The following is a 922,746-nucleotide window of genomic DNA, read 5'->3' as shown; positions in this document are numbered from 1 at the left end:
CGTCGTCGCCGCGGAGGTAGCGACGCAGCGGCATACCGGGGCCGGAGGGCGTGTCCTGCTCGAACTGGGGCACGTACTGGTACCCGAGCGCCACCAGCCTGGCGACGATCGGCGGCGCGTCGTCCAGCGAGCGCAGCCCCGGCATCATGTCGATGATGGGCTTCGCCGCGAGGCCGGGCACGGCCGTGCTGCCGACGTGCTCGATGGCGACGAAGGCGTCCCGGCCGCAGGCGACGAACATCGCCTCGCGCGCCGCCTCGAACTTCGCCACCCACCCTGGATCGTAGTCGGCGATCACGATCGCCTTGCCGCGATTCGAGGAGCCCATGGGGCGACGAGTGTATCAGCCGGATGCGACCGTGGCGGTCACTCCGTCAGCAGCTTCATCAGCGTCTTGATGTCGACCCCCAGCGCGCGGGCGGCGTGGCCTCACGCCGCCGTGCTGCGTCACCGCCCAGCGCGCGTAACGGCGCTGGATCTCCCGAAGCGGCAGCACCGCGTCGCCGAACGGCCCCGGACCGCTCTCGCCGCGTCCGGGCCCTCGCTGCCGAAGCCGCGGGGCAGGTCCGACAGCGCGATCACCTCGTTGCGCGACAGCAGCACCAGGCGCTCGACCAGGTGACACAGCTCGCGGACGTTCCCGGGCCAGCGGTAGGCGAGGAACGCGGCCATCACGTCCTCGCCGATCCGGCGCGGAGCCGCTGTCGGATAGCGCCGGCGCGCCGACTCGAGGCACTGCTCGACGAGCAGCGGGATGTCTTCGCGGCGGTCGCGGAGCGCCGGATCCGAGCACCACCAGGGCGAGGCGATAATAGAGGTCCTCGCGGAACTCGCCGGCGCGCACGGCCGCGGCGAGGTCGAGGTTGGTGGCGCGAGGATCCGCGTATTGACGCGGCGCTCGCGGGTCCCGCCGATCGGTCGGATCACCCCGCGCTCGATCACGTGCAGCAGCTTGGCCTGCAGCGCCGTCTGCAGCTCGCCGATCTCGTCGAGGAACAGGGTGCCCTGGTCGGCCTCCGCGAACAGCCCCGGGCTCGCCTGCGTCGCGCCGGTGAACGCCCCGCGGGTGTGGCCGAACAGCTCGCCCTCGAGCAGCTGCTCGGGATCGCCGCGCAGTTGACCGCGACGAACGGCGCCGACGCGCGCTGGCTGCGGGCGTGCAGCGCCGCGGCGATCGTGGTCTTGCCGGTGCCGGTCTCGCCGGTGAGGAGGACCGGCACGTCGGTGTCGGCGATCCCCGCGATCACCTCGAACACCGCGCGCATGGCCGTGCTGCGGCCGACGAGGCCCTGGGGCGCCGCGTCGCTCAGGCGCCGGCGCAGCTCGCCGGTCTCGCGGCGGAGCCGGCGGTCGTCGAGCGCGCGGCGCAGGAACAGCACCAGCTCGTCGACCCCGAACGGCTTGGTCAGGCAGTGGAACGCGCCGCGGCGGATCGCCTCGACCGCGGTGTCGATCGCCGCGTAGGCCGTCATCACGATCGTCGGCAGCTGCGGGACGAGCTCCTGCGCCTGCACCATCAGCGACACGCCGTCGCCGCGCTCCAGCCGGAGGTCGGTCACCAGCGCGTCGAACTCCTGCGTCTCGAGCAGCGCGAGCGCGGCCGCGGCGTCGCGCACCACGTGCACCTTGAAGCCGCGGCGGCCGAGCTCCTCGCCGAGCGCATCGCCCCACTCGGGCTCGTCGTCGACCAGGAGCACGTGCGGGCGCACGACCTTGTGTTCGCTCGTCATGGGACCTCCTGGGCAAACGCAGCGTGGCGATCGCGCCGCGAGGCGACCGCGTGGCGAGGGTGACCGACCCGCGGCTCATGCGGGCGATCTCGTTGGTGAGCGCGAGCCCGAGGCCGGTGCCGTGCGCCTTGCGCGAGAAGAACGGCTTGAGGAGGCGCTCGCGGTCCTCCTCGCGTACTCGCCCTCGTCGAGCACCTCGAACACCACGTCCTCGTGCTCGTGGCGCAGGCGCAGCGTGACCTGGCCGCCGCGCGGGGACGCGTCGCAGGCGTTGACGAGCAGGTTGACCAGCGCGTGCTCGACGAGCAGCGCGTTGACCCGCACGTCCGGCATCTCGGGCGCGACCTCCACCTGCAGCGCGACCTCGGCGGCCTGGAAGCGGTGCGCGATCAGGTCGCGGACCGCCTGCGCCAGCGTCGCCGGGGCCACGCGCGTCTGTTCGGGCATGGTGCCGCGGGCGACGCGGAGGAACCCCTGGACCACGTCGCGCAGGCGGTCGACCTGCCCGAGGATCGTCTTCGCGTCCTGCTCCTCGGGCGAGTCCTGCAGCGCGTCGCGCAGCGCCTCGGCCTTGACGCGGATGAGCCCGAGCGGCGTGCCGACCTCGTGGGCGACCCCCCGACGCGAGCGTCAGCATCGTCGCGGTGCGGTTCTCGCGGGCCAGCACCTCTTCCCCGGCCCGCCGCTGCTCGGCGAGCTCGAGCTGGTGGCGCGCCATCACCTGCGCGCGGAACTCCCGGAACGCGAAGTAGCCGAACGCGACCGTCGTGATGCCCGTCAGCAGCACCTTGATGATCACGCGCAGCATGCCTCGCCGGTCGCGCTCGACCTCCTCGCGGGTGCTGCCGACGACGGCGACGCGCCACGTCCCGAGGACCCCGCCGTCGGCCGCCGCCACGCTGACGAACGCGGGGTACGCCGGCAGCCCGAGCTGCTGCGCCTGCTCGTCCGACAGCATGCCCGTGTCCTCGCCGCGCTCGACCAGCGCCGCGAGCACACCTGGCCCTGCGGACAGGCCGTGCAGATCGAAGAACTTCGCCGCGCCGGGCGGCTGCACGAACACCCGCTCGTCCGCCGAGTGGAGGTGATCGGCCACGTGGAACAGCTCGCCGATCCGCACCTGCACCCCGAGCTCGCGGCCGTCGCCCGCGGCGACCGGCGCGGTCCACGTCCCGGGCTGTGTCGCCGGCGGGTCCGCGGTCGGCGGCGAGTCGCGCGCCAGGTTCGCCGCTTCGCCGCGAGCTCGACGGACAGCAGCGACGCCAGGTCCGCCAGGCGCCGCTGCTCGCGCTGCATCGCCAGCTCCGACTCCGCGTCCTCGAAGCGGATCCCCACCCACGCCACCATCGCCACGCTGAGCACCGCGCCGAGGACCAACACGAGGCCGTTGATCCGCACACGGCTGCGTTCGGCGGGGGCGAAGGGCTGGCGGGTCATGAGGAGGCCTCCGCGGCGAGGGTACCGCGGTTTGTTCAGGCGGCTGCAATCCGCGCGCCACGGCGAAGCCCGACCTCGGAGGTTCAGGAAACCCGCGCCGCGCCTGGCCGCGACGACGCCGCGAGGCGCCTCGGCGAGCTCAGCGGTCGGCCCGCGCGCCCCTTGTGGGAGGACCGCGATGGGAGGGGCTCCCAGGAAGCGCTGGGAATTTTTCCAACCGGGCCGCGCCCTCCCGCGATTTCCTCAACCATTTTCATCGATACGGCCCCGGCATCGCACGTGTAACGGCGTGGGCCAGGCCCGAGCGGCCGCGGCCCGGGCGACGGACCTCGTTGCGCCTGGGCCGTGCGCGAACAGACCTCGCGCCAGACAGGCAGACCTCGATGAACGACAACCTACCAAGCGCGCTGCGGCGGCCCCGTCCCTCGATCGTCCTGGCGATCGTGCGCCTGCTGCTCGCCCGCGCCGCCGACAAAAGACTGATGCCGCGACTTCTCGCTGGCCGGCGCCCTCGCGGCCGTGTGCTCGCTGGCATGCCAACACCCGCACGAGCACCACGAAGAGGCGGGCGTCTCTCGCCGTCACCACCCCGCTGCGGCAGGACTGGAGCTGACCCGCGAGTACGTGGCCCAGGTCCACGCGATTCAGCACATCGAGGTGCGCGCCCAGGAGCGCGGCTATCTGACGGGGATCTTCGTCGACGAGGGCCAGCTGATCCAAGAGGACACGAAGATGTTCCAGATCATGCCGCTCATCTACCGGGCGGACCTCCACCGCGTGGAGGCGGAGGCCGAGGCGGCCTCGATCGAATACAAGAACACCAAGATGCTGGCCGACAAGGACATCGTGTCCTCGGCCGAGCTCGCGCTGGCCGGGGCCAAGCTGAGCCGCGCCAAGGCCGAGCTGGAGCTCGCGCAGACCCACATGCGCCTCACCGAGATCCGCGCCCCCTTCACCGGCCTGATGGATCGGTTCATGGTGCGGCTCGGCAGCCTCGTGGAGGAGGGCGACCTGCTGACCACGCTGTCCGACAACCGGATGCTGTGGATCTACTTCAACGTGCCCGAGGCCGAGTACCTCGATTACAAGGCCGACCCCGAGCAGAAGATGGTCGTCAAGTTCAAGATGGCCAACAACAAGATGTTCGAACCGGAGGCCGGGTCGAGACCATCGAGGCCGACTTCGACAACACGACCGGCAACATCGCCTTCCGCGCGACCTTCCCGAACCCCGCGGGCCTGCTGCGGCACGGCGAGACCGGCAACATCGTCGTCACCACCAAGTACCCCAACGCCCAGATGATCCCGCAGAAGGCGACGTTCGAGATCCTCGACCGTCGCTTCGTCTTCGTGGTCGGCGACGACGGCATCGTCAAGCAGCGGCCGATCGTGGTCGCCGCCGAGCTCCCGCACGCCTTCATCGTCGAGAGCGGCCTCGAAGACACCGACCACATCCTCCTGGAGGGCCTGCGCAAGGTCCAGGACGGCAAGCACGTCGACGTGAAGCTCGCCGAGCCCGCCGAGGTGTTCTCGCAGCTGAAGTACCACGCGGAATGAGGAGGCCGACATGTTCGCACAGATTCTCCGCCGCCCGGTCCTCGCCATCGTCATCTCGGTCCTGATCGTCCTCCTGGGCCTCTTGTCGATCGGCACCCGCCCGGTGTCCCAGTTCCCCGAGATCGCGCCGCCGCAGGTCCAGATCACGGTCGCGTACCCCGGCGCCAGCGCCGACGTCCTGATCCAGTCGACGCTCATCCCGCTCGAGCGCGCCATCAACGGCGTGCAGGGGATGCGCTACATGCTCACCGACGCGACCAGCGCCGGCGAGGCGACGATCCAGGTCATCTTCGACCTCGGCACCGACCCCGACCAGGCGATCATCAACGTCAAGACCCGCATCGATCAGGTGATGCCGCAGCCGCCCAAGTTGGTCCAGCTCGAGGGCGTCATCCTGATGCGCGTCATGCCCAGCATGTTGATGTACGTCAACGTCTTCAGCACCGCCGAGGGCGCCGACGAGAAGTTCCTGTTCAACTTCGCCAACGTCAACGTCCTGCCGGAGATCATGCGCGTCAAGGGCATCGGCCAGGCGCGCATCCTCGGCAGCCGGCAGTTCGCCATGCGCATCTGGCTGAACCCGGACCGCATGCGGGCCTACAACGTCTCGCCCGAGGAGGTGCAGGACGCGATGGCCGACCAGAGCATCATCGGCCGCCCCGGCCGCGTCGGTCAGGCCACCGGCAAGACGGCCCAGTCGCTCGAGTACGTGCTCGTGTGGGAGGGCCGCTACAACAAGCCCGAGCAGTACGAGGACATCATCATCCGGGCCACGCCGGACGGCCACATCCTGCGCCTGAAGGACATCGCCAAGGTCGAGCTGGGCAGCGAGTTCTTCAACATCTACTCCAACCTCGACGGCCACCCCTCGGCGGCGATCGTGCTCAAGCAGACGCTGGGGAGCAACGCGCAGGAGGTCATCGAGAACGTCAAGAAGACGCTGGAGGAGATCAAGGCGACCACCTTCCCGCCGGGGATGGACTACGCGATCAGCTACGACGTCTCGCGCTTCGTCGACGCCTCGATCGAGCAGGTCACCCACACGCTCGTCGAGGCGTTCGTGCTGGTGGCGCTGGTCGTGTTCGTGTTCCTCGGCGACTGGCGCTCGACGCTGATCCCGACGCTCGCCGTGCCGGTGTCGCTGGTCGGCGCGTTCATCTTCATGGCGGTGCTGGACATCAGCATCAACCTCATCACCCTGTTCGCGCTGGTCCTGGCGATCGGCATCGTCGTCGACGACGCCATCGTCGTCGTCGAGGCCGTGCACGCCAAGATGGAGACGACGAGCCTGTCGATCTACGAGGCGATGAAGGCGGTCCTCAACGAGATCAGCGGCGCCATCATCGCCATCACCCTGGTGATGACCTCGGTGTTCGTGCCGGTGGCGTTCATGCCCGGCCCGGTCGGCGTGTTCTACCGCCAGTTCTCGGTCACGATGGCCTCGTCGATCGTGCTGTCCGGCTTCATCGCGCTGACGCTGACGCCGGTGCTGTCGGTCCTGATCCTCAAGCCGGTGCACGACCACGGCAGGACCCGCAACCCGATCACCCTGTTCATCCGCGGCTTCAACCGGGTGTTCAACTGGGTCACCGCGATCTACGTCCGGGTGATCCGCGCGACCCTGGGGCGGTTCTACGTCACGCTCCTGGCGCTCGGCCTGTTCGTGTTCGGCATCATGCAGGTCAACCAGGTGCTGCCGGCCGGCTTCGTGCCCAACGAGGACCAGGGCATCATCTACGCCATCATCCAGACCCCGCCGGGCACCACGATCGAGCGGACGAACGCGGTCTCCCGCGAGCTGCAGAACATCGCCAAGGAGCTGCCCGAGGTCGCGTCGGTGTCGGCCCTCGCCGGCTACGAGATCCTCACCGAGGGCGCGCCTCGAACGCCGGGACGTGCCTCATCAACCTGAAGGACTGGTCCGAGCGCCACAAGTCGGTCACCGAGGTCATCGAGGAGCTCGAGGAGCGGGCCAAGGACATCGGCGCGGTGGTCGAGTTCTTCGAGCCGCCGGCGGTCCCCGGCTACGGCGCGGCCGGTGGCGTTCCTTCCGCATGCTCGAGAAGACCGGCAGCACCGACTACTACGAGTTCGATCGCGTCAACCAGGAGTTCATGGCGGCGCTGCGCGAGCGGCCCGAGTTGACCGGCCTCTTCACGTTCTACGCCGCCAACTACCCGCAGTACGAGCTCGTCATCGACAACCAGAAGGCGATGCAGAAGGGCGTCTCCATCCGCAAGGCCATGGAGAACCTCGACCTGATGATCGGCAGCAACTTCGAGCAGGGCTTCACCCGCTTCAACTTCTCACCGCGTCTACGTGCAGGCGCTGCCCGAGTTCCGCGCGCTGCCGCCGGACGTCCTGAAGATGTGGGTCAAGAACGAGGCCGGCGAGATGGTCCCCTACTCGTCGTTCATGACGCTGCGAAAGCGGCAGGGCCCGAACGAGATCACCCGCTACAACATGTACAACTCGTCGGCCATCCGCGGCAACAACGCGCCCGGTTACACGACCGGCGACGCGGTCAACGCCATCAAGGCGGTGGCGGCGGAGGTCCTGCCGCGCGGCTACGACATCGCCTGGGAGGGCCTGTCGTACGACGAGGCGCGGCGCGGCAACGAGGCGATCTACATCTTCGGACGTGCTGGTGTTCGTCTATCTCGTGCTCGCGGCCCAGTACGAGAGCTTCGTCCTCCTGCTCGCCGTGATCACGTCGCGCCCGCGGGCGCGTTCGGCTCGTTCCTGTTCCTGCAGATGATGGGCCTGGCGAACGACATCTACGCCCAGGTCGGCCTGGTCATGCTGGTCGGCCTGCTCGGGAAGAACGCGGTGCTGATCGTCGAGTTCGCGGTGCAGACGCGACGCGACGGCGCCACCGTGTTCGAGGCCGCGGTCGCCGGCGCCAAGGCCCGCTTCCGCGCGATCCTCATGACCTCGTTCGCGTTCGTCGCCGGCCTCTATCCGCTGGTCGTGGCCAAGGGCGCCGGCGCGGTCGGCAACAACACCATCGGCTCGTCCGCGCTCGGCGGCATGGTCATGGGCACCGTGTTCGGCGTGGTCCTCATCCCGGGCTCTACTTCATCTTCGGCCACATCGAGCGGTTCGAGAAGTTCCTGCGGATCGGCGGGCCCACCGAGCCGTCGGCGCCGACCGACCCGCTGCCGCTGTCCGAGGTGTCGCTGGCCGATCTCATCACCGAGACCCTCGCGGACGCCGGGTCGACGTCGACGATGCACATGCCGGAGGCCGAACCGCCGCAGGACGCGAGCCCCCGCGCGATCCGGCCCGAGGCGCCGGCGCACTCGAACGCCGCCCGCGCGGAGGAGGATTCCCGTGAACAAGCGGTGGAGCCCGATCTTCGCCCGCACGGTCGCCGGTGCCCTGTCGCTGTCGCTCGGCTGCGCGAGCATCCTGGGAACAACAAGGCCAGGGAGGCCGACAAGGAGACGCCCGATAACTTCGGCGCCCTGGCGACGGAGCCCGGCCCGAGCCTCGCGGTGCAGAAGCAGTGGGACCAGTTCTTCGCCGATCCGGACCTGCGGTCGCTCATCCAGGAGGCGATGCAGAACAACCAGCAGTTGAACATCCAGCTGCAGGAGATCATCATCACCCAGAACAACGCCGCGGCGATCCGCGGCGACTACATCCCGCGCCTGGACGCGGAGGTCGGCGCCGGCCTCGAGAAGCCGGGCGAGTACACCGCCCAGGGGGTCGAGCACAGGGCCCACAATCTGCCGAGGCCGCTGGCGGACTTCCGCTTCGGCTTCGTGGCCTCGTGGGAGACCGACATCTGGAGCAGGCTCCGCAACCTCCGGAGGTCCGCGCTGCTTCAGTACGAAGCGACGATCCAGGAGCGGAACTTCCTGGTCACCGAGATCGTGGCGGAGATCGCCAGCCTTACTACGACCTGGTCGCGCTCGACCTCCAGATCGAGATCCTCGATCGCAACATCGAGCTGCAGAAGAACGCGCTCGAGGTCGTCAAGCTCAAGAAGTTGGCCGCGCGCGGCACCGAGCTCGGGGTCCAGCGGTTCCAGGCCGAAGTGCTCAAGAACCAGGGCCGGAAGTTCTCGCTCGAGCAGCAGCGGATCATCGTCGAGAACCGCATCAACTTCCTGGTCGGGAGGTTCCCGCAGCCCGTCGCGCGCAACCCCTGACCTTCATGGCCGCCAAGCCCGACGTGGTGGCCACCGGCCTGCCCTCGGACCTGCTGGAGAACCGCCCCGACGTGAAGGCGGCCGAGCGCGGCTCGAGGCGTCGAAGCTCGACACCAAGAGCGCGAAGGCCCGCTTCTACCCGTCGCTCCGCCTCGATGCAGGCATCGGCTTCGAGTCGTTCAACCTGCAGCACCTGATCGACCCCCGGTCGCTGGCCTACAACATCGCCGGCGGCCTCGTCGCGCCGCTGCTGAACCGGACGGCGATCAAGGCCGACTACCGCTCGGCCAACGCCAGGCAGGTCCAGGCGGTCTTCGAATACGAACGGTCGATCCTGCAGGCGTACACCGACGTGTACAACCAGCTGACGGCGCTCTCGAACTTCAGGCAACGCTACGAGCAATTGGCCGGGCAAGTCGCGGCGCTCCGCGCGGCCATCGAGACGTCGAAGGCCCTCTATCAGTCGGCCCAGGCGGATTACAACGAGGTCCTCATGACCACGCGTGACTCGCTCGAAGCCGAGATCGATCTGGTCGAGGCGCAGAAGGACCAGATGCAGGCGGTGGTGGCGATCCACCAGGCGCTGGGCGGCGGCTGGCGGCAAAACCAATGACCGGGCCGCCGGTCGAGGTCCCTGCGCGCTGTCAATGACTTTGAGACGCGGTACGGGTCCATTCGGCATGCGCTACGGCGCCGAATGATCAAGCGGAGGCCCGAAAGACGCGCACTCACGCCCCGGTGACCCCAAAGCCGTGTCTGTACGCTTCTCCCGTGGGCATGGCACGGCGCTGCGTGATCGGCAGCTGTCAGCTTTCACGTGGCGGCGCTCCGTCGTCGCTGCCCGAGGGAAGTCCTGTACGCCCTGCGGCCACGTCCGCCGTCGACGCGAGGCTCCTTGCTCGTGATCCACTGGCTCGGAGGGTGATGATGACCAGCGCGAGCCCGCCGACCGCGGCTGCTCCAAGAGCAGGCAGAGTGACGCGCAGAAGCACCAGCACCGCCAGGACTCCGCAGACGGCCGCCATCGAGAACATGAGGGCGCGGCCAGCACGGACCCCCTGAGCGATGATTGGCCGCACATCGACGACCGTCCTCGAGAGCGCAGCCGCACCTGCGCACGTACGTGCCGTTCTACCAGCCCCATCGTCAAATAGGGTACTACTAAGCCGACCGTGATCGGGATCCACGCGCTGAGTCGCAGCCACAGTTGAAGCACATTTAGCAGCAGAAGGAACGGGGCGCTCATGAGCGCGAAGGGCACCAGAAGACGTTGCGTCTCCCAATCGTTCCAGAACCACATTGTCGGCATGAACCCCAACCTCTGGGGTCGAGCGAGCAGAGAGCGTCTATCGAATACTTCGAGTTCGCGGGCCATGTTTGCTCTCCGCACTTAGACGCCGTCGCCTTCGCAGTCCGCGGGAAGACAGGGCAGTGCGGCAATGCAATTTCCGAGCGCCACTCCGCAGGCCCAAGCTCCAGCCGGCGGGAGCCACGCGGCCGCCAGGCAAATCGCCGTTGCAACACCACATTTCTGCACTGCGTCCTTTCCGTCAGAATCTACCTTCGCCGCCGGATCGGGCGACGGAATCGCCAGCGCGAGAAGCGAGTCCAAATCTGACTCATGGGCGGCCATGGTGGAATCCCGATCTTCGCCGCAGCGAACACAAGCGCGTGGGCGTCCTTCCGGATCTCGGACGTGCTCAGAGTCGGCGTGAAAGGGCATTGACGCGTTGCCCGTCCTCGCCGGGCGCAGCTCCGCCGGCAGCCAGTACCTCGCCCGCGAGGCCGAATTCGACGAAGACCAAGCCGTCCCCGACAGCGGCCGCGAAGTTCAGGGAACCCGTCATGGGCTCAGCGCTCGCGTCGATGAGCGCGGTGCGAGCGAGGGTCCCTATCTCGGGATACTGACCCAGGATCTCCAGGGCGAAGCTCTCGCCGGCACGACGACGAAAGGTCACGTTCACCTCGGAGCCGTCGGCTTCCACAAGGGCGATGGTGAGGTGCCCGGCTGAGCAGCCGGCTTCAAGCTCGGTCTCGTCGCGGCTTGCGGTGAACCCGAACACACTGGCGCTGACGCTGTAGCCGCGGATTTCGCCGACCTTGAAAGGCGGGTGAGCATGGCATCGCATGGATCCTCACTCGGAGCGGCAAGCGCCGCGCGCTCCGCTGCGAGTGAGAGGGCGAAAATACGCCCGCAACGGCGAACGCGAAGCGGCAGAGCGAAGAGGGAGGCATGTCACACAGCGTGGAGGAGGGCGCCAGGGGGCAACGTCAATCAGGCGGCGGCGGCATCGCCCCACAGTTAACTCGGCGTGTCGGACAGCGGGCTCAGCGCGGCCGGGCGGGCAGTCGGCGGTGCTGCTTGCTGAGGCGCTATCAGCGACGTCGACCGGGGGGTCCCTGCCTCCTCGCCGACCGTCGCTCGGGGTTTGACCGTCGACCACGGCCGTCGCGTCAATCGCCCTGCTCGAGCGAGCACGGGCTCGCGGAGGTCAGCGCGTAGCCGTCGCGGCTGCTGACGAGGAATCCGCGCAGGCCGAGGTTGCGCAGGGTGGTCAGCGCGACGTGGACGCGGTTGGTGCCGGCGCTGTCGCCGACGCGCTCGCCGGGCCAGCCGGCGGCGAGCAGCTCCTCGAGCGCGAGCGCCTCGCCGGGCGCCTCGATGCGCTTGCGCGCGAGCGCCAGGACGATCCGCTGCAGCGGCACGCGGCGCCGCAGATCGACGTCCGCCGCGGCGCCGGGCAGGCGCAACGCCTTGCCCCCGGCGCGGACGATCAGCGGCTGCCCCGGCGGCTCGGCGCGCGCGAGGCATGCGAGCGCGGCTCGCAGCGCGAAGCGAGAGTCGTCGCTCGGGTGCGCCTCGGCGAGCGCGCGCGCCTCCTCGATCGGCCCGGCGCTCGCCCCCGGGGCGCCCGCCATCCTCTGCACGGTGAGCCGGTGGATCGCCACGGTCGCCGTCAACGCGCCCTCGGACCGGCACGCGGCGGCGGCCTGCTCGGCGGCGGCCAGGCAAGCGCGCGCCGACTCGAGGTCGCCGGCGACCGCGAACAGGGTGGCGCGGCAGCTCTCGGTCAGCGCCTGGTAGCGAGGATCTCGAGGTCGCGGAACATGACCAGCGCGCGCTCCAGCAGCCGGGCCGCGTCGTCACGCTGGCCGCGCTCGAGGTGGGCGCCGGCGAAGTAGTAGAGCGCGCTGGCCTCGAGGTGCAGGTTGCCGCTGACGCGGATGAGCTCGAGGGCGCGGACGTAGTGGTCGAACGCGGCGTCGAGGTCGCCCCGCTCCTGCAGGAGGATCGCGCGGACGTACAGCAGCGCGCCGCGAGCGTGGCGGGCGTCGCTCGCCTGGACCAGCGCGAGCCCCTCGTCGTAGCGGGCCAGCGCCTCGTCGTGGCGGCCGCGGAACCACGCGATCACCCCCGCCTCGTAGAGCACCAGCGGCAGATCTTCGGAGTGCTCGGCCGCGCGGTGCAGCTCGAGCGCGCGACGGATCTCCGCTCCGCGGGCTCGAGCTGGCCCTCGCGCCGGTACGCGTGGGCGAGGCGCGTGCGCACGTCCGCCTCGTGCAGCGGGCCGAGCGGATCGTCCGCGACCCGGGCCAGGCATCCGAGCGCGGCAGTGAACAGACCGCGCGCCTCCTCGGTGGCGCCGTCGAGCTCGACCAGCTCGCCGAGCAGCATGTGGCCCAGCGCCTCGAGCGTCGGATCTGCGGCGGAGCGAGCCAGCGCGAGGCCCTCCTCGAAGTCGGCGCGGGCCCGCTGCCCTGCTCCCAGCAGGCGATGGGCCCGACCGCGCGAGCACGGCGGCGGCGAGGTCGGCCGGCGCCGCGCCAGGTCGCGCCCTCGCGATCGCGCCGTCGAGCAAGCGCAGCGAGTGCCCGACCATGCCGCGGCGGATCAGCGCACGATGGGCCCCGCGCGCGAGGGCCATGCGCCTGCGCGGCGGCGTCGGTTCCGTCGGCGAGGAGCGCGTGGGCGTGGGCCGCGATCAGGTTGTCGAGGTCGAGATCGAGTCGCACCGCCGCCGGCCCGCCGCCGGCCGCCGCCGGCACCGCGAGCGCGCGACCGAGGTCGGCGTAGACGGCCGCGTGACGCCCGGCGAGCCGGGCCGCCAGCTCGGGGGCGGCCGTCAGGCGCTCGGCCGCGAACTCGCGGATCGTCTCGTACAGCGAGAAGCGCAGCTCGCCGTCGAGGTCGAGGCGAGGCGTCGCGCGCACCAGCGAGCGCAGGCACAGCGACTCGAGCAGCGGGAGCACCGGGCCCACCTCGTCGGCGAGCACCGCCTCCGCGGCCTCGAGGGTGAAGCCGCCGGCGAAGACCGTGCACCCGGCGAGGCAGTCCTGCTCGGCGGCGCGGAGCTGATCCCACGTATCGGCGATCGCCCGCCGCATCGACGCGTGCCGTCCACCCTCGCCGTGGCGCACCAGCAGGGCCAATCGTTGGACGAGGCGGTCGCGTGTGGACCACCGAGAGCACCGTGATGCGGGCCGCGGCCAGCTCGATCGCCAGCGGGATCCCGTCGAGCCGACGCACGATCTCGGCGATGGCCGCCAGGTCGTCCGGGCGCAGCACGAGGTCGGGGCGGAGCTGGCGGGCGCGGCGGACGAACAGATCGATCGACTCGATCGCGGCGAGAGCGGCCTCGTCGCGCAGCCCCGGCGGCGGCAGCTGGAGCGGGTGCAGCGGCCACAGGTGCTCGCCGGCGAGGCCGAGGGCGATCCGCGAGGTGACGAGGAAGCGCGCCCGCGAGGCCCGCAGCCAGCGGCCGAGCGTCGCCTCGGCGACATCGGCGAGCTGCTCGAAGTTGTCGAGGACGACGAGATCCGTCCGCGCCGCGCGAGCGTGCGCGAGGTGCTCGGCCAGCGCGGGCTCGTCGGCTCCGAGCTGCAGGCCGAGCGCCGACGCGACCGCAGAGCAGGCCGCCGTCGCCCCGTGCACCCCCGTGAGATCGCAGAACCACACCCCGCCTGCCCCCGGCGCGGTGTAGCTGGCCGCCTGCGCCTCGGCGAAGCGCTGGGCCAGGCGGGTCTTGCCCATGCCGCCGAGCCCGGTGACGGTCACGAGCTGCGCGCCGTCCTCGAAGCGCCCGGCGATCGCGTCGAGGTCGGCGACGCGCCCGACGAACGAGGACGAGACGACGGGCCCCCCGTCACGAGCGCGCTGGATTCCGGGCGGTCGTCGGGCGCGGGCATGCCGGACGAGAGCATAACGCCGCGTCGGGCGAGCGACGAAGCCGGCGCCGAGGTCGTCTCGAGATCGGCTTCGAGCTCGAATTCGCCGCGACAGAGACCTACGGAACGACCGCCGTCCTGGCCACGCGGACGACGAAATGGTGGCCGGGCAGCGAGATGTCGCCCTGCGGCACCGTGACCGAGAAGTAGAGGTCGTGCGCGTCGAGATGCATCCCGCGCCGCTCGTCCTCGACCCCGTGCCACACGTGCCGCGGCGTACCGCCGGTCTTCGGCACCGCGAAGATGTCGGCGGGCGCCTGGTGGAAGAACACCTCGTCGCCGTCGACGAGCACCTGATCGATGCCGATGTCCATCGGCGGGAACAGCGGTGTGACCGGCCCGCCGGTCTTGGCGACCCGCGACACGTTCATCGGCGCCGGCTGCACGCCGGACACGTTGCTCGGATCGCCGGTGGCGAAGTAGACGAAGTCGGCGTCGACCGCCACGGATGGATCGATGCGGGTCGAGGCGTCGCCGGCGAGGACGGTCTGGTGTCGCCCGCCAGGCTCACCAGCGCGCGATGGAGGGGCCCGCTGCCGTCCTCGTCGAACGGTGGGTCGTTCCAGGTGAAGAACAGGCGCTCGCCGTCGTAGGCGGGCGCCGAGCCCAGATACTCGCCCTCGACCGCGTCGGCCAGGAGGACCAGCTTCGTCGGGGTCACGTGCGAGAACGACGGGAGGGTCGGTCCGAGGTCGTCATAGGCGACGACGCCGGCGAGCGTGCGCGTGAGCGCCGTGTTCCAGTAGGTGTTGCCGGACGTATGGTGCGTCTCGCCGATCACCGTCTCCTCGTCGTCGACCCGCGCGCTCACCTTCATGGTGAGCGGGTCCTCGGTCCGCTCGACGAGGTAGAGCGCCGTGTCGTCGCCCTCGAAGTCGACGAGGTAGGAGACCTCGCGGATCCACTGCGCATCGCCCCCTCGCTTCGACACGCGGTAGAGGGCCTGGAGGGCAGCCCGCGCGCGAGCCGAGGAACCACCGTCGGCTGCGGTCAACGCGGTGCGGTAGACGTAGGCGTCGCTGGCCCCGGCGATGGCGGTGGCGTCGCCGCACGCCTCCGCGATGGGATCGCAGGACGTCGGGGCCGGCAGCGGCGCCTGGCAATCGCCCGGCGGGGCATCGCCGCCGCTGCTGCCCCAGCCGGGGCCGCCGCTGGTCGGCACGGCGTCGCTCGTGCTGCTGCTCGTGCCGGCCTCGCCGCTCGTGCCGGCCTCGCTGGTCGCATCGGAGTCGGGGCCGCTGGTCGCGCTGGTGGTCGCTGTCGTGCCGGCGGGATGTCGCTGTCACAGGCCGCGAGGCCCGTGATCACGGCGAGCAGGAGGAGATCGATCGACGGAGTACGCACGCGACGAGGGTGCGCCAGCGGTCGCCGGCGGCCCGCTTAATCCCCGTTTAAATCTCCGCTCCAATGCCCGCCGGTGACACGGGGACCGCGGCTCACCGAGGCGCAGGAGACCGACCGCCGGTGCGACGATGAAGGCGCGAGGGCCGGCGACGTCGAGCGCGATCTCGCGCTGGCGCACGCCGATCGGAGGTCGCGCTTCGGGGCGTCGCGGATACGCGGAGTCGTATCCCTTCGAGCGCCGATCGAAGCTCGAGAACGCGGAGCCTCCCTCGTGTATAGGTAGCTCGAGGTGCCGGTGTGATGACTGCGGACCGGCCCCGTCCTCCGCCTTCAGGAGCCGTTCGCTTGCGTAGCCTCGCCTCGATCTCCCTCGCGCTCGTCGCATTCTCTCCGCTGTTCTCCGCCTGCTCCGACGACCTCACCACGTCGACCGACAGCGCGAGCGCGCCGAGCAGCACGTCCGGTTCGGCCTCCACCGAGCCCGACCATTCGACGACGACTTCGGACCCCACCGGCGACCCGACCACGACCGCGCCGACCACGACGCTCGGCACGACGACGTCGACCACCGACACCGAGACGTCGACCACCACCACGACCACCGGCTCGACGACGGAGACGACGGCGGTGACGAGCACGGACTCGACCGACGCGACCACCGGCGAGCCGCCGGCGGTCTGCTGCGAGCCGACCCTGTGTGGCGACCCTGCGATCGAGGCGTGCGTGTGCACGGCGGATCCGTCGTGTTGCGAGGGGCCGTGGACCAGCCAGTGCGTCGCCCTGGTCACCCAGCTCGGGTGCGGCTCGTGCCCGCCGCCGCCCGAGGGCCCGTGCTGCGAGGTCGGGGTCGGGCCCGGCTGCAGCGACGACGCGATCGAGAGCTGCGTGTGCGCCGGGGCCCCGGGTGCTGCGCGGGCGTGTGGGGGCCCGAGTGTCACCGCCGTCGACGCGCTCGGCTGCGGCGTCTGTCAGGAGCCGCCGAAGGGCGAGTGCTGCGAGGCGCACCGCGGCGGCGGCTGCCTCGACGCCGGGGTCGAGAGCTGCGTGTGCGCCCTGGCCCCGAGTGCTGCGCCGACGTGTGGAGCGACGCCTGCGTGGCGCTCGTCGACGATGCCGGCTGCGGGATGTGTGAGCAGGAGGAGAAGACGGCCTGCTGCATGGTCGGGAACGGCCCCGGTTGCACCGAGCCGGAGATCGAGGCGTGCGTGTGCGCGCAAGATCCGTTCTGCTGCCAGGCGGTGTGGGACGCCGCCTGCGTCGAGAAGGTCGACCTGCTCGGCTGCGGCGTGTGTCAGCCGGAGCTCGGCGACTGCTGCGAAGCGGGTCAGGGCCCGGGATGCGCCGACCAGGCGGTGCGGGCGTGCGTCTGCAACAACGCGCCGGGTTGCTGCCAGGACGTGTGGAGCGCCGACTGCGTGGCGCTGGTCGAGCCGCTCGGCTGCGGCATGTGCGAGCCGCCGGTCGAAGGGCCGTGCTGCGAGGCGCACGACACCCCGTCCTGCGACGACGCGGCGGTCGCCGCCTGCGTGTGCGCCCAGGACGACCCTGCTGCACGGGCGCGTGGACCGAGCAGTGCGTCGCCGAGGTCGAGGCGCTCGGCTGCGGCACGTGCGAGGGCCCGGTCGAGGGCGCCTGCTGCGAGGCCCACGACACCCCGTCGTGCGACGACGCGGCGATCGCCGCCTGCGTGTGCGCCCAGGACGACCTGTGCTGCACGACGTCGTGGACCGAGCAGTGCGTCGCCGAGGTCGAGGCGTTCGGCTGCGGCACCTGCGAGCCGCCGGTCGAGGCCCCCTGCTGCGAGGAGCACGACACGCCGTCGTGCGCCGACGCGGCGGTCTCCGAGTGCGTGTGCGCCGAGGACCCGTTCTGCTGCGAGGTCGAGTGGGACGGCCTGTGCGTCTCCGAGGTCGAGTCGCTCGGCTGCGGCACGTGCGGCGCTCCGGGCGGCACCGGCTGCTGCGAGGAGCACGACACGCCGGAGTGCGACGACGCGGCGGTCTCCGCGTGCGTGTGCGCCGAGGACCCGTTCTGCTGCGAGTTCGAGTGGGACGGCCAGTGCGTCGGCGAGGTCGAGACCCTCGGCTGCGGCATGTGCCAGTGAGCGACAAACGAAGAGCGCGGCCGAGGCCGCGCTTTTCATGATCGCCCGAACGGCCGCCGGCAGCGGCCGTTGCTTCGGCGTCAGAACATCGTGCCCTTGATCGCCTCCATCGGCGTGGTCGACATCGGGGCGCCGGCGCCGATCGAGGTCGCGCCTTGTCGAACGACTGGAGGACGGTCAGCAGGACGTCGGAGATGTTGCCGTCGCTCATCGGGTACGGGGCGGCCTGCACGTGGATGCCGGGGAAGATCAGCTTGTTGCGACCGTGGCCGGCGAGGATGACCGGCTGGCGCTGGATCGAGTGGGTCCAGCCCTCGGCGCAGTCGCTGCTGCAGTAGATGATCGAGGTGTCGAGCAGGTTCTTGCCGTCGATGTCCTCCGAGGCCTTGAACTTCTCGAGCATGTCCGCGAAGCGCCCCATGATGTGGACGATGCCGGTGTGCAGCTCCTCGGAGTTGGGGTTGTGCGAGTTGTTGTGGTGGCCGCTCCAGATGTCGATCTCCGAGAAGACCGTCTCGGCGGCGCCGCCGTGGAACAGCATGCTGGCGACGCGGGTGATGTCGCACTGGAAGGCGTACACCAGCAGGTCGCTCATCACCGCGTTGACGGCCGTGATCGGCTCGACGCCGTTGATGTCGGTGTTGGTCTCGGTCGGCTTGTCGGGCAGGGCGCACAGCGGCGCGGTGGCCTCGATCTTCTTCTCGAGCGCGCTCACGCCGTCGAGGTGCGCGTCGAGCCGCTCGTTGTCGTGCTTGCCGAGCTTCATCCGCAGCGCGGCGGTCTGGTCGCGCACCGCGTCGAGGATGCTGGTCCGCAGCGCGCGGTCGTCGGCCTGCGGGGCGAACGCGCCGAACAGGTCGGTCCACGCCTGCTGCGGGTTGAACTGCGGGTACTGCGGCTCGTTGGGGCCCTTGTGCGAGAGGGCGTGCATGGTGGTGCCGGAGTCCATCACGCTGAGGTGCTTCGACACGCCGAGGTGGATCGACGCGACCGGGGTGTCCTGGCCGATCCTCGCCGCGATCAGCTGGTCGATCGTCGGGCCGCCGGCCTTGGAGAACAGGCCGCTGAGCTCGGTCATGGTGTAGCCGTTGAAGGCCGTCATGCCCTCGTGGTGGGTGACGGTCACCTCGCAGCGGTTGCGCAGGCCGGTCAGCACCGTGACGTAGTCGCGCACGTTGGCGAGCGGCTGCAGCTGCTCGCTCAGCGGATAATCCGCGCCGGTCGCGGCCGGCTCGAAGCGCGGCAGGATCACGCCGTTGCCGAAGAACCAGGTGACGAACCGGGTCGGCAGCGGGGAGCCGTCGGCGAGCGCCTCGCCGTGGCTGTCGAGCATCGCCTCGAGCAGAGGGAGGCCGACGACGGCCGCAGAGCCGCCGACGAGGCCGCGGAGGAAGGTGCGACGGGGAATGGTGCGACGGTTGATCATGAGAATCTCGACCTGGGCGCACCGACGGCGCGGAACACGGGGCTGACGGCCAGCTCGACGAGGAGGTGCTGCAGGCGGTGATCGTTGGCGACGAAGTCGGCCTCGAGGTTGTCGAGGACGTCGATCTCGCCGAGGCGCTCGATGTGACCGAGCGAGCCGCGGACGAAGTTCTTGATCACGCACGCGGTGACGCGTGGATCGTCGAAGAGCAGCTCGGCGAGGTCGCGGGCGGAGGCGAACTCCCCGAGGTCGGCAGCGTTGGCGCTCGGATCGATCACGAGGCCGTCGTCGAGGGTCCGGTAGGCGCCGACCGGGTCGTAGTTCTCCAGGGCGAAGCCGAGCGGGTCGAGCAGCGAATGACAGCCGCTGCAGCTGGGATCCCGCATGTGCTGCAGCAGCTTCGCTTCATCGTCTGCGGCTTGTTCGGATCCTCGGTCGGCAGGCTGGCGTCGACGCCGGGCGGCGGCGGCGGGACCGCTTCGCACAGCAGCTTGGCGCGGATGAACTGGCCGCGCCGCGTCGGCGAGGTCTCGGCCGGGTGGGCGAAGCGAGCGAGGAAGCTGGCCTGTCCCAGGAGACCGGCGCGGCCCTGCTCGGCCGCCAGGTCGACCTTGGCGAAGCCCTGCCCCGGCGGCGGCGGCAAGCCGTACAGCGACGCCAGCGCGGGGTTGACGAAGGTGTAGTCGGCGTCGAGCAGCGTCCGGAAGTCGCCGTCCTTGTCCCAGACGATGTCCTCGATCAGCCGCAGCGTCTCGTACTTCATCGCGTACGCGAGCTCGGAGGTGAACTGCGGGAACAGTTCGTTGCTCTTGTTGATCGTCGACAGGTCGCGCAGCTGGAACAGCTCGGAGTAGAAGTTCGACAGGGTGGCGCGCGCCTCGGTGCGGGCGAGCATCGCCTCGGCGACCGCGCGCACGTCGTCGTCGGTGGTGAGCTCGCCGGACTCGGCGGCGGCGAGCAGCTCGGCGTCCGGAGTCCGCCCGAGCAGGAAGAACGACATGCGGGCGGCGAGCTCGGTCGGCGTCAGGGTGCGCACGGCCGGGTCGACAGGGTCCGGCTCGCCGACCTCGACGAGGTAAATGAAGTAGGGCGACTGCAGCAGCGCCATCAGCTCGTACTGCAGTCCCGTCGCAAAGCTGCCGCCGCCCCAGGCGCTGGCATCCTTGGCGATGGCGACCAGCGGGCCGACCTCCTCCGCGGTCAGCGGGCGGCGCCACGCGAGGCGCCCGAGGTCGGCGGCGACCGCCTCGTAACAGGCGTCGCCCGGCTCGGCCTCGAGGACGCACGGGACGTGGCCGCCGAGGGTGGTGCGATCGGCGACCGCAGCGACGGCGACCGCCCGCGCGGACGCCTCGAGCTGCTCGATCGCGCTTTCCTGCAGCGACAGCTCGGCCGCACCGATCGCGTCGAAGCCGTGCAGCGAGTAATCCTCGGGCGGAGCGGCTGCCCCGCGGCCGCGTCACCGAGCAGGTAGCGGACCGAGCCGACATAGTGATGACGCTGCAGCCGGCGCAGGCCGCCCGGAGCGGGCTCGAAGTGCTCCTCGTCCTCGCCGGTCGTCGACGTCGAGGCGTCGGTCGTCGGCGAATCGTCACCGGTGCTGGTCGGAACGTCCCCGGTGCTGCCGGGACCGTCCCCGGTGCTACCGGTGCCGGGCGACGTGGTGGTGGTCGTTGCCGCCGTCGTGGTCGCGTCGCCGTCGGAGGTGTTGGCGACGGGATCGGACGGACAGGCAGCGAGAAGGAGACAACCGCCGAGCGGCAAAACCAAACGCATCATCGCAGCTCCACCGTAGCAAGGTACCGGGAACGAACGAAAGATTACAACTTCTCGCCGCCGCTCCGGCGGCCGCGGTAGTGTCGTGCCGGCAGGCGACGGATCACGCGATCGATGGATCGACCGTTCCGACGGATCGCCGCGATCGTGGCCACCCGGGGCAGTAGGGCCACTCGACTGGTCTGTCGGTCATTTCTCGAGGGAGACGCCCGCGCGCGCGAACACGCGCATGGGCCATTCGGCGATATGCCCGAAGGTCTGCAATCCGCGGCCCGGAACCGCATGGATAAGGATTGGCAACACGACGGGAGCAAGGCGAGTCCGGCAATGCCCGACACGCCTCCGTCTCAGGTCGCTCGCCGACGCCTTCGCTCGCGCAGGGTAACTGCTCGAGTCGCTCACCGGGGACCTGCAGGTGTTACCCGTGATTGCATCGCCGTCGCGCCGCGATGAGGACGAACGCCGTGAACCGAAAGGGTGCGAGCGCCGATCACGGGGAGTCCCGGGTGCCGAGAACGCCGCAACGCGAGTGGCACCTGGGCGCGCGAGGTCGACGGTCGCAGAGCTTGCGATCTGTCGACCTCGCACCGGGCCCGTCAGCCGGGCGGGTTGCAGAACGGCGTCGACAGCAGGGCGGCGTTGTTGTCGAGCTTCACTCCTCCTCGCCGGCGACGGCGCGGACGACCAGGCTGTCGTAGCCCGCACCGTCGACGTCGAAGCCGATCGCGGTCGCGTACTCGCCGGGCTGGACCACCTCGAAGAACCCCTGCGAGGCGAGCAACGTCTCCTGCCCGCCCATGTCCCCGTAGACTTCGATCGTGGCGCCGGCGGTCAGCGGCGAGGCGCCGGCGTTGCCGACGTTGACCCATAGCTGCAGCGCGGTGTCCTGGCACTGGTATTGGCAGATCGACGCCTCGAGCACGACGTCCGGCGCGGCGGCGCCGTCGGGCGGGAGTCGTCGCCCGAGCGGTAGTTGTTGTGCGCGGTCCAGTTGTGGACCGGCATCGCCGGGATGGTGCCGTCGTCGGCGACGTTGGTGATCGAGTAGGCGAACTGGTTCCAGATCTTCCGCCCCGGCCGCCACGACAGCGCCTCGTCGCCGATGACCGAGATCCCCTTCGGCGCCGCCGGGTCGTAGAACTGGTTGTTGCCGAACACGATCTCGACCTGGCCGTCGCCGTCGACGTCGGCGACCGCGGGCGACTCGAGCTGGGTCGCGCTGCCGTGGCCGGCGAACTCGAGCTTGACCGCGCCGTCGACCCCCGAGAACACCCACACGCGGTTCTCGTCGGCGTGGATGACGTCGGCGATGCCGTCGCCTTCGAAATCGTAGACGATCGAGCCGGTGGCCGACTCGGTCTCGGAGATCGGGGCCTGCCACATCAGCGACCCGTCGGTGTCGAACACCACGTAGAATTCGCTGCCGGCGACGCCGGTCTCGGGCTCGCCGTCGCCGTCGTAGTCGGCGATCGTCGGCGCTCCGCCGCCGCCGCCGGGGACCATGGACGACCACAGGACCACGCCCTGGTTGTCCTGCAGGCGCACCGTCCCGGCCGCGCTGACGACGATCTCCGGCTTCGAGTCGCCCGCGAAGTCGGCGACGCCGGGGATCCCGTCGCTCTCCATGTTGAACCATTCGACCCCGCCCAGGCCGTCGTAGGCGGCGTTGCCGACCACGAGCTCCTGCTGGCCGTCCTCGTCGATGTCGGCGGCCAGCGAGATGCGAAAGCCGTTGCCGTGCGGACCGACGCCGCGCTCGTTGCCGTCGGCGTCGAGGAGCACCGAGCCCGCGAACACCTCCGGCGACCCGTCGCCGTCGAAGTCGGCGATCCCCGGCGAGGTCGAGCAGTGCAGCATGTACGTCGGGCTGGTCCACTTCGGGGTGCCGTCGTGCTCGAACACCTTGACCGCGCCGCCGGTGGTCACGACCACGAGCTCGACCTGGCCGTCGCCGTCGATGTCGCCGGCCGCGAGCCCGGAGTGGCCGCACACGTCCTGTGCCCCACCTGACCACGAGCCCTCCACGCGGTCAATCCGAGGCCCAGCAGCAGAATGGCGAAGCGCTCGACGAACGAGGCGCGAGAATCCCCCACGCATCACAGAGAGACCGCGTCTCGGGTCGAGCCGGACCCCCTTCCGCCGAAGGTGCGCAGGCACGAGGTCGACCGCTCGGACGATGACACGCCGAGAGGAGCGGCCGCGCGGGCCGACGCGCCCGACCGCCGGCTTCAAAAATTGTCCTGAGACAATTAAAATTCTATCCTGAGACGCACCGTGCCTGCCACGTCCTGGACTCCCCGCCTGCGCCGCGCCGAGGGGCCGCTCTACGCCGCCATCGCCGACGCCCTCGCCGCCGACATCACCCGCGGCAAGCTGCGCGCCGGCGAGCGCCTGCCGACGCACCGCGAGCTCGCGGCGGCGGTCGGCGCCTCGATCGGGACCGTCACCCGCGCCTACGCCGAGGCCGAGCGGCGCGGCCTCGTGCGCAGCCAGGTCGGCAGCGGCACCTTCGTCCGCGACCTCACCGACCCGGCCTCCTACTCGCCGATGCTCGATCGCTCGCGCATCGACCTCGGCCCGACCGCGGCGCCGCTCGTCGCCGGCGACCTCGGTCACTGCGCCCTCGCGGCCGCCCTCGCCGGCCTCGCCGCGCGCGCCGACCTCGGGGCCCTCGCCGGCTACCAGGCGCACGGCGGCAGCGAGGCCCAGCGGGCCGCCGGTGCGCGCTGGCTCGCCATCACCGGCGTCGACGCCGACGCCGACGAGGTCACGGTGTGCAGCGGCGCCCAGCATGCCACCGTCCTCGCGCTGGCCGCCCTCGCCTGCCCGGCCGGCGTGCTGGTCGAGGAGCTCACCTACCCCGGCGCCCTCGCGGCCGCCGGATGGCTGCGCCTGCCGACGCACCCGGTCGCGCTGGACGAGCACGGCCTCGTGCCCGACGCGCTCGCGCGGGCCTGTCGCGACAGCGGCGCCAAGGTCTTGTACTGCACGCCGACGCATCACAACCCGACCACCGCGGTGATGCCGAAGAGCGCCGACTGGCGATCGTCGCCGTGTGCCGCGAGTACGGGGTGACGATCGTCGAGAACGCCGCGCTCGCGCCCCTGGTCGCCGCTCCACCGCCGCCGCTGGCCAGGCTCGCGCCCGAGCGCACCTGGCACATCACGAGCCTGTCGAAGGCCACCGTCCCCGCGCTGCGCGTCGGCTTCCTGCGCGCCCCTGCGACCGCCCGGCGCACGCTCGAGACCGCGGCTGCGGCGACGGTGTGGTCGGGCTCGCCGCTGCTCGCCGAGATCGCGGTGCAGTGGATCGCCGACGGCACCGCGACCGCGATCCGCGACGCCCGACGCGCCGAGGCGGCCGCGCGTCAGCGGCTGGCCGCCGACAAGCTCGGCCGTTGGCCGTATCGCGCGCACCCGACGGCGTACTTCCGTGGCTCGAGATCCCGCCGCAGCGCCGCGCCCTCGAGCTGGTCGAGCAGGCCCACGCGCGCGACCTGTTGATCGGCCCCTCGCACGTGTTCGCCGCCCGCCCCGGCAACGCCCCCAACGCGGTCCGCGTCTCGCTCGGCGCGGCCCGCTCGCGCGCCGAGTTGGGGCGCGGTCTCACCATTCTCGCCGAGCTGCTGGACAGCCCGACCTGGAGCGCCCTGCGATGATTCACCGCACCCTCGTCCTCGGCGCAACGCTGATCTCGGCCGCCGCGTGCGACGCTCCCACGCGCGGGCCTGCCGAGCCTGCCCAGCCCGCCGTCGCCGATTCGCTGGAGGCCCGCCTCGATCGCGTCGAGCGATTCTTCCGCCGGCCCGAAGGCATCCGCGACAGCCTCAGTGGGCAGGTCTGGCTGCCGGACGGCCGCTTCGTGCACTGGCCCGGCGTCGGTCCGAATCGCGGCACCTTCGAGGTCGTCGATCCGCAGGCCCGTACCGTCGGCCCATTGCTGGCCCCCGCCGAATTGCGCGCCGCGCTCGCGGGCCTGACCGTGCCCGAGCACTACCTGCAGTCGCGCTCGCCCCGGACAATGCGCGGCTCGTGTTCCGGGTCGCGGATCGAAACTTCGCGCTCGGCCTCGCCGATCGCCGGGTCGTCGCCCTCGCCGAGGACGACGTCGCAATCCACCTGCTCGCGCCCGACACCGTGCTCGCGCCCGATCGCCGCGCCCTGCTCGTCCGGCGCGGCGACGGATTCGCGGTCCTGGCCGCCGACGGCCGCGTCGTCATCGCCCGCGACGGCGAGTCCGACGCGAGCTGGAAGCTCCCGCGAGCCGCGTGGTCGCCCGACAGCCGCTTCGTCGCGGTCTGGCGCCACGACGCCCGGGCCGTGCACAAGGTCCCGATCGTCGACTACACCAGCGCGCTCGAGACGGTGAAGCAGGTGCCGTACGTCAAGACCGGCACGCCGCTGGTGCGCGCCGAGCTCCACCTCGTCGAACCCGCGACCGGACGCGTCGTGAAGGCCGCGCTCGCCGGCGACGAATCGTACGACTGGCTCGCCGGCTGGCGACCCGACGGCAGCGAGGCCCTCGTCCTGCGGCTCTCCCGCGACGGCAAGCGGCTCGATCTGCTCGCGGTCACGCCCGCGACCGGCGCCGCGCGCCTCGTCGTCCGCGAAGAGCGGCCGGACAGCTTCGTCGCCGACCTCGGGTTCGAGGTGGGAGGATGGCAGCAGCAGGTCGTGCCGCTCACGGACGGCCTGCTGTGGATGTCGGAGCGCGACGGCTGGCGCCACGTCTACCGCTATGATTATAGCGGCGAGCTCGCGCGGCAGATCACCCGCGGAGCGTTCCCGGTCCATCAGGTCCTCGCGGTCACGCCGCAGCGCGACGCCTTGCTCGTCGTCGCGTCCGCCGAATCGGCCGCGCCCTACGATCGCCTCGTCTATCGCGCCCCGATCGCCGGCGGCGCGCTGACTCGCCTCTCCGCCGACTCCGGCATGCACCGCGCGAGCGTCTCGCCGTCCGGCGATCATTACATCGACGGCCACTCGCGCGCGCCCGGCCGCGCGCGTGGACGTCGTCTCCGTGGCCGACGGCGCCGCGTTCCGCTACGCCGAGGCCGACGCCAGCGCCGACGCGGCGCTCGGCTACCGGCCGCCCGAGGCGATCGTCGCCACCGCCGCCGACGGCGTGACCACGCTCCACGGCGCCCTCTTCAAGCCCGTCGACTTCGATCCGCGACGGCGCTACGCCGTCATCGACGTGATCTACGCCGGCCCGTTCGTCTCCGTCGTGCCGTGGAGCTACGTCGGCACCTCCGAGAGCCGGATCGCCGAGGGCCTGGCGCAGATGGGCTTCGTCGTCATGATCCTCGACGCGCGGCACCCCCGGGCGCGGCAAGGCGTTTCAGGACACCACGTACGGCCGCCTCGGCCAGCTGGAGATCCCCGATCACCTCGCCGCTCTCGACCAGGCCGCCGCGACGCGCCCGTACATGGACCTGGACCGCCTCGGCGTCTACGGCCACTCGTGGGGCGGCTACTTCGCGCTGCGGGCCATGCTCGGCGCGCCCGAACGATTCGTCGCCGGCTACGCCGGTGCCCCCGGCGACCTCACCGAGGACGCCCTGTGCAACGAGCCCAACCTCGGCCTGCTCGCGGCCAACCCTGCCGGTTATGAGGCCGGGTCGAACCTCGCGCTCGCCGGCAACCTGCGCGGGGCCCTCAAGCTCATGCACGGCACCAGCGACGATCAGGCCCCGCTCTCCACCACGATGCGCATGGCCGACGCCCTGATCCGGGCCGACAAGCGCTTCGAGCTCCTCATCATGCCCGGCGCCGGCCACAACCCCGAACCGCGCCGCTATTATTATGAGGACGTCCGGCGATTCTTCGCCGACAAGCTCGGCCCACCGCGGTAGACCGCGTCGCTCGCAGCATGCAGCGCGTCTGCGAGCGTGGCGAAGGGTCTCCGCGCGAAGCGGCGCCTCGCCGCGCCCCGCGAGCACGCCCAGGGCCTCGAGATCGGGCTGCGTCTCGCGCGTTCGCCGCTTCGCCGCGCGAACGACCTCGTTCGTTCCTCCTGCTCCCGCACCGAGATCCGGGTACGATGCCGGCCATGGGGACACAATACGGGGCCATCGTGCACGGGCGGCGCACCGACACCGACGCGGCATCCACCGTGGAGGCGCGTGCGACCGAAGACGGCCGCGTCGTCGCGCTCATCGCGGTGCAAGGCAATCTCGCCACGCCCTCGCTCGAGAGCGTCAAGGGGGCCTTCGCGCGCGTGGCTCACGCGACCGACGGCGCCGCGGCGACGCTGGCGAAGGCCGCACCACCGCCACCCTACGCTTCCGGCGTGGCGGTCGTGCTCCTGGGCGAAGGCGGCGCGCACGTGGCCACCAGCGGCGGCGCGCGCTGCTACCGTGAACGCGACGGCGTCCTCGAAGAGCTCGCCGCAGGGGTCCACGACGCGAAGCCCGGCGACGCCTTCGTCGCCGCGAGCCACGCCGGCCTGCGGGCGGGCCACGCCTTCTTCACGACGCCGGTCCAGGCCGCCGGCGACGCGGAGTTTCGCAACGACACGCTCGATGCGGCCCTCGAGGCCGCGCTCGCGCCCTACTCGACCTTCGTCGCGGTGGCCGCCGCCCGCGTCTCCTGAAGCGGGTTCCTGCGACCTCGCGGGCAGCTCGCCAGAACCGCGGCAATGCGCACCTCGCGAACGGGCGGCAGCCGCGTCGCGCGGCACCTCCGGCGCCCCGTCAATTCGGGGCGCACTTGGGTTCTCGCAGCTGCCCGCGAGGCAGTCGTCGCCCTCGTTGCAGTGCTTGCCGTCCTCGCACTTGGGACAGAGCGGCCCGCCGCAGTCGACGTCGCTCTCGTCGCCGTTCCGCACCCCGTCGCTGCAGGTCGGCGCCAGGCAGACCTCGTCGGCGCAGACGAGCTCTGGCAGTCGTCGCCGACCTCGCAGCTCTGGCCGGCCTCGCAGGCCTCGCAGGAGGCCCCGCCGCAGTCGATATCCGTCTCCAGCCCGTTCTTGCCGCCGTCGAAGCAGTCCGGCGCGTGGCACACGTGGTCCTCACAGAGCTCCCCGGGGTCGCAATCGGCCTGCACGTTGCATTCGACGCAGCTGCCCTTGCCGTCGCACACGCCGAGCCCGCACTCGCTTCCGGGCTCCAGGTCCACGCGGACGCACTCGAGCTCCAGGCACTGGACCTTCGTGCAATCACCGCCGCTCTGCTCGCAATCGGCGACGTCCACGCAGGAGTCGCCGCCCGTGGTCGCCGTGTCGTCGACCGCCGTCGTCCCGGTCGTCGTCGTGCCCGAGGTGGACGTCGTCGTGGTCGACGGCCCGGAGGTCGACGAGCTCCCCGTGCTCGTCTCGTCGCCGGTGGTCGGCTCCACCTGTCCCGAAGGACTCGTCGTCGACGTCCCGGTGGTGGGCTGTCCTTCGCCGGTGACGGACGAAGGCTCGCCGCACGCGACGAACAGGGCTGCGGCGAGCGCGAGGCGACGAGGTGCGAGCATTGGAGCGCCACGTTACCCCGCGCGTGCCAGGTCGGCGATCGGCGAGCGCCCGAGCCGATCCCCGCCCGCAAACGCCGGACAGGCGGGCTCTGCGGCGCTGCCGGAGGCACCACGAGCCCTCCACGCCGGGGTCCGAGGTCGAGCTCGCCTCGATGCGCGCCGCCCTCACCCCCGACGGCCGCGCGGTCGTACCCGTGACGCGGCGGCGCATCTTCGCGTGGCGGGCATGCGCTCCGCCGACGCGGCCGACGACACGACGAACTCGTGACGCCGGCGGACCCGGCGCCGCGCCCGATCACGCCGCGCCGTAGCGCGTGTGCCCGACGGTGCCTTCGCCGCGAGCGCCGCTCGTCGAGCCTGCCGACGGCTCCTGATTGGCCACGACCTCGCCCCACCCCTGCTCCCGGCGCCGAGACGATCCGCGTCGGATCTCGGCCCTCCGCGACCTCGGAGTCGAATGGCGGCACTTCGCCGGTGACCAACCGCAGCAGGTCACCGACCTGCCGATGGTGGGCGATCGAGCGGCGCAACGGCTGGCGGTGATCCACCAAATAACGATTGCGCCGACCGTTGCGCTCGCGGGTGATGTAACCCGAGGTCGTCAGCTCCTTCACGATTCGCTGCACACCGCGCTCGGTGAGCCCGACCTCGGCCGCGACGTCGCTCAGACGGATCCCGGGGTCTCTCGCCAGACACAGCAGAACATGCGCGTGGTTGGTCAGGAAGGTCCACCTGTCTTGATCTTCGGGCATGAGCTCGCACCATCCGTCCAATGCGTTCGGGGGGTCTTCGATGTTGCGGCATGGAGCGGGAGGCGTCAATGGTGGAGCGCCGCCCCGCCGGCCTGCGTATCGAAATGCGCAGTCGCGGCGCGACCGGCCGCAGCGCCGGCGCAGCGGCCTGAGCCATGAAGCCGCGCTCGAATGCACCGAGCAGGCGGCGCAAGTCACTCCGGGCCGGCTTTCGGAGCTCGCACGTGCCCGACGGCGACCCGCGACAATGCGCCGGTGGCTTCGAGGCCGGCGAAAAAGGTGAATCCGCGGCGCATGGCCGGGGCCGCGCGCCGCCGTCCCGAAACGATGTACTGCGCGGGAAAACCCTTGTCCATCGGCGCGTCGGGCCCGTGATCGATGTGCCCTGTCCGTGCAACACGTTCTCGCAGCCACCTTTCGGTGCCGTCATAGACGGGAGATGGCACGAAAAGACCGGCCTCTCCGAGGCAGCCTCGGCGGCGACCACCATTGGCATTTTTTGCCCGATCTCCGCGCATCGGAGCCGAACGGGGGATGGCGCCCGCACGTCCCCGCCGGCCAGCCCCCGATCACGATCACGCAGATCCGCCCAATAGAACATGTTTCTGAGCGCGACCTGAGCCCCGAGCGGCCCGTGCGAGGGTGGGAATGTTTCCAGCAGCCGCCCTCGGCGCAACGCCGATTGCGAAACAATAGCGATTCCAGGGGCAGAACCACCCGCCCGGGGCTCGCCCGCGAGACCCGCGCGAGTCGCAGCGAGTCTCACCACCCTCGAATCACCGCCGCCATGGGCGCGCACCTCGATGCGGCCGGTCGCGTCGGGCCGCGAGCGCTCGCCGCGGCCCGATGGTTCGCGGCTCAGATCGTGAACAGGCGGATGAAGGTCATGAAGATGTCGTAGTTGCCGTCGTAGGTCGCGTCGTGGACGGTGGCCGGCGCGGTCGCGGCGTTGATGCCGGTGTTGCTGCTCGAGTTGGTGCCGCCGACGCCGACGAGCGTGTCGAACCGCTGGTCGACCGCGAGCACCGCCTCGTCGGTCCCGTCGCCGCCGTTGTACGAGCCCCAGACCTCGCTGCCGTCGGCCTCGAAGTTGACGAACAGACCGTCCCACACCGAGCCGGCGTAGGTGTTGTCGAAGCCGCTGCTGAAGAGGCCCGAGGAGGTCGTCGCGCCCGAGAGGTAGACCTCGCCGGCGGCGTCGATGCCCTCGAACTGATCGAAGCCGCTGCCGCCCCAGTAGCGCGACCAGACGGGGATGTCGCCGTCGACGTCGAACTGGGCGAGGAACGCGTCGGTGACCCCGGACTTGCTGGTCAGCGCGAAGGGACCCGAAGCGATGCCGCTGGTCGAACCGGCGACGCCGGCGAGGTAGACGAGGTCGTCGGGACCGGTGGTGTCGACGGCGACGCCGCGCCCCTGATCGTCGCCGCTGCCGCCGAAGTAGGTGGCCCACTCGAGCACCCCGTCGGTGTCGTAGCGGACGAGGAAGGCGTCGTGGCCGCCGCCGTGGGTGTCGAAGAAGGCGCCGTCGAGCTCGTTGTTGGCCGAGGTGCTGTAGCCGCCGACGTAGACGGCGTCGTCCGAGCCGACGCCGCAGTCGTACGCCAGCGTCTCGCCCGCGCTGCCGCCGTAGTAAGTGCCCCACAGCAGCAGGCCGGTGTCGCCGGAGAACTTGGCGACGAAGGCGTCGACGGTGCCGTCGAGGGTGTCGTCGTGCGGGGTGAAGTCGAGGACGCCGTCGAAGAGGTCGTCGGAGGTGGTGGTGCCGACGATGTAGACATCGCCCTGAGAGTCGAGGCAGGTGGCGAAGGCCTCCTCGTGGCCGCTACCGCCGAAGTACGTGCCCCAGCGGCGCAAGCCGGTGCCGATGAACTTGACGAGCATGGCGTCGCCCTCGCCGTCGAGGAAGGTCTGGTGGGTGCTGGGCGTGGCGATCACGTCGTTGACGGTGTTGGCCGAGCGGGTGCCGCCGGCGGCGTAGTAGACCGCGGCGTCCTCGTCGTAGACCACGTCGTGGAAGGTGTCGTCGCCGCTGCCGCCGTAGTAGTTGCCCCACACCTGGCTGCCGCCGGCGTCGAACTTGGTGAAGAAGGCGTCGTGGCCGCCGTTGTGGGTCGAGTCGTGCAACGAGCTGGCCGCGAGGCCGCTGGTCGAGGCGATGTCGCCGACGGTGACGACATTGTTGTCCTCGTCGAGGACGACGCCGCGCGCGGTCTCGAAGGCCGAGCCGCCGTCGTAGGTGCCCCACATCCGCGTGGGGTCGGCGTGGGCCGCGGGCACGAGGCCGGCGAGCGTCGCCAGGGCCGCGGCGGCGGTGATGCAATAGCGAGTAGCGTGAATGCGATCGTATGGGTCGAGTGCATGATCGTCGAGCTCCGAAGCGGCGGGCAGGCCGGAGGGCCGCGCCGACGCCCGCGCCCGCCGAGCAAGCGCCGCACCGAGCGGAAAAAATCCCGTCATTTCGCCGTCGGGGGGCGCGGCGGGGCCGAGCGAGCGGCCGCTGCCGCAGGGTCTGCCGCATGGGGCCGCCGCATGGGGACGGCGCCGCGCGGCCGGGGTGTGTTTCGCGTATCATGGCCGCCGGAGACCGGCGTGCCCCCTGCGATCATCGACATCGGCGTCAACCTCACCCACCGCTCGTTCGCCTCGGACCTGCAGGCAGTGCTGACCCGCGCGCGTGGGGCGGGCGTGGCCCACATGGTGGTCACGGGCACGAGCCTGGCCGGGCAGCCACGCGGTGGAGCTGGCGGTGGCGCACCCGGGGCTCCTGTCGGCCACCGCGGGGTGCATCCGCACGACGCCAGGCACTGGGAGGCCGACGCGCCCGCGCGCCTGGCGAAGCTCGCGGAGCGGCCTGCAGGTGCTGGCGATCGGCGAGTGCGGGCTCGACTTCGACCGCGACTTCTCGCCCCGTCCCGCGCAAGAGCGGTGCTTCGCGGCGCAGCTCGAGCTCGCGGCCACGACCGGCCTGCCGGTGTTCCTGCACGAGCGCTCGGCGCACGCGCGCTTCGCCGAGATCCTCGCCGAGCACCGCTCGCGGCTGTGCGACGCGGTGGTGCACTGCTTCACCGGCACCAGGGCCGAGCTGCATCGCTACCTCGACCTGGACTGTCACATCGGCATCACCGGGTGGATCTGCGACGAGCGCCGCGGCCTGCACCTGCGCGAGCTGGTGCGATCGATCCCCGCGAACCGCCTCATGATCGAGACCGACGCGCCGTTCCTCGCCCCGCGCGACCTCAAGCCCACCCCCAAGCGCAACGAGCCGGCCTTGCTGGCGCACGTGGCCGCGGCAGTGGCGAGGGCCCGAAGCGAGACGGTCGAGGCGCTGGCGGCCAGCAGCACCGCCACGGCGTGCGCGTTCTTCGGCCTGAAGCTCGCCACGGGCTAAGCCGACGCCCGGCTTCCACGGCCCCGACTCTTCTCCGCCCCGGGAGCGCTCGCGGTCGAGTCGGGCCGCGCGGGGCCGTGTGGCTTCATAAATGAATGGACATGTCCGTGGCGACATGTCCTGAAGCGCATGTCTTATCTCGTCATTCGAACAGCCGCCCCCACACGTCCGGCGGATGGAGGAACTCCTGATACGCGAGCGCGTGGCGAGCGCTCGTGCTATACGGCGGTCATGAGCGACGACATCGGCGAACTCGTACGCCAGGCCTACGCCCTCGACACCGCCGGCCGCGAGCGCGAGGCGATCGCCTTCTACGACCGGGCCTGGGCCCTCGGTGGCCCCGCGGACGACCGTGTCGCCTTCCTCCTCGGCTACGGCTCCACCCTGCGCAACGTCGGCCGCCTCGACGAATCGCTCGACATCCTCCGCCGGGCCGACGCCGAGCGTCCCGGCGACCCCGCCACGCGTTGCTTCGAATCGCTGACCCTGCACAGCCTCGGCCGCCACGCCGAGGCTGTCGCCACCATGCTCGAGGTCGCGCTCGCGCTCAAGGCCGGCTCGCCCTCGCTGCTCCGCTACGCCCGCGCGCTCGCCTGGTACCGCGACGAGCTCCGCGGCGCAGCCGACGAGCCCGAGAACACATGACCGCGCCCGCCTTCGGACGGCCCGCACGCCGCCCCCGCCGGCTGCCGCGGCGTTGACAGCGGCCGGGCGCCTGGGTAATCGCGCGATCGTGATCATCGATCTCACGTGTCAGAAGTGCGAAGCGAGCTTCGAGCTGAACGCGCAGGCGCTCATCGACGGGACGGAGCCGCTGCAGTGCCCGCAGTGCGCCGCCAGGGCCCCGGCCGACCTCGCGCGGGCCTTCGTCGCGGCGCTCACGGAGTTCCGCGCCCAGGTCGCCGCGCTGGACCGGAAGTTCTTGCTCAGCGTGACGTTCGAATCCCCTCCATCGCGGAGCTCGACGACCTCGACTCCGAGGACGACGACGAGCGCTGAAGCCCGACGCCCGCTCCGTCGACCTCATCCGTCCGCGTGATGTAGAAGAAGCCGATGCACATCTCGTCGTCGGTCCCGAAGCCCCACCGGGTCGTCGTGTCGCGGCTGGTGGTGTCGTACGTGCAGGTGATCCGCAGGACATCGCCGGCGAGGACGCGCAGCGGCTGCTCGTAGAACGCGAACCGCTGCCAGTGGAACTGGTAGCGATTCACCTGAGCGAGGCACGACTCGCTCCCCCGATGGTTCGCAGTCACCCGCAGCTCCTTGCCGAGGTTGTGCATGTGTGGCCACACGCCCCAGAGCGTGTAATCGGCGTCCATCGTCATGGCATGGGACTCCGTCGCCGCGGGCGAGCCGGGCGGGAGATCGAGCTGCGTATCGGCGACGCGGACGATGCTGGCCTCGCGCTCGACCACCGGCTCGAGCTTCAGGTCGACGGCGGTGCGGTCGGGCGCGGTTCCGTTCTGCCAGTGTAGTGCATCTGCAGCACGGCCTTGCGCCCGGCGCCGATGCGCAGCCCCGTCCCGGCGGGGAAGTCGCCGCCCTTGTCGCTCGGGCCGCTGCCGACCAGCCAGCGCGACGGCACGATCGTGTCTCCGAAGCACGTGTACCCGGGGCCTTCCTCGGCGGCGTCGAGGTCCGCGGCGGCCTGCTCGTCCTCCGCGGAGTCGAGCGCGTAGAGGGTCAGATGATGGACCACGTCGGGCCGGCCGAGGCGCACCTCGAAGGCGGTGACGAACGCGTCCTCGGCCAGCTCGGGCGCGAGGACGAAGCAGCGGTAGTCGTCGATGATCGGCTGAGCCGGGGCGTACGGCGTCGGCATCGTGAGGGTCAGTCGACGCGATCGAGCCGCCAGGCAGGCAGGCCCTCGAAAGTTCGCCCCGTGATTTCGCCGGCGGGGGCGCCGGCCTGCGCCCACGTCGCGAGCGCTGCGATGTCGGCCTCGGACAGCCAGGGCGCGCCGACGTAGGTATTGCAGCCGCCGCTGTTGTCGAGGTTGAACGGCGGCATCGAGCGCTCCACGGCGGTCCTGGCGATCAGGGCGGCGAAAGGTGCGGTCTCTTCGTATGTACTGAGGGCGAACGGCGCGATCCCCCGAGCGATGACACTCCGTGCACCTCTCGGCGAGGATCGGCGCGATGTCCCGAGGTATGTCGGACCATCCGGAGGCGCGCCGGACGACACCAGGGTCGAAGCATCCGCTGCGTATGCCGAGGTGTCGGACGATGCGTAGGTGGGATTGTCGGAAGGCGCGTCGGACGATGCGCCGGCGCAGCCACCGGCCCATGTCAATCCCACGTGGCCTGCCACGATTGCGATGGGGAGTCGTCGCATGCTCGCAGGGGAGCTCGAGTGGATGCGGGAGCCACAGGTGTCGCGCCCGCCCGACGACCAGGGTCCGCGAAACGCATGCGGCAGAGCGCCTGGAGGATCTCGCCGGTCGACGCGGAGCGTCCGCCACGAGGCGAGGCGCGCGGCGTTCGGTGAGTCATTCACCCGGACTCGCCGACACGCGCAGGTGCATCGCCTCGATGTCGACCTGCGAGCAGGACTCACGCGGGGTTTCCCGATCGCCACGAGGACATGCAGGCGCTCGCGAGGGGGATCCATCGCCGTCGCCTCTGCACGCCCACGACGTACACGGATTCGCGGGGAGCGCGTCGGCGAAGCGCTCGAAGGCCGCCGCGGTGAGGCCTCCCCGACGTCGTCACGCTCCCTCGCGTTCGCCGAGCTGGAGCGGCACCTCCGGCGCGCCGGGGCGATGACGGCGCGGCGCATCGGCGTCGGCGAGCAATGACGAGAGTCGCCGGGCCGCGCGATGTCACGATCTCCCCGGCGGCAGATGCACGCGCGGTGGCGTCGGCGCCGCCGCATCGCGCTCCTCGCCGCGGCCGTCGTGCGCCGGGGACGGAGCGGTCAGCGGATCGTTCTTCACGCTCCTGCAGGCCGGCTGCCTGCGCGCCCGGCGACGAGGCCGAAGTTCGCGCCGGGCTCGACCCGGCCTGCCTGCGAACGGTATCGTCCGCCACGCTCATGCCCCACGCGAGCGATTTCGCCGACGAGCGCCACGAGCCCGCCCGGGCCGAGGTCGGCGCCGCGGCACCTGAGAGGCGACCCTCGCTGAATTTCCGGGATTGGGCGGTGTGCGCCGTCGATGCAGTGGCCGAGTGGCAGGCGGGCTTTGGCGCCTATGAGTCTCACCCGTCGCTCGAGATCGGTCCGGACGCGCTCGCGCGCGGCCTGGCCGAGCTGAGCGAACGTCTCACCGGCATCACCCGTTCTTTCACCCGCGTTACGCGGGGCAGATGATAAAGCCGCCGCATCCGGTGGCGGTGGTCGGCTATCTGGCGACCATGCTGATCAACCCCAACAACCACGCCCTCGACGGCGGACCGCCGACCGCGGTGATGGAGCGAGAGGCCGTCGACGCGCTGGCGCGGATGCTCGGGTTCGACGAGCACCTGGGTCACCTGACCTCGAGCGGGACGATCGCCAACCTCGAGGCGCTGTTCGTCGCGCGCGAGACCCATCCGGGCCGGGCGATCGCGTTCAGCGAAGAGAGCCACTACACGCACGCGCGCATGGGCCACCTGCTGGGCGTGCCGACCCGATCCGTGCCCGCCGATGCCCGGGGCCGCATGGACCTCGACGCGCTCGCCGAGTTGCTCGCCCGCGGCGAGGTCGGGACCGTGGTCGCAACGCTCGGCACCACCTCCCTCGGCGCGATCGACCCGCTCGACGCCATCGTCCCTCTTGCGCGCGCGCACGGGCGAGGTCCACGTCGACGCGGCGTACGGCGGGTTCTATGCGCTGCTCGCGGGGCGAGCCCCGACGGGCTCGACCCGAAGCCGTGCGCGCGCTCGCCGATTGCGACTCGGTGGCGATCGACCCGCACAAGCACGGCCTGCAGCCCTATGGGTGTGGGGCCGTGCTGTTCCGCGATCCGGCGGTCGGCCGCTTCTATCGCCACGACTCGCCCTACACTTACTTCACGTCGGGCGAGCTTCACCTGGGCGAGATCAGCCTCGAGTGCTCGCGGGCCGGCGCCGCCGCGGCCGCGCTGTGGCTGACGCAGCGACTGTTGCCGCTGACCGCGGACGGCCTCGGCGCCGTGCTCGCGGCCAACCTGCGGGCGGCCCGCGACTGGGCGCGCCGGATCGAAGCCAGCGAGGCGTTGACCCTGTACCAGCCGCCGGAGCTGGACATCGTCAACTGTTTCCCGACCCTGGACCGCCCGACGATGACCGCGATCGATGCGGCCAGCGCGGCGGTGCTGCACGCCGGCATGCGCGAGCGCGATCCGGTGTTCCTGTCGACGTTGCGGGTGACCGGCGAGGCGCTCGAGCAGAGGCATGCGTCGGTGGTGAAGGACGCGGCGAGCGCGAGGATCCTCCGCAGCGCGCTGATGAAGCCCGAGAGCGAGCTGGGTGACCTGGTTGCACGATCGCGTCGCAGGACTGGCGGCGCGGGCCCGGGCAGGCGCCCTCGCATCCGCTTGACGGGTCACCTGACCTCGCCCGGACACACGCTCGTCGTCGACTCGCCCATGCCACCATCGCCGCCCCGCATCGCGGCGCCGCGCGGAGGCGCCTGCCCGCGCGATCGACACGTGGTACCGTGTCGCTCATGATCCGCGGATCGCTCCCGTCGCTGGCGCTCGTGGGGGTCATCGCGACCCCGCTGGCGGCGTCGGCCGCGAACGGTCTCGAGCCGCGCACGCCGGTCGCCTGGCCCGACACCACCCCTTGCCTCACGGTCGTGGACCGCCAGCAAGAGGTCATGCTGCACCTGGCGTACGGGGTGCCCTACGAGGACGTGGACGTGACCGTCGACGAGGTCGCCGACAGTCGTCGCCACCAGTTCGTCGCCTTCTGCCGCGATCACAGCCGGGAGGAGTTCCTGCCGATCTGGCTGACCTGGAAGGATGTCGAGGCGGCCGCGGCCAAGATGCTGGTCGACCCCATGCTGGTCGAGGACGACGCCGTCCTCGAGACCAGCAGCGTGTGGCAGGACTGCTGGTTCCCGATCACGCCGGACGACGCGCGCCGGCCGATCACGTTCGCCGAGGCGAGGAAGGGCGTCGACTGGGACACCACCGCGCTCCCGGCCGGGGCCTATGTCGTCCAGGGCTACACCTGGGAGCCGGCGGTCAACATCTACTCGCAGCGGCCGGGCGTGGTTCACGTCGTCGACGGGCTCGACCTGGCCGCGGTAGGTCCGGCGGCGGCAGTGACGACCACGCTCGACTTCACCTTCGCGGAGGACACCTACGCGATCGACGGCTGCACCCGCGCGCTGCCGGGCTCGACGCTGAGCGTCTACTGGTCGATCACCGGCACCGGGGGGCTCGACTGGAAGCTCTACGGCGAGGACATCCCCGTCGAGGGCGAGTCCTTCAGCCTGCAGTTCTTGCCCCCGCCCGAGACGTCCGGACGCACCGTGGCGCTCCGCGTCGACGTCACCGACCCGATGCAGCGGACCTTCAGCGCCTACCCGCTCAACCTGCTCACGGTCCTCCCGGGCAGCTCCGGCGGCACCACCTCCGACACCACCGCCGGCTGCGACCCCGAGGCCGCCTTCGTGAACGCGCCTTGCGACACGAGCGGCGACGGCACGACCGGCGAGCCGGGCGGAGCGACGACCTCGACGACGAGCACGTCCACGACGAGCGAGCTGGCGACGGCGGGCACCTCCGCCGACGCCGCGGGGACCACCGAGCCTGCCTCGTCGACCGGACCGGCCCTCACTTCGGACGCGAGCGGTTGCTCGTGCGACGCCACCGCGTCGGCCAGTCTCGCCTGGATGAGCCTCCTGGCGCTCGCTCGTCGGCGCCGCCGGCATCGCCGCGACGGCGTCGCGACGAAGCGGGACTGACAGCACACTTCGGGCCGCCTCGACGCCGGGCCGGGGCAAGCAGACATGTCTCTTCAGACATGTGGCCATCGAGACCCGGCCATGTCGCCATGCTCGGCACGAGAGCCGCCGCTCCCCGCACCCATCGGCCGCGATCGTCGAGGTCGGCCCACGGGGTGCAGACCGGGCAGACCGACTCCGAGTATCATCGCGCCGCCATGTCTCGCAAACGCACCGCGATCGTCCTCGGCGGCTCCGGCTCGGTCGGCGCCGCCCTGCTCCGCGAATTGTTCCACGACGACGGATTCGACGCCGTCATCACGCTGTCGCGGCGCTCGCTGCCCGAGGTCGTGGCGATGGCTCGCACCGCCGGCCGCAGCCTCGAGGAAAAACTCGTCCCCGAGATGAACCCCGCGGCCCTGGCCGCGGCGACGATCGACGCTGCGAGGGACCTCGACGGCGACGTGGAGGGATTCAGCGTGCTCGGCGTCGGTGCCGGCACGGCGAAGCTCACGCTCGAGGAGCATCGCGCGGTCGACGTCGCGCTGAACGAAGCGTTCGCCCGGGGGCTGCGAGATTCGGGCAAGGTCCGGCACCTCGCGTTCATGAGCGCCGCGGGCGCGGACCCGACCGCGAAGCCCAGCGGCAGCGGTGCCGCGGGCATGTCGAGGTACAACCGCGTGAAGGGCGAGTCCGAAGAAGCCGTGCGCGCGAGCGGGCCGGCGATCGTGAGCGTGTTCCGGCCCGCGATGATCATCGGTTCGCAGCACACGCCGTGGCTGCTCGAGAAGACGCTGCCGCTATTTTCGTTCCTCACGCCGGCGAAGTACAAGTCGATCCGCGTGGAACAGATCGCCAGGGCGATGATCGCCGCGGCGAAGCACCACCCCGCGACGAGCGCGACGTATCACTACCCGGAGATGATGGCGCTGATCGCCAGCGGGCAGCCATAGTCTCGGCGCCAATCAGAAGTCCCTGGCGCCGGCGACGGGCGAGCCGACAGCTATCGCCGCGGTCCGCCTGCAAGCCCGAGGCCGCTCGACGGCGCCAGTCGCCGAGCGGCCATGATTGCGCCGCGCGCGAATCGACGCTACGCGCCAGGCTTCACGTACTGGAATTCCGGCACGCCGCCGGCCGCCCAGACCCCGACGATCTTGCGGGGCAGACCCCACATGCTCGCCAGATTCAGCCCTTCGTCGCCCGCGAAGCCCTGCTCCAGAGCCTGCAGCAGGGACGTGAAGCCGGCATTGAGCCGCTGCTGCGCGGTCGCGAGCCCGTCGCTGCCCGTCTGCGGGTAGATCTTCAGCGGCTCGCCGAACTTCAGCATCGCCTGGACCATGCGGAAGCGGGCGAAGTGGCTGAAGCGGTCCTCGAGATCCTTCAGATCTTCCGGGCGCAGGTCGGGCTCGATGAACGGACCCCTGCTGCCCTCGCCCTGGCCGATGATCGCCTGGATCATCTGGTCGGCGGTCTTCCGCGCCGACGCGCTGTCGCCGGAGATCGTCGCGCTGAAGCCCGTGTAGTCGGCGCCCGGATAACTGGGGTCGGCGAACTCGCTCTTCTGCCGGTGGTCCGCCGCGGGGTCGTAGAGCCGGTCCCACAGCGCGTCGATGCCCTGCTCGATGGCCTTGTAGAACTGCCCGATCGAATCGTAGACCTGCTGCGGCCCGTTCGGCGGCCGGTCGGTCTTCGGCTCGGGCGTCTCGATCGCGGCCAGCAGCCGCATCTGGGCCTCGTTCACCGGCCCGAGCTGCACGGGCACCGTCCCCGCGATCCACGGCGGGAACCCGTCGAAGCGCGGCGCCCACTCGCCCGTGAACTTCGGCGCGTACCCCCTGGCGGCGAACAGCGCGTTGAACAGGTTCGAGGCCAGCTCGAGGTGCAGCATCTCCTGCATCGCGATCGAGTAGATGTTGTTGAACGCGAGCTGCTCGGGGCTGCGGTTGCTCGGGTTGCGCACCGACTGCAGCCCGGGGGGATTCATCGCGTCCGACCCCGGCACCTGCAACGAATAGGCCGCCGTCAGGTACAGCGGAATGGTCCACATCTCGAGGTACACGGCCTTCTGAAGGTGATCGGCGAGGGCTTCGGGCGTCCAATCCTGATTCTGCATACCCAGTCTCCACCGCTCGGCAATCGAGCGTCGAAGCCGTGGGTCTATCACGCTCGATCACCGCGACCAAGCACGATGTTCGAGCAGAATAGCATGCGATGCACCGGCGGGCGCCCGCCCATCCGCCCGCCCGCCGCCCATCTGGCGACATCGAGCATTCGCCGCCAATCGCACGACACCACCTCTAAAATGATATTCAGTATCAACATGTCTCTCGAGACAGATCGCGCGATCGCCCGCGTCGCCGCCGCGCGGCGGCGAACCTGGCCGCCGCGCGCCCCCATTCGTCGTACGGCTCGCGGGCGCGCCTCGCCCGTCCACGCGTGTGCGGGCCGCGTGCGCGCTCACGCGCGGCTGCGGAGGACCCGGACGAACAAGACCATCGAGGGCACCCATATCAGCAGACCGAGGACGATCCCGGCGATCGAGTCGCCGAGCGGCGCGGCGCCGGAGTTCACCGGGCGGCTCACCCACGGATCTTCGGGCAGGAAGCGCACCGCGAGCTTCCTCGACGCGCGGGCGCTGTCCCAGTCGCCCCGGGGCAGCGCCGTCCACAGGCCCTCGCGGCCGGTCGCGTCGCGGAGGGTGTACGTCTCCGCCGCGCCCGGGAGCGTGAACGCGTACCGCACTTCATACGTGGTACTGCGCCCCGTCATCACCCGCGTGCCTACCACGTCGGCCTCGACGATGTCGCCGCCGCTGCGCAGGCGCAGCTTCGCCTCGGTCTCGACGACGCCGAGGTAGGTGATCGCTCCGCCGATCAGCACTCCGACGCGAAGCCCGAGGAGCACTCCCGACGAGGACCTGCGGGTGCCTGGATGCGCGGCGGTCACGGCCGCATTCTCGCAGATCGCCGGCTCGCCGGGGCGTGCGCGACCTCCAGCGCGCGAGCGCCGGAGACCGTATGGCACCACGCCCAGGCGCGCCCGCCGAGGCCGCCGCGCACGAGCAGCCAGCGTCCTGCCGAAGGCCGCGACGCGGCCGGCCTGAACGGCTCGTCGAGCGGGCTCAGCGTCCCACGACGGACACCGGCGCTGCGCCATGATCGCCGCGGCGCCCGGCGAGCACCACCGCGACCGGTGCGGGTCGATCTCGAGCGTGGCCACGAGCTTCACGACGCAGCGCCTCTGGCACTCAGGGCCCCAGGACGGCCGCTCGCCGGCGCGAGCGCCGGCGGCCCGGCTCACCGGTCCGACAGCGTGCGCAAGAACGCGACGATGTCCGCCTCCTGCGCCAGCGTGAGCCCGAGGTCGCCGACGTCGGCGTCGAGGTTGCGCGGCACCTCCGGCGCGGGCCAGCACGTGACCTTCTCGCCGGGGTCGTTCGCCGCGCAGCGGGGCAGGACGTCGCGCGTGTTGTAGAAGTGGACCATCTCCTCGAGGCTCTTGAAGTACCCGTTGTGCCCGTACGCCTTGATGAACGAGGGCCGCGGTCGGCGGTCGACGTTGCGCAGGGTCGGCACTCGATGCTTGCCCTCGTTGGCCGCGGCATACTCGGCGTATTCCGGACGGGTGGCGAGGAAGCCGCCCAGGCCGAGATCGACGTACGCCTCCCCGAGCGGATTGATGGCGGGCGGCTGATCGTAAAACGGGTTCTCCGGATTACGCGGCGCTCCGATGTTGGCGAACGTGAAGTCGGTGAAGAGCGCCGGCCCGCCCTTGACCGCCCCTGCGATCGCGTGGCAGGTGTCGCACTTCGCCTCGCCCTTGAACAGCGACAGGCCGCGCTTCTCCGAATCGGTGAGCTCGACCTCGCCCGCGAGGTACAGGTCGAACTTCGAGCTGAACGGGCTCATCTCGCGCGAAGCCTCGTAGCGGGCGATCGACCGCGCGATCGCGGCGAAGGCGGCGTCCACGTCGTCGCACACGGCGAAGCCCCACACGAATCGAAGCAGCAGCCAGTACTCCGATTGAAGGCTGCACGCCCGCGCCACGACCGCGGCCGCGTCGGGCAGCGCCTGCTCGAGCGGGTTCAGGAATGGCCCCTGCGCCTGATCGGCCGCCGACGTACCGAGCTTCTCTCCGGTCGCTCGACCGTCCCAGAAGTTGCCGCCGACGAACTCCCCCGCGGGGCTGCGGTGCAGCGGCGGGCTGAACGGCGCATAGGCGCTGCTGGGCGGTTTCGCGCGCCGAAGCGCCCGGGGACGGAACCCTCGTAGACGGCGCCGTGGGCGTCGACCTCCTCGACGGGCCCGGTCCAGCCGACCTCGCGGCCATGACACACGTCGCAAGCCTGATTGCCCCCGATCGACAGCGACTCGTCGAAGAACAAGTGCTTCCCCAGCACCTCGACCGCGGCGAGCTCGGACCGCGCCGATTGGGCCGTGGCCGGTCCGCCGTCCATGGAGAGTAACGCGACCCAAACCGTCGAAGCAGCTGCGACCATCGTCCGCACCTTTCTGTCCCTCGTACCGGCCGGCACGCCCGGCCGCGGCGCTCGGTCAGAGGGTAGCGCGCAGCGAGGTCACGGCAACCGGCCGATCGATCGGCCCATTGTCGTCCGCTCGGACGAACGACGGGCGGCGCCGACTCCACGATTGCCCCTCGCAGCTACAGGGCTCGGCGTGGTCGCAATCATTCACCGCACAGGCGTGCGCGAGGTCGAGAACCCGCGCCAGCGAGCCGCACAGGCCGACTGCGTGCATGCGAGCGAACCCAAGAGGACGCGACGGTCGGCGACCCGAGCGCCGGCCGGACGGAGCCGGTCACGGCTCGAGGACGGTCGTGAACATCGCGCCGAGCGCGAGCTGGCAATCCGCGGTCCGCTGGTCCGCCCAATCGCGCGCGGCCTGGACGCACGCCGGTTCGGGCCGGCCATCCGCCTGCTTCGGGCAGCGCTCGACGGCCGCGCGGCGCTCCTGTTCGAGGGTCGCCAGTTCGTCGATGCGGTCGATGCAGGCCTGGCTCTCGGACGGCAGCGAGCTGCACTGGGCCATGAAGCGATCGCCGGCGCGCGCGAGCGTGCGGCGCAGCGCGGCCTCGTCCTGCCCGGGCAGCGTATCCTTCAGCGATTGCTCCCACAGCGTCAGCATGACATCCCTCGCGTGCGCACAACGTCGGTCGTGTTCGGTGCAGCCGAGGAGCACGAGGAGCACGGGGACGAGGAGGCGACGACGCATCCCTCGAGCATAGGCGATGCGCGAGCGCGCCGCGAGCGCCAGCACCAGGTGCTGTCAGTCGCCTCCGACCTCGGCCGCGAGCGCGTGCGGCGGAGCGCCCGGCCCGCTCGCCGGGACGGCGACAATGAAGCTCGGATCCTCGGCGGGCCAGCGCGGCCTGATGTGCACGTCGCCGAGGCCGTCGCCGCGATCCTCGAACTCGATCGGGCTGACCCACACGTCGCGGTCGCAGCCCGACTCCTCGCACGGGACGCGCGCGAGACGGTGGTGCACGAAGTACCAGCGCTCGCCGTCGGGGCCGAGGACGGCCGAGCCGTGACCGAAGGCCTGGCCGTCGCTCGGGATCAGGAGCCGGCCGACGAGCCGCCCGGGGTCGGTGTACGCCAGCGCCTCGACGGATTTTGCGGCGACCCAGTACACGTGATAATAGGGCGAGTCCCAGTTGCTGCCGCTGAGCAGGAGATACACGTATTCGCCGCGGCGAAACAGGCTCGGGGCCTCGACGACGCCCAGGGACACCCCGTCGCGCACCATCTCCTCGCCGAGCGGGCCGCGGGTCATCGACAGCATCTGCTCACAGCCGGAGCAGCTGGCGGCGAGGCGCGCGAGCGTCTCGGCGTCGTGGGGGTTGCCGGCGTGGATCTGCGCGACGGCGAGGTCGCAGCGGACGACCGACGGATCGTTCGGGTCGAGCTCGACGAGGCTGACGTGTTGGCCGTGGTTGGCGAGCTCCCACGCGATTTTCGGCGGGCTGTTGGTGTACCAGGAATAGGCGAGCCACCAGCGGCCGGTGTGCGGATCGTGGAACACCGTGGAGTCCAGGCGCATGACGAGGGGGCACGGGATGCCCTGGCAATCGTCGGCGGCGAAGGCCAGGCTGTGCGGAAGGACAGGTCGATAAGGACATGTCTCGAAGTCGGCGCCCGCCGGCGAAGGCTCCCACGGTCGGTCGGGCGGGGCGAACGGGCTCGCGGGGCTGGCAGACCAGGCGAGGTAGACGCCGCTGTCCTCGTCATACGGCGGGCACGGCGACTGGGGCGCCGCGAAGCGCTGCGCGGTGAACGAGAGCATGAAGGAGGCCGCGCCGAGCTGGACGATCTCCGGGGCCCAGCGCGAACAGTAGTGAGCGCCGTCGAGCGCGAGCGAGCCTCCCGGCGCGTCGTCGCGGCCGAACAGGCCGTGGCCGGCTTCGGTCCAGACGATCAGGTCGGTCGAGGTGAAGCGCGGGAAGTCGCCGGCGTTGTCGACCGTGGTGGTGAGGTGATAGGTGACCCCGTGGGCGCCCTCGACCCGCAGGACCCCGGGGTCGGGGTGTCCGGTCGGCAGCACGGGGTTCTGTCCCGCGAGCCAGACGAGCTCGGGCCCCTGCACCCATTCGCCGGTACTCGCGGGATCGGCCGTCGGCGGGTCGGACGAGCCGCCGTCACAGGCGAGCACCGATGCCGCCGACACGAGCGCCCACGCCACTCGAGAATCGGGGCGCCGAACCTCGTCGCCGGGAGCGAGACCTCGCGCGCCGGGCCTGGCCGTCCATGGGGTGCGCACGCCGATCACGTGGCCGCAGCGACGGCGCTTCGCCGCCGGCTCGCCTTGAAGACTTGAACCACTGACACGCTCAGGACGCCCGCGACGGAGCAGTACAGGATGTCGCGCGCGCAGGGGCGCGAACCGAAACAGCTCGCGGAGCCCCGGCACGTACAGGACGAGCGCGAGGAAGACCAGCGCGCCGCCGGTCACCCACCAGAGCGCAGCATTTCGGCCCCTGCTCTCGCCCTCCGCCCGCGACCACGAACGATTGGTGAAGATGAGGCCGAGGTTGGCCACCATGAACGTGGTGAACGTCAACCCCTCGCGTCGGCATCCCCGCGCCCACGGCTCAACGCGAGGCCGTAGACGGCGACGACGACGACCATCACGATCGCCCCTTGAGCCAGGCTCAGGGCGATCGAGCGGCGATCGAAGAGCGGCGCCCGTGGGTCGCGCGGCGGCCGTCGCATCACGTCGGGCTCCTCCGGCTCGGCCTCGAAGACGACCGAGCAGGCGGGGTCGATCACGAGGTGAAGGAACGCGATGTGGATCGGCAGCAGCACGAGCGGCCAGCCCAGGAAGACGGGGATCAAGGTGAGGCCGACGATCGGCAGGTGCACCGCGAGGATGTACGCGAGCGCCTTGCGGAGGTTGTCGACGATGCGGCGGCCCGAGCGGACGCCGGCGACCAGCGAGGCGAAGTCGTCGTCGAGCAGCACGATCGTGGCCGCCTCGCGCGCCACGTCCGTGCCCCGCCCGCCCATGGCGACGCCGATGTCGGCGGCCTTCAGCGCCGGAGCGTCGTTCACGCCGTCCCCGGTCATGGCGACGACCTCTCCCGCCGACCGCAACGCCGCGACGATGCGCAACTTCTGCTCGGGCAGGACCCGCGCGAACACGGCGGTGTCGCGCACGCGCGCCTGCAGCTCGGCGTCCGGCATCGCCGCCACCTCGGCCCCGGTGACGACCCCGCCGGCGCCGTCGAGCCCGATCTGGGCGGCGACGGCCGCGGCCGTGGCCGGGTAGTCGCCGGTGATCATGACCACGCGGATCCCCGCGGCATGACACTCGGCGACGGCCCTCGGGACCTGCTCGCGCACCGGATCGGCGAGGCCCACGAGGCCCACGAATTCGTAGTCCATGTCGTGCGCGATCGCTGGCGGATCGGCGCGGACCTGGCCGCGCGCGACGGCCAGCACGCGCAGGCCGTCCGCGGCCAGGCGCTCGACCTGCTCGCGCAGCCGCGCCCGCGCCCGGTCGTCGAGGTGACACAGGTCGGCGACGGCCTCGGGCGCGCCCTTCGTGGCGACGACGAGCGCGGCCTCGCCTGGCGCGCGCCACACTTGCGTCACCGCGAGCAGCTCGCGCGCCAGCGGATACTCGCGCACCAGGGTAAAGTCGGGGTGAAGGTGCTCCGTCCCCGCCAAGCGCTGCTCGCCGAGCTCCTTGAACGCGCGCTCCATCGGGTCGAACGGGTCCTTGCGACTGGCCAGGATGCTGAACTCGACCGCCTCGTGGAAGGCCTCCGGCAGCGGCTCGTGCTCGAGGCGGCGCGCGTCGAAGGTCTCGCCGTTGGCCGCGATCGTGCGCACGGCCATGCGATTTTCGGTCAGCGTCCCGGTCTTGTCGACGCACAGCACGGTCGCGGCGCCGATGGCTTCGATGGCGGGGATCCGGCGCGTCAAGACGCGACGCTTGGCCAGGCGCTGCGCGCCGAGGGCGAGGAAGATGGTGACCACGACCGGGAACTCGTTCGGGAGGATCGCCATGGCGAGGGTGATGCCCGCCAGCAGGCCCTCGATCCAGCTCGAGCGAGCGACGCCGTGGACGATTACCACGAGCAACGAGAGCGCCCCTCCGATCCACGCCAGGCGACGGACGAGTCGCCGTGTCTCTCGCTGGAGCGTCGTTTGCTCGGGCTCGGACCGCTCGAGCGCCTTGCCGATGCGCCCGATCTCGGTGGCGGCGCCGATGGTGTGGACCCGGGCCACGGCCGTCCCCCCGACCACCAGCGTGCCCGCGAACACGAACGGCAGGTCCTCCCCGCCTGGCCGCGAGACCGCCGCCGCGCCGTCCCACGTCGCCTTGCGCACCGCGACGGACTCGCCCGTCAGCAGCGACTCGTCGACGGTGAGGTGGCTGCCCTCGAACACGGCCGCGTCGGCCGACACCCGGTCGCCCTCGGAGAGCACGAGGAGGTCGCCGACCACGACCTCTCGCCCCGGGATCCGGACGCGCCGTCCGTCGCGGATCACGAGCGCGCGCGGGCTCGTCATGTCGCGCAGGGCCGCGAGCGCGCGCTCCGTCTTTCGCTCCTGCACGAGCGTGATGACCATGATGAAGACGACGAACGCCAGCAGCATGATGGACTCGTGGGCGTCGCCGAGGACGAGATAGATCGCGCCGCACGCGACCAGCAGCAGCGACATCGGCTCGCGCACGATCGCCAGCGCGTCGCTCAGCAACGTCGGACGCGCGCGGCGCGACAGCTCGTTCGCGCCGTCGCGCGCCAATCGAAGCGCCGCCTCCGCCGAGGCGAGGCCGGTGGTGAGATCGAAGTTCGTCTGGAGCATCGAATGCGTCCGAGGCGACAGCTATGCTGTGCCTCGGCGCGAGAGCCATCGTATCGGCTCGCCGTCGCCGCGCTCGAGTCGTCCGCGCCGTCCGTCACCACCTGCGCGGGGTCCGCGGCCTGTCCGCTCGGCTGGCGTCGGCGCCGGCGAGCAGCGGTTTGTCCGCGGCATGCCGAGCGCATGGCCCGATCGCAGGCCGCTCGGGCGAGCCGCCTCAGGGCTGCGCGCCCTGATCGATCCACTGTTGCACGATCTCGCGCTCGGACTGGCCCAGCAGACCGCCGGGCGGCATCTTCTTGCCCTCGCCGCCGACCGATTTGTGGGTGTTGTCCATCTTGTGCCACAGATAACTCTGGCTGGCGTCGCCGGGCTCGACGAGCCGCATCGACGGGAGCTGGTCGGAGGCCACGCCGACGAGGTTGTCATAGGCGTCCTTGCTCGTCAGGTGCAGCTTGCCGGCGCCGTTCTTGTCCTGATGGCACCCGCAACTGTCGTCGAGCAGCGGCCAGACATCGACGGCGAAGCTCGGGCCTGCCTGGCCGTCGCCGGTCGTGCCGCCCGTGTCGCCGGTGTCGCCGGTGCTGCTCGCTTCGGTCGTCTCGCCCGGCGCGTCGGTGGTTCCGGTCGAGGCATCACCCGTGCTGCTCGCTTCGGTCGTCTCGCCGGACGCGCTGGTGTCGCCCGCCTCGGAGTCCTCTGATTCGGTCGCGCCCTCGGGGTCGTCTGCACCACCGGAGGACGTGTCGCCGCCGGTGCTCGTCGTGCCCGATGAGGTGGTGCCAGCCGCGTCGGTGGTCGAATCGATGGGCCCTTCCGAGTCCTCCGAATCGTCGCCGCCGCCGGACGCCGGGGCGGACGTCGACGGCGCGCCGGTGGCGCCCGTCGTGGCGCACGGGCCGCCGTGTGTGGCTTCGTCGGGGTCGCCGCACCCGATCAGGACGAAGGCGAGGACCCATGAATGGCGCGACAATGGACATCCGTTGACAAGATCCATGGCAGCATGGTGCCGACATTCTTGGCTCCATGTCAATCACGATATGCACATTATGAAGCATGATACACGATGCATTTTCACGCGCCGCGGCGCGCGCCGCCCGCGATGTGGCGAAATGCGTGTATCGCCACGAGACATGACACTCCGCGTCTTCGCGTCGGACCCCGCGGCGCCACGGGCGGCGCGCGCCATCAAATCACAGACAAAGCTCCCCGCCGAAGTCTGCGATCGCGAGCTCGGCCAGTGCACAAGACCGCCCGCCACGACTCGCAGCACTCCGGACCTCGTCGCCGCCGACCACTGAAGTCAGTGCGGACGACGACCAGGCCGACCTCGAATCCCATGCTCGGCCTGGCGGCCGCGATTCGTCCTGCCGTCTTTGCGCTGCCGGCGAGCCGGAGATCGCAGAACGACTTCCGCCCGGACGTCCCGTCAGCTCCCCGGCCGATCGCCGGTGGCTGGTGTCGGGCGCCAGCGCGAGCGCAGGACCGTGAGCTCGCCGCCCCCAGCGAAGGAGCGCTGGCATCGATCACCTCGCGCAGCCCGGCGCTGATCGCCGCCGCCAGGCCGTCGGGGCTGCGTTCCGCCAGCGGCCGCGTCAGGTCGTAGTCGTGGGCCCACAACCGCTCGTGCGTCCGCGCGTCGAACAGCTCGAGCTCGAGTCGCAGGTGGGCGGCCCACCGCGTCTCGGTGAGGTCGACCTCCTCGATCGCCAGCACGCGACCGTGCAGCTCGGCGTCGATGGACGCGTCGGGCTCCCGCTCCACCCGGGCGAACCAGCCGCTCGCCGCGTAGCCGTCGCGGAGCGCGTCGCTCACCAGCTTCCCGGGGGGACGATCCACTCGTGATAATCGTAGCGCTGGAGTCGATACTCGGACTCGCGATACATCATACGAGCATCGTCGTACGCCCCGGCCACCCGCATGTCTCGCACCAGCAGGCTCGCGCGCGCCTCCGGTTCGCACGGCCACGGCGCCGTGCCCGGCGTGGTGGGCAGATTCACCCGATAGAGATGGGTGGTCGGGACCGTCGGCGCACACGCGAGCACCACGGCGACCACGAGCGCCCAGATGTGGCCGGGCCTCATGGCAGCTTGCGATCCTTGGGCGGGGCCGAACGCAGCAGCAGGCTCGGCCGCGTCCTCAACGCTTGAATGAGCGCCCGGGCGTCCTGCGACATCCGCCGGATGTTGGCGAGGGCCACGCGCAGGTCGTCCTCGTTGGCGCTCAGGACGGTGGTCGCCCCGACGAGCAGGCGCGACAGCTCCAGCGATGCGCCGTCGACGTGCTCGAGCACCGTCGAGGCTCGAACTCCGAGGGCATCGACGCCGTGGGCCAGATCGCCGAGGTGGGCGCGCCCCTCGTGCAGCGCCCGCTGGAGCTGCTCGCCGACCGACTCGAGCCTCTTCGCGGTGCGCTCGCCATGCACGAGGAGCGCCGCCACGCGCCGCGGCTCGACGGCCTCGACGATCGCGGCGACCCTCGCCGGATCGACGGCCGCGATCACCTCCTTCGCGCTCCGGACGACCTGCGTCGCGTCGGTCACGAGGGTCGTCAGCTCTTCGCCGAGCCCGCTCGCGCGCGACTCGAGGACCTCGAGCGGCGTCTCTCCGCGAGGGATGGCGCTTCCGGGGGCCAGCCGGCCGTCGGCGAGCGTCCCCCCCGTGATGTCGATCCCGCGCTGGCCGGTGACCCCGACCCGCTGGAAGAAGGCTTTGGAGGACGCGGGGATGGCGACCGCGGGGTCGATCTTCAGATCGATCCGGACACGGCCGAAGTCGCTGCGGTCGAGCTCGATCGCCGCCACCCTGCCGATGTCCACGCCGCGCATCGTCACCGTCGATTCCAGATCGATGCCCAGGACCCCTTCGCTCGTGATGATGTGATACGCGTCGGCGCGCCGCCCCAGGCGCAGCCCGCCGACGAGCACGAGCGCCATGACCAGGACCGTGACGACGCTGACCACGAAGAGCCCGAGCTTGACGACCTGCGTGCGGATCTTGGCCATCGCCCTATTCGCCTCCTGGGGCCCGCGGGACCGGCTCCATGCGGAATAACGCCTTCACTTGCGGATCTTCGCTGCGCTCGAGGGCCGAGGCCGTGCCGGCCGCGCGGATGCCCCCGGCGGCGATGACCACCGTGCGATCGGAGAGCGTCCTCACCACCTCCATGTTGTGGGTGACGAGGACCACCGCAGAGCCCTGATCGTCGCGCAATCGCATGAGCTCCCGGCCCAGGACCGCGGCGTTGATCGGGTCGAGGCTGGCCGTCGGTTCGTCGCAGAAGATGAGCTCGGGCGCGAGGACGTTGGCGCGGGCCAGCGCGACCCGCTTGGCCTGGCCGCCCGAGATCTCCTGCGGCATGCGTTCGGGCAGCGCGTCCACCCCGAGCCGCGCGAGCTCGATGAGCGCGAGCTCGTGGATCACCTCGTCGGGCAGGTCGGTCAGCTTGCGGCCGGGAAACATGACGTTGTCGAGGACGGACATCGAGCTGAAGAGGGCGTCGTTCTGAAACAGCACCCCCACGCGTGACAGCACGCGCCCCCGCGATCGGCGGCGCATCGCGTAGAGGTCCTGCCCGAACAGGTGCACCGCCCCCGCGGCCGGCTCGAGCAGCCCCACCATCGCGCGGAGCAGCGTGGACTTGCCGCTGCCCGAGGCGCCGATGATGCAGACGATCTCGCCCGCGTCGATGCGGAGGTCGATGCCGGTCAACACCGGCGACTCCGCGTATCCGACGGCCACGTCGCGCAGCTCCACGAGTCCCGAGGCCGTCATTGTGCGAGCGTCCATAGCGTGGTCACGATGCTGTCGACGATCATGACGAAGAAGATGCTGGCGACCGCCGCCCGGGTGGCCGCGATCCCGATGCTGAGCGCCCCATACCCGCTGTGGAGCCCGGTGAACGCGCTGGCGAGCCCGATCACCCACCCGAACAGCACGGACTTGACCGTCCCGAGCCACAGGTCGGACAGCGTCATCTCTCGCAACATCGTCTCGAGCGCCGACATCCAGTGTGGGTCGAGCCACACCGTCACCAGCAAGCCGCCGAGGATGCCGCTGGTCGTGGCGATCAGCGACAAAGCCGGGGCGACGAGCGTGATCGCGAACAGGCGCGGGACCACCAAGTGGCGGACGGGCGAGATCCCCATGACGCGCAGCACGTCGTTCTCCTGGCGCATCTCCATCGTCGACAGCTCGGCGGCGATGGCCGGGGCGGTGCGGCTCGCCAGGAGGATCGCCACGATGAACGGCGCGAACCCGCGGGCCATGCCGATGCCGACGAACTCGAGCACGACCGACTCGGTCCCGTAATGATGCATCTGCACCCAGGTCTGGAAGTCCAACACCAGCCCCAGCAAGAAGCTCATCGTGGCGGCGATGGGGAGCGCGTCGGCCCCCATCAGCTCCAGCTGCTCGGCCACATCGCGCCACGAGAAGGTGCGCCGGCCCATCACCGCAGCGACGGCGCCCTGCATGGCCTCGAGGGTCATGTCGGCCAGCGTGAGCAGGCCGCGCCACGCCGCGAGCGTGGCTCTGCCGACGCGTTCGAGCGCGCCGGGCTCGCGCGGGAGCTCCGGTGGGTTGGGCTCGGGCGTGTCGGCGAGCACGCGCGCGACCTCGGGTGAAGCGCCGTGCAGCTCGACGGCGATGCCGGAGCGGCTCAGCCTGCGGGAGGCAGCGCGGAGCGCCGCCACGCCCGTGCTGTCGATGTCGTGGAGCGCGGACAGATCGATACGAAGGACGGCGGGCCGGGTCCGTGCCGGGGCGGCGAGCTCCTGCAGCAGCGAACGGGGCCGTATCGCGTCGAGGCGCACGTCCATGGCGTGCCAGTCTGACAAAGAGGGCGGCCCCGACCAGCAGCCGGCCATTCAGCGCCGGGGAAGCGCGACGGACTCCGCGTCGAGCTCACCTCGAACGAATCGAGCGTGTGGGACGCCCGCTCGTCGTGCGCCTGTTCGGCACGCTGTCCGCCCGGTTCCCACGCGGCGCCGGGGACCGCGACCGGGGGACAGGCGCGCTCCCCCGGCGAGACGCCCACCGCCCCACGAGCCGTCGAGCGTCGATGGCCAGCACGGCTCGTGCCCGGGCAGCTTCACGTCATGGCCGGCTCACAAGCAGCCCTGCGCGGCGGAGCCCGGCGCTGGCACGTCGTGACGAGCACGCAGGCGACCAGGCGGACAGCGCGACGCGGCTCCGGGGCCGCGACCGTGGTACAGACATTCGCCAGCGAAGGCCGGTCGAGCGCGTCGATCCACAGCCGAGCCAACGTGGTGAGCTCGGCAGGGTCGCACGTCGGGGCGAGCTCGAGGGCGGCGTCTGCGATGTTGGCGACCGCGTGGTCCACCAGCTCGGCGAGCTCGGTCGGCAGGAGGGCTTCGAGATCGACAGCGGCTCCGTGGGGGAGTGAAAGGACGCCATCTCCCAGGCATGCATGGGGTCCGGCGAAACGCGAACGCAGGCCCCGAGCGGCTCGTCAGCGCTCGATCTCGTGCGGTGGATCCGCCGTCCGCGCCGGCCCGCGCAAGCGTCGCTGAGGGCCCGGAGCAAGTGCTTTCCATGGGCCTTTCTTGACACTATTTTTGCGGTTCAGAGAATTCGTCACACCGCTCGCCATGGCTGCGGCGCCCTCGTCGCGTCGACCCTCGGCGGGCGAATCACGCGAGCGTCGTGGCGACGTCGATCAGGACGTCGCAACCTCGGAGGAGCGCCGCCTCGCCGCCCAGCTCCACCAGCGTGGCCGCGAACACGGCCCCGAGCGCGCTCGGAGCGGCGCCAGCACGTCCTGGGACTCGTCGAGGTGGCGGGTCAGCCAGCGCGCCCACAGCGGCGCGCGCTCGTCGGCCGGCAAGCGGCGAGAGGCCAGGCACGCCGCCGCGAGCTCCTCGGCCGCGAGCGACGAATCGACCAGGAGCTCCGCCACGACCTCGCGCAGGCGCGCCAGGGCCTGCGGCCCGTCGAAGTTCGCCGACTCGAGCAGGACGAGCAGGCTGCGCCGCCGCGCCGCGCCCCGCGTGCGGGTGTCGATCGCCCCGAGCCACGGCATCAACGAGACACCCCGCGGGAGCGCCCCGATCACGGCCGCGAGCGCCGCGGCGCGGCAGTCCTCGTCGCCGAGCATGCCGATGCGCGCCAGCAATTCGCCGGCCACGTCGGGCCGCACGATCACCTCGGAGCCGCCGAGCTCGCGCGCGAACGCCTGCACGTAGACGAGGCGCTTCGGGTCCGTGGTGAGCGCGGCGTCCACGGGACCTATCGCGCTCTCGCCCCGGGCCGCCGACAGGGCGAACATTCGGCCGAGCTCGCGGGCCCCGGCCTGGCCGTCGTCGATGCCGTGAATCATGGCGACGGCCTCCCCACAATGGCCGAGCTCGAGCAGCCGCCCGGCCAGCTCGCCCACCAGCTCGAGCCGCTCCTCGCGTGGGTCGTCCTGCCGCAAGATCCACGCGACCGCTCGACGGACCTGCCCCGGCTCGAGCACGGACGCGTGGCCGTAGAAGGTCTCCAGCGGCAGCGGCGGGTGGACCGCCTCGATCGCATCCAGCCCGCGGTCGACCACCGCGCTGCGCTCGTGCTCGCCGAGCAGCTTCGCGTAGTGCAGCAACAACGGGCCCGGCAGACGCCCGCTGCGGAGCTCCTCGGCCCGGAGCCGCTCGCCCCTGGTCGCGGTCGAGGGCCGAGACCGGGAAGCTGAGGATCTCGCTCGGCAGCGCGAACTCGGTCCCCTGCACGCGGCGGTAGAGGTAGCGCAGCTTCTCGTCGTCGGACCCGGCCAGCCGCCTGAGGGCCGTCCATCGCGCCTCGGGGTCGCGCACCTGGAACGCCTCGTAGAGGCTGCGCTCGCCGTCCGCGGGCTCGTCCTCGCGAGGCTCCTGATCGGGCGTCGCGGCGCTCGCTGCCGGCAGGTCGGCGAAGCACGGCGCCGCTCGCCGAAGCAGGCCCTGTCGCTCGGGCTCCGGCAGCCGCTCGGCCCAGGCCCGCAGCACCTCGGCGAACGCTCCCGGAGCGTAGCCCGGCCCGGCGTCGTGAGAGCCTCGCGGCTGCTCGCGCAGCGCGCGACGCAGGTGGCCGGCACCAACACCTCGCGCAGCCGTCGCAGCAGTTGCCCGACCGGCTCCTCGTCGCCGGCGGCCCCCATGGCCGCCACGGCCTCGGCCTCGGCGCGTCGCAGCAGGTCCAGGCGGAGCGGATCGCCACGGTACGCTCGCCAGAGCTCGCCGATGTCGGGCTTCATCCCACGATTTCAGCACCGGATGCCGACGAGATCAACCGGCGCCGCGGTGAGGCGTGCGCGGCCGCATTGTCATCTGCGCATTTTCGCGCATCACTGGCCGACTCGTCGTGTTCGTGCCATGGCCTGACCCCTGTCCGGTTCAGCGACCTCGCTGCCCCCCCACCGCCCGAACCGTCATTGCGCTCAGGAAGTCTCTTTCCATCGGTCGCCTGTGCGCCCCACCTGGTCTCCCCGAGACCGCGGAGGTGGATTCACCAGAGTCGCTCGGTCGAACTCCGCCCCCATTCACGACATCCGCCAGGGCCTCACCAGTGATTCGGAAATCACCTCATCGAGGCGGCGCGGTAGCGCGTCCGCGAGGGATCGGCGCCGCGTCTGTTAGGATGAGGCGGTGACGGACCTCTGGCCTTCGCTGGTCGCGCTCATCGACGCTCGCCGCCCCGACTTCCTCGCGAAGGCAGAGGGTGTCGAGAGGGCCGAGCTCGCGCGCTGGGAGGCACGGTTCGGCCTCACGCTGCCTCGTATCTACGTCGACCTGATGCGGACGATGGGCCGGAGCAGCGGGGCCTTCAACCCGCTCGGGGCCTACGAGCACAGGCTCGACCCTCTCGCGGAGCAGTGGGCGTGGCTGGCGGAGGAGGAGCCCGCCCCCTATCCACGGGACCAGTTCTTCCTCGTCGGCTTCGACCCCGACCCGAGCGCCATCTCGCCCTTCGAGCTCTTCCTCGACCTGAGCCGCGGCGACGGAGCGGACGCAGCCCTCGTCGAGATGGGGAGCAACGGCGTCTACGAGGCCGATGCTCGACACGACATTCGCCAGACCCTCGGGGAGCTGCTGGCCGAGCGGACCTTGACGTACTTCGAGCTGAGCGCCCGGCCGGTGCACGGCGGTCTCTTGATCCTCGGCGACCCGGCGAACCAGTCGTCGATCAAAAATGAGGTCGTCCGGCAACTCCGCGACCTGGGCGGGAGCCTCCTCCTCCCGACCTCGCGGGCGTCACGTGCCTCCGGCTCGCGAGCACGAGCGTCCTGGTGAGCCTCGGGGCCGGGCAGGACTGGGTGACGGTCGCCGTCGCAGGAGACGCGCGCGAGGATGTGGCCGCGCTGGTGAGCCGGCTGCACGCGAGCTGGCCCCGATCGACGCCGAGGTCGATGTCAGGCGATCGAGCGCGCCGGACGGGCCGGTGAATTCGAGCGGGACAGCGGCACGATCGCGCGTTCACTCGCCCTCGGCCAAACCCGCGACTGTCCCAGTCGCGCCTCAGCAACCGCACATGCAATACGCGCTGTCGACCCCGTTGTCGCAGGCGCCGTGGGCGACCTGGCAGACGCCCGGCAGCCCGTAGGTCGCCATGCAGTAGGCGTCGCAGGAGAAGCGATCGGGGTGGCCGACGCCGACGCCGCCCGGGCCGATCGCGTGCGAGTGACGGACGTCCTTGCCAGGATTGGTCTCGACGAGGATGTCGCCGTCCTGACACTGCTCGCCGAACACGTCATTGGTCGGGGTCCCGCAGGTCTCGCTCTCGTAGGCTTGGTGACAGCCGGGCGTCTCCGGATCGACGCCGTCGCTGTCCTTCCAGTTCTGGAAGTTGCACTGGGTGCTGGTCGAGCTCGATGCGATCGATCCACCCCGGCGGGTAGCCGGGCGGCGGTCCGTTCGCGCGCGGCCGGCGAATCGTCGTCGACGGAATCATCGCAGGCGACGGCGGTGACGAGCGCAATGACGAGGGCCCGGAGGAGGTGACGGTCGCTGGATTGATGATTCATGTCTCGGCTTTCGTGGGATCGATGGCCAGTGAATTGCACGTGGATCGGTCGCCGTACGAAACCAACGAGTGCGTGGATCGGGCCGACGGTGCCGTGATTGCGCCACGCGAGCTGCGTATTCCGCCCCTCGCCGCCGTGGGCGCCGGACCCCGAGCTCGAGGGCGGCGGCCAATCGAATGATGGTAGTCTGCCGCGAGCGCGGCGAACAATGATACGAGCGCGCGCGACCGCAGCGAGCGCGCGACCCGGGGCGCGCTCACTCGGCGGGGTCGAGCGATTGCAGGCGCAGCTGCTGCTTCTGCGCCGGCGTCTTGGTGCGGTCGTAATTGAAGGGCGTCGTCCCACGAGCCGTACATCGGGTTCGGGAGCACGAACCAGCGCGTGCCCACCAGGCGGCGTGCTCGCGGACCAGCGCGGCGCGCTCGACCAGCGTCGCGTGGTCCTTGTCGACGAAGTCGAAGAGGTTGTCGCCGAACATCAGGACCACGCGGTGCTTCTTGGCGACCTCGGCGCGGCGCGGGCTCTTCTCCTTCCAGCCGCGGTCGGGGTCGCGGAAGTAGAAGGTGTCGAGGTTGGCGACGTCGGGGAAGCCGAGCCGCGCGAGGTTGTCGCGGGTCGCCTCGGCCTGCGCGAGGTCGCGGTTCGACACGTAGAACACGCGCACGCCCTTGGCCGCGGCCGCGCTCAGGAACGCGGCGGCGCCCGGCACCCCGGTGGCCTTGCGCTCCTCGATCCACGCGTTCCAGGTGTCGGGGGCGAACTCGCCGCCGCTGGCGATGAGCCGCGCCTGATAGGCGCTGTTGTCGAGCACCGTCTCGTCGATGTCGACGATGATCGCCGGCGGCAAGCCCGAGAAGTCGCCCTGCTGCTCGACGGCGGCGGTCCAGGCGGTGTCGGCGAGCGCGCTCGAGCGCCGGGCCGGCGGCGCCGTAGGCCTGCAGCGCCGACGCCTCGTACTCGGCGCTGGTCTGCACCCACGCGACCGCGAACAACATGTCGTTCTTGGCCACGTCGGTGGCGGCCGGGGTGTGTTTGCAAGCCAGCGGCGCTGCGACCACGGCGAGGGCGACGGCGAGACGGCGAAGGGCGATCATGGGTGGCCGGAGAGTAGTGAGATTTGCCGCCGGACCTACGCCCTCGAGCGGCGGGCGAGGGCCCGCGGGCGTGAGCGGTGGCCCGAAGCGGCCCGGCGGGGACCCCGGCCGCAGCCCGCGCAGGCGCCCGCTGCCCGGCGTCCGGCGCCGTCCGTGGTATGACGCCGCGACATGGCCCTGACGGCGACGCTCTACCACCTGCAGATCAGCCTCTCGGACGTCGACCGCAACGTGTACGAGGAGCTCGACCTGCGGATCGCGCGGCACCCGTCGGAGAGCCTCCGCTTCATGCTGACGCGGACGATCGCCTACTGCCTCAGCCTCGCCGACGGCATCGCCTTCAGCAAGGACGGCATCGCCTCGACCGACGACCCGACGATCGCGGTGCGCGACCCGACCGGCGTGCTGCTCGAGTGGATCGACGTCGGCAGCCCGGCGACGGAGCGGCTGCACAAGGCGACCAAGGCGGCGCGCCAGGTGTCGCTGTTCACGTCGACGCCGCTGACGCAGCTGCGGCGCGACGCGGCCAACCGGGCCATCCACAAGGCGGAGACGATCGCGGTGTGGCGGCTCGAGCCGGCGTTCCTCGACGCGCTCGAGGCGAAGATCGATCGCAAGGGCAAGCTCGAGCTGACGCGCAACGACGGCCAGCTCTACGTGACCATCGGCGGCGAGACGCTGACGGGAGCGATCGTCCGCGAGTCGCTGCTCGACGCGTGAGCCGAGGAACAGCGGCGCTCCGGCCCCCGCCGGCGCGCACGCTCAGGAGCACCGCCCCAGCGCGGCAGGGCGGCCTCGGAGCTACCTCCACGCACCGTGACAGGGCCGCGAGCCTGGTCTCGGCCGCGCGCCGCTCGTGCGGCTCACACCTGGGCCTGGCCGCCGTCGACGAACAGCTCGACGCCGGTGATGTAGCTGGCGTCGTCGGACGCGAGGAACGACACGGCCTTGGCGATCTCGTCGGGAGTGCCGACGCGGCCGAGCGGGGTGACGCTGGCCGCCTGCGCGGCGAACTGCTCGATCTGCGCCTCGTCCAAGCCGAGCTCGGAGCGGTAGGCGGGCGTGACCACGGTGCCGGGGGCGACCACGTTGACGCGGATGCCGCGGCCTTTGAGGTCGACGGCCCAGGTGCGGACGAACGAGCGCAGGGCCGCCTTGGTCGCCGCGTACACGCCGAACGCGGCGACGCCCTTGATCGAGACCATCGAGCCGTTGACGACGATCGCGGCGCCGGCGGACATCAGCGGCAGGGCCTTCTGCACGGTGAACAGGGTGCCCTTGACGTTGATGCCGAAGTACTTGTCGAACACGGCCTCGGTGACCGCGCCGAGCGGCTCGAAGGCGCCGCCGCCGGCGTTGGCGAACAGGATGTCGAGGCGGCCGTGCCCGCGGCCGATGTCGGCGAACACGCGGTCGAGGTCGGCGAGCACGCTGATGTCGCCGCGGAGCCCGGTGGCCTTGCGGCCAAGCTGGCGGACGGCGGCGTCGAGCTCCGACTGGCGGCGGCCGGTGATGTAGACGTGCTCGGCGCCCTCGTCGACGAGGCGCTGGGCCGTGGCGAGACCGAGACCGGTGCTGCCCCCGGTGATCAGGGCGACCTTGCCGGCGTGTTTGGTGGTGTGAATGTTGCGGGTCGACATGGCCGCCAACCTACGGCGCGCCCGCCCGCCGATAAGCGGGCGACCCGTGGCTTCTTTGTTCACCGTGGGGAATAATCGGGGCGGAGGCGCGCTGGCCGATGGACCAACTTCTCGCCATCAAAGTGTTCGCGCGGGTCGTCGAGGCGGGCACCTTCACGAAGGCGGCGGACTCGTTGCAGATGCCGAAGGCGACGGTGACGAAGCTGATCCAGAGCCTCGAGGCCCACCTGCAGGTCAAGCTGCTGCTGCGCGACCCGACGCGTGACGGTGACGCCGGACGGTGCGGCCTACTACGAGCGCACGAGCCGGCTGATGTCCGAGCTGTCCGAGCTCGACGCGACGCTGCGTGGGGCCCAGGCGAGCCCGCGCGGGCGGCTGCGGATCGACACGGGCGGCGCGATCGCCAGCGGGATCTTGCTGCCCGCGCTGCCGGAATTCCGCGCGCGCTACCCGGACCTGCACATCGACCTCGGGGTCACCGACCGCATCGTCGATCTGATCGGCGAGAACGTCGACTGTGCCCTGCGCGGCGCGGCGGAGGACTCGACGCTGATCTCGCGCAAGGTCGGGTCGGCCGGGTGGACGACTTGCGCGTCGCCCGGGTACCTGCGGCGCCGCGGAAAGGTCCAGCATCCGCGCGACCTCGAGGCCAAGCACGCGATCGTCGGCTACGCGTGGCCGCGGACCAGCCGCACGCAGCCGCTGGAGTTCTCGCGCGGCGAAGAGACCGTGACGATCGATCGCCGCCCGGAGGTCACCGTCAACGAGAACAACGCGCACGTGGCCGCGGCGCTGGCGGGGCTCGGGGTGGTTCAAACGCTGGACTTCGTGGTCCGACCGCACATCGCCCGCCGGGCGCTGGTGCAGGTGCTCCCCGACTGGTCGCGCACGCCGCAGCCGATATACGTCGTGTATCCGCCGAGCAAGCACCTGAGCACGAAGCTGCGGGTGTTCGTCGAATGGGTCTCGGCGCTGATGGCGAAGGTGCGCTGAGGCATGAGCCTCGCGGCGTGTACCGCCGGACTGTCTTCTGCTCAGCGTGCCGAGGTGCTGTCGCTCGCGACCCGGCGGCTGAGCGCCTCCGAGCGGGCGGAGTTCGAGGCCAAGCGCGCGGGGCTGATCGTCGCACGCGTCCGCGGCGAGGAGGATTTTCGCCGGGCTCGCCGCAGCGGCGCCCGGGCGCTGCTGTTGTACGTCGGCTGCTTCGCCGCGATCGCCGCGTTCAACGTCCACAGCGGGCACCTCTCCACCGCGGCGATCGCCGGCGGCGCCGCAGCAGGGTTCCTCGGGCTCGCGGCGTGGCTCCGGTTCGCGTCCACGTCCACCTCGGCCCTCGACGCGCCAGCGGTCGCGCGCCTCGACGAGGTCCTCGCCCACGACGAGGTCGTGGTGCTCGAGCTCCGCAGCGACACCGCGGTCACGGTGCACGCCGTCGACGACGACGACGCGCCGAGGATCGTCGGTGACCTGCTGTCGACCGCGGCAGGTCAGGTGGTCTATCTCAGCCGCGCGATGTGCCCGGACGTCGACGCCGAGCGGCTACCGAACGCGCACGTCCGGATCACCTATTTCTCGAAGCTCGGGCTCCGTCGCGTCAAGCTGCTCGGCGAGCGCGTCACGCCGCTCGCGATCCTCGAGGACGCGACCAACGAGGGGCTCTGGCGCGACGAGGACGCGATCGTCTGGACGCCGGGCGAGGATGACTGCGAGCTGCTCGACCTCGACAAGGCCAGGCTGTTCCCGATCGCCACCACCGCGCGCCTCGAAGAGATCGCAGCCACACTCGTCAACCGCACCGCGCGCTAGTCAGGACAGCGCGGGCGAGGTCGATGTCACGGATGGCGGTACGGCAGCGAGTCGGCTCGGACCTCGCAGCGTCGCGCGAGCTCGAGTGCGAGGAACTCCTCCCGCGAGGGCGACCGCGGATCAGCGGAGCGTGACGCTCGCCGTGGTCATCATCCCGCTCCTGCCCAGCTTGCGGCTCGTCTCCGAGATAGAGGTCCTCGCCCGCCCGCCGTGACTCGACGACCACCGCGAGCTCCTCGATCGTGCGCAGCCTGTACGGGGCTCCCATGCCGCGGTAACGGACGGCGTAGATGGTGTCGCCGGCCCTGAAACCGGTCTCGAAGTGCGTGGCGGCCGATGCCGGCGGGCCCACCCGCGTCACGACGGGCACGCCCGAGCTGTCGTCGAACGCGAGCCCGAGGCGCTTCCACAGCAGTTCGGCCGCGGCCTCGTACGCCGGCGCGACCCGGTAGCCGCCGCGCTTCTTCGCCTCCACGGCTCGGGTGAAGGCGGCGCTCGCCTTCTCCTCGGAGGCGAGCTCGTAGATCTTCTCTTCGCGGTCCGGCATCACGCGCCGCCCGTACTGCGCCTTCCAGGTCGCGCCGTCCTGCGAGGCGATCCACACCTTGTCGCTCGTGCCCTTCTTGAGCCAGAGGACCGCTCGCTTCGGCGCGGGCTTGCTCGGCGCCGTCTTGGCCTTCGCGGCTTTCTTTTTCGCGGCCTCCTTCTTCGCCGGCGGGGCCGGCTTCGCGAGCACCGTGTCGCCCGCGAACATCGGCAGCTCGGCGTCGACGTGCGCGATCCACTTCGGGTCGGTCACCTCGATCCGCAGCGTGAAGGTCGGCCAGGGGGCGGAGAGAGCCGCGAGCGCCGCGGTCGGCGTGAGGGCGTCGAGCGCCGCCGCGGTGAGCTTCTTCTTCGGCTTCGTCGCGCCCTCGAGGGTGAACGACGCCACGTAGGCCCTGGCGACCGCGGGGTACAGATCCTCGTCGGTGCCGAGGCTCTGCTCGCGGAGGTCCCGCGTCAGCGCGTCGCCGAGCGGTGCCTTCGTCTTGAAGCCTTGCTTGAAGAAGTCGAACTCCAGCGGCGCGGCGAGCAGCGCGAGCACGTCGCTCTCGCTGGCGAACGGCACCTTGCGGCCGTCGGGCGGCAGGCGGCAGACGAGCTCGAGCGTGCGACCCGCTTCTTCACGAGCGCCGCGCTGATGCGCACGCGCTCGAGGACCTCCGCGTACGACGCCTTCGTCCCCCGCCGCCCGGGCTTCGGGCGCAGCCGGCCGATCGCCTCGACCCTCGACCAGCCCCAACCTTGCAACGACAGCAGCGCGAACTTGTCGGCCGAGTCCTTCAGGAGCCCGAGCGCGCCTTCCTGCGGCCTGCCGGAGACCATCGCCCGCACGGCCTTGCCGTGCCACGCCTGGACCCGCTTGGCAGCGATCTTCCCCGACAACTCGTCGACGACCTCGTACGCGCTGAGGGAGTAGGCCGGCACCTGGACGAACGGGGGAGCGGCTTCAACAATCGGACGTCCCCGAAGGCTTCGCGCGGGACCCAGAGGAAGCCGTCGTCGAGGGCGGCGCCGTCGACCCCGGGCGGCTCGGCGGCGCCCTTCGTCGCCAGGATCGGCGGGTGCCTGTCGTACTTGTCGATGCGCTGGAAGGCGGCGGTATCGAAGCTCTCGCCTGGCTTCACGTGATCGATCCAGGCCGGGTCGGACACGGTGACCGTGAGCCGCCCGCGCTTGGCCGAATTCCCGGTGCACTTCAGCGCGACCGATGGAATGAAGCCGCTGGCGTACTTCTTCAACCACGTCTTGTCGGTCTTGTCGGCCGTGGCCACCTCGCGCGCCAGGAGCGAGTCCTTCGCCGCCTCGCGCAGGAGCATCAGCGCGAAGCTGCGGTCCTCGGGGATCGTCGAGATGTCGGGGTGGATCACCTTGACGTCGAAGACCGCGGTCGCCGCCTTCTTCGAGACCACCTTCACGCGATACAGATCGGAGCCCATGGTAGCGCCACGATAGAAGGCCGGCCCCGGCGCCGTCAAACCGGGTCGCGCGACAGCCTCCGCTGTCGGGTACGTCAGGCGACGTCGAACGAGTAGTTCAGCCCGTAGCGGCTGTCCCACGCCGAGCAGCCGGTTTGGTCGGTGTTGCGGAACCACATCTCGGCCCTGGTGGCGTTCGCCGGGATCGTGAACTCCGCAGGCCCCGTCGAGACGGCGGCGGACTGGACCTGCTCATCCGGGTGAAAGCGGACGTATGCGGCGATGCTCCACGCAGCTTGGCCGTAGCGCTCGGACCGGCAGCAAGTGAGCCGACCGACGTCGTACTCGATGCGCAGCGTATCGCCGGGACGCAGGGCGCCATCCTGCTCGTGCCGCCATTCCGGCAAGAATCTCACTGTAGTCATTGGCGTGTCTCTCCGTCGGAGACGTTACTCGCGGGGCGAGCACGCTGTCAACGCAGAACCCCGGTGCGACGGCGATGAATCGATCGCCGCTTCGAGAGCGTGGGTGACTTCCATTGGGGGTTGCTTCGCTATCGGGCAGCTCGCGGCGGGACCGGCCATTGCGAGGCGCGAGGTGAAGCGCCGGGAGCGTCGGGATTCGCTCCGCAAGAATTCGGACTCGTTTCGCGCTCTGCAGGGGCCATTTTCGGTCCGGGCCGGATCAGCCCGCCGCGTCGTGCATGGCAGGGGCCCGGGAGCGGAGCGGCCACCGGTTCACGCACGAGTCCGTGGCGCCTCAGCATGGCTTCGAGGCCGCCGACCTGGGGGCTCTGCTGCCCCTGCCGCCGACGCCGTCGACGTCGACGCTCGTCCCCCGTCGAGCGAGCGCGAAGATGCGCCTGCGAAGGCGCGAAAAAGCCCGAAGTTTTTTGGATCGCAGCGGGAGGGTCCTGGCTCTTCACCCTTGCGCCTCGCAATGGCCGGTCGTCCTCCGGCGAAACCTGAACCGAAGGCGGACCCATCCGCCCCGAGGCTCGACGAGAAGCTTTATGACCCTCCAGAAAAAGCCTTCGCCTGGCAGCAACCGGTCCCATGTCGCGCTAAAGCTCGATCGACGCGGCTTCCTCACGGTGGGCGCCACGCTCGGCGCGGGCCTTCTGCTGCCCGAGCTCACAGGTTGCAGTCCGGGGGATGACGGCAATCCTCCACCGGTTTCGAATGGAGAGCTCTTCACGCCCGCCAGTGTCCGCTCCGGGACGGCGTCCTCGACATCGAGATGACCATCACCGAGACCGAAGTGACGGTGGGCCAGTACACGTTCATGACCCGCGCGTACACGGGCCTCAAGGTCAATCAAGGAGAGTCGAGCCTCGGCGATGCGGCGTATACGGGGATCGTCCCGGGGCCGAGCATCGAGCTCCGCCCGGGCGATCGGCTCAAGCTGAAGCTCATCAACGGCCTTCCGGACGACGACAGCGCCGTGGACCCTCAGGACTGCGGCATGGGCACCGGCGGCGGCGGTGGGCACGGCGGCGGGCACGGGGCGGGCACTCACAACAATTCGACCAACCTCCACACGCACGGCCTGCACGTCGACCCCGGGCCGCCCGGGGATGACGTCTTCTTGGTGATCGGTCCCGGTGAGAGCTACGACTTCGTCTTCGACATCCCGCGAGACATCGAGATGCCGGACGGGACGAAGGCCAATCACCCGGCCGGGACCTACTGGTACCACCCGCACATGCACGGATCGACGGCGATCCAGGTCGCGGGCGGCATGGTCGGGGCGCTCATCATTCGCGACGAGGAGAAGGACGACCTCGACAGGCTGTTCTCTCCCGACCCCGGGCCGGGGCAGGGCAAGGAGCAGCTCCTCGTCGTCGGCGAGTACATGATCCAGACCATGGATTCGTGCGACGGCAAGACCCGCCTCGCCACGTATGGTGAGATGGGCCATTCCGGTCCCCTGCCCCCCGGCGTCGACGATTTCTTCCACGTCAACGGCCAGCTGAATCCGGTCCTTCGCATGCGCCCGAGCGAGGTGCAGCGCCTTCGTGTGCTCCACACGGGCTTTCGCGCTCCGCTGGACATCGCCTTCCTCCGCGTGCCGGACGATCGGCTGGACGCGACGACGTCGTTGCCGAAGCCCGACTACGACCCGTTCGGCTATTCGTGCGCCTCCTCGAACGGCCCGCCCATGCTCGACCGGGACGCGCTGCGGGCGAAGTCGGCCGCGTACTATCAAGTCGCGACCGACGGGATCACGTACGGCGCCCCCCTGAAGATGCCGCTCGCCGACGCCGTGTCCGAGGTCGAGTACGTCGTCCCGCCGGGGGGCCGCGTGGACCTGCTCGTGCAATTCCCGGCGGGCACCTACCAGATGGTGGCGCTCGGCTACCTCGACTTCGTCTGCTGGGCGCCGCAAGTCCTCGCCACCGTGATCGTCTCGGGAGATCCGGACACGCGCCTTCAGATCCCCCAAGTGCTCACGCCGCCCGCGCTCTACCCGTCGTTCGACGACACGGCGAAGCCGGGCAACGAGGTCACGAACACCCGCCAGGTCGAATTCGAGGTGACCCAGGACGCTTCCGGCGCGCACTTCCTCATCGACGGCAGAACGTTCTGCATGAGTCGTGTCGACCAGTGCATCCTCCTCGGCGCCGTGGAGGAATGGACCCTCGTCAACAAGTTCACCGACACCGCGGGAGCGTCGGTTCACCCCTTCCACATCCACGTCAACTCGTTCCTGGTGACGTCGATCAACGGGAAGACCCCGGCCCGGCCGATCTGGCGCGACACCTGCCTCATTCCCACCAGCGGCACGAACGCCGACGGCACCCTCAAGTTCCTGTCGCGCTTCCTGCATTACCAGGGACAGTACGTGCTGCACTGCCACATCCTCGAGCACGAGGATGAAGGCATGATGCAGATCGTCGAGGTGCAGCAGACGGCATGCCCGGCGCCGCCGGTGGACGACTCTTGCGAGGCCGATTGAGCCTGCCGCCTCGCCCGAGTCGATGGGGTCGCCGACACACGTGAGCAGGCGTGCAATCGCACTCTACGCTGTCCGCTCGGGCGCCCATTGGGCGCCCATTGGGCGCCCACCAGCCCGCGATGACGTCAGCACACCACGGCCTCGGTCGATTTCCCCGACCAATCCGTCATTTATGAATACGCGACGCTCGAGCGAAATACGGCAGAAACGGCCGCGCGTCCGTCACGGTCGCGGGGGCCCACGCCCGGAGCACGATGATGTCTTTTCTCTCTTCGAAGACGAGCCGAATGTGAACGCGGTTTTCCGCGATGACGGCAAGCTCCGGATCCCCGCAGGGCGTCAGCGACGGCGGCACCGCCATCGCACTCGAAGGTGAGGGAGGCGAGGTTGCCGAGATCGATCACGAGAGGCCGGACCCGAGGTCGACCCGCGGGCACGAGCGTGATCGGTACGACGCTCGGTGTGGCCTGCGCGCGGATGGATGCCAGGGGAATCGATCAGGACCTACGATGAGCATGCACGACGAGAGCCGGGACATTCGCGGGGTCGAGCCGAGGTCGGAGCTGAATGTCGCGGCGCAGCACGACGCTGAAGGCGTGCTCCTCTGGGCCGCCGTGGCCGAACCGATGCGCCCGATCGGGCTCACCTCGGACGAGCTGCGTCGGCTGGCGGCGTGGAACGACACCGCCGTGGCTTATCCGCCGGCGCAGTGCGTCCACCAGCGGTTCGAGGAGCAGGCCGCCCGCACGCCGCACGCCGTGGCGCTGGTGTTCGGCGTCCGGCAGCTGACGTACCGCGAGCTCGACGAGCGCGCGAATCAGCTGGCCCATCACCTCCGCGAGCTGGGCGTCGGCCCGGAGGTGCGGGTCGCCCTGTGCGTCGAGCGCTCGCTCGAGATGCTCGTCGGGCTGCTGGCGATCCTCAAGGCGGGCGGCGCCTACGTGCCGCTCGACCCGGGCTATCCGCAGGACCGGCTGGCCTTCATGTTGGCCGACGCGCGGCCCGCCGTGCTGCTCACGCAGGCGCGCCTGCGTGACAGCCTGCCGCCGCACTCGGTCGAGACCGTGCACCTCGACGCGGACGCGCCCGCGTGGCAGCACCTGCCGCGCACGTCCCCTGCCGTCGACGTCGGCCCGGATCACGCGATCTACGTCATCTACACCTCGGGCTCCACGGGCCGGCCCAAGGGCGTCCTCAACACCCATCGCGGCCTCGACAATCGTCTGCGCTGGATGCAGCGCGCCTACGGCCTCACCGCCAGCGACGCCATCTTGCAGAAGACGCCGCTGTCGTTCGACGTGTCCGGCTGGGAGCTGTGGTGGCCGCTGTTGGAAGGCGCCCGCATGGTGATCGCCGCCCCCGAGGGGCACAAGGATCCGCGCTACCTCGCGGCCCTCATCGCCACCGCCGGCGTCACCGTGATCCACTTCGTCCCGTCGATGCTCGGCGTCTTCCTGGCGGCGACCGAGCCCCGCGAGCGCGCTTCGCTGCGCCTCGTCTTCGCCAGCGGCGAGGCGCTCCCCGGGCACCTGCGGGACGCCTGGTACGCGGGCAATCGCGGCGAGCTCCACAACCTCTACGGCCCCACCGAAGCCGCCATCGACGTCACCAGCCACGCCTGCCGGCCCGAGGAGACGGGGCCGGTGCCGATCGGTCGGCCCATCGACAACACCCGCACCTACGTCCTCGACGCCGCATTTCGCCCGGTCCCCGTCGGCGTCGAGGGCGAGCTGTATCTGTCGGGCGTCCAGCTCGCCCGCGGCTACCTCGACCGCCCCGGCTTGACCGCCGAGCGATTCGTGCCGGATCCGTTCTCGGAGCCGGGCGCCCGCATGTATCGCACCGGCGACCTCGCCCGCTTTCGCGACGACGGCGCCATCGAGTTCCTCGGCCGCATCGATCATCAGGTCAAGATCCGCGGCTTCCGCATCGAGCTCGGCGAGATCGAGGCCGCCCTCGCCGCGCACCCTTCCGTGCGCGATTGCGTCGTCGTCGCTCGTGAAGACGCGACCGGCGACAAGCGCCTGGTGGCCTACGTGGTCGGCGACGTCGCGGTGAGCGAGCTGCGAGGATCGCTCGCCGCCAGCCTGCCGGACTACATGGTCCCGTCGGCGTTCGTCTTCCTCGACGCCCTGCCGCTCAGCCCCAACGGCAAGGTCGATCGCAAGGCCCTGCCCGCCCCCGAGACCACTCGCGCGGCAGACACCTACGTGGCGCCGCGCACCGACCTCGAGCGCGCCCTCGTGGCCATCTGGGAGGAGCTGCTCGCGGCCCGGCCCATCGGCGTCAACGACGATTTCTTCCTGCTGGGGGGTCACTCGCTCCTCGCCTTTCGCGTCGTGTCCGCCATCCAGGCGCGATTCGGGGGCGCGCCGAGCCTGGCCGCGCTGTTTCGCAACCCGACGATCGAGGCGCTGGCGATCCTCCTGGACTCGCGGGCGGAGCGACCGGCGCCGCGGCTCGGCCTGTCGCCGCGAGCGGACGACGAGGCGCCGTTCGCGGGCCTGTCGGGCACGGAGCGGCGCATGTGGTTCCTCGAAAAGCTGTCGCCGCAGGCGAGGTCGTACCAGATCCCGCACGTGTTCGAGGTGGCGTCCGCGCTGTGTGCTCCGGCGCTGCGGGAGAGCGTGCGCGCGCTGGCGTTGCGCCACGCGATCCTGCGCACGACCTATCCGGAGGTGGACGGCACGCCGCGGCGAGAGGTGTCCGAGGACGTGCGCGTCCCGATCCGCGTGGAGGACGTCTCGTCGCTGCCCGAGGCGGAGCGCGATGCGGCGTTGCGGGCGCTGCTCGCCGCCGAGGTGGAGGCCCGCTTCGATCTGGAGCGTGGGCCCCTGACCCGTGTCCTGGCCGTGACGACAGCCGCGGACAGGCACGTCGTCGTCGTGCATCAGCATCACATCATCACCGACGAGTGGTCCTGGGGGCTGCTGCTGGCGGAGCTCTCGTCGCTGTACGAAGCGTCGCGCCGCGGGGAGACGGCCGCGCTGCCTGCCCTCGCCTATCAATACTCGGACTATGCGCGGGCCGAGCGGTCGGCCCTCGCGGGCGACGGGCTCGCGGCGGCGCGGGCCTACTGGAAGAGGCCCTCGCCGACGTACCGCGGCTCGACCTCTCGATCGTCGCTCCCGCTGCGGGAGCGGTCTCGGGGCCCGAAGGTCAGGCCTCGCTCCGCCTGTCGCCGGAGGTGAGCCGCCGGATGCAGGCGCTCGCCCACGAGGGCGCCGCGACGCCTTTCATGGCCTGGTATGCCGCGCTCGCGGCGGTGCTGTCGCGGTACAGCGGCCAGCAGGACTTCGGGCTCGGCGCGGTGGTGGCGAATCGCCAGATCGCCGGGACCGAGGCGATGCTGGGGTTCTTCACCAACACCGTGGTGCTGCGCACCGACCTCGCGGGCGATCCCACGTTCCGCGAGCTGCTCGCGCGGGCGCGGCGGACCGCCCTCGACGCCTATGAGCACCAGGCCCTGCCGTTCGACGTCGTCGTGCAGGATCAAGGGCTGGCGCGGCAGGCCGGCGAGAACCCGCTGTTCGACGTGACCTTCTTCGAGGTGACGCCGCCGACGATGGATGCGGCATCCGGCTGGTCGACGCGCCTCGGCGCCGTGCCGCAGGGGGTGACGACCGCCAAGAACGCGCTGGCCGTGTCCGTGCAGCACACCGCCGAGGGGACCCTCGTCGAGGTTCTTTACGACACCACCCGCGTGTCGCGAACGGCGGCCGAGCGGCTGGGCGGGCACCTGACGACGCTGGTGACCGACGCGGCGGCGCACCCGGACCGACGGGTGTCGCAGCTCGCGCTGCTCACCGACGAGGAGACCGAAAAACTCGCCGCGTGGAACGTCGCGCCGCCGGCCGATCCGGCTGCTCGGTGCATCCACGAGCTGATCGCCGAGCAGGCGACCAAGGCCCCGCAGGCCGTGGCGCTCGAGCAGGACGGCCAGCAGCTTTGCTACGGCGAATTCGAGGCGCAGGCGAATCAGCTGGCGCATCACCTGCGCGCCCTCGGCGTCGGGCCCGAGGTGCGCGTCGCGGTGTGCGTCGAGCGGTCGTTCGCCATGGTCGTGGGCCTGGTCGCGATCTTGAAAGCAGGCGGCGCCTTCGTCCCGCTCGACCCGTCGTCTCCGCCGGATCGGCTCTCGCTCCTCCTCGCCGAGGCCGAGGCGCCGGTGCTATTGACGCGCGCGGACCTCGAGGGTCGCTTCGAGGCACCCGGCGTGGCGGTGGTGCGGCTCGACGTCGATGCTGCGCAATGGGCCGCACAACCGAGCACCCCGCCCGCGAGCGGCGTGACCCTCGAGCACGCCAACTACGTCGTGTTCACCTCGGGCTCGACCGGCAAGCCCAAGCCCGTCGTCAACGAGCATCGCGGCCTCGCCGCCCGCGTCGCCTTCCAGCGCCGGCACATCCCCGTCCATCCTGGTGATCGCATCCTCTTCAGCGCCGCCGTCGCCTTCGACGGCGCCATCGTCGACTGGATGCTCTCCCTCTGCAACGGCGCCACCTGCGTGCTGCCCAGCAACGCCTACGACGCCGTCGAGGGCATCGCCGAGTGCCTCGAGCACCGCGCCATCACCTTCTCCTTCATCCCCCCGCCATGTTGCGGGTGCTCCGTTGCCCCGCGCCGGCCCTCCGCCACATCACCCTCGCCGGCGACGGCACCCCGCCTGCCCTGGTCGCGCAGTGGGCCGAGGGTCGCCAGGTCCTCAACTCCTACGGCCCCACCGAGTGCAGCATCTTCGCGGCTCAGGCCTGGTTCGATCCGTCGCGGCCCGAGCGGTTCTCCATCGGTCGGCCCATCCATGGCGTGCGCCTCTACGTGCTCGACGCTGCCCAGCGACCCGTCCCCATCGGCATGCCCGGTGAGATCCACCTCGCCGGCGTCGGACTGGCGCGAGGTTGCTCGAATCGGCCCGCCATGACCGCCGAGCGCTTCGTGCCGGATCCGTTCGCCCACGAGCCCGGCGCCCGCATGTACTGCACCGGCGACCTCGCGCGCTGGAACGAGGACGGCGAGCTCGAGTTCCTCGGCCGCGCCGATCATCAGGTCAAGATCCGCGGCTTCCGCGTCGAGCTCGGCGAGGTCGAGGCGGCCCTCTCGTCCCACGTTGCAGTCGCGTCGTGCGTCGTCGTGGCGCGCGAAGATTCGCCGGGGAACAAGCACCTCGTCGCCTATGTCGTCGCGCAGGACGGCGCGCTCGCGGCGAACGTGCTGCGCGAGCACCTGCGGAGCCACCTGCCCGACTACATGCTCCCGTCGGGCTTCGTCTTCCTCGACGCCCTGCCGCTCTCCGCCAACGGCAAGGTCGATCGCAAGCGGCTGCCTGCCCCCAGTGACACGCGGCAGACCGCGGAGACGTCGTACGTCGCGCCGCGCACCGAAGCGGAGCGAGCGCTCGCGGAAGTTTGGACGGAGGTGCTGCGCGCCACGTCGGTCGGGCTCCACGACAACTTCTTCGCGCTCGGCGGAGACTCGATCCTGGCGATCCAGGTGGTGGGCCGGGCCAAGCGCGCCGGCTTGCACGTGACGGTGCGCGACATGTTCATGCACCAGACGATCGCGAAGCTGGTGCAGGTGGCGCGTCGATCGAGCGCGGCCGTGGCGGAGCAGGCGGTGACCGGCACGGCTCTGCTGACGCCGAGCCAGCAGTGGTTCTTGAGCAAGGACCCCGAAGAGGCCCACCATTTCAATCAGGCCTGGATGTGGACGCCGTCGTCTGCGCTGTCGCCCGCGCTCGTGAGCGAGGCGTTGCAGGTCGTATTGCGGCAGCACGACGCGCTGCGCTTGCGGTATCACCATACCGAGTCCGGGTGGGTGCAGAGCCACGCGGAGGCGGTGGCGCTGCCGCTCGAGCGGACCGACCTCTCGGCGCTGCCGCCCGGCGCGCGCAGGGCCGCCGTGGAGGCCGCGGCGAACGATCTGCAAGCCGGCCTGTCGCTGTCCGCGGGTCCGGTGGCCCGCGCGGCGTGGCTGGATGTGGGCGAGGAGGGCGCGCGGCTGCTGCTCGTCGTGCACCACCTCGTGGTGGACGGGGTGTCGTGGCGGATCTTGCACGAGGACCTCGAGCGCGCCTGCGAGGCCCTGCTGGCCGGGCGGACGCCCGAGCTCGCGGCCAAGACGACCTCGTTCCGGCAGTGGTCGGAGCGGCTGCACGCGTTCGTCGCGGCCGGCGGCCTGTCGCACGAGCTCGACTTCTGGCGAGCTCGATGCGCGCAGGGCATCACCCCGCTGCCGCGCGACCGCGAGGCGGCGCCGGGCACGGTCGGAGACAGTCGAACCGTGGACGTGGAGCTGTCCGAGGCAGAGACCCGGGCGCTCCTGCACGACGTGAGCGCGGCGTACCGCACCGAGATCAACGATGTCCTGCTCTCGGCGCTCGCGGCGGCGTTGAGCTCGTTCTGCGACACGGACACGGTGTGCGTCACCCTCGAAGGGCACGGGCGCGAAGCGCTGATCGAGGACGTCGACGTGTCCCGCACCGTCGGCTGGTTCACGTCGATGTTCCCGGTGTGGCTGACGGTCCCGGAGACCGACGATCCGGCGACGCTGCTGAAGGGGGTCAAGGAGCAGCTCCGATCGGTGCCGAACCGCGGCTTCGGATACGGCTGGCTGCGGTACGCGCACCCCGACGCGGCGGTGCGCGCCGCACTCTCGGTGGATCCGCAGGTGGTGTTCAATTACCTCGGGCAGCTCGACATGGCGGCGCAGGGCCGGGGGTTGTTCGGACCGGCGGCGGAGCCGACGGGGCGGACCACGAGCTCGCGGATGGCGCTGTGGCACGCGCTCGCGGTGAACGGCGGCGTGTGGCAGGGGCGGCTGCGGTTCGAATGGACGTACAGCTCGGCGATCCACGACGAATCGACGGTGGCGCGCCTCGCAGCGCGGTTCGTCGCCGCCCTGCGACGAATCATCGCCCACTGCGCCTCGGGCGAAGCGTTCGGCTACACGCCCTCGGACTTCCCGCTCGCGCGGCTCGATCAGCCGGCGCTGGACGGGCTGTTCGGGACCCTGCGCGACGTCGAGGGCGTCTACCCGCTCTCGCCGCTGCAGGCGGGGCTGTTGTTCCACGCCCTGAACGAGCCGGAGTCGCCGACCTACACCGTCCAGCTCGCGCTGCGGCTGGGAGGCGACGTCGACGCCGCGGCGCTCGAGAGCGCGTGGAAGACCGTGTTCGCCCGCCAGGCGGTGTATCGGACGGCTTTCCTGTGGCAGGGCGTCCCGGAGCCGCTGCAGGTGGTCCGGAGGAGCGTCGCCTTCGCTATGCCGACGTACGACTGGTCCGCGCTGGACGCCGGCGAGGCGGAGGCGCGGTGGGAGGCGCTGCGGCGCGAGGAGCGGGCGGCCGGCTTCGACTTCGCACGGGCCCCGCTGGCGCGGGTCGTGCTCGTGCGCATGCCCGGAGGTCGGACGTGGATGGTGAAGACCACGCATCACATCCTGGCCGACGGCTGGTCGATGCCGGTCGTGCTCGCGGAGCTGCAGGCCGCCTATGCCGCGCACCGGGGTGGGCGTCGGCTCGCGCTGCCGGAGCCGGTGGCCTACGAGCGGTACATCGCCTGGCTCGCGACCCGCGACCGCGAGGCGTCGTCGGCGTTCTTCGCCGCGTACCTGGCCGGCGTCGAGGAGCCGACGCGGCTGCCGTTCCCGCCGCCCGCGGCGACCCCTGCAGAGGCGACGCGGGAGCACCGGCAGCGTGACACCTCGCTGACCGCCGCCGAGACCGAGGCGATCACGACCTTTGCGCGACGGCACGGCCTGACCCTGAACACGGTGGTGCAGGGAGCGCTCGCGCAGCTCCTCGGCCGTACCACCGGGCGGACGGATGTCGTCTTCGGCATGACGACCTCCGGTCGCGGCGCGCCTCTCCGCGGCATCGAGCGGATGGTCGGCCTGTTCATCAACACCTTGCCGCTGCGGGCGCGGTGGTCGGGCTCGGAGCGCGTCCTCGAGTGGCTGCAGCGCCTGCAAGCCGAGCAGGTCGAGCTGCGCGCCCACGAGGCGACCCCGCTGTACGAGGTGCAGCGCGCGAGCGCGGTGGGTGGCGGTCGCGCGCTGTTCGACACGCTCCTCGTGTTCGAGAACTACCCGGTGGACGAAGCGGCGCAACGAGCCGAGTCCCTGCCGATCGAGGAGTTCCAGGCCTTCGAGCAGACGAGCTACCCGCTCGCCATCACGGTGGCCGCGGGCACGACCCTCGACTTGCGCTGGATGTGGGAACCCGCGGCGCTGCGCGACGAAGACATCGCGCAGCTGTGGGGCCACCTGCGGACCGTCCTCCTCGACATGGTCGCGCACCCGGACAGGCGCCTGGCGGAGCTCGATCTGCTGACGGAGGCGGAGCTCGCGGAGCTCGCGGCGTGGAACGACACCGCCGTGGCGTATCCGCCGGCGCGGTGCATTCATCAGCTGTTCGAGGAGCAGGCCGCGCGGACTCCGGACGCCGTGGCGCTGGTGTTCGGCGACCAGCAACTGAACTATCGCGAGCTCGACGAGCGCTCCAACCAGCTGGCCCATCACCTCCGCGAGCTGGGCGTCGGCCCGGAGGTGCGGGTGGCGCTATGCGTCGAACGGTCGCTCGAGATGCTCGTCGGGCTGCTGGCGATCCTCAAGGCGGGCGGGGCCTACGTGCCGCTCGACTCGAGCTATCCGCAGGACCGGCTGGCCTTCATGCTGGCCGACGCGCGACCCGCCGTGTTGCTCACGCAGGCGCACCTGCGTGACAGCCTGCCGCCGCAGGAGCTGGCGGTCGTGCATCTCGACGTGCCCGCCTGGCAGCACCTGCCGCGCACGTCCCCTGCCGTCGACGTCGGCCCGGATCACGCGATCTACGTCATCTACACCTCGGGCTCCACGGGCCGGCCCAAGGGCGTCCTCAACACCCATCGCGGCCTCGACAATCGCCTGCGCTGGATGCAGCGCACCTACGGCCTCTCCACCAGCGACGCGATCTTGCAGAAGACGCCGCTGTCGTTCGACGTGTCCGGCTGGGAGCTGTGGTGGCCGCTGTTGGAAGGCGCCCGCATGGTGATCGCCGCCCCCGAGGGGCACAAGGATCCGCGCTACCTCGCGGCCCTCATCGCCACCGCCGGCGTCACCGTGATCCACTTCGTCCCGTCGATGCTCGGCGTCTTCCTGGCCGCCACCGAGCCCCGCGAGCGCGCCTCGCTGCGCCTCGTCTTCGCCAGCGGCGAGGCGCTCCCCGGGCACCTGCGGGACGCCTGGTACGCGGGCAATCGCGGCGAGCTCCACAACCTCTACGGCCCCACCGAAGCCGCCATCGACGTCACCAGCCACGCCTGCCGGCCCGACGAGTCGGGACCGGTGCCGATCGGTCGGCCGATCGACAACACCCGCACCTACGTCCTCGACGCCGCGCTCCGCCCGGTTGCCGTCGGCGTCGCGGGCGAGCTGTATCTGTCGGGCGTCCAGCTCGCCCGCGGCTACCTCGGCCGCCCCGGCCTGACCGCCGAGCGCTTCGTGCCGGATCCGTTCTCGGAGCCCGGCGCCCGCATGTATCGCACCGGCGACCTGGCCCGCCTTCGCGACGACGGCGCCATCGAGTTCCTCGGCCGCATCGATCATCAGGTCAAGATCCGCGGCTTCCGCATCGAGCTCGGCGAGATCGAGGCTGCCCTCGCCGCGCATTCGTCGGTGCGCGACTGCGTCGTCGTCGCTCGCGAGGACGCGACCGGCGACAAGCGCCTGGTGGCCTACGTGGTCGGTGACGACCTCGCCATGAGCGAGCTGCGAGGATCGCTCGGTGCCAGCCTGCCGGACTACATGGTCCCGTCGGCGTTCGTCTTCCTCGACGCCCTGCCGCTCAACCCCAACGGCAAGGTCGATCGCAAGGCCCTGCCCTCCCCCGAGACCACCCGCGCGGCAGAGGCCTGCGTTGCGCCGCGCACCGACCTCGAGCGCGCCCTCGTGGCCATCTGGGAGGATCTGCTCGAGGCGCGCCCCATCGGCGTCGACGACGACTTCTTCGCGCTCGGCGGCCACTCGCTCCTCGCGGTGCGCGTCGTGTCGGCGGTGAAGGCGAGGCTCGGCCTCGGGCTGACTCTGGCCACGTTGCTGCAGCAGCCGACGATCGCGGCCCTGGCGGCGGCGCTGGCCGCGACGGAGACGCGGCCGGCGCCCGCGCTCTCGCCCGCCCCGCGCGGCGCGGCCGAGCCCGCGTACGACGGCCTCTCGGGGACCGAGCGGCGCATCTGGTTCGTCGACAAGCTCGCCCCCGAGGCGCGGTCGTACCAGGTCCCGCACGTGTTCGTCGTCCGCGGCGCGCTCTCGGAGCCGGCGCTGCGCGAGAGCGTGAAGCGGCTCGCGGAGCGGCAGGAGATCCTCCGCACCACCTATCCCGAGGTGGACGGCGTGCCGACGCGAACGGTCGCGCGCAGCGTGTCGATCCCGCTGCGCGTGGAGGACGTCTCGGCGCTGCCCGAATCGGCGCGAGAGGTCGCCTTGCGCGCTCACCTAGAGGCCGAGATCGCGGTCCCCTTCGACCTCACGACCGGACCGCTGACGCGCGTGCTGGTCGTGAGCCTGGAGGCCGAGCACCACGTCGTGCTCGTCCTTCAGCACCACATCATCACCGACGAGTGGTCCAGCGGCGTGCTGCTCGCCGAGCTCTCGCGCCTGTACGAGGCGTGCTGCCGCGGCGAGGCGGCGACATTGCCGGCGCTCTCCTACCAGTTCGCCGACCACGCGCGCGCCGAGCAGGAGGCCCTCACGGCCGGCGGCTTCGCGGCGTCGCGGGCCTACTGGAAGGCCAAGCTCGCAGGCGTCCCGCGGCTGGAGCTGCCCATCGTCGACACCGCCCCGGGCCGCGGCCGCGAAGCGAGCGTCGCGCTCGGCGTCCCGCTCGAGGCGAGTCGCGGGTTGCAAGCGCTCGCGCGCGAGCACGGATGCACGCCCTTCATGGCCTGGTATGCCGCCCTCACCGCGGTGCTGTCGCGGTACGGCGGCCAGACCGACTTCGGGCTCGGCGCCGTGATTGCGAACCGCGAGGTGCCGGGTACGGCCGATCTGCTCGGGTTCTTCACCAACACCGTGGTGCTGCGCACCGACCTCGCGGGCGATCCGTCCTTCCGCGAGCTGCTCGCGCGAACACGGCGGACCGCCCTCGACGCCTATGAGCACCAGGCGCTGCCGTTCGACGTCGTCGTGCAGGATCAGGGGCTGTCGCGGCAGGCCGGCGAGAACCCGCTGTTCGACGTGAGCTTCTTCGAGGTGACGCCGCCCACGACCGTTGCTGCGGCTGGCTGGTCGCCGCGCCTCGACGCGTTGCCGCAGGGCGTGGCGACCGCCAAGAACGCGCTGGCCGTGTCCGTGCAGCACACGGCCGAGGGGACCCTCGTCGAGGTTCTTTATGACACCACGCGCGTCTCGCGAACGGCGGCCGAGCGGCTGTGCGGGCACCTGCGGACGCTGGTCAGCGACGCCGCGGCGCATCCTCACCGGCGTATCTCCGAGCTCGAGCTGCTCACCGACGAGGAGACCGAGAAACTCGCGGCGTGGAACGTCGCGCCGCCGGCCGATCCTGCTGCCCGATGCATTCACGAGCTGATCGCCGAGCAGGCGGCCAAGGCCCCGCAGGCCGTGGCGCTCGAGCAGGACGGCCAGCAACTTCGCTACGGCGAATTCGAGGCGCAAGCGAATCAGCTCGCGCACCACCTGCGCGCCCTCGGCGTCGGGCCCGAGGTCCGCGTCGCGGTGTGCGTCGAGCGGTCGTTCGCCATGGTCGTGGGCCTGGTCGCGATCTTGAAGGCGGGCGGCGCCTTCGTCCCGCTCGACCCGTCGTCTCCGCCGGATCGGCTCTCGCTCCTCCTCGCCGAGGCCGAAGCGCCGGTCTTGCTGACGCACGCGGACGTCCGACTCTCGGCGCCGGGCGTGACGGTGGTGCGGCTCGACGTCGATGCGCCGCAGTGGGCCTCCCAGCCCATCACCCCGCCCGCGAGCGGCGTGACCCTCGAGCACGCCAACTACGTCGTCTTCACCTCGGGCTCCACCGGCAAGCCCAAGCCCGTCGTCAACGAGCATCGCGGCCTCGCCGCCCGCGTCGCCTTCCAGCGCCGGCACATCCCCGTTCATCCCGGCGATCGCATCCTCTTCAGCGCCGCCGTCGCCTTCGACGGCGCCATCGTCGACTGGATGCTCTCCCTCTGCAACGGCGCCACCTGCGTGTTGCCCAGCAACGCCTACGACGCCGTCGAGGGCATCGCCGAGTGCCTCGAGCACCGCGCCATCACCTTCTCCTTCATCCCCCCCGCCATGTTGCGCGTGCTCCGGTGCCCCGCGCCGGCCCTCCGCCACATCACCCTCGCCGGCGACAAGACGCCGCCCTCTCTGGTCGCGCAGTGGGCCGAGGGTCGCCAGGTCCTCAACTCCTACGGCCCCACCGAGTGCAGCATCTTCGCGGCTCAGGCCTGGTTCGATCCGTCGCGGCCCGAGCGGTTCTCCATCGGTCGGCCCATCCATGGCGTGCGCCTCTGCCTGCTCGACGCTGCCCAGCGACCGGTCCCCATCGGCATGCCCGGTGAGATCCACCTCGCCGGCGTCGGCCTCGCCCGCGGCTATTTGAATCGGCCCGCCATGACCGCCGAGCGCTTCGTGCCGGATCCGTTCGCCCACGAGCCGGGCGCCCGCATGTACTGCACCGGCGACCTCGCGCGCTGGAACGAGGACGGCGAGCTCGAGTTCCTCGGCCGCGCCGATCATCAGGTCAAGATCCGCGGCTTCCGCGTCGAGCTCGGCGAGGTCGAGGCGGCCCTCTCGTCCCACGTTGCAGTCGCGTCGTGCGTCGTCGTGGCGCGCGAGGACACGCCGGGGAACCACCGCCTCGTCGCCTATGTCGTCGCGAAGGACGGCGCGCTCGCGACGGCCGCGCTGCGCGAGCACCTGCGGAGCCACCTGCCCGACTACATGCTCCCGTCGGGCTTCGTCTTCCTCGACGCCCTGCCGCTCTCCGCCAACGGCAAGGTCGATCGCAAGGCCCTGCCCTCCCCCGAGACGACCCGCGGCGCGGACGAGGCCTTCGTGGCGCCGCGGACCGACCTCGAGCGCGACCTCGTGGCCATCTGGGAGGAGTTGCTCGAGGTGCGCCCCGTCGGCGTCGACGACGACTTCTTCGCGCTCGGCGGCCACTCGCTCCTGGCGGTGCGCGTCGCGTCGGCGGTGAAGACGAGGCTCGGCCTCGGGCTGACTCTCGCCACGTTGCTGCAGCGGCCGACGATCGCGGCCCTGGCGACGTCGCTCGCCGCGACGGAGACGCGACCGGCACTCGCCCTCTCACCCGCCCCGCGCGGCGCGGCCGAGCCCGCGTACGACGGCCTCTCGGGGACCGAGCGACGCATCTGGTTCGTCGACGAGCTCGCCCCCGAGGCGCGGTCGTACCAGGTCCCGCACGTGTTCACCGTCCGCGGCGCGCTCTCGGAGCCGGCGCTGTGCGAGAGCGTGAAGCAGCTCGCGGAGCGGCAGGAGATCCTCCGCACCACCTATCCCGAGGTGGACGGCGTGTTGACGCGAAGGGTGGCCGACATCGTGTCGATCCCGCTGCGCGTGGAGGACGTCTCGGCGCTGTCCGAGGCGGCGCGAGAGGTCGCCTTGCGCGCCCACCTCGAGGCCGAGATCGCGACCCGCTTCGATCTCGCGACCGGACCGCTGACACGCGTGCTGGTCGTGAGCCTCGAGGCCGAGCACCACGTCGTGCTCGTCCTCCAGCACCACATCATCACCGACGAGTGGTCGAGCGGCGTGCTGCTCGTCGAGCTCTCGCGCCTTTACGAGGCGTGCTGCCGCGGCGAAGCGGCCACATTGCCGGCGCTCGCCTACCAGTTCGCCGACTACGCGCGCGCCGAGCAGGAGGCCCTCACGACCGGCGGCTTCGCGGCGTCGCGGGCCTACTGGAAGGCCAAGCTGGCGAGCGTCCCGCGGCTGGAGCTGCCCATCGTTCGCGCCGCGCCGGCGAGCGGCCCCGGCCTCGAAGCCAGCGTCGCGCTTCGCGTCCCGCCGGAGGCGAGCCGCGGGCTGCAGGCGCTCGCGCGGGCCCACGGATGCACCCTCTTCATGGCCTGGTATGCCGCCCTCACCGCGGTGCTGTCGCGGTACAGCGGCCAGACGGACTTCGGGCTCGGCGCCGTGATCGCGAACCGCGAGGTGCCGGGCACGGCCGACCTGCTCGGGTTCTTCACCAACACCGTGGTGCTGCGCACCGACCTCTCCGGCGATCCCACGTTCGCCGAGCTGCTCGCGCGAGCGCGGCGGACGGCGCTCGAGACTATGAGCACCAGGCGCTGCCGTTCGACGTCGTCGTGCAGGATCAGGGGCTGTCGCGGCAGGCCGGCGAGAACCCGCTGTTCGACGTGACCTTCTTCGAGGTGACGCCGACGAGCCCCGGCGCCGCGACCCGCTGGTCACCGCGCCACGACGTGGTGCCCGCCGGCGTGGTGACCGCGAAGCAGGCGCTGGCGCTCGGGGTGCTTCACGACGCGGAGGGGACCGAGGTCTCCCTGACCTACGATACGAGCCGCGTGGACGCCGGCGCGGTGGAGCGGCTCGCCAGCCACCTGCAGGTGTTGGTGCAGGACGGGGTGCTCCATCCGGACAGGCGCCTGTCGCAGCTGGACCTCCTGACGGCGGCGGAGCACGCGAACCTCGCGGCGTGGAACGACACCGCGGCGGCCGGTCCCGCAGACAGGTGCACCCACGAGCTGTTCGCGGCGCAGGCCAGGCGGACGCCGACCGCGGTGGCGCTGGTGTTCGGCGAGCAGCGGCTGACCTACCAGGAGCTCGACGAGCGCTCGAACCAGCTGGCCCATCACCTGCGCGGGCTCGGCGTCGGCCCCGAGGTGCTGGTGGCGCTGTGCGTCGAGCGGTCGCTCGAGATGGTCGTGGGGCTGCTGGGGATCCTCAAGGCGGGCGGGGCCTACGTGCCGCTCGACCCGAGCTATCCGCGAGAGCGACTGGCCTTCATGCTGACGGACGCGCGGCCCGCCGTGCTGCTCACGCAGGCGCGCCTGCGTGACAGCCTCCCGCCGCACGCGGTCGTGACCGTGCACCTCGACGCGGACGCGCCCGCGTGGCAGGAGCCGCACACGCCGCTCGCGGTCCCCGTGCGGCCGGACCACGCGAGCTACGTGCTCTACACGTCGGGTTCGACGGGGCGGCCCAAGGGCGTCCAGATCTTGCACGCCGCGCTGACGAACCTGCTGCACGCCTTCGCCGAGCAGACGAAGATCGGGCCCCATGACGTTCTGCTGGCGGTGACCTCGATGTCGTTCGACATCGCCGGGCTCGAGCTGTTCATGCCGCTGATCCGGGGCGCCTCGATCCACCTGGCGTCCCGCGACGACGCGAGCGACGGCGAGGCGCTGGTGCGGGCACTCGAGCGCGCGACGATGATGCAGGCGACGCCGGCCACCTGGCGCATGGTGCTGGACGCCGGCTGGACGGGCGAGAGGCCCTGCAGGCGCTGTGCGGCGGAGAGGCCATGACGCCGGATCTGGCGCGCGAGCTGACGCGCAGGGCGTCCCCGGTGTGGAACGTGTATGGGCCGACCGAGACGACGATCTGGTCCGCGCTGTCTCGCGTCGACCCCGGACCGGGCCCCGTCCGGCTCGGTCGAGGCATCGCCAATACGCAGCTCTACGTGGTCGACAACAACCTGCGGCAGACGCCGGTGGGCGTCCCGGGCGAGCTGTACATCGGCGGAGCCGGACTCGCGCGCGGCTATCTGAACCGGCCCGAACTGACGGCCGAGCGCTTCGTGCCCGACCCGTTCTCCGCCGTGCCCGGGGCGCGGATGTACCGCGCCGGCGACCTCGTCCGGTGGGACGCGAACGGAGCGCTGGAGTTCCTCGGGCGCATCGATCACCAGGTCAAGATCCGCGGCTTCCGCATCGAGCTCGGGGAGATCGAGGCGGTGCTGTCGTCGCACCCGGGCGTGCGCGCGTGCGCCGTGGTCGTGTGGGAACCTGTCCCCGGGGACAGTCGCCTGGTCGCGCACGTGGTCCCGGGCGAGCGCGGATGCACCGACGATGCGCTGCGTGAGCACCTCGGGGCCGCGCTGCCGGCGTACATGGTCCCCTCGCGGTTCGTGCGGCGCACGGCGCTGCCGCTGAGCCCCGCCGGCAAGGTGGATCGCAAGGCGCTGCCGCCGCCCGACGTGACGCGCGACGTGGTCGAGGCGTCGACCGTGGCGCCGCGGACCGAGTTCGAGCGCGTGCTCGCCGAGCTGTGGTCTGCGGTGCTGCAGCGGTCGCCGCTCGGGATCCACGACAACTTCTTCTCGCTCGGCGGAGACTCGATCCTCGCGCTGCAGGTGATCGGTCGCGCCAAGCGAGCCGGCCTCCACCTCACGGCGCGCGACATGTTCACGCATCAGACGGTGGCCGAGCTCGCGCTGGTGGTGCGCCGAGACAGCGCCGTGCTGGCGGAGCAGGGAGCCGTCGTCGGGACGGTGCCGCTGACGCCGATCCAGCTCTGGTTCCTGGACGGGGACCCCGTCGACGCGCATCACTACTGCCCCGCGATGCGCTGGACGCCGCCGCCCGCGCTCTCGCCCGAGATCGCCGCGGAGGCGCTGCGGATCGTCGCGGAGCAGCACGACGCGGTGCGGCTGCGATACCGTCGCACCGAGTCCGGTTGGGTTCAGGAGCACGAGGCGGGGGCGACCGTCGCGCTCGAGCGGGTGGATCTTTCGCCGCTGGATCGCTCGGCCCGCGACGCCGCGGCGGTCGAGGCGGTGGCGAGGTTGCAACGCGGCATGAATCTGGAGAGCGGCCCGATCTGCCGCGCTGCCTGGCTGGACCTCGGCGAAGGCGGCGCGCAGCTCGTCCTCGTCCTCCACCACCTCATCACCGACGGCATGTCGTGGCGCATCGTGTGCGAGGACCTGCAGCGCGCATGCGAGGCGCTGCTCGCCGGGCGGACACCGGAGCTCGGGCCCAAGACGACGTCCCTCCGTCAGTGGTCCGAGCGGCTCCACGCGTTCGTCGCCGGCGGCGGCTTGACGCCGGAGCTCGCGTACTGGCAGGCGCAATGCGCTCGTCGCATCCCTCCGATCGTGCGAGACCGCGACTGCGCGCCGGGGACCTTCGGCGACAGCCGCACCGTGGAGGTGGAGCTCGCCCCGGCAGACACCAGCGCCCTCCTGCGCGCCGTGGGCTCGCGGCAGGGGACGGAGATCGACGCCGTCCTGCTGGCGGCCCTCGCGTCCGCGCTGAGCGCCGCCTCCGCGACGGATACGGTCTGCGTGGCGCTGCAGCACCACGGTCGCGAGCCGGTCGTGGCGGACGTGGACGTGTCCCGCACCCTGGGATGGTTCTCGACCCTGTTCCCGCTGTGGCTGAGCGTGCAGCAGGGCCGCGATCCTGCGGCGCTGCTGAATGACGTGAGGGAGCAGCTGCGCGCCGTGCCCGGCCGGGGCCTCGGGTACGGCTGGCTGCGGTATGCGCATCCAGACGCCCACGTACGCGCGTCGCTCGCCGTACCGATGCCGGTGGTGTTCAACTACCTCGGGCAGTACGAGGCCGGATCGCCGTGGACATTCGACGGGACGGCGCATTCGAGCATCAGCCCGAACACGGCCCTGTTTCATGAGCTCGTGGTGAGCTGCATCGTGGTGGACGGACGGCTGCGGCTCGCCTGGAGCTTCAGCCGCGCCGTCCATGAGGCCTCGACGATCGAGCGGATCGCGGGAGCGTTCCTCTCGTCGCTGCGGCGACTCATCGCGTGCTGCAGCTCGGCCGACGGGGAGGACGCGCCTTGCAACTGACAGATCCATCGCAAGCTCGGCTGCTCTGCGCCGAGCATCTCGACGAGCAGAGCGCCGGTCTCCCGGCAGCGACGCGCGCAACTGCGGGAGGTGCGGACGTGGCTCAAGACGTTCATCTCCAGGCCGAACCCGATCATCGGTCGCAAGGGGTCCGTGTGTCCCTTTGTCGAGCCCGGCCTGAACCGGTTTCGATCGATCCGCTTCCATGTGTACGAAGGAGAGCTGCACCCCGCCGCCGTGGAGTCGGTGATCCGCGCGCTGGTGGCACGCTTTCCCACGGAGCTCCCCACCACCGGGATGGGCCGTGAGTTCCGCGCCATCCTGACCCTATTCCCCGAATTGCCGAACGACGCGGGGCCGTGGTTCATCGACCCGATACAACAGGCGCTCAAGCCCGAGATCACCGCCCAGGGTCTGATGATCGGCCAGTCTATCCCGGCTGCCGCGAGCCCGGCTTGCACAACCCCGACTACCGCCCGCTCGAAGCGCCGCACCCGATGCTGGTGATTCGCCCGATGCAGCTCACCGATCTGATGTTCCTGTTCTCCCGCCCGGAGTACTTGTCGGCCTACGTCCGGAGGTTCGGCATCACCGCCCGCGACGAGCTCACCGTGCGCATCGCCGCCGCCGGCGTACCGCAGCTGCCGGTCAACTGGGAGGCGGTCCTGGACGCCGCGTTTCCGCCGAGCCACCCAGGATGAGATGAGCACCGCGCGCCCGACAGCGATCGCCCCGAACGGGTCAAGGACCGGCGCCGTCCGCAGCGCGCTGGATGCTGCGGATCTGTCCCTGCTCCATCGTGATGACCCGGTCTGCGCAGGAGAAGTAGCGGTCGTCGTGGCTGACCGCGAGCACGGTCTTTCCGCGGGCCCGGAGCGTGGGGAGCAGCTCGGTGTAGAAGTATTTGCGGAACTCGGGGTCCTGGTCGGCGGCCCACTCGTCGAACACGTAGATCGGGCGGTCCTCGAGCAGCGCGACGATCATCGCCAGGCGCTTGCGCTGGCCGGTCGACAGCTCGCGCTTGGTGAAGCCCCGTCGGCGAACGACGTCTGGCTGCGGAGGTGCATCTGCCCGAGCAGGCGGTGGACCTCGCTCGCGTCGACGTCGGCGAGGCCGTAGAGGCGCGAGAACAGGTGGAAGTCGGAGTAGATCGTCGTGAACAGCTCGCGGTAGGCGGCGGCGTTGCGCGGGTCGACGGCGATGCCGTCGACCACGAGTCGGCCACCGCTCGCCGCGTACAGGCCGGTGAGCGTCTTGACCAGGGTCGTCTTGCCGCTGCCGTTGCCGCCGACGATGAACAGCACCTCGCCGGCGTTCACGGTGAGGTCGATCGGCCCGATGTGAAAGCCGCGATCGGTGCCCCCGGCGTGACCGTATTGAAGGCCGCGCAGCTCGATCGACGAGAAGCGCCCGCCCCAGGGGTCCTCGCCGGGCTCGGAGCTCTCGAGGCCGGCCGCGTCGAGCTTGGCCTCGAGCGCCGCGATCTCGGCCAGCGCCTGGTTGGAGCGGGTGAACGCGGCCACGCCGTTGATGATGCCGCTGAGCGGACCCCAGATGAACATCGTGCCGGCGACGAGGGTGCCGGTCATCGCGGTGTCGGTGGGGACGTACTGGGGGAGCACGAACACGACGGTGCCGAGCAGCGCGAACAGGCTGCAATTGGCGAAGATCCAGTTGTCGTCGAAGATCCGGCCGGACTGGACGGTCGCGCGGCGCATCCGCTCGGAGTGAGCGACGATGCCGGCGCGCAGCTCGCTGCCGCGACGCCGGCTGTACTTGACCTCCTTGAAGCCGCGCAGCAGATCCGTCAGCGAGTCGAAGAAGCGCAGGCGGGTCTCGGCTTTCTCCTGAAAGTAGCCGTCGAGCTCGCGGAGCCTGGCGCGGTAGATGCTCACGCTGATCGCGGTCAGCAGCGCGAGCAGCACGAACGCAGTCGGCGACACGTACGCGAGGTAGAGGCAGGCGAACACGGAGATGCTGGCCGACTGCAGCACGTGGGCCATGTTCCCCGCCCATCCGGAGATCACCGCCACGTTCTCCGTGAGGCGGTCGAAGATCTCGGCGGAGCCGATGCGTTCGATGCTGGCGAGATCGGTGTGCTCGATCTTGTCGACGATCCGGGTCTTCATGCGGTGCAGCGCCGACTCGACGATGGCCACGCAGCGGTGGTACGTGGCGCGCCCCGCGACGGCGTACAGGATGACGCCCACGGCGAACATCGCAAACACGCGGAATTCGGTCGGGTCGGACGAAGCGCTGGCCGCATTGACCAATGCGAGCACCAGCACGTTGGCGACGCCGGCGAGGCTGGCCGCGGCCAGCACCCCGCGCCGCTCCTTCCCCGCCTCGTCGAGGAACAGTTCGACGATAGTCATGAATCGATGCCGTCGTACGCGGGTCAGGCGGGCTCAGCCCGTCCGCTCTTCCGCGGCCTGTGCCATGGCGAGCCGCAAGGACAGCGGCCGCATGTCGGTCCACACTTCATCGACGTGGGCGAGGCACTCTCGCTTGGTGCCGCTCTTGCCCGCCTTGCGCCATCCGGCCGGCAGTTCGCGGTCGGCGGACCAAATCGAGTACTGCTCCTCGTGGTTGATGACCACCTCGTAAAGCCGGGTGTCATCCGTCTCGTCTTCGCGCATGGAAGTGTTCCTGATCGGTGGAGATCCAGATGTGGAGAACGACAGGACGCTCGCACGTCGAACGTTCGCCGTCAACACCCGCAGCGCGCCGCGAGGCGCACGACGACGATGCACAGGATCACGATGGTGCACGCGCGCGAGCGGCGATCGAGGGGGCCGCCCGAGCGACGATCGGACTCGTGTCACACGGGCTCCGCCGAACCCTACGAGCATCCCATCAGGTGCTCCGGAAAGACGCCCCCCGCGGGCGGGCTCGGAGGCCTCGCAGTGCAATGCGCGATGAATCGTTCGCGACGGGCGAGCACGCCGGGCGAGAGCGTTCACGCGTACCAGACGGGGCCGTAGCGAGCTCCTCGACGCAAAGTCGCGCGCGGTGCGCGACCGCGAAAACGATGCAACGACCTTGACATTGGGACTCAAACGCAGTGAGGTACTGTCCATGGTGAGCGAGACGACACAAGTGAAAGAAGTGGCCCATGATCCCGAGACGCGGCTGATGCAGGCCGACGCGATCATTCATCGTAACGTCCTGTGGGCGCTCGGCGCCGGGGTCGTGCCGATCCCGATCGCCGACGTGCTCGCCGTCAGCGCGGTGCAGGTCAAGCAGCTCAAGGAGCTGTCCGCCCTCTACGGCATCGCGTTCCGCGAGGACCTCGCCAAGAAGCTCGTCGGTTCGCTGCTCGTCGGGATCGGCGGCGTCGGTGTGGGCGCGGCGCTGGGGATGAGCCTGGCCAAGCTGATTCCGGTGGTCGGGACGGCGCTCGGGATCGTCAGCGTGCCGGTCGCGTCCGGCGCCTTCACTCACGCCATTGGCCGCGTCTTCGTCATGCACTTCGAATCCGGGGGCACCTTCCTCGACTTCGATCCGCACCGGATGCGCGACCACTTCCGGCGCGAGTTCGAGGGCGCGAAGGAGAAGGTCGCCGAGCTGCGGAATCGACCCGGCGCGCCGAACGTGTCGCCCCAGGGGCCGGCGTAACCGGAGGCGCGGTCGATGGAATTGACCCTGCTCTTCGTCTACGCGCTGCCGGTAGTGACCCTGTTGGCGCTCGGGCTGCTCGGCACGACGCGGCGCCTCGGCTTCTGGCTGACGGTGCTGCTGTCGATCGTGCTGACGCCGATCGGCGGATTCATCGCCGCCCTGCTCTCGGGTCCGCGCAAGGCCAAACGGCGAGCAGGCTGAGGTCTCATGGCGAGCACCCGGGAGAAGAGGGAGGCCGACGACCGCTCGCCGCTCCGCGAGTGGAGCGAGAAGACGCTCGGCCAGGTCGAATACCTCACCTACACCGCGCTGGTCGTGGCGCTGCTGCTGCTCGGCTTCCTGTGGCCGCGGATGTTCATCACCGTCCCGACCGGCAGCCAGGGGGTGATGTACCGCTATTTCGCCGGCGGCACCGTGACCGACAGGGTGTGGGGCGAAGGGCTGCACATCATCCCGCCGTGGGACCACATGACGCTGTACGAGGTGCGCCTGCAGCAGAAGACGTTGAATTTCGACGTCCTCAGCGACGAGGGGCTCAACCTGCAGGTCTCCGTCTCGGTGAAGTTCCGGCCGTACAGCGACATGCTCGGGCATCTCCACCGCGACATCGGCCCCGATTACTTCGAGCGGGTGATAAAGCCCGACATCCAGGCCCACGTCCGGCGGACCTTCGGGGACCGGTCGGCGCACAAGATCTACTCGAGCGCCAACGACCTGATGCTCGAGTTGCGGCGGATCTCCGCGCTCAGCCGCAAGGAGCTCGGCGACGGCGACGAGAAGAAGCCGTACGCGCAGATCCAGGAGCTCGAGCTGGTCGACCTCGAATTGCCCGATGCGGTCCTCGCCGCGATCGCCGAGCGGTACCGCCAGGAGCAGCTCACGCTCGAGTATCGCCACCGGCTCGAGCGCGAGGAGGCGGAGGCCCAGCGCAAGCGCACCGAGGCGAGCGGCATCCGCGACTACAACACGATCATCGGCGAGCTCTCGCCCGACGTGCTGCGCTGGCGCGACCTCGAAGCGACGGCGGAGCTCGCCAAGTCGACCAACTCAAGGTGGTCGTCCTCGGCGGAGGAGCCGGCTCGAACTCCTCGCTGTTGTTCAACGTCGGTGGTGAATCGACGACGGTCTCACCGTCGACCGCCGCGAAGTCGGCCGCCGCGTCGCCGGCCTCCGAATCGACGGCCCCGGCGTCGTCCGCGGCGCCTTGAGCTCGCTCAACTCCGGCCGGTCGCGTCTCGCCACAGCTCGAGCAGCCGGAGCAGCACCGCCCCGTCCGGCCGCGGCGGCTCTTTGAAAGTCGGCTCGAGCTGGATGCCGAAGCGTCGCATGTCGAGGAAGGGGTTCTTCTCGAGGTCGAAAGCGCCGAGCGGCCGGTCGAGCTGCCCCGGGCGCAGGCCATACGAGATGGCGCTCCGCTGCACCTCTTCGCGCCCCAGGTATTGCAGCCAGCGCCGCGCCGCGTCGAGCTCATGCGCGCGCGCCTCGTCGTCGGGCCACATCAGCACCGCGGGGTGATCGGCGACGAGGGTCGTCGACGGGTAATACACCCGGACTTCTCCGAGCTCGTCGGATTGGAGCCGCGCGAGGATCGGGAAGACGAGGCTCTCGTAAGTGATGACGCCGTCGTAGCTCTTCGGGCCGAGGTCGAAGACGTGGTCGGTCAGCAGCAACGCGGAGGCGAACCATTCGTCACGCCCCGCGTTGCAGCGCCGCAGCCACCGCTGCAGGAGCTCCGCCTCGCGCTCGAGCGCGGGCGTGATGTCGCCGGCGGCGTCGCCGAGGAGGTGCTGCCGGGCCATCAGCAGGAGCGTCGAGAGGCCGCCGGCGGAGGACGTCGGCGCGGGGAACCCCAGCTTGACGCGGCCCCAGGAGCGCAGCTCGTCGGGCGTCGGGAGCAGCGGAGCGGCGGGCGTCGGCGGGGCCCCAGCGGCAGAGCGCCGCTTCTTCGCCGCGAGCCGCGGGTCGGGCGGCGGCGGCGGCGGGTTGCGCTGGACGAACCAATCGAGCCAGGTACCCGGGAGCATGTCCTCCTGCAGCACGCTGTCGAGCGCGGGCGCGCGAGGAATCGTGGGACAGAGCGCATCGGCCCAGAACCCCAGCCCTTCGCGGTCGGCCTCGCGGATCGCCCGCAGCGTCCGGAACTGCGCCTCGTGGAGCAGGGCGACGAGCGGCGAGCGGACGAGGGGGCGCCGCTCGTCGATCCGGAACAGCAATTCGTGGGACTGCTCTCGCCAGCGGATCTCCAGGTAGCGCAGCGAGAGCTCCTCGGCCGGCGCCCACAGCGTCGGTCGCAGCTCGCCGCGGAGAATGGCGTTGGCGACCTCGAAATCGTCGCCCGCGGTCAGCCGCAGCTGGACGTTCGGGCACTGCTTCATGAAGGCGTCGGCCGCTTGCGAGAGCCAGGGCCCTTGATCGAAGCTGTGGACGACCTCGACGAGGTTCGGCTGCCCGAGCGGGCCAGGAGGGCCGCACTCGAGCGGTGCGTCGCCGAGCTCGTCCCGGACCTCGGCGAATTCGGCGGCCTGTGGGACGGCGTCGACCAGGTTGCCGCCCAGTGCCATGAACGCCGCGATGACGCCGACCATGGCCCACAAGGCGCCGAGGAACAGCGCATTGCCGACGATGGAGCCCCATCCCCGGGGCCCGTCTCGGCCCCGCGCGAGGCCGGTTTGCGGCGGCCGAGCCTGAACAGCGCGATCACGAGAGCCGTGAGCGCGAGGGCGAGGCCGATGCGAATCGCCGCCTCCATCACGCACCACTCGAGACGCGGCGAACTACGCGCAGCTGGACATTCGTGGACATTGCGAGGGCATCCTCGCACACGGGCTTCAGGGCGTCAAACATGACGAGGCACCTCGGCCGCATGGATGCCGTGCCGATACGACGGACGCGGGCCTCCTCCTGCGCGGTCCGAACGCGATCGTCGGCTGTCCGTGCGACTGGTACTCCTGTGAACACGCGGAGTCCGGCCCGTGATCTGCCGGATGACGGCGAGGGTAGCTCCCGCGAAGCTCGCCCCCGCCAACGTCTGCCGCGGCGATCCCGACGCGAGCGGCTCGCCGGCGCTCGATCGCGTGCGGCCACTCCGCCGTCTTCGCAGGCTCCGCACGAGCGCCGGGAGTATGGAGTTTCATTGCATTCTCGATCCTGATCTCGCGGCCCATGCTCCATTGCTCCGCCGATTCGTACGTGTCTGAAAGGTCATGTCCATTGTCCGCGGCAGGCTCCGCCCGGCCGAGATCCGCGAGCCATCCCGAGCCGGCCCGGAGCCTCCGCATCGATGTCGCAGGAGGTGCGCCCGGTGCCGGCGGACCGGGGCGCCATGGTCGCGTGGGCGCTCCCTCGCGCACGTCCTGCGTCGCACGATCCCGCCCGACGCCTCCAGGGCCAGCCGCGGCGGACGACCCGGGACCCGGGCGATGCGCATCGCGGAACTCGGCTACGTGTTCGCCACAGTGCCGCCGGGCCCCCGACGGCGCGCCGATCCACCGCCGTCGGTGCCGCCTCCGCCCCCGCCCGGGAAGTCGCGGCGCAAGCGGCCCGTGCCTGTGATACACGTAGACGATTGACCGAACCCGCGCGGCGGCGAACCCGGCCGACCGGCCGCCGCGTCCACACATTGTCCTATCAGCCTGCGCCGGCCGCGATCCTCCGAGCCATGCCGAGTGTGTCGATTCGTCTCCTCTCATCCATCTCGCTACTCTCCCTCGCTTGCAACAATGACGGCGATCCGCTGGACTCCGTGGGCATCGATCCGGGGTTCATCAGCGGGGCGTGCATTCAGGGGCAGTGCTTCAACGGGCTCGTCTGCCAGACGAACAATTTGTGCATGGACCCCGGCGGCGGGTCCGAGGGCGACCCGAGCGGCGGTCCGGGCGGCGATCCGACCGACGGCTCGACCAGCGACACGAGCGCGGGGCCGACCGGCGATCCGACCAGCGGTCCGACGAGCGATCCGACCGTCACCGGCGGCCCGGGGCCGACGTCGGACAGCGACCCGACCGGCGATCCGCCGATGACCACCGGCGAGCCGGGCAATTGCAAGAACCTCCAGTTGGACGCGCCGAAGACCAACCTGATCTTCGTGCTCGACCGCAGCGGCTCGTTCTCCGTCGGCACCTGGGATCACGACGGCAACCCCGGGACCCCCGCGATCAGCAAGTGGAGCAGCCTTCACAAGACCTTGACCGCGGTGATCGGCAAGTATCAGGCGCAGCACAAGCTCGGCCTGATGATGTTCCCGTCGAGCGCCGCGACGACCGACTACAGCGCGGGGGCGTGCGTGACCAACACCAGCCCCGAGGTCGCCCCGGCGCTGGGTAACGCGGCGGCGATCGGCGCCGCGCTGCCGGCGGCCGACGCGATGCTCAAGGGCGCGACGCCGATGGCCAGAGGCCTCGACGGGGCGCTCTCCTCCCTCGATTCGGCGCCGGCGAACGAAGCGCGGGCGATGGTGCTCATCGGCGACGGCCCGCCGAATTGTTCCGACAGCGCGCCGAACGCCGACGGGCTGTTCGAGGTCCTCGACACGAGCGTGCACGGGATCGTCGGCGCCGCCTGGTCGAACGACCAGATCCCGACGGCCGTCGTCGGCGTCGCCCTCCCCGACTCGTACAGCCAGGTCATAAAGGACGGCAACCCGGACAACGTCAATCCGGTGGTCGAGTTCAACGCGCTCGCCGAGGCGGGCGGGCGCCCGCGGGCCGGCGCGGCCAAGTTCTACGACGCCTCGAACGAGAGCGAGCTCGGCGCGTACCTCGACGAGGCGGTCCGCGTGACCCTCGGCTGCGAGCTCAGCCTCGGCGACACCCCGGCCGACCCGACCGCGACCCGCGTGACGGTCGCCGGCATGAACTACGCGTATTCGCCGAACCTGAATTGTTCGACCGGCGACGGCTGGGTGTACACGAGCGGCGACAATTCACGCGTCCGGCTGTGCGGGGCCGCCTGCGCCGGGTTGCTCTCGTCAGGGAGCGCGCAGGTCGACCTCGACTGCCCGTGAGGCGTCGCGTCGCCGCGAAGCCGCGTCGTCCGCCTCCACGTCGGAGTCACCGTATCAGGGGGCTCACGATTACGACCGCACCGAGAAGAAGGCGCAAAGGCAGTCGCTGCGCCTGAAATCACTCGACCTCGCCGAATGAGCGCGCTCCGGCGCCGCGCGATCGCCACGACGGCCGCGCGCTCGTGTCATTCGTCGCCGCCCGCGGCGGACTGCCGTCATTCGATTCGCCGCCGCCCTCGAGCTCGTGCCCTCACAGCCGAGGCGGCGCGGATCGGGATGCGCAGCCCTCGCGGCCTGGCGCTCGCGGATTCACATGGCTCTCGGGACATGTCGACGCGACCTCCGCCGGCGCGCCCCGACGATCACGAGCAGGGCGAAGACCCCGTGCGGCCCGTCCGCGAGGCGGCAGCCGGCGCAGCCGCCCTTGTCGCCGCCGCCTCCGCCGGCCGTGTCGCTGCCCGCGCCGCCGCCCGTCAAGCTGCTCGTGGCGCCGCTCGTGGTCCCCGGCTGGCCGCCGGTCGTCGGGGTCGCCGTGGTGCTGCCGTTGCTCGTGCCAGCGGTCGTGGTGCTGGTGCTCTCGCTGCTCGTGCCGCCGTTCGTGCCGCTCGTGTTGCTCGTGCTCGTGCTCGTGCTGCTCGTGCCGCTGCCCGTGCTGCTCGTGCTCGCGCTGCTCGTGCCGCTGCCCGTGCTGCTCGTGCCGCTGCTCGTGCTGCTGCCGGTCTCGCTCCCACCGGACGACGTCTCACCGGCCGGGAGGCACAGGTCGATGGCCTGGCAGGTCTCGCCGTCGCCGCGGCAGGTATCCCCGGGCGAGCACGCGCCGCCGTGGACGTGTTGTGGCTCGGGAAAGCAATCGAGGACGCGAATGCACGCCTTCGTCGCCTGGCAGGTCGTGCCGTCGGGGCACTCGTCGTCGCTCGTGCAGACCAGCGCGTAGCACTCCGCACCGCAATGGCCGGTGCCCCCCTCGCTGCCGGGCGGGCAGTCGTCGGGCGGCCGGCGAATGACATCGGCGCGCGCGGAGCCGGCGAGCAGCGCGAATGCGGCCGCGAGGGGCCAAACGATGCGCACAGGGAGGTACAGTCTCACGTTTTTCCTCGCCGCCACGGTATCATCCGTCGCTCGTGATCGGCAGCCGCCCCCTCGCCGCCCTGCTGCTCGTGGCCGGTCTCGCGTGCGAGCCTGCGCCGCGGCCCTGTCCGGCGGGTACCGTCGCCCACGCCGAGCGCGCACGCTCGCTGGTCGCCGCGGTCCGCGGCTCGCGCGTCGGACCTGCGATCGCCGGCGCGAGCCCGACGATCTGCTTCGGCGGCCACGCGCGCGGCACGTCGCGCCCCGACGGCGTCGTCGTGCTGGCGGACTCGCTCGCCGACGCCGCCGCCACCGCCCGCCTGGCGCACCAGTGGATGCACGTCGTCGACGGGCTGCACCGCTTCCCCGCCCCCGACGTGCCGTGCGATCGCCAGCTCGTGGCAGCGCTGGCCGCCGAGGCGCGGGCGATCGTCGCCGAGATCGAGGTGTGCGACGAGCTCGCGTGCGACGCGGCGCCCTTCACGTTCGCCGCCGAGGTGCGGGCCGCCGCGCCGGCCGAGCGCGCGGGCCTCGTCCTCGCGCGCCTGCAGGCCGAACCCGAGGCCGACGGCCTCGCCGTGCTGGTCCGTGACTATCGCGCGCGCTGCCCGGGCGGAGGTTGAACATTCGAGCATGTCCAAAACGACATGCCCTTTCAGACACCTTCGAGCGCTCGGCCGTCGACGCGCGCAGCACGACACGCCCCATCCGCTGCGGCGAGACGAGGATGTTCCATTGCGCCGGGGTGGTCCCTCGGTTGCAGCGATCGGTCCGTTCGGGCTTGCGGGGGCGTGCCCCCTCGGCTAGGGTGCGCGCCGGCTCCGCGGAGCGGGGTCCGCTCTGAATGTGGCGCCACGGCCGGCATGACGGAGTCGACGACAACCCCTGAACCATCGCCAGCCCCGCCGGGCCCGCAGGAGACCTTCGCCGCGCTCGCGCTGGCGCCTCCGCTCGCCCAGGCGCTCGCGGTGCTCGGCCTGTCGCACATGACACCGGTCCAGGCGCAGGCGCTGCCGAGCCTGCTCGCGGGCCAGGACGTGATCGCCCAGGCCAGCACGGGCAGCGGCAAGACCGTGGCGTTCGGCCTGGCCCTGCTGGCCCGCGTCGACGTCGACCTCGCCCGCGCGCAGGCGCTCGTGCTCTGTCCGACCCGGGAGCTCGCCGATCAGGTCAGCACCGTCCTCCGGCGCCTCGCGCGGTTCATCGCCAACCTGAGGGTCGTGACCCTGTGCGGCGGCGTGCCGGTGCGGACGCAGAAGCCGGCGCTGCAGGCGGCTCCGCACGTCGTCGTCGGCACCCCGGGGCGCATCCTCGATCACCTGGCGCGCAGCAACCTCGAGCTGTCCGGTCTGCGCGTCCTGGTGCTCGACGAGGCCGATCGCATGCTCGACATGGGCTTCCTCGAGTCCATCACCGCGGTCGTCGAACAGGCCCCGAGCGCGCGGCAGACCCTGCTGTTCTCGGCGACCTACCCCGAGGACATCCGGGCGCTGAGCCGCCGGCTGCAGCGCGATCCCGTGGCCGTCACGGTCGACAGCGTCGTCAGCCGCGCCGACATCGAGCAGACCTTCTTCGCAGTCGAGCCCGCCCGCAAGCTCGACGCGCTCGCCGCCTTGCTGTCGCAGCACCGACCCGAATCGGCGCTGGTGTTCTGCCACACCCGCAACGACGTGCGGGAGGTCAGCGCCCAGCTCGCCAGGCGGGGCTTCTCGGTGCTGGCGCTGCACGGCAAGCTGGAACAGCGCGAGCGTGACGAGGTGCTGCTGCGCTTCGCCAACAAGAGCTGCGCCGTGCTGGTGGCGACGGACGTCGCGGCCCGCGGCCTCGACATCCAGGAGCTCTCGGCGGTCGTCTCGTGGGAGCTGCCCACCGATCCCGACGTGCATCTGCACCGGATCGGCCGCACCGGCCGCGCGGGGCGCAAGGGGCAGGCGTTGGCGCTCTGCTCGCCGTTCGAGCGCGAACGGGTCGCGGCGCTCGAGCGAGCGCAGGGGGCGCCGTTTCGCTGGGGAGAGTTGCCCAACCTCGACGACGACAGGCCGACGCGGCCGCCGATGACGACCCTCGTCATCGAAGGCGGCCGGCAGGACAAGCTGCGCGCCGGCGACCTGCTCGGGGCGCTCACCGGCGACGTCGGCCTCCCGGCCGAGGTCGTCGGCAAGATCGACATCCTGGTCCGCCATACCTACGTGGCGATCCGCAGCGACCACGCAGAACGAGCGTTGAAGGGGCTGCGCGCCGGCAAGATCAAGGGCCGGTCGTTTCGCGCCCGGGTGCTGAAGTGACGACGAGCCCGAAGTCCAAGATCCGCTGCACGGCATCACCCTCGAGGCCATGGTCAACGACCTGGTGGCCTTCTTCGGCTGGCAAGAGCTCGGCCGGCGCATCTCGATCCGCTGCTTCACCAGCGAGCCGAGCGTGTCGTCGAGCCTCAAGTTCCTCCGCAAGACCCCCTGGGCCCGAGAGAAAGTCGAGAGCCTGTATCTCTTCGTCCAGCGCGAGCGCAGGCGGCAAGGGCTGTAGGGCATCGCCACCAGGCGCTCGGCTCCCCTCGTGATCGCCGGCGCCGAGCCGATGAGACGCGATCCTCGCAGCTCGCGGCCGAGCGAGCGCCTTCACTGACCGTTGGGTCTATAGGACATGTTTATAAAAACATGTCTCACGGGACATATGGTCAATCTGCGGTTCGTCGAGGGACGGGGCTCGACGAATTCGCCGGAGCGACGACCGCGAGGTCGAAGCCGCGGCCGATTCAGTTCACGAGCCCGTCGATTTTTTCGGAAGGCGGCGGTGCCAGGACTCACGGGTCGGCGAGCAGCCGCTCCGCCGCCTCGCGCTGGCCGGCGAAGGTCGCCCCGAGGACCCGATACGTGGCGATCGCCGGCTCGAGCAGCGCGCGGGCCTCGGGCGCGCGCGAGGCTTCGTCGGCGAGCAGCGCCCGCGCCAGCTCCACCCGCGCGCCGGCGAGGTCGGGGTCGTCGGCGTCGAGCCGCGGCGCCATCGACTCCAGCGCCGCGCGCAGCGCCTCGCTAGCCTCGTCGTCCCTCCCGGCGGCCAGCAGCGCCCGCCCCAGCGAGCGCCGGGCCGCCGCGACGTCGAGCGCCCGATCGCCGGGCAGCGCCGCCAGCAGGGCCAACGACGCGCGCGCCGAGGCGAGCGCCTCCTCGTGCTGTCCCAGCGCCAGGGCGATGTCGCTGGCGACCCTCCGGCTCTCCGCGGTCACCGCCGCGGACGGATCGAGCGCCTCGCAGGTCGCCAGCGAGCGCCGGATCCACGCCTGCGCCTCGCTCGCCTGCCCCAGTCGCAGCAGCCCCGCCGCGGCGTGCCGCTGGAACGACGCCGTGATCATGTGACGCTCGCCGAAGCTCGCCTCGCAGCGGGCGAGCGCGGCCGCGTAGTGCTCCTGCGCCGCGATGGGATCGTCCAGCGCCTCGGCCAGCATGGTCTCGGCGTTGATGGTCCCCAGCAGGTCGTCCTGCGCCAGCGCGAGGGCCCGGCTCGCCAGCTCCGCGGCCTTCGCCCGGGCGCCGCGGCGACGCTCGAGGTCCGACAGCCGGATGAACGGCCACATCGCCGCCGGGGTCGCCTGGCCCGCCGGCGCGACGTGCTGCAGCGCCTGCTCGATGCGGGCCCGCGCGAGCGCGTGGCGGCCGAGCGACTGCAACGCCTTCGCCTCGTAGACGAGGATCTGCTGGACCAGCGGGTGCCCGGGCCCGAGCGCCGCGGTCGCCTCCGCGAGGGCGGCGCTGTACGACGCCAGCGCCGCGGCGTAGTCCCGCGCTTCGGCCGCGAGGCTGCCGAGGTTGACGCGCGTGCGCGCCAGCTCGAGCGGCGTCGGCCCCTGCGTGTGCGCGAGCGCCTGCTCGTACAGCGAGCGCGCGGCGGCGACCTCCTGCCGCATGTGCATCCGCGTCCCGCGGTTGTTGTACGCGAGCCACTGCAGGCGGCCGTCGGCGGGGAAGCGACCGACGTGGGCGATCACCAGCTCCTCGTCGCTCCCCGCCGCCTCGTCGCGGCCGAGCTGCACGCCGCGCACGTACAGGCGGCGGGCCACCGCCTCGGCGGCGGTACGATCGGCGCGCCCCTCGATCCCGCGGCGCAGCGCCGTCGTCAACGCGCGCTCGGCCGCCTCGCCGCGGGTCTGTTCGAGCTCGGTCGTCCCCAGCACCAGCGCCGACTCGGCCACCAGCGGCGAGAAGCCGAGCGCCTCGGCGCGCGCCAGCGTCGCCCCGGCCGCCTCGGCCGCCGCCGTGAAGCGGCCCGCGCCGAGCAGCACCTCGGCCTCGGCCAGGCGCAGCCGCTCCGCCGCCACCCCGCGCGCCAGCGTCGGCTCGTCCGGCACCCGCGTCTCCGTCGTCAGCGCCGTCGCGTCGGTGCACGCGGTCACCGGCGGCAGCCCCAGCGTCGCCTCGATCGCCCGGTCGACCAGCGCCGCGTCGGCGTGCACGAGCAGGTCGGTGAGCGCCACCAGACCGGCGCGCCGGCGATCGAGGCACGCCATGCTCAGGTCGAACAGCGCGTCGGACTGCTGGCCGCGCCGGTGCGCCTCGCACGACGCGCGACGGCTCGCCGCCCACGCCCCGGCGTACGCGTCGACGAGCGGCGCCACCCGCTGCGCCGTGTCGGCCGCGTAGGTCAGCCCGGTGGCGACGAACGCCTCGCGCAGCGCGTCCGCGCGGGCCTCGCTCCACACCTCCGTCAGTTCGAACCCCGGCCCGCTGCACGGCGCACCCGCTCGTCGAGCTGGGCCAGGCCCCAACCGCCGGCCCCCAGCGTCGCCCCGAACGCCAGCGCCAGCGCGGTGTTGCGGCGCCGGGCCGCCGGGTCGCGCTCCAGCGCGTCGCACAACGCCGCCATCGACGCGTGCCGGTCGGCGGGCGCCCGCGCGAGCCCGCGGACCACGACGCGCAGCACCCAGCCCGGCACCTCGTTGTCGGCCGGTGGCGGACGCACCGCCCCGGCTTGCGCCGCCATCAGCTCGGCCAGCGAATCGGCGGCGAACGGCAATTGAGCGTAGAGCGCCTGATACAGCGAGACCGCGAAGCTGTATTGATCGCTGGCCTCGCTGGCCGGCTCGCCCGCGAATTGCTCGGGGGCCATGTACGCCGGCGTGCCCATCAGCGCCCCCGTGCGCGTCAGCGGCGCGCCGAGCAGCCCGCTCGACGGCTCGATCGCCGACGGCTCGACCAGCGCCGCGCGGGCCAGCCCGAAGTCGAGCACCTTCACGCGCCCGTCGTCGACCCCGCCTTCGACCAGCATCGCGTTGTGCGGCTTGAAGTCGCGGTGGATCACCCCGGCGCGGTGGGCCGCCGCCAGCCCGCGGCCGGCCTGCACGTAGACCGCGAGCGTGTCCCGCCAGTGCGGTCGGCGCTCCGGCCAGCGGTCGAGGCCGATCCCCCGCACGTGCTCCATCACCACATACATCTGTCCTTCGTGGCGACCGACCTCGATGACGGCCACCACGTTGGCGTGGACCACGCGGGCCATCGCCTGCGCCTCGCGGACGAGCCGCGCCTCGGCGCCCCCGGCGAGCGACTCGCCGAGCAGCTTGATCGCCACCTTGCGATCGAGCTCCGGATCGTAAGCCGCGTACACGACCCCCATTCCGCCCTGGCCGATGCGGTCGAGCACCGTATAGCGGCCGATCCGCAGCGCCGCCCGGCGCGGGAACAGCCGCGCCGCCAGCAGATCTTCCATCCGCCGGTCGTCGGCGCCGTCGAGGCTGGGGAACGCCAGCGGCCCGGTGCGCCCCGGGAGCGCGACCTGTCCTTCGAGACATGTGCTCGAATCGTCGCCGGGCTGCGTCGCCGCCTCGCCGAGCGAGGGCCGGAGCTCCGTCGCGGGGCGCGTCGTCGCGTCTGCCTGGTCTCGCCCCATCGGTCGCTCCTCGCCCGAGGCGGAAGGTCGAGCCGCGGGGGCGATCAATTCATCCGGCGCGTCTTTTCCCGATTCCATCCCGGATCTTCCGCGCCCGCGTCCCCATGCCGTCGACGGTGCCCTCGCTCGTCGTGAAGGAACCGCAGCATCGGCGGCCGTTCGCCCGGCCGGTCGTCACCGCCCTGCCGGGCGCGGAGGCGTGCGTCCTCGTCGGCCTCATCCACGCCCGACATGGTACCCGGAGGGGGGCCGCGAGCGACGCGCGACCGCGCTCGCGCGAAAAAGGGTGCGGCCGGTGGATTGGATCCGGCCGTCGCTCGACTCAGGCCTCGAACCCCGAGGACATCGACCATGACGTATCGCCACCGCCGCTCCCTGTCTTACGCCCTCACCCTCGCCGCCCTCGCCAGCCCCGCCTGCGACGACCTCGACGCGCCCGAGCCGGCGAGCGTCGAGTGGCGAGGGATCGAGGTTACCCCGCTCAACACCTCGAAGCTCCTCAACACCGACCTCTCGGCCGTCGACACCCTCGGCGCCGTGCTCGCGGGGGTGAGGCTCGTCAGCGTCGAGGTGAAACGGGCACAAGCTTCTATCCCGTCCAGCTGTCCACCCTCGCGGCCGAAGCGGGCGAGCTCGTCGGCGAGGCCATGTTTCCCATCGGCGACACCGCGGTGGCCGGGGACGACTTTCTCCAATCGATCTGGACCTTCCAGGTCGGCGGACCCTTCTACACCAGCGTCGAGGCCCGCCTGATCGACATGGAGACGGCGGACGACGCCGGTCTGTACGAGGACGTCCTTACCCCCGATCCCATCACCCACCCGCGCAAGCTCGACCCGCTTCGCTGGGTCTACACATTCATGTACGTCGACGGGGCCAACCTGTTCAACGTCTGCGAGTCCGACAATCAGGTCGGCGCTCGCATGGTGATCTTCGGCGACATCCTCGTGAACAAATCCACCGGCGACATCGACGCGCGCCCCAACACCCTCCAATTCGGCTGCCTCACCAGCGCCGTCGGCAAGGCCGCGCTGTGGGGATACGCGCCGGACAGCCCGAGCCTGGCGAGCGTCACCCTCGAGGAATTCAGAACCGGCACGAGGATGGTCCGCGCCGACTACTGCGCCGACGGCACCTCTTACACCGCCGTCGGCCAGGTCATCTCGATGAGCGACCGCTGGGGTATCAACCAATACGCCAACGGGCACACCACCGAGGCCGCGTGGAAGGCCGGCCAGGGCGCGACCTGCCTGCGGCGGAAGCGGCTCGACGACGAGGACTTGAAAGCGCCGCTCGTCTGCCCCGACCAGCACGAGATCCCGCTGTGCGGCCCGGACAGCGTGCTCGGGAGCCGCCTGCTCGCCGGCGACGACGACATGTGGACGAAGATCCGCCCTGAACCCCCGGCGACTCCGACGCCCGGCCGTGTCCGCCACGGCGGGATGAGGTGAATCCACGGTGCTGGCGACATTCGACGCATGCCAGGATCGCCGGCGCGAATCACAGGACCCCGACGCCGCGGAGCGGTCGGATCGCCCGCCGGCTCCGGCTCACAGCACGTGCGGTTCGGCTTGAGTCGGGATGGTGGGCAAGCGAGCGGCGCTCGGGTCGCGTGGCCTCTGACGCGAGCGCCCGCTCGCATCAGCCCGCGTGAAACGGGCCGTCAGATGCCGTTGCGCCGCAGCAGCAGCGACGCCTGCGCGCGCAGCAGCGCCGCCGCCTCGGACTTCGTGGCGAGCACCTGCTCGCACCATCGCCTCGCGGCCGCGCGCTCGCCCTGCGCGGCCGCGAGCTCGCCGGCCCGCAGGGCAGCGCGGGCGCCCGGTTCGCTGTCGCTCGCGCCGACCTCCGCGTAGACGGCCGCCGCCTGCTCGTAGGCCCGCCGCGCCTTCGCCGGCGAGCCGGCCCCGGCCGCGAGATCGCCGAGCCCCGCGTGCGCCTCGGCGAGGAAGTTGTCGCGGATCCCGTTCGCCTCGGCGACCCGCAGCGCGCGCGAATAATAGTGTTCGGCCTGTTCGACCTTCCCGGCCCCGGCGTAGGCGTGGCCGAGCCCCACCAGCGGGTACAGCAAATAGCGGTGTTCGGCGTCGTAGGTCGCCTCCATCAGCGCCAGCGAGCGGAGATAGTGCGGGATCGCGTCGAGGTGGCGACCGCGGCGGACCTCGACGTCGCCGAGCCCGTGGATCGGGTGCGCGAGCAGCGGGTGGTGCTCGCCGAGGATCGCCACGAACAATTCCGAGGAGCTGATGAAGTGGGTCCACGCGGCCGCGAGTTGGCCCTGCTCGAGGTACATCAGCCCGAGGTTGTTGTGGACGATCGCCTCGAAGGGCTCGCGCTCGCCTCGCTGCCGCAGCCGGGCGAGCGCCTGCACGTATTCGCCGCGCGCCGCCGCGAGATCGCCGCGCAACTGGTGGCTCGTGCCGACGTTGTTGTGGAACAGGACGCGCAGGACCGCGTCGTCGCCGGCGCGCTGGATCAGCGACTCGGCGAACGGCGCCGTCGCCAGCGCCTCGGCCGGGCGGCCGAGGTGGTTGCCGACCACGAACATGCGCACCGTCGCCGCCTCGGCCGCGGTCGCGTGCAGGTCGTGGCGGATCCCCAGCCGCGTCGCCCGCTGCAGCGCCGCCTCGGCCTCCTCCCCGCGCACCAGGTTCATCAGCACGCGGCCCTCGACCAGCGCGGCCTCGGCGTCGAGCGGCGCGTAGCCGAGGCCCGTCGCCTCCTCGCGGGTGCGCCGCGCCAGCGTGAGGCCCTCCTCGTATCGACCTGTCCGATCGAACACGTCGGCGCGGGCCAGGTCGCCGCGCAGCGCGGTCACCCGCTCGGCCGCCGCGGGGTCGTCGGGCAGCACGAACGACAACAACCCGCTGGCGTCGGCGCACGTGGCGAGGCTCGGCAGCGCCGACGCGGCCTGGACCGCGTTCTCGACCACCGCGTTGTTGGCGGCCGCGAACACGTCGACGAGCGCCGACAGATGGGCCTTGCGGCGATCGAGGCAGGCGACGCGGAGGTCGGCGAGGTGGTCGGTCTGCGCCCCGGAGGCCCGGTCCTCGCACGCGGCCTGGCGCTCGGCCACCCACGCGCGCGCGTAGGCGTCGATGCGGCCGCGGACCCGCCCGGCCGTGTCTGTCGCAAAGGGCAGGTGCGTCGCCGCGAACGCGCGCGCCACCGCGGCCTCGCGCGCCGGGTCCCACACCCCCGCCAGTTGCTCGCCGCCCACCTGGCAGCGCTGGCCGTCCTCGACCCGGCTGACCGCGACCGCGTAGCTCGCCAGCGAGGCCGCGCCGATCAGCGCGGCCGTCGCCGCGGCCCGTCCCCGCACGCGCCACGGATCGTACTCGAGCGCCTCGATCATCGCCGCCATGCTCGGCCAGCGCTTCGCGGGGTCGATCTCCAGCCCGCGCGCCAGCGCCTTGAACACGCGCCGCGGCACCTGCGACTCGAGCGGCGCCGGCGGGACCACCCCGCGCCGGACCGCCTCGCGGATCGCCGCCCACGAGTCGCCGGCGAACGGCCGCGCGCCGTAGAGCGCCTCGTACAGCGTGACGCTGAAGCTGAACTGATCGGCGAGCGGGCTGGCCACCCGTCCGAAGTGCTGCTCCGGCGACATGTACGCCGGCGTGCCGAGCGAGTTGCCCATCTGCGTCAGCCGCACCGACCAGTGCAGGTTGTTCGAGCGGTCGGGCGCGGATGCCCCCGGCGACGCATGCGTCGACTGCGGCGAGCGCATGCCCTCCTCGGTGTCGACGAGCTCGTGCTCGGGCATGGCCGCGCGGCCCGAATCGTCGGGGCCGCTCTCGGCCTGGACCAGCCCGAAGTCGAGGACGCGGGCGCGCCCGCGATCGTCGACGAGCACGTTGTCGGGCTTGAAGTCGCGGTGCACGAGGCCGGCCGTGTGGGCGGCCGCCAGGCCGCGACCGGCGTCGCAGATCGTGCGCAGGATCAGCTGCCACGGCCGCGCCTCGGCGCGCAGCCAGGTCGCCAGCGTCTGGCCCTCGACGTACTCCATGGCCAGATAGATGCCGCCGTCGTGCTCGCCGACCTGATAGACCTGCACGACGTTCGGGCTCGACAGGCGGGCCATCGCCTGCGCCTCGCGGGTCATCCGCTCGCGCACCGCCGGATTGTTGAGCAGCTGCCGGCGGACCAGCTTCAGCGCCACCTTGCGCTCGAGCCGCGCGTCGTAGCCCTCGAAGACGACGCCCATGGCGCCCTCGCCGAGCTTGCGCAGCACGCCGAAGGGGCCGATGAGGGCCGGATCTGCGCTGGTCTCGCTCATCCGCGCAGCTCTACGGGACGTCGACGATCTTCCCGCTCTGGAGGAGCCCGCCGGAGGCGAACGGCGCGCCGCAGGCGGGCAGCGGCAGCTCAGCGCCTGCGGCCCGAGGCGCATGTTGCTCGCGTTGAGGCAGACCGCCCCGTTCGGCCCCCACTCGGCCTCGACCACGAATGGAACCTCGGGATCGACGTCCTGGATGCCGAGCTGGTCGAGGACGTGAATCGGCGTACCCTGCTGCGTGTGCGACACCCCGTCGCCGCAGTAGTCGGCGCGGACCAGCCGCGTGCAGGCCTGGTGGACCTCGCGCAGATCGGCGAGCCACGGCCTGTAACCCCATTCGACGCACTTCGCCAGCGCCGTGTCGCGGCACGCGAACGTGACGCTGCTGGCCGTGGCCGGCATGCGACCGCCGGTGCCCGGGTTCCACACGTCCGCCAGCAGGATCGCCTGCGTCGGCTCGCCGGCGCCGTCGATGCACATCGGGCCCCAGCCGCCGGAGTCGACCTTGAGCGAGACATCGAACAGCCACACGTCGGAGCCGGGGGCCAGCGGCGCGACGTCGAGGATCTTGAGCAGCTTCTGGCGCGTCGTCCCGCCCTCTTTCACCTCGAAGTGCAGCTTGGCGTCGTCGAGCTCGAGGCCCGCCAGCTCCTCGCCCTGGTGCGACGTGACGACCAGCATGCTGCCCTCGAGCCGGGCGTCGTCGGCCACGCCGTCGCCCTGCACGTTGACCTGCTTCAGCTGGATCTGGTCTAAAGGTCCATTGGGGCCGTTGAGGAGCGCCCCGTTCAGCAGCGCCCCGTTCAGCAGCGCCCCGTTCAGCAGCCCCCCGTTCAGCAGCGCCCCGTTGACCTGGGCGCTGCGGACCTCGACCTCGTCGCAGCCGCACGCGCCGTCACCCGCCCGCGGCTCGTCGCACGCCGCCGTCGCGGTCATCACCACCACCGCTCCGAACACCGAAGTGATTCGCATCGATCCCTCCCCGCGTCCGATCATTATACACACTGATCTTCGGCGACGGCCAGCGCGAATGCGAGGCCGCGTGTACGACCCTGTCGGCCGTCTCTTACGAATCCCTTGCTGTCCTATCGCGGATGAACAATGTTGACTCTCCCGATCGTCCGCACCTCGCCGGAGCGCGACACATTGGGATTCTCGGCCCCGGCGCCCTCGAACATCCGTTCACATCGCCGCGCGAGGTGGTCGCGCGAGTCCCCGCCGGGGACGCGCCCGGAGGAGGCGTTGTCGGGGCAGGTCGTCAGATCTGCCAGCGCGCCGCCGCGGCGACGCGCATGTAACACCTCGTGACGCGGCGGAGCCGCGCCGGATCGCCGCCGCGCACGGTGCCTGCAGACCCCGGCCGTCGCCGCGAGGCTTCGATCCTTCATTGGCATCCAGCCCGGTACGCACATTCACCGGTGACGCGAATGCTGCCTCGGTGGCTCTCCGCGGAGGGGCCCGGCCGCGGCGCGCGCTCGATCGACACGACGAGCGAGAGCGCCGGCTCCACCATGAATGGCGAGAGCGGCCGCGCATCCGCTGCCGCTCGTCGGTCCGACTGTACCGTCATTGAACCCGATTCAACGCGCCTGCAGTCGGACCCCGCGGAGGCGCGCCAGCTCGACCGCCGCGTCCGCGTGGTCCCACACCGTCGATACCCACGTGTCGCCCTCCACCCGCGACTCGAGCGCCGCCACGAGCGCCTCCGGCGTGTGCTGCGACGCGAGCGCGAGCGCCAGCGTGCGAGCGCTCGCGGCGTTTCGGATCGTCCCGAGCTCGTCGTCCGGCGCGTACTCGACGTGAACGACCACCTCCTCGCCCAGCGGCGAGAAGTCGACCAGGGCCGCCAGCATGTCGCTGGCGATCGCCAGCACCCGCAGCGCCGGCAGCCGGGACTCGCGCAGGAACGCGTCGAGCAGCCCTCCGTCCACGCCCGTGAGCAGCACCTCTTCGAGGCTCTCGCTGGCGATCGCCGGCAGCGTCGGCGACAGGCTGTGGATCCCCAGCTCGACCAGCCGCGGCAGCGCCCGCACCGCCTCCGCGAGCCCGTCCAGCGCGTCGAGCACGACGATCAGCGACTGCAACCACGGCAGCGGGTGTTCGGCGATCGTCGCCAGCCACAGTGGGTCGTCGACGTCGTGGAGCTGGCGCAGCACCGGCCAGATCGCCGTCTGCGGCAGCGCCTCCGCCTGCTCCGCCGTCAGCGTCCGCCGCACCAGCAGCCGCCGCTGCCCGATCCATTCCGGCTCCTCGTCCCTCTCGTCGTCGATCACGCTCCCGTACAGCAGCTCCGTCTGCCGGTCCCAGTACGGCGGCTCCACGATCCCGACCGCCTTCCACGGCGCGTCGTCGACCATCGCCTCGCTCCACACGAGCGGGCGTCCGTCGGGCCAGCGCTTCGGCCGCTCGCCGCGGCCGAGCCGTCCCACCAGCCAGCACGCCTCCTCCGCGGTCAGCAGGTGCCGCGCAGTCGCCTCGAACGGCTCGCTCCCGCCGTCGAGCAGCTCGACGATCTCCGGGGTGTCGCTCGCCCCGAGCGGGCTCTCGCCGTCCATACGAAGCAAGAAGCCCGAGCCCACCGCCGACTGGTCCTCGTCGAACCCCGTCCAGTGGATCGCCGCGTAGGTCTGTCCGACGTTCACCGCGATCTCGAGGTTGTCCCACTGCTCCCGCGGGTCCGCGAACAGCCGCGCGAGCTCCCCCGTCGTGCTGTCCGAGTCACCCCGGTCATCACTCGTCACCGTCATGCGCTTCTCCGCCCCGGGCGCGTCCAGGAGGTCCCGGGCTGCATCCTTCGCACTGTAGCGCAACCCGGCGCCGCGGACCGGCCCGCCGCTCGAACGTGCCCGTCTCCGCCCCCGCTCCGGGACCTGCGATGGCGTCCCGATCGGCCTTCCGCGCCGCGGTGGAGCTTTCGCGCTCGCACCCGGCGACCCGCGGCGGGCGCCCGGACGTGATATCCACGCGTCATGGCCGAGGAGCCGCGCCGCATCGCCGAATACCTGCGCTCCGACGACGAGCGGCCGTTCATCCACAAGGCGTTCGACCGGACGCTCGGCGACGCCGATCGCCTCGCCTACGCGGCGCTCGTCGAGGACCGGGACCCCGAACGCGCCGAGTGGCTGCGCCTCGAGGTCGCCCTCCATTCGCGCGCGGCCGACGACCCCGCCGTGCTCGCCCGGTTCGTCGCGCTGGCGCGCAAGATCGGCCTCGACTACGCCGACGCGCTGCTGCGCGAAGACATCATGAACTGCGGCAGCGACGGCGCCAAACAGGCCGGGCGGCGCGTCCGCTTCGCCTTCGCCTGCCCCAAGCGGTGGGAGACGCTCGCGCCGGCCGACGACGCCTCGGTCCGGCTGTGCCAGCAATGCAACGAGCGCGTCTATTACTGCGAGACCGTCGCCGACGCCGAGGTCCGTGCATTCGCCGGGCAGTGCATCGCCATCCCCAGGGCGCTCGCGGACGGCGGCGTCCAGACCGTACAGCTCGGCCGACCGGACCCCGTCGGCCACTGGGCCGACCGCCTGTTCTCGTACGGACCCGGCGCTCCAAAGCACGTTGACGCCCTCGTGGTCCTCTATTCGCAGCAGGCCGAGCTCGTCGGTCGCTCCCACGTGTTGAACCCGAAGGGCGTCACCGTCGGCCGCGGCCTCGACAACACGATCGTGCTCGGCGGCGACTCCGTCTCGCGCTGCCACGCCCGCCTCGAGCGGCGCGACGACGGCTGGTGGGTCCTCGACAACGGCAGCACCAACGGCACCTACGTCCACGACACGCAGGTCCAGGAGGCGCGCCTGGCCGCCGGCGACCTCCTGAAGATCGGCAGCACGGTCTTCAAGTTCGTCGCGGCACCGGAGTGACGCGCGCATGAACGAGGCAGCCTCACCCGCGCGCCGGCTCACCCGGGCCGCCCAGCGCAAGCTCAACGATTTGGTCGCCCAGGGCGTGCCCTCGCGAGCGCGATCCAGCAGGTGCGCGGCGAGCCCGACGCGTTCGAGCAAGTGACGCCGGTCGAGCGACCCGCCCCGGCGCCGCGGCCCGCGTGGTCCGGCGATCGCACCGACTGGGAGCGCGCGGTCGAGAAGCTCCAGATCCTGCGCGAGCTCGATCGCGGGTACACGACGTTCGGCGCGCGGACCCACCGCTACCTCGTGCGACCGAAGGCCACCACGGGCCAGCTCGCGGCGATCGAGAAGAAGCTCGGCGTCGAGCTTCCGCCCGGTCTGCGCGCGTTCTATCGCAACATCGGAGACGGCGGCGCGGGGCCGGACCACGGCCTGTTCGCCGCGGCGGAGCTCGAGCCCCGGCGTCCAGGCACCGCGTACCCGGGGATCGCAGCGTTGCGGGCGCTCGGCGCTCGCACCGACGCGCAGCCGCCCGAGCCGACGTACGCCGACCTGTCGCCGTCACGGCTGACCGGCATCGTCACGATCCTGTCCTCGGGCTGCTCGCTGTACTCCGGCGTGGTGTGTACCGGTGACGTCGGGCGCATCGTGCACTGGGATGACGACCGCATCGTCGAGACCGACGACACGCTCGCGGCGTGGTACGAGCGCTGGCTCGACGACGAGATCGCGCGGTTCGAGCTGGTCCTACGAATGCGCGACGAGGGCGCCACGATCGACGCGATGGTGATGGCGATGAAGCGCCTGTTGTCCTCCGGACGATCACCCGCCGCCGACACCTCCCGCGCGCGCGAGCTCGTGGAGGCGAAGCTCCGCGGGCTGTCGCCGGAGGAGGCGGGTTAGGTTCGACGAACCAGCCGGCGCAGCCGCAGGTCAGCCCCGGGCCGGGCCGTGGAGCGCGTTGAACACGGCGGCGATCTCATCGGTGCCGTGGCCGAGCTGCAACGCCCGTTCGAAGTAGGCCAGGGCCAGCTCCGGCAGCCTCCCGTCGACGCTGTTCTCCCGGCTGAGGCGCACGATGTGGCGAATGGCGTTCGTATGAATGTCCAGCGTGCAATCGGTCCCCTTGAATTGCCGGTGGACAACATCTTCTTGCACATGTCGGCGGTGATCGAGATGAGCGGCATGATCGCCTGGAACTTCTCGAAGTAAGCGTCGAGGGGGAACGACTCCGACGCGCAGATCGCCGCCCCTTGCAGGACCGCCAGGGTGGCGCCGTAATAGCTCGACAGCAGGGCGCAGTCGAGCGCTGCCGCGGCTCCGATCGGCTCGCCGACGTGGGAGGTGGCCCCGCCGATGACGCGCAGCGTCGACTGGTGGCGCTCGTACAGGTCCCTGGGGCCGGAGTAGAACACCGCCGTCTGCTCACCGCCGATGTAGCTGGGGTACGCCAGGATGCAACCGTCCAGGTAGTCGATCCCGAGGCTCGAGGCCCACGCCGCCCCGCTGCGGGCGTCGCCGGGCGTGCCGCTCGTCAGCTGGACCAGCGTCCGACCCTTCGCGGCCGCGGCCACGAGCGGCGTACGGAGGACCTGGTCGCTCGCCTCGTAGTCGGACAGCGAGACGATCGTCAGGTCGCTCGCGCCGCACGCCTGCTCGGGCGTCGCGGCCACGTTCGCCTGGCCGTGAAACGGCTCCGCTTTGCCGGGAGTCCGGTTCCATACGGTGACTGGATGACCGGCGTCGATGTAGGCGCGCGCCAGCGCGGCGCCCATCTGACCCAAGCCGACGATGGAGACGGTCACTTTGTGCGTCATGCGTGATTCTCTCTCTTCCTTCGGTGCCTGCGAGTATACGAGCGCGCGCGCCGTGACCTCTTTCGCGGCCCTGCTGCGAATCCTCGGCCCGCGGCCCCAGGTCGACGTCGTCGCGCCACCCGCGAAGGGTAGCGCGGCGCTCCGGCGCTTCGAAGGGGTCACCTCGTCCAGGTGGCGGCCGCGTGAGGAGAAATCCAGGAGGCGCCCTGAGAGGCCGAGGGCCCCCGGGGCCGCGCTCGAATTCCTCGTCGACCCGGAAATCGGCCGACCCGATGACGCGTTGGCAGCCCAGAGTCACATGGGCCGCACGAACGAGCACATCCATGGGGGCCGCCGCCGCGCTCTGGCTCTGGGCCTGAGCGGAGCGGCGCTGGCAGGGTTGATCTACTTCGAGGGTCTGCCCGCCCGAGCAGAGGCCGAGTCGGCCGTTTACTTCGAGGCCGAGGCGGACGAGGCGATCGAGTCCATCTCGCCTCAGCCACCGGCCGAGTCCTCGATCCCGGCCCCAACTCCGACCGACACACGCCTCGCCATGGCGACCGTCGCCGAGGCCGACGCCGCGGCGTTGCCCGTCGCCCCGCCCGCCCCCGCGCTCGTGCTCGTGCCGTCCATCGAGGGCCTGAGCCTGCACAAGGCCAGGAAGCAGCTCGCCGCGGTCGGCCTCAAGCTCGCGGTGCGCGACGAGTACGGCGAGAAGATCGAGCGCGCGTACTGGAACGAGTACGAGGTGCGCAAGCAGAAGGTCGACGCCGGCGCCGAGGTCGAGCCCGGCTCGACGGTGAAGGTGAAGGCGCGCATGCGGCTCCGCTACGCGTCGGGGTACTGAGTCGATGGGCGACGCGATCGTACGGGTGCTCGTGTTCACGGCGCTGGCGGGTCTCGCCTTCGCGCCGCTCGAGCACCTGTTCGGCCGTCACCGCGACCCCCGCCCTGGCTACCTCGTCGACCTCGGCTTCGCCACCTTCGGCGGTCTGCTCGTCCATCTCGGCGTCGCCACGCTGGTCGGCGGCGCGCTCGCGGGTCTGGACGGCCTCTCGCTCGCGAGTCCGCTGTTCGCCGGCGTCGGCAGCCGCACCGCTCGCACCGCGCTCGAGGTCGGCGCCGGGCTCATGCTCTTCGAGCTCGTCGGCTACGCGTACCACCGCCTCGCCCACGCGATCCCGTGGATGTGGCGGCTGCACGCCGTGCACCACAGCTCCGAGCGCATGGACTGGCTCGCGTCGTTCCGCCAGCACCCGCTCGAGATCGTGCTGGTCACCCTCGCCCAGAACGCGCCGCTGGTGCTGCTCGGCCTCCCGCTCGGCTCGCACGCGCTGGTGCTGCTCGCGCTGCGGCTCAACACCGTGTTCGTGCACGCCGATCTCGAGCTGCCGCGCAGCCGCGCGATGCAGTGGTCGAGCGAGCTGCTCGCCACCCCGGCGTTCCACCATCGGCACCACCAGCGCGCCGGCACGCCGCGCAACTTCTCCACCCTGTTCCCGTGGATCGATCGGCTGTTCGGCACCCACGACGCCGCGCCCGCGGGCCCCGTGGGGCTGTCCGAACCGACACCGCGGAGCTTCCTCGGGCTGCTCGTGCTGCCGTTCCTGAGCCCGGCCGCGGCGCGCCGGATCGCAACGAAGTAACCGAAGCTCAGTCCTCGGCGACCTCGTTCATGGGTCGTCGACACGAGGAACGCCATGTCGGTCGGATCCGGCTCGCGGCCGGCCGTCGACGTCGTCCGGCCCGGCGACGACGTCGACGCCCCACGCCGCGCGCTTGACCCCCGACACGACGCTGTGCGCGCCTCCGTGCTGAACACCTCACGCGTGCTGTCGCACCGGGCGAGCATGAGGCCAGCCCCGTGACGCGCGTCGCAGTCACAGCGATACCGTCAACTTGAACGGCAGCCCCGGCTCGGGGATGCCCACGCCGGTCGTATTCCCGATCCATACGCACGAGCCGCCGCCGACCTGAGGCGTCGGTGCGAAGGCGGTCTGGATGCCGATGCCGACGTCACGGTCGATGCGAAGCCCGCCCGTCCCGCTCAAGACGCCCGAGAAGCCGAAGTCGATGCCGCTGTGCGGCCCGCCAGTGAATAGGCCGACGCCGTTGAATTGTCCGCCCGGGAACACCTGCGCGAACTCGAGAGATACGTCGTGGTCATGCCATACGCCCGGGAACGATCCCGTTCTGATCAACGCCGGCAAGCGGATTTCGAACGGTAGGCCGTCCGGCCCGATCCCCGGCCCCGTGGTCAGCCCGCGCCACACACATTCGGCGCCGACCAGCTCGAACATCGCGCTTGTCGAGGTCTGGATGCCGATACCGACGTCGCGGTTGATCGTGAGGCCGCCGGACTCCGTCGCCACCCCGGTGAAACCGAACTGAATCCCTTGGTGCGGGCCGCCTGTGAAGACACCGACGCCGTTGAACGCGGTGTCGAAGACTTGTTGGATCGAGAACGTCACAGGGTGCTCGTGCCAGATACCTGCGAAGTTCCCGACAAAGATCAAACTCATGGCCGTCTCCTCCGATCGGGTCGAACGTGGATCGCTCCGCGTGCCCGGCAAGCGAGAATCGCAGCGCCAGGGCGCCCGAACCGCCCGCCGCGGCCGGACCCGAACAATTCCCTCGGCATGAAAGCGCCAGCATCGACGGGCGTTCGTGACCTGCCCCGAAGGACATGCCGTGTCCGCAGTCGCACGATTTTCGCGGCCCTGCCGCCGGCCTCTCCGCGCTGCCCCGTCTCGAAGGACCCGGCTTGGCGGTGCTGCCGGCCCGGGGGTCGTGCTGAGGAAATTCGAGGCGCCACCTGTGGCCCGCGGCGCAGTATCATGCGACCGATGACGAGCGCGCCCTGGCACGACGATCCCGCCCTCCGCGGCCGTTTCCACCCTGACCACCCGGACGACCTCCAGGTTCTCTTGCATGACGGCGAGCCGCGCCGCTGCGGACGCGCGCCCGAGGGTTGCTGGGTGACCGTGCGAGGCGTGCGGCAGACACTGCGGATCCCGATCGCGCCGGAGGGCACCAGCCCGCCGCTGCTGGCCGACGCGGTCCGATGGGTCGAGCGACCCGTGTACGAGGGGATCCTCCTCAACGAGCCGCAGCAGCTCACGACGGCGCACAAGGGCGACACGCTGCTGTTCGTGACGAGCCCGGGGATCCCGCATCCGGTACGGGTGACGGAGGCGTACGTCGGCGAGCGCAGCAGCTGGTCGATCCAGCCGTGCAACCGCTGCGGCGCCGACCAGGCGCTCGATCCGCCGACGATCATGGCCCATACCCGCTTCCCCGACGCGCCCGCCGGATCGGTGCCGGTGGCCTTCAGCGCGTTCTGCCCGTGCGGTGGGACGATGCTGCTCGCGCTCGTCGAAAATGCCGCGGCGCTGCCCGAACAGCCGCCGGCGCGCAAGCCGTGGTGGAAGTTCTGGTGAGGCCCGCGTGAAGGGAGACGCGGGGTCGGGCCCGCCGCCCAGGCGAGGCACGGGCCGACGGCCAAGACCGCGAGGCCCAGGTGACGCCTCGGTAGGCGTCTCTGTCACGACGCGGTTCGCGGAACGGATACGGCGGGGACGACGGCGTAGAGGGCCTGAGCTTGGGCCACGCCGCGCAGGCGGTGGCTACCGAGCGCGACCAGGCGCGTGCGGGCCGCGGGCAGAGCGTCGGCGAACGCCTGCGAGACCAGGACGTCCTGCGCAAGCGGGCGGCACATCGCCCCTATCCGCGCGGCCTCGTTGACGGCCGGGCCGATGACGGTAAAGTCGAGACGAGCGGCGCCGCCGATGTTGCCGTAGAACACGTCGCCGAGGTGCAGCGCGAGGTAGGCCCCGGTCGCGGGCAGGCCCGCGGCGACGCGACGGGCGCTGACCTCGGCGAGCGTGGTGAACACCGCGTCGGCGGCCGCGAGCGCACGGCTGGCGGCCTCGGCGGTGCTGTCGCCGACAGGGAACATGCCGAGCAGGCCGTCGCCGATGAACTTCAGGACAGTGCCGCCGTGGGCGTGGATCGCCTCCACCTGCGGATCCGCGTAGTCGTTGAGCAGCGGGAGGACGAGTTCGGCGTCGGTCGAGTCGACCATGCTCGTGAAGCCCTTGAGATCGCTGAACCACACGACTGCACGGATGCGTTCCGCGACGCCGCGAGCGATCGCCCCGCGCAGCACGCGTCCGCCGGCGTCGCCGCCGAGGTAGGTCTCGACCACGGTCCGGGTGATCTGGCGGACCGTGCAGGACAGCATCGCCGCGGCGAGGAACGGGCCGAGCGCGGCGACGAGGGCGACGTCGGCCTCGGTGAAGCCGGCGGGCGCGTCGCTGCCCCACGACGAATACACGCAGTCGAGCTCGCCCATCTTCACGGCGTCGCCGAGCCGATGGACGCACGCGATGTAGTCGGTGATCCCGGTCGCCGCGAGCTCCGCGAGCACCGCGAACGGGTAGCGGCCGTCCGCCGGCGGGCAGCGGAAGCGGTACAGCGACTCATTTCCGGCGAGCAGGTGGTGGAACGGGCTCGCCACCCACAGCGGTGCGTTCGGCAGCGACGCCTCCCGGGTGATCTCGACGCACTCGATGCCGACGTCGCGCCGCCAGGTGTACAGCCGACCGCCGACGAGCGGGTGCAGCGTGTCGACGCCGACGATCATTCGTGACAGCGGCACCCCGCCGGCGACCAGCCGGTCGCACACGCCTTGCACGACCGCGAGCTCGGGCACGCCGGCGAGCGTGTCCTCGGTGATGCTGCGCGACAGCTCGATCAGCAGGCTCTCGCGCGCGTGTGAGCTGGCGGTCATCGGCTCCGGCGGACCATCTTGGCAGCACAAAGCAGTCGCAGACAAGCGAGGGCGGGCCCGCGCATCGTCGACTCGCCGCGATCGGCGCAGGGGCAGCTCGCGCCGTCGTCGCGGCCCGCGAATGCCCCGCGGCTCGTCCTCCGACCTCCGCGTCGACGAGCCGGATATCGGGTGAGTCAGGCAAAACTTCGCCAGAGGTATGTCCCATCGGACATGTCCATCGAGACCGGCAGCGCTCGTCCGCCCGTCGCCCGCGCGTCGCTGCGCGCCGGCGAGCGCCATGCATCGAACATGACCTTCAGGGCACCGCGGCGGCCTCGAGCGGCTCGTGTTCACCAGTGAGATAGCACGCGCGGGGCTCCCGTTCCCGATCGCCACCTGCGAACGCTACCACCGACGAGGCGGTCGACGACCGCTCCATCGACCTGAATGGTCGCGTGGAGCTCGCGCGGCCGCGATCCGGAAGCGAATCCCATGACGAGACATTACACCTTGATGACATCGCTCGCCCTCGCCTTTACCCTCGGTACGACCAGCCGCTCCGCCGAGGCCGCGCATCCGACCTGCTCGCAATCGTTCGCCGTCACCAACGTGCGAGTGTTCGACGGCGACAAGGTGCTCGTCAAGGCCACCGTGCTCGTCGTCGACGACGAGATCGCGGCGGTCGGGCCGAATGTGAAGATCCCGCAGGGCACGCCGACGATCGACGGCGCAGGCGCGACGCTGATGCCGGGCATGCTCGACAGCCACGCCCACGCGTGGCAGCGCGGCGACCTCGAGCGCGCGGCGCAATTCGGCGTGACGACCGAATTCGACATGTGGTCCGACCTCGGCTTCATCCAGGCGATGACGGCCGAGCAGGAGAGCACCGGGGCGCCGGACCGCGCCGACGTGTTCAGCGCGATTCACCCGGCGACCGTCACCGAGGGGTATCCCTACAACTGGACCCCGGACGTCATCGAATCGCCGACGGTCGACAGCCCGCAGGGGGCCAAGAAGTTCGTCAAGGATCGGATCAAGGAGGGCGCCAATCACCTCAAGATCATGCTCGAGGACGGCACCCTGACCGGCCCTCCGATCCCCGTGCTCAGCGACGCCACCATCGCGGCGTTGACGAAGGAGGCGAGAAAGCGCGGCATGTTGAGCATGGCGCACATCACCAAGCAGGCGCCGGCGTTCTCGGCGGTCGGCAACGGCGTCGACGGCCTCGTCCATGTATTCGTCGACGAGCTCGCCACCGCGCAATTCGTCAAGCTGGCGGTGGCGAAGGGGATCTTCGTCGTGGGCACGCTCGGCGCCGAGGAGTCGTTCATCACCACCGACGGCGGCGCCGCGATCATCGCGGACCCCGACCTCGGCCCCTACCTCACCGAGCTCGAGAAAGAGTACCTGCTGTTTCCCGCGCCGCCGAGCGTGCTGACGCTCGAGAACCTGCAGATCGCCCAGGACAACGTGCTCGCGCTGCACGACGCCGGGGTGCCGATCCTCGCCGGGACCGACCTTGCGACCCACGGCGTCAGCATCCACCGCGACCTCGAGCTGCTCGTCGACGCGGGCCTGACCCCGACCCAGGCGCTGGTCGCCGCGACCTCGGCGCCGGCCGACGCCTTCGGCTTCGGCGATCGCGGCCGCATCGCGCCCGGGCTACGCGCCGACCTGGTGCTGGTCGACGGCGACCCGACCACGGACATCCTGGCGACGCGCGCGATCCGGAAGATCTGGAAGCTCGGCGTCGAGGTCGAGCGCGCGCTGCCGTGAACGCGGGCCCATGGGCGAGTGAGAGGTCATGGGCCTGTCTTTCATGCCCTATCCACCGTGACGCAGCGCCTCCGCGGTCGCGGGGTCGGCGGGAAAGAACGACTCGATCGCCAGCTCCGACAGCGTGACGTCGACGGGACTGCCGAAGATCGTCGTCGTGCTGAGGAACGACAGCACGACGTCGCCGACGCGCAGACGCAGCGTCGCCACCAGGTCGGTCCCGTGAGCGGCGACCGCCCGACCGCCGCCGAGCTCGGCGTGTAGCGCGACGAGCACCGGATCGGCGCTCGCGTCGATCTGCTGCTGCAGGCGCTGCAGGACGTGGGCGCGCCACTCCGCGGCGTTGACGATCCGCGGCCACAGCCCGTCGGGCGCCAGGCTCGCGCGCAGCACGTTCATCGGCGGCTCGCGCAGGCGCGCCGGCAGGTCGCTGACGAGCGGCGCGAACGCTCGGTTGGCCGCGACGAGGTTCCAGTGGCGATCGATCGCTATCGCCGGGTACGGCTCGTGACCCGCGAGCAGCAGATCGATCGCCCGGCGCGCGCTCGCCAGCTCGGGCGCGTCGAGCGGGTGCTGCGAGTACATCGGCGCGTGCCCGGCAGCCAGCAGCAGCGCGTTGCGAGCGCGCAGCGGGATCGACAGGACGTCGGCGAGCTTGAGCACCATGTCACGGCTCGGCGTGGCGCGGCCGGACTCGAGGAAGCTGACGTGCTTGGTCGAGATGTTGGCCGTGGCGGCGAGCGCCAGCTGGCTCATGTGCCGTTGCTCGCGCCACTGCCGCAAGAGGGTGCCGATCGGCCGGGTTGGACTCTGCATGCGCCAGCGAGTGTAACCGTCCCGCACCGGCGCTCCATTACCTCGCGGGTAATCCGATCGTTACCCCGCAGGTAATCGACCCGACGGCGGCGCGGGCCCAACCTCGATGCATGACCACGACCACCGAGCCCCAGCACCTCGTCGACCGCTACCTCGCCGCCTGGAACGAGCGCGACGACGCTCGCCGCGCCGCGCTGATCGCCGCGACCTTCACCGCCGACGCGCGCTACGTCGATCCACTCGCGGCGAGCGAGGGGCACGCCGGCATCGACGCGATGATCGGCGCGATCCAGGCGAAGTTCCCCGGCTTCGCGTTCGCGCCGCGCGGCGCCGCCGACCGCCACGGCGACAACCTACGCTTCGCGTGGTCGCTCGCGCCCGCGGGTGGTCAGGCCATCGCCGGCGGCACCGACTTCGCGACGGTCGCGCCCGACGGCCGGTTCGCCAGCGTCACCGGCTTCCTCGACGCGCTGCCGCCCCGACCGCGCGGCCACAACGTGACGCTGCCCGACGGCGAGACCCTGTTCTATCGTGACAGCGGCGGCGACGGCCCGGCGGTCGTGTTCGTGCACAGCTGGGGGCTGTCGAGCTCGATGTGGCAGTACCAGGTGCTTGCCCTGCGCGCGGCCGGCCTGCGCTGCGTCAGCTTCGATCGCCGCGGCCACGGGCGCTCGAGCCCGGCGACCGCGGGCTACGAGCTCGACACGCTGGCCGACGACCTCGCGGCCGTGCTCGCGCACCTCGACCTGCGCGGAGTGACGTTGGTCGGTCACTCGCTCGGCTGCGCGGAGATCCTGCGCTACGTCGCCCGTCACGGCTCGTCGCGCGTCGCCCGGATCGCCCTGCTCGGGCCGCTGACGCCGGTGCTGCGCCAGCTTCCCGACAACCTCGAGGGGATCCCCGACGCCGTGTTCGAGGCGGTGTTTGCGGGCTGGGCGCGCGACTTCCCGCGCTGGGCCGCCGAGAACGAGGCGCCGTTCTTCGTCCCCGAGACGTCGGCGGCGATGCGTGCATGGCTGATGTCCGAGCTGCTGAGCACGCCCGTCGACGTGGCGATCGCCACGCAGCGCGCGGTGGTGTTCTCCGACCTGCGCCCCGACCTCCCGGCGATCGATCGCCCGACGCTGATCCTCCACGGCGACCGCGACGTGTCCACCCCGCTCGCGCTCGGCCGTCGCACGGCGGCCGGCATCGCCGGCGCGCGCCTCGAGGTCTACGAAGGGGCACCGCACGGGCTCTTCATCACCCACATGGATCGCGTCAATCGCGATCTGCTCGCGTTCATCCGCGAGTGAGCCGCAGGGCAGCTCTGCAGGCGATCGCCGGTACGCGGCTGCACCTCCTGGACTCGTCCCGCGGAAGACCCGCGGCTCGGGCTCACGGTCATCGCCAGGGCGCTAAAAAACGGGCTACCCTCCACCGAGGGCATCGCATGAGCACCTTCGTCCTGATCCACGGCGCCGGCGACGTCGGCTGGTACTGGCACCTGGTCGAGGCCGAGCTGCGGGCGCGCGGGCACGACGTGGTGGCCCCCGACCTCCCTGGCGACGACGACTCGCTCGAGCTCGAGGACTACGCCGACGCGGTGGTCGCCGCCGTCGGCGACCGCAGGGACCTGGTCGTCGTGGGCCAGTCGTTCGGCGGGTTCACGGCCCCGCTGGTCGCTGCCCGGCTCCCCGTCGATGCCCTGGTGTTCGTCAGCGGGATGGTGCCCGCTCCGGGCGAGGCGCCGCGCGATTGGTGGCAGAACACGAGATACCGGCAGGCGGTCGAGGAGCAGGCCGCGCGCGACGGCGGGGTGACCGGCAGCGACGACCCGTACGTCTGCTTCTACCACGACGTGCCGCGCGAGCTGGCGACCCTGGCGATGAGCAAGGAGCGCGCGCACCCTGCGAAGGCCGCGATGGCGTCGCCGTGGCCGCTCGACGCATTGCCGGAGGTGCCGACCCGCTTCGTCCTGTGCGCCGACGATCGCTTCTTCCCGCCCGCCTTCTTGCGCCGCGTGGTGGCCGGTCGCCTCGGCGTCGTGCCCGACGAGATCGCTGCCGGCCACTGTGTGGCGCTGAGCCGCCCCGTCGAGCTCGCGAGCCTGCTCGAGCAGGCCGGGCGTCGGCGTCGGCCGCGGCTGCGGCTCATCGACCATTACGACGCCGAGCTGCGCCGTCACAACGAGCGGCTGCGCGCGGCGGCCGGGGTGCGCCCGGGTGATCGCGCGCTCGACATCGGTTGCGGCGGCGGGCAGTCCACGCGCGACGCAGCCCGGGCGGCGGCGTCCGGGAGCGTGCTCGGTGTCGATATCTCCGCGGAGCTGCTGGCGCTCGCGCGCCGACGCACCGCGGAGGAGGGGGTGCAGAACGCGACCTACGAGCGTGGCGATGCTCAGGTCCATGCGTTCCCGCCGGCCAGCTTCGACGTCGTCCTCAGTCGGTTCGGCACCATGTTCTTCGCCGACCCGCTGGCCGCGTTCAAGAACATCGCCCGCGCGACGCGCCCGGGCGGGCGCCTGGTCATGATGGTGTGGCAGAGCCGCGAGCGAAACGAGTGGGCCACCGCGATCCAGGAGGCGCTGGGCACCAGCCCGTCGCCAGGGCTGCTGGATCCGTTCTCGCTCGCCGATCCGCCCGCGGTCGAGTCTCTCCTCGCCGCCGCTGGCTTTATCGACATCGCCTTCGCCGAGGTGCGCGAGTCGGTCGATTACGGCCCCGACGCGTCCGCGGCGGTCGAGCTCGTGCGCGACTTCATTTCGACGCGGGAGATGCTCCTGCGAATGGAATCGGCGGCGGCGCAGCGCGCAGTGGGCAGGTTGCGTGCGACCCTCGCCGCGCACCAGACCGGCGAGGGGGTCCTCCTGGACTCGCGCGCCTGGATCGTCACGGCCCGCCGCGCGGCGCCGTAAAGGCGTCAGCCGACCTTTGCGACAGCCTCGAGCGCCTTCGCCTCGGATGGTGACCGCGATGAGAACGTCGCAGGTGCGGCGCTCGACGAGCGAGGCGAGGTTTCCGGCCGCCCTCGCCGTCGCGCCGCGACCATGCGCATGGGCGGGCGCTATTGCCTGTAGCGCTCGAGCAGCCACGAATCGATGTCGTGGCCGGCGGACAGATCGTAGGTCGCTGGGTCGCCGAAGCTCGGTCAATCCACAGATCGCGTCGCGGAGTCACGCGGACGCGCTTCCGCGGCCGATCTAGGGGGACTTCTCGTCGCGGAACTCGATCCGCAAGCGCTGGAGCACCTCGGCGGTGACCTTGCCGATGGGTTCGTGGCGCGATGCGACATGCTCGCGCTCCTGCTCGAGTCGAGGTTGATCCATTCGGTATCCGCCGCGATGCGCACCTCGGGGGCGGACAGCGCCTCGTACGGCAGCCAGCGCTCGAGCGGGAGCTTGTCGTCGACCTTCAGCGTCGCGACCTCCCACGCGTCGATGCCGTCGACGGACTCCGAGGCGTCGAACGAATAATCATCGAACACGACCCGGCCGTGCGGCGGAAGATGGAAGGCGAGGAAGCCGGGTGCACCGTACATCGTGACTTCGACGACTCGACCTCCCGCACCGTCGTAGGCCTTTCCGCCGAACGGGAGATAAGGCGCCGAGTTGGACACGAACACGGGGGCGGCCGGGAGCGCGTCTTCGGCGTGGTCAGGGAAGACCAACCAGACGGCGTGCCCGCGACGGTTCACGAGGGTCAGGCGGACGTTGTAGAAGCGCAGCGGGGGCTTGCCCATGCTGTGCCCCAGCAGCGTCGCCGTGATCGTCGAGGCTTCGGGGTCCACGGGCGCGAGCTCGACGGCAGGCGCGGGCACGGCCTCGGGCTCGCGCCGCGAGGCTGCCGTGCTCGGCGGAGCATCGGGGACGACGGGCGCGGACTCGGCGGCGGGCGTGGGCACGGCCTCGGGCTCGCGCCTCGCGGTCGGAGTGCAGGCGACAGCGAGCTGCAGCAGACCGACGACGTGGCGGAGCATCGCCGCAGTATCGGCGCGGCAGTCCTTGGCGGCAAGCAGAGGCGCGCCGCCTGCGAACGCTCTGACCTCGCGCGCCGCCCCGCAGCGTCGAGCAAGACCGACGCCGCCAAGTACCAGCGCGCCCATGCCGAGGTGCGGCCGAGCTGGGCGGCGCTCGACGTTCGACGCTTCGAGCTTGACATGAGGGGGTGTATGTGGCCGAGGAGTCTCATGAAGACTGAGTCCGGAGCGGAACCGAGAATCATCACGCAGTTTAGCGCGTTTGCCTCGCTTGAGGAGCTTGGCCAGGGAAGACATCTGGTCCCCAGAAAGGCGATTGGCAGCGAGCAGGGCATCGCCTGGCGGCTCGCCGAACTCGCGGAGTCTGCGGCGGTTTTTGAGGCTCGGCACGGAGATACAGCCGCCGGCTCTCTGGACGACCTCGCGGAGGCGACGACGGCTGAGTACCGACGTGTACCGCGTGCCATCCGGCGGGTGCCGGCGCCGCTGAGCCCGTCAGAATGCTGCATGGATGGAAGACGCGAAGTCGTATGCATCGCTTCCATCACCGGCGACGAAGATGTATGCCACGTCGCGAGAAGGATTGCAGGCAACCACGCCGTCCTGGCCCAAGAGCCGGGTCCTCGAGCTCGCCCCGGCCTTCTGGCTGAAGACCCTCGAGAAGGAGGACACCCAGCGGCGCCTCAATCTCAACCCCTTCCGCGCAGCCACGCTCGTCGCTCGCCTCCCGACTGTCCAGCGGAGGGCCAGCCGCAGGTCAGGACGCGGTCCGTCAACATCACGTTGGCCTCAGGCCGGATCGACCCAGTAGACCTGCTTGTGGCCGAGCGCCGTGAACATCCGCTCCTGCTCACGCGCCTTCGCGTAGCTGCGAAACCGAGCGACCTCGAAGCGGTTGCAATTATCGTCCTCGCGCCACAGCGCCCAGACGGGCAATCGCGTCAGGTTGACCTGCGGATGGATGAGCCAGCAATCTTCATCATCGATCGCCAGCGCCTCGAACAGATCCACGATCGCATCATGCAAGTCGTCGCCGCGCAGCGTGCAAATACCCAGCCATTTCGGCCGCTCGAACTGCCCGCGCGCCACGAACGGTCGCCCGCGGGCCGGCGCGCAGAAGCGGACCGCCGCACACCAGCCGATCCCGTCGAGCCACCACCGGATCGCTTCGGTCCCGGTCTGCGCCGCGAAATCCTCGAGGTCACGCTCGAGCACCACCAGCGCCTCGTCATCGGCGAGGAATGCCTCGCCTTCGCCGAGCCAGCGCAGATAGGCGCGCAAATCGACCTCTCGCACCAATTCGTGATCGCCCCACCGCTCCTCGAGATTCAAGATCGAGTCGAACACGCAGTTTGCATCCGGCGATGTGAACGGGCTGCCTTGGCCGCTACCGGGCGGCCATACCTCGCGGGTCCAGGCCTTCACCTCCGCGCGGGTCATCCGCCCCTCGAGCAACGCACGCAACTTGACGACCATGGTCCGCACGGCCTCGGTTTGCGCGAGTCGCTGTTCGGCCTGCTCAAGCCTTGTCGCCGGCACGGCTCCATTCTACCCCGCCGCCCGCGCCGCCGCTCGCTCGCACTCGCGCACTCACGCCGGGTGAAGAAGCCGCACCCCCTTCAGGGGCGCGGCGCTCCGGTGCGCGTCGACATCCCGGGCGACACTCCGCGCTTCGTAGCGACCACGGAGCGGATCTTCGTCCACCGACGCCTCGCCCCACATCTCGATGTGGTGCGTCGCACAGATACCGTGCGGCAGTCGCGGGCGACCGCCTGGGCCTGGCGTAGCCGAAGGAGGTTCCCGATGTGTTCCAGGACAGCGGCATTCGGCGGCGCGTTGGGCTAGAATGGCGGGCGTGGCGGACGAAGCAATCGAGCATCGCGCAGAGCCGGGCGATCAGGGGCCGATCCTGGACGAGTTGCGGCGCTTCGTCGATACGCAGGTGGCGCTCGTCGCCGCCTTTCACCGAGCCTTCGCTCGCGGGGAAGGAATGTTCTGGTTCCGCGAAATACCGTTCGTCGGAGAGGTGGAGCTCGACGCGCAGCGCTGGAAGTACACGCGCCACGGCGGCGGGGTCGCGTTCTACGAACCGGTGTCGCGGCGGGCGATCGACGTCCACGACAAGCTCGACCGGCCGCACATGTTCGACGCCTGGCGCTTGCAGCTCTATTTCGGCTCGCTGCGGCGGACCGGCATGAAGATGCTCGAGCGGGCGTGCGGACGGCGGGGCATCTCGGCGAAGGACGCGCTGGAGCTGTTGGTGCCGCACTGGCGCGACCTGGGCGTGGTGAACGACGTGAGCGGCGCGCTGACGCTCCCGGCGACCGCCCCGCGCTGAGTTCCTGCTCGAGTGCCATGCCGAGCTCGAAGGGCTGCATGCGGGCCGGGCAACACGGCCGGCGACGGCGGAGCGAACCCCCGAAGAGCCGATCGACGCGAAGGGGCGAGTATCGCATCCTTTCGCTATAGCGAGGTGCCTCGTTCGCACGCATGCGCCGTCGAGGGCGCTACAGGCCCCAGCGCGTCCGCCATGCCCAGGCTCATGATGCCTGGCGACGCCGTGGAGCGTCACCCGCGGCCCTTCGGGCTTTCTTGCGCTTGACGAGGATTCTCATCGAACTGTTTGAGCGCGCGGCGACTGCTTCCGGTAACTTCTGAACGGAGTGACGCCGCCACGACAGCGCGACGGGGGCGGCCGAACGTGGCTCTGGACAGGGTGGTTCGTGCTGGTCCTGGCCTGTTCGCGGCGCGCCGACCCCCCGAGCGAGGGGAGCACCGGCTCGGCCGCGCCGTCGACAGTGCCCTCCCAGACGCCACTGAGTGCCCGCGACGAGCCGGGGCACCTCGAGGTCGTGCTCGAGCCGCGCAAGATCGCCGGGCTCCACGACGTCGTCCAGGTCGTCGTGGGTCAAGAGCTGACTTGCGCGCGGCAAGTGGAAGGCGCGGTGTATTGTTGGGGGCGCCTCGATGACCCCGAAACGCAGACTGGGGACCCGCGCCGGATCACTCGGCTCGACGGGGCACACCTGTTCCCCGACCGCGACGCGTATATCGGCGCCGTCGTCGGGGCCGACTGGTTGACGTATGCGCCCGGCCGACTCGAGGCGGAGGAACTCGGATTGCACAGCCTTGGGGTGGCGGTCCCGATCGACCTCACGCGGCTCGAGCGCGGTCGATTGCGGAGCCGGGCAGAGCGTATCTGTGTCGTTCGAGACATGGGGGAGCCTGTCTGCACCACCGTATCCGCCTCTTCACCGCAGCACGTCGAACCTCCGCAGGCGCTCGCCGGCGTTCGCGACATCGCGCTGTGTCTTGACGGCATGTGCACCCTCGACGCCGCGGGCTCGGTCGCATGCGGACGGCTCGAGCACCCCGAACGCGCGCCGAGCGAGCCGATCGGCTTGCCGGCACCGGCGGTTCAGCTCGCGTGCCTGTCGCAGGACAGCTGCGCTCGTCTCCGCGACGGAACGGTCCACTGCTGGACGGATCCCCGAGCGAAGAATTTGCGGCCGCTGTACCCCGTCACGCCGATCGAGGTCCCGCTCCGGCGTCCGGCCGTCGGCCTCGCGCTCTCGTTGAGCTCGGCCTGCACGTGGAGCCGGGACGGCGCCGTCGAATGTTGGGGCGAAGCCCTCACGCCTCCGCTTCAAGAGGCGCTCCAGCGCGGCTCGGTCCGTTCGCCCCGCACGCTGGCGAACGTCCGGGACGCAGTCCAGGTCGCCGTCGGCTATTCGCATTCGTGCCTTCTCCATGCCTCGGGTGAAGTGAGTTGCTGGGGCGCGAACCGGCATGGCGAGGCCGGCGGCCCTATGGTGGACGCTCGTTGACCGCGCGGAGCCTCACTCGGTGATGCGCGTCACCTTCATGCTCATGCTGGCCGCGGCCCTCTGGTCGCTCCTGGTCCAGCTCCCAGCGAATCTGACGGGGAGATGATGCATGAGACGCGTGTATTCGTCGCTGACGACGGATAGCGCCAGGTCGGCCGTACCGCGGCGCGCCCAGCCGGTCTTGTCGGTCTCTTGCCAATCGAAAAGAATATGGATGGAGTTGCCGTCGAGGGAAAAACCGCCGCCCGAGACGACACCGCGGCGCCGCACCTCGTCAACCACGTATTCGTAGGCGCCGGAGATCTCAATGACCCCGCTGGAGTAGATCTTGATCTTGATTGGCGGCTTCGAGTGCGTATGCGTCTTCCGATCATTGTCGAACTGCAACTCCTCGACGATGAGCCCCGGGGCGATTTGGGCGCCCTTCGCAGTGGCCTTGGCCTCGCGCCTCTTCACCGTGTGCGCCGTCTGGTCGAAATCCTTGGGGAGAAACAGATCGCCGGCGCGCTTGACCCTCTCCTCAGGGCTGAATGCGGGGTCGGCCATGACACTCCCTACGTATTCCTTCCGGCCTGGACCGGGTTTGTCGGCGAAGAACACGCCCATCGGCGGCTTGCCCGGGGATTGGCCGCCTCGGGCGGCGCATCCGAATAGTTGGTCCGTACCGGGAGACCGAGCCCGATCCGGATAACGTTGAGCCGAAACTCCACGTCGCCGATCCAAGAGACGGACTTCTTCTCCGCCGGTCCTTGCATAGCGATCTCGCGTTCACCAGTCAGCGGGCTCCCGAACGCGTCATTCGCGCTCACGGCGTCCTTGTAGCCCTCCAGATGCAGGATCTCGTGCAGGAGGATCCAGAACAGACTCCATTGGCTCTCCTTGCGGATGTATGTGCTCTCCATCCAATCTGGCTTGACGTGGATCTTGCCGTCCTTCGCGGCCATCGGGCCCTCGAGACGAGAGTCGCTGCTCTCGATGACTTTGATTCCTTCGTCCTTGACGCGGCTCCGCAGCTTCTCGCGTGTGTCGGTCCAGATCTCCAACGCCGTGTCTGCGCCGACGCTCTCGTATCCCCCGCGCGGTCCGGTCCCCCCAACCGTCGAGGCCGCAGTGATTGGGGTCGATGAGCAGCAGGCCCTCGCGATGGCCCTCGCACTCGGGGCCGAAATGCAGCTCGAACTGACGCGCGCGACCCGACTCGGCGGCGAGGTAGAACGAGGTCAGATGGAGGGAATCGGTGGGGGCGATCGTGCTGCTTGTCATGTCTGGTCCTCCGCTCGGCGAGGGGGCTGCCCGATCCGAGCGGTGCTCGAGCAGGCTCTGGTGGAGCGACGCAGGGCGCGCGTGACGATGCGCCGTCTACCACGCGTTCCCGGTCAGCGACATCACCTCGTACGTAACGATCTGTCCGTCCACGCCGGCGGACCCGGCGATGGTCGTCCGCTCGGTCGATACGATGGCGAAGGTCGCGATGTTCGTCGACCTGGCGCCGGCGGGCAGATTCGCGGTGGGTATAGCGAGCGTGAGGCGGATGATGTGCAGGTCCGGCACGCGCTCGAGCTCGACGGTCACGAATTTGCCGGCCTGAGTCTGCTCGAGATAGAGCTCCCGGCCGCTGAAGATGCGCCGGTCGTACTGGAGCGTGGGTTCGCCGTCTCGCTGGCCGAACACGATCCGCATGCCATCGCAATGGAGGTGGTATTCCTGAATATCTTGCATTGTGTTGTGCATCGGCTCCTCGTCGGATTCTGTGGTCACTCAATTAAGAGTGATCCGGGTGAAACGGCAACCGAAAGATGTGCGCCCGCCGGAGCGGCCGCGCCCGCGAACGGCTTCGAATCCTCCACGCCGGCCGGGCCGTCTCGCTCAAAGACGCCCGTGCCGCAGGTCGTCGTCCGGCGAAAAGCTGTCGTGCTCGCGCCCGGGGCCGCAACCATGATCCCGGCATGCGTTCCTCTCTCGCCTGGCTCGACAGCTGCACAGCCAAGATCTTCGAGTTGCTCGCCGAAAAGTGAGCGGCTTTCGTTCTCCAGAGAGCGGGCGATGGCTGGAAGCCGCATCATTGCTTGCGGCTACACGGTCCGGCTCGCAAGCGCGATGAGCGCACCGATGCAGGTTATGCAGGAGCGTGCAAAGCCGGCGCGACAGGGCCTGGGTAACCGCTCCTGCGCTACATCGACATCCATGACAGCGAGGCGATCCTGCGTGCGCTCGACCTGACCGAGCCGGAGGTGCCAATCGACCTCGTGCTGCACACGCCGGGCGGGCTGGCGCTGGCACCTCGTTCGGCGCCCCGTAACAGGCTCGGATGGATGGCACAAGACTTGCTCAAGCAGGTGCATGACGAAAACGGCCGGCGAAGTCTCCAAGGACAGCATGGTCACGTGTGCTGTTCTTCTTTTCTGCGTTGCGGCTCTCACCGCATGCGGTGATGACGCTGGTACCTCGGGTTCCACCGGCAGCGCGAGCGAACTGACGACCAGCGAGACCCCGACAAGCTCGGGGAGTGCCGCCGATAGCGGGAGCAGCACCAGCGGCGGCTCCGGCTCCGAGAGCGCGTCTGACGGCACCGGCCCCAGCGACGACCCGTTGACGCACGAACCGGTGTGCAGCCGCGAGCAGTTCTGGACCATGGGAAACGAGGAGTCGCCAAACATGCATCCGGGCGTCGCGTGCCTGACGTGTCACGACGCCATGGAGCCGGAGATCGCCGATCGCTTTCCGATCGCCGGTACGGTCTATCCGACCGGTCACGAGCCCGACGACTGCCTCGGCCTCGACGGCAGCGCCGTCCCGATCTTCGTGGAGATCACGATGGCCGACGCGCGCGTGGTCAAGCTCGCGGTCAACGGCTCGGGTATTTCATGTACGACATCTTCAAGGACGGCGGTTCCGTCATGTTCCCGATCACTGCGCGCGTCGTACAGGGTGATCAGGAGCGCAAAATGCTCAGCCCGCAGGCGACGGGCGATTGTAACAGTTGCCACGCGCAGACCGGCACGCTCGGCGCCCCTGGCCGCATTGTTGCTCCCATTCTGTGAATTGCCCGCCACGAGTGGTAGTGCAGGCGTGAGGACGGAGAGCACAGAGCGTCCTGCCACCGCGGCGGCTGCTGACCTTCAATCAGACCTCTCAAAGCAAGGATTCAAGATGCCTCAATACATCGCCTGGTTCGACGAACTTTCGAAGGCCGATGTCTCCCGCGTCGGGGGCAAGGGTGCCAATCTCGGCGAGATGACGCGTGCCGGCCTGCCGGTACCGCCCGGCTTCGTCGTCACGACGGAAGGATTCCTCGCCGCACTGTCCGATGCGGGCGTGCGTGACGAGCTCCGCGCCGCGTTCGTCAGCGCCGACCCCGACGACCCGGCCGCGCTCGCCGCCGCTTCCCTTCGGATGCGCGAGTTGGTCGAGCGTGCAGGTGTGCCGTCGGAGGTGCGCACGGCTTTGGCCGGCGCCTACGCGCGGCTCGGCGCGGACGCGGCGGTGGCGGTGCGTTCCTCGGCGACCAGCGAGGACACCGGTGCGACCTCCTTCGCCGGGATGCACGAGACCTTCACCAACGTCGTCGGCGAGCATGCGCTGATCCGGCGCGTGATCGACTGCTGGAAGTCCGCCTACGGCCAGCGAGTGATCGCTTATCGCCGGGCCGAGGGGATGACGGAGGAGCCGACGATCGCCGTCGTCGTGCAGAAGATGATCGCCTCGGCGCGCTCCGGGGTGATGTTCACCGCCGATCCGGCGACCGGCGAACGCGGCACGATCGTCGTCGAGGCCGCGTTCGGGCTCGGCGAGGTCGTCGTCGGCGGCCAGGTCGAGGTCGACACCTACGTGCTCGCCAAGGACGGCCCCAAGATGCGCTCGGCGCGGGTCGGCCACAAGGCGTTCAAGATCGTCCGCGGCGCCGATGGCAACGACGAGAAGGTGCCGCTGAGCACAGGCGAGGCCGATCGCAGGGTCCTGAGCGACGCCGAGGCCGAGGCGCTCGCAACGATGGGCCTGCGCGTCGAGGCTCACTACGGCACACCACAGGACATCGAGTGGGGCGAGGTCGACGGAGTGTTTTCACTGCTGCAGACCCGCCCGATCACGACGCTCGCCGGAGCGAGCGCGGACGCGGCGCCCGCGAGCGATTCCGGGGCGTTGATCACCGGCCTCGGCGCCTCACCGGGCGTCGGCAGCGGCGCAGTGCGGGTGCTGCGGACGCCGGGCGACGGGGCTAAGTTGCAGCGCGGCGAGGTCCTCGTCGCGCCGATGACCTCCCCAGACTGGGTGCCGACGATGCGCCGCGCCGCGGCGATCGTCACCGACTCCGGCGGCATGACTTGCCACGCCGCGATCGTCAGCCGCGAGCTGCGGATCCCCTGTATCGTCGGCGCGCGTGAGGCGACCCGCGTGCTGCGGGACGGCGAGCTCGTCACCGTCGACGGCCGACGCGGGCAGGTGACCGAGGGGCTCGTCCCCGCCGCGCCGCCGCGGGTCGAAGCGATCGCGCCGCGTCCGGTCGCGGCGACCGAGGCGCTGGCGACCCGGCTGTACGTCAACCTGGCGATGGCCGAGCACGCCGAGACCGCGGCCGCGCTGCCGGTCGACGGGGTCGGCCTGCTGCGTGCCGAGTTCATGATCCTCGACGCCCTCGGCGGACAGCACCCGCGCGAGCTGGTCGCCCGGGGCGGCGGCCGCGAGTTCGTGGCGAAGATGCGGACGCAGCTACTGAGAATCACCCGCGCCTTCATGCCGCGGCCGGTCGTGTACCGAAGCTACGACTTTCGCACCAACGAGTTTCGCGGGCTCGCCGGCGGTGAGAAGCACGAGCCGCAGGAGGAGAACCCGATGATCGGGTACCGCGGGTGCTTCCGCTACATCAAGGACCCGGCGCTGTTCGACCTCGAGCTCGAGACCCTCGCACGCGTCCGTGAGGAGACGCCGAACCTTCACCTGATGATCCCGTTCGTCCGCACGAAATGGGAGCTCGAGCGCTGTCTAGAGCGCATCGCTCGCAGCCCGCTCGCCGGCGATCGCACGCTGCTGCGCTGGGTAATGGCCGAGGTGCCCTCGGTCGCGTACTGGCTGCCGGACTACGCCAAGCTGGGTATCGACGGGGTGTCGATCGGCTCGAACGACCTGACGCAGCTGATGCTCGGGGTCGACCGCGACTCGGCCACCTGCGCCGAACTGTTCGACGAATCCGACCCGGCGGTGGTCGACGCGATCTCGCGCATCATCGCCGGTGCACGCGCCACGGGCATGACCTCGTCGCTGTGCGGGCAGGCGCCGTCGAATCACCCCGCATTCGCCGAGACCCTGGTGCGGCTCGGCATCTCCTCGATCTCGGTCAACGTTGACGCGGTCGACGCGGCCCGGCGCACGATCGCCGCTGCCGAGAAGCGCATGCTGCTCGACGCGGCCCGCAGCGCGCTCCAGCCACGCAGTTGACCGGGCCATACCCGGCGGCCGCAGCCGACTCACGCTCCACGTGCATTCCGCTGCGGCCGCCATGAACCACTGCGCGCACGGCGTCCCATGAGCGCGGTGGTCAGCTCCTGCTGCTCCGCCCTGGCCTGGCGCAGCCGCATGAACTCGGTCACATCCTCGACGCGGTGGATGATGTATGCGATGTCGCCGCGGGCGTCGAACACCGGCGTGTTGCTGGGACTCCACCAGCGCTCCTCGAACTCGCCGCCCTCCTCGGCGGGCCGTCGGATGTCGTACTTCTGCACCGCCATGGTGTCCGGCGCGCGGCTCTACGCCGAGGGTCCGAAACCGGAATGGCCGGCGTTCGGGGCGCCGCATCGGCTGCGTCGGAGCGCGAGGCGGAGCGCATCCGATGCGGCACTGCGACCCGCGGCATCCATCACGTTGAACGCATGCTCTCCCGCTCCTCGTACACCGGCTCGACTCCGCACGCGGGCTCCACCGCGCTTCGTCCCTCGTTCCTGGGCCTGGTCACGGCCCTGGTCCTCCTCACTCCGCTCTCGGCCTCCGCCGCGCCCGCCACCGCGGGCCCGACCTCGGTGCCCGCACTCGTGGCGATCGTGATGGGCTTCGGCGGCCTCGGCGGGTTCGTCGATGGCCTCACCACTGATATTGTATATCGCGTCAATTTCGGCGGGCGCAGCGTGGATATCGGCTCGCTGGGCGACGTCCTCGCCGGGTCGACGGCGGCCATTGCGATCTTCACCGTCGGCAACGCCCTCTTCCCCGAGATGCAACTGAAGTCTTTCGGCACCGACCTCGGAGAATCGATCCGCATCATCGCGCTAAGCGTCCTGTCCGGCTACGCGGGCGTGAGGTTGTTGAACCCGTTGACGCGCAAGCTCGTCGAGCAGATCTCGACCGACAAGGTGCAGGAGGCCGCCAGGTCCTTCAAAGCTCGAGACGAGGAGCTCGTCATCAACATCAAGGAAGGCGACCGAATGCTCTATCGCTTCGATATCGAGAAGGACAAGCTCTTCGCAGAGAAGAACACGGCGCGGGCGAGTGAACTGCTCGAGGGCGCGACGAGGAGCTTCGAGATCGCACTCCGGATGGACCCGCTCGACGCCGAGGCGCTGATGGGCCTGGCCAAGGCAGCTCGCCGGCGCGCAGAGGTGAAGGAGCTCGCGGGCGCGAGCCCCGAGGCCGACTGGATCCTGGCGCTGCAGTTCCTCGATCGCATCACCGGCAACAACCCGCGAGCGGCCCGCGCCTTCTACAACAAGGCCTGCTACCGCCAGATCCGCCAGAAGGGCAAGGAGCTGGCCGCCGACTCCGCGCGAGACCTGACGACGGCGTTCGAGCTGCAGCCCGCGCTCAAGCAGCGCGCGGCGTCCGACCCCGACTTCGCAGCCGTCCGCGACACCGAGTCGTTCAAGGCCCTGATCCACGCGGCATAATCACGCGCGCTCGGCGACCGAGCGCAGGCGATTCCCAGGAGTGGGTCCAGCAAGCGGGCTAGCGCGCGCCTGATGCTCGCCGGGTCACGGCGAGGTCATGCGCGCGGCGAACTCGGCGGGCTCGGTGTCGCTTGTCCGTGCGATCGAGATCGTGAAAGACACGCGCTCTTGGTCCGACTCGAACGGACCGAAGGTGAGCATGCGACCATCCACCGTGAGCGCGAGGATCTCGAAGCGCGCCAGGTCCTCGCCCTTGCGAGCCCTGAACCTCCAGGCCGCCTCGGTCCCGGATTGCTGCGGTCGAAGGTGAAGGTGAAGGACGCGTCTTGCGCGGCGGACCGGGCACTCACCTCGGCGAAGATGAGCTCCGCGTCGACGCTGGACGGGTCGGGCCCGTTTCGCAAGGACCACGGGGCCGTGAGCGCCAGATGCACGACACGCGTCCGGAAGAAGTCGTCTGCCACGGGCATGATAGTCTCGGGCTCCGTTTGATAGCGCCACTCGGTCCAGACCCAACCCGCGTCGGCGATCTCGATCGCGTATCGGAACGAGAAGCCCCGCTCGAAGATCGAGTCGGGCCATACGACGAGCTCGCGGGTGTCGCCCGCGGTGAGGGTGCAAGTGAGATCGGGGGCCGCGTCGGCTGCGGCCCGGCCGCTCTTGATCTGAACCAGGACGGCGCGGACCTCGGGGAGCGCCGCGAGGTCCGCCTGCGCGCGGATGCGGATCGGGGTGCGAGGATAGACGTGCGCGAGCGTGACGACCGCCGCGAGCGCGCCCTCGGCCTGCCAGGGTCCGACCGCGAATCGGTCCGAGGCGGACTCGTACAGGACCGGCCGCCAGCGCAAGCCGTCGGAGCCGAAATCCTCGGCGGGCAGCGTGAGCCAGCGATACGGGAGCGCGGGGGTCAGGGCGGCACGACGCAAGGGCCGCGGCTCGGCGTCGCCGGCCGGCGAGAGCTCGATGTCGACGTGGGCGACGTGGACGAACACCTCCGGGCTGGCCTTCACGTGGGCCAACACGAACGGCAGCGCTGCGGCGCCGACCTCCACGATCGGCTCCGTGGCGGTGACCCAGGGCGGATCGGCGGGGAAGAGCCGCACGCCGGGGCGCGACGGATCGGCGTCGGCGAGGCGCACCTGGACCTGATATTGGTACGTGAAGTCCGTCATCGCAATGCGCTGCACGGCACAGCGGGCCACCGGCGGCGCATCGGCGTCGAACACGGCCTCGAAGACATTCTGCTCGAGCGAGCCGAGCCGGCGCGAGCGGACTTTGACCGTCACCCGATCGATGCCGCGCCCGTCGACGGGCAGGAGGTTCTCGATGAGGACGCCGACGGTACCGACGGGCGGGAGGTCCAGGACCTCGGGGAAACAGTCGCGCCCCGCCTCGGTGCCCGCGGTCTGGTGATAGAAGGCCGACAGCGACCACTCGCCTTCCCACGTGTCTTCCCAGGTCCGCGCGCGGGACAGGTCGACCGTCCATTCAGCGTCCGCGACGCGCTCATCGGCCAGGAGCGTCAGGCGTCGCAGCGGGAACGGACTGCCGCGACCGTCGTCGACCGCGAGCTGAGCGGCGAGCAGCGGCGCGACGATGCGCGCCACCTCGCTGGTGAAAGCGATGGACGGCCTAGACGGCTCGGTCGATTCGACACGCAGCGTCGGCGCGGCCATGGTGTGCAGGAGGTGCCCGAGCCGCGCGCCGGTGAGCTCGCCGCCGGCGTCCTGCAGGGCGCGATGGGCCGCGCGGAGGTCGACACGGACGCGCGCCGGAAGGGGCGGCTGGGCGATCGCGTAGGCCAGGCGCGCGCGCACCCGTACGGTCTCGGCGCCCGCGCGCAGCGTCTGTCGGATCATACGCGCCTGCTCGCGGGTCAACCCGATCTCGGCCCGGAACCCGCCGTGGGTGGTGTCTTCCACGACACACGGCTCGCCGTCGAAACCCTCCCAGGCGACGCGGAGCTCGCCGCCGGTGAATGAAACACCGACGATCACGGGCTCTGCAGCGGACGACTCGGGCACCGCTTCCGGAGAGACGGCGGGGAACAACGGCGTGAACGCTGCGACCAGTCGTGCCCCGCGCTCGGGGTGCTCGTCCTGGTAGAAGAGCAAGGTGAACTCGGCGCTGCCGTCGTGCCGGCGCTGCAGCCCGAGCGCCGTCGGAAAGACATAATAGCGGGACCGTTCGGCGTCGTCGCGATAGAGCTTCGTGCCGTCAGGGGTTTCGAGTGCGTCGACGTTCGTCAGCATGGATCACTCGCTCGGGGGCACGAGGGTGAGCGAGGGACCCTCGCCCCGCAGCCACGACGTCTCGGCCACCTTGACGAGCCGGCCGTCGCCGGCCTGCCGCCACGACTCGACGCGGTAAAAGTAGGTGTCGGCGCCGGGCTGCTGCAGGAGATACGGCAAGAACGGCCGCACCAGCGCGACCGTCCGCCCGCGGGCATCGGCGTCGAGCTCGATCGTGGTCTCGTCCGCGTCGAAGCTCACCGTCACGCGCGCGAGCGCGTGCGGGCCGGTGAAGTAGGAGGCGTCAATGGTGACCGCGACCTCGTGGACGATGTCGTCCCAGCCCGGCGTCTCGAGCACCGAGCGCCACAGCGCCTCGAAGTCGAGCTCGACGTCGACGCGCCCGGGGACCAGCCGGACGCCGAACACCTGGGCCGGCGCAGGCTCGATCCGGACGCGACAATCATACGAGGCGCCCGGCGTCAGCCGCAAGGGCAGCGTGCCCGGCGCGAGCGTGGCGAGCGTCCACCGATCCTGCGCCGGATCCGCGAGGAGGTAGATCGCGGCCTCCGACAAGGCCCACGGGCTCTCGATGGCGTTGGTCACGCGAATCCCGTAGCTCCCGTCGCCGGAAGGCGTCGGTGCGAGTAATTCCGCGTCGAGCACCGGCCCCACCATTTTTGCCAGTTGCCCCGAGAAGGGAACGGCCTGTTCGGCGGCGGCTCCGGGCAAGCGATAGCGGACCTCTCCGTTCAGCGTCGCGCCGCCGATGCGCATGCTCTGGAACACCTCGGCGAACTCGCTCGACGAGAGCATCAGGCTGTCGACCACGTGCCTGTCGAAGATCACCGCGGCTTCTGGACGCTCCACCGTGCGGACGCCGCCGCTGCCCTCCTTCGGCAAGACAAGCCGGAGCGCACACCAGTCGGGCACCAGCGGCAGGAGGGTGGCCGGTTCGTCACCTGGGATCAAGCGATGGTCGGCGATGTAACGTCGCGCGTCCGCTTCGCGGTGGGGTTTGAGGTAGGGGACGGCTCTGAAGGTGAATTGCACCGCGTACTCGGCCGCCGCCTGTTCGTCGTTCTGATCGACAAGAGAGAAGAAGGCGATCTGCAGCGACGGCCGGTAGGTGGGACCGCGAACCTCGTCGCGCGCGAGGCGGAACTCGTCCGGGAGAAAATAGAAGACGCGCCGCTCGGCGGCATCTTGGAAGATCGTCTGATCGGTCGCCACTCCGTGGCGCACCAGCGCGGCCCCGCTGGCCGGAGGGCGCGGCGGGTAGAGGTAACCGTGCAGCGCCGGATCGAAGTGAAAGTCGAGGGACTGTTCCAGCGCCACCCGCAGCCGGGTGAAGGCCGGCTCGCCGACCGCGTCCGCGAAATACTTCCTCGGCAGCGATCCGAAGTTGCGTCCCGCCGGCGCCGTCGGCCGTCCACCCCCCGGCGAGGGCGACGGGCGCACCGGCCCGAGCTCGGCGTGGCCCGCGGCCAAGAGGGTCTCGAGGCGAGGCGCCGCGACCGGTTGCGTACGCAGGTCGGGGAGGTGCAGCGCGCGGCGTGGTAGCAGGCGCCTGGGCGGCAGCGCCATGCGAACGTGCGGCTGCGGCGGCCGGCGGACGACGTGCTTCGGCACGTAGACCTGGTTCGCGTTCCTGAACGCGATCTCGGCCTCGCAGCGGACGACGAGTTGGCAGCGGGCCTGCGGATCGCTCAATGCATAATGGATCGCGTCGACCTCGGGCAGCGTCGCCAGGCGCAGGGCGGCCTCGATCTCCTTGTGTTCGCGCTGGACGACCTCGTCGAAGGCGACCTGCTTCCAGATCTTGACCGGATCGACGCCGGCGTCGGCCTCGGTGGCCAGGTAGCGCAATGACAGGGCGACGCTGTGCGGCAGCGGCAGCAGCTCGGTCACGGGCGCCTCGGCGCTCGGACCGCGCTCGTAGCCGATCTCGAGGATGGCGGTCACCGCCGCGCCCGCGAAGTGGCCGAAGACGATCTTGCTGATGCGGTCGCCCTGGCACGACCAGGCGACCGTCTGGTCCGGCCCGTACGCCTCGACGGCGCGATCGGCCTGGCCGAGGAGCAGGCCCTCGCGGTCGTACGCCTTCAATGAGTAGACGACCGCCGCGCCGCAGAACCGGATCGTCACCGCGTGCACCGGCTGGGCGAAGGTGACGGCGATCGGCACCGTGTTGCAGCGCTCCGCGTTGTCCGGTGAGGCGCTCGTCAGCACCGCACCGCTGTTGGCGTAGCGGTAGGCGGGGAGGATGGCCACGGCGCGCGCGTCCTGGCAGTACGCGCCCTGCGGCTCGCCGGCGACGACGATGCCGTCGGCCGAGAGCTCGTCGCCGCGCAGGAGGCTCGGGGCGGTCAGCGCGCGGCGACGGAGCACGTCGCTGAAGCAGATCTGAGTCTGCTCGGGCCCCGGAGGCGCCGACTCGCCGGCGCCGCGTTCGTAGTCGATCGCCACCAGCGCTGTCAGCGGCGGTGCGGAAGCTCCGAAGTGCCCGAAGAGGACCTTGCGGATGCGGTTCTCCGGGCACGACCACGCCACCGTGTGGCTCTGCCGCAATGCCGTGACCGTGCATTCGGCCTGGCCCAGCAGCTGGTCGCGGTCGTCGTAGGCCCGCAACGAATAGTCCACCAGCGCCCCGCAGAACGTGAGCGTGACCGCGCGGACCGTCTGCGCGAAGGTCACCTCGATCGGCACCGTATTGCACATACGCGGATCTTGCGGCGATGCGGCCGTCAAGATCGCCTCGGAGTAGCCGTCGGCGCCCGCGGGGTGAATCGCGGCGGCTCGCGCCTCCTGGCAATAGGCGCCCTGCGGCGCCCCGGCGACGGTGATCCCGGCGGCCGCGAATTCATCCCCCTGGAGCACCCCACCGGGCAGCTCGGCGAAGCGAAGCTGCTTGCGCACGGGGCTTTGCGGGCTCGTCGCCCGCTGCCCGCGCAGGCGCACCTTCAGGCGTCCGGCGAACGTCTCGCCGGGCAGCAGCTCGAGCGTCACGTCGTAGCGCTGGACCGGAGGGTCCGAGGATTGCGAGACGCCCGTGTGATAGATCGGCAAATAGTAGCCGCGCCCCGCGATCTTGCCGTCGCGGTACACCTCCTCGGGATCGAGCACGCCGGAGCCCGAGATCGGGCAATCCAGGCCCGCCTCGTCGGAGACCAGCGCATCGGCCAGATCGGCGAGCGCGCGCGCGGAGCGGAGCTCGGCGCGCGCCAGGAGCAGCGCGCGCGGCTGGATCGAGACACCGTCGGCGAATACGAGGACAGAGTCGGAGGCCATGAGAGTTCCTTTCACCGCGGAGGGCCGACCGCTACGCTTCCATCACGAGCGACTGGATCACCGTCGCCAGGTCCGCGCTCGCCATGGCCTCCTCGGCCGAGCTCGGGTTGACGCAGCGGCGCGGCGGCTGGGCGAGCACCTGGCCGACCCGGTAGTTCATCCCGCCCCACGGGTTGCGGAACGTGACCTCGCCGACGTCGGCGCGCACGCTGACGACCTCGTGCGAGCCGGTGCCCCATTTCATCTGGGTGAGCACGGGCAGGCTCGGCTGCTGCAGCTGCTGCACGATTCGAGCCACCAGATCGGAGCCTGCGCCGGCGATCGCCTGGTGGCTCCGATTGCGCAATCCCCGGAGCATGCGGCACAGCTCGTCCATGGTGAGCCCGCCGCGCGCGTCGGTGAAGACGTCGCGGATGTTGCTGTACGTCAGGCCCGGCCGCGAATAGCTCATCATGCTCGACTGGAACAGCCGCTCGAACCAGCTCCGGCGCAGGAACGAGGCGACGCCGGTCGATTGCTCGGCCCGGTCGAAGGCGTACGTGTCCGCCGGGACCGCGGCCTGGTCGCCGTTGGCGAGCGCCACCTTGCCGCCCTCCGCCAGCAACCCCGTCGCCAGGCGCACGTACTCGGCCGGGAAGTACGTCGCCATCAGCCAGGACACCGACGTCGGCACGCAGGTGCCCTTGGTGCCCTGATTGATCTCGAACGACGGGTCCGCGACCTCCTCGATGGCCTCGGCGACCAGGATGTCCCCGCCGTCGGGGATGTCGAGGTGCGGATCGAGGTCGACGAGGGCGGTCAGGTTGTCGAGCAAGGTCGCCTGCGCGGCGCTCAGATCCTGGCTGCGGACGGCGGGGGCAGGACTGCCGCCGGCGACGAAGGCCGGGATCTTGCGGTCGAAGAGCTGCAGCAACGCGCGCCGGGCGGGCATGTCGGTGGCCGCGAACACCAGGAGCGCCTTGGCCCGCTGCGTCGTCGCCAGCGCGGTGTAATTGTCGTGACCGACGAATCGCCGCAGCAAGTAGGCTCCCTCGTATGATTCGGGGTAGCGGGTCAGCAGCGTGAGCTTGGCCCGGTAATAGGGCGACACCTGCTCGAGCGCCTCCTGGTCGGGGAAATTCCACGGGGCGTTCAGCGGGTCCCGCGGGACCCCGAAATAGTGGGCCCTGCCCGCGGCGGCCTGGCCGTCGTCGACCGAGCGGACGGTGTGCGGCGCGGTGCCGGCCCAGTCGGGCGTCGCCTGGTCGCTCGCGGTCACGCGATAGAAGACGTGCGCGTTGCCCCGCAGCCGCTCCCAAACCGGGTTGGGCAGCTCGTACGTCGATTTGCCGCCGGCGAGCTGGAGACGCTGGGCGGTGACCCCCTCGGCGCCCGCGGCGCTGTCGAAGTAGGTCTCGGGCGTGCGCGCGGACGCCTGGGGCGCGGTGAACAGCTGAGGCCGCGCGGCGAACTCGATGCGCACGAGGGCGCTCGCCTCGTCCGCCTGCGCTCGGAAGCGCGGAGCCGGTCCCTCTCGGTGGAAGGTGAAGTGAGTCGGTCGCAATAGTACCTTGCGCATGGTATTTCTCCTTGGCGTTGCAGTCACAGGTCGACGACCAGGCGTCTCGCGTGATTGGTCGTGGATTCCACCGATTGCGAGTCCGCGCCGATGACCTTCTTCAGGCGGTAGCGGTAGGCGAGCGGCGATGCCTGCAGTACCAGCAGCTGCGTCGCCGCCTCCGTCGCCGCGCCGCGCAGGACCAGGGTGTCGTCGTCGATCACCTCGCCCGTGGGCGTCAGCGTCTCCACCGTCACGACGAGGCTCGTCAGGCCGGCCTCCGCGACCGAGCGGGTGAATACCAGCCTGATCGACTCGACGCCGTGGGTGCCGTCGCCGAGCAGGCACTGCGCGGTCGTCATGTGCCGCCACGCGTACTCCTGCACGTCCCAGTCCGCGGTGGTGATCGACCAGCGGACCTGATACGCGTCGCTCTTCGGGTCGGGGTCGGGCGCTGGGATCTGGACCCAGCGCGGCTTGAGGTCGTCGGCGCCGAAGTCCTCCTGGCGGTGGAAGCGATAGCCGCCCTTCTCGAACAGGATCTCCGCCGAGATCCCGCGCACGTCCTCGGCCTTCACCGCCGGGATCAGCTGGACCCGCCGCGGCGCGCCGCGGAACGGTCCGGGTACGATCACGGCCTCCTCGGTCGAATGGACCGGCGCGAGCCGGAAGTAGGTGTTGTCGGCGTCGTTGAGGTGATACGCGAAGGTGATCTCGTAGCCGCGCAGCTCCGGGTCCTGCGGGTACACGACCCACTTCTGCGGCGCGAGCCGGTCCTGGCGGAAGCTGAACAGCTGCTGGGCCTGAAATTCGTGCGCGGGGTCGTCGTACTTCAACACGACGTCGACCTGGCGGGTGACGTTCCAGTCGATCGGGCCGGCCTCGAGGGCGATCTGGATCGGCCTGAATTCGTTGGCCGGGTGGATGACGAGGTCGCGCTGGGCGGTGCTGTCGTCCTTGACGAGGACGCGGGCCTTGCTCTCGATGTTGGCCAGGTCCTTGAGGAAGACCTGGGTGGTATAGCGATAGCGGCGGACCGGGTTCTCGCGGTCGATCAGGACGTTGAACGGGCGCGCCGGCTCGTTCGGGGCGGCGAAGGTCCATCCGTCGGTGTGGACGAGCGGGCCGGCGGGGTTCGGCTGGTAGGTCGCGTTCACCACGACCTTGTCGATGCCGAGCTCGCCCCAATCCCCGGTCACGCCGATGCGCGCGCAGCTCGTGGAAGAACGGGTCGTCGAGGTTGACCTCGCGGATCAGCTCCGAGCGCGGGGTGTCGGCGAGCTGGCCGGTCAGCAGCACGAGCGAGCCCTGCGGTGCGGCGGTGCGGTTCACGGCCTGGTTGGCCCGGAAGTCGAGGGTCGCCTTCTTGCGCTCGTCCTGATGGACGTACTTGAGCGAGAAGCTGAGCGAGAACCCCGGCGTCCCCGCCGTGTTCGTGCCGGCGGCGCTGGTCGTCGGACGGCCCTCCATCGTGCGCGGGCCCCGTTCGCCCTCGGTCACCGCGGCGGGGGTCTCGGCCTTCTGCTCGCCGGTGGCCGACGGCGCGGGCGGCTGGGACAGGTCGCGCGCCATGCGGGTCGCCTGCTCGAGCGGGCCGGCGGACTTGGTGGCCGCCGCCGGCACCGTCAGCGACGGCTTGAACATCTTGGCGATGATCTCGTTCTTGATCAGCCCCATCGCTTCGGTGCGCAGCGCGTTCTCGCCGCTCGCCTCGGCGTCGTATTCGGTGATCTCGATGGTGATGGCGCCCTGCTCGCGCAACCACTCCAGGGTCGCGTCGAGCTCCGCGCTGATCACCGCGTACTGAAAGCCGACCTGGGCCTCGAAGCGATCGTAGACGCGGGCGTAGTCGACCTCGGCCTTCACCTGCAAGGCCGGGCGGATGCCGGTGTAGGTCAGGTCGTAGACGACGCCGATAAGCCCCCCGCCGTGCGCGAACGAGTCCTCGACCAGCGTCGCGCCCTCCTGCGACAGGTGGACGCCGAACAGCGCGAGGTTGTCGCCGTACAGCGACGGCTTGGTGGCGCCGAACAGCTTCTCCACGAAGGCGTTGGTCGGCGCGGCCGGGGTCTCGCCGGTCGGCTGGCCCTCCGCGCCGAGGGCGACGAGGCGGACCGCGCCGGTGTGGAACGGGACCGGGGCGAGGCTCACCTCGCCGTCCGCGTACGAAGCCAGCTTGTTGCGGGTGTCCTGCAGGACCTCGTCGTCGACGCCGATGTCGACAGTCATGGTCAAGAACCCGCCGCCGAGCTCCTCCTTCGTGTCGGGCGGCATGTTCGGGTTGTCCGTCACGTCGCGCGCATACTTGAGGAGCTGAAAGGAGGGTCGCCCGGTGGCGCGGTCGCGGTGGATCCGCGGCGCCGCAGGGAAGTAGTAGAATTGGTTCGGGTTCTGGAAATCGCGGTGGATCTGAAGCGAGTTCAGGAAGAAGATCGGACTATCGAGATAGAGCATGGCTTCATCTCCTCGTGAAATGTCGCTAGGCGACCTCGGTGGGGACATTCAGCAGCAACGCGCCTGCGGGTGAAGCCCCCGGCACGCTCTTCGTACGACCGTTGCGCCAGCGGTAGACGACCTCGTACACGTATCCGACTTGAACCGCATTGGGCGCCCGGTACGTGAAATCTTTGCGCTGATCGAGCTGCTCGAACACGAGCTCGGTGGCGGCCCCGCTGGCGTCGACGGGCGAGAGCGTGACCGTGATGTCCCGCAGCTGCACGTCATCGAAGCTCGGGCCCGCAGGCCGGACCGACACCGTGCGCTGCATCGGCACCCGGCGCCCGAGAGTCAGCGTCGGGGCGTCCGACTCGATCCACTCCGCCGCCCGCAGCTCCGTGTTGTCGTTGAAGAACAGGGTGAAGCAGTACTCGTAGCGGCGCTGTCGGGGGTCGGCGGCGTTGACCCGCCACACCTGCGGCTTGAGGTCCTGATCGAAGAACAGCCGGCCCTCCTGATAGCTGCCGGGCCGGTCGTCGTCGGCGTAGCGCAGCGAGACATCGGCCCACGCGAGCTCCGCCGGCGGCTCGGCGACGTAGACGCGGACCAGGAAGCTCTGCGTGAACGGGACGTCGAGCACCACCGCCGATTCGTTGGCGACCTGCCACTGGCTCGGGATCGCGGCGCCCATGGCCGGGTAGTAGAGGACGCGGTACTGCGTCACGCCCTCGACGTCGCGCGGCGTGCGGACGCGGAAGCGGCAGCTCTGAGCTGTGGCGGTGAGCTTGTAAGTGCGCTCGACCTGATAGCCGGAGTCGTCCTCGTGCTTGACCTCGACGAGGACGACGGGGAACTCGCCGGCGGGGAAGCCCTGCTTGAGGACGAACTCGACGCTGCGGGTGTAAAACAGCTCGAGCGGGTTGAAGGCCAGCACGCGATCGGTCCGGACCTCCTCCGGGCTCGAGAGTCGGAGGTCCTCGCCGTAGATCGCGTCGGGGTCGGCGTCGTCCGGGGCGATGAACTCGACCTCGTAGCCGCAACGGTAGCGGAACCCGTGCCCGGGCTGCAGCCAGGCCTTGAACTCCATGCGGTCGGCCATGCCGGTGAACGTCTTGTCCGTCCCCTCCTCCGGGTCGGCGCCGTAGCGGATGTGCGGGTGGACCCACGCGATCTTGGCGCGAGCGAAGTCGAAGCCGCCAAGGACGCACTGGACGTCGAGCTGGCGGAAGAACAAGTCGCTGTCGCTGTTCACCTCCTGCGTGTAATCGGGAGGTCCGCCGGCGGCAGGAGGGCGAAGAGGTTGGCCTGGGGGTAGATGACGCGCTCGACGGCGGTGACGCGGGTCGAGTCGAAGGACAAGAAGCGGCGCTCGTCCTGCGTCAGCTCGCGCCGGCGGTAGCCGCAGCTCGGCTGCACGACGAGCGAGCGCGCCACCTCGCCGACCAGCCCCGGGATCATGTTGTAGCGCGGGTTGTCGGCCGAGAGCACCGGCGTGAAGAACTTCTCGAGGATGTACTGCTGCATCTGCTTGCGCAGCTGGTCGACCTCGCCGGAGGCGCCGGGGTCGTAGATGACCTCCTCGAACCGCAGCAACGACTTCTGCTCGAGCTCCTCGACGATGGAGGTGCTCTCCAGCGTGAAGAAGAACAGGTCGACGCCGCACTTCTCCTCGATGTAATGATAGATCTGCTCCCACTGGGCCTCGACCTTGAACTTGAAGGCGGGCTGCAGGGCGTCGAACTTCAGGCTGTAGACGATCGAGATGCCGATCGGTCCGCCGGCGGCGAGCGAGGCGTCGAGCATGCTCGCGCCCTCCTGGCTGAGGCGGGCGCTGAAGGCGGCTCGGTTGTCGCCGTAGAGGCTCGGCTTGCCGAAGCCCTGCAGCCGTTCGACGAACAGGTTCTTGCGCTCGGGCGGCGCATTGTCCTCCCAGTCCTGCTCGCCGAGCACGTAGCAGGCGACCTCGCCGGACTTGTAGAGCAGCGGCGCGAGGTTGACCTCGCCCGCCCCGGTGTGGAACGTCTCCTGGACGTGGGCCTTGAGCGCCGTCAACTCCTCGGTCGTCAGCGCCAGGTCGCAGTCGAAGAACACGACGCCCGTGCGGACGCCCTCGCCCTGGGGATCGGTCAGACCCCCGGCGAGCTTGATCAGCTTGAAGACCTTCCGGCCCGTCGCGGGATCCACGGCGAGGCGCGGGGGCGGGAGGTAGTAGAACTGCTTCGGGTCACCGTAATCAGGCAGCACCATGATTCCGTTCCACATGGTGCTGGCGCCGCCGAGGTAAATCATGGCGATGGCCTTTCTCTTGCGGGTCGAAGTGGTCGCGCTAGACGATGGGGGGCTCGAGCACGACGGTCTCGGCCTCGCTATGGTTCGGCTCGGTCTCGGAACCAAGAGCGATCTTGCTGTACGGCTTGGTGTAGATCTGCGCCCACCACTGGTAATCCTTCTTGTTGAGGTCGCGGATGAACTGCTTCCAGGTCCACGCCGCGTCGCCGCGGTTGAACACGTGGTCATCGACGTCGGCGTTGCCGGCGGGGTCGACGTACTTCATCCGGACCACGATCTTCACGATCTCTTTCGTCGGGTCGGGGAGGCCGACGACCAGGACCAGCGGGTCCACGGTCACGCGCAGCATGTCCTCGTCGTCCAGGGGATCGCCCGTGGTGACCATCGAGTGCTCGTCGCCGGTGAACCACCCGTTGGCGGGCGCGTCGACCAGGTCCCCCGAGGTGAACAGACCGCCGCCCTGCCGCCGGCGCGTCCAAAAGTACGAGAACGTCCTGTGCGTGGGGTCGACCAGGGGCACCGACCAGGTCTGGCGCCAGCCGCCCTTCTCGCTCAGGTACACCTGACCACGCACGCGGTACCCGTTGGCAGGATCGTCGTAGCTCAGGTCGACCACGTCCTGCTCCCACGTGGGCGAGGTGAACTTGGCCATGATCGGCACCTCGAGGTATTGCTGGAACGGGCTCTTGATGTCGAAGCGGTCGGCCTTGACCTCGATGTTGCGGTGCTCGGACTCCTGGATCTGGTTGCCGTTCTGGAGGACGTAGGTCAGCGTGACGAAGAAGGGCTCGGTGCGTCGGACCCAGATCGCCTCGTCGAACCACTGTTCGTCGTGCTTGGCGTCGAACAGGAAGGTACGGTGCACCTCCTGCGGGTCGGCGTCGGACTGCTGGAACCTGACCTGCGCCTCGACGTACTTCACGACGTCCCACGGCATGCCGATGTGGTCGAGCCGCAGCCGGGCCCGGCCCGGAACGGCGACCGGGATGTTGAGCTCCGTCTTGTCGCAATTGCCGGCAAGCTGCAGCGGCGCCCTGGAGGGCTCGCGGAAGCAGACGCGCGCCTCCCAGCGCACCTCGTTGACGCCCGGATCCTTGGGCCATTTCACCTCCCAGCGCCCGCCGTTCGCCGTACTCGAGCCGGCGCCCGCGGCGTCCCAGGTGTGCGTGACGCCGGGCCCGTCGCCATAGTAGGCGGTCACCTCCACGAACAGGATGTCGGTGGGCTCGGGCGCCGCGCCGGCGGCCGGGAAGTCGGCGTAGACCTTGATGCCGAGCGTCCGATTCTGATAAAATTCGTCGTCGCCGAGGTTGACCTCGCGGATGTAGTCCTTGAGCGTGTCGCCTTCGCTCGTCAGCCGGCCGAGGGTCCCCTGAGGATAGATCGACCGCTCGATGGTGGCGCTCTGCTCGATGGTGATGTTGAGATCGCGGAAGTCCGACTCGCTCAGCGACTGCAATTGGATGTCGGCGAGCTGCTCCTTGGTCGCCCGCTCCGGCGGCGGCTTGTAGAACTTCTGCTTGATCCAGTCCTGTAGGATGCCGAGCGCCATGTCCTGCAAGGCCTGGAAGGTCTTGTCGTCGATGGTGAGGCCGCCGCTGTCGATGGTGACGTTGACGATGTTGCTGCTGTGGACGTGCTCGGAGATCGAGCGGACCACCCGGTCGGGATCGGAGCACACGCCGCCGCCGTTGATCTCGGAGCCGTAGCGCTTGTACATGCTGTAACAGTCGGAGGCGGCGGCGTAGATCTTGATCCTCACCGGGGGCAGCTTGGCCAGGAACTTCAGGTGGTAGTTGACCTGCACCGGCGAAAAATTGGCGTTCTCGAGCGCGTCGGCCAGCAGCGTGGCCTGCCACGGCGCCAGGACGGCGGCGAAGCTCGAGACGTTGTTGCCCATCAGCGACGGCTTGCCGGACTTGGAGACGCAGGTAAAAGGCCGTTGCTGGTGTCTTCCATCAGCAGGTGGACGTCGCCGTCAGTCCAGGTCGGCTGGCGGAGGACGATCTGGAAGCCCTCGGGCACAGCCTTGCCCTCGCGCAGATACTTGGCCTTGACCTGGGCGTCGAGTTGCTCGCGGATGTTGTCCTTGACCTTCTCGTCGACGCTGTATTCGGTGTCGAAGGTGAGGAAGGCGCCCGCGACTTCGCCATCGACCGTGGGGATCGTTCCGGCCGCCATGGCGTCGGGCTGGCCCTTCTCGGTCGCGGTGGCCGCGGCCGTGGTCGCGCCGGCCGGGACATTGCCGCGGAACTTGAGGAGCTGAAACACCGGCTTGCCGGCGGCGTCACGGCGGAACCGCGGATAGGGCGGGATCAGGTAGAACACGTAGTCGAGCTGGGAGTCGGGATACACGGTGACGTCGACATCATCGACTCGGAAGTCCTGGGGGTTCTCCATGTACAGCATGACAATCTCCGGAATGTGGGGTGGCCTTTTCGACGTGCGCGAAGATGCTCGATATCGATGATTGGAGGCCGTGCGGATCTCGAACGTCGGCGATATGACGAACCGCGACCATCGCCGACGCGAAACTCTTTCGGTGACGAGTGGCCGGCAGCCGCAGGTCTTGCTGAGGCCCGCCGGCGCCTGTCTCATCAAACAGGTGATTTCTTTGCGCGTTCCCTACGGCGTGCCCGACCCATGCATGGGCTGCCGATGCCCTCGCTGGCGCGGCGCAGAAGCTGCACCTCGGCGCAAGACGAACCGGGGTCTGCTGCGCCCAGTACGCATGATCGCGGGACGTCGCGTCACTCCCAAATCTGGCACGGCAATTGCTCAGACCGCCGTCCCATGCGCCCCGCGCCGACCGCTTCATCCGCCTCATCCCCTGCAGTTGCCGGCGTCCCGCCGTCGACCAGGACCGCTGAACGGGTCGGGTCGTCGCCATACAGTCCGCTGTCCGCCTACTTTCGCGAGCTGTCGCAGCTCCCCGCGCTGAGCCGCGATGAGGAGCTCGACGCCGCCACGCGCATCGCGGCCCTGCGGGCCAACTTCTGGCGCACTCTCTTCGGCCATGCGCCGTTCGTCGCGCCGCTCTGCGAGTTCCTGGTTGATGCGCTGTCCGACGACGACCGCCCTAACCGGCGCGACGAGCTGGCGCGCGTCGCCCGGGCCTTCGACCACACGCTGCCGGAAGGCGCGACCTTCGAGCGGATCCGCGACGAGCTTGGTGAGGTCCTCGTCGAGGTCGACTGCGCGGTGATCGACCGCCTCGTCGCCGGCCTCGCCGTCGTCGAGCGGTGCGGCGGCAGCGAGCGGGTGGGACTGCGCCGCCTGCCGACCCAGGAACCGATCTTCTGGCGCTTCGCCGCCGAGGTGCGGGGCAGCCACCGCGCCCTCCAGGTCGCCAAGAACGCGTTCGTCCGCGCCAACCTGCGGCTCGTCATCGCCATCGCGCGACAGTACGACCGCGGCCTGCTGCCGCTGCAGGATCTGATTCAGGAGGGCAACCTCGGCCTCCTGCGCGCCGTCGACCGCTTCGACCACCGCCGCGGCTGCCGCTTCGCGACCTATGCCGCGTGGTGGATCCGGCACGCCATCCACGCGGCGGTGTACGACAAGTCGCGCGACGTCCGGCTGCCAGCGCACGTGCGAATGGCGCAGAGCAAGCTGCGCCGGGTCACCCGGGAGTTCGAGGCGCAGCACGGCCGGGCGCCGAGCGACGCGGAGCTCGTCGCGCTCACGGGCCTCGGCGGCGATCGCCTCGAACGCGTGCGTGGGGCTCGCACCGACGCGCCGCTGAGCCTGGATCACGCCGTGTCCGGACCCGACGGCCTCGTGTTGCATGAGGTCCTGATGAACCCCGACGACGCCACCGCGCCGGAGCGCATCGATGAGACGATCATCGCAGCGCGGGTGGGCAACGCGTTCGCCCGGCTGTCGTCGGTCGAGGCCGACATCCTCCGCAAGCACCTCGGGCTCGACGACGAGGAGGGCGGCCTGACCTTGCAGCAGATCGGCCGCACGCATTCGCTGTCGCGCGAGCGCATCCGCCAGCTCCGTAAGCAGGCCCTCGTCAAGCTGCGCGCTGAGCTCCGGCGCCAGGGCCTGGCCTGAGCGAGGGCGCGTAGAGGGCTCCCACGACCAAGGCGGCCGCTTTCGCGCTAGGGTGGCGCGACTTCGTCAGCACCGTGGGGCGCTGTGCGTCAAGCTCGTCGCCGAGCCGACGCCCGTGGCCGTCCTGCCGCCGCCGCTGTCGCTCTATCACGGCCGGGCGATGCCTCTGCGCACAGTGATCCATTCCCTTGGACGGTCGTGGGGGGCCTCGTCGACCCCGACTATTGCGCGAGCTACGGCCTCGTGGTGCTCGTCCATCATGGCCCGATGGGCCACGGCGACCATACGCACCTGCTCCAATCGCCGCTGATCGGCGAGCGGCCGGGCCTTTTCTCGCGCACATGGCGAGACGCCGGTCGAGTTTCGGTCTGGCTTCCGCGATGACCGAAGGTCACGCTGAAGATCAATGCATCATACATCGCTGATTTTGCGCTGACGCGGCCGCCTCTCGCGGTACATGATTGTCGATGAAAGGTACTCGCATGTTTCGACATCGTCGCGCGCTCAGTAGCGCGCTATCTCTCCTCGTACTCGGCTGCGCGAATCAGTACGCCGCCGCATCCTCGGACTTTGCCACCGTGGTGATCGAGAGCAGCGATTCGCTCGCCAGCATCCTCGACCTCGACCGCCGTTCGTGCGTCGAAGATGCCCTGGCCCGCGACCTGATCGGCCGCGAGCAACCAGGCCCACCGCAGAGCTGGTCGGACGCGCGCAAAGCGGCCGAGAAGTCGTGCGACAACGCGGCGCAGCGCGCCGAGCTGCGCAAGCACGTCGGCCAGCTCGCCGCCTACGCCAAGGCGCTCAAGGCCGTCGGCGGCAGCGCGAAGTACTCCGGCGACGAGCTGAAGGCGCTGTCCGAGGACGTGTCGGACCTCGCCGCCACGGCGCGGCTGCTCGACGCGAAGCAGGCCAAGGTCGCTGCCGTCGCGGGCAGTCTGGTCGCAGACGCGGCGACGTTGGCGATCCGCGGCTACTCCGTCCGGGAATTGCAGAAGGCGGTCCGCGAGGCGAACGACGCGGTCAAGAATTCCCTCGCGGCGCTCAAGCGCATGAACGCGGCGGCACGTCTGCGCACCGAGGGGCTGCGCGCCTCGATGGACACCGTCGTCGACGGTTATGCATTGAAGATCTCCGTCCCGTTGTCGACCCCCGCCGCGCCGGACACCGCGCCGCAGCGAGAGCGGTCGGCGCGCTGCTCGATCTCCACGACTTTGCCGCCGCCCACGGCGAGCGGATCGCCGACCGACTCGCCGCCCATGCGGCGATCGACGGCATCGTGGACGATCTCGCCGGCGCTCACCAGGATCTGTACGACCTCGCTGCCGGCGAGCTGACCGACGCGCAGCGGCTCGAGCGGCTCAAGGAGGCGCTCGGGAAGGTGCTCGAGGCGTTGACCCAGGTCGTGGAGCTGAAGAACGCGCTCAATGAGGAGAACTGAAATGAAACTGCCGACTGAAATCATCAAGGCGCTGATCGAGAGCCGGGCCGAGTGCGACCGACTTTATATCCGGGCGAGACCGGCGGACGAAGGTGAGGCCGCGCGGCTTCGCGTCCTCTTCGATCGCACGCGGGAGCTGTCGCGCGACATCGACCGGATGATCGACAAAGAAATCGACGCCTCCCTCCACCAGATGCAGGCGTGGATCGCCGAGCTCGCGCCGATCACCGCGCATCTTCGCGAGATCCAGGCGAACATCGACGGCATCGTGACGGCGGCGGGGCTCATCGGTCAGGTGCTGAAGATCGCCGTGGCAATCGTCGGTCTCATCCTCGCCGTCTAGCGAAACAGGGCCGGCTGGGCGTTTCCGGGCCCAGAAGCAGCGGCGATACGAGCCCGCCCACGCGCAGCTCCTTCGCAGAGAGTGCAAGGTCTGCGGCGCGAGGGCGGGTCGCTGGCAGAGCCGACCCGGGAGCGCTCGGGAACCCCGCAAAAACACTGCCGTTTAGGACAGCGCCACGGCGCTCGCCGGTTTGGACCCCGGGTTGCAGCCCGGGCTGACGTCCGTCTCAGTCATGCACACAGCAATCGTCCCACAGCGCCCGAACCTCGCGCACGTCATCGCCGACGAGTCGTCGCTACGTCGACGACGAGCCATCCTGGGCTGGGCGCTGGCGTTCATCGTCCTCGCCGGAGGGGCGGGAGTCGCCGTGGCGATGCGTCCGAAGCCTGTCCTCGAGGCCGAGCGGTACCGCAGCGAACCTGCCACGCGCGGAGCTCTGGTCCACGAGGTCAGCGCGACCGGGCACCTGGAGGCCCGCAAGACCGTCTCCGTGGGTCCGGAGATCTCGGGGCGGATCGCCAGCGTCGAGGTCGACTTCAACGATCACGTCGTCCGGGGGCAGGTGCTCGCGCGATTCGACAAGACCTCGCTCGACGCCGAGGCCGAGCAGGCGCACGCGAGCTTGCACGTGGCCCGCACCGCACTGACCGAAGCCGAGGTGGCGGCGGAACAGACCGCACGCGAGCGCCAGCGGGTCGAGGCGCTGTACCTGAGCGGCGCGGTGTCAGCCGCGGAGCGCGATGCCACCGTGTCCGGCGACGAGCAGAGCGCCGCGCGGGTGCGGAACGCTCGCGCCCACTGGGCCTGCAGCGGGCGGGCAGCCGCATCGTCGACACCAACCTCGCTCGTGCAGAGATTCGCTCGCCGATCGACGGCATCGTCATCCGCCGCTCCGTGGAGCCGGGTCAGAGCGTCGCCGCCGCGTTTCAGTCGCCCGAGCTGTTCTTGCTGGCCGAGGACCTCGATCACATGGAGGTCCGGGTCGCTATCGACGAGGCCGACATCGGCCAGGTCCGTGCCGGCCAGCGCGCCCAGTTCACGGTCGACGCCTATCCCAACGAGGCTTTCCCCGCCGTCCTCACCGAGGTGCGCAACGCCGCCGAGCTGACCCAAAACGTCGTCACCTACGAGGCCGTCCTCGCGGTCGACAACCCGGGCCTCAAGCTGCGCCCGGGGATGACCGCCTCGGTGAGGGTCATCACCGCCGAGGAGGCCGACGCCTTGCTGGTGCCCAACGCCGCGCTGCGATTCACGCCACCTGGCCATGAGGACAGCCGCAACCACGCGGATGGCGTGTTCGTCGTGAGCGAGGGCGGCCGGCCGCGCTTCGTGCCGCTGACGATCGAGCTCACCGACGGCGCGCACACGTCCGTTCGCGGCGACCTGGTCGCCGGCGAACCAGTCCTCGTCGATCTCGCCGCCGCCAAGCACGGCAAGAAGGGCTGAGCGATGCCGACGCGTGGATCGATCCCCCTCCTGTCCCTGCGCGGCGTCAGCAAGCATTTCGGCGACGGCGATGCGGCGTTCGTGGCCCTCGACCACGTCGACCTCGACATCGACAGCGGCGAGTTCGTCGGCATCCTCGGCGCGTCCGGGTCGGGCAAGTCGACCTGCATGAACATCCTCGGCTGCCTCGACATGCCGACCGAGGGTGCTTATTGCGTGGAAGGTACGCCCGTGCAGCAGCTCCACCCTGACGTCCTGGCGCGGCTGCGCAATGAGCGGTTCGGCTTCGTGTTTCAGGGCTTCAACCTGCTGCGGCGCACATCCGCGCTCGAGAACGTCGAACTGCCGCTGGTATACGCCGGGGTCGGGCGCCGCGAGCGCGAGCGGCGGTCACGGGAGGCCCTGGCGCTCGTCGGTCTCGCCGGGCGTGAGGCGGCGCTGTCGAACGAGCTCTCGGGAGGTCAGCAGCAGCGGGTCGCTATCGCCCGCGCGCTCGTCAACCAGCCCCAGGTCGTCCTCGCCGACGAGCCCACCGGCAACCTCGACTCGCGGACCGGCCGAGACATCATGGAATTGCTCATGCGACTGCGCCGCGAGCTCGACCTCACCATCGTCATGGTCACCCACGACCGGGATATCGCCGGGTACGCCGAGCGTCACGTGGTCTTCAGCGACGGCAAGATCGTCGACGACCGCCTGCTGCGGGGGGTGGCGGCGTGAGGACCGACGTGACCGCCACGCTTGCGCTGCGAGCTCTGGCGCGCAACAAGATGCGCTCGTCGTTGACGACCCTCGGCGTCGTCATCGGCGTGGCAGCGGTCGTCATGATGCAGGCGCTCGGGGCCGGGGCTACCGCCCGCGTCACCGGTGAGATCGCGGGCCTCGGCAGCAACATGCTCATCGTCCTGCCGGGCGGCGCCGGCCACGGCGCATTCGGCAGCAATACCCGCGGCGCTCCGCTGTTCACTCTCGCCGACGTCGACGCCATCACCCGCGAGGTCGGCGCGGTCCGCCACGTCGCCGGCGTCAGCAGCCGCTCGATCCGGGCCGTCGTCGCCGAGAACAACCGCAGCACCACCCTCTCGGGCGTGACCACCGGCTTTTTCGCCGTCCGCGGCTGGAGTGTCGAGCGCGGTCGGCTGCTGACCGAGGACGACGACCGCCAGTCGCAAAAGAACTGTGTCATCGGGCACACGGTCGCCGACGATCTGTTCGGCGGCCAAGACCCGATCGGCGCCGAGCTCCGCCTGCACGATCTCGGGTGCCGTGTGGTCGGCCTGCTGGAGACCAAGGGCGTGTCGACTTTCGGCCAGGACCAGGACGACTTCGTGGCGATGCCGCACACCACCTACGCGCGGCGGATCGGCGGCGACGACCACGTCGGGACGCTCATGGTCTCGGCCGTGTCGGAGGAGCGCACCGACGAGGCCAAGGCGGCGATCGAGTCGCTGATGCGCCAGCGTCGGCGGATCCGCGCCGACGAGGATGACGACTTCACGGTCCGCGACCTGCGCGAGATCCAGAACATCCTCAGCTCGGTGACCGGCGTGCTCACGACCTTGCTCGCGAGCGTCGCTGCGATCTCGCTCGTCGTCGGTGGGATCGGGATCATGAACATCATGCTCGTGTCGGTCACCGAGCGCACCCGGGAGATCGGCGTTCGCCTGGCCATCGGCGCGCGCAGTAGCGACATCCTGAGCCAATTCCTGGTCGAGGCCATCGTGCTCTCGGCGGCTGGCGGGCTCGTCGGCGCGGCGCTCGGAGCGGTCGGCGCATTAGTGCTGAGTCGCGTCCTGGCCACGCCGTTCGTGTTTCCGCTCGAGGCCGCCGCGCTGGCGCTCACCGTCTCGGTCGCCGTGGGTGTGGTATTCGGTGTGTTCCCGGCCCGCAAGGCCGCGCGGCTGCGCCCGATCGAGGCCCTCCGGTACGAATAGCCCACGAGATAGATGTATCGTGATGCTCGTTGTCGTTGTGCGTGAAGAACGTCGCGGAGATTTTCGTGATCGTGGCGTTGAGGTCGGGCACGCGGACATCCTGGCAGCGCGTTCATTCCGACGAGGGGAGCCCCGAACTCTCGACGAGGGCGAGGATGACCGCACCGACTCCGTACCCGCGATCGTCCTCCAGCGGGATCTTGGCGTAATACGCGAGGTCGCCGGGCATCGTCGGTCCGGAGATGCCGGTGACCACCGGCTCGCCGGCCTCGTCGGCGACGATCTGGGAGCGCACCCCGGCGAGCGCGCGCTCGATCGCCGGCAGCGCCGACGCCTCGACGTGGCCATAGCGGAACCCGCGTGCGAGGCCGTAGGCGAACAGCGCCGCCGTCGACGTCTCGAGGTAGACCGCCTCGGGCCGATTCAGCACGATCCACCACAGCCCCGATGCGTCCTGGCTGGCCAGGATCCCGCTCACCTGCCGCGCCATCGCCTCCGCCGCGACCGCGTCGCCTTCGCCGCGGACGGTGCGAGCGCGGAGGTAGTCGAAAACGGCAGCCGACGCCCACCCGTTGCCGCGTCCCCAGTAGATCTCGGGGTCGACGCCGAACCACTGGTCGGCATGCACGTAGAGCCCGCTGGTGGACTGCAGGCGCTCGCTGAAGATCCGGACCTGCTCGCCGTACTCGGTCAGCAGTGATGCGTCGTCAGCGTGCTCACCCCAGCGCGTCATGACATTGCCGAACATGAACAGTGAATCGACCCACAGCGTCACGCCGAACAGGTCGAGCGCTCCGAGGTGGTTAATCCCGCCGTGCTCGCCGCGGAGCGCGACCTCGTCGAGGTAGTGCAACGCGTCGTCGACCACCGCTCGGTAGCGCGGCTCGCCGGTCGCCGCGGCCAGGATCGCAGCGATCGCCGCCGGCGCGCAGGTGTCGCTCGATTCGATGCGGTAACCCTCGGCGATGTGGCGCTCGATGTAGGCCTTGTAGTGATCGCGGAACTCGGTCTCCCCCGTCACGCGATAGAGTTCCGTCAAGCCGAGCATGAAGACCGTCTCCTCCCAGTCCCACGTCTGCTCGACCGCCGGGTGCGTCTTCATGTGGCGGCGCGCGATCGCCTTGGCCAGCGCGACCGACTCCGAGCCGGGGTCGCGCTTCTCCGCGTAGCACGCGGCGTCCGGCGGACCTTCGCCGCAATCGTCGAAGTAGGCTGGCTCGCCGTCGGTCTCGCTCGTCCCGCTGCCCTCGCTCGTGGTCGTGGGCCCGCCCGTACTGGTCGTCCCGCTGGCCTCCGAATCGCCATCGTCCTGCCCGGCCGGCGGCGAGCAGGCGCTCATCGTCGACGCCAGCGCACACTGCATCATCACTCGAGTCATGGCTCGCATAAGCCTCACGATGCGCGAGGTTTGACCAGCAAGCCGCGCATTGTTTTCCGCGGCCGCGCTCGCGTGGTCACGCGGCGCTAAATCTTCCGGCCTCGCCTCGCTCGCGGCGCCCACTGTCTCCGCATGCTCCGCAAGCGTCCTGTCGTCCTCGCGTGGTCGATGCTCCTGGCGTGCAGCCCCGCCGATGAGCTCGCGCCCGGTGAGCTCGCGGCGTGGCAGATCGAGCGGCAGCAGGACTACCTCGAGTTCGCCTGCTCGCAACCGCTCGACCCGGGCAGCATGGCCCACGTGTTTGTACACCTCACTTGCGCGGCCCGGCTCGCCGATCACGACGTGCCCGCGGTCCCGGACGACGCCTGGGACCCCGTCTTCGCCCACGTGACTGCGCTGCGCGACATGAGCGACTTCCACGTAATGCGCATGCTCGGCCTGCTCTACGGCCACGGCGATCACCCCGCGCTGTCGCCCGCGCTGTGGCGGCGACTCGAGGCGACGGTCCTCGACTTCAAGTACTCCTACGTCGACCCCACACCCGCGCGCGAGGTCGACGGCGCGCCGGTCGTCGACGCCATGTGGTACTGGTCGGAGAACCACGACCTCGTGTTTCGCGCTTGCGAGTACCTCGCCGGGCAGCGCTATCCCGACCGCGTGTTCTCGACCAGCGGGCTGACCGGCGCCGAGCACATGGCCCGCGCCCGCGGCGAGCTGCTGCGCTGGATCGACACCCACGCCCGCTGGGGCTTCGTCGAGTGGCACTCGGACGTCTATTACAACCTCGACCTCCAGCCGCTGCTGATGCTGGCCGAATGGGCCGAGGATCGCGCGCTCGCCGAGCGGGCAATCATGGCCCTCGATCTTCTGTGGCTCGACATCGCCACCCACCTCCACCGCGGCAACTTCGGCGCCACCCATGGCCGCTCCTACATCAAGGATAAGGCGGCGGCCGAGCTGAGTGACAGCTTCGACGGCGCGCGCCTGCTGTTCGCCGACACCGACCTCGACTACGCCGATCCGACCTCCTATCTCGCCGGGCTGCTCGTCGCCACCACCACCTACGCGCTGCCGTGGACGATCCACGAGATCGCCCGCGACGACGCGCCGATGCTCGACCGCGAGCGCATGAACATCCCGCTCGACGAGACGCCGCCGCCGTCCTGGGGCGCCCCGGTCGCACCGCCGCCTCATGGCCTGCGCTACGACGAAGCCGCGCTGCCGATCTGGTGGGCCATGAACGGGTTCACCGCCTGGCCGCTGCTGCCGCTCACCCTCACGGTCGCCGAGGAGCATGGCCTTTGGGACAGTCAGTTCGCCGACCTCGCCGTGGTCGCCGAACTCGTCGACCTCGACCAGGACCCCGCCGGGGTCCTCGCCGACCTCTACCCGCTCTACGACGCGTTCTGGCGGATCTTCAACGTCGGCCTGCTCAAGGAGGTCCACACCACGACGTACCGCACCGAGCACTACATGCTCTCGAGCGCCCTCGACTACCGCCCCGGCCTGATGAGCGACCAGGTCCACCCGTGGCAGGCGACGCTCGACGAGCGGGCGGTCGTGTTCACCCAGCACCCGAGCCGTCTGCCGCCGGCGGACGACCCCGGATTCTCCTGGCACGACTTCGACGAGCCCGGACCCGGCTACTGGACCGGCGAGGCCTCGCTCCCGCGGGTCGGCCAGGACCACAACGTCGGCGTGATCCTCTACGCGCCCCAGTTCGCGCCCCGCCCGCTCGGCCTCGACGACTTCGACTACCGCGACGAGACCCACGCCTATTTCCCGACCGCCCACTTCGACGAGGTCGTGCGCGACGGGCAGTGGACGCTCGGGCGGCGCGGCGACGGCTACGTCGCCCTGTTCTCGCATCGCCCGACCGCCTGGCGCGAAGGACAGCCCGAGGTCCACGCCAACGGCGGCCGGCCGTTCGACCTCGTCGCCGAGGGCGGTCCCGACAATGCGTGGATCGTCGAACTCGGCGACCGTGCGACGAGCGGCAGCTTCGCCGAGTTCCGCGCCAAGGTCGTCGGCGCCGAGGTCGTCGTCACCCCGGTCCCCGACGCGGACGGCGACGGCTTCGACGACGGCTTCGCCGTGCGGTACGACTCACCCTCGCGCGGGCTCCTCACCTTCGGCTGGCACGAGCCGCTCGTGGTCGCCGACGCCGAAGTCCCGCTGCGGCACGACCTCCGGCTCGACAACCCGTTCGTCCGCGCCGACTTCGACGACCCGCGCTACGAGGTCGTCTACGGCGACCATCGGCTGCGGCTCGACTTCACTGCGGGGTCCCGCTCCCACACCCCCGCCCGCCGAGCATTGACCGGGCCGTACATCGCTTCCGCCGATGCCCTTGACCGCATGGATTCCCGCACCGGCCGCAGCTCCGTCGCGCGCCTGAAGGTGGCGACGCATCAAACTCCCACCGAGGGGCCTGCATCGTTCCTTCATCGCACGCCGGATACCCGGCGGACAAGCTTGCGAAGCTGCTGTCGCACGCGACCTTCGTCGCTGACTCGCTGCCGAACTCATGACAACGGGGGCAAACCGAGCGAAAACGCTCAGCTGGTCGTGCTGCATCAATCCCGCGGGCGTACTCGCGCCAGGTCGCGGAGAGACCGAAGGGCACACGACGGGTCAATGCCGCGCAAACTTCTCTATCATCTCGGTCGATGTTCGACGAGGAGGCCGAGATCCAACTCGGTGTGAGCCGGAGAATCCGAGTGATTCGCTCCTGGGGCTGGGACGCGCGTGACGGGAGGCGAGTTACGCCTGCAGATGCGGCCGCCGTCGCGGATGCCTTGTTGCGGGGCTCGGTGGGGACATACAGGTTTCGTGAACTCGTCGCCGCCCTGGTCGCCGGAGGCCGCGATCCCCGACCTGCCCTCGAGCAGCTGCTGGTGGACAACTTCGTGTCGATGGAACTGCCCGACACGCACGGAAAGTGGCAAGGGCCCGGCGTAAAGCGGCTGGAACAACCCGATCCAGCGCTGGAGCGGGCGTCGCGCAGTGCGCTGACCTGGGTCTCGGTCACCGTCGTGGACGGCGACGAGCCGGGGCGCTCCTTCGCCGGTGCGCAGTTCAAGCTGCGGCTCCCCGACAACTCCGTGCGGGCCGACGCGCTCGACGGTGCTGCCGGGGTGCGCGTCGAGGATATCGAGACGGGCAAGTGTCGGTTCGAGCTGACCGACGTGCCCCGCGCTCCGGCGCCGTGACCACCCTACCCGCAGGACCGAACGATGCCGACGGATGCCGACATTCTGGTCACGTGCACCCACGCCGAGTGCTCGCTGAAGGTCAGAGTGCCGCTGCTCGACCTGGCGACCCTCAAGCTGCTGTACGAGCAAGACGCCATCCCCAGCCACGACGCCGCCGAGGCCGACAAGGCCGCGGTCCCCTGCCCCGCCTGCCTGCGGAACGGCCGCGACGGCCTCCTCGTGTATCTCACGGATCACCTGCGCAAGGCGCCGCCCGACCTCGAGGTGATCGTCCCGCTCGTGTTCGACACGGCGGTGGCGTTGTGGAAGCGCGCCGCCGAGCGCTGGACCGTCCCCGGCAAAGCGGCGGACTATTCGCCCGCGAAGGTCGGGCCAGCGGTCGGCGTTCGCCTCGGCATCCGGCCCTACGGTGGCTACGTCCTCCGCCCCGGCAACAACGACAATCAGCCGCAGTACGGCGACTCGCCCCCGCTGACCGCCAAGGTCAATCCGCGCTACATCCGCGAACTCAAGCACGACCTGCTGTATCTCGCCTACTACGGCACGCGCGAGCGTCTGGCGTCGCAGCCGCTCGGCGGCGTCCCGGTATTCGAGGCCACCACCGTGGGCGCCGTCCTGGCGCTCAAGTTCGATCTGTCGTTCTTCTACGGGGTACCGACGACCACCGACCTGACGCAATCGATGGTCAGCGACGACGAGCTCCGCGCGACGAAGCTGGAGACCTTCGCCAAGCCGATCTACTTCGACCCCGACCTGCCCGACAACCCAGTCAAGCCGATCGCCCAGGCGCTGATCTATCCGCTCGCTGACCGGATTGAGCGGCTGCAGAAGGCGCACGCCCACTACGAGGCGGGCCTCCTCGCGTTCGAGCAGTCGAAGGCCGCCGACCTGAAGCCCAAGAAGGTCGCCGCGCTGCGCGGGAAGGCCCTCGCCGCCTTCAAGAAGGGCATGGCGAAGCTTCCCGCGGACGTCCCGGCGGTCGATCTCGGGACGGCGAAGAACCTGCACGGCGAACGGAAATCGCGGGGCGTCGAAGAGGTGCTCGCCCACGCGGAGTTCGAGCACAGCCGGCGCGAGCCGTGGCAGTCGTTCGCCACCGACCTTCGACTCGCCGTGGCGCTCGACCGTGCGGGGGAGAAGAAGCGGGTCACGGCGCTGCAGCAGCTGCTCACCGACCTCGCCGGCGAGGAGAAGGCGCTCAAGTCGTTCCAGGGCCCGGTCGAGCGCTACCGCCAGTACGCGGACGCGATCGCGGACGCCACCGCAGAGCAGGCCGAGGACGTACGCCGGCTCATCGGCGGATTGCCCGAGACCTTCGGCACCTATCGGGCAGAGCTCCATCGCTATGCTGCAGTCGATCAAGCGACCGCCTTCTACATCAAGGCCATCCTCGCCGAGCTCCCGATCGGCTCGGGCAGCGGCAAGCTGAAGACCCCGCCGGGGCGCAAGCTCGCGTATCACGTGCCGATCGGCGGGATCGCAGGCGAGCCCAAGGACCTGGAGACCTACGCCAACATGGTGATCGAGGCCTGCGAGTCGGGCGGGGCCTTCTTCGTCCCGCCGCTCATCATGCTCGAGCGGCAGAAGAACGAGTCGGGCTACCGCGCGACCGACAAGGTCGGCAACCTCGCGCTCACGAAAGAAGAGCGTGAGGCCCGCGTGCCGATGGTCGGCATCGATTGGAGCAATGGGGCCGCAAGCGCCCGCGCAAGGCGCTGACGCTCTTCGCGTTCTCGGAGTTGTTCACCAACAGCGTCGGTCGGCGACAGACCGAGCACCCCGGTTATCACGGGCCGATCGTCCACTCGCGCGGGGTAGGCGGCGGCCAGGTCACTGCGCCGACTCTGGTGGAAGGCGTGAGCCCGCCGCGAGAGCTCATCGGGGGCTACTCCTGGGTGTCGGGGATCCCCGTCCCGAAGGATGGCAAGATGCCGACGCCCGACAACTGGATGGGCGCGAAGGGCTCGATCGAGCGCGCACGCGACCTGTTGCAGAAGAAGTTCACGTTGCCGACCAACGCGCGCCGCGACTGCACCTTCGGCCGAGTACCCGGCGGCAAGAAGTACGACTGCGCGGCTTGCTTGGCGCGGTTCAAGCTCGACGATCCGCCGGAGTTGCGGTGGATGCCGGGCGGCGGCATGGCCTCCTATTACTGCTCCGCGGACGCCTCGCGCTGGCCGGCGCTGTTCGGCGAGCCCCTCGCCCACGACGATCCCGAGGGCCGGCGCGAATTCCCCTGCACCTGGCTGCGCGCGATCCAGCTCTACGCAGGCGGCGGACAGAAGGCGTATGACCGCATCCTCAAGTCTGCGCGCGAGATCGTGGCCGTCGGCAAAGGCGTAGCGAGCGACGAGGTCCTCGACGACGACGGCAACCCGATCGACGACAAGGAGAAACAGAAGGCGGCCAAGAACGCCGCCAAGATGATGCGGGCGGCGTTCGTCCGCGTGCGCAAGCGCCTGTAACGAAACAGCGTCCCGGCTCGAAGATGGTCGTCACCACGCGGGTCGGTAATCGCGGCGAGACGTCCCGGTCAGCTCGCAGATCCCGGATCGCCTGGACCTCCGACAAACTCGTTATTCGCATTGTCGCTAAACCCTTGCTCCGCCTTTCGCCAGATGCATGCGATCTCCACGCTCGCCAGCAAGGCCTCGAGATCAGGCCCAGGATGCCGCGGCAGTAGTACTGCAAGGCGTGTCTCCTCCGGGGCGAAGCGGCGGTAGTCGAGAAGCTGGCCAATCGCCATGCGGATAGCCTCCCGGGTGACCACCCCCTTCGCCTCGATGAGTTGCCCTCGCTGCGGGATGTAGATATCGCTGAACATCTCCCTTCCGAAACCACCGCCCGCGGCGCCCGTCCGAGTTACGTCGACGCCGCACGCACGACCAGCGATGCATCCCGGAAGACGTTGGCAGCCAGAGGCTGCTGAGTGTCCTCGTGCTGAAGGGTCTGCTGCCGAAGGCTAGAGCAAACTCAGGGAGGGGCCGAATATGGTTGCCCACGGCGGCCGGAATACCAGCAGGATCCGAGTTTTGGGGCAGATCTGTGGCACCAGAGGCACCCAGAGGCAACCCGCGGCAAATCTCCCTCCCCGCCCAAACCCCTCCGTGTGGAGATCCGCGGTGTTCTGGCAGCGGAGGGGCTCTTGGCGAGGATGGGTCAGAACTTGTTGGTTAGGTTTGCCAGCGACGCCCGCGTCTGAAGTACCAGGCCATGTGAGCGCGGGTTGGGGCCGCGCTCATGGGTAGAACTTGCCGGCCCACAGGGTCGCGTCCTGGGATCGTCTTCCGGTAACCATGACGAAACCCTGCTGATCAAGCTCGACCGTCCGGCCGCTCTGGCTCGTGCCGACTTGGAGCTTCTTGACCCACAAGGTGTCGCCGACCGGGTTCAACTTCCGGATCGTTACCTGTGAGTTAGACTCGTGCCCAGCGTAGAAGATGTTGTCGTCCTGGTCGACCGCGACGCCGTGGACGATCCCGAGCGGGCTTGAATAGGTCTTCGCCCACTTCTGCGCGCCCGCGTCGCTGTACGCCGCGACCCACATGACCTCGATGCCGCTCATCGTCGCCAACATGCCGCCGACGACAATGTCGCCGCCGGGCCGCGCCACGATTGCCAGCCCCTTCTCGCCGTTGGAGCTGGCCGGCGGGTTGGGGTTGGTGTGCTCCCACAAAAGCGCGCCAGCCGACGAGTACTTGGCGACCCAGATGTCGCCATGCGAGCTACCCGTGACCAGGATGTCGTTCTGCCCATCGAACCCGACCGCGTGGGCGGTGGAGGAAGACTGCCCGGCCTCGTGCAGCGCGGTCCACACCGTCGCGCCGTCAGGAGTGTACTTGCGGATCCACGCCGCTTGCCCGCTATTCTTTTTCGCCGCGCCGACGGCCACGATCGCGCCGTCCGTGTCCTCGGCGATGCGGTACGCGAACCCGCCGAACATCCCGGAGTACTCTTGCTCCCAGATCGGCTCGCCGGCGGCGTCACGTCGTTCCACGACGATCGTGCTCGGCCCGACGCGGTACCCCACCAGCAGCAGGTCGCCGTTGTCGGCGACGTCGACGCCCTGCGGGAAATAGTCGAAGCCGAGCGCAATCTGCGTGATGTCGCCGTTGCTGTTGGCGACCCGATGAAGGCCGCCGAAGTTCTCGGCGTGCCCGAGCACGACAACGATGTTACCCTGGGCGTCGAGCGCGGAGCCGTTAACGTAAGCGCCGCTGGCGTAGTGCGAGCGCTGCCACAGTGACCACCCCGGGGTGATGCTGCAGTTCGCCTCGCAGCCGTCGTTGTCTTTGATGTTGCCGTCGTCGCACTCCTCGACGCCCGCCCACACGTACTTGTCGCCGCACTGCGCGGCGATGCACGCGTTCGTGCAGGCGTCGAGGTTGTCGGCGTTGCCGTCGTCGCACGCCTCGACGCCGGCCCGCACGAAGCCGTCGCCACACTTGGCGGTGAGGCAGGTCGACGGACACGCGTCGTCATCGTCGATGTTGCCATCGTCGCACTGCTCTCCGACGTCGAGTTCGCCGTCGCCGCAGTTGGGCGGGAGATCGCCAGTCGAGCCGTCGCTGCTACCGCTGTCGCCGGTCGTGCCGGTGTTGTCTGCGGGCTCGTCGATCATGAACACGCACACGTCGAAGTTCGGGTGGCAGGACATGCCGGATGGGCATGTCTTGCCGCCCGCACAGTCGAGCACGCACGCTTTCTCGCCGCCCTCGAGGATCTCGGCACAGGTCGAGACTGCGCCGGCGTCCTGCGGATCGGCGAAGCAGTCGCAATCGTCGTCGCAGGTGAGCGAGCAGGCGCCGAAGCTCGGTTTCTGCATGTCGTCGGAGATGCAGAGTGGCGCCGGACCATCGCACTGCGCGCCGTTGACACAGTCGTTGTAGTTGCCGTCTGGGCGCTCGGGGCAGCGATCTCCCGTCGTCGAGGTCGTCGAGGTCGTCGAGGTCGTCGAGGTCGACGAGGTCGTCGAGGTCGACGAATCCGGCTTGCCGGTCGACGCTTCGTCGACTCCTGTCGTCGTCGGCGCCGTTGTGCTTGTCGGCTGACTGCCGCCTGTCGTCTCGCCGCCCGTCGAGGTGCCGAAGGAGCCGGATGAATCCGGCATGGCCGTGGGATTGATGGAGTCGTCGCCCGGACAAGCCGCGAGGACCAATAAGGCCGCGCCGAGGCGGACGTTTATTGAACGTATGAGCATCCGCGCAAGGATGCCGGAGCGCCACCTCGCCGTCAACAGACGCAGACCTCAGGTTCGATCGGCTACTCGACCCCGTTCGCCTGGAAGAGCTGCCACCGGCCCCGCTGGCGCCAAGTTGATGCGCGCGGCGCTCGTCCGCTTGCGCAAGCGGCTGTGACGGCTCAGCGGCCCGGATCGGGAGTCGTCACCCCCTCGACGCGCAGATTGCCGCCCTTCAGCTGCTTGCGCGTGTCGGTCCGGATCGTCCGCACGAACCATCCGTCACGGAATTCAACGTCGGCGTCGATCGCTAGCTTGCCGTCCCAGAACTGTCGCAGCCACACCCGCTCCTCGCACAGGTTGCGGTTGGACAGGCAGTACCGCAGGTCGTGGTCGCCTTCGGGCGAGCGGCACTCGATCAGCAGGTCGTCGCGGCCATCGAGGTTGAGGTCGGGGTGCATGACGCGGACGACGCCCTGGTCGGGGGCGAGCTTCGGCTCGCGCGTCTGTACCGCGCAGACGATGTCCGGCCAGCGCGGTGCGTCGGCGCCATCCTCGAACGAATCCAGCGGCAGCTCCATGCGGACCCAGCGGCCGTCGATTCGCTTGAGGACGTGCCATTGGTAGCCCGTCATCGAGGGCGCCTGACCGAACAGCCGGACCAGCAAGTAGTCGGGGAGCGGGCGGGTGGCGTCGCACTGGAGCGGCGCGACCGGGCCCAGTTCTTTACAAGTCGCGGTAACCGCTGCTCGCTCGGCATCGCCGAGCTCGAGGTTTGGGGCGAGCTCGCCGGGGATCTTCGCCGGGGATTCAAACGCCACGACGGACTTGGCGGGCGCCGCGTCAGGAGGATGCACGGCGTCCGCCACCGGGGCCGCCTGAGAGGCAGATGCTTCTGATTTGGGCGCGGGCGCCTCGGCCTCCGGCGGCCGCGGGTTGCAGGCGATCAACAATAGACCCATGAACGATTCACGGCGCATGCTCTTCATCCTCGGCGAGAGAGCCCCAGACGTCGTCGTCCTCGTCGACCTGCTCGTCGTCCGGTACATCTTCGAGATCTTCGCCGCCCTCTACGTCATCCGCCATGTGCTCGTCGTGGGCGGCCTCGAGATCGAGCAGGTCGTCGTCGTCGTCGTTCTGCGAACAGACGTCGCGGATCTGGTAGAGGTCGTGGAACAGCACCGGTGCGCCGTCGGCGAGACGGAGGGTCACCGTGCCGGGCGGCATGTAAGGCTCGGCCAGCAGGCCCTGGTCGTCAGTCTCGCCGAAGCGGGTCTCGCCGGCGACCGACAGCTCGTACGCCTGGCGGACGAGCGGCTGGCCCCACTCGTCTAGCAGACGGATCTCGAGCACGTGATAGGCCGGCGCGTGGGCCTCGGCGACAGGCAGCTTCAACATCCGCGCGATGGGATAGAGGCCGGCCCCTGCGGGCTCGCGTGCGAGCTCGTACCGATCTGCGAACGGGATCGCCAACAGCTGCGCCCAACGTCGTCCGTCATACCCGGGGTCGGCGCGCATCACCTCGCTGGCGTCGTAGAACTGGAGCGAGTCGAGTGAGGTCTCGTTGCGCTCCAGCCAATGCACGAACTCGGTCTTCGCCACCTCGAACAGGGCACCGAGCGTCTGCTCGCCGATGATCCCGTCCTCGAAGATGTCTGCCCGAAAGGCCAGGTTATACGTACGCTGGAACGCCTCGACGGCGCGCGCCGTGGCGGCGTCGGCGACGTCGGAGATGGCCGGCACCTCCGTGGGCCAGCCGCCCACGCGGTGGAGGTAGTCGAGGTAGCTCTGGCTGTCCTGCACCCGGCCGTGCGCGGCGGCGAGCTCGACCCACGCCTGCTGCTCGTCGCGCAGGAAGTGCAACACCGCGCGTGCGCGAAGTTCGCCGAAGTCCTCCGGCTCCCCCGCCTCCCGGTGACCAACGATCAGCCCGCCATGCTCAAGATGCTGCTGCCCATGGCGCAACCAAGCGACGAGCGCCGCCCAGGGGTGATGAGGACCGACCCGCGGCAGCAGCAACACGCTCGCAGGCATGTATGAGGTCCACGCGGGCTCAGAGGTGTAGACCTTCGGACGATGCACGACGAGCGTGGTGTGCTGCCCGGTCAGGATCGGGGTGCGCTCGACCGTGCCGTCCGCGCGCAGATTCACGTGGACCTCGCTGCTGCCGGACGACATGCAGCAGCGATCTTGCGGAGATCGCTAGGTTCCTGTCAAGCACGTTAAGACTTGCTATGCAAGCAGAGCGACGCCGAGAGACCTGTTTAGGCCACCGACGGCCGGCTCGCGCGCTCGGCCTCCCGCATGCCTTCACCGACAAGCGGCCCGCTGTATCGCGTCCACCCTCCGATGCTGAGCATGTAGATGCGGGGCGTACTCACGTCGAAGGCATGAGCGCGGCGAACGCGAAACTCACGATGCCTGCTACGCGTGCGCGCGAGTCCGCCTTCTGAAGGCCGGCGTAGCTCGAAGACGCGGGTTAGGCCAGATTCGGGATCCACCCTCGTCAGCTTCGACCCCATCGTCCGCGAGTTCGCCGACCGCCCAGTTGATCTTGGCCGGGCCCATAGTGCGCGCCGCAGCGCCCACGAATCGCCCGATCCTGCTCGTCCGCTCGGGCTTCTGCAGTTAGATTTCTTTACAGCTGCCCGCTGGACTATCACGCCAGGCGCCGCACGCTTTTCTCGAGAAATTCCCCATGACGACGCAACGAGGAAGAATCTCGACATCATGTTTGGTTGTGGCTGCGGCAGTGGGTTCCAACTTAGCGCAGGCGGGCGTGCCTCCAAGATTGGAAGAGAAAGACCAGCGTACAGTTGATGGAGAGACGACGCGCGACACGACCCTCCCGCGGAGGTTTCCAGATCCCTGTTGCGTTCAAGGTGACGGGTGCCGGGCGTTCGCTACGCAAGCGGAGATCACTCGTGAGAAGCAGGGTCACTTGGGGACGCTCGCGGGTCCACCAGCCCCACAATGCGACCGAAATCGCCACCTGTCGCCTGAGCCAATTGGCCGAACGCCTGATCGGCAGAGTTGGTCAAGGTTCGAGTCGTATCGATAACCGTTCCCTCACCGCCTCGCCCGGGTCCTTCTTCCTGCGCACAACATCGATGACCGGGCTGAACGGGCAGGACGGCTTTCGGCACGTCATGTACGATCCGCTTTACATCATTGATCCGGTCCTTGATCCAACCTGCTTCAGCCTGGCTGCAGATAAGCAGCGTGAATACCATCGTTCCTGCTCTGAGCACTCGCATCGTCCACTCCCCATTTCTGACGCAGAACGAGTCGTTATACGTTGCGCCCGAAACCCGGACAATTGCAGAATTGCCGCGAATCGGGCTCCTGCGGCAGTCTATGCCCCCTACGGGCCAGGAGACGGGGTAGCCGACCTCCGCAATGCTCGAAAGTGCGCCGCTCTCTCCGAGAACCGGTCCTACGCGAAAGCTTCGGTCATCGAAGCGGCTGACGCCGTCGACGAAATCCCCAAATGAACACTTCGAACACCTACGGGATCGCGGAGCCAACCAAGCCAGCGCAGGCGCACGGTTCGGCCGGCGGCTGCCAAAGTCGACGAATGGGTCCTCGCGCGCGCCCGCTGGGGCGATCGCGTCCGCCTCCAGAGCGCCGGCTCGCCCGTCAACCCTCTACGCCGCGCAAGTCATGTCGAGGGAATTTGCAGGCGCCTTTACCGCAAGGTCGGCATCCGCGCGAAGATGGGCCCACACGCGCTGCGACACGGAGCAATCCAGCGGATGAGCCTGGCCGGGGTCCCCCTCGACGTCATCCGGCAGATCACGGGACACGCAGACTTCCGGATCCTGCAGGAGTACCTCCACGACGATGTGGAGGCGACGGGCATGGTCAGCTCGAGATTGGCGGACCTTCATTTCGACCACGAGGCGGCCGCGTTTGGAGAAATACTGGAGAAGCCCTCCGGCGCGGAAGTGCACATCCTCGCAGAAGCGCGCCAAAGGTAGCGTAGCTACGCGTTGGACGAGAGAGACCTGTAAACGCGACGTAAACCGGCGGTAATTCCGCAGCAGGCCCCGTTGCCCGCGTCATGGCCGTTTGCTAGGTACGTACAACGAACGCATGGCTCTGCCTCGCTTCCTGGCGCCGCTCCTGACCGTCGTGCTCCTCGGCGCTGGCGGTTATTATGCTTACCAGCGCTTCGCCGTCGCCGAGGCGCCGAAGATCGAGTACCGGACGCAGCCGGTCGAGCGCGCGCGGCTGACCGCGACGGTCACGGCGAGCGGCACGCTTTCGCCGGTGAAGACCGTCGCCGTCGGCAGCCAGGTGTCGGGGCGGATCGTCGAGCTGTTCGCCGACTTCAACTCCGAGGTGAAGAAGGGCGACGTGATCGCTCGCATCGATCCGAGCCTGTTCCAGTCGGACCTGATGAAGACCAAGGCGAGCTACAAGTCGTCGCAGGCGGCGGTGACGCGGGCGATCGCCGACCGCGAGAACGCGCGCATCAACCTCGAGCGCGCCAAGCAGCTGTTCGCCGACAAGGTCGCGCCGCAGGCCGAGGTCGACGCCGCGGACGCGGCCTACAAGGTCGCCAAGGCCAGCGTGGAGTCGGCGCAGGCGGCCCTGGCGGTGTCCAAGGCGGCGATCGACACCGCCGACGTCAACCTGCTCTACACCACGATCCTCTCGCCGATCGACGGCGTCGTGATCTCGCGCGACGTGTCGGTCGGCCAGACGGTCGCGGCCTCGCTGTCGGCGCCGCAGCTGTTCTCGATCGCCGAGGACCTCAAGGCGATGGAGGTCCACACCAACGTGGCCGAGTCCGACGTCGGCGCGCTCAAGCAGGACATGAAGGTCCGCTTCACCGTCGACGCCTACCCCAACGAGCGCTTCTTCGGCACGGTGGCGCAGATCCGCAACTCGCCGCTGACGCTGCAGAACGTGGTCACCTACGACGCGGTGGTCCGCGTCGACAACGACGCGCTCAAGCTGCGCCCGGGCATGACCGCGAGCGTGACGTTCATCGTCGACGAGCGCCGCGACGCGCTGGCCGTGCCCAACGCGGCGCTCCGCTTCACGCCGTCGGACCCGAAGATCGCCGCGCTGGCGCCCAAGCCCGAGGGCGGCGAGCGCAGCGGCAAGCGCGGCGGCAAGCGCGGGGAAGACTTCGGCGAGGCCAAGGCCGAGGACGCGAAGACGGAGGCGCTCGAGGCCAAGGCCGAGGCCGCGGACGCCAAGGCCGTCGAAGGCAAGGCCGGTGCCGTCGAGGCAGTCGACAGCAAGAGCGAGGCCAAGGCCGGCGATGCCAAGGCCGACGCCAAGCCCGAGGACGCCAAGCCCGGCGACGCCAAGGCCGAGGCGCCGGCCGAGGAGAGCAAGGGCGAGCGGCGGCGGCGTCGCGGGCAGAGCTCGGAGCTCAACAACAACCGGACCGTGTGGGTGCTGGTCGACGGCCAGCCGAAGCCGGTGCAGGTGCAGATCGGGATCAGCGACGGCTCGATGACGGAGATCGTCGGCGGCGAGCTGACCGAGGGCATGCAGGTGATCGTCGGCGCGACCGGGGGCGAGACCGCGACGAAGGCGGCCACGACCTCGCCGTTCAACCCGATGGGCGGCGGTGGCGGTCGCGGCGGCGGCGGTGGTGGCGGCGGCGGTCGTCGCGGTGGTTTCTAGCCGGAGGGCGCGACGATGTCCGAGCCGATCCTGGAGGCCACCGATCTGGTCAAGACCTACAAGATGGAGGACGTCGAGGTCCGGGCGCTGCGCGGCGTGTCGCTGGCGGTCCGGCCGGGCGAGTTCGTCAGCATCATGGGCACCTCGGGCTCCGGCAAGTCGACGATGATGAACATCCTCGGCTGCCTCGACCGCCCGACCTCCGGCAGCTACAAGCTGGCCGGCAAGGAGGTGTCGAAGCTCGGGCGCGGCGACCTGGCCACCGTGCGCAACAAGGTGCTGGGCTTCGTGTTCCAGAGCTTCAACCTGCTGGCCCGCACCAGCGCGCAGGAGAACGTCGAGCTGCCGATGGTGTACGCCGGCGTCGGCGCGGCCGAGCGGCGCGAGCGGGCGATCGCCTCGCTGGAGAAGGTCGGCCTCGGCAAGCGGCTCGACCACACGCCGGCGCAGCTGTCGGGCGGCCAGCAGCAGCGCGTCGCCATCGCCCGCGCGATCGTCAACCGGCCCAAGGTCATCCTCGCCGACGAGCCGACCGGCAACCTCGACTCGCGCACCAGCATCGAGATCATGGCGCTGTTCCAGGAGCTCGGCCGCTCGGGCATCACCATCGTCCTCGTCACCCACGAGCCCGACATCGCCGAGTTCACCAGCCGCGTGGTGATGATGCGCGACGGCAAGGTGCTGTCCGACGTCACGCAGACGCCGGTCGACGCCCGCGAGGCGCTGGCCAACTTGAAGGAGGGGAATGAACCTCTTCAGCACCTTCCGCGTGGCCGTGCTGGCGCTCTTGCTCAACAAGATGCGCTCGTTCCTCACGGTGCTGGGCATCATCATCGGCGTGGGCTCGGTGATCGCGATGGTGGCGATCGGCGAGGGCGCCAAGGCCGAGGTCCAGCGCGCGTTCGACAAGATGGGCACCAACCTGCTGGTGATCCGCTCCGGCTCGGCGCAGACGAGCGGCGTGCGCGGCGGGGCGGGCTCGCAGCCGACGCTCTTGTGGACCGACGTCGACGCGATCCGCAAGGAGACGCTGTACGTCACCAAGGTCGCGCCGAGCCTGCGCCAGAGCGTGCAGATCCTCGGCGAGGGCAAGAACTGGACGACCTCGGCCGAGGGCACCACGCCGGAGTACTTCGAGATCCGCAACTGGAGCTTCCAGTACGGCGGGCCCTTCAACGAGCAGGACGTGACCACCAAGGCCAAGGTCGCGGTGCTCGGCGGCACCGTGGTCGACAACCTGTTCGGCAACGGGGCCGACGCCGTCGGCTCGACGGTGCGGATCAACAACGTGCCGTTCGAGGTCATCGGCGTGCTCGCGCGCAAGGGCCAGGCGGCCACCGGCCAGGACGCCGACGACGTGGTGATGGTCCCGGCCGGCACGTTCGCGGCCAAGGTCCAGGGCGGCCTGCGGCAGTACCTCGGCGGCAGCATCTACGTCGGCGCCGCCACGCCCGACGACACCCGCCGGGCCCAGGCCGAGATCACGACGCTGCTGCGCGCGCGCCACAAGCTGCGCGACGACGAGGCCGACGACTTCACCGTCAGCAGCCTGGCCGAGGCGGCCAGCGCCCGCCAGGAGGGCACCGAGACGATGACGCGCCTGCTCGCCGGCATCGCCCTCGTCAGCCTGCTGGTCGGCGGCATCGGCATCATGAACATCATGCTGGTCAGCGTGACCGAGCGGACGCGGGAGATCGGCCTGCGCATGGCGATCGGCGCCCGCCCGGGCGACATCCTGATCCAGTTCGTCATCGAGGCGGTGGTCCTGGCCTCGGTCGGCGGCCTCCTCGGCGTCGGCCTCGGCTTCGGCGTCGCCACCTACCTGTCGAGCGAGTTCGGCTGGGCGACCAAGATCGACCCGCAGATCGTCGCCCTCGCCCTCGGCAGCAGCGCGCTGGTCGGCATCGGCTTCGGCCTCTACCCGGCCCACAAGGCCTCGCGCCTCGACCCGATCCAGGCGCTCCGCTACGAGTAGTTCGCCTGCCCCTTCGGGCATGTCCCGCGGGACATCGTGCGAAAACGGGCCTCTCCCCGCCCCTGCGCGCGGCAGGCCCGGCGCGGGCGTTCGGCGCGGGTGTCGGGTATAGTCGGAGGTGATGCCCGTCGCCCCGCCGACCGACCTCGATCAGATGTTGCAGGTGCTCGCCGACGGCGGCGAGCAGGCCCGCGAGCACCTGCTCGACCACCTGCGCGCGCTGGTGTCGCAGGGCTCGCCGGCGGCGTTCTCGCTGCGCGCGGCGCTGATCAAGATCCTCTCGGCCGACTCGTCGGGCCGCGTCGACGACGAGGAGCACCCGGGCTCGTGGACCCGCTCGTGGCAGATGTCGGCGCTGGTGGTGGTCGCCGGCGACGACGCCGAGGCGCGCGCGCTGATGGACATGGCCAGCGACCGCGCCCGCGAGCCCAACCGGTGGGTCCGCTACTGGACGGTGGTGACCGCCAACGAGCGCAAGGAGCACCACGCGTGGACGCTGGCGCGCGCGCGGGCGCTGGCCGAGGACACCGGCGAGCGCCTGCAGCTGCGCTGCCTCGGCTGGGCGCTGCTGGCGGCCGACCACGAGGACCGCGACGCGGTCGCGGCGCTGCTGTGGTGCATGGAGGGCGCGCCGCAGCCGGTGCCGGCGGGCAATCGCTACCTGGTCGAAGGGCCAGTCGACCCGACGCACGCCCAGAGCGCGGCGCTGCGGGCGCTGCGGGCCACGCCGCTGGCGCAGGCGTTCGACGGCGTGCAGGCGATCGTCGACGCCGCGCCGTTCGCCTCGTACACCTGGGACGCGGTGTCGGTGATGGCGCGCTTCGGCGGCACCTCGCGCGCGGCCGAGGCGTCGCACACGCTGGCGCGCTTCGTCGTCACCAACCGGCGCCGGCGCGAGTACTACGACATGGTCGGCCTGGCGGTGCGGGCGATCGGCCGCCTCGGCATCGCCCAGACCGACTTGCTGATGGCCGAGCTCGACAGCGCCAGCCCCGGCGTCGCGTTCGAGGCCGCCGGCGCGCTCGAGCTGCTGCTCACCACGTCGCGCGCGGTCGAGCGGATCCTCGACGTCGCCACCATCAGCGCCGACCGCGACGACAAGCTGGCGTCGGCGCTGCGCAGCATGCAGCGCGCGGCGGTGGTCGAGACGCTGGCGGCCGGGCTGCGCTGCGGCAACATGACCCGAGAGACAGCTGCCCGCCGGCTGCTGATCGAGCTCGGCGGCTCGGTGGCGATCGACCGCCTGCAGATCCGCCACCAGGACCTCGAGAGCCGGCGCAAGGTGGTGGCCGACCTCGACGACCGCCAGCGCGAGCACATCCGCTGGATCGCCCTCGGCGACGGCGTGGCCACCTGGATCTCGGTCGGCATGTGGATCGTGGTGTTCATGGTCGGCGTCACCGCGATCTCGGCCGGCCTGCTGCTGACGTTCCGCCAGGGCTACGACGCGTTCCAGGCGGTGGTGCTGGCCGGCGCCGGCACCGTGTTCACCCTGCTCGGCAAGGTCGGCTACCAGGGCCGCCTGGTCGAGGTCGCGGGCGCCCGCGCGGCCGCCCGCCTGGCCGTGTTCAACGGCTACCAGCGCCGCCTGCAGCAGGTCGACCTGGTGCTGGCGCAGCGCTTCATCGACGGCGTCCAGGTCAGCGCCGAGGACCTGCGCGAGCTGTCGGCCCTGGTCTCGACCGCCCAGACCGAGGCGCAGTCGTCCCTGCTGGCCCTGATCCCGAGCGACAAGGAGGCCGACGCGCTGCAGAAGCGCCTGGCCGCGGTCGGCCAGTCGCTGCAGGGCGGCGACTCTTAGGATGGCCTCGCGGACATGCTCTGAAGCGCATGTCCTTTCAGACATGTCCGTCAGAACATGCTGGCGCCGGCCGGCACGGACGCGCCGGCGCCCTGCCCGCTCACTCGGCCGCGACGACGCGGACCGGGATGCACTCCTCCTCCTCGTACTCGACCTCGACGGCCAGGCACGTCTCGCCGACGGCCACGCCGACGAGCACGAAGTTGTGGGCCCCGGGGTCGCCTCGGACAGGAGGATGTCGCGGTCCTGGCTCTTGAGCGCCAGCGCGTCCTTGTTGGTGAACTCGATGCGGGCGCTGCTCTCGATGGTGACGTGGACCGAGACCGCGATGCCGGCGGGGATCTCGATGTCCTCGCCGGTCAGGCGCACGGGCACCGGCGGCTGGCTGCGCAGCTCGAAGGTGACCGTCTGGTAGCGCGGGCCGCAGGCGGCCAGGGTCGCTGCCGCGGCCAGGGCGGCGAAGGCGGAGGCGAAGCGGGTCACAGCACACCTCCCGTGGTGTCGGTCGTGCTCGTCGCGTCCGTCGTCGCGTCCGTCGTCGCGTCCGTCGTCGCGTCCGTCGTCGCGTCCGTCGTCGCGTCCGTCGTCGCGTCCGTCGTCGCGTCCGTGCCGGTGGTGGTGAGCGCCTCGCCCTCGACGGTGATCGCGAGCTCGGCGGCCAGTTCTCCGAGGCTGGCGCGCACGGTCGTGGTGCCGGTGGTGCGGGCGCGCACGATCACGTGGCCGTTGCCGGTGCCGACCACCTCGAGGACGCCGTCGTTTGCCAGCTCGAAGGTGAAGTCGAGCAGGCCGGCGAGCACGTAGTCGTCGGAGTCGCGGGTGATCGCGTCGAACTGCAGCTCGCTGCCGGGCGCCATCGTGTACGCGGTGTAGTCGACGCGCTGGTGCTGGATCGCCACCTCGGCCGGCGCCGTCGCGTGGATGTGGATCAGGTCGCCGACGGCGCTGTCGGGCAGCAGCGCCAGCACGGCGGTGTAGCCGGCGGCGACGGCGGTGAAGATCTCGCCCTTCAGGGCCAGGCGCTCGGCCGAACTGGTGCGGAGGTCGGGCGGGGGCCGCGAGAGATCTTCGTTCCAGGTGTAGTCGAGCTCGAAGCGGCCGCCGACGGCCACGCGGGCCGGGAAGTTGCCGACGGACTCGCCGTCGGGACAGGCGGGATCGTCCTCGCCGACGCAGCGGTAGTGGAACTCGCCGTTGCCGAGCTCGCCGGGCCCGGGCTGGGGGTCGTAGGGGCATCGCTGCAGTCGTCGAGGCACCCGCCGAGGGCGAGCAGCCCCGCCAGCAGCAGCGGGCGGGAGGAGGAACATGTTCTTGAGGACATAAGCTTAAGGACAGGTCGTAACGGTCAGGCGGCGACGCCGCCAGCGTCGCCTCACGATCTTGACCGGGCGGCGAGACGGCCGCAAGGGAGGCCGGGCGACCCCGACGCGGATTTCGGGCGCGCATCGTGCGCGGCGCCGCTCGCCCGCCGTGTCACTTGGTTGTCACCAAGGTGTCACGTTCTCTCGCCTTTTTGCGCCCTTCCTGTGACTGACAGACCGCTCGACCCCGCGTAGATTTCCGAGCGCAGGCGGCCTCCTGGCGGCCTCGACCGAGGAGAACCCCCATGGAGGCGATGTTCCACGGACTCACGACGACGACCGGAGTCCTGCTCGTCGTCTCGCTCCTCATCGCGTTCGGGTTCGAGTTCGTCAACGGCTTCCACGACACGGCCAACGCGGTGGCGACGGTGATCTACACCCGCTCTCTGCGGCCGTGGACCGCCGTCATCCTGTCGGGGATCTGCAACTTCCTCGGCGTGTTCGTCGGCGGGCTCGCGGTCGCGCTGAGCATCATCCACCTGCTGCCGATCGAGCTGCTGGTGTCGAGCGGGGTCGGCCTCGGCCTGGCGATGATCCTGTCGCTGCTGCTGGCGGCGACGCTGTGGAACCTGGGCACCTGGTACTTCGGCCTGCCGTCGTCGAGCTCGCACACGATGATCGGCGCGATCCTGGGCGTCGGCCTCGCCAACTCGATGCTGCCGGGCCACGAGTTCGGCGCCGGCGTCAACTGGGCCAAGGTGTCGGACGTCGGCATGGCGCTGCTGCTGTCGCCGCTGATCGGCTTCACCCTCGCGGCGCTGCTGCTGCTGGCGTCGAAGCGGCTGATCCGCGACCCGCAGCTGTACCGCGCGCCGCTCGGCTCGCGCCCGCCGCCGCCGTGGATCCGCGGCATCCTCATCTTCACCTGCACCGGCGTCAGCTTCGCCCACGGCTCCAACGACGGCCAAAAAGGCGTCGGCCTGGTGATGCTGATCCTGATGGGCATCGTCCCGGCCGGGTTCGCCATCAACCTGGCGCTGAGCGAGCCGCAGATGCGCGAGGCCAGCGCGGCGGTGGTGACGATCCACGACGCGCTCGGCTCGGCTGCGACCTCGGCGCCCGACGTGCGCAAGAAGCTCGACGAGGTCGAGGACGAGCTGCAGTCGCTCAGGGCCACGCTCGGCACGGCGTCGCGGCCCGAGCAGGTGCCGGCCGAGCTGCGCTTCGCGGTCCGTCGCGACGTGCTGCTGATCGACTCGACGCTGAAGAAGCTCGACCAGTCGGGCGCGCTGGTGCTGCCCAAAGAGCAGGCCAAGCGCGTCAAAGAGGCGCGCGCCGACCTGCGCGAGCTGACCGACTACGCACCCAACTGGGTGCTTTTTTGTGTCGCGCTGTCGCTCGGCATCGGCACGATGGTCGGCTGGAAGCGGATCGTCGTGACCGTGGGCGAGAAGATCGGCAAGGAGCACCTGACCTACGCGCAGGGCGCCTCGGCCGAGCTGGTGGCGATGAGCACGATCGGGATCTCCGCCGGCCTCGGCTTGCCGGTCAGCACCACGCACGTGCTGTCGTCGGGGGTCGCAGGCACCATGGTCGCCCAGCGCGCCGGGCTGCAGGCGGCGACGGTGCTGAAGATCGCGTCGGCGTGGGTGCTGACGCTGCCGGCGTCGATGCTGCTGGCCGGGGTGCTGTTCCTGGTGTTCCGCGCGATGCTCTGTTAGCGCGGCGCCGCGCCCGGGGAGCGGCTACAATGCGCGCCGGAGGTCGCTTCGATGCGCAACAGGTCCTGGATGCTCGTGCCCGTGTTCGCCGTCGCGGCTGTCGCTTGCGACAAGTCGACCACGCCGCCCGACGCCGACGTCGGCGGCACCTACGTCGTCACCCGCGAGACGCCCTTCTTCGACAGCGGCTGCGAACAGGACCGCCTCGGCGACGGCAAGCTGGCCAAGAAGACCCGCTTCACCCTGGTCGCCGCCCGCCCCGGCTGCTGGACGATCAAGCTCGAAGACGAGGACGAGACCTACATCGTGCCGACGCAGCACGTGCGCGCGGAGTGACTTCGTCGCGTCGGCCGCCGCGCCGGCTGCGACCGATGAGGTCCATCGTCCCGCGGACGGCCAGTGAGCGAGCGACGGCTCGCCGCTTCGGCCGCCGCGCCGCTGATCACGGCGACCCGTCTCGTCGCATTCGCGACGAGCGAAGGATGATTCGGGCCCGCTCGGCCGCGGACGAGCGAGCGACGGCGCTTCCCGTCGCCCGCTCGGTGACACGCGTCGTCCGCCCGGCTGCGAGGCGCGACCGCCTCGGCCGTCGCAGCCAAGGCCGCTGACGCGGCGGCGCGTGCCGCTCTCTCGCCGAGCACCCCGGCCGGCGTCGCATCCAATCGACCTGCGCCCCGCGGATCGCCGACGCTCGATCGCTGCGCCTCGCCCCGTCACTGCGGCTCGCCGCGTGGTCCGCGGCACAGCGGCGAGGCGCCCGCGGTAGCCGGACGAGGACTTGGTTTCAGACTTCCCCCGGGACGTCGCGGCTGCCGCGGCTCCAGGGAGCGAGATGGTGCGACGCACGTGCTTGGCCGGTCTCCTGGCCCTTGGGACAGCTTGCGACCTCGTCGCTGCGCCGCCGCCTCCGCCGCCCTGCGGCGCGCCGGGCGACGCGCCGTGTCCGTTCGGGACCCAGTGCGAGGACGACCCCGACGCCGACTGCGACCCCCTGCGCGCCGCCTGCCCCGGCCGCTGCGAGGCGGTCCCGTGCGACGAGTCGCTCGGGCTCACCTGCGCCGAAGGACAGGCCTGCATCGACGACCCGCACGACGACTGCCAGACCTTCGTCGGCGGCCCGCTGTGCCCCCAGGTGTGCGCCGAGCTGCCCAGCCCGATCCTGTGCGCCGAGCCGGGTCGCACCTTCGTGTCGCACAGCCAGGACCTGTGCGAGCAGATCCTGTTCATCTGCGAGGTCGGGTGGGTCCCGTTCTACAACAGCTGCGGCTGCGGCTGTCAGTTCCTCGGCTGAGCGGAGGGCCAGTGATTCGGGCTCGCACGCGGTCTCGCCACGCAGGTCACGCGCCCGCCGGGCGCGTCTCGGGCTAACCCGTCCAGCGAGCGACAGCCCGTGCGACGGGCCGCACGAGCCCGAATCACTGGCCCTCCGCTCGCCGTCACGTCATGTCCCTGAGGACATGTCCTCCGGGACATTCATGCGAGCGCCTCACTCCGACCCGCGGAACAGCCCGCTCATCGACAGCTCGAGCTGGCTGCGCACCAGGCCGAGGATGCTGTCGACCTCCGCGCGCTCGACCTTGAGCTGGCGCTCCAGCAGCGCCTGCGTCCCGCGCAGCAGGGCCTCGCGGCCGCGCGTCACCCAGCGGGCCGCGGTCGCCCGGTGGACGCCGTAGACCGCGGCGATCCGGTCGATGCTCAGGCGGTCGAGGAAGTACAGGCGCAGCACGTTGCGCTCGTCGGTGCCGAGGCCGGCGAGCGCGTCGCGCAGCGCCTGCTCGACCTCGCGGCGGTACTGCGACTTGAGGAACGACAGCTCGGGGTCGGGCGACGCGGGGTGCTGCGCCTCGTCGAGCTCCGGCGCCGGCACGAGCCGGTCGGCGCGCGCCTGCTCGCGGAAGTTGAGGGCCATGCGCACCGCGGCGACCCGCAGCCACCCGCCGAGCGGGCCCCGGCCGGCGTAGTCGCCGATCTTCGCCGGCGCGCCGGCGCGGCCGACCAGCAGCTTCTCCCACAGCGCCTGGCGCAGGTCGTCGCGCTGGGCCGCGGGCACGTTGCGGCTCTTCAGCACCGCCTCGAGCTCGGCGCCGTGGCGGGCCTGGATCGCCGCCGAGGCCCCGGCGATCCGCAGCCAGCAAGCGCACGCGAGGTAGAAGTCGGCCGCGTGCGCTGCCGCGAGCTCGGCGGCGTGGCGCTCGGCGTGGGCGCCGAACGCCTCGGGCGCGAGGTCGAGGTCGGGCCAGGCGGCGCGCCCGTCGGCGTAGATGCGGGCCTGCAGCGCCACGCGATCGGGGTCGGCTGCTGGCGCGCCCCCGGACGCGTCGTCGGCGGTTGACTCGTCGCGCATCGCCGGGCGGACGATACTGCCCGGCCCCCGGGCCGTAAAGCCGCGCTCGCGCGCCTTCTGCGTCGCTGGCGCCCGCGCAGCGCGAGCTCGCCTCTTCATGACCGCGAACCAGTCACTCGTCGGTGTCGCTCGCCTCGGCGTCTCTCCGAGGGAGTCGCGCCTCAGCGCGCCTCCAGGCCCGCCAGCACCTCCGCGATACCGACCGCCTCCGGTGCTGGGATTCCGAGCGCCGCGGCGTAGATGGCGTGCGCGCGCGGTACTTCTCGCGCACCTCAGCGCGCCTCCGCAGCGCCTCTCCGTGGGAGTCGCGCCTCAGCGCGCCTCCAGGGCCCCCAGCTCCTCCGCGATGCCGACCGCCTCCGGGTGCTGGGCCCCGAGCGCGGCCGCGTAGATGGCGTGCGCGCGGCGGTACAGCTCGCGCGCCTCCGCGGTCGCTCCGGCGTCGCGGCGCAGCTGCGCGAGGTTGTAGACCACCGAGCCGACCTCGAGGTGACCGGGCCCGAGCGAGCGCTCGAAGGCCGCGAGCGCGCGCGCGAACAGCTGCTCGGCCGCGAGCGGCGCGCCCATGTCGAGGCGCAGCAGCGCCAGGCTGTTGAGGCTGGCGGCCGTGCGCGGGTGGTCGGGCCCGAGCGCGCGCTCGGAGATCGCCAGCGCGCGGGTCTGGAGGCGCAACGACTCGTCCACCGCGCCGCGGGCCCGCTGGACGACCGCGAGGTCGTGCAGGGTCTCGCCGACGCCGGGGTGGTCGGGCCCGAGCGCGCGCTCGGAGATCGCCAGAGCGCGCTCGTACAGGCGGACCGCGTCGTCCAGCGCCTCCTCGCCGTAGCGCACGCCGGCGAGGTTGTGGAGGATCATGGCCACGTCGGGGTGCTCCGGCCCGAACACGCGCTCCTCGATGGCGAGCGCGCGCTCGTAGAGGTCGCCAGCGGCCGCGAGCTCGCCGAGCGCGTGGCGGGCCGCGGCCAGGCCGACCAGGCTGCGCGCGACGTCCGGGTGCCACGGGCCCAACTCCCGCTCGCGCACCGCCAGCGCGCGCGTGCAGGCGCGCCGCCTCGGCGTAGTCGCCGACGACGTCGTCGACCGCCGCGAGTCGGCTGTCGAGGTGCGCCTCCTCGAGCGGCGAGGCCCCGGCGTGCAGCGCCAGCTGGGTGTGGGCCGAGCGCGCCCACACCCGGCCCTCGGCGGGCCGCGCCGCCGCGTAGCCGACCACGTAGGCCAGGTCGGTCGTGATCGCCAGGGCCAGGCCGCGCGCCCGCGCCTCCTCGGCGGCCGCCAGGGCGCGGAGCAGGCCCGCCTCCGCGGCCGGGTAGTCGCCCCGCTTCTCGTGCAGCCCGGCGGCCCGGAACTCGGCCTCGCCGACCAGCCCCGGCAGGCCCGAGGCGCGCGCCGCCCCGACCGCCGCGCGCGCGGCCGTCAGCGCCGCGTCGTAATCACCCACGGCCTGCAGCGAGCGCGCCCCGGCCAGCCTGACCCGCAGCTCGCGGGCGGCGCTGCGCTGCGCCTGCGGCACCTCGGCCCGCTCGCGCAGCGCCGCCGGCTGGGTGCACGCCGAGGCCGGCGCCAGCTCGGCGGCGGCGTTGGTGGCCTGCGTCAGCACCACCCCGTCGGCGTCGCGCAGCTCGTCGACCAGCGCGACGAAGCCCGCGCGCGCCTCGGCCAGGCAGTCCTCGGCCCGCGCGCGCAGCTCGGCGTCCCAGCTCGCCTCGACCGTGTGCGCCCGACAGGCCGCCTCGGCCGCCCCGCGCCAGTCCGCGGCCCAGCCGTCGAGCCACGGCACGGTGCGGGCGAAGGTCGCCGGCGCGAACGCCTTGCCGGTGGCCAGGAACGACCGCTCGACCTCGGCCCGCGCCGCCGCGCCCCACACCTCGTCGATGCGCGCCCCCGCGGCCACACACGCCGCGACGCGACCCGCCAGCTCGCGCGCCTGCACTTGCTGCCAGCCCCACGCCGAGAGCGCGACGACCAGCCCCGCGAGCCCCAGCAGCAGCGCCGCCCGCCGCCGCCGCGCCCCCGCCAGCCCGCGCCCCAGCGCGTCCAGCAGCGCCGTCATCGAGGCGTGCCGCCGCTCCGGCGCGCGCGCCAGGCCGATCGCCAGCGGCGCGCGCAAGCCCGCGGGGATCCGCTCGACCCGCGCGACCTCCCGCCCCGGCGCCGTGCCGGCCAGCGCCCCCGGCGTGAACGGCCGCACCCCCTGCAGCGCCTCGTACAGCGCGACGCAGAAGGCGAACTGATCGCTGCGCGCGTCCGCCAGGGCCCCCTGCCACAGCTCCGGGGCCATGTACGCCGGCGTGCCGAGCAGCGCCCCGGTGCGCGTCATGGCCTCGCTGGCGGTCGGCAGCGGCCGCGCCGGATCGAAGGTCTCCTCGACGCTCGCGGTCGCGGCCACGCGCACCAGCCCGAAGTCCGACACGCGCGCGCGCCCGTCGCCGCCGACGAGCACGTTGTCGGGCTTGAAGTCGCGATGCACGAGCCCCGCGCCGTGCAGCGCCGCGAGCCCGCGCCCGGCCGCCACGAACATCGCCACGATCTGCGCCGGGTCGCGCCGCTCGCTGGCCAACCATTGCCGCAGGGTGCCGCCCTCGACGAACTCCATGGCGAGGAACACCTGCCCCTCGAAGCGCCCGGCGTCGAACACGGTGACGATGTTGGGGTCCGACAAGCGCGCGAGCGCCTGCGCCTCCCGCAACAGCCGCGCCGCCGCGGCCTCGCGCGTGGCCCCTGCCAGCAGCCCGTGGTGGACCAGCTTGAGCGCGACGCGGCGATCGAGCTCGGGATCGTAGGCGGCATAGACGGTCCCCATCGCGCCGGCGCCGACGAGGTGCAGCACGGTGTAGCGACCGACCCGATCGCCGGCGAACAGATGCCGCTGCGCACCCCGGCGGGTCGAAGGCGACACGGTCGGCGAATCCTCGAGATCTTCCAAAGGCGCGAGCGGCGAGCGCGAACCATGTTCCACGGCGCCCACGCGCACGAGCGCACCGGACGACGCGCCCGACCTGTCCGCCGGATCATCCACGCGCCCGAGCAACGAGCGCGCTCCTTCTTCCCGACCCTCCCCACGCCCAGGCGCACCGGCCGGCGCGCGCGACCTGTCCTCCGGGCCATCCACGTGCGCGAGCGCGGCGAGCAGCTCGCGGCACGCGTCACACCGATCGAGGTGCGAGGCCACCGCGGCCTGCTCCGCGGGCGACAACCGCCCCGCGCTCAGCGCGTCGAGGGTGTGCTCGGCGAGGCAACCCGCGCCGAAGCCGGTCATCTCCCCGGCCATGGCCACGCGCTCCTCTCCCTCGCCCGCGGGCACGGAGCAGCGCCGCCGAGCCCTCGCTCGCCGCCTTCCCCGCTCTCGCCTGCCCGCCCCGCCATCGCCCTCGCGCCGCGACGATAACAAGGAAGCGACGCGATCGCGGCGCGCGAGGTCGTCCGCGCCGCGTGGAACTGCGCGTCGACATGTCCCGAAAGACACATACAATGGGGCCCTGCCCGATGCTCGAGCTCGCCGACGAGGAATAACCCCGTGAGTCCGTCCGCCCCCGTCACGCTTGCCAGTACCACCATTCCAGCGCGCCGAACCCGACGCACGCGGCTCGCCGCCTGGGCGTCGCATCGTCGCCCGATCGCTCGTGCTGCCCCATATCGACGACAATCGGATGAGCCGATGATTGGACCGACCCTCGCTCGGCATTGTCTCGCGGCCTCGCGACCTCGACGCACGGTGAACGTCGTGGATCCACGGCAGAGGAGCTGTGGAGAGGCGCTCGCCGATCGTGTAGCGTCTCCCGGTGCCTCGCAGCGCGCTCACGCTCGTGCTGGCCGTGCTCGCGGCTTGCGTCACGCCGACTCCGCCGGTCCGCGAGCCCGTCGCGCAGACCCGAGACGAGGCCTCGCCGCCGGGACCTGTCGCTCCCCTGCCGCCCGAGCCTGCTCTGCCACCGGAGCCCGCGCAGCTCCGTGTCGTGAACCAAAACAAACTGTCCACCCTGCGTGTTTCGCCCCGGATCCCGCTGCCGCTCGACTTTCACCTCGCGGCCGTCGGTATGGGCGAGATCGGGGTGCACGCCGAGGGGCCCTCCGTCGCGCTGATCGCCACGCTCCCCTACCCCGTCGGGACCGACGGGGTCCCGCGGCCGCTCCCTCATGACATTCGCGGCCTGCGCCCGCTGGATCCCGGGGGTCATTGGCGGCGGGAGCTCGGGGTCGTCGACGTCGCGGGCAGCTTCTCCCGCCCGAATGACGCCTGGCTGATCCTTCGCGCCGAGCACCTCGATATCGCCCTCAATATCGTCCCTGATGCCATTCCATGCGGTCGGCCGATGCGTCACGCCGTCCCGCTCGCGCATCGCTGGATCGGGGACGGATGGAGCGCCGTCCACACACGCAGCGGCGCATGGACCCGCACGTACCAGTCCTTCCTGGTGCGCGGTGACACGATCTTCGCGCGAACACGGCTCTATCGCCTGCCCGATCCGGAGGCGGTGATCGTCAAGCCCGGCCCTGGTGGACGAATCCCGACCCGGAGCGGCGACCTGCACGTGCTTCGCGGCTCGCAGCCGCCTCTGCGCGATCCTCCCGGCTCCGTGCCGGATTCGCGGGAAGTCAGCACGCCTGCCGGAGCGCTCTACCGAATCGACCAGCGTTGCTCACCCGTCCGCGGCGGCGAGGGCTCCCTTGCTCACCCAACCCCGACATCAAGGGCCCCCTTTGCACGCCCGAGTTGCTCCACTGGCCGGCAGGTGCCGCCGATCCCGTGCGAACCCCCCTCCCCGACGTCGTCGCGGCGGATTCCTGGCTCCCGCTCCGGCTCGCGGTGCTCCCGGACGGCGTCGCCATATTCGGGTGGGTCCGCGTCGAGGGATCGGAGCACCCGCTCTCCTACCTCGCGGTCGGTACGGCCGGCGCGCTGCGCCGGATCCCGCTCCGCCACGAGGGTCACGCGATCGAGGGATGGGTCAAGGCGCTCCTACCTCGCCCCGGCGGCGAGTTTTGGCTGGTCATGAGCGGAACCCTGTGGCTCCTCGACGCGAAAGGCGACATTCACCCCTTCGATGTCCCGACGCCGCGGCTGCCCGACCCGACCGACTGGGCGTGGCGAGGCGCCGCGAAGGGCTGGCTCCGCGTCGGGCCTGAATCACCCGAGGAGTTCGATCACCCCACGCTCGATGTCGAGAGCATCGCCGTCGGCGGCGACGACATCTGGCTCACGCTGAAGGGTGCCAACAGCGGCGGGGGATTCACTGCCGTCCTCAAGACCGGCCCTCACGGCGCGCCGGTCGTCTTGCCCAGCGCCGGTCACATTCAGGGACGGGTATGGAGCCACCACGAGGGCCCCAGGGCCCTGCAGCTGCTCGCCGACGGCTCCGACGAAGCGCTGCGCAGCTTCGAAGCCACCGTCTTGCCCGGCCTGCGCTCCCTCGCCCCACTGCTTCAGATCTACCTCGCGCGCGACGGCACCCGCCGATCGGTCGTCGCCCTCGTCGCCCCGAAGGCCCTGCGTCCGTCGCTCGTGACCGACATTGCTGCCGTCCTGGGCGCCGAACCGACGGTGGTAAGCCCGCCGCCGGAAGTCGAGCGAATGCTGTACGACGCCGTGCGGAAGTGATCGCAGAGGACGACCACGCCGCTCCGAGCCTCCGTTGGTTCAGCGCGCCGCCATCACATTATTCAGACTCTCGGCCAGCGTCGGGTGGGCGAACGTCGCGTCGCGCAGCGTCGACGCCGTCAGCCCGCCCATCATCGCCACCTCGAGCACCGACATCAGCTCGCCCGCCGCGACCCCGAGGATCGTCGCCCCGAGGATCCGCTCCGTCTCGGCGTCGATCACGATTTTGATAAAGCCGCGGGCCTCGTCCATCTCGAGCGCGCGCGCGACTCGGTCCATGCCCATCCGCGCCACCCGGATCGGGCGCCCCTGCTTGCGCGCCTCGGTCTCCGACAGGCCCACCCGCGCCAGCTCCGGATCGGTGAACACCACATACGGCACCATCCGCCCGCGGATCGTCGCGTCTCCGTTGCCCAGCAGGTTGGTGTGCAAGATCCGGTAATCGTCGTATGCGATGTGCGTGAACGCCGGCCCGCCCTTCACGTCGCCGACCGCGAACACTCCCTCGGCGCTCGTCGCCAGGCGCTCGTCGACCTTCACGTGGCCGCGCGGATCGACCTCGATCCCGCCCGCCGCCAGATTCAATAAGTCGGTGTTGGGCGTGCGCCCGGTCGCCAGCAACAGGTGCGACCCCGCGAGCCTTCGTTCGCCGTCCCGCGTGTCGCACGTCAGCGCGATCGGCTCACCGTCCCGCGTCACGCGCCGCGCCTGGCTCTCGAGCCAGATCTCGATCCCCTCGGCCGCCAGCACCTCGTGGATCGCCGCCGCCGCGTCGGCGTCCTCGCGCGGCAGCAGTTGCTGGGTGCGCTGCACGATCGTCACCCGGCTGCCGAAGCGGCGGAACATCTGCGCGAACTCGAGGCCCACGTACCCGCCGCCGAGGACCAGCAGGTGCTCCGGCAGCGTCGCCAGCCCTAGCATGCCCGCGTGGTCCAGCCACGGCACCTGCTCGAGGCCTTCGAGGTGCGGCACCGCCGTGCGCGCGCCGGTGTCGATCACCACCACGTCGCCGGCGATCCGGCGCGAGCCGCTCCCATCATTCAACACGACCTCGAGCTGCCGTGGGCCGACGAAGCGGCCGGCGCCGAACATCAGCTCGACGCCCGGCTGGGCCTCGAGGGCCGCACGGCTCGAATCGGCGAATTGACGCACGATCCGGCGCGTCCGCTCGCGCACCTGCGCCATGTCGACGCTCACCGCCGCCGTGTGCACCCCGAAGTCGCCCGCGCGGCGCGCCAGGTGGGCCACCCGGGCGCTCGCCACCATCGTCTTGGTCGGCGTGCAGCCGGTATTGACGCAGGTCCCGCCCACGTGCGCCCGCTCGACGAAGGCCACCCGGCGACCCGCCGCCGCGAACGCCAGCGCGAGGGGCTTGGCCGCCTGGCCGGAGCCGAGAATCACCACGTCGTAGCGGTCCATCGCCCGGAGGGTGACCGCGAATTCCCGTCAAGACAACCGGGCGGCCGCTCCGCCCCCCGCCGGCGAGAGCTCGCCTCGACCTCGTGCATCGTCTTCCTGACCTTCGATGGTTCGGCGGATCGAGCTCGCTCCCCGCGCTGCGCCCTCGCCATATCGGCTACAGTCGCCCGCAGCATGACCTCGGCGCGCTATCCCCAGCCCAACGCCTTCACCCCGCTCCGCACCGCGCACCTCGGCGGCAAGCGGGCTGCCGGCGTCAAGGATGTCCTCGCCGCCGGCGAGCTCGTCCTGACCAGCGGCCGCCTCGTCGCCTGCGATCCGCTGATTCAGCCCGAGCGGTCCCCGTTCACGCGCCCCCTCGTCCCGGGCAGCTACCCCGTCTATTTGTTCGTCGCCAAAGCCGGCGGCACCATCGGCTTCGCCGAGGTCAGGCTCGGCGCCGCCGCGGTCGTGCGCTTCGAGATGGCCGCCCTCCCCGGCCAGGACGCCGCCACGCTCGGCCCGCGCGAGACCTTTTGTTATCCCGTCGACACCGGCCTCGGCTGCTTCGCCGACGAGGTCGCGCTGATCCGGCTGCGCGAGGCCGACGCCGCGCGGCGGCAGCACCCGGACGACCCCGGCTATTACGACGCGGTCGTCCGCCCCGGCCTTTTGGCCAATGGTGGCACCTGGCTGAATCACCGCCCCGCGCCCGACGCCGCCGACAACGTGGTGTTCTTCCGCTCCGGCGACGGTGACGGCAGCTACCCGACCTGGTTCGGCCTCGACGCCGACGATCGAGTCGTCTGCGTCGTCACCAGCTTCCGCTGCTTCCCCGAGCCCGAGACCGCCGAGGACAAGCAGGCCAGGCTCGCCGAGGGGTTCGCCCCGCTGATCGCCGCGGTCGAGCGCGACATCGGCGAGGGCCTGCGCGCGCGCGGCTTCGTCGGCCCCGAGGCGACCTACAAGCTCAAGGACCGCGAGCTCAAGCTCGTCTACACCCGCGACGGCCTGAGCTTCGAGGTGCTGAGCTCGGCCCACGACAATTACCACCTGTTCACCACCCAGTTCCGCTGGGCCCGCGGCCGCGCCACCCTGGACGTCGGCAACGAGCACCGCAAGGCCGGCATCGAGCTCGACCTGAAGCCGGGGATCGCCGTCGGCGACGCCGCCTTCCTCCACGCCGCTCGCCTCGGCGCCTCGTACACCGCCCACTGGGACGCCCTCGAGCCGGCGGTGCTCGGCTACCTGCCGGTCAAGCGCAAGAAGTAGGCTGTCCCTGGAGACCTGTCCCTGCAGACAGATCATGCCATTGCCTCCGCCCGAGGGCGCGCGGCCTCAGCCCGGCGGCGGCGGCGGCGGCGGCTTCTCGAAGCAGACGCCGATCTCCAGGATCATGTAGAGCAGCACCAGCTCCTGCGGGTTCAGGCCCGGATGGTTGTCGCTCAGATTCTCGAACGTGCTGTACATCATCCGGCCGCAGCCGTACTGGCCGGTGATCGCCATCGGCCGGATCATCTGCGGGTTCGAGCAGCTCGCGCACGGGCCCTCGACCCACGTGTGGTGGCCGACATCGACGTCCTTGCCCTCCATGTCCTGGACGATGACCGGCGAGATGAGGTCGATGCCCGAGTAGTTGAGGCGCGTCAGGATCCCCGGCAAATTGTTCAGCGTCGGGTTGCCGCCGCCGATGTCCTTGAGCGCGGGCGGCAGCGCCTGCAGCCACGCGAGCAGCTCGGGGTCGACCACCAGGCCGTTGGAGTCGTAGGCCGGCTGGATGTCCGGCATCGCCGGCGCGTGGAACTCCTGGTAGTCGGGGAACGGCTGCTCGATGTACTCGTTCGAGTGATCGGTCGCGTACCACTTGCCGCCGCCGGCCACGTACGCCTTCACGTTCTCGCGGCGCGAGTCCGGCACCGTCGGCGCGCCCGGCCAGAACTTCGTCGTCGCGCACGGTACGAAGATGATGTGGTACTTGTTCATCTCCGTCAGGTTCTCGAGGAACACCGGCGAATCGTCGTTGATGAGCGTGAAGTTCTGGGTCCCGCCGACGAGCGAGCCGTCGCCCGCGACCTGGCCGAGGCCGAACTTGGCCAGCACGTTCTTCACCTTGTCGGGGTCGGTGTCGTAGACCGCAATGCGGGGGATCCACATCCCCGCGTCCGGGTTCCATTGCCCGGGCAGGTTGGTCTGATCGGCGGCCAGCGCCGTCGCCCCGGGCGCGATCTCGAGGTCGACCACGCGCAGGAACTGGCCCTTCTGTACCACCAGCTTCTGGTTCGGCCCCGAGACCACCGGCAGCGAGAAGGTCCCGTCGGGCGCAGTGAACGCGCTGGGCGTGTCGCAGGCCAGCTTGACGCACTCCGCGCAGTAGGCCCCGTCGGTCGGCGGCTCCACGGGATCGCTGGTGACGTAGACCAGGGCCCCGGAGATCGGCAGCTGCAGGTTCGGCGCGTAGACCGTGCCCGTGAGCATGGCGTCGGGGGTGAAGCTGCAACCATCGGTCTCGCTGCCGCCGAGGTCCGAGCCGCCGACATCGAACTTGGGCCCGCTGGGATTCCCGGTGGTCGGCGCCTCGGTGGTGGTGCTCGTGCCCTCGCTGGTGCCGCCCTGGCCGGTGGACGTCGAAGTGCCGTCCGAGGTGCCGGTCGAGGTGCCGTCCGAGAGCGTGCTCGGGAGAGAGGTCGAAGTCAGGGGACCCGGCGAGGTCGCCTGCGTCGCGGTCTGCCCCGCGCCGTCGTCGGAGCAGCCGGCGGACAGCGCCGCGACCAACGAGAGCGCCCGCCAGGAGGCCGCGGAGCGCATGCGAAGCCGATCGTCACATCGATGCACGAGGCCCACGGTACACCCTGCTGCTCCGGGACGTCCACTGCCACGAGGCCGGCGACGAGAAGTTTCTCCGTGAGTTCCATGCAGCCAGCGCTCGCACGGATCGGAGCCTGACCTGCCATACGGCGCCTCACCCGCATGCTCTCGTCGGCGAGGCACGGCAGCCGCGGCGGTCCGCTCCGTCGCCGACGTCCAGTGCGCCCGTGGGGTCGCCATGACGCTCGATGCGACGGAGGCACCACGAGCTTCGGCTCGAGCCCCGAGCGCGCCCCGGAACGACGGATCGTCGGCGAGTGCTTCGCGTGGCGACGCCCGGAATTCATATTCACCCAGTCTCTCGGCCCTCGCCGGCTGCCGCGCGGACGGCCGCCGCGTCGCTCGCGGCTGCTCCGGAGAAGCATCGAGACACGGCTTCACGTGCGCTTCGTCCCCGTCGAATCATCGGAGTCGCGGCCCTTCACGTCACCCCCTGCGAGTGATGCGATTGTCTGCGGTCGAACCTCGCCGTCCGAGCTCCGGCGCCAAGGACACCGACCCGACGCGCAAGAACTGACAACCACTGCTCCGCGACAGCATTCTATTCTTCTAAAAATGAAAAATCGCCGAGCGCCCCGCCGGGCGGGGCGCTCGGCGCGGGGCTCAGCCGTGATGGCTGGTGCCGGCCTTGACCTTGCTCTTCGTCTTCATCGGGACCTCCTCCGGGAATCGAGTCTACTCGCCCCGCCGCGGCCGACGAGGACCGCCTTTGCGCGCGCTCGTCGGCGCTCCGCCGCGTGAAATCGCCACCTGCGAGGCGCACGGCCGCCCTCGTCGCGAACGATCATTGCCCATTGGACATGTTCATAAGAACATGTCTTATCGGTCCGGCCGATACGACCCGAGCACCGTCACCACCTCCGGCAGCGGCGCCGCTGCGAAGCGTCGTAGTTCCTCCTGGAGTTGCCGCCCCTCGGGCAGGCTCGGCAGCGGGTTGTCGACGCCGTCGTCGAGCTCGAGCAGCGCCACGTAGGTCGCGCCGTCGGGCAGGCGCCCGTACCAGTAGCGGACCCCGGCGGGCTGCTGGCGGTGGACCGCCGCGAACAGGCGCTCGACCGCCGCGTCGAGCTGCGGCGCGGCCTCGGCCTGGACCGTGTAGCGAATCATGAGCGTCCTCACTTGCATCCTCCTCGTGTTCGGGCCGAAATCGCCCCGCCCGCGGCGCTCCGCGGTCACGTCGGCGCGACTTCGGCGGTCTTCTCTTTGAACAGACCCACCGCGACCGAGGGACGTGACCGATGGAACAGCGCGACAGGCTGGCGACCCGATTCGAGGCCCACCGCGACCACCTGCGAGGCGTCGCCTACCGCATGCTCGGCTCGCTGAGCGAGGCCGACGACGCCGTGCAGGAGGCCTGGTTACGGCTGAGCCGGGCGGACGTCGGCGCCGTCGACAACCTGCGCGCCTGGCTCACCACCGTGGTCGCGCGGATCTGCCTCAACCTGCTGCGCTCGCGCGGCACCCGGCGCGAGGAGCCGCTGGGTCCGCACGTACCCGACCCGATCGTGCGGCGCGAGGACGGCGTCGATCCCGAGCGCGAGGCGCTGCTGGCCGAGTCCGTCGGGCTCGCGCTGCTGGTCGTGCTCGACGAGCTCGCGCCCGCCGAGCGGCTCGCGTTCGTGCTGCACGACAGCTTCGGCGTCTCGTATGGCGACATCGCCGCGATGGTCGGGCGCACCCCCGAGGCGGCGCGTCAGCTCGCCAGCCGCGCGCGCCGGCGCGTGCGCGACGCGGCGCCCGTGCCCGACCCCGACCTGGCCCGGCAGCGCGAGGTCGTGTCCGCCTTCTTCGCGGCCACGCGCGCCGGCGACCTCGGCGCCCTCGTCGCCCTGCTCGCCCCCGACGTGGTTCTGCGCGCCGACGGCGGCACCGCTCGCGCCGACGTCTCGGTGGTCGCCCGCGGTCCGCGAGCCGTCGCCGAGCACTCGCTCGGCTTCGCCGCGCTGGCCCCGTTCGCCCGCCCTGCTCTGGTCAACGGCGTCGCCGGGGCCGTCGTCGCCCCCGAGGGCCGCCCGTTCTCGGTGATGAGCTTCACCGTCACCGGCGGCAAGATCGCCGCCATCGACGCGCTCGTCGACCCCGAGCGGCTGGCGCGGCTCGACCTCGGCGGCCTCGACGAATGACATGTCCTTTAAAACATGTCCCCGGGCCCGCCGCGCGACGAGGGGCCACATGTCCACAAGGACAGCTCGCTACCGCCGTCGCACGTCCTCCTGAACCGCCTCCGCGCGGCGCTCACGTCGTCACGGTGGGCCTCCGCGCGCGCAGCTCGGCCGCAGCCTCACGCCTCCTGCGGCTGCACATGTCCGCGAGACATCCTTCGAGGCGCGCGTCCCGAATCACCGCGCGGTTCATGAGAACATGTCCTTCAGGACATCTCGCGCGCGCGCACGCGGCGCTCACGCCCATTCGGTCAGGCCCTCGATCGCGTACAGGCGCCGCCAGCTCGGCCGCGCCTTCACGCACCCGGCCAGCGCCGCCAGGTGCGGCCATTCGGTGGCCGGCCGCGGCATCTTCCGCGACCAGCGCATCAGCATCGTCGCGTACAGATCGGCGGCGCTGACCTCCGCCCCGAGCAGGTACGGCCCGGCCGCGCCGAGGTGCGCGTCGAGGCGGTCCCACGCCGCCTCGATCCGCCGGCGCGCCGCGGCCAGCACCGCCTCGCCCTCGGGGCCCTCGGCCTCCGGATAGAACCACCAGCGAAACGCCGGCTGCAGCGAGTTCGCCAGGTACAGCATCCATTGCAAAAAATCGCCCCGCGCCGGCGAACCCGACGGCGGGGCGAGGTTCGCCTCGGGGTGGCGCTCGGCCAGCAGCAACGCCAGCGCCGCCGTCTCCCAGCGCGGCGCGCCGTCGACGATCAGCGTCGGCACCACCCCGCCCGGGTTGAGGCGCAAATACTCCGGGTCGCGCTGGGCCCCGGCGTCGAGGTCGACGCGACGCAGCTCGTGCGGCGCGCCGATCTCGAGCAAGAGCAGGTGGACCAGCATGCTGGCCGAGCCGGGCGAGTAATAGAGCGTGTACATGCGGTGACGCGACGATACCCGCGCGCCCCCGCGGCGCTCAAGCGACCCGCGGCGTCACGGCAGGCCGCACACGCCCACGTTCTGGTAGCCCGGCGGCGCCTGCATCGGCGCGAACCACGGCAGGCACTCCTGATCGACCCCCTGGCAGGAGTCGGGGTCGTCCAGGTCGCAGAACGGGATGCAGCAGCCGGCCGCCATCGGGTCGCACTCGCTGGCCGCCGACGGGTCGGCGCAGATCAGCCCCTTGTCGCAGGCGTTGGCGAACTCGCAGGGGTCGAACTCCTGGCCCTCGGCGCCGCTGGCGTCGAGGACGCAGACGAAGCTGTCGGTGTCGGGCAGCGGGATGCAGAGGTCGGCGCCCGCGCAGTCCTGGAGGAGCGGGTCGCAGCCCGGCAGGCAGACGTTCAGGCCGCCGTCATTGAGCACGGCGCACTGGCTGCCGGCGGCGCAGGTCGGAGCCTCCGGCGAGCCCTGGCAGAAGGAGACGCAGGTGCCCTCGAGGGTCTCCGGGTCGGCGTCCCAGCACATCGCCCCGATCTCGCAGTCGTCCTCGCCGCTCAAGAAATCACCGGTGATGTGACAGGGATCGCCGACCTCTTCGGGCGTCGGGTCGAGGTCGACGCAATGCCACGCGTTATACGACGGGCCGGGTCCGCCGTCGTAGTACGGCGCGCACTTCTGGCCGTTCGGGCAGTCCTGCGCCCACGCGTCGCACGCGGGCTCGCCGGTGTCGCCTTCGGTGGTGGTGCCGGTCTCGCCCGTCTCGCCCGTCTCCCCGGTCTGCCCGGTCCCCGACTGCGATTCGCCGGAGCCCCCGCTCGAGCTCTGCCCCTCGGTGGCGTTCGAGCTCTGCCCCTCCGTGCCGCCCGAGCCCTGACTGCCGCCCGAGCTCTGTCCTTCCGTGCCCACGTCGGAGCTCGGCCCCTCCGATTCGCCGCTGCCCGAGCTCTCGGTGTCGCCGAATTCGCCGAGCAAGATCTTCGGGTCGCAGGCGACGAGCGAGAGCCCGCCGAGCAGCAGCCCCGCCGCGCGTGTGATGAATGGAGATGAAACGATTCGCATGCTCATGGTCCTCACGCGAAGATTGGCCGCCGGTCGCTCATCGCATTAATAAAATTATCGGGCGTCGCGACCGGCGACTTCACCGCGCCTCTGAAGTGTCTTTCGAGACATGTCCATCGAGACACGCCGAGGCCACCCGCGCGGCGTAGGTCGAGCGCGGGTGAGCGCCCAGGAACACCGCCGCCTCGTCGGCCCCGCGCGCCACCTCGCCGGCCGCGCACAGCGCCAGCACGCGCAGCGCCTGGCGCTCCTCCGTCATGCTGCCGGCCGCGAAGTCCTGCGCGTGGCGCTCGAGCACCCTCAGCGCCGCCGCCGGCTGACCGCTGCGCAGCGCCGCCTGGGCCTCCTGCAGCAGCGCCATCTCGGCCAGCACGCGATCGCCGTCGGCGACCGCGTCGCTGTCCGTCGCGAGCCCCGGCTCGTCGGCGACGACCTTGCTCGTCCGCTGCGCGCCGCGAGCAGCGCCCGCCGGCCGCTGGCGCCCCGTCGGCACCGCAGCGGGCCCCGACTCCGGCCGCACGGTCTCGCGCCAGCGGACCCCGCCGGCCGCCTCCTCGCGCGTGCGCGCCTCCTGCGGCACAGGTTCCGCGGCGTCGTACGCGGCCTGATCTCGCATGTCTTTTAGAACATGTCCCGAAGCGAACATCCCGGCCAGGTCGAGCTGCCAGGCCGCGAGCAGCAGCAGGCACGCCGCCAGCGCCAGCCACGGCGCCAGGCTCGGCGTCGGCCTGCGGTCGCGCTGCTTCTCGGCGCGTTCGGCCGCCGCGAGCGTCGCCCACAGCTGCGCCTCCGCGGCGGCCGACGGGCGCGCGCAGGACTTGTACGCGGCGATCAGCGCGCGGGCGGACGTCGATTCATCGGTCATGCGGCCTCCGGACGGGGCGAGCGCGCAGGCGCTGGCTGAATTGCTCGAGCTTGAGCCGCGCGGCCCGCAGCCGCGAGAACACCGTGCCCAGCGGGATCTCGAGCGCCTCGGCGATCTCCGACGCCGTCATCCCCTCGACGTCGGCGAGCAGGAACACCAGGCGCTTGTCCTCGTCGAGCCCGTCGAGGAACTCCTGCATGAACGCGGCCGCCTGGCGCAGCTCGAACGACGCCTCGGGCTCGCGCGGCGCCGGCGGCGGCTCCACCGCGGACAGCCGCCGCTCGCGTCGCGTGTGGGCCCGGCGGCGCATCAGCACCACGTTGCGGGTGATCCCGAACAGCCACGCCGGCAGCGAGCGGGACGGCTGGAACGTGTGAAGCTTCCGGTGCACCACCAGGAACACCTCCTGGGCGACGTCGTCGGCCTCGTCGGCCGGCACCCCGAACGCCCGGGCGATCCGCCACACCGTCCCGAGGTGGCGGGCGAACACCTCGCGCAGGCTCGGCGCGCCGCAGTCGACGTCGGCCGCGAACTCGGCGGACGTCAGGGGCGTGTCGAGCGTCTTGCTCACCAGGCCGATCTTTTCCGCCGACGCCCGATCGCATTAACCCCGGCGCACGATTTTTTCGCGCGCGCGCGATCGCTCACGGGAACCGCGCCTCGACCTGCAGGAACCCGCGGAAGGCCGCCGGACCGACGCGGGCCACCTCGCGGTCGCCCTCGAACACGAACTGCGGGCGGCGCAGCGCGAACGCGGCCTCGGCCAGCAGCCCCACCGCGAAGAAGCCCCGCCACGCCCGCGGCGCCCACATCAGTCCGGCTCCCACGGTCGCCGCCCCCCACAGCGCAGCGGCCGCGTAGTTCGGCTCGCCGCCGACGCCCACGGCCTGCAGGGCGCCCAGCTCGAGGCCGGCCTGCAGCGGCAGCTCCAGCGGCCCCGCGCGCAGCACCGGGCCGCCGCGCAGCTGCCCGGCGTGGACCGCGAATTCGGCCCCGTACGGCGGTTCGCCGGGTCGCTGCACCTCGGTCGTGAACCACCGCGCATAGCCCAGGGTCAGCCGCGCCCGCGGCCACGCCAGCCCGGCCCCCACTGCCAGCCCTGCCTGGACCGGCAGCATACCCACCTGCACCCCCGGCCCCACGTACACCAGCCCGCGGACCGCTCGCCGCCGCCGCGCCTGCGAGGCGGGTGCCAGCGGCGCGTCGGCGGGCAGCGCCTCGTCCTCCGCGAGGGCGGGCGCCGGTCCACCGTCGCTGGCCGCCTCGGCCTTCGGCTCCGCCTCGGCCTTCGGCTCCGGCCCGGGCTTCGGCGTGGGCGGCGACGGGTCGGGCGGCGTGGGCACGACGTCCTCCGGCTCGCGGCGCGCCGGATCGACCGCGATCGCGATCACGAACGCCGCCGCGCGCACGGCCGCGTCGCAGTGGCGACCGCGAGCGTGCGCTCCTGCGTGCGCCCGTCGGTGGCGATGGCGACGGCCACGTGCCAGCCCGCGCCGTCCGGGCGCGCCTGCACGCGGATGCTCCCCGTCGCCGCCGCCGCGGCCGCGGGGTCGAGGTGGCGGGAGATCTCGGCCCGCAGCACCTCGGCGTCGGGGCACCCCGCGGGCGCGTCCCACTCGATCGTCGGCAGCGCCGCGGCCCGCGTGCTCGCCGGGGCGCTCACGCCCAGGCCCAGGCCCAGGAGCCCCGGCGCGCAGCGAGAGGCGATGCTCGGCCCATGCGGTCGCCGCAGGATACGTGAGACGCGGCGTGATGCAAACGCGGAGGTTCCCGACCGAGCGCTCCCGGACGCGCACCTCGTGGCCGGCCCGAACGTCGATCTCCACATGCCTCATGAGACATGTATCAATAGACATACCACGCCACCCCTTCGTCCTCGCTCGCGGTGCCGTCATTCGCCCCCCCGGCACCTCGCTGGCGACCGAACCGCCGATCTCTTACCCTCGTCGCATGCCCCGCGCTCTTCGGTACGCGCTGCTCCTCGCGCTGGTCACGGCCGGCGCGTGTACCCACGCCAAGCCCGTCGCGCTCGCCGAGGACCGCGCCGACGAGCCCGCGGACGCGAGTGCAAGCTCCGGAGTCCCCCCACAATCCGGCGACGTGCCGCCGATCGTCGATCAATACTTCCCGCCAGGCCAGGAGCCCGGCCCGCCGCGCTGGCGCGTCTCCGAGGTCGACCCGCGGCTGGTCGTCCGCGAGGGCAGCGACGAGCTCGGCTTCCTCGAACAGCCGTGCGCCCACGACGAGTCGTGCGGCTGCCTCGTCGCCGCCGAGCACCGCTATCGCCGCAGCGAGGACGGCTGGTCGATCACCGTCGTGCTCCCCGAAGTCGAGTTTCGTCAGGTCTTCAAGCGCGGCACCTGCATCCAGGGCTGCGGCCACCAGGTGCCGCCCGATCCGACCTCGGTCCGCTCGCTCGGCGCGATCGACCCCGCGGCCGTCGAGATCGTCGTGCAGCGCCCGCGCAGGGTCGTCACGAAGCAGACTTGCAGCGAGCCGTTGTACCCGCCGTGACCGCGCGCCGCGACATCGCGGGATGATTCCCCGCCCTCTCGCCATTCGCGCGGCTTGCGGATGGAGCCGTGACGCTGAACCTCGGAACGCCACGCAGGCGAACGACGCCCCGTCGAACCTGCGCCTTGCCCGGACCTCAATCGTCGATCGCCTGATACGCCAGCGTCCAGAAGTCGCGACACACCGGCGGAGGTTGCGGCGAGCTCCACATGCGCTGCGTGAACAGCAACGTGATCATGTCCTCCCGCGGATCGTTGCGCCACACCGAGCCGAGCCCGCCGTCCCAGCCGTACTGGCCGATCGGCGCGTACGCGTGGTCGCGGCGGGTCACGACCGAGACCCCGAAGCCGAACCCCGACGCTGCGAAGTCCTCCGGCGTGAAGCCGGACCGGGCCTTCTGCGCCGGCGTCAGGTGGTCGGTCGTCATCAGCTCGACCGACGGGCGCGACAGGATCCGCCGACCCTCGAGCGTCCCGCCGGCCAGGAGCATGCGCGCGAACGCCAGATAATCGTCGGCGGTCGACACCAGCCCCGCCGCGCCCGACGCGAACGCCGGCGGCCGGCTCCACTGCCCGCCGCGGCTCTCGTCGTAGATCGCCAGCGAGCCGTCCGGCTGCGGCCGATAACTCGTGGCGAGGCGATCGATCTGCGCCTCCGGCACGAAGAACCCGGTGTCCTTCATCCCCAGCGGCTCGAAGATCCGCGCGCGCAGGAACGCCGGGAACGCCTGGCCCGCGGCGCGCTCGATCAGGATCGACAGCAGCTCGGAGCCCATGTTGTAGAGCCACCGATCGCCCGGCTGGTACATCAGCGGCAGCGTCGACAGCTTCGCCAGCCACTCGTCGCCGGGCGGCACCGTGGCTGGCGCCGGCGGGCCCGAATCGAGCCCCAGCGCCGCCGCGGCGCGCTGGATCGGGTACGTCCCCGGCATCGCCATCACCATCCCGTAGCCGAGCCGGAAGGTCAGCAGGTCGCGCACCGTGATCGCCCGCTCCGCCGGCACCGTGTCCTCGATGGGCGCGTCGATCGCCCGCAGCACCCGCCGAGCGGCCAGCTCGGGCAGCCACGCGTCGACCGCGTCGTCGAGGCGCAGCTTGCACTCCTCCACCAGGATCATCGTCGCCACCGCCGTGATCGGCTTGGTCATCGAGCTGATCCGGAACACGCTGTCGCCCCGCACCGGCGCACCCCCGAACGCGAGCGCCCCCATCGCCTCGACGTGCGTCTCGCCGCCGCGGCTCACCACCGCGACCAGCCCCGGCACCTCGCCGCGCTCGACATACTTTTCCAACCCCTCCCGCATGCGCCCGAGCCGGGCTTTTGAAAATGATCTCCTTGCAGCTGCAGCAGCTCGTTCCATCGTCGTCTCGCCTCTCGTGGACCCTTCGAAGGCGTGGACCTGGGCGCCGCGCGAGACTCATCGGTGCTCGTCGCCATCCGTACATGACCTGGCGCACACGCCTCCCGGGCGAGCTCAGCCGTGGTGAGCGTGCGACGCGCGACATGTCCTGGGGGACATCATCGTGTGGACATGTCCCGCGGCCGCAGCGAGCGTCGCCGCAGCACATGCACTACAGGACATGTCCATGAGCACATGTCCTGATGCATAGGTCACTCACCGATTCGGTGCGCCGTCTTGACGGGTCCTGGCCGCGTGTCGCGTCTGCGCCAGCGCGTGGGCCATCCCGCTCTGCAGCGTCCCGAGCGTGACGAGCCCCGCCAGCGGTGCATCGTCGCGGACCAGCAGCTGCGCCGTCTCGGGCCGCACCCCGGTCAAGATCGCCTGGGCCCCGACCAGGCGCAACGCGCTCGCGGCCCGCACCAGGATCGCCGCAGCCGTCGCGTCGAGCTGGCGCACCCCCGTGATGTCGAGGATCACCACCTGCGCCCGCGTGCGGACCGAGCCCTCGAGCGCGGCCGCCAGCACCTGGCTCGCGCGGGCCTCGTCCATCACCCCGATGAGCGGCATCACCACGATCGTCTCGGTGATCGGCAGCAGCGGCGCCGCCATGTCGGCCAGGCGCTCCTCTTGCACGCGGACGATCTCCGCCTGCGCCGCCGCTCGTTCGCTCTCGGCGCGCTCGCGTTCGCCGATCTCGCGCTGCGTCTGCGCGTGGGCCTCGCGCAGCGCCTCGCTCTGGCGGGCCTGCTCGGCGTTGACCACCTGCAATTGCTCGATCGCCGCCTGCAGGTCGCGCGTGCGCGCCTCGACCTCCAGCTCGAGCCCCTCGTTCGCGCGCCGCAGCTGCTCGTGGGCCTGCTGCACGCTCGCGTACAGCCGCGCGTTCTCGATCGCCGCCGCCGCCTGGGCCGACAGCAATTGCAGCAGCTCCACCCGCTCGGCCACGAAGGCGTCGCGGGCCGCGTTGTTCTCCGCGTAGAGCACCCCCGACAATCGGCCCTGGTGGAGCAGCGGCAGGCACAGCACCGATTTCGGCTGATGGCCCGCCACATACGAATCACGGGCGAATCGCGGCTCCGCGCCGGCGTCGGCCAGCACCAGGCCCTCGCGGCTGCGACCGACGAATCGCACCACCGAGGTCGCCAGCGGCGCCTCGTCGGTCATCGGCCGCTCGCGCGCGACGACGACCTCGTCGGGGGCCGTCCGCATCTCCGCGGCGATCGCCCACGACTCGTCCTGCGGCACCAACAAGAACCCGCGCTGCGCCCCTGCGCGCAGCATCACGATCCGCATCAATCGATCGAGCAGGCGCTCGAGCACCAGCTCGCCGGCGACCGCCTGGGCCGCGCGCAGCAGCCCCTCGACGTCGAGCGAGCTCCCGTTCAGCACCCGCGTCGTCGTCGTCGTCCGGCCCGACGCGTGAGCCGCTCGGCTCGTCGCCGGCGCCAGCAGCTCGGCGTACGCCGCCGCCAGTTGATTCGCCTTCGCGGTCGCGCCCCAGCGCACGAACCCCGCGTGGGCGTCCTGCAGATGCGCCGCCGCCAGCGAGCGCCGGCCGCGGCCCAGGTACCAGCGCCCCGCGCACTCGCTCGCCAGCGCCGCGTGCAACGCGAAGCCGCGCGCCTGCGCCTCCGCGATCGCCTGCTCGTAGCCGCCGGCCGCCTCCGCCTCGCGCCCGACCAGCCGCGCCGCCTCCGCGTCGAGCAACAGCTGGATCGCCCTGAACTGCGCCGGATTGCTCGCCGACCACGCCTGCAGCGCCGCCCGCGACTCCGCCAGCTCCTGCACCAGCCCCGGCCGCTCCGCCGCGGCGGCCTCGCCCCACCGCGCCGCCGCGGTAAGGCCGGCGTACAGGCTCTGCTCCGTCGCGTAGTTGTGACCCATGCCCGCGCCCGTGGCCTGCAGCGCGCGGGCCCGGGCCGCGAACCCCTGCGCCTGCGCGAGCTCGCCGTAGAGATAGGCCAGCCGCAGCTTGCCGATCGCGTACAGCCACGGCACCAGCCCGCCCGGCGGCAGGTGGGCCACGAACGCCGCCTCGTCGAAGCCCTCGCCGGACAGCGCGGTCGTCGGCGTCTCTCCGCCGAGGTTGACGGCCACGCGGCGCATGAACTCGACCACCGCGGTCGAGGCCGCGTCACGAGTCTTGCGCAAGAGCCCGGCCAGGTCGTCGAAGCGGGCCGCCGCGCCGTGGAGATCGGCGTCGGCGACCAGCGCCTGCGCGGCCGATTGCAGGCAGTAGAACGACACGTAGGCGAAGTTGCCGACCTCCAGCGCCACGCGCCGGGCCGAATCGCGGTACCCCTCGCCTGCGGTGTACGGCTGGCGATAGAAGACGAGCGACGTCCCGAACAGGAAGTGGACCATGCAGCGGGTGTGGACATCGCCGTTGCGCTCGTTCAGCGCCACCCCGAGCTCGGCGAATTCGTAGCCCTTGCCGAGCTCGCCGGCCACCCCCGCCAGCATCAGGCCGTACACCGAATAGGCGTAGTCGGAGCCCGCGACCTCGCAGTGCTGCAGCGACAGGTTGACCATGTGCAGCACGACCCACGGGAACAGCGCCGGCTTGCCGACGAACACCGGCCCGGACATCGACGCCAGCAATTGCATCACCATCGCCACGTCGGGATCGCGCACCGGCGGGGCGTCGAGCAGCGCCGCGATCGGTCGCTCGCCGAGGTTGGCCTGCGCCGCCGCGAACGCGGCCCCGATCGCCGCCTGCAGCGCCGGCCCGTCGTCCGGCAGCGCCACCCCGTACATCGCCAGCGCCGCGCCGGCCGCTGCCACCACGCCCTCGAAGTCGCCCATCGCCGCGTACAGCAGGACCCGCCAATGTACACCTGCGCCCGCTCGCCGCGCGACCGCGCGTGCGCCAGCGCCTCGGCGAACAGCGCGTCGGCCTCGACGAACGCCCCGCACAGGTGCGTCGATTCGGCCAGCTCGACCCGCAGCGCGAACGTCAGCGCGTAATCATGGGACCACGCGTCCGCCGGCAGGCACTCGCTCCCCGCCTGGAAGTACTGCCGCGCCGCGTGGTACGCCGCCGCCGCGCGGGCGCGCCGGCCCGCCCGCAGGTTGAGCCGCGCCAGCGCCTCGCGCTCCTCGCCGGCGATCTGCGCCAGCGCGACGTCGAGGTGGCCGACCACCTCGAACAGCGCCTCGTCGGGCACCTCCGCCGCGTGGCGATCGCGGAGGAGCCGACCGATCCGCAGATGCGCGGCCGTCCGCGCCTCCGCCGTCAGCAACGAATCGGCGGCCTGCTGCACGCGGTCGTGGAGGAACCGCAGCTGCTCCTCGCCCTCCGCTCCGCCGGCCAGCGGTACCACCAATCCCTCGCGCACCAGCTCGCCGAGCGCCGCGCCGGCCTCGGGGTCGTCGGCGATCGCGGCCAGAGTGCGCCACGAGAAGCGATAGCCGACGCAGGCCGCCAGTTGCAGCAGTCGCTGGGCGGCCGGGCCGAGCCGGCGGATCTTCCCGGTCACGAGCTCGACCACGTTGTCGGTGACGTCGCAGCCCGCGACCGCGGCGTCGTCCACACCCAGCTGCAGCCGGCCGCGTCCCACCGCAGCAGGCGCTCCTCGGCCAGCATCAGCAAGAACTGACCGATGAAGAACGGGTTGCAGTGGGTCTTGTCGGCGACGATCCGCGCCAGCGCGGCCACCTGCGGCCGCGGCATCACCAGCGTCTCGGCCAGCAGCTCCTCGACGTCGCCCGGCCCCAGCGGCCCGAGGTAAAACTCGCGCAGCTCGGCCCCCGCCGCCCGCAGCTCGGCCAGCGCGACCGGCAGCGGATGTCCGGCGCCGACCTCGTTCTCGCGGTAAGCGCCGAGCACCAGCAGGTACCCACATTCGGCGTCGAACAGCATCTCCTGCAAGAGCCGCAGCGACGCCGGGTCGATCCACTGCAGGTCGTCGAAGAACAGCACCAGCGGGTGGTCGGCGGCCGCGAAGGTGCGCAGCAGCGCCGTGAAGATCAGGTTGAAGCGGTTCTGCGCCTCCGCCGGCCCGAGCCGCGGCACCTCCGGCTGCGGCCCGACGATCAGCTCGAGCTCGGGGACGAGGTCGGTGAGCAGCTTGCCGCTGCTGCCGAGCGCGGCCGACAGCGCCCGCCGCCACGCGTCGAGGGCCTCGGGGCGGGCCGTCAGCAGGGTCCGGCACAGCTCGCGGAAGACCTGAGCGATCGGCGCGTAGGGGATCCCTCGGTCGTATTGATCGCACTTGGCCTCGACGAAGAAGCCGCCGCCGCGAGCCACCGGCGCCGCCAATGTGTGCACCAGCGCCGACTTGCCGCCGCCCGCAGCGCCGCGCACGAGCAGCAGCATCGCCCCGCCGTCGGCGACCGTCACGAATGCCTCGAGCAGCGCGTCGATCTCGCGCTGGCGCCCGTACAGGCGCGGCGGGATGCGCGGCGCCTGGGGCCGGTCGGCGCCGCCGAGCGCGAACGGCTCGATCGCGCCGCGAGCCGCCAGCTCCGCGGCGCAGCGCTCCAGGTCGGCCTTGAGCCCGGCCGCGCTCTGGTAGCGGTCCTCCGCGGCCTTCGCCAGCAGCTTCATCACGATGTCCGACAGCGCCTGCGGCACCGCGGTCAGACGCACCGCCGGCGCCACCGGCACCCGCGCCAGCTGGCTGTGGACCAGCTCCATCGCGTCGCCGACCGCGAACGGCAGCGCCCCCGTGAGCAGCTCGTAGAGCGTCACGCCCAGCGAATAGAGGTCCGAGCGGGCGTCGATCGGCCGGTTCATCCGCCCCGTCTGCTCGGGCGACATGTACGCCAGAGTGCCGGCGGTGCGCTCCACCGTCGCCGCCCGCTGCGGCTCCTCGCCGGCGGTCACCGCGAGGCTGAAGTCGATCAGCGTCACCCGCCGGGTCGCCGGGTCGTAGACGATGTTGTGCGGCTTGATGTCGCGGTGCAGCAGCGGGTAGCGGTGCAGCAGGTCGAGCGTGCCCGCGACCTCGACGGCGATCGCCAGCACCGTCGCCAGGTCGAGCGCCCCGGCCTCGAACAGCACGTCGAGCGAGCGGCCGCCGCAGTCCGCCAGCACGAGCGCGAGCTCGTCGCCGATCGCCTCGAGCGCGTGGGCCTTGATCACGCCCGGGAGGTCGATCGAGCGCAGCACCGCGAACTCGTGGCGCAGCGCGCCCTGGACCGCCGGCGCCAGCGCCCCGCCCTTGCCGATCTTGAGGACCACGCGGGCCCCGTCGCGCGCGCGGATCGCCCGATGAATGACGGTCCCGAGCCCCTCGTGCAGCTTCTCCGTCAGCGTGTACGCGGCCTGTGCTGCCATCATTGTGCTCCGTACCGTCTGCGGACAATCACCGGTCCCGGGCAGGTGCCACGATCGCGGCGATCGGCGTGTTCCTACGATCAGGGTACGCCTCACCGCGCGAGCAGGTAAAGCCTCCGCGTCGGCGCACCCGCGGCCGACCCCATGTAGGCACGTGGAACCATGGGCTTCCGCGCGCAAAACCGCGCGGCCGGTGAACGCGCGTGAAATCGCGCTCCACGCTGCCCATAATCCAATCAACACAGCGACGATCGGACCCGCAGCGGGACGAGCTCCCGCGAATCGTCGCACTGCCGGGATTCGTCGATCGAGCCGCGGCGACCTCGACCGTGCTCGTTCGGCCCGCACGTCCCCGCCACCGGTCGCGTCCGCCGTGCCGCCGTGACCGGCCCGCCCCAATCGTCGGTCCGCATGCGTGGATCGACGCACGCTCTCGCGCGCCGATATTCAGCCTGGCTTGATCCGCGCCAGACCACGGTCGCGCGCTACAAACTCGCCATGCCTCAGTTCATCCTTGAAGATTTCAACCTCGAAAACGCCGAGCGGCGCCTCTGCATCGAGGCCCTGGAGCGGGCCGGCAACATCGTCGGCGCCGCCAAACTCCTCGGTATCACCCGTCACGCGATGAAGCGCCGCATCATCAAGCTGCGGCTCGACTGGACGCGAGGCGCCGCTCCGCCGCGAACTCCGTCGTCGGGGTCGACCGGACCCTCGTGAGCCCGGCGCGGTCGAATGCGCGCACGCATGCTCGCGCGCGTCGTTCGTCCGCGCCGCGGCCCTGGCGCCTCGGAGCGCGGGGTCGCGCCTCACTCGCAGCGCACGCGCACGTCGACCACCTCACCCGACCGGCGCCGACCCTGCGAGCGATCGACGAACCTTGCCCGCCCGAGCCCGCAGTTCCCGCGCCTGGAAGCCGTTGTGATGACATGACCCGGAGGACAGGCCGTTGTCCGAGCCGGCGCCGATCGCCCCTGAAGCGGCATGTCCGACCGGGCATGCCCGAGAGAACATGCTCGATCGGCCATTCCCTTTCATACATGCTCCATCGGTCATGCGAGCCGCCCCCGCGGCGCGAGCCGACGTCCGCGCCCGCTCCGGGCGCGCCCCTGCTCTCGGGTTGACAGAACGACCGATCGCCCGCACAGCATGGGCCCATGCCCGAAGCTCGACCGCCGCTGCCTCCGTTCACCGAAGAGACGGCCCGCCAGAAGGTCCGCGCCGCCGAGGACGCGTGGAACACCCGCGACCCCGACCGCGTGGTCCTGGCCTACTCCGAGGACACCCGCTGGCGCAACCGCGCCGAGTTCCCGGTCGGCCGCGAGGAGGTGCGGCGGTTCCTCCAGCGCAAGTGGGCCCGGGAGCTCGACTACCGCCTGATCAAGGAGCTCTGGACCTTCGGCGGCGCCCGCATCGCCGTGCGCTTCGCCTACGAATGGCGCGACGACTCCGAGCAATGGTTCCGCAGCTACGGCAACGAGAACTGGGAGTTCGACGGCCACGGCCTGATGGTGCGCCGCCACGCCAGCATCAACGACCTGCCGATCGCCCGCGCCGACCGCAAGTACCACTGGCCGCCGGGGCGGCGGCCCGACGACCACCCGGGCCTGAGCGAGCTGGGGCTGTGACGCCGCACGCACCTGTCTCTCCGGCCATCTCGTGATTCGCCCCGCGCACGGCCGGCCCGGCGGTGCGACGCGCGCCTGACGGGGCGGCCGTCGCGCCCGGGCGGAGGCGGCCCCGCTTGAGCCGGTCTTGATCCGGCGCGGGCGACGAGGCCGTGAGGCGGTCCTCACGCGCACGGGCGCGACGCAGCGCGGACGACGGCACTCCGAGATCCGGGCGGCGTCCGCCACGAGATTTACCGTTATTTTAGGGTGCGGCTCCCGTCGAGCGCTCGGTATTGTTGGAGTGGTCTCGTGTCCTCGCTCCGCTCGACAGAACCGTCCAGTTCCGTGTTCACGGAGCTCGAGCGCGTCTCGCCGTTCCTGTTCTCCCTGCTGGAGAACAGCCCGGATTACGTGACGATGATCTCGCCCGAGGGGATCATTCGCTTCACCAACCGGACGCACCCGCGGTTCGCGATGATCGGCCTGATCGGGGACAGCGTGTTCTCCTACCTCGCGCCGGAGTCGCACGAGGTGGCGCGCGCCTGCTTCCGCCGGGTCGTCGAGACCGGCGAGCCCGGCTTCTTCGAGGCGCTGGTGCGCGTCGGGTCCGATGTCCGGCGCTACCATACCCGCGTCGGCCCGGTACAGAGCGGCGGGCGAGTCGTCGCCCTCACGCTCATCTCCAGCGACGTCACCGAGAGGGTCGAGATGGCGCAGCGACTGCGCGAGCAGCGAGACACCCTGGAGTTCGCGGCCGCGGCCACCGGCCTCGGCCTGTGGCACCTCGACGTGCGCACCCGCGAGCTCGTGTGGGACGACGAGATGATCCGGATCCACGGCCGCGGCGTCGCGCCGCGCGACTACACCGCGGTGCTCGACTGGGTCCACCCCGAGGACCGCGCGCGCGTCGACGCCAACGTCCGCGACAGCCTCACGACCGGCACCTTCCAGGACCTCGAGTACCGCGTGGTGCGACCCGACGGCGGCGTCGTGTGGGTGTTCGCCCGCGGCAAGGCGCTGCGCGGCGAGGACGGCCAGGTCACCCGGCTGCTCGGCGGCGTGCTCGACATCAGCGAGCGCAGGCGCAGCGAGGAGGCCCTGCGCGCCAGCGAAGAGCGCTACCGGACCTCGATCGCCGCGCTCGAGGAGGGCATCGTCCTGCAGAGCCGCGACGGCACCATCCACACCTGCAACGCCAGCGCCGAGCGCCTCCTCGGCCTGACGCGCGACCAGATGCTGGGCCGGACCTCGCTCGACCCGCGCTGGCGTGCGGTCCACGAGGACGGCGCGCCGTTCCCCGGCCACACCCACCCCTCGTACACCACCCTCATGTCCGGCGAGCCGCGCTCGGGGGTGATCATGGGCGTGCACAAGCCCGAGGGGCAGCTCACCTGGATCTCCATCAACTCGCGGCCGCTCTACCTCGCCGGCTCGCAGCAGCCCAGCGCCGTCGTCACCTCGTTCTTCGACATCACCGCGCGCAAGCACGCCGAGGCGGAGAACGAGCGGCTGCTGCGGGTCGAACGCGCGGCGCGCCGGCGCGCCGTCCTCCTGGCCGAGACGAGCAAGCTCCTCGCCGCCTCGCTCGACGTCTTCGCCTCGCTCGAGGAGGTCGTCCGCCGCCTCGTGCCGGAGGCCGCCGACCTGGCCGTCGTCAAGCTGCTCGACGAGCACGGCGCGTTCGGCCCCGAGCATGCCGTCGCCATCGCCACCGGCGACGCCGACCTCGAGGCGAGTTACCTCGAGCTGGCGCGCCGGCGGGGCGATGACCGCGGCGAGCTGCTCGCGCTCGTGCGCCACGGCGAGGTCCGGTTCACGGTCGTGCAGATCGACGGCGAGACGCCGGTGCTGCCGGGCGTGCCGAAGGGCGAGCACCTGGCCGAGCGGCTGCGCCACCGCTCGTCGGTGCTGGTGCCGCTGACTGCCCGCGCGGAGCAGCTCGGCGTCCTCGTCCTCGGCGGGCGCACGCGGGCCTTCGACGCCGACGACCTCGCCCTGGCCGAGGAGCTGGCGCTGCGGATCGCCCAGTCCCTCGACGTCGCGCGGCTCTACCGCGACATGCAGACCGCGCTGCACAAGCGCGACGAGTTCATCGCGGTCGCCTCGCACGAGCTGCGCACGCCGCTGACGCCGCTGATGCTGCAGCTCGGGCGGCTCGAGCAGCTGTGCCGCGGCCGCAGCGAGCTGGCGACCGCCGTCGCGGCGCCCAAGCTCCACACGATCGTGCGCCAGACCGAGCGGCTGCACCGGCTCATCGAGGAGCTGCTCGACGTCTCGCAGATCACCGGCGGGCGCTTCCACCTCGAGCCGGAGGCCCTCGACCTGGCGGCGCTGGTGCGCGAGACGATCGACGGCTTCGCCGAGCGGCTCGAGCGGGCCGGCTGCCCGGTCCGGCTCGACATGCCAGCGCGGCTCGAGGGGCGCTGGGATCGCACCCGCCTCGAGCAGATCGTCAGCAACCTGCTGGCCAACGCCATGAAGTACGGCGCCGGCAAGCCGATCGACATCAGCCTCGCGGCCCAGCCCGACTGCGTCCTCCTCTCGGTGCGCGACCGCGGGATCGGCATCTCGCTCAAGGACCAGGCCCGCGTGTTCCAGCGGTTCGAACGCGCCGTGTCCGGGCGCCACTACGGCGGCTTCGGCCTCGGCCTGTGGGTCACTCGCCACGTCGCCGAGGCCATGGGCGGCTCCGTCACCGTCGAGAGCGCCCCCGACGTCGGCTCGACCTTCCGCGTCCGCCTGCCGCGCCAGGCGCCCACCGCCGCCGCGCAGCTCGCCCCTCCGCCGCCCTGACACTTCTAATCATAATATGTCTCTCGGGACATATGTTAACATTATATGTCCCTCGGGACATATGAACCGACCTCATACTCCCCCGCATCAATCGACCGGCTGCTTGCGCGACCACAGCACCAGCCCGCCCGAGACCGCGAGCGCCGCGAGGGCCACCACGCGACCCGCCCCGGGCAGCGGGAACAGCAGCCGGATCGCCCCGTAGAGCGCCAGGTACAGCGCCAGCCCGTCGCGGACCACGTGGCCGAGCGCGCGCGCGAGGGCTCGCCGGGGCGCCCCCGGCTCGTCGCCCGCGGCCGCGGCGGTGCGGCCCCAGAAGCCCAGCGGGCGCGCGCGGCGGTAGAACTCGAGCCGCGCGTCCGGGTCGCTCGGCCCGGTGAGCAGCGCCACGATCGTCGTGATCGCCGTCGACGCCACCGCCATCACCGCCAGTCGCCAGTGCGCGTCGTCGGACCAGGCGAGCAGCGCCGGCGCCAGCACCAGGCTCAGGGCGATCGCCGCGAACTCGCACCACAGATTGATGCGCTCCCACAGCCAGCGCAGGATCAGCACCGCGCCGATCCCGGCCCCGAACAGCAGGCTGACGTGCCACGCCGCCTGGATCGATCCGATCCGCGCCGCCAGGATCAGCGCCACCGCCAGCAGGGCCACGTTGGCCAGGCGCGCCACCCACACCAGTCGCGGCCCGATGGCTTGCGCCCGCACAGCGCCTCGCACCACAGCCGGCCGTAAATGTCGTGACTCCAGTAGCTCGCGCCCCAATTGAGGTGAGTGTCGATCGTCGACGCCAGCGCCGCCAACATCGCCACCAGCATCAGGCCGCGCGCGCCCGGGGACAGCAGCAGGTCGATGCCTTGCACGAACGTCTGCTCGCGCGCGGCGACGTCGACCGCGCCGGGCCCCGGGGCAGCAGCACCAGGAGCCCGAGCGCGGTGATCACCCACGGCACGCTGCGGACCGCGATCTGCAGCCACGCGAACACCAGCCCCGCGCGCCGGGCCTCGGCCTCGTCGGTGCAGGCCATGCAGCGCTGGGCCAGGTAGCCGGTGCCGTCGGCGCTGGCCTGGAACAGCCACGGCAGCACCAGCACCACCAGCAGCGCCGGGCCGGCCTCGTCACCTGGCCAAAGGGACAGCCATTGATGCGCCTGCGCCTCGCCGTGGCCGGCCACCAGCGCCGCGGTGATCTGCTCCGGCCCGCCCACCGCCGCCAGCACCGCCCCGGCGTACAGCGCCGTGCCCACCAGCATGATGGCGAGCTGCAACACGTCGGTCGCGACCACCGCGCGCAGGCCCCCCGTGAGCGAGTAGAGCGCGGTGAAGCCGAGCAACATCACGAGGCTGAGCAGCGCGTCGGCGCCGGCGACGTCGGGCGCGGCCCCGCCGATGGCGACGAACTCTCCGCCGAACGCGCGCACGCTCGACAGCACCGGCGAGAACCACGCCTCGGGCAGCCACGCGTGCCACGGCATGAACACCTCGGTGAAGCGCACCGCGCCGACCACCACCATCGCCAGGGCCGCCCCGTTCAGCACCCCGCCGTAGTAGAGCGCCTTGCAGGCGCGCAGCGCCAGCGCCCCGCGGCCGCCGTAGCGCAGCTCGACCAGCTCCGCGTCGGTCAGCACCCGCGCGCGCCGCCACGGCCCCGCGAACACGTACGCCAGCAGCAGGAACGACAGCCCGTAGATCCACAGCAGCCACAGCCGCGACAGCCCCCCGGCCGCCACCAGCCCGGTGACCAGCAGCGGCGTGTCGGCGGCGAATTGCGTCGCCGCCATGCTGGCGCCCGCTTGCCAGCCGCGCAGGGTGCGACCGGCGAGGAAGAACTCGCCCAGGTCGCGCGAGGCCAGCCGCCGCGCCCGCAGGCCCGCGCTCACCGAGTAGGCGACGAAGGCGAGGACGAGGACGAGATCGAGCACGCGCGCGAGGTTTGGTCCGGGCCGGGCGCGCCGGCAAGTCGCTGCACGCCGGGAGCGCCGGGTATGAGCCCCAGGCGCGCTTGCGCTACAGTCGGCGCGCGCATGACTGACGCCGCCGAGACCCCCCTCGCCGAGCTCGCGCGCCTGCGCCGACGCGTCCGCGAGCTCGAGGCCGAGGTCACGACCCTGCGCGACTCCGAGGCCGAGCAGCGGGCCATGTTCTCGGCGATGACCGACGCGGTGCTGATCGTCGACCGCGACGGCCGCTATTTGCGCGTGCCGGAGACCGCCTCCGAAGCCCGCCACAAGCCCGACCCCCGGCTCCTCGGCAAGACCATGCACGACGCCTTGCCCGCCGCCGAGGCCGACGCCTTCGTCGCCGGCATCCGGCGCGTCCTCGCCGAGCGCCGCATGCTCAACAACGTCTACAGCCGCACGATCGCCGGCGAGGAGCTGTGGTTCAGCGCCAACGCCTCGCCCCTCGGCGCCGACACCGTCCTCCTCGTGGTCCGCGAGATCACCGACGACGTGCGCCACGAGCAGGCCCTGCGCGACAACCTGCGCCAGCAAGAGCGCCTGCGCGAGCACGAGGCCGCCCTGCTGCGGCTGTCGACGCCGCTCATCCCGATCGGCGACGACATCCTCGTGATGCCGCTGATCGGCCGGCTCGACGCGGCGCTCCTCGAGCACGCGCAAGACACTCTCCTGAACGGCATCGCCGCTGCGCGCGCGCGTGGCGATCGTCGACGTCACCGGCGTAGGCGAGCTCGACGAGGCCGCCGCCGCGGGCCTGCTGAAGGTCGCCCAGGCCCTCCGGCTGCTCGGCGCGCGTCGTGCTCACCGGCATCCGCCCCCGCGTCGCCGCGTCGCTGGCATCGTCCGCCGCCGCGTGGACCGACGTCACCGTCCGCGCCAGTTTAAAGAGGCCGTCGCCGAGGCCACCGGCGACGCCCGCCGCGCGCCCTGAACCATCGGGCGACGAATCGGCCGACTCGCACGCCTGTCCTTCAGGACAGCCCACGAGCAAGGCGAACACCCGTTCAGAGCATGTCCTTCGGGGCAGGTTATTTTCGAGACCTGGATCGGCACGAGGTCCCGCGCCATGCACTTCGCACCATGCTCATAAGGACATGCTCACGAAGACATGTCTCGATCTCCATCGAGACGACGCCATCGCCCGCTTCACGCGTGGGCGAGGAAGTGGCGCAGCTGGATGTCAGCGTCGTCGACCGCGCGGTGCGGCAGGTCGACGCGGAACCACGACGACGCGCACATGCGGTGCGCGGTGAATGACGGACACGCGCAGGACGGTCGGCCCGGCGCCGTCTACGAGCGTCTGTGGCGGTCCGCGAGCGCGAGGCGGCTGTCGACTGCGACGCCACACATCGCGGCGGAGTGGCCTGACAGGCCACTGCCCGTGGCGAACGCGGCCAAGGGTCCGCGTATGGCCGAGCGGTGTCGTTGGTACGCGTTCTGCAACGCAGGTGGCGTCGCGGTCGACGCCGCGGCGTTCATCTCACCCCGGAAAGACAGATCGATCATGCTCAATGCCAATGTTCGTAGTTTCGTCGCGCTGACCACCCTGCTCGCCGGACTGCTCGCCGTGCCCGGCTGCGACGCGGGAGATCCGGCCGCCGCGAGCCTCGCCGCTTACACCCCCAACCTCGAGGGTGCCGAGGATCCGGTCGCCGGCATGTCGCTGAAGCTCGCCGGTTCGCCCGCAATCGAGCTCGCCGACGGCGAGGTCGTCGAGCTCGCGCTCAGCGACGAGCAGCGCGCCGCCCTCGAGTGCGACGGCGACGCGCGCGTCTCCCAGATCCTCATCGCTCCGCTGCAACTCGGGAACCGCAGCTTCGTGGCACCGGTGCTCGAGGCGACCTGTGACGGCGAGAGCCCGACGGCGCACGTCAACCTGCGCGAGGCCGGCGAGTCGTGCGAAGGCGAGGACTGCATCGCTTTCGTCCCGGCGCTCGGCGGCGCCGGCGACCTGCTCTCGAGCGCGCCGGAGGGCCTGCTCGCGCCGCCTTGCCTGGGGCCGGGCACCCAGACCTGCATCGGCTGCGGCCTCGGTCGGGTGCGCACGAGGACCCTGACGTCGAGCACGTTCGATCCAGAGACGGGCCTCTGCCACTACGGGTACACGTACGGCACATGCGACTATGACATGTGCACGATGTGAGCGCGGGGGTCGTGCTCACGAAGACATGTCTTGATCTCCATCGAGACGACGCCGTCGCCCGCCTCACGCGTGGGCGAGGAAGTGGCGCACTGGATGTCCGCGTCGTCGACCGCGCGGTGCGGCAGGTCGACGCGGAAGCTGCGGCCGCGGGCCTCGAACCACGACGACGCGCACACCGCCTTGAACCCGAACGGGTTCTCGCCGAGGAAAGTCCACGCGTACCAGACGATCCACGGCCAGTCGAAGGCGGCCGGGCGGGCGATGAACGCGGCCCGGCGCTCGCGGTGCGGCAGCGTCCACGCCGCGAACTTGCGCATCGCCTCCGCGGGCGGCAGGCCCGACGTCCTGGCCCGCGCGAACGAGCCGCGGCTGGTGATCACCTCGTCCGAGAGCGGCGCGATGAGCACCTCGAAGCGATCGATCACCCCGCGCTCCGCCGAGCCGACGACGGCGCCGAGCTCGGTGAGCGAGTGGCGGCCGAGGATCGGCCCCGACGTCTCGACGTCGACCATGATCCACAGCTTCTCGCGGCTCATCGCGGCCTCCGTTCGTGGCCGGCGCCGATCGCCGCCCGGCCCAGCGCGTACGGCAGCAGCCGGGCGATGTTCCGCGCGTCGTCGATGCCGCGGTGGTGCGTGCCCGTCGGCTTCAGGCCCACGCGCCGCAGCGCCCCGTAGGTGCCGCTCTGGCCCTCGCCCGCGGCCCGGGCGAACGCCTCCTTCAGGTTCAGGTGGCGCGGCCCCAGCGGCGCACGGACGCCGGCGCGCCGGGCGTCGCGCTCGAGCTGGTTGCGGTCGTAGCCGCCCCACGAGCAGAACAGCGCGCCCTGGCCGAACGCGGCCAGCTTCGGCGCGACGATCTTGAACGTCGGCGCGCGGGCCACGTCGGCCTGGGTGATCGTCGTCAGCTCGGTGCAGAACGGCGACAGCCGCGGGTGGACGAGCGGGCGGACGAAGGTCTGGAACTCGGCGATCGGCTCCAGCGTGGCGCCGTCGACCAGGACGGCGCCGATCTCGATGATCTCGCTCTCCTCGCGCGGCAGGGCCCCGTGGTCGTCGCAGGTCGCCTCGAGGTCGACGACGAGGTAGCGGGTAATGACTTCGGACATGGTCGTGCTTGCTCCGAAACGCCAAGCTTCCTTTCGCGGCCAGGTATAGTGCCGGCGTGGCCGACGAGGGCGGACAAGATTCCGGACAAGCCGCGGGCTTCACCTGGGGTGACCTGCTGGCGGCGCTGATCGAGCAGCACGGCACGCTCGCCGCGGTCGCGTGGAAGCTGATCGAGCAGGCCCCTGGCGACGACGTGGCCTCGATCGAGCGCGCCCTGCGGCGGCTGCGGCAGCGCGGCCAGCTCGACGGAGGAATATGGGGCCAGCGGCTGCTGCGGGTCTTCGGCGTGCCCGCCTCGGTCGAGTCGCGCGTGCGCTGGATGGGGCTCTATCACAGCCCGTTCGGCGACCTGCCGCTGCCGCTGTGCGTCGACCAGCTGCGGCTGTGGGACCGGCCGCCGGTGTCGACCTCGCGCGCGTGTGTGGCTGCACCTCGGCCACGCCAGCTGCGCCCTGCGAGCGCGCGCGCTCGACGATGCGTCGGCGCAGCTGGTGAAGGCCGCCGCCGCGCTCGCCGGCCTCGCCGGCCACGACGACGCCCGCGTCGAGCTCGCGCTGGTCCAGGCCTACGCGGCCAGCCAGCGCGGCGAGCCCGTGCTCGCGGCTCTCGACGCCGTCGAGGCCACCCTCGCCGCCGCCGCGCTGGGGCCCGCCGACGCGGCCTGCTTCCGCGCGCGCGTCGTCGATCAGCGCGCCTATCAGTTGAACCGCGCCGGCGATCACGCCGCCGCGCTGGCGCTGTTCGAGTCGCTGCCCGCGAGCGACGTCCACCCGTTCGCCAGCTATCGCCGCGACGCCGGCCTCGCCTTCGGCTGCCTCCGCGCCGGCCGCTCCGACGAGGCCCTGCGCCTGGCCCTGCGAGCCTGCGAGCACGCCGGCGACGGCGGCTACACGCGCCTGCGCGCGATGGGCCTGCTGCTGGTCGCCCGCATCCAGGGTCAGCCCGAAGGCGACCTCGCCCGCGCCCGCGCCCACGCGATCGCCCGCCGCCTCGACGACCACGAGCTGCTGGCCCGCGTCGAACGTCAAGCGCGTCGCAGCAGCGAGCGCGGATGATTCACGGCGCGTGCGGGTCGGCTTGAGCCGGGATGGTGGCTCCAAGCGAGCGGCGCTCGGTCCCCCGAGGAGCGAGGACGTCGAGCTCGGGACGCGCGTCATCCCCTGGCGCTCCGTGAAACTGCGAGCGGGCCCTCGATTCGCCCGTCCGCGCCGGTTTCACCGCCGGCAAAAATTGTCGATGCGCGTGCTCACCGGCACCGGCACCCCTGACCCTGCCCGCTCGCCGCGGCCCTCGTGATCCGCGGCCGCCGTCGGCGACACTCACCTTCCGGCCGCGGCATCCGGGGGGCGAAGGCTCGCCCCGCTGCCGCGGCGCTCCGCGGTTCGGCGCGCGCACATATCGACGCGCGCGCCGGCCCCGTGACGGTCCCCCCTCGAATTCGTCCGCCGGCGCTCGTCCGCCGCGCGCGCGGACCGGCGGAGCTCCGTCCGAATCACCCCACCCTTCGCCTCCTCAAGGTCCTTATGCACTCCAAGATCTGCGCCCTCTCCTTGCTCGCCGGCCTCACCCTCGCTGCCGTTCCTGTCACCGCCCACGCGGACGCGCCCGACGCCCTCGACTTCTGGTGGAGCGACTCGTACAGCGACGTGTACTTCGCCCGCCCGCACAACACCTATCAAAAGACCGCCGAGCACCCCAACCTCGATTATGCCCTGTGGGACGGCTTCTATGCGCTCGAGCTCGACATTCACGAATACAAGCAGGTGGGAGGGGTCAAGCAGTTCCCGGTCAAGCACGACTTCTTGGACAGCGACACCGGCAACAACTGTCGCTGGGGTCAGGGCGGCTACCTGCGCGACTGTCTGCACGATATCCGCAACTGGAGCGACTACAACCCCGGCCACCTGCCGATCACGGTGCAGATCGATCTCAAGGCGATCAGCCCGTACGCCTGGGGCGACGCGCAGTACGACGAACTGCACGCGCAGGTGGCCGAGGTGTTCGGCAGCAAGCTGTACCGCCCCAACGAGCTGCGCGCCTTCACCGGCTACGACGGCCCGCGCCAGGGCGTCTACTTCCACGGCTGGCCGTCGCTGAGCGCGCTGCAGGGTAAGATCATCGTCCTCATCATGGGCGGACCGACCGGCGACAAGAACGACTATCAGGAGAACTACGTCCGCCGCTACAACTACAACGCCAACTTCTTCGTCTGTCCCAACGCCGACAGCCCGGCCGACTTCGACTGGTGGGGCAACGCCAACGACTTCGACGAATACGACACCAACAAGTGGGTGATCTGCGGCAACGTCGGCTCGCCGGACGGCTGGGACAGCATCGCCGCTCGCGCCGACGCCAACCGCCAGTTGATGAACCTGTGGAGCCACGACTACGAGTACGACGAGTACTGGCGCATGTACCTGGCGATCGGCTGGGGCGCCTCGATGATCAGCCGCGGCAACGCCGACACCTTCGACGACAAGATCCCGCTGGTCGGCCTGCGCGGCTCGGTGCCGGTCCAGTTCCAGATGGTCAACGACAACAGCAACAAGTGCGTCGACGTGTGGAACGGCGCCTACTCCAACGGCACCGACATCATCCAGTGGTCGTGCAACGGCGACCCCAACCAGGCGTGGATCTACACCGGCGAGGGCCAGCTGCGCTCGGCCGGCAACACCGCCTATTGCTACGACATCGAGGGCGGCAACGGCAACCTCGGCGACCGCCACCACATCTGGAAGTGCGACGGCGGCGACAGCGAGAAGTGGCGCCTCGAGTGGAACGGCTCGTTCCGCGGCATGAAGGACCGCTGCATGGACGTGCCGAGCAGCAGCACCGCCGACGGCGTCCAGCTGTGGCACTACGACTGCAACGGCACCGGCGCCCAGCGCTTCCACCTGAACTGGTGGTGACCCGCGCGGCCGCGGTCGCGTCAGCCGGGGCGCGCGACCGCGGCCGCGCCGAAGCCCGCACCGGCCAGCAGCGCGAGGACGTTCTCCAGGGCCCACTGGTACGATTCGGCCGCCGATCCAGGGAGCACCGTCGCAGCCGAGCAGACGAACCACAGCGCGGCGGCCAGGATGCCCGCGACCAAGTACCAGGACCTTCGCCGGCTCGGCTTCATGCGTGTTCCTGTCCCGCTCTATACCACGCCGCAGGACGGGCGCAGCGAGCAAGATCGCGCCGGCGCGGCGAACGACACACCGAGGGGTGGTCAGACCGATCGGACCGCGCCGCCCTCGCTCGCTCGACCCCGGCGCCGAGCCGAGCCCGCTTCACGCTCGTCTCCGATTAGAGCGCGGAGAAGAACGTCACCACGCGGACTCCGAGCATGATCAGCGCCGTCACGACCACCACCCGCCGAGCGCCGGTATGATCGTCCGGGCGCCACTTGAGGCGGATCCACCCCGCCGCCAGCGGCAGCACGACCGTCATCACCAACACTGCGGCCAGATAACCCAGAGCTTCGGCCCGCCTGGGCAGCGCGAGCGCCCGCGGCAGCGCCAGGAGCTGCGCGACCAGAGCCACCACGGAGATCACGTCGCGCACCGACTGGGAGGCGGGACGCTCGGACGACTCCACTGTCTCGGACATCGCGCCCACGCTATCACGAGTTCCGGTCGCTCCGGGCCCTGCCGACCAGCGTTCTGACCGCGCACCGGCGCCCGGGCCCGGCGCGGGCCGTGCCCCTCCGGGTCGCTTCGTGCTATCGATGGGTCTCATGCTTTGCTTGCGTTCTGTCGTGCTCCTGCTCGCCGTGGGATGCGGCGCGGCCTGTGCCAGGTCTCCCGACGGCTCCACCGACTCCGCGTCCACCTCCTCCTCGACGGAAGTGTCGACGAGCCTGTGCATGTCGGAGTTCCACGGCCGCTATTATTGCGAGTGCCAAACCGGCACGAAGATGATGTGTGACGAAGGCGGCGTGAGCGTGTGCGTCTCTCGTGACGACGACGTCATCACGGATTACCTGTGGAGCCCGTGCGGCGAGTGCCTACCGGGAGAAGAGCGCGCCTGCGACCTCGCCGGCGCCCCGGGCCGGCAGTTCTGCAACGTCCGTCATTTCCCCGACAACCAGATCTACGACCTGCCCACCCCGTCATGGGGGACTTGCTTGCGCGAGGACGAGCTCGCCTGCGAGCCGGGCCAATCGAAGCCATGCGGCGGCGACGTCTCCGTCGATTGCGACGTCGACCAAACGGGCGTCCCGTACTGGCCGTCTTGTTGACTCGCGCGGGCTCGGTCTCACGCCAGAAGCTCGGCGTACTCGCCCTCCTCGAGCCCCTTGCCGTCGGCAGGTCGATGTACGAGTGGACCTTGCCGTCGGACAGCTCGTGCATCCACACCACCGTCGAGCGGTCGAGCACCGTGCCGTCGCCCTCCTCGTAGGCCGCCAGGCGGTCCAGCAGGTAGGCGAATTGCCCCGCGTGCCAGGGCGCGCCCCTACCTGAACGCCGCTTCCGCTTCGCCCGCCAGAGTATCCAGCACGTCCTCGCGCACCAGCGAGCGAGCGAACCACTGCCGCATCCAAGCGAAGTCTGCATCGGCCCCCGGATGACGCGCCAGCTCCTCGACCCGCGTGGGCGGCAAGTATCCCTCTTCGAGTGCCGGAGCCAGCGCGCCAGTCCCCTGTTGATAGGGCAGACCGTCGACGAGCAGCGCCTTGCAGCCGCGCGCGATGGCCTCGTAGCAGGAGCCGGATCCATCCGTGACCACATACTCCGCCGAGTCGAACAGGCCCACGAGCTCGTGCCTGCGGAGCGTGACCCAGCGCTGACCCTGGAGCCGCAGCATCTCGAAAAAATCGCGTCTGAACTCGGGCAGATCCACGAGCATCACGGGATGGACGAGGACCGTGACGCTCAAGCCCTGCCGTCGCAGCCAATCCAGGACCCGGCTCACGCGCTCCACGGACTCCCGGTGGATGCCGACACGCCAGTTCATCGCTACGACAGCGGTTCCTGCGGCGCGACTCGCTGAATCCGGCGCGTTGTAGATTCTGTTCAGCATGCGATCGACCGTCACAGGAACGACGACTCCACGCTCGACCGATGCGAGCAGCAGGTCGCGACTCTGCCTGGACTCCTCGTCATGGAGTCGCGCCCTGCGGATGAGCTCCAGCACCGGCGCATACAGCGCAAGACGCTGACAGCCGCGGCTCGCAAGGACCCTGAACTCGTCGAGAAATACGTAGATGCCGAACCCTGGACTGTGCGCCAGCCACATCACACCGCGGGAGTCGTCGGTACGATGCACATTGAAGCGGGTGAACAGGAGCTGCCGGTGGACCGCCGGATCGAGCGTCGGGGCTTCGTAGGTGGCATCCGAGGTCGGCGTCCGCACGAGAGCGAATCGGTCAGGCAAACGCTCGGCGAGATCTGCGACGTATTCGGTGCAGTAGCCGCGCTCATGAACGATATGAATCACGAATTACGAGTCCTCGGGCACTGCACTTCGTCAGGCATCATGGCGAAAATGAAGATCTCCTGCTCGTGCCGCTGCTTGCGCAGCGTTCGCCCGCGATCTTTCAGCGATCCAGGAAAGCCACGAGAGGAACCACGACGCGCTCATCGCGCTCACGAACACTAACGGTCGGTTCCCGGCCACCGGACGATGTCCGTAACGCATGCGCTGGTCTGGGTCAAGGCTGCTCGCGTCGCGGCTGCAAGAGGTGCTGCGCGACCGCCTCCGGGATCGCCCGGCAGATGCCGATGTCCGCGCGAGGACGCGGCTCCTGAGCCCCGCTCCGTCCGGCCACTTCGGGTGGGCTCGTCCCGTGGCCGACATGGTCGAATGGCCATGTCCTTCGGGGCACATCAAGCGCAGCCCCGGAACCGCGAGGTTTGCGAGGACCGTCAGCGCCGCCAGCTTTCCGGCCAGCGACGGAAAGGCTTGTAGCCGTTCGCGGCGCGTCGCCTCCAGGCCGACCGCGCTAGCGTCACGCCAGCAGCTCGCCGTACTCGCCCTCCTCGAGCCCCTTGCGCCCGAACGCCGTGATCGGCGACCCGTCCTCGCCGCAGCAGCCGACCGCGTTGAGGAGGGTGACCAGCAGGCGGTTGTGCGGGTATCGCAGGTCCCACGGGTCCTGGCCGGCCACGAGGTCGATGAATTGCCCCTGCTTGAGGTAGCCGCCGGCGCTGCCGGCGATCACCGTCGGCAGGTCGATGTACGAGTGGACCTTGCCGTCGGACAGCTCGTGCATCCACACCACCGCCGAGCGGTCGAGCACCGTGCCGTCGCCCTCCTCGTAGGCCGACAGGCGGTCGAGCAGGTGCTTGAATTGCCCCGCGTGCCAGTGATCGATCTGCGACAGCATCTCGCGGTAGCCGACCACCTCCTCGCCGCTGTCGTCGTCCTTGGTGTTGCCGTGCGACAGCTTGTGGTGGTTGTATTCGTGGTCCATCCCGTCCCACTGGTAGATCGGCCCGCCCGAGCCCGAGGCCCACTGGATCGTCGCCACGTGCGTCGCCCCGCACGCGATCGCCATCGCCAGCACGTCGAGCTGCATGCGACCGATCGCCTTGAACTGCGCGTCGAGCTCCACCGATTCGGGGTCGACCGCCTCGAGCTCGGCCGCCCGCGCGGGGTCGAGGGCGCACGCGACGAGGCCGTTGCCGGCCATCTCGACCTCGAGGTCGCGGATCGAGTCCGCGTGCATCTCGAGCTTCATCGCGTCCTCGTGGCCGAGGCCTCTGGCCTTGAGCGCCTTGAACTCGTCCTCGACCAGGTCGAGCACGCTCTGCCTGCGCGTGGCGATCCGCAGCTTCTCCACGTCGGACAGCTCGCCCAGGCCCATGAGGTCCTGATACGTCAGCCACGGGTTGCCCTCGGGCGACACCGGCATCCCGCTGCCTGCGTACGAGATGTGACCGAGGTGGTCGGGGTGGCGCCACCCGACCGAGAGCGTCAGCGACGGCCGGCCGTCGTGATTGAGCTGCGCCGCCGCGAATTGATCGACGGAGATGCCGGTCGCGTACAGCGTGTCCGGGTCGAGCGGCTGCGCAGTCAGCTTGTGGCCCATGCCCATGGCGTGGTCGTTGCCCGCGGTGCCGGGATCGTGCCCCCACCCCTTCGGCACCATGTGCAGACCTCGCGGGACCAGCAGCCGGTCACGATATCCCGCCAGCGGCTCCAGCGCCGACCCCATCAGCGATTCCATGGTCAGCGGGCCGGGCGTCTGCGGAAAGAATGACTCCAGGTTGACGCCGTTGCAGGTGAAGAACACGACGAGGCGCTTGCTGCCGGGCCCGGCCGCTCGCGCGGTCCCGCGGCGCCCGACCAGCGATTCGAGCAACGGCAATCCGACGGCGACCCCGCCCGCGCCTCGCAAGAACATCCGTCGCCGCATCCTGCTCGCTCCCGTCCGCGCGTCGGGGTCGAATCCCACCACCAGCGAGGCCCCGATGTCGCGCCCCGGAGCGCGCGCCGCGAACGACCGCAGTGTGTCACATTCGTCGGCCACTGCCACGAATCTGTGTTCGTGCCTCGCGCGACTCGACGTCACGCCCGCGCCCCGACGGATGCCCGCGCACCTGGCCACGGTCGCGCGTCGTCGACGCCGTTGGCCCCGCGGCCCCTCGCAGCGCGGTGCAGACTGCTCGCGAGGCGACGCGGCGAATCAGCGCTCATCCCGCTCGCGGCGCCGTCCCATGTCCTCAAAGACATATGATAGGAGTCGCACGCGCCGCCCGCGAGCTCTCCGCGCCACCTCACGGCCCGGGCGGGGGACGCTCGTAGCCGAGGCGATCGCGGCCCCGACGTGAGCGCACGCGGCGACCCGGGAATCACATGACGTCCGCGTAAAGGTCCGCCCCTCGGCCGAGCTCATCCGTGAAAAATGTCTCTCGCGAGGCCGATTCTCGCCGCTGCACGGCTCAGCCCGGCCGTCGCTCTCAATATACAGCCCAGCCCGGTCCATCGCAGCAGTCGCCTTTCCGCGTACCCAGCGGGCGACCGTCGCGTTACCCTCGCGCGCCGTGCCCCTCGCCCGCCGGATCCTCGCGCTCTCGCTCGCCCTGACCGCCTGCCAGACGGTGGGGCCCCAGTCCATGAAGTACGGCCGCGGGCAATACAACCAGACCGTCCAGCGCACCGACGCCGAGCAATTGCTGCTGAACCTCGTCCGCCTGCGCTACCGCGACCCGCCGCTGTTCCTCGAGGTGACCAGCATCGCCACCAGCCTGTCGCTCGAGCTCGGCACCGGGGTCACGGGCAACGCCGGCGGCATCAACACCGTGACGCCGAGCGGCAGCGTGCTCTACACCGAGCGGCCGACGATCACCTACGCCCCGCTGCACGGCAGCCGCTTCGGCCAGCTGTTCATGACGCCGATCGAGCCGCGGGTCCTGCTGCTGCTCTACCACTCGGGCTGGGCGATCGACCGCATTTTAAAGTGTTCGTGCAGCGCATCGGCTCGCTGCCGAACGCGCCGCGGGCGTCGGGGCCGACGCCGGACAACGCGCCCAAGTACGAGGATTTCTTCCGCGCCTGCGAGATCTTGCGCCACCTGTGGCGCGACGGTCACCTCGAATTCGGCGAGACCCGCCGCGGCGACGTCCCGGTCCTCGTCATTCACATCGACCCCTCGCGGGCCCAGGACCCGATGGTCACCGAGCTGGCCGGCGTGCTCGGCCTGCCGAAGCCGACCACGACGATTCTGTTCGGCGCGACCCTGCGCTCGAACGATCCGGCGCTGGTGCCGATCGTGACCCGCTCGCTGCTCGCCGCGATGTACTACGCCTCGCAGGGCGTCGACCCGCCGGAGCTCGACCTCCGCCGCGGCAAGGTCACGCGCACCCAGGAGGCCGACGGCGCCGACTTCGACTGGACCCGCGTCACCGGCAAGATCTTGCGGGTCCATCACGCGAGTCGCCGCCCCTCCGACGCGTTCGTCGCGGTGTCGTACCGCGGTCACTGGTGGTACATCGACGACACCGACCTCGATTCGAAATCGACGTTCTCGTTCCTCAGCCAGACGGTCGAATTGCTGTCGAACGACGTCCGGACGGCCACCCCGGTGCTGACCCTGCCGATCAGCGCCGGGTGACGTCCAGCCGCGGCGCGAGCGCGGCCACAGCCGCGGCAGCAGCAGCGCCACCGCCCGCATCTCGAGCGACTTGCGGATGACCCGCTCGGCGGCCTCCGTCGCGCGCGCACCAGCCCGACGGATCGCCGCCGAGCAGCGCCGAAGGATCCGCGCGGGCCTCGGCGAGCAGCTGTTCCATCGCCGCGATCGCGCGCGCCAGCGAGGCGGTCGCGGGGGCGCGCCAGCGCGGGTCGTCCGCGAGCGCCAGGGCGCGCGTCACCGCCTCGGCGTCGCCGCCTCGGGCCGCGGCGATCAGCGCGTGGAGCTGGCGGTAGCGGGCCTCGGCGCGCTCCTCGCCCGGCAGGATGAACGACCCGTGCGGCGTGCCGAGCGTCTCGAACACGTAGGCCTGGCGCGCATCCATCTCGGACGTGAAGTGCCAGCGCTGCTCGTCGTCGTGCAAGAACGTCCAGATGTCGTTGACCCGCATGTCCTCGCCGCGCGGCAGGATCGCGTCGGTGATGAGCCCGTAGCGCAGCTGGTGGCGCTGCCGATCGAGCGAGCGGCGGTCCATCAGCACCAGCGGGCGCGTCACCTGCTGCAGCGGGATCCACACGTTCAGCAGCGCCAGGCGCGACAGGCGATTGCGCCGACCCGGCGACTCGTGGCGGAACAGCCACGGGGCCGCCCCGCGCATCAGCTGGCGCAGCGGCGTGCCCTCGACGTCCTGATCGGCGTGCACGGCCACCGCCGCGTCGTGCTCGTTCATCTCCGGGTTGGGCTCGCGCGTCAGCGCCATCCCGTTAGGCCCGGCGCGGCGCATGAAGAAGCCCTCGCGGGCGATGAACAGCAGCCACAGCCGTTCGCCGCCCGGCAGCGTGAACGTGCGGCCGAGCAGGTTGCGGCGGATCTCCGCCACGTCGGCCGGGCCGAGTCGCCCGGCCACGCGCACCCGCTCGAACACGGCCTGCAGCTCGCGCCGCGCCGACAGATCGATGCGGGCGAAGCCGTGCTCGCGCAGGTCGGGCTGCAGGCCGCCCGGGACCGAGCCGTCGTGGGCGCGACAGATCCGCCGATCGTACGCCTGCGGGTCGGCGCGCGTATCCGGGTCGAGCGTCCGCGCGCGCCGGGAGTTGCGGTCGTCGAGCGAGACATCCTCGAGCCGCGTGAACGCCAGCTCGGCGTCGATGGCAAGGTCGGGGTCGGCAGCGGTCGGCATGCGGTCTGGCGCCATCTTAGCGCACCGGGGCGCGCGCTCGCCTCACGACCCGGGCTCGCGCTCAGTCTGGTGCTGGATCTGCGGCTGGGGCATCTTCCGCTCATGCGCTTCACCTTCGCCCTGCTGTCCACGGCCCTCCTCACGCTCGCTGCCTGCCCCGATTCCAAGGGCGACACCGACTCTGCCACCGCGACGACGACGACGACCACCACCACCGACGCGAGCACCGGCACCGCGACGACCACCACCGGCGATACGGGCACCTCGGCGCCGACCACCGGAACCACGGGCGATGCCATCGTCCCGTGCGACGGCGCCTTGCCGCCCGCAGGCAGCGCGTGCGAGACCGAGGGCGAGGTCTGCCCCGCGCAGGACGACCTGTGCGTGGCCTTCACCGCCGCGACCTGCGAGGGCGGTGCGTGGGTGCATTTCGACAACGTCCCCGGCCCCGAGTGCGGCGAGGGTTCGTGCGACCCGAGCGACCCGCCGCTCGAGGGCGACCCGTGCACCACCGAGGGCGCCTCGTGCTCGACCGACTGCTCCGACCAGTGCCAGTTCTGCAACAAGTGGACCTGCAGCGAAGGCATGTGGACCCGCATCGAGGTGTTCCCCGAGCCGTGCCTCGAGTGCGACGCGATCTGCGACTTCGTGATCGTGCCGATGTGCGCCGGCGGCCCGCCCGACAAGGCGGCCTGCGTGGCCGGCTGCGAGGACAGCAAGGCCGGCGCCTGCAAGGCCGAGTTCTCCGACCTGCGCGCGTGCGCCGGCGAGCAGCCGACCTTCACCTGCGACGACGCCCAGCGCCCCCTGGTAGCCGGCTGCGAGGACGCGTTCACCGCGTTCTACGCCTGCTCGATGCCGTGATCGCGCCCACCGGCTCGACGCGAGCGGGCCCCGGTGACATCCTGTGCGGGTGATGCCGGCCGCGTCGTCGAACCAGCCCGTGGACACCTCGCGCACGCTCGAGCTCCTCCACTCGCCGCTGAAGATGTTCGGCGTGCTCGTCGGCGGCGTGTTGATGACCTCGCTCTCGCTGGTGTTCGTCCTCCCCGTCTTCCCGGAGCTCGGCGACGACCCCGTGGCATACGCCATCGGGATCGTCGGCACCCTGTTCTTCGGCCTGTGCACCCTCATGATCGTGCGGCAGTGGTTCACGCTGGAGGCCGTGATCACGATCTCTCCCGCCGGCCTCCGCGATGTCCGGGTCGCCCGCGAATTCATCCCCTGGTCGGCGATCGAGCGGCTCTCCACCTGGACCCTCCAGGGCCAGAGCATCCTGGTCGTCGCGGTCGCGCCGGAGGTCGAGTCGCGCTTGACCCTGACGCGGACCGCCCGCTGGACGCGCGGCCCCAATCGCAAGCTCGGCGCCGACGGCCTGTGCGTCACCGCCCACGGCCTGAAGGTCGACTTCGCCGGCCTGGCCGCGCTCGTCCACGCGTACGCCGCGAAGTATGACGCGCCGGCCACCAGGGCCGCGCCCGCGGCCGACTGACCGCTGCCATGAATGCGCGGTGCTCCCCATTCGCGAGCGCTGCGCGAGCCCAGGACCACGGAATCGGATCGCCTCGACGTTCACCGACGACCGCCGCGCGCCCGGGGCCGCCGGAGCTCGCCCCGGCGCTCATGTCCCCTTCGACATGTCCTCTTCGACATGCCCTGACGGGAATGTCTTAAAAGTCATGTCGTGCGGCCGCACGCGGCTATTTCCGCCGGGTGCTGCGCACGGCCACGATCGTGAACACCAGGAACGCGAGCGCCCCGCCGCCGATGTACGGGTAGGTGTTCGCCTCGCTCGCGCGCAAGAGGCGGAGCGTGCCTGCGCCGCTCTCCATCGTCGACATCGCGCTCATGTACTGCGCGCGGTCCTCCGGCAGGACGTCGCCTTGCGGGTCGAACCTCACCTGGGCGAGGGTGGCTTCCGCGGCCTGGAGCCGTTCGCGCGTCTCGGCCAGCGTGCCCTGGAACTTCAGATAGTCGCTGATGCCGGCGCCGGCGACGAGCAGCGCGACGAGCGCGAGGAACCCGGCGGCGAAGGTGGTCGAGGTGAAGGAGCGGCGAGCGGGGGTCGAGGTCATCTCGTGGGACAAGGACGTCGCCTTCTGGACCAGGTCGCACGGGCTCTCGCGAAAAAGCGTGGTTCGTCCGCGTACGCGGAGCCGACCCCCAGGGTGGCCCCCGATCCGCGGCCGTGGCAGGTGTCGCGGCTCGTCGCGCAGGAGACGGGTATGCTGACGCGACTCGACACCCTCCCCGGGAGACGGATGACATGCTGGCGATCGAAAGACTGTTTTGCGAGGAGCTGCTTCGCATTCACCGCCGGCAGGCGCGCTTCCTCGGCGGTCTGCGAGCCACTGCCTACACGTTCCACAAGGAGACCGGCGTGCTCGCGTTCTCGGACGGCACCACCTTCGAGACGCAGATCCTCGGGCTCGAAACCCCCGCAAAGCAGTGGATGTGGGCGTGGGCGGACACCGGGGAGCTCGACTCGTGCCTCACGACGGGTGCGCGCCGGGTGAAGGCGTTCGGGGAGGCGCGCGGGCTCGCCAAGCTGACCACGGGGACGCTCGCCGTGGACCATCTTCGCTGCGCCGGTCACACGCTGGCGGCGATCGCCTCGGTGGTTCACGAGGCCCATCCCTACTTCCGCTGTCAGCACCCGGACGGCGTCGCGCTGTTCGTGCTCGTGACCTCGGCGACCTTGAAGGACGACGCCCGCGGCCTCGATCGCAACACCGCGAGGCAGGCCATCTCCGACATGTTCGCCGCGTACGCGCAAGCGGACGACCTGCTGACCTTGCGCGCGGCGATGGAGGCGGCGGGGTTCGCCGTCGAGTTCACCGAGACCGAGGTGATCGGGCGACGCGGTGACGACGCCCCCATGGTCTTCCAGCGCGCGTGGTTCGATTGATCGCGCCCTCGCGCGAGGCCGCGGTCGAGGACGCGGCCGCGCGGACGATCGACCCGTCTTCGCTACTCACCGGATTCGAACGCCTGCGCCGGGAGGCATGATTCGCACACGGGCCCGCGGTCGGTGAAAGTGATGTCCCGCGCCGGCACTTCGCGGCGGCAGCGGGAGCAGATCGCCTCGTTCGCGACCAGCGAGGGCGCGGGCGCCGGCGGGCCGAAGGGCGACGGCGACGCGGCGGCCGGTGACGCGGCGCTCGCGGCCTCGGCGGCGGCCTCGGCGATCGCGGCGTCGATGCGGTAGCCGAGCGCCTCCTCCTCGACCAGGTCGAGGTCGACCAGCAGATCGCAGACGGCCTGCATGGCGGCCTTCAACTGACCGATCTCGGACCGCTGCGAGTCGACCTGGCGGCGCAGCGCGTCGACTTGCTGCTGCATGAAGCTGTTGTGCGACTGCAGGCGGTCGAGCTCGTCGGCGGCCTCGTTGATGGCCCGAATCTGCTGGCCCTCGTCGAGGGTCCAGAAGCTCAGCTTGCGCATGCCTCACAGGTTATCAGAACCCCACGCGCCGATAGATGCGGCGCGGATCGTCCTCGGCGAGCGCGCAATGGCTGCGGGCGCTGCCACGAATGAGCAATGTTCGCATTCCCGAGCGACCCGCTCCGCGAATCACGGGACCGCGGACGCGGACTCTCTGGAGACACGGGGCGAGATCGCGCGTGCGTCGACGGCCCCTCGCGGTGCCTCGCGCGCTGGCGGATCCGTCGGCTAGACTCGCGTGTCGACGCGCAGATGAGCGATCCCTCGCCGCAGGCGGCTCCATCCTCCAGTTCGGGGAGCTCGCCGACACCATGCGGAAGACCCTCGACGCCGGCGGCCCGACCCTGCCCTCGGCGAGCGGGATCCTCACGCCTGCGGCCCTCGCTCCCGGGCAACTGCTGGCCGAGCGCTACACCGTGCTCGGCTCCCTCGGCGAGGGCGGCATGGGCCTCGTCCTGGCCGCCTACGACGCGCGGCTCGACCGCCGCGTCGCCCTCAAGCTGCTGCGGCACCGCGCCGACGGCTCGAGCGGGCGCGAGGAGCAGGCCCGCCTGGTGCGCGAGGCGCAGGCGATGGCGCGGCTGAATCACCCGAACGTGGTCGCGGTGTACGACGCCGGCGCCCTCGCCGACGGCGCGCTGTTCATCGCCATGGAGTACGTCGAGGGGCAGACGCTGCGGCAGTGGTGCGCCGAGGAGCCGCGGTCGTGGCGGCAGGTGCTGGAGACCTTCCTCGCGGCCGGGCGCGGGCTCGCGGCGGCCCACGCCGCCGGCCTGATTCATCGCGACTTCAAGCCCGACAACGTGCTGGTCGGCAAGGACGGCCGGGCCCGCGTGACCGACTTCGGATTGGCGCGCCACGACCGACCCTCCGAGGCGCCGCCGACGAGCGCCGTCGGCGGACCGCCGGGGCCGGACGGGGCCGTCCTCGCCGCCGAGCTGACCGTCTCGGGCATGCTGGTCGGCACGCCCCGCTACATGGCGTCGGAGCAGCTGCTCGGGGGCCGCACGGCCGATGTCCTCACCGACGTGTTCTCGTTCTGCGTGGCCCTGTACGAGGCGCTGTACGGGCAATACCCGTTCGCCGGCAAGACCCTGTCGCAGCTGCTCCAGGCCCACGCGGCCGGCGCCGTGAGGCCGCCGCCGGCCGCGTCGGACGTGCCGGCCTGGGTCGCTCGCACCGTCTTGCGAGGCCTGAGCGCCGACCGTTCGCGCCGGCCCGCCTCGATGGAGGTCGTGCTGGCCGAGCTCGCCGACGACCCGCAGGCGCGGCGCCGCGGCCAGGCGCTGGCCGCCGCGGCGGTGCTGGTGCTGACGATCCTCGGCGGGCTGGTCGCGTGGGGCTGGCTCGGCGCGCGCGAGCGCGGCTGCGACGGCATGGAGCGGCAGCTCGCGGGGGTGTGGGACACGGACACGAGGGCCCGCGTGACGCAGGCCCTGGCGGCCGCCGACGTGCCGTACGCCGCCGACACCGCGCAGCGCGCCGCGGCGCTGCTCGACGGCTACGCCGACGCGTGGGTGCGCATGCGGACCGAGGTGTGCGAGGTCGCCGGCCGCGATTCGGCCCGGCCGGGCAGCCTCGCGGCGCTGCGCGAATCGTGCCTCGAGCGCCGGCGCAGTCGCCTGCGCGCCCTGACCGAGCTGCTGGCCGGCGGGCCCGATCGCCGGCGGGTCGATCAGGCGGTGCAGGCGGTGCAGGCCCTGCCCGCGCTCGACTACTGCGCCGACGCCGAGGCGCTCACCGCCGCCGTGCCGCCGCCCGAGGACGCGGCCGTGCGCGCCCGCGTGGAGGCCCTGGAGGCGCAGGCGGACCGCCTCGAGGCGCTCTACGAGGCCGGCGAGTACCCGGAGGGCCTGGCGCTCGGCGAGGCGCTGCTGCGCGAGGTGGAGCCGGTCGGCTACGCGCCGCTGCACGCGCGGGTGCTGTTCGTGATGGCCAAGCTGCGCGAGCCGACCGGCGACTACGAGGGCGCCAAGGCCCTGGCCCGCCAGGCGATCGTGGCGGCGGCGCAGGGCAAGGACACGCGGCTCGGCGCGCGCGCGTGGAGTCAGCTGCTGTTCGTGATCGGGGCCCGCCAGGCCCGCGGCGAGGAGGCGCTGGCCCTGTCGCTGGCGCTCGAGGCCGCGGTGGAGCTGGCGGACGACCCGGTCGTGCGCTCCGACGCCGACAACACCCTGGGCCTCACCTTCGTCAACCTCGATCGCTTCGAGGAGGCCCGCCAGCGGCACGCGCGGGCCCTCGCGCTGCGCGAGCGGGCCCTCGGCCCGGAGCACCCCTACACCACCCTGTCGCTCGGCAACCTGGGCCGCGCGCTGCAGGGGCTCGGCCGCTACGAGGAGGCGCGCCGGACCCACGAGCGGGCGCTCGCGCTGCGCGAGAAGGTCCTGGGCCCCGAGCACCCGACCAACGCCTTCTCGCTCAACTACCTCGGCGCCGCGCTGGCGGGCCTCGGCCGCTACGAGGAGGCGAAGGACGCCTACGAGCGGGCGCTGGCGCTGCGCGAGCGGGCCGTCGGCCCCGGCGATCCGGTCGCCCACGGCATCCTCACCGGCCTGGGCAGCGCTCTGGCGGCTCTGGGCCGGCCCGACGAGGCGCGCGAGGCCCACGAGCGGGCGCTGGCGCTGCGCGAGCAGACCCTCGGGCCCGAGTCGCCCCACCTCGCGCTGGCCCTCAACGGCCTCGGGCGCGCGCTGCGAGACCTCGGCCGCTTCGAGGCGGCGCGCCTCCACCACGAGCGCGCGCTGGCGCTGCAGGAGCAGGCTCTCGGCCCGCTGCACCCCAACCTCGCCGCGACGCTGCTGGGCCTCGCGGAGCTCGAGCTGGCGCTCGGCCGACCGACCCAGGCGCTGCCGCTGCTCGAGCGGGCGCTGCCCCTGGCGCCGGTGGAAGAGCGGGCGAACGTCCAGCTCGCGCTGGCCCGGGCGCTGTGGGAATCACAGCAGGACCGCGCCCGCGCCCGCAGCCTGGCGACCGAGGCGGAGGCGCACTGGCGCGAGCTGGGGCACCAGCCGAACCTGGCGCGCGCGGCCCTGTGGCTGGCGACGCACCCGGATACATGAACTTCAGGACATGTCGATAAGCTTATGTCCCTATGAACATGTCCTTTAGCGTCTCGCCATGATCGCACCCCTCCGCTCCGAGGTCGGTGTCATGGCCCCATGTCTCGGGGCCACGTCTTGAAGCGCCCTGTCATTCCGCGCCCGACCGCGGCCACGCCCGGTCATGAGCCCGAGGAGGACGCGACCGATCATTCGACGTCGAGCTCGATCGTGAACTGTTGATCGGCGTCGACGAGGTAGCGGTCGAGCAGCGGCGAGTAGGTCCGGACGTGGACGGTGCGGCCGTCGGGCATGAGCTCGAGCAGCCGCAGGTAGCCCTCGCCCCCGACCGCGCGCATCTGGTAGTTGGCGAGCATCTGGTGGACGACGCGGCCGTGGTCGTCGACGCTGGCGAGGTAGCCGGTGCCGTCGCCGAGGATGTGCCCGCTCAGGGTCATGGCGAAGCGGTGGCGGCGGACCAGCTTCTGCCACAGCTCCTCGCCGTCGTTGACCGACCCGGGGGTCGCGTAGTCGTGCGGGTTGTGCTTCTGCGGGTGCAGCTCGTCGGTGTGGTCCTGACGGAGGTCGTTGTTGTCGAGGTACGCGTGGGTCACGAGGATCCCGAGGCGATCGGGGTGCGCGGTCATCACCGCGTCGGCCCAGGCGACGACCTCGTCGCGCGGGCCCCATTCGAGCAGCAGCGCGATCCAGGCGTGACCGCCGGCTTCGAACAGGCGATACGTGTTGTCGAGCTTGCCCGCCTCGAAGGCGCCGCCGAAGCTCGGCGCCGCCGCGGCGTCGGCGAACGAGAACCACGCGTTGAGGCCGGAGTCGCGGCTGGTGGCCGCGCCCGAGGGGCCGTAGTCGTGGTTCCCGGGCACGAGGGCGTACGGGACGACGCCGTCGAGCAGGCTCATCGCGGCGCTGGCCCGCTCCCACTCGAGGTCGGTGTTGTTGTGGACGATGTCGCCGAGATGAAAGACGTGGGCGATGCCCAGCTCCTCGGCCTTCTGGGAGATCCACCAGGCCTGCATGTCGAGCAGGCCCGGGTAGCCGAGCGCGTAATACTGGGTGTCGGGCAGCACGGCGAACACCGTCGAGCCGGGGGTGAACGGCGACGACTGCAGCGACCGCGCGGCGCTCGCCGGCGGCTCGTCGCCGACGAGCGCCGAGGACCCACCGCGGCGACTGGAAGAGGCCCGGTCGTCGATCGCCTCGAGCTGCGCCGACTCCTCGTCGACCTCCCAGGCCGAATCATGACAGGCCGATGCGAGCAGGCCGATGCCCGCGAACCATGTGTCCCCGAAGCGCCTCATGCCGCGAATGCTGGCAGTCGCGGACGTCGCCCGGGCGGAGCGCCGGAAACTTCTCGCCGGCGATTGTCACGAGCCCGTGGCGAGCGGGCGCGCCGCCGGGCCTGTCTTTGCAGACATGTCCGAAGCGACCGGCCCGGCGGCACGAGCGCCTCGCCACCGGCGGCGCTCGCCGCCGCACATTGAACACATGGCCTTCAGGACAGCTCGCCGCCAGGCTCACGCATCGTCGCCGATCACCGCGTTGGGGAACATCGCCCGCAGCTCGTCCGTGTTCGCGTCGAAGTAGGACAGGAACGCGCGGATCCGCCGCAGCCCCGGCATCACCACCTCGTGCGGCAGCGGCATGCGGTGCGCGACCGACGTCAAGGTCAGCTCCGTGAGCGCGTGCAGGCCACCGAACTCGGCGGGTATTTTATTAAAAATCTTCTCGGGCCAGCCGCAGCTGCCCGGCTCGCCGAGCGTCAGCGACGACAGCTGCGGCAGCGCGGACAGCAGCCGGAACAGCGCCTCCGGCGATTGCTCGAAGCGCGGGTCGAAGTGGGCCGGGCGCTCCCAGTCGTGCAGGTACACGTGGCGCAGCAGCAGCGTCAGCGAGCGCAGCTCCTGCAGCGCGACCAGGTTGTCCGGCAGGCGCGCCAGGTGGTGCGAATCGATGTACAGCTCGCGCAGGCGGGTCAGCGCGGCGAAGCTGCGCGGCAGCGAGGCGAGGTGGAACAGCTCGAGCCGGAGGCTGCGCAGCCGCGTGAGCTCGGCGATCGCCGCGGGCAGGCCCGGGAGCTCGTCGTCGACCAGCTCGAGCCGCTGCAGGCCGCGCAGCTCGGTCAGCGCCGGCGGCAATCCGCGCACGCGCGAGCGCAGGCGCAGCGCCTTGAGGCCCCGGACGTCGCGCAGCACCGCCAGCGCGGTCGCCAGCTCGTCGGGCTCGACGTCGCCGGCCCGCAGCTCGAGCGCCGGGACGTCGCGCAGCGCCGCGACCTCGAGCGATCCGTGGGACAGGTCGACGACGTGCATCGCGGTGATGGTACACGCAGCCGGCGAGCGCGACGACGCCCCGGGCGTGTCGCGCTCCCGTGAATCAGTGCGCCTCGCCCCAGCTGTGGCCGACGCCGATGCCGACCTCGAGCGGGACGTCGAGCGGGTACGGCTGCTCCATCGCCCGCCGCGCCACCTCCACCGTGGCCGCGGCCTCGGCCTCGGGCACCTCGAACACCAGCTCGTCGTGGATCTGTAACAGCATCCGCGCGTGCGGGGCCGCGGCCGGCAGCTCGCGGTCGATCTGCAGCATCGCCAGCTTGCACAGGTCGGCCGCCGAGCCCTGGATCGGCGTGTTGGCGGCGATCCGCTCGCCGGCCGCGCGGTCGGTGTCGTTGCGGCTGGTCAGCTCGGGGATGTAGCGGCACCGGCCGAGCAGGGTGGTGACGTAGCCGCTGGCGTGGGCCTCGGCGATCGTGCGATCGAGCCAGGCGCGGACGCCGGCGTAATATTCGAAATACTGCTCGATGTAGCTCTGGGCCTCCTTGCGGGCGATGCCCAGGATCTGCCCGAGCGCCGTGGCGCCCTGGCCGTAGATCGTGGCGAAGTTGACGGTCTTGCCGACGTTGCGCTGCTCCTTGGTGACGGCCTCGGGCGCGACGCGGAACAGCAGCGCGGCGGTGCTGCGGTGGAGGTCGAGCTTGTCGCGGAACGCCTCGACGAGGCGCGGGTCCTTGCTGAAGTGGGCCAGCACGCGCAGCTCGATCTGGCTCCAATCGGCGGAGATGATGCGCCGCCCCTCGGGCGCGACGAAGGCCCGGCGAATGCGCTGACCCTCGGGCGTGCGCACCGGCGTGCGCTGCAGGTCGGGGTCGGTGGAGATGAGCCGGCCCGACACGCCGACGGTCTGCTGGAAGGTCGCGTGGATCCGGCCGGTCTCGGGCGCGATCGCGTCGCGCAGCACGTCGGTGTACGTATTGATCAATTGGCCAGCTCGCGCTGGGCCAGGATCTCGCGGGCGATCTCGTGCTTGGGCGCGAGCCGCTCGAGCACCTCGGCGTCGGTCGAATAGCCGGTCTTGTTCTTCTTGATGACCGGCAGCTTGAGCTCCTCGAACAGCACGTCGGCCAATTGCTTGGTCGAGCCGATGTTGAACTCGTGCCCGGCGAGCGCGTAGATCCGGGCCTCGATCTCGGCCTTGCGCTCGTGGAACTCCTCGCCCATGCGCGTGAGGTCGTCGCGGTCGACGCGGATGCCGGCCAGCTCCATGCGCGCGAGCACGTACGCGAGCGGGCGCTCGACCGCCTCGTAGTGGGCCGTCTGGCCCGCCTCGGCCAGGCGCTCGTGCAGCACCGGCCCGAGCGCGAGGACGACGTCGGCGAGCTGGGCCGCGTAGGTCGCGGCCGCGGCGACCTCGACCGCGCTCGGGAGCCGCGCCGACTTGCCGCTCTTGAGCAAGGTGGTGACCGCGGGGATCGATCGCTGCACGTACTCGCGGGCGACCTGGTCGAGGCCGTGCGGGATGCACTTGACCGGGTCGACGAGGAACGACGCGACCATGGTGTCGAGCAGCTCGCCGCGGAGGGTGAGGCCGTGGCGCCAGGCGAGGATCGTCAGCTGCTTGAGGTCGTGCACGTACTTCGGGCGGCCCGGATCGCCGAGCAGGCCGCCGAGCAGCTCGATCGCCGGATCGCCGAGCGCCCCGGAAGGGCCGCGGAAGGCCAAATAGAGCGGTTTTTTGCCCGCGGTCGCGATCGCCACGCCGACCAGGTGCGCGTGGTGGACCCGCGTCGGCGGCTCGTACAGCGGCACCACCGCGACCGCCTGCCCGGCCGGCAGCCCGCCGATCGCCGCGCGCGCGGCCTCGAGGGTCGCCGGCACCTCGACCTCGATGTCGGGCGCGTCACCGACCTTGGCGTCGCCGCCGCCGCCGGTCAGCAGCGAGAAGAACTCGAGCTCGCGGTAGAGCGCGTCGAGCTCCTTGGGGTCGGGCGGCACGAGGCGCAGGGCCTCGAGGTCGACCTCGAGCGCGGCGCGGTCGTCGACGGTGGCCAGGTGGCGCCACAGCTTGACGGCCTCGCGGTGCTCCTCGAGCGCGGCCTTCTGCTTGCCCTTGAGCTCCTCGATGTGCGCGTACACGCCGTCGAGCGAGCCGTACTTCTCGAGCAGCCCGGCGGCGCCCTTCTGGCCGATGCCGGGCACGCCGGGGATGTTGTCGACGGTGTCGCCCATCAGCGCCAGGAGGTCGGGGATCTGCGCCGGCGAGACGCCCCACTTCTTGCGCACCAGCTCGGCGTCGTAGGTGACGTCGCGCATCGTGTCCTGCATGCGGATGCCGTCGCCGACCATCTGCGCCAGGTCCTTGTCGCCGGCGACGATCACGACCTCGAGCCCGGCCTCGACGCCGCGCCGCGCCAGAGTGGCGATGATGTCGTCGGCCTCGTAGCCGGGCTGCCGCAGCAGCGGGAAGCGATTCGTCGTCACCAGGCGATCGATGACCGGCAGCTGCTGCGCGAGCTCGCCCGGCATCGACGGCCGCTGGGCCTTGTACTGCGGGTACTTGAGCTCGCGGTGGGTCGGCGCCGAGGTGTCGAACACGACCGCCCCGCGCTCCGGCATGCGGCCCGAGAACAGCTTGCGGAACATGGTCGCGAAGCCGAAGATCGCGTTGGTCGGCAGGCCCGTCTTGGTTTGGAGGTTGGCCGGGATCGCAAAGAACGCCCGGTAGATGAGCCAGGAGCCGTCGACCAGCACGAACCGCTCTGCCTTCGCCATGCGCGGCATCATACGCCGGGGCGCGTTCGCGCGCGAGCCCCCGCCGGGCTCGGCCGCAGCGCTGCAGCGAACGGCCGCCAGCGAGCCCGCAGGGCCTCGCCGTCACGCGCACGACACATGGTTCGTCCCGCGATCGGCGCCCGCGCGACGCGCCGCGCCGCGCTCAGCTCGCGAGCTCACGCGGCCGCGAGGTCGACACCGCCGCGCCGCGCCGCTCCGACCTCGCGCCCTCGATCCTCGAGCGCACCCGGGTACGCGCCTGTCGCCGTCCTCGGACGCGACCCGAACGAATGCGAGGACGATCGTCCGCGCGGTGAGCCGGATCTCGCGCGCCGACGCCCGGTGCGATGATTCGCCGCCTGCCGCCAATCACCGCCCGTCGCCCGGACCGCGAACGATCCCGCGGACGTGCGTCGCGCCGGCGCGGGGCCGCACCGACGATTCGCGGGCTAATCTGCGCCGCGCACCTCGGGCGCCGCGAATGTTCAATGTGCGCCCGAAGTCACCGGTGACATGGCTTGAAGGCCAGGTGCACGAACACCGCGCGGCCGGCGAGATGTGCGACGGGTCGCATGAAATCTCGCGCCCGCCGACCACATTTCATCGCCACGGAGGACGGATGCGGCCGGGCCGGTGGGGAACGACGATCATCGTGGCGCTGGGTGCCTGCCTGCTGATCGGCGGCCCGGCCGGCGCGGCGCCGCTGCTGCGGGCGCAGATCGTCCAGCGCGGCGACTTCGTGCTGCTGGGCAACACGCTCGCCCACGATTGTTCGCCGGTGACCCCGGCGCCGCTGGTCGGGGCGGTGGGCGACTGCGGGGCCGCCACCGTCGACGGGGCGGCCGACGTGCTGTGGCGGGCCGACTCGCCGTTCGCCGGGGCGGCGGCGGCGAGCGTGGCGATCGAGCTCGACAAGGCCCGCAGCTCGGCGGTGCTGCTCTTGCCGCCGGGCGCCGAGATCACGCACGCGTTCCTGTATTGGGGCGCCCAGCTGGCGATCGCCGGCGCCGACTCCACCGTCCGGCTCGAGCGGCCCGGCTTCCTCGACCTCGAGCTGGCGGCCGACACCTGCTACGTCGGCGCCGACGGCAGCTACGTGTGCTCGGTCGACGTCGGCGAGCTGGTGATCGACCAGGGCCCGGGGCTCTACCGCGTCTCGGGCGTGAAGGTGCGGCCGTTCTTCAACCTGGTCGACGAGGAGGTGTTCGCCGCCTGGTGGATGGTGGTGGTGTACGAGCGGCCGTTCGACCCGCTGCGCAGCATCGGCGTGTACGAGGGCCTCGACGCGGTGGGGCCGCTGCAGCCGTGCGAGGCGGCGATGACGGGCTTCGTCGTGCCGACGACGGGCGTCGCCGGCACGCTCGGCCTCGTGGGCCTCGCCGGCGACCACGACGTCCTCGGCGACCAGGTGCTGCTCTCCGATTGGCCGCTCGGCGACGCGCTCAACCCGTTCGACGACTTCTTCAACGGCACGCGCTCGGCCTTCGGCTTCCCGGTGTCGGTCGCCGGCGACCTGCCGCGGCTGTCGGGCCTGCCCGCCAGCACCTCGGGCCTCGACCTCGACGTCGTCGACATCTCCAGCCGGCTCGATCCCCTGCAGACCTTCCTGCCGCTGACCGTGACGACCGCCGCCGACTCGCTCCTGCTGGCCACCGCGGTCGTCTCGGTCACCACCGCCGCGCCCGACCTCAGCATCGTCGAGACGTGGGAGGACCTGAACGGCGGCGCGTGCGTGCCGGGCGACATCATCGAGTACACGATCGAGGTCACCAACGTCGGCAACGACGCGGCCGTCGAGGTCGTCCTCACCGACGAGCTGCCCGACGGCGTGACCTTCGTGCCGGGCACGCTCGAGATCGTCGAGGGCGAGGAGCCGGGGTTCCTGTCGGATGTCGCGTTCGACGACGAGGGCGAGGTCCTGGACGACGAGCTGGTGGTCCGCCTCGGCGTCGGCGCCGACGAGGAGGTGGGCGGGTCGCTGGCGATCGGCGAGTCGACGGTGGTCCGCTTCCAGGTCGTGATCGACGACGACGCCGAGGGCATCATCGCCCACCAATGCTCGGTGGTGGCCGCGGGCGAGCTCGGCGCGCCGGTGGCCGAATTTCCGGCGCCGGAGCTCGAGCAGCCGCCGATCGAGTTCCTGGTCGAGGAGTGCGACGACGACTCCGACTGCCCCGCCGACGTGCCGCTGTGCGACCTCGGGCCGGTGCCGAACGTGTGCGTCGAGTGCCTGGAGGACGCCGACTGCGAGTCGCCCGAGGTGTGCGATCCGCTGACGAGCACCTGCGAGTGCGAGGCCGAGGGCCCCGAGCTGTGCGACGGCCTCGACAACGACTGCGACGGGGACATCGACGAGGACTTCGCCGTCGGCGACCCCTGCGAGGTCGGCGTCGGCGAGTGCGTCGCCGAGGGCTCGCTGGTGTGCGACGACTTCGGCGACGTCGTCTGCGACGCCGTCCCCGGCGCGCCCGCCCCCGAGCTGTGCGACGGCCTCGACAACGACTGCGACGGCGAGGTCGACGGCGACTGCTCCAAGTGCGGGATCGACCTCGAGTGCGGCGGCCCGTTCTCCGGCCGGATCTGCGTGGTCGGCTTCTGCGTCGACGGCTGCCGCGGCGCCGGCAACTTGTGCCCGCTCGGCCTCGAGTGCTCGTCCGGGGGCGTGTTCCCCGGTCAGTGCTTCGACCCGGACCTGCTCGGCGACTCGCCGCCGGGCGACCCGCAGCCGGGCGACCTCGTCGACCAGGGCGGGGTCGGCCCGATCAGCTGCACCTGCGACGACCGGCCAGGCGAACGGCCCGGCCCGTGGCTGCTGGTCCTGGCCGGGCTGGCCCGCCGGCGCCGCGCGCGGGCCCGCGTCGCGCCGCGCTGAGCCGGAGTCGAGCCGCCGGGGCTCATGACCGCGAGGACATGCTCTTCAGAGAATGTCCTTCAGGACATGCTCTCCGAGGCATGTCCCCGGGGACACGGCGCCGCCGCGTCACATGCGGATGACCTCGCCGCGGTGGTAGCTGAGCTTGCGGCCGCTGGGGTCGAACACGATCACGCAGTCGTCCGCGCCGACGCTGGCGGCCCGGTGCGGCCCGAGCTCGAACAGCAGGAACGAGCGCTGGTTGAGGCCGACGCAGGCGTGGTGGCGGAAGCGGCGCGCGAGGTAGGACAGGTTGTCCGGGTCGTCGGTCTGGATCCGCTCGGTGCAGTGGGGGAACAGCTGGATGTCGCGGACCAGCGCGAGGCCGCGGTCGTAGAGCTGGAAGTCGCGCCGCTTGGTGGCGAAGTCGTCGTAGATGATGACCCGCTCGCACAGCACCATCGCCCCGGCCGACATCGCCACCAGCTGGGTGCCGCGGCGCAGCGCCTCCGCCAGGGCGTCGCGCAGGCGGAAGAACCGCAGCGCGTCGAGCAGCAGGTCGAGGTGGCCGCCGAACAGGATGATGCTGTTGGCCGAGAGGATCCGCCGCTCCAGCCGCTGCTGCGCGGCGCGCCAGGCCGGGTCGTAGTGCAGGCCCACCGCGTCGAAGGTGCGCTGCTCGATCTGGTCGAGCAGGCTCACCAGGTGGTCGTCGTTCGCCTCGAGCGTGTCGAGCGCGTGCCGCAGCTCGCGCGACAGCGTGTAGCGCAGCAGCTTGCCGCCGTGGCCGTAGTGGCCCTGATCGCCGGCGAGGCGCGCGACCGTGATCGTCGGATCCTCGCGCTTGGCGACCGCCAGAGTGCGGCGGAACAGCTGGATCAGGTGGGCGTTGTGCTCGAGGTAGAAGGCCCGCGCCATCTCGGCGATCCGGCGCTCCTCGTGCCACGCCGCGAGCAGCCGCGGGGCGGTACGCGCGAGCGCGCGGACCTCGTGGAGCAGCGAGAGGTTGACCAGGTTGGTGTCGTAGCCGTCCTCGTAGTGCGAGGGCAGGCCGATGCCGTTGAGCGACCGCTTGACGTGCCCCTCGTCGTGCTCCCCTTCGCCCCAGGCGGCGGTGACGAGCACGACCCGCCGCGACCGCGCGACCTCGGGATCTTCGTGCCGGGACGACAGCAGGAGCGGCGCCGCCGTCTGCACCAGCGCGTCGACGGTCTCGGCGTTGCCGTTGAAGAGAACTGCGCCTCGCATGCGGCCGCGATGGTAACGCAAGCCGCGCGGCGCAGGGTCGCGCGAGCGACGCCGGGCAGCCCCTCCCACCCCGCCGCCTGGGCGCGCCCCGGACCCGTGTTTGGGGACGGCACGCGCGCCGCGAGGGTCCTGACGCGCCCGGAGCTCCGGCCACCGCACGGCTCGCGTCTCGACACACCACTCGCTGGCGAGAGAGAGCGGCCGCTCGCCGCCGAAGCGCTGCTCACCGGGCCGCGCGCCCTCGACGATCCGCCGATCCGCCCCACCTCGTGATCCAAGACCCGCGAGGCCGACTCACGGCAGCGCGCCCTCGACGATCCACTGCTGGATCGCCGCCATGTCTCCCGGCTGCAGCTCGTCGTTCGGCGGCATGCGCTTGCCCGCGCCGCCGACCTGGCTGTGGCTGCCGGCGATCTTGTGCCACAAGTAGCTGTCCTCGTACGCGCCGGGCGCGACCAGGAGCATCCCCTTCACGTCGTTCGAGGGCACGCCGACGATGTTGTCGTAGGCCCGACCGACCCCGAGATCCGGCTCGGGCTGGCCGTCGCCGTGGCAGGTGCAATAGTCGGCGAAGATCGGCTGGATGTCGGTGGCAAAGCTCAGCGGCGCGGGCACGTCCTCGCCCGAGCTGCCGCTCGTGTCGTCCGTCGTGGTGCTCGTGCTGCTCGCGGACTCGCCGGTCGAGGTCTCGGCCGCGCCCGTGGACCCACCGGTCGGCGGCTCTTCGGGCTCCCCCGTGGTGGTGGTCGACCCGCTTCCGCCGGCCGCGAGGCTGGCCCCGCCGGTCCCCGGCCACGCCGGGCTCGTGGTGGTGTCCGTCTCGCTCCCGCCCTCGCTCGCACCGGCGACGTCGAGGTTCTTCTCGGCCACGCAGCCGACCAGCGTCGGACCTGTGACCAGCAGCGCTGCAGAGCAGGTCAAGCGCAGGCGAATCATCACAGCGAACGTATCGCCGATCGCCGGCCGCGCCAGCACGGACGACCTGCAGTGTGACGCGGCTCGACATTCGCGCGGGCGCAGGCGCGCGACGTGGTGGCGGGACGCACGATCGCGGCGCGTGAACGGCCGCCGGTGGTCCGGACGAATCACCGAACTGCGTATTTTCGGCGATTCTTCGAGAATCGCAATACATGTCTGAAAAGACATATTCAAGAGACCCCGTTCGGCGCTCGCGAATCGAGCGCCTCCACGGCCACGAGCGGCGGGGTGCCGTCAATCCGAGGAGAACGGCGTCAAGCCCGCTCCGCGAACGTCCCGGTCGGACCTGGAAACGCCCGGCGTCGACGAACCGCGGCGGAACAGTGCCTGCACCTTCGGACATGCATCTTCGGACATGCCCGATCGGGCATGCCCTGCCGATCGCCCGTTCGGCTCACCGTCCCGGCTCGAACAGCACCCGCCACGGGATCACGGCGATCTCGCCGGAGGTGGTCGGCGGATACAGCGTGGAGGCGGCGATGTCGGCCACGCAGGCGCCGACCTCGGGCGCCTCGCGGATGTTCTCGAGGATGGCCACCGCGCGAGCGCGACCGTCGCCGGCGATGGCGATCTCGAGGGCCACGCGGCCGTGCAGCGTCAGCTGGCGCGCGAGCGAGCGGCGATAGCAGTCGCCGAGCTCGAGCCGGCGCTCGGCCATGGCGAGCACCACGTTGGCCTGGTCGAGCGGGTCGACGCCGATGAACGCCGGCTCGCGGCGGGCCGGGCACAGCACCGGCTCGGCGCCGCAGCCCCGGCGCATGAACTCGCCCGCGTCCGGCTCGCCGAGGCCCGCCGCCGCCGAGATGCACGAAGGGGCATGTCCTCCGAGACAGGCGGACACGTACAGCGACGTCGCCGCGGCCGGGTCGCGCTGCAGCCCCTCGCCGCGCTCGAACGCCCGGGCCAGCGCGGCGCAGCCGAACGGGCTGGCCAGGTCGCAGGCCCGGCGGGCGTACGCGGCCGCCAGCGGCAGCTCGCCGAGCTCGCGGTACTGCGCCGCCATCTCGACGCACGCCGGCCCGTCGCCCCGATCGCAGCGGTCGGCCAGCACGTCGTAGGCGCTGGCAGGCGGCGGAGGCGAGGTCTCGGGGCTCTCCAGGGGCATGGGGCAGCCCGGCAGCGACAGGACCGTCGCCGCCAGCGCCGCGAGCCCGAGGCACCGGCCCTTCATGCTCCCAGCATGCCACGCCTGACGCTCGTCGGCGACGCCGGCCGGCGACATCCCGCTCGCGCGACTCGCGGGCTTCGCCCCGGGATCGCCGGGCCCCGCCCCCAGCCGATGCGCAGAGTCGCTCCCGGCCCGGCGAACGCCGTCCGCGAGGCGTGACGCGGCCCGGCGATCGGACCGCTCCGCCGCGGCTCGCGCGGCCCGACACCGACATCGATGACCGGTCGGCGATGGTCCTCCGTCGACCGGCCGACCGGGTCGCCGGGATCGCCAGTCGCCCGCCTCCCACGGCCAGGAGCCGCCCCGCGGCGGCCCCTTCGGCCAAGGCCGCCGGCTTCCGGCGGAACAGCGCGGGCCCTGGTGATTCGCCGAGCAGGGACGCCCCGACACCCCGCGAATCACCCCGGGGCCGCCCCCGCCTCCGCCAGTCGGCCAAGAGCTGCCCCGACGCCACCGCGAATCACGCGGCCCGATCTCGGCCGTGTGCCGCGACCGGTCGCTCGCCGCGGCTAACCCGCGCGATCGCACCAGGCCTTCGCCGCGGCCGGCACCTGGTCGGCGATCGGCGAGTCGAGGGCCAGGTCCAGCGCCACCCGCAGCGCCCAGTCGGCCAGGCGGTGCGGCGGCTTGCGGTGGTGCGCCTGCCAGCGCGGCAGCACGACATCCGCGAAGCGACCGAGGCTCCAGCGATGCCAGGCGTCGAGCTGCGTGCCCCCGGCTTCACCGTCCTCGCGGCGCGCGACGAAGGCGATCGGGTGCCGACGATGCAGGTCCAGCAGCCACGCGCGCAGGTCGGCCTCGAAGGCGCGGCTCTGACGAAGGTTGGGGAACGGCCGGCCGACGCCGAAGCCGAACGACCCGTCGTCGTCGTCGGGATCGATCGAGCGCGGATCGCCGAGCGCCGCATAGGCCATGCAGATGTGCAGATTGATGAATTGATCGCCGCTGCCGGCGTACAGCACGGAGCTGCCCCACTCCGCCGCGCGGCGGAACGGCTCGGGGATCGCCCGCACGAGCCCCGCCCGGGCCGCCCGCGGCGGCGGCTCCTCGAACCACACGTAAAGGCTGCCCCACTCGAAGTAGCTGGCCAGACCGGCGCCGAAGAACGGGAACGGATGCTTCGCCGCGACGCGCGTGGCCTCGCTCGCAGCCTTGTCGCGTCGCTTGCCCGCGACTGACTCGACCCGCCCGCTCGCGGCACGCGTCGCCTTGCCGCCTCGCTTCGCCGCGACTGATTCACCCGGCTTGGCCTTCGCGGTGCGCTTCGCCTCGCCATCACGCTTCGCCTTGCTCGCGGGCCCGACCTCGCCGCCTCGCTTCGCCGCCGCACCCGTCACCTTGCTCGCAGCTTTCCCGCCTCGCGTCGCCGCGCCTGACTCTCCACGCTTGGCCTTCGCGGTGCGCTTCGCCTCGCTCGCGGGCCCGACCTCACCGCCTCGCTTCGCCGCCGCCCCCGTCACTCGCGTCGCCGCGCCTGCTTCACCACGCTTGGCCTTCGCGGTGCGCTTCGCCTCGCTCGCGGTCACGCCCTCACCGCCTCGCTTCGCCGCCGCCCCCGTCACGCCGCGCGTCCGCCCCGTCGCCTCACCGCGCCTGCTCTTCGCCGCACGCGTCGCCTCGGTCATCCCTCGCAGTCTATCGCAGGCGCTCGCCGGCGCCGGGCTCGAGGTCACCGCCACGCGGACGCTCGTCGCGGACACGACCGTCGACGGCACCGAGAGGTGCCGAGTACATCCACGTCCGCGCTCGATCGCGACGAAGCAGAGCGCCCGGCGCGGTCACGCGGACGCTCTCGCACCGTCATCTCACTTCGGCGCCAGCTTGGCCCGCGGGTACAGCACGATCTCGATGCGGCGGTTCTTCGCCTTCGACTTGCTGCTCGGGCGGTACTGACCGAAGGCCACCGCGGCCAGGCGCGACGGATCGATCTTCGCCTCGTCCTGCAGGTAGTGGACGACGGTCAGCGCGCGCGCGGCCGACAGCTCCCAGTTGGTGACGAACGGCAGCACCGCGTCGTTGGGCTCGGGCGGCGCCTCGCCTTTCGCGGCCTTGGGATCGACCTTCGCGTCCTTGGCGTTCTTGTCGCCCTTCTTGGCCTTCGCCTCCTCGCCTTTCTTCGGCTTGCGGATCACGATCGGCGAGTCGTCGGTGTGCCCCTGAACCCACACTTGCTTGTCCTCGATGTCCTTCAGGGCCGCGCCGACCTGCGCCAGCACCTCGCGGCCGTTGTCGGTCAGGTCGGCCTCGCCCACGGGGAACAGGATCTTGTCGATCAGCTCGACGCGGACCATCCCGTCTTCGGTGGTCACGTCGCCGAACTTGCCGACCACCTCGGTCAGCTTCTTCTGCAGCGCCTCGGCCTCGTCGGCCTTGACCTTGAGCTCGGTCTCCGACTTGCGCAGCTGCTCGCTCTCGAACTTCAGCGCCTCGAGCTCGCGCTTGGTCGTTCCGAGCTCCTCCTCGAGCCCCTGCACCCGCGGGTCCGGTCCGCGGTCGGCCGCGGGCCCCGGGGCCGAGCCGGCCGGTTGCTGCGCGCCGCAGGCGGAACCTGCCATGAATGCCGCGATCGCGACGACTGCACGGAGTTGCTTGTTCGGCATGGCGAAAGCGTAGCGGACTCCCGTCCGCCGCAGAAGCCCGCGATCGTCGAACGGTGCCGGCGGGCCGCGGTCGGGGTCGCTGGCCCGCACGGTCGAGCCCGCTGGCGGGAACCGCGGGCGATCGCCAATCTGACACTATGGTCATACTGCGCGAAACGCATTCACGGCAGGGCGCCCGCGAGCGCCGGTCGGGCGGGCCCCGCGATGTCCGCCCGCCGTCCGGCTCGGACGCCGCTTCGCTGCACGGAGCGGCGCTCTCGTGGCTATGTCCGCCGACCCGGCCGGTCGGACACGTCGCCGCCGATCGATTGCGGTGACCTCGATCACGACCATGATTCAGCGATCGGGTGACCTCCGGTGATCGGGGAATTCACCGGTCGCGTTCGTCGCGCAATGCGCGGTCCCCCCGCGGGAGGGCGGAGATACACACATCGCAATCCCGAGAATGCGCGCGAAGTGTACACATGTGGGGGCCTAGGGCCGCACACGGAACAGCGTTGGGGGCGGTGTTGCACCGTCCTCGTCGACGGATCACGAATATCGGTCCGAGATCGGCGTGACTATGAGCGGACGCGGCGGTGAAAAAATAATGGTGCCTGGACGAGGCCGATCGTGCATTCTCAGTACCGCTTCGCGGGCGCGAATGGCGCCTTCGAGTGAGCGCATTCGTACGCGCGGACGAATGCGCGTCCGTCCACCATTCCTTTGGTCATTACCCGCAATAGAAGAGAGAACGTCATGAAGAACGACAAGAAGAGCAAGAAGCAGCTGAAGGACCTGTTCATCGAGGACCTCGGCCAGGTCACCGGCGGCAAGGGCCCGATCTACACCACCCTCGCCATCGGCGAGGAGGGGCCGGAGCCGACCACGCTCGCCATCGGCGAGGAGGACCCGCCGATGACCACCCTCGCCCTCGGCGAGGAGGACGGCCCGACCACGAAGGCGCTGGGCGAGGAGTAACCCCTCGCCGACGCCGGGGGCGGCCTCCGCTGCCCCCGGCGTCCCTCGCTCGCCGCTTCCTTGCACCTGCAACCTCTTACCTTCTGGCGATTTTCCCATGTCCGATTCACCGATCGTCATCGTCGGCGCGCTCGCCGACCCGCACGCCGCCGCCGTCTTCGAGGGCGTGCGCGCCCGCGGCTGCGAGCCGGTGGTGCTCGACGCCCAGCGCTTCCCGGAGGACCTGCCGATCGCCCTGGGCGAGGCGCCCGGGGACATCGTGATCGAGGGCCGGCGGATCGGCCGTCCCGCGGCCGTGTACGTGCGCAGCCTCTACCAGAGCCCGGCCGCCTACGGCGTCGACGCCGACGAGGCGATGAAGGAGGACTGGCGGCGCACGACCCTGGCGTTCCGCGAGCGCTCGACCCTGCTGTCGGCGATCTTGCTGCGCTGGGAGGCCCAGGGCGCCGCGTTCTACAACCCCTCGTCGAACGGCCACAACATCACCAAGCCGTACCAGCTCGCGCTGCTGCAGGCCGCCGGCCTGCCGGTGCCGGCCACCCTGTGGAGCAACGATCCGGCGGCAGTGCGGCGGTTCTGCGACGTCCACGGCGCCGTCGTCTACAAGCCGGTCGCCGGCGGCGCGGCCACCCGCAAGGTCGAGGCGAAGGACCTCACGGACGAGCGCCTCGACAAGCTGCGCGCCGCGCCGGTGTGCTTCCAGGAGCTGCTGCCCGGCGACGACGTGCGCGTCTACGTGATCGACGGCCGAGTCGTGTGCGCCCTGCGGATCGTCACCGATGCGATCGACTTCCGCCAGCACGAGCAGCGCATCGACCCCATCGCGCTCGACGACGCGGTCGCGCGCGAGTGCGTGCGCGCGGCCGAGATCATCGGCCTGCGCTACACCGGCATGGACATCAAGGCCGACCGCCACGGCCGCTACAAGATCCTCGAGCTGAACCCCTCGGCGATGTTCCTCGGCTTCGAGGCGCGCGCCGGCGTCGACATCCGCGGCCCGCTGTGCGACGCTCTCGTCGCGCATCGGGCCCAGCGCGGCGCGTGAAGGACACCGTGAGCGAGCCCAGCAACACCGAGGCGGCCGAGCAGGCCGCCCGCCGCGTCATCTTCCGCGGCGCGGCGCTCGAGGCCCACCGCCGCGCCTCGCGGCCCGGGCACCCGCTGCACATCGTCCCCACGTGGACGCGCTGGGCCGTCACCGTGACGATCTTGCTGGTCGGCGCGGGCCTCGTGTTCGCCGCCACCGTGCGCGTCGGCGAGTACGCCGAGGGCCGCGCGGTGGTGCGGCGCGAGGGTCGATTGGTCGTCACCACCTCGGCCTCGGGCACCGTGCAGACCATCCCGGTGCGCCTCGGCCAGCGCGTCGAGGCCGGCGAGGTGCTGGTGCGCCTCGACGACGCCTCGCAGCAGGCCGAGCTCGCGCGGGTCGAGCGAGAGTACGAGCAGCGGCTGGTCGAGCTGCTGCGCGCCCCGGCCGACGACTCCCGCCGCGAGCGGCTGGCCGCGCTCGACGGCCAGTTGCAGCTCGCGCGCGCGCGCGGCCGAGCGCTCGGTGGTCGCGCCCGAGCCCGGCGTGGTGTCCGACGTGCGCGTGCGTCCGGGCCAGGCGCTGGCGCCCGGCGACGCCGTCGTCGCGGTCGAGCAGGACGCCGCGCAGACCGTGGTCGTCGGCCTGTTCCCCGGCCACTACCGGCCGCTGCTCGGCGCCGCCGACACTCGCGTCTCGCTCGCGCTCGAGGGCTTCCCCGACAGCCGCCAGGACGTCGTCGTGCGCTCGGTCGCCGACGAGGTCGTCGGTCCGGCCGAGGCCATGCGCTACCTCGGGCGCGACCGCGAGGGCGCGCTCGCTCTCAACGGCCCCGTGGTGGTCGTGGTCACCGTCTTGCCCTCCGACACCTTCGTCGCCGACGGCACCGAGTACCGCGTGTACGACGGCATGCAGGGCACGCTCGAGGCCAAGGTGCGCTCGGCGACGCTGCTGGAGACTCTGGTCCCGGCCCTGCAGCACCTTTGACCTTCGGCGCCCGCCATGAGCACCTCGCCCGAGCCCGACCGCGCGCTGTCTCGCCGCTTTCCGGCGCTGAGCCGGCTCGGCGCGCCCGGCCCGCGCGGCCAGCTCGAGCACGTCCAGCAGATGACCGCCGCCGACTGCGGCGCCGCCTGCCTGGCGATGGTCCTGCGCTACTACGGCCGCGAGGTCGGCCTCGACGAGCTGGCCACCGCCATGGGCGCCGACCACAACGGCGTCAGCGCGCTGGGCATCCTCCGCACCGCCCGCAGCTACGGCCTGCGCGGCCGCGGCGTGCAGGTCGAGGACCTCGAAGACCTCGGCCTCGTCCCGCGGGGCGCCGTCCTGCACTGGGAGTTCAACCACTTCGTCGTCTTCGATCGCCTCGACCGGCGCGGGATCCACATCCTCGATCCCGCCCACGGCCGGCGGCGGATCACCCCTGCCGAGTTCGACCAGGCCTTCACCGGCGTCGCCCTCCTGCTCGAGCCCGGCGAGGCCTTCGCGCCCGAGCGGCGGCAGCGGCCGCTCGTGCGCCGCTACCTCGGCAAGATCCTCGCGCACCCGGCCCTGTGGACCCGCTCCCTGTTGATGTCGGTGCTCGTCCAGCTGCTCGCGCTGGCGCTGCCGCTGATGACCACCTTGCTCGTCGACCGCATCATCCCGCGCGGCGACTTCGACCTCTTGCAGGTCCTCGTCGCCGGCCTGGCGATGATGGTCGTCTTCACCTTCATCAGCTCGTGGGTGCGGGCCAACCTGCTCGTCCAGCTGCGCACCTTGCTCGACGCCGACATGACGATCGGCTTCCTCGACCACCTCGTCGACCTGCCCTACGCCTTCTTCCAGCGGCGCTCGACCGGCGACCTCATGCTGCGCCTCGGCAGCAACGCCGTGGTCCGCGAGATCCTCACCTCCGGCGCGCTCTCGGCCGTGCTCGACGGCACCCTCGTCAGCCTCTACCTCGTGCTCATCTTCTGGGCCAGCCCGCTGATGGGCGGCGTCGTCGTCCTGCTCGGCGCCGTGCAGCTCTCGCTCTACTGGGCCACGCGGCGGATCCAGCGCGAGCTGATGAGCGAGAGCCTGGCCGCGCAGGCCAAGACCTCGAGCTACGAGGTCGAGCTGCTGGGCGGCATCGAGACCCTGAAGAGCATGGGCGCCGAGTTCCGCGCCGTCGACCGCTGGTCCAACCTGTTCGTCGACGCGCTCAACGTCTCGCTGCGGCGCGGCCGGCTCGACGCGCTGGTCGGCGCGCTGCTCAGCAGCTTCGGCATGGCCGCGCCGCTGGTGATCCTCGGCACGGGCGCCACCCTCGTGCTCTCGGACGAGCTCAGCCTCGGCGCGATGCTCGGCCTGTCGGCGCTCGGCGCCGGCTTCCTCGGCCCGCTGTCGGCGCTGGTCGCCGTCACCCTCAAGTTCCAGCTGCTCGGCAGCTACCTCGAGCGCATCGAGGACGTCATGCAGTCCGAGCCCGAGCAGGACCCCACGAAGGTCAAGCGGGCGCCGAAGCTCTCGGGGCAGATCAAGACCGAGTCGATCTCCTTCCGCTACTCCGACAGCGTCCCCCCGGCCGTCGTCGACGTCTCGGTCGACATCGAGCCCGGTCAGTTCGTCGCCGTCGTCGGCGCCTCCGGGGCCGGCAAGTCGACCCTCGCCAAGCTGCTCGTCGGGCTCTACCGCCCGCAGCAGGGCCGCGTCCTCTACGACGGCCTCGACCTCGCCGGCCTCGACCTCCGCAGCGTGCGCGAGCAGCTCGGCGTCGTCACCCAGCGCGGCGAATTGTTCGGCGTGTCGATCCGCGACAACATCGCCCTCGGCCGGCCCGACATGACGCTCGAGGAGGTGATCGAGGCCGCCCGCGCCGCGTCGATCCACGACGCGATCGCCGCCCTGCCGATGGGCTACGAGACGATCCTCGCCGACGGCGGCGCCTCGCTGTCGGGCGGTCAGCGCCAGCGGCTCGCGCTCGCCCGCGCCCTCGCCGGCAAGCCCGCGATCCTCCTGCTCGACGAGGCCACCAGCAACCTCGACACGATCAGCGAGGCCGCCATCCAGCGCTCGCTCGCGGCCCTGCGGTGCACGCGGATCGTCATCGCCCACCGCCTCAGCACCGTGATCGCCGCCGACGTCATCCTGGTGATGGACCAGGCCCGCCTGGTCGACGCCGGCCGCCACGACGAGCTGCTGGGCCGCTGCCTGCAGTACCGCCGGCTGTACGAGAAGGGGGCGGCGTGAGGCGACTCCGGCACAATGTTCTTTCGGACATGTTTTCCAAGGCATGTCTTCAAAGACATGTCTTTCCGGGCATGTATTCGAAGACGTGTAGCCAAACAAGGTTCGCCGCCAAGCCTATCCCTTCGGACATGTCCGCCTCACCACCTCGCGCGCGCCTGGCGACGTGCTTGATGGCCCTTCTCCTCGCCGCCTGCGGCCCGCCTGCCTCCGCCCCGGCCGACCCCACCCCGGCCGAACACGCCGCCGTGCCCGCCCCCGCCCCTGCGCCCGCGCCTGCGCCGATGGTCGGCGTCCTGGTGCCCGAGGCCGAGGTCGTCCTCGTCTCGTCGGGCTTCTCGCGCCTGGCGCGGCTCGACCTCGAGGTCGGCGATCACGTGGATCAGGGCGACGTCGTCGCCGAGATGGACGTGCGCGGCGATCGCAGCGAGCTGGCGATGGCGACCGCCGCGTGGAAGGCCTCGAGCGCCGAGCTCGAGCGGCTCGAGCTCGAGCTCGAGCGGGCCCGGATGGTGCGCGCCGACGTCGAGCAGCTCGAGGACTACGTCTCGCGCGCCGAGCTCCGCGAGCAGCGCTACGCCGAGAAGCTGGCGGCCGCGCGCAAGCGCGGGGCCGGGGCCTCGATGTGGCAGCAGCGCAGCAAGATGGAGGAGGCCACCGCGCGGATCGCCGAGGCCGAGCTGCGGGCCCCGTTCGCCGGCGTCATCGCCAGCCGCCACGTCGACGCCGGCGCCACCTTGACCGCGGGCGAGCCGGTGGTGCGCCTGATCTCCGACGCCCGCGTGCTCCGCTTCGCCGTCCCCGAGGCCCGCAGCCAGGCCCTGCGCCTCGGCGCCCCCGTCACCGTCCGCTTCGTCGACGGCCCCGAGCTCGCCGGCGAGGTGATCACGATCGCCCCGGAGATCGAGGTCGGCACCCGGCTTATCTTCGCCGAGGCCCGCCTGCACGGCGACCAGGCGGCCGCCCTCCGCGTCGGCACCGTCGCCCAGGTCCGCTTCGGCGGCGAGTGACATGTCCTTCCGGACATGCCCACGACCGCGCGCGAAACCTCCCGCCCGCCGCGCGCATCCGAGTCGACGACCATGCCTCGCGCCCGCTCCCGCCTCACCCCTCCGTTCCGTCGCCGGTTCGCCGCCCTGGGCCTGGCCGGTCTGCTCTCGCTGGCGTGGACCGCCTGCAAGCCCGCCGCTCCGTCCACGGCCCCCGCCTTGGCCGAGGCGCCCGCGGTCCCCGTCGCCCTGACCACCGCCATCTTCGTGCGCCACGGCGAAAAGGCCGCCGACGACCCGCGCGACCCCAGCCTGAGCCCGGCCGGCGAGGCGCGCGCGAAGGCCCTGGCCGAGCTGCTCGGCCACGCCGGCGTCACTCACCTGTTCGCCAGCGAGTACCGGCGCACCCAGGCGACCCTGCGCCCGCTCGCCGACGCCGCCGGCCTGCAGATCACGGTCCTGCCCGCGGCCGCCCCGCAGGAGCTCGTCGCGGCCCTGCGCGCCCTCCCGGCCGGAGCGATCGCCGTCGTCGCCGGCCACTCGAACACGGTGCCCGGGCTCATCGACGCTCTCGGCGGCCAGGTGCAGGGCACCGTCGACGCCGGCGGCCAGCCCTCGCTCCCCGACGACGCCTACGATCGCCTGTTCGTCGTCACCCTGCCCGCCGCGCCCGCGACCGGCCGCACCCAAACCCTCGAATTGCGGTACCAGGGCGAGCCCTCCGCCCCGTGATTCCCCCGCCGGGGAATCCTCCGTCCGGGCCTCCCGCAGCGCGCCGCGCCGAGATCTCCTGTGAGCGCGCGGGTCGCCGCGCGCCCCGTCGGCGCCGCGTCGACCGGCGCGGCGCGGCGCGAATGACGTTAAGCGAGCACGCGCAGATCCAGCAACGTCGGTAACGTTCAGGACCGCGCGGAATCGGCGACCTGACCGCCGTCCGGGATGAACGTCTCACTCGCCATTGTCGCGGCGCCCGGGTTGTTTACACAGTCATCTTTGGCGATTTCGCACTCTACGCATTTCCCGGCGTCGGCTCGGCGCATACGGCCGCCGCATCTTTTTGAAGCGTGACGAAATGCTTTCGGCGTATGGTGCGGTCGCGAGTTTCCACCGCCGCGAGCGCCACGGCCCCGCCGTGCGCGCAGGGCGGGCTCGTGCCTCGATCGGCGGAGTGGCGCGTCGAGGCGACTATCTGCATTGCCACCACCCGACCGCGAACCCAGGAGCCGCCATGATCACCGCGAAGTCCACCCAATGGACCACCTTTCAGACCCCCGCCTGCCAGGTCGATTTCCCCGACGGCACGCTACAGAATCGGATGAACCAGCTGTGGAACACCAACCTCAGCGGGTTCACGCGCCAGGGCATCACGGGTAACCCGTGGACGGCCACCAATTCCAGCGATCAGACCTGGTACTTCGACCCGACCACCACCGACATCAGCGAGGGGCAATACGCCCAGATCACCTGGTCGCCGGTGCCGGGGCGGATCAAGTACTACTTCCCCAACATCTCCAACGCCAACATGTGGTCGCTGGCCGACACCGGCTACGACACCGCCGGTAACACCTTCGGCCAGATCCCCGCCGACCCGTGCGACGCCTCGGACACCGCCAAGATCCCCTACGGCCCCTACGGCCCGCGCGGCTGGCAGGACGAGTATTGCGAGTGGAGCATCACCCGCAACGCGCAGGGCCAGATCGTCCGCATCGACTTCACCTGCGAGAACCCGGAGTACTGGAACACGCTGTGGATGGTGAGCCCGCAGCGGGTCGTCGAGCTGTACCGCAGCACCCTCGACAAGCCGCAGATCGCCCTCGAGGACCTGTACCTGCGCGACAGCGCCGGCAACCCGGTGATCGACGCCTCGACCGGCCGGCCCGCCTACGACCCGCTCAACCGGTGGAACCGCGGCACCGCCTCGACCGCCTCGGCGGGCGGCGCGATGCACCTGACCAGCACGCCGAACACCCTGCAGACCGAGATCGGCCTCGGCGGGGCCGCCACCACCCCGCGCACCAGCGGCAACGCCAACCCCAACACCCTGATCTGCTGCGCCCAGTTCGGCCAGATCGGCCGCAACTCCGATCCGCACATCGGCCAGAGCGTCAACCTCGTCGTCACCCCGCCCACTCCTGCCATCCCGTCGGCCAAGGCGACTCTGGCCAATCCGCCCGGCCTCTACATCCAGACCCCGAATTTCGGCCGGATCACCGGCCCGCGCGGCGTCGATCCCCGCACCTTCTGGACCGTCAAGCGCGGCCAGCAGTCGCTGACCGACCCGGCCGGCAACTCGCTCCCCGGCAACTTCATCCTCCACGCCGTGTTCGAGGTCCCGGCCGAGCTCGGCTTCACGATCAGCGACCTCCAGGTCGACGGCGTCCCGGTCCAGTGGGCGGCCCAGATCGCCCAGACCTTCAACATGCAGATCGCCGCCATGGCCCTGCCGCAGCAGCCCGGCCCGGCCGCGCAGGCGTGCGCCGGCAGCCCTGCCGTCTCGCAGGCCCAGGCGCTGCAGCTGTTCAACACGCCCGTGTTCGACGCCATGCTCGCGACCTCGGTGGCCAACCCGGTCGGCCAGCCGATGAACCTCGCCAGCAACAGCACCATGATCGCGCCGCACATCGAGCCCGGGGCCGTGCGACGACCCCTGACGCTGGTCCTCACCGGCCTGCTCGACCCGCCGCAGCTCCCGAACGTCTCGTTCGGCCCCGGCGTCCACGTCTCGGGCGGTGCCATGCAGCGGGTCAACTACGCCATCCCCGGCAACACCTACCCCTCGGACAGCTGGGCCCTGTCGCTGCTCGTCAACGTCGACGCCGACGCCGCCCCCGGCCTGCGCGACGCCCTCGTCAGCAACCCCGGCCAGACCGCGACCATCGCCATGCCGGCGCTGCTCAACGTCGTCGACCCTGTCACCAAGGACATGGCCTGAAGACCATGTCTTCAAGACCACTCTTGCTCGCCCTGCTCGGCCCGCTCGCCTGCGGCGCCGGGCAGGAGCCCGCCGAACCCGCCGCCACGCCGCGCGAGCAGCCCGCGGCGAAGAAGGCGGTCGCCGGGGCGCCCGACGCCAAGGCGCCCGACGCCAAGGCGCCCGACGCCAAGGCGCCCGACGCCAAGGCGACCGCCACCAACGCGGCGGCCGCCGGCGCCTGCCCCTACCCGCTGCAGCTGAACGGCACCGTCCCGCCGGACATCTACCCGCGCAGCAACGACACCGACGCCAACTGCTTCGGCTGGCAGGAGTTCATCGCCCTCAACTGGCCCGTCGCCAGCGGCGTCGGCTTCGGCGACCCGGGCGACACCGGCCCGGTCGCGTGGCAGGGCTACATGAGCAGCAACCAGCTGTTCCGACCCGACGGCAGCGCCCCGCCGCCGTGGGGCACGCCGCCGACGATCACCCCCGAGTGCCTCGCCGAGGCGGGCATGACCGCCGCCGCCGCGCGCGCAGCGATTCCGCTGACCATGTCGACCAAGTTCTCGAGCGAGTTCGAGTCCGGCGACGGCCAGCAGGCCGCCCCGCGCAACGCCCCCGCGTGGCTCGGCGACGTCCGCGGCAACAACGTCTGGTACGAGGTCCGCGTCAGCGAGGACGAGTACGACGCAATTGTGCAGAACCAGCTCTACAACCGCGACGGCCAGGCCGCCTATTATCAGAAGAACCCGAGCACCGCCCTGGCCCTGCCGATCGGCACCTTCCAGCCCTCGGAGGTCGGCGCCCTCGAGCTCAAGGCCGCCTGGATGGAGGTCCCGAACCCGGACGACGCCCAGTGGAACCGCTACAAGCTGGCGCAGGCGGTGGTCGTCGATCCGGCCACCCAGAAGTGCCAGGCCCTGACCGTCGCCCTCGTCGGCCTGCACGTCATCCACAAGACCCAGGCCCAGCCGACCTGGGTGTGGGCGACCTTCGAGCACGTCGACAACGCCCCCGACGTCGCCGACGCCGCGACGACCCAGAAGGTCTGGAACTTCTACGACCCGAGCTGCCAGCCGCGCACCGTCCAGGTCCCCGCCGCCTGTCAATACAAGGACCAGGCGAGCGTCACGGTCGGCTGCGACGCCAACCTGCCGCCGCAGTACTGGATCGGCGACGGCTGCCCGGCCCCTGCGCCGATCCGCGTGACCCGCCTGGCCCCGGTCGGCAGCGACTCCCAGGCCGTCAACCAGACCGCGTGGACGACCATCCGCGCCACCTACCCCGATTCGGTGTGGCTCAACTACCAGGTCGTCGCGGTGCAGTGGAGCACCAACCCGCCGCCGCAATCGAGCCAGCCGGTCGCCGTGCCGCAGGTGTTCAACAGCCCGTCGCCCGACTCGAACCTCGCCAACACGGTGCTCGAGACCTACGACCAGCGCAGCAAGTGCATCGACTGCCACCAGTACGCCACCATCTCGGGCAGCAGCACCCTGCCGTCGGACTTCAGCTTCGCGCTGCAGGACGCGCACCCGGTCACGGCCGGCAAGCCGAAGCCGCTCAAGACCGCCGCGGTCAAGGCAGGCTACCGGCCCCTGCGACGGATCATCGAGTGACCCTCAGGCACCCATGAATGACCCTTCGGGCATGTCCCATGCGACATGCCCGAAGGGTCATCGGCACGCGCCCGGGCAGCAGTCCCAGCCGTCGCTGCCCAGGGCGCACAGGTTTAAATAGCCGACCTCGTCGCACTCGCCGTCCTCGTGCCACGGACAGGGGTCCTGCGGCGGCGGGCCGTTCTTGTTGTCGCCGATCTTGCGGACCCCGCCGACGGCGATCGCGGCGGCCCAGGCCTCGGCGTCGGCGTGCAGGAGCGAGGCGTTGCCGACCACCACGGCGCGGCCGTCGATGGCGGTGAGCGCGGACAGGCCCGAGAGGTCGGTGAGGAGGTCGTTGTCGAGGATCTCGACGTCCCCGGCGACGTGGGCCAGCGCGCCGAGGCCCGCGAGGTCGACGAGCGCCTGGTTGCCGTCGAGCCGGAGCGCGTCGAGGCTGGTGATCGCGGCCAGGCCCGACAGCGAGATCAGCTTTTCCGTATCGCGCACCCACAGCGAGCCGACCTGCACGAGCGCCGGGAACGGGCCGAGGTCGGTCATCTTGCCGTTCTGGCAGAACAGCCTGCCGAGGGTCGTCAGCGCGGCGAACGACGACAGGTCGAGGCCCTCCTCGTCCCCGCCGAAGCTCAACCCGCCGGCCGACTGCAAGCCGGCCAGCGCGCTGATGTCGTCGAGCTTCAGGTTGTCGATGAACGACAGCTCGCCGGCGATCTCGGTCAGCGCCTCGAGCCCGCCGAGGTCGGCCAGCTCGGCGTTGAAGTACAGCGCGAGCGACCCGAGGGCCTCCGTGCCGGCGAACAGCGCGAGGTCCGGGAGCCCGGTGTTGCGCAGCTCGACCTCGTGGCGCTCGTCCCACACGACGGACAGCCCTGCGGCCGAGCCGAGCTGCGGCAGGTCGAAGAAGGTCACCTCGATCGGCGCGTCGTCGGCGGGCTCGATCGCCGCGACGCCCTCGAGCCCGTGGAGGTCGACGATCGGCAGGGTGTCGAGGCGAAAGTCGCCGGTGATCCGCTCGATCCCGCGCAGACCCTCGAGGTCGACCAATTGCGGGCAATGGCCGATCCCCAGTCCGCCGCCCACGCGCCGGATGTTGTGCAGGCCCTCGAGCGATCGCAGCGCCTCGCAGTCGCTGATGCCGAGGACCCCGGGGAGCTCGGTGAGCCCGGCGAGCGGCGCGAGGTCGGTGACCCCGAGGCCCACGAGGCCCAGGCCGCCGATCGATTCGAGGCCCGCGAGCTCGGCGATCGACGCCAGCGGCTCCCCCGAGCGAGTGTCGATCGACAGCAGGCCGTCGACGCGCTGCAGCTCCGCGAGCGGCGCGAGATCGGTGAGCGGGCCGCGGATCGCCAGGTCCCCCGAGATCTCGGTGCAACCGGTGAGCGCGAGCAGCTCCTCCTGGCCCTCGACCTCGACGTCGCCCACCGGACAGACGGGCTGCGGCGCGCCGGTGCTGGTCGCGTCGCCGGTCGACGTCGGCGCGCTCGTGTCTGCCGCGGTCGACGTATTCGTCGCGGTGGCGCCGGAGCTCCCGCTCGCGTCGCCGGTCGACGCGTCCGTGTCGGACCCCTGGGGGACGCAGGCCAGCGCGAACACCAGGACGGACCACCAAGAAGAGCCGCGCATCGAGACCTCGAGCGTAGCGGCCCTCCGCGCCGCTGTCGAGCCGGCGAAGCGAGCGAGCCCGCGCCGCCGCGCGAGCCTTTCGCCGGCGATTGCATCCACATGTCCTGAAGGCCATGCACCGAAGCACCGGGCCCGACGAATGCTCGCAGCGCCTGCATGGTCTCGCCGGGCGAGAGCGACAGCGTCTCGCCGCGGAACGACGCGCGCGGGCGGCTGGCGACTGCGTTGCCCACCTCCAGTCCCGCGCGGGTCTGCCCCACCACCATTCACCGCCCCTCCGCGGACGCGGACCTACGAATCACGTCGGCGAAGCCAATGTCGTGTGTGAGCGTCGGCGACGCACCGCGACGCGCCTACCTCCGCTGCCATCAATCTACCGGTCTCTGCGGCGACTCCTGCTATTTGCATCATCTCCATCGGACACTTGTCCGTGGCGCCTCACGCGACGTCATGGCACTCTGACCCTCCGGGCATGCCCGACCCATCTGCCACTGGCTCGTCCCCGCTGCTACGAGGGCTATTCGCGGTCCGCAGCCACGATCACGACGTGGTGCGGCGGGCTCGCTCCTTCATCGCCCTGTGCATCACCTTCGCCGCGATCACCGTGCTCCTGGCGATTCCGATCGTCCTCGCCGACCCGGCCGGCGACCTGCCGATGAGCTTCGTCGTGCTCGCCTCGGTGATCGCCAATACACCCTCGGCGTCCTGCTCGCGCGCCGCGGATGGGTCGACCTCGCGGGCATCTTCGTCAGCGCCAACCTCAGCGCCAGCGTCGCGATCGCCGTCCTCTTCCGCTTCCGCGAGCTCAACGACGGCATCTGGTTCATGGCCCTGGGCGTCATCATCTCCGGCCTGGCCCTGCGTCCGCGGCTGATCTGGTGGATCCTCGGCTTCAACCTCGGGCTCACCACCCTCATGCTCGTGTTCGTGCCGCCGAGCGCCGCGGGGCCGTACTACAACTTCGGCAAGCTCATGATCCTCGACGCCTTGCTGGTGACGATGGCGATCGCCGCCTTCATCGACGCCACCCGCAGCCGCGACCTGTTCCGCCGCCAGGCGCGTGCGGTCGAGGACATCAAGACGGCCCGCGAGCGCGCCGAGCTGGCCAACAGCGCCAAGAGCGTGTTCCTCGCCAACATGTCGCACGAGCTGCGCACCCCGCTCAACGCGATCATCGGCTTCTCCAAGCTGCTGCAGGAGGACGCCGACGACGCCGGCGTGCGCGCCGACCTCGGCAAGATCCACGGCGCCGGCCAGCACTTGCTCGCCATCATCAGCGACATCCTCGACCTCTCCAAGGTCGAGGTCGGCAAGCTCGAGGTGCGGGCCGACTGGTTCGACCTCGGCGAATTCCTCGCCCGCCTGCAGGGCCTCGCCGTCCCCCTCGCCGCCGCGCAGCGCAACACCTTCATTCTGGTGGGCGCCGCCTCCGGGGCCGTGTTCACCGACGAGCAGCGCCTGCGCCAGGCCCTGCTCAACCTGCTCAGCAACGCCTGCAAGTTCACCGAGCGCGGCACGATCGAGCTCCGGGTGGGCAAGCGCATCGCTCGCGGCGAGTCGTGCCTCGAGTTCGAGGTCGTCGACACCGGCATCGGCATCGCCGAGGACGACCTCGAGCGGATCTACATGCCCTTCGTGCAGGTCGACGATTCACCCACGCGCCGCCAGGGCGGCACCGGCCTCGGCCTCACCCTCACCCGCGAGATCGTCCTGCTGCTCGGCGGCACCATCCGCGTCGACAGCACCGTCGGCGTGGGCACCACCTTCACGCTCACGGTCCCGCGCCGCTGGTCGCCCGACGCCGCGGTCGCCCCGCAAGCCGAGCCCGTCGCCGGCGACGTGCCCGCCGCGCTCGCCGGCTGACGCGCCGCGCCGCTGCGCCCGCCTGCGCATTTCCTCGCCTCGACCGTAACCGCGGCCACGATCACCCGGTGGGACGAGGTGCGGCGCCGATGGCCCGCGCAACGCTTGGGGGTCGGAGGAAGCGATGGGACATCATCACCACAAGCGCGGTAGCGACTGCCCTCACGGCTGGTGGGCGACCTCGGACAACGCCGGCCATCACCACCACAAGCTCGGCCACGACTGCAGTCACGGCGTGTGGGCCACCGACTCGGTCGACGGCCATCACCACCACAAGCGCGGCGGCGACTGCGTCGAGCACCATCAATGGGCGACCGGCGAGGACGTGGCCGACCGCAGCTTCTTGACCGACGAGGAGTTCCCGGACGATCCGGCGCTCGAGGTCGACCTATCGACCACCGATCGCCGCTCGTACGCGGAGATCGAGGCCGAGCTGGCCGCCCTCGATCCGCCGAAATGACGCGAGGGCCGCTTATTCTTCAAAATCCGTCGCGGTCGGTCTGCGTCAGCAGCATCTGCAGCCCGCGCGACGGCCCGCCGTTCAGGTCCTGCGGCATCGTGCGCAGCAGCTCGAGCGCCGCCGTCCACAGCCCGCGCGCCTGGCAGGCCGCCAGCAGCGGCTGATTGCGATACGAGCGCTTGCCCTTGCTGATCGCCATGAACGCGCGGTGCGCCCCTGCCAGATCGCCGTACTCCGCCAGCACCGCCGAGACCTCCTCGAGCTGGATGTCCGGGTAGTTCTCGGCGCGTGCCAGCTCGATCGCCTGGTCGAGCAGCGTCGCGGCGACCTCCGTCAGCCCTCCGCGCGCCGCCAGCCCTGCCAGCTTCTGGCTCGTCCTGCGCTGCTTCGGCAGCTCCTCGCGCGCGCGGGTGAACCACTCCTGCCATTGCGCGTGCTCCGGGCCCAGCTCCGCCAGCACCCCGGCGCGCACCTCGAACCGCTCCAGCGGCGTCTCCACCTGTCGCTCGAGCTTCTCCGCCGCCTCCAGCCGCCCGAGCCGCGCCGCCGCGCCGGCGAAGTTGCGGAGGAACGCGTGGTCGCCCTCCTTGTGCAGCTTCGACGCCCTGGCGATCTTCTCGAAGTGCCCCGCCGCCTGCGCCGGGGCGACGCGCGCCAGCGCCAGCAGGAACTCGGCGCAGCTCGTGTACTTCGGCGCCAGCACGTCCTTCGCCACCGCCTCCGCGCGCCCCGGCTCGCCCGCGACCGCCATCGCGGTCATCAGGCGAATGAGCCCCGCCGACTTCGACAGCCCGTCGAATTCCTCGAGCCACGCGCGCGCCGCGTCCCACTCCTTCAATGCGATGAGTCGCTCCAGTCCGCGGTCGAGCAGCGAGAATTCGTTGTGCGCCCCGCGACCCTTCATCTTCGTCACCAGGTGCTTCAGCTCCGCCGCCGACGCGCGCGGACAGATCGCAGAGAACGCGCCCCGCGTCTCGGTCCACGACGGCTGCTTCTCGCCGTCGGCGAGCACGTCGATGGCCTCGCGGATCCGTCCCACCGCCGCCAGCGCCTCCGCGACCACGCGCCGGTTCTCGCTGGCGTTGTGCTCCGGATCGGCGTTGGCGATCGCCGAGGCCAGCAGCGCCTCGCCGTCCGCTTTCTCGCCGAGCAGCACCCAGCCTGCCCCGATCATCGCCTGCGGCGGCGCCGGCGAGCGCGCCTTGGCCTCCTTCCGCTTCAGCAGCTTCTCCGCCTCACGCAGCCAGCGGCGCAACATCCCCGTCTGCACGTCCGTCAGCGGCGGCCCCTCCTTTCGCAACGTCAGCGCCGCCACCACCGTCTCCGCGTGGGCCCGCGCCGCGAACCATGGGTCCGTCCACTCCTTCCAATTGCCGCGCGCCTCGATCGCCTCCGCGGCGCGGTCGAACAGCCCCAGCGCCATCATCCGCTCGGCCAGCTTTCGCCGGTAATCATTGCCGTGATAGGAGTCGCCGATCGACTGCACTCCCTGCTCGACCAGCGCCGCCACGTCGTCGATCGAACCGCCGAGCGGCGGCCACTTGACCTTGGCCACGCGCGCCGGCGCGCCGGCCTTGCCCTTCTTGCCGAACTTGCGCTTGAACGCCGCCGGCGCCGCCGGATCGCTCGCCGCCGTCGCCGCGTCGGGCCACACCTTCGCCTCGCCCCAGCGCCACGGCCACGCCCACTTGCGCTCGACGACCCACGCGATCTTGCCGTCGACCTCCGCCACCGTCGCGCTCGCCTCGGGCGGACCTATCACCACTCCTTCGGGCAGCGCCGCCGCCACGCGTTCGCGGTCGAGCGGGAACGCCGGGTTCCAGAACCACGTCGACCCGTGATCGTCGCCGTCGGTCATCAGCGGGCTCTCGCCGCTGGCCTCGACCGCCGGCTGGAAGCGCCCGATCTCCGCGCCGTCGCGGTCGCGCAGGAACGCCAGCCCCTTCGCCGAGTGACAGACCAGCACCCCGTCGCCGTACGCCACGCCGCCGCTCGGCTCGGCGATGTCGAGCAGGCGGTTCGGCTTGTCGCCGAGCTCCCAGATCTGCAGGCGCCCCTTCACCGAGATCGCCGCCGCGCGGCCGTCGGGGCGCCACGAGAAGCCGTACTTCTCGCCCTCGTCCTCGTCTTCGCCGCTCTTCAGCGCCGGCACGTCCGGGCTGTAGCGATACTCGCCGCGGTCGTAGATGAAGATCCCCGGATCCGCGCCCCACTTGTTCCCCGGTTGCACGATCGCCGCCAGCCGCGACCCGTCGCGCGAATAGATCAGCGACGCTGCCCCCACGTGCATCGGCAACTTCCCGTTGGGCAGACCGGTGCTCGCGTCGTAATAGACGATCCCCGCCGGGTGCATCGCGAACTCGGTCCCGTCGGGCGAGAACGACACCGGCTCGTGCGCCTTCGCCTCCCACGCGATCTTCCCCGTCTTCGCGTCGAGCGCGAACAGCTGCGACCACCCGCTGTAACCGACGATGCGATCGGGGTGCGACCAGTCGATGCCCGCGAGCGGCTGCAGCCGCGGCTCCGAGTTCGGGTCGCCCGGATCTTTCAGCCCCGCCGACTCGCACCAGCGCGGCTGCGGCCGGCGCCCGACCAGCGGCACGATCGCCCCCAGAGCCAGGTTCGGCCCCCAGCAGGCGATGTACACGTCGCGGCTGTTCGGCGACCACGCCCACGACGGCGGCCGGCTCCACCCGTCGGTCACGTACGCGCACGAATCCGGCTCGCCCGTCTTGCCGAACGGGTCGAAGCTGCCGACCCCGTTGGTGTCGAACGCCAGGCCCACGCGCTTGCCGTCGGGCCGCCATTGAATGCAGCCGGCGTAATCGGGCCAGCCGACGCCGCCGTGGATCCGCAGCAGGTTCACGCAGCGCCCGGCGCGGACGTCCCAGATCTGCAGCACCCCGCCGCGGCCGTAGTCGTCGCCGACCCATGACCCGGTGGCGAGGAAGCGCCCGTCCGGCGACAGCTCGCTCCATTCGACCTCGACGTCGTGCCCGTGCGCGTGCCCCAGCGCCGTGTGCGGCCGCAGGCGCGCGGTCGCGGCCCGGTGCGCCGCAGTGATCCCGTGCGCCTCCTCGTGGGCGTACAGCGCCTCGCGCAGCGGCGGCAGGTCGCGGTCGGCGGAGAAGTCGTCCCACGGCAGCGCCTCGATCGCGGCCGCCAGCGCCGGACCGGGCGCGTCGCCTTCGAGCCCGGCGAACCTCGAGACCCCCGCGTCGGCCGCCGCCCCGTCGCTGTCCTCTTCGCCGGCCAGCACCTCCATCAGCTCCGCCTCGCCGAGCACCGTGATCCCGAGCCGCCCCGCCGCGTCGATCTTGCTGCCCGCCTTCTCGCCGGCGAACAGGATGTGCGTGGACTTGCCGACGCTGCCGCCGATCTTGGCCCCGAGCGCCGCCAGCTGCTTCTCCGCCTCGGCGCGCTTCAACTTGGAGAAGGTCCCGGTGAGGACGACGGTCTTGCCGCGGACATCGATGGCCATCGCCTTCGATGTACCCGTTTTCGCGCCCCCGATCCATCACCCGCGCCAGCCCAACGATCGACGCTGAACATCCGCCCCCTACCTGTCACCGGGCCGCAGCCTGCGTATCCCGGACGCGGGGCTACCGTGACGAGCGGGGCTGCCCGTTTCAATCTCTGGCGGCGCCCACCATCTCGTCGATTTGGCACTCAGGTGCCGGCACGCCCGCCTCGCCGTGCCAAGGGATCGGAGTCCACCGTGACGACGACGCGCGAAAAACGGCGCCTGCGGCACTGCTCTCCATGCACCAGCCGGTCGCGCCGATCTCCCGCGACGAAGGCCGCCGGCGACCGGCGCCCGTCACGGCGCCGCGAATTCACGAAGGCGAGCCCCAGTGACCGTGAGTGCCGCGCTCTGCACCTTCGGCTTCGCGATTCCGTTGGTTCGACCGGCGCGTCGCCAACCTCCACCTCGAGCGGGGACGCGGCGAGGCTCGGCGCCCCGGCGTCGCGCATATGTCTCCGCTCTTCGGCGCCTCGCTCGCCGCGCCTGTTGAGAATGTATTAAATGGCCGGAGCGCCGGTCGACACCCCGCCCATTCAGACCATGCTGATAGTTGCGCTCGCTTGAGCGGGGGCGCCGGCCGAGGCCTGCGTCCACCGATTTACCTCGCGAGCGTCACTCGAACATCAGGACTCGGAAATGAGACACAGCACCCTACGAATTCAATCGGCCAATTCGTCCTGGCAGCAATCGTCGGCGTCACGTTCGGCTCGGCGACGGCTCTGGCCATCGGCCCCCAACAACCCGTCAAGATCGAGCGGACGAGCCCGCCCGAGGCGAAAGGAGCCGCCCTCCTCAACTTCGCCGTCGTGGCGGATCCGGGCGAGGTGGCTGAAGTGAAGGCGACCTCCGTCGTCGAATCGAGGGGCGAGCGGCTCCTACAGGACGAATTCCGACCCAGCACTTGTCGGCGGAGGAGGAAGAGCCTTATGTGCGTATCCCGGGGACCCGGCCGGCGATCAAGAACCTGGAGCCCGGCGTCTATGCCCATACGGTCGAGGCCACGGCGAGGATCCGCGGCGAGGATCCGGCGGGCAAGCCCTTGATGGTCCGGGACACCCGGTACTTCGAGATCTCTGCAGGGAAGCTGCGAATCATCTCGTCTGCAGAGTACACCGATGCCGTGGAAAGGCGCGACCCGGGCGAGATGAAGCAGGGCCAGGTGGCCTCCGATTCGACGGTGGCGGCGCCGGCGCGGCGAAGCACTGAGCTCGCCGGTATGGACCAGCAACCTTGAAAGGAAAGATCCGATGACGAACCGAACCATACTCACCGCGCTTGGATTCATCTTGCTCTCCGGCAGCGCGCAGGCCGCCCCCGGACAGTTTGCCTGGACCTGCGCTTCCGCGACAATCGAACCTCGAGCAATTGCGCCGTAGCGGGAGAGACGGGCCACCGTCGCGGTTGCAACCCCGGCAAGGACCTCCCCCACCTGGGCGCGATCCTCGAGCTGTGGGACAAGGACGCCGACGGGTCCGACGAGCGCATCGGGCGCTACTTGTACAACTACGACCAGACCTGCTACACCTTTGAATGGGACACCAATCCACGGCGAACGCGGAGCACGAGTCGAACCCCGATGTGTACGCCCGATACGTCAACGCGGTCCGCAACACCGGGAACACGCGCGAGGTCGTCGCCGTCCAGTCCGACGGCAAGCCGCATCGAGACGTCTGGTGGCGAAACGGCGAGGTGGGCGAGCCGGACAAATACATCGCCAAGGACTGCCGCGCGGGGGTGGAGTGTTGGACGCATCCGCTCGGCACGTGGCTCCTGCCCTCGATCGATGTCAACTCCGACGTCGCCACGCGTGCCATGGTGCTGGATTCGGCGCAACACGGGCTGGAGGCCTTCGCGTCCCTCATGACCGACAACGTGCACATCAAGGTCCCCGACCTCACGGGCACCTGCCCCACGGCGTGCGCCGTGAGCCGCACCGAGATCCGGCTCCCGGGCGTCTTTACGGACGACGGGGTCCGCGTCACCCATGAGCTCGGGCATACGATCCATATGCAATTGTTCCAGCAGGACAACCTGCACGACGACTGCAGCAAGAACGGTGCAGGGTGGAGCCTGGCGAGCGATGAATTCGATTCTTGTGCGAGCCAGGAGGGGATGGCCACCTATATCGGGGCGGCAAGCTGGTACGACCCGGGCCGGGAGAACGCTCAGCCGACCCTCTGGGGCTACAATTCGAGAACCCGGCGCCGCACGCCGCCGTCTGCTCGGCCAACCGCGGGCTCGCGTTGCAAGCCACGAAGGCCTTCTGGGACATGGCCGATGCCACGAACGAGACGGCCGCGACACCGGCCCCCAGCGGCGCCGACGACAACGACTACTGGGGCTATTACCTCATCGTTTCGGCCTTGCGAGCCTTCCCCGGCGGGACGGGGAACGGGCAGACGAACGAGAGCGACGCGAACGGCGTCAACGTCCGCGACTACATCGCGAACACCAACGCGTCTGTGTTCGGCGGTTCGACCACCCAGGAAGAGACCATGCTGAACCACAACTGCATCGACGGCCAGGACGCCGGCTAGCCTCGCGCGCCCCGCGACCGGACCGGCGCGCCGGCCCGGTCGCGCCGCCAACCAGTCCCCATCATGAGGACCGCCCCATGTCTCCCCGAGCCTTCGTCGCACGAGCCATCCTGTCGATGAGCCTGGCAAGCTGCGCTCACGACGTCGCCGCCCGCCCCACCGAAGGGTGCTGGAGGTCTCGATGGAGCAGGCCGGCGCCTGCCCGGGGACCGAACCGTGCTGGTGGCGGACCACCGTCACCGGCTCCCGCATGATCCGCCTCGAGAACTACGCGCAGTCCCGGCAGGAGCGTCTCACGTCCGATGAATTCCAGGCGGTGCTGGAGATCGTGGATCGACCGGATTTCCGGGCCGCGCTCCGCTCGAAAGAGCCCACGTGCCCCGAGGTCGTCGATTCGACGATCTCGCTCACCCTGGAGACCTCCAGGGGCCGCTTCGTCGACAAGCGCGCCGGCGGATGCATCATCGACGAGCAGAGGTTTCCCACGCACCCATACCGGGACCTGTTCCGCCGGCTGGACGCGTCGAGAAGGCGCCATTTCCCCGGAGTCCTGCCCTTCTGAGGCGCCTACGTCGCTCCGCATCGACCCAGTGCCGAAAGACTCCGACGAATCCGGGGATTCGTCGGAGTAAGCCAATCTCTGCTCGGCGCGCCGGAGCGCGTCAGGCCCTGTCCGCCGCGCGGCGGAACCTCCGCCTGCGATCGTTCATTTCGCCTGCTCGCCGGCGGAATCGCCGCTCTCGCAGGGCACCGCCTCCGCGCCGTCGGTCTCGTAGCAGAGCCCCTCGACCTCGTCGTACACCAGCTCGGGGACCGCCGACATCTGCTCGCCCTCGACGCACTCGAGGTCGCACCAGCCGCAGAGGGGAGGCGGCTCCTCCCGCTGGCAGATCGGCGCGCTGCAACAAATCGCCGCCGCCGTCTGGGACGCCAGACCGACCCCGCCGAACGCCACCACGACCGCCATCATCGACCACAGTTGAGAAAGACGCATAGATACCTCCAAGTCTCCAGTAGTTTCAGCAACCGCCGCCGCCCCGAACAATTCGGGCGAGGCGACAAGACGAGATTCGCAGAATGAGAATAGGAGTCAAGCGGGCTCGCGGCCCGTTGCCTGCAAACCGCCGCCGGCGCCCTCGGGGCGGCCCCTGGCGCTCGAACGCGGCGATCCTCCTGCGATTGCATCGGAACGGCGTATGCGGCGATCTGTGCCATATCTCGAAGACTCCGACGGCATGCCCTCCGCGCAATCGGACCCGCATCGGACCTGCGCGCCGTCGCATCGATGGCGGGATCGCAGAAGCGATTGGCGGGATCGCAGAAGTCGGTACGACGAGTGACCTGCTACTGTAATTCCCACGGGGAATCGTTCCACAGCGCTCACGCGAGCCCCGTGATCGACGTGAGCGAGAAGCGTTGGCATCTCATGAAATTCATCCTTCCTGCCCTTGCCCTGATGCTCTCGGCCGTGTCCTTCGCCGGCTGCGATTCCAACTACGACGGCGCCGCCGAGGCCGAGGAGGCCCTGCTCGACGACGCGGACGCCGCCCGGGCCCTGAAGGCCGCGAGCGACGACGAGGACGCCGAGAGCGCCCTCGAGGCCGAGTTCGACCTGGCCGCCGCCGGCGACCCCTCGTTCCTGACGCCCTGCTCGCAGTGGAAACCCACTCCGTTCCAGTGCGAAAAGGCCGACAACTCCTGTCTGGACCCCGAGCTCACGCCGGGCCCGTGCGCGGTCCTGACGCAATGCATCATGTGCAACGTGGACTGGAGCGGCGGCGTTTAGGTCGACCCGCAGGCCCGAAGCTCTCGACCAGAAGAGCGGCAACCGTCCCGTGCCCCGGTCGACCCGGACACGGGACTTTTTGCTTGCGAGGCCGATGATCGATCGGCTCCTCGAGTTCGAGGCAGGGACAGGCTGACAATGACCTGGCGCGCGGCGTCACGCGCCTCGCCCGCCCGCGCGACCGTCGAAGCTGCCTTCGATCGCGCCCGCGGCCCCCGCCCTCGGACCCGCGTCGGCGGCTCCGCGGACGCGCCTTCGCCACTCGCTCGGCGCCTCGCCGGTGTGTCGACGGAACATGGTGCTGAAGTTGGCGAGCGAGCTCGCACCCACCTCGAGGGCGATCGTCGTCAGGGTCAGCGACGGATCTCGCAACAACACCTGCGCGGCGCGCACCTGCGCCGCGGCGTGCTCCGCCTGGAAGCTCGTGCCCTCGTCGCGGAGCCGGCGCTGCAGCGTTCGCGTCGACAGCCCGAGCTGCCGCGCCGCGCTCTCCAGCGTCACCTCCGACAATGGCGGGACGAGCACCCGCCGCAGGCGCTGCACGCAATTCAGCTCGCCCATCGCCGCGGCCACGATCTCCTCGAGCTCCTCGATCAGGTCCGCGCGATCGCTGCGGCCGAGCCACGCGAGCGCCTCGCCGGGAGACTCGTGAACCGCGACCGGGTGCGCCGGGCGGACCACCTTGTCGAAGCCGGCCACGATCGCGCCGGGCAGGCCGTTCGGCCGCACCCGCGCCTGGCACATCACGAACTCGCGGTAGAGCGGCGCGCGCTTGCAAATGCGTCGCGAACGCCGCGAACGCCAGCGGATCGACGCTCTGTAGCCGGCGCAGATCGACGAGCGAGGCGTGTGGTATGGCCTCCGGACGCACCTCCACGTCGAGGAGCGGACAGAGCCGCCGGATCTCCGCCTCCTCGGGGCGGCCCCAGATGGCCATACCGTAGAACCGCGGATCGGCGCACCAGACCACGAACGAGCTCGACACCACGTACGAGCCGGTCGGTGCGCTTCGATATTCGGCGAGCCCCGTCGCTTGTCTCAAGCGGGCCATCGCGGGGATGTCGCAAGCTCTCCGGCGGATCGACATGATCCTCTCATGTCGACAGGGCCGCCGATCTGTCACTGAATCTCGCCGGCGGCTCGCTACGACTCGCGGGCGCCGCCGTCACCACCGCCATCATCGACCCCGATCGAGCCGCGCGCACAGGTCACCTCCAGGCTCGTTTCAAGCGAGCGCCGCCGTCCCGAACGATTCGGGCGAGACGACAACACGAGGTTCGCAGAATGCCCATAGGAGTCAAGCAGGCGCCCGGCCCGTTGCCTGCAAAACCAGCGCGGGCGCCGTCGGGACGCCCCCGAGCGGGCGAACGCCGTGTCGCCTTATATGATTCCGTCGGAACGACGTATTCGTCGATCCAGGCCGCGCCGAGGCTCCCCGGCCCCGACGCCCCACCGCTTTCGCGCAATCGGATTCGCGTCGGGCTCGCCGCCCGCCGGCGTAAATGTGCATTGTATTCGCGCCTGGCCGTTACCCTGGCGGCTACCTGTAAGCCCGCTCCCGACGGCGTGTCACACCGGAGATAGCGCCACCGCGTGGTGACATCGATGGACCCGAAGAACGCTCACGCCATTCTTTGTCACATTCTCCGGATCGCGGCGAACACCTGCCCGAACGGCCCTGTCTCTCGCGCCATGTCCGGCCGGCCATGGTCCACCCGGCGCAGCCTGGGTGTTTTCGCTCCTTCATTAAAGATCCCCGCCTCCACCACGAGGGCGACCTGAGCTCGGTGATTCATCCGATGCTCGTCGACAGGCCGGCCTCCACGCGCCCGCTGGCGGCCGCCTTGTTTCGCCGCCCTCGGCCCCGCATACTTTCAAGCGGAACGAGAAGCAGCGAGGATGACGATCCGTGCCGCATCGAGTGGGTGGAGGCGAGCCGCACGGGTGGTCCTCGCCGGGCTGGGCGCCTCCCTGGTCGCCTGCCACTGGTGCCCCTGGGACAAGGACTGCGACCGCTGGTACGGCGCTGCCCACGACGCGCCGCTGCGGGTCGTCTCGCGCAACCTCGCGGTCGGGCCCGGTGGGACGCTGGCCGTCGCCGAGGAGGTCGAAGGGTTCCCCCGCCTGCGCTACGCGCCGCGCCCCAGCGGCACCAGCGTCGACCTTTACGCCGCGATCTCGTCGGGCGGTGTCGAATGTCCGCTCCTCGTCGTCGGCGATCGCGGCACGATCCTCGTGTCCGAGGACGACGGCGAGCGCTGGTCCACACCCGCCACGCCGGTCCGCGACGCGCTGCGGGCCGTCCACATCGATTGCCCCTTCACCACCGCGGCGGCAGTCGGCGACGCCGGCGCGCTGCTCGTCGCCCGCACCGACCTCGACCTCTGGTCCCCGCGCGAGACCGGCACCGACCGGACCCTGCGGGCCGTCGCGCTCGCCGGCGACCTCGGCTTCGCCGCCGGCGACGGCGGCACCGTGCTGCGCAGCCTCGACCACGGCGACACCTGGACCCCGCTCGCGCTCGGCACCTCCGTCGACCTCATGGCGATCGAGTTCCTCGTCTATCCCAGGCAACCGGACACCGCGGTGATCGCCGGGGTCGACGGCGTCGTGTGGACCAGCGACGACGGCGGCGAGCGCTGGCGCGAGATCGACATCGGCCTGCCGGAGCCGCTGCTGCAGCTCGAGATGGGCCCGTTCTACCCGCGCGACGGTCGGCTCCAGCTGTCCCTCAGCATGCTGACCGACAGCGGCGTGTGGCACTGGTACGACCGCGCCGACGATCCGCTGAGCCTGCCCTACCCGCTCGAGCAGCGCGTCTACTCGTTCACCGAGGCCCCCATGTTCGGCGACTCCGGGCCGTTCGTGCTGGTCGAAGGCGGCCTCCAGGTCTGGCGCCCCTGCATGACCTGCGACTGAGGCAGCGAAGCTCGCCGACGAAGCAGAGCCGGCGCTGCAGGGGGTCGGCCTCGGGCGCGCCGTCGTCGCGCGGCGATTGTCGGCACCGCGCGCGCACTCTCCACAATCGCGCCCGTCTCGACATTCCCGTCCGCCGCTGCCGACCCACTGTCACGATCGGCGCGCGCGGGACGCGAGGGAACCCACGCCCCCACCTCGAGGCCGCTCGTTTTCGCACGGCCGCGGCGACCGCGGTTGCGTTACCCTGGGGCCCGCAAGGCCCGGCGGGCCGGAGGACCGGAGGCCCAGACGTGGAGCAGGACCGCAATTTCGTGTTCGAGCGCTACATCCCGCTGCTCGACCCCGACACTTTCTCGGACATCGCCTTTTATCGGGAGCTCGAGCGGATCGGCTACCGCCAGGTCCTGCTCGGGGGCACCGGCGCGGCCGACCTGCCGGGGCTGACGCTGAGGCTCAAGGAGCACACCCGGCTGCAGGTCGTGCTCTACCCGGCGGGCCCCGACTCGCTGGCGCCGGCCGACGTCGTGCTGCTGCCGGACGTGATGAACTCCAACTCGCACTACGCGCGCCCGTTCGGGTCCGGCTCGGTGGCGACCGCGATGCAGGTCGCGCGTCGCGGCCTCAACTTCATCCCGCTGGCCTATTTCATCATGGGCAACAGCACCGCGCGCTGGTACTTCGACGCGTTTTTGGTCCCGTCGCCGAAGATCATCCTCGGCTACGCCAGCTACGCGCGGATGGTCGGCTACCGCTACCTCGCGCTCGACTACGAGGATCCGGCGCTGGCGATCGACCCGAGCCTGATCGCCGCGATCAAGCAGGTGCCCGGGCTCCACCTCGTCATCTCCGACGAGTTCGACCCCGCGAGCGGCCGCGAGGCGCTGCGCATGGGCGCCGACACCGTCGTCACGCCCTCCGACCTCTTCGAGGACGCGAGCGACCCGCTCCGCCTCGCCCGCGAATTCCACGACGCCCTGCTCAGGCCCGCGTGAACCAGCCCCCGAACGACCCCGCAGGCACCTCCCCCGCCTGCCCGCGTGAACGACCCCCTGAACGACCCCGCAGGCACCTCCCCCCGCCTGCGCCCGACCGCGTGAACGACCCCCCCACGACCCCGCAGGCACCTCCCCTCGCCTGCGCCTGCTCACCCGCCCGATCCCCGTCGCCAGGCCAGACCTGCCGCTGCCGCCGCCGGGCCAGCTGCTGCGCGTGTTCGCGGGCGCCATCGCCATCGGTTCGACCGCCGCCGCCGTCGGCGCCTACTACGTCACCCTCGCCGCCGAGTTCCCGTCGGACGCCCTGCCAGATTTCTTCGTCATCCTCGCTGCCCTCGTCGTCACCTCGATCGCCGTCGTCTACCTCCGCCACCGCCGCCTCGTCGATCGCCTGGAGCCGTGGCTGCGCCGCCCGAGCGACAGCGTCGACCTCGACGCCTGGCGCCAGGCGCTGTCGTGGCCGGCCCGCCTGTCGATCTTCATCGGCCTGTCCGCGGTCGCCGTCGGCCTGAGCGCGGCCGCGATCATGCTCGTCGTCACCGGCGACGCGTGGCTCGGCCTCCACATCGCCGTCGGCGGCCTGCTCGCCGCGGTGCTCGACGCGATCTTCGCCTGGCTGTACACCGACGCCGCGACCCGCCCGCTGCGTCGGGCCTTGATCGCGCGCAGCCCGATGCTGCCGGTGACCGGCCCCGGGATCGTCCGCCTCGGCCTCGGGGCGAAGATGGCGATCGTGATCGTCGGCGTGCAGCTGGCGGGCGCGGTGATCTCGGGCACCCTCGCCTATCGCGGCGCGAGCGCGGCGGTGGCCGCCCACGAGCCGACGGCGCTGGCGCTGCACATCCTGGTCGTCACCGCGATCGGCCTGCTCGTCAGCCTGTCGGGCTGCCTGCTGGTCACGCGCCACACCACCGACCCGCTGCGCGAGCTGACCGACCTGGTCGGCACGCTGACGCCGGACCAACTGTCGCGGCGGGCCCTGCCGATCGGCGGCGACGAGGTCGGCCAGCTCAGCGCCGCCGTCAACGGCATGCTCGGCGGGCTCGAGGAGCGCGACTTCATCAAGGACGCCTTCACTCGCTACGTCACCCGCCAGGTCCGCGACGTGGTGCTGCAGGGCGGCCTCGAGCTCGGCGGCGAGCTCGTCACCGCGACGATCCTGATGGCAGACATCCGCGGCTTCACCCCGCTGGTCGAGCACATGCCGCCGAAGCAGGTGGTGCGGATCTTGAACCGCTACTTCACCGAGATGGTCGAGGAGTGCATGGAGCACGGCGGCCTCATCGACAAGTTCATCGGCGACGCGATCCTCGTGGTGTTCGGCGCCCCGGTCCGGCTCGCCCCCGAGCTGTCCGCGCGCTGCGGCCCGCGCGGCCCTGGGCATGCAGCGCCGGCTCGCCCGGCTCAACGACGCGCTCGCGGCCGAGGGCACCCAGCCGCTGCGGATCGGCGTCGGCGTCCACACCGGCGAGGCGATCGCGGGCAACATCGGCGCGCCGCAGCGGCTCGACTACACGCTCATCGGCGACTCGGTGAACACGGCCACGCGCATCGAATCGGCGTGTAAGGAAGTCGGCTCCGACGTGCTTATCAGCGAGGCCACGCGGATCTTGCTCGGCGACGCGGCCTGCGTCGGCGCGCCGGTGACGGTGCACCTCAAGGGCAAATCGCGCCCCACCGCGGTGTTCCCGCTGCTGGGCCTGCAGCCCTGATCGCGGACGTTCGGGGTCGCCGCGGTTCGCCGGCGCGCCTGCTCGCGCGGCCCCGTTCGCCGGAGCGTTCGCGTCCGCGGCGCCCGCGGTGGACGGAGTGTTCGCCTGCGAGTACAAAGATCTGTCATGGGGACGAGCGACCTGAACTACCAGTGGGCGGTCCGGCGCCCCGCATGGACGGTGCGTCAGGCCGGCGAGCTCGTGCGCAGCGTCGCCGACACCGTCGAGAACGCGTGCCAGACCCACTTCCCGCCGTCGGAGGGCTTCCGCACCGAGGCCACCGAGCTGAACGGCCTGGTCGAGGGGGTCCGCCTGTCGGTGTCGCGCGGGGAGTTCTCCGCGGTGGTCAGCGCCCAGTGCTACGCCGAGCAAATGTCCCAAGAGACATGTGCATCGCGCCAGGTCTCGGTGCGCCTGGTGGCGGCCCGCCGCGACAGCCCGCCCCCGCCGCCCAGCGTCCTCCGCCTGGTCCAGATCGCCGGCCCCGTCGCCCTGCTGCTCGGCGTCAGCGCGCTGGTGTTCGCCCTCATCTGCGCCGCCGCGGTCCCCGGCGTCGGCGGCTACTTCCGCCTGTCGCTGTGGATGAGCTTCATGCTGATGATGGCCCCCGCGGTGGCCTGGCTGGCCGGCGCCCGCACGTCCATGCAGCTCGAGGCGGTCGAGGCCAGCCACGCGGCCCTGTCGAACCGCGTGGCCGCCCTCGCCGACGCCAACGCCCGCTGGCAGCGCCTGCTCGCCGTCGTCCACGAGCAGCAAGCCGTGGTCGCCCAGTACAAGGCGCTGCCGTTCCGCCGCTGAAAGACATGTTTTAAAAGACATGTCCTATCGAACATTGCGATGTGAGATGATATGTCCCGTCGGACATATCATGATTGTTCACGCGCCGGGCTGATCGTCCGGCGTCAGCGCAGCGCCAGGACCAGCACGATCACCACCAGCAGCACCGCGTTGACGGTGATGAGCAGCAGCTTGATCGGCGGCCCGGACGAATTCGCCGGGGAGGCTGCGCGAGGCGCCGGCTGACGCGCGGCGTTCGGCGTCGACCTCGGCTGCGCGGGGCGGGGCACCGCGGCGCTCGGGTCGGCGACGGCGCGCCCGAGCTGCGGTGGTTCGACGACGGACGGCCCGGCCGACAGCAGCTCGGTGCGCTCGGAGCGAGCCGCCGGTAGCGCGACGTCGCCTTGCAAGATCTCGGTGCGCTCGGGCCGACTGGCCACGAAGATCTCCGTCCGCGCTGCCGGTGCGTCGCCCGTGGATCGCAAGCGCGCCATCGGCTGCGGGACGCTCTCCGTCTTCGCCGCCTGCGCGAACGATGGCAGGACGAGCTCCGTCTTCGCGGCCGGCGCGGCCGCCTGCGCGAACGATTGCGGCCAGACCTCCGTCTTCGCGGCCGGCGCGGCCTCCTGCGCGAACGATTGCGGCCAGACCTCCGTCCTCGCCGCCTGCACGAACGACTCCGGCAGCGTCTCCGTCCTCGCCGCCGGCGGGTCGTCCCGGTCCGACGCAGCCTCGGGGACGAGGGTCTCGTCGGCGTCCGGCTGCACCAGCTTCGAGTACCTCAGCGGGCGAGGGCTCTCCGGCTGCGGCGTCCCCGGGCGCGGCCGCGTCCAATCGATCTCCGTCCTGTTGCTCGCGGAGGTGCTCGCGGACGGGTCGACGCTCGCAGCCGGTCGCGTCGGCATCGGCGTGACCGCCAGCGGTTCCACCGGCGGCAAGAGCGACCCGCGCCGCGGCGTCGTGGCGTTCGAGCGCGCAGGGCCGGACGACCCCGACAGCTCCAGGGGCGGCAGGAGGGGCCCCCGCGGCGTCGGAAACGCGCTGGGGCGCGCCGGGCTCGGCGACCCTGACGACTCCAGCGACGGAAGGACGGGCCCGCGCCGCGGCGTCGGGGACACGCTGGAGCGCGCCAGGCCCGACGCCGCCTGCTCCCGTGCGATTGCCTCCGGCGAGGCCGACGCGATCGTCCGCGCCGGTGACGGCAGCTCCGTCGTCGACTCTCCGCCCGGCGGCGCCGACACGATCGATCGCGCAGGCGACGGCAGCTCCATCGTCGACTCCGGGCCCGGCGGCGTCGACTCGATCGAGCGCGCCGGCAGCTCCATCGTCGACTCGGGGGCCGGCGGCGTCGACACGCTCGACCGCGACGGCAGCTCCATCGTCGTCGCTCCGCCCGGCGCCGTCGACACGATCGACCGCGACGGCAGCTCCATCGTCGTCGCTCCACCCGGCGCCGTCGACACGCTCGACCGCGACGGCAGCTCCATCGTCGTCGCTCCGCCCGGCGCCGCCGACACCATCGACCGCGCCGGCGTCGATGCTGCGACCCCGCCCGGCGGCGCCGACACGATCGACGGGCCCGACGTCCGCAACTCCGGCGTCGGCGCTGCGACTGGCGACCCCAGGCTCGAGCGCCCGAGGCTCGGCCCCGCGGTCACGGGGGCAGGCGTGCTCGGCGACCCGGGCAACACCGGCAGGTCGCTGCGCGAGAGGTCGACCTCCGACGCTGTCGCCGCCTCGGCCGGAGGCGGCATCACCTGGACCACCGGCGCCGACGACGACGCCGCGGGCGCGGGTCCGAGGCCGAGGACGTCGCGCAGGGCCTCCCGCAGCTCGCCCATGTCCGCGTAGCGCTGCCAGGGCTCGACCGCCAGCGCCTCCGCGAACAGCTCGTCGACGGCCTGCGGCACCCCCGGGACCAGCGACCGCAGCCGCGCCGGCATCCGCGGCGACGGCCGCTCGCCCGCGATCAGCTCGAACAGCACCGACGCCAGCGAGAAGACGTCGCTGCGGACATCGCCGCGGGAGCTGGCCTGCTCGGGCGCCCGATAGCCGCAGTCGTCGGGCCGACCGGCGCTCGGCTCGAGCTCGCCGACGCCGAAGTCGAGGATCAGCAGCTCGTCGGCCTCGGTGACGACGAGGCGCTGCGCCGTCAATGCCCGATGCGGGACCCCGAGCGCCGTGTGGGCAGCCCCGAGGATCGCCGCGGCGCGCTCGCCGAGGCGGAGCGCCCGCTCCCACGGCGGCGCGGCCTGCTTCTGCCACGCCGGCGGGCCGCCCTGGCGCAGGCGATCGAAGCTCCAGCCCACCGGCGGATCGGCGAGGCAAAACGGCGGATCGGGCGGAGTCGTGGGGATGTTGCGCAGCGGCTCGATGCCGACGAGCCTGGCCTCCGACGCCGCGTGGACGACTCGTAGCAGCCCGGACCAGGCGCCCGGGGTACACGCCGACGGATCGAACAGCACCAGCACGAGCGGCCGGGCGCCCCCGTCGGAGGCCGTGAACACGCGCGCGGGCCCGCTGCCACGGAGGAGCGCCTGCAGCTCGAAGCGGCCGGCGAAGCGGTGGCCGACGGCGGGTGCGAAGGCTTCGGGCACGGGCGCTCGCAGCTCAGCAGTTGATCTTCACCAGCTTACCGTTGAGGATAAGCTGCTCCGAGGCGAGGACGCTGATGTTGCCGCCCGCGGCCAGGGTGATGTTGGCGGTCGCCGACACCGCGACGCTGCCCCCGGCGATGATGAACACGTCCGGCCCGTTCAGGACGATCCGCGCCGCCCCGCTGGTGACCTTGTAGAACGTGTCCTGCATCGTCGTGCCGGTCGCCGGCACCGTCGGCGAGGGCGACGACGCCTGGGCGATCGTCACCGAGTGCACCGCGCCGACCAGGCACGAATCGTTGTTGCCGATCGTCGTCGTGCGGTTGGAGCCGACCGACGTGGTGAGGTTCGAGCCGATCGTCTCCGTGCAATCGACGCCGACGTTCTCGGTCAGGTTGTTGAGGATCTCCGTGTTCCAGTCCTTCTGGGCGTGCAGGAAGATCTCCTCGGAGCCCTTGCGGTCCTCGAAGCGGAGCTCGTTGAAGCCGCCGCCGCCGGGCGAACTGTCGCTCTTGATCGTGCTCTTCGTCTTCTCGGCCGGCAGCGGGTACGGCGTGTCGTTGCCGCCGTGGTAGATGCGCCCGATCACGATCGGCCGGTCCGGGTCGCCCTCGATGAAGTCGACCAGCACCTCGTGGCCGATCCGCGGCAGGAACATCGCGCCCCAGCCGTTGCCGGCCCAGGCCTGGCTGACGCGGACCCACGTCGTGCTCGTCTCGTTGTGCAGGCCCTCGCGGTCCCAGTGGAAGTGCACGCGCACGCGGCCCTCCGCGTCGGTGTGCACCTCCTCGCCCTCGGGGCCGACGACCGTCGCGGTCTGCACGCCGCGCATCACCGGCCGCGGGGTCCGCCGCGCCGGGCGGAACGGCAGCCGCAGCTCGGTCACCGTGAAGCGGTTGCGATACTCGCTCACGCCCGCCTCGTCCTGGCCGAGGGTCTGCGGCTGGTTGCCGGTGTGCTCGACCTGGACGATGCGGTACTCGCCGTTGAGCTCGTGCTTCGGGTGGCCCGCGAGGGTCATCGTCCGCCCCGCGGACAGCCGCGGGCAATCGCTCGTGCCCGAGCCGAACCTGCGGTTCGACTGCAGCTCCTCGAGCCGCGTCTTGGCCAGGAAGTTGCCCTGGTGCGGGCCGCCGCGCCCCGGCTCCTGGTACTCGCCGGGGAAGTCGTAGACCTCGAGGTCGGCGTTGGCCCGCCCCGTCTCCTGCGCCTCGAGCCCGAGGTCGGGCTGGTGCAGGTTGAAGTCGCGCAGCGAGAACTTCCCGGGCCGCATGCGCCCGCCGAAGCGGAACTCGAGGATGTGCTCGCGGTCCTGGATCGCGCCCATCGGCGGGTTCCAGTCGAGCGTCGGCGTGCCCTCGATCGGCGCGTGCGCCTCCGGGCGGTCGGCCATCAGCAGGACGTGCCGCTCCTCCTCGTGCTTGAAGTAGAAGAAGATCCCGTCCTCTTCGAGCAGCCGGCTGACGAACGCGAGGTCGCTCTCGCGGTATTGCACGCAGTAGTTCCGCGGCCCGTATTCGGCGGACAGATCGAAGGCGAAGAAGTCGCGCGGGATGCCGGCCGCGACCAGCACGTCGGTCACGATCTGCTCGGTCGTCTTGTCCTGGAACACGCGGCAGCCCTCGCGCAGGGCCAGCTTGTGGACCTGCGGGGCGATGGTGAGCTCGTAGAGCTGGTGGCTCCGCGTCTGCCCGACGTACTCGGCCTCGACCACCATGCCGTGGACCAGCCGCGGCGCGTCCAGGCCGCGGATCTCGAGCAGCGCCGGCTGCCCGAGCAGCGTCTCGGGGTCGAGGTCCAGGTCCGCGACCTCGACGTGGAATTCGAACAGGCTCGAGATGGCCTCCCGCCCGGCGAATCGGACCACCCCCATCGGCGTGCCCGCGACCTTCAGCTCGAATACGGTGAGACTTGCATTGTCGACAGTCATACGTAAAGACGAGCGGGAGCGCTCCGCATTCGGAGGTTACACCGGGCGCGGACGCGAGGTCAAACGTGCGCGCGGACGAACGCGAACGATCGATCACGAATATGAGTAGTCACGCGATGAACGATCGCGCGCAGCCCCGCGCGCAATCACGCCGCGATCGGGGCCGCGATCGCGCCTCGCCGCGGCGCATGACTGGGCCGCGGCGGGCTGATATCGTCGCCGCTCCGCGCGACCCGGCGCGATGATGGCGACGACATGAAGACAGACGAGACGATGAAGGACTTCGAGGAGACGTCGGCCGGCGAGGGCATGTTCCTGCCGATTCCGAAGACTTGGGGCAAGAAGGCGCTCGTCGCATTCACGAACGGCCACGAGGGCGAGGAGGGCGCGAGCGTCGTCGTGCGCGTCGAGACGATCGACGCCCGGACCAAGTTGTCGCGCTTCGTCGACGGCCTGATGATCGAGCTGGCGCGCACGCTGCCGGGCTTTTCGCTGATCGAGCGGCGCGACGCCAGGCTCGGCGGCCAGCCGGCGCTCGAGATCGAATTCACGTGGACGGCCCAGGGCGTCGTCTACCGCCAGACCCACACCAGCGTGATGTACTCGCCCGGGCAGGTGGCGTGCGTGATCACCTCGGCCGCGCAGCGCCGCCTGCCGGAGTTCAAGGCGACGTTCGAGGCGGTGCTGCAGGGCGCCCGATTCGTGCCGGCGGGGAAGTGACATGAGCGGGGCCGCAGTCGCACGCGTCACCGACCCGATCGAGCACAGCCCCGGCCTGCTCGGCTTCGCCATCGGCGCGGTGGTCGGCGCGGTCGCGGTCGTGGCGATCGCCGTGGCCACGGCGGCGACCGGCGGCGCCGCCCTCATCGCCCTGGCGGCCGCGGGCGCGGTCGGCGGCGGCATCGCCGGCGAGCTGCTGGCCCGCGCCTTCGGCTCGAACATCACGACCGGCGCCCTCACCCAGGGCTACGAGGACGTGCACGTCAACAACCTGCACATGGTCGCGGTCGGCAAGAAGTGCGAGCCGTGCTGGATACCGATCGTGTTCCCGCACGGCGAGACGCTGGTGGTCGAGGGCAGCGGCACGGTCCTCGTCCACTGCGCGCCGGTCACGCGGGTCGGCGACCAGCTGCTGTGCGACGCGATCGTCGGCGCCGGCTCGCCGAACGTGTTCGTCGGCGGCCCCAAGCACCGCGTGAAGGGCACGGAGAAGGGGCTGCTCGACTTCCTGCTGCCGCGCCTCGGCTTCGTCATGACCGCCACGACGATCGCCATCTACCCGGCGTCGGCGCTCGGCTCGCTGGGCGCGGTCGGCCTGTATCAGGCGGACTACGGCACGTACAAGGGGATCAACACCGCCGTCGGCAACGCCCTCGGGGTCGACCCCGGGCACGCCGCGATCGGCATCGAGCTGGTCCTCGGCATGGCCGGCGGGGCCGCGGCCGGCAAACTGCCGCGCGTCGGCTCGTGGAGCGCGACCAGCTCCGTGGCGCGCTCGCAGTCGTGGCAGCGCTACCTCGCCAGGAAGGCCGCCGAGGGCAAGACCCCCTGGTCGTACCAGCGGTGGGCGTCGACCTGGACGCACCTGGTCGGCAAGGAGGGCGTCCGCCCGGGCGTGACGCGCAACCAGCGGCTCAACAACTTGATGACCTCGCTGATGTCGGCCGGCCCGCTCGAGCTCGGCACGCCCGACCTGCTCGGCTTGCTCAACTCGGCGTTCCAGAAGGCGCTGGAGGTCAAGCCGCCCGAGGGCCACGCCTGCGACTCTTCGTGGCATGCTCCGGCGCCAGGATGAACCGCATGCCGCACCCGGACGAAGACGAGATCGACGATCTGCTCGAAAAATTCATCGTCGAGGCCGACCTGGCCGGACGCTGGCTGGAGCGCCACTTCATGCCGCCGCGGCTGATGTTCTGGCGCCAGAAGCTCGACTTCAGCCGCGAGTCGCTGGCCAAGCTGGCGCCGATCGTCGCCGAGACGCTGGCGCCGACCTCCTCCTGACGCGCTCGAGGAGGTAGCTCGCCGCGTGGCCCAGTACCTCGGCGAGACGATCCAGGCCCACGCCCGCTCGTTCTGGCAGCGGACCGACAACCGCTTCGAACTCCGCATCGAGCGCGCCACCGGCCGCGTCGACGTGCTGCCGATCGCCGAGCCGATCGCCCGCCTGATCCTCGCCGTCCGCAGGGGCGACCCGAAAGCGAACGAGCTGCTCGGCGAAGTGTTCGACGACGCGGTCCGCGACGGCGCCCCGCCGATCGAGCGCTGAGCTGCGCGAAATGTCGACACCATGACGCTGCTGCGATCGCAGCGCCGATTCGTACGACCCCGTCGTCCTACATCCAAAGTTCCCGAGCGGGCGCTCATTTGCGCAATCGCCGGAGCACGCGCGGCGCCGTCCCGGCGGCGAGCCAGCGCTTGCCGTCCTTGGCGAACATCATCGAGCCCGATCGCCTCGGCGCCGACCACCGGACTTCGCTTGTACGAACGCGCCATCGCGGTCGGCTCCCCGCCCTGTCCCTTGGGACATGTCCGAAAGCTCACCCGCCCGCGGTGGCCAGCAGCGCCGCGTCGGCGACCGGCTGGAGCACCACCCGGGCCAGCCCGCGCAGCAGCGGCTCGCGGGCGATCACCCGCGCGAGCGGCGGGCTGTGGGCGTAATAAAAGCGGATCAGGTCGACGCCGGTCGGCGTGGTCTTCAGATAATCGTCGCGGAACGCCCGCAGCGCCGCGACCTGGGCCGCCCACGGCGCGCCCCAGGCGGCGGTGGCGAGGAAGCAGAAGGTGTCGACGGTCTGGAACTTCTGCGCCTCCGTGGTGATCTGCGCCGTCACCAGCGGGCTGCGGTTGGTGCACGCGTCCTCGTAGCGGACCCCGAACTGGTAGGTGTAGTCGGCCCACAGCTCGCCGACCTCGACCGTCACCAACCCCGCGGCGGCGTGCAGCTCGCCGGCGGCGAAGGTCGACTGGTGGGCCGCGCCGAGCAGCTCCTCCGTCAAGTTCGCGCTGCTGGCGATCGAGAACACCTGGACCTCCTTGAGCGCGATCGTCGGGTCGGCGGGCGGCGGCAGGCGGAAGCTGACCTGCACGCGATCGAACGACTCGCTCACCAGCACGACGTCCTCGACCGGCGCCAGCGCCTGGACCTGCGCGCACGAGCCCCAGCCGTCGCCCGGATCGTCGCCCGTCGTGCTGCCTGCCCCGGTGACGCCGCCGCTGTCGCTGTCGCTGCCGCTGTCGCTGTCGCTGCCGCTGCTGGTGGTGCCGCCCTCGCCGGGGCCGCCGTGCGAGTAGACGCCCCAGCGGAACGTCTCGCCGTTCTTCGTCATCACCTGCAGGCGATCGGCGCCGCTGCCGTCGGCGACGCTGATGGTCGCGTCCGGCGGGTGGAGCGTGCCCGTGGCGCCGTCCCAGTCGGCGTAGCCGGCGTACTCGGAGGTGCCGCGGAAGCCCTTGGTGTACGGGTCGAACGGCACCGCGTAGACCACCGACGGCTGGCCGAGGTACTCGACCCCGTAGGCCGAGAGGTCGGGGTCGACGTAGTGATCGTTGTCGCGGTCGAAGCTGTACGCGGCGTTCTCGTCGGCCTCGACGGAGATCTCGAGGTACGCGGTGAGCGGCGCCTCGGCCATCGCCTCCGGCCGCACCAGCACGGTCACGAACGTCGCCTGATCGCCGGGCGGCGTCGCGGCCGTGATCGCGTCGAGGTCGTTGAGCTCCGCGTAGGTCTGGATCTCCTCGGCGTCGAGCGCCGGGTCGTACGTCAGGATGTCGTTGCGCGGCGGGTACCAGCTGATGTCGCCGTTCGGGTCGAATTGCCCCTTGTCCGAGTTGAACACCTTGGGCGACGGGCAGGTCATCGTGTCGACCGAGATGGTCTCGTGCTCGGACGGCGACAGCGGGCGACAGAAGTAGGGCTCGTCCGACGAGGTGTTCTCGTGAAAGCCGAGCGAGTCGAGGTCGCCGGGATCCTCGTCGTGCAGGATGATCTTCGGGTACGTCTTGCCGCGCCGGTGGGCCCACACCGGCAGCACCGACACGCGCGGCCCGTACGGCGCGCGCCAGCTCGACAGGAAATTCCAGATCCCCGGCCGATTGCCGATGCCGTACTTGCCGACCGCCTGGGTCACCATCACGCTCTGGACGTACTCGCCCTTGGCGTCCTCGAGCCAGATGGCGATCTGAGCGTTCGGGACCGGCGTGAAGTGGAACTCGACCAGCACCGGCTCGTCGGCCGCGGCCGCGCGGGAGGCCGGCGTCAGGCCCAGCAGGAGCGCGGCCATCGGGAGCACGTGCGAGCGCGGCACGCGGCCACGATAGCACAGACCTCCCCTCGCATCGCCGTCCGCGGCGAGGTCCGTCGCGCAAGTCGCAGCGCTGCGCCACGCACCCGCACGCGCACGCGAGCATGGCCGGCTCCGCGACTCACGTGAACGCTCGCGTCAGAACCGCAGCACCCACGTGATCCCCGCCGAGCGCGGGCCGAACGTCGGCGCCACCGCGAGGCGATCGGCGGCGCGGCGCTTCAGCCCGACCGCCAGCATCGCCGCGCCGGCGGCGAGCAGCGCCGGCGCCAGGATCACGCCGACGGTCGCCACCGCCGACGACGACCGGCCGCGGCCGTCGATCTGCGCACATTCACCGGACGGGTCGCTGGGCGGGCAGGCGTTGAGGGGATCGTCGTATTGCCGCTCCGCCGCGCGGCGCGCACGAAGCCGCCGACGAACATGCCGAGGCTGGCGAGGCCGAGGCCGAGCGACACGCCGCCGCCGATCGTCAGACCTCGCCACGGCCGGATCGGCCCCGGCGCGTCGATCGGGTCGCTCGGGACGGACGCCGGGCGCTCGGGCTCCGGCTCCGGCGGCGGCTCGGCGGGCGCGGCCGCGGCGTCGCTGGCGGCCCGGAACTGTGCGCGCGTCTCGACCACCGGGGCCGGCAGCGCCTCGCCCGGATAGGCCGCGGTGAACCGCTCGGCGTAGCGGTCGAGCACCGCCAGGCCCTCGCGCACGATGTCGAGGCCGGCGCCGTTCTGCACCGACTTGCGATACGCCTCGGCGATGTAGCCGTGGACCGCCGCGCGGTTGTCCTTGTGGTCGGGCGTCTCGCGCAGGCGCTCGACCGCGGCGCTCCACGTGCGCGCGGCCGCCAGGTACTCGCCGCGATTGAACTGCTCCTGGCCCTCGCGGAAGCCGAGGTCGAACTTCACCAGGTCGTCGGCGGGGGCCGGGGCCGCGGCGGCAACGACTGCCGGCCCGAGCGAGAGCGACGCGCACAGGGGCCAGACGAGGAGCAGGCCGTTGCGTCCTCGCACGCGACTGCGTTGCATGTCGCGAAACCTAGCACATCCCCCGCGCCCGCGCGCAGCGGACGCGGCACCGTACCCGCGAGATCGCGCCGCGCATTAATGCGCCCCGGCGCCCGCGTTGATGCAGTGCGCGCATTGGTGGTAGAGAGCCCGAAATGGTGCCTGACCGCGACGCGCAGGTGATCGGCACGGTGCTCGAGAGCCGCTATCGCGTGCTCGAGCGGCTCGGCCGCGGCGGCATGGGCGACGTGTACCTCGGCGAGGACACCCGGCTCCGCCGCCGCTGCGCCCTGAAGATCTTGCACGCGGAGCTGGCCGAGGACCGCACCAGCGTCGAGCGCTTCCTGCGAGAGGCGCAGATGATCGCCTCGCTCGACCACCCGCACATCGTCGACATCTACTCGTTCGGCGAGGAGCCGTCGGGGCTGGTGTTCTTCGCCATGGAGCTGCTGCAGGGCGAGGACCTCGACGCCCGCCTGCGCCGGCGCGCCGCCCATCCGTTCACGCCCCACGACGCCTGCGTGTGGGCGATCGAGATCGCCAGGGCGGTCGCCTGCGTCCACGACAGCGGCCTCATACACCGCGACCTCAAGGTCTCCAACGTGTTCCTGGCCCGCCGCCGCGACGGCCAGGAGATCTGCAAGCTCCTCGACTTCGGCATCGCCCGCGCCGAGGACAGCTCCGAGCTGACCGAGACCGGCGTCACTCTCGGCACGCCGAGCTACATGTCGCCGGAGCAGATCCGCAACGCCAACCTCGACCGCCGCAGCGACATCTACTCGTTCGGCGTGGTGCTGTTCAAGCTGCTGACCGGACGCGTGCCGTTCACCGGCGAGCCGATCCAGGTCGCCATGCAGCACTGCGAGGCCCCGCCCCCGGCCCCCTCGAGCGTCGCCCCGGCCGCCGGCATCTCGCCGGCGCTCGACGCTATTGTCCTCAAGGCCATGGCCAAAAAGCCAGGTGACCGCTTCCAGTCGATGCAGGAGGTCGGTCAGGCGCTGACGGAGCTGCTGCAGCGCGAGGCCCCGGCGCTCGCGCCGGTCACCGCCGCCCGCCCGCCGCACGACGCTCAGCCGTCCGTGAGCCAGCCGGTGCCGATCGCGCCGGGCCAGAGCGACGCGGAGCGGGCCGCGCTCGCGTCGACGCCTGCGCCGGCGCTCGACGCCGCGACGCCCGGCCAGGGCGCGCAGACCAGCCCTCCGACCGTGGCCGCGCCCCCGCAGCCGCGCCGCTCACGACTGCTTCTGCCGCTCGCCGGCGCCGGCCTGCTCGCCGCGGCTGCAGTCGCCTTCGCGCTGAACCGCGGCGACGCGCCGCAGCCCCGGCCGCAAATCGTCGCATCACCGCCTACGCCGCCGACCACGCCGATCACGTCCCCCGAACCTCCCGCGCCGATCCACACTGCGGCCCCCGCGGAGCCGCAGCCCGAGCTCGAGCCGCCCCCGCAGCCCGAGGCCGCGAGCTCCGACGAGGCCCTCCCGCCGCTCGATCCCGAGGTGACGCCCGCGCCCGCCGTCGAGAAGAAGAAATCTATCAAACCGGCGGCGCCGCTCGACCCGCTGAAGCAGGTCGAGCGCAAGGCCCAGAAGTGCCGCAAGGCCCACGGCGCGCTCGACGGGCCGAAGATCGTCGTCGACTACGCGGTCGGCCTCGACGGCAAGGTCACCCGCTCGGTGCCCTCGGTCCACGACGCCCTCGGCAAGTGCCTCGCCGAGGCGGTCCTGTCGACCCCCTTCGAGCCCAAGCTGGCGCTCGGCCGCAAGGTCTCGCTGTGACGACATGAGATGACCTCGAGGTCATGCCCGCCAAGACATGTCTTTTTCGACACTCTTTTCCAGACATGTCTTTTTCGACATGTCTTGAACGACACGCCTCGAACCGCGCGCCGAATCGCCCCGCCCGGAGACGCGGCCCCGCGGCGCCAGCCGCCCTCCGCGACCTCCCGGCGCCGCTCCGCCGTCACGGCGGACTCAGGGCGTCTTGGCCTTCGGCCCGCAGTGGGCCATCGACGAGTCGAACGAGTCCTGGACGATCTTGTCGCGCGTGGCCTGGTCCTTGACCGTGTCGAGGCTGGGATAGAACTCGCGGTAGACCGCCAGGGCCGTCTTGCAGTCGCCGGCGCGCCCGAAGCAGGTCGCGGCGGTGTGGAACAGCGCCCGCGGGCTGTCGCGGATCTGCGAGTCCTCGGGCCCCTGCGGCTTGACCTTCGGGATCAGGCGCGCGCGACGTCGAGGGCGGCCTTGCAGTTCGCCACCGTCTTCTTGTTCATGTACGCGCCGTCGGACAGGTCGAAGTAGGCGCGCAACAGACGGTCGCGGTCGGTCGAGTCGCCCTCGCGGCAGCGCATCGACGCCAGCGACTCGGCGGTGGTCGTGGCCCGCTCGGGGTGCATGTTGGTCTCTTCCTGGTACCACCGCGCGATCCGCTGCTTGCCCTCCTGGCAGCGGCCGACCAGCATCTCACACATGCCGCGGGTCACGGCCAGGCGCGCGTCGAACTTGGCGTCGAGCGCGTGGATCTTGTCGAGGTCGGCGAGGCAGCCCTTGCCGTCGTCGAAGTTCATCTTGCGCGTGGCCGAGGCCACGAGCTCGCCGATCTCGGCCGTCTGCGGGGTGTAGCCCGCCTGCGGATCGGCCTGCACGGGGGCCGGGCCGGGCTCCGTCGCCTGCACCGGCCCGGCCGCGGGCTTGTCCTCGCAGTTGCACTTGCACTCGCACGGGGGGCACTTGTCCTCCGCGTGCGTCGGGCGCACGTCGCACCCGACGGAGCTCCACACCAACGACACCAACCACCCGGAGCTCCGTCGTACTCGCATCGTCACCTCATTTCGCGGCGGTCTTCGTGCCGCACTTCTTGTTGCCCGGGAAGCCCTCGAACGACTGGCGGGCGATCTGCTCGGCCTGCGCCTTGTCCTTCATGTCGGGCAGGCGGCTGGCGATGAAGTCGTCCTTGAACACCGCGAACGCCCGCTCGCAGTCGCCGGCGCGGCTGAAGCAGCCCGGCACCCACGCGTAGTGGTCGCGCTGGGCGTTGATGATGCTGTAGTCCTCGTCGTCGTTCGGCTTCACGTCCTTGTGCTTGAGGATCAGCTTGTAGTTGTCCTCGCACTCCTTGGCGGTCAGCTTCGTGGTGCCCGAGTTCGCCATCATCAGCACCATCGACGCCTTGATCAGCTCGTCGCGCGGGGTCATCTTGCCCTGGCAGTGCTGCCACACCATGTTCTCGACCGCCTTGTCGATCTGCTCGGGCGAGTTCGACGGCGGCTGCGAGAAGCTCTCGAGCACCTTGCGCGCCAGCACCTTGCCCGCGTCGCACTTGCCGGCCGCCATCAGGCACCACGCGCGGTACTGGGCGATCCCGTTCTTGCCGTCGGTCGACTTGCGCTTGGGCTCGAGCCTGTCGTAGGCGTCGAGCTCGGCGAGGCAGCCCTTGCCGTCGCGCGAGGTGAGCTTCTGCTGCGCCGCCTCCATGCGTGAGCGCGCCTCCTCGCTCATCTCCATCTTGGCGTTGATGACCCCGGCCGCGTTGAGCGACTCCTGCGACTCGGGGGCCTTCATCGCCTCTTTCTCCGGGTTCGCGCCCTCGCGGATGGGCCGCAGCGTCAGGCGGATCGGCGACTTGCAGCCGTCGACGTCCTTGGCGGAGTCGCCCTTGCAGGTGCCGAGGTCGCCGCCCTGCTTGTCGGCGGTGCGCGAGCGCTCGTTCTTGCCGCCGGCGCCGAAGCCGTACAGGCTCACGCCCGCCTCGGCCACGAACTCGGTCACCGAGCCGAGCGCGAAGGCCCCGAGGTTGAAGCCGTAGACGAAGTGCGTCGCGCCGTCGCAGCCCGGGTTGCCCGCCAGGTCGTCGCGGTAGACCGCCGAGCGCGTCGAGTTGCGCGTGCCGGCCACGAAGTACTCCATCGAGAACTTCTCGCCGCCGGCCACCCGCCCGCCGAGAGTGCCGACCGACAGCGGCAGCTTGGCCACCAGCTCGCCCTGATTCGAGATGTTCAACTTCTCGAGCGCCCCCGAGGTCCACTCGACCGGCTTGTACGCGCCCTGCTCGCCGCGCACGCTGTCGTTGCGGCACTCCTCGAGGACGGTCATGTTGCAGCCCTCGTAGCGCACGACGACCACGTCGTTGGCCGCGTACGCCTCGAAGCTCGAGCGGTCGGTCGCGTCCCACTCGATGATGAAGGGGCGCAGGTGGTTGTCGGGGTTGCACGCGTTCTTCGCGGCGAAGGTCTCGTTCATCAGACCGCTCTGACCCGACTCGCGCGTGGGACCCGACTTGGGGATCCGTCCGGTACAGCCCGGCACGGCGAGCGTGAGCGAGAGGAGACACATGACAGGAAACAGGGGGCGGGACGACATCAGTGTAGCTCGTGGGAAGTCCGGGGCGAATCTTGGCCGAGAACGCGCCCTCCGGGAAGCCCCCTGGCCCTGCTCGTCCGGACCTTCACGGCCCGTCGCGAGATTTCCGCCAGGCCTCGCCCGAACAAAAACCGCGCCAGAACATCATCCCGATGGCATCCGGCTGCAGTCATCGGCGTGCGCGGACACGGAGATCGCCGCCCCTCCGCCCGCCCGTCCCGATCGACCCGCGGCCATGCGCGATCTGGCCCTTGTAACCTGCCTTTCAGGACATGCCCTCGAAGACATGCAGCTTCGGTGAGCTCCAGAGCTGCGCCTGGTGCTCCTCGCGAGCGAAACATCAGGGCGAGGCGGTGCGCGCCGCCGCGCGAGGGCGCGCGCGCTCGGCCGCGACTGTCCTTCGGGACATACCGCGCCCGATCGCCCGCGCCTCGACACCCCGCCCGCGCGTGCCGTCGCTCTGTCCCGCCGGTCATGTCGGCGACGAACTCCCGCGGCTCGACGAGCGCGGGCATTCACCTGTCCTTAGGGACATGCTACGAGCTCTCTCCGCGCGATCGCTCGCCGGCCTGCCCGACCGCGAGCACGACCGCTTCTTTTGGGCCCGAAGAGCCGCGCGTCAGGACTGCGCCTGCGCGCGACGGCCGGTGCGCGGCTCTTTCTTGCGGGCCGGCGTGGCCCGGGCCTCGGCGATCAGGGCGTGGGCGTGTTCGCGGGCGCTGGTGGTCACGCGCGAGCCGCCGAGCATGCGGGCCAGCTCCTCGACGCGCTCCTCGTCGGACAGCTTGACCACGCGGGTGATCGTGCGGCCGGCCTGGGTGTGCTTCTCGACGCGGAAGTGGGCGTCGGCGAACGCGGCGATCTGCGGCAGGTGGGTGATGCAGAGCACCTGGCGCTGGCGCGACGCCACGTAGAGGCGACGGCCGATCGCCTCGGCCACCGCACCGCCGACGCCGGCGTCGACCTCGTCGAACACGTAGGTCGTGACGCTGTCGCCGGTCGACAGCACGCTCTTGACCGCCAGCAGCACGCGCGACAGCTCGCCGCCCGAGGCGACCCGGTTGAGCGGGGCGACCGGCTCGCCCGGGTTGGCCGAGAACATGAACTCGACCCGGTCGAGCCCGCGCGGCCCGAGCTGCCCCGGCGGCAATTCTTCCACCCGGGCCTCCAGCCGCGCCCGCGGGATGTGCAGCGCCGCCAGCTCGGCCTCGACCGCGCGCGCCAGCCCCTCCGCCGCCGCCGCCCGGCGCGCGTGCAGCTGCTTCGCCCGCTGCAGGCACTTGCCGAGCAGCTCCTGCTCGCGGGCGTCGAGCGCCTCGAGGTGCGAATCGGCGTGCTCGAGCTGCGACAGCTCCTCGCGCATCGCCGTCAGCTTGGACGGCAGCGCCTCGAGGTCGCCGCCGTGCTTGCGCTTCAGCGTCTCGAGGTCGTGCAGGCGCTCCTCGACCTGCTCGAGGTCACCTGGCTCGAAGGACATCTCGTTGGCGAACCGGGCCGCCGCCGCCGCCGCCTCCTCGCACGCCACCTGGGCCGCGATCAGCTGCTCCTGGATCTCGCCCAGGAGGCGCGAGCTGTCGGCCCCGCGGCGGGCCTCGTCGAGCAGGATCGCCAGGCGCCCGGCGATCGCGTCGTCCGACTCGTACAGCACGTCGTGGGCCTGGCGGGCGAACGCGGTCCAGCGGTGGGCGTCGCGCAGCAGCAGCGTCCGCTGGCGCAGCGCCGCCAGCTCGCCCGGCTCCGGGTTGACGCGATCGATCTCCTCGATCTGGAAGCGCAGGAAGTCGGCGCGCGCCGCCCCCTCGGCCGCCCGCCGCCGCAGGTCGGCCGCCGCCTGGGCCGCCGCTTGCCACTCGCGGTACTGCTCGGAGTAGGCCGTCGTCTCGGCGTCGAGGCCGGCGTAGGCGTCGAGCAGGTCGATGTGGCGGGCCACGTGCGTCAGCGAGTGGTGCTCGTGCTGGCTGCAGATGTCGATCAGCTGCTCGCCGACCCGCTCGAGCATCCCCTGGGTGGTGAGCACGGACTGGACCACCGAGCGCCCGCGGCCGGCGCGGCCGACCACGCGCTCGAGCACCAGCGCCTCGCGGCCCTCCTCGATCCCCAGCTCGTCGAGCGCCGGCGCCAGCCGCCGCAGCGAGCCGGCGTCGAGCTCGAACTGCGCGCTGGCCCGGGCCGCGTCGGCCCCCTGGCGCACGATCTCGGCCCGCCCGCGGGCCCTCGCAGGAGCGCCAGGGCGTCGACGATGATCGACTTGCCCGCGCCCGTCTCGCCGGTGAGGACATTCATGCCGCGCCCCAGCTCGAGGGCGACGTCGTCGAGCAGCGCGAGCCCGCGGATGTGCAGATAACTGAGCACGACGGCGCTATAGCATGCGCACAGCCGCGCGTCAGCGCGTCAGCGCGTCCGCCCGCCCATACCGGCGCTCCAGCCCAGCTTGGTGGCCAGCACCCGGAACACGCTGTACTCCGGGGGCACAGGCGCAGCGGGTCCGGCGCGGCGTCGATGACGACGCGGTCGCCGAGCTCGAGCGACACGCTGGTCTGGCCGTCGATCGTCAAGAAGGCGCCGCCCTCGACCGGGCCCTCGTAGGTGATCTCGATCAGCGACGCGGCGTCGCTGACCACCGGCCGGTGCGTGAGGCTGTGCGGGCAGATCGGCGTGATCGTGAAGGCCGTCGCCGAGGGGGCCACGATCGGTCCGCCGGCGGCCAGGTTGTAGGCCGTCGAGCCCATGGGCGTGCACACGATCAGGCCGTCGGCCTTGTACGTGGCCATGAACTGCCCGCCGACGTCGGTCGCCAGCGACAGCAGCCGCGGGAACTCGCCGTGCTTGATGTACGCGTCGTTGCAAGCCGCCTCGCGCAGGAACACCCGGCCGGAGCGCTGCAGCTCGACCTGCATGCGCAGCCGCGGCTCCCACGTCAGCTCGCCGTGGACCGCCGCGGCCAGCCCGATCTCCCCCTGCTCCGCCTGGTACGCAGTGAGGAAGCCGAGGTCGCCGAGGTTGATGCCCAGCACCGGCACGCCGGCCTCGGCCGCCCACCGGCTGGCGCGCAGCAGCGTGCCGTCGCCGCCGAGCGCCACCACCAAATCACAGTCCTCGGCCAGGCCGTCGCAGTGGGGCACGACCTCCGCGCCCTCGCGCCGCAGCGACTCGGCGCCGTCGCCCTCGGTCAGCGCGCACACCTTGACCCCGACCGCGTGCTCGCGCAGCCAGCGGGTGGCGTTGACGGTCGCCTCGAACGCCCGCGCTCCGTCGCGCGGATAGAGGAGGACGCGGCGGACCGCGGGGATCGGTACACGCTTCGACATCAGTCGTCAGGCGAGTAAAGGTAACCCTGGTGCTGGAACAGGCAGATCTTGCCGCCCTGCTCGCGCCGGGCCCGCTCGAGCGCCGCGTCGACCAGGTCGAGCAGGTCCTGCAGCGAGCGCGTGTCCTTGTTGGGATAAAACGACACCCCGATCGAGACCGAGAAGCCGTGGACCGCGGCGGCGCGGGCGGCCGAGGGGTGGAGGAGCGGCCGCCGGGCCTCGCGCGCGACCCGCTCGGCGACCGTCAGCGCCCCCGGGAAGTGCGTGTTCGGCAGCACCAGCAAGAACCCGCGGTCGTCGGTGCGGTGCACGAGGTCGATCTTGCGGACGTTGCCCTCGATGATCGCGTGCAGCGCCGGCGTCAGCTCGACCGCCGGCCGCGCACCCTCGCCGCCCTCGTCGACCTCGACCCGCAGGCAGGCCAGCGGGTCGCTGTAGCGCTCGGCCCGCTCGAACTCCTCGCGGAGGCGGCGGCGGAACTCGTCGGGCGCCAGCTCGACCCGCCGCGCCCGCGGACCGTCGCCCTCGGCGCCCTCGCCTTGCGAGAACTGCGCCCGCGTCCGCAGCAGCACGTCGATGCGCGCGCGCAGCTCCTCGGGGTTGTAGGGCTTGCCGAGGTAATCGTCGGCGCCGCTGCGGAGGCCCTCGACGCGGGCGTTGACCGAGTTGCGGGTGCTGACCATGAGGACCGGCAAGAACCCGCTGGCCTTGGCCTTGAGGATCCGGCACACCTCGAGGCCGCCGATCTTGGGCATGACCACGTCGAGCATGACCAGCGCCGGGCGCTCCCGGTTGTACAGCTCCAGCACCTGCTGGCCGTCGGTCGCCTCGACCACGGCGAAACCCGCCTCGGTGAGCACCGAGCGGGCCGTCGCGCGCTCCCCGGGCGAATCGTCGGCGACCAGGATCTTCACGCCGGAGCTGGATGGGGCCGCCGTCACGCCGTTCAGCTTACCTTCAGGCCCGCCGGGCCGTGTCCTTCGGGCCCGCGGGGCCGAGGGGGTTGTGTCTGCCCGGAAACCACGAGCCCCAGTATGTCCGAGTCACCGGCGTGGGCCCAGCCCTCCCGCGCCGGCGGCCCCGGTAGAGATCGCCCATCCGCCGCCGCCGTCCGGCATGTGAGTCTGAGCCCGAACCTCGCGCCGCGTCCCTGATGGGAGCCTCGCAGGCGACGCCCACGCCCGGGCCCGCGCTTGACAGCCCCGGGGTGCTCGCGTATCCATCCCCGGCCCATGGGTACGCACTACCCCAATCCCGCCGATATCCGCCGCGACTGGCTGCTGATCGATCTCACCGGTCTCACCCTCGGTCGCGCTGCGAGTCAGATCGCCAACATCCTTCGCGGCAAGCACAAGGCCACGTTCACCCCGCATCTCGATGTGGGTGACTTCGTGATCTGCGTCAACGCCGACAAGGTCAAGCTCACCGGCGACAAGCTCGACAAGAAGTTTTACTACTTCAACTCGGGCTTCCCGGGCGGCATGAAGTCCGCCTCGGCGCGCACCCTGCTCGGCAAGAAGCCGGAAGAGCTGATCACCATCGCCGTGCGCCGCATGCTTCCCCGCTCGCCGCTGGGTCGCGCCACCGTGAGCAAGCTCAAGGTGTTCGCGGGGCCCGAGCACAATCATCAGGCGCAGCAGCCCAAGCCCTACAAGCTCCCGTTCTGACACTCCAGCACCCACGGTTCGTCTCATGGCCAAAGACACGATGAAGTACTACGCCACCGGCCGCCGCAAGAGCGCGGTCGCCCGCGTGTGGCTGTTCCCCGGCGAAGGCAAGATCCTGATCAACCGCCGCGAGGCCGACAGCTACCTCTGCCGCCCGACCAACCTCAAGCTCATCGAGCAGCCCCTGGTCGCCGCCGGTAGCCGCGAGAAGTACGACGTGTGGGCCACCGCCAACGGCGGCGGTCTGTCCGGCCAGGCCGGCGCGATCCGCCTCGGCATCGCCCGCGCCCTCCTGCAGGTCGATCCCGAGGCCCGCGGCGCCCTCAAGAGCGCCGGCTACCTCACCCGCGACTCCCGCGCCGTCGAGCGCAAGAAGTACGGCCGCGCCGGCGCCCGCCGCCGCTTCCAGTTCAGCAAGCGCTGAGCCCCACCGCGGTTCGTACCCCTTCGAGAGCGGAGCCTCACAGCTCCGCTCTCGCTGCTTTCGGCTCCCGCCCGCCAGCGAGCGGCTCGCTCCGACGCCCCGGCACACGTGGGCCGGCGAACGGCTCGCTCCGACGCTCCGCGGAGGCCGGCTCGTCTCAGGCCCGCGCGTCGTCCGGCAGCGCCGGCGCCATCTGTCCCTCGGACCAGCTTACCCGCGCTTCGTCGACCCGCGCTTCGCCGAGGCAACCTGTCTCCCAGGACAGCCTACCTGCGCGCACGTCACCCGGAGTGCCGCGAGCAGCGCGTCGCCGGCGTCGCCTGTCTCTCGAGCCAGCTCATCCGCGAGTGGGCATGTCTGCGTCGGCCAGCGCGTCGCCGCCATGCCGACCTCTCGGACCTGCCTGACCCGGACCCCGCCCTGCGCCTCGCACGACTGTCGCCTATCCGCGAGCAAGCCGGGCGTGTGCGAAGAATCGGACAGCTCTGGGCATCGGCGGCTCACGGCCAGCGCATCGCAAAGATCACCTGTCCCTCGGGTCAGCCTATGAGTGAGCGCGTCCCGCTCCGGCGTGCTGCGCATCCCCGGATCGATCCACGCAAACGGGCACCCGCATCCCGCTGTCTCTCGGCCCCGTCGTCCCGGCGACCGCCGCATCGCAGCTCGCGCTCCACTGGCCCGGCCGGTCCACCTCGAGCCATGTCACAAGAGACATGTCCTTCGAGCCATCCTCGCACGGCCGCGCGGCTCCCCCATCGACCTGCCCGAAGCCATGGTCACGCCACCCGCCGGCGCTCGCCCGAGGTCCGTCCAGCGAGGGGATCGCCTCCGCAAGAGCCTCTTCGCCGGACGCTGCCGACGTCCTCCGCGTCCTCACGGAGCTCTCCCGACCTCTCGCGACGAAGCTGCCTCGCATCGGCTGCCGACCGTCGCAGCGCACGGCCTGGCGATGTCGAGATCGCGGTCACCTTCCCCGCGGCCGCGTCCGCCGTGCGCCGCGTCGACCGCTCCTCGCGACGACGGCGGCCTCGCCGACCGCCGTGCTCCGCAACCCCGTGGGCCCAGGAGTCCACGTCGAGGTCACCGCCGCCTTCCTCGTGGCGCCCGTGCCCGCCGCGTCGACCGCTCCTCGCGACGACGGCGGCCTTGTCGACCGCCGCCCTGCTCCGCAACCCCGTGGGCCTAGTAGTCCACGTCGAGGTCGCCGTCGCCTTCTTCGTGGCGCCGGCGCCCGCGGCCGACGCGTTTCTTCGCGCGGGCCTCGTCCTCCTCGCGGTCACGTCCGCGGTCGCGATCGCGGTCGCGACGGCCGCGGCCCTCCGCGGGGGCGGGCGCGGGCGGGGTGGCGGCGCTGCCGCGAAGTTTCGCGCGGGTGGGCCGCCGCGGTCGTAGCTCGGGCCCGAGTCGAAGTTACGAGGCGGGCGCCCCTGGCTCGCGGGCGGGCCGGAGGGGCGGGGCGAGAAGCCGCGGTCGCCTGCGGGCGCCTCACGTGGCGGCTGGGGGCGCGAGTCGGGCGCTCCGCGGTCGTTGAACGGGCGGCCGGGCCCGCCTGGGCGTGGGCCGTCGGCCGAGCGTGGCGGTCCATCGGGACGCGGTCCGCGAGGCTTGTCCTCGGCGATGCTGACGCGGATCTGCCGCATGTCGAGCGCCGCGCCGTCCATTGCTTGCATCGCCGACTCGCTGTCGGCCGGATTTTGGAACGCCACGAAGCCGAAGCCACGCGAGCGTCCGGTCTCGCGGTCCGTCACCACCTTCGCCTCGATCACCGTGCCGAAGCGACCAAATGCGGCTCTCAACCCCTCGTCGGTCGTGTTCCAGCTCAGGCCACCGACAAATAATTTCCTCGCCATTCGCTCTCTTCGCCCTGTCGCGCGTGCGCGCGGCGCCTCCACTTCGGATGCTGCTCGCGATCCCTGTCTCTGTCAATCCGCGCCCGGTCTCGCGGCGCGACGGCGGATGCAGCCCGGGCCACAAGCGGGGCCGAAATGTCGTACAACCCCTCGGCCCCCACGGCCTGCGGCCCTGAACTGCGTCACGCCCCCGCGCCCGGCGCCGGCGCGCTCCCTCCCCGGACGGCACCCGCTTCATGTTCTTCTCACGCCACGAAATGATCCTCGCGGCCCTGGAGACGCCGCGCCTGATCGAGCTCGCTCGCGTCCTCCAGATCCCCGAGCCCGCGCAGCGCCAGCGGGGGCAACTCATCGATCTGCTCTGCACCGCTCGCTACGACCAGTTCCGCGGCTTCCTCGAGCGACTCAGCGTCCTCGAGCTGCGCGAGATCTGCGAATTCGTCGGTCTCCGCGAGGCGTACGGCGATCCGGCCGACCTCATCGATCGCCTGCTGTTCATCGAGCGCCGCTCGCCCGCGCCCCCGCCCGCACCTGCGGCTCCGGGGCCCCGCGCCTCCGGCTGCAGGCGCACCGCCGGCTGCAGGCGCACCGCCGGCGCCGCCCAAGCGTCGCGGCGCCAAGACGCAGGCCCGCGGCGAGCTCGGCTTCGAAGCCACCTTGTGGCAAGCGGCCGACCGCCTGCGCAGCAACATGGACGCGGCCGAATACAAGCACGTCGTGCTCGGCCTCCTCTTCCTCAAGTTCGTCGGCGAGGCCGGTCCGCCGCTGCGCGCCGCGGGCGCCAAGCCGCCGCCGACGCGCGGCTTCAAGGTGCCGGCCGCGGCGCGCTGGGACACGCTGCTCGGCAAGGCTCGCTCGCCGCTGCTCGGCCGCGACCTCGATCAGGCGATGGCCGCGATCGAGGCCCAGAACCCGACGCTGCGCGGGATCCTGCCGCAGATCTATCAGCGCCCCGGCCTCGAGGCGGCGCGCCTCGGCAAGCTGCTGCACCTCCTCGACGACATCCCCGATTTGGGGTCACAAGGCCGCAAGGCCCACGACGTCCTCGGGCGCGTCTACGAATACTTCCTCACCTGCTTCGCCTCGGCCGAGGGTCGCAACGGCGGCCAGTTCTACACCCCGCCGAGCGTCGTCGGCTTGCTGGTCGCATTGCTCGCGCCGACGCGCGGCACCATCTACGACCCCGCCTGCGGCTCGGGCGGCATGTTCGTGCAGAGCGAGCGCTACTTCGAGGAGCACGGCGGTCACCGCGGCGAGCTCAAGATCGTCGGTCAGGAGTCGAACCCCACCACCTGGCGGCTCGCCCGCATGAACCTGGCCATCCGCGGCATCGAGGGCGACCTCGGAGCTGAACCTTCGGACAGCTTCATGCGCGACCTGCATGCCGACCTGCGCGCCGACTACATCCTCGCCAACCCGCCGTTCAACGCGCGCGCCTGGGGGGCCACCGCGCTGGCCGACGACCCGCGGTTTTGCTTCGGCCTGCCGCCCGACGCCAACGCCAACTTCGCGTGGGTGCAGCACATCCTCTACCACCTTGCGCCGCAGGCCTGGCCGGCCTCGTGCTCGCCAACGGCTCGCTGACCGTCGGCGGCCGCGAGGGCGAGATCCGGCGCCGGATCGTCGAGGCCGACCTGGTCGACGGCATCATCGCCCTGCCCGCGCGCCTGTTCTACAGCACCGCCATCCCCGTGTGCCTGTGGCTGCTCGCGCGCGACAAGGCCAGCGGCCGCGACCGCCGCGGCAAGGTCCTCATGATCGACGCCCGCGACATGGGCGCGATGCTCGACCGCACCCACCTGGCGCTGCGTCCCGAGGAGCTGGCCGAGATCGCCGGCATCTATCACGCCTGGCGCGGAGCACCTGTCTCCGAGGGCATGTCGCAAAAGCCATACGCCGACGTGCCCGGCCGCTGCTGCGCCGTCGACCTGCCGACCCTCGCCGAGCACGAGTTCATCCTCGCGCCGACGCGGCACGTGCGGCCGGCCGAGGCGGCCAACGCCGCGCCGGACTTCGCCGAGCAGTTCGCCGCGCTGCGCCGCGACCTGCTCGACCAGATCGATCGTGCCGCCGCGCTCGACCGCGAGATCGCCGACGCGCTGGCCCGGGTCGAGGTCCCGTGAGCGCGCCGGCCCACTGGGTGCGCTGCACCCTCGACGCCATCAAGGCCGACAGCGACAACGCGATCGCCGGCGGCCCGTTCGGCTCCGACCTCACCCAGGCCGACTACGTCGACGACCCCGACGGCGTGCCGGTGATCCGCGGCTGCAACCTCGGCCACGGCGAGCGGCGCTTCTACCCCGACAAGCTGGTGTTCGTGCACCCGCACAAGGCCGACGCGCTGCGGCGCTCGCAGGCCTACCCGGGCGACGTCATCTTCACCCAGCGCGGCACCGTCTCGCAGGTCGGCCTCGTCCCCGACGACCTGCCGTGGCGGCGCTTCCTGCTGTCGCAGAGCCAGATGAAGCTGACCTGCGACCCTGCGCGCGCCGACCCCGAGTACGTCTATTACTGGTGCCGCTCGCCCGAGGTCCAGCGCTACGTCGAGAACTGGACCATCGCCGCCGGCGTCCCGCACACCAACCTCAGCACCCTGCGCCAGACCCCGCTGCTGCTCCCGCCGCTCGCCGAGCAGCGGGACATCGCCGGCGCCCTCTCGGCCCTCGACCGCCGGATCAGCCTGTGCGACGACCAGCGGGCCGTCCTCGTCCAGGTCATCGACCTGCTCTTTCGCACATGGTTCATCGACCATGCGCCGACCGCCGACAAAGAGAACGGCCTGCGCCACCCGACCGTCGACGAGGCGCTCTACAGCCGCCTCGCCCCGGCCTTCACCGTCGACGGCGACCGCCGGTTCCCGCTGGCCTACCGCCTGCTCCCGCTGACCGAGCTGGCCGAGTTCCAGAACGGCAGCGCGTTCGGCATGACCGACTTCAGCCCCGCCGGCGAGGGCCTGCCGATCATCAAGATCGGCGAGCTGAAGCAGGGCATCACCCGCCAGACCCGCTACTGCGTCGCCCGCGACAACGCCCGCCGCATCGACCGCGGCGACCTCCTGCTGTCCTGGTCGGGCAACCCCGACACCTCGATCGACACCTTCCTCTACTTCGGCGGCCCCGCCTGGCTCAACCAGCACATCTTCAAGGTCGCCACCAAGCGCCCCGAGGACCGCGCCTACATGTTCGGCCTCCTGCGCAGCCTCAAGCCGCGGCTCCTCGCGTTCGCCCGCGCCAAGCAGACCACCGGCCTCGGCCATGTCACCCTCAAGGACATGCGCACCGTCGTCGTCGAGTATCCCCCGGTGATGATGCGCGACGCCTTCGACGCCCTCACCGCCCCCTACTTCGCCAAGATCGGCGCCTGCGACGAGCTCCGCGCCTCGCTCGTCGCCACCCGCGACGAGCTGCTGCTCCGCCTCATGTCCGCCGAGGCCCGCCTGCGCCCGTGAGCGGGTAGCCGGGGCGACATGTCCCCGAGGACATCTCGCGCGCCGCCCGTCGCGCCCCGTCTGCGCCCGCGAGCGGGGCCCGCGAGCGACATGTCCGCGAGGACATCTCGCGCGTCGCCCGTCCCCTTGGCCCGCGGCGCGCGACCAGGGTATCGTGGCCCCATGCACGCTCGCGGTACCTCATCGATGGAGAAGCTCGTACGGATCTGCGCCCTCTTCAACGCGAGCATGATCGCCGCCTTCTTGATCCCCGGGTTCTTGCCGCTGCTCGGCATCGTGCCCCCGCCGTCGCCGTTCTGGCTGTGGCTGCCGTCCCTCCTGGCCCTGTTCAGCGCCCTCGTGCTGTGGCTGTCCGCCACCGATCTGCGCCGCTACGGCACGTTCCCCTACTGGAGCGGGTGGAGCCGCATCGGCTTCTTCGTCCTCGCCTTCAGCCTCGACTTCCCCGCCACCGCCGGCCGGATCGTGGCGCTGATCGCCGTCGTCGACATCGTGCTCGGCCTCGCCTGCGTCCTCGGCCTGCCCCGCGCCACCGGCCGCACCCCGCTGCAGCTGCTGATCGGTCGCGGCGCCGATTGAAGCGCCCGACTTCCTTCTTTAAAGAGTCTTTGCGAACATGTCCAAATGAACATGTATAAACCGAGCCGGTCGCGTCCGCGCGGCGACGCTCCCTGCCCGAACGTCCGCCCCCGCGCTACAGTCGCCCGCATGCTCGCCCGCCCGCGCGTCTGCGTCGCTGCGCTCCTGCTCGCCGCCTGCCCGTCCGCCCCCTCGACCAGCGCCACCGCGACCGGCACCGGCGACACCACCACCGGCCCCGGCACCACCACGACCACCGAGCCGACCACCGGCGAACCGGCCGGCTGGCAAGTCGCGCTCGAGCTCGGCGTCGACAAGGGCGCGCTGTTCAGCGTGTGGGGCCCGCAGCCGGACGACGTGATCGCCGTCGGCGGTCAGGGCGTCGGCCCGACCTCGAAGGGCCTCGCGCTCCGCTGGGACGGCGCCGCGTGGACCGAGCTCTCGCTGCCGCCGGGGACGACGCGCCTGCACTGGCTCGCCGGCGTCGGCGACGCGCTGTGGGCCGTCGGCGAGGCGGGCGTGGCGATCCGCCGCGACGGTGACACCTGGACCCCGATCGCCACCGGCGTCGACGTCCCGCTGTGGGGCATCTGGGGCGCCGGCCCCGACGCCATCTGGAGCGTCGGCGGCGACGGCTTCGTCGGCGGCCCCTCGCTGCTGCGCTGGAACGGCGACGCCTGGGCGCCCGAATCACTCCCGCCGCTCCCCGACGACTGTCACGCCCTCTTCAAAATCGTCGGCACCGGCGTCACCGACGTCACCGCGGTGGGCGACCTCGGCGTCGTCCTGCAGTACGACGGCGCCGCCTGGACGCAGCAGGACGTCGGCTCGATCGCCGACCTCATCAGCGTCAGCGGTCCCGCGCACGCGCGCCTCGCCGTCGGCGGCCGCGCCAACGCGCGCCTGGCCTGGTGGGACGGTCAGAAGTGGACCGGCGCGACGCTCGATCGGCCCGGCCTCTCGGGCGTGTGGATCGACAGCGACGGCGAGGGCTTCATCACCGGCTCGAACGGGCAGATCTTGCGCGTCACCGCGGGCGACCTCGAGCCCGAAGCCGAGCCGAGCCCGACCAACCTGCTGCTCCACGCCGCGTTCGGCTTCGCCGCCGGGCCGCGCTTCGCCGTCGGGGGCAACCTCGCCGGCATGCCGCCGCACGTCGGCGTCATCCTCCAGCACCCCGGTCCGTGAGCGCGTATCATGCGTCATGCAATCGCACTCGCGGCACGTCCTGCTCCTGCTCGCGGTCTCCGCGTGTACCCCCGACGAGGGCGTGACCACCGACGCGTCGACCGGCACCACCGGCGAGACGACGAGCACGAGCACGAGCACCGGCGAGGACACCACCACGACCACCACCGACGCGCCGACCACCGGCGAGCCCGGCACGACCACCACCACCAGCACCACCGGTGAGGCCGGTTACTGCTGGGGCTTCGACGTCGACGCCCCCGCCCCCTTCCTCGCGCTCTACGACTACCAGCACGCCGAGCTCGCCGACGGCGTCACTTTGCCGCTCGAGTGCGGCGGCCAGGGCTCGTGGATGTTCGGCCTCTACCCCGAGTTCGGCGGCTACGAGCCGACCGGCGATTCGGTGGTCTTCGACCTCACCGTCGACGTCGACGGCTACAACATCAACCCCGCCGGCCACTTCTTCAGCGGCGAGGTCTACTACTACGTCGGCTGCGACGACGTCCTCGGCGGCGTCCTCGGCGTGGTCCCGATCATCCCGCCCGACGAGCTCCCCGATCCCGCCGTCCTCGACGGCCTGACGGCGAAGGTCCACGTCGAGCTCGACGCCGGCGGCCAGCTCGTCAGCTTCGACGCGACCATGCCCCTGTCGGCGCCCCCGGAGCTGACCGAGGACGGCTGCATGTTCCTCTGAGCACACCTGTCTCTTCGGACACCTCGTGCAGCGGAGCGACCCGTGAAGATGTACATCCTGATCCGCGCCAGCGTCCCGCTCGGGTTCGCCATGGTCGCCTGCGCCCACGCCTCGCTCGCCGCCTACCTGCGCTTCCGCGACGAGCCCGAGGTCGCCGAGTGGCTCGCCGGCCCGTTCCGCAAGGTCGTGTGCAAGGTCGGCGACGCCGAGTTCGCGGCCGCCCGCGCCGCCGGCGACTTCGTCGTCATCACCGAGTCCGCGCTCGATGGCGCCGAGGTGGCCCTCGCCTTCAAGCCGCGCGCCGAATGGCCGCGCGCGTTCCAGTTCTTCCCGCTCTACCGCGCGTAGACCCTGCTCGACAATTGCCAATGCCACGACCCGCGGTCTCCCGCGAATCGTGGCACTCGATCCGGCCACCGGCGGGCGAGGCGTCACGCCGCGCCGGCCGGCGACCCCGGGCTCACACGCCCTCGCAGACCTTCATCGTGCCGTCGAACGCCTGCGCGTTCTGGCACACGTCGACGGTCGAGCAGCCGCAGGTGCCCTCGTAGCACTTGTCGGAGTACATCGTGCCGGCGCAGTCCGAGTCCTGGCCGCAGCCGCAGACGCCGTTGTTGCAGGTGGTGAAGCCCGCGATGCCGGAGCCCGCGCAGTCGTCGTCCGTGCCGCACTCGCAGCGACCGGTGCCGGTGTTGCACACCGGGTGGCCGCCCTGCGCCGGGCAATCGGTGTTGGCCTCGCACGGGTCGAAGCAGGCCCCGTTGTCGCACTTGGCCCCGGTCTTGCCGCAGACGGCGATCTGCGCCCCACCCTCGATCGGGTCGGCCATGATCTCCTCCTGCGTCAGCGTCTCGCACATGATGAAGTCGCTGGGGACGATGGCGCACTTGCCCACGCCCTCGCCGATGTTGATGCAGGCGTAGCCCATCATGCAGTCCGCCTGGGCCGCGCAGTCGAGCACCCACCCGCTGAGGGTCGCGTTGCACTGCGTGTCGGTCGTGCACAGGAAGGACTCGTTGACGCAGCGGCTGTTCTGGCAGGTGTAGCCCATGTCGACGCCGCCCAGCGTGCAGTCCGCATCGCCGGCGCACTCCTCCTGGCAGAACTGGCCGTTGCCGGGGGCCGTCGTGTCCTCCGTCGTCGGGCCCGCGGTGGTCGGCACGTTCTCGGTGTCGGTGCCGGGCGTGGTGTCGGTCCCGGGGGTGGTCTCGGTCCCGACCGTGCCGTCGGTGCCCGCAGTGTCCGTCGTCGGGCCCATCGTCTGCGTGCCCTGCGTGCCCTGCGTCGTGTCGGTCGCGACGCCGGAGGTCTCCGTGTCGCCACCCTTGTCGTCACCGCAGCCGAGCGGAGCGAGCAGCGCCACGAACAGAGGAATCACCGGCGTCTTCACAAGAAATGAGAGTTGCATGGCCGCGAGGGTACATCACGCGGCCGCCGCCGGCCACGCGCGGGATCGCAATGTGCGATGTGTTCTTTGAGACATATAGAACGCGTTTCGCCATCTCCCCGTTTGCATGATCTTTTCCTTACGCGTTGAATAATCACAGCAACCCCCGCTGCGCCCTCGTCCGCGGCCCCCGTCGAACGCGCAGCGGGCTCGACCGTAACGCGCGCGCAACGGGTGCACACGTCGGTGTGGGGCAATGCGAGCTATCCCGAGAATGCACGCTGCTCGCTGCTGACGGGGCTTACCTCGGTTTCGGCAGTATCTGCGGTTTAGCGGCCCCGCGCGCGATCTGCCGCGGGCATCTGTGGCGAGCAGGCGTCCGCGCGCGCCGGTGCTCTGCCGTGGGTGACACCCCGACGAGCTCGCGCCGTCCGGTCGTGGCGGTCCCACCATTCACGTCGCCGCCACCGCGTCGTGGACGCGCTCGAGCGCCAGCCCGAACGCGAACCACACCGGCGCGTAGTCGAAGCGGATCAGGCCATGGAGGTGATACCGCGAATAGCTGTAGTCCCACGGGCAGCGACCGGTCAATCGACACAGCGCCGCCCCGGCGACGTACTCGACGATGAAGATCAGCACGATCCACAGCGCCCCGCGCCCGAGCCACGGCCAGCCGCGGATCGCCTCGTGGACCCGCTCGAACAGCAGCCCGCCCGCGCCGTACAGCGGGAACATCCACAGGTACGTGTGACCGAGCAACCGCAGGCGCTGCTCACGGCTCAGCTTCAGCAGGCCGACGTCGTCGCCCAGATCGCCGCGCACGCCGGTGATCAGCGCGGACAACGCCGTCCACAGGATCTCCGCGCACCAGCCGAACACTCCGTACACGAGAAGGTGGTGGGCCATGAGGTCCTCGCGCGACGTCGAGGCTGAGACATGACGCCGTCCCGCGGCCCCGCAAGCGGCCTTGGCCGCCCCTCCGCGGGCCTCCCGGCCGCGCCGCACGGGCCGGGCTCGATCGCCGCCCGAGCGCCCCGCAGCACCGCCGAGCCTCGCTAGCCGCCGCGGGGTCGCGCGGCCAGCGTCGCGCCGCGACCTCGCTTCCGGACGAGGTCGGCCCTGGCCGACGCGAGCCGCCGCCCGGCCGGCGCCCGGTCCGCGCGGGCGGCTGCTCGTCCGTTCGACATGAATGACCTTCAGGACATGCTCTAATGAGCATGTCCCATGGGCCACCTCGTTCTCGCCGCCCTCGCGCGGCTGCCCGCTCGCCGCCTGCGGGCCCCGACCCAGAATCGCGTCCACCTTCGCTCGCAGGTGCTCGGCGGGCATGTCGACCTCACCGCGCCCGCGCGGCCGCCCGTCAGATCGCCGCCGGCAGGTCCCAGCTCTGGATCATGCCCTCCTGCGCCTGCAGGTACTTGGCGGGCACGTAGTAGAGCTTGCCGCTCGGGCTGACCGCCACGCGGCCCTTGTCGGGCATGGTGGCGAACACCTCGAACACCCCGGTGAAGGGCTCGACCGCCAGGACCTCGAGCGAGGACATCGACGCGTAGACCAGGCCCGAGAACGAGTCATGGCTGAGCCCGGTGACGTGGGCCCCGAGCTCGGTGACGAGCTCCGACTCCTTCGTGAGCACGTTGTAGCGGTACAGCGCTCCGCCCTCGACCGCGACCAGCAGGTGCGCCGGGCTCACCGGCGCCGACGCGGTCACGCGCGCCGGGAAGTTGTGGACCACCGCCACCGTCGCCTGCACGAGGTCGGCGGTGTTGTACTCGCCGTTCGCGGTGCTGTTGCCCACATACAGCACGCGGTCCTCGCCCCACGTCAGCCCTTGCGGCCCGGCGTCGGCCACCGGCGCCATGAACGGCCCGCCGCCCATCGTCTCGGTCGCCGGGATGACGATCGGCAGCGGGTCGTCGGGGTCGTCCTCGACCAGCCGCGCGACCCCCTGGATGATGTCGCCGAAGCAGCCGCCGATGCACGTGTACGTGATCGCGACCTCGCCCAGGCCCTCGACCGGCTGCGGCGGCGCGACCGGCCCGGCGGCCACCGGCGGCACCTCGTGCAGCTGCGGGATCGTCAGCCGCCGCAGCACCTTGACCTCGCCCATGTCGAGGTTCGACACACCTGGCCATTCGGTCAGCTCGCCGTCCGGCCGCAGCCGCCGCAGGTAGTCGGTGCCGCTGCGCAGCGTCACCATCCACGCGGTGCAGTCGTCGGCGAAGTCGATGCCCATGATCTTCTCCGCGAACGGCCCGTTGAGCTGCTCGAGGCTCGGGTCCTGGCACTCGATCGGCCGGTCGCACGCGCACGCCGCCCCCCAGCACGCGCCCGCGCTCGTGCACGCCACGTCCGCGCACGGCGCCACCGGCACGCAGGCCCCCTGACCGTCGCACACGCTGCCGGGCCCGCACTGCCTGTCGCCGCACGCCTCGCTCGCGCCCGCCAGGGTGCACGCGTCGGCGAGCGCGTGGCAGGTGCCGGAGATGACGTCGCACACCTGTCCTTCCGGACATGGATCTGGCTCTTGCCCCTGGCACAGGGTGACGCACTGGTCGTCGACGCACTGCTGGTTGGGCTCGCTGCACGCCCCGCACCCCGCCGGCCCGGTGGTCGCCGTCGGTTCGCCGGAGGTCGGCGCGGTCGTGCCCGAGGTCGAGGCGGCGGCGCTCTCGGACTCGCCCTCGCTCGTGCTCGTCGTCGGCGTCGTGCTCGCGGTGGTCGACGGGCCCTCGCTCGTCGCGCCCGTCGGCGCCGTCGTCGTGCCCGCGCTCAGCGTCGCCGACCCGGAGTCGGCGCGCCCGTCGTCGCCGCAGCCCATCACGCCCACGCAACACACCAACCCGCCCAGAGCCCATCGCTGCATTGTCCGCCGCTCTCCCGGCGCGCACGCTATCACGTCGCCGCGGGCGACGGCGCGCGCCCCGACACCCTGCGCCCGCGGACTGCGCGAGCGCCCGAGCGATCGGCCATACGCGCTCTCGCGGTCGGGTGAGCGCGGCGAGCACTCCAGCACCCACGACCTCGTCGCGGCGCTCGCGGCCCATTGACGGCATCACGCTTGACGCGTTCACCTCCGGCGCGAATGATGATTGCATGGAATATCGAATGACCGTGGATCCGACGACGCATCGAGACACCCAGGACGCCGCGCCGGCCGAGCCGGCACCGCTCGACGCTCCTGCGCAGCCGCCCAGCCCGGCGACCCCGTGGTTCGCTCGTTACGTGCAGCGGTGCATCCGCGTCAAGACCGGCGTCAAGGCCGGCGAGGGGACCGGGGGCAAATGGCCCATCGGCGCGTGACCTGCCCTGGCAATGGAGCCCGGGGCCCGCGATTCGCGATTGCGCGCCCGCAAATTGCAGGCACCGGGCTTGACGCCTCCTGCACGCGTGGGACAATGCCTCGATGGAGTCGAATATGAAGCCACAACCCTTGGAGCACGAGCAGGACCTATCCCGCGAGCAGGCGACTGCTCCCACCCCCGCCGCGCACGCGGTCCCCTTCTTCGCGCGGTACCTCGAGCGGCCCATGCGGGTGAAGACCGCGCTCCGGGCTGGCGAGGGCGGCAACGGCGGCGGCAAATGGCCCCTCTCCGCCTGAGCCCCGCGAATCACCCCACTATGAAGCTCGCGGAATCACCACACCCGAGAATCGACGTATGACTGTCCTTATCGTCGCGTTCCGCGACTACCGCGACGACATCCCGAGCGTGACCGCGGCGCTGGCGGCCCGCGGCGCGCGGTCGCTCCGCTTCGACACCGACACCTTCCCCGGCGCGACCGGCCTCTCGCTCGCGTACGGCGGCTCGCGCGGGGCCGTGCTGCGCGCGGGCGACGAGCCGATCGATCTGAGCTCGATCTCCGCGGTGTGGCTCCGCGGCTTCCGTGAAGGGTCCGCCCTGCCGGCGATGGAGCCCGAGTTCCTCCGCACCTCCGTGCAGGCCGCGGAGGCGACGACCACGGCGATGCTCGCCAGCCTGGGCTGCTTTCAGCTCGACCCGCGAGAGGTCGTGCGCCGCGCCGAGAACAAGCCGCTCCAGCTGCAGCTCGCGCAGGAGCTCGGCCTGGCGATCCCTGCCACCCTGATCAGCAACGACCCCGCGGAGGTGCGAGCGTTCGCGCGGTCCTGCCCGGGCGGCCTCGTCACCAAGATGGTCGTCCCGCAGTCGTCCGCGAGGACCGCGAGGGCGAGCTCGAGAGCGTCTACACCAGCATCGTCACCGCGGAGGAGCTGGCCGCGCTCGACGGCCTCCACCTCTGTCCGATGATCTTTCAGGAGAGGGTGCCCAAGGCGCTGGAGCTGCGCGTGACCGTCGTCGGTCGTCGGGTCTTCACCGCGGCCGTCGACTCGCAGCTCGCCGACGGCGCGCGCGTCGACTGGCGCCGCGATCAGGGCCCGATCCTCGGCACCTGGCGCCCGCACGGATTGCCGCAGGAGCTCGAGCACAAGCTGCTGCGCCTGCTCGATCGCCTCGGCCTCGAATTCGGCGGCATCGATCTGATCTTGACCCCCGACGGCCGCCACGTCTTCCTCGAGGTCAACCCGCTCGGCTCCTTCTCCTGGCTGGAGCCGCTGGTGTGGGCCGACACCGCCCCCATCTCGCACGCAGTCGCCGACCTCCTCCTCGGCCGCGCGCCGCCGCGAATCTCGCGCCGCTGACGCTCGCGGCGTCGACCTCTGCCGCGGCGGACCGATCGGTCCCCGTGCTTTTTTCCGGTCACGACGACGTCGCGGCGGCGGTCTAATCCGCCGTGACCATGACGCGCCAACCTCCCGACATCGACGCCGAGACCGTCGCCCTCGCTGCTGCCGGCGACGCGGCCGCCGTGGAGGCGATCGTCCGCGGCCTCCAGGGCCCGATCCACGCCATCGCCCGGCGCATGCTGCTCGACCGCGACGACGCCGAGGACGCCACCCAGGAGTCGCTCGTGCGCATCGTCACCCGCCTCGCCCAGTTCCGCGGCGAGTCGAAATTCACCACCTGGGCCTTCCGGATCGCCGTCCGCCGGATCCTCGACTTCCGCGAGCAGCGGGCCGCCGCGGCCCGCTACAGCTTCCCCGCGTTCGCCGAGCACCTCGCCGACGGCCGCGACGACGCTGCCGTCGAGCGCGTCCAGGACGGCGTCCTCTACCAGCAGATCAAGCTCGCCTGCAGCCGGGCCATGCTGCACTGCCTCGACGGCGAGCACCGGATCGCCTTCGTCCTCGGCGAATTGCTCGAGCTGTCCGCCGCCGAGGCCGGCGAGATCCTCGACATCGAGCCTGCCACCTATCGCAAGCGCCTCAGCCGCGCCCGCGCGACCCTCACCGAGTTCCTCGGCCGCACCTGCGGCGTCGTCGATTCGCGGGCCCCGTGCGCCTGTCACCGCCGGCTCGCGCGCGCCACCGAGCTGGGCCGCGTCGACCCGCGCGTCGATCACATCGACGGCGACACCCTGGTCCAGCTGCGCAGTCACATCGCCTCGGTCTCCGAGGCGCGGCGCGTCACCGCCTTTTATCGCCGCGAGCCCGAGGTCCACGGCCGCCGCGACTTCGTCGCCGACCTGCGGCGGATCCTCGGCGCCCTGCATCACCCCGCACCGGAGCATTCATGAACACTCACGACATTTCCCCGATCCCCTACACCAAGCATTTTGTCGACGTCCTCGGCGCCAGGATGGCCTACGTCGACGAGGGCGAGGGCGACCCGATCCTCTTCCTCCACGGCAACCCCACCTCCTCCTATTTGTGGCGCAACGTCCTCCCGCACGTGCGCCACCTCGGTCGCTGCATCGCCGTCGACTTGATCGGCATGGGCGACTCCGACAAGCCCGACATCGCCTATCGCTTCGACGATCACGCCCGTTACCTCGCCGGCTTCATCGCCGCGCTCGGTCTGCGGCGGATCGCCCTCGTCGTCCACGACTGGGGCTCCGCCCTCGGCTTCGACTGGGCCATGCGTCACCCCGAGCGCGTGCGCGGCCTCGCCTTCATGGAAGCGATCGTCACGCCCATGCCGAGCTGGGACGACTTCCCCGAGGCTGGCCGGGCCATGTTTCAGGCCTTCCGCACCCCCGGCGTCGGCGAGCGGCTCGTGCTCGACGACAACGTGTTCGTCGAGCAGGCCCTGCCGGCCTCCGTCGTCCGCGGCCTCACCCCTGCCGAGCTGCGGCACTACCGGGCGCCCTTCCTCGACCGGGGCGCGCGCCGGCCCGTGCTCGCGTGGCCGCGCGAGCTGCCGATCGCCGGCGAGCCCGCCGACGTGGTCGCCCGCGTCGAACGCTACCGCGACGCCCTGTGCCGCTCCGACCTGCCCAAGCTGCTCTTCACCGTCGAACCCGGCGTCCTGATCCCCCGGCCGTCGCCGGCTGGTGTCGCGCTCATCTGCCGCGGCTCGAGGTCGTCGAGCTCGGCCACGGCCTGCACTTCGTACAAGAAGATCATCCGCACGCGATCGGCCGCGGCCTCGCCGACTGGCTGTCGCGCCTGCCCGCGTGACCGCGTCGCGCGCTCGGGGAACGCAGGAGCGTCCGCAGCGCACCCGCCCCGCCACGACCTGGCCATCAGGACAGAATGTGTCACCTGGGCCCGTCTGGGCCGGCCCGGACAGAAAAATGAGTCTGCGAGAAATTGGTCGACGGGCAGGCGACACCATATCCGCACGGTGCCGGCCAGAGGTCCGCGGCGGACGGCCTCATGTCCCCCGAGGCCTATGCGTATCCCTCGTCGAAGCCCGACGTCGCGGACCTCCGGCCGGCACCTCATTCTTCCTTCTCCTGCGATCGGCCGACATGTCCATGAAGACATGTCGGCCCGGCTGCGCTCACGCCGGCTCGCGCACCTCGTACGTCGCGCACAGCGACTGCCACGCGTCGTCCGCCAGCTCGTACGGGCGGAAGCACCACAGCTCACGCAACCGCCCCAGCCGCGGCTTCGCGGCCACCAGCGCCGCCACCGTCGCCGCATCGAAGTCCGTCCCCGGCAGCTCGAGTCGCTCGAGCCCACCCGCCCACGGCGCGTCCGGCAAGCCGCGCAGCAGCTCGTCGCCCTGCTCGCAATAACGCAGCTCCACGTGCCTCAGGCGCGGCAGCCCGCGCGCGGCGCACAGCGCCTCGAAGTCGGCCGACTGCCAGCCCACGTACCAGTCGTACTGAAAATCGATCGCCAGTCGCTCGAGCGCGGGCAGCCGGGCCTCGCGCAGGAACTCGAGCCCCGACCCGCGCGGCGTCGGTCCCGGGCCCCACTCGCGCCGATCGCTCGGACCGAGCGGCGCCCCCCGAGCCAGCCGATCTCGAGCTCGCGCAGCGTCACGTGCTCGAGCGCCTCGAGCCACAGCTCGGCCCGCGGCAGGCTCAGCGCCGTCAACCCCGGGCACTGCGCCAGCACCCGCGCCATCGTCCGCGTCGCCACCCACTGCACCCAGTCGCGCTCGTGCGAGCGGTCGCACGTCAGCGCGAGCGAGCGCAACTGCGGCCACGGCCCGGCCGCGATCACCCGCTCCAGCGCCGGGTCGAGGTCGTTGCGCCCGCGGGCGTTGCTCGCGAGGGCGATCCGCTGCAACCCCGGCGCACGCGTCAGCATGACCTGCAGCGCCGCCAGGATCGGCGCCGCATCGCCCGGCTCGTCGATCGCCAGCTCGAGCGCGGCTTCCTCCTCGTCGAGCTCGAGCACGTCGTCCCAGCGGTCGCTCCAGTGCCGCCGGCGATCGAGCACCAGCCGCTGAAGCCGCGGCGGCAGGCCCACGGCCGCGATCGCCTCGGCCAGCGCGGCGAACTCCTCCTCGTTGCCGCCCAGATCGCAGCGCAGCGTCAGCGCCCGCAGCCGCGGCTCGGCGCATAGCTGCGGCCACCACCGCAGCCCGCGATCGACCGCCAGCCCCAGGTCCAGCGGCGAATCACCCGCCTGTCGCAGCTCCTCCGGCAGCTCCTCCGCGCTCACGCCCGCGAGTGTACGCCCGATCGAGGGAGCGGCGCCGGCCTCCCCCGAGGCGCGATACCGCCAGCCCGCGCCCTCGCCTGGCATTGCCGCACTCCCATCAATCCCGATGCACTATCATCAATGCCCATTCGCTCTCGGCGCCCGCGCCGCTGTCACGAATCGGTGACGCCGCGTCGAGCTCCCGTCACCGAGCTGCCCGCATTGTCGCCTGGCCTGCGCGGTAGTTGACACGATCGTCGCCCAATCTCCCGCCGGGCGTCGGCCGGACGTCATGTTCGAGCATTAGCGTCCCCGCGCCGGCGCTCGCTCGACGGCAGGAGACCTCGATGCCTCGCACTCGCTTCACGCTCCGCCTCACCCACCCTGCATTGTGGCTCGGCCTCGTCGTCGCGCCCGCGTGCGGCGACGACTCCGCCGCCGCGACCGACACCGCCGGCACCGACGGCCAGCCCGGCGAGCCCGGCGAACCGGGCCAGCCCGGCCAGCCTGGCCAGCCCGGAGAGCCCGGCCAGCCTGGCGACCCCGGTGAGCCCGGCGACCCTGGCGACCCCGGCGATCCCGGTGAGCCCGGGGACCCTGGCGACCCCGGCGATCCGGGCGAGCCTGGCGATCCCGGCCTCGACTTCGATCGGGCCCCGCGCTCGAGCGTCGTCGCGCTCCACTTCGCCGACGACCTCGGCACCGGCGCGACCGACATCGCCGAGCTGGTCAAGACGCTCGCGGGACATGTCGCAACGGACAGCTTGCCGATCGGCCTGCAGTTCCCGCTCGCGCCCGCCTCGACCGACACCGTGCGGGTGATCGCCGGCCTGCGCCACAACGTCCTGGTGCGCTGGCTCGACCCCCTCGGCCACGAGGACCAGCCCGAGTCGCCGCGGTTCGGCGCCAACAACGATTACATCGCCTACTTCGGCGACGGCTGGAACGACGCGCCCGGGGCCGTCCCGCAGTGGCACGGCAGCGGCAGCGGCGCGTGGCTGTGGGTCAACCACGAGTACATCTCCGGCAGCAGCCCGACCAGCACCTCCGCGCCCGACGGCCAGCACCTCACCTTCGCCCAGTTCCTCTACCGCCTGAAGGTGCTCGCCCTCGACGTCGGCGGCGACCTGTGGGACGACGCCTCGCTCGTCACCTACGGCGCCGAGTACAAGCGGCAGCTCGGTGGCTCCTGGCTGCACGCCGTGCAAGATCCGGCCAGCGGCGAATGGTCGCTCGATCGCAGCCGCCCCGCCGTCCGCTATGACAGCACCAGCGCCACCCTCACCAAGATCACCGGCCTCGCGGGCATCAGCGGCGACAAGGACGACGCCGGCGTCGATCTGCCGGAGGGCGTCGTCGCCGGCATCCTCGGCGACTGCTCGGGCGGCCAGACCCCGTGGGGCACCGTCCTCACCGCCGAGGAGAACGTGCAGGACTACTACGGCGACATGGAGACCTGCTGGAACGGCCAGCAGTTCGTCGCCGGCGCCGGCTGTGACGCCGGCCAGGACGTCGCGCTCGACGTCGCCGCCAGCGACAGCAGCGAGTTCGGCCGCTCGCCCGACCCGAACGCCAGGCACGCGCGCGACCTCTACGGCTATTTGGTGGAGATCGATCCGGGCGCCCCGGCCGACGAGTTCTACGGCAAGAACGAGCCCGGCGTCGGCCACCGCAAGCTCGGCGCCATCGGCCGCGCGCGCTGGGAGAACGCCACCTTCGCGGTCGACGGCGAGTGGAAGCCGCTGGTCGGCGAGCCGCTCGTGATCTACGGCGGCGACGATCGCCGGAGCGGGCGGATCTTCAAGTTCGTCTCGAAGGACCCCTACACCGCCGACATGACGAAGGCCCAGGCGCGCGCGCTACTCGACGAGGGCGACCTCTACGTCGCGCACTTCGCCGACCTCGACAACACCACCGGCACCGAGCTCGCCGGCGGCGTCGAGCCGACCGAGCAGAGCCCGGGCCAGGGCCGGTGGATCCGCCTCTCCGTCGACAACACCACCGACGACGCCCCCAACGCCGGCACCGCCGCCGGTCCGGCCGGCACCAAGGTCGGCGCCGCGCTGAAGTCGGCCGATTGGAACGCGATCGGCGGCCTCGCCACCGACGACGACGTGCGGCGGGTGCTGTTCACCACCTGCAACAAGCTCGGGGTGATGGAGCTCAACCGGCCCGAGGATCTCGAGTGGAACCCGAACGACCCGAGCGGCACCCCGCGGCTCTACGTCGCCTTCACCAAGCACGGCGGCCAGACCGCGCTCGACGGTGAAGGCGTCCTGTTCGCGCCCGACGAGTACGCCGAGAAGGCGCCCAAGCGCAGCGACGCGGTCGGCACGATCTTCGCCGTGCAGGAGGCCGATCCGGACAAGCCGGGCAGCTCGCTGACCTTCACCTACTTCAAGGCCTTCCACGGCAGCGAGGGCGACGGGGTGTTCGACGCCGCCGACCCGGACAACCTCGTCATCGATCGCAACGGCGGCGTGTGGTTCGGCACCGACGGCAACTTCGGCGTCAGCGGCCACGCCGACGCGGTCTACTACCTCGACCTCGATCCGGCCCACAAGGCGGGCGAGCCCGGCGTCGTCAATCCGACGTGGGGCAAGGCGCTGCGCGTCGTCGCCGGTCCGAGCGACAGCGAGGCCACCGGTCCGGCGCTGAACAGCGACATGCGCACCCTGTTCTTCTCGGTCCAGCACCCGGGCGAGGCGGTCTACTCGGCCTGGCCCGGCACGCCGTAGGAACTTCGGGACATGTCACGCATGCACGGCCAGGGCTTCCACTTCGCCTCTGCGCTCGCCCTGCTCGGCCTCGCGGCCGGGCAGTGGTGGCTGTACCCGCGCGCGAGCTCGGAGGCCGCGGCCGCGCCTGCGCGCGCTCCCGCTGAGCACCACGACCCGCTGGCCGTCGCGCGCGCCGCCGGCCTGCGGGACGGCAACCCCGAGGCCTCGATCCCGCCGCAGTGCTACACCCGCACCGGCGCGCGCTCGAACCCTTGCTACGCCTGTCACACGGCCTCGCAAGATCCGAACGGCATGAACGACTGGCACTTGCAGGAGGAGTACGCCTTCTCCGACGAGGGCCGCGTCAACCACTGGACCAACCTCTTCGTCGATCGCCGGCCGGCCCTCGCCGCGATCGCCGACGAAGAAGTCCTCCGCTACGTGCGCGAGGACAACTACGGCCCGCTGCGCGAGGCCCTGCAGGGCCGCACCGACTTCGCCGGCTACGTCCCCGACCTCGACCTCGCCGCCGGCTTCGGGCCCGACGGCCTCGCGCGCGACGGCAGCATGTGGCGGACCTACGCCTACAAGCCGTTCGTCGGCGCCTTCTGGCCGACCAACGGCAGCGCCGGCGACGCCTTCATCCGCCTGCCGGAGTCTTTTCGGACAGGTCCAGAAGGACAGGTCTCCGAGGACATCTACAAGCTCAACCTCGCGGTGCTCGAGGCCGCCGTGGCCGCGCCCGCCAAGCTGCCCGCCGGGTTCGCCTGGCCGACCGAGCCGCTCGACGAGCGCGCCTGTGGCGTCGACCTCGACCGCGACGGCCGGCTCGGCACTGCCACCGTCCTGCGCGGCCTGCCGACCCACTACTTCGGCGGCGCCGCGCGGCAGCCGGTGCGTCGCGGCGTCTACCCCGAGGGCACCGAGTTCTTGCACAGCGTCCGCTACCTCGACCCCGACGTCCCGGGCCTCGTCGCCGCGCGCATGAAGGAGCTGCGCTACGCGAAAAAGTCGACGAGCTCGACCGCTGGGCCATCCAGCGCGCCTACGAGGAGGAGTTCGACGCGCGCCAGGAGGGCCAACTGCCGCGCTGGAAGGGCTCGCCCGAGGTCGGCCTGCTCGGCGACTTCGGCTGGCAGCTGCAGGGCTTCATCGAGGACGAGCGGGGCCGCCTGCGCCTCCAGACCGCCGAGGAGCACCGCTTCTGCATGGGCTGCCACAACGGCATCGGCATCACCGTCGACCAGACCTTCTCCTTCCCGCGCAAGCTGCCCGGCGCGCGCGGCTGGAAGTACCAGGACCTGCGCGGCCTCGCCGACGTGCCCGCGGTCGGCCACGCCGAGCCCGAGTACCTCACGTACATGCGCCGCGTCGGCGGCGGCGACGAGCTGCGCGCCAACGCCGAGATGCTGGCCCGCTTCTTCCCCGGCGGCGCCCTCGACGAGGCCGAGGTCCGCCGCGCCGCCCCCGGAGGCGACCGCGACCTCGCCTGGCTGCTCGCCCCCTCGCGCGACCGCGCCCTCGCGCTCGACAAGGCCTACTGGCTGATCGTCCGCGAGCAGTCGTTCACCCGCGGCCGCGACGCGCTTTTCGCCCCGGCCGAGAACGTCCACCGCGAGATCGGCGGCAAGGCCACCGAGCTGGCCGCCGCCGAGACCCGCTGGCTCGACGCCCGCCTGCAGCTCGCCTGGCCCGAAGTACAGGCGACGACGACCGCGACGCCGTGACGGCCGGCGCCCGCCGGTTCAGCTCGCGCGCCCGCCGGCGTCCCCGCTCACCCGCGCGCCGCCGCCAGCGTCCGCCGGCGCGGCGCAGGCACCCGCCAGCGTCACCCCGCTCACCCGCACGCCGCCGCGAGCGTCAGCCGGTGCAACTCGACCAGCTCCGCGCGGTCGAGCGTCGCGCTGATGTAGCCGCCCGCCAGCACGAACGCGACCGCGGTCCCGCGCCGGCGGCACCACTCGAACACCAGCCGCTCGCGCGCCGCCAGCACCTCCGTCGTGATGCCGATCAGCGCCCCGTCGCCGCTGCGCTCGTGGAGGTCCATCCCCGCGTTGTAGATGCACAGCTCGAACTGCGGCGCCGCGCGCTCGAGCCCCGCCAATCGCTCGCGCACCGTCGGCAAGTAATCCTCGGCCCGGCGCACCAGGTCGAGCGTCCACCGCTCCGACGCCTCGTACGCGTCGTAGTCGTCGACCGACACGTCGACGTGCCACACCCGCGGGTCCTCGGCGAGCAGCGAGTGCGTCCCGCCGCCGCAGTGCGCGTCGAGGTCGAGCACCAGCACCGCCTGCGCTCCCGCCCGCAGCCCGGCTCTCGCCGCCAGCGCCAGCCCGTTGAACGTGCAGCTGCCCGCGCCGTGACGTCGCCGCGCGTGGTGCAACCCGCTCGACAGCGAGCCCGCCGTGCCGACCGCCAACGCCTCTCGCGCCGCCGCCACCGCCCCGCCGTTCGACGCCCGCACCATCGTCCACAGCGCGGGGTCCCAGGCGAAGCCCTGCGACTCCGCCAGCTCGCGCGGCTCCCCGGTGCGCACCGCCTCGACGTACTCGCGGTCATGCACCTCGCCCAGCTCGGCCGCGGTCGCCGGCTCCGGCGCCCGCACCTCGATCCCGGCGATCGGCGCCGCCACCAGCGATTCGTACATCCACTGCGCCTTGCGCGTGGTGTCGAACTCGTGCCGAGCCAACACGTAGTCCGGGCTGAAGTACACCGGGATCGCCATGCCCCGCACGGTACTACGGACGCTCGCCCCCGTCCAGCCGCGCGCCTCCGGCCATGCTGTGACAAGTACCTTTCGACATGTCGATCACGACATGTCTCAAAAGACATCTCACAGCGCCGGGCAATCTCCGTCCGGATTCCCCGACTCCCGGCACCAGGCGTAGTAGGACGTCCCCGGCGGATCGGGCTCGGACCGCCACAGCTCGAGCTCGAGGTTGTAGCCCGCCTCGGCGCAGCGCGGGTCGAGCTCGTCGTCGGTGCGGACGATGTAGCAGCGCGGCGAGCCGCCCTGGCTGGCCCACTCGCCGTCCACGCGGACACACGGCGGCACCGCGATCCTCAGAATTCTCGGTGAAGATGATCGCGCCGACGTCGCAGACGTGATCGAGCTCCGGCGTCTCCGGGTCCCAGTCGAAGACGCAGCGCGGGTAGCAGTTCGGGCCCAGGTTTTCGCTGGCCACCACTGCCGCCCGCGTGAACGCGTCCGACCAGTCGGGCTCGCAGATCGAGGCCGCCGGCAGCTCCTCGAGCTCGGTGGCGTCGTCCGCCGCCAGCAGGCGCACCGGCGGCGGCGCGGCGATCGTGTCGCTGCAGCCAGGCCCGATCCCGTGCTGCGTCTGGAACCCGGGCTCGTCGGCGTCGGCGTACGGGATCGCCTGACCCTCCGGCGGCACCCCGGCGACGCTGAACAGCCGCACCCGCGCCTTGACGTCGACCGTCTGCCTTAGGAGCTGCAAGTACTGCAGCATCTCGGCGAAGTGCTGCACCGACGTCAACACCGCTTGCTCGGGGCTGGCCTCTGCGCCGTCGTCCCCGCGGTCGATCGGCCGGCAATCGTCGTAGACCGGTCCCGGTCCGTCACAGACGACGCCGGCGCGCCAGCAGATCGCCGGTGACAGATCCGGCAGCTGCAGGTCGCCCCAGAACACCTGGTTGTCGCTGAAGATCGCCTCGTGCCCGGGCGCGACCGAACAGTCGTTGCCCGCGCTGATCACCACCACCAACAGATCGGCCGTCTCGCGCAGGAAGCCGTACGCGGGGTCGGCCTCGTCCTCCGAGCGCGCGACCGCCCGCTCGAGGCTGGCGAGCGGGCTCGTGAACTCGCACCCCGCGACCCCCTGCGGCACCGCGCAGCGCAGCGCCTCGGCCAGCTCGACCCCGTCCGGCAGGTTGCCCCCATTCCCCCCGACCTCGAGCCACGGCCGCACCGCGACCTCGCCGTCCGGCCCCGGCGTCGGCGTCAGCTCCAGCGACGCGAGCGAACACGCGGCCGTGCACGCCTCGCGCGCGTCGACCCCGGCGTCCGCGTCGACGAATTCGTCGAGGCGCGCGCGGCAGCTCTCCATCCGCAACGCCCCCGCCTCGGCCGCCGCACACCGCGGGTTGCCGGCGTCCGTCGTCGTCACCCCGAAGCGCAACGACGGCGCCGGCTCTGTCGCCTGCAACGCCGCGGCGAACGCGGTCATCGCCGCGGCCACTTGCGGCAGGCGCGGCGCGATCGCCGGGCTGTCGTCGACGACGAACAGGACGTCGAGCTCGTTGAAGAGATCCAGATTCAGCGGGTTGTTGCCGGTGCCTGGAAACCCCGGCGTCGGCATCGGCGTGACGCAAGCCCCCACGCCCCCATCCGGCCCCAGCAACACGCACACCTGTCTCTCGGGACAGTCCCCGATCCCCGCGCAGGCGCCGACAATCGCCGGCTCGTCGACGCAGCCGGGCGCGAGGCTCGCCACGAGCGCAGCGCGAGCGCCGAACCGCGCCGCTCCGCGAGCCGCCTTGAACCCGGGCACCCGGCGACGTTACCCTGACCGTCGATGCCCTCCAAGCCGAAGCGTCGCCGGTGCGCCCTCGCGCTCGGCCTCGGCCTGGTCGCCTGCCGCGAGCCCGCGAGCAGCGAGGGCGCGTGTCTGTCGCCCGGCCGCTCCTTCGAGGAGCGCACGATGATCCCCCTCTTCGACCTCGCGCCCGAAGCTCCGCCCTGGGCCTCCGATCTGACCTGGTACTGCGAAGAACCACCGCCCGCGGCGCTGCTCCACGGCACGTACCGGTCCGAGCTCATCTGGGTCGACGGCGAGGAATGCGACCCCTGCGATCTCGAGCGGATCGCCAGCTTCGCCATCACCCAGGTGTGTCGCGGGGAAGGGCCGCCGACCATGCGGCTGCTCTGCGGACCCATCCCCCTCTCGCTGCAATCGTGGCAGCGCAAGGGCTGCGCCTACGCGGTCGCGACCATGAACAATTGCATCGTCGATTGACGCCGTCGAATCATTCCAGCAGCGAGCGCACCGCGCCTGCCGACCGCGCAGTCGGTCCACTTCACGCCGCGGCCGACGTGTCGCCCAGCGCGGCGGCCACGTCCTCGAGGCGATCGTAAGACACCTGCATGCCGCTCTCCATGCCGGAGTTGATGTGCGCGTCGCGGTGCTCCTTGCACGAATGCTGCACCAGAGTGCGCATCGTCGTCACGCCGTCGACCTCCTCGAGGGTCATCGTGTTGAGCGCCTCGCCGTCGGGGAAGCCCTCGTACACCTCCGTCGACACCACCCGGCGCGGCCGATCGATCTCGCGGTATTCTCCGTGGAAGCCGACCTCCATGTCGCGGTCGCGGACGACGTAGCGCCAGCGCCCGCCCACGCGCAGGTCGACCTCGCAGACCTGCCACTCCGCCGTCTCGAAGCCCCACCAGCGCTTGATCAGCGCGGGCGTGGTGCAGGCCTTGAAGATCAGCTCGGCCGGGTAATCGAAGACGCGGGTGATGAGGATCTCGGTGTCCGACGACAGGGTGACGACGGCCGAACCATGGCGATTGGGGACATTCTTGTTGCTGGTCATGACTGCTTCTTCTCCTGGGCTTGGAGCTCGGCGAGGAGGTCGTCGAGCCGGTCGAGACGGGTGTTCCAGGTGCGCTCGAAGGTGCGTACCCAGTCGTGGATGGGCTTCAGCGCCGGGCCGTTCAGGCGGTACCAGCGGTGCTTGCCGTCGACCCGCACGTGTACGACCCCGACGGCCCGCAGCACGCCGAGGTGCTTGGACACCGTCGGCTGACTGAGGCCGAGGCGCTCCGCCAGCTCGCCGACCGTCGCCTCCCCGCTGCCGAGGGCATCGAGGAGGTCGCGTCGGCTCGCCTCGGCGACGGCGTTGAAAACGTCGCTGGTCGTGGGCGTGCGAGCCACTTCGATATCATATTCCGATATCGGCATATGTCAAGCCGAAGCCGCCGCCGCCCGACCGGGACGGTCTGGGCGGCGGACGAAGCTCTCTTCCTGTCTCTTTTAAAAAGAACCGCGACCCTGCCCGCGCCGGGGCGCGAACAGGGCCGCCTTGCGCGGGTGCGCGGGGACGCGGGCTCAGCTCCAGCGGACGCGCGCGCGCAGGCCGGCGAGGCTGCCGTCGGCTGCCACGCCGACGATGTAGACCGGGTGGATCGGGCCGCCCTCGGGGTCGGCGCCGACGATGTAGACCTGCAGGTCGGACAGCGTCGACTGCATCGCCTGCGCCAGCGCCACGGCCTGCGCGGTCTGGCCGGGCGTGTGGTGCTCGACGAGGCGGCGGAAGAAGTCGGCGGCCGACTCGATGCGGGCGATCCGCTGGGTCGGGTCGTCGATGTTCAGGCCGAGCGTGGCCACGAAGCTCTGGGCGGTGAGGCTCTCGAGCTGGGCCGGCGCGTGGAAGCTGAGGAGCTGCTCATTCGTCAGCTCGGTGCCGAAGTCGTCGAACACCAGGTTTTGGGCCAGCGCCTCGAAGTGGTTCGCCAGCTCCTCGCCGCTGCGCTGGCGGTGGCGCGCGACCTTGACCGCGAGGCGGCCGAGCGGAGGCATCGCCGCGACCTCGTCGGTCGACAGCCCGTTGTCGTTGGTGTCGAACGCGGCCACCAGCTGCTCGCGGGCCACCACCAGGGCCCGCTCGACGTCGCCGCGGTCGACCCGCTCGCTCGGGTTGCCGTCGAGGCGGACGATGAAGCGGTAGAAGAAGTCGACCAGATCGCGCTCGGCCCCGGTGAGCTCGGCGATCTTGCGCCGGATCTCCGCGCGGCTGGTGATCTTGTCGCGGCCGCCGGCTTCAATGATCTGGGCGGCGGCCCACTCGAACGCTGCATTGACCTCGGACTTGGCGATGCGTGACACGCCGCGAGTGTGCCGGGGAACCGCCGGCGGGCCAAGCGATTTCGCCCCGCCGACGCCCCTGCAGGCCGCCGCAGAACCCGCAGGCAGCCCGTCGCGGCCCGAAGCCTGCCTCGTGTCGGGTCGGGTCGGACCCCACCCGGCGACGATCTCCGCCGAGGACCCGACGCCGGCGCAGGCCGGCCGCGTCGACGGCTGCGCATGCTCGCCGCGGTCGGTCACCCCGCCCCGATCCAGCCCCGGGCGACCCCCACGATACGGCGCATGCATGTCCGATCGGACATTTTTAAAGGACATGTCTGAAAGCGCATGTCGGGGTTTGCACGACCGCTGCGCGCGATGGCGTGGTCGGGCTCGCCGACGCGCCCGCGCAACCGCATCGATCGCGTCGCCGATGCTTCGGCTCGCGGACGCCTCGATGCCCGTGCCATAGCCTGTCTCGGGACATGTCACGCGACGCCGGCGTGATCTGTTCGAAAAGACAGGTCGCCCGATCGGCTCAGCAGCGCGCGGCCAGGGCGAGCACCAGCGCCAGCAGCGAGCCCCCCGCGAGCAGCCACGGGGTCGCCGCCGACCGCCGCGCCTCGGCCTGCTGGCGGGCGATCGCCTGCCCGCGCCGCGCCTTGCGGCTCGGCGGCGTGAAGTCCTCCACGTCGGCGACGAACCACCGCGCGGAAGCCGGCACCGCGACGGGTCCGCCGATCACCGTGACGTCCCCGCCGGGGCGCAGCGTGAACGCCGGCGCCTCGACGCGGCGGGCCGCGTAGCCGCCGGGCAGCTCGGCCGCGTCGCCCGTCGCGGCCGCGAGCGCCGCCAGCAGCGACTCTGCCAGCGGGCGGCGCTCGCCGGCCATCGCATCGATCTCGGCCAGTTCGGCCTCGAACGCCGCGAACGCCGGCTCCGCCACACGGGCCGCGAACTCGGCCAGGTCGACGTCGTACAGCGAATACTTCCCGTCGGTCAGCGCCCGCAACACCCGGTCGTAGACCACGTCGATCGAGACGCTCCACGCCGCGTCCTCGTCGTCGCTGGCGCCGACCACCTGGCGCAGCAGCCCCGCGTTCTCGGCCGAGAAGCCGCGCGTCGACCCGTCGAGGCTGACCTCGAGGTTGCCGCCGCCGACCCCGCGGTGGTAGCCGAGGCAGATCGCCGCATCACGCGTCGCGCCCGCGAGTCGCCCGGCCTCGTCGACCCGCACCAGGGCCGCCTCCGCCAGCCGGGCGCGCAGGCGCGGGTACCCGGCCAGCGCCGGGTGCTGCTCGGGCAGCCGCAGCCCGCGGCCCGCCGCGACCTCGCGCGGCACCAGCCACCGCTCGCCCTTCGTGTCGGACAGCTCGAAGCGGGTCGCCTTGCCCGCCAGAGGCCCAAGCACGATCTCCGCCTGCCCTCGCCCCTCCCACACGTGCGGGTCGATGGCCACCAGGCCCGGGATCACCAGCGCTTCGGGCATCCTGCCTCCACCGCCGCGCAAGCTAACACGTCCCTGGGCCGGGCCTCCAGTCTCCACAGGCCGCGGACGCCCGACCCTTCGACGATCGGCGTATCGGGCCCCGTCCGGCGTCGGGCGAGCCGCCCCTCCCCGGCTGTCCCGAAGCGCAGGTCCGCGACTCGCCCCGGGCCGGCCTGCGCCCCGTGCTTCCCCGGGCCTCCGCTTCGAGGCCGAGCCGCGCCACGCGGGCGCGGCCCTCACGCGTCACGGAACATGCTCTTTCAAACATGCCGTATCGGGCATGTCTTCTGCGACATGCCCGAACAGTCACCCGACCTCAGGGACCTACGTGGGTGACCTCGCCGTCGATCACCTCTCCGACCCACTCTGCCAGCTGGACCCCGTCGATCACCGTGGTCCAGAACGACGGCGAGCGCAGCACCGTGTGGCCCTGGCCGAAGTTGTAGAGCACCCGCGTCTGGCCGATGTAGTACGTCGCCGCCGCGTCTTCGTGGTCGGCGCGGAGGGACAAGAGCCCGTCCTCGTACACCTCGGCGGGCACGCTGATCGGCAGCCCCTCGCACGTGTTGTACTGGCCGTTGCCCCAGCCGAACGACATAAAGCCGCGGATGATCGCGTCGGCCGTGTTGGAGAACAGGCCGAAGCGGATCCCCGGGTACGCCGTCAGCGTGTGCTGGAGGATCCCCGTGGCGAAGTCGTCGGGGTCGGCGCAGTCCGGGCCGCACGCCGCCAGGATCGTCTGGTCGAGGCCCCACACCTCGCGGAACGTCTGCTGCAGGCACGGCGGGATCACCTGATTGGACACCGGCGGGCCCGAGTCGTCGATCACGATCATCTGCGGGCCCGGGCCGAACGCGTCGGCCACCTGCGCCGCGTTGAGCCCGGCCCCGAAGCCGCCCGCGCTGATCCCGGTGAGCAGCACCTTCTCCGCGCCGGGGAACGTCGGCACCCACTGCTGCAGGTACTTCGTGATGTTCGTGTAGCCGCGGAAGTGGCGGACCTGGCCGCCGAGCGTCGTGTCCTTGTCGCCGCCGTGGATGTCGCCCGTGCAGTACGGGACGTAGATCATGCTCCAGTCGCGGACCGGGTTGACCGGGTTGCTGCGGTTGAAGATCCCGTCGGGCGGCGGGATGAACGGGATGTTGAACGCCGAGAAATCGCACGCGTCGTTGAAGCAGGCGCCGCCGCCCTCGAGGTAGATCATCACGTTCTTCGAGGCCGGGTTCAGGCTGACGCCGAAGCCGGCAGTGTCGCCGTTCATGCACATCGTGCCCGGCACCTCGAAGTACTTCCATTCGAGCGGCGGCGCGTCGATCGGCGCGACCGTCGTGCAGTCTGCCAGGCAGCCGTCGAACGGATCGTCGTCGCCGTCGTCGCACGCCTCGCCCGGGTCGAGCCGGCCGTCGCCGCACGCCGGCGCCGGCGGCTCGCCCGTCGTGCCGGAGCCGCTGGAGCTCGAGTCCTCCCCGTGCGAGCCGCTCCCGCCCTCGCTGTCCGGCGGCGCGCTCGTGGCCTCGGTCGGGGCCCCGCTGCCGGACGTGTCCGTGCCTGTCGCGTCCGTCTCGCTGCCGGGCGCGTCCGAGTCGGACGCCTCCTGGCCGCTCGTCTGCGGCCGGTCGCCGCAACCCGCGAGGGAGATGCTCGTCGCGCACAAAAAGCGCGCGACGGAGGATGAGAGCCGTGCCATGCGATGCGACCTCCCGACCGGCGGATCTCCGATCGAGCCCGACGATCGGCCCCGGCGGGCGAGAATGCAAGGAGGAGCGCTGCCCCCAGGCCTCCGCAAATGTCGGCGGGCGGCCCCTCCGCTTCGCCACACCTGTCCCGAGGGACAGCCTCGACCTCACGGGCTCAGGCGGGCGATCCACGCGTCGCGCCCGTCGACCCCCTCGTCCATCCCGCCGGCGACGACGACCGTGCCGTCGGGGGCCGCGCGCACGCAGCGGGCCTGGCTCGCGCCTCCGCCGGGGCCGGCGATCACCGACGCCCACCGCTGCGTCCCGTCGGGCGCCAGGCGCCGCACCCACGGCTCGCGCTTGCCGGCCTGGATCGTCGCGCCGGCGACCAGCAGGTCGCCGTCGGCGGTCAGCGCCAGCCCGTAACACAACGCGCCCGCCGCCTCCGGCCCGGCCCCGATCTCGGTCCACACCATCAGCCCGTCCTTGTCGTAGCGGCGGAGGAAGCTCTTCCACGGCAGCGGATCGACCGCGGACTCGTAGCCGCACACGATCACCCCGCCGTCGTCCAGGGCGACCGCGCCGTGCAGGTAATCGGCCTTGCTCGCGGCCCCGTTGTACAGGCGCGACCACAGCAGGTTGCCGTCGGCGTCGTAGCGGGCGACCCACGCGTTGTTGCTCTCGCCGGGCGCCGCCTCGTAGCCGGCCGCGTAGATGTAGCCGTCGGCCGTCACCGCGACCGCCTGCGTCGCGTCGTTGCTGCCGGCCGCGCCGTCGTAGGTGCGCGTCCACAGCACGTCGCCGGCCGGCCCGTACTTGCGCAGCCACGTGTCGTTGCCGGCGTCCTGCGTCGCCGTCACCCCGCCGATCACCAGGTTGCCGTCGGGCGTGAGCACCGCCCCGCTGGCGGCGTCGTTCAGCATCGCCGCGCCGGCGAACGTCTTCGTCCACAGCGGGCTGCCGTCGGCCGCGTGCTTGCGGACCACCACGTCGTTGCCCTGCATCGGCTCCTGGGCGAAGCCCCCCAGATAGACCGTCTCGGCCGCGTCGACCACCAGCGCCCGGCCCTGGTCCTCGAGCATCGCCCCGCCGGCGTAGGTCTGCGTCCACAGCTCGGCGCCGTCGCCCGCGTACTTGCGGGCCCACAGGTCGTAATCGTCGGGACCGACCCCGACCAGGCCCACCACGTAGATCGAGTTGTTGGCGTCGACGTCGCAGGCGAGCGCCTCGTCGATCATCTTGAGCCCGCCGGCGTGCGTGGTCGACCACAGCACGCGCCCCGACGGCTGGCAGTCGGCGTTGCAGCCGTCGCCGTCGACCGGATTGCCGTCGTCGCACAGTTCCGGCTGCTGAATCACCCCGTCGCCGCAGCCCGCCGCCGGACCGGTCGTCTCGCCGGTGCCGGTGAGCGCCTCCGTGGTGCTGGTCGTCGTGCTCGTCGAGGTCGTCGCGCCGTCGTCGGAGGTCGCGGTCGCGTCGGGCCCGCTCGAGGTCGCAGGGTCGCTCGCGGCGCCGGACGACGCGGTCGTCGTCGCGTCGGTCGCCTCCGTCGTGGACGGCTGCGCGCCCTCGTCGTCGCGCCCCTGCCCGCTCGCGCACCCGGCCACGAGCGCGAGCGCGGCGAGCCTCTCCTTCGTCACGAACATGGCCCATCCTAACCGCGACGCGACCCGCCTGGCACGCGCGCATGTGCGGGCGCCCTGCCCTTCCGGCGCGTGAGGGCCGACCCGAGCCCAGGTCTGCGCACCTCGCCCACGCGCGCGGTTCCGGAATCCAGGGCCGGCGCGCCCGAGTTCGCGCAGGCCCGGTAAGGGACAGCAACCTGTCCTCGAGGACATCTTTAAAAGCGAGGCCCTCGACGCCGTCGGTGCCGCTCGACCCCGGCTCGGCGACTTCGCTCACCGCAGACTGTCACATGTCCTCGAGGGCATCACACGATAACATGTCCTCGAGGACATATCCATGTACCGGGCCGAGTCCTCGCCACCCGAGTCATCGCGTTCATGCGGAAGAACCGCGTCGGCGCAAGCGCTGGACCAGCACCGCCGCCACCGCCAGGTTGAGCAGCAGCGCCGACGCGCCCGCCGGCCGGGGGTGACGCAACAGGTGGTGGATCTCGAACGGCACCAGCGACAGCGTCGTCACCACGGTCACGTACTCGGCCCAGCGGCGGCCGAGCCACAGACCGACGCCCTCGACCGCGAACAGCGCCGCGTACAGGAACGAGCCCACGCCGAGCTCGGCCAGCTGCGCCGGCGACACCCCGGCGAGCCGCGCCAGCAGCTCCTCCAGCCGCGCGCGCTCGCTGTGCAGCGCCAGCGCCGACAGCCACGCGTGGGCGCGCTCGGCGACGGCGGGGCGCAGCAGCTCGAGCGCGCCGAGAGCGACCGTCCCGAGCAGCGCCGCCTTGCAGAACTTGAACAGCGCGATCGCCCGCAGCAGCCGGTCGCGTCGCCCGTCCGCTCGTCCGTGGGGCCCCCGCCGGCTCGCGCGATCCATCGCCACGGCGCAGCGTGACGGACAGGAGCCGCGCCGACGCGTGATCGCGGCCACGCGCGCGCCGGCTCCGGCCCGCGTTGTCCCGCCGCACAGGCGCGGCCGGGCCGCACGGCTATGGACAGCAAAAGCGGAGGGTTCACGACGATGCTGGGGCGCAGACAGTTCGGCAAGCTCGGTGGAGGATTGGCGCTCGGCTTCGCCTGCGACTTCGACCGCGGCGGCGAGCCCCAGGTCGACGACGATCGCTGGCAGCGGGCGCTGCAGATCGCGCGCGACCTCCTGCTCGTCGGGCCCGAGGGCGAGGACCTCAAGCTCGAGTACCTCAAGGTCCTGATCGACGACGGCCTGCCGCCGACCGACGCGCCGAAGAAAGTCCTCGTGATCGGCGCCGGCATCGCCGGCCTCACCGCCGGGCTCCTGCTCAAGCAGGCCGGGCACGATGTCACGATCCTCGAGGCCAACGCCAACCGGATCGGCGGCCGGATCAAGACCTTCCGCGCCAGCGATCCGCTCCAGCCGGCGCCGTTCGCCGACCCCGCGCAATACGCCGAGGCCGGGGCGATGCGCCTGCCCGACTTCCACCCGCTGGCGCTGGCCCTGGTGGACAAGCTCGGCCTGCCGCGGCGGCTGTTCTACAACGTCGACGTCGTCGCGCCGACGCCCACCAAGGTCCCGCCGGTCCGCTACAAGTCGTTCACCGGCGAGGTCTGGCAGAACGGCGAGCCTGTCGCCGACTTCGTCCCGCCCGACCAGGCCCTGCGCACCTGGATCGCCGTCAACGGCCTGCTCGTGCGCCGCAGCGAGTACGCCGCCGACCCCGCGCTCGTCAACGAGGGCTTCGGGGTCATGGGCGCCGACGTCGACCGCACCACCGGCGAGATCTTCAACGCCGCGCTCGATCCGGTCCGCGACTACTTCTCCGACCCGCTGCCCGACGGCACGCGGGAGAACAAGCCGACCGAAGAGTGGATCGAGGGCTGGGCCCGCGCGATCTACGACTTCGACGGCTACTCGATGAGCCGCTACCTGACCGAGTACGCGCTGCTCGACGAGGCCACCGTCGACGCCATCGGCACCGTCGAGAACGCCACCTCGCGGCTGTGGCTGTCGTTCATGCACACCTTCATCGGCCGCAGCGACATCAACCCCGGCGCCCGCTACTGGGAGATCGACGGCGGCTTCTGGCGCCTGCCCTACGCGCTCGATCCGCAGCTGCAGGGCCAGCTCGTGCTCGACCGCCGGGCCGTCCGGATCGTCACCGGCGACGGTCAGCACGGGCCCGCGGTGCGCGTCGAGACCGTCGACGAGAGCGGCGCGCCCGCCACCGAGTACACCGCCGACCTGGCGATCGTGACGATCCCGTTCTCGAGCCTGCGCCACGTCGAGTTCGACCCGCCGCTGTCGTACGGCAAGCGCCGCGCGATCATCGAGATGCACTACGACGCCGCGACCAAGATCGTGCTCGAGTTCAGCCGCCGCTGGTGGGAGTTCACCGAGGCCGACTGGAAGGACGCGCTGGAGGCGATCGCGCCCGGGCTGTACGCGCAATACGGCGAGGCGCCGGCGACGCACGTGTTCGGCGGCGGCTCGGTGACCGACAACCCCAATCGCAACATCTATTATCCGTCTCACGCCATTCCCGGCAGCCCGGGCGGGGTCGTCCTGGCCTCGTACACCTGGGCCGACGACGCCGCGCGCTGGGACTCGATGACCGACGACGAGCGCTACGAGTTCGCCCTGCGCGGCCTGCAGGACGTGCACGGCGAGCGGCTCGCCGCGTTCTACACCGGCCGCGGCCGGACCCAGAGCTGGATGAACGACCGCTACGCCTTCGGCGAGGCCGCGGTGTTCCTGCCGAACCAGCTCATCGAGCTCCACCTCCACACCGCCAGCGTCGAGGGCCCGCTGCACTTCGCCGGCGAGCACACCTCGCTCAAGCACGCGTGGGTGGAGGGCGCCCTCGAATCCGCCGTCCGCGCGGCGCTCGAGGTCCACCGCCGCTGATTGCGCCGACTCACGCTCCCGCCTGCGGCTGACAGCGCCGCGCCCGCCCTTGCACCGGCCGGCGGCAGCATCACCCTGGTACCTGCAATGTGGGCCATCGATCCACAATACATGCTGTACATGGTGCCCGGGCTGCTGCTGTCGCTGCTGGCCTCGTGGTACGTCAAGTCCACGTTTCGCCGCTACGCGCAGGTGCCGCTGCAGGCGGGCCGGGGCGTGACGGGCGCGCAGGCGGCCGCGGTCGTGCTGGCGCAGGCGGGGGTCCGCGACGTCCGCATCGAGCCCATCGAGGGCGCGCTGTCCGATCATTACGACCCCGCGCACAAGGTGCTGCGCCTGTCGCCCGACGTCTACGCCGGCCGCTCGGTCAGCGCCGCCGGCGTGGCCGCGCACGAGGCCGGTCACGCCATTCAGCACGCCCACGGCTACGGCCTCATGCGCGTGCGCCAGGCGCTGGTGCTGCCGGCGCGGATCGGCTCGCAGCTGTCGTACGTCGTCATCATCGCCGGCCTCGCGCTGCACATGCTCGGCCTGGCGTGGTTCGGCGTGTTCCTGTTCGCCGGCATCTTCCTGTTCGAGCTGGTCACCCTGCCGGTCGAGCTCGACGCGTCCCGCCGGGCCCGCGAGCGCCTCGAGGCCGCCGGCCTGGTGAGCCGCGCCGACTACGTCGGCGTCAAGCGGGTGCTCGACGCTGCGGCCTTCACCTACGTCGCCGCGCTCGTCACCACCGCGCTGCAGATGCTCTACTTCGTCACACGGATCCGCGGCGAAGAGCGCTGAACCCAGGCCGAGGCCGCCGCGGGCCGGCAAACAATGCTGGCAGCGGCGTCAGGGCTGGCGCGCGGTCGCGGCGCGGTGCAGGCTTTCTCGACGACGCCGTCGCGCGAATCATCACAGGTCGCGCGCCGGCTTCGTCGGGGGTCCGTCCATGTTCCACCGACGATTCGACGCGGCGTGGCTCGGCGCGGCGCTGGCCTGTCACGCGGCCGACGAGGAGGTCGTGCCGCGCAGCGACGACGACCGCACCTGCGACGTGGTGTTCTCGCCGCAGCCGCCGGCCGAGAGTCACAACGCCCGGGTCGCGCGCCTCATCGACGAGGCCGAGCGGACGCTCGACATCGCCATGTACTCGTTCACCGACGCCGGCATCCGGGCCGCCCTCGCCGCCGCGACCGCGCGCGGGGTCGAGGTGCGCTTCCTGTACGAGACGGCCAGCGAAGACCGCAAGCTGGCCGGCGCCGCGCTGCAGGACTCGCCGTCGGGCCGGCTCGAGCGGGACGGCGTCGACGTGCGCTGGGTGAACAAGATCCTGCACCACAAGTTCATGATCGTCGACGGCCCGCGCGACGACCTCGCCGCGGCCGACGCCGCCCACCTCGTCACCGGCAGCGCCAACTGGTCGCGCGGCGCGGCGACGATCTACGACGAGAACACCCTCTTCCTGCGCGGCGAGCAGGAGCTGGTGCTGCGCATGCAACAGGAGTTCGAGCTGCTGTGGACGCACTCGCGCGAGTTCACCGGCGACCCGGCGCTGAGCAGCCGCCCGTCGACGTTGAAGTTGACCGACGCGATGATCGCCGACGAGCCCGGCGCCGGCGTGTACTTCACCTCGGCCAACTTCGACCTGCGCGGCGGCGACACCTTCGTCGCCAGCGGGCGCGAGGCCGTCGGCGACGCGCTGATGGCCGCGATCGCGGGCGCGAGCGAGTCGATCGACATCGCCTCCGGCCACCTGCGCCTGCGCGGCGTCGCCGAGGCGCTGATCGCCCGCGCCGCCGATCCAGACCTGCAGATCCGCGTGTACCTCGACGGCCAGGAGTACATCGCCGCCGCGACCCACGCGGCCCAGGCCAAAGCGCTCGACGCATGCTTCGCGCAGGCCGGCGCCGACCCGGCGAAGCGGCGCGAATGCGAGGACCGCGGCTTCCTGTTCGGCTACGCGGTCGGCGAGGCCGGCGTCGCGGTGCGCTACAAATATTACGCGTACCGCTGGCACGCCAGCTACGCCGAGCAGATGCACCACAAGTACCTGGTGATCGACGGCGACGAGCTGTGGACCGGCAGCTACAACCTGTCGGACAACGCCGAGCACAACACCTTTGAAAATATGCTGGTGTTCCGCGGGCCCGCCTACGCCGAGCTCGTCGCGCGCTTCGCCGACAATTTCTCCGAGATCTGGGACACCGGCCGCGACGACGATCGCCTGGCCGCGCTGCAGGCCGACATCGAGGGCGGCGGCCCGGTGCCGCTGGTGTTCCCGGCGATGGCGCTGACGCACGCCCAGATCCAGGACCTCAAGAACCAGATCCGCGCTGCCTGCCCCGCCGTGGACTCGCAGCCGTATCGCACGCACCCGGAGTCGCACCGGACGTGCGAGTGAGCGGATCGCCGCCGGGGCGTCCCTGCGCGCCTGCAGGCGCGCACGACGCTCGCTTCGCCGAGAATCAGCGGAGGCGACGAATCACCCGACGTCCCACTCGAGCCAAAGCGACACCGGGCCGCGGATCGTCACGTGCGAGCGGTAGACCGGCGCCGGCTCGGCCGCCAAGCGCAGGCCGGGCAGGCGCTCGGCGAACAGCTCGAGCGCGATCCGGGCCTGCGCGCGCGCCAGCAGGGCGCCGACGCAGTAGTGCGCGCCGCGGCCGAAGCCGAGGTGGTCCATCACGTTGGCCCGCGCCGGGTCGAACTGCGCCGGGCAGCGGAATTGCTGCTCGTCGCGGCTGCCGGACGCATAAAGCACGTAGATACGGGCGCCGGCGGGGATGGTCTGACCGCCGAGCACGACCTCCGCGGTCGTGACCCGCAGCATTCCGAGCGCCGTGCCCTCGACGCGCAGCGCCTCCTCGAGGTCGCGGGCGATCCGCCCCGGGTCGGCGACGATCGCCGCCCACGCGCCGGGCGTGGTCAGCAGCACGCGCAGGGTGTTGCAGAGCATGCGGCTGGTCGTCTCGTGGCCGGCGGCGATGAAGGCCCCGCTGATCAGCGAGATCAGCTCGGCCCGCGACGGCGGCACCTGCTCCGCGCGCCCGGCCTGCAGCATCTCGCTCAGCGCGTCCTGGCCCGGGCTGGTCGTGCGCGCGTCGATCATGCGATCGCAGTAGCGCTGGAACTCGAGGTAGCTCTCGACGCGCGCGACCTGCTGCTCGGGCGGCACGCGGGCGAACAGCAGCTCGAACCAGTCGTCGCTCCACCGCTTGATCTGCGGCAGGTCGGCCAGCGGCACCCCGAGCATGTCCAGGATCACCCGCAGCGGGAACGGCTCCGCGAAGGCGGCGGCGATGTCGACCCGACCGGCGCCCGCGAAAGCGTCGAGGAGCTCGCCCGCGAGCGCGCGGATCCGCGGGCGCCACTGCTCGACCTTCTTGCCGTTCAGCGCGCTGCCGACGATCCGCCGCAGGCGCGCGTGCTCGGCCCCGTCGTTGTCGAGCAGCGTGCGCGTCAGCGGGTGCCCCGTGGCCAGCCGCGCCGCGGCCTCCGGGGTGAACTCGGCCCCGATGGCGTAGGCGTCGAGCGAGGTGAAGCGCTCCGGATCGCGGAGGACGCTGCAGATATCGGCGTGACGGCTGACCACCCACATGCCGAGCGCCGGGCTCCAGAACACCGGCTGCTCGCGGCGCATCTGCTCGAACAGCGCGAACGGATCGCGGTGCTGCTCGCCGTCGAAGGGGTTGAAGGTGTGGGCAAAAGCGGGCGCGCTCGAATGGGAGTCTTTGGGCATGATCATTCCTCGCGCGCCGGGGACGGCCGGCGCGAGGCAGGGCTGACAGGATGGCCGCAATCGGACACGACCGGGCGGGGACGATGTTTCGCCGAACGTTCGCGCGCTCGCGGTTCGCCGGCGCCGCAGCGTTCGCCCGCCGATCGCGCCGGGCCGCCGCGGATCACCGCGCCACGGGTGATTTTCGCCACGACGGTCGCGCCGACGACGTCCACGCCGCGCCCCGCTCGCAACGAGGTCACCGTCCGCTTCGCGGGCCGCGCGAGCGCGGCCGTGATAGCATCCACGGCGATGCGCGCGTCCCTCTTGCGCTCTCGCTGCTCGCCGCGGCCGCCTGCGGCGCCACCGAGCCCGCCGACTCCTGCCTCCTGCGCCCCGCCGGCAGCTGCGACGTCCGCGAGCTCGATTGCCAGGAGCACGTCCACGCGGTGATCGCATGTATTCGCGGCACCGATCATCCGCTGCCGCAGATCGCGGTCATGACCGCCGAAGAATACGCCGACGCCAACCCGCCGGCCGCCCCGCGCACGCCCGCCGAGCAGCGCCTGTGGGACCAGTACACGCGGGCCTACGCGCTGCTGGGGTTTCTGCACGCGAAGTGGGAGGAGCCCGAGCCGACGCCGCTCGCCGCGCCCTACCTCTCCTATGATACGACGAGCGACACGATCATCGTCGTCGCCGACGGCACCGAGCGGGAGACGGAGCTGTACGGCCTGCTCTACACGATGGCGCTCGCCGCCCGCGACCGCGAGTCCGACCTGAGCGGGTTGTCGCTGACGGAGACCGGCACCTTCGACAGCAAGCGCGCCCTCACGGCGCTGTTCGCCGGCGAGGCGACCTTCTTCGCCGACATGGCGCGAGCCCGCGAGCTCGACTACGGCGAGCTGGCGGAGCAGTTCTCCTACGAGCACGGGATGGACTTGGCGCGGAAGAAATTCGCCGATCCCTGGGCGACGTGGGGCGAGGCGATGTCGCAGTTCCAGTACATCTACGGCGCCCACTACGTCCTCGGCGCCTTCCGGGGCGGCGGCATGGCGGCCGTCGACGCCCTCTACGAAGATTCGCTGGGGTCGACCGCGTACGCGCTGGCCAGCAGCAACAGCATCGACGCCGCCTTCTCGGCGATCGACCTCGCCCTGCCGGCGCCGCCCGAGGGCTTCCGCTACCTGTCGCAGGACAGCCTCGGCCCGGTGATGCTGCAGATCCACCGCGTCCGCGAGACCGGCGACGGGAACACGCGGGCCGTCGAGCAGTCGCTGGCCCGCTCGTGGGTCGGCGATCGCCTCCTGGTCGCCGGCAGCGACACCAGCGACGCCGTCGCCGTGGTGTGGCAGATCGCCGGCCCGGGCGGCGAGGTCGCCGAGACCATCGTGCGCGCGACCGACATCGCCACCTGGGACGCGTTCGAGGCGCTGTTCCCGGGCTGACCGCGGCCCGCTATCCTGTGCGCGTGCCCCTGCTCCGCCGCCGGCCGCGGATCCAGCTGTACACCCCTCGCGTGGTGGTGGCGGGCCAGCCGTTCGTCGCCCGGGTGGTGCTGCTCTGCCGCGAGGAGGTGCCGCTCGAGTTCGTCGACGTCGAGCTGCGCGGCGCGCTCGACCGCTTCCGCGAGGGCGAGGGCGGCACCGAGGAGCGCGTGGTCGAGTTCCTGCGCCAGCGCGCCCGCGTGCGCGAGGCCGGGCCGCTCGCCGTCGGCGAGCACTCGTGGAGCGTCACCTTCCGCCTGCCCGCCGGCGCGCCCGTCAGCTACAGCGGCGGCTCGTACCGGATCTCGTACACCTACCACGTCCACGCCAGCGTGCCGTGGTGGCCCGACGCGCGCGCCGCCTTCGTCGCCCACGTCGAGAGCGCGCCGGCCGAGACCGCGAGCCCGCCGGCCACCAGCGTGTTCGCCTCGGGCCCGACGCAGGGCGAGTCGCCCGACTTCGAGCTCTCGCTCGGCACCACCGTCGTCGGCCCCGGCGAGCCGCTGCGCGGCGCGATCGCCCTCGCCGACCCGCGGCGCCACGCCTACCGCGAGGCCACCCTGGCCCTCGTCGCGCTCGAGAGCGCCGACGGCTTCCTCGGCCGCACCAGCCATCGCCGCGAGGTCTGCCGCTGGACCCTGCCGGCCGAGCGCCTGCGCGAGACCGAGCCGCTCGGCTTCACCTTGCAGATGCCCGAGGGCGTGGTCGCCGGCTTCGACCACGGCGGCGTCGCGCTGGCCTGGTACCTCCACGCCAAGGTCGACGTCCCGTGGTCGCGCGACCCGGAGGTGTGGATCCCGCTCACCGTGGTCGGCCGCCGCGAGCCGGCGCTGCAGGGCGAGCGAGCCCCGCCGGCCGTCGGCACCCGCCGCGTCGAGGCGCTGTGGCGCGACGTCGCCGCCCGCTGCGGCCTCGCCTCCGAGCCCGGAGCGATGCACGGGGCCGTCGCCGGCGCGGCCCTGCGGATCTCCCGCGAGCACGTCGACGGCCGCGGCGCGGTGGCCGTCGCCCGCCTCGCCACCCCCGACCTCGGCCTCGGCCTCGGCCTCGCCGGCGCGCCGCCTCGACTTGTCGGAAGAGACATGTCGCAAACGACATGTCTTCATCAACATGTCTCGAAGTACACAGACCGCTGCCCGCCGCGAGCCGCCGACGACCGCGGCCTGGTGTTCGAGGTCGACGAGCCGGGGCGCGACGCCGCGGCGCTGCGTCGGTTCGTCGAGGACGTCCAGGCGATCGCCGCGTCCCTGGCGGTCGCGCGCGAGGCGATGCCCGCCCCGGCGGCGATGGCCGCGTCCGTGCCCGCGTGGGAGCGCGCGGCCGGCCAGCTCGGCGGCCGCCTGCAGCGCGCCGGCATGGCGCTGACCGGCGCCGTCGACGGCGTGGCGATCGCCGTGCGCACCGACTGGGACGCCCGCGGTCGCCCGCGCCGGACCCTGTTCGAGGCCCGCCCCGGCGTCCCGATCGATCGCCGGCACCACCTCGTGTGGCGGGCCGAGGCCGGCGCCCCGCCGGCCACCGAGCTGCCCCTGGCCCCGCTGTGGCCGGGCGCCAGCGAGGTCGTGGTCGACGCCGGCTCGATCCGCGTCGCGGTCGACGGTCCGCTCGCCGACCCGCTCGAGCAGCTCGACCGGATCACCGCGCTCACCGTGGTCGGCAAGCACGTCGAGGGGCGCCGCGGTCACTACCGCTGATGTCCGAGCTCCAGCGGACGAATGACCCGAGGGTCATGTCGCGGGCGACAGGTGACCGCGCCTCCCACGACCGCCGCCGCCACGCGAGGCCCAGGCGCACCCTGGCGCCGAGATCGCGCCGAGGGCCATTCTCGCGCGCGAAAACGGCGTTCTACGACATCTCCCGCCTTGCTCCCGCGGGCGGACCTCGGCTACCGTCGCGGCCGCTTTCGGCGAAATTGAGTCCGCGGTGGTCGGGAGGGTCGGATGGCAGCGCTCGCAACTATTCTCGCGTTGATCGGCAATCGTCCGGTCTACACCTTCACCATCGACGGCGCCGACGCCGAGACCCGCGTGCTGCGGTTCACCGGCCAGGAAGGCGTCAGCGCGCTGTACGAGTTCCGGCTCGAGCTCGCGTGCCCGCACATGCTCGAGGTCGACCAGCTGGTCGGCAAGACCGGCGTGCTGGAGATCGCCGGCGTCGACGAGCCGCGGTTCGTCCACGGCATCGTCGCCCACGCGGAGTACGTCGGCGAGAGCCGCGAGTTCGCGCTGTTCGCCGTCACCGTGGTGCCGCGGGTGTGGCGGCTGACGCTGCGCCAGGACTGCCGGATCTTCCAGGAGCAGCGCACGCCCGACATCATCCGCGCGGTGCTCGAGGTGGCCGGCTTCAAGCCGAACGCCTACCGCTTCGACGTCGTCGGCTCGTACGCCCCGAGGAACTACTGCGTGCAGTACCGCGAGAGCGACTGGGACTTCATCAGCCGGCTGCTCGAGGAGGACGGCCTCTTCTATTACTTCGAGCACGACGAGGACAAGCACGTGCTCGTGATGTCCGACCATAAGGGCACGCACCGGCCGATCGCCGGCGACCCGCAGGTGTGGTGGAACAGCGCCGACGGGCACGTCGAGGACCGCGAGCACATCCACGAGTTCCGCTTCGGCCAGGTCATCCGCTCCGGCAAGGCCAGCCTGCGCGACTTCTACTTCCCGACCCCCGAGCAGGGCATGGAGGTGCGCGCCGAGGCCAAGCAGGACACCGACCTCGAGGTCTACGACTACCCCGGCGAGTACCGCTTCCCGACCGGCAACGACCCCGACAAGGGGCCGGGCATCGCCAAGAACCGGCTCGAGATGCTGCAGGCGACCCGCCGCAGCGGCGCCGGCAAGGGCGACTGCATGCGCCTCGTGCCCGGCTTCTCGTTCACCCTGACGAACCACCGGCGCAGCGAGCTCAACGGCGACTACACCCTGCTGACGGTCAGCCACCGCGGCGAGCAGCCGCAGGTGCTCGACCAGGACGCGAGCAGCGGCAACGCCTTCGTCTACGAGGCGCGGTTCACCTGCATCGAGAAGGCCGTGATCTACCGCCCGCCGCGGAGCACCCCGCGGCCGTTCGTGCGCGGCCTGCAGTCGGCGGTGGTCGTCGGCCCGCCCGGCGAAGAAGTGCACGTCGACGACCAGGGCCGCGTCATAGTCCAGTTCCACTGGGACCGCCAGGGTCGCTTCGACGATCACAGCAGCTGCTGGATCCGCGTCAGCCAGCTGTGGGCCGGCGCCGGCTGGGGCGCCATGTTCATCCCGCGGATCGGCCACGAGGTGTTGGTCGACTTCCTCGAGGGCGACCCCGACAAGCCGATCATCACCGGCCGCGTCTACCACGGCAACAACCCCGTCCCCTACCCGCTGCCGGCCGAGAAGACCAAGAGCACGATCAAGTCGGAGAGCTCGCTCGGCGGCGGCGGCTACAACGAGTTCCGCTACGAGGACCGCAAGGGCTCGGAGCAGATCTTCATGCACGCCGAGCGCGACCTCGACATCCACGTCAAGCACGACCGGATGGAGAACGTCCTGCACGACCGTCACCTGCGGGTCGGCGACGCCGTCAACGGCGAGAAGGTCGGCGACTTCAACGAGCTGGTGATGCGCGACCGCCACGTCCGCGTCGACCGCCACCGCCACGAGCACGTCGGCGGCGACGCCTACATGCACATCGGCGGCATCGACGGCGACGGCAACCAGCACGTCATCATCGACAAGCACCAGTACACTCTCGTCCGCGTCGACCGCCACGACCACGTCGAGGGCTCGGCGATGGCCAAGGTCGACAAGACCACCTCGCTGACCGTCGGCGACGAGGCGCACGTCAAGGTCGGCAGCAAGACCGCGCTCGAGTCGGGCGCCGAGGTCCACGTCAAGGCGCCGACGATCGTCATCGAGGCCGGCACCGGCATCACCGTCAAGGGCCCCGGCGGCTTCATCACCATCGACGCCTCGGGCGTGGTGATCCAGGGTCGCCTGGTCAAGGTCAACAGCGGCGGCGCGGCGCTGGCGGGCAGCGGCTGCGCCCCGATCGCCCCCGAGGACGCCAAGCCGGCCGAGCCCGTGTCGCCGCGCCCGGCCGACCGCGGAGCGGAGACCTGAGCCATGCCGCCCAGCGCACGCATCACGGACGGTCACACCTGCCCCGTGCACGGCGGCGGGCCGATCTGCGTCGGCGACGCGACGATCATCGTCGGCAACGTCCCCGCGGCTAGGTTGGGCGACGGCCTCATCTGCCCGTGCGGCCCCGACCTCATCGCCCAGGGCGAGAACACGGTCATCTTCGGCAACATGCCGGCCGCGCGCATCGGCGACAGCACCGCCCACGGCGGCGCGGTCGCCCAGGGCTGCCCGACGGTGCTCATCGGCTCGACCGCGCAGACCGAGGCGCTCAAGACCGACAAGCCGTTCTGCGAGAAGTGCCCGTACGAGCAGCGGCCGCCGGAGCTCGAGGGCTTCCCGCCGGTCATCATCGACGCGCACATGCACATCCAGAGCGGCAACTGTGCCCCGCTGCCGCCGCTGCGCGACAAGGCCATGGGCCTGCGCATCGATCGCGGCACCGTCAACTTCATGGCCGGCGTCCCGCTCCTCAGCTCGCTCATGGTCGGCGACATGGGGGAGGTCGCGCCGGAGCCGACCCACGTCGTCGGCGAGCGCCTCATCAGCGAGAACAACGGCATCGACTTCCTCGCCGGCGGCGCCGGCGGCTACTTCGTCGGCGTCTCGATCGTCCTGACGATGGACATGGACTTCTGCCACCTCGACGCCTACGAGGGCCTCCACATCTATCAGGAGGACGAAGAGGGCCGGCGCTGGTACGCCAACCGCAAGGACGGCACCCAGCGCTACGAGGACTGCCGGCGGGTCTACCTCGACAGCAACGAGGACCTGCCGATGGACCACGAGGAGACCGAGCTGCAGGCGCAGGAGGGCCCGATCGACAGCTCGCGCCAGTTCGACCGCTACCTCAAGGACCAGCGCTCCAACTGCTTCGAGACGTGGCGCCAGCAGCGGCGCCGCACCGAGATGGTGGCCGCGCAGAACCCCCTGCGCCTGCTCCCGCTCTACCACTACGAGCCGCGCCGCTACATCAAGCTCGAGCAGCCCGACGCCCCGTTCAAGAACCTGGTCGAGAACGGCGGCCTCTACGTCGGCCTCAAGATGTACACCTCGCAGGGCTACATGCCGAAGGAGTCGACCGAGCGCGGCAAGGCGACCGGCGAGGTCACCCGCGCCTTCTTCAGCCGGCTGGCGAGCGAGGACCTGCCGCTCCAGACCCACTGCACCCCGGAGGGCTGGTACACCCACCACCGCAAGCTCTACATCGACCTCGCCAGCGAGGAGGTGCGCGAACAGTACAAGCACCCGATCGACGGCTCGCTCGACGACCGCGAGCGCATGCAGTACTTCCAGGACCACTTCGTGCATCCGGAGGCGTGGCGCCTGGTGCTGCAGGACAACCCGTCGCTGCGGCTGTGCCTGGCCCACTGGGCCTCCGACGACAAGCTGTGGCGCGACTCGGTCGCCGACTTCAAGAAGCCGACGCTGACGCGCGCCGAGCTGCGCGAGTTCCAGAAGTGGGCGATCGGCCGGAGCGGCTCGCGCTATTACAAGAACATCCACGAGCTGTGGCCCGAGTCGCCGTTCGCCGGCAAGGCCATGCCCTCGGTCGACGCCAAGGACACCATCTACGCCAAGAGCTGGATCCGCAGCATCGTCGAGCTGTGCGGCGAATACCCCAACTTCTACACCGACCTGTCCTACCTGCCGATCTTCAACAAGTACAAGTCGTGGGCCGGCGACGAGCAGCCCTACTGGCAGCAATTGGTCGACGTCCTGCGCGATTACCCGTACATGGTCGACAAGCTGATGTTCGGCACCGACTGGTACATGATCTTGATGGACAAGCACGGCTACCGCAAGTGGTACGAAGAGACCATCAAGGCGCTCGAGGAGGTCTCGACCGCGCTCGAGGGCCAGTGGTCGGCGCACTTCCTCTTCCACCAGTTCGCGCTCATCAACCCGATCAAGTTCTACCGGCTCGACAAGATCGTCGACAAGCTCAAGGACAACCTCACCGCCGCGATCGGCAAGCTCGACGGCGGTGACAAGGCCAAGATGCTGTCCGACCTCGAGCGCCGCCACCAGGTGCTCGCGGCCGCGTGCGACAAGGCCCGCATGTCGCGCATGCAGAGCGCGGTCAAGCAGGGCCCGCTGCGCTTCACCGGCCCGGAGGGCTGGCTGTGATCGTCCAGCCCGGCCCCGACGTCGAGCGCCGCGAGCTGCTCGCGGTCGCCTTCCACGACTACCCGCTCGACGACGCCCTGGTCGCCTGCGTGGTGCCGGTCGCCTCGCCCGCCGCGGCCGCGGTCATCTCCTACGAGAACGCGCTGTGCTCGCTGCAAGTCGACGAGCACGGCGCGGCGATCCGCGAGCACCACCTCGACGTGGTCCCGGCGATCGCCAGCGGCGAGCTCACGGGGGTCCACCCTGCCACCCCCGGCCGCGTCTGCACGTATTTGCAGAGTCGGCGCATGGTCCGCTACGACCTCGACCAGAAGGTCACCCGCCAGCTCCGCATGGGCCGCGACGACGACGCGCTGCTCGCCGGCATGTGGCTCTCGGGACAGGAGACCCGTCTGGCGGTGCAGGTCGAGGACACCAGCCGCTACGACGACGGCGGCCTGGTGCTCGGCCGCATCGACGTGTTCGACCTCGCCGCCGGGCGCCGCCTCGGCGCCGCCCCGCTGCCGAAGGCCCGCGAAGCCGGCCAGGGCTGGGCGGCCGGCGCCGACGTGGTGGCGATCGCCCAGGACGGCGGCCTCAGGGTGTTCGACGCCGCGATGCAGCCGCTCGCCGATCACCCGCTGACCCGCGCCGCGAAGGAGGCCCTCGCCGAGGCCGGCGCCTCCGAAATCCACGCGCTGCGGATCCACCCGTCGCAGCCGCTCGCGGTGCTGGCGGCCTGCACCGCCGACGTGATGGGCGTCCGCGACTTCACGCTCCACCGCGTCACATGGGGCCGCGGCGGAGCCCCGGAGGTGCGCCGCTTCGCCAAGCTCCACGCCGTCGGCGACCTCGGCTTCGGCGCGTTCGCCCCCGTCGGCGACGCCCTCGACGTCCGCGTCGCCACCGGCGGCGTCACCTGGATGCTGCTGGCCACGGGCCCGTACCTCTTGCTCGACCTCGGGCCGTCGCGCGGCCTGCAGGGCGCGGTGGTCGGGCCCGCGGCGCTTCCTCGCGTTCGAGCGCGGCACGGCCCAGATCGTCCTGTGGAACCTGCCCGAAGGGACAGCATGAGCGCGACCCGGCGCGGCATCATCGAGCTGTGTTGGGGTCCGCAGCAGGGCACGAAGGCGATCGTCTCGCCGGGCCAGAGCCTCACGATCGGCCGCGACCCGCAGGCCGGCCTCTGCCTCGACGACCCCGCGGTCGCCCCCGCGCACGCCGCGGTCGAGTGGGACGGCGCCGAGGCCCGCCTGCGCCACCTCGGCGGCCCGGCCCTGACCTTGCTCTCGGGACAGGCGGTGACCACCTCGGCCCCGCTCGACCACGGCGAGTGGATCCGCGTCGGCGGCGTCGATCTGCTCTTCCACGTCGAGGCGCTCACGCCGGCCCCGTGGTCGCGCGAGCCCGCCGACGAGGCGGCGGCCGAGGCGGCGCTGACGGCCCTGCAGCGCGTCTCCGGGCCGCTGTTCGCCGTCCTCGACACGGCAACCGAGCCGCGGATCGCCGAGCTCGTGCGCGAGTCGGTGGCGCCGTGGCGCTCGCTGTTCGACGGCGTCGAGGGCGCCCGCCTCGCCGACGCCGCGCCGCACGTGGTCTCGCTGTCGGCCGACCCGCGCCTGTGCGCCGACCTGATCCGCGAGGGCTGGGGCTACCGCTGGGGCGTGCTGCTGGTCAGCGACCGCTCGCTGTTCGAGATCCGCCAGCACCTGCGCAAGTTCCTGCTGGTCCAGCGCGAGGGCACTCCGGAGGCGACGTACTTCCGCTTCTACGACCCCGACGTGCTGCGCGTGTACCTCGAGAGCTGCACGCCGGCCGAGCTGACGCAGTGGTTCGGCGGCGTGGTCCGCTGCCACCTCGGCGAGGACCTCGACAGCCCGACCGGCTGGTGGCGCATCGACGCCCGCTGAGGCCCTCGCAAGAATTTTCGGGCATGTCCTTGAAGACATGCCCGATCCGACATGCCACGCCGAGCTCGCGCCTCGGCGCTCACGGCGAGGTGAACGACGGGATGTCGATCGCGTCGAGACCGCGCAGCGAGACCCTGACGCCGCCGCCGATCCAGGTCAGCGGCGCCGCGATCGTCACCACCGACCCGACGAGCACCGCCGCGAGCGCCGGACCGCGCATCAGCGCCGCGCGATCGGCCCGCCACAGCCGCGCGCCTGCCACCACGGCGACCACGCCCGCTGCCGCCTGGGCGACCGCCGGCGCGAGCATCAGAGCCACGCCGGCATCGCGCAGCGACGGCGACAGCAACAGCCACAGCAGCAGGTGCGCCCCGGCCAGGCCCGCAGCGATCTGCGTGCAACGGCCCGCGCGGGCGCGCCGAGCCGCGAGGTCGAGACCCATGCCGCACAGCATCGTCGATTGCGCGCGCCCGGTCGAGGCCCGCGATCGCGCCACGGCCTCGACCGGCGCCATCACACCGCGATCACGACCTTGCCCTGGGTGTGCCCCGCGGCCACGTGCCCCAGCGCCGCCGCCGTCTCGGCGAGCGCGTACTCCCGCTCGATCACCGGCTTCAACTTCCCCGCCTCGACCAGCGACGCCAGGAACTGCAGGTCGGCCTGCCGCGGCATCGACATCAGGGAGGTCATTCGCGGCCCGGGAGCGCGTTCCGCAGCGACAACGCCGCCAGGCGGAACATCGGCCCGAACCACTCGCCGCCCGCGCCGGCCGACGCCACGAACACGCCCGTCGGTGTGAGCCGCGAGCGGCAGGCGGCCAGCGGGCGATCGCCGATCAGGTCGAGCACGACGTCGTACTGCTCGGGGCGGGCGGTCCAGTCCTCGCGGGTGTAGTCGATCACTCGCGCGGCGCCGATCGACCTGACCTTTTCGCCATGTCGCGTGCTGCACACCACGGTCACCTCGGCCCCGAGCGCGCGGGCGATCTGCACCGCCATCGTGCCGACCCCGCCCGAGGCGCCGACGATCAGCGCGTGCTGGCCGGCCTGCAGCTTGCCCACGTCGCGGAGGCCCTGCAGGGCCGTCATGCCCGACACCGGCAGCGCGGCCGCCTCGGCGAAGCTCGCGTCCCTCGGCATCGCCGCCAGCGCCGTCGCCGGCGCGCACACGTACTCGGCGAAGCCCTGCTTCACCTGCCCGAACACCGCGTCGCCCGGCGCGAGCGCGGTGACGCCCGGACCCGTAGCCTCGACCACGCCGGCCACCTCCTGCCCGGCCACGCCGTGCTTCGGCCGCCGCAGCCCGAACATCAGGCGCAGCAGGTACGGCTTGCCCGTCATCAGGTGCACGTCGCCCTTGCACACCGCCGCCGCGTGCACCCGCACCAGCACCTCGCCGGGGCCCGGGACCGGGCGCGCCACCTCCTCGAGGCGCAGCACCTCCGGCCCGCCGTAGGCCGGCTGGACGACCGCGCGCATGGTCGCAGGAAGGGCCTGGACGGTCGTCTGGGAGGGGATGGTGGCGCTCGCGCTGCTGGTCGTGGTCATGTCGTCTCCGCCGGTACTTACGCTGTAAGTTGACCGCTCGGACATTGTGGCTTACAGCGTAAGTATGTCAAGCAAGAAGTCGCCGACGCGGGCCGTTCGCCGCGGCAAGCCGGCCCGGCGGGCCCCGCTGAGCCGGGAGCGGGTCCTGCGGGCGGCGGTGGAGCTGGCCGACGCGGAGGGTCTGGCGGCGCTGTCGATGCGCAGGCTCGCGCAGGCGCTCGGGGTCGAGGCGATGTCGCTCTACAACCACGTCGCCGGCAAGGACGACGTCCTCGACGGCATGGTCGACCTCGTGGTCGGCGAGATCGAGGCGCCGGCGGTCGGCGGCGACTGGAAGGCCGCGATCCGCCGGCGCGCGGTCTCGGCCCACGAAGTGCTGCTGCGCCACCGCTGGGCCCCGCTGCGGGTGGTCTCGACCCTCAACATCGGCCCGGCGATGCGCCGCTACGTCGACGCCACGATCGGCTGCCTCACCGCCGCCGGCTTCTCCTACGCGCTGGCCGACCGCGCCTGGAACGCGATCGACAGCCACATCTACGGCTTCACCCTGCAGCAGCTGAACTTCCCGCTGGCGCCGGGCGAGTACGCGAGCGCGGCGCAGCAGTTCCTGCACCTCATCCCGCCCGAGCAGTACCCGCACATGCACGCGATGTCCCGCCTCGTCATCGACGGCAAACACGACGGCCTGCAAGACTTCACGTTCGGCCTCGACCTGCTGCTCGACGGCCTGGAGCGCCTGCTCGAGCGCACCAAGGCCGCGGTCTGATCGCCGAGACGCCGACACCGATCCGGCCCGCGTCTTCGCATCCACGCGGCCTGCCGAGGCCCCTCAACGGCTGTCGCGCGTGCCGTCGAGCCATTCGCATGCGGCGGCCGCGGACTCTGCCAGATCGGGGTCGGGATCCGCAGCGAGCGCGCGAAGCTCGGGCAGCAGCGCGGCGAGCCCCTCCGCGCCGTACGACTTCGCCTGCACGACGACGCCGATGGTGCGCGAGGGGTCTTCCGCCAGCCTCGCGCGCAGGAACCCGACGCTGCCCGCCCCCCACGTCACCACGAGCCGTGCGACCTGCCACCAGACATCGCGGTACTCCGCGGCCGCCCACACGCGCCGCATCAGCTTCGCTCCGTGTTCGGGCCCCAGGCGCTCGGCCGCGTCGGCGAGGTGCGCGAGGCGCTGCTGGTGCGCGAGCCATGCTTCGCCGGGGCGGCGCGAGGCGTCCTCCGCAGGGTCGTCGACGGGCTCCGCCACGGCGAGAAGTCTAGCCGAAGTGGGACGGCGCTCGCCGCTCACGGCTCGCCGGGCCAGGTCTGCAGCGAGCGGCTCGGCGTGCCGTCGTGGATCCGCGGCCAACCGTTCTCCCACACGACGCGATCGACGAGCACGTGCCGGCCCGCGCCGCCGTCGTGGGTGCCGTTCCCGGCGTTCGTCCACGCGTGATAGATGAAGAAGTCGAGCCCGCCCACGGGCAACAAGGTGCCGTGGCCGGGGCCGACCCAGCGCTCGTTGTTGGCGAGGATCGGCGGGCCCAGCTTCTCGTACGGCCCCAGCAGGTTCGCCGAGCGCGCGACGCCGGTGCGGTAGCGGTGATCGTAGACGTTGCCGCTGTACAGCAAATAATAGTAGTCGTCGCGCCGGACCAGCCACTGCGCCTCGACGACCCCGCCCTCCCAGGTGTTGGCGTCGTTCGTCAAGATCTGCACCGGCTCCCCGGCGAACGCCAGGCCGTCGGGGGTGAGCTGGCGGATGAAGATCGGCGTCGGCTGGCCCTGCGAATTGCCGTCGATCTTGTAGGTGAGATACGGCGTGCCGGAATCCTCGTAGTAGCTGGCGTCGATGACCCCGAGCGGATGCTCGACGAGCGGGCCGCCGGTCTCGACGTAGGGCCCGAGCGGCTCGTCGGCGTAGGCCGCACCGATGCTGAGCACGTTGGCGCCGTTGACGGTGGTGAAGTACGCGACGTACTTGCCGGCCACGCGGTGCAGCTCGGGCGCCCAGTTGCGATTGCCGTTGGCAGCCCACGCGGGCTTGCCGTTGGGCAGCACCGCGGCGCCGGTGTCGCTCCACAACACGAGGTCGCGTGAGTGACGGATCGGGAACGAGCCGCCGGTGCAGACCATGTAAAAGTGCGGACCGTCCGGCTGCTCGACGCCGATGACCCCGGGGTCGGGGCAATCGAACGGGATCACGGGATTGGCGTAAGGGGGCTTGGGCGGACCGAGCTCGGCCGGCGGATCGGCCGCGAGCAGGTTGTCGACGGGGATGACCTGCTCGGGGATCGCATCGCTCGACCACAACAATCGGGCCGACGCCTCGATGTCGATTTCAAAGTAGTCGACGCGGATCGGCGTCGGCACCCCGGCCGCGAGCTCGACCGTCGCCTCGTTGCGGGTGACGTAATGCGGGGTCCAGTCGTCGATCACCAGAGCGTCGTCGACCCATACGCGGACGCCGTCGTCGGTCTCGGTGATAATTTTGTAAGTCCCGGTCGCGGGCGCGAGCAAGGAGCCGGTCCAGCGGATCGAGTAGCGATCCACCGGCAGCGAGGCATCGGGGGCGTCGAGACCCCAGACGAAGTCGAGTCCGGGGTCGACGCGCGACAGGACCGGGTCGATGTAGGTGGCGAAATACTCGGCCCGCAAGCCAGGCAGCGGCGGCGGCGGGACGCTGCCGGTCGAGCCGTCGCTGGCATCGCTGCCGTCGCCGGTGCTGGCCTCGGTCGGGCTCCCGCTGCTGGTGGGCGCCGTGGTGCCGGTCTCCGCGGTGGTGGAGGCGTCCGTCGTGGAAGCGCCCGTCGTGGTCGTCACGCCGAGCGTCGCCCCGGACGAGGCGTCCGGATCGCCGCAGGCGAGGACCATGACGACAGGGACGAACGCCGCGAGGCTGCGTGGATGCATCGCGGCGGATGCTAACCAAGGCAGCGTCGCTACTACGCCGTCCGCCGATGCAGCCCTGTACCGGTATTATCCCGATCGAAAGCAGATTCACGACTTCGACTCGCAAACTTTGAAGTGCCCGTACACGCTCGCGCTGTCCCAGCTCGGGATCACGGCAAGTACGACAGCTTACCGGGCCTGCTGCGCGTCGTCGGCGACGAGTCGCCCTTGCCGCTGGAGCTCCTGGGCGACGAAGGGCGCGTGACTGCGTAAGAACGCGAAGGAAATGTCGCGCCCCAAGTATGCCTCGGCATACTCGGCTCGCTCGTCACGGAAGTCGACGTGATTGAGTTTGAGCGCCTCGATGGTCGCCAGGATCGAGGCGCGGAGCGGACCCTGCGGCCCCTCGCCAGGGACGATCTGGTAGCCGACCAGCTCGAGTGAAAACCATTCGTTCTCGATCTCGAACGGGTCGAGCGCCTCGCGTACGCCCTTGCTGCTGTTGACGCGCGCGCAGGCGAGGCGATAGTTATACCATTCATACACGTGGCGCCATTGAATCGACTTTGCCACGCTGTGATCGACTGAGGCCGCGCTGGTGACGGGGTAGATATAGAGCGCCGTGTAGGCGCAGATCCGGCGGTACGCGCGGAGCAAGTCCGGGATCGCCTCCCGCCAGTACGGCGGCAACTTGTCTGCAGGAATGTCTTCGCGGCGCTCGGCGAGCTTCGAGCGCTTCGGCCCTGGCCTGTTGGGGCTCGTCTCTCCAACCATCTCGGCGAGGGCGGCCAGCCCGGGCTGACGCACGCAACGATCGAAGTCGGGCGGCTCGGGCGCGAGTGACACGGATCATGCGACGCCCTGCAATGACTCCAAGAAGGCGCTCCAGCGGATCCAGAAACGGTCTTGCTCGCCGAGGGTCGAGCGGAGCTCGGCGTCGATCCGCGGGGCCTCGGCTCGCGGGAGCTCGCCACGCAGCAACGCGAGCGCTTGCTGGATCGCAACCTCGGCCTCCAGCGATCGAGCTTCCTTCAGGTCGAAGGCCTCGCTCGTCAGCCAACTTGCGACGTCACCCCGGCGAACGAAGGGGCGTCGCTGCAGGACGACGTGGGGCTGGGCCTCGTCGAGGGTCAAGTCGAGGTCGAACCAAGCGTCGCGCTCGGGATCGAAGAGCGGCTCCATCGAGGCCGGGACCAGCGGCGACTGGGTCGCCGAGATGATCTGAACGGACGCCTGCTCCGCCAGCGATTCGACGATATCGAGCAACGGCTTGACGATCCGGCGCTGCCATCGAGGGTGCAGATGCGCCTCGATTTCATCGATCAAGAAGATGACCTGATGCGCGCTCGGCTGGTCGAGCTGCTGGCTGGCCCGCCCATGCTCTTGCCAGCTCCACACCAGCAGATAAGAGAGCGCGAGGATCCGCCGGATCCCGGCGGACGCGTGCACCACCGGGACATCGAGCCCGTAAGGCATGCGAATGGTCGGGATGTCGCGCACGTCGTCGAGGCCGAGACGGACCAGCGCCCCCGGTCGGAGCTCGGCCCCAGGCGGTGAGAGGACGCGCAGGACGTCGCCGAGCCAGGAGAACGCCTCGCCGTTCTCCTTCTGCCACAGCGCCCAATCGGCGAGCAGCCCATTGCACAGCTGAGCGCCGTCATCCGCCCGCAGCCCCTCCCAGACTTCGCGAGGGTTGAACACGTAGGCCGGCCGTCGCTCGCTGACGTCGACGTTCCCAGTGGTACGCCAGTAGTTGCGCGCCGGGTCCCACAGCGAGAAGCTGCCATCGACCTGCGCGTAGAGGACGAGGCCGGGGTTGGCGGGGCGTCCGGGGCTACCCACCCAGGCCTGCGCTTGACGGTCGAACTCGCTGACGTAGCGCTTGAGCCTCTTGGCGCCGTCGAACCCGAACTCGATCGTCGCCTTGCCGGGCCCGCGCGGACGCGCCATCAATCCCGACACGAGGCGGGAGTTCACCTTCGCCGGCCACGTGCGAGTGAGCGCCCACCAGGCGATGTCCAGCAGGAAGCTCTTGCCGAGCCCGTTGTCCCCGGTGATCAAGTTCAGCCGTGGCGCGAGGTCGGCCACCATCTCGGCCGCTGGACCGACGTTGGTCAGGTGGAGATGGCGGAGCACGCGCGACGGAGGGTAGCGGGATCGCGCAGTGGTGTCGAGTGAGGGCCGGCCGCGCTCGGAGCCCGCCAGACCGGGCCGAAGCTCCCAGAGAAGCGCAAGACGAGTGGAAACGGCCGGAAGAACGACATCGACGGTCGGCGGGGCCCGTGTGCTGTCGAGACACCTCGCCAAGCCCAGCTGTACGGCTCAACGATTCACAGCGCCGAGGCCGCGGAACCGGGCGCCGGATCGGCGCCGGCGCGGCCGCCTACCGGACCACCTCGAACATCCCGTCGATGCGGCTGATGAACACCGGCAGCGACCACGCGTTGCCGTCGGCCGCTTGCCCGCGCAGCACCGGTTGGTCGTCGCGGGTGCGCGGCTCGACCACGCGGCCGTCGCAGCACAGGTGCAGCACCACGTCGTCCGGGCGCAGCGGCTCCACCGTCCACGCCCCGTCCTTCGACAGCTCCGTGAATTGCTGCAACAGCCCCGCGCGCGCCGATTCGGGCGTCATGCCGTAGAGCGGCGCCAGCTCGGCGAACTTGATGCGCTGGCGCGACAGCAGCCCGGGGATGTCACCCAGCGCCAGGTCGGCGTGCAACGCGTCGAGGAACATCAGCAGCTCGGCGGTGGTCGCCGCGTCGAGCGACAGCGTTGCTGCGGTCTGCCACGCCCACGTCGGCCCCGGCGGCAGGCGGAACTCGTAGGCGATCCGCAGCGGCAGCGTCGGCGCCGGGTCGTCGGGCCCCGGCGCGTAGGTGAGGCCGTCGATCGGTACGTCCTCGCCGGCGGGCACGATCTCGCCGAGCGGGCCGACGCAGCGCTGCACGATCAGCCGGCGCGGCGACAGCGGGTCGGCGGTCGTCGCCGGCGGCGCGATCGCGTCGATGCGGACCGCGATCTCGTTGTCGCCGCTGACGAGCCACTCGCTGACCGAGGGGATCGCGGTGTACGGCACGTCGACCGGGGTGCGCAGGATCGGCGCGCGGTTGACGAACACCTCGCAGGCGTAGCCGTGGATCGAGACGTTGAGGTAATCGACGGTGGACATCGTCACAGGATGGTGCGGGACCAGATCGGCCGCTTCTCCCACAGCGTGGCCGATTTGGTCACGCTGAAGAACAGCTTGCTCTTGGCGGTGAAGGTGCCCTTGCCGGGGGACAGGTCGAAGTTGGCCTTGAGGGAGAACGGGCCCAGCTCCATCGTCGCCGCGCCCTCGAAGCCGGCGTTGATCTTGCCGACCACCTCTACCCAATCGCCGAGCGCGCCGCGGACCCCGATCTCGCCGCCGACCTGCGGCGGCACCGACACCGTCCCGGCCGGCCCGGTGCGGTCGGGGTTGGCCTCGCGCGAGAACGTCAGCTTGAGCTCGCCCGTCACCGCGCCGTACACCTGGGCCTTCGCGCTCAGCAGCTCGAGGCCGAACGCGATCTCGGCCTTCGCCGACACCAGCGTCAGCGCCACCTCGACTTTGTAATATTTATAGACGGTGTGGTTCTTCGGCCACTCCTTGTAGCCCCACTCGTACTCGAGGCTGCCGGCGAGCACCTCGACCTCGACCGAGAAGGTCCAGCCGATCTTCGGCATCTTGTTGCCGAGCGCCTTGAAGAACTCGATGAGCCCGAGGATCTGCTTGCGCAGGTTCAGCACGAACTCGATGAACTCGGCGGCCTTGAACGACTGCGTCCAGTCCTTGCCGTTGCGCGTGAACGTGAAGCTCTTGGCCGTCGACAGCGCGCGGCCGTCGGGCGCGTCGCTGGCCGCGTACTTGTCGGACGAGTAGTCGCGGCCGCGGATCGTGCCGAGCTGCTGGGTCTGCGTCACCGTGCCGTGCTTGTTGCCGACCGACTCGGTGCGGCGATACAGCTCGGTGTTGCCGCTCGTGCGCATCTCCTCTTTGGTCGACTGCGACGTGCGGGCCAGGCCGCGCGTGTCGGAGCTCGAGTTGTTGTCGTAGCTGACCTTGCCCTCGCGCCCCCACGAGCTGGCCTTCTCCTTCTTCCGCACCGACGGCAGGCTGAGGCCGAGCTTGAAGATGTCGGGCGGATAGACCGCGATCTTGTGCTTCCAGCTGTAGAACGCCTTGGGCTGCGGCGCCGGGCGGCCCCGCAGGCCGCCATCGTGACCACCCACACCGCCGGCGGCGGGAAGAAGAACTGGCGCAGGCCGGCGAAGAAGCCGATGCGCGTGACGTTGGCGAGGCGGTTCCGGAACCAGTTGGGCTCGTAGGTGACCGCGACCTGGTGGACCGGCCCGCGCAGCACCTTCGCCGGGCCGAGGTTCGCCGGCGGCTGGACCGTCAACGCCGGGTGCCCGGGCGAGTAGCCGGGGCCGCCGGAGGCCTTGACCGTGATCGTGTCGGCGTCGATGACCTCGAACCTGTCCGTCACCCGCGGGTTGCGCTTGTTCGGCGAGTGGACCTGGTTGGTCATGATCTTGCCGCGCGCCTGGTCGAGCCAGAACGCGACGCTCTTGATCTCTCGCTTGTCGGCCACGCCGCAGTGCTTGCAGCTGAACTCGAGCTTGTCGAAGTCGCACGGCGGGACCTTGCGCTGCTGCTGCTTCTGGCAGGTCGCGCACGGCTTGTTGGCCGGCTGACCCGCCTTGCTCTTCAGGGCGGGCGGCGGCGTCTTGCGCGGCGCGGGTCTCGGGGCTGGTCTTTGGGTCATGTCTCTGCCGGGCTCCCGTACAGGCTGGCGAGCAGCTCCATCGGCTCGGGCCACGATTGCAGCCCTTCGAGGTCGTGCAGCACCCCGATCGCGTCGTCGGAGTCGGCGAACCGCTCGTCGAAGCGCGACGCGACCTCGAGGTGACGCAGCAGCGACACCTCCTCGACGAGCCCGAGCTGCAGCCCGCGAGCCAGCCGCCGCTCGACCCACGCGCCAGCGACCTCGTCCGTCGCCTCGGCCCACCGCTCCGGGTGCGCGTCGCGGAGGTGGACGATCGCCCCCGCGACCAGGCGCCGACGCGACAGGTTCGTCAGGGCCTCGATCTGCGGACGACGGATCTTGAGCATGAGCACCGCGACCAGGCGACGGGGCTCGACCATAGCGAACGGCTCCGCGTCCGCCTACAGCGTTCTGCGAGCACGGCGCGCGATACCGCGACGCGCAGGCCACGCTGCGCGCGTCGCATCGCGCGTCGCCGCCTCGGGCCGCAGCTCGCCATGGTCAGGGGACCGACGCCCGCGACCCGTGTCGTGCATCGTCGCGCCGGGGTCGAACGACTGTCCGCATGCCCTCGCGCGCCCCCGAGCGACCCGCGGCGCAGGTGCTACGATCGCGCCGTCATGCACCGGAAGATCCTCCTCGCTCTCTCGCTCGCGTGCCTGCCCTCGACCGGCTGCGACTCGCAGGCGTGTACGCTCATCGGTTGCGGCAGCACGTTCCAGATCGCGCTGCAGCGCGACGCCTGGACGGCCGGCGAGTACACGGTCACGGTGGTCGCCGACGGCGAGACGATCGAGTGCGCCGCGACGCTGCCGCTGCAGTGCGAGGCGCCCCCCGCCTGCCCGCAGAACTCGCCGTTCATCCTGGGCCTCGAGGGCTGCGCGCTCGACCCGTCGCAGCACAAGCTCGGCAACATCGAGTTCCAGCAGGGCCACGCCCCCAAGTCCGTCGCGCTGCAGATCCACCAGGACGGCGCGCTGCTCGGCGAGGGCCAGTACTCGCCGACGTACTCCGAGTCGCAGCCCAACGGCCCCGACTGCGAGCCGACCTGCGTCGGCGCCGACTCCGTCACCCTCGCCCTGAAAGAATAGCGCCTCTTCTAGAATGACATGTCGCATAGGACATGTCCTTTCACGCATGTCTCCTTCGACATGTTCATCGGGACATGATAATAACTGTCGAAGACGACAGGCTCCGCCGCTCCGCCTCGTCACCTCGCCGCGGAGCGACGCTTCGCTCGCCGAGGCCATCGTGCGTCGCGCCGCGCGCGGGCATGTGACGGCGATCGCCTCGCCACCGCCCAGCCGCGGCGCCCCGCCGAATTGCTCGCACGCTTCTTCGTCGGGAGCCGCGTGCTGTCGCTCGATCCACTGGGCCCGGACGATCTCGGCGAGTCGCGCGAACGGGCGCGGCTCGCCGCGTACGGCGGGGGCGGTGTGCTCGCGCCCTATGGTCCCGCGCACACGGACTTGCGGCCGCTGGTGTTGGTCCACGGGATCCACGGCCACCCCGGCGAGCTGCGGGCGCTGGCGGAGCGGGCGCTGGCGAGCGGCGGCGTCCAGCCGTACCTGTTCCTCTACGACGACCTTGGGCGCTACCTCGACCGCAGCGGCGACGATCTCGCGCGCGCGCTGGCGCAGCTCGCCTGTCACGCGCCGCGGCCGGACGTCGTGATCGTCGCTCACTCGATGGGCGGCATCGTCGCGCGCTGCGCCCTCAACTCGATCGTCGAGCCGCGGTGGTTCCCGCTCTTCACCCATCGCCGGCTGCGGCGCGGCAAGGTCCGCGTGCGCGGCAGCGCCGAGGCGATGCACGCCGGCGTGCGCCTCGAGGCGGCCTGCGCCGCCGACTTCGCCGCCGTCGACCTGCTCGCCGTCGACACCCCGTGGTCCGGCTTTTGCGCCCCGCGCGTCGACCTGCGCAACCTGTGGCGGCGCGAGCGGACCTGGGTCGACATGGTCTCCAACAGCACCGTGCTGACGCGCCTGCACGCCGTCGCTTTACCGGCCCACTTCCGCGTGCATCAGCTCGAGGCCGACCAGCACGCCGCCGGCCTCGCGGACGACAAGATCCGCACCCTCGGCGACCTCGCCGACGCCGACCTCCTCCGCTTCCAGCGGGCCATCCTCGGCGACCGCCGCGCCCTGGGCAGCGACCCGCGCGACCGCAACCTGTTCGCGGCCCTCGCCGACGAGCGCAGCTTCCCCGCCCTCGCGGCCGACCTGCGCGCGAGCGGGCCCTCGCGGCGCCCGAGTTCCGCGCCGAGCTGCGGCGCGCGGTCCCACGGCTGGCCGGCAGCCACACCTCCGTGCTGGGCAACACCGCCCTGTTCGCGCTGCTCGACGCGCTGCTCGTCCGCGGCGCCACCGAGGTCCGCCGGCCGGCGCGCTCGTGAATTGACCGAGCTCTTACAATCACCCTGCGGGGCCACGCCTACGCTGGGAGCATGCATCGCCTGACGCTCGTCCTCCTCGCGCTCGCCGGTTGTCAGCCCCCGCCCTGCCCCCGCGAGACACCGACCGTGATCGCCTGGTCGCCCTCCGAGCACGCCGCCGCGCCGGTACCCGGGCGCACGATCACCGTCTCGGGCGCCGCCGAGATCCTCACCGCCCCCGACACCTTCGAGCTGACGATCGGCTTCGACCTCCAGGCCGCCAGCCTCGAGCAGGCCCGCGACGACAGCCGCCGGCGGGCCGCCGCGCTGCTCGACGTCGTGTCCCAGAGATCGATCCCCGACAACGACGTGCAGACCCAGGAGCTGTCGCTGCAGCCGCGCTACGACAACTACGAGCACCGCAAGATCGTCGCCTACCAGGCCACGCGCAACCTGGTCGTCACGCTGCACGACCTCGACGACGTCGAACCTGTCCTTTACGACATGCTCGCGGCCGGCGCCAACCGGGTCGACCGCGTGCAGTTCCACAGCAGCGTCGCGCGCGAGAAGCGGGCCGAGGCGCGCGTCCTCGCCGTCCAGGCCGCGCGCGACAAGGCCGCGGCGATGGCCGAGGCGCTCGGCCAGGCGCTGGGCGAGCCGCTGCGCGTCGACGAGGTCGCCATCGACACCTGGCGCCCCCCCGCCATGAACAACATCGCCCTGACGAACGACTCGACCCCGCAGATCGGCGACACCGTGGCGACCGGGCGGATCCGCGTGCAGGCGAACGTCAACGTCACCTTCGCGCTGGTCCGCCAGTGACAGGTCTTTTAAAGAACCATTCGGCGATCGCATTCTTGCGATACCCGATTACAGGCGGCACATGGGTCGATGCGGGGTCGCGCCCGAGACGGACGGACCGGCAGCCCCGTCGCTGCCGGGCCCGTCCGGCGTGCGGTAAAAGACCGCTAGCAGGACGTGTTCTTGCAGGCGCACAGCCAGTCGAGCGCAGCCGCCGTGCATCCCGCGCCACCGAACACGCAGCCCACACCCAGGGTGGTGAGGCACGTCACCACAGCCGAGCCGCAGGCAGCCCCGAGTGCCAGCGTCGCCCCGAAGCAACTCCACGACCGGAGCTGGACCTCCGCTCCCTCTTCGACCGTCTGGATGTCGGCGGCGAGGGCTTCGAACAGTCGCCTCTGCGCGTCACCGAGCGTGCTCTCGCGGAGCTGACCGCTGGCGTCGAACGTGATGGTGCCGACGTCCGGCGCGTTCATCTGCACCGCGACGCCGAGCAGCGCGCCGCCGTCGTCGTGCTCGACCTGGAACTGCAGCTCGACGAGCGCTCGATCGTCGGCGTCAGCGCCGACGATTCGCACGCCTTCCTCGTCGTAGACGTTCCAGGACACCACGCCGTCCGTCAGCGCGAGCGTCTCCGGGGACGCAGGGATCACCGCGTTCGGCTCCACGCGCTCGACCGCCTCGAACTGCGTGGTCTGTGAATCATCGGAGTCGCCTCGGAGCGACTGACCCGGGGTGTCGCAACCTCCGAGGATGGCGACGAACGCGAGCGCAACGGACGTGATCCCGAACGAACTATGAATGGTGTGGATTGCCATGACTGTTTCTCCTCCCGCTCGCGGAGTGGGCCGGAGAGCAGAAATCGTTCGAGGGAGACCAGCTTTTGCACGATAAATATCGTGCAATGAGCCCCGCGCGCCGGCTCCTGCTGCGGTATTCCCTCGCGGTCGGCGGCGACCTGCGGATCGTCGATCGCGGGACCTCGTAGCGTCGCCCTTGCCAGGTTGAGCGCGTAGCAGGCGAGATCGGGAGATCGAGCTCCGCCTGCGGTCGTGCCTGTCGCCGATCCGAATCGGCGCCGGCGGCTGCCCCAGGCCCGCGGGACTTCCACGAGCGGCGCCGCAACCATGCGACATCAAATCGACCTCGACGAGCATGCTGAACTCGTGCGCGAGCGCTTGCCTCCGCGTGCACGGATGGAGGAGCTCGAGCGCCGGGTCCAGCCATGCGGCCGGGAGTACGCCCCGCTCGCCGTGGTCGATGCGCGCCGCATTCTCGGCGAGGTTGCTCTCGAGCGTCTCGATGAGCATCACCTCGCGCGAGGCGAACTGCGCTGAGTGGGGCTCGCGGCCGTGTTCGATCGCCGAATATCGGCCGACCGTGATCCAGAGCAACGCGCCCGCGCTGCGGCGCTGCCCGCCCCGCTGTCGCGTCCGGACCGCCGTTGCCCGGCTGGATCCCGGTGCTACGGATCGGTCGAGGTATCAGCGCAATGGATGTCCACCGCTCGAACGACAGCGATCACGAGCTTCTGTGCGCCTGGCAGGGCGGAGACCGGCGCGCGGGCGATCTGTTCATCCGCCACCACGGCCCGGCACTCGCGCGTTTCTTCCGCAACAAGCTGACCACCCCCGCCGATTCGCACGACCTCGTGCAGGAGACCTTCCTCGCCCTACAGCGCACGGCAGGTCGGGCGGGCCCCGCCGCCGCCATGACCTCCGTGCGCGCCTACCTGTTCTCGATCGCACGTCGAGTGCTGTGCGCTCACCTGCGCAAGAAATACAAGCGCACCAGCGAAGCGCTCGACTTCGGCTCGGTGTGCGTCAAGCAGCTCGAGCCGACCTCGATGAGCGCGCTGATGATGCGACGCCGTGAGCTCCGGGTCTTCATCGAGGCGCTGCGGGCGATCCCGCTCGACGATCAAGTTCTGCTCGAGGCCAAGTACTTCGACGCGATGTCCGTCCGCGAGATCGGCGTCCTGCTGGCGCTCCCCGAGCCCGTCGTCCCCGGCCGGCTGCAGCGCGCAAAGGGGCGACTGCGGCAGAAGATCGAAGAAGTGTCGGTGCAGTCGCACCGAATGGCGCCGCCCGAGGTCGGAGACGACGCACTCGACCTCTGGGCGCAGGAGATCCGCGCGCGGCTCGTGTGACCTCCTGACGAGGGGCTGCAGCGCAAGCGTCTCCGCCTGTTGGTGGAGATCGGCTCGTACCACCTAAGACGTGACGCGAGCCGATTCTTGTCAGTGGCGAAGCATCTTCTCCACGCCTCGCGACTGCGCTCAGGTCGAGGCGTGGCGGGGCTGGTCGCCGTACGGCACGCCGCGGGTCACGGCGAGCCCCGCCTCGTGCGCGAGCAGCCACTGCTTGGCCGCGAGGCCGCCGGCGTAGCCGGTCAGCGCCCCGCCCGTGCCGACGACGCGGTGGCACGGCAGCACGATCGACAGCGGATTGCGGCCGTTCGCGGCCCCGACGGCGCGCACCGCCCGGGGGCTGCCGATCGCGCGGGCGAGCGCGGCGTAGGTGCGCTGCTCGCCGAAGCCGATGTCGGCGAGCGCGCGCCAGACGGCGCGCTGGAAGTCGGTGCCGCGCGGCTCGAGTGCCACGGTGAATCCGCGGCGACGGCCGGCGAAGTACTCGTCGAGCTCGCGCGCGGCGACGTCGAGTACGGGGTGGCGCGCCGTCTCGTCGCCGGCGTGCGCGGGCGCGGGGCGGTGGTCGGGGAAGTAGACGCCGACGAGGGCGACGTCGCTGGCGACGAGGCGCAGCGGGCCGAGCGGCGAGGGCAGCGAGCGCTGGACGAGGCGGGTCATGGTTTTCATCCTCCGGAAGACGCGGAGCTCCACAGGTGCAGCACGCCGTAGGCGCGCCAGGGCCGCCAGGCGGCCGCGCGGGCCTCGGCGGCCCGGGTAGTCGTGACTTCGAGCGCGCGGCGGACGACGAGGTCGCCGCCGGGGAAGCCGTCGGGCCAGCGGAGCGACCGCATGGCGACGTACTGGGCCGTCCACGGGCCGATCCCCGGCAGCGCCTCGAGCGCGGCCACGGTCCGCTCCGGATCTGCCCCGAGGGACAGGTCGACGCGGCCGTCCGCCACCGCGGCCGCGAGCGTGACGAGGGCCTGGGCGCGGCGCTCGGGCAGGCCGATCGCCCGCACCTCGGCGAGCGCGGCGCGGGCCAGCGCGTCGGGCGGCGGGAACGCGGCGCTCAAGCCCGGCAGGGTCTTCGGGACAGGTCGACCGAAGCGGGCTACGAGCCGTGCGCACAGGGTGGTCGCGGCGCGGACGGAGACCTGCTGGCCGAGGACGGCGCGCACGGCCAGTTCGAAGCCGTCGAACGCGCCCGGGACGCGCAGACCCGGCGCGCGGCGACGCTGTCCCGAAGGACAGGATCGCGGCGGAGGTGCTCGGCGATCGCGTCGGGGTGGGCGTCGAGGTCGAAGAGTCCGCGCAGGCGGGCGACGATCGGCATCAGCTGCGGGGCGAGCTCGGGCGCGAGGCGCACGCGCAGCGCCGGGCGAGCCGGATCGGCGTCGACGCGCAGCCAGCCGACGCAGCCGCCGAGCGCGACGATGCGGGTGTAGCCGTGGTCGTCGACGTGCTCGACGCCGGCGACCTCGCGCCCGCGCAAGAACCCGAGCAACGCGGGCCAGTCGAGCGGCGGCCGGTAGTCGAGACGCAGCTCGATCGCGTCACCGGCCGCGACCTCGGCGCCCTCGCGCCGCAGCGCCGACGGCGGCCGGCCGAAGCGCTGCTGCACGAGCGCGTTGAAGCGGCGCACGCTGGCGAACCCGGCCGCATATGCGACCTCCGCGAGCGGCAGCGCGGTGTCCTGCAGCAACTGCTTGGCGAGCGCGAGCCGCCGCGTCTGCGCCAGCTCGACCGGCGTCGCCCCGAGCTCCGCCTCGAGCGCGCGCCGCAGGTGACGCCCGCTGACGCCGAGGCGCCCGGCCAGCGCGTCGACCGAACCGTCGTTGAGGTCGCCGGCGTCGATGCGCGCGAGCGCGGCGGCGGCGAGCCGCGACAGGGAGTCGATCGCCGCCCTCCCCGGCGCGAGCTCGGGCCGGCAGCGCAGGCAGGCACGAAAGCCGACGCGCTCGGCCTCGGCGGCGCGGCGAAAGAACTCGCAGCGGCCGCGCCCGGCGTGCGCGCGGGACAGACGGGGCGGCAGTAGATACCGGTGGTCGTGACGCCGACGAAGAATACGCCGTCGAAGCGGCGGTCGCGGGCGCGGAGCGCGTCGTAACAGGCGTCGGGATCGAGCTGCACACGACCGATCTAGCGCGGCACCGGGCGCCCGTCTCGCCATTTTCGGACGTCGCCGCGACAACGCCGCAGACGCGCTCGCAGGGGGCGGCGAATCGCATCGGCGGCGGAGACTCGCCGACTGGCTCGCCCCTACCCGGCGTAGGCGGGCAGCGCCAGCGCCGAATTGGCCTTGCGCCCCTGGCGGCCGAACAGCCCGGTCCGCGCGAGCAGCGGCGCCAGGCGGATCATCTGATTGCGCATCCACAGCGAGACCGCCGTCCTCGGCACCAGGCTCGCTGCGCCGCCGCTCGCGAGCGCCTGGTTCATCGTCACGAACGGCCGCATCACCCGCTCGTAGGCGGCGAACGCCGCCGCATGATCGACGTGGGCCGCCAGCTCCCCGGCCAGCACGTACGCGCCGACCAGCGCGAGGCTGGAGCCCTGCCCCGACAGGAACGACGGCGCGTGGGCAGCGTCGCCCACCAGGCAGACCCGCCCGCTGTGCCAGCGCGGCAGGTGGATCTGGCTGGTGACGTCGAAGAACACGTCGTCCGCGGCGCGCAGGCCGGCGAGCATCCGCGGCACCTGCCAGCGACCGTCGGCGAACACGCGGGCGACCAGCTCGCGCTGGGCCGCGAGGTCGGGGTGCTCCGCGAACGGCGGCCGCGGTGAGGCGAAGATGAGGAACGCGTGCAGACGGTCGCTGTCGCCGGCCGCGAACAACACCGCCGCCTTGCCGGGCGTGTTGAACGAGATCCCCTCGTGGGCGAGCCCGAGCTCGTTGGGGATCGTGAAACCGGCGAAGCAGAACCCGAGGTAATGCTCGTAGTCCGCCTCCGGTCCGAACGCCAGCCGACGTGTGTTGGAGTGCAGGCCGTCGGCGCCGACGACCAGGTCGAAGCGGCGCCGCTGGCCGCCGCCGAGCTGCACGTCGACCCCGTCGGCGTGCTCCTCCAGGCCGGTGATCGTGTCGTTGAACAGGAATTCGCAGTCGTCGCGGACGAGGTCGTACAACACGGCGGTCAGCGCTCCACGCGGCAGCTCGAGGTCCCGCCCCTCGACGCCGCCGGTCAGCGACTCGGGACGGAGCGCGCCGATCCGGCGGCCGTCGCCGCCGAAGAAGGTCAATCGTCGGGTATCGATATGCGCCGCCGCGACCCGCGAATACGCGCCCATGCGCCGGATGACGTCGAGCGCGGTCCCGCGGACGTCGATCGGGTACCCGCCGCTGCGCACCGCCGGCGCCTTCTCCACGATCGTGACTCCAAAGCCGTGGCGCACCAGCCAGTACGCCAGCGTCGGCCCCGCCACGCTCGCCCCGGAGATCAAGACCTGCCTCTTCCTCGCCGTCGTCATCGCTCGCTCCTCTCGTTCGCCGTCTACACTACACCGTGCAGTGTAGTTAAGCAAAGCCGATTACGGCCCCAGCTCGGCTTCTACGCCAGCGAGCGGTTTCGCGCGGGCCGGAGCGAGCCCTGTCGCGCGCCAGCGGGTACCATCCCGCGCAGGGGAACGACGTGACGGCCGCGAAACCGACGCGCGAGGGCTCTGCCCACAAGCGAGCCGCGATCCTCGGCGCGGCGCGCGGGCTGTTCCTCGCCGAGGGCTTCGACCGCACCAGCGTCGACGCCATCGCCCTGCGCGCCGGCGTGTCCAAGCGGACGCTGTACGACTATTTCGGCGACAAGCAGGCGCTATTGATCGCGGTCGTCGACCACGCCGCGGACTCGTTGATGGCGGCGATCCGGCGCACCATGGCAGAGACGCTGACGGAGGTCACCGACCTCCACGCCGCTCTCCTCGACTTCTCGCTGCGGATCGCCACCGAGACGTTCGGCTCCGTCGACTACCTGGCGCTCATGCGCCTCGTCACCAACGAATCGGGCCACCTGCCGCAGCTCCGCGACACTTTGATGACGAACGCCCCGGAGGAGGCGATCGCCGCGCGCCTGGCCGAGTTCGGCCGCCAGGGGGCGCTCGACGTGCCGAACCCTCGCGTGGCCGCCGACCACCTCGTCGCGCTGACCTTCCTGCTCGCCATCAACAGCCTCGGTTCGACGATCTCCGCCGACGACCCGCGCCTGCGCAGCATCCTCGACGAAGGCGTCCGCGCGTTCCTCCGCGCCTACGCGCCCCGCCCACGTGCAGCGCTGTAACCACCTCCGTTCGAGGTGACCCGACAGAAGCGACTCTCGGGTGGAGCCACGGCGCGCGAGGCCGTCACGACGCTTCGGCGGCACCCATCATGATCCAACGACGAGACGTCTCGGCTTGTCACGAGCACGAGCCGCGCCGCCGCCCTCCGGGTCCGGCTCGCCGATGAGAGCCGCGGCGCCGCGGCTCACCCCCCGAGCAACTTCGACGCCGACGATTTCTTCGCCACGTGCGGCAGCTGCTTGGAGCGCTCCACCATCGCCGCCAGGTACGAGGCCGCGTTGTCGCGTTCGGCCATGTGTTGCCGCGCCCGCGCCACCACCGTGTCGAAGTCGGGTTGCCCGGCCGGGTTCGCGGGATCGGGGTTTTGCACCGCCGCCAGGATGCTGAGCAGCAGCTCCTCGCTGCGCGCGCTCGCGGGCCTGGGCCCGGCGGCCGAACAGCTCGCGCACCAGCAGGATCGTCACCAGCAGCAGCACGATCCCGAGCCCGATCGCCAGCCAGCCGAAGATCCCCATCGACGCCTTCTTGTTGGGGCTGAGCGAGATCCCCAGCTCGCTCATGCCATCATTGACGCCGAGCACCAATTGCTTCGACAGCGCGCGACCGAAAGCTCCCACGGCCCCGCCGTCCTCGCCGCCCGCCACCGCCAGCATCGTCGGACCCAGGTCGCGCTCGAGCACCGTGCGCAGCGCCGGTCCGAGGTTGTCCTCGACCACGCGCTGCACCGCCGGCCCGAGGTCCTGGGTGACGACGTCGCCGAGCGCCGGCCCCAGCTCCTCGCGCAGCCCCTGCGCCGTCGATTGCATGAACGCCGACAATGCGGTGCGGGTGACCCCGTCGACGAACTCGCGGGTGAGGCGGCGATTCTCCGGGCCGATCGCCCCCGCCATCACCGCCCCGACCAGCTCCTTCACGCTCTTGGTGACCGCGGGCGACACGTCCTCGCCGACCGCCCGCGCCAGCGCCCCGCTGATCGTACGGATGTAGCGATCGCTGGCCTCGCCGACCCGCTGGATCCGCTCCTCGTCGGTGAGGCCGTCCAGCGCCCCGCCCGTGATCGACTGCGTGAGATCGTGGACGGCCGCCTGGATCTCCGGGTCTCGCAGCAGCCGCCGCAGCCGCGCGCGGTTGTCCTCGTCCTCGAGCGCCTCGAGCGTCCCCTCGAGCCCGCCCTCGACCCCTCCGCGCGCGATCTCTCGGGCCCCGTGGGCACAGGCGACCTGGGAGGCCACGAGGGCGCCGGCGAGCCAGAGCCTGCGGCGTGCGGAGTGAGGAGTAGCGTGCATGATAGGGGGATCCAGGCAGCTCGTGCGCACCCCGGCGTGACCGGGCGCTCCTCGGCTCGCGTGCAGCACGACGGCTGCTCGCCGCTCTGCCGCTATGATCGACCCGCCCGCGGGAGCAACCGTCCCCGCGCCGCGAGCCGCCGCAGAGGCCGGTCCCGCCCGCCTGCCTCCCCCCACGGCGCTCGGCCGCCCCTGGCCGGGCCCGCCACGTCGCGCGGCCGCAGCGAGGGCGCAATCCGCACCACTCGCGACCGCCGCGAGGGGCGCGAGCGAATCGACCCGCCGGTCGCCCGCACGACTCGCGCCCACCTCCGGTCAGACCGGCGGGTTTCGGGGATAAGTTCGGCCCATGCCCAAGCTGAGCTACTTCGATTTCCCCGGCAGCCGCGGCGAGGAGTGTCGCCTCGCGCTGCACCTCGCCGGCGTCGCCTTCGAGGACGACCGGATCAAGGGCCCCGACTGGCCCGCGCGCAAGGAGCAGACCCCCTACGGTGTGCTGCCGACCTTCGAGGTCGAGGGCCGCGGCGTCCTGGCCCAGAGCAACGCGATCCTCGTCTACATCGGCCGCGAGCACGGCCTGCACCCGCGCGACAACTGGCTCGCCGCGCGGCACGAGGAGCTCATGCACGCGGCCGAGGACCTGCGCGCCGCCGTCGTGCCGGTCCTGCGGATTCAGGACCCCGAGGAGCGCGTCAAGGCGCGCGCGAGCTGGCCAGCGGCTTCCTCAAGCGCTGGGCAGGCGCCGTCGAGCGCCGCCTCGGCGAGCTCGGCTCCGGCCCCTTCATCTCCGGCGAGACCCTTCACGTCGCCGACCTCAAGCTCTACATGGTCGCGCGGTGGTTCTCGTCCGGCAACGTCGACCACGTGCCGAGCGACGTGTTCGCCGAGTTCCCGCGCCTCAGCGGCATCGAGCGGGCCGTCGCCCAGCACCCGAAGATCGTCGCCTGGTACGCCCGCTGACGCGGAGCTCGCCCCGCGCCTCGCGGCCTGCGAATCGCGGCCGCTCATCGCGTCATGGCGCGAACGACCCCGTCTCGACGACAGCGAGCGCGCGGTCGGTACGCGCACTGACGCGACGCTCCTCCAGTGTCCCGGATCGTCATTGCCCGTCAGTGCAGCAGCTCCCCCGGGCCCTCGCTCAGGCCGGCGTCGTCGCGTCGGCCGACATGTCTCTCGGGACAGCCGGCATTCGCACTTCGTCCTCCCGGCGAATCCCGCGATCGCCGTCGCCTCCCGCGCCTGGCGTCCGCGGCGCGATTGCGATACATCGCGACGCGCATGCCCCCCCGTCGTGACTACGGCGCCTCGCGCTTCAACGCCCCCGGCACCTTCTCCGCGGTCGGCTTTTCGCCCGACTCGCGCGGCCTCGAGGCGCTCGTCATCGGCCAGGGCGCCTCGCGCTGGCTGACCTTCGCCGTCGACACCGGCGCGCTCGCTGCCCGCCGCGACCTCGACGGTGAATGGCGAGACCTCCGCGTCCTGCCCGACGGCGGCCTCCTCGTCTCGACCTGGGGAATCGTTCGTCGCCTGTCGCCCGCCGCCGCGACTGTCTGGAGCGTGACCGGCGAGCAGCAACTGCGCCTCGCCGCAGTCAGCCCCGACGGCGCCGCGTGCATCACCTTCATCGGCGCCACCGCCGAGGTGCGGGACGGTCGCGACGGCGCCGTCGTCCACACCCTGCACGAGGCCGAGGGCGACCTCTACGCCTTCGCCTTCAGCCGCGACGGCCGCTGGCTCGCCACCGGCTCGTCCAAGGGCGTCGTCCGCCTGTACGACGCGCGCACCTGGGCCGAGCTGGGCAAGCGCAAGAGCACCCAGGTCCTCGCCCTGGCCTTCTCACCCGCCGGCGACCACTTGCTCGCCGGCCACGGCAACGGCAAGGTCGAACTGTGGCAGCTCCCGGGCCTGAAGCCCGTGCGGGGCTTCGTCGGCCGCCATCAATTCGACGTCGGCGGCGACGCCGGCTGTCGCTGGCTCGCCTTCTCGGCCGACGGCGCGCGCGCCTTCTCTCGGCAACGAGCACCGCCTGCGCGCCTGGAGCGTCCCCGGCGGCAACCAGGTGTTCCATGTCGACGTCCCGCGGCGCCACGCCCAGGGCCCCCTCACCGCCATGTCGCCCGACGGTCGGTGGATCGCCAGCGGCTCGACCACCGGCGCCCTGAGCGTGTGGTCGGCCGCGACCGGCGAGCCGCGGGTCGAGCACGCCGCCCCCGCGCCGCTCGAGGGGCTCGCGCTCACCGCTCGCGCCGTCGCGGCCGGCTCCTCCCGGGTCTGCGTCTTTTGGGATCGCGCCACCGGCGAGTCGACCACCCTCGCCACCACCTTCTCGCCGACCGACATCCACGGCCTGGCCTCGGGCGGCTTCGTGCGCCTCGACTACGACAAGATCTTCGTCGGCAACACCGACTCGCCGAACTTCGAGCTCGCCACCTACGCCTCCGGCCCGCTCGCCGTCTCGCGCGACGAGACGCGCCTCGCCGCCCCGGCCCAGTACGCCGTCGAGCTGTGGGACCTGCAGCGCAGCATCAAGCTCGCCAGCCTGCCCCACGCCGAACGAGCCCGCGCCTGCGCCTTCGGCCCGCGCGACGCCTGGCTCGCCACCGCCGACACCGCCCTGCACCTGTGGCGGCTCGGCGCCTCGCCGACCGCGATCCGCGACATCGAGCTCGACAGCGGCGGCTCCGACAAGATCGTGCGCGGCCTCGCAGTGTCCGCCCGCGGCATCATCGCCGTCAGCGTCGACGCCAGCGTCAATCACGTCGACGCCCGCAGCTCGATCCTCGTCATCGATCCGCGCGACGGCCGGACCCTCGCTCGCCTCCCGCGCCCCGACGTGCGCCTGGGCCAGGTCGCCTTCGTCGGCCGCCGCCTCGCGGTCGCCGACTCCGCCGGGCGCCTGTTGCAGCTCGACCTCTCCGACCCGGCGCGCCCGCGCTGGCTCGCGACGGACGAGGTCGACGTCTTCCCGCCGAACGACCGCGAGGAGCTGCCGATCGCGGCCCTGGGCGACGACGTGGCCCACGTCGGCCCCGGCGGCGACGTCGTCGTGCAGACCCTGGAGTCCGTCCAGCCCGAGGTCGGCGAGCCGATCTTGCTCGCCCCCGATCCGTCCGAGGCGAGCGCCCCCGCCCGTCCGCCCGCCTTGTTCGAAGAGCGTCTGGCCGGCGCCCGCTTCCTGTTCGCCGGCCGCTTCAAGCACGTCGGCAGCGAATTCCGCGAAGCCACGGTCCAGGAGCTCGGCGGCGAGATCGCGAGCAAGCCCGACGCGCGCGTCACTCACCTCGCGCTCGGCGACCGACCCTCGGCGGCCGTCCTCAAGACGCTCGGCAGCAAGGGCGCCGCCTTCGAGACCCTCTCCGAGGCCGCGCTCGCCCAGCTGCTGCTGCCCACCACCGAGGAGGCGCGGGCCCTGCTGCGCGGCGAAGTGAAGCAGGCCGCCGAGCGCTGGAACACCTGGCGCCGCCGCTACGGCGAGCTCGGCGGCGAGCGGTTTCCGGTCGCCCTGCAGGGCATCGACCTCGCGGGCGTCGACCTGCGCGCGTACGCCCTCAAGGTCCTCGACCTCACCGCGGCCGACCTCGCCGGCGTCGACCTGCGCGGCGTCGACGTGTTCGACGTCGTGTTCCGCAACGCCGACCTGAGCGGCGCCGACTTCACCGGCGGACAGTGCTATCGCACGATCTTCTCCGGCGCCAAGCTGACCGGCGCCCGCCTCGGCGCCATGCTCGCCCACGCCCGCTTCGACGGCGCCGACCTGACCGACGCCGACTTCTCTGGCGCCGACCTGCAATACGTCGACTTCTCCGGCGCCGACCTGCGCCGCGCCAAACTGCCGAAGTCGCTGGCCGACGTGAAGCACGACGCCCGCACCCGATGGCCCGAGGGCGTGCGCCCCAAGTGAGCGGCGACGGTCGCGACATTCCCTCGCGTCCGTCTCCCGACCTCCGCACGCACTGCCCCGAGGGCGTGCGCCCCGAGTGAGCGGCGACGGTCACTACATTCCTCGCGGCCGTCTCAAGATCTTCCCCGCACTGCCCCGAGGGCGTGCGCCCCAAGCGAGCGGCACAGGTCGCTACATTCCCTCGCGGTCGTCTCAAGACCTTCGCACGCAATAGCCCGAAGGCGTACGCCCCAAAGCGAGCGGCGACGGTCACGACCGTCCCGCCCGCTTTCTCGAGAAAGCGACGGTCGCAGCATTACCCGCGGACACCTCACGCCTCGCTCGCCCGCGCAACCCGACGATGAAGCCCGCTCGCCGCCGGCTGAGCTCACCCCTCATTTTACCATCCGCGCTCCTCACGACCGCGCTCCTTCGCCCGCGCGCGAGACCTGGCGCTCGCTCGTCCCGCTGCGAGCGCTCGGCCGACACTCCACCTCGCCCTCCTCCGCACCCGCGCGAGCGGTCGCTCCGCCGCGCCCGCGGGCGGCGCCTCCTCGTCTACCGCACCGATCGCGGCCGCCCTGCTCGTCCGCCCGCACCGCCCGCGCTGCCGTTCGCGTCGCCCTTGGGCCGATCTCGCCGCACAATCGCTCGGGGCGGCATCTGGTGCCGCAGGGAGGTTCGTATGCAGCTGCATCGTCGTTCGTTCCTCGGCCTCGTCGCCGGCGGGGTGGTCGCCGGCGCCGCCGCGACGGACAGCACCGCCGCCCCGCCGCCCCGCCGCCTACGCGACGGCAACGGCCTCGTCGACTGGACCGCGGTGCGCGGCGAGTTCGCGCTCGACCCGGCCTGGATTCACCTCAGCAGCTTCTTCCTCGTCTCGCACCCGCGACCCGTGCGCGACGCGATCGAGACCTGGCGGCGGCGCCTCGACGCCAATCCCCTGTTGATCGAGTCCGCCTTGCTCGACCCCGCGGCAGCTTCTCACCCGCTCGAGCGGATCAAGGCCGCCCTGGCCGGCTACCTCGGCGGCAGCGGAGAGAACATCGCCCTCGTCCCCAATACCACCACCGGCCTCGCCCTCGTCTACAACGGCCTGTCCCTGCGGCCCGGGCAGGAGGTCCTCACCACCGAGCACGACCATTATTCGCACCACGAATCGATCCGCCGCGCCGTCGACAAGACCGGCGCCGGCCTGCGATTCGTCGCCTTGCACGACATGCCGCGCGGCGCCGCCACCACCTCCGCCGCCGAGTTGGTCGAGCGGCTGGAGCGGGCGATCCGGCCCGAGACGCGCGCAGTCGGCCTCACGTGGGTCCACTCCTCGACCGGCCTCAAGCTCCCGATCGCCGAGATGGCGCGGGTCGTCGCGCGCGTCAACGCCGGCCGCGCCGCCGGCGATCGCTGCCTCCTGATCGTCGACGGCGTCCACGGCGTCGGCGTCGAGGACGTCGACGTCGCCGGCCTGGGCGCCGACTTCTTCGTCGCCGGCGCGCACAAGTGGTTGCTCGCCCCGCGCGGTACCGGCTTCATCCTCGGCCGACCCGAAGCGTGGCCCGAGCTGCGCCCCACCGTCCCTAGCTTCGACCTCTCCGACCGATCGATCTGGGACGCGTGGATCCGCCGAACCGGCACTCCGCCGACCCGCGCCTCGCACGTCTCGCCCGGCGGCTTCATCGCCTTCGAGCACCTGTTCGCAGTGCCCGACGCGCTCGCCTTTCATCATCAGCTCGGCCGCCCGCAGATCGCCGCGCGGATCGCCGAGCTCAACCTCGTCTTCCGCACCGAGCTGGCGAAGATCCCCGGCGTCGTCGTCCAGACCCCGCAGGATCCCGCGCTCGCCGCCGGCCTCGTCGCCTTCGAGGTCGAGGCACTCGAGCCCGACGACGTCGTCGCCCGCCTGCGCGCGCGGAACATCCACGCCACCAGCAGCCCCTACGCCGTCTCCTTCGTGCGCGTCGCCGCCGGCGTCATGAACTCCCACGCCGACGTCGCCGCCGCCCTCGCGGCCGTCCACGCCATCGCCAGCGGCGCGTGACGACCTCCGCGACCTCGCGAAGCTCCGCCGAGCGCAGCGATTCACGCGTCGTCGAAGTCGCACGATTCGTCGCGCTCCGGCGCCGCCCGAGCTGTCCCGATCGCCCCGCGGCCGATGCCGCGCGTGCGCACCGACCGCGAGCGCCACGCCGGAGGATTTGCCGTGCAGGAGGCTCGGCGGCGCGGATATCATCCGCGCGACGAGGGCCGCGATGCGACGAACAGTGACGATGCTCGGGACGGTGCTGGCGCTGGCGTGTGGTTCTTCTTCGGGTCGGGACGTCACCGCCACCGCCGTCGTCACCAGCGATCCCACCACCGGCACCACCACCACCGACGGCCCCACGCCGACCACCACCGAGCCCGCGGGCAGCACCACGCAGCAGGCCACCACGGGCACCACCGGCCCCGACGTCACCACCGGCACCACCACCGGCGGCGGCCCGTTCTTCGACCTCGGCAGCCTGCCCGACATGCCGCCGCCGCCGCCGCTCCCGACGCCGCAGCTGTGGTACTCCGTCGAGGACTTGCTGGTCTACATCGAGCTGAACCCGGCCGACGGCAGCGTCGCCCAGCTCGTCACCAACACGATCGTCAACGATCCCACGCTCGGCGACACCGTCAATTCGTGCAGCCTCACCATGCTCGCGGACGGCTCGCTGCTCGGCGGGCGCGGCGTCGACGGTCAGACCCGCCTGTTCCACGTCCCCGCCCCGCCGACCGACGGCAGCGACGTCGAGGTCGTCGTCCTCGGCGACATGCCCGACGGCATCTACGTCGAGGCGCTCTACACCGACTGCGACGGCCGCGTCTACCTCATGGACACCGGCGTCGACAACGTCAGCAACACCGGCAATCGACTGCTGCGATTCACCGGCGACTACCTCGCCGGCGACCTCGCCTACGAAGTGATCACCGACCTCATGGTCGCGGTCTCGGCCGACATCGACGACATGGGCCCCGGCATCGACGCCCGGGGCGCAGTCATCGACAACCCCGGCTTCGGCATCGACTCCGGCGCGATCTACAACCTCGATTACACCACCGGCACCGGCACCATGCTCGGCATGGGCGGCGACTACGGCATCCACTCGCTCGGCGGCCCCCTGTTCGACGACGGCGTCTCGCGCCTCTACGTGCTCGGCATCGACGCCGAGGTGTTCGCCGCCGACCCCGTCACCCTCGCGCTCTCGCCCGTCCTGGCCACCGGCCCGGCCCTCTCCAGCGGCAACGCCCCCGGCAACGCCGGCTTCGCCGGCCCGCTGACCGAGTGCAACACCGGCTTCCCGCAGGGCTGAGCGTCCGTCGCCCCGCCCTCCTGTCTCGTCCTCCCTATGCTTCGCTGGCGCGACTTCTTCTGCCCCGACGACGCCGGCGCCGCCGAGCTCGTGCGCCGCCTCGGCGCGCGCCTCCTCGGCAGCGACGGCGAGCCGCCCGCCAGCGCCGGCGAGGTCGTCGACCTCGCCGCGCACCGCGATCCCGCCCGCCCCGGCCACGTCACCAGCCCCGAGCCGCTCGTGCATCCGCGCCTGCGCGCCCGCATCGCCGCCGCGCTCGGCCTCACGCCCGCGCAGGTCGCCGCGGTCGCCCGCTACGACACCTGCATCCTCGACGGCGAGTTCGTCGGCCCCGATCGATTGCCCACGGTCGACTACGACGTCATCGCCGACAACGGCGGCGGCGCGGCGCTCCGCCGCCTGCTCATCGACCGCACCGGCAGCGACGACCTCCTCCTCGATCACATCCCCGTGCTGCCGACGACCGAGCGTCCGCCCGCGCTCTCGGACGCCGGCGAACTCGTCCCCGGCGCCGTCGATCGCGCCTACGAGCGGCTCCTCGCCGCCCTCGCCGTCCACCGCCGCTACCTCGAATTGCGCGTCCCCTGCATGATGCGCATGGCCCAGTGGGAGCGCGCCCAGGACGCCTTCGACGCCCTGTGCGCCGCGATCGCCGGCGAGCCCGATCCGCGCGCCCGGCCGTTCGCCATGGACGACGACTGGCTCGAGCGACGCGCCGCCGGCCTCGCGCATTCGCGGGGCAGCGGCCCGGACAGCGTCCCCGCCTATTGCTCGCACCTGCACGCCGCCCTCCGCCCCGCGCTGCCCAGCCCGCCGCTGCCGCGCCACGGCTACCACGTCGATCCGCTGACCCCGCTCGTCTGTCGATTCGTCGGCGACGACGGCCTGCTCCTCGTCTTGCCGCACGCGGTCGTCCTCCTCGACGCGACCACCGGCGATCTGCGATTCGCCGTACCCGCCGTCACGAGCGACGTCCTCGCAGTCACCGGCGATCACGCGGTCTTCGTCGCGCGCGGCGACCTGCTCGCCCAGGTCCACGTCCTCGACCTGCGCCGGGGCGTCTATCGGAGCGACTGGGACGGGCTCGCCCCGCCGGTCTTCCCGATGGCGCCCTACAAGAGCGACGAATGGTGCGTGTACGACTACGGCCATCGCCTCGCGCGTCCGCTGCCGGACCCTGGCAATTACAAGGGAGGCGCCGTCCTCGGCCCCTGCCTGCGCCACGCCTGGATCGAGGGCACCGCGCGGATCTTCCGTCTCACGGACCTCCTCCCGCAGTTCGATCTCGACGACCTGCCGCGCCCGGGCCCGCCGCCCCCTCTGGCCCTGTGGCGCCGCGGCGAGCAACCTCCGGACATCGATCCGCACGACCCCACCGTCTTCCCGTTCGCGGCCGAAGCCGCCCCTCCCGGCGAGCCCGACGACGCCGAGGAAGAGGCGTACGAATCCGACGACGACGAAGACGACGACCCGCGCGTCGCCTTCGCCCTCGCGCACGACGGCTTCCGCGTGTTCTGGCGCGGCGCCCTCCACGTCCGCCGCGTCCCCGTGCTCCGGCTCGAGCACCCGTTCGCCAGCGTCGCCCTCGACCGCGAAGGCGAGCGCCTCCTCGTCGCCTACCCCGGCGAGCTCGCCCTGTACCCCCTCGGCCCGGGCGGCGCGCCCGGCCCGGCCCGCCGTCTGTCCTTCACCTGCCACGCGGATGCAGTCACCCTCGCCGCCCTGCGAGGCCGGGTCCCCGGCCTCGACCGCGCCGTCGAGATGCAGCTCTTGAGCCGCTTCGGCACGGTCGACGCCCTCCGCCGGGCCACCGTCGAGCAATTGTCCCGCGTCGCCGGATTCCCGCCGATGCTCGAGGACGAATACCGGCCGCTGCCCGCCGAGCTCGCGCAGGCCATCCAGGACGCCCTGCGCGGACTCCCGCGCGAATGATCGTGCCGCGTCACGCTGCCCGCCTCACGGCGAGACGCAGCGGCGCCCGAACGCCCGGTACGAATCACCGCTGCCCGCGGCCGGCGCCGTCGGAGATCCACCCGAGGAGGTCTCCGTCGGCCGTCCGTTCGCCTCCCGAGCCCGCACTTCGTGCGCGCGGCCCCGCTCCGCGTTCGGTGGGGCGCCGTCGATGTTGCGCGTACATCGTCGCACGCAACGTCGCGTGCCCGAGACCAAGAATCGGCCGACCGTTCGCGCTCCGTCCACGCTCATGTCCGGCGCCGAGCCGGGCGTGTCATCGATCGCAGGCAATCTCATAACGGCGACGCCGCGGAGGCGGCAGCGCCGCCGGAAACGGCCGTCGGACAAAGTTCTCCGTGGTCTCCGCGCCAGGAACGTGTTTCAGTCGAGGCCACCACATGATCGAGCGCGCGACCCTGGGGGGACTAGAGTTCGAGTACGACTCCGACCGCGGGAATATCCGCATGGCGGGCAACCCGGCGATCTTTATCTGGACCGAGAGCACTCTGGCCGGCCTGATCTCCGGCCTGCAGCGTATGGTCGGCACCGATCGCTTTCGCCTCGCCTTGCACGGCGGCGGTCGCGACGGCGTCCATGACGACTGGGCCTTCATCTCGCAGTTTCCGACCTTCGAGGAGGGCTTCGCCGCGCTCGTCCACGTCGCCGCGACCTTCGGCTGGGGCCGCTGGAGCTCGTCTCGCTCGACCGCGCGGCCAAGCGGGCCGTCGTGCGCGTCTACAATCACTGGGAGACGAACATCCAGAAGGTGCTGGGGGTCAACTGGGGCGCGAGCTACCTCGGCGGCAAGTTCGCCGGCATCTTCCAGCGTCACTTCGAAGTCCCGCAGTGTTGGGCCGAGCAGGTCGCGTTCGCCACCAGCAGCGACACCTACGACGAGTTCGTGATCAGCCCCTCGGACGCCAGCCTCGAGGACCGGATCGAGCGCATGCTCGCCACCGACGACGCCACCAGGGCCGACCTCGCGGTCGCGCTCGAGCGCGTGCGCAAGGAGGTCGAGGAGCGCACCGAGACCGAGCAGCGCCTGCTCGAGAAGCTCAGCCTGATCGCCAAGCAGGAGGACGCCATCCGCGCCCTGGCCGCCCCGATCATCGAGGTCTGGGAGGGCGTGCTCACCCTGCCGCTGATCGGCACCGTCGACGCCCAGCGCGCCGCCGACACGATGGGCCGCCTGCTCGACACGATCATCCAGAAGAAGGCCAGCTACACCATCATCGACCTCACGGGCGTCGAGCTCATCGACACCGCCACCGCCGAGCACCTGCTGCGGCTCGTCCTCGCGGCCGAGCTTCTGGGCGCCCGCTGCGTCATCACCGGCATCCGCCCCTCGATCGCCCAGACCATGGTCTCGATCGGCATCGACCTGACCCGCCTCACGACCCTCGCCAGCCTGCGCGACGGCCTGGTCTACTGCATCGACCAGACCCGCCACAAGGCCAAGCGCTGAGGCGCGGGCGCCCTGCCACGAATGCCGCCGGCCGCGAGCGACCGGCGGCGCGAATCACCACACCTGCTTCAGAGCAGCGTGATCTTCACCTGACCGTGGCCGGCCCGCACGCCGTCCTCCTGCAGCTTGTTGGCGCCGCTGGTGAACGACTTGCCGCCGGTGCCGTAGGCGATGCCGCCCGCGCCCGAACCGCCGGCGTCGCCGCCCTGGTAGCCGCCGCCGCCCGGTCCGCCGTTACCACCGTTGCCGCCGCCGCCGAAGCCGCCGAGGCCTGAATCGATGCACTGTCCCGGGCGCTCGGTGTCGGCCCCCTTGCCGCCGTTCATGAACGACTTGCCGCCGTTGCCGCCGCCGTCGGTGTTGAAGCCGCCGCCCGCGCTGCCGTCGCCGCCGCAGCCGCACCAGGTGCCGTCGTTGCCGCTGGTGCCGCCGTTGCCGTTGGCCCCGTCGACGCCCTTGCCGTTCTGCGCCGTCATGTCGGCGACGCCGCAGTTGCCCGGGGCCCCGCCGCCGCCCGCGACGATCAGCGGCACGTTGCCCATGGTCTTGACGACGAAGCTCCCGCCGCCGCCGCCGACGTCGTAGTACATGCCGGTCTTGCCCATCTGGCCGACGAGGATCCGCAGCACCTCGCCTTGCGCGAGCGCGACGTCGCCGCGCACGTGCGCGCCCTTGCCCCCGGGCCCGTACTGCGACTGCGTGCCGCCCTCGGCGCCCCAGGCCTCGATGCGATAGGTGCCGGTGACCGGCACCGTCCAGCTCTGGATGCCCGCCGTCACCGTGACCTTGCCCTGCAGCTGGTTACCGTTGCCGTAGGTCGCGTCGCACTGCGCCTGGCTGGGCCCGTTCTCGAGCGTCTGGCCGCACTGGTGAAGAGCACGTCGACCGGCGGCGGCACGCAGGCGTTGCTGCAGCCGTCGTTGTCGACGTCGTTGCCGTCGTCGCACGTCTCCACGCCCGCCTGCACGTGGCCGTCGCCGCACGCGGCTTCCTTGCAACCGGCGACGCAGGCGTCGGTGTCGTCATCGTCGCCGTCGTCGCACGCCTCCACGCCCTCCTGCACGATCGAGTCGCCGCACACGGCCACCTTGCAGGCGTTGAGGCAGGCGTCGGTGTCGAGGTCGTTGCCGTCGTCGCACGCCTCCACGCCCGCCTGCACCGAGCCGTCGCCGCAGCTGGCGCTCTTGCACGTGGCGAGGCAGTCGTCGGTCTCGTCCATGTTGCCGTCGTCGCACTCCTCGCCTCGCTGCAGCTCCCCGTCGCCGCAGGTGGCCGGCGCGCAGTCGTTGTTGCACGCGTCGTCGTCGACCTCGTTGCCGTCGTCGCAGCCCTCGGGGCCGTTCTGCTCGCCGTCGCCGCAGAACGGGCCGAGCGCGCCGCAACCGGGCTGACAGCCGTCGTAGGCGCCGTCGTTGACGCCGTCGTCGCAGACCTCGCCGTCGTCGACCGCCCCGTTGCCGCACAGCCCCGGGTCCGTGGTCGACGTCGAGGTGGTGTCCGGCTCGGTGGTGCCGGTCGTGGTCGTCGCCTCCGACGTGCTCGTCGTCGTCGTGTCCGTCGTGGTGGTGGTCGTCGCCTCCGACGTGCTCGTCGTCGGTGCGCCGGTCGTGGTCGTCGGAACGCCGGTGGTCGGCTCCCCGGAGGTCGTCGTCGAGGTGGTCTCACCGCCCGATGCCGAGACTTCGCCCGTCGTGTCCGTCGTACCGACATCGTCGCCGCAGCCCGCGACGACCCACAATCCCAGCGCCCACGGGGCGATGCCCCGATTCCAACCCGTCATGCCTGTCATCATTTCCCCTCGGTGGATAGCGCCCGCTCGCGCGAGCCCTCGGCCCAGGCTATCGCGTCTCGCCCAAGTTGTCGTGCGGGGCCTCGGCACCGGCGACAAATGCGGACGGGCGCGCCAGGAGGACGCCCTCCCGCGCGCACCCGCTCCGATCATCGAGGCCCGAACGGGCGCACCGCCGCATCACTGCAGGCGGATCAGGCGAATGTCCTCCTCGCCGACGTTCACCCACACGATCGCGTGCATCTCAGGAAAATACTCGAGCTTGGTCTCGGTGTTGAAGTTCACCTCGGTCGGATAGTCACCCTCGATCTGGGCGCGCTCGAGCGTCCACGTGGCCTCGTCGATCCACGCCCACAACATGCCCTCGCCGACGGGGTAGAAGTTCGTGAGGTACTGGCCGGTCTCGGCCACGTGGGCCAAGGTGCCGCCGTCGGACCCGCCCTGCGGATCGAACATCAACCCGTCCGTCGAGGGGCCGTAGGCCAGGTCGTGGCTGACGACCTCGCGGGTGTCGATGTCGGTGACCAGGAGCTGGTGCGGGCGCCCGCCCTCGTAGACGAGCGAGTGCAGCGTCTGCCCGCGTTGATCCTGGGCGGTGCTGAGGGCAGTCCACCCGCCGGTCGGGTAGCCGCCCTCCCAGCGGAAATCGGTGCCGCCGGCCAGCACCGACCAGGTCTGTGACTGATTGTAGTTCTGCGTGGCCGACACGTAATAGCGGCCCTCGGCGGCGTTCCACCAGCCGTTCATGTTCTCGCCGGTGTAGCCGGTCTCGCCGGAGTAGTTGGCCGCGGCGTCGAAGGGGAACTTCGGCAGGGCCCACGTCGCGGTCTCGACGTCGTACTCCCAGTAGCGGCGGCAGCCCATGAGGATCTTGCCCGCGTTGCCGAGCTCGGGCACGAACACGGTCGATCCGTAGGTGTGGCGAGAGGTCGGCGTGCGCGACGAAATCTCGGGGTCGTCGGGGTCGAAGAATTCGTCGCTGTACACGCCCTCGGGGTTCTCGGGGTTGTTCTCGTAGTATGCGACGGCGGGATTGAAGTTGGTGAAGTTCGCGCTGTACGAGTCCGGCCACTTCGAGCTGTCGCTCGGCATGCGCTCGATGTTCCACTTCATGTCGCGCAGGTCGAGCCGGTACACGCCGTCGTTCGACGAGCCGTCGTGACCGCCGCCGACGGTGACCCAGCCGCGCTCGGTGCCCTTGCGCGTGTCCCAGGCCATGCCGACCCAGTCGGCGAGCACCCCGTGCCAGTCCTCGTTGCCGCGGTCGCTCCAGCCCGGAATCGCCGCCTTGACCTCGGCGTCGAGCGCGTCGAGCCGCGTGCCCACGACGCGCACCCAGCGACCGAGCGGCACCGTCTGCCACGATACGCAATTGACCCGACCGTCGCCGTCGCGCCCGGGCGTCCACGCGTCCCCGTCGAGCATGCCCACGTCGTCGCCCGCGCCCCAGCCATCGGGACCGCCGTCGCAGTCGAGGCCGGGCACGCCGGTGCTGCTCGTGGTCGTCTCGCCGCCGTCGGTGGTGCTGGTGGTCGGGACGCCGGTCGTGACGTTGCCCGACGACTCGCTGCCGCCGCTGCTGCTCGTGACGTCGCTCGACGTCTCGCCGCCGGCGCTGGTCGATGCGACGGTCGTCGACGTGGCGCCGTCGCTCGCCGTACCGGTTCCACCACCACCACCCCCATTGCACGCAGCCACCAGGCCCAACACCCAACACCCCGCGCGCACCATCGTCCCTGTCGTCATGCGAGCGACTCTCCCCCAGCCCGCCCGCTCGCGGCGCGCCGCGTCGGCGTTGGCCTGCGCGGGGGTGTGCGACCCCGAATGCGCGTACATGCGACGACCGCCGATCGTCCTCGCACCACGCCGCGCGCGACTGCTCCTCGAGTTGCCGCGATTGCTACCAAAGCCGCGCGCCCTGATTCGCCGCCCCGATCGACCGACCCGCTCGAGACGGCGATCGATACCGCGGCACGAACAGGACGACCGCGAGGCGCTCCGCGCGCCAGGAAGTTCACCGAGAGCTCTCCCGCCGACTCACCGAGCGCTCGACCGGGAGGACGCGTAGCGCGGCACGGCCTCCCGATTCACGCCACCGCGTGCGCGTCGATCGGCGCCGTCATGGCAGTGGCTCGCCAGGCCCCGCGAACAATGCCCTCACCGGGCTGCGAGCGGCTCGCCGCGCGTCGGGGCGAACGGCCCCCGCGCTGCCGCCTCGCGCCCCGAGGAGGTACGCGGTCGCGGGCCGCGAGCGTTTCATGGTAGCAGGCGAGCGTGAGACGAGCACCGACGATGCGAGCGCGGCGCGGATGGGCGAGCACGTGGTTGGCGGCCGTGATCGGCTGCGGCGGTGGCCAGGCCGGCACCGACGGCGCAGGCAGCCAGACCAGCGAATCGACTGGCCCCGGGGACATGTCCACCACGACAGGCAGCGGCACCCAGGTCGGCAGCACCAGCGAGGCGCCGCCGACCACCAGCGACACCGCGGCCGCGGACATGGGGCCGCCGATCGACCCGCTGACGCTCGAACCCGCGGCGACCGTGATCGTCACGCCGGTGATGCCCGACGGCCAGGTGACGAACGCCGCCAGCTTCCTGCAAGCCTGGCTGCGCCGCGTCAGCGGCGTGATGGACGGCTTTGCGATCGTCGCCGAGCCCGACCTCGGCGATCCCGCAGGCAAGGTGGTGCTCGCGCTCGACCGCACGCAGTGGGCCGACGCGGCCGAGCTCGACGGCCTGTGGCACGAGGGCTTCGTGCTGCGCCGCACCGACGACCGCGTCGTCATCGCCGGCGGCGGCCCGCGCGGCACCTTCATGGGCGTCGTCGGCTTCCTCGACCGCTTCGTCGGCGTGCGCTTCTACATGCCGGGCGAGCTGTTCACCGCAGTGCCGCCGCCGGGCCCGATCACCCTCGGCGCGGTCGACGTCGTCGACGAGCCGTACGCGCGCTCGGTGTTCATGACCGGCGTCGCCGGCGTGCCGGGCGACGGTGACTGGACCGCCCTCAACGCGGTCGACAACCGCCGCCTCGGCGGGACGCACCAGCACAACATGTACGAGGTGTTCCCGCCCGAGAAGTACATGGCGAAGTATCCGGAGATCTATCCGGTGGTCAACGGCGTGCCCTACGTGCCGACGCCGGGCGACCAGGGCTGGCAGCCGTGCTTCAGCGAGCCGACGCTGGTCGACGCCGCCGAGGAGACCGCGCTGGCCTACTTCGCCGCCAACCCGACGCACGCGTACCTGTCCTTCAGCATCAACGACAGCGGGGCCCGCTGCGAGCGCGACCCGCAGGACGACACCTACGCCGCGACCTACTGGACCTTCATGAACGATCTGGCGACCCGGCTCGCGCCGCATTGCCGGACAAGCTGATCCTCGGGCTCGCCTACGGCAACACCAACGCGATCCCGCCGTTCCCCCTGCACGACAACATCATCGTGTTCACCAACCTGCACGTCTCGGAGTACCTGCAGGACGGGGTCTCCGGGTCGCTCGCGCAGTGGCTCGGCGCGGCCAAGCACTACGGCAATCACGAGTGGGCCCACGGGATCGGCTTCTTCATCCCGCGCATCTACACCGGCTTCTTCGCCGACTTCATGCGCCAGATCGAGGCGAGCGGGGTCGACGGCAGCTGGCAGCACATGGAGGGTTATCCAGATGGGGCCTCGACGGCCTCAAGCTGTACGTGATGGGCCGGCTGTGGTGGCGGCCCGCCACCGATGTCCCGGCGCTGTGGCGGCAGATCTGCGACGACCTGTTCGGACCGGCGAGCGACGAGATGGTCCAGTACTTCGAGCTGCTCGAGCAGCTGTGGACGATCCTCGACAACATGGAGGGCGAGCGCAAGCTTTACAAGTGGAGCAACCAGTTCGACACCTCGGCGACGACCGCCCCGATGGTCGCGCAGGCGCGGGTCCACCTCGACGCCGCGGCCGCGCTCGCCGCGACCGACGCCGAGAAGCAGCGCATCGCGCTGATCTCGAAGACCTTCCACGTCAGCGAGATCCTGTTCGAGGGCCGCGCGCTCGCGCAGCTTCGCCGGCTTCGTCGACGAGGCGATGGCCTTCTTCATGACCGAGATCGTGCCGGACCCGATGACCTTCAAGCGCAATTCCGATCAGGAGCTGATCGGCAACTTCACCGCGGCGCTGCAGACGGTGACGAACGGGAAGTGAGCCGATCAGCGTTCGCGGCGACCCATCATGCTGCATGGGTCGCGCGCACCCGCCCGCCCTGCGGCCTCGCAATCGTCTAAGATCGGCCCCGCGGTCGCGCCATATCGGGCGCACCGTTGACCTCCCGAGGCCACCCATGCACGCCGAAAAATTGGATGTCCTGTCAAAACCGACGCCGTCGTTCTTCGTGCGCGAGTATCTGCGCAAGGGCCGGCCCGCGCTCCTGCGCGGCGTCGCCGATACCTGGCCGGCCGCCGCGTGGACGCCGGAATACCTCGCCGATCGGTTCGGCGGCCTCGACGTGAAGTACGAGACCTGGACCGAGGCCGCCGACGACCTGTTCGAATTTCAGGCCACGCAGAAACACACCGCGACGACCCTGCGCGAGTTCGTCGGACTGATGCGAGGTGCGGAGTCGCCGGCCTCGCGCAGGGTGTACCTGACCGCCTTCGAGCTGTGTCGGGCCTTGCCGCAATTTCGCCAGGCCTTCGGCTCCCTCGATCCCTACATGGGCTGGTCGCGCCTCATGCCGCAGGCCGTGCGCGAGCGCCTGCGCGTCGAGCCGTACCTGTGGATGGGCCCCGCCGGCACCCTCTCGATGCTGCACTTCGATCGCCTCCACAACTTCTTCGTCCAGCTCCACGGCACCAAGCGCTTCCTCCACATCGACCCGAAATACAGCGAGCGCCTCTACTACCCGCACGCTCGCCTCCAGACGGGGCTCCTGCACTGGAGCCCCGTCAACCCGGCGCAGCCCGACTACCAGCGCTTCCCGCGGTTCCGCGGCGTGCCCGTCATCGAGACCATCGTCGAGCGCGGCGACGTGCTGTTCACGCCGCCGCGGTGGTGGCATTACGTGGAGTCGCTCACGCCCTCGATCTCCGCCAACTTCTTCTGGATGTTGCCGCTGCGGACGACCTGGGCGATCCGCGAATACCTCTACGTGCTCGGCCGCCGTCGCGCGCTCGAGGCCGCCGGGCTCGCGCGGGTGTTGCCCGCGCTCGAATCGACGGCCTGAGCTCAGGGCGCCGGGACGAATCGATAGAGGGCGCTCTCGACGTCGGACGAGACGTAGATGGTCCCCGAGCGGCCCACTGCGACGCCCGTGGGCACGTAGCCCGGCGGCAGGCCCTCGCTCTCCGGCAGGCCGATGCGCAGGCCGGTCGCCAGCACCGTGGAGCGCCCCGTGGCCGGATCGACGCGAACCAGCCGCTTGCGCCCGACCTCCGCGACGACGAGGCCGCCGTCAGGGAGGCGCGCGATGCCCTCGGGGGCCCGCAAGCCCTTCGCCACGGTGCGCTTCTCGCCGTCGGCCAGGCGCACTCGCGTCACCCGCCCCGAGCGCACCTCGGTGACGTACACCCCCGGCTCCGACGCCTCGAGGTCCGCCACCAGCCCCACCGGCCCCTTCAGGCCCTCGGTCAGCACCGTGACGCCCGCGGGCTCGGCCTTGTCGACCCGCACCAGCCGGCCCGTCGTGGCCTCGGCGACCAGCAGGGTGCCATCATTCAGCTCGATCGCGCCCTGCACCCCGTTGACGTTCGGGATCGTCCGCAGGACCGCACCGGTGGCCCGATCGAGCACCTGCAGGCTGCCGAGGTAGGCGCTGCTGAGCACCACGTGCTTCGCGCCGAGGCTTACGTGCATCGGGAACACCATCGGCGTGGACAGCACCCGGGTGGTCTGGTGGATCTTGCCGTCGCGCCCGCCCACGCGCCGCAGCGCGTACACGTCCGCCACGTACAATTGCTCGTCGGCGTCGTCCGGCGCGACCGCGAGGCCGGCCGGCACGGTCAGGCGCGCCGTGACCACCGACTTGACGGAGCCGTCGGCAGGGTTCACCACGCGAATGTCATTGTCGACCATGTTCGACACGTAGACCCGGTCGTCGGGCCCGACCGCCAGGTTGTCGAGCCCGGTGGGCAGCTGCGCGACGACCTTCTTCTCGCCGGTGGCGACGCGGACGCGCACCAGCTCGCCGCGCACCGCGTCGACCACGAACAGGTGCTGGCGGCTCGCGTCGAAGTTGACCGCGGTCGGCATCATGAAGCCCCCCGCCACCACCTCGATCTTCCCCGTGTCGACGTCCACCCGCACGATCTGCCCCTTGAGCAGCAGCGGGCCGTACAGGCGGTCGTCGGGCCCGATTCGAAGCCGTTGAGGAACCCCGGCGCGGCGAGGACCTGCCGCGGCTGTCTTGCCGTCGGGGTCGACCTCCCACAGCGCGTCGGCCCGACCGATCTGCGTGACGTACAGCCTGCCGTCGCCGCGGAACGCCAGCGAGTTGAGGCCCGGCAGGTCCCTGGCGATGACGCGCGTCTTGCCCTTCGGCGTGCGCCGCATCAGCTCGCCGGAGAAGTAGCCGGTCCAGTAGATCGAGCCGTCGGGCCCGAGGGTCACGTCGTCCGCGCCGCCCTTCGGCGGCCCCACCAATGTCGACACCGCGCCCGTGCTCAGGTCGACGGAATGCACCGTCTGGCCCAGCAAGTTGCTGGCCAGCAAGTGTCCCTTGCCGTCGACCACCAGACCGTGGACGCCCTGGAAGGGTGAACCCGCCACCACCACCTCCTGGCGGTACGCGGGCGGCGGTGCAGCCACGGCCTGGCTGGTGCCCAGCAAGATGCTGGCGATCAGGGATGAGTAGAGCCATCGACGCATGAGGTCCTCCGGGTGGGGCGCGAATGATTCATCGGTCGGGAGCGGACGCTCCGCGCGTGAGCTCCAGGCCGGCGAGGTCGCCGCGCTCGCGCCAGGCGTGCAGGAGCTGCAGGAACTCGAGGGTGCCGCCCGCGTAGCCGGCCATGCGGATCTCGCGGGGCCCGAAGCTGGCGCCCTCGTTGTTGTAATAGCCGGGCGTGCATTCGGGGCCGCCGAACGCGACGCCCTGGGCGAGGGTGCCGAGGATCGTCTCCCACCACTGCTGCTGCGCCTGCTCCGTCGCCTCGATCGTCTCGACGCCGCGCGCCCGGCACTGCTCGATGATGTAAGCCGCGTGCCTGGCCTGCTCGTCGAGGATGTGGACGAAGTTGATCGCCCAGCCGCTCTGCGTGGTGCTGAAGATCAGCAGGTTCGGGTAGCCGCGGCTGTGCATGCCGTGCAAGGTCTGGGCGCCCTCGGCCCAGCTGTCGCGCAGCGACTTGCCGCCGCGCCCGCGGATGTCGAAGCCGAGCCGGCGGGTGTACTCGCTCGAGACCTCGAAGCCCGAGGCGTAGATCAGGCAGTCGACGGGGTACTCCTTGCCCTTGACGACCACGCCGGTCGGCGTGATGCGCTCGACGCCCTTGCCCTCGGTGTCGACGAGCTGCACGTTCGGGCGGTTGAACGTGTCCAGGTATTCGTCGTGGAAGCAGGGCCGCTTGCACAGCTGATAGTAGTAGGGCTTGAGCGCCTCCGCCGTCGCCGGATCTTTCACCAGAGTATCCACCCGCGCGCGGATCTCCTCCATCTTGCGGAAGTCGGCCATCGCGCGCAGCTGCATCGCCTCCTCCGGGCTCGCGGCGCGCGCTGCCGTTGTCCTCGAAGATGTAGGTCCAGCCGTCGCGCACGAGGTCGACCTCCTGCGGCCGACCGGACACGATCGCCGAGAAGTTGACGATGCGATCGCGCTGCCAGCCCGGCTGCAGCGACTTCGCCCACGCCTCGTCGGTCGGCTGATTGGCGCGCACGCCGATGCTCGAGGGCGTGCGCTGGAAGACGTACAGCTGCTTGACCGCGGCGCCGAGGTGCGGGATCGCCTGGACCGCGGTCGCGCCGGTGCCGATGATGCCCACGCGCTTGTCGGCCAGCCGGTCCATGGCGCCACCGGGCCCGCCGCCGGTATAGGCATAGTCCCAGCGGCTGGTGTGGAAGCTGTGCCCCTGGAAGGTCTCGATCCCGGGGATGCCCGGCAGCTTCGCCTTGTGCAGCACGCCGCCGGCGATGATCACGAAGCGCGCCGCGAGGCGGTCGCCGCGGTCGGTGGTGACGATCCAGCGGCGGGCGTCGTCGTCCCAGTCCATGCCGGCGACGAGGGTCTGGAACAGCGCGGCCCGGTACAGATCGAACTGTCGCCCGATCCGCTGGCAATGGGCGAAGATCTCGGTGGCCTTGGCGTACTTTTCGGTCGGGATGTAGCCGGTCTCCTCGAGCAGCGGCATGTAGATGTACGACTCGACGTCGCACGCGGCGCCGGGATAGCGGTTCCAGTACCAGGTGCCGCCGAAGTCGCCGCCCTTCTCGACGATGCGGATCGCGTCGACCCCCGCCTGGCGCAGGCGCGTCGCGGCCAGCATGCCGCCGAAGCCGCCGCCGACGATCAGCACGTCGATCGCCTCGTCCACGGCCGCCCGCGTGAACCCGGGCTCGACGTGCGGGTCCCTGTCGAAGTCCGCGTACACCCCGCTGAAGTCGACGTACTGCGCGCTGCCGTCGGGGCGCAGCCGCTTCTCGCGCTCGAGCCGATACTTGTCCCTCAGGGCCTCGGGAGAGAACGAGGCTTCACCCTTCTTCGTCGCATCCATCTTTCGAGATCCTTTCGCTTCGAACGGCGCCCGCCCCACCGTCGCGAAAACACGGGCACCGGCATGATTTCTTCGTGTCTTGGTTCGAATCCGGGCGGACGCGCCTTTGCGCCTCCGCCCATTGCAATTCATCGCGGGCCGGTGACGGGGGCCAGCCACAATCCGACGAGCGCGTCGACCAGCCCGGTGGCGGTGGACTCCCACGTCGAACGCGGCGAGGCCGTGCCCTCCTGCAGCGCCCGCTCCCGCTCGGCGCACATGTGCACGAGCATCAACCGCCCCATGTCGTCGCGCTCTCGCCGGACCTCCTCAGGGAGCTGCGGGACCAGCCGGAACATGCCCTCATGGCAATGCCGAAACGACCGCGAGGCGAACGCCTCGTCGAAGACGAGCTTGCGATACGTCGGATGGGTCATCGCCTGGGCGATGAATCGCGCGTACCAGGAAGGGACCCCCAGCGACGCGAGGTGCTCGACGGCAGGCCGCACCAGGCACGACACCCAGTCGCGCAGCGCAGGCACGGCGGGCAGCCGCGCCACCATTTCGGCGCTCCGACGCTCGATCGATTCGGCGTGCCGGCGCACGATGGCCACCACGAGGTCCTCCTTGGAACCGACGTGGTAGCCGACGGCGAAGTTGTTCGATTGACCCGCGGCCTCGCTCACCTGGCGATTCGACACACCCTCCACCCCGTACTCGGCGAACAGCCGCTCGGCGGTGAAGAGGAGCAGCTTGCGCGTCTGGCTGCCCCGGTCGGATCTGGCCGCCTTCACTCCAGGACCTGCCTGTTGTCGTCGACGCGCATGGTGACCGTTTGCGGGCCTGTGGCGGCCCGCGGAGAGACTAAGTCATGCGCCTTAAAAGTCAACTGACTTAGATCGCGCCTCGGCGGGGGTTTACAGACCCCATTCATGAGGTGATACCGGAGGTAAACCATCGCGCGCAGCCCTGGTTTACCGTGAGCGCCGATGCGCGGCGAGCCGCTACCGCGAAGGCCGGGCGACCTGTCCCTTGAGACTTGTCATGTCATTGGCTCAAAACGACGCTGGTAATGAGCATCCGCCGCGATTGCAGGCAGCATGCGAACGCGTCGGCCGGCGTCCTCGCGGACCCGAGCGTCGCGGTCGACGGCGACCTCGTCCCTCATGCCCGCGGGATGTCCATTCAAACAGGCGAGGCCTTCGACGAGCCCCGCGTCGACCGCTTCAGCTGCTGCCCATGGCGTAGGCGATGCCGCTCTGCAGCGTGCCGCGCACCACGAGCCCATCGAGCTCCAGCCCGAGTCCCACCAGCGTCCCTGCGACTTCGGGTCGGATGCCGGTGAGCACCACCTGCGCGCCGAGCAGGCGGACCGCCCGCGCGGCCTGCACGAGCCCGTTCGCCACCGCCGAGTCGACCATCGACACGCCGGTCACGTCGAGGATGGCGATCGCGGCCCTCCGCTTGCTGATGCCTTCCAGCAGGGTCTCCAGCACCTGCTTCGCCCGCGTCTCGTCGACCTGGCCGATGAGCGGCATCACCACCACGCGCTCGCTGATCGGGATGAGCGGGGTCGACAGCTCCGCCAGCGTGACCGCCTGGATCCGGATGACCTCGTCCTGCAGCCGCTGCCGCTCCTCTTCGACGCGCTTCATCGACCGCAGGTCGCGGGTGATCGTGGCGAGCCCGATCGGCTCGTTCTTCGCGTTCCTGGCGAGGAAGAGGCTGTAGTGCACCGGGACGATCGTCCCCGTCACCATGTGGCGGAAGCGGAACTCCCCCGTCCACTGGCCGGTGCGCATCACCTCGGGCAAGATCGTGCTCTCCACGTAGGCGAGGTCGACGGGATCGAAGTAGCTCTGGACCAGCGTGCGCCTGGCCTCTTCCATGCTCGCGAGCCCGACCATCTCCCGCCCGGCCGCGTTGACGTAGAGGGCGTGACCCTCCATGTCGGCGAAGCCGATGAAGTCGGTGCTGCAATCGATGAGACGGAGCAGCGATTGCTGCACGTCCTGGCTGACGAGGCTCCACGCGTTCGCCTCGCGCAGACCGTCGATCGTGCGCTGTTGTTCGGCCACCTGTCGCTCCAGCTCCGCAATGCGCCGTCGCGACGCGTCACTGGAGGACTCGTCGGCGCCGGCGGTGAGACCTTCATGAGGCGACATGCGGCGAAACCTACCGACGTTCCGTTTCGGACGCAATATCGCGACGATCGCCGTCCCCGAAGGAGGCCGCGGGCGTTATAGCTCGGCTCTGTGGGGCAATGTAGCCTGCCCGGGAATGGAGTCTCCAGCGCGCTGCGCTCGCCGAGCAGCCACACCTGCACGCGCTGCGTCTCGCAGCGAGAGCCATGAGGGACGATCGCGAGGCGAGCAGCGCGCCCCCGAAGCCATCGCGCGCGCTCGACCCCTTGCATGATTCCGCCGCCGACGCGCGTCGCCTCGCCGGCGCTTCGACTCACGCGGGCCGAAGTCCCTGGCGAGTGCGTCGACCTCGGTGCGTCGTCATCCGGGACGCGGCGGGCCGGCGCAAGACTCTCCGGACTCCTCCGCGGCGGGGGGAGCGTCCCTTCGTCCTCGTGGGGCCCGCCCGCGAGCGCGGATTGACAGCCGCCGGCCCCGGGGCCTAAATCGCGCGCATGTTCAGGCGCGTCCTCACCGTGATCGCCGGGCTCGGCTCGCTCCTCGCGCTGCAGTGCGGGGGCGAGCCTTCACCCCGGACCGACCCGGTGCCGCGATTCGCCCCACAGCGACCCGCTCCCGCCCAAAAGCTGCCGGATCGCTCCCAGTGCGCTCGCTGGACGAACGGCACAGTCAGCGAGCCAGCGGCCGCGGAGGCGCTCGCCGGCGAGCCTCCGATCACCGCCGTCGTGGACTTCGACCGCGGTCTCGGTCCCGGCTTTCGTCAGGACCTCCAGACGCTCGTCGACGAGGCCCTCCCCGACCTGGCGCACTGCGGCCTCCGCCCCGCGGACCTGCGCTCGCTCCGCCTCGTCGTCACTCCCGCTTCCGTGGTGGAAGCGCGCGTCCTCGGGCTGCCGTCGCTGGAAAAACTGCGCGAGTGCCCGGTGGTCCCCGACCTGCTCGCCGCCGCCGCCGCCCGGGGCTGGCTCGTCGCGGACGAGCGGCGGGACGCGTTGCGGATCCGACGCACCTTCTCGGCGCCGCTCGGCGACGAAGCATTCGCCTTCGATCATCCGGCGGGGCGATGGTTGCACGTGCGAGCGACCGCGGGGCCGCAGGACCGCCGGGTGACCGTGACGCTGGAGGACAGCGACGAGCGCGGCATGCTGCTGCGGATCGAAGGACCCGCGGACGTCGTCGACGGGGCCGGTTCGTGGTGCGAAGGCGCGCTCCGGCGCCAGGATTCGCTCGGCTTCCGTTACATCCGGGATTGCCGCGAACCTTCCCCCGCGGTGCTCGAGATCTCGCCGCACCCGCAGGAAGCCGCGGACATCGCCGCCTTGACTGCCACGCTGCGCGACGAATTCTTCGAGAACTTCGAGGTCCACGGCGACAGCATGCTCCCGACGCTGCGCGACGGCGACGTCGTGTTCGTGGACAAACTGGAGCGGGGCAAGCTACCTGCGCGGGGCGCCATCGTGCTGTTCGATGGCGATGGCGGGGAGACGATGATCAAGCGGGTGATCGCGCTGCCCGGCGAGGCGCTCGAGCTGTCCGCGGAGGGGCTCCGCATCGACGGCCACGCGCTGCCTTCATCCGCGGCCGCAGACGCCGAAGCGGCGTCGTCGTGCGGAGTACGATTGTCGGCCCAGGATTTGGACGCCTCCCGGTTCGAATTCATCGCCGACCCCCGCGCGGGCGCCTTGACCGCCCGCGTCCCCGACGGCCACGTTTTCGTGCTGGGTGACAATCGACCTGTCTCGAAGGACAGCCGAACGATCGGCCCCGTCGCGGTGGCGCGGATCGCCGGCGTCGCGCGCTTCATCGCCTGGAGCGCCCCCGCCGGGCGCTTCGACTGGGCGCGGAGCACCACTCCGCTGAGCGCCGCGAGCCCGCCGACCGACGCCGGGAAGTGAAGACGCCGCAGGTGCTCGACGACGGCCGCCGGTCAGCGTGGGCCAACATGTCCCGAAGGACATCTCACTCCGGCAGCCTGCACACTCCGACGTCCTCGAGCCCTGGCGGCGCCATGCCGGCCTCGAACCACGAGACGCACGCTGCACCCGCGCCCGTGCAGGTCGGCATCGTCACGTCGCAGAACTTCAGGCAGCACTCGAACCCCCTGCCGCCGCACTCGGTCGCCCACCCCGAGTCGAGGCAAGCCAGCCCCGGATCGCAGCTGTTCTGCAGCTCGCACGCCTCGAACTCCTGCCCGCCGTCGCCGCTGGCGTCTTGCACGCACACGAACGCCTGGTCATGGCCGGCGCTCAAGCACACCTGATCGGCCTCGCAGTCCTGCGCCAGCGGATCGCACGCCGGCAGGCAGAGGGTCAACGCCTCGTCGTTGGCGATGAGGCAGGCGGCGGCCGGATCGGCGCACATCGGCGCGTCCGGGGTGCCGCTGCATTGTAGTACGCAGCTATTGTCCCAGCAGTACAGCCCGACGTCGCAGTTGTCCTTCTGCTCCGGTCCCGTCCCCTGCAACACGCACGGATCGCCGGCCTGCTCCGGCGACTCCGCCACCGGCACGCAATGCAGCGAGTCAGGCGCGCCGACCCCGGATTGCGCGAACGGCATGCACTTCTGACCGATCGGGCAGTCCTGCACCCACGGGTCACACTCTTTGATCCCCGAGCCGCCCATGTCGGGCGCCGCGTAGATGAAGCCTCCACCCTCGCTCGAATCGCTGCAGCTCATGCATTCGGTGGTGCTGCTGCTCGACGTCCCGCCCGTGTTCGTGCCCGACTCGCTGTCGCTACCGTCGGAGGTCGTCGGCGTACCCGTCACCGTCCCGGTCGTGCTCGTGCTCGTGCTCGTGCTCGTGCTCGTCGCCTCGCTCGTGCTGCCCGACGCCGAATCTTCCTTGCCGGGCCCGCACGCGGCCCCCAGCATCGCCAGCCCGACCGCCCAGCCCCACGCCGTCCCCGCGCTCACCTCGTGCTGCGCAGCGCCGCAAAACGGACACACCGCCTCGGAGACACGAAAGTGGCGCTCACAGCGAGTGCAAGGCTTCATTCGATGACGGTAACGCCGCCGCCCTCGCAGAGCAACGAGACGGGCAAAACTTCACCCTGAAAATCCCCTACTTCGCCCTTATCGAGGGCCTTTTCGCGCCTCATCGACAGCGAATCCGCGCCGAAGCACACGACCCGCCTCTCGCTCGCCGCGGGGCCCGCCGCCACTCCATCGCGGCTCCTCGTCGCCTCTCGCGGCTCTCTCGCTCCATCGAGTCGCGCTGGTCTCGAGCATTGCTACACCAGCAAGCGCACCGAGATTGGGTGCACGACGCCACCGCCTCGGTTTCGTGCAAGAGCCTGGCCCGGCCATTCACGGCGACCGATCCGCGCAACCCACGGAATCTGCGGAGCGGACCGACAGAGCTCGAATCGTGGTACGGCCTCCTGTTCCAGGCATCCACTCGGAAGCTCCGCGTCGTGGCACAATGGCGACGCTCTTGCGGCCCGGCGCTCTCGAGACCTCGACATGTTGCTCCTTGCCCCGATCGATCGGCCTCGCGCGGAAGATCTGCCGAGCGACTCCTTTGCGATCGATCCCCCCGGCGCCAGCGGCCCCTCCGCGGGGCCGTCGCGCCGCGCGCGGCCCGGCGGGTGGTCTCGCGCATTGGCCGCGGGCCCCTCGACCGCGTGAAGCGCGCGAAACTGCGACTTGGCGCACACATCTTGCGATCAAATTAGGCTAGCCACGCTTGAAATTAGATTATCTCCGGGTCTATTTAGCCTTCATGTCTCGCCCTGAAGCGCCCACTGCCCTCCGTGACTTCCTGGAGATCCCCTATGACCGCCTCGAGGAGCTGAACCTCGAGGTCAAGAACGCGCGCTGGCTCGCGCGCCGCAGGACCAGGTGCGCGAGCAGCGGGTGAAGTATCTGACCGACGAGAAGCGGATCAAGGCCGTGACCGTGTGCTTCACCGACCTCGAGGGTCGGCTGCACATGCTCGACTACGACAAGAAGTTTTTGCTGCGCTCGGCCGACAACCTGACCTTCGACGGCAGCTCGGTGCGCGGCTTCTCGCAGCAGCACGAGTCGGACCTGCGCCTCAGCATCGATTGGTCGGCCTTCTACTGGCTGCCGTCCGACGTGTTCGGGCCGGGCAAGGTGCTCGTATTCGCCGAGGTCCGCGGGCAGGACGGCCTGCCGTACCTGGCGGACATGCGCGCGCGGCTCAAGGACTACACCGCGGCGATGTACGAGAAGGAGGGCCTGGTCGCCCAGTTCGCCCACGAGATCGAGGGCTTCTTGTTCCGCGGCCGCGACGCCGAGCGCAATTACCCCGAGCGCGGCGCGTTCGAGTTCATCTCGACCGGCGGCTACTATCATTCGTTGCCCGGCGACGCCCTGCGGCGATTCATCGACTCGGCCGCCGAGGTGCAGCGGGCCATGGGCTTCGGCAACGAGAAGGACCACCCCGAGGTCGCGCCTTCCCAGTTCGAGATGAACTTCACGCACGCCGAGGCGCTGATCGCCGCCGATCAGGTCCAGCTGTACAAGCTGCTGTGCCGCCAGGTCGCGCAGAACTACGACATGACCGCGTGCTTTTTGCCCAAGCCGGTCACCGGCATCAACGGCAACGGCATGCACACCAACATCTCGCTGGCGCGCAAGGGCACCAACCTGTTCCACGACAAGAACGGTGACAGCGGCCTGTCCGCCTCCGGCTGGAGCTTCACCGAGCGGATCCTCAACAGCGCCTCCGACATCTGCCTGATCCTCAACGGCAGCGTCAACGCCTACCGCCGCCTCGACCCGCACTTCGAGGCGCCCAACCAGATCAAGGCGTCCGCGACCGACCGCGGCAGCATGGTCCGGATCCCGCTCGGCAACGAACGCTCGGCCCGCATCGAGGTCCGCTCCGTCGCCCCCGACGCGAACCCCTACATGACGGTCTACACCCTGCTCCGCACCGGCCTCGAAGGCCCGCTGCCCGACCCGGCCGAGATCGCCAGCAAGCGCGCCCGCACCCGCTTCCTCCCCGACAATATCAACGACGCGATCCGCCTGTTCAAGTCGTCCAAGTTCGTCGCCGACCTCCTCGGCGAACAGGTCCAGACCCGCTTCGCCGAGGTCAAACAAGCCTCCGCCGAACGCTGCCCCCGCGCCCTCGGGTCCCTCATCAAGACCGCCGAGGTGCAGTTCCACCATGAAGTGACGAATCAATATTTGTGGAACAAGTTCTGACCCGCCGGCCACCTCCCTCAAAAACCCGGCAACCGTCAAACGCCCGCGCTTCGGCTCTCCACGGGGTTTTTCGGGAGGAGGGGTCTTGCCACCCCTTGCCTCTGGTTGCCACTCCAGACCACAAAAAGAGTTAGATTTTGGTTAAGTAAATCTGACTCGAAAGACAGGAGACATCCTTCTGCAGTGGCGGAGGCGGGCTTCGAGCTAGTAGGGGAGGGGAGGGCATCAGGCGATCCTTCTCGACCGCGAGGCCGACATGCGCAGCCAGCGCCTTATACTCCCCTGTCGGCTGGTGTCCTGAATCTTTCGCGCCCACGCGAGCCCATGTGCGGCCTCATGGAGCAGGTGCCGAAGGTGTCGCTAGCGGGTCGGCTGAGGCTCTCGCCCGCGATCAAGACCTAGCTGCGGTGCCCCGTCGCAGGGACGGTCCACCGCGCGGGCGACCAGCTTCTCGTCGCCGGCGCCGATGAGGATCACCGCGTCGGGAAGGTTGGGGTGCCGCGCCCGGATGGCGCGCCAGCAGGTAGCGAGTGCCTGGACGAGGGTGCTGGCCTCCACGGCGGGTTGTGGGATGGCGTTGCTGTCTCTTTGCTCCGTGTTGTCGAGGTTGACGGCCTGCATTCGAGGATACCTATCTCCCATTACGTCCTGAACGACGCGGGCCGGTAGCGGCCTGCCTTCGCCTTCGCCAGCGCGGCACTTGGCCTCGGGTGTTGCGCTGGTCGTTCTAAAGGGTGAAGGTTGACACTGGGAGCCCGCGGCGACTGGCGGGAGGATGCGAGCCATGCACACGCCCCACATGAACCTTGGTGAGCGGGGGTACGAACGCGAGCACATCGACACCGTGCTCGCTGCGATCCGGAAGCACTTTCCAACATACTTTGCCACCTTCGCGCTGACGGCTAAGAAGGCGTCCGAGGCATTCCAGACCGCCGTGGCCGAGTGGCGGAAGGAGCTGCGGGACTACGAGAAGTTCCTCGACCCCGACTCGCTCGAAGAGTACGAGGACGATCCGGGGTCGTTCAAGTCGGGCATCAAGTCCCGCTGCCCAATCATCCGCCGGTCGCTTAACTCCCCGGCCAGCGACATGAAGAAGTACAAGATTGCATTCAAACTCGCCACCGGTGCCGACCTGTTGCGAGTTAGCAAAAACATCGCCGCCTTCGGCCGGAAGCACATAAAGTCCTTCGACGACGAGACCCACGAGGCAATGGCGGACGTGGCGGATCTGGGGCTCGGCGACCTGCTGGAGGAGGACTACATCGTCTACGGCGTGATCGGCGGCGGGATCAAATCGCACCTCCTCTACTCGCTCTACCCCAACGCCTTTCCCAACCGCAGCCGCAGCGCCGTATGGGCGCTCTACTTCCTTTCCGGCAAGAGCGACTTCGGTTTCAAGGACGGGTCTGAATCCTGATGATCGACATGGATGAGGACAATCCTCCACCCAGCAGAACTACCACTACCCCTACGACCTCTTCGCGTACTATGCGCTGGAGGTCTTCAAGATTCTCAAGGCGGCGTGCGCGGCCAAAGGCGTCGCGCAGAAGGACGCTTACCGCTACGTCTACCTCGACACCTTCCTCGACCACGTCGCCGACCGGCACGCCGCCGAGATCAAACTGCTCAAGGGCACTCCCGAGGACTTCTATGGCGGCTGACATCGACGTTACCTTCCGGAAGCACTTCGCGTCCGTCGGCAAGGAGCTCCGGCCCGAGCAGCGGCGAGTGATCGAAGCCACCCTGGAGGGGCGCAAGGCGGTGGGACTCCTTCCCACCGGGGCGGGCAAGTCGCTCTGCTACTGGATCGCCGGGAAGGCACTCGGCGGCACGACGCTCGTGATCTCGCCGCTGACGGCGCTCATGGACGAGCAGGTGGGCAAGCTCCAGGCCCTCGGCTGTAGCGCGGCGGCGCTCCATAGCGGCATCGACAGCCGCGTTCAGCTCGACGAGCTACTCGCCCTGCACGGTGGTGCGACCCCGAGCTTCATTTTCGTCTCCCCGGAGCGGCTCGCTACCGACGGGTTTCTGGAGTACGTCCTGCGGGCGGCGCGCGACCGGGTGAAGCTAGTCGTTATCGACGAGGCTCACTGCATTTCGCAGTGGGGGCATGACTTCCGCCCCTTCTACCGCGAGATCCCGCCCTTCCTGGACGCGGTCTTTGGGGCCGGCGCGCACCCGCACCTGCTCGCCCTCACCGCCACTTTGGGCTCGAAGGACGTGGCGCAGCTCTGTGCCGACTTCGGGATCGACCCGGATCGGGTGGTGTTCAGCGACACCCCGCTCCGGCTCGAGATCAAGCTCAAGGTCGTGAAGGTCGCCGACGAGAACGAGAAGGACGCGAAGCTCTGGCAGCTGCTGGAGGAGCACCGTACCGAGAAGCTCCTGGTCTATGTGGACCGCCGGGAGGGAAAGCGTTCCACGGAGGATCTAGCGACGGTGGCAGCCGGCAAGGGCTTCAAGACCACCTTTTTCCATGCCGGGATGACCTCGGACCAAAAGGCGGAGGTGATTCGGAAGTTCAAGGCCGGCGAACTCACCCTGGTCTTCGCTACGAGCGCCTTTGGGATGGGAATCGACATCCCCGACATCCGCGGCGTCGTCCACTACCTGCTCCCCGAGTCGGTCGAGCAATACTACCAGCAGATCGGGCGGACCGGCCGGGACGGGAAGCCCTCCTGGGGCGTCCTGTTCTACTCCGACAAGAACATCGAGGTCCGCAAGCGGCACTACATCAAGAACTCCTTCCCGGACGAGGAGGAGGTCAAGAAGGCGTTCAAGACGCTCACCAACGAGCGGGTGGGCAAGTCCACCCTGAGCTACTTCGACGAGGCCGACGACGCGCGGAGCGCCTTCCACTACCTGCTTCGTGGTGAACTGGTGGATGTCCTCGGGAAGGGTGTGCAGCACATTAACGTGTTCCAGCCCGCGAAGGGGAAGGCGGTCCCGGAGTTGCAGGCCCTGCTCGACGCGACCAGTACCGGGCTGCTCATCACCATCGCCAAGAAGACGGGCCGGTCGGAGAAGGAGATCCTCGACCTCGTGTACCGCCTGCTCGCAGAGGGGAAGATCAAGCCGGCGCGGGCACCGGCCAAGTGCCTCATCCTGAAGTCCCGTGCCGCCGCCCTGCCCGACGATGTGCTGGCCCGCATCATGGCGGACGTGGCTGAGAAGGAAGCCTACAAGCTGGGTCTCATGGCCAGATTCGTCGCCCTGCTCGACGGGTACGAGGACTCGGTCCGCCTCCACCAAGAGATCGGGCTGTACCTCGGGGTGGACAAGTTTAAGCTCGGGCGGATCTACGAGACGGCCGCCGGGGTGTGGGTGCGGTCGAAGTCCGAGGTCATCATCACCAACCTCCTGTTCCAGCGGAAGGTGCCGTTCAAGTACGAGGAGCCGCTTCGGGTGGACGGCCAGGACTACTCACCAGACTTCACCATCGAGTGGAAGGGGCGGACCTACTTCTGGGAGCACCTGGGGATGCGGGAGAAGGAGCGGTACGAGCGGGAGTGGAAGGAGAAGGAGGCGATGTACCGCAAGCTCTTCCCGACCCAGCTCATCACGACCGAGGAGTCCGCGATCCTCAGCCGCGAGGTCGAGCGACTTCTCGCCGAGCATTTCAAGCCGTAGCGGCAACGCGAGGCCACCCGGGCCGGCCGGCGGCTAGGGCGCGGCGAAGCGCTCCTTCCGTAACTGTACGACGAACCGCGTCGTGACGGTACGGCTGCGGGGCGATACGCCATGCTCCTCTGCCGCACCGGCGAGGACGCGTGGAGCGTGAAGCCGAGCGGAGGTCACGGTGACCTGTTCGCGGTGGCGTCGCCGCAGGCGCTGTCGCCGACGATGGTGGGCGGTCGGCGCCGGCGGGACGATCCGCTGGAGCGTCGACGATGGCGAGACCTGGAAGCCGGTTCTGGCGCTACCGCGACGACAAGCACAACCGCGCCCGCGGTTCGCCGGTCTCCTGGCCCGTGGTCTGAGCGCCGCCGCTGGTCCCCGAGGTCGAGCTCTCGCTGTTTCCGCTGGGCTCCCGGCTCCTCGAGTAATGTCCGAAAGGTCAGGCGAGCGAACCCGCGCGTTGTGCGCCCCCTCCTGACCCTGCCGTGCACGGCGCACCCTCCCGCCGGAACGCCGTTACACGCCGATTCGAGTCGTTGAACTCGGCACCCCGGGGCTGGTACACAGAGGATTCGCCCCCGGCACCCGCACGGCGGCGGCGACCTTCCCGTGACCGTCTTTCTCGCCTCCGAGCTCGACGACCTGCTCACCGCGCAGTTCGCCGTCGCGTGGGCCGGCGAGGGCGGCGGCGACCCCGCGCGACTGGGGTGGTGGCCGACCGACATGGTCAGCGAGAACGGCGGACATGACCTGTTCCAGCGCCTCCTCCCGCAGACGTGGGCCTGGGCCTCGCTCCAGACGGCGCGCGAGGCGGCCCGGCGCTGCGACGCCAGGCTGCGCGCTGGGGCTCTCGAGGCCGACAACATGATCTCCCTGTTCCACCTCGGCTTTGAGGCCGACGAGCGCGTCGAGGAGCGCCTGCGAGAGCTCAAGCGCTCCGAACGGGCGCCGACCGCGGCGCTTCCGGGACTTCGATCTGTCCTCCGGGACACATGGAACCGCGATCTCTTCTCCTCGTGGCTGAGCGGCCACGGCGAGCCCCGTTACGAGCGCGCATCGTCGCACGGTCGGCTCATTCCCGGAGCGCCGCCTCAAAGCCTCGACGTCCTGGCGTCGCATTCTCGCCGCGCTGCTACCGCTGCCGGAGCAGCGCGAGGCGTACCCGCTGCCGTACTTCCTGCGGAGGCCCAAGTGAGCGCGCGAGAGGCCAAGCAGGCCCACACGCGGTTGCTCCGGTGCTCGCTCGAGGTCGACGACGCCCGCGCCTACTGGCAGCGCACAGCCGACCTTCAGGTCTCGGCCACCGCCCAGCGCGCGTTCGAGGAGTATTGGTTCGGCTCTCGCAGCCTCGGCACCGTGCGTCTCCTGCTCACCAACTTTCGCGTCCGGTTCGACGCCTTCCCGCACGCCCTCCGCGTTCTCCAGCGCTGGACGACCCACGATCCCGCCGAGCGCCGCGTGATCTCTCACTGGCACCTGCAGCTCGCCGATCCGCTGTATCGCGCCTTCACTGGCACCTTCCTGGTCGAGCGCCGCGACCACCTGCGTCCCCAGATTCGCAGCGAGGCGGCGCTCGCCTGGGTCGCCGAGCATGTCGCCGCCCGCTGGACCATGAACACGCGGATCCACTACGCGAGCAAGCTGCTCTCGGCGAGCTATGCGGCGGGTCTCCTGGGCAGCAACCGCGACCCCCGGCCGCTCGCCTCGCCGCCGATCAGCGACGCAGCGCTGACGTACATGCTCTACCTCCTCCGCGAAGTGGAGTTCGCCGGCACGCTCCTCGACAACCCATACTTTGCCTCGGTCGATCTGCGCGGCCCCGACCTCGAGCACCGCCTGCGCGGCCTCACGGCCCTTCGTTTCCGTCGTCAGGGCGACCTCGTCGACTTCGGCTGGCATTACCCGTCGCTCGCGGCCTGGGCCGCTGAGCAGCTCTTCCCGCCGCCCGTCGCTCGCCTCGGAGGTCTCGCGTGAAGCTGCCGTTCGAACAAACCACGCTCGACGAGACCTTCGCCGCGCTCCGCCGCGACCTCCTCCACGAAGGCGGTCCGCGGATCAGCACGATGCGAAACTACCGCTTCGCCATCGTCCAGTACGAGCCGGAGCACGAATTCTTCACTCCGCAGACACGTCCAGCAGCTCACCGGCGATCTCCGCGACCACGGTTGGTTCGTCCTCTCGATCTCGTTGCAGAAGCTCCTCCTCGACCGCTTGCGGGCCCAGGAAGACGAATGGGCCCAGTGCGTCATCCAGCGGGAGCGCAACACAACCACGGTTCACAATCGTGAGAGGGGTCTGAAGTACCTCAAGGATCAGATCTTTCCGATCCTCGAGGAATCGAACGGCCTCGCCGACGACTGTGCGGCGGTCATCCGCGCGCACGCGGAGCGTAACCCCGAGCACATCGATCGCACGCTCGCGCTCGTCGGTCGCGCGGGCCCCCTCTACCCGTTCTTCCGCACCTCCGCGCTCCTCCGCAACCTCGACGGCAACACCGCTCACGTCCCGGTCGTCCTCCTCTATCCCGGCCGTCGCGAGGGTGCGACGGCGCTCTCCTTCATGGGTGAGCTCGCGCCCGACAGCGATTACCGACCCCGGATCTATCCATGACGCAGGCCACCTTGATCCGCGAGCTCTTCGCCAAGAACGTCACCCGGAATATCCCGCCGGTCGTCTATTTCAAGGATCAGACGCCCGCGAAGCTCGCGGACGAGGTCTCCGAGTACATCTTTACAGGTGGCTGGCCCGAAGGACATCCACGGAAGGCGCGCACGTCCGAGGGGATCCACGAGAGCTACGTCAAGCTGTTGCGCGCGATCGCTGACGAGCTCGATATCCCCGGCGGACCAAGCCTCCCGACCTGCTGGATCTCCGGTTTCTACGGCTCCGGCAAATCCAGCTTCGCCAAGCTCCTCGGGCTCGCGCTCGACGGCATCGAATTACCCGACGGCCGCTCGCTCGCCGACGCCCTGCTCGCGCGCAACACCACCCCACGCAGCGACGAGTTCAGGGCCGCATGGGACGACCTGACCCGCAAGATCGATCCGCTCGCCGTCGTCTTCGACGCGGCGGGCGCCATCCGTATCGACGAGCACATTCACACGCTCGTCTTGCGCAAGGTGAGGGAGCGTCTCGGCTACTGCACCCGGCAGGAGTCGGTCGCCGACTTCGAGCTCCGGCTCGAGCGCGACGGCGAATGGAAGCGCTTTGAGCAGGTGGCGCGCGCCACCCTCGGCCAGCCGTGGTCGGCGTTCAAGGACAGGGCCATGTGCGAGGATCACTTCTCGAGGGTGATGCACGCCATGTTCCCCGATCGGTACACCGATCCGATGCGGTGGGCCGACAGCCGGGCCGGCAGCGCTGCCCGCGGCGAGTCACCCGAGGAGGTCGTCGAGGCGATCGGCGACATGCTGCGATTCCGCCGTCCGGGCCGCACCATGACCCTCTTCCTCGTCATCGACGAGGTCTCGCAGCACGTCCTCGGCCACAGTGCCCGGATGGACAGCCTGCGCGCGTTCGCCTCCGCGCTCGGCACCGGCCTGCACGGGCGCGCGTGGCTGCTGGCGCTCGGACAGCAGCAGCTCGAGAAGCAGGCCGGCGACGAGTTCCTCGCCTGGGCCCGGATCGCTTCCCGCCCAAGTTGCGCGTCCACCTCGCGCACAGCAACATCCGCGACGTCGTCCATCGACGCCTGCTCGAAAAGACAGACCGGGCCGAGCGCGACCTCCGCGCCCTGTACGCCCGTCACCGCGCCGACCTCAAGCTGTTCGCCTACGACGGCGACAACATCGGCGAGGACGATTTCGTCGAGGTCTATCCGCTGCTGCCCAAATACATCGAGCTGATCATGCAGATCACCTCGGCGATGCGCACCCGCTCTTCGCGCGCGCAGGGCGACGATCAGGCCATCCGCGGTCTCCTCCAGCTCTTGGGTGAGCTGTTCCGCAGCCAGGGGCTCGCAGACGAACCGGTAGGGACCCTCATCACGTTCGACCAGATCTACGCGGTCCAGCACACCGCGCTCGACGCCGAGATCCAGGCGAGCATGGCGCGGATCCACCGCGAGTGCGAGGATGACACCTCGGGCCTGCAAGTGCGCGTGGCCAAGGTCGTGGCGCTGCTCGAGCAGATCCAGGAGACGGTCCCCACGACCGCGCTCCTCGTCACCCAGTGCCTCCTCGACCGCCTCGACCGCGGCAACCAGCTCGGCCCCGTCACCGAGGCGCTCGAGGAGCTGCGGCGCCGCAACCTGATCAGCTATTCTGAGAAGGACGGCTACAAGATCCAGTCGACCGCTGGGGAGGAGTGGGAACGAGACCGCCGCGACCTCAACGTCAGCGCCGAGGCTGTCTCCGAGGCCATCCAGGGCGCGCTGCGCCACCTCATCGCCGATCCCGAGCGCCCGCGCCTCCAGTCTCGCGCCTTCCCTTGGAAGGGACTGTTCTCGGACAGCAATCGCCACAGCGACGTCGTCCTCGAAGATCCACGCGACGAGGCCGCCGTGGTCGTCGACTTCCGCTTCCTCGCCGACGACGAGCGCGGCGACACCATCTGGATCCCCCGCAGCAACGAGACCGCGCTGCGCAACCGGCTGGTGTGGGTCTGCGGCCGCCGCAACCCCGTCAACGAGTGCGCGCGCGAGCTCGGGAAGTCGCGCCTGATGGTCGAGAAGTACAAGGGCCGCCGCCCCTCGCTCCCGACCGCGCGCCGTCACCTCCTCGACCTCGAGTCCGACCGCGCCGACGCGCTCGAAAAGCGCCTGCGCGGCGTCGTTGCCGATGCCTTCATGGGCGGCACGATCTATTTCCGCGGCGATGCGCGCCAGCCCGGCGCGCTCGGCACGACCTTCGCGCTCGCTCTCAGTGCTGCAGCCACCGCCGACCTGCCCAAGCTCTTCCCCGACTTCATCGGCACCAATGTCACGCCCGCCGAACTCCTTCAGCTCATCGCCAGAGACCTCGCCGGTGTCTCGACCAAGTTCATCGGCGAGCTTGGCATCCTCCACATCGAGGGCGGTCGCTACGAGGCGAGCTGTGACGGGACCGCGCCTCGACTGATCCGTGAGCGCATCGAGACCGAGGGCGGACTCGACGGCGCGAGCTTGCTGGTCCGCTTCGCCGGCCCCCCTTCGGTTACGCCTCCGGCGTGATCAAGGCGTGCGTCGCGGGACTGTTGCGCGGCGGCAAGCTCCAGCTCCAGCTCGAGAACGGCGACTCGTTGACCGGGTACGCCGACCCAGGCGTACAAGCGATCTTCAAGGGCGAACGCGAGTTCCGCCGCGTCACGTTCGTCCCCGCCAAGAGCGACGGCCTCCGTCCCCAGGAGCGAGTCAAGATCTGCAAGTTACTCGAGCAGTACCTGCGTACGCCCGAGGGCGACGCGATCCAGATCGAGCGCAATGATGAATCAATTGCCGACGCCGTCGCCGCTCACTTCCCCGACGTCGCCCGTGACCTCCGGGTCGTCGAGACCCGCCTGCGGAGCCTGCCAGGGGCTCCCCACGTGGCCGAGTTCGACGATCTCTACAAGGCGATCGAGGCGTGCAGCCGGGCCTCACGGCGGGCGAAGTCGATCGTCCAGATTTTGCACACGCACTTCGACGCCCTGAGCGTGGGTCTGAAGCGGCTCCGCGAATTCGCCGGTGAGCTGACCGAAGAGACACGGGCGGCGGTCCAGCGCGCGGCCAACATCCGCGACCATGAAGGCGCTCAGCTCCGCGAATTCGGCCTCGACGAGGCGGGGGCGGCTGCTCTGGAGCGCGTCAAGGCGCATCTGGATCGTGAACGGCCGTGGCGGGACATCAAGGCCCTCGATGCCGATTTGGCCGACCTGCGCGCCTGTTACATCAAGACGCGCGGCCTCATCCTCACCGCGCAGGACAGCCAGGTCGAGAGCGCGATCGGACGGCTGTACGGGCGCGACGGCTTCCGCCGGCTCAGCGCAGACGCTTCGGACAGGATTCTCGAGCCGCTCCGCCGCGTCCGCGCCGACACGACCGCCGAGGCCGTCGCGCCCAGCCTGCGCGAGCTCGTCGATCGCTTCGAGCCCGCCCTGGATCACGCCCTCGCGGAGGCTGGGGCGCGGCTCAACGAGCTCGTCAGCCGCACGTCGGGCCAGATCGTCCGCAACTTGTCCTTGAGCCACGAGCTGCGTGATCGCGAGGTCAAGACCGAGGCCGACGTTGAGCGGCTCGTCGCCGACATCCGCGCGCGTCTCCTGGCCCACGTCCGTGAAGGCGAGCGCATCATCCTGTCCTGAGCGACATGTCATGTCGATGAAGCCCGAGGCCAAGCAGCTCTTGTCCCGGACGATCCGCTCGCTCCATGACGACCTGATCCCGCAGCTCACCCGCGAGACGCAACGGCTCTATCAGCTCAGGATCGCCGCCGCGGACGCCCGGCTTGACGAGGCCCACAACCGCAAGCGGGCCCGCCTCGAGGCCTACCTGGCCGAGGAGGTACGCGCCAGCAAGGGCAAGCGAGCCCGCAGTGCCGACGACTTCCTCCGCGACATCGTCAAGCAGGCCGCCTCCACGCTGGTCAATCGCCTGATCGTACTTCGCGTGCTCGAGGCCGGCCAGCGCCGCCGCAACCTCGTGCTCTCCGGCGGCCAGGAGAGCCCGGACTACATCACCTTCGCGCAACTCGCCCCGCCGCTCACCGACGTAAGCGACGACGAGAGCCGCGGCTACGAGTTCTTGCTCGGCTTGGTCTTCGAGGAACTGTCGGTCGACCTGCCGGGCCTGTTCGGTCCCGCCGGGATCGCGGATCTCATCGTCGCGCCTTGGCCGATCCTCCGCAAGGTGATCGAGGCGCTCAATCAGCCCGGGCTCGAGTCGTGCTGGACCGACGACATGACCCTCGGCTGGGTCTATCAATACTGGAACGACCCCGACCGCGAGGCCCTCGATGCCAAGCTCAATGCCCGCGGCAAGCTCGAGGGCCACGAGATCGCCAGCAAGACGCAGATGTTCACCGAGCGCTACATGGTGGACTGGCTGCTGCAGAACAGCCTGGGGCCGCTGTGGCTGGCGATCTGCAAGAAGAACTCCTGGACGCCGGCGGTCGTCGCAAACGGCACCCTGGCGAATCTCGACGCGCGACGCGCGAATTCCGCGGCAAGCGCGAGCGCGGCGAGGTGCCGCTAACCGCGCTGATGGAGCTCGACAGCGACGCCGAACGTTACTGGGCCTACTACGTGCCCCAGACCCTTCCCGAGGACGCACCCGACCACGCGCCGACGAGCATCCGAGACGTCAAGATCCTCGATCCCGCGGTTGGGTCTGGGCACTTCCTGGTGATCGCGTTCGAGCTGCTGGTCGCGCTATACGACGAGGAGGCCGGCCACCGCGGCGAGAAGGGGCAAGAGCAGTGGTCTGAAAAGAAGGTCGCCGAGTGCATCCTCGAGAACAACCTGCACGGGATCGACCTCGACCCGCGCGCGATCCAGATCGCCGCCGCGGCCCTGTGGCTCAAGGCCAGGGAGACCTGTCCTAAGGCGCGCCCGCACCACCTCAACCTGGTCGCGTCGGACCTGCGCCTGGCGAGCTTGCCTACGAACGATCCTGCCCTCAAGGAGCTCCGCGAGGCGATCAAGCGCGACACCGGGATCCCACATGAGCTCACCGACGAGATCATCGAAGGTCTTAAGGGCGCCGACCACCTCGGGAGTCTGCTCCGGGTAGCCCACACGGTCGAGGATGCGATCAAGGCTTACGAAGACCCTGCGGCCAGGAAGGACGAACCTGATGGTCAGGGCAGTTTTCTGCCGACGTTCGCGGAAGAAGCCAAGCGCAACATACTGGAGCGCCTCGAGACCTTTTTGAAGGCACACACGAGCGGCGACGATCTCGGCCTGCGCCTGCGCGGCGAACAACTCGCCACGGGCGTGCGCTTCTTGCGCATGACTCGTGAGGGAACCTATGATCTGGTAGTCGGCAATCCGCCCTACCAAGACACCTCTGATATCAGCGACGCGGGGAATCTTGAGCGGCAATTTCCGGATGCCGGCACCGACCTGTTTAGCATGTTTATTACCCGAGCGGTGGAACTCGTCGTGCAAGGGGGATGGGCAGCGATGGTCACCAAGCAGGACTGGCTCTATCTTCACCGTTTTCGGCATCTCCGTCGCCACCTTGAATGTCGACATATTTTTGCTATCGCCAACTTGGGCGCCGGCGCATTTGCGCAGATTGGCGGCGAGGTTGTGCAGGCTGTCGCGTTCTCGCTGCGCGCATCCTCTGAATCTGCCGCCGATTTGGCTATGACCGTCGTGGACGCGAGCGAAGGGCTAGATTCGCGAGAAAAGGCGGCGATGCTCCACGTTGCGGAGCCAAGCCGAAGGTATCCGGCCGCTTATCGCAACATCGATGGAGCGCCATTGGTTTTGGCCTGGGACAATGCGTTTGTCTCCTGGTATGCCTCGACGTCGAAGCTCGGGCAGGAATGTGCGGTTAAGCAAGGGCTTGCGACCGGCGACAACATTCGATTCCTGCGGTCGCCAAACGAAATTCATCCAATGCGGCGCCAATTTGTGAAGTTTGAGGATTATGGGGCTTCTGAGGTCGATGTGATTATGGCGCCCTGGGTTCCCTATATCAAAGGAGCAAAAGGGCTGGAGTGGTTCGAGCCCGGCACACACGCGATTCGATGGGCTCCTGCTGGTCTTCAGATCAATTGCTCGAACGCGATGGAAAACTTGCATCCCGTCCGCAGAACGAAGAATTTTATCTTAAGCCGGGAGTAGCTTTTGCATCTACAGGAAGTCGGTTCTCGGCGCGACTGCATCGATTTCGCAGCATATTTGACGTCAAGGGACAATCCGTGTTTCCGAGAATGCGCGAGAGTGTCTGCTGCGTGATGAACAGCGACCGAGGCAGGCAGATTCTCCAGCAATTAAACCCGAGTATTAGCTTTCAGGTCGGCGATGCCAAGCGGCTGCCGCTCTTTGCCATCCACGGCGTAGAGCGCGTCTTTCAGACTTTGGCTCGGGAATTCTCGCAGCACGAATCTCACCGGGAACCGTCAGTCGAGTTCCGCCGGCCTGGCCCCTCACCGTGGCGACACGCCCAGGAGTGGGCCCAGGCGGCCGTCGATCGTCCCGAGGGCGCTCCGCTCCCGGTTTACACCGCGGAGCACGACCCCGAGCCGGTGACCGATCATCTCTCGTTCGCCCTCGGCGTCGCGTTGGGGCGGTTCGGCGCGGACGGCCAGGGCGTTCTCGACCCGGGCAAGGACGATCTCGCGCACACCCTCCCGCACGGGATCCTCTTCATCGACACCTCCCTCCACCCCAGCGATGACCGCGACAGCCTCGGGCACCCGACAGCGCGCCGGATTGTGAGCACCTGGGAGGAGCACGGCTCTGCGATCGCCAGCGGCAGCGACCTGCGCGGCTACCTCGCCCACAAGTTTTTTGAGCTCCACCGCAAGATGTACGACAACCGGCCGATCCACTGGCCGGTATCGTCCGAGAAGCGGACCTTCGTCGCCTGGATCACGATCCACCGCTGGGACGACTCGACTCTGCGCGCGCTCCTCGCCTACCATCTGAATCCCGCCCTCGCACGCATCGATGGCGAGCTCCCCGACCTCCGCGCTGCCCGTGACGGCAAGGACAAGAAGGCCGCGCGCGTCGCCGAGAAGCGCCTCGCTGTCGTGCTCAAGGCACGAGACGAGTTGGTCGCCTTCATCGCCGCCGTCGAGCAGTGCGCCGAGGAGGGCCCGCCGCCATCGGACAACAAGGGCCGCAAGCGAGAGGATGTCCGCTACGCCCCGGACCTCGACGACGGCGTCATGATCAACAGCGCCGCCCTGTGGCCGCTGCTCGCCCCGCAGTGGAAGGACCCGAAGAAATGGTGGAGCGAGCTCGCCGCCGGGGAGGGCAAGAAGGATTACGACTGGTCGCACCTCGCCATGCGCTACTGGCCGCGCCACGTCGACGAGAAATGCAGGAATGACCCCTCGCTTGCCGTCGCCCACGGCTGCTTTTGGCGCTACCACCCTCCGCGCGCCTGGGCGTGGGAGCTTCGCCTCCAGGACGAGATCGCCGCCGACTTCCGCATCGAGGAGGCGCCCTACCGCGGCGAGGGCGGCCACGAGGCGCATCGCACCGTCTTCCTGGCCGATCACCCGATTCACGCGCTGGCCATCGTCGAGAAGGAGGTGCTCCGTCGCACTCGCAAGCACGACCGCCTGCAGCCGAATATCCGTTTGCTCGAACCTGGCCTTTGGACCAGTGTCCCCCAGGAGTGCTGGTTCCTCGAGCTGCGGATCCTCGGACGCTACCGAAAGATCCTGCGGAAGAAGCGCAAGGCGGGCCTGCCGGTCGAGGACCTGCCCGGCTTCCGCCTGATCGCCCCCGACGAACCCGGCGATCGCCTGACGATTCCTACTGCCTTCCCGAAGGAATTGCCCGTCGACGCCAGCTCCTCGAGACCGAGCTCGACCTCGAGATCGAGGACGAGGGCGACGATGAGGACGAGGACGAGGTCACCAGCGCGGACGATGACGCCGACGACGCGCACGACGAGGAGGACGAGGCATGACCCTGCACCTTGGACCCGTCTCCCGCGCGCTCGAGGAGGATCTGCATGCGGCCGTCGTCCGCAACGACCTCATCGTTTGGCTCGATGCAGACGGCGACTACACCCAATTCGTCGATCGCCTGATCGCCCTCCGCCAGGCCGGCGCGCTGTCCTACAACGTGCGTGCCTATCGCGGCAGCTTCCTGGAATTGATGTTCGCGCTCGAGGGCGCCGCCGACGACGTCGACAAGCCCAAGCTCGTCATCCACATGCCCCGTTTCAACGAGGAGCAAGTGCGGGCGACGCCGGTGCTGGAGCTCTACCTCGCGGGCACGCGCTATCGCAAGGCGCTGAAAACCCTCATCGCCGAGGCCGCCGCAGGTCTCGCCTCCGCCGAGGCGATCGACGCCCATCTCCGTGCTACCCCAGTCACCCTTGAGCGCGCCGACGAGTGGTTGGCCGCGCTCGCGGTAACAACCGAGGTCGGTCTACGCGGGGAGCTCAAGTTGCATCGCTTGTCGGCCATCCTCGACGACCTGCTGAGCGGGCAAGGCATCGCTGCAAGACTCTCCGGCGGGCCCGACGCGGTCGACGCCGTATGGGACCACCTGCAAGCCGTGCTGGGTTTGCCGACCTCGTGGCGCGAGGGCGAACGCGCGGACGAGATCGCGCTCGTTGCGGCGAGCTGGGCCCTCGCACTCGAATACGTCCACGACCTCCGCCGTAAGCCCCGCGATCGTGAGCTCGTCGGGATCCCCGAATTGCCCAGGCCGATGATCGAGGCCGGCTGCGCGCTCGCGGTTCACCTCCGCCAGCGCCATCGCGACTTCTACGAGCAAGCCGCCGGAGCCGCCGAGGATCTGCTCGTCGTCGAGGTCAGGGAGGCCGAGGCCAGGGACCTCGGCAAGATCGACACCTTCGAATTCGAGGAGCGCAAGATCTACCAGGCGGCCCTCGCGGGCCTCGGCGATCGCCAGTGGGAGACCGTGCTGGAGTGGGCGAAGGAGCGGCTCGAGGGCGTGTCGTTCTGGATCGAGCGACGCGGGCCGCTGCGCAAGTCGGCGTGGGAGCTCGTACAAAAGGCCGCGGCCCTCGGCCTGGCGCTCACCGCCGCCGGACCTGGCCTCAGCGCCAACTCGCTCGAGGCTGCGGTCGACCGCTACGTCCGTGTGGGAGCCCCCGTCGATCGCGCCCACCGCGAGCTCGAGCAGGCGTGGCAGGCCACCAACGACCCGCAGCTCCCCGAGTACGATCTGCTGCGTGCGCGACTCCGGGGCCTGCGCGAGCTGTGGCACGCATGGGCCGACAACTGGGCCCGGGGCTTCGGCGGGGTTTGCCGCGCGAATGGGTTTCTCCCGCCGCCCGCGCTTCAGCAGCGCATGTTCTTCGAGGATGTCGTGCGCCCGTCGATCCAGACCACGGGGGCCACGGTGCTCTTCCTCGTCGACGCGCTGCGCTTCGAGATGGCCGAGGATCTCAGGCGGGCGCTGGGCGACGTCGCAGGCACTGATGTCGAGCTGCGAGCGCGGCTGGCCGAGCTGCCGACGATCACCGCCGTCGGGATGAGCGCGCTCGCCCCCGCCGTCGAGCAGGGCAAGCTGCGTCCCACGCTCAAAGACGACAACATCACCGGCTTCATCCGCGGCGAGTACCACGTCGACGGTCCCGAGAGCCGGCGGCGCGCGATGGGCGACGTCGTCGGCGGCCAGACCTGCCCGGGCCTCTCCCTCGCCGAGGTGCTTGCGCGCGACAGCGCCAGCCTCAAGCGGACGGCTGCGCGAGCGCGGCTGATCATCGTCCACGTCGACGAGATCGACAGCGCCGGCGAGAAGGGGGTCGGCCTCGTCGCCTTCGGCCCGGCGCTGCAACGGATCCGCGCCGCCCTGCGCCTGCTCCACGAGGCAGGTGTGCACCGCTTCGTCCTCACCGCCGATCACGGCTTCCTCCTGCTCGACGACACACTTCGTGGTGTCCTGCAGCACGGCCGGAGGACCGACCCGCGTCGCCGCCACGTGCTCTCGACGAGCGCCGTCGATCACGTCGGCGAAGTCCGCGTGCCGCTCTCACAGCTCGGCTACGCGGGCGTCGACGGACTGCAGCTCATGATGCCCGAGACCACCGGTGTCTTCGACACCGGCAAGCGCTCGCAGACCTTCGTCCACGGCGGCAACAGCCTGCAGGAACGCGTGATCCCCGTGCTCACGATCCGCCACAAGCGGCCCGCCGGCGGCGACACGCTTCAATACGCGATCGTGGCCGAGGTCCCGAAGGTGCAGCCGGAGGGCAACCTCTACTGCATCCGCGGCAAGGTGGTGGTCGAGGCCGGAGGCGGCGCCCTGAACTTCGACAGCCGCGCTGACATCGAGCTCGCGCTTCAGGTCGTCGGCAATGAAGACGTGCAGGCCGAGGTCTCACAGGTCCTCGGCGGCGCCACGCTCCGCGGCGGGACCCTCGTCGCGCGCATGGGCGAGGAGTTCGACGTGTTCTTCCGCCTGTCGGGGCCGCCCGACGCGCGCGTACCTGTAGAGCTCTATCACCCCGCCGGCGAGGCCGAGGTGAAGCCGTACGTGTTCGAGCGTCGCTTCGACGTCTCGGCCCTCCGCGCGCGCGAGCCCGAGCGCCCTGCGCCAAGCGAGGCAACCCCGCAGCCGACCGCCCCGCTCGCTCCACCGTCCGCTGCCAGCGAGGCTTGGCTGGCGCGGCTGCCCGAGGGCCCGGCCCGCGACATCTTCAGGCATCTGGCGAACCACGGCGTCGTCACCGAAGACCAGGCGGTTACCATGTTCGGCGGGGCCCGCCCGCTGCGCCGCTTCAACCAGCGCTTTGAGGAGTTCGCGGCTCTGGCCCCCTTCGTCGCCCGGACGGATCAGGTCGGCAACGTCAAGCGCTACATACGCGTGGAGGACAACCGATGAGCACGATGACCCGAAGAGACGTCGACCACATCTTCGAGGCCCTGCGCATGGGCCTTGTCCCCGAGCGCGGGATCGAGGCGATCGCCGAGGGCATCGAGAAGCAGCGCGGTGAGATCCACCGCCAGCTCGAGCTCGTGCGCGCAGGCGAGGGCACAATCAAGTTCCTCCGCGGCGGCTACGGCTGCGGCAAGACCTTCATGGCCCGGCTCGCCGCGCTCGACGCCCAGAACAGGAACTTCGCCACCAGCTTTGTGATCGTCTCGGAGGCCGAGTTTCGCTTCCACCGCTTCGACGACGTCTATCGCAAGGTGATGACCGAGCTCGGTACCGCGGTGTGCCCGCGCGGCGCGTTCGGCGACATCCTCGATCGCTGGATCGCCCGCATCGAGGCCAGCCTCGGCGAGGCTGCCGACGACGACCCGGACTTCGACGCCAAGGTGCGCAAGCGGCTCGATGACGACCTCGTCTCCGCCACCAACGGCCAGGCGCCGCAGGACTTCGTGTCGGTGATCCAGACGATCTTCGACCTCAAGCAGAAGGGCAAGGTCGCCGAGGCCGGAGCCCTGATCTCCTGGCTCTGCGGCAGCAGCAACATCGGCGCCGCGACCAAGAAGCTGGCCAACATCAAGGGCGAGATCGAGAGCGGGACGGCGCTCGACTACCTCCGTGGCGTCGTGGCCATCATCAAGGCCGCTGGGTACGACGGCCTCGTGATCGTGATCGACGAGGCGGAGACAATCCTGCGCATGCGCAAGGACTCGCGCCACAAGTCGCTCAACGGCATCCGCCAGATCGCCGACGCGGCTGGCTCTTACCCCGGGCTACTGTGGCTCATCACCGGCACACCGGATTTCTTCGACACGCAGCACGGAGTCCGCGGACTTCCGCCTCTATGACCGGATCCGCTTCATCGACCAGGGCCGTTTCGTTAGCGTCCGCCAGGCCCAGCTCCGCTCGTCCCGTTCGGCGCGGAGCGCCTAGGGCAGTCGCTCTGCACCTGCGGCGGATCTACGTTCCGCAAGATCCTGAGCGCTTCCTCGAGCGGATCACAGACGCCTTCATCGACCGCCTGGTGGCCGATGTCACCGCGGGCTTCAAGGGCAACGTCGGCGTCGTCCCGCGACAGTTCCTGCGCGAGTTCGTCACGCAGATGGACCTCGTCGACGAGAACCCCGAGTACGATCCGGCCCGCGACTACGCCTTCAAGCTCCCGGAGCTCTCCGACCTCACGGCCCATGAGCAGCACGTAATCACCGGCCAGCCGCTCCTGATCGCCGAGGACGCGACGGGTGAGCCGGTACTGAAGGAGGACGTGTGGTGACCACCGAACTCCTGACGGAGAAGGTCTGGTCGGCGATACAGGCAGCGGCGCATGGGGCGCGTGGGCGAAAGTATGCTGCCGTGGCGTTCGTTGGCGCGGACGGTGCTGAGCTCTTGAGCGACTTCGGCGTCGGCGACATCCTGGTATGCAACATGGGGCGAGAAGCGCTCCGCGCTGGTACGACAAACCCTTTTGCAATAGAGCGCCTGATCGTCCGTGGCGTGGACGTCTATTCACATGAGCGTCTCCATGCCAAAGTGTACGTGTTTGGCGACCTTGCCGTCGTAGGGTCCGCGAACGCATCAGCGAGCGCCGCCAACCGTCTCGCGGAAGCCGCATCGCAGTAGAGATCGCTCCCTCGCCACAGACGCCCGTCGATTCATCAGGGGAATGTGCCGCGACGCCATCGCCGTCGATGAGACTTACCTCGAGTTCGCTCGGTCAGAATATCGTCAGCCTCGCGGTGGAAACGGTGGGCGTGGCCGTAAGCCAGGGGAGACAAGCCAGACTTTCGGCTCTATGTCACAGGCTATGTCGGAGCTACACCGCCGAGGCTCGTCGAGGCACACTACCAGGCAAACCACCGGGATAGGCAGGCGGAGGCCGGACCCCCGGCAAAATGGTCCGTCGATATTTCGTGGGATAATGACGAGAAGTGGATCCGGCGCGACGATTGGGTATTGTGGGTCGATGCAGACGCAGATTCGATCGATGTACACCCACCGATGAAAGTGCTCGGACGGAAGCCCGCCGGAGGGCGATCCGCCCAGATCGTCACGTGGTATCGCGTCCCACTCCGCAAAAAATCGCTGCCGTGGGACCACGTGTTCGGGCGCGTGCTCGCCGCTGCTGACTACCGCTTAAAACGTGGAGGTCCAATCAGGAGCACTGCGGGAGTGAATGCCGTCTTCGCTGAATGGGGGCTTGATCCGTATGAATGAGTCTTTTCCCGGTGATGGGTCGGGAGGACGGCGATGAGTGTATTCGCACGATTTTCACCACGCCTCCAGGAGGCGATCGTCGCCCGCCTCGGCTGGACGAGCCTGCGCCCCGTGCAGGAGCAGGCCGGTGAGGCGCTGCTGGCCGGCAAGAATGCCGTCGTGCTCGCGCCGACTGCCGGTGGAAAGACCGAGGCATCGATCTTCCCGACGCTCTCGACCTTGATGGACAACCCGGCGGACGGCGTCGGCGCGCTCTACATCGCTCCGATCAAGGCGCTGCTCAACAATCAATCCGAACGGCTCGGCACGTACACGGACATGGTCGGCCTGCGGCGCTTCGTCTGGCACGGCGACACCCCGAGCGCGGACCGGCAGCGCTTCGTCCGCGAGCCGGCCGAGCTGCTCATGACCACGCCCGAGTCGCTCGAGGTGATGCTCGTCTCGCAACGGGTCGACACCGACAAGTTATTTCGCAACCTGCGGATCGTCATCGTTGACGAGATCCACGCGCTCGCTGGCACTGACCGCGGCGCGCACCTGCTCAGCGTCGTCGAACGGCTCGCGCGCGTCTCGCAGCACGACCTCCAACGCATCGGCCTCAGCGCGACCGTCGGCAACCCGGCCGACATTCTGACCTGGCTTCAGGGCACGTCTCGGCGCGAATCGATGATCGTCGACCCCCCCAAGCAGCCGAGCAAGCGCCAGCTCCTCATCAGCCATCGGCCGACCCTGCCCGAGATCGCCCGCGACGCGGCTCGCGTCGCCAAGGGGATCAAGAGCCTGTTTTTCTGCCAGACCCGCAGCATGACCGAGGCCGTCGCTGAGCACATGCGCAGTGCCGGCACCAACGTGTTCGTGCATCACAGCGCTGTCTCGCGCGAGGAGCGGCAGACCGCCGAGGAGAAGTTTAACAAGGGCAGCGATGCCTGCATCGTCTGCACCTCGACGCTCGAGCTCGGCATCGACGTTGGCGACCTTGACCGCGTCCTGCAGGCCGAAGCGCCGGACACCGTCAGCTCTTTCTTGCAACGCATGGGGCGCACCGGCCGTCGTGCCGGCCAAGCCGCCAACACCTCGTTCTTCTGCGAGACCGCCGAGGGCGTGCTGCAGGCGATCGCGCTCATCGAGCTCGCGCGGGCCGGGTGGGTCGAGGACATCACGCCGCAGGACCGCTGCTGGCCGGTCCTGATCCACCAGCTCCTCGCCATGTCACTCGCCTCCGACGGTGTCACCTTCGAGGACGCCTGGGAGCAACTGCAACGCGTCCCCGACTTCCGCGGGATCCGGCGCGCCGAGGCCGAGCGGCTCGTCGCGTGGATGCTGCGCGACAAGTCGTTGCTCCTCCTCGATGGCCGCCTGCTGCTCGGTCCCAAGGCAGAGCGACGCTATGGCCGCCGCAACTTCATGGAGCTCTACGCGGTCTTCTCGAGCCCGCAGACCTACACTGTCGAGACCACCAACCAGCAGCCCCTCGGCACGCTCAATCAAGGCTTCGTCGATCGACTCGTCGAAGGCGTGAGCTGTTTCCTGCTCAGCGGCCGTCCGTGGGCCGTACTGGCGATCCGCCACGACGATCGTCGGATCATCGTCGAGCCCGCGCCGCGCGGTCGCCAGCCGACCTGGGGCGGTATGTTGCCGCAATTCCTGGGCGAGCGGCTGTGCGCAAAGGTCCGTGTCATCCTCGCCGCCGACGACGTCCCGCAGTACCTCACCCCCGAGGCCGCGAATGCGCTCGCGCTCCAGCGCGCGGCCATGTCCGCCTTCACCGACCCCGGCCGCGGCACCATCGAAGTCGCCGAGGGCGAGCTCCGCTGGTGGACCTTCGCCGGCGGTCGGATCAACCACACATTGCGCTATGCCCTCGGCGCGCTGCACGACCAGTGGAAAGTCATCCCCGATAACTTCCTCATCAAGATCCGCGGCGAGGGCATCAGCCAGCGCGACCTGCTCGAAGCGATCGAGCAGATCGCCGAGCCCGAGTTCTGGGAGAACGAACGCCTCTGGCAGGATATCGCCGACACCCTTCCGGCCTATCGCCTGAGCAAGTTCCAGCCGCTCATGCCGGCCTGGGTCGAGCGCGAGAGCCTTGCCAGCTACCTCCTCGACCTCGAGGGCGCCGCGCGCTGGCTGACCGGCCGTGTACCCTCACGAACACCCGATCTCGGGGTCCCGCTCCCAGCGAGCCTGCACCGGAGCGGAAGCCGGCGCCGGCTCCGGCTCCGTCCGAGACCGCGCCATCAGGCCGCGTCCGCTGGATCGCCACCGAGGCCGACTTTTTGGCCATGTGCGACGCCCTCCGGCGCGAGACGGTCCTCGGCTTCGACGTCGAGACGACGATGTACACGCGCGTCCTGTGCCTGATGCAGATTGCGTGCGCCGACGCGGTCTATCTTGTCGACGCCCTCGCCGTCACCGACCTCGCCCCGATCGCGCCGATCCTGAACGACCCCACGATCATCAAGGTCATCCACAATGCGACGTTCGAGCGCAACACCCTCAGGCGCTACGACCTCGAGCTCGACGGCGTGGTCGATACCCTCGTCGTCTCTCGCCGGCTCCGCGGCAAGAACGTCGGACGACACACCCTCAAGGACGTGTGTGCCCGCGAACTCGGGCTCGAACTCGACAAGACCGATCAAACGAGCGACTGGTCCCAGCGCCCGCTCAGCGCCTCACAGCGCGCCTACGCGGCTCTCGACGCCGAGGTCCTGCTCCATCTCCACGCCCACTTTGGCGCGCCGACACCAGACTCCCTCTTCCCCCAGCCCCGCCTGCCTGGCACCTGACGCGACAGGCGGCCGCCCACCGTGTTCGCAGATGGCTCATGCAGGCCGTGCTCGTCGTCCTCCCCGAGCCCCCGGCCGCCGCACAGGGGGAAGCGGCCTGACGGGCGTCGGGGTGTCGCCGGGTTCCCCGCTGCGGACGACCCGGGGGTTGCCGATGGGCGAGCCGTCGCCGCGGAGCGGGAACACAGGGCGGCCTCTGGTGTGCGCGGAAGGTACCGTCCAGCACCACGCGATCGATCCGATCCCAGGAGCGCATGATGTCGATGTCGTCCACCGTCAGTCGGCCGATCGGACAGCTATTGCGGCGGACCAGAGGGCCGTGGCGCATGTGTTCCTCGACGTACTCGACCGCGGCGAAGATCTCCACGCGCTCGACGCCGACCGCCTTCAACACCGACAGCCACGCCGCGAACTCGGCGCCCGACGGCGCGCGCAAGGGCCAGAACCCGCCGTGCGCATGGAGCGTCCCGTCCGGGCCTCGAGCTCCCAGAGCGTGGCGAACACCGGACTCATCGCCTCCGCGGTCCGAGATCTGGGACGGGCGCGAGCGGATTCAGGTTTGGTGTGGCACCGCCACCCGGACGGCCGTCACTCCTGTACGTCTCCGGCTGGCTCCTCGTCACAACGCAGTCGCCAGACGTTACTGAAGATCGATGCGTGGGCTCACCAGCAGCGAGAAGCGCGGCAAAGATCGTGACAGGAACCCTGATATGGTCGACACTCGGCCGCCGATGTTCGCCGGCCAGGCAGTCACCCGGTTCCCATGAGCACCGAACACCCTTGCGAAGTCTGTGGAGCGACGACCCGGAACCCCAAGTTCTGCAGCGACGCGTGCGCGGCCAGACAGAACAATCGTTCGACCTCGAAGCGGCGCCCCGAAGGCACGTGCGGAGAGTGTGGCGCGGCGATCCTCAAGCGCAAGCGCTATTGCGAAGCCTGCGCTGCAGCGGTCGCGGAGCGCGAGCGAAAGGTCAAGGAGGGGTTCGTCACCATTCGCACCTCGGCCGGCGCCATGGAGGTCAAGGCGCCGCCAGTTTGGGTGCACAAGGAAGTCGTGTTCAAAGCACCCGCGATCACGACGACGCCGAGCCACGGTTTTACCTGTCGCGGCGGTTCCGGATCCCATGCGAAATTCCCCCAAGCAGGAAGGCGAGGCGCCGTCACCACACTTTGATCCGAGGATCGAGGTGCCTGCTCGATGGATTACCCATGCTCTTCTCTTCAAGGGGTATGGCGAGCCCAGGGAGCCCGTCCCGGTACCGGAGTGGCTGTTTGGGTGAAGGGCTACGGGCAGCACGGAGCTGGTCGAGCACCAAGTGCAACTCGAGATACACGTTGCGCACCGCGGGTCGCGAGTGCGGCCCCTGCTGAAAGCCCCGGAGGTCCGGCGATTTGCGTGGTGGCCATGTTCCGCCGCACGTCGCGCGCAGCAACGTGTCCTGATCTTACGCCAGCTTGAGGCATACCAATGCTGGCCAGAGTGATGGCACACTGGTCTTATGCAAAAATTATTCCATTAAATGGAACGTAAAGATTTCCGAATTATATAGCAATTTCATAATCTTGCACGTTCGGTGACTGTTCGGAATCCGGTCGGGCTCTGAACAATGCTATGCTTGGCCCATGGTCCGTGGGGGGCGGAAACGCCGTACAAGTGCCAAGAAGCCTGGTAATCCGACCGTCGCGGTCGGGTACATTAGGGTGTCGACCGACCGGCAGGAAGAGTCACCGGCCGCTCAACGCGCCGAGCTCGAAGCCTGGGCGACCACGCGTCAGATTCGTCTTGCCGCCGTGTTCGAGGACATCGACGTGGGTGGCGCCGATCGCATGGAGGACCGCCCGGGGTTCCTGCAGGCACTTGCGGCCTTGCGGGAGCACGGGGCTGGCGCATTCCTGGTCAGGAACCGCCAGCGCTTCGTCCGCGACGCCGAGCTCTCCTATGTTCTGCGCAAGGCCATCAAGCAGCATGGGGCCGTACTTCAGACCCTCGACGGGCTCGTCGACGACGACAGCCCGAACACCAACCTTCTCGGCGGCATCCTCGACAACGTCCATGAGTTCGAGCGGCGGATGATCAGCGAGAACACCTCCAAGATCCTGCAGAACATGCAGCAGCATGGACGGCCCGCAGGGGGCAAGCCGCCTCATGGACAGCGGATCGTATGGGGCGACTACTATGTGGACTCCCAAGGCATCCGCCGGCGCGAAGCGCTCCGTCTCGAGCCGGACCCCGACGAGCTTCGCGCGATCGCCAGGATCGGTGAGTTGCGGGGGCAAGGCATGAGCTATGCCGCTATCGCGCAGAGGTTGCAGGAGGAGGGCTTCTGTCCGCGAGGCAAGAAGTGGCATCGCACCACGGTGTTCAACTTGGCGAAAATGTCCCAAGGCCAGCCGTAAGGCACCGCGTAGCCTCTGCGTGACCAGCTCGCTGCTACCGCCGGGCCGACGCTTCCCCGAGCACCGGCCCGGGAGCGGCCCGAAGGCCCTCTATCTCGGGCTGCTTGAGGCCGTCAGCTCCGTGATGAAGGCCGACGCGGACGGCCGGGCCGCAAACCGGAGGCGTTCGAGGATGCCACGAACGCAGCGGTCTGCCGTCGTCTCGGTGGTTCGTACGTCGATCCTGGTGAAGCGCGTCGCGCCGGCCTCGACCGCCAGCTCGATGGAGACGAGCTGCCCGGGTTCGCGGGCGCACGCGCGGAGGGGCTCGCCGGCGCGATCGAGCGCCGTCTCCAGGTCGACCAAGGGCGGCTCGTCGGGCTGTACAGTGGGCCGCGATGGTTGAGCGACTCCGTTGTGGATGGGGGCTTGTGGCGGTTCAGGCGTGGGCGTCAGGTCGACGATCGGCTCGCTGGCGATCGCGGGAGTGGTCGGCCCGGCCGGGCCGGCGGTGAGGAGCACGCGAACGACGATTGTGAGCAGCGCACCAATGGTGCTCCCGAGCGTGATCATCCCGATCGTCTGTAGCCAGAAGCCGGCGCCGGACGGCGTCGTCGCCATGTCCGCTGCGGCTGCCGGTTGGGCGGGGCTCGGCACTGGCTCGGCTCGCGCGGGCCGCGTCGCGGCGCCGCCCGGCACCGGCTCGGGTCGTTCAGCGGCCATGGTGTACTGCTCGAGCGGTTGCGGGTCGGCGAGGCGCGGGGATGGGTCCGGGGAGGCGCCGCGCGCGGGCGCTGCCGAGGGTGCTTACGGGCGGACCGGACCGTGGCGGCGTCGTGCCCTGCGGGCCCTGCGGGCCATGCCCACGCGACCATCTCGGCATGGACCGTTCCGCTCGGCGGCGTCTCCCCGACCGGAGGCTGCCAGTCCGGCGCCTGCCAGGCGCGCAGGCGCGGCCAGTGGGACCGCAGCACGTCATGCAGGAGGGTGACGCAATGCTTCGAGACCGAAATGAGCCCGCCGGCCGCGACGGACGTCCGCCGGAGCACGTTCTCCGCGCGGACCCGCTGATTTCGGGGCCTGTCCGCCGGGACATGCGGCAGCAGTCGCTCGATCACCTCCTCGTGGGTCAGCGGGCGGGGGCGGCCGCGTCGATCGACCTCGCCCGCGAGCACCAGCAGGAACACACGCCGCACCCAGGTCTCGCTGTAGTCCGCGATCGCTGCCGCGACCGCCTGCTCGGCGTACCGCTCGACGGCACCGGCGAGACCCGCCCCGGCCTCGTAAGCCGTCTCGCAGAACTCACCGTGCTTCATGTGGTGATACGTCCCGGCCAGGGCGGCGGCGAGCAATGCCAGGACGGTCCCCGGCTGCGGTGGTTGTGGCGCGCGCGTCAGCCGATCGACATCCGCGAGGATCCGCTCCACCAGCCGCTCGGCGACGATGATCCCCGCGCGCTCGCCGGGGCCCCGGATCACCTGGCGCAGCGCGTCCTCAGTCATCGGCGCGAGCGCGTAGATCACGGGAGGATCCCGGCCGGTCATCCGCTCAAGAAGCTGTGGCAGCCGATGGAGCTCGCCAAGGTAGCGGCTGCGGATCGGGGTGATCAGCAAGAACGGCACGGCCGCGTGCGCCAGCGCGTGCGCGACCGAGGCCGCGAACCGCTCCTGCTCCTCGTCGTCGTCGCTGTCGATCGCGTCCTCAAGCCCGTCCACGGCGAGCACGAGGCCGCCCGGATGCGACGAGGCGAGGTGGTCCGCCAGCGCCCGCGTGCTGGCGCCGAACTGCTCGTGGAGGGCCGCGGTCGTCGGCGCCGGATCGAGCCCGGTCGCCTCGTCCTCCGGCGCGTCGTACTCCCCCGGCTCCGGCTCGTCGTACTCCCCCGGCTCCGGCTCGTCGTACTCCCTGGAGCGGAGGCGCGAGGCGGCGAGCGACGCCATGCTCTCGGCGAGCGCGAGCAGCGGCCGCCGGTGCACACGTCCTCGCAGCCCGTGCCAGGTCGGCTCGCCGGGCGTGGTCCACGCCGCGCCGCGCATGGTCGCCGGGTAGACGCCAGCGGCGACGAACGAGGACGTGCCGATCCCGTCGGCGCCGTGGACGATCAGCCAGCGGCTCTCCGGGCGCACGCGGAGCTGCTCGATCGCGCGGTGGACATCGGCCGCGCGGCCGAAGAGCTGCGCCTCGTCGCCAGACTCGAACGGCGCGAGGCCCCGGTACGGACACCAATATCCGTCATAGTAGCGCCGGTGATACGGCGGCCTGCTGCGCGTCCTCGTCTCTCGCTGGTAGGCATCGAAGAGCGCGTGGAGCCACTCGGCGGCGCCGAGGTCGTAATCGCCGGCGATCGGGACGAGCTCGATCCCGTATTCGGCCAACAGCTCCCGGCTCTCGGGCGTCACGCTGTCGGCGGGCACGTAGGCCAGGTTGACCGGCTCGAGGCCGCAGGCGTCACGACCTCGCAACGGGAGAACCAGTCGGCGCAACACCTCGTCGTCAGCGCGATAGCCGACGATGAGCAGCCGGTACCTGCGCAACCACGACCCGGTCCGCGGCAGCTCTGCCCCGCGGGCGAGTAGCCGCTCGCGGGTGAGCACCCATGAGGAGACCTGCGCCGCCGTGCCGCAGAGCTTCACGAGGCAGCGCTCCCTCCCGCCGAGATCGCGCGGTTCGGCGTCCAGCGCCGGCCAGGACTCGAGCGCGCGCTCGAGCAGGGTGTCGAGGTTGGTTGTGCAGATCCGGCCGAGTTCGGGCGAGAGCGCCGCGATGGCCCGCGCGACGAGAGGCAGGCGCGCGTCGCCGCGGTCGAGTAAAGGCCGCGCGACGTCAATGAAGCGCGCGCTGCCGATCAGACGTTCGACGCGCTCGAGCGCCCGGGCGACCTCGCCGGCGGCGACGAGCGCGGCCAGTTCGGCGCGGTCCGGCAGCATCGGGTGCAGCGACTCGACGAAGTGCTGCGCGAGGCCACGCGGTCCCGCGAGTCCGGCGGCCTCGGAGACGAGGGGACCGACGCAGATGACGAGGTTACGCTCGATGAGCGCGTGGAGGGTCGGGTGCATCCGGCGAGGCCTGAGGACATCCTCGCACAACGAGTGCGCGTGCGCGATCCCGATCGGCATGCTGCACGTCCGCACGCGGTCTTCCGGCGGCGGACCGCGGGTTCGGCGAGCCCGGCCCAGCCGCTCACCACCCGGTCACCCGCAGTTGTCGATGAACACGTCGTTCGCTGCGCAGTGGACGGCCTCGAAGGGGCCGGCGAGGTCGCCGCTGAAGGTGCCGTAGATCCGTGGCGGGTCGACAGGATCCGTGCTGAGCCAGTCGCCGATGAAGCCGTCGATCGCCATGGTGGTGAAGAAGGGAGAGACGTCGACGAAACGTCCCTCGAGCTCGTAGGTGACTGGCCACTGCTCGGGGCCGCATTCGGCGACGGACCGGTGCAAGACGGCCTGCGGCATGAAGGAGTTACCCACCGGCATCGGGCGCGGCTGCGAGCCAGCGCGATCAGCCTGACCCGAAGGGGCGACTGAAGTCGACGCGCGGACGAAGTTTTGTGTGGCGGACACCGGTCCAACGCGACTCACAGCGGCGTCCCGCGAATGACCACCGGTGACGCGCTGCGCTCGTTGGCCTTGGCGTGTGCGGCCCGGCCATTGCCGCGATGGTCACCCCAGCAGACGACCTCGCGCGCTTGGGTGAGCGCGCAGGTATGGACATCGCCAGCGGCGATTCCCCGGGTGCCTGTCAGGCCGATGACCTTGACTGGCGACTTGGTGCGCGACCGGGTCGTGCCGTCGCCGAGCTGGCCGCTCTCGTTGCCGCCCCAGCAGAACACCTCGCCCTTGTGCGTTCGCGCGCAGAAGTGCCGCTGACCCGCGGCGAGTTCAACTACCTCGCGTAGCTGCGGGACGAGCTCGGCGGCAGGGTCCTCTGACCAGTCGTCGATGCAGGCCACGGTCCCGTTGACCAGCAAGGCGCAAACACCGAGTCGATTTGAACGGATGCTACGGGCGTCCGGTAGCGGTTGCGATCGTCGGGATCCGGCGAGCGACATTTCGAGCGGCTCCTCGTCGGACTCCACGTCGGGCAGGCAACGCACGCGGCCCTGCTGGAGTCGAGCGCAGAGGCCGTCAGCATCCGACCATGCAGCGATCTCGACGATCGCCTGCGGCTTGCCAGGGGGAGGCGCCAACGCGGCGATGAAGTCCTCGGGCAAGAGCTTCGCTTCCGAAGACGGCTGGCGCCACACGCCATCGGACCGTAGCGCCCAGGGGAACGACCGCCGATCGCCGGGCACGATCTGCAGGACGTCCGTCGTCGGCACGCTTGCAGTACCCGCGAGACAGTGGGCGGTGTGGTCCGCCGTCCAGGCACAGGCCGTCCCGCCGGCCCCCACGATGCCACGGCTCCGCCGGAGCGCCTCGACGCGTGTCGGCTCCAGCAGCTCGGACCCCGGCTGGAGGCCGTACATGGCCCCCCAGCACAAAGCCTCACCCCGTCGCTGGGCGCAGGTCAAGCTGCGCGCGGCGAGCAACCCGTCGATCTCGGACAGCCCAACGATCCGCTCCGGGGACAGGCTGAGCGACTCTTGGCCCCACCCGGACTCCCCACGCGCGTTGGAGCCCCAACAGGCGATCCGGCCGTCTCGATACTGCCCGCAGCTATGGTGCTCGCCGACACCGATGGCTACCATGGGCCAAGTCACTTGCACGGCGTGGGCTGCACCAGGGGCGTGGGCAAAGGTGCCGAGCTGGCCGTCCTTGCTGTCACCCCAACAGCTCACTGCGCCGGTCTGGTGGAGCGCGCAGGCGTGACGACCGCCGACCGCGACGTCGCCAGCATCGGTGACGCCGGGGACCAACTGCACCGACCACCACCCGTCCCCTCCGGTCGCGCCCCAGCACCCGACGGTCCCGTCCTCACGGACGACGCACGCACCAGCCCCTCCGCAGGCGAGGCCGCGCGCGTCGGCGATCCCCGGACGCGGCTGGCGGGAGCGTATTGCTTGGACGTACCCCAACAGGAGATCTCTGCGCCGTGCCGAGCACACATGAATTTCTCGCCGGCGCAAAGATCTTGGACTTTCTCCGGGAGAGGATGGCGAAGCCGCGGCAATTCCACAATCGGGTCGACCGCACCGTCGCCCCAGCCCCAACACCACACGCTCCCATCCTGGAGGGCGCAGGTCCCGAAATCCGTCGCGGCAAGCGCCTCCACCCGGGTCAACGCCCCGACCTGCTTCGCCCTCCCCGAACCAAACGACACGCCGTTCCCGAGCTGACCAAAATCATTACTGCCCCAACAGTACACCCGCCCCGCACGTTGAAGGGCGCAGGTGTGAGCGTGGCCGCTGGCGAGCGCGACGACACCGTGCACTCCATCCACGCGCACCGGTACCCGACTCGGGCGGCCGGTGTCGTCACCGAGCTGGCCGTCGCTGTTGTCCCCCCAGCAGGCGACGCCGCCGTCCTGGGTAATCGCGCAAGTGTGGTGCTCGCCGCCGACGATCCGAGGGGTCCGTGCACCGATCACGAGGGTGCCGGGAGCTGGGGAAGACGCTACCGGTGCGACACTCGGTGCGGCCGTCGGCGCTGACGGAGCCGGTATACACGTCGCCGTACCGCAGCACCATGCGATCTTCAGCGCCGCTCGGGCATTCAGGGAGCGCATGCCCTTGGGTACCACCTGCGGTCGCGCCGAGCAATATCGCGCTCCACCACTGCAGTGGTTCCCCGCGACGCGACGCGGCACGCGAGGTTGTCAGGTTGTCCGCGCGCCATGCGCTCCGCCGAGATGGCCCTCTTCTGTTGCATCGCCGCCCAATCGACCCCGGACAACCTCGGCGATCGAGGTTGTCCGCGGGAATCGCGCCACGTCTCTGACGGCCTGCCAGCGATGAGCGCAGTCGCCTTGGGCTCGCCATCCGTGCCCGACCCGACCTTGCCCCTGCACGATTTGGCGGCCAATGATGCGCCCGGCATTGTCGACGTTCTCGCTCGTATCGGTCGTCGGAGTCTTCTACGGGCCGCTTTGTGGATCGTCGACGGGGAGCGGCGCGAGGAGCCCGTGAAGCTCGTCGCGGAGCGCAGCGCCGCCTCCCGGGCACGCGTCGAATAGGCGGTCCAGCCAGCGGCGAGTCAGGGCGAAGAAGTCCCGGCGCTGGGCCTCGCTCGGCCGGTGTATATTGCCGAACGACCGCTCGCGCGCGCGAGCCGTAGCGGTGGGGCTGGCGCTGAGCAGCCTGGCCTGGACGAACAGGGCGAAACAGGGGAACGAGGGGAACGGCGCGTACGGCGGTGGGGCTCGGAACACCGTGGACCGGCCGTGAGCCCACTCCTGTGCGACGATTCGCCATAGGTATCCTCTCGTGGGGCTGAATGAGGTCCAGCGTCCGCGAGTTGTGAGAGACGAGGTCCATCGAGATGGCACGCCCCGCAAAGTCCCACGAGAGAGCGTGCTCCTCTGGCCGTGGAGCCGCTCGAGCACTCGGGGGCCGCGAACCCGCGATCAAAAAGGAACTTGAAATGAAGGGGGTCCAGCTTACACATCGATCAACTTCGCCGTGCCCCGCGACGGGCATGGTCTGGTTTGCTGCGGTTTGATATGGTCGCGCCGGCTCCGAGGTGCCGATGGCCATGTCTTCTCCAAGAGGTCGAGACGAGGACGAAGAACCTGTCGCGCGCACGGTCGCGGACGTCGTTGTCGATGAGGATGACGACGATGTCAGCGACGACGGCGACGCCGAGGACGAAGACGCTGACTCGGGCTGGGGCGCCCTCGACGACGACCCGGATGCACCGGGGCTCGTCCGCGAGGAGGTGCCGCCGCCGTGCATGCTGCCCGGGCAGATCGAGCGGCGCGAGCTGATCGGCGAGGGCGGGATGGGCATGGTCTTCCGCGGCTACAGCCTGCTGCTCGGCCGCGACGTCGCCATCAAGTTCCTCGACCCGAAGCTGCGCCTGCGTGAGGACAGCCGCGAGCGGCTCCGGCGCGAGGCCGTCGCGCTGGCGGCGATCGACCACCCCAACGTCGTCCGCATCTTCGCCTGCGACGAGGTGCCTGACGAGGCCGACAAGTCGAGCGGCACTTCCGGTACGCGAGGCAAGCGGAGCAACGGTCAGCTCTTCCTCGTCATGGAACTGCTCGACGGCGAGTCGATCCGGAAGGTGCGGGACCGCCGGCTCCGGCTACCGGCCGCCGAGGTTATCGAGATCGGCCTGCAAGTATGCGCGGGGGTCGGCAAGGCGCATGAGCGCTGGATCGTGCATCGCGACCTCACCCCCTCGAACATCATGCTCCTGCGTGGGTCCCAAATTCGTGTAAAGGTTATCGATTTCGGCGTATGTAGGCTGTTGGAGGATTTCTACATACGTCATCCGCAGCGATATGAAGATCCACCGGGCTCGCGTCTGGCGACGCCCCTCGGGGTGCAGTTCGGCAACCCGGAGTACCTGGCGCCGGAGCTGCTCGCGCGCCACCCTCCTGCCCGGCCGACCTTCGTCTCCGACGTCTACTCCCTCGGCGTGATCCTCTACGAGCTTGTGGCGGGCCGGCTCCCCTTCGCGCCCGGTCAACGCGAGCCGCGGCCGATCCGCTCCGTCGTGCCCGAGTTCGAGGACGCCGAGCTCGAGCGCGTGCTCTACAACGCGTTGCGACCTGACCCATAGGACAGGATCCAGAGCATGGCCGAGTTCGCGGAGGCGCTGGCGATCGCCCGCGACCTCCTGGCGAAACCGTCGGAGAGCGAACTCGCCGCCCGCAAGCCGCCCTCCGTGAAGGTGGCCGCGAAGCCGCAGATAGCGGTGGCGGCGTTCGCGGCAGCCCCACCGCTCCCATCGCCTGCCCCGGCGGACGCGCTCGCCACACCCGCTGCGAGTGCTGGCGCCGCGACGACCGTGACGACGGCGGGGACGCTCTCGAAGGGGCTCCTCGCGGTGGCCGCGGCGATGTGCGTCTCGGTCGGGATCGTCGGAACGAAAGTGGTCGACGCAATCCGCGGCGGTCAGACACGGGACGAGCGAATCGAACAGCTCGAAGAGACGGTGCGAGGGCTCAAGCAGTTGATCGAGTCAGGTACGTCGCCGCGGTCGGTGGACGACGCTCTTCTTGCACTTCTCTCGCAACCGCGGGGGCCGGTGCCGCCACCCGCCCCCTCGCCGAACATCACGCCGACACTGGCCAGCGCGGCGCCGTCGCCCTCACCACCAGCGACCGAGCGCAGCAGTTCGCCGCGCCAGCGCACGATCGTACGCGACCTGAGCACCGTGGCGTCCGCCGTCGAGGTGTGCTTCCGGCGGCACGGTGGCAACCTCGAGGGCAAGCTCCCGGTGAAGGTAGCGATCAGCGCGGCAGGTCTCGCGGAGCGGGTGACGCTGCCGAAGGAGAGCAACGGGGCGCTCATCGAGTGTACGACCCGTGCGGTCCGATCGCGGCAGTACGATCGCGGGCCCGCGACCGAGTCGGTGCGCCACGTCTTCAAGTTCGAATAGGAGGACGGCCATGCGTGCTTTCAGAATTTCGATCGCCGTGGTCCTGGCGCTCAGCCTCGTCGCCGGTCCGGCGCGCGCGGGTGAGGAGCCGATGAACTGGTCGCCCGAAGCCCTCGAGCTCAACGCACGGGGATCCGAGCTCAGCCTGGCCCACGACTATCAGGCGGCCTACGACGCTTACTACGCCGCGTACAAGGCGATGCCGGATCCGATCCGCTATCACCGAGCCCGCGATTGGGTATTCGGGTCGATGCGCAGCTCGCTGATCTCGCTGTACGAAACGACAGGTGAGGTCAAGTACCTGTGCCAGGTGCGGCGGATCCTGCTCGAGCACTGGGAGGAGCTGATCGACGCGTTCGGCGAGGACGCGCAGATCCCCGACGAGCCGGGGATCCGCCGCCGCCTCAAAGAGGTCGACGCGGACATGCGGGCGCACGTGCCGAAGGCCGGCGAGAAGGAGTGCGTCCTTCCGACGCTCTCGCGCACGCCGGGGCCGAAGCAGGTCATCGTCCGACCTGTACCTGTCGAGGTCCCGAAGCCGGTGCCTGCGCCGCGGTCGCCACGTTCGCGCGGCCTACTCGCAGGCGGCGCCACGAACCTCGCGGTCGGCAGCGGCCTCCTCGGCTTCATGACCTACGCATTGGTGATGCGGCGCCTCACCTTCGACGAGGTTCATCGCCTGAACGACTCGACCGAGGGCCCGCTCGGTCCGTCCGAGCTCGCCACCGTCGAGGCGCTCGGCAAGGCGGGCGAGCTCCACCGCACAACCGCGCTCGCCACGGGCATCAGCGGCGGCGCGCTCGTCTTGGCCGGCATCGCGCTGGTCGCCGCCTCCCGCGCGCGACCGCGGCAGAGCGCCGCCGCGCCCATGCTCGCGCCCGGCCTCGCGGGCCTGGTCTTCCACAAGCGCTTCTAGCCCCACAGCAGGTCCGTCATGATCTCCACCGACAAGACCATCCTCGCCCTGGCCATCCCGCTCGCGCTTGCGTGCAACGTCGAGCAGGCGATCCAGGAGCTGATCGACGAGCACGGGATCACCTGGGACACCTCGGCCGCGGACTCGACCGGCGGCATACCGACGACCGATGGCGGATGGAGCCCCACGACTTCGGCAGCCGAGGCCGGCGGTGACGGCGGGTCGGGGCCGACGTCCGACGCCAGCACGTCGACCGGTGCGCAGCTCGATCTGCCGCCGGCGCTCGAGTTCTCGGTGACGCCGGAGGATGTCCAATCGGCCATGTTCGTCGACCTCGCTGCGACGTGCGAGGACGACGTCGCGGTGGCCGAGGTGCGCTTCTCCGTCGACGGAGTGCTGCTCGCCACCGTCGCGGCGCCGCCCTTCGAGGCGAAGTGGCCGGTCAAGTCGACCGACGAGGACGGCCCGCGGACCGTGCGCGCCGAGTGCGAGGACACCGTGGGGCACGTCGTCTTCGACGAGAAGGTGATCGGCGTGACGCTGCCCGAGTCGGGGTCCGAGGCGTGGTCGGTGTTGATGCCGTCGAAGAACTGGAGCACCGAGGCGCTCGACGCCTCGGCCGCGCCAGACGGCTCGTGGTGGGTCTGCGGCTACGACAGCGACGGCGCCGGCGAGGCCTCGATGTGGGTCGCGCACTTCGGGCCGGACGGCGCGATCCTGTTCAACGAGCTCATCTCGCGCGGTCCCGGCTTCTACGGGACGTGCTCGGGCATCGAGGTGTTCCCGGACGATCCCCACCGTGCGGCGCTGACGGGATCGTGGATCAAGGACGGGCTGTCGCCGCTGCTCTGGACCGGCGTGGTCGACGAGACGCACGAGTCGTTCGTGATCGCCAAGAACGAGGACAACTACCTCGGCGAGGTCGGCAACGACGTCGCGGTGACGGTCGACCACCAGGTCCGCATCACGGGCTACCGCCTCGCAGGCTCGAACTCCATCCTCACGTATCGGGCGTTCACCTTCAGCGAAGGCGAGACGCACTTGGCGCACTTCGCGGCCGACGAGTACGACTCCCTCGCGCCTGGGGACCTCAAGCTCGATGCGGGAGAGGCGATCGTCGCGCTGCCGGACGGCAGCTCGCTCATCGCCGGGCGAGCGGTGGATCCGAAGTTGGGCTTGTCGCGCGGGATCGTGGCGCTGGTCGGCGCGAACCACCAGATCGTCAAGGATCCGGGCAACGGCTGGCCGTTCATGATGACGCTGACGCAGCCCGAGAGCGAAGGGTACGGCGACATCACCGTGACCCCAGATGGCCTGGTGGCAGTCGCAGGTTGGTGGAGTCAATTCGACCAGGCTCGTCGACCGCGGCTCGTCCACTTCGATCTCACCGATCCCGCCAACGTCGACGCGTACACTCAGCCGGCCCTTGGCGACGACTTCGTCGGCCAGTCGCTCGCGCGGCTGAGCACGGGGCCGGTGATGGTCGCGGCGACCAGGTCCGATCCAGTGGAGAAGGACGACATCTGGATCGAGCAGTACACCGCGGATGGCTGGAACGTGAACGGCGAGGACGAGGTGTGGCCGAAGACCTTCACCGGATTCTTCCACGGCAACGATGCGCCGCATGCGATCCGCGTCAACGCGCTCGACACGTTCCTCGTCGTCGGGTACGAGACGATCCAGACCGTCAAGGACGGCCAACCCGTCACCATCCGGCAAGCGTGGCTGCGCGGGTTCGAGGGCTGAGCCTCAGCCCGGCGGGATGAACTGGTCGCAGACCGCGTCGATCTTGTCGACCGCCGCGGTGACGAACGGCGTGAAGTCCGGGGCGGTGACGCACCCGAGGACATGGTGGGGCACGAGCTCGGCGAACGTTCTGAGCTTCGTCGGGAAGTCACCGCACTGTGGCTCGGGCGGAATCCCGTTCGTGAGCATCACGAGGACGACCCCGTCCTCGTAGCCGCCCTTGAGCGCCAGCAAGTTCTCGGCCCACTCCGCCGGCGTGCCGGTATCCCCGCCCCCGGCGGACATGGAGACGATCACGACCACGAGCATCGCGTCGTCGCGGAGGAAGCCGGCGTTGCAGCCGCCGTCGGCGACCATCTCGGGCTTGAGCGCTGCCATCGGAGTAGTCGCCACATACCCCTCGCCCGTACCGCTCCGGCCGACGCGGAGGAGGCAGTCGATCGCCTCGGGAAACTGCGGATCCTGGCTGCGCGCGAACCGCCGACCGTCGGTCGTCGGGCATAACTTGTTGCTCGCGCCGGTGCCGCGTGGGAAGACCACCCCGCTCCCGACGGCCCAGTCGCACTCCTCCCAGCTCTCCATGCACACGTGCTCCGGGACCTCGTCGCACGGCATCGTGATTGGGTCGCAGTCCAGACCGCACAACTTGTCCCCCGTGGTCGTGAAGTCGGGGGTGATCGTCGTGACCATCAGGTGCAGGTCGTAGTTCGCGGCCTCGGCCGAGATGGCGTCGGCGAGCCCGATCATGCGGGCGGCGTCCTCCTCGGCCCACTCCCGTGCCTCGGCCTGCGCACCCGCGTCACTGCTGCCGCCGTCCCAGAGGACGAATAGCAGGTCGATCTTCTCGCACCCCTCGGGCACCGGCTCGAGCGTGTCGAAGCCCGGCATGTCGGGCGGCGGCGCGAGCGTCGTTTCGGAGCCGGACGAGGTCGAGGTCGACGTGCTGGTGCTGGTGCTGGTGCTGGTGCTGTCCTCGCCCGAACTGCTCGAGGAGCTGGTCGAGCCGGGCATCGTTGGGTTGGTCGTGAGGCTGGTCGACGTCCATGGCTGCCCGGGCGCCGAATCTCCGCAGGCGAGCGGCCCGGCGAGGATGGCGGCGGCGAGGAAGATGGCGGAGCGCACGAGAATGAGCGTATCGCAGGACATGAGCGAGATCCAGGTGGTGGAGAAGAACGTGGTGCAAGACCAGGTTGAGGTGGCCGCGGGGGCCGTGTGCCTCATCCCTGGCGGAACCGAAAGACGTGGCGCACGGTCTCCGCAGCCGGGCCAGGCGTGTAGCGGCGCGACTGGATTGCGCGCGTCACACAGGTAATGAGCGCCGGGCTGCTCGGCTCCGACAGCGTCACGCGTTCCCCGACGCCGTCGGCGCTCACCTGCACTCGCACGGCCAGCTCCGCGACGAGGTTGCCGCCGTGTCGCGCGGCACAGACCTCGACGGCGCTCCTCACTGAACCCAGGTCGCGCCGGAGCGCGTCGGCGCTGGAGAGGGTCCGGTCTCGCAGCCCGTGACGCACCATCGCCCGCCTCGCCCCGCGGCTTCGCCTGGACCCCGGGCGCGGGATGCTGCAAGTCATCGCTTGCCGCCCGTTTGGCGGATGACGCCTCGACGGAGTGTGCGGTTCGGAGCCCGCCTTCGGGCTGAACGACCCTGATCGCAAGGACGACGTCGGCCGGCTCTGCCGCGGGCGGATCGCTGACAGCGAGCGTCCCTATCGTGACCAGCGGCGCGATGCCCAGCGCGAAGGCACGGCGCAGGTAGGTCGTCCGCGCTGCAGCTCGCGGGCGCCGGCTAGGCATCGTCCCCGGCATGCATGCGCGAACCGCATCCGCAAACTCGAGCATGCTGGCGAAGCGCTGGGCGGGTTCGCGATCCAATGCTCGGAGGACGAGCGCATCGACCTCGGGCGGGAGCGGCTTATCTGGGCCGCGATGGGCGCTCGGAGGCTGGAGCTGTGCGAACTGCAGCTGATAGGCGATGTCCTGCCAGGTCTGGCCGGCCACGTGTGATTGATTGGCGAGGAGGCGGTAGAGCGTCGCGCCGAGGGAGTAGATGTCCGATTGGACAGACGGCTGGGCTCCGTCGATGAGAAGCTCGGGCGCGAGATAAGCGGGAGTACCGACAATCGTACCGACCGCGGTCGGGTCGGCGACATCTCGCAGATCCTTGGCCACGCCGAAGTCGATCAGCTTGACGACCTCGACCCTGTCCTCCTCCACCAGGAAACAGTTGGCTGGCTTGATGTCGCGGTGAAGGATGTCGCGCGCGTGTGCGGCGGCGAGCGCGTCGCAGAGCTGGAGGGCGAGCCTCGCCACGCGCGGCCACGGCAAGGGCCCTTCGCGCTGGAGAACCTGCGCAAGATCGAGACCATGCAGGTACTCCATGACCATGTAGTTCTCGCCGCGTTTCGTCCTGCCGTAGTCGAGGACCCGCGGGATGTGGCGATTCCGCCCCATGAGCTCGAACAGAGCCTGCGCCTCACGCAGAAACCGGCGCGCTATGCCTGGCGTCGCCGCGAGACGTCGGTCCAGGAGCTTCACGGCGACGACGGCGCCCGTGATGTCCCGGTGTTCGCCTCGGTACACCGCTGCCATGCCGCCCTCGCCCAGGCGAGCGACCAGCCGGTGATTGCCGGCGAAAGTCCCCAGGCGTGAGTCTCGGTGCTCTTCCCCAGTGGTCGAAGAGTCGCAGACAGGATCGAGATCGGCGGCTACATTACCTTGGCGAACATACCCATCACTCGAGTCAGCGAGAGAGCGTGATCCCCTCAGGCCGTCGCGCGGCGAGCTGGCCAAAGGCCGCGCGAAAGTCGCCAGGCATGCATCTCCGTCACCATGGTTGAACCTTCGGGCTGGGCCCCGCGTCGTCGGGCTCGAACTTGAGCCTGCCGTCGGCCACGGTCAACCGTCCCGGCGGCTGGGTATAGGTCAGGTGCGGCTCACCCTCGTAACGGACCCGGTGCCAGCAGGCGAGAGCGATGAAGTCTGCACACTCCCGACCTGCCGCGTCTCCCAGAAGGTAGGGGTTCAGCGTGTCAACCGTGCGAGCGTGCCATGCGCGGTTCATGGGCCTCCACGCGGGGAGGCGTTGGCCCGAAGGGCCTTGGAGATGCCGCGGCCCACGGCTTCGTGGACGACCAGGGAAAACGCGGGCGACCCATTATTGTCGAAGACGAGGTCGATCTCCAGCCGCGTCGTGTCGCAGTGTACGAGAAGGACCTCGAGAAAGGACTCGCCATCGGCATCTACGAAGCCGCCCTCGTCGTGGGAACGCTCGCGCGCCGCGGCGCTTCGATAGGCCGAAAAGCCATCGCCGAGGGTGTCTAGAGCGCGATCGGCGACAGCGGCGAAAGGGATCAGCACGCCGCCGTATAGTTGAGCGATGCCCTCGGGCCATCGCGCGGCGAGTCTGCGAAAGATTGTGCGAAAGGCGCCGGGCGGCACCTCGAAATCGTGGTCGTAGCCCTCGGGCATGGATCATACCTTTCCACAGCCAGCCTGCCGCACCGTGCGCGACCGGCGGTTCTTCTCACTCATCCAGTCGTTGTCGGACACCCTCGGCACCTCCATGTGCTTGGGGTGGTAGAGCGATATTCCGGTCTTGCCGCGACCACCGTCCAGATTCTTGAAGAGGTCCTTGAACTTCGCGTCGTCGACCTCAATGGCGAACCAGTGGGTGTGCTTGTCCCTGGAGATCCCCGTGCGGTGCAGTTCCCTCGTCTGCGACGGGTCGAACTTGCTGGTGACGTAGAACCCGTAGGGGCGGCCGCCCGGCGGCCACGAGGCATTGAACTTCCAAATCCCCTTGCCCCCCGAGCTCTGGATGCTCTTGAAGCCCGCCTCGTTCGTGTAGTGGTAGACAATGATGAGGCCGAGGGGGTCGAACCAGCTCAGCGGGTCGGGAACGTACTGGTAGAAGTTGAGGCCGGCAGCCAGACCGAGCGGGTCCTGGCTGATGTACTGGCCCGCGTCGGGGTCGTAGTAGCGGAAGCGGTTGTAGTAGAGACCGGTCTCGGTATCCTCGTACTGGCCGGGGTAGCGGAACGGGCAGAAGTGGCGGGCGCCCTCGACTTCCTGGAAGCGGCCGCGGATGTCGAGCTCGGCGGACCACACGAGGCGGCCGAGGGTGTTGAAGGCGGCAATCGGGGTGCCGAGGTGATCGGCGATCAGGCTGGCGGCGTCGCGCTCGCGCGAGGACAGGCGCGCGACGGGCGTGAAGGTGTCGGGCTCGAAGATCCAGGTGAGCACCTCGGGGTCAGTCGGGCGCGGCGGTCGGTAGTCGAGAGAGTACGGCGAGACGCGTGAGAGTCGCTGCTCCTCCTCGGGGTCGGGCGGGCTCAGGGCGGCCAGGTCGCTGGCGTCCAGCGGGACGGTCCACTCGTGGATCGGGACGTCGCCGTCCCAGATCCAGCGCGTATGCCGGCCTCGGAAGGTCTTGCTGACGCGGCGGCCGAGGGCGTCGTAGACGAAGGCGACGCGCTCGCCGTCGGGCCGGCGGACCTCGGCGAGGTTGCCGTTCGCGGTCCAGCGGTAGGTCCAGACGCCGCCGTCCTTGTCTGTCTTTTTGAGCAGGTTGCCCTCGCGGTCGTACTCGAAGGTCATGCCGTCGGCGGCGAGGAGTTGACCGGCCGGGCCGTAGGTTCGGCTCTGACGCTCGTAGTCGTGAAAGAGGTTGCCGGCGGCGTCCGGAAGCCGCAGGTCGACGTGTCCTTGCGGATAGGTCGCCGAAACCAGGTAGCCGCGCTCGTCGTGCTCGTATTCGACAGGGCCGCGGTAGATGTCGTCGACGCGGCGCAGGCGCGCGCTGGGGCTCCAGGTGTGCCGGCGCCGGTGGTGCGCGAACGTCCGCGGGGCAGCGCCGAGCCGCGCCGGGGTGACGTGCTGGATGGTGTGCTCGATGGGCAAGCCGAGCTGGTCGCGGCGCCAATGCGAGCTGATGCCGCCGGGCAGTTCGCGCCGCGCCTCGAGTCCGCCTGGTTCGCGCTCGAAGTCGGCCGGCCACGCGCGCTCGCCAGACTCGAGCCGCGTGACGGCGCCCATCGCGTCGCGCGAGATCTGGACGAGCGCGCCGAGCGAAGAGCGCAGGCGACGGCGCTCGCCGTCCGCGCCGAAGGTCTGCATGACCCAGTGTTCGCCCTGGCACTCGTGGACGACGCGGCCGAGCGCGTCGCGCTCGAAGCGGACGACGACCGGCTCGGCCTCGCGTTCCTGATGCACGGCCTCGAGCATGGCACCGTCGGCCCGGTAGGTGAAGGTGTCGCTGCTGCCGTCCGAGTGAAAGACTGCCGTGAGCTGGCCTGCGGCGTCGTAGGCGTGGACGGTGCGCAGGCCGCTGGCGCGGAAGACCTCGGTGACACGGCCTGCCAGGTCGCGCTGGTAGAGGCGGCGTATGCCGTCGAAGCCGTACTCGGCCTTGATGTCACCGCAGGGATCGAGCTCGAAGCGGTAGACGGCGCCGGCCTCGTTGATGATCGAGAGCAGGCGCTCCTCTGTGTCGTAGGTGTAGCGGATGGTGGTGCCGGCCTCGGTGCGCGTGGCGAGGCGGCCCATGCCGACGTAGGTCATCCGGACCTCGCGGTGCTGGTCGCGCATCCGCAGGATGTTGCCCTCGGGGTCGTAATCCAAGACGCGGCGGTCGGCGTCGGGAAGCTCGACGGCGACGATGCGGCCGATGAGGTCGTAGCGGCGACGCTCGATGTTGCCGCGGAGGTCGGTCAGCTCGATGGGGCGCCCGCGGCGATCGTGGGCCCACTTCTGCGCGGTGCCGTCGGGGAGGTGCGCGCGGATGAGGTCGCCCGCGGGGTTATGGACGAGGCGGAGGACGCGGCCCGCGGGATCGGCGACGGACGCGAGGTGCAGGCCCTCGTAGACGTAGGTGATCGTCTGGCCCAGCGGGTCAGTGCGCGTGACGAGGCGTTGCTTGTGGTCGTAGGTGTAGCGCCAGCGGCCGCCGAGGGCGTCGATGGTGGCGATCGGAAGGCCGGCGGCGGTGTACTCGACGCGGAGTTCGGCGCCGTCGGGGCCGAGCATGCAGATGCAGTTGCCGCGCGCGTCGTACTCGTAGCGGGTCGCGTGGCCGAGCGGGTCGATGTCGGCGACCTTGCGCAGGTGCTCGTCGTACTCGAAGCGGGTCACGCCGCCGCGCGGGTCGGTGATCTGCACGACCTCGCCGCGTCCGCCGGCGGCGTAGATCGTCGACTCCTTGCAGGAGTTCGTGACGACGGTGACGCGGCGCTCCTTGTCATAGACGAGGGTATGATGATAGATTCCACCGTCGCCCCAGGTGTGGATGCAGGCGGCCTCTGGGTCCGGGCCCTCGTACTCGAAGTGGAAGCTGAGCCCGGTGCGGAGCGTGTGGCGGACGAGACGGTGGTGGTGATAGGCGTAGCGGGTGGCGTGGCCGAGCGCGTCGATGACCTCGACGAGGTCGCCCTCGGGCGAATGGCGGTACTCGACCTGACGGACCAGGTCCTCGTGGTCGGGGTGCGGCGCGAAGACGCGGTGCAGACGCGAGGCTCGATCGTAGGTGAAGCGGAACTCGCGGCCGGCGCTGTCGCGAACTCCGGTGAGGCGCGCGCGGTCGTCGTACTCGCAGGTGATCGTGTGACCGGCGAGCGTGCGGATGGCGATCAGGCGCGCATGGCCGCGCTCGGGCGACGTGTCCCCGGGGACAGGCGCGAAATCGTGGGTGCGGCCGGCGGCGTCCTCGATGGTGTAGCGGCCCGTTCCGTCGCCTGCGAGGGTCAGGCGGTTGTGAGGGTCGAACCGGCGGAGCGGCCGGTCGAGTCGGGTGCCACGCGGGAGCTCGAAGCAGATCTCGCGGCCGTCCTCGGCGCGGTAGATGATCTGGTGGTTCTCGAGCCAGACGGCCTGGTCGAGGCTGTGCGACCAGCCGTGGCCGATCACAGAGTCCCGGGCGCTCCAGGTGGAGCTGTAGTTGCGCTCGAAGCCGAAGGCGAGCGGGCCGGTCAGCTCGAAGTCGACGTCAGCGGTGATCATGCGGCCGGCGATCACGTCGACTGGGTGGCCAGTGAGGAAGCAGAAGCCCTTGTGCAGGGCGTTGCTGATCCGGCCGGGCTTGAAATTGCGGTTCGCCCAGGCGTGCAGCTTGTCGGCGAGGTTGCGGTTGCGGATCTTGGCCTTGAGGCCGCGGGCGAGCTTGCCGAGCGCGTTCAAGGACACGCGCCAGGGCGGCATCGGGAAGCCGCCGATCTGCACGTTGGACGAGCCGCTGATGATCGCGCCGAAGCAGGGCGGCGTGCCGGGGTCCTTGCCCATGACGAGGCGGGCCGCGAGCGCTACGGCGTCGGCGGCGGTCTGCGCGGCCTGCATGCTCGCGGAGAGGGCCTGGCCGGCGCTGACCTCGGCCATCGCGGCGGCCATCGCGGTGTCGCCCGCGGCCGCGTACTCGCGGCTCTCCTGCTCGCTCTGCGCCGACTGCTGGCGCTGGACCACGGTCGCAGCGGCGCCGAGCGCGAGCGGGAGGCTGGCCATCGCACCGGAAACGACCTTCGCGGCGACGCCGGGCGGCGGAGTTGGCGGCGCGGGAGGCTGGCAATGCCGGGTGATGTCGAGCATTCGCGCCGCACGGGCACCGCCGATGAACACCTTGCTCGATCCGGTCATGACCTCGAACGGCGGCGCGAGCGAGCCGCAGGTGATCGACATGCCGAGGTCACCAGCCCGCGCCGCGGGGACGCCGTTGATGAGTACGGAAGTGCAGCCGCCGAGCATCACCGGGCCGAGGCTCGGGAGCGGCGTCGGCATGGCAGGTGGGTGCGAGTGCAGGTGCGGCGTTCCGAGGTGAAGCGAGGTCAGCGTCGCGGCGGGCAATGGGGGGACAACGCTTGCGAGCGGCGCTGTGGTGATGGCGAAGCCGGTGTTGACGAGATCGAGCGGTGTTTGAAGCGCCGCGAGGCCGCCGCCGATCAGCCGGGTGGCCGTGGCGAGCGGGCTCTCGTTCGCGCGCTGCTGTTTCTCGGCTTCCGTCTCCGGCGACTTGAACGGGGAGGCCTTCTCGGCAAGGACGCTCTTCAGGGTGCTCTCGAGGATCCTGCCCGTGCCGTCCGCCGGGATGGATGCCGCCGGCCCGGGGCGGACCTTGCCGCTGACGATCAGCATGGCCGGACCTCCGGCAGGCGCGTGTGGACGACCTGCCCTTCGAGCTGCCCATGGTGGACCGCGAGACGGGCCAGGAGGCTGTGCAGGCGCTTTGGGTAGGTGATCGCGCGGCAGAGCTCCGCTGCCCGGGTCCAGATTTGTACGGCCCCGGCTTCGTCGCGCTGCGCCAGGCGGCACGCCCCGAGCGACTCCTGGACGTCGGCTCGGATGTGCGGACGCAGCAGCGCGTCGGCAAGCGCATCGGCGAGCCGATAGGCGCCCTCGGCATCGGCGAACCGCTGCAGGGACATGCAGGTGTCGGCGAGGGCGACAGCGATTTGCAAAGTCACAGGGAACCCCTGGGTCGGGGCGATCTTGAGGAGCGCTGTCTCGTAGGTCAGGCGGGCGGCGGACAGGTTATTGCGGGCCCGCAGGATGTCGGCCACGCCCGCGAGCGCGAGGGCCTCGAGAGGGCCGTTCTGTGCGAGTGCGTAGAATTTCGCGCAACCGCGGAACTTCTGCTCGGCGTCTGCCAGGCGGCCGTGGCCGAAGTCGAGGTAGGCGAGCTCCATCAGCGCCCGGACCCGGGCCTCGGCCGGGCTCTCCGGGTTCTGGGCGGTGAGGGTCGCGGAGGCGACGTCGTCCCCGGCCGGGAGTTCGAGGCGGTACGCAAGGACATGTTCGTCGGGCCACGATTGTGCGAACTCGAAGATCCCCGTCGGGGCGTGGTCGACGCGGAGCACGATACGGACGCGAGGATCGTGCGCGGCGCACAGGAGCGGCTCAGCGAGCTCCGCCGCGAAGTCGGGCGGCATCTCGGACAGGATCAGCGACCAGACGAGCCGATGATCGCCTCGGGGGAGCAAGCCGAGAATGTGGGCGATGAGCGCCTGCATGCGCCTCGCCGGCGCGCCCGCGAGGGGCGGTAACGCCGGGAGCGCGGCGCCCGGGCCGAGCTGCTCGGCGAGGCTCGCCCGCTGGAGCGCCATGTTCTCGGCCACACTGTCGACAAACGCGGCGGCGGTGGCACCGCTGCCGGTGAAGGTGAGGAAGAGGTCGGACTCCGAGCGCTCGTCGAGGTGGGTGAGGCTGGGCGACGTGAAGGGCCTCAACGTCGTTGCAGGCGACGACGAGCACGCCCGGCAGGTCGCGTTCGACGAATGCGCTGACGACGAATTCGAGTTCGGCGAGGGCGGGCTGCATGATGACCTCAGTTGAGCTTGATCATCGCGCCGCAGATCTCGTGAGTGCCGATCGCTGCGCTGGTGATCTTGGGAGAGGAGACGGTGATGCCGGCGGGCTCGATCGTGACGCTGCTCGCCCCGACGGTGAGCACGATCTTCTCGAGGGCGGTGAGACGCAGGGTCGCGCCGCTGATGTCGACGGTCTGCGGGCTCGAGAGGCGGACCTCGTTCGGCGCGCTGATTTCGACCCTGGTCGTGTCCGAGCTCAGGGCGACGTCGGTGTGGCCCTGGAGCGTGAGGGACTCGGTCTCGGCGACGATCTGGGCCTGGTTGTGTGCGGCGACCGCGATGTTGCTCGCGGTCGAGACGAGCACCACGGTGTCATTGCCGACGACCTCGACCTTGCTCGCCACCGACTCGATCTTGATGTCCTTTTGGACAGTCGCCGTGTAGGTGCCGGCCTGTACGGCGAGAGTGTAGTCGCCGGCCTCAACCGTGACTGCGCGGTCGCCGTGGATGGTGGTCGTACACTTTCCGGCGGCGATGGTCGTGGTCGCGTCGCCCTTCTCGACGATGAGAGCGCGGTTGCCCGCGACGGTGATCGCTTGATTGCCGCCGATCGAGACGTGCTGGTCGGCGCCGATGCTGAAGTTCTGGTGACGGCCCACCGTGCGGGCGTTATCGTGGAGGACGACCTCGTTGAGATCACGCTGGGCGTGGAGGAACAGCTCCTCACTGCCCCTGGCGTCCTCGAAGCGCAGTTCATTAAAGCCGCCGCCGCCCAGGGTGCTCTCGGACTTGAGGGTGCTGCGCGTCTTCTGGTCGGGCAGCGGATACGGGGGGCGGTGGAGGCCGTTGTAGACGCAGCCCGTGACGAGCGGGCGATCGGGGTCGCCGTCGATGAACTCGACGAGGACCTCCATGCCGACGCGCGGCAGGAACAGGCCGCCCCAGCCTGCCCCGGCCGCGACCTGGGCGACGCGGATCCAGCACGACGCGGTGTCGTCCGGTGGCGAGCGGCGATCCCAGTGAAAGCGCACCTTGATCCGGCCGTGTTCGTCGGTGTGGATCTCCTCGCCCGCGGGGCCGACGACGATCGCGGTGTGCGGGCCGAATACGCGCGGGCGCGGCGGGGCGAGCTGGGCGCGGAACGGGGTCGTGCGGGGGATGCACTCGAAGGTGTTGGTGTAGCGGGACGAGCGCGCGGCGTCGGGCGCTCGCTGCTCCTCGTCGGGAGCGTCGCCGCGGTGGGTGACGCGGACGAGCAGGTATTCACCGTCGAGGTCGGGACGCTCGAGGCCGTGCAGGGCGACGACGTGACCGGGGAGCATCTCGACGACGTCGCTCTCGCCCCGGCCGCAGCCTCTCCGCACTCCGTGCTCATCGAGCGCGAGGAGGGCTCGCCTTGCGCCTTCGTCGCGGTGCATGCGGCGCTCGTCATGCTCGAAGTGGCCACGGGCCCTGCCGCGGATGTCCTGGCCGTCGCGCGAGCGCTCGACAGGGACTCCCTCGGTGGTCTGCCAGTCCCAGTCGCGCAGGGTGACCGCGGTGGTACCGAGACAGGCTTGCCAGTCGAACGACGCGGTGTCTGGCAGTGGCACGTACCGGTATGTCGCGCCACGAAGGGCACCGCCGGGAGCGCGTGGACCAACTCCGGGGCGCTGGTGGTCGAGGCGACGATGACGAGGGCCTCGGTGGACTCGCCCGGCGCGTGCGTGAAGTAGTAGACGAGCCCTTCCTCGTGCATGAGACGCGCGGCGAAGTCGAGGTCACTCTCGCGGTACTGGACGCAATACTCGCGGGTAGCGAGATCGGCCGCATCGAGCCGCATTTCAAGAGCGCACCCGAGCTCGCGGAGGGGCACCAGCAGAACCTCGCGGAGGATCTGCGCGGCCGTCTTGTCCTGCCAAAACCGAGTATCGGACTGCTGGGACAGGAGCGCGAGCGCAGGCCCGACCTCGACCCAGACGCGAAGATGGCCGGAGGTGATGCCGAGCATCCGCACGCGCGTGATGAGTCCGTGAACGACGCGGCCATCGGCACCGCGGTGGATCTCGAGGGTGCAGCGAGCGCCGAGGAGCTGACCGGGGTCGGCGCTGATGATCGAGGTGAGGAGCTCGAGCGATAGCTTGTACGGCTGCGAGAGCTGCTCATCGAGCTCGAACGATCGCACCCGCCAGTCGACAAGTGGGCCATCGTCACATAGGAAGCCGAACGTGGCCGAGGCGAGCGGGGCCTGTCCGATTGCGAATCGTGGGTCTGTCCGGAGTAGCTGCATACAGGTCACGAACGATTCGAGAGAGAGTGCGCGGCGGCGCGCGGGGTCGTGGGGTTATCCGCGGAGGTGCAAGCCGCGGGCCGGGAACAGATTGTTGTCTCGGGGGAACTCGACGGGGGCCTGGGATCCAACCATGGTTGGTGTCGCAACCACGGTTGGCGTCGGACCTTGGGCCGGGGGGGTCAGGCGGCTCGAAGTTGCGCGAGCAGGGGCGCGGCCTCGGCGTCGGTGAGCGGGTGGACCGGGAGGGTGCGGAAGAGCCTCTCGAGCTCACCGCTGCAGGACGGCGTGGGATCGGTCGCGGGTGCGATGTCAGCTGTAGAGATCGAGCCGTCAGCGATGGCGAGGCCGAGTCTGCTGCCACAGGTGCATGGATTACCGGGATCGAAATGCTCGCAGTGAGGCCCAAGGCTCTGCTCGATCGGCCGACGGGCCCTGACCCGGAGAACCGTGAGGTTGCCAGGTTTGGTCTGGAGAATTCGTCCGACCGACTCGTCGGACAGGCCGAGGACGTGTCGAAGGACGAAGGCGCAGCGCGGTGTCTCGGCGACCGAGCGGAGGACGGCAGTGAAACAGATCCGCCGCATGGCGCCAACAAGGGCGGCGGAGCGGGCCGGGTCTGCGGAGAGCTCGGGCGGTAGCTCGCGCGTCTGCTCGCCGTTCCACACGGCGGGGAGCGCCTCGGCGATCGGCCGGGAGCGGGCGCCGGGGGCCCGGCCAATCGCGTCGCGGACGAGACGGAGGAGCGTGTCGATGTCGACCAGGCGCTCGAGGTCCGAAGCGCTCTCGATGGCGCGCCGGAGGGCCGCGAGCGCGGCGGCTCGGCTGCCAAGGACGTACACGGCGAAGGTCAGAGCGTGGTCGAGCGCGGCGCGCTGTGGATCAGTTGAGCTCATGCTGCACCTCCTGAGGGTGAAGAAGGCGGGCCACTGCGTCGGGGTCGATGATGTGCGCGTGGCCGTCGCTTCCGATCACGCCCGCGTCCGCGAGGGTCTCGATGACGTCGTACATGGTGATCCGCGAAGTGCCGACGTAGTCCGCGAGCTCGGCCATCGAGAGGGCCGGCGCGATCTGGAGGCGACCCGTGCGGTGCGGGTGCGGGCTGGCGAGTTCAAGCAGGGCGCTGGCGGTGCGCTCGACGAGCGGGGCGCGGAGCCGGAGGACGATGCGGGCCTCCGCGCTGCGGAGCCTCCCGCCGATGAGCACGTACAGGCGCTCGCGGAACTTCCGGTCGGCGTTCATGACGCGGGCGATGACAGGCCGCGGGAACGCGAGCAGCTTCGATGGGAGCGAGGCCTCGGCGAAGGCCGCTCGCGGCATGTCTATGAGGACGCATTCCTCGCCGAAGCACTGTCGGGCGCCGTGGTAGCCGAGGGTGATGCCGCCGCGAGGCGTGGGCTGGTAGCGCCGCACGCGGCCACCGACGACGGCGTACAGCCGGTCGGCTACGTCGCCGGGCGCGTAAACGGGCGCGCCGCGTTCGAGCTCGAGGCACTCGGCCGCGTCGGCGAGCTGCCGCAAGCGACAGGGGTGGAGGTCGGCGAAGAGCGGCTGCTTTCGCAGGTACCAGAGGAGCGGGTCGGTCATGGGAACTCCGCGGGTAGGCACGGCCCGTAGGACAATCGAGAGCGATATTGAACGCGTCCATGAGGCATCTTTCTTGTCTCAAAATAGGAACCATTAGAGACCACAATTTTCTCCCGTCAAGGACTTTCTGATCTTGTTGGGCGGCTCCCCGCGCGCTATCTTGCGCGTGGGGATGTACGAGGACTCGTGGAAGCCGAAGCTGGTCCCGAAGGACTGGGTCCTCGTGGAGGAGCTCTCCGAGGTCGCTGGCGTCGACCGCAAGTCGCTGCTCGAGTGGGGCCGAGCTGGCCTCCTACCCCGGCCGCAGAGCAGCCGCGGCCGCGGGATCGTCTCGAAGTGGCCCAGGATCGCGCTCGAGCTGGCGAAGGTCGTCCGCAAGTACCGCGAGCAGGGCTTCGGCCTGCTCGAGATCCGGCCCTACCTCATCAAGGCGTTCGGCGAGCGGATCCTTGAGGTGCTACCCGAACCGACGATCCCGACTCGCAAGCGGGGGCGGAAGACCTCCACGCCCACCGGTTCATCGGTTCCTGGGCAGGATGATCCCACTCGCTGACTCCATTGCCGTTTCGTCGGCTGGTCGTCCCGACCAGGGCACTTCCCCCGAGCCCTTGCGCCCTTGCCTGAGTGCGAGGTTGCTTTGAAAAGGTCATCGGATGTTGAGTATCTGTCTTGTCGGTCTGCCTTGCAGCGAAGCTGACCCAGGCGGGGATTCTGGCGCCACTGCGACGACAACCTTGTCCTCGGGGGTCACAACGGGCACGGAGACTGGCGCGGAGACCGGAACCGACTGTACCCCGGGTTAGGCGGGCTGCGCATGCGTGGGTGGCGATCGATGCCTCGCAGGGCTGACCTGTATCCGAGGTCTCCGTCGAGGGGGTTGATCCGAATTACGTCGTCTGTCTCGACCGGATCCCGCGCCCCGTCGAGTCGCCGGTACAGGCGCTCCTCGGCGGAATAACTGCCCGCAAGCCCGAGCGCTCGCGCCGCAGCAGTGGTAGTTGCCCCGGGCGGGCTCCGTCGGCGTGCAGGAGCTCGGTGCCTCAAGGACGATCAAGGTCATCGACTGGGGTCTCTGTAAGTATCTGGACTTTTTTAGCAAAATCCCCCCCAGAGCCAGGCACGCCTCCAGCTTCGTGCCTTATGACGCCAATCGGCGCCCGTTCGATTCAGAGGTCTGTCCGCCGGGGCGGCGCGTTCGGCGGCCCGGACGGGGTCCGTCAATCGGGGGTAGTCGAAGCAGTTCCCCTGCAGCCGCTCACAGTCGAGCTCGTCGTTCACCGACCACTCGGACTTATCGAGGAGGTTACCGCCGCGCTTGGGCTCTGTAGGTTCCAGTGAAACCGCGCGAAACCATTTCGGCCGAGAACGAGGTCCTGGCCGCGGCTACGTCCTCGTCCTCCGAGTGAGGGTGCCGCTCGTCCGCGCCCCATCGACGCGCTGGCGTCGAGCGTTAACCTCGCAGAATCCACCGAATTTCGAGGTCGTCACCGCGGCGTCCTGCAGGTCACCGCGGCGCGGCGCGGCTCGCGGCAGGTTTTTTCAGTCCTCTGCAGTGCTGCCGTGTCGAAGCTCCCGGCGAGCTCACAACAAGGTCGTCGGGGCCGGTTCGGTCGCTGCCCCGGCCTCTATCCCGCGTCAGGCTGCCCTCAAGCCCGCACGCGCCCCAAGCTTACCACCGGCGCTGTCGAGCACGTGCTTCGCAAGCGGATCGGGGCAGTCGGCATGGAGGGTCTGCTCCGCGACGACGGCCCTGGCGCCGCCGTACATACAAGCGGATCACGTGGAGCACTTGCGCGGCGGCGGCCCGCGGGTTCCGGCAGGTCTTGCCTCCCCATGACGAGGACGGACTGGTGCAGGATGCGGTCAGCCGCGGCGCTGGCGAAGGGCCGCGGCAGCAGCGCGGGGCCCGAGCATCGCGCTCGAAGACATCCGCAGGCCGGCGACGCGGAAAGGGCTGGCCTGCTGGCACACCTCGCCACACTGGGCCCGCTCGACTGTCTCGGGCCCACAGCACGCCAGCTCTTCCGCGACATCCTGCGCGCGAATTTCCCACGAGCCGACTGTTGCCGTCGCTCGTTCCTCGCCTGCGTGTACGCCCTCCTGTTGGCGACGGCAGTCCTGCTCGAGCGCGGGTACTTCCTCGCGGCCCCGTACCCAAGCGCCGCACGCGAGATCGCGGCGGGTTTCGACGCCGCCGTCGCGCTCGACGCCGCCGAGGCCGACGCGGTCGCCCCCGATGATACCCCGTCGACTGCCCGCCGGATCCCCGCCCTGGGCGACGCTCTCATCGCGGCCTCGAGCGCCCGCTTCGCCGACGCCGCGCGGATGCTCGCGGCGTTCGCCATCGCCGAGCCGCACGCGCGCGAGGCCGGATGGGCGCTGCGGCGGTCATACCAATTCTGGCGAGCGCTCGGCCGCGACGACGAGGCGCGGGGGGTTCTCGCCGCGTACGAATCGACGCAGGCGCGCCGCGAGCCACGGGCGGCCGCGCTCTTCTTCTGGCAACGAGGCGCGGAGCTCGCGGACGACTCGCAGCGAGCCGAGCATGCCCGCCGGTACCTCGCCGAGCACGCGGCGCACGGACCCCGCGACCTGCGGATCATCGCCGAGTCCGAGCTCGCCGCGGTGCTGTGGCGACGCTCTTGCGCGAGCGCGCGGTATGGCCTGTGCGTCGACGTCGCGGTCGTGCGCCGCGACAAAATCAGGTGCGGACCGGCCAAGGTCGAGCTGATCGTGCCGCGGGCGCGGAACCGCGAGCTCCTCGGCGCCGCGCTGGACCACGCCGCCGCGGCGCTCCGCGCTGGCGAGCGCCTCGACCTCGGCGAGGTTGCCCCGTGGCGCCGCGGCGCCCTGCGGTCCGCGCTCGGGCAGGCCGCGACGATGGTCGCCGACGAGGCGATCGAACGGCTGATCGCGCTCGAGTTCCCGGCCGACCTCGGCTTCTTCGTCGAGGAGTGGAAGCACGTGTCCGGCGTCGCGCGCTGGGAGGCCGAGTACCGCGAGCAGGTCCGCCGCCGCGAGCGGTCGGAGCGGCTGTTCCGGCGGTACTGGCGGCAGTACGGGGCGCGTCTCGAGCTCGCGCAAGAGCACACGCTCGCGGTCGCCGGGCACAGCAGCGGCCCGGCGATCATGGCGGTGTCGCTGCACTTCGCGGTCGCGCTGGCGAAGGTGCAGGACGACCGCAGGTACAAGGTCGACGTCCCCGCCAAGCTCGCGGGCGACTCTCCCTTCGTGTATTGCGACGGAGACCTCGAGCAGCCGCTCTTCGAGGAGGTGCTCGCGCTGCTCTCTGGATGCGCCCGGATGGCCGGCGCGAGCGGTCACTTCACACCCGAGATCGGCGCATGCTTCGACGGCCTCGGCATCTATGACCCCGACCTCGACGATCCGCCGCTCGCCGAGTTTCATGGACCGCTCGGCTGACACCTCAAGTCCCCCACGCGCCGCGCCGGTCCAGTGTTGCCTGTTCGCGCCCCCTTGAAGAGAGAAGGAGGAAGTTCCTGCCCAAGGGCGCGCGAGGCTGTCAGGCTGTCCGCGCGCCACGCGCTCATCGAGATAGCCCGACTTCTGCTGCTTGGGCGCCCGAATTGACGACGGACAACCTCGGCGATCGACCTTGTCCAGGGTGTCGCTTGGATTGTCGTCGCAGCGGATCGGTTGCCGGCCTCGGGAGGCTCGGTCTGCCGAGTTTTGGGAGCCACGAACTACCGATAAGCGGGGGCTCGATGTTGGTCGCTGTACCGCCGAGCTTGGAGAAGGCCGCCTCTTGCGGTCAGCTGCAGGTCTCGCTGGTGTTGTTCGCTCCGGCGTCGTCGTAGCGGATCAGCCGCCGGCCTCGGCGGGCTCGTTTGCGGCTGCCGGCCCGAACGAACTACTACAGCGGCAGCTCGGTGTTGGCTCGGATTGTCGCCGCTCGCCTCCCGGCAGATGGCCCGCCGGCATCGGCGCGCTCGGGTTACTGCTCCGCGACAGCGACGAGCTACTCACAAGCGCCAGACGGGTGTTCGGTGCATTCATTGTCCTGATCCGATGCCGATACACACTGATCACAAGAGTGTGGGCTCGAGGGAGGACAAGCAAATAACAGTTGACATTCTTCCTCAGCCTGCGCATACGTGACCCGCGGTGTCTTGTGTCCGCATCTGAGTCACCTGCGCTGGTCGCGTCGCTCTCCATAGCGAGGTTCCTGGCCTTTGTCGGACTTTGATCGCGGCCTGAGCTGGCGACGTGCTTCACGTCGTCGTTGCGAAAGATAGGCGCGAAGCAGAAGCATAGGAGGATGAGTATGTCGCAGGACAACACCGGGAACCTTCCCCCCATCATGACCTTGCAGGAGGCTGCGGATGCTTGCCGCCTCCACCACACGACTTTGCGGAAAGCGATCCGTGAGGGCCGACTGCTCGCCTCCAGGCCCACTGGGCGGGACCTCCGCATCACATCCTCGGCCATTGCGCAATGGCTCGAGACCACCTCCACCACCCTCCCGAAGCGCTGAAACCCGAGCATGTCGACGAACAGAAGCAACTCGTATGTCGCCGGCTCGGTTCCCAGCATCCGCAACGGGCCGGATTCTTTGAAGATGCCGCCGAAGAAGGTCTCAAAGCGTCCTCCGGACCCCTCGACGCCTCCGACGGCGCCCCTCGAGTGGTGCCGAGCGCCCCGTCCTGCGACGTCGGCGACGGCCCTTGCCCCTCGAATCTGACAACTTGACCCAAGACGAAAGGCTCGCCGGTCCTGGGCGAGCCTCTCAAGGAGCACAGTGCCATGACCACCGGGCCCTCTTCTACGAATACATCAATCAATGATGCAGAGCAAGATGCGCTTCGTCGGATCGACGAGCACATCGCGCGCATGCTCGCCGGGCAGGTCGACAGGGCTGCCCCGGGCCTCGACGTGTTTGGCGCCTCCCGCGGCATCCTCCCTTCCACCCTCGCGCGCTGGTGCATCGGCTACATGCCGGCGCAGCTAGAGCTGCGGTCGCCCTGGGCGAGCGAGCTCAATGACTTGGACCTCGTCCGCAGCGGCCTCTTTGCGCCGCGCCGAAAAACTCCGGCCGCGGAAGGGGTGTCTTCCACTCCGAACAGCAAGCAGGCTCAGAACGACATCGAAGATCGTCATCCCGACCTCCATCCACTCCGGCCGATCCTCGCGGATTGCGCCATGGTCCCGCTTCGGGACTCGAAGGGTTTCATCCGCACCTGGATTGGACTGCGGGTCTCCCGACGGAAGCTCTTCTGGGAGCGGGCGCGCCATGCAGGCCAGGAAGTCAGCCCCGCCCAGCTGCGCAATGGCGAGGAAGCGCCGAAGTACCGATTCTTGGCCAAGACCCATGCGCGGAAGACCTACCCGCTGGCCCATTCGCCGAAAGTCATCGAAGTGTCGGCCGACATCGACTTCGAGAATCCGGACGACAAGAAGGGCAAAGTCGTCGAGGTCGCGGACAAGGCCACGCCCATCATCGTGTGCGAGGACGTCCTGGATGCGATCCTTGCCGAACAGGCAGGATTCGCGTCGATCGCGCTTGTTGGTCCAACGGCTCATCCGAAGCAGCTCGACCTCCTCGCCAATACTGTCGGCGCATGCCAAGCATCGTCGGCCGATCTTCGCATGCTTCGGCAGGAACCACGAGAACAAGGACCGCAAGGATGATGCGACGGGCCTGGGTGACCGTGGGATGGCTCTCTTCCTTGCAGCGATGTGGCAGAGGAACAAGGACTTGGCGCGCTCGATCCACGTGATCAGCCTTGCTTCTCGGGATGACCGCAGAGTCGATTTGGCCGATGTGCTGAAGGATGTCTATGACGAGGTCTCTCAGGCAGCTCCTGGCGCTGACCCCGCTGATGACCCCCTTGCTCCCGCCCGTTGGCCCGACGACGTAACCAAGGCCCAGCGCGCAAAGTTGGAAGAACTGGTTGCATCCTCAGTGCAGAGCACCGAGTTCTTGATCATGCAAATTCCGCCCAGCGTGCTTGATCGGGATCGTTCATCGGTGCTGGACCAGACCGGTCTTTCCGCGGTTGCCGCCCATGACCCCGACCTGTGGGACGAAATTTCCAACCGAGTCGCGGGGGCTCTGGGCATCGGCCCAAAGGATCAGAAGTCGTGGGCCAAAGGGGTAGCAAAACGTGCAGCGAAAGAAGCCTTGATCGCCGAGAAGACCAGCGGCAATAGCGACTTGGCACGGTACATCAACAAGGACGGGACCTTCCGCCCCGCGTACAAGGCTGTGTTCACCCTCCTGCACCAGCACCTGGGGCGGCGCCTCGTGTACGACGTGATGACAGTCGCTCCAAGCGAAGTTCTAAACGAGAGTCGCCCGTGGGAACTCCGCGCAGTCGATGATGACTTCATGAGCAACATCCGGCTCGCGCTTGCGGACCTCGGATGTGATGCCGGGCGGGACTTGGTCGAGGACGCCGTTGATGCGATCGCCCGCAAGCGCCGTTGCAATCCCGTGGAGAGCTACTTGCGAGCGCTCCCCGAATGGGATGGGCAGACCGACCTGATCCCCCACGTGATCTCCGAGGTCGTGGGGATCACCGAGGCCAACGGCTACACCACGGAGCAGATCGGCCTGTATACGATCTACCTCCGGAAGTGGCTTCGCTCGGCAGTCGCGCGGGCTTTCGAGCCGGGCTGCAAGGCCGACCTGATGCTCGTCTTTTCCGGGACGACTCAGGGTCAATACAAGTCTTCGTTCGTCCGGGCGCTCGTCCCGGTGAAAACATGGTGCGGCGTTCCGGACATGAGAAGGCTCGACAAGGACTCTGTGATGTCGATGCGGCTTCACTGGATCCACGAGGTGCCCGAGATCGAGAGAGGTTCCTTCTCCAAAGACTTCACGGAGTGGAAAGCCTTCCTTTCCCTTGAGGCAGACACCTTCCGCCCGCCCTACGCACGTCAGGTTGGCGTGTTTCCGAGGGCCTCGGTGCTGTTCGGGACCTCGAACCAGGTCCAGATCCTGAGCGATCCGACAGGAAGCCGGCGCTTCCTGTGCATCTCGATCCGTGTCCCAATCCAAGTCGAGCTGCTCGGGCCTATCCGTGACGCCCTCTGGGGCCAGCTCGTCGCTGAGTATCGCGCATGGGTGCAGCGTGGTCGGCGCGATTCCGAGTGTCCGTGGTGGCTCACGCCGGAGGAACGACAGCGGCAAGACGCCGATGCCGCTCAGTTCGAAGTCGACGATCCCGTCATGGAGAAGCTCGTCGCGTGGCTCAACAGCCAGCCGAGCCGGCGGCTCAACGCCGACCAGATCGTGGAGGGGGCAAGGATCGGGTCGGGCAAGGATGGTAAAACGACCCACGGCGACCGCACAAAGCTCGGGCCCAAGCTCGAGCGTCTCGGGTGGCGGAGCGTCAAGCGTTGTGACCGCCGAGCCTACGAGGCTCCCGACTACTGGCAGCCCAAGCCGGGGGTGTAAGGGCTCCATCTGGTTTCCGCCCCTTGACCCCGTACCGCGGATGACCCATCTCGTGGCAGGCATCGCCTCAAACGCGTACGGCAATTCCCGGGCACGACCACGAACGCCTCAGGACAACCTCGATCGCAGAGGTTGTCCTTGGTCAATCGGGCCTCCAGCCGCAGAGTTGTGGCTGTATCGAGGCAGCGCATGGCGCGCGGACAACCTGACAACCTCGTCGCGCTATTTCCGGGCAGGTCGGCGTGCGTGCTCCGCCAGCCCGGGATTTTCGCCGACGCGGTGGGAGGCCCTGATTATGCGGTAGCGGCTGCAGGGCTACCGGCAAGGCCTTCGTCTTCACGCCGAACGTGTCTCGCTACTGCATCGTCTATCCGAACGAGCGCGAGACCACGGCCGAGGCGATCCGCCTGCGAGGCCGCATGGGCCTTCTACGGCGGCATCTTCCGCGCGCTCGTCGTCGACAACACGCGGGCGATCGTCATCGGCGTCGACTCCGGCCTTCCCGCGAGTACGCGCAGACGCGCGGCTTATCGACGCGCGTGTGCGTCGACCGAAGGGCAAGGCCCATGTCGAGCGGGCGATCCTGGTGTCCGCGACGACTGCTTCGCCGACAAGCGCCTGCCCGATCTCGCGGCTGCCCAAGCCTCGACCCGGCGCACCAGATCGAGGCCTGGGACACCACCGCCAACGTCCGATTCGATGCCGAGCTGTGCTCGCTGCGCTTCATCGAGCCGTCCGCGCCCCCGTCAGACCGGTCGGCGTCGGCAAGACCTTCCTCGCCCACGCGCTCGGCGCCGCCGTCTGCTGGCGCGGCCATAGCATCCTCGCGCGCCGCTGCGACTGCATGCTCACCTCATTGCGCCACGCGCGACGCGACATCTACGAGATCCTCACCGAGCGGCACCGTGGCGGCTCGATCATCGTCACCTCCAACCGTGGCCCCGACGAGTGGTCGCCACCTTCGTCGCTCCCGTGCGCTCCCAAGCCGCCGCCGATCGATTCAGCAGCAACTCCTACGACCTCGTCATCGAAGGCGAGTCCTACCGCGCCCGCACCTCAGCACGGGTGCGCTTCGGCACGAGGTGGCCGGGCTGGGTCGGATCTGCTTGAACGTGCGTGGGGAATTAGGTATGAGCAGGGTCTACGCTAGATAGATAGTCCTTCTCGGCAACATGGGGAGGCTTGGCAGCTCACCTGATCGCCGGAATTGGCGTCGAACCGACGGCTCCAAGGCCATGGAGCTGGGCAAGCGGAATAGCGTGGATGCTACGAGGGTGTGCCGCCCGGCAATGCATGGAGGATGGAATGGAAGCGATTAACGGCATGGCGAACGCCGAAGGGGTCCCGTTGCTTTGCAAGCAGGTGGAGGGGCTCCGCGATGACGCGGCAATGCGGGCGTCGGGCGGGGGCCGAGGACAGGCGGGAGCACCGGGGTGCTTTCACGGGTGAGGGCGTGATGAGGGACGAGGCGGGCCGGCTGGTGACGGCGCGCGACGGCGCGACATCCCTCACAAGCAGCGTGCGGACCATGGAGCCCTGTCGGTCCCACGGGGAAGGACCCCCGTGGGCCTGCGAAGGCCGCGCAATGCTCTCCGATCTCCCGGCCATCGCCTATGTGGACGACGTCGCGGCCTTCTTCGGCAAGAAGCCGAAGGCGCTGAGGGCGGCCGTCGCTAGGGGCAATTCCCGGCCGGCCGCATCATCGGAGGAAGGCGTTGCTGGGTCCGCGAAGATCTGGTGCCCTTGCTGGCGGAGAACGCCGGAGCCGGGCCTTCACTCCCGAGGGCCAGGCTCATGAGGGTCTGCACCAGACCATCACCACACAACCCAGAACGCGTCCAAGTCGACATGCGCTTCTCTTGCCCAGATCCCCGCAGCACCAAGGGGAAGAACCTCCGGATCCAGCGTACGGCTCCGGAGGGCTACACCGCGGAGACCGCGAAGGTGTGGGCACGCGAGAACGCCGACCGATTCCTTGCCGAGATCTACGGCGAGACGAGGAAGGAGAGGGAACAGGAAGAAGAGTCCAAGCCCGAACCTCAGCCAGCGCCAGCATCCGAGCCATCGCCCGGCTCAGAGAGCCCGAAGGCCATCACGCTCGAGGCCATGTTCAAGCAGATGGAGGACCGGGTCCTTTGTCACGAGGAGCCGACCTCGAAGGAGACCTGGAAGTCCGTCTGGAAGTGCCACCTGGCGCCCAAGTTCGGCCAGATGCCGATCGAGCTCATCACCAAGACGCGCATCCTGGACTACCGCGAGGAACTCCAGAAGCGGTATGCCCCGTCGACCTGCAATCACATCATCGTCAAGCTGCAGGGCGTCCTCAGCTACGCGGTCGAGAAGGAGAAACTGGCCGGGGTGCCCACGATCAAGCGGCTGAAGACCCAGGACGCCGCCGAGAAGGACCCGTACACGGACGAGGAGATGGAACTCCTCCTCGCCGCCGCGGAGGGGGACGAGATCGGGACGCTTGCACTCCTGCTCAGCCTTGATGCCGGGCTGCGGCGGAACGAGATGCTGGCGCTCCGGTGGTGCGACGTGGATCTCAGGAACAGCGAGGTCCACATCAGGCATTCAATGCACCGGACCGGCCTCAAGTGCCCGAAGGGGAAGAAGGCCGTGTCCGTGCCGATGCGTGCCCGACTCCGCTCCGAGCTGGCGAAGGCGCGGAAGGATTGCAAGCTGACCGACCACGTCTTCCCGGGGGAGCGGAACGCCTGGATGTCGGAGAGCGCGTTCCGCACCCACATGATCGAACTGGCCGACAGGGCCGGGGTCGAGTGGAGGGGCTTCCACAAGGCGAAGCACACCTTCATCACGCTCTTGCTGGAGAAGGGGGCGAACCTCCAGGAACTCCAGCTCCTGGCGCGCCACAAACACGCCAGCACCACCGAGGGCTACATGCATGTCCGCAATGCGGCCAAGGCCATGAAGGCCGGCATCGCCCGCCTCGACGAAGGGGCGCCTGGGCCGGCCCCGACCACGCCCGAGCCCGAGAGGGTTAGGCCGAGGTTACGAGTGTTAAGTTCGTAGCGCAAAATGCCTGTATCTCCGCGCCGGCGGGGAGATACTGAGTATTTGTGGAACAAGTTCTAAGCTTCAGCAAACCCCGCGCCAATGCCAGCGCAGCCCTGAATTCTCGAAAATACGCGGGGGTTAAAGATGCTCGGTTTGTTCTGCGGTTATCTGCGTCGTTCTGGTTTCGTCCCAGAGTCTGTCACAGGTCCCGACCTGTGACAGATTCTTGCGCTAGCGAGCGTTCTGGGCGCTGGCGGGGTGCGGTCGGGGCGGGTTGAGGTCGGGTCCGCTGGGTCTTGCAGGTTGCTGAAAAAGTGCCGGCCGGCCGAAATCGGCATGTCCCTTCGGACGCCGCGCCGCCGCGGAAGCACTCGGGGACGACGACGAGATGGGCGCCGAGCCACTCGATGTCGATGCGTAGCGCCGCGCCTAGCATCAATCCCCTCCGCGTGCGCCCCACACGCCACTCGATCGCCGTCGGCGCCGCGGGCGAGAGCAGCATCCGTGCGAGGACGTGCTTGGTCAAAGCGCGGGTGCCGCGATTGCACCTCGTCGGGCCGACGCGGCCGCGTCGACGCCCTCGCGCCGCGACCGTCGCGCAAGAGCCCCCGGCACGCGCGACTCGACGGCATCGCGCCCGCCTCCGGGTCTCTCGGCAACCGCATCACTCCGGGACATGGACGACGACGGGCTCGCTCGCTGCGGCGCAATAAGGGCCGCACTCCATGCCATTGGGCCAATGACCCGTGTACTCGGGATGGTGCATCTCCTCGACCTGGACCAGGTCGTCACGGATCACGGTGACCGTGAGCTGCTCCGGGCCCGTGATGATGTTGCCCTCCTCCTGGATCTCGACGAGCTCGATCGCCAGGCCGTCGCCCTCGTGAGCGACGTCGACGACCCAGCGCACGGGCCCATCTTTGGACTCGCCCATGGCCGTCAGCGAGGACCGGTCACAGGCGGGATCGGGGGCGTCGTCAGCGGCCAGGACGCACTCCCACTCGAAAGTTATGTCTGCCGATTGCAGGCGGAACAGGTATTTTCCCGCCCGGAGGTGGCCGCCCGTGGTTCCTTCGTCGACGACGCGGATCCACGGCTCCAAGGCGCACCCTGTCTGTGTGCAGACATCCGGCTCGGGGCAGGCGGCCCCGGCCATAAGGGCGGCGAGCGCCAGGTGCGTCCAGAAACGTTCAATCACGCCCGAGTTCTTAGCATGCAGACCCTGCTGCCACAAGCAGCGCTCCGGGCGCTCCAGAAGCCGAAGCGCAGGTCCGGGCGACCGCGTCCACCGAGCTGATCTTCAGCCTACCTGCCTACCTTCCTACGACGATGTGTCACACCGGGGATAGGCGATCTTCGCCCCGCACTCGCTCGTGGAGACACTACCGCCATCACCTGTAGCTTCTAACTTCTTGCACGTGACCTCCGTAAAGGCGTCGTCGGGCGCTTCGGGATCCAGCGCCACGAGCACTGTCGCTTCGCACGAGTCATTGACAATGACGTAGTAAATCGCCAGATATATATCGTTCTGGTGCGGCACGAGAAAACGACCCCAAGCCGAGGTACAGTCTTGCAGGTGTTTCGTCAAACAGGCCGCGATATTGTCCTTATGTTTTATGTCATCTGGAATGGACGAAGCGCCGCAAAACACAGCGTCTTCAGGCACGAGGGCCTCGGCACGAGGTCCGAAGGTCACGCAGTCCTCTCCTTCATTCTGGCAGGCAAAAATGCTGCTGCTCAGGACGAAGGCCAACGACACGTCAGAGCACAAGCTTCGTGCTCGATTTCCAGTGCGCTTGGTGATCATATGGCGCCTTGTAGCACGATGCGAGCCGCGTGCAAAGCAGGAGTCAGACGGCGAGAAATTCCGTTCGGCGTCGCGTCCTCGCCGATCACCTGCCGCACCGTGAGCGCGAGCGCATCAAACCCACGCCGCATGTCCTGCGGTTCCATGCATACGAAAATCCGCACCGACGCCGGAATCATCGTCGTCCCTCCAGGAACGCTGCCCGCGGTGAGCGCCGGAGGGCGCCTTTTACTCGGTCCAGTCTTCCGGAGGATGAGGGATGTCCTCACCGAGGTCGTCGTAGTCGAAAGTGTCCGGGAAGCCGCCCTGCATCTCGCAGAGGCGCTCCCCATCGAGCTCGGAGACCAACACCTTCCCGGTGACAGAGAAGGCTCGCAGACGCTTGTCCATCTCATCGTAAGGATCACCGTCATCGATCCAGACCCCTGCCTGACACAGCACACGGACGTCGAACCAGCGTCCGTCCTCGTCTTCCTTCTCCAGCTTGACTTCGACGTCGACGATCTCGGAGCTATCCGCTCCGCCCACACTGAGGTCGTCGCTCACGATCGTCGGGGCCGAGTACCTCTCACGAACGTAGGCTTCGACCAGCTCCACATCACCACTCCCAGTGCCAGCACTCATCCTTCCCACGTTATCACCGGGCGATGGCAGGATCCAGGTAAGTCTTCGCGCGTGAGCCTGTCGCTCGAGCTGCCCCCTGCGATCTTGAGGCCGCAAGTATGGGCGGGCGTCAAGCGTCCTCGGAGGTAGATGCCGTGCTCGAGGTGGGCGTCACGCGCTCGAGGCCAAATCCCGACAGCACCGCCAGCCAGCCCGGGGCTGAACCTCCGCTGCTTGCCGTGCGACGCCCTCCGTCCTCAGCATCAGCGCGAGAATATGTTCCAAGGACCAGACGACGAGCGATAACCGCCATCACCATCCTCGATCGCGCGCGTTGGCCCGCAAGCCCGGGCGATTTCGCGCGCGGCCGCAGTCGCCTGGGCGCCGCCGGGCCGGGCGATGACAACGCGTGCCTCCTTCATCGTCCACCGCAAGCTGATCGAGAACGCGAGATCGACCTTGCCCATGCAGCCTTGGCCGGTGGCGTACCGCCGTCTGGGATGCGAACGTGAACATACACAGCCCAGCAAGACCGGCGCGCGGGCCGAACGAGGTTAGTTCCGCTAAGCGAGTTAGTCACCGGCAAGGCCCAGGGTGATACTGTGGCGTGCCGGAGTGGCTGATGGTGGAAGCGCAAGCGCGTTGATGATCGCGCCGACGCAGCGGTCGAGGGGCTCCTCAAGATCGGCGGCAACGTAAACCTGCCCCGATCCAGTGGACACCCTCGATGAGTCAGAAGTAGAGAGGGTTGAAGGCCATGAGCAAGAAGAAGCGGAGAGCGTTCACGACGGAGCAGAAGGCCGAGGCGGTCAAGATCGTCAAGACTTCAGGGAAATCGGTCGCGCAGGTCGCTCAGGAGTTGGGCTTGACGGTGAGCGCGCTGCGAAGCTGGGTGAAGCAGGACGAGATCAACCAGAATCCGAGCCCGCGAGGGCCGCTGACGACGGACGAGCGGGCCGAGCTCGCCCGGTTGCGCAAGGATTTGAAGCGGGTGGAGATGGAGCGCGATTTTTAAAAGCGGCGGCCTTCTTCGCCAGGGAGACGTGACCGTCTTCCAGGTGATCGCGGCGGAGGAGGCCAATTTCCCGGTCATCATGATGTGCGAGCTCCTCGAGGTCTCGCGGAGCGGCTTCTATGCCTGGAAGACGCGTGAGCCGTCGCCGAGAGCGCAGGAGAACGCGGCGCTCGTCCAGGAGGTGGCGGAGATCCATGCCGCGAGCAGGAAGACCTATGGGAGCCCGCGAATTCGCAGAGAACTACACGAGCGTGGCCGCAAGGTCAGCCGCAAACGCGTGGCCCGCCTCATGCGCAAAGAGGGCATCCAGGGCCGTCGGAGACCGAAATTCAGGAGGACCACCGACTCGAACCACAAGCTCCCGGTGGCCGAAAACATCGGCGCTCGCAACTTCACCGTCAGCAAGCCCGACAAGGCATGGGTCGCCGACATCACGTACGTCTGGACCCTCGAGGGCTGGCTGTACCTCGCGGTGATCATCGACCTGTTCTCGCGTCGCGTCGTCGGCTGGTCGATGGCCGACCACATGCGCACCGAGCTGGCCCTCGGCGCGCTACGAGCCGCGCTGGGCCATCGCGAGCCGTCCGAGGAGGGACTCCTCTTCCACTCGGACCGAGGCTCCCAGTACGCCGCAGACGACTACCGGGAGGCCCTGCGCGAGGCAGGCATGACGTGCAGCATGAGCCGCAAGGGGAACTGCTGGGACAACGCGGTCGCCGAGAGCTTCAACAGCACGCTGAAGACCGAGCTCGTTCATCGCACGATCTTCCTCACGCGAGAGAGCGCGAGGACGGCGATCTCAGAATGGATCGAAGTGTTCTATAACCGTCAACGTCGCCACTCGTCGATCGGCTACAGGACCCCGGTCGCCTACGAGGAGAGCTTTTACGCCGTACAGGCGGAGACGCAAGCGGCGTAAGCAAAGTGTCCACTTTTTCGGGGCAATCCCAATCCTCCCCCACCCGGCCTCGGTCCTCGCGCCCGAACGGACCCCGCCTGCTCACTTCTGATGCGGCCGTGCGTCGAACGGCAGCGTGATCGTGAAGGTCGTCCCCTCCTCGGTGGCGCTCTCGACCTCGACGTTGCCGCCGTGGGCCTCGGCGCAGGCGCGGACGAACGCCAGCCCGAGCCCCAGCTCTCCTGCCTGCGGCGCTCGGCGCCGCTGCGAGAACACGTCGAAGATGTGCTCGCGGTGCTCGGCGGGGATCGGGTCACCGAAGTTGTGGACCGACAGGCGCACGTCACCGCCGCGACGCGCGAGCCGGATAGCGACCTGCGTGTCGGCCCGCCCGTACTTGACCGCGTTGACGGCGAGGTTCCACACCGCCCGGCGGAGCTCGTCGCGGCTCCACATGCCGCGGAATTCCCCGTCGGCTTCGATCGCGAAGCGCGGGCCGTACTGGGCCTCGAGGTCCTGGACGACCTCCTCGGCGATTTCGCGGAGGTCGCACCAGTCGATGTTCAGCGGCAAGCGCTGGCCGGCCTCCATTCGGCTGACGTCGAGCAAGTCGCGGATCATGAGATCGACGCGCTCGAGGTTGCGCTCGATCCGGGCGACGAGCTCGGGTCGGGCGGCCCGGTCGCCGAGCCGGACCAGGGTCTGGGCGCTCATCCTGGCGCTGGCCAGCGGACCGCGGAGATCGTGCGCGAGGATGGCCGTGAAGCGCTCCCGCAGGGCGCGTTCGGCCTCGAGCTCGTCGATGCGAAGCCGCAGCTCCGCGTGCAATTGCCCGTTCTCGAGGTGCAGGGTCATCCCCTCGCCGAGCGCTTCGATGCGCCGGCGCTCACGGACGGAGAACGGCCCCTGCGCGCGCGTGCCGATGTACATCACGCCCCGGATCCGGTCGCGCCGCGGGAGGCGCACGCCGAGCAGCGAGTGGATGCCGCTGCTCCGCAGCGCGTCGCTGACCACGAGCTCGGTGGTAGCGACGTCGTCGATGGCGACCGGCTCCTCGCTCGTGGCCATCAGGCCGGTGACCGTGGCGGGGTCGAGCGACGTCACGATCTCTTGCAACTCGTCCTCGGCGAGCCCGACCGCGGCCCGCGTCACCAGCAGTTCGCTGCGCGAATCGTACAGGAACAGCGCCGCGCACTGCGCGGCCATCGCCTCCATGATCACCGCCAGCATCGCTTTCAGATGCTCTCCGAGCGGCGCCCCGGGCGTGCGCAGCGCCTGGTCGGCCAGCGTCCGCAACTGTCGGAGGTAACGCTTCTCGCGCTGCTCGTCGAGCTGCATGTGCATTTGAAACGAGTCGGTCGTCCGCACCATGATGCTCTGCAGGGCGAGGAAGATCCGCGCGAGCTCGTCGGGGGACGGCCGTTCATCCGCCGGGGCCGACGCTGCACAGGACGAGATGCAGCGCTGGAGAATGGCGAACTCCTCCACCACCTCCCCGACCTCGAAGCCCCAGCGGATCCGATCCGACAGGTGGCTCTCGATGTGACGCATGACTACCTTCAAGTCGGCGCCGCCCGTCAGCGCCGCCAGACAGATCGGCATCAAATTCTTGAGCTCGACGTCGGAGAGCCCGCGGGCAGACGCCGCGCGGCTGGCCTCGCTGGCCCACGTCTTGAGGATCTCGTCGCCATGACGGTCGAGGAAACCGGTCGAGGACGCCACATCATCATTGTACTCCGTAAACCGCGCCGCGGTAGACGGCGCGTCGACGACCCGACGACTCTCGCGCTTCGTTTGGGGAGACCTGATCAGAGAACGTCGATATCGGTCCCGAATCGAGCGGACCGAGCAATTTGGGCGGAGCGCTGTCGCGTTCGGGGAGCGTCGAGGCCCGTGTGCGCGTCGCGCGGGTCGTTCCTCGCCGCGAGCGCCGGCGTTGGCGTTGGTGCTCGCGCCGCGCCGCGAGGACGCGACGCGACGCCGCCGCGAGCTTGCGGTCGGCTGCCTTGCCGCCCACAAGAACCTCATGGCACGCGTGCAGGGACATCCGGCGTCCCGAGCGCCCCTTGCGGGTCGGGAGCCGGTCTCAGGAGCATTCACCTGCACCAGCCACCCGGAGGTGCGTCAGCCGGCCCTGGGGACGTGCCCCAAGTGCGGCACGCCTCTCGAGCCGATCGGAACCTCGGCGGCCTTGCGTCGCCTCGAATGGGTGTGCCCGGTGCATTCGCACATGCTCCGAAGCGAGCCCGGCATCTGTCCCCTCTGCGGCAGGGCGCTCGAGCCGCGTGGGGTCCCTCGCACGGGGATCGAAGAGGGCGGCGATCTGCGGGCGATGAAGCGACGATTGTGGGTGGCGGCGCTCCTGACGATCCCGCTGCTTCTGCTCGCCGTTCACGACCTCTCGTCAGCGCGCGGAGCGCTTCGGTGGCCTGTGCTCGTCCAGGTGGTGCTGGCGTCGCCGGTATGCACGTGGGCCGCGTGGCCGTTTTATGCCCGGCCGGCCCCGTCGTGGCGTGGCCGCCGCCTCGATGTCTTCACTCTGACGGGGCTCGGCGCCGCCGTGGCCTATGGCTACAGCCTGGTCGCGGCGTTCGTGCCGCAGATCTTTCCATCAGCGCTCCGACACCAGGACGGGCAGGTCGCCGTGCACTTCGCGGCCGCGTCTGTCTTCATCACGCTCGGGCTCCTGGGACGGGTGTTGGAGCTGCTCGCCCGCCACCGGCCCGGGGCGGCGGTCCGCAGGATGCTCGACACGGCGGCGCAATCAGCCCGGCGGCTCACTCAGGACGGCAGCGAGGAGGAGGTCCCGCTCGAGGTGGTCCGCGTCGGCGATCGTCTGCGGGTCAGGCCCGGCGACAAGGTCCCGGTCGACGGCATCGTGCTCGCGGGGCGCAGCTACGTCGACGAGTCGATGGTGACCGGTGACCCGATCGCGGCCGAAAAGCGCGCGGGAGACTTCGTCATCGGCTCCACTCGCAATGGTGGCAGCGCGCTCCTCGTCCGCGCGGAGCGAGTGGGCGCGGACATGTTGCTCGCGCGGATCGTGGCGATGGTCGCGGAGGGCCGGCGAACTCGCGCGCCCATCCAGCGGCTCGCCGACGTCGCCGCCGCGTACCTCGTGCCGGTCATGGCGGGCCTGGCGGGCCTCACGTTCCTCGTGTGGGGCGTGTGGGGCCCCGAGCCACGAATGGCCTACGCCCTGATCAATGCGGCCTCGGTGCTGATCGTCGCCTGCCCGTGCGCGCTGGGACTGGCGACGCCGATGTCGATCATGGTCGCGGCCGGACGCGCGGCGACCGCCGGCGTGCTGTTCAAGAACACCGAGGCGATGGAGATGATGCGGCGCGTCGACACCCTCGTCGTCGACAAGACGGGCACGCTGACCGAGGGGAGGCCGAAGCTCGCCGCGATCGTCGCCACGGCGGAGATGGACGAGGCGGCGATCCTGCGGCTCGCGGCGAGCCTTGAGCGCGGCAGTGAGCACCCAGGGGCGGCGGCGATCGTCGAGGAAGCAGCATCCCGCCGGCTCGATCTCGCCGCGGCGGATCAGCTCACGGCGATGCCGGGCGAGGGCGTGACAGGCGTCGTCGACGGGCATCGCGTCGCGGTCGGCAACCTGACGCTGATGCGCCGCCTCGGCGTCGCGCTCGGATCGAACGTCGAGCACGCCCATACGCTCCGCGCCGAGGGACACACCGTCATGCTCGTCGCAGTCGACGGGGCGATCGTCGGCCTCGTCGATATCAGCGATCCGATCAAGGCGAGCACACCGGAGGCGATGGCAGCGCTCCGCGCCGAGGGTCTCCGCGTGGTGATGATCACCGGCGACGATCGGACGACCGCCGACGTGCTGGCGCGCAAGCTCGGCATCGATGAAGTCATGGCTGGAGTGGAACCCGATCAAAAGGCAGGCGCGATCGCCCGGCTGCAGGCGCAAGGACGGCGCGTCGCCATGGCCGGCGACGGCATCGACGACGCGCCTGCGCTGGCATGCGCGCACGTCGGCGTCGCAATGGGCACAGGCGCGGACCTGGCGAGAGACAGCGCGGATATCACGCTGGTCAAGGGCGACCTCCGCGGCGTCGTGCGGGCGCGCCGGCTCAGTCGGGCAGCCATCGGCAACGTCAAACAGAACCTGATCCTCGCATTGATCTACAACGCCGCGGCCGTCCCGATCGCCGCGGGCATTCTCTACCCGGCGTTCGGACGCTCGCTCGACCCCGGCGTCGTGCTCGCGGTCATGTCGCTGAGCTCGGTCTCGGTGACCGTCAACGCGCTCCGGCTGCGTCGGCTGAAGCTGTGAACAGGAGTGCGGTGCCAGGCGCCGGGACGTACGAGTCGACGCGTCGCCCCCCGCGCCGCCGCCTGACCGCGAGCAACCGTGCGACATGGCTCGGCCGCCCGCTGGCGCGCTCAGGATTCGCGGCCACACTCCGCCACGGACGCGTCCGATGCAGCGAATGACCGGACTCGACGCGAGCTTCCTTTACATGGAGTCGCCGTCGGTGTCGATGCACACAGTCAACGTCATGCTCATGGACGTGTCGCAAGTACCCGGCGGCTACTCCTTCACCCGGATCAGGCGGCTGTTCGAGCGCCGCATCCACCTGGTCCCCCTGCTCCGGCGCAGAATCGTGGAGGTTTCGGGCGATCTCTACCATCCGGTGTGGATCGAGGATCCCACGCTAGACCTCTCCCAACACCTGCGACGGGCGAAGCTGGCGCCCCCCGGCGACAGACGCGCCCTCGAGTCTCTGGTCGGCGAGATCCTCTCGACTCACATGAGCCGCGCCCGCCCTCTGTGGGAGATCACGTTCGTCGAAGGTCTCGAAGGGAACCGGGTGGCGCTCATATGCAAGGTGCACCACGCGGTCATCGACGGCGCGGCGATGACCACAGTGCTGGAGCGGGTGATGACCAGCGAACGGGACGACCACGACGTGGCGCCCCCGACGAGCACGTGGACCGCGGAGCCGCTGCCCGGCGCGCGACAGCTCGTCCTCGACGCGCTCCGCGATCGTCTGCGGAGCCTGTCCCGGCTGCCACGCCTCCTCGGAAGGACGGCGCGCGCCGGCGTGCAGCTGCTGCGGCGCACGCCCGGCCACAAGCTCTCACTCCCTTTTTCCGGGCCCCGGACCGCGTTCAACGCCCCGCTCACGCCGCGACGCAGCTTCGCCACGGTAGACCTGCCGCTCGCGGACCTGCTGGCCATCAAGACCCTGACTGGTTGCACGCTCAACGACGTCGTCCTCGGCGTCGCCGCCGGCGCGCTTCGGCGCTTCATGGACCACCACGGCGAGGTCCATCGACGACCGTTGCTGGCGAGCGTGCCGGTCGCCACCGGCGGACTCGAGGACGGCCGGCTCAGCGGAAACAAGGTGTCGAGCCTCCTCGTCTCGCTGCGCACGGATGTCGCCGATCCGCTGACGCGCCTGCGAGAGATCCGCGCGCTCACGGAGGCAGCCAAGGACGCCCACGATCACCAGGTCGGCGGCTTGCTCGAGCAATGGAGCGAGTACGCGCGCCCCTGGCTGATACGGCTATTCATGGACCAGGTGCTGCCGCGCCTGCCGCGACCGCCGGTCAACCTCGTGATCTCGAACGTGCGCGGGGCGAGGGAGACGCAATACCTCGTCGGCTCCGCGCTCGACAGCGTCTACCTCGGCGGGCCGCTGCTCGAACAGATCGGACTCAATCTGACGATCTGGAGCTACCGCGACACGGTGCATCTCGCCGCGGTCGGTTGCCCCGACACCATCCCCGATCCCCGCCTCCTACTCGCAGAATGCGAGCACGCGCTCGCCGAGCTCGTCGTCGCGGCCCAGCGCGAAGGGCCGGGGCGCGGTCATCCCGTCATGTGCCATGAATGAAGATGAAACAGACGCCGGTCGGCGCGAACAGGCTCGCAGGCTGGTCCTGCGCGCAACGGTGGCGGGCGCGTTCTACCTCTGTTGGTCGATGCTCGAGCCCCCACGCCACGCCCTGCCGTGCCGATATCAGCCGGGCGCATGCACGTGCGGCGAGTGATGAATGATTCGCGCGAGCGCTTCGGGGTCCACCGGCTTGATCAAATGCAGATCGAAGCCGGCCTTCTTGACATTCTCCGTGTCCGATGGGAGGCCGTGACCGGTCAAGGCGATGATGAGGGCGCCTGCTGTCGACGAGGCCGCGCGGAGGGCCCGGCACACCTCGTAGCCGTCCATGGAGCCGGAGAGGCTGAGGTCGCACAGGACCACGTCGGGTGGATCTGCGAGCGCCGCCTCCACCCCTGCTGCGCCGGAATCGGCGATCGCGGCCGAATGACCCCACATGTCGAGCAACATGCCGAGGCTCTGGGCGGCGTCCTCGTTGTCCTCGATCACGAGCACGTGCCGCCGATCGTCGGGGGGCCTGGGAACTCCGGCGAGTCCGCTTCCGTGGCGGGCGGGGCTGAAGCCACGAGGGGCAAACGAATCGAGACCTCCGTACCACGACCCTGGCCCGCGCTCGTCGCCTTGACCGTGCCCCCGTGCAGCTCGACCAGCGCCTTGACGAGCGAGAGGCCGAGGCCGAGGCCGCCCCGCCCTCGTGCGAGGTGAACGTCGGACTGCGCGAAGGGCTCGAAGGCTCTGGCCAGGGTCTCGGGGTCCATGCCGACGCCGTTGTCGCTCACCCGCACGACCGCGGTGTCGCCTCGCCGCTCGAGCACGACGGAGATCCGTCCGCCGGGGTCGGTGAATTTGAACGCGTTGCCGAGGATATTGCTGATGCATTGCGACAGCCGCACCGCGTCTCCGTTCACCAGCAGAGGCTCGCGGGCGGTGAACTGCACGGAGACGTTCGCGCGGGCCGCCTCGGCGCGGTGATCCTCGACCACGGTGCGAACCACGGCGACGAGGTCTTCGCGCCGCTTCTTGAGGAGGATCTTGCCGCTGGAGATCCGGGAGACGTCCAGCAGATCATCGATGAGCCGGGCCATGTGCGCGGCCTGGCGATCGACCATTTCCACCGCCCGCTGGATCTCGGGGGTGGTGGCGGGCACGGCCCGCCGCAATAATGAATCGCGTTGCGGATCGGCGCGAGCGGGTTTCGCAGCTCGTGGCCCAGCAGCGCGAGGAACTCGGTCTTCTTCCGATCCGCCGCGTTGACCTCGTGGAAGCGCTCCTGGGTCTCGCGGAGGGCCTGTCGGTCGCGCTCGTGCTCGGTGATGTCGCGCGCGATCCACGAGACCGCGGCCCGGCTGCCCTGGGTGTCGGTGATGGGCGACAAACTCGCCAGCACCCGCACCGGCGAGCCGTCTCTTCGCCGCAAGATCGCCTCGATCGGCGGACTGCGCTCACCGCGGAGCGCCGCGGCGAAGGCCGAGGCGAACGGCGACGATTCGCCGGGGGCGACGAGGAAGCCGATCGGTCGCCCGGCGGCCTCCTTCGCGGTGTGACCGAACATCAGCTCGGCGCCGTGGTTCCAGGTCACGATCGCGGCGCGCTCGTCGAGCGCCAGGATCGCGTCGTGGGACGACTCCACGATCGCCGCCAGCCGGCGCGCCGAGTCCCTGGCGGACTTCAAATCGGTGATGTCGACGAATGTGATGACCACGCCGACGACCACGTCGTCGGCCGTTCGGTAGGGCTGGATCCGCTGCTGGTACCAGACATCCCCATCCAGCAGGTGGACCTCGCGTTGCGACGGGGACTGGGTCTGCAGCACCCGCTCGACGTCCGCGACGAGGTCACCGCCGGCGAACTTCGGGACGATGTCGGTGATGTCGCGCCCGACGTCGCTGTCGATCAGCCGAAACAGTTGGCTCGCCTCGGGCGAGAAGCGCTTGATGGTGAGGTCGCCGGACAGGAACAGGGTGGCGATCCGGCTGCTGGCGAACAGGTTTTGCAGGTCGCTGTTGGCCTTGTCGAGCTCCTGGAGCTTGCGGCTCAGTTCGGTGTTGACGGTATGGAGCTCCTCGTTGATCGATTGCAGCTCCTCCTTCGAGGTCTGGAGCTCTTCGTTGGCCGACTGGAGCTCCTCGTTGGACGATTGAAACTCCTCGTTGGTCGACTTCAGCTCTTCGTTCGCGACCTCGAGCTCCTCGACCGCAGTCTGCAGGTTCTCCCGGGTGCTGCGCAGCTCGGTCTCCAGCGCCGCGGCGTGCGCGTCGCCGATCGCGGGGGTGCGGCCCTCGGCCTCCGCCTGTTCGGAGCTCAGGGAGGTGCCCGACTCGTAAAAGATCACGGCGTACAGATCGGAGTCCGCGCCGAGCTCGAGGAGCGGCCGGACGACGATGTCGACCGGCTGAACGCGGCCGTCGACGGGGAGCGAGACTCCGCGCTGGATCCGCTCCTGGCGCTTGCTGGTGGCCTCGCGCAGCAACACGTGCAAGTGCGGCCGGAGCTCCTTGCTGGCCATCTCGAGCACGTTGATCCCCGCCGCGCCCGGCGCGAGCTCGAGGAACTTCCGCGTCTGCCCCGAGACGAACACGATCCCACCGTTGCCGCGGACGATGACGGCGGGGGGCGCATAGACGGCGAGGATGAGGCGCTCGAGCGTCCGGGTGAGGCTCTGATCCCGGGCCGCCGGCTCGTGGCCCTGCGGCGCGGCGATCCGACGACCGGACAGGCCGAGCCCCCCGACCGGGAAGCTGACGGAGACCTTCGCCTCCTTCCGCTGGAAGATCCGTTGCTTCGCATCGACGACGGCGAACAGTTCGGGGTGGGCCGTGACGTTCTCGGACGGTCCGAGCAAAAGGAAGCCGCCGGGACGGAGACCGTAGTGGAACAACGGAAAGACGGTCCGCTGGAGATCGCTCTCGAGGTAGATCAGCACGTTGCGGCACGAGATCAGGTCGAGCCGTGAAAACGGTGGATCGCTGATGATGCTGTGCGTCGAGAACACGCACATGTCCCGGATCTCCTTGCGGACCTGCCACCCTCCGTTCGGTCGGGGCGCGAAGAAGCGTTCGAGCCGCTCCGGGGAGACCCGGTCCGCGATCGTCTCCGGGTATCGCCCGGCCCGCGCCACCTCCAGCGCCTCGTCGTCGATGTCGGTGGCGAAGATCTTGGCGCCGAGGGCCGCCGTCTGCGGCGCCTCGGCCAGCAGCATGGCGATCGAGTAGGCTTCCTCGCCGGTGGCGCAGCCGGGGACCCACACCCGCACGGGGTCGTTCGGCGCCCGGTTTGTGAGGATCCGCGGCAAAACGTCCCGAGCCAGCGCCTCGAACAGCTCGGGATCGCGGAAGAATTGGGTCACGCTGATCAGCAGGTCCTGAAACAGCTGATCGACCTCCGCGGGCGTGTTCTTCAACAGGTCGACGTAATCCTCCAGCGAGCGCCGCTGGAGCACGTGGATTCGCCGCTGCACCCGTCGTTCCATCGTCGAACGCTTGTAGCGGCTGAAGTCGCGCCCGGTCCTGCGTTGAATGAGCGCGCAGAGCTGATGCATCAGCAAGTCGTGCTCGCGCGCCCTGGTCGCTTCGTGCGCGCCGTCGACCGGGCCTGCGCCGGCGCTCTGGATGCGTGCGACGTACTCCATCACCTTGGCGGGCATCGCCTCGACCGGGAGGATCCAGTCGACCTGGCCGGCGTCGATCGCGGTGCGGGGCATCGTGTTGTACTTCGCGGAGGCGAGGTCCTGTGCCATCGCCACCCCGCCGTGCTCCTTGATCGCCTTGAGGCCGAGGCTGCCGTCGCTGCCGGTCCCGGAGAGGATGACGCCGATCGCTCGCTCCCCGCGCTCCTCGGCCAGAGAGCGGAGAAACGTGTCGATGAGGTTGGTGCGGTCGTCTCGCGCTTCGAGTCGGAGCGCGCCGTGCTCGAGGGTGAGGGCCGCGTTGGGAGGGATGATGTACACGTGGTCGGGCTCGACGCGCGCTCCGTCCTCTGCCGCGCTCACCGGCAGCGCCGTCTGCTTGGCGAGCAGTTCGGGCATGAGGCTCGGGAGGTGCGGGGCGAGGTGCGAGACGACGACGAAGGCCACGCCAGGCTCGGGCGGCATGTGGGCGAACAGTTGCTCCAAGGCCTCGAGGCCGCCGGCGGAGGCGCCGATACCGACGACGGGACAGAGAGCCGAGCGTTCCTCCGAATTGCCGGGGCGAATAGAGGTCGGCACGTACATTCCTCGAGGGGTCAAGCGCCCGCGCGCAGCAGAGCAACCCGATCGCATAGCACGCGGATATCCCCCGACGCAATCGAAAGCGCGGGCGCAGGGCCCAGGCCGCGCTCGCCTGCGAGAGCTTTTTTCGCCTGGGGCGTGTGAGCCCCGCCTTCGAACGGCGGACGCGCCTGCCACAGACAGGTCTCGGGCGTTGGTGCTCGGCTGCTCGCTGGCGCCGACGGCGACGGTGGACATCGTCAAGCGGACCGCGCGAGGAGCCGCTCGTCGAGCGCAGGGTCGGCGAACGTGACGGCGCGGAAAGGTCCTGAGCGACCGGAACAGTCTGCGGCGTGCAAGAGACGCCACGTCTTCGTCGACTCGAGCAGCCCCGTCGACAGGGGCGCAACAAAGACACGAAGGATGGTCGACCCATCTGCGGCGCGCCGGGAACAGGTCCGAATGGCAGGTTCTCGGGCCGGCGGCGCGCCAGGCAGGCTCATCATGGCCCTGGTGCCTCGCCAGCTTCCGTGGCCTTCGGGGCCGCTCGAAGCAGGTCTTGTGCCGTCGCGAGCGCGGTCTCGGGGCCGAGCAGGACGAGGATGTCGCCGAGCTCGAGCGGCTCTCGCGGCGACGGGAGGAGCGCGCCGGCCCCATGACGCTCGATTGCGACGACATCGGCGCCGCTGCGCGACTTCAGGTCGAGTCCGGTGAGCGAATTGCAGGCTGCGAGGCTGCCCGCTTCGAGGCGGATCCGTCTCAGGCTGGAACACCCGGGGGGCAGATCGTGCGCCGGTGGGAGCGGCTCGGCGAGCTCCGCCGTGTCGCGTCCCTGGCGCGCCAGCACCTGGACGATCAGTTCGGCGCCGGCGTGCGTGTGCTTCCAGCATGGTGATGCTCTGCCAGGCCTTGTGGGCGAGGAGGGCGAGCACGAAGACCAGGATGAGCAGGCCCGAACGGACTGGGACGAAGGGCTGCGAGAGGAGCACCAGCGGCAGGCCGATGACGATGAGGAGAGCCAGCTCGATCACGACGGTCAGCACGGGCCACGGCGCTTGCTCGACCTCCGCGGTGTCGGCCCTGTGAGGCGGGAGGGTCCCTTCGGCGAGGGTGCGGGCGAGTGCCGCGCTGCGCCGGAGTACGCCGACGAAAAAGAGGCCGGCGAACAGCAGCGTCACTGCGGTCCAAACGCCACCCACCAGCGCTGCGGGCAGCGCGAAGCGGTGAGAGAGGACGGCGACGATCTCGTCCCGGACCTCGCTCGACGCGGCGAGCACGGCGACCAGCGACACCGCGTCGACCGCGAGAGAGCGCGCCCCGGCGGAGCCGGCTCGACGCCGAGGCCGGGGGCGCGGACCAGAGGCGCTTGATCCACGCTCCGTAGAGCGCCACCAGGAGGCGCAGTTTGGCGGGCAGGCGCGCCTCGAAGCCCGCGGCAGCGCCGTGCGAGCGCCGGACCATCCACGGCGTGATCACCGACGTGAGCAGGGAGACGCCCACGACCACCGGGAAGATGAATTCGCCGGTGACCCCGGACGCGATGCCGAGCCCGGCGATGATGAACGAGAACTCGCCAATCTGAGCGAGGCTCATCCCTGCACGTACGGAAGTCTGCACCCCCTGGCCGAACAGGAACGCGCCGAGCGAGACGCCCGCGACCTTCCCGACGAGCACGAGGGCGGTGAACGCGAGCACAGGAAGCCAGTGCGCGGCGATCTGCGACGGGTCGATCGATATCCCGACCGAGATGAAGAACAGCGCGCCGAAGATGTCGCGCAGCGGTCGAATGACGTGCTCGACGCTCGTGCCCTCCCCCGATTCGGCGACGAGGAGGCCCGCGAGGAATGCGCCGAGGGCGACCGAGTAACCCGCGGCCGACGTCAGGGCAGTCGTGATGAAGCAGATGGCGATCCCGGCGATCAGCGTCGACTCGGCACGATGCTGTCCGACGACGCGGCGGAGGAAGCGCGGCACGACCAGCAAGCCCGCGGTGAGCACGACGATGAGAAAACCGAGCAGCTTGCCGAGAGTCAGTGCGAACTCGCCGGCGGACAGGCCGCTCCCCGAGGCGATCGCCGTCAGCACGGCGAGGAGCAGGATTGCGATCAGGTCCTCGAACACGAGGATGGCGGTCGTGACCGCGGTGAACTCGCCGCGGAGGTGCTGATCCTCGAACGCCTTGGCGACGAACATCGTCGAGGAGATGGCGACGCACGCGCCGACGAACAGGCTCTCGACCCTGGTCCACGCGAACGCTCGACCGAGCAGGTAGCCGGCCGACACCATCAGCCCGACGACGAACAGAGCCGTCATCCCGGTCGAGGGGCCGATGCGGGCGATCTTTCGCAGGTTGAATTCGATGCCGATGCTGAACATCAGGAGGATGACGCCGAATTCGGACATCGCGTGCGTCAAGGCGGCGCCGCCGGGGCCGGCGATCATCGTCCAGGGCACGTGCGGCCCCAACAGCATTCCTGCGAGCAAATGGCCGAAGATGGGCGGTTGCTTGAAATGCTGCGAGACCAGGCTCGTCATCGCGGCCGTGCCCAGGACGACGCTGAGCGCCTGGAGGTAATATGGGAGGCTGGCCGCCATGGTCCCGCTAAAGGTACCCCAGCGGGTCATTCCTGCAGCGGCGTGGCCGGCGCCGCGGACCGCGACTTCGAGCGGACCCGACTCGACGCCGACGCCGCCCTTGACGAGTATGCGCGAGCGTTCGCGCCGATTCCCGAGGAAGGTGTCGATCAATTCGACGTAACCGCTTCGAGACCGAGGAGCCGCTCATTCCACCACGGCCGAGTTCGGTATTGTGGGCTCTCCGGGGTGGCGAAAAGCTTCGAAGAGCGAGAGGGCGATCGCCAACACCACCGGTCCGAGCACCAGGCCGATGAGCCCGAACACCTGCAAGCCGCCGAGCACCGCGAAGAAGATGAAGAGTTCGTGCAGCTTGGCCCGCTTCCCCACGAGCCGGGGCCGCAGGAAGTTGTCGACCAGGCTGATGACGAACACTCCCCACAGCGCGAGCAGGATGCCCTTGATCCACGCGCCGGTCACGACGAGGTAGATGGCGGCCGGGATCCACACCACGAACGCGCCGGCGAGCGGGATGAGCGACAGGAAGATCATCGCCACGCCCCAGATAATGGCCGAGGGCACGCCGAGCACCGCGAACGCCACGCCGCCGAGGACGCCCTGAAGGGTAGCGATGACGAGCACGCCGTTGACGCTGGCGCCGACGACCTCGCCTATCCGCCGCAGGATCTCCCGGGTCTGACGGTCCTGCAGCGGGATCGCGCCTGCCAACGCGTCGCGCACCATCCGCCCGTCGCGGAACAGGTAGAACATCACGAACACGACGAATAACGCCCGAACGAACAGGCCGAGCACGTCGCCGAGGACGCCGAGCGTCCTGTTGGCGAGCTGCATGCCGAACGTCCGCAGCTGTTCGCTGATCTGCTGACGGATCTGCTCGAGGTCGACGTGTCGCCCCAACCACCGCATCGCCGGCCCGGTGAGCTCGGACTCGGGATCGAGGAGCTGGCCAAAGCCTGTCTGCAACAGCCCGATTGCCGGCGTGATCTCGCGGACGATCGCCCACATCACGAGACCCATCGGCGCGCCGATCGCGGCGATCACGAACAGGGTCGTCAACCCCGCGCTGAGGTTGGGCCGTTTCGTGCGTGCGAGGATCCGCCGATGCACAGGATTGAAGGTGAGGATCAAGACACCTGCCCAAAGGAGCACGTCGACGAAGGGCAGGAGCATCAACCAGCAGAGATAGAACGCGCCGACCACCGCGGCGAGCAGGATGAGTCTGCGGGCCTGTTCTCGCCGATCCGGGTTCGTTTCCGTGTCGTTCATGAGACGCCAGACATGGATCGGATCCTGGCGTGTGGGGCCGGGCTGCGTCGGCCGGGGCGGCGGCTGCTGCGCTGACCAGGGTCTGCCGCGACCCCCGCTGCGCGTGACGCCGCGCGAGACGCCGGAACCTCCTGGCTTGGTGGCGAGCGGCTTGCGCTCCGAGCTGCGTCTGCGCCTCGAATGCTGTTGTTCTCGTGACCTGGCGCCGCCTGAATCGTGCGCCGCGTCACTCATCACGCTTGCTGGCTTTTCTCGTAGAGCCAGGAAGAGTGCCAGGAGCGGCACCGGCCTCGCCGTCCGTGGCCCATGGGGGCCGCGACGGGCTGGGCGAAGCTCACCGGCCTCTGCAGTACCCACGATCTCTCCTCACCGAATTACATCTCAGAACACTTCGCGCATCGGCGCGGCGCCCGAGGGCGAAGGCACCGGCGGGCGAGCCGACCGGGGCGTGAGGCGCGGCTGCTACGGCCTCACCAGCGGCGACCTGAGCGGAGGCATCGTCGGTGTGGGCAGGATGACCTCGGGATGGCGGAATGCCTCGAACAGGGACAAGCCGACCCCGAGCACGACCGGCCCGAGCACGATGCCGAGGAAGCCGAAGAGGTGCAGCCCGCCGAGGATGGCGAAGAAGATCAGGAGCTCGTGGAGCTCGGTGCGCTTGCCGACGAGGCGTGGGCGCAAGAAGTTGTCGATGAGTCCGGCGGTATTGAGGTACTCGGTCGCCTCGGCGCGGATGTGCAGGACGTCCATGCGCTCGTACCAGGAGCGATTGTGGCGTGAACCCAGGGCACACGTGTGCCCTGAGCGCCGAGCAGGCGCAAATGGGCGCTCCATGGGCCTCGCGCGGCTCCCACGACCCCTTGGAAGCGCCCACGGAAGCCTCCGAGTATGAACTATTGGCCTGAGCAACTTGCATCGCGCAATTCACATTATTGCTAAACACCCTGTCAGGAGGCTGGCAAGGTAGGAACCGTCGCTGCGACAACCGCTCGAGCCCGGCGACGTTCTCGTCGTCCTCGGCCCCGACGCAGCGCTCGCGGCAGCACGAACCATCCTCCACGCCGACCCGGAGCCTCGAGGCACGCCTGTTCGGCGCGCGCCGACCCGGCCGCCTCGAGGCCCCCGCAGCGGCATCGGCGCGATCGGGCGAGAGCGAGGTCATGGTCAAGAACATCGCGGCGCCGCAGGAAGACCGGGCGGCCTTCGCGGCCCGCGGCGCCGGCCTTCGAAATGGACCGGATAATTCGCGTCGTGAGGATGCGCGATTTCCGGGCGTTCTGTGAATAGAGAGCTGATTTCATGCAGTTCGCCGCTGGCGAAGAGCGCTGCGGGGGCTTCATTGGTTTGACTTCCCATCGTATCCTCCCACGCTCGCATGGCTCGCGGCCTTACGACGGCTGCCCAGGCGAAGCATCGAACCGAACGAACATGTGGAATTCTACATCCGCGCGCTCATGCGGGCCTGGGCCTCGTTTCGCGCCAGTAAACCTCCGCCGGAATGCCGGCGAAGCTCTCGGCGCCTGCGAGAAGTCCAGCTGGGTCAGGCCGTGCTTGCGGCGGAGTTTGCAAGGCGTCGCGTAGGCCGCTACTGACGGCCTGCGAAGGTCGGGACATGTTCGGCAAGACTCGACGCAGGCACCGGCTCGCCGCCGCCGTGGAGAGGATGACGGTCGCTGAGGGTGAGTTGACCGCGGCCATGGCCGAACTCGTCGTCACGCAGCGGGCCGAGAAGCAGATTGTGGGGGAGCGGCTGCGCAAGGCGATGGCGGAGCTCGTCGCGGCACGAAGTGGATTGTCCGAGCTCGCGCGATGACGATCGCAGCGGATTCGAGCGGGTGCGGCGGTCCTACCCGGGTACGCGGCGCGAGGTCGGGGATGGCTCGACAGGCCCGCCGGCTGCACCTCACCGGCGGAGAACGAGTAGCGCTGCTCCGAAACTCTCCAAGGTGGGAGGAGCCACGGCGTCGAGCCGGCGCAGGAACGGTCGCCCCCGCGACGCGGGCTCGTCCCAGCGAGAGAGCGGCGTCTTACGGCTCCACTTCGAGGCAAAGGCCGACTTGGTGCCCACCAGCCCTCGGCTGCACCTTCACATCGGTGTCCGGCGGAGCGTTCTCGGTCTTCTCTGCCTCCGTCTCGCTCGGCGCGGGGGTCTTCTTCTCGGTCTCGTCGATCGTTGGGTCGCTCATGGTTTGATAGCTACCACAGGCCCGCTCACCCCTGGAGAACTGCGGAGCGGCGAAGGGAGTGATGGCGGGCGCTCGTGCGGGCGCGGGCGCGAACGCGACGCGTTCGTTGTCTCGATGGCCCATCGGCTGGCGGCCTCGAGGCTGGCGCTGCAGGAGTGTCTGGGTTGGCTCAGCGCCCCGAATGCGCGCCGGCGCGATCTCCGGGTTGTCTCAGAATTTGTCCCGATTTTGTCGCGACTGGGGCAGATTTCGAGACAACCCCTCGTGTTCGGGCCCGTAGCGGGGTCTAGCGAGCTCTGTACACCACATCACCAATACTCGAACGGAACAGCGTTACCGAGGCCCGTCAGTGGCCCATACGGCACTGAGTGGAATCAGGCGGTTTCAGTGGGCCGAGAGGCCATGTTAACACCGCTTCGGAGCGGACACCGACCCGACCGCACCATCCAGCATTGCGGATCGCGTGGGAGTATACTGCGCACCGTAAGGGCATGATCTCGCAGACCGACCTCTACACTGAGCGACTGCTGCTTCGACCGTTTCGAGCCGGCGACGTCGACGACGCCCTCGCGTACCGCAACGATCGCTAGTTTTCTCGCTATCTCCCGCACATACCCCAGCCGTTCGAGAGGCACCACGCCGAAGCGTTCGTGGCGCTGAACATGTCCGACTCGTGGGCCACCTCGCCAACCTTCGGGATCGAATTCGCGGGCAAGCTCATCGGAACAGTCAATCACGAAGTGGATCCACCCGCGCGCACAGCGATGCTGGGCTATGCAATCGGGCGGGCCTGGTGGGGGCGCGGGTTCGCCACCGAAGCCACGCAGGCGATGTTGCGATGGTCGATCGAGACCTACGGCCTTACACGGATCTGGGCGTCCACCGATCTCGGGAACGTCCACTCACAGCGCGTGCTCGAGAAGCTCGGCATGCAGCGCGGATCGGCCTCCCCATGCGAAGGCGTTGAAATCTCCCGATGTACCTCGTCCCGAACGTAACCGACGCCAACGTTTTCGCGGATCGGATCCATGGTCACCGGCAGTCCGGACGCATACCTTCGACCCGGTCTTCCACGGTGAGCGCCCAGCGCTCGTGATCTCGCCACTCGCCGGCGACAAGCAGGTAACGGGGCGAGAAACCCTCGTTCCTGAAGTCGAGTCGACGGACGAGGGCGATCGAGCGCAGGTTTCCGGGCTGAATGTTCGCCTCGACGCGGTGCAGGCCGAGCTCGCCGAAGGCGCGGTCGATGACGAGGCGCAGGCCGTCGGCCATGTGGCCGCGCCCCTCGCCCCCGCTGAACGCGTAGTACCCGAGGTAGCCCGAACAGAACGCGCCCTTGACGATGTTGTTGATGTTGACGACGCCGACCAGACGCCCCTCAACCCGGAGGAAGAAGCCGGTGTGCACAGGCTCGCGGAGACGGTCGAGGTACGCAGCGAACGCGGCCTGCGAGGCGGGTGGAGACACCCACGGCCGATGGAGCCCGCCGCTGGCGGCCATGGCCTCGAGGAACTCCGACTCGTCGCCCTTGCCCGGGGTGTGGAGGCTGACGGGAGAAGCACCGGCGAGGGGTCGCGACATCGAGCGTATGGTGCGCCATCGTAGCGCCGAACGGCAACGGTGCGGACCGTCGCGTGTCTTTGCACCGCGCCGATGGTGGCGGGGCCGGGTATTCATCGACCTCAAGCGCCGCGAGGAGCTGTCGTTTCTGCTGGTCGTGCCTGGACCTCACCGCGACGTGGCTGCTCGAGACGATCCTGCACGGCTTCGGGTCGTCGGGACGTACTGAGGCGCGGCGACCCGCTTCTCGCGCCCGCCGTCGCTCGTCATGAGCGTCGCTGACCTTGCAGCTGGTCTTCGAGGAGTGCCGGCTCGACTACGAGGTCGCGACGTCCTGAACGCGCACGACCGGCTCGTGGCGTACCGGGAAGTTGACCGAGGAGGCGATGAAACACGCCTTGTGGGCGTCGGCGTGCAGGCGGGTGGCCGTCTCGACCATCTCCGGCGCGGCCACGGTAGCCTCCGGGCGCAGGACGACCTCGGTGAAGTGGCCGCCATCCGCGGTCACGGCCATGGTGCCGACGGCGTGGTCGACGTACGCGGTGACCACGACACCCGCAGTCGAGCACAGGTGCAGATACCACAACATGTGGCACTGCGACAGCGAGCCGACCAGCAACTGCTCTGGGTTCCAGCGCGCCGGGTCGCCGCGGAAGGCGGGGTCGGAGCTGCCCGGGATGGTCGGCGGGCCGTCGGCCGACAGCTCGTGGTCGCGGCCGTAGTCGCGGTAGCCGCTGGTGCCGGTGCCCTTGTTGCCGGTCCAGGCCACGACCGTCGGATACGTGTGCAGGCGTGTCATGTGTGCTCTTCCTTGTCGCGTCGGGCGGTGATGCAGGTGTCGAGGACGTGGGCACGGGCGATCCCGGCGGCCTCCTCGGAGTGCCCGCCGGCGCGATCGCGGCCAGCCGCTCGTGCTGCTCCGACACGTGCGCGGGCTGCGTTCGTCCACATGGTGCCTGCAGACATCGCATCTCGCGGGCGAAGCCGACAGGTACAGTTCGCAGCGTGGTGGAGCATCACAGTTCGACCCGGTCCCGCGGTGGATGTCGTCCTCGACGATCGTCACCGCGTGCGCGCGGGCGATCGCCACGATCGCCCGGCGGCGGCCCGCACCGATCGCCTCCACGCTCCCGTCCTCGACGAACGGCGCCACGGCCTCCGGCTCGGCCGACAACACCGCGCTCCTCGACACGGCCAGCGATCGCCCGAGCGCGACCCCTTGAACATCCCCGCGACGAAGCTCGCCACGTCGCCCCCGGGGACGGCGCGGCGATGGAAATGCGTGCCAGGGCGGTCGCGCAGCGTCATGCGATCGACCCTGTAGGTGTGCCAATCCGCCGCCGCAGGGCTCCACGCCAGCAGGTACCACCGGCCCGCGTGCGCGACGAGACCATGCGGCTCGACGACCCGGGTCGCTCCGGCGCCGTAATCGAAGCGGAGCATCTCGAGCTCGCGGATCGCAGCGCCCACGGCGAGGAACGTGGCGGCGTCGAGCCGCCCGTTCGTCGGCGCGCCGGCGGGGGCGCGGACGACCTCCACCGAATCCATGCGCCGACGCAGCCGCGCAGGCATCAGCTGTCGCACCGTCGACAGCGCCCGCTCGGCCGCCGTGTCGAGCTTCGTGTCCGCGAGGCTCACCGTCCGCAGGGCGAGCGCCAGCGCGACGATCTGCTCCTCATCGAACATCAGGGGCGGCAGCTCCGAGCCCGCCTCCAATCGGTAGCCGCCGTCCGGACCATTGTCGCGTGGATGTGATACCCGAGCTGACGCAATCGATCGACGTCGCGGCGGACCGTGCGCTCGCTGACCGCGAGCCGCTCGGCCAACACGTGCCCCGACCACTCCCGGCGCGCCTGGAGCAGGGACAGCAGCAGCAGCGTCCGCGAGGTCGTCATGTTTCGCAGTGTGCCGGAAATAGCGGACAGAAACTGACCGCGACCTTTGTTACCGTCCGCGGCCACGGGCAAGCGAGCAACGCCGGCCCACCACCCACACCAGAAAGCTCCACATGTTCGTCGCCTTCACCGACCTCAACTGGATCGCCGTAGCGATCGCCTTCATCGTCGCCGCCGGACTCGGCGGCCTCTACTACGGCATCGCCATCGCGCGCGCGTACGACGTCGCGCTCGGCCGGGTGGGCAAGCCCGCGCCCGCTCCGTCGATGGTGCGAAACCTCGGACCCGCAGTGTGCACATTGTTCACGACGGTCACGACAGCCGTGCTGCTCGAGGCCCTCGACATCACCTCGCTCGGCGAAGCGCTGGGCTTCGGCATGGTCGTCGGCGTGGGTTACCTCGCCGCGATGACCTTCCAGATCGCGCTCAACCCCAACTTCCCGCACCCGCTGTTCTACGGCCTGCTGAACGCCCCGTATTTCGTGCTCACCAGCCTGACCACCAGCGTCATCATCGTACAGCTTCGATGAGCTGCACGACCGCCGATGCCACCTTCAAGCGGCCGACGATGGGCCCCGACGGGATCGAGCTGACGTTCGCGCTCAACCATCTCGAGTACTTCCCGCTCACGACAGTGCGGCTCGACCTCGTGGGAAAGAGGCCCGGCGCGCGCGTCGTGTCGACCTCGAGCAGCATGCAGGCGCGTGGGAAGCTCGACCTGGCGAAGACACCGACCTCGCTCGAGCGCTCTCATTTCGAATCGCGGCTCTCGCTTCGCGGCGAACCGCCGAGCAGGTCCGCGCACGCGTCCCGAACGCAGCGTCTGAGCCAGCGATGAGCCGGATCGGCGTCGAGTCGCGGATGCCAGAGCAGTGAGACCGTGATCTCGGGCGCGGCGAACGGCAGGCGAAAGCTGTGCATGCCGTCTCGCAGGCCGCCGGTGTGGCGCTCCGGGACGCTGGCGATCAGGTCCGAGGAGCGCGCCAGCGCCAGCGCCGTGGAGAAGCCGCCGACGACCGTCACGATGTCCCGCTGCAGCCCGAGCGGCGCCATGGCCTCGGCGATCGGTCCCTGTTCGAGCCCCCGCCGCGAGATGCTGATGTGCCGGCCGCTGGTGTAGCGGGACAGGGTGACCCGACCCTTGCTCAGCGGGTGGCCGGCGCGCACGACTCCGATGAAGCGGTCCCGGAACAGCGCCTGCGACCGCACCTCGGGCCCCATCTCCTGGCTGACGATACCGGTCTCGAGATCGACGGCGCCCTCGCGCAGGGGTCCGCTGTCCTTGTTCAGCTTCTGCACGAAGCGCAGCCGCACCCGCGGAGCCTCTGCGCCGACCCGGGCGATCAGGCCCGGGCCGAAGGTCTCGGCGAACCCTTCGCTGGATCGCAGCGTGAACGTTCGAGCGAGGACCGCGAGGTCGAGCGCCTCGACGGGACGGAGCACCGCCCCGGCGTCCTGGACGAGCTGGCCGACCCGCGCGCGGAGCTCGAGCGCGCGAGGGGTCGGGACGAGGCCGCGTCCCGCCCTGACGAGCAACGGGTCGCCGGTCGCCTCCCGTAGCCGCGCCAGAGTCCTGCTCATCGCGGAGGGGCTCAGCTGCAGCCGCCGCGCCGCGACCGCGACGCTCTCCTCCGCCAGCAGCACCTCCAGGGCGACGAGCAGGTTGAGATCGGGTCTCGACACCGCCCCACCGTAGCGTCACCGAGACATGGCGTCAAATGCACTGATGAAGTGCAATCAGTGCGCCTTCCGCCATGTCTGGCCGGGGCGCACGCTCCTCCTCGTGCCGACCAGAACGACCGATGGCCCCCTGAATCGCCCGCTTCACACCGAGGACGAGGCGCGCGATGCGAGCGCATCATCGCCGCGATCCGCGCGAGGGGCCCTCGCTGCGCTGGCGCTTTCGATGCTGCTGTCCTCGCTCGGCACCAGCATCGCCAACGTCGCGCTGCCGACGCTGACGCAGGTGTTCGAGGCCGCGTTCCAGGCGGCTTCATGGATCGTCCTCGCCTACCTCCTGACGGTCACGTCCTCGATCGTCAGCGTCGGGCGACTCGGCGATCGGATCGGCCGGCGCCGCTTGCTGCTGGCCGGGCTGTCCCTGTTCACGGCGGCCTCGATGGCGGCCGGCCTCGCCCCGGCGCTCTGGCTGGTGATCGTCGCCCGCGCGGTGCAGGGCCTCGGCGCGGCCGTCATGATGGCGCTCTCGATCGCGTTCGTGGGCGACGTCGTCCCGAAGGCGCGGACGGGTCGCGCGATGGGGCTGCTCGGCACGGCGTCCGCGATCGGGACGGCGCTCGGCCCGTCGCTGGGCGGGGTCCTGATCGACCAGTTCGGCTGGCGCGCCATCTTCCTCGTCAACGTCCCGCTCGCCCTCGCCGCGGTGCTGCTCGCGCGGCGCTGCCTGCCCGCGGATCGCCCGACGCCGGAGGCGCACGGGGCCGGGTTCGACGTCGTCGGCACGCTGCTGCTCGCCGCGACGCTCGCCGCCTACGCGCTCGCCATGACGCTCGGGCGCGGTCACCTCGGCCTGTTCAACCTCTCGCTCGTGATCGCCTCGGTGATCGGCGCGGGCCTGTTCCTGTTCGCCGAGACGCGAGCGGCCGCCCCGCTGATCCGGTTGGCCCTGTTCGGCGATCCGACGCTGAGCGCGAGCCTCCTCGCCAACCTGCTCGTCTCGACGGTGCTGATGGCGACGCTGGTCGTCGGCCCGTTCTACCTGTCGCGCTCGCTCGGACTCGACGCCGGTCTCGTCGGCGGTGTCCTGTCGCTGGGGCCGATCGTGGCCGCGCTGCTCGGTGTACCGGCGGGGCGGATCGTGGACCGCATCGGCACGGGGCGCATGAGCATCATCGGGCTCGTCGGCATCGCTACCGGTGCGTGCCTGCTCGCCATGACGCCGGAGACCCTCGGCGTTCCCGGCTACGTCGCGCCCACCGTCGTCCTCACCGCCGGCTACGCGCTGTTCCAGGTGGCCAACAACACGGCCGTCATGGCCGGTGTCGACCCGCAACAGCGGGGTGTCGTGTCCGGAACGCTCAACCTGTCGCGCAACCTCGGACTCATCACGGGTGCCGCGGTCATGGGCGCCGTATTCGCGTTCGCCTCGGGTACGGACGAGATCACGGCGGCAGACCCCGCGGCGGTCGCGGCCGGCATGCGGAGCACGTTCGTCGTGGCGGCGGCGCTGATCGTGGCGGCGCTCGCCGTCGTGGCGGGAGGTCGTGCACTCGCGGCGCGTCGACTCTCGCCGGTGGCCCCGTGACGAGCTCGGGCGCCTCCATTCAACCCCGGAATCGGTGACATCATGCGCAACCCAGCCCTCACGCGAGTGATCGCGTGGACATTGGCGCTCCTCCTGTTTCCCCGCATCGCTACTGCTCGAGGACCCGCGGCCCCCGCGACCGGGCCCGAGGCGAAGGGCTTCGTGCTACGCAGCGCCGACGGGGTGAACAGCCTCCGATTGCTCGGACTCCTGCAGCTCCAGCTGGCGCACGACCGGAGCGACGGGTCGCCCGACAGGAGCGCCCTGTTCGTCAACCGAGCTCGCGTCGGCCTCGTCGGGAGCATGTTCAGCCGACACCTGCGCTACACGCTCGTCGCGGAATTCAGCGGCAAGAGCCCCAGGCTCATGTTCCTCAACGTCGACTACACGTTCGTCCCCGACTGGCTCTCGCTGCGCGTGGGGCAATTCAAGCGGCCGTTCTCGCGGCCGTTCATGACGCTCGCCAGTGAACTCGCGATGATCGACCGGCCGACGCCGGCCGGGCCGGGCGTGTTCGGGGACAACGCGGACATCGGCGTGATGCTGCACAATGGAACGACGGGCCGCTTCGAATACGCGGTGGGCGTCTTCAACGGCGCCGGGCCCAATGTGGTGCCGGACCGGATCCACCCGCTGGTCGCGGCGCGTGTCGGGTACAACACCGCGGGCCTGATGCCCTACAGCGAGAGCGACCTCGAAGGCGGCGCGCCGCGCTTCGGCGTCGCGGCGGCCGGACTCGTCGATCTCGGCAAGCCCGGGGACAGGCAGTCGTTCGTCAGCGGGCTCGTCGACGTGATGTTCAAGGCGCGCGGGTTGTCGCTGTCGTCGGCGCTGTACGCTGGCTCCCGCCAGGCCGGTCCGCGCTGGACGGACCAGCACTTCAGCGCGCTCGGACATTACACCCAGCTGGGCTACGTCATCGCCAAGCGGTTCGAGCCCGTCGTCCGCTACTCGTTCGTGCTGCCCGGCGGCGAGGGCAACCACCAACACGACGTGGCCGGCGGCCTCAACGTGTTCTTTCGCGGCCACGCCTTCAAATGGCAGACGGTCGTGAGCGCCCGATTCCAGTCCCACGACGGCAGAGCGACGCCGGACGTGCGTCTCCAGTCCCAGCTCGGTCTGGCGTTCTAGCGCTCGAACACGCACGTCCGTGTCAGGCCGATGGCGGGCGAAGATGGGTTTGCGATAACATGAGGCCGATGGACCTCGAAGCCCTGCGTGACCGCGTTTTCGCCCACCCCGACAACGCCGCCGTCCTCGCCTGGCTGGAGGCGCAGCCCTCCGACCCGCTCAAGCCCGGGACGAACGGATACGGCTACGACGAGGGCGCCGGCGCGTTCTTCTGGGAATGGGGCCGCCGCGTCCCCGAGGACGCGAAGTTCGACCTCTCGTACCACCACCTGATGATCCACCCCGTCGCTGCGCGGATCTTCGCGTTCCAGCACGGCCGATTCACGTTCGTGCTCCGCCGGGACTGGGAGCGCGCCGGCAAGGTGCCCGACGAGGACGCTCGCGTCGGGTACACCCTCGACAGCAGCGTCGACTTCTCCGACCTCGGCGATCCCTGGTGCCTGCTCAACGGCAAGGTCGACGAGGGCGACGAGGAGGACGAGCTCCTGTGGGCCTGGGAGCTCGCTGGCCGCGATCCGTAGACGGCGAGCCGTCGCCGCCCGACTCGCGAGCCCGCGAGATCGGCGCTCGCATTTTTGCGATTGTGTCTCGCATCCGTGCGAAGGCCGCAGCGTCGCCTTGCCGGCCCCGCTGACCTTCGCGCGAGGCGTCGCACCCACATTCGTGCGCGGGCGCGACGATTGTGGGCAGCGTGCCGGCGCAGTAGCGTCGCCGCATGAAGTTCATTCGCACGACGTTCGGGGCCCTCGCGCTGTTCGCAGTCCTCGCTACCGGCTGCGCCGCCGGGGACAAGGGCACTGCCCCCCGGGCGGCGTCGAGATCGTCCGCATGGAGCGGAAGTTCGTCAACAACTACCTGCTGCTCGGCGAGCGGGTGGTGCTCGTCGACACGGGCGTGCCCGGCAACGAGAAGCGCGTGTTACGGGCGCTCGCGCGGCGCGGCAAAAAGCCGTCGGACGTCGCGCTGATCGTCGTGACGCACGGCCACGCCGACCACGCCGGCTCGGGCGCGGCGCTGCGGGAGGCCACCGGTGCGCCGATCGCCGGGGGCGTCGGCGACGCGGCGATGAACCGCGCCGGACACAACGACCGGCTGCAGCCGACCGGCGCGCCCGGCCGTCGAGTCATGCCATTCGTCGTCCAGGAGTACCCCGGCTACGCACCCGACATCGAGGTCGCCGACACCCTCGACCTCCGGCCGTACGGGGTCGCCGGCAAGGTGATCGTCGTCCCCGGGCACACCTCCGGCTCGCTCGCCGTGGTCCTCGACGACGGGCGCGCTCTCAGCGGCGACCTCGTCCGCGGCCGCTTCGGCGCGCGGACGAAGCCGGCGCTGCACTACTTCCACGCCGACGTCGACGCGGCCCACCGGCACCTCCAGCGAATGATCGACAGCGGAGTCCGCGAGATCGACCCCGGCCACGGGCACACCCTGAAGGCCGACGCGGTGCGCCGCTTCCTCGACGAATGGCTGTCCGACCAGAGCCCGGGCGATCGGCCATGGCCATAAGGACATGTCGCCCAGGACATGCCTCCTCCGTGTTCGGCTCGCCGCGACCGTTCGCGTGCACCTCCGTGGACAGCGCCCGTTCCGCACGGTCATCGGGTCCGCGTCGACCCGGCATCGGCGGCCACGCCCTGCGACCTTGTCGAGCTCCACGTCAACGAGACTTCACCAGTTCGCGCACGAGGGGCGAGAGCAGCTCCGTCAGCCAGGTCATCACGGCGCGCACGCGACGTGGTGCCGAGCGCCCGTGCGTGTGAAGCAGCGTGATGGGCACCGGTCGCGCGGTGAGCTCCGGCAGGATCTCGACGAGCTTGTTCGCGTGCCGCTCCTGCCCGGGGCGCGGCACCTGCACGATGCCCAGGCCGGCGATGCACGCCGCCTCGTACGCGTCGAAGTTGTCGACGGTCACCGCGCTGCGCATCGGCAGCTCGTTGTACGTTTTGCCGTCGAAGTACTCGAAGACCGGGGCCGAGTCGGTGGCGTAGTGGACGACGAGGTGGTCGCGTAGATCTTCCAGTGTGCGCGGAGTTCCATGCTGGCGCAGGTACGAGGGGCTCGCGCAGTTCATCATCGGCGCCTCGCCGAGACGGTGCCCGACGAGCTCCGGCTCGAGGACCGGCCCCACCCGCAGCACGAGGTCGAAGCCCTCGCGCAGCGCTGCCACGATTCGGTCGCTCGCGCAGATCTCCAGCTGCAGCTGCGGATGGCGCGCGAGCAGCTCGGGCAGGCGGGGGATCACGTACTCGCGCGCGATGAGGACGGGAAGCTCGACGCGCACCCTCCCCGCAGCCCGCGACCCGCCTGGAACAGCGCCCCGATCTCCTCGGCCTCCGCGAGAAAGCCGTGGGCACGCTTCAGCAGCGACTCTCCCTCGGGAGTGAGGCGAACGACCCGCGTCGAGCGGCGGAGGAGCTGCGCCCCGAGCTCGCCCTCCAGCCTCTGCACGTGCGCCGAGGCCCGCGCCTTCGGCATGCCGAGCTGTTGAGCGGCCTGCGTGAAGCTCTGCAGCTCGGCGACCCGGACGAAGACCTTGAGAGAGTCGAGGTCGAAGCTCATTGTCTGGAACTACCAGACAGTGTGTCGGCGGGCGCGCTCTTTTTCGCGGCTCGGGTGGTCCTTACGCTACCGCCATGAAGCTCGAGGCCCAAAGCGATCCTCGTCACCGGGGTAACGTCATGGCGAACTGGAAGACCTCCGACATTCCGGCCCAGAAGGGCCGTTTGGCCGTCGTCACGGGCACCGGGGGGCTCGGGCTCGAGGACGCCCTGGCGCTGGCGCGGGCCGGCGGAGAGGTCATCATCGCGGGCCGCAACCCGCAGAGAGGGGCGGACGCAGTCGCGGAGTCCTCGCGGAGGTGCCCTCGGCGACTGTCTGGTTCGAGCAGCTCGATCTCGCCAGCCTCGAGTCCGTGTCGCAGTTCGCCGCTCGCCTGCGGGGCCGGCGAGACAGGCTCGATCTCCTGATCAACAACGCCGCCGTGATGACGCCGCCGCGGCGGCAGGAGACCTCGGATGGCTTCGAGCTGCAGTTCGGCACCAACTATCTCGGCCACTTCGCCCTGACGGCCCAGCTCATGCCGCTGCTGCGAAACGGGGCGAGTCCACGCGTCGTCACGCTGTCGAGCGTCGCTGCGCGGGACGCTGCGATGGACTTCGACGATCTGCAGGCGAAGCGCAGCTACGCCCCGATGCGGGCCTATGGCCAGTCGAAGCTCGCCTGCCTGATGTTCGCCTTCGAATTGCAGCGGCGCAGCGAGGCGAATCGGTGGGGCGTCGCCAGCATCGCCGCGCACCCCGGCATCTCGCGCACCGATCTCCTGCACAACGCGCCCGGGCGCTGGAGCGCCGCCGGCATCTCGCGGACGCTCCTGTGGTTCCTGTTCCAGCCCGCGTCGCAGGGCGCTCTCCCGACGCTGTTCGCCGCGACCTCGCCCGAGGCGAGCGCCGGCGCTACTACGGTCCGAACAAGATGAACGAGATGCGTGGCGCTCCGGCTCTGGCGAAGGTTCCGCCGCGAGCGGAAGACCGGGCCGCCGCCGAACACCTCTGGCGCGTGTCCGAGCAGCTCACCGGCCTCTCCTTCCCATGAACCGGACTGCGCATCTCTCTCGCCGCGGTGCTGCCGATCGCCGCGCGCGGCGGATGCTCCGGAGCTCCGCCGATCAGACCAGCAGGCCGTGCAGCTCGTCGCCGCCGAGGATCTCGAGCGTGAGGTCGGAGAACTCCTCTTGCGGCAGGCCGAGCGCGGCGGCGACGGTGCGCAGATAGATGTCCTCCGCGAGGTCGAGCTCCTCGTCGGCGTCGTTGACGCTGGCGACCAGCTCGAGCAGCTTGCGCTTGTCCTCCTGGCTCAGGCCGTCGAGTCCGGCGGCCACCTGCTGCACGTTGAAGGCGGCCGGGCTGAACGTGTTGATCAGCCGGAGCAGCGCGTCGGGCACCTCGGCCCCGCCGAGCAATGTCGACAGGAGCGAGCGGATCCGCGTGATCTCGGCGCCGGCGAGGCGCTTGTCGGCATACGCGGCGCCGAGCAGGAGCTGGGTGATCTGTTCGATGTGCTGCTTCATCGCGTCCTCTGGGCCCGGGCGCAGGCCCGCGGCGGGGCGAGGGTATCGCAAAGGCGCTGCGTCCGCACGACGACGCGCCGCCCGACGCACCCCGTCTCCGCCAGACCTCGCCCGCGGCGCTCGCCGCCGTGCCGTGCGGCGGCCCTGACGGCGAGCGCACCTCCGCCGAGTCCGCTTGCCAGGTCACGGCCGCGGCGGCGTCGCCCGCTCGGTGGCGCGCGAGCGGCCCCGGGCCGGGCGACCGCTCGCCGAAGGCCCGCGTCGTGGCACGGACGCGCCGACCTGCGCTCGTCCCCTCGCACCTGTCTTTGAGGTCATCCGAACAGGCAGCCCGAATCATCGCTGCACGGCGATTCAACCGTCGTTCTTCACGCCGGGCGGACGGCTCCGGCGAATCAGCGGCCAGAGTGCATACATTCGAACGAGCCCACGCGTACTTCCACACCTCTCGACGCGCGCATCGACGATATCTCGCGGAACGGCTCCCGCCTCGCGGTGCTCGACGCCCGGGCTTGCGACGCCGACTCAGCCGATCGCCCGCCTGGAGATCCGTCCGGCCGCGTCGACCGCCTCGACCACGACCCTGCCCTCGCCCGCGATCGCCGGCGACGACGACTCCATGGCGCCGTCGCGCCCGCGCTGCGTCGACCACCGCGGGGTGAACACGCCATCCTGGCCGCGGTCGTCGATCGCCCACTCGACGATCGCGTCGACGCCCAGGTGGGCCCAGCAGCCGGCGCTGTCCGGTGCGGCGTAGTCGGCGAGCCGGATCGCTCGAACCCCAGCCGTCACTTCGACGGCGAGCGACAGCCGCGAGACTCGCGTGGGCCCGATCGCCTCGTCCTCCACGAACGTGCGCGGCACCTCCCACAGCGTCACCCCGGGCGCCTCCACGTCGTGCACCGAGGGGTCGAAGACCCACGCGATCACCTCGAGCGCCGCGGCCCCGGCCGCTCGCGCCGCGGCCTGCCAGCGCGCGATGTCGCCGGCGGTCGGTCGCTGCTCGCTGGCCGCCACCACCACGGCCGCCTCGCCGCGCCGCCCATGCATCTGTCCCTCGGGCCATGTCGATTCTCCGGATGCGTCGCCCGATTCTCCGACGACGGCCCGCGCCGTGACCTGTCCCTCGGACCAGGCCGTCGCGCCGTGCAGCGCGAGCAGGCGGGCGCGCAGCTCGGCCTCGCCGAGGCGCAGGGCCAGCGCGCGGCGGGCGGCAGGCATCGCGTCGAACACCGCGAACGGGCCGGCCTCGCCGCGCTGCGTCATCGCGCGCAGGCGCCGGCGGATGACCGTGAAGGCCGGCTGCGAGCGATCGATCACCACCCAGCGCCTCCCGCAGCGAGCGGCGACCGCGGCGGTCGTGCCGGAGCCGGCGAACGCGTCGAGGATCAGGTCGCCCGGGCGCGAACACATGTGGACGATCCGCTCGAGCAGCGCCTCCGGCTTCTGCGTGTCGTAGCCGACCCGCTCGGTGTGCGTCCCCTGCAGCGCGCGGATGTCGGTCCACACGTCCTGCAGCGGCACCCCCTCCTGCTCGTCGAGGTAGTGCTTCTGCCGCGGCACCGCGCCCGGTCGGCTCTGGTACACCCGGCCGCTGCGATGCAGCTCCTCCATCGTCGCCTGGCCGTAGCGCCAGAACCGGCGCACGCCGAGGAACTCGTAGCTCGGGTTGCCCTTGGCCGCGCCGCCGGGGGCCGTGAGCGGGCTCGACATGAAGCGGCGGCCCGTCCCGAGCTCGACGTGGCGGTACCACTTCGCCACGTAGTCCTTGTCGTACGGCGCGCGCAAGGTCGTCCACGTGCGCTCCGGGCCCATCCCGTAGATGAGCAGCACGTCGTGGACCGCCCCGAGCCGGCGCGCGCCCTGGGCGGCGTCGTTGTGGGCCGAGTAGCGCTTCCACGCGACCTGGTTGACGAAGTTGTCGGCGCCGAACACCTCGTCCATCACCACGCGCACGTGGTGGCACACCTGCATGCCGACGTGGACCACGATCGTCGCCGTCGGCTTCATCAGCGCGCGCAGCAGCACCAGGCGCGGGTACAGCATCGACAGGTAGCCGGGGCCGCCCCACGTGTCGCGGTAGGCCAGGACCTCGACCTCGCCCTTCCTTAAGTAGTGCGACGCGCCGACGTCGAACGGCGGGTCGATGTAGACCAGGTCGACGGCCGCGCCGAGCTCCTCGCGCAGCGCCGCCAGGGCCAGCGAGTTGTCGCCCCAGATCAGCCGGTCCTGCCAGCCGCTCGCCTCGCCGACGCGCTCGCGCAGCGTCAACGGACCCGGCGAGACGGCGGCGGGCAGCGGGACCTTGCCGGGCCAGGTCAGCTCCACTCGCCCCTCGCTCGCGGTCGTCCGCCTGGGCATCGCCGGCCATCGTACCCGACCTCAACCGGGCCCAGAACCGGCGCTGACGGCCCATTGAGGGAGCTAGTGCGAAATCGCGCCACCTCTTGGCGGCTCTGGCGGGATCGCGCACACTGGCGGGCGGGCCATGTCGACCGCCGCCGCGCCTCGTTTCTACTGCGACGCCGCCGAGCACTTCATCGGCACCCGCGCGACCGAGGCCGACCCGGTCTACGCCGGGTCTCGCGGCGCCCCGGGGCGGATCGACGGCCCGCGGCGCAAGGCCCGGTTTCACGGCCCGCGGGCGCTGACCGAGGGCGGCGCCTCGCTGCTGTTCGTCGCCGACACCGGCAACGGCGCGGTGCGCAGCATCGACACTCGCGCGGGCGTGGTCAACACGGCGCTCACGCTCGCGGACATCTGCACGATCGCACATGTCCAGGAGTTCACCCCGAGCGGGCTGGCGTGCGACGGCGAGTGGCTGGTCATCGCCGACACGCGCAACCACGTGGTGTGGAGCTACGACCTGCGCAGCCATCGACTCGCGCTGCTGGCCGGCTGTCCCGGGACGCCCGAGACGTCGACGGCGACTGCGAGCAGGCGCGCTTCTGGTTGCCGGTCGCCGTCGCGCTGGCGGACGACGGCCGTGGCTTCGTCGTCAGCGAGGCCCGCGGGCGGCGGCACGTCAATCGCCGCGGCGACGTGCGAACTCTCGGTCGCTGAAGCTCGCGCGTGGCAGCGCCGATGCGCGCGGGCCTGCGCAGCGACGCGACCGGGTTTGACACGCCGGGCCGCGGCGTGAAACACGGGGTCATGCACGTGCATCGCCTCGGCCTCGTCCTCGCTGCCCTCACCGCCTGCGGCCCGGATGGTCGCGCCGACGCCACCGACACCGCGACCGCGCCCACCGGCACCACCGCGCCGGCCTCGACCTCGAGCAGCAGCAGCGGCGACGTCGCCCCGACGAGCACCGGCGACGCGAGCACCGGCACCATCACCACGACCACCACCGGCACGACCGAGGAGCCCGGCACCACCACCGCGCTCACCACCGCGGTCGACACCTCGACCACCGAGCCGGTCGACCCGTCGACCACCACCACCGTCGGGCCCAAGCTCGACCTGCCGGCGGAGATGCCGATCCCGGTGAAGGACATCCCTGGCCTGGTGTCGATCACCTTCTACGAGTCGACCAGCGGGGTGATGGAGTTCACCTTCTCGGTCGACGGGCCCGAGCTCAACACCCTGCTGGCCGACCCGCTGAGCAACGCCAACCGCGACATCGAGGGCACCAGCGTCGAGTTCTACGACGTGTACTACTCGGACGTGGACGGCGTGTTCGATCCGCTGGGCAGCTATCTGACGATCGCGGGCTCGTTCGGGGCCAAGCTGCCGGCCGGTGGCGGGCTCAACTTGGCCGAGATCTCGCTCAACTTCGACAACAACGAGTTCGAGTTCGGCAGCTTCCTCGCCAGCTTCGTCGGGCTCGGCGACAACTACATCGCCGGCTCCGAGCCCAACGCGATCGACAACAACCTCGACACGCACACGACCATGGGCAACACGGTGGACACCCCCGGGCAGCGGCTGCGGGTCACGCTCGGCTTCAAGTCGTCGCTGATGCCGGGCTGACGCCTGGCCGATCGGGCATGTCCCGATCGCCATGCGCCGTGAGCTGCCTCCCAGCCGGGCCCAGGCGGCGAACACCTGTCCTGTCGGGCATGTCCCGATCGCCATGCGCCGTGAGCTGCCTCCCGGCCGGGCCCGCGCGGCGAACACCTGACCTGTCGGGCATGTCCCGATCGCCATGCGCCGGGCGGCCCACCTCAGGTGGCCATGTCGGTGGCGTCGGCGGCGAAGTCGGTGAGCTCGACGCCGGTGAGCCGGAGCGAGGTGCTGAGCACCGAGTAGATGAGGAAGGCCGCCAGGGTGGCGCGGCTCTTGACCCACGAGGGCTCGAACCGCGGCGGCGCGAGTGCTCCGGCGCGGAAGAACGGGTCGAGCTCGATGGCGTCGCCGAGCGCCATGCGGCCGGAGAACAGGTGGTGCAGCAGCTCGGGCCGGCCGCTCTGGATCGCCTTGAGGAAGAACGTGTGCACGCCGAGGAGGCCGCGCAGGTAGACGATGTCCTTGGTGAACACGACCTTGCCGGCGACGTCGCCGCCGCGGAACACCCGCGCCGCCGAGTGATAGCTCTCGCCCGGGTCCTGACCCGCGTCGTGGAAGAAGCGGAACAGGTCGATGAAGTCGGCGCCGGACAGCGCGAGGTCGACGGCCTTGACGCGCAGGGCCAGGCGGCGGAGGCGGGCCAGGTCGATCGCGTTGGTGATCATCTCGGCGAAGGTCGCCAGGCCCTCCTGCGTGGCCGTGGTCCGCGGCGCCCCGAGCCCCAGCGAGCGCACGTGCGGCTGCTCGCGCCCGTTGAGGGCGGTCAGCGAGTGGACGAACACCTCGTGCTCGACGAGCTGGGCCACGTCGTAGGGGCTGAAGCAGGTCGCGCCGCGCAGGCGCACGCGCGTCGGGCCGGCGGCCGCCTTGGCCGCCATGTCGGGGTCGACGACGACCGCGATCGGCAGGTCGCCGAACACCGGGGTGATGCGCTCGCGCAGCGCGTCGGCCGCCTGCTCGGGCGTGACGAAGAAGTCCTGCTCGGGGATGTAACCCTCGGCGCGGAAGTCGTCGGTCAGCGCCAGGAATTGTTCGGCCGCCGACAGGTTGCTGACCTGCCCGGGGCCGACGGGGTCGCGCGGACCGCCGTAGAGCTCGATCGAGCGGACCGTGAACTCGGGCGTGCCGGCCTCCTCGATCATCGCCGCCGCGAGCTTGTAGCTGCGGGCGGTGCGGTAGAGGTAGCGGCCGACGGGTGGTTTCGGTCGCACTCGCGCATGATCGAGGCCAGCGCGCGGATGTTGGAGTCGAAGCGCACGCGCGGCGGCTCGACCGCGGGCAGCCGGGGATCGCCGGCGTGCCAGCGGGCGAGGAACTCGGCGCCGACCTGCGGCGGCCAGGCCAGCTGGCTGAGCACCTTGATGTCCTTGGCGGCGTCGACCAGGCGGCCGTCGAGGTCTGCGAATTGTTCGAGCGCGGTGTCCACGAGCGTCCTCCTCGGCCCTTGAAGATCGCACGCAAGGGCTCGCTTCCCAAGGCCGCGGCTCGCGCCGATACCGCACCGGTCGTGCGCGGCGTTCCGCGGGCAGGAGCGGCGTCGACCGTGCCTCGCGTAGCAGGCGCCACCCGGTCGCGGACACGTGTCCTCGCCGAGCGCTGCTCAGCTCACGCCGAGCCCATGGCCGTCGGCGCGGGCCTGCATTACTCTGCTGCTCGATCAATCCATGGTTTTCAAAGTCGGCGGAGACATCGACGCTTATTGCACCAAGTGCCGCCTCGACACGATTCACGTCGTCGTCGCGCTCAAGCCGGGCAACGAGGGGCCGAAGCGGGTCGAGTGCAAGAGCTGCGGCGGGCAGCACATGTACCACGCGCCCAAGCTGCCCTCGCGGACAGAAGCGCCGAGCCAGCCGGCGGTGGTGAACCGCAGCGCCGCCGCTCGCAACCCGCCGCCGCCCAAGCCGCCCAAGGCGGCCAAGCCCGCGGCGGCCAAGCCCTCGGCGCTCAGCCCCCGGCCGGCGCCGGCGCGCGCGAGTGGTTGCGGCGCATGGAGGACCTGGCGCACCAGGGCGGCACGCCGATCAAGGCCTACTCGATGCGTGAGACCTTCGCCGCCGGCGACCCGGTGTCGCACCCGAAGTTCGGCAAGGGCGTGGTGCTCGAGGTGATCGAGGCCAAGAAGTGCGCCATCCTGTTCGAGGAGGGCCGCAAGGTCCTCGCCATGGGCGGCACCTGACAGCCGCGTGAGCTGCTCTTCCGGCCATGTCGCGTGCGACATGTCCGTATGCACATGTCCGTCCGGACAGCTCATTCGGCCTCCGGCAGCGCGCGCAGGTGGAGCGCCTGGGCCACGTCGGCCTCGGCCGCGGGGGCGCGCGGGCAGCGATCGTCGTCGGCGAGGTCGGCGAGCGTGCGGGCGACCCGGCGCAGGCGGTGCTGGGTCCGCGGGCTCCAGCCGCGGTGCTCGGCCGTCGCGGCGAGCAGGCGCTCCGCCGCCGGCGTCAGCGCGCACAGGCGTTCGATCGACCCGGCCGCCGCCGGCACCTCGGCGTTGGTGCGCCACGGCGTCCCGCGCAGCCGCGCGAGCTGGCGGGCGCGGGCCCGCGTCACGCGGGTCCGCACCGTCGCGCTCGACTCCGGTGGGTCGGCCGAGCGCAGCTCTCCGGCCGCGCCGGCGTGACGGACACTGCGACGTCGATGCGGTCGAGCAGCGGCCCCGACACGCGCTGCTGGTAGCGCAGCACCGCCGCCGGGTTGTCGACGCAGGTGCGATCGGGGTGGCCGAGGAAGCCGCACGGGCACGGGTTCATGGCCGCCAGCAGCTGGAACCGGGCCGGGAAGCCCACGCTCCCGCGCGCGCGCACGATCCGGACCACGCCCTCTTCGAGCGGCTCGCGCAGCGCCTCGAGGCAGCCGCGCGAGAACTCGGGCAGCTCGTCGAGGAACAGCACCCCGCGGTGCGCCAGGCTGACCTCGCCCGGGCGCAGGAACGGCCCGCCGCCGAGCAGACCGGCGACGCTGACGGTGTGATGCGGGGCTCGCAGCGGCACCTCGCGGACCAGCCCGTCGACCGCGCGCAGCCCGGCGACGCCGAAGATCTTCGTCACCTCGAGCGCGGCCTCGTCGTCGAGCGGCGGGTAGAGGCCGATGGCACGCCGCGCGAGCATGGTCTTGCCGACGCCCGGCGGACCGTGGAGCAGCACGTTGTGACCGCCCGCCGCCATCACCTCGATCGCGCGGCGGGCCAGCACCAGCCCGCGCACGTCCTCGAGGTCGTGGAGCTCGCGCGGCGGCCTGGGCGGCGGATCGTTGGCCGCGTGCGCGCCGATCTCGCGATCCCCGCGGAGGTGGGCCACGAGCTGCGGCAGGTCGCGGACCGGCAGCACCGCCAGCCCGCCGAGCACCGCCGCCTCGTCGGCGCTGGCCTCGGCGACCGCCAGGCTGGTGAAGCCCATGCGCCGGGCGCAGTCGGCGATCACCAGCGTGCCGGCGGCCGGGCGCAGCGAGCCGTCGAGCGACAGCTCGCCCCACAGCATCAGGCCCTGCAGCCGCTCGGCCGGCACGACCTCGTGGCTCGCCAGCAGCGCGCAGGCCACCGCGAGGTCGATGCCCGGGCTGTCCTTTCGTTCATCCGCCGGCGCCAGGTTGACGACCTGCTTGCGCGGGTGGAGCTTGTGCCCGCAGTGGCCGAGCGCGCTGCGGACCCGCTCGCGCGCCTCCATCAGCGCCCCGCTCGCCCGCCCCACCAGAGTGAGGCCCGGCAGGCCGAGGCCGACGTCCGCCTCGACGGTGACGACAAAACCTTCGACGCCGAGGACGCTGGCGGAGTAGGAGCGAGTCAGCACGGGCGCACTCCCTACAATCGCCGTGCTCCGCGGCCGCGAAGCAAATCAAGGACTTGCCCGCGCGGACGCGCCGTCGCCGTCCCGCCGGCTGGACACCGTCCGGCCCGCCGGACGTGTCGCACCCCGGCGCCGCACCTGCGCCCACGCTCACCCGCGGTCGCAGCCCCTCGCGCGTCGCCTGTGCCCGGCGAACGGCGATCGTATTGTGTTCACCGGCGTCGGTTCGTCGTTCCGCCGAACTCATCGTAGCATTAGCGAACGTTCACCAATCGTTACACAAGCTAATCGCGCGCCGCAATACTTGCTCTTGCCGGAGCATGAAATGTTCGCGAAGATGCAATCCCGACTCGGGGGAGCTTGTCATGGGGAATACGGGGAATCAGATCAAGAAAGCGATGGAGATCGACGGGGCCGTGGCAGCGGCGCTCGTGGACAGCGAGAGCGGCATGACCCTGGCCGTCGCCGGGGGTGGACCATCCTTTGACATCGAGGTCGCGGCGGCGGCCAACACCAACGTCGTCCAGGCCAAGCTCAAGGCGATGAATGCCCTCCGCCTCGCCGACGAGCTGGAGGACATTCTCATCACTTTGGGCAAGCAATACCACATCATCCGACCGCTGCGCCGCACCCCGGCGGTCTTCTATTACCTCGCATGCGATCGCAACAAGACGAACCTGGCGATGGCGCGACGATCACTGGCGGAGATCGAGCACGGGACGGCGCTTTAGCGCCGTTCGCCTGCGCTCACACACCCTGAGCCGGGGCGACGACATGCGATTCGCGCGTCGACGCCCCGCATTTGGAGTTTTACTTTGACTTCGCTGCTCATCGTCGAGGACGATTCCCACTTTCGCGGCGAGCTCACGCGCGAGCTCGAAGGCCACGGTTTTCAGGTCGCGTCGGCGCCCTCGGTGCATTCGGCCCTGGCGGCCCTGGCCCGGCGCCCGGCGGACGTGGTGCTGACCGACCTGCGCCTGGGCGGCCCGGACGGGCTCGACCTGCTCAAGCTGCTGCCGAGCGTGTCCCGGCGGACTCGCTCCATTCTCATGAGCGCCCACGCCTCGGCCCGCGACCACCAGCTTCGCCACCGAGCTCGGCGCCATCGACGTGCTGATCAAGCCGTTCACCCCGGTCGAGCTGCTGCGATCGATCCACAAGGCGATCGATTGCGAGACCGGCTTCGTCGGCAGCGTCCACGGGCTGTCGCTGATCGACGTGGCGCAGATGTTCCACATGGCGCAGCGCTCGGTCACGATCGTCGTCTCCGCGGCGGGCCAGTCGGCGAGCAAGATCCACTTCCGCCGCGGCGAGATCGTCGGCGCCTCGCACGGCGAGCAGTTCGGTGCGTCGCGCTGCGGGCGATCCTGGCCGCCTCCACCGGGGCGCTGCACACCACCGGCCTCGAGGACGGGATCACGCCGACCATCGACGCGCCCTTCGATCACCTGCTGCTGGCCAGCCTGAGCCGGCTCGACGAGGAGCTGCACGAAGGCCGCGGCGCGGACGAGACCCCGGCGGTGTTCGAGCTGGGCGACTTCGGCGAGAGCGACGAGTTCGTCGCGGCGCCGGACGAGCCGGCCGAGGAGCCGTCCTGGACCGGGCTGGGCGCCGGGCGCGAGCAGGCCCGGGCCCGCGACGACGCGCTCGACGACGCGTGCCGGCGCCTGACGGAGGGGGTCGAGGGCGCGCTCGCGTGCGCCCTCGTGGCGGTCGAGGGCGGAGATTTGCTCGGCCACCATCGCCGCAAGGCTGCCGGGCCCACGTCGGAGGCGGCGCTGAGCGCCGCGGCGCGCGAGCTGTTCGGTGGCACGAGCCGGCTGGCGGGCGGCCGGCTGCACGAGGTCCAGCTGACCGCGAGCGATCATTACCTGTTCGGCAAACTCCTCGGCGATCGCCGGCGCGCGCTGCTCCTCGTCACCGATCGCACGATCAGCGTCGGCTTCGGGTGGGCGATGCTGCGCGCGCAGCTCGGCGCGCTCGAGCTGCCGGCGCGGTGACGAGAAAGGACCGGTCATGGCTGTCTACGAACGAGACCGCGACCGTATCGTCATTCGCGTCGTCTACGACGGGCCGGGGCGCGCGGGCAAGACCACCAACGTCGAGCAGCTGGCGCGCATCTTCGGCAACAAGCCCGGCAACGAGCTGCAGGTCCATCCCGCGGCCACCGGGCGCACGATCTACTTCGACTGGTTCAGCTTCGACGGCGGCATGATCGACGGCCACCCGTTACAGGTCCAGGTCGTCACAGTCCCCGGCCACAAGAGCCTCGATCCGCGTCGGGCGCACATTCTGCATACCGCCGACGTCGTCGTCCTCGTGTGCGATTGCGCCGCCTCGGGTCCGGACGCCGCGCGCGAGATGCTCGACAGCCTGCGCGAGCACCTGGCCACGAACGCCCGCTCGGTGCCGCTGGTCGTGCAGGCCAACAAGCAGGACCTGGCGAACGCCATGTCGCCGCAGAAGCTCAGCGCGGCGCTCGGCCTCGGCTACGACACGCCCGTCGTCAGCGCCCAGGCCTCGGCCGGCATCGGCGTGCGCGAGACGGCGATCGGCGCGATCCGGGCGGCCGTGCGGCAGATGAAGCGGCGCATGGCGAAAGAGGGCGTCGACGCGATCCTCGGCAGGGCCGGCACCGCCGACGAGCTGCGCGCGGCCCTGCAGGGCATCGAGGCGGTCGGCGCCGGTCGCAGCGTCGGCGAGCGCCGCAGCCCGGAGGACGAGGACCGGCGCGCCCTGCCGGCGGCCCTCGTCGACGAAGGCCGGGTGGTCTACATCCGCTCGCAGAAGCTGGCCACCCAGCTGGCCGCCGGCGCCCACGGCGAGGCGACCGCGCGGGCCCGGGCGCCGCTGCAGACCAGCCTTTCGGACATGTCCGAAAGGCCACATGCCGAGCGTGCGCGCGGCGGCGCCGTCCCGGTGTCGGCGATGTTCATCGAGCCGCGCCCGGCCAACGACCCGCCCGAGGTCGCCGCGCTCCCGAGCGGCACCGTGCCGGAGGACCTGCATCTCCCGCCCCCGCCCACGGTCGCTCGCCTCCCGCCGGTCGATCTGCCGCCGCGCCCCGGGCCCGAGCTCCCGTCCGGGCACGTGTGGCCGGTCCCCGGCGGTCGCGGCGTGCTCGAGCGGATCGCCGCCCACCCCATGACTCATGTGCCAGGTCTCGAAGGACATGCTCGAAACGACATGTCTTTCAAGTCATCTGATTTTCGCCTGCGCACCCGCCCCGAGTGGCGGTTCGCCGAGCGCGAGCGCGGGCGCGAGGCGCTCCGCGAGCACGTGCGCCGGGCCGCGCGGCTCGGCCCCCTGCTGCCGGCCGGGATCGCGGTCGCGCTCGCGGTCGGCGACGACGCCGACGTCCTGTGGCACATCGTCCCCGACCTGCAGTCGCTGGGCGCCGAGCTGCGCGGCGCGCCCGCGGCCGAGCGCCCGCGGCACCTGCAGCGGCTCGCGTCCGCCTACGCGGCGGCCCTGCGCCTGCTCGCCCGCGAGGACGTCGGCCTGGGGCTCGACCCGCACGCGTTCGCCGAGCAGGACGGCCGGTGGGTCTACATCGGCGACCGCCTGCACGAGCCCGACCCCGCGTCGGCGCTGGCCCGTGCGCTGCTGGCCCCGGGCAGCGGGCCCGGCGAGCGCGGCGCATGGTCGGGTGCGCTCGAGCAGGCCCTGCCGCTCGCCTTGACGCGCGAGGACGTCGCCGCGCTGGGCCTCGAGCAGGCGCTCGCGGCCGCGACGACCGCGGACGCGGCCGAGGACCGTGCCCGCGTGCGGGCGGCGCTGGGGCGCTGCAGCTGAGCCGCGCCCCTGCGCCGACCTGCTCGCTAGTTGAACAGCTTGCCGAGGCGCATGGCCACGCCCATGTCGCCCTCGATCTTGATCTTGCCGGTCATGAACGCGGTCGTCGGGTCGAGCTTCTTCGACGCCAGCTTGGCGAAGTCCTCGAGCGAGACCTTGACCGTGCACTTGGCCGGGCGGTCGGTGTTGTCGACCGTATTGGGGGTGCTCTCGCCGTCGATGTAGAGCACCTGCGAGTCGGAGAACACGAACTTGATCGTCGCCTTGAGGCCCGAGTCGGCGCCGACCTTCGCGCGGATCTCTTCGGTGAACTTTTCCAGGCTGATGTCGCTCATGACGCCTGCCTACCACAATCTACCGGCGCCTTCGACGCCCGCGGCGCCTCCGGCCCGCGCCGCGAAAATCTACTCGCCGACGCGGGTTCGATCCGCCCTACCCCCACGTCAGCGCATACGTCGTTCCCGGGACCCTCCCCGCGCCCGGCGGCGATTTCCCGCTTCCCCTGGTCCCGCGGCTGTGTACGATGCGGCGCCATGAGCGGGTACCGTTCCGTCTTTCGTCCGGGGCTGTTCGCCGGGCAAACGATCGTCGTCACCGGCGGCGGCAGCGGGATCGGTCGCTGCACCGCGCACGAGCTGGCCGCGCTGGGCGCCCACCCGGTGCTCGTCGGTCGCAAGCTCGCCAAGCTCGAGGCCACCGCCGCCGAGATCGTCGCCGACGGCGGCGCCTGCTCGCTGCACGCGTGCGACATCCGCGAGGAGGCGCAGGTCAAGGCCACGGTCGCCGCGATCGTGGCCGCGCGCGGGCGCGTCGACGGGCTCGTCAACAACGCCGGCGGGCAGTTCCCGGCCCCGCTGGCCGCGATCTCGCAGAAGGGCTTCGAGACGGTGGTGCGCACCAACCTCGTCGGCGGCTTCCTGTTCGCCCGCGAGGTCTACACCCAGTCGATGGCCGAGCACGGCGGGGCGATCGTCAACATCGTCGCCGACATGTGGCGGTCGATGCCGGGCATGGGCCACTCCGGGCCGCGCGCGCCGGCATGGTCAACTTCACCCAGACCGCCGCGGTCGAGTGGGCGCCCTCGGGCGTGCGCGTCAACGCCGTCGCGCCGGGGTGGATCGCCTCGTCCGGCATGGACAACTACGACCCCGACATGCTGAAGGGCCTGCTGCCGCGGCTCAAGGCCGCCGTCCCGCTGCACCGCCTCGGCACCGAGGCGGAGGTCAGCGCCGCGATCGTCTTCCTGCTCAGCGAGGCCGCCGCGTTCATCAGCGGCTCGACGCTGCGGGTCGACGGCGCCGCCCCCAATCCCAGCGCGGTGTGGCCCGCGAGCGAGCACGATCGCTCCAGGCCGTACGAGGGCTTCCACCGCGCCGAGCTCCCCGACAACCTGCGCTAAAGGCCAGCCAGTCATGCCCGTGCTCACGTCCCGCATCGACCTCCAGGGCGACCAGTTCCAGAGCAACCGCGCCGCCCAGCTGAAGCTCATCGACGAGTTCCGCGCCGCCGAGCAGCGCGTGCGCGACAACTCGGGCAAGCAGGCCGAGAAGTTCGCCAAGCGCGGCCAGCTGCTCCCGCGCGACCGCGTGGCGCGGCTGCTCGACCGCGGCGCGCCGTTCCTCGAGCTGTCGACGCTCGCCGGCTTCAACATGCACGACGACGACGGCCGGGGCGACGCCAGCGGCGGCGGCTGCATCGTCGGCATCGGCGTCGTGTCCGGCGTGCGGTGCATCGTCAGCGCCAGCGACAGCGCGATCAAGGGCGGGGCGATCTCTCCCATGGGCCTGCGCAAGAGCCTGCGGGCCCAGGAGATCGCGCTCGAGCACAAGCTGCCGATCATCTCCTGCGTCGAGAGCGCGGGCGCCAACCTCCTTTATCAGGCCGAGATCTTCGTCGACGGCGGCCGCGTGTTCGCCAACATGGCGCGGCTGTCGGCCGCCGGCATCCCGCAGATCACGATCGTCCACGGCAGCAGCACGGCCGGCGGCGCCTACCTGCCGGGCCTGTCGGACTACGTGATCGCGGTGCGCGGCCAGGCCAAGGTGTTCCTCGCCGGTCCGCCCCTCGTGGAGGCCGCGCTCGGCGAGGTCGCCACCGACGAGGAGCTCGGCGGCGCCGAGCTGCACGCCACGGTCACCGGCACCGCCGAGTACATGGCCGAGAACGACGCCCACGCGATCCACCTCGCGCGCGAGCTGCTGGCCAACCTCCAGCGCGCTCCGCTGAGCCGGTTCGCACATGACCTTCGACCAGGCCGCACCGCCCGCCGCGCTACGACGGCGAGGACCTGCTCGGCATCGTCCCGGTCGACTTCAAGAAGCCCTACGACGTCCGCGAGGTGATCGCCCGCCTGGTCGACGACAGCGACTTCTTCGAGTTCAAGGCGCTGTACGGCTCGGCGACGGTGTGCGGCCACGCCCAGATCGAGGGCCACGCCGTCGGCATCCTCGGCAACAACGGCCCCATCAACCCCGACGGCGCCACCAAGGCCGGGCAGTTCATCCAGCTGTGCTGCCAGAGCGGCACCCCCTGGTGTTCCTGCAGAACACGACCGGCTACATGGTCGGCACCGCGGCCGAGCGGGCCGGCATGGTCAAGCACGGCTCGAAGATGATCCAGGCGGTCGCCAACGCCGACGTCCCGAAGCTCACCGTCATCCTCGGCGGCAGCTTCGGCGCCGGCAACTACGGCATGTGCGGCCGCTCCTACGACCCGCGGTTCGTGTTCGCCTGGCCGGGCAGCCGGATCGCCGTGATGGGCGGCGAGCAGGCGGCCAAGGTCATGGAGATCATCACCACCGCCAAGTTCGCGCGCATGGGCGTCAAGCCCGACGCCGACGCGATGGCGCAGATGGGCAAGTCGATCAAGGACCGCCTCGACGCCGAGTCGACCGCCCTCTACGCCACCGCGAGGCTGTGGGACGACGGCCTCATCGACCCCCGCGACACCCGCCGCGTGCTCGCCCTGGCGCTCGCCGTCTGCCGCGAGGGCGAGGCCCGCCGCGTCCGCCCCAACTCCTTCGGCGTCGCCCGACTGTGACCTCACGACTTCGTCGTCTTCGCCTGTCCTTTTGACCACCTGACCCGAGAGCCAGCCCAGACATGCCGCTGTTCACCGACGAGCACGACCTCCTGCGCGACAGCCTGCGCAAGTTCATCGCCCGGGAGATCAACCCCTACTGCGACGAGTGGGAGGAGGCGCGGATCTTCCCGGCGCACGAGCTCTTCAAGAAACTCGGCAACGAGGGCTTCCTCGGCCTGACCAAGCCGACCGAGTACGGCGGCTCGGCGCTCGACTACTCGTACGCGCTGGTGATGGCCGAGGAGCTCGGGCGCGTCGACGCCGGCGGCGTGTCGCTGGCGATCGGCGTGCAGACCGACATGTGCACGCCTGCGCTCGCGCGGTTCGGCTCGGACGAGCTCAAGAAGGAGTTTTTGGCCCCGTCGATCGCCGGCGACCTGGTCGGCTGCATCGGCGTGTCCGAGGTCGGCGCCGGCTCCGACGTCGCCAGCCTCAAGACCTACGCCCGCAAGGACGGCGACGACTACGTCATCTCCGGCGGCAAGATGTGGATCACCAACGGCATCCAGGCCGACTGGATGTGCTGCCTCGCCAACACCAGCGACGACAAGCCGCACAAGAACAAGACCCTCATCGTCGTCCCGCTGGACTCGAAGGGCGTCGAGCGGGCCCGCAAGCTGCACAAGCTCGGCATGTGGTCGTCCGACACCGCGCAGATCTTCTTCGACGAGGTCCGCGTCCCGCAGCGCTACGCGATCGGCCCCGAGGGGGCAGGCTTCATGCTGCAGATGCTGCAGTTCCAGGAGGAGCGGCTGTGGGGCGCCGCCAACTCGCTGACCGCGATGGAGACCGCGATCACCGAGACGGTCAAGTACACCCGCGAGCGCAAGGCCTTCGGCAAGTCGATCCTCGACAACCAGGTCGTCCACTTCCGCATCGCCGAGCTGCTCACCGAGGTCGAGTCGCTGCGCGCGCTGATCTACCGCGCCGCCGAGCTGTTCATCTCCGGCAAGGACGTGACCCGCCTGGCCTCGATGGCCAAGCTCAAGTCCGGCCGCCTCGGCCGCGAGGTCGCCGACAGCTGCCTGCAGTACTGGGGCGGCATGGGCTACATGTGGGAATCGAAGATCTCGCGGATGTTCCGCGACTCGCGCCTGATCTCCGTCGGCGGCGGCGCCGACGAGGTCATGCTCGGCATCATCGCCAAGCTCGAGGGCATCCTGCCCGGAAAAGGCTGAAAGGACATGTCCCAGACGACCTTGCCCGAGTGCCAGACGCTGCTGCTGCGCCGCGACGGCTGGCGCCTGCACGTCACGTTCGACCGGCCCGAGGCCCGCAACGCGATGTCGTTCGCTATGGTGCGCGAGCTGCAGGCGGTGTTCGCCGCGATCGCCGGCGACCGCGAGGTGCGAGCGGTGGTCCTGCGCGGCGCCGGGGGCAACTTCTGCGCCGGCGGCGACATCAAGGACATGGCCGGCGCCCGCGGGGCCGAGCCGGGCCCCGACGGCAAGGACCCGCTGGCGACGACCAACCGGATCTTCGGCAGCATGCTGCAGCAGATCGAGGACGCCCCGCAGGCCATCGTCGCGGTGCTCGAGGGCGCGGTCATGGGCGGCGGCTTCGGCCTGTGCTGCGTCAGCGACGTCGCGGTCGCCGCCGACGACGCCAAGCTGCGCCTGCCCGAGACCGGCCTCGGCGTGCCGCCGGCCCAGATCGCGCCGTTCATCGTCCGCCGCGTCGGCTACAGCGAGGCGCGCCGGCTCGCGGTCACCGGCGGGGCGCTGACCGCCGGCGAGGCGCTGCGCCTCGGGCTGGTCCACCACGTGACCGATCGGGCAGGTCTCGAAGGACAGGTAGCGAAGGTCCTGGCCGACATCGGCCGCTGCGCCCCCGAGGCGGTCGCCACCACCAAGCGGCTGGTCCTGGCCGCCAGCGGGGCGCCGCACGGCGACGCCCTGTCCGCCCTGCTCGACCTCGCCGCCGACGACTTCGCCCGCGCCGCCCGCGGCTCCGAGGGCGTCGAGGGCATGCTCGCATTCATTCAGAAGCGCAACGCCGCCTGGAACGACCAATGACCTTCTCCACGATCCTGATCGCCAACCGCGGCGAGATCGCCTGCCGGATCATCCGCACCGCCCACGCCCTCGGCTACCGCACCGTCGCCGTCTACAGCGACGCCGACGCCGGCGCCCCGCACGTCGGCCTGGCCGACCGCGCGGTCCGGATCGGCCCGCCGCCGGTGCGAGAGTCGTACCTCAACGTCGCGGCGCTGATCGCCGCGGCCAAGCAAGCCGGCGCCGACGCGGTCCACCCCGGCTACGGCTTCTTGTCGGAGAACGACGGCTTCGCGCAGGCGGTGCTCGACGCGGGCCTCGTGTTCATCGGCCCCTCGCCGGCGGCGATCCGGGCGATGGGCAACAAGGCCGCCGCCAAGCGGGCGATGATCGCCGCCGGCGTCCCGTGCATCCCTGGCTTTCAGGACAGCAGCGAAGCGGGCCAGTCCGCCGAGCGCCTCGCCGCCGAGGCCGAGCGCATCGGCCTGCCCCTGCTGATCAAGGCGGCGGCCGGCGGCGGCGGCCGCGGCATGCGGATGGTCCGCGACTGGGACGGGCTGCCGGCCGCGCTGGCGTCGGCGCGCAGCGAGGCCGAGAGCGCGTTCGGCAGCGGCGAGCTGATCCTGGAGCGCGCGATCACCAGCGGCCGCCACGTCGAGATCCAGGTGTTCGGCGACAGCCACGGTAACGCGATCCACCTCGGCGAGCGCGACTGCTCGGTCCAGCGCCGCCACCAGAAGGTCGTCGAGGAATCGCCGTCGCCGGCCGTGTCGCCGGCCCTGCGCGCCGAGATGGGCGCCGCCGCGGTGCTCGCCGCGCGCTCGATCGACTACGTCGGCGCCGGCACCGTCGAGTTCATGCTCGATGCGGATGGCAAGTTCTACTTCCTCGAGATGAACACCCGCCTGCAGGTCGAGCACCCGGTCACCGAGCTGGTCACCGGCCTCGACCTGGTCGCGTGGCAGCTGCGCGTGGCCGCCGGGGAGCCGCTGCCGCTGACGCAGGAGCAGATCGAGCTGCGCGGCCACGCGATCGAGGTCCGCCTCTACGCGGAGGACCCGTACGCCGGCTACCTGCCGCAGGCCGGCGAGGTGGTCGCGTGGCAGCCCGCGAGCGGCGACGGCGTGCGCGTCGACCACGGCCTGCACCGCCAGCAGACCGTCTCGCCGTTCTACGACCCGATGATCGCCAAGGTCATCACCTACGGCCGCACCCGCGACGAGGCCCGCCGGCGCCTCGTCAGCGCGCTGGGCCGCAGCGTCCTGCTCGGCCTGGCCAACAACAAGCGCTTCCTCGCCGACATCCTCGAGCACCCGGTGTTCGCCGCCGGCGGCGCGACCACCCGCTTCCTCGACGAGCACCTGCCCGCACCCGCGCGCCCCGAGCCCGACGCCCGCGCGTGGGCGATCGCGGCCACCATCTGGACTTTGGGACATGTCCGCGGGGACTACAGCCCGTGGCGCAGCGCCGGCCGGGCCGCGTTCCCTCTGTCCCTTCGGACAGGTGAGCGCGAGCGCGAGCTGGCGGTCGACCTCGACCCGAGCGGCATCACGACGGTCACCGTCGACGGCGTCACCCTGCCCGTGCGCGTGCTCGGCCGCGACGGCGTCGTCTATCGCGTCCTCGTCGGCGACGTGCAGGAGACCGTCCACGCCGCCGTCGTCGGCGAGCGCCTGTTCCTCGAGGCCCGCGGCGTGCAAGCCGAGTTCGTCGAGCCGCCGCCGAAGGGCGCCGAGGCCGAGGCCGACGTCGGCGGCGACGGCAACCTGCTCGCGCCCACGAGCGGCCGCGTCGTCGCCGTCCACGTCCAGGTCGGCGACCGCGTCCGCCGCGGCCAGACCCTCGTCACCCTCGAGGCGATGAAGATCGAGAACGCCCTCGCGGTCGCCGTCGCCGGCGTCGTCACCGAGGTCAAGGTGAAGCCCGGCGATCAGGTCCCGCAAGGCCGCCTCCTCGCAGTCGTCACCCCCGACGACGGCCCCGAACCCGGCGCCGCCTCCGCCGCCGCGTAGGCGTGCTAAGGTGCAGTCATGAGCGCCGCCCGGATCCTCAACGACCTGATGGCCTTGCCGCCTGACGAGCGCCGCGCGATCGCGCGGCGCGTCCTCGAGGATCCCGTCCCGCCCGAGGTCGAAGAGGCCCAATATCAAGAGGTCCTCCGCCGCCTCCGCGACATCGAGGAGGGCAAAGAAGAGCTGGTCGATTGGGAGATCGTTCAGGCCGAATTGAACGCCAAGATCGCCCGCCACGGCCCCTGAACCATGCGAGGTTCCGAGGTCGTCGTCCGCCTGTCTCGCCGCGCCGGCCACGACTTCGATCGCGCGGTCGACTACTACCTATCCCAGGGGCCAGGTCTCGCGCAACGCCTCCTCGCCGCTGTCAATGCGACCGTAAAGGACCTGGCCGAGGCACCAGCACGCTGGGCGGTTTGGCGAACCCCGCAGCTCCGGCGGGCGCTCGTCCCTGATTTTCCCTACGTCCTCGTCTATCGCATCGTATCGCGGGAGCAAGTGTTGATCGTGGCGCTCCTCCATCAGCGCCAAGACCCGAACCGGCGTTTCCCACCGTGACCTATCGCAACGCCAAGCGCCTGGCCTCGCCTCCAAGCTCGCCAGCTCGGCCCGCCTGTGACGAATCGCTTGCCATTAGGCACGAGGTCGCATGGCTCGCCGAGGTGGAGCGCCGCTGGCACGCGGTCGAGTCCGGCCTCGAAGCGACCGTCGACCACGAAGAAGCGCTCGCCTTCATCTTCTCCCCGTCCCTCGCGCTCGCTCGTCCATCGCAAGCTCGATGATCCTCGCCTGGACTCCGCCATGACCCACGACAAAGCGATCGTCACCTGCGCCCTCACCGGCGTGCTCACCAACCCCAAGCAGCACCCTGTCCCGGTCACGCCGGAGGAGCTCGCGCGCGCCGCTCGGCAGGCGCGGGACGCCGGGGCCTCCGTCGTGCACGTCCACTTCCGGCGCCAGGAGCCCGGCATGGGCTTTCTGCCGTCGTGGGAGCCCGAGGTCGCCGTCGCCGTGCGCGAGGCCATCCGCGCCGAGTGTCCCGACCTCATCTTCAACATGACCACCGGCGTCGTCGGCGAGGACATCAGCGGCCCTGTGGCGTGCCTGCGCGCCATCAAGCCCGAGATCGCCGCGTGCAACGCGGGCAGCCTCAACTACCTCAAGGCCAAGAGCGACGGCACCTGGGCCTGGCCGCCGATGGTGTTCGACAACCCCGTCGAGAAGGTCAAGGCCTTCCTCGACGTCATGGCCGAGTGCGGCACGGCCCCCGAGTTCGAGTGCTTCGACCTCGGCATCGTCCGCTCGGTCGGCCTCTACGTCGACGTCGGCCTCGCCAAGCATCCGCACTACAACTTCGTCACCGGCGTCGCCTCCGGCATGCCGACCGACCCCGACCTCTTGCCGTTCCTGCTCAAGTACATCAAGCCGGGTTCGCGCTGGGAGGTCACCGCCATCGGCCGCGAGGAGATCTGGGCCATCCATCGCCGCGCCGCGGAGCTCGGCGGCGATCTGCGGACCGGCCTCGAGGACACCTTCTACCTGCCGGACGGCAGCCGCGCCGACAGCAACGGCCGGCTCATCGAGGCCCTCGTCGCCAGCGCTCGCGAAGTCGGCCGCGAGATTGCCTCGCCCGCCGAAGCTCGCCAGCGCATACACCTCGTGGCCTGAGCCAGCCCTCGTCGGCGCCGCTCACTCGACGCGTCGCGCGAGCGGCCGCGATCTTCGTCTCGCGATCGTCCGACGCGCTCTCGTGAACGCCACGAGCGACGCGGTCGCAATCATCACGCCCGTCCTCGATGCGGTCGTGATAAAGTCGGCCGCAAAATGTACGTCCTCGACGACGCCGACCGCGAAGCGCTGCGCGGCACCCTGCGTGGATTCATCGAGCGCGAGGTCATGCCGCACATCGACGCCTGGGAGGAGGCGGGCGGCTTCCCGCGCCAGCTCTACCGCCGCGCCGGCGAGCTCGGGATCCTCGGCCTCGGCTTCCCCGAGGAGCTCGGCGGCAGCCCGGGCGACAGCACCTCTCTCGTGATCCTGTGCGAGGAGTTCGCGCGCACCGGCGCCGGCGGCCTCATCGCCGGCCTATTCTCGCACGGCATCGGCCTCCCGCCGATCTTGAACCTCGGCGACGACGCACAGAAGCGGCGCTTTGTGCCCGACGTCCTCGCCGGTCACAAGGTCGCCGCGCTCGCGGTCACCGAGCCCTCGGGCGGCTCCGACGTCGCCAACCTCAAGACGGTCGCCCGCCGCGACGGCGACCACTACGTCGTCCACGGCAGCAAGACCTTCATCACCTCCGGCATGCAGGCCGACCTCGTCACCGTCGCGGTGCGCACCGGGGCCCCGGGCCTCGGCGGTATCTCGCTGCTCGTCGTCGAGGCCGGCACCCCCGGCTTCACCCGCACCGCCCTGGACAAGAAGATGGGCTGGTGGTGCTCCGACACCGCCACCCTCTACTTCGACGACTGCCGGGTCCCCGCCGCCAACCTGCTCGGTGAGGAGAACCACGGCTTCCTCGGCATCATGCAGAACTTCAACCGCGAGCGCCTGATGATCGCGGCCATGGCCGTCGCCTTCGCCCAGGTCTGCCTCGACGAGTCGATCGCCTACGCGCGCCAGCGCGAGACCTTCGGCAAGCCGCTCGCCACCCGCCAGGTCATCCGCCACAAGCTCGTCGACATGGCCACGCGGATCTACCCCGTGCGCACCTGGCTGTACGCGCTCGCGCGGCGCATCGACGCCGGCGAGTGGCCGATCGCCGAGATCTGCATGCTCAAGAACGCGGCCACCCAGTGCGTCGAGTTCTGCGCCAAGGAGGGCGTGCAGATCTTCGGCGGCGCGGGCTTCATCCGCGGCAACAAGGTCGAGCGGATCTACCGCGAGACCAAGGTCCTCGCCATCGGCGGCGGCGCCGAGGAGATCATGAAGGACCTCGCCGCCAAGCAGATGGGCCTCTAAATAAACTCAAACAACCTCTCGCCAGGAGCACGCCGTGGCCGTCGATACCATCCCTGCCCGCTTCTTCGCCCGGGGCCAGGTCCACCCGAACAAACCGGCCTACTACGTGCGCAAGGACGGCGCCTGGCGGCCGACCAGCTGGCGCGAATACAACGACCAGGTCCGCACCGCCGCGCGGGCGCTGATCGGCCTCGGCCTGCAGCCCGGCCAGGGCGTCTGCATCCTCGCCTACAACCGCGCCGAGTGGGCCATCACCGCCTTCGCCGCCATGGCCGCGGGCGGCGTCCCGGCCGGCATCTACACCACCTGCTCCGCCGGCGAGGTGCAGTACATCGTCCACCACGCCGAGGCCCCGCTGGTCGTCGTCGAGGACCGCGCCCAGTACGACAAGCTGGCCGCGCAACGCGAGCAGCTGCCCGGCCTGCGCCACATCGTCCTCATGCAGGGCGCGCCGGCTATCGACGACCCGCTCGTCCTGTCGTGGGAGCAGTTCCTCGCCCGCGCCGACGCCGTGCCCGAGGCCGCGCTGACCGAGCGGCTGTCGGGCCTGCACGAGGACGACACCAGCACGTACATCTACACCTCCGGCACGACCGGCCCGCCGAAGGCCGTCATGCTGTCGCACAAGAACGTCCTGTGGACCACCGAGGTGCTCGTCCAGCTGGTCGAGAACAGCCCCGACGACCGCCTGCTGTCGTACTTGCCGCTGTCGCACATCGCCGAGCAGATGCTGTCGATGCACGGCCCGGCCTGCTGCGGCCACGCCATCTACTGGGCCGAGGCGCTCGAGCGCGTGCCCGACAACCTCAAGGAGGTCCAGCCGACCGTCTTCTTCGGGGTGCCGCGGATCTGGGAGAAGTTCCACGCCGCGGTCGCTGCCCGCCTGTCTCAAGTGACAGGTCCCAAGAAACAGCTGGTCACCTGGGCCGCCGACGTCGCCCGCCGCTACCACGCCCTCGCCACCCGCGGCCGCCCCGTCCCGCTGACTTTGCGCGCCCAGCACCTGTTGGCCCGGCGCCTGGTCCTCGGCAAGCTCAAGACGGCGCTCGGCCTCGGCAGCGCCCGCGCCTGCGTGTCCGGGGCCGCGCCGATCGCCGCCCACGTGCTCGAGTTCTTCACCGGCCTCGACGTCGTCGTCGCCGAGGTCTACGGCCAGAGCGAGGACTGCGGCCCGACCAGCCTCAACATCCCCGGCGCCACCAAGCTCGGCAGCGTCGGCCGCCCCATTCCTGGCCTCGAGGTCAGGCTCGGCGAGGACGGCGAGATCCTCGTGCGCGGCCCCAGCGTCTTCAAGGGCTACTACAAGGACCCCGCCGCCACCGCCGAGGCGCTGCAGGACGGGTGGCTGCACTCGGGCGACCTCGGCGCCTTCGACCCCGACGGCTTCCTCTCGATCACCGGCCGCAAGAAGGAGATCATCATCACCGCCGGCGGCAAGAACATCGCCCCGAAGAACCTCGAGGCCGCGCTCAAGGAGAGCCCGCTGATCGAGGAGGCGGTCGTGATCGGCGACCGGCGCAAGTTCCTCAGCGCCTTGCTGGCGCTCGACCGCGCCGCCGCGGCCAAGTGGCTCGCCGCCCAGGGCCTGCCCGCCGACGAGCCGCTGCACGAGAACCCGGCGCTCTTGGCCGAGATCGGCAAGTGGGTCGAGAAGTCGGGCGAGCAGTTCGCCCGGGTCGAGCAGGTCCGCAGGTTCAAGCTGCTGCCGCGCAGCCTCAGCCCCGACCACGGCGAGCTCACGCCCACCCTCAAGCTCAAGCGCAAGGTCATCGAGAAGCAGTGGGGCCCGCTCATCGAGGCCATGTACGACGGCGGCGAGTGAGCCGCCGGCCCGCCGGTCCGTGCCGGCGGGCGCGGCTCGCAATCAGGGCACCGTCACCAGCACGCCCGCGCTCTCGACGTTGTGCTTGCCGGCGGCGCTGATCGCCCATGTCCCCGGGGCCAGGTCGATGCTCGCCGTCTGCGCCGGCACGATGCGGTCGATCACGAACTCCTGGCCCGACTGCGCGTACACCACCCACGCGCGCAGGCTGTCCGCGTCGGCGTGAGCCAGCGTCGCCTGCGAGCCCTCGAGCGTGACCGTCGGCGGCGCCGGGACCTCGTCGACGAGCGCCGCGATCGGCGGCGTCAGGGCCGGCGTGGCGTAGAACTCGGCCCGCAGCGCGTCGGTGACCCCGAGCAGGTTGTCCTGCAGCGGCGCGATCTGGAAGAAGATGTTGCCCTGCGAGCCCTGGTCCGCGTATTGCCGGCTGAGCTGGATCTCCTGCTTGAACTCGTCGAGCGACCACTTGTCCTCGGTGCCGAGCTTGCTCAGGTAGTTGCCGGCGAAGATGTAGCGCCCGCCCCCGGTGATGCTCGACCACCACTCGATCAGCTTGCCGTACGCCTGGGCCGCCTGGGTCGTCGGCCAGTACAGCTGCGGCGCCAGGTAATCGACCCATCCTTCCTGCATCCACAGCAGCGGGTCGGCGTAGAGGCCCTCGTATTGATCGAAGCCGCTGATGCCTTCGGGGATCCCGGGGCGATAGATGCCGAACGGGCTGATGCCATAGCGGACGTGCGGGGCGATGTCGGCGACCGTGTCGCCGACCGCCTGGACCATCGCGTTGACGTTGTCGCGCCGCCAGTCGGCACGCGACAGCTGCCCGCCGCCGCCCTGATAGGCCTCCCAGGTCGTGTCGTCGGGGAAGTCGACCCCGTCGACCGGGTACGGATAGAAGTAATCGTCGAAGTGGATGCCGTCGACGTCGTAGCGGGTCACCAGATCGGCGACGACCGCCAGCAATTGGTCCTGCACCTCCTTGGCGCCCGGGTCCATCCAAAGGAAGGTCGAGTACTTGTAGGCGTACTGGGGCAGCAGCGACGCGATGTGATTGTCGGCCAGGGCGTGGTTGGCGTTGGCCTTCGCGCGGTACGGATTGAGCCAGGCGTGGACCTCGACGCCGCGGGCGTGGCCCTCGTCGATCAAGAATTGCAGCGGGTCGACCCCGGGATCCTCCCCTTGTTCGCCTGTGAGGTAACGACTCCACGGCTCCAGGTCCGACGAATAGACCGCGTCGCACTCCGGCCGGACCTGGAAGACCACGGTATTGAGGCCCGCGGCCTGCACGGTATCGAGGAGCGCCAGCAGCTCGTCCTGCAGCGCCACCGCGGACAGCCCGGTCGCGCTGGGGAAGTTGATGTTGGACACCGTCGCCACCCATACGGCCCGCAACTCGCGGGTATGGGCCACCGGGACCAATTGCTGCGGCTCGCCGCCGGTCGTGCCAGTGCTGCTGGTCTCGTCGCCGGTGGTCGGCTCGTTCGTGGTGGTCGTGCCGGTCGCTGGCACATCCGCCGTCGTCGCGGTGGTGGCCGGTGCATCGGTCGTGTCCGTGCTGGACGTCGACGCTTCCGTGGTCGTGGCCGGGTCCTGGCCGCAGGCCGGCAGCGCCGACAACACGACCACAAACGACAATCCTGTCGGGCGAAACAGCGCCATGTCTTCCTATAACACGACCACGCAGACCCGGAGATTTCCAACCTTCAGGGCCGGACGCCGGGCCGCAAATGTGGGCGAACGCGCTTGCGTACGCTGTCACAATTCTCCCCCTGGGCCCTTCCCTTGAGTAGGATGCCGCGCATGCGCAACCCCTCTCGCATCTTCTCGGCCGTCGCGGCCCTCGGCCTCATGGCCTCCCTGAGCGCTTGCCAGGTGAAGCCCGGCGAATACCGGATCTACAAGATCACGTTCCTGCCCTCGGTGGAGGGCGCGGACTGCGGCACGAACCCGGACCTTCGCGACTCGACGACGTTCTTCGCCGCGAGCACGATCCAGATCTTCGCCACCGACGCCGACGATTTCTTCCTCGAGTACGGGGAAGACGTGCTCATCGGCTCGCGCGCCGGCACGGATTACACGTTCGAGGGCGACTCCGTCCAGGTCGACGATCCGGGCGACAACACCACCACCACCACCACCAAGTCGCTGGACGTAGCGATCTCGATCAAGGGTCACAAGATCACCGGCGACTTCGTCCTGTTCAACGCCCAGTCCTGCGGCGGCGACTGTGACGCGTTCCCGTCCTACCAGTGCACGGTCACCGGCTCGTTCTTCGGCTCCGAGATCAAGGACGTCGAGCTCGAGCGCGGCGTCTGAGTCGATCCCTCAGAACAGCCCGTGAAGCGGCCCGCCCGGGGCCGCCCATTCGAGGACTCGGCGGGTCACCGCCGGGTCCTCGATCAATTGCAGGGCGTGATGCGGCTTGCGGCGCGCGTCGATCACCAGCGCGCCCTCGCAGCCCCAGTGCTTGTGGACCGTGCGCGCGCCGACCCCCTCGATGTCGACCGCCGGGTTCATGCGGGTGAAGGTCGCCCACAGGAAGTTGTTGGTGGTGCGCGCCACGAACTCGCTGTCGTCGACCAGCACCACCAGCGGGAAGCGGTTGATCGCGTCCTCCGGCGTCAGCGCGGCGCAGAACCGCTGCAGCGCGCCGTCGCCGGCCACCGTGCACGCCGGGCTCGTCACCGCCAGCGCCCCCGGCATGCACACGCGCGGGTCGGAGAAGCCCGGCGGCAGCCGCAGGTCGGCCGGCACCTCGACCGGCAACGGGCGCCGCGGCGCGCCGACGGCCGCGATCACCACCTTGCTACCGACGTTGAGCCCGCCGCCCGAGTAGTCGAGCGTGTCGATGGTCGTCTCGGTGTGGAAGTGCAGGTCGCGGCGCCAGTCGACGCGCTGGAGGACATGTCCGAAGAAACCTGTCACATCGTGCAGGTCGAGATTCGGGGCGTCGTCGGCCGCGGCGATCATCAGCACCTTGGCCAGCGACATCTGGCCCTGGCCGAGGATCGCGCTGGCCTGCGTCAGCAGCTCGGCGGGCCGGTCGCGCGGCGCGTAGGGCGTGTAGCGCTCGCTGCCGAGGGCCAGCAGCAGCGGGTGGACCCCGGCCGCGTCGACGGCGTGCACGGCGTGGACCCCGGGGATCACCGCCGGGATCGCCGGCCCCGTGATCTCGTGGATGATCGCGCCGAACTGGGTGTCCTCCTGCGGCGGCCGGCCGACCACCGTGAACGGCCAGATCGCGTCGGCGCGCGCGTACACCTTCTCGACGCGCAGCACCGGGAAGTCGTGCGCCAGGCTGTAGTAGCCGAGGTGGTCGCCGAACGGCCCCTCGGGCAGGCGCAGCTCGGGGTCGACCGTGCCGCAGATGACGAAGTCGGCCTCGCCGGCGAACGGCAGCGCACCTGGCCTTTGGACCATCCGCACCCGTCGCCCCGCCAGCGCCCCCGCGAACGCCAGCTCCGGCAGCCCCTCGGGCAGGGGCATCACCGCCGCCAGCGTCAGCGCCGGCGGGCCGCCGACGAAGATGTTGACGCGCAGCGGCTCGCCCTTGCGGATCGCCGCCGCGTGGTGGACCCCGATCCCGCGGTGGATCTGGTAGTGCAGCCCGATCTGCCGGTCCTGCGCATAGCGGCCCCCGCCGAGCTGCACGCGGTACATCCCGAGGTTGCTCTTCATCCACCCGGGCCGCTCGGGGTCCTCGCTGTAGACCTGCGGCAGGGTGATGAACGGCCCGCCGTCGAGCGGCCAGGACACCAGCTGCGGCAGGTCGGAGATCCGGATCTCCCGCGCCATGACCGGGCCGGAGCCGCCGAACTTCGGCCGCGCGTGCCAGGCCGTGCGCACGAGGCCCGCGTAGCGCCACGGCCGGCGCATCACCGCCCCGGGGTCGCCGCGCAGGGCCACCAGCTGCTTCACGCGGGCCAGCGTGTCGCGGAACAAGAACCGCGTGCGCTCGGCCGTCCCGAACAGGTTCGAGACCATCGGGAAGGCGCTGCCCTTGACCCGCGGGAACAGCAGCGCCGGGCCGCCGGCTTCGAAGACGCGGCGCTGGATCTCCGCCGCCTCGAGGTACGGGTCGACCTCGACGTCGACGCGCGCGAGGTGGCCGTGCCGCTCCAGGTCGGTCACGCACTCGCGCAGCGATCGGTACGCGCTCATCTCGCCAGCTTGGCAAAAGCGGCGGCGCCTGGCCTTCAGGACAGGCGCCGTGGCGCTCGGATCACATGCAGACCGAGCCGACCAGCGCGCCCATGTCGAGGTCGACGGCCGGGTCGCTGCACATCTGGCCCATCGGGCAGTCGGCGTCGGAGTTGCACTCGCCGCAGACGCCGAGCTTCAGCAGGCCCATGACGCTGGCCTCGCCGCAGAAGCCCGACATGCAGGCCTTGTTGCCGGCCGGGTTGCCGCCGTCGTCCTCGAGCGAGCAGCCGAGGTTGTTGGGGACCGAGCCGTCGGCCACGCAGTCGAGCTTGCCCTTGAAGTTGGGCACGTCGTAGGTCGGCGTGCAGTTGGGCAGCGCCGGGTCGGCGCAGTCGGCGTTGACCGTGCACTGGCCGCAGGTGGCGACCTTGATGATGCCGGGGACCTCGAGCAGCGTGCCGCAGATGCCGTTGTCGGCGTCGACGCAGACCGCGTTGGTCTCGCAGCCCTCGCCGGGGCCGCCCATGTTGCAGGTGGCGCCGACGCCGGCGATCGGGTTGGGGACGGAGCAGCCGCCGGGGGCGCAGTCGGCGTCGCCGAGGCACTCGCCGCAGAAGCCGCCGAGGGCGGGGACGACGAAGCACTTCTCGGTGTCGCAGCCGCAGCCGGTGTTGTCGGTGCAGGGGCTGTTGATCGGCTGGTCCTCGGGGTCGTTGCAGAGCGAGCCGGTGGTGACCGTGGTGGCGGTCGTGGTGGTCGTCGTCGGGTTCTCCGGGGAGGTCGTGCCGGTCTCGGAGTCGCCGGCCGTGCCGGCGGTCGGCTCGGTCGTCGTCGGAGTGTTGGTCGTCGTCGAGTCGCCCATCGTCGCCTCGGTCGTCGTGGGCGCCGTGGTGGCGCTCTCGCTGGCCGTGGCCGAGTCGCCCCTGTCGTCGCCGCAGGCGACGGTGGTCAAGGAAAGCGCCAGCGCGCTGGCGAAGAAGAAGCGCAGGTTGGTACAGGTCATCGCGGTCTCCGTGGGGTGCGTCCCCCGACTCGTAGATCAGGCTCGAACAGGGCTTGAGAGAACCAGGGTTTGGCCCCCGCAGGGGCCGTGGGAGCGAGAATCAGGGCCTTGGGGCCCTGGCTGGAACCAGGGTTCCGCCGGTGGTACAGGGCCCGGGGCCCTGGCGCGGCATGAAGCGATCGTCACGAAACGGGGCCCTGGCGGCCCCACTCGGGGATCTTCGCCTTAGTACTCTGCTCCTCCATGCCGGCGCAAGTCCCCGCCGAAAGCACCCGCGAACCGCGCAATTGCAGCGCATTCGGGCGCCAACAGCCGCCTGTTCTCGAGCTAGAGTCGCGAGTGATGAACCCCACCGTTCGCTGCGGCCTCATCCAGTGCAGTAACCCCATCAACGACGAGAGTGTCCCGGTCAAGGAGATCCAGCAGGCCATGCTCGACAAGCACCTGCCCTTCCTGAAGGAAGCCGGCCGGCGCGGCGTGCAGATCCTCTGCCTGCAAGAGATCTTCAACGGACCGTACTTCTGCCCGGGCCAGGACCGCCGCTGGTACGCGGCCGCCGAGCCGATTCCGGGGCCCACGACCGCGCTGATGCAGGAGTACGCGAAGTCGCTCGGCATGGCGATCGTCGTGCCGCTCTACGAGGAGGCGATGCGCGGCGTCTACTACAACACCGCGGCCGTGGTGGACGCCGACGGCACGTACCTCGGCAAGTACCGCAAGCAGCACATCCCGCAGACCTCGGGGTTCTGGGAGAAATTCTTCTTCAAGCCGGGCGACCTCGGCTACCCGGTCTTCCGCACGCAGTTCGCGACCATCGGGGTCTACATTTGCTACGACCGGCACTTCCCGGAGGGGCGCGCGCCCTCGGCCTGAACGGCGCCGAGATCGTGTTCAACCCGAGCGCGACGGTGGCGGGCCTGAGCCAGTACCTGTGGAAGCTGGAGCAGCCGGCGCACGCGGTGGCCAACGGCTACTACGTCGGCGCGATCAACCGCGTCGGCACCGAGGCGCCGTGGAACATCGGCAAGTTCTACGGCCACAGCTACTTCGTCGACCCGCGCGGCAAGTTCCTCGCCGAGGCCAGCGAGGACAACGACGAGCTGGTGGTGGCCGACCTCGACCTGTCGGTGATCGACGAGGTCCGGCAAGTCTGGCAGTTCTACCGCGACCGTCGCCCCGAGACCTACGGCGACCTCACGAAGCTGTAAGGCCGCCCCGTCCCCCTGCGCCCTGTCTCCTGCGAGGTCTCGCATGTCCGGCATCGTCATTCGCAACGGCCAAGTCGTCACCGCCCTCGATCAATACGTCGCCGACATCTACTGCGAAGGCGGCAAGATCGTCGCCATCGGCGAGAACCTCGAGGTGCCCGCCGGCACCGAGGTCGTCGACGCCTCCGGGCAGTACGTCCTGCCCGGCGGTATCGACGCTCACACGCACATGGAGCTGCCCTTCATGGGCACCGTCAGCTCCGACGACTTCTTCACCGGCACCGCCGCCGGGGTCGCCGGCGGCACCACCTCGATCATCGACTTCATCATCCCGAGCCGCAACCAGAGCCTCGTCGAGGCCCGCGACTTCTGGATGAACAACGCCAAGAAGGCCTGCGCCGACTACGGCTTCCACATGGCCGTGACCTGGTACGGCGAGCAGGTCGAGCAGGAGATGCGCCGCGTCTATCGCGAGGACGGCATCTCCTCGTTCAAGGTCTTCATGGCCTACACCGGCGCGATCGGGGTCGACGACGACGAGATGATCGGCGTCATCGACACCGCCGCCTCCCTCGGCGCCCTCGTCACCGCCCACTGCGAGCACGGCCTCGCCGTCCAGGCGCTGCAGCGCAAGCTGGTCGCCCAGGGCAAGACCTCCCCGCGCCACCACGCCGAGAGCCGGCCCTCGTGGGTCGAGGGCGAGGCGACGAACCGCGCGATCATGCTGGCGCGCTGCTCCGGCCAGCCGATCTACATCGTCCACCTCACCTGCAAGGAGTCGCTCGACGCGGTCGTGCGCGCCCGCCAGGAGGGCCAGCTGGTCTACGTCGAGACCTGCCCGCAGTACCTCCTGCTCGACGACAGCGTCTACGACAAGCCCGACTTCGAGGGCGCGGCCTACGTCATGAGCCCGCCGATCCGCCCCAAGGGCCACCAGGAGGCGCTGTGGCACGCGCTGTCGTGCGGCCTCATCCACCACGTCGCCACCGACCACTGCCCGTTCCGCCAACATGACCAAAAGGTCATGGGCCTGCACGACTTCACGAAGATCCCCAACGGCGCCGCCGGCATCGAGAACCGGATCGCCCTGATGTACACGTACGGCGTCGCCACCGGCCGCCTCACGCTGAACCAGCTGGTCGACGTCTGCTGCACCCAGCCGGCCAAGATCTTCGGCCTCTACCCGCGCAAGGGCGCGATCCGGGTCGGGGCCGACGCCGACCTGTTCACCTACGACCCCGCCGCCTCCTCGACGATCAGCGCCCGCACCCACCACCAGCGGGTCGACCGCAACATCTTCGAGGGCTTCGAGATCCGCGGCGCCGTCACCAACACCGTCGTCGCCGGCCGGCTGGCGTTCACGAAGGGCGAGCTCCGCGTCGAGCGCGGGTCCGGCCGCTACCTCCACCGGGTCTGATCGGCCCGGCGAGCGGCCTGATTCTTCGGCCATGTTCCAAAAGCAGGCTCGTAAGGGCCTGTTTTTTATTTTGTCCGAGCTCGCCGTCGCGCGCGGGCCCTCGCAGCGGGGCGCCCGGCACCCGCGTCAGCCCACGCCGGATCTGTCCCGACGGACCTGCCGCGAAGGACAGCCGCCGCCGCGTCTGCGCCTGCGCACCTGCGGGCGCTGCTGTCCGATTCGGGATTCACGGATCGCTCCGTCCTGTCCTGAAGGTCAGCCTCGAAGTCCCCCTTGAGAGGAGCACCTGGGTTATTGTGCGCTGGATGCGTGTCTCGCAAGTCTGGCCTGCTGTCCTGGTAGCTCTGTATTCGACCCTGGCTCTGGCGCAGTCGCCGGCCATCTCTCCAGGACCGCGGGGCGAGCCGGCGCCCGCGACGACCCCCGCCAGCGAGCCCTCGTTCGACGCCGCCACGGCCGAGCCCGCCGTCGCGCCCGAGGGACCGGCCGAGGACACCGCGGACGCGCCCCCGCCCGAGCCGGCGCACACGACCGCCCCGCCCTCGTCGCCGGAGGGCGTCGCCGACTCGTCGCGCACCCCGGTCGTCGAGCCGCGCGCCAAGCCCGACGCCACCGGCGAGCTGCCGCCGCTGCCGGCCCGCCATCGCCTCGTCTACAGCAACCTGCTGGTCCTGCGGGTCAACCCGCTCGGCGCCGAGGACCGCTTCACCCTCGGCTACAACCTGCGCCTCTACAACAACGCGAAGCCGCTGTTCCGCGACGCCTACTTCGGCGTCGGCTTCAGCCCGACCATCTCGCCCTCGATCTCCCGCATCGGCGGCAACATCGACTTCGCCCCGCTGACGATCCTCCGCTTCCGCGGCGCCTACTACCTCGCCACCTGGTACGGCAGCGACCGCTTCAAGGCCCACCCGTACTCGTCGCCCACGGCCGAGTACGGCCCCGAGAAGCTCAAGAACGAGGCGGGCGCCAACGTCCTCGGCGGTCAGGCCGAGCTCAGCGCGCTGTTCCAGGTGCGCGTGAAGATGATCGCGATCCGCAACGAGGTCACCTTCTACAACAACAACATCCGCCTGCCGACCGGCAACGACGTGTTCTACGACCTGCGCCACGACGTCCTCGTGCCCGCCAAGGGTTGGTTCCTCACCAACGACACCGACCTGCTGTACATGACCAAGTTCGGCCTCAACGCCGGCGTGCGCAACTCGCTGGTCCACGTGTTCTACACGTCGAAGATGTACGGCCCCGGCGAGGCCGCGGACAACCCCAACACGCCGATGGACCGCCTCGGCCCGGTCCTGACCTACACGTTCTTCGACCGCCCCGAGAAGCGCTTCAACAAGCCGACGCTGATCTTCGCCGCCCAGTGGTGGCTCAAGCACCGCTACCGCGGCCAGGGTGCGCCGGGCATGGAGGACCGGATCCACCAGGGCATCCCGCTGTTCCTGCTCGGCTTCTCGTTCACCGGCGAGCTGGTGCGAAGCAAGCACTGAGGCGCCCGCCTCTCCGAATCGCCGCGACGCCCCGCGCTCGCGGCGATTTTTGTTTCTCTTTTCTTTGAGAATAGACCGAACGATTTCGCCGGCCTGCGGCGCGCTGTCACATGTCCCTTGCGACATGTCATCGATCACGACCCGGACCGAGGTCGAACTCCCGCATCCTGCCCGAGCCTGCGGTCTCGATGGCGTCGACGATCGCCGGCGCCAGGCCGCCCACGCGTTCGCTCGAGCGCAGGTGCTGCAGGCGCGATCTCTTCGGTCCTGGTGCGCTCGACGCAAATGACGACGCGTGACTGGACCACCGCGGGGCGGGCCCCGAATCCCTCCTGCGAGCACCGACCGGCATGCCGGGCTCCGTGTGACATCGTTCCTCGTGACCCTCGCCGAGCGGCGGGCTGGCACCGCGGCCCCACCGGCGTGCCACGGCAGCGGGAGCCGACCTCGTGACCGGCCTCTGCGACGAATTGCGACTCCTGGAGGCGGCCGCCGGCTTCGGGGCGGTCGACCCGTCGCCCCTCGCCCCGCTGGCGACCTGCACGATCGTCGGCCCGGTCCGCCGGGACAAGCTCGTCATGACCTTACGCGGGACCGAGGTCGTGTCCGACTTCACCCATGTGCTCGCGCTCGAGTGTGCCCGTCGGCTTCGACGCGACCGCGATACACCTGTGCGATTGACCACCTCTCAGCGCGTCGTTCGGGCGCAGGAGATCCCCAAGCGACCGGGCGACTCCCACCACTTCAGGCTGTTCACGCTGGCGACGGACGACGAAAGCGAGAGCACGGCTTCTTGGGCGGACGCCCTGATCGAGCATGTGCGCGCCCTTCGGAGCGGCTTCGACGAATTGACCCAGGAAGGCTACACATTCCGCCGACGGTCCGTACGCTTGCTGGCCACCGCTGCCCGCAGCGCCGATCGCATCTCCGAACAATTGGCACCAGTCGAGGCCGTCGTCTGCGGGCCGCTCGATCACCGTATTACGACGGTCTGCGCTTCACGATCGAGCGCATCGCGGCGGACGGCAGCGTCTTCCCGATCGCCGACAGCGGCGCCTTCGTCCGAGTCGCCCGGCTGGCCGCCGACCGCCGCCTGGTGTTCGTGGCGAGTGGACTGGGCACCCAGTTGGTGACCCTGTCGTTCCGGCGGTAGGTCCGCCTCTTTACAGTCGCGGAATCGACAGCCATCATTCGTCGGCGTGGCTGCGGATCCCTCCGACCTCGATCGGCCAGATCGGCCCCGGGACCGCGACGCCGACGGTCTCACGCGCGCCGACGGCATATCGGCGGCGCGGTCGCCCCCGCCGCCCACCTCCGCGCGTGGTCGGTACAATGGCGCTCAGGACCTGTCCGAACCGCCATCTATGGTCAATGCCCATCCGCTGCGGCCGCTGATCCGGACCGGCGCGGCGCGGGTCGTTTCGCGGCTCTCCGATCCTGCAGCAAATGTCCCTTGGGCCATCCTCCACGGCGACGTGCGCGACGGCCTGGCCGCGCTGGCCGACGGCTCGATCGCCTGCATCGTCACCAGCCCGCCGTACTTCTGGCAGCGCGACTACGGGGTCGCCGGGCAGCTCGGGCACGAGCCGACCATCGCCGCCTACGTCGCTTCGATGCGCGCCGTGTTCGCCGCGGCGAAGCGCGTGCTCAAGAAGGACGGCGCGCTGTTCCTCAACCTCGGCGACACCTACTACTCGGCCAAGGGTCGCCCGCACGGGCGCGACGACAAGCACCGCGGCCGCATGCTCGCGCGCAGCACCCTGCGCGCGGTCGACGGCCCCGGCCTCGGCCTGCCGCGCAAGAGCCTGATCGGCATCCCCTGGCGGGTCGCGCTCGCGCTGCAGGACGACGGCTGGACCCTGCGCAGCGACATCATCTGGAAGCGCCCGGCCACCATGCCCGAGCCGACCGCCCGCGACCGCCCGTGGAACACCCACGAGCACGTGTTCCTGTTCTCCCTCGCCCCGCGCTACCACTTCGACCGCGGCGCCCTCCAGGGCGAGGAGGACATCTGGCAGATCACCGCCCGCCCCGACAACCCCGCCGCCCACTTCGCCCCCTTCCCCGCCGCCCTCGCCGACCGCTGCATCCGCGCCGGCTGCCGCCCCGGCGGCGTCGTCCTCGACCCCTTCGCCGGCTCCGGCACCACCCTCCTGGCCGCCCGCGACCTGGGCCACCCCGCCATCGGCATCGAGCTGTCGCAGAGCTACTGCGACGCCATGGCCATGGCCCTCGGCGCGAGATGACTCTCGGGACATGCCCTCTCGGGCATGTCCTGTCAGACATGCATCAGCGCACGAACGGGTCGCCGAACTTCGGGTCGCCGAGCAGCGCCTCGTCGGTGAGCGTGCCGAGGAACGCCACCAGCGCGCCCTTCTCGGCCGGCGTCAGGTTCATGCGCCGGGGCTGCTGGTTCGGCCCGCGCAGCCGCGGGTCGAGGTTCGGGTGCGGCTTTATCCCGCTGTCGTAGTGGTCGATCACCTCGGCCAGGGTCGCAAACCGCCCGTCGTGCATGTACGGCCCCGTCACCGCGATGTTGCGCAGCGACGACGACTTGAAGCGACCGTCGTCGGCGGGGTCGCCGGTGATGTCGCCGACGCCGTTGTCGTCCTCGACCGGCCCGGCGTCGAGCCCGTTGTTGAGCGGCTCCAGCGGGAGGAAGATCGCCTGGTTGGCGAAGTCCTGCCCGGGCGGCGGCGGCGGGCCGCCGAGGTGGCAGGCCACGCAGGCGGTGCGCGGCTGCAGGAACAGGTCCTTGCCGAGGTTCTCCTCGGCGGTGAAGTTGGCGAACTGGCTGCGGATCGATCCGGCCGCGGCCAGCCCCTCGTCGAAGCGCGAGCGGTACGAGGCCATCGCGCGCACGAACTGGGCCAGGGCGCGGGCGATCCGCTCGGTCGTCACCTCGTCGTCGCCGAAGGCCGCGATGAACAGCTCGCGGTAGTACGGCCGCGTCGACACCCGCTCCACCAGCTCCGTCAGCGTCAGCCCCATCTCGACCTCGTTCTGGATCGGCCCCAGCACCTGCTCCTCGAGCGTCGCCGCCCGCTCGTCCCAGAAGAACCGCCCGGTCGCGTACCAGCGCGACTCCGACAGCCCCATCGAGTTGCGCCCCGTCAGCCCGCCCTCGAAGCCCTCGCTGAGCTGCGTCGTGTCGCTGAAGCCCGCCGCCTGCTGGTGACACGTCCCGCACGCCACCGTCTCGTTGCGCGACAGCGCGGTGTCGTAGAACAGCACCCGGCCGAGCGTCGCCCCGTGATCGGTGATCGGGTTGTCCTGCGGCGTGTTGTCGAGGGCTCGCACCAGCGGCGTCCGGAAGTGCGCCGGCAGGTCCGGGTTCGCGTAGTTGTACGGCGTCGCCGGCAGATCGAGCCCGTCGCCGTCCTCGTCGTCTTCGCCGGTGCTGCTGCTGCCGACCGCATCGGTCGTCTCGGCCTCGCCGGACCCGGTCGTCTCGACCCCGCCGTCCGCGCTCGTGGACGACGTGCCGCTCGCATCATCGCCGCCGCTCGCCCCGGGCCCGCCGGCATCACAGGCGCCGGCGAGCGCGAGCACGAGCGCGAGGCTCGTTCGAGAGAGGTGACCGACGCAGGAGGGCTTCGACATCGTGACGGGCATGCCCCCGCCTAAGCACCCCGCGAGCCGTCGCGCCGCGCCCCCGGATCTGCAGCCGCCGCGGGCACTTCCATCGCCCCGGCGGACCTCGCAGTCCGGGCCCCGGCAAGATCCGCCGACCGCGTGCGGCGGATCTCGCCGACCGTCTACAGCCCCATCTGCTTGGCGATGATGATCTTCATGACCTCGTTCGTGCCGGCGAAGATCCGCTGCACCCGCGCATCCATGTAGGCGCGCGAGATCGGGTACTCGAGCATGTAGCCGTAGCCGCCGAACATCTGCAGGCAGGCGTCGACCACCCGCCCCAACATCTCGGTCTGCCACAGCTTGGCCATCGAGCACTCCTTCACCAGGTACTCGCCCGCCATGTGCTCGGCGATCAGGCGGTCGAGGAACGCTCGCCCGACCTCGACCTCGGTGGCGCACTCGGCCAGCTTGAACTGGGTGTTCTGGAACTTGACGATCGAGCGGCCGAACGCCTTGCGCTCCTGCACGTACGCCAGCGTGTCGGCGAGCACCACCTCGGCACCGGCTTGCGAGCCGATCGCCACCACCAGCCGCTCCTGCTGCAGCTTCTGCATCAACATCAGGAAGCCGGCGCCGGGCGAGCCGAGGATGTTGTCGGCGGGGATCCGGCACTCCTCGAAGAACAGCTCGGAGGTGTCCTGCGAGTACATGCCGGCCTTCTTGAGCTTCTTGCCGCGGACGAACCCGGGGCGGTGGCCCTCGACCACGAACAGCGACAGGTTCTGGTGCGGGTTGTCGGAGCCCTCGGAGCGAGCCGCGACGATGCACAGGTCGCACAGGATGCCGTTCGAGATGAACGTCTTGGCCCCGTTGATCACGTACTCGTCGCCCTCGCGGCGCGCGGTGGTCGCGATCGCCGCCAGGTCGGAGCCCGTGCCCGGCTCGGTCATCGCTATCGCGGTCACCAGATCGCCCGACACGCAGCCCGGCAGCCACTTCTTCTTCTGCTCGTCGGTGCCGAAGGTGGCGATGTACGGCACGACGATGTCGCTGTGCAGCGGCAGCGCGAAGCCCGACTCGTGGACCTTCGCCAGCTCCTCCGTGACGATCACCGAGTGCAGGAAGTCGCCGCCCGGCCCGCCCAGCTCCTCCGGCAGCCACGGGCACAGGAGCCCCGCCGCGCCGGCCTTGCGCCACGTCTCGCGGTCGACGATCCCCTCCTCCATCCACCGCTCCTGATGCGGCACCACCTCGCGGGCGAAGAACTCCCGCGCCGTCGCGCGGAACAGGTCGTGTTCGGGGGAGAAGAGGCTTCGCTTCATCGCGCTCCTCTTATCGCACAATCACAGGAACGGAGCGACCACCGCTTCCAGCTGCGGCCCGAACACCGCACCCGGCTGACGGAACGCCAGCTGCCCGCCCTGGTACACGCACAGCGTCGGGATCGACTGGATCTGCAGCGCCGCCGCCGTCTGCCGGTGCTGCTCCGTGTCGAGCTTCAGCACCAGCAGCTTGCCCGCGTGGCGCGCCGCCAGGTCGGCGATGTGCGGCGCCAGCGCGGCACGGCCCGCACCACGGGGCCCAGAAGTCGACCAGCACCGGCACCGGCGCGCTGGCCACCGCGCGCTGCAGCTCCGCGTCGCTCACGTCCTGCGGATGCCCGGTGGTGTCGAGCTTCTGCTTGCAGCGGCCGCACTTCGGCGCGTCGAAGCGGCGCTCGCCCGCGATCTTGTTCAACTGTCCGCACGCCTTGCACCGGAAGAACAGCGCCTCGCTCATCGTCGTCACCTCGCCGCGCGTCTGCGCGCCCGAAAATTAGTCACCACCGCCGACTCTGGCAACCCGAACGAATCTCTCGGGCTGCGTGCGCGTACCACTCCCCGTGCCTCGCCTCAGCCCGGTCGTCACCGTCCTCGCCGCGCTCGTCTGCTCCGTCCCGCTGATACCGCCCGCCGAGGCCCAGGCCGGCGAATTCCTGCAGCGACAGCGCCGCTACCCGCGGGTCGAGGCCGCGCTCGAGCGCCACGAAGACGCCCTCGCCGACCGCTTCCGCGCCGCCGGCGCGGCGTGGCCCCCGCGAGACCTGTTCATCCGCAGCTTCAAGGCCGAGGCCGTCACCGAGCTGTGGGCCGCGGCCGAGCGCCGGGGCGATCCGCACGTGCTCGTGCGCACCTTCCCGGTCTGCCAGAACAGCGGCGTGCTCGGGCCCAAGCGGCGCCAGGGTGACGGGCAGGTCCCCGAGGGTTTCTACCGGGTCAGCCTGTTCAACCCGCAGAGCAGCTATCACCTCTCGCTCGGCGTCAGCTACCCCAACGCCGCCGACCGCCATCACAGCGCCGGCCAGCCGCCGGGTAGTGCCATCATGATCCACGGCGACTGCGTCACGATCGGCTGCATCCCGCTGCGCGACGGCCCGATCGAGGAGCTCTACGTCGCCGCCGTGCTCGCCCGCGACGCCGGCCAGCGCGACATCCCGATCCACATCTTCCCGTGCCGACTCGACGAGCCGACCTGCCAGGCGCGCCTGGCCGCCGACTCCGCCGCGCGCCCCGACCTCGCCGCGTTCTGGGACGGCCTCGTGCCCGGCTACCTCGCCTTCCTCCAGACCGGCGCCCCGCCGCGCGTGGTCGCCTCGAAGGACGGCACGTACAAGCTCGAGCCGCCGCCGCGCGAGCGTCGGCCGCTGGTCGCCGCCGATGAGTGATATGTCTTTGAGAACATGTCGTTAGACACATGTCCTCGACACATGGTTTCACGCCATGTCGCGGCGATCGGGACCGCCCTGACGCTCGCGGTCACGCCCGGCTGCAGGGACCGGACTTGCCGCGGCGCATGAATCGGGCCAGCATGCCCGCATGCTTTGTTACCTCCATACACGTATCGAGCCGCTGCGGCTCTCGCTCTTCCTGGCGATGGGCCTGCTCGGCTCTTGCGGCGACGACGGCGCGACCTCGGCGGGCACCGACAGCCAGACCGGCACCGGCACGACGCAGTCGACCACCGATGGCACCGGCACCCCCACCGGCACCACCGACACCACCGGCGCTCCGACCACCGGCATGACCGGCACCTCGGACACCGGCACCGACACCACGTCGCCCACCACTTCGACGACGACCACCACCGGCGAGACCACCGCCGTCAGCGCCACGACGCTCGACACCACGACGCAGGGCACCACCACCGTCGACACGACGACCACCACGAGCACCACCGGCGACACCGACACCGACACCGACACCGGTCCCGACCCCGAGTGCACCATCCTCATGCAGGGCATGACCGATCCGCCGGTGCCGTCGGGGTGGGTCAAGTGCGGCGACAAGCTGCCCCACCGCGTCGCCGAGGAGGTCTGCCTCGTGCCCGCGCCGCCCACCAACTGCCCGCTGGACGGCCAGCCCTGCCAGACCAACGACGACTGCACCGATCAGCCGTTCGGATCGTGCCAGTACTTCAACGTCGGCTTCGAGGGCTGCGGCTGCACCTACGGCTGCGAGACCGACGCCGACTGCGACCCCGGCTTCGTGTGCCGCTGCGGCGGCGACATCCTCGGCGCGGTCTCGCAGTGCGTCCCCTCCGAGTGCACCAGCGACGCCGACTGCGGCGACCAGCTGTGCCAGTTCTCGCAGTCGATGGGCTACGACTGCGCCGCCGAGGTCGTCAACGGCGCCTGCACCACGCCGAACGACCTGTGCGACACCGACCCGCCCTGCGGCGATTCGCCGTGCGCCTACAACACCGACAACGACGCCTGGGAGTGCTCGCTGGTCGCCTGCGGCCGCCCGTTCATGGTCGACGAGCAGGCCGTCACCGCGCCCGCCGCGGCGCGCGACGACTGGCGCGCGGTCGCCTCGGTGCCGATGGCGCCGTCGCGGCTGCGCGCGGCGCTGGCGGCCCACTGGACGCAGATCGCCCTGGCCGAGCACGCCTCGGTCGCCTCGTTCGCGCGCCACGTCCTGCAACTGCTGGCCGTCAGCGCGCCCCCGGAGTTCGTGCTCGACACCCAGCGCGCGCTGGCCGACGAGATCGAGCACGCCTGCCTGTGCTTCGCGCTGGCCAGCAGCTACGGCGGCGCGGGCGTCGGCCCGGGCCCGCTCGCGCAGGCGCACGAGCCCGGCGCGGCGGACCTCGAGTCGGTCGTCGCCGCCGTGATCCGCGAGGCCTGCGTCGGCGAGACCCTGTCCGCCCTCGAGGCGCGCGAGACCGCCGAGCGCGCCGAAGAGCCGGGCCTGCGCCGGATCCTCGGCCGGATCGCCGACGACGAGCAGCGCCACGCCGAGCTCGGCTGGCGCTTCGTCCGCTGGGCCCGCGAGCAGCTGAGTGACGACGCCCGCGCCCGCATCGACGCGGTGTTCGCCGACGCCGTCGCCGCCGCCGCCGTGGCCGCCGGCAACATGGCCCGAGAGACAGGCACCCCCGAGCTCCGCGCCCACGGCGTCGTCGACGCCCCCCTGCGCGCCTCGGTGTGGCTGCGCGGCCTCGAGGGCCTGGTCCAGCCGGCCGCCGCCGCCCTCCGCGCAGCCGCCTGAGCCAAAGGACATGGCGCCGAGGACATGCTTTCAAAGGCATGTCCTCGGCGACATGTCCTGAAGGTCGCCGGCAGCAGTCCATCGCTACATGTCCGCCGCGAGGCTCACTGAACTCGTCGTCCGTAGCCCATGCGGCCCCGGGTAGCCGTCGCTATTCCGGTGTGACTTCCATGAAGCGACATGTCCTTTACGCTCGAGACCCGGCCAGCCGCTCGCTCCCGGTCGCCGACCGCCGCGCAGCCCCCGGAGCCCTCGCACCCGCGAGCTCCACCTCTCGAGATCTTCAGCCGCGGCGCGCCTTCGCCAGCACCGCGGCCATCTGCGCGTCGTCGGCGTAGAACTCCGCCACCCCGCTCAAGTCGGCGATCGACTCCGCCAGCGCCCCCGCGTCGTGCATCCCGTGCGCCAGCAGGTGCGCCAGGCGCCCCTCGACCTGCGGCCGCGAGCGCGGCGTCACCAGCTCGAGCAGCCCCTCCTGCAGCAGCGCCGCCACGATCGCCGCCGCCCGGCGGTCGGCCGCGTCGTCCGGCGTCGGCTCGTCCGGCGCCTCTTCCTCCTCGTCGAGCCCGAGCAGCCCCGACACGTGCCCGAGGATGTCCTGCGCCGTCGACAGCGGATCGTCATCCTCCTCGTCCTCGTCCTCGACGAAGTCCTCGTCCTCCTCTTCGTACCCCTCCGCGTCCTCCTCCGGCGGCGGCAGCGGCTCCTCGTAGCACTCGACCGCGGTCGCCGAGATCACCACCACCAGCGTCGCCGGACTGACGAAGCGGAGCTCCTGTTCGCCGCGGCCGCCGACGATCGACATCACCGGGAACGCCTCCGACACCGACTCTGCCAGCATCACCGGACTTACCTGCAGCTCCGCGGGGATCGCCATCGACTCGAGCAAGCGCCGTGACACCGCCGCAGCATAGCCGATCCTCGCCGCGGCCGCGTGCTCTCTCCCGCATCTTCTCGACCTGTCCCTTCGACCAGATCACGCCGGCGTCAGCGGCCGCAGGCCCGTCACGATCCGCACTGCCAGCGCCGCCGCGGCCGGCACCTCGCGCAGGTCGATGCGGAACACCCGGCGGTCCTGACCCGTGAAGTGGTGGCGGATCCACCGGTCCGCCGCCTCGCCCGGGCTCGTCAGCCGCACGTACACCCGGTGCTCCGCCGGCAGCCTGGCGCCGTGGATCTCCAGCCACCGCGGCCTCAGCCACGGCACTCGCAGCGTCACCCCGCGGGCCGTCAGCGCCGGCGCGTCCACCCGCCCGCGGCGGTGCGGCCGCGGCACCACGAAGCGCTCGAACACCCGGCCGATCAGCAGCCCGAAGTCGATCGCCAGCGCCACCGCGCGGCCCTCGGCGTCGAGCCCCCAGTAGCTGGCGTAGATCCCGTCGCCGTGGCCCGACGAGAACACCACCACCGAGTGCCCCTCGACCTCCACGCGCGCCCACGTCCAGCCGCCGCGCTCGTGCTTGTCGAGCAGCCCCAGCAGCTCCTCCGCCACCGCCTCCGTCGCCAGCCCGGCGACCGCCCCCGCGCTGGCGAACGCCGCCACGCCCGCGTCGACCCCGAACACCCCGTCCTCGACCTCGACCCACTGCACCACCGGCGTCTCGGCCAGCACCACGCGGGCCGCCGCCACCTGCTCGGCGCCATCTTCCGCGCGCGCCAGCGCCAGCTCGACGCGCCCGCGACCTGCGATCGTCCCCGTCGGCGGCGTCACGGACTGCAGCTCGCTCGCCAGCGGATCGCCGATCGCCACTCCCGCGAGCTCGAGCTCGCCGAGCGCCTCCACGCGGACCGCGATCGTCGCGCCGTCGTCGTCGCGAAACCGCTGCCCCTGTGACACGAAGGCCAGCTCGAGATCGGAGCGCACGTGCGTCACAGCCGCCCTCGTACTCCGACCGCGCGTCTCCGGCAATCCCTCCCCGCACGCTCCGGAAGCCCCGGCGACCCGCGCTTCCGCTCTCGAGCGAGATCGCGCATCAGGCCGCTCCGCAAGGGTTCAGGCCCTGTCACGCCTCGCAGACCGCCAGTTATTTTAAGAAAGATGATGATGCTTCGCCGGTCGCTCGCCCTCGTCCGCGCCTTCGCCGTCGTCTCGCTCGCTGCCTGCACGGTGCCCGGAGACGACGACAGCGCCTCGGCCAGCGACGCCGGCACGGCTCCGCCGAACAGCGGTACCGGCGACACCGCGCCGACCACCGGCGCGCCGACCACCGGCGACATCGTCCCCGAGGTCGACTGGCCGACCCTCGAGTGCGACCCGCTGGTCCCGACCTACTGCGGCTTCCCGTTCCCCTCCAACGTCTTCACCGCCGCCGACCCCACCACGGTCACCGGCCGCCGCCTCGCCCTCTCCGCCGCCTTGCTCCCCGATCGCGCGCAGGGCCAGCCGGCGCAGCCCGACCTGTGGAACCGCTCGGACGGCTTCTCACCTGGCCTTGCGGTCATGTCCCATCTGCCAGGTGCCACCGTCGCCGGCCTGCCCGGCCCGTGGACGCTCGAGGACTCGCTCGCCTTCGACTCGCCGACCGTCCTCATCGACGCCGACACCGGCGATCGGATCGCCCACTTCGCCGAGCTCGACATGTCGCACGACCAGGACGATCGGCGCGCCTTCATGCTCCGCCCGGTCGTGCGGCTGGCCGACGATCACCGCTACATCGCCGCGATCCGGCGCGTCGTCGACGGCGACGGCGACGCGCTGCCGCCCTCGGCGGCGTTCAAGGCCCTGCGCGACGGCGAGGCCTTCGACGACCCCTCGATCGACGAGCGCCGCGGCCTCTACGCCGACATCTTCACGCGCCTCGAGCAGGCCGGCGTCGCCCGCGACGACCTCCAGCTCGCCTGGGACTTCACCACCGCCAGCCGCGAGAACAACACCGCCGGCCTGCTCAGGATGCGCGACGAGGCGCTCGCCACGGTCGGTGACGACGGCCCGGCGTACACCCTCACCCTCGTCGACGCCGAGCACCCCGACGCGCGCGTCGGCCTCTACGTCGAGGGCACCATGACCGTCCCGCTCTACCTCGACCAGCCGGGCCCGGGCGCGCGCCTCGTGCTCGGCGACGACGGCCTGCCGCAGCAGAACGGCGCCGCCGAGTTCGAGTTCACCCTCGTCATCCCGACGAGCGCCTTCACCACCCCGGCCACACCGCTGCAGTACGGCCACGGCCTGCTCGGCTCGGGGCGCCAGGACATCCAGCTCGATCACCGGATCGCGTTCGCCGACACCTACGGCTACGCCCTGTTCGCAGTCGACTGGATCGGCATGGCCGCGGACGACGCCGTCGCGATCGCCGAATTCGTCGCGGCCGGCGACCTCGAGCAGTTCGTCACCCTCGTCGACCGCCTCCACCAGGGCATCCTCAATTCGCTGCTCGCCATGCGCCTCGTCAGCGGCGCGCTCGTCGACGATCCGATGCTCCAGCCGATGGGCCAGCCGCTGATCGACCCGAGCGAGCGCTACTACCACGGCGACTCGCAGGGCGGCATCCTCGGCGCCACTTACATGGCCCTCAGCACCGACGTCGAGCGCGGCCTGCTCGGCGTCCCCGGCCAGCCGTACAGCCTGCTGCTCGGCCGCGGCGAGGAGTTGGCCGAGCTCTTCGCGCCGCTGAACAGCGCCTTCCCCGACGGCCTCGATCGCCGCTGGTGCTCGCGCTGCTCCAGATCCTGTGGGACCGCGCCGAGCCGACCGGGTACAGCCACACCATCCGCACCGACAACCTGCCCGGCTCGCCGCCCAAGGAGATCCTGATCGAGGTAGCGATCGGCGATCACCAGGTCAGCACTCTGGGCGCCCACGTCATGGCCCGCGCGATCGGCGGCGTCGCCGACATCGCCCCCGAGAACCGCGCGATCTGGGGCATCGACAGCGCCGCCGCCCCCTACACCGGCTCGGCCATGGTCGAGTACGACTTCGGCCTCGCCCCCGAGCCCACCACCAACATCCCGCCCTCGGACGGCGAGGACCCCCACGCCAAGCCGCGCGAGCTGCCCGGCGCCGCGCAGATGCTCGACCGATTCCTGCGCACCGGCGTGGTCGAGACTTACTGCGACGGGGCCTGCGACCCCGAGTGAGCGCCAGCGAGCGGCCGCCGCGCGCGGGCTTGGGACGCGCCGGCGATCCGTGGCATCCTCGGCAGGACGATGCTCCTGGCCCTCGCCATCGACCCGCTGAGCGCCTCGACCTCGGTGATCGCCCGCCTGTTCCCGGTGGTCTACGTCGGCGGCCTGGTCGCGCTGGGCCTCCTGGTCTCGTTCGTGCTGCGCAAGCTCGCCACGGTCGAGACCTTCCGCCAGGTGCACCCGTGGATCCCGCTGCTCCACCTGGCGGTGTGGTTGCCGCTGGTGTGGCTGCTGCAGCACCGCCTCGCGCCCGCGGCCAGCAGCGCCGACTGGTGGTCGCGCGGCCTGTGGCTGCTGGTGTTCGCCGTCGCCGCGCTGCCGTGGCTGCGCAGCGTCTGCCTCGGGGTCGTGTTCGCGGTCGAGGCCCGCTACAAGATCGGCGACGACCTGCGCGTCGGCGACGTCGAGGGCCGCCTCGTCGGCGTCGGCCTGCGCGCGATCACCCTGCGCGGCCTCGCCGGCGTCGACGCCACCATCCCCTACGAGCGGCTGCTCCGCGAGCCCGTCGTCCACCTCAACCTCGGCGAGCACGACACCCCCTGCGACCTCACCCTCGACGTCCCCGCCGGCATCCCGCCTGCCCGCGCCGCCGACCTCGCCCGCCAGGCCGCCGCGCTCAGCCGCTACGCCTCGCCGCGCCGCTCGCCCGAGGTCTTCCTCGCCCCGCGCCACGGCAGCGCCCTCGATCTGCAGCTGCGCGTGCGCGGCTACCTCTACGACCGCGAGCACGACGACCGCTTCCGCAGCGACCTCGTCGAGCGCCTGCACGCCGTCTTCACCGCCGAGCTCGCGGCGCGCCGTCCCCAGTGACACCTCTCGCCCCGAGCGAACGAGCGGCCTCGCCCGCCACGCGCCCGCGATTCGCCGCGCCCCGTCACTCTCGTCGTCGCGTCACCGCGCCTCTCGCCCATGCGGATCGCCGCGCTCAGTGACTTCCACATCGGCGCGCGCGCCGGCATGGACGAGTTTCGCCACGACGAGGCCGCCTTCCTCGACAAGCTCGCCCGCGTCGTCGCCAGCCACGATCGCGTCGTCCTCGTCGGCGACATCTGGCAGACCGACCACGACCTGTTCACCGGCCCGCGCGCCGCGGCGCGTCAGCTCCACCGCGCGCGCAGCCGGCTGCCGCGGCTGACCCGCGCCCTCGATCGCCTCGACTACGTCCACGGCAACCACGACTTCATCGCCCGCGACGAGCTCGGCGCCCCGTCGGAGCTGCAGATCGACGCCGACTCCTGCCGCGTCCTGTTCATCCACGGCCACCAGCACGACCCGGTGTTCGCCCGCGCCTACGCGGCCGCCCGCGCCGCCACCTGGTTCACCGGCCGCCTGCGCCGCGCCGGCCTCGGCCCGGTCGCCCACTATTTCGAGCAGCAGGACGTCGCCATCAAGCACCGCCGCTTCGGCCACGCCGCCGGCCCCTACGCCGCGGCCGCGGCCGCCCTCATGCGCGAGCGCGGCGCCGACTTCGTCGTCATGGGCCACACCCACGTCGCCCACGCCCATCACCTGTCCGAAGGGACAGTCGTCAACACCGGCACCTGCTCGGCCGGCCGCTTCACCGTCGTCACCATCGACACCGCCGCCCGCACCGCCACCATCGTCGACGGCCCGCCGTCCTGACCTGTCCTCCCGGACAGTGTGTTCATCTCCCGCCCCACCACCTCACCCACGCTCCCGACGCGACCTGTCCTCTCGGACAGACTCACCGACGCCGGCACCGTCCCCTCGCCCACCGCATCGACCTGTCCTGTCAGACATCTTTCGCGGCCAGCGCCCTCACCTGCTCCGCGCTTCTCCCTGCGAGGAGCCGCGAATACCCTCTCGTAGGCGCCCGCGATCGGCCGCCCCTTCGGCGTAGGTGTCACCGACGGCGGCCATCTCTCCCTGAGACCGCGCACGCAGCCCCTCGTCAGCCCGCGTCCCCTCCGAGCCTCGCATGCAGCTGCCCCTCGTCACCTCCGCCGGCGTATGGCCCCCGGTGCTCGTCACCGCCGGCCCCGGCGCGCGCAGCGAGGCCCACGCGCACCACGCCATGCACCTCGTGCTCGCGCGCGCCGGCACGCTCGCGATCACTGCCGGCGGCGCCACCGTGCGGGCCGCGGGCATCGTCACCGCGCCCGACCACGAGCACGCCCTCGACGCCCGCGGCGTCGACATCGTCCTCGTCTTCTTCGACCCCGAGAGCGACGCCGGCGAGCGCCTGCGCGCCGGCCTCGACGCGCCCGTCCGCGCCGTCGATGCTCCCGAGCGCGACGCCCTGCTCGCCGACCTGCCCGCCGACGCCGGGCCCGCGGGCTTGCACGCGTGGGGCCACGCCGCCGCCGATCGCCTGTCCCTCAAGACAGCTGTCCCGAGAGTCATCCACCCGCGCGTGCGCAAGCTGCTCCGCGCCCTCCGCGGCGCCGAGCCCGAGGCCGACACCTCCTTGCCGGCCCTCGCCGCCCTCGCCGGCCTGTCCGAGGGCCGGCTCGTCCACGCCTTCCGCGACTCGGTCGGCATCCCCCTGCGCCCGTACCTGCTATGGCAGAAGCTGCAGCGGGCCGTCGTCGCCATGGCCACCGGCGAGCCCCTGGCCCGCGCCGCCCACTCGGCCGGCTTCGCCGACGCCGCCCACATGAGCCGGACCTTCCGCCGCATGTTCGGCATGACCGCCTCCGAGCTGCAGCGCAACCTCCCGCGCCCGCCTTGAACCCGCGCAGGCCGACCGTGCCGCGCCTCGGCGCGTGTCACTTTCGCTGTCGGTGTCGCGCACCGCCGATCGCTCGCCCGTCCGCTCGATCGACTCGCCCGCTCCGCCTCCATCGCTCGCGAACCCGGGCCTCGCCCGCCTCGGCCTCCATCTGCTCGCTAGGCCGTCTGGTCGATGGACTCGCCCGCCTCGGCCTCCATCTGCTCGCTGGCGCCTCGAGTCGATCGTAGCCAGTCCGTTCAAGCCGCCCGCCTGGTCCCCGCGCTACACCCTCCGCATGCGCCCCGACCTCCTCGCCTGGCAGTTCGAGCACTACTCGCTGAACCACGCCGACCGCGCCAACCTCGCCCTCCACGCCGTGACCGTCCCGCTGTTCGTCCTCGGCCTGCCCCTGTTCGTCCTCGCCCTCGCCGGCGGCCGCTTCGCCCTCGCCGGCGTCGGCCTCGTGCTCGTCCTCCTCGCCCTCGCCGCCCAGGGCCGCGGCCATCGCCGCGAGCATGTCGCCCCGGCCCCGTTCCGCTCGCGCGGCGACATGCTCGCGCGCCTGGTCGCCGAGCAGTTCGTCACCTTCCCCCGCTTCGTCCTGTCCGGCGGCTTCGCCCGGGCCTGGCGCGCCGCCGGCAAGCATGTCGATTGAGACATGTCCTCGAGAACATGTCTCGTGCGCCTCGCGCCCACGAGCAGCCCGGGTACCTGGCCGGCAGACCTCACCTCTTCGTCCGAACCGGAGCGGCAAGAGCTGTCCGCACGAACATGCCCTTGAAGACATGTCCAATGTGTCAGCCGGCACCGGGCAGACAGTGAGCCGCCGAATCACATGTCCCGAAAGCCAGCCCGCCGTCACGCCCCGCGCGACGGCACCTGCTCGACGCGGTCCTCGTCCTGGCACCACGCCGTCAGCGGCCCGCCGTACACGCAGCCCGAGTCGAGGCCCATCGTCTTCGGCCCGCGGTAGTGGCCGCGCCACGCCCAGTGGCCGTGGATCACCATCGGCTCGCCGCGGTAGAACTCGTCCCACGGGCGGTACGGCGGCGGGCAGTCCTCGGCCTTGCGGTCGAACTTGCTGCGCTCGCCCGACGCGGTGCAGCAGCGCACGCGCGTCATGAACGACAGCTCGGGCGACTCCAGCCACGCGTCGTCGTGCGGCGCCCCGTTGACCCGCGCGGCCAGGCCGTGCAAGTCGCTCCACCGCGGATGGAACCCGGCGTGCACCGCCCACACGTCGGGCCCCTTCGAACCTGGCCCTGCGGGCAGGAATTGCAGGGCCGGCATCGCGCGCAGGCGAGCGAGCAGATCCGGCCCCTCGGGCGCGGCGAGCAGCGGTCCGAGCGTGTCGTGCTTGCGCGGCCATCGCCCGGCGGCGATGAGGAGCGCGTAGACATCGTGGTTGCCGACGACGCCGCGGCCGCCGACGTCCCGCCACAAGCGGACGGCCGCCAGCGAGTCGGGCCCGCGATTCACCAGGTCACCGAGGCACCACAGCTCGTCCTTCTGCGGATCGAAGCGGATCTTCCGCAACAGGTCCTCGAACTCCCGGGCGCAACCTTGCAGGTCGCCGACGAACCACCGCATCGTCCGCGCATTGTAGCCGCCTTCCCCCATCCGGGAGCAGGCGCTGCCGAGAACCCTTGCCGGCGAACGAGCTCGGCTGTATAGGCGAACACGGGAGCCTATTACCCGTATGCGAACCGTTTGTTCGACCCCCGGCGCCTGCGCCCGCGTCCTCGCCGCGCTCGCGGTCACCCTCACCGCTTGCGGCGACGACGCCGGAAGCACCGCCACCGCCACCGCCGGCACGCCGACCACCGCCCCCACCACGCTGCCGCCGCTCACCGCGGGTACCACCGACGACCCCGCGAGCACCACCGACCCGGGCACCGGCTCCGCCACCGAGACCGGCGGCCCGACCACGTCGACGGGCCCCGCCCCCACCACCACCGGCAACGACAGCAGCGGGATCAAGCTCGACCTCGGCCAGCCCGACTTCCCGAGCGACCCGACCGCCGACACCGACGCGGCCAAGGGCTGCACGGCGGTCGACCTCCTGTTCGTGATCGACAACTCGGCGTCGATGGGCAAGCACCAGGAGGACCTGAGCGCGGTCTTCCCCGACTTCGTCGACGCGATCGTCGCCGCGCTGCCGCCCGGCACCGACCTCCACGTCGGCATGACGACGACGTCTTTACGACGGCAGCTGCTCGGAGAGCACGGTCAACTGCGTCAGCCAGTCGAGCGAGCAGCAGATCCTCCAGCACTACGTGGCGCCGCCGGCGACGACCAACGAGAACGGCGGGCAGGGCCGCCTGTTCGAATGGCAAGGTCAGCACTACTTCTCGCTGAACACCGACGACGACCCGGCCGCGCTCAAGGCATGGTTCACGGCCGCAGCCACCGCCGCCGGCGAGACGGGCTGCTCGTTCGAGATGCCGGCCGCCGCCGCCGGCTGGGCCGCCGACCCGGCCACGGCGCCGACGAACGCGGGCTTCATCCGCGACGCCGGCGCGGTGCTGGTGGTCTTCGTCCTCACCGACGAGCCCGACAAGTCGCCGGAGCCCGTCAGTCAATGGGTCGACAAGCTGGTCGCGGCGAAGCAAGCGTGCGGCGGGCTCAATTGCATCCTCGCGTCCGGCCTGGTGCCCGGCTTCTGCTACGACAACCCCGGCGACTCGACGCTGAAGACGTTCCTCGAGTCGTTCTCGGCCCCGCCTTTCACCGGCGACATCGACGGCGACCCCAGCGACTACGCGATGGTGGTGGGTGACGCGCTGGCAGGAGTGATCCAGGAGAAGTGCGAGGAGATCGAGCCGCCGGGCTGATCTCGAGCGTCTCGCTCCGCGAATTGCCGACCGTGATTCGCCTCAGGCCTGGCGTATACGCCAGAATCCGGCCAATTGCGAGCCCGTGCCAGGCGTTGCCGAGGACCCGCGGGGTCGGCCGCGCGCTTGGACTCGTGCAGCCGTCGTTCGTCTCGGCGACGGTCTCGCAGCAGCCGGGAGGGCAGCCGCGGTCGGCGCCGCGCGGCACGTCGTGGTCGTGGTCGTTCATCGTGCTCCGCTCCCGCAGACGACGCTCCGGCCCGCGCTGTGTCGTCCACGTCCCGCGTGTGAGTGTTGAGCGCTTGCAAAGCCGCGCCAGCGCCTATATCGTATTTTTACGATGACTGCCGATCCGCCCGCAGCGTGCTGCCCGCCGGCCGATGACCGGCCCGACCTCCGCCCGGTCGAGGGCGAGGAGGCCGACGTCGAGCTCGCCGCGCTCGCCAAGGCGATCGGCCACCCTGCGCGGGTGCAGATCCTCCGGCTGCTGGCCCGGCGAAGCGCCTGCGTCTGCGGCGAGATCGTCGAGGAGCTGCCGCTCGCGCAGTCGACGGTCTCGCAGCACCTCAAGGTGCTCAAGGACGCCGGCCTGATCCGCGGCGAGATCGACGGTCCCCGCACCTGCTACTGCCTCGAGCCGCGGACGATCCGCCGCCTCAAGGCCCTGATCGGCGGCCTCTAGTCGCAAATCGTTCGGAGCCGATAACCATGTCCGACAAGTCCACGAGTCCCCTCGGCGTGTTCGAGCGCTACCTGAGCGTGTGGGTCGCGCTGTGCATCGCTGCTGGTGTCGCGCTCGGCAACCTCGCGCCCGGCCTGTTCGCCACCATCAGCGCCCTCGAGGTTGCCCGCGTCAACCTCGTCGTCGCCGCGCTGATCTGGGTGATGATCTACCCGATGATGATCCAGGTCGACTTCGGGGCCGTCCGCGACGTCGGGCGGCGACCGAAGGGACTCGTGATCACGCTGGCGATCAACTGGCTGATCAAGCCGTTCACGATGGCGGCGCTCGCCAGCCTGTTCTTCCTGCACGTGTTCGCGGGCCTGTTGCCCGAGGCCGACGCGCAGCAGTACATCGCCGGCGCGATCCTGCTGGGCGTCGCCCCATGCACGGCGATGGTGTTCGTGTGGAGCCAGCTCACCCGCGGCGACGCCAACTACACGCTGGTCCAGGTCGCGGTCAACGACCTGATCATGGTCGTGGCGTTCGCGCCGATCACCGCGCTGCTGCTCGGCGTCACCGACATCGTCGTCCCGTGGGAGACGCTGCTGCTGTCGGTCGTCCTCTACGTCGTGATCCCGCTGGTGGCCGGCGTGCTGACCCGCCGGGCGCTGACGCGACGCTCGCTCGACCGTGGCGCGCTCGGCCGGTTCGTCGGCGCGCTCAAGCCGGTGTCGATCCTCGGCCTGCTCGGCACGGTCGTACTGCTGTTCGGCTTCCAGGCGACGACGATCGTCGAGCGCCCGCTGACCATCGCGCTGATCGCCGTGCCGCTCCTGCTCCAGAGTTACGGCATCTTCGCGCTCGCGTACCTGTGGGCGTGGGCGTGGAAGGTCCCACACCCGGTCGCGGCGCCGGCCGCGTTGATCGGCACCTCCAACTTCTTCGAACTCGCCGTCGCGGTGGCGATCAGCCTGTTCGGCCTGCAATCGGGCGCGGCGCTGGCGACCGTCGTCGGCGTGCTCGTCGAGGTCCCCGTGATGCTCTCGCTGTGCGCCTTCGCCAACCGCACCGCCGCCCGCTTCCCCGCGTGACGCCATGACCGACCCGAACATCCGCAGCGTCCTGTTCCTCTGCGTCGCCAACTCCTCGCGCAGTCAGATGGCCGAGGCCCTCGCGCGCGCCCGCTGGGGCGACCGCGTGCGGGTGCAGAGCGCCGGCTCTCGGCCCTCGCACGTCAACCCGTACGCCATCGAGGTGATGGCCGAGCGCGGGCTCGACCTCTCCTCGCACACGTCGAAGTCGGTCGACTCGATCGACCCGGCGAGCGTCGACCTCGTCGTCACGCTGTGCGCCGAGGAGGTGTGCCCGGTGTTCTTGAGCAAAGCGCCGCGGCTGCACTGGCCGATCGACGACCCCGCGAGCGACGACCCCACGCTCGGCCCGGACGAGCTGCGCGCCCGGTTCCGCCGCGCCGCCGCGGAGATCGAAGCCCGGCTCGCCGAGCTCGACGCGCGCGTCGGCCTCGGGCCGCGCCGTCTCCCGCGGCGGTCGCCCCGGGCTTCCTCGCCGCCGCGACGCGCTCTTGTTCTTCACCGGCAAGGGCGGCGTCGGCAAGACCTCGCTGTCGGCCGCCGCCGCAATCGCCATGGCCGACGCCGGCCAGCGTGTCCTTTGGTCAGCACCGACCCGGCGTCCAACCTCGACGAGATGCTCGGCGCGCCGCTGTCCAACCAGCCCGTCGCCGTGCCCGGCGTACCGCGCTTGAGCGTCCTCAACATCGACCCCGAGGCCGCGGCCGAGGCGTACCGCGGACGCGTGCTCGCGCAGATGCCCGCCGGCACGCCCGACGCCGAGCGCGACACGGTGCGTGAGCAGCTCTCGGGCGCCTGCACCACCGAGATCGCCGCCTTCGACGAGTTCGCGGCGCTGCTGGCCGGTCACGGCCGCACCGACGCGGGGAGTGGGATCGCGTCGTCTTCGACACCGCGCCCACTGGCCACACCCTGCGCCTGCTCAGCCTGCCGAAGCTGTGGAGCGGCTTCCTGGCCGGCAACGATCGCGGCGCCTCGTGCCTCGGCCCACACTCCGGCCTGAAGATGCAAGAGTCGCGCTTCAACGCCGCGCTGTCCGCGTTGAGCGATCCCGCGACGACGACGGTCGTGCTCGTCACGCGGCCCGACCCGCGGCCGATGCACGAGGCCGCGCGCACCGCCGAGAGCTGCGCGCGCTCGGCCTGGCGAACCAGCGGCTGGTCATCAACGCCGTGTTCCACGCGAGTCGTCCCGACGATCCGGTCGCCCGCGCGATCGAGGCGCTCGGTCGTGAAGCGCTCGCCACGCTGCCCGTCGCGCTCGCAGACCTGCCGCGCGACGAAGTGCCGCTGCGTCCGTTCGACACCGTCGGTCTGCCGGCGTTGCGCGCCTTGCTCGGCCGCGGACCCGAGCCCGCCTCCGCGCCCGCCGAGCCCGGCGTCACGCTGTCCGCCGAGCCGCTCGCACACCTGGCCGATGAGCTGGCGGCGATGGGCCACGGCCTGATCATGGTCATGGGCAAGGGCGGCGTCGGCAAGACGACGATCGCCGCCGCGCTCGCCGTCGGCCTCGTGCAGCGCGGTCACAGCGTCCACCTGACGACCACCGATCCGGCCGCGCACGTCGCCGAGATCCTCGCCGGCGGCCTCGACGGGCTGAAGGTCGGCCGCATCGACCCGAAGGTCGAGACCCAGGCTTATATCGACAAGATCATGCGCACCCGCGGCAAGGACCTCGACGCGCAGGGCCGTGCGCTGCTGCTCGAGGATCTTCAGTCGCCGTGTACCGAGGAGGTCGCGGTGTTCCACGCGTTCAGCCGCGTGGTGAACGAGGCCCGCAGCGCCTTCGTCGTCCTGGACACCGCGCCGACCGGGCACTCGCTGTTGCTGATGGACGCGACCGGCGCCTATCACCGCCAGGCGACGCGCCATACCGGGCCCGGGGTCAAGAACGTGGTCACGCCGTTGATGCGGCTGCAGGACGCGTCGCTGACGCGCGTCATCATCGTCACGCTGCCCGAGGTGACGCCCGTCAGCCAGGCGGCCGCGCTGCAAGACGACCTGCGGCGCGCGAACATCGAGCCGTGGGCCTGGGTGATCAACAAGAGCGTCGCGGCGTCGGGTACGAGCGATCCGCTGCTGCAAGCGCGGCTGGCCGGCGAGCGCCGCCAGGTCGCGCGGATCGCCGGCGGCCTGGCCCAGCGCACGTTCGTCCTGCCGTGGCTGCCTGAGCCGCCGGTGGGCGTGGAGGCCCTGGGGACTCTGGTGAGACCGAAGCAGGCTCCATCGGCGAGCTGATCTGCGAGCCTGCGCGATCAGAGGCGCAGCAGCATGCAGACCCTGACCTTCGACCAGATTGCGGAGCGCTGGTCGCCGACCCGCGAGGTGTCGCCTCGGCCGTGGCGCGGGTGTCTGCGAGGACATGTCCTCCATCTCGAATCATGTGTCCTCGAGGACACATCACGGCGCGCGTGCGACCGAGACGGCTCTACTCGCTCCCTTGCCCGGGAGACGCGTCCACGCCGCCGCCTTCGGCCCCGCGTGCGTCGCCGCCTCGAGTGCTGCGCGCGTGCGCGACTTGTAGCGGCAACGTTCACCGCCGGCGCCGCACGCGAGCGCGCCCGACTCGGGCGAATGCGCGCGACGTTCGTCGACTTCACGCCCGCGTCACGGGTTTGCAACGATCTCGCGTTCCGCACTACGCTGGTGGGCGTATGAGCACGCTTCGTCCGCCGGGCCTGGGCCCGATCATCGGCCACACGACTGACCGTTCCTGTCGCCTGTGGATGCAGGCGGCCGCGCTCGACGACCCGCGCAAGGTCGTCGCCGACGAGGACCGGCGCACCGTCGGCGTCCTCGTCGTCATGCAGAAGGGCGAGCACGTGATCCCGGCCCCCGTGCGGCCGGTGTTCTATTTTCGCCTCCAGCGCGAGTTCGATCGCACCGGCACCTTCATCCTCGGCTTCGAGACCGGGCTCGGCGGCACCACCCCGGTCTTCGCGCTCGAGCCCGACACCACCTACCGCGTGCGCCTCGCCTCGCTCGCGCTCGACGACGCCGAGGACAACGAGCTGCGCGCCAGCGATCAGGAGCTCGCCGCGACCTTGCCGAACCCGCAGGTGTGGGCGGCCCAGGTCGAGCGCCTGCCGGACGTCGCCTGCGAGGCCGTGTTTCGCACCTGCAGCCCGCGCAGCGCCGCCGCCCCGGCTTTCTCCTTCATGCTCGGCTCGTGCCGGTACCCGGGCCTGATGTGGAAGATCAAGGAGTCCGACCGGATCTTCGGCCCCATGTTCACCGAGCTGTCGACCGAGAAGCTCGGCGCCAAGCCCAGCCTCGTCGTCATGTGCGGCGACCAGATCTACGCCGACACCTTCCACCGCGCCGTCCCGGTCGGGCTCGCCGACACCCACGCCGAGTTCACCGACCGTTACCAGCAGGCGTTCGGCTCGTTCAACATGCGCAGGCTCTTGCGACATGTCCCGACGTACATGTGCCTCGACGACCACGAGATCGAGGACAACTGGGCCCAGGACCGCCTGCACAAGCCGGGCAAGAAGATCCTGTTCAACCTCGCGATCGGCGCCTACATGAGCTATCAGTGGAGCCACTCGCCGCGCAACTACGGCAAGCGGCTCTACTACAGCTTCGTCAGCAGCGGCTACCCGTTCTTCACCCTCGACTGCCGCACGCAGCGCTACATGGACGACGTCCCCGACAACGTCGACGACAACCACATGCTCGGCCGGCCCTCGCTCGACCCCGACGAGCCGAGCCAGCTCGACGTGTTGTGCGAGTGGCTGCGCGACCAGCAGGCCGACCGCGGCAACGTGCCCAAGTTCATCGTCAGCTCCAGCGTGTTCGCGCCCAACCCGGTGTTCGCCATCCACGGCGCCAGCGTCGCCCACCTCGAGAAGACCGACGCCTGGCCGGCCTTCCCGCAGACCCGGCGGGCCTTGCTGCAGACCATCGTCGACAGCAAGATCCAGAACGTCGTGTTCTTGTCGGGCGACGTCCACAGCGCCTCCGTCGCCCGGCTCGAATTCCGCGGCGGCGGCGGCGAGGACCTGCGCGCCTACTCGCTGGTCTCCTCGGCCTTCTACTGGCCGTTCCCGTTCGCCGACGGCGACCCCGCCGAGTTCGTCCACGACTCCCGCGACCCGCGGACCCCCGACACCTTTGAAATTCGCCCCGGCGTGACGATGGACTACCGCGCCTGGAACTTTTGTAACGACGACAACTTCGCCCGCGTCACCGCCGACCGCGCGAGCCACACCCTGACGATGGAGCTCATCGGCCGCGACGGCAACCCGATCGCCACCAAGGGCCCGTACAAGAAGCCGGCCGACATGACCAGCCGGCTCGAGCTCGCCCCCTGGTGACGCGCCCGGGGCGTGTGTTCCGGCCATGCCCCTCGCTGCCGGCTGCTGCCGCCACACCGACCGGCGGCCATGCGCTTCGCTGCTGCCCGTCTGCGAGCCGCGTCCGGCGCCCCGCGAGGACATGGCCCCGCAGACATGCCCTTTGCGCCCTGTAGCCAGGGACATGTCGCAGCGGACATGTCCCTCGTTTTCTTAAAGCTCAGTGCGCGCCCTTCTTCGGGCGCAGCAGCTTGCCCTCGGACTGGAATTCGTTCCAGGTCGCCGGCTTGAAGCCGTTGTCGACCGCGGCCATCGTGATGCAGTCGGGCACCGGGCAGACGATCTGGCACAGGTTGCAGCCGACGCACTCCGACTCGTCGACCACGGGCACGCGGGTGCCGGCCTCTTTGGGGGCCGGGTGGATGCACTGGTGGGCGCCGTCGTGGCACGCGACCACGCAGGCGTGGCAGCCGATGCACTTGCCGGGGTCGATCTTGGCCACCGTCTCGTAGTTGAGGTCGAGCTCGCCCCACTCGGAGAACTGCGGCACCGCCTTGCCGCGCATCTCCTCGATCGTCGAGAAGCCGTGCGAGCGCATGTACTCGGTGAGGCCCTCGATCATGTCGCCGACGACCCGGTAGCCGCGGAGCATGACCTCGGTGCAGACCTGGACCGACGAGCAGCCGAGCAGGATGAACTCGACGGCGTCGCGCCAGTTGGCGACCCCGCCGATGCCGCTGATCGGCAGGCCGAAGTCGGGGTCGCGGGCGAGGCTGCCGATCATGTGCATGGCGATCGGCTTGACCGCGGCGCCGCAGTAGCCGCCGTTGGTCGACAGCCCGCCGACGCGCGGCTCGGGCACGAAGCGGTCGATGTCGATGCCGATGAGGCTCTTGATCGTGTTGATGAGCGAGACCCCGTGGGCCCCGCCGCGCTTGGCGGCCAGGCCGTGCGGATTGATCTCGTCGACGTTGGGCGTCAGCTTGACCAGCACGGGCACCGTCGAGAATTCGACGGCCCAGCTCGTGATCTTCTCGTTGAGCGCCGGCTCCTGGCCGACCGCCGAGCCCATGCCGCGCTCGCACATCCCGTGCGGGCAGCCGAAGTTGAGCTCGAGCCCGTCGGCCCCGGCGTCGATGGCCCGCTTGATCATGTCGCGCCACTCGTCGCGCGTCTCGACCATCAGCGACACGATCACGCCGTGCTTGGGGTAGCGCTTCTTGACCTCGGCGATCTCGCGGAAGTTGACCTCGAGCGGGCGGTCGGTGATGAGCTCGATGTTGTTGAAGCCGATCGCGCGGGTGCCCTTGAAGTGGAGCGCGCCGAACCGCGACGACACGTTCTGGATCGGCGTCCCGAGCGTCTTCCACACCGCCCCGCCCCAGCCGGCGTCGAACGCTCGCATGATCTGCGCGCCCGAGTTGGCGGGCGGCGCCGAGGCGAGCCAGAACGGGTTGGGCGTGACGATCCCGCCGGTGTTCGAGGTCAGGTCGACAGATGTCCCGAAGGCCATGTGGTGTGGATCCTTTACTTGCTCGCGCCCGTCGTGAGCGCCCGATCGATCGCCAGCGCCGCCCGCTTGCCCTCGGCGACCGCGTTGACGACCTCCTTGCCGCCGTTGGCGCAGTCGCCCCCGGCGAACACCCGCGGGTTGCCCGTGGCTCCGTCGGCGTCGACGACGAGCCGCCCGCCCTCGAGCTGCACCCCACCGAGCCCCGCGACCAGCTCGCCCAGCCGCGCCTGCCCGATCGCCAGCAGCACCAGCTTCGCCGGCACCTCGAACTCCTGGCCCGGCAGCGGCCGCTTGTCGGCCCCGAGCTTGACGCAGCGCAGCCCGGCGACCCGCCCGTCGCGGCCGACGTAGGCCGTCGGCTGGGTGTGCCACAACGATCGCACGCCCTCGATCTTCGCGGCCTTCCACTCGTGTTCGTAGCCGCTCATCGCCGCCTCGTCGCCGCGGTACAGCATCGTCACCTCGGGCACCCCGAGCCCGACCAGCTCGCGCACCGCGTCGACCGCAGTGTTGCCGCCGCCGACCACGACCGCCCGCTGGACGCCCGCGAGGTCGACGCGGCCGAGCTTGAACTTCTCGATGAACGCCACCGCCCCGTCGATGCCCGCGAGCTCCTTGCCGGGGATCTCGAGCGTGCGATCGGCCCCGAGCCCCACGCCGATGAACAGCGCGTCGTGACGAGCCAGCAGCGCGTCCCACGTGACGTCGCGGCCGACCTGGACGCCGGACTCGACGGCGATGCCGCCGATGCCGAGCACGTAAGCGACCTCGGCGAGAGCATCGTCGGCGCGCAGCTTGTAAGGCGCGACGCCGGTGGTGTTGAGCCCGCCGAGCCACTTGCCGGCGTCGTAGATCGTGCAGGCGTGGCCGCGACGGCGCAGCTCGTGCGCGGCGGCCAGCGAGGCCGGACCGCCGCCGACCAGGCCGACCGAGCGACCGCTGTCGGGCCCGGCCTCGAAGTAGCGCCAATCCTCGGCGAGCGCCGCGTCGGTGGCGTAGCGCTGCAGCCGGCCGATGGCGATCGGCGGCGCGTCCATCTCGTTGTACACGCAGCCGCCGACGCACAGGACCTCGACCGGGCACACGCGGGCGCAGCTCATGCCGAAGATGTTGGCGTCGAGGATGGTGCGCGCCGAACCTTTGAGGTTGCCGGTGGAGATCTTGCGGATGAACTCCGGGATATCGATGCCGGTCGGGCACTTCTGCACGCACGGCGCGTCGGCGCAGTAGAGGCAACGGTTGGCCTCGGCGAGCGCCTGCGCCGGGCCGAGCGCGGGCTTGTAGTCGCCGAAGCCGGCCTCGGAGCGGTCCTCGGGGAGCGTACGTGGATCGACCATCGGGCCTGCGATCATACACCCGCCCGCACGCCCGCGCGCCTTTTCTCGCGCGGCGGGACCCGGTCCGCCTCGACCGACCGCGGCCGCGCCCGCGACCCGAGGCTCGGGACCTGCGCAGGCTCCTCCGCCGCTCCTGCCCGAAGGCCAGTTCGTGGCCCTGCACGGCCCGCCCGGCCCGGTAAGTCTTTGCGGCCAGACCGCCGGCCGGGGTATGCTTCGCGGGAGCCCTACGCCCGCCCGGACGCCCATGAACGACACCGTCAAGATGTTTCTGATCTCGCTGATTACGGCCGTCCTGGTCCAGGTGCTGCTGGGGCCGCAGATCCAGCGGATGCAGCAGCAACAGCACCAGGGCGCGGCCCCGGTGGCCGTGGCGCCGGCGCCGGTGCAGGCCGCGCCGACGCAGCCGACCCCGCAGGCCCCGGCCCAGCCGGCGCCGCAGGCCGAGGCGGCGATTCCGGCGCCGGAGTTCGTCGGAACGACGATCAAGGACGCCCGCAAGATCGCGGTGTCGCAGAGCATCATCATCATCCAGGACGGCGACCGCGAGGCGCCGGACAAGACCCCCGGCGAGATCCTCGAGCAGAACCCGACCGCCGGCACGATGCTCACCAGCACCCGCGAGATCCGGGTCATCGTCGCCCGCGCCCGCGAGGCCAAGGTCCCCAACCTGGTCGGCAAGCCGATCGCCGAGGCCAAGTCCACGCTCGCGGGCCTGGGCGTCGAGTTCACCGAGGTCCCGAAGGACTCGAGCAAGACCCCCGGCACGATCCTGAGCCAGAAGCCCGCCGCCGGCGTCAAGGTCCAGCCGGGCACCAGCGTCGAGCTGACGATCGCCGCCCTCCCCCTCATCGAGGTGCCCGCGGTCACCGGCAAGTACCTCAACAAGGCCAAGACGGTGCTCAAGGACTCGGGCCTCGACGTCGGCGACGTGAAGCGCGTCGAGCACGAGGAGCACGGCGAGAACTACGTGCTCAAGCAAGACCCGGCCGCCGGCGCCAAGGTCCCGTTCGGCACGACGATCACCCTCACGGTGGTCGCCCCCAACTGATTTTAAAGAGACATCGAGAAGGCCGCGAGGCCGCCGACGAACCGCCACCGCGCCCGCGCTGGCGGTTTTCTCGCGACCGGGACCCGCTCGGCGACCTCGGCGGGTCGGCGGGGTGCGCCCTCACCGACGAGTTCGACTCGCGGACGATCGTGGCGCTCGCCGGCCGGCGGGTGCGCACGGGCCTCCGGCTGCTCGCCTGCGACGAAGCGTCGTCCGGCTCGCGCGGGCCTGGGTTTTGCGCTTTACTCGCCTCCCTCATGGGCCGGATCGCCGCACTCGTCCTCGCCTTCGCCGCCGCCTGCGCCGCCCCGCCGGAGGTCCGCAACACCCGCTTCGTCGTCGGGGGCATGGTCTGCCACTCGTGCGAGGAGGGCATCTGCGCCGCGGTGCGCAAGCTCGACGGCGTCGAGGCCTGCACCGCCGACCACGCCGCCGGCGCCGCCGAGGTCCGCCACGACCCGGCCCGCGCCCCGGCCGCCGCGATCGCCGACACCATCACCAAGCTCGGCTACACCGCCGCTCCGGCCGCCGCTCCGGCCGCGCCATGAGCTGTCCTTTCAGACCTGTCCTCTCGCACCTGCCCCTCACGACCTGGCCTTCACGACATGTCCTTGCCTTCCGAACTGTGCTGCCCGGCCTGCCGCGGCCCGCTCGCCGTCGAGGGCGTCGGCGCGGCCTGCCGCGCGTGCGACCTGCGTTACCCGGGCGACCGCGGCTACCTCGACTTCCTGCCCGACCTCGGCGCCGCGGGCGAGGGGCTCGGCCCGCGGCTGATGCACAGCCGGGCGCTGGCCCGCGTGTACGAGCGGCTGTGGCGGCCCTTCTTCGTCACCGTCGCCAGCAACGGCCTGCCCGACTACCGGGCCGAGTTCGAGGCGGTGCTGGCGGCGCTGGCTTCGGCGGAGGGCGGCGCGGTGGTCGACCTCAGCTGCGGCCCCGGCTTCACCGGGCGCAAGCTGGCCGAGTCGGGCCGGTTCGCGCGGGTGTTCGGGGTCGACTGGTCGCTCGCCATGCTGGCCCGCGCGGCCGCCGACAACCGCGGCCTCATGCGGCCCGTCCGCGGCGACGTCGGCCGCCTGCCCTTCAAGACAGCCAGCATCGCCGGCGTGCACGCGGGCGCGGCCTTCCACGTGTGGCCCGACCCGCCGGCCGCCGTCGCCGAGGTCGCGCGGGTGGTCCGCCCGGGCGGCGCCTTCGTCGCCAGCACCTTCGCCCACACGAGCGGCCTGCGGCGCAGGTTCGAAACGGTCGTCTCGCGCGTCGGCCAGTTCCACGTGTTCGAGGTCGACCAGCTGCGCGGCATGCTGAGCGCCCACGGCCTGGTCGACTTCGACTGCGAGCGGCGCGGCTCGCTGATCCTCTTCTGGGCCCGCCGGGCCGGAGCCCCCGCCGCGTGATCGCCGAGCACCGGGTCCGGGCCGCCGACGGCTGGCGCCTCTCCGTCCTCGACCTCCAGCCCGCAGGCGCCGCGTGGGGCGTCGTCGTCGTCGGTCACGCGATCATGGTCGACCGCCGCACCTTCCTCCGCCGCGACCGCCCGTGCCTGGCCCGCACCCTGTGCGACGCCGGCCTGCGCGTGCTGCTGCCGGATCTACGGGGCCACGGCGCCAGCGGCCCCGACCCCGCCCGCGGCGGCGACTGGTCCTACGATCAATTGGTGGAGGACACCGCGGTCTACCTCGACCTGGCCCGCCGCCTCGCCCCCGACCTCCCGCTGGCCACCCTCGGCCACTCGCTGTTCGGCCACACCACCACCGCCTGGTGCACCACCGCCGCCGCGCGCGAAAGCGCCCCGGCCGCCCACGTGGCCCTGTGCGCCGATTTCTGGCTGCCCGACACCGAAGATCGCCCGCTCGTGTGGGCGCTCAAGCGGCTGGTCATGGCCGTGGGCACCCGCTTCACCGGCGTGCTCGGCCGCCTGCCCGCGCGCGGGTTCGGCGTCGGCAGCGCCGACGAGGCCTACTCCTGCTTCGACGACCTCCGCCGCTGCATCGCCGAGGACGGCTGGCGGGCCCGCAGCGGCCACGACTACCGGGCCGGCCTCGCCGGCGTCGACCTGCCGGTGTTGCTCGTGCTCAGCGAAGGCGATCGCGTGGCCTCCCCGCGCACCGCGGAGCGCCTGTGGTCGCCCTTGCCGCGCCGCACCACCTGGCGGCTCGCGGCCGGCGGCGCCACCGACCAGGACGGCCGCGGCGTGCCCGGGCTCGCCGGCTTCGGCGCCCCGGGGCACATGGCCCCGGTCACCGATCCCGCCAGCGAGCCGCTGTGGCGGGCGATCGCAACCTGGCTCAAAGGCCAGCTGGTCGCCTGAGCCGGCGCGGCTGTGCTATCCCCGACCGGTGCTCCCCCGCGACCACGAAGGACGGCTCCTCCTGAAGGGCGTGCCCCGGCCGCAGCTGCTGGCGTGGGCCGCCGAGCAGGGGCTGCGTCCGGGCCAGGCCGACGCGCTGTGGGCCGCACTCTACCGCAAGCTGCGGTCCGACTTCGCGGTGATGCCCGAGCTCGACCGGGCCGTGCGCGACGGCCTCGCCGCGACCGCGCGGCTCGACGCGCTCCGCCTCGAGTCGGTCAAGCAGGCCGCCGACGGCACCAGCAAGCTGGTCTTCGCGACAGACGACGGCGCCGCCGTCGAGTCGGTGCTCATCCCGGGGCCCGAGCGGGCCACCCTGTGCGTCTCGAGCCAGGTCGGCTGCGCGATGAACTGTCAGTTCTGCCTGACCGCGACCATGGGCCTGGCGCGCAACCTCGGCGCGGCCGAGATCGTCGACCAGCTGGTGATCGCCCGCCGCCGCTTCCCCGACGTGTGGATCTCCAACGTCGTGTTCATGGGCATGGGCGAGCCGCTGCACAACCTCGACCAGGTGCTGCCGGCGATCGCCGTCATGGTCGACGACCACGGCCTCGGCCTGTCGCAGCGGCGGGTGACCGTCTCGACCTCGGGGCTGGTGCCGCAGATCCGCCGGCTCGTCGCCGAGAGCCCGGCGCAGCTGGCGGTCAGCATCAACGCGACCACCGACGAGGTCCGCGACGCGATCATGCCGGTCAACCGCAAGTACCCGCTGGCGGTGCTGTTCGCGGCGCTGCGCGAGCTGCCGCTGGCCCGGCGGGCCCGCGTCACCCTCGAGTACGTGCTCCTGGCCGGCGTCAACGACAGCCTGGCCGACGCCGAGCGGCTGGCCGAATGGGTCCGCGGCCTGCCCTGCAAGCTTAACCTGATCCCGTGGAACCCCCACCCGGGCAGTGAGTTTCGCCGGCCCGAGCCGGAGCAGGTCGCGGCGTTCAAGGCCCACCTGCAGGGCCTGCGGCTCAACACCTCGATCCGGGCCACGCGGGGCGACGACACCATGGCGGCGTGTGGGCAGCTCGGTCGGGCCCCGGCGGAGTCCCCGCGGCGGCCCCGGCGCCCCCACGGGCTCCCCGTGATCGCATCCTGATCTCCGCCCCAATGCGGCGTCGCCGCAGCCCCGGGGTGGGGTCTGGCCCGCCGAAACACCGTCCGGCGCCGCGAGATCGGCCATGCGAGGCGAATTCTCGGGCCTCCGCGGCGCCGCGGCGGGCCTCGGCGGTTCCCATGGCCGCGGCTTGTGGGGTACCATGGCAGCAGGCGCGTGAGCGCCGCGTCCTCTCCGAGACACGCCCAGGATGTTCGACCCCTTCAAGAAGCTCAAGCTGGCGAGCGCCTTCCTCGGCGTCGCGGAAGATGCGGTGCGGGCCGACGCCAACCTCGAGCTCGGCGACTTGTTCGGCCGTCTCGACATCCGCAGCCTCGGCCTCGACGTCGCCCGCCTCCTCGATCAGGACGGGGTTCGGCCGCTCTACGACAGCCGTTACCTGCCGCAGCCGGAGTCGCTCGACCGCCTGCACGCGTACGGCGACGGCACTCTCGGCCGCGAGGTCGCCCGCTACCTGCGGGCGCACAAGCAGCAGCGGCTCATCGGCCCTCCGGCTGGCTTCGACTTCCGCGACCCTGCGGCCTACCTCGCGCTGCGGGTCCGCATGACGCACCCGATCATCCACGTGCTCACCGAGTACGACGGCAGCCCGCTCGGCGAGCTCGCGGTCCAGTCGTACTACGTCGGTCAGCTCGGCAACCTCATGAGCGGCGTCATGATCTCGTCGGCGCTGCTGCAGATCACCCGCGACATGCCTGCCAAGCTGGGCGACGCGCTGGCGCTGCTCGCCGAGGCCTACCAGCGCGGGCAGACGGCCAAGCCCTTCCTCGGCATCGCCTGGGAGGAGCTGTGGTCGGCCCAGGTCCCGCAGCTGCGCGAGCTCGCCGACCTCGTGCCGCGCACCTCCAACATCGCCATGCTCGACCTCGACGCGATGGCCGAGGCCGAGGCGCCGCCGCCTCCGCGCGTCAACCTCAGCGGCTTCGGCAGCGCCCCGTCCGAGCCGACTCCGCTGCGCAACGCAGTCGCCGCGCCGGCCGAGAACCGGGCCGAGCCGCGCGGGCGGCCGGTCTCGCAGTCGTCGCTGCTGGCGAGCTTCATGGCCCTGGCCGAGCAGGCGCAGGAGCAGGAGAAGCAGGCGCAGGCCCAGCCGCCGCGGACGCTCGAGCCCGAGTCGGAGGACGGCGAGGCCGAGCCCGAGCTGGTCGACCCGTCGCCGCGGCACGTCGCCAAGCCGCCGCCGCCCCCGCTGCGCGTCCAGTCGCAGCCGCAGCCGCAGCAGCCGCAGCCCCCGCGGCCGCCGTCGAAGCCGCAGCCGCAGCCCGGCTTCTCCATCGAAGAATCCGACCCCAAGATCATGCCGGCCATGTCGCCGGACGATCCAGACTTCTTCTGAGCCGCCATGCCTGCCCGTCTGTCGCCCGAAGCCCGTGCCGCCGCTCTCGCCGCTCTGCCCGGGTGGCGCGAGGTCGAGGGGCGTGACGCCATCTTCCGCAGCCTCCGCTTCGCCGACTTCGGCGCCGCGTTCGGCTTCATGGCTCAGGTCGCTCTCGTGGCCGAGCGGATGAACCATCATCCCGAGTGGTTCAACGTCTACAACCGCGTCGACGTCACCCTCAGCACGCACGACGCCGGCGGGCTGTCGAACCTCGACGTCGAGCTCGCTCAAGCGATCGACCGCATCGCGGCCGCGCTTCCGCCTCCGTCCGCAAGCGAGTAGGCTGGGCGCCGTCATGCGCCGCCTGCTCCTCGTCGTCGCTCCGGCCCTCGTTTTCGCCTGCAGCGGCGCGACGGGCACCAGCAACCCGCCCGCCGGCAAGCCCGCCCCCTCGACCGAGCCTGCGCCGGCCGAGAGCGACAGCGCCGGCTTCGCCGCGCCCGCGGGGGCCGAGGAGCCGCCGCGCGGCAACCCGGCGCAGACCGAGGTCTCGCCCGAGCTGGCCGCGCGGATCAAAGAGAAGTTCGGCGAGCGTTGCCGCTACGAGCGCGCCTGCGGCGACCTGATCGGCGTCGACTGCGAGTCCGCCGTCGACGGCCCGTACCACTACGTCCGCCGCGACTCGCTCGAGATCGTCAGCCGCTGCGGCGGCGCCTGCAGGCTCGGCTGCACCGACTGCCCGCCCAAGGCCTGGACGTGCCCCACCTACTGACCCGGCCGACGCTTCCGACCGTGCCGCGGCCTCGGCTCTCCGCTCCGGGCGCCTGCCCGCCTCGCGCTCGACCCGCGAGCAGCCTCGCGCGTGCGACGAGGCGAAGCGCGTCGTGCCTCCTCGCGCGAACCGCCGGGACGCTTGGCGACGCGTCCCCCGTGACACGCCCCGCGAGCGAACCTGGCTCCGAGGCCAGGCGGCGCCCGCCTCCATCCGCCGCGGGCGGCGGCGCGGCGAACCCGATCGACCCGCGCCCTCGCGCCCGGCGCTCCGCCCCACGCGGCGGCGACCCGCGGCCCGCGGCCTGCGGGCGCCCGCCCCGGCCGTCGGCTCGACCTGCCTCTTCGGACATGCCCGTTCGGACCTGCCCTTTCAGACCTGCCCCTTCGGACCTGCCCTTTTCGACCTGTCCCATCTGACCTGTCCTCACGGAGCTCACGCCCATGTTCGTCCTGCCCCTCGCCGAGCGCATGATCCGGCGGCGCCTCCACTCGCTCGGGATCGCCAGCCAGTACCACGCCACGCCGCAGGGGCGGCTGCACTACTACGAGGCGCGCGGCGAGGGCCAGTCGCCGCCGGTCGTCATTCTGCACGGCTTCGGCGCCAGCGGCAGCAGCTTCGCGCGGGTGATCGCGCTGCTGCGGCGGCGGGTCGGCCAGATCTGGGTGCCCGAGGCGCCCGCCCACGGCTTCAGCTCGAGCAACGGCCGGCTCACGGTCGACGACGCCTACGCCGCGATGGCGCACTTCATGGACGCGCGGCTGCGCGAGCCGGCGATCCTGTTCGGCAACTCGCTGGGCGGCGCGTTCGCCATCCGCTACGCGCTCGAGCGCCCCGAGCGGGTGCGCGGGTTGCTGCTCGCCTCGCCGGCGGGGGCCCTCCTCGACGCCCAGGACTTCGCGGCGCTCACGGGCAGCTTCCGCGTCCGCTCGCTCGGTCAGGCGCGCGATCTCCTCGACCGCCTCTATCACGAGCCCCCCTGGTACAACACCCTCCTCGCGCCCGACATCCTGCGCCGCTTCGCGCTCGGCCCGCTGCGGCACGTGCTCGAGTCGTTCCGCCCCGAGCACATGTTCACGCCCGACGAGCTGGCCGCTCTGCGGCCGCCGACGCTGATCTTGTGGGGTCGGTCGGAGCGGCTGCTCCCGAGCGCGTCGCTGGAGTTCTTCCGCCGGGCCGTCCCCGCGCACGTGCGCATCGAGGAGCCGGACGGGTTCGGTCACTGTCCCTACCTCGACCGTCCGCGCGCCGTGGCCGACCGGATCGCCGCCTTCGTCGACGAGCTGAGGTGATCGCCCGCGTCCTGCGCCCGCCCGAGGGGCCGCGCGTGCGGACCTGTCCGCTCGTGCTTTTCGGCCGCGCCGCAGGCGCCCCTCCGGTTCCCCCGCAAGCGGTGCTAAGGTGGCGTCGTGGCTCATCCAGGCGTGGTCTTCCTCGACGACGACGAGGATTTGCGCGACTTGTTCGTGGATGTGGTCGCCCTGCTGGCCGAGCGCGAGTGCTTGACGGTCGGCAGCGTCGACGAGTTGGTCCACAACCGCAAGCGGGTGCTCGACGCGAAGCTGGTGATCCTCGACATCAACCTCGGGCCCGGCCTGCCGAGCGGGCTCGACGCCTACAAATGGTTGCGCGAGCAGAACTACCGCGGCCGGATCGTCTTCCTCACCGGTCACGCCGCCTCGCACCCGCTGGTCGCCGAGGCGCGCCAGCTCGCCGGTGTGCGCGTGTACGAGAAGCCCCTGCCGGTGCCGACGATCGCCCGCTTGCTCGAGCTGGAGCCGCATTGACCCCCCGGAGCTTCGCCGCGTTGCACGCCCGCCACGTCTGGCGCGGCACGCTTATCGCGGCGCTGCTCAACGCCTGCCTCTACCCGCTCGATGTCCTGCGCGGGCGCGACATCGGACCGGCGCCGTGGTGGCCGGTGCTCGGCGCGAGCGCGGTCGGCTTCCTCATCGCCGCCTTCATCCTCGTGGTCCATCGCCGGCGGCCGCAGGGCGTCCACCTCGGCTCGGCCCTGTTCATCCTCAACCAGGCCGCGATCCTCGCCTCCGCGCAGATCATGGGCCCGTACCAGCTGCAGGACCCCAACCTCATCCCGTTCCAGGTCCACAAGCTCGGCGCCCTCACCGTCGCGATCCTCGCCCCCGAGCGCTGGGCCGGCCTCCTCTGCATCTTCGCGTTCGCGCTGATCCCCGTGCTCCAATTCGTCCGCCTCGACCCCGCCCAGCAGGCCCGCATCGACACCAGCGAGCCGCTGGTCCTGCTCGTGTACGGCGCCGTGGGTGCCGTGCTGCTGCTGTACCGCCTGCGCGGCCTGGCCACCGAGCGCGCGCTCGTGCAGGCCCAGACCGAGGCCGCGGACGCCCGCCGCACCGCGCGCCTGCTGCTCGCGGTGCGCGACCTGTCGAACACGCCGCTGCAGGTGATCGCGCTCGCCAGCGCCGCCGCCCGCCGCCGCAGCCCCGGCCTCGGGGAGCCGCTCGATCGCCTCGACCGCGCGCTCGAGCGCCTGCGCGCGCTGCACCAGCCGCTCAAGGCCTACGAGGCCGACCTCGAGTGGCGCCCGGGCGACGAGTCGATCGACGCCGAGGCGGTGCTCGCCGCCGCCGGAGAAGAGGCCCGGATCCGCCGCTCCAGCGCCTCCGTCTGACACCTGTCCCCCGGGACAGCCTCTGATCATTGTCCATGTCGGCATGCATGTCTCGAGAGACATGCCTCGTGCGACATGTCCTCGGCGCCATGCTCGCTGCGATCCGCCTGACCTCGGTGCGACCTACCGACCTCGCGACGGCGCCGGCTCGCGGAGCCGGCGCCGTGGGCCGGCGTGACTCGCCTGCTGCGAGTCACGCCGGCCGAGCCTGTCCCGGAGGACAGCTCACTGCAGCTTGAACTCGATGCGGCGGTTCTGCGACTTGCCCTTCGCGGTCTTGTTGTCGGCGATCGGCTCGTCGGGTCCGGCGCCGCGGGTCGAGATCCGGCCGCCGTCGATGCCCTTGTCGACCAGGTACTGCTTGACCGCGTCGGCGCGGCGCTTCGACAGGTCGATGTTGTGGTCGCGGTCGCCGGTGCTGTCGGTGTGGCCGCTGATCTCGACCTTGACGTCGGGGAAGTCCTTGAGGACCTTGACCGCGTTGTCGAGGGTGGCGCGCGACGTCTTCTTGATCGAGTCCTTGTCGACGTCGAAGAAGATGCCCTTGATGACGCCGGTGAACTTGGTGACCGCGCGCGGCACCTCGTCGGCGCAGCCGTCCTGGTCCTGGTACTGGTTCTTCGTCTCCGGGATGTCGGGGCACTTGTCCTCGGCGTCGGGGATCCCGTCCTTGTCGCGGTCGGGCGGCGGGCAGCCGTCGGGCGCGACGCCGGGGACCTCGGGGCACTTGTCCTTGCTGTCGACGAAGCCGTCGCCGTCGCTGTCCTTCTCCGGGCAGCCGTCGGGCGCGACGCCCGGCTCCTGCGGGCAGGCGTCCTGGCTGTCGAGGAAGCCGTCGCCGTCGCTGTCGGGCTCGGGCGCGGGCGTGGCCAGCGGGCAGCCGTCGGGCGCGACGCCCGGGGTCGTCGGGCACTTGTCGACCTTGTCCTTGAAGCCGTCGCCGTCGCTGTCCGGGTCCGGCGCCGGGGCCGGCTTCTTCTTGTTGAGGACGATCGACAGGCCGAGCAGGACCTCGAGGTGGTTGGTGCGGCCGCCGTCGGTGCGGTACTGCGCGGTCGCGTTGTCGCGCACGTCGAGGCGGAGCAGCAGGCGCTGGTTGACGTAGAACTTCACGCCGCCGCCGAAGTGGAGCGTCGGGTCGATGTCCTTGCCGAGCCCGCTGGTGCCCATGAGGCCGTAGCCGATGAGGGCGAACGGCGCGATGCGGTACGGCAGCTGGAGGATACCGTAGCCGCGGAACATCCCGATCACCGCGCTCTGGCCCGAGGTCGCCGTCTTCGTCGGGGCCACGCCGCCCTCGATCTCGAGGCCGAGGAACGACAGCGGGTAGTAGCCGAAGCGCAGGCCGATGTCGGGCGCGACCGTCTTGTACGGCTGCCAGGTGACGCTCGGGTCGCCGGGGTTGTAGAGCTCGTGCTCCTTGGACGGCAGCAGGATGCCGCCGTAGATGCCGAGCTCGAGCTGGTTGCGGGTCGGGCGGTGGCGCTTGATCCACGGGGTGTCGTCACCGTCGGCCGCGCCCTGCTGCTTCTTCTTGGCCTTCTTCGCCGGCTTCGAGGCGTTCGCGTCGGCCGACGCGCCGGCGGGCGACACGGACACGGAGCCGCCCGCGGCCGCGCCGGCGGGCTCGGCCGCGCGCGCGGTCGAGGAGATCGAGAGGGCCATGGCTGCCACGACAGAGAAAGAGACTGGACATGGTCGAACCCACGACTGCCGTCGCACGGACGACGGCGGCCAGGTTTGTACATAAGATCGGCGGCGCTGCCTAGCGAATTGCTCGCACGAGCGACGACGCGGATCACAGCGAATCACGTGCACACCCTCCGCAAACGCGACCTGTACGTTCCGACAGATTTTCGCCCAGAAGGCTACCTATCACAGTTTTACTGGCGTTTTACGAGGCGCCCACGCGGCGGCCCGGGCGCCCGCTCGGCGCCCGCCCGCGCCCGCCCGCGCCCGAGCTGGTCCTCGGGACATGTCGCCTGACAGGTGTGCGTCCACGCGCCGGGGTCTGCTCGTGCGCTTGTGCGTGAGCGACGACCTCGACGCGCTTGACGCCCCGCCACGCCCGCGCTCACCATCGGCGCATGCTTCGATTTGATGTGCGAACCAGCTTGGTAGGCGGCCTCGGCCTGCTCGCGCTCGAGGGCTGCGGCAACGTGTGCGGCGACGACGGCCTCGTGTGGAACCAGGCCGACAACCCCGCGTGTCAGCAGGTCACCGCGAGCGAGGGCGACTCGGAGACGACGACCGAGACCACGACGGTCGACCCGACCGACACCGCGCCGACGACGACGATGGACACGCCGACCTCGACCATGGGCATGGGCGAGATGTGGTGCAAGGACGCCGACGGCGACGGCTTCGGCGACCCGACGATGTGCCAGCCGGACATGTTCCCCGGGTCCGTCCCCAACGCTGACGACTGCGCCGACGACAACGCCGACGCGTTCCCCGGCTCGGCCGAGGCCGAGTCGATGACCGCCTGCATGGAGGACGCCGACGGCGACGGCTGGGGCGACAGCGACCCGCCCGAGGGCGTCGAGCCGGGCACCGACTGCGCCGACGACAACGCCAACGCGTTCCCGGGCGCGGCCGAAGCCGAGTCGATGACGGCCTGTATGGAGGACGCCGACGAGGACGGCTGGGGCGACGACATGCCGCCGGAGGGCGTCGATCCGGGCACCGACTGCAACGACGACAACAGCACGATCTTCCCCGGCGCCGCCAAGGACCTGCCCGCCGATCAGTGCACGCAGGACTCCGACGGCGACGGCTCGGGCGACAGCATGCCCGACGATCCGGACGTCCCGCCGGGCAACGACTGCGCCGACGACGACCCGGCCACCTTCCCCGGCGCCGCGCCCAACGACAGCCCCGAGGCGTGCATGACCGACGCCGACGGCGACGACTGGGGCGACGACATGCCCTCGGTGCCCGAGGCCGTGCCCGGCACCGACTGCGCCGACGACAACCCCAACGCGTTCCCGGGATCGGCCGAGAACGACTCCGAGAGCGCGTGCATGGAGGACGAGGACGGCGACGGCTGGGGCGACGACATGCCGCCCGAGGGCGTCACGCCGGGCACCGACTGCGACGACACCGACGCGGCCACCGGCCCCGGCGCGGCCGAGAACGAGGTCGACCCGAACGTGTGCCAGACCGACGCCGACGGCGACGGCTGGGGCGATCCGGACCCGGACGACGACGGCGCGGTGCCCGGCACCGACTGCGACGACAACGACGCGTTCACCTTCCCCGGCGCCGCGCCCAACGACGACCCGACGGCGTGCATGACCGACGCCGACGAGGACGACTGGGGCGACATGATGCCCGAGCCCGGCGTCACGCCCGGCACCGACTGCACCGACCGCGACCCGAACGTCCACGAGAACTGCGCGCGCTGCAACCCGAACGAGGTCAAGTGCGTCGACAAGGACCTCCACACCTGCAACGAGAGCGGCACCGCCGAGGACGTCCAGACCTGTGACCACGGCTGCGACGACGACGGCCTCAAGTGCTGGGACCCGCTCTCGGTCGAGGCCGGCGACAGCATCTGCGTCGACCTCAACATGCCCGCGCAGCTGAACGCGGTGGCCATGGGCGGCGACGGCAACTACGCCTACAACTGGACCCCGGCCGACACCCTGAGCGACGGCATGATCGCCAACCCGATGGCGACCCCCGTCGGCCCGACGACCTACACCATCGACGTCAGCGACGGCGAGGGCAACATGGCGTCCGACAGCGTCACCGTCTACCTCAAGAACCAGACGCTGCAGCTCGACCCGCAGATCTGCGAGACCTACGACTTCCCGGACGAGGCCGACGCGGCCACCAACTGGCAGTGGAACAACAACACCAAGACGCTGTGCCAGACGATCAACGGCAAGAGCGCGGCGCTGTTCTGCGGCTGGGACCTCGACAACGCCACCATCACCGGCACCTTCCAGGTCACCGACGACACCAACGACGACGACTGGATCGGCTTCATGTGGGGCCTCCAGGACACCGACCACTACTACCTGTTCTCGTGGAAGCGCGTCGGTCAGGACTTCGCCAACTGCGGCGGCAACCTGCCCGCCGGCATGCAGGTCAAGGTCGTCAACGTCGCCGACCCGATGAACGCGCCGCAGACGTGCGCCGACCGGCTCCAGCCGGCCGACACCGCCAACTCGAAGCTGCTCGTGCCCGTCGGCGAGTTCACCACCACCGGCTGGACCGAGGCGACCGAGTACACCTTCGAGCTGACCCACAAGGCGAACGGCGAGATGACGATCATCGTCCGCCTCAAGGCCAACAACAACGTCGTCGCCATGAAGACCTTCATGGACACGACCTACCCCAACGGCAAGTTCGGCATGTACACGAAGTCACAGGTCAACGCCTGCTTCTCGAACTTCGTCGCCAGCTGCGTGCCCTGAGCGACGTGTCCGCCAGGACATGAACGACAGGCCGCCGCGTCACCCGACGCGGCGGCCTCGCCACTTCGCGCCGCGTCCTGACACATGTCCCGAGAGACATACTGACAAAAGACCCAAAGAGAGGCGCGCCGGCCCGAGCCGGCGCGCCTCTCAGGATGCGCCTTTTTACGATGCACCTCCCTTCGCTTGGGGACGCGACCTCGCAGAGGAAGTGAGGCGAGCTAGGCCGACTTGACCGCGATCTGCCGCGGCTTGACGCGGCTGGCCTTGGGGAGGGTGAGCTCGAGCACCCCGGCCTGCAGCTTGGCGTCGATCTTGGAGGCGTCGACGGTCTCGGGGATCGAGAACCGGCGGACGTAGTCGGCGGCGGTGAACTCGGCGCCGAGGACCTCGCCGTTGCCGTTGTCGGCCCGCGACGCGCGGATCGTCAGCTCACCGTCTTCGAAGCGGATCTGCACGTCGTCGCCCTTCACGCCCGGCAGGTCGGCCAGCACCAGGTACTGCTCCTGGTTCTCGTAGATGTCGACCGGCGGGGCGATGACGGGGCGGCCGCGGGTGCTCTCGACGGCCGGCCCGTTCGGCTTCGACTGGGACACTGGGTGGTGGTCTCTTGGGACATGGCTGAAAGTTCCTCTCGTGTGAAGTCGTGGGGGTCGCGCTCGCTCAGGCCGCCTTGACCGTGATCTGCTTGGGCTGCGACTCGGGGTGCTTGGGCATGGTCACGACCAGGAGCCCGTTCTTGAGCTCGGCGGCGACCTTGTCCACGTCGATGCGCGCCGGCAGGGCGAAGCTGCGGGAGAAGCGGAGGTCGCCGCGCTCGCGCCGGTGCACCGCGTAGCCCTTGGGGGCGGTGGCCTTGCGCTCGCCGCTGACGGTCAGGCTGTCCTGCGTGGCCGACAGCTGCAGCTCGGCGTCGGCGAGGCCCGGCACCTCGGCGACCAGGACGAACGCGTCCTTGGTGTCGCGCAGGGCGGCGCGCGGGAAGGCCAGGTTCTGGCCGCGGCCCTCGCTGTCGGCGTACTCGCGCAGCGCCTGGTCCATGCGCCGGCGGAGGCTGTCAAAGGTGCGCAGTGGGTCGTTGAAGTCCATCCAGTAGCTCAGCATGGTCGTGTCTCCTGTGTCGCTCGTCGGTCGGTTTGGTGGTGCGTTCGCGGCTCCGCCGTCACCCCGCGCCCGGCGGGCACGTGACGGCCCGCGGATCGGTGGTAGATTGGCTGGCGTGCGCCGGAGCCCTCTGCGGGCTCCCCGGCGGCCTCGGCGGGTCGTCCCGCACCGGCGCTGACAAACTATTGCCGAGTCCTCGAGTGTCAAGGGCGCCTCGAACAGGTCCGGCGAGGGGCGACCCGGATCACGCGCGCGACGCCGGCGCGCATCTGCACGGCGCCCGCTTCGCTGTCAGATGAGGCCGGTGCCCGTGTCAGGGCGCCGCCGCTGTCAGAACTCGAGCCGCACGCCGAGCGACGGCAAGATCGGCAGGCCGGTCTGCAGCTGGCGCTGCTGCAGGTTGTACGAGTAGACCCACGCCTCGCCGTTCTGGCGGTTGTAGACGTTGATGATGTCGAGATAGAAGTTCGCCGTCACGCGCTTGAAGGTGAAGCGCTTGTCGACGCGCAGGTCGAGCTGGTGGAACGCCGGCAGCCGCTCGTCGCGGCCGAACCACGGCTCGTAGCCGTCCTGGACGAACGCGCTGTCGAAGTAGGCGACCGACGGGTTGCCGCTGACCAGGCGGAAGCGGCCGCCGATCTGCCAGCCGCGCGGCAGCTTGTAGACGGCGAGGATCGTGAGGATGTGCGGCTGGTCGAAGCTGAACGGCCGGTACTCGGCGCCGGGCCGGGCCTGGATCAGGCTCTTCATCAAGGTGTAGCTGACCCACCCGAACAGCCGCTTGGTGAGCGCCTTGCGGACCAGCAGCTCCATGCCGAAGATCTGGCCGGTGCCCTGGTTGGCGAAGTTCTCGAGCCGGATGTCGCCCGACACCGGGTCGCGCATGAGCACGCTCGAGGACGTCGAGCGGTCGAACACGTACTTGTAGAAGCCGGTGACCTCGGCCTCGACGCCGACGCTCTCGAACACCTGGGCCACGCCGAGGCTGGTGTGGACCGCCCGCTCGATGCCGGAGCGCGGGTTGCCCCACACGGGCGCCAGGCTGATGAGGTCGGGGATCTGGCTGTAGAGGCCGACGCCGCCCTTGATCGCGGTGTTCTCGCCGACCTGCCAGTTGAAGCGCACGCGCGGGTCGACGGTCGCCTTCTTCACCGCCAGCGCGTAGTAGGTCATGCGCGCGCCCGGGTAGAGCGTGAAGCGCTCGCCGAGGCCGATCGTCGCGGTGGTGTAGATCGCCGGGGTGGCGTAGTTCTGGCCGACGTCGGCGACGTTGTAGACCCCGGTGTCGCCGGTCCCGGCCGCGGCCGGCACGCTCGGCGCCCGCGCCCCGATCTCGTAGCGGCCGGCCTGCAGCTCGGTGCCGATGCGGATCGCCGAGCGCGAGCTCAGCTGCCGCGACGCCTCGGCGCGCCAGCTGAACTCGTACTTGGGGAAGTTGAAGGTGAACAGCCCGCCGAACGCCCCCGACAGCGACTGGTAGCTGATCGACGGCGTGATCAGGAAGTCCCACGGGCCGTCCTGCTTGCGGTACACGAGGTCGAGGCGGTGGAACAGGATCGCCGTGCGCGCCTGGTTCTCCGAGCCCGTCATCGTCTCGTTCGGGCCCTGGGCGATGACCCGCAGGCGGTCGTCGGAGCCGAACCACCGCACCGACAGCTCGCCGCCGCCGACCGGGTAGTCGAACAGGAATTGATAGTCGTAGTAGCGCGGCGCCTGCGACAGGCCGAGGCCGATGTCCTTCGGCAGCGCGGCCTTGAGGATCGCGTCGACGTAGCTGCGGCGGAAGCTGGTGACGAAGCTGCCCTTCTTGATCGGGCCCTCGAGCATGATGCCGGCGTCGAACACGTCGGCGTCGACGTAGCCGTGGTAGCCGTCGCGCCGGCCCTTGCGCGGGTTGACGTTGATGATGCCGCCGATCGCGTCGCCGAACCGGCTGTCGAAGTTGCCGGGGATGAAGTCGATCTGCGCGAGGATGTCGGAGTTGAAGGTCGACGACAGCGCCCCGAAGTGGAACAGCTGCGGGATCTCGTGGTAGCCGAGGTACGTCTTCGAGTCGCCCGGCGCGGCGCCGCGGATGATCAGCAGGCCGAGGCCGAACGGCGCCCGCGCGACGCCGGGGAAGTTCTGCAGCGACTTGAGCGCGTCGCCCTGCGTGCCCGGGAGGTTGTAGATCTCCTCGGGCGTGATCGTGCGGCGCGCGACCTCCTCGCGGGCGTCGCGGCGCTGCTTCACCACCGTGCGGAACGGGTTCGACACCAGCCGCCGCGCGAAGTACTTGACCTCGAGCAGGTCGCCCTTGGCGAGCTCCTCGACCACCTCGTAGCGGTCGAAGCCCTGCGCGAGGGCGATGATGCGGATCTTGCCGTCGGGCACGCCGCGCAGCTCGAACGAGCCGTCGGGGGCGGTCTCGGCGCGCATGGTCCACGCCGGCTCGGGCTCGGTGCCGTAGATCTTTTTGGTGACCTGTCCCACCGGCCAGTCCGGCGGGGCCGGCACCACGAGCACGCTCGCGCCCGAGACGGGCACGCGCTGACCGGCCTCGAGCAGCACGCCGCGCAGCCGGATCGGACCTGTCCCTTGGGACTGCTGAGCGGGTTCGCTCTTGTCCGTCGCGGGTTCGCCCGCGTCGACCTCGGGCGGCGGTTCCGCCGGCTCCGGCGGCAGCGGCGGCGGAGCGGCGATGTCGATGCCGACCTTGAGCACGACCTCGATCGGGCGGCCCTTGTAGAGGCCGGGCGCGTAGCGCAGCTGAGCGACGGCGGACTTGGCGAGCGCGTCGAGCTCGGGGTGCACGCTCTGCACGACCTCGAGCTCCTTGGGGACGCCGTCGACGCCGACCACCAGCTTGACGACGACTTGACCCGACGGCGGCGCGGGCAAGCGGCGCAGATCTTCGGGGTACTCGAGCTCGACGCTGTTCTGCAGCACCGGCTGGACCAGGTCGGCCGGGTCCTGCGCACGCGCGGAACCGGCGTGCAGCGCCGCCGCGAGGGTCAGCACCGCGCCCAGCCCACGCAGGCCGACGGTCCCGATCCAGTGGCAGGCGAGGCGGCGAGGTCGCGGGCGCAAGCGGCAGGAGCATGCTCCAAGCCCGGCGCCCCTGGCTAGTGCCGCCGAAGCCGGCCGCGCGGGGGTGCCCCCCGGCGTGCGCGAGCCCGGGAAGCCGGGGCCCCACCTCCTGCGTAATGTCTCGTTCCCGGGCTTGCCTCGGCGGGGCGCCGGACAATCGTTTTTCCCTGGGGTCGAAAGCCGCGCCGACGCGGCAAGGCCGCTGGCCCCCGGTGGTACACTCGTATCGGCTCCCTGCGGCCCGTTGGCCGCGCAGCTCCGCTCCCATGCGCTCCTTCGGCTGGCTTCACTTCACGGACCTCCACCAGGGCCTCGACGCCCAGGGATGGCTGTGGCCGGGCGTACGCGAGGTCCTGCTGGCCGACCTCGAGAAGCTGCACGCCCGCTGCGGCCCCTGGGACCTGGTCCTGTTCAGCGGCGACCTGACCCAGCGGGGCAGCGCCGCCGAGTTCGCGCGCCTCAACCAAACCCTGCAGCAGCTGTGGGATCACCTCCGCGCCCTCGGCTCGACCCCGGCGCTGGTGGCCGTCCCCGGCAACCATGACCTCATCCGCCCCGACGCGCGCCGGCCCGAGTCGCTGGTGCTCGGCCGCTGGGACACCTATCCCGAAGTACAGGTCGAGTTCTGGCGCGACGCCAGCTCGCCCTACCGCGCCCTCGTCGACCAGGCGTTCGCGCCGTACAGCGAGTGGCTGAAGAACCACCCGTTCGCCGGCCTGCAGCTGCAGCGCGGCATGCTGCCCGGCGACTGCTCGGCGGTGCTGGCCAAGGACGGGCTCAAGCTCGGCATCGTCGGCCTCAACAGCGCCTTCCTGCAGCTCGGCGACGGCGACTACACCGGCAAGCTGGCGCTCGACGTCCGCCAGCTGCACGCGGCCTGCGGCGGCGACGGCCCGGCGTGGGTCAAGGAATGCGACTTCGCCCTGCTGATGACGCATCACCCGCCGAACTGGCTGCAGGCCAAGGCGCGCGACGAGCTGGTCGCCGAGATCGCCCCGCCCGGCCGCTTCGTCGCCCACATCTACGGCCACATGCACGAGCACGCGAGCAGCGTGGTCGCCATCGGCGGCGCGCAGGGCCGGCGTGAGCTGCAGGGCAGCTCGCTGTTCGGCCTCGAGGTCTACGGCGGCAAGGTCGATCGCCGCCACGGCTACACCGCCGCTCGGATCACCGTCGACGACAAGAACGAGGCCACCCTGCGGCTGTGGCCGCGGGCGGCCAAGAAGCACGCGGCCGGCCACTGGCGCATCGTCCAGGACCTCGACGCCTTCGAGCTCGGCGACGACCAGGGCACGCGGCCCGAGTCGCTGCCGCCGCCGCGCCGGCGTACGCCCCCTCCCCCGCCGCCGCCGCCGATCAATCCGGCCAACCTGATCGCCACGGGACCTGTCCCTTCGGCCAGCACGTCCGGCTCGCACCCGTCGATCTCGCAGACCGCCCCGATCCCGCTCGGCGTGATCACCTCGCTGTCGGGCGGGGCGCCGGGCGACTCGGGCATCTTCTACTCGTCGATCGCCGCGCGTGCAGCCGCCGGGCGCGCCGTACAACATCAACTGGCACGTGCATCGCGCCGAGGAGGAGCGCACCGCGCTCAACTACCTCGACCAGCCGGGCGCGCCGGTCGTGCTGTGGGGCCCCGACAAGTTCGGCAAGACCTGGATGTCCCAGTTCTTGACCGACATGGTCTACCAGGCCGACGGCGGCGCCTGCCGGGTCGTCGCCATCAACCTCGACACCTTCGACTACGAGTCGCGCAGCGACTACGGCAACTTCATCCGCGAGTTCGCGTTCCAGATCGTCGGCTCGATCGGCGGCCCCGAGGACTGGGTGCCGACGCTGTGGAAGTCGCCGGGCAGCGTCAACCAGAAGCTCGGCCGGCTGATGCGGGACAACGTGCTGCCGCTGGCGAGCACGCGGGTGATCCTCGCGCTCGACCGCGTCGACGCGGTGTGGGGCCTGCCGTTCAAGGACGACTGGTTCGGCATGCTGCGCGCGTGGGCCGAGGACCCGCGGCTGGAGAAGCTGCGCCTCGTGCTCGGCATCAGCACCACGCCGCGGCGGCTGATCGAGCGGACCACGCAGTCGCCCTTCAACCTGAGCCCGCCGATCGTGCTCGGCGACCTCACGCGCGACCAGGTCGAGACCCTGTCGCACCTCTACGGGCTCGAGTGGACCCACCAGGACTACACCGAGCTGATGAGCCTGGTCGGCGGCCACCCGTACCTCGTGCGCCTGGCCATGCACAGGGCCAACCTCGCCGGCGGGCTGTCGGCGCGCGAGCTGCTGGCCGAGCCGTCGAACCTGTTCGACGACTTCCTGCAGCGCTACGCGCGGCGCCTCCACCTCCACCCCGAGATGATGGCCGGCGTGAAGCGGCTGCGCAGCGACTCGCTGGCGGAGCTCGACTCCGACACCTCGGCGGCGCTCGAGAGCAGCGGCATCGCGGTCGAGGAGAAGGTCGGCTTCTACCGCCTGCGCTACCGGCTGTACGAACGGCTGCGGCCATGAGCCCGGCACATTCGAACTCGGGCCTCGGACACCACGGGGCCCAGTTCCAGGTCGGAGGCGCGGTCCAGGCCGGCGCCTTCTACATCGAGCGCAAGGCCGACCGCGAGCTGCTGTCGGCGCTGATGCGCGGCGAGTTCTGCTACATCCTCGCGCCGCGGCAGATCGGCAAGACCAGCCTGCGCGTGCGCGCGGCCAAGCGGCTGCAGGCCGGCGGCGTGCGCTGCGTCAGCATCGACTTTACCAACATCGGCTCGACCCTGGTCTCGATCGACGACTGGTACTTCAGCATCGCCGTCGAGATCGCCGAGTCGATCGGCCTGCCGAGCCCCGAGCTGTTCTGGAGCACCCACCAGAACCTCACGCCCGTCCACCGCTGGTACCGCTACCTCCGCAACGAGCTGATCGACCGCACCGACGCGCCGATCGTCGTCTTCATCGACGAGGTCGAGTCGGTGCTGGCGCTGCCGTTCAGCTCCGACGACTTCTTCGCCTCGATCCGCTCGGCCTACAACCTGCGGGCCGAGGACCCGGCCTACGAGCGCCTCACCTTCTGCCTGCTCGGCGTCGCCGCCCCGGCCGACCTGATCTCCAACTCGGTCCGCACCCCGTTCAACATCGGCCGCGAGATCCGCCTCGAGGACTTCTCGCGCGCCGAGCTCGACGCCTTCCGCCCCGGCCTCGAGGGCCTCGGCGGCAGCCCCGACGCCCTGCTCGACGCCGTGTACGCGTGGACATCGGGTCATCCGTACATGTCCCAAAGGCTATGCGACGACCTGGTCCGGCGCGGCCCGGTCAGCGACAAGACCGAGGCCGGGCGGGTCGACGACTCGGCCTACACCCTGTTCGTGCGCAACGGCCGGACCGCCGACGCCAACCTCGCGTACGCCGAGAAGCGGCTCAACGCCAACGCCTCGCGGATGCGCGCGCGCGACATGCTCGACCTGTACCGGCGGATCTTGAGCGGCGAGCCGGCGCCGGCCGAGCCGAACAACCCGGTGCAGATCGAGCTGCGCCTGACGGGCCTCGCGGCCGAGGCGCGCGACGAGAACGGGGACATCGTGCTGCGGGTCCGCAACCTCGTGTTCGCCGAGGTCTACGACCACAAGTGGCTGCGCGAGCGAGAGAAGGAGCAGCGGCTGGCCGAGTTCGTGGTGCGCTGGGACAGCTCGGGGCGGCACGACGACTACCTGCTGCGCGGCGCGGCGCTGGAGGACGCGCTGGCGTGGTCGCAGGGTCGCAGCGACCTGACCCTCGGCGACCACGAGTTCCTGCTCGCCGGCCTCAACTTCGCCCGCCGCGAGGCCGAGGCGCGCCACCGGCTCGAGGAGGCCGCGCGCATGCAGGAGCAGGCCCGCCTGGCCGCGCTCGAGGAGCAGCGCAAGGCCGAGCGCGAGCGCTACCGGGCCGACATCGAGCGAGAGCGGCGCGAGCGGGCCGAGGAGGGCGCCGTGTCGCAGCGGCGCACCATCTCGATCCTCACCGGCACCGTCGCCACCCTCGGCGTCCTGCTCGCGCTCACCGTGTGGCAGTTCGTGGTCGCCGAGCAGAGCAAGGACCAGCTGTCGCGGATGTCCGAGCGCCGCAACGAGGACGCCCGCCTCGACCGCCTCGGCGCCGACGCCCTCCTCTACGCCCAGCAGCCCGGCAAGGAGCGCGACGCCCTGCTGACCGCGATCAAGGCCGCCGCCGACGCGCTCGCCCGCGACGGCGAGGTCCCGCCGCGGGTCATGCAGGGCCTGGCCGCCGCGGTCGCCACCCCGGTCCAGCGGCCGCTGGTGCTGCGCCACGCCGAGGCCGTCCACGGCGCTCACTTCTCGCACGACGGCACCCGCGTGCTCACGGCCAGCAAGGACGGCACCGCCCACCTGTGGGACGCCGTCTCGGGCAAGACGATCCGCGTGCTCGAGCACGCCGCGCCTGTCCTTTCGGCCAGCTTCTCGCGCGACGACACCCGCATCTTCAGCGTCGGCGCCGACAAGAGCGCGCGGCTGTGGAACGCCGCCACCGGCGACAACCTCGAGGAGTACAAGAACGTGTCCGTGCCGCCGCAGCGGATGATCGCCGGCCTGTCGGACAACGGCTACAGCGTCTACTTCCTCGGCGTCGACCGCGGCGCGCACCTCGTCGACATCCGCGGCAACAAGGCCCGCGACCTGCCGCGGACCCAGAGCGGCAACGTCACCGCGATCGCCCTGGCCGACGGCGACCCGCTGGTGGCGACCGGCGGCAGCGACGGCGTCACCCGGCTGTGGGACCTCGACACCGGCGAGCTCAAGACCGAGCTGAAGCGGCACAAGGGCAACGTCTCGGCGGTGCAGTTCTCGCCGCTCGGCGACCGCCTCGTCACCGTCGGCGAGGACGGCGACGCGCGGGTGTGGACCACCGCCGGCGCCGCGGTCACCAGCCTGCCGCACGGCGATCCTGTCCTCGGGGCCAGCTTCTCGGCCAGCGGCGACCGCGTGCTGACGTGGAGCCTGGCGCGGGCGATCGTGTGGTCGAACGCCGGCAAGCAGCTGGCCAGCCTGACCGACCCGCGCGAGCTGCTCAAGCAGGCCGCCTTCTCGCCCGACGACCGCCGCGTCGCCACCGTCGGCGCCGGCACCGGCGGGGCCGCCGGCACCGCGGTCAAGCTGTGGGACCCGGTCAAGGGCGAGGTCGCGGCCACCCTCACCGGTCACACCGAACAGGTCCTTTCGGTCAGGTTCTCGCTCGACGCCTCGCGCGTGCTGACGACCAGCGAGGACAACACAGCGCGGCTGTGGAACAGCGCCAGCGGCCAGCCGATCGCCACCCTCGAGGGTCACACCGCCGCCGTCCTGGCCGCCGAGTTCTCGCCCGACGGCGCCCGGATCCTCACCGTCGGCGGCGACAACACCGCGCGGATCTGGGACGGCTCGCTCAACAACGCCGTGCCGACCCTCAAGGGCCACGGCGCCTCGGTGCGGCTGGCCCGCTTCTCGCCCGACGGCAGCCGGATCGTCACCACCAGCGACGACAAGACCGCGCGCCTGTGGGACGTCGTCAGCACCCGCAACATCCGCACCCTCGAGGGTCACGCCGGCCCGGTGGTCGCCGCGGTGTTCGCCGGCGACGGCTCCGGTCGGCTCCTCACCTGGGCCGAGGAGGACAGCAACCTGCGCCTGTGGGACGCCAGCAACGGCGACGAGGTCGCCGTCCTCGGCCACGCGGGACATGTCCTCGGGGCCAGCTTCTCGCGCGACGGCACCCGCATCGTCTCGGCCGGCGCCGACGACACCTTGCGCCTGTGGGACGCCACCACCGGCGCCGTCGTCGGCGAGCCGTGGCAGGGCACGCGCGGCCAGCAGACCGTCGCCGGCTTCGCCCCCGGCGGCCGCTACGTCGTGCTCGCCAGCCGCGACAGCAACACCGCCCAGCTGATCGACGCCGAGGCGCTGCGCTTCATCACCGACCTCGTCGGTCACAGCGCGCGGGTCGAGGGCGCCGTCTTCTCGCCCGACGGCGAGACCGTCGTCACCATCAGCGCCGACCACACCGCCAAGCTGTGGGTCGCCCGCTACGGCAGCGAGATCGCCACCCTCGACCCCGCCGCCGGCGCGATCGCCTCGGCCGCCTTCTCGCGCGACGGCGGCCGGCTCGTCCTCGCCACCGCGCGCGACGCCTGGGTGTGGTCGATGGCCGGCCCCGACGACCGCCCCCACGTCCTCGCCACCCTCCTCGGCCACTCCGCCTCGCTGCTGTACGCCACCTTCTCCAACGACGGCCGGCGGATCGTCACCGCCTCGTCCGACAACACCGCCAAGCTGTGGGCCGCCCCGGTCGACTCGTCCAACTACGACCTGCTGGCGACGCTGCACGGCCACGCCGCCGCCGTCAACCACGCCGAGTTCTCGCCCGACGGCCGCCTCATCGTCACCGCCGGGCGCGACGGGCGGATCAAGCTCTACCCGACCTCGGTCGGGGACCTTCTGCGCAAGGCCTGCGAGGAGCTCGCCCCGCACCGCGACGACTTCGAGCAGGTCGAGGCCGACTGCCGCCTCGCCGGCGGCTGATCGGGGCCTGTCCCTGCGGACATGTCGCCCGCTCGCCGGCGCGCAGCTCCGGTCCGACATGTGCGACGGCGCCGCCGATGACATGTCCCTTCGGACATATGAATCCACACCCGCGCTCGCGCTCGCGGCGGCGCTGATACGATGGCTGCGATGAAGCACTTCGCCCGCTGCGCGACCCCGGCCCTCGCCACCGCTCTTTTACTGGCACTACCCGCCTGCGGCGACGCCGTCGCCACCACCGACACCCCGGGCCCCTCGTCGACGACCACCGGCGGCAGCTCGACCGAGCCCGGGACCACCGAAGCGCCGACCACCGGCGCGCCGACCACGACCTCGGACACGGACGACGGCACCGCCTCCGACGGCGACTCGAGCACCACCGGCGAGCCCTCGACCTCGACGACGACCACCACGACCGACGCGACCACCGACGACGGCACGACCACCGGCGAGCCGCCCCAGTGCGGCAACCAGATCGTCGAGGATGAGAATGGCGAGGAGTGCGACGACGGCCCGGACAACGGCCCCGGCCAGGCGTGCCTCGCCGGCTGCCTCCTCAACGTCTGCGGCGACGGCGACCAGGGCCCGGGCGAGGGCTGCGACGACGGCAACACCGAAGGCCGCGACGGCTGCAGCGCCGAGTGCGTCAGCGAGCTGTGCGGCGACGGCGTCGTCCAGGCGAGCCTCGGCGAGGCCTGCGACGACGGCAACACCGACCCCGACGACGGCTGCAGCGCCGCCTGTCTGCTCGAGGCGTGCGGCGACGGCGTCGTCCAGGCCGGCCTCGGCGAGACCTGCGACGACGGCAACACCGACCCCGACGACGGCTGCAGCGCCGCCTGCGTGCTCGAGAGCTGCGGCGACGGCGTCCTGACGATGGAGCTCGGCGAGACCTGCGACGACGGCAACACCGTGTCCGAGGACGGCTGCAGCGACACCTGCGCGATCGAGGCCTGCGGCGACGGCGTCGTCCAGGCCGGCCTCGGCGAGACCTGCGACGACGGCAACACCGACCCCGACGACGGCTGCGGCCCGACCTGCGAGGTCGAGGCCTGCGGCGACGGCGTCGTCCAGGCCGGCGAGGACTGCGACGACGGCAACGCGGTCGGGGGCGACGGCTGCAGCCCGACCTGCGAGGTCGAGGTGCTGTCGCTGTGCGGGCCCGGCCAGATCAGCCTGCTCGTCAACGAGGGCTTCGAGTCCGGCGCCCTGGCCCCGTGGACCACCAACGGCGGCGTCACCGTGACGATGAACCCGCACGACGGCGTGTGGGCCGCCGAGGCGAGCAACAACTGGTACGTCCAGCAGACCTTCGCCGCCACCCCGGTCGCCCAGCTCGTCAGCGCCAATTTCTGGACCTGGCACGACGCGGCCGACAACCCGGCGATGTACGTCGAGTGGGGCTACGCCGACAACACCACCGGCAGCACGCTCTACTTCAACGAGCAGCTGTCCGGGTGGGTCCTGCACGACATCCTGCCCCTGCTCGACCCGAACAAGTCGCTGGTCCGCCTTCAGGTCTGGGGCTATAGCGGCGGCCAGCCGCTGCCCGACATCACCCGCTTCGACAGCTTCCGCCTGTGTCGCGACCTGTGAGCGCCGCGCTCGCCGCGGCGGTGGCATCGCCGGGCGTCTTGGGCTATCCCCGGTGCGCATGCGCCCTCGCCCGCTCGCCCTCGCCGCCCTCGCGCTGTCGCTCGCGAGCGCCTGCCTCAAGATCCCGACGGAAGAGTCCAAGTCCCCGGAGACAGGTTCCGAAGGACAGGTCACGCTGGCGTGGCCCGGCGCCGCGGTCGACAAGCTGTACCGCCCGGGCGAGGTCCGGGTCTACACGATGATGCAGGCCGGCAAGCCGATCGGCACCTCGTGGGGCCGCTACGAGGGCCCGGTCGACGGCGAACCCGGCCACTTCCGCTTCGCCACCCGCATCGAGCTGCGCCCGCCCGGCCGCGACGGCAAGCCGGCCGAGCCGCTGCGCAGCTCCGGCGAGATCGTGGTCGACGCCCGCGGCGACCTGGTCCGCGGCTTCGAGCGCAGCAACGCCGCCGAGCTGACCTTCGAGCGCAAGGGCGACGCGATCCACTTCAGCTCCGGCCGCGAGCGCGACGAGATCACGTACCGCAGCGGCGACGCGTTCATGGCCTTCTCGGCGATCTTCCACGAGGAGCTGATGTTCGGCCTGCGCCGCCTCGAGGCCGGCGAGCTGGCGTGGCGCCTGGTCAGCCTGTCGGGCTCGATGCCGACCGAGTGGACGGCGACGCTGACGATCCCCGACCCCGCGGCGCCCGGCCGGGCCACGGTCAAGACCAACCTCGGCGAGACGATCGCGCTGCGCGACGGCCGGATCGAGAAGATCCAGATCGAGGCCGACGACGTCGAGGTCCAGGTCCCGGTCCAGCCGCCGACCTGGCCCGAGTGGGCGATCGCGGGGCCACCTGTCCTCGAGTACAGCCCGCCGCCGGGCGCCAAGTTCACCCGCCGCGAGGTCGAGCTGCCCGGAAGGCCAGGTGAGCCCGCGCTCGCCGGCGAGGTCCTGCTGCCGCCGGGCAACGGCCCGTTCCCCGGAGCGCTGCTGCTGCCCGGCACCGGCCAGCAGGACCGCTTCGGCTTCGCCGGCCCGCCGCCGGTCGACCTCGGCAGCCACAGCATCACCGACGCCCTCGCCGAGGCCGGCTTCGCGGTCCTCCGCTTCGACGAGCGCGGCTTCGGCAGCAGCGCCGAGGGCCCGGTCTCGTACCTCGGCCAGCTCGAGGACGCCCGCCGCGCGCTGCGGACCCTGCTGGTCCAGGACGAGGTCGACCCCGACCGCATCGTCCTCGTCGGCCACGGCGAGGGCGGCTGGAAGGCCCTCACCCTGGCCGCCGAAGACCCAAGCGTGAAGGCGGTGGCCCTGCTCGCCACCCCCGGCCGCCCCTACGAGCAGATCCTGCGCTCGCAGGGCGAGGCTGCCCTGCAGGCGGTGCCGCCCCAGCTCCGCGACGACGCCAAGAAGACGCAGGAGAAGACGCTGCAGGCGCTCAAGACCGGCCACAACGTGCCGCCCGAGCTGGCCGCGCAGGCGCTGTGGGTGCGGGAAATGCTACAGGTCTCGCCCGAGGCGCTGATCGCCGGCAGCGAGGCGCCGCTGTGGATCGCCCAGGGCAACAAGGACTTCGAGGTCGACCCGGGCCGCGACCCGCAAGAGCTGATGAAGCTGGCCAAGCGCCGCAAGCGCAAGGCCGAGCTCAGGCCGTTCGCCGACCTCGACCACCTGTTCAAGCCCGAGCCCGAGAACTCCAACCCGGCCCGCTACCTCGACGCCGCCCGCACCGTCGACCACGCGTTCCTCGGCCAGCTCACGACCTGGCTGCAAGGCCAGGTCAAGCCCGCCCCGGCGCCCGCCAAGCCGCGCGGCAAGTGAGCGCACGAGAGGACACGCCCTCGCGGACATGTCCTCTCGCGCATGCCCCTCAGGGCATGCTCTAAGAGTCCATCAGCGCCGACAGCGTGGCCGGGCGGAACACCCCGCGCTCGGTGACGAACGCGGTGACCAGCTCGGCCGGGGTGACGTCGAAGGCGGGGTTGCGGGCGCCGACGCCGGCCGGGGTCATGCGGCGGCCGCCGTGGAGGTGGACCTCGTTGTGGTCGCGCTCCTCGATCGGGATCTCGGCCCCGCTCGCGGTCGCCGGGTCGATCGTCGACCACGGCGCCGCCACGTAGAACGGGATCTGGTGGTAGCGGCACAGCACCGCCACGGTGTAGGTGCCGATCTTGTTGGCGACGTCGCCGTTGCGGGCGATGCGGTCGGCGCCGACGATGGCCGCGTGGATCTCCCCGCGGGCCATCAGCGCGCCGGCCATGTTGTCGGCGATGACGTCGACGGGGATCCCGTCGTGCCGCAGCTCCCACGCGGTCAGCCGCGCGCCCTGCAGCACCGGCCGCGTCTCGTCGGCGAGCACGCGCAGCTTCTTGCCGTTCGCGTGGGCCCGCCGGATCACCCCGAGCGCGGTGCCCCAGCCCGCCGTCGCCAGCGCCCCGGTGTTGCAGTGCGTCAGCACCGTGCCGACCTCGGGCATCAGCGGCGCGCCGTGGTCGGCCATCGTCAGGCACGCGCGCAGCTCGTCGTCGACGTAGCGCAGCGCCGCCGCGTGCAGGTGCCCGCGCACGCCGGCGACCGCGAGCCCGGCCGGGCACTCGGCCAGCGCGCCGCGCATGTGGGCGAGCGCGTGGAACAGGTTGACCGCGGTCGGCCGGGTCCGCGCCAGCCGCTCGCACGCCATCAGGCACGACTCGCGGAACATCACGGTGTCGTCGGAGAAGCGCCACGACGACGCCACGAGCCCGAGCGCCGCGGCGCAGCCGATCGCCGGGGCCCCGCGCACCGCGAGCCGCTCGATCGCCTCCGCCACCGACTCGACGTCCTCGAGGTCGAGCCAGTCCTCGCGCTCGGGCAGCGAACGCTGGTCGAGCAGGTGCAGCACCCGGCCGTCGGGGCTGAGCTTGACCGGACGGAGCATGGCGCTGGATTCGCTGGTCATATCGTGTCGTCTCCTGGGGGCGGCGAATGTAGCGCCACCACGAGGAGTTTGTGGACGCGTTGCGGGTCGGCACGACCCCGCAGCACCTGCATGACCCGACCAATAAGATATCCCCACAACGCCGCCTTTCCTGCGCGATACTGCGCCACCTGCCGCGGGTAACCACGCAGCACGCTGACGATCGCGGCGGTCAGCGCCGCGTCGTCGTCTTCGAGGACCAGGCCCTCGCGCGCGGCGATCCCTCCCGGGACGCCGCCCTCTTCCACCAGAAGATCCAGGATCTGTTTCGCCGCCGGTGCGCTGACCTCGCCGCACTCGAGCATACGGACGAGCTCGGCGAGCGCCGCGGGCACCACTTTCGCAGACGCCAGCTGCGCCGGCGGCACGCGCCCGATCAGCTCGACCGTCAGCCACTTGCACAGCCGCCGCGCCAGCGCCGGCCCGCGCGGCCCGAGGCTGTCGAGCGCCGCGTCGAACCAGTCCCCGAGGACAGGTTCGTCGACCAGCGTGCTCGCCTCGAGCGGCGTCAGGCCGAGCACGCAGTAGCGCATGCGGGTCCGTTCGGGCAGCTCGGGGAGGCTCGCGCGCCGCCGCGGCCGCCGCCGGATCGACGCGCAGCGGCGGCAGATCCGGCTCGGGGAGCCAGCGGTATTCGAGCTCTGTCTCCTTCACGCGCATCACCTGCACCGCGGCGCGGGCCTGGTCGTAGCGCAGCGTCACCGGCGTGACCGGCTCTCCTGCGGCAAGCAGCGCCTCCTGGCGCTCGACCTCGGCCGTCACGGCCCGCTCGATGAAGTTGAACGAGTTGAGGTTCTTGATCTCGCAGCGCACCCCCGGCGCCGCACCTCCGCGCCGCTGCAGCGAGACATTCACGTCGCAGCGGAGCGAACCATCCTCCATCGTGGCATCGGACACACCGAGGCGGAGCAGCAGCAAGCGCAGCGCCCGCAATACCCGCGCAGCCTCCGCAGCGCTGCGGATCACAGGCGCAGTCACGATCTCGACCAGCGGCGCGCCGGCGCGGTTGTAATCGAGCAGCGCCCCGGCGTGGACCTTCGCGGCGTCCTCCTCGAGGTGCAGCCGCTGCAGCGCGACCATCCGCGTCGCCCACGGCCCCGCCGCCGGATCGGGCACCTCGATCGCGCCGCCGCGAGCCAGCGGGCGCGCGTGCTGGCTGATCTGATAGCCCTTCGGCAGGTCGGGATAAAAGTAGTGCTTGCGGTCCCAGTCGCTCTCCTCGGCGACCTCGCAGCCGAGCGCCGCCGCCAGCCGCACCGCCAGCGCCACGGCCTCGGCGTTGATCGTCGGCAGCGTCCCCGGCAGCGCCCAGGTGTACGGGTCGGTGGCCGAGTTGGCCGCTGCGCCAGGTCGCAAAGGACAGGCGGAGAACAGCTTGCTCGCGGTCTTCAGCCGGCAGTGGACCTCGATCCCGATCACCGGGACGAACTCGATCGCCGTCACGCGCCCTCCCCGACCGCGAACTTCTGCGACCTCCCGCGTCGCATCGCCGACCACTCGCACCGCATCACGCACCCTCCGGGCCCGCGAACATCTGCGACCTCGTCGCATCGCCGCCGACCATGCGCACGCATCACGCACCCTCCCCGACCGCGAACATCTGCGACCCACCACGTCGCATCGCCGCCGACCTCTCGCACCGCATCACGCAACCTCCGGGCCCGCGAACATCTGCGACCTCCCGCGTCGCATCGCCGCCGACCTCTCGCACCGCATCACGCACCCTCCGGGCCCGCGAGCAAGCGCGCGCCACGGCGTCGCCGCCTCGAAGGCCGCCGCGATCGCCAGCAGCTGCCCCTCCGCGAGCCGCCGGCCCACGAGGTGGAGCCCGATCGGCAGCGCCGGCGCGCCCGCGGTCAGGCCGCACGGCAGCGACAGCGCCGGCAGCCCGGCCAGACTGGCGGCCACCGTGAAGCGATCGACGGCGAGGTCGGCCGCCGTCCGGGCCGCGACCTGCCTGTCCTCCGGGACATCTTCTAAAAAAATGGGCACGCCGGCCTCCGCGCAGGTCGGGCTGGCCAACGCGTCACAACCTCCGAGCGCCGCCGCCAGCCCCGCCGTCGCCGTCGCCCGGGCCGCCCGCGCCCGCGCCTGCAGGTCCGGATGCGCCTGCAGCCACGCCCCGAGCACCAGCCGGCGCTTGACCTCGAGCCCGAAGCCGGCGCCCCGGGTCGCGGCCGCGGTCGCGGCGAAGCTGTCCTTCGGGACACATAAACCGAAGCGCACCCCGTCGTAGCGCGCCAGGTTGCTGACCGCCTCGACCGCCGACAGCGCCGCGTAAGCCGTCAGCGCCTGCGCCGGGTCCGGCAGCGCCACCTCGACGATCGCCGCCCCGGCTCCCGCCAGGGTCGCCAGCGCCGCCGCGAACGCCTCCGCCACCGCCGGCTCGACGCCCGTGAGGCCGGCGCGGTCGACCCCGATCGTCACCCCGCGCAGCCCGTCGCTCCGCCCGCGCGCCGCCATGGTCGCGTAGTCCGGCACCGGCGCGCGCAGCGACGTGCTGTCCTCGGGGTCATGTCCGGCGAGACAGGCGAGGACACGCGCCGCGTCGTCGACGGTGCGCGCCAGCGGGCCGACCGTGTCGAGGCTCGAGGCGAACGCGACCAGGCCGGCCCGCGACACCCGGCCCCAGGTCGGGCGCAGGCCGACGAGCCCGCAGCGGGCCGCCGGCACGCGGATCGATCCGCCCGTGTCGCTGCCGACGGCCACCGCCGCCGCCCGCCCCGCGACCGCCGCAGCCGCCCCGCTCGACGAGCCCCCGGGGACATGTCCCGAAGACCAGGGGTTGCGAGGACCCGTCCAGCCGCGCCCCGCGGCCCCGCGCGCAGGGTCCCCATGGACATGTCCCGAAGGCCAGGGGCTGCGAGGATCCCGCCCCGGTCCCGCGGCCCCGTTCGCCGAGTCACCAGGGGCATGTCCCGAAGGCCAGTGACTGCGGGGATCCAGCCCCCGTCCCGCGGCCCCGCGCGACGAGTCACCAGGGGCATGCCCCGAAGGCCAGTGACCGCGAGGATCCAGCCCCCGTCCCGCGGCTCCGTTCGACGAGCCCTCAGCGACGTGTCCAGAAGGCCATACGCCCGCTGCGGCGCCCTGCCCCGGTCGTCGCGCTCCCGGCTCCTCGCTCCGCGCGGAGGATGCATCTTGGGACATGTCCCTTGGAACATGCCACATGTCCCCTCCGCGGTGCGCCCCACCAACCACGCCTCGCCTGTCCTCCGGGACATCCACACACAGGTCCCCGTGCGCGCCCATGCCGAACTCGTCGAGCGCCAGCTTGCCGAGCAGCACCGCCCCGGCCGCGCGCATGCGTCGGACCTGGGCGCCGTCGTAGGGCGGGACCCAGCCGGCGAGGATCCGCGAGCCCGCGGCCGTCACGACCCCGGCGGTCACCAGGCTGTCCTTCAGGCCATACGGCACCCCCGCCAGCGGGCCGAGCGGCTCGCCGCGCGCCCGCGCCGCGTCGACCGCAGCGGCCTCGGCCAGCGCCAGCGCCGGCGTCGTGCGCACGTAGGCCCCGAGGCGGCCGGCGGTGTCCTCGACCTGGTCGAGGTAGGCGCGGGCCACCTCGACCGCGGCGATCGTCCCGGCCCGCACGGCGTCGGCGAGCTCACCGGCGGTGAGTGCGACGATCCGCGCGCGGTCCGCGGTCACGACCCGCCGCCCTCGCGTGACAGCGACGACACCTCGGCCGCCGCGAACGCGGCCACCCGCACCAGGCCGTCGGGGGTGGTCGACGGCACCCCGGCGAGCGCCTGCGACTGCGCCAGCGCCGGGCCCGGGACGTCCGCGCGCAGGACCTGCTCTGCGCGCTGGCGGGCGTCCGGCGCACCCTCCGCACGCGGGTCCGGCAGGGCCCGAAGGCTCGCCAGGACCGGCTGGAGCGCCGCCGAGATCGCCCGGGCCTCGCCAGCGGCCAGATCGACGAGAACCGCGCGTGCGAGCGCCACAGCCGCTTCGGGGTCCATGCGGGTGCGCCAGCCTACCACAAGGGTCGCTATCGCCGCGTTGCCCCGCTTCCGTGACTTGGCCGCCGGGCCGCGGTAATTCTGGATCCGTGACCGACCGCCCCGTCGCCTGTCGCCGGCCCGCCGCTCTGGGCCTCCTGCTCGCCGCCGCGATCGCGGCGTGCAGCGGCGTCGACGAGCCGGGCGAGCTGGGCCTTCTGCCGCAGGAGTCGGGCGAGCCGGCCGCGGCCTCGCGCCTCGCCCAGATCCGCGTGGTCGTCCAGCCGCCGGGCGAGTTCGGCGGCGACGAACCGGCGCTCGAGGTCGCGGCGGTGTTCGCCCAGTACCGCGGCTACGACGAGGCCGCCGCGCGCACCCGCCTCGACCTGCCGCGCCCGCCGGCCGAGCGCCTGCGGGCCGGCCACTGTGTCCCCAGCGACCAGCTCCTGGCCGCCGACGAACCTGTCTCCAAGGACACTGTCTCGAAGGACAGCAGCGGCGCGCGCGAGCTGATCCTGCTCGACGCCGGCAACCTCAGCCTCGGCCTCGGCGACGCCGCGATCGACGTGCCGCTGGCGCTGCTGCCCGACCTGGTGCCGACGATCTCCGGCGTGACCTACACCTACCTGGGCGACAGCCTGCCCGCCGGCGCCTGGCCGCCGGGCGAGCCGGCCCCGTCCGAGCTGGTCATCCGCGTCGACGGCGAGGGCGACGAGCTGCCGGGCTTCACCCTGCGCCCGCGCCTGCCCGAGCCGGCCGCGCTGTCCGGCGCGATCGACCGCGACCACGACGAGCTCCGCCTCGAGTGGCGCCCCGACGGCCGCGAGCCGCTGATCCTGCGCCTCGTCAGCCTCATCGGCGGCGAGCCGGTCGGCGAGGAGCTCACCTGCGTCGCCCGCGACGACGGCTCGTTCGTCGCCGACCTCGACGAGCTGCACGCGCTCGGCCTCGACGGCGGCCCTGGCACCGCGCTGCGCGCCTCGGCCACCCGCTCCAGCCGCACCGTGTTCGACGCCGGCGAGTTCGTCGGCGCCGAGGCCGTGGTCGAGGTCCGCACCGTCACCGTGATCGGCGGCTGATCCGGCTCGGCCTGGTCTTGCGGCCATGTCCAAGACGACATGGCGCCCGATACATGTCCCGATGGCCATGTCGCCGACCCGCGGCTCACCGCCGCGCCGGGACCGGTAGGCCGGGTCGCGGCGCGGGAGCCGAGCAGATCGCCGGGCCGCGCCGCCTCCGAATGTTCTTTTAGCCATGTCCCTTTGGACATGGCTAACGATGCATGTCCCTATGGCTATGTCCACGACCCCGGCTCGCCGCCACGCCGGGACCGGTAGGCCGGGTCGCGCCGAGCGGCGCCGGCCCATGCGCGAGAGACCTGTCCCTCGGGTCATGTCGCCGCTCACGAGTCGATCTGGCAGCCGGGGTCGTCGATGCGGCCGTCGACCGCGGGGAACTGGCACAGCACGCGCGTGCCGGGGCGGCCGACCTGCAGCTTGACCGCGGTGAACTCGATGTCGGTGGGCGACACCCGCCACTCGGGGCCCGGGCAGACCTCGGCGGCCGCGACCTCGGGCGGGCTGGTGCGGACGAAGAAGGTGGCCTCGCGCCCGGCCTTGCGCGTCACCGCGGCGCCCTTGAGGACCATCGGCAGGGCGAACGGCTGGGTCGTCCGCGCCTGCGGCTCGACGCAGGACCCGCTCACGAGCCCGCGAGCGCGCACCAGCACCGGCGCCGGGCCGATGTCACCGGTGGCGAAGCTGCCGGACGCGACGAAGGTGAGGCCGTCGCGGAACACCTCGAGGTCCGTCACCCGCGGGCCCGCGCCGGCGCCCTCGCTCGCCGCCGCGAGGGTCGACGCCAGCGCACCGACCAGCGCCAGCGTGGTCATCGTCACAATCAATGTACGCATCGCTCGCTCCATTCCTCGCACCTAACTCTGACCTCGCCTCCGGCAGCGGACGAGTCGAGGTGATCACAACCACGGACACCGCCGACCCTGCGCGTGGGGTGGGTCGCAACGGCCGCGGCGGCTCGTGGCCCCCGCTTCGCCCGCGGCCCCGGACGGCCCGCTCTATTTGCCCGCCGCGGCCGCGTCGGCTCGCGCTTGGCTCTTGAGACAGGCGCGGGCGCAGCCCCCGTCACGCCGCTGGCACGGGCGGATGCTCACCTGTCCTCGCGGACATCTCGCTGGACCGGCAGTCGACCCGCCGACGCGCGCAGGCGCAGCGCCGCGGCGGCCTCCTCGCGGTCGTCGAAGTGCAGCTTGGTGGTCCCGACGATTTGATAGTCCTCGTGGCCCTTGCCCGCGATCACGACCACGTCGTCGGCGTCCGCGTCGGCGACGGCGCGGGCGATCGCCGTCCGGCGGTCGACCAGCGGCACCACCCGGTCGCGGCGCGCCGGCGGCACCCCGGCCAGCATCTGCGCGACGATCGCCTCCGGGTCCTCGGTGCGCGGGTTGTCGGAGGTGGCGTAGAAGCGGTCGGCCAGGGTCGCCGCGAACTCGCCCATCGGCGCGCGCTTGCTCGGGTCGCGGTCGCCCCCGCAGCCGAGCACCACGAACAATCGCCCGCTGCAGGCCCGCCGCACCGCTTGCAGCGCCCGCGCCACCGCGTCCGGCGTGTGCGCGTAGTCCACCAGCACCACCGGCCCGTCGACGCCCGCCACCGTGACCCGCTCGAGCCGGCCGGGCGCCCCGCGGCAGCTCGCCAGCGCCGCGCCGATCGCCTCCAGCTCCAGCCCCAGCCCCAGCCCCAGCCCGATCGCCACCAGCAGGTTGTCGAGGTTGAACGCGCCGACCAGCGGCGAGCGCAGCGCGAGCGGCCCGGCCGGCGTGTCGACGTGCGCCCTGAGACCTGTCCTTTCGGACATGACCGAAGAGGCGACGATCTCCGCCCCCGGCGCCCCGCCGCGCGACGCTCGCCACACCGTGGACCCGGACCGCGCCGCCGCCAGGAACCGCTGCGCCGCCGGCTGGTCGTCGACCGCCGCCACCACCACGCCGCCGGCCCTCAGGTGCGCCGCCGGCAGCAGGCACTTGGCGGCCAGGTACTCGTCCATGGTCGCGTGGAAGTCGAGGTGGTCCTGCGAGAAGCTCGTCAGGCCGACCGCGTGGTAGCGCAGCGGCCTCACCCGGCCCTGCGCCAGCGCGTGCGACGACACCTCCATCACCGCGTCGGTCGCCCCGCGCTCGCGCGCCCGCGCCAGCAGCTCCTGCAGCTCGAGCGGGAACGGCGTGGTGAAGGCCGCCGTCTCCTCGCGGTCGCCGACCCAGTTGCCGGTCGTGCCGATCCGCGCGTACCTGCGCCCGGCGGTCGCCAGCATCGCCGCCACCAGGAACGTCACCGTCGTCTTGCCGTTCGTCCCCGTCACTCCGGCCAGGCGCATGTGCTCGCCCGGCTCGCCGCAGGCGCGCGCACAGCCGCGGCAAGGCGTCGGCGATCGCCGGCAGCTCGACCCGCGGCTCGGGCCCCGGCCCGGCCAGCCGCCTGCGCTCGACGATCGCCAGCGCCGCGCCCGCCGCCAGCGCCGCCGGCACGAACGCGTGCCCGTCGTGCGCCAGCCCCGGCACCGCCACGAACGCCGCGCCCGGGACCACCCGCCGCGAATCGACGACCAGCCGCGTCACCGCAGTGTCCGGCCCGCAGCCGTGATAGCTGGCGTCTTCGCCGGCGAGCAGGGTCCCGAGGCGCAGCGTGTCGGACATCGCCGGCAGGCTAGCGCAGCCGCGCCCGCCCGGGAAGCACCCGGACGACCGGCGACGCGCGGCGGCCTTCGTCGTCATCCACGCCAGTTGGATTACATGGCCTTAGAGACAGACACTGCCTGGGCGACGCTCGCTCGATCGGTGTGCCGCCCCACGTCGCTGGCGCCTCGGCGGCCCACTCACGCACCCGGCGCCACATGGTAGAGTATCCTCATGCCCGGCCAGAGACTGAGCGCGCTGCACGTCGAGGGCCTTCGTTCGATCGCCGACATCAAGCTGGATCTCAGCGGTCTCAACGTCCTCGTGGGAGACAACGGGAGCGGTAAGAGTTCGCTCATCGAGGCGTTCGAACTGTGCAGGCGGATCGGGAGCGGACAGTTTTTGCCCGAGTTCTTCTCGATCCACGGCGGCTTCGCCAACCTGTTGCGCCGCGGGGCGCCCGGGCTTCAGTTCATCGTTTTTGCCGAGTTGACGCCCCCCGGCGCCTCGACCCTGGTGGCGATGTACTTTCTCCGGATCATGAACCGACGGGGGCAGCCTGGCGTTTTCGAGGCGTTCGAGGTCAACGAGCGAGGGAAGGGCGGACCGCGCCGGGTCTTCGAGTCGACCGAGAAGGGCGCACGCGTCTGGAAAGGCACAGAGTCCGTGGACGTGCCGGTGAGCAGTTCGACGGATCTGTTGCTGACAGAGCTCAGTGGCCTGCTTTCACCACATCCCGCCATCGGGCTGATGCGAGAGCTCCTGTCTTCGATCGAAGTGCATCTGCCCTTCGAAGTCACACCGATGTGGGCGTCTCGCGCCCACCAGCGTCCTTCCGCAGCGCGCGGCTCGGTCGTGCTTCAACCGACTGATCGGCTCGAGATGTTCGGTCGCAACATCGCCAACGCATTCTTCACGCTCCGCAACGAGCGTGACCGTGAGCACTGGGAGGCCACCATGGATCTCGTGCGTCTCGGACTCGGTGGGCACATCGAGAGCGTGAACACCCGCGCCGATCCGAGCGGCGGCTCGCTCGCGCTGACCCTCAAGCTCGTCGGCCAGGACGAACTTTGGCCGGCCTTCGCGCTCTCGGACGGGCAACTCGCGTTCTTGTGCTTCATCGCCCTCTATCGCCTCAATCCCGGACGGTCCTTGTTGGCCTTCGACGAGCCTGAGCTGCACATGCACCCCGAGCTCCTCGTGCGGGTGCTTCAGTTCTTCGAGGACATGGCCGAGCGTCATCCAGTAGTTATCGCCACGCATTCGGACGTCCTTCTCGATGCGCTCTCCGATCCGACGCGCTCGGTTCAGGTCTGCGAACTCGTAGATGGCCAAACGCGGCTTCGCCACCTCGACCGGAACGGCCTGCAAAAGTGGCTCTCGCAGTATCGCGGGGTCGGCCAGCTTCGCAGCGAAGGGTACTTGCCTGCGATCCTCAGCCCGGACGACCGGCCCACGACGAGTGATGAGGAGCGCGCGAAGGCATGGGCACGCTTCAAGGTCCCGCGCCGTTAGGAGGCTCCACGTGAGCGCTCGGATCGCGGTCCTTTACGAAGACAAGCTGGCCACGAGCAAGCCCAAGAACTTCGGACCGCATGTCCTCGTGCTCGCCTGCGTCGCAGACCTGACGCAGTGCGAACGCGAACTGCTGAGTCGCCATGTCGATGGCTTGCCCCGCAAGGGGGTCGGCAAGTTGTTAGCGGACTGCGCCATGCCGCTCCTGCTCGACGCCTATGCCCATGTGCTCGCCGTCGTCGACGACAAAGTCCGCGACCACCTCCGCCTGCCCAGGACCGCGTGCAAGATGCAGGTTCGCGCAGCCATGAAGGCCGGCCCGTACCTGCACGCGGTCCTCCTCGTGCGGAACTTGGAGACGGTGCTGGATTCGGCCACCAGCGTGCTCGGGCGCCGTCCCTTGGACAGGAAGCCGAACCCCCTGGAGCGGGACGGGATCCTTCTGCACCTCGCTTACCAAGGCCTGCCAGAGCAGCGGATGCAACTCCTCGAGCAGGTGCCTTCGCTCAAGTATCTGGTCACCAAGCTCGCGGAGCTGCTCGGCCAACTCGGGCTGCTCCCGTCGAGCAGCGGAGCCTGACCCTCACCCGCCGTTGGGCGTCTTGACCAGGCGACCGATCCGCAGGTTCGGGATGAACGCCTCGGTCAGGGCCGCCGGGGTCTGGATCTTCCCGCGCATGGTGTCCTCGAGGCGGCGCGGCACCTCGGGGATGGGAGGCGGCGGCGGGGCGTCGTCGGCCGGCAGCGCCGCGAGCAGCGGCGGCGGCGGCATCGTCAGCTGCGTCGCGGGCATCGGCGGCGGCGGCGGCAGGTCGGTGTACGCGTCGTACTCTTCGTGCTCGTGCTCGAGGTCGATCTCGAGCTCGCCGGAGATGGCGATCGGCGCCGGGCGGGAGGAGGCGTGACCGGCGTCGGGTGCAGCTCGGCGAGGCGGGCCTGCAGGTCCGGGCGGCGCATCGGCGGCTCGGTGTGCACGATCGACGAGCCCGCGGGGCGCGGGTAGATGCCGGACTGCGCCGCGACGTCGAGCTCGCCGCGCAGCGCCGCCAGGTCGAGGCGCTCGAGCCACGCGCGGTCGACCAGGTAGCGCCCGTCGAGCGGCACCAGCGTCAGCGAGCCGCGGGTGATGCTGTGGAGCAGCTTGCCGCCCGCGTGGTGGCGCAGGCGACGGCCGAGCTCGGCGACCGCCTCGTCGTCGTCGTCGAGGGCGCGCGTCAACGCCGACAGCACCAGGCCCAGCACCTCGCGCGCGCGGTCGAATTCTTCCTGCACGCCCGGCGTGGCCTGGGGCTCGTGACCGCCGGCGCAGCGGGCTGCGATTGCGGCTCCTGCTGCGCCTGACGCAGGCGCTGCGCCAACCCGGCGGCCACCTGCAATTTCTTGTTCAGCTGGCGCGACACCTGAGCCCAGTGGTCGCGCTCGTGTCGACCGGCCGCGACCGCTCCCTCGAGCTCCGCCACCCGCGCCTCGAGCTGCTGGATGTGCAGGACCTTCGCGTCGTAGCGCTGCCAGATATCACCGGAGTCCGTCATCGGCGGGTCCCAAGCATAGTCGGGAATGCCAGCCGAAGCGAACATCGACCGCGGGCCGCCGCGCACTTCAGGTCAGCACGATGCGGGTCAGCGTGAGCCCGCGCCGCGCCCCGTGGGCGACTGCGACGGCGAACACATGTCCGCCGGGTTTCCAGGTCTCCTCCCGCAGCGGCACGACCTGCGCGATGTACGTCCCGGGCAGACGCCCTGGCGTCACGCCGGCGATCCGCACCGGCACCCCGCCCACGCCGACGATCATCGCGTCGATCCGGATGTCGGCGATGTCGACGTCGGTGATCGGCGTCCCGTCGTCGGCGCTCACCGCCAGCGCGATGCTGGTCGGATCGCGGTTGCCCGCGGCCGCGATCGTGCCCTCCGCGATCGCCTCGAGGATGAGCCGCGTCATGCCGCCAACATGTGTGATCTCGGTCGCTGCGCCAGCCCACGTCGCTCCCGGCCGCTTCGGCGCCCGGCGCCGCTCGCGCCACCCCGGGTTCGGAGGCCGATCCCTGTCTCTTGCGCCAGGAACTCGCCTCAGGCCCCTCGGGGGCGCTCTCAGCCGTAGGCGGGTGCAGGCGTCGCGCCAGGGCCGGCAGCCGGCGGTCCGGCACCGCGGTGAACAGGTGGTGCAGGAAGTGGAAGCGCACCCCGAGGTAGTTCTCGCGGCCGACCAGCGCGATCCACAGCCACCGCAGCGGGCGCGGGAACTCGGGCGGCTCGACATGTCCGTAGAGCCATGGCTGATGGACCAGCCACGCGAACACCAGCCAGGCCAGCGCGTTGCCGACCCGCACCACCAGGTTGTAGGCGACAAAGCCCCGCAGCCCGCCGAGCCACATCAGCGCCGACCACGTCGCCGCGTGCGTGAACATCTCCAGCGCCAGGCGCGGGTCGAGGCCGCGGCGCCGCAGGTACCACCACGCCATCAGCTCCGGCTGGACCAGGCACAGCAGCGCCGAGCGCAGCGGGCCGCACTCCATCATGTCGCGGTCGGGGTCGGCCTCGCTGCCCTCCTCGCGGTGGTGCATCACGTGCAGCTCCTCGAGCTGCGCGCGGCCGAGGTAGACCGGCGACACCACCACCAGCAGCGCCCGCGCCGGGTGCCAGCGTGACGCCCCGCGCTGGTCGGAGTGCAGCGCCTCGTGCCAGCGGTTGAAGTAGCGCAGGAACAGCACCACCCCGAGCGGGCCGAACAGCCAGCCCGGCAGCACCTCGGCGACGAACGCGAAGTAGCTGGCGTGGAAGGCCAGCGACCAGCCGAGCATCGCGTCGTCGTAGCGGGTGCGGGGGTCGCCGGGGAACAGCGCGCTGACCTCTCGCCGCGTCATGCGGAGAGTGCGCGCCGCCATCGTTCGGAGGTTTCCCGCCACAGCCCCGTGATAGCGAGAACCGCCCCGCCTCGCAAAGCGCGCTCCGCGGCCTGACCCTCCCCCCTCGCGGACAGCGAACGAAGTTCACGCGCGCGGAGCCGATCGATGCAACTGCAACCGAGGTTTTCTGACCCACTTGACGGCGCTCCAGAGCCACTGCGGGTCTCGGGCCCCGATCGGCCCGCTTGCAGGGCCGGCGAACTCATGTAAGCGGCCTGCGGGGTCCCGCCCCGACCGGTGCGCCGGGCCCACTCCGGGCCCCTCTCGGATCCGCCCGCAGCAATCGCAGGACATGTCCGCGAGGACATGTCCTGCGATACAGCCACGACGCGCTCAGTTCGGCTTCTTGTTGTAGAACTTGTACGCCCCGCTGCCGCTGTACGACTGGACCAGCCACGCGTAGTAGCCGGCGGTGCCGTTGTACTTGATGGTCTCGTTGGTCGACGCGGTCTCGGCCTTGGCGACCATCACCCAGCTCGTGCCGTTGTGCTTGTACAGGTAGAGGTCGAAGTCGGTGCCGGCCGGCCCGACCAGGTAGCCCTCGTGCGCGCCCGAGGTGGTGCTCTGGTAGTAGCTGCCGTTCGGGTGCTGGTCGGAGTCGCCGGCGCCCGAGAGCGTGCCGCCGTACTCGGTGCAGCCCGTGCACGGCGCGTCGCTCGGCGGCGGATCGACCGGCGGCGGGTCGCCCCCGCCCTGGTACGGCGCGCCGCAGGTCTGGCTGTACGCGCCGCTGGGCGCGCCCGCGTTGCAGCCGCCGGTCCACGTGTCGTTCACGCTGCCGGGGTTGGTCTGGAAGTTGTAGCAGCCGGCGCCCGGGTTCCACGTGCCGTCGGCGTTGTGGCACGGGGTCAGGTCGAGCGCGGTCTGCTGCTCGAACCAGCTGATGCCCTTGTGCATCATCGAGTACATGCCGCCGCTGCCGCACGCCCCGCCGTACGAGGTGATGCCGAACACGCGCCATGTCCCATCGGCCAGCTTGATGAACGCCGGGCCGCCCGAGTCGCCCTGACAGGTGTCCTTGCCGTTGCCGCCGATCGAGATCTCGTCGCCCTGGAACCCGTTGATCGTGGTCGTCACCTGCCGCTTGACGCCGTAGGGCCCGTTGTCGGCGTTGCCGAAGCCGACCAGCGTGACGGACTTGCCGGCCTGCAGGTTGCTCGTCTCGCAGCCCATCAGGATCGGCACGATCGGCACGTCGTTGACCGGCGTCGACAGCTTGCACACCGCGAAGTCGTTGCCGCTGCCGGGCTGGCCGCCGGGGTAGACCTTGCACCACTGCGGCGTGACCGTCTTGGCCGGCGTCGTGTACTTCTCGCCGAAGTAGATCTTGCTGTAGCTCGCGCCGCAGTGGGCGGCGTAGATGACCACCTGCGGGTGGACCAGCGTGCCGGTGCACGAGCCGCCGAGCTCGACCGTCGAGGCCCAGCCGCACGCCGGCACCGTGGTCCCGCCGTAGATGGCCTCGCCGTCCTCGTCGACCTCGGCCGTGAACTCGTCGCTGGCCCCCTCGTCGCTCGGCGGCGCCGGCGGGGGTCGGCCACGCCCGCGAACAGCTCCTCGTGGCTGAGGACCGTCGGCTGCCCGGCGTCGCTGATGTCGGCCTTGCCGGCGGCGACGTCGACGGTGTCGAGCTCGGCGTCGGTATCGATCTCCGGGTCGCACGCGCCCGCGACCAGCGCGAGCAGCGAGAGCGGCGTGAACAGAACAATCTTCCGAGGAAGCGGGTGATGCGTCATGGCGAGCGTCCTTGTCGAGAGCGGATCGGTCGATGGCGGCGCGGAGCCGCGGGGCCGGGCCTCATTCGCCCGGGTCGGCCAGGGTCGAACGTGCCAGTGACGTCAATTCTCGCCCCACCACAATGGTGAGGTGCGAGTCGGTCGAATCGTACGTCGCAGCGTGGGCACACGAATCCTAGCTCATCCCCTCGCTATCGCGAACGGGTCCGGAGAGTCAAGCGCGAAAGCCATTGCCGGGGCCCCGGCCCCCACGTGGGGGCTCTGTGGCGCAATCCGGGGCCCCCGACGAATGCTCGGAGCACCACTCACGACTCGCCGTTCGGTGATTGCGATCCGCGCACCCTGCCGCATCCGGCGACACCCCCGTCGAACTCGCCCGCGATCGCTCGCGGCCCGCACGGCGCTCGCTGCTATCACGAAGCCTGCCGCTGTCACGAAGCTTGCGGCCATCCCGGCCCTTGCAACTACAACGGCGCTTGCAGCCACATGGCGCCTGCACCCGTCACGATGCTCCAGGCATCACGGCGCTTACAGCCGTCACGGCGCTCGCCGCCTTCACGGCGCTCGCTGCCTTCACAGCGCTTGCAGCCACATGGCGCTCGCTGCCTTCACGGCGCTCGCTGCCTTCACGGCGCTTGCAGCTACAAAAACCCCGTCGACCCCGACGGCGCCAGCGCGAGCAGCGACAGTCCGGCTACACGAAGCGGATCGGGTGCGGCACCGGGGCCGCGAACAGATAGCCCTTGTCGTTCGGCCGCTGCTGCGACAGCGACGGCTGCGTGGGTCCGTGCTCGTCGACGGCGCGCGGCGTGATCGTGACGTCGCCCGGCGGCGCATCGAGCTCGAGCTGCCACCACGTGCCGGCGACCGGCAAGTTGTCGCCGATGAGGCGCGCCGTGCGGGTGAAGGTGCGGCCGCCGTCGAGGCTGATGTCGACTTTGGCGATCTTCCCGAACGGCGACCAAGCGAGGCCGTGGATCGTCCGTCGCCCGGCGGGCAGCACCGCGGGCCACGGCAGACAGACGGCGCTCTTGACCACCGCCGTCGTCAACACCGGCGGCGGGCTCCGGTAGTCGGCCCCGAGCATCACGTACTCCTCGGTGTTGGCCTCGACCGCCGGCTCGCGCGCCGAGACCTCGAGCGCGCCGACCCACTTCACGCTCGCCGCCCCGATCCACCCCGGGACGACCACGCGCGCCGGGAACCCGTGGTCCATCGGCAACACCTCGCCGTTCATGCGATGGGCGAGGATCGTGTCGGCGGTCATCGCCTTGGCCAGCGGCATCGGCCGCGCGTAGGTCTCGGCGTCGAGGCCGACCGGCATGACCCACGCGGCGCTGCCCCGCAGGCCCGCCAGCTCGAGCAAGGTCGCCAGCGGCACGCCGGTCCACGCCGCCACCCCGTAGGCGCCGTCGCGCCACGGGTCGCCCTCGACCGCGACACCCAGCAGCTCGGAGAAGTATGCCCGGCCGTTGCCCGCGCACTCGAGGTACCGCGTGATCGTCACCGTCGGCAGCGCGACCAATTGCTCGTACGTCAAGCTGACGGGCCGCAGGGCCGCGTCGCCGCGGATCTCCAGCCGCCAGTCGGTCGGCGACAGCCGCGGCGTCGGCCCATGGTTGCGCACGTAGAAGTGATCGTTCGGCGTCACGAGCCGGCCGACCGGCAAGCTCTCGAGCCGCGTCTCGGCGTTGTGCGCCCCGTGGCGCACGAACACCGCCGGCGGCAACGCCTGGACGAGCTCGGAGCCGCCGCGCGCTCGCCCGCCCGCCGTGCACGCGAGCGCGGCCGTGACCCAGCCGCCGCCCGCGAGCGCGAGGAACCGACGGCGCGAGCGCTCGTGGATCTGCACGCCCGTAACCATGCGCAAGCCCACCGATTCCGCCAGCGCCCGCCGCGTGCCAGCGGGCGTTGCCGGCAACGCCTCGTCTCGCCATCGCTCGCTCCCGGCCCACGTGCCGCCGCCGCCGGGTCCTCGGCGCGCCGGACTCATGCGCACAGTCGCTAGCCCTCGCCGCCGAGCGCGTGCCTCCGGGCGAGGCGACGACCGCGCTGGGGACCGCGGCGACACGCCGCAGCGAGCAGACGGCGAGGTCGCACGACGCACCCTCCTGATCGGCGAGGCCGGCCCACACCCGTTCGTCATCCCGCGAATGACAAGACCACGGCTCCGCCCCGCGACGGTTCGTCATCCCGCGAATGACAAGTGCTCATGCCATGCCTCCGCGCTTCGTGCGGCTCGGCGCGGCCGGCCCGCGACGGTTCGCCATCCCGCGAATGCTCGCTCGGCGCGAACTGCTCGTGAGAGCAGTGATACGCCAGCTTCACGCGCACGCCCCCGCGCTGCGCTCGCGCGCCGGCGGGACCGCGAACGTCCGCGTCTCGCCCGGCGCGACCGCCTCCGCGCGACCGTCGATCCGCACCGTCACCGCGTGCTCGGCGTCGTCGTCGACTCGCACCGTCACGCAGTCGTTGCGCACCGCCAGCCACAGCCACGCGCAGCGGTGCCGCAGCCGGAACGACACGCTCTTCAGCTCGTCGGGCAGCGCCGGCCGCAGCCACAGCGCCCCCTCGCGCGCCTCGAGCCCGGTGTAACAGCGCTGGAAGATGTCGATCGTCCCGGCCATCGCCCCGAGGTGCACGCCCTCCGCGGTCGTCCCGCCCTGGATGTCGCCGAGGTCGCTGCCCAGCGCCTCGCGCAGCATCTGCCACGAGTGGGCCGGATCGCAGCGCGCCAGCACCCACGCGTGCACCACCCGCGACAGCGTCGACCCGTGCGACGTCCGCTGCAAGTAATAGCGGGTGTTGCGGGCCAGCATCCCCTCGTCCCACGCGTAGCCCAGGCCGGTGAAGATCGCCCGCAGATCCTCCGGCGCGAGCAGATAAAACAGCATCAACACGTCGGCCTGCTTCGACACCTTGTAGCGATTGGCCGTGTCGCCCTCGGCCTCGAGGATGTTGTCGAGCCGGTGGATGTCGTCGTGGTAGCGGGCGCGGTACAGGTCCCAGTCGAACTCGGCCAGCCGCTCGTAGCCCTCGAACTGACTGATGAGGCCCTCGCCGTGGAACGGCACGAACATGCGGCGGGCGATGTCCTCCCAGGCCGCGCGCTCGTCGGCGCCGAGCCCCAGCTTCTCGATCAGCGACTGCCGCGCCCCCGCCGGTAGCAGCTCCAGCGCCTGGCGGACGCGCATCAAGGTCCACACCGCCATGACGTTGGTGTACGCGTTGTTGTCGAGCCCCGGGCGGGGCGCGTCGGGGTAGGCGTCGTGGAACTCGTCGGGGCCGCCGACCCCGCGGATGACGAAGCGCTCCCGCTGCGGGTCGAACTCGGCCGCGCTGGCCCAGAAGCGAGCGATCTCCACCAGCATCTCGGCGCCGTGATCGACCATGAATTCGCGGTCGCCGGTGATCTCGTAATAATGCCAGACGTTGTAGGCCACGGCCGCGCCGATGTGCCGCTGCAAATAGCTGTTGTCGGCGATCCACCGGCCCGAGCGCGAGTTCTTGCGCCGCGGCTCGCTGACCTCGCGGCCGTCGCTGGCGCTGCGCCACGGGAACATCGCCCCGCGCAGGCCGGCCTCGCGGGCAGCAGCGCGCGGCCGGCAGGCGGCGGTAGCGATACAGCAGCAGCGAGCGCGCCAGCTCGGGCAGGCGATAGGCGAGCACCGGGAACACGAACAGCTCGTCCCAGAACACGTGCCCGCGGTAGCCCTCGCCGTGCCAGCCGCGCCCGGGGATTCCGGCGTCGAGGCCGATCGTGCGCGGCGAGACCGTCTGCAGGATGTGGAACAGGTGCAGGCGCAGGGTCGTCGTCGTCGCCTGCTCGTCCTCGACGTCGACGTCGAAGCGGTCCCACAGCTCGGCCCACGCGCGCGTGTGCGCCGGCAGCAGCGCCGCGAAGTCGTCGGCGCGCGCGACCGCGAGGCTGGCCGCCTCGAGCGGCTCGCGGATGGTGCGATCGTGGCGGGCGTACAGCGCCGCGATCTTCTCGAGCGTCACGCGCCCTGCCGTCTCCAGCTCGGCGTCCGCCTGCAGCGCCACCGCCTTGGCCCCCTCGATGCGCGCCTCCAGCGGCCCGACCTCGCCGCCCTCGACGAACACCCGCGTGCGCGTCGCCAGCGCGAACTCGAGGCGCGAGCCGCAAGTGCGCGCCCGCAGCGTCAACAGGCCCGCGCCCGGCGCCGCGACCTCGAACTGCTCGAGGTGGTCGCCGTCGGCCCCGCGGTACTCGTCGGCGTTGGCGTTCGTCACCTGTCCGTCGAGCCAGGAGCGCAGGTGCACCGTCGCGCCCGCGCCTTCGACCTCGACCTGCAGCTGCTGCGCCGCCAGGTGCGTCTCCCCGAGGTGGACCAGCCGCCGCTCGGTCAGCGTCGCCCGCCGGCCGCCCATCTCGAAGCGGACCCGACGGACGAGCAGCCCCTGGCGCAGATCGAGCTCCTGGCGATATTCGTGCACCTTCGCCCGCGCCAGCGAGAACCACTCGCCCTCGGCGAGGCCGATGTCGACGCGGAGCCAGTTGGGGAGATTGACGAGACCCTCGTGGTGCAGCGATTGCCCGTCGACCACGCTGGTCTTGTGATTGTAGAGACCGGCGCGGTACGTGCCCGGATAATGCGGCCCGCCGGCGGCCGCCCAGGGGACCGCGCCGCGGGTGACGAAGTGGCCGTTGCCGAGCGCGCACAGGGCCTCGCGCTGCCCCTCGTGCTCCTCGTCGAACGACTCGTAGACGACCGACCACGGCGCCAGCCGGGCCCCGTCGCGGTCGTGCGGGCTCATCGCACCCGCTCCCGTCCGCCGCGCGCCCGCTCGAGCTGCCCGCGATCGGGGTAGGACTGCTGCGACCCGTAGACCGTACACGCCAGGCTCGACGCCGCCGCCGCGAACTTGACCGCCTGCAGCAGCTCCTGCCGCTCGAGCAGCGCCACCCCGAGCGCCCCCGCGAACGCGTCGCCCGCCCCCGTCTTGTCGACGACCTCGACGTCGAGCGGCGCCACGAACTCGCGCCGGTCCGCGCTCACCAGCGCGGCCCCGCCGTCGGTCAGCTTGACGCACGCGACCCCGACCCCGCGCGCGACCAGCTGCTCGCCCGCCCTCACTGCGTCGGCCTCGGACTCGACGGCGAAGCCGAGCAGGCCGCGCGTCTCCTCGGGGTTGGGGGTGATGACGTCGACCATCGCGTAGAGGTCGTCCTGCATGCGCTCGGCCGGCGATGGATCGAGCAAGACCTTGAACCCCCGGGCCTGAGCCGCGCGCACCGCCGCGCGCACCACCGCGACCGGGACCTCGAGATCGACCGTCAGCACCGAACCCGCCGGGGCCGCCTCCACGACCTTCACCGCCGCCTCGATGTCGGCCTCGCCCCACGCGTCGTTGGCGTTGGCCGCCAGCAAGATCGTCTTGTCGCCGTCGGCCCGCAGCACGATCATCGACAATGCCGTCATCTGCCCCGCGACCTTGACCACCGGCGAGACGTCGACCCCGACGTCCAGGGCCCGCGCAGCACCTCCTCGCCGAAGTCGTCGTCGCCGACATGTCCCAGGAGACATGCTTTCACGCCGAGCCGGCGGGCCAAAAAGCGCGGTTGGCCGCCTTGCCGCCGCCCGTACGCAGCAGGTCGCGGACGGGCAAGGTCTCGCCCGGCCCCGGCCAGCGGTCGGCGCGGACCTGCAGATCGAGGTTGATGCTGCCCAGCGCGAGCAGGATGGGATCGTCGGCGCTCATCTTTCTTGAAAGATCCTCCGAGTCGGGGCCGCAGGACCGCGGCGCGGGTCAGGCCGGAAATGCGATCGTCGTGATGAGCGCGTTCTCGGCCTGGCGCGAGTCGAGGCGAGTGTGCTGGACCACGATCGGCTGATCCGACTCGATCACGCACGAGAAGTCGGTGGCCCGCGGGATCGGCTCCGGATCGTCGAGGTCGTTGAAGCGCACGTGTCGCGTGCGCCGGGCCGGCACCGTCACCCGGTACGGCCCGGCCGGCTCGCGATCGGCGAAGTAAATCGTGAATCGCACCTGCGCGTCGCGATCCGAGGCGTTGAGGATCGAGGCCGTCTCGTGGCTCGTCATCTCCGGCTCGGGGCCGTGGCTCCCCTGGGGAATGTACCCGTCGGCGATGGCCCAGCGACGATGACCCAGCGGTGTGTCGTTCACGCCGGGACCGTGAGCGGTGTTTTCACCGCGCGCAAGCCGTCCGCCGCGGGCCTCGCCGCGGCTCGGCCCGGCGGCGCTCCAATCATCGCACACGGCCGAGCCCGCTCCGCCCGCGGTCCCTGCGCGAGCGCTCGCGCTGCGGTTTGAAGCCGCGTCCGGGGTCCCGCGCGCCGCGTCTTCGCGGTGTATGCATTGCCCGGACCCGGTCGTCGCAAAAGCCTGCCGCGCCATGACAACGAACAAACCCACCCAGAAGGTCCGTTACGCCGTGGTCGGCGCCGGCAACATCGCGCAGGTCGCGGTCCTGCCCGCGTTCGCCAACGCCGGGGAGAATCCGAGCTGGTCGCGCTCGTCTCCGGCGACCCCGTCAAGCGCGAGGCCCTGCCCGAGCGCTACGCCAGCATCGAGGCCCTCGGCGACTACCGCGAATTCGAGGACGTGCTGCGGCGCGCCCGCGTCGACGCGGTCTTCGTCGCCACCCCGAACACCCACCACCGCGAGTTCACCGAGCGCGCCGCGAAGCTGGGCGTCCACGTCCTGTGCGAGAAGCCGATGGCGCCGACCGTGGCCGACTGCGAGGCGATGATCGGCGTGTGTCGCGAGCACCGCGTCAAGCTGATGATCGCCTACCGCCTCCACTTCGAGGCCGCCAACCTGCAGGCGATCGAGGCCCTCGAGGGCGGCAAGATCGGCGACCCGCGGATGTTCAGCTCCCTGTTCACCCAGCAGGTCCGGCCCGGCGACATCCGCACCCGCGCCGAGCTCGCCGGCGGCGCCCTCCTCGACCTCGGCGTCTATCCGATCAACGCCGTCCGCTACCTGTTCCGCGAGGAGCCGATCGAGGTCCTCGCCGCGGTGTCGAGCAGCGGCGACGCGCGCTTCGACGGCGTCGACGAGACGACCAGCGCGATCCTCCGCTTCGCCAGCGGCCGCGTCGCCCAGCTCACCGTCAGCCTCGGCGGCTCGTCGATGGGCTATTATCGGGTCGTCGGCACCGAGGGCGACCTCTACGCCGATCCGATCTACGACTACGAGCAGGGCCTGAAGTTCGTGCTCACCACCGAGGGCAAGAGCCGCGAGCACAAGTTCCCCGCGCGCGACCAGTTCGCGCCCGAGCTGGTCGAGTTCTCGCGCTGCGTGCTCGAGGACCGCGAGCCCGAGCCGTCGGGCGAGGAGGGCCTGGCCGACATCCGGGTGGTCGAGGCGATCTTGCAATCGGCCCGCAGCGGCCGCGCGGTCCAACTGCCGCCGTGGTCGCGCGCGCAGCGGCCCGACGCCGGCCAGGAGCAGCGCAAGCCGCCGGTCGATCCGCCCGAGCCGATCCGCGCGCCCTCGCCGACGATCCGCTGAGGCCCAGCGAGCGCACGAGCGACGCGCCGCCGAAGCACGCGTCGCTGCGCTCCCCTCGATCCCGCGAGGCCGAGCGCGGCCGACGTGGTGAGGCGCGCGTCCCTCGGCGGACCACGACCGCGGCGACTCGCGCGGACAAGCCCCTCGGAGCGGGCCCGACATTCGCAGCGCTGCGTGCGTCCACGCAGGGTCTGCCCGCCGCGCAGGGCCTTGCGCGGAGGCGGCGGACAGCGCTGAAGTCGCGGCATGCATCGCCTCAGCTTGCCCCTCACTGCATTCACGGTCGCGCTCGTCGGCTGCGGCGGCGACGACTCCGCCGTCTCGGCCAGCCAGACCCAGGGCACCACCGCGACGACGACGGCCCCCGACACTCAGGGCACCGCCACGACCGACGCGGCGCCGACGACCTCGACCACCGACGCCTCCGGCACCGGCACCGCGTCCGAGTCGACCACGACGTCCACCACCACCACCGACTCGACCACGACGACGACCACGTCGGAGACCGGCGTCGTCAGCACGACCACCGACGCCACGAGCAGCACCACCGACGCGTGCACCTGCAACCCCGGCGAAATCATTGGCTGCGACCGCGACGGCCAGCAGCTCGTGTGTCAGGACGACTGTCAGACCGTCGCGCCCGAGCCGTGCCCCGGCGGCGGGCAATGCACCGACGGCGCGTGTCCGGCCACCTTCTGCAACCCCGGCCAGAAAGTGTGCGAGGGCGAGGACGCCTACAAGGAATGCAACGAGCAGGGCGACGCCTGGCTGCCGCCGGTGGACTGCGCGCCCGAGGAGACCTGCGCCGGCGGCCAGTGCCTGTCGCTGTGCAGCCTGGCCGAGGAGACCCCGAGCTCGGTCGGCTGCTCGTTCTTCGCCGTGCGCCAGGACAACTACGACTACGCGAACGTCGACTCGCTGGTGGTCGGCAACACCTCGAAGACCAAGACCGCCTCGGTCCAGCTCTACTTCACCCCCGACGGCACCAACAACGAGCAGCCGTCCGGCGCCCCGGCCAACCTCCTGCCCGGCGTCACCCTGCAGTTCCAGCTGACCAACCAGACCTTCAACAAGACCTCGGCGCTGCGCAAGGGCGGCGTCTACCGCGTGCAGAGCTCGATCCCGATCGTCGCGTACCAGCACTCGCCGATCACCGCCCAGGCCACCAACGACTCGTCGATGCTGCTGCCCGAGCACGCCCTGCGGCAGGACCACGTCATCACCGCGTATGGTGACACCGTGTTCGGCGAGGACCGCCCCAGCTACTTCAACATCGTCGCCACCGCCGACAACACCGTCGTGCAGTGGACCCCGCCGATCGGCACCGTCGCCGGCGCCGGCGTGCCCGCGGTCGCGGCCAACCAGACCGGCACCGTGACGATGAACCGCTTCGACGTGATGCAGGTCCGCGCGCCCAACGACGCCGACCTGTCCGGCACCTTCGTCCACGGCGACAAGCCGATCTGGGTCATCGGCGCCGTCAACTGCGCCAACGTGCCCGCCAACGTCGTCTTCTGCGACCACCTCGAGGAGCAGGTGATCCCGCTCGACTATTGGGGCAAGCAGTACATCGGCGCCCACTCGCCCAAGCGCGGCTCCGAGAAGCACTACTGGCGCGTCTACGCCGGCGAGGACCAGACCACGATCACGACCACCCCGGTCCAGCCGGGCACCCCGTTCACGCTCGACAAGGGCCAGTGGAAGGAGCTCGTGATCCCCAACAACACCAGCTTCGTGTTCGACGGCGACAAGCCGTTCATGCCGGTGCAATACCTCGAGGGCGAGAGCGGCGGCGCCGGCACGGGCGACCCTGCGATGTACCAGATGGTCCCGGTCGAGCAATTGCTAGATCGCTACGCCTTCGTCACCGGCACCGGCTACTCCATCCATTACGCGCAGATCATCCGCCTCGCCGGCAACCCCGACGTCATCATCGACGGCCAGGTCGTCGCCGGTTACTACGCCGTCGGCGGCTACGAGGTCGCCGACTTCCCGATCTCCGAGGGCGCCCACCTGGCCGAGAGCGACGCGCCGTTCGGGATCCTCAACATCGGCTACACGCCGGTGACGTCCTACGCGTATCCGGGCGGGCTGAAGCTCAAGATCATCAACCCGCAGTGAGCCGCCAGGGCCCTCTCGCCCCGGATGGCGTCGTCGCGCGGTCCCCGGAGATCTCGGGGGCCGCCGCGTCCGTGAGGGACTCGGCTTCAGGCCTGTCCCTCGCCCGCTCGCCTGCAGACGACACCTCGCGCCCATGGGCCCAAAGCCCGATAGCGACATTCATGGCCAGCAAGAAGACACCCAGGCCCATCTCGATCGCCGAGCGGAGCCCGAAGAGCCAGAGGAGACCGGCGTAGACGACGAGGACCGCGAGCCACGCCAGGAGAAGATGGAGGACCGGCGCGCCGGCGAGGGCGAGCGGAACCAGGAAAACAACCGCGACACCGAGCGCAAGACGTACGTCCCCCGGCGCCGCCTTCGCCGCGACGGCCTGCTCCTGCTCAGTCATGGCCATCGTCCTCGCACACCGAACGCACGACGCACGCGTGAATGCTTCGGCGTCGAACCTCGCGCCCGAGTGATTCCAGCGACGAGTCGCATCGCTGCATCACCCGCAATCGTACACCGAGCGTCGCCGCCAGGACGCGGGCCGCCGCCCGACTGGGCGGCTACGTCACGGATATTCCGCCGACTTCTCACCTGGCGCGGTTTCAATCCTCTTTCAACAGCAGACGACGCGACCCGTCGAGGCGCCATCAGGAGAGCGTCACCGCCCCCCGCTCCGCCTCGTGTTCTTGTTCGCTCCCGACTTCTTCGTCGACTTCTTCGCCCCGTTTCTTTTCGCGGCCTTCTTCGCCCCGGCCTTCTTCGCCGCCGTCTTGGCGCCCGACTTCTTCGCCGACTTCTTCGCCCCCGACTTCTTCGCCGCCTTCTTCGCCCCGGTCTTCTTCGCAGCCTTCTTCGCCCCGGTCTTCTTCGCAGCCTTCTTCCGGGTCTTCTTCGCCCCCGACTTCTTCGCTGCCTTCGTGAGGCCCGGCTTCTTCACGGCTTTCTTCGCCCCGGTCTTTTTCGCCGCCTTCTTTCCGGTCTTCTTCGCGCCCGTCTTCTTCGCGGCCTTCTTTCCGGCCTTCGTCGCTCCCGAGTGCTTCGCCGCATTCTTCGCCCCGGCTTTCTTCGCCGCCTTCTTCACGCTCCTGGCCGCGCGCGCCGGCGGATCCTCGCGCTCCGCGAGCTGGCGCAGCTCGAACGAGTCGTAGGGCAGGTCGAACTCCTGAAAGACCTCCGAGTGATTGACGAAGTTGGGGAACGCGTCGACCACGTCTGCGCAGGCTCGCAGCGCCCGGCGTTGCACCTCCGACAGCCGCTCGGGCTCGCCGTCCGGGAAGAGCACGGCGAAGAGCGTCTCCAGCGTGTCCACCTGCGACAGCGGATCTTGCTCGCGCATTTCTTCCACAAGGGCGTCCATGTGGCGCGCGAGCGCCTCTGCGGGCAGATTGGCGCGCGCGACCGTGGCCACGTCTCCCTCGAAAAATGGCGCCAGCTCGGCGAATGAATCCTCGAGCGGCGAGCCGTCGATCGCGTACGGCTCGATCGCCGCGATCCACTCCGGCGCCGGCTGCTTCGCGCGCGAGCCCAGCAGCACCGCCAACAAGAAGCGCACCATCGGGTCGCTCTCGGCCCCGAACGCCGCCGCGAACGCCCCCCGCGACGCCTCCTTGCTGGCCGTCATTCCCAGCCCCATCGCCGCGCGCCCGCGGTCGGCCGGCCTCGCGCCGTGCTGCAGTTGGCGCACGAACCACTCGATCACCTCTCGCTGGCCGCGCCCCGCGTGCGCCATCAAGAAGGCACCGGCGTGCGCCAGCGTCTCGTCCTCGCCGGACGCCAGCGCCACGAAGCGCGCCAGCGACGGGCGCATCGCCGCCATCCACGCCTCGTACGGCTTGCGCGCCTCGGTGATGTACGGCAGTTGCAGCACGGCGACCAGCAAGTCGATCACGCGCCGCTCCACCGCCGGCCGCGACGCCTGCAGCGGCAGCATCGTCGCCAGCGCCGTCGCCACCCGATACGTCGCCGGGTACACGCTGCCCTGATGCTCGATCTCCGGCCAGATTCGTTCCAGCGAATACTCCGCGATCGCCGGATCGTCCGCGAGCACCCCCTTCACGTACAGCGGCAGCTCCTTGCCGTTCCCGAACGCCGTCTCGACCCGCGCCCACGAGCCCGGACCGAGGGCCGCCACCAGCTCGGGCGACGACTCCAGGCGATTCAGCGCCGCCGCAGTGACCTCCTCCTCGTGGGCGTCGTAGAACGCCTCGCGCACGGACGACGGGTCGTCCTGCGTGCTCTCCACCTCGTAGCTGGCGAAGCTCGGCAGGAAGCAGTCCCAATGCTCATACTCGTTGAGATCGTGCTCGCCGTCGGTCGCCAGCGTCAGCTCCGCCGCGCCCGTCGCGTCGTGCAGCGTCCACACGCCGTTGCCCCCGCCCGTCGATGCGTACGAGACCAGCAGCGCGCCGGACATATCGTAATACTCGACCTTGGTCGGCGGCTGCTTCGGGTCGTCGCTAGCGATCGCCTCGAACACCAGCCGATCATTATAATAGCGGCGCTCGTGGTGCGGCCCGACCTCCTCCATGCGCACCGAGTACAGCCGCTGCCCCTGCGCGTCGAAGAACGTCTCCGTGCGGTCCTTCTGCTCGTTGCGATAGAGCGTCGCGCTGCGGACCGCCGGCGGGTCGGTATCGCCATAGTAGAACGACTGGACCATATCGCCGTCGTCCGCCCAGCGCTTGGACATCCACAGCTGGCCGCTGCGGTACGTGTCCTCTTCGCGGGGCGTGCCCGCGGGCTCGTGCAGGCTGCGCTCGCCGAGCACCCCGTTGCGGTCCCACAGGCGCCGCTCTCCGCGGAGATCGCCGGTCACCAGCGCGCTCCGCTGCAGCACCCAGCCCTGCTCGTCCGGATTGTAGAACGCCTCCGCCGGCACGTTCGCCGGGCGCGGCGGCAGCGGCTCGCCGTCGCGTCCCACCGGCCGCCCCTGCGCGTCGAAGCACCGCTCCGTCATGACGTAACCGTCGTCGTCGAACTCGCGCTCGATGACCCGCACGGCCTCGCCCAGGTCCGGGTCCCAGTACTGGTCCTCCGGCGACGTCCCGTCCAGCCGGGTCCACCGCATCAGCCCGGTCCACACATCTTTTAAAAGGTTCTTGGCCCCGCGCTGCGACTCCGAGCCGTCCGGGTGAAAGCGGCGATACTCGAGCCGCTGCGTCCCGTCGCCCCACTCCTCGACGCACTCGACCTCGCCGCTCGCGCGCCACGACGTCCACGTGCCGATCCGCCGGCCGCTCGGATCCTTGGGCCCCGAGTTCCACACGTCGTCCTCCCAGAACGCGTCGGCAGGCAAGTGGGCGGGCTTCTGCGGGTGCATCGACATGGCCCGCAGAGTGTCCGCCTCACCTGACGCTGTCAACCCGAACGCCGGAATGCGCCCATTCGCACCTGTCCGCTCGGACCTATCCGTTCGGTCATGTCATGGTTCGCCGCCGCTGCGCCACCGCGGCGTCCCACGCACGTCATGCACCTCGCTCCGCGGAGACTTCCGCGGGAACGAGTACGTCGCCCTACCGGAGCGAATGAGCGCCATGAATTCGCTGAATGCATATGAAGCGGGCGAGGGGCTCCACGCGTGCCCCACGCCCCGCACCGCGAATCCCTCCATACACGGTCCAATGCCCGCCGGACGGATCGACGAGTCGAAGCCCCTGAGGTAGTTCGATTCCGGGGGCTCTCAGGAGGACCGTCCAGATGTCTTCCAGCAAGAACCGCCCCACGGGTACGTGTACCCGCAAGACCGTGAGGCGCGTCTCCTCGTCCTGGCTCACCCCGTGAGCCCTGTCGGACACGACACGCCGGTCCCGCCGATCCCGCAATACCCGCCCGGATTCTTCTCCAGGTACTGCTGATGATAGTCCTCCGCGTAATAAAACGTCGGAGCCGGCAGCACCTCGGTCGTGATCTCGCCGAACGCCGCGTCGAGCAGGCGCTTCTGGTACGCGTCGCGCGACGTCTCCGCGGCCTGCTTCTGCGCCTCGCTCGTGTAGTAGATGCCGGAGCGGTACTGCGTGCCGACGTCGTTGCCCTGGCGCATGCCCTGGGTCGGGTCGTGGTTCTCCCAGAACACGCGCAGGAGCTCTTCGTAGCGGACGCGCGACGGATCGAAGACCACCTGGACGACCTCGTTGTGGCCGGTGCGGCCGCTGCACACCTCACGGTAGGTCGGGTTCGGGGTGTAGCCGGCGGCGTAGCCGACCTGCGTCGAGATCACGCCGGGCACCTGCCAGAACTTCTTCTCGGCGCCCCAGAAGCAGCCCATGCCGAAGATGGCGATCTCGGCGCCGGCCGGGAACGGCGGCGACATCGGCCCGCCGAGGACCGCATGCTGCGCGGCGACCGGCATGGGCGTGTCGCGGCCGGGGAGCGCCTCTTGCGGGCGCGGCATTCGGAGCTTGTCGGACGAGGCGAACCAGGACATCCCTCGCAGGGTGACGCATGGCGGCGGCCACGGCCAGCGCCTCCGGCCCGGACGGGGCTGCGTGCCGGATCGCGCACGCCGGGGCGGGCCGGCGGCCGGGCGCTTCCGGGCGGCTCTGCTATCTTCGCCCCTCCCCGCATGTCCACACTCACTCGCGACCGGCTCGTCACGTCCCTGCAGCAGCTCACCCAAAGCGGCGGGGCCGACAACAAACTGGTCGTCGTCGCGGGGGACTACTACGTGGTGGTCCACGGCCGCCTGGGCGGCTCGGACCTGGCGGTCGAGGTCGTGTCCAACTTCTACCTCGGCGGCCCCTCCCAGCTGACGCCGGCGCGCCTGCGGTCGCTCGGCGATCGCGGCTACTTCGAGCGCAGCGGCTACAACAACCTGTTCCGCGACGTCCGCCTCGTCGGCGCCGACGCGGCCGGCAAGCTGGCCGACGAGCTGATGGCGCTGTTCGCCCAGATCTTCGGCGTCGAGGCCGAAGCGCCGGCGAACTTCGAGCTGCAGCTCGGCGACCCCGAGCCCACGCGCAACCCCGACCTCGTGCGGGCGATGAAGCAGCTGGCGGTGCGCCGCGACATGGACGCGCGCCAGCGGGTCTACGTCGCGGTGATGAACGCGACCTTCCTGATGCCGGTCAACCCCGCGGGCCGCACCAGCGACGAGCCGCTCGAGGTCGACCGCCTCGGCAACTTCCCGGTCATCGCCGCCTTCACCGAGGTCGACTCGCTGCGGCTGTGGCAGCCCAAGGGCTGGCCGTTCGCGCTGATCCCGGGCGCGCGCCTGGTCCCGCTGGCGGTGTCGCGCCGGGTCGGCTCGCTGCTGGTGAACCCGCGCGGCAACGTCGGCGGCGAGCTCTACATCAACGAGCTCGAGTCGATCGAGGGCGCGCTGCGCCGCCGCAACAACTGAGCGATGGAGGGCGAGTTCTCGCGCGCCGCGACGCTGACCGCGGACGAGCGGCGCGAGCTGTACGCCCGCCGCGACGGCCCGGCGCGCTGCGCTTCGCCGTTCAGCTGGGCCTGCTGCTCGCCGCGGCGGTCGCCACGGTCGCGCTCGCCGAGGCCGACGCGCGCGTGTTCTGGCCGGTGTTCGCGGCCTACTGCGTGCTCCTGGCCTCGATGTTCGCGCCGACGCACGAGGCCGGCCACGGCACCGCGTTCGCCAGCAAGCGGCTCAATCGCCTGGTGCTGCGGATCGCCGCCAACCTGTCGCTGCTGCCGCCCACCGCCTTCGTCGCCTTCCACTTCGAGCACCACCGCAAGACCCACGAGGTCGGCGACCCGGAGGTCCCCGGCGGCAACCTCGAGCTGGCCGCGTGGCCGAAGAACCCGATCGCCGCGCTGATCGTGCTCAGCGGCCTGCCGCTGTTGCTCGCCAAGCTGGCCGCGCTGGTCAACCTCGCGGCGGGGCGCGGGCCGCAGTGGTTTATCAAATGGATGCCGTGGCTGCCGGAGGCCCAGCGCCCGGCGACGATCCGCGAGGCCCGCTTCATGGTCGCGGGCCTCGCCGCGCTCGCGCTGCTGGCCTGGTCGGTGTGGCCGCCGTCGTGGTGGCTGCTGGCGGGCGGTGCCGGGGCGCACGTGGTCCTCGGGCCCTACCTCGCCGCCGAGCATACCGGCATGCCGACCGAGGGCGACGTCCTCGCGCGGACCCGATCGATCCGCAGCAACGCCGTCGTCAGGTGGCTGTTCTGGAACATGCCCTACCACGCCGAGCACCACGGCTGGCCCGCGGTGCCGTTCCACGCCGTGCCGGCCCTGCACCGCCGCGTCGCCGCCTCGCTGCCGCGGCGCTACCGCGGCTACCTGCACGTCTACCTGGCCGCCCTGCGCGGGCGATAGCTTTCGGGACATGCTCTCGGGGCATGCTCCGAGGGACATGCCTTTGAAGACATGTCCCATCGAGCTCGGTGCGGCGGCCGATCGGCCGGGACTGCCTCGCCGCCGTCTCGGCCCGCCGCGAAGCCGGCCCGGCTCGCGCCGCGACGGAACGCGCCAGTCAGCCGGCCCGCGCATGATGTCTTCGAAGGCATGACCGATCGAGCATGCCCGATCGAGCATGCCTCGTAGGCCATGCGCTACTGCTTCGGCGCGAACGCGACCTGGACCACGCGGCCGCTCTCGACCTGGCCGGGGGCCACGTCCTGCGACACAGCGACGCCGGAGCCGGTGGCGCGCAGCTCGACCTTGGCGCGGCCGGCGAGGTCGACCGCCTGGGCCAGGGTGAGGCCGGTGAAGTCGGGCATGCCGGTATTGACCTTCGGGTGGGCGGCGGCGCCGCTGCCTCGCTCCTCGACGCCGGGCAGCGAGGGCTCGACGTCGATGTCGGCGAGCACGCCGAGCGCGGCCTCCATCTGCTTGGCGGCGACGACCACCGGCTTGGGCGGCGGCGGCGTCTTGCCGTCGTCGCGGGGCACGCCGAGGTGAGTCATGATCTGCGCGCCGAGGCGGGCGAAGCTGGGGGCGGCGACGTCGTTGCCGTAGTGGGCGCCCTCCGGGACGTCGACCGACACCAGGATCACCACCCGCGGCGCGCGGGCCGGCAGCGCGCCGATGAAGCTCGAGTAGTACATGCCGTCGGCGTAGCCCTTGCTGCCGGCCTTCTGCGCCGTCGAGGTCTTGCCGGCGACGCGGTAGCCGTCGACGTGGGCGTTCTCGCCGGTGCCGAGGTCGGTGTGGACGACGTCCTCGAGCATGCGCATGACCGTCTTGGCGGTCGCGCTGCGGACCAGGCGCTCGCCCTCGGGCGCGTGCTCCCACACGGTGCCGCCGCGCGCGTCGAGGATCTTCTGCACGATGGTGGGGTCGTGATAGACGCCGTCGTTGGCCAGCGCGCCGAAGGCCGCGGTCACCTGCAGCGGCGACGCAGCCATGCCCTGGCCGAACGAGATGTTGGCCATCTGGATGTCCGACCACTTCTCCGGCGGGGCCAACAGGCCCGCGGTCGCGCCGGGCGCTGGACCCCGGGGCGCTCGCCGAAGTGGAACTTCTTGACCCACTTCGACAGCGTCTGCTTGCCGAGGCGGTCGGCGATCTTGGTCGTGCAGATGTTCGACGAGGCCGCGAGGATCTCCGTCACCGTCAGCCACTCGGCAGCGTGCGCGTCGTGGATCGTGTTGCGCGGCGTGTACTTCCAGCGGCCCTTCTCGCAGTAGAACGTCTCGTTCTCGCGCACCGCCCCGAGCTCGAGCGCGGCGGCGACGGTCACCGCCTTGAGTGTCGAGCCCGGCTCGTACGCGGCCTGGACCGCGAGGTTCTGCGTCTGGTGGGCGCTCTGGACCGGGTGGTTGGGGTCGTAGGTCGGCCGGTTGGCCAGGGCGAGGATCTCGCCGTTGCGCGGGTCGAGCACCAGGATCGAGGTGCCGACCGGGTTCCACTGGCGGACGAGGGTGTTGATCTCCTCCTCCACCATCGCCTGGATCTGCGAGTCGATCGTCAGCACCACGGTGTCGCCGCGCGCGACCCCGGGGTCGGGCACGCCGTCGACCAGCAGCTTCTTGCCGGCCGCGAAGTAGGCCGGCGACAGCGCCTCGCGCCCGCGCAGCTGCATGTCGAGCCCGAGCTCGACCCCGGCGGTGCCGCTGCCCTGCGCGCCGACGCGGCCGAGCACGTGCGAGGCCAAGAGCCCGCGCGGGTACACGCGCGCGGTCGACGGCTCGAACGACACGCCCGGGATGCCCTTGGCCTGCAGCGCCTTGACCTGCGCGTCCGACAGCGGCAGGCGCAGCAGGCGGTAGGCCTTGTCCTTGGCGATCTCCTCGCGCAGGTAGTCGGCGCTCTCGTCGGGCTCGATCTCCAGCACCGCCTCGATCAGCGCCTCCTCGGCCCCGCGCGCGCACGAGCCGGGGGTTGATGGCGATCTTGTGCACGCGGTCGTCGACCGCCAGGGTCATGAAGTCGCGGTCGACGATCTCGCCGCGGCTGGCCGCCAGCTTGAAGCTGCGCAGCTGCTGGCGGTTGCCCTGCTCGGCGTAGGCCTCGTGCTCGACGGTGGCGAGCCGCGTCGCCTTGACCCCGGCGCCGACCAGCGCGGCGCAGATCGCCGCCCCGACCAGCGACGCGCGCGTCCCGACCGCCCGCATGTCGCTCGCCATCGGCGCGGGGATCAGGTTCTTGCGCATGATGTTGCCGCGCTTTTCGGACATGTTCGATCCGCCCTGTCTCATCCGCCCTGTCTCGAGGGACCTGTCTGCTTGGACTCGTCGCGCAGCCGGATCGCCTGCAGCCGGTCCGGCGTGGCCGGCACCATCTGCATGCGCCCCGCCGCGACGTCCTCGATGTAGTCGGGGTGGCGCAGGTAGGCCCGCTCGGCCTCGAGCCGGCGCTTCTCGTCGAGCAGGCGCCCGTGCTCGGCGGTCAGCTCGGCGATGTCGGCCCCGAGCTCGAGCACCCGCGCCCGCGTCCGCACCTGCACCACGCCGGCCGCGGTGAGCAGCCCGAGCGCCAGCATCAGCACCAGCGGCAGCCCGGTCGGCCGGCGCGGCGGGGGCGGCGGCAGGCGGTCGTCGGCGCGCTGGAAGCCGTGCTCGAAGCTCGGCGGCCCGGCGTTGCGCCGCGCGTTGCCGGTGCGCGGAGGATGGGTCGTCGGCGTCATGGCAGCGCGCGCTCCAGGACGCGCAGCCGGCTGCTGCGGCTGCGCGGGTTGGCGGCGATCTCGGCCTCGCCGGGCGCCGCGCCCTGGCGGTAGCCGGCGGGCACGACGAAGCGCGGCCGCGGCAGGTCGCGCGCGGCGATCGGCAGGCCGGCGGGCGGCTGCTCGGCGCGGGTGAGCGCGGTGAAGCGCTGCTTGGTCGCGCGGTCCTCGAGCGAGTGGAAGGTGATGATGCCGAGGCGGCCGCCGACCTGCAGCAGCTCGGGCGCGGCCGCGAGGAGCCGGTCGAGCTCGCCGAGCTCGTCGTTGACGCGGATCCGCAGCGCCTGGAAGGTGCGCGTGGCCGGGTGGATCCGCAGCCCCAGCTTGCGCCGCTGCGGCGCGCTCATCGCTGCGGCCACGACCTTCGCCAGCACCCCGGTGGTGGTCGGCCGCACCGCCACGATCGCGGTGGCGATCCGCCCGGCGTCGGGCTCCTCGCCGTAGTCGCGCAGGATCTGGGCGAGCTCGCCGGCGCTGATCTCGGCCAGCAGCTGCGAGGCCGTCACGCCGCGGCTCGGGTCCATCCGCATGTCGAGCGGCGCGTCGGCCTGGAACGAGAAGCCGCGCGCGCCCGTGTCGAGCTGGTGTGAGGACACTCCCAGGTCGGCGAGGATGGCCGTCGCCGCGGTCACGCCGGCGGCTTCGAGCACCTCGGGCAGGCGGCCGAAGCTCGAGTGCACGAGCTCGACGTCGGCCGGCAGCTTCCCGCGCGCCTCGGCCAGCGCCTCCTCGTCGCGGTCGAGCGCGATGGCCCGCAGCTTCGGCCCGTCGGGTCGGGCATTCGCGTAGGCGGCCAGCACGGCCTGCGTGTGCCCGGCCCCGCCGCAGGTCGCGTCGACGAACACCGGCGCCTCGGCGCGCACGAGCGCCGGCACCAGCGCCTCGCAGACCTCGCGGACCAGAACCGGCCTGTGGAACTCGGAGGACATCGCGCGCGCCAGGCGGGTGTGACAGCGCTCGCCGGCCCGGTCAAAAAACAGGCCGGCCGAGCCCGGGGGCCGGCCGCGCGGGCGATTCGGGCGCCCCGCCCGACCGGACTCGACTGCGGACGGGCCCGTTCCGGCGAGAAATTTTCCCGCGAAAACAATACCTTGGGCACTTTTTCATTGACCCCCGGGGCCAAAATCAGTAGGTTGCGCTGCCTTATTTCGAGGGAGCCCGCCGTGCTTTCGACGCGGATGAAGAATTATCGCCAGCTCTTCGAGTCCTCGGAGCTCCTCTGGGAAAAGCTCGGGATGCTCAACGCCGCTCAGCGGCGGAACTTCGACGAGCGCTTCATGATGTCGTGGATCTTCCACGACTTCGCCCTCGAGGGGCAGATGCTGTCGGTCGCCGAGATCAAGGCCGCCATCGACGACGAGATCATCTCGACGCCGAGCCTGATCCCCGCGTATCTGCACGTCAAAGCGGTCCGCGACGGCATCTACATGTTGCTCGAGACCCGCGGCAAGCGCCTGCAGCTGTCGCTGGAGTGGCTGAAGAAGCTGCACCAGACGCTGCTGCCGCAGGGCAAGAAGGATCAGGTCCAGTACCGCAAGGACAACCCGATCCACCGCATGTACTTCCACGACCTCGCGCCGGCCGACAAGATCAGCTACCGCATGCGCAAGCTGACCGACTGGTTCCGCACCGAGGAGTGCCGCAAGGCCCACCCGATCGAGCTGGCGGTCGAGGTGCACCGCGAGCTGATCCGGATCTTCCCGTGGCCGGACATCAGCGGGCGCGTGGCGCGCTTGGCGATGAACGCCATCCTCATCGCCGAGAATACTGGCCGTGCATCCTGCACCACAACGAGCGCCAGACCTACTACGACGTGCTCCGGCTCGATCAGGACCAGCTGCTGCAGCTGGTGCTCGACAGCATGGACGAGGGGATCCGCTCGTCGAGCCGGCTCTACCAGAGCATTGTTGATTCCTCGCGGGCGTGACATGCAATAGGCACCGCATGCCCGTGCCGAACAACCTCCAGGCCCGACCGCTGCGCGTCGTTCGCGGCGCGCAGGTGTTCGCCCGGGCTCGCCTGCCCTCTCGCCACGGCGAGTTCGAGATCGTCTCGTTCATCGACGACGTCGGCCGCACCCTCGACGACGTGGCGATCGTCCGCGGCGACGTCCGCGGCCGCGCCGAGGTGCCCACGCGGATCCACTCCGAGTGCCTGACCGGCGACGTGTTCGGCTCGTTCCGCTGCGACTGCCGCGACCAGCTCGAGCTCGCGCTGCAGCGGATCGCCGGCGGCGACGCGGGCATCATCCTGTACCTCCGCCAGGAGGGCCGCGGGATCGGCATCGCCCAGAAGATCCGCGCCTACCACCTCCAGGAGCAGGGCCTCGACACCGTCGAGGCCAACCTCCACATGGGTTTTGATGATGACCTCCGCGACTACTCGGTCGCCGCGGCGATGCTGCGCGCCCTCGAGGTCGGCTCGGTCGTGCTCCACACCAACAACATGAGCAAGGTCGCCGGCCTGCAGCAGGGCGGCGTCTCCGTCGCCCGCCGCGAGCCGCTGATCGCCGAGGCCCGCGAGCAGAACCGCCGCTACCTGGCGACCAAGCGCGACAAGAGCGGCCACCTGCTCTGACGGCCATGCCCGATCGGACATGGCGCCCTGGCCATGTCGCTCGGGACAGGCTCTTGTGGGCGCGCTCCCCGGATAACGGCCGACGCTCTGGCCTACGTCGATTCGTCGGAGCGGCACTTCGCCGACATCGTCGAGAGATACAGCCGGCCGGTCCCCGAGGTGCACCTGTTCCTCGAGAACCGCTCTCGCGCGTCGCGCCTCGCAGCGCAGAAGCCGCTCCGCGAGGAGGTGGCGCGCAGAGCCATCTGCCTGAACCGCCGACCCGTCGGCCGGTCAGGGTCCTGTCGCCGCCGCGGCATGTCTCTTCGGACATGTCCATCGATGCATGTCCTCAAGAACATGCCCTGCCCGAGGGTCGCTGGCGCCGCCGCCGCGTCCTCGGTCGGTCTCTGCGCGCCGCGCTCCCCCCGCGGCCTGCGTGACGCCCCCCGCGCGCCGCGCCGCGACCCAAACAAGAAGCGGCGGAGCACATTGCTCCGCCGCGGGTCACCTCGGGCGCGATGCCGGTTCTGTGTTGCGGGGCTGTGAACCCCGTCAGGGGTTTCCGGCCGTGGTGGGCCGGGTGCCACGGGCGTGGCGCGGGTCAGTCGCCGGGCTGACCGGTGGGTGACTTACGGCGGCGCGGCGGCGCCGTCGCGGATTGGTTCGCGTGGAGCGACCCGGTGAAGGGCGTGACTTTACGGCCGCGTTCGCGCGGCCGGGGGTGTCACTGCGTGTGCGCCCCGCAGAGCGCACACGGGAAGGGGCGGCTCGGCGAAACGAGCCTCAGACCCCGGCAAAGGCTAGTGCGCACCTCCTGAAGAGCACGACAGTCGAGGCGCAGCGCAAGTACTCCACACACAACGATCTGCTTGGTTCATCAGTTACCTCCTTTTGCCGGTGGCCTGAGGGTGACAGCCCAACCTTAGCAAGGTTGTGTGCGCCGGCAAAGAGTTGTGACGCCCCTCGCCCCCTCTCGCGGCGGACCCGGCGTCCGGTGGCCGCGGATCCGGCGCGCGGGCGGGTTTGACAGTGCGCCGCCCCGCGTGGCAAGAGCCTCGACGATGAGGTCCGCGTGGTGAGCTCCGAAGTGGTCCAGACCGGCCCCGATCACGCGCCGGTGTTCGCCGCCCCGGCCCGCTGGGGCCTGCGCGTGCACTCCGGCCGGCTCGCCGTCGAGGACGTGGCGCTCGCCGAGATCGCCGCGGCCGTGGGGACGCCGACGTACGTGTACGGCGCCGGCGAAATCGCCGCTCGCTTTCATGCCCTGACTCGCGCGTGCCGCTCGCACCCGACGCTGGTCGCCTACGCGGTCAAGGCCAACAGCAGCCAGGCGGTGCTCGCTCACCTGGCGCAGCTCGGCGCCGGGGCCGACATCGTGTCGGGCGGCGAGCTGCGGCGAGCGCTGGTGGCCGGCATCCCGGCCGAAAGGGTCGTGTTCTCCGGGGTCGGCAAGCTGGACGAGGAGCTGGACGCGGCGATCGGCGCCGGAGTGCGGGCGATCAACATCGAGTCGGTGGCGGAGCTCGACCGCGTGGCGGCCCGCGCCCGCGCCCTCGGTCGCGCGGCCTCCGTGGCCCTGCGGCTCAACCCCGACATCGATCCCGACACCCACCCGTACCTGGCCACCGGCCTGCGCGAGAGCAAGTTCGGGATCGCCATGGGCGACGCCGCGGCCGTGGCCGGCCGCGCGCGCGCTGCCGGAGCTGCGCCTCGTGGGTCTGGCCTGTCACATCGGCTCGCAGATCCTCGAGGCCTCGCCGTTCTTGGCCAGCTTCGAGCGCCTGTGCGGCCTCGTGCGCGCGCTGCAGGCGGACGGGGCGCCGCTGCGCCAGCTCGACCTCGGCGGCGGCATGGGCATCACCTACGCGCCCGGCGACCGCGAGCTCGACGTCGAACAGCTCGGCGCCGCCCTCACCGCCGCGGTCGCGCCCCTCGGCCTCGAGCTGGTCTTGGAGCCAGGTCGCTACCTGGTCGGCAGCGCCGGGGTGCTGCTCACGCGGGTGATCGGGCGCAAGCGCAGCGGCGAGCGCGAGTTCGTGATCGTCGACGCGGCGATGAACGACCTGCTGCGCCCCGCCCTCTACGGCGCGTACCACCCGATCGTCCCCGTCGACGCGGCCGCCGGCGAGCGCCCGACGATCCGCGCCGACGTCGTCGGGCCGGTGTGCGAGTGCGGCGACTTCCTGGCCCAGGACCGCCTGATCGCCCCGGCCGAACCCGGCGAGCTGCTGGCGATCCTCAGCGCCGGCGCCTACGGCATGGCCATGGCGTCGACCTACAACACCCGCCCGCTGGCCGCCGAGGTCATGGTGCGCGGCGGGCAGTTCGCGGTCACGCGCCCGCGCAAGACCGTCGACGCGCTCATCGCCGAGGAGCAGCTCCCGGCCTGGCTGGCGCGCTGACGCCTGGCTCTCGAGACATGTCGTTCGGCGACCGGCGTCGAGGCTGTCCCTCGGGACATGTCTACCGATTCGAGCGCTCCTGTCCCTCGGGACATGCACGTCGCAGCCGCGCCGGCGCCTGTCGCATGGGATAGGTCCGATCGCCGCGCGCTCGCCCGGTGAGCGCGGCCGTCGCTCGCGTGCTACAAGGGCCGGCGTGACGCGGCGCATCGACCCCCGGCTGCACGACGCCAAGCGGGCGGCGATCCTCGACGCCGCCGAGCGCCTGGTAGCGACGAAGGGCTACGACGCCATGTCGCTGCAGGACCTGCTCGACGCGCTCGGGATGTCGAAGGGCGCCTTCTACCACTACTTCGAGTCCAAGCCGGACGTCCTCCTGGCGCTGGTGGAGCGCCGGACCGCGGCGGTCGAGGCCGACCTGCGCGCGCTCGTCGAAGACCGCGGGCTGTCCGGTCGCGACAAGCTGGAGCGCCACTTCGCCGCCGTCGACGACTGGAAACGCGACGAGGGGCGCATCGTCGTCGACGTCGCCCGCTCGTGGTACGCCGACGAGAACGCGCTGCTCCGCCACCGGCTGCTCGTCCACGGCCTCGGGCGCGTCACCCCGTTGCTCGCGCAGATCATCCGCCAGGGCGTCGAAGAGGGCGCCTTCACGGCCCCCGACCCCGAGCAGACGGCCCGGATGCTCCTCTGTCTCCGCCACGACCTCGGCCGCGCCATCGCCGAGGCCGTGGTCGCCGACCCGCATGGCGAGCCCGACGTCGCCCGGATGGCCGAGGCGACCGCCGATGCGATCGAGCGCCTGCTCGGTGCGGCACCCGGCTCGCTCTGGCCGGCAGCCCGCGCCCTCCGGCCGCGTCGCTCAGCCGCGACCTGAGCGGCGCCCTCGAGGCCAGCGCGCCGCGACCCGAAGTGCGCGCGCGTCATCGCGCGGGCTATCGGGCCCGCATCGCCTTGACACCCGCTTCACGTCATCTATTATTAGACCAAAGGTCTACGAATCCACGACCTACTCGTGGTCACGACCGAGGAGGAGTGCCATGCCTGCCACGCCCCAGTCGAGGGCCCGGACCCGCGCGTTCGCCCGCGTCATCGGTCCGTTCGTCCTCGTCGTCCCGCTCATCATCGCAGTCCGCTTGCCGGCGATGGGCGACCTCGACTTCTTCGCCCTGCCGATCGTCGTCTGGCAATTCGGCGCGCTGCTGCTGGTCTCCGGGCTGATGATCATCGCCCATCATCAGTACTGGTCGAGCGGACCGGCGATCGCCATCTCGCTGTTCGGCTGGTTCCTGGCGCTCCGCGGCCTCGCCCTGCTGGCGATCCCCGACGTCATGGCGCGCGGCGTGACGGCGTCGATGACGATGGTGCCTGTCGCGCAGGCGGGGTTCGCCGCGCTCGCTGCCGTCGGCGCCTGGCTGACCTTCGTCGGCTACCTCGCCCGGGCCTACGCGCCCGCGCCGACGCCCGCTCGCTGACGCGCCGACTCGCGCCACACGGGCTGCCGGCAGGCGGCGCAGCGCACGATCTGCCGCTCCGGCAGCCTGCCCTCGACGAGCTCGGCCTTTCGACCCGAATCGGAGCGACCCGACCGCCCCCGGCCCAGGTGCGCCATGCGCCTCGCCGAGGCCGCCGCGAGCGCGGACGACTGCGCACCGGCGATCGCAGCGGCGGGCGCGGGAACGATTCTTGCGCGCGCGGCTCCTCGCTGGCTATCGTCCGCGCGATCGAGGCTCTCATGACTCATTCGCGTGTACGCACCCTCTTCACCGATCTTCGTACCTGGCTGTTCGCCCTCGCCCTCGCGCCGCTGGCGGCCGTGGCCTGCGGCGGCGGCGAGGAGAGCGACGACGCCGGCGAAGGCCCCGAGATCGACTGCGCCACCGCGACGGCCCCGAAGTTCTCGGAGATGTCGGCCGTGTGGAACAAGTGCACCACCTGTCACTCCTCGACGCTCACCGGGGCCTCGCGCGTGAACGCCCCCGTCGGCATCGACTTCGACACCTACGCCGCCGCCAAGACCCACGCCGCGACGGCGATGCACGAGGTCTACGAGGGCGCCATGCCGCCGGCCGGCCTGCCCGCCCTGAGCGAGGACGAGGAGGACCAGCTGTACCGCTGGGCCAGCTGCGGCACCCCCGAGTGACATGACCCGAGGGGCATGCCCCTTTGCCATGTTTAAAGGGACATGCCCCGACGGGCATGTCCCTCAAGCGTCGCCAGCGCTGAACTTGAGGCCGACGATGGCGACCACCAGCATCGTCAGGAACAGCACCCGCAGCGGCGCGACCGGCTCGCCCAGCAGGAGCATCCCGCCGACGGCCGCGCCGGCGGCGCCGATGCCCGTCCACACCGCGTAGGCGGTGCCGATCGGCAGCGACTTGCTGGCCTGGGCCAGCAGGGCGAAGCTGGCGAGCAGGGCGATGACGGTGAGGACGGTGGCGACCGGCTTGCTCCGGACATCGAAGCCGTCGCTCCATTTGAGGCCGAGGGCCCAGCCGACCTCGAGCAGGCCGGCGACGAAGAGATACACCCACGCGGTGGACATGATGACGCGTTCCTTCCCGCGTCGTCTTGTCCTCACCGGGTACGGCGCACCTCGTCCGGGCCCGCAGCGCGAGCGAGCTTCAAGATTAGCCGCTCGCGCGCGCCGGGCTCGACCCATGCTGCGTGAGCTGACCGACCTGTCCTTCCGTACAGGCGCGGCGAGGGCGCCTCAGCCCGGCGGCACGAAGTTCTCGCAGGCCTGGTCGATCACCGCGATCGCGTCGTGGAAGAACGGCTGGAACGAGGCGGCGCAGATCTGGCCGATGCTGCCGTATGTGAACATCTCGGCGAAGTCGATGATGCGGTGGGCGATCTCGGCCGCGCTCGCGCACTCGGGGTTCTCGGGGCCGATCAGCGCGAGGGTGACGATGTTGGTCTCGATCCCGCCCTTGAGCGCCACCAGCTCGTTGAACCAGTCGGGTGGGTCGCCGGACGAGCCGTCCTCCTCCTCGTCGGTGATGACGACGAGGACCAGCAGCGCGTCCTCGCGGACGAAGCCCTCGTTGCACTGGCCCGGCTGGGCCAGGTCGGGCCCGAGCGCGCGCAGGGCCGCCTGCAGCGGCTTCTCGTTGCTGTCGCCCGAGGTGCCGACCTGGGCCGCGCAGGCGAACCGGGTCGCCAGGTCGTCCTGCTCGGTCATGTAGCGCTTGCCGCTGACGAACGGCCCGCAGTACTGGTTGCTCGAGTTGCTGCCGTCGGTCTGGGTGACGAGCCCGCCGAGCACGCCGTCGCACGGGTTCTCGTTGCCCTCGTACTTGTCGGTCGACACCACCCCGATGTGCAGGCTCTCCGCGTCCACCAGCTGCTGCTGGATCTCCTGCACGAAGCCCGGGAAGCTCGCCACCAGGTTGTCCTGCTCGTCCTTCATGCTCGACGAGTTGTCGACCACGAACAGCAGGTCGACCTTGAGGCACGCCTTCGGCTCCGGCGGCGGTCCGGCGTCGGGCGTCTTGCCGATGTCGAACTTCGGCCCGCCGTTGCCGGTCGGGTCGGGCGCGCTGCTGCCGTCGTCGTCGGTGGTGCCTGCGGTCGTGCCGGTGGTTTCGCCGGTCGACGTCGGCGTCCCCGCGGAAGTCGCGTCCTCGGTGGTCGGCGGCAGCGTGCCCACGCCCGAGACGATCGCGGCGGTGGCCGAGGCGCGGCCGCTGCCGTCGTCGGAGCAGGCGGACAGCGCGAGCGAGGCGAGCGTGACGAGGGTCGCGGCGCGGAGCATGCCGCGACGGTACGACCGCGTTGCGACGCGCTCAAGACGGACGCTGCGTCGCGCAGACGCGCGGCGACCTGCAGTTCTCGGGTCGGCGCCGATTCACAGGTTGCGGACCTTTGCGGGGCGCCGCGGAGGAACGCCGTGCCGGCTCGCGGGGGGCCCCGAGCGAGCCGCGTAGGTCCGCGGCCCGCGGGTCCGCGAGGCTCGCAGACCTCAGGCCGCGCGGCGGACCAGGTGGACCACCGCGAAGCGGGCGGCGTCGTCGGTCCACGCCTGGGTCAGCGTCATACCTGCGCTGGAGGACATGTCCGAAAAGCCATCCAGCGTGTACTTGTGCGACAGCTCGGTCAAGATCGCCTCGCGGGCGCGGAAGCTGAAGCTGCGGCCGCCGACGCCGACGACCTGGTCGATCTTGCTGACCAGGTACATCTCGATGCGGCCCGCCGCCTCGTTGAAGACGGCGCGGTGGGAGAAGCGGCCGGGCTGGAACTCGCCGCCGAGCTCGCTGTTGATGCGGTGGAGCAGGTTCAGGTTGAACGCCGCGGTCACCAGGTCGCTGTCGTTGTAGGCGGCCTCGAGCACGCGCTTCGACTTGACGAGGTCGATGCCGACGAGCGCGCCCTCGCAGCCGGGCGCGCGGGCGATGTTCCGCAGCAGCGCGGTGGCCTCGGCCGGGTCGAAGTTGCCGATGGTCGAGCCGGGGAAGTACACCAGGCTGCGGCCGAGCGCGCCGACCGGCAGGTTGAACGGGCGCGTGAAGTCGGCGTGCAGCGGCAGCACCTTGAGCCTCGGGTACTCGGTCTGGATCGCCGCGCTGGCGGCCAGCAGCGGCTCGCGCGACACGTCGACCGGCACGTAGGCGGTGGCGTCGAGGTGGTCGAGCAGCAGGCGGGTCTTGATGCTCTCGCCGCTGCCGTACTCGACGATGATGCGGCGCGGGCCGACGGCGGCGGCCATCTCCATCGCGTGGTCGCCGAGGATCTCGATCTCGGCGCGGGTCAGGTAATACTCCGGGGTCTCGCAGATCGCCTCGAACAGGCGCGAGCCGCGGGCGTCGTAGAAGTACTTGGACGGCAGGCGCTTGGCCGGGCGCGACAGGCCCTCGATCACATCGGCGAGGAACCCGTCGGTCGGCGCCTGCGTCGCCTCATCGAGCGTGCGTAGTTGGACCGGTCGCATCATGCATCCTTGGTGAGACGGATCCCCGTGAACGGCCACCGTGCCCGGGGCGGAAAGAATTGCGGTAACTGGCACGCAAATGATCCCGCGGGGAAGCGCACGAACCGCCGCGGAGCACCATTTGGTTCGACATGAACTTCCCGTTGTATTCGCCGAGCGCGCCCTCCGGCGGGCGATAGCCGGGGTACGGCAGGTAGGCGCTGGCCGTCCACTCCCACACGTCGCCGAACAGCTGCGCGGGCAGGTTTTCGCCGCGTGGCGGCGGCTCCGCGGCGGTCGGGTGGAGGCGGCCCGACTCGACGAAGTTGCCGCTGACGGGTGCGCGCTCGGCCAGCGCCTCCCACTCGAACTCGGTCGGCAAGCGGGCCCCGGCCCAACGGGCGAACGCGTCGGCCTCGTAGTGCGACACGTGGACCACCGGCGCGTGCGGGTCGAGCGGGCGCGGCCCGCCGAGGGTCATCTGCCACCATGTCCCTTCGGACATGTACCAGTACAGCGGCGCCGTCCAGCTCTCGGCCTGGACCTGCGCCCAGCCGTCGGACAGCCACAGCGCGCTGCGGCGGTAGCCGCCGTCGGCCACGAACTCCGCATACTCCGCGTTCGTCACGCAGCGCGACGCAAGAACATAAGGCTGCCGCAGCGCCCTGTGGCGCGGGCCCTCGTTGTCGAAGTGGAAGCCGTCGCCGGCGTGGCCGACCTCGCCGACCCCGGCCGGTCCCGGGCACCAGCGCAGCGGCGGCGCCGGGTGGGACGACGGCGGCGCCGCGTCCGCCCGCAGCGCCGGGCGCAGCGGGTTCTGGGCGAACAGGTGCAGCAGGTCCATCAGGATCAGCTCCTGGTGCTGCTGCTCGTGCTCGAGCCCGAGGCGGACCCGCTCGGCCAGCCACGGCGGCCCGCCCTGCGCCAGCAGCTCGTGCATCGCCGCGTCGACGTGGGCCCGGTACTGCAGCACCTCGGCGCCGGTCGGCCGCGACAACAGCCCGCGGCGCGGCCGGCTGAACTGCGGCCCGACGGCCTCGTAATAGGAGTTGAAGAGGACCTCGAACTCGGGGTGAAACGGCCGGTAGTCGGCGCGCGCCGGGCCGAGCACGAAGGTCTCGAAGAACCACGTCGTGTGCGCGAGGTGCCACTTGGCCGGGCTCGCGTCCGGCATGCTCTGGACCACCAGGTCCTCGGCGGGCAGCCCGGCGACCAGCGCCTCCGTGGCCGCGCGCACGCGGGCGTAGTCGGCGCGCACTCAGAACCTCCCGCCGAGGGCGACCCCGAAGCCCTGTCCCGAAGGACCTGCCCCCAAGTGCAGCTGGCCGCGGCGAGCCGTCTTGCGCCCCTGCCCGGTGTCCTGGCGCTCGAGCGTCTTGAGCTCGGCGCGCGACGACAGGGCGTCGACGGCCATGAACGCCGAGCCGGCCAGCCCGAGGCCGCCCGCCAGGCTGGTAACGCCGACGAAGCGCAGGGGCTCCTTGTCGCCGTACTGGCCGATCAGCCACAGCATGCTGAACACCGCCGCGCCGGCGTAGAGGGCGTAGCCGAGGCCGCGCGCCCAGATCTTGCCGCGCACGCGCAGGTCCCGGCTGGTGCTCGCGCCGCCGATGGCGACGATCGGCGTGCCGAGCAGCGTCGTCGTCAGGCCGAGGCCGGCGTACATGAAGTGCTTCATGCCGTAGTCGCTCGGGTCGGTCTTGCCGGCGCGGCCGGCGTCGTACAGCACGCCCATCAACATGCCGACCGCGGAGAAGCCGATGCCGACGCCGGCGCCGACGCGGGCCCACTCCGACGGGGTCGACTCGCGGCCCTCGACGCACTCCCACGAGTTCTCGTGCACCGCGGTGACGGCCGCCAGCGGGGCCTGCTGCGCGCCGTTCTTCGGGTGCACGTAGTAGACCGCCGACTTGTCGGCCCGGGTGAAGGTCACGCACTCGCGCCCGGCGGTGCCGAGGATCACCAGCACCCGCCGCCCGCCCAGCCGCTGCCACTGCGCGTCGGTCAGCGGCGCCGGGTAGTAGCGCGGCATGTCGTCGACCGCCGGCGCGGGGGCCGGCGCCTCGGCCGTGGCCGCGACGTCGCCGGCGACCGCGTGGTGGATCAGCGTGACATGACCCTCGGGCAAGGTCCCATCGGACATGTCCGAAGCGCCATCCACCATCACCGCCTCGGGCCCGTCATAGCTGCGCAGACCGGCGGGCGGGGCGAGGGCGAGCGACACGACGGCGAGCGCGACGAGCATCGCCACAGTCTACACGGCCTTGGGCGGCGCCTGCAGCAGGGCCTCGACGACCCGCTCCAATCGCATGCCGCGGCTGCCCTTGACGAGGAGGGCGCCCGGCCGTTCGGCGAAGGCGGCCCGGACGGCGGCGACGAGGTCGGACACGCAAAGCCCGGCGTGCCACGACGCGATCCCGCCGGCCTTGGCCGCGTCGGCGGCGGCCTGCGACAGGGTGCCGAAGGTGAACAGGGCGTCGAGCTTCAGCGCGGCCGCCAGCCGGCCGACCTCGGCGTGCAGCTCGGGCTGCGCTCGCCCAGCTCGAGCATGTCGCCGATCACCGCGGCCAGCGGACCCGGCCGTGACGGGCGCAGCGCGGCCAGGCTGTGCAGCGCCGCCGTGACCGAGCCGGGGTTGGCGTTGTAGTTGTCGGCGATGAGCAGGTGGTGGTCGTCGAAGCGGAGCACCCGGCCGCGATCGCCGACCGGCTGGACCCCCTCGAGCGCCTCGATCATCGGCCCGACCGGACAGCCCAGGTGCAGCCCGACCGCCAGGGCGGCCGCCGCGTTGCGGGCGTTGTGGGCCCCGAACACCCGCAGGCTCAGGCGGATCTCCTCGCTGCCGCCGCGGGGTATGCAGCTGCAAGGTCGCGTGGGTCCGCTCGTCGAGCTCGACCCCGAGGATGCGCACGGCCGCGTCCGGACCTTCCCCGAAGCGCAGGATCGAGAGGCCAGGCGGGAAGTGCGGCGGCAGCAGCGGCTCGTCGTCGGGCACCACCGCGACCCCGCCGGCCCGCACGTGGCGCAGCGGCTCGGCCTCGGCGGCGGCGATCGCCTCGAGGCTGCCCATGAACTCGAGGTGCTCGAGCGCGACGCTCGTGATCACCGCGACGTCGGGGCGCACCACCGCGGCCAGGCGCTCGTTCTCGCCGGGCGCGCTCATCCCCAGCTCGAGCACGATCGCCTCCGGATGATCGGGCCCGTTCAGCAGCGACAGCGGCACCCCGAGGTGGTTGTTGAGGTTGCCGCGGGTGGCCAGGACGCGGCCGTGACGGCTGCGCAGGACCGCCTCGACCAGCGCGCGCGTGGTCGTCTTGCCGTTGCTGCCGGAGATCGCCACCACCGGGCCGCCGCAGCGCTCGCGGGCGGCGCGGCCGAGGACCGTCAGGGCCGCGAACGTGTCGGCGACCTCGATCACGGTGACCGTCGGCTCGTCGGGCAGCGGGTGCCCCGGGGCCTGCAGGACCGCCGCGGCGCCGGCCCGGATCGCGTCGGGGATGAACGCGTGGCCGTCGCGGGCGGCGACGATCGGCACGAACAGGCCGCCGGGCACGGGGTCGCGGCTGTCGACGAAGGCGCCGCGGATCTCCCGCGAACCCGCGCGGAGCAGGCGTCCGCCGGTGGTCGCGGCCAGGGTCTCGGGGGTGAAGTGCACGCCTGACCGTTAGCACCCCGACGTGGCGGCGCGCCACTCTTCGGCAGGGCCCGCCGCGGCGGCTGCGCAGCGGCCCCGCAGCGAGGCGAGGCGCGCGGTATCGGGGGTCGCCGGCCCGTGACGGGGCGAGCGTCCCCCGCCCGATCGCTGCGGTCGCGGCGGCCGCCGGTCCGGCATTTGTCCCATCATATGTCTTTGTGGACATGTCCCATCGGCCTTGTGGCAGCGCGGCCCGGCGTTTTGCGCCGGTCTTTGCGGCCCTCGCTCGCCCTCGCTCGCCCTCACAGCCGCGCGTGGACGCGCGCCTGCGTCGCAGCCGTCACGGGGCCGTGGCCGCGTCGACGCCGGGTCATGCTAGCCTCGTGGATGGGCAACCCCATGCATACGCTGGTCCTCGATCCCGGCTTTCTGCCGATCAAGGTCATCTCGTGGCGGCGTGCCCTGTGCCTGAGCTTCCTCGACAAGGTCGAGGTCATCGCCAGCTACGAGCGCGAGGTCAGGACCGTCAGCCACGCCTACCCCACCCCCTCGGTCGTCCGGCTGCTGCACGCCGCGCGGCCGGGCCCGCAGGTGGTCCGGTTCTCGCGCAAGAACGTGTACCTGCGCGACAACCACCGCTGTCAGTATTGCGGCGTCCAATACAGCGACCACGAGCTCACCCTCGACCACGTGGTCCCGCGCGTCGACGGCGGCAAGACCACCTGGACCAATGTCGTCACCGCCTGCGGCGCCTGCAACCGGCGCAAGGGCGGGCGCACCCCGGAGCAGGCCGGCTTGCCGCTGCGCACCCGCCCGGCCCGACCCAAGTGGACCCCGATGACCCTGGCCCAGCGCCTCCCGATCCACGACGTCCCCGAGGCCTGGCGCGCCTGGCTCGGCGCCGCCTGAGGCCGCCGGCAACCTGTCCTCGGGGACATGTCGCTGCCGCGGCCGAGCCCGCCGTCGGCGGTCCGCCGCGCAGGGACCGCCGCGCCTCGCGGAGACCTCCGAGCTGTCTTCCAGGACACCTCGGCGCCGCTCCCGCCTGTCCCGAAGGACAGCCTCAACCCGGGATCGTCGTCATGCACTCGGTGAGCGGGCCGGCGAGGCCGCTCCAGCCGTTGTAGCCGTTGTCGAGGTCGAGGTTGGGGCCGGTGACCAGCGGCCGCGTATTGGAGAAGTCGTCGAGGTCGACCTGCATCAGCTCGGCGCCGTTGTCGCCCTCGCCGGAGCTGAGGATGTAGAGGCGCGGCTGCTGGTCGTCGAACAGCGGCCCGCCGAGCGCGTGGATCCCCCACGTCCCGTCGGTGTTCGCCAGCTGCATGCCGGTGCCGGTCGTGTAGTCGATCTGCCACAAGTTGCTCGAGTCCATGGCGAAGCCGAGGCTGTCGCTGACCTCGCCGTCGACGATGCCGGGCGACATGTCGTCGATGTCGGCCACCGACGCGTTGCCGAGGTCGGTGATCACCTCGAACGCCAGGTCGCCCTGCAGGTACGCGCCGGTGAAGCGGAGCAGGCGGTTGCCCTCGTTGTTGCCCACGTCCTCGCCGGTGTCCATGAGGTAGACCCGGCCGTCGCAGTCGGTGTAGAGCGCCTCGACGCGGATCGGCTGGTCCTGGCCGTCGCTGGGCACGATCCCCAGCAGCGTCGCCTGGGCCGGCGTGTTCTCGGTGATCGGCGGCTCGGGGATGTGGAAGATCTGCGTGCCCTCGGCCGACTCGCGCGAGCCGATCAGCGAGCCGTCCTCGAGCATCGTCAGGCCGTTCTGGCCGTGGATCAGCGGCTCGTCGGCGACCAGCTCGTTGTGGACGAGGGTGACGACCGAGCCGTCGGCCGGATCGATCTGGATGTAGATGAGGTGGTTCTCCACCGAGTACCACAGGTTCGGCGTGTCCCACAGGACGTTGCCGCCGGTCGTCGTGTCGGTCGTCGTGTCGGTCGTCGTCGTCGTCGTCGCGTCGGTCGTCGTCGTCGTCGTCGACGTCGTCGCGTCGGTGGTCGGCAGCGCCTCGGTGGTCGGCTCGGTCGTCGTGGTCGTGCTCGCGTCGCTGGTGCCGAGCGTGGTGTCGGTCGCGGTCGTCGTCTCGCCGTCGCTCGTGGTGTCGGTGGTGCCGGCCGTCAGCGTCGTCGCGGTCGACGCCTCGGACCCCGCCGTATCGGTCGAAACCGGGTCGCTCGGGGTGCAGGCAGCGAGGCCGAGCGGAGCGACGAAGAGGGACAGGAGCGCGACGCGGGTGGCGTAAGTCATGGCGTTCACCCAGTGTCGCGGCGCCCGCCCGGCTTGTCCAGGCGGGCGCATGTCGGCCGCGAGCGCAGGTGTTCGCACCGCACGCGCGGCCGCCGGGCCCGCGCTCCGGCGCTCGCCGATGCTCGCGACGCGCTCGCCCGAGGTTCGCGAATGCGACGCGCCTCGCAGCCGCGCGCACGACATGCCTTTTCAGTCAGGTCCGAAAGGACATGCCCATCGGTACAGGCTCTCGTCGCGCTCCCCGGTCCGTCGCCCGTACGAGCGCGAGCGGTTGGCCGCCGCTTCGCATCGCCGTCCGCTCCTCTCGATCTCGCACTCGTTCACGAGCCGCCTCCGCCGTGCCCTCGAGTCGACGACCTCCAGACCTCGCACTCGCGCGAACCTCCGCGTGCGCCTCGCTCACGGAGTTCCACGTCCGTCGGCCGTGCTTCCGCTCGCGCGCTCGGCATCCACCGACACGGCGTTCGCATGACTGTCGCGACCGCGCCGCGAACCTCTCGCGAAGCCGCGACCGCAGTGCGAGTCGACCGGGCGGACTCGCTCGATCACCCGAAAGCGGCCCGTCCGACGTGCGCTGGCTCATTTTTGACAGTGAAAATCATATTCACTATTAACTCCGCCTCATGACGAACAAACAAGCGGTGGCTCTCGGCGACGTCAGCGAGACGCTCATGATCCCGCTGTGGTGCCGGGCGATCGAGACCGGGCGGAGGCGGCCGATCCTCCGCGACCCGCGGGCGCAGGAGATCGTCGCGCAGCTGGACTACGACTTCGAGCGGCGGTTCGCGTCGCAGCGTGACCTGGCCTTTCGGGCATGTCTGCGGACCGTCATGATCGACCGGTGGGTCCAGGAGTTCTTGCGCATGCACCCGGGCGGCACGGTGGTCGAGATCGGCACCGGGCTCAACACCCGGTTCGAGCGGGTCGACAACGGCGCCCTGCGGTGGTTCGACGTCGACCTGCCCGACTCGCTGGCGCTGCGGCGGCGGTTCTTCACCGACACCGCGCGGCGGCGCATGGTCGTCGGCGCGTTCGGCGACGACGACTGGCTGGCGCAGCTCGGGTCCGCCGGCGAGGGCCCGTTCTTGTTCATCGCCGAGGCCGTCCTCGTCTACCTGACCGAAGAGACAGTCCGCCGCGGCCTCAACGCGATCGCGGCCGCCTACCCCGGCAGCCAGTTCGTGCTCGACACCCTCACCCAGCGCGCGATCGCCAGCCAGGCGCGGCCGATGATGCAGACCTACCGCGCCCCGTTCGTGTGGGGCTGCGACGACCCGCGCACCATCGAGGCCTGGGGCCGCCACCGCTGCCTCGACTCGACCACCATGCTCGACCTCCCGCCCGAGCTGCGCAGCCGCGTCCCGCTCAAGCACCGCCTCGCGTTCTCGTACCTGCGCGCGCGCAAGCCGGAGGTGCTCCGCTCGCACGCCCTGCACCGCTTCGAGCTGCGGCCGTCGGCGTCCGCCTGAGGCCGCGCATGACGGCGATCCTGACGAGCCCGAGTCGCTCCGCTCCGACCGGACTCCACCGCGGGCGCCCGTTCGCGGCGGCGCTCGTCGGCGTCCCCCCGGTCCTCCGCCGCGCCGGCGACCCCGACGTGTGCGACATGGCCTGAAGGACATGTATGGATCGTCCCATCTCTTCGAACCACGACTCCGCCTCTCGCCGGCGGGCGAGGCCCTCCGCGGGGTCTGCAGGCGACATGTCTCTCGAGACATGTCATTCCCAGCCGTGAGCCATGCGGCCTGCGCGATCGCGCCTTGCGACGTCGAGGCCGTCGACGCGAACGAGTTCACGGCAATCTCACGATTCTGATTATCAAAATCCTACGTCTGTGGCGCAAATACCCCTGAGAATCTCTCCCGAGCGCCTCACGTTTAATTTTGAAAATCATTATCTCCTGAAAGTACCTTCCGACGCATGCGAACGATCTTGCGACGACCCTTCGGTGTCCTGCTGTCCGCGGCGTGCTTGCTCGCGTGCGGCACCACCCAGCCCGCGGACGAGACCGCGACCGGAGCGACCGCGACCGTGGCCGACACCACGGGTCCGACCACCGGCGCCGGCACCGACGCGAGCACCGGGTCGAGCAGCGACGCGAGCACCGGCCCGACCACCGGCCCGACCACCGGCGGCACCTCCGATCCCGGCGAGGCCCAGTGTCAGGCCGACCTGCAGGACTGTCCCGACGGCTTCAAGTGCGTGCTGCGGCGCGGCGCCGCCGACTGGGAGTTCGTGTGCTTGCCGGTCCAGGGCGACAACACGGCCGGCGACAGCTGCCACCACGACGGCGTGATCGCCGGCACCGACGACTGCGACGAGGCGTCGTGGTGCATCGGCTCGTTCGACACCACCGGCGCGCCGTGGGAGGGCCTGTGTTACCCGCTGTGCGTCGGCGACGTGTGCGGCAACGATCAGCGCTGCGTCAGCATCGGCGCGCTGCCGGTGTGCGCCCCGGTCTGCGACCCCCTGCTCGCCGTCGGCTGCACCGCCGACGAGGCCTGCATCTTCCGCGAGCCCGAGGGCTTCGTCTGCTTCCCGCAGGGCGTCGACGGCCACGCGATCGGCGAGGACTGCGAGACCGCGATCAGCTGCGCCCCCGGCCTGCACTGCGCGCAGCGGGTCGTCGGCTGCCCGCCCGACTCGTACTGCTGCACCGACTACTGCGACACCCAGAGCGGCGAGAACACCTGCACCGCCAAGGGCATGGGCGCCACCTGCGAGGCGATCGGCGCCACCGCGCCCGAGCAGGCCCACGTCGGCGCGTGCGTGATCCCGGAGTGAGCCATGACCACGCGCGACGATATTCGACTCGGTGAGCGCGACGACGCGGCGTTCGAGCCCGCCGGCCGCGCGCTGCTCAGCGCCCTCCTGCGCGAGCTCGGCGGCTGGACCCCCATGCGCGCCCCCGGGCGCGAGTGGCTGCGCCTCGACATGCCCGCGCAGGGCGGCGCCATCGAGGTCCCGCTGGCCCGGCCCGCCGGCGTCGGTCGGATCGCCGCCGGCCAGGCCCGCTGGCGCGACGCCGCCGGCGCCAGCGAGCCGCTGCCGCTCGCGCGCCTGATCGCCCGCCTGGTCGAAGAGCCAGCCGTCGCCGCCGCCCTCGGCCTGTCCTCCGGGCCAGGTCTCGATCGCTTCGTCGCCCGCGTGCGCGCCAGCGCGGCCAACCTCGAGGCCACCCTCGCGGCCCGCGCGGCCGACCTCGACGCCCTGTTCACCGGGCCGCTCGGCTTCATCGAGGCCGAGCAGGGGCTGCTCCTCGGCCACTCGGTCCACCCGGCCCCGCGCCTGCGCGAGGGCCTCGGCGACGGCGACGAGGCCCTGGTGCCCGAGCTGCGCGGGCGCACCCCGCTGTGCGTGTGGGCGGTCCGCCGCGAGCGGCTGCTGCACGGCGGCGACGATGCGCACGCGCTCTTGGCCCGCCTGATCGCCAGCGACCCCGCGTGGGCCGCCCAGGCCGCCGCTGCCGGCCCCGAGTTCGTGCTGCTGCCGCTGCACCCGCTGCAGCACCGCGCCCTGCAGGGCGAGCCCGCGCTCGACGGCGGCCGGCGCCGCGGCGACCTCGTCCCGCTCGGCCCGCTCGGCCGCGCGTGGTCGGTGACGTCGTCGCTGCGCACGCTCCACGCCGACGGCGCGCCGTTCATGCTCAAGCAGTCGCTGCCGGTCCGCCTCACCAACTCGCGCCGCACCCTGTCGCTGGCCGAGCTCGACCGCGGCCTGCTGCTCGGGCGGATCCTCGGCGACACCGACGCCCCGCTGCCGCGCCACCCCGACTTCCACATCCTGCGCGAGCCGGCGTGGTTCGGCCTGCGGGACGACGCCAATCAACCTGGCCCTTCGGTCAGCTTCTTCGCCCTGCGCGACAACCCGTTCCGCGCCGACCAGCCGGCCGAGATGCTGGCCACCCTGCTGCAGGACGACCCTCGCAGCGGCCGCAGCCGGCTCGTGCTGCGCCTCGAGCGGGCCGCCGCGCAGCTCGGCGTGCGCCCGATCGCCCTCGCCGAGAAGTGGTTCGAGCGCTTCCTCGCCGTCGTGTTCGCACCGATCGTCGCCGCCCAGGCCGAGCTCGGCCTGCTGCTCAGCGCGCACCAGCAGAACCTCGTGATCGGCCTCGCCGATGACGGTCTCACGCCGACGCGCGCGTGGTTCCGCGACGCCCAGGGCACCGCCTACACCGACCTGGCCCTGCGCCGCCACGGCGAGCGCGTCCCGGGCCTCGAGCGGGCGGTGTTCCGCTCGCCGCTGGCCGAGCGGGTGTGGGCCTACTCGGTCGTCATCAACGGCGTGTTCAACACCGTCGCCTCGCTGGCGATGATCCCCGGGCTCGACCAGGGCCTCTTGCTCGAGCACCTGCGCGCCTGCCTGCTCGGCCTGCGCGCGCAGGAGCCCGCCGACCCGCGCGCGATCGACTACCTGCTCAAGTCGCCGGAGCTGTGGACCAAGGCCAACGTGCGCTGCTTCGCCAGCGGCGTCGACGAGGTCTCGCTCGCCGACCCGCTGACGATCTACCGCGCCATCCCGAGCCCGCTGCACCGCCCGCCCGTGGACCTGCCCGCCCCGACGTCCGGCCGCGCCGCCGACTTCGCCGGCGGTGACGCGCAGGTCGAGCTCGCGCAAATCACTCCTTCGCAGTTCACGGGCGACGTCGACGGCGCGCACGCCTTCACGCTCACGCTCGCCGACGGCCACGCGACCGTCGCGTGGGACCATCCCTTCGACGCGCGCGCGCGCGACCTGCTGAGCGATCGCCTGTTCACCGGCCGCCTCGGCCTGCGTCACCTCGCACATGTTCAAAGGACATCCGCGAAATCGTCGCCCGCGAGGCCTTCTATCAGCGCCCGCTGTGGCACCACCGCGGCGAGCGGCTGCCGGAGATTACCCCGCTCACCCAGACCGGCGCGATCGTCCACCCGCTGCGCCGGGACGACGGCGACTCGCTGCTGTACCGCCGCCACTGCGCCGCCATCGATCGCACCTTCAGCCTGCGCCGCTTCGACATGGCGCGCGACCTCGACCTGTTCTGCGCGTGGATGAACGATCCCGTCGTCGCGCAATTCTGGGAGCAGGCGTGGCCGCGCGCAGCTGGCCGACTACATCGAGCAGCGCCAGGCCGACCCGCACACGATCCCCGCGATCGGTTACTTCGACGAGCGCCCGGTCGCCTACTACGAGATCTACTGGGCCAAGGAGGATCGGCTCGGCCCGCACTACGCGGCCGACGACTTCGACCGCGGCTTCCACATGGCGATCGGCGACGCCGAGGTGCGGCACCGCGGCTGGGGCCGGCAGTGGTTCCTGTCGATGGCGCACTACCTGTTCCTCGACGACCCGCGGACGCAGCGGCTGGTCGGTGAGCCGCGCGTCGACCAGGCCCGCGTGCGCAGCTGGGCCAACACCACCCCGTGGGAGGAGTGGGGCGAGGTCCGCTTCCCGCACAAGACCGCGGTGCTGATGGTGCTCACCCGCGAGCGCTTCTTCGCCACCTTCGAGGGCTAGTGTCGTGAACCCCGGCGAGACACCCGAGTGGCGCGAGCACGCCCGCCTGGCCGGCCGCCGCCGGCTGGCGCAGGCGATCGGCGAGCTCAGCTTCGAAGGCCTGCTGCACCCGCGCGCCCTCGGCGGCGATCGCTGGGCGCTCGACCTGTCCGAAGGGACATCTTATAAGTTCACCGCCCGCCCGAGCGCGTGGGGCGGGCTGCACGTCGACGCCGCGGGCATCACTCGCCGCGTCGGCGACGGCCCCGAAGAAGCCGCCGAGTCGCCGGTGCAGCTGGTCCTCGACGCCCGCGCCGCGCTCGGAGTCGGCGCCGATGCCCTGGCCGAGTTCCTCGAGGAGCTCCACGACAGCCTGCTGGCCGAGACGAACCAGTGCGCGCGCCTTTCGACGATGCGCGCCCCGGAGCTCGCCTCGCTCTCGGGCGCCGCGCTCGAGCAGCACCTCGACGGTCACCCCAAGCTCATCGCGCACCGCGGCCGCGTCGGCTGGGGCGTCGCCGATCTGGCCGCGTACGCCCCGGAGTCGGCCGCTCGCGTGCACCTGCACTGGCTGGTCGTCGCCCCCGAGCTGGCCCGCTGCAGCGGGATCGCCGGGTCTGGCAAGCTGCAGCTCGTCGACGAGAGCTGCGACGCCGACGCCCGCGCGCGCCTGCTCGCGCAGCTGCACGCGCGCGCCTCACCTCGAGGCCAGCGGCGTGCTCGTGCCGGTGCACCCGTGGCAGTGGCAGCACCACCTGGCCGCGCAGTACGTCGATGCGCTGACTCGCGGCGCCATCGTCTCGCTCGGCAGCTTCGGCGACGCCTACGCCCCGCGCCTGTCGATCCGCACCCTCGCCGACGCCTCCCGCCCCGAGCGGGCCGACGTCAAGCTGGCGCTGACGATCCTCAACACCTCGTGCTGGCGCGGCCTGCCCGGCGAGCACATCGAGCAGGGCGTCGGCATCGGCGCTGCCCTGCGCCGGCGCGTCCAGGGCGACCCGCGCCTCCACGGCGTCCACGTGCTCGGCGACCTCGGCGGCGTGCACGTGCCGCAGCCCGAGTTCGAGGCCCTCGGCGGCGCGCCCTACCGCCTGCGCGAGCAACTGGGCGCCCTGTGGCGCGAGAGCGCCGTCCCGCGGCTCGGCCCCGAGGAGCGCGAGGTGGCCGCGGCGGCGCTGCAGCAGACCGACCTCCACGGCGAGCCGCTGCTGCGCACGTGGGTCGAGCAGAGCGGCGCCTCGATCGCGCAGTGGCTCACCGCGCTGTTCGAGCGCACCGCGGTGCCGCTCTACCACTTGCTGTGCCGCCACGGCATCGGCGTGATCGCCCACGGCCAGAACCTCGGCCTGGTGCTGCGCGGCGGCTTGCCGACGGCGATCTTGCTGCGCGACGTCCACGGCGACGTTCGCCGGGTCGCCGACGACGGCTTCGATCACGAGGCGGCGCTGCGCGGGCTCAAGGCCCTGCCCGCGGGCCAGATCGTGCACGACCTCTACACCGGCTACTTCGTCAGCGTGCTGCGCTTCGTCGCGCCGCTGTGCGAGCGCGGCTTCGGCCTGCCGGAGCGCGAGTTCCTGCGGCTCTTGTCGCGGACGCTGCGCGACTACTGTGACTCGGTGCCGCGGGACACGACGGCGCGCTTCGACCTGTTCCGTCCGGAGATGGAGCGGATCTGCCTGAACCGCGCGCGCCTGCGGATCGGCCACGGCGGCGGCGCCACGCGCCCGCTGCCCGCGCTCGGACCGCCGCTGCACAACCCGTTGGTGAGGGAGGTGGACGATGAACGATGAGATCGATCTCGCAGGCGTGGGCGTCGGGCCCTTCAACCTCAGCATCGCGGCGCTCGCCGACGAGCTGCCCGAGCTGCGCACCCGCTTCTTCGAAAAACGCGAGCGCTTCGCCTGGCACCCGGGCCTGATGTTCCGCGGCTCGCGGATGCAAACCTCCTTCTTGAAGGACCTGGTCACCGCGGTCAGCCCGACCAGCCAGCACTCGTTCGTCAACTACCTGGTCCAGCACGGCCGCTTCCACGCGTTCCTGGCCCAGGAGAGCTCGGCCGTCGAGCGGGTCGAGTTCGCCGACTACCTCGGGTGGGTCGCGAGCCGGCTGGCGTCGCTGCGCTTCGGCGTCGAGGTCCGCGACGTCGTCCCGGTGCCCGGCGGCTTCGAGCTGCGCCACGACACCGGCCGCACGCGCGCGTCACGTGGTCCTCGGGACAGGTCGGATCCCGGCCGTGCCCGAGTGCGCGCGGGCCCACCTCGGACCGAACTGCTTCCACGCGATCGACATCCTCGCGCGGCCGCTCGACCTCCGGGGCTCGCGGGTCGCGGTGGTCGGCGGCGGCCAGACCGGCGCCGAGGTCGTGCTCGAGCTGCTGCGCGGCAGCTGGGGCGAGGTCGCCGAGCTGACTTGGGTGTCGCGCCGCCTCAACTTCGAGCCGCTCGACGAGAGCCCGTTCACCAACCACCTGTTCACGCCCGGCTTCGTCGCCGCCTTCCACGAGCTCGACCGGCCGCGCCGGCAGTCGCTGCTGGCCCGCCACAAGCTGGCCGGCGACGGCATCTCGCTGTCGACCCTGCGCGAGCTGCACGACCGCGTCTACCAGCTCGGCGCCCTGCGCTCCGGCCCGCGCGTCGAGCTGCTGCCGGGCCGCGAGCTCTTGTCGCTGAGCCCGCGCGGCGCCGGCTTCGAGCTGCACACCCGCAACAACCTCGACGGCGAGCACGAGGCCGTCCCCGCCGACACCGTCATCCTCTGCACCGGCCTGCGCGAGCACCTGCCGCCGTGCATCGAGTCGCTGCTGCCCGAGCTCGAGCGCGACGAGCACGGCGGCCTGCAGGTCGACAACAACTTCGAGCTGCGCCGCCGCCGACCCGGCGACGGCCGCCTCTACATCGTCAACGGCGGCCGCACGACCCATGGGATCGCCGAGTCGCAGCTCAGCCTGATGGCCTGGCGCTCCGCCGTGATCCTCAACGACGTGCTCGGCCGGCGCCGCTTCGCCGTCGAGCAGGAGCGCGAGCTGGTGCGCTGGCGCGCCCGCCCGCGCGAGGACGCGAGGTCGCGATGAGCGAGGCCCCGCGCAAGTCGGGCGCGCGCGCGCAGTTCGGCCTGGTCGTGCTCGCCGGCGCGGCCGCGGGCCTGCTCACCTGGCTCATCGCCCGCGCCTGGCCCGACCTGCCGGTCGAGCGCGCCACGGTCGCCAGCGTCGCCTTCATCCCGATCTGGACCCTCCTCGCCCTCGCCCTGGTCACCTGGCGCCGACACGCGCAGCCCGGCTCCGGTCGGCGGCGCCTGTTCGCCATCCACCGCGGCCTCGGCGGCGCGCTGGCGCTCGCGGCCATGCTCATCTTCGGCTCAGGCGTCGGCGCCGTGCTCGACCGCGCCCTCGCGCGCTGGCAGGTCGTCCACGCCGCGGCCTCCGACGTGCCCCCGGTCGACGCCCAGCCGCTCGACGCCGTGCTCGCCGGCCTGCTGGCGACCCAGCCGGCCCTGGTCCGCAGCGAGCTGTCGATCCACCCCGCCGGCCCCGACCACCCGTGGATCGAGGTCGTCTACTTCGGCCCCACGCGCGAGCCGGTCCGCGTCGACTTCGACCCGATCACCGGCGCCCAGGTGGCCGAGGGCCGCGGCCCGCTGTGGGTCGTGCGCGACCTGCATCGCCACCTCCTGACCCAGCCCCTCGTCGGCGAGGCGGTGCTCGGCCTGCTCGGAGTCGCGCTGGCCCTGATCCTCTGCACCGGCCTTTTCACGCGCCGCGACTGGCTGCGCAACCTGATCCGCCGGCGCCGCCCGGCCCAGCCGCTGGCCATGCGCATGCACCAGTGGGTCGGCTTCTTCACCCTGCCGGCCGCGCTGGTGTGGGCGTGGTCGGGCGCGCTGCTCGGCCTGACCCTGGTCGTCGTGCCGATCGTCGGCGGCGGGGCCTACGGCGGCGACCGGGTCGCCTTGATGCGCGACGTCCTCGCCACCGATCGCCCCCCGCTGGTCGACGCCGCGGTGGAGCGTCCGAACCTCCAGCGCGCCCTCGCGGCCCGCTGCCCCGTCGTCGACGAGCACCTCGACGGCGCCGAGGTCCACCAGTTGCGCGTGCGTCACCCGGGCCTCGCCAGCGGCACGGTGCGCGTCGACCTCGAGGGCGACGGCCTCTTCGAGCGCGGCTCCTTCACCCGCGGGGCCGACGGCGCGCTGCGGGACTGTCGCGCCCTCCCGGCCGCCGGCCCCGGCCTGCAGGCCTTCATGGCCGCGATCGTGCTGCACTACGGCGAGTGGGGTCCGGCGTGGCTGGTCGACCTCGCCTACGTCCTGCTCGGCGCCGGCCTCGTGGCCCTCTCGTGGCTCGGCGGGGTCCTGCTGGCGCGCCGGCGCGAGCGCGACGGCGAGGCCCGCGCCGCCGAACGACTGCGGCGCTGGCTCGCCGGCCTCGGCTACGGCCTGCCGCTGGCGATCGCCGCGCTGCTGCTGCTGTCGCGCGTCCCGGCGCTCGCGCGGGCCGAGAGCCTGGCCCTGCGCGTGTTCGTGGCGGTGCTCGTGCTGGCGTTGCTGCTCGCGCGAACCTTCTCACGCGCCCCGGCGCTGCTCCACGCCGCCCTCGTGGTCCTGCTCGCCGCCGTCGCGATCGCCGGCTGGCTCGTCGCCGGCGTCGCCCCGGGCCCCGTCGAGGCGGTGCTGGTCGTCCTCGCCGTCGCGCTCGTGGGCCTGCGCCGACGCCCCGTCGCGCCGGCCTGAGTCTCCGAGGTGCGTGCGCCCGCCGTCGTCGCACGCACCTGCCCGAGGGCCCGGTGACGGCCGCTTCGCGCTCACCTGACCCGATGCACCGACATGCACGCGCGGCCCACCCGCCCGTATTCCCGGCGCGTCTGCGCGGCCCGTGCGCCGCCGAGAGGCGCGTTCGGCGAATAGTTGCGCCGCCGGGGCCATGCATGGCAAGCCGGCTCACGACGTGCTGTACCAACTCCTATTCGCGCTCCACGATGACGTGAGCTGGCTGAGCTGGCTGAACGTCCTGCGCTACACGTCCACGCGGATCTTGCTGGCCACGCTGACGGCCCTGGTCCTGTCGCTGATCCTCTACCCGTGGTTCATCCGCACCCTGCAGAAGATCCAGCTCGGGCAGGTCGTGCGTGACGACGGGCCCAAGTCGCACTTCTCCAAGCGCGGCACGCCGACGATGGGCGGCAGCCTGATCCTCTTCTGCCTCATCATCCCCACCGTCCTGTGGTCGGACATGAGCAACGGCTTCGTCCTGCTCGCCACCGCGGTCACGGCCGGGTGCGGCGTCATCGGCTTCATCGACGACGGCCTGAAGATCCGCAAGAAGAACTCGGGCGGCCTGCCCGGCAAGATGAAGCTGCTGCTGCAGTTCCTCATCGCCGGCGCCGCGGTCTGGTACCTCTTCAGCCCGCTCAGCGGCCTGATGCCGGAGGGCATCCGCTACCGCCTGGCGATGCCCTTCACCGACTTCTACGAGCACTTCTTCGTGCTCCCCGAGTGGATGTACCTCGCGTTCGCCACTCTCGTCGTGGTCGGCTTCTCGAACGCGGTCAACCTGACCGACGGCCTCGACGGCCTCGCCATCGGCCCCGTGGTGATGAGCGCCGCCACCTTCCTCGTGCTGACCTACGCGGCCGGCACCCTGATCGCCGGCTTCGACATCGCCCGCTACCTCAACATCCCGCACATCCCCGGCGTCGGCGAGCTCGCCATCTACTGCGGCGCCATGTGCGGGGCCGGCATCGGCTTCCTCTGGTACAACACCTTCCCCGCCAGCGTGTTCATGGGCGACGTCGGCAGCCTCCCGCTCGGCGCCGGCATCGGCTTCCTCGCCGTCGCCTCGAAGAACGAGTTCACCCTCGTGGTCGTCGGCGGCATCTTCGTGCTCGAGGCCGTCAGCGTGATCGTGCAGGTCGTCAGCTTCAAGCTGACCGGCAAGCGCGTGTTCAAGATGGCCCCGATCCACCACCACTTCGAGCTCAAGGGCTGGAGCGAGCCCAAGGTGGTCGTCCGCTTCTGGATCATCAGCTTCATGCTCGCCCTCATCGGCCTCGCCACCCTCAAGCTGCGCTGAGGACCCGTGACCGCCGCCAACAACCCGTCCCCCTCCGACTCCGCCGACGCGAGCCTCTCCGCGTCGGCGGTCGCCGTTTCGCCCTCGACCGCGTCGTCGGCTCCTGATTCGCCCGCGGCCGCCGATTCGCCGCCCTCTGCTTCGCCCGCGGCCGTCGATTCACTGCACCTCGCGTCGCTCTCGGCCACCGCGCCCTCCTCGACCGGCCCCGCGGCGACCTCGTCCTCCGCCCCGTCCCGCTCGACGAGCTCAGCCTCCGCCTCGGCGACCGACTTCGCCCGCAGCACCGCCCTCGTCATCGGCGCCGGCGCCAGCGGACGGGCCGCCGCCGAGCTGCTGGTGTTCCTCGGCGCCCGCGTCCGCCTCTACGATCAGAACCCCGGCGCCAGCGTCCCCGACGGCGTCGAGCCGGTGCTCGGCGCCGCCGACGTCCCGGCCGCGGCCTTCGCCGGCGTCGACCTCATGGTCCTGAGCCCCGGCGTCCCACCCGAGCGCTTCCGCGCGGCCCAGCAGCAGTTCGCCCCGCAGGCTCGGGTCCACGGCGAGATGAGCCTGTCTCTGGCGATCGCCGCGGCCCGCTTCGGCCGCCTGCCGACCGTCCTCATCACCGGCACCAACGGCAAGAGCACCGTCACCGCCCTCACCGGCGCCCTGCTGGCCGCCGGCGGCATGAAGCCGTTCGTCGGCGGCAACCTCGGCGTCCCGCTCGCCGCCGCCCTGCAGGGCCTCCTGCGCACCGGCGCCCCCGCGCCCGACGCCCTCGTGCTCGAGTGCTCGAGCTTCCAGCTCGAGACCCTCGAACACGCCGCCACCGACGTGGCGATGGTCCTCAACATCACCCCCGACCACCTCGACCGCTACCCCACCCTCGCCGACTACGCCGCCACCAAGGCCCGCGTGTTCACCGGCCTTCACGCGGGCGGCCTCGCCCTGCTCGACGCCGGCGACGGCTGGACCGAATTCCTGCGGGCCCGCGTCGGCGCCGGCCGCCTCGTCCTGGTCGACGACCCGAACGGCGCGCGCGTCGTCGGACCTGGCCCCGGGGACAGCCTCGTCCTGCCGGACGGCGACAGCTTCCCGCGCCGGGCCCTGCCGATCCCCGGCCGTCACAACAGCAAGAACGCCCTGTTCGCCCTGCTCGCCGCCCGCCACCTCGGGGTCGACCCCGCCGCCTGCCTGCGCGGCCTCGAGGGTTTCCACGGCCTGCCCCACCGCATGACCTTCGTCCGCGAGCGGGCGGGTGTCCGCTTCTACGACGACTCCAAGGCGACCAACGTCGCCAGCGTCCTCGCCAGCCTCGACGGCTTCGACCGCCCCTTCGTGCTGATCGCCGGCGGCCGGGCCAAGGGCGACGATCTCGCGCCCCTGCGCGAGCTGCTGCGCCGCAGCGGCCGCGCGCTCGTCGCCATCGGCGAGTCGGCCGACCTCTTCTACCCGCTGGCCGACGGCGTGGTCCCGGCGCGTCGGGCGAGCACCATGGCCGAGGCCGTCGAGGTCGCGGCCGCGCTCGCCGGGCCTGGCGACGCCGTGGTCCTCTCACCCGCGTGCGCCAGCTACGACTGGTTCAAGACTACGGCGAGCGGGGCGACACCTTCGCCCGGCTGGTGCGGGCGCTGCCTGCGGAGAAGTGATACACCCGCCGCATGCGGCTCGACTCCGTGCGCGGCAACACCCAGCGGCTCGACGGCGGCGCGATGTTCGGCAACGTCCCGCGGGCCATGTGGCAGCGCTGGGCCCCGCCGGACGAGCAGAACCGGATCTCCCTCGCCTGCCGCTGCCTCCTCGTCCGCGACGACCGCGGCCGCACGATCCTCTTCGAGGCCGGCATCGGCGCCTTCTTCGAGCCCAAGCTGCGCGAGCGGTTCGGCGTCGTCGAGACGGAGCACGTCCTCCTCGACTCGCTCGCCGCGCTCGGGGTGAAGCCCGAGGACGTCGACATCATCGTCCTGAGCCACCTCCACTTCGACCACGCCGGCGGCCTCCTCACCGCCTGGTCCGCGGGCCAGCCGCCCGCCCTGGTGTTCCCCCGGGCCAGCTACGTGGTCGGCGAGGACGCCTGGCAGCGGGCGCTGCACCCGCACCCGCGCGACCGCGCCTCCTTCATCCCGGGGCTCACCGACCTGATCCTCGCCACCGGGCGCCTCGAGCGCGTGAGCGGCGAGCGCAGCGAGCTGCTCGGCCCCGGCTACACCTTCACCGTCTCCAACGGTCACACACCCGGTCTCTTGCTCGCACGCATCGAGACACCGCGGGGCGGGGTCACCTTCCTGGGCGATCTCGTGCCCGGCGTGCCGTGGGTCCACCTGCCCATCACCATGGGCTACGACCGCTACCCCGAGCTGCTCATCGACGAGAAGGAGGCCTTGCTGGCCCGGATCCTCGCCGACGACGGGACAGTGTTTTACACCCACGATCCCGATGTCGCGGCCAGCAAGCTGACCCGCGACGCCCATGGCAAGTTCACCGCGACATCCATGGTCGGCGAGCTCCACTGGGCCTGACACCGCTGTCACATCGGGGGCGGTGGCAGAGGCCGCTGTCTTCGATTGTCAATCGTCGCGCTGTCGTCGAGGGCGCAGCGCGTCGCCCGGACACATGCCCGTGACGGCCGGCGTACCGGCCGCCGCGGGATTTCATTAAGTCAACGCAAGCAGCTTCTTCTGCAGCCTGCGGACCGAGCGCGGCGCCGTCATGAGGTAGTAGACGCCGGTCAGCACGTAAAGGGGCAGCTTGGAAGCGTTGGGGGGTCATGGCACGTTCTCCGCGATAAGGTCTTTGTCGTGATAGCGGCGGGGGGCCGCGTGTTGGATCACTCGATGTCCGACACCGTTTTGATCTCGCACGTCTCGGTGGTCTCTTGCAGATCACGCACCGAGATGCTGATCGGACTCAGTCGGAACGCACGGCATTCCTGTGAGATTCCGTCGCGACTTTTTGTCAGGCAGGTGTAACGGACGGCGCCTCGGGCGGCCAATACACCTGGCTGTCAGGACATGCTCGACGAGACAGGTACTCGCGGGCGCCCGGGAACAGCGCCTCGACCTCGCGAGCGACCGCCAGCACACGGTCCTCGCGGCCGACGAGGGCGACCAGCTGCACGGCGATCGGCAGGCCCTCGCGCGAGCTCGCCACCGGCAGCGCGACCGCCGGCTGACCGGTGATGTTGAACGGCGCAGTGAACGCCCCGTAGACCGCGTAGGCGCGGAACACCGCCTCGCCGTCAGGTCCGCGCCACGCCCCGATCGGCGGCGGAGGTCCCACCACTGCGGGCGTCAGCACCAACTCGGCGTCACCGACCCACGCCAGCACCCGCTCGCGCAGCGTCATGTAGGCGGCGTGGGCCAGCGTCGGCGAGTTCCGCCGACCGGCCTCGACCAACCACCGGGTCGCCGGCTGCAGCCGGTCCGCGCGCACCCACGGCACGTCGGCCAGCATGCGCTGATAGATCGGCAGGAAGTCGTCGACCGACCCGCGCGCCATCTCGACCTCCTCGACCCGGTGCCCCTCCGCCGCCAGCGCCGAGCCGACGGCGCGCGCGGCCGCGGCCCACTCCGGCTCCGCGGCGGCGATCGGCGAGTCGACCGCCAGCTTGATCCGCAGACGCGGCGACGGCTCCGTCATCTGTCCGTAAGGACATGGCGGAGGGGACAGCCAGTGCGGCCGCCCGACGGTCAGCCCGGCCATCACGTCGAGCAGCGCCGTCGCGTCGGCGACCGAGCGCGCCAGCGGGCCGCAGGTGTAGAGCAGCGTGCGATCGTCGCGACCGAACGCATTGGCGACCCGCCCGCGCGACGGCTTGACGCCGACGAGCCCACAGAAAGCCGAGGGGATCCGGATCGAGCCGGCGCCGTCGCTGCCCTGCGCCCACGGCAAGAGGCCGGCGGCGACCGCCGCGCCGGAGCCCCCGGAAGAGCCGCCGGCCGTGCGCGACGGGTCCCACGGGTTGCGCGTCGGCGGGTGCGTGTCCGGCTCGGTCACCGGCAAGGCCCCGAGCTCCGACGTCGCCAGCTTGCCGAGCACGATCAGCCCCGCCGCGCGCAGCTTGGCCACCGTCGCGTCGTCGACCGGCGAGTACAGCGGCAGCACCCCGTGCGAGCCCATTCGCGTCCGCGACCCCCGGACGAAGTTGAGGTCCTTGACGCCGATCGGCACCCCGAGCAGGGGCGGGATCGAGTCGGCCGCGCCGCGCCGCGCCGCGCGGTCGAGCGCATCGTCGGCCGCCCGGGCCGCCCGCCGCGCGCGCGTCGAACACCGACACGAAGGCGGACAGCGCGGGGTTGTGCGCGGCGATGCGGTCGAGGTACAGCCCGACCAGCTCCTGGCTGCGGATCTCGCGGCGCCGCAGCAGGCGCGCCTGTTCGAGGGCAGAGACGTGTACGAGCTCGGCGAGCGACATCGGCCGCGCAGTCTTGCGCCGCCGGCCGCCGCGAAGCAAGCTCGAACCTCGCGGAAGCGAGCCCCAGAGGCGGCCAGAGCCGTCCCGGGCGGCCATTGTGCTCCCGCTGGCGCTTGGGTTAGCGTGACCTCGGGGAACGGGGAGGGAACCGATGGTCCCGCGTGGGGATAGGAAAAGCGCGAAGCCTCGCTCAGACAACGCCGCGGCGCTCGACCTGCTCACGGTCGACGAGGTCGCGACCATGCTCAAGACCAGCCGCAAGGCCATCTATCACCGCATCAGTCGCGGCCAGATCCCCTCCGTCCGGCTCGGACGCAGCGTCTTCATCCGCCGCAGCGACCTGGCCGCCTGCCTCGTCCCCGGCGCCTTCAACGACCCCTGAACAGCCCCCCGACCGCGCCCTCCCCCCAGCGCGACCGGCCCGCTCCCTCGCCCGCAGCTGCAGCATCGGCACCTCGACCCCTGCCGCCGTGACGCCACACCCGGCGGCCGGCCGCGTCGTCGCACCGCGCTGCCGCGATGACGCCGCGCGCCCGGCGGCCCTGTCATGTCAGCCGCCCGCGCCCGAGCTGCTGCGCCGCGCTCGTCCCCCGGCCCTCGCTCGCCGCGAGTCCGCCGCAGCCGCGATGCTGGCCTCACTCGCCCGCCCCCGGCGGCGCGCGTCACTTGCCTCGCGTCAGCCGCAGGCGCGCCAGCTGCAGCGTCGCCGTGAAGCCGCCGCAGCTGTCGCCCACGCACACCTGCCACTCGCCGGGAGCCGCCGAGCCGGCCAGGCTGGCCAGATCGGGCCCGACCGCCGCGCCCGGGTTCGGCGTGTAGCTGCAGGCCATGTCGTCGGCGCAGATCGTCTCGTCGGTGCCGAGCCCGTCGCCCATCAGCTCCGCGTCCTTCTCGCCCGCGAGGCTGAAGCTCAGCGGCGCCGCGGCGCTGACGTTGGAGTTGTCGCCGCTGCAGCCCGAGCCGTCGTCGGCGGCCTCGTCGAGGCCCGGGCGGCTGACCAGAGTCACCGTCTCCGCGGCCGGCGACAGCAGCTTGATCGTCAGGTCGCCCGCGTAGCCGGTATCGATCCCCACCTCGACCTCGACCCCCGCGACCACGTCGAACCCGGTCGCCGGCACCGTCAGCGTCGCGCAGGCCATCGTCGCCGGCGTCCCGTCGTAGGACCCGTCCTCGATCGCCGCCCCGAGGTCGACCTGCGCGAACTCCTCGACCTCGGTCGCGCCCGGGCAGTTCTCCGGGTCGACCGCCATCTCCGCGCACAGCGGCTCCAACGCCTTTTGCAGCGCCGCCGCGTCGTCCTCGTCGGCGGCGGCGTTCGCCAGCGCCGCGCCGAGGTGGCCGAGCATCGCCACGAAGTCCGCCGACGTGATCGGCGTCCCGCCGAGCATCTCGTTCTTCACCCCCGCGTGGACCGGCTGCATCGCCCGGCACGGCGCCGCCGCGCTCACGCCCGGCTCGATCCCCGGCGGCGGGTCGACCTCCGCGCCGTAGACCGTCGGCCCGTCGACGCTCGCAAGCTGTCTCACGAGACATGTCTCGAAGCGCACCTCGTCGATCCCGCTGAAAAACCCCGACAGCGTCGCGTCGGCCAGCACCCCCGCCAGCCACGAGCCCGGCGCCTCCGGCGAGCCGACCACCGCCTGCAGCCCCGGCTTGCGACCGAGGCGCTGGTACAGCGTCGCGTCGTCGCCCGCGTCCTCGACCACCTCCCCCGCCATCGCCGTCAGCGCGTCGAGCAGCGTCACCTTGTCGTCGTCGGTCAGCAGCGGCGCGGGCCCGGCCTGGTGGTCGTCGAGCGCGGTCGCCACGTCGGCCACGAAGTCGGAGAAGTCGATCGCCGACACCCCCAGCCCGGTGTGGGCCGACTTCATCCCCTTGCACGTGTACGTCGCGCCCGGGCAGCCGGCGAGCGTCGCCAGTTGGTCCACGAGACAGTCGAGGAAGCGGCCGCCGTCGAACTGCGCGTTGAGGAAGTAGGCGTTGATCCGCTCGTCGGCCGCGAGCTGCCCGGCGATCCCCACCGCCAGCGCCTGCGCCCCGGCTTGCCCGCCGAGGCGCATGCACAGCGCCTCGTCGACCATCCCCGTCGTCGGTCCTGCGGTCGGCTCGGCGGTCGCGGTGGTCTCCTCGCCGGTGGTCGTCCCCGTGGTCGTCGTCACCGGCGGCGGCGTCGTCGACTCGGTCGTCGCGCCGGTCGTGGTCGTCGTCGCCTCGCCCGAGGTCGTCGGCTCACCTGTCGCTTCGGCCACGTCGTCGGCGCAGCCCGCGACCAGCGCGAGGGCGAGGGCGCGCCCGGAGATCGTCCGCATCGCCTCATCTAAGCACGAAGCCCGCACGCGCGCCGCCGGCAATCCGTTCGCGCCCCACCCGTTCGCTGCCGGCCCGCGCAGCCCCGGTCACGGCCTCGTGCGCCTGGAACGACGCCCGGCGGGCCCGTCAGCCGGTCGCCACCAGCAGCGGCGCCGACGCCCGCGAGTGCTCGCGCCGCATGTCGCGGAACACCAGCGCGTAGCGGGCCCGGTCGGCGTGAACGCGGAGCCACGCGTCGAGGCTCGGCTGCACGTGCGCGTCGAGCATCTGCCGCATCGCCGCGATCACGCTCTCGTGCAGCTCGGGCGGCGTCAGGAAGCCGTCCATGTAGCGGACCAGCGCGGGCGCCTTGGCGGCGCTCTGCTCGCGCAGCCCGAGCCACTTGTCGCTGGTGAACTCGACCGACGAGTCACAGTGATCGGCGACCAGGCGGGCCATCTGGGCCCAGTCGCCGTCCTCGGCGAGCTTGCGGATCTGCGTCCCGATCAGCGCGAACACGTCGGGGTGGATCGCCAGGATCTCGTGCGTCGGCTCGGCCGACAGCCACAGGTCGGGCTCCTCGACGAACACCGCCCCGACCAGGCCGGAGGCCAGCGGCAGGGCGCAGGTGAGGTGCTGCAGCCCGAACGTGATGGCCCGCCAGCGATCGCGGATCTCGTGCTGCCACAGCGTGTTGACCAGCGGCGCCAGTTGGTCGGGCGCGGCCATCATCCGCGCCACTCGCCGCTGGCTGGTGCCGATCGTCGGTCGGTAGGCCTCGAGCACGCGCGGCTGGGTGAACAGCAGGCGCCACTCTCCGCTCAGCAGCTCGACGCGACGATAGTCGCGCCCGATCAGGTCTATGACCTGTTCGCGGCTGGCCGTGGCCAGTTGTTGCAGCAAGACCTCCTCGATGTCGAGGTAGCGCTCGCTGCGTATGAGGTACGCGTGGCAGCGCAAGGCGCAAACGCTACCAGATTTGCCGCCCGACCTCAGCAGGAGACCCCACCTCCTCGGCGCTTCGCCGCGGCCCGGTCGCTCGCCGTGGTATTGCCGCCGGACCGCCGCTTTTCGGCCCTGCGGCGGCCCTGCGCGGGCGCGGGGGCCAGACCTCGCGCCGGACCCGACCCACATTTACACGGATACGGCCGGGCAAAGCGCCGTCTCGCGGAGATCGCACATCCGCGCATCACCCCCCACCGCGGCGACACCGCCTCGCCTGTCCGTACGGACATGACCCGAAGCCCCGGTCGTCCCTGCGCCCCTGCAAACGCCGCTCTGGACATGTCCCCGAGGACATGCCTCGAGAGCCACATCCTCCCGCCCGCCGCCTCGCTACCGCGACCGCGGCCGCGGGCGACCGCCCCGGTCGCCCGCGGCGGAAAGTCACTCCTGCCTCGCCTGGGCCGACGAACCGCGTCCGCGAGCCCGTCTGCGCGGGACCGCGCGGCGAGGGCCCGTGAATGCCCGGGAGCACCCGGGGCCGCGTCGGGGGCGGCCCCGCGATATGGTTGCGCCGGTCGCCACATGATCCAGCTCCACTCCGATCCCGCCATCGCCGAGCAGCAGATCGAGGCTCTGATCTTCTACCTCACCACGCTGGGCTACATCGACAGCGAGTTCGACATCCGCGAAAAGGCGTTCGTGCGCGCCTTCCTGCGCGAGCTGGTGACCGCGAGGATCGACGAGGGCGGGCCGCTCGACCCCGAGCTGCGGTTCGAGCGGATCGAGAACCAGCACGAGCACTACGTCCAGCGGTTCCAGGAGATCGACCGCGAGATCAAGAGCCTCTTGACCGAGGCCGTCGCCGACGGCGAGGACCCGCAGCGGTTCGTCGTCTCGCAGCTCAAGCTGCGCTGCTTCGAGATGTTCCAGGGGCTGGACGAGGCCAACCGGCAGAACCTGCTCGAGGTGGTCGACCGCTTCATCGAGGCCGACGGCCAGGTGCATCCGGACGAGGCCGCCTTCCGCAACGACCTCGCCGAGCTGCTGGGGGCCGAGCTTATCCTCGACGACAGCGCGCTCGAGAGCGTCAGCATCGAGGTCCGCGACCCGATCCAGCTGGCCCTGCCGGCGCAGGACAACCACCCGTTCTTCGCCAAGTTCGAGTACCACTACTCGGCCGACCCGTCGCAGCTGCAGCGGCAGTTCGCGGCCGACCTCGCGCTGCTCGACAAGGTCGAGGAGAAGTGGGAGGAGTACCGTGTCCGCGGCCGCGGTCGGCTCGAGGGTCACGCCAGCGTGGCCGACTTCGCCGGCGGCGACGAGTTCCTCGACGAGCACGTCTACGTCCTGCCGTCGAAGCCCGGCCGCCAGTACGAGCTCATCGTCCTGGGCGACCTGCACGGCTGCTACTCGTGCCTCAAGGCCGCCGTCCACCAGAGCAACTTCATCGAGAAGGTCCGGCGCTTCAAGGCCGACCCCGACAACAACCCCGACGTCCGCCTGGTCCTGCTCGGCGACTACATCGACCGCGGGCGCTTCAGCTACAACGGCGTCCTGCGCACGATCTTGAACCTCTTCCTCGCCGCCCCCGACCACGTGTTCGTGCTGCGCGGCAACCACGAGTACTACATCGAGTACCAGGGCAAGGTGTACGGCGGCGTCCGTCCGGCCGAGGCGATCAACAGCCTCACCCCGCACCTCGGCGCCGACGTGTTCGGCCGCTTCCTCGACTTCTTCGACGCCATGCCGAACATGCTGCTGTTCGACCAGATGCTGTTCGTCCACGCCGGCATCCCGCGCGACAGCATGATCGCCGAGAAGTGGGCCGACCTGGCCTCGCTCAACCGCGAGGACATCCGCTTCCAGATGCTGTGGAGCGACCCGAGCAAGGCCGACATGGTCCCCGACGAGCTGCAGAAGGCCTCGGCGCGGTTCGCCTTCGGCCGCCTGCAGTTCCGCAAGTTCATGCAGCGGATCGGCTGCAACGTGCTGGTGCGCGGCCACGAGAAGGTCAACGCCGGCTTCAAGAACCACTACGGCGACGCCGACATCCGCCTCTTCACCCTGTTCTCGGCCGGCGGCGCCAGCAACGACGACCTCCCGCCCGACAGCAACTACCGCGACGTCCGGCCCATGGCGCTCACCGTCACCAGCAAGGACGGCCTGGTCGAGGCCGTCCCGTGGGCCATCGACTACGCCCGCTACCAGGACCCGCAGCGCAACAACTTCTTCAGCAGCACGCCCGAGATCGACATCACCCCGCACGAGTGAGCGATCACGGGTCGGTGGCGGTGTTGCCCGAGCAGTCGAACGTCACGTCGGTCGGCAGGTCGCTCGGGTCGTCGATGCGCACCGCCGCGAACGTCGAGCCGCTCAGGCTGGACATCAGCGGCGACAGCACGTCGCCCTCGACCGTCCCGCAGTAGAAGTCCGGACCGACGAACTCGCCGACCAGCGCGAGCTGGGCCGTGATGTCGCTGCCGGTGATCGGGTTGGCCGCGCCGCTGATCATCACCACCCCGAGGTCGACCTTGAAGATGCCGTCGACCACCGGGATCCCGGCGAACACCAGCGGCTCGCCGATCGGGGTGCGCGGCGTCGTCACCTTGCCCTGATCGAGCCGCAGCGGCTGCAGCGCGGTGCGCATCGTCTGCTGGCCCGGCGCACCGACGAGCTCGTTGGTGGCGATGAACTGGAACGGCTGCGCGGGCGCGATGACCGTCGACACCGCCAACAAGTACTCCCCTACCAGCACCGGCGCGTCGCCGGTGGTCGAGTCGCTCGTCTCGGTCGGATCGCCCGGCACCGAACCGGTCGTCGCCGTCGGGTCGCCGGGGTCGACCGCCGTCGTCGGCGTCGGCACGTCGCCCGTGGTCGTCACCGGGTCGCTGGGCGGGTCGGTCGGCGGCATCCCGGTCGAGTCGCCGGTCGCGGCCATCGTCGCGCTGTCCAGCGGGTCGCGTTCGGTGCAGGCGACGGTCGAGAGCGTGCAGACGAGGGCGAACCAGGAAAGCGAGCGAAAGTCCATATCCGGGCAATATCAACAAGGGCGGCCCCGCGCAAGCCGCCGCACCCGACCGCGGCCCTCCGCCGCAGCGCAGCCTCCGCGCCGCTCGCCGCTCGCCGCCGGGCCCGATCGATGACATGTCTCTCAGGACAGGCCATGTCCGCGCCGGGCTACGGCTCGCGGGACGCCGCGAGTCGGACGGCCGGTCCGCTCCTCACGAATGGCACGAGTCCTCGCGCGACCGGAGCTCCGCCGACTACGCACATTCGGCGCGACCCGCCGGCGAACGGCCCGTCCGCGGGCGCTCGGCTCCGTCGTCACCCCGGAGACCTTCGCGCGGCCGCGATGCGGCGCATACCGCTGTTTCACGGCAGCAGAGCCCGCTTCGCCGCGCCGCTCCGGATCGACCGCGGGCCCGCTCCGGCCCGCGCTGCGATCGCGCGCCCCGGAAATGCGCATACCACCGGCCGCCCGACGAATCACCATACCGCGAGGCGCATGAGGGCGTCCTCCGAGCGCCGCATTTAATGCGATTGCCGTGGCGGCGTTCGGCCCACACCTCGGCGGGCCTGCGACCCCAACGAGGTTACCCGCGTTCCTGTGCCCAGCGGCGTTTCAGCGGTCGCTTGCTTCCTTTTGCGATCCGATCCTAGCCTTGGGTCGTCGGTGCTGCTGTCCACGACGAATGCAGAGTCTCCCCCGACGACGCCACCGCCGACCCCAGCGAGGTGGTACGGATCGGGCGGTACGTCGTGCTCGGGCGTCAGGGCGCCGGGGCGATGGGGGTGGTGTACCGCGCGTATGACGAGGCGCTCGACCGCAAGGTCGCGCTGAAGCTGTTGCGCGCGCCGGGAGCCGACCACAGCCAGGCGCGCGCCCGCCTGCTGCGCGAGGCCAAGGCGCTGGCCCAGCTGTCGCATCCCAACGTGGTCCAGGTCTACGACGTCGGCGAGTGGGGCGGCCTCGACTTCATCGCCCTCGAGTTCGTGCAGGGCCAGACCTTGAGGCAATGGCTCTCGGAGCAGCCGAGGAGCTGGCCAGAGATCTCGCAAGTGTTCGCGCAAGCCGGCCGCGGTCTGGCGGCGGCCCACGCGGCCGGCCTGGTGCACCGCGACTTCAAGCCCGAGAACGTCCTGATCGACGGCCAGGGCCGGGTGTTCGTCGCCGACTTCGGCCTGGCGCGCTCGGCCGACTCGCCGCTGCCCGAGCAGATTTCGCCGAGCGCCTCGCGCTCGAGCCCGTCGCTGGCCCGCCTCACCGCGATGGGCTCGCTGGTCGGCACCCCCAAGTACATGGCGCCGGAGCAGTTCATGCGCGTCCCCGCCGACGCGCGCAGCGACCAATCTCGTTCTGCGTCGCCCTCTACGAGGCGCTGTTCGGCCGGCGGCCGTTCGTCGGCGAGACCGTCGACGAGCTGAAACAGAGCGTCCTGCTCGGCCGGCTGCTGCCGCCGCCGGTGCTGTCGATGGTGCCGCAGTGGCTGCAAGACCTGACCATGCGGGGCCTCGCCCGCGACCCGACCCGCCGCTTCCCGTCGATGGACGCCCTCCTCGCCGAGCTCGACCGCGTGCGCGGCCGCAGGCGCCTGATCGCCGGCGGCCTCGCCGCGCTGGCCCTCGGCGTCGCCGGCTTCGTGTTCTCGCAGGCCGACCCCGTCTGCCAGGGCGCCGACGACAAGCTCGCCGGCGTATGGGACGACACCCGCAGCCGCGCGCTGCACGAGGCTTTCCTCGCCACCGAGCTCCCGTTCGCCATCCAGGCCTCGAGCTTCGCCCGCAACGCCCTCGACAGCTACGCCTCGCAGTGGAAGACCGAGCACCAGGAGGCCTGCCTGGCCCACCACCAGGGCGAGCAGTCCGACTCGGTCCTCGACCTGCGCATGTCGTGCCTGCAGCGCCGGCGCACCGAGCTGGCCGCGCGCGTCGACGTGCTCGCCGAGGCCGACGACGCCACGGTGATCCGCGCCGTCGACTCGGTCCTCTCGCTGACCCCGGTGGCGAGCTGCAGCGACCCCGCCCAGTTGCTCGACGAGTGGAAGCGGATCGACGGCCTGCGCGACCCGACGGCGCCGACGCAGGTCGAGACGCTGCGCCTCAAGCTGGCCCACATCGACGCCCTGGAGCGCGCCGGGCGGCTCCAGCCCGGCCTGGCGCTGGCCGAGGAGGCGGTGCGCGACGCCCAGGCGATCGACGACCGCCCGGTGCTGGCCGAGGCCCTCCTGCGTCGCGGCACGCTCCTGGCCGAGTCCGGCGACACGCGGGCCGCCGAGAGCGAGCTGTGGCGCGCCATCGTCACCGCCACCCGCAGCGACCACGAGGAGGTGCTGGCGCGGGCGATGATCAAGGACGTGTACGTGCTGGCCCACGACGCCGACTCGTTCGCCACCGCCGACCGCATGGCCGAAAAGGCAGACGCCCTGCTCGAGCGGATCGCCCCGCGCAGCCGGCTGGTCGGCGAGCTGCGCAACAACCTGGCGGTGCTGCGATTCCGCCAGGGCCGCCACGACGAGTCCGAGGCGCTGCACCGGGAGAACCTGCAGTTCCGCCGCGCGACCTTGCCGGCGCACGACCCCGAGATCGCCATGACGCTGTGCAACCTCGGCGTCGACCTGCAGGAGCGCCGCCGCTTCGTCGAGGCCGCGGCGCTGCTCCGCGATTCGATCGCGGAGTTCAGCAAGGCCCTCGGCGAGCAGCACCCCAACACGCTGCAGACGCTGGCCAACCTCGCGCTCGTGCAATTCGACAACGGCGAGTTCGAGCAGGCCCGCGAGTCGCTGGCGGGCTCGCTCGCGGCCTGGACCGCGATCACCGGCTCCGACAACCCCAGCACCGCCGAGCACCAGTCCGTCGCCGGCCTGCTCGACCTGCGCGACGGCGACGTCGTCGGCGGCCTCGCCAAGCTGAAGCGGGCCCACGAGCTCGGCGAGCGCATCGGCGACTCGGCCGCCCGCTACCGGACCCGCCTGTCGTACGCGCAGGCCTTGTGGGAGTACGCGCCCGACCGGCGCTCGCTGGCGCTCGAGCTGGCCCACGCCGCCGAGCACGACGCGATCGTCCTCCGCGACGCCCACCGGCGCAGCGTCGCCCGCGACTGGCTCCGCGCGCGCGAGCTCGGCGGAGCGGCCGAGCCGACGCACGCGGAGCCTTGACCGATCGCCGCCAGGAGGATCGCCGGCAGGGATCCCCCGAATGTGGACAGGAGCCGCCACGGGAGCGGCCCGAGTCCCTCGACGCGGATTCAGCTCGGCTCGGCCTGCGAGACCAGGAGCCCGCCGTGCTCGCCCGGGTCGTCGTCGACGCACTTCGGCAGCTTGCCGCGCCCGGCCGCCTCGCACTCGGCCACCACCGCGGCGCGCGTATGTTCCAGCTTGCGCGGCTGATTGAGGCACACGGCGCCGTGCGGGCCCCACTTGGCCTCGATCTGCCAGTCCGTCTCCGGGGCCAGGATCGCCGGCGAAAGCCCGTCCGAAATATCGATCGGTGTGCCGTTCTCCGTGTGCGGCACGTTGGTGCCGCAGTAGTCGGCGCGGACCATGCGAGTACAGGCGCGATAGTGGTCGGCGAGCGAGACGCCCCCGTGCTTGGCCCACATTCGGTAGCCCCATTCGAGGCACTTGCCGGCGGCGGTCCCGCGGCAGGCGAAAGCCAGTTCGCCCTGCTCGCCCGGCCGCCAGTCCGCGGTCGCCAGGTCGAAATATCCGGGCACCACGATCGCCGAGGTCGGGGCGCCCGCGCCGTCGCTGCACAGCGACTCCCACTTGCCCTCATTGAGGCGGACGTCGATGTCCGTAAAATAAATATCAGGTAGGCTCGCGCTCTGGCTCACCGCCACGATCCGCAGCAGGCGCTCACGGGCTCCTTGCCGCCGTCGTCGACGAGCCACTGCAACCGCGCGCCCGCGAGGTCGGCGCCGCGGTACAGCACCCCCTTGGTGCCGTACGCCTGCAGCTCGCTGGTGCCGGGCACCAGCGACCAGCCGCTCAGGCTCGACTTCGTCGTCCCTTCGCTGATGCTGGCGCTGATGAGCTTCACCCCGTTGAACCATGTCCCGTTGAAGCGGGTCCCATTGAAGCGGGTGCCGTTCAACTCGACCCCGTTGTCGTGGAGCGCGCGTAGCCGCGTCTCCTCGCCCCCGGAGACGTCCTCGAACCCGACGACGACTTCGTCACACCCACAAACGGTCAACGCGACCGTCATCGCTTGTATATGCCGATACATCCGCATGCCCGAGTTCCCCCTCGCCCATCAGCGTACTCAGGTCGCGACGAATCATCGGCGGCGCGGGCGGCCCGTCGGGCGCTCACTCGGACCCGCGAGCGCGACACGATTGACATTTCATGCATTCGCCACATCGAGCAATCGAATGATCTGTCTCTGGAGACACCAGATCTGCGCGGCAGCCGCGACAAAGCGGGCCCAGTCGCGGCGCGCGGCCCGCCTGACGCTCTTTCGCGGGCGACGCCGTCGAGCTCGATATCACCCCGAACGCGCCCCTCCGCGAATGTTCGGGCGGCTTGGAATCTCCGAAACAAGCGCTGTCGAATGTTCGTACAGCGCCACACGAAAACAGGGGCTCGCACGCCTCAGCGCACCGAGCCCCTGCCGCCGCGGTGACCCGCGATCAAGGCGTCTTGCGTGACGCCACGAATTGCGCGAGCGCCTCGATCTGCTCCTGCGTCAGCTTGTCCGCGAACCTGGGCATCTCCGCGGTATCGCCGTACAGGTCCTTCTGACTGCTGTCACGGATGATGCGGGCGACCCACGCCGGCGAACCGCGGCCGGCCAGCGTCGGCCCCGTGCTGTCTTTGCCGGCCTCGAGCTCGTGGCACGACGAGCACTCGAGCTTCTTGTCCCACAGCTCCTTGCCGCGAGCGGCCATCGCCGCGTCCACGCTCGCCGCCGCGCCGGCGCCCGACAGGCCGATCAGGTATTCCACCACCGCCGCGAGCTCTTCGTCGCTGGCTTGCTCCGTGGTGAGTGGTTCCATCGTGTTGTGCTTGGTCGCCCCGTAGAAGCGGCGGTCTCGCGGGTTTCGGACCAGGGCCGTCAACCACTCGCGGCTGGTGAAGCCGTCGAGCGTCGGCGCCTCCTCGCTGCCCTTGCCCTCGAGGGTATGGCAGGTCGCGCAATGCTCCTTGAACAGGTTGCGGGTCTTCTGCTCGGGATCGTTGTCGAACACCGCGACCCCGCCGACCGGCGCCACGCCCTCTCGCGCGAGCGCGCGCGCGCGTGGCCTCGGCGTGGGCCTGCTCGACGCCGTGCTGGAACGACTCGTTGTTGTTGTCCTCGGCGATCGCCACCGCGGTCAACGCCGTCACCCCGGCCATGAGGATGCCGACCCCCGACAGCACCGCCCAGCGCGAGCGCACCGCTCGCGACTTGGCGCGGTCGACGAACGGCAGCGCGAACAGGTACACCGCCGCCGCCCCCGGCAGCAGCACCGTCGCCACGATCTGCAGCGGCCCCTGGAAGTACTTGAGCAGCTGGAACAGGAACAGGAAGTACCACTCGGGCCGGGCCACGAAATTGCTGGCCGGATCGGCCGGGGCGAACAGCTCGGCGCCGTGGGTCTTGACCGTCAGGCCGACCAGGACCGCCGCGCACACCGCCATCGCCAGCACGTCGAGGAACAGCTGATTGGGCCAGAACGGCTGCGTCTTGCGCTGCAGCTCGGCCTCCGGCAGGTCCGGCGGCGTCACCCCGTGCTTGCGGAACAGCAGCAGGTGGACCCCGAGCAGCCCCGCCAGCGCGATCGGCAGCACGAACACGTGCAGCGCGAAGAACCGCGTCAACGTCAGGTTGCCGTACTCCGGCCCGCCCTGCACGAACTGCTGCAGCGGCTCGCCCCCGGGCACCGACCCCATGATCCCGGTCGCCACCTGCGTGGCCCAGTAGCCCTTCTGGTCCCACGGCAGCAGGTAGCCGGTGAGCGCGAACGCCAGCACGATCGCGCCCATCAAGAGGCCGGTCCACCAGTTGACCTCGCGCGGCTTGCGATAGGCGCCGGCGAACACCACCTGCAGAAGGTGCAGCACCACGACCACCACCATCGCCGACGACCCGTGGTGGTGCAGCCCGCGGAGGAACCACCCCGACGTCACCTGGTCGTTGAGATAGGCCGTGCTCGCCCACGCGTCGGTCGCCGAGGGGCTGTAGTAGAACGCCAGCAGGATGCCGAGCACCACCTGTTGCATGAACAGGAACACCAGCACCGAGCCGAACACGTAGCGCAGCCGCGCGCCGCCGGGCACGTCCTCCTCGAGCATGAGGCGGGTGGCCGAGCGGATCCCGGTGCGTTCGTCGAGCCAATCGAGCAGCGCCATCAGACCGGCTCCTTGTCGGCCACGCCCTGGCGGTATCGCACCAGCCGGATCGCCACCAGCCCGTTCTCCTCCTTCACCTCGAGCGAGTCGAGCGGCCGCGGCGACGGCCCGGCCTCGACCGCCCCGTCGAGCCCGAACGCCGAGCGGTGGCACGGGCACTTGAACTTTTGCGACTCGGCGTCGTAATCGACCGCGCAGCCGAGGTGCGGGCACACCGTCGAGAACGCCTGCAGCGCCCCGTCGCGCTCGAGCACCCAGCACGAGCCCAGCTTCACGTCCGGCGTCTTGTTCCACGCGTCGACCTTGTCGGCGTACAGGTCGACCCGCACCGGCACCGCCCCGGCCAGCGCCGAGCGCTTGCCCGCCGGCAGGAACGCCCGTTCGCCGGCCTTCGAGCCGGTCGGGAACAGCAGGTAGCCGATCGCCGGCACCACCGGCACCGCCGCCAGCCCGACCCCGAGCGCCCCGATCCCCAGCTTCAACACCCCGCGACGCCCGGCGTCCGGCTCGTCACCTGCCCCGGAGGACATGTCCCGAGATTCAGCTCCGTGCCCCGCTCCGTGACCGCGTTCTCGGCTCGACATGACCCTCCTGCCGCCCACGGCGACCACCGCAGGATACCCGACCGCCCGCGACCCACGCTACCCTGGGCGCATGCCCGCCGCCGTCCCCGCGCTGCTCTCGCCCGAGCTCGCCCCCGAGACGATCAAGGAGACCCGCTGGGGCGGCCGCCGCCTGGCCGAACGGCTGAGCGAAGGCCCCGCGCACGCGCAGCTCCGCGGGCGCAGCGTCGGCGAGCTGTGGCAGTTCTCCACCCTCCCCGGCCACGAGAGCCTCACCCACGGCGGTCGCCGCCTCGGCGACGTCCTCGGCCGACCGCTGCCGTTCCTCGCCAAGCTCATCGACACCGCGCTGCCGCTCAGCGTTCAGGTCCACCCCGACGATCGCCCCGACCCGTCGCGCCCCGGCGCGATTCTGCCTGGCAAAGAGGAGGCGTGGATCGTGCTCGACGCCGACCCGGGCGCCCGTCTGTGGGCCGGCGTCCGCCCCGGCGTCGACCGCGACCAGCTCGCCCGCGCCGCCGAGGACGGCAGCATCGTCGCCTGTCTCGAAGAACATGTCGCCACCCCCGGCCTGGTCGTGCTCGTCCCCGCGGGCACGGTGCACGCGATCGGCGCCGGCATCCTCCTCGCGGAGATCCAGCAACCCTCGGACTGCACGTACCGCCTTTACGACTACGGCAGCGGACGCCCGCTGCACGTCGAGTCGGCGCTGGCGACGCTCGACGTGTCCGCCCGACCTCAGCTGTGGCGCCCCGGCGACGCCTCCCCCCATTTGCGCGGCGCCCACGTCGAGCTCGAGCTGCTCGGCCCCGGTGAACACGCGCGCGAGCTCGACGAGCCGACGTTGCTCGTCGGCGCGCGCGGGACCGCGACCGCGCGCGCCGACGGCAGCGAACGACGCATCGGCGGGATCGACCTCTCGCTCGCCGTCCGCGGACCGCTCGCAATCCACGTCCCCGACGGGGCCCTCGTCGCTCTCGGCCGCGTCCACGCGTGAACTGTCGTCACCGAAAGATTGGCCGCGCGCCCCGATACGCCCCCACCTGTCGTCGGCGAACCAGGCCCGCATCCTCGCCGACGCCGGCGCCCGCGACGCAGAAGCACCGCCGCCCGACCACGCAATCGCGGACGCCATGCACCGGCGCGACCGCGGCGAGCAGGCCGACGGTTGCGGGTACAACGGTCGCAACTCCCCCGCGCTACCACGCTCGTCAGCGAACCACACCTGGCCCCGCCCGGCGTCACGACGATCGACCGCGGTGACGACCGAGCGAACCACACCTGGCCCCGCCCGGCGTCACGACGATCGACCGCGGTGACGACCGCCTGCAGACCCTGTCCGAGCGGAGCGCTCGATCGACCCGGTCCCCCAGGCCGGCAGCGATCCCACACCGCCGCGCGAGCGCAGGAGATCCTCACCGGCTCCGCCCGCGTCGCCGACGGCATCATCGCCTCGCCGGCGGTGGCTTCCGCCGCACCCGTGCCGCACCCGTGGCGACCGCGGCCCGACCTCGCCTCCGACCTGCTCCTTCGGACATCCTGCGCGGGTTCGCCCGGGTCCGCGCACGCGGGCGCGGCGGCCCTGTAGCGCCTGTCCGCGGGCTCGCGGTCCAGCGCCCGGACCGCCGCTGTCCTGACGCCGCCGTCACCTCGCGCGTGCTCGTTCGGCAGCCTCGCCGCGGCTGGGGGCGCTGGCGTATAGTGAGGCGCATGACCTCGCCCTATCGCCTACTCTCGTGCGCCTTCGTGCTCCTCATCGCGTGTGGCGACGAGGGAGTGACCACCCTCTCGCCGAGCACCGACACCAGCGACCCCACCACCAGCGCGCCCGTCACCACCACCACCACGACCACGGGCGAGCCGACGGGGACCAGCACGACCGGGACTCCGACCACCACCGAGGACACTGCGAGCACCACCGACGACACCACCACCGGTCCCCCGCCGAGCAATTGCTCGCAGTACACCGACATGGCGGCGTGCGGCCAGAACGGCTGCGAGTGGACGCAGATCGTCAGCTACACCCACAGCAACCAGGGCTGTCAGGGCGACATCCGCGACTTCTGCGTGCCCACGGACGCCTCGGGCGGGCTCACCAGCGTGTGGCGCGACGACAACGGCGACATCGAGGTCTTGCAGTTCCCGTTCACCCCGACCGACCTCGGCCCCGAGTGGAACACCTGCGACTGCGACGGCCCGCTCGCCTGTCTGTGCACCTCCGCCGCCCTCGACTGTCCCGAGCGGCTGGACGAGTTCTGCGGCGCCATCACCAACGAGAACACCTGCAGCAACGCGGCCGTCGGCGGCTCGTTCGCGTGCGGGTGGTTCACCGTCTCGCAGGAGGGCCCGCTCGACGGCGCCTGCGACGACCCCCCGTGGCAGAAGGTCTGCCTGCCCGGCACCGATCTCAGCAGCAAGACCTGCGACGAGATCAGCCTGCCCTACGTCGACCAGGGCTACTGCATGGGCTGGACCGACCCGGTCTACTGGCGCGAGATCGACGGCATCGTCGAGGTCACCACGATCTGCGGGCCCAAGCCGAGCGGCTGGACCCTGTGCGTCGCCGACGACCCCGATCAGCCCGACGAGTGCAAGTGCGGTTGCAAGATCTGAGCGGCCGCAATCATCACACCTGACCTTCAGGTCAGCAGCACCATTTCCCGACCGTGCGCCCCGACTCGAGGTCGCGGTGCGCCTGCGCCACCTGGTCCAGGGGATAGGTCGTGATCGGCGGCGGGCGCAGCTCCCCGGCCGCGAGGCCGCCGGCGATCGCCGCCATCCCCTCGATCAGCAGCGGCGCGCGGTGGAACATGTACGACAGGTTGAAGCCGAGCACCCCGCGGTTCTCGTTGGTGAGGGCCAGCGGCGAGAACCACGGCGTGCGCACGAACCCGAGCGCCAGCTTGAGCAGGTTGGGCTTGCCACCTGTCCTCGGGAGCATGGTGTGAAAGCCATACACGATCAGGCGCCCGCCCGCGGCCAGGTGGCGGTAGCTGTGGCGCAGCGTCTCCGGGCCGTTGGCGTCGCAGGCCACGTCGAGCCCGGCGGGCGCGGCCGCCTTCACGGCCGGCCACAGCGACGCGCGCGACTTGTCGATCACCACCTCCGCCCCCGCCGCCTTGGCCGCCTCGACCTTGTGCGGGCCGCCGACCACCCCGATCACCCGGCAGCCGGCGCGACGGCCGAACTGACACAGCGCGCCGCCGACTCCGCCGGCGGCCGAGTGGACCAGCACCGTCTCGCCCTCGCGCGCGTGTGCCAGCGCGTGGAGCGCGTACCAGGCCGTCAAATACACCGAGGGGACCGCCGCGGCCTCGGCGAGCGACAGGCCCTGGGGCACCGCGAACACCTGGTGGGCGGGCACGCAGACCGACGACGCGTAGCCGCCGAAGCGGGTCACCGCCACCACCTCGGCCCCGACCGCGAGCCCGGTCACGCCTTCTCCGAGCGCGTCGATCACCCCGGCGACCTCGAAGCCCGGCGTGATCGGCCAGCCGACGAACTCTTGCGCCGACGCGTAGAGGCCCATGCGGACCACGCAGTCGGCGTAGTTGACCCCGATGGCGGTCACTGCGATCCGGACCTCGCCGGGCGCGGGTCGGGGCGCCTCCGTATCGACCAGGGTCAGCCGCTCGTGTCCGCCCGGGGCGGAGATCACAACCTTGCGCATGGGCCGACCCTCGCCCGGGGCGTGCGTGCGGTCAAGTCGTGAACTTGTAGCGACAAAGGCCCACCCCTGTGACGCTGATGGTGTTAGCTTGTCCGGCGCATGACCGCAGGCGCAAAGGACGACAGCCGCACCGAGACCGACAGCATGGGCCCGATCCAGGTGGCGAGCGGCCACTACTGGGGCGCCCAGACCGAGCGTTCGCTGCACCACTTCGACATCGGCGACGACCGCTTCTCGCGGCCGATGATCCGGGCGCTGGGGATCCTCAAGAAGGCCGCCGCGCTGGCCAACGGCGAGCTCGGCACCTTGCCCAAGGACAAGGTCGACCTGATCGTGCGCGCCGCCGACGAGGTCATCGCCGGCGACCTCGACGCTCACTTCCCGCTGCGCGTGTGGCAGACGGGCAGCGGCACGCAGACCAACATGAACGCCAACGAGGTCATCGGCAACCGCGCGATCGAGCTCGCCGGCGGCGTCCTCGGCAGCAAGAAGCCGATCCACCCCAACGACGACGTCAACCGCGGCCAGTCGTCGAACGACACCTTCCCGACGGCCATGCACATCGCCGCCGCCGAGCAGGTCGTGCATCACCTGCTGCCGCGGCTCGACGCCCTGCGGAGCGTCCTCGCGGCCAAGAGCGCCGCCTTCGCCGACATCGTCAAGGTCGGGCGCACCCACCTGCAGGACGCCACCCCGATCACGCTCGGCCAGGAGTTCTCGGGCTACGTCCAGCAGCTCGACGACGCCCGCCGCGCCGTCGAGAGCGCCTTGCCGCGGGTCTACGAGCTCGCGCTCGGCGGCACCGCCGTCGGCACCGGCCTCAACACCCACAAGGACTACGCCGTCACCAGCGCCAGGCAGATCGCCGCGCTGACCGGCCTGCCGTTCGTCACCGCGCCCAACAAGTTCGCCGCGCTCGCCGGCCACGAGGCTCTGGTCGGCCTCCACGGCGCGCTCAAGACCCTCGCCTGCGCGCTGACCAAGATCGCCAACGACATCCGCTGGCTCGCCTCCGGCCCGCGCTGCGGCTTCGGCGAGCTCACCATCCCCGAGAACGAGCCCGGCTCCTCGATCATGCCCGGCAAGGTCAACCCGACCCAGTGCGAGGCCATGACGATGGTGTGCGCCCAGGTGCTCGGCAACGACGTCGCCGTCAACATCGGCGGCATGAGCGGCAACTTCGAGCTCAACGTCTACAAGCCGCTCATCATCCACAACACCCTGCACTCGGTCCGCCTGCTGGGCGACGCCTGCCGCAACTTCCGCGAGTTCTGCGCCGAGGGCATCGAGCCGCGCCGCGAGAAGCTGGCGCACAACCTCGAGCAGAGCCTGATGAACGTCACCGCGCTGAACCCGTACATCGGCTACGACAACGCCGCCAAGATCGCCAAGAAGGCGCACAAGGACGGCTCCTCGCTGAAGGAGGCCGCCGTCGCGCTCGGCCTTTTGTCGGCCGAGGAGTTCGACCGCTACGTCCGCCCCGAGGCCATGATCGCCCCCGAGGGCGACCGCTAGGACCCGCTTGAGCCACCAGCCCTACATCTCGATCCTCATCCCGCTGTACGACGAGCTGCGCTCGATCCCCGAGATGCACTCGCAGGTCACCGACGCCTGCGTCAGGCTCGGGCGCAGCTACGAGATCCTGTGGATCGACGACGGCAGCCGCGACGGCTCGGCGCACGCGCTCGACGACCTCGCCGCGCGCGACCCACGCACGCGCGTCGTCCACTTCCGCCGCAACTTCGGCAAGTCGTCGGCGCTGGCGGCCGGCTTCGAGCGGGTGCGCGGGCAGATCGTCGTCACCATGGACGCCGACCTGCAGGACGACCCGGCGATGATCGACGACTTCGTCAAGCGGATCGAGGCCGGCGCCGACCTGGTGTCGGGCTGGAAGAAGCGGCGGCACGACCCGCTCGACAAGACCTTGCCGTCGCGGCTGTTCAACGCCGTCGTCAGCCGGCTGTCGGGCGTGCGGCTGCACGACTTCAACTGCGGCTTCAAGGCCTACCGGGCCGACTGCGTGCGCGAGCTGGCCGTCTACGGCGGCTTCCACCGGTTCCTCCCGGTGCTCGCCCACCACAAGGGCTTCCGCGTCGAGGAGCTGATCGTCAAGCACCGCGCGCGCAAGCACGGCAAGAGCAAGTACGGCGTCAAGCGGATGTTCGACGGCTTCATGGACCTGCTGACGGTCCTGCTGGTCACCCGCTACCGCACCCGGCCGCTGCACTTCTTCGGCATCCCCGGCATGGTCCTCGGCGGCCTCGGCGTGCTGATCCTGATCTACCTCAGCTTCTTGTGGCTGTTCGGCTACGCGATCGGCGAGCGCCCGCTGCTCACGCTCGGCGTCCTGCTCACGATCGTGGCGATGCAGTTTATCGGCGTCGGCCTGCTCGGCGAGCTGCTCGTGCGCACCACCATCCGCTCGCAGGAGGTGTTCTCCATCCGCGACGAGCGCGAGGCGCCGGCGGCCACGCGCGCCGCCATCTACGCCCAGCCGAGCCCGCAGCTCGGCCCCTCGGCCCCGCCGATGAGCGGCCGCGAGCTGCCCGTCTCGGCCGCCGAGGAGATCAGCGAGGACGCGCGCACCGTCACGGTCGCCGGCAAGCCGAACCAGCCGAGCCCGCCGAGCCCGGCCGCGCGGCGCTGACGGGCCGCGGCAGCGCGCGACGATTCATCGATCCCGGGACCCGCATGACCAGCGGCAACAAGCAGAAGCACGAGAGCAAGAACCCGATCCAGCGCGCCCTCATCGCCCGCTTCAAGCGCGAGGCCGCGGCGCTGGTGCGGCAGGCCGCGCCGCGGACGATCCTCGACCTCGGCTGCGGCGAGGGCTACATGATCGAGGCCCTGCTGCAGGCCGGCATCGACGCCGAGTTCACCGGCGTCGACCTGTCGCACGGCGCCATCGCCGACGCCCGCGCGCGGATCGGCGAGCGCGCCCGGCTCGACGTCATGGACGCGCGCCAGCTCGTCGACGACGGCCGCAGCTTCGACATGGTCATGATGCTCGAGGTCTTGGAGCACATCCCCGCCCCGGCGCAGATGCTGCCGATCTTGCGCCGCCTGGCCCGCCGCCACGTCCTGCTCAGCGTCCCGCGCGAGCCGTTCTTCTGCGCCCTCAACTTCATGCGCGGCAAGAACCTCACCCGCCTGGGCAACGACCCCGAGCACGTCAACCACTGGGGCAGCGCCGGCTTCCAGCGCTTCATCGCCCGCGACTTCGAGGTCCTCGCCGCCCCCGGCGTGTTCCCGTGGACGATGGTCCTCGCGCGCCCGCGCCCGCGCGATTGAGCACACGCGGGACCGCGGGCGTCGGCGACGAATTACTCGGAAGCCGGGTTCCCAGGAGCCAGCGCGGCGATGTGTCAGGGTTCGTTCGACGCGCTAATCCACGTCGATGATCTCCTCGCACCCGATCTCCCGCCCCACCGACCAGCAATCGCGGCGGCCGGAGCTCCCTCCGAGCTTTTCCCGCAGGCACACGGACGGGTCGCGCGAGGAGTTCCAGACCCGGGCCGTTGCCGCCCGTAGTCTCCCGACGCCGAGCAATAGCGCATGCGCCGCTCGGCGTCGTCGTCGGTGTTTTCGTCCTCGGGCTCGACGAACTCGTCGTTGGGCGCGGCAAACTCGTCGGGCGCGGCGACGTCGGGCGCCGCAAATGCGGTGACAGCGATGAACAGCGCATTCTGGATGCAGTTGAAGAACAACATCGGAGTATCTCCTTTCGCTTCTTGAGGTGCCGTTCGCAGCATTGCCGACGGCAGCTCAACAATGATGAGACTCCGGGCATCGTCCAGCGGCCGGGCGAAAATTGTTCTGCGCTCCTACCGCCGCCGGGTTGGCCGCTCTGGGTGATCTACCGGACGCCGATGCCGGTCGACCGGGCGAACCCGATGGTGGAGCCTTACACCGTCGGGCTCGGCCTCGATCTGGGCGACGCGACCGCGCTCCACCTCGATCTGACGGCCCTGCGGGCGATTTGCGAAGTCGGCCACACAGCGTTCTCAGGCAGGAATCGGCGGCAAAAGCGAAAATCGACATGATCAGCGCATCCTTTTCGCAGCTCAGCGATTGCGCTAACTTTGCAAACGAGCGCGCGCCGTCCAGCGGACGACCGCAGATTTTCCCGGGCCGAGAGCGGACTCGACCCAATCGGGAACCGCTTATTCGCACGCCGCCGCTCGCCCTCGTGCGAGGGGCCGGCAGTCGCAGCAGACGGACACCCAGCCTCCCAGCGGGCGAGGCCGAGCCGTGGACGCGCCTGTCCACCCGGTCCGGCATCACCCGCCGCTAGTAGGCGGCACAGCCGGCCTTCAGCGAGTCAGAACCGGAGGTCAGCTGAGGCGAGCATTCCGCCCGGCAGCCACTGCCATGAGGTTTGCGTATACCCAGCTTTTTCATGGTCGCCCGCTGGACGTCCGGGGATTCCCCCATCACCCTGGAATCACCGCGTCCTCGCAATGCAGCGTCGGCGCTTGGTGACAACCCAAAGTTCACAGTCAAAGGAGTCGATCCATGATGTTCTTCATCAACGTCCTGCAGGCCGCCCTCGTCAGCACCTTCGCCCTCACCGACCCCGAGCTCGCCGCCCCCGAGCCCGACGAAGCCACCGAGGACATCGTCGAGCGCCGAACCCTCGAATGCACGATGTCAGGGGAAACTCCCACGAGCCGGCAGTGGGCGTACGTGTCGGACACCAGCGACCCGGACCGCTGCGTCCGGTGGGTCACCGGCGGCACGGCGCCCAAGAACTTCCCGAGTTGCCACGAACGCGCCAGGAACGAACTCGGCTGTCGGTATGTGGAGACCATCCCCCAGCCCTAGGCTGACGAGTAGGTCAAAGTAACCCAATCGTGGCGGGGACGGGGCGCCCTCGTCGGAAAATCACCGACCGGGTGCAGTCATCGTACCTGTCGAACGGGGCGCCAGATCCTAACTCTGGAGCTCCGGGACACTCGCCCCCGTTCTACGAACAAGATAGAAATGCCCCATTGGGGGCAGCTCACATTCATGGCAGGATCTACAATGAATACAGCGCCATTGGCACCGCCTCCTGACCTCCGGATACGCGCGAGGCGGCTCGGATACCTCTGGCACGAGCGGCCGCTGGGCTGATGAAATGCCTCGTCTGACAGCTGCTCGGGCGCCGTCTCTTTGCATCCGACGGTGTCAGCCTTCGATCGCGCTCGCGAACGGGCAGTCAACTCTCCGGGCGCCCGAGCTTCTCGCTAGCCGCCACGAGCCGCGCCACCGCGGCGTGCGTCGGCGCCGACAGCCCGTGCTGCTCGGCCAGCCGCGCCACCGCCCCATTTGCATCGATCTCCGTCGCCGCCCCGCGTCGCAGGTCCTGCAGCATCGCGTTGGTGTTCGCGCGCGTCTTCTCGGTCGACGCGAACACCCGCTCCAGATCCGCATCGAGGAGCGTCACCCCTTCCGCGGCCGCCACCGCGCGCGCCTCGGCCAGCAGCGTCTCGGCCAGCGCGCGCAGTGCGGCACCTCGAGGATCGCCCCGTTCACCGCGTCGAGCAGCGCGCACGGTCCGCTGACCGCCAGGTTCCACAGCGACTTGCGCCACTCGCACGCCGCGACCGACGCCGCCACCGTCACCGGATAGCCGGCGGCTGTCAGCAGACCTTGCAGTTCGGACATGTGCGAACGGGCAGGTTCATCGTCGGCCGCCAGCTCGAGCTGGAACACCCCGGCCACCCGCACCGCCGTCGGCCCGCTCAGCCCTGCGCCCAGCCAGCAGGCCACCCGCACGAGCGCCGGCGCGGGGACGCGTTCACGGGCGAGCCCCGCGATCCCGAGCCCGTTCTGGCACAGCCCCAGCACCTGCCCCTGCGTCAGCCGCGGCGCCAGCACCTCGAGCGTCTCCGCCAGCTGCGTCGCCTTGACCGCGACCAGCACGATCGCCCCCGCCGGCACCGACCACTCCGCCGCCGCGTCCACCACCGGCACGAACGCCCGGCGCTGCTCCGCCCCCGTCAGCTCGAACCCCTCCGTCGCCAGCGCTGCGGCTCGCGCTCCGCGTGCGACCAGCGTCACTGCGGCCACCTCGTGCAGGCGCGCCGCCAGGTGCAGGCCGACCGCGCCGGCGCCGACGATCCAGATCGCTCGAGAAGAGGCCGCGCTCGTGGACATGACGATAGGCGTTTAGCACATCACGCTACGTCACGTGAGCCGGCGAAAAACCTTCGCGCGCCGCCGCGGTCGCTACGATTCATTGTCATCGCGTCCGGGGTGACAAACGCATGCTCTTGGCCGCCTTCTCCACCGTCTCGATCCTCTCCATCGTCGCCTTTTACAACGGCCTCCTGCTGGCCGTGCTGGCCTACTACCTGTGGAAGCACCGCGGCCGCCCGTGGGAGCGCTGAGCGCGAACGCCTCGTTGCCGACCTCCGTCGCCTGACGCCGCTCCACGCTCCCCGCTGCAGTGCCGAGCCGCGCACGACTCGCGCTCGGCATGGACCCTCCCGCTGCCGTCAGGACCCTCTCACGCAGGCGATTCGGTCCGCGATTCGGCCGCAAGGCACCACCGCCCCTGTGCCAGTGCCCACACCCGCTCAAACTCGTCAGTGGTGAGGGCCTCGCCCTTGCATGGCCGGTCGCACCCGTCCGAGCTTCAACCTGCGCTCCGGCGCTCGCCTCACCCGTGGACCGCGCGAGGATCGTCGCTGAGCAGCAGCGGTCCGTCGTCGGGCGCGTCGAGCACCAGCACGCGCTGGCCGTCGCGGATCTCCGCGCGCACCAGCCCGACCGCCGTCACCTCTTCGCCCGGCTCGATCGTCCCCTCGTCGTAGCGGATGGCGATGTTGAGCCCGATCAGGTTCGTGCTCTTCAGCCCGTGGCGGCGCAGGAACGCCTCCTCGACCTCGCTCGCGTCGTCGAACGAGCCCGAGCGCGTGTGATGGTCGCTCACCACTGCCACCCGCGGCACGCTCATGATCACCTCGATCCGTCCGGTCCCGTCGTCGAGCGCGAACTCGACGTAGCGCTCCTCGCGGGCCACCTCGCGCCAGTGATTGCGCCCCGTCTCCTGGTCGACCGTCGCCAGGTAGTACACGCTGGCGCGATGGGACAGCGGCGCCTCGAGCACGCGCTCGCCGGCCAGCACGCGCCCGCGCACGCGCACGAGCTCGCCCTCGCGGAGCCCGCGGATCGGCGTCACCGGCCGCTTCTTCAGGGCCCGGCGCGTCCGGGCGTCGGTCGACAGCGCGTAGGACAGCCCCACCCCGGCGATGGCGGCGGCGGCGAGGGCGAAGATCGGCACAGGCATCGGCCGCGGAGCTTACCACGGCCGGCCGACCCGGCAGCCGTCGCGCCGCGACGTCCCCGGCAGCCTCGGCCGTGCCCCGTGCGCGGACCGGGCACGACCCGCGCGCCCCCGCACCGACCGCCGCCGCGCGGTCCCCACGGCCCGCAGCCACCTTCGCTCCGAAGGTTGGCTCCGCAGCATGCGCTTGCGGACGGGTCATGAATCATCACATGACCTTCAGGGCATGTCCCGAACACCAGCCGCCTCGCGCAGCCACGCGTGCAGCGGCGCCCCCGCGGCCGGCAGGCGGTCGGTGAAGCGCAGCACCTCGCCCGTGCTCGCCAGCAGCACCAGCCCGCCCGCCACCGCCGCCAGCTGCGGCCCCACGCGCCCCCCGGTCGGCCCCCGCATCGGCGCCGCCAGCCCCGACACCAGGTCGACCACCTCGACCCGCCCGTCGATCCCCACCACCGCCAGCGTCTGCTCGTCGAGGAACGCCGCGTCGCGCCCCTGAGGGCCGGCTACCCGCAGCGGCGCCCCCGGCTGCGCCAGCGACCACGCCTGCAGCAGATCGCCGTCGAGCACCACCAGCCGCCGGCCCGACGGGCTGAAGCGCGACGAGACGAACGACCCGGCCTTCTGACTCGTCGTCGCGCCGGCGAGCTGCAGCCGGCCGTCGCGCTCGAGATCGACCACCTCGACCTCCGCCTGCCCGCGGCGGTAGACCGCCAGCGTCGCCCCGGCGGGCGCGAACGCCAGGCTCGCGTACGTCGACCCGTCGGCGCTCGCCACCGGCTCGACCATCCTCCGCGCAGTTCCGTCGCGCTCGACCACCATCACCCCGCCGTCCCCGGTCAGCGCCGCCAGCACCTCGCCGCCGGGCGCGTACTGCAGGTCGTGCAGGTGTTCGTGCAGCGGCAAGCGCAGCGACGGCGCTCCCGGCGACGTCCACTCGCGGACCTCCCCGTCGGCGAAGCCGATCGCGAACCGTCCGGCCCCGAACACCGCCCCGGACCACGGGTGCCGCGGCACCTCGAAGATGTCCTCTCGACCATGTCCCCAGAGACATGCAGCGCCCTCGGCCACCGACAGCAGCACCTGCCCGTCGTCGGCGATCGCCATCAGCCCGTGGTCCTCGCGCCGCGGCCGACAGCTCGGCGTCGGCGTCGTCGTCGCCCCCGAGCGCAGGTCGATCCGGGCCGTGCTCTCCGGCCCGCCCGTCACCGCCCAGCCGCCGTGCTCCGCCAGCCGCGCCTGGCGCCGCGGCACCGGCGACGCCGGCCACAACGACTGCCACGCCGCCTCGCTCGGGCGCACCCGCCGGTGCCCCTCGGCCCCCGCCAGCAGCAGCTCGCCGTCGCCCAGGACCGCCGCGTCGAGGTCCGCCTGGGCGACGATCGCCGTCCCGGTAGCGACGTCGAGCACGTCGGTCGTCACCCCGAAGCCCCACTTCACCAGCCGCCCGTCGCGGCTGGTGTGCGGCGCCACCACGAAGTCGTCCGACCTGTCCGTTCGGACATCTCGCGTCCACAGCCGGGCGCCCGCCGGGTCCTCCGCCCACGCGGTCGTCCAGCCGTCGCGGTGGCCGACGAACACCAGCGCGTCGCGGGCCGGCGCCGACCAGCCCGCCTCGACCATGCGCGACGGTCCGTCGGTTCGCCACACCACCTGCCGCTCGACCCCCGACGCGCTGCTGGCCCGCTCCGCGCCCGCGCACGGGACCACCAGAGCGCGCCCGTCCGGCGTCCAGTGACCGCGGTACAGCCGCGGCTTGCACGGGTGGCGGCTGACCTCGACCTCACCGGTCTCGCGGTCCCACACCACCAGCGACTCGTCGCGGGCCCCCGCGAGCCGCCGGCCGTCCGGAGAGCCGTGCAGCGACAGCCCGGCCACCGCGGCCGGCGCGTCCGCCCCCGGCAGCTCGCGGCGCGCCCCGGTCTTCACCGCGAACTCGAGCGCCGGCACGGCCAGCCCCGGCCAGGCCCACAGCGACTCCCCGTCGGGGCTCAGCGCCCAGCGATAGAACGCCACCGGCCTGTCGGTCTCGCCGGCCAAGCGCAGCGGCTCGCTGCCGTCCGGCCGGTGCACCGCGGCCACGAACTCCTTGCCCCGCTCGGAGCTCACGTGCGCCCACGCCGTCCCGTCGGGCGTCGCCGCCAGTTGCCCGCGCCCGCCGATCTTCTCGCCCTCGGCCGCTCCCGGCCGCCAGCGCCACAGCCCGTCGAGGCCGACCGCGATCCATGTCCCATCGGCCAGGTGGATACCGTCGAGCAGCGCGTCCGTCGGCCCCGTCATCGCCGCCCCGACCGCCCCCGGCCGCCACGCCGCCAGCGCCAGCGCCCGCACCGCCCCGTCGCGCGCCGGCTCGGGGGTCAGCTGCGCCAAAAGCGGGTACACCTGCGCCGGCTCGGCCGCGATCGCCAGCCGCGCCTGCGCCAACAACAATTCATCCGCGCGCCGGTCCGCGGTCACGCGCGCCGCCTCGGCCTCGCTCGCGCGGACCTCGGCGACATCCTGCGCCGACACTGCCGCCGCGCGCTGCTCCTCGGCGACGTCGCGGGCCTCGCCGATCCGTCCGACCGCCACCACCCCGATCGCCGCCAACGCTACCAGCGACGCCGCCCCCACCGTGGCCACCGCCCGGTGCCGCCGCAGCCACAGCCGCCCGACCTCCGCCAGCGAGTACGCGTGCGCGCCGACCAGCCGCCCCGCCTGATAGCGGCGCAGATCGTCGGCCAGCGCCTCCGCGTCGGCGTAGCGGCGACCTGGCTGTTTGGCCATGGCCTTCTCGACCACCGCGATCAACGCCGGCGGCGCCTCGGGCACCAGCTTCGCCAGCCGGTGCGGCTCGCCCTCGAGCACCTCGCGGATCAGCGCGGCCGCGCGACGGTCGTGGAACGGCGGCACCCCGGCCAGCACGTGGTAGAGCACCGCCCCGAGCGCATAGATGTCGCTGCGCCCGTCGACCCCGTCGCCGCGCGCCTGCTCGGGCGGCATGTAGCGGACCGTCCCGAGCAACGAGCCCGCGGTGGTGAGGTCGGACACCACGAAGTCCGCGCTGTCCTCGGCCGCCACGGCCTCTGTCTCTTGGGACATATACTTCGCCAGCCCCCAGTCGATCACCACCGCCTCGCCGAACGCGCCGATCAGGATGTTGGCCGGCTTGAGGTCGCGGTGGATCACCCCCTGGCGGTGCGCGTAGGCCATCGCCTCCGCCGCCGCGATCACGTGCGGCACCAGCCCGAGCCGCGCCTGGACGTCGGCGCAGCCGGCGATCCGCTGCTCGAGCGAGGCGCCCTCGACCAGCTTCATGCACAAAAACGGCCGCCCGTCGTCGGCGCGCCCGAGGTCGTACAGCGGCACGATGCCCGGGTGCTGCAGGCGCGACGTGATCGCCGCCTCGCGCACGAACCGGTCGACCGACCGCTCGTCGAAGCGCAGCAGCTCCTTGACCGCCACGGTGCGCCCGAGCTTGAGGTCCTCGGCGCGGCGCACCGCTCCCAGGCCGCCGCGGGCGAACACCGGCCCGAAGCGGTAGCGCCCGGTGACCGGCTCGCCCCGCGTCGGCTCGCGCTCGGTCGGCGCGCCCCACGACCTCTGCCCCGCAGTCGGATCGCCGGCCGTCGTCGTTTCGAAGCCGAGGTGCGAGAGGCCGGCGAGCAGGCGGGCCTGCGCGCGCGCCAGGGTGGCGGGGTCGGGCGAGGGCGGGGGCGGAGCTCGGGACGCATCGCCAGGCGAGTGCTGGTTGTCGCGACTTGATCGGTGGAAAAAAGCACCGACTTCGCTCGCGCGATCGCCGCTCACTTGCGATCGCGGAGGTAGCCCTCGATCTTGTCGCCGATGCTGCGCATCGCGCTGTCGAGGTCGCGCGCCTGGCTGTCTCTCAGGTCAGGTCGAGCCAGCAACAACTCGGTCCCCTCGCGCAGGCGCTGACGGGCGCGCGCGATCCGCCCCGCCATCGTCCCGCCCGGCACGGCGAACAGCTCGGCCAGCTCGCGGGCGGTCAGCTGCTCGTACTCCTTCAGCTCGAGCACGATCCGGTCGTCGAGGCTGAGCCCGCGCAGCGCCTGCGATACCACGTGCTCGATCTGCCGGTCCGCCAGCAGCGACGACAGCGACCCCTCCGTCGCCGGGTCGATCGCGCTGTCCGTCGCCGGGTCGAACGTCGGCCCCAGACGCGAGCGGTGGCGGATGTACTCGAGCAGCTTGTTGCGGGCGATGCCGAACAAGAACCCCTTGAACGACGACGAGCCGCCGCGGTACGCGTCGCGGCGCCGGCACAGCGCCTCGAATGTCCCCTGGGCCAGGTCCTCGCAGGCGTCGCCGCTCACCTTGGCGAAGAAGAACCGGTACACGCTCGCGTAGTGGCGGGCGATCAGCGCCCGGCCGGCCGCGGTCGAGCCGGCTTGCCAGGCGCGGAGCAGCGAGAGGTCGTCGTCGCCCGGTGCTGGTTCCACGCCTGCAGCTCTACTCGATCGCCGGCTCCGGGTCACGCGGCGGCGGCTTCAGGGCCGCCGACACCGACGCCGGCGTGATCCCCTCGGCCAGCACCAGCGCCGCCAGGAACGTCCCCATGGACGTCGCCGCGGTCACCAGCGCGCGCACCAGCGGCAGCGCCACCGCGTCGGCCATCAGCGCCCGCACCCCTGCTCCCGCGGCGATCGCCAGACCTGTCCACAAGAACAGGCGGAGCAGCGCCCCGACGTAGCGACCGACGCCGAGCTGCAGGTGGCGCAGCGCGAAGCGGAGCAGCACCGCGAACGCGATCGGGTAGCCGATCACCCACGCCCACGCCACCGACGCGTAGCCGAGCCAGCCGCCGAGCAAGATCGCCGCGATCGCGAACCACAGCGGCATCGTCACCGCCGCCACCGCCATGTAGCTCAGGGTCAGGCTCGGGCGCCCGACCCCGTCGAGCAGCGGCGGCACCACTGCGCTGACCGCCCGCAGCAGCGCCGCGATCGCCAGCACCCGCACGGCAGCCGCCGCGCCGACCCATTGCTCGTCGAGCAGCAGCAGCAGGTCGGGCGCCGCCGGCACCACGATCACCAGGAACCCGGCGACCACGATGAAGCTGAGCCGCGACAATTTCGAAATTGCTCCGCCAGCGCCGCGGGTCGGTCGCGCGCGCGCGAGAACGCCGGGAACGCCACCGACACCACCACCGTGCTGATGATGCGCGCCGGGTCGAGCGCCAGGTCGGCGGCGGCCTTGTAGAGCCCGAGCGCGGCGCGGCCGAAGAAGTGGCCGACGATGTAGAAGTCGAGGCCGGTGTAGACGAAGAACAGGATCCGGCTCAGCGACGTCTTGAGCCCGAACAGCACCGCCTCGCGGGTGGCCGCCCAGTCGAACAGCAATCGCGGCAGCCACGGCTGGAAGTACTGCACCCCCGCGGTCGTCACCAGCGTGCGGCCGATCGCCCCGGCGATGAAGCACCAGATCCCCACCAGCGGCGCCGCGACCAGCAGCGCCACGTTCTCGGCCACGCTGGCGAGGAAGCGGATCAGCGAGAACTCGCGGAACCGCATCTCGCGGATCATCAGCGCCCCCGGCACCATGTACAGGTTCTGCAGCAGCAGCTTGACGCAGTGCGCCTGCAGCATCCAGCCGACGATCGGCGCCTGGTAGTGGCTGGCCAGCAGCGGCGCCACCGCGAAGAAGATCGCCGCGACGATCGTGAGCGACAAGAGCAGGTTGAGCCAGAACACCGTCGACAGGCGCGCCGGCGTGTGGTCGCCCTGCTGCACCAGCGCCCCCGGCAGCCCCAGCTCGGTCGCCAGGTCGAGGATCGGGATCGCCGCCAGGGCCAGCGTCGCCACCCCGTACTCCTCGGGGCTGATCCAGATCGCCAGCAGCACCGCCTTGGTCACCACGTCGAGCACGCCCATCAGCGCGGTCGCCGTGCCGACCCACGCCAGGCTCTGGTTGACGCGGACCTGCTCCTCGCGCTCCGACATCCTCTACTCCCGCCGCAGCACCGCGCAGCTGACCCGGTAGGGGCGACCCAGCCAGCGCAGGCGCGAGCCGCGGTCCCGCTCGGGCTGTCCCGAAGGCCAGCCAGCTTGCGGACGTCGCGGACCAGCAGCCACGGCCGGCGCAGCAGCTCGGGCGCGTAGGTCGGCCCGTCGACGATCTCGGCGCGGACCAGGCGCAGCCCCGGGAACAGCTCTCGGGACATGTCCTCCGGGTCAGGTCGATAGTACGTGTCGATCGGGTCGGGGTGGTACGGGTAGCTGAACGGCACCGTGACGACGAGCAGCCCGCCGGCGGGCACCAGCGCCGCCAGGCGCTCGGCCAGCGCCGCGCGGTCGGTCACGTGCTCGAGCATGTTGCAGCACAGGATCGCCCGCGCCCCGACCGCGCGCAGCCGCGAGAGGCCCGCCTCGCTCAGCGCGTCCGCGGCGATGTCGACGCCCGGCAGCGTCTTCAGGTCGCTGTGGACGATCGCCGCCCCGCGGGCCCGCAGCGGCGCGAACACCTCGCGGTCGATCCACGGCTGCACCTCCGTCCGAAACTGCAGGTCGCTGCTCCCGAGGTTTAATAAAGGGGACAGCTCCGCGTCGGGAAGCTCCTGCAGCCGCGCCCGCAACCACCGCGCCTCGACCTCAAGCACCGACCTGCTCCTCGGGACAGCTTCTCAACGCCATCACCTCCGCGGCCGCGCGCCGCACCATCGCCTCGACCTCAAGCAACGCCCTGCTCCTCGGGACAGATCACCAGCGACCTGGCGATTTCGGTGGTCGACCTGCGCCTCGGGACAGCCGGCCGAACCTCGACCGCGAGCACCGACATGACCCTCGGGACAGCTCGCCGCCACCTCGACGAGGGCGTCACCGCGGCCTCGGACGAAAACCACCGCCTCGCCTCGGCCTCGCCTTCGGACATGTCCCTCAAGACATATCGCCGACTCGCCGCCGTCGCCTCGACCTCAGGCACCGACCTGCTCCTCGGGACAGCTCACCACCGACTCGAGCCCGTCGGCCAGCGCCACCTGGGCGACGAAGCCGAGCCGCTCCTTCGCGCGGGTCGCGTCGAGCACGTAGCGCATCACCTCGCTGCCGCGGTACGGCAGCGCCCCGAGGTCGACCAGGTCCGTGCGGCCGAGCCGCCACGCCAGCGCGCGCACCACCATCGCCACGGCAGACTCGATCCCCGTGCCCGCGTTGTAGGTCCCCGCCGGCGCCCCGTCCTCGGCGCAGCGGGCCAGCAGGCGGGCCACGTCGCGCACGTGCACGAAGTCGCGGGTCTGCTCGCCGGGCGTGCAGGCGAACCGCTGACCCGCGCGCAGGGCCGCCAGCAGCGACGGGATCAGCATCCCCGGGCGCTGACCGGGCCCGTAGACCACCCCCGGGCGCACGATCACCGCCTCGAGCCTCAGCCTGGCCGCCGCCGCGCGGACCTCGTCCTCGCCGCGGATCTTCGCCTTCGCGTACGGCGTGTCGCCGAGGCGCTGCGCGTCCTCGGCGAACGGCACCGGCTGCAGCCCGTACACCTCGCCGCTGCTGACGTAGACCACCCGCCGGGCCCGCGCGCCGCCGCCACCGCCAGCGCCCGCAGCGGCGCCGCCACGTGCATCTCGGCCAGCGCCGCCTCGCCGCCCTCGCGGCCGCCGGCGGCCCAGATCAGCGCGTGAACTTCCGGACATGTCCCTTCAGACAGGCCTTCGCGACCGAACGCGATCGCCGATCGACCGGCGAGCGCGCGCGACGGCGCGGCCGATGAAGCCGCCGCCGCCGCCGATCGCGACCGCGGTCACGCCGCCCCCCAGCAGCTCGCGATACCAGGCGATCGTGCGCTGCAGCCCCTCGTCGAGCCCGTGGCGCGGGCGCCAGCCGAGCACCCGGCGCGCCTTCTCGGACGACAGGAATTGCTCGCGGATCTCCCGCGACGCCTCGCCCAGGATCACCGGCGGCAGGTGGCGCGCGTCCATGTGACCGAGCACGCGGTCGACGATGTCGAGCACGCTCTGCGGCCGCTCGTCGGAGAAGTTGAACGCCTCGCCGGCCACCTCGGGGCGGTCCATCTGCTCGGCCAGCTCGAGGTACGCCGCCACCGCGTCGCCGACGTACACGTAGTCGCGCACGAACGTCCCGTCGCTGCGGACCAGCGGCCGCTCGCCGCGGACCACCGAGCGCACCGTCCCGGGGATGATGCGGTTCCAGTTGAGGTCGCCGGGCCCGAACAGGTTGCCGCAGCGGGTCACGCACACCGGCAGCTGGTAGCTGTCGAAGTAGCAGCGCGCGATCAGGTCGGTGCAGCTCTTCGAGCAGTCGTAGGGGAAGCGGCCCTCGAGCCGCGACTCCTCGGTGTACGGCAGCACCGGCTGGTCGCCGTAGGCCTTGTCGGAGCTGGCGACGACGATCCGCCGGACCTTGCGCTCGTTGCGGCGGCACGCCTCGAGCAGGTTGTACGAGCCGCGGACGTTGGCCTCCCAGGTCGACAGCGGGTTGCGCCCGGCCGTGCCGACGATCGTCTGCGCCCCGAGGTGGAACACCGCCTCGATCTCGTGCTCGTTGATCACCCGCTCGAGCAGCGCGTAGTCCTCGAGCTGGCCCTGCACGCTGACGCAGCGGCGGTCGAGCCCGCGGCCGTGGAACAGGCTGCGCGGCACCCCGTCGCGGACCAGGCACACCGGCGCCGCCCCGCGGGCCAGCAGCTCCTCGACCATGTGGCTGCCGAGCAGCCCGGTCGCCCCGGTGACGAGCACGTTCTTGTCTGTCCAAAAGGACATGTTACCACTTCCTCCACGGCGCCGCGCCGCCGGTCCACGCGCGCTCGAGCAGCTGCAGGTCGCGGTAGGTGTCCATGCACTGCCAGAAGCCCTCGTGGCGGTGGATCCGGAGCTGGTCGTCGGCGGCCAGCTGCTCGAGCGGCTCGCGCTCGAGCGTGCAGGCGTCGTCGTCGCGCACGTACTCGAGCATCGCCTTGCGGAACACGAAGAAGCCGCCGTTGATCCAGCCCTCGGTGACCGCCGGCTTCTCGCTGAAGCGGTCGACGCGCTCGCCGTCGGTCAGCAGCTCGCCGAAGCGGCTCTGCGGCCGCACCCCGGTGACCGTCCCGATCTTCCCGTGGCTGCGGTGAAACGCCAGCAGCGCCTTCAGGTCGACGTCGCACAGGCCGTCGCCGTACGTCAGCATGAAGTCGTCCTCGTCCAGGTGGCGACCCACCCGGCGCAGCCGCGCCCCGGTCATCGCCTCCTCGCCGGTGTCGACGCAGGTCACGCGCCAGCGCGCCTCGGGCGGGTTGTGCAGCGTCAGCTTGCCGCCCTGCCCGAGGTCGACGGTGAAGTCGCCCGACAGCGCCGCGAAGTCGAGGAAGTAGCGCTTGATCACCTCGGCGCGGTAGCCGAGGCACAGCACGAAGTCGTCGAACCCGAACGACGCGTAGTAGCTCATGATGTGCCAGAGGATCGGCCGCCCCGCGACCTCGATCATCGGCTTGGGACGCAGCTCCGTCTGCTCTTTGAAGCGGGTCCCCTTGCCCCCGCACAGGATGACGACCTTCATCGCGACCTCCCCAGGACCTCGTCGTAGACCGCCTGGAGGCGCTCGCGGTGCGCCTCCACGCTGTACTCCGCCTGCATCTTGCGCCGCCCGGCCTCGCCGAGGGCGACCCGCTCGTCTGCACTTCGGGACAGGCGCACCAGGTGCCCCGCCAGCCCCGCGACGTCGCGCTCGTCCGCCAGCAGCCCCGTCCGCTCGTGCGCGACCTGCTCCGGGATCCCCGCGTGCCGCGTCGCCACGATCGGCAGCCCCGCCGCCGAGCCCTCGCAGATCACCGTCGGCGTGCCCTCCTGGTCGCCGTCGCTCGCCGTCCGGCTCGGCACCAGCAGCACGTCCGCCTCCTGCATGGCCGAAGGGACAGCCGTCGTCGGCGCCGCCCACGTCACGTCGAGGCGCAGCGACTCGGCCAGCGCGCGCAGCGGCCCGGCCCCCGCCGAACCTGTCCCAGGAGCATGACCTCGAGGTCAGCCCCTTCGTCGCGCGCCCGGGCGCACGCCCGCAGCCCGTCGTCAAAGCCCTTCTTCTCGACCTCGCGGCCGACCATCAGCACCCGCGTGCGCGCCCGCGTCGTCCGCGGCGCCGGCTGGAAGCGCGACAGGTCGACCCCGAGCGGGACCACGCGGATCTTGCTCTCGGGACAGCCCTGCGCGACCAGCTGGCCGCGCATGTGCTGCGACAGCGCGAGGAAGCGGTCGCCGCGGCGGAACAGCGCCGGCGCCAGCGCGGCGAAGTGCCAGTAGGCCGGCAGCAGCCGCAGCCGCGAGCCGCGGACCGTCACGTCCTTGCCGTAGAAGCTCGTCACCAGCGGCAGGCCGTGGCGGACCGCCGTCAGCAGCGCGTGGGCGCCGGTCTGCCCGAGGTGCGCGTGGATCAGCGACACCCCGCGGGCCCACCGCGACAGCCGCGGCGACAGCGTGGTCGCGCGGTACAGCAGCGCCTCGAGCGACCCGAGCGGCTGGTCGCGCAGCGCCGTCACCTCGCCGTCCGGGAACTTCTCCCGCGACAGCCGCTCGACCGCGAACACGCGCACCGCGTAGCGCTGCAGCGACCGCATCGACGTGTAGATGAACGTCTCCGACGGCGGCAGGAATTCGTGGCGCACAAAGCCGACGGTCGGCGAGATCGACATGCCGAGCGAAACGGCCGCGAACGTACGCTCCGGCGCGCGAGGGTGTCAACCGGCCTCGCCCAGCCATGACTTGCCGCACGCCCTCCGCGACCCCCGCGGCACGCCGTCCTCGCCGGGCTCTGGTATCGCGCGGAGGCCCGTGATGCGCCTTTACCTGCCGAAGCCCGCACGCCCCGCAGCACCCGCCGCAGGTCGCTCACGACGACCCGCCACGACGTCGCCCCGAGTCGCCGCCGCGACCGCGCTGCGCCGCTGCGCCGCCGCGACGCCGCGGCCTTCACGACGCCCCGCCACGATGTCGCCCCGTATCGCCGCCGCGACCGCGCTGCGCCGCTGCGCCGCCGCGACGCCCCGGCCTTCACGACGACCCGCCACCATGTCACCCCGAATCGCCGCCGCGACCGCGCTGCGCCGCTGCGCCGCCGCGACGCCCCGGCCTCGATTTGCCCGCGACGTCCGCCCTGTCGAAGCGAGCGCCCTGCGACCTCGCGACGCCGCGGCGCTCGCGTCCGACCGGCTGCGCGACCACGTCGAGGTCCGGCGATGATCTTGCCCGAGCTCACGACGAAGGACGCCTGGGAGCTGCGTCGCCAGCCCGAGATCGACGAGGACGACCTGTGGCTCACGCCGGGTCCCGTCGTCTGGCAGGCCGAGCGCTTCCGCGGCCCGCCGCCGGTGTTCTATCCCGTCTACCGCAGCGGCGACCTCTACGCGACCTCGCCGCTGCCGCTGATCGTCCACAACGGTGCGCTCGAGCTCGACGCCGACGTCGCCCGCCAGGTCGGCGGCGCGGTCCGCTACCTTGCCACCAACGCGACCATCGATCGCCGCGTGCGTCGCGTCGGTTGTCCCGAGCTGTCCACCCTCGAGCTGGCGGATCCGCACGAGTACGTCGCCCGGTTCGCCGCGGCTACCCGCAGCGACGTCGCCCGCGTCGAGGCGCAGCGGCCCGGCTTCACCAACCTCGTCCTGTGCGGCGGCAAGGACAGCCTCAACCTGTTGTTGCTGCCGTGGAAGAACCCGGTGATCGCCGTCAGCGCGCGGCCCAACTTCCCGCTCGTGCAGCAGTTCGTGAAGGACAACCGGCTCGGCATGGACGTCGTCGAGCTCGTCGACCGCGACGCCTCCTTGCTCGACAGCGAGATCGCGGTCAACGCCTGCCGGATCGGCCTCGACCACGTGCGATGGGTCGCCGAGCTGCGCGAGCTCGCCGGTCGCTTCGAGCGGCGCGCCATCTTCTGGGTCGGCGCCATGGCCGATGTCTTCACCACCCCGAAGTGGCGCACCTACAACCATTCGCTGGCGCTCGCGCGCCTGCGGGCGCTCCCCGGCCTGCGCGGCCTGGACGACACCGACGCCGGCCAGAGCTTGTTCTCGTGGACCTGCTACTACCGCGGCGGCATGTGGCAGGGCGGCAACATGTCGCTGCTCAAGGAGATCACCGACGCCCTGGTGCTGTCGGCCTACCGGCCCTGCCGTGCGGGCCCTGATCGCGCGCGTCGACCTGCGCGGCGCCGTGACCGCCGACATCCGCGCTGCCATCGGCGAGGCGCTCGCCGGCGGCCCCGTCGTCTATCCGACCACCAACCCCTCGCCGCCGCCCTCGCCCTTCCGCAAGCGCCGCTCGCACGTGGCCGCGTTCGTCGAGGTCCTGGCGCGCCACGGGATCCGCAGCGCCTGAGCCTGCCCGCTTGGACATGTTTTAAAGAACATGTCCCATCGACCATAATCATCCAGACCTCACCCCGCCTGCACCCGCGGGCGGTGCCCTTCGAGCCTGCCCCTTCGAGCAGGCTCTCTCGCGGCACTTCACCTGCCCTTACGGACAGCTCACCCGACCTGCCCCTTCGAGCATCTCAGGTGAGCGCCTGCATCGCGCGGGCGAGGCGGGGCAGGGCTGCCTTGATCTCGTCTTCGGAAACCGCGCCGACGCTGAGGCGGAACCAGCCCTCGTCGCCGGGCACGCCGAACGCCTGGAACGGGACGATGCCGATGCCGGCGTCGGTGAGCATGTACTTGCGGACATCCTCGTTCGTCTGCAGCACCTGGCCTGCGGGCGTGCGGCGGCCGAACGGGTTGATGCGCACGGTCAGGTAGATCGCGCCCATCGGCGGGATGCTGTCGACCTGCAGGCCGTCTTTCTTGAGCCCCTGGAAGCCGGTGTGCAGCAGCTCGAGCCGGCGGTCGAGGCCCTGCAGGAAGTTGTTGCCGTAGGCGTGGATCGCCTTGGTGTCGCTGAGCAGGTCGACGGTGGCCATCTGCTCCGGGCGCGGGGCCCAGGCGCCGACGTGGCCCAGGACCGCCGACATCTGCTTGATGATGTCGACCGGGCCGACCGCCCAGCCGACGCGCAGGCCGGTGGCCGCGAACGCCTTGCTGATGCCGTCGACGAACACGGTGTAGCGGGCCATCTCCGGGCGCAGCCCGGGCGGCGTCACGTGCTTCGTGTCGCCGAAGCGCAGCATCCAGTAGATGTGGTCGTACATCAGGTAGACCGGGCGCTCGCCGCGTTGCTCACGCTTGCGGTTCTCGGCCAGGATCGCGTCGCAGATGCCGCGCAGCGCGTCGGCGCTGATGGCAGTGCCGGTCGGGTTGAGCGGCGAGTTGAGGCACACCAGGCGTGCTGACGGCAGCTCGGACAGCAGCGCCTCGCCGGTGGGCAGGAACCTGGTCTCGGGGCCACATACGACCGGCACGCCGCGCGCCCGCACATGTGGACGTAGTGGTTGTTGTTCCAGCTCGGCACCGGATAGATGACCGTGTCACCGGCGTCGACCACGGTGCGGTAGAGCCCGTAGATCACCGGGCGCGCCGCCGGCGACGAGGAAGCTGTCGAGCGGATAGCGGAGCCCGAGCTCGCGCTCGTAGAAGCGCTGGATCGCCTGGCGCAGCTCGACCTGACCGTTGGCCGCCGGGTAGTTGGTCTCGCTGCGCTCCAGGGCCCGCAAGATCGCCTGCTGGAGCACCTCGGGGATCGGGAACTGCTTGGGGCTGAAGTCGCCGACCGTGAGGTTGCAGACCGGGACGCCCTGGCCCATCAGCACGCGGATCTCGGCCGCGATCTTGAGGATCTCCGAGCCGACCAGCGCCCCGGCCATCTGCGACAGGCGGGCGGCCGGGTCGGGTCCCGCGTCGTTGGCGTGGGCGGTGAGGTCGGCGTGCGCGCTCTGGACGTCCTGCATCGCTCCAACTATGCCACACTCCAGCGGCCCATGAGCAGCGCTCGCCAGCCGCACCTCACAGCCCGCCTCCAAGGATTCGGCACCACGATCTTCACCGAGATGACGCGCCTTGCGATTCAATTCGGCGCGGTCAACCTCGGCCAGGGCTTCCCCAACTTTGATGGACCCGACTTCATCAAAGAAGCCGCGATCGCTGCGATCCGCGCCGGCGCCAACCAGTACTCCCGCATGAGCGGCCTGCCCGAGCTGAATCGCGCGATCGCGGCGCACCAGCAGCGCTTCTACGACCTCTCCTACGATCCGGACAGTGAGGTCACCGTGTACTCCGGCGCGACCGAGGCCATCTGCGCGACGCTGCAAGCGCTGTGCGACACCGGCGACGAAGTCGTGCTGTTCGAGCCCTTCTACGACTCTTATCGCGCCAGTGTCACCATGGCCGGCGCGGTCCCGAAGGTCGTCACGCTGCACGCGCCCGACTTCGCGTACCGGCCCGAAGAGCTCGAAGCGGTCATTACCCCCAAGACCCGGGCAATTCTCCTGAACACCCCGCACAACCCCACGGGGAAGGTTTTTACGCGCAGCGAGCTCGAGCATATCGCGAGCCTCTGCCAGCGCTTCGACCTCATCGCCATCACCGACGAAGTGTACGAGCACCTCGTGTATGAGGGCTCGCACGTGCCGCTGGCGACGCTGCCGGGGATGCGGGAGCGCACCGTGCTGATCTCCTCCTCGGGCAAGACCTTCAGCTTCACCGGGTGGAAAGTCGGACACACGTGCGCGCCTCCGGCGCTCAGCGCTGCGATTCGCTGTGCGCACCAATTCGTGACCTTCTGCACGGCTACGCCGTTCCAGCACGCCCTCGCCAAGGCTTTCGTCGCCGACGACGCCTTCTTCACCGGCCTCGTCGCCGAGTACCGCGCGCGCCGCGATCGACTGTGCCACGGCCTGCGCGAGCTCGGCTTCGGCGTGCTCGCGCCGGCCGGCGCGTACTTCGTCATGACCGACATCCGCCCGCTCGGATACGCCGACGACGTCGAGTTCTGCCGCATGTTGCCGGAGCAGGTCGGCGTCGCCGCGATCCCGCCGTCGTCGTTCTACGAGCGCCCGGCGAACGGCCGTCACCTGGTGCGCTGGGCCTTCTGCAAGACCGACGACGTGCTCGACGAGGGCCTGCGTCGCCTGCAGAAGTTGCCGCGTCGCGCGCCACTGGCGAGCGCGGCCGGATAGACTATCCAACATGACCCGAAGGACAGCACGCAGGGGGACCGGAGCATGAAGATCGCGGCGATCCAGAGCGACATCGCGTGGGAGGACCCGGAGGCCAACTTCACTCGCCTGCGCCCGTGGGTGGCCGCGGCGGCCGCCGCGGGCGCCAGGCTGGTGGTGCTGCCCGAGATGTTCGCCTGCGGCTTCTCGATGACGACCGCCAAGATCGCCGAGCCGCCGGGCGGGCCCTCGACCCGCTTCCTCGAGCACCAGGCGCGCCAGCACGACCTGTGGATCTGCGGCAGCGTGCCCGAGGTGCCGCTCGGCGAGGCCAAGCCCTACAACACGCTCGTGCTCGCCAGCCCGCACGGCCAGGTCGTCCGCTACCGCAAGATCCACCCGTTCTCGTTCGCCAGGGAGGACGAGCACTACGGCGCCGGCACCGACCACATCACCGTCGACGTCGACGGCCTGCGCTGCACCCTGTTCGTCTGCTACGACCTCCGCTTCGCCGACGAGTTCTGGGGCCGCGCCGAGCAGACCGACGCCTACGTCGTGGTCGCCAACTGGCCCGAGCGCCGCCGCCACCACTGGACCACCCTGCTGCAGGCCCGGGCGATCGAGAACCAGGCCTACGTCGTCGGCGTCAACCGCGTCGGCCACGGCAACGGCCTCGACTACAGCGGCGACAGCCGCATCGTCGACCCCTGGGGCGAGGTGCTCGCGGCCGCCGCCGGCGGCGAGACGATGGTGCTCGCCGACGTCCGCCCCGAGGTCGTCCGCGACGCGCGCGAGCGCTTCCCTGTCCTCAAGGACAGGCGCAAGTCCTGACCGCGCCGCCCGCTCCCACATGCCCCGAAGGACAGGTGAGGCATCCGGCCGCCGCCTCGCCTCGCGCGGGTCGGCCACCGGGCTGTCCCGGCAGACATGTCCCATCAGACATCCTCGCCGAGCGCCAGCAACGCGGCGCGGGTGATCACCAGCGGCGTGAACGTCAGCGCCCCGAAGCCGCACGCGACCGTCTGCCGGGCCCACGCCGCGTCGTCGTCGCCGACGATCGCCAGCAGCGCCGCCGGGCCGCCGCGGCGCAGCCCGAGCAGGGCCGCGTAGCACGGCCACAGGTACGCCCGCGCCTGCTCCTCGCGCGCGGGTGGGGCCACCACTGCCAGCCAGGTCGACGGCCCGCCCAGGCGGTGGAGCGCGAACGCCAGGTCGGCCGACCACTCGTGCCCGTGGGCGTACAGCTGAGTGTCGCCGATGTCGACCGGCTCGGCCTGGGCCGGCTGCTCGAGCTCCCAGCCGAGCAGGCGGTGCAGCGCGTGGACGACCAGCTCGGGCCGGCGGTGCAGGAGGTCGAGGACGGGATCGACGGGCGAGGCGCACACCCGCGGGGCCATGCACGCCGCGCCGCGACCCGCTCGCGCGAAATCCCCTGTGCTTTCGCGCAGCCGCCTCACCGGGCCGTCCCGCCCGCGGGACGGGCGTCCAGCCGGCGGGACGCCTGCCGGCCCTACTCGGCCGGCACGTGGACCACGAGGTCGCCGCCCTTGCGCTTGAGACACACCGCGCACGCGTCGGGCACCAGCGGCTCCTCGTAGCGCGGCTCGAAGGTCTCCAGGGCCACCGGCTCGCCGTCGCGCTCGACCGCGACCACGAACTTCGCCGGCCCGCTCCAGGTGTTGCCGCGGATCTCGAGCACCTCGAGCTGAAGGCCGGTCTCACCGGCGTGGGCCACGATCGACAGGGTGCCGTCGTCCTCGCCGTCCTCGAAGGGGGTGAAGAAGTCGAGCGCGCAGTCCTCGGCCGGCAGCGCGCAGCTCCACGTCTCCTCGGCGTAGTCGGTGGACACGCGGAACGTGTACGCCCCGGCCCGCAGCCGCCCGCCCGGCTGGCCGTCGTCGACCACGGTGAGCGGCACCGAGGCCTCGCAGCTCGAGTTCATGCAGATCCCCGACGACTTGTTGCAGCCCGCCGCCGCGAGAACCAGTCCCAAGAGCCATGTCCGTTGCAGCATGTCCTCTCCTTCATGCCCTCAAGAGCATCCGCGACGCCGGCGATCTTCCGGCGCGCGCCCCCCGCCGGCCGCCCGCGACCATGCTCCGGTCGCCGTCTTGGAGCCGCCCGGGGCGCCGATCCGCGCGGCCGCTCGGCCGCAAGAGTGCCCGCTGGAGGCTCGCCACGCCCGGCCGGCATACCAGGGCGGGGGCGGCGCAGCAACCGCCTGATCACAGGACCGAGCGCACGAGCGCGACCAGCCGCGGCGCGTCGCGCACGAGGTCGGCCAGCGCGACGTCGCGGCGCGAACGGAACACGAAGCCGATGAGCCGGTCGTGCTGGCGCCACATCACCAGGTACGCCGACTCCGAGCTCGTGCGGCCGAGGTCGACGCTCGACAGCTGCTTGAAGCCGACCGAGAGGCCGTCGATGAGCTCGACGCGCGGCATGCCCTGGATCGCCGCGTCGGCCTCCGCTCGCCGCACCGCCAGCTCCGAGGAGCCGCCCGGCACCTCCTGGTAGATCGGCTCGAACTGCGTGCTGGTGTCGACCGCGCCCCCGAGGGCTCGCCCGATCTCCAGCGCCACCGGCACCACCTGCTCGCCCTTCTGCAGCACCGCCTCGATGCCCGACGACGACGCCTCCGCGCCCTGGCGCAACCAGGCCTTGGCCGCCTCGGACAGCTCGCCGAGGCCGAGCTGCCCCGCCCACGCGCGGGCCGCCCGCGCCGCCTCCGCGGTGCGCGAGCCGGCCATCTCGGCCATCTCCGCGGCCCGCGTGCGGCCCTCGGGCGCGTCGCACCCGGAGACGGCCGCTCCGACCAGGAGCCATGTCCACAGCCGACTTCGCACGCCTCAAGTCTAGCAGATCCGGCGCCGCTGCCTGACGCCGGTCTCGTATACTGCGCGCGCGTGTCCGTCCTGCGCACGATCGTCAGCTCCTCGCGCGCCCTCGTCACCGGCGCCAAGGACGTCGCCCGCTTCCGCGAGATCGCGACCGTCTTCGTGCGCCACGGCTTCGGCTGGTGGGTCGCCCAGCTCAAGCTCCGGCGCGAGCTGCAGATCGAGCTCACCGGGGGCGAGCTGACCCGCGCCGCCGTCGGCAGCGCCGACACCGGCAAGCGCCTCGTCGCCGCCTTCACGCAGCTGGGGCCGACCTTCGTCAAGCTCGGCCAGATCCTCTCGACCCGCCCCGACCTGCTGTCCGACGCCGTCATCCGCGAGCTCACCTGTCTGCAAGACCAGGTGTCGCCGCTGCCCTTCGAGCAGATCGAGGGCCAGCTGCGGGGCAACCTCGGGCCCAAGTGGCGCGAGCAGTTCGCCGAGATCGACGAGACCCCGCTGGCCTCGGCCAGCATCGCCCAGGTCCACCGCGCCACCCTCAAGACCGGCGAGCGCGTGGTCCTCAAGGTCCAGCGGCCCGGCCTGCGCCCGAAGATCGCCAGCGACCTCAACATTTTGCTGGCGACCGCCGGCTACGTCGAGGAGGCCTTCCCCGAGGCGGCGGCGATGGACCTCGTCGGCGTCATCCGCGGGTTCGCCAAGTCGCTCGCGCAAGAGCTCGACTTCTGCGTCGAGGCCCGCAACATCGCCCGCTTCCACCGCAACTTCTCCAGCGACGACAACGTCCGCGTCCCCACCGTCTACGACGCGCTCAGCACCGAGGAGGTGCTGTGCATGGAGTTCGTCGAGGGCCGCAAGTTCAGCGAGGTGCTGCAGTCCGGCGAGGACACCCGCCCGCTCGTCGAGGTGTACTTCAAGACCGCCTACAAGATGCTGTTCATCGACGGCTTTTTCCACGGCGACCTGCACCCCGGCAACGTGTTCGTGCAGGAGGGCGGCCGCCTGGCGATCATCGACTGCGGCATGGTCGGCCGCCTGTCGCCGTCGATGAAGGACAAGCTGATCGACATCCTGTGGGCGGTCATGTCCGAGGACATGGAGGCGCTGGCGCGCTCGTTCTACGCCCTGGCGATCCCGACCGCCGGCAAGGTCGACTACGCCGCGTTCGAGGCCGACGTGGTCGAGATCGCCGAGCGCTACCTCGGCGGCGTGCCGCTGTCGGAGCTGCAGATCGGCGAGCTGTTCGGCGAGCTGGTCGCCGGCGCCACGCGCCACCGCGTGCGCATGCCGACCGACTTCACGATGATGTTCAAGGCGATCCTCACCACCGAGGGCCTGGCCCGCTCGATCGCCCCCGACGTCGACCCGCTCGAGCAGGCGCGCCCGTTCATCTCGCAGATGATCCAGGACCGCTACAGCAGCGAGCGGATCAAGCAGACCCTGCTGGCCGACTTCCACCTGCTGTCCCGCGCGGCCCACAGCCTGCCGCAGCGCTTGCCCGCGCTGCTCGAGGACGTCCACGAGGGCCGCCTCGCCGTCGGCCTCGCGCCCGCGTCGCTGACGGCCCTCGACAAGGCGGCCGAGCGGCGCATGAACCAGGGCGTACGCGCCGCGCTGACGATCACTTGCATCGCCTGCGGCACGTACGCCCTCGGCCTCGGTCTGCCGGCGACGTCGCCGATCGGAATCCCGTGGATCTCGACCCTGTTCTACGCGGCCGCCGCCTACGGCGTGATCGGCCTGCGCTGGCGCTCGTGAGCGCGGCTCACTGGCAGAAGCCAGCCTCGCCCGGGAACGGCATGTCGCAGGCGTTGCTCAGGCAGTCCGCGGGGCCGTTGCACGGCGCGAACGTCCCGCCGTCGCTGCAGTAGCCGACCACCGCGTTGGGCTGGTCCTTGACGCACTTCCAGTCGGTCGGGCAATTCGCCGCATCGGTGCACAGGCCGATCAGGCAGATCTTGTCCTTGTCGGGCAGAAGGCCGTTGTTGCACACCGCGCCCTCGGTGCCGGTGGGGCAGGTGTCGTCCTGCGAGCAGTACGGCAGCGTGTAGCAGCTCGCCTTGTCCTCCGACTCCTGGAAGCACACCGCGTTCGACTCGCAGCCGTCGTCGACCGGCGAGGGGTGCACTGGGTCGGCGGCGGCGGCGTGCTGCAGAAGCCGCTCTTGCACACCTGGCCCTCCTCGCACGGCACGTCGGGGCAGGTCGTGACCTCCTTGTTGTGGCACAGCATGTCGGTGTCGGTCGCGCAGAACTGGTTCTCGGCGCAGTCCCCGTCGCTGGTGCAGCCGATCGCGCAGATGCCGTTCCAGCAGAACTGGCCGTCCGGGCACGGGCTCGACGCGCTGCATGGGCCAGGCACGTCACCGTCGGTCGTGGTGGGGTTGCCGCTGGGGTTGCCGGTGGGATTGGTCGAAGCGGTCGAGGCGCCGTCGGTCTCGTCGGAGCTGTCGGTGCCGTCGCCGAGCGAGGCGTTGCAGGCCGCGAGGCACAGGGCGGCGAAGAGCGAGCGGAGCTTCAAGGTAGTCGTTGTCGTCATGGCGTCGTTCTCTCGTTCCATCGGTTCGTTACCGCGGCGGCGATTTTTCAGCGGGCCAGGGCCCTGAGGTTCCTCAACCCGAGGACCGCGTGAGCCAGTGAATACGCAGCGCGGCTATCTGCCCGGAAATTCCATCTTTGGACATGACAAAGGAGACATGTACGATCGTACATGTCTCACAGGGCTCTCACCGAGCGAGCTTCACGCGCCGGCGCAGCTGCTCTTGACCCGCGGCGCGTGCGTCGAGTCCGGCCACTTGTCCAGCATGTCACGGGCGACGCGCCGCGCGTCGGCGACGCGACCCGCCAGGCACAGCGCCTCGACGTGGTAGGCGGTCCGCTCCTGCACCAACTGTCCGCGGACACCGAAGCGCCGCGCGTGCTCGTCGACGCCGGCCAGCGCGCGGGCGCTGTCACCCTGCTTGAGGGCGCCGCGGATCTGTCCGATCAGCTTCAGCTCGGCGGCGAAGTCCGCGGGCTCCTCTTCCGCCGGCGCCTCGGCCCTGACCTTGGTGCGCGGCTTCTTCTTGATCCCCTGCGGCTCCTCGGGGACCGGCTCAGGAGCGGGCGCCTCGATCACCGGAGGTTTCGGCGCAGGCGCAGGCGCCTCCACCCTTGCAGGTGTCGGCGCGGGCGGAGAAACTTCGAGCCTGGCCTCGGGGACAGCTTCGATCGGCGCCGCGACGGCCACGACCGGCGCCGCCGCGGGCTTATCGCGGGCGGCCCACACGCCGACCGCGGCCGCGATGAGCGCGAGCCCGGCGATCACCTTGAGGGTGACCCCGCCGCCCGCGGCCTTCCCGAGGGTCGCAGGCGCGACGTCGGCGCCGCTCGGCGGAGCTGGCCCATGGGCCAGGCGATGTTCGACGGCGGCCCAGATCCGATCCTCCGCGCCCGGCTCGGGCACGGCCTCGCGTTCGGCGCGGAGCAGGTCTTCGAGCCTGTCGGACTGCATCAGCGCACCTCCGTCCGCGCCGCCGCAGGCAACGCACGCTCGAGCTGCTGCCGCGCCGCTCGCAGCCGCGAGTACACGGTGTTGACGTTGAGCGCGAGGCCGGCGGCGATCTCCTGCGCAGTCATGCCCTCGAGCTCGGCGAGGACGAACACCGCCCGCCGCTCGTCGTCGAGCTGGTCGAGCAATTTCAATAAGGTGTCGGTCGCGTCCTTGCGCGCGTAGGGGTCGGAGCCGCCGCCCTCGGCGTGGGCCTCGGCGAAGGCCTCGACGCGCCGCAGGTGCCGCGAGGCGCTGCGCCGGTGGAGCTGGACCACGCGCATGGTGATGGCGAACAGCCAGGTCCGCATCGAGGCCTCGCCGCGGAACTCGGTCAGCCTGCGCGCGACGATCAGGAACACGTCCTGGACGACGTCGTCGAGCGCGGGCGCGGGCGCCCCGAGCCGCCGGGCGCTGCGCCACACGAACTGGAAGTGCTCGCGGTAGACCGCCACCAGCGCGGGGCTGGGCGGAGCGGCGGCTTGGGCGGCGGCGGACATGGACTCGCGGGTTTGTGACCGGCTCCGCGAATTATCATCACGACGGGTCACGGAAATCGGACTTCCACCGCGAGCAGCGCGCGGACGCTCGCCAGGGCGCTGTGATAGACCAGCCCGAGGTTCTGCACGGTGAACCGGGGTCGCACGACGTGGATCGCGCCCTCGACGATCGCGCCGACCGCGACGCGCGGATGAGGCGCGTAGAACACGCCCGGAGCCAGGTGCAGGGCGACGAACAGCTGGTGCCCCGCGCTGGTGATCGGGTAGCCGACCCCGCGGCCGTAGAGGGCCCCGATCTCGAGGCCGGCGCACAGCGGGAACTCGAACTTGCGCGCGTGCAGCAACGGACACCCGCGCACCGCGCCGACCGCGAGCTGCAGGTCGGCCCCGCGGTCCGGCGTGTCATCGAAGCGCGCTCGTCGCAGCGGCCCGTAGCCGACCTCGAACTCGAGCCGCGCGCGCGGCCAGATCAGCGCCGGCGTGAGCCTCAGCAGCGCCCCGACGCCCGGCAGGTCGCCGAAGCTCAGGCCGGCACCGAGACGCACGCCGCCGCGCACGCCTCTCCTTCTTCTTCTCCAGGGGCGGCCTCGGCGGCTCCGGCTGCACGGGCTCAGGGGGCGCGAGCTCGGGCTCGGGCTCGGGCGGCTCCGGTTCGGGCAGCGGCTCGGGGTCCTCGACCGTCTTCGCCTCGGCCGCGACCTCGGCAGCGTCTGTCTCTTCGGACATGCGCTCGAGGACAGACGGATCGATCGCCATCGCCGCGATCAAAGCCCCCGCGCGCGCGAGGGCGTCGCACTGCGCGTGCGTCAGCGACCGCTGGAGCGTGCCCTCGTCGCTGACGGTCCACAGCCTCAGATCGAAGCCGCCGCCGGGCTCCTGGCGGACGCGGGCGATCGCGGTGAGCCGCGGCCCCTTGCGCTCGGCCAGCGGTCCGCCGAGCAAGCGCTCGAGCTCGGCGACGACCTCGGCCTCGACCGGGCAGCTCGCGGGCGCGTCCCAGCGGAACTCGACGACCGGCCGTGGACTCGCGGGTGCAGCCAGCGCCGGCTCCACCGCGCCGGCCCACAGCGCCGCGACCACACCGATGTGAAGACTCCCCACGCGCGCGCGAGGATCGTCCGCCGCAGCCGCGATTTCAACGGCGAAAACCCGCGCGCACGAGCGCACGCCTAGGACAGACCACGACGGCGCATGAAGGCCGCCTTGTTCTTGGCGCCGCGGCGCTCCAGAGCCGGCCGCAGCCACACGCGCAGGCGCGGCGACAGGTAGCCCAGAGTCGCCAGCTTGCCGGACGCGAAGGGCAGATCGATCTCCATCGGGCTGCGCGTGTCCTGGATGCACGCGAGCACCGCCTCCGCGCACTCCTCGGGGGTGCTCATCGGCTGCGAGAAGGTCAGGTTGCTGACGCCCTGGATGTCGGAGTCGAAGAAGCTGCTGTCGACCGGGCCCGGGTTGACGTTGGCGATCCGGATGTCGCGCCGCGCGAGGTCCTCGGCGGCCGCCAGCGCCCAGAAGCGCAGCCCGGCCTTGGAGCCGGAGTACACCGCCGAACCGGGCACGCCGAGCTTGCCCGCCAGGCTGGCCACGTTGACGACGCAGCCGCCGGCGCGCATGTGGTCGACGGCGGTCCGCGTCAACGCCACCGGCGCAGTCAGGTTGACCGTGACGATCTCGGCGAGCGCCTCGGGCGGGTGGCGCAGCATGTCGCCGCGGTGGTGGACGCCGGCGTTGTTGACCAGCACGTCGAGGCCGCCGAAGCGCATGACCACCTGGTCGATGAGCCATGTCAGTCGGGACAGGTCACCGACGTCGCACGCGATCGCCACGGCGCCGGTGCCGACCTCGGCGGCCGCCGCCTCGAGCTTGCCGGCCGTGCGCGCCACCATCACGACGCGCATGCCCGACTTGTGCAGCAACTTGGCCGTCGCCAGGCCGATGCCCGACGACGCGCCGGTGACGAGCGCGACCCTGTCCTTGAGCTCCACGGCGGCGACGCTAGCAAAACCCCGCGCAAAAGAAACGAGCCCCGATCGCTGCCGATCGGGGCTCGTACACCTCGGACCTTCGAGCCGTTAAAGGCCGAGCCCCGTCCCTCGCGGAACGGGGCTCGTGCGCGCGCCTGCGGGTCGGCAGGCGCGGGCCGGGCTCACATGTCCATGCCGCCCATGCCGCCGCCCGGGTGACCGCCGGCGCCAGCCGCAGGGGCCTCCTTCTTGGGCTTCTCGGCGATCATCGCCTCGGTGGTCAGCATCATGCCGGCGACCGAAGCGGCGTGCTGCAGCGCGGTGCGGACGACCTTCGTCGGGTCGATGACGCCGTCCTTGACGAGGTCGACGTACTGGCCGCTGCGGGCGTTGTAGCCGAACGCACCCTCACCGCCGCGGACGGCGTTGATGACGACCGACGGCTCGGCGCCGGCGTTCGCCACGATCTGGCGCAGGGGCTCCTCGATCGCGCGACGGATGATGCTGATGCCGACGCTCTGCTCGTGCGTCGGGGCCTTGACGTTCTCGAGCTCCTTCTGGGCGCGGATGAGGGCGACGCCGCCACCGGGGACGATGCCCTCCTCGACGGCCGCGCGGGTCGCGTGGAGCGCGTCCTCGACGCGAGCCTTCTTCTCCTTCATCTCGACCTCGGACGCCGCGCCGACCTTGATCACGGCGACGCCGCCGACCAGCTTGGCCAGGCGCTCCTGCAGCTTCTCACGGTCGTAGTCCGACGAGGTCTCGTCGATCTGGGCGCGGATCTGCTTGACGCGGGCCTGGATGTCGGCCTTCTTGCCGCCGCCGTCGACGATCGTGGTGTTGTCCTTGTCGATCGTGACCTGCTTGGCGGTGCCGAGGTCCTTCAGGGTCAGGTTCTCGAGCTTCTCGCCGAGGTCCTCGGTGAGCGCCTTGCCGCCGGTCAGGACGGCGATGTCCTTGAGCATCTCCTTGCGGCGGTCGCCGAAGCCCGGGGCCTTGACGGCGGCGACGTGGAGGGCGCCGCGGATCTTGTTGACCACGAGGGTGGCCAGCGCCTCACCGTCGACGTCCTCGGCGATGATGAGGAGGCTGCGGCCCTGCTTGGCGACCTGCTCGAGCACCGGCAGCAGGTCCTTCATCGTCGAGACCTTCTTCTCGTAGCACAGGATGTACGGCTCGCTGAGCGAGACGACCATGCGCTCCTGGTCGGTGATGAAGTACGGGCTGAGGTAGCCGCGGTCGAACTGCATGCCCTCGACCACGTCGAGGTCGGTCGTCGAGGACTTGTTCTCCTCGACGGTGATCACGCCCTCCTTGCCGACCTTGCTCATCGCCTTGCTGATGAGCTTGCCGATCTCCTCGTCGCCGTTGGCGGAGATCGTGCCGACCTGCGCGACCTCCTCGTCGCTGCTGGTGGCCTTCGACAGGTTGCCCTTGATGAAGCCGATCAGCGCCTCGACGGCGATGTCGATGCCGCGCTTGAGCTCCATCGGGTCGTGGCCCGCGGCGACCATCTTCAGGCCCTCGCGGTAGATCGCCTGGGCGAGCACGGTCGCGGTCGTGGTGCCGTCGCCGGCGATGTCGGAGGTCTTGGAGGCGACCTCCTTGACCATCTGCGCGCCCATGTTCTCGAACTTGTCCTCGAGCTCGATCTCCTTGGCCACGGTCACGCCGTCCTTCGTGACCGTCGGGGAGCCCCAGGACTTCTCGATCACCACGTTACGGCCGCGCGGCCCGAGGGTGACCTTGACCGCGTCGGCGAGGATGTTGACCCCGCGCAGGATCGCGTGACGAGCGGACTCTTCAGAACGAACTTCTTTGGCAGCCATGATGTGTATCTCGTGTGTGGGTGAGAAAAAACGGTTGCGTCGTCAGGCCCGCTCAGGCCTCGAGGATGGCGAGGATCTCGTCCTCGCGCAGGATCATGTGCTCCTCACCGTCGAGCTTGATCTCGGTGCCGGAGTACTTGCCGAACAGGACCTTGTCGCCCGCCTTGACCTCGAGCGGGGTGCGCTTGCCGTTGTCGTCGACCTTGCCCGGACCGGCCGAGATCACCACGCCCTTGGCGGGCTTCTCCTTGGCGGAGTCGGGGATGAAAAGACCACCGGCGGTCTTCTCCTCCTCGGACATGCGCTTCACCAGCACGCGATCGTTCAAGGGACGAACCTTCGTCGTTGTCATCTGCGGTCTCTCCTGGGATTTCCGATGCAGGGCCCCGTGGGGGAAGATGCTGTTCGCGGTTTGCGAGCGTTCCCGCGCGACTCCGCCTAACTCTGCGTAATCGCCGTGGAAATTTGCGGGAGCTCGGTTAGCAATCACCCATGTAGGAGTGCTAACGCGGCGCGGAGTGTAAAGCGAGTCCCAACCCGGTCAACCCCTCCTGTCGGGGCGTTATCGGCTCGGAATCCGTGCGGTTAACTCACATAATTGGCTTGCTTGGTCGGTCGTCTCTGGTAGCGTGGGGAAATAGGAATCTTCCCATGCCCGAGCCAGAACTTCGTTTTGCAGGCACCCTCGAGTCCTTCTTCTACGACCGCGTGGCCCAGGGAAAGACCGGTAGCTCGCTGCCGACCGAGGTCGGGGCCTACGTGGTCCACATGCTCGCCGACCACGTGCGCCGGACCAGCGTCGCCGGCCGCACCGCCGGGCCGCTGGCGCTGCAGTTTCTCGCGGCCCGCGAGCAGCAGGGCGCACGGCGGGCTCAGGCGCTGCGGGCGGTCGGCGACCGGGCGCTGTTCATCGCCGGGGTCGTCCCGCACAGCGTCGACCGCACGCCCGTGGACCTGCGCTACGTGCGCTCCATCGGCACCAGCGCTTATCGCCAGATCGGCGAGCCCTCCGTGTTCCGCACCCTCGCGGTCACGTTCGAGGCCGCCGCCGAGGCGATCTCCGAGGCCACCGACAGCTGTCCGGACGCCGACCTGCTCGGCCTCTACGAGCGCTGGCAGAAGTACGGCGACCGGCGGGACGAGCAGCGCCTCGGCGCCGCCGGCGTCGTCCTGGTGCGGGGAAGCGCGACGTCCTGCAGTGACCCGCGCACTCGGATGCGCCGCTCGCTCGGCGCACTCGCGGACGGCCGCGAGGCGACCCCCTGTCCATGCGAGCAAGTCGGGTCGGTTCGGCGCCCGCGAGTTCGAGTCGAGCACCCGCGAGACTTCGAGGCACCGCCCAGTGAACACCCGACAGACTCACGAAGCACGCTCCACCCTGACGCCCCGGGCCGCGCCGCCGAGCAGTGCTCGCCCAACTGACTCACGCCGTCGAAGCACGCCGCACCGGACACGCCGGGCCGCGCCGAGCAGTGCTCGCCTGACTGGGCGCCTCGCCTTCACCCATCCGCGGCTCGCGTGCAGCCTCGGTGAGGCTCACGGTCGCAGGACGGTGTTGTCGATCAGGCGCACCCCGCCGAAGAACGCCGCCACCGCGCACAGAGCCGGTCGCGTCACTTCCGCGACTGGCTGCAAGTCGTCGGCGTCGACCAGCGACGCATAGTCGACCCGTCCCGGCGCGAGCGCGGCCGCGGGGTCGCCGAGCAGCGCCGTCGCCTCGCGTTCGCCGGCGGCGAAGCGCTGGCGGACGGCCGCCAGCCAGCGCGAGATCGCCAGCGCCTGCGCGCGTGCCTCGGGGGACAGGTTCGCGTTGCGGCTCGACATCGCCAGGCCGTCGGGCTCGCGCACGATCGGCATGCCGACGACCTCGCCGCCGAGGAACAGGTCGGCGTGCATGCGCCGCAAGATCGCCAACTGCTGGAAGTCCTTCTCGCCGAACAGCGCCACGTCGGGGCGGACCAGACCCCACAGCTTGGCCACCACCGTACAGACGCCGCGGAAGTGGCCCGGGCGCGACGCCCCGCACAGGTGGCGATCGAGCGCCTGGACCTCGACCCATGTGTTCGTCCCGTGCGGGTAGAGCTCGCGCGGGTCGGTCGGGCAGAACGCGACGTCGACGCCGCACTCGCTCGCCTTGGCCAGGTCGCCGGCCTCGTCGCGCGGGTAGCGGGCGAGGTCTTCGTTGGGCCCGAACTGCGTCGGGTTGACGAAGATCGACAGCACCAGGCGGTCGCCGCGGCGACGGGCCTCGCGCAGCAGCGTCAGGTGGCCCTCGTGGAGGTAGCCCATCGTCGGCACGAACGCGACGCGCGTCGCGTGGCCGAGCGAGGCCCGCCACACCTGCATCTCCGAACATGTCCGAACGACCAGCATGGATCCTACTCCGTCGGCGGCTCCGAGCCGCTCGCGGGCGCGGGCGACGGGTTGCTGGAGAAGCTGTGCTCGGCGCCCGGGAAGCTGCCCTCGCGGACCTCGCGGCCGTAGGTGGCGAACGCGTCGCGCACCACTCCGGCGAGCTCGGCGAAGCGCTTGACGAAGCGCGGCTTGAAGCGGTCGTCGAGGCCGAGCAGGTCCTGCATCACGAGCACCTGGCCGTCGCAGCCGACCCCGGCACCGATGCCGATCGTCGGGATCGCGAGCGATTGCGAGATCTGCCGCGCCAGCGCCGCCGGGATGCCTTCGAGCACCACTGCATAGGCGCCGGCTTCCTGGAGTTGCAGCGCGTCCTGTCGCAGTCGTTCGGCGGCCGCGTCCTCGCGGCCCTGCACGCGGAAGCCCCCGATTCATGCACGCTCTGCGGCGTGAGGCCGAGGTGCCCCATCACTGGGATGCCCGCCTGCACGATCTTGCGCACCGCATCGGCTCGGCCGCCGCCCTCGAGCTTGACCGCCTCGGCCCCACCTTCTTGGACGAGCCGGCCCGCGGACAGCAGCGCTTGTTCGGCGCTGACCTGGTAGCTCATGAACGGCAGGTCGACCACCAGATGCGCTCGCTGGACGGCACGGCGGACGCAGCGAGCGTGGTAGCACATGTGCTCGAGCGTGACCTCGAGCGTGTGCGGGTGGCCCTGCATCACCATGCCGAGGCTGTCTCCGACAAGCACCACGTCTGCGCCCGACTCGTCGACGAGGCGAGCCATGGTCGCGTCGTACGCCGTGATCATCACGATGCGCCGGCCTTGGCGCTTGTATTGATGGAGCACCGGCGCGGTCACGCGGCGCGTCGTCGCGGGGATCTCCCCGGTTGCTGCGGGCTTGGCTCCGAGGGTCATACGTGGCTCGCGCAAAGCATATCGCAGAGCACCCAGGTCGCCGTCCATGAAGAATTTCGTCGCCGCGCCCCCGGGCCGGTCCCATGACGGATCGCGACATGTGTGCGGACCGATTCACGCCTCGCCTCGCGGCCAGGGCGCATCGTGTCCCTCGAGCCTGTGACGACGAGTTCACAGAGTGAACGCCCGCGATTCGACGTGCGCTGTTTCGCTAGACAGCGGTGACAAAAATCACCCGAGTGTGAAGTTCCCGCCGTGTCTTCACGGAGACTTATTCTCTGCGCTGGGAAAAGATGACTTTGATGGGAAGGACTGATCGACGTTCCTCTCGCACGAATGTCCGTGCGACGCCGCTGCATCGAGGCATCTGTCCCGTGGGACAGGTCCTCTGCGCCATGTCTCTCTGGGCTTGTGGCCAGCCGGACGGGGACACCACCGACAGCGAGCCCGACACCGAGACCGTGAGCACCGGCGACACGTCGGGCGGCACCTCCGGGAGCGACGGCACCACCGCCCCCACCACCGGCAGCACCGGCTCTTCGGGCTCCACGGGCGACTCGGGCATCGTCGTCGGCGAGGCCAAGGGCCTGCTCAACTTCACCTTCTACCCCGAGACCGCCGGCGGCCTCCCGGCCGAGCTGGGCATGGCCGGGGCCTGGCGCACCGAGCCGTTCTCCACCGACGACTTCTTCGCCGTCCAGGCCTGGGGCATGCACCTCCCGCCGCCGCCGGACGAGGCCAACACCGTCGTCAACAACTCGATCCCCGCGCCCTACGATTGGGGCAAGGACAAGACCTGGGTCACCGGCGGCAACGCGCTCAAGCTGCGCGGCGAGGCCGGCGAGTCGCTCGCGTGCCTCCTGCTCGTGCAGGACACCTTCCCGGTCTACCTCAGCGACGACGCCGAGTTCTTCGACCCGCTGTGCGCCCCCGATCCGGCGCGCTGGGTGGCGGGCGCCGAGTACGACCTGATCGCCTTCGGCGGCGAGGGCAAGGACGACGTCGTCCTGCCCGCGGCCGTCACCGCCCCGCCGGCGCTGACCGTCACCGCCCCCGACGTCGGCGTCTCGCTGTTCGAGCTCGACCGCGCCGAAGGCCTGGAGCTCACCTGGGAGACCAACGGCGGCCAGCCGAACAGGGTCGTCATCCGCCTCATCGACACCTACGGCCAGATGCTCACCGCCCACGCCGTCGACGACGGCAGCTTCACCATCCCGAGCGCCGAGCTGTCCCAGCTCGCCCCCGGCCCTGCCACCCTCACCATCGCCCGCGAGCAAAGCTTCGACCTCGGCCTCCCGGACGGCGACCTGCGGGTCGTCCTCCGCTACGAAGTCTGGGCCGATCCCGACCTGATTTAAAGGACACCCACGAGACGGACCATGCAGCGCAGAACCTTCATGAAGTCCCTCGGCGTCGCCACGGCGGCCGGCGCCTCCTTCGGCATTCTTCGTCACCCGCGGCGCGCGGAGGCGTACTGGGGCGAGTGGCCGGCCGACAAGCTCGACGCCATGATCCCCGTCGAGCGCCAGGCCAAGAACGTGCTCGAGCTCTACCTCTACGGCGGCATGAACGCCTTCGACACCTTCTACGCGGTGCCGGATTGGGGTCAGGACACCGAGCGGTTCCTCCACGCCTACTACAACCAGACCCAGGCCCGCTTCGGCCAGTGCGGCCTCGGCAACACCCTCACCGACGAGTTCGCCGAGGACGCCAACGGCCTCCTGGTCCACCTCGGCCCGTGGGTCGCGCCGCTGCGGGCCCGGCCCGACATCGTCGCGCGCATGCGGATCCTCGTACAGCGCCACGACCTCCTGCCGCACGAGGGCGCCAACCCCTACGCGCTGACCGGCAGCCGCCTCGGCTCGCCGCGCCTCGCCGGCGTCGGCGCGTCGATCCAGCGCCACTTCCTCGAGCAGCCCGGCGGCCTGCGTCCGACCCCGTACGCCTACGTCCTCTACCCCGGCGTCGAGTTCCCCACCGACAACGTCCTCGCCGCCTCCGCGATCGGCCTCCACCCCGGCTCCGCGCGGCCGCTCAGCGTCACCGTCGACCCGGGCTCGTCGCTCTCGCAGCTGCTCGCCCGCCCCAGCGTCGGCGCCGGCCGTGACAGCTACGACGCCGCCGTCGACCACTACCTCGCCGCTTATCAGCAGCGCTTCCGGCCCGGAGGCAAGGGCCAGCTGACCCGCTCGGCCGAGCGCAGCAACTTCGAGTTCGCCCACTTCGCCCGCCGCGGCGCCGGCGAGCTGTCCTCCGTGCTGTCGGCCGACCTGTTCGAGGGCGTCGCGGGCACCGAGTGCAGCGACATGGCCGGCACCGACAAGCCGCGCATGCAGGCGCGCATGGCCGCCAGCCTGCTCACCCGCCCCCAGGACCGCGCCCGCTACGTCCACTGGATCGACGGCGGCCTCAAGCCCAACCCGTCGGCCGGCCACGACACCCACGACAGCCACGTCGAGGACTCCTCGCGCAACGTCACGCACACGATGCAGTGCCTGGCCGACATCATCAACGCGCCGAACGAGAACGACCCCGGCAAGATCAACCTCGACGAGACGATGATCGTCATCAACACCGAGTTCGGCCGCACGCCGCACCGGCAGGGCCAGTCGGGCCTCAACCACTGGCCGCAGGGCATGGTCAACGTCCTGATCGGCGGCCCCATCACCGAGGCCGAGCGCGGCATCTACGGCGCCATCACCGAGGCCGAGGGCTTCGCCGAGACCTACATCAGCCCGGCCGAGAACCGCATGCTCGTGATGATGGCGCTCGGCATCTACCCGTTCAGCTCGCAGACGTTCGCCGTCGGCGACGTCGCCGGCGGGGTCAAGAACCAGGCGGAGGCGGCCCAGCGGCTGCGCGACGTCTACATGGGGCTCAAGCTCTGACCGAGAGGAGGCGCGATCATGACCCGACTTCATCCCAACTACGCTCCTCTCTTCGCATCTGTCCTCGCGTGCATGTCTCTCACGGCATGTCCGAACGACGACTCCGGGGCCTCCTCCACCGCCACCGAGGGCGTCAGCCAGGCCACCGTCGATTCGACCGACAGCGACCCGACCGCGACCGACAGCGCGCCGACCACCAGCGATACGCCGACCACCAGCGACACCGCGAGCACCAGCGGCGACTCCGGCGGCGATCCTGGCGAAGAGCCGCCGCCGGCCGGTGACGGCGAGGAGTCGTGCGACGCCGGCGACGAGGCGTTCGTCAAGCGCATCATCCCGCTGCTGCAGGGCCGCAAGCCCGAGGGCATGCGCGAGGTCCAGCTGCTGGTCAGCGCGATCGAGCAGCTCGACGCCAAGGGCCAGGACGGGCGGGCGATCGTCGCTCGCGGGCTCGCCAGCGGCGACCTCTACCTCCACCGCTGGCGCACCTTCTTCTGGGAGCAGTTGAAGATCAACCGGCTCGAGACCAAGTCGAACTACGGCTGCTACTCGCAGATGACCGGCGCCGGCGACAAGGGCGACCTCGCGGCCTACATCCGCGACAACGACGCCCAGGGCTCGAGCTTCGGCCCGCCGTTCACGATGGGCGACGTCATGATGAGCTCCCTGCGGCTCGACGACCTGAGCCCGATGTACCGCGCCGACATGTTCGCGCGCATGGCCCGGCCGCTGTCCGGCGCCAACATCACCCAGGAGGAGTTCGAGGTCAACGCGCGCTCGAACTACGGCGAGATCTTCGAATCGAGCTACCTCGGCCGCCGCAGCGGCTGCCTCGAGTGCCACACCAGCACCGAGTCGGTCACCTACAACCCGGACCCCAAGTACAACCACTTCTGGGCGCTCCCCGGCGACTTCGAGGGCGCCATCTACGGCGACCCGAAGGGCCGGCCCGAGGAAGAGGTGTACGCCGCCTTCCGCTGGACCGGCTTCGTCGACGACCAGGGCTCGGTCGAGCCGTGGGGCTGGAGCGGCAGCTGCGGCCGCTTCAACCCGGGCACTGACGGCGACATCCTCGGCATCCCCGGCTACCTCGGCGGCGCGCTGCCCGAGGGTGGCCAGCTGTTCGACATCGACCCGCTGTTCAAGACCGGCTTCGCCACCCTCGCCAGCGAGGGCCTCATGGTCGACGGCGACCTGAGCGTCGCCCCCGACCAGGCGCTCGCGTACCTCACCGCCGTCAACATCGCCAACGGCGTGTGGAAGGAGATGCTCGGCTACCCGCTGACGCTCGCGCACAGCTTCCCGCGCAACGAGAAGCAGCGCGAGATCCTCGGCGAGCTCGCCGACGCCTTCATCTCCGATGAGTACTCGCTGCGGACCCTCCTGGTCGAGATCGTCACGCACCCCTACTTCAACCAGGAGGCGCCCGACCTGTGCGACGCCTCGACCTCGTACCCCATGAAGGCGGTGTTCGACCCGTTCTCGGTCACCGCGGCCGACCCCAACATGCGCGGCAACGGCGTCGGCGACCGCGTCCAGCGCTACAGCGCCTGGGTGCTGATCGAGTCGGCGATGCGGGCGATGTGGTGGGACCTGCCGGTGCAGCAGGTCCAGGACAACGAGTGGAACTACCCGGGCATCAACTTCCTGCGCGACCAGGGCGTCTTCCTCAAGGACGCGATCAACGGCTTCAACGGCGTCGACTTCAACGGCCTGCTGTCGTGGGAGAACCAGCTCGCCAGCGGCACCAAGCAGCCGATGCAGGGCGGCTGCACCGGCCCGCTCGGCCAGGCGTGCGCGCAGTACGAGTGGATCGAGCTCATGCTGGTCGAGGCCAGCATGGTCCCCGGCGCCACCGTGGGTGACATCGCGGCGGCGATCAAGGACCGCCTCATCACCGAACCGACCATCGACGGACCGGCCGAGATCGCCGCGATCGAGGGCGTCATCGGTCTCCCGCTCGACACCCCGATGAGCGGGGCCGACACCGGCCAGCTCGAAGAAGGCGCCCGCCGGTTCGCCGGCATGCTGCTCAGCACCCCGCAGTTCATGCTGTCGGGCGTGCCCAGCCGCGATCAGGACCCGGCGGCGATCCCCGCGTTCGCCGTCCCCGGCACCGACACCGAGTCGCTGTGCAACGTCCACGCCCCGCTGATCCTCGGCGACAAGTTCGCCTGGAGCTGCAGCGCCGACGGGCTCAAGCTGCGCTGACCTGGCGCAAGTGAGAATATGGCCTCCGGGACATGGCCTCTCCGCCATGTCCCGGAGAACCCGGCCTCTGGGACATGGCCTTTCCGCCATGTTTCGGGGGCCTCGTCGCGTCCCGGCGACCGCGGGTGAACGCCCAGCCGGCTCCCACCTCGCCTCCGACGCGACCCAGCGAGCCTCCGCTCGCCCAGCCCCGCTGCGCGACGCGCTGCAGCGCTTTGCCGAGCCCTGTCTCGTCGCACCTGCCCGGCGCGCCGGCGTCACATCGGACGCAGCTCGGCCAACCGCCGCTCGACCAGCCGCCGCTCTGCTTCCTCGGGCTCCGGGCACGCCAGATAGCCCTTGAACAACAAGCTCGCGTTCGCCGGGTTCTTGAACGCGACCTGCTCGATCGCCGCCAGATAGAGGCGCTCGTGCAGCGGCAGCAGGGCATCGACAGCCATCCGCTCGGCGCTCGATGCCAGCGGACGCAGCAGCGTCAGTTCGCGTTGAGCGGCGTCGGCCGCGCCGCTGCGGTCGTAAACCAGCGACAGGAGCAGCGTCGTCCGCACTTGCTCGCGCGAGGCCGCTCGCTCGCGGGCCCGGTGCGCCAGGGCCAACGCGTGGGCCAGATCGCCGGCCATGAGCGCCGCCACGGCCGCCAGCCGATCGATGCGGTAGCCCTCGACCTCCGCCCGCAATTCCGCCTGAGCCAGGGCGGCCCGTGCAGTCGTCGCGTCGCCGAGCCCGATCGCCGCGATCGCCGTCATGATCCACGTCATCGGCGGTGGCGCCTGACCGCGGCGGGCCGCCTCGTCCCGCGCCGCTGCCAGCCATTGCGCCGCCCGCTTGCGGCTCTGGCGCTGGGCCTCGGCCAGCGCCCCGACTTCTCCGGCCAGCTCCGCCAGCGGCGGCAAGCTCGGCACCTGCGTCAGCTCGAGCATCGCGGCCGCCACCAGGACCGCAGGCGCCCCCGGACACAACCGGGCCCGCTCCGCCCACACGTTCGGCCCATCCGCGCCGACCGATTGTTTGGCGACCGCGATCTCTGCGGTCCGCTCGAGCTCGCGGCACTGACCCCACGGCCGGCTGCCCGCCTGGGCCCACACCGTGGGCGGGTCGGGCGGTCGGGGTTCCCACCCCGCCGGCGCCAGCGCCAGCCAGATCGCCGCGACGAACGACATCGATGGCGAGCCTAGCATCTGGCACAGCCCGCTGCGGCCGCGCGATCGACAGCGCCCTGCGCCGAGTACTGGTCCCTGCCCGCCGCCGGCGCACACTCGCCGCGTGACTCCCCGGCCCTCCGTTCGCGCCGGCCAGGGCAACCGGCGCCGCCGGCCCCCCGCCCAGGCCGCAGCACGCCGACACACGCGCTGGCTGATGAACCAACTTCGCCGCGGCGCCCTCGTCGTGCGCGGCCTTCCCTCGCGCCTGCGGACCCGGATCGCCTGGCGGCGGGCCGGGCAACTCGTCGTCGAACGCGGTCGGGCGCTCATGCCCGTGGCCCAGCGCGCCCTCGAAGGCATGGGCAAGGGCATCGATCGCGGGGCCAGCGAGCTCGGCCGCTCCGCCGTGGCCGGCGGGCGGGGTCTCCGCAGCCTCTCCCAGCTGAGCAGCGGCGGCCTCCGTCGTTTCTCGCACCTGAGCCTGCGCGCTCTCGCCCAATTCGCTCGCCTGTCGCGCGTCGCCGGGCTCGCTATCGGCCGTGGCTGCCGTCGCTTCGGCGAGGTCAGCGCCCACGCCTTGCGCCGCGTCGCCGACATCCTGTGGCAGCACCGGGCAGGGTTGCGCGCGCTCGCGCTCCGTGGGGCCTGGTGGGGCGCACTCGCCCTGTTGTGGTTCGGCGGCCGGGCGCTCCTCGACTTGCAGGTCCCCCTCGCCCAGGACGCCCTCCCGCTGTTCCTCATCGGCTTGGGCCTGTGCCTCCCGCTCTTCTTCGCGGGCGCCGCGCGCCTGCGCTGGGCCGGCTTTGCTCTCGGTGCCGGCCACGCCGTGCTCGCGGTGCTCGTCTGGACGATCACGACGTCCGGGTGACACCCCTTGGCGACCCCGCTCAGGCGCGATACGCCTGGGACGTGCTCCCTCGTGGGCCCCTGCGTCCTGCCGCGCTCGCCCTCTGGGCCGGCCTCTGCTCGCTCGGCTGTCGACCCGAGGGCGAACCGGTGGGCGCAGGTACCGGCAGCGACACGGACGCGGGCAGCGACACCGACTCCAGCGAGGTCCCGGACCCGGCCTTCCTCAACCCGGCGCTCGGCGACTTCCTCGTCGCCAGCACGCAACATGTCCCAAAAGACATCGTCGTCCAGAAAATCACGCTCGGCAACACCCAGTTGCTCATCGACGGCCAGACCGCCGGCACCCTCGGCCCTGGCAGCGCGCTCGGCGAGCTGACCGACGATCGCCTGCGGCTCTTCCTCCACGGCGCCCTCGCGCTCGGGACCCACACCCTGCAGCTGGCCTCGCTCACCCCCGACGGCCCGCGCTTCTCGGCCGCGTTGACCATGAACGTCGGCGCGCCGGACGATCCGCTGCCGCAGGTGTGGACCGAGCTCGACCCTGAGCCGCGCGACGTGGGCGACGCCTTGCTCGCCAGCGGCGCCGCTCCGGACATCCTCCTCGGCGTCGTCTCCGGCGGCCTCGACCCCACGCTCCGCCTGTACCGCGCCGACGAGGGCGCCTGGGCAGACACGCCGGTGCTCGAGACCACGCTCAAGGGATATGTCCCTGAGGTCATGTCTCTGGGACCAGGCATTGCCGCGATCGTCCTGCCCCCGGCGCCCGGCAGCGACGGCGCGGTCGTCCGTGTCGCGTACCGCCGCGGCATGCCCGGCGACGCCATCGTTACCCGCGACCTCACGATCTCCCCCGAGCCCAACATCGGCCCCTTGCAGACCGCGGTCGATCTGTCGGCCGACCTGTTTCGGGACGCGGAGTTCGCCGCGCTCGGCCGGCCGTTCCTCCTCGGCGACGTCCTGCTCACGGAGTTCCTGGCCGCCGACGACGCCGAGACGGCCCACCCCGGAGATCGGGCCATCGCCCACGTGCGTCGCAGCAGCGATCGCAGCAGCTGGGCGGCCCCCGAGCGGGTCTCGACCGCCAAGCCGCTCGACCTCGACGCTCTCGGGCCCGCGCTCTCCCTGCCGCAGCTCAGCCTCGGCGCCAGCATCTCCGTCCGCCTCGGTCAGCGCGTCACCGGCCTCCTCACGCTCTCCGACGCCGGCGCCGCCCTCATCTCGGAGCCGGGCGAAGAAATCGACCTGTCGCCCGGCGCACCCGCGGTGCTCACCACGATCACCAGCAACCTCGGCGCCCGCACCGTCGCCGCCGTCACCCCCGACCGGGGCATCGGCCTCGCCTTCCTCGGTACCAGCGGCAAGCCGAAGAACACCGCCGTCACCGTCCCCGCCGACAAGCTGCCCGACGCTCGTATCACCGCCCAGCCGGCCGCCGGCGTCCTTCTCGGTTACTCCGCCTTCCTCCTGCCCTACGGAGACGCCGCCCCCGTGCGCCTGGTGCTGGGCGACGGGATGCGCACCTACGTCCTTCCTCTCGTCGATCCCGAGCCGCTGTCGTGCCGCGCCGTGGTGCTGATGCCCAGCCTCGGCGGCAACCTCGACGCACCGGCCGTCCCACTCGCATGTCTGCAAGACAGCGGCTCGCTGCGCGTCGGCGTGCTCAAGGCCAGCCTCGCGGACCCCTGAAGGCCCCTCTTCGTCGGCGAAAGCTGCCTGGGCCATGATCGATCGCTCACGTCGTCGCCAGGCACGCGGCGGCGAATCTCCCGTCTTCGCCCCCGCCTGCGAAGTGGCGCCCGCGGGCCCCGCCGATATACTGCCCACCTCGTGTCGATCCTCCGCAAGATCGCCCTCGGCCTCGTCCTCCTGGTCTTGATCCTCCTCGGCCTCGTCGCCTGGATGCTGCGCTCGCGCGCCGAGGAGATCCCCGACGAGTTGCCGCCGATCAACGTCACCGAGGCCGACCCGCAGAAGCTCGTCATTCCCGGAGGCGGCGGCCTCGGCGACCTCGTGCTCGCCGATCTCAAGGGCCGCACCGTCTACATCATCGTCGAGGATCGCGAGAGCATGGCCGCACGCGAGTCGTCGGCCATGAGCCGCGCCATGGCCCGCTGGAACTATCCGGACACCGTGTCCGGTTTCGCCGTCGGCGACGCCGAGGGCTTCGGCGTGCTCGCCTCGAAGATCGAGGAGTTCGTCGGGCCGATGCGGCCCGAGCTGCGGCTGCCGCTCTACATCGACTTTCAGGGCGCCGTCACCAAGACTTTCAAGCTGCCGAAGGGCCACGTGGGGATCGTCGTCCTCGATCCGAGCGGCGCCGTCGTCTACCGCCACAGCGGCAAAATGGAGCCCGCCGAGATCGAGAAACTGCGCGACCTGTTGGGCGCCACGCTGCCTGCGCCGACGCCCGCTCCCGCCTTCAAGGTCGGCGAGCTCGACAACGCCGCCTGCGCCGGTCGCACCTGCGCCTTCGTCTTCCTCGGGGGCCCGGTCGCCCGCAAGGACATCCCTGGCGGCAAGCAGGGCTTCGACGGCAGCACGGACGACAGCATGAAGCAGTTCGCCAAGCCCGACGTGCGGCTGGCCGGCATCGTCGTCGACAGCGACGCGAAGCTCGACGCGGGCAAGGTCAGCGCGCAACTCGTCGGCCAGATCGACGGCGCCGAGCTCAAGCGCTGGAAGACCGCACCTGACAGCACCGAGGCTCGCGCGGCCTTTCAGATCCCCGCCGGCGAGGCTGCTCTCGTGGTCCTCGATCCGCAGGGGAATGTCGTCATGCGCGAGCTCGGTCGCGTGCCGATGTACAAGTTCGGCGTCCTGTCCGAGTTCATCGGCGTCGAGCTCAGCGACCGCGACGAACCCTGAGCCAGCAAACGATTGCTGACACCGGACCGACTCCCGGGGTTCGACCTCGTCCGTCTCACAGCCTCGCGCCCCCGCCGCCGGAGCCTCCAGCGAGGCCGAGCCAGGGCCGCTCAACAGAGCGCCGCGAGGCCCTCGCGATCGACGAGCACGACCGTGCGTCCCAGCAGATGGACGAGGTTGCGCTTGCGAAAGCTCGCCAGCGCCAGGGAAATGGTCTCTCGCGTCGATCCGATCAGGTTGGCCATCTCCTGATGCGTGATCTTGAGGTCGACCTTGATCCCATCCTCCGTCTCGTGCCCGTACTCGCGGCCGAGCTCGAGCAGGAGCGCCGCCAGCTTGGCGTGAACATCGCGGAACACGAAGTGCTCCAGCCTGGTCTCGGCGCTGCGCCGCCTCTGCGCCAGCACCTGAGCGAAGCGGAACGCCAGCACCGAGTCGGCGAAGATCAGGTCCCGCAGCGGCTCTCGCGGCAACAGCGCCACGATCGCGTTCTTCATCGCCTCTGCCATCTCCTCGCGCGGCGCGCCCGCGAACACACACAACTCGCCGAAGAACGCCCCCGGACCGTGATAATCGAGGGTCAGCTCCTTGCCGTCGCGCGACACCTTGCTGCACTTGACCCGCCCGCCCTGCAGGAAGAACACGTGCTCGCCCGGATCGCCCGGCAGGTACACGATCTGCCGCCGGCGGAATTCCTTGATCTCTACCACCGCGGCGAGCGCTCTCAGGTGCTCGCCGCCCACGCCCTCGAGCAGCGGGATCTTGCGCAGGTACCAGAGCACACGGCGCTCGTCCCTGGGCGGAGCAGGCTCCTTGGCGGCTTGATGCATGCGCGCTCTCGCTACCTCCTAAACTACGAGGCTTTGCGGATCCGCGCAATCCGGGAAACGCTCCGCCACCAGCGGGCTGCGCTGCTACCCTGAACGTCCCCCCATGTCGATCGCCAGCGGGCTCCCGTCTCCCATCCGCAGAGTGCTTCAGGAGGGCGAGCTCGTCCTCGAGGCTCCGTTTACCCGCCGGATCTTCACCAACCGCGATCTCGCGTTCGACCAGATCAGCGTCATCGGCTTCGACATGGACTACACCCTCGCGCTCTACCGCCAAGAGGAGCTCGAGGCGCTGTCGATCCGCTGCACCCTCGACAAGTTGATCGCGCGCGGCTACCCCGAAGCCCTGCGTGACATGCAGGCCGATCCGGCGTTCGCCATCCGCGGCCTCGTGGTCGACAAGACGTACGGCAACATCATCAAGATGGACCGCCACGGCTATGTCGGGCGCGCCTATCACGGCAAGAACCTGCTGCCCAAACCGACGCGCAAGGCCCTCTACCGCGCCCAGCGCCTCGGTACCGAGCGCGAGCGATTCGCCCCGGTCGACACCCTGTTCGCGCTGCCCGAGGTCACGATGTACGCCGAGGTCGTCGACCGCATCGACCAGCGCCCCGACCTGTGGCCCTCCGGCCCGCCGACCTACGCGCAGGCGTGGAACGACGTGCGCGAGTGCATCGACCAGGCCCACCAGGACGGCTCGCTCAAGGACCTGATCCAGGCCGACCTGCCTCGTTATTTCCAGCTCGACCTCGAGCTCGGGCCGACGCTGCACAAGTTCCGTTCCGCCGGCAAACGCCTGTTTCTCCTCACCAACAGCCTCCTGCCCTACACCGAATCGGTGCTCGGCTACGTCCTCGGCGGGCAGATGTCGGCCTACGCCACCTGGCGCGACTACTTCGACTGGGTCATCGTCGGCGCCCGCAAGCCCGAGTTCTTCACCGGCAACCAACCGTTCCAGGAGCTCGACGCCACCGCCAACCCGCTCGGACGCCCCACCGGCGAGCCGCGCCGTGGACGGATCTACAACGGCGGCAATCAGCTCGGGCTGCAAGCCTCTCTCGGCGTCCACCCCGACGAGGTGCTCTACGTCGGCGACCACATCTACGGCGACATCGTCCGCAGCAAGAAGAGCTCCGGTTGGCGCACCGCGCTGGTCGTCGAGGACCTCGAGCACGAGCTCGGCATCCGCCGCGACCGCCAGATCGCGCTCAAGGAGGTCGAGCAGCTCGTCCCTGCGGATCTCGCTGGCCGACGAGCTCTCGGCCCAGCGCTACCTGTCGCGCCTGCTCGCCCGCATGACTCCGGACGATCTGGTCCGCCAGGGCGTCGCCCCCGAGGCCGCCGAGAGCCTGCTGGCCGACACCCGCATCCAGGTCCGCCGCCGCTTCGACCGCCTGCGCAAGTACGAAGAGGAGATGGCAACGACCCTGGAACGCCGGATCGCCGACGTCGACGAGGCCTTCAACCCCTACTGGGGCTCCGTCTTCGCCGCCCGCCGCGATTCGAGCCGCTTCGGCGCCCAGGTCGAGAGCTACGCCTGCATCTACACCAGCCGCGTCACCAACTTCCGCTACGTCTCGCCCACCCGCTACTTCCACTCCCCGCACGGCTCGATGCCCCACTGGCACTCCTCGGCCAAGTGAGCGACGCTCGCGCGCATGAAGTCGTACCGCGAAGAGCTGGGTTCCAGACCGACACCCGACGCGCCTACCTCAACATCACGGCGCAGGTCGAGGCCGCGGTCCGCAAGAGCGGCGTGCGTGAAGGCCTCTGCCTCGTCAACGCGATGCACATCACCGCCAGCGTGTACATCAACGACGACGAGCCGGGCCTGCTCCAAGACTACGACGACTTCCTCGAGCGCCTGGCCCCGCACGCGCCCACCAGCCACTACCGGCATAACCGCACCGGCGAGGACAACGGCGACGCCCACATCAAACGTCAGCTCATGGGCCGTGAAGTGGTCGTGGCCATCACCGACGGCAAGCTCGACTTCGGGCCGTGGGAGCAGATCTTCTACGCCGAATTCGACGGACGCCGCCGCAAGCGGGCGCTGATCAAGATCATCGGCGAGTGACGCCGCGAGAGCGCCGCCAGGACGGCCTCGCTCCGATTCGGAGCGCAGCAGGTCCCGCGGGCGCGCGAGGTGAAGCCTCTTCATCGGACCCGAGCTCCGTCCCGGCGAGCCCTGGGCGCTCCCGCGACGGACATCTCCTCGGCGCCGACGCCCAGCGGCTTCGCGTCGCTACTACGCGTCGCATGCACCGAGCTGTGAATCACTGGGAACACGGATCCAGCATATCGCCTCGCCTGTTCCGCACCAGCGCGGCAATTCGTGCTTCCTCACCAAATCCAGTTGGGACCACGCAATCACAGTAGTCCATCCCCAAATAAAATTGCATCGATTAAATCGTGGCACTTCATAACGGTCTCAATTAGCTTCCCCGCATGGTTCGCGCTCGACCCTCACAGGAGTGCCCCATGCTCGCGCCTCTCCCCGCGTTGCCTGGCTTTCGCCTGCAGTCTCATCTCGGCTCCCGCCCTTCGGGCCACGTCCACCGCGCTCGCTACGAGCGTCTTTCGTGCGATGTCGCCATCACGCTGCTCGACCTGCGTCGCTGCGCTCCGTTCGGATTGGCTCACCTGGCGGCGATCGCATCCTCACCGCTCATGAGCGGGGCTCGGCGCTACGAAGTCGTCCCGACCTGGCCCACGCCTTCGGGGTCATGGACTTGCGGCCCGGACAGAGCCTCCTCCACAGGCGACACCGGGCCTCTGGCTCCGGAGCAGCCGCGGCCGCGGAGCCGGCTTCATCACCCCCAGGGGCACGACCCCGGGCCTTCGCCGCGACCGTCGTCATGGACGCCATCGCCGGCGGCCTCGCACTCACCTGTCTCCGAAGCCATGTCATCCCCCAACTCCAGTGGGTGGTCCCCGCCAGCGCTGCCCAACCCGCGTTGGGGCTCCTCCGAATCGAGCGCCCAAGTCCGCCTCAGCGGTCGTTTACGGGTTGGCAAGCGATCTGCAGAGGCCGCGACGACCAGGAGTCCTTGCGCATGACCGAGCACTGTCCTGCCCCCACCCCACCTATCCGCGACCTCACTGCCGCCATGAATTCCGGGCTCGTCCTTCAGGACATGTCCCTTCAAAAGCCCGAGCGCGTCGTCCATCGCGTCGTGCTGCGCGTCGCCGCCGGGCCCGACATCGGCCGCCTGTTCACCTTCGATCTCGATGTCGCGGGCCCTCCGGTCCGCGGGGGCCGCAGCGAGCTGTGCGACCTCGACCTCCGCGATCCCCGGGTCAGCGACATGCACTTCGAGCTAACCCCGCAGCGGGGGGCGCTTATCGTCCGCGACCTCGACAGCGCCACCGGGGTGCTCGTCGGCGACATGCGGGTACGGGAGGCCTGGCTCGTGCCCGGGACAGGATTTTGTATCGGCGGCACTCGCCTCGAGCTGGTAGCCCTCGAGCTTCTCGATATCCCCCTGCCGCCCTTCTGTCGCTTCGGCGACCTCGACGGCCACAGCCCGCCGATGCGGCTGACGTTCCACCGCCTGGCCGAGCTGATGGCCCGTCCGGGACGCTGTCACGGGCTGTTCTCGGGCGAAGCAGGGACCGGCAAAGCGCTCGCCGCCCGTAGCCTCCATCTCATGGGTCCCGATCGGGACACGAACTTCGTGGTCGTCGACCTGCGCCGGATGCCGCGGGAGCAGATCGACGCCGAGCTGTTCGGCACGCCCACGCGTCGGGGCCGCCTCGCCGAGGCCAGCGGCGGCACGTTGCTCTTGCAGGCCATCGACGAGCTCCCGCTGGCCATCCAGACGGTCCTCGAGCGCGCCATCGCCTCGACGCCGGTGCGACTGCTGGCCACCACCCGGCGCGACCTGCAACGCCTGGCCGCGGCCGGCCTGTTCGACCGCGACCTCCACGCGCGCCTGAGCGGCTTTCACGTGGTGCTCGCGCCGCTGCGCGAGCGTGGCCGCGACGTGGTCCTCCTGGCCGAACGGCTCCTGACCCGCCTCGGCGTCGACGGCCGCAGCCGCATGCTGTCGGCCGAGGCCGTCGCCGCCATGCGCGAGTACTCGTGGCCGGGCAACGTGCGCGAGCTCGAATTCGTGGTCGAGCGCGCTCGACTGGTCACGGGAGGCGCGGTGATCGAGCGCGCCGACCTCGGCCTCGGTCGCGACCTCGACCCGAACCTCGCCCGGGTCGCCGCGCTCATGCACAGCACCCACGACGAGGCCGTCGCCGGCTTCGAGACGCTCTACTTCCGCCACCAACTCTGCGCCCATCGCACCAAGATCGCGGCGGCTCGCGCGGCCGGGATGACGGGCGAGGGCTTCCGTCTGGCTTGCCGCCGGGTGCGCGTGTTCTGAGGCTCGCCATGCCCGACGCTTCGCGCCAGGACCTCGCCCCTAACCGCGCCGGAACGGCCGCACGAGCTGCGCCAGGTAGCGACGCGGCCACGGTTCGGTCAGGCCGAGCGGGTAAGTCTCCGGGCCGCGCGGGCGATGATATGTCCCGAAGAGCAGATCGAGATAGGGCGCCAGGTTGGCGAAGTTGTGCCGGGTCCGATCGACGCGGGCGTGGTGCCAGTGGTGCAGTTCCGGCGCCCCGAGCACGAGTCCGAGCGGACCGAGCGGCAGCTGCACGTTCGCGTGGATCAGGATCGCCCACAGGCCGCGGAACATCGCCAGCCCGCCGAGCGCCGCGAACGGCAGACCGAGCGCGATGCCCGGCAGGTTCACGCACAGCTGGGTCAGGGCACCGTCGACCGGGTGCTCGCGGTGTGCCGCCAACCAGTCGAGCTCCTCGGAGCTGTGATGCACCGCGTGGAACCGCCACAGCGGGCCCCAGGAGTGGCAGGCGCGGTGAAACCAGTAGGTCAGCAGATCGCCGAGCACCAATGCCAGGACGATCTGGGCCCATAGCGGAAGTCCCATCGACCATGTCCGAAGAGACATGGGCCACAGGCCGGCGAGCGCGTAGTCCATCCACGTCAGGACCGTCACCGCGACCGCCGAGAACACCAGGTACTGGCCGAGGAAGAAGGTGGCGTCGATCGCCAGTTCCCGCCGCAGCACCGCCTGCTCCGGGCGAGCCGGGAACATCCGTTCCAGCGGCCCGTAGATCGCCGCCAACACGGCCGCGCTGGCGACCGTGGCCAGGAACAGCTCGATCACTGCGGCGCCGCCTGCTGCGGCTGCGGTGCCTGTTGCTGCACCGCGGGCTCCCGCGCCGGCTCGAGGAGCGGCTCGGGGTGGATCGCCGGCCCCGCCTTCGAGGCCGGGAAGTAATTCTTGCCGACCTCGAGGTTCCTCGGCTCGGGGCTGTCGGCCGCCCTGCTCTCCGCGGGCGGCGTCCCCGGCTGCGGCCCCGGACCGGGGGCGTTCGCGGCCTGCACGGCGGGCGCCGCGGCTTGGGTCGCGGGCGCCGTCTTGGCGGCCTCGGAAGCGGGTGGCTGCGCCGGTGTCGCCGGTTGATGGGGTGGCGGCGAGGCGGGCCCGTCACAGCCCGTCATGCCGCCTGCCCGCAAGATCAGGACCGCGGCGAGGCCGGTCGACGACAACAGCACCGCCGCTCGCAAAAGGCGGCGGCCGGGGCTCGTTTCCTCAGAATCGCGGCGCTGCATCCCTTCGACCGTCGCACATTCGTGGCCGGCTGTCTCGCCGCGAGCAGCCCCCGGCATCAGGCGCCGGGCGACCCCGCGCCGGGGTCAGCGGACCTGCCGGGCCAGCGCTTGCGACAGCGCCACGGCGAGCGGCCGCGTCATGCGCTCGACGTTCACGGGGCTGATCGGCGACTCGCCGAACGGCACGAACGGCTCGGCCAGCAGCCCGCGATTCAGCTCGACGCACAGCACCTGGCCGGGATAGGCCCGCGCGTACTGATAGCCCATGGTCGCGGGGTGGAGCTTGTACGTCTCGTTCTCGCGCGCGTCGACGTTGATGGCGGCGAAGGCCGCCCGCACCGCTCCGACCAGCTCCGGCGACGACCACATCGTGCCCTCGCCATCGGCGCAGATCAGGTCGACCGCGGGCCGCTCGGGCCAGGTCTCGTAGACCGCCGGCTCGTACGCGCGGCGCAGCGCCGTCACGATCTGGCCGTCGATGCGGTCGATACCGACCGACCGCGGCGCGTACGAATGCAGCTGCAGCGCCAGCCCGCCCGCCCCGCACAGGCGCCGATAGGCTCGCTCGGTGAGCGCGTGGTAGGTGGCGTGCAGCTCGGCGAGCAGCGCCTGGTCGGCCGGCTCCTCGATGTACGCCGCGAACGCCGGCGTCAGCCCGTCGACCACCGCCCCCGCCGGCGCCCCCAGCACCACGCGGTTGCAATCGATGAAGGTCCGCGGCACCAGGCAGCGCAGAATCAACGTACCGTAGCCCTCGGCCGCCAGCGCCTCGCCGAGCCACTGCGCCGATTCGGGGGTGCCGATGTCGGTATTGACATAGAAGAACGCCTCGAGGTTATCGGGCAGCGTCCCCGTGAGGCGCGCGCGCGGCCTCGTAATCGGCGGTACGCGTGGCGCCGTGCGGCAGCTCGACCAGCAGCGTCGGCGCACCCGCCCGCGGCGGCGTATACACGACCTCGCAGACCCCCGGGACGGCGACGAAATCCTCGAATACGGTCGGCATCGCGCAGCAGCGCCAACCCGGTCCGGAGCTGTCGACCGTCTCCGCTGATGCAGACTCACGTCGGCGCCAGTTGACGCGTCAGCAGCGCCTCGATCCCGGCCCCGCGCACGAAGTCGCGGCACATCGCGCGAACTTCACCCGCGGTGAAGCGGAACACGCCGCGCTCCGCGAGCTCGCGGATCCGTCGCCGCTCGCGCCACGAGATCTGGCCGTCGAGCAGGAACCCGATGACGATCAGCAGCACCGCCGCGCGACGCAACCTCTCCGGCGCCGCGGTGAGCCGCGCCAGGTAATCCTCGAGCGAGCCCTGATTCGGCTCGACGGCGATCGCGTAGCGATCGATGAGCGCCTTCGTCAGCGCGAAGTGATTCTGATGGAAATCGCGCTTGCTGACGGCGATGAAGCGGAACGTGTCGTAAAGCAGCGCCCTGTCCTCCGGGCTCTGCGCCAGATCGGCGGGCAGACGCACGCACAGGTGCTCGATCAGCTTCTGGCCCATGATGATCACCTTGGCCTCGTGCAGCACCGAATGCGTGCTCCAGGCGTTGATGGCCATGTAGATCGGCATCCCCGCGAAGTCGAGCACCTCGCGCACGGCGAAGCGTCCGAGCAGCCGCTGCCCCGCGTAGCGGAGGATCTTGCTGCCGAGCCAGCCCTTCAGGCGCAAGAGCAGGTTGACCAGGAAGAGCAGCGTCGGATTGACGCCGAGGAACGGATCGATGCCGTACTTGAGGAGCCCGCGGTGCTTGTTCTCGAGGCCGATGTCGATGAGCGTGCCGGCGACCTCCGCCTTGTTGTGCGGGCCGAGCAACCCGGTCGCCGCGGCGATCTCGTGGACGCCCCACAGGTTGAGCAGCACCAGCGCGTAGATCTCGATCACCATGAGGAGCAGGCCCCACAGCGTCTCGGCCCACGGTACTGCCAGGTCGCCGCCGAACAGCGACACAGTGACCGAGGGGAACAGCTCGGGAGCGCTGTAGACCGGCATGAAGTACAGGAGGAAGCCGACCACGCTCATCGCCGCCGCGCTGGCCACGGCGACGCGATGGGTGCGCCGGACCGCCGCGAGCTCCGCGTCGCTGAGCAAATGCAGCTGACCGTCGCTCGGGAGCGTGCGCACGGGCAGACGGTCGAAGAATCGGCGGAACAGCGCGCTCGCGACGTCCGCTCTCCACTATCACGGCGCGTCGACGGTTCGCTACGGCGTCGCGCGCGGACACAGCCAGCGCGCAGCCTCGCCCGCCGCGGCACGGAGCCCCGAGCTCGCCGCAACTCGGCGCCGGGGTGGTGTCGGTTGCGCTGCCACCACACAACCGCGCAGCACCGCGAGCACCTCGGCCGGGTCGGCGCCGCACCGCGCCGAGGCCCATGCGGGGTCGACCTCGACGATGGCCCAGCCGCGGCCCTCGCTCGCGTCGTCGTCGCGCGCACCTCACCCCGCGACAGGCCGCATCACATGACCCGAAGACCAGCTCCCACGAACCGCTTGGACGAAGCCTCACTCTTTGCGCCGGCCCGAGCGGTCCGCCAGCACCTGGGCGCACAGCACCAGCAGGGCCAGCGGCGCGCTCGCGGCCAGCGTCGGCCACCACACCCCGCGCGCCAGCTCGCTGCCGCTGCGCGCCAGCAGCTTCCCCCAACTGGGCAGCTCGGGCGCGCTCGCGCCGAGGTACGCCAGCAACGCCTCGACCTTGACCGCATGGGCGAACAGCACCACCAGCGCCGACAACAGCACCGGCCGCAACGCCGGGACCACGTGCCAGCCGATCTGGTGCAGCGTGCCCGCGCCCATCGCCTGGGCCGCGCGGTAGTAGTCGGCAGCGCGCAACCGCTGGCCCTCCGCGCGGGCGGCCCGGAACACCCCCGTCCACTGGGTCGCCGCGATCGCCACCACCACCGTCGACACACCTGGCTCGAGGCCAGGGCCATCGCCAGCAGCGCGACCACCGGGGGAACCGCTGCGAACGCGTCCGTGGCCCCCGACAGCAGCCGGTCGGTCCACCCGCCGCGCAGGCCCGCCCAGGCTCCCAGCGCCCCGCCGACCGCCACCGCGCCCGCCGCTCCGCCGACCCCCGCGACCAGGGACACCCGCGCCCCCTGCACTGCCTGGGCGAACAGATCGTAGCCGAGCGCGTCGGTGCCGAGCCATGCGTCTGTCCCTGGGGACATGTAAGGCCGACCGACCGGAACGTCCCACGCCTGGGCCCACAGCCCCGCGGCCGCTCCGAGCGCGAGCACCACGAATCCGCCGAGCCCGAGCAGCGCCAGCCTGCCCGCGTGTCCCAGCGCTCGCGTCACCCGCCGCCTCCGCCGTCAGTGACATGCCCTTCGAGAACATGTCCCGGAGAACATCAACATGCGACGCCCTCCAGCGCCCACACCGCGGCCGAAAATCCCACGACATGTCCCCGAGGACATACGAAGCGCCGCATCTCGCCCGTCCACCTCACGCCACGTCCCTCCGCCGCACCCGCGGGTCGACCAGCCACACCACCCCGTCACACAGCGCCTGCCCGGCGATCGTCACCGCTGCCGTGGCCACCGCGATCGCCTGCACCAGCGCCGCGTCGGCCTCGTGAATCGCCGCGACCAGCAGCGCGCCGAGCCCGGGGATGTTGAACAGCTCCTCGATCACCACGCTGCCGACGACCACGTGCGAGAGCCGCTGGCCGACGCGCGCCACGATCGGCCCGACCGCGGCCCGCAGCGCGTGCCGCAAGGCCCGCCGCTCCGGCACGCCCCGCGCGCGCAGGCCGTCGAGGTGCGGCGCCGCCAGCTCGCGCTCGAACACCGCCCGGTAGTGGCGCACGTCGGGCCCCCACTGCAGCAGCGCCCACACCAGCGCCGGCAGCATCACGTACGCCAGCGGGCTCGCGCCGGCGCCCGCGAGCGGCCAGCCGAGCACCGGGAACCAGCCGAGGCGGTGCGCCAGCACGTGCTGCGCCAGCACCACCACGATCACGCTCGACGTGCTGATGACCGCCGTCGACAGCCCGGACAGGGCGCGGTCGACCCCGCGCCGGCGGGCCGCCGCCAGCCCTCCCAGCACCGCCGCCGCCGTCCCCAGCAGCCAACCGGGCAGCGCGTAGGCCAGCGTCGGCCCCAGCGCCTGCAGCATCAGCGCCCCGGCCGGCTCGCCGCGCGCCTGGCTCGGGCCGAAGTCGAACGTGATGGCTCTTGCGACATGTTCCAAGAGACGTGTCCCGAAGGACCGGTCGAGCCCCATCGCCGCGCGCAGCGCCTCGCGCGCCTCGGGGCTGGCGCCGCGGCCGAGGCGCAGCGCGGCCGGGTCGGCCAGCCACTCGAAGGTCGCGAACACCAGCGCCGCCACCAGCACCAGCGAGGCCGCCGCGACCACCAGGCGCCGCAGCACGGCCGGCCAGGGGATGGGCGGGCGCGGCGAGGACATGGCCCTTCAGACAGGTCGCAGCGGGAACGCAGCCTCGATGCGGTAGGCCGAGCCGCGGTGCGTCTTCGTGCTCGAGAACAGCAGCACGCGCTCGACCGGGAACAGCTCGGTGCGCATCAGCGCGTGCTCGGTGATGTAGACCATCACGTCGTCGAGCTCGCAGTCGCCGGTGCGGGCGATGGTCACGTGCGGGGTGAACTTGCGCGGGTCGGCCGGCACGTCGGGGACCTTGCGCAGGCAGGCGTCGACCTTCTGGCGCAGCGCGAGCACCGGGCCCGGGTCGGCGAGCCCGGCCCACACCGACGTCGGCAGGCCGCGCGGCGGGAACACGCCCATTCCCTTGAGGCCGAGCAGGAACGACGGGCTGTCGAGCTCCTGCAGCGCGTCGACGATCTCACGATGGACCCGGCCGTCGACCTCGCCGATGAAGCGCAGCGTCAGGTGGAACTTGTCGGCGCCCTCCCAGCGAGCCTCGGGCAGGCCGTAACACATCATTTCGAGGTGGTCGTCGACGCCGGGTGGCAGATCGATCCCGATGAACAGGCGGGGCACCCGGCGACTATAGCGCGAACCGCCCCGCCGCGCTCACGGCGCTTCCGGCGGCTCGTGCGACGGCCGCCCGCGGGCCAGCTTGCGCTGCAGGCTGCGGCGGTGCATCCCCAGCCGGCGCGCGGCCTCCGACACGTTGCCGTTGCAGTCGGTGAGCACCTGCTGGAGGTGCTCCCACTCGAGCTCGTCGAGCGGCTTGGCCGCGTGCGGGCTCGGCGGTTCGACGATCGTCGGCTCGACGCGCTCGAACGCCCGCAGGATCTCGTCGGGCTCGGCCGGCTTGGTCAGGTAGTACGTCGCTCCCAGCTTGATCGCCTCGATCGCCGAGGCGATGCTGCCGAACCCCGTCAGCACCACGATCGCCATGGTCGGGTCGAGCTTGCGCAGCGCCGCCACCAGCTCGAGGCCGCCGCGGCCCGGCATGCGCAGGTCCACCACCGCCCGGTCCGGCGCCCACGCCTCCGCCTCGGCCATGGCGTCGTCGAAGTTGTGGGCGACGATCGCCGCGCAGCCGCGGCGGCGCAGCGAACCCGCCAGGGCGGCGCAGAACGGCTTGTCGTCGTCGACCACGAGCACCGTGCTGTGGCTGTCCTCTGCCTCCGACATCCCGCGCTCCTCCGCCGCAAGCATCCCGCGCCGGTGACGTCGCGGCAAGTCTGCGGGCGTGCGGCCTCAACCGCCGCGACCGTCGGTCGCACCCTCGCGCAGGGCCTCGCGCAGCGGGAAGCGGACGGTCGTCGTGGTCCCGCGGCCGTGCTCCGACTCGAGCTCGATCGTCCCGCCGAGCTTGCGCAGGTGGGCCCGCGCCAGGAACAGCCCCAGGCCCATCCCCTTGCCCTCCGGCTTGGTCGAGAAGAACGGGTCGAACGCGGCCGCCACCGCCTCCGGCGGCATGCCCACGCCGTCGTCGCGCACACGCAGCAGCGCGTGGTCCGCCGCCACGTCGATCGTCCCCCGCACGCCCGCGCTGCCCGGCTTGGCGCGGCAGGCGTCGATCGCGTTGGTGCCCACGGCGCGCACGATCTGCAGCACCACTTCTTGCGGCTGCGTCGTCGTCGCCGTCGCCCCGGCCGCCGACAGCTCGATCGTCACCTCGTTGCCGAGCGAGCGCAGCGCCTCGCCGAGCTCGGCCAGCGGCCACGCCTCGGCCGACGCCGCCAGGCTGCCGACGCGCAGCTCGGGCGACGACATCTGCTGCAGGATGTGCTTGCAGCGGGCCAGCTCGTGGCGGATCGTCTGCATCGCCTCGGTCTGCTCGCGCGGCTCCATCAGCGGCAGGTCGGCCACCAGCACGCCGATGGTCGCCAGCGGCGAGCCGAGCTCGTGGGCGGCGCCGGCCGCGAGGGTCCCGAGCGCGGCCAGTTGGCGGTCCTGCTGGGCCGTCATGCGCAGCCGCTCGAGCTCGGCGCGCTGACGCGCCAGCGACAGCGCGATCCGGTGCACGAAGTAGATCACGAACGCGGCCGAGATGCCGAAGGCCACCCACATGCCGCGGATGTGGCCGAGGAAGTGCTCTTCGTGGCCGGGTGGGCCGACCGGCGCCGGGCCGAGCACGAACAGGCTGGCGAACCCGAGCAGGCACGCCCCGCCGATCGCCCACGCCCAGCCCGGCGACAGCTGGATCGCCAGCGTCATCGGCACGAAGTACATGCTCGTGAACGCGTTCGAGACCCCGCCCGACAGCGCCAGCAGGGCCGTCAGCGCCGCGGTGTCGAGCAGCAGGTGCGTGCCCGCGAGCGACATCGTCGCCCGCCCGCGGGCCAACACTTGCCGCGACACCCACAGGTTGGCGACCGCCATCAGCACGACGACGATGCTCGTCCCGATCGGCTCCGGCGGCGGCGGGAACCACGACACGATCTGGCGGAACAGCGTCGGCCGGACCGCCTGCAGCGTCCAGCCGAGCGCGATGAGCCCGAGCATCACCCAGCGGGCCACCACGAACAGCCGCAGCGTGATCTGGACCGAGCTCGTGAGCCGTTGCATCGCGCGACCATGCCACAAAAGTCGCGCCGGGGTCGGCGGCGCGCGGGCTTGCGACCGCCGGTCGCGCCGGTGTGCTACCGTCGCGCCATGCGTCGCGCCGCCTTCGCCTGTCTTATTTCGTTGTCCGCCTGTCCGCAGCCTTCGCCCGCCGAGGGCACCTGGGAGATCGTCGAAAAGGGCCTTCCCGGGGCGCTGATGAGCGTGTGGGGCAGCAGCCCCGAGGATGTCTGGGTGGTCGGCGCCGACGCCGGCGACGGCCCGGCCGTCAAGCACTGGGACGGTGCCACCTGGACCGAGCTCGACGCCGGCAGCCCCGGCCATCTGTGGTGGGTCAGCGGCCGGGGCGACGGCGTGTGGATGGCGGGCGACGGCGGGCGGATCCTCCGATATGACCGAGAGGACATGTCCTTCGAGTCATGGACGGCTCCGTCTCCCGAGCGCCTCTACGGCGTGTTCCCGCTGGCCGAGGACGACGTATGGGCGTGCGGCAGCAACGATCAGAACACCGCCGGCGTGATCTGGCGCTATGACGGCGCCGCCTGGGCTGCGCCGGCGGACCTCACCCCCGAGCTGACGGAAGGCTTCGCCTGCTTCAAGGTCTGGGGATCGCGTGCCGACGATCTGTGGTTCGTCGGCTACGGCGGGGTCGTCCTCCATTACAAGGGCGGCACCTGGAGCCGCATCGAGCTGCCGTCCGACCGACCGCTGTTCACCGTGCACGGAGTCGGCGGTGACGTGTTCGCGGTCGGGGGTGCGGTCTCGGGCTACATCGTCGAGCTCCGCGACGACGGCGCCCGCGACGTCACGCCGAAGGGCGAGGTCCCGCAGCTCGCGGGGGTCTACGCGAGCGAATCCGCCACGGTCGCGGTCGGGCTCGAGGGTGCGGTCTGGGAGCGCGGGGATGACGGTGTTTGGACCGCGATCGAGGCTGCTCCGACCACGCCGCTGGAGTACCATGCCGTCTACGTCGATCCCGCCGACGAGATTTGGGCGGTGGGGGGCCGGATCTACACCGGCAACCTGAGCGACGGACTGCTCACCCATTACGGCGCCCCGCTCCCACAGTGAACGCTGAACCAGCCCTTAGCACGAAGCATCGGTACCCCCAGATGACACGCAGCCAACCGCTCCTCTCGCTCTTCGCAGTCGTCGCCCTCGCGTCCGCATGTGACAGCGACGGCCCCCCGCCCTGCCCGACCACCGCCGGCACGATCTGCACCTGGGCCGGCGACGGCGAGGCCGGCTTCAACGGCGACGACGAGCCGCTGTCGGAGGCCCGCCTGTACTGGCCTATCGACGTCACGATCACCAAGGGCGGCGAGTTCTACATCCTCGACTGGAACAACCACCAGGTCCGCCTCCTGACCGAGGAAGGCACGCTGAAGACCGTCCTGGGCACCGACTTCGTCGGCGACGGCCCGTTCGACCTGTCCGACCTGATGCCGCCGGGCACCGCCGGCACCAACATCAACCTCAACCACCCCACGCAGATGCTCGAGGAGGCGAGCGGCACGCTGCTGCTGGTCTCGTGGCACAACCACAAGCTCCGCCGCTACGACCCGAAGACCGGCAAGGCCTACGTGATCATCGGGCGCGGGGCCGGCTACGCGGGCGACGGCGGGCCGATCGGCGACCCCGACGCGCGGCTCAACCAGCCCTCGGGCGGCGTGCTCGACGGCGACGGCAACCTCTACCTGCTCGACCAGCGCAACCAGCGGATCCGCCTGCTCTCGGCCGACGGTTCGATGCTCAGCACCGTGGCCGGCTCCGGCGAGATGGGCTACGACGGCGACGGCGGCGCGCCGATGGCGGCCAAGTTCCACTTCCCGCCCGGCAGCAACCCGCCGCCCGCCGGCACCCTGGCGCTCGACGCCAAGGGCCGCCTCTACGTCGCCGACACCCTGAACCACGCGATCCGCCGCATCGACTTCGCCGCCGACACCATCGAGACGGTGGCGGGCACCGGCGAGGCCGGCTACGGCGGCGACGACGGCCCCGGCTCCGCGGCCAAGCTCAACAACCCGCGCGACATCGAGATCGGCCCCGACGGCCGGCTCTACATCGCCGACGAGCTCAACCACCGCGTCCGCGTCCTCGACGTCGAGTCGGGCGTCATCACCACCGTGGCCGGCAACGGCCGCGCCGAGTTCAGCGGCGACCGGGGGCCCGCGGTCGACGCCGGCCTCAACCGCCCGACCGGCGTCGCGTTCGACGCCGACGGCACCCTCTACATCAGCGACAGCCACAACCACCGCGTCCGCACCGTGGTCCTCGGCAAGTAACTTAGGCACAGGAACTTAAAGCCATGTCCATCAAGACCTCCGCCACCCTGCTCTCGCTCGCGGCCCTGACCCTCGCGGCGAGCCCCGCCTGCGATCGCGGCGACGAGCGCTGCCAGCCGGGCCCCGGCAAGATCTGCAACTACCTCGGAACCGGCGAGGCCGGCCTCGGCGACGACGGCCTCGACCGCGAGGACACCGAGCTGTACCTCCCGCAGGACCTCACCTTCGCGGCCGACGGCCGGCCCTACGTGCTCGACTGGAACAACCACCGCATCATCGTCGTCGAGGCCGACGACACGGTGACGCGCGTGGTCGGCACGGGCGAGCTCGGCGACGCACCCGACGGCGACGCGCTGAAGACCAACCTCAATCATCCGACCCACCTGAGCAACTCGCCCGACGGCAAGCTCATCATCTCGGCCTGGCACAACTCGAAGATCATCGAGTTCGACACCAAGGCGGGCACGCTGACGACGATCTGCGGCAACGGCATGCGCAGCTACGGCGGCGACGGCGGCCCGGCCAAGGACGCGATCCTCGACCTGCCGGTGGCCACGGCGTTCGACGCCGCCGGCAACATGTACATCACGGATCAGGCGAACCAGCGGATCCGCAAGGTCGGGGTCGACAAGAAGATCGAGACCTTCCTCGGCACCGGCATGGCCGGCTTCAGCGGCGACGACGGCCCGGCCGTGGCGGCGCAGATCAAGCTGCCGGGCGGGCAGTCGGCGCCGCCGGCCGGGCGCCTGGCGATCGACGGCGCCGGCAACATCTTCCTCGCCGACTCGGGCAACAACCGGATCCGCAAGATCGACCCGTCGGGCGTGATCAGCACCTACGCCGGCAACGGCGACCCCACCTTCGGCGGCGACGGCGGTCCGGCGCTCGCGGCCTCGCTGTCGCGCCCCAGCGACATCGACCTCGACCCCGCGGGCAACCTCTACATCGCCGACACCGACAACTCCTGCGTGCGCAAGGTCGACACCGAGGGCGTGATCACCACCGTCGCCGGCCAGTGCGGCAACCCCGGCTACGGCGGCGACGGCGGGCGGGCGGCGGCGGCCCTGCTCGACCGCCCCTACGGCGTCGCGTGGGAGGACGGCCTGCTCTACATCGCCGACACCCACAATCACCGGATCCGCGTCGTCGGCCTCGAGTGATGCCTGTCCTTCGGGACATCCTCGTCCGGGCGGCGCCGCCGGCGGCGCTGCTCGCGGCGCTGGCGTGGTCGGAGGCCGCCTCGGCGGGCAACGTCGGCCTGCCGCGCACGCCCGTGCTGCACCGGGGCGAGGCGTGCCTGACCCGGGTCGACCGCAGCGTCGACCCGGTCGTCCACCTCGACTACACGATCCCCTCGATCGACATCTGCCTCACGCCCGACGAGCCGGCCGACAGCCGCACCCACCAGTTCGTGGCCTTCTGCCGCGACGCGCCGCCCGAGTCGATCCCGCATTGGCTGAGCCTGGCCGACGTCCAGGCCAACATCGACTCCGGCTACTTCGACCCGGCCGAGCTGAAGCCGGGGCAGGTCGTCGAGGACAGCCCCTACTTCGCCGACTGCTGGTGGCCGATCACCGGCGCCGCCGAGCGCCGGCCGATCACCTGCGAGGCGGCGCGACCGGGCGTCGACTGGGACACCTCCGCGCTCGCGCCCGGCGCGTACGTGGTGGCCGGCTACACCTACGAGCCGGTCCTCAACGACTGGACGCCGCGCCGCGGGGTGTTCCGCGTGCACGACGGCGACCTCGACGCGGCGCCGCCGGCGGCCGCCATCTTCACCACCGCGGTCGACGTGTGGTACGGCGACCCGGTGCGCCTGGCCGCGTGCGTCGACGCGATGCCCGGCTCGACCTGGCGGCTCGAGTACGCCGCGATGCCCGACGAGCCGCGCCTCGAGCTCGACTGGCAGACGCTCGTCCCGGTCTCGCCGGTCGAGTCGACCGAGTTCGACATCGAGCTCGTGCTCGACGACGTCCACGCCGACGTCCGCCTGCACGTGCGCCTGGTCGTCGAGGACCCGGAGGGCCGCACGACCTTCGCCCACATGCCCACCCCGGGCACGGTGCTGATGCGCAAGCAGACCGGCGTGACCGGCAGCGGCGGCGACGAGCCGAACGACTTCGACTTCTGCCGCGACAACCCGGCCGCCGACGACCTGCCGGATTGCGGCAAGACGAGCGAGCCCGAGTCGTCGGGTCAGACGCCCGACGACCCGGGCGACGGCTGCGCCTGCGACTCGCAGGCCTCCAGCGGCCCGATGCTCGCGCTGCTGGTCCTGCTCGCGCACCGTCGCCGGCGCGGACGCTGAACCCACGCAGCTCCGGGCGTCGGCAGCGGCCCACCGACGCCCGGATTCGTGGTCTTACCATTGCGGCAGACCCGACCATCGCACGATGCCCATTGTGCAGAGCGGGCCCGCGACCGGCGCGGATCAGCCGAGCCGCCGTCGCGCCCGCTCATGCCGCGGACCGCCTACGGCGTGGTCGACACGGTCACCGTGGCCGAGCCCGAGGGCGTGCTCTGCACGTTGTCGCTGTCCGTCACGCCGCCCGTCACCGTGTTCACGTGGCTGAAGTCGCACTGATTGCTGACGATGCGACCGACGAACGAGCAGGTGGTGCTGCCGCCGATGGCGACGCTCCGCGGGACGGTGCAGGTCGTGCTCACGACCTGCTCGAAGCCCCCCGGCGGCGTGGGGCGCGGTGATGTTGCCGAACCGGTTGTCGGTCAGCGTGTTGACGGTCAGGCTGTCCTTGGTGGAGTTGTTCTGCACCACCACCTGGTAGGTCGCGTCCACCTGCATCGAACAATTCGCGGTCGACAGGGCGGTCTTGATCAGCGTCGGTGGCACGAATTCGTCGGTGATGGTGACGGACGCCGAGGCGTCGCCGCAGATCGGTTCGGGCACGCCGACCTGGGTCACGCAAGCCAGCACCGTGTCGGTCACCACGTCCCCCGGATTCCCATCGACCAGCGCCTTGAACGTACAAGTGACGGTCCCGTTCGGCCCGATCGGATCGCCGTCGAGGGCGAGGCAGGTGTTGTCGGTGACGAGGGGGTTGGTGGGATCGAGGAGATCGCCGTACAGGTCGTCGTCGATGCTGTCGACGTTGACGGTCGTCGTCCCCGACGTGTTGGTGATCTCGACCGTGTAGGTCGCGATACCGCCCGGCTCCACGAAGGTCGTCGGCGTCACGCGCTTGACGACGAGGAGCTCCACCGGCACGACCACGACCGGGACCGTGAAGTTGTCGTCGCACACGCACTTCGACTTGGTGTCCGGGAAAACTCGAATTCGTCGGTGTTGGGGTCGCAGACCGTGCCGACCTTGTTGTGCCAGCTGGTGCAGTTCGGCAGCCGCAATACATTGGTGCCCGGCGCCGCCTCGCACAGGACGTCCTCGATCGTGAAGGTCAACGAGTACGTGCCGGAGTTGAGGTCGCCGCAGGCGTCACCGTCGAGGTTCAGCACGGGCCCGTTGGCCGGGGAGGGGTTGCAGCGCGCTGAGCGAGCACTGGTCGCTGGACCCGTCGCCGCGGGCACTGGCGCCGCCTTCGGTGTTGAACCAGAAGCCCACGTCGTAGCGGGAGTTCGCGGTCACGACCGTCTGGAAGGTAGCAGTGAGGTCGAACGTCGTGCCCGCGACGCAGGTCGCCGGCGAGACCGAGGTCGCCGCCGAGATCGCTACATCGTTGGCGGTGCAGTTCAGGGTCCCGCCGCCCACCTCCGTCGTGAACACCTCCTGCATACAGGCGCCGTTCTCCGTCGTCGGCCCGTTGTCCGCGAGAGCGGGCCGAGCCCCCGCGAGCGCGCCGGCTCCGGCGAGGATCGCCACGCTCATCCCACGCGCCGCCATGTACTTCGATTTGTAACTACGCAACGTCATACTCACACCTCTTTCTCTGTCGATGCTCGTCCTCGCGGACGCTCTGCACACCGGGCTCCTCGCCCGTATCCTGCTGTACGCGGTCGCCCGGCCTCTACCGGGCCCCGCGCGGATGTCTCGCGTTTCGATCAGCCTCCACGGCCGCTCCGGGCGCGATGGAACGACTCGGCGCTCATGAGGAGCGCGTGTCTGTCCTGACGGACCACGCTCACCCGTTCGCGTTCTGCCCACACTCTGTCAGGAGCGGGCGCCCCGGGAAGCTGTCGTCTTTATCGTCGTACGAGGGGATCTACCTCATCTCCTGCGATTGTACAGTGCAGGCAATCACGACCTTCAGGCCCGGCGGGCCCAGGAGCGCCGTTCAAACGGTGGTCCCCCCGAGGCTGGAGCGCGACGCCGGGCGCATCGGCGAGCGGTCGGCCCGCGGAGACCCGTGATGATCGTCGGCGAGGCGGAACGAGCTCCGCCCTCTCTGGTCCCACCAATCCGCGGACTTGCGACTGACAGCACGAGCCGCCAGACACAGGACCGCAGCCGCCCCGCGCTCCTCGCCCGCGGAGCTTGTCCCCGCGGACATCGCATATCGCTCGCTCCAGGTCATGACAGTACAATCCTCTCGCGTCGTCAAATCTCTGATCGCACCCAATGGATCGAGCACCTCGCTCGACCCGAACAACCATGGCTCAGGTTGTACCGGAGGCCTTGAGGGCGATGATGAAGAGCACGAGAGAACGGCGGTCTGCGGTCGTATCGCACCGCGTCGCGACCCAGCGCGTCGCGAACGTCCCACGGGCCTTCTCATGCTTCAGGTCGCGCCTCCCGGCCGCTGTGAGCCGCGACGCAATCTCGGCCGCGGCCTCTCGCAGGAGGCGGCAGCATGTCTCCCAGGCCAGGTTCTCTCCCCTCACCGGCCGACGGCCATCACACCGAAAGGTCGAAGCTCGACCGTGGTCGTCTTGCGGATGGACGCCGCGTGACGCAGCGAAACTGACAGCGAGTTCGAGCCACCGGCGACAGCCGCTCGCTCCCGGCGACGCCCGCGCCGCTCCACCTGGACCGTCGTCCCGGGCCGCTCTTGCGGGCGCGCGGCCCGGCGGCCACGCCGCGGCGCGAATCATCGAACCTCTCGCCGAGGGCGTCCACGCGGGCGCACTCCGGCCATTGGCCGGCGGTCGCATGTCCGCAAGATCGGCGGGCTCACTATCTTTTGTAATCAAACAAAGACCTCGCGAACGGACCGCGAGGATTCGCGTGATCCGGGCGGTGCGCGCCGGCGGCTGTGCGCCGCCTCGCATTCCCGCCCGGAGCCGCCCGCCGCTCACCCGGCGAAGCCGTCCAGCCACGCGGATGTCTTATTAAACATGTCCTCCAGGCCAGGTGCCACGAACAGCTGCGGCTGCAGGTCGGCGGGCGAGTACTCGGTCGCCGCGATCGCGTCGAGGTCGAACGCGCGGTGCTCCGTGTGCAGCACCGCGTGCTCGATCTCCTCGACCGACGACAGCAGGCCGGCGCCGAACGCTCGCACCTCGCCGGCCTCGCGGACCAGGCCGAACTCGAGCGTGAACCAGTAGACGCGCTCGATGGCCGGCAGCGCCGCCTCGCTGGCGCGGAGGGCCGCGCGGCCGAAGCGGCGGTTCAGCGCGGCCACGCGCGGGTCGGCGAGCGTCGCCGCGTGACCGACGAGCTCGTGGATCACGTCGGGCTCGGGCGTGTACCACGGGCGGCTGGCGTGGCGGATGTACTGCGTCGACAGGAACGTGTCGGCCGCCAGCGCCGCCAGGAATCTCGGGCCGTGATCAGCCCCGCCACCGGGCGCAGACGGATCCCCGAGGCCGCGCGCAGGCGCGTCGACACTCCCGCGAGCTGCGGGATGTGCCCGGTCGGCAGCGGGAACCGCTCCAGCATCGCCTGCACCTCGCGGGCGGCGAAGCGGCGGTGCAGCGGCGCCAGGGCGGTCGTCACGGTCCGCCACACCGCGTGCTCGGCGGCGGTGTACGGCGCGTCGGGGATGGCGCCGTCGCCCGCGTAGCGGTCGGCGATCCGGGCGATGTCGTCGCGCCGGGCGCGGTACGAGCGGTCATGGAAGCCGGGGTGTTCTGGATCGAGCTGGACGTGGAACATGCGGACCTGCTGGGGTTTGGGGGACTCCCGCGGCAGGCCGATCCGCACGACGAAGGGGCCTGCCCTCCGCGGGCGGCCCCTCGTGGCGCGACGAGGTGCTACGCCCGCGCGCCGTAATAGCGATAACCACCGGTGAAGGCGGCATCGATTCGGGGCGCGAGGGCGAGGCTCACGGGATCAGCATGCCGCGGCCCGCTGCTCGGGTCAATCGGCGCCGCCGCCGCCGGCCCTGAGCGATGTTCTCCCCGACGACCTCAGGCGCCGAGGCGGAGCAGCGCGTCGTGGAGCCGCTCGAGGAACAGCCCGAACGCGAACCACACCGGCGCATAATCGAGCCGCACCAGCCCGTGGACGTGCCAGCGCGCGTAGCTGTAGTCCCACGGGCAGCGGCCCGACAGGGCGCGCAGCAGCCGGCCGAACGCGTACTCCACGGCGAAGATGCCCGCGGCCCACAGCGCCCCGCGGATCGGCCACGGCCAGTCGCGGATCCACTCATGACATGGCTCGAAGGCCAGGCCGCCCATTCCGTACAGCGGGAACATCCACAGATAGGTGTGCCCCGCCAGCTTCCACCGCTCGGGCGGCGTCATCTTCACGCGCAAGCGCGGGTCGAGCGGGTCCTTGCGGGTGCCGGTGACGAGCTCGTACGCCGCGGTCCACACGATCTCGGCCGCCCAGCCGATCACCCCGTAGATGAAGAATCGCAGCAGCACTCAGCGCGCCGCTCCGACGGCGATGATGACGACCAGCGAGCCCACGTCCTTGCCCTTGGCGACCTTGGCGATCCCGACCCCGACCGCGCCCGCGACCGCCTCGGACCACAGCTGGACCCCGTCGAGCGAGGCGAAGCTCGGCGCCAGCACGCGGTGGGTCTCGACGCGGGCGAACCGGTGCTTCTCGAGCAGCGCGTCGTACTGCTTGGTCGCGCGGGCCTCGTTGCCGCCGGCGATGCCGTCGGCGAACACCTGCGCCGCCTCCGACAGCCCCTTGTGCCAGCCGATCGCGGCCAGGCCCTTCTGTTTGCGCAGGGCGTCGACGCGGTCGCGCAGGGCCTTCGGCATGTCGGACGTCGGCGCGTCGGCGCCGACCTTCGAGTAGTAGTTCTGCGTCAGCAGGATCGGTCGCGGCGCGTCCTTGGCCTCGGTCTCGGGCGGGGCGATCACCACGCCGATGCCGACGTGGGTCACGTCGTCGGCGAGGATGTTGACCCGGTGGCCGGGGCTCTGCATCAGCCCCTGGTGGATCGCCCACGGCCCGTAGCCGCGGGCCACGTTCTCGCGCACCACCGCCGACTTCACCCCCGCGCGGTTGAAGCGGTCGTCGACGTCGCCGGTCGACGGCGACGTGTGGCCGACGAAACCGCTGCGCAGCATGTCCTCGCTGTGCGCCTGGGCGATCGCCGCCGCCTGGTTGTCCCACTGCAGCAGCGGCAGCCCCTGGCGCGCGCGCGTGTCGTTGAGCGCCGCGAAGTTGGCGCGGGCGATCTCGGCCGCGTCGACGCTCGCGTCCATCCGCTCGACCTCGATGCGCAGCGCGCCCGGCGGGTCCTCGCCGCAGTACAGCGGGAAGTTGGCCACGACCTCCGGCCCGTATGCCCCTTCGGCCAGGACCTCGACCTGGTAGGCCCCGCGCCCGTGCTCGCACGAGAATTGGCCGACGAACTCGCCGCGCGAGATCTTGGCGGGGATCGGCGTCCACCGGCCCTGCGGGTCGAACACCTCGAACGACGGGTTCTGCCGCTTGCCGAGCAGGCGCCCGCGGATCTCCGCGCGCCCGTTCGCCGGCAGCGCCTTGGCCATCGGCTCGATCGCCGCCCCGCGCTCGGTCAGCGCCACCACCAGGCGCATCGTCCCGTCCGGCAGCGTCGACACCCCGGCCCCGAAGTACACGCCTCCGCGCGTCAGCTGCCGCACCGACTCGCGCGCCGCCTTCGCCAGCATCGCGATCGCCTCGCGGCAGCTCGCGCCGACCTGCTCGCCGCACGGCGCCCCGTCGCGCGGCAGCTCCGAGATCGCCAGCCGCGGCGGCGGGTCGTACAGCCCGACCCACGAGGTGATGCCGGTGATCAGCGCCCCCGGCACGTTGGTGCGGTCGGGCGCGGTGCGAGCCAGCTCGCGCGCCGCTCGCGACAGCCCGGCGTCGTGGCGCAGGCCGGCGCCGTTCATCGCCTCGACGAGCGCCGCCTCGGCCGCGTTCAGCGTCTGCTGGACCGGCGTGCCGTAGCGCGCCGCCCCAGCGCTCGACAGCCTCACGTCCTCGACGGCGATGGAGATCCCGCGCACCCGGGGGCCGTGGTCGCGCCGTCGGCCAGCACGCCGCCGGCCCCGCTCCCGCCCCCGCCGGCGCTGCCGCCTCCGCCTTGCCCGCCGGCGCAACCTGTCTGTACGAACATGCTCGCAAGGACAAGTCCGAACGCACATGTCTTCAAGTTCAGCATCGTCCCCTCACTCGAGCCGCAGCACCGCCGCGTTGTCCCAGGCGTGGAAGTCGGGCGCGCGGGTCGGGCTCAGCGACAGGCCGACGGCCCGCTTGCGCCCGACCCGCTCGAGGCGGAACGCGTTGACCCGCAGCTGCATTCCCGCGCGCGGCGGGCAGGCCAGCTCGGTCTCGGCGCACAGCTCGTCCCACGGGATCGCGACCTCGACGACGAAGCCGCGGTCACGGTCGCGCGCGGCGTCGATCGTGCCCTTGGCCTGCACCGCCGTCGTCCAGCGCGAGTCCCACGCCTCGTCGCCGGCGCGGTAGCGCGGGAAGCGGGCGTCGAAGGTGACCCCGCGCGCCGACACCTGATACTCGAGGTAGCGCCGGCCCTCGTTCGTGGCCGCGACGAACAGCTCGAACGCCTCCTGCTTGTACAGCGGGTCGTCCTGCTGCTCGTACTCGGTCCACAGGTCGTCGTCGGGCACGTCGGCGGCGGCGTAGAGGAACGCGTCGTCCCAGGCGAACGCGACCCGCGTGCCGTGCTCGGGCGCCAGCGTCCCGAGCGAGCCCGCCTGCGCCGGCGCGGTGGCCGAGGGTCGGGCTCGCCGTCGAGCGACAGCGTCAGCGGCACGCCGGCCTGGGCGGTCCACACCGGCTCGTCGAGCACGCCGTCGACCGCGACGCCGCTCGCCCGCGGCGCCGTGACCTGCATCGGCCCGCCGGCCACCCGCACCGCCGCGAGGATCGCCACGCCGTCGGCCCGCCGCGGCCCCGCGACCGCCACGTCGCCGACCAGCTCGGCGACGATCACCGCGTGGCTGGGGTGCCACGGCGACGCCAGCGCCAGCTCGACCTCCGCGGCCTCGACCGGCCCCGCGAGCTCGACGAAGCGGTCGCGCGGGTCGTCGACCGGGCCGCGCGGCACGCTGGTCTGGCCGCGCGCCTCTTGCAGCCCGGCGATCTGCGGCGCGCGCAAGCCGACCCGCAGGCGCGCGCCGGCGCCGATGCCCGTGGCCGCGAAGCGCACCTTGATCGCCTCGCCCGGGCGCGGGTCGGCCGGCGTCACCTGTCGCGCGCCGATCGTCGCCCCACCGGCGAAGCGCACGTCACCGTCGAACCGCTGCCCGCCCTGCGGATCGGCGAACTCGTCCGCGCGCAGCACCGGCTCGGCCGGCGGCTCGGCCCGCTCGGCCGGGCCGCGGGGTCGCCGCCGCAGCCCGACGCCGCGACGAGATGTCCGAAGAGACAGCTCGCCGCGAGGCCCGTCAGGCGCATCCGCGCTGACGAGACCACACCGGATCGGCCTTGGCAAGGCGACGGCCGCGAGCGCGCCGGGATCGGGGCGCGATCTCGCGCAATCGCCGCACGAGCCGCCGCAGACCCGGGAGAAACCCGCAGCGCAGACCGAGGATCGGGAGCTCTCCGCGCGCTCGGGGCGCCCGGCGCGACCGTCGCGGCCGACCTGTCCGCGAAGACAGCTTGCTCACCACGGAGTATCGCCCTTCGCCGCGGTCCGACGTCACCTGTCTTTCAGGACATCGTGCGGATCTCCGCATGGCTGCGTCGGAGGCACTGCCCGAGCAGTCGCAGGCACATCTCGCCGCGGTGCAGCGTGTGGGTGCGCGGGCTCTCGTCCAACTTGCTTTCGCCTCGATCCGCAGACCGCCCGACGCTTCGCTCCGAAGTTGCACGAGTGGCTCGGCCCTCGTGCAGCGAACCACGGACCGCGTCGTCCGTCGCGCACGCTCGGCCGCCTCGTCATCACCGCTGCAGCGTGAGCGCGTACTCGCGAGTGGCCGGGACGTAGCTGCCGGCCACGCCGTCGGCGAGGCGGTGCTTGAGGCTGATCCCCGGCCACTCGCAGCGGTCGGACCGGCGCAACGGGAAGGTCGCCGCGGTGAAGCCGAGCCACGCCGCCACCGCCGCGCAGTCCATGTCCTCCGGGACATGTCCGCGAAGACCGACGCAGCGACCGCCGCGGAACTGCAGCTCGAGCGCGCTGTCGGCGGGCCGCGCCCAGCCCTCGATAAACCGCAGCGCCCCGAGCTGCGCCTCGATCTCCGCCTGCGTGCGCCCCAGCAGGCTCGCCGGCGGGACCTTCGCGGGTGCGACGGCGGCGCTCTGCGCAGACGCGACGGGCCCGGCCTCCGGCGCGGCGGCGTCGGTTCCCCCCGCAGCACTCGCCTCCGCGCTCGCCGGCGCTGTCGCATCGGGTCCCGCGGCCGAGTCCTCGCCTGGCATCGATGCGTCGCGCACCTTCAAGGCCGATGGCTCCGGCCGCTCGCCGCTCGCCGAAGCTGCCCCTTGCGACATGTCCTTCGAGCCAGCACATCCAACGAGCGAGCCGAGCATCACCCAGGCGACGAGACAGCGCACCGCGCGAGCGTGGCACGCCCGGGCGAACGCTTGCAAGGCGCCGGGGCCCGCAGCCGCGCTCACGCGAGCGCCTGCAAGCGCGCCGCGAGGGCTTGCAGCGCCTCCGGGTGCGCGGCCAGAAGCTGCGCCAGCGGCGTGTCGGCGACGCTCGCCGCCTCCGCGTCCTCGGCTGCCTCGCTCGCCACCACCTCGGCCTCGCTCGTCGCCGCGCTCGTCTCGTCCGCGGGCGCCAGCGGGGCCCACGTCGTCGGCACCCCGAGCAGCCCCGCGAGCGCGTTCAGCGAGGCCGGCTCGGCGCGCAGCAGCGTCGCCACCGCCAGCTCGGCCGGAGAGCGCTCGACGGCCGGCGCCGCCGCGCTCGCCTTCGCGCTCGCCTTCGCCTCGCTCCTGGCCTTCGGGGCAGGTGGAGGCGCCACCGGCACGCTGCGGTCCCACGAGAACTCCCACGCCGGCAGCTTGGCCAGGTCGCGCGGGAACGCCAGGCCCGCCTCCTTGACCAGCGTCTGCATCACCCCCGGCCCGAGCGGGCGCAGCGTCACCACCAGCTTGGGCAGCCACGGCACCAGCACCTCGTCGGGCAGGGCCGCGAACGCGCGGCTGAGGAACTCGACCGCGAGCCTCGAGATCCGCGGGGTGAACTCGAGCGCGAGCAGGAAGCCCGCCATGTACTCGGGGAAGGCCGGCAGCAGCATCGGGCTGCTCAGCAGGTGCTGGAAGTCGGCGCGGATCTCGTCCTCCGTGCGCTGACCCAGGATCCACTGCGCCGCCCAGCGCAGCGCGATCTTCGGCGGGTCTTCGGGCTCCGCCTGCGCCACCGCGATCAGCAGCTGGCTGCGCTCGCAGCCCATCGAGAACGCCAGCGCCTCCTGCGTGAAGATGAACGCCAGCATCGCCGCCAGCTGCCGCGGCGCCGTGCCGCGATCGGTGAACGCCGTCGGCAGCAGCGTGGCGTAGTGGCGGTAGCCGGTGGACACGAAGTCCTTGATCCAATCCGGCATCCCCAGCGTGCGGTAGTAGTGGACCAGGCCGCGCACGCGCTGGAAGATCTCCGGCGCGTCGTTGCCACCGAGCTCCGCGCGCAAGAGCTCCGTCGCGCGCAGCCCCAGCTCGCGCGTCAGTCGCCCGCTGCGCAGGTACAGCACGCTGTCCTCGGCCGCCTCGAGCGCCTTCGCGGCCCGCGACGTCGCCTCGAACGCCTTGGTCTTGAGCCGCTTCTCGAGCACCTGCTCGATCGTCAGCCCCTCGTAGCCGAGCTGGATCAGCGAGCCCTGGTGCTTGCCGATCTCGATGTCCCACGACTCCTGCTTCGGCTTGTGACCGAGCGTGCGCTCGCCCATGATCGGCCGCACGCCCGCGCCGAGGTAGCGCAGCCGCCACAGCAGGTCGGACGCCGGGAGCAACTCCGGGCGGCCCTGGATGTCGAGCAGCGCCCGCTCGATGCGGCTCGACTTGAGGTTGACGCCGAGCACCGCCAGGCGGTCGTAGACGTCCTGCGCCAGCGGCGGCAGCGATTCATAGCCGACGCGGCCGAGGCGATCGCCGCCGAGCAAGATCTGGCACAGCCGCCGCACGTCGCGGCGGCCGGGCACGCGATCCTTCTCCAAACACGTCACGGCCGCGTCCTGGAAGTCGTACGGCGACGGGTGCGGCCGATCGCGCAGCCGCGCCAGCAGCGTCGAGGTGTGAAGGATCGCGATCGTGTCGGCCGTCGACGCGTTGTAGCCGTGCTTGCGCGCCAGGCGGACGATCTCGATGCACCAGCGCATCAGCTGCTCGTCGTCGGCGGTGACGAAGGTCGGCGGGCGGGTCAAGAACTCACGCAAGCCCGCCCCGCTCACCGTCACCGGCACTTCGACTGGCGCCGCTGGAGCGCTCGCAGCCGCAGCCGCCTTCTTGCGCACCGTCGGCTTGCCCTCGGCCTCCGCCTTCTTCTCGGCCTCAATTCCAAATGGCTTGAGCTCGAGCGCTTGCAGCCCCTTGTCCCACATCGACTGCGCGATCGAGATCTCGCCGGCCGGCAGCGTGAACTGGCGCTCGATCGCCGCGTAGCTCGAGGGCACCACCCCGTAGAACCACTGCGTCGGCGTCTTCGCCGGCACCGTCCACGCCGCGCCCTTCGACCCGAATCCGGGATCGGCGAGACCGCGTGGATCGCCCCGCACACGTACATCGCCTCGCGCGGGTCGATCTTGTGCGCCTTCATGTGCTCGCGGATCCGCGTCCACATGTAGCGCTCGCGCTCGCAGTCGGCGGCGCGGTCCTTCTCGGTGATCCCGATCCGCCGCAGCAGCGAGCCGATCAGGAAGAACACCTGGCGATACGTCCCGTAGTCGCAGGCCAGCGTCGGCCCCTCGACGTACTGCGTCCACCACTCGCTGTAGTGCCGCACCTTCGCGTTGCGCAGCAGCACGTCGAGGAAGTCGCCGAAGGTCGGCTGCATGTCGCCGATCTGCAGGCCCACCGCGCCGCCGTGCAAGTTGCCGGTGTTGCCGGTCGACGCGCCCTCGCCCTCGCCGGCAGTCTCCTCGGTCGCCGGCTCCTCGCCGCCGTCGTCGGCCTCGCCGCTGTCTTCGCCCGGCGGCGGCCCGCCCTTCGGCATCCACTGGAACACGTGGTCGACCGAGCGATCGACGAACACCAGCTTCGTGCCCGGGTTCTGCAGGCAGTACGCGATCGCCTGGTACTCGGCCGAGAACTCGGTCAACGGCAGCACCACGTTGAGCGGCGTCCAGTCGGCCGGGAACGCCGGCGCCTCGGGGGCGAACGCCTGCAGCGCCACCGGGAAGCGGCAGTGGTGCAGGCCGGCGAGCGAGGCGTTCAGGTCCTCGCAGCCCTCCATGTAGATCACCTTCGGCGCGCGCTCGCAGCCGGCGCAGCATGTGCAGCGCCGACGCCGGCGAGTGGTGCTTGACCGGGAACACCTCGACCGGCTCCGCGGTGGCGCGCTGGACGTCCTCGATCATCGCGCGCAGCAGCGCCCCGAGGTGGGCCGAGTCGCCGGCGAACGCCGCCGCCGCCGCTTCGAGCTGCGTGCGCAGGGCCTGCAGCGCCGGGTCGAGGAGGGCTGGGTCGAGGATCGAGTTCACCGGGGCACCGCCTACTTGAACGACGAAAGCGCCTGCTTGCCGCCGGCGACGAACGCCTCCAACTCGGGCGACTTCTCGCCCTTCGCGGGCGCGGCCGCCTCCTCGCCCTTCTTGCGCTTCTTGACCCCGTCGGTCTCGGCCGCGGTCGCGTGCCAGAACTTGTTGAGGATCGACACGTCCTCGGGCACCCGGCGGACCAGCGTGCCGACCAGCGAGCGGGCCAGCGTGCCCGGCTGCAGCGCCCTGTCGCCGAAGAAGTTGCTGTGCAGCAGCGCGTCCTCGAGCACGCCGATCTGCTCGGCCGTCGACAGCGACGACTCGAGCCGCTGATCCTCCGACGTCGTGTTCGCGGTCGCCTCACGCAGGTCGGCGAACGTCTGCAGCAGGATGTCGAGCATCGTCGGCGGCACGTCGACCGTGATCGTGTGACGCGCCATCAGCTCGCGCGTCCGGAACAGCACGATCTCCTTCTCCGACTTCTTGTTGGTGACGATCGGGATCGTCACGAAGTTGAAGCGCCGCTTGAGCGCCGTCGACAGCTCGTTGACCCCGCGGTCGCGGCTGTTGGCGGTGGCGATCATGTTGAAGCCCGGCTTGGCGTAGACCACGCTCTCGTCGCCGCGCAGCTCGGGGATCGTGATGTACTTCTCCGACAGGATCGAGATCAGCGCGTCCTGCACGTCGGAGCCGCAGCGGGTCAGCTCCTCGAACCGGCCCGTCTCGCCGCGCTGCATCGCCGTCATGATCGGCGACGGGATCATCGACTCGCGCGACTGCCCGCTGGCGATCACCATCGCCACGTTCCACGAGTACTTGATGTGGTCCTCGGTGGTGCCCGCCGTGCCCTGGACCACGTGCGTCGAGTTGCCCGAGGTCGCCGCCGCCAGCAGCTCGGCCAGCCAGCTCTTGCCGGTGCCCGGGTCGCCGATGAGCAGCAGGCCGCGGTCCGACGCCAGCGTCACGATCGCCCGCTCGACCAGCGACGCGTCGCCGAAGAACTTCTGCGCGATCGGCCGATCGAAGCTGTCCCGGGGCCAGCCCCGAGGATGAACGTGCGGATCATCCGCGGCGACAGGCGCCACGCGAACGGCCGCGGATCCTTGTCGACGCTGGCCAGGTACGCCAGCTCGGCCGCGTACTTCTCCTCGGCCGGCATGCGCAGCTTGGTCTCGCTGGTGGCCGGCGCGGGCGCGGGCGCGGCGGACTCGACGTTGGCGGGGGTAGCGATCTTCTTGGCCATGGCGATTACATCACCTTTTTGATCTGCTCGATCAGCTTCTTGGGGCTGCCGCTGAGGATCGGCGCGCCGATCTCCTTGAACTTCGCCGCGTACTCCGGGTTGACCGCGAAGTACCCGGTCGTGTGCAGCGAGCCTACCGGGATGAGGTGGCAGCCCGACTCCTTCCACTGGCGCAGCACCGAGAAGAAGTCGCTCCAATCATAGAAATCGGAGATCACGACCACCGCGGTGTTCTGCGGCGAGTCGATGCACGGCGCCGCCAGGTCGAGCGCCAGCCGCATGTCGTTGCCGCCGCCGAGCTTGGTGCGCAGCAGGGTCTCGACCGGGTCGTGCACGAACGGCGTCAGGTCGATGACGCGGGTGTCGAACGCGAACAGGTGGACGATCACCTTCGGCAGCGCGGCGAAGATCGACGCCAGGATCGTCGTCTGCACCATCGCCGACGTCATCGAGCCCGACTGGTCGACGATGATGATGAGCTTGGACGGCAGGCTCTTCTTGCCGGTGCGGCGGTAGAACAGGCGGTCGACGTACAGCCGGCGCTCGTTCGGGTCCCAGTTGGTCAGGTTCTTCCAGATCGTCCGCTTCATGTCGAGGTTGCGGAAGATCCGCCGCGGCGGCACGCGGTGGTCGTGCACCCGCGACGTCACCTGGCGCATCTGCAGCTTCAGCACCTTCGACAGCTCGTCGACGTAGCGGGCGATCAGCTTCTTGGCGTTCTGCAGCGCCGGCCCGCTGAGGTTGCCCTTGTCCCACAGGATCTGCTCGAGCAGCGCCATCGACGGCGTCAGCCGCTCGCTCAGCACCGGGTCCTTCAGGACCTCGCGCAGGTCCATGCGGTGGATCATGTCGGCCTCGAGCGTCGCCAGGCCGGCCTTGAGCTCGTCGTCGCCGATCGGCGGCCGCGTCGCCTCGCCGCCGCCGCCCGACGGCGGCCCCGAGCCCTGCGCGCTGCCGCTCTGCCGCAGCGACCCCGGCGGCAGCCCCAGCGCCCCCTCGAGCCACTCGACGTCGCGGGCCCACGCGCCGTACTGCTGCGCGGTCACCGAGCCCTGCGTGTTGGGCCCGAACGCGTTGAGCAGCAGCTTCGAGACGACCAGCGCCCGCTGCACCGTGCTCTTCAGATCGGTCGGGCCCTCATTCGGCTGCTGCGCCTCACCGTCCGGCGTCGGCGGCTCGAAGCCGGGCAAGGGCCGCGAGAACTCGGGCTTCAGCTTGGGGAAGCGGTGCACGAGCACGTCGACCGTCACCTTGGGGTCGAGCAGCTCGACCGGCAGGTCGGTCGTGTTCGCCAGCTCGCGCGCCAGCGACTCGAGGTTCGGCGCCGCGTCGCCCTGCTCGAACAGGGCCGACATCAATCGCCAGTAGAGCCCCTGACGGGCCCGCTGCATCAGCTCGGGATCGGCGGCGCTCATGGTCAGCTCTTCTTGCGCAGCAGCTTGCCGGCGCGCTCCTTGAGGGTCGCGAGGTTGCCGCCCTTGGCCTTGCCGCGGACCGCCTGCAGGCCGGTGCCGATCATCCGCGGCACCGGCTTGCCCTTGTCGATCATCACCGGCTGCAGCGACCAGCGCCCGCCGTCGAACCGCAGCAGCGCCACGAGGCCCTTGCTGCCCGCGAGGTCGGCGGCCAGCAGGTCGTCGCTACTCGGCCAGCGCTCGAACGCCAGCGGGAACGGCTGCCCGCCGAGCGACAGCTCGCGCGCCTCCTTGCCCACCGCCGCGTAACCATCGCCCGGCAGCCACACCAGCTCCTCGACGACGGCAGGATGACGATCCTCGGGCCGCGCGCTCGGCCGCAGCGCCGTCGGCGAGGTCAGCACCGCGGCTGCCTCTTCGGCCAGCTTCAACTTGGCCGGCAGCACCTCGGCGCGCGCCTCCTGCCACACCAGGTCGCCGGTGGCGTGCAACAACATCCCGGAGATCTTCAAACCCTGCCCGCCGGCGATCGCCTCGAGCAGCTTGCCGCCGACTTCATTCAGCAGCCCGGCGAGGTCGTCGCCCTGCAGCACGTCGACCTTGAACGCCGACACCTGCGTCCGCACTACCCGCGCCGGCTTGCCCGCCTCGTGCAGCGCGCCGAAGGCCACCAGCGAGACCACGTGGTCGTGCTGCCGCAGGTCGGTGGCGAACACCCGCAGCTCGCCCTTGACCTCGCGCGTGGCCGCCGGCGTCGGCGGGGCCAGCGACAGCACCATCGAGCGCGTCCACAGATCGGCCCACCGCAGCCGCGGCACCTCCGGCTTGCCGTGCGCCGGGAACACGGTGAGCAGCTCGTCGAGGAATCCACTCAAGAGCGCCGCGTGCCGCACCAGCGCCGGCTCGGCCATGATCGCGTCGAGCGTGGCCTGGAACGGCAAGAGCGCCCCGACCTCGAGGTTGGCGAAGCCGGCGATCGCCAGCTCCATCAACCACTGCCGCACGCTCTCGAGCAGCACCGCGGCCCGCGGCGGCGCGGCCTGCCCCGGCGTGTCCGCCAGCGCCTCGAGCTCGGCCCGCGGCCGTCCCAGCGCCACGCTCGCCTGGGCCACCAGCGCGTCGTGCATCGCCCCGTGCGCGGCGGCGCGCGCCGCCGCGATCGCTGCGAAGTGACGATCGACGAACTCGGAGCGCCCGAGCCCGGCGATCGCCGCGTCGAGCGGCTCGGCCAGCGGCGTGCCGGCGAAGCTCGCCGCCAGCGACGCCAGGGTCTGCAGGTTGGCGCTCGACAGCCGCCCGAACCCGGACTCGAACACCTCGTCGAGGTGCCCGATCAGCTCGGCGGTCTGCACGACGGGCTCGGGGACACTCTTCAGATCCGTCAAAGACATCAGCGCACGAACCAGGCCATGTCGGGCAGCGGCACGCCGGTCGGGGCGACGCTGACGTATTGCAGATAGGTGAGGAAGCGGCTGAACACCATGCCCGCCTCGACCTTGTGCGGCCCGCCCTTGATGAAGCGGACCAGCTCGGCGCCCGACTTCACCTTGTCGGGCTCGGCCTGCTGCAGCCCGAGATACGCGACCACCCGCGCCGGCCCGTACTGCAGCACGCCCTCGTTGATGAGCTCGATCAGGTGCTTGCACGGCGAGCCGCGCAGGCCGCCGCAGGGCCGGTTGTTGTTCGTACTACAATAGAAGTTGCCGGTGCCCGCCTCGAAGTACGAGACGTACACCCGCTCCTCGTCCGAGCCGCTCGAGACCACGCCCTGCAGGCGGCCGGCGTACAGCTCGACGAACGGGACCTTCTGCACTTTGCGCGCACGCGGCAGCACGCGCGGGCGAATCACTGAGCGGGGGGACGCAGCAGACACGCGAGCCGGACCATACAACGATCGCCACGCGCGCCGCAACCGCAGGAACGGCCGAGCGGACGCGCGAAGTTGATCTGCTCGTGACCGCCGTGTTACCCACACCAAGGCAGGCCTCCACGCATGCTCCTCCGCAGCCTTCGACTCCAGCGGCTCCTCTCCTTCGGGCCGGAAGCCCCTACCGTCGAGCTTCGATCGCTCAACATCCTGATCGGGCCCAACGGCTCGGGAAAATCGAACTTCATCGATGCGATCGGGCTCCTGCGCGCTGCGCCGACCGAGCTGCAGAACCCGGTCCGCGACAGCGGAGACATCCTCGCATGGATCTGGCAAGGGCCCGGCGAAGCGCGTGCCGAGCTCGAGGCAGTCGTGTGTAATCACCCCGAGTCGCGCGGCGACCTGCGACATCGTCTTGCGTTCGTCGAGGCCGGACAGCGCTTCAAGCTCGACGATGAACGGGTCGAGTTTGCCCGTCCGAAGAGCCGCCAGAAGAAACCGTTCTTGTTCTTCGGCTACGAGCGCGGCCGCCCAATGCTCACCGCACAGGGTGAACGTCGAGAGCTCCGGCACGAACAGATCGATCCACAGCGCTCCATCCTCGCGCAACGCCGGGATCCGGATCAGTACCCCGAATTGACGTATCTCGCCGACGCCTACGGCGCGATTCGACTGTACCGCTCCTGGAATTTCGGCCGCTACGCACCTCCGCGTCAACCGCAACCAGCCAGCCTCCCCAACGACTATCTGTTGGAGGACGCCAGCAACCTGGGCCTGGTCCTCAATCACCTGCGGATGCGCTCGGAGACCAAGTCCGCCGTCCTGAGCGGCCTCCGCCGGCTCTACGACGGCATCGTCGACTACGACGTACGCGTGCTGGGCGGGACGGTCCAGATCTTCCTCGAGGAGACAGGAGGGCGGGTCATCCCGGCGACCCGCCTCTCTGACGGCACGCTCCGATGGTTGGCGCTGCTGGCTGTACTCCTCGATCCGTCGCCGCCTCGCCTGATCTGCATTGAAGAGCCTGAGCTCGGTCTGCACCCCGATCTACTCGGTGAGCTCGCGCGCCTCCTCCGTGATGCAGCCGGGCGGACACAGCTCGTCGTCACGACACACTCGAGTCAACTGGTCGACGCCTTCACGGACGCGCCCGAGTCCATATTGGTGTGCGAGCGCCACGAAGGCACCACAAGCATGCAGCGCCTCGATCCTGAGCGCCTGGCCGTGTGGCTCGAGCGGTACGGGCTCGGGGAGCTGTGGGCCAAGGGCGAACTCGGAGGTACCCGATGGTAGCGGCTCGCCGACGGCCGACCTGGTCCGGTGTTCGGATCTACGTGGAGGGCGGCGGTGAGACCCGGGCGCAGCAGATGCCCCTGCGCATCGGTTTCACGCAGCTTTTCGCGCGTCACCTCGGTGATTTACCCCGCCCGCGTGTCATCGCGTGTGGCGGACGCTCCACGGCGTATGAAGATTTCGTCAACGGCGTCGCGGCGAACCCCGAGGATCTCGCCTTCTCCTGGTGGACAGCGAAGGGCCGGTGCGCTCCGAGGCGGAACCGTGGGGTCATGTCGCCCGCCGAAGAGGGGATCAGTGGCAACAGCCGGCGGGGATCGAACAGGACCAGCTGCACTTCATGGTCGAGGCGATGGAGGCCTGGATCCTTGCGGACCCCGACGCGCTCGCCAAGTTCTACGGCAACGCGTTCGAGCGAAGGCTCTGCCGAAGCGAAAGTCTGTAGAAGAAGTGCCCAAGCAGGACCTCTTCAGCGCCCTTGCGCGCGCCGCTGGGTCGACGAGAGCCGGCTCTTACAGGAAAGATCACGGTTTCGAACTCGTCGGTACGCTCGATCCTGCAAAGATCATCGAGCGCTGCCCTCGCTACGGCGCCCGCTTCTTCGCCAGACTCACTGCAGTGATGACGCAGCTCGCCACCAGATGCAGGACCAAATAGGCGGAGCTCCAGAGTGTAGCCTACCCTGGAGCCCCTGGGGTCCGCGGACCTGGGTGCCACCGGCACTTGCGCCCGCGGGGTCGGAATTCGAGGCTCACGGCCTTTTCCAGCCCTTAGATCTGAAGACCCGCGTCTTGACGTTGGACCACCGGCACATACGATTGGCGTGCCAGGCCGGAATCTAACCGGCATCTCGGATCGGGGTGTGGCTGGGCGTCGAGAGAGCTCCGTCCGACCTGTCTTGAGTTTGGGAGAGAAGATGAGCTTGAAGCCCTGCGAACCGCCCTCACCGGCAGGTGAAGGTGCGTCTACCGTTTCGCCACCCCGGCGCGCGTGCGATGTCGGGGGAAGGACTCGAACCTTCATGGCTCGCTGGTCGGCTGCTGAGATTGAACTCCAGCTTGAGCTTGTCTCCCTGTCGGGAATCTTGGCCTCCTTCGCGGCTGCGAGGTCCTGCGGGCGCCTGGCCCTACTTGGTCACCGGGCCCTCGGCCTGGGTGCCTTCGAAGATGAAGTCGAGGATCCGCCGGCCCGCGCCGACCTCGGTGGCCTCGATCGTGTTGGCGCGCTCGCGGGCGAACTTGACCGCTTCGCCCAGCTTGGTGATGCGCTCGAGCAGCGCCTTCTTGCGCGGGCGGGGGATCGCGCCGCTGCGCTTGGTCGTGGTCCAGTGGCCGACGACCACGTCCTCGGTGATGAGCTGCGTCTGCGCCGGGTGGTGCTCGGTCGCGTGGTAGAGCACGATCGGCCGCTGCTCCTTCTTGGTCTTCTGCGTCTGCACCGGGTCGCTCTGGTGCAGCCCCGTGCCGGCGTCGTACGACCAGCGCTCGGCCGGGTCGAGCTCGACCATCTTCTCGATGAAGGTCTGCAGGTCGTGCAGCTCCTTCTCGAGGAACAACAGGTAGGTCACCGGCACCTGCGGCAGGAACACCTTGCCGTCGACCACCACGTCGGCCCGCGCCTGGCAGTTCGACCAGTCCTTGGTGGCCACGGTGTCGAGCAGCGACACCAGCGCCCCCGTGATGTCCTTGATCGCCGACTCGTAGGTCAGCTGCACCACCTGCGAGTCGTCCGGGAAGGTCTCGCCGTCCTCGCGCCGCGGCGTGAATTTCTTGTGGTGGCCCGTCATCAGCGACGGCTGCTGCGTCGACTTGTGAAGGCTGGTGATGAGCGTGTGGAGCTCGGTCCGGCGGCCCTTCTCGACCGCGAGGATGGCATTGAGCTTGGGCATGGCGCCTCCGATGGTGGGCGATGAGGCTATCGGCCGGGCCCGGCGAGTCAAGCGCAGGTTGCGAGGACGGCCGCGCGCGGAATACTCTCGCGCGTGCCCTCCGACCGCGCGCCGACGCTCCGCCTCCTGGCCGCCGCCGGCACCGGCGCCCTCCTGGCCGCCTCGTTCCTGCCCCACGGCGCCCCCGCGCTGGCCTGGCTCGCGGTCGCGCCGCTGTGGCTCGCCGCCCGCGGAGCCCCCCACTGGCGCGCGGCCCTGCGCCTCGGCCTCGTCGCCGGCGTCGTCATGGGCGTGATCGGCTACCCCTGGATCGTCGATCTCCTCCACACCTTCGGCGAGCTCGATCTGTGGCTGTGCGTCCCGCTGTTCGGGGTGTTCGCGCTGTGGACCGCCGCGCCGCTGGCCGCGTGGGCGGCCATGGTGTCCGCATGGACAGGTCCCTCGAGACATGTCCTGTGGGTCATGCCGATGGCCCTGTCGGGCCTGTGGTGGTCGTGGCCGATGCTGTTCCCGTTCTCGCTGGCGATGGGCCTGGCGAACCGGCCCGCGTGGATCCAGGCGGCCGAGCTCGGCGGCATCCAGCTGGTCGAGGTGCCGATGCTGCTGTGCGGCGTGCTGCTCGGCGAGGCCTGGCGCGCGCGGGACCGCGGGGCTGCGCCTCGGCGCGATCGCGCTGGTGCTGCCGCTCGTGAGCTTCGCGCTCGGCAGCTGGCGGATCGCGTCGCTCGAACACGAGACGGTCCGCACCGTGCGCGTCGGCCTCGTCCAGCCCAACATCCCGCTGCTGTGGTTCGACCGCCCGGCCAAGCTCGAGCGCCTGCGCGAGCCGTCGGCCCGCGCCGAGACCGAGGGCGCCGAGCTCGTGGTGTGGCCGGAGAACATGTTCCCGTGGACGCTGAACCGCCCGTTCAAGCGCGACTTCAGCGACGACGACCGCGTGCTCCGCCGCCACTCGCTGCCGACGCTGTTCGGGGCCGGCACCGCCGCCGACAGCGACCTGTACGGCTACAACTCGGTGATCAACATGGCCGCCGACGGCCAGGTGGTGGGCCGCTACGACAAGATCTACCTGGTCCCGCTGGGCGAGGAGATCCCGCTGGTCGACCCGGAGTGGGCCAAGGGCCTGGTGCCCGGCATGGCCCACAACTTCCGCGGCGCGGGCCCGGGCCGCCTGGTCGTTCGGCCAGGTCCGGCGGGCAGCGAGGCGCCGCCGATCGCGTTCGGCCCGCTGGTCTGTTACGAGGACGTGCTGCCCGCGTTCGCCCGCGCGGTCGCGGCCCAGCCCGGCGGCGTCGAGGCGTTCGTCAACCTCACCAACGACACGTGGTTCGGCGCGACCGCCGAGCCGTGGCAGCACCTCGCGCTGGCCCAGCTCCGCGCCGTGGAGCACCGGATCCCCGTGCTCCGCGCCGTCAACTCCGGCCCGAGCTCCCTGGTCGACCGCGCCGGCCGCGTGGTCGCCTCCACCGACCTGCGCGCCGTCAGCATCGACGCCCCGGTGCCGCCCGAGCACCTGGTGGTCGAGCTCGAGCTCGGCCGCGACACCGCCTCGGCGCCGACGCTCTACGCCCGCGGCGGCTGGCTGTTCGGACATGTCTGCCAGGCCAGCGTCGTGGTGGTCCTGGCGCTGCTGTGGCGCCGCCGCCGCTCCGCGCCGGCTTGATCTTCACATGTCCATTCGGACATGCCGCCCGTCACGTCCGGATCACGTGTCTTTGCGGACAGCTCGCCGTCACCGCCAGGGCGCGCCCTCGGGCGTGATCACCGACAGCGGGTGGACCGGCAGCCCGCGCTCGACGGCGACGAACAGCTCCTCGACCTCCTCGCCGCGCAGCGGCAGCTTGCGCAGCTCGGCCAGGGTCACCCAGCGGGCCTCGAGCGAGTGCTCGTCGGCGGTCGACTTCGGCGGTCGGTCGTCGGTCGGCTGCGCCGTCAAGAACACGCGCACCCGCGTCATCTCGGCGTGGGCCGTGTGCTCGACGCGCAGCACGCCCGTCAGCTCGACGGGGATCCCCGTCTCCTCGAGCACCTCGCGCAGCGCCCCCTCGAACAGCGACTCGCCCTGCTCGACGCGCCCCGCGGGCAGGTACCACAGCTGACCGTGCTTGACCTCGCGGACGACCAGGAACCGGTCGCCGCGGCGGACCACCACGAGGGCGAAGTAATACGAGGGCACGGGCGCGCGCGGCATGTCGCGCTCGAGGGTACGCCCTGCCGCCCGGGCCGCGCCAGTGGCCGCGAGCGCGCGCGTCAGACCGGGCAGCCGGGGTCGCCCGCGTCGCAGCAGGCGCACACGGCCTCGCCGTCCTGCACCTCGCACGCGCCGTGGTCGTAGGTCGCCCCCATGTCGTCGCCGATCTCCGTACACGCGACGAAGCAGTCGACCTCGCTCGTCTTGCCCCACTTGCAGCCGGCCCAGGTGTTCGCGTCCTGGCAGCTCGGCGCCTCGCCCGAGCAGGCCGCGCCCGAGCCGCTGCCGCACTCGACGTAGATGCTGCCGCCGTCGTCGACGCAGCCGTACGCGAAGTCGTAGCCGTCGAGCTGGCAGGTCTGATCGAGCGAGGTGTCCTCTACCCACACGCCCCCCTCGCACACGTAGTGCACACCGCCTTGCGGCCCGCACGAGCTCGGGTTGGTGCAGTAGAAGCTCTCGCTGTCCGCGTCGCAGCTCGGCGGCGGATCGAGCGCGTCAGGGCACACCTCGCCGCCGCTGGTCGGCTCGCCCGTCGCGTCGCTCGTCGCCTCGGTCGGCGTCGTGGTGGTCTGGTCGGGGTCGACGCAGCACGACAGGTCACCGGGGTCGTCGGGGTTACACCACGTGTAGCCGACGTTGCAGAAGCACTGCCCGTTCGCCTGCGAGCTGTTGGGGTCGGGGCACTCGCCGTCGCCGGTATCCTCCTCCGCGCAGCAGTCGGTGTCGTTGGTGCCCGGCTCGCAGCGCTCGAAGCCCGGGTTGCACACGCAGTCCGCGTCGTTGTTCGCCAGCAGCGACCCACACGCGTGCGACCCGGCGGTCCCGCCGGTCGAGCTCGCGCCGTCGGTGCTCGGCGCGGCGGTCGTCGTCTGGGTCGCGCCGCCGTCGGTGAGGATCGGCTCGGAGGAGTCGCCGCAGCCCGCCAGCGCCGCGCTCACCAGCATCCAAAAACATGTCCGAAAATACATAGCTGAAAATCCATGTCCGAAGAGACAGACCAGCCCCGCAACCGCTGCGACGCCACGGCCCGTCACGTCGAGGCTAGCACAGTCACAGCAGGCAGCCCGGCTCGTCGCGGTCGCAGCACACGCAGGCGGCCTCGTCCTTGCGGATCGCGCAGCGCCCGGAGTCGTGGAAGTTGCCTTCGGGGTCGCCGACCTGCCGGCAGTGCTGGACGCAGTTCGTCGCCGTCATCTTGCCGCGCTCGCAGGCGACCATCGCCGCGCCGTCGCAGTAGGCGTCGCTGGTCTCGGGGACGCACGGCGTGCCGGGCCGAAGCCGCACCCTCGCTCGCCGCTGCCCTCCATCGGCATCCCGGCCGGGTCGTAGGCGAAGTCGAAGCCCTTGTCCTGGCACAGCTCGTCGGCGGTGCGCAGCACCAGGCCCGCGCCGGGCGCTCGCGGGTCCTCGCCGCGCCACGGGACCTTCGGCGCCATCACGTGCCACAGCTCGGTCCATGTCTGCCAGTCGTGCCCGCCCGGGCGGGTGAACACGCGCTCGGGCGGCAGCAGCTGGCCCAGCAGCGCCCGCCCGCGGTCGGCGTCGTGCGTGCCGTAGCCGAGGAAGATCGGCGGGTTTTGGGCCGCGCTGGCCTGCTTGAGCCAGCGCCAGATCTCGTAGTCCCACGGCCCCGCCTCGGCGTGCGGCTGCCAGGCCGGCGCGCCGACCTCCTCGATCGCCCGCAGCGTCCGCCGGCGCCCGAGGTACGGCGCCAGCAGGACCACCCCGCTGACCTCGCCCGGGTGCATCGAGGCGGTCCAGATCGCCCCCATCCCGCCCATCGAGATGCCCACCAGCCACACGCGCGAGTAGCCGGCCGCGCGCGCCGGCGCGACGATGTCGTTCCACAGCCGCACCTCCGTCGACTGCTCGGCGTAGTAGCCCGAGTGCGCGTCGGCCAGGATCACGTCGACCCCCGCGGCCTCGAGCTCGGCGACGAAGCCGTGGCGCACGAACTCCTCCGGCGCGTCGCCGTGGCCCTGCAGCAGGATCGCCACGGTGTCGCTGCGCTCGCCCGCGTGGGCCAGCAGCTGGCTCGAACGCATCGGCCTCTGGGTCGCGCGAGGGAACGGGCAGGCCGCCAGCACCGCCAGCGCGAGCGCGCCGAGGCCGGCGCCGATCCTGAGAACCTGGCTCATGGGACACCCTCTCCGAGCCGGAAACCTATCACCGTTCAGCGGCGGCGCCACAGCACTCGGCGGGCCCACTCGCCGGCGGCGATCCGGAGGTCGTCGAAGTACGTGTACGCGACCGGCACGACCACCAAGGTCAGCACCGTCGCGGTCGTCATGCCGCCGACCAGGGTCTTGCCGAACGGGCCGTAGTCGAGGCCCTCGCCGTTGGGGGTGGTGAACGCGAGCGGGATCATGCCGCCGACGGTGGTCAGCGCGGTCATCAAGATCGGGCGGAACCGCTGCATGCCGGCCTGGACGATCGCCTCCTCGCGCGACAGCCCCGAGGCGCGGGCGCTGTTGATGAAGTCGACCAGGACGATGCCGTTGTTCACGACCACCCCGAGCAGCAGGAGGATCCCGATCACCGCCAGGGCGTCGATCGGCGAGCCGGTCAGCATCAAGAACCACCACACGCCGATGAACGACAGCGGGATCGACGGCAGCACGCTCATCGGCAGGATGAAGCTCTCGAACAAAAAGCCCATCACCAGGAAGATGAACGCGGTCGACAGGATCATCGCCCCGACCATGTCGTTGCGCAGGGTGTCGGTCTCGCGGGTGTCACGGTCGGCGTCGAAGCTGATGCCGGCGGGCAGGCGGTAGGTCTCGATGAACTTGCGCAGCTTGTCCATGACCGCCAGCCGGTCGTCCTCGGCCAGCTCGAGCCGGATCAGCGCCGCCACCCGCTTGTCGTTGCGGATCAGCGCCTGCTCGCCCTTCTGCACCGTCATCTCGGTCAGCACCCGCACCGGCACCACCGTGCCCGGCTTCTTCTCGCTCGGCACCTTGAACTCGAGCAGCTCGCCGAGCTGCTCGCGGTCCTCCTTGCGGTAGCGGATCCGGACCTCGATCTCGCGGTCCTCGGTGGCGCTCTGGAACCGCGGCAGCACCTGCCCGCGGATCGCGTAGGCGATCGAGCTGGCGATGTTGCCGGCCGGGATGCCGAAGCGCTCGGTCATCGTCCGGTCGACGGCCAGCGCCAGCTCGTCGCGGCGGACCGCGTCCGAGCCGCGGTTCGACACCCCGAGCACCCCCGGCTGCTGCAACAGCGCCGTCTGCAGCGTCTCGCGGGCCTCCTGCACCGAGCGGTGGTCGTCGCCGTACAGCGTGACCATGAAGGTGTTGTCCTGCCCGCCGTCGGCCCCGCCGAAGCGGGCCTCCTTCACCCAGCCCGGCCGGCTGGGCATCTTGTCGTAGACCTCCTGGCGGACCTCGTTGAACGGCCGCTCGCCCGGCTCCTGCGGCTCGAAGAACACCTGCACCTGGGCGAAGCTGCCGTCGAAGCCGATGTACTGGCCGGAGATCCGGTACTGGTCCTTGACCTCGGCGATCGACCTCTCGACCTCGCCGAAGAACTTCTCGGCCTCGGCCTTGGTGATGTCCGACGGCATCGAGTAGTAGGCCCAGAAGTTGCGCGTGCCCATGTTCTCGCCGCTCGAGAACTTGACGTGCTGCATCGGGATCGCGCACGTCGCCGCCAGCATCAGCAGCGACGGGATCACCACGTCGATGCGCCGGCGCAGGCTGCCGCGCAGCAGCGCCCCGTACCACGCGTTGACCCGCCCGAGCGTGGCCGTGTACAGCCGGCCCATCCACTGCTTCCACCAGGCGTCGACCGCCAGCACGGCGCGCCAGCGGCGGTCACGGCGGCGCAGCGGGTCCGGCGTGCCGAGGGCCATCGCGCTCGTCATCGGCACCAGCACCAGCGCCACGAACAGGCTGGCCAGCAGCGACACGCACACCGGCGTGACCATGCGGATCATGAAGAACTGCGTCGGCCCCGAGCTGAGCAGCGCCGCCGGCGCGAACACGATCATCGTCGTCAGCGTCGCCAGCGTGATCGGCAGCGCGACCTCCGAGGCCCCGTGCAGCGCCGCCGCGTACGGGCCCATGCCGCGCTCGCGGTAGCGGTCGATGTTCTCCGCGACCACCACCGAGTTGTCGACCACCAGACCGACGCAGATCATCAGGCCGAGCAGCGAGATGATGTTGATCGACTGGTCGAGGAAGTACATCACCGGCAGCGACAGGAAGATCGACAGCGGGATCGAGGCGGCGATGAGCAGCGTCAGGCGGACCCGGCGCAGGAAGAACAGCAGCACCACGATCGCCAGCACCCCGCCCTGCAGGCCCGAGCTGGTGACCTGGTTGAGCGAGTAGCGGATCGCGTCGCCCTGCATGAAGAAGGCCTTGACGTCGAAGCCCGACAGCCCCGGCTCACGCACCGCCGCCTCGACGGCCTCGCGGATCTTGTCGCACACCTCGACGGTGTTGGCCTGCGACTCCTTGAGCACGAACAGCACCATCGACGGCCGCCCGTTGAAGCGGTCGATGCGGTCGCTCTCGGGGTAGTCGTAGACGACGTCGGCGATGTCCTTGAGCCGCAGGTTCTTCTGCCCGACGATCGTGTCCTCGAGCTGCTGGACCGTCTGGTAGGTCGCCAGGGAGCGGACCACGAAGCGCCCGTCGGGGTCGCGGATCTCGCCGCTGGCGAGGTTGAAGTTGGCCTGCGACAGCTTCTGCGCGAGCGTGAAGATGTTGACCCCGGCCGCCTCGGCGAGCGGCCGGTTGAGCTCGATGCGGATCTCGCGATCCTCTTTGCCCCAAAGATTGACGAGGGCGACGCCGTCGATGCGCTCGATGGCGCGGACCAGGTGCTTCTGCACCCGGTCGCGCGGCAGGTCGATCGACTCGTCCCAGGTCACGCTGTAGAACGCCACCGGGATGCCCGCGCCCGACTGCTTGTTGATCCGCACCCGCTGCACGTCGCTCGGCAGCTCGGCCGCGCGCGCGACCCGGTCGCGGACCTCGCGGTAGGCGACGTCCATGTCGGTCTCGCCCTCGAACACCAGCGTCACGCTGGCGCGGTCGGCCCGCGAGGTCGCGCTGATCTCCTCGAGCCCCGGCGTGGTCGCCAGCGACTGCTCGAGCGGCCGCGTGATCCGGTCCTCGATGTCCTGCGCCGTCGCGTTCGGGTACGGCACCTCGATCATCAGGAACGGCGGCGAGAAGCCCGACGGGATCAACTCGAGCGGGATCCCGAAGAACGCGACCACGCCGATCACCACCGCGCTGAGCAGCGCCATCATCATCGTCACCGGCCGCACCAGCGACAGGCGGACCATGCCGTTGTCGCGCAAGTCCGGCCCCGGGACGGACGAGCCGCTCACTTGGGCACCTCGACCTCGGGGGCCAGCTGCTCCGCCGTCACCGCCCGCACCTCGCGCAACAGCTTGACCTCGCGCGACTCCGGCACGCCGCCGCCGAAGATGCGGTCGACCCCGGCGTAGATCGTCGGGATCACCACCAGCGTCAGCAGCGTCGAGAAGCTGAGGCCCGCGATCACCGTGATCGCCATCGGCGTGCGCAGCTCGGCGCCGTCGCCGAGGCCGAGCGCCATCGGCACCAGGCCGAGCACCGTCGTCAGGGTCGTCATCAGGATCGGCCGCAGCCGCACCTGCCCGGCCAGCGCCAGCGCGTCGTCGGTGCTGTGCCCGCGCTCCTTGAGCTGGCCGGCGTAGTCGACCAGCACGATCGCGTTGTTGACGACGATGCCCGCCAGCAGGATGAGCCCGAGGATCACGAGGACGCTGACCGGCACGTTCAGCAGCAGCAGCGTCCACACCACGCCGACCAGCGCCAGCGGGATCGTGATCAAGATGATCATCGGGTACATCAGGCTCTCGAACTGCGAGGCCATGATCACGTAGACGAGGAAGATCGACAGGCCGAGCGCCAGGTACAGCGAGCGCGACGAGGTCTCCCACTCCTCGCTCTGACCGGTCACCGCCGTCGTCACCCCGGCCGGCAAGCTGAGCTTGGCCAGCCGCTCGTCGATCTCGCGCGCCGCGCTGCCGAGGCCCGACCCCGCCAGGTTGGCCGTGACCAGGCCGACCCGCTGCTGGCCGATGCGACGGATCTCGTTGGGCCCGCGCCCGAGCGTGATCTCGGCCACCGCCGACAGCGGCACCGGCCGCGCCTGGCCCGGGTTGACCACCAGGTCCTCGAGCTCGCGCACGGTGGCGGTGTCGATGTCCTTGAGCCGGACGCGCACGGGGATCTTGCGGTCCTTGCGGTTGTACTTGGTGGCCTCGAAGCCCTGGACCTTGTTGCGCACCAGCTCGGCGACCGAGCGGATGTCGAGGTTGAGGCGGGCCAGCGCGTCGCGGTTGTAGACGATCTGGACCTCCGGGCTGCCCGGCAGGATGGACGTCTTGACGTCGCGCAGGTCGGCGATCCCCGCCAGCTCGTCGCGCACCGCGTCGGTCGCCTCGCGCAGCTCGTCGAGCTCGTAGCCGCGCACCTGGACCTCGATCGGCGTGGCGAACGAGAACAGCACCGGCCGCGTGACGTGCACGATCGCGTCCGGCACCCCGCGCACGAGCGGCCGGATCACCGCCAGCGCCGCCTCCTCCGCGGCCGCCGGGTCGAGCTTCTTCTCCGGCTTCGCCTGTCCCTCGGGACCTGCCCCTTCGGGCCTGTCCTTCGCGTCCTGTCCCTCGGAACCTGCCCCTTCGGCCTTGTCGACCTTCGGCGGCGCCCGCTTCTCGCCGAGCGCGACGCGCAGGCGGGCGGTGTGCTCGCCGCGCTCGCCGGCCTCGCTCGAGTCGCGCTGGCTGCCGATCGTGGTGATGAGGGTGCGCAGGTCGGGGATGCTGGCCAGCAGCTGGCGCTCGAGCGGCGCCGTGGTCTCGTTGGTGGCGAGCAGCGGCGTGCCGACCGGCAGGCTCATCTCGACCGTGAACTCGCCCTGGTGCAGCTCGGGGATGAGCTCGCTGTCGAGCCGGGGCGCGGCCCACAGGGTGGCCGCACCCGCGCCGAGAGTCAGCGCGTAGACGACGAAGCGATTGCGCAGGCTCCAGCGGATGAGCTTCGGGTAGCCGGCCTCGAGCAGGCGCAGCAGGCCGTCGAACAGGAACAGCACCGGCATCAGCGGCCAGCGCAGAGCCAGCCGCCGGCCCGCACCGCCCGCACGCCGAGATAGCTGAGCAGCAGGAACAGCGCGGTGAACAGCTTGCCGAGCAGCTCGAACACGAAGTGGAGGACGAAGCGCAGCAGGCCGTAGACGATCGGCACCACCGTGAGCCACCACCAGCGCGGGCGGATCGCCCGCCGGAGGTCACGCAGCGACTCCCAGTCGAGCCACAGCCGGCCGAACGAGCGCCAGAAGCCGACCGCGGGCCTCTCGTTCGACGGCGGACCGCCGACGAACCGGCGCGAGGCCAGCATCGGGATCAAGAACAGCGCCACCGCCAGCGAGGCGAGCAGGCTGAACACCACGGTCAGGCCGAGGTCGCCGAACATCTGCCCGGCGATGCCCTCGACGAACACCATCGGGAAGAACACCGCGACGGTGGTCAGGGTCGACGAGACGACCGCGCTGCCGACCTCGGAGACGCCGCGCACGGTGGCGCGGATGTAGTCGTCGCCTTCCTCCTTGCAGCGGTGGATCGACTCGAGCACGACGATCGAGTTGTCGACCAGCATGCCGATGCCGAGCGCCAGGCCGCCCAGGCTCATGATGTTGAGCGAGACCCCGGCGATGTTGAGCGGGGCGAAGGTGACGAGCACCGAGATCGGGATCGAGACGGCGACGATGAGGGTGGTCTTCACGTCGCGCAGGAACAGGAACAGGATGATGACCGCGAGGATGCCGCCCGACAGCGCGGTGCCGCGGACCTCGTCGATGCTCGACTCGATGAACTTCGAGCGGTCGGTGAGGATGTCGACCTGGGCCCCGTACTCCTTGAGGATCCGCGGCTGCACCCGCTGCTCGACGGCGTCGGTGACCCGCTTGGCCATGTCGACGATGTTGGCGTCGGCCTCCTTGTGGACCTCGATCTCGACCGCCTCGCGGCCGTCGACGCGGGTGATCACGTCGCGGTCCTTGAAGCCGCTGCGGACCTCGGCGAGGTGGCGCAGCTTGATGTCCTTGCCGTCGCGCGAGACGACCACGAGGTCGCGGATGTCGTCGAGGTCGCGGAACTCGTTGACCGTGCGCACCAGGTAGCGCGTCCGGCCGTCGCGCATGCTGCCGCCGGCCAGGTTGATATTCTCCGCCTGCAGCCGCTTGATGACGGTGTCGATGTTGATGTTGGTGCGCCGAGCTGGTCCTCGTCGAGCCGGACCTCGATCTCCTCCTCGAGGCCGCCCTTGACCTTGACCGCGGCCACGCCCTCGAGCGGCTCGAGCAAGCGACGGATGTCGCGGTCGGCGATCCGCCGCAGGTACTTGAGCCCGGAGGTGCCGGCGAACGGGTCGTCGACCTTTCCGGGCGCCCCCGTCAGGTCCGGCTCGATCAGCGAGTGGATCGAGAGGGTCAGCACCGGGTCGAGCGTGGGGTCGTAGCGCAGGATCAGCGGCTGCTTGATCTCGGTCGGCAGCGTCGGCTTGATCGCGTCGATCTTCTCGAGGACGTCCTGGTTCGCCTCGTCCATGTCGGTGTCCCAGGCGAACTCGAGGATCACGTCGCTGTAGCCGCCGCGCGACACCGAGTCGATGCGCGTCAGCCCCGTGACCACCCCCAGGATCTCCTCCATGGGCCGAGAGACATTGTTCTCGACCTCCGCCGGGGCCGCGCCGGGGTACTCGGTGCGGACCGTCAGGCGCGGATAGCTGATGTCGGGCATCAGGTTGAGCGGCAGCAGGCGGATGCTGAACGCGCCGAACACCACCACCGCGAGGAACACCATCAACACCGCGACCGGCCGCGTGACCGTGAAGCGGTAGCGCTCCATCTCGCGGGCCCTGGCCGCCGCTGAGGTCGCCGGACTCCGGACGAACGGGCTCCACGGCTTTAGTTCTCCTTGTTGGCAGCCTTGGCTTCTTCGGCCTTCGCGTCCGGCTCGGCGGCGGCCTTGGCGTCGTCCGCCTTGGCCTCGACCTTCGCCTCGGCGGGCTTGTCCTCGGCGGCCTTGGCGTCGCCGCCCTCGGGCCGGCCCTGCATGTCGACGCGGACGATCTTGGCCCCGTCCTTGAGGCCCGTCTGACCGGCGACGATCACCGCGTCGCCCGCCCCGAGGCCCTTGACGATCTCCACGCGCTCGGCGTCCTGCAGCCCGAGCTCGACGCGCACGCGGCGGGCCTTGTCGCCCTCGGGCACGAACACGTAGGTCTGCTCCTCGTCGTGGACGATCGCGCCCTTCGGCACCAGCGCGACGTCCTCGCGGTGATCGACGGTCAGCGTGACCTCGGCGTACATGCCGGGCAGAAAGCCCTGGCCGCCGGCCAGCTCTTGCGGCAGCGCGACGGTCATCTTGACGGTGCCGGTGCCGGCGTCGACGGTGGGGGAGATCCGCAGGACCTTGCCGGTGCCCTTGCGGCCCTTCGCGGCCTTGCCGACCACCAGCGCCTCCTGCCCGACCCTGACGCGGTCGAGCTCCTTCTCGGGCACGAACACGCGGGCGACCAGCGTGTTGAAGTCGGTCACCTGCAGCAGCTCGGCGCCGTTGGTGACGAAGCCGCCCTCGGTCACCTTGCGCACGGTGACCGTGCCGGAGAACGGCGCCGTCACCTTGGTGTTCTTCATCTCGCGGGCCCGGTCGCGCAGGTCGAGCTCGGCGATGTCGAGCTGGTTTCTGGCCTTCTGGTACTCCTCGTTGCCGAGCACGCGCTCGTTGTAGAGCTGCTCGATGCGCTGGAAGTCGGTCTGCGCCTTGGCCAGCGAGGTGTTGGCGCGGAGGAGCGAGTTGGCCTGGGCGTCGAAGCGGATCCTCGCCAGCACCTGGCCTTCCTTGACCTTGTCGCCCTCCTCGACCGTGAGGTCGACGAGCCTGCCGACCGACTCCGAGTGGACGGTGACCTGGCGTTCGGCCTCGATCGTGCTGGCGGCGGAGATCGTCGCCGTGATGGCGCCGCGCTCGACGGTGCCGACGACGACCGGGCTCGGTTGCTCGACCACCTCGGCGTCCGCGGCCTTCTTCTCGACGCCGCCGGCGCTGGCCTGACAGCCGAGCCCGAGCGCGAGGGAGAGCAGCAGCCAACGACGCGACGGACGGATCCTCGTGGGGGCGGGCGAACTCAGCATGTCCGGGCCTTACGCCCCGCGGCATAGCACGAAAGCGGCGAGATCGCCGCGGATCGTCGCAGCGCTCCCGCGCTCGGTGGACCGCGCGGCGAGGGCTTGCGACCTCCGCAACCGGCGCCTGGTTTCACGGACCGGCGATTTCTCGCGTAGGGGCCCTCACGCCCCGGCGGCGACGGCCGCGAGGACGGCCTCGGCCATCTCGACGAAGCCGGCGCCCTCGCGGGCCTGGGTGATGAATGCAGGGCCTCGGGCAGGTACTGCAATTGCCCGGCGATGTCCGCAGTCCCCACCGTCGCGCCGAAGCGGCCGCCGACGAACAGGCCCGCGTCGTTGGGCGCGTCGCCGATCGTCACGATCGCCCGCGGATCGAGCCCCAGCTCGGCGGCCATCTGCAGCACCGCTGCGCCCTTGTCGGGCACCGACTCGGCGAGGTGCACATGCACGTTCGACCACACGAGGTGGACGCCCATCTCGGCGGCGAGGTCGCGCAGGCGCACCAGCTCGGGCTCGTCGCGGCCGTCGCGTTCGTAGGCGATGTCACCGAGTCGGCAGAAGTCGTCGCCGGTCAGCCGCAGGCGGGCGTCGTGCTCGGCGTTGAGGCGCTCGCCGACCTGGCGCAACCGCGGCTTGTCGGTCGGTCTGCCGAGCCAGCGCGGCGCCCGGTCGGGGATCACCTCGAGCAAGCCGTTTTCGGCCAGTCCACGCGTGACGCCGGGCAGGTAACGACACAGTCCCGTGACTTCGCCCGCAGGCCGGCCCGACACCGGCATGACCGCGACCCCGGCGGCGACCAGGCGGGTGATCGCCGCCAGCGCCGCTGTGTCCAGCTTCCCGGCCCGGGTCAACGTTCCGTCGACGTCGGTCGCAATCAGCGCAGGCCGCAGGGACGGGCTCAGGCGCGAAATCGGCGTAATTTCCGGGCTTTACCCGATGTGCCTTCGGGGGTGGGTCGGCTCGGCAGGTGTGTGTTCATGGGACCGGCGGCTCGTTCGCGGGCCCCCTTGCTGTCTCGCGGGGCCCTCGTGATAGTTTTCGTGCGGGCTATGGCGCTTGTACTTCAACCCGGGGATGTCTACGCCGGAAACATCAAGATCCTGCGGGTCCTCGGCAGCGGCGCCTTTGCGAGCGTGTACAAGGTCGAAGTCCGCGGCTACGACAAGCCGCTCGCGCTGAAGCTCACGCGCGAGCCGGTGACCTCGGGCGACCAGGCCCAGCGGGCGCTCCGCGAGATCACGATCTTGCGCTCGCTGACCAACCCGCACGTCGTGCGCACCTTCGACTGCGGCCTGCGGCCCGACGGCCACGTGTACATGTTGATGGACTACCTCGAGGGCCAGACCCTCAACACGTGGCACAAGTTCGACCAGCCGCTGCACCCGGCGCAGGCGGTGACGATCGTGCACCAGGCCTGCCTGGGCCTGGCGGAGCCGCACGCGCAGGGGATCGTCCACCGCGACGTGAAGCCCGAGAACATCTTCGTCCAGGACAACGGGCAGATCAAAGTGCTCGACTTCGGCCTGGCGCGCTCGTGGGACGGCAAGAGCGTGATCGGCATGAACGCGACCCAGATCCACATGGTCGTCGGCACGCCGCACTACTGTCAGCCCGAGCAGCTCAAGACCCGCGTGCTGTCGCCGTCGAGCGACGTGTACAGCCTGGCCACCATCCTCTACGAGCTGTTGTCGGCGCGATCGCCGTTCCACGGCGACCGCCCGCTCAACGCGGTGCGCGAGGAGTACCGCGAGAAGCCGGTGCGATGGTTGCACGCGCACGCGAGCATGCCGGTGGTGCCGATCGACAAGCACGAGGGCTGCGAGAGCCTGCCGCGGACGCTGGTCAAGGGGCTCATGGCCTCGCTCGACAAGGAGCCGGAGCGGCGCCCGCACGACGCCGGGGTGCTGGCCAACATCCTCGGCGAGGTGCTGCACCGCGAGCTCGGCATCCCGGTGGCGGCGACCTTGCGCCTGCGCTGGCCGGAGGGCGGCGTCGAGGAGCGGATGTTCCTCCCGGGCAGCTACCGGATCGGCAGCGGCGAGCGCTGCGAGATCATGCTGCCCGACCACCACTCGCAGCACATCCGGCGCGTTCACGCCGTGCTCGAGTGGAGCGGGATCCCGAACCACCCGTTCCTCCGGCCGATCATCGGCGACGGCTCGGTGCGCGTGAACGACACCCCCGTCCAGCGCCCGGTCGAGCTCGAGGAGAACGACAAGATCTGGGTCGGCCCCTACGAGATCTCGATCGTCACCTGAGGCGCGGCGCTCGCCGGCCCAGTTTTCACGGTCCTCCGCGGGCCCTCCGAGCCCCTTTGGCAGCGCGATCTCCCTGCGCCCATCGCGTCACTCGCGGCTCTCGAGCCGCGGGCGTCGCGCTCGGCTCGATTCTCGCTCCTGGGCCCGTTTCGCCCCCGTGACCCGCGAGTTCGATCACGTTTTACCCTTTGACACGGACGCCTCGTTTCCGCTATCTACCCGGCCTCCTCTTCGGGGTGTAGCGCAGCCTGGTAGCGCACCTGGTTCGGGACCAGGGAGTCGGAGGTTCAAATCCTCTCACCCCGACAACAAAGTAAGAAGGCCCGGGTCGCAAGACTCGGGCCTCTTGCTTGGGTCCGCCCACGGACGACGGCGTCGACCCTCACGCCACGCGAGCGCCCCCTTCGATCCGCGCGCCCGCGCCGTCGTCGCCCCGAGCGGCGATCTCGTCTCGCGGCGAAGATCGCCTCTCGCGCGCGGTGCCGGCGGCAACCTCGTCTCGCGGCGAGGATCGCCTCTCGCTAGCGCGGTGACAGCGGCGCCCTCGTCTCGCGGCCACGATCGCCTCTCTCGAGCGCGGTGACGGCGGCGACCTCGTCTCGCGCGACGATCGCCTCCCGCGAGCGCGGTGACGGCGGCGCCCTCGTCTCGCGGCGACGATCGCCTCTCGAGCGCGGTGGCGGCGGCGACCTCGTCTCGCGGCCACGATCGCCTCGCGAGCGCGGTGCGGCGGCGACCTCGTCTCGCGCGACGATCGCCTCTCTCGAGCGCGGCGACGGCGCCCACGCCGACCACGAGTGCGGACCTCGCCCCGCGTTTGTCGGCGCCTCGACCCGCGCCGGCCTGATGCTCGCAGGAGAGCACCTCGCCCGCCAGCCTCCTCGCGCCGTGCTGCGCCTGCACGACGCGCAGCGCCCGGTCGCGACAACGTCCTCGCGCGCCGTCTTCGACTGGCTTTCGAACATGTCCCGAGAGACATTTGATTCCCGCCGCGCGGGCGCGTCCGCGCCCCGCGAGCCCCTGTAAGAGCCCGCGAGACCCTGGCGTTCGGGCGGCTGCATGAACCGCCCGCGCCTGCTCTCCGTCGTCGCCCTGCTGCTCCTCCATCCGGCCTGCGCGAAGCGGCCGTCCCACGCGGACATGAGCGGGGGCTACTACGCGACCCCGGCGGCCGCCGCCGCGATGGAGGCGCCGAACACCGAGAGCTACGCGCACATCGCCGAGAACGCGTTCAAGCGGGTCGCCGACGACCCGCTCTCGACCTTCTCGATCGACGTCGACACGGCCTCGTACAGCAACGTGCGCCGCTTCCTCGAGGACGGCCAGCTGCCGCCGGCCGACGCCGTCCGCGTCGAGGAGATGATCAACTACTTCACCTACGCCTACCCCGAGCCCGCGGGCGGGCAGCCGTTCTCGGTGCGGACCGAGGTCGCGGCCTGCCCGTGGAACGACCAGGCGCGGCTCGTGCAGATCGGGATCAAGGGCAAGTCGCTGGCGCCGGCCGAGATCCCGCCGCGCAACCTGGTGTTCCTGCTCGACGTGTCGGGCAGCATGTCGAGCCCCGACAAGCTGCCGCTGCTGCAGCGCTCGCTGGCCATGCTGGTCGCCGACATCCGCCCGGTCGACAGCGTCGGCATCGTCGTCTACGCCGGCGCCGCGGGCGTCGTGCTCGAGCCGACCGCCGACCGCGACAAGATCGTCTCCGCCATCGACGCCCTCTACGCCGGCGGCTCGACCAACGGCGGCCAGGGCATCGAGGCCGCCTACGCCCTGGCCGAGCGGGCCTTCCGCAAGGGCGGCATCAACCGCGTGATCCTGGCGACCGACGGCGACTTCAACGTCGGCGTCAGCAGCGAGGGCGAGCTGCAGCGGCTCATCGAGCGCAAGCGCGACAGCGGCATCTTCCTGTCGGTGCTCGGCTTCGGCACCGGCAACGTCAAGGACAGCACGATGGAGATGCTGGCCGACAAGGGCAACGGCAACTACGCCTACATCGACGGCCTGCAGGAGGCGCGCAAGGTCCTGGTCGAGCAGGCCGGCGCCACCCTCGTCACGATCGCCAAGGACGTGAAGATCCAGGTCGAGTTCAACCCGCTCAAGGTCGGCGCCTACCGCCTCGTCGGCTACGAGAACCGCGTCCTCGCCCACCAGGACTTCAACGACGACAGCAAGGACGCCGGTGAGATCGGCGCCGGCCACACGGTCACCGCGCTGTACGAGGTCCTGCCGCCCGGGGCCGAGGGTGCGGTGCCCGGCGTCGACCCGCTGCGCTATCAGCAGCCGAAGGCCGCGCCCGCGCCCGCCTCCGCCAGCGCCGAGCTCATGCACGTCAAGCTGCGCTACAAGCAGCCCGAGGGGGAGGGCAGCCAGCTCACCATGCCGGTCGCCGATCCGGGCCACGCCCTCGACGCCGCCTCCGAAGACCTCCGCTTCGCCGCCGCGGTCGCGATGTTCGGCATGAAGCTGCGCAACTCCGAGCACGCGCGCGGCGTCACGTACAAGCAGATCCGCGGCCTCGCCGAGGGCGCCCTCGGCTCCGACGCCAGGGGCTACCGCCGCGGCATGCTGGCCCTCCTCGGCCTCGCCGCCGGCCAGCAGGGCGAGCCCCTCGAGGCGCCCGCCACCGTGGCCCGCTGAGCCTCGGCGCGGGCGCCTCGATCTCGCCGCGACCGCACGTGGCTCCCGCGAACCGCCTCGCTTCGTCGGCCTCGCGCACGTGCCCGCGGAACAGCCGCGCCGAACGGGCGCTCGCGTTTGCCCTCGCCGCCGAGGGCTTCGCGTCCGCCGCTCGCAGGCGCCTGCCCTCGCGGCCAGGCTTCGCCCGCTCGCTGCCTCGCGCGCGCTGCTGGCTTCGGCGCATCGGCTCCGTCCACGCGGTCGCTCTGCTCGACGGCTCGTCCTGCCTGCGGCGCCCGCGCTCGCGGGCCCGCGATTTGCGGCCGCGCCCGGCTCGGGCCGGGCATACTCGCCGCATGCGCCGCTCCCCGCGCGCCCTCGGCCTCGCCGCGGGCCTCCTCGCCCTCGCCGCCTGCGCCACCGGGCCGCGCGGCTACCCGACCGCCCCGCCGACCTCCTCCAATAAACCTGGCCCTACGAACACGTCCCCCGGGACAGGTCCTTCGCAACCTGTCCCGAACAACACCCAGACCGGCCCCGACCCGGCCGTCGCCGTCGCCGCCGGCGGCCTCCACACCTGCGCCGTCCTGCGCTCGGGCGCGGTCGACTGCTGGGGCCGGGGCGGCAGCGGCGAGCTCGGCGACGGCAACCTGCGCGACAGCCCGCGCCCGGTGCGGGTGGTCGGCCTCGGCGACGTCATCCAGCTCGCGCTCGGCGACCAGCACAGCTGCGCCCTCATGCGCAGCGGCCAGGTCCAGTGCTGGGGCAGCAACGCCGCCGGCCAGCTCGGCGACGGCGCCGGCCGCCCCGGGGCCCAGAGCGCCCGCCCCACCGCCGTCCGCGGCCTCGGCGACGCCGCCGCGATCGCCGCCGGCCCGAGCCACACCTGCGCCGTGCGCAAGACCGGCCAGGTCGTCTGCTGGGGCGACAACCGCCACGCCCAGATCGGCGACCTCAGCCGCCAGGTGTGGGCCTCGCCCGCGCTCGTCCCCGGGGTCACCAACGCCGGCGAGGTCGTCGCCGGCGCGCGCACAGCTGCGCGAGAGTACAGGGCGGAAAGGTCATGTGCTGGGGGACAGGTTCTCACGGACAGCTCGGCGACCGCGGCAGCGCCCGCGCCCCCGGCCCGGTCCCCGGGGTCGACGGCGTGCAGGCGCTCGCGGCCGGCCAGGGCCACACCTGCGCGATCAAGGCCGGCGGCGGCGCGCTGTGCTGGGGCGCCGGCTTCGGCAAGCTCCCGGTCGACATCGCCGGCGTCGCCGGGGCCGTGGCCCTGACCGCGGGCGAGGCCCACACCTGCGCCCGCACCGGCGACGGCGCCGCGCGCTGCTGGGGCGACAACGCCAACGGCCAGCTCGGCGACGGTACCGCCGAGGATCGCAAGGCCGCGACCGCGGTGGTCGGCCTCAGCCAGGCCGTCAGCGTCGCCGCCGGGGCCGACCACACCTGCGCCGCGCTGCGGAGCGGCGGCGTGGTCTGCTGGGGCAGCAACGGCGCCGGCGCGCTCGGCAACGGCGTCGCCGGCGAGGAGACCGAGGGCGTGGCGGTCAGCGTCCGCAACCTGACCGGGGTCAGCGAGATCGCCAGCGGCGACCACTTCACCTGCGCTTTGTCCGGCGGCTCCGTCCAGTGCTGGGGCGCCGGCAACATGGGCCAGCTCGGCGACGGCTCGCAGGGCGACCGCGGCGGCGCCGACGACGTGAGCGGCATCGAGGACGCGGTCCAGATCGCCGCCGGCCGCAACCACGCCTGCGCCCGCCGCAAGAGCGGCGCGGTCGCCTGTTGGGGCCAGAACGGCCGCGGCCAGCTCGGCGACGGCAGCAAGCAGACCCGCACCCGCCCGGTCGCGGTCGCCGGCTTGAACGACGCGGTCGAGATCGGCGCCGGTCGCGACCACACCTGCGCGCAGCGCAAGTCCGGCCAGGTCGTGTGCTGGGGCCGCGGCGCCGAGGGCCAGGTCGCCGTCGGCAAGATCGAGGACGCCGACCGGCCGACGATCGTCAACGGGTCGTTCGGCCAGGTCACGCAATCTGCGATGGGCGAGGTCCACAGCTGCGCGCTGCAGGCGAACCGGATCCCGCTGTGCTGGGGGCAGAACCGCTGGGGTCAGCTCGGCAACCTCGTCGGCGTCGGCACCCAGACCGGCCAGGCGGTGGTCCCGGTGATGAAGCTGCTGCCCGCCGAGGAGCTCGCCGCCGGCGCCCTGCACACCTGCGCCCGCACCAGCAACAGCGAGGTCTACTGCTGGGGCAACACCGACGACGGCCAGCTCGGCGCCGGCCTCACGATCGCCTCGGTCGCGCGCGTGCGGGTCAAGGACATGCGCGGGGCGATGGCGATCGCCGGCGGCGAGGCCCACGCCTGCGCCGCGGTGGCGGGCGGGCAGATCTACTGCTGGGGTCGCGACAACGCCGGTCAGCTCGGCGACCGCGGCACCCAGCTCCAGCGCTTCCCCGTCGCCGGCCCGCGCATCGACGGCGTCGTCCGCCTCAGCGCCGGCTCCGAGCACACCTGCGCCCTGCGCCAGAACGGCCGCGTGCTGTGCTGGGGCGGCAACCAGCGCGGCCAGCTCGGCGGCGGCACCGGCAGCCAGTCGACCACCCCGACCCCGGTGGTCGACATTCCGTAAATGCTCCATCGAACATGCCCTGAAGGGCATGTCTGAACGCGCAGGTCTGAAAGAACATGACCTGAAGGACATGCTTCTCCGGCCTCGCCTCTCCGCGCCCGGCCGCGCGAGCAGCCGCTCGCCGACGCGGGCGCGCGGCGAGACATGTCCTTCAAGACATCCCCCGCCTCCCTTCGGTCTCACGCCTCGCTGCGCTCCAGGCCTGCGCCGGAACGCACGCGGCGAGACATGTCCTTCGAGACCCCCGCGCCGGCCGCCCCCGGCGCCGGACCGGCGTATACCGGGGTTTCAGCGGTTGTGAGGCCGCTCGCTGATCCACCGGAACCCGCGCGTCATCAGCTCCGTGTGCTCGAGGTCGATCTTGCGCAGGCGCGCCGCGATCGTCGCCTCGCCGAGCTTCCCCGTCAGCTCGAGCACGTCCGGCGCCGGTTGCTCGAACGACAGCACGTGCTCGGCCGGCGCCTCGCCGTGCTCGCCGAGGGTGATCGTCTTCGCCGCCGGGTCGGACGCGAAGCCGTAGAACGTGCGCTCGCCCGTCATCGGGCGCACCAGCGCGTAGGGGAAGTCGCCGACGAACAGCGACGCCAGCGCAGCGCGTCGTTCGGGTCGGCCGGTCGGACCGCGCCGTCGCGGCTGAACGTCTCGACCTCCCACAGCCCGTACAGCGGCCCGTACGAGGCCATCGCCATCATCTCGGCCACGGCGGCCCGCTGCATCACGAACGACACCGGCACCATCAGCAGGAACAGCGCCTTGGCGACCACCCGCAGCACCCGCAGCTTCGGCCCCAGCACCGGCGCGCTCAGGTCGGCCGGCGGCGCCGGCGTGTTGTACACCAGCACCGCCAGCAGCCGCGGCGCGTCGTGGGCCGCCACCACCACCGCCATCAGCAGCAGCAGCGACGAGTAGAGCTTCACCGGCACGTCGAAGCAGAAATTGATCATCACCACGTTGGCCATCACCCCCGCGGCCAAAAGCCCGCCCAGCGTCGCCGTCCGCCGCCAGACCAGCAGCGCCCCGGCCAGCACCTCGGCCAGGCCGGTGAACCAGCAGTACGCCGGTGAGAAGCCCAGGAACGTCCACGCCAGCCCCATCGGTGACGCGTCGCCGAACGTCTCGCCGAGCCGCAGCGCGTCGGGCGGCTGGAACTGATTGCCGCTCCACTTGGCCAGCCCGTACGAGAACATCGCCAGCGCCAGCGAGTAGCGCACCGCGATCCGCAACCACGCATGGAACGGCGCGAGATCGCGGCGCCGGCGCTCGAGCACCGTCCAGGCGACCGCCACCGCCGCCGCGATCACCACGAACCAGAACTGCTGCACGTAGTTCCAGGTCATGTCGCCGCTGCCGGTCGGGACCACCTCGATCGGCCCCTCGATCCCGAGCGCCGCGTTGCCGAGCAACGGCATCAGCGCGCCCCATAGCTCGAGCCACAGCTCCAAGAGCCAGTCGCCGGCCACCGGCACCCCCGCGAGCCCGTGCGGAACGATGTTGAACAGCAGATAAAACGCCAGGAACAAAATCCGAGCCGCTTGGTGCGGCTCCACCTCGCGTCAGCGTCAGGCATGGAACTAAGATCTCCCGCCGGCCTCGACAACCGCGGCGAGCCCAGGTTCCTGTCGGCGAAGACGTCCATCGACAGCCCCTCGCGGCCGGCAGATCCTGCTCGTATGCGCCACCCCTCCCGCTTGTTACCTGTCCTTTCGGTCATCCTCGCCTGCGGCCCCGAGCCGGGCGCGACCACCGACGCCTCCACGTCCACCTCCACCGCCGCCGATCCACCCACTGGCGCCGCGACGTCCGAGACGACCCAGCTCCCCACCACCGGCGCGACGCTCACGAGCGACGTCACCACGGCCACCAGCGACACCACCACCACGACCACCGACCCGGGCGCGACCGTCACCAGCGACACCACCACGACCACCGACCCGGGCGCGACCGTCACCACCACCGACCTCACCACCACCCGCGACGGCGAGACCACGAGCGAGCCCGGCTCGCTCGAGTTCGCCGCCATCTACCTCCCCGGCGGGCTCGACCGCATCGTCGTGCGCAAGGCCGACCACGACGCCGACCTGTGCACCTCGGTCGTGTTCGCCTGGCCGATCGGCAACGACGATCCCGACCTCGTGCTGCCGCCGCAGTGGGGTTTCGAAAGCGCCGAGATCGCCCAGGGCGCCGCCGACTGCCTCGAATTCACCGGCCCGCTCGCCGACGCCGTCGCCGCCGAGACCGCCGAGGGCTGGGGCGAATGGCCGGCCTTGCCGGCCTGTCCTGGCGCGCTCGCCATCGACATGGCGTTCACCTTCGCGCAGGTGCAGCCGTGGGTGCCCGCGCAGGCGCTCGTACAGGCCGCCGACCTGCCGATCGCGGGCTGCTGATCGCTGCGCGCGCATGGACAGGCCGCGGGCCCGCGCGCATCCTCGCCCCATGCGCACCGCGATCCTTACATTACCTGTCCTTTCGACCATCCTCGCCTGCGGCCCCGGGGCGCCCGGCGACACCGACACCGATCCCACCACCGCGGGCACGAGCGGCGAGACCGGGCCGGGAACCTCGAGCGACGCGAGCACCACCGCCGAGCCCGCCACCACCGACGCCCTGCCCACCACCGCCACCACCGTGGCCAGCGAAACCTCGCCCACCACTCCGACCTCGGCCACCACCGACGCCCTGCCCACCACCGGCGTCGAGACCACCGGCGGCGAGACCACCGACGCGACCACTGGGCCCGTCGAGACCGCCACCGCCGATCCCTCGACGACCACGACCACCGGCGAGACCGACGGTGCGCCCGACGTCGCCTTCGCCGCCCAGTTCTGGGCCGGCGGCCTCGATCACATCAACGTCCGCATGGCCGCGCTCAAGGACGACTTCTGCGTCGAAATCCACTTCGCCCGCCCCGGCGGCAGCCCGGTGCCGCAGCTCATGTTGCCGACCGACTGGTGGTACCAGGGCGCCACCGTCTCGCAGGGCGCGGCTGACTGCCTCGACTTCATGGTGCCGATCTCGCAAGCCATCGGCGCCAGCAGCGTCGCCGGCGTCGTCACCTGGGACACCGAGCCGTTCTGCCCGACCACGATCGACAGCATCGACCTCGTGCTCGACTTCCCGCCGGACCAGCCGTGGGTGCCGGCCCAGGTCCCCGTCGCCACCGAGGCGCTCGCGGTCAGCGGCTGTTGACCTCGGAGCGTTGTTCCGCCGCGGCACCGCGGGCCGAGGGCCTTGGCCCTGCGCGGGCCTGGTAGCATCGCTTTCATGTCCACGCAGGAGCAGGACGGCCTCGTCGAGCTCACGAGCCCGCCCGACGACGACGCCCTCCGCAACGCCGACCTCGACCCCACGCCTCGCAGCGCGCGGACGTGGAACCGCTGGAGCCTCGCCGCGCTGTGGGTCGGCATGAGCGTGTGCGTCCCGACCTACGTGCTCGCGGCCTCGCTGATCAAGAGCGGCATGAACTGGTGGCAGGCGATGCTCACCATCCTGCTCGGCAACCTGATCGTGCTGGTGCCGATGATCCTGTGCGGCCACGCCGGCACTCGCTACGGCATCCCCTTCCCCGTGTTCGCGCGCGCCGCCTTCGGCACCCAGGGCGCGCACATCCCCAGCCTGGCGCGCGCCCTCATCGCCTGCGGGTGGTTCGGCATCCAGACCTTCATCGGCGGCCAGGCCATGTCGCAGCTCATCGGCCTGCTGTGGCCCGCGTGGCACGACCTCGGCGGCGGCGGCACCTTCATCGGCCTGTCGTTGCCGATGTGGCTGGCCTTCCTCGGCTTCTGGCTGCTCAACGTCGTGTTCGTCTACAAGGGCACCGAGTCGATCAAGTGGCTCGAGAACCTGGCCGCGCCGTTCCTCATCGTCGTCGGCTTCGCCCTGCTGTGGTGGGCCCAGAGCCGCGCCGGCGGCCTCGGCGTCATCCTCTCGCGCTCGCAGGCGCTGGTACAGGGCCCAAAGGACATGTCCTCATGGACATGGTTCGTGCAGGTGTTCTTGCCCGGCCTCACCGCCATGGTCGGCTTCTGGGCCACCCTCTCGCTCAACATCCCCGACTTCACCCGCTACTGCCGCAGCCAGCGCGAGCAGCTGCTGGGCCAGCTCTACGGCCTGCCCACCACCATGCTGTTGTTCTCGTTCATCGGCGTGGCCGTCACCTCGGCGACCTTGATCCTCTACGGCGAGGCGATCTGGGACCCCGTCGAGCTGGTCGTCCGCATGTCCCGAGAGACAGGCTCGACCCTGCTCGCCGTCCTCGCCATGCTCACCCTCGCGGTCGCCACCCTGTCGACCAACATCGCCGCCAACGTGGTCGGCCCCGCCAACTCGCTGGCCAGCGCCTTCCCGCGCGCGCTCGACTTCCGCCGCGGCGGCCTGGTCGCCGCGGCCGTGGGCGTCCTCGTGTGTCCGTGGCTGCTGCTCGACGTCTACCAGGCCTGGCTGGTCAGCTACTCCGGCCTGCTCGGCGCCGTCAGCGGGGTCCTCCTCACCGACTACTGGCTGATCCGCCGCACCGAGCTCGACCTCGCCGGCCTCTACCGCTCGCACGGCCCCTACACCTACCGCCGCGGCTTCAACCCCGACGCGATGCTGGCGATGGCCGTCGGCGTCGCGGTGGTCCTGCTCGGCAAGCTCGTACCTGGCCTCGAGTTCCTGTCCTCGGGGCATGGTTCTCCGGCTTCGCCGCCTCCGCCGCGGTCTACCTCGCCCGCACCCGCCGCGCCGCGAAGCCCTGAGGCGACGCCGGCCTCGACGCGCACCTCTTCCTCTGCGTCCCCGCTCGCAGCGCTCTCGCGCGAACAGGTCGATCGACTCCGGGCCCTTCGCGCCTGCTCGCGGCTCGTCCACGCGAACACGCCGCTCGAGCCTTCGCGCACCGCCTCGCCTGCGTCCCCGCTCGCGGCTCATTTTTCACGCGAGCACCGATCGATCCTCATCCGTTTCGCGCCCCTCGTCGCAGCGAGCCCCGCGAGCCGCGAGGCCGCCGAGTCTACCGACGCCGAGACACGCGGCGGGATCGCGCCGCTCGACAGCCGGCCTGTGTCTCCTATACTCCGCACCATGCGAACTTACGCTTACGCGCTCCCCTTCACTCTCTTCCTCCTCGCGCCCGCCTGTACCACCCCGCTGTGCGGCGACAGTGCCGACTGCGCCGGCCCCGGTACGGGCACCACCAGCGACATCACCGCGTCGACGACCGACGCGCCCACCGGGACCACCACCGGCACGGCCAGCGAGCCGACCTCGACCGCGAGCGAGACCGACACGACCGCGAGCGAGACTTCGACCGCGACCGAGACCGCGACGACCGACGTCACCACCGCGGAGACCACCGACGCGACCACCGCGGAGACCACCGACGTCACCACTTCGGAGACCACCGACGGCCCGCTCCTCGGCGAGCCGGGCAACCACACCCAGGCCTGCGCGCCCGACGACGGCCCCGCGGTCGAGTTCGAGATCGCCCTGGCCGAGCGCGCCTGCGACGCCGACTGGCCCGAGGACGCCCCGCAGCTCCGCATCACCCTTTTCAAGGACGCGGGCCACTGCAGCTCGGCGAGCACCCGCTGTTCGGCGGCTTCGGCTTCGCCTGGTTCGACGACGGCGACGGCACGCCCGAGAGCACCGACCAGGGCAAGATCGAGATCACCGAGCTCACCGCCGACGGCGTGCGCGGCACCTACGAGGTCACGCTGCCCGACAACACCCAGCTCAGCGGCGCCTTCGACTCGCTGTTCTGCCCGGCCGACATCCTGTGCGGCTGAGCCTGTCCCCGGAGGCATGTCCTTGAAAACATGCCCCCTCGGGCATGTCCTTTAGACATGTCCCGAAGCGCTACAGCCGCTGGTCGATGTGCGTCTTGGCCCGCAGGCTCGAGCGCAGGTCCTTGACCGCGCGGGCGAACGACTCCTGCTCGAGCTGCATGCGGATGCGCTCCTTGGCCTGGTCGAACGGCAGCACGTTGCCGGTGTCGTGGCGGACCACCTTGACGACCAGGTAGCCCTGGCCGGTCTCGAGCGGGCCCACGGTCTCGCCGACGCGAGCGGCGAAGATGGCGTCCTCGATGGCCGGCGCGACCTCGCCGCGCGACAGCGTCGCCTTCGGCTCCTGGATCTGGAACTCCTGCGCCAGCGCCATCGGGTCCTCGCCCGAGCGCATGCGGCGGGCGACCGCCTGGGCCTTGGCGTAGGCGGCGTCGCGGGACTTCGCGGTCTGCTCGTCGGGCGTGAACACGAAGCGTAGCAGGTCGGCCTTGATGTCGACGCCGCGGACCATCTTGCGGTACTGCTCGCGGATCTGCGCGTCCGTCACCGACGTGTTCGCCAGCGCGCGGGTGGTCTGGTACACGAGCAGCTGGTCCTTGGTGTCCTGCAGGTAGTCGGCCCAGTTGCCGTACTGGCCGCTCTGCTCGACCGCCTCGCGCAGTTGCTTGGTGTTCGAGAACCCGTTCTCCTGCGCGATCTGCTGCAGGTAGCGGTCGACGTCGGCGTCGGTGATGCTGATCTGGAAGCGCGCCGCCTCCTTGATCAGCTGCTGGTCGATCAGCTCGTCGAGCGCCTGCGTCCGCGCCTCGCGGGTCGCCATCTCGACCTGCTGCTGGGTCGGGCTGCGGCCGTACTTCTGCAGCGCCTCCTGCAGCAGCGGCGAGCTGGCGACCAGCGTGTCGAGCTGGCTCAGGAGGATGATCTCGTCGCCGACCACGGCGACGATCTTGTCGAGCACGAGCCCCTCCGCCGCGCGCACCGACCCCGAACCCACCGCCAGAGAGGCGAACCCGGCGACCACGAGCGCTGCGACGCGTGCGACCCTGCGCATGCGACCCTCGAGCACCGCCCGCCCCCCGGCACAAGGCCGCGGCGGCGGCGCGCCCGCGGTCCACCGGACCCGGCGGCCGAGCTGTCCCCAAAGCCAGGAATAGCCGCGCCGGAGCCCTCGCCGCGAGGCCGGGCGAGCACGGCGCTCGTCGAGGCCGCTCGTCCCCCCGACGCCGAAGGCGCTCCACCCCCTCGACGGAGTCCGCCTGGCCTGATTTCGAGCTGTCCCAAAGGCCATATTTTCATGCGGCGGCGGCCCACCCCGCCGCGAAAGGCAGTGACTCCACGCCGTCGTCGCCGCACGAGAGCCGCCCCGCCGACCTGGCCGATGCCGCCCCGACGGGTCCGGCTCGCCGCTCGCGGCCCTTGCGGGGCCCGCCCGCGGGGGTCATCCTGGACCCGCATGAGCGTGGTCGAGCCCGAGGAGTGGAGCCCCGAGGGGCTGTGCGAGCAGTTCTGGGCCATCGACCGCAAGATGCACAACCGCCGGTTCGCCTTCATCCTCGGGGCCGGCGCGTCGGTGCAGTCGGGGATCCCCACGGCCGGCACGCTGGTGTGGCGCTGGCTCGGCGAGCTGCACCGGCGCCTCGCTCGCAGCGGCCTGTCGCTCGAGCGCTGGGCCACCGCCGAGGCGCTCGAGATCCGCGGCTTCTCGCCGGCCGACGCGGCGGCGTTCTACAGCCAGGTGTTCGCCCGCCGCTTCCGCCAGCACCCCGACGAGGGCTACGCCGACCTCGAGGACATCATGCAGGGCAAGGACCCGAGCTTCGGCTACTCGGTGCTGGCCCACATCCTCGCCGAGACGCGCCACAAGCTGGTGATCACCACCAACTTCGACAACCTCGTCGGCGAGGCGCTGTCGATCTTCACCGGCACCGCGCCGCTGGTGTGCGGCCACGAGTCGCTGGCCAACTTCGTCCACGTCGAGCCGCGCCGGCCGGTGGTCGTCAAGATCCACCGCGACCTGCTGATGGCGCCGATGAACCAGGCCGCCGAGATCGCCGCGCTGCAGACGGCGTGGATCGAGCCGCTCACCCGGGTGTTCCGCGCGTACACGCCGATCGTGATCGGCTATGGCGGCAACGACGGCAGCCTCATGGGCTTCTTGAATGGCCTACCGGAGGACGCGATCCCCGGCGGGCTCTTCTGGTGCTACTACGGCCCCGCAGGCCCGCCCGGCCCCGAGATCCGCCGCCTCGTGGCCCGCCATCGCGGGGTCCTGGTCCCGATCGAGGGCTTCGACGAGCTCATGCTGCGGCTGAGCGCGCGCCTGCGGATCCCGCTGCTCGACCAGGTGATCGAGACCAAGGCCCGCGCCCGCGTCGACAACTACCGCCGCCGCGTCGAGGAGCTGCAAGCGCGCCTGTTCCCGCCGGCGCTCGCCGCAGCCGAGGCGGAGGCGATGCCGGCCGAGCAGGGCCGCGCGGAGGAGACCGTCTCTTCGGACAGGCCCTCGACCTCGCCGCTGCTCGCTCCTTCGGAGCCGGAGAGCCACGCGCCCGCGCCGCTGCCAGGTCCTGCCGCCCAGCCTCCGCCCCCCGCGCCGCGGCCTCGAATCCGCCCCCGCCTGCCCTTCACCTGTCCCTTCGGCCAGCTCACCGCCGCCGCCCCCGGGCGAGCAGTCATCGCCTGTCCCTTTGATCGACGCGGCCGCGCCCCGGCGCGACGGCCAGCCCTCGCCGGTCTGTTCGACCAGCGCCATCACGGCTCGCGCGGACGCCCGGCCGGAGCGCTCGAGCAGCTTCGCGAAAACGCCCAGTCCGCCCCCTGGCGCAGCTAACCTCCGAGGAGGCCGGACCTGCCCTTTCGAGCCGCTCCGCCTCCGACGAGGATGCTCGCTCCCTCCCCGCGAGCAGCTCCCGCGCGTCCGACCGACCTGTCCCTTCGAGCAGCTCTCGCGCGGGCGCCGGGCCTGATTTTTCGACGACTCGAGCGCCCCCCGCGAGGAGGTCCGGCCTGTACCTCCCACCCGCGCGGACGCCCACCCTGACTTTTCGAGCGAAAAGAGCCCCTCCCGCGCGCACATCGAGCCTGTCCTTTCGAGCAGCTCTCACCATCGGTCCGCCCAGCCTGGCCCCGCCCGCCGGTCCGCCGAGCCCCAGCCTGTCCTTTCGAGCAGCTCTCACCATCGGTCCGCCCAGCCTGGCCCCGCCCGCCGGTCCGCCGAGCCCCAGCCTGTCCTTTCGGGCAGCCCACCGGGGTCGCCTCCCGCCGCCCCGCCTGTCTCGTCCACGCAGGACGCCCACCTCACCACCGACGTCCTGACCCTGCCCGCCCCGAGCGAGCCCGAAGCGGAACATGTCCCTTCGGACACTTCGCCCCCCGGCGCGAGCGTGGGCGCGAATCGACGCGAACCGGCGCCGCGCCTCGGCCTCGCGGACGAGTTCGCCAAGGTTGCCGCCGAAGAGGCGTCGGAGCTGCGGCTCCCGGCCGACGAGCCCGCCGCGCCGAGCTCTTGGACCGCCGGGCCGCTGCAGCGCCTGCCGGCGGCTGCGAGCTCGCTGCAGCGCGCCATGCAGCAGGTCGCCGACGAGTCCGCCGCCGCCGATCCGTGGACGATCTCCCTGCAGGCCCGCGCCGAGCCCGACAGCGAACGCGCCATCGCCCTGCTACGCGCGGGGCTCGAGCAGTTCCCCGGCGATCGCACCCTGTCGCTCGACCTCGTCGAGCGCCTCACCGAACCGCCCACGAAGCAATCGGTCCGCTCGGCCCTCGCCACGATCGACGCCCTGCTCGCGGCGGACCCGCGCGACAAGCTCACCCTGGCGCACCATGTCCTGCTGCTCGCCTGGACGGACGAGTTCTCGGCGGCCGGCGACGCCCTCCAGCGCCTGCGCGACCTCGTCTTCGGCACCGAGGCCAGCGCCTCGGAGATCGCCGGCCTCGCGTTCCTCGCCGGCCTGCTCCTGCGCCTGCAGGGCCGCGACGACAGCCACGCGCTCGCCCCGTTCCAGGTCCACACCCACGGCCTCTCGCCCATCGTCGGCCTCCCGTTCGGCCTCATCTTCGACCTCACGAGCCGCCTCGACCCGGACTCGCGGCGCCTCTACCTCCACCTGGGCCAGCGCCTCGCCGGCTCGCTCACCGCGGACGAACTCGTCCGCCGCGAGCCTCGCCTCGCCGAGCTCCCGCCGTTCGACCCGGCGACGTTCGAGGTCGGCGTTAGCTGAGGGCCGCGAGCCGGGTCGAGACATGTCTTCAGGGACATGCCTCGAAAGACATTTCCAGATCCGGCCCCGCCACGCTCCCAGGCTCGCCGGCTCGCCGCGAGCTCGGCCGCCCTGAAAAGCAGGTTCCCAAGTACAGAAGTTCGCCGGCCCGGACTGACTTCGGGACACGCTCGATCCGAGCATCCGCTTGAACATCGTTCTACGCGCAAATTATTCCATCCCCGGCGCATCTTGAACATGATATTCAAAACCCATATCAATTAACACCGAGAGCACCCATGCACCCCACACGCCCCTGTCAGCGGACACGCCTCGCCACCAGCGCCATGGTCACGATCGACTCGTGCAGCTGCGCGATGATCCACCTCAACGTCGGCGCCACCACCTTGCGCTTCACCCCGAGGCGTTCGAGGGCCTGTCGGCGTTGATCCTCGAGGCTGTCGCCGAGCTGGCCGCCCGTCCGCCGAGCGACCACGACGGCGGTCTCCCGCTGCACCTGGGGCGGCGCGTGCGAGGTGAGGCGTGAGCGGGCGGCCGGACCCGCAGCTGCTCGCCAGCGCGCCGGGCTACCGCGTCGAGCTCGCCCACGACGGCGTCGTCCACGTCCACGCCGGCCCGCTCAGCTTCCGCCTCGCGCGCGACGCCTGCGAGGCGCTGACCACCACCCTCGCGCGGGCGATGGTGCAGCTCGCGCGGACCTGTCCCCAACGACCTGTCCTCGAGGTCTTGCCCGGCGGGGGCGAGGGGTGACCGCCGGCTTCCCGCCAGCGAGCCGCCCGAGGCCGGCGCGCTGCGGCTGGTGCTGGCGCTGGCGCTGACGCCCCGCGAGGCGGCCGGCCTGCTCGCGCGCGCCGGCGAGGTCGAGCGGCTGTGGCCCTCGGCCGTCGTCGCGGCGCTGGGCGACGCCGTCGCCGGCGACGAGCAGTTGTGGCGGGAGGTCACCGCGACCCTCGACGATCGGCTCGCGCCGTGGCTCGCCGAGCTTGGCGGCCAGCCCCTGCGCGACCTGCTGGCCCGCGTCTCCGGCGACGACGACGTCGACGTCCCCGCGCTCACGGCCCTGCTGGGTCGCTGGTCCGCCGCCGCCAGCGCGCCCTCGGCCCCCTGCTGGCCCACGTCGTCCGCGAGGTCGAGGGCCTCATCGTCGCCGACGCCGGCCGCCGCGCCCGCGACCTCCGCCGCGAGGCCACCGCATGAGGCCACGCCCTCGAGCCTGCAGCGCCTCGCCTGTGCGCCCGCTCAGGGCACAGATCGAGCACCTCGCCAGCGCCCGCTCAGGGCACGGATCGAGCACCTCGCCCGCTCGCCAGCACCGGGTCCGCGCGCCCGCTCGGGGCACGGATCGAGTATGGCCTCGCGGACATGCCCTATCAAACCTGTCCCCGAGAGCATGCCCTGCAGGACATGCTCCGGCGGCCAGGCGCCAGTCGACCACGCCGTACAGCGTCTCGACCTCGGCCCCGGGCGGCCGGCGCCCGGTTGACCCAGACGCGGCCCGGCCGGCTCGGCCTAGTTCCTGCCGGAGGTGTCCGTCGTCGCCCCGGTGTCGGTGCCCGTGCTCGACGTGCCGGTCTCGGGCTCGTCGGTGGTCGTCCCCGTCGTCTCGTCCGTGGTCGTCGTCCCGGTCGACGTCGTGCTCGTCCCGGTCGTCGTCGGCCCGGTCGTCGGCGCCGCGGTCGTCTCGCCGGTGGTCGTGCTCGTGCTCGTGCTCGTGTCGGTCTCGGTCCCGGTGCCGGTGCTGAGCGGCGGCTCGAACGAGTCCGAGTCGGTCGCGGGCCCGCCGTAGAGGGGGCTCACCAGGCAGCCGCTCAAGGTCAGGCCGGAGAGCAGCAGCGCGGCGGCGTTGAGCGAGCCTGTCCCTTCGGACAGGCTCGCGTCGCAGTGCGGGCAGCGGCCGGAGCCGGCCCGCAGCAGCTCGCCGCAGGCGGAGCAGGGGACCAATCGAGACGAGGGCAACAAGGTCATGACATCATCCTCACCGGCCTCGCGCGACATCAGCGCGGCGACGGCCTCTCCCGCCGGGATCTCGCGCGAGAACGCGGCGGCGCACAGCGTCATCACGGGCGCGTACAGCTTGACCCGGCGGGTGTAGGCGGCGATCCGGCCGGCGCTCTCGAGGCCCTCGAAGTAAGTGCCGCCGATCGACCCGATCTCCTCGAGCGGCTGGTTCTCCGCGATCGCCCGCCCGATCGCCAGCTCGGGCCGATCGTCGCCGGCCACCGCCGCCATCAGATCGCCGAAGCCGGCCAGGCCCATGAACGTCTCGTGCTTGCCCCCGAGCGCCACGCCGATCCGCGCCGCCTCGGCCATCGCCCGCGTCGCCAGCATCGCCTGCGCCGCCGGCCCGAGCCCGTGGCCCTGGGCGAAGCCGATCGCGGTGGCGAACAGGCCGACCGCCGTCGACGCGAACTCGGCCCCGGTGACGTCGTCGGTGCTGTAGAGCCGCACCGCCGGCCCGCCGATCGCCTCGCGCACCGCCGCCCGCACCTCGGGGAAGCGGCTGGCGACCACCCCCCGCTCGGCGCGCCGGTCATCAGCGCGTCGGCCACCAGCGGCCCGGCCAGCGCGCCGACCCGCCGACACGGCGTCTCGCTGCGCAGCACCTGCGTCAGGCCGTGCAGGTCGTCGCCGACCACGCCGCGCGAGATGTGGACCAGGAAGTGCCCGCCGTCGAGGTACACGCCCAGCTCGCGGGCGATGCTGGCGACGTACGGCGACGGCACGGCGAAGAAGATCAGCTCGGCCTCGGCCAGCGCGGCTGGCCCGGAGACCAGGTCGATGTGCTCGGTGCCGGCGCGCTGCGGCCGACGGCTCCACAGCAGCGCCTGACGCCCGGCCCGCTCGACCGCGTGCGCGAGGCCCCAGCCGAAGTTTCCGCCTCCGATGATCCCGACCGGCGGCGCGCTCATGCCTTGCCTCCCTGGTTGACGATGCTGCGCGCGGCGGCCAGCGTCTCCTCGGTCGCCAGCTCCTCGGCCCACGGCAGCAGGCGGTTCTGATAGAACAGCAGCAGGTTCGGATCTTCGATGAGCACGTCGTCGCCGACCTCGCGCGCGACGACCTTGGTGTGGTAGTCGCGCCACGCCGACAGCGCCTCGGACACGATCCGCTCCGGCGACTGCGAGCGCAGCACCGGCCCGACGTGGACCCGCCCCTCGGCCTCGGCCTGCAGCAGGCGGTCGCGCGCCTCGGCGACCTCGCGCACCAGCTGCTCGCGCGGCATCGCCACCTCGCCGCGCCGGCGCTGGCGGCTGAACAGGTCGAGCTCGGGCGTCGCCCACACGAGGTAGCGGTAGAGCACGTGCGCGACCAGCTGCGTCCAGATGATCACCGTCTCGCGCTGGTAGGCCTGGGCGATCGCGTCGCCGAGCTCGCGGGTGTAGCCGGCGTCGCGCGCCGGGTCGACGCTCGGCACGCCGCGGCGGCTGACGTAGGAGGCGGGGTCGACGGGCTTGCCCGAGGGGAGATCGATCTGCCCTCGTCGTCGACGGGGTTGCAGAACGGGTCCATCGCGTCGCCGAAGCGGACCACCAGCGCCGAGCGCAGCGTGACCAGCTTGGTCATGAACGCGTAGATCCGGTCGACGCGCGAGAACTCGTCGTCGTCGATGATGTAGCGGGCCGCGCCCGCGCCCTTGAGGTGGTCCTCGATCAGCGTCTCGGCCTCGAGCACCAGCGCGTAGTTCAAGGTCGCCGGCACGAAGAACACCGGGCGGTGGAGGCCGTGGGTCTGGTTGCGCGAGAACGCCTCGACCGCGGTGCCGGCCAGGCCGAGCTTGAGCCGGCGCTCGATCGTCCCCGAGCGCGAGCGCGTGCCGCCGGGGAAGAACAGCGAGTGATACCCGCGCTCGATCATCAAGCACGAGTAGGTCTTCAGCGCCTCCTTGTAGAGGAGCGCCGAGACCCGCCGGTCGACGCGGTAGGCGCCGAGGTTGTGCATGAAGAAGCTGATCAGCGGGTTTGAGAAGAGGTTCTTGCCGGCGCCGTAGACCACCGGCGGCAGGTTGGCGCGCAGCAGCACGTAGCCGAGCGCGACCGAGTCGAGGTTCGACGAGTGGGTCGGGACCAGCACCAGCGTGCCGATCTGGGCCAGCCGGCGCAGCTTGTCGATCGGGCCCTCGGCGGAGATCAGCGCGTCGAGCTGGCTGAAGCCGCCGGCCAGCAGCTGGTTCGGCAGGCCCATCGGGTTCATCACCGCCGTCAGCACGCCGGGGATGAGGCGCGTCGCCAGCTTGTAGACCCGCGGGTCGAAGTTGCCGGCGATGTCCTCGGCCATGACGCGGCCGATCGCCCGCAGGCTCTCGGTCCGCTCCTCGTCCGACATCTTGCCGAGCCGCTTGACCAGCCGGCGCCACGAGCCCAGCGCCTGGTCGGCCTCGGCGTCGCCCTGCGCCGAGAGCCGGCGGATCTCGGCGTGACCGGCCTCGTTGAGCGCGTAGAGCAGCTTCTTCGGATCGGCCGCGAAGTGCTGCTCGACGCGCCGCACCACCTCGGCGATGATCTGCTCGCGCTCGCTGTTGAAGCGGAAGATCTGCGGGTCACCCGGCTGCGGCTTCGGTCCGAGGACGGCCGGCAGACGCAGCGGACGGGTCAGCAGGCGATGCACGAACGAGCGCATGGGCCGGGCGAGCATAGCCGGCCCGCGGCGCCGCAACTACTCCCTCGGCGACCTCGGTCGACTGGCGGGCGCGCGCCGGCGCGAGCGCGGCGCCTTCACCTCGCGGCGAGCGGCTCGCAGTAGAGCGAGTACGTCTCGTTGGTGTAGCCGGGATCGCACACGCAGGTCGGCTTGGTGTCGACGGGCACGCACTGCCCGGCCTCGCCGCAGAAGATCCCGCGGCACACGTTGAACTTGTCGTAGCAATAATCGCCGTCCGGGTCGCACACGCTGGTCGGCTCGTTGCACAGCCCGCCGGGCGCGCAAAAGCCTCGGGCGAGCCTGGCGGCGGCTCCTGGGACCCGGACCCTCGTAGCACGCACCGCCGAGCAGCGCGCCCAGCAGCGCCATGCCCAACCACTCGCGAACTCCGTGGCGGCCTGTCGTCACCCGGTCACCGTAGCCGCAAAAACCGCGCGCAAGGGAAGACCGGCGACGACGGGGCCCGCGAACACGGACCGCCTGCGGCCGGGCCTCGGGCCAGGTCGAAACCACTGCGGCACCCAGACCCCGCCGAGAGATTCTCCCGTCCGCGCACGCCTCGCGGGACCGGGGTTTCGCGCCCCGGGCGCGCTGTTTTCCTCTGCCGTCGGCCCTGGTACCGTGCCCGGGATGATCGCGTACTCGACCCCGGCAAGGCGGCCTGTCCCGCAGCTCGCGGCGGCCCTGCTCGCCGTCACGCTCCCGATCGCCACCCTGCCGTTGCCGGCGCTGGCCGCCGCGGATGTCACGCCGGCCAGCGCCTCGGGCGTGCGCAAGACCGTGCAAGATCGCGCAAAACCCATGCTGAGCAGCGACCCCGGCGGCGCCGCCGAGCTGCTCCGCACCGAGGCCAAGAAGACCGGCGACCCGATCCTCTTCATCGACGCCGGCGAGGCCTTCCTCGCCGAGGGCGTCGCCGAGCGCGACAAGACCGCGCTCCAGCAGGCCATCGAGCAGGCCTCGATCGGCATGGACATCGCCGCCTTCCAGCAGGACCCGCGCTGCGACCCGGCCTGGCAGCACCTCGACGCCGGCGAGTACGACCGCGAGATGGCCCGCGGCAAGAAGGTCGTCGAGGACAGCGAGAAGGCGATCGCCGACCTCGACAAGCCCGCCCCAGCCCCCCGCCGAAGGAAGAGCCGAAGCAGGAGAAGGGCACCCCGCGCGACGGTCGCGGCCTCATCGCCGGCGGCTCGCTGCTCACGGTGGTCGGCGTCGGCGGCCTGGCGATGATCGGCGCCGGCCTCGCGCTGAGCAACAAGGCACAGAAGGACGTCGACGCCCTCGACCCCTCGGCGATCGACTTCGACGCCCAGTTCGCCGACATCGACAAGAAGGGCAAGACCGCCAACGTGGTCGCCTACGCCGGCATCGGCGTGGCCGCCGTCGGCCTCGCCGCCGGCATCGCCCTGCTCGTCCTCGGCGTCAAGAAGCGCAAGGCCTACCGGGCCGAGCACGGCGCCAGCGAGACGGCCCGCGTCCACGTCGCCCCCGCGCTCGGCTACGGCTACGGCGGCCTCTCCCTCGGCGGTCGCTTCTGACCTTCAGGACATTCCCCTTCGACCAGGAACTTTCGGCCATGTCCCTCCGCACACCCGCCGTCCTGACCGCCCTCGCCCTCGCCCTCGCCCTCGGCGCCGCCGCCCCGGCCCGCGCCGCCGCCGCTGCCTGCTCCGACGCCAGCGGCGTGTGCCTGTCCGACGACAAGGCCAAGTGGGAGCCCGACGTCTCGCTGTCGACCAAGCAGCTCAAGGCCAAGCGCAAGGGCCCCGCCTGCAAGGTCGCGTTCGAGATCGACGGCGGCCGCGGCAGCGTGTTCGTCAACGGCCGCTACGCCGGCACCGCCCCCGACGCCAACCTGTCGCTCCTGCCCGGCAAGCACGACATCCAGGTCCGCGACGGCCAGAAGATCCTCGCCGAGGGCGTGCTCACCGTGCCCAAGGCCGGCAGCCTCCAGGTCACCGTCCGCCACGGCTGAGCCGGATCTGGCCTCACGGACAGGCCCATCGCCCGAGCCGCGGATCTGTCCGAGCGCGCAGCCTCGCCCGCGGCCGGCGCGCTCGACGATCGACCTGTCCTCTCGGCCAGCCCCTCACCGGACGAGCGTCCGAGACGAGCGGGCGCCCGCTGTCCCATGTCTTCAAGGACATGTCCTTTCAAACATGTCCAAACAATGCGACCGCCGCTGCGCGCCGTAGTCACACCCCGTTGATCGCGTCGACCACCGCGAACAGGTCGCCGCGCTCGTAGTAATCGACCGCGACGAAGTTGGGGAAGTCGCCGCTCGCCTGCATGCACTCGACCACGCGCGCGTGCAGCACCTCGTAGGTGTTGACCTCGATCGCGTTCATCTCGCTGGGCAGGTCGAGCACGCTGTTGACCCAGTGGTTGACGAGGAACAGCGGGTTGTCGGCCTCGCCGCGGTTCAGCGCGCACGAGAATTCCTCCGCGCTCATGTACGAGTAGGGCGTGTCCCACGCCAGGTCCCACAGGTGGTGGTACCACGCGGGCGGCGGCCCGCCCTGCTCGGCGGTGACGACCAGGCGGGTGTCGGCCGCGATCATCTCCTCGAGCGTCGGGAACGGCCCGCCCGCGTACACGAACACCTTGTCCTCGAGCCCCAGCGCCGCGTAGTCGGCCGCGATCGCGTCGACCTCGGCCGAGTCCTCGTAGAGGATCGTGACGACCTCGCGCGGGTTGTCGGCCAGGAACGCCGCGATGTCGCCGAGCACCTCGACATGGGGCGTCTCGCCGTACGTGCAGGAGCCGTGGCACAGCGCCGTCGCGCCGTCCTCGACGCGGACGTCGAGCATCAGCGCGCGCACCCGTCGGCGAGCTGGACCGCGACGGTGCGCCGCTGATTCGCCACCAACTGCGTGAACCCGGCGTCCTGCGCCGAGTAGCTGTTGTGCGTGCACGGATACGCGACCTCGTCGTAGCGGCGCGCGCACAGGGCCACGTGGCCGTTGCACGCCAGCGCCGGGTCCTCGGTGGTCGATCCGCCGGTGACCTCGGTGGTCGCCTCGGTCGGCGCTCCGCCGGTCCCTGTCGACGTCGTCACATCGGTGGTCGACGTGCTCGCGCCCTCCCCGCTGGAGCCGGAAGTGGTCGTGCTCGCCGTCGAACTCTCACCCGCGTCGGAGTCGGTGGCCGAGGTCGCCGAATCGCCGGGGCAGGCGACCAGCAGAAGGAGGACGAGCGGCGATCGTGGGCTCACCCGCGCAGGATATCCGACGCCCGCCGATCGCTGCACCGCGCGGGCTCGCCCGTCGCAGGCCCTCGCGACAGTGATACGCTGGGGTCACGATGATGAAAGCCTTCCCCTCGCCTACCGACCTCGCCCCCCGTCACGCCCTCGCCGCCGACCTGACGCTCGGCGGCGCCGTGGGGACCCTGTTCGGCCTGCTCGTGGGCCTGTCCGGCTCGACCGCCGTGGCCGCGATCGCGGCGGTGGCGACCGCCCTCGCCGGCTCCGTCGTGGTGCTCCGCGGCTCCGAGACCGCCATCCGTCCCGCCCGCGCCGGCGCCCTCGCCGTCGCCGCGATCGCCAGCCTGGTCTTCGGGACATGGATTCAGCGCCATGACGCGCTCGGCCCCACGCCCGCCGAGGACGTCGCCGCCTGGCAGGCCGCGGGCCTGAGCAAGCGCGACGCGCAGGTCGTCACCGCCGGCATGTGGACCGGCTCGGCGCTGCAGATGGCGCCCGCCGCCCCGGCCGCCAAGGCCGTCGACAAGAGCAAGCTGACCCCGGCGAAGCGCATGGCCAAGCGCTCGGCCGAGCAGTACTGCGCCGACCTCGAGCGCCGCAAGTACACCCCAGCAGAGGAGCTCCGCTCGTGGAAGATGCGCGGCGACTCCTGGCGGCAGGCCGCCAAGTTCGTCGAGACCTTGCCGTGCAGCGTGCGCCTCAAGACCATGAACGAGCTGCGCGCGCTCGCCTGCGGCCGCCACTGATCGCAAGGCGCGCCGACACCCCGGCCGCACCGCCGCGACCCCGCGAGCCTCGAGCTCGCAGCGATCGCGGCGTGCGGCCGTCGCCAATCTTGCCCGCCAGGCGACCGTCTGCGGATCGGCTCCCGCGACGAGCCCTGCGCATCGACTCGCCTGCGGCCGCAGACGCGCCAGCCAGGCGCGTCACCCAGCCGCGCCGAGCTGGGCGGGCGGCGGGATCGTGACGGTCGCGCCGGCCCATGCGAGCAGGTTGGGATACCGCCAGCCGAACTCGACGAGCTCGCCCTGGCGACGCAGGGTCACCGTCGACAGCGCCCGCAGCCGCGCGACCAGCAGCTCGCCCTCGAGCCCGACCGACGCCAGGTACGGGTTCGCCAGCAGGTTGCCCTGAAAGGCGACCTCGCGGAGGAGATAGAGGATGTAGCCCAGGGCGTGCTCGTCGACCCGCGGGCACACCAGCGGCCGCGGATCGCGGTCGGTCGCGGCGAGCCCGGCCGACGAGACCGCGGTGAGCAGCTTGCTGGCGAACTGGATCCGCGTCGACATGCTCCAACGAGCAGGTCCGTGCTCGTTGATCCACGCGACCGCCAGCGGCAGCGAGGCCTCGGGTCGCGCGCTGCTGCGGCGCGCGACCAGGGCCTGGCCGGTGAACTTGCGGTACAGCGGGTCGCTCAGCTGCAGATGCCAGTGGCAGATCAGCCGCCGCGTGTCCGGGTCCATCTCGTGCCAGGCGTGCAGGACCCGCAGCGCGTGCGGGAAGGCGTCGAAGCGGCCGCGGAAGTTCGTCAGCAGCACGTCGACCCGCGCCATCGAGCGAGCGCTGAACCATTGACCGTCGATCACCTCGCGCACGCCGGCCTGCGGGCGACTCGGATCGACCCGGCGCCAGTAAGCCCGCGCGTCGTCGGTCTCGAGGCCGTATTTGAGGAGACGCGTGTGAGCCCGCGTCTCCTCGACGGGATGGCTCGTCATGTCCACCCCCATTGTCGTCAGCGAGCAGGCGCGCGGCCCGAGGCTCCTCGGAGCCCCGTTCGTGCGCCGGCGGCGAATCGACGGACTCGACCGTCGCGCCCGCCTCGGGCTCGCCGCTCATTCCACGGTAGATTGTGATGCTGTGTATTTGGACCATCGTCGGATTCCAGGGAAGCGCGGCGTCCTCTTCGGCCGCGCCGGGTCTGTTCAGGTTGTGCGTCTGACCGCGCGAGCCGGTCATCTCGAAGGCGAAAAATCGCCGCCACCGTCGAGGTCGGCGCGTCGCCCCGGTCGCGGCAGGAAAATCCCTACGCACCGGAGACAGTGCGGAGGACGCCGCCTTTCAAAGGACGGACGTCCATCCGTGTCGATTCCATGTTCGCACGAAACGGCGCAGGGGTCGACGGCATGCGGGTTCGGCCCGCGCCGCAGTCCGCCTATATTCTTGGCAATGCAAATCCCGAAGGCGATTGCACCGACATCGCATCTCACGATCGGCTCGCGCCATTTGAAATTACGCACTGTCAGGATCGGGTCATGACTGTAGTTCGCGTTACAAATTTTTCTTCGAGCTTTTCTGTTGACCGGCCGGGCCGTGAGCTCATAAATGGTTGAGCTCGCGGTATGTCCTCCGGCTCGACTTCGCGTGAATACACGTCTCGTGGACTGCTGGGTCGTCTCGGCCAGGCCGGGCCGCGGCCCGGCGCGCCGGAACGCATCCTGGCCCACCTCCAGGCGCTCCTCGGCACGCGCCGCGGCGAATCTCTGTCCGCCCCGGGCATGGGGCTCACCGATTTCGCCGACATCATGCACGGCTATCCGGCCAGCATGCAGGTGCTCGTGCACGCCATTCGCACCATGCTCAGCCAATACGAGCCGCGCCTGCGCGCCATCACGGTCACCCCGGCGGCGAGCGACGACCCGCTCACCCTCGCCCTCGAGATCACCGCCAAGCTGGACGACGCCGGCGGCGCCGTGCACATGCGCACCGAGCTTACCGCCTCGGGTCGAATCCACGTATCCGGAGGCTGAAGTTGGAACTCGCCGAGTACTACGCCAACGAGCTCGCCTTCCTCAAGGACGCCGCCCAGGCCTTCGCGCGCCGGCACCCCGACAACGCCGCCCGGCTGCTGCAGCACGGCGACGATCCCGACGTCGAGCGGCTGCTCGAGGGCGTCGCGTTCCTCACCGCCGGCATGCGCGCGCGCATCGATCAGGCCGGCGCCCAGATCGCCCACGGCCTCGCCGAGCTGCTGTTGCCCCACTCCTGCGCAGCCTGCCCGCGGCGACCATCGTCGAATTCGTCCCCAACACCAAGGCCTTGCGCACCCGCCAGCAGGTGCCGCGCGGCCGCCCGCTCGTCGCCCGCGAGCGCAAGGGCACGGTCTGCCGGTTTCGCACCTGCTTCGACGTCGACCTGGCGCCGCTCGCGGTCCGCGACGCGGTCCTCGAGCACCCCACCGGCCAGCGCCCGCGGGTGCGCCTCCAGCTCGAGCTCGGCGATCCGTGTCGCACCATTTTGGCCGAGCCCCATCCGCTGCGCTTCTACATTCACCACAGCGATCCCGGCCTGCCGGCGACGCTGTTGCTGTGGCTCACTCGTCACCTCGAGTGCGTCACCTTGCAGGCGGGGGCCGGCCCTGTCGTCACGCTCCCGCCGGACGCCGTCGCCTCGTTGTCTGCTCCGGCCAGCGCCGTCTATCCGTGGCCGGACACCGCCCCGTCGGGCTATCGCAGCGTCCTCGAGCTGTTCTCGCTGCACGAGAAGTTCTGCTTCTTCGAGCTCACGGGCCTGCACCGCGCCGCGCTGACCGACCATGCGCTGACCATCGGCTTCGAGCTCGACAGCCCCCCGCCGCTGGCCGCCGCGATCGGCCCCGACACCTTTCGCCTGCACTGCACCCCGGCCATCAACCTCTTCGAGGCCCCGGGCGAGCCGATCACCTGCAGCCCGCTGGGGCGCGAGGCGATCGTCCGCGTCGACGGCGTCGACCCGCGCCACGTCGAGGTCCACGACGTCCTCGCGGTCACCAGCATCGGTCGCGTCCACGGCGGCCGGCGGACCCTCGCCCCGTTCACCCGCCACGTCGGCGGCCCGCTCGCCGCCCCCACCTACGCGCTGCGCCGCGTCGCCTCCCCGAGCGACGGCAACGTCGACACCTACCTGGCCCTCGTCGTCCCCCCGGCGGGCGCGCCTCGCCCGAGGACGAGGTCCTCTCGCTCGAGCTCCTCTGCTCCAACCGCGAGCTCGCCGGCGAGCTACAGGCCGGCGACATCACCGAGCAGTTCCCCGGCGGCACCTTCAAGTCCTACAGCAACCTGAGCGACCCCTCGCCGCCCGTGCGCATGGCTCTCGGCTCCGAGGCGCTGTGGCGCCTCCTCTCGCACCTCTCGCTCAACCAGCGCGGCCCGGTCGACGCCGAGGCCCTGCGCGGCCTCCTCCGCCTCTACAACTTCCACGCCGCCAGCAACGCCAAGCGCGGCCCCGTCAACACCCGCCAGATCGACGCCGTCCAGGCCGTCCTCCGCGAGCCCGTCACCCGCCTGATCCGCGGCGTCCCGATGCGCGCCCTCCGGACCACCGTCGAGCTCGACGAGCGCAACTTCGCCGGCATCGGTCGCGCCTATCTCTTCGGACATGTCCTCGACGACCTGTTCGGCTCGCTCGTCCCGATCAACGCCGCCAGCGAGCTGCGCGTCGTCCTCAACCCCTCGCGCCAGGAGTTCACGTGGCCGGTGAGAGTCAGCTGCTGAGGGGAGCTGATGATCTGCGCTTCGACGAGCCCGCCTGGGCCTCGCGCTCCTCTGATTCCGCCGAAGGCAAGGCGCCGAGCCCCGGCGACCGCGATCTGCTGCGCCAGCTTCGTCGACGCCCCCGAGGCCGCCTCGCTCGTGGCCGCCGCCGAGTGGCTGTGGCGGCTGTTCCCCGCCCCTGGCGAGCGTCAGCACGACGAGCGCGTCCAGTTCGCGCACACCAGCGCCCTCGGCTTCGACGCCCGCGAGATCGACGCCGTCGAGCTGCACGGCGAGCCGCCCACCGGCGCCACCCTCACCCTCTCGGTGTTCGGCCTGTGCGGCTCGGCCAGCATGCTCCCGCACTACCTCCTCGAGGAGGCCGACCGCGACGACGAGCGCGGCGCCGCCGTGCGCGGCCTCCTCGATGTCTTTCATCATCGCCTCTTCACGCACCTCGTGCGCGGCCTGGGGCCGTCGATCTCGCACGCACCCTGCGAGCCGACGGTCGTGACATTTGGTCCCGGCGCCTGCTCGCCTTCCTCGGCCACGATCTCGCCGAGGGCGCCGCGATCCCCCCGCCCTCGCCCTCCGCGTCGCCCCCGTCCTCGCCTCCGGCGTGCGCTCGCCGGCCATGCTCGCAGCGGCCCTGCGGATCGTCCTCGCCGACCAGCTCGGCCGCGCCCGCGTCCGCGTCGACGCCTTCACCGGCACCTGGATGCCGATCGATCAAGCCCAGTGGACCCGCCTGGGCCAGCCCACCGCGCGCCTCGGCGACACCGCGATCGCCGGCACCGAGGTCTTCTATCCGGCCGGCGCCGCTCAGATCTCCATCGGCCCGCTCCTCGGCGACCACTACCAAATCTTCACTCCCGACCACCTCGGCCATGACCGGATCCGCGAACTCACCGACAGCTTCGCCCCGGACCCCCTGCGCTACGACCTCGTTCTAGAGATCGAAGACATGGCCTACCCGCCCGGCCTGCTCGGCCAGCGCTACCTCGGCAAGGACCTGTGGCTCGCGCGCAGCGACACAGCCGGCGTCTCGACGCGCATGCAGGTACCTCTCGCAACGAGAGATCGATCCCCATGAGCGAATGATTCAACTCCCGGATCAACAGCCGGATCATGGTATGAGCAACTCTCGTTCCTCCGAAGCATCGCTCTATTACTTCATCACCTTTCGACTCCTCACCGGCTCCGCCAGCGAAACCTCCATTCGCATGACGGCGCTGTCTGGAGGTCGCGGCGGAAGCACGACCCCCGGCGCAGTCGACGACGCCGTGGTCAACAACGTGTGGGAGACCAACCGAAAACGGATCACGCAAATGGCATCCACGGCGGGCCCATACCGATCCACAAGTACCGGATCCTCCCGCCCCATAATCACCCTCGCCTGGGCCTCTCGGCGCAGCTGACCCCCATGGCCACCGATTGGACCCTCGGCATGTTCAATCGCGACGCCTTCTTCATCCACGGCCGCGGTCGACACGGCAGCGACGGCTGCATCGTCCCTATCGACCGCGAAGACTTTCGCATCCTCATGGCGGCGCTCGGACCTCGCGCGGCGGTGTCCTGCGCGTGCTCCCATGAGCTTCCCGTCTCACTCACCGCGACTCCGGACCCCACGACAGCCATGAATTACCGCTTCCACGAAGGCGCCCTCACGATCCCCGACTCCTGGCGCGACGAGTCGATGAACATTTTAAAGCCTCGGAGGCCGAGGCCTACAACCTCGTCATCAGCCGCGAGCGGATCCCCCGCTCGCTGGACCGCGAGGCGCACGTCGCGACCCAGCGGCGGGTCATCGAGGAGAACCTGATGGGCTTCCGCGAGCACGAGCGCACCACCATCGACCTCGACGGCGCGGCGTGCGTGTGGATGGAGTACTCGTGGCAATCGCCCGAAGGGGCGATGAACCAGGTCAACGTGATGCGCGTCGTCGACGACATCCTCGTCAGCTTCACCTTCACCTGCGCCCGCGCCTTCACCGACGCGCAGCGCGGCGCGTTCCGCAAGGTCCTGGAGAGCTACAAGCTATCCCCGCCGCAAGGCGATTAATCGGAGAATCAGGCCATGAGCGGAATTAGCTGTATCGGCAAGACACTGGTCACCGGCCTGGCGGTGGATTACGCCGTCGGCCAGTCGTTCGGGATCGTCGCCAGCCTCTTCACCGGCGCCCAGGAGGCAGCCCCGCCCCCGCCGGCCGAGGCCAAACCTGCCTGCACCATATCGCATCAGATCAAGCACCGGAGCTTCTGGGCCGCGCTGGCCGGCGCCGTCGTCGGGGCCATCGTCTCATATGCGGTCTATGCCGCCGCCACCGCGCTGGCGGGCCTCCTCATCGTCGGCACCGGTGGTTTGGCGGCGGTGGCCATCGCCGCCGTGGGCGTGGGCGCGGTCCTGGCGACCAGCAAGTATATCGGCCAGCTCGTCGGGCGTCACCAACTGGATCGACGGGATGCTGCCGGCCGAGGATGGTCCGGTCCTGCTCGGCGCTCCGAACGTCCTGATCCGCGGTCTGCCTGCCGCGCGCGCGGGCCTCGACCTCGTCGCCTGCGTCAAGCACAGCACGCCTCCGCTCGTCGCCGAGGGCTCCGAGACCGTCACGATCAACGGCATGCCGGCCTCGCGCTTCGACGACCGGGTGGCGTGCGGCGCCACCCTCAAGCAGGGCGTGGAGACGGTGCTCATCGGCGGTCCTCCCGTCGCGATGGTCGAGATCGCCAACGAGTTCAGCCTGCTCGAGCGAGGGCTGCTGATCGCCGCCGAATTCCTGATACCGCCGACGAAAGGCATGTTCCAGGGCCTCCGCAAGCTGCCGGAGCTGCTCGGGAAGGGCAAGAACGCGATCAAGAACGCCTTCATCGGCGCCAAGAACATGATCCTCGCCGGGGTCAAGAAGGGCCCCAGCTGATCAGCAAGGCCCGCAACGCGATCAGCAGCGGCCTGTCCAAGCTCAAGGGCGCCCTCAAGAACGTCTTCGGCGGCTCCTGCAACAATTGCAAGCCCGACTCGCGCAAGGCCAGCGACACCCCCGGCACCCACCAGAAGAATCCCAGGTGCGAGGGCGGATGCCCCGTCGACACCTCGACCGGCGCGGTCGTCGAGACTCGCCTCGACTTCGAGCTCGGCCACACGCTGCGGCTCCGGTGCCTGCGCGTCTACGACGGTCAGCGAGAGTTCAGCGGCCTGCTCGGCCGCGGCTGGATGAGCAGCTTCGACGAGCACCTCCGCCTGAGCTTCGGCGGCGACCGGGTCGAGTTCCGCTGCGTGAGCGGCGAGGTCGTCCCCTTCGACATTGCCGTCGACACCGACCGGGTGTTCAACCGCCGCTTCCCCCACTTTACGCTGACGCGCGAACCCGGCGGTTTCGCCGTCCACGACCTCCGCGACGAGCGCACGCGGCACTTCGAGGTCGCCGGCGACCACGGCCGCCTGACGCGTCTCGACGACGCCCACGGCAACCACGTCGAGCTCGTATACAGCGGCGCCGAGCTGATCGGCCTGCGCCACTCCGACGGCCCCGCGGTGGCTTTGTCCCGCGCCCGCGACGACGACGCGCGGCGCCTCGTCCTCAGCTTCGAGCGCACCGACCTCGCAGGCCCCGACCTCCTGGTGCGATACGTCCTTGAGCGCGGCGTGCTCGTCGAAGCCGACAGCACCACCGGCTACCACCTGTATTACCGCTACGACGAGGCCGGCCGCATGGTCCGCTGGTCCGACACCAGCAAGACCTGGGCGACCTACGAATACGACGATCGCGGCCGCTGCGTCCGCTCGCGAACTGCCGAGGGCCTCTACAGCATCGACCTCGAGTACGACGAGGGCCAGCGGGTCACCCACCTGCGCGACGGCAAGGGCCACGTCACGTCCTACCATTTCAACGAGCGCAAGCAGCTCGTCCGGCTCGTCGACCCACTCGGGCGCGCCGAGGTGTTCGAGTACGACCGCTACGAGCAGCTCGTCGCCCACACCGATCCTTCGGGCCACGCCGAGCGGTATCGACGCGACCCATCCTCCGGTCTGCTGATCCGCCGCACCGACCGCGAGGGCCGGGCGACCGAGCTGTTCTACGACGACGCCCTGCGGGTCATCGGCGTGCTCGACCCGCTCGAGCAGCCCTGGAAGTACGACCGCAGCCCGACCGGCGAGCTCGTCGCCATCCACGCCCCGGACGGCAGCACCCATCGCTATCGCTACGACGCCCGGGGCCAGCTCACTCGCATCACTCGCACCGGCGGCGCCGAGCGTCGCCTCGAATACGACGAGCACGGCCGCCTCGTGATGGAGACCGACTGGCTCGGTCACCCGCACCGTTACACCTACGACGCGCTCGACCGCCTCGTTCAGGCGCGCGACCCGCTGGAACACGCCGAGACCCTCTTCTACGACCCACGGGACCGCCTGGCCGCGCTCCGGCACGCCGACGGCCACCAGCGCCGCTTCGTCTACGACAGCGAGCACAACCTCACCGAGGTCATCGACGAGAACGGTCACACGGAGCGCGTCGAGTACGGCGCCTTCGACCTCCAGCGCTCGCTCGAGGACGGCGAGGGCCGGCGCTACCAGTTCGACTACGACCCCGACCACATCCTCCTCACCCGCGTGCGCGCCCCGACGGCCGCGAGTACCACCTCGAGCGCGACGCCGCCGGTCAGGTCGTGCGCGAGGTCGACTACCACGGCAGCGCCACGCGCTACAGCCACGACGCCGCCGGCAACCTCAGCGAGCGCGTCAACGCTGTCGGTCAGGTCGTGCGCTACGCCCACGACCGCAACGGCGAGGTCATCCGCATCGACGCCGACGGCGAGTCCACCGTGTTCGAGCGCGACGCCCTCGGCCGCCTGGTCCGCGCCGAGAACCCCGCCAGCAAGCTCACCTGGGAGTACGACGCGGTCGGCCGCGTCGTCCGCAGCACCCAGAACGGCGACATCATCGACTACGCCTACGACGCCGGCGGCAACTGCACGCAGCGGACCCTCCGCCCCGGCCTCTGGCAGGCCGTCCCGCACACCACCCGCTACGTGCACGACGCGCAGGGTCAGCTCACCGCCCTCGAGCTCGCCCGGGATCGCCTCGAAATCGAACGCGACCCCCTGGGCCGCCCGACCCGCCAGGCCAGCGTCTCCGGCTACCGCCTCGAACAGAGCTTCGACGCGCGTGGCGCCCTCACCGAGCAGCGATCCACCGAGGTCCGTCGCCGCTATACTTACGATGGTGCCGGCAACCTCCACACCGTCCAGGACGCTCGTTGGGGCCTCACCGAGTACCGCCACGATCGCAGTGACCGGATCCTCGTCGCCCAGCGGCAGCGCTCCGGCCACGAGTCGTTCCGCTACGACGCGGTCGGCCTGGTCGCCCACGCGCGCCGGGTCGCACCCGAGGGCGAGCGCGACCTCGCCTACCTGCACGATACGGCCGGCCGCCTGCATCGCGTCGGCGACACCGAGCACACGTACGACGAGGCCGGCCGCCTGGTCCGCAAGACCGTCCGCCGCAACGGCTTCCGCCCGCAGTCCTGGGCTTACCGCTGGGACAGCCTCGATCGCCTCGCCGAGGTGCGCACCCCGGAGGGGCAGATCTGGCGCTACAGCTACGATCCGCTCGGTCGCCGGGTCCGCAAGTACAACCCCGCCACCCGCGAGAGTGTGCACTTCACGTGGGACGGCGACGTCCTCCTCCGCGAAGTCTTCCTCAAGCCTCGCGGCGCGCAGCACGACCAGCAGGTCGTCCGAATCGTCCACTGGCAACACGAGCCCGGCACCTTCGTCCCGCTCGCCCGCCTGGAGGACGGCCAGCTCTCGTACGTGGTCACCGACCACCTCGGCACCCCGAAAGAGCTCGTCACCCCGACCGGCGAGGTCGTCTGGCGCGCGCACCACGCCGTCTGGGGCGCCGTCCTCGCCACCGACGATGCTTCAAAGTGCCCGATCCGCTTCCAGGGCCAGTACGAGGACCCGGAGACCGGCCTTTATTACAATCGCTTCCGCTACTACGACCCAGCTACCAGCCTCTACCTCAGCCCCGATCCCATCGGCCTTCTCGGGGGCCTCCAGCCCGATGCCTACGTCCACAATCCGAACGGATGGCTCGACCCACTCGGACTTCATCTCAATTCAAACAACGCCACCGGTAATTTCGGAATATATGAGATCCGAATTAATGGAATATTACACAAATATGGAAAAGCGGATTTAAACCGCATTACACAGTCCACCGGTCTTCCGACACGCCTACACCAACAAGTACGAAAATTTGGGATAATTCACGGCATTGAGAACGTCGAAGCCAAAGTTATTATGGAAAAGCTGCCTACGACCAAAGTAGCGAAGGACTTTGAAACCAAGGTACTCCAGGATTATTTTGATAGGACCCAAATAGTTCCCGAAGGAAACAAGCGGAGCTTCAAGCCCATCTTAAAACCCAGCCCCAAATGTGGGTAAAGACAACGACCAAGACCGACCGGTGCGCATCGCTCTAACTCAGATTTCCCCCGAGGCTGGCGTCAGCTTTGGTCTCTCGGGTTCTGTTCTGGAACTCGTCCGGGATCAGTTAAACGCGCTACGCAAAAACATCCCTCATTTCGCAAAAATCTTCGGAGAGGAGGATTACAAAATAGTTTTCATCATAACTGCGACGCGCAAGCTCGACTCCCTCTCAGTCAAAGGTCCAAACATCCTCAAGAGACATAAAAGCGCCGAATTCTCGCTCTGGATCCCTTATAAGAGCCTCGATTTTTCCGATCGAGTAGCTTACATTCTCCCGCAAATTTCGAGTGGAATCATCGAGATTTTCAGAAGGTATAAGGCGGACGAGCACGGTATCGCCTCTGTCGTTCAACAGGCCGTTGAGATCGCTCTCAAGCGCCCAGAAAAGTATGACCAGATCAAGCAATAGGCGAGTCACGGCGGATTCAAGTGAATCACCGCCCCCTTGATTACAATCCCCCCTTCCGCCTCGATCACGATCGACGGCCCGCTCATCGTGATGGTCGCCTGCCCGGTCGTCACCATGTAGTTCTTGTCGCTCATCGTGATGCTCGTCGGCCCGGGCGGCGGCATCTCGCTCATGTTCGGCTCCACGCTCATGATGGGCTCCGCGGCCGGCGGCTGAGAGATCGTCACGCTGTACTCGGCCCCGACCGTCGTCATGTCGCTCGTGCCGACGTTGACCGTGCGGCCGGCCCCGACCGTCACCGTCTCGGACGCAGTGATCGTCGACGACCGGCTCCCGCCCACCGAGATCGACTCGTTCGAACCGATCGACGACGTCCGGTCCGACCCGACGTTCTCCGTCAGATTATTTAGAATTGTCGTGTTCCAGTCCTTCTGCGCGTGGAGGAACACCTCCTCCTCGCCCTTCTTGTCCTCGAACCGAAACTCATTAAAACCCCCACCGCCGATCGAGCTGTCCGACTTCAGCGTCGTCTTCGTCTTCTCTTTCGGCAGCGGGTACGGCAGCGCGTTCATCCCGTGGTAGATGCGCCCGGTCACGATCGGCCGGTCCGGGTCGCCCTCGATGAAGTCGACCAGCACCTCGTGCCCGATGCGCGGAATGAACATCGAGCCCCAGCCGTTCCCTGCCCATAGCTGGGCCACGCGGACCCAGCACGTGCTCGACTCGTCGTGTCCGCCCTCGCGGTCCCAGTGGAACTGCACGCGCACGCGCCCGTGCTCGTCGACATGCACGTCCTCGCCCTTCGGCCCCACCACCGTCGCCGTCTGCAGCCCGCGCATCACCGGCCGCGGCGTCACGCGGGCCGGCCGATACGGCACCTTGAGCTCCGTCACCGTGAACGTGTTGTGATACGAGCTCTCGCCCGACGCGTCCTGGTCGAGCACCTGCGGCTGGCTGCCCGCGTGGCTCACCTGCATCACGCGGTACTGCGTGTTCAGCTCCGGCCGCGAGTGCCCCACCAGCTGCATCATGAACCCCGGCGTCAGCCGAGGGCAGTCGCTGTCCCCGCTGCCGAGCTTGCGCAGCGCTTGCAGCGCCTCGAGCCGGATCTTCGCCATCCGCTGCCCCTGATGCGGCTCCCCGCGACCCGGGTCCTGGTATTCCCCCGGAAGTCGTACACCTCGAGGTCCGCGTCGGCCTTCGCCGCCTCGCTGACCTCCATCTTCTGATCGGGCTTGTGAAGGTTCACGTCGCGCAGCGACACCTTGCCCGGGCGCACGCGGCCGCCGAACCGGAAGCTGCGCACGTGCTCGCGGTCTTGCACGAAGCTGCCCATCGGCGGGTTGAACCACACCGCCGGGTTACCGACGATCGGCGTGTGGGCCTTCGCGTGGTCGGCCATCACCCACACGTGCGCGTCCTCCTCGTGCTCGAAGAAGTAGAAGATCCCGTCCTCTTCCAATAGACGGGTCACGAACGCCAGGTCGGTCTCCCGGTACTGTACGCAATAGTTGCGCGGGGCGTACGATTCGACCAGCGAGAAGCGAAACCACTTCTTGTCGAGGCCCGCCGTCGTCAGCACCTCGGTGACGATCTGCTCGGTCGTCTTGTCCTGGAACAGCCGGCAGCTGCTGCGGTGAAGCAGACGGTGCGCCCACGGAACGATCGTCAGCTCGTAGAGCTGCAGGTGACGCGTCTCGCCGACGTACTCGGCCTCCGACACCAGCCCGTGGACCAGGCGGGGCGCCTCGGCGCCCTTGATGGTCAGCGTCGCCGGCTGCCCGACGAGCGTCTCCGGATCGAGCTCGGGCCCGGCGACCTCGGCGCGGAACTCGAACAGGCTCGACACGGCCTCGTGCCCGAGAAGCGCGCCACCCGCAACGGGAGCCCGGCGACGCGCAGGCTGAATACCGGGTCGCTGGACAGCAACGCCGAGAGGGGACCCGAGATCATGTCAATTACCGACATCGAATCAGTCGAGGAACCAAACCACGCCGCCAGCCCCTCGTCAAGAAGGAACGCCCGAATCGCCGATGTCACCGCATTCGTCATGAATGCTGTTTACTTCACAGACTTCACGCCCATCCCACGTCACCGTTTACTCTGTAATCCACCTCGCAAAAGATTCTTAATCCCTCGCCTCCCGGCTTTGGTACGATACGGCTCTGAGGCCTGTATCCCTCAGTATCTATGGGTGTTCTATCGTTCACCGTGGTCGACCATCAGACGCGCAACGTCGTCTTCAACCGGCGATTCGACCGATTTCCCGTGCGGATCGGCCGCCACGAGGACAACGACGTTCGGCTCGACTATCCCTTCGTATCGCGCTGGCACGCCGAGGTCCGGCAGGACCCGGCGGGCGGCTATTTCTCCACGCGCTCGCCCTCCACAACGGCTTCACCGTCGCCGCCGCGCGGCTGGATGCCGGGGCCGCGATGCCGATCGCCGGCCGGCTGATCGCCACGCTGAGCACCCTCGAGCTCCAGATCGAAGCGGTCGACACCGCGGCCGGGCGCGCCGCTCCCCCGCCCGTCACTGCCGCGAGCAGGGACGCCGAGCTTCCCGACTTGCCGGCGCTCGCCGTCGAATCCGCCTTCAAGCGCGGCCCCGCCGCGGACGCGCCCGACCTGCCGGAGCTGCCCTCCGACGCTCATCGACACGCCGGCCGGCGGGTCCGCCTGCAGGACACGGTCGCCGCGCTCCGGCCTCTCCACAAGCAATTCGAGGTCGCCCGGCGCGCCTGGGAGGACGCTTGCATGCGCACGCTCCTCGAGTTGCGCGGCGCCTTCGACCACGAGGCCGACGACGTGCGCATCGTCTTCCGCGAGTTCCCGGCCGCCGACCGCCCGAGCATCGCCCGCGACGACGAGGCGCTCGGCGGCCTCGGCGAGCTCGGGGCCGTGGCGCGCGCGGCGACCGAGCTGCTGCCCGGCTTGCAGGTGCCCGCGGGGGAGCCGGAGATCCGCCGCTTCCTCGCGCGCGTGGTCGACGTGCTGCGGGTGTTCGCCGCTTGCACCCTCGAGCTCCACCGCGTCCGGGCGCGCCAATCCACCGACCTGGGCGTGCGCTGGGAGGCGCTCCCCGATCCGCTCGCGGGGCTCGACACCCGCGAGGAGTGGCTGCGCTACCTGCTCGACTGGCGCGACGCCGGCGAGGCGCGCAGCGAGCTGGTGCGCAGCTTCGCCGGCCTGGTCGATCACCTGCAATGTTATGCGCAGGCCGCCCTGAGCGGCGCGCGCGAGGTCGTCTTCACCCTCTCCCCCAGCGAGATGGAGCGCACCGTGTCCGCCTCCTGGCCCACGCGCACCGCGGCGCTGTGGCGGCATTACGAGGCATGCTTCGCCTCGCTGTGCGGTGACACCTACGATCACCTCACCCCGGGCTTTCGCACCGCGTTCGCGCGCGCCTACACGCGAGCGCTGGCCCGCGTCGGCATCCCGTTCCACGCGGGCGAGCCGGAGGACCGACCATGAGGCAATGTTGGATGTTTGTCCTCGGGCTCGTCGCGTGCAAGCCGGCGACCGGCCCGCTGCCGGTGTGCCCTCGACCGAGGTCGGCTCCGGCCGCGCCGACGAGGCCGACACGCGGATGTTGCCGTTCGCCACCTGGTTCTCGCTGCTGGTGCCCAACATTCAGCGGCCGCAGCTCGTCGCGGCCGACGACGCCCGCGAGTGCAGCGGCAAGCAGATCGCCGTCGTCTGGCCCGACGCCGCCGCGGCCGAGCGCGACCCGCGGTCGCGCGCCGAGCCCTTGCCGGCACGCCCGCTCACCGAGGCCGACCTGTCCTTCGGGGAAGGTCCCGACGGCGCGCTGCTCGTCTGGGGTCGCGTCGCGTTCTACGCCGACGGGACCGCCCGGGGTCCGGTCGCCCTCGTCCGCTGGACCGCGCGGGGCATCGACATCCGCGGGATCGGCACCCTGTGGGCCCCTATCGCCGCCCGCGCCTGCGCCTGGAGCCCCTCGACGACGGCCAGGTGCTGGTCGCCGACGCCGAGGTCTGTCCGACCCCCGACAAGCCCGGGGCTCGTCCGCGGTGCCGGCGCGAGGTCTATCTGCTGCCCCTCGTCGAGCAGCGGTTCGTCCAGTCGGACCTGCTGGAGGACGGAGAACCGGCCGGTCCGGCGCGGATCGCCACCTACGAAGAATCCGCGGTCCCGCAGAAGGACGGGTGGATCCGCCGCAGCGAGGTCCAGCGCAGCCTGCGATTCAAGGCCACCGGCATCACGATCGCCGAGTCGGTCCGGGTCCGCGACTGCGATCCCGCCGCCGGCGCGAACACCTGCGACGAGCACGAGCTCATGCGTTACGAGCGAGAGCTCGCGTGGGAGGACGGCCGCTTCTCGACCTCGCGCAGCGCGTGGGGAAAGGCGCGAACGCCATGACGGCGCAGCGCCCTCTCTCGCCGATTCGTCACACGCCGGGGGCCTTCTCCCAGGTCGTCCGGGTCGGCCGCCACGAGTCCTTGCGCAGCTGCAGGTCGATGGGCAGCGCCTTGCCCGAGCGCGGCGCCGCCAGGACCTCGTTCGTCTCGGCCAGCGACCGCTGCCGCAGCAGCCGGATCTTGTTGCGCTTCAGGCGGTTGCGCCGGTAGGAGATCGGCGGCTGGAAGCCCTCGAGCTGCGGCACCGACACCAGCGAATAGCGGTGCAGCTCGGTCTGCACGAACCCGTACGCGCACTCCGGCGCCGCGCAATCGGCGTAGAACGTCACCCAGAACCGCGGCATCCCGTTGAGTTCGTCGATGGCGACGATCTTGCCCGACGTCGAGCGCGTGACGAGGCGGCGGTGCCGCTGCTTCTCGCCGCGCTCGATCACCTTGCGGTCCTTGACGTCGCGGGTCACGTCGTCTCCGAGCTGGGGATAGAACGACAGCAGCCGCCGGCTCGGATACACCCGCAGGTCGTTCAAGTCCGGGTCCTCGCGGTGCCAGCGCTCGAACTCCTGCGGGGTGAGGTCGATGCGCCGCGCGCAGCCGAAGCCGGAGGCCATCATCCAACAGCAACAGGCGATCAGCACCGGGCGAAGGCCCGGCGCGCGCCCACGACTCCTCATACGTTCCATGTCCACGCGCGCTGAGTAACGCCGCGGCCATCGCAAGTCAACAGGCTTTAATCATATGTCCGAACGGACAGGTCCATAAGGATTGGTCGCTCAGGCCAGGTCGATGTCATGCACCCTCAAGTCACGATCGTCGTGCTCCACCGCGGGGAGGTCGCCTCCGTGATGCCGTTCTCGCAGCCGCTGATCCGGATCGGCCGCGCGCGCGAGGTCAAGGACGGCGTCAACGACATCGTCCTCAACGCGCCGAGAGTGTCCACCAAGCACGCCCACATCCTGGTCGCCGAGGCCGGCCTCACCGTGGTCGATCATTCGACCAATGGCACGTTCGTCAACGGCGAGCCGATCACGGCCCCGCGGGCGCTCGCGCCGGGGGACCAGATCGAGATCGACGGCTACACGCTGCGGTGGGAGCTCGGCGGGGCCGATGCGCCGCCGCCGGAGGCGCGACGCCCGGCGGTCGCCTCACCGCCGGCCTCGACCCTCGCGCTCGTCCCCGGCGACGACGAGCTGCCGAGCCTCGACACCGCCTCGCCGCCGGACCTACCCGCCCCGCGCCCCGAAGCCTCGCCTGCGGCGCCCCGATTCGTGCCTGCCCCCGGACCGCAGCTCGCGGCGAGCGGCGCCGCCGTGGGCCGCGGTGACGACCTCGCGCTGGCCCACCGCGAACTCGTCCCGCGAGCAGATCCGGTCGACCTCGGGGGCCGCGGAGGCGACCACCCATGGGACCCGCCAGCCGAGCCCGTGAACCGCGGTGACGGCCGTCAAGTCGTCCCCCAGGCCGAGCCGGTAGGCACGGCCGCAGTCCGCGGAGACCGCCTCTCACAGGTCTATGGCCAGCTCGCCGCGCAGTTCGGCGCGACCGCCGGCGATCGCCCGCCGCGATTGAGCGCTGCCGACATTCCTCGCGTCACCGAGCACGCGCGCCAGGCCGTCCAGGGCCTGGCCCTGCCCGCAGGTCTATGGCCCGAGTGGCTGGCCCGCGAGCTGTGCGGCCTCGGCCCGCTCGGGCCGCTGCTCGACGACCCGGCGGTCACGCGGATCGTCGTGCGCGGCGCGGACGGCATCGACGTCCATCGCGGCAACCACCGCGAGGCCTGCACCAGCCGCTTCTCCTGCGCCCAGGCTCTGCTCGCGGCGCTCGAGCGCTGGACCGGCCGCCACCTCGACGATTCGTTCGCCGTCGCGGTGGAGCCGGGCCTCGAGGTCCACGCGTGGGGTCCCGCCATCGCGCTCTCGGGCCCCCTCGTGACGATCTCGCGGACCCGCGCCGCGGCGCCGCTGGGCCTCGAAGATTTGGTCGCCGCGCGCACCCTGCCCGGCGCAGCCGCCGAAATGCTGCGCCTCGCATTGCGCCGCGATCTCAACATCCTCGTCCACGGCGGGCCCGCGGCCGATCCGTCCCGCCTCCTCGCCGGGCTCGCGGGGAGCTGCCCCCCGCGTCCGGCGCGGCCGTCCTGCGCCGGCGAACCACCTGGCCCAAGAGCCATGTCATCATCCTCGACGGCCACGACCCCGCCGCCTGGTCGTGCGCGCGGCGCCTCGTCCCCGACTGGCTGATCGTCGAGGAGCTGGCCGCCGGCGACCTCGCCGAGCTGCTCGCGCTCGCCCGGCACCAGGGCGGCGGCACCCTGGCCAGCACCCGCGCGAGCTCGGGCGACGGCGCGCTGCAGCGCCTGGCCGCCATGCTCGTCGCGTTCCACGGCGCGCTCGATCTGCCGGGCGCGCGCCAGGCCGTCGCCGCCTGCTTCGACGTGCTCGTCGGCGTGCGGCTCGCCGCCGGCGATCGCCTGTATGTCGACACGATCGCCGAGGTCCGCCCGCGCGGCGGCCTCGCCGAGCTGTTCGCGTGGAAGCCCGAGCTCTCGGCCGTCGAACCAACCACCGTCGAGCCGCAGGTGATCCGATGAGACCGCTACTCCTTGTCCCGCTCGCGCTCCTCGCGTGCAAGCCCCGTCACACCTGCAGCGCGCAGGAGGGCCCGCTGCCGATCCAGCTGCTCGCCGCGGCGGGGCCGGACCTGAACCCGTGCGAGGACGGCCGGCCGTGCGCCGCGAACCTGCGGATCTACGAGCTCAAGTCGGGCAACGGCCTCGACGCCCTCGACTTCGCCGTGGTGCTCGAGCGCCACGATCAGGCGTTCGGCGAGGCGCTGGTGAAGTCGTACGAGCGGGAGATTTTCCCCGGCGGCCGCGAGCGCTGGACGCTCGAGCTCGACCCGAGCACCACCCACGTCGTCACCGTCGGCCTGTTCCGCGAGCCGCTCGGCGACGCCTGGTATCAGGTCTTCGCCGTCCCGTCCGGTCATTCCGAGCAGGCCTGCGACGCCGCCGCGCGCGGCAAGCCGATCGGCGATCCGTGCATCTACCTCGCCTTCGACGAGTATGAAATCAACGGCGGTCGCTTCCCGCCGGCCGGCTTCGACGTCCAGGCCTTCGAGACCACCTGCGCGCCGGTGGCCCGCGTGCAGTCGAAGCCGCGAAAGCAGCGCCGCAAGCCCTCGCTGCCGAGCATCCCTTCGGTGCCGACGGTCCCGCAGGTCCCGTCGACGCCGACCGCGCCCAGCGCTCCCGCCCTCCCCTCCGCCCCCTCGGCGCCAGCGCCCCCGCGCGCGCCCGCCAGCCCCTCTCTCCGCAAGCCGCCGCTCTCGCCAGCCTTCAGGAGTACGCCATGACCCTCGCCCATGCCACCCGCCCGCTGTGGAGTGAAGGCATGCTGATGTGTCCGCAGCACATGCAGCAGCAGGACCTCTACCACGAGCAATACGTCGACGCCCGCCTGCAGGCGCTGCACCACGCGCCCTGGGGCGCCGTCGTGATTCAGTTCGACGTCGCCGCGCTCAAGGCCGGCACCCTGCAATTGCTCGGCTTCCGCGGCGTCCTGCCCGACGGCACCCCGCTCACGATCGACGCCGGCAGCTCGCAGCGCCCGCCGAGCCGCCCGATCGCTCCGCACTTCACCGCCCGCACCGAGGCCCTGCGCGTGTATCTGGCGCTCCCGCTGTTGCGCGAGGGCGTCGCCAACTACGCGCTCACCGGCGACGCCAGCGCGGTGCACCGCTACCGCGGCGCCACCCGCCGCGTCTTCGACCTCACCCACGCGCGCAAGGAGCACGACGTGCAGGTCAGCGAACCTGCGCCGGTGTTCCTGTTCGAGGGCGAGCCGCGCAACGACTTCACGGCCCTGCCGATCGCCGAGCTCGTGCGCGACGACGCCGGCGGCTTCCGCCTGTCCGACGATTTCATCCCCCCGAGCCTCGCCCTGCGGGCCGCGCCCGCGCTCACCGACGACCTGCACGACATCATCACCCGCGCCGTCACCAAGCGCCGGGCCCTGGCCGAGGAGCGGCGCGCCCGCGACGGCGCCAAGTTCGACTTCACCCAGCGCGAGCTCGACAAGACCCTCTTCCTCCACGCCCTCGACCTCGCCCTGCCCTGGCTCAAGCACTGCGGCGACACTCCGGCCACGCACCCGCTCGCCGTCTACCAGGCCCTCGTCCAGCTCGGCGGCAGCCTCATGACAGTCGCCGCCGAGGGCGACCCCACCGAGTTCCCCTCCTACCAGATCGACGACCTGCGCGGCACCTTCGTCCCGCTGTTCGCCGAGGTGCGGCGCCTGCTCGGCAAGGAGTTCGACCCGGTGTGCATCGAGCTGCCGCTGCGCGTCAATCAGGGCACCTCGTGGGTCGGCGAGTTCACCGACGAGCGCCTCATTCACTGCACCACCTTCGTCCTCGTCGTCACCGTCGACAGCGACCTCGTCGTCGCCAACAAAGAGATCCCCGAAGTCGCCAAGATCGCGTCATGGCGGCGGATCCGGAAGATCGTCGAGGTCAGCGCCCTGGGCGTCCCGCTGCGCGCCACCTTGCGCCCGCCGCCCGAGATCCCGACCCAGCCGCGGCAGGCCTACTTCCTCCTCGACCTCAACGATCCGCTGTGGCACGAGCTCCTCGCCGAGCGCCGGATCGCCATCTACATCCGTCCGCCCTACGACCCGCAGCGCGCCAGCCTGCGCCTGTTCGGCATCCCCCGCAAGGAGGGCTGACCCGTGTCCGACGCGAGCGCGTGGCTGCGGCGCCAGATCGCCCCGGCCCTGTCCAACATCGTCCTGCTGCAGCGGGCCGCCGAGGCCGGCGGCGTCGACCCGCACCTCCTCCGGCGCGAGATCGACGGGGCGCTCGGCAAGCTCCGGCTCGACGAGCCGGCGCGCGCTCGGCTTCACCGCCGAGCACGTCCTGCGCGCCCGCGTCGCCCTCGTCACCGCCGCCGACGAGTTCTCGCAGCGCCCCGGATCGCACTGCGACTATTCGGCGCCGCCGCCCGCCGGCGAGATGCCGCTGCTGCAGCAGAAGTACTTCAACAACCGCACCGACCTCGGCAACCGCTTCTTCGACGAGCTCAAGGCGATCATCGACAAGCACAGCCCCTCGCCGGTCGAGCACGCGGTGCTCGAGGTGTTCGCGCTGTGCGTCGCGCTCGGCGTGCGCGGCATGTACGAGTCGTACGACCTCGACGGCTACGAGGCGATCCGCGCGCGGCTGTTCGCCAAGCTGCGGCCGACTCTGGCCATTCCCGACGGCCCGCCCGCGATCGCGCCGGCGCCGTGGCCGGCCTCGCCGCGGTCCGGTCGGCTCCTCTTGTGGGTCGCCGGCTTCACCCTGCTGTTCGCCGGCGCCCTGCTCTACACCCACCGCGTCGAGGTCGCCCGCAACGCCGCCGAGCTGCGGCGGCACCTCGACGACCTCCTCGCCCCGGACCCGGCCCAGACATGACGCGCCAATCCTCACGCTCGCCGCGCAGCTCGCCGTCATCACCGGAGTGGTCGTCGGCATCCTCCGCCTGCTCGCGGTCGACGACTATTACTTGAAGCTCGCGGTGGCCATCGGCGCCGGCATCCTCGCCGTCAGCGCCCTCGTCCTCGCGCTCAGCAACTTGCCGCTGCGTCGGCGTACCACGCCCTCCCGGACGACGCCGTCCGTCACCGCCGCGCCGCCGAGCGGGCCCGCCTCCGCGCCCTGCACCGCCGCCTCCGCGGCTTCTTCCGCGACCTGCGCCACGCCCAGCCGTGGCCGCGCGGGTGGTACCGCGAGCGAGGCGGCGCCCCGTGGTGGCTCGTCGTCGGCCCCGAGGGCCACGGCAAGTCCACCCTCGTGCGCGCGGTCCCCGGCGCGCGCGAGTCGGCCCCGCCCGCCGCCGACGAAGTCGCCGGCCAGCCGCGATTCTACGGCGCCGGCGGCCTCGCGTTCGTCGAGCTCCCCGACGAATTCACCGACCAGCCGGCCTTCCTCGCGCTCCTGCGCAAGATCGGCGGCAAGCGCCCGCGTCAGCCCGTCGCCGGGATCCTCGTCGTCGTCCGCCTCGACCTCCTCGACCAGCAGCCCGAGGCGCTGCTGGCCCGCACGCGCGCGCAGATCGTCCGGATCGCCGGCGAGCTGTCGGTGCGCCCGCCGGTCGTCCTCGCCTGCACGCACCTCGATCGGCTCGCGGGCTTCGCCGAGTTCTGCGACGGCCTCCCCGACGTCGACCGGCCCCTCGGCGTCACCCTCCCCGCCTGCGACAGTCCGCAGGCCGTCGCCCAGGCGCTCCAGGCCCGCCTCGCCGAGCCGCTGGCGTGGATCCGTCAACGCTGCCACGCCCTGGTGGCGCGGCCGCGGCCCGACCAATCGCAGCACCACCGGCAACAGGCCCACCTCTACGGCTTCTGGCAGCAATGCGACGAGCTCGCCGCCCGCGCGGTCGGCTGCGCCGGCTTTTTGGCCGCCCAGCCGCTCCCGGGCGGCGAGTCGCTGCGCCCGCGCGGCGTCTACTTCCTCGCGCCGACCGCGGGGCCGCCCGCGAACGCCTGGCTCGAGCGCCTGGCCCAACGGACAGGTGGTTCCCTCGCCCACGACGCCAGCCCCGCCGGTCCGGCCCCTGCCTTCGTGCGCGGCCTGTTCGCCACCGACCTCCTGCGCGACAGTCGCCTCGCCACCCGCCTGCGGCCGTTCCGCTGGCGCCGCGCCAGCATCCAGGCCGTCACCGGCGCGGCCGCGGCCGGCTTCGCGGTCTACGGCGCGGTGGCCGTCACCGACTCGGTGCACGCCCATCACGAGCACATGCAGGCCACCTGGGACGCCGCCCGCGAGGTCCTGCCGACGCACCCGCGCAAGCTGACCGCCGCCCCCGCGCTCGATCGGCTGCGCCAGGTCGTCGAGGCCTGGCGCAGCCCGCCGCCGTGGCGCCGCGACTGGGGCCTTTTCCGCGGCGACCTGCTCGCCGAGCCGGTCGCCGCGGTGTTCACCCGCGCGGTCTGCCGCGGCGTCCTGCGCCCGCTCGCCGCCCGCAGCGAGCAGGTGTTGCACAAGTTCGTCGCCCAGCACGCCGGCCACAGCGTCCCCGGCAAGGCGCAGCAGCGCGAGATCCTCGACCACCTGCGCTTCTACACCTTGCTGGCCGCCAGCACCCCCGAGCACCGCACCTGGTCCGGCGACGAGTTCACCTGGCTCTCCGACCAGGTCCGCGCCCAGTGGTCGCGCGACGAGCCCGCCGACGACGCCACCCTCGCGCGGGTCCTGCAGGCCCACGCCGAGTGGGTCCGCGACCGGTTCGCCGGCGTCGACCCCGGCGACGAGCCCTGCACCGCCAGCGGCGGCGCCATCGCCCTCGCCTTCGACGACAAGCTCGTCACCCGCACCAGCCAGATCCTCGCCCAGCTTCCGCCCGAGGATCGCGTCCTCGACCGCCTCCTCGAGCAAGTCAATCGCAACCCGGCGCAGGGCCGCATCGACCTCGTCGGCACCCACGTCCGCGCCGGCGCGCCGGTCGTGCCTGCGTTCACGCGCGCCGGCTGGGACGAGCTCGGCCACGCCATCCGCGGCGCCGCCTACCGCGAGGACGACGGCCACTGGTTCCTGCGCAACCAGCGGGCGCCGATCGATCATCAGGAGTACTGCTTCAAGCTGCGCGACCGCTACGTCGATCGCTACATCGACGCCTGGCGGGCCGCCGTCCGCGCGGTGGCGATCGACCACTCCGCCGACCTCGACAAGCTCGAGCAGGTGCTGCGCGGCCTCAGCGACAACACCCCGCTGCGCCACGTGTTCGCCTCGGTCGACGCGCACACCCAGCACCTCGACCCGCTGACCTGTCCCGCGCCCGGCCTCGGCATCAGCGCGCTCGCGCTCTACGTCGAGCGCAACGCCCGGGACGCGCGGCCGCAGACCTCGGCCGTCGTCGGCCAGCGCGACGCCCGCGACATCGGCGACAGCTTCGCGCGCTTCGTCGGCTACGGCGTCGCCGCGGCGCCGTCTCGCGGCTCGCGCAAGACCGACGACGGCGGCCCGCGGCCGCTCGACACCTACCACGATCACCTCCGCGACCTCGCCACCGGCCTGCAGCAGGCCCGCAAGAACAGCGAGCGGCTGCCGGGCCTCACCCAGCAGGCCAAGGACATCCGCCAGCAGCTGATCGCCCAGATCGATCGCGGCGAGCACGGGCGCTGGAGCGACGACCTGCGCGAGCTCGTGCTGCCGCCGCTCGACGACCTGATCCTCCTCGGCGACAAGGACGCCGCCGGCTCGCTCAACCAGAGCTGGTGCACCACCGTCGTGCAGCCGCTGCGCACCATGCTGCTCGGCCGCTACCCGTTCGACCCCGAGGCCCGGGCCCAGGCCGCCGTCGCCGACGTCACGCGCCTGTTTCACCCCGTGAGCGGCGAGATCGCCAAGTTCCGCGACGCCCACCTCGGCGGCTTCGTCGAGACCAGCGGCACCTCCGTCGACGCGCGCCCGCTCGGCATCGACGCCGACCTGCGGCTCGACGCGAGCGTCGTCCGCTTCCTCGACGACGCCCACAAGCTCGGCCTGCTGTTTCACCCCGAGGACAAGCCCGGCCTCGACCTCGCCGTACAAATGACCTGCCATCACAACATCAACCAGCTGATCCTCACCGTCGACGGCGGCGAGACCCGCTACATCTGCGCCCTGCCGAAGCCGCAGAGCGTGCGTTGGCCGGGCGAGAAGGACCCGCGCGGGGCCGCCCTGGTCGCTTACGGCAAAGGGGGCGCCCAGGACACCTTGCCGAACCAGGGCGCCTTCGCCCTGTTCAAGCTGCTGGAACGGGGCCACCCGCGGCGCACCGCCCCGCGGCACGCCTTCACCGCGACCTTCGACTTCGGCAAGTTCGGCGCCATCGAGCTCGGCTTCACGCCGCAGGCCGTCCTCGGCGGCTCGCTCGTCTACGGCTTCGGCGCCGACACCCGCTTCCTCGCGCCGATGCGCACCCCGTCGCTGCGCTCGCCGCCGCAGTCCCTGTTCGACGGCGTGCCCTTCTCCTGCGCGGGAGCCCCATGAGCCTCGTTGCCATGCTCCTCGCGGACCTCCCATTCCCCTGCGAGGCCATCCCATGAGCATCCTCGCCGAGCTCTGCGCCGACCTCCCGCCGCCGCGCCGGGCCATGCTCGGCCGCGCCCTCGCCCTCGTGCTCGCCGGCCTCGCGCGCGACGCCCCGTTCGACGCCCCCCAGATCGACCTCACGCTCGCCGAGCTCGAGCGGCGGCTGTTTCGCCAGCTCGACGCCATCCTGCACCACCCGCGCGTCCAGGCCCTAGAAGCGGCCTGGCGCGGCCTCGCCGGCCTCGTCGACCGCGTCCGCTTCGCCGAGAACATCCGCGTCGAGCTGCTCGCCTGCAGCAAGCAGGACCTCGTGGACGACTTCGACGCCGCCCCCGAGGTCGTGCGCAGCGGCCTCTATCACCTCGTCTACGACCAGGCCTTCGGCGTGTTCGGCGGTCGCCCCTACGGCCTCGTCTGCGCCGACTACGAGTTCGGCCCCGGCGCCGCAGACATCAGCCTCCTGCGCCAGTGCGCCGCCGTGGCCGCCATGGCCCACGCCCCGTTCGTCGCCAACTGCGACCCCGACTTCTTCCGCCTCGGCGACTTCGCCGGCCTCCCGCGCCTGCGCGACCTCCGGGCCGCCCTCGCCGGCCCGCGCTTTCGCCTGTGGCAGGCCTTCCGCGCCAGCGAGGACGCCCGCTACGTCGGCCTCTGCCTGCCGCGCGTCCTCCTGCGCGCCCCGTACGACGTCGACGCCACCCCCACCCTCGCGCTCCCGTACCGCGAGTCGTGCAGCCGCCACGAGCACTTCCTGTGGGGCCGCGCCTCCTACGTCTTCGCCGCCACCGCCGCCGCCTCGTTCGCCCGCCATCGCTGGTGCGTCCACATCCTCGGGACCCGCGCCGCCGCCGACGCCGACCTGCTCCGCTGGGACTATCCCACGCTCCCGTCGATCTGGCACCGCTGCCCGCTCGAGGTCCAGCTGACCGCGCGGCTCGCCCAGGCCCTCGCCGACGAGGGCCTCATCGGCCTCGTGTACGCGCGCGCGACCGGCCGCGCAGTCATCCTCGCCGCGCCCTCGGTCCAGCGGCCGCGCGCCTACGCCTCCCGCGATCAGACCATCAACGAGCACCTCGGCGCCCAGCTCCCCTACGTCTTCCTCGTGTCCCGCCTCGCGCACTACCTCAAATGCGTGCAGCGCGAGCGGATCGGCCAGTGGCTCGACCGCTCCGCCCTCGAGCGGGAGCTCGAGCTGTGGCTCCGGCAGTACGTCTCCGACCAACCCGACGCCCAGTGGGAGGTCCGCGCCCGCCGTCCGCTGCGCCAGGCCGCCGTGGCCGTCGAGCCCGTCGAGGGCCAGGCCGGCTGGTATCGCTGCCGCCTCCAGCTTCAGCCGCACATGACCCACAACAGCGCCTCCTTCACCCTCTCGCTGGTCGGCAAGCTCGACCGCCCCGTCGGCGATACGCGCAGCCCGGCAGCCCCCGCCGGCGCCTGACGAATTCACCGCAACGAATCGACGCCCGCCGACTGCGGACCCTCCGCGAATCGTCGCTCCCGTCTCCGCCCCTCTCTCGCGCAGAGATCGTCCAATCCTTACAGCTCCGCCGGCGATCGCCGCAACCAATCGACTCCCATGTCCGCCCCCTTCACCTTGCCAGCCTCGCTCGTGGCCGAGCTCGAAGCCCTCCTCGCGCCCCCGACCGCCCCGCGTCCGATCGCCACCGACGAGCGCTATCAGCAGATCCGCCAGGAGGTCGCCCGCCCGAGGCGCCCGTCGGCGGCGAGCCCGACTGGCGACGGATCGCCGACCTCGGCGCGGCGCTCCTCCGCGACGCCGCCAAGGACCTCCTCCTCGCCGCGTACACCGCCCTCGCGCTCGCCCGGACCCGAGGCCTGCCCGGCGTCCACCTCGGCCTCCTCGCGCTCACCAGGCTGCTCCACGCCCCCGGCCTCGCGCCGGCGCGTCCGCAGCACCGCGCGCGCGCCGTCGAGTGGTACCTCGCCCGCCTGCGCCCCGACCTGCTCGCGCTCTCGCCCATCCCCGAGCACGCCGAAGCCCTCCGCGCCCTCCCCCTCGCCGTCCGCGCCCTCCGTACCAGCGCCCAGGACACCCTCGGCGACGCCGCCCCGAGCTTCGGCCCGGTCCTCCAGGCAGCGGAGTCGCTCTGCGCCGGCCTCCCGGAGGAGCCTGTCCGCGAGGACACGGCGAACGAGGGGCATGTCCTCCGCGACGAAGCGATCGCGCACGGCTCCCCCGAGCCCTCCCCAGCCCAATCACCTGTCCCTTCGGACAGATCGTCCGCTCCACCTGCCCCTTCGGACAGCCACTCCCTCGCCGGCGCCCGCGGCCCCGCAGCGCTCTCCCAGTCTGCCCCTTCAGACAGTTCCGTCCAGGTCGAAGGCCGCACCTCACATGACCCTTCGGACAGCCCGCCTGCTCCCCCCGTCGCCCCGCCCGGCCCGCTCGACGGGTTGCGCGTCCTGGCAGCGCCCTGGCTCGCCCCGCTCGCCGCCGACCCGCCCTGCGGCCCCGATCCCGTCGCTCACGAGGCGTTCGCCGAGCTCCGCGCCGAGGTCCAGAAGCTCAGCGCCATCGCCACCACCACCGTCGACTGGGCGATGATCGAGGCTCGCAGCGGCGAGCTCCTCCAGCGTCACGCCAAGGACCTGCGCCTCGCCGCCTACTTCACCCTCGCCCGCCATCACCGCGCCGGTCTCACCGGCCTCGCGCTGGGCCTCACGATCGCCGCCGAGCTGTTCGACGCCCACCCCGCGGCCCTCCATCCCCGACAGCCGCGAGCGCGGCGGCTGATCACCGAATGGTTGATCGCCCAGGTCCTCACCGCGCTCCACGCCCGTCGCTCTCCCCTCCCCGCCGGTGAGTTCGCCGCGCTGGAAGCCGCCTGCGATCGCCTCGGCGCCGTGCTGCGCGAACGACTGGGCGACGACGCCCCCTCGCAACGACCGGTCCGCGAGGCCCTGCAACAGCTCGCCCCGCTCGAGCCCGAGACCCCCGCCGACGACGCCTCGACATCCGCCGCAGACACGACCAGCCCCGCGCGGTCCCCCTCATCCCCGCTCTCGTCGCCCGCAAGCCCAGCCGCGCCGTCCGCGTTCTCCTCGCCCCTCGCAAGCCCAGCCGCGACCCCGCCGGCCGCGAGCGCGTCACCCACGAACCCAGCCGCGGGGCCTGCATCCTCGGCGCCCGCCGCTCCCTCACCGGTGAGCTCGCCCACCGCCCCTGCTGCCCCCGCGTCGGCCACCGCAGGCTCGTCCGCAGGTCCCGCCAATCTCTCGCCCGCCGCGAATGCGGGTACCACGACGGCCCCTCCCATCGCCCCCGTCGTCGTCCAGACCGCCACGAGCGTCGCTGCCCCTGCCGACCTCGCCCAGATCGATCGCTTCCTCGACGCCACCGACGACGCCCTCGTCCACGCCGCCCGCAGCCTGCGCGAGGCCCAGCCTGCCGATCCACGGGCCTATCGTCTGCTCCGGATCGGCATCTGGCTGCGCCTCGCCAGCCCGCCCCCGACCCGGCCCGACGGCAACACCGCGATCTCCGGCCTCGTCGAGCGCGACCGCGCCGCGCTCGACGAGCTCGCCGCGCGTCAGCGCTGGCTCGACCTGCTCCACCGCAGCGAGAACCTCCTGCGCACCCATCGGCTGGTCCTCGACCTCCAGCGCCACAGCGCCGCCGCCCTGACCGCCCTCGGCCCCGACTACGCCTCCGCCGCGCTCGCCCTGCGCGCCGAGCTGTGCGGCCTCCTCCTGCGCTTCGCCAGCTTGCCCGGCCTGCGCGACCGCGACGGCCGACCGCTGGCCGACCCCGAGACCCAGCGCTGGCTCTCGGAACATGTCCTTCCGCGCAGCCGCCCCGCCGCGACGACCCCGGCCGCCGAGGCCGACGTCGACCCCGCCTTCTGGTCCGAGCTCCCCGCCCGCCTGCGCGGCGACGACCGCGAAGCCGCCCTCGCCGAAGCCCAGACCCGCATCGACCAGGCCCTCCCGCAAGGCCCGCTTCCTGCGCAGCCTGGGCCTCGCGGAGGCCGCCCTCGACGCCGGCGACCCTCGCCTCGCCGCCCTCCTCTTCACCGCCCTCGCCGCCGACGCCGAGCGCCAGCGCATCGATCAGTGGGACCCCCGCTCCTCGCCCGCTGCCTCGCCGGCGCCGCCCGCAGCCACCACCGCCGCGGCCAGCCCGCCGCCCGCGACCAGGCGCTCGAGCAGCTCAGCCGCCTCGACGCCCCTACCACGGCAGCCCTGCTCACCGAACTGCCCTAAGTCTTTGGTTTTGCCAAAACCTGCTCGCAAAGCTTCATGATTGCTCAGTTGGCCATAACAATTCAATCGACTTCCAAGGCTGCCCTCTGCCAATTCGTCTATTTCGTCGCTATGCTCAACAAATACCGGCAAATCAGAAAACCGGATAATCACACCAGCGGATAAAAGATCCTTCTCAGTCACATTTGAAAACAACAGGAAGTTCTCGCCATCCTCGGCTTCCAGGGAGGCAACACAGGCTTCACCTTGCATCGCATATACATGACTAAGTCCTCCCGACGGGTCCATCGACACATGAGAATTGCGTTCCATAAAACTTCGCCACCGCCGCTAAGAAGGTACGAGTTGACATCTAGCGTCGGATCAAAACGAGACTCCTCTTCGATCTGAATTAGGCCCACTGAATCGAGAGCAGCTCGCAATTCAGCTCTCTTCATGCGAGTATACACTCGAACATGATGGGACAATTGCGCCATCAGAAATAACGCACGGCGCCATTGTTCACCATGGAACCTGCCTGACCGATCGAGAACCCCTATATGGATCACGTAATTCATTGTCTTGTCCGGCAAGGATTAATCCCAGGTAACGCCCGGGAGAGTGGGCAAACGATCACCAGGAACGAAGGTTGTCCCGTTCTTGGTCGCAGGTGTGTCTGGATCTGTGTTCGCGAGGCGGAAAATTTAGGTTTTGTCTTTCCAGGAGGAGGATGATCTGATAGTTTTTTAACATGATAATGATCACCCGGATAGTGATCCGGGCCATCATGCTCGGGATGAAATTCGATCCTGTAGGTCTTACCCTCAGCAGAAAACTCATAAACTACCTTACCGTCGTCCTTTACGGTTTTCTGCAAGCCCTCGTAACCATTCGGGAAGAGTCCATTAGGATCTTGCGGGAAACGTCCCTTGCCGTCGGCGGCGAGATTATCTGACGGTTCACTGGGAGTCGGTTTTCGACATTTCGGACAATCTTCCTCTTGATGCTCGGTCTTGCATATCGAGCAAACGGTCTCGAGCCCCCGCGGGTCGAACTGCACCAGCGGGCAGCACGTGTACGCGTAGAGGTTGAGCCCGCCGCCCGTGCCGGCTGGGTCCTCCTCGAGATACCGCCCGAGCTCTGGGCTGTAGTAGCGGAACCGGTTGTAATGAAGCCCCGTCTCCGGATCACAAAACTGCCCCGCCAGCCGCAGCGACACGTCCAGCGTCCCGACGACCTCGGCGAGCCCGTACGGGGCCAGCCGCGCCGACCACGCTCGCCCGCCCTCCGCGTCCAGCGCCGCGACCGGCGCGCCGCGCTGGTCGGTGACGAGGTAGTGGAGCGTGCCGCGCTCGGCATCCATCGAATCGTAGTCGATCATCAGCCAGGGCGTCAACGCGAACTCGTCGACGTACACGTACACCCGCACGCGCCCGTCGGCGCGGACCTCCGCCGCGAGGCGATCGGTGTCCCAGAAGTACTCCGTCCAATCCGCCCCGAATGTCTTGCGAAGACGCCGTCCGAGCGGGTCGTACTCGGCGGTCCACGGCGCGTCCAGGCCTTCGATCCGCCGCAGCCGGTCGAGCGCATCGCGGTGGAACCGCAAGCTCTTCCCGTCGCGCTGCCACGTCGCTACGTTGTTGCGATGGTCGTAGCTCATGTGCCCGCGGTTCGCGGCGAGCAGCAGGTTTCCGGACCCCACGGTCGCCGCGCGCAGGTGGGGCGCCTCCACCAGGTTCGCCGCGGCGTCGTAGCGGTAGACGTCCGAGGCCCCGTCCGGCCCGCTCACCGCCGCAAGCTGGTGGGCAGCGTCGTACTGGTAGCGCGTCTCACCCCGCTCCGAGTCGCGGACAGCCAGCAGGTCGCCCTCGGCCGAGTAACCGAACACGCGCCGCCACACCGCGTCACCGTGGACCGGGAACAGGTGTTTTCCCAGGCAACGGCCCTCCGAGTCGTACTGCGCGACCTCTCGCGCGCCACAGGCGAGGTGGCGAATCACCGTCCCGCCCGGCTCGAGGACCAGGCGATGCGAGTTACCGAGCGGGTCGACGACCTCGAGCGTGCGGACATCGAGCCGGCGATAGCGCGTGGTGAAGCGCCCCAACACGGTCGTCTCCGCCAGCCGGCTGCCGACGTAGCGGTGCTCCACCCCACGACCGTCACGCCAATCTCGCCGGCGTCGGCCCCGCGGCGTGTACGCGAACTCCAGCGCGTGATCCGACCACTCGATGCGCGCGAACTGGCCCGCGGGCGTGTACTCGTAGCGGTGCTCCTCGCCATCGGCGAGGCGTCGCCGCGACTTCAGCCCGTCGCGGCCGTACTCGTACGCGACCAGCATTTGCCCTTGCGCGTCGTGCTTGGCGACCAGGTTGCCGGCCTGGTCGTGGCTGTAGGTCTCCACCAACTTTTCGCAGTGGTGCACCTCGGTCAGCGCGTCGCGGAGGTCATAGCGATAGAGATGGCGATTCCCCGCCGGATCGACGACCGCCGCGATTTGATTCGTCGCCGTGTACTCGTAGCGGATCGTGCGCCCCAGCGGGTCCTTGGCCGCGACGCGCATGTTCCCGCCGGCGAACTCGAACTCGTAGCGACCACCGTCGTGGTCGGCGTACCAGCGGACCCACCCGTTCGGCGTGTAAGCCCACCTTCGCGGCGCGCCCTCCGGCCCTCGCTCTTCCACCAGCAGCCCCAGCTTGTCGCGTCGACAAGACGCCTCCGCTCGCTCGTCGCGCTCGTCGAACAGGGCCGAGAAGATCGAAGCCCCGCCCGCGAACACCGGCGCGATGCCGGCCGAGGCCAGCGGCGCGCCATCGAGGACCTCCTGAGACAGATCGCCGAGCTCGAGCTCGCACGGCGTCCGCGGCACCCGATGCGGCAGCGGTCCCGAAGGGCTGTCTCGCCGGCCGCAGCCCGCCCGCAGCCGTCTGCCATCCCGCGATCTGTCCAGCCACGCCGTACACCGGCCGGCGCGAGTTTCCGGCGGCGTCCGTCTCGCAGACGAGCCGCCCTGCCTCGTCGTATTCGAACCGCCGCGCCCCTCCGTACGGGTCGATGATCTCCGTGATCGACAGCGTCTCGTCGTAGCGATACAGCCAGAGCCCCCCGTCGGCCCGTCGGACCTCCGTCGCCTGCGCCTCGGGCAGATAGCGGAGCCGCACCTCCCCCCGCCGTCGTGCCCGCGCGAGACGACACAGCGCCCCTGCGCGTCATATTGGTACTCGAAGCGATAGCCGTTGCGATCGACCCGCGTCACCATGCGACGCGCCTCGTCGTAGGCGAACGTCTGCGCGTGCCCGTAGCGGTCGGTCGCCGCCAGGAGCTGGCCGTCAGCGTCGTAGCGGTAGCGCATCAGCGCCAGGGGACGCCCTTCCGGCCGGGACGGGTGGCGGGCCAGCCAGATCGCGGTGATGCGACCGCCGTCGTAGTCGAACGTCATGACGCGGGCGTCCGCGTCGTCGGCCGCTCGAATCAGCCGGCCGCGAGCGTCGTGTTCCAGCGCGATCGACCATGTCCCGAAGGACATCCTCCTGGGCCGCCCCACCGCCTCGACGTGCGGCACCGCAAAATCGATCGTCGCCCCGGTCGGAGCCTCCACCGCGAAGCCGCCGGCGAGCGGGCGCAGCACGAAGCCTTCACGCTCGACCCCGGCGCCGTCGCTAGCGAACGGGAACAGGATCGTCTCGCCGTCGGGGTGCGTGTACAGCCAACCGTCCACCACCGCGCGGAGCGTCCGGTCATGCTCGTGCGTATGGCCCCATCCCAGCGGTCCCGTGGCCCTCGACGCCGTCGAGTAATACCGCCGCCACACGAAGCCGCGCGTATCGTCGCCCCACTCGCCTCCGAGGCGTCCCAGCGGCAGCGTGAACTCGGCCGCCGCGTCGGCGAGCGTGCCCGTCACGACGTCGACCGGGTCGCCGACCCATCTCAAACCCTGCCGTCCGCCGCAGCCTGTCGACCGATACGCCATCGCCTACCTGCAAGTCTTGTTGCCCTGCTGGTTCTCTTCGAGCTTGCCGCGCTTCTTCGGCGGCAGCTCGGCGCCGGCCAGCTTGCGCTGTAACGCCGCCATCCCGCTCGGCACCGGAAAGCCGCCGATGACCACGTTCGGCGCGCCCAGCAGGATCGCGCCGGTCGGTGAGCCGATGCAGGGCGGCTTCCCCATCAGCATGCCCATCGCCATCGCCGCGGCGTCCATCGCAAGCTGCGCAGCGCCCATCTGCGCGGAGAGGGCGAACCCCTCCGCGACCGCCGGGTCCGTCGCGTCGGCCGAATCGACGCTGTCGGCAACGACGCCGGCCACCTGCGCGCCCATCCCCGCCACCATCATGCCCATCATCGCCGCGTTCGCCCCCCGCACGACCTTGGCCATCGCCGCACCCGCCTTCCACTTCGGCGGCGGCGGCCAGCAGTGCTTCGTGATGTCGAACATGCGGGCTGCTCGCGCCCCGCCGATGAACACCTTGGACGAGCCGGTGAAGATCTCGAAGCCCGGCAACGGCAACCCGAGGCAGGTCGGGTTCAGACCGATGTCGCCGACCCGCGCGGCAGGCAGCCCGTTGATCAACACCGACACGCAACAGCCCATCAGCGTGGCGCCGATCACGGGCAGCACCACCATCGGCAATGGCAAGTGTGCGTGCGGCAATCCCACCGCGAGCGAGCCGACAGTCGCCGCCGGGAACGACGGCCACACCTTCGCCAACCCCGCCGTCGCCTTGGCGAACCCCTCGTTGAACATGTCCACCGGCGCGTTGACCATCCCCATCGCCTTCCCGATCCCCTCCTGCAGCGTCCGCGCCGGATTGGCGGGCTGGGGCGGCGGTTGCTCTCGCGGCGTCGCCAATACCGCCACCGTGCTCATTGCCCACCTCCGAGGAACGCCGCGAGCTCCCGCCGCAGCGGCTCCGAGACCCGCAGCACGCTCGCGTGCAGGCGCGGCCGCAGCTCGTCCAGCAGCGCCGAATGTTCGTGCTCTCGCGCCACCCGGGCGGCCGCCAGATAGCTGGTCGCCGCGTCATCGACGGCCCCGCGGAGCTCCTGCAGGCGCCCGCGCCACTGCAGCGCCTGCGCGTGACTGGTCGCGTCGGGCACCACCATCGCCAGCCGCTGTGCACCGTCGTAGAACGTCTCCGCGTCGGCCCGCCGGTCGAGCTCGAAATACAGCCGAGCCAGGCTCTGCGTGACGATGAGCATCACCAGCGCTGCCCCGGTCGAGCTCGCCGGAACCAGCGCGCGCTCGTACCAGGCGAGCGCCTCGAGCATGTCTCTTCGCGCATATGCGACGTCACCGATGCCGTGCAGCGCCAGCGCGGCCAGCACCGGGCTCTTCGCGTGGTCCGCCCACGCGTGAACCTGGCGATACCCGACCACGGCTGCCTCGTGGCGCCCGCTCACGGCGTCGAGCGCCGCCGCCTGGAGCAGCGCCTCCGCGCGCCGCTGCGGCGGTGCATCCGGGTCCTGCGCCTCCTCGACGACGCTCGCCTGCAGCGCCGCCGGCGACAGGTCCACCGCCATGCTGCCCACGAACCGAGGCAGCTCTGCGAACGAACATCGCCGGGCGTGGAGGAAGATCCGCATGCGGTGAAACCACGGCGGCCAGCCCGCCGGAGCCGTCACCAGGCCTCTCACGAACGCGGCCGCCGCATCCTCGTCCTCGACCGTCAGGGGCACGAGCACCACCACCAGACGCGGGGAACCTGCCCCAGGAGCCAACATTTGGGCGCGTCCGAACTCGAGGGCCGCCCGCACTCGCTCCACCGCGGTTCGTCGCGGATCGATGCACGCTCGCGGCAGCTCGAGCTGCGCGTCACCGGCCACCTCGCGCGCGGTGGCGAGGAGCCCCTCGGCGATCGTACCGGCGTAGGCGTCGCTCGACGCGAACGCGTGCGGGAACGGCAAGAACACGTCCGAAGAGGTCGCGTCGAGCCGCTGCAACGCTGCGTACACCCACGGGAGCTGCGCCGGCTCACCGTCCAGCACGCAGAGCCCATGCTCGTGCCCGGCGATGAAGTCGACGAGTTGTCGCTCGAGCTGACGGAGCGCGCGCATCCATGCCCTCAGTTGATCTTGATCAGCGCGCCCGAGATCTCGTGGACCCCGATCGCAGTGCTGTTGATCTTGGGGCCCGATACCGTGACCCCGTCACCCTTGATCGTGATCGCGCTCGCCCCTACTTGCAGCGAGATCTCGTCCGCGGCCACGAGCTTGATCGTCTTTCCGCGGACCTCGACCGCCTTCGCAGCGACGGCGACCGCGTTCGGGGCCGCGATGTCCACCGAGTCCTTCGACTCCAGCGTCGCCTTCCCCTTGCTCTTCAACATCAGCGTCGAGCTCGTCGACTCCAGCGACACCTCGGCCTTGCCCGAGAGCCCGAGCTTCGCCGTCACCGACTTCACGATCACGGACTGGAGCGCCTTGAGCAGCATCACCGACGTCTGCGAGCGGAGGATCACCGCGCTCTTGGCCGTCGCCACCAGCGCCGCCGTCTTCGCCTTGATGTTGACCGACGTCTGCGCGGTCAAGCTGATGCTGGCCGTCTTCGACGTCGACGAGATCGACTTCTGGACGGTCTCCGAGTGCGTGCCGGACTGCACCGTCAGCGAGTTGTTCCCCGACTGCACCGTCAGCGAGCTGTTCCCCGACTGCACCGTCACGCTGCGGTCCATCTTCACCGTCGTCGTGCTCTTGCCGGCGACGACCGTGAGCGACTCGTCGCCCTCCGTCACCGACACGCTGCGGTTCCCGGTGATCGTGAAGCTCTGGTTGCCGCCGACCGTGAACGTCTGGTCGGCCGTCACGTTGCGACTGTTGTCGTTGAGCACCACCTCGTTGAGGTCGCGCTGCGCGTGGAGGAACACCTCCTCCCCGCCCTTGCGGTCCTCGAAGCGGAGCTCGTTGAAGCCGCCGCCCCCCGGCGAGCTCTCCGACTTGATGGTGCTCTTCGTCTTCTCGTCCGGCAGCGGATACGGCGTCGAGTTGTTGGCGTGGTACACGCGCCCGGTGATGATGGGGCGGTCGGGGTCGCCCTCGATGAAGTCGACCAGCACCTCGTGGCCCACGCGCGGGATGAACATCGCGCCCCAGCCGAGCCCGGCCCAGGCCTGCGACACGCGGACCCAGCACGACGAGTTCTCGTCGTGCTGGCCCTCGCGGTCCCAGTGGAATTGGACCAGCACGCGCCCCTGGGCGTCGGTGAACACCTCCTCGGCGCCGGGCCCGACGACCGTCGCCGACTGCACGCCCCGCACGACCGGTCGCGGCGTGCGCCGCGGCGGCCGCCACGGCGTCTTCTTGTCGATGCACGTGAACTGGTTGCCGTAGGAGAACGAGCCCTGCGCCGCGTCCTCGTCGAGGACCTGCGGCTGATTGCCCTGGTGCGAGACCTGCGTGAGCAGCAGCTCCTGGTTCAGCTCGATGCGCCGGTGCCCTTGCAGGACGAAGCTGTGGCCCGGCACCAGCCGCATACAGTCGCTCGTCCCCGCCGCCTGTCGACGCCCCACCTGCAGCGCCTCGAGGCGGATCTTCGCCAGCGACTTGCCCTGGTGCGGCCCGCCCGCGCTCGGCTCCTGGAACTCTCCCGGGTAGTCGTAGACCTCGAGGTCGACGTCTCGCTTCGCGCTCGCGTCGACGTCCATCGCCTGCTCCGGCTTGTGGAAGTTGAAGTCGCGCAGCGACACCTTGCCGGGCCGCACGCTCTCGACGACCCGCAGGGCGTCCACGTGCTCCCGGTCGCGCAGCTCGCCGCCGGGATTGAACCACACCACCGGATCGCCGGAGATCGCCGCTTGCGCCCCGCCGTCGTCGCCGAACACCATCGTCGCCCGCGCCTCGCCGTGCTCGAAGGCGTAGAAGATCCCGTCCTCCTCGAGCAGACGGCTGACGAACGCCAGGTCGCTCTCGCGGTACTGCACGCAGTAGTTCCGCGGGGCGTAGCCGGCGACCAGCGCGAAGCGAAAATCATCGCGCGACAGACCGGCCTGGCGCAGCACCTCGGCGACGATCTCGGGCGTGCTCTTGTGCTGGAAGACGCGGCAATTATGGCGGTGGAGCAGCTTCCACGCGCGCGGCACGAGGGTCAGCTCGTACAACTGATAGCGCCGCGACTCGCCGACGTACTCGATGCTGGCGACCTCGCCGTGGACCTGCCGCGCCCCCGCGCTCCCTTCGATCCGGAGAGTCGCGGCCTTGCCGACCACCGACGACAGCTCGAGGTCCCCGGCCGCGATCTCGACCTGGAACTCGTAGAGCGTCGACAGGCCCTCCTGCCCGCTGAAGCGGACCACACCGATCCCTGGCGGGACACCCTCGATGGCGATCGAGAAGGACGCTCGATTCCCGAGCAGCGCCGCTGCGACTGCGACATCACGTTCATCGACATCCGCTCCTATCGAAGCTCGATCTGCCACCCCTCGCCGCCGAGCCCGACCACCGCCTCGCGCACCGCCTGGCCGGCCGCGAACGCCTCGAGCAGCTTCTGGCTCAGCGTCGGCATCAACGAGCTGCGCAAGATCGCCTCGACGTTGCGCGCCCCCGCCTCCGACTCGGTGCAGCGCTGCGCCAGGTCGTCGACCATCTCGGACGCGAACCTCGCCTCGATCTTGTGGCTGTCCCACAGCCGCCGCTTCAACGCCCCCAGCTTGAGCTCGGTGATCTCGCGCAGCACCTCGGGCGGCAGCGGCAAGAACGGCACGATCGTCATGCGCGCCAGAAGTGCCGGCTTGAAGTGGCGGCTGAGCGCCGGCCGGATGGCCTCCGCGATCGCCTCGGCAGTACACCCCGGCTGGCTCGCCCGCTGCATCACCAGCTTCGAAGCCAGGTTGCTCGTCAGGATCACCACCGTGTTCTTGAAGTCGACGACGCGACCTTCGCCGTCGGACAGCGTGCCCTTGTCGAACACCTGATAAAACAGGTTCATCACCTCGAGGTCGGCCTTCTCGCACTCGTCGAGCAGCACCACCGAGTACGGCCGCTGTCGCACCGCCTCGGTCAGCACGCCGCCCTCGCCGTAGCCGACGTATCCGGGCGGCGAGCCGATCAGCCGCGACACCGAGTGCTTCTCCTGGAACTCCGACATCGCGATCGCAGTCATGAAGCGCTCGCCGCCGTACAGCAGATCGGCGAGGGCCGTGGCCGTCTCGGTCTTGCCGACCCCGCTCGGCCCGACGAACAGCAGCACCCCGAGCGGCGTGCTCGGGTTGTGGATCCCCGCGGCCGCGATGCGCAGCGTCTCGGCCACCACGCGCACCGCGCTGGCCTGCCCGCGCACGCGCTCGCCGAGCCGGTCCTGCAGCGACAGCAGCGCGCCGAGCGTATCGCTGCGCATCTTGCCGGCGGGGATCCCCGTCCACGTCTCGACCACGCGCGCCACCGCGTCCGCGTCGACCTCCGCGTGGATCAGGCGGTCCTCGCCGCCGATCGCCTGGAACCGCTCGTCCGCCGCCCGCTTGGCCGTGCGCGCCTCCTCGCCGGCCTCGCCCTGGCGCAGCCGCTCGCGCGCCGCCTCGACCTCGGCGAGCGCCGCTCGCTCCGCCTCCCAGCGCCCGCGCAGCGTCGCCAGCGCGTCCTGGACCCCCGCGTGCCGGCCCTCCACCTCCGCCTGCGCGTCCCCGTCGATCGCCGCGCCCTCCTCGTGCTCCCGTTTGCGCAGCTCGAGCTCGCGGCCCAGCGCCGCCAGCCGCTCCTCGTGGGCCACGATCGCCTCGGGCTTCGCGTCGTGCTCGATGCGCACCCGCGTCGCCGCGGTGTCGAGCAGGTCGACCGCCTTGTCCGGCAATTGCCGCCCGGCGATGTAGCGGTGCGACAGCTTGACCGCGGCGACCAGCGCCTCGTCGCGGATCGTCACCTTGTGCGTGGCCTCGTAGGTCGCCCGCAGCCCGCGGAGCATCACCAGCGCCTGCTCCTCGGACGGCTCGTCGACCTTGACCGGCTGGAACCGGCGGGCGAACGCCGCGTCCTTTCGAAGTACTTCTTGTACTCCGACCAGGTCGTGGCCGCGATCGTCCGCAGCTCGCCGCGGGCCAGCGCCGGCTTGAGCAGGTTGGCCGCGTCGTTCTCCTTGCCGACGATCGTGTGCGCCTCGTCGATGAACAGCACGATCGGCCGCGTCGACGCCTTGACCTCCTCGATCACCGCCTTGAGCCGCTTCTCGAACTCGCCGCGCACCCCGGCCCCGGCCTGCAGGAGCCCCATGTCGAGCTCGAGCAGCTTGACCCCGCGGAGCGGCTGCGGCACGTCGCCCTCGACGATCGCCCGCGCCAACCCCTCGACCAGCGCCGTCTTGCCGACGCCCGGCTCGCCGACGATGATCGGGTTGTTCTTGCGCCGCCGCGCCAGGATCTCCGCGAGCTGGCGGATCTCCGCGTGGCGCCCGAAGATCGGGTCGATCTTGCCCTGCCGCGCCTTCTCGGTGTGCGACGTCGTGAACCGGAGCAGCGCCTGCTCGCCCTGGGCCGCGGCCGCGGTCGGAGCGTCGGCGCCGCCCGCCTGGCCCGCCGGCGGGGTCGCCAGCGCCGCCTCCTTCGTCCCCGCGGTGATCGCCTCGAACTCGCGCCGCAGCGCCTCGATCGCCAGCGCCGCCAGCTCCGGATGAACCTCGGCCGAGTAGCGGTGCGCCCGGCTGGCGTACATCAAGAGCAGGTGCCCGGTGCGCAGCTCGTGCGCCCCGTATTGCAGCGACGCCAGCACCCACGCGTCCTCGAGCCACTGGAACAGGCTCTCGGCGAACACCGGCCGGCCGGCGTTGCCGGTGCGCATCTGCTCGAGCACCCGCTGCACGCGCCCCCGCAGCCGCGCGACGTCCTGCCCGGCGTGGAGCAGGAGGGCCCGCGCGTCGGTGTCGTCGGCGCCGAGGATCGCCAGCAGCAGGTGCTCCGGCACGATCTCGTAGTACCTGCTGCCGGCGGCGTGACCGACGGCCGCTTCGAGCAGCGCCGTGCAGGTCGTATTGAGGCGACGGACGATGGCTTTGGGTTCGATGCGCATGCGGGGGGAGCCCACCAAAAGGATCTAAACCGCGGGCGCGACGCAGGCCGCGCCCGGGACATCATAAAGACAGCGCCGGGCGCCGCGGCTCAGCCGTCCGAGCGGCTCCAGCTGTCCTCGAACTCGGCGCCGGTGGGCACGTAGATCCAGCGGATCGTGTGATAGACGAAGCGGATCGTCTCGAGCGGCGGCGCCTTGGACTCCGCCGGATCGATCGCGTTCGGGGAGTGGCGCTCGATGCAGTCGACGCGGGCGTTCTCGATCTTCACCGTGAAGAACTGCTCGGTGGTGCCGTCGCCCTTGGGGCTCGGGCGGAAGAACTTGAACTCCGCGTCGATCTTCTCGTTGCGGCACAGCGCCTTGGCCAGCAGCGGCGAGCTCTTGTCGATCCGCTTGACGATCTCCACCGGCTCGTGGACCCGGCGCCCGACCGCCGCCCGGCTCCCGAGCTCGCGCGCGGTCCGGACGTTGTCCTTGAACACCAGGCATTCGATCGAGTTTTCACGCCCGAGGTCGAACTGCGAGCTCTCGCCCGGGATATCTTGCCCATTCGACTTGAGGTACAGGTGCACTGTTTCAGCCATGCCGCCATCATAGCAGAGCGCGAGCGCGACCCGCCAGACCTTTCTGCACGCAAAACCACGCGAAAACCACGACAGGAGGGCCGCCCAGGCCCTTTGCAGCTTTGGTGAGCTGGACTGCATTCAAGCGAATACGGCGTTGTTCTCGTTCGGTTTTTCACCGCCGAGCCCCGCCCACTCACCGCATCGACGGTCATCTCTGTAGTCTGAATCACCAAAATTCCAATCGCATCTTCCGCGTCCCATTCTCCCCACGAACTACCTCGATGCATTTTCTCTGGACGACCTCGCCGTCGCCGGATAAACATCTCGTGATGGTAAATGACCGAGAAGTGTCCACTGCTCCCAAAGAGCGCGTCAACATTCGTTACAAGTCGGCGCTGGGCGACGCCGCCGAGGATATCGAGCTACCCCTGCGGATCTTGATGCTCGGCGACTTCACCGGCGCGCCCGACGAGCGGCCGGTCGAGGAGCGCAAGCCGATCGACATCAATAAGGAGAACTTCGCCGAGGTCATGAAGGCGCAAAAGCTGCAGGCGTCGGTGGAGGTCGAGAATCACCTCGCGCCCGACCAGGGCCCGCTGAACCTCTCGCTGCAATTCGACGGCCTGAACGACTTCCGCCCCGAGGGCATCGCCCACAAGGTCGACCGCCTGCGCGAGCTGATGGAGCTCCGCGACGCCCTCAAGCAGCTCAAGGACCCGCTCGGCAACGTGCCGACCTTCATGAAGCGGATCCAGGCCGTCCTGAAGGACCCGGACAAGCGCGCCCAGCTCATGCGCGAGCTCGGCCTCGAGGACCAGCCCTGATTCGGCGGAGGACAGCACCATGGAAGACCTGGAGAAGCAACGCAACAACGATCTCCTGCGCGGCGTGATGGGCAGTCCGCTCGAAGGCGGCGGCTCGCTCCTGGCCGAGCTGCTCGACGAGGGCAAGCTCAGCCCCGACAGCAAGGCCAGCCGCCAGGGCCTGAGCGACCTGCTCGGCAGCCTGCTGCGCGACCCCGACGCGGCCACCAACAAGAAGGTCGCCGGCGACCGCATCGACGCGCTGATCGCCGACATCGACCGCCGCCTCACCGCGCAGGTCAACGCGCTCCTCCACGCCCCGGCGATCAAGGCGCTCGAGACGGCCTGGCGCGGCGTCAAGTATCTGGTCGACGCGATCGACTTCCGCGAGAACGTCCGCCTCGAGCTGATGCACGCGACCAAGGACGACCTGCTGACCGACTTCCGCGACGCCCCGGAGGTGACCCAGACCGGCCTCTATCGCACGATCTACAAGGACGCGATCGGGGTGTTCGGCGGCAAGCCGTACGGGGTGATGTGCTCGACCCACGACTTCGGCCCGGGCACCGAGGACGTCGAGCTGCTCCGCGGCTGCGCGCAGATCGGCGCGATGGCCCACGTGCCGTTCCTCGCCAACGTCGGGCCGGCGATGTTCGGCAAGCAGTCGTTCGCCGAGATCCCGCAGCTCAAGGACCTGCAGGCGATGTTCGAGCACCCGCGCTACCAGACGTGGAACGCCTTCCGCGAGTCGGAGGACGCGCGCTACGTCGGCCTGTGCATGCCGCGGTTCCTGCTGCGCGCCCCCTACGGCGGCCGCGAGAGCGAGCTCAAGGTCCGCGACTTCAACTTCGACGAGCAGGTCATCGACAAGCACGACAATATCTGTGGGGCCCGGCCTCGGTCGCGCTCACGGCCAAGATCGCCGACTCCTTCGCCAAGTACCGCTGGTGCCCCAACATCATCGGCCCGCTCGGCGGCGGCGCGGTCTTCGACCTGCCGCTGCACCAGTACCACCAGGGCGGCGAGCTCGTGACCAAAAACCCGTGCGAGGCGGCCATCGAGGACCGCAAGGAGTTCGAGTTCGCCGAGCAGGGCTTCATCGCCCTCATCCCGCGCAAGGACAGCAACAACGCCGCGTTCTTCTCGGCCAACTCGGTGCAGCGGCCCAAGGTGTTCCAGCGCACCGAGAAGGGCCAGGCGGCCCAGCGCAACTTCATGCTCGGCACCCGCCTGCCGTACATGTTCGTCGTCACTCGCCTGGCGCACTACCTCAAGGTCCTGCAGCGCGAGCAGATCGGCACGTGGAAGGACCAGGCCCGCCTCGAGCGCGAGCTCAACGAGTGGATCCGCCAGTACGTGTCGAACATGCCCGACCCGCCGCCGGACGTCCGCTCGCGCAAGCCGCTCAAGGAGGCCGAGGTCAAGGTCGAGGAGGTCCCGGGCCAGGTCGGCTGGTACCGCTGCAACCTCAAGGTCGTGCCGCACCTCAAGTACGAGGGCGCGTCCTTCGAGCTGTCGCTGGTCGGGAAGCTGGAGAAGGAGTGAGCGATGAACCAGGCCCACCGCCACGCGTCGCTCGTCGGGACCACGCTCGGGGACTACGAGCTCTCGGCTCCCCTCGGGGGTGGTCCCTGGGGTCACGTGTTCCTGGCCAAGCACCGGGAGCGGGACTTCGCGTGCGCGGTGAAGGTCTTCGACGGCGACCGCTGCGGCGCCGCGGCGCTGCGGCGCGTCGCCGAGGTCGGGCGGGCCGCGGCCGCGCTCCCGGACGCGCGGGCGATCCCGCTGTACGAGGCCCGCGTCGACGGCCCGGACGCTTTCTTCGCGCTCGAGCTCGCCGCCGGCGAGAGCCTCGAGAGCGTGCGTCGCCGCGGCGACCGGCTCGCGTGGTCGCAGGCTCGCGGCATCTTCCTGCAGGTGTCGGCCGCGCTCGCCGCTGCCGACCACGCGGGGCTCGTCCACGGCAACCTCAAGCCCAGCAACATCCGGATCTCCACGGACCCGGCGGGTCAGGTCCGCGTGCGCCTGCTGGACTGGGGCCTGGCTCAGCTCCGCGGCGAGCGCGAGGACGAGGGCACGCGCATCGACGCCGACCTCGCGGTGGTCTATCAGGCGCCCGAGCAGCTCCAGGGCTCGCCGCCCGCGCACGCGACCGATCTGTACGTGCTCGGGCTCGTCCTCTTCGAGGCGCTCACCGGGCAGCGCCCGTTCCAAGGTCCGCCCAACGTGGTGGCCATGCAGCACCTGCACGCCGCGCCGCCGTCACCGCGCACTCTGGCGCCCGAACTGCCCGCCGAGGCCGAGAGCTTGCTGCTGGCGCTGCTCGACAAGGAGCCGCGGCGTCGCGTCGCGGTCGCCGCGGCCCATCGCCCGGCGCCTGTCGACAGCGACGACGGCGACATCGTCACCGAGGTGTTCCAGCGCTCACGGCACGCCTCCGGAGAGCTGACGGCGGCCACCGCCACGCTGCCCTCGCGCATGCGGAGGCAACAAGCCGAGACCGTCGTGCTCCACTTGCAGCCCCAGGCCCAGCCGCAGGACGACGGCGCGGTCACGGTCATCATCCCGGCGACGCAGGGCCAGTACATCCTCGAGACCGACCCGGGCGTGCCGGCGCAGCCGGTCAGCGAGGTCACCTCGGTCGTCAACAACCCGAGCGCGACCGTGTTCGTCAAGCAGATGCCGCCCATGCTCCTGCGCCCGCCCTCCGCGCCCGTCGCTTCGCCCGCGCCCGCCTGGCAGCGCTGGCTGAAGGGGCCCTGGACGCTCGAGAAGAAGCTCATCACCATCAACATCCTGTTCGGCCTCGTCATCCTCGCAGGCCTCGGCCTGTTCGCCGCCTCCCGCCCGTGACCCACTGGGGCGACAGCTTCGCCAGCGACGCCACCGTCCTGCGGCACCTCGGCCGCGACGGCCAGGAGCGCTTCATCTCCCTCGTCGGCCGGCGCGAGCTCAAGATCGGCAGCTCGCGCGAGTCGGACCTCGTGCTCGACGGCCCCGACGTCGCCGCCGTGCATTGCCGGATCTACGAGCAACAGGGCCGGCTCACCCTCGTCGACCGCGGCTCGACCGCGGGGACCCTCATCAACGGCCTGCGCTGCATCCAGCCCACCGTCCTGCGCGAGGGCGACCGGATCGGCATCGGCTACCACCTGCTGCAGGTCATGCCCCGCCGCGCGCACCTCGGGACCGAGGCGATCGCCGAGCAGATGGCGGTCGAGCCGCACGAGTGGAGCGCCGGCGAGGCCACCGTGGCGCTTCAGTTCGCGCAGCAGCTCTGCCAGGCCGCCGCCGCATGGGAGGCGCGGCGCCGGCCCGCGCGGCTCTTGCTGGCGGGCGAGCGCCTCGTCCGCGCAGTGGGGCTCGCGGGCCGGCCCGAGCAGCTCGAGCCGTGGCTCGCGGCCAGCGCGGCGCGACGGCGCCGTCATCAGGGCCTGCGCTGGCTGCTCGCGGGGTTCGTGCCGGGCGCCCTCGTCGCAGCGCTGCTCGCCGGGCCGAGCCTGGGCGCGGCAGGTCCCGCCGACGCCCCCGCCCCCGCGACGCCGCTCCCCGAGCTAGCCGCGGACGACGAGACCTCGCCTGGCCCGCCGAGCCTGCACTGCCGGCCGATCACCCATCCAGTCGCGGCGCACGAGACCCTCGACGAGATCGCCGCGCGCTACGACGTCGACCCGCGCCGCCTCGCCGCCGACAACGACCTCAGCCCGGGCGCCGCCCTCACGCCTGGCCAGGCCATCGCGGTCTGCACCACACGACCCGTGACCCGGCGCAGCCCCGGCCGCGTCGAAGTCGGGCCCGGCGACACGTGGGAGAGCGTCGCCCGGCGCCACGGCATGACCCTCGACGAGCTCCGCCGCCTCAACCCCCGCCGCCCAGCGACCCTCGCCGCGGGCGACGTGGTCGACGTCTGGACCGACCCCAGCCAGCTGCCCGCGGTCCGTGACCTCGCCACCCCCGAGACCCCGAGCGGCGGCCGGTCCGAGGGCACCCCCGGCGAGGGCGAGTTGAAGGACGGCGTGACCCTCCACGCCACCGACTTCTTCGACGTCCGCTGCACCCGCCACGCGGTCGCCTCGTCGCACACGCTGCATCAGCTGCAGACCGCGATGGTGCGCCTGCGCGAGGTCTACAACTATCACGGGCAGATCGTCGTCGGCGACCTGAGCAAGCAGGACGGCGGCGGCTACGGTCGTCACCTGTCCCATCAGTCAGGTCGAGACGTCGACATCTGGCTGCCGATCGAGCACGGCGTCTACCGCAGCGACGCGCAGCGCTGCGCGCACTGCGGCACGACGTGGTGCCGACCGCAGCCGATCGAGGTCGATTGGGACGCCGCGTTCCGCCTCGTGCAGGCGCTGCACGACACCGGGGCGGTCCAGAACGTCTTCCTCGATCGCGCGCTCCACCCGGCGCTCCGCGACGCCGCCCAGCGCGCCGGCCTGTCCCCGAGCGACATCGACCGCATGGTCCAGCCGCGCGCCGGCATCCCCGCCGTCGTCACCCACAGCGACAACCACGAGCACCACGTCCACGTCCGCTTCCGCTGCGGCCCCGAAGACGCCGGCTGCCGCCAGTGACGCCGACGGTGCTCGTGCTCGTGTGTCGGCCTGACTGAGCGGACAGGCGCAGGCGAGCACGAGGAGGACGGGCCAGGACGTCCGGAGCATTCGTTTCAGTAGCCACGGCGGGGCAGGGCGATCGGCCTCGCGCGGTGGCGTGTTCGGGATTCGTCCGGCGAGCTTCTCAGCCGAGGCTGACCTTGTGCGTCTCGCGGAACGGCCAGTCGCCGCTCGGAAGCATCAATTGCCAGGCCGCCTCGACGAGGCACTCGTCCATGCCCTTGCCGCGGGCGCTCGTCGCCAGGACGTCCACGATCTCGACGCCGGTCGTCTCGAGCTCGAGCTCGACCTTCCAGCCGCTCGCCGGTTTGTGCGCGGCGACGCAGCGCTCGACGGCGGGGGCCAGGAGGCTCTCGAATGAGGGCAACGGCGCCCCGCCGGACCCGCCCCCGCCCCCGCCGGCACCGACCATGCCGAGCCCGCCAACGCCGAACGACTCGCCGATCTCCTCGCCGAGCAGGCCCTCGGTCGACGGACGGACGCCGGGCTCCGTGGCGAGGTACGAGGTGACCGGCGAGACCGCGCGGCCGGCGAACGCGACGCGCAGCATCTCCTCCTTCGTCAGCTCGTCATGCTCGTCCTCGGAGAACACGAACGCGGCGGTCGCGGCGTCGAAGCCCGGCTCGTGGCGGACGACCCTGCGGAACGGGGTCGCCCAGATCTTGCCGGTGATGACGACGCTGCGCGTCGGGTCTTTCGCGCCGGTCATCGCCCGATATCCCGCCCCCTCGCGCAGCGTCTCGGGCACCTCCTGCGCCTCGGACAGGTCGACGCCGCGGATCGCGAAGTGGTCGATGGCGATCGGCCGCACGAGCCCGAGCACCGTCTTCGCCAGCGCCTTGTCGCCCTCGGGGGCCGACACGGCGAACAGCACGCCTCGATGGCCGTCGACGATCGGCGCCAGGTCGTGCGCGTCGTCGCGGCGGATCCACGCCTCGCTGTCCTCCTCGGGGATCACGAGGTGAGTGATCGTCGCGCCCGGCGCCTGCGCGAGCGCCGGGTCGGCCAGCGCGTTGCGGAAGCGGGTGCGCAGCAGCGCGTCGGTCAGCGCGACGATCCGCGTCGGCCCGTGGCGGCCCTGCAATGCGGTCGCGGCGAGCCCCAGGCCCTCCTCGAGCGCGCTGCCGTTGCCGCCGGTCAGCGTCCCGGCGGCGCGCGCCTTGGCCAGCGCGGCCGCGAAGTCCTTCGCCGCGACGAACTGCCCGAACGCGCGGCGGGCCGTCCGGTCGAACACGACCAGCTCGACCGACGCGTCGGGCACGTGCGACAGATAGGCCTCGACGATCCGCAGCTGCGCCGCGGTCTCCGCCTCGGGCACCGAGCGCGACACGTCGAGCACGAACACGACCGACGCGCGGCGCGGCAGCTCGCGCAGGCGCGGCGCGGCGTCGATCTCGAGACGGGTGAAGCCGTGCTCGGCCGAGGCGACGACGCGGCCGAGGCGAGCGGCCAACGTAGAGAGCGGCGGCGGCTCGACCTCGATCACGACGTGGTCGCCGTTGCCGTCGCCGTCGGGCGCGTCGGGGATGAAGCGCGGCAGGCCGACCGCGGTCGCGCGGATCGGCGCCGCGCCGGCCTTGGCCGGGGTCAGCGTCAGCGACCAGGCGTCGAGGCTGCCGACGTCGAAGCCGGCGTGATCGGAGACGACCAGGTGCCACGCGCCGAGCGACGACATGCCCTTTGGGACAGGTTCATTCGTGCTCTTCGGCGCCGGCGCGGGCAGGTCGAGCTTGAACGTGCCGCGGATGTCGTTGCTGCCGCTGTTACCGCGGGTGACCTCGACGTGCTCGCCGGCGGGCGTGACGAGGTGGACCCGCAGGTCGGCGGAGAAGGTGTGGTCGATCTCGAGGTTGACCTCGGCGGCGAGCACCGGTTCGTCGCGCTCGATCTCGAGGCGGCTGAACACGTATCCCGCTCCCGGATCGGGCTCGCCGTCGCCGACCCACTCGGGCTTCGGCGGCGGCGCGAGCACGACCGCGGCATCGGGCGCGACGCGGTTCCCGCTGACGCGGACGACCGTGCGCGCGTCGCCGTGGCCCGGGTCGACGCGCAAGATCGGCGTCGCCAGCGGCAGCGTACCTTCGGTGCTCGCGCTGGGCCGCGGATACGTGATCACGTAGCGGCCGTCGCGGTACTCGAGCGGGGCGGTCAGCGTGTACTCGACGGTGTGGACGGTGCCCGCCAGCACCGGGAACACCCGCAGGTGCACCGAGTCGGCCCACACCCACTGCAGCAGCGCCGGGTCCTTCGCCTCCCACGCGCCGATGCCGGTCAGCTCGCGGTACTTGGCGAGCGCCTCCTCGGCCTCCATCAATTCACCGGTGTACCAGCGGTCGCGAGCGCGGATCCGCAAGCCGGTCACCGCCGCGCCGTGGGCGAGGTCGATGCGCAACGCCGCCTCCTCGGCCCGCGTGCCGGCGTTGGCGAAGGTCCGGCGCACGCCGTAACGGGCGATCCCGTCCTCGATCCGCACCGTCGCCTCGTGCGACACCTCGGTCAGCGGCTGCCCGCGGGCGGACGCCAGCCGGTCGGCCGCGGCCGACGCGGGCAAGAGGGTCGCTAGCACGGCGAGGAGCACGGCGGTGCGCTGCATGGGCGCAGAGACAATCACCGCGTCGCCAAGTTCTCCGGCCGCACACGCGCGCCGCTCGGGGCGGGCTCGGCCATCCTGGCGACACCGCGCCTGCTCCCGTCGTGGCTCCTGCCAGCGAGCCTACGCGCCCTCGAGCGTCGGGCACAGCCGCCGTCGCTCCGCGGTCGGCAGGTGCTGCGTCCACTCCTCCGCGCGAAGCCCCCGCCCGTTCGTCGCGCACACCAGCTGCACCAGCCCCTCGGCGCGCAGCGGCCACACCCGCACCGTACCGTCGTCGCTCGCGGTGACCGCGAAGCGTCCCTGAGTATCGGTGAGGAGGCGCGTGACGGGGCCCGTGTGCCCGAGCAGGTCCATGTCCCGCTCGCCGCGCCACAGCACGACCCGTGGATCGAGCGCGGCCGACACCACGACCTCGGGGTCCGCGCCGAAGCCGATCCCGGAGACCGGCCGCGAATGCGTCGCTCGCACGCGCGCCGACTCCCGCTCCTCCGGGTGCATGACGATCACCTCCCCGAACGCGTTGCCGATCGCCAGCTTCCCCCGCGTCGAGAAGCTCAGGGCCACCACCCCGCCCGAGCTCGTGTACGGCGCCGTCGCCACGAACGCGCCCTGCTCGAGCTTCCACGTGTACACCCGCCCGTCGCCGTAACCGATCGCCAGGCGGCCCCCCTGCGCGTCGAACACCAGCTGCCCCGTCAGCGACGACCCCTTGCTCTCGAGCACCCCCGGCTCGGCCGCCCCACCCTCGCCGAGCGGCCAGGTGTACAGCACGCGCTGCTTCTCCCCGACCTTCGCGCTGACCGCCACGTGCGCCGCCGACACCGCCAGCGCCTCGAGCTCGCCGCCCACCGTCCACTCCGCCCCCGCCAGCATGACGCCCTTCCCCGCGTCGTGGCGCCACTCCTTGACCCTGCCGTCGCTGCCGGCCGTGATGAGCGCGCGCCCCTCGTCGCTCCAGCCCGCGAAGCGCACGAGGTCGTGCCGCACCGACATCGCCGCGCCGCCTGCCCGCGAGCCGAGATCCCAGACCACCACCTCGCCCTCGCCGACCCCGGCCAGCCAGTGCCCGTCGCTGCTGATCGCCAGCGACTGGATCGGGCTCCGCACCGAGAACTTGGCCAGCGGCGCCACGGCCGCGGTCGCCTCGCCGTCGATCGTGTACACCCGCACCGTCTGATCGGCCCCCGCGCTGGCCAGGATCCGCCCCGCCGGATCGACCACGACGTCGCGGATCCGGCTGCGGTGATCGCTGCGGACGTGCGCCCCGCGACCGCCGTCGCCGAACAGGTCCCACACCCGCACCGTGCCGTCGAGCCCGCCGGTCACCAGCGTCGATTGTTGCCCCGCCGCGGCCATCACGGTCACCGCCCGCTGGGCGTCGAGCCGCAGCAGCGGCTTGCGTTGCTTGTGCAGCAGATCCCACACCTCGGCGATGCCCGCCTCGCCGACCGTGATCGCCCGCTGCCCCGCCACCACCAGCTGCCGCGGCGGCTCCGCCAGCGCCTCGAAGCGCACGCTCTGATACAGCTCTTGCTGCCGCTGCGGCGCCCCGAGATCGAAGTACACCAGCTCGCGGTCGGCCGTCGCCGCCAGCGCGCCGTCGGTCTCGGGCACGAACGCCACCGCCGCGATCGGGCTCTGGAACGGCTCCCGCACCCGCTGGCCCCGCGACAGCTGCTGCGGCCGCCACAGAAACAGCTGCCCCACCTTGTCGCCCGTCAACAGGCGATCGCCCTTGCGGCTGATCGCCAGCGCCGTCACGCCCTCGGTCGCCAGCGCTTGCGGGTCCGACAGTCGCCCCGCCGCGGTCGACCACACCTGCACCCGTCCGCCCGCGAGCGCGACCAGGCGCCGGCCGTTGCCGTCGAACGCGAGCGTCTCGATCGGCGCCGCGACCTGCCTCGGCTCCCCGAGCGGCTCGCCCGTCGCCGCTCCGCGCAACGACCACAGGCGCAGCACCCCGCGCTCGTCCCCCGACGCCAGCAACTGGCTCCCGGGGTCGATCGCCAGCGCCGAGATGCGGTCGCGGTGCTGCGACAGCGTCGTCCTGGACTCCGGCGGCCACACCTTCGCGTCGAAGATCTCGATCTCGCCCGACGCGCCGCCCGTCACCAACCACTGTTCGTCCTCGCTCCACGCCACCGCCTTCGCGCGAACCTCGAGCTCCCTCGGACCGCCCCCGCCCTCGAGATCCCAGACCCACACCTCGCCCTCGCTGCCGACCGTGACCGCGAGGCGGCCCTGCGCCTGCACGCTCGCGGCCGCCACCGCGCTCGCGTGCGACCGGCTCAAGATCCGGCTGCTCTGCCCGGCCAGGCGGCGACGGAGCTCCCGCTCGGCCCGCGCGGTCGCCAGGCAACCGCCGTCCTCCGCGACCTGCACCGCCAGCGCCGCGATCAGCAGCGCCGCCGCGTCGTCGGCGACCGCATCCGCCTGCCCGACCATCTGGTCCGCCTCGGACTGCACATTCGTCTGACAGCGCCGGATCCCCGGCTCCGCCTGCGCCTGCCGGTCGAAGCGGAGCCCCTCCGCGAACACGTGGGCCGTCCCCGCGCCGCCGAGCACCGCCGCGCCGAGCCACCCCGCCGCGAAGCCCACGCGCTGCCACTGGTAGCGCCGCGCCCGCGCGCTCGCGTCGAGGTACACCCGCACCAGCGCCCCCGCGCCGCCGAGCGAGCCCCCGCCGCGCAGCCACGCCCGCCCGCGCCGCACCAGCGCCCCGTCGCGCAGCAGCTCGCGCGACGGTCGCCCGAGCTCGTCCCACCGGCGCGCCTGCGCGACGATCGGCGACATGTCCTCCGGGACATGTGATTGCCCCTCGACCGGCTCTTCCACCGGCGCCCGCCCCGGCTCCTTCGCCCCCGCCGACTCCGCCCGAGCTTTCGCCGGCTCCTTCGTCCCCGCCGACTCCGCCCGCTCCGGCACCAGCACAGCCGGTTGCTTCGGCGCCGGCACGGCCTGCGCCGGCTGCGGCGGCACGACATCGCGGATCTCCCCGCCCGCGCCGGCTCGTGGTTCCCGATCGTGACATCGGCGAGCAGGCGCAGCTCGCAGTTCCCGAAGCGGACCACCGCGCCCGGCGAGAGCCTCGTGACGCCCGCGATCCGCCGCCCGTCGACGAACGTCCCGCTGCGCTCGCTGAGCCCCTCCACGCACACCACCTCCCCGGTGCGCGTGAATCGGCACTGCTGGCGCGACACATCCGGATAGGCCAGCACCCACGTCGCCTGGTCGGGGCCGGCGGCGCCCGGCTCCCGACCGACCGTCACCACCGACTGGGAGAACACCCGCGTCTCGGCCGGACCGGCCGCACCCTTACGCTCGAAGATCAAGCGGATCATGGTCTCGTCTCCGTCTCCGTCCACCGCCCGCGCAACGCCGGCAGCGGGTTGAACTCATGGCCGTCGCACGGGATCGGCACCACGAACGTCACCCGGTTGAGCATGTGACTCACCCTCGTGAACTCCGCCTCGCTCAAGGAAGCGAGGTCGAACTCCGGCCGCTGCAGGCTCGCCAACGCCTCGACGGCCGCCGCGTCCGCTGCGATCGGCGGCGCCCGCATGCGCTGCCGCATCGCGTGCATCGACAGCGTGAAGTCGGCCGCCAGTCCCCAGGGAAAGATCTGCCGGTGCCCGGGCCCGAGCAGCTCCACCAGGATCCCCTCCACCAGCTTCGCCCGCCGCTCCGCCAGCTCGCGGTTCTCGTCCTCCCCGCCGCTCACGCTCGCCCGGCCGATCACCAGGATCAGCCGCGCCGCCCGCAGCGCCTCCGCGTGCGTCGCGATCGCCTCCGCGTAGCCGCGCCGCACCGCCGCGTTGGGCCACGTCCCGCGCCCGTCCGGCAGCCCGTTGGGAAAGAACACCGAGAACGCCCCCGGCATCGTCATCACCAGCTCCTCGAAGCGCGCGTCGGACTGGCTGATCCGGCTCCACACCTCCGTGCGGCAATTCAGCAGCGTCGCCTCCTGATCGCCGCTCGCCTGCACGCAGCTGCGGCTCAGCGCCTCGAGCGCCCGCTTCACTGTCGGCTCGCGACAGGCCGGCGGGGCCACCGGCAGCTTCTCGACCGGCACGCAGCTCGAGCGATGGCACTCGTTCCCGGGCGTACACTCCAGCCCCACGCAGGACTCCTCGGGCCCGGCCCGCTCGGCGATCCGGACCGCCACGCAGCGATCGGCCACGCACCGCGTCCCCGCCGGGCAAGGCATCGAACCGCGCCGCATCGCACACCGCCGGTTCGTCCGCCCCGCCGAGGGTCTGCTGCACCGCCGGACTGTGCCCCGCCACCCGCAGCACCACCCCCACCGCCACCGGCGCGAGGAACCCCGCCACCAGCAGCCCGACCCGGACCCCGCGCTCGAGCTCGAGAGCGATCACGAATTCTCCTCCCAGCGCCCCCGCGTCAGCCCCGGAAAAACCACCTCGACCGCCATCACGACCCCTCCTCGCAGCGCCCGCGCGCCAGCCAGCTCGACGGCCGCGGAAACACCACCTCGACCACCATCACGGCCCCTCCCCCCGGCGCCGCGCGACAGCCAGCTCGACGGCCGCGGAAACACCACCTCGACCACCATCACGGCCCCTCCCCCCGGCGCCCACGCCAGTCTCGGAAAACACCACCTCGACCGCCATCACGACCCCTCCTCACAGCGCCCGCGCGCCAGACACATCGACAGCGTCCGCAGCACCTCCGCCGTGACATCCCCCGCGAATGGAGCTACCCGATCGGGCTCGCCCGCGCGCCGGAGAAACCCTCCCGGCGCCTGCGCCAGCCCCCGCGCCGCCGCGAACGCCACCTGCTCGGCCACGCGAATCTCGATCTCCCGCGCCTCGGCCACGCACCGCGTCAGCGCCGTCGCGTCGAGCCCGAGCCGCGTCGCCAGCCGCAGCGCCGCCGCCATGTCGCGCTGTCCGGGCGGCGCCCACTGCAGATCGAGCACCTCCCCCGCCAGTACGATACCTGTCCCACGAGACATGTCCTCCGCGCACTCGACCATCCGTGCCGCCGCGCAGCCGAAGCCTCCGCGCTCGCTCCCCGCGCACCCGCCTCGAGGCGCGTGCAGCAAGCGCAACTCGGCCGGCCCGTCGATCAGCAGCCCCTCGGCCACCACGCGCGTCAGCTGAGAAAACACCTGTCGGCTCGCCGGCGACTCGAGATCGACGAACAGCGCCACCTCCCACATCGGCCGCGCCGACCCGTACCGCACCGACGCCTCCGGCAGCACCAGGCGCGGCGCCGGAGGGCTCACCGGCGCCACCTCCTGCGGCGCGCGCAGCAGCAATATCAACACCGCCAGAGCGGCCAGCGACATCAGCCCGGTGAACCCGATCAACACCCCGCGCATGACTCTCCTCAGAATCGCCCGCGGATCCCCAGATACGTCGGACCGCCGATCGGCTCGAGCCGACGCACCGGCTCCGGCCCGCGCCCGACCGCCAGCCGCGTCACGAGCGACACCCCGCCCGCCGCCGCCATTCCGAGTCCCAGCCCGAACATCACCGAGGCCGCCATCTCGCGCGAGCGGTGCGTGTATAGCAATTGCCCGTATTCGGTCCGGTCTGGCGACGATTTGAGCGCGCTCGACGCTTCCGTCAATCTCGCCGCTCCGCGCCGCCCCAGATCGCCCCGGCGATCGCCAGGCCAGCGCCGGCACCGGTCTCGATCGCCAGCGGCAAGCGCCGCCCCGACGCCGCGTTCGTCACCGCGACCCCCAGCGTCCCGCCCCCTGCCGCCAGCACCGCCGCTCCGTCCATCCAGTACGCATAGGAATCCAGCGCCGCCTCGACCTGGTAGACGCCGCCCTCGACAAAGCTCCCGAACGCCCGACCTCGCCCCATCGCCACCCAGCTCGCTCCCCACGCCCCGAGCCCCAGCGACGCAGTCCCTAGCCCGATCCCGAGCCCTATCCGCGCCCGCGTCACGCGATCGAGCCGCGGCGCGAGCTCCAACACCATCGGCCCCTGCACCCGCACGGGCCGCTCCACCGTCTCGCGCCCTGGCGCCCGCAGCGTCACTCGCCATCGTCCCGGAGCGATGCTCATCTGCATCGTCGCCCGCTCGACCGGCACCACGATCGCCGAACCCGCTTCGGCACGCAGCTCGAGCCGCGCCCCTGGACCTGCCGCCCGCGCGGGTCGCACCGACACCGCCAGCGGCACGGGCGCGACCTCGGGCCGCGCACTCGTCCTCACCAGCCGGTCTCTCCCGATCACCAGCCGCTCCGTCCCCGGCACCTCGAAGGTCTGCACGGTGCCGTCGCGCGCCAGCAGGCGCCACGTCCCTGGCTCGAGGTGGACGACCCCGTCCCCGCCGGGCCAATCGATCCGCAGCACGTCCGGTCGTCCGCCGAGCAGCAGCACCAGCTCTCGCCGGCGACTCGGCCGCGATCGTAACCACCCGCGTCATCAGCCCCTGCAGACGCGCCGCCGCCCCGGGGCGCTCCGACGCCTGCTCCGGCGCCCGCGCGAGGTACTGCTGATACAGCCGGACCGCGTGCGAAGCGTGCCCTGCTCCCTCCCGCGCCTGCGCCGCGAACAGCAGCACGCGCAGATCGCCGGACTTCGCCCAGCAAGTCTCCGCCGAGCGCGCCGCGTCGACGTGGCGGCCCTCCTCGAACGCGCGGATCACCGGACCGCTGCACGCGGGGAGCGGCTCTCCCGCCAAAACCAGCATCATGCCTAACCACGCCGCGGCCGTCACCGATCGCCTCCCTGCTGCGCGCGCCTCACATCACAAAGACCTCGCATCTGCCTCACTCGATCCGGAATTCTCGTTCGATCACCACGGGAGCCGGATTGGCGCCCACCCCCGCTGGCGCAGCGCCTCGAGGATGCATTGTTTCACCTCGGGCGGCATCGGCCGGTACGAGGCTTTGCTGCGACGCGTCTCCACCACCCGTGGCTCGCGCCGCGGCGGCACGATCTCGAGCGTCACTGCCAGCGCGTACACCCCCGCTCCCATCAGCACCCGCCCCCGCGCGCACACCTCGACCGTCGTCTGGAAGTCCGCCAGGGCTCGAATCAACTGTTGCCGGGTCCGCTGCACCGCCCCCGGATCGATCCCCTCGTTCGGCCCGGTCGACCCGACCGCCCCTTCGCCGGTCTTCGCCACCTCCTCGTCCGCCCGACCCTGACCCGGCACCCCCGGCACGACCATCCCCGTGTTCGCGGCAGCCAGCGCCTTCTCGACCTCCTTCGTGCTCGCCCCCGTCGGCGGCTCCCCCGTCCTCGTATTCCCCACCGGCAGCAGTTCGCCCGTCCTCGTGCGTCCAGCCGCGCCCGTCCTCGTGTTCCCCACTGGCAGCAGTTCGCCACCCCCAGGGCTCGCGGCGCGCAGCGCCTCCTCGACCGTCTTCGTATTCCCAGCCGACAGCGGGCCGGTCGCCCCCGTATCCCCAGTCGACGGCGGCGCGACTGTCCCCGCATTCGCGGCCGAATGCAAACCGACGGTCTCCATGTTCGCAGCCATGGGCGGCGCGACCGTCCCTGTATGCGCGCCCGACAGCGGCCCGCCCGCCCCCTTGTTCGCAGCGGGCAGCGCCCCCTCGACCATCCCCGCATTCGCGCCCGACAGCGCCCCCACCGTCCCCTTGTACCCCCGGACAGCGCCCCCTCGACCATCCCCGCATTCGCGCCCGACAGCGCCCCCACCGTCCCCTTGTACCCCCCGGGCAGCGCCCCCTCGACCATCCCCGCATTCGCGCCCGACAGCGCCCGGACTGCCCCCCCACTCGCGCTCGACGGCCTCGCCTCGACTGCCCTCTCACTCGCGCTCGACGGCCTCGCCTCGACCGCCCCTCCGCTCGCGCCCCAGGGCGGCGCCGCGCCCGAGCTCGAGTGCGCGACCGCGGACCCCCTCCCCACATTCGCCGCCGCCAGCTTCGCCGTCCCGCTCGTCGACGGCGTCACCGACCCTGCATGGGCCCCCGCCGGCGGCCCGCCCCTCCGCGTCGTCGCGCCCGCTGGCGGCCCCACCTTCCGCGTGTTCGCGGCCGACGGAGGCGGCTCGTTCGCCTCGCGGGGCGACCCCTCGTCGACATCCATCTCCTCCTCCGAGGCCCCGGTGGACATGGCCTCGACCCGGATCCGCTCCGGGGCGGCTCCGGCATGAAGCACCACGCCGCGATGATGACTCCGAGCAGCAGCGACGCCGCCACGAGGATCCCGAGGTTCCCTTGCGCCGGCGGCAGGCGCGGATGCGGATTCGACACCGGCACCGGCGTCTCGAGCTCCTGCCCCCATTCGTTGAGCAGGCGATTGCGTCCGGTCGTCGTATTGGCGACCCCCTGGCCGCCGCCCGGCTCGGTGACCACCGACGGCTCCTCCCCGATCGCGCCCGCCACCGCCGCCGGTCGTTGCTCCTGCAACGACCCCTGCGCGCTGAACGTCTCGGAGCGAGACAGCCGCGGGCTCTCGTCCCCCGTCGGCGATCGCCGCCCCCGGCCGATGGGCTTCGGAGGCGCGATCCAGGGCTCCTTCGCGCCGCTCGGACGCGAATCCGCCTCCCGCCCCCCCTCGTGCCCGACCTGCCCCGGAGCCCGCTGCGGCCCCTCCGGCATCTTCGCCTCCGGAGCCCGCTGCAGCCCCTCCGGCATCTTCGCCTCCGGAGCCCGCTGCGGCCCCTCCGGCATCTTCGCCTCCGGAGCCCGCTGCGGCCCCTCCGGCATCTTCGCCTCCGGAGCCCGCTGCGGCCCCTCCGGCGTCGACCACCCCCGAGCCTTCGCATCCCCCGTTCCGCGCGGACTCGGCTCCGCCCCCCGCGTCTCTCCCTTCGCGGCCAGCGCCTTCGCATCCAGAGCGCGCTGCGGACCCTCCTGCATCGCCCGCCCGGGCGTCTTCACGTCCGCCCCGCGCGGACTCGGCTCCGCCGCCACTTTTCCTGCCGAAACCTTCGCCTCCAGAGCGCGCTGCGGACCCTCCTGCGTCGACCCCCCTGGCGTCTTCGCACCCGCCCCGCGCGGACTCATCTCTGCCGCCCGCCTCTCCTTCCCCCCGGAATCTTCGCATCTGCCGCCCTGTGTAGATTCTCGCCCCCCGCCGGCGTCTTCACATCCGCGCGCCGAATCTCCTCGCCCTCCCCCGGCTCTCGCTTCGGCGCCGGAGCCTTCGCCTCCGAGGCACGCTCCCCGAGCGACCTTCCGAGCAGTGCCCGCAATCCGCCCTTCCACGCTGGCGTCTTCGCCAGGCTGGACGGGCGTTCCTCGGGCGATTTCTCCCCCGGTGCCATCGACACGGCACGAGCCTCACCCGCCCGCGCAGCCGACTCGCCATTCGCTCCCGCCCGGCTCTGCTCGCGGCGAATCTCCTCGAGCCGCGTCTTGACCCACGGGACCGTCTTTGCCCGCGGGCGTGACCCGCCGAGCGCCGGCCCGTTCGCCTCCGATCCCATGTGGGCCCCCCGCCCTTGGGTTCCCAGCGCACGATTCGTCGCTCCGGAGAGCTCGCCTGAGCAGCAAGATCGCCCTCCCGAGGTCCCCCGCTCGGCCCCTTTCCTCGCTCCGCACCGGCGCCCTGGACGGCCCCGGTACCCGGATCACGAGCGCTCGCCGACCCCTTCGCCCCCCCACCGAGACTCTGATCCTTCGCCCCCCCGCGACGCTGGCTCTGCCTGGCCCGATCGCCAGCTTCGCCCGCCTCGCCGGCTCGGTCGACGACCGCGGCCCCATCTGCCCGAGGTCGCGCCAGGGGCCCGGAGTTCGTTTCTCGGCCCCGCCCCCGCCGCGCCAGCACCCTGAGCCGCCCGGGATTCATTTCTCGGCCCCGCCCCCGCCGCGCCCTGAGCCGCCCGGGATTCATTTCTCGACCCCGACCCCTGAGCCGCCGGGGATTCCAGTCTCTGCCCCGGCCCCGCCCCTGCCGCTCCCTGAGCCGCCCCGAGTTCGTTTTTCTGCCCCGGCCCCGCTCCGATCCCCACCCGACCAGCACCCGCGCTCTGGACGGCCCCCACGCGCCCTGCGACCCCTGCAAGCCCGGCCCCGGGTCGCCCCTGAAACTCGCCCTCCTGGGCCGCGCGCGAGCCGAGCCGGGCCGCCTCGGCCGGCGCCCTACCCTCCGGCCCTTCCGCTGGACCGCGCCGGATTCGCGTCGACGCCTCCTCGGCGGACGCCAGCCCTGCCGGCGACCACACGAACTTGCGGCCTCCCTTGCCCCCTCGATCCGCCTCCGCCGGCCCGGCATCGCCCGCTTTCTTCCCCGGCCCCGCGCCCGCCGCCCCCGCATTCTCCCGCTGCCCCGACCCTGCCGACCCCGCATGAGCCGCCACCACGTTCTCTCGCGGCCCCGGCCCCGCACCCGCCGCCATTGCGCTGTCCCGCAGCCTCGGCCCCGCACCAGCCGGCACCGCGCCGTCCCGTTGTCCTGGCCCCGCTCCAGCCCCCACCGCGCCGTCCCGTTGTCCTGGCCCCGCTCCAGCCCCCACCGCGCCGTCCCGTTGTCCTGGCCCCGCTCCAGCCCCCACCGCGCCGTCCCGTTGTCCTGGCCCCGCTCCAGCCCCCACCGCGCCGTCCCGTTGTCCTGGCCCCGCTCCAGCCCCCACCGCGCTGTCCCGTTGTCCTGGCCCCGCTCCAGCCGCCCCGGCGCCAGCCGCCCCCCGCTCTCCCGCTGCCCCGGCCCCCGCCCCGCAGGCCCCGCGCCAGCCGCCACCGCGCCGCCCTGCGGCCCCTCGCGCCCCGGCGGACCCTCCCGCACCGCGGCCTCCTCCGCCGCACGCGGCCCGAACACCGCCTCCCCCCGCAGCCCGTGGACCCGCACCGTCCGCGACTCGGGCGGAAGCAGCGTCTTCGTCTCGGCCACTGCCGCCAATGCCTCACCGAGCTCGCGCACCCCCGCGAATCGCTCTTGCGGCCGCCTGGCCATGCACCGCATCACGAGCGCCTCGATCGCCTCGGACACCTGCGGCGCCCGGGCCCGCAGCGGCGGCGGCTCCTCGAAGGCCGTTTTATAAAGCACAGCGCGCGCGGCTGCCCGTCGTGCGGCAGCTTCCCCGTCACCCCCTGGTACAGGATCACCCCCAATCCATACACATCGGCCCGCGCGTCCACCGGCCCGAACAGCTCCGGCTCGATCGCCTCCGGCGCCGCGTAATGAGCGGTCCCCACGAAGTGCCCGCTCGCCGTCAGGTGAATCGGCTCTTCCTCCCCGGTGTTCGCGCTCGCCACGAACTTGGCGATCCCGAAGTCGAGAATTTGATCATATCCTCGCCCTCGAGCGAATGCTCGAGGCGGAACAGGTTGCTCGGCTTGATGTCGCGGTGCACGATCTGCTGCGAATGGGCCGCCTGCAGCGCCATGCACACCTGCCGGACCATCCCGACCAGCCGGCGCCACGACACAACCTCTCCGCGCCCTCGCAGCCGGCGGAACAGCTCGCTCAGCGCCTCCCCGCGGAGCCGCTCCATCACCAGGTAGAACCGCCCGTCGTCCGTCTCCCCCGTGTCGAGCAGCGTCACGATGTTGGGATGGCTGAGCCGCGCCAGCGCGCTGCTCTCCTGGCGGAACCGCTCGATGATCCCCGGGTCGCGCGAGCAAGCCGCGTTGAGCAGCTTGATCGCCACCTCCCGCCCGAGCCGCCGATCCCGCGCACAATACACCTCGGCCATCCCTCCGGCCCCGAGCCGGTGAAGTAATCTGAAGCGATTGCCGAGTACCGTCATGGCGAGGTCATTTCAGAGTAGCGCCGCGGCGCTGCCGCGGGGAATCAGTAGAAATCAGAACAGCTGTCCTCGCCGGCGTCATGAGCACGGCGACCGGGTTCATGAGCCCTGCGACCTCCGCCCGGTCAGCACTCTCTCCAGCGCAGGGTCCCGACGAGAAACATTCGCAGCGACCTCCGCCAGCCCCAACAAGCCGGTCGCTCCTGGCAGCAGGCCCGCATTTCTTGGGGATATCGTCCCGGCTATCCCGGAAGCCTCCGCGCCGTTGCCGTCCGAAATCCCTGCTATGCCCGTGCGCTTGGAACAGCTCGATGACCCCGTCTTCCTTCGGCTCCAAAGCGGGGCGATCGCTGCAACGCCACGCCGCCCGACTCACGGGCGACAGGCTCGCTCGAGCCCCGTCGGGCACCGCGCCTGCACCGCTCGACACACGTGCAGCCACCTCAGTCATCCTTCCTCCGAAAACAGTAAAGATGATGCAGCTCATCGCAGCCGGAAAGCCCGGCCTGCGTCCACTTAGCATCCTTCCCATTCAGGGAACCGACCAGGCCCAAGTTCTCCGGGGCTTTCCACATCGAACAATCTGCCCCAGGCTCACCCGACGCCAGAGTGCCTGTCCAAGCAAACCCCGCCACTGAATCGCCTTTGGCGTCCAGACTCACCGAAGCCATGAGCGCGGTGTTGTCCCCCTTCAGCAACGCTTCCGCGGCAAAGACGATTGAAACACCGTCGGTCCGCATCAGCCGCTCGCCAGCGGGCAGCGCAGCGAGCGCCAGGTCTCCCAACGAGAAGCTCAGCCAGGCCACGTACGTCCCGGGAAGCCCACTGGCCGCCGCCTCGTTCTGGCACTTGATATCGGCCGCCGCCTTTGTGCCGAAGCTGCCCGGGAACACTGCCTGGGTCGCAAACATGAGATATTCAAGATCGCAGGACGAATCACACCCATCTCCACTCCAAACGTTACCATCATCACACGACTCATCCACCTTGTTCAGATGCCCGTCCCCACACGTCGCCGGAACACATGTCCCCAGGCAGCGATCGTCATCATCTGCGTTGCCGTCATCGCAGACTTCCATATCAGCCCAGACGAAGCCGTCGCCGCACTTCGCCTCGACGCACGTCGACAGACAGGCGTCGTCATCCACGACATTTCCGTCATCGCACGCCTCCCCCGCCTCCTGGATGCCATTGCCACAAAACGGGCTATCACCATTGATAGATGATTCGCTCTGCTCCGCGAAGCTGCTCGCCTCGCTCATAATCATCGAAGTGCTCATCGCCGTCGAGCCAATCGACTCCGTCAGACCGCTCTCCGCCATGGCGTCCGTTGTCGTGGTCATTCCGGCAGCATCCGGCCAGGTCGTACTAGTGAGAGCGGCGTCGCCCCAGGGATCGCCCACGCAGAGCGTCCGAGTGCTCCTCCGATCCATCACGACGGCTTCGGGGGACGGACAATCCGCGCGGCAACCGACAAGCATCGCTCCCAGCGCCGCCACCAGCGCCGCGACCATGCGCGCGACCATCAACCCTCGAGCCTTCATCTCATTCATCCCTTCGCGGAAGCCATAGAAATGACTGGTTTCGCCGCACGCAGACAAGTCCGTGCGAGATATGGCGCGATGAACCCGGGCATCACGCATACTCACCCAGGTGCACCCCCTACTGCTCTCTGCGTCGCCGTCATCGCTGTGATGGGAGAGCGCACGTCGCCAGACGACCGTCAGTAGTGTCCGCGAACGTGTCGCTCTCCGGAAGTATTCGACAAATTCGCCGACGAACACCCTCCCTGGTACCCGAACAGCAGGCTCACCAGCGCAGAGACTCCGTCGCTTCGACGAACGGCGAGCAATTCAGCCATCCTTCCGAAAACAGTAGAGATGATGCAAGCTCTCGCAGGTGGGGACATACGCTTGGGTCCACGCAGAATCGTCTGCAAGCACGTCGCCCACAAGCCCCCCCAATTATTGCCCCCCTGAGACCACAGCATACACGCTGGCCCCGGCACGCCCGATGCATATGTTCCAGTCCACGCAAACCCATCCACCAGATTGCCTTTCGCATCCAGATTCACCGGAGCCATGAGTATGGTGTTATCGCCTAACGTAAGCCCCTTCGGCTGCGTGACAACGATTTCCCCGCCTCTCAGGATCAGCGGCGCGGACGGTAGATCTTTTGAAGCAGGCTCCCCCACTACTGTGAGCCAGGCAGCATATTTTCCAGGGATGTCAGCTGCATCGGCCTCTTCCTGGCACAGACTATCGGCAGCAGCCGTTGATCCGAAGTTCCCATTGAAGGTTTTGCTCGTCGCGAACATGATGTACTCGTGCTCACACTGGGAGCTACAACCATCGCCATCAACGTTATTTCCATCATCACACGCCTCTTGAAAGGCCAACAGAAACCGGTCGCCACAATGGGCAGACACGCACGTCGACGGGCAATCATCGCCATCCTCATCATTTCCATCATCGCAAGATTCTTGCCCAATCCACACAATACCATCGCCACACGTTGCCTCGACGCACGTCGACAGGCACAGATCTCCTTCCTCTAAATTTCCATCATCACATTCCTCGTCTAATTCCTGAACACCGTTACCACAAACCGATGGAAGGACAAGGGTGGACATGCTCCCTCCATCCGAACCACTCGTGCCTTCGAGGCCACTCGTTCCTACCGAACTGTTCGTTCCGCTCGTTTCTATCGAACCGATCGTCGTGTCCGTCGACCCGGACAAGCCCATCCCACTGTTACCCGTCCCGGAGCTTGTACCCTGTACCTCTCCACTCCCGGACGCACTCGAAGACGTTGCCGCGCCTGTTGCCGCGGGCGAGCTCATGCCCGCGATGCCTCCTCCCTCATTCGTATCATTCCGACATCCACGGGTGAGCCCCCGATCATCGTCATACCGGTCTTCGGATTCGCACAAGGCGTCCCCCCACAGGATAGGCTAGCGGTCATCAACCCACAGGCAAGGACCACGCTCCATCTGCTGTCTACGGTTTTCCAATCAGCACGCGTCATCGTTCAATATCCTTTCTCGCGCCTCGCGCGAGTGCACCCGCTCCGCGCGACCGTATCGCGGTTTTCGCCTTGCGTCCCACCGCCCAGTGGGTCAACCAGATGGTCCCCGCCGCGAGGAACATCCCCGCTCCGATCCCGAGCAATGTCCCCGCCGCCAGTTCGCGCGACAGCTCCACGCGCTCATTTGCCACGTGATTCCACGACAGCCCCTCGGCGAGGAACCACCCGAGGCCCGCCACCAGCAGTCCGCCTCCAATCCCCGTCTCCACCGCCAGCGCCCTCCGCGTCCGCGGGGAGTCCACAGCTGCCGTCACCGCGGGCACTATCCCGCCGACACCCGCACCGAGGAGCACCAGGCCCTCACGCCGTTGTACGTGGGCCCTCTCCACCTGCACACAATCTCCGGCTTGCACAATCCGGGCGTCTCGGTACCCAAATCCGCGTAGCCCACCCCCGTCAACACCGCCCCCCCGCAATCAGCCCCGCCGACACCATCCCCAGCCCCACCCCGAGCCCCACGCGCGCAGCTCGCGGCCGGTCGCGCTGCAGATGCATGCCCAACTCGGCCGGCGCCGCACGCAGCGTGACCGCTTCTTCCGCGGGCAAGAACCCTCTCGCACGCGCCTGAACCTTCCACACTCCGCGCGGCAGCTCGTAGCGCGTCACCTCCGCGCGCACGCGTCGGTGCTCGGGAAGCTCCCCGGCGCCACTCCACGTCACCTCCACGCCCCTACGCCGCGCCTGCGGCGGCCCCAGTCGCAGCAGCACCGGGACCGGCCGCGCCGCCGCGAATCGCACCGATTTTTGGACCTCTCCGGAACGCACGAGAACCCGCGTCGAGCGCGGCTCGTCCTCCCCTTGCAGCACCGCCGCCCATTCGACAGCATCGAGCCCGGCCTCCACGCTCCTCGCGCCCGCCGGCCACGCCACTTCCCAACCGTCCTCCGCGCGCCCGCCTCGCTGCAGCACCAACTTCCGCGCGACGCCCTCGCCCTCGGCCTCGAAACGCACCGTGACCACGCGGCTACGCGCCTCGGCGATCCGCGCCTCGATCTCCGCGCGCTCATCAGCCGAGACGTCGGCCTGCCTCAGATAGCGCGTCCAGCGGTCAATCGCCAAAGCATCGTGCCCCGCCGCGGCGCGTGCCATTCCCGCATTATAAAGCGCGGCGTCTGTCCCCTCCGCCTCGAACACCCGCGACGCCTCGACGAACCTGCGCTCCGTATAGAGCGTCCGGCCGGAAACCGGGGCCTCGGCCGCGCTCTCTGTCGCCGACGGCTCGCCCGCCCGCCCTGAAGCCGGAGGCAGCGCCACGCCGAGCGCCAGTACCCACGACAGCCCCACCCGCCCCGGTTTCCGCCAGCCCTGCCTCACGAGCTGCCCTCCGTCGCCCGCAGGATGTTGTCGCTCAAGCGAAACACGTCGATGCCGAACGTCACCGTGCCGAAATCGAAGTAGCGCTCGAGATGCTTCGTTTCGCGCCCCGCGACGCGCACAGTCTTGCCGCCGCCGACGCGCAGGCAAAGCGCCTCGTTCCACGTGCAGACGCTCCCGGAGCCGCCGATCTGCCCGTTCCCGAAGAACTCGAGCAGCGGATGCGCCTGGATCCCGGGCTCGAAGCTGGCGTGCACCGAAAGCCAGTTCAGGCTGATCCGCACCCCGTACTCGAGGCGCGCAGCCATCTGCACGACGCGATCTCGGGACTCTTCTCCGTACTGTATGAGTTTATAAGTCATGATCGCGTAACGGAACCCGAGCCCGAACACGTGCCGCTGCTTCGCGCCGGCCAGCAGTCGCACGCCCGGTGCGATTGCGAAGGCGAAGCCGTTCGGCGAAGATGGTTCGGGCGAAACCGCGAGCCTCTGCTGCAAACTCGCAGTAAAAAGCGCCCCCAGCTCGACCCGCAACACGAACAGGTCCATGAACCGCCTGCGATAGCCCCGCGGCGGCTCCGACGCGCTCTCCTCCTGCTTCAATGTCGGACACGCCGGCTTGTTCGACGGGCACACCGGCGGGCGCAGCTGCGCCAGCTTCTCGCGCAGCCGCTTCTCGTCCTCCCTCAATTGCAGGTTGTCGGGCGCCGACTCCGGGCGCGCCTCCTGCTCGCGGATCTCCTTGCGCCGGGTCACGACCATGTCGATCGCCTCGTTGAGGTAGCGCCGCTGCTCCCACCCGGGATTGCAGGCATACGCGCGCTCGTAGAGCTGAACCGACTGATGGATGTCGTCGCTGTGGTACTGCTGCCCGTCCTTGCCCAGCTTCGCGTAGGGGTAGTGCTGCGCCGCCAGCCGTCGCATCTCGGCCATGCGCATGTAGGCCAGCTCTGCCTCGTGGTCGACGCTCGGCGCCACCGGCACGCCGCTGTCGGTCGCGCCCTCCGCCTCGACGCCGCAGCGGCCCGCGAGCGCCTGCATCTCCGCGTCGGCGATCCGGATCAGCTTGTCGAGGTCGTCCCGCGAATACGGCGAGGCCGCATCCGGTGCGACTGCCAGCCAAGCGCTCAAGAGTGAAATCATGGCCATCGCGAATCCATCTCCGCTCAGACGACCGACACCAGCGGGAACTCCGTCGTCCCGGTGCCGAGCGGCTTGAGCCGCACGTGCTTCAGCGCGTCGCACAAGCACTTGCCCCCGCGCGTGTCCAGCCCGGTCTCGCGGGCCTCGACCTTCCCGGTCGCGTAATCCACCTTGATCATGAGGCGGATCTGCTGCGGCCGCACCTGCTTGCAGTTGCGCACGATCTTGACGAGCATGCTCTTCACCTGCGCCTCCGCCTGGGCCCGCGGATCCTTCACCGCCGACCCTCCGGGTTTGGATCCCGGCTGCTCGACACCCGAGGGTTTCGGCGACGAGGGCCCCTTGGTTTTTTTGCCCACCGAGTTCGCCTTCGCTTCCGGGGAGACCACCGTAGGCTTCGGTCGGTCTTCGGGCGTGTCGGTTACGATTTGCTGGACCGCGTCATCCGTGGGGGCCGTGGTCGTGCCATTCGCCCCCGGCCCGTCAGCGGGTTCCGAGCCTCGACGTGCCGATCGTCCACTTCCGGCCCTCTCTCCTGGGGTTCTTCGGGCTGCGGCGCCGGGGTCTCGGGAGCGACCGTGGTCTTTTCTACCGGCGCATCGACGACTCCGGGCTGCCCGTCGATCGCCTGGCTGCCCGTATCCTCGTACTTCCCCGAGCCAAGCTCGCCGACGTCCTTCACCGCGCTCGGCTCGGGCTCCCGCACCCCCGCCATATCCTTCACGAAGGGCAGCTCGAACAAGGACAGCACCATGAACACAGTCCCCGCAATCAGCAGTCCGCCGAGCGCCATACACGCCACCAGCAGGCGCTGCGCGCCGCCCGGACTCGCCTCATCCTTGCGCCGGAAGTGTCGCATCGTCTGTTCCTCGCGGGCGCTCGGCGATCGTGACGCTCGGCCCGTCTCCGCCTCGTGGGCGACGAACAGCTCCTCTCCCAGCTCCCACGCGCTCGCCTGACGCTCGTCGGGCCGCTTCGCCAGCGCGCGCAGGACGATCTCCTGGATCGACGGCGGGATCCGGGCCTCCGGCGCGAGCACGAACAGCGGCGGCGGCGGCAGCTCGATGTGCTTGCGCTGCACCTCGTAGACGGAGTTTTGCGACTGAAACGGTAGGAAGCCGGTCAGCATGCGATAGAGGGTGACCCCGATCGCGTAGATATCGATGCGATGATCGATCTCCAGGCCCAGCGCTTGCTCGGGGGACATGTATTCGGGTGTCCCGGGCGTACCCTGCGTCAGGCGAGTCTCCGGCGCCATCGGTCGCATGGAGGACGCGTCGCGCAGGACCTTGGCGATTCCCAGATCCAGCAACTTCGCCATCGCTACGCCGGGCCGCCCGGGCTGCGTCACCAAAAAAATGTTGCCCGGCTTGATGTCGCGATGGATGAGTCCATGGTCGTGCGTGTGCGCGACCGCGTCGCACACCTGCGTCATGATCGTCACGGCTTCGGCCCAGCGCATCGGTCCCGGCTCGCGCTCGATCCGCGCGCTCAGCGACTCGCCTTCCAGCAGCTCCATCACCAGATAGGCCCGGCCCTCGTCGATGCCGAAGTCCGTCACGTCGACCAGGTTGGGGTGGCGAATCTTCGCCGCCGCGAACGCCTCCTGGCGGAAGCGAGCCATGTAATCATCGGCCACCGCGAACTGCGGGTGCAGCACCTTGACCGCGACCGGCTTGTCGATCTGGGTGTCGACCGCCTCGTAGACCGTCGCCATCCCGCCGTGGCCGATTCGAGCCACCAGCCGGTAACGACCCCCGAGGGTCTGACCGGAGAAATCGGCGATGATCATGACCTCGGCCCTGCCTCGCCGTCGCGCCCGTGAGCGCGCTGAAGAGAAACCCCTCTCTCAAGTCGTGAAGTCGTGCGGTCCGTCATCGCCTCGTCGACTCTCCGGCGCTAAAAGCCGCCCTGGAAGTTCAGGACCATCGCGGTCGTGGATGCGTTCGCGGACAGCCGCACGCGCTTCTGCCTGGCGTTACGCGCGATCACTCCGCTCGTCGTCCCACCCACGATCCCCACTCCGAATCCGAGCACCCCCGCGGCGAGCGCCCGAAACATCTCCTGGTCCTTGACGTCGGCGACCGGCACGAACGACGTGAACCGTTCGCCCCCCGGCCCGCCGCGTTGCTCCGCGAGCGCTGCAGCGTACAATCCCGCACCGACCCCGGTCGCGACCCCGCCGACGAGCAACGCCACCAGGACTCGCATCCGTCCGGGCTTGAGCGCCTCCAAACCCGTCACCACGCCCAGCCCCACGCTCAGGCCGAGAAACCCGCCGCCGGCGACCGCGATCTCCTGCCGGCGGCGAATCTCGTCTGTCTTGTATGAGAGGGCCGGCTCCTCGCTCGTACAATCCTTGGGTACGCGGTCCTGATAGCACTTCGGCTCGGTGCGCCCCACGCCCAGCAAGCTCGCGCCGATCAGCAGGCTGCCCGCGCCCGCGCCGCCGACCCCGAGCATGATCTTTCGCTGCAGCGCTCGTTCAGCGAGCACGGCCGGGCTCGGGTCCCAGCGAAGTTCGACCGTCCCCGTGTCCCCGACCACGACCTCGCCGGCGTGGGCCTTTTGAAAGAGGCCGCGCGGTCGCACCCGGTACCGCCAGTTCCCCGTCCGCAGCGCCAGGCGCACCTCCGGCGCCCGCGCTCGCAAGATCTGCTCGGGCTCGACGTGGAACGGGTCGGACAGATGAATCATCACCCCCCGCGAGATCTCGCTCGCGGGACCCAGCACGAACCGGAGCTCCGAAGTCTCGGGGCGCAGCTTGACCCGGCCCCGGCTCTCTCGCCGGACGAGGATGCTGGTCGCATGCGCCTTCTCGCCGAGGTTGTACGCGGCCGCGGGCGAGGCCGGATCGATCCACAACTTCCAGCGCCCGCGCTCGAGGTGGACCCGAGCGCCCTCGCCGTGCGCGACCTGATGAAATGCGTACGAGAATCGCTCGACGACGCCGACGCTGCGCGAACAATCACTGCGGTGATTCTCTGCCGGCGCCCGCCCGTCGCAGCCGCCGTCGAGCACCCGCTCCAAATACAGCACCGCCGCCTCCCCGAGCGCCGCGCGCGGCACCACCTCGACGTCGACCGCCACCAGCCGCTCGCGCAGCTCCTCGCTGCGTCTCAGCGCCTCGGTCCGCTCCGAGTCCGTCAACCCCGGCGTACCCACGTACTCCGTCAGGAGCGCCAGCGCCCACCCGTCGCTGCCCGCGGCGACCCGCGCCTCCGAAGCGTTGTACAGGTACTTGGCGCCGCCCCAGGTCTGCCACATCGCCGCGAACACCGCCGCCGCCGCCGCGTATCGCCGCTCCGCGTAGAGCTGGCGCGCACAACGGTTTTGCGTCGCCTCGTCCGGCTCGTCGGTGCACCGCGGATCGTCGCTCCCCGCGGCCACTCCGACGCGCATCGCCAGCGCCAGCGCCAGTCCGACGCTCGAACGCCGAGCCAGAGGCCAGTGAGATCGACGACGCATCATGGCGCTACTTGAGCCCCCCGACGTCTTCACGCAGCGCGGCACGACCCGGGAGTGCTGCTCGCACATGTCGCCGAGCGGGCACTTCACGCAATCGCAGCAGTTCTCCGCCGTCTCTTCTGGCGCCGAGCATCGCCCGTCGCCGCACCGCACGACGACCGGCTCAGGCGGCGCGGAGGTCGGCACCTGAGTGACCACCACCGGCTTCGGCTTGCGTACCTTGCAGAACTTCGACCCGAGCTCGCCCGCGAGCTGATCGAGCCGCTCGCGCAGCTCGTCGAAGTCGCGCTCGAGCAGCCCGCCGACGTGAATGAGCCGCAGATCGCGGCGGCAATCGAACACCAGAGTGATCGGCAGCTGCAGCTCCTCTTTGCTCTTCTTCTTGATCGCGTCGAACTTGCGCAGCACCGGCAGCACGTCGTCGCGGTCGCTGAGGAAGAACTTGACCTCCGGCATCATCGGCCCGAACTCCTCGCGGGCCCACACCGGGTCGCGCGAGTCCGACACTTGCAGCGGCACGAAGCGCACGTTGTCGCCCCAGTCGGACCCCTCGAACATGCTCTTGAACCACGGCAGCTCTTGCTTGCAGGGCAAGCACCAAGAGGCCCAGAGGTTGACCACCGTCACGCGGTTCTCCTCGACGGGCCCGGACTTCAGGACGACGTCGAGCAGCCGGCCATCCTCGCTGACCTGCTGCACCGAGCGCGCCAGCAGCGGCTCGGCGTCCTGCCCTCGTCGCAGGAGCTCGTCGACGATGCCCTCGCGCGGACTCGGCGGCATCGGCGGCGGCGGTACCTCTGTCCCCGTCGCTGCAGGCAGCCCGCCCACCGCCTCGGCCGGCGCCGTCTCTTCCTCCGCACCGGACAGCCGGACGAGCTCGAGAGCGACGCCGCGATCACCACCACCATCGCGCCGATCGCCCCGAGAAACGTCAGGCGTCGCGTCATTCGCTGGCGCGGCGTGCGAATCGTGACCGGGTTCGCCGACGAGCGCGCCGGCTCCGGCGGCCAGGCGGCCAGGCTCTCGATCTCCGCCGCGCCCAGCGGCCCGACGAGCTCGGTGCCGGGCGCCAGCGGCCGTCGCGGAGCCTCCGCGACCTGCGTCTCGCTGGCTGCATCGCGCTCGCTCGCGACCGGATCGGTGCCCTCGACGACATCGATCTGGATCACCAGCTTGGTCTCCGCCTCGAGCGACGCGTCGGCGTCGTCGTCCGCCACAGTGGAAGGATCTTCGACGTGCACGGCTCTCCCTCAGTCGGCCTCCGGCAGCTTGCAGGGCAGCGGCACCACGAACGCGACCTGGTTGATCAGCCGCACCGTCTTGCGCCGCTCGTTGCCGCGGAGGTTGGCCGCGTCGGCGACGTTCGCCCGCAGCGTCTCTTCTTCCTCCGGTGACCACGCGATCATGCGATTGGCGTAGTTCCGGTTGAAGAAGTCGAGGTCGAGGGTCTTGCGGCTGCCGAGCAGGAGCCGCTTGATCTTGCCGCGCAGCGCTCTGCTCGCTCTGCCGGGTCACGTTGGCCACCAGCAGATCGACCACCACGTCGGTGCGCCGCTGGGAGTACTTGTAATTCTCCGTCTCGAGGCCACCTTCGCTCGAGCGACCGACGACGATGATCTCTTCGGCCTCCTTCAGCGCCGCCGCCACGTATGGCTGCCCCAGTTGCGCCCGGTAGTAGGCCCGCTCCGGATCGACGGGCCACGGCCCCTGGCCGCGCTGCGTCGAGGGCTGGTTGTCGGGGAAGTGGACCGTCAACGTGTTGGGGAACTTCGCCAGCACGGTGTCGAAGTCCTTCGACTCGATGGCGAACTCCTCGAGCTTCTGGTCCGGGCAGCTGTCGAGGTCGTTCTTGCAGGTCTCGGCGATCCCGCGGAGCACGCGCTGCACCGCCTCGTCGTCGCAGGCGGCGGCCACCTTCGCCGGCGCCTGACAGACGTTGTCTTCACAGCGCAGCGGCGCCGCGCACGTACAGCCATCCTCCCCGCCGCACGGATCGCCGACCTGACACTTCTTCGCCTGCCGCGCCTTCACGCAGCGCCCGCTGCGGCAGACCTCCCCGACATCGCAATCGTGCGAGCTGCCTTCCTTGCACATCGCGCCCCCGCCCCGCTCCACGACCTCCATCGGAGCCCGCCTCTCGTTCACCAGCGCGACGATCAATTGCAAGAGCACCACCCCCATGAGGCCGAGCGTGGTCCCCGTCGCCAATGTCACCCCGAGCAAGAAGCGGCCGGACCGTGCGTCCTCGGAGGCCGAGGCCGCCGACCGACCCTCGTCGGGCATCAGCGTGATCTCTCGCCGCTGCGAGCCCATCTGCGTGACTCCGGCATTACGGGGCCGCTGCGCGCTCCCCGGCGGTATACGCGTCATCTCTGGCATATCGACCTTACTCTTTCCGCGGCGGCTGGGCCCGACCTTCAGCGGCCGCGCGAGCCGCGGCCAGGGTCCGCTCGATGCTGCCGTACTGCTTGGCGCCCTTGATGTGGATCATTCGCGGCACGGAGGACCCGTCCTTGCGGAAAAAGGTGAGATAGGTGACCGGGGTCGAGCGCAGGCCCTGGTCCATGGCGAAGATCGCGTGCTCCTGCACGAACGCCGCGGTCTCGTGGTTACGCAGACACTCGAAGAAGGGGTGGTCCAACCCGTCGTCCGTCGGCACGTCGGTCAGCCCGACCTTGCGGGCCGCCTCGCCGAGCCGCGTATAGTCGAACAGCGGCGCATCCTGCCCCTGCAGCTCGAACAAAGCGTCCACCATCCTCATTCCCGCTCCGGGTATTTCGCGCTCGACGCACTCGATCGCCTGCGCCGCGTCGCACGAGAAGTTCTTCTCCGCCTTGGCCGACTGCCAGGGAAAATCGGGCGGCACGCACTCGCCGGCGCGGGCGTAATGATAGACCGCCAGCCGATACCGCCCGGGATTCGCAACGACGAAGTCCCGCCAGACGTCGTACTCGCGTCGGCAGAACTCGCAGGCCAGGTCCATGAAGACGGAGATCTGCGCCTCTGGCTGCTGCCCGCGATAACCGACGTCGGATTCGGGCAGCCCGCCCTCCGACATGCAGCGGTCGAACTCGACCTGGTTGGCGTTGCGCAAGTATTGGACCATCTGCGCCGACACGAGCGCCAGGAACGCCAACGTCACCAGCAGCATCACGCTGCCCCGCGACCGCGCCGGGGTGAACAACGCCAGGAGCCCGGCCCGGTGGCCCTGCGGGTTCATCAACGACGCCGACAGGAAGATCGCCAGAGTGATCCCGTAGATCACGACGCAATAACTGCAGGCCGACTCGACGATGACATACGCATAGAACGCGAGGAAGGCCACCACCCCCAGCCCTGCCCAGGCCATCCACAGGATCAGCGGACGCACCACCGGCAGCAACCGACGCGGCGAACTCAGCGCCGCCCAGGCCAGCCCCGCCAGCACGAAGTAGTAGGCCGTGGCATATACGGATATCGGCAGGCGATAAAACGGGGTGGCCCAGTAGCTGTCGAGGACCCGGTTGCAATCGAACCAGTCCCAGAAAGAGCAAGCCGTCAACAACCAGGCGTCGCACCGGTATTCCGAACGAAACTTGGCGATGGTGAGAAATACGCTGAGCAGCGCACCCGCGGCGCTGAACAAACAGACGAGGACGGCTCCGGTCTGATCGGCATGGAGCCGCTGCCACAGGTTACGACGCGCCATACGACCCCATTCGACTCCTCCCTTCTGTAAACGATCCGCGCAGGCTTGTAAACCCCGATCAAAGGCTCCGGCGGGCAGAATTCCACTGTCAGGAACGAAGTTCACATCACCAAATCAAGCCAGTCGATCCAAGGCGCTCTGGCCTTTCGAAGATCATTGCGAACTCGGTATTTTCGCTTACAGAGATGGCCCTGCTCCCCGCGTCAATTTTGCGTGGCCGTTTGGACTCGGATCGTCTCTCATAATTTGTTTAATAGAGAGCCGGCCTGCCTGCTCCCGTCGCTCTTCCAGGACTGCCACGCCCGTCGGGGCGCAACAATAAAGACCGTTGCCTCTCTCGACGGATACGCAGGCGGGGAGGCGCGCCTCGAGGCTCCGTCGTTCGCCGGCCAGCGCCCTCGGCGCCAACTACAATGGCTTCGACTGCTTCGAGCACACCTGCGCCGAGCCGACCTCGTAGCCTCGGCCGCTCGACCGCGCCTCGCCTGCGGTCATCATCGGCCACGGGATCGTCGACCCGCTACCACGCGCCTCCCTGCGCGACTGACTGGCCGTGACTGATCGTCCGTCGCTTCCTCCCATCGCTACCCCGGCCATCGTGGGCACCTGCGAGGGGTTCGACTCGTCGCGGTTCGCCTCCACAGAAGAGCGCGTTGACTGCGAGGCTGCCGTCTCTCCACGTGCCTCCGCTGCGGCGAGGAGCGGCGGCGGCGAGGCTGTCGACGCCTCCGGCTGCGCCTCGCCCGGGCTGGCGAGCTGCGGGGACTGCAAAGCGGTCCGCACCTCCCGCGCGCCCGTGTTGCGCTGGCAAGCGGCCGAAATTGCGAGGCCTTCGCCCACGCTGGCGAACGATGCGGACTACAGGACATCGGCACCTCTCGCCGCGCCTCCGCGGCGTTGGCGAGCGGCCGTGACTGCGAGGCCGTCGACTCCTCCCACCGCACCTCCGCTGCGCGGTGAGCATCGGCGACCGCGAGGTCGCCGACCTGACCGCACCTCCGTTGCTTTGGCGCAGCCTATTTTGGGCTCGCGGCCGGCGACCGCCGCTGCGAAGCCGAGCCCCTTCGCCGTCCTCGGCCCTGCACGAGCTCAGGGTGGTTCACAGCCGACGCGAACGACCGGCCCGCGGCTCGCTCGGCACCTGCACGGCAGGCGGGCCACCGCCGTGCCAGGCCGCAGCGAGCGCGCCGAGCGTGCGAAACGCCTGGTCCTGGCGCAGGTCGAGCTGCTCGCGGCCCCGCATGTCGGCGATGTACTCATCGAGCGAGCGACCGCCGCCGGTGATCGCCAGCGCGCCGAGCATCACATCGATGATCGCCTTGGGATCCTCGATGCGGAGGATGTGCGGCTGCGGCAGGACCTCGCCCCACTGGCGCAGGATCACGTCGTCGCTGTAGCTGGCGTATACGCCGGCGTCGGCGGGCTGCTCGGGGAGCCGTTCCGCAGGGTCGTAGTCGAACTCGAGGATCGGGACCTCACTGTTGACCCCGGTCTCGCCCTTCTCCGAGATCGTACGAGTGAAGTGTTGCACCTTGCCGTTGATCTCGACCTCCACGCGGAACTGCGTCGGCCGCTGGTCGGGCTCATGGAACCGATAGTTGTGGACGAACACGCGGTAGCGGCCGGCGGGCGCGGAGCCGCGGATCCACTGCACGTTTTCGACCGGCTTGGTCGACTCGCCGCGCACGTTCATGTCGACGTCGAGCCACCCGCCGCACATCGAGCGCTTGTGGGCGTAATAGATGTGTTCGCCCGACGGCGCGATCACGTGGAGGTCGAGGTCGTTGCGGTTGTCCCAGATGAGGGACGCGCGGATGTCCACGCCCTCGTAGCGGCCGCCGGCCTGGAGTACGCGCTGACGGATCTCCGCGTCGATGTCGGCGCGGCGCTCCGACATCGATTTCTGCGGGTAGATGAGGAACGTGTGGAACTTGTCCTGCAGCTCGCGGAAGATCGTGCGGCTGTCGACGCCGGTCGCGCCTGGCTGCTCGTAGCCGTCGCGGGGGTCACCGACCGGGACCGGTCGCGCCTCCGGCATGTCGTGGCCGAGCACGCGCCTCACCTGTTCGGCGCTGACCTGCGGATAGAAGCCCTCGTCGCCGAGGAAGAAGAAGTAGCCCTTCGCGCCCTGATCGAGGCAGGCGAGCCTGGTGTGGCGAGCGTAGTAATAGGCCGCGAGCTCGTACGATTCCTGGCCCGAGCCGCCGCCGCCCTCCTCGATCCAGATCTTGCTGAGCGCCTCGTCGAGGCGATTGTCGGCCTCGAACTGGCCGATCTGGATCGGCGCCTTGTCGCCGGCGGTCGCGTCACCGATCGCGCAGAAGCTGATCGCGGCGCCGGGGACGTAGCCCTTGAGCTCGATCTGGCCGATGAACAGCGGCAGCTTGGCGTAGATGAGGCGCGTGTCGTCGCCGCGCGAGCGGGTCACGTCCATCGCCACCACGATCGGCGTCGGGTTCATGCACTCGCGCACCCTGCCCTGCGCGTCGAGCAGCGGGTGGACGCCCCGCGCCCCGTGCGCGGCAGCCTCGCCGCGGTAGGTGAACACGTCGCCGCCGCGCGAGCGCGACTCTCTGGCCACTTCGCCGTCGTAACTTCCGCCGCCCATGTCCGCTCCCCGCGCGCGGAGGATGGTCTTCGGGACAGGTCATGCCCGGGCCGCGCGCCGGGCTGCACGGTAACGCGGCCGGCCCGGCGGCTCAACGGGCGCGAACGCCCCCTCGCCAGCGTCGCGCGACCTCCGAGAACGCCCGCTCACCAGCGTCGCGCGACCTCCGAGAACGCCCGCTCACCAGCGTCGCGCGACCTCCGAGAACGCCCGCTCGCCGGCGTCGCGCGACCTCCGAGAACGCCCGCTCGCCCGTGTCGCTCGGACCTCCGGGCTCAGCGATCGCCGAGGTCGCTGAGCTTGCCGTTCAGGCGGTTCACGTCGAGCATGCGCGCCATGCCCTCGCCGCCCGCGGTCGCGTACGAGGCGTAGCGGGCGAAGTCGCCGTGGGCGAGGCGGTAGAGGTCGAGGGCGCCCTCGACCTCGCCGTGCAGGCGCGCGTGATCGCCGAGGCGCTCGGCGACCGCGGCGCGGCGAAGCAGGTGTTCGTCGTCGCACACGTCGATCGCGCGCAAGGCTGAAATCGCGGCGGAATGGTCGCGCTCGCCGGCGAGCCGCTCGACCTCGGCCAGCGCCGACGCCTCCGGGTCCGGCTCCTCGCGCGCCAGCAGCTCGTCGTACAGCTCGAGCCAGATCCGGCGGACGTCCTCGGCGACTCGCCGCAGCGCGTCGTGCCGTTCGCCGGTGAAGCAGGTCGCCAGCAGCTCGATCGCCAGCGCCGGCGACTGGTCGGTCCACCTGGGCTCGAGGACATGTCCTGAAAAACATGCCTCGGCGGCCAGGAGGCCCAGGCGGCCCACCTGGAGCTGGCTGTCCGCGGACTCCTCGGGCACGCGCGCGAGCTCGCGACGGACCTCGACCAGCACCTCGGCGATCGGCCGCGGACGTCGCTGCTCGCGGTCGACGGTGGCGAGGCGGATCTGCTCGTCCGCGTGGACGAAGAAGGCGCCGCGGTGGTGCAGCGCGTTGCCGCAGCGGACCACCCCGCCGGCGGCGTCCTGCCGGAACTCGGCGGCGCCGACCTCGAACGCGCGGCGGTAGTGGCCCAGAGCGCGGCGCAGGTGGCCGCGGCGCTCCTGCAGCCCGGCCAGGCGGTAGTGCGCCTCGCCGGGGCGGAAGCAGCCGCAGCGGAGCGCCAGGCGCAGCGCCGACTCGGCCTCGGCGTGCTCACCGAGGCCGACGAAGATCCGCCCGCGGTTGAGGTGGGCGTCGCCGTACCAGGGTCGATGCCGCAGCGCCTGCTGCAGGTCGTCGAGGCCGCCGTGGGGATCGTCGCCCTTGACCCCGCGCAGCCAGCCGCGCAGGTTCCACGCCTCGGCCCAATCCGGGCGCCGCTGCAGCGCGGCCTCCACCGGCACCAGCGCCTCCCCGGGCTGGCCGACGGCGACGCAGGCGTCGGCGAAGTTGTAGAGCGGCCGCGTGTCGTCCGGTCCGGCGGCGATGGCGTCGCGCAGCAGGTCGAGCCCGCGCCCGCGCGCACCTGGTCGTTCAGACAGGTCCGTGGTCAGCAGCCAGCCGGCGTCGTTGAGCGCTCTCGCGTGGCGCGGGTCGAGCTCGAGCGCCGCCTCGAAGGCCGCGAGCGCCCCGTCGTGCTCACCGCGTCGGTGGCGGCGCTCGCCCTCGGCGTGGGCCTCGTCGGCTGTCTTGAAGGACATATCCCGAAATTCAGGAGAAAGGCAGCGCCGACACGCCGATCAGCAGCGGGTGGACGGCCACGATCGCGGCGGTGACCAGCAGAGCCACGCCGGCGCGCCACAGGCCGATCTCGCCGGCCACGAACTGGTTGCGACCGGCGGCGATGGCGACGAACGGGACGATCGAGGTGACCGCCGCGTAGCGCTGCCAGCCGACCGGGTCGCGCCGGGCGCGCTTGCGGTCGATGCTGAACATGCCGGCCAGCGCGGGCGCTGCGATCGCCACGAACAGCACCAGCGACGCGGCGTCGCCGTTGGCGGCCGTGTGCGCCGCGGCCCACAGCACGAAGCCCCACAGCATCGGGTGGCGAGTGACGCGCAAGATCCCGCGGGCCGGCGTGGGGGCTTGCAGCGCGCGCTCCATGCCGACCGAGGTGGGGTTCGGCGTCGTCAGCGAGCCGACGATCAGCAGCAGCGCGACCGGCATGACGACCAGCGGCGTCCACAACGCCGCGTGGCCCGGCACCCACAGGTCGAAGTTGACGCCGGGGGCCGAGGCGCTGCGGTACGCCATCACCAGCGCGACCAGGCCGGCGAGCGACAGCAGAGAGAACATGCCCTGAAAGCCAGGTTGACGGAGCTTGGCGACGATGACGCGCCGCAGCGGCGAACCGGCGACGACGAGGTGGAGCAGGATCCACGCCCCCGCGGTGACGATCAGCGCGGTCAACTCCGGCGTCATGCCGGTGACTGTCGCACGCCAGGGCGGGCGCTAGAAGAGCTTCCAGCCCTTCTTCGCGGGCGCGGCCGGGCTCGCTGGTGCGGCGGGCTTGGGCGCTTCGGGGGCATTGACGGGCTGCGGCTCCGGCGTCGGCACGCGCGGCGCCGAGCCACCGGGCGGCTTGCCGGGGCCGCCGTGCTTGGCGAGCAGCGCCCGCGCGCGCACCAGCAGCGGCTGGCCGCGCGCCGGATCGACCATGGCGACGAAGCAGGCGTAGCCGTGGATCGCGGCCAGCACGTCGCCGCCGTTGCCCCACCGCTTGCCGGCCGGGCCGTCTTTCTCGATCTGGAACAGAGTCGCCCGGAACTTGCGCAGCTCGTCGCGCGGCACGCTCGGCCGGTCGTTGACGACGATGCCGGTGACCTCTTGTCGGCGACCGCGACGCATCACCCGCGTCTTCTCCGGGTGCACGACGAAGCCCTCGTGCGCGACGATGTCGGCCACGCCGCGCAGCAGCTTGCCGACGCGCTTGCTGTCGGCCGCCTCGCCGCGGCCGCTGAACGTGAGGTCGTCGGCGTAGCGGGTGTAGACGAAGCCGAGCGCGCGCGCGAGGCCGCCGAGGCGGGTGTCGAGGCGGCGGCACAGCAGGTTGGTGATCGCCGGGCTGCACGGCGAGCCCTGCGGCAGGTAGCGCTGGCCGCGGGCGACGAACCACGTCGTGCCGTCGAGCGCGACCTCGTCGACGTCGGGCTCGGTGCAGACGAGGGCCAGGGCGGTCGCCACCGACTCGCTGTAGCCGAGGTGGCGGATGGCGCCCTTCACCCGCGGGAAGGTCACCGTGGGGAAGAAGTCCTTGAGGTCGAAGTTGACGACCACGTCGGCGCCGACGTGGGGCTTGGCGTTGGAGACGATCGAGCGGCCGGCGACGAAGCCGTGCGCGGCGGGGTCGACGTTCAGCTTGGCGAAGATGTGCTCGAGCGCCCACTTCTGGGCCCGCTTGAGGCGGGGCATGGGCGCCGAGATCAGGCGAAAGCCGCCTGTCTTTTTGGGCAGGAGGAAGCGGCGGTAGTGGGAGACGCGCGAGACCTTGCGGTTGTAGGCGAGGAAGCGCAGCGCCTTGACCTCGACGCCCATCGCCTTGGCCAGCTCCTCGGCGCTGGCGAGGACCGGCAGGCCCTCTTCCTTCAGCGTCTCGAGGTCGGGTGTCTTGTCGGACATGCCCCCGGAGACATCCTCGCCCAGGTAGACGATCTCGCCGCCCTTGCGGGCCGCCCACTTCTGGGCCCGCTCCTGGCGCTCGCGCTCGCGGCGGGCCTTGGTCTCTTTCTGCTTGCGCCGCGACTCGAGCAGCCGCGCCTTGCGCTGCTCGGCGATCAGGACCTTCTCGTTGTAGAGCTTGCGCGACTTCTCGCGCAGCTCCGCCAGCTGCCGCTCGAGCTCGCCGCGGCGCCGGATCTCCTCGGCCGGGTCGTGCGGCACCGTCCCCTGCGCCGGCCAGAAGCCGAGCCGGATCATCTCCTCGAGGATCACCTCTTCCTTGGAGGTGCTGCGGATCCGCTCGTACAGCGCTTCGCGGGATGTCGGTTGGCCGGCCATGTTCTTACGGGGGCACGTCAGGGGCGCGCGGCGGCGGGGAATAGGTGTCATGACAACGGCGAAGACCCGCTACGAAGGCTCTAAGGACTGGACCGCTCAACTCAAGCGGCCCCGGGTAGCTGTCGCTCAGTCGCTTCATGGAAGTCACACCGGAATAGCGACAGCTACCCGATGGGCCGCACAGTCAAGAGCGGGCCAGTGAAGCGTGAACGAGCATTTCGCAAGGACGGCGATCCACCGCCCGGGTTGCTAGGCTCGGCCTTCGCCGTTGTCATGACGAAACTTGGTGGTGCTGCGCCTCGTGGGAATGGGGGGACTGCCGCGGCGACGCGGCATTTCAGCTGCTCCGGAGGACAGGTTCAGACGACCCCGCCCTGGGCCCGGCGGTGCTGGATCCGCAGGGCCAGTATATGCTGGCACGGGCCCTTGTACAGTTTATTTTGCTGGTAGAAGTTGCACGTGCACGACGCGGAAGCGAGCCGCTCGTCGCGGTCGAGCGCGAGCTCGGGCTCGTAGTTGTGCGATCCGTCGCGGACGCGTCCGCGCAGCACCAGCCCGCCCTCGCCCGAAGGAAGCGCCTGGCGCACCGTGACGTGATTCTGCTGGACCAGCGCCTGGGCCTCGGCCTCGCGGTCGTTGGCGAACCGCAGCTTGTCCATCGGCAGCGGGTCGCGGCTCAGCTCGCGGACGCGGTAGACCTGCTTGTCGAGGTCGTACATGGCCCGGCCGGCCTGGGTGTACGCGGCCAGGGCCCCGTAGACCGCGCTGGTGTCGAGCTCGAGCTCGCGCGCGAGCGCGTCCGGCTTGTAGAACCAGTGCTTCTTGAGGCCCTCGAACACCCGCCGCTTGGTGAACTCGTCGACGGCGGCGCGCGGGGCCATGAGGTCGAAGTTGCCGGCGGTCGACCAGTCGTTGGCTGTCCATCCGGACAGGCCGAGCGTGAAGTTCATGTCGCCGAGGTCGGCGATGTAGAACGACGGCAGGCCGGTGCCGAGCAGGTGGACGGTGAACTTGTTCGCCAGCTGGATGAGGCGCTCGAGGATGAGGATCCGGCGCCTGCCCCACACGCGGACCTCGTGCTCCTTGTCGCCGCGGAAGATCGAGCGCGGGAACTCGACCTCGCGGTTCCACGGCTCGAACACGACCTTGACCGGGCGCCCGGGCTTGAGGATGTACCGCAGGCTGCGCGGGCCGACCTTCTCCTTGTGGCGGCGGAGGACGAAGCACAGGTTGTGCACGTCCATCGGGTGGAGGTCGAAGGAGATCGTCGGCAGCGTCATCGCCGAGCTGACCTGCAGGAACCCGCGCACCCACGAGTCGGGCAGGTCGATCTTCAGCTCCTTGAAGTCGTCCTCGGCGGTGGTCTGCACGCCGAAGCCCGACGGATCGACGGTGAACATCGTCGTCTTGTAACGGCGGATCTTCTGGAACTCGTCGTAGAGCGCCGCCGAGTAGTCGATGTTGGTGGTGCCGCAGGCGAACTCCTTGACCTGCTTGAACACCTCGTAGCGCGCGCCGAGCCGGCCGTAGGTCGACTCGTCCTGCGAGAAGCACTCGAAGAACACCTCGTCGGGGTGGACGGTGATCACCGGGTCGAGCACGAACCAGGCGTCGCGGTCCTTCTGGTACAGGTAATCGAAGTAGCGCCGCTTGGCGTTGTAAAAGCCCTGCATGCGCGTCGAGCTGGTGCGGTACAGCCCGTCGAGCTCCTCCTGCATGCGCTTGATGTCGGCGGCGCTGCGCGAGCGCTGCAGCGCGACCTGCTGCCAGTTGACCTGCTCCTGCTTGGCCAACCACTCCTTGTACTCGGTCTTGTCCTTCGGCTTGAAGCGCAGGTCGGACACGACGACGTCGTGCAGCGCCGAGATCGCCTCGCGGAACTCGAGGCACTTGCCGAGCTCGCCGACGAAGTAGGTCGGCTCGCGCCGGGTGTCCGGCGAGAACGACATGCTGGTCGCCCGCGCCGACGAGTCCACGGCGGTGCTGCCGTGATAGCGGTACTCAAACTCCACGCTGCACCTGTCCCTTCGTCCGCACCGGCGGCTGGCGGATCTCGATCGGCAACGGCACGTCGCCGAAGCGCTGGCGCACCTCGACCATCGCGACCACGCTGGCCGCCCGGTCGCCGATCGCCATCGTCAGGCTCTGGCGCGTCATCAGCTCGGCGACCAGCTGCGCCGCCTCCGGGCTCTTCTCGGCCTCGGTCGTCAGGAACCGGAACACCCGCGCCTTGGCCACCCGGCCGCGGTTGACCCGCGACAGCACGCCGAGGAAGTACGGCACGAGCTCGCGCAGCCGCTCGATCGAGCCGGCCGCGTAGCGCTCGAGGTAGTTGGTGGCGAACAGCTGCACGTCGGCCGACGGGTGCTCGCTGAGGCGGCGCAGGTAGTCGAGGCCGTGCTCCTCCTGGAAGCAGCGGGTGATCATCTCGCGGCCGAACGCCTGCACGTCGGCGCGCACCGAGTCGGCGATCGCCACCAGCACGTCGGGCGGGAAGTCGGCCGGCTGCAGGCGCTCGCGGAAGAACGCGAACGCGAACGCGCGCGAGTCGTCCCACTTGGCGTCGAGGATCCGGATCGCCTGCGGCAGCTCGCGGCGGATCCGCTCGACGTTGCGCTCGAAGAAGCTCCACGCGGCCTGGCGCACCGCGAGGATCTCGTGGCTCGCCAGGCGCGCGACCTCGGCGACGTCGAGGCTGTCGGGGTCGACGTTGCGCGCCAGCAAGATGCCGCCCAGCTCCTGCGCGGCCGAGGCCTTGGCCCGCAGGAGGCGCATGACGAGGTCCTTGTCGACCGCGCCCAGGCCCTGCTCGAGGTCGGTCTTGAGCAGGCGCAGGACGAAGCTGTGCACGCCCTCGTGGACCTCCTTGACCAGCAGCACGCCGATCAGCGGGGCGACGATCGCGGCGGCGAACGCCGGGTCGCGCGCGGCCAGGCGCTGCACGACCGGGCGGATCGCGTCGCGCTGGTCGACGTGGGCCGAGGTCAGGAAGGCCAGCATCAGCGCGCCGCGGTGGACCAGCACGCTGTCGGGCAGCTCGCCGAACAGGCGGATGCCGAGGCTGCGCACCGCGGCGTGCTTGCTCTCGACCGCGAGCGCCGCGACGAGCTGCTCGGGCAGGTCCTCGGGCCGCGTGTCGTGGTTGAGCAGGATGTTGGCGGCCAGCAGCTGGACGCCCTCGAGCGGGTGCGCGACCAGGTCGACGACGACGTTCAGGCCGATGCCGCGCAGCGGCCGGGCGAACGCCCGCATCACGGTCTCGCCGACGTCGGCCGCGACCTCGCCGGCGGCCGGGGTGTTCGGCAGCGCGAGCAGGCCGGCGACGACCCGCCCGATCAGCGCCGACGCGGCCGCCGCCGCCAGCGGCACGCCCTGCAGCAGCACGCGGGCGTAGGCGCGCGTGTCGGCGTGGGCCGAGAACAGCAGCGCGATCAGCAGGTCGTGGGACTCGACGAAGCGGGCCCGGTTGTTGTCGATCCACCCGTGGGCCAGCTTGCGCGCGGCCGGCACGGCGCAGTTGGCGACCGCGGCGACGAGCGCCAGGTCGGGCTGGTCGGGGTCGTAGCGGGCCTTGGCCAGCTCGAAGCCGAGCTGCGCGGTGACCTCGAACGGCCGCTCGAGCAGCATGACGATGCCGTCGACGTCGAGCGCGCCCAGGAACTCCTTGTTGTCGCGGATCGCCCTGACCGCAATCCATGCACCAAAGTACATGTGCTCTCGGACAGGAGGTGCATGAGGCCCATCGGCACCTGGTCCCAGATCTTCGGGAACGCCTCCTCGCGGCTCGCGGGCGCCGGGTCGCCGGGCTTGTAGTTGCCGCGGCAGCGCCAGGTCGCGCCGCGCACCCGCGGCTCGTAGCGCGGGCTGTTGCCGCCGTAGAGGATCGCGTTGAAGGCGTGGTAGGCGGCGAAGCGGTCCCAGCGGACGGTCTTGTTCTTGCGCGTGCTGTAGCTGTAGCGCGTCGCGGACTTGACCTCCTGGCCGTCGGCGTCGCTGAACGGCAGGAGCACGCCGACGGCCAGCTTGACGTAGCTCATCGCGTCGCCGGCCTCGGCCAGGCGCCGCAGCGAGCGGAAGGCCCGGCGACGCAGGTAGTCGCGGGTCTTGCTCGAGTAGGCCAGGCGCGAGTCGGGGCGCTTCAGCTCCTTGGCGACGTCGGTCCAGCGGCCGCCGCCGAGGAACACGTTGCGGCGCGAGCCGAAGGCCGCCGGGGTCTTCTCGACGCGATAGGCGATGAGGCCGAACACCTCGGCGTCGCCGCGGACCTCGGCCATCTTGAGCAGGTGGCGGACGTGGCGGAAGCTGCCGACCTGCAGCGGGATCGTGCGCAGGCCGGCGAGCAGGCCCGGGCGCACGGTGTCGTCGTCGATGCGGTAGATGTCCTCAAGCGCGGCGGTGTCGCCGGCGGCCAGCGCGGCCAACAGCACCGCGGTGAACGCCTCCGGGTCGCCCTTGCTCGCCCCATCAGGCCCGGAGGGCCGTGAAGAAAACTCCTTCAGCGCCGGCGGCAGGCGGCGCGCGCCCTGGCGGCGACGGCGTCGCGCAGCTCGTCGCTCCAGCCGCGCAGCATCTCGAGCGTCATGCGCATGACCATGTCGCTCTTGCCGGCCCGCGGGATGAACAGCTTCAGCGCCTCGTCGAGGCTGCTGGCCTGCAGGCCAGGTTCGTTGCGCGCCCGCGCCAGCGCGGTGAAGGTGTCGGCGTCGCCGCAGCGGGCCAGCGCCCAGGCGATGCAGTAGTCGAGCATCAGGTCGCCGCTGCCGATCAGGCGGATGAGGTGCGGCACCGCCTCGCGCAGACGGTACTCGCCGGCGCGCCAGACCACCCGCGCCGGCTTCCACGGCTTGCGCCCGCCGCCGCCCTGCAAACGGGCGAGGATCGCCTCCTTCGGGCTGGCGAACGCCGGGCTGGCCTTTCGGGCAGGTGCCGCCGCCGCCGTCTCGCTCGGCGCGCCGCCCAGCGTCCGCCCCACCGCCGCCGCCTCGGTCGACTCGGTGTAGCCCTTGCGCTTCTTCTCGTCGACGAGCTTGGCGAACACCGAGCGCGCGGTGGTCTCGGCCACGGGTGAATCAGTCTTGGTGCCGTCCTTCAGCGGCGCGCCGCGGCGGCCGAACTGGAAGTTGACGACGAACTTGCCCTTGCTCACCTCGCACAGGTCGACGATGTAGACCTTGTCGGAGGAGCCTTCGCGCAGGCCGAGGGAGACGCGACGGATCAACTTCACGGCACTCCCGCTATAGCCCTGACCGGCTTGCACCTGCAAGCAGGTGCGAGCGCCGGCCGGGATCACGCGCGCGCACCCGCCCCCACCCGCGTCGCCGCGGGCGACGAGCCCTTGCGGCCCGAATCGGGCCCGCGGCGGTACTCGGCGCCGCCCGGGCCTGATACAGTCGCTGGCGATGTCGCGCCCCCGCCTCGCGTCCATCGTGGCGCTCGTCCTCCTGCCCGCGTGCGCCGACGACCCGGCGAGCGGGACCGAGTCCCTGCCCTCGTCGACCAGCACCACCGGCGACGCCTCGACCTCGACCGGCGCCGAGACGCCGACGACGACCTCGACCGCGACCTCGACCACCGGCGACGACGAGACCCCCGCGCTCGAGTACGCCCGTGGGATCCGCCTGACCCGCGCCACCGTCAATCAAGGCGTGCAGCTGGAGATCGTGCGCGACGGCGCCGAGGTGCCCAGCGACGAGCTCGGGGCCCGCCTGCTGTCCGGGCGCAAGGCGGTGATGCGCGCCGACTGGCTGCTGCACGCCGACTTCACGCCGCGCGAGATCGTCGGTCGCCTGACGCTCTGGACGCCCGAGGGCGAGACCCGCGTCGACGACTTCAAGGTGATGGTGAACGGGCCGAGCAACGACGGCGACCTGTTCACGACCTTCTCGTGGGAGCTGCCGGCGTCGCTGGTCGGGCCGGGGCTGCAGTACCGCATCGAGGCGCTCGAGCCCGACCCCGCGCTGGCCACCGGCGAGGTCAGCGACCCGCCGCCGATCCTGCCGCTGGCCGGCCGCGGGACGCTGCACGTCGAGGACGCGCCGATGGAGCTCAAGGTCGAGCTGGTGCCGCTGAAGCACGTGATCGACGGGATGACCTGCACGCCGACGATCACGGACGCGGACATCGAGGCGATGCGGGTGTGGATCGAGCAACACAACCCGGTCCAGCGGGCGGTGCTGACGGTCCACGCGCCGTGGGAGTACACCGCGACGATCGGCGACGAGCCCAACGGGTTCGTGCCGATCTTGACCAAGCTCGGCGAGCTGCGGGCCGCCGACGCGCCGGCCGACAACGTCTACTACTACGGCCTCATCGAGAGCTGCGACGGCTATCCGCCGGGGCTGTTGGGCCAGGCGGCGGGGATCCCCGACCAGCCCACCAAGGGCTACGCGTACCAGCGCCTGGCCGTCGGCCGCTATCAATCGTCGGGGGCCGGCGCGCGCGACACCTTCGTCCACGAGGTCGGCCACACCCAGGGCCTCTACCACGTGCGCTGCAGCGGCGGCGAGGCCGGGGCCGACCCCGAATACCCGTACGCCAACGGCCGCATCGGCCGCTGGGGCTACGGGGTCCACGACACCGGGATGCGCTCGCCGACCAGCTTCCGCGACTACATGAGCTACTGCTCGCAGTCGTGGGTGTCGGACTTCGGGTGGGAGAAGACCTTCGACAGCATCCGCGAGCTGACCTCGTGGGACGCCGGCGGGGCGCCGCCCGATCCGCAGGCGCGGCCGATCGTGGTCGGCACCTTGATGAAGGACGGCAAGACCCACTGGTACACGACGGTCGGCGCGGTGCCGCTGCGCGGGCGCGCGAGCGACACCTTCGTCGAGTTCGCGCTCGACGGCGCGACCGTGCGCGAGCCAGCCGCGGCGCTGGAGATCCCCGACAGCGACGCGACGATGGTGGTCGCGGCCCTGCCCGCGGGGACGCTGGCCGGCCTGTCCTTCAAGACAGGCGGCAAGCTGCGCGCCGCCGCGTCCGCCAGCCAGGTCGTGCGCCTGGACTGAGCCCCTGCCGGCCGCTCGGCTGCTCCAAAGGGCATGTCTCGAGTGACATGTCCGAACGCACACCTGCCCGCACCGGCGAGCAGGTCTGTCGGCCACGAAAGCAAGGCCTGGGCGAAACACCGGCGATTACCCGGCGAGCGGCGCGGAGGCAGGGATCCGTCGCCGAGCGTGGCCGATCGGCCTTGCGCGGCTCACGCCGTTCAGTCCGGTCGACGCGAGCGCCGTGCTCCCGGCGCGACAGGCCCGGCCAAAGCCGCGCGGCCGGACATCGTTTGCTCGCCCCGCTTTTCCGAGCACGTCTCTCCGGGTCGCACCGGCACCCGTCATGACGACGCGAAGGATCGACTTCAACGTGCGGCGCGAGCGGCTCCGGTCGGCGCGTCGAGAGCTGCTCGTCGCTCGCGCCCGGCAGTGCCGCGACCGCCGGACGTGACAGCGAGAACCACCGTGCGCATCCGCCCTGGCAATGCATACCCGCTCGGAGCGACCTGGGACGGTCGGACCGGGACCAACTTCGCCCTCTACAGCGAGCACGCCTCGCGGGTCGAGCTCGTGCTGATCGACGCCGACGGCGGCGAGCAGCGGGTGCCGCTGCGCGAGCGGACCGCCTTCGTGTGGCACGCCTTCGTCGAGGGCGTCGGCCCCGGCCAGCGCTACGGCTACCACGTCGACGGCCCGTGGGCGCCCGAGGAGGGCCTGCGCTTCAACCCGCGCAACCTCCTGACCGACCCGTACGCCAAGGCCTTCAGCGGCGTCACCCGCTGGGAGGACGGCACCTTCTCCTACGACATCGCCAGCGACAGCCCCGACCGCGACCTCATCGCCAACCCGCACGAGAGCTTCGGCGTGCCGCTCGGCGTCGTCGTCGATCCGGGCTTCGACTGGCAGGACGACCGCCCCCCGCACGTCCCGCTGCACAAGACCATCGTCTACGAGACCCACGTCAAGGGCCTGACGATGCGCCACCCCGAGGTCCCGCCCGAGCTGCGCGGCACCTACCTCGGCGTCGGCAGCCCGCCGATCGTGCGCCACCTGACCGAGCTCGGCGTCACCGCGGTCGAGCTGCTGCCGGTGCATCAATTCGTCGACGACAAGTTCCTGCTCGACCGCGGCCTGCGCAACTACTGGGGCTACAACACGATCGGCTTCTTCGCCCCCGACGTGCGCTACCGCAGCGGCGAGCGCGTCGCCGCCGAGGTCCAGCAATTCAAGGAGATGGTCCGCGCGCTGCATCGGGCCGGCATCGAGGTGATCCTCGACGTCGTCTACAACCACACCGCCGAGGGCAACCACCTCGGGCCGACCTTCAGCTTCCGCGGCATCGACAACCCGACCTACTACCGGCTCGTGCCGGACGCCCCGCGCTACTACTACGATTACACCGGCACGGGCAACAGCCTCAACGTGCGGCACCCGCAGACCCTGCAGCTCATCATGGATTCGCTGCGCTACTGGATCCTCGAGATGCACGTCGACGGGTTCCGCTTCGACCTCGCGGCCACGCTCGCGCGCGGCCTGTACGAGGTCGAGCAGCTGTCGTCGTTCTTCACCATCATCCATCAAGATCCGGTGATAAGTCAGGTGAAGCTCATCGCCGAGCCGTGGGACCTCGGCGAGGGCGGCTACCAGGTCGGCAACTTCCCGGTGCGCTGGGCCGAGTGGAACGGCAAGTACCGCGACACCATGCGCTCGTTCTGGCGCGGCGACGGCGGCGTCGCCGGCGACCTCGGCTACCGCCTGTCGGGCAGCAGCGACCTCTACCAGAACGACGGGCGCCGGCCGTACATGAGCGTCAACTTCGTCACCGCGCACGACGGCTTCACCCTCGCCGACCTCGTCGCCTACGACCACAAGCACAACGAGGCCAACCGCGAGGACAACCGCGACGGCGAGGACCACAACCGCTCGTGGAATTGCGGCGCCGAGGGCCCGACCGACGACCCCGAGGTGCGGGCGCTGCGGCTACGGCAGCAGCGGAATTCTCTGGCGACGCTGCTGCTGTCGCAGGGCACGCCGATGATCGCCGGCGGCGACGAGATCGGGCGCACCCAGGGCGGCAACAACAACGCCTACTGCCAGGACAACGAGATCAGCTGGTACGACTGGGAGCTCGACGACGAGCGGCGCGCGCTGCTGCGGTTCGTGCAGCGGACCCTCGCGGTCTACCGCGACCACCCCGCGCTGCAGCGCTCCAAGTTCTTCAAGGGTCGCAAGATCCGCGGCGGCGACGTCCACGACATCATGTGGCTGCGCCCCGACGGCGAGCAGCTGTCCGACGACGACTGGCAGGACCCGACCACCCAGAGCCTCGGCATGTTCCTCGCCGGCCACGGCGTCGACGACGTCGACGACGAGGGCGAGCCGATCCGCGACGACGACCTCCTGCTGGTGCTCAACGGCGGCCTGAGCCCGGTCGAGTTCGTGCTGCCCCCGCTGCACGCCGCCTGGGAGCGGCTCGTCGACACCGCCGCCGACGAGCCGCACGGCCAGGTCGCCGGCGGCGATCGGGCCGAGCTGCCGCCCAAGACCCTCGTGCTGTTCCGCGGCGTCGATCCGGACATGACCCATGACACATGAACCTTCCGACATGTCGAACCTCGGCGCCGCGCTCGAAGGCGGCGGCGTCCGCTTCCGCGTGTGGAGCACCCGCGCCGGCCGCGTCGCGGTCGTCCTGCACGAGCGCCCCGAGGGGGACGGCCCGCCGGTCGCCCGCGAGGAGCGGCCGCTGCAGCCGCTCGGCGACGGCCTGTTCGAGGCGTTCTACGACCTGCCCGAGGGCACGCTGTACCGCTTCAAGCTCGACGACGCCGAGGTCCCCGACCCCTACGCGCGCGCCCTGCCGTTCGGCGTGCACGGCCCGGCCGAGGTCGTGCGCGCGCACCACGAGTGGCGCGCGAGCGAGTGGCGGCCGCGGCCGCTGACGGACTGCGTGATCTACGAGCTGCACGTCGGCACCTTCACGCCCGAGGGCACCTTCGCGGCGGCGACCGAGAAGCTGCCGCTGCTCGCCGAGCTCGGGATCACCGCGATCGAGCTGATGCCGCTGTCGAGCTTCTCCGGCGCGCGCGGGTGGGGCTACGACGGCGTCGGCCACTTCGCGCCGCACGCCGGCTACGGGCGTCCCGACGAGCTGCGGGCGCTGGTCGACGCGGCCCACCTGCTCGGCATGAACGTCCTGCTCGACGTCGTCTACAACCACTTCGGGCCGGAGGGGAACTACCTCGGCAGCTACAGCCCGGAGTACTTCGCCCACGCCGTGCAGACCCCGTGGGGCGACGCGCTGAACTTCGCCGCCCCGGCGATGCGCCGCCTGGTCGTCGACAACGCCCGCTACTGGCTGACCGAGTTCGGCTTCGACGGCCTGCGCCTCGACGCCACCCACGCGATGGTCGACCCGACCGAGCGGCCGATCCTCGCCGAGCTCGCGGCCGAGGTCCGCTCGTTGCCGGAGCACCGCCTGCTCGTCGCCGAGGACGAGACGAACGATCCGGCGCTGGTGCTCGGCCTCGGCCTCGACGCGATCTGGGCCGACGACTTCCACCACGTCGTCCACGTCCTCCTCACCGGCGAACGCGACGGCTACTACGACGCCTTCGAACCCAAGGTGTTCGAGCTGGCCCGTTGCATCGAGCGCGGCTTCGTCTACGAGGGCCAGGCGTGGCCGCCGTCAGGCAAGCCGCGCGGCGCCGACGCCAGCGGCCTGCCCGCGCCCGCCTTCGTCTACTGCCTGCAGAACCACGACCAGGTCGGCAACCGGGCGCTCGGCGATCGCCTGCACCACCAGTCGCCGCTCGACCTCTACTGCGCCGCGTCGATGCTGCTGCTGTTCTTGCCGATGACGCCGCTGTTGTGGATGGGCCAGGAGTGGGCCGCGAGCGCGCCGTGGCAGTACTTCACCGACCACCCGAAGGAGCTCGGCGAGCAGGTCACCGCCGGCCGGCGCGCCGAGTTCAAGCTGTTCGCCGCCTTCCACGACCCCGAACAGCAGCAGCAGATCCCCGACCCCCAGGACCCCGCGACCTTCGAGCGCTCGCGCCTCGACTGGGGCGAGCGCGACGCGGGCGAGCACGCCGGCGTGCTCGCGCTCTACCGCGCCCTGCTGCACCTGCGCCGCGAGGACGAGACGCTCCGGGTACCGGACCGATCGAACATGTCCGTGGGGACAGTCGGCGATCAGATCCTGTGGGTCCTGCGCAAGGGCCCCGGCGGCGACCGCCTGCTCGTCGTCGACTTCGGCCCGTGCGACGCCGGCGGCCCGCCGACCCCGCCGGAGGGGCGCGCGTGGCGGCTCTTGCTGAGCAGCGGCAGCGAGGCCCACCCGGCGCTGCCGCCGGCCCGCGCGGCGATCTACGCGGCCGACGGAGACGCGCCGTGACGACCCCCGCCTCGACCTATCGCCTCCAGCTCCACGCCGGCTTCGACTTCCGCGCCGCCGCGGCGATCACCGACTACCTCGACGCGCTCGGCGTCGACGCCATCTACACCTCGCCGTACCTGCACGCCGAGCGCGGCAGCACCCACGGCTACAACGTCGTCGACCACGGCCGCCTCGGCCCCGAGCTCGGCGACGAGGCCGACTACGACGCCTGGACCGACGGCCTGCGCGCGCGCGGCCTCGGCCACGTGCTCGACTTCGTGCCGAACCACATGGGCATCGGCAGCGGCGAGAACCGCTGGTGGAACGACGTGCTCGAGAGCGGCGAGGCCTCGATATACGAGGGTTGGTTCGACATCGAGTGGGCGCCGCCGAAGGTCGGCATGGCCGGCAAGGTGCTCCTGCCGATCCTCGGGCGCCAGTTCGGCGAGGCGCTCGAGGCCGGCGAGCTGAAGGTCGTGCGCGACGGCGGCAGCTTCTTCGTCGCTTATTACGAGCGCCGCCTGCCGGCCGCGATCAAGTCGCTGCCGCGGATCTTCCAGCCCGCCCTCGCGCGCCTGAGCCTCGCGGCCGACGACCCGACGCTGGCCGAGCTCCACAGCGTCCTGACGGCGATCGATCACCTGCCCGGCGAGGCGAGCACGCCGCCCGAGGCGCGTGAGCAACGGGCGCGCGAGAAGGAGGTGATCAAGCGCCGCCTGACCGCCTTGCTCGCCGAGTCCGAGGCGATCGCCGCCGCCGTCGACGCCGCCCTGCAGGAGCTCGCCGGCGCGCCCGGCGACCCGCGCAGCTTCGACGCCCTCGAGGCTTTTTTGAATGAGCAGGTCTATCGCCTCAGCTTCTGGCGCGTCGCCACCGAGGAGATCAACTACCGCCGCTTCTTCGACGTCAACGAGCTCGCCGCGATCAAGATGGAGGACCCCGCGGTGTTCTCGGCCGCGCACGCGCTCGTGCTGCGCAAGCTCGCCGAGGGCCGGATCACCGGCCTCCGCCTCGACCACACCGACGGCCTCTACGACCCCGCGGCCTACTTCGAGACGCTGCAGGCCGAGGCCCGCGCGCACGCCCCTGCCGACGCCCAGCCGCTGTACCTCGTGATCGAGAAGATCTTGGAGCCCGGCGAGGCGCTGCCGCGCAGCTGGCAGGTCGATGGCACCACCGGCTACGACTTCCTCGGCGTCGTCAATGGCCTGTGGATCCGCCCCGACTCGGGCCCGCGGCTGACCCGCTTCTACCACCGCTTCATCGCGACCGAGCGCGACTACGACGCGATCGCCCACGACTCGCGGCTCGCCATCCTGAGCGCCAGCCTGTCGAGCGAGATCCACATGCTCGCCCACCGGCTCGAGCGGATCGCCCAGACCCGCCGGCGCTCCCGCGACTTCACGCGCGTCAGCCTGACCTCCGCGATCGTCGAGACCATCGCCGCCTTCCCGGTCTACCGCACCTACGTGCGCCCCGACGGCTCGCGGACCGCCAGCGACGACGCGTACATCGACCGCGCGCTGCGCCGGGCCCGGCGCCGCCGCCCCGACGTCGACGCCAGCGTGTTCGAGTTTTTGCGCGACCTGCTGATGCTGCGCAACCTGCCCGAAGAGCCATGTCATCGCGCCGAGGCGGTGCGCTTCGCCATGCGCTTCGCCCAGCTGACCGGGCCGGTGATCGCCAAGGGCGTCGAGGACACCGCGCTCTACCGCTACAACCGCCTGGTCTGCCTCAACGAGGTCGGCTGCGACCCGGCGATCTTCGGCGTCTCGGTCGACGAGTTCCACGCGCACAACCACCGCCAGCGCGAGTGGTTCCCGCGGACGATGACGACCACCGCGACCCACGACACCAAGCGCGGCGAGGACGTGCGAGCCCGCCTGGCGGTGCTGTCGGAGCTGCCGGACGAGTGGCGGCGGGCGGTCTCGGCGTGGAGTCGGATGTCGCGGCCGTACCGGACCCGGCTCGACGACGACGACCTCGCGCCGACCGCCAACGACGCCTACCTGTTCTATCAGACAGTCGTCGGCGCCCTGCCGCTGGACGAGCTCGGCGAGGGCGACGCCGTCCCGCCCGCCTTCGTCGATCGCGTCGCCGCGTACATGGAGAAGGCCACCCGCGAGGCCAAGGAGCGGACCAGCTGGATCGCCAACGACCCCGCCTACGAGGCCGCGGTGCAGAAATTCGTGCGCGAGATGCTGGCCCACCCCGGCTTCTGCGGCCCGGTCGTCGCGCTCGCGCGCAAGCTCTCCACCTACGGCGCGGTCAACGGCCTGGCCCAGGTGTGCCTGCGGCTCGCCTCGCCCGGCGTCCCCGACACCTACCAGGGCGGTGAGCTGTGGGACTTCTCGCTCGTCGACCCCGACAACCGTCGGCCCGTCGACTACGAGCGGCGCCGGCAGGCGCTCGCCGACATCCAGGCGCGGGCGTCGGACCCGCGGGCTCGCGCGCGCGACCTGCTGGCGAACTACCTCGACGGCCGGATCAAGCTCATGGTCCTGCACCTCGGCCTGGCGCACCGCCGCCGGCACCGCTCCCTGTACCTCGAGGGCAGCTACGAACCGATCGCCGCCGGCAAGCACGTGGTCGCGTTTCGCCGCGCCCACGGCGACCAGGAGCTCGTGTGCGTGGTCCCGCGGCTGGCGTACACGCTGACGGGCGGCCGGCAGCCGTGGCCGCTGGGCGCGGCGTGGGGCGAGCAGTCTCTGGCGCTGGGCCCGGCCGCGGGCTGGCGCGACCTGCTGACGGGCGCCGAGCACCGCGGCGCGGACGTGCGGCTGGCCGACGTGTTCGCCGACCTCCCGGTCTCGCTGCTGGTCCGCGTCCCCTGAGGTGTCGCGAGCCGCGAGGATGCTGTACAAACGCTCAGCCTCTCCAGGCACGGAGCACCATGACGAAGAACACGTCGGATCAGGCAGACGACCAGGGCGAGGGCGACGCGCGCCGGTGGGTCGCCAGCGGCTTCACGGCGCAGGTGATCAAGAACGAGGACGACGAAGGCTGGGCCGTGACGATGACGCGCGACGGCGACGCCGAGCCGGTCCTCGTCAGCCCGTGGACCATGGGGCGCGACAAGAAGAACCCCAAGCCGCTCAACCACACCGACTTCAAGACGCTGCTGAAGGGCGCGCAGGACGTCCTCACCCGCCACGAGGCCCAGGCCCGGGCCCGGCGCCACCGCAGCGTCACCGTGATGGCCGAGGGCGAGGCGATCCGCGTCGACCTCGACGTCGCCGCCGACGAGGACGACCCGCACGCCCTGCTCACCGCGTGGGGCCCCCTCGGCGACAAGCTGGCCGAGCGCCGGGTCGCGCCCGACTTCAAGCTCTCGAGCGCGAGCGCCGGCCGCTGGATCGCCGGCGGCTTCGGCGACGCCTGAGCGGCGGGCCGGACTATCGCATGTCTCCGGAGACATGTCCCCGGCGACATGTCCTCCGTTCCACCGGAGAGACGCGCCGGGGGTGATTCATCGCGGGAGAGGACACGCCGTCATGGACGCGAGAAAGCGTCTGGCCGGCGGCCAGCCTGGCCGTCGACCAGGCGCGCCGAGACCTGGTCGAAGGGACAGCCGACCGCGGGGCCGACGACGGCGGGTCGAGACCCGAGCCGCGCCGTCCGACGAGCCGGCCGCCGGCCGAGCAGATGTCTCTCCAGGCATGTCCTCAGCGACATGCTCCCGGAGACATGCCCCAATCGACATGTCTTCCTCGACATGCCGCCCGCGCTACGGCCGGAACAGGCCGACCCAGCTCTGCTGCTCGCCGGCGACCACCAGCACGCCGCCGACGTAGGTCGTCGCGTCGGCGCCGACGGCCGCGTCGTAGGTGACGACGTCGGGCGGCAGCAGGTCGGGGCTGGGGGCGCGGTGGCGGACCCGGCAGCGGACCTCGCCGTCGCCGCCGAGGCGGGCCAGCCAGGCCTCGCGCCACTCGAGCGCGGCCACCTTGTCCTTGAGGCGCAGGCTGCCGGCCAGCACGACCTCGCCGTCGGGCGCGAACGCGGCCCCATCGAGCGACCACTGGTCGCCGTCGTCCTCGTAGTCGGCCAGCGCCCGCTCCCACAGCAGCTCGTTGTCGGGGCCGACCTTGTAGACCCAGAAGTTGGGCACCGCGCCCTGCAGGCGCACCGCCGTGTAGAGCACGTCGCCGGCCGCGTCGACCGACACCCAGCCGGGCCCGTGGTTGTGCACGCTGCCGTCGGCCAGCGGCGAGAACTTCCACTCGGCCGGCCCGCCGTCGGCCGCGAACTTGAGCAGCACCGCCTCGCCGATGTTGTAGTCGACGTACTCGCGGGCGCCGACGTAGATCGAGCCGTCCCCGGCCACGGCCAGGCGGCCGGCGTCGTCGTTGGAGAACATGCCGTTGCCCGCGCCGCTCCACACCGTGGACCACACCTCGGTGCCCTCGCCCGCGGTCAGCTTGCCGAGCCACACGTCGCCGCCGCCGGGCCCGTCGCTGACGTCGCCGGCGATCACCACGTCGCCGTCGGGCGCGAGCGCGATGCCGCTGGCCCTGTCGTCGCTCATCGGCTCGGCGCCGTCCTTGTCCATGGTCCAGAGGACATGTCCGTCGGTTCCATCGAGCTTGACCGCGCGGATGTCGTCCTCGTCGGCGCCGGCGACCGTCGCCACCACGTAGACGTGGCCGTCGGCGTCGACCACCCCGTCGACCGGCGTGAAGCGGATGTCGGCCGGCGCCAGCAGCACGTCCCACTGCGGCTGGCCGTCGGGGGCGTAGCGGATCGCCCGCGTGCGCGCGAGGCCGAAGGTCTGCATGCCCTCCTCGTCGCTGGTGATCTCGCGCTGGCGGGCGATCGCCACGAAGCCGCCGTCGGGCGCGGGCGCGACCGCGACCACCCACAGCTCCGACTCGGCGGAGGGCGCGAGCGCGACGGCCTCGCCGGCCAGCCCGCAGGGGACAAGGCACGCCCCGTCGCAGCCGTCGTCGTCGACGTCGTTGCCGTCGTCGCACTGCTCGCCGGCCTCGAGGTAGCCGTTGCCGCACACCGGCGCGGGCGGCTCGAAGCCCGGATCGCCGCTGCTGCCGGTGCCGTCGGGGCCGGCAGTGGTGGTCGGCGCGGTGGTGGTGCCGGTGGTCGTGCTCGTGCTCGCGCCGGACTCGCTGGTGCTGCTGGCCGCGCCGGTGCTGTCGTCGTCGGTGGTGGTGGCGGCCGAGTCGCTGCAGGCGCTCAGCAGCGCGAAGATGGCGACGGAGCGGCGAGTCGCTAGCGAACCGAGCATCGCGGCCAGGATGCCGCACAGTCGCGCGCGGGCGCAACAGGAGCCCCCGCGCGAACCCGACACGCGCGACCCGGCGCGTGGTGCGTCCCGGGCCAGCCGGCTATCGTCGACGCGAAAGGAGGGTCCCATGAAGACGAAGTCGAAGGTGAAGGCGGGCGGCCTGAACGTCAGCGGGCTGTGAGCCCGAAGCGCCACGGCGGCGCGCCGAGGGCCCGGTCGCACCGCGCCGGGCCCTTCGTGCGTCCGCAGCTCGGATCACCCCGGGCCGAATCACCGCCCGGCGAGAGGCCGAGCGTCGATCTCACGAGCACTCGTTCTTGTCGCACGGCTCGGGCGGCGGGACCGCGTTGCCGACCCCGATCGCGCACCAGTCGGGCATGCCGGCCGGGACGCCGAACTCGTTGTAGGGCGACTCGCCCGGCGCCAGCCAGTACGGGTGATCGAGGAAGAAGTCCCACAGCGGCGCGAAGGCGGTCTCGCCTCGCTCGACCGGGAACGGCGGCGTCGAGTGGTTGCAGTTGTGGACGCACTCGAGGACGAAGTGACCGCCGGCCTCGAGGTTCTGCTCGAGGTCCTTCGACGTCTGCTCGAAGTCGATGACGATGCAGAAGTCGTCGGGGCCGCCCCACAGCACCATCGCCGGCATCTTGTGGGCCGGCGCGGTCCACGGCTTGATCGTGCCACCGCCGGTCCCGCCCGACAGGGACATGAACGACGACAGCACGTCGCCGCGGCCGCCCGCGAGCTGGCTGGTGAACAGGGCGCCGGCGCTGACGCCGGTCGAGGAGACGCACTCCTTGTTGACGCTGAACTGCTCGGCCACGCACGACAGCATGTCGTCGAAGAACTGGAACTCGGCCTGCAGGTCGGCGTCGCTGTCGAGCGCGCTGAACGGCCACTTGAACAGCACGCCCTCGCGCGCCTCGGGGATGACGGCGATGAAGCGCTTCTGATTGACCGCGTTCTGCACGTCGCCGCGCTCGTAGAAGTCCTGGGCGTCGCCGCCGAGCCAGTGCCACAGGAAGATCACCGGCAGGCGCTCGTCGGGCGCCGCGTCCTCGGGGGCGATGACGAGGAACTGGCGCTCGACGGTGTTGTTGCCGAGCTGCTGCGGCAGGACGTTGAACGCCTGGCCCTCCATGTAGCCGATCTCGAGGGTCGGGCAGCTGCCGCCGTAGGCCGGGATGTCCGGGGCGAGAGTGGCGCCGTCGGGCGGAGCGTCGTGGCAGCGCAGGAACTCGCCGCCGCTCGTGCCCATGTCGGCCTTCGGCGGGTCGCCCGTGGTGCTCGTCGGCGGCTCCGAGGTGCCCGTCGGCGCGCCCGTCGTCGTCGTCTCGGCCCCGCTCATGCTGCCCTCGCTGGTGTCCGGCGGGGTCTGCGTGGTCGTCGGATTGGTCGAGCCCGCGGTGCTGGTGCTCGTGCTCGCGTCGGAGGTGCCGAGCGTTGCGGCGTCGGTGTCGCCGGTCAGATCACCGCAGGCCACGGACGCGAGGAGAGGGAGACAGAGGAGCCCACGACGCATGATGCCCGCCATCATCGCACGGCCGTGGGCGATTTTCGCCATGCCCGCGTTCGCTGATCCGGACTGCCCGCAATCGGGCCGAGACGCGGCCAGCGGGAATCGCCGCACCGCCGGCGATCCTGCACTCGCGGGAATGCCCGGGAATCGGCGAGGCGCCGCGCGAGTCGTGGACGGTGAATGATCGGAGCCGGTGCACCGGACTGGCACCCCCGCGGAGGGTCACGCGGAGGGCCGCGCGCCGCGGCGGCGATCGCCCGAAGCGATTCGGCCCGCCTGTCGCGGACAGGCGGGCCGAGCTGAAACCTCGCGGCGGAGGTTCGAGTCCCAGTGTTCAGAAGCGCAGGCGGAGCTCGAACTGCGCGCCGATCGGCTGCTGGAACACGGTCTGGACCAGGAAGTTGCCCTGCGGCGGGAGCACGCCGCGCTGGAAGAAGCTGGTCGGCGCGTTCGGGCTCTGGACCTTGGCGTGCTTCAGGTCGTCGAGGTCACCGCCGGCGATGGCGCGGCCCTGCGAGTACGAGTAGGTCTCGTCGACGCGGAGGACGGCCTTGTTGTTGGTGATGTTGACGAGGCGGGCGGAGACCTCGAGCTCGACCTCGCCGGGCAGCGGGTAGGCGTAGCTGATGCCGACGTTGGCGAAGTAGTTGGGCTCGAGGCGGCCGCCGGCGCCGCGCGGGATGGCGTAGACCAGGAACTGGCCGCTGTAGCGGTTGTTGTCGGCGAACACGCTGATCGGGGTGCCCGACTGGTAGCGGAAGTTCAGGCCGAGGGTGAGGCGACCGGCCTTCTTGAGGTCGAACGAGTAGTACCCGTCGAACTTGACCTGGTGCGGGCGGTTGTCCCACAGCGGGCCGTAGCTGTTACGGACCAGCTCCGGGATGTCGTAGGTGGTCGTGGTGCCGAGGTCGATGGCGCCGGTGTTGCGGTTGACGAAGCCGTCGTAGTTACCGATCAGGCGGCTGTAGATGTAGCTGGCCTGGATGGTCCAGTTCTTGGCGAAGCGCTTGGTGATGTTGAACACCCACGCGTCGTAGTTGCGGACCGGCTTGTTGAAGAGCGTGCCGACCTTCGAGTAGGCGTCGGCGAGGAAGGTGCAGCGGTTGAGCTCGCGGGCGAGCACGTCGCGCTGCGGGTCGTCGTCGGCGGCCTGGTCGAACTGCTCCTGCAGCTTGGTACAGGCGTCCTGCTGGCGCTGGATGTCCGAGGCCGAGACCGACTCGCCGGGGTTGGCGATGATGAAGTTGAGGCCGCCGTTGGTCGACACGTCCTCGACCGCGCGGCCGAGGCTCTCGTGCTGCCACTTGACGCCGACGAGCAGGTCTTCGATGACCTCCTGCTCGTAGCCGACGACGAACTTCTGGGTGTACATGCCGCGCAGCTTCGGCACGACGGAGCCCGCGGTGAGGCCGGTGGTCGACTGGTTGAAGTCGCTGCACCACTCGGTCGGGGCGCCGTTGATCGACCGCTCGCGCGACTCGCCGCCGATGAGCACCGGGGTGGCGCAGTCGGACGCGCGGTAGCTGCGGGTGACGTTGACGAGGCCGCCGAAGGCGCGGTTGTTCAGCACGACCGGCAGCTGCTGGTAGAACCAGCCGTACGACGCGTACAGGCGGCTCTTGCCCTCGTCCGTCCAGTCGTACACGAGGCTGACGCGCGGCGCGACGTTGTCGTTGATGAAGATGTTGCGCTTGCCGAACACGTCCTTCATGTCCTGCATCTCCCAACGCACGCCGGCGTTGAGGTACAGGTTCGACAAGATGGACCACTTGTCCTGGACGAACAGCGCGTAGTTCTGGGTGGTCAGCGTCGAGTTGTAGGCCGGGACGCGGACGCCGGCGCCGATCGGGCTGGCGATCGCGCGCAGGTCGTCCTGCTCGTAGCGCACGCGGCCGAAGCCGAGGGTGCGGCGGTTGTCCGGGTTGTCGGCGTCGACGATGACGAGGCGGTTGTTGTTGACCCGGTTCGGGCTGACGTCGCCGCCCATCAAGTAGTTGTTGGTCGCCGGGTCGTAGCAGTACTCGCCGCCGCCGACGGTGCCGACGGGACAGTTCTGGTAGAAGTCGGGGTCGTTCTGGCCCGAGTACGCGGTGCTCTGCTTGAGCCGCACGCTGTCGATCTCGGTGCCGTACTTGAGCTGGTGCGCGCCCGCCTTCTTGCCGCTGAGGAAGTGGGTCAGCGCCAGCTGGCCGCCGACGCGGTCGGCCACCGACTGCGAGTAGGTGCCGATACCGCCCGAGAGCCACACGCGCGTCGGACAGGTGAGGCCCGGCAGGTTGGCGTTGTTGCACGCCTCGTCGACGCCCTGGACCAGGCGCACCGCGCCGTCGCGGTCGAGCAGGTCGTAGAGGTTGCGGCCCTGGCTGTCGGTCTCCTGCGTCAGCGGGATGTTCCGCTGCATCTCGTTGTCGAGCTTCCACGCCTGCTTCTGCGAGAAGCGCGAGTAGTAGATGCCGGCGTCGATCTCGAGCTTGTCGTTGGCGACGCGGCCCTCGTAGTCGAGGCCGACCTGCGTGGTGTTGCCGAAGTCGCTGCCGAAGCTGTTGTTGACGACGCCCGAGCCGACGCGCGAGGCGCCGCCGATGGTCGCGTTCGGGTTGGTGCCGAACGAGTTGGGCTCGGAGCCCGGCGGCTGGCGATAGCTGCGCCGCTGCGTCGCAGGGCCGCCGCCGCCCGACAGGCGCAGGCGGTGCTTGGGGTTGATCTGCCAGTCGAGGGCGACCGTCCAACCCATGTTGAAGCGGCCGGTCTTGAACCGCTGCTCGGCGAACTTCACCGAGTCGATGTAGTTGCCGTTGGCAGTACAGTCGTTGGTGCCGTTCTCGTAGGCGCAATCCTCGTAGCCGCCCGAGCGGTCCTTGTCGCGCCGCTTGTAGAACGACTGGATCAGCGAGTTGTTGGTGCCGCCCGGCGCGACGCCGATGGCGAAGAACAGCTTGTCCTTGATGATCGGACCGGACAGGGTGACGACACCCTCGCCCTGGTAGTTGTTGATCTCGGCCACGCGCAGCGACTCGTCGGTCGCGCTGATGAAGCGCGGCAAGGCGATGCGCGGGGTCATGCGGAACAGCACCGTGCCGCGCAGCTTGTTGCTGCCGCCGATGCGGCGCGCCTTGACGAGACCGCCGGTCGCGCCGCCGCTCTCGGCGTCGTACACGCCCTCGACGACCTCGACCTCGTCGATGAACTCCTGGACGATCGTCGCGCCGACCGTGCCGAACGCCGGGCTGGTGGCGTTCTGGCCGTCGACGACGTACTTGCTCTCGGCGCCCGTCGCACCGCCGAGGCGGATGCCGGCGGCGTCGCGGCTGGCGGTCGGCGACATGTCGACCACGGCCGTGAAGTCGCGGCTGGTCCCGCCGACCGGGATGTTGCGCGCCTGCTCCATCTTCACCTTGGTGACCTGGGCGGCGTCGTTGCGCGTCTTGGTCTGGACCTCGATGTCGACGCGGAACTTGAGCTTCGGATCGATCTGGAAGTTGGCGCGCATCTTGGCGCCGGGCAGGACGTCCATCGTCTTGTTGACGTTGGCGTCCTGATACAGCACCTGCACCGTGTACTTGCCCTGCGGCAGGTTGCGGAACGTGTAAAGACCGTCCGCGTTGGTCATCACCTCGCGCGCGCCCTGGAGGCACGTACACTGGATGATGACGAGGGCGCCCGAGATCTTCTGACCGGTGTTTTGGTCGGTGACGACGCCGCTGATCGTGACGTCGGAGGCCGCCAGCGCGAGGTTGGGGGCCATCGCCGCGACCGCTGGCGGGATGATGACCAGCGGCATGGACAGCGAGTACTTGAGCAGAGAGCGGCTTGTCTTCACAGGAGGGTGCTCCTTGCGGTCACGGCGAGCGCCTCGGGCATCGGTCGGATACCAGCGGGGGGTATATCACAACGAAAGCAACACTGAATACGGGAATCTTGCCTTGAGTACCGGGCCTCCGGGGCCGGACGGCGATCAGACTTCCCCCCGGTGCCGCGAAAACCGCGGGCCCGCGAGACAGCGTCCTGCTTTGAAATCACGCGAGGTCCGTTACAGGTCCACGAGCTCGACGTCCTCGGGCGCGATCGCCTCGCCGAGGAAGACGGCACCGACCCGCGCGAACCGGGCCGGCGCGTCGGTGGCGAGGAAGCGGACCCCCGCCTGCCCTGCCCCGTCCCGCCCGCGGGTCCGGTGGCCGGCGCGCAGGTCCGATCGCAGGAGGCAGCCCGCCACGACCTCCCCGGTCGTCTCGGCCGAATCGACCAAGCGGACGCGCGGGCCGACGGCCGCGGCGATCGCCTGGCGCAGGACCGGGAAGTGGGTGCATCCGAGGACCAGGCAGTCGAGCCCCGGCCGCTCGCCGACCACGTTCGCGAGGTAGCGCTGCGCCACGGCCTCGGCGACGGGCCCGCTGACCCAGCCCTCCTCGGCCAGCGCGACGAACAGCGGCAGGCGATCGACACGACCTCGGCGGCCGGGCGCACGGCCCGGATCGCCCGCTCGTAGGCGCCGCCGCGGACGGTGCCCTCGGTGGCGATGACGCCGATCTGCCCGCTGACCGAGGCGCCGCAGGCCGCCGCAGCCCCCGGCTCGATGACGCCGATCACCGGCAGCGGCGCGAACACTGCCGCGAGGTGACCGAGCGCGACCGCAGAGGCAGTGTTGCAGGCGACGACCAGCAGCTTGATCCCGCGGCCCACCAGGACCCGCGTCGCCTGCTCGGCGTATCGCGTGACCGTCTCGCCGCTCTTGGTCCCGTACGGCAGGCGCGCCGTGTCGCCGAGATAGATGAATCGCTCGTCCGGTAATGCGGACCGCAGGGCCCGCAGCACCGTGAGTCCGCCGACGCCGGAGTCGAACACGCCGATCGGTAGATCGGCCACCGTCGATCCGGGCGTCGGCGCCTCGCCTCGCGACCGGGTCACGCTAGCCTCGAGCGAGGATGTTCTTGGCGATCACCATGCGCTGGACCTGCGAGGTGCCCTCGTAGATCTGCATGAGCTTGGCGTCGCGGTAGATCTTCTCGACCGGGTACTCGCGCGTGTAGCCGTAGCCGCCGAACACCTGCACGGCGTCCGCGGCGCACTTCACCACGCTGTCGGCCCCGACGCACTTGGCGATCGCGCTGGTGTTGGTGCGACGGATGCCCTTGTCGACCTCCCACGCGGCCTTGTTGTAGAGGAGGCGCGTGGTCTCGTAGGCCATCGCCATCTCGGCGATCATGAACTGGATCGCCTGGTGCTCGGCGATCGGCTTACCGAAGGTCTTGCGCTCCTTGGCGTAGCGGGCCGACTCGTCGAGGCAGCGGCGGATCATGCCGGCGCACTGCGAGCCGATCATCGGCCGCGAGCGATCGAAGACCTCCATCGCCACGTAGAAGCCCTTGCCGGGCTCGCCGAGGATGTCGGCGTCGGTCAGCGGGACGTCCTCGAAGATGACGTCGCAGGTCTCGGAGGCGCGCTGCCCGAGCTTCTTCTCTTTCTTGCCGATCGAGATGCCGGGGCGGTCGCTGTCGACGACGAAGGCGGTGATGCCGCGATGGCCGAGCGCCGGGTCGAGGGTGGCGAAGCCGGTGAAGATGCTGGCGTGGCCGGCGTTGGTGATCCACCGCTTCTGGCCGGTGAGGCGCCAGCCGTTGCCGTCGCGCACCAGGCGGGTCTTCATCGACGCCACGTCGGAGCCGGCCTCGGGCTCGCTGCAGGCGTAGCTGATGAAGATGAACTCCTCGGTCAGCCGGCGCAGGTGCTTCTGCTTCTGCTCCTCGGTGCCGGCGACCAGCAGCGGCAGCGCGCCGAGGTGGTTGCACATCACGCTGGTGGCGATCGCGGCGCAGCCGTAGGCGAGCTCTTCCGAGACGATGCAGCCGTCGAGGGTGTGGTAGCCGAGGCCGCCGTAGGCCTCGGGGATCTCGATGTTCATCAGGCCGAGGTCGAACGCGGCCTTGAACACGTCGACGGGGAACTTCTCCGCCTCGTCGTAATCGTGCGCGACCGGGATGATCGACTCACGCGTGAATTGCGCGCGGTCTGGATGAGGGCGTTCTGCTCGTCGGTGTACGTCGGGTCGAACACGGCGCCCCCGCATACCACGGTCACACAAGCGGCGCCAGAGTCACGGCGGGGCGTCGCGCCCGTGCAGCGGCTCGTGAGTCGGCTCCGACCTGGCCCTTCGGGCAGCTGCGCGGCGGGCCACGAGGTCGCGATCGGCGGCGCTGCTCGCGGCGGCCCGACCGCCGAGGATGTACCCGATCAAGATCCCGAGCAGGAAGACGCCCGGGATGTACAGGAAGTGCCCGAGAGTCACGCCCCCGGCCCCCGCGGGCCCCCGACCTGGCGAGCTCCTGCCGCAGGGCGTCGACGTCGGCGCGCAGCCGCGCGGACCGGCGCCACAGGAACAGGCCGTAGGCGGCGAACAGCGCCCACAGGATGCCGTAGGCCCAGACGATGTGCTGGTAGTCGCTGGCGGTCTTGGCCGCGGCCTTGTCCTCGAGGGCGGCGAGGATCTCCTTCTCCTCGCGGCTCGTGCCGACCGCGGGCTCGTACTCACCGCCGTCGGCCGGCGCGGGCGCAGCCTCGAAGACGAGGCCGGTGATCAGGACGGGCGGAGCGATCGGTGTCATGCGCGAGAGTCCTCCAGGCGGACGTAGGCGTCGTCGAGCTCGCCGGCGAGGACGAGCTGTCGGGCGCGGATGGCGAACAGGCCGAAGCTGACGAGCAGGAGCGCGGACAGCCCCGGCCAGAAGGTGGCCCACATCTCCGGCGGCAGCTTGGCGACCACGCCCGTGGTCGGGTGCGTGGTCTTCCACAGCTTCACCGCGTAGTAGATGAGCGGCACGTTGACGGCGCCGAAGATCGCCAGCGCCGCGGCCAGCCGCTCCGACGCGTGCTGGCCGAAGTGACGCAGCAGCAAGTAGGCGGCGATCACCAGCCACAACAAGGCGGTGGTGACCTGGCGGGCATCACCGGTCCACGGGGTGCCCCACGTGGCGTGACCCCAGATCGGGCCGGTCAACATGACGCCGAGGCCGCCGAGGAACCCGATCTCGGCCGAGGCCAGAGCGACCGCGCTGGCCGTGCGCGAGCGCCGACGCAGCTGCACGTAGGCGGCGACGCCGGAGATCACGGCCATGAGCATGCACAGCCAGCCCATCGGCACGTGGAAGAAGAAGATCTTGAACGCGGTGCCCATGGTCCGCTCGTTGGGCGTCTGAAGGAACACCCGCTGGACGCTGTAGACCACCAGCGGGGCGGCGGCCAGGAACAGCAACGGGACCACGAGTTCGGACTTCCGCTTCATCGGGGCTCCTCTCGGCCGGCGGCGCGCGCCAGGTCGCGCCGGTGCTGCCGCGCAGCCTGGGCCGTGCGGGCCGGCGCGGCGCCCACGAGCACCGGCTCGAACAGCAGCGCGCCGACGCCGAGCAAGATGACGTCGAGCGCGGCCATCTGGCCGAGCAAGCTCGGGAGGTTGGGGTTCTTGTCGAGCAGCGCGCGGGTGGTCACCAGCGCGAACATCAGCACCGGGGTGGTGACCGGGTAGAGGATCACCGCCAGCAGCATGTTCTTGCCGCCGCCGCCGGCCAACCCGGCGGCGAACAGGGTGCCGATGGCGACGTAGCCGAGGCAGCCGAGGACCACGAGCGCGGCTGTCTCGAGGGGCATGTCCCAAAAGGCCTGTCCCGCGGGGAACATCGCGGCCAGGCCGGGCACCAGCAAGGCGCAGCAGACCAGCAGGACCAGCAGGGTCGAGCCGGCCTTGGCGACGTAGATCGCCAGGCGCTCGACCGGCGCGGCCAGCAGCGCGCGCAAGGTGTCGGCCTCGCGCTCGCGGTCGAAGGCGCGGGTCAAGGTGATGGAGCCGACGAACGCGACCGTGAGCCACAGCAGGCCCGGCACCGCCGGCAAGGTGTGCTTCTTCTCCAGCGCCGCGAACGACAGGTAGAACATGCCGAGCACGACCAGGGTGAAGAAGGTCGAGGTCACGACCAGCTCGAGGTCGCGCAGCTCCTGCCGCAGCTCGCTGCGGAGGAGGAGCAGGCTCTGGCGGAGCAGACGCACCGGCGCCAGGTGTAGCACAGGGTCGGCGCGCGGCGGAACCGGGCCGATGCGGGTCCTGCGGCGCCGTGCCGCGGCTCAGGCGGCGGCGTGATCGTCAAGGCCGACGGCGCCGAGGACCTCGCTTGCGCGGGCGGCGAAGCCGGCCGGGTCGTCGCCCCCGCGCTCGACCTCGCGGACGATCGCGCCGGCCTCGAGCAGCACCAGGCGATCGCACACGCGCAGCAGCGTGCCCTGGTCGTGCGAGCTGAGGAGGATCGCCGCGCCGCGGTCGCGCTCGGCCAGCAGCGCCCCCGCCAGCTGCGCGCGCCCGCGGGCGTCGAGCGCGGTGAACGGCTCGTCGAGCAGCAGCAGTTCGGGGTCGCCGGCGACGGCCCGGGCCAGCGCGACCCGCTGGGCCATGCCGCGCGAGAAGGTCGAGACCGGGCGATCGAGGGCCTCCGCCGGCAGACCCAGGCCGCGCAGGACGTCGTCGGCTGGCCGCGAGGACAGGCCGGCCGCGCGCCGCAGCTCGGCGAACAGCTCGAGGTTGGCGCGCGCGCCGAGGCCCGGGTACAGCTGCGGCGCGTGGGCGACATAGGCCAGGCGGGCGCGCAGCTCGAGGTCGATGTCGGCGACCACGCGCTCGCCGTAGCGGCGCTCGCCGCCGTCGGGCTGCAGCAGGCCGGCGAGGATCAGGAACAGCGTGGTCTTGCCGGCCCCGTTGGCGCCGACGAGGCCGGTGATGCTGCGGGCGCGCAGCTCGAGGTCGACGCCGCGCAGGACGACCTTGCGGCCGAACCTCTGGGAGATCGATCTCAGGACGATCGGGGTGATCGGCTGCCGCGCGCCGCTCATTTCTTGTCCTGCCAGGCCGCGCCCGGGTCGGCGTGGCGCGGCCGCGAGTCGAGGGCGTCGAGCTGGCAGTAGACCTGGTCGAGGGCGGCGACGATCGGCTCGCGCTCGCCGGGGCCCGCGGCCTCGAGCTTGCGCAGCAGCGCCGCCTTGCGCTTCAGCAGCCGCTCGCGCAACGACGCGCGCGGCCGCAGGGCGAACGCGAGGCCGCAGGCGAAGGCGACGAACAGGCCGAAGCCGAGGCCGAGCCACTTGTAGGTGCGCGGGCGAGTGACGAGGCCGTCGACCACGAGGTCGTAGGCCTGGCCCTGCGCCATGGCGCCGACGTCGTAGACGTCGAGGTCGACGCGGCTCTCGCCGTTCTCGTGCGGCGGCTTCACCGGCGGCTTCTTGGCGCCCTTGGTGAGCTTCAGGCCGTCGACCACGACCGCGCGGCCGTCGACGATCGGGAACGGCGCGGCCCAGTGGATCTCGGCGGTCCCGTCGTGCTCGAGCAAGTACGCGGTCGACAGGTCGATGAGCTCGCCCGGCGGCAGCGGGCCGGTGATGGTGGTGAACGGCGCCTCGGCCTCGTGCTCGAGCACCTGGTCGGCGCGGTCGCGGACGACGAGGCCGGTGGCGCCGTCGGCCGCGGCCAGCTTGTAGGGCTTGCCCGGCCAGTAGGCGGAGTCGCCGTCGACGTAGACCTGGAACAGGTGGTCGACCCGCGCGAGGTCGTTCTCCATCGACTCGACGCCGAACTGCACCGCCGAGCGCACGCGCGTCAGGTCGGTGGTGACCGGGTAGACGCGCATCTCGACGGCGACGCCCATGCGCTCGTCGAGGGTGAAGAAGCTCGACTTCCACGGGGCGCCGGCGTACGAGGCCTCGGCGTGGAACAGGCCCTCGCCGGTGAGCGGGATGTCGGCGATGCGAGCGACGCCGTCCTCGCCGGTGGCGTCCTCGAAGCGCTTGCTGAAGCCGGTGCTGTCCTGCTTGACGATCGTGACCGGGATGCCGTTGATCGGCTGGTCGTCGGGGCCGACGACGGTGACGCGCACGCTGCCGGGCAAGATCGTCGGCACCGCCCGCGGGCCCATCATCTGCCGCCGCTGCGGCCCCGCGGTGCGCGGGCCGATCACCGCCAGCACCACCGCCATGCCGACGTCCTTGCCGACGAGCGAGAACGGCTGGCTGCGCTCGGTGCCGGTCGGCAGGTCGGCCTCGGCCACCAGCGAGACGTCGGCCGCGAGCTCGTCGAGCCCGGGGAAGCGCGCGGTGCCGCGGGCGTCGCTGATCGCCTCGCGCGTCTCGGCCTTGCCGTCGGGACCCGTGAGCACCAGCCGGACCTTGACGCGCTCGAGCGGGGTGCCGGCGCGCAGGTCGAGGGTGCCGACCAGCAGGGTGCCCTTCGGCGTGCCGGGGTTGGTGAAGGCGACGCCGGGCAGCGGCACCTCGCCGGGCCCCGGCTGGCTCGGCGGAGCGGTCGGACTCGAAGTTGCGCCCGGACTGCCGGCGGCAGCGCCGGTCGAACCTGCCCCTTTGACCAGGAGGACGCGGTAGCCCTGGGTCGGCGACAGCGCGATCGGCTGCGAGCTCTGGCGCTCGCCCTCGAGGTCGGCGCGGGCGACCGCGGTGCCGCCGTGGAACGCGGCCAGGTCGGTGAAGTTGGCGCGGCCGTCCTGCCCGGCCACGGCGGTGCGCGTCTCGGTCTTGCTGCCGTCCTGCGACTTCAGCTCGAGCTCGACGGTGACGCCGACGGCCGGCTGGCTGAACGAGCCGAGCAGCGCGCGCACGGTGATCGTCCCGGGCTCGGTCTGCGGGTCGGCGCGCGGGATGCCGGACATCGCCCGCGGGTCGATCGGCGGGCCGCCGGCCGGCTGGGCCGAAGCCTGTCCCGCAAGACATGTCCCGACGAACAGGAACGCAAGGGCAGCCGCGCGCAGCGGCCGGCGTGACGCAGTCATGGGCCGATCTCCCCCGAGCTCGCCGAGTTGCCGCGCTTCTCGCCGCTGCTCACCTTGTTGCGCGCGAGCGAGACGCCGCAGTGCTTGCAGAACTTGGCGTCGTTGTCGTTGTTGCCGACGCAGTTGGCGCAGATCCGCGAGGTGCGGTCGAGGTCGGGCGCGGAGATCTCGGTCATGTTGCGCAGCGGCGCCGGCGTGAGGCCGGCTTCGGGCACCGGCGCCGCTTCGGCCGGAGCGCTGGTCGGCGCGGCCGGGGCCGCGGGAGCGGTCGGCGGGCCGGCCTTGCGGTCGAGCTCCGTCAGGACCTTCTGCAGCTCGGGGTGGAGGTCGCCGCCGCCGTCGAGGGCGCGCATGACCTCGATCGCCCGCACGCGGTAGGTGCCGATCACCGCCTCGAAGTCGGCGGTCGACAGCTTGCCCATGCCGTGATCGAACTCGAGCTCCTTGATCGCGCGCAGCAGGCGGCGCTTCTCCTCGCGCAGCTCCGACTGGCTGAAGTGGCCGACGCCGCGGCCGACCTGGGCCAACGAGTCGGGCCGGGCCAGCGCGCGGACCATCGCGTACATGCGGCTCAGCGCGTAGACCAGCGCGGCGCCGGCGGCGGCGAGGGCGATGGTCGGCTCGTCGACCGGGCCGGCCGCGCGCGCGACGACGAGGACCAGGCCGAACGCGACGAGCGCGAGGCCGGCGGTCAGGAAAGCGGTGCGCGGGAGCTTCGGCGCAGCCGCGGCGCGAGCGTCCTTGCTCTGCGGCGCCTCGGTCACGTTCAGACGTCCTCTCCCGGCCCGTCGCTCTTGCGCGTGCCGACGCAGATCAGCGAGCCGGCGAGCATGACGGCGAAGCCGAACCAGATCCAGTTGACGAGCGGGTTGATGTAGAGGCTCATCTGCGTCCACCCGGTGGTCATGTCGACCTCCTGGATCGAGACGTACACGTCCTCGCCGAAGGTCATGTAGCGCGAGACCTCGGTGGTCGGCTGCTCGGGCAGCTGGAAGTACCACCAGCGGGCCGGCAGCAGCGTGGTCTTCTGCTCGCCGTCCTTGAGCACGGCGATGTGGGCCGTGATCATCTCCTTCTGCCAGTCCTCGGTCGCGCGCAGGCCGTCGTGGCGGATCACGTAGTCACCGAGCTCGGTGGTGTCGCCGGGGCGCAGCGTGGTCTTGCGCTCGATCTTGTAGGCGTTGCCGGCCCAACCCAAGAACATCAGCACGATGCCGAGATGGACGATGTAGCCGCCGTAGCGCCGGCGCGCGCGCAGGACCAGGCCGATCAGCGCGTCGAGGACGCTCTGCGGGCGCTGGCGCCGGCGCAGGGCCACGCCGCGGTAGAACTCCTGGACGATGGTCCAGAAGGTGAAGGCGCACAGGCCGAAGCAGGCCAGGCCCCACGGCGAGCCGAGGCCGAGCACCAGCAGGACGACGGTGGTGACGACGCCGGCGACCAGCGGCCCGAGGAACTGCTTGACCAGGTTGACCTGCGAGGTCTTGCGCCACGCCAGCAGCGGGCCGACGCCGGTCAGCAAGAGCAACGACAGGCCGAGCGGGCGCATGTAGCGGTTGAAGAACGGGGCGCCGATGGTGACGCGCTCGCCCGGGTCCTGCCAGCCGAGCAGGTCGGGGTAGCGCTCGGCGAGGATCATCCGCCACTCGGTGAAGGTCGGCCACATGGTCGCGCCGAGCACGAAGATCGCGGCGACCAGGAACAGCCAGTTGTTGACGAGGAACGCGAACTCGCGCGACAGCACGCTCTCGAGCTCGCCGCGCGAGCGCAGCAGCGGCAGGCGCCAGATCACCAGGCCGAAGCTAAACAGCACGATCGCCAGCATGAAGCCGCCGAAGGTCCACGCCAGCACCGGGTCGGCGCCGAAGGCGTGCACGCTCTGGACCACGCCGCTGCGCGTCATGAACGTGCCGACGATCGTCAGCAGGAAGCTGACGATCACCAGCGACACGTTCCACACCTTCATCATGCCGCGGCGCTCCTGGATCATGATCGAGTGCAGGAACGCGGTGACCGTGAACCACGGCAGGAGGCCCGCGTTCTCGACCGGGTCCCAGGCCCAGTAGCCGCCCCACCCCAGCTCCTCGTAGGCCCACAGGCCGCCGAGGATGAGGCCGAAGGTCAGGAACATCCACGAGAACAGGGTCCAGCGGCGGACGCTGCGCTGCCACGCGGCGTCGACCTGGCCGGTGATCAGCGCCGCCATGCCGAACGCGTACGGCACCGCCAGCGAGACGTAGCCGAGGTACAGGCTCGGCGGGTGGACGATCATGTACAGGTTCTGCAGCAGCGGGTTCAGGCCCTTGCCCTGCGTCGGGATGTCGAGCAGGTAGACGCCGAACGGGTCCTTGATGAACAGCAGCAGGCCGGCGAAGAACGCGGTGATGACCGAAAGAACCGCCGCGGCGTGCGGGATGAGCTCGCGGTGGCGGTCGCGGTTGGCGTGCAGCGCCAGCGAGGCGAACAGGGTGTGCAGCAGCACCCAGAACAGCATGCTGCCGTCGAGCCCGCCCCAGAACGACGTGATCTTGTAGAACAGCGGCATCGCGGCGTCGCTGGTCTTCTGCACGTACTGGATCGAGTAGTCGCCGGCGATGAAGCCGTAGATGATGAGCGACGAGGCGAACGCCGACAGGGCGAAGCTGGCGTACACGCCCTGCAGGCCGGCTTCGATCAGCCGCTCCGAGCGGCGCGCGGCGCCGAGAGCGGAGAAGCCGGTGCTCGCCAGGCTGAGCACGAACAACAGGAGAATCGAGGCCGTACCGAGGGTAGCGATCGACATGAGAGCGGCTCCTTCGGACAGGTCAACGACCGTTCTTGCTCGGATCGGCCGAGGGCCGCTCCTCGTACTTCGACGGGCACTTGGCGGCCATCTCCTCCGACTCGAAGCGGCCGTCCTGCAGCTCGCCGGTCAGGATGACCTCGCCGCCCTCGGCGAAGGTGTCGGGCACCATGCTGGTGAAGTGCACCGGCATGCGTCGGCCCTCGCGCTCGATGTCGAAGGTGTAGTCGCCGGCCTCGCCCTTCTTCTGCTTGACGGTGCCGGGCACCACGGTGCCGTGGACCTTGATCATGCGGCCGGAGTACAGCGCCGGGTTGTCGACGACCTTGTCGACGAAGATGTAGTCGAGCACGCCCTCGCCGCTGCTGGTGCTGACGAGGTAGAACACCGCGCCGCCGACGAAGAGACCGATGAAGACCTTGGACGAGACGGGGAGCGCCATGACTGGATTAGCCTCCGATGCTGATCATCGCCTTGTCCGGGCCTCCTTGGCCATCCAGGGCGAAAGTGTGACCCGACTGCTTGTACCCGAGGACCGCGCGTACGCGCGCCGCGAGGGCGACCGGGCCGGCGGATCGCAGCACCGAGCGTAGATCGCCGGCGTCGTCGCGGGCGAGACAACTGTGGAGCGACCCTGCGGCAGACAGCCGCAGACGGTTGCAGGAGGCGCAGAAATTCTCGGTCATGGGGGCGATGACGCCGACGCGGCGGCCTGCGTGAGGGCCCGAGGCGACGCGCCAATAGGTCGCAGGGCCGAGGCCGCGCACGCCCTCGCCGCTGTCGCTCACGAGCGGCGCCCCGGCCGCGACGGCGACGCGTTCGCGGATCTCCGCAGCCGGCATCAGCTCGCCGGGCACGTATAGGCGGCCCGCCGACATCGGCATGACCTCGATGAAGCGCGGCACGTGGCCGCGCTCCCACGCCCACAGCGCCAGCTCACCGAGCTCGTGGTCGTTGAAGCCGCGGATCGCCACGGTGTTGATCTTGATGCCCGAGAAGCCGACGTCGCGCGCGGCGTCGAGGCCGGCCAGCACCTCGGCGAGCACGCCGCGGCGGGTGATGGCGGCGAAGCGCTCGGGGTCGAGGCTGTCGAGGCTGACGGTGAGGCCGCGCAGCCCGGCCTGACGCAACGGCGCGGCCATCTCGGCCAGGCGCGCGCCGTTGGTGGTGAGGACGACGTCGATCGGGATCGCCGCCAGCGCCGCGACCAGCTCGACCAGGCCGCGGCGGACCGTCGGCTCACCGCCGGTGAGGCGCACGCGCTCGACGCCGAGCTCCGCGAACACCTGCACGATCGTCGCGACCTCCTCGAGGGTGAGCAGGTCGGCGCGGGCGATGCGGTCGATGCCCTCCTCGGGCATGCAGTAGGTGCAGCGGTAGTTGCACCGGTCGGTCAGCGAGACCCGCAAGTAGCGGATCCGCCGCGCCTGCGGGTCGACCAGCGGGCCCCCTGAAGCGAAGGCTCCCCGACCGCGGACGGCGGCCGCGCGGTGCGGAGTTGAACCAGGGTCATGCGCGAACAACCTGCTGCGTCGCTTCATGTTACCACAGGCGCGACGAGCGCCCGGCGGCGCCAGAGCGAGCCCGGCCACGTAGCTGCCCTCGTTCGGGCGGCTCGTGGCCGGATTCGCGTCGTCTCGCGCGGGGCGCGAGCCGGGCTCGTGATGACTCTCAGTGCGCCGCGGCCTTGTGCTCGGCCTTGGCGTCGGCCTTGTGCTCGCCGCCACCGTGGCCACCGCCGTGCTCGCCGCCGCCGCCGTGACCGCCGCCGTGGGCTTCGATCTCGGCGAGGACCTTGGCGCGCCGCTCGGGCACGTTGTCGACGCCGACGACGAGGCCCTTGCCGGCGTTCTCCTGCTCCTTCCAGCGGACGAACGTCTCCTGCTCGTCGTTGAGGGCGTCGCGGCTCTTCATGTCGAACATGGTGAAGCCGAAGAAGATGCCGACGAAGATGATGGTCCCGAGGAAGACGAACAGGTGGAACTTGTCGTCGTACTTCAGGTGCATGAAGTAGGCGACGACCAGCGACGCCTTGATGAACGCGACGACCATCGCCACCGTGAGGCTGGCGGGGCCGAGGTCGGCGAACGAGACCGCGAAGGTCAGGCCGGTGAGGACGAACAGGGCGCCGATGACGCCGTTGTACGTGCTCATCGGCGAGATGTGCTCGTGGACCTCGTGCGGATGCTCGACCGGTTGACCGTTGAGGAAGACCTTTGCCATGACAATCGACTCCGGGCGAGGGTCACTTGACCAGGTAGAGGAGCGGGAAGAGGAAGATCCAGACCAGGTCGACGAGGTGCCAGTAGAGGCCGGTGTTCTCGATCGCCACGTAGTTCTTGGCGCCGAACTCGCCGCGGCCGGCGCGGACGAACATCCACAACATGATGGCGAGGCCGATCACGACGTGGACGCCGTGGAGGCCGGTCATCAGGAAGTAGACGCCGAAGAAGATGTGCGGCAGCCCGTCGATCTCGTAGCCGTGGAGGTGCGCCGAGTAGAACTTGCCCGGCAGCATGCCGTGCTCGAACTTGGCGCTGTACTCGAAGTACTTGACCACCATGAAGATGCAGCCGCACAGGATGGTCAGCACGAGCATCAGGCGCAGCTCTTGACGTCGCCGAGCTGGATCGAGCGGACCCCGAGGGCCATCGTGTACGACGAGGTCAGCAGGACCACCGTGTTGATGCCGCCGGCCCACTTGCTGAGGTGCTCGTGCGCCTCGAGCACCATCTCCGGGTAGAGCATCCGGAGGATGAAGTAGGCGAGGAACAGGCCCGAGAACATCAGGATCTCGGTGGCCAGGAAGAGCCACATCCCGAGCTTCGCCGAGGCCGTCTGCTGGCCCATCGTGTCGAAGTGATGGGCCAGGTGCGGGTTGTGCTCGTCGTCGTCGTGGGCGGGCGCGTGGGCGTGTTCGTTGCTCATGGCTGCGTTACCCCGGGGAACTCGCGTGGAGGAATCAGTGGTGACCGCCGGCCGACTTGTCGATCTCGGGGAAGTCGTAGGGGCTGCCGTGGACGTGCGGCGTCTCGTGGAAGTTGTGCTCGATCGGCGGGCTCTGGGTCTGCCACTCGAGGGTCACGGCGCCCCACGGGTTCGACGGGGCCTTCTCGCCCTTCCACAGCGAGTGCATCAGGTAGATCAGGGTCCACAGCAGGCCGAGCGCGAGGATGTACGAGCCGATCGTCGAGACCTGGTGCATCACCTGGTACTCGGGCAGGTAGGCGTAGTAGCGCCGCGGCATGCCCTGGTGGCCCAGGAAGAACTGGGTCATGAAGGTGACGTTGAAGCCGATGAACACCAGGAGGCAGCCCCACTTGCCGGCCGTCTCGTTGAACATCCGGCCGGTCATCTTCGGCCACCAGTGGTGCAGGCCGCCGATGAAGGCGACGACGGTGCCGCCGACCATGACGTAGTGGAAGTGCGCGACCACGAAGTAGGTGTCGTGGAGGTGAACGTCGATCGCCAGGGTCGACAGCGGCAGGCCGGTCAGGCCGCCGACCGTGAAGGTCCACAGGAACGCCATGCCGTACCACATGGCGGTGTTGTACTGGATGCTGCCGCCGTACAGCGTCGCCACCCACGAGAACACCTTGATGGCGGTCGGCACGCCGACGGCGAAGGTCAGGAAGCTGAACAGCACGCCCGCCAGCTCGGACTGACCCGAGACGAACAGGTGGTGGCCCCACACGACGAAGGAGATGACGGCGATGGCGACCGAGGACAGCGCGATGGCCTTGTAGCCGAAGATGTGCTTGCGGCTGTGGACCGTGATGATCTCCGAGATGATGCCGAAGCCCGGGAGGATCATGATGTAGACGGCCGGGTGGCTGTAGAACCAGAAGAAGTGCTGGAACAGCACCGGGTCGCCGCCCATCGCCGGGTCGAAGATGCCGATCCCGAGCGACCGCTCGATGATGAGCAGCAGCAGCGTGATCGCCAGCACCGGCGTCGCCAGCACCTGGATGACCGCGGTCGAGTAGATCGCCCACACGAACAGCGGCATCCGGTTCCAGTTCATGCCCGGCGCGCGCATCTTGTGCACCGTGACGACGAAGTTCAGGCCGGTGAGGATCGACGAGAAGCCGGCGATGAAGACGCCTGCCGTCGCGGTGATCACCGCCGTCCCCGTACTCGTCGAATACGGCGTGTAGAACGTCCACCCCGTGTCGAGTCCGCTCGTCAAGATGGCGACGATCAGGAACACCGCCGCGACCGAGTAGACGTAGAAGCTCAGCAGGTTGAGCCGCGGGAACGCCACGTCCTTGGCGCCGAGCATCAGCGGCAAGAAGAAGTTCCCCAGCGCCGCCGGTACGCTCGGGATGATGAACAGGAACACCATGATCGCGCCGTGCAGCGTGAAGACCTGGTTGTAGGTCTGGGCGCTCATGAAGTCCTGGTCCGGCGTGAACAGCTCGGTACGCAGGGCGATCGCCAGGATGCCGGCGATCAGGAAGAAGAACATGACCGACGCCAGGTACATCATGCCGAGCCGCTTGTGGTCGACGGTGACGAGCCAGGACATCAGGCCCCGCTTCGAGACCAAGTAGTTCGGCTCGACGGCGGGGTGTGGGTCTTGCGACTGGACAGCAGTGGACATGGGAAGACTCCGTGGAGTGCCGCGGGCGAAGCGTTACTTCTGGGCCTTGATGTAGGCGATGAGCGCGGCGATCTGCTTGTCGTCGAAGCGCCCGGCGAAGCTGGGCATCTGCAGGCTGAAGCCGGACACGATCTTCGCGTTGGGCTCGAGGATCGACTCGCGGATGTAGTTCTCGTCGACGGTGACCGTGCTGCCGTCGGCCAGGGTCTCGCTCTTGCCGAACAGACCCTTGAAGCTCGGGCCGGTCTTCACGGTGCCGTCGGTGGTGTGGCAGCTGGCGCAGCCGCCGCGGGTGACGACGCGGGCGCCGAAGTCCTCGGCCGACTCGGCGTCGCCCTGCTTGAGCTCGCAGGCCTTGGCGAGCACCGCGTCGTACTCCTCCTGCGGGACGACGTGGACGCGGCCGACCATGCTCGAGTGCTCGTCACCGCAGTACTCGGTGCACATCAGCGGGTACAGGCCCGGCTTGGTCGCCTCGAACCAGAGCACCGTGTAGCGACCCGGGACCACGTCCTTCTTCAGGCGGAACGCCGGCAGGTAGAACGAGTGGATGACGTCGACCGAGGTCATCGTCAGGCGCATCGGCTTGCCGACCGGGACGTAGAGGTCGTTCGTCAGCGAGCAGCCCTTCACCTCGGGGTACTCGATCGTCCACGACCACTTCTGACCGGTGACCCGCACGTCCATCGCGTCCGGCGGCGGCGTCACCTGCTTCATGTACTCGATCTCGCCCCAGGCGAAGAGGATCACGAAGAAGAACGTCGGGATGGCGCTCCAGATGAACTCGAGCTTGCCGTTGTGGGTCAGCGGCGAGGTCTTGGCGTGGCCATGGGCGGGCTTCTTGTACTTCCACATGAAGTACGCCTGGACCCCGATCATGCCGACGAAGGCGATGCCGCAGAGGACCCAGAAGAAGATGTAGAGCGTGTCGAGCGCCTCGGCGTTGGCCGAAGCCGCCGGCAGGAGGCTCCACGGGGAGTCCGACATCGGCGGCGTGCCCGGGTTCGAGGGCGGCAACGCTGCTTCCGCGGCGGCAGGGGCGATCAAGAGCGAGAAGAGCACGGTTTTCCTCCGCAGGTCCCTGTCAGGCCGTGGCCCGGCGTTCGCGCCGCCAGTACACGAGCAGGGTTGTTCCGATCAATAACACAGTCACGGCGCCCGCGATGCGCATGAGACCGAACGCAAACGGGCCGTAGCGACCGAGGGTCGCATCGTAGTGAAAGCAGCTGAGGATCAGCCGGTCGATGGTGCTGCCCACGCGACCCTCGCCGGCCTCGATGAGGCCGAACTTCAGGTCGCTGGCGTTGTACGACAGGCCGTAGACGTAGCGGGCGATCTTGCCCTCGGGGGACAGGAACGCGACCACCGCCGGGTGCGCGTACTGGTCCTGCTCCGGGTCGTACGTGTACGAAATCCCGAGCTGGGCCGCGAGCAGGCGGACGTTCAAGGCGTCGCCGGTGAGGAAGGCCCAGTCGACGTCGTCGCCCCGGCCCAGCGAGTTCAGGTGGTTCTGCCGCTTCGGCCCCGCGAGCTCCGGCGTCTCGCGCGGGTCGATGCTGACGGTGACCACCCGGAAGTGCTCGTCCCCCGGCGTCCATTCGAGCTTGTGCAGCGCGTCGGTCAGCTCGTTGAGCTGCACGTTGCACAGCACCGGACAGCGGAAGTAGTTCATCGTCACCAGCACCGGGCGCTTGCCGTCGAGGAAGTCGCCGAGGGTGACGCGCTTGCCGGTGTGGTCGACGAAGCTCAGGCCGCGGTCGACGTCGAGACCGAGGTGCTCGTCGACGTCGATCGCGGTCATCGCCGGCGCCAAGACCTGGTTGCTGCCCGCCTCTCGCGCGTCGCTGGGCGCGGCGCGCACGCCGGCGGCCGACCCGAGGGCCAGCGCGGCGGCGAGACAGATTGCGGAGATCCGGCAAGACATGGCGACGAACTTCTCAGTGCGCGGGCGCAGGCTCAGGAGCAGCCTTGCCCGGGTTGGACTTGGCGCCGACCGGCTCGGGCGTGCCGCCCGGGACCGGCTTGGTGCTCTCGGACTGACCCTTGTCGGCGTTGAGCGGCATGGCCTCGTCCTTGGTGCCCGGCGGCAGCGCGGCCGGCGGGGTGCCCTCGGCCGGCTTGGCGGCGGCGCCATCGGTCGCGGGCGCGGTGCCCTCGGCCGGCTTGGCGGCGGCGTCGGTCGGCGTGCCCGCGGGCGCGGTGCCGTCAGCCGGCGCACCCGCGGGCGCAGTGCCGTCGGCCGGCGCGGCGCCCTCGGCCCCGGGGACCGCCGGCACCGCGCCGTCGACCGCAGCGCCCTCGGGCGCAGCCGGCGTCGGCGCAGCAGCCTTCTGTCCGCCCGCGGCGACGTCGTCGGGGTGGATCCACCCCGCCGGCGGCGCGAACGCGCCGAGCTTCTCCGGCTTGGCGAGGATCAGGTCGCGGGCCGAGGCCAGCGGGATGTAGTTGTAGCGCGCGACGACCTTGCCGGTCGCGTCGGTCACGACGTCGTCGCCCTTGCCGCGGGTCCGGGTCTCCATGTCCTTGCGGTAGTCGGCGAGGAGAGACGAGCCCTCCTTGCCGCGCTCGGCGTTGAGGTCGCGGGCCTGGTCGTTGAACAGTTGCACGCAGGTGACCAGCGACAGCAGCGTCAGCGCGCCGAGGCCCCAGACGATGTTGAACAGCTCGCGGGTCGGCGGCGCGTCGAGCTCGTGGCCGCCACCGTGTCCGTGACCGCCGTCGTGGGCGCCGTGCGAATCGTTATGATGCTCGGTCATGACTGCCTCCGCTCCGCTCAGAAGTTCTCGAACCGGACCGACTCCTCGATCCGCGGGTCGCCGGTGGGGACCAGGGCCTTGCGGCCGAGCGCCCAGGTGAAGCCGGTGATGAACACGCCGGCGATGCCGAGCAGCGCCAGGAAGTCGACCGGGCCGATGTGCATGCGCATCACGTGGTCAGCGCTCTCCTGCGCGTGGTGATGCGCCAGGACCGGCTGGACCAGCCAGTACATGTCGACGACCTGCATGAACAGGATCCACACCGCGGCCAGCGTCAGCGTGAAGGCGTTGCGCTTGACCCCGCGGCGCAGCAGGAAGAAGAACGGGATGAAGAAGCGACCGGCGACCAGCAGGAAGGTCAGCGGCAGGAAGTCGTCGGCGATGCGGTAACCGAACCACATCGTCTCTTCCGGGATGTTCGCGTACCAGATCAGGAAGTACTGGCTGAACGCGATGTACGTGTAGAACACCGTGAAGCCGAACAGGAACTTGCCGAGGTCGTGGTAGTGCTCGGTCGTCACCACGCCGCGCAGGTAGCCCGACTTGTGCAGCAGGACCACCACGAGGCTGATGAACGAGAAGATCGTCAGCGCGCTGCCGGCGAAGTAGTAGACGCCGAACATCGTCGAGAACCAGTGCGGGTCGAGCGACATCAGCAGGTCGAACGCCGCGAAGGTCAGCGACAGCGCGAACAGGGCGACCGCCGGCGCGGCCCAGAACCGCATCGAGTGCGCGGCGCGCATGCCGGCCTCGGGGTTGCCGTCCGAGCCGGTGCTCTTCGCGTAGAAGAACACGGACAGGCCGGTCCAGACCACGAAGTACGTGATCATGCGGTACAGGAAGGACGTCTCGTTGAGGTAGCCCTTCTTCGCGTTGAGCATGAAGTCATGCTCGACCGCGGCGACGTCCGTCCAGTGGTAGAGGTCGTGGGCGCCGAGGAAGATGATCGGCAGGCCGAGGAGGCACATCACCGGCAGGGTGATCATGGCGTTCTCGGCGATCCGGCGGACCGCGATCGACCAGCCGGCGCGGACCAGGTGCTGGACGATGACGAAGAACAGACCGCCGAGGGCGACGGCCAGGAACACCATGTAGGCGACCAGGTAGGCGTACCAGAACGCGTGGGTGTCGCCGTGCGCGGTCGCCCAGGCGCCGCCGAGGCCGCCTGCGCCGAGCACGAGGCCGATGATCGGCATCTTGCGCCACATCGAGCCGGCCGGGATGTGGATCTGGTCGGCCGGGAGAACGAACGGCTTGTCGTGAGCGTGGCTCATGGCTACTTGGCCTCCTCGGGCGTGCGCGCGACCTGCAGCGTGCGGACCCACACCGCGATCGCCCAGCGGTCCTGCGCCGGGATCTGGGCGGCGTAGGACATCATCGTGCCCTTGCCGTTGGTGATGACGTCGAAGAAGTGGCCGAGCGGCATGGCCCGGATCTGCGGGTCGTTGAGGTTCTTCGGCGCGACGCTGAAGCCGCCGCCGCGCAGGGTGGCCACGCCCTGGCCCCCGCCCGTGTAGTCGTGGCAGGGCTGGCAGTAGATGTTGTAGCGCTCCTCGCCGCGGGCCATCAGCTCGGTGCTGAGCTTGATCGCCGTCGGGAGCCGGTCGAGCAGGCGGCTGTCAGGCCCGCGACCGCGGTACAGCTCCTCGTCGTCGTGCAGCTGCCCGACGGCGACGGTGCCGGCCACCGGCAAGCGCGCCGCCCTACCCTCGCACTGGTGCGGGTTGTGGGCCTTGGCGCAGTCGACGTCCTTGAAGTAGTCGTTGACCTCCTGGGCGTCGAACCGCTGCTGGAAGTCCATGTTCTGGATGAGGTGGACCGGCGGCAGCTCGGACCGGTTGCCCTGACAGCCGGCGAGGGCGCCGAGCGTGCCGAGGCAGAGGGCGATGGCCTGGATCTGGTTCGTGCGTGCCATGTCAGTCCTCGACCTCCTCGATGTGCGCGGCGCCGGTGCGCTCGAGCAGCTCGCGGGTCTTCTGCGGGTCGTATTTGGGGTCGCGCGCCTCGATGGCGATGAAGAACTTGTCGTCCGTGTGGCGCAGGAACCGCTCGCTGTTGAACAGCGAGTGGTACCACATGGGCAGCCGGTTCAGGCCCAGCATGCCGAACACCGCGCCGAACGCCGAGAACAGCACGCCGAGCTCGAACGTCACCGGCACGAAGGCCTGCCAGCTGAAGTACGGCTTGCCGGCGATGATGATCGGGTAGTCGATCGCCGAGGTCCAGTACTGCAGCAGCATCGCCAGCGAGGCGCCGGTCATGCCCATGGCGAACACGATCCACGGCAGCACGCTCGGCCCGAGGCCCATGGCCTTGTCGAGGTTGTGCACCGCGAACGGCGTGTGCGAGTCCCACACCTTGTAGCCGGCGTCCCGGACCTGCTCGCACGCGTGGTAGACGGCCCGGGCCGAGTCGTACTCGGCGAGCAAGCCGTAGGTCTTCTTCTTGATGGGCTTACTCATGGCTCAGTGGTGCTCCCCGTGCGAATCACCGTGGTGGTGCGGATTGGCGATCGCCATCACGCTCTTGACCTCGCCGATGGCGACGGTCGGCAGATAGCGGACGAACAGGCAGAACAGGGTGAAGAAGAGGCCGAAGCTGCCGACCAGGGTCGACACGTCCCACACCGTCGGCGAGTAGTAGTCCCAGCTCGAGGGCAGGAAGTCGTGGTGCAGCGAGGTCACCGTGATGACGAAGCGCTCGAACCACATGCCGATGTTGACGAAGATCGAGAGGATGAACAGCCACACCACCGAGCGCCGGATCCGCTTGATCCAGAAGAACTGCGGCGAGATCACGTTGCAGCTGACCATGATCCAGTAGGCCCACCAGTAGTCACCGAACAGGCGGTTCTGGAACGCGAAGCTCTCGTACGGGTTGCCCGAGTACCAGGCGATGAAGAACTCCATCGCGTACGCGTAGCCGACCATCGTGCCCGTCAGCAGGATGATCTTCGCCATGTTCTCGAGGTGCTTGACCGTGATGATGTGCTCGAGCTTGAACCAGGCCCGAACCGGCAGCAGCAGGGTGAGCACCATCGCAAACCCGGAGAAGATGGCGCCGGCGACGAAGTAGGGCGGGAAGATCGTCGTGTGCCAGCCGGGCAGCTGCGAGGCCGCGAAGTCGAAGGACACGATCGTGTGCACGGAGAGCACCAGCGGCGTGCTCAGACCGGCGAGGATCATGTAGGCCTTCTCGTAGTTGACCCAGTGGCGCGTGGACCCGCGCCAGCCGAGCGAGAACAGCCCGTAGGCGAAGCGCCGGATCGGCGTCTTGGCCCGGTCGCGCATCGTCGCCAGGTCGGGGATGAGGCCGACGTACCAGAACAGCAGCGAGACCGTGAAGTAGGTCGAGACCGCGAACACGTCCCAGAGGAGCGGGCTGCGGAAGTTCGGCCACATGTCCATCTGGTTCGGCAGCGGCAGCGGCCAGTAGATGAACCAGGGGCGGCCGGTGTGGAACGTCGGGAACTGCAGCGCGCAGATGACGGCGAAGATCGTCATCGCCTCCGCGGCGCGGTTGATCGACGTGCGCCACTTCTGGCGGAACAGGAACAGAACCGCCGAGATCAGCGTTCCGGCGTGGCCGATGCCGACCCAGAACACGAAGTTGACGATCGCCCAACCCCACGCCACCGGGTTGTTGAGGCCCCAGATGCCGGTGCCCATGTAGAGCAGGTAGGCGATCGAGATGAGGTACACGCCGAGCAACATCACCGACGGGATGAACGCGATCCACCAGCGGCTGCTGGGGATCTCGATCGGCCGCGCGACGGCCTCCGTCACGTCGTGGAAGGTGACGTTGTCACCCTCGACGAGTTCCATGCGGCCGGTGATCGGGTCGAGTTCGTCTTGATACTTGGCCATGTGCGTCACCTGGGCTTAGTGCGCCGGGGCGTGGTCAGCCTTGTGCTCGCCGGCGGCGGCACCGTGCGGTGCGGCGGCAGCGGGCGCAGCGGCCGGGGCCGGAGCGGACGGAGCGAGCTCGGTGTTGGGGTTGCGGATCCGGCCGAGGTAGGTGGTGCGCGGCCGCGTGTTGAGGTCGGTGAGGACGCCGTAGTGACGGACGTTGGTGCGGAAGCTGGGCGACCCGCGTGGTCGGGTCGGCGACGTCGCCGAACACGATCGCCTGGGAGGCGCACGACTGCTCGCAAGCGACGACGATGGCGCCGTCCTTGACGGTGTCCTCGCCGGCGACGTGGGCCTGGATCTTGGCCTCCTGGATGCGCTGGACGCAGTACGAGCACTTCTCGATGACGCCGCGGAAGCGCACCGTGACGTCCGGGTTCTTCTGCATCCACAGCAACTTCTCGTCGTCGCTGTTCATCGGGTCGCGGTTGAAGTTGAAGAAGTTGAACCGCCGGACCTTGTACGGGCAGTTGTTGGCGCAGTACCGCGTGCCGATGCAGCGGTTGTACGCCATGTCGTTCAGGCCCTCGGGGCTGTGCGCGGTCGCGGCCACCGGGCACACGTTCTCGCACGGGGCGGTCTCACAGTGCTGGCACAGCATCGGCTGCACGACCGCGGCCGGGTCCTCCTTGGCGCCGCTGTAGTAGCGGTCGAGGCGGATCCAGTGCATCTCGCGGCCGTTGGCCACCTGCGACCGGCCGACCACCGGGATGTTGTTCTCGGCCTGGCAGGCGACGACGCAGGCGCTGCAGCCGTTGCACTTGTTGAGGTCGATGACCATGCCCCACTGCTGCTTGCCGACCATCGCCGGCGCGCCGAAGTCGGGGTGGGTGTTGTGGTCCCACAGCGAGACGAGCTTGTCGGGCGCCATGAGGTCGCCCTTGACGGCGAACTCGCGGCCGGTGGCCTTGAAGTCCTCGACGGTCGTCTCGCGCACGATCGGGCGGTCGGGGTAGCCGCGGCCCGGGTTCAGCAGGTTGGGGTCGTTGTCGTCGCGCGTCGACGCCATGTCGATCGCCGGCGACAGCGAGCCCCAGTCCTGGGTCGAGTAGATCTTGCGCTGACCGCCCGCCTTGGCAACGGTGCCGCCCTGCACGAACCAGGGGTTCGCGGCGGGCTGCAGCGGGTAGACGTCGACGCCGGCGCCGTCAGCCGCGAGGCCGATGTTCTGCCGGCCGTAGCCGAGCGCGACCGAGACGGTGTCGTCGGCCTGGCCCGGGGCGATCCAGACCGGGATCTGGACCGACTTGCCGCCCACGGTCACGGTCACGAGGTCGCAGTTCTCGACGCCGAGCTTGCGCGCGGTGGCGATGCTGACGTAGGCCGCGTTGTCCCAGGTCAGCTTGGTCATCGGGTGCGGCAGCTCCTGCAGCCACGCGATGTTGCTGAAGCGACCGTCGGCGACCTTGGGGTCGACGTGGAAGTTGACCTCGAAGCCGGCGGCAGTGAAGTCGGCGGCCTTGATCGCCTCGGCGACCTTGGCGTACTCGCGCGGGATCGGGTTCTGGCCCGAGCGCGGGACGCCGTGGACGACGCCGTCGTGCAGCCAACGGCGCCAGACCTTGTCGGACCACATGGCGCCGAGCGCCTTCCGCCAGTAACCCTGGACGAGGCTGTAGCCGTCGACCTCGGCGTCGCTGGCGATCCACGACAGCAGCTCGAGCGCGCTCTTGCTCTGGTGGAGCGGGGCGATCAGCGGCTGGACGATCGAGATGGTGGCGTCGGCGGCCTCGAGGTCGCCCCACGCCTCGAAGTACGTGGTGGCCGGCAGGTGCCAGGCGGCCAGCTTGCCGGTCTCGTCGTTGTAGAGGCCGTGGTGGATGACGGTGACGCCCTTGAGCTTGCTGGCGAGGTCGAGCTCGCCGGGCGCCTCGTAGGCGGGGTTGCACTCGATCACCAGGACGGTGTCGATGCCGGCGCCGAGCGCCGCCGCCAGGGCGCCGATCGGCTCGGCGACCACCGCGGTGTCGTCGTGGCGCAGGCGGACGCTGCTGCCGACGTTGCCGAGCATGACGTTGATCAGCAGGCCGAGCGCGTGGACCCACGCGGGCTGGCGCTCGCCGACGATCACGAGGCTGTGAGCGTCGCGCGCGTCCTTGGCCGCCAGCAGGTCCTTGGCCAGGACCTTGACGAACTTCTGCTCGGCGTCGCTGAGGGTGACGGCCGGCAGGGCGTCGAGGACCGCCTCGGCGCCGGAGGGCGCCTTGCTGCTGCCCTTGATCTCGCCCGCGAGGGCGACGAGCACCGCGCCGACCTGGCTCGCGCGCATGCGCAGGCGGTGGTCGGCCTGGGCGCCGGTGATGCTGAAGTGCGGCTCGACGACGTAGAGCCGGTTCATGCTGCCGGCGTCGGCCTGCGAATGCACGTCGCGGCCGGCGGCGAACTCCCGCTGCAGGCGGACGCTGTCCTGCTCGCCGCACAGGAAGTCGCTGTCGGCCGAGAAGATGACGCGCGTGCCGGCGGCGGTGATCTGGCCGCCCGCGCTGCCCTTGCCCTGGATGTGGTAGGTGAAGCGCGTGCCGGCGCCGCACAGCAGCTCGGCGCCGGCGTTCGCGTTGCGCGAGCCGACGACGTCGCCGTCGAACAGCTTGGCCTTGGGGAAGTTGGTGGTGAAGGTCTTGACGGCCTCACGCAGCGACGGCGACAGCACCGTCGGCAGCACGACCGCGAGCCCCTGACCCTGCTTGCCGCGCAGCTCCTTGAACTTGGCCCCGAGCTCCGCGGTGACGGTCTCCCAGTCGACGAGCTCTTGCGTCTCGCCGTTGCGCTTCAGCGGGGTCCGCGAGCGCGCCGGGTCGTAGAGGCCCATGACGCTGGCCTGGGCCCACGAGTCGGTGGCGCCCAGCGAGCCGCTGTGCCGCGGGTTGCCCTCGACCTTGGTCGGGCGACCGTCCTGCGACTCGACCAGCAGGCCCTGCACGGTGCCGCCGACCTGGTACGCGGTGGCGTAGTAGACCGCCTGGCCGGGGATGGTGTCCTCGGGCCGCTTGCTCAGCGGGACGATGTGCTCGACCGGCTTGCGCACGCACCCGGCCGAGGCCAGCGCCGTCGAGGCGCCGACGAGGCCCATGAACTTGCGGCGCGCCAGCGAGGTCGCCGGCACGAAGCTGGTCGCGCCGCCGCGTTCGCCGGCGAGCGCGCTCGCGTCCTTGAGCCCCGGGAACTCGTCGTGCTGCGGGGCCAGCGTGCCGTCGTGATCCGCGAGGCTGCGCCAGTATGCCTTGAGGTTGTCGGTGGACTTGGTCATGCGAAAAACCTGTCTGGCGGCGGGTTAGCGGTGGCACCCCGAGCAGTGCTCCGGCGGGTTCACGTCGCGCTTGCGCTTCGGATCCTTGGCGGCGTCGTACGCCTTACCGTCAGTGGCGGGGTCCCACGCCATGTTCGTGATCTGATCGACGGGCCGCAGGTTCGGCTCCGGGTTGCGGTGACAGTCGAGGCACCAACCCATCGACAGCGGCTGGTCCATCTCGACGATCGTCATCTGATCGATGCGACCGTGGCACGACGAGCAGCCGACGCCCGCCGCGAGGTGCGGCCGGTGGTCGAAGAACGCGAAGTCGGGCAGCTGGTGGACGCGCACCCACGGGATCGTCTCACCGGTCTCGAAGCTGTCGCGCACGAGCTTGAGGCGCGGGCTGTCGGTCTTCACCAGCGAGTGGCAGTTCATGCACGTCGCCGCCGGCGGCACGGCCGCGACCGCGGCGCGCTCGACCGTGTTGTGGCAGTAGCGACAGTCCATGCCCATGTCGCCCGCGTGCAGCTTGTGGCTGAACGGCACCGGCTGGATCGGGCGGTAGCCGACGTCCGTGTACTTCGGGGAGAAGTAGTACCAGACGAAGCCCACGAGGCCGGCGAGCGCGAAGGGGCCGAGCACAGCGACGGCGAGCGGGATGTTGTTGGTCCAGCGGGGAAAGATGGCCGGCACTTCAGATCACCCTCTTCTAAAGGTCCAGGGAGGCCGCAGGGACCCCCCGTGCTGGGACGTGTTCGTGGCGCGACATGAAAGCAGCGAGAAACGACCAGGACCCTTGTTTCGCGGCGCACCCTAACAGCACCGCGGGCGCCAGTGCAACACTCGTGATCGGGCCCGGGTCCGAATGCGCCGGCAAGTTTCGCGGCTGGTCTACATCGATCGTGAACGACGGGTCCGGCGCCGACGACCCGTGCGACCGCCTGACTCAGTCCGGACCGCTCGAGCGCGCAGCGCTTCGGCGCGTACAGGTGTTCGCAAATCGCGGGTCGGAGCCGCCGCCGGGCGAGATGTGCGGAGGCACAACAGCTCCGGCGCGCGATCTCTCGAGTGCCGCTGTGGCGGTCGTACGCGCCGCGGCACGTGTCTGCGCCGCAGGACCGGGTTGACGCTGATTCGTCGCTCACGGCGCCGTCGATGCGGGCGCACTCGGCTGGGCCTCGCGCCAACGCGGTGAGAAGGTTTTGATGTAACTCACCACTGCGCGCACGTCGTCGTCACGCAGACCACCCCACGCGGGCATTCCCTTGTCGACCCGGCCCTGCTTGATGGTATTGGCGAGGTCGCCGTCGGTCGGCAGTTCGTCGTCCGGCGTCGACTTATAAAGGAAGTGCGCCGCCCGGAAGTCTCGCGCCTCGAGGTTGCGCGCCGCGGGCCCTTGCCGCCGCCGTCGTAGCCGTGGCACGACGCGCAGTAGCGGTTGAAGAGCTTCTGCCCGTGATTGAGGGTGGAGGCGGGGACCTCGACGCCGCCCAGCACCTGCGCCTCGGTGAACGGCGGAGGGCCCGCCTCGCAGGCCCCAAGCAGGCACGACGCGGCGAGGAGGAATCCTCGGACCGGCAATCGAGCGACCGCAGTCGCCGTATTGAGTTTGATGTTCAATGTCATGACTCGGATTGAACACCGTCACGGGGACCGGTTGCAGCCGCCGCCGGAGCGCTGTCGCATCTCGCGGAGGACGTGCTGCGAGCGGTGGAACACCTCGTCGAGGCCCATCTCGTCGTCGCTGCTGTAGTAGCCGCGGACGTGGCCGCCTTCGTCGATGAGCACGAGCTTGGTGGTGTGCGCGATGTCGATCATGCCGGCGGGGCCGGTCGTCTTGTCCATCGCGCTGGCGAACCCGCCGACCACGAGCTTCTCCATCGCCTCCAGCGGGCCGGTGACGAAGCGCCAGCGGGTCTCGTCGGCGCCGAGGTGGCCGGCGTAGGTCTTGAGCACCGCGGGCGTGTCGTTCTCGGGATCGACCGAGAAGCTGACGAGCTCGATGTCGTCGATGCCGTGCTGGGCGTAGCGCTCCTGCAGGCTCAGCATGGCCCGCGAGATCTTCGGGCACGTGCTCGGGCAGCTGGTGAAGATCAGGCCGGCGACCCACCCTTGCCGCGCAGCGACTCGGCGGTGAACGGCTGGCCGTCCTGGTCGACGAGCGAGAACGCGGGCAGCTGCGACAGCACCGGCGGCGGCTCGGGCACGTGGCGGGTGCACGGGCGCATGGCGGTGACGATCACCAGGCCGAACACGGTGGCGAAGTGCCACGGGTACTGCATGAACTTGCGGCGCAGCCAGCCGCCCTCGACCATGCCAGGCAGCTCGGACAGCTCGGGCGCGCGGGGCTCGGGACCGTCGCTCATCGCAGCACCACGTCGAGCACGAGCGCGACGATCAGCGCCGGCAGGTAGATCAGCGAGGCGAAGAAGAACCGCCGCGCCCACCGCAGCTCGCTCGCGCGGTCGCCGAAGGCCTGCAGCCCGGTGCAGGCCCAGCCGAGGAAGCCGAGGCTGAGCAGCAGGGCGACCGCGCAGTAGAGCGGACCGGTGAGGCCGATCACGCTCGGCAGGACCGAGATCGGCAGCAGCACGAGCGACCACAAGAACGCCTGCACGCGGGCGGCCTTCTCGCCGCGCACCACCGAGACGCAGCGGATGCCGGCGCGCGCGTACTCGTGGCGGCGGAACAGCATGATCGCCAGGAAGTGCGGCATCTGCCACACGAGCAGGATCAGGAACAGCGCCAGGCCGCCGAGGTCGAGCCGGCCGGTCACCGCGGTCCAGCCGAGCAGCGGCGGGGCCGCCCCGGAACGCGCCGATCAGCAGCGCCAGCGGCGTGCGGTACTTGAGCGGCGTGTACACCAGCACGTAGCCGACGGTCGCCCACAGCGTGAGCAGCAGGGTCAGCGGGTTGGTGAACAGCGCCAGGGTGACGACCGAGGCCAGCAGCAGCGCCGCGGCGAAGCCGAGGCCGGTGGCCTCCGACAGGCGCCGCGCGGCCAGCGGGCGGTCCTTCGTGCGCGGCATCAGCGGGTCCCTCGCCCGCTCGAGCCACATGTTGAACGCGCTGGCGGCCGCGACCGCGAGGCTGGCCCCGACCACGCCGGCGAACCCGGCGGCGAAGCCCGGCGAGCACCAGCCGTCGGCCGCGGTCTCCGCCGGGAACGGCGCGTCGGACGACTGCAGGGCCATCCAGGCGGCGCCGGCCGAGGTCAGCGCGCACATGCGGGTGACGCCGGGCTTGGTCAGCTCCCACAGGTCGCGCGCCGGGGTGTGGCGCTTGCGACGGATCGGGGGGCTGTCCGTAGGGACATGCTCCGAAGGACTGGCAGGATCGGGGCTCACAGCTGGACCGCCTCTCCGTCGGTGCGACAGAAGCTGTCGAAGGCGCGATAGGCGTCGGCGCACACGCAGTCCTTGGTGCGCTTGCACTGGCTGCCGCGCTCCTTGCAGGTGAGGAACACCCACTTGCCGTCCATGCTCTCGCTCGCGGGCAGCTGCTTGCAGCCCGCCTGGCGGTCCTGGCTCTTGAGGCAGTGGTACATCGCCTGCTTGACGCCGTGGTTGCACATCACCGCGGTCGCGTCGCACTGCTTGTGCCAGGCGATCACGGCGTCGATGCAGCCCTCGGCGTCGAGCGACTTGCCCTTCTCTTCCATCACCGGGAACACGGCCTGGACGACCTGCTCGCCGTGGACGTAGGCGCGGTGCATCTGCCACGTCATCAGGCCGCCGAGCGCGAACACGCCGATCATCACGGTGCGCAGGCTGGGGCCTCGCCACTGCGTCTCCGGCCGCGACGGCCGGGCAGAAGGGTCAGGGCTTGTCACGGGCGCGACGCTAGCCGCCGAGGCCGGGGCGGTCAACGGCGCGGCGACCGGCGGTCGCACCCTCGGATGCGGTCGCAAGGCACCCGTGTGGATCCTCCTATACACCCGTGCTATGCGGCGGGTCGCGATGCTCGGACATCTCTGGACGATCGGGCCCAACCTGCGACATCGCCTGCTGCCCCACGCGGCGCCGGCCGCGACGGCGTGGTCGACCACCCTGCACGACCGCCGCGTCGGCCCGGTCCGCCTCACCGGCGCCCTCGCCCGCCAGCCCGGCGCGCGCGAGCTGGTGGTCCTCGTCCACGGCCTCGGCGGCGCCATCGACAGCTCGTACGTGATCAAGGCGGCGCGCGCGGCCGCGGCCGCCGGGCTCGACAGCCTGCGCCTGTCGCTCCGCGGCGCCGACCGCAGCGGCGAGGACTTCTATCACGCGGGCCTGGTCGACGACCTCACCGCCGCGCTGCAGAGCCCCGCGCTCGCCGACTACGCCCGCGTGTACGTGGTCGGCTTCTCGCTCGGCGGACACATGACCTTGCGCTGGGCGATGGCGCCGAGCGACCCGCGGGTGCGAGCCGTCGCCAGCGTGTGCGCCCCGCTCGACCTGGCGGCCGGCTGCGCCGCGATCGACCAGCCGCGCAGCGCCGTGTACCGCGCCCACGTGCTCGCCGGCCTGCGCGAGATCTACGCCGCAGTGGCCGCGCGCAGGCCGGTGCCCACGCCGATGCCGGCCATCCATCGGGTCACCACGATCCGCGCCTGGGACCGCCTGGCGGTCGTGCCGCGCCACGGCTTCTGCAGCGTCGACGACTACTACGCCAGCGAGAGCGCCGGCCCGCGGCTGCGCGCGCTCGCGCTCCCGACCCTCATCGTCGCGGCCACCCGCGACCCGATGGTCCCCGCGGCCACGGTCGCCCCGCACCTCCGCGAGCTCCCGAGCCACGTCAGCGCGCGGTGGGTCGCCGGCGGCCACGTCGGCTTCCGCGCCGGCGTCGACCTCGGCCTCGGCGACGCGCCGGGCCTGGAGCCCCAGCTCCTGGCCTGGTTGCGCCGTCAGTGAGCGACTATGCTGCGGGCTCCGCGTCCGCCGTGTCGCCCGCCCAGTCGCTTCCTGGCCCGTCCGGGCCCCGATCCGGGCGGCCCGCCGAGGCCGCGGGGGGCGCCGCGTCGTCGTCGCAGGTGACGCAAGGGTCATGTCCGAAAGGACAGGTCGACGAGAGCATGTCCCATAGGACATCTCCTAGAGAACAGGTCGCGGCGAGCATGTCCCGTGGGACAGCTCCGAAGGACCCGGTCGACCCGTGCGCCTCCACCATGCGGCCAGGTCGCAGCGACCTCGTCGACCCGGGCGCCTCGTCGAGCAGCATGCGGCTCGGGCCGCTGGCGAAGGGTCCGCCGGGGCGCGGGCGGCCGGCCGATCCTCCGGCGCGCGCCGCTCGCCCGCCCGACCTGCTCGCGCCTCACCTGCCTCCGGAGACAGGCTCCAAAGGACAGCCGGCCGGCCCGCCCGATCTGCTCGCCCCGCACCTGCCGCCGACCACTCGCCCGCCGAGCCTGCGGCCGCCCGACCTGCTCGCCCCGCACCTGCCGGGCGACGCGCCGCGGGACCCGCCGGCGGCGGCGCCCCTCGCCCCGCTGTCGGCCCAGTGCCCGGCCTGCAGCCTGCACGCGCTGGTGGCAGTCCACCTGCGGCGCGCGACGAACGGGCGCTGGCGGCAGCTCGGGGCCCGCGAGCGACCTGTCCCCGGGGACCTGACCCTTGATACATGCCCGATCTGCTTCGGCGTGTGGCTCGACCAGGGCGAGCTCGACCAGCTCGGCGACGCCGACGTCGACCCGGCCTTCCTCAAGACGATGGTCGGTCGCTCGGCCGGGCGCATGTGCCCGCGCGGCCACGGCTTCATGAACGAGCACCTGCTGCCGGGCATGCTCAAGACCCCGGTCGACCGCTGCCCGCGCTGCCGCGGCCTGTGGCTCGACGGCGACGAGCGCCACGCCCTGGCCCGCTCGACCACCCCGTCCGGCCAGGAGGACCCGAAGCTGCAGCTGGCCAAGCGCGGCGTGCTGTGGGCGGCCCAGGTCCTGACCCAGCTGCCCATCGAGGTCGACAACCCGCGGCGCGGGGTCCCCTGGGTCGTCCTCGGCCTCGGCGTCCTCCTCCTCGGCTGCTACGTCGCCTCCGTGCTCGGCCTCGTGTACGCCCGCGAGTACGCGCTGGTCGCCGGCAGGGTGCTCGCCGCGCCGCTCGGCGGCTACACGGTGCTCACCCACGGCTTCTTCCACGCCGACTGGTTCCACCTCCTGTTCAATCTCTACTTCCTCTACGTGTTCGGCAAGAACGTCGAGCACGTGTTCGGCCGCCGGCGCTTTTTGATCCTGTACTTCGGGGCAGGTCTGTTCGGCGGCCTGCTGCAGCTGCTCCTGACCGACGCGACGACCACGCCGGTGATCGGCGCCTCGGGGGCGATCGCCGGGGTGTGCGGGGCCTACCTGGTGATCTTCCCGCGCGCGCGGCTGCTGCAGACGCTGCCGCTGGTGTACGTGCAGCTGAAGATCCCGGCGTGGATCTACCTCGGCGCGTGGGTCGGCTTCCAGGCGGCGATGGCGGCCTTCTCGGAGGCGCAGCAGTTCGCGTGGTTCTCTCACCTCGGCGGCTTCGCGCTCGGGGCCGCCCTCGCGCCGCCGGTGCTGCGCAGCGTGTGCCGCGAGGTCGGCGAGACGGTGCGGGTCAAGTCGGCGGCGGCGATCTTCGGCAAGGTGCCGCGCCGGCGCGGCCCGCCGATCGTGGTCCAGCCGGGGCGGAGGTCGGCGTGAGCGAGACGTCCGACAGCCAGACGCCGGCCGCGATCGCGGTCACCCTCGCCGGCGACGTCGACGAGCAGACCGCGTCCTCGTCGCCGGCCGAGAGCGAGGCGCGGCGGCTGATCGGCAACATGCCGGAGCGCCTCGGCCGCTACCGGCTGATCGAGCGGCTCGGCAGCGGGGCGATGGGCGTGGTCTATGCCGCCCGCGACGACGCGCTCGCGCGCAAGGTGGCGATCAAGGTCCTGTTGCGCGGGGCCACGGCCGACCCGCACGCGCTGCGCCGGCTGGCCCGCGAGGCCCAGGCGATGGCCCGGATCGCCCACCCCAACGTGGTCGTCGTTCACGAGGTCGGCGAGAGCGACGGGCTCCTGTTCGTCGCCATGGAGATGGTCGACGGCGTCACCCTCGACCAGTGGTGCCGCCCGGCCGAGGGTCCGCGGCCCGACTGGCGGGCCCGCCTCGACATGTTCCTTCAGGCAGGTCGGGGCCTGGCCGCCGCGCACGAGGTCGGGCTGGTCCACCGCGACTTCAAGCCGAGCAACGTCCTCGTCGACGCCCGCGGGCGCGCGCGTGCTCGACTTCGGGCTGGCGCGCATCGACAGCGAGGTCGTCGACGCCGCGGCCTCGATCGTCGCCCGCGGCTCGTTCGACGTCGAGCTGACGCGCAGCGGGACGATGCTCGGCACCCCGGCTTACATGCCGCCGGAGCAGTTCGAGGGCCGCCCGGCGACCGCGGCGAGCGACCAGTTCAGCTTCTGCGTCGCGCTCTACGAGAGCCTCGCCGGCGTGCGGCCGTTCGCCGGGCGGACTCCGTACGCCCTGCTGCAGACGATCCGCAGCGGCCAGATCCGCCCGCCCCCGCGCGACGTCGAGGTGCCCGCGGCGTTGTTCGCCATCCTGCGCCGCGGCCTCGCGCTCGACCCGGCGCGCCGCTGGCCCGACATGCCGGCGCTGCTGCACGCGCTCGAGCGGACGGTGCGGCCGCGGCAGGTGCGACGCGCCACCGTCGCGCTCGGCATCGCCGCCGCGCTGGCCGGCGGGTTCGGCATCGCCGCGCTGTCGCTCGGCGGCGAGGAGCCGTGCGCCGCGATCCCCGAGCGCATGGTCGGGGTCGCCGACGCGACCCGCCGCGCCGAGGTCCACGCGGCCCTGCTGGCCTCCGGCAAGCCCTACGCGGCCGCTCTGGCCGGCAGCGTCGACGCGGCGCTGACCGACTACGCCGAGGCGTGGACGCGCGTCGCGGTCGACAACTGCGAGGCGACGCGGGTCGTCGGCGACCAGAGCGAGCCGATGCTCGACCTGCGCGCCGCCTGCCTCGACCGCCGGCTCGCCGGCCTCGGCGCGGTCGTCGACCAGCTGCTCGCGCCGGGCCCGAGCGCGTCGCAGCGCGCGCTCGACCTGGTCGACAACCTCGAGCCGCTGGCGCCCTGCTCCGACCGCGAGCGCCTCGGCGCCGCCGTGCCGCTGCCGACCGACCCCGACGCGCGCGCGCCTGGCCGCCGCCGAGCAGGGCCGCACCAGCGCGGTGGCGATGCGCGCCGCCGGCCGCGACAAGGAGGCGCTGGGGGTCGCCGAGGCCAGCCGCGTCGCCGCGGCGGCGATCGGCTTCGCCCCGGCGCTGGCCGAGACCGCGCTGCTGGTGTCGCGCCTCGAGCTCGAGCTCGGCCAGCACGAGAACGCGGCGACCCACCTGGCCGAGGCCACCACCGCCGCCGCGGTCGCCGGCCGCGACGACCTGCTGGTCGACGCCTGGCTGGCCTCGATCTGGCAGCACAGCGTCCGCGGCGCCTCGCCCGACGTGACGGCGACGCTCATCCGCACCGCCGAGGTCGCGCTGGCGCGCGCGCGAGACCCCGCGCCTGGCGGTGCTGTTCCACAGCACGGTCGCCCACGCCTACCAGCGCCTGTCGATGAGCGACAAGGCGACGGCCCACTACGACGCCGCGCTCGCGCTGCTCGACTCGCCCGACGTCAGCGAGATCCAGCGCCTGCGGGTGCGCCTCAACCGGGCCACCCACCTGGTCCAGACCGACGGCGGCGAGCTGGCCGAGAGCACCTTGCAGGCCGTGCTCGCCGATTTCGAACGCCTGCTCGGCGTCGGCCACCCGCTGACCTCGAACGTGCTCTACACCCTCGGCAACCTGGCCGAAAAGCAAGGTCACCTCGAGCGCGCGCTGGCCGAGTATCAGAAAGCGCGGGCGATCAAGCTGGCGGAGTTCGGGCCCGACCACCCCGGCACGATGCTGACGGGCGAGCAGATCGCCGCGGTGCTCGAGCGGCTCGGTCGCGAGGACGAGGCGCTGGCGATCTACGAGGACCTGCTCGCCCGCGCCCGCGCCCGCCACGGCGACCGCAACACCACGGTCGCGCGGATCCTCGTCAACACCGTCTCGCTGCTGCTGCAGCGCGGCGCCCAGGGCCGCGCCCACACCTACGCGAGCGAGGCCCTGGCGATCGACGGCGCCTTGCTCGGGGACGACCACGCCGACGTCGCCATCAAGCGGGTCAACCTCGCCGAGGTGCTGGCCGCTCGCGGCGAGCACGACAAGGCGTTGGCCGAGCTCGAGCGGGCGCGCGCGGTGTTCTCGGGCACTGTCGGGCCGGAGCACGAGTTCGTGTCGATCACCTGGAGCGCCGCCGGCATGTCGCTGTCGGCCCTCGGGCGCCACCAGGAGGCCCTGGCGGCGTTCACCAAGGCCCGCGCGCTGCTGGTCGCCAAGTTCGGCGCCGACTACCCCGACCTCCCGGCCCTCGACCTCGCGTTCGGCGAGGCGCTGATCGCCGCCGACCAGGTCCACGAGGGGCTGCAGCGGGTCCAGGACGGGGCCGACCGGCTGGCCGCGAGCGAGGGCCCGGACAGCTCCGCCGCGATCATGGCCCGCGGGACGCTCGGCTCGTGCCTCCTGCGGGCCCGCCGGCCGGACCGCGCCGTCGCCACGCTCGAGGCCGCGGTGCGCGACGCCGAGGCGGCCGAGGTCTCCGCCCGCGACGTCACCTCGCTGCGCCTCGCCCTCGCCGAGGCCCTCGCCGCCCGCGGCGACCGCGAGCGCGTACGGGCCCTGGCCGCCCCCGCGGCCGCCTCCCTCGCGCCCGACGACCCGCTGCGCGCCACCGCCGAGCGCCTGCTCGCCGGCCTGCGCCCGCGCTGAAGCCCCGCGGTCGCCCCGAACACCGCTCGCGGCCGGGGCCCGGCGACGACATGCCCCTATCGACATGTTTCAAGACATGCACTGGGCCGCCGCGCCGACCTCCGCTGGAGCCGGCGCGCTGCGTCCTGGCGCGGCGGCGCGACCTGTGCGACCCTGCCGACCTGGAGACCTGACGATGTCGACTAAGCTATGTGGAAGCGCGCCTCGTGGTTCGCGGCCGCCGCCTGCGCGGCCTTCACCCTCGCGCAATCGCGGCCCGCCGAGGCCTGCGGGGTCAACGGCTGCGACGGCGGCGTGCCCGGGCCGATGCCGGTCAACCAGGACGGCGAGAACGTGCTGTTCGTCCTCAACCCCGGCGAGGTCGAGGTCCACATCCAGATCAGCATCGACCCCGACACCAACGCGCAGAAGTTCGCGTGGCTGGTCCCGATCGCCCAGATCCCCGAATTCGAGGTCGGCTCGCAGCCGCTGTTCGACGCGCTCCTGCAGGCCTCCGTGCCGCAGTACGGCCTCAGCCAGAGCTTCGAGCAGTGCGGCGACGACAGCATCTCGGGCGGCCTCACCTCGCCCAACGGCGGCACCGACGGCGGCTTCGACAGCGGCAGCACCGGCGAGGCCACCAGCGGCGCCCCCGGCGAGGATCCGGTCCTGCTCAAGACCACCGCCGGCGCGTTCGAGATCGTCGTGTTGCAGGACAAGACGGTCGCGCCGATCAAGCAGTGGCTGATCGACAACGACTTCCTGTGGATCGACGGCGCCGACGACACCTTCCAGCAGTACCTCGACGAGGGCCAGGTGATCGTCGCGCTCAAGCTGGCCGGCGGGGCCGACGAGGGCGACGTGCACCCGATCGTGCTGCGCTACCCGTCCGACGAGAACTGCTTCCCGCTGCGCCTGACCCGCTTCTCGTCGGTCCAGGACATGGACATCCGCGTGTTCCTGCTGGCGAGCGGCCGCGCCGCGCCGACCAACTACCGCCACGTCCTCGTCAACCCACTCAAGATCGACTGGTTTGGCTTCGCGTCCAACTACAAGGACGTCATCGGCAAGGCGGTCGACGAGCTCGAGGCCGACGGCCTCGCCTTCGTCACCGAGTACGCCGGCGCGACCAGCATCACCGCGCCGTTCACCTTCAACGTCTACAACCCGAACTGGAACGAGGCGCCGTTCGTCGGCCTCCCGCCCGAGCAGGTCATCAACTACCTCAACGACCAGGGCCTGACGAACTGCTTCGACTCGAGCTTCTGCTTCTACAACCACCCGCTGATCGAGGGCCTGCTCGGCGAGTACTTGCCGGTGCCCGACGGTCTCACCCCCGAGGAGTTCTACAGCAACCTCGGCGTCTACTCCCAGCAGATCGACGCCATGAAGTGGGGCGACGGCAGCGCCTTCTCGGCCGCGCTGGTCGACCGCGTCATCGCCCCCGGCCTGCACGCGCAGGACCTGCTCGACACCTACCCCTACCTCACCCGCATGTACACCGTCATCTCGCCCAACGAGATGATCGCGGACCCGACCTTCCACATCAACCCCGACCTCGACGACGTCGACAACGTCCGCATCGCCGGCAACTACAACCTGTGCGACGGCAACAGCGTCGTCACCCTCCCCGACGGCCGCGAGATCTTCGTGCCCGACGGCGGCCCGTGGCCCGACTTCATCGGCGAGATGTGGTGGGCCGAGGAGATCAGCCAGGTCGCCCTCAAGGGCAAGCCGATGCACCTCGTCAACAACACCGCCGCGATCAACACGAAGATCGAGGAGTGGAACAAGTCGCACGGCTGGCCCCGCAGCGACGCCGCCACCGGCACCGCCGGCAGCACCGGCGACGACGACGCGGGCTGCGGCTGCACCAGCGACCAGCCGCAGAACGGCGCGGCCCTGCTCGGCGTCGCCGGCCTCGGCCTGCTGGCGCTGCGCCGGCGCCGGCGCTGAGCGAACATGCTCTCCGGGCATGTTCTGAAGAACATGCCCGGAGAGACATGCGAGCGAGGCGGATGCGCCTGCCACGACTGCGGCTGCGTCTCGGGGCATGACATGAACATGTCCCGAGAGACATGCGATCCGGTATGGGCCCCCGCCGCTCCTGAGCCTCGGCGCGCCGATCACAGTCTGGGCCTTGTGTCTCAGGACATGGCCCGAGAGACAGGTTCTCTCGCCATGCCCCGAGCGGGCGCTCGCGGCCGCCGTTCACGGCTTCGTCGGCGTCACCGGCTGCGCGCCGGCGGCCGGAGCCGCTTGCACCGCGCCGGCGACCCCGGGCGCGGGTGCGGGCGCCTCGGCGATCGCGGGCGCGCCGGGGGCCGGGGCGACCGGAGCCGCGACCTGGGTCGGGGCCGCCGAGGGCACCACCGCCGGCGGGGTCGCGACGACCGGCGGCGCGACCGGCGGAGCCCCGGGCTGCGGCGCGACCGGCAGCGGGCGGGCCGTCGTCGAGGCCGCGCCGCCCATGACGCCGTCGTAATGCCCGAGGTAGCTCCACTCCGGGTCGAACAGCATCGTCGCGACCACGAACTCGCCGGTCGCGGGGCGCACGCGGATCTCGAACGCGTGCCCGTCCTTCGTCGCCCGGTCGGCCACGGTCAGCGGGTCGGGGTTGGTGTCCTTGTCGAGGTCGATGTGGCTGAACTGCCCCGGCTTCTTGTTCAGCGCCTCCTGCAGCTTGTCGGCCGTCTTCAGCCGGTTGAAGGTCACCAGCATGGACACCGGCTCGACGGCGAGCTCCGCGGACAGCGGCCGGTCCTCGCCAGAAGGCGCCGGAGCGCCGGCCATCGACGCCTTGGTGAAGGTGGCGTCCTCTTTGCCGGACGGGTCGACCGGCTTGCCGCACGCGACTGCGAGGGCGGCGAGGACCAGGGCTGCGCTCCGAGCTGTACTTTCGGACATGTGACCTCCGCGAGGCGACCAGGGCGACCAGGACGCGCGGCTGGGACAGCGCGGCATGGCCGGTTTCCAGGGCGAGGCGCCCGCCGGACAGTATAACGAGACGGCGTCCGCACGGCAGCCGGCGCGCACGCGACCGGACAAACCGCCTATAATGCCGCCGCCGCCGTGACCTCCGCCGCAGCCTCGCCGCTACCCGCCCCCGACGCCCCGCCGACCGCGTGGATCGGCCACACCCTCGACGGCCGCTACCACCTGCGCGACCTCCTCGGCGAGGGCGGCATGGGCGCGGTGTTCACCGCGGAGCACCTCAACCTGCGCAAGCTGGTCGCGGTGAAGATGATCCACGCCGAGTACACCGGCAACGAGGAGATCGCCGAGCGGTTCCGCCGCGAGGCGATGGCGACGGCGCAGATCGAGCACCCCAACGTGGCGAGCGCGATCGACTTCGGGCCGCTGCCCGGCGGCGGCGCGTACCTGGTGACGCAGCTGGTGCGCGGCTCGTCGCTGACCGACATCATCAACCGCGGCCGCATGCGCTGGCAGGCCGTCTGCGACATCGGGGCCCAGATCGCCGACGCGCTCACCGCGGCCCACGCGGCCGGCATCGTCCACCGCGACCTCAAGCCCGACAACATCCTGCTCGAGGCGCGCGAGGACGGCGAGGTGGTCAAGGTGCTCGACTTCGGCATCGCCCGCGTCGCCGACCAGAGCCAGGGCGCCGCGCCGCTCACCCGCCTCGGCACCGTGATGGGTACGCCCGGCTACATGGCTCCGGAGCAGGCGATGGGCGAGCCGACCGACCACCGCACCGACCTCTACGCGCTCGGCGTGATCCTGTGGGAGTGCCTGGCCGGCCGCGCGCTGTGGGACGGCGGCGAGATGAGCGACCTGCTGACCCGCCAGCTGACTCAACCGCCGCCGCCGCTGGCGGGCGAGGTCGTCGACCTGCCGGTCGAGTTCGAACGCATCATCCAGCAGCTGCTCGCGCGCGAGGCCAAGCAGCGCCCGCAGACGGCCCGCGAGGTCCGCGACGCCCTGCGCGGGCTCAGCCGCAGCGTCAGCCCGGTGGCGGTGTCGACCCTGCCGCCGCCGAGCCCGACCCCCACCCTGCCGCCGCCCGCCGCCCCGGCGGCCAAGGGCGGCCTGATCGGCTTCATCGCGGTGTTCGTCGGCGCGGCGCTGCTCATCATCGTGCTGTGGGCGATGCGCCAGCCCGGCGACGAGGCGCCCGCCGAGGCCCCCGAGAGCGGCGAGCGCCCGGCCGAGTTCGTGCCGGCCGCCGGCAAGGGCGCCAGCGACGACAAGTCTCAAGGGGCAGGTCCTTCGGAACCTGTCCCTTCCGCCAGCAAGCCCGACCTCGGCGAGCTGCCGGCCGGCCTGCGCGAGCCGGCCACGACCCTGCTCGGCGAGGCCAAGGAGGGCCATTTCAAGGCCGCCGAGGCGGTCCTCGCCTACGAGCCCGAGGTCGACGTGCCGCTGTGGCTGCACGGCCTGGCCCTGCTCGCCAAGGCCGACAGCTGCGAGGCCAAGCGCGCCGCGGTCAAGCGGATCGCCGAGGCCAACGACAAGCGCGGCCTGCCGGCCCTGCAGCGGCTGAACAAGACGTCGCGCAAGGGCTGCGGGGCGTTCAAGAACAAGGACTGCCTGGAGTGCCTGCGCCCGGCGCTGAAGCAGTCGATCGACCAGCTCGCGGCGCTGCCGTGACGATCACGCCGGTCGCGGTAACGCGTCCGCGTCGACCAGCGCATCCATGAGCTTGTAGACGTGCGTGCCCGGCTTGCTGGGCCAGCGCTCACCGGGTTTGTCGTCGAGCGTTTGTGCCCTCGCTCGGGCGAGCCAGATCCGTTCGAGCGTGATGAGCTGCTTCCCCTGCGCCCGAAGCTCGCCCAGGCGGCGCTTCATCGCGCCGCTTCGCTGCTTCGGTTCATGCTCCGCGAGAAACTGCAGCTCGTCGGTCTCGTGCAGCAGCAACCACATCTCGAAGCAAGGGTTGCTCACGGCGAGCTTGTAGCGTCGCTGCAGAGCGTCCTGCGCCACGCTCGCGAGCGTGGCGCTGCGCCAGCTGTCGACATCCAGGACCAGCCAGAGTTCGTCGTAACGCTCGCGCATCTTATGACGCTGGCAGTGAGCATCGAGCCGGGCCAGCACCTGGCCCGGCGCCGAGTCGTGAAGCGCCGGATCGGCCGGCAAGAGGATCAGCTTCACTCGCCTGCGATCGACGAGACGACGCAGCTCGAGTTCGCCAAGTACGCGTGCTCCGCACCCGTCGGCTCGCCTTCGATCGCAATGACGAACAGCCGGGCATCTCGTCGCTGGATCGTGCGATCGAGGAGCCCGTGGCTCGCTGCCGGCTTCACTTCTGCCCCTCTTGGGGCCCTGCGAGCCGCGTCGAGCCCCCGAGGAACGGGATCGCGCCGAACCGCCCATTCAGGTAGCCCTGCTCCAACTCGCCGCCTAGTTGCTCGATCTGCTCGCGCTTGAACTCGGCCAACGAGAACAGCGAAGAAGCGCCGCTCGCGTCCTTCTCCGCGAACCAAATCGCATCCGGGCGGAGCACTTCGAGGTCCAGGAGGTTCGTGTCGTGCGTGGTGAAAACCAGCTGGCTCGCCGACCCGGGCGCCTCGGTGACAAACCGCTCGACAAGCCAGCGGGTCAACGTGGTGTGCATGCTGCGGTCCATCTCGTCGACGACGAACACGCGCGGAGTCTTCGGCGCGAGGAACAGCATCGGCGCGAGCTCGAGGAGCCGAACGGTGCCGTCCGACTCGTCCTCGAGCCCGAACCCCGCGTCCGGACTGTCTCCGTGACGCAGACGGAGATCGAGGCGAAAAGTCGCACCATCCTTGCTCAGGAATTCGGCGCGGCCGGGTCCGAAGCTGGACGCGAGCTCACTCGGGTTCACCGATTCACCTACCTCGACCTCCGTACGTTCCGTGCGGACCGAGGAAATGCCCGTGTCGGCGCGTACGAGCACTTCATCGAGGAACGCGCGGAACGCCGGCTCCTCGTCGGCACGTCGTATCAGCCCCACGAATTTCGCGTCGGGCTCGATGATGACGAGAAGGAACTCGAACCAGACCATCACGTCTTGGAACGCAGGCGGGAATCGCTCTCGCTTGAACTCTCGGGTCGTCCGCAGGAACAGCTGATTGTCACGCGTGGCCGAGCTGACGAGGCGCAGGAAATCCTGAACCGAAGCCTCGATCTCGGGCGAGAACGTGAAGTCGTTGCCGCTGCGGCTGAAGACTTCGCGCTCGTCGTCGCCGTCGACCCATGACAGCCACTCGTCGACGATCGCGTCCGCCCGCGCTGCAAAACCGTAGCCGTAGGTCTGCCCGGAATCGGCCCGGAGATAGATCTCGCAACGCGAGGGCGCTTCGGCGGAGGCCGAGTCCAGGCGGAATGGTTGGGTCGGAATCCGACCTCGTTCGGGAACCCCGCGGACCACGAGGTCACGAGCGAAGCGCAGGGCTTTGACGAAGTTGGACTTTCCCGACGCGTTGGCCCCGTAGAGCGCAGCGCAGCGCAGCGTAGTGCTCCCCGCAGCGAGATCGGGCGCTCCGGGAGCTCGCTCGACGTTAGTGGCCGCGCGCATGCTGAAGACCGTCTCGTCGCGGAACGAGCGGAAGTTCTCGACCACGAACTGGATCAGCACGACGCCTCTCCCGACCTCAGCGCGCCAGCATCGACTCGACGCAGTGGTGGGCTGCCGGGCGGCCCCAGTCGCGGACGTTGATGTACGCGTGGACCAGCTGGCCGTCGGCGCCGACGAAGTAGGTGTCGGGCAGCTTCTCGCTGCCGTATGCGGTGTGCAGCTTGCCGGTCGGGTCCCACAGCACGCGCACGCCGGTCTGCTCGAGGCCCATGCGGGCGAGGAACGGCGCGACCAGGCTCTGGTCCTGGTCGACGCTGATCGCCAGGATCACGACGTCGTCGCGGTCCGCCAGGCGCTCGGCCAGGCGGTCGAGCTGCGGCCACTCGCGGATGCACGGCTCGCACCACGTGGCCCAGAAGTTGACGACCACGAACTTGCCGCGCAGGTCGGCCAGGTCGACCGTCTGGCCGGCGCGGTCCTGCAGCGAGAACTCGGGCGCCGGGCCGCTGCGCAGCTCGGGCTCGAGCGCCCGGCAGGCCGCCTCGGCCTGGGCCTGGGTGGCCGGCCCGAGCGAGGCGGCGAACCAGAACATCCACAGCGAACCGATCGCGATGAACACCAGGTAGGCGAGCGGGCCCAACAGGCCGCGGCCTTCTTCCTGTCCTCGAGGACAGAGGCTTTGGAGCCCGCGGGCTCGCCCGCCGAGGGCCGCGCGTCCGTCACTTGCCCGGCTTCTCCTCGGCCCCAGCCATGATCTTCTCGTAGACCTGGGCGCGCGGCGTGCCCTCGTCGACCAGCTTCTGCGCCTTGGCCTTCTCCTCCTCGATCAGGGCCTTGAAGGCGTCGTAGGGCTGGGCGCCGGACAGGAACCGGCCGTTGATGAAGAACGACGGGGTGCCGCCGCTCTTCAGCCGGTTGGCCACCGCCTCGTCGTCCTTGACCATCTGCTCGGTCTCGGCGGCGGCGAGGTCGAGCTCGAACATCGGCACGTCGAGCCCGAGCTCCTTGGCGTGGTTCTTGACCGCCTCTTCGGACATGTCCGAAGGGCTCTGGAACAGGCGGTCGTGCATCTCCCAGGCCTTGCCCTGGCGGTGGGCCGCCAGCATCGCCCGGGCGCCGATGCGCGCCTGCTGGTGCATCGCCAGCGGGCGCTGGCGGAACACGATGCGCACGTCGCTGGGATAGTTCTGCTTGACGTCGGCCAGCGAGGCGTTGACGCGCTTGCAGAACGGGCACTGGAAGTCGCTGAACTCGACGATGGTGACGAGCGCGTCGTCCGGGCCGAACTGCGGGCGGGCGTCGAGCGGGACGCGGTAGGTCTTGTTCGGGTCGGGGCCGTCGTCGCGCTGGCTCGGCGCCTTGCCGGGCCCGCCGCCGCCGCGCTGGGCCTTGGCGTCCTTCATCATCACGCCGTAGACCTCGGCGCGCGGGGTGCCCTGGCTCTCGATCTGGCGGGCCTGCTCGCGCTCGTACTCGAAGATCTCGCGCCACTGCTTGGCCGGCAGCGAGCCCGAGTAGGGCCGGCCGTTGACCAGGAAGTACGGGGTGCCGGTCGCGCCGGCCTTGCCGCCGGACATGTAGTCGCTGTCGACCGCGGCCTTGGCGGCGTCGCTGTTGCGGTCGGCGTTGAACTTGGCGACGTCGAGGCCGAGCTGCTGCGCGTAGCCCTCGAGGCTCTTGTCGTCGAGCTTCTTCTGGTTGGCGAACAGGAGGTCGTGCATCTCCCAGAACTTGCCCTGCTGATGCGCGGCCCACGACGCCTGGGCCGCGGGCGGCGCCAGGTTGTGGCCCGGCAGCGGGTAGTGCTTGAAGATCAGGCGCACGTCGCCCTCGTAGGTGCCCATCGCGTCCTTCAGCGGGTCGGTGACCTTGGCGCAGAACGGGCACTGGAAGTCGGAGTACTCGACCACGGTGACGAGCGCGTCGTTCGGGCCGAGCTGCGGCTCGTCGCCGCGGAGGTCGGCGCGGTAGCGGTCGCCCTGCTCGAGCTTGGCCGAGGGCACGAAGAAGCGATCGCGGACCCATTGCCCGGCGTAGAAGCCGATCCCGATGGTCGCCGCGAACCCGAGGACCGCGACCAGGATCGAAGCGGGAGACCGCTTTTGGGGGTGGGAGCAGGCGTCGTGGCGTCGGACATGGTCGACCTCGTGGGTACCGAATAGTAGCGCGCGATGCAAACCGGTCGGGGACGCCCGACCCCGTCGCGCACGGGGCCGGGCGGGTCAGGACCAGGCGATGCCTGGCCCGGAGACCAGGCTCACTTGGCCGGGGCCGGAGTCGGCGCCGGGGCCGGCGCCTTGGCCGGCGCGCCGCCCTTGGCCGCGGCCTCCTTCTCCTTCTTCTGCGTCGCCTCGAAGCCGCCGTTCAGCTCCTCCTCGAACACCGCCTTGAAGCGGTCGATCGGCTGGGCGCCGCTCATCAGGCGGCCGTTGATGAGGAAGCCGGGCGCGCCGCGCACCTCCATCTTGCCGCACTCGGCCATGTCGTCCTTGACGCGCTGGGCGGTCGCCGCGTCGTTGTAGTCGCGCTCGAACTTGACCAGGTCGAGCCCGAGCTGCTGCGCGTAGGCCTTGAAGTCCTCGTCGCTGCGCTTGGTCTTGTCGGCGAACAGCAGGTCGTGCATCTCCCAGAACTTGCCCTGGTTCTGCGCGGCGATGCCGGCGCGGTGGGCCGGCTCCGCCATCTTGTGCATCGGCAGCGGGTAGTTGCGGAAGTAGACCGCGACCTTGTCGCCGTACTCCTTGACGATCTGCGCCACGGTGTCGGCGCCGCGCTTGCAGAACGGGCAGTCGAAGTCCGAGCACTCGACGACCGTGATCTTCGGGTTCTTGAGGTTGCCCTTGCCGGCCAGGCCCTTGGTGGCCACCTCGCGGCGCTTGAAGTCGGCCGGCGGCGGCGGCGGCGGGACCTTCAGCTCGGTCTCGAAGCCCTTGATCATCTCGTCGTACAGCTTGTCCTTGGCCGGCTTCTTCTCGGCCAGGAACTTCTCGGCCTTGACCTTCTCCTCGTCGATCAGCTTCTGGAACGCCTCGAACGGCTGCGCGCCCGAGAGGTGGCGGCCGTTGACGTAGAACGCCGGCGTGCCGTTCGAGCCGAACTTCTGCGCCGTCTGCTCGTCCTCCTTGATCATCTGCTCGAGCTTCGGGTCGGCCAGGTCCTTCTTCCACTGGTCGAAGTTGAGGCCGGCGATCTGGCGCGCGTAGCCCTCGAAGTCGGCGTCGCTGAGCGCCTTCTGGTTGGCGAACAGGAGGTCGTGCATCTCCCAGAACTTGCCCTGCTGCGCGGCGGCCAGCGAGGCCTTGGCGGCCGGGCGGGCGCGGTCGTGGAAGCCGAGCGGAGCTGGCGGAACACCACGCGCACGTCGTTGGGGTACTTCTCCTTGATCTGCTTGAGCGTCGGCGTGACGCGGTTGCAGAACGGGCACTGGAAGTCGCTGAACTCGATGACGGTGACGAGCGCGTCGGCCGGGCCGAACGACGGGCGGCCGTCGACGGGCACCGCGTAGTTGGCGGCCGGGTCGGGCTCGCCGACCTTCGGCTTGTTCTCCGGCGGCGGCTCCTTCCGCTCGTCCTTGGCGGCCTTCATGATGCGCGCGTACACCTCGCTGCGCTTGCTGCCGTCCTTGATCAGCTGCTCGGCCGCGGCCTTCTCCTCGTCGACCAGCTTCTTCAGGCCGTCGATCGTCCGCGGCGCGCCGCGCTGCCACTTGCCGTTGATGAAGAAGCTCGGGGTGCCGCGCACGCCGAACTTCTTGCCGAGCGCCATGTCCTCGTTGACCTGCGCCTGGTAGGTCTTGGCGTCGAGCGTGGCCTTGAACTTGGCCATGTCGAGCTTCAGCTCCTCGGCGTACTTCTCGACGTCGGCGCGCGTCATCGCCTTCTGGTTCTTGAAGAGGATGTCGTGCATCTCCCAGAACTTGCCCTGCTCACCGGCGGCCAGCGCGGCCTCGGAGCCCATCGCCGCGTCCTTGTGCATCGGCAGCGGGTACTGCTTGAACACCACGCGCACGTCGTTGGCGTACGCGGGGTCCTTGATCAGCTCGTTCAGCATGTCGGTGAACTTCGAGCAGAACGGGCACTGGAAGTCGCTGAACTCGACGATCGTGACCAGCGGGTCGGCGGCGCCCTTGACCTGGTCCTTGTCGGTGTAGGTGACCCGGAACCGCTCGCCCGTGATCTTGCCGGTGAGCGAGTCGTCGACCTGGTCCATCGTGACCAGCCCGCCGCCCGCGGCGGCCGGACCGGCGGCGGCGGCTTCTTCCTTCTTGCCGCCGCGGTTGCCGGTGCAACCAGTGAGAGGAGAAGCGGCCAGGGCGAGCGCCGAGACCAGGAACACGGGGAGGCTGATGCGTTTCATGGGACTCTGTGTCTGTAGTTTGGTGGGTGGTTGAAAGAACATGTCACGAAAATCATGTCCGAAGGACATCAAGAATTCTTCACTGCGGGAGATCGGCGCTGGGAAACTCGTTGGGAGGATCGCCTCGCCGTCGAGGATCGTGCGCACCACGGTCTCGCGGGTGGCGCCGGCGGCGATCCGCTCCTGCGCGTGCGCGAGCTCGGCCTCGACGTCGGCGGCGAGCGCCTCGGCGCCGCGAAAGCCGTTGACGTAGCGGCCATTGACGAAGATCGCCGGGGTGGCGTCGAGCCCGAGCCTGCGGGCATATACGAGGTCGTCGCGGACGACCTGGGCGACCTCGGCGCTGTCGAGGTCGGCGAGGAAGCGGGCCTCGTCGAGGCCGAGCTCGCGGGCGATCGCCGCGTAGGTGCGGCGACCGAGCCGCGGGGCGGCGAACAACTTCTCGGCGAAGTCCCAGAAGCGGTTCTGCTTGTCGGCCGCGACCACCGCCCGCGCGGCGCTGTCGGCGGCCGAGTGGATCGGCAGCGGCAGCTGGCGGTAGGCGATCCGGACGTCGTTGGGATAGCGCCGCCGCAGCTCGGCGATGCCCTCGGTCGCGGCCTTGCGACAGAACGGGCACTCGAAGTCCATGAACGCGACCAGCAGCACCGGCGCGTCGGCGGGGCCCAGCGTGGGCGCGACGCCGGCGTCGACGGCGTAGCGCTTGCCCGGCTCGGCGCGCTGCGGGGGCGGCGCCTCGGCGGCCTTGAACCGCTCGGCGAGGATCCGCCGCTGCTGCGCGGTGGCGTCGTCGACCTCGAGCGGGGCGACCACGGCGCCTTCCATGAAGGAAGCGTAGAGGTCGGCCCGCGGGGTGCCCGCGCGCAGGCGGGTCTGGGCGGCGAGGATCTCCTCGTCGATCAGCGCGTGCCAGGCCGCCTCGTCGCGGAAGCCGATCACCGGGCGCCCGTTCACCAGCGCCACGGGGCTGAAGTAGATCCCGAGCTCCACCGCCTGGCGGCGGTGGCGGATCCGCGTGCCCGAATAGACGCCGGCGTCGAGGTCGTCGAGGAAGCGCGGCACGTCGAGCGCGAGCGCCTCGGCGCTCTGCTTGAGCGCCGCGCGGTCGAACTGCATCGTGTCGTAGAGCCGGCGGTGCATTGGCCAGAACTGGCCCTGCGCGCCGGCGGCCAGCGCGGCCTCGGCGGCCCGCTCGCCGTCGGCGAAGCCCGGCAAGGTCTGGCTGCGGAACACCACCCGCAGGTCGTCGCGGTAGTCCTCGAGGAGGTGCTCCAGGACCTTCCAGGTGCGCGCGACGGCGGACAGGCGTAGTCGGAGAAGACCACGACCGTGACCAGCGGCTCGGCGCCCCCGAGCGCGTGCTCGTCGGGGTCGAGGTCGACGCGGTAGCGCACCGAAGAGGTGGCGACCGGCGCGGCGGACGATTCAGGAGCGCTCCTGGGCGAGCACTCGCAGGCTGCGTTGCTCAGCGCCAGGCCGAACACGACCTGGCCGAGCCAGAGATGAGGGACACGCATGAGAGGACCGTCTCGAACACCCGGAGGGCGCCGCCGAGGCGCGCAGCGCCGGCTCCGCGCGCAGGTACACGAGGTACCTGCAGCCTCTCGAGCGCGACCCAATGCCTCCGGCCGGCCCGAGCGGACTACGCGGGACCGACGCGAGGCGGGGGTGCTTCGGGACAGGTCGTCCGGGACAGGAGGGGCGGGTCGTCGCGTGGGCGAGCCGACGCGAGCGCCACGCGCCGCGGCGACCACGCGTCGCGCAGGAGCGCAGCGGCGACGGCGCTGGAACCTGGCCCGAGCAAGTCGGGTGGCGGCCGCGCCGGCAAGCCGCCCGGCTGGAGCTTGCCGCAGGTCTCGTCGGTCGGGTCGCACACCGCCCGCTTGAACAGCACCTCGAGCAGACGCGAGCACGAGCCGCGCGACAGCTTGAGGACCGACGGGTCGACGACCAGGTCGGCGAGGAGATCGCCGCCGCACAGCACCTCGGCGTCCGGGTCGTCCTCGTCGCCGCAGAACTCCGCGGCGCCGAGCAGCTCGACCAGGCGCAGGTGGATGTCGCTCCGCAGATCGGGCGTGCCCCCAACCGCGGTCTCCGCGCTCGATGCGGCCACGCCCGCGCCCAGCCACAGGCTGAGCACCACGAGACAGCGCAAGAAGCTGGAGAACAGGGCAGGCACGGAGCGCGGCGAAACGTTAGGCGGGTTTTGCAAACTGCGCAAGCCGCCTTCTATTCCCGCGCGTGCGCCGGACCACGGGACGCCGGTCCGTTGCGGGGCTCCCGGGCCTCGGCGACCGGTGTAGCGGACCGCGGACCGGCGTCGGGCCCAAGCACGAAGCCCCGTCACCGGCGGTGACAGGGCTTCGATTTTCTGAGCGGGAGACGAGACTCGAACTCGCGACCCCGACCTTGGCAAGGTCGTGCTCTACCAACTGAGCTACTCCCGCAGATCGTGCAGAACATCGTCCGAGGACGGCACTCTGCCGGTTGGTTCAGGTTTTGTTCCCGCGCCGTGGCGAGGGGAGGCGGAGAATATACGAGCCCCATGGAGTGTCAAGCCCCCTTCAGAAAAATCGTGCATGACCCCGCGGAGGCGCTCCAACCGCCCCTGGGGGCCCGATCGAGGGCTTCGGGGGGGTCGGCCGGGACCCAGTCCCATGTTCGTGGTCGAGCTCACGGTTCATGAGCCGATGCGGCTTGACGTCGTCCCGAGGGATCGAGTACACACGCTCGCCCCGGGCCCCCAAGTCCGGGTCATTCCGACATAGCTCAGTCGGTAGAGCAGCGGACTGTTAATCCGCGGGTCGTAGGTTCAAGTCCTACTGTCGGAGCCCAAAGAACCCCTCCAGCGCATCGCCGGAGGGGTTCTTCGTTTTGGTCGCGCGGGCGGCCGAGACCGCCTGGTCCGCGCCACACGTCAGCGGCGACGGCGGCGGGCCAGCCCGAGGAGCGCGGCGAGGGACAGGGCCAGGACGCCGGTCCCGCCCGACTCGCCCGCGGCGCAGGCGCAGCCCTCCCCTTCGAGCCCTTCGAGCCCGCCGTCGGGGCCGGGCAAGCTGCCGTCGGGGGTGGCGGTGACGACCTGCTTGTGCACACGCGGGTTGCCGTGCAGGTCGTAGGAGACGAGGACGAAGTTGTAGGTCTTGCCGTTCTCGAGGCCGTGGATGGCCGCGCCCTCGCTGCTGAACGTGATGTGGTCGCTGCACACGTGGTCCCAGTCGAGGGCGTGCAGGCTCGGGCTGACGCGGAGCTCGCAGCCCTCGTCGCACAGGCCCTCGGGGCCGTTGTCGTCACCGTCGTCGCAGGCCTCGCCGTCCTCGAGCACGCCGTTGCCGCAGGTGTCCGGGTCGACCACGTCCGCGGGGGCCGTCTTGACGGTCGAGAACGGCGCATCGCCGCACAGGTTGCCGGCCGTGAAGTAGTGGTTGTTGTCCGGCACCTCGCCGAGCTCGGGCGTCGGAAAGTCGAGGCCCGGCGACGCCCCCGTGTCCGCCTCCTCGCAGAGCACGCGGAAGCCCGCGATGTCGCCGCTGCTCGGCACGTCCCAGTGGAGCGTGACCCCACCGTCACCTGGCTCGACGGACAGGTTCGAGACCCTGAGCAGCGGCGGCATGAAGTCGTACGCGATCGTGGGGATGCCGGACAGCTGAGAGAGCGCGCCGTCGGACCCGTAGAAGAACTCTTCGGGCTGGCAATTCGCGGTGCTGTTCGCGGCCGGGTCGCACATCCAGAGGCTGGTCTCGCCCGTGACGTCGCCGCAGGCGCCGCCGAGGATCGTCTCGGCCCCGAGGACGTCTCGGGTCGGTGACGAGGGATCGACGCCGGAGGCCAGGAACGCCGGGTGAAACGCACTCGTCACGCCCTGCACGTAGTTCGCCGCCAGCACTTCGGCGAGCACTCCGCAGCGGAGAAACTGGCCGGCGAGCGTGCTCTCGGCGGTGGGGCACTGGGTGCCGATGAAGGCCTTGATCTGGGCGCTGTAGTCGAGGTCGGCGCCGTCCTTCGCCTGGATCTGGACGCCGATCCGCTGGCCGCACTCGCAACGGGCGCGATTGGTCGCGTACTTGAAATCGCGCTCGACCATCGGTCGCACGAACTCGCCGCTCTCGTCGGTCACATAATACGACACCGAGAAATCGGCGGGCGCGGGCAGCTCGGCGCGGGCGGTCGGGGCGAACGAAAAAGTCGCGAGCAACGCAGCATACACATACGGTGATGGAACGTCGGGCATGTCGATCCAACCAGTGACGCTCGGCCCTTGTTCCGATCGCGTTCGCAATCACCGCGCGAGCGAGCGAGCAGGTGAGACCGCGTGCGAGCCTCACCGCCACGAGCGTGCGGATCGCCCGCGCGTCGATGCAAGTCGCCGGCCACTCGCCGGGCCAATCGCCGCGCGAGAGACCCGCGAGAGCTCCGAAGCCGGTCGGGAGGGCGGAGGGATCGGGACCGAGATGGGCGCCATGTCGGCACCATGGCCGCCCGGCCCGCGAGTCATCGACCGATTTTTTGCCGCGACGCGCGGACTCATCCCGCCTGCAGCCGGACCACGCGCGTCCCGCCGGCGAACGCGTCGTGATCGCCCTGCCGCAGCGGGCTCCTGTGGATCGTCCTGGCGATCACGACCCATGCCGCGAGCGCCAGCAGCGGGCCGATGAAGGGGATCGATCCGAGCAAGGTAAACGCCTCGCGCCGCAGCGACTGCCGCAGCGTCGGTCGCCCGCCGTCAGGGCCGAGCACGCGCAGCCCCAGCGCCAGCTTGCCGGGCGTCGCGCCGGCCCAGGTGTCGAGCAAGCTGAAGTAGAGGTACACGCACGCCGAGCCGACGAGCAGCCAGTCGAAGCCGTAGCCCATGACCTGGCCGAGGCCGACGTCGACGGCGGCGAGGACCAGGACATCGAGGCCGCGCGCCAGCAGGCGCACCGGGAATTCGGCGGGGATCGTGGACGGGGCGGACGAAGCAGCGGTCATGCGACACAGACCGCGGCCGCCGGCGAAACTCATCGGTCCGGTCCCTTCATTCTTTTTAAAGAAGAATCACTCAGCCGAACGGCGTCACCGGGCGCACCGCCCCGTCGGCCGCGACGCGCACCGCGAACTCGCAGCGGGTCTCCGACTCGCGCAGCACCACGATCGCGTGCTCGCCCCGCGCGTGGGCGGTGAACGACCACAGGCCGTCCGGCAGCTCGACCAGGGGCAAGTCCGGGACCCGGCCGAGCTCGGCCAGCGGGGCCAGGCGCGCGCTCAGACCCGACTCCTCGAGCGACAGCGCGAGCACGCGGTCGCCGAGCGGCAACACCTCGAAGTCGAGGTAGTCGCTGGCCGGCAGCGGCGGGTGCCGTTCGACGCGCACCGTGCCCTCGGGCCAGGCGGTCAGCGCCACGATGTCGCGCGAACCTGTCCCCGAGAACATGTTGTCGTCCTTCCACAGCACGCCCCACCCCGCGCGTGCATGCCACCCGCGTGTCGAGGCTGTCGAGCGTGTGCAACGCCAGCGGCGACCAGCGGCCGCCGCGGAAGAACGCCGTCGCCACCTGCGGCGCCTCCGGGCCGTGGGAGATCTCGATCGCCAAAAAAGACGCCTCGCCGGCCGTGCGCAGGTGGAAGTGACACGGGTACACGCCTGGCGATGTCGCCGGCACGAGGCCGAGGTCGACGCGAGGACCGAAGCCCGCGGCGCTGACGCGGCGGGCGAACATCCGCAGCACCGTGGCCTCGGCGATCGCGCCGAACAACCACCCGCCGCGGATCGTGCCGGTCTCGGCCAGCGAACGCCGCTCGACGCGCCCGCTCGGGTGGGCGATCACCAGCTGCGACGCGCTGCGCCAGCTCTCGGTCTCGAGCGCGAGCACCACCCCGTCGGCGAGCGCGTAGCCGGTGACCGTGCGACCGAGCGCCCACGGCATGCGCCGCTGCCCCGACAGCGGCATGAGCCGGGTCGAGCGCCCCAGGGGCTCGCAGATCCGGAGCCACAACGGGCTCCCCGCCTCGCCGGCGAGGATCTCCGCCTCCTGCGCGAGGCCGCCGGCGTGCAGGTCGGACGGATCGGCGAGGCCGACCTCGGGGACGATCCGCACCCGCACGCGCGGAGCGTCGCCGTCGCTGCCGCTGAATTCACACAGCCGCTGGCTGTCGGGATCGAAGCACACCAGCTCGGCGGCGGGTTCGTGGTTGCGCAGCCAGGCCGGCTCGCTGTCACGGACGAACGGTACGACGACCGCGCCGGACCCAGCGACGCGGGGGCAGCCGTCTGGCGCACGCATCTGGGGCGACGCTAGCCCGAGCTTCACCCTTGCGTCGAGGCCCGGGCGATTGTCGGCGGGAGCGCAACAGTGCGTTGCCCGGGACGGGCTTGTCCGGGCGCGCGCGGGGTAACATACCGGAACGTAGCATGCCCACCACGCCCGTCCTGTTCGTCGGCCACGGTTCGCCGATGAACGTCATCCTCGACAATGCCTGGACGCGGACGTTCAACGATCTCGGGGCGGCGTTGCCGACGCCGCGGGCGATCCTCGCCGTCTCGGCCCACTGGTACACCCGCGGCACCTTCGTGACCGCCGGCGACCCACCGACGATTCACGACTTCGGCAACTTCCCCCGCCAGCTGTTCGAGTTCGAGTACCCCGCCCGCGGCAGCGACGACGTCGCGCGCCGGGTCTGCGAGCTGCTGACCTCGGTGAAGGCCGCCCCGCGCCGCGACTGGGGCCTGGACCACGGCACCTGGACGGTCCTGCACCACATGGTCCCGCGGGCCGACGTGCCGGTGCTGCAGCTCAGCATCGACCAGCAGCGGCCGCCGGCCGAGCACCTGGCGATCGGTCGCGCGCTCGCGCCGTTGCGCGAAGAGGGTCCTGATCCTCGGCAGCGGCAACGTCACGCACAACCTGCGCGCGACCATGCAGCTCGCGCAGCGCGGCGACACCTCGCTGCAGGAGTGGGCGCTGCGGTTCGACGCCGACGTGGCCCAGGCCATCGAGCAGCGCGACCACGAATTCCTCGCGCGCGCCCCCGAGGCGCGCTCGGGCGCCAGAACCACCCCAGCCTCGACCACTACCTCCCGCTGCTCTACACCGTCGGCGCCGCCGGCGAGGCCGAGGCCCCGCGGTTCTTCAACCCCGGCTTCGACCTCGGCTCGATCTCGATGCGCGGCGTCCTGTTCGGCTAGTCGACGCGGGCGACCTCGAGGCAGGCCGCGCGCGCGCTCGCGGCTGGCCACGCGCTCGCGGATCGACGCCTCGACCATCGCCGCGATGCGGGTCCGCTGGGCCGGGTCGCGCGGCAGCGGCAGCACCAGCTCGCCGACGCGGTCGCCGAGCGAGTCGATGATGTCCTGGGTGAACCGCTTGGCCTCGATCTGCTTGCGCACCGGATCCGAGCCGAGCACCGCCAGCAGCAGGTACGGCGACAGCAGCTCGGGCCGGTGCACGCGCAGCTTCAGCAGGTGGCTCTGGAACACGATGCGGGTATCGTGCTCGGTGATGAACGCGCAGGTGCCGATCAAGTAAGTACCGTCGCGGACCATCAGGATGTCGCCGACGCGCACGTCCTGCTTGGCGCGCAGCGCCTCGTAGACCGCCTCGCCGACGCAGTGCTTGGGGTCGAGCTTGAGCTCCCAGTTCGACAGGTCGGAGGTGCGGACGAACGGCACGTCGCCGCCGCCATAGGCCAGCTTGCCGACCTCGTGTCCGCTGGTGATGCCGAGGATCCCGTCGTCGACCAGCTGTTGCACCGTCACCAGCTCGTGGCTGCGCTGCAGGCCGCTGAGGATGGACGCGACCCGCGGGTCGTAGTAACGCGGGGCCAGCACGTTGCCGCGCACCGCCTCGGGCGCGACCGCGTGGCCGAGGCGGCTGGCCGCCTCGAGGCTGCCGGCCGCGTGCTGGCGGAAGCGGTCGCCGATCTCCGGCAGCTCGTCGCGGTCGATGCTGCGGCCGCGGCTGTCCTTGCCGCACCACGCCGCCTCGGCCATGAAGATCGCCGGCCGCTCGCTCGCCGGCGCCGGCTCGCGGCGGGTCAGCAGCATCAGGCACACCTTCGTGTGCGTGCCGCCCTTGCCCGACGTCTTGAACAGCTCCTCGGGCATACCGATGACCGCGCGCAGATCTGCCTGTTCGAACATATACTGAACGACATGTCGATACGACTTGCCGGAGATGAGGCTCTCGGGCAGGACCAGGCCGACGCGGCCGCCGGGGCGGGCCAGCGCGAGCAGGCGCTCGACGAACAGCACCTGCGGCGCGACCCCGCGCTGCAGCCGGGGCGTGCGCTGCCAGCGGTCGTCGGCGCCGCGGCGCCACACGTGGCCGAGCGCGAAGGTCTGCTGGACCTCGGTCGAGGCCGCGACGATCTTGGCGCCGAACGGCGGGTTGGCGAGCACGACGTCGAAGCCGCCCTGCTCGCACGCGATCGGCCCCCCGTCCTCGGCCTGCCAGGCCAGCGCGTCGCCGCAGTACACCCGCGCCGGCGCCATCGTGACCAGGCCGACGTGCGCGCGGGCCAGCCCGGCGAGGTAGCGGTCCTTGTCGATGCCGACCACGCTCTTCGCCACCTCGGCCGGCGCCACCCCGCGCGCCACCAGCCGCCGCGCGGTGTGGCTGAGGAACCCGCCGGCGCCGCAGGCCGGGTCGATCACCCGCTCGCCGGGCTTCGGGTCGACCAGGTCGACCAGCATGCGCACCGCCGTCTGCGGGGTGAAGAACTGGCCCTCGACCCCGCGGGTGGCCGCCGCCGTGAACACCTCGTAGGCGTCGCCGATCGGGTCGCAGCGCGGGTCGTCGAGGTCGAGCGCCCGCAGCTCGCGGTCGACCTCGAGCAGCGTCGCCGCGTCGAGCCCGAGCTGCGCGTCGGCGGCGAACACGTCGGGCAGCAGCGCCTTGAGGCGCGCCAGCTGGTCCCTGTAGAACCGCAGCAGCGCGCCCGCCTCGTCCG

740 protein-coding genes, 3 tRNA genes, 83 pseudogenes and 1 riboswitch (1 of these 827 running past the window's edge) are annotated in these 922,746 nt (G+C 70.9%); of the genes and pseudogenes, 387 read left to right on the top strand and 439 right to left on the bottom strand.

The window, feature by feature from the left end; genetic code table 11:
• Positions 1 to 64 precede the first annotated feature (64 nt).
• From OV079_RS60090 to OV079_RS60080, 5 genes and pseudogenes are all read right to left on the bottom strand, one after another.
• Positions 65 to 241: pseudogene (locus OV079_RS60090) on the bottom strand (GrpB family protein); the annotation flags it as partial.
• Between the two features lie 206 nt (positions 242 to 447).
• Positions 448 to 942: an AAA-type ATPase lid domain-containing protein gene (locus OV079_RS51080; protein ID WP_267777847.1), complete on the bottom strand. Its 495-nt coding sequence runs from the start codon at positions 940 to 942 to the stop codon at positions 448 to 450.
• Positions 939 to 1,730 carry a sigma-54-dependent transcriptional regulator gene (locus OV079_RS51075; protein WP_267777846.1) on the bottom strand — a complete coding sequence of 264 codons (792 nt, stop codon included), beginning with the start codon at positions 1,728 to 1,730 and terminating at the stop codon, positions 939 to 941. The genes OV079_RS51080 and OV079_RS51075 overlap by 4 nt, the downstream gene beginning before the upstream one ends.
• A gap of 64 nt (positions 1,731 to 1,794) precedes the next feature.
• A pseudogene (locus tag OV079_RS60085) lies at positions 1,795 to 1,998 on the bottom strand (hypothetical protein); the annotation flags it as partial.
• Positions 1,999 to 2,192: 194 nt separating this feature from the next.
• Positions 2,193 to 2,336 (bottom strand): annotated as a pseudogene (locus OV079_RS60080) (sensor histidine kinase RegB); the annotation flags it as partial.
• Between the two features lie 200 nt (positions 2,337 to 2,536).
• On the opposite strand from OV079_RS60080, the gene OV079_RS51065 reads away from it, so the two are divergent.
• From OV079_RS51065 to OV079_RS51040, 7 genes and pseudogenes are all read left to right on the top strand, one after another.
• Positions 2,537 to 2,818 carry a hypothetical protein gene (locus OV079_RS51065; protein WP_267777845.1) on the top strand — a complete coding sequence of 94 codons (282 nt, stop codon included), beginning with the start codon at positions 2,537 to 2,539 and terminating at the stop codon, positions 2,816 to 2,818.
• Between the two features lie 868 nt (positions 2,819 to 3,686).
• Positions 3,687 to 4,262 (top strand): annotated as a pseudogene (locus OV079_RS51060) (efflux RND transporter periplasmic adaptor subunit); the annotation flags it as partial.
• Positions 4,211 to 4,381 (top strand): annotated as a pseudogene (locus tag OV079_RS60715) (hypothetical protein); the annotation flags it as partial. The pseudogenes OV079_RS51060 and OV079_RS60715, both read left to right, overlap by 52 nt.
• A gap of 84 nt (positions 4,382 to 4,465) precedes the next feature.
• Positions 4,466 to 4,723 carry a permuted SH3 domain-containing protein gene (locus OV079_RS51055; protein ID WP_267777842.1) on the top strand — a complete coding sequence of 86 codons (258 nt, stop codon included), beginning with the start codon at positions 4,466 to 4,468 and terminating at the stop codon, positions 4,721 to 4,723.
• A 10-nt stretch (positions 4,724 to 4,733) separates the two neighbouring features.
• Positions 4,734 to 6,635, top strand: a complete 1,902-nt coding sequence (locus OV079_RS51050; protein WP_267777841.1) for an efflux RND transporter permease subunit — start codon at positions 4,734 to 4,736, stop codon at positions 6,633 to 6,635.
• Between the two features lie 407 nt (positions 6,636 to 7,042).
• Entirely contained in the window at positions 7,043 to 8,305 is a 1,263-nt protein-coding gene (locus OV079_RS51045; RefSeq protein WP_420829473.1) for an efflux RND transporter permease subunit, read from the top strand.
• Positions 8,221 to 9,492, top strand: coding sequence for a TolC family protein (locus tag OV079_RS51040; RefSeq protein WP_267777840.1), 1,272 nt, complete (start codon positions 8,221 to 8,223; stop codon positions 9,490 to 9,492). Before OV079_RS51045 ends, OV079_RS51040 begins: the two co-directional genes overlap by 85 nt.
• A 1,087-nt stretch (positions 9,493 to 10,579) precedes the next feature.
• On the opposite strand, the gene OV079_RS51035 is transcribed toward OV079_RS51040, so the two are convergent.
• The 7 genes from OV079_RS51035 to OV079_RS51005 form a co-directional block, all read right to left on the bottom strand.
• A complete protein-coding gene (locus OV079_RS51035) occupies positions 10,580 to 11,008 on the bottom strand; it encodes a hypothetical protein (RefSeq protein WP_267777839.1) in 429 nt (142 codons plus the stop codon).
• Positions 11,009 to 11,333: 325 nt separating this feature from the next.
• Positions 11,334 to 11,807, bottom strand: a complete 474-nt coding sequence (locus tag OV079_RS51030; RefSeq protein WP_267777837.1) for a hypothetical protein — start codon at positions 11,805 to 11,807, stop codon at positions 11,334 to 11,336.
• Between the two features lie 143 nt (positions 11,808 to 11,950).
• The gene (locus tag OV079_RS51025) at positions 11,951 to 12,310 is read right to left on the bottom strand and encodes a tetratricopeptide repeat protein (protein WP_267777835.1); all 360 of its coding nucleotides are present in this window, start codon (positions 12,308 to 12,310) and stop codon (positions 11,951 to 11,953) included.
• Complete coding sequence (locus tag OV079_RS51020; protein ID WP_267777833.1) at positions 12,289 to 12,555, bottom strand: hypothetical protein; 267 nt, start codon at positions 12,553 to 12,555, stop codon at positions 12,289 to 12,291. Before OV079_RS51020 ends, OV079_RS51025 begins: the two co-directional genes overlap by 22 nt.
• A 216-nt stretch (positions 12,556 to 12,771) precedes the next feature.
• Positions 12,772 to 13,935 carry an AAA family ATPase gene (locus OV079_RS51015; RefSeq protein WP_267777831.1) on the bottom strand — a complete coding sequence of 388 codons (1,164 nt, stop codon included), beginning with the start codon at positions 13,933 to 13,935 and terminating at the stop codon, positions 12,772 to 12,774.
• A gap of 229 nt (positions 13,936 to 14,164) precedes the next feature.
• Positions 14,165 to 14,551 carry a hypothetical protein gene (locus tag OV079_RS51010; protein ID WP_267777830.1) on the bottom strand — a complete coding sequence of 129 codons (387 nt, stop codon included), beginning with the start codon at positions 14,549 to 14,551 and terminating at the stop codon, positions 14,165 to 14,167.
• On the bottom strand, positions 14,473 to 15,267 hold the full coding sequence (locus OV079_RS51005; RefSeq protein WP_267777829.1) for a hypothetical protein: 795 nt from the start codon (positions 15,265 to 15,267) through the stop codon (positions 14,473 to 14,475). Before OV079_RS51005 ends, OV079_RS51010 begins: the two co-directional genes overlap by 79 nt.
• A gap of 1,710 nt (positions 15,268 to 16,977) precedes the next feature.
• Between OV079_RS51005 and OV079_RS51000 the strand changes: the two genes are divergently transcribed.
• Positions 16,978 to 17,553 carry a hypothetical protein gene (locus tag OV079_RS51000; RefSeq protein ID WP_267777828.1) on the top strand — a complete coding sequence of 192 codons (576 nt, stop codon included), beginning with the start codon at positions 16,978 to 16,980 and terminating at the stop codon, positions 17,551 to 17,553.
• A 155-nt stretch (positions 17,554 to 17,708) separates the two neighbouring features.
• Positions 17,709 to 17,891, top strand: coding sequence for a hypothetical protein (locus OV079_RS50995; RefSeq protein ID WP_267777827.1), 183 nt, complete (start codon positions 17,709 to 17,711; stop codon positions 17,889 to 17,891).
• 167 nt (positions 17,892 to 18,058) lie between these two features.
• On the opposite strand, the pseudogene OV079_RS60075 reads toward OV079_RS50995, so the two are convergent.
• From OV079_RS60075 to OV079_RS50970, 5 genes and pseudogenes are all read right to left on the bottom strand, one after another.
• Positions 18,059 to 18,886: pseudogene (locus OV079_RS60075) on the bottom strand (DUF1552 domain-containing protein); the annotation flags it as partial.
• Positions 18,887 to 18,975: 89 nt separating this feature from the next.
• A complete protein-coding gene (locus tag OV079_RS50985; RefSeq protein WP_267777824.1) occupies positions 18,976 to 19,257 on the bottom strand; it encodes a DUF1585 domain-containing protein in 282 nt (93 codons plus the stop codon).
• 75 nt (positions 19,258 to 19,332) lie between these two features.
• Positions 19,333 to 20,345, bottom strand: a pseudogene (locus tag OV079_RS50980) (DUF1592 domain-containing protein); the annotation flags it as partial.
• 1,062 nt (positions 20,346 to 21,407) lie between these two features.
• Complete coding sequence (locus tag OV079_RS50975) at positions 21,408 to 21,677, bottom strand: hypothetical protein (RefSeq protein ID WP_267777823.1); 270 nt, start codon at positions 21,675 to 21,677, stop codon at positions 21,408 to 21,410.
• The gene (locus OV079_RS50970) at positions 21,587 to 22,780 is read right to left on the bottom strand and encodes an FG-GAP repeat domain-containing protein (protein ID WP_267777822.1); all 1,194 of its coding nucleotides are present in this window, start codon (positions 22,778 to 22,780) and stop codon (positions 21,587 to 21,589) included. Before OV079_RS50970 ends, OV079_RS50975 begins: the two co-directional genes overlap by 91 nt.
• Before the next feature lie 249 nt (positions 22,781 to 23,029).
• Here OV079_RS50970 and OV079_RS50965 point away from each other — a divergent pair, with 249 nt between their 5' ends.
• The 6 genes and pseudogenes from OV079_RS50965 to OV079_RS50940 all read left to right on the top strand — a co-directional run bounded on the left by OV079_RS50965 (position 23,030) and on the right by OV079_RS50940 (position 27,349).
• Positions 23,030 to 23,830, top strand: a complete 801-nt coding sequence (locus tag OV079_RS50965) for an aminotransferase class I/II-fold pyridoxal phosphate-dependent enzyme (RefSeq protein WP_267777820.1) — start codon at positions 23,030 to 23,032, stop codon at positions 23,828 to 23,830.
• Entirely contained in the window at positions 23,809 to 24,258 is a 450-nt protein-coding gene (locus OV079_RS50960) for a hypothetical protein (protein ID WP_267777819.1), read from the top strand. Before OV079_RS50965 ends, OV079_RS50960 begins: the two co-directional genes overlap by 22 nt.
• Entirely contained in the window at positions 24,255 to 24,413 is a 159-nt protein-coding gene (locus OV079_RS50955; protein ID WP_267777818.1) for a hypothetical protein, read from the top strand. The genes OV079_RS50960 and OV079_RS50955 overlap by 4 nt, the downstream gene beginning before the upstream one ends.
• 46 nt (positions 24,414 to 24,459) lie before the next feature.
• Positions 24,460 to 25,680 (top strand): annotated as a pseudogene (locus OV079_RS60070) (DPP IV N-terminal domain-containing protein); the annotation flags it as partial.
• Positions 25,681 to 26,123: 443 nt separating this feature from the next.
• Positions 26,124 to 26,609, top strand: a pseudogene (locus OV079_RS50945) (alpha/beta hydrolase family protein); the annotation flags it as partial.
• A 197-nt stretch (positions 26,610 to 26,806) separates the two neighbouring features.
• Entirely contained in the window at positions 26,807 to 27,349 is a 543-nt protein-coding gene (locus OV079_RS50940; RefSeq protein WP_267777816.1) for a hypothetical protein, read from the top strand.
• Here the strand turns inward: OV079_RS50940 and OV079_RS50935 are convergent.
• From OV079_RS50935 to OV079_RS50925, 3 genes and pseudogenes are all read right to left on the bottom strand, one after another.
• On the bottom strand, positions 27,307 to 28,215 hold the full coding sequence (locus OV079_RS50935) for a hypothetical protein (protein ID WP_267777815.1): 909 nt from the start codon (positions 28,213 to 28,215) through the stop codon (positions 27,307 to 27,309). The two genes, OV079_RS50940 and OV079_RS50935, sit on opposite strands and share 43 nt — an antisense overlap.
• 575 nt (positions 28,216 to 28,790) lie before the next feature.
• Positions 28,791 to 28,967: pseudogene (locus OV079_RS60065) on the bottom strand (winged helix-turn-helix domain-containing protein); the annotation flags it as partial.
• A gap of 858 nt (positions 28,968 to 29,825) precedes the next feature.
• Positions 29,826 to 31,247 (bottom strand): hypothetical protein, encoded by a 1,422-nt coding sequence (locus tag OV079_RS50925; RefSeq protein ID WP_267777813.1) that lies wholly within the window; start codon positions 31,245 to 31,247, stop codon positions 29,826 to 29,828.
• A gap of 469 nt (positions 31,248 to 31,716) precedes the next feature.
• On the opposite strand from OV079_RS50925, the gene OV079_RS50920 reads away from it, so the two are divergent.
• Complete coding sequence (locus OV079_RS50920) at positions 31,717 to 32,358, top strand: TatD family hydrolase (RefSeq protein ID WP_267777812.1); 642 nt, start codon at positions 31,717 to 31,719, stop codon at positions 32,356 to 32,358.
• Positions 32,359 to 32,589: 231 nt separating this feature from the next.
• A complete protein-coding gene (locus OV079_RS50915) occupies positions 32,590 to 33,003 on the top strand; it encodes a tetratricopeptide repeat protein (protein ID WP_267777811.1) in 414 nt (137 codons plus the stop codon).
• Positions 33,004 to 33,284: 281 nt separating this feature from the next.
• Here OV079_RS50915 and OV079_RS50910 read toward each other — a convergent pair whose 3' ends face one another.
• From OV079_RS50910 to OV079_RS50900, 3 genes are read right to left on the bottom strand one after another with little or no spacing between them, the layout of a single operon-like run.
• Entirely contained in the window at positions 33,285 to 33,773 is a 489-nt protein-coding gene (locus OV079_RS50910) for a monooxygenase (RefSeq protein WP_267777809.1), read from the bottom strand.
• An 11-nt stretch (positions 33,774 to 33,784) separates the two neighbouring features.
• The gene (locus OV079_RS50905) at positions 33,785 to 34,180 is read right to left on the bottom strand and encodes a hypothetical protein (protein WP_267777807.1); all 396 of its coding nucleotides are present in this window, start codon (positions 34,178 to 34,180) and stop codon (positions 33,785 to 33,787) included.
• Between the two features lie 8 nt (positions 34,181 to 34,188).
• Complete coding sequence (locus OV079_RS50900) at positions 34,189 to 34,380, bottom strand: hypothetical protein (protein ID WP_267777806.1); 192 nt, start codon at positions 34,378 to 34,380, stop codon at positions 34,189 to 34,191.
• 1,098 nt (positions 34,381 to 35,478) lie between these two features.
• On the opposite strand from OV079_RS50900, the pseudogene OV079_RS60060 reads away from it, so the two are divergent.
• The 3 genes and pseudogenes from OV079_RS60060 to OV079_RS50875 all read left to right on the top strand — a co-directional run bounded on the left by OV079_RS60060 (position 35,479) and on the right by OV079_RS50875 (position 39,164).
• A pseudogene (locus OV079_RS60060) lies at positions 35,479 to 36,857 on the top strand (pyridoxal phosphate-dependent decarboxylase family protein).
• Positions 36,858 to 36,984: 127 nt separating this feature from the next.
• Positions 36,985 to 38,232, top strand: a complete 1,248-nt coding sequence (locus tag OV079_RS50880) for a hypothetical protein (protein ID WP_267777800.1) — start codon at positions 36,985 to 36,987, stop codon at positions 38,230 to 38,232.
• Between the two features lie 197 nt (positions 38,233 to 38,429).
• Positions 38,430 to 39,164, top strand: coding sequence for a Rossmann-fold NAD(P)-binding domain-containing protein (locus tag OV079_RS50875; protein WP_267777799.1), 735 nt, complete (start codon positions 38,430 to 38,432; stop codon positions 39,162 to 39,164).
• Between the two features lie 137 nt (positions 39,165 to 39,301).
• Here the strand turns inward: OV079_RS50875 and OV079_RS50870 are convergent, their stop codons facing one another.
• The 14 genes and pseudogenes from OV079_RS50870 to OV079_RS50805 form a co-directional block, all read right to left on the bottom strand.
• Positions 39,302 to 40,324 (bottom strand): ferritin-like domain-containing protein, encoded by a 1,023-nt coding sequence (locus tag OV079_RS50870; protein WP_267777796.1) that lies wholly within the window; start codon positions 40,322 to 40,324, stop codon positions 39,302 to 39,304.
• Positions 40,325 to 40,668: 344 nt separating this feature from the next.
• Positions 40,669 to 41,157 (bottom strand): DUF3592 domain-containing protein, encoded by a 489-nt coding sequence (locus OV079_RS50865; RefSeq protein WP_267777794.1) that lies wholly within the window; start codon positions 41,155 to 41,157, stop codon positions 40,669 to 40,671.
• A gap of 350 nt (positions 41,158 to 41,507) precedes the next feature.
• Positions 41,508 to 42,667: pseudogene (locus OV079_RS50860) on the bottom strand (cytochrome-c peroxidase).
• 361 nt (positions 42,668 to 43,028) lie between these two features.
• The gene (locus OV079_RS50855) at positions 43,029 to 43,442 is read right to left on the bottom strand and encodes a hypothetical protein (protein ID WP_267777793.1); all 414 of its coding nucleotides are present in this window, start codon (positions 43,440 to 43,442) and stop codon (positions 43,029 to 43,031) included.
• Positions 43,443 to 43,496: 54 nt separating this feature from the next.
• Entirely contained in the window at positions 43,497 to 45,287 is a 1,791-nt protein-coding gene (locus OV079_RS50850; protein ID WP_267777792.1) for a glycoside hydrolase family 43 protein, read from the bottom strand.
• The gene (locus OV079_RS50845) at positions 45,284 to 47,542 is read right to left on the bottom strand and encodes a cation-translocating P-type ATPase (RefSeq protein WP_267777790.1); all 2,259 of its coding nucleotides are present in this window, start codon (positions 47,540 to 47,542) and stop codon (positions 45,284 to 45,286) included. The genes OV079_RS50850 and OV079_RS50845 overlap by 4 nt, the downstream gene beginning before the upstream one ends.
• 214 nt (positions 47,543 to 47,756) lie before the next feature.
• Entirely contained in the window at positions 47,757 to 48,512 is a 756-nt protein-coding gene (locus OV079_RS50840; protein WP_267777789.1) for a hypothetical protein, read from the bottom strand.
• 215 nt (positions 48,513 to 48,727) lie between these two features.
• The gene (locus OV079_RS50835; RefSeq protein WP_267777788.1) at positions 48,728 to 49,378 is read right to left on the bottom strand and encodes a hypothetical protein; all 651 of its coding nucleotides are present in this window, start codon (positions 49,376 to 49,378) and stop codon (positions 48,728 to 48,730) included.
• The gene (locus OV079_RS50830; RefSeq protein WP_267777786.1) at positions 49,351 to 49,623 is read right to left on the bottom strand and encodes a hypothetical protein; all 273 of its coding nucleotides are present in this window, start codon (positions 49,621 to 49,623) and stop codon (positions 49,351 to 49,353) included. The genes OV079_RS50835 and OV079_RS50830 overlap by 28 nt, the downstream gene beginning before the upstream one ends.
• Positions 49,620 to 50,543 carry an MlaD family protein gene (locus tag OV079_RS50825; RefSeq protein ID WP_267777785.1) on the bottom strand — a complete coding sequence of 308 codons (924 nt, stop codon included), beginning with the start codon at positions 50,541 to 50,543 and terminating at the stop codon, positions 49,620 to 49,622. The genes OV079_RS50830 and OV079_RS50825 overlap by 4 nt, the downstream gene beginning before the upstream one ends.
• Positions 50,544 to 50,547: 4 nt before the next feature.
• Positions 50,548 to 51,312, bottom strand: coding sequence for an ABC transporter ATP-binding protein (locus OV079_RS50820; RefSeq protein WP_267777783.1), 765 nt, complete (start codon positions 51,310 to 51,312; stop codon positions 50,548 to 50,550).
• Positions 51,309 to 52,358, bottom strand: coding sequence for an ABC transporter permease (locus tag OV079_RS50815; RefSeq protein ID WP_267777782.1), 1,050 nt, complete (start codon positions 52,356 to 52,358; stop codon positions 51,309 to 51,311). Before OV079_RS50815 ends, OV079_RS50820 begins: the two co-directional genes overlap by 4 nt.
• Before the next feature lie 272 nt (positions 52,359 to 52,630).
• Positions 52,631 to 52,882, bottom strand: coding sequence for a hypothetical protein (locus OV079_RS50810; RefSeq protein WP_267777781.1), 252 nt, complete (start codon positions 52,880 to 52,882; stop codon positions 52,631 to 52,633).
• 336 nt (positions 52,883 to 53,218) lie between these two features.
• Positions 53,219 to 54,139 carry a hypothetical protein gene (locus OV079_RS50805; protein WP_267777780.1) on the bottom strand — a complete coding sequence of 307 codons (921 nt, stop codon included), beginning with the start codon at positions 54,137 to 54,139 and terminating at the stop codon, positions 53,219 to 53,221.
• A gap of 1,021 nt (positions 54,140 to 55,160) precedes the next feature.
• On the opposite strand from OV079_RS50805, the gene OV079_RS50800 reads away from it, so the two are divergent.
• On the top strand, positions 55,161 to 55,805 hold the full coding sequence (locus OV079_RS50800; protein ID WP_267777778.1) for an SMI1/KNR4 family protein: 645 nt from the start codon (positions 55,161 to 55,163) through the stop codon (positions 55,803 to 55,805).
• Between the two features lie 225 nt (positions 55,806 to 56,030).
• Here OV079_RS50800 and OV079_RS50795 read toward each other — a convergent pair whose 3' ends face one another.
• Together OV079_RS50795 and OV079_RS50790 are read right to left on the bottom strand one after the other, a co-directional pair.
• The gene (locus tag OV079_RS50795; protein ID WP_267777777.1) at positions 56,031 to 56,261 is read right to left on the bottom strand and encodes a hypothetical protein; all 231 of its coding nucleotides are present in this window, start codon (positions 56,259 to 56,261) and stop codon (positions 56,031 to 56,033) included.
• A 531-nt stretch (positions 56,262 to 56,792) separates the two neighbouring features.
• Positions 56,793 to 57,404 (bottom strand): annotated as a pseudogene (locus OV079_RS50790) (5'-nucleotidase, lipoprotein e(P4) family); the annotation flags it as partial.
• 397 nt (positions 57,405 to 57,801) lie between these two features.
• On the opposite strand from OV079_RS50790, the gene OV079_RS50785 reads away from it, so the two are divergent.
• Positions 57,802 to 58,350, top strand: coding sequence for a YaeQ family protein (locus OV079_RS50785; RefSeq protein ID WP_267777776.1), 549 nt, complete (start codon positions 57,802 to 57,804; stop codon positions 58,348 to 58,350).
• 143 nt (positions 58,351 to 58,493) lie between these two features.
• On the opposite strand, the gene OV079_RS50780 is transcribed toward OV079_RS50785, so the two are convergent.
• Positions 58,494 to 59,270, bottom strand: coding sequence for an SDR family oxidoreductase (locus OV079_RS50780; protein WP_267777775.1), 777 nt, complete (start codon positions 59,268 to 59,270; stop codon positions 58,494 to 58,496).
• A gap of 98 nt (positions 59,271 to 59,368) precedes the next feature.
• Here OV079_RS50780 and OV079_RS50775 point away from each other — a divergent pair.
• Together OV079_RS50775 and OV079_RS50770 are read left to right on the top strand one after the other, a co-directional pair.
• Positions 59,369 to 60,263, top strand: a pseudogene (locus tag OV079_RS50775) (LysR family transcriptional regulator).
• Between the two features lie 54 nt (positions 60,264 to 60,317).
• Positions 60,318 to 61,076, top strand: a complete 759-nt coding sequence (locus OV079_RS50770) for a hypothetical protein (protein WP_267777771.1) — start codon at positions 60,318 to 60,320, stop codon at positions 61,074 to 61,076.
• On the opposite strand, the gene OV079_RS50765 is transcribed toward OV079_RS50770, so the two are convergent.
• The 3 genes from OV079_RS50765 to OV079_RS50755 form a co-directional block, all read right to left on the bottom strand.
• The gene (locus OV079_RS50765; protein ID WP_267777769.1) at positions 61,057 to 62,187 is read right to left on the bottom strand and encodes a hypothetical protein; all 1,131 of its coding nucleotides are present in this window, start codon (positions 62,185 to 62,187) and stop codon (positions 61,057 to 61,059) included. The genes OV079_RS50770 and OV079_RS50765 overlap by 20 nt on opposite strands.
• A gap of 214 nt (positions 62,188 to 62,401) precedes the next feature.
• The gene (locus OV079_RS50760) at positions 62,402 to 63,058 is read right to left on the bottom strand and encodes a hypothetical protein (RefSeq protein ID WP_267777767.1); all 657 of its coding nucleotides are present in this window, start codon (positions 63,056 to 63,058) and stop codon (positions 62,402 to 62,404) included.
• A gap of 74 nt (positions 63,059 to 63,132) precedes the next feature.
• Positions 63,133 to 63,462, bottom strand: a complete 330-nt coding sequence (locus OV079_RS50755) for a DUF6209 family protein (protein WP_267777766.1) — start codon at positions 63,460 to 63,462, stop codon at positions 63,133 to 63,135.
• A gap of 814 nt (positions 63,463 to 64,276) precedes the next feature.
• Between OV079_RS50755 and OV079_RS50750 the strand changes: the two genes are divergently transcribed.
• On the top strand, positions 64,277 to 65,995 hold the full coding sequence (locus OV079_RS50750) for a multicopper oxidase family protein (RefSeq protein ID WP_267777764.1): 1,719 nt from the start codon (positions 64,277 to 64,279) through the stop codon (positions 65,993 to 65,995).
• A gap of 166 nt (positions 65,996 to 66,161) precedes the next feature.
• Here the strand turns inward: OV079_RS50750 and OV079_RS50745 are convergent, their stop codons facing one another.
• Positions 66,162 to 66,356: a hypothetical protein gene (locus OV079_RS50745; RefSeq protein WP_267777763.1), complete on the bottom strand. Its 195-nt coding sequence runs from the start codon at positions 66,354 to 66,356 to the stop codon at positions 66,162 to 66,164.
• A gap of 235 nt (positions 66,357 to 66,591) precedes the next feature.
• Here OV079_RS50745 and OV079_RS50740 point away from each other — a divergent pair, with 235 nt between their 5' ends.
• The 6 genes and pseudogenes from OV079_RS50740 (at position 66,592) to OV079_RS50715 (ending at position 84,466) form a co-directional block, all read left to right on the top strand.
• Positions 66,592 to 69,186 (top strand): amino acid adenylation domain-containing protein, encoded by a 2,595-nt coding sequence (locus tag OV079_RS50740; protein WP_267777761.1) that lies wholly within the window; start codon positions 66,592 to 66,594, stop codon positions 69,184 to 69,186.
• 8 nt (positions 69,187 to 69,194) lie between these two features.
• Positions 69,195 to 70,532 (top strand): annotated as a pseudogene (locus tag OV079_RS50735) (AMP-binding protein); the annotation flags it as partial.
• Between the two features lie 59 nt (positions 70,533 to 70,591).
• Positions 70,592 to 80,356, top strand: a complete 9,765-nt coding sequence (locus tag OV079_RS50730; protein ID WP_267777760.1) for a non-ribosomal peptide synthetase — start codon at positions 70,592 to 70,594, stop codon at positions 80,354 to 80,356.
• Complete coding sequence (locus OV079_RS50725; protein WP_267777759.1) at positions 80,302 to 81,483, top strand: AMP-binding protein; 1,182 nt, start codon at positions 80,302 to 80,304, stop codon at positions 81,481 to 81,483. The genes OV079_RS50730 and OV079_RS50725 overlap by 55 nt, the downstream gene beginning before the upstream one ends.
• Positions 81,480 to 83,765, top strand: coding sequence for a condensation domain-containing protein (locus OV079_RS50720; RefSeq protein ID WP_267777757.1), 2,286 nt, complete (start codon positions 81,480 to 81,482; stop codon positions 83,763 to 83,765). Before OV079_RS50725 ends, OV079_RS50720 begins: the two co-directional genes overlap by 4 nt.
• A 90-nt stretch (positions 83,766 to 83,855) precedes the next feature.
• A pseudogene (locus OV079_RS50715) lies at positions 83,856 to 84,466 on the top strand (DUF6875 domain-containing protein).
• A 40-nt stretch (positions 84,467 to 84,506) separates the two neighbouring features.
• Here the strand turns inward: OV079_RS50715 and OV079_RS50705 are convergent.
• The 3 genes from OV079_RS50705 to OV079_RS50695 are packed head-to-tail and all read right to left on the bottom strand — an operon-like array spanning position 84,507 to position 86,404.
• On the bottom strand, positions 84,507 to 84,749 hold the full coding sequence (locus tag OV079_RS50705; protein ID WP_267777751.1) for a hypothetical protein: 243 nt from the start codon (positions 84,747 to 84,749) through the stop codon (positions 84,507 to 84,509).
• Positions 84,746 to 86,140, bottom strand: a complete 1,395-nt coding sequence (locus tag OV079_RS50700) for an ATP-binding cassette domain-containing protein (RefSeq protein ID WP_267777750.1) — start codon at positions 86,138 to 86,140, stop codon at positions 84,746 to 84,748. Before OV079_RS50700 ends, OV079_RS50705 begins: the two co-directional genes overlap by 4 nt.
• 33 nt (positions 86,141 to 86,173) lie before the next feature.
• Complete coding sequence (locus OV079_RS50695; protein ID WP_267777749.1) at positions 86,174 to 86,404, bottom strand: MbtH family protein; 231 nt, start codon at positions 86,402 to 86,404, stop codon at positions 86,174 to 86,176.
• Between the two features lie 373 nt (positions 86,405 to 86,777).
• On the opposite strand from OV079_RS50695, the gene OV079_RS50690 reads away from it, so the two are divergent.
• The 8 genes from OV079_RS50690 (at position 86,778) to OV079_RS50650 (ending at position 95,982) form a co-directional block, all read left to right on the top strand.
• Positions 86,778 to 87,383 (top strand): YcjF family protein, encoded by a 606-nt coding sequence (locus OV079_RS50690; protein ID WP_267777748.1) that lies wholly within the window; start codon positions 86,778 to 86,780, stop codon positions 87,381 to 87,383.
• A 15-nt stretch (positions 87,384 to 87,398) separates the two neighbouring features.
• Complete coding sequence (locus OV079_RS50685) at positions 87,399 to 87,587, top strand: hypothetical protein (protein WP_267777747.1); 189 nt, start codon at positions 87,399 to 87,401, stop codon at positions 87,585 to 87,587.
• Positions 87,588 to 87,593: 6 nt separating this feature from the next.
• Entirely contained in the window at positions 87,594 to 88,901 is a 1,308-nt protein-coding gene (locus tag OV079_RS60055) for a prohibitin family protein (protein WP_420829472.1), read from the top strand.
• 2,227 nt (positions 88,902 to 91,128) lie between these two features.
• The gene (locus OV079_RS50670; protein WP_267777744.1) at positions 91,129 to 92,388 is read left to right on the top strand and encodes a vWA domain-containing protein; all 1,260 of its coding nucleotides are present in this window, start codon (positions 91,129 to 91,131) and stop codon (positions 92,386 to 92,388) included.
• A 448-nt stretch (positions 92,389 to 92,836) separates the two neighbouring features.
• Complete coding sequence (locus OV079_RS50665; RefSeq protein WP_267777742.1) at positions 92,837 to 93,325, top strand: hypothetical protein; 489 nt, start codon at positions 92,837 to 92,839, stop codon at positions 93,323 to 93,325.
• 187 nt (positions 93,326 to 93,512) lie between these two features.
• Positions 93,513 to 94,082 carry a hypothetical protein gene (locus OV079_RS50660; protein WP_267777740.1) on the top strand — a complete coding sequence of 190 codons (570 nt, stop codon included), beginning with the start codon at positions 93,513 to 93,515 and terminating at the stop codon, positions 94,080 to 94,082.
• A gap of 240 nt (positions 94,083 to 94,322) precedes the next feature.
• The gene (gene dbpA, locus OV079_RS50655) at positions 94,323 to 95,744 is read left to right on the top strand and encodes an ATP-dependent RNA helicase DbpA (protein ID WP_267777739.1); all 1,422 of its coding nucleotides are present in this window, start codon (positions 94,323 to 94,325) and stop codon (positions 95,742 to 95,744) included.
• Positions 95,745 to 95,769: 25 nt separating this feature from the next.
• Positions 95,770 to 95,982 (top strand): VF530 family protein, encoded by a 213-nt coding sequence (locus tag OV079_RS50650; protein WP_267778837.1) that lies wholly within the window; start codon positions 95,770 to 95,772, stop codon positions 95,980 to 95,982.
• Positions 95,983 to 96,259: 277 nt separating this feature from the next.
• Here OV079_RS50650 and OV079_RS56920 read toward each other — a convergent pair whose 3' ends face one another.
• Both OV079_RS56920 and OV079_RS50640 read right to left on the bottom strand, forming a co-directional pair.
• On the bottom strand, positions 96,260 to 98,152 hold the full coding sequence (locus tag OV079_RS56920) for a tetratricopeptide repeat protein (RefSeq protein ID WP_267777738.1): 1,893 nt from the start codon (positions 98,150 to 98,152) through the stop codon (positions 96,260 to 96,262).
• Between the two features lie 5 nt (positions 98,153 to 98,157).
• Positions 98,158 to 99,336, bottom strand: a complete 1,179-nt coding sequence (locus OV079_RS50640) for a serine/threonine-protein kinase (RefSeq protein WP_267777737.1) — start codon at positions 99,334 to 99,336, stop codon at positions 98,158 to 98,160.
• A gap of 647 nt (positions 99,337 to 99,983) precedes the next feature.
• Between OV079_RS50640 and OV079_RS50635 the strand changes: the two genes are divergently transcribed.
• Complete coding sequence (locus tag OV079_RS50635; RefSeq protein ID WP_267777736.1) at positions 99,984 to 100,787, top strand: ADYC domain-containing protein; 804 nt, start codon at positions 99,984 to 99,986, stop codon at positions 100,785 to 100,787.
• Between the two features lie 212 nt (positions 100,788 to 100,999).
• Here OV079_RS50635 and OV079_RS50630 read toward each other — a convergent pair whose 3' ends face one another.
• A complete protein-coding gene (locus OV079_RS50630) occupies positions 101,000 to 104,587 on the bottom strand; it encodes an ADYC domain-containing protein (protein ID WP_267777735.1) in 3,588 nt (1,195 codons plus the stop codon).
• Between the two features lie 608 nt (positions 104,588 to 105,195).
• The gene (locus OV079_RS50625) at positions 105,196 to 106,356 is read right to left on the bottom strand and encodes a hypothetical protein (RefSeq protein ID WP_267777733.1); all 1,161 of its coding nucleotides are present in this window, start codon (positions 106,354 to 106,356) and stop codon (positions 105,196 to 105,198) included.
• A 228-nt stretch (positions 106,357 to 106,584) separates the two neighbouring features.
• On the opposite strand from OV079_RS50625, the gene OV079_RS50620 reads away from it, so the two are divergent.
• Both OV079_RS50620 and OV079_RS50615 read left to right on the top strand, forming a co-directional pair.
• Complete coding sequence (locus OV079_RS50620; protein ID WP_267777732.1) at positions 106,585 to 107,475, top strand: FHA domain-containing protein; 891 nt, start codon at positions 106,585 to 106,587, stop codon at positions 107,473 to 107,475.
• 111 nt (positions 107,476 to 107,586) lie between these two features.
• Positions 107,587 to 108,363 (top strand): SMI1/KNR4 family protein, encoded by a 777-nt coding sequence (locus OV079_RS50615; protein ID WP_267777731.1) that lies wholly within the window; start codon positions 107,587 to 107,589, stop codon positions 108,361 to 108,363.
• 30 nt (positions 108,364 to 108,393) lie between these two features.
• Here OV079_RS50615 and OV079_RS60050 read toward each other — a convergent pair whose 3' ends face one another.
• The gene (locus tag OV079_RS60050) at positions 108,394 to 108,618 is read right to left on the bottom strand and encodes an imine reductase family protein (RefSeq protein WP_420829608.1); all 225 of its coding nucleotides are present in this window, start codon (positions 108,616 to 108,618) and stop codon (positions 108,394 to 108,396) included.
• A 185-nt stretch (positions 108,619 to 108,803) separates the two neighbouring features.
• Positions 108,804 to 109,439, bottom strand: a pseudogene (locus tag OV079_RS60045) (NAD(P)-dependent oxidoreductase); the annotation flags it as partial.
• Between the two features lie 136 nt (positions 109,440 to 109,575).
• Between OV079_RS60045 and OV079_RS50605 the strand changes: the two are divergent.
• A complete protein-coding gene (locus OV079_RS50605; RefSeq protein WP_267777728.1) occupies positions 109,576 to 110,103 on the top strand; it encodes a PASTA domain-containing protein in 528 nt (175 codons plus the stop codon).
• Positions 110,104 to 110,107: 4 nt separating this feature from the next.
• Positions 110,108 to 110,902, top strand: coding sequence for a sterol desaturase family protein (locus tag OV079_RS50600; protein WP_267777727.1), 795 nt, complete (start codon positions 110,108 to 110,110; stop codon positions 110,900 to 110,902).
• 234 nt (positions 110,903 to 111,136) lie between these two features.
• Here the strand turns inward: OV079_RS50600 and OV079_RS50595 are convergent, their stop codons facing one another.
• Positions 111,137 to 111,778, bottom strand: coding sequence for a hypothetical protein (locus tag OV079_RS50595; protein ID WP_267777726.1), 642 nt, complete (start codon positions 111,776 to 111,778; stop codon positions 111,137 to 111,139).
• A gap of 324 nt (positions 111,779 to 112,102) precedes the next feature.
• Between OV079_RS50595 and OV079_RS50590 the strand changes: the two genes are divergently transcribed.
• On the top strand, positions 112,103 to 112,696 hold the full coding sequence (locus OV079_RS50590; protein WP_267777725.1) for a hypothetical protein: 594 nt from the start codon (positions 112,103 to 112,105) through the stop codon (positions 112,694 to 112,696).
• Between the two features lie 104 nt (positions 112,697 to 112,800).
• Here OV079_RS50590 and OV079_RS50585 read toward each other — a convergent pair whose 3' ends face one another.
• The gene (locus OV079_RS50585) at positions 112,801 to 114,048 is read right to left on the bottom strand and encodes an adenylate/guanylate cyclase domain-containing protein (RefSeq protein ID WP_267777724.1); all 1,248 of its coding nucleotides are present in this window, start codon (positions 114,046 to 114,048) and stop codon (positions 112,801 to 112,803) included.
• A 474-nt stretch (positions 114,049 to 114,522) separates the two neighbouring features.
• Here OV079_RS50585 and OV079_RS50580 point away from each other — a divergent pair, with 474 nt between their 5' ends.
• On the top strand, positions 114,523 to 115,806 hold the full coding sequence (locus OV079_RS50580; RefSeq protein WP_267777722.1) for an amidohydrolase family protein: 1,284 nt from the start codon (positions 114,523 to 114,525) through the stop codon (positions 115,804 to 115,806).
• Positions 115,807 to 115,854: 48 nt separating this feature from the next.
• On the opposite strand, the gene OV079_RS50575 is transcribed toward OV079_RS50580, so the two are convergent.
• Positions 115,855 to 116,622 (bottom strand): helix-turn-helix domain-containing protein, encoded by a 768-nt coding sequence (locus OV079_RS50575; protein ID WP_267777720.1) that lies wholly within the window; start codon positions 116,620 to 116,622, stop codon positions 115,855 to 115,857.
• A 110-nt stretch (positions 116,623 to 116,732) separates the two neighbouring features.
• Here OV079_RS50575 and OV079_RS50570 point away from each other — a divergent pair, with 110 nt between their 5' ends.
• The 3 genes and pseudogenes from OV079_RS50570 to OV079_RS60035 all read left to right on the top strand — a co-directional run bounded on the left by OV079_RS50570 (position 116,733) and on the right by OV079_RS60035 (position 119,518).
• The gene (locus OV079_RS50570; protein WP_267777719.1) at positions 116,733 to 117,917 is read left to right on the top strand and encodes an alpha/beta fold hydrolase; all 1,185 of its coding nucleotides are present in this window, start codon (positions 116,733 to 116,735) and stop codon (positions 117,915 to 117,917) included.
• Between the two features lie 137 nt (positions 117,918 to 118,054).
• Positions 118,055 to 118,651: pseudogene (locus tag OV079_RS60040) on the top strand (alpha/beta fold hydrolase); the annotation flags it as partial.
• Between the two features lie 96 nt (positions 118,652 to 118,747).
• Complete coding sequence (locus tag OV079_RS60035) at positions 118,748 to 119,518, top strand: class I SAM-dependent methyltransferase (RefSeq protein ID WP_420829607.1); 771 nt, start codon at positions 118,748 to 118,750, stop codon at positions 119,516 to 119,518.
• Between the two features lie 233 nt (positions 119,519 to 119,751).
• Here the strand turns inward: OV079_RS60035 and OV079_RS50560 are convergent, their stop codons facing one another.
• Positions 119,752 to 120,579: a hypothetical protein gene (locus tag OV079_RS50560; RefSeq protein WP_267777716.1), complete on the bottom strand. Its 828-nt coding sequence runs from the start codon at positions 120,577 to 120,579 to the stop codon at positions 119,752 to 119,754.
• Between the two features lie 789 nt (positions 120,580 to 121,368).
• The gene (locus OV079_RS50555; RefSeq protein WP_267777714.1) at positions 121,369 to 122,055 is read right to left on the bottom strand and encodes a hypothetical protein; all 687 of its coding nucleotides are present in this window, start codon (positions 122,053 to 122,055) and stop codon (positions 121,369 to 121,371) included.
• A 379-nt stretch (positions 122,056 to 122,434) separates the two neighbouring features.
• Here OV079_RS50555 and OV079_RS50550 point away from each other — a divergent pair, with 379 nt between their 5' ends.
• Together OV079_RS50550 and OV079_RS50545 are read left to right on the top strand one after the other, a co-directional pair.
• Positions 122,435 to 122,917: a DUF6896 domain-containing protein gene (locus tag OV079_RS50550; protein ID WP_267777712.1), complete on the top strand. Its 483-nt coding sequence runs from the start codon at positions 122,435 to 122,437 to the stop codon at positions 122,915 to 122,917.
• A gap of 385 nt (positions 122,918 to 123,302) precedes the next feature.
• Positions 123,303 to 124,406 (top strand): RCC1 domain-containing protein, encoded by a 1,104-nt coding sequence (locus OV079_RS50545; RefSeq protein ID WP_267777710.1) that lies wholly within the window; start codon positions 123,303 to 123,305, stop codon positions 124,404 to 124,406.
• 12 nt (positions 124,407 to 124,418) lie between these two features.
• Here the strand turns inward: OV079_RS50545 and OV079_RS50540 are convergent, their stop codons facing one another.
• The 3 genes from OV079_RS50540 to OV079_RS50530 form a co-directional block, all read right to left on the bottom strand.
• Complete coding sequence (locus OV079_RS50540) at positions 124,419 to 124,952, bottom strand: hypothetical protein (RefSeq protein ID WP_267777709.1); 534 nt, start codon at positions 124,950 to 124,952, stop codon at positions 124,419 to 124,421.
• 8 nt (positions 124,953 to 124,960) lie between these two features.
• Positions 124,961 to 125,449, bottom strand: a complete 489-nt coding sequence (locus OV079_RS50535; protein WP_267777708.1) for a hypothetical protein — start codon at positions 125,447 to 125,449, stop codon at positions 124,961 to 124,963.
• Positions 125,450 to 125,765: 316 nt separating this feature from the next.
• Positions 125,766 to 126,125 (bottom strand): hypothetical protein, encoded by a 360-nt coding sequence (locus OV079_RS50530; RefSeq protein ID WP_267777707.1) that lies wholly within the window; start codon positions 126,123 to 126,125, stop codon positions 125,766 to 125,768.
• Between the two features lie 446 nt (positions 126,126 to 126,571).
• Between OV079_RS50530 and OV079_RS60030 the strand changes: the two genes are divergently transcribed.
• From OV079_RS60030 to OV079_RS50520, 3 genes are all read left to right on the top strand, one after another.
• Positions 126,572 to 126,838, top strand: a complete 267-nt coding sequence (locus OV079_RS60030) for an SDH family Clp fold serine proteinase (protein WP_420829606.1) — start codon at positions 126,572 to 126,574, stop codon at positions 126,836 to 126,838.
• 718 nt (positions 126,839 to 127,556) lie between these two features.
• Complete coding sequence (ppsA, locus tag OV079_RS50525; RefSeq protein ID WP_267778836.1) at positions 127,557 to 129,839, top strand: phosphoenolpyruvate synthase; 2,283 nt, start codon at positions 127,557 to 127,559, stop codon at positions 129,837 to 129,839.
• A 164-nt stretch (positions 129,840 to 130,003) separates the two neighbouring features.
• Complete coding sequence (locus OV079_RS50520) at positions 130,004 to 131,278, top strand: TPR end-of-group domain-containing protein (protein WP_267777705.1); 1,275 nt, start codon at positions 130,004 to 130,006, stop codon at positions 131,276 to 131,278.
• Positions 131,279 to 131,373: 95 nt separating this feature from the next.
• Here OV079_RS50520 and OV079_RS50515 read toward each other — a convergent pair whose 3' ends face one another.
• From OV079_RS50515 to OV079_RS50500, 4 genes are read right to left on the bottom strand one after another with little or no spacing between them, the layout of a single operon-like run.
• Entirely contained in the window at positions 131,374 to 133,530 is a 2,157-nt protein-coding gene (locus tag OV079_RS50515) for a hypothetical protein (RefSeq protein WP_267777703.1), read from the bottom strand.
• A 3-nt stretch (positions 133,531 to 133,533) separates the two neighbouring features.
• Complete coding sequence (locus OV079_RS50510) at positions 133,534 to 136,800, bottom strand: hypothetical protein (RefSeq protein WP_267777702.1); 3,267 nt, start codon at positions 136,798 to 136,800, stop codon at positions 133,534 to 133,536.
• A gap of 31 nt (positions 136,801 to 136,831) precedes the next feature.
• Positions 136,832 to 138,358: a hypothetical protein gene (locus OV079_RS50505; RefSeq protein WP_267777700.1), complete on the bottom strand. Its 1,527-nt coding sequence runs from the start codon at positions 138,356 to 138,358 to the stop codon at positions 136,832 to 136,834.
• A gap of 23 nt (positions 138,359 to 138,381) precedes the next feature.
• Complete coding sequence (locus OV079_RS50500; RefSeq protein ID WP_267777699.1) at positions 138,382 to 139,536, bottom strand: hypothetical protein; 1,155 nt, start codon at positions 139,534 to 139,536, stop codon at positions 138,382 to 138,384.
• Between the two features lie 191 nt (positions 139,537 to 139,727).
• Between OV079_RS50500 and OV079_RS50495 the strand changes: the two genes are divergently transcribed.
• The gene (locus OV079_RS50495) at positions 139,728 to 140,144 is read left to right on the top strand and encodes a hypothetical protein (protein ID WP_267777698.1); all 417 of its coding nucleotides are present in this window, start codon (positions 139,728 to 139,730) and stop codon (positions 140,142 to 140,144) included.
• 122 nt (positions 140,145 to 140,266) lie between these two features.
• The gene (locus OV079_RS50490; RefSeq protein ID WP_267777696.1) at positions 140,267 to 140,809 is read left to right on the top strand and encodes a hypothetical protein; all 543 of its coding nucleotides are present in this window, start codon (positions 140,267 to 140,269) and stop codon (positions 140,807 to 140,809) included.
• 7 nt (positions 140,810 to 140,816) lie between these two features.
• On the opposite strand, the gene OV079_RS50485 is transcribed toward OV079_RS50490, so the two are convergent.
• The 4 genes from OV079_RS50485 to OV079_RS50470 are packed head-to-tail and all read right to left on the bottom strand — an operon-like array spanning position 140,817 to position 145,462.
• Positions 140,817 to 142,025: a hypothetical protein gene (locus OV079_RS50485; protein ID WP_267777695.1), complete on the bottom strand. Its 1,209-nt coding sequence runs from the start codon at positions 142,023 to 142,025 to the stop codon at positions 140,817 to 140,819.
• A complete protein-coding gene (locus OV079_RS50480) occupies positions 142,022 to 143,062 on the bottom strand; it encodes a hypothetical protein (protein ID WP_267777694.1) in 1,041 nt (346 codons plus the stop codon). Before OV079_RS50480 ends, OV079_RS50485 begins: the two co-directional genes overlap by 4 nt.
• Before the next feature lie 37 nt (positions 143,063 to 143,099).
• Entirely contained in the window at positions 143,100 to 144,962 is a 1,863-nt protein-coding gene (locus OV079_RS50475; protein ID WP_267777693.1) for a hypothetical protein, read from the bottom strand.
• Complete coding sequence (locus OV079_RS50470) at positions 144,962 to 145,462, bottom strand: hypothetical protein (RefSeq protein ID WP_267777691.1); 501 nt, start codon at positions 145,460 to 145,462, stop codon at positions 144,962 to 144,964. The genes OV079_RS50475 and OV079_RS50470 overlap by 1 nt, the downstream gene beginning before the upstream one ends.
• Positions 145,463 to 145,528: 66 nt before the next feature.
• Here OV079_RS50470 and OV079_RS50465 point away from each other — a divergent pair, with 66 nt between their 5' ends.
• From OV079_RS50465 to OV079_RS50450, 4 genes are all read left to right on the top strand, one after another.
• Positions 145,529 to 147,121 carry a sigma-70 family RNA polymerase sigma factor gene (locus tag OV079_RS50465; protein ID WP_267777690.1) on the top strand — a complete coding sequence of 531 codons (1,593 nt, stop codon included), beginning with the start codon at positions 145,529 to 145,531 and terminating at the stop codon, positions 147,119 to 147,121.
• Positions 147,122 to 147,702: 581 nt separating this feature from the next.
• A complete protein-coding gene (locus tag OV079_RS50460) occupies positions 147,703 to 148,455 on the top strand; it encodes a hypothetical protein (protein ID WP_267777689.1) in 753 nt (250 codons plus the stop codon).
• Positions 148,398 to 148,559, top strand: a complete 162-nt coding sequence (locus OV079_RS50455; RefSeq protein ID WP_267777688.1) for a hypothetical protein — start codon at positions 148,398 to 148,400, stop codon at positions 148,557 to 148,559. The genes OV079_RS50460 and OV079_RS50455 overlap by 58 nt, the downstream gene beginning before the upstream one ends.
• Position 148,560: 1 nt before the next feature.
• Positions 148,561 to 148,902 (top strand): hypothetical protein, encoded by a 342-nt coding sequence (locus OV079_RS50450; protein WP_267777687.1) that lies wholly within the window; start codon positions 148,561 to 148,563, stop codon positions 148,900 to 148,902.
• Positions 148,903 to 149,197: 295 nt separating this feature from the next.
• Here the strand turns inward: OV079_RS50450 and OV079_RS60710 are convergent, their stop codons facing one another.
• Entirely contained in the window at positions 149,198 to 149,518 is a 321-nt protein-coding gene (locus OV079_RS60710; RefSeq protein WP_267778907.1) for a hypothetical protein, read from the bottom strand.
• Positions 149,519 to 149,796: 278 nt separating this feature from the next.
• Here OV079_RS60710 and OV079_RS60705 point away from each other — a divergent pair, with 278 nt between their 5' ends.
• The 3 genes from OV079_RS60705 to OV079_RS50430 are packed head-to-tail and all read left to right on the top strand — an operon-like array spanning position 149,797 to position 152,282.
• Positions 149,797 to 150,348 carry an efflux RND transporter periplasmic adaptor subunit gene (locus OV079_RS60705; RefSeq protein ID WP_476703785.1) on the top strand — a complete coding sequence of 184 codons (552 nt, stop codon included), beginning with the start codon at positions 149,797 to 149,799 and terminating at the stop codon, positions 150,346 to 150,348.
• A 3-nt stretch (positions 150,349 to 150,351) separates the two neighbouring features.
• Positions 150,352 to 151,068 carry an ABC transporter ATP-binding protein gene (locus OV079_RS50435; protein WP_267777686.1) on the top strand — a complete coding sequence of 239 codons (717 nt, stop codon included), beginning with the start codon at positions 150,352 to 150,354 and terminating at the stop codon, positions 151,066 to 151,068.
• 50 nt (positions 151,069 to 151,118) lie between these two features.
• Positions 151,119 to 152,282: an ABC transporter permease gene (locus OV079_RS50430; protein WP_338089158.1), complete on the top strand. Its 1,164-nt coding sequence runs from the start codon at positions 151,119 to 151,121 to the stop codon at positions 152,280 to 152,282.
• 112 nt (positions 152,283 to 152,394) lie between these two features.
• Here the strand turns inward: OV079_RS50430 and OV079_RS56915 are convergent, their stop codons facing one another.
• Positions 152,395 to 154,122 carry a glycoside hydrolase family 88 protein gene (locus tag OV079_RS56915; protein ID WP_267777684.1) on the bottom strand — a complete coding sequence of 576 codons (1,728 nt, stop codon included), beginning with the start codon at positions 154,120 to 154,122 and terminating at the stop codon, positions 152,395 to 152,397.
• Between OV079_RS56915 and OV079_RS50420 the strand changes: the two genes are divergently transcribed.
• Genes OV079_RS50420 through OV079_RS50405 form a run of 4 tightly spaced genes read left to right on the top strand, consistent with a single transcriptional unit; the run spans position 154,066 to position 159,340 of the window.
• Entirely contained in the window at positions 154,066 to 156,366 is a 2,301-nt protein-coding gene (locus OV079_RS50420; protein WP_267777682.1) for a hypothetical protein, read from the top strand. The two genes, OV079_RS56915 and OV079_RS50420, sit on opposite strands and share 57 nt — an antisense overlap.
• Positions 156,330 to 156,872, top strand: a complete 543-nt coding sequence (locus tag OV079_RS50415; protein WP_267777680.1) for a hypothetical protein — start codon at positions 156,330 to 156,332, stop codon at positions 156,870 to 156,872. The genes OV079_RS50420 and OV079_RS50415 overlap by 37 nt, the downstream gene beginning before the upstream one ends.
• 24 nt (positions 156,873 to 156,896) lie before the next feature.
• A complete protein-coding gene (locus tag OV079_RS50410) occupies positions 156,897 to 158,594 on the top strand; it encodes a hypothetical protein (protein ID WP_267777679.1) in 1,698 nt (565 codons plus the stop codon).
• A complete protein-coding gene (locus tag OV079_RS50405) occupies positions 158,555 to 159,340 on the top strand; it encodes a hypothetical protein (protein WP_267777677.1) in 786 nt (261 codons plus the stop codon). Before OV079_RS50410 ends, OV079_RS50405 begins: the two co-directional genes overlap by 40 nt.
• A gap of 68 nt (positions 159,341 to 159,408) precedes the next feature.
• Here OV079_RS50405 and OV079_RS50400 read toward each other — a convergent pair whose 3' ends face one another.
• The 5 genes from OV079_RS50400 to OV079_RS50380 all read right to left on the bottom strand — a co-directional run bounded on the left by OV079_RS50400 (position 159,409) and on the right by OV079_RS50380 (position 165,287).
• Positions 159,409 to 159,699, bottom strand: coding sequence for a hypothetical protein (locus OV079_RS50400; protein ID WP_267777676.1), 291 nt, complete (start codon positions 159,697 to 159,699; stop codon positions 159,409 to 159,411).
• Positions 159,700 to 160,113: 414 nt separating this feature from the next.
• On the bottom strand, positions 160,114 to 162,111 hold the full coding sequence (locus OV079_RS50395) for a DUF4215 domain-containing protein (RefSeq protein WP_267777674.1): 1,998 nt from the start codon (positions 162,109 to 162,111) through the stop codon (positions 160,114 to 160,116).
• A gap of 125 nt (positions 162,112 to 162,236) precedes the next feature.
• The gene (locus OV079_RS50390) at positions 162,237 to 163,034 is read right to left on the bottom strand and encodes a hypothetical protein (RefSeq protein WP_267777672.1); all 798 of its coding nucleotides are present in this window, start codon (positions 163,032 to 163,034) and stop codon (positions 162,237 to 162,239) included.
• On the bottom strand, positions 163,024 to 164,232 hold the full coding sequence (locus OV079_RS50385) for a peptidoglycan-binding domain-containing protein (RefSeq protein WP_267777671.1): 1,209 nt from the start codon (positions 164,230 to 164,232) through the stop codon (positions 163,024 to 163,026). Before OV079_RS50385 ends, OV079_RS50390 begins: the two co-directional genes overlap by 11 nt.
• A gap of 740 nt (positions 164,233 to 164,972) precedes the next feature.
• On the bottom strand, positions 164,973 to 165,287 hold the full coding sequence (locus tag OV079_RS50380; RefSeq protein WP_267777670.1) for a hypothetical protein: 315 nt from the start codon (positions 165,285 to 165,287) through the stop codon (positions 164,973 to 164,975).
• Positions 165,288 to 165,632: 345 nt separating this feature from the next.
• On the opposite strand from OV079_RS50380, the pseudogene OV079_RS50375 reads away from it, so the two are divergent.
• The 6 genes and pseudogenes from OV079_RS50375 to OV079_RS50350 all read left to right on the top strand — a co-directional run.
• Positions 165,633 to 166,034, top strand: a pseudogene (locus OV079_RS50375) (tyrosine-type recombinase/integrase); the annotation flags it as partial.
• A 115-nt stretch (positions 166,035 to 166,149) separates the two neighbouring features.
• Positions 166,150 to 167,700, top strand: a complete 1,551-nt coding sequence (locus OV079_RS50370) for an efflux RND transporter periplasmic adaptor subunit (protein ID WP_267777669.1) — start codon at positions 166,150 to 166,152, stop codon at positions 167,698 to 167,700.
• 15 nt (positions 167,701 to 167,715) lie between these two features.
• Positions 167,716 to 168,414 (top strand): annotated as a pseudogene (locus OV079_RS60020) (ABC transporter ATP-binding protein); the annotation flags it as partial.
• Positions 168,415 to 168,445: 31 nt separating this feature from the next.
• Positions 168,446 to 169,675: an ABC transporter permease gene (locus OV079_RS50360; RefSeq protein WP_267777667.1), complete on the top strand. Its 1,230-nt coding sequence runs from the start codon at positions 168,446 to 168,448 to the stop codon at positions 169,673 to 169,675.
• 121 nt (positions 169,676 to 169,796) lie between these two features.
• Positions 169,797 to 171,476 (top strand): hypothetical protein, encoded by a 1,680-nt coding sequence (locus OV079_RS50355; protein WP_267777666.1) that lies wholly within the window; start codon positions 169,797 to 169,799, stop codon positions 171,474 to 171,476.
• Between the two features lie 277 nt (positions 171,477 to 171,753).
• Complete coding sequence (locus tag OV079_RS50350) at positions 171,754 to 171,891, top strand: hypothetical protein (protein WP_267777665.1); 138 nt, start codon at positions 171,754 to 171,756, stop codon at positions 171,889 to 171,891.
• 64 nt (positions 171,892 to 171,955) lie between these two features.
• Here the strand turns inward: OV079_RS50350 and OV079_RS50345 are convergent, their stop codons facing one another.
• Positions 171,956 to 172,783, bottom strand: coding sequence for a hypothetical protein (locus tag OV079_RS50345; RefSeq protein WP_267777664.1), 828 nt, complete (start codon positions 172,781 to 172,783; stop codon positions 171,956 to 171,958).
• A 308-nt stretch (positions 172,784 to 173,091) separates the two neighbouring features.
• Here OV079_RS50345 and OV079_RS50340 point away from each other — a divergent pair, with 308 nt between their 5' ends.
• The 3 genes from OV079_RS50340 (at position 173,092) to OV079_RS50330 (ending at position 175,789) form a co-directional block, all read left to right on the top strand.
• Entirely contained in the window at positions 173,092 to 174,498 is a 1,407-nt protein-coding gene (locus tag OV079_RS50340; protein ID WP_267777663.1) for an inorganic phosphate transporter, read from the top strand.
• Between the two features lie 51 nt (positions 174,499 to 174,549).
• Positions 174,550 to 174,834: a hypothetical protein gene (locus tag OV079_RS50335; RefSeq protein ID WP_267777662.1), complete on the top strand. Its 285-nt coding sequence runs from the start codon at positions 174,550 to 174,552 to the stop codon at positions 174,832 to 174,834.
• Positions 174,835 to 175,348: 514 nt separating this feature from the next.
• Positions 175,349 to 175,789, top strand: coding sequence for a hypothetical protein (locus tag OV079_RS50330; protein ID WP_267777661.1), 441 nt, complete (start codon positions 175,349 to 175,351; stop codon positions 175,787 to 175,789).
• A 195-nt stretch (positions 175,790 to 175,984) separates the two neighbouring features.
• Here OV079_RS50330 and OV079_RS50325 read toward each other — a convergent pair whose 3' ends face one another.
• From OV079_RS50325 to OV079_RS60010, 3 genes and pseudogenes are all read right to left on the bottom strand, one after another.
• Positions 175,985 to 176,842, bottom strand: a complete 858-nt coding sequence (locus OV079_RS50325) for a sigma-70 family RNA polymerase sigma factor (protein WP_267777660.1) — start codon at positions 176,840 to 176,842, stop codon at positions 175,985 to 175,987.
• 312 nt (positions 176,843 to 177,154) lie between these two features.
• Positions 177,155 to 177,865 carry a tetratricopeptide repeat protein gene (locus OV079_RS60015; protein WP_420829605.1) on the bottom strand — a complete coding sequence of 237 codons (711 nt, stop codon included), beginning with the start codon at positions 177,863 to 177,865 and terminating at the stop codon, positions 177,155 to 177,157.
• A gap of 1,162 nt (positions 177,866 to 179,027) precedes the next feature.
• Positions 179,028 to 180,098 (bottom strand): annotated as a pseudogene (locus OV079_RS60010) (serine/threonine-protein kinase); the annotation flags it as partial.
• 1,488 nt (positions 180,099 to 181,586) lie between these two features.
• Between OV079_RS60010 and OV079_RS50315 the strand changes: the two are divergent.
• A complete protein-coding gene (locus OV079_RS50315) occupies positions 181,587 to 182,438 on the top strand; it encodes a hypothetical protein (protein ID WP_267777659.1) in 852 nt (283 codons plus the stop codon).
• 39 nt (positions 182,439 to 182,477) lie between these two features.
• Here the strand turns inward: OV079_RS50315 and OV079_RS50310 are convergent, their stop codons facing one another.
• Positions 182,478 to 183,857, bottom strand: coding sequence for a mercuric reductase (locus tag OV079_RS50310; RefSeq protein WP_267777658.1), 1,380 nt, complete (start codon positions 183,855 to 183,857; stop codon positions 182,478 to 182,480).
• Between the two features lie 174 nt (positions 183,858 to 184,031).
• On the opposite strand from OV079_RS50310, the gene OV079_RS50305 reads away from it, so the two are divergent.
• Positions 184,032 to 185,108, top strand: a complete 1,077-nt coding sequence (locus OV079_RS50305) for a DUF4241 domain-containing protein (RefSeq protein ID WP_267777657.1) — start codon at positions 184,032 to 184,034, stop codon at positions 185,106 to 185,108.
• A gap of 66 nt (positions 185,109 to 185,174) precedes the next feature.
• Here the strand turns inward: OV079_RS50305 and OV079_RS50300 are convergent, their stop codons facing one another.
• On the bottom strand, positions 185,175 to 186,641 hold the full coding sequence (locus OV079_RS50300; RefSeq protein WP_267777656.1) for a hypothetical protein: 1,467 nt from the start codon (positions 186,639 to 186,641) through the stop codon (positions 185,175 to 185,177).
• A gap of 879 nt (positions 186,642 to 187,520) precedes the next feature.
• Positions 187,521 to 187,808, bottom strand: coding sequence for a hypothetical protein (locus OV079_RS50295; RefSeq protein WP_267777655.1), 288 nt, complete (start codon positions 187,806 to 187,808; stop codon positions 187,521 to 187,523).
• Between the two features lie 131 nt (positions 187,809 to 187,939).
• Here OV079_RS50295 and sigJ point away from each other — a divergent pair, with 131 nt between their 5' ends.
• On the top strand, positions 187,940 to 188,824 hold the full coding sequence (gene sigJ, locus OV079_RS50290) for an RNA polymerase sigma factor SigJ (protein ID WP_267777654.1): 885 nt from the start codon (positions 187,940 to 187,942) through the stop codon (positions 188,822 to 188,824).
• A 276-nt stretch (positions 188,825 to 189,100) separates the two neighbouring features.
• Here the strand turns inward: sigJ and OV079_RS50285 are convergent, their stop codons facing one another.
• From OV079_RS50285 to OV079_RS50260, 6 genes are all read right to left on the bottom strand, one after another.
• Positions 189,101 to 189,727, bottom strand: a complete 627-nt coding sequence (locus OV079_RS50285) for a glutathione S-transferase family protein (protein WP_267777653.1) — start codon at positions 189,725 to 189,727, stop codon at positions 189,101 to 189,103.
• 54 nt (positions 189,728 to 189,781) lie between these two features.
• On the bottom strand, positions 189,782 to 190,789 hold the full coding sequence (locus tag OV079_RS50280; RefSeq protein WP_267777652.1) for a hypothetical protein: 1,008 nt from the start codon (positions 190,787 to 190,789) through the stop codon (positions 189,782 to 189,784).
• A gap of 79 nt (positions 190,790 to 190,868) precedes the next feature.
• Positions 190,869 to 191,654 (bottom strand): hypothetical protein, encoded by a 786-nt coding sequence (locus OV079_RS50275; protein ID WP_267777651.1) that lies wholly within the window; start codon positions 191,652 to 191,654, stop codon positions 190,869 to 190,871.
• Positions 191,644 to 192,225 (bottom strand): RNA polymerase sigma factor, encoded by a 582-nt coding sequence (locus OV079_RS50270; protein ID WP_267777650.1) that lies wholly within the window; start codon positions 192,223 to 192,225, stop codon positions 191,644 to 191,646. The genes OV079_RS50275 and OV079_RS50270 overlap by 11 nt, the downstream gene beginning before the upstream one ends.
• Positions 192,226 to 192,298: 73 nt before the next feature.
• Positions 192,299 to 193,063, bottom strand: coding sequence for a hypothetical protein (locus tag OV079_RS50265; protein WP_267777649.1), 765 nt, complete (start codon positions 193,061 to 193,063; stop codon positions 192,299 to 192,301).
• The gene (locus OV079_RS50260; protein WP_267777648.1) at positions 193,042 to 193,317 is read right to left on the bottom strand and encodes a hypothetical protein; all 276 of its coding nucleotides are present in this window, start codon (positions 193,315 to 193,317) and stop codon (positions 193,042 to 193,044) included. The genes OV079_RS50265 and OV079_RS50260 overlap by 22 nt, the downstream gene beginning before the upstream one ends.
• 287 nt (positions 193,318 to 193,604) lie before the next feature.
• On the opposite strand from OV079_RS50260, the gene OV079_RS50255 reads away from it, so the two are divergent.
• Positions 193,605 to 194,168, top strand: a complete 564-nt coding sequence (locus OV079_RS50255) for a hypothetical protein (protein ID WP_267777647.1) — start codon at positions 193,605 to 193,607, stop codon at positions 194,166 to 194,168.
• A 136-nt stretch (positions 194,169 to 194,304) separates the two neighbouring features.
• Here OV079_RS50255 and OV079_RS50250 read toward each other — a convergent pair whose 3' ends face one another.
• From OV079_RS50250 to OV079_RS50235, 4 genes are all read right to left on the bottom strand, one after another.
• Entirely contained in the window at positions 194,305 to 195,528 is a 1,224-nt protein-coding gene (locus tag OV079_RS50250) for a serine hydrolase domain-containing protein (RefSeq protein ID WP_420829471.1), read from the bottom strand.
• A 255-nt stretch (positions 195,529 to 195,783) separates the two neighbouring features.
• Positions 195,784 to 197,454: a GAF domain-containing protein gene (locus OV079_RS56910; RefSeq protein WP_267778832.1), complete on the bottom strand. Its 1,671-nt coding sequence runs from the start codon at positions 197,452 to 197,454 to the stop codon at positions 195,784 to 195,786.
• 722 nt (positions 197,455 to 198,176) lie between these two features.
• Positions 198,177 to 199,103: a hypothetical protein gene (locus tag OV079_RS56905; RefSeq protein ID WP_267777645.1), complete on the bottom strand. Its 927-nt coding sequence runs from the start codon at positions 199,101 to 199,103 to the stop codon at positions 198,177 to 198,179.
• Positions 199,046 to 200,854, bottom strand: coding sequence for a serine/threonine protein kinase (locus OV079_RS50235; protein WP_267777644.1), 1,809 nt, complete (start codon positions 200,852 to 200,854; stop codon positions 199,046 to 199,048). Before OV079_RS50235 ends, OV079_RS56905 begins: the two co-directional genes overlap by 58 nt.
• Positions 200,855 to 201,232: 378 nt before the next feature.
• On the opposite strand from OV079_RS50235, the gene OV079_RS50230 reads away from it, so the two are divergent.
• The 3 genes from OV079_RS50230 to OV079_RS50220 all read left to right on the top strand — a co-directional run bounded on the left by OV079_RS50230 (position 201,233) and on the right by OV079_RS50220 (position 205,251).
• A complete protein-coding gene (locus tag OV079_RS50230) occupies positions 201,233 to 201,568 on the top strand; it encodes a helix-turn-helix domain-containing protein (RefSeq protein WP_267777643.1) in 336 nt (111 codons plus the stop codon).
• Between the two features lie 437 nt (positions 201,569 to 202,005).
• A complete protein-coding gene (locus tag OV079_RS50225; RefSeq protein ID WP_267777642.1) occupies positions 202,006 to 202,476 on the top strand; it encodes a nuclear transport factor 2 family protein in 471 nt (156 codons plus the stop codon).
• A 327-nt stretch (positions 202,477 to 202,803) separates the two neighbouring features.
• Complete coding sequence (locus OV079_RS50220; RefSeq protein ID WP_267777641.1) at positions 202,804 to 205,251, top strand: PAS domain S-box protein; 2,448 nt, start codon at positions 202,804 to 202,806, stop codon at positions 205,249 to 205,251.
• Between the two features lie 87 nt (positions 205,252 to 205,338).
• On the opposite strand, the gene OV079_RS50215 is transcribed toward OV079_RS50220, so the two are convergent.
• The 3 genes from OV079_RS50215 to OV079_RS50205 are packed head-to-tail and all read right to left on the bottom strand — an operon-like array spanning position 205,339 to position 207,169.
• Positions 205,339 to 205,920 (bottom strand): SLC5/6 family protein, encoded by a 582-nt coding sequence (locus OV079_RS50215; RefSeq protein ID WP_267777640.1) that lies wholly within the window; start codon positions 205,918 to 205,920, stop codon positions 205,339 to 205,341.
• The gene (locus tag OV079_RS50210) at positions 205,878 to 206,111 is read right to left on the bottom strand and encodes a sodium:solute symporter family transporter (RefSeq protein WP_267777639.1); all 234 of its coding nucleotides are present in this window, start codon (positions 206,109 to 206,111) and stop codon (positions 205,878 to 205,880) included. The genes OV079_RS50215 and OV079_RS50210 overlap by 43 nt, the downstream gene beginning before the upstream one ends.
• On the bottom strand, positions 206,066 to 207,169 hold the full coding sequence (locus OV079_RS50205) for a sodium:solute symporter family transporter (RefSeq protein ID WP_267777638.1): 1,104 nt from the start codon (positions 207,167 to 207,169) through the stop codon (positions 206,066 to 206,068). Before OV079_RS50205 ends, OV079_RS50210 begins: the two co-directional genes overlap by 46 nt.
• A gap of 102 nt (positions 207,170 to 207,271) precedes the next feature.
• On the opposite strand from OV079_RS50205, the gene OV079_RS50200 reads away from it, so the two are divergent.
• Positions 207,272 to 208,090 (top strand): PAS domain-containing protein, encoded by an 819-nt coding sequence (locus OV079_RS50200; RefSeq protein ID WP_267777637.1) that lies wholly within the window; start codon positions 207,272 to 207,274, stop codon positions 208,088 to 208,090.
• A gap of 619 nt (positions 208,091 to 208,709) precedes the next feature.
• Positions 208,710 to 209,348, top strand: a complete 639-nt coding sequence (locus tag OV079_RS50195) for a hypothetical protein (protein WP_267777636.1) — start codon at positions 208,710 to 208,712, stop codon at positions 209,346 to 209,348.
• Here OV079_RS50195 and OV079_RS50190 read toward each other — a convergent pair.
• Both OV079_RS50190 and OV079_RS50185 read right to left on the bottom strand, forming a co-directional pair.
• The gene (locus OV079_RS50190) at positions 209,327 to 209,884 is read right to left on the bottom strand and encodes a 3'-5' exonuclease family protein (RefSeq protein ID WP_267777635.1); all 558 of its coding nucleotides are present in this window, start codon (positions 209,882 to 209,884) and stop codon (positions 209,327 to 209,329) included. The two genes, OV079_RS50195 and OV079_RS50190, sit on opposite strands and share 22 nt — an antisense overlap.
• Entirely contained in the window at positions 209,881 to 210,456 is a 576-nt protein-coding gene (locus OV079_RS50185; RefSeq protein WP_267777634.1) for a 3'-5' exonuclease, read from the bottom strand. The genes OV079_RS50190 and OV079_RS50185 overlap by 4 nt, the downstream gene beginning before the upstream one ends.
• A 420-nt stretch (positions 210,457 to 210,876) precedes the next feature.
• Here OV079_RS50185 and OV079_RS50180 point away from each other — a divergent pair, with 420 nt between their 5' ends.
• The gene (locus OV079_RS50180; protein WP_267777633.1) at positions 210,877 to 211,512 is read left to right on the top strand and encodes a hypothetical protein; all 636 of its coding nucleotides are present in this window, start codon (positions 210,877 to 210,879) and stop codon (positions 211,510 to 211,512) included.
• A gap of 468 nt (positions 211,513 to 211,980) precedes the next feature.
• Entirely contained in the window at positions 211,981 to 213,366 is a 1,386-nt protein-coding gene (locus tag OV079_RS50175) for a Ca2+-dependent phosphoinositide-specific phospholipase C (RefSeq protein ID WP_267777632.1), read from the top strand.
• Positions 213,367 to 213,386: 20 nt separating this feature from the next.
• On the opposite strand, the gene OV079_RS50170 is transcribed toward OV079_RS50175, so the two are convergent.
• A complete protein-coding gene (locus OV079_RS50170; protein WP_267777630.1) occupies positions 213,387 to 213,548 on the bottom strand; it encodes a hypothetical protein in 162 nt (53 codons plus the stop codon).
• A 197-nt stretch (positions 213,549 to 213,745) separates the two neighbouring features.
• Complete coding sequence (locus OV079_RS50165; RefSeq protein ID WP_267777627.1) at positions 213,746 to 214,048, bottom strand: hypothetical protein; 303 nt, start codon at positions 214,046 to 214,048, stop codon at positions 213,746 to 213,748.
• A gap of 256 nt (positions 214,049 to 214,304) precedes the next feature.
• Between OV079_RS50165 and OV079_RS50160 the strand changes: the two genes are divergently transcribed.
• Both OV079_RS50160 and OV079_RS50155 read left to right on the top strand, forming a co-directional pair.
• Positions 214,305 to 214,679 carry a hypothetical protein gene (locus OV079_RS50160; protein WP_267777625.1) on the top strand — a complete coding sequence of 125 codons (375 nt, stop codon included), beginning with the start codon at positions 214,305 to 214,307 and terminating at the stop codon, positions 214,677 to 214,679.
• Complete coding sequence (locus tag OV079_RS50155; RefSeq protein WP_267777623.1) at positions 214,673 to 214,840, top strand: hypothetical protein; 168 nt, start codon at positions 214,673 to 214,675, stop codon at positions 214,838 to 214,840. The genes OV079_RS50160 and OV079_RS50155 overlap by 7 nt, the downstream gene beginning before the upstream one ends.
• A 54-nt stretch (positions 214,841 to 214,894) precedes the next feature.
• On the opposite strand, the gene OV079_RS50150 is transcribed toward OV079_RS50155, so the two are convergent.
• Complete coding sequence (locus OV079_RS50150) at positions 214,895 to 215,878, bottom strand: hypothetical protein (protein WP_267777621.1); 984 nt, start codon at positions 215,876 to 215,878, stop codon at positions 214,895 to 214,897.
• A 511-nt stretch (positions 215,879 to 216,389) separates the two neighbouring features.
• Entirely contained in the window at positions 216,390 to 217,787 is a 1,398-nt protein-coding gene (locus OV079_RS50145; RefSeq protein WP_267777619.1) for a DUF1552 domain-containing protein, read from the bottom strand.
• A gap of 1,062 nt (positions 217,788 to 218,849) precedes the next feature.
• On the opposite strand from OV079_RS50145, the gene OV079_RS50140 reads away from it, so the two are divergent.
• Complete coding sequence (locus OV079_RS50140; RefSeq protein WP_267777616.1) at positions 218,850 to 219,497, top strand: hypothetical protein; 648 nt, start codon at positions 218,850 to 218,852, stop codon at positions 219,495 to 219,497.
• On the opposite strand, the gene OV079_RS50135 is transcribed toward OV079_RS50140, so the two are convergent.
• On the bottom strand, positions 219,484 to 220,695 hold the full coding sequence (locus tag OV079_RS50135) for a hypothetical protein (protein ID WP_267777614.1): 1,212 nt from the start codon (positions 220,693 to 220,695) through the stop codon (positions 219,484 to 219,486). The two genes, OV079_RS50140 and OV079_RS50135, sit on opposite strands and share 14 nt — an antisense overlap.
• A 102-nt stretch (positions 220,696 to 220,797) precedes the next feature.
• On the opposite strand from OV079_RS50135, the gene OV079_RS50130 reads away from it, so the two are divergent.
• On the top strand, positions 220,798 to 221,559 hold the full coding sequence (locus tag OV079_RS50130) for a hypothetical protein (protein ID WP_267777611.1): 762 nt from the start codon (positions 220,798 to 220,800) through the stop codon (positions 221,557 to 221,559).
• 79 nt (positions 221,560 to 221,638) lie between these two features.
• A complete protein-coding gene (locus tag OV079_RS50125) occupies positions 221,639 to 222,187 on the top strand; it encodes an STM3941 family protein (protein WP_267777609.1) in 549 nt (182 codons plus the stop codon).
• A gap of 208 nt (positions 222,188 to 222,395) precedes the next feature.
• Here the strand turns inward: OV079_RS50125 and OV079_RS50120 are convergent, their stop codons facing one another.
• Complete coding sequence (locus OV079_RS50120; RefSeq protein WP_267777607.1) at positions 222,396 to 222,782, bottom strand: hypothetical protein; 387 nt, start codon at positions 222,780 to 222,782, stop codon at positions 222,396 to 222,398.
• Between the two features lie 101 nt (positions 222,783 to 222,883).
• Here OV079_RS50120 and OV079_RS50115 point away from each other — a divergent pair, with 101 nt between their 5' ends.
• Positions 222,884 to 223,603: a DUF6882 domain-containing protein gene (locus tag OV079_RS50115; protein WP_267777605.1), complete on the top strand. Its 720-nt coding sequence runs from the start codon at positions 222,884 to 222,886 to the stop codon at positions 223,601 to 223,603.
• Positions 223,604 to 223,665: 62 nt separating this feature from the next.
• Here the strand turns inward: OV079_RS50115 and OV079_RS50110 are convergent, their stop codons facing one another.
• The gene (locus OV079_RS50110) at positions 223,666 to 224,139 is read right to left on the bottom strand and encodes a hypothetical protein (protein ID WP_267777602.1); all 474 of its coding nucleotides are present in this window, start codon (positions 224,137 to 224,139) and stop codon (positions 223,666 to 223,668) included.
• Positions 224,140 to 224,450: 311 nt separating this feature from the next.
• Here OV079_RS50110 and OV079_RS50105 point away from each other — a divergent pair, with 311 nt between their 5' ends.
• Complete coding sequence (locus OV079_RS50105) at positions 224,451 to 227,198, top strand: serine/threonine-protein kinase (RefSeq protein ID WP_267777599.1); 2,748 nt, start codon at positions 224,451 to 224,453, stop codon at positions 227,196 to 227,198.
• Positions 227,199 to 227,386: 188 nt separating this feature from the next.
• Here OV079_RS50105 and OV079_RS50100 read toward each other — a convergent pair whose 3' ends face one another.
• The 3 genes and pseudogenes from OV079_RS50100 to polA all read right to left on the bottom strand — a co-directional run bounded on the left by OV079_RS50100 (position 227,387) and on the right by polA (position 232,240).
• The gene (locus OV079_RS50100) at positions 227,387 to 228,493 is read right to left on the bottom strand and encodes a metallophosphoesterase (protein WP_267777596.1); all 1,107 of its coding nucleotides are present in this window, start codon (positions 228,491 to 228,493) and stop codon (positions 227,387 to 227,389) included.
• 216 nt (positions 228,494 to 228,709) lie between these two features.
• On the bottom strand, positions 228,710 to 229,504 hold the full coding sequence (locus tag OV079_RS50095) for a leucine-rich repeat domain-containing protein (RefSeq protein WP_267777594.1): 795 nt from the start codon (positions 229,502 to 229,504) through the stop codon (positions 228,710 to 228,712).
• Positions 229,505 to 229,568: 64 nt separating this feature from the next.
• A pseudogene (gene polA, locus OV079_RS50090) lies at positions 229,569 to 232,240 on the bottom strand (DNA polymerase I).
• Positions 232,241 to 232,892: 652 nt separating this feature from the next.
• On the opposite strand from polA, the gene OV079_RS50085 reads away from it, so the two are divergent.
• Positions 232,893 to 235,112, top strand: a complete 2,220-nt coding sequence (locus tag OV079_RS50085) for a MopE-related protein (RefSeq protein WP_267777592.1) — start codon at positions 232,893 to 232,895, stop codon at positions 235,110 to 235,112.
• A gap of 108 nt (positions 235,113 to 235,220) precedes the next feature.
• On the opposite strand, the gene OV079_RS50080 is transcribed toward OV079_RS50085, so the two are convergent.
• The 5 genes from OV079_RS50080 to OV079_RS50060 all read right to left on the bottom strand — a co-directional run bounded on the left by OV079_RS50080 (position 235,221) and on the right by OV079_RS50060 (position 241,085).
• A complete protein-coding gene (locus OV079_RS50080; RefSeq protein ID WP_267777589.1) occupies positions 235,221 to 236,339 on the bottom strand; it encodes a Type 1 glutamine amidotransferase-like domain-containing protein in 1,119 nt (372 codons plus the stop codon).
• Positions 236,340 to 236,633: 294 nt separating this feature from the next.
• On the bottom strand, positions 236,634 to 237,275 hold the full coding sequence (locus tag OV079_RS50075; RefSeq protein WP_267777587.1) for a hypothetical protein: 642 nt from the start codon (positions 237,273 to 237,275) through the stop codon (positions 236,634 to 236,636).
• Between the two features lie 436 nt (positions 237,276 to 237,711).
• Positions 237,712 to 238,488, bottom strand: a complete 777-nt coding sequence (locus OV079_RS50070; RefSeq protein ID WP_267777585.1) for a hypothetical protein — start codon at positions 238,486 to 238,488, stop codon at positions 237,712 to 237,714.
• 506 nt (positions 238,489 to 238,994) lie between these two features.
• Complete coding sequence (locus OV079_RS50065; protein ID WP_267777584.1) at positions 238,995 to 239,822, bottom strand: hypothetical protein; 828 nt, start codon at positions 239,820 to 239,822, stop codon at positions 238,995 to 238,997.
• Positions 239,823 to 240,290: 468 nt separating this feature from the next.
• On the bottom strand, positions 240,291 to 241,085 hold the full coding sequence (locus tag OV079_RS50060; RefSeq protein WP_267777583.1) for an OmpA family protein: 795 nt from the start codon (positions 241,083 to 241,085) through the stop codon (positions 240,291 to 240,293).
• A 738-nt stretch (positions 241,086 to 241,823) separates the two neighbouring features.
• Between OV079_RS50060 and OV079_RS50055 the strand changes: the two genes are divergently transcribed.
• The 8 genes from OV079_RS50055 to OV079_RS50020 all read left to right on the top strand — a co-directional run bounded on the left by OV079_RS50055 (position 241,824) and on the right by OV079_RS50020 (position 251,801).
• Complete coding sequence (locus OV079_RS50055; RefSeq protein ID WP_267777581.1) at positions 241,824 to 242,045, top strand: hypothetical protein; 222 nt, start codon at positions 241,824 to 241,826, stop codon at positions 242,043 to 242,045.
• 97 nt (positions 242,046 to 242,142) lie between these two features.
• Complete coding sequence (locus OV079_RS50050) at positions 242,143 to 243,090, top strand: ATP-grasp domain-containing protein (protein ID WP_267777579.1); 948 nt, start codon at positions 242,143 to 242,145, stop codon at positions 243,088 to 243,090.
• Positions 243,091 to 243,597: 507 nt separating this feature from the next.
• Entirely contained in the window at positions 243,598 to 244,059 is a 462-nt protein-coding gene (locus OV079_RS50045; RefSeq protein WP_267777576.1) for an HlyD family secretion protein, read from the top strand.
• A gap of 15 nt (positions 244,060 to 244,074) precedes the next feature.
• Positions 244,075 to 246,285, top strand: coding sequence for a peptidase domain-containing ABC transporter (locus tag OV079_RS50040; RefSeq protein WP_267777573.1), 2,211 nt, complete (start codon positions 244,075 to 244,077; stop codon positions 246,283 to 246,285).
• Positions 246,286 to 246,413: 128 nt separating this feature from the next.
• Positions 246,414 to 247,292, top strand: coding sequence for an efflux RND transporter periplasmic adaptor subunit (locus OV079_RS50035; RefSeq protein WP_267777571.1), 879 nt, complete (start codon positions 246,414 to 246,416; stop codon positions 247,290 to 247,292).
• 72 nt (positions 247,293 to 247,364) lie between these two features.
• Positions 247,365 to 248,003, top strand: a complete 639-nt coding sequence (locus OV079_RS50030) for a SixA phosphatase family protein (RefSeq protein WP_267777569.1) — start codon at positions 247,365 to 247,367, stop codon at positions 248,001 to 248,003.
• A 496-nt stretch (positions 248,004 to 248,499) separates the two neighbouring features.
• Positions 248,500 to 250,203 carry a hypothetical protein gene (locus tag OV079_RS50025; protein WP_267777566.1) on the top strand — a complete coding sequence of 568 codons (1,704 nt, stop codon included), beginning with the start codon at positions 248,500 to 248,502 and terminating at the stop codon, positions 250,201 to 250,203.
• 5 nt (positions 250,204 to 250,208) lie between these two features.
• The gene (locus OV079_RS50020; RefSeq protein WP_267777563.1) at positions 250,209 to 251,801 is read left to right on the top strand and encodes a cytochrome c family protein; all 1,593 of its coding nucleotides are present in this window, start codon (positions 250,209 to 250,211) and stop codon (positions 251,799 to 251,801) included.
• A 57-nt stretch (positions 251,802 to 251,858) separates the two neighbouring features.
• Here the strand turns inward: OV079_RS50020 and OV079_RS50015 are convergent, their stop codons facing one another.
• Positions 251,859 to 253,424 (bottom strand): leucine-rich repeat domain-containing protein, encoded by a 1,566-nt coding sequence (locus tag OV079_RS50015; protein WP_267777561.1) that lies wholly within the window; start codon positions 253,422 to 253,424, stop codon positions 251,859 to 251,861.
• Between the two features lie 579 nt (positions 253,425 to 254,003).
• On the opposite strand from OV079_RS50015, the gene OV079_RS50010 reads away from it, so the two are divergent.
• Together OV079_RS50010 and OV079_RS50005 are read left to right on the top strand one after the other, a co-directional pair.
• Entirely contained in the window at positions 254,004 to 255,287 is a 1,284-nt protein-coding gene (locus OV079_RS50010; protein ID WP_267777558.1) for a sensor histidine kinase, read from the top strand.
• A gap of 124 nt (positions 255,288 to 255,411) precedes the next feature.
• Positions 255,412 to 255,747, top strand: a complete 336-nt coding sequence (locus tag OV079_RS50005) for a hypothetical protein (protein ID WP_267777556.1) — start codon at positions 255,412 to 255,414, stop codon at positions 255,745 to 255,747.
• Between the two features lie 19 nt (positions 255,748 to 255,766).
• Here OV079_RS50005 and OV079_RS50000 read toward each other — a convergent pair whose 3' ends face one another.
• Positions 255,767 to 259,228, bottom strand: coding sequence for a BRCT domain-containing protein (locus tag OV079_RS50000; protein ID WP_267777553.1), 3,462 nt, complete (start codon positions 259,226 to 259,228; stop codon positions 255,767 to 255,769).
• A 946-nt stretch (positions 259,229 to 260,174) separates the two neighbouring features.
• Between OV079_RS50000 and OV079_RS49995 the strand changes: the two genes are divergently transcribed.
• From OV079_RS49995 to OV079_RS49985, 3 genes are all read left to right on the top strand, one after another.
• Positions 260,175 to 260,507: a rhodanese-like domain-containing protein gene (locus OV079_RS49995; protein ID WP_267777551.1), complete on the top strand. Its 333-nt coding sequence runs from the start codon at positions 260,175 to 260,177 to the stop codon at positions 260,505 to 260,507.
• A 1,009-nt stretch (positions 260,508 to 261,516) separates the two neighbouring features.
• Positions 261,517 to 261,810, top strand: a complete 294-nt coding sequence (locus OV079_RS49990) for a hypothetical protein (protein ID WP_267777549.1) — start codon at positions 261,517 to 261,519, stop codon at positions 261,808 to 261,810.
• Between the two features lie 181 nt (positions 261,811 to 261,991).
• Positions 261,992 to 262,372, top strand: coding sequence for a hypothetical protein (locus OV079_RS49985; protein ID WP_267777548.1), 381 nt, complete (start codon positions 261,992 to 261,994; stop codon positions 262,370 to 262,372).
• A 144-nt stretch (positions 262,373 to 262,516) separates the two neighbouring features.
• On the opposite strand, the gene OV079_RS49980 is transcribed toward OV079_RS49985, so the two are convergent.
• Positions 262,517 to 262,804: a hypothetical protein gene (locus OV079_RS49980; RefSeq protein ID WP_267777546.1), complete on the bottom strand. Its 288-nt coding sequence runs from the start codon at positions 262,802 to 262,804 to the stop codon at positions 262,517 to 262,519.
• 399 nt (positions 262,805 to 263,203) lie between these two features.
• On the opposite strand from OV079_RS49980, the gene OV079_RS49975 reads away from it, so the two are divergent.
• A complete protein-coding gene (locus OV079_RS49975; protein ID WP_267777545.1) occupies positions 263,204 to 263,596 on the top strand; it encodes a hypothetical protein in 393 nt (130 codons plus the stop codon).
• Between the two features lie 156 nt (positions 263,597 to 263,752).
• Here OV079_RS49975 and OV079_RS49970 read toward each other — a convergent pair whose 3' ends face one another.
• Positions 263,753 to 264,340: a helix-turn-helix domain-containing protein gene (locus OV079_RS49970; RefSeq protein ID WP_267778831.1), complete on the bottom strand. Its 588-nt coding sequence runs from the start codon at positions 264,338 to 264,340 to the stop codon at positions 263,753 to 263,755.
• Between the two features lie 1,155 nt (positions 264,341 to 265,495).
• On the opposite strand from OV079_RS49970, the gene OV079_RS49965 reads away from it, so the two are divergent.
• The 5 genes and pseudogenes from OV079_RS49965 to OV079_RS49945 all read left to right on the top strand — a co-directional run bounded on the left by OV079_RS49965 (position 265,496) and on the right by OV079_RS49945 (position 270,020).
• A complete protein-coding gene (locus OV079_RS49965) occupies positions 265,496 to 266,515 on the top strand; it encodes a WD40/YVTN/BNR-like repeat-containing protein (RefSeq protein WP_267777544.1) in 1,020 nt (339 codons plus the stop codon).
• Between the two features lie 290 nt (positions 266,516 to 266,805).
• The gene (locus tag OV079_RS49960; protein WP_267777542.1) at positions 266,806 to 267,507 is read left to right on the top strand and encodes a beta/alpha barrel domain-containing protein; all 702 of its coding nucleotides are present in this window, start codon (positions 266,806 to 266,808) and stop codon (positions 267,505 to 267,507) included.
• Positions 267,508 to 268,036: 529 nt separating this feature from the next.
• Positions 268,037 to 268,828, top strand: a pseudogene (locus OV079_RS49955) (adenylate/guanylate cyclase domain-containing protein); the annotation flags it as partial.
• 64 nt (positions 268,829 to 268,892) lie between these two features.
• Entirely contained in the window at positions 268,893 to 269,222 is a 330-nt protein-coding gene (locus OV079_RS49950; RefSeq protein ID WP_267777539.1) for an adenylate/guanylate cyclase domain-containing protein, read from the top strand.
• 126 nt (positions 269,223 to 269,348) lie between these two features.
• The gene (locus OV079_RS49945) at positions 269,349 to 270,020 is read left to right on the top strand and encodes a hypothetical protein (RefSeq protein WP_267777538.1); all 672 of its coding nucleotides are present in this window, start codon (positions 269,349 to 269,351) and stop codon (positions 270,018 to 270,020) included.
• Between the two features lie 104 nt (positions 270,021 to 270,124).
• Here OV079_RS49945 and OV079_RS49940 read toward each other — a convergent pair whose 3' ends face one another.
• A complete protein-coding gene (locus tag OV079_RS49940; protein ID WP_267777537.1) occupies positions 270,125 to 272,596 on the bottom strand; it encodes a serine/threonine protein kinase in 2,472 nt (823 codons plus the stop codon).
• Between the two features lie 13 nt (positions 272,597 to 272,609).
• On the bottom strand, positions 272,610 to 274,526 hold the full coding sequence (locus OV079_RS49935) for a type VI secretion system Vgr family protein (RefSeq protein WP_267777535.1): 1,917 nt from the start codon (positions 274,524 to 274,526) through the stop codon (positions 272,610 to 272,612).
• Positions 274,527 to 274,781: 255 nt separating this feature from the next.
• Here OV079_RS49935 and OV079_RS49930 point away from each other — a divergent pair, with 255 nt between their 5' ends.
• The 4 genes from OV079_RS49930 to OV079_RS49915 are packed head-to-tail and all read left to right on the top strand — an operon-like array spanning position 274,782 to position 276,792.
• On the top strand, positions 274,782 to 275,246 hold the full coding sequence (locus tag OV079_RS49930) for a DcrB-related protein (RefSeq protein WP_267777533.1): 465 nt from the start codon (positions 274,782 to 274,784) through the stop codon (positions 275,244 to 275,246).
• 1 nt (position 275,247) lies between these two features.
• Positions 275,248 to 276,321, top strand: a complete 1,074-nt coding sequence (locus tag OV079_RS49925) for a PAAR domain-containing protein (protein ID WP_267777531.1) — start codon at positions 275,248 to 275,250, stop codon at positions 276,319 to 276,321.
• A gap of 5 nt (positions 276,322 to 276,326) precedes the next feature.
• On the top strand, positions 276,327 to 276,527 hold the full coding sequence (locus OV079_RS49920) for a hypothetical protein (protein ID WP_267777528.1): 201 nt from the start codon (positions 276,327 to 276,329) through the stop codon (positions 276,525 to 276,527).
• 25 nt (positions 276,528 to 276,552) lie between these two features.
• The gene (locus OV079_RS49915; protein ID WP_267777525.1) at positions 276,553 to 276,792 is read left to right on the top strand and encodes a hypothetical protein; all 240 of its coding nucleotides are present in this window, start codon (positions 276,553 to 276,555) and stop codon (positions 276,790 to 276,792) included.
• Between the two features lie 271 nt (positions 276,793 to 277,063).
• Here OV079_RS49915 and OV079_RS49910 read toward each other — a convergent pair whose 3' ends face one another.
• From OV079_RS49910 to OV079_RS49900, 3 genes are all read right to left on the bottom strand, one after another.
• A complete protein-coding gene (locus tag OV079_RS49910) occupies positions 277,064 to 278,830 on the bottom strand; it encodes a CFI-box-CTERM domain-containing protein (protein WP_267777524.1) in 1,767 nt (588 codons plus the stop codon).
• A 135-nt stretch (positions 278,831 to 278,965) separates the two neighbouring features.
• A complete protein-coding gene (locus OV079_RS49905) occupies positions 278,966 to 279,121 on the bottom strand; it encodes a hypothetical protein (RefSeq protein ID WP_267777522.1) in 156 nt (51 codons plus the stop codon).
• Positions 279,103 to 279,849, bottom strand: coding sequence for a hypothetical protein (locus OV079_RS49900; RefSeq protein ID WP_267777520.1), 747 nt, complete (start codon positions 279,847 to 279,849; stop codon positions 279,103 to 279,105). Before OV079_RS49900 ends, OV079_RS49905 begins: the two co-directional genes overlap by 19 nt.
• 134 nt (positions 279,850 to 279,983) lie before the next feature.
• Between OV079_RS49900 and OV079_RS49895 the strand changes: the two genes are divergently transcribed.
• Positions 279,984 to 281,603: a serine/threonine-protein kinase gene (locus tag OV079_RS49895; protein ID WP_267777518.1), complete on the top strand. Its 1,620-nt coding sequence runs from the start codon at positions 279,984 to 279,986 to the stop codon at positions 281,601 to 281,603.
• A 437-nt stretch (positions 281,604 to 282,040) separates the two neighbouring features.
• Here the strand turns inward: OV079_RS49895 and OV079_RS49890 are convergent, their stop codons facing one another.
• From OV079_RS49890 to OV079_RS49870, 5 genes and pseudogenes are all read right to left on the bottom strand, one after another.
• A complete protein-coding gene (locus tag OV079_RS49890; protein WP_267777517.1) occupies positions 282,041 to 282,604 on the bottom strand; it encodes a hypothetical protein in 564 nt (187 codons plus the stop codon).
• A 46-nt stretch (positions 282,605 to 282,650) separates the two neighbouring features.
• Positions 282,651 to 284,063 carry a hypothetical protein gene (locus OV079_RS49885; RefSeq protein ID WP_267777516.1) on the bottom strand — a complete coding sequence of 471 codons (1,413 nt, stop codon included), beginning with the start codon at positions 284,061 to 284,063 and terminating at the stop codon, positions 282,651 to 282,653.
• A 739-nt stretch (positions 284,064 to 284,802) separates the two neighbouring features.
• Positions 284,803 to 286,374, bottom strand: a complete 1,572-nt coding sequence (recN, locus tag OV079_RS49880) for a DNA repair protein RecN (RefSeq protein ID WP_420829470.1) — start codon at positions 286,372 to 286,374, stop codon at positions 284,803 to 284,805.
• Between the two features lie 292 nt (positions 286,375 to 286,666).
• Positions 286,667 to 287,491: pseudogene (locus tag OV079_RS49875) on the bottom strand (NAD(+)/NADH kinase); the annotation flags it as partial.
• Positions 287,491 to 288,432: a response regulator gene (locus OV079_RS49870; protein WP_267777512.1), complete on the bottom strand. Its 942-nt coding sequence runs from the start codon at positions 288,430 to 288,432 to the stop codon at positions 287,491 to 287,493. The pseudogene OV079_RS49875 and the gene OV079_RS49870, both read right to left, overlap by 1 nt.
• Before the next feature lie 291 nt (positions 288,433 to 288,723).
• Here OV079_RS49870 and rplM point away from each other — a divergent pair, with 291 nt between their 5' ends.
• Together rplM and rpsI are read left to right on the top strand one after the other, a co-directional pair.
• Positions 288,724 to 289,158, top strand: a complete 435-nt coding sequence (rplM, locus tag OV079_RS49865) for a 50S ribosomal protein L13 (protein WP_267703748.1) — start codon at positions 288,724 to 288,726, stop codon at positions 289,156 to 289,158.
• A gap of 25 nt (positions 289,159 to 289,183) precedes the next feature.
• Entirely contained in the window at positions 289,184 to 289,582 is a 399-nt protein-coding gene (gene rpsI, locus OV079_RS49860; protein WP_267777511.1) for a 30S ribosomal protein S9, read from the top strand.
• 776 nt (positions 289,583 to 290,358) lie between these two features.
• Here rpsI and OV079_RS60000 read toward each other — a convergent pair.
• Together OV079_RS60000 and OV079_RS49850 are read right to left on the bottom strand one after the other, a co-directional pair.
• Positions 290,359 to 291,432 (bottom strand): RNA recognition motif domain-containing protein, encoded by a 1,074-nt coding sequence (locus OV079_RS60000; protein WP_267777510.1) that lies wholly within the window; start codon positions 291,430 to 291,432, stop codon positions 290,359 to 290,361.
• Positions 291,433 to 291,677: 245 nt separating this feature from the next.
• Positions 291,678 to 292,037, bottom strand: coding sequence for a hypothetical protein (locus tag OV079_RS49850; protein ID WP_267777509.1), 360 nt, complete (start codon positions 292,035 to 292,037; stop codon positions 291,678 to 291,680).
• 85 nt (positions 292,038 to 292,122) lie between these two features.
• Here OV079_RS49850 and OV079_RS59995 point away from each other — a divergent pair.
• The 6 genes and pseudogenes from OV079_RS59995 to OV079_RS49815 all read left to right on the top strand — a co-directional run bounded on the left by OV079_RS59995 (position 292,123) and on the right by OV079_RS49815 (position 297,689).
• A pseudogene (locus OV079_RS59995) lies at positions 292,123 to 293,555 on the top strand (type I restriction-modification system subunit M).
• Positions 293,552 to 294,880 (top strand): restriction endonuclease subunit S, encoded by a 1,329-nt coding sequence (locus OV079_RS49835; RefSeq protein ID WP_267777502.1) that lies wholly within the window; start codon positions 293,552 to 293,554, stop codon positions 294,878 to 294,880. Before OV079_RS59995 ends, OV079_RS49835 begins: the two are co-directional and overlap by 4 nt.
• 162 nt (positions 294,881 to 295,042) lie before the next feature.
• Positions 295,043 to 295,459, top strand: coding sequence for a hypothetical protein (locus tag OV079_RS49830; protein ID WP_267777499.1), 417 nt, complete (start codon positions 295,043 to 295,045; stop codon positions 295,457 to 295,459).
• 129 nt (positions 295,460 to 295,588) lie between these two features.
• Positions 295,589 to 296,647, top strand: coding sequence for a beta propeller repeat protein (locus OV079_RS49825; RefSeq protein WP_267777497.1), 1,059 nt, complete (start codon positions 295,589 to 295,591; stop codon positions 296,645 to 296,647).
• 16 nt (positions 296,648 to 296,663) lie between these two features.
• Complete coding sequence (locus tag OV079_RS49820) at positions 296,664 to 297,341, top strand: hypothetical protein (protein ID WP_267777495.1); 678 nt, start codon at positions 296,664 to 296,666, stop codon at positions 297,339 to 297,341.
• A 48-nt stretch (positions 297,342 to 297,389) separates the two neighbouring features.
• Entirely contained in the window at positions 297,390 to 297,689 is a 300-nt protein-coding gene (locus OV079_RS49815; RefSeq protein ID WP_267778830.1) for an aminoacyl-tRNA hydrolase, read from the top strand.
• A 112-nt stretch (positions 297,690 to 297,801) separates the two neighbouring features.
• Here the strand turns inward: OV079_RS49815 and OV079_RS49810 are convergent, their stop codons facing one another.
• The 3 genes from OV079_RS49810 to OV079_RS49800 form a co-directional block, all read right to left on the bottom strand.
• Positions 297,802 to 298,749, bottom strand: a complete 948-nt coding sequence (locus OV079_RS49810) for a hypothetical protein (RefSeq protein ID WP_267777494.1) — start codon at positions 298,747 to 298,749, stop codon at positions 297,802 to 297,804.
• A 432-nt stretch (positions 298,750 to 299,181) separates the two neighbouring features.
• Positions 299,182 to 299,634 (bottom strand): putative ABC transporter permease, encoded by a 453-nt coding sequence (locus OV079_RS49805; RefSeq protein WP_267777493.1) that lies wholly within the window; start codon positions 299,632 to 299,634, stop codon positions 299,182 to 299,184.
• A 454-nt stretch (positions 299,635 to 300,088) separates the two neighbouring features.
• Positions 300,089 to 301,558, bottom strand: coding sequence for a hypothetical protein (locus OV079_RS49800; protein WP_267777492.1), 1,470 nt, complete (start codon positions 301,556 to 301,558; stop codon positions 300,089 to 300,091).
• Between the two features lie 266 nt (positions 301,559 to 301,824).
• Between OV079_RS49800 and OV079_RS49795 the strand changes: the two genes are divergently transcribed.
• The 6 genes and pseudogenes from OV079_RS49795 (at position 301,825) to OV079_RS49770 (ending at position 305,206) form a co-directional block, all read left to right on the top strand.
• Positions 301,825 to 302,031: a hypothetical protein gene (locus tag OV079_RS49795; protein ID WP_267777491.1), complete on the top strand. Its 207-nt coding sequence runs from the start codon at positions 301,825 to 301,827 to the stop codon at positions 302,029 to 302,031.
• Between the two features lie 356 nt (positions 302,032 to 302,387).
• Positions 302,388 to 302,996 (top strand): ATP-grasp domain-containing protein, encoded by a 609-nt coding sequence (locus OV079_RS49790; protein WP_267777490.1) that lies wholly within the window; start codon positions 302,388 to 302,390, stop codon positions 302,994 to 302,996.
• Positions 302,993 to 303,388: an MvdC/MvdD family ATP grasp protein gene (locus OV079_RS49785; protein WP_267777488.1), complete on the top strand. Its 396-nt coding sequence runs from the start codon at positions 302,993 to 302,995 to the stop codon at positions 303,386 to 303,388. The genes OV079_RS49790 and OV079_RS49785 overlap by 4 nt, the downstream gene beginning before the upstream one ends.
• Positions 303,389 to 303,486: 98 nt before the next feature.
• The gene (locus tag OV079_RS49780; RefSeq protein ID WP_267777485.1) at positions 303,487 to 304,323 is read left to right on the top strand and encodes an RNA polymerase sigma factor; all 837 of its coding nucleotides are present in this window, start codon (positions 303,487 to 303,489) and stop codon (positions 304,321 to 304,323) included.
• Positions 304,320 to 305,000 (top strand): annotated as a pseudogene (locus OV079_RS59990) (haloalkane dehalogenase); the annotation flags it as partial. The gene OV079_RS49780 and the pseudogene OV079_RS59990, both read left to right, overlap by 4 nt.
• Positions 305,001 to 305,005: 5 nt before the next feature.
• Positions 305,006 to 305,206: a hypothetical protein gene (locus tag OV079_RS49770; protein WP_267777481.1), complete on the top strand. Its 201-nt coding sequence runs from the start codon at positions 305,006 to 305,008 to the stop codon at positions 305,204 to 305,206.
• A gap of 325 nt (positions 305,207 to 305,531) precedes the next feature.
• Here the strand turns inward: OV079_RS49770 and OV079_RS49765 are convergent, their stop codons facing one another.
• Both OV079_RS49765 and OV079_RS49760 read right to left on the bottom strand, forming a co-directional pair.
• Complete coding sequence (locus OV079_RS49765) at positions 305,532 to 305,780, bottom strand: hypothetical protein (RefSeq protein ID WP_267777479.1); 249 nt, start codon at positions 305,778 to 305,780, stop codon at positions 305,532 to 305,534.
• A gap of 5 nt (positions 305,781 to 305,785) precedes the next feature.
• Positions 305,786 to 306,646: a hypothetical protein gene (locus OV079_RS49760; protein ID WP_267777477.1), complete on the bottom strand. Its 861-nt coding sequence runs from the start codon at positions 306,644 to 306,646 to the stop codon at positions 305,786 to 305,788.
• Positions 306,647 to 306,972: 326 nt separating this feature from the next.
• On the opposite strand from OV079_RS49760, the gene OV079_RS49755 reads away from it, so the two are divergent.
• Both OV079_RS49755 and OV079_RS49750 read left to right on the top strand, forming a co-directional pair.
• On the top strand, positions 306,973 to 309,363 hold the full coding sequence (locus tag OV079_RS49755) for a PhoX family protein (RefSeq protein WP_267777475.1): 2,391 nt from the start codon (positions 306,973 to 306,975) through the stop codon (positions 309,361 to 309,363).
• A 12-nt stretch (positions 309,364 to 309,375) separates the two neighbouring features.
• Positions 309,376 to 310,893, top strand: coding sequence for a hypothetical protein (locus OV079_RS49750; RefSeq protein ID WP_267777473.1), 1,518 nt, complete (start codon positions 309,376 to 309,378; stop codon positions 310,891 to 310,893).
• A gap of 289 nt (positions 310,894 to 311,182) precedes the next feature.
• Here OV079_RS49750 and OV079_RS49745 read toward each other — a convergent pair whose 3' ends face one another.
• Both OV079_RS49745 and OV079_RS49740 read right to left on the bottom strand, forming a co-directional pair.
• The gene (locus OV079_RS49745; protein WP_267777471.1) at positions 311,183 to 312,070 is read right to left on the bottom strand and encodes a hypothetical protein; all 888 of its coding nucleotides are present in this window, start codon (positions 312,068 to 312,070) and stop codon (positions 311,183 to 311,185) included.
• A gap of 13 nt (positions 312,071 to 312,083) precedes the next feature.
• Positions 312,084 to 313,802, bottom strand: a complete 1,719-nt coding sequence (locus OV079_RS49740; RefSeq protein WP_267777468.1) for a hypothetical protein — start codon at positions 313,800 to 313,802, stop codon at positions 312,084 to 312,086.
• Positions 313,803 to 313,883: 81 nt separating this feature from the next.
• Between OV079_RS49740 and OV079_RS49735 the strand changes: the two genes are divergently transcribed.
• Entirely contained in the window at positions 313,884 to 314,324 is a 441-nt protein-coding gene (locus tag OV079_RS49735; protein ID WP_267777466.1) for a hypothetical protein, read from the top strand.
• Positions 314,325 to 314,385: 61 nt separating this feature from the next.
• On the opposite strand, the gene OV079_RS49730 is transcribed toward OV079_RS49735, so the two are convergent.
• The 7 genes from OV079_RS49730 to OV079_RS49700 form a co-directional block, all read right to left on the bottom strand.
• Positions 314,386 to 314,901, bottom strand: a complete 516-nt coding sequence (locus OV079_RS49730; RefSeq protein ID WP_267777464.1) for an SRPBCC family protein — start codon at positions 314,899 to 314,901, stop codon at positions 314,386 to 314,388.
• The gene (locus OV079_RS49725) at positions 314,898 to 315,242 is read right to left on the bottom strand and encodes an ArsR/SmtB family transcription factor (protein ID WP_267777463.1); all 345 of its coding nucleotides are present in this window, start codon (positions 315,240 to 315,242) and stop codon (positions 314,898 to 314,900) included. The genes OV079_RS49730 and OV079_RS49725 overlap by 4 nt, the downstream gene beginning before the upstream one ends.
• Before the next feature lie 174 nt (positions 315,243 to 315,416).
• Positions 315,417 to 316,193, bottom strand: coding sequence for a nuclease A inhibitor family protein (locus OV079_RS56900; protein WP_267777461.1), 777 nt, complete (start codon positions 316,191 to 316,193; stop codon positions 315,417 to 315,419).
• Between the two features lie 496 nt (positions 316,194 to 316,689).
• Positions 316,690 to 317,640 carry a hypothetical protein gene (locus tag OV079_RS49715; protein WP_267777458.1) on the bottom strand — a complete coding sequence of 317 codons (951 nt, stop codon included), beginning with the start codon at positions 317,638 to 317,640 and terminating at the stop codon, positions 316,690 to 316,692.
• A gap of 316 nt (positions 317,641 to 317,956) precedes the next feature.
• Positions 317,957 to 319,327: a pectin acetylesterase-family hydrolase gene (locus OV079_RS49710; protein ID WP_267777456.1), complete on the bottom strand. Its 1,371-nt coding sequence runs from the start codon at positions 319,325 to 319,327 to the stop codon at positions 317,957 to 317,959.
• A 156-nt stretch (positions 319,328 to 319,483) separates the two neighbouring features.
• Positions 319,484 to 320,956, bottom strand: a complete 1,473-nt coding sequence (locus tag OV079_RS49705; RefSeq protein ID WP_267777455.1) for a hypothetical protein — start codon at positions 320,954 to 320,956, stop codon at positions 319,484 to 319,486.
• Positions 320,957 to 321,317: 361 nt separating this feature from the next.
• Positions 321,318 to 321,815: a DUF2127 domain-containing protein gene (locus OV079_RS49700; RefSeq protein WP_267777453.1), complete on the bottom strand. Its 498-nt coding sequence runs from the start codon at positions 321,813 to 321,815 to the stop codon at positions 321,318 to 321,320.
• Between the two features lie 144 nt (positions 321,816 to 321,959).
• Between OV079_RS49700 and OV079_RS49695 the strand changes: the two genes are divergently transcribed.
• The 3 genes from OV079_RS49695 (at position 321,960) to OV079_RS49685 (ending at position 326,199) form a co-directional block, all read left to right on the top strand.
• Positions 321,960 to 323,819, top strand: a complete 1,860-nt coding sequence (locus OV079_RS49695; RefSeq protein ID WP_267777450.1) for a flavin monoamine oxidase family protein — start codon at positions 321,960 to 321,962, stop codon at positions 323,817 to 323,819.
• Positions 323,820 to 323,939: 120 nt separating this feature from the next.
• On the top strand, positions 323,940 to 324,599 hold the full coding sequence (locus OV079_RS49690) for a zinc metallopeptidase (RefSeq protein ID WP_267777447.1): 660 nt from the start codon (positions 323,940 to 323,942) through the stop codon (positions 324,597 to 324,599).
• Between the two features lie 148 nt (positions 324,600 to 324,747).
• The gene (locus OV079_RS49685; RefSeq protein WP_267777444.1) at positions 324,748 to 326,199 is read left to right on the top strand and encodes a phospholipase D-like domain-containing protein; all 1,452 of its coding nucleotides are present in this window, start codon (positions 324,748 to 324,750) and stop codon (positions 326,197 to 326,199) included.
• Between the two features lie 81 nt (positions 326,200 to 326,280).
• Here the strand turns inward: OV079_RS49685 and OV079_RS49680 are convergent, their stop codons facing one another.
• On the bottom strand, positions 326,281 to 327,537 hold the full coding sequence (locus OV079_RS49680) for a cytochrome P450 (RefSeq protein WP_267777442.1): 1,257 nt from the start codon (positions 327,535 to 327,537) through the stop codon (positions 326,281 to 326,283).
• Between the two features lie 2 nt (positions 327,538 to 327,539).
• Positions 327,540 to 327,962: a hypothetical protein gene (locus OV079_RS49675; RefSeq protein ID WP_267777440.1), complete on the bottom strand. Its 423-nt coding sequence runs from the start codon at positions 327,960 to 327,962 to the stop codon at positions 327,540 to 327,542.
• Positions 327,963 to 327,965: 3 nt separating this feature from the next.
• Between OV079_RS49675 and OV079_RS49670 the strand changes: the two genes are divergently transcribed.
• The 5 genes from OV079_RS49670 to OV079_RS56895 all read left to right on the top strand — a co-directional run bounded on the left by OV079_RS49670 (position 327,966) and on the right by OV079_RS56895 (position 337,137).
• Positions 327,966 to 328,964 carry a hypothetical protein gene (locus OV079_RS49670; RefSeq protein WP_267777438.1) on the top strand — a complete coding sequence of 333 codons (999 nt, stop codon included), beginning with the start codon at positions 327,966 to 327,968 and terminating at the stop codon, positions 328,962 to 328,964.
• A gap of 23 nt (positions 328,965 to 328,987) precedes the next feature.
• Positions 328,988 to 330,697, top strand: coding sequence for a hypothetical protein (locus tag OV079_RS49665; RefSeq protein WP_267777436.1), 1,710 nt, complete (start codon positions 328,988 to 328,990; stop codon positions 330,695 to 330,697).
• A 246-nt stretch (positions 330,698 to 330,943) separates the two neighbouring features.
• Positions 330,944 to 333,100 carry a type VI secretion system Vgr family protein gene (locus OV079_RS49660; RefSeq protein WP_267777434.1) on the top strand — a complete coding sequence of 719 codons (2,157 nt, stop codon included), beginning with the start codon at positions 330,944 to 330,946 and terminating at the stop codon, positions 333,098 to 333,100.
• A gap of 3 nt (positions 333,101 to 333,103) precedes the next feature.
• Entirely contained in the window at positions 333,104 to 335,248 is a 2,145-nt protein-coding gene (locus OV079_RS49655; protein WP_267777433.1) for a PAAR domain-containing protein, read from the top strand.
• Entirely contained in the window at positions 335,245 to 337,137 is a 1,893-nt protein-coding gene (locus tag OV079_RS56895) for a DUF4123 domain-containing protein (protein WP_267777431.1), read from the top strand. The genes OV079_RS49655 and OV079_RS56895 overlap by 4 nt, the downstream gene beginning before the upstream one ends.
• Positions 337,138 to 337,216: 79 nt before the next feature.
• Here OV079_RS56895 and OV079_RS49645 read toward each other — a convergent pair whose 3' ends face one another.
• Genes OV079_RS49645 through OV079_RS49635 form a run of 3 tightly spaced genes read right to left on the bottom strand, consistent with a single transcriptional unit; the run spans position 337,217 to position 338,684 of the window.
• The gene (locus OV079_RS49645) at positions 337,217 to 337,651 is read right to left on the bottom strand and encodes a hypothetical protein (protein ID WP_267777429.1); all 435 of its coding nucleotides are present in this window, start codon (positions 337,649 to 337,651) and stop codon (positions 337,217 to 337,219) included.
• Positions 337,651 to 337,815, bottom strand: coding sequence for a zinc-binding dehydrogenase (locus OV079_RS49640; protein WP_267777426.1), 165 nt, complete (start codon positions 337,813 to 337,815; stop codon positions 337,651 to 337,653). Before OV079_RS49640 ends, OV079_RS49645 begins: the two co-directional genes overlap by 1 nt.
• 8 nt (positions 337,816 to 337,823) lie before the next feature.
• Entirely contained in the window at positions 337,824 to 338,684 is an 861-nt protein-coding gene (locus OV079_RS49635; RefSeq protein WP_267777424.1) for an NAD(P)-dependent alcohol dehydrogenase, read from the bottom strand.
• Between the two features lie 64 nt (positions 338,685 to 338,748).
• Here OV079_RS49635 and OV079_RS49630 point away from each other — a divergent pair, with 64 nt between their 5' ends.
• Positions 338,749 to 339,450, top strand: coding sequence for a TetR/AcrR family transcriptional regulator (locus OV079_RS49630; RefSeq protein WP_267777423.1), 702 nt, complete (start codon positions 338,749 to 338,751; stop codon positions 339,448 to 339,450).
• A gap of 63 nt (positions 339,451 to 339,513) precedes the next feature.
• On the opposite strand, the gene OV079_RS49625 is transcribed toward OV079_RS49630, so the two are convergent.
• The 7 genes from OV079_RS49625 to OV079_RS49595 form a co-directional block, all read right to left on the bottom strand.
• Complete coding sequence (locus tag OV079_RS49625) at positions 339,514 to 339,933, bottom strand: hypothetical protein (protein ID WP_267777421.1); 420 nt, start codon at positions 339,931 to 339,933, stop codon at positions 339,514 to 339,516.
• A 38-nt stretch (positions 339,934 to 339,971) separates the two neighbouring features.
• Positions 339,972 to 341,579, bottom strand: a complete 1,608-nt coding sequence (locus OV079_RS49620) for a family 43 glycosylhydrolase (RefSeq protein WP_267777419.1) — start codon at positions 341,577 to 341,579, stop codon at positions 339,972 to 339,974.
• Between the two features lie 168 nt (positions 341,580 to 341,747).
• Positions 341,748 to 342,404, bottom strand: a complete 657-nt coding sequence (locus OV079_RS49615; protein ID WP_267777416.1) for a hypothetical protein — start codon at positions 342,402 to 342,404, stop codon at positions 341,748 to 341,750.
• A gap of 3 nt (positions 342,405 to 342,407) precedes the next feature.
• Complete coding sequence (locus tag OV079_RS49610) at positions 342,408 to 343,865, bottom strand: AAA family ATPase (protein WP_267777415.1); 1,458 nt, start codon at positions 343,863 to 343,865, stop codon at positions 342,408 to 342,410.
• A gap of 76 nt (positions 343,866 to 343,941) precedes the next feature.
• Positions 343,942 to 344,727, bottom strand: coding sequence for a hypothetical protein (locus OV079_RS49605; RefSeq protein WP_267777414.1), 786 nt, complete (start codon positions 344,725 to 344,727; stop codon positions 343,942 to 343,944).
• Positions 344,728 to 344,729: 2 nt separating this feature from the next.
• A complete protein-coding gene (locus tag OV079_RS49600; protein ID WP_267777411.1) occupies positions 344,730 to 345,683 on the bottom strand; it encodes a hypothetical protein in 954 nt (317 codons plus the stop codon).
• A 658-nt stretch (positions 345,684 to 346,341) separates the two neighbouring features.
• Positions 346,342 to 346,725 carry a hypothetical protein gene (locus OV079_RS49595; RefSeq protein ID WP_267777409.1) on the bottom strand — a complete coding sequence of 128 codons (384 nt, stop codon included), beginning with the start codon at positions 346,723 to 346,725 and terminating at the stop codon, positions 346,342 to 346,344.
• A gap of 240 nt (positions 346,726 to 346,965) precedes the next feature.
• Between OV079_RS49595 and OV079_RS49590 the strand changes: the two genes are divergently transcribed.
• The 3 genes from OV079_RS49590 to OV079_RS49580 all read left to right on the top strand — a co-directional run bounded on the left by OV079_RS49590 (position 346,966) and on the right by OV079_RS49580 (position 349,541).
• The gene (locus OV079_RS49590; protein WP_267777407.1) at positions 346,966 to 347,436 is read left to right on the top strand and encodes a hypothetical protein; all 471 of its coding nucleotides are present in this window, start codon (positions 346,966 to 346,968) and stop codon (positions 347,434 to 347,436) included.
• Positions 347,437 to 347,667: 231 nt separating this feature from the next.
• Entirely contained in the window at positions 347,668 to 348,804 is a 1,137-nt protein-coding gene (locus tag OV079_RS49585; RefSeq protein ID WP_267777405.1) for an esterase/lipase family protein, read from the top strand.
• Positions 348,792 to 349,541, top strand: coding sequence for an SIMPL domain-containing protein (locus OV079_RS49580; protein ID WP_267777403.1), 750 nt, complete (start codon positions 348,792 to 348,794; stop codon positions 349,539 to 349,541). The genes OV079_RS49585 and OV079_RS49580 overlap by 13 nt, the downstream gene beginning before the upstream one ends.
• Positions 349,542 to 349,687: 146 nt before the next feature.
• Here OV079_RS49580 and OV079_RS49575 read toward each other — a convergent pair whose 3' ends face one another.
• The gene (locus tag OV079_RS49575) at positions 349,688 to 350,338 is read right to left on the bottom strand and encodes a hypothetical protein (RefSeq protein ID WP_267777401.1); all 651 of its coding nucleotides are present in this window, start codon (positions 350,336 to 350,338) and stop codon (positions 349,688 to 349,690) included.
• 234 nt (positions 350,339 to 350,572) lie between these two features.
• On the opposite strand from OV079_RS49575, the gene OV079_RS49570 reads away from it, so the two are divergent.
• Positions 350,573 to 350,857, top strand: coding sequence for a hypothetical protein (locus OV079_RS49570; RefSeq protein WP_267777399.1), 285 nt, complete (start codon positions 350,573 to 350,575; stop codon positions 350,855 to 350,857).
• 155 nt (positions 350,858 to 351,012) lie between these two features.
• Positions 351,013 to 351,669, top strand: a complete 657-nt coding sequence (locus OV079_RS49565; RefSeq protein ID WP_267777398.1) for an RNA polymerase sigma factor — start codon at positions 351,013 to 351,015, stop codon at positions 351,667 to 351,669.
• Positions 351,670 to 351,798: 129 nt separating this feature from the next.
• On the opposite strand, the gene OV079_RS49560 is transcribed toward OV079_RS49565, so the two are convergent.
• The 3 genes and pseudogenes from OV079_RS49560 to OV079_RS49550 form a co-directional block, all read right to left on the bottom strand.
• The gene (locus OV079_RS49560) at positions 351,799 to 352,329 is read right to left on the bottom strand and encodes a methylated-DNA--[protein]-cysteine S-methyltransferase (protein ID WP_267777397.1); all 531 of its coding nucleotides are present in this window, start codon (positions 352,327 to 352,329) and stop codon (positions 351,799 to 351,801) included.
• Between the two features lie 5 nt (positions 352,330 to 352,334).
• Positions 352,335 to 353,781 (bottom strand): annotated as a pseudogene (locus OV079_RS59985) (AlkA N-terminal domain-containing protein).
• 129 nt (positions 353,782 to 353,910) lie between these two features.
• Complete coding sequence (locus OV079_RS49550; RefSeq protein WP_420829469.1) at positions 353,911 to 355,116, bottom strand: FAD-dependent monooxygenase; 1,206 nt, start codon at positions 355,114 to 355,116, stop codon at positions 353,911 to 353,913.
• A gap of 161 nt (positions 355,117 to 355,277) precedes the next feature.
• On the opposite strand from OV079_RS49550, the gene OV079_RS49545 reads away from it, so the two are divergent.
• Complete coding sequence (locus OV079_RS49545; protein ID WP_267777393.1) at positions 355,278 to 355,916, top strand: TetR/AcrR family transcriptional regulator; 639 nt, start codon at positions 355,278 to 355,280, stop codon at positions 355,914 to 355,916.
• 87 nt (positions 355,917 to 356,003) lie between these two features.
• Here OV079_RS49545 and OV079_RS56890 read toward each other — a convergent pair whose 3' ends face one another.
• Entirely contained in the window at positions 356,004 to 357,149 is a 1,146-nt protein-coding gene (locus tag OV079_RS56890; RefSeq protein WP_267777389.1) for a hypothetical protein, read from the bottom strand.
• A gap of 403 nt (positions 357,150 to 357,552) precedes the next feature.
• On the opposite strand from OV079_RS56890, the pseudogene OV079_RS59980 reads away from it, so the two are divergent.
• The 7 genes and pseudogenes from OV079_RS59980 to OV079_RS49510 form a co-directional block, all read left to right on the top strand.
• Positions 357,553 to 357,768, top strand: a pseudogene (locus OV079_RS59980) (glutathione S-transferase N-terminal domain-containing protein); the annotation flags it as partial.
• Complete coding sequence (locus tag OV079_RS59975) at positions 357,663 to 358,163, top strand: glutathione S-transferase family protein (RefSeq protein WP_420829604.1); 501 nt, start codon at positions 357,663 to 357,665, stop codon at positions 358,161 to 358,163. The pseudogene OV079_RS59980 and the gene OV079_RS59975, both read left to right, overlap by 106 nt.
• Positions 358,164 to 358,481: 318 nt before the next feature.
• Positions 358,482 to 358,928, top strand: a pseudogene (locus OV079_RS59970) (pentapeptide repeat-containing protein); the annotation flags it as partial.
• A gap of 334 nt (positions 358,929 to 359,262) precedes the next feature.
• Positions 359,263 to 361,104: a pentapeptide repeat-containing protein gene (locus OV079_RS49525; protein ID WP_267777384.1), complete on the top strand. Its 1,842-nt coding sequence runs from the start codon at positions 359,263 to 359,265 to the stop codon at positions 361,102 to 361,104.
• 664 nt (positions 361,105 to 361,768) lie between these two features.
• Positions 361,769 to 363,121 carry an aminotransferase class V-fold PLP-dependent enzyme gene (locus tag OV079_RS49520; protein ID WP_267777382.1) on the top strand — a complete coding sequence of 451 codons (1,353 nt, stop codon included), beginning with the start codon at positions 361,769 to 361,771 and terminating at the stop codon, positions 363,119 to 363,121.
• Between the two features lie 211 nt (positions 363,122 to 363,332).
• The gene (locus tag OV079_RS49515) at positions 363,333 to 364,418 is read left to right on the top strand and encodes a hypothetical protein (protein WP_267777380.1); all 1,086 of its coding nucleotides are present in this window, start codon (positions 363,333 to 363,335) and stop codon (positions 364,416 to 364,418) included.
• A gap of 36 nt (positions 364,419 to 364,454) precedes the next feature.
• Complete coding sequence (locus OV079_RS49510) at positions 364,455 to 366,350, top strand: hypothetical protein (RefSeq protein WP_267777378.1); 1,896 nt, start codon at positions 364,455 to 364,457, stop codon at positions 366,348 to 366,350.
• Positions 366,351 to 366,796: 446 nt separating this feature from the next.
• On the opposite strand, the gene OV079_RS49505 is transcribed toward OV079_RS49510, so the two are convergent.
• A complete protein-coding gene (locus tag OV079_RS49505; RefSeq protein ID WP_267777375.1) occupies positions 366,797 to 367,030 on the bottom strand; it encodes a hypothetical protein in 234 nt (77 codons plus the stop codon).
• Positions 367,031 to 367,098: 68 nt separating this feature from the next.
• Here OV079_RS49505 and OV079_RS49500 point away from each other — a divergent pair, with 68 nt between their 5' ends.
• Complete coding sequence (locus OV079_RS49500) at positions 367,099 to 367,836, top strand: STAS domain-containing protein (RefSeq protein ID WP_267777374.1); 738 nt, start codon at positions 367,099 to 367,101, stop codon at positions 367,834 to 367,836.
• Positions 367,837 to 367,904: 68 nt separating this feature from the next.
• Here the strand turns inward: OV079_RS49500 and OV079_RS49495 are convergent, their stop codons facing one another.
• From OV079_RS49495 to OV079_RS49485, 3 genes are all read right to left on the bottom strand, one after another.
• Entirely contained in the window at positions 367,905 to 368,615 is a 711-nt protein-coding gene (locus OV079_RS49495; protein WP_267777372.1) for a glycine-rich protein, read from the bottom strand.
• Positions 368,612 to 369,616, bottom strand: a complete 1,005-nt coding sequence (locus tag OV079_RS49490) for a DUF4215 domain-containing protein (protein WP_267777370.1) — start codon at positions 369,614 to 369,616, stop codon at positions 368,612 to 368,614. The genes OV079_RS49495 and OV079_RS49490 overlap by 4 nt, the downstream gene beginning before the upstream one ends.
• A gap of 189 nt (positions 369,617 to 369,805) precedes the next feature.
• Positions 369,806 to 371,371, bottom strand: a complete 1,566-nt coding sequence (locus OV079_RS49485; protein WP_267777367.1) for a hypothetical protein — start codon at positions 371,369 to 371,371, stop codon at positions 369,806 to 369,808.
• Between the two features lie 666 nt (positions 371,372 to 372,037).
• Between OV079_RS49485 and OV079_RS49480 the strand changes: the two genes are divergently transcribed.
• Both OV079_RS49480 and OV079_RS49475 read left to right on the top strand, forming a co-directional pair.
• Positions 372,038 to 373,000 (top strand): DUF4838 domain-containing protein, encoded by a 963-nt coding sequence (locus OV079_RS49480; protein ID WP_267777365.1) that lies wholly within the window; start codon positions 372,038 to 372,040, stop codon positions 372,998 to 373,000.
• On the top strand, positions 372,985 to 373,317 hold the full coding sequence (locus OV079_RS49475) for a hypothetical protein (RefSeq protein ID WP_267777364.1): 333 nt from the start codon (positions 372,985 to 372,987) through the stop codon (positions 373,315 to 373,317). The genes OV079_RS49480 and OV079_RS49475 overlap by 16 nt, the downstream gene beginning before the upstream one ends.
• Here OV079_RS49475 and OV079_RS49470 read toward each other — a convergent pair.
• Positions 373,278 to 373,700 (bottom strand): hypothetical protein, encoded by a 423-nt coding sequence (locus tag OV079_RS49470; RefSeq protein ID WP_267777362.1) that lies wholly within the window; start codon positions 373,698 to 373,700, stop codon positions 373,278 to 373,280. The two genes, OV079_RS49475 and OV079_RS49470, sit on opposite strands and share 40 nt — an antisense overlap.
• Positions 373,701 to 373,939: 239 nt before the next feature.
• Here OV079_RS49470 and OV079_RS49465 point away from each other — a divergent pair, with 239 nt between their 5' ends.
• A complete protein-coding gene (locus OV079_RS49465) occupies positions 373,940 to 374,821 on the top strand; it encodes a cupin-like domain-containing protein (protein ID WP_267777360.1) in 882 nt (293 codons plus the stop codon).
• 2 nt (positions 374,822 to 374,823) lie between these two features.
• On the opposite strand, the gene OV079_RS49460 is transcribed toward OV079_RS49465, so the two are convergent.
• The 4 genes and pseudogenes from OV079_RS49460 to OV079_RS49445 form a co-directional block, all read right to left on the bottom strand.
• Complete coding sequence (locus OV079_RS49460) at positions 374,824 to 376,461, bottom strand: SMP-30/gluconolactonase/LRE family protein (protein ID WP_267777359.1); 1,638 nt, start codon at positions 376,459 to 376,461, stop codon at positions 374,824 to 374,826.
• Positions 376,462 to 376,489: 28 nt separating this feature from the next.
• Positions 376,490 to 378,302, bottom strand: a pseudogene (locus OV079_RS59965) (flavin-containing monooxygenase).
• Positions 378,303 to 378,430: 128 nt separating this feature from the next.
• Positions 378,431 to 379,075 carry a TetR/AcrR family transcriptional regulator gene (locus OV079_RS49450; RefSeq protein WP_267777358.1) on the bottom strand — a complete coding sequence of 215 codons (645 nt, stop codon included), beginning with the start codon at positions 379,073 to 379,075 and terminating at the stop codon, positions 378,431 to 378,433.
• A gap of 432 nt (positions 379,076 to 379,507) precedes the next feature.
• A complete protein-coding gene (locus OV079_RS49445; protein WP_267777355.1) occupies positions 379,508 to 380,359 on the bottom strand; it encodes an STAS domain-containing protein in 852 nt (283 codons plus the stop codon).
• A 1,208-nt stretch (positions 380,360 to 381,567) separates the two neighbouring features.
• Between OV079_RS49445 and lepB the strand changes: the two genes are divergently transcribed.
• The gene (lepB, locus tag OV079_RS49440) at positions 381,568 to 382,320 is read left to right on the top strand and encodes a signal peptidase I (RefSeq protein ID WP_267777353.1); all 753 of its coding nucleotides are present in this window, start codon (positions 381,568 to 381,570) and stop codon (positions 382,318 to 382,320) included.
• 64 nt (positions 382,321 to 382,384) lie between these two features.
• Here the strand turns inward: lepB and OV079_RS49435 are convergent, their stop codons facing one another.
• Positions 382,385 to 383,338, bottom strand: coding sequence for a hypothetical protein (locus OV079_RS49435; protein WP_267777350.1), 954 nt, complete (start codon positions 383,336 to 383,338; stop codon positions 382,385 to 382,387).
• A gap of 808 nt (positions 383,339 to 384,146) precedes the next feature.
• Here OV079_RS49435 and OV079_RS49425 point away from each other — a divergent pair.
• Positions 384,147 to 385,600 (top strand): annotated as a pseudogene (locus OV079_RS49425) (glutamine synthetase family protein).
• A 360-nt stretch (positions 385,601 to 385,960) separates the two neighbouring features.
• Here the strand turns inward: OV079_RS49425 and OV079_RS49420 are convergent.
• Complete coding sequence (locus OV079_RS49420; RefSeq protein ID WP_267777344.1) at positions 385,961 to 386,221, bottom strand: hypothetical protein; 261 nt, start codon at positions 386,219 to 386,221, stop codon at positions 385,961 to 385,963.
• A 163-nt stretch (positions 386,222 to 386,384) separates the two neighbouring features.
• On the opposite strand from OV079_RS49420, the gene OV079_RS49415 reads away from it, so the two are divergent.
• Positions 386,385 to 387,017 (top strand): hypothetical protein, encoded by a 633-nt coding sequence (locus OV079_RS49415; RefSeq protein ID WP_267777342.1) that lies wholly within the window; start codon positions 386,385 to 386,387, stop codon positions 387,015 to 387,017.
• Here OV079_RS49415 and OV079_RS49410 read toward each other — a convergent pair.
• On the bottom strand, positions 386,995 to 387,264 hold the full coding sequence (locus OV079_RS49410) for a hypothetical protein (RefSeq protein ID WP_267777340.1): 270 nt from the start codon (positions 387,262 to 387,264) through the stop codon (positions 386,995 to 386,997). The two genes, OV079_RS49415 and OV079_RS49410, sit on opposite strands and share 23 nt — an antisense overlap.
• Between OV079_RS49410 and OV079_RS49405 the strand changes: the two genes are divergently transcribed.
• The 7 genes from OV079_RS49405 to OV079_RS56880 all read left to right on the top strand — a co-directional run bounded on the left by OV079_RS49405 (position 387,251) and on the right by OV079_RS56880 (position 397,963).
• A complete protein-coding gene (locus tag OV079_RS49405; protein WP_267777338.1) occupies positions 387,251 to 389,230 on the top strand; it encodes a RecQ family ATP-dependent DNA helicase in 1,980 nt (659 codons plus the stop codon). The genes OV079_RS49410 and OV079_RS49405 overlap by 14 nt on opposite strands.
• A 597-nt stretch (positions 389,231 to 389,827) precedes the next feature.
• Positions 389,828 to 391,192 carry a BREX-6 system BrxE protein gene (gene brxE / locus OV079_RS49400; protein WP_267777337.1) on the top strand — a complete coding sequence of 455 codons (1,365 nt, stop codon included), beginning with the start codon at positions 389,828 to 389,830 and terminating at the stop codon, positions 391,190 to 391,192.
• A gap of 213 nt (positions 391,193 to 391,405) precedes the next feature.
• Positions 391,406 to 391,828 (top strand): BREX protein BrxB domain-containing protein, encoded by a 423-nt coding sequence (locus tag OV079_RS49395; protein WP_267777335.1) that lies wholly within the window; start codon positions 391,406 to 391,408, stop codon positions 391,826 to 391,828.
• A gap of 1,030 nt (positions 391,829 to 392,858) precedes the next feature.
• Positions 392,859 to 394,367 carry a hypothetical protein gene (locus OV079_RS49390; RefSeq protein WP_267777334.1) on the top strand — a complete coding sequence of 503 codons (1,509 nt, stop codon included), beginning with the start codon at positions 392,859 to 392,861 and terminating at the stop codon, positions 394,365 to 394,367.
• A 353-nt stretch (positions 394,368 to 394,720) separates the two neighbouring features.
• Positions 394,721 to 395,476 carry a hypothetical protein gene (locus OV079_RS49385; RefSeq protein ID WP_267777333.1) on the top strand — a complete coding sequence of 252 codons (756 nt, stop codon included), beginning with the start codon at positions 394,721 to 394,723 and terminating at the stop codon, positions 395,474 to 395,476.
• Positions 395,477 to 395,486: 10 nt separating this feature from the next.
• On the top strand, positions 395,487 to 396,365 hold the full coding sequence (locus OV079_RS49380) for a hypothetical protein (protein ID WP_267777331.1): 879 nt from the start codon (positions 395,487 to 395,489) through the stop codon (positions 396,363 to 396,365).
• Positions 396,366 to 396,373: 8 nt separating this feature from the next.
• Positions 396,374 to 397,963: an Eco57I restriction-modification methylase domain-containing protein gene (locus OV079_RS56880; RefSeq protein ID WP_338089157.1), complete on the top strand. Its 1,590-nt coding sequence runs from the start codon at positions 396,374 to 396,376 to the stop codon at positions 397,961 to 397,963.
• Between the two features lie 305 nt (positions 397,964 to 398,268).
• Here OV079_RS56880 and OV079_RS49370 read toward each other — a convergent pair whose 3' ends face one another.
• Positions 398,269 to 399,405: a hypothetical protein gene (locus tag OV079_RS49370; RefSeq protein WP_267777329.1), complete on the bottom strand. Its 1,137-nt coding sequence runs from the start codon at positions 399,403 to 399,405 to the stop codon at positions 398,269 to 398,271.
• Positions 399,406 to 399,760: 355 nt separating this feature from the next.
• Between OV079_RS49370 and pglZ the strand changes: the two genes are divergently transcribed.
• The 8 genes from pglZ (at position 399,761) to OV079_RS49330 (ending at position 410,103) form a co-directional block, all read left to right on the top strand.
• Entirely contained in the window at positions 399,761 to 402,658 is a 2,898-nt protein-coding gene (gene pglZ, locus OV079_RS49365; RefSeq protein ID WP_267777328.1) for a BREX-6 system phosphatase PglZ, read from the top strand.
• Entirely contained in the window at positions 402,655 to 403,554 is a 900-nt protein-coding gene (gene brxD / locus OV079_RS49360; protein WP_267777325.1) for a BREX system ATP-binding protein BrxD, read from the top strand. Before pglZ ends, brxD begins: the two co-directional genes overlap by 4 nt.
• Positions 403,551 to 403,979: a BREX system ATP-binding domain-containing protein gene (locus OV079_RS49355; protein WP_267777321.1), complete on the top strand. Its 429-nt coding sequence runs from the start codon at positions 403,551 to 403,553 to the stop codon at positions 403,977 to 403,979. Before brxD ends, OV079_RS49355 begins: the two co-directional genes overlap by 4 nt.
• Positions 403,976 to 404,326, top strand: coding sequence for a hypothetical protein (locus OV079_RS49350; protein WP_267777319.1), 351 nt, complete (start codon positions 403,976 to 403,978; stop codon positions 404,324 to 404,326). The genes OV079_RS49355 and OV079_RS49350 overlap by 4 nt, the downstream gene beginning before the upstream one ends.
• A 627-nt stretch (positions 404,327 to 404,953) precedes the next feature.
• Positions 404,954 to 407,281: a DEAD/DEAH box helicase gene (locus OV079_RS49345; RefSeq protein WP_267777316.1), complete on the top strand. Its 2,328-nt coding sequence runs from the start codon at positions 404,954 to 404,956 to the stop codon at positions 407,279 to 407,281.
• Entirely contained in the window at positions 407,203 to 407,706 is a 504-nt protein-coding gene (locus OV079_RS49340) for a ribonuclease D (protein ID WP_267777314.1), read from the top strand. The genes OV079_RS49345 and OV079_RS49340 overlap by 79 nt, the downstream gene beginning before the upstream one ends.
• 763 nt (positions 407,707 to 408,469) lie before the next feature.
• Complete coding sequence (locus OV079_RS49335; RefSeq protein ID WP_267777313.1) at positions 408,470 to 408,880, top strand: hypothetical protein; 411 nt, start codon at positions 408,470 to 408,472, stop codon at positions 408,878 to 408,880.
• A gap of 449 nt (positions 408,881 to 409,329) precedes the next feature.
• Positions 409,330 to 410,103 (top strand): recombinase family protein, encoded by a 774-nt coding sequence (locus OV079_RS49330; RefSeq protein WP_267777310.1) that lies wholly within the window; start codon positions 409,330 to 409,332, stop codon positions 410,101 to 410,103.
• A 90-nt stretch (positions 410,104 to 410,193) separates the two neighbouring features.
• On the opposite strand, the gene OV079_RS49325 is transcribed toward OV079_RS49330, so the two are convergent.
• The 5 genes from OV079_RS49325 to OV079_RS59960 all read right to left on the bottom strand — a co-directional run bounded on the left by OV079_RS49325 (position 410,194) and on the right by OV079_RS59960 (position 415,746).
• Positions 410,194 to 410,655 carry a hypothetical protein gene (locus OV079_RS49325; RefSeq protein ID WP_267777307.1) on the bottom strand — a complete coding sequence of 154 codons (462 nt, stop codon included), beginning with the start codon at positions 410,653 to 410,655 and terminating at the stop codon, positions 410,194 to 410,196.
• Positions 410,652 to 413,138 carry an nSTAND1 domain-containing NTPase gene (locus OV079_RS49320; RefSeq protein ID WP_267777304.1) on the bottom strand — a complete coding sequence of 829 codons (2,487 nt, stop codon included), beginning with the start codon at positions 413,136 to 413,138 and terminating at the stop codon, positions 410,652 to 410,654. The genes OV079_RS49325 and OV079_RS49320 overlap by 4 nt, the downstream gene beginning before the upstream one ends.
• A 135-nt stretch (positions 413,139 to 413,273) precedes the next feature.
• Positions 413,274 to 413,534: a hypothetical protein gene (locus tag OV079_RS49315; RefSeq protein WP_267777301.1), complete on the bottom strand. Its 261-nt coding sequence runs from the start codon at positions 413,532 to 413,534 to the stop codon at positions 413,274 to 413,276.
• 122 nt (positions 413,535 to 413,656) lie between these two features.
• The gene (locus tag OV079_RS49310; protein ID WP_267777299.1) at positions 413,657 to 414,943 is read right to left on the bottom strand and encodes an RCC1 domain-containing protein; all 1,287 of its coding nucleotides are present in this window, start codon (positions 414,941 to 414,943) and stop codon (positions 413,657 to 413,659) included.
• Positions 414,856 to 415,746 (bottom strand): RCC1 domain-containing protein, encoded by an 891-nt coding sequence (locus OV079_RS59960; protein ID WP_420829468.1) that lies wholly within the window; start codon positions 415,744 to 415,746, stop codon positions 414,856 to 414,858. Before OV079_RS59960 ends, OV079_RS49310 begins: the two co-directional genes overlap by 88 nt.
• Positions 415,747 to 415,854: 108 nt before the next feature.
• Here OV079_RS59960 and OV079_RS49305 point away from each other — a divergent pair, with 108 nt between their 5' ends.
• From OV079_RS49305 to OV079_RS49285, 5 genes are all read left to right on the top strand, one after another.
• On the top strand, positions 415,855 to 416,193 hold the full coding sequence (locus OV079_RS49305; RefSeq protein ID WP_267777297.1) for a hypothetical protein: 339 nt from the start codon (positions 415,855 to 415,857) through the stop codon (positions 416,191 to 416,193).
• 512 nt (positions 416,194 to 416,705) lie between these two features.
• Positions 416,706 to 417,743 carry a serine/threonine-protein kinase gene (locus OV079_RS49300; RefSeq protein ID WP_267778828.1) on the top strand — a complete coding sequence of 346 codons (1,038 nt, stop codon included), beginning with the start codon at positions 416,706 to 416,708 and terminating at the stop codon, positions 417,741 to 417,743.
• 105 nt (positions 417,744 to 417,848) lie between these two features.
• Positions 417,849 to 418,565: a hypothetical protein gene (locus tag OV079_RS49295; RefSeq protein WP_267777295.1), complete on the top strand. Its 717-nt coding sequence runs from the start codon at positions 417,849 to 417,851 to the stop codon at positions 418,563 to 418,565.
• Between the two features lie 10 nt (positions 418,566 to 418,575).
• Entirely contained in the window at positions 418,576 to 419,481 is a 906-nt protein-coding gene (locus tag OV079_RS49290) for a hypothetical protein (protein ID WP_267777293.1), read from the top strand.
• Between the two features lie 18 nt (positions 419,482 to 419,499).
• The gene (locus OV079_RS49285; protein ID WP_267777291.1) at positions 419,500 to 421,227 is read left to right on the top strand and encodes an Ig-like domain-containing protein; all 1,728 of its coding nucleotides are present in this window, start codon (positions 419,500 to 419,502) and stop codon (positions 421,225 to 421,227) included.
• Between the two features lie 3 nt (positions 421,228 to 421,230).
• Here OV079_RS49285 and OV079_RS49280 read toward each other — a convergent pair whose 3' ends face one another.
• Both OV079_RS49280 and OV079_RS49275 read right to left on the bottom strand, forming a co-directional pair.
• Entirely contained in the window at positions 421,231 to 422,349 is a 1,119-nt protein-coding gene (locus tag OV079_RS49280) for a hypothetical protein (protein WP_267777288.1), read from the bottom strand.
• A 95-nt stretch (positions 422,350 to 422,444) separates the two neighbouring features.
• Entirely contained in the window at positions 422,445 to 422,744 is a 300-nt protein-coding gene (locus OV079_RS49275; RefSeq protein WP_267777285.1) for a hypothetical protein, read from the bottom strand.
• Between the two features lie 94 nt (positions 422,745 to 422,838).
• Between OV079_RS49275 and OV079_RS49270 the strand changes: the two genes are divergently transcribed.
• Positions 422,839 to 423,234 (top strand): hypothetical protein, encoded by a 396-nt coding sequence (locus OV079_RS49270; RefSeq protein WP_267777283.1) that lies wholly within the window; start codon positions 422,839 to 422,841, stop codon positions 423,232 to 423,234.
• Here the strand turns inward: OV079_RS49270 and OV079_RS59955 are convergent.
• The 4 genes and pseudogenes from OV079_RS59955 to OV079_RS49250 all read right to left on the bottom strand — a co-directional run.
• A pseudogene (locus OV079_RS59955) lies at positions 423,133 to 423,819 on the bottom strand (serine/threonine-protein kinase); the annotation flags it as partial. The gene OV079_RS49270 and the pseudogene OV079_RS59955 overlap by 102 nt on opposite strands.
• A 468-nt stretch (positions 423,820 to 424,287) precedes the next feature.
• Positions 424,288 to 424,698 carry a hypothetical protein gene (locus OV079_RS49260; protein ID WP_267777278.1) on the bottom strand — a complete coding sequence of 137 codons (411 nt, stop codon included), beginning with the start codon at positions 424,696 to 424,698 and terminating at the stop codon, positions 424,288 to 424,290.
• A gap of 3 nt (positions 424,699 to 424,701) precedes the next feature.
• Positions 424,702 to 429,345 carry an RHS repeat-associated core domain-containing protein gene (locus OV079_RS49255; protein ID WP_267777277.1) on the bottom strand — a complete coding sequence of 1,548 codons (4,644 nt, stop codon included), beginning with the start codon at positions 429,343 to 429,345 and terminating at the stop codon, positions 424,702 to 424,704.
• Entirely contained in the window at positions 429,339 to 430,220 is an 882-nt protein-coding gene (locus OV079_RS49250; protein WP_267777275.1) for a tetratricopeptide repeat protein, read from the bottom strand. The genes OV079_RS49255 and OV079_RS49250 overlap by 7 nt, the downstream gene beginning before the upstream one ends.
• Before the next feature lie 91 nt (positions 430,221 to 430,311).
• On the opposite strand from OV079_RS49250, the gene OV079_RS49245 reads away from it, so the two are divergent.
• Positions 430,312 to 430,542 carry a hypothetical protein gene (locus OV079_RS49245; protein WP_267777274.1) on the top strand — a complete coding sequence of 77 codons (231 nt, stop codon included), beginning with the start codon at positions 430,312 to 430,314 and terminating at the stop codon, positions 430,540 to 430,542.
• Here the strand turns inward: OV079_RS49245 and OV079_RS49240 are convergent.
• The 4 genes and pseudogenes from OV079_RS49240 to OV079_RS49225 form a co-directional block, all read right to left on the bottom strand.
• Positions 430,535 to 432,109 carry a type VI secretion system Vgr family protein gene (locus tag OV079_RS49240; protein ID WP_267777272.1) on the bottom strand — a complete coding sequence of 525 codons (1,575 nt, stop codon included), beginning with the start codon at positions 432,107 to 432,109 and terminating at the stop codon, positions 430,535 to 430,537. The two genes, OV079_RS49245 and OV079_RS49240, sit on opposite strands and share 8 nt — an antisense overlap.
• A gap of 65 nt (positions 432,110 to 432,174) precedes the next feature.
• Positions 432,175 to 432,786 (bottom strand): annotated as a pseudogene (locus tag OV079_RS59950) (contractile injection system protein, VgrG/Pvc8 family); the annotation flags it as partial.
• A 182-nt stretch (positions 432,787 to 432,968) separates the two neighbouring features.
• Positions 432,969 to 433,682, bottom strand: coding sequence for a hypothetical protein (locus OV079_RS49230; RefSeq protein WP_267777270.1), 714 nt, complete (start codon positions 433,680 to 433,682; stop codon positions 432,969 to 432,971).
• Positions 433,669 to 434,373 carry a Crp/Fnr family transcriptional regulator gene (locus tag OV079_RS49225; protein ID WP_267777268.1) on the bottom strand — a complete coding sequence of 235 codons (705 nt, stop codon included), beginning with the start codon at positions 434,371 to 434,373 and terminating at the stop codon, positions 433,669 to 433,671. The genes OV079_RS49230 and OV079_RS49225 overlap by 14 nt, the downstream gene beginning before the upstream one ends.
• Before the next feature lie 133 nt (positions 434,374 to 434,506).
• On the opposite strand from OV079_RS49225, the gene OV079_RS49220 reads away from it, so the two are divergent.
• The 7 genes from OV079_RS49220 to OV079_RS49195 all read left to right on the top strand — a co-directional run bounded on the left by OV079_RS49220 (position 434,507) and on the right by OV079_RS49195 (position 444,826).
• Positions 434,507 to 434,926, top strand: coding sequence for a MerR family transcriptional regulator (locus OV079_RS49220; protein WP_267777265.1), 420 nt, complete (start codon positions 434,507 to 434,509; stop codon positions 434,924 to 434,926).
• A 1,550-nt stretch (positions 434,927 to 436,476) separates the two neighbouring features.
• Entirely contained in the window at positions 436,477 to 437,796 is a 1,320-nt protein-coding gene (locus OV079_RS49215) for a hypothetical protein (protein ID WP_267777263.1), read from the top strand.
• Positions 437,797 to 438,652: 856 nt separating this feature from the next.
• Positions 438,653 to 438,868: a helix-turn-helix domain-containing protein gene (locus OV079_RS59945; protein ID WP_420829467.1), complete on the top strand. Its 216-nt coding sequence runs from the start codon at positions 438,653 to 438,655 to the stop codon at positions 438,866 to 438,868.
• Between the two features lie 269 nt (positions 438,869 to 439,137).
• Positions 439,138 to 440,022 carry a hypothetical protein gene (locus OV079_RS49210; protein WP_267777261.1) on the top strand — a complete coding sequence of 295 codons (885 nt, stop codon included), beginning with the start codon at positions 439,138 to 439,140 and terminating at the stop codon, positions 440,020 to 440,022.
• Between the two features lie 67 nt (positions 440,023 to 440,089).
• Positions 440,090 to 441,793: a VapE domain-containing protein gene (locus tag OV079_RS49205; RefSeq protein WP_267777258.1), complete on the top strand. Its 1,704-nt coding sequence runs from the start codon at positions 440,090 to 440,092 to the stop codon at positions 441,791 to 441,793.
• A gap of 972 nt (positions 441,794 to 442,765) precedes the next feature.
• Complete coding sequence (locus tag OV079_RS49200) at positions 442,766 to 442,903, top strand: hypothetical protein (protein WP_267777256.1); 138 nt, start codon at positions 442,766 to 442,768, stop codon at positions 442,901 to 442,903.
• 633 nt (positions 442,904 to 443,536) lie between these two features.
• Entirely contained in the window at positions 443,537 to 444,826 is a 1,290-nt protein-coding gene (locus OV079_RS49195; RefSeq protein ID WP_267777254.1) for a tyrosine-type recombinase/integrase, read from the top strand.
• Between the two features lie 649 nt (positions 444,827 to 445,475).
• On the opposite strand, the gene OV079_RS49190 is transcribed toward OV079_RS49195, so the two are convergent.
• From OV079_RS49190 to OV079_RS49170, 5 genes are all read right to left on the bottom strand, one after another.
• Complete coding sequence (locus OV079_RS49190; RefSeq protein ID WP_267777251.1) at positions 445,476 to 446,009, bottom strand: hypothetical protein; 534 nt, start codon at positions 446,007 to 446,009, stop codon at positions 445,476 to 445,478.
• Between the two features lie 123 nt (positions 446,010 to 446,132).
• Positions 446,133 to 446,618: a hypothetical protein gene (locus tag OV079_RS49185; protein WP_267777249.1), complete on the bottom strand. Its 486-nt coding sequence runs from the start codon at positions 446,616 to 446,618 to the stop codon at positions 446,133 to 446,135.
• Positions 446,615 to 446,797 (bottom strand): hypothetical protein, encoded by a 183-nt coding sequence (locus OV079_RS49180; RefSeq protein WP_267777246.1) that lies wholly within the window; start codon positions 446,795 to 446,797, stop codon positions 446,615 to 446,617. The genes OV079_RS49185 and OV079_RS49180 overlap by 4 nt, the downstream gene beginning before the upstream one ends.
• 49 nt (positions 446,798 to 446,846) lie before the next feature.
• Positions 446,847 to 447,215: a hypothetical protein gene (locus OV079_RS49175; RefSeq protein ID WP_267777245.1), complete on the bottom strand. Its 369-nt coding sequence runs from the start codon at positions 447,213 to 447,215 to the stop codon at positions 446,847 to 446,849.
• A gap of 269 nt (positions 447,216 to 447,484) precedes the next feature.
• Positions 447,485 to 447,688 (bottom strand): hypothetical protein, encoded by a 204-nt coding sequence (locus OV079_RS49170; protein ID WP_267777243.1) that lies wholly within the window; start codon positions 447,686 to 447,688, stop codon positions 447,485 to 447,487.
• Between the two features lie 290 nt (positions 447,689 to 447,978).
• Between OV079_RS49170 and OV079_RS49165 the strand changes: the two are divergent.
• Positions 447,979 to 449,155: pseudogene (locus OV079_RS49165) on the top strand (IS3 family transposase).
• Between the two features lie 81 nt (positions 449,156 to 449,236).
• Here the strand turns inward: OV079_RS49165 and OV079_RS49160 are convergent.
• Positions 449,237 to 450,856: a sensor histidine kinase gene (locus OV079_RS49160; RefSeq protein ID WP_267777242.1), complete on the bottom strand. Its 1,620-nt coding sequence runs from the start codon at positions 450,854 to 450,856 to the stop codon at positions 449,237 to 449,239.
• 304 nt (positions 450,857 to 451,160) lie between these two features.
• Between OV079_RS49160 and OV079_RS49155 the strand changes: the two genes are divergently transcribed.
• Together OV079_RS49155 and OV079_RS49150 are read left to right on the top strand one after the other, a co-directional pair.
• Complete coding sequence (locus tag OV079_RS49155; RefSeq protein ID WP_420829603.1) at positions 451,161 to 453,437, top strand: copper-transporting P-type ATPase; 2,277 nt, start codon at positions 451,161 to 451,163, stop codon at positions 453,435 to 453,437.
• A gap of 157 nt (positions 453,438 to 453,594) precedes the next feature.
• Positions 453,595 to 455,004, top strand: coding sequence for a WS/DGAT/MGAT family O-acyltransferase (locus OV079_RS49150; protein WP_267777237.1), 1,410 nt, complete (start codon positions 453,595 to 453,597; stop codon positions 455,002 to 455,004).
• 126 nt (positions 455,005 to 455,130) lie between these two features.
• Here the strand turns inward: OV079_RS49150 and OV079_RS49145 are convergent, their stop codons facing one another.
• The 7 genes and pseudogenes from OV079_RS49145 to OV079_RS49115 form a co-directional block, all read right to left on the bottom strand.
• Positions 455,131 to 455,502 carry a response regulator gene (locus OV079_RS49145; RefSeq protein ID WP_267777236.1) on the bottom strand — a complete coding sequence of 124 codons (372 nt, stop codon included), beginning with the start codon at positions 455,500 to 455,502 and terminating at the stop codon, positions 455,131 to 455,133.
• Positions 455,493 to 456,092, bottom strand: a complete 600-nt coding sequence (locus tag OV079_RS49140; protein ID WP_267777234.1) for a sensor histidine kinase — start codon at positions 456,090 to 456,092, stop codon at positions 455,493 to 455,495. Before OV079_RS49140 ends, OV079_RS49145 begins: the two co-directional genes overlap by 10 nt.
• 209 nt (positions 456,093 to 456,301) lie before the next feature.
• A pseudogene (locus OV079_RS49135) lies at positions 456,302 to 459,217 on the bottom strand (chemotaxis protein CheB); the annotation flags it as partial.
• A 478-nt stretch (positions 459,218 to 459,695) separates the two neighbouring features.
• Positions 459,696 to 460,040, bottom strand: a complete 345-nt coding sequence (locus tag OV079_RS49130; protein ID WP_267777233.1) for a cation:proton antiporter regulatory subunit — start codon at positions 460,038 to 460,040, stop codon at positions 459,696 to 459,698.
• A gap of 8 nt (positions 460,041 to 460,048) precedes the next feature.
• Positions 460,049 to 461,941 carry a cation:proton antiporter gene (locus OV079_RS49125; RefSeq protein WP_267777231.1) on the bottom strand — a complete coding sequence of 631 codons (1,893 nt, stop codon included), beginning with the start codon at positions 461,939 to 461,941 and terminating at the stop codon, positions 460,049 to 460,051.
• A 33-nt stretch (positions 461,942 to 461,974) separates the two neighbouring features.
• Positions 461,975 to 463,054 carry an AI-2E family transporter gene (locus OV079_RS49120; RefSeq protein WP_267777230.1) on the bottom strand — a complete coding sequence of 360 codons (1,080 nt, stop codon included), beginning with the start codon at positions 463,052 to 463,054 and terminating at the stop codon, positions 461,975 to 461,977.
• Between the two features lie 462 nt (positions 463,055 to 463,516).
• Positions 463,517 to 463,804, bottom strand: a complete 288-nt coding sequence (locus tag OV079_RS49115) for an AI-2E family transporter (RefSeq protein ID WP_267777229.1) — start codon at positions 463,802 to 463,804, stop codon at positions 463,517 to 463,519.
• A 410-nt stretch (positions 463,805 to 464,214) separates the two neighbouring features.
• Here OV079_RS49115 and OV079_RS49110 point away from each other — a divergent pair, with 410 nt between their 5' ends.
• Positions 464,215 to 464,337 carry a hypothetical protein gene (locus OV079_RS49110; protein WP_267777227.1) on the top strand — a complete coding sequence of 41 codons (123 nt, stop codon included), beginning with the start codon at positions 464,215 to 464,217 and terminating at the stop codon, positions 464,335 to 464,337.
• Positions 464,338 to 464,666: 329 nt separating this feature from the next.
• Positions 464,667 to 464,867: a hypothetical protein gene (locus OV079_RS49105; protein WP_267777226.1), complete on the top strand. Its 201-nt coding sequence runs from the start codon at positions 464,667 to 464,669 to the stop codon at positions 464,865 to 464,867.
• A gap of 214 nt (positions 464,868 to 465,081) precedes the next feature.
• On the opposite strand, the gene OV079_RS49100 is transcribed toward OV079_RS49105, so the two are convergent.
• Positions 465,082 to 465,240, bottom strand: coding sequence for a hypothetical protein (locus OV079_RS49100; protein WP_267777225.1), 159 nt, complete (start codon positions 465,238 to 465,240; stop codon positions 465,082 to 465,084).
• A 608-nt stretch (positions 465,241 to 465,848) separates the two neighbouring features.
• Here OV079_RS49100 and OV079_RS49095 point away from each other — a divergent pair.
• Positions 465,849 to 466,238 (top strand): annotated as a pseudogene (locus OV079_RS49095) (GNAT family N-acetyltransferase); the annotation flags it as partial.
• A 34-nt stretch (positions 466,239 to 466,272) separates the two neighbouring features.
• On the opposite strand, the gene OV079_RS49090 reads toward OV079_RS49095, so the two are convergent.
• The 4 genes from OV079_RS49090 to OV079_RS49075 form a co-directional block, all read right to left on the bottom strand.
• On the bottom strand, positions 466,273 to 466,821 hold the full coding sequence (locus tag OV079_RS49090; protein ID WP_267777224.1) for a GNAT family N-acetyltransferase: 549 nt from the start codon (positions 466,819 to 466,821) through the stop codon (positions 466,273 to 466,275).
• 295 nt (positions 466,822 to 467,116) lie between these two features.
• Positions 467,117 to 467,599 (bottom strand): OsmC family protein, encoded by a 483-nt coding sequence (locus OV079_RS49085; RefSeq protein ID WP_267777223.1) that lies wholly within the window; start codon positions 467,597 to 467,599, stop codon positions 467,117 to 467,119.
• 263 nt (positions 467,600 to 467,862) lie between these two features.
• On the bottom strand, positions 467,863 to 468,486 hold the full coding sequence (locus tag OV079_RS49080) for a helix-turn-helix transcriptional regulator (RefSeq protein WP_267777222.1): 624 nt from the start codon (positions 468,484 to 468,486) through the stop codon (positions 467,863 to 467,865).
• On the bottom strand, positions 468,486 to 468,695 hold the full coding sequence (locus OV079_RS49075) for a helix-turn-helix domain-containing protein (protein ID WP_267777220.1): 210 nt from the start codon (positions 468,693 to 468,695) through the stop codon (positions 468,486 to 468,488). The genes OV079_RS49080 and OV079_RS49075 overlap by 1 nt, the downstream gene beginning before the upstream one ends.
• Before the next feature lie 113 nt (positions 468,696 to 468,808).
• On the opposite strand from OV079_RS49075, the gene OV079_RS49070 reads away from it, so the two are divergent.
• Positions 468,809 to 469,225 carry a DUF1761 domain-containing protein gene (locus tag OV079_RS49070; protein WP_267777219.1) on the top strand — a complete coding sequence of 139 codons (417 nt, stop codon included), beginning with the start codon at positions 468,809 to 468,811 and terminating at the stop codon, positions 469,223 to 469,225.
• Between the two features lie 220 nt (positions 469,226 to 469,445).
• On the opposite strand, the gene OV079_RS49065 is transcribed toward OV079_RS49070, so the two are convergent.
• Positions 469,446 to 470,378, bottom strand: coding sequence for a LysR family transcriptional regulator (locus OV079_RS49065; RefSeq protein ID WP_420829466.1), 933 nt, complete (start codon positions 470,376 to 470,378; stop codon positions 469,446 to 469,448).
• Positions 470,379 to 470,505: 127 nt separating this feature from the next.
• Here OV079_RS49065 and OV079_RS49055 point away from each other — a divergent pair, with 127 nt between their 5' ends.
• The 4 genes from OV079_RS49055 (at position 470,506) to OV079_RS49040 (ending at position 474,600) form a co-directional block, all read left to right on the top strand.
• Positions 470,506 to 471,960, top strand: coding sequence for an MFS transporter (locus tag OV079_RS49055; protein WP_420829602.1), 1,455 nt, complete (start codon positions 470,506 to 470,508; stop codon positions 471,958 to 471,960).
• Between the two features lie 303 nt (positions 471,961 to 472,263).
• Positions 472,264 to 473,091, top strand: coding sequence for a hypothetical protein (locus tag OV079_RS49050; RefSeq protein WP_338089023.1), 828 nt, complete (start codon positions 472,264 to 472,266; stop codon positions 473,089 to 473,091).
• A 68-nt stretch (positions 473,092 to 473,159) separates the two neighbouring features.
• Entirely contained in the window at positions 473,160 to 473,612 is a 453-nt protein-coding gene (locus OV079_RS49045) for a hypothetical protein (protein ID WP_267777214.1), read from the top strand.
• Between the two features lie 307 nt (positions 473,613 to 473,919).
• Entirely contained in the window at positions 473,920 to 474,600 is a 681-nt protein-coding gene (locus tag OV079_RS49040) for an MBL fold metallo-hydrolase (protein ID WP_267777212.1), read from the top strand.
• Positions 474,601 to 474,751: 151 nt separating this feature from the next.
• Here OV079_RS49040 and OV079_RS49035 read toward each other — a convergent pair whose 3' ends face one another.
• Positions 474,752 to 475,336: a LysR substrate-binding domain-containing protein gene (locus OV079_RS49035; RefSeq protein ID WP_267777210.1), complete on the bottom strand. Its 585-nt coding sequence runs from the start codon at positions 475,334 to 475,336 to the stop codon at positions 474,752 to 474,754.
• Positions 475,333 to 475,653, bottom strand: a complete 321-nt coding sequence (locus OV079_RS49030; RefSeq protein WP_267777208.1) for a LysR family transcriptional regulator — start codon at positions 475,651 to 475,653, stop codon at positions 475,333 to 475,335. Before OV079_RS49030 ends, OV079_RS49035 begins: the two co-directional genes overlap by 4 nt.
• 119 nt (positions 475,654 to 475,772) lie before the next feature.
• On the opposite strand from OV079_RS49030, the pseudogene OV079_RS49025 reads away from it, so the two are divergent.
• Positions 475,773 to 476,685, top strand: a pseudogene (locus tag OV079_RS49025) (SDR family oxidoreductase).
• 73 nt (positions 476,686 to 476,758) lie between these two features.
• Here the strand turns inward: OV079_RS49025 and OV079_RS49020 are convergent.
• Both OV079_RS49020 and OV079_RS49015 read right to left on the bottom strand, forming a co-directional pair.
• Entirely contained in the window at positions 476,759 to 477,160 is a 402-nt protein-coding gene (locus tag OV079_RS49020) for a TerB family tellurite resistance protein (RefSeq protein ID WP_267777204.1), read from the bottom strand.
• A gap of 525 nt (positions 477,161 to 477,685) precedes the next feature.
• Positions 477,686 to 479,521 (bottom strand): site-specific DNA-methyltransferase, encoded by a 1,836-nt coding sequence (locus OV079_RS49015; protein WP_267777202.1) that lies wholly within the window; start codon positions 479,519 to 479,521, stop codon positions 477,686 to 477,688.
• 127 nt (positions 479,522 to 479,648) lie between these two features.
• Between OV079_RS49015 and OV079_RS49010 the strand changes: the two genes are divergently transcribed.
• The gene (locus OV079_RS49010; RefSeq protein WP_267777199.1) at positions 479,649 to 480,302 is read left to right on the top strand and encodes an NHL repeat-containing protein; all 654 of its coding nucleotides are present in this window, start codon (positions 479,649 to 479,651) and stop codon (positions 480,300 to 480,302) included.
• Between the two features lie 11 nt (positions 480,303 to 480,313).
• Entirely contained in the window at positions 480,314 to 481,132 is an 819-nt protein-coding gene (locus tag OV079_RS49005) for a hypothetical protein (RefSeq protein ID WP_267777196.1), read from the top strand.
• Between the two features lie 194 nt (positions 481,133 to 481,326).
• On the opposite strand, the gene OV079_RS49000 is transcribed toward OV079_RS49005, so the two are convergent.
• The 3 genes from OV079_RS49000 to OV079_RS48990 form a co-directional block, all read right to left on the bottom strand.
• Positions 481,327 to 482,379 carry a tyrosine/phenylalanine carboxypeptidase domain-containing protein gene (locus OV079_RS49000; RefSeq protein WP_267777195.1) on the bottom strand — a complete coding sequence of 351 codons (1,053 nt, stop codon included), beginning with the start codon at positions 482,377 to 482,379 and terminating at the stop codon, positions 481,327 to 481,329.
• Positions 482,307 to 482,594, bottom strand: a complete 288-nt coding sequence (locus tag OV079_RS56875; RefSeq protein ID WP_267777193.1) for a hypothetical protein — start codon at positions 482,592 to 482,594, stop codon at positions 482,307 to 482,309. The genes OV079_RS49000 and OV079_RS56875 overlap by 73 nt, the downstream gene beginning before the upstream one ends.
• A 300-nt stretch (positions 482,595 to 482,894) precedes the next feature.
• Positions 482,895 to 483,077 (bottom strand): hypothetical protein, encoded by a 183-nt coding sequence (locus OV079_RS48990; RefSeq protein WP_267777192.1) that lies wholly within the window; start codon positions 483,075 to 483,077, stop codon positions 482,895 to 482,897.
• 78 nt (positions 483,078 to 483,155) lie between these two features.
• On the opposite strand from OV079_RS48990, the gene OV079_RS48985 reads away from it, so the two are divergent.
• Positions 483,156 to 483,344, top strand: coding sequence for a hypothetical protein (locus OV079_RS48985; protein WP_267777189.1), 189 nt, complete (start codon positions 483,156 to 483,158; stop codon positions 483,342 to 483,344).
• A 71-nt stretch (positions 483,345 to 483,415) separates the two neighbouring features.
• Here OV079_RS48985 and OV079_RS48980 read toward each other — a convergent pair whose 3' ends face one another.
• Both OV079_RS48980 and OV079_RS48975 read right to left on the bottom strand, forming a co-directional pair.
• Complete coding sequence (locus OV079_RS48980) at positions 483,416 to 483,718, bottom strand: magnesium chelatase subunit ChlI family protein (protein ID WP_267777187.1); 303 nt, start codon at positions 483,716 to 483,718, stop codon at positions 483,416 to 483,418.
• On the bottom strand, positions 483,715 to 484,953 hold the full coding sequence (locus OV079_RS48975) for a YifB family Mg chelatase-like AAA ATPase (protein WP_267777186.1): 1,239 nt from the start codon (positions 484,951 to 484,953) through the stop codon (positions 483,715 to 483,717). The genes OV079_RS48980 and OV079_RS48975 overlap by 4 nt, the downstream gene beginning before the upstream one ends.
• Before the next feature lie 395 nt (positions 484,954 to 485,348).
• On the opposite strand from OV079_RS48975, the gene OV079_RS48970 reads away from it, so the two are divergent.
• From OV079_RS48970 to OV079_RS48955, 5 genes and pseudogenes are all read left to right on the top strand, one after another.
• Positions 485,349 to 485,681, top strand: a complete 333-nt coding sequence (locus tag OV079_RS48970) for a hypothetical protein (RefSeq protein ID WP_267777179.1) — start codon at positions 485,349 to 485,351, stop codon at positions 485,679 to 485,681.
• An 84-nt stretch (positions 485,682 to 485,765) separates the two neighbouring features.
• Positions 485,766 to 486,014, top strand: a pseudogene (locus OV079_RS59940) (response regulator); the annotation flags it as partial.
• Positions 486,015 to 486,060: 46 nt separating this feature from the next.
• Complete coding sequence (locus OV079_RS48965) at positions 486,061 to 486,417, top strand: DUF4388 domain-containing protein (RefSeq protein ID WP_267777177.1); 357 nt, start codon at positions 486,061 to 486,063, stop codon at positions 486,415 to 486,417.
• Positions 486,418 to 486,470: 53 nt separating this feature from the next.
• Positions 486,471 to 486,950, top strand: a complete 480-nt coding sequence (locus OV079_RS48960; protein ID WP_267777174.1) for a hypothetical protein — start codon at positions 486,471 to 486,473, stop codon at positions 486,948 to 486,950.
• A 16-nt stretch (positions 486,951 to 486,966) separates the two neighbouring features.
• Entirely contained in the window at positions 486,967 to 488,745 is a 1,779-nt protein-coding gene (locus tag OV079_RS48955; RefSeq protein WP_267777172.1) for an ADP-ribosylation factor-like protein, read from the top strand.
• 26 nt (positions 488,746 to 488,771) lie between these two features.
• On the opposite strand, the gene OV079_RS48950 is transcribed toward OV079_RS48955, so the two are convergent.
• Positions 488,772 to 489,080, bottom strand: coding sequence for an SCP2 sterol-binding domain-containing protein (locus OV079_RS48950; RefSeq protein WP_267777170.1), 309 nt, complete (start codon positions 489,078 to 489,080; stop codon positions 488,772 to 488,774).
• Positions 489,081 to 489,278: 198 nt separating this feature from the next.
• Here OV079_RS48950 and OV079_RS59935 point away from each other — a divergent pair.
• The 11 genes and pseudogenes from OV079_RS59935 to OV079_RS48890 all read left to right on the top strand — a co-directional run bounded on the left by OV079_RS59935 (position 489,279) and on the right by OV079_RS48890 (position 500,615).
• A pseudogene (locus OV079_RS59935) lies at positions 489,279 to 490,144 on the top strand (SDR family oxidoreductase).
• A 13-nt stretch (positions 490,145 to 490,157) separates the two neighbouring features.
• Positions 490,158 to 491,784 (top strand): annotated as a pseudogene (locus OV079_RS59930) (acyl-CoA carboxylase subunit beta).
• 62 nt (positions 491,785 to 491,846) lie between these two features.
• Positions 491,847 to 493,004 carry an acyl-CoA dehydrogenase family protein gene (locus OV079_RS48930; RefSeq protein WP_267777166.1) on the top strand — a complete coding sequence of 386 codons (1,158 nt, stop codon included), beginning with the start codon at positions 491,847 to 491,849 and terminating at the stop codon, positions 493,002 to 493,004.
• Positions 493,005 to 493,010: 6 nt separating this feature from the next.
• Complete coding sequence (locus OV079_RS48925) at positions 493,011 to 493,841, top strand: enoyl-CoA hydratase/isomerase family protein (protein ID WP_267777165.1); 831 nt, start codon at positions 493,011 to 493,013, stop codon at positions 493,839 to 493,841.
• Positions 493,838 to 495,832 (top strand): ATP-binding protein, encoded by a 1,995-nt coding sequence (locus OV079_RS48920; protein WP_267777164.1) that lies wholly within the window; start codon positions 493,838 to 493,840, stop codon positions 495,830 to 495,832. The genes OV079_RS48925 and OV079_RS48920 overlap by 4 nt, the downstream gene beginning before the upstream one ends.
• Before the next feature lie 18 nt (positions 495,833 to 495,850).
• Positions 495,851 to 496,078 (top strand): addiction module protein, encoded by a 228-nt coding sequence (locus OV079_RS48915; RefSeq protein ID WP_267777162.1) that lies wholly within the window; start codon positions 495,851 to 495,853, stop codon positions 496,076 to 496,078.
• Positions 496,079 to 496,081: 3 nt separating this feature from the next.
• Entirely contained in the window at positions 496,082 to 496,390 is a 309-nt protein-coding gene (locus tag OV079_RS48910) for a type II toxin-antitoxin system RelE/ParE family toxin (protein WP_267777160.1), read from the top strand.
• A complete protein-coding gene (locus OV079_RS48905) occupies positions 496,387 to 496,614 on the top strand; it encodes a hypothetical protein (protein ID WP_267777158.1) in 228 nt (75 codons plus the stop codon). Before OV079_RS48910 ends, OV079_RS48905 begins: the two co-directional genes overlap by 4 nt.
• A 19-nt stretch (positions 496,615 to 496,633) precedes the next feature.
• Positions 496,634 to 497,500, top strand: coding sequence for a beta-keto acid cleavage family enzyme (locus tag OV079_RS48900; RefSeq protein ID WP_267777156.1), 867 nt, complete (start codon positions 496,634 to 496,636; stop codon positions 497,498 to 497,500).
• 156 nt (positions 497,501 to 497,656) lie between these two features.
• The gene (locus OV079_RS48895) at positions 497,657 to 498,793 is read left to right on the top strand and encodes an acyl-CoA dehydrogenase family protein (protein WP_267777154.1); all 1,137 of its coding nucleotides are present in this window, start codon (positions 497,657 to 497,659) and stop codon (positions 498,791 to 498,793) included.
• 34 nt (positions 498,794 to 498,827) lie between these two features.
• Positions 498,828 to 500,615 carry an AMP-dependent synthetase/ligase gene (locus OV079_RS48890; protein ID WP_267777152.1) on the top strand — a complete coding sequence of 596 codons (1,788 nt, stop codon included), beginning with the start codon at positions 498,828 to 498,830 and terminating at the stop codon, positions 500,613 to 500,615.
• A gap of 42 nt (positions 500,616 to 500,657) precedes the next feature.
• Here OV079_RS48890 and OV079_RS48885 read toward each other — a convergent pair whose 3' ends face one another.
• A complete protein-coding gene (locus OV079_RS48885; RefSeq protein WP_267777149.1) occupies positions 500,658 to 502,241 on the bottom strand; it encodes a glycoside hydrolase family 10-like protein in 1,584 nt (527 codons plus the stop codon).
• A gap of 174 nt (positions 502,242 to 502,415) precedes the next feature.
• Between OV079_RS48885 and OV079_RS48880 the strand changes: the two genes are divergently transcribed.
• Positions 502,416 to 502,931, top strand: coding sequence for a hypothetical protein (locus OV079_RS48880; RefSeq protein ID WP_267777147.1), 516 nt, complete (start codon positions 502,416 to 502,418; stop codon positions 502,929 to 502,931).
• Between the two features lie 9 nt (positions 502,932 to 502,940).
• Here the strand turns inward: OV079_RS48880 and OV079_RS48875 are convergent, their stop codons facing one another.
• Together OV079_RS48875 and OV079_RS48870 are read right to left on the bottom strand one after the other, a co-directional pair.
• The gene (locus tag OV079_RS48875; RefSeq protein WP_267777145.1) at positions 502,941 to 504,776 is read right to left on the bottom strand and encodes a UbiD family decarboxylase; all 1,836 of its coding nucleotides are present in this window, start codon (positions 504,774 to 504,776) and stop codon (positions 502,941 to 502,943) included.
• A gap of 61 nt (positions 504,777 to 504,837) precedes the next feature.
• Positions 504,838 to 505,761, bottom strand: coding sequence for a hypothetical protein (locus OV079_RS48870; RefSeq protein WP_267777142.1), 924 nt, complete (start codon positions 505,759 to 505,761; stop codon positions 504,838 to 504,840).
• A 342-nt stretch (positions 505,762 to 506,103) separates the two neighbouring features.
• Between OV079_RS48870 and OV079_RS59925 the strand changes: the two are divergent.
• The 5 genes and pseudogenes from OV079_RS59925 to OV079_RS48840 all read left to right on the top strand — a co-directional run bounded on the left by OV079_RS59925 (position 506,104) and on the right by OV079_RS48840 (position 512,125).
• Positions 506,104 to 506,969: pseudogene (locus OV079_RS59925) on the top strand (nitrilase-related carbon-nitrogen hydrolase).
• Between the two features lie 43 nt (positions 506,970 to 507,012).
• Positions 507,013 to 508,386: a dihydropyrimidinase gene (gene hydA / locus OV079_RS48855; RefSeq protein WP_267777138.1), complete on the top strand. Its 1,374-nt coding sequence runs from the start codon at positions 507,013 to 507,015 to the stop codon at positions 508,384 to 508,386.
• A 305-nt stretch (positions 508,387 to 508,691) separates the two neighbouring features.
• The gene (locus OV079_RS48850; RefSeq protein WP_267777137.1) at positions 508,692 to 509,879 is read left to right on the top strand and encodes a hypothetical protein; all 1,188 of its coding nucleotides are present in this window, start codon (positions 508,692 to 508,694) and stop codon (positions 509,877 to 509,879) included.
• 449 nt (positions 509,880 to 510,328) lie between these two features.
• Positions 510,329 to 511,012: a hypothetical protein gene (locus OV079_RS48845; RefSeq protein WP_267777136.1), complete on the top strand. Its 684-nt coding sequence runs from the start codon at positions 510,329 to 510,331 to the stop codon at positions 511,010 to 511,012.
• 231 nt (positions 511,013 to 511,243) lie between these two features.
• The gene (locus tag OV079_RS48840; RefSeq protein ID WP_267777135.1) at positions 511,244 to 512,125 is read left to right on the top strand and encodes a DNA-methyltransferase; all 882 of its coding nucleotides are present in this window, start codon (positions 511,244 to 511,246) and stop codon (positions 512,123 to 512,125) included.
• Positions 512,126 to 512,168: 43 nt separating this feature from the next.
• Here OV079_RS48840 and OV079_RS48835 read toward each other — a convergent pair whose 3' ends face one another.
• The 3 genes and pseudogenes from OV079_RS48835 to OV079_RS48825 all read right to left on the bottom strand — a co-directional run bounded on the left by OV079_RS48835 (position 512,169) and on the right by OV079_RS48825 (position 515,237).
• The gene (locus tag OV079_RS48835; RefSeq protein ID WP_267777133.1) at positions 512,169 to 513,494 is read right to left on the bottom strand and encodes a cytochrome-c peroxidase; all 1,326 of its coding nucleotides are present in this window, start codon (positions 513,492 to 513,494) and stop codon (positions 512,169 to 512,171) included.
• A gap of 143 nt (positions 513,495 to 513,637) precedes the next feature.
• Positions 513,638 to 514,780 carry an acyl-CoA dehydrogenase family protein gene (locus OV079_RS48830; RefSeq protein WP_267777131.1) on the bottom strand — a complete coding sequence of 381 codons (1,143 nt, stop codon included), beginning with the start codon at positions 514,778 to 514,780 and terminating at the stop codon, positions 513,638 to 513,640.
• 21 nt (positions 514,781 to 514,801) lie between these two features.
• A pseudogene (locus OV079_RS48825) lies at positions 514,802 to 515,237 on the bottom strand (thioredoxin family protein).
• Between the two features lie 103 nt (positions 515,238 to 515,340).
• Here OV079_RS48825 and OV079_RS48820 point away from each other — a divergent pair.
• Both OV079_RS48820 and OV079_RS48815 read left to right on the top strand, forming a co-directional pair.
• Positions 515,341 to 516,162, top strand: a complete 822-nt coding sequence (locus OV079_RS48820) for a L,D-transpeptidase family protein (protein ID WP_267777129.1) — start codon at positions 515,341 to 515,343, stop codon at positions 516,160 to 516,162.
• A gap of 151 nt (positions 516,163 to 516,313) precedes the next feature.
• Positions 516,314 to 517,987: a ferritin-like domain-containing protein gene (locus tag OV079_RS48815; protein WP_267777128.1), complete on the top strand. Its 1,674-nt coding sequence runs from the start codon at positions 516,314 to 516,316 to the stop codon at positions 517,985 to 517,987.
• 283 nt (positions 517,988 to 518,270) lie between these two features.
• Here OV079_RS48815 and OV079_RS48810 read toward each other — a convergent pair whose 3' ends face one another.
• Positions 518,271 to 518,888: a hypothetical protein gene (locus OV079_RS48810; RefSeq protein ID WP_267777125.1), complete on the bottom strand. Its 618-nt coding sequence runs from the start codon at positions 518,886 to 518,888 to the stop codon at positions 518,271 to 518,273.
• Positions 518,889 to 518,963: 75 nt separating this feature from the next.
• On the bottom strand, positions 518,964 to 519,860 hold the full coding sequence (locus tag OV079_RS48805) for a DUF4241 domain-containing protein (protein ID WP_267777123.1): 897 nt from the start codon (positions 519,858 to 519,860) through the stop codon (positions 518,964 to 518,966).
• Between the two features lie 165 nt (positions 519,861 to 520,025).
• Here OV079_RS48805 and OV079_RS48800 point away from each other — a divergent pair, with 165 nt between their 5' ends.
• The 6 genes from OV079_RS48800 (at position 520,026) to OV079_RS48775 (ending at position 525,438) form a co-directional block, all read left to right on the top strand.
• Complete coding sequence (locus tag OV079_RS48800) at positions 520,026 to 521,738, top strand: hypothetical protein (protein WP_267777121.1); 1,713 nt, start codon at positions 520,026 to 520,028, stop codon at positions 521,736 to 521,738.
• Positions 521,633 to 522,061 carry a hypothetical protein gene (locus OV079_RS48795; protein WP_267777119.1) on the top strand — a complete coding sequence of 143 codons (429 nt, stop codon included), beginning with the start codon at positions 521,633 to 521,635 and terminating at the stop codon, positions 522,059 to 522,061. Before OV079_RS48800 ends, OV079_RS48795 begins: the two co-directional genes overlap by 106 nt.
• A gap of 69 nt (positions 522,062 to 522,130) precedes the next feature.
• Positions 522,131 to 522,919: a mechanosensitive ion channel domain-containing protein gene (locus tag OV079_RS48790; protein WP_267777117.1), complete on the top strand. Its 789-nt coding sequence runs from the start codon at positions 522,131 to 522,133 to the stop codon at positions 522,917 to 522,919.
• A gap of 99 nt (positions 522,920 to 523,018) precedes the next feature.
• On the top strand, positions 523,019 to 523,732 hold the full coding sequence (locus tag OV079_RS48785) for a metallophosphoesterase family protein (RefSeq protein ID WP_267777115.1): 714 nt from the start codon (positions 523,019 to 523,021) through the stop codon (positions 523,730 to 523,732).
• Positions 523,733 to 524,048: 316 nt separating this feature from the next.
• Positions 524,049 to 524,801: an AraC family transcriptional regulator gene (locus OV079_RS48780; protein WP_267777113.1), complete on the top strand. Its 753-nt coding sequence runs from the start codon at positions 524,049 to 524,051 to the stop codon at positions 524,799 to 524,801.
• Positions 524,802 to 525,078: 277 nt separating this feature from the next.
• A complete protein-coding gene (locus OV079_RS48775) occupies positions 525,079 to 525,438 on the top strand; it encodes an Mpo1-like protein (RefSeq protein ID WP_267777112.1) in 360 nt (119 codons plus the stop codon).
• A 203-nt stretch (positions 525,439 to 525,641) separates the two neighbouring features.
• Here OV079_RS48775 and OV079_RS48770 read toward each other — a convergent pair whose 3' ends face one another.
• Positions 525,642 to 526,373, bottom strand: coding sequence for a metallophosphoesterase (locus OV079_RS48770; RefSeq protein WP_267777111.1), 732 nt, complete (start codon positions 526,371 to 526,373; stop codon positions 525,642 to 525,644).
• A 686-nt stretch (positions 526,374 to 527,059) separates the two neighbouring features.
• Here OV079_RS48770 and OV079_RS48765 point away from each other — a divergent pair.
• The 6 genes and pseudogenes from OV079_RS48765 (at position 527,060) to OV079_RS48740 (ending at position 533,690) form a co-directional block, all read left to right on the top strand.
• Positions 527,060 to 527,617 (top strand): hypothetical protein, encoded by a 558-nt coding sequence (locus OV079_RS48765; protein ID WP_267777110.1) that lies wholly within the window; start codon positions 527,060 to 527,062, stop codon positions 527,615 to 527,617.
• 340 nt (positions 527,618 to 527,957) lie between these two features.
• Positions 527,958 to 528,299 carry an ArsR/SmtB family transcription factor gene (locus OV079_RS48760; RefSeq protein WP_267777108.1) on the top strand — a complete coding sequence of 114 codons (342 nt, stop codon included), beginning with the start codon at positions 527,958 to 527,960 and terminating at the stop codon, positions 528,297 to 528,299.
• A gap of 26 nt (positions 528,300 to 528,325) precedes the next feature.
• Positions 528,326 to 529,372, top strand: a complete 1,047-nt coding sequence (gene arsB / locus OV079_RS48755; protein ID WP_267777106.1) for an ACR3 family arsenite efflux transporter — start codon at positions 528,326 to 528,328, stop codon at positions 529,370 to 529,372.
• Positions 529,373 to 529,376: 4 nt separating this feature from the next.
• A pseudogene (locus tag OV079_RS59920) lies at positions 529,377 to 529,772 on the top strand (arsenate reductase ArsC); the annotation flags it as partial.
• Positions 529,773 to 529,863: 91 nt separating this feature from the next.
• A pseudogene (arsA, locus tag OV079_RS59915) lies at positions 529,864 to 531,609 on the top strand (arsenical pump-driving ATPase).
• A 416-nt stretch (positions 531,610 to 532,025) separates the two neighbouring features.
• Positions 532,026 to 533,690: an alkaline phosphatase D family protein gene (locus OV079_RS48740; protein WP_267777105.1), complete on the top strand. Its 1,665-nt coding sequence runs from the start codon at positions 532,026 to 532,028 to the stop codon at positions 533,688 to 533,690.
• 199 nt (positions 533,691 to 533,889) lie between these two features.
• Here OV079_RS48740 and preA read toward each other — a convergent pair whose 3' ends face one another.
• Together preA and OV079_RS48730 are read right to left on the bottom strand one after the other, a co-directional pair.
• Entirely contained in the window at positions 533,890 to 535,182 is a 1,293-nt protein-coding gene (preA, locus tag OV079_RS48735) for an NAD-dependent dihydropyrimidine dehydrogenase subunit PreA (protein ID WP_267777103.1), read from the bottom strand.
• A gap of 14 nt (positions 535,183 to 535,196) precedes the next feature.
• Positions 535,197 to 536,519, bottom strand: coding sequence for an NAD(P)-dependent oxidoreductase (locus OV079_RS48730; RefSeq protein ID WP_267777102.1), 1,323 nt, complete (start codon positions 536,517 to 536,519; stop codon positions 535,197 to 535,199).
• A 247-nt stretch (positions 536,520 to 536,766) separates the two neighbouring features.
• Here OV079_RS48730 and OV079_RS48725 point away from each other — a divergent pair, with 247 nt between their 5' ends.
• The 11 genes from OV079_RS48725 to OV079_RS48675 all read left to right on the top strand — a co-directional run bounded on the left by OV079_RS48725 (position 536,767) and on the right by OV079_RS48675 (position 545,762).
• Positions 536,767 to 537,570: a PASTA domain-containing protein gene (locus tag OV079_RS48725; protein WP_267777101.1), complete on the top strand. Its 804-nt coding sequence runs from the start codon at positions 536,767 to 536,769 to the stop codon at positions 537,568 to 537,570.
• Positions 537,571 to 537,827: 257 nt separating this feature from the next.
• Positions 537,828 to 538,118 (top strand): heavy-metal-associated domain-containing protein, encoded by a 291-nt coding sequence (locus tag OV079_RS48720; RefSeq protein WP_267777100.1) that lies wholly within the window; start codon positions 537,828 to 537,830, stop codon positions 538,116 to 538,118.
• Between the two features lie 57 nt (positions 538,119 to 538,175).
• Positions 538,176 to 538,967 carry a methyltransferase domain-containing protein gene (locus OV079_RS48715; protein WP_267777099.1) on the top strand — a complete coding sequence of 264 codons (792 nt, stop codon included), beginning with the start codon at positions 538,176 to 538,178 and terminating at the stop codon, positions 538,965 to 538,967.
• The gene (locus OV079_RS48710; protein WP_267777098.1) at positions 538,964 to 539,881 is read left to right on the top strand and encodes an alpha/beta fold hydrolase; all 918 of its coding nucleotides are present in this window, start codon (positions 538,964 to 538,966) and stop codon (positions 539,879 to 539,881) included. The genes OV079_RS48715 and OV079_RS48710 overlap by 4 nt, the downstream gene beginning before the upstream one ends.
• Positions 539,882 to 539,909: 28 nt before the next feature.
• Positions 539,910 to 541,004 (top strand): dual-specificity RNA methyltransferase RlmN, encoded by a 1,095-nt coding sequence (rlmN, locus tag OV079_RS48705; protein ID WP_267777097.1) that lies wholly within the window; start codon positions 539,910 to 539,912, stop codon positions 541,002 to 541,004.
• Between the two features lie 208 nt (positions 541,005 to 541,212).
• Positions 541,213 to 542,358 (top strand): Coq4 family protein, encoded by a 1,146-nt coding sequence (locus OV079_RS48700; protein WP_267777095.1) that lies wholly within the window; start codon positions 541,213 to 541,215, stop codon positions 542,356 to 542,358.
• A gap of 6 nt (positions 542,359 to 542,364) precedes the next feature.
• Positions 542,365 to 542,682: a 4a-hydroxytetrahydrobiopterin dehydratase gene (locus OV079_RS48695; protein WP_267777094.1), complete on the top strand. Its 318-nt coding sequence runs from the start codon at positions 542,365 to 542,367 to the stop codon at positions 542,680 to 542,682.
• Between the two features lie 13 nt (positions 542,683 to 542,695).
• A complete protein-coding gene (locus OV079_RS48690; RefSeq protein WP_267777092.1) occupies positions 542,696 to 543,112 on the top strand; it encodes a hypothetical protein in 417 nt (138 codons plus the stop codon).
• A gap of 443 nt (positions 543,113 to 543,555) precedes the next feature.
• Positions 543,556 to 544,404 (top strand): alpha/beta fold hydrolase, encoded by an 849-nt coding sequence (locus tag OV079_RS48685; protein ID WP_267777091.1) that lies wholly within the window; start codon positions 543,556 to 543,558, stop codon positions 544,402 to 544,404.
• A 117-nt stretch (positions 544,405 to 544,521) separates the two neighbouring features.
• Positions 544,522 to 544,899: a response regulator gene (locus OV079_RS48680; protein WP_267777089.1), complete on the top strand. Its 378-nt coding sequence runs from the start codon at positions 544,522 to 544,524 to the stop codon at positions 544,897 to 544,899.
• Positions 544,896 to 545,762, top strand: coding sequence for a hypothetical protein (locus OV079_RS48675; RefSeq protein ID WP_267777086.1), 867 nt, complete (start codon positions 544,896 to 544,898; stop codon positions 545,760 to 545,762). The genes OV079_RS48680 and OV079_RS48675 overlap by 4 nt, the downstream gene beginning before the upstream one ends.
• A 225-nt stretch (positions 545,763 to 545,987) precedes the next feature.
• On the opposite strand, the gene OV079_RS48670 is transcribed toward OV079_RS48675, so the two are convergent.
• Positions 545,988 to 547,427: an OmpA family protein gene (locus OV079_RS48670; protein ID WP_267777084.1), complete on the bottom strand. Its 1,440-nt coding sequence runs from the start codon at positions 547,425 to 547,427 to the stop codon at positions 545,988 to 545,990.
• Positions 547,428 to 547,876: 449 nt separating this feature from the next.
• On the opposite strand from OV079_RS48670, the gene OV079_RS48665 reads away from it, so the two are divergent.
• Positions 547,877 to 550,186 carry a hypothetical protein gene (locus tag OV079_RS48665; protein WP_267777082.1) on the top strand — a complete coding sequence of 770 codons (2,310 nt, stop codon included), beginning with the start codon at positions 547,877 to 547,879 and terminating at the stop codon, positions 550,184 to 550,186.
• A 221-nt stretch (positions 550,187 to 550,407) separates the two neighbouring features.
• On the opposite strand, the gene OV079_RS48660 is transcribed toward OV079_RS48665, so the two are convergent.
• From OV079_RS48660 to OV079_RS48650, 3 genes are all read right to left on the bottom strand, one after another.
• Entirely contained in the window at positions 550,408 to 550,782 is a 375-nt protein-coding gene (locus tag OV079_RS48660) for an Hsp20/alpha crystallin family protein (protein WP_267777081.1), read from the bottom strand.
• Positions 550,783 to 550,849: 67 nt separating this feature from the next.
• The gene (locus tag OV079_RS48655) at positions 550,850 to 551,290 is read right to left on the bottom strand and encodes an Hsp20/alpha crystallin family protein (RefSeq protein WP_267777078.1); all 441 of its coding nucleotides are present in this window, start codon (positions 551,288 to 551,290) and stop codon (positions 550,850 to 550,852) included.
• Between the two features lie 330 nt (positions 551,291 to 551,620).
• Positions 551,621 to 554,359: a TonB-dependent receptor domain-containing protein gene (locus tag OV079_RS48650; RefSeq protein WP_267777076.1), complete on the bottom strand. Its 2,739-nt coding sequence runs from the start codon at positions 554,357 to 554,359 to the stop codon at positions 551,621 to 551,623.
• Positions 554,360 to 554,370: 11 nt separating this feature from the next.
• Here OV079_RS48650 and OV079_RS59910 point away from each other — a divergent pair.
• A pseudogene (locus OV079_RS59910) lies at positions 554,371 to 555,339 on the top strand (metallophosphoesterase); the annotation flags it as partial.
• 170 nt (positions 555,340 to 555,509) lie between these two features.
• Here OV079_RS59910 and OV079_RS48640 read toward each other — a convergent pair.
• Positions 555,510 to 555,857: a hypothetical protein gene (locus OV079_RS48640; protein WP_267777074.1), complete on the bottom strand. Its 348-nt coding sequence runs from the start codon at positions 555,855 to 555,857 to the stop codon at positions 555,510 to 555,512.
• Positions 555,858 to 555,880: 23 nt separating this feature from the next.
• Here OV079_RS48640 and OV079_RS48635 point away from each other — a divergent pair, with 23 nt between their 5' ends.
• The 4 genes from OV079_RS48635 to OV079_RS48620 all read left to right on the top strand — a co-directional run bounded on the left by OV079_RS48635 (position 555,881) and on the right by OV079_RS48620 (position 564,298).
• A complete protein-coding gene (locus OV079_RS48635; protein ID WP_267777073.1) occupies positions 555,881 to 556,867 on the top strand; it encodes an AAA-like domain-containing protein in 987 nt (328 codons plus the stop codon).
• A complete protein-coding gene (locus OV079_RS48630) occupies positions 556,864 to 560,898 on the top strand; it encodes an AAA-like domain-containing protein (protein WP_267777072.1) in 4,035 nt (1,344 codons plus the stop codon). Before OV079_RS48635 ends, OV079_RS48630 begins: the two co-directional genes overlap by 4 nt.
• 150 nt (positions 560,899 to 561,048) lie before the next feature.
• Complete coding sequence (locus tag OV079_RS48625) at positions 561,049 to 562,494, top strand: DUF4215 domain-containing protein (protein WP_267777071.1); 1,446 nt, start codon at positions 561,049 to 561,051, stop codon at positions 562,492 to 562,494.
• Positions 562,495 to 562,552: 58 nt separating this feature from the next.
• Positions 562,553 to 564,298: an alpha/beta hydrolase family protein gene (locus tag OV079_RS48620; RefSeq protein ID WP_267777069.1), complete on the top strand. Its 1,746-nt coding sequence runs from the start codon at positions 562,553 to 562,555 to the stop codon at positions 564,296 to 564,298.
• 61 nt (positions 564,299 to 564,359) lie between these two features.
• On the opposite strand, the gene mtnA is transcribed toward OV079_RS48620, so the two are convergent.
• From mtnA to OV079_RS48600, 5 genes and pseudogenes are all read right to left on the bottom strand, one after another.
• Positions 564,360 to 565,394 carry an S-methyl-5-thioribose-1-phosphate isomerase gene (mtnA, locus tag OV079_RS48615; RefSeq protein WP_267777068.1) on the bottom strand — a complete coding sequence of 345 codons (1,035 nt, stop codon included), beginning with the start codon at positions 565,392 to 565,394 and terminating at the stop codon, positions 564,360 to 564,362.
• Positions 565,395 to 565,411: 17 nt separating this feature from the next.
• A complete protein-coding gene (locus OV079_RS48610; protein WP_267777065.1) occupies positions 565,412 to 565,966 on the bottom strand; it encodes an Asp-tRNA(Asn)/Glu-tRNA(Gln) amidotransferase subunit GatB in 555 nt (184 codons plus the stop codon).
• A gap of 43 nt (positions 565,967 to 566,009) precedes the next feature.
• Positions 566,010 to 566,984 (bottom strand): annotated as a pseudogene (gene gatB / locus OV079_RS59905) (Asp-tRNA(Asn)/Glu-tRNA(Gln) amidotransferase subunit GatB); the annotation flags it as partial.
• 93 nt (positions 566,985 to 567,077) lie between these two features.
• Positions 567,078 to 569,084 (bottom strand): amidase, encoded by a 2,007-nt coding sequence (locus OV079_RS48605; RefSeq protein WP_338089019.1) that lies wholly within the window; start codon positions 569,082 to 569,084, stop codon positions 567,078 to 567,080.
• A complete protein-coding gene (locus OV079_RS48600) occupies positions 569,081 to 569,398 on the bottom strand; it encodes a hypothetical protein (protein ID WP_267777063.1) in 318 nt (105 codons plus the stop codon). The genes OV079_RS48605 and OV079_RS48600 overlap by 4 nt, the downstream gene beginning before the upstream one ends.
• A gap of 89 nt (positions 569,399 to 569,487) precedes the next feature.
• Between OV079_RS48600 and OV079_RS48595 the strand changes: the two genes are divergently transcribed.
• Positions 569,488 to 570,456 carry a hypothetical protein gene (locus OV079_RS48595; protein WP_267777056.1) on the top strand — a complete coding sequence of 323 codons (969 nt, stop codon included), beginning with the start codon at positions 569,488 to 569,490 and terminating at the stop codon, positions 570,454 to 570,456.
• Positions 570,457 to 570,779: 323 nt separating this feature from the next.
• On the opposite strand, the gene OV079_RS48590 is transcribed toward OV079_RS48595, so the two are convergent.
• The 3 genes and pseudogenes from OV079_RS48590 to OV079_RS59900 form a co-directional block, all read right to left on the bottom strand.
• On the bottom strand, positions 570,780 to 571,289 hold the full coding sequence (locus tag OV079_RS48590; RefSeq protein WP_267777053.1) for a hypothetical protein: 510 nt from the start codon (positions 571,287 to 571,289) through the stop codon (positions 570,780 to 570,782).
• 254 nt (positions 571,290 to 571,543) lie between these two features.
• Entirely contained in the window at positions 571,544 to 572,989 is a 1,446-nt protein-coding gene (locus OV079_RS48585) for a UDP-N-acetylmuramoyl-L-alanyl-D-glutamate--2,6-diaminopimelate ligase (RefSeq protein ID WP_267778823.1), read from the bottom strand.
• Positions 572,877 to 573,164, bottom strand: a pseudogene (locus OV079_RS59900) (Mur ligase domain-containing protein); the annotation flags it as partial. The pseudogene OV079_RS59900 and the gene OV079_RS48585, both read right to left, overlap by 113 nt.
• A gap of 135 nt (positions 573,165 to 573,299) precedes the next feature.
• Here OV079_RS59900 and OV079_RS48580 point away from each other — a divergent pair.
• Both OV079_RS48580 and OV079_RS48575 read left to right on the top strand, forming a co-directional pair.
• A complete protein-coding gene (locus tag OV079_RS48580; RefSeq protein ID WP_267777051.1) occupies positions 573,300 to 574,580 on the top strand; it encodes an AAA family ATPase in 1,281 nt (426 codons plus the stop codon).
• A gap of 10 nt (positions 574,581 to 574,590) precedes the next feature.
• A complete protein-coding gene (locus tag OV079_RS48575) occupies positions 574,591 to 575,160 on the top strand; it encodes a hypothetical protein (RefSeq protein ID WP_267777049.1) in 570 nt (189 codons plus the stop codon).
• Between the two features lie 3 nt (positions 575,161 to 575,163).
• Here OV079_RS48575 and OV079_RS48570 read toward each other — a convergent pair whose 3' ends face one another.
• From OV079_RS48570 to OV079_RS56855, 11 genes and pseudogenes are all read right to left on the bottom strand, one after another.
• Positions 575,164 to 575,373 (bottom strand): hypothetical protein, encoded by a 210-nt coding sequence (locus tag OV079_RS48570; RefSeq protein WP_267777046.1) that lies wholly within the window; start codon positions 575,371 to 575,373, stop codon positions 575,164 to 575,166.
• A complete protein-coding gene (locus OV079_RS48565; protein WP_267777044.1) occupies positions 575,355 to 575,852 on the bottom strand; it encodes a hypothetical protein in 498 nt (165 codons plus the stop codon). Before OV079_RS48565 ends, OV079_RS48570 begins: the two co-directional genes overlap by 19 nt.
• On the bottom strand, positions 575,795 to 576,112 hold the full coding sequence (locus OV079_RS48560; RefSeq protein WP_267777042.1) for a hypothetical protein: 318 nt from the start codon (positions 576,110 to 576,112) through the stop codon (positions 575,795 to 575,797). Before OV079_RS48560 ends, OV079_RS48565 begins: the two co-directional genes overlap by 58 nt.
• Positions 576,109 to 577,440, bottom strand: coding sequence for a fatty acid desaturase (locus OV079_RS48555; protein WP_267777041.1), 1,332 nt, complete (start codon positions 577,438 to 577,440; stop codon positions 576,109 to 576,111). Before OV079_RS48555 ends, OV079_RS48560 begins: the two co-directional genes overlap by 4 nt.
• Positions 577,441 to 577,815: 375 nt before the next feature.
• On the bottom strand, positions 577,816 to 578,922 hold the full coding sequence (locus OV079_RS48550) for a S1 family peptidase (RefSeq protein ID WP_267777040.1): 1,107 nt from the start codon (positions 578,920 to 578,922) through the stop codon (positions 577,816 to 577,818).
• Between the two features lie 990 nt (positions 578,923 to 579,912).
• Entirely contained in the window at positions 579,913 to 581,070 is a 1,158-nt protein-coding gene (locus OV079_RS48545) for a sulfite oxidase (RefSeq protein ID WP_267777037.1), read from the bottom strand.
• A gap of 472 nt (positions 581,071 to 581,542) precedes the next feature.
• Positions 581,543 to 581,845 carry a glycosyl hydrolase family 65 domain-containing protein gene (locus OV079_RS48540; protein ID WP_267778822.1) on the bottom strand — a complete coding sequence of 101 codons (303 nt, stop codon included), beginning with the start codon at positions 581,843 to 581,845 and terminating at the stop codon, positions 581,543 to 581,545.
• Positions 581,846 to 581,890: 45 nt separating this feature from the next.
• Positions 581,891 to 583,997, bottom strand: a pseudogene (locus OV079_RS59895) (glycoside hydrolase family 65 protein); the annotation flags it as partial.
• Complete coding sequence (locus OV079_RS48525; RefSeq protein WP_267777035.1) at positions 583,994 to 584,767, bottom strand: PfkB family carbohydrate kinase; 774 nt, start codon at positions 584,765 to 584,767, stop codon at positions 583,994 to 583,996. The gene OV079_RS48525 and the pseudogene OV079_RS59895, both read right to left, overlap by 4 nt.
• A 4-nt stretch (positions 584,768 to 584,771) precedes the next feature.
• On the bottom strand, positions 584,772 to 584,942 hold the full coding sequence (locus tag OV079_RS48520) for a hypothetical protein (protein WP_267777034.1): 171 nt from the start codon (positions 584,940 to 584,942) through the stop codon (positions 584,772 to 584,774).
• Positions 584,943 to 584,990: 48 nt separating this feature from the next.
• Entirely contained in the window at positions 584,991 to 585,368 is a 378-nt protein-coding gene (locus OV079_RS56855; protein WP_267777032.1) for a sensory rhodopsin transducer, read from the bottom strand.
• A gap of 183 nt (positions 585,369 to 585,551) precedes the next feature.
• Between OV079_RS56855 and OV079_RS48510 the strand changes: the two genes are divergently transcribed.
• Complete coding sequence (locus OV079_RS48510) at positions 585,552 to 586,718, top strand: Gfo/Idh/MocA family protein (protein WP_267777029.1); 1,167 nt, start codon at positions 585,552 to 585,554, stop codon at positions 586,716 to 586,718.
• A 261-nt stretch (positions 586,719 to 586,979) separates the two neighbouring features.
• Positions 586,980 to 588,839, top strand: a complete 1,860-nt coding sequence (locus tag OV079_RS48505; RefSeq protein ID WP_267777026.1) for an IgGFc-binding protein — start codon at positions 586,980 to 586,982, stop codon at positions 588,837 to 588,839.
• On the opposite strand, the gene OV079_RS48500 is transcribed toward OV079_RS48505, so the two are convergent.
• From OV079_RS48500 to msrA, 3 genes are all read right to left on the bottom strand, one after another.
• Positions 588,826 to 589,227: a hypothetical protein gene (locus OV079_RS48500; protein ID WP_267777024.1), complete on the bottom strand. Its 402-nt coding sequence runs from the start codon at positions 589,225 to 589,227 to the stop codon at positions 588,826 to 588,828. The two genes, OV079_RS48505 and OV079_RS48500, sit on opposite strands and share 14 nt — an antisense overlap.
• A gap of 258 nt (positions 589,228 to 589,485) precedes the next feature.
• Entirely contained in the window at positions 589,486 to 592,152 is a 2,667-nt protein-coding gene (locus tag OV079_RS48495) for a hypothetical protein (RefSeq protein WP_267777022.1), read from the bottom strand.
• 444 nt (positions 592,153 to 592,596) lie between these two features.
• Positions 592,597 to 593,250 (bottom strand): peptide-methionine (S)-S-oxide reductase MsrA, encoded by a 654-nt coding sequence (gene msrA, locus OV079_RS48490; protein WP_267777019.1) that lies wholly within the window; start codon positions 593,248 to 593,250, stop codon positions 592,597 to 592,599.
• Positions 593,251 to 593,388: 138 nt separating this feature from the next.
• Here msrA and OV079_RS48485 point away from each other — a divergent pair, with 138 nt between their 5' ends.
• Together OV079_RS48485 and OV079_RS48480 are read left to right on the top strand one after the other, a co-directional pair.
• A complete protein-coding gene (locus OV079_RS48485; RefSeq protein ID WP_267777018.1) occupies positions 593,389 to 594,165 on the top strand; it encodes an SseB family protein in 777 nt (258 codons plus the stop codon).
• 164 nt (positions 594,166 to 594,329) lie between these two features.
• Entirely contained in the window at positions 594,330 to 595,097 is a 768-nt protein-coding gene (locus tag OV079_RS48480; protein WP_267777016.1) for a fatty acid desaturase, read from the top strand.
• 236 nt (positions 595,098 to 595,333) lie between these two features.
• Here the strand turns inward: OV079_RS48480 and OV079_RS56850 are convergent, their stop codons facing one another.
• The 4 genes and pseudogenes from OV079_RS56850 to rsmH all read right to left on the bottom strand — a co-directional run bounded on the left by OV079_RS56850 (position 595,334) and on the right by rsmH (position 598,817).
• A complete protein-coding gene (locus OV079_RS56850; protein ID WP_338089154.1) occupies positions 595,334 to 595,501 on the bottom strand; it encodes a PASTA domain-containing protein in 168 nt (55 codons plus the stop codon).
• 261 nt (positions 595,502 to 595,762) lie between these two features.
• Positions 595,763 to 597,057: pseudogene (locus OV079_RS48475) on the bottom strand (peptidoglycan D,D-transpeptidase FtsI family protein); the annotation flags it as partial.
• A 360-nt stretch (positions 597,058 to 597,417) separates the two neighbouring features.
• The gene (locus tag OV079_RS48470; protein WP_267777014.1) at positions 597,418 to 597,849 is read right to left on the bottom strand and encodes an FtsB/FtsL family cell division protein; all 432 of its coding nucleotides are present in this window, start codon (positions 597,847 to 597,849) and stop codon (positions 597,418 to 597,420) included.
• The gene (gene rsmH, locus OV079_RS48465) at positions 597,846 to 598,817 is read right to left on the bottom strand and encodes a 16S rRNA (cytosine(1402)-N(4))-methyltransferase RsmH (RefSeq protein WP_267777013.1); all 972 of its coding nucleotides are present in this window, start codon (positions 598,815 to 598,817) and stop codon (positions 597,846 to 597,848) included. The genes OV079_RS48470 and rsmH overlap by 4 nt, the downstream gene beginning before the upstream one ends.
• A gap of 234 nt (positions 598,818 to 599,051) precedes the next feature.
• On the opposite strand from rsmH, the gene OV079_RS48460 reads away from it, so the two are divergent.
• The 7 genes and pseudogenes from OV079_RS48460 (at position 599,052) to OV079_RS48435 (ending at position 604,992) form a co-directional block, all read left to right on the top strand.
• The gene (locus OV079_RS48460; RefSeq protein ID WP_267777011.1) at positions 599,052 to 599,825 is read left to right on the top strand and encodes a Fic family protein; all 774 of its coding nucleotides are present in this window, start codon (positions 599,052 to 599,054) and stop codon (positions 599,823 to 599,825) included.
• Between the two features lie 7 nt (positions 599,826 to 599,832).
• The gene (gene ribA, locus OV079_RS48455) at positions 599,833 to 600,465 is read left to right on the top strand and encodes a GTP cyclohydrolase II (protein ID WP_420829465.1); all 633 of its coding nucleotides are present in this window, start codon (positions 599,833 to 599,835) and stop codon (positions 600,463 to 600,465) included.
• A gap of 1,054 nt (positions 600,466 to 601,519) precedes the next feature.
• Positions 601,520 to 602,074 (top strand): annotated as a pseudogene (locus OV079_RS59890) (diaminopimelate decarboxylase family protein); the annotation flags it as partial.
• An 85-nt stretch (positions 602,075 to 602,159) separates the two neighbouring features.
• Positions 602,160 to 602,849: a diaminopimelate decarboxylase family protein gene (locus OV079_RS48450; RefSeq protein WP_267777007.1), complete on the top strand. Its 690-nt coding sequence runs from the start codon at positions 602,160 to 602,162 to the stop codon at positions 602,847 to 602,849.
• Positions 602,850 to 603,045: 196 nt separating this feature from the next.
• Positions 603,046 to 603,726, top strand: a complete 681-nt coding sequence (locus tag OV079_RS48445; RefSeq protein ID WP_267777005.1) for a TetR/AcrR family transcriptional regulator — start codon at positions 603,046 to 603,048, stop codon at positions 603,724 to 603,726.
• A 163-nt stretch (positions 603,727 to 603,889) separates the two neighbouring features.
• Entirely contained in the window at positions 603,890 to 604,324 is a 435-nt protein-coding gene (locus tag OV079_RS48440) for a hypothetical protein (RefSeq protein WP_267777003.1), read from the top strand.
• 260 nt (positions 604,325 to 604,584) lie between these two features.
• Positions 604,585 to 604,992 carry a hypothetical protein gene (locus OV079_RS48435; protein ID WP_267777001.1) on the top strand — a complete coding sequence of 136 codons (408 nt, stop codon included), beginning with the start codon at positions 604,585 to 604,587 and terminating at the stop codon, positions 604,990 to 604,992.
• Between the two features lie 63 nt (positions 604,993 to 605,055).
• Here the strand turns inward: OV079_RS48435 and OV079_RS48430 are convergent, their stop codons facing one another.
• The 7 genes and pseudogenes from OV079_RS48430 to OV079_RS59880 form a co-directional block, all read right to left on the bottom strand.
• Positions 605,056 to 605,394 (bottom strand): DMT family transporter, encoded by a 339-nt coding sequence (locus OV079_RS48430; protein ID WP_267777000.1) that lies wholly within the window; start codon positions 605,392 to 605,394, stop codon positions 605,056 to 605,058.
• 15 nt (positions 605,395 to 605,409) lie between these two features.
• Positions 605,410 to 605,473, bottom strand: a riboswitch (guanidine-III (ykkC-III) riboswitch).
• Positions 605,474 to 605,562: 89 nt separating this feature from the next.
• Positions 605,563 to 606,606 (bottom strand): hypothetical protein, encoded by a 1,044-nt coding sequence (locus OV079_RS48425; protein WP_267776998.1) that lies wholly within the window; start codon positions 606,604 to 606,606, stop codon positions 605,563 to 605,565.
• A gap of 207 nt (positions 606,607 to 606,813) precedes the next feature.
• Positions 606,814 to 607,782, bottom strand: coding sequence for an L-histidine N(alpha)-methyltransferase (gene egtD, locus OV079_RS48420; RefSeq protein WP_267776996.1), 969 nt, complete (start codon positions 607,780 to 607,782; stop codon positions 606,814 to 606,816).
• On the bottom strand, positions 607,748 to 609,016 hold the full coding sequence (egtB, locus tag OV079_RS48415) for an ergothioneine biosynthesis protein EgtB (RefSeq protein WP_267776994.1): 1,269 nt from the start codon (positions 609,014 to 609,016) through the stop codon (positions 607,748 to 607,750). The genes egtD and egtB overlap by 35 nt, the downstream gene beginning before the upstream one ends.
• Positions 609,017 to 610,003, bottom strand: coding sequence for a hypothetical protein (locus OV079_RS48410; protein ID WP_267776992.1), 987 nt, complete (start codon positions 610,001 to 610,003; stop codon positions 609,017 to 609,019).
• 239 nt (positions 610,004 to 610,242) lie between these two features.
• Entirely contained in the window at positions 610,243 to 610,494 is a 252-nt protein-coding gene (locus OV079_RS59885; RefSeq protein ID WP_420829601.1) for a glutamate ligase domain-containing protein, read from the bottom strand.
• A gap of 253 nt (positions 610,495 to 610,747) precedes the next feature.
• Positions 610,748 to 611,098, bottom strand: a pseudogene (locus tag OV079_RS59880) (Mur ligase family protein); the annotation flags it as partial.
• A gap of 693 nt (positions 611,099 to 611,791) precedes the next feature.
• Between OV079_RS59880 and OV079_RS48400 the strand changes: the two are divergent.
• Entirely contained in the window at positions 611,792 to 612,301 is a 510-nt protein-coding gene (locus OV079_RS48400) for an HNH endonuclease (protein ID WP_267776989.1), read from the top strand.
• Positions 612,302 to 612,455: 154 nt separating this feature from the next.
• Here the strand turns inward: OV079_RS48400 and OV079_RS48395 are convergent, their stop codons facing one another.
• Entirely contained in the window at positions 612,456 to 613,640 is a 1,185-nt protein-coding gene (locus tag OV079_RS48395; protein ID WP_267776986.1) for a hypothetical protein, read from the bottom strand.
• A 623-nt stretch (positions 613,641 to 614,263) separates the two neighbouring features.
• Between OV079_RS48395 and OV079_RS48390 the strand changes: the two genes are divergently transcribed.
• The 5 genes and pseudogenes from OV079_RS48390 to OV079_RS48370 all read left to right on the top strand — a co-directional run bounded on the left by OV079_RS48390 (position 614,264) and on the right by OV079_RS48370 (position 619,136).
• Positions 614,264 to 615,109, top strand: coding sequence for a class I SAM-dependent methyltransferase (locus OV079_RS48390; RefSeq protein WP_267776985.1), 846 nt, complete (start codon positions 614,264 to 614,266; stop codon positions 615,107 to 615,109).
• An 8-nt stretch (positions 615,110 to 615,117) separates the two neighbouring features.
• Positions 615,118 to 615,255, top strand: coding sequence for a hypothetical protein (locus tag OV079_RS48385; RefSeq protein WP_267776984.1), 138 nt, complete (start codon positions 615,118 to 615,120; stop codon positions 615,253 to 615,255).
• A gap of 305 nt (positions 615,256 to 615,560) precedes the next feature.
• The gene (locus tag OV079_RS48380; RefSeq protein WP_267776982.1) at positions 615,561 to 616,424 is read left to right on the top strand and encodes a hypothetical protein; all 864 of its coding nucleotides are present in this window, start codon (positions 615,561 to 615,563) and stop codon (positions 616,422 to 616,424) included.
• 3 nt (positions 616,425 to 616,427) lie between these two features.
• Positions 616,428 to 618,674, top strand: coding sequence for an IucA/IucC family protein (locus tag OV079_RS48375; RefSeq protein ID WP_267776981.1), 2,247 nt, complete (start codon positions 616,428 to 616,430; stop codon positions 618,672 to 618,674).
• A pseudogene (locus tag OV079_RS48370) lies at positions 618,638 to 619,136 on the top strand (GNAT family N-acetyltransferase). The gene OV079_RS48375 and the pseudogene OV079_RS48370 overlap by 37 nt, the downstream one beginning before the upstream one ends.
• Here OV079_RS48370 and OV079_RS59875 read toward each other — a convergent pair.
• Positions 619,099 to 619,482 carry a hypothetical protein gene (locus tag OV079_RS59875; protein WP_420829464.1) on the bottom strand — a complete coding sequence of 128 codons (384 nt, stop codon included), beginning with the start codon at positions 619,480 to 619,482 and terminating at the stop codon, positions 619,099 to 619,101. The pseudogene OV079_RS48370 and the gene OV079_RS59875 sit on opposite strands and share 38 nt — an antisense overlap.
• 45 nt (positions 619,483 to 619,527) lie before the next feature.
• Between OV079_RS59875 and OV079_RS59870 the strand changes: the two are divergent.
• The 8 genes and pseudogenes from OV079_RS59870 to OV079_RS48335 all read left to right on the top strand — a co-directional run.
• Positions 619,528 to 619,752 (top strand): annotated as a pseudogene (locus OV079_RS59870) (IucA/IucC family protein); the annotation flags it as partial.
• Entirely contained in the window at positions 619,733 to 620,905 is a 1,173-nt protein-coding gene (locus OV079_RS48360) for an IucA/IucC family protein (RefSeq protein WP_267778820.1), read from the top strand. The pseudogene OV079_RS59870 and the gene OV079_RS48360, both read left to right, overlap by 20 nt.
• Positions 620,895 to 621,260, top strand: a pseudogene (locus OV079_RS59865) (SidA/IucD/PvdA family monooxygenase); the annotation flags it as partial. The gene OV079_RS48360 and the pseudogene OV079_RS59865, both read left to right, overlap by 11 nt.
• Before the next feature lie 46 nt (positions 621,261 to 621,306).
• Positions 621,307 to 622,185: pseudogene (locus tag OV079_RS48355) on the top strand (SidA/IucD/PvdA family monooxygenase); the annotation flags it as partial.
• Positions 622,182 to 623,843: a PepSY-associated TM helix domain-containing protein gene (locus tag OV079_RS48350; protein ID WP_267776979.1), complete on the top strand. Its 1,662-nt coding sequence runs from the start codon at positions 622,182 to 622,184 to the stop codon at positions 623,841 to 623,843. The pseudogene OV079_RS48355 and the gene OV079_RS48350, both read left to right, overlap by 4 nt.
• Before the next feature lie 214 nt (positions 623,844 to 624,057).
• Positions 624,058 to 625,182, top strand: a complete 1,125-nt coding sequence (mraY, locus tag OV079_RS48345; protein ID WP_267776977.1) for a phospho-N-acetylmuramoyl-pentapeptide-transferase — start codon at positions 624,058 to 624,060, stop codon at positions 625,180 to 625,182.
• A gap of 6 nt (positions 625,183 to 625,188) precedes the next feature.
• Positions 625,189 to 626,742, top strand: a pseudogene (gene murD, locus OV079_RS48340) (UDP-N-acetylmuramoyl-L-alanine--D-glutamate ligase); the annotation flags it as partial.
• 83 nt (positions 626,743 to 626,825) lie between these two features.
• On the top strand, positions 626,826 to 627,683 hold the full coding sequence (locus tag OV079_RS48335; protein ID WP_420829463.1) for an MBL fold metallo-hydrolase: 858 nt from the start codon (positions 626,826 to 626,828) through the stop codon (positions 627,681 to 627,683).
• A 436-nt stretch (positions 627,684 to 628,119) separates the two neighbouring features.
• Here the strand turns inward: OV079_RS48335 and OV079_RS48330 are convergent, their stop codons facing one another.
• A complete protein-coding gene (locus tag OV079_RS48330; protein WP_267778818.1) occupies positions 628,120 to 629,550 on the bottom strand; it encodes an amidase in 1,431 nt (476 codons plus the stop codon).
• A 179-nt stretch (positions 629,551 to 629,729) separates the two neighbouring features.
• Between OV079_RS48330 and OV079_RS48325 the strand changes: the two genes are divergently transcribed.
• Complete coding sequence (locus tag OV079_RS48325; RefSeq protein ID WP_096333764.1) at positions 629,730 to 629,960, top strand: helix-turn-helix domain-containing protein; 231 nt, start codon at positions 629,730 to 629,732, stop codon at positions 629,958 to 629,960.
• Positions 629,961 to 630,240: 280 nt separating this feature from the next.
• On the opposite strand, the gene OV079_RS48320 is transcribed toward OV079_RS48325, so the two are convergent.
• Entirely contained in the window at positions 630,241 to 631,887 is a 1,647-nt protein-coding gene (locus OV079_RS48320; RefSeq protein WP_267776973.1) for a proprotein convertase P-domain-containing protein, read from the bottom strand.
• A gap of 127 nt (positions 631,888 to 632,014) precedes the next feature.
• Positions 632,015 to 632,827, bottom strand: a complete 813-nt coding sequence (locus tag OV079_RS48315) for a hypothetical protein (protein ID WP_267776971.1) — start codon at positions 632,825 to 632,827, stop codon at positions 632,015 to 632,017.
• Between the two features lie 567 nt (positions 632,828 to 633,394).
• Here OV079_RS48315 and OV079_RS48310 point away from each other — a divergent pair.
• Entirely contained in the window at positions 633,395 to 635,083 is a 1,689-nt protein-coding gene (locus OV079_RS48310; protein ID WP_267776970.1) for a metallophosphoesterase family protein, read from the top strand.
• Between the two features lie 4 nt (positions 635,084 to 635,087).
• Here the strand turns inward: OV079_RS48310 and OV079_RS48305 are convergent, their stop codons facing one another.
• On the bottom strand, positions 635,088 to 635,840 hold the full coding sequence (locus OV079_RS48305; RefSeq protein ID WP_267776967.1) for a hypothetical protein: 753 nt from the start codon (positions 635,838 to 635,840) through the stop codon (positions 635,088 to 635,090).
• 707 nt (positions 635,841 to 636,547) lie between these two features.
• Between OV079_RS48305 and OV079_RS48300 the strand changes: the two genes are divergently transcribed.
• Both OV079_RS48300 and OV079_RS48295 read left to right on the top strand, forming a co-directional pair.
• Positions 636,548 to 637,237: a serine/threonine-protein kinase gene (locus OV079_RS48300; RefSeq protein ID WP_267776966.1), complete on the top strand. Its 690-nt coding sequence runs from the start codon at positions 636,548 to 636,550 to the stop codon at positions 637,235 to 637,237.
• 47 nt (positions 637,238 to 637,284) lie between these two features.
• Positions 637,285 to 638,967: a tetratricopeptide repeat protein gene (locus tag OV079_RS48295; RefSeq protein ID WP_267778817.1), complete on the top strand. Its 1,683-nt coding sequence runs from the start codon at positions 637,285 to 637,287 to the stop codon at positions 638,965 to 638,967.
• A gap of 89 nt (positions 638,968 to 639,056) precedes the next feature.
• On the opposite strand, the gene OV079_RS48290 is transcribed toward OV079_RS48295, so the two are convergent.
• The 5 genes and pseudogenes from OV079_RS48290 to OV079_RS48275 form a co-directional block, all read right to left on the bottom strand.
• Positions 639,057 to 639,644, bottom strand: coding sequence for an ADYC domain-containing protein (locus tag OV079_RS48290; protein WP_267776964.1), 588 nt, complete (start codon positions 639,642 to 639,644; stop codon positions 639,057 to 639,059).
• Positions 639,641 to 640,015, bottom strand: a complete 375-nt coding sequence (locus tag OV079_RS48285) for a pentapeptide repeat-containing protein (RefSeq protein ID WP_267776962.1) — start codon at positions 640,013 to 640,015, stop codon at positions 639,641 to 639,643. Before OV079_RS48285 ends, OV079_RS48290 begins: the two co-directional genes overlap by 4 nt.
• Positions 640,016 to 640,439: 424 nt before the next feature.
• Positions 640,440 to 640,997 carry a cytochrome c gene (locus OV079_RS59860; protein ID WP_420829600.1) on the bottom strand — a complete coding sequence of 186 codons (558 nt, stop codon included), beginning with the start codon at positions 640,995 to 640,997 and terminating at the stop codon, positions 640,440 to 640,442.
• 124 nt (positions 640,998 to 641,121) lie between these two features.
• A pseudogene (locus tag OV079_RS59855) lies at positions 641,122 to 642,084 on the bottom strand (cytochrome b); the annotation flags it as partial.
• Between the two features lie 56 nt (positions 642,085 to 642,140).
• Positions 642,141 to 642,671 (bottom strand): Rieske (2Fe-2S) protein, encoded by a 531-nt coding sequence (locus OV079_RS48275; protein WP_267776958.1) that lies wholly within the window; start codon positions 642,669 to 642,671, stop codon positions 642,141 to 642,143.
• A gap of 124 nt (positions 642,672 to 642,795) precedes the next feature.
• On the opposite strand from OV079_RS48275, the gene OV079_RS48270 reads away from it, so the two are divergent.
• Positions 642,796 to 643,701: a type I phosphomannose isomerase catalytic subunit gene (locus OV079_RS48270; protein ID WP_267776957.1), complete on the top strand. Its 906-nt coding sequence runs from the start codon at positions 642,796 to 642,798 to the stop codon at positions 643,699 to 643,701.
• Positions 643,702 to 644,414: 713 nt separating this feature from the next.
• Positions 644,415 to 645,317, top strand: a complete 903-nt coding sequence (locus OV079_RS48265) for a hypothetical protein (RefSeq protein ID WP_267776955.1) — start codon at positions 644,415 to 644,417, stop codon at positions 645,315 to 645,317.
• Between the two features lie 31 nt (positions 645,318 to 645,348).
• Here OV079_RS48265 and OV079_RS48260 read toward each other — a convergent pair whose 3' ends face one another.
• Positions 645,349 to 646,374 carry a synaptic vesicle VAT-1 family membrane protein gene (locus OV079_RS48260; protein ID WP_267776954.1) on the bottom strand — a complete coding sequence of 342 codons (1,026 nt, stop codon included), beginning with the start codon at positions 646,372 to 646,374 and terminating at the stop codon, positions 645,349 to 645,351.
• A 99-nt stretch (positions 646,375 to 646,473) separates the two neighbouring features.
• Between OV079_RS48260 and fumC the strand changes: the two genes are divergently transcribed.
• Genes fumC through OV079_RS48245 form a run of 3 tightly spaced genes read left to right on the top strand, consistent with a single transcriptional unit; the run spans position 646,474 to position 649,665 of the window.
• Positions 646,474 to 647,889, top strand: a complete 1,416-nt coding sequence (gene fumC / locus OV079_RS48255) for a class II fumarate hydratase (protein WP_267776953.1) — start codon at positions 646,474 to 646,476, stop codon at positions 647,887 to 647,889.
• A 7-nt stretch (positions 647,890 to 647,896) separates the two neighbouring features.
• Positions 647,897 to 649,021 carry a glycosyltransferase family 2 protein gene (locus OV079_RS48250; protein ID WP_267776951.1) on the top strand — a complete coding sequence of 375 codons (1,125 nt, stop codon included), beginning with the start codon at positions 647,897 to 647,899 and terminating at the stop codon, positions 649,019 to 649,021.
• A 44-nt stretch (positions 649,022 to 649,065) separates the two neighbouring features.
• A complete protein-coding gene (locus OV079_RS48245) occupies positions 649,066 to 649,665 on the top strand; it encodes a class I SAM-dependent methyltransferase (protein ID WP_267776949.1) in 600 nt (199 codons plus the stop codon).
• Between the two features lie 74 nt (positions 649,666 to 649,739).
• On the opposite strand, the gene OV079_RS48240 is transcribed toward OV079_RS48245, so the two are convergent.
• Positions 649,740 to 650,084: a hypothetical protein gene (locus OV079_RS48240; RefSeq protein ID WP_267776946.1), complete on the bottom strand. Its 345-nt coding sequence runs from the start codon at positions 650,082 to 650,084 to the stop codon at positions 649,740 to 649,742.
• 141 nt (positions 650,085 to 650,225) lie between these two features.
• Between OV079_RS48240 and OV079_RS48235 the strand changes: the two genes are divergently transcribed.
• Both OV079_RS48235 and OV079_RS48230 read left to right on the top strand, forming a co-directional pair.
• Complete coding sequence (locus OV079_RS48235; protein WP_267776944.1) at positions 650,226 to 650,417, top strand: hypothetical protein; 192 nt, start codon at positions 650,226 to 650,228, stop codon at positions 650,415 to 650,417.
• 472 nt (positions 650,418 to 650,889) lie between these two features.
• On the top strand, positions 650,890 to 651,198 hold the full coding sequence (locus OV079_RS48230) for a hypothetical protein (RefSeq protein ID WP_267776942.1): 309 nt from the start codon (positions 650,890 to 650,892) through the stop codon (positions 651,196 to 651,198).
• A gap of 376 nt (positions 651,199 to 651,574) precedes the next feature.
• On the opposite strand, the gene OV079_RS48225 is transcribed toward OV079_RS48230, so the two are convergent.
• Together OV079_RS48225 and OV079_RS48220 are read right to left on the bottom strand one after the other, a co-directional pair.
• Positions 651,575 to 651,820: a ketopantoate reductase family protein gene (locus tag OV079_RS48225; RefSeq protein ID WP_267776940.1), complete on the bottom strand. Its 246-nt coding sequence runs from the start codon at positions 651,818 to 651,820 to the stop codon at positions 651,575 to 651,577.
• Positions 651,799 to 652,515 (bottom strand): ketopantoate reductase family protein, encoded by a 717-nt coding sequence (locus OV079_RS48220; RefSeq protein ID WP_267776938.1) that lies wholly within the window; start codon positions 652,513 to 652,515, stop codon positions 651,799 to 651,801. Before OV079_RS48220 ends, OV079_RS48225 begins: the two co-directional genes overlap by 22 nt.
• A gap of 110 nt (positions 652,516 to 652,625) precedes the next feature.
• On the opposite strand from OV079_RS48220, the gene OV079_RS48215 reads away from it, so the two are divergent.
• On the top strand, positions 652,626 to 652,748 hold the full coding sequence (locus OV079_RS48215) for a hypothetical protein (protein WP_267704095.1): 123 nt from the start codon (positions 652,626 to 652,628) through the stop codon (positions 652,746 to 652,748).
• 272 nt (positions 652,749 to 653,020) lie between these two features.
• Here OV079_RS48215 and OV079_RS48210 read toward each other — a convergent pair whose 3' ends face one another.
• The 14 genes from OV079_RS48210 to OV079_RS48145 all read right to left on the bottom strand — a co-directional run bounded on the left by OV079_RS48210 (position 653,021) and on the right by OV079_RS48145 (position 667,443).
• A complete protein-coding gene (locus OV079_RS48210; RefSeq protein ID WP_267776937.1) occupies positions 653,021 to 653,650 on the bottom strand; it encodes a GIDE domain-containing protein in 630 nt (209 codons plus the stop codon).
• Between the two features lie 216 nt (positions 653,651 to 653,866).
• Complete coding sequence (locus OV079_RS48205) at positions 653,867 to 657,433, bottom strand: WD40 repeat domain-containing serine/threonine protein kinase (RefSeq protein ID WP_267776935.1); 3,567 nt, start codon at positions 657,431 to 657,433, stop codon at positions 653,867 to 653,869.
• A complete protein-coding gene (locus OV079_RS48200) occupies positions 657,430 to 658,086 on the bottom strand; it encodes an RNA polymerase sigma factor (protein ID WP_267776934.1) in 657 nt (218 codons plus the stop codon). The genes OV079_RS48205 and OV079_RS48200 overlap by 4 nt, the downstream gene beginning before the upstream one ends.
• Positions 658,087 to 658,096: 10 nt before the next feature.
• Positions 658,097 to 658,696 carry an MATE family efflux transporter gene (locus OV079_RS48195; protein ID WP_267776933.1) on the bottom strand — a complete coding sequence of 200 codons (600 nt, stop codon included), beginning with the start codon at positions 658,694 to 658,696 and terminating at the stop codon, positions 658,097 to 658,099.
• Positions 658,675 to 659,586, bottom strand: coding sequence for an oligosaccharide flippase family protein (locus tag OV079_RS48190; RefSeq protein ID WP_267776931.1), 912 nt, complete (start codon positions 659,584 to 659,586; stop codon positions 658,675 to 658,677). Before OV079_RS48190 ends, OV079_RS48195 begins: the two co-directional genes overlap by 22 nt.
• On the bottom strand, positions 659,517 to 660,242 hold the full coding sequence (locus OV079_RS48185; RefSeq protein WP_267776928.1) for a hypothetical protein: 726 nt from the start codon (positions 660,240 to 660,242) through the stop codon (positions 659,517 to 659,519). Before OV079_RS48185 ends, OV079_RS48190 begins: the two co-directional genes overlap by 70 nt.
• A gap of 71 nt (positions 660,243 to 660,313) precedes the next feature.
• Entirely contained in the window at positions 660,314 to 660,514 is a 201-nt protein-coding gene (locus OV079_RS48180; protein WP_267776926.1) for a hypothetical protein, read from the bottom strand.
• Positions 660,515 to 660,557: 43 nt separating this feature from the next.
• A complete protein-coding gene (locus OV079_RS48175; protein WP_267776925.1) occupies positions 660,558 to 661,145 on the bottom strand; it encodes an NAD-dependent epimerase/dehydratase family protein in 588 nt (195 codons plus the stop codon).
• Positions 661,146 to 661,280: 135 nt separating this feature from the next.
• On the bottom strand, positions 661,281 to 662,360 hold the full coding sequence (locus OV079_RS48170; protein ID WP_267776923.1) for an NAD-dependent epimerase/dehydratase family protein: 1,080 nt from the start codon (positions 662,358 to 662,360) through the stop codon (positions 661,281 to 661,283).
• Position 662,361: 1 nt separating this feature from the next.
• The gene (rfbF, locus tag OV079_RS48165; RefSeq protein WP_267776922.1) at positions 662,362 to 663,135 is read right to left on the bottom strand and encodes a glucose-1-phosphate cytidylyltransferase; all 774 of its coding nucleotides are present in this window, start codon (positions 663,133 to 663,135) and stop codon (positions 662,362 to 662,364) included.
• Complete coding sequence (locus OV079_RS48160) at positions 663,132 to 663,518, bottom strand: glycosyltransferase (RefSeq protein ID WP_267776921.1); 387 nt, start codon at positions 663,516 to 663,518, stop codon at positions 663,132 to 663,134. The genes rfbF and OV079_RS48160 overlap by 4 nt, the downstream gene beginning before the upstream one ends.
• On the bottom strand, positions 663,515 to 664,261 hold the full coding sequence (locus OV079_RS48155) for a glycosyltransferase (protein ID WP_267776920.1): 747 nt from the start codon (positions 664,259 to 664,261) through the stop codon (positions 663,515 to 663,517). Before OV079_RS48155 ends, OV079_RS48160 begins: the two co-directional genes overlap by 4 nt.
• A gap of 1,856 nt (positions 664,262 to 666,117) precedes the next feature.
• On the bottom strand, positions 666,118 to 666,957 hold the full coding sequence (locus OV079_RS48150) for a pyridoxal phosphate-dependent aminotransferase (protein ID WP_267776917.1): 840 nt from the start codon (positions 666,955 to 666,957) through the stop codon (positions 666,118 to 666,120).
• Between the two features lie 66 nt (positions 666,958 to 667,023).
• Complete coding sequence (locus OV079_RS48145) at positions 667,024 to 667,443, bottom strand: pyridoxal phosphate-dependent aminotransferase family protein (RefSeq protein ID WP_267776916.1); 420 nt, start codon at positions 667,441 to 667,443, stop codon at positions 667,024 to 667,026.
• 30 nt (positions 667,444 to 667,473) lie between these two features.
• Between OV079_RS48145 and OV079_RS48140 the strand changes: the two genes are divergently transcribed.
• Both OV079_RS48140 and OV079_RS48135 read left to right on the top strand, forming a co-directional pair.
• Complete coding sequence (locus tag OV079_RS48140; protein WP_267776915.1) at positions 667,474 to 668,670, top strand: methionine aminotransferase; 1,197 nt, start codon at positions 667,474 to 667,476, stop codon at positions 668,668 to 668,670.
• 45 nt (positions 668,671 to 668,715) lie between these two features.
• Positions 668,716 to 669,480, top strand: a complete 765-nt coding sequence (locus tag OV079_RS48135; RefSeq protein WP_267776914.1) for a carbon-nitrogen family hydrolase — start codon at positions 668,716 to 668,718, stop codon at positions 669,478 to 669,480.
• Between the two features lie 104 nt (positions 669,481 to 669,584).
• Here OV079_RS48135 and OV079_RS48130 read toward each other — a convergent pair whose 3' ends face one another.
• The 3 genes from OV079_RS48130 to OV079_RS48120 form a co-directional block, all read right to left on the bottom strand.
• Entirely contained in the window at positions 669,585 to 670,034 is a 450-nt protein-coding gene (locus OV079_RS48130; RefSeq protein WP_267776913.1) for a hypothetical protein, read from the bottom strand.
• 125 nt (positions 670,035 to 670,159) lie between these two features.
• Complete coding sequence (locus tag OV079_RS48125; RefSeq protein WP_267776911.1) at positions 670,160 to 670,663, bottom strand: hypothetical protein; 504 nt, start codon at positions 670,661 to 670,663, stop codon at positions 670,160 to 670,162.
• 211 nt (positions 670,664 to 670,874) lie between these two features.
• Positions 670,875 to 671,495: a hypothetical protein gene (locus tag OV079_RS48120; RefSeq protein ID WP_267776910.1), complete on the bottom strand. Its 621-nt coding sequence runs from the start codon at positions 671,493 to 671,495 to the stop codon at positions 670,875 to 670,877.
• Between the two features lie 60 nt (positions 671,496 to 671,555).
• Between OV079_RS48120 and OV079_RS48115 the strand changes: the two genes are divergently transcribed.
• The gene (locus OV079_RS48115; RefSeq protein ID WP_267776909.1) at positions 671,556 to 673,244 is read left to right on the top strand and encodes an ABC1 kinase family protein; all 1,689 of its coding nucleotides are present in this window, start codon (positions 671,556 to 671,558) and stop codon (positions 673,242 to 673,244) included.
• 7 nt (positions 673,245 to 673,251) lie between these two features.
• Here the strand turns inward: OV079_RS48115 and OV079_RS48110 are convergent, their stop codons facing one another.
• Positions 673,252 to 673,614 (bottom strand): hypothetical protein, encoded by a 363-nt coding sequence (locus OV079_RS48110; protein ID WP_267776907.1) that lies wholly within the window; start codon positions 673,612 to 673,614, stop codon positions 673,252 to 673,254.
• Here OV079_RS48110 and OV079_RS48105 point away from each other — a divergent pair.
• Entirely contained in the window at positions 673,609 to 674,091 is a 483-nt protein-coding gene (locus OV079_RS48105) for a hypothetical protein (RefSeq protein ID WP_267776906.1), read from the top strand. The two genes, OV079_RS48110 and OV079_RS48105, sit on opposite strands and share 6 nt — an antisense overlap.
• 134 nt (positions 674,092 to 674,225) lie before the next feature.
• On the opposite strand, the gene OV079_RS48100 is transcribed toward OV079_RS48105, so the two are convergent.
• From OV079_RS48100 to groES, 7 genes are all read right to left on the bottom strand, one after another.
• Positions 674,226 to 674,978: a hypothetical protein gene (locus tag OV079_RS48100; protein ID WP_267776905.1), complete on the bottom strand. Its 753-nt coding sequence runs from the start codon at positions 674,976 to 674,978 to the stop codon at positions 674,226 to 674,228.
• A complete protein-coding gene (locus OV079_RS48095; RefSeq protein ID WP_267776903.1) occupies positions 674,978 to 675,514 on the bottom strand; it encodes an RNA polymerase sigma factor in 537 nt (178 codons plus the stop codon). The genes OV079_RS48100 and OV079_RS48095 overlap by 1 nt, the downstream gene beginning before the upstream one ends.
• A 47-nt stretch (positions 675,515 to 675,561) precedes the next feature.
• Positions 675,562 to 675,873 (bottom strand): hypothetical protein, encoded by a 312-nt coding sequence (locus OV079_RS48090; RefSeq protein ID WP_267776900.1) that lies wholly within the window; start codon positions 675,871 to 675,873, stop codon positions 675,562 to 675,564.
• A gap of 43 nt (positions 675,874 to 675,916) precedes the next feature.
• Positions 675,917 to 676,615, bottom strand: coding sequence for a hypothetical protein (locus tag OV079_RS48085; protein WP_267776898.1), 699 nt, complete (start codon positions 676,613 to 676,615; stop codon positions 675,917 to 675,919).
• A gap of 68 nt (positions 676,616 to 676,683) precedes the next feature.
• Positions 676,684 to 677,499, bottom strand: a complete 816-nt coding sequence (locus OV079_RS48080; protein WP_267776896.1) for an SDR family NAD(P)-dependent oxidoreductase — start codon at positions 677,497 to 677,499, stop codon at positions 676,684 to 676,686.
• 161 nt (positions 677,500 to 677,660) lie between these two features.
• Positions 677,661 to 679,307 (bottom strand): chaperonin GroEL, encoded by a 1,647-nt coding sequence (gene groL, locus OV079_RS48075; protein WP_267776895.1) that lies wholly within the window; start codon positions 679,305 to 679,307, stop codon positions 677,661 to 677,663.
• 52 nt (positions 679,308 to 679,359) lie between these two features.
• Complete coding sequence (gene groES, locus OV079_RS48070) at positions 679,360 to 679,659, bottom strand: co-chaperone GroES (RefSeq protein WP_096330647.1); 300 nt, start codon at positions 679,657 to 679,659, stop codon at positions 679,360 to 679,362.
• 299 nt (positions 679,660 to 679,958) lie between these two features.
• Here groES and OV079_RS48065 point away from each other — a divergent pair, with 299 nt between their 5' ends.
• Positions 679,959 to 680,729, top strand: coding sequence for a hypothetical protein (locus OV079_RS48065; RefSeq protein WP_267776894.1), 771 nt, complete (start codon positions 679,959 to 679,961; stop codon positions 680,727 to 680,729).
• Between the two features lie 114 nt (positions 680,730 to 680,843).
• Here OV079_RS48065 and panC read toward each other — a convergent pair whose 3' ends face one another.
• Together panC and panB are read right to left on the bottom strand one after the other, a co-directional pair.
• Entirely contained in the window at positions 680,844 to 681,680 is an 837-nt protein-coding gene (panC, locus tag OV079_RS48060; RefSeq protein ID WP_267776891.1) for a pantoate--beta-alanine ligase, read from the bottom strand.
• A gap of 5 nt (positions 681,681 to 681,685) precedes the next feature.
• A pseudogene (panB, locus tag OV079_RS48055) lies at positions 681,686 to 682,578 on the bottom strand (3-methyl-2-oxobutanoate hydroxymethyltransferase).
• Between the two features lie 395 nt (positions 682,579 to 682,973).
• On the opposite strand from panB, the gene OV079_RS48050 reads away from it, so the two are divergent.
• Genes OV079_RS48050 through OV079_RS48040 form a run of 3 tightly spaced genes read left to right on the top strand, consistent with a single transcriptional unit; the run spans position 682,974 to position 687,677 of the window.
• Complete coding sequence (locus tag OV079_RS48050; protein WP_267776887.1) at positions 682,974 to 683,936, top strand: hypothetical protein; 963 nt, start codon at positions 682,974 to 682,976, stop codon at positions 683,934 to 683,936.
• Positions 683,937 to 683,957: 21 nt separating this feature from the next.
• Positions 683,958 to 685,466 carry a DUF1501 domain-containing protein gene (locus OV079_RS48045; RefSeq protein WP_267776885.1) on the top strand — a complete coding sequence of 503 codons (1,509 nt, stop codon included), beginning with the start codon at positions 683,958 to 683,960 and terminating at the stop codon, positions 685,464 to 685,466.
• 18 nt (positions 685,467 to 685,484) lie between these two features.
• Positions 685,485 to 687,677 (top strand): hypothetical protein, encoded by a 2,193-nt coding sequence (locus tag OV079_RS48040; RefSeq protein ID WP_267776882.1) that lies wholly within the window; start codon positions 685,485 to 685,487, stop codon positions 687,675 to 687,677.
• Positions 687,678 to 687,934: 257 nt separating this feature from the next.
• On the opposite strand, the gene OV079_RS48035 is transcribed toward OV079_RS48040, so the two are convergent.
• Complete coding sequence (locus tag OV079_RS48035) at positions 687,935 to 688,597, bottom strand: hypothetical protein (protein ID WP_267776880.1); 663 nt, start codon at positions 688,595 to 688,597, stop codon at positions 687,935 to 687,937.
• Positions 688,598 to 689,033: 436 nt separating this feature from the next.
• Between OV079_RS48035 and OV079_RS48030 the strand changes: the two genes are divergently transcribed.
• From OV079_RS48030 to OV079_RS48020, 3 genes are all read left to right on the top strand, one after another.
• Entirely contained in the window at positions 689,034 to 689,687 is a 654-nt protein-coding gene (locus OV079_RS48030; protein WP_267776878.1) for a hypothetical protein, read from the top strand.
• Between the two features lie 128 nt (positions 689,688 to 689,815).
• Positions 689,816 to 691,354: a hypothetical protein gene (locus OV079_RS48025; protein ID WP_267776876.1), complete on the top strand. Its 1,539-nt coding sequence runs from the start codon at positions 689,816 to 689,818 to the stop codon at positions 691,352 to 691,354.
• 141 nt (positions 691,355 to 691,495) lie between these two features.
• Complete coding sequence (locus tag OV079_RS48020) at positions 691,496 to 692,533, top strand: YtfJ family protein (RefSeq protein WP_267776874.1); 1,038 nt, start codon at positions 691,496 to 691,498, stop codon at positions 692,531 to 692,533.
• Between the two features lie 110 nt (positions 692,534 to 692,643).
• Here OV079_RS48020 and OV079_RS48015 read toward each other — a convergent pair whose 3' ends face one another.
• Positions 692,644 to 693,363 (bottom strand): Crp/Fnr family transcriptional regulator, encoded by a 720-nt coding sequence (locus OV079_RS48015; protein ID WP_267704129.1) that lies wholly within the window; start codon positions 693,361 to 693,363, stop codon positions 692,644 to 692,646.
• Between the two features lie 103 nt (positions 693,364 to 693,466).
• Here OV079_RS48015 and OV079_RS59850 point away from each other — a divergent pair.
• From OV079_RS59850 to OV079_RS48005, 4 genes and pseudogenes are all read left to right on the top strand, one after another.
• Positions 693,467 to 694,579 (top strand): annotated as a pseudogene (locus OV079_RS59850) (HAD-IG family 5'-nucleotidase); the annotation flags it as partial.
• A 79-nt stretch (positions 694,580 to 694,658) separates the two neighbouring features.
• Entirely contained in the window at positions 694,659 to 695,006 is a 348-nt protein-coding gene (locus OV079_RS59845; RefSeq protein ID WP_420829599.1) for a 5'-nucleotidase domain-containing protein, read from the top strand.
• 15 nt (positions 695,007 to 695,021) lie between these two features.
• Positions 695,022 to 695,440: pseudogene (locus tag OV079_RS59840) on the top strand (secondary thiamine-phosphate synthase enzyme YjbQ).
• Positions 695,441 to 696,473: 1,033 nt separating this feature from the next.
• Positions 696,474 to 697,739: a sigma-54-dependent Fis family transcriptional regulator gene (locus OV079_RS48005; RefSeq protein ID WP_267776871.1), complete on the top strand. Its 1,266-nt coding sequence runs from the start codon at positions 696,474 to 696,476 to the stop codon at positions 697,737 to 697,739.
• 39 nt (positions 697,740 to 697,778) lie between these two features.
• On the opposite strand, the gene OV079_RS48000 is transcribed toward OV079_RS48005, so the two are convergent.
• The 9 genes from OV079_RS48000 to OV079_RS47960 form a co-directional block, all read right to left on the bottom strand.
• Entirely contained in the window at positions 697,779 to 698,546 is a 768-nt protein-coding gene (locus OV079_RS48000; RefSeq protein WP_267776869.1) for a sterol desaturase family protein, read from the bottom strand.
• Entirely contained in the window at positions 698,543 to 698,767 is a 225-nt protein-coding gene (locus tag OV079_RS47995) for a hypothetical protein (protein WP_267776868.1), read from the bottom strand. Before OV079_RS47995 ends, OV079_RS48000 begins: the two co-directional genes overlap by 4 nt.
• Positions 698,768 to 699,079: 312 nt before the next feature.
• Positions 699,080 to 699,925 carry an N-formylglutamate amidohydrolase gene (locus OV079_RS47990; protein ID WP_267776865.1) on the bottom strand — a complete coding sequence of 282 codons (846 nt, stop codon included), beginning with the start codon at positions 699,923 to 699,925 and terminating at the stop codon, positions 699,080 to 699,082.
• A gap of 128 nt (positions 699,926 to 700,053) precedes the next feature.
• Entirely contained in the window at positions 700,054 to 701,148 is a 1,095-nt protein-coding gene (locus OV079_RS47985) for an LBF_2804 family protein (RefSeq protein ID WP_420829598.1), read from the bottom strand.
• Between the two features lie 348 nt (positions 701,149 to 701,496).
• Positions 701,497 to 701,904 (bottom strand): ABC transporter permease subunit, encoded by a 408-nt coding sequence (locus tag OV079_RS56845; RefSeq protein WP_267776862.1) that lies wholly within the window; start codon positions 701,902 to 701,904, stop codon positions 701,497 to 701,499.
• Positions 701,905 to 702,444: 540 nt separating this feature from the next.
• Positions 702,445 to 703,407: an ABC transporter permease gene (locus tag OV079_RS47975; protein WP_267776859.1), complete on the bottom strand. Its 963-nt coding sequence runs from the start codon at positions 703,405 to 703,407 to the stop codon at positions 702,445 to 702,447.
• Between the two features lie 6 nt (positions 703,408 to 703,413).
• Positions 703,414 to 703,959: an RNA 2',3'-cyclic phosphodiesterase gene (gene thpR, locus OV079_RS47970; protein ID WP_267776856.1), complete on the bottom strand. Its 546-nt coding sequence runs from the start codon at positions 703,957 to 703,959 to the stop codon at positions 703,414 to 703,416.
• A gap of 33 nt (positions 703,960 to 703,992) precedes the next feature.
• Positions 703,993 to 704,562 (bottom strand): response regulator transcription factor, encoded by a 570-nt coding sequence (locus OV079_RS47965; RefSeq protein WP_267776855.1) that lies wholly within the window; start codon positions 704,560 to 704,562, stop codon positions 703,993 to 703,995.
• A gap of 66 nt (positions 704,563 to 704,628) precedes the next feature.
• Positions 704,629 to 705,942: a sensor histidine kinase gene (locus OV079_RS47960; RefSeq protein WP_267776854.1), complete on the bottom strand. Its 1,314-nt coding sequence runs from the start codon at positions 705,940 to 705,942 to the stop codon at positions 704,629 to 704,631.
• Positions 705,943 to 706,029: 87 nt separating this feature from the next.
• Between OV079_RS47960 and OV079_RS47955 the strand changes: the two genes are divergently transcribed.
• Genes OV079_RS47955 through OV079_RS47940 form a run of 4 tightly spaced genes read left to right on the top strand, consistent with a single transcriptional unit; the run spans position 706,030 to position 710,532 of the window.
• The gene (locus OV079_RS47955) at positions 706,030 to 707,010 is read left to right on the top strand and encodes a beta propeller repeat protein (RefSeq protein ID WP_267776852.1); all 981 of its coding nucleotides are present in this window, start codon (positions 706,030 to 706,032) and stop codon (positions 707,008 to 707,010) included.
• Positions 707,011 to 707,051: 41 nt separating this feature from the next.
• Positions 707,052 to 708,224, top strand: a complete 1,173-nt coding sequence (locus OV079_RS47950) for an NHL repeat-containing protein (RefSeq protein ID WP_267776851.1) — start codon at positions 707,052 to 707,054, stop codon at positions 708,222 to 708,224.
• A 23-nt stretch (positions 708,225 to 708,247) separates the two neighbouring features.
• The gene (locus OV079_RS47945; protein ID WP_267776850.1) at positions 708,248 to 709,384 is read left to right on the top strand and encodes an NHL domain-containing protein; all 1,137 of its coding nucleotides are present in this window, start codon (positions 708,248 to 708,250) and stop codon (positions 709,382 to 709,384) included.
• Positions 709,384 to 710,532, top strand: coding sequence for a hypothetical protein (locus OV079_RS47940; protein ID WP_267776849.1), 1,149 nt, complete (start codon positions 709,384 to 709,386; stop codon positions 710,530 to 710,532). Before OV079_RS47945 ends, OV079_RS47940 begins: the two co-directional genes overlap by 1 nt.
• A gap of 123 nt (positions 710,533 to 710,655) precedes the next feature.
• Here the strand turns inward: OV079_RS47940 and OV079_RS47935 are convergent, their stop codons facing one another.
• From OV079_RS47935 to OV079_RS47890, 10 genes and pseudogenes are all read right to left on the bottom strand, one after another.
• Positions 710,656 to 711,456 carry a COG1361 family protein gene (locus OV079_RS47935; RefSeq protein ID WP_267776847.1) on the bottom strand — a complete coding sequence of 267 codons (801 nt, stop codon included), beginning with the start codon at positions 711,454 to 711,456 and terminating at the stop codon, positions 710,656 to 710,658.
• Positions 711,417 to 711,695: a hypothetical protein gene (locus tag OV079_RS47930; RefSeq protein ID WP_267776845.1), complete on the bottom strand. Its 279-nt coding sequence runs from the start codon at positions 711,693 to 711,695 to the stop codon at positions 711,417 to 711,419. Before OV079_RS47930 ends, OV079_RS47935 begins: the two co-directional genes overlap by 40 nt.
• A complete protein-coding gene (locus tag OV079_RS47925; protein ID WP_267776843.1) occupies positions 711,676 to 712,110 on the bottom strand; it encodes a hypothetical protein in 435 nt (144 codons plus the stop codon). The genes OV079_RS47930 and OV079_RS47925 overlap by 20 nt, the downstream gene beginning before the upstream one ends.
• A 1,318-nt stretch (positions 712,111 to 713,428) precedes the next feature.
• Positions 713,429 to 714,231, bottom strand: a pseudogene (locus OV079_RS47920) (phenylalanine 4-monooxygenase).
• A 254-nt stretch (positions 714,232 to 714,485) separates the two neighbouring features.
• Positions 714,486 to 714,944 carry a putative ABC transporter permease gene (locus OV079_RS47915; protein ID WP_267776842.1) on the bottom strand — a complete coding sequence of 153 codons (459 nt, stop codon included), beginning with the start codon at positions 714,942 to 714,944 and terminating at the stop codon, positions 714,486 to 714,488.
• Positions 714,945 to 716,513 (bottom strand): CAP domain-containing protein, encoded by a 1,569-nt coding sequence (locus tag OV079_RS56840; RefSeq protein ID WP_267776839.1) that lies wholly within the window; start codon positions 716,511 to 716,513, stop codon positions 714,945 to 714,947. It lies immediately after the preceding gene.
• Positions 716,514 to 716,675: 162 nt separating this feature from the next.
• Positions 716,676 to 717,302, bottom strand: a complete 627-nt coding sequence (locus OV079_RS47905; RefSeq protein ID WP_267776838.1) for a carbohydrate-binding family 9-like protein — start codon at positions 717,300 to 717,302, stop codon at positions 716,676 to 716,678.
• Between the two features lie 1,111 nt (positions 717,303 to 718,413).
• Positions 718,414 to 718,893: a hypothetical protein gene (locus OV079_RS47900; RefSeq protein ID WP_267776837.1), complete on the bottom strand. Its 480-nt coding sequence runs from the start codon at positions 718,891 to 718,893 to the stop codon at positions 718,414 to 718,416.
• A gap of 194 nt (positions 718,894 to 719,087) precedes the next feature.
• The gene (locus OV079_RS47895; RefSeq protein ID WP_420829597.1) at positions 719,088 to 720,794 is read right to left on the bottom strand and encodes a DUF5682 family protein; all 1,707 of its coding nucleotides are present in this window, start codon (positions 720,792 to 720,794) and stop codon (positions 719,088 to 719,090) included.
• A 74-nt stretch (positions 720,795 to 720,868) separates the two neighbouring features.
• Entirely contained in the window at positions 720,869 to 721,867 is a 999-nt protein-coding gene (locus tag OV079_RS47890) for a DUF5682 family protein (protein WP_267776836.1), read from the bottom strand.
• A gap of 38 nt (positions 721,868 to 721,905) precedes the next feature.
• Here OV079_RS47890 and OV079_RS47885 point away from each other — a divergent pair, with 38 nt between their 5' ends.
• Complete coding sequence (locus OV079_RS47885) at positions 721,906 to 722,133, top strand: hypothetical protein (protein WP_267776834.1); 228 nt, start codon at positions 721,906 to 721,908, stop codon at positions 722,131 to 722,133.
• Here OV079_RS47885 and OV079_RS47880 read toward each other — a convergent pair.
• The 4 genes and pseudogenes from OV079_RS47880 to OV079_RS47860 form a co-directional block, all read right to left on the bottom strand.
• Positions 722,126 to 723,270: pseudogene (locus OV079_RS47880) on the bottom strand (ATP-binding protein). The gene OV079_RS47885 and the pseudogene OV079_RS47880 sit on opposite strands and share 8 nt — an antisense overlap.
• Before the next feature lie 89 nt (positions 723,271 to 723,359).
• Positions 723,360 to 724,769, bottom strand: a complete 1,410-nt coding sequence (locus OV079_RS47870; RefSeq protein WP_267776829.1) for a vWA domain-containing protein — start codon at positions 724,767 to 724,769, stop codon at positions 723,360 to 723,362.
• Positions 724,770 to 724,771: 2 nt separating this feature from the next.
• Positions 724,772 to 726,160, bottom strand: coding sequence for a hypothetical protein (locus OV079_RS47865; protein ID WP_267776827.1), 1,389 nt, complete (start codon positions 726,158 to 726,160; stop codon positions 724,772 to 724,774).
• Positions 726,160 to 726,582, bottom strand: coding sequence for a hypothetical protein (locus OV079_RS47860; protein WP_267776825.1), 423 nt, complete (start codon positions 726,580 to 726,582; stop codon positions 726,160 to 726,162). The genes OV079_RS47865 and OV079_RS47860 overlap by 1 nt, the downstream gene beginning before the upstream one ends.
• 180 nt (positions 726,583 to 726,762) lie before the next feature.
• On the opposite strand from OV079_RS47860, the gene OV079_RS47855 reads away from it, so the two are divergent.
• Together OV079_RS47855 and OV079_RS47850 are read left to right on the top strand one after the other, a co-directional pair.
• Positions 726,763 to 727,929 (top strand): AAA family ATPase, encoded by a 1,167-nt coding sequence (locus tag OV079_RS47855; RefSeq protein WP_267776823.1) that lies wholly within the window; start codon positions 726,763 to 726,765, stop codon positions 727,927 to 727,929.
• Positions 727,930 to 728,146: 217 nt separating this feature from the next.
• Positions 728,147 to 728,374: pseudogene (locus OV079_RS47850) on the top strand (DUF4276 family protein); the annotation flags it as partial.
• A gap of 681 nt (positions 728,375 to 729,055) precedes the next feature.
• Here the strand turns inward: OV079_RS47850 and OV079_RS47845 are convergent.
• A complete protein-coding gene (locus OV079_RS47845; protein WP_267776820.1) occupies positions 729,056 to 729,817 on the bottom strand; it encodes a DUF7873 family protein in 762 nt (253 codons plus the stop codon).
• Positions 729,818 to 729,910: 93 nt separating this feature from the next.
• Here OV079_RS47845 and OV079_RS59835 point away from each other — a divergent pair.
• Together OV079_RS59835 and lnt are read left to right on the top strand one after the other, a co-directional pair.
• Positions 729,911 to 730,372, top strand: a pseudogene (locus OV079_RS59835) (hypothetical protein); the annotation flags it as partial.
• Positions 730,266 to 731,480, top strand: a complete 1,215-nt coding sequence (gene lnt / locus OV079_RS47835) for an apolipoprotein N-acyltransferase (protein WP_420829462.1) — start codon at positions 730,266 to 730,268, stop codon at positions 731,478 to 731,480. The pseudogene OV079_RS59835 and the gene lnt, both read left to right, overlap by 107 nt.
• Before the next feature lie 69 nt (positions 731,481 to 731,549).
• On the opposite strand, the gene OV079_RS47830 is transcribed toward lnt, so the two are convergent.
• From OV079_RS47830 to OV079_RS47790, 9 genes and pseudogenes are all read right to left on the bottom strand, one after another.
• The gene (locus OV079_RS47830; protein WP_267776818.1) at positions 731,550 to 732,008 is read right to left on the bottom strand and encodes an NUDIX domain-containing protein; all 459 of its coding nucleotides are present in this window, start codon (positions 732,006 to 732,008) and stop codon (positions 731,550 to 731,552) included.
• A gap of 59 nt (positions 732,009 to 732,067) precedes the next feature.
• Positions 732,068 to 732,955, bottom strand: a complete 888-nt coding sequence (locus OV079_RS47825; RefSeq protein WP_267776815.1) for a hypothetical protein — start codon at positions 732,953 to 732,955, stop codon at positions 732,068 to 732,070.
• 106 nt (positions 732,956 to 733,061) lie between these two features.
• A complete protein-coding gene (locus OV079_RS47820) occupies positions 733,062 to 733,229 on the bottom strand; it encodes a hypothetical protein (protein ID WP_267776813.1) in 168 nt (55 codons plus the stop codon).
• Complete coding sequence (locus OV079_RS47815) at positions 733,202 to 734,149, bottom strand: alpha/beta hydrolase (protein WP_267776812.1); 948 nt, start codon at positions 734,147 to 734,149, stop codon at positions 733,202 to 733,204. Before OV079_RS47815 ends, OV079_RS47820 begins: the two co-directional genes overlap by 28 nt.
• A gap of 35 nt (positions 734,150 to 734,184) precedes the next feature.
• Positions 734,185 to 737,355, bottom strand: coding sequence for an efflux RND transporter permease subunit (locus tag OV079_RS47810; protein WP_267776809.1), 3,171 nt, complete (start codon positions 737,353 to 737,355; stop codon positions 734,185 to 734,187).
• On the bottom strand, positions 737,352 to 739,115 hold the full coding sequence (locus OV079_RS47805) for an efflux RND transporter permease subunit (RefSeq protein ID WP_267776807.1): 1,764 nt from the start codon (positions 739,113 to 739,115) through the stop codon (positions 737,352 to 737,354). The genes OV079_RS47810 and OV079_RS47805 overlap by 4 nt, the downstream gene beginning before the upstream one ends.
• Positions 739,115 to 740,877 (bottom strand): annotated as a pseudogene (locus OV079_RS47800) (efflux RND transporter permease subunit). The gene OV079_RS47805 and the pseudogene OV079_RS47800 overlap by 1 nt, the downstream one beginning before the upstream one ends.
• A gap of 104 nt (positions 740,878 to 740,981) precedes the next feature.
• Positions 740,982 to 742,211, bottom strand: a complete 1,230-nt coding sequence (locus OV079_RS47795; RefSeq protein WP_267776804.1) for an efflux RND transporter periplasmic adaptor subunit — start codon at positions 742,209 to 742,211, stop codon at positions 740,982 to 740,984.
• On the bottom strand, positions 742,205 to 743,056 hold the full coding sequence (locus tag OV079_RS47790) for an HAD family hydrolase (RefSeq protein WP_267776801.1): 852 nt from the start codon (positions 743,054 to 743,056) through the stop codon (positions 742,205 to 742,207). The genes OV079_RS47795 and OV079_RS47790 overlap by 7 nt, the downstream gene beginning before the upstream one ends.
• A 198-nt stretch (positions 743,057 to 743,254) precedes the next feature.
• Between OV079_RS47790 and OV079_RS47785 the strand changes: the two genes are divergently transcribed.
• From OV079_RS47785 to OV079_RS47765, 6 genes and pseudogenes are all read left to right on the top strand, one after another.
• Positions 743,255 to 744,463 carry an FHA domain-containing serine/threonine-protein kinase gene (locus OV079_RS47785; RefSeq protein ID WP_267778815.1) on the top strand — a complete coding sequence of 403 codons (1,209 nt, stop codon included), beginning with the start codon at positions 743,255 to 743,257 and terminating at the stop codon, positions 744,461 to 744,463.
• Between the two features lie 232 nt (positions 744,464 to 744,695).
• Positions 744,696 to 744,769: transfer RNA gene (locus OV079_RS47780), tRNA-Pro, on the top strand.
• A gap of 753 nt (positions 744,770 to 745,522) precedes the next feature.
• Positions 745,523 to 747,100: a vWA domain-containing protein gene (locus OV079_RS47775; protein ID WP_267776799.1), complete on the top strand. Its 1,578-nt coding sequence runs from the start codon at positions 745,523 to 745,525 to the stop codon at positions 747,098 to 747,100.
• 335 nt (positions 747,101 to 747,435) lie between these two features.
• A pseudogene (locus tag OV079_RS59830) lies at positions 747,436 to 748,011 on the top strand (RCC1 domain-containing protein); the annotation flags it as partial.
• Positions 748,012 to 748,142: 131 nt separating this feature from the next.
• Positions 748,143 to 748,208: pseudogene (locus OV079_RS59825) on the top strand (hypothetical protein); the annotation flags it as partial.
• A gap of 18 nt (positions 748,209 to 748,226) precedes the next feature.
• A complete protein-coding gene (locus tag OV079_RS47765) occupies positions 748,227 to 749,708 on the top strand; it encodes an RCC1 domain-containing protein (RefSeq protein WP_420829596.1) in 1,482 nt (493 codons plus the stop codon).
• Positions 749,709 to 749,996: 288 nt separating this feature from the next.
• Here the strand turns inward: OV079_RS47765 and OV079_RS47760 are convergent, their stop codons facing one another.
• Both OV079_RS47760 and OV079_RS47755 read right to left on the bottom strand, forming a co-directional pair.
• Positions 749,997 to 750,248 carry a hypothetical protein gene (locus OV079_RS47760; protein WP_267776797.1) on the bottom strand — a complete coding sequence of 84 codons (252 nt, stop codon included), beginning with the start codon at positions 750,246 to 750,248 and terminating at the stop codon, positions 749,997 to 749,999.
• On the bottom strand, positions 750,245 to 751,228 hold the full coding sequence (locus OV079_RS47755; protein WP_267776796.1) for a hypothetical protein: 984 nt from the start codon (positions 751,226 to 751,228) through the stop codon (positions 750,245 to 750,247). Before OV079_RS47755 ends, OV079_RS47760 begins: the two co-directional genes overlap by 4 nt.
• Positions 751,229 to 751,378: 150 nt before the next feature.
• Between OV079_RS47755 and OV079_RS47750 the strand changes: the two genes are divergently transcribed.
• The 3 genes from OV079_RS47750 to OV079_RS47740 all read left to right on the top strand — a co-directional run bounded on the left by OV079_RS47750 (position 751,379) and on the right by OV079_RS47740 (position 755,525).
• The gene (locus OV079_RS47750; protein ID WP_267776795.1) at positions 751,379 to 752,092 is read left to right on the top strand and encodes a hypothetical protein; all 714 of its coding nucleotides are present in this window, start codon (positions 751,379 to 751,381) and stop codon (positions 752,090 to 752,092) included.
• 49 nt (positions 752,093 to 752,141) lie between these two features.
• Positions 752,142 to 752,894, top strand: a complete 753-nt coding sequence (locus OV079_RS47745; RefSeq protein ID WP_267776793.1) for a hypothetical protein — start codon at positions 752,142 to 752,144, stop codon at positions 752,892 to 752,894.
• Positions 752,895 to 752,969: 75 nt separating this feature from the next.
• Positions 752,970 to 755,525 (top strand): NCS1 family nucleobase:cation symporter, encoded by a 2,556-nt coding sequence (locus OV079_RS47740; protein ID WP_267776792.1) that lies wholly within the window; start codon positions 752,970 to 752,972, stop codon positions 755,523 to 755,525.
• A 15-nt stretch (positions 755,526 to 755,540) separates the two neighbouring features.
• Here the strand turns inward: OV079_RS47740 and OV079_RS47735 are convergent, their stop codons facing one another.
• The gene (locus OV079_RS47735) at positions 755,541 to 756,521 is read right to left on the bottom strand and encodes a peptidyl-prolyl cis-trans isomerase (RefSeq protein WP_267776791.1); all 981 of its coding nucleotides are present in this window, start codon (positions 756,519 to 756,521) and stop codon (positions 755,541 to 755,543) included.
• A 402-nt stretch (positions 756,522 to 756,923) separates the two neighbouring features.
• On the opposite strand from OV079_RS47735, the gene OV079_RS47730 reads away from it, so the two are divergent.
• Both OV079_RS47730 and OV079_RS47725 read left to right on the top strand, forming a co-directional pair.
• The gene (locus tag OV079_RS47730) at positions 756,924 to 758,300 is read left to right on the top strand and encodes an SIR2 family protein (protein ID WP_267776790.1); all 1,377 of its coding nucleotides are present in this window, start codon (positions 756,924 to 756,926) and stop codon (positions 758,298 to 758,300) included.
• A gap of 553 nt (positions 758,301 to 758,853) precedes the next feature.
• A complete protein-coding gene (locus OV079_RS47725; RefSeq protein ID WP_267776789.1) occupies positions 758,854 to 759,690 on the top strand; it encodes a hypothetical protein in 837 nt (278 codons plus the stop codon).
• A 298-nt stretch (positions 759,691 to 759,988) separates the two neighbouring features.
• Here the strand turns inward: OV079_RS47725 and OV079_RS47720 are convergent, their stop codons facing one another.
• Positions 759,989 to 760,186 (bottom strand): hypothetical protein, encoded by a 198-nt coding sequence (locus tag OV079_RS47720; RefSeq protein WP_267776787.1) that lies wholly within the window; start codon positions 760,184 to 760,186, stop codon positions 759,989 to 759,991.
• A 26-nt stretch (positions 760,187 to 760,212) separates the two neighbouring features.
• On the opposite strand from OV079_RS47720, the gene OV079_RS47715 reads away from it, so the two are divergent.
• Both OV079_RS47715 and OV079_RS47710 read left to right on the top strand, forming a co-directional pair.
• Entirely contained in the window at positions 760,213 to 760,440 is a 228-nt protein-coding gene (locus OV079_RS47715; RefSeq protein ID WP_267776785.1) for a hypothetical protein, read from the top strand.
• 49 nt (positions 760,441 to 760,489) lie between these two features.
• Positions 760,490 to 761,173, top strand: coding sequence for a hypothetical protein (locus OV079_RS47710; protein WP_267776783.1), 684 nt, complete (start codon positions 760,490 to 760,492; stop codon positions 761,171 to 761,173).
• A gap of 26 nt (positions 761,174 to 761,199) precedes the next feature.
• Here the strand turns inward: OV079_RS47710 and OV079_RS47705 are convergent, their stop codons facing one another.
• From OV079_RS47705 to OV079_RS47685, 5 genes and pseudogenes are all read right to left on the bottom strand, one after another.
• Complete coding sequence (locus OV079_RS47705) at positions 761,200 to 762,201, bottom strand: hypothetical protein (RefSeq protein WP_267776780.1); 1,002 nt, start codon at positions 762,199 to 762,201, stop codon at positions 761,200 to 761,202.
• A 68-nt stretch (positions 762,202 to 762,269) separates the two neighbouring features.
• A pseudogene (locus OV079_RS59820) lies at positions 762,270 to 762,599 on the bottom strand (NAD(P)-binding domain-containing protein); the annotation flags it as partial.
• On the bottom strand, positions 762,596 to 763,105 hold the full coding sequence (locus OV079_RS47695) for a hypothetical protein (RefSeq protein ID WP_267776775.1): 510 nt from the start codon (positions 763,103 to 763,105) through the stop codon (positions 762,596 to 762,598). The pseudogene OV079_RS59820 and the gene OV079_RS47695, both read right to left, overlap by 4 nt.
• On the bottom strand, positions 763,018 to 764,307 hold the full coding sequence (locus tag OV079_RS47690) for a 1-acyl-sn-glycerol-3-phosphate acyltransferase (protein ID WP_267776774.1): 1,290 nt from the start codon (positions 764,305 to 764,307) through the stop codon (positions 763,018 to 763,020). The genes OV079_RS47695 and OV079_RS47690 overlap by 88 nt, the downstream gene beginning before the upstream one ends.
• A gap of 95 nt (positions 764,308 to 764,402) precedes the next feature.
• Positions 764,403 to 764,576 (bottom strand): hypothetical protein, encoded by a 174-nt coding sequence (locus tag OV079_RS47685; RefSeq protein WP_267776771.1) that lies wholly within the window; start codon positions 764,574 to 764,576, stop codon positions 764,403 to 764,405.
• 382 nt (positions 764,577 to 764,958) lie between these two features.
• On the opposite strand from OV079_RS47685, the gene OV079_RS47680 reads away from it, so the two are divergent.
• From OV079_RS47680 to OV079_RS47670, 3 genes are read left to right on the top strand one after another with little or no spacing between them, the layout of a single operon-like run.
• Complete coding sequence (locus tag OV079_RS47680; RefSeq protein WP_267776770.1) at positions 764,959 to 765,561, top strand: hypothetical protein; 603 nt, start codon at positions 764,959 to 764,961, stop codon at positions 765,559 to 765,561.
• Positions 765,534 to 765,869, top strand: coding sequence for a hypothetical protein (locus OV079_RS47675; RefSeq protein WP_267776768.1), 336 nt, complete (start codon positions 765,534 to 765,536; stop codon positions 765,867 to 765,869). The genes OV079_RS47680 and OV079_RS47675 overlap by 28 nt, the downstream gene beginning before the upstream one ends.
• Positions 765,870 to 765,907: 38 nt before the next feature.
• Positions 765,908 to 766,306 carry a hypothetical protein gene (locus OV079_RS47670; protein WP_267776767.1) on the top strand — a complete coding sequence of 133 codons (399 nt, stop codon included), beginning with the start codon at positions 765,908 to 765,910 and terminating at the stop codon, positions 766,304 to 766,306.
• 220 nt (positions 766,307 to 766,526) lie between these two features.
• On the opposite strand, the gene OV079_RS47665 is transcribed toward OV079_RS47670, so the two are convergent.
• Together OV079_RS47665 and OV079_RS47660 are read right to left on the bottom strand one after the other, a co-directional pair.
• Positions 766,527 to 767,141 carry a phosphoinositide-specific phospholipase C-related protein gene (locus OV079_RS47665; protein ID WP_267776765.1) on the bottom strand — a complete coding sequence of 205 codons (615 nt, stop codon included), beginning with the start codon at positions 767,139 to 767,141 and terminating at the stop codon, positions 766,527 to 766,529.
• Positions 767,141 to 767,545, bottom strand: coding sequence for a hypothetical protein (locus tag OV079_RS47660; RefSeq protein WP_267776764.1), 405 nt, complete (start codon positions 767,543 to 767,545; stop codon positions 767,141 to 767,143). Before OV079_RS47660 ends, OV079_RS47665 begins: the two co-directional genes overlap by 1 nt.
• Before the next feature lie 89 nt (positions 767,546 to 767,634).
• On the opposite strand from OV079_RS47660, the gene OV079_RS47655 reads away from it, so the two are divergent.
• The gene (locus tag OV079_RS47655; protein WP_267776763.1) at positions 767,635 to 768,282 is read left to right on the top strand and encodes a hypothetical protein; all 648 of its coding nucleotides are present in this window, start codon (positions 767,635 to 767,637) and stop codon (positions 768,280 to 768,282) included.
• A 180-nt stretch (positions 768,283 to 768,462) separates the two neighbouring features.
• Here OV079_RS47655 and OV079_RS47650 read toward each other — a convergent pair whose 3' ends face one another.
• Positions 768,463 to 769,251 carry a DUF1819 domain-containing protein gene (locus OV079_RS47650; RefSeq protein WP_267776761.1) on the bottom strand — a complete coding sequence of 263 codons (789 nt, stop codon included), beginning with the start codon at positions 769,249 to 769,251 and terminating at the stop codon, positions 768,463 to 768,465.
• A 624-nt stretch (positions 769,252 to 769,875) separates the two neighbouring features.
• Between OV079_RS47650 and tssE the strand changes: the two genes are divergently transcribed.
• From tssE to OV079_RS47605, 10 genes and pseudogenes are all read left to right on the top strand, one after another.
• Complete coding sequence (gene tssE, locus OV079_RS47645; protein ID WP_267776760.1) at positions 769,876 to 770,283, top strand: type VI secretion system baseplate subunit TssE; 408 nt, start codon at positions 769,876 to 769,878, stop codon at positions 770,281 to 770,283.
• Positions 770,284 to 770,285: 2 nt separating this feature from the next.
• Positions 770,286 to 771,574: pseudogene (gene tssF / locus OV079_RS47640) on the top strand (type VI secretion system baseplate subunit TssF).
• Positions 771,505 to 772,005, top strand: a pseudogene (locus OV079_RS47635) (type VI secretion system baseplate subunit TssF); the annotation flags it as partial. The pseudogenes tssF and OV079_RS47635, both read left to right, overlap by 70 nt.
• Positions 772,006 to 772,014: 9 nt before the next feature.
• Positions 772,015 to 772,437 (top strand): annotated as a pseudogene (locus OV079_RS59815) (type VI secretion system baseplate subunit TssG); the annotation flags it as partial.
• A 64-nt stretch (positions 772,438 to 772,501) separates the two neighbouring features.
• Positions 772,502 to 773,077, top strand: coding sequence for a type VI secretion system baseplate subunit TssG (locus OV079_RS47630; RefSeq protein WP_267776758.1), 576 nt, complete (start codon positions 772,502 to 772,504; stop codon positions 773,075 to 773,077).
• Positions 773,078 to 773,664: 587 nt separating this feature from the next.
• Positions 773,665 to 774,045 (top strand): DcrB-related protein, encoded by a 381-nt coding sequence (locus OV079_RS47625; RefSeq protein ID WP_267778812.1) that lies wholly within the window; start codon positions 773,665 to 773,667, stop codon positions 774,043 to 774,045.
• Positions 774,046 to 774,286: 241 nt separating this feature from the next.
• Positions 774,287 to 774,901 (top strand): PAAR domain-containing protein, encoded by a 615-nt coding sequence (locus tag OV079_RS59810; RefSeq protein ID WP_420829461.1) that lies wholly within the window; start codon positions 774,287 to 774,289, stop codon positions 774,899 to 774,901.
• Positions 774,898 to 776,421: pseudogene (locus tag OV079_RS60700) on the top strand (DUF6531 domain-containing protein); the annotation flags it as partial. The gene OV079_RS59810 and the pseudogene OV079_RS60700, both read left to right, overlap by 4 nt.
• 227 nt (positions 776,422 to 776,648) lie before the next feature.
• Positions 776,649 to 778,430, top strand: a complete 1,782-nt coding sequence (locus tag OV079_RS47610; RefSeq protein ID WP_420829460.1) for an RHS repeat domain-containing protein — start codon at positions 776,649 to 776,651, stop codon at positions 778,428 to 778,430.
• Positions 778,431 to 778,452: 22 nt separating this feature from the next.
• On the top strand, positions 778,453 to 778,884 hold the full coding sequence (locus OV079_RS47605; protein WP_267776755.1) for a hypothetical protein: 432 nt from the start codon (positions 778,453 to 778,455) through the stop codon (positions 778,882 to 778,884).
• A 275-nt stretch (positions 778,885 to 779,159) separates the two neighbouring features.
• Here the strand turns inward: OV079_RS47605 and OV079_RS47600 are convergent.
• Positions 779,160 to 780,793 (bottom strand): annotated as a pseudogene (locus tag OV079_RS47600) (type VI secretion system Vgr family protein); the annotation flags it as partial.
• Between the two features lie 281 nt (positions 780,794 to 781,074).
• Between OV079_RS47600 and OV079_RS47595 the strand changes: the two are divergent.
• Positions 781,075 to 781,341 (top strand): FHA domain-containing protein, encoded by a 267-nt coding sequence (locus OV079_RS47595; RefSeq protein ID WP_267776753.1) that lies wholly within the window; start codon positions 781,075 to 781,077, stop codon positions 781,339 to 781,341.
• Positions 781,320 to 782,357: a type VI secretion system-associated FHA domain protein gene (locus OV079_RS47590; protein ID WP_267776750.1), complete on the top strand. Its 1,038-nt coding sequence runs from the start codon at positions 781,320 to 781,322 to the stop codon at positions 782,355 to 782,357. Before OV079_RS47595 ends, OV079_RS47590 begins: the two co-directional genes overlap by 22 nt.
• 159 nt (positions 782,358 to 782,516) lie before the next feature.
• Here the strand turns inward: OV079_RS47590 and OV079_RS47585 are convergent, their stop codons facing one another.
• Positions 782,517 to 782,654, bottom strand: a complete 138-nt coding sequence (locus tag OV079_RS47585; protein ID WP_267776748.1) for a hypothetical protein — start codon at positions 782,652 to 782,654, stop codon at positions 782,517 to 782,519.
• Positions 782,655 to 782,804: 150 nt separating this feature from the next.
• Here OV079_RS47585 and OV079_RS47580 point away from each other — a divergent pair, with 150 nt between their 5' ends.
• Positions 782,805 to 783,266, top strand: coding sequence for a hypothetical protein (locus OV079_RS47580; RefSeq protein WP_267776746.1), 462 nt, complete (start codon positions 782,805 to 782,807; stop codon positions 783,264 to 783,266).
• Between the two features lie 28 nt (positions 783,267 to 783,294).
• Here the strand turns inward: OV079_RS47580 and OV079_RS47575 are convergent, their stop codons facing one another.
• The gene (locus OV079_RS47575) at positions 783,295 to 783,900 is read right to left on the bottom strand and encodes a hypothetical protein (RefSeq protein WP_267776743.1); all 606 of its coding nucleotides are present in this window, start codon (positions 783,898 to 783,900) and stop codon (positions 783,295 to 783,297) included.
• Positions 783,901 to 784,053: 153 nt separating this feature from the next.
• Here OV079_RS47575 and OV079_RS47570 point away from each other — a divergent pair, with 153 nt between their 5' ends.
• The 5 genes from OV079_RS47570 (at position 784,054) to OV079_RS47550 (ending at position 788,713) form a co-directional block, all read left to right on the top strand.
• The gene (locus tag OV079_RS47570) at positions 784,054 to 785,502 is read left to right on the top strand and encodes an FHA domain-containing protein (RefSeq protein WP_267776741.1); all 1,449 of its coding nucleotides are present in this window, start codon (positions 784,054 to 784,056) and stop codon (positions 785,500 to 785,502) included.
• Between the two features lie 125 nt (positions 785,503 to 785,627).
• The gene (locus OV079_RS47565) at positions 785,628 to 785,852 is read left to right on the top strand and encodes a hypothetical protein (protein ID WP_267776738.1); all 225 of its coding nucleotides are present in this window, start codon (positions 785,628 to 785,630) and stop codon (positions 785,850 to 785,852) included.
• Positions 785,849 to 786,616 (top strand): type VI secretion system lipoprotein TssJ, encoded by a 768-nt coding sequence (gene tssJ / locus OV079_RS47560; RefSeq protein ID WP_267776737.1) that lies wholly within the window; start codon positions 785,849 to 785,851, stop codon positions 786,614 to 786,616. Before OV079_RS47565 ends, tssJ begins: the two co-directional genes overlap by 4 nt.
• The gene (gene tssK / locus OV079_RS47555) at positions 786,613 to 787,986 is read left to right on the top strand and encodes a type VI secretion system baseplate subunit TssK (RefSeq protein WP_267776736.1); all 1,374 of its coding nucleotides are present in this window, start codon (positions 786,613 to 786,615) and stop codon (positions 787,984 to 787,986) included. The genes tssJ and tssK overlap by 4 nt, the downstream gene beginning before the upstream one ends.
• Positions 787,871 to 788,713: a DotU family type IV/VI secretion system protein gene (locus OV079_RS47550; protein ID WP_267778810.1), complete on the top strand. Its 843-nt coding sequence runs from the start codon at positions 787,871 to 787,873 to the stop codon at positions 788,711 to 788,713. The genes tssK and OV079_RS47550 overlap by 116 nt, the downstream gene beginning before the upstream one ends.
• Before the next feature lie 87 nt (positions 788,714 to 788,800).
• On the opposite strand, the gene OV079_RS47545 is transcribed toward OV079_RS47550, so the two are convergent.
• Positions 788,801 to 789,076 (bottom strand): hypothetical protein, encoded by a 276-nt coding sequence (locus tag OV079_RS47545; RefSeq protein ID WP_267776735.1) that lies wholly within the window; start codon positions 789,074 to 789,076, stop codon positions 788,801 to 788,803.
• 15 nt (positions 789,077 to 789,091) lie between these two features.
• Here OV079_RS47545 and OV079_RS47540 point away from each other — a divergent pair, with 15 nt between their 5' ends.
• From OV079_RS47540 to tssA, 4 genes and pseudogenes are all read left to right on the top strand, one after another.
• The gene (locus OV079_RS47540; protein WP_267776733.1) at positions 789,092 to 792,271 is read left to right on the top strand and encodes an ImcF-related family protein; all 3,180 of its coding nucleotides are present in this window, start codon (positions 789,092 to 789,094) and stop codon (positions 792,269 to 792,271) included.
• Positions 792,272 to 792,323: 52 nt separating this feature from the next.
• On the top strand, positions 792,324 to 793,751 hold the full coding sequence (gene tssC, locus OV079_RS47535; RefSeq protein WP_267776732.1) for a type VI secretion system contractile sheath large subunit: 1,428 nt from the start codon (positions 792,324 to 792,326) through the stop codon (positions 793,749 to 793,751).
• A pseudogene (locus tag OV079_RS59800) lies at positions 793,748 to 794,137 on the top strand (hypothetical protein); the annotation flags it as partial. The gene tssC (OV079_RS47535) and the pseudogene OV079_RS59800, both read left to right, overlap by 4 nt.
• 591 nt (positions 794,138 to 794,728) lie before the next feature.
• Complete coding sequence (gene tssA / locus OV079_RS47525) at positions 794,729 to 796,537, top strand: type VI secretion system protein TssA (protein ID WP_267776730.1); 1,809 nt, start codon at positions 794,729 to 794,731, stop codon at positions 796,535 to 796,537.
• 553 nt (positions 796,538 to 797,090) lie between these two features.
• Here tssA and OV079_RS47520 read toward each other — a convergent pair.
• From OV079_RS47520 to tssD, 8 genes and pseudogenes are all read right to left on the bottom strand, one after another.
• Positions 797,091 to 800,483: an RHS repeat domain-containing protein gene (locus OV079_RS47520; protein ID WP_267776728.1), complete on the bottom strand. Its 3,393-nt coding sequence runs from the start codon at positions 800,481 to 800,483 to the stop codon at positions 797,091 to 797,093.
• 3 nt (positions 800,484 to 800,486) lie between these two features.
• Positions 800,487 to 801,377, bottom strand: a complete 891-nt coding sequence (locus OV079_RS47515) for a PAAR domain-containing protein (RefSeq protein WP_267776725.1) — start codon at positions 801,375 to 801,377, stop codon at positions 800,487 to 800,489.
• Positions 801,374 to 802,564, bottom strand: coding sequence for a tetratricopeptide repeat protein (locus OV079_RS47510; RefSeq protein WP_267776723.1), 1,191 nt, complete (start codon positions 802,562 to 802,564; stop codon positions 801,374 to 801,376). Before OV079_RS47510 ends, OV079_RS47515 begins: the two co-directional genes overlap by 4 nt.
• An 8-nt stretch (positions 802,565 to 802,572) precedes the next feature.
• On the bottom strand, positions 802,573 to 804,921 hold the full coding sequence (locus tag OV079_RS47505; protein WP_267776721.1) for a type VI secretion system Vgr family protein: 2,349 nt from the start codon (positions 804,919 to 804,921) through the stop codon (positions 802,573 to 802,575).
• Positions 804,900 to 806,399 carry an AAA family ATPase gene (locus OV079_RS47500; RefSeq protein WP_267778809.1) on the bottom strand — a complete coding sequence of 500 codons (1,500 nt, stop codon included), beginning with the start codon at positions 806,397 to 806,399 and terminating at the stop codon, positions 804,900 to 804,902. Before OV079_RS47500 ends, OV079_RS47505 begins: the two co-directional genes overlap by 22 nt.
• On the bottom strand, positions 806,399 to 807,142 hold the full coding sequence (locus OV079_RS47495; RefSeq protein WP_420829595.1) for an AAA family ATPase: 744 nt from the start codon (positions 807,140 to 807,142) through the stop codon (positions 806,399 to 806,401). Before OV079_RS47495 ends, OV079_RS47500 begins: the two co-directional genes overlap by 1 nt.
• Positions 807,143 to 807,190: 48 nt before the next feature.
• Positions 807,191 to 807,496, bottom strand: a pseudogene (locus tag OV079_RS60695) (Clp protease N-terminal domain-containing protein); the annotation flags it as partial.
• An 89-nt stretch (positions 807,497 to 807,585) separates the two neighbouring features.
• Positions 807,586 to 808,080 carry a type VI secretion system tube protein TssD gene (gene tssD, locus OV079_RS47490; RefSeq protein WP_267776718.1) on the bottom strand — a complete coding sequence of 165 codons (495 nt, stop codon included), beginning with the start codon at positions 808,078 to 808,080 and terminating at the stop codon, positions 807,586 to 807,588.
• Positions 808,081 to 808,409: 329 nt separating this feature from the next.
• Here tssD and tssB point away from each other — a divergent pair, with 329 nt between their 5' ends.
• From tssB to OV079_RS47465, 4 genes and pseudogenes are all read left to right on the top strand, one after another.
• Positions 808,410 to 808,886, top strand: a complete 477-nt coding sequence (gene tssB, locus OV079_RS47485) for a type VI secretion system contractile sheath small subunit (RefSeq protein ID WP_267776717.1) — start codon at positions 808,410 to 808,412, stop codon at positions 808,884 to 808,886.
• 67 nt (positions 808,887 to 808,953) lie between these two features.
• Positions 808,954 to 810,410 (top strand): annotated as a pseudogene (gene tssC / locus OV079_RS59790) (type VI secretion system contractile sheath large subunit).
• A gap of 3 nt (positions 810,411 to 810,413) precedes the next feature.
• On the top strand, positions 810,414 to 811,718 hold the full coding sequence (locus tag OV079_RS47470; protein ID WP_267776714.1) for a protein kinase domain-containing protein: 1,305 nt from the start codon (positions 810,414 to 810,416) through the stop codon (positions 811,716 to 811,718).
• Complete coding sequence (locus tag OV079_RS47465; RefSeq protein ID WP_267776713.1) at positions 811,715 to 813,442, top strand: penicillin-insensitive murein endopeptidase; 1,728 nt, start codon at positions 811,715 to 811,717, stop codon at positions 813,440 to 813,442. Before OV079_RS47470 ends, OV079_RS47465 begins: the two co-directional genes overlap by 4 nt.
• 166 nt (positions 813,443 to 813,608) lie before the next feature.
• On the opposite strand, the gene OV079_RS47460 is transcribed toward OV079_RS47465, so the two are convergent.
• The 9 genes and pseudogenes from OV079_RS47460 to OV079_RS47425 all read right to left on the bottom strand — a co-directional run bounded on the left by OV079_RS47460 (position 813,609) and on the right by OV079_RS47425 (position 823,658).
• Positions 813,609 to 816,077, bottom strand: a complete 2,469-nt coding sequence (locus OV079_RS47460; protein ID WP_267776712.1) for a VIT domain-containing protein — start codon at positions 816,075 to 816,077, stop codon at positions 813,609 to 813,611.
• A 120-nt stretch (positions 816,078 to 816,197) separates the two neighbouring features.
• Positions 816,198 to 819,056 (bottom strand): WD40 repeat domain-containing protein, encoded by a 2,859-nt coding sequence (locus tag OV079_RS56825; protein ID WP_267776711.1) that lies wholly within the window; start codon positions 819,054 to 819,056, stop codon positions 816,198 to 816,200.
• A gap of 89 nt (positions 819,057 to 819,145) precedes the next feature.
• Positions 819,146 to 819,418, bottom strand: a pseudogene (locus OV079_RS59785) (FHA domain-containing protein); the annotation flags it as partial.
• On the bottom strand, positions 819,415 to 820,257 hold the full coding sequence (locus OV079_RS47450) for an OmpA family protein (RefSeq protein WP_267776710.1): 843 nt from the start codon (positions 820,255 to 820,257) through the stop codon (positions 819,415 to 819,417). The gene OV079_RS47450 and the pseudogene OV079_RS59785, both read right to left, overlap by 4 nt.
• A 192-nt stretch (positions 820,258 to 820,449) precedes the next feature.
• A complete protein-coding gene (locus OV079_RS47445) occupies positions 820,450 to 820,653 on the bottom strand; it encodes a hypothetical protein (protein WP_267776709.1) in 204 nt (67 codons plus the stop codon).
• A 54-nt stretch (positions 820,654 to 820,707) separates the two neighbouring features.
• Complete coding sequence (locus OV079_RS47440) at positions 820,708 to 821,421, bottom strand: DsbA family protein (RefSeq protein ID WP_267776708.1); 714 nt, start codon at positions 821,419 to 821,421, stop codon at positions 820,708 to 820,710.
• 8 nt (positions 821,422 to 821,429) lie between these two features.
• Positions 821,430 to 821,672, bottom strand: a complete 243-nt coding sequence (locus OV079_RS47435) for a hypothetical protein (protein ID WP_267776707.1) — start codon at positions 821,670 to 821,672, stop codon at positions 821,430 to 821,432.
• Positions 821,669 to 822,436 (bottom strand): hypothetical protein, encoded by a 768-nt coding sequence (locus tag OV079_RS47430; protein WP_267776706.1) that lies wholly within the window; start codon positions 822,434 to 822,436, stop codon positions 821,669 to 821,671. Before OV079_RS47430 ends, OV079_RS47435 begins: the two co-directional genes overlap by 4 nt.
• 418 nt (positions 822,437 to 822,854) lie before the next feature.
• Positions 822,855 to 823,658: a hypothetical protein gene (locus OV079_RS47425; protein ID WP_267776705.1), complete on the bottom strand. Its 804-nt coding sequence runs from the start codon at positions 823,656 to 823,658 to the stop codon at positions 822,855 to 822,857.
• A gap of 75 nt (positions 823,659 to 823,733) precedes the next feature.
• On the opposite strand from OV079_RS47425, the gene OV079_RS47420 reads away from it, so the two are divergent.
• Positions 823,734 to 824,186: a hypothetical protein gene (locus OV079_RS47420; RefSeq protein WP_267776704.1), complete on the top strand. Its 453-nt coding sequence runs from the start codon at positions 823,734 to 823,736 to the stop codon at positions 824,184 to 824,186.
• A 2,752-nt stretch (positions 824,187 to 826,938) separates the two neighbouring features.
• Here the strand turns inward: OV079_RS47420 and OV079_RS59780 are convergent.
• The 11 genes from OV079_RS59780 to OV079_RS47370 all read right to left on the bottom strand — a co-directional run bounded on the left by OV079_RS59780 (position 826,939) and on the right by OV079_RS47370 (position 838,143).
• On the bottom strand, positions 826,939 to 827,232 hold the full coding sequence (locus OV079_RS59780; protein ID WP_420829459.1) for a protein kinase domain-containing protein: 294 nt from the start codon (positions 827,230 to 827,232) through the stop codon (positions 826,939 to 826,941).
• On the bottom strand, positions 827,190 to 827,726 hold the full coding sequence (locus tag OV079_RS47415; RefSeq protein ID WP_267776702.1) for a serine/threonine-protein kinase: 537 nt from the start codon (positions 827,724 to 827,726) through the stop codon (positions 827,190 to 827,192). The genes OV079_RS59780 and OV079_RS47415 overlap by 43 nt, the downstream gene beginning before the upstream one ends.
• Positions 827,727 to 828,169: 443 nt before the next feature.
• Positions 828,170 to 829,327, bottom strand: coding sequence for a hypothetical protein (locus OV079_RS47410; RefSeq protein ID WP_267776700.1), 1,158 nt, complete (start codon positions 829,325 to 829,327; stop codon positions 828,170 to 828,172).
• 122 nt (positions 829,328 to 829,449) lie between these two features.
• Positions 829,450 to 830,358, bottom strand: coding sequence for a DUF4215 domain-containing protein (locus OV079_RS47405; RefSeq protein ID WP_267776699.1), 909 nt, complete (start codon positions 830,356 to 830,358; stop codon positions 829,450 to 829,452).
• Between the two features lie 391 nt (positions 830,359 to 830,749).
• Positions 830,750 to 831,022 carry a hypothetical protein gene (locus OV079_RS47400; protein WP_267776697.1) on the bottom strand — a complete coding sequence of 91 codons (273 nt, stop codon included), beginning with the start codon at positions 831,020 to 831,022 and terminating at the stop codon, positions 830,750 to 830,752.
• Positions 831,023 to 831,209: 187 nt separating this feature from the next.
• The gene (locus OV079_RS47395) at positions 831,210 to 832,067 is read right to left on the bottom strand and encodes a hypothetical protein (protein WP_267776695.1); all 858 of its coding nucleotides are present in this window, start codon (positions 832,065 to 832,067) and stop codon (positions 831,210 to 831,212) included.
• Positions 832,068 to 832,123: 56 nt separating this feature from the next.
• Positions 832,124 to 833,269 (bottom strand): hypothetical protein, encoded by a 1,146-nt coding sequence (locus OV079_RS47390; RefSeq protein ID WP_267776693.1) that lies wholly within the window; start codon positions 833,267 to 833,269, stop codon positions 832,124 to 832,126.
• A 23-nt stretch (positions 833,270 to 833,292) separates the two neighbouring features.
• The gene (locus tag OV079_RS47385; RefSeq protein WP_267776691.1) at positions 833,293 to 833,547 is read right to left on the bottom strand and encodes a hypothetical protein; all 255 of its coding nucleotides are present in this window, start codon (positions 833,545 to 833,547) and stop codon (positions 833,293 to 833,295) included.
• A 143-nt stretch (positions 833,548 to 833,690) separates the two neighbouring features.
• Positions 833,691 to 835,061, bottom strand: a complete 1,371-nt coding sequence (locus tag OV079_RS47380; protein WP_267776688.1) for a serine/threonine-protein kinase — start codon at positions 835,059 to 835,061, stop codon at positions 833,691 to 833,693.
• Positions 835,062 to 835,168: 107 nt separating this feature from the next.
• On the bottom strand, positions 835,169 to 837,517 hold the full coding sequence (locus OV079_RS47375; protein WP_267776686.1) for a thioredoxin domain-containing protein: 2,349 nt from the start codon (positions 837,515 to 837,517) through the stop codon (positions 835,169 to 835,171).
• Positions 837,518 to 837,987: 470 nt separating this feature from the next.
• The gene (locus tag OV079_RS47370; protein ID WP_267776684.1) at positions 837,988 to 838,143 is read right to left on the bottom strand and encodes a hypothetical protein; all 156 of its coding nucleotides are present in this window, start codon (positions 838,141 to 838,143) and stop codon (positions 837,988 to 837,990) included.
• Between the two features lie 326 nt (positions 838,144 to 838,469).
• On the opposite strand from OV079_RS47370, the gene OV079_RS47365 reads away from it, so the two are divergent.
• Complete coding sequence (locus tag OV079_RS47365) at positions 838,470 to 838,667, top strand: hypothetical protein (RefSeq protein ID WP_267776682.1); 198 nt, start codon at positions 838,470 to 838,472, stop codon at positions 838,665 to 838,667.
• Positions 838,668 to 839,123: 456 nt separating this feature from the next.
• On the opposite strand, the gene OV079_RS47360 is transcribed toward OV079_RS47365, so the two are convergent.
• The 8 genes from OV079_RS47360 to OV079_RS47325 all read right to left on the bottom strand — a co-directional run bounded on the left by OV079_RS47360 (position 839,124) and on the right by OV079_RS47325 (position 852,208).
• Complete coding sequence (locus tag OV079_RS47360; RefSeq protein ID WP_267776681.1) at positions 839,124 to 840,425, bottom strand: vitamin K epoxide reductase family protein; 1,302 nt, start codon at positions 840,423 to 840,425, stop codon at positions 839,124 to 839,126.
• 1,099 nt (positions 840,426 to 841,524) lie between these two features.
• Positions 841,525 to 843,006, bottom strand: a complete 1,482-nt coding sequence (locus OV079_RS47355) for a YfaP family protein (protein WP_267776678.1) — start codon at positions 843,004 to 843,006, stop codon at positions 841,525 to 841,527.
• 302 nt (positions 843,007 to 843,308) lie between these two features.
• Positions 843,309 to 844,688 (bottom strand): tetratricopeptide repeat protein, encoded by a 1,380-nt coding sequence (locus tag OV079_RS47350; RefSeq protein ID WP_267776675.1) that lies wholly within the window; start codon positions 844,686 to 844,688, stop codon positions 843,309 to 843,311.
• Positions 844,689 to 844,698: 10 nt separating this feature from the next.
• Positions 844,699 to 845,409: an NnrU family protein gene (locus OV079_RS47345; RefSeq protein ID WP_267776674.1), complete on the bottom strand. Its 711-nt coding sequence runs from the start codon at positions 845,407 to 845,409 to the stop codon at positions 844,699 to 844,701.
• 30 nt (positions 845,410 to 845,439) lie between these two features.
• Positions 845,440 to 846,984, bottom strand: a complete 1,545-nt coding sequence (locus OV079_RS47340) for a reverse transcriptase family protein (RefSeq protein ID WP_267776672.1) — start codon at positions 846,982 to 846,984, stop codon at positions 845,440 to 845,442.
• 359 nt (positions 846,985 to 847,343) lie between these two features.
• On the bottom strand, positions 847,344 to 848,996 hold the full coding sequence (locus OV079_RS56820) for an SWIM zinc finger family protein (protein ID WP_267776670.1): 1,653 nt from the start codon (positions 848,994 to 848,996) through the stop codon (positions 847,344 to 847,346).
• Positions 848,986 to 850,695 carry a hypothetical protein gene (locus OV079_RS47330; protein WP_267776667.1) on the bottom strand — a complete coding sequence of 570 codons (1,710 nt, stop codon included), beginning with the start codon at positions 850,693 to 850,695 and terminating at the stop codon, positions 848,986 to 848,988. Before OV079_RS47330 ends, OV079_RS56820 begins: the two co-directional genes overlap by 11 nt.
• A gap of 784 nt (positions 850,696 to 851,479) precedes the next feature.
• Entirely contained in the window at positions 851,480 to 852,208 is a 729-nt protein-coding gene (locus OV079_RS47325) for a WGR domain-containing protein (RefSeq protein ID WP_267776665.1), read from the bottom strand.
• 175 nt (positions 852,209 to 852,383) lie between these two features.
• Between OV079_RS47325 and OV079_RS47320 the strand changes: the two genes are divergently transcribed.
• From OV079_RS47320 to OV079_RS47300, 5 genes are all read left to right on the top strand, one after another.
• Positions 852,384 to 853,991, top strand: coding sequence for a M66 family metalloprotease (locus tag OV079_RS47320; protein ID WP_267776663.1), 1,608 nt, complete (start codon positions 852,384 to 852,386; stop codon positions 853,989 to 853,991).
• Positions 853,992 to 854,438: 447 nt separating this feature from the next.
• Positions 854,439 to 856,568, top strand: coding sequence for a glycogen debranching protein GlgX (gene glgX / locus OV079_RS47315; RefSeq protein ID WP_267776661.1), 2,130 nt, complete (start codon positions 854,439 to 854,441; stop codon positions 856,566 to 856,568).
• A gap of 10 nt (positions 856,569 to 856,578) precedes the next feature.
• Positions 856,579 to 858,366, top strand: coding sequence for a malto-oligosyltrehalose trehalohydrolase (treZ, locus tag OV079_RS47310; protein WP_267776659.1), 1,788 nt, complete (start codon positions 856,579 to 856,581; stop codon positions 858,364 to 858,366).
• Positions 858,363 to 861,182 carry a malto-oligosyltrehalose synthase gene (treY, locus tag OV079_RS47305; RefSeq protein WP_267776657.1) on the top strand — a complete coding sequence of 940 codons (2,820 nt, stop codon included), beginning with the start codon at positions 858,363 to 858,365 and terminating at the stop codon, positions 861,180 to 861,182. Before treZ ends, treY begins: the two co-directional genes overlap by 4 nt.
• Positions 861,183 to 861,241: 59 nt before the next feature.
• Complete coding sequence (locus tag OV079_RS47300) at positions 861,242 to 861,730, top strand: hypothetical protein (protein ID WP_267776656.1); 489 nt, start codon at positions 861,242 to 861,244, stop codon at positions 861,728 to 861,730.
• Between the two features lie 345 nt (positions 861,731 to 862,075).
• Here OV079_RS47300 and OV079_RS47295 read toward each other — a convergent pair whose 3' ends face one another.
• From OV079_RS47295 to OV079_RS47135, 31 genes and pseudogenes are all read right to left on the bottom strand, one after another.
• The gene (locus tag OV079_RS47295) at positions 862,076 to 863,590 is read right to left on the bottom strand and encodes a DUF4215 domain-containing protein (RefSeq protein ID WP_267776654.1); all 1,515 of its coding nucleotides are present in this window, start codon (positions 863,588 to 863,590) and stop codon (positions 862,076 to 862,078) included.
• A 301-nt stretch (positions 863,591 to 863,891) separates the two neighbouring features.
• Complete coding sequence (locus tag OV079_RS47290; protein ID WP_267776653.1) at positions 863,892 to 865,073, bottom strand: alpha/beta hydrolase family protein; 1,182 nt, start codon at positions 865,071 to 865,073, stop codon at positions 863,892 to 863,894.
• Between the two features lie 370 nt (positions 865,074 to 865,443).
• Positions 865,444 to 868,890, bottom strand: coding sequence for a TonB-dependent receptor (locus tag OV079_RS47285; RefSeq protein ID WP_267776650.1), 3,447 nt, complete (start codon positions 868,888 to 868,890; stop codon positions 865,444 to 865,446).
• A 249-nt stretch (positions 868,891 to 869,139) separates the two neighbouring features.
• A pseudogene (gene murI / locus OV079_RS59775) lies at positions 869,140 to 869,972 on the bottom strand (glutamate racemase).
• A 43-nt stretch (positions 869,973 to 870,015) separates the two neighbouring features.
• A complete protein-coding gene (locus OV079_RS47270; protein ID WP_276602983.1) occupies positions 870,016 to 871,173 on the bottom strand; it encodes an acyl-CoA dehydrogenase family protein in 1,158 nt (385 codons plus the stop codon).
• Positions 871,174 to 871,180: 7 nt separating this feature from the next.
• Positions 871,181 to 871,708 carry a hypothetical protein gene (locus tag OV079_RS47265; RefSeq protein WP_267776647.1) on the bottom strand — a complete coding sequence of 176 codons (528 nt, stop codon included), beginning with the start codon at positions 871,706 to 871,708 and terminating at the stop codon, positions 871,181 to 871,183.
• A complete protein-coding gene (gene ccsA / locus OV079_RS47260; RefSeq protein ID WP_267776646.1) occupies positions 871,705 to 872,385 on the bottom strand; it encodes a cytochrome c biogenesis protein CcsA in 681 nt (226 codons plus the stop codon). The genes OV079_RS47265 and ccsA overlap by 4 nt, the downstream gene beginning before the upstream one ends.
• Positions 872,382 to 873,143, bottom strand: a complete 762-nt coding sequence (locus OV079_RS47255; RefSeq protein ID WP_267776644.1) for a heme exporter protein CcmB — start codon at positions 873,141 to 873,143, stop codon at positions 872,382 to 872,384. Before OV079_RS47255 ends, ccsA begins: the two co-directional genes overlap by 4 nt.
• A 75-nt stretch (positions 873,144 to 873,218) precedes the next feature.
• Entirely contained in the window at positions 873,219 to 873,977 is a 759-nt protein-coding gene (locus OV079_RS47250) for an ABC transporter ATP-binding protein (RefSeq protein ID WP_267776643.1), read from the bottom strand.
• Positions 873,974 to 875,920, bottom strand: a complete 1,947-nt coding sequence (locus tag OV079_RS47245) for a hypothetical protein (protein ID WP_267776641.1) — start codon at positions 875,918 to 875,920, stop codon at positions 873,974 to 873,976. The genes OV079_RS47250 and OV079_RS47245 overlap by 4 nt, the downstream gene beginning before the upstream one ends.
• A complete protein-coding gene (locus tag OV079_RS47240) occupies positions 875,917 to 876,684 on the bottom strand; it encodes a zinc ribbon domain-containing protein (protein WP_267776639.1) in 768 nt (255 codons plus the stop codon). The genes OV079_RS47245 and OV079_RS47240 overlap by 4 nt, the downstream gene beginning before the upstream one ends.
• Before the next feature lie 2 nt (positions 876,685 to 876,686).
• The gene (locus OV079_RS47235) at positions 876,687 to 878,702 is read right to left on the bottom strand and encodes a heme lyase CcmF/NrfE family subunit (RefSeq protein WP_267776638.1); all 2,016 of its coding nucleotides are present in this window, start codon (positions 878,700 to 878,702) and stop codon (positions 876,687 to 876,689) included.
• 22 nt (positions 878,703 to 878,724) lie between these two features.
• On the bottom strand, positions 878,725 to 879,144 hold the full coding sequence (locus OV079_RS47230) for a cytochrome c maturation protein CcmE (RefSeq protein WP_267776637.1): 420 nt from the start codon (positions 879,142 to 879,144) through the stop codon (positions 878,725 to 878,727).
• A 7-nt stretch (positions 879,145 to 879,151) separates the two neighbouring features.
• Positions 879,152 to 880,243, bottom strand: coding sequence for a GTP 3',8-cyclase MoaA (gene moaA / locus OV079_RS47225; protein ID WP_267776635.1), 1,092 nt, complete (start codon positions 880,241 to 880,243; stop codon positions 879,152 to 879,154).
• 130 nt (positions 880,244 to 880,373) lie between these two features.
• Entirely contained in the window at positions 880,374 to 880,925 is a 552-nt protein-coding gene (locus tag OV079_RS47220) for a cytochrome C oxidase subunit IV family protein (protein ID WP_267776633.1), read from the bottom strand.
• Positions 880,926 to 880,947: 22 nt separating this feature from the next.
• Positions 880,948 to 881,552: pseudogene (locus tag OV079_RS59770) on the bottom strand (cytochrome c oxidase subunit 3 family protein).
• Between the two features lie 112 nt (positions 881,553 to 881,664).
• A complete protein-coding gene (ctaD, locus tag OV079_RS47205) occupies positions 881,665 to 883,305 on the bottom strand; it encodes a cytochrome c oxidase subunit I (protein ID WP_267776626.1) in 1,641 nt (546 codons plus the stop codon).
• Between the two features lie 33 nt (positions 883,306 to 883,338).
• Positions 883,339 to 884,367, bottom strand: coding sequence for a cytochrome c oxidase subunit II (gene coxB, locus OV079_RS47200; RefSeq protein ID WP_267776624.1), 1,029 nt, complete (start codon positions 884,365 to 884,367; stop codon positions 883,339 to 883,341).
• A gap of 22 nt (positions 884,368 to 884,389) precedes the next feature.
• Complete coding sequence (locus OV079_RS47195) at positions 884,390 to 885,229, bottom strand: SCO family protein (RefSeq protein ID WP_267776623.1); 840 nt, start codon at positions 885,227 to 885,229, stop codon at positions 884,390 to 884,392.
• Between the two features lie 13 nt (positions 885,230 to 885,242).
• Positions 885,243 to 886,061 carry a hypothetical protein gene (locus OV079_RS47190; RefSeq protein WP_267776621.1) on the bottom strand — a complete coding sequence of 273 codons (819 nt, stop codon included), beginning with the start codon at positions 886,059 to 886,061 and terminating at the stop codon, positions 885,243 to 885,245.
• A gap of 17 nt (positions 886,062 to 886,078) precedes the next feature.
• On the bottom strand, positions 886,079 to 887,335 hold the full coding sequence (locus OV079_RS47185) for a hypothetical protein (RefSeq protein WP_267776619.1): 1,257 nt from the start codon (positions 887,333 to 887,335) through the stop codon (positions 886,079 to 886,081).
• Between the two features lie 2 nt (positions 887,336 to 887,337).
• Complete coding sequence (locus OV079_RS47180; protein WP_267776616.1) at positions 887,338 to 887,976, bottom strand: c-type cytochrome; 639 nt, start codon at positions 887,974 to 887,976, stop codon at positions 887,338 to 887,340.
• Position 887,977: 1 nt separating this feature from the next.
• Complete coding sequence (locus tag OV079_RS47175; protein ID WP_267776613.1) at positions 887,978 to 888,523, bottom strand: DUF3341 domain-containing protein; 546 nt, start codon at positions 888,521 to 888,523, stop codon at positions 887,978 to 887,980.
• Positions 888,524 to 888,526: 3 nt separating this feature from the next.
• Entirely contained in the window at positions 888,527 to 889,927 is a 1,401-nt protein-coding gene (nrfD, locus tag OV079_RS47170) for an NrfD/PsrC family molybdoenzyme membrane anchor subunit (protein WP_276602982.1), read from the bottom strand.
• A 34-nt stretch (positions 889,928 to 889,961) separates the two neighbouring features.
• A complete protein-coding gene (locus OV079_RS47165; RefSeq protein WP_267776593.1) occupies positions 889,962 to 893,216 on the bottom strand; it encodes a 4Fe-4S dicluster domain-containing protein in 3,255 nt (1,084 codons plus the stop codon).
• Positions 893,217 to 893,240: 24 nt separating this feature from the next.
• Complete coding sequence (locus OV079_RS56815) at positions 893,241 to 893,894, bottom strand: cytochrome c3 family protein (protein WP_267776592.1); 654 nt, start codon at positions 893,892 to 893,894, stop codon at positions 893,241 to 893,243.
• A 519-nt stretch (positions 893,895 to 894,413) separates the two neighbouring features.
• A complete protein-coding gene (locus OV079_RS59765) occupies positions 894,414 to 894,827 on the bottom strand; it encodes a c-type cytochrome (RefSeq protein WP_420829458.1) in 414 nt (137 codons plus the stop codon).
• 18 nt (positions 894,828 to 894,845) lie between these two features.
• Positions 894,846 to 895,262, bottom strand: coding sequence for an SCO family protein (locus OV079_RS47150; RefSeq protein WP_267778806.1), 417 nt, complete (start codon positions 895,260 to 895,262; stop codon positions 894,846 to 894,848).
• 32 nt (positions 895,263 to 895,294) lie between these two features.
• A complete protein-coding gene (locus tag OV079_RS47145; RefSeq protein WP_267776589.1) occupies positions 895,295 to 895,567 on the bottom strand; it encodes a hypothetical protein in 273 nt (90 codons plus the stop codon).
• Positions 895,564 to 896,395: pseudogene (cyoE, locus tag OV079_RS47140) on the bottom strand (heme o synthase). Before cyoE ends, OV079_RS47145 begins: the two are co-directional and overlap by 4 nt.
• 149 nt (positions 896,396 to 896,544) lie before the next feature.
• Positions 896,545 to 897,033 carry a hypothetical protein gene (locus OV079_RS47135; protein ID WP_267776587.1) on the bottom strand — a complete coding sequence of 163 codons (489 nt, stop codon included), beginning with the start codon at positions 897,031 to 897,033 and terminating at the stop codon, positions 896,545 to 896,547.
• Positions 897,034 to 897,160: 127 nt separating this feature from the next.
• On the opposite strand from OV079_RS47135, the gene OV079_RS47130 reads away from it, so the two are divergent.
• The 6 genes and pseudogenes from OV079_RS47130 to OV079_RS47110 all read left to right on the top strand — a co-directional run bounded on the left by OV079_RS47130 (position 897,161) and on the right by OV079_RS47110 (position 904,919).
• The gene (locus OV079_RS47130; RefSeq protein ID WP_267776586.1) at positions 897,161 to 898,090 is read left to right on the top strand and encodes a YheT family hydrolase; all 930 of its coding nucleotides are present in this window, start codon (positions 897,161 to 897,163) and stop codon (positions 898,088 to 898,090) included.
• A gap of 203 nt (positions 898,091 to 898,293) precedes the next feature.
• Entirely contained in the window at positions 898,294 to 899,844 is a 1,551-nt protein-coding gene (locus OV079_RS47125) for a rhomboid family intramembrane serine protease (RefSeq protein ID WP_267776584.1), read from the top strand.
• 119 nt (positions 899,845 to 899,963) lie between these two features.
• Positions 899,964 to 900,341 (top strand): annotated as a pseudogene (locus OV079_RS59760) (protein kinase domain-containing protein); the annotation flags it as partial.
• A gap of 64 nt (positions 900,342 to 900,405) precedes the next feature.
• Positions 900,406 to 901,749, top strand: a complete 1,344-nt coding sequence (locus OV079_RS47120) for a serine/threonine-protein kinase (RefSeq protein WP_267776582.1) — start codon at positions 900,406 to 900,408, stop codon at positions 901,747 to 901,749.
• Entirely contained in the window at positions 901,701 to 902,984 is a 1,284-nt protein-coding gene (locus OV079_RS47115) for a tetratricopeptide repeat protein (protein WP_267776580.1), read from the top strand. The genes OV079_RS47120 and OV079_RS47115 overlap by 49 nt, the downstream gene beginning before the upstream one ends.
• A 189-nt stretch (positions 902,985 to 903,173) precedes the next feature.
• On the top strand, positions 903,174 to 904,919 hold the full coding sequence (locus tag OV079_RS47110) for a DUF2330 domain-containing protein (RefSeq protein WP_267776578.1): 1,746 nt from the start codon (positions 903,174 to 903,176) through the stop codon (positions 904,917 to 904,919).
• A 255-nt stretch (positions 904,920 to 905,174) separates the two neighbouring features.
• On the opposite strand, the gene OV079_RS47105 is transcribed toward OV079_RS47110, so the two are convergent.
• Positions 905,175 to 905,870: a hypothetical protein gene (locus OV079_RS47105; protein WP_267776577.1), complete on the bottom strand. Its 696-nt coding sequence runs from the start codon at positions 905,868 to 905,870 to the stop codon at positions 905,175 to 905,177.
• Positions 905,871 to 906,035: 165 nt separating this feature from the next.
• Here OV079_RS47105 and OV079_RS47100 point away from each other — a divergent pair, with 165 nt between their 5' ends.
• Complete coding sequence (locus tag OV079_RS47100) at positions 906,036 to 907,574, top strand: serine/threonine protein kinase (RefSeq protein WP_267776575.1); 1,539 nt, start codon at positions 906,036 to 906,038, stop codon at positions 907,572 to 907,574.
• A gap of 3 nt (positions 907,575 to 907,577) precedes the next feature.
• Here OV079_RS47100 and OV079_RS47095 read toward each other — a convergent pair whose 3' ends face one another.
• The 8 genes and pseudogenes from OV079_RS47095 to OV079_RS47060 form a co-directional block, all read right to left on the bottom strand.
• A complete protein-coding gene (locus OV079_RS47095; RefSeq protein ID WP_267776573.1) occupies positions 907,578 to 908,075 on the bottom strand; it encodes an RloB family protein in 498 nt (165 codons plus the stop codon).
• A 148-nt stretch (positions 908,076 to 908,223) separates the two neighbouring features.
• Entirely contained in the window at positions 908,224 to 909,525 is a 1,302-nt protein-coding gene (locus OV079_RS47090; RefSeq protein ID WP_267776571.1) for an AAA family ATPase, read from the bottom strand.
• 16 nt (positions 909,526 to 909,541) lie between these two features.
• Positions 909,542 to 910,105, bottom strand: coding sequence for a peroxiredoxin family protein (locus OV079_RS47085; RefSeq protein WP_267776569.1), 564 nt, complete (start codon positions 910,103 to 910,105; stop codon positions 909,542 to 909,544).
• Between the two features lie 79 nt (positions 910,106 to 910,184).
• Positions 910,185 to 911,642, bottom strand: coding sequence for a DsbA family protein (locus OV079_RS47080; RefSeq protein ID WP_267776568.1), 1,458 nt, complete (start codon positions 911,640 to 911,642; stop codon positions 910,185 to 910,187).
• Between the two features lie 80 nt (positions 911,643 to 911,722).
• A complete protein-coding gene (locus tag OV079_RS47075) occupies positions 911,723 to 912,724 on the bottom strand; it encodes a DsbA family protein (RefSeq protein WP_267776567.1) in 1,002 nt (333 codons plus the stop codon).
• An 86-nt stretch (positions 912,725 to 912,810) separates the two neighbouring features.
• Positions 912,811 to 914,646: pseudogene (locus OV079_RS47070) on the bottom strand (DsbA family protein); the annotation flags it as partial.
• 817 nt (positions 914,647 to 915,463) lie between these two features.
• Positions 915,464 to 916,000, bottom strand: coding sequence for a hypothetical protein (locus OV079_RS47065; protein ID WP_267776566.1), 537 nt, complete (start codon positions 915,998 to 916,000; stop codon positions 915,464 to 915,466).
• Positions 916,001 to 916,195: 195 nt separating this feature from the next.
• A tRNA-Gly gene (locus tag OV079_RS47060) sits at positions 916,196 to 916,268 on the bottom strand.
• 311 nt (positions 916,269 to 916,579) lie between these two features.
• Here OV079_RS47060 and OV079_RS47055 point away from each other — a divergent pair.
• Positions 916,580 to 916,652, top strand: a tRNA-Asn gene (locus tag OV079_RS47055).
• Positions 916,653 to 916,738: 86 nt separating this feature from the next.
• On the opposite strand, the gene OV079_RS47050 is transcribed toward OV079_RS47055, so the two are convergent.
• From OV079_RS47050 to OV079_RS47040, 3 genes are all read right to left on the bottom strand, one after another.
• On the bottom strand, positions 916,739 to 918,016 hold the full coding sequence (locus OV079_RS47050; RefSeq protein ID WP_267776565.1) for an MYXO-CTERM sorting domain-containing protein: 1,278 nt from the start codon (positions 918,014 to 918,016) through the stop codon (positions 916,739 to 916,741).
• Between the two features lie 329 nt (positions 918,017 to 918,345).
• On the bottom strand, positions 918,346 to 918,789 hold the full coding sequence (locus tag OV079_RS47045; protein WP_267776563.1) for an RDD family protein: 444 nt from the start codon (positions 918,787 to 918,789) through the stop codon (positions 918,346 to 918,348).
• Between the two features lie 70 nt (positions 918,790 to 918,859).
• Positions 918,860 to 919,252, bottom strand: coding sequence for a hypothetical protein (locus OV079_RS47040; protein WP_267776562.1), 393 nt, complete (start codon positions 919,250 to 919,252; stop codon positions 918,860 to 918,862).
• A 29-nt stretch (positions 919,253 to 919,281) separates the two neighbouring features.
• Between OV079_RS47040 and OV079_RS47035 the strand changes: the two genes are divergently transcribed.
• The 3 genes from OV079_RS47035 (at position 919,282) to OV079_RS59755 (ending at position 920,983) form a co-directional block, all read left to right on the top strand.
• Positions 919,282 to 919,428, top strand: coding sequence for a hypothetical protein (locus OV079_RS47035; protein WP_267776560.1), 147 nt, complete (start codon positions 919,282 to 919,284; stop codon positions 919,426 to 919,428).
• Between the two features lie 99 nt (positions 919,429 to 919,527).
• Positions 919,528 to 919,692 carry a hypothetical protein gene (locus OV079_RS47030; RefSeq protein ID WP_267776558.1) on the top strand — a complete coding sequence of 55 codons (165 nt, stop codon included), beginning with the start codon at positions 919,528 to 919,530 and terminating at the stop codon, positions 919,690 to 919,692.
• A 517-nt stretch (positions 919,693 to 920,209) separates the two neighbouring features.
• Positions 920,210 to 920,983 (top strand): dioxygenase family protein, encoded by a 774-nt coding sequence (locus OV079_RS59755; protein WP_420829594.1) that lies wholly within the window; start codon positions 920,210 to 920,212, stop codon positions 920,981 to 920,983.
• 669 nt (positions 920,984 to 921,652) lie between these two features.
• Here OV079_RS59755 and OV079_RS59750 read toward each other — a convergent pair.
• Positions 921,653 to 922,746, bottom strand: a pseudogene (locus tag OV079_RS59750) (HsdM family class I SAM-dependent methyltransferase) (its annotated part continues 178 nt past the right edge of the window); the annotation flags it as partial.

It is taken from the genome of Nannocystis pusilla (assembly GCF_026626665.1).
Taxonomy (GTDB): domain Bacteria; phylum Myxococcota_A; class Polyangia; order Nannocystales; family Nannocystaceae; genus Nannocystis; species Nannocystis pusilla.
Note: the sequence above shows the minus strand (reverse complement) of the source record. Positions and strands in the feature narration are given on the sequence as shown.

Excerpts from the sequence above, each read along its gene's own strand:
- OV079_RS50000 (WP_267777553.1), bottom strand. The coding sequence starts at position 259,228 with ATGGCCATCGATGTCCGCGGCAAGACCGTCGTCCTCACCGGGACCTTC.
- OV079_RS50815 (WP_267777782.1), bottom strand. The coding sequence starts at position 52,358 with ATGGACGTGCGCCTCGACGCGATACGGCCCCGTTCGCTGCTGCAGGAG.
- OV079_RS48425 (WP_267776998.1), bottom strand. The coding sequence starts at position 606,606 with ATGCTCCGCGCCGCGACCCTCGTCACGCTCGCCTCGCTCGCGCTGTCC.
- OV079_RS47300 (WP_267776656.1), top strand. The coding sequence starts at position 861,242 with ATGACGAAGAACACGTCGGATCAGGCAGACGACCAGGGCGAGGGCGAC.
- OV079_RS48140 (WP_267776915.1), top strand. The coding sequence starts at position 667,474 with ATGAGCAGCGCTCGCCAGCCGCACCTCACAGCCCGCCTCCAAGGATTC.
- OV079_RS47950 (WP_267776851.1), top strand. The coding sequence starts at position 707,052 with ATGACACGCAGCCAACCGCTCCTCTCGCTCTTCGCAGTCGTCGCCCTC.
- OV079_RS47760 (WP_267776797.1), bottom strand. The coding sequence starts at position 750,248 with ATGACGGGCGAGCGCACGTTCTACGGCTTCGCGTCCGACCCGGCGGCG.
- hydA (WP_267777138.1), top strand. The coding sequence starts at position 507,013 with ATGTCCGGCATCGTCATTCGCAACGGCCAAGTCGTCACCGCCCTCGAT.
- OV079_RS49965 (WP_267777544.1), top strand. The coding sequence starts at position 265,496 with ATGACGATCCGTGCCGCATCGAGTGGGTGGAGGCGAGCCGCACGGGTG.
- OV079_RS48260 (WP_267776954.1), bottom strand. The coding sequence starts at position 646,374 with ATGCGCAAGGTTGTGATCTCCGCCCCGGGCGGACACGAGCGGCTGACC.
- OV079_RS48285 (WP_267776962.1), bottom strand. The coding sequence starts at position 640,015 with ATGACGGTCGCGTTGACCGTTTGTGGGTGTGACGAAGTCGTCGTCGGG.
- OV079_RS47820 (WP_267776813.1), bottom strand. The coding sequence starts at position 733,229 with ATGGTCGCCTGCGAGCGCGGCAAGATGACGGCGACGAACTGCGTCCAG.
- OV079_RS50695 (WP_267777749.1), bottom strand. The coding sequence starts at position 86,404 with ATGCGCGAAGACGAGACGGATGACACCCGGCTTTACGAGGTGGTCATC.
- OV079_RS50175 (WP_267777632.1), top strand. The coding sequence starts at position 211,981 with ATGCACTCCAAGATCTGCGCCCTCTCCTTGCTCGCCGGCCTCACCCTC.
- OV079_RS50585 (WP_267777724.1), bottom strand. The coding sequence starts at position 114,048 with ATGACCGCCAGCTCACACGCGCGCGAGAGCCTGCTGATCGAGCTGTCG.
- OV079_RS50510 (WP_267777702.1), bottom strand. The coding sequence starts at position 136,800 with ATGGCCTCCGACTCTGTCCTCGTATTCGCCGACGGTGTCTCGATCCAG.
- OV079_RS51065 (WP_267777845.1), top strand. The coding sequence starts at position 2,537 with ATGCCTCGCCGGTCGCGCTCGACCTCCTCGCGGGTGCTGCCGACGACG.
- OV079_RS50595 (WP_267777726.1), bottom strand. The coding sequence starts at position 111,778 with ATGAGTTTGATCTTTGTCGGGAACTTCGCAGGTATCTGGCACGAGCAC.
- OV079_RS49345 (WP_267777316.1), top strand. The coding sequence starts at position 404,954 with ATGAGTGTATTCGCACGATTTTCACCACGCCTCCAGGAGGCGATCGTC.
- OV079_RS47250 (WP_267776643.1), bottom strand. The coding sequence starts at position 873,977 with ATGAGCGGCGCGCGGCAGCCGATCACCCCGATCGTCCTGAGATCGATC.
- OV079_RS50055 (WP_267777581.1), top strand. The coding sequence starts at position 241,824 with ATGAAGAACGACAAGAAGAGCAAGAAGCAGCTGAAGGACCTGTTCATC.
- OV079_RS47590 (WP_267776750.1), top strand. The coding sequence starts at position 781,320 with ATGCCGATCGCCGGCCGGCTGATCGCCACGCTGAGCACCCTCGAGCTC.
- OV079_RS47190 (WP_267776621.1), bottom strand. The coding sequence starts at position 886,061 with ATGACCGAGCATCATAACGATTCGCACGGCGCCCACGACGGCGGTCAC.
- OV079_RS48720 (WP_267777100.1), top strand. The coding sequence starts at position 537,828 with ATGGGCCGGATCGCCGCACTCGTCCTCGCCTTCGCCGCCGCCTGCGCC.
- OV079_RS47235 (WP_267776638.1), bottom strand. The coding sequence starts at position 878,702 with ATGTCGATCGCTACCCTCGGTACGGCCTCGATTCTCCTGTTGTTCGTG.
- OV079_RS49830 (WP_267777499.1), top strand. The coding sequence starts at position 295,043 with ATGCACGCTCGCGGTACCTCATCGATGGAGAAGCTCGTACGGATCTGC.
- OV079_RS49790 (WP_267777490.1), top strand. The coding sequence starts at position 302,388 with ATGACTGTCCTTATCGTCGCGTTCCGCGACTACCGCGACGACATCCCG.
- OV079_RS48395 (WP_267776986.1), bottom strand. The coding sequence starts at position 613,640 with ATGACTTACGCCACCCGCGTCGCGCTCCTGTCCCTCTTCGTCGCTCCG.
- OV079_RS49620 (WP_267777419.1), bottom strand. The coding sequence starts at position 341,579 with ATGCATCCACGCAGCCTCGCGGCGTTCGTCCCTGTCGTCATGGTCCTC.
- OV079_RS50760 (WP_267777767.1), bottom strand. The coding sequence starts at position 63,058 with ATGGGCTCCGATCTGTATCGCGTGAAGGTGGTCTCGAAGAAGGCGGCG.
- OV079_RS50705 (WP_267777751.1), bottom strand. The coding sequence starts at position 84,749 with ATGATCGTCGCGCTGCTCGAGGACCGCCCGATCTACGTGTTCGACGAG.
- lnt (WP_420829462.1), top strand. The coding sequence starts at position 730,266 with ATGTCCTGTGGGTCATGCCGATGGCCCTGTCGGGCCTGTGGTGGTCGT.
- OV079_RS49250 (WP_267777275.1), bottom strand. The coding sequence starts at position 430,220 with ATGCAGGCGCTCATCGCCCACATTCTCGGCTTGCTCCCCCGAGGCGAT.
- OV079_RS50200 (WP_267777637.1), top strand. The coding sequence starts at position 207,272 with ATGACTGACGCCGCCGAGACCCCCCTCGCCGAGCTCGCGCGCCTGCGC.
- OV079_RS49640 (WP_267777426.1), bottom strand. The coding sequence starts at position 337,815 with ATGTCGATGCCGCGGCAGGCCGACCTGCAGTTCCTGGCGTCGCTGGTC.
- OV079_RS49925 (WP_267777531.1), top strand. The coding sequence starts at position 275,248 with ATGAGCGGGGCCGCAGTCGCACGCGTCACCGACCCGATCGAGCACAGC.
- OV079_RS48610 (WP_267777065.1), bottom strand. The coding sequence starts at position 565,966 with ATGCGCTACTGCGTGCTCGGCCTGACGCCGCTCGAGGCGAGCACGCTG.
- OV079_RS47350 (WP_267776675.1), bottom strand. The coding sequence starts at position 844,688 with ATGTCCTTCAAGACAGCCGACGAGGCCCACGCCGAGGGCGAGCGCCGC.
- OV079_RS50830 (WP_267777786.1), bottom strand. The coding sequence starts at position 49,623 with ATGAGGCCCGGCCACATCTGGGCGCTCGTGGTCGCCGTGGTGCTCGCG.
- OV079_RS49010 (WP_267777199.1), top strand. The coding sequence starts at position 479,649 with ATGTCGACCGCCGCCGCGCCTCGTTTCTACTGCGACGCCGCCGAGCAC.
- preA (WP_267777103.1), bottom strand. The coding sequence starts at position 535,182 with ATGGCCTTCGGGACATCTGTCGACCTGACCTCGAACACCGGCGGGATC.
- OV079_RS50785 (WP_267777776.1), top strand. The coding sequence starts at position 57,802 with ATGGCCCTGACGGCGACGCTCTACCACCTGCAGATCAGCCTCTCGGAC.
- OV079_RS47175 (WP_267776613.1), bottom strand. The coding sequence starts at position 888,523 with ATGAGTAAGCCCATCAAGAAGAAGACCTACGGCTTGCTCGCCGAGTAC.
- OV079_RS59755 (WP_420829594.1), top strand. The coding sequence starts at position 920,210 with ATGCCCACCACGCCCGTCCTGTTCGTCGGCCACGGTTCGCCGATGAAC.
- OV079_RS50635 (WP_267777736.1), top strand. The coding sequence starts at position 99,984 with ATGTTTCCCATCGGCGACACCGCGGTGGCCGGGGACGACTTTCTCCAA.
- OV079_RS48875 (WP_267777145.1), bottom strand. The coding sequence starts at position 504,776 with ATGAGCGCGTACCGATCGCTGCGCGAGTGCGTGACCGACCTGGAGCGG.
- OV079_RS50640 (WP_267777737.1), bottom strand. The coding sequence starts at position 99,336 with ATGGGGCGAGACCAGGCAGACGCGACGACGCGCCCCGCGACGGAGCTC.
- OV079_RS47045 (WP_267776563.1), bottom strand. The coding sequence starts at position 918,789 with ATGACCGCTGCTTCGTCCGCCCCGTCCACGATCCCCGCCGAATTCCCG.
- OV079_RS47320 (WP_267776663.1), top strand. The coding sequence starts at position 852,384 with ATGTCGCGCCCCCGCCTCGCGTCCATCGTGGCGCTCGTCCTCCTGCCC.
- OV079_RS49645 (WP_267777429.1), bottom strand. The coding sequence starts at position 337,651 with ATGGCGCCGGTCGAGGCCGTGGCGCGATCGCGGGCCTCGACCGGGCGC.
- OV079_RS48015 (WP_267704129.1), bottom strand. The coding sequence starts at position 693,363 with ATGCATCAAGCCGCCAAGGAGCCTGCTCCGCCCAGGGACGAGCGCCGT.
- OV079_RS49695 (WP_267777450.1), top strand. The coding sequence starts at position 321,960 with ATGCTGGGGCGCAGACAGTTCGGCAAGCTCGGTGGAGGATTGGCGCTC.
- OV079_RS49755 (WP_267777475.1), top strand. The coding sequence starts at position 306,973 with ATGCCTCGCACTCGCTTCACGCTCCGCCTCACCCACCCTGCATTGTGG.
- OV079_RS59845 (WP_420829599.1), top strand. The coding sequence starts at position 694,659 with ATGACTCCGGACGATCTGGTCCGCCAGGGCGTCGCCCCCGAGGCCGCC.
- OV079_RS50480 (WP_267777694.1), bottom strand. The coding sequence starts at position 143,062 with ATGATTTACCTCGGCGGCGCCAGCACCATGTGGAACGGAATCATGGTG.
- OV079_RS51075 (WP_267777846.1), bottom strand. The coding sequence starts at position 1,730 with ATGACGAGCGAACACAAGGTCGTGCGCCCGCACGTGCTCCTGGTCGAC.
- OV079_RS48095 (WP_267776903.1), bottom strand. The coding sequence starts at position 675,514 with ATGTCCGCCGCCGCCCAAGCCGCCGCTCCGCCCAGCCCCGCGCTGGTG.
- OV079_RS49465 (WP_267777360.1), top strand. The coding sequence starts at position 373,940 with ATGCACGCCGAAAAATTGGATGTCCTGTCAAAACCGACGCCGTCGTTC.
- OV079_RS49275 (WP_267777285.1), bottom strand. The coding sequence starts at position 422,744 with ATGGTGCGTCACGGGCTGCGAGACCGGACCCTCTCCAGCGCCGACGCG.
- tssE (WP_267776760.1), top strand. The coding sequence starts at position 769,876 with ATGTCCTCCGGCTCGACTTCGCGTGAATACACGTCTCGTGGACTGCTG.
- OV079_RS47960 (WP_267776854.1), bottom strand. The coding sequence starts at position 705,942 with ATGCAACGGCTCACGAGCTCGGTCCAGATCACGCTGCGGCTGTTCGTG.
- OV079_RS48760 (WP_267777108.1), top strand. The coding sequence starts at position 527,958 with ATGACTGCCGATCCGCCCGCAGCGTGCTGCCCGCCGGCCGATGACCGG.
- OV079_RS48430 (WP_267777000.1), bottom strand. The coding sequence starts at position 605,394 with ATGTCCACCGCGTGGGTGTATCTCTTCGTCGCCGGCCTGCTCGAGGTC.
- OV079_RS49950 (WP_267777539.1), top strand. The coding sequence starts at position 268,893 with ATGCAGCGCCGGCTCGCCCGGCTCAACGACGCGCTCGCGGCCGAGGGC.
- OV079_RS49805 (WP_267777493.1), bottom strand. The coding sequence starts at position 299,634 with ATGGCCCACCACCTTCTCGTGTACGGAGTGTTCGGCTGGTGCGCGGAG.
- OV079_RS48740 (WP_267777105.1), top strand. The coding sequence starts at position 532,026 with ATGAGCACGCTTCGTCCGCCGGGCCTGGGCCCGATCATCGGCCACACG.
- OV079_RS48915 (WP_267777162.1), top strand. The coding sequence starts at position 495,851 with ATGAGCGCCGCCCGGATCCTCAACGACCTGATGGCCTTGCCGCCTGAC.
- OV079_RS47470 (WP_267776714.1), top strand. The coding sequence starts at position 810,414 with ATGAACCAGGCCCACCGCCACGCGTCGCTCGTCGGGACCACGCTCGGG.
- OV079_RS47730 (WP_267776790.1), top strand. The coding sequence starts at position 756,924 with ATGAGCGTGGTCGAGCCCGAGGAGTGGAGCCCCGAGGGGCTGTGCGAG.
- OV079_RS48380 (WP_267776982.1), top strand. The coding sequence starts at position 615,561 with ATGCGAACGATCTTGCGACGACCCTTCGGTGTCCTGCTGTCCGCGGCG.
- OV079_RS49895 (WP_267777518.1), top strand. The coding sequence starts at position 279,984 with ATGGTGCCTGACCGCGACGCGCAGGTGATCGGCACGGTGCTCGAGAGC.
- OV079_RS48640 (WP_267777074.1), bottom strand. The coding sequence starts at position 555,857 with ATGCCCGAGTCGCCCGGCGCCCCGCCCGACAGCGAGGTGATCACGCCG.
- OV079_RS48390 (WP_267776985.1), top strand. The coding sequence starts at position 614,264 with ATGACGAACAAACAAGCGGTGGCTCTCGGCGACGTCAGCGAGACGCTC.
- OV079_RS50305 (WP_267777657.1), top strand. The coding sequence starts at position 184,032 with ATGACCTCGGCGCGCTATCCCCAGCCCAACGCCTTCACCCCGCTCCGC.
- OV079_RS49565 (WP_267777398.1), top strand. The coding sequence starts at position 351,013 with ATGGATGTCCACCGCTCGAACGACAGCGATCACGAGCTTCTGTGCGCC.
- OV079_RS49605 (WP_267777414.1), bottom strand. The coding sequence starts at position 344,727 with ATGTCCACCGTCGATTACCTCAACGTCTCGATCCACGGCTACGCCTGC.
- OV079_RS50030 (WP_267777569.1), top strand. The coding sequence starts at position 247,365 with ATGCCTCGCGCCCGCTCCCGCCTCACCCCTCCGTTCCGTCGCCGGTTC.
- OV079_RS50110 (WP_267777602.1), bottom strand. The coding sequence starts at position 224,139 with ATGCGCAAGCTGAGCTTCTGGACCCTCGACGAGGGCCAGCAGATTCGG.
- OV079_RS47795 (WP_267776804.1), bottom strand. The coding sequence starts at position 742,211 with ATGCTGAGTTCGCCCGCCCCCACGAGGATCCGTCCGTCGCGTCGTTGG.
- OV079_RS47110 (WP_267776578.1), top strand. The coding sequence starts at position 903,174 with ATGTGGAAGCGCGCCTCGTGGTTCGCGGCCGCCGCCTGCGCGGCCTTC.
- OV079_RS50040 (WP_267777573.1), top strand. The coding sequence starts at position 244,075 with ATGAGCACCTCGCCCGAGCCCGACCGCGCGCTGTCTCGCCGCTTTCCG.
- OV079_RS49410 (WP_267777340.1), bottom strand. The coding sequence starts at position 387,264 with ATGTCAGCCGCCATAGAAGTCCTCGGGAGTGCCCTTGAGCAGTTTGAT.
- OV079_RS49155 (WP_420829603.1), top strand. The coding sequence starts at position 451,161 with ATGGCACGCGTGCAGGGACATCCGGCGTCCCGAGCGCCCCTTGCGGGT.
- OV079_RS49815 (WP_267778830.1), top strand. The coding sequence starts at position 297,390 with ATGTACATCCTGATCCGCGCCAGCGTCCCGCTCGGGTTCGCCATGGTC.
- tssC (WP_267776732.1), top strand. The coding sequence starts at position 792,324 with ATGAGCATCCTCGCCGAGCTCTGCGCCGACCTCCCGCCGCCGCGCCGG.
- OV079_RS48385 (WP_267776984.1), top strand. The coding sequence starts at position 615,118 with ATGACGGCGATCCTGACGAGCCCGAGTCGCTCCGCTCCGACCGGACTC.
- OV079_RS48655 (WP_267777078.1), bottom strand. The coding sequence starts at position 551,290 with ATGCTGAGCTACTGGATGGACTTCAACGACCCACTGCGCACCTTTGAC.
- OV079_RS47515 (WP_267776725.1), bottom strand. The coding sequence starts at position 801,377 with ATGAGCACGGTGGCGGTATTGGCGACGCCGCGAGAGCAACCGCCGCCC.
- OV079_RS48470 (WP_267777014.1), bottom strand. The coding sequence starts at position 597,849 with ATGACGCCGACGACCCATCCTCCGCGCACCGGCAACGCGCGGCGCAAC.
- OV079_RS49510 (WP_267777378.1), top strand. The coding sequence starts at position 364,455 with ATGCTTCGCTGGCGCGACTTCTTCTGCCCCGACGACGCCGGCGCCGCC.
- OV079_RS49170 (WP_267777243.1), bottom strand. The coding sequence starts at position 447,688 with ATGGGCAAGGTCGATCTCGCGTTCTCGATCAGCTTGCGGTGGACGATG.
- OV079_RS48325 (WP_096333764.1), top strand. The coding sequence starts at position 629,730 with ATGGTCCCGCGTGGGGATAGGAAAAGCGCGAAGCCTCGCTCAGACAAC.
- OV079_RS48295 (WP_267778817.1), top strand. The coding sequence starts at position 637,285 with ATGGTGCCGCAGTGGCTGCAAGACCTGACCATGCGGGGCCTCGCCCGC.
- treZ (WP_267776659.1), top strand. The coding sequence starts at position 856,579 with ATGTCGAACCTCGGCGCCGCGCTCGAAGGCGGCGGCGTCCGCTTCCGC.
- OV079_RS49715 (WP_267777458.1), bottom strand. The coding sequence starts at position 317,640 with ATGCCCGAAGCGCTGGTGATCCCGGGCCTGGTGGCCATCGACCCGCAC.
- OV079_RS50560 (WP_267777716.1), bottom strand. The coding sequence starts at position 120,579 with ATGCTCCGCCACGTCGTCGGTCTGCTGCAGCTCGCTGTCGCCTGCACT.
- OV079_RS48780 (WP_267777113.1), top strand. The coding sequence starts at position 524,049 with ATGCAGCTGCCCCTCGTCACCTCCGCCGGCGTATGGCCCCCGGTGCTC.
- OV079_RS49080 (WP_267777222.1), bottom strand. The coding sequence starts at position 468,486 with ATGTTCGATGAGGAGCAGATCGTCGCGCTGGCGCTCGCCCTGCGGACG.
- OV079_RS49745 (WP_267777471.1), bottom strand. The coding sequence starts at position 312,070 with ATGGCGATCCCGGTGTACTTCAGCCCGGACTACGTGTTGGCTCGGCAC.
- OV079_RS50340 (WP_267777663.1), top strand. The coding sequence starts at position 173,092 with ATGTTCCACGGACTCACGACGACGACCGGAGTCCTGCTCGTCGTCTCG.
- OV079_RS47180 (WP_267776616.1), bottom strand. The coding sequence starts at position 887,976 with ATGGCACGCACGAACCAGATCCAGGCCATCGCCCTCTGCCTCGGCACG.
- OV079_RS49780 (WP_267777485.1), top strand. The coding sequence starts at position 303,487 with ATGACGCGCCAACCTCCCGACATCGACGCCGAGACCGTCGCCCTCGCT.
- OV079_RS50555 (WP_267777714.1), bottom strand. The coding sequence starts at position 122,055 with ATGGTCGTCAAGTTGCGTGCGTTGCTCGAGGGGCGGATGACCCGCGCG.
- OV079_RS49520 (WP_267777382.1), top strand. The coding sequence starts at position 361,769 with ATGCAGCTGCATCGTCGTTCGTTCCTCGGCCTCGTCGCCGGCGGGGTG.
- OV079_RS50540 (WP_267777709.1), bottom strand. The coding sequence starts at position 124,952 with ATGGCCGACCCCGCATTCAGCCCTGAGGAGAGGGTCAAGCGCGCCGGC.
- OV079_RS47815 (WP_267776812.1), bottom strand. The coding sequence starts at position 734,149 with ATGAGCCAGGTTCTCAGGATCGGCGCCGGCCTCGGCGCGCTCGCGCTG.
- OV079_RS48785 (WP_267777115.1), top strand. The coding sequence starts at position 523,019 with ATGCGGATCGCCGCGCTCAGTGACTTCCACATCGGCGCGCGCGCCGGC.
- OV079_RS48210 (WP_267776937.1), bottom strand. The coding sequence starts at position 653,650 with ATGCCTGTGCCGATCTTCGCCCTCGCCGCCGCCGCCATCGCCGGGGTG.
- OV079_RS47825 (WP_267776815.1), bottom strand. The coding sequence starts at position 732,955 with ATGCTGGTGAGCGCGGCGCTGGCGGGCTGCGGCGACTCCTCCGAGCCG.
- OV079_RS50035 (WP_267777571.1), top strand. The coding sequence starts at position 246,414 with ATGTCCGCCTCACCACCTCGCGCGCGCCTGGCGACGTGCTTGATGGCC.
- OV079_RS47955 (WP_267776852.1), top strand. The coding sequence starts at position 706,030 with ATGCGTCGCGCCGCCTTCGCCTGTCTTATTTCGTTGTCCGCCTGTCCG.
- OV079_RS48525 (WP_267777035.1), bottom strand. The coding sequence starts at position 584,767 with ATGTCTCCTGGGACATGTCGGCGACGACGACTTCGGCGAGGAGGTGCT.
- OV079_RS50235 (WP_267777644.1), bottom strand. The coding sequence starts at position 200,854 with ATGATGGCAGCACAGGCCGCGTACACGCTGACGGAGAAGCTGCACGAG.
- OV079_RS47345 (WP_267776674.1), bottom strand. The coding sequence starts at position 845,409 with ATGACGCCGGAGTTGACCGCGCTGATCGTCACCGCGGGGGCGTGGATC.
- OV079_RS50575 (WP_267777720.1), bottom strand. The coding sequence starts at position 116,622 with ATGCAGAGTCCAACCCGGCCGATCGGCACCCTCTTGCGGCAGTGGCGC.
- OV079_RS47380 (WP_267776688.1), bottom strand. The coding sequence starts at position 835,061 with ATGATCATCGCCGATTTCTCCGGTCAGACCCTCGGGGGTCGTTACCGG.
- OV079_RS50130 (WP_267777611.1), top strand. The coding sequence starts at position 220,798 with ATGCGCTTCACCTTCGCCCTGCTGTCCACGGCCCTCCTCACGCTCGCT.
- OV079_RS50820 (WP_267777783.1), bottom strand. The coding sequence starts at position 51,312 with ATGACGGCCTCGGGACTCGTGGAGCTGCGCGACGTGGCCGTCGGATAC.
- OV079_RS47245 (WP_267776641.1), bottom strand. The coding sequence starts at position 875,920 with ATGACTGCGTCACGCCGGCCGCTGCGCGCGGCTGCCCTTGCGTTCCTG.
- OV079_RS49340 (WP_267777314.1), top strand. The coding sequence starts at position 407,203 with ATGTGCGACGCCCTCCGGCGCGAGACGGTCCTCGGCTTCGACGTCGAG.
- OV079_RS50050 (WP_267777579.1), top strand. The coding sequence starts at position 242,143 with ATGTCCGATTCACCGATCGTCATCGTCGGCGCGCTCGCCGACCCGCAC.
- OV079_RS50250 (WP_420829471.1), bottom strand. The coding sequence starts at position 195,528 with ATGGAACGAGCTGCTGCAGCTGCAAGGAGATCATTTTCAAAAGCCCGG.
- OV079_RS47075 (WP_267776567.1), bottom strand. The coding sequence starts at position 912,724 with ATGCACGACCTCCTGTTCGCCAACCAGAAGGCGCTCAGCGACGCCGAC.
- OV079_RS50935 (WP_267777815.1), bottom strand. The coding sequence starts at position 28,215 with ATGCTCGCACCTCGTCGCCTCGCGCTCGCCGCAGCCCTGTTCGTCGCG.
- OV079_RS50380 (WP_267777670.1), bottom strand. The coding sequence starts at position 165,287 with ATGGTATTCACGCTGCTTATCTGCAGCCAGGCTGAAGCAGGTTGGATC.
- OV079_RS48870 (WP_267777142.1), bottom strand. The coding sequence starts at position 505,761 with ATGACCTGTACCAACCTGCGCTTCTTCTTCGCCAGCGCGCTGGCGCTT.
- OV079_RS48725 (WP_267777101.1), top strand. The coding sequence starts at position 536,767 with ATGAACGACACCGTCAAGATGTTTCTGATCTCGCTGATTACGGCCGTC.
- OV079_RS50280 (WP_267777652.1), bottom strand. The coding sequence starts at position 190,789 with ATGCGAATCGTTTCATCTCCATTCATCACACGCGCGGCGGGGCTGCTG.
- OV079_RS59810 (WP_420829461.1), top strand. The coding sequence starts at position 774,287 with ATGCGGTCTATGCCGCCGCCACCGCGCTGGCGGGCCTCCTCATCGTCG.
- OV079_RS47565 (WP_267776738.1), top strand. The coding sequence starts at position 785,628 with ATGCTCGTCGCGTTCCACGGCGCGCTCGATCTGCCGGGCGCGCGCCAG.
- OV079_RS47265 (WP_267776647.1), bottom strand. The coding sequence starts at position 871,708 with ATGACACCGATCGCTCCGCCCGTCCTGATCACCGGCCTCGTCTTCGAG.
- OV079_RS50430 (WP_338089158.1), top strand. The coding sequence starts at position 151,119 with ATGCGCTCGTCGTTGACGACCCTCGGCGTCGTCATCGGCGTGGCAGCG.
- OV079_RS49210 (WP_267777261.1), top strand. The coding sequence starts at position 439,138 with ATGACCACCGGGCCCTCTTCTACGAATACATCAATCAATGATGCAGAG.
- OV079_RS59945 (WP_420829467.1), top strand. The coding sequence starts at position 438,653 with ATGAGTATGTCGCAGGACAACACCGGGAACCTTCCCCCCATCATGACC.
- OV079_RS49330 (WP_267777310.1), top strand. The coding sequence starts at position 409,330 with ATGGTCCGTGGGGGGCGGAAACGCCGTACAAGTGCCAAGAAGCCTGGT.
- OV079_RS49820 (WP_267777495.1), top strand. The coding sequence starts at position 296,664 with ATGCAATCGCACTCGCGGCACGTCCTGCTCCTGCTCGCGGTCTCCGCG.
- OV079_RS48555 (WP_267777041.1), bottom strand. The coding sequence starts at position 577,440 with ATGACGCGGCGAGAGGTCAGCGCGCTGTTCCCCGGCGACCCCCGCACC.
- OV079_RS48925 (WP_267777165.1), top strand. The coding sequence starts at position 493,011 with ATGTCCCAGACGACCTTGCCCGAGTGCCAGACGCTGCTGCTGCGCCGC.
- OV079_RS47845 (WP_267776820.1), bottom strand. The coding sequence starts at position 729,817 with ATGCCCAAGCTCAATGCCATCCTCGCGGTCGAGAAGGGCCGCCGGACC.
- OV079_RS48135 (WP_267776914.1), top strand. The coding sequence starts at position 668,716 with ATGAAGATCGCGGCGATCCAGAGCGACATCGCGTGGGAGGACCCGGAG.
- OV079_RS49315 (WP_267777301.1), bottom strand. The coding sequence starts at position 413,534 with ATGCCGCAGGCCGTCTTGCACCGGTCCGTCGCCGAATGCGGCCCCGAG.
- OV079_RS49885 (WP_267777516.1), bottom strand. The coding sequence starts at position 284,063 with ATGAACGAGACCTTCGCCGCGAAGAACGCGTGCAACCCCGACAACCAC.
- OV079_RS47775 (WP_267776799.1), top strand. The coding sequence starts at position 745,523 with ATGAACCGCCCGCGCCTGCTCTCCGTCGTCGCCCTGCTGCTCCTCCAT.
- OV079_RS49630 (WP_267777423.1), top strand. The coding sequence starts at position 338,749 with ATGTCAAGCAAGAAGTCGCCGACGCGGGCCGTTCGCCGCGGCAAGCCG.
- rsmH (WP_267777013.1), bottom strand. The coding sequence starts at position 598,817 with ATGTCCTCCGAGTTCCACAGGCCGGTTCTGGTCCGCGAGGTCTGCGAG.
- OV079_RS48560 (WP_267777042.1), bottom strand. The coding sequence starts at position 576,112 with ATGACGGACTCCGGTGATATCTGGCAGCGCTACGACGCGAAGGTCCTG.
- OV079_RS50135 (WP_267777614.1), bottom strand. The coding sequence starts at position 220,695 with ATGCCGACCGCTGCCGACCCCGACCTTGCCATCGACGCCGAGCTGGCG.
- OV079_RS47340 (WP_267776672.1), bottom strand. The coding sequence starts at position 846,984 with ATGGCCGGCCAACCGACATCCCGCGAAGCGCTGTACGAGCGGATCCGC.
- OV079_RS51020 (WP_267777833.1), bottom strand. The coding sequence starts at position 12,555 with ATGCTGCTCGGCGAGCTGGTCGAGCTCGACGGCGCCACCGAGGAGGCG.
- OV079_RS50385 (WP_267777671.1), bottom strand. The coding sequence starts at position 164,232 with ATGTCGTCCGGCAGCAGCGAGGTCCACGTGAATCTGCGCGCGGACGGC.
- OV079_RS50780 (WP_267777775.1), bottom strand. The coding sequence starts at position 59,270 with ATGTCGACCCGCAACATTCACACCACCAAACACGCCGGCAAGGTCGCC.
- fumC (WP_267776953.1), top strand. The coding sequence starts at position 646,474 with ATGACCGCAGGCGCAAAGGACGACAGCCGCACCGAGACCGACAGCATG.
- OV079_RS47925 (WP_267776843.1), bottom strand. The coding sequence starts at position 712,110 with ATGACGTTGCGTAGTTACAAATCGAAGTACATGGCGGCGCGTGGGATG.
- OV079_RS47145 (WP_267776589.1), bottom strand. The coding sequence starts at position 895,567 with ATGAGCGACGGTCCCGAGCCCCGCGCGCCCGAGCTGTCCGAGCTGCCT.
- OV079_RS50845 (WP_267777790.1), bottom strand. The coding sequence starts at position 47,542 with ATGCTCCAGACGAACTTCGATCTCACCACCGGCCTCGCCTCGGCGGAG.
- OV079_RS49550 (WP_420829469.1), bottom strand. The coding sequence starts at position 355,116 with ATGACGACGGCGAGGAAGAGGCAGGTCTTGATCTCCGGGGCGAGCGTG.
- OV079_RS48620 (WP_267777069.1), top strand. The coding sequence starts at position 562,553 with ATGCGCCCTCGCCCGCTCGCCCTCGCCGCCCTCGCGCTGTCGCTCGCG.
- OV079_RS48220 (WP_267776938.1), bottom strand. The coding sequence starts at position 652,515 with ATGTCCACGAGCGCGGCCTCTTCTCGAGCGATCTGGATCGTCGGCGCC.
- ppsA (WP_267778836.1), top strand. The coding sequence starts at position 127,557 with ATGCCTCAATACATCGCCTGGTTCGACGAACTTTCGAAGGCCGATGTC.
- OV079_RS48310 (WP_267776970.1), top strand. The coding sequence starts at position 633,395 with ATGATCCAGCTCCACTCCGATCCCGCCATCGCCGAGCAGCAGATCGAG.
- OV079_RS50875 (WP_267777799.1), top strand. The coding sequence starts at position 38,430 with ATGTCTCGCAAACGCACCGCGATCGTCCTCGGCGGCTCCGGCTCGGTC.
- OV079_RS49560 (WP_267777397.1), bottom strand. The coding sequence starts at position 352,329 with ATGACCCGCCTCGTCCAGCGCTCGCTGCCCTCGCCGCTCGGCCCGCTG.
- OV079_RS49795 (WP_267777491.1), top strand. The coding sequence starts at position 301,825 with ATGGAATATCGAATGACCGTGGATCCGACGACGCATCGAGACACCCAG.
- OV079_RS49015 (WP_267777202.1), bottom strand. The coding sequence starts at position 479,521 with ATGCCCAGGCGGACGACCGCGAGCGAGGGGCGAGTGGAGCTGACCTGG.
- OV079_RS50075 (WP_267777587.1), bottom strand. The coding sequence starts at position 237,275 with ATGATTCGCCTGCGCTTGACCTGCTCTGCAGCGCTGCTGGTCACAGGT.
- OV079_RS47390 (WP_267776693.1), bottom strand. The coding sequence starts at position 833,269 with ATGATTTCACTCTTGAGCGCTTGGCTGGCAGTCGCACCGGATGCGGCC.
- OV079_RS50685 (WP_267777747.1), top strand. The coding sequence starts at position 87,399 with ATGGAATTGACCCTGCTCTTCGTCTACGCGCTGCCGGTAGTGACCCTG.
- OV079_RS47360 (WP_267776681.1), bottom strand. The coding sequence starts at position 840,425 with ATGGCGCGTCGTAACCTGTGGCAGCGGCTCCATGCCGATCAGACCGGA.
- OV079_RS48335 (WP_420829463.1), top strand. The coding sequence starts at position 626,826 with ATGCGGCTCGACTCCGTGCGCGGCAACACCCAGCGGCTCGACGGCGGC.
- OV079_RS48500 (WP_267777024.1), bottom strand. The coding sequence starts at position 589,227 with ATGACTGAGCAGGAGCAGGCCGTCGCGGCGAAGGCGGCGCCGGGGGAC.
- OV079_RS50590 (WP_267777725.1), top strand. The coding sequence starts at position 112,103 with ATGACGAGCGCGCCCTGGCACGACGATCCCGCCCTCCGCGGCCGTTTC.
- OV079_RS50275 (WP_267777651.1), bottom strand. The coding sequence starts at position 191,654 with ATGACCGATGAATCGACGTCCGCCCGCGCGCTGATCGCCGCGTACAAG.
- OV079_RS50020 (WP_267777563.1), top strand. The coding sequence starts at position 250,209 with ATGTCTTCAAGACCACTCTTGCTCGCCCTGCTCGGCCCGCTCGCCTGC.
- OV079_RS48695 (WP_267777094.1), top strand. The coding sequence starts at position 542,365 with ATGCCTGCCCGTCTGTCGCCCGAAGCCCGTGCCGCCGCTCTCGCCGCT.
- OV079_RS49150 (WP_267777237.1), top strand. The coding sequence starts at position 453,595 with ATGACCGGACTCGACGCGAGCTTCCTTTACATGGAGTCGCCGTCGGTG.
- OV079_RS50145 (WP_267777619.1), bottom strand. The coding sequence starts at position 217,787 with ATGTTCTTGCGAGGCGCGGGCGGGGTCGCCGTCGGATTGCCGTTGCTC.
- OV079_RS50310 (WP_267777658.1), bottom strand. The coding sequence starts at position 183,857 with ATGGACCGCTACGACGTGGTGATTCTCGGCTCCGGCCAGGCGGCCAAG.
- OV079_RS48895 (WP_267777154.1), top strand. The coding sequence starts at position 497,657 with ATGTACGTCCTCGACGACGCCGACCGCGAAGCGCTGCGCGGCACCCTG.
- OV079_RS49325 (WP_267777307.1), bottom strand. The coding sequence starts at position 410,655 with ATGATCACGCTCGGGAGCACCATTGGTGCGCTGCTCACAATCGTCGTT.
- OV079_RS60000 (WP_267777510.1), bottom strand. The coding sequence starts at position 291,432 with ATGGCGAGGAAATTATTTGTCGGTGGCCTGAGCTGGAACACGACCGAC.
- OV079_RS47570 (WP_267776741.1), top strand. The coding sequence starts at position 784,054 with ATGCACCCTCAAGTCACGATCGTCGTGCTCCACCGCGGGGAGGTCGCC.
- msrA (WP_267777019.1), bottom strand. The coding sequence starts at position 593,250 with ATGTCCTGGTTCGCCTCGTCCGACAAGCTCCGAATGCCGCGCCCGCAA.
- OV079_RS59765 (WP_420829458.1), bottom strand. The coding sequence starts at position 894,827 with ATGACATTGAACATCAAACTCAATACGGCGACTGCGGTCGCTCGATTG.
- OV079_RS47785 (WP_267778815.1), top strand. The coding sequence starts at position 743,255 with ATGGCGCTTGTACTTCAACCCGGGGATGTCTACGCCGGAAACATCAAG.
- OV079_RS49825 (WP_267777497.1), top strand. The coding sequence starts at position 295,589 with ATGCTCGCCCGCCCGCGCGTCTGCGTCGCTGCGCTCCTGCTCGCCGCC.
- OV079_RS49140 (WP_267777234.1), bottom strand. The coding sequence starts at position 456,092 with ATGGCCCGGCTCATCGATGATCTGCTGGACGTCTCCCGGATCTCCAGC.
- OV079_RS49690 (WP_267777447.1), top strand. The coding sequence starts at position 323,940 with ATGGTGCCCGGGCTGCTGCTGTCGCTGCTGGCCTCGTGGTACGTCAAG.
- OV079_RS47285 (WP_267776650.1), bottom strand. The coding sequence starts at position 868,890 with ATGCCGCTGGTCATCATCCCGCCAGCGGTCGCGGCGATGGCCCCCAAC.
- OV079_RS48215 (WP_267704095.1), top strand. The coding sequence starts at position 652,626 with ATGCTCTTGGCCGCCTTCTCCACCGTCTCGATCCTCTCCATCGTCGCC.
- OV079_RS48375 (WP_267776981.1), top strand. The coding sequence starts at position 616,428 with ATGACCACGCGCGACGATATTCGACTCGGTGAGCGCGACGACGCGGCG.
- OV079_RS49050 (WP_338089023.1), top strand. The coding sequence starts at position 472,264 with ATGTTCAGCCGACACCTGCGCTACACGCTCGTCGCGGAATTCAGCGGC.
- OV079_RS48730 (WP_267777102.1), bottom strand. The coding sequence starts at position 536,519 with ATGGTCGATCCACGTACGCTCCCCGAGGACCGCTCCGAGGCCGGCTTC.
- mtnA (WP_267777068.1), bottom strand. The coding sequence starts at position 565,394 with ATGCTCCGTCCGGTCAAGCTCAGCCCCGACGGCCGGGTGCTGCACCTG.
- OV079_RS48350 (WP_267776979.1), top strand. The coding sequence starts at position 622,182 with ATGAGCGAGGCCCCGCGCAAGTCGGGCGCGCGCGCGCAGTTCGGCCTG.
- OV079_RS50005 (WP_267777556.1), top strand. The coding sequence starts at position 255,412 with ATGGGACATCATCACCACAAGCGCGGTAGCGACTGCCCTCACGGCTGG.
- OV079_RS47125 (WP_267776584.1), top strand. The coding sequence starts at position 898,294 with ATGTCCCGTGGGACAGCTCCGAAGGACCCGGTCGACCCGTGCGCCTCC.
- OV079_RS48570 (WP_267777046.1), bottom strand. The coding sequence starts at position 575,373 with ATGCCCGCGACGCAGCTGACGATGCCGCCGCCGCCGCTGCTCGCGGCG.
- OV079_RS48910 (WP_267777160.1), top strand. The coding sequence starts at position 496,082 with ATGCGAGGTTCCGAGGTCGTCGTCCGCCTGTCTCGCCGCGCCGGCCAC.
- groL (WP_267776895.1), bottom strand. The coding sequence starts at position 679,307 with ATGGCTGCCAAAGAAGTTCGTTCTGAAGAGTCCGCTCGTCACGCGATC.
- OV079_RS51055 (WP_267777842.1), top strand. The coding sequence starts at position 4,466 with ATGATCCCGCAGAAGGCGACGTTCGAGATCCTCGACCGTCGCTTCGTC.
- OV079_RS50325 (WP_267777660.1), bottom strand. The coding sequence starts at position 176,842 with ATGCGCGACGAGTCAACCGCCGACGACGCGTCCGGGGGCGCGCCAGCA.
- OV079_RS49900 (WP_267777520.1), bottom strand. The coding sequence starts at position 279,849 with ATGCAACGCAGTCGCGTGCGAGGACGCAACGGCCTGCTCCTCGTCTGG.
- ctaD (WP_267776626.1), bottom strand. The coding sequence starts at position 883,305 with ATGTCCACTGCTGTCCAGTCGCAAGACCCACACCCCGCCGTCGAGCCG.
- OV079_RS50100 (WP_267777596.1), bottom strand. The coding sequence starts at position 228,493 with ATGAGGCGCTTCGGGGACACATGGTTCGCGGGCATCGGCCTGCTCGCA.
- OV079_RS50415 (WP_267777680.1), top strand. The coding sequence starts at position 156,330 with ATGTTCGACGAGGAGGCCGAGATCCAACTCGGTGTGAGCCGGAGAATC.
- OV079_RS49515 (WP_267777380.1), top strand. The coding sequence starts at position 363,333 with ATGCGACGAACAGTGACGATGCTCGGGACGGTGCTGGCGCTGGCGTGT.
- OV079_RS49245 (WP_267777274.1), top strand. The coding sequence starts at position 430,312 with ATGTTCTCGGCCACACTGTCGACAAACGCGGCGGCGGTGGCACCGCTG.
- OV079_RS50465 (WP_267777690.1), top strand. The coding sequence starts at position 145,529 with ATGATTGGAGGCCGTGCGGATCTCGAACGTCGGCGATATGACGAACCG.
- OV079_RS59960 (WP_420829468.1), bottom strand. The coding sequence starts at position 415,746 with ATGCGCTCCCTGAATGCCCGAGCGGCGCTGAAGATCGCATGGTGCTGC.
- rpsI (WP_267777511.1), top strand. The coding sequence starts at position 289,184 with ATGGCCAAAGACACGATGAAGTACTACGCCACCGGCCGCCGCAAGAGC.
- OV079_RS48685 (WP_267777091.1), top strand. The coding sequence starts at position 543,556 with ATGTTCGTCCTGCCCCTCGCCGAGCGCATGATCCGGCGGCGCCTCCAC.
- OV079_RS49380 (WP_267777331.1), top strand. The coding sequence starts at position 395,487 with ATGTCGATGAAGCCCGAGGCCAAGCAGCTCTTGTCCCGGACGATCCGC.
- OV079_RS48920 (WP_267777164.1), top strand. The coding sequence starts at position 493,838 with ATGACCTTCTCCACGATCCTGATCGCCAACCGCGGCGAGATCGCCTGC.
- OV079_RS47670 (WP_267776767.1), top strand. The coding sequence starts at position 765,908 with ATGTCCCTCCGCACACCCGCCGTCCTGACCGCCCTCGCCCTCGCCCTC.
- OV079_RS48485 (WP_267777018.1), top strand. The coding sequence starts at position 593,389 with ATGTCCACACTCACTCGCGACCGGCTCGTCACGTCCCTGCAGCAGCTC.
- OV079_RS47870 (WP_267776829.1), bottom strand. The coding sequence starts at position 724,769 with ATGAGCGCCGCCGATCCCGAGCTGATGCAGCGGGCCCGTCAGGGGCTC.
- OV079_RS50025 (WP_267777566.1), top strand. The coding sequence starts at position 248,500 with ATGATCACCGCGAAGTCCACCCAATGGACCACCTTTCAGACCCCCGCC.
- OV079_RS47890 (WP_267776836.1), bottom strand. The coding sequence starts at position 721,867 with ATGGAGGGCTGCGAGGACCTGAACGCCTCGCTCGCCGGCCTGCACCAC.
- OV079_RS50160 (WP_267777625.1), top strand. The coding sequence starts at position 214,305 with ATGTCGGAGTTCCACGGCCGCTATTATTGCGAGTGCCAAACCGGCACG.
- OV079_RS50470 (WP_267777691.1), bottom strand. The coding sequence starts at position 145,462 with ATGGAGAACCCCCAGGACTTCCGAGTCGATGATGTCGACGTCACCGTG.
- OV079_RS47330 (WP_267776667.1), bottom strand. The coding sequence starts at position 850,695 with ATGTACTTTGGTGCATGGATTGCGGTCAGGGCGATCCGCGACAACAAG.
- OV079_RS47370 (WP_267776684.1), bottom strand. The coding sequence starts at position 838,143 with ATGATCGCGTGGTCACCGGAGGAAGAAGAGACGCTGCGGGCGAACGTC.
- ribA (WP_420829465.1), top strand. The coding sequence starts at position 599,833 with ATGCCCGTGCCGAACAACCTCCAGGCCCGACCGCTGCGCGTCGTTCGC.
- OV079_RS50940 (WP_267777816.1), top strand. The coding sequence starts at position 26,807 with ATGGGGACACAATACGGGGCCATCGTGCACGGGCGGCGCACCGACACC.
- OV079_RS50730 (WP_267777760.1), top strand. The coding sequence starts at position 70,592 with ATGTTGCGGGTGCTCCGTTGCCCCGCGCCGGCCCTCCGCCACATCACC.
- OV079_RS47680 (WP_267776770.1), top strand. The coding sequence starts at position 764,959 with ATGATCGCGTACTCGACCCCGGCAAGGCGGCCTGTCCCGCAGCTCGCG.
- OV079_RS49305 (WP_267777297.1), top strand. The coding sequence starts at position 415,855 with ATGCGCTCCGCCGAGATGGCCCTCTTCTGTTGCATCGCCGCCCAATCG.
- OV079_RS48630 (WP_267777072.1), top strand. The coding sequence starts at position 556,864 with ATGAGCCCGGCACATTCGAACTCGGGCCTCGGACACCACGGGGCCCAG.
- OV079_RS47510 (WP_267776723.1), bottom strand. The coding sequence starts at position 802,564 with ATGCGCGCGCTCCGTCAGCTCGAGCGACAACTCGTCGACTTCATCGCC.
- OV079_RS50905 (WP_267777807.1), bottom strand. The coding sequence starts at position 34,180 with ATGCCGACGCCGTACGCCCCGGCTCAGCCGATCATCGACGACTACCGC.
- OV079_RS50285 (WP_267777653.1), bottom strand. The coding sequence starts at position 189,727 with ATGTACACGCTCTATTACTCGCCCGGCTCGGCCAGCATGCTGGTCCAC.
- OV079_RS47735 (WP_267776791.1), bottom strand. The coding sequence starts at position 756,521 with ATGCGCAGGGTCGCACGCGTCGCAGCGCTCGTGGTCGCCGGGTTCGCC.
- OV079_RS50880 (WP_267777800.1), top strand. The coding sequence starts at position 36,985 with ATGATCCGCGGATCGCTCCCGTCGCTGGCGCTCGTGGGGGTCATCGCG.
- OV079_RS49635 (WP_267777424.1), bottom strand. The coding sequence starts at position 338,684 with ATGACCACGACCAGCAGCGCGAGCGCCACCATCCCCTCCCAGACGACC.
- OV079_RS50355 (WP_267777666.1), top strand. The coding sequence starts at position 169,797 with ATGCCCGTCGCCCCGCCGACCGACCTCGATCAGATGTTGCAGGTGCTC.
- OV079_RS47650 (WP_267776761.1), bottom strand. The coding sequence starts at position 769,251 with ATGACGAGCCATCCCGTCGAGGAGACGCGGGCTCACACGCGTCTCCTC.
- OV079_RS48520 (WP_267777034.1), bottom strand. The coding sequence starts at position 584,942 with ATGAGCGCCGACGATCCCATCCTGCTCGCGCTGGGCAGCATCAACCTC.
- lepB (WP_267777353.1), top strand. The coding sequence starts at position 381,568 with ATGCTGCTGCGGATCGAAGGACCCGCGGACGTCGTCGACGGGGCCGGT.
- OV079_RS48320 (WP_267776973.1), bottom strand. The coding sequence starts at position 631,887 with ATGCGGACGATCTCCGGGCGCGCCCTCGCCCTCGCGCTGGTCGCGGGC.
- OV079_RS50165 (WP_267777627.1), bottom strand. The coding sequence starts at position 214,048 with ATGTCCGAGACAGTGGAGTCGTCCGAGCGTCCCGCCTCCCAGTCGGTG.
- OV079_RS49785 (WP_267777488.1), top strand. The coding sequence starts at position 302,993 with ATGATCTTTCAGGAGAGGGTGCCCAAGGCGCTGGAGCTGCGCGTGACC.
- OV079_RS50295 (WP_267777655.1), bottom strand. The coding sequence starts at position 187,808 with ATGATTCGCTACACGGTCCAGGCCGAGGCCGCGCCGCAGCTCGACGCG.
- OV079_RS50360 (WP_267777667.1), top strand. The coding sequence starts at position 168,446 with ATGAACCTCTTCAGCACCTTCCGCGTGGCCGTGCTGGCGCTCTTGCTC.
- OV079_RS47415 (WP_267776702.1), bottom strand. The coding sequence starts at position 827,726 with ATGACGGTACTCGGCAATCGCTTCAGATTACTTCACCGGCTCGGGGCC.
- OV079_RS47900 (WP_267776837.1), bottom strand. The coding sequence starts at position 718,893 with ATGCCAGGCGAGGACTCGGCCGCGGGACCCGATGCGACAGCGCCGGCG.
- OV079_RS48950 (WP_267777170.1), bottom strand. The coding sequence starts at position 489,080 with ATGAGCGACATCAGCCTGGAAAAGTTCACCGAAGAGATCCGCGCGAAG.
- OV079_RS49710 (WP_267777456.1), bottom strand. The coding sequence starts at position 319,327 with ATGGCACGGCTCTCATCCTCCGTCGCGCGCTTTTTGTGCGCGACGAGC.
- OV079_RS47595 (WP_267776753.1), top strand. The coding sequence starts at position 781,075 with ATGGGTGTTCTATCGTTCACCGTGGTCGACCATCAGACGCGCAACGTC.
- OV079_RS48050 (WP_267776887.1), top strand. The coding sequence starts at position 682,974 with ATGTCTCTCTGGGCTTGTGGCCAGCCGGACGGGGACACCACCGACAGC.
- arsB (WP_267777106.1), top strand. The coding sequence starts at position 528,326 with ATGTCCGACAAGTCCACGAGTCCCCTCGGCGTGTTCGAGCGCTACCTG.
- egtD (WP_267776996.1), bottom strand. The coding sequence starts at position 607,782 with ATGATGCGACCGGTCCAACTACGCACGCTCGATGAGGCGACGCAGGCG.
- OV079_RS47975 (WP_267776859.1), bottom strand. The coding sequence starts at position 703,407 with ATGTCCTCGCCGCGCCCGCCCATCCCCTGGCCGGCCGTGCTGCGGCGC.
- OV079_RS50070 (WP_267777585.1), bottom strand. The coding sequence starts at position 238,488 with ATGAAGGGCCGGTGCCTCGGGCTCGCGGCGCTGGCGGCGACGGTCCTG.
- dbpA (WP_267777739.1), top strand. The coding sequence starts at position 94,323 with ATGACGGAGTCGACGACAACCCCTGAACCATCGCCAGCCCCGCCGGGC.
- OV079_RS50700 (WP_267777750.1), bottom strand. The coding sequence starts at position 86,140 with ATGACTATCGTCGAACTGTTCCTCGACGAGGCGGGGAAGGAGCGGCGC.
- OV079_RS47965 (WP_267776855.1), bottom strand. The coding sequence starts at position 704,562 with ATGTCGGAGGCAGAGGACAGCCACAGCACGGTGCTCGTGGTCGACGAC.
- OV079_RS51035 (WP_267777839.1), bottom strand. The coding sequence starts at position 11,008 with ATGCGATGCCATGCTCACCCGCCTTTCAAGGTCGGCGAAATCCGCGGC.
- OV079_RS50195 (WP_267777636.1), top strand. The coding sequence starts at position 208,710 with ATGCTCAATGCCAATGTTCGTAGTTTCGTCGCGCTGACCACCCTGCTC.
- OV079_RS50410 (WP_267777679.1), top strand. The coding sequence starts at position 156,897 with ATGCCGACGGATGCCGACATTCTGGTCACGTGCACCCACGCCGAGTGC.
- OV079_RS51050 (WP_267777841.1), top strand. The coding sequence starts at position 4,734 with ATGTTCGCACAGATTCTCCGCCGCCCGGTCCTCGCCATCGTCATCTCG.
- OV079_RS47655 (WP_267776763.1), top strand. The coding sequence starts at position 767,635 with ATGATGAAAGCCTTCCCCTCGCCTACCGACCTCGCCCCCCGTCACGCC.
- OV079_RS49810 (WP_267777494.1), bottom strand. The coding sequence starts at position 298,749 with ATGCAACTCTCATTTCTTGTGAAGACGCCGGTGATTCCTCTGTTCGTG.
- OV079_RS48270 (WP_267776957.1), top strand. The coding sequence starts at position 642,796 with ATGCCCGCCGCCGTCCCCGCGCTGCTCTCGCCCGAGCTCGCCCCCGAG.
- OV079_RS48275 (WP_267776958.1), bottom strand. The coding sequence starts at position 642,671 with ATGTCCTCCGGGGCAGGTGACGAGCCGGACGCCGGGCGTCGCGGGGTG.
- OV079_RS48065 (WP_267776894.1), top strand. The coding sequence starts at position 679,959 with ATGCCCGAGCCAGAACTTCGTTTTGCAGGCACCCTCGAGTCCTTCTTC.
- OV079_RS48190 (WP_267776931.1), bottom strand. The coding sequence starts at position 659,586 with ATGTCGGAGCGCGAGGAGCAGGTCCGCGTCAACCAGAGCCTGGCGTGG.
- OV079_RS48955 (WP_267777172.1), top strand. The coding sequence starts at position 486,967 with ATGGCTGTCTACGAACGAGACCGCGACCGTATCGTCATTCGCGTCGTC.
- OV079_RS47295 (WP_267776654.1), bottom strand. The coding sequence starts at position 863,590 with ATGCTCGGTTCGCTAGCGACTCGCCGCTCCGTCGCCATCTTCGCGCTG.
- OV079_RS48775 (WP_267777112.1), top strand. The coding sequence starts at position 525,079 with ATGCGCCCCGACCTCCTCGCCTGGCAGTTCGAGCACTACTCGCTGAAC.
- OV079_RS47185 (WP_267776619.1), bottom strand. The coding sequence starts at position 887,335 with ATGAGCCACGCTCACGACAAGCCGTTCGTTCTCCCGGCCGACCAGATC.
- OV079_RS49685 (WP_267777444.1), top strand. The coding sequence starts at position 324,748 with ATGTTCCACCGACGATTCGACGCGGCGTGGCTCGGCGCGGCGCTGGCC.
- OV079_RS48230 (WP_267776942.1), top strand. The coding sequence starts at position 650,890 with ATGATGTTCTTCATCAACGTCCTGCAGGCCGCCCTCGTCAGCACCTTC.
- OV079_RS49405 (WP_267777338.1), top strand. The coding sequence starts at position 387,251 with ATGGCGGCTGACATCGACGTTACCTTCCGGAAGCACTTCGCGTCCGTC.
- panC (WP_267776891.1), bottom strand. The coding sequence starts at position 681,680 with ATGCTGGTCGTTCGGACATGTTCGGAGATGCAGGTGTGGCGGGCCTCG.
- OV079_RS50630 (WP_267777735.1), bottom strand. The coding sequence starts at position 104,587 with ATGCGAATCACTTCGGTGTTCGGAGCGGTGGTGGTGATGACCGCGACG.
- OV079_RS48770 (WP_267777111.1), bottom strand. The coding sequence starts at position 526,373 with ATGCGGTGGTTCGTCGGCGACCTGCAAGGTTGCGCCCGGGAGTTCGAG.
- OV079_RS50345 (WP_267777664.1), bottom strand. The coding sequence starts at position 172,783 with ATGTTCCTCCTCCCGCCCGCTGCTGCTGGCGGGGCTGCTCGCCCTCGG.
- OV079_RS50855 (WP_267777793.1), bottom strand. The coding sequence starts at position 43,442 with ATGCGTCGTCGCCTCCTCGTCCCCGTGCTCCTCGTGCTCCTCGGCTGC.
- OV079_RS48410 (WP_267776992.1), bottom strand. The coding sequence starts at position 610,003 with ATGCTCGTCGCGCTCGCCGTCGTGTCGCTCGCCCTCGCCCCGCCCGCC.
- OV079_RS48580 (WP_267777051.1), top strand. The coding sequence starts at position 573,300 with ATGCCCGGCCAGAGACTGAGCGCGCTGCACGTCGAGGGCCTTCGTTCG.
- OV079_RS47460 (WP_267776712.1), bottom strand. The coding sequence starts at position 816,077 with ATGCAGCGCACCGCCGTGCTCCTCGCCGTGCTAGCGACCCTCTTGCCC.
- OV079_RS48985 (WP_267777189.1), top strand. The coding sequence starts at position 483,156 with ATGGAGGACCTGGCGCACCAGGGCGGCACGCCGATCAAGGCCTACTCG.
- OV079_RS47855 (WP_267776823.1), top strand. The coding sequence starts at position 726,763 with ATGCTCCTCCGCAGCCTTCGACTCCAGCGGCTCCTCTCCTTCGGGCCG.
- rplM (WP_267703748.1), top strand. The coding sequence starts at position 288,724 with ATGGGTACGCACTACCCCAATCCCGCCGATATCCGCCGCGACTGGCTG.
- moaA (WP_267776635.1), bottom strand. The coding sequence starts at position 880,243 with ATGAAGCGACGCAGCAGGTTGTTCGCGCATGACCCTGGTTCAACTCCG.
- OV079_RS49920 (WP_267777528.1), top strand. The coding sequence starts at position 276,327 with ATGCCGCACCCGGACGAAGACGAGATCGACGATCTGCTCGAAAAATTC.
- OV079_RS49285 (WP_267777291.1), top strand. The coding sequence starts at position 419,500 with ATGATCTCCACCGACAAGACCATCCTCGCCCTGGCCATCCCGCTCGCG.
- OV079_RS50435 (WP_267777686.1), top strand. The coding sequence starts at position 150,352 with ATGCCGACGCGTGGATCGATCCCCCTCCTGTCCCTGCGCGGCGTCAGC.
- OV079_RS47130 (WP_267776586.1), top strand. The coding sequence starts at position 897,161 with ATGCTCGGACATCTCTGGACGATCGGGCCCAACCTGCGACATCGCCTG.
- OV079_RS47220 (WP_267776633.1), bottom strand. The coding sequence starts at position 880,925 with ATGGCAAAGGTCTTCCTCAACGGTCAACCGGTCGAGCATCCGCACGAG.
- OV079_RS49040 (WP_267777212.1), top strand. The coding sequence starts at position 473,920 with ATGGAGCGGAAGTTCGTCAACAACTACCTGCTGCTCGGCGAGCGGGTG.
- OV079_RS50530 (WP_267777707.1), bottom strand. The coding sequence starts at position 126,125 with ATGCAAGATATTCAGGAATACCACCTCCATTGCGATGGCATGCGGATC.
- OV079_RS50600 (WP_267777727.1), top strand. The coding sequence starts at position 110,108 with ATGGGCGACGCGATCGTACGGGTGCTCGTGTTCACGGCGCTGGCGGGT.
- OV079_RS48180 (WP_267776926.1), bottom strand. The coding sequence starts at position 660,514 with ATGTCCGAAGGCGAGGCCGAGGCGAGGCGGTGGTTTTCGTCCGAGGCC.
- OV079_RS47165 (WP_267776593.1), bottom strand. The coding sequence starts at position 893,216 with ATGACCAAGTCCACCGACAACCTCAAGGCATACTGGCGCAGCCTCGCG.
- OV079_RS48930 (WP_267777166.1), top strand. The coding sequence starts at position 491,847 with ATGCCGCTGTTCACCGACGAGCACGACCTCCTGCGCGACAGCCTGCGC.
- OV079_RS48600 (WP_267777063.1), bottom strand. The coding sequence starts at position 569,398 with ATGGACCCCGAAGCGGCTGTGGCGCTCGCACGCGCGGTTCTCGTCGAT.
- OV079_RS48835 (WP_267777133.1), bottom strand. The coding sequence starts at position 513,494 with ATGCCCGTCACGATGTCGAAGCCCTCCTGCGTCGGTCACCTCTCTCGA.
- OV079_RS49480 (WP_267777365.1), top strand. The coding sequence starts at position 372,038 with ATGTCCACCACGACAGGCAGCGGCACCCAGGTCGGCAGCACCAGCGAG.
- OV079_RS49355 (WP_267777321.1), top strand. The coding sequence starts at position 403,551 with ATGACCGGATCCGCTTCATCGACCAGGGCCGTTTCGTTAGCGTCCGCC.
- OV079_RS48970 (WP_267777179.1), top strand. The coding sequence starts at position 485,349 with ATGGAGATCGACGGGGCCGTGGCAGCGGCGCTCGTGGACAGCGAGAGC.
- OV079_RS49085 (WP_267777223.1), bottom strand. The coding sequence starts at position 467,599 with ATGACACGCCTGCACACGTATCCGACGGTCGTGGCCTGGACCGGCAAC.
- OV079_RS47375 (WP_267776686.1), bottom strand. The coding sequence starts at position 837,517 with ATGCCGCCGAGTCCGCGCGAGGGCATCGTCGACGAGCTCCTGCGACGA.
- OV079_RS49420 (WP_267777344.1), bottom strand. The coding sequence starts at position 386,221 with ATGCAGGCCGTCAACCTCGACAACACGGAGCAAAGAGACAGCAACGCC.
- OV079_RS59885 (WP_420829601.1), bottom strand. The coding sequence starts at position 610,494 with ATGATCGAGGCGCTCGAGGGGGTCCAGCCGGTCGGCGATCGCGGCCGG.
- OV079_RS50060 (WP_267777583.1), bottom strand. The coding sequence starts at position 241,085 with ATGCCGAACAAGCAACTCCGTGCAGTCGTCGCGATCGCGGCATTCATG.
- OV079_RS49335 (WP_267777313.1), top strand. The coding sequence starts at position 408,470 with ATGAGCACCGAACACCCTTGCGAAGTCTGTGGAGCGACGACCCGGAAC.
- OV079_RS49260 (WP_267777278.1), bottom strand. The coding sequence starts at position 424,698 with ATGCCCGAGGGCTACGACCACGATTTCGAGGTGCCGCCCGGCGCCTTT.
- OV079_RS50255 (WP_267777647.1), top strand. The coding sequence starts at position 193,605 with ATGCCCCGCGCTCTTCGGTACGCGCTGCTCCTCGCGCTGGTCACGGCC.
- OV079_RS49970 (WP_267778831.1), bottom strand. The coding sequence starts at position 264,340 with ATGTGCCAGGCGCGGGTGCGGCCGAACGGCCTGCCCGGCGCGATCGTG.
- OV079_RS50450 (WP_267777687.1), top strand. The coding sequence starts at position 148,561 with ATGAAACTGCCGACTGAAATCATCAAGGCGCTGATCGAGAGCCGGGCC.
- OV079_RS49415 (WP_267777342.1), top strand. The coding sequence starts at position 386,385 with ATGCACACGCCCCACATGAACCTTGGTGAGCGGGGGTACGAACGCGAG.
- OV079_RS49485 (WP_267777367.1), bottom strand. The coding sequence starts at position 371,371 with ATGACGACAGGGACGATGGTGCGCGCGGGGTGTTGGGTGTTGGGCCTG.
- OV079_RS47270 (WP_276602983.1), bottom strand. The coding sequence starts at position 871,173 with ATGCGGGGGCGCCGTGTTCGACCCGACGTACACCGACGAGCAGAACGC.
- OV079_RS49225 (WP_267777268.1), bottom strand. The coding sequence starts at position 434,373 with ATGACCGACCCGCTCCTCTGGTACCTGCGAAAGCAGCCGCTCTTCGCC.
- OV079_RS49470 (WP_267777362.1), bottom strand. The coding sequence starts at position 373,700 with ATGAAGAAGGCCATCGCCTCGTCGACGAAGCCGGCGAAGCTGCGCGAG.
- OV079_RS47440 (WP_267776708.1), bottom strand. The coding sequence starts at position 821,421 with ATGCGCGGGGTGTTGATCGGGTTCACCGGGCTGATGTCGCTGGCCGCT.
- OV079_RS48100 (WP_267776905.1), bottom strand. The coding sequence starts at position 674,978 with ATGCAGTCCGACAGGCTCGAAGACCTGCTCCGCGCCGAACGCGAGGCC.
- OV079_RS48800 (WP_267777121.1), top strand. The coding sequence starts at position 520,026 with ATGATGATGCTTCGCCGGTCGCTCGCCCTCGTCCGCGCCTTCGCCGTC.
- OV079_RS48840 (WP_267777135.1), top strand. The coding sequence starts at position 511,244 with ATGGTCAATGCCCATCCGCTGCGGCCGCTGATCCGGACCGGCGCGGCG.
- rfbF (WP_267776922.1), bottom strand. The coding sequence starts at position 663,135 with ATGAAGGTCGTCATCCTGTGCGGGGGCAAGGGGACCCGCTTCAAAGAG.
- sigJ (WP_267777654.1), top strand. The coding sequence starts at position 187,940 with ATGGAACAGCGCGACAGGCTGGCGACCCGATTCGAGGCCCACCGCGAC.
- OV079_RS48305 (WP_267776967.1), bottom strand. The coding sequence starts at position 635,840 with ATGGACTTTCGCTCGCTTTCCTGGTTCGCCCTCGTCTGCACGCTCTCG.
- OV079_RS49185 (WP_267777249.1), bottom strand. The coding sequence starts at position 446,618 with ATGATCACCAAGCGCACTGGAAATCGAGCACGAAGCTTGTGCTCTGAC.
- OV079_RS50720 (WP_267777757.1), top strand. The coding sequence starts at position 81,480 with ATGACGCCGGATCTGGCGCGCGAGCTGACGCGCAGGGCGTCCCCGGTG.
- OV079_RS48040 (WP_267776882.1), top strand. The coding sequence starts at position 685,485 with ATGACCCGACTTCATCCCAACTACGCTCCTCTCTTCGCATCTGTCCTC.
- OV079_RS47805 (WP_267776807.1), bottom strand. The coding sequence starts at position 739,115 with ATGCCGGTGCTGTTCCTGTTCGACGGCCTGCTGCGCCTGCTCGAGGCC.
- OV079_RS50190 (WP_267777635.1), bottom strand. The coding sequence starts at position 209,884 with ATGAGCCGCGAGAAGCTGTGGATCATGGTCGACGTCGAGACGTCGGGG.
- tssK (WP_267776736.1), top strand. The coding sequence starts at position 786,613 with ATGACCCTCGCCCATGCCACCCGCCCGCTGTGGAGTGAAGGCATGCTG.
- OV079_RS49595 (WP_267777409.1), bottom strand. The coding sequence starts at position 346,725 with ATGGTCGAGCCCCGTCGCCTGGTCGCGGTGCTCATGCTCAAGATCCGT.
- OV079_RS50015 (WP_267777561.1), bottom strand. The coding sequence starts at position 253,424 with ATGCGCGGCTCTTCTTGGTGGTCCGTCCTGGTGTTCGCGCTGGCCTGC.
- OV079_RS49580 (WP_267777403.1), top strand. The coding sequence starts at position 348,792 with ATGCATCGCCTGACGCTCGTCCTCCTCGCGCTCGCCGGTTGTCAGCCC.
- OV079_RS49045 (WP_267777214.1), top strand. The coding sequence starts at position 473,160 with ATGGACCTCGAAGCCCTGCGTGACCGCGTTTTCGCCCACCCCGACAAC.
- OV079_RS49120 (WP_267777230.1), bottom strand. The coding sequence starts at position 463,054 with ATGAACGACACGGAAACGAACCCGGATCGGCGAGAACAGGCCCGCAGA.
- OV079_RS47940 (WP_267776849.1), top strand. The coding sequence starts at position 709,384 with ATGCCTGTCCTTCGGGACATCCTCGTCCGGGCGGCGCCGCCGGCGGCG.
- OV079_RS49700 (WP_267777453.1), bottom strand. The coding sequence starts at position 321,815 with ATGGATCGCGCGAGCCGGCGGGGGCCCCACGGACGAGCGGACGGGCGA.
- OV079_RS50400 (WP_267777676.1), bottom strand. The coding sequence starts at position 159,699 with ATGTTCAGCGATATCTACATCCCGCAGCGAGGGCAACTCATCGAGGCG.
- OV079_RS48440 (WP_267777003.1), top strand. The coding sequence starts at position 603,890 with ATGCCTGCCACGCCCCAGTCGAGGGCCCGGACCCGCGCGTTCGCCCGC.
- OV079_RS49985 (WP_267777548.1), top strand. The coding sequence starts at position 261,992 with ATGGAGCAGGCCGGCGCCTGCCCGGGGACCGAACCGTGCTGGTGGCGG.
- OV079_RS47495 (WP_420829595.1), bottom strand. The coding sequence starts at position 807,142 with ATGTACGCCAGCCGGGCGCACCGCTACTCGGCCGAGGTTCATCCGGAG.
- OV079_RS49110 (WP_267777227.1), top strand. The coding sequence starts at position 464,215 with ATGGTCAAGAACATCGCGGCGCCGCAGGAAGACCGGGCGGCCTTCGCG.
- OV079_RS48880 (WP_267777147.1), top strand. The coding sequence starts at position 502,416 with ATGCGCAACCCCTCTCGCATCTTCTCGGCCGTCGCGGCCCTCGGCCTC.
- OV079_RS50225 (WP_267777642.1), top strand. The coding sequence starts at position 202,006 with ATGCCCGAAGCTCGACCGCCGCTGCCTCCGTTCACCGAAGAGACGGCC.
- OV079_RS49300 (WP_267778828.1), top strand. The coding sequence starts at position 416,706 with ATGGCCATGTCTTCTCCAAGAGGTCGAGACGAGGACGAAGAACCTGTC.
- OV079_RS48245 (WP_267776949.1), top strand. The coding sequence starts at position 649,066 with ATGACCAGCGGCAACAAGCAGAAGCACGAGAGCAAGAACCCGATCCAG.
- OV079_RS48030 (WP_267776878.1), top strand. The coding sequence starts at position 689,034 with ATGAACCAACTTCGCCGCGGCGCCCTCGTCGTGCGCGGCCTTCCCTCG.
- OV079_RS48035 (WP_267776880.1), bottom strand. The coding sequence starts at position 688,597 with ATGCTCGAGCTGACGCAGGTGCCGAGCTTGCCGCCGCTGGCGGAGCTG.
- OV079_RS49680 (WP_267777442.1), bottom strand. The coding sequence starts at position 327,537 with ATGCCCAAAGACTCCCATTCGAGCGCGCCCGCTTTTGCCCACACCTTC.
- OV079_RS50185 (WP_267777634.1), bottom strand. The coding sequence starts at position 210,456 with ATGTCCGAAGTCATTACCCGCTACCTCGTCGTCGACCTCGAGGCGACC.
- OV079_RS50915 (WP_267777811.1), top strand. The coding sequence starts at position 32,590 with ATGAGCGACGACATCGGCGAACTCGTACGCCAGGCCTACGCCCTCGAC.
- OV079_RS49590 (WP_267777407.1), top strand. The coding sequence starts at position 346,966 with ATGCACCGGAAGATCCTCCTCGCTCTCTCGCTCGCGTGCCTGCCCTCG.
- OV079_RS49180 (WP_267777246.1), bottom strand. The coding sequence starts at position 446,797 with ATGATTCCGGCGTCGGTGCGGATTTTCGTATGCATGGAACCGCAGGAC.
- OV079_RS56850 (WP_338089154.1), bottom strand. The coding sequence starts at position 595,501 with ATGCCCGACTTCACCGGCCTCACCCTGGCCCAGGCGGTCGACCTCGCC.
- OV079_RS48435 (WP_267777001.1), top strand. The coding sequence starts at position 604,585 with ATGACTCATTCGCGTGTACGCACCCTCTTCACCGATCTTCGTACCTGG.
- pglZ (WP_267777328.1), top strand. The coding sequence starts at position 399,761 with ATGACCCTGCACCTTGGACCCGTCTCCCGCGCGCTCGAGGAGGATCTG.
- OV079_RS48700 (WP_267777095.1), top strand. The coding sequence starts at position 541,213 with ATGTTCGACCCCTTCAAGAAGCTCAAGCTGGCGAGCGCCTTCCTCGGC.
- OV079_RS47895 (WP_420829597.1), bottom strand. The coding sequence starts at position 720,794 with ATGCGCTGGTGCATCGAGATCGTCCGCCTGGCGCGCAAGCACGGCTAC.
- OV079_RS56880 (WP_338089157.1), top strand. The coding sequence starts at position 396,374 with ATGGAGCTCGACAGCGACGCCGAACGTTACTGGGCCTACTACGTGCCC.
- OV079_RS50080 (WP_267777589.1), bottom strand. The coding sequence starts at position 236,339 with ATGCGAGGCGCAGTTCTCTTCAACGGCAACGCCGAGACCGTCGACGCG.
- OV079_RS49980 (WP_267777546.1), bottom strand. The coding sequence starts at position 262,804 with ATGCGTCTTTCTCAACTGTGGTCGATGATGGCGGTCGTGGTGGCGTTC.
- OV079_RS50515 (WP_267777703.1), bottom strand. The coding sequence starts at position 133,530 with ATGCTGACGAACGTCGACGCACTCGAAACCCCTGACGGCACGAAGCTC.
- nrfD (WP_276602982.1), bottom strand. The coding sequence starts at position 889,927 with ATGGCCAAGTATCAAGACGAACTCGACCCGATCACCGGCCGCATGGAA.
- OV079_RS49460 (WP_267777359.1), bottom strand. The coding sequence starts at position 376,461 with ATGCGTCGATGGCTCTACTCATCCCTGATCGCCAGCATCTTGCTGGGC.
- OV079_RS48240 (WP_267776946.1), bottom strand. The coding sequence starts at position 650,084 with ATGTTGTTCTTCAACTGCATCCAGAATGCGCTGTTCATCGCTGTCACC.
- OV079_RS49115 (WP_267777229.1), bottom strand. The coding sequence starts at position 463,804 with ATGGACGTCCTGCACATCCGCGCCGAGGCGACCGAGTACCTCAATACC.
- OV079_RS50390 (WP_267777672.1), bottom strand. The coding sequence starts at position 163,034 with ATGCGCCGTGAATCGTTCATGGGTCTATTGTTGATCGCCTGCAACCCG.
- OV079_RS48670 (WP_267777084.1), bottom strand. The coding sequence starts at position 547,427 with ATGGCCCTCTCGATCTCCTCGACCGCGCGCGCGGCCGAGCCCGCCGGC.
- tssJ (WP_267776737.1), top strand. The coding sequence starts at position 785,849 with ATGAGACCGCTACTCCTTGTCCCGCTCGCGCTCCTCGCGTGCAAGCCC.
- OV079_RS50825 (WP_267777785.1), bottom strand. The coding sequence starts at position 50,543 with ATGGCCAAGATCCGCACGCAGGTCGTCAAGCTCGGGCTCTTCGTGGTC.
- brxD (WP_267777325.1), top strand. The coding sequence starts at position 402,655 with ATGAGCACGATGACCCGAAGAGACGTCGACCACATCTTCGAGGCCCTG.
- OV079_RS48815 (WP_267777128.1), top strand. The coding sequence starts at position 516,314 with ATGCTTTGTTACCTCCATACACGTATCGAGCCGCTGCGGCTCTCGCTC.
- OV079_RS47230 (WP_267776637.1), bottom strand. The coding sequence starts at position 879,144 with ATGGCGCTCCCCGTCTCGTCCAAGGTCTTCATCGGTCTCTTCGTCGGC.
- OV079_RS47665 (WP_267776765.1), bottom strand. The coding sequence starts at position 767,141 with ATGCTCGACGTCCGCGTCGAGGACGGCGCGACGGCGCTGTGCCACGGC.
- OV079_RS50370 (WP_267777669.1), top strand. The coding sequence starts at position 166,150 with ATGGCTCTGCCTCGCTTCCTGGCGCCGCTCCTGACCGTCGTGCTCCTC.
- OV079_RS47195 (WP_267776623.1), bottom strand. The coding sequence starts at position 885,229 with ATGTCTTGCCGGATCTCCGCAATCTGTCTCGCCGCCGCGCTGGCCCTC.
- OV079_RS49070 (WP_267777219.1), top strand. The coding sequence starts at position 468,809 with ATGTTCGTCGCCTTCACCGACCTCAACTGGATCGCCGTAGCGATCGCC.
- OV079_RS49075 (WP_267777220.1), bottom strand. The coding sequence starts at position 468,695 with ATGACGACCTCGCGGACGCTGCTGCTGCTGTCCCTGCTCCAGGCGCGC.
- OV079_RS48005 (WP_267776871.1), top strand. The coding sequence starts at position 696,474 with ATGAATTCCGGGCTCGTCCTTCAGGACATGTCCCTTCAAAAGCCCGAG.
- OV079_RS48170 (WP_267776923.1), bottom strand. The coding sequence starts at position 662,360 with ATGTCCTTTTGGACAGACAAGAACGTGCTCGTCACCGGGGCGACCGGG.
- OV079_RS48715 (WP_267777099.1), top strand. The coding sequence starts at position 538,176 with ATGTCCTTGCCTTCCGAACTGTGCTGCCCGGCCTGCCGCGGCCCGCTC.
- OV079_RS50505 (WP_267777700.1), bottom strand. The coding sequence starts at position 138,358 with ATGCGCAAGGTACTATTGCGACCGACTCACTTCACCTTCCACCGAGAG.
- OV079_RS49490 (WP_267777370.1), bottom strand. The coding sequence starts at position 369,616 with ATGACGGGTTGGAATCGGGGCATCGCCCCGTGGGCGCTGGGATTGTGG.
- OV079_RS50870 (WP_267777796.1), bottom strand. The coding sequence starts at position 40,324 with ATGCAGAATCAGGATTGGACGCCCGAAGCCCTCGCCGATCACCTTCAG.
- OV079_RS48045 (WP_267776885.1), top strand. The coding sequence starts at position 683,958 with ATGCAGCGCAGAACCTTCATGAAGTCCCTCGGCGTCGCCACGGCGGCC.
- tssD (WP_267776718.1), bottom strand. The coding sequence starts at position 808,080 with ATGGCTGAAACAGTGCACCTGTACCTCAAGTCGAATGGGCAAGATATC.
- OV079_RS49750 (WP_267777473.1), top strand. The coding sequence starts at position 309,376 with ATGTCACGCATGCACGGCCAGGGCTTCCACTTCGCCTCTGCGCTCGCC.
- OV079_RS47500 (WP_267778809.1), bottom strand. The coding sequence starts at position 806,399 with ATGCTCCGCGGGCTGCGGGCGACCTACGAGGCCACGCACAAGGTGACG.
- OV079_RS50095 (WP_267777594.1), bottom strand. The coding sequence starts at position 229,504 with ATGCACGTCGTCGACCTGTCCCACGGATCGCTCGAGGTCGCGGCGCTG.
- OV079_RS50620 (WP_267777732.1), top strand. The coding sequence starts at position 106,585 with ATGGCCGAGGAGCCGCGCCGCATCGCCGAATACCTGCGCTCCGACGAC.
- OV079_RS50745 (WP_267777763.1), bottom strand. The coding sequence starts at position 66,356 with ATGGCGGTGCCGCCGTCGCTGACGCCCTGCGGGGATCCGGAGCTTGCC.
- OV079_RS49935 (WP_267777535.1), bottom strand. The coding sequence starts at position 274,526 with ATGACTGTCGACAATGCAAGTCTCACCGTATTCGAGCTGAAGGTCGCG.
- OV079_RS47750 (WP_267776795.1), top strand. The coding sequence starts at position 751,379 with ATGCGCCACCCCTCCCGCTTGTTACCTGTCCTTTCGGTCATCCTCGCC.
- OV079_RS48155 (WP_267776920.1), bottom strand. The coding sequence starts at position 664,261 with ATGTCGATCTCGCCGACCGTCGGCTTTGTGCGCCACGAATTCCTGCCG.
- OV079_RS48400 (WP_267776989.1), top strand. The coding sequence starts at position 611,792 with ATGCATACGCTGGTCCTCGATCCCGGCTTTCTGCCGATCAAGGTCATC.
- OV079_RS48590 (WP_267777053.1), bottom strand. The coding sequence starts at position 571,289 with ATGCGTACATTGATTGTGACGATGACCACGCTGGCGCTGGTCGGTGCG.
- OV079_RS49105 (WP_267777226.1), top strand. The coding sequence starts at position 464,667 with ATGTTCGGCAAGACTCGACGCAGGCACCGGCTCGCCGCCGCCGTGGAG.
- OV079_RS49290 (WP_267777293.1), top strand. The coding sequence starts at position 418,576 with ATGCGTGCTTTCAGAATTTCGATCGCCGTGGTCCTGGCGCTCAGCCTC.
- OV079_RS48625 (WP_267777071.1), top strand. The coding sequence starts at position 561,049 with ATGAAGCACTTCGCCCGCTGCGCGACCCCGGCCCTCGCCACCGCTCTT.
- OV079_RS49660 (WP_267777434.1), top strand. The coding sequence starts at position 330,944 with ATGGCAGCGCTCGCAACTATTCTCGCGTTGATCGGCAATCGTCCGGTC.
- OV079_RS48125 (WP_267776911.1), bottom strand. The coding sequence starts at position 670,663 with ATGCTGCAACGGACATGGCTCTTGGGACTGGTTCTCGCGGCGGCGGGC.
- OV079_RS47520 (WP_267776728.1), bottom strand. The coding sequence starts at position 800,483 with ATGGCGTATCGGTCGACAGGCTGCGGCGGACGGCAGGGTTTGAGATGG.
- OV079_RS47405 (WP_267776699.1), bottom strand. The coding sequence starts at position 830,358 with ATGTCCACCCTTGTCCTTCCATCGGTTTGTGGTAACGGTGTTCAGGAA.
- OV079_RS48495 (WP_267777022.1), bottom strand. The coding sequence starts at position 592,152 with ATGTCGATGCACCCGCAGAAGCCCGCCCACTTGCCTGCCGACGCGTTC.
- OV079_RS50755 (WP_267777766.1), bottom strand. The coding sequence starts at position 63,462 with ATGACTACAGTGAGATTCTTGCCGGAATGGCGGCACGAGCAGGATGGC.
- OV079_RS48690 (WP_267777092.1), top strand. The coding sequence starts at position 542,696 with ATGCGCCGCCTGCTCCTCGTCGTCGCTCCGGCCCTCGTTTTCGCCTGC.
- OV079_RS47690 (WP_267776774.1), bottom strand. The coding sequence starts at position 764,307 with ATGCGCTCGTTCGTGCATCGCCTGCTGACCCGTCCGCTGCGTCTGCCG.
- OV079_RS49100 (WP_267777225.1), bottom strand. The coding sequence starts at position 465,240 with ATGAGCGACCCAACGATCGACGAGACCGAGAAGAAGACCCCCGCGCCG.
- OV079_RS50420 (WP_267777682.1), top strand. The coding sequence starts at position 154,066 with ATGAGCGACTTCCACGTAATGCGCATGCTCGGCCTGCTCTACGGCCAC.
- OV079_RS50300 (WP_267777656.1), bottom strand. The coding sequence starts at position 186,641 with ATGCGCTCCGCGGCCTCCTGGCGGGCGCTCTCGTTGGTCGCGGCGCTG.
- groES (WP_096330647.1), bottom strand. The coding sequence starts at position 679,659 with ATGACAACGACGAAGGTTCGTCCCTTGAACGATCGCGTGCTGGTGAAG.
- OV079_RS49255 (WP_267777277.1), bottom strand. The coding sequence starts at position 429,345 with ATGCTGATCGTCAGCGGCAAGGTCCGCCCCGGGCCGGCGGCATCCATC.
- OV079_RS50605 (WP_267777728.1), top strand. The coding sequence starts at position 109,576 with ATGGGCCGCACGAACGAGCACATCCATGGGGGCCGCCGCCGCGCTCTG.
- OV079_RS48900 (WP_267777156.1), top strand. The coding sequence starts at position 496,634 with ATGACCCACGACAAAGCGATCGTCACCTGCGCCCTCACCGGCGTGCTC.
- ccsA (WP_267776646.1), bottom strand. The coding sequence starts at position 872,385 with ATGAAGCGGAAGTCCGAACTCGTGGTCCCGTTGCTGTTCCTGGCCGCC.
- OV079_RS49730 (WP_267777464.1), bottom strand. The coding sequence starts at position 314,901 with ATGACCAGCAACAAGAATGTCCCCAATCGCCATGGTTCGGCCGTCGTC.
- OV079_RS49945 (WP_267777538.1), top strand. The coding sequence starts at position 269,349 with ATGGGGACGAGCGACCTGAACTACCAGTGGGCGGTCCGGCGCCCCGCA.
- OV079_RS50570 (WP_267777719.1), top strand. The coding sequence starts at position 116,733 with ATGACCACGACCACCGAGCCCCAGCACCTCGTCGACCGCTACCTCGCC.
- OV079_RS48265 (WP_267776955.1), top strand. The coding sequence starts at position 644,415 with ATGACCTCGCCCTATCGCCTACTCTCGTGCGCCTTCGTGCTCCTCATC.
- OV079_RS49090 (WP_267777224.1), bottom strand. The coding sequence starts at position 466,821 with ATGTCGCGACCCCTCGCCGGTGCTTCTCCCGTCAGCCTCCACACCCCG.
- OV079_RS48145 (WP_267776916.1), bottom strand. The coding sequence starts at position 667,443 with ATGCAGGACGTCCAGAGCGCGCACGCCGACCTCACCGCCCACGCCAAC.
- OV079_RS49230 (WP_267777270.1), bottom strand. The coding sequence starts at position 433,682 with ATGAGCTCAACTGATCCACAGCGCGCCGCGCTCGACCACGCTCTGACC.
- OV079_RS49930 (WP_267777533.1), top strand. The coding sequence starts at position 274,782 with ATGAAGACAGACGAGACGATGAAGGACTTCGAGGAGACGTCGGCCGGC.
- OV079_RS48850 (WP_267777137.1), top strand. The coding sequence starts at position 508,692 with ATGCGTGTCTCGCAAGTCTGGCCTGCTGTCCTGGTAGCTCTGTATTCG.
- OV079_RS47945 (WP_267776850.1), top strand. The coding sequence starts at position 708,248 with ATGTCCATCAAGACCTCCGCCACCCTGCTCTCGCTCGCGGCCCTGACC.
- OV079_RS49655 (WP_267777433.1), top strand. The coding sequence starts at position 333,104 with ATGCCGCCCAGCGCACGCATCACGGACGGTCACACCTGCCCCGTGCAC.
- OV079_RS50335 (WP_267777662.1), top strand. The coding sequence starts at position 174,550 with ATGCGCAACAGGTCCTGGATGCTCGTGCCCGTGTTCGCCGTCGCGGCT.
- OV079_RS50105 (WP_267777599.1), top strand. The coding sequence starts at position 224,451 with ATGCGGAAGACCCTCGACGCCGGCGGCCCGACCCTGCCCTCGGCGAGC.
- OV079_RS49575 (WP_267777401.1), bottom strand. The coding sequence starts at position 350,338 with ATGGCAATCCACACCATTCATAGTTCGTTCGGGATCACGTCCGTTGCG.
- OV079_RS56910 (WP_267778832.1), bottom strand. The coding sequence starts at position 197,454 with ATGGGTCACAACTACGCGACGGAGCAGAGCCTGTACGCCGGCCTTACC.
- OV079_RS49005 (WP_267777196.1), top strand. The coding sequence starts at position 480,314 with ATGCACGTGCATCGCCTCGGCCTCGTCCTCGCTGCCCTCACCGCCTGC.
- OV079_RS47830 (WP_267776818.1), bottom strand. The coding sequence starts at position 732,008 with ATGCCGCGCGCGCCCGTGCCCTCGTATTACTTCGCCCTCGTGGTGGTC.
- OV079_RS47885 (WP_267776834.1), top strand. The coding sequence starts at position 721,906 with ATGTGCAGCGCCGACGCCGGCGAGTGGTGCTTGACCGGGAACACCTCG.
- OV079_RS49020 (WP_267777204.1), bottom strand. The coding sequence starts at position 477,160 with ATGAAGCAGCACATCGAACAGATCACCCAGCTCCTGCTCGGCGCCGCG.
- OV079_RS50580 (WP_267777722.1), top strand. The coding sequence starts at position 114,523 with ATGACGAGACATTACACCTTGATGACATCGCTCGCCCTCGCCTTTACC.
- OV079_RS47105 (WP_267776577.1), bottom strand. The coding sequence starts at position 905,870 with ATGTCCGAAAGTACAGCTCGGAGCGCAGCCCTGGTCCTCGCCGCCCTC.
- OV079_RS47740 (WP_267776792.1), top strand. The coding sequence starts at position 752,970 with ATGTCCACGCAGGAGCAGGACGGCCTCGTCGAGCTCACGAGCCCGCCC.
- OV079_RS50750 (WP_267777764.1), top strand. The coding sequence starts at position 64,277 with ATGACCATCACCGAGACCGAAGTGACGGTGGGCCAGTACACGTTCATG.
- OV079_RS49320 (WP_267777304.1), bottom strand. The coding sequence starts at position 413,138 with ATGCACCCGACCCTCCACGCGCTCATCGAGCGTAACCTCGTCATCTGC.
- OV079_RS49735 (WP_267777466.1), top strand. The coding sequence starts at position 313,884 with ATGCCCTCCAAGCCGAAGCGTCGCCGGTGCGCCCTCGCGCTCGGCCTC.
- OV079_RS48540 (WP_267778822.1), bottom strand. The coding sequence starts at position 581,845 with ATGGCCGGGACGATCGACATCTTCCAGCGCTGTTACACCGGGCTCGAG.
- OV079_RS48790 (WP_267777117.1), top strand. The coding sequence starts at position 522,131 with ATGCTCCTGGCCCTCGCCATCGACCCGCTGAGCGCCTCGACCTCGGTG.
- OV079_RS48830 (WP_267777131.1), bottom strand. The coding sequence starts at position 514,780 with ATGAAGCGAAGCCTCTTCTCCCCCGAACACGACCTGTTCCGCGCGACG.
- OV079_RS47865 (WP_267776827.1), bottom strand. The coding sequence starts at position 726,160 with ATGTCTTTGACGGATCTGAAGAGTGTCCCCGAGCCCGTCGTGCAGACC.
- OV079_RS60055 (WP_420829472.1), top strand. The coding sequence starts at position 87,594 with ATGGCGAGCACCCGGGAGAAGAGGGAGGCCGACGACCGCTCGCCGCTC.
- OV079_RS47745 (WP_267776793.1), top strand. The coding sequence starts at position 752,142 with ATGCGCACCGCGATCCTTACATTACCTGTCCTTTCGACCATCCTCGCC.
- OV079_RS49030 (WP_267777208.1), bottom strand. The coding sequence starts at position 475,653 with ATGAGCTTCGACCTCGACTCTCTCAAGGTCTTCGTCCGGGTCGCCGAG.
- OV079_RS50475 (WP_267777693.1), bottom strand. The coding sequence starts at position 144,962 with ATGGGCAACAACGTCTCGAGCTTCGCCGCCGTCCTGGCGCCGTGGCAG.